The organism is Agarilytica rhodophyticola, from assembly GCF_002157225.2.
GTDB classification, from domain to species: domain Bacteria; phylum Pseudomonadota; class Gammaproteobacteria; order Pseudomonadales; family Cellvibrionaceae; genus Agarilytica; species Agarilytica rhodophyticola.
Genome location: NZ_CP020038.1, coordinates 1821299 through 2570000, shown reverse-complemented (window position 1 = coordinate 2570000; position 748702 = coordinate 1821299). Strand labels below are relative to the sequence as shown.

Genomic DNA, 748702 nt, shown 5'->3' with positions numbered 1-748702 from the left:
GCATTTTTTATTTCTTAGCAAGCGCTATTTTGTTGTTTTTTATCAGGTTTTTTTGAAGCCAACCCATGACAAAAATTTCTTCAAAATAGACATTTTTTCTCACCCTTTAATGCAGGTTGTTAAAGTTTAGTTTAACTGAGAAATTTTACTAATTTTTCATCTTGGTTAGCGCTGCTAATCAAGAGGCGCGCATTATGCCGATGAGGCCCATGTAGGTCAACACATCTTTTTATAAAAATGTAAAAAAAAATTAATCTGGATGTTTCTCAAACTACATGGGTGTTTTTATTGCAACAATGACATCAATCCAAAGATGTTGCGCTCAAAATTGAGCCAATTAAATACTAGTTTTTTTAATCCCTATCGATACCAGCAGACTCTTCATCTTCATCTTGCTCTTGAGTTTCATGATCTCGTTTCAGTAGCCACCATAGCCACATTAATGGGCCTGACAAAGCATAGGTGAACGCCAAAGCAAAAAGTACGATGGGAGGATTTACAGTGACAGCAACAAAGACCATAAATGTAATGAGCATTGCGACAAAAGGAACACGTCGGTTTTTATCCAAGCCTTTGAAACTCTGGTATTTAAGATTCGATACCATCATCAAACCCACAAAAGCGGAAACCAGTGCAGCAAAGATAGAAATTTCTAACGTGAGTTCGAGTTCACTACCGAGCCATACACCAGAGGCCATTAAGGTTGCCGCAGGAGGACTAGCTAAGCCAATAAAATACTGACTTCCTGACATATCCGCTTGCGTATTGAAACGTGCGAGCCGAAGCGCAGCACATAGAGCAAACACGAACGCTGCGGCCATGCCAAACTTTCCTAATGGCTGTAACGCCCATGTGTAAATCACAATGGCGGGGGCTAAACCAAATGACACCATATCGGACAGGCTATCGAACTCAGTACCAAAGGCGCTCTGGGTATTCGTCATTCGAGCAACACGCCCGTCCATCCCGTCTAGAATTTGCGCACCAAATATCGCTAAAGCAGCATGAGCGAAATTCCCACCCATTGCCGAAACAATAGCAAAAAAACCACCAAATAAGGCACCTGCAGTAAAAAGGTTAGGTAGCAGAAATACCCCACTGCGTTTCACCCGCTGCCCATTTTCAGAGACTTCTTCTACATGTTCATCTACAGGGACAACGTCTGGTACAGCCATACTTAGCTCATCGCCATTATTGTTATCCTTGTTATTGCTTTGATCATTTTTCTCAGACATACACCTGTTTCCGTATTGCTAAAGGCCAGATAAAAAGAAATAAATTGGCTCAAGCGATTGTTTTTCTTGCGTTATAAAGAAATACATTCGATGTTGCAATATTACAAATCGTCAAAGACAGTTCAATGACGAATATAGGCCCATATTGCTACCCCTTTTTTATGGTGAGCCCATATAAAAAAATCGCGGCTATAGCCGCGATTTTTACTTCTTAAGCAGACATCGATCAGTTTTTAGACTTTTAGTTCTTAGACTTGTCGATAAGTTTATTGGCTTCAATCCACGGCATCATAGCTCTAAGCTTACTTCCTACCTGCTCAATGGGGTGTGCAGCGTTATTACGTCGCCAAGCTGTCATTGATGGGTAATTCGCTTGCCCCTCGAGAATGAATTTTTTCGCGTATTCACCATCTTGAATATCCTTCAATGCTTGACGCATGGCCTTGCGCGATTCTTCATTAATAACTCGAGGGCCAGTTACATATTCACCAAACTCCGCATTGTTAGATATGGAGTAGTTCATATTGGCAATACCGCCTTCATACATAAGATCCACAATAAGCTTTAGCTCATGCAAACACTCAAAATATGCCATTTCGGGCGCGTAGCCTGCTTCTGTGAGTGTTTCGAAACCCATTTTCACCAATTCAACGGCACCACCACATAACACTGCTTGTTCACCGAAGAGATCAGTTTCAGTTTCATCTTTAAATGAAGTTTCAATAATACCCGTGCGGCCGCCACCAATAGCGCTCGCATAGGAAAGAGCCAAAGCTTTGGCATTACCAGTAGCATCCTGATGAATGGCAACAAGATCAGGAATACCACCACCTTTCACATATTCTGAACGAACCGTATGACCCGGTGCTTTAGGGGCAATCATAATGACGTCTAAGTCTTCACGAGGAACAATTTGGTTATAGTGGATAGCAAAGCCGTGAGCAAAAGCTAAAGTAGCGCCCTGCTTTAAATTGGGCTCAATTTCATTCTTGTATAGTGATGATTGAAACTCATCTGGCGTAAGAACCATAACCAGATCAGCGTCGGCTACAGCTTCTGCAACACTCTTAACTGCAAGCCCTGCAGCGGTTGCCTTTTGTGCAGAAGAAGACTCAGGTCTTAGCGCAACAGTAACATCAACGCCTGAATCTTTAAGGTTATTGGCATGGGCATGCCCTTGAGAGCCATAGCCCACAACTGTGACTTTCTTGCCTTGAACAATGGAAAGGTCACAATCACTATCGTAATAAACTTGCATTTTAATTTCTCGTACTTGAAGGTTATAAATTTTTAACGTTATTTTTGTTCAGGGATGTTTTTAATGTACCAGAGCAATAAGTAAATTATAGGCTGAGTACTTTTTCCCCTCGCCCAATGCCGGATACACCTGAGCGAACAACTTCTATAATAGAAGGCTCACCAACGGTCTCAAAAAAAGCATCGAGCTTGTCACTTGTGCCGGTAATTTGAACGGTATATACCGACGGTGTTACGTCTACTATTTGGCCACGGAATATATCCACACAGCGTTTTATTTCAGCACGCTGCGCACCCGTCGCACGTACTTTAATCAGCATAAACTCACGTTCAATATGCGCGCCTTCGGTCAAATCTACTAGCTTAACAACATCAACCAAACGGTTGAGGTGTTTTGTGATCTGCTCAATTTTATGGTCATCACATTCCGTCGTTAGTGACAAACGCGACAGCGAAGGATCTTCTGTTGGCGCTACATTTAAAGATTCAATATTGTAGCCTCGCTGAGAAAACAAACCGACAACACGTGATAGAGCTCCAGGCTCATTTTCCATGAGTAATGATATTAGTCGCCGCTTCATGTTAAGTTCGCTCCGTTTTACTTAGCCACATGTCACGCATAGAGCCATTGGGTGGCGGCACTTGCATAGGATATACATGCTCACCTGGATCGACATAAATATCCATAAACACTGTTTTGTCCTTCATGGCAAAACACTCTTCCAGTTTTGCATGCAAATCTTCCCTTTTAGTGACTGTCATACCAACGTGACCATAAGCTTCCATTAACTTCACAAAATCGGGGAGCGATTCTTCATAGAGACTTTGTGAATGGCGACCTTCATACTGCATATCTTGCCATTGCCTTACCATACCCAAGGCCTGGTTATTAATGCAGATAATTTTTATCGGCAAGTTATATTGCGTACAAGTAGATAGCTCTTGAATACACATCTGAATGCTACCTTCACCGGTAATACAGACAACATTGCCATCTCGATTGGCTATTTGCACTCCCATCGCAGCAGGTAGACCAAACCCCATAGTGCCTAGACCACCGGAGTTTATCCAACGCCGCGGTTTATCAAACTGATAATATTGAGCTGCAAACATTTGGTGCTGACCAACATCAGAGCAAACAAAAGCGTCGCCACCGGTGACATCAAATACAGCTTTTACCACTTCTTGTGGTTTAATCATTCCTTCGCTGGAATAGTTGGGGTTCTGTAATATGCTATGGCGATCTCGCCATTCATTGATTTGTTTCCACCAGTCACTTAACGCCGCTTCATTGGGTTGAGATTTGCTACTCTTAACCAACTTCAACATTTCCTCTAGAACACTCTCAACAGCGCCTACAATAGGAATATCGGCCGTCACGGTCTTAGAGATAGAAGCGGGGTCAATATCGATGTGTATGATCTTAGCTGTAGGGCAGAACTTGCTAGGTGTACTGGTAACTCGATCATCAAAGCGAGCGCCCACAGCTAAAATGACATCCGCATGATGCATTGCCGTGTTAGCTTCAACCGTACCGTGCATGCCTAACATACCCAAGAACTGTTTATCTGTTCCCGGGTAGGCCCCAAGCCCCATTAGAGTGTTGGTGACAGGATGATTTAAGCGCTGGGCAAGCTCTTTTAAAAGATGGGAGCTATTACCCAAGATAACACCGCCACCGGCATAAATAACAGGTCTATGTGCATCTATTAACAACTGGACAGCTTTCTTGATTTGCCCTGTATGGCCTTTTGATGCCGGTGAATAGGATCGAATTTTCACCTCTCTAGGGTAGGCGTAGTCGAATTTATCCACCGGATTAGTAATATCTTTAGGGATATCGATAACCACAGGACCAGGCCGACCAGTGGAGGCGATATAAAAAGCTTTTTTTATAATGAGCGGAATATCGCGAGCATCTTTGACTAAAAAGCTATGTTTCACAATGGGACGGGAAATACCCACCATATCGGTTTCCTGGAAGGCATCTTCGCCGATTTTATCAGACACTACTTGCCCTGAAATTACCACCATGGGAATTGAGTCCATGTAAGCTGTGGCAATGCCAGTGATAGCGTTAGTCGCTCCAGGCCCAGATGTGACAAATACCACACCCGTTTTACCAGTGGATCGTGTATATCCATCAGCTGCATGAGTCGCAGCCTGCTCGTGTCGAACAAGAATATGTTCAACTTTTTTCTGCCGAAACAATGCGTCGTATATGTGCAGCACGGCGCCGCCGGGGTATCCGAAAACAACATCAACCCCCTCATCCGCAAGTGCGCGAATTAGCATATCTCCGCCGGAGAGTTTTTCCACCCGAATGTCCTCTATTTATTTTACGAATATGCTCAAATTAATTTTCAAATTCAAATAGTCTAACGCAACCAAAAACTTATCGCATTTTTGGCTATTCACGTATGTTTATACTTGCAATAGGATTTATACCCGGAATATAGGCGAATGGGATGTATAGCCACCGGAGAGGCGAATAGATAAACGCCCAAGCGATCATAAATTATCAGGTAAGGATTGCTTAACCTGAACAGAGTTATTGCTTAGGATTGCTAGCGTTCTCTATATATTCATACCGCGAAGGTGCAATTCTCTCTAAATTCGCGCTAAAGTCAAGGATCGATGATTATTTGCCCAAAATATAAATAATCTCTGGCTAATATTAGATAGATTTGTGCTGTATATAAAGGTTGGGAATTACTTTTATAATATACTTTGCAAGGTTAGGGTTGAAAAGTTTATATATCGCACTTAAAGACAATAATTCAGAGGTACATGATGCTTAATTTAAAGAACCATATCTGGACAGTTTGCGCTGCAATTTTGTGTAGTTTAATTGTATATTCTACGCCAAGTATTGCTGACGATTACTACCGTTGGGTCGATAGTCAAGGTGTGGTGCATTATGGATCAAGACCCCCAAAAGGAGTTAAAGCAGAGAAAATCAAAGCTTATGGTGGCACAGCGGCGGCGCCAAAAACAACATCGAGCAATAACACACCATCTCAAGGGAAGAAAACTCTCAGCAAGCAGGAGAAACAGGAGAGACAGCAACTCATTGCTCAAAGGCAAGAGGTATGTAAACAAGAAAGGGATCGTCTGCGCACTTTGCAAACACCAGGAAGGCGCATACGAATGGAACAGGACGATGGTTCAACACGCTTCCTGACGCCACAAGAAGTGGCGGATCAGGTGTCAGAATCTCAAGAGTTTCTCAGCCAGTCTTGTCAATAAAGAGAGTTTTTTAAGCGCCTAACTCCACTTTATGGGCCAAGGCGCTTTTATCCTTCAATAATCCACCTAAAAAACCTTAACTCAAATTGCCCCACTTCTGGCGAACCTTTCTATGCAAGTCACTACCTACTGGCTAAAGCCTACGTAAGAAATCCAGCCAAGGGTGAAGATAAATATGTTTCATTTCCCAGGAGTATCCAACAGTCCAACGACACGACATACAGCACCAGAGCAAAATTCAATAAATACCAATTATCAAACATTGGAAGCTATGTTAGAAGGCGCTAGAGCTGAACCGCCACTATTTGATCATAGCAATATTCATAGTTTATTGGAAGACGAGAGCTTCCATAGGCAAGACCTACCATTTGTACCGATGGATGCAGATTGGGGGATTGAAAACACCAATGCTACTTACCGGTTAAATAGCCTACCTGGCCAGCTACATAATCCCAATATTCAGCAGCACAGTGTGGGTGAACAGACAATACCCTCTAACTTTTACGAACCATTTCCCGCTCCCAATCAACACTTAAATCACAATAATCTTCAGATAAATCCGTCATTATTCGCAGCTCATGATCCGCGTTTTTCTGCGCAGCAAGTATTGCATTCATCTTTGCAACCGGAAGAAGTGCCAGCCCATATACATGACATGGCACAACACATATTGAGTTCAACATTTAAGCCTGAGGATAAAGCATTATTTGAAAGTTTATTTGGACAGAAGTTTATGCCTGCTATTACCAATAAACATATTGAAGATAATCCTAACGATGTAGCGACAGCTCAAGCTAAAGCAGCTCATGAGGCACTTTTTTATTTTGATCGTATTGGAGAGGAAAATAGAGAAATAATGAAACAATCAATGAGAACGCTTAAGTAAAGCATCTATAAAGTAACACGTGAAGTTTTAATGAGAATTAACGCATTATATGTGAGCGGTGGGTATATTGAGAGCAAATGTCTTATTCACTCTCAATAGCCTATTGCGGCACTCACCAAAGATTAAGATTTAAGAGAAAAAATAGCTCTATCCCCTGATATATCGGCATAAATTGTATCACCAGGAGAAAACTTGCCTGCTAACACATGCTGAGCCAGGGGGTTTTCAATGGATTGTTGAATCTCACGTTTTAGGGGCCGTGCACCGTAAACGGGGTCAAAACCTGCTTCAGCAAGGCGATCCATCAGCTCATCACTGACATATAATTTAAGTTCCTTTTCGGCCAAGCGGCGACGTAATATATCCAATTGGATGGTAGCAATACCGCGAATTTGGCTGGGTTCGAGCGGATGAAATACCACGACTTCGTCAATACGGTTAATAAACTCAGGCCTGAAATGTCCCGACACGACTTCCATCACCGCATGTTTCATTGCCTCATAACGATTCTCATTGACCTCGTCTGCACTCGAATCACCATCGAAGCTAATGCTATCAAACGCCTTATTTTGGGCGATATCTTGAATAGCGCCCGAGCCTAGGTTAGATGTCATCACCACTACCGTATTACTCAGGTCAACGGTTCGCCCCTGACCATCAGTCAACCGGCCATCCTCAAGCACTTGTAAAAGAATGTTGAAAACATCCGGATGAGCTTTTTCAATTTCATCCAGCAGGAGCAAAGTATAGGGCCTCCTGCGCACGGCTTCAGTGAGATATCCCCCCTCTTCGTAGCCGACATAACCCGGTGGAGCTCCGATCAATCGAGCGACGGAATGTTTTTCCATAAACTCCGACATATCAATGCGAACCATGGCATCTTGGCTATCAAATAAAAACTCCGATAACGCTTTACATAATTCTGTTTTACCCACACCAGTAGGCCCTAAAAACAAAAATGAGCCATTGGGACGATTAGGATCAGACAAGCCGGCACGAGCACGACGCACAGCGTTAGATACCGCCGTCACGGCTTCTTTTTGGCCAATAACTCTTGCATGCAAGGCTTCTTCCATGCGAATAAGCTTGCCACGCTCGCCTTCAAGCATCTTAGCCACAGGGATGCCTGTCCACTTAGACACTACTTCAGCGATCTCTTCGTCAGTGACCTTATTACGTAGCAGCTTCATTTCGTGCATTTCAGCTTGACTGGCAAGATCTAGCTGTTTTTCTAATTCGGGAATAATGCCATATTGCAACTCAGACATTCGACCAAGATCTCCTGCTCTGCGCGCGGAATCGAGGTCGAGCCTAGCCTTCTCAAGTTTGGTCTTAATTTCCTGGGAACCTTGTAGCGCAAATTTCTCCGCCCGCCAGATTTCATCAAGGTTACTGTACTCTCTACCAATACGATTAATGTGCTGATTAATTTTATCAAGCCTTACCTTAGAAGCTTCATCGGTATCTTTTTTCACCGCTTCACGTTCGATTTTTAGCTGAATTAAACGACGTTCCAGGCGATCCATTTCCTCTGGTTTCGAGTCAATTTCCATCCGTATACGACTACCCGCCTCGTCAATCAAGTCGATCGCCTTGTCGGGCAATTGCCGGTCGGTAATATAACGCTGCGAGAGCTTGGCCGCAGCAATAATGGCTGCATCGGAAATATCCACGCCATGATGCACCTCGTAACGCTCTTTTAGGCCTCGCAAAATAGCAATGGTGTCTTCTTCATTTGGCTCATCGACTTGTACTTTTTGAAAACGACGTTCTAAGGCCGCATCCTTTTCAATATACAAACGATACTCATCGAGAGTAGTGGCTCCAACACAATGTAGCTCACCTCTGGCCAAAGCAGGCTTAAGCATATTACCTGCGTCCATAGCACCCTCTGCTTTGCCTGCACCAACCATAGTATGAAGTTCGTCAACGAAGAGGATAACTCGACCATCTTCTTTGGCTAACTCTTTTAGCACCGATTTTAAGCGTTCCTCAAACTCACCGCGAAATTTGGCACCCGCAAGTAAAGAGCCTAAATCTAAAGATAAAAGCCGCTTCCGCTTTAAACCCTCGGGCACTTCTCCATTAACAATGCGCTGGGCCAAACCTTCTACAATGGCGGTTTTACCTACACCTGGCTCGCCAATTAGTACAGGATTATTCTTAGTGCGACGTTGCAACACCTGTATCGTGCGACGGATCTCGTCATCGCGCCCAATAACAGGATCAAGCTTACCGGCCTCGGCTCTCGCAGTGAGATCTACCGTATATTTTTCCAAGGCCTGACGATTGCCTTCAGCTTCAGGGTCATCAACAGTCTCACCGCCACGAACATTATCAACAGCAAGTTTTAGTTGTTCAAAAGTGCCGTATTTAGATAGAAGTTTGCCAAGGGCTAGGTTCTTATCCTTTAAAGCGACTAGTAACACAGATTCACTTGAGATGAACTTATCACCACCGTCCTGAGCAAATTTATCCGCTAAGTTAAGTAGACGACCTGTTTCCTGTGACATATGGACGTCACCGGTAGGGTTTTGAATTTTAGGTAAGGCCTCCAACTGCTTAGTTAGCTCATTCCTTAGGCCGGCAACATCAAAACCCGCTTTGACAATCAAGGGGCGCACTGTGCCACCACTCTGATCAAGCATTGCTTGTAGCAGATGTATTGGCTCCAGACTAGTGTGATCGCGTCCGACAGCAATAGATTGTGCATCGGAAAGAGCTATCTGCAATTGGTTAGTAAGGCGATCTATTCGCATAATGTCAGTTATCCAAAGGTTGTATTACACAGAGCCTGTTAGTAGGCATTAAAAAAGATTGGGCTAGAGACCTAAAAAACAAGTATATAAAACTTAAGCGAAATCAAAATCTCGACATTTTTTTACAAAGCTGTTGCATAAAATGCCAATTTATATTGTCATAACCTAAGACAAACTGAAATCATACGAAGGGGATCTCATCATGCGGCTTAATCATTATCTACGCCCGCTAAGTCTTGCATTCTTAGCCTTCATCAGCACATCGACCTATGCGATGCAAGCTCCTCAACAAGAGATTGCTAGCGATAATACACTTAACGAAGTTAAAAGTAGCTTTTTTGACGAGTTTTTACTGTCAGAACAAGTTAAGCTCTCTGGCTATACAAAAGTTTATATTCAACAGCCAAGTGTCGAATTTGATAAGCGTTGGTTACGTGAGCATCGCACTAAGGTTAGCCGGAACTACAAAAAAAATATCACAGAGCGCTATGGGAAATTGCTCAGAGAGCAGATACAGAAAGCATTCGAAGAACAAGGCAATTACACATTCGTCGATCAAATACCCACCACAGATGACGTCCTAATTGTATCGGCTAATATTTCCAAGCTTGATATCCATGGGCCAGACTATAACGGCTTTGTTCGACAATTCGTCATAAGAGCCGGCGACGCCACCTTGGATGTCACATTAAGCTCAAAAGATGGCAAGTCGCTGGCAAAATTCAAAGACCATAGACAAACCTTTGAAAGAGGTTTTTTACTTCGCCCGGAGCTTACTACACGAGGCTTAAATCAGCGGGATTTCCGTCTTTTGATGGCTAAGTGGTCTAAGAACATGGTTGAACATATCGCGATGAATTAGCTTTTTCTATTCATACAAATAAGCTAAATTCCCGAAAGCAAGCCCTGTTTGGCTTGCTTTTTTGTTTACTCTTGAATCCAGATTAAGCTGGCCATACGCCCACAACTGCCGTCTCGGCGGTAGGAATAAAATTTTTCTGCCTCATTGTACGTGCAGCTATCACCACCATATACCGCTGGGACGCCAAGTCCTGCTAACTCTGAACGTGCTAGCCCGTATAAATCTGCGTAAAACTTGTTTTGCTCTTTCGCGGCAGCAAAAAAGTTGCTCACTGGTGTGGCAAAAGCACGTGTTTGTGCAGCCGCTTGAAAAGCCTCAAAAACATCTTTACCCACTTCGAAATTTCTTTGTGAGATAGCAGGCCCCAAGTAGGCCATTAATTCATCCGCTGCCACGTTTGCCTTGGCTAGTGTTCTCTCGATGATGCCAGCGGCTAACCCGCGCCAACCACAGTGAAGTGCCGCCACCCAATCTCCTTTATTTGAACACAGCAAAATGGGCAGACAATCTGCAGTCAACACGGCGCACACAGAACCCAGCACTGAACTGTAGACACCATCGGCAACGATAGGCTCAGTATTTGGTTCATTCTTGACCAACTCAATCACATCTGTGCCATGAATCTGCTGCAGCCATTGTATTTTTTTCCCCACAACCTGGTAAAGCTGCTGGCGATTGCGAGTGATGTGTTCTGGCTTATCCCCCACATGAGCAGCTAAGTTAAAACTATCATATTGGCCTTCACTAACGCCGCCCGCACGTATCGTGATCAGTGCTCGAATATTTGCAGGTATAGGCCATTGAGGCACCATGATTTCTGGATTCATATAGTTAACGATAATGCTGGTTCAGGTAGGCCAAAATAGCGGAAAAGTCTTCAGGTAGTTCACTTTGCCACTCACAGTAAAGCCCAGTATCCGGATGGATTAACCCTAGTTTTATGGCATGTAACGCCTGCCTTGGAAAGGCCGATAAATAATGTAAATGTTGATCTTTATTCAGCTGTTGGGCAGTAAACCCTTTGTTATAAACGGTGTCGCCAAGAAGTGCATGTCCAAGATAAGCCATATGCACCCGAATTTGGTGGGTTCTGCCAGTTTCAAGCTTAAGCGATAGATAAGAAAAGCCCTCAAAACTCTCCAGGCGCTCAAAATGTGTAATAGCTGGTTTACCGCCACTATCGACGGTGGCCATCTTGGTTCTATGTGCAGGATGACGGCCAATAGCCTTGTCAACGACACCCTTCGGCTCACATATTCCCATGGCAATAGCACGGTACTCACGAGTGACAGTACGCGCCTGTAGTTGACTCACCAAAGCGTTCTGCGCTTCCAGGGTACGAGCAACCACCATCAACCCTGAGGTATCTTTATCTAGGCGATGCACGATGCCGGCCCGCGGTACCGCCTCCAGTTCAGGAAAGCGAAACAGTAAACCGTTCAATAGGGTTCCGTCCCAATTTCCCGAAGCGGGATGGACAACAAGATCCGAGGGCTTGTTAACCACTATAATAGAAGTATCTTCATATACCACATTTATAGGGATATCTTGTGCTTGCCACTCTCCTTCCGGAACCAAGGTGGCCTCTAAGACTAGATGCTCATTACCTGCAAGTTTTGTTTTTGGCTTAGCTTTGCGGCCATCGATGGTTAGCTCGCCACTTTTGATCCAGCTTTGTATGCGCGCGCGTGAAAAGCCGGGGAACAAACTCGCTGCGACCTGATCAAAACGACTACCAGAATGTTGTGCAGACACTATGGCGACTTGAGATACTTGAGATGTCATTGTATTTATGAGTAAGGCTAATTAAACTGTCGCCTTTTTGGCCGACTGGCGAACTACCACTTGCATAATTATCATGGCCATGTACAAAATTATCATAGCTAGGTGATAGTCGCCAGAAATATTGGAGTCAACGTCGGATAATATGCGGATAATTAATAAATTAGTTGTTATAAATTTTTGTTTCCTTTTTTGTTTTCTTATCGCTGCTTGCAGCAGCAACGATGACAAGGATCAGGTCAGTACTGAACAGGCAATTTACGAAAATGCACAAAAGTTGCTACGTAATCGTAACTGGTCGGCAGCGGTTGAGACCCTGCAGCTGCTAGAAGAAAACTTCCCCTTCGGGGCCTACGCTGAACAAGCCCAGTTAGAGTTAATTTATGCGCACTTTCGCAGTAATGATCATGACTTAGCCATTGCAGCAGCCGAGCGTTTTATCCGTTTGCACCCTCAGCATCGCAGCGTTGATTACGCCTATTATATGAGAGGCGCGGCTAGTTTTTATAACGAAACCCCCTTTACCACCGCTCTCATTTCAGATGTTTCCACACGGGACTCAGGCTCAGCTAGAGAATCTTTTAATTATTTTTCTCAGCTACTGTCTCGCTACCCCAAAAGTGTTTATGTACTCGATGCTCGTCAACGAATGATTTATCTGCGCAATGTACTAGCGCGCCAAGAAATTCATGTGGCTAACTACTATTTTCGACGAGGCGCTTTTGTTGCGGCAGCCAATCGAGGTAAGTTCGTAGTGGAAAATATGCAGCAAACTCCTGCAGTACCTGATGGTTTAGCCGTTATGGCGCAGGCCTACCACTTGCTTGGTATGCAAGATTTAGCAGATGATTCCGCTAAAGTTCTGGCAGATAATTACCCACAACATCCCGCCTTGGATGAAAATGGCAATTTTAATTACCGTTATAAAATCCAACCTAAGCGCTCATGGCTAAGTTATTTAACCTTTGGCTTACTAGATAAGAGACAATTTGTAAAATTTGACTCGCGAGACGTCTTTAATCCCAAGTTTGATGAAGCGTTAAATCCTGACAATGCTGCGAAACCGCCTCGCAGCAGTATTTAAACGCTTGTGTGTGGTGAAGTTCAGCTCGGACAAAATATTCACCACACACGATTGATAAATTTAGCTCCCAATATGCCAGCCATTGGTTATCGGATAACGACGGTCGCGTCCGAAGGCTCTCTCACTCATCCTAATGCCAATCGGTGCCTGTCTTCGCTTATATTCATTCAAATCAACTAAACGAATAACTTGTCTGACGTCTTCTGCATCAAAACCCTGCTCGACAATTTGATCATAGCTGCAGTCTTTTTCAATATATAGCTCCAGTATCTGATCAAGAATATCGTAAGCCGGAAGAGAATCTTCATCTTTCTGATCTGGCGCCAACTCGGCTGAAGGGGGTCGAGTGATAACGCTTTCTGGGATAACATACTCGATTGTATTGCGGTAGCGGGCCAACTTAAACACCATAGTTTTAGGCACATCTTTGAGCACATCTAAGCCGCCGGCCATATCCCCATAGAGCGTTGCATAACCCACTGCCATCTCGCTCTTATTGCCGGTAGTTAACACGAGATATCCCAATTTATTCGACAAAGCCATCAATAACACGCCACGGGTTCTAGCTTGCAGGTTCTCCTCAGTTTTATCCTTTTGTGTATTTTCGAATGCCTCTTCTAAACTGGCAGTGAATGCAGAATACATGGGTTCAATTCCGATAGATCGGTACTTAACGCCTAATAAGTCTGCTTCCTCTTTGGCATCGTTAATACTCATATCCGAGGTATAACGAAACGGCATCATCACCGCTTCAACGCGTTCTGGGCCTATAGCATCGCACGCAATAGCCAATGTGAGGGCCGAATCAATGCCGCCAGAAAGCCCCAAAACAACCCCTTTGAAGCGGTTTTTATTGACATAATCTCTAACACCTAACACCAGTGCGCGATAAGCAATGCTCAGTTCATCTCCCAGCTCGCATACGGCCCCCAGAGAAACCGAACTCAACTTGCGCGAGCTATGATCGTATTGTGCTACCACCAAAGACTCTTCAAACATTGGACAGCGCACTACCAGCTCGCCATCAGGATTAAAAGCAACTGAGCCACCGTCAAAGACTAACTCGTCTTGTCCTCCCACCCAGTTAACAAATACAATTGGTAGGGACACCTCTTGTGCACGATCACGAACCAAACGCTCGCGATATTGCTGCTTATTTAAGTGAAATGGTGAGGCGCTGATATTTAGTAACAAATCAACGCCTGCTGTTTTGGACTGCGTTATTGGACTGCCGTCCCATATATCCTCGCAAACAGTCAGACCGATTTTAATACCGTTAACGCTAAAACTGCTTGCTGTAGAGCCTTCAGAAAAATACCTCTTTTCATCGAAGACTTGATAATTGGGCAAACATTGTTTTATATACTCGCACACCACTTGCCCTTCAAATACAACACCTGCCACGTTGTAGAGCTTGCCTTCAACACGTTTTGGGTATCCAATAACGGTGTAGACACTTAAATTTGCATCACATATAGAATTTAGGGCCGCATCAATACGATCATCAAGGCTCGGACGCAGAAGTAGATCTTCTGGAGGATATCCGGTAAGTGTCAATTCAGGAAAAACAATGACATCGGCACAAAGACGCTCTTGCGCATTCTTTACAGTTGCAATAACTTTTTCCGTATTTCCAACAATATCACCCACCAAGGCATTTATTTGCGCCATGGCTATATTCAACTTCGACATAAATTTCTTATACTCCAATAACATGCCAATGCTTATCACGCGTCGGAAAGTTTCAAACAGTTATACTTAGACACTGGCTTAGCTCATCTTACTGAGAAACTCTCGTCATCATGTCAATAAAACAAGTATGGCTAAAGCATGACTCTCGATTAGCCATCGATATTCAATAGGCACCATTTTCTTCTATGTGCACTGAAAGCGCAAAAGTATTTAAAAGGCTCATTATACGTGGATACCAATCAAGATATTTATAACTTCCGCACCTTGCGAGTTTACCTGTTTTATCGGCTTATTCTCGCTGTTTTACTCTACATTATGTATGTATCGCAGCCAACTAGCAGTGCCTTAGGTAACAGTGATCCCGAGCTTTTCCGGTGGGTAAGTGTGGGATATATGATGATAACGTCCCTATCCATGGTGCTGTTGTTTGATCGAAGTTCATTCCAATCTAATTACAAAGTGAGCGTGCTGCTCATCACGGATATCGTTGTACTTTTGATACTAATTCATGCAAGTGGCGGTATCACCAACGGCTTGGGATATTTACTGGTAATCACTGCCGCTATTGCTAGTATGTTTTTACCAGGACAACTGGCTCTCGCCTTTGCAGCTGTAACCTCTTTATTAATTATTGGAGAAACACTTTATAGTACCAAAAGTAACAACATAGTAGGGGCAATGTTTAGTGCTGGAACACTAGGTTTTTTGGTTTTTATTACCAGCATCAGTTTTCAATATTTGACCGATAAAATTCGCACAAGCACCAAAGAAGCCGCCGAAAAAACTGAGTATGCATCACAGCTGGTACAATTAGCACAGCATATTGTAGCGAGGATGAGAACTGGCATCGCCGTACTGGATGAACACAACAAGATTGAATTAATTAACGACTCAGCGAGACAGTTGTTAGACCTGCCGCGAGGGCAATCTTACCTGGGCACAGATATTTCCAATATCGGTAACCTGGAACAGCTAGTCAACAACTGGCGGAGTAATCCTATAACCGGCATGTCGGAGGTGGACACGATTAATTCTCGCCGGGAAATACGAATAAATTTTGCTTCTCTCGACACCACTAACCGACATAAGACCATTCTCTATCTGGAGGACTACCGTTTTTTAATTCAGCAAGCACAGCAACTTAAACTCGCATCTTTAGGCCGTCTGACAGCGAGCATTGCTCATGAGGTCCGCAATCCACTGGGCGCTATCTCCCATGCTGCACAGCTGTTATCCGAATCTCAATATCTCGATCCCAGTGATGTTCGATTTACTGAAATTATTCTCCAACATTCCGTTAGAATGAATCAGATAATTGAAAACACCATGGCACTATCAAAGCGAAAAGAGCCTAAGGCTGAACTGATAGATTTATGTGACTGGATACCGATTTTTATCAAAGAATATTCAGATACCAAAAATTGTGAAATTACATATCACTCGGATAGTCAGCAACCTCGAGTAAAAATGGATCCCTCTCACCTAAGACAAATTTTAACCAACTTGTTTGACAACGGTTTGCGTTATAGTATGGAGGCTACAAATGTCGCCTCTATAACCGTCACATCGGGGCTTAGCATCAATGACGACACAACCTTTATTGATGTTGTGGACAATGGAGTTGGAGTTTCAAAAGACCACATACAAAGTATTTTTGAGCCGTTTTTTACTACGGCTGAACACGGTACAGGCTTGGGTTTATACCTTTCTCGCGAGCTTTGTGAAATTAATCAAGCTTCGCTGAGCTATTTAAAAACAGACGATAACAAGAGTTGCTTTAAAATTAACTTTCCTCACCATCAACGCATGATATAAGTATGACAACACGAGCATTAATTATTGATGACGAACCAGACATCCGCGAACTTCTATCTATCACTCTAAATCGCATGGATATTTCAACAGAAGTGGCGGCTAATGTCTCGCAGGCAAAAAAATTGCTAGAGAGCAAAACATTTAATTTGTGTCTGACCGACATGAGACTGCCCGATGGCAGTGGTCTTGAAATAGTACAACATGTACAAAAGAATATCCCTGAATTACCTATTGCCGTCATCACGGCACACGGCAACATGGATACCGCTGTTCAAGCAATGAAGTCCGGCGCCTTTGACTTTGTCAACAAGCCCATTGATGTCAACGCTCTACGTCACCTAGTTAACACGGCCATTACCTCAAACCAGCTCACCGATAGTGAACAATACGACGATCAAATCATCGGTGATTCACCGAGTATTCAAGCGTTAAAAGTGTCGATTAGAAAACTCGCTCGGTCACAAGCACCTATATATATCAGTGGTGAGTCTGGCAGTGGTAAAGAACTAGTGGCAAGATCCATTCACAATCAAGGGCCAAGAGCAAAAAAACCTTTCGTTCCTGTAAACTGTGGGGCGATTCCAAAAGAGCTTATGGAAAGTGAGTTTTTTGGCCATAAGAAAGGATCTTTCACTGGTGCAACTCAAGACAAACTAGGCTTGTTTCAAGCAGCAGAAGGTGGCACTCTATTTTTAGATGAAGTGGCAGATTTACCGTTAGATATGCAGGTAAAGTTGCTACGAGCAATTCAAGAAAAAGCGATCCGACCTGTCGGTGCACATGGAGAAATTATCACTGATGTAAGAATTTTATGTGCAACACATAAGAACTTACAACGCTTAGTAGAGGCAGATGAGTTTCGCCAAGACTTATTTTACCGTCTAAATGTGATTCAGTTAAACGTTCCTAGCTTGAGAGATCGTGGTGAAGATATCCCTGCCCTAGCCCAGTACTTTTTGCAACGTATTGATGGTGGTAATAGTCAACCACAAACAACGCTATCCAAAGGTGCCCTAGCAGAACTCATGCGCTATTCGTTTCCAGGAAATATTCGCGAGTTGGAAAATATTCTTGAACGAGCTTACACCCTCTGTGACAACTCTACTATTGAAGTTGGCGACCTACTTTTATCGGCATCACAAAAGATTAGCCAGAAGGATAATCAACCTCTTAACTATTATAACAACTGTTTAAAATACCCATCGATCGATGAGTACCTGGCTGAGGTTGAGAAAGAGATTTTATCAGACGCCCTTGAGCATGTTCGTTGGAATAAAACACTTGCAGCAAAAAAATTAGGGATAAGCTTTAGGTCTTTTCGCTATCGCTTATCCAAGCTGGGATTGGCCGATGATACCGATACAGAGTAATCAAAAGAGTTCAGAATTTCTTCAATGTAATTAGACTCTTGTAATTGGTTCTGGATTGTCATTTGTAGGAAAAAGCTTACACGGGACATAGCTTGAGGCAGGTGGCGCAAAAATAAACATTTATGCTAGTATTCCTCTTTAACTATTAATGTACTCATTGATAGTTAAAGATAGATAGATGTTCACATTGCATTAAAAGGATATAGGGCTGAGGCGAATCAGCTCTGCAACTCGAGTTAAGGACAACGTATGAAGCGATATAAATATAATCAAGGTTTAACACTTGCAGAATTATTAATTTGCCTATCAATAGTCGCACTGTTAATAGGCGTTGGAATTCCAAGTTTCTCTAGCATTCAAGCCAGAATGCAAAGTTATGTACTCACATCAACACTAGCGAGATCCCTTGCTGCAGCCAGAGATTTCGCGTTGTCTAGCAATAGCACCGTCACGTTGTGTGGTATCAATCAGCAACAAGAATGCGTCGCTAATGATTTCAAAGAAATCAGTATTTTTATAGATCGTGATAAAAATGCAGCAATCACAGATAACGAACATATATTTCTTATTTCATCTCTAGATTACTCTGGACAGCTCAACTTAAGAGCAGCACTAAGGAGGCACTACATCCGCTTCAAAAAAGAAGGCAGTGCCGAACAAGCAGGGAGTTTTATTTATTGCCACGCCAAATACCACACAGCATCTTCAAGAATTACTGTGAGTATGTCGGGCAGATCTTATATTGGGAGAGATTTAGATGGAGATGGTATCGTCGATATGACATCAGGGTCGCCAATTTCGTGCTAAATCTACGTCAAACCGGCAAACCCGGCAAAGCGCCAAGGCTACCGGGTTTGTGAAAGATAAATGCTACCAGCAGATCGCGGTTGTATCTGTACCGCCCGCTCCCTCTGATCTTCGGCGCCCTAGATTATCGATAGTAAAAGATTGACATTGATCATCGCCACTTTGCACACCTTGAGCAGTCGCTGTCACGGTAAAACAACTCTCCGGTGCTGCAGCATTACAGCTAGCACCGCCTACATTAAACGCCGTAGCTAACTGGTAATAACCTTCTTTACTAACAGCGCCACCAATATCAGCTATGACATCTGTATATTGGTTACGCTGAATATACCAGCGCTCTTGCAGAGCCGCTGCCTGCAACAGTGAATCTTTAGCATCTGTGCGTCGAGACTTTTCTAGAGAAGCTTGGTAGCTGGGATAACCTATAGCAGCAACAATAGCGATGATCGCAACCACTATCATGAGCTCAATCAAGTTAAAACCTCGTTGAGCCGAATCGTATTTATTTTGTGTTTTTCGCATAGTACTCACTATCTAGTTAACGGGAAGCTCACGCCAGCCACGACGGCCTGCAGGTAAGCCCTGACATGCAATCTGGGTTTTATTTATATCAGCAGTGGATGACTGAGTGATTACCTGATATCCCTGACAAGGGCCAGCAGGGCCATCCTTTTTCTGTGGCTGAATGACTTCTGGTGCAGAGGGAGGGCCATCCCCCAGTGTGATGCCTTGTAACACTCGTGCTACCGGGGGATCACCGGCTTCAAGTGCTGGAATTCTATCGGTAGGATCAATATCAACAGGTGCAAAAGGTGCAGGAATACCGGCACCAAGGTGAGGTGCAAATAGAAAACCTTCTCCTTCTGAGTCACAAAACTCTCCGGTAGCGTTATAGGTAGTAATAATTAACGATGTACCCGCCAAAGCCGATTGCGTTGTATTGCGCATAAGATCGCCAGAACCGGGAGTATGACGAGCAGCGCCAGGAGACCTAAACTCAAATTGCCAACCACCATGATCAGCAACAAAATCCAATACATCTTGGAAAATAGCAACAGCTTCGGATGCGCCACCAGCTGATAAAGTTACTGTTGAACCACCATCACCGAACACCTGGCCGTCTTCAAAAACATCCACGCCAGTGGTATCTACAAGATCGTTACTGTTAACCGTAACATCCAAACGCGGATTACCATTCGCATCTTTAGGCTCTTTAATGCCGAAATAGTATTGCGTCTGCCTAGAAACATTATCTTGAGGAACAAAGAAACGTCCGGTACCTGCGAACACCCAAAAATCCCCTTCTTCATCTCTAAATGTGCGGGGTGTAGCACTAAATGCACGGTTTGTATCATTATAGAGGTTCGAAAAATTCAGAGAGATATTAGAGCCCGATGCCGATGCAACACGACCACGTTTGAGCTTACCTGTAGGCACCGCAGGAGTACCACCAATAAGACCAAAATATAAAGCGTCATCTTGATAGTCGATGTCCCAATCTGCTGTTTCAAAGCCGCCGGTAAAGCTATTTATCTCAGGGCCAGCTCCGTCGGTTAACTCTATCTTCTGTAGTGGTGTACCTGAAGTTCTATTAACTAAATCAAATAAGTAGACCTTGGCGGACTTATTACTCACCGCCAAGTTTAGTGCAGACAGACGAGATGCTGGATCGTTACCCGCAGGGCCAGAGCCAAAAGCAAGATACCAGGCATTTTCGCCAGTACCAACATAGGAGCCACTAGCGCGGGGCTGACGATATTTAATAATGGTAGGCACAGCGGTCGAAAAGCCCAAATCCTCATCGGTAATTTCCGCCAAAAGTTCCGGCGGACTTTCTGGATCAGTAACATCCATGACAATGTATGCTGAGCGTGTGGTTATATCTGGTGTCGATGCATTATTATCGTGATCTATAGAGTAATCACCACCGCCAAAACGCATACTAGCCACAATAATGGTTCCCCAACCATCGGGGTGCACAGCGTCTGGTGTGAATATATTCACATCGTAAGATTTCACTGGCCCATCCACATAGTACACATGGGGATAATTAGGCGCAGTCAACCACTGTAAATGGGGTAAAAGGTTGTAAGGAATATAAGCCCATAGCTCAGAACCCAGAGGGTGTGGGGTTGTGCCAGCACCACCTGTAGTTTGGAAAGCAATATCACCACCAGGTGATACTTGAGGGTTAAAGAAGCCGGCATTAAATGCGTGCAACATACCGTCATTAGCACCCACATAAAGTACATTGCGCCGACCGGCATACTGGGCAATATAATTTGCATAGGTATCATCATTAAAGATTACATCGTATGCTTCACTTGGAGCTCCCACTACTGTAGGTGTTGAATTAACAATATCTCCAAGCAAATTCGCTTCACTGTTCAGTGTTCTCGAACGAGTACCCGGGATTCCCTCTTCACCTCGAATATAGTTAATAAGATTATCAATTTGGATTTGAGTGGCTGTATTACTGAGCCCCAGTAAGCGAGTGTCATTACCGGTATTTCCTGAAATACCGAAGTTACTGCTAACAAATGGATGGGCGCCATCAACCGTCGCCGTCGAACCGGGATTAGCATCGGCAAAAACAGGCCCTATGACCTGGCCATCACCGTCACGATCAAAGCTGGTAAAAATATAACGGCCATTACCAGCTGAACTACCATAAGAGGATCTATTGTCAGTATATGTTGCCAAGGACCTAAGTTGTTCCTGAGCAGACCAGATAGGTCGATAATCACTACTTGTGAGTGCAAATGGTGCACCATCATTTGTTCCGGTACTGCCATCACCATTAACAGTAATCGCCTGAACTAGAGTCTCACCAGCCGCTTCATCAAAATTGAGTTCCAGTATTCGATCAGAATTGGTTAAAATGCCGTCCTGATCTCCATCTTCACGAATACGGCCACGGTCATCCAAAAACAGACCATTAACCGTACCGAACCAGGTAATGGAATTACTATTGGAATCTTCTAAGCGAGGCGAGTATAACGCCTGATAGATCGCACCTTCACCGCTGCCGGTTTGTGCATTTACTGCCGCCGCACTACCTGATGATATACGTGAATTAAGATTGGCAAATATAGTGGTTAGTGCCTGCGGCAATCTCGCAGGATTTCGAACCGGGAAAAATGAATCCGGGATGCCATCACCTATCACATTGCCGCTACCATCCACTACCTCATTACCTTCAATATCCAGCCTATCCCATTCAGGGGTGGTGTCAGGTAAACCGTCATCATTAACATCTTCAAATGCGCCGTATTTTGCCGCGTACCATAGGGGGTTTTGCAATAGCTTGGGCCCAGAAGAAGAGCTGTCACCACTGAATACCCTAACATTTTCGCTCCATATCACACGATTATTTGCAAGCCCTGCAGTGTTAGCACCAGGGATTGCCCTTAATACACCATTGAAGTTGTAGTTACCATAGCGCAAGACTTCATTAACATAAGAGCCATCTTGGCCGTTACTACCACTCACTGTATAACCAAGACGCATAGCGAAAGAAGTCGCCGCGCCAGCAACAGACATCCGAATTTGAACCTGGCCAGGGGCGGCAGATTGCCATTGAGGTTGACGCTGATGAACACGATAGTTGTAAGATGAGCCCCTAGGCCTACGGTTGTGGTAGTTAGGGTTTTGATCATTATATCCAAGATCGGGACAAGCGTTACGAACAGTAGTCTGATTACCGGAGGCTACGCAATATTCAATCACTGCATAGGAATCCATATCGTAGTCGTTCCCCCAGGTAGAATCTTCCCAGGCAACAACAAAACGACCATAGTTGGCATTTTGCTCTACCACAGTTAAATCTACCAAACTACATTCCCCCCAGTCGTTATCACCAGGGGGAGGAGCCGCCGCCGGCCAAGGATGTGAACGACAAGTAGGTACAATAGTGATTGGATTTGCACTGCCTTGGGGTAGGTTAAAACTAGGCAAGGACTCAGCCAAGGCAACGGTATAAGTAGAAACGGTCTGATCGCCCTCGAGATCCGTACGCAAATCATTTTGATTAGCATATAACGCAGCACCGGCAATATTATAAGAGCCATTGAGTGAAGGCACCTCAGGGCAAGGGCCACTCACGCCACTAAAACGGCTGATACTCTTAGCATCACACTCATCTGCCGTACCACCACCACCAGGGCTTTGGCCAACAATATAAGTACCTGAATTCAAGCCCTCAGCAACTCCCACTCTATCCGTTTCTAATCTCATCCTAGCCGCACTAAAACCTGGCAAACTAGATGCGCTACCTAATTCATCACCATCAAAATTATTGAGACCTGTTGATAGAACAATAACAGAACATTGAGAGCAGGGAGCATCAGCATCATAGGGGTCAGCCCAAGTTGCTGTATTAAGTCCTGTCAAAACATCGGGATTATCTGCGCGGAATGCTGGTGTTGGACTTGCCGCACCGATATAACGTAATGCTTCTAAATAAATTTCACTCAGAGGGTTACCCCAGTCCTTACATTCCCTTTCAGAACTTCCTGATGTTAAAAATTCCAATTCGGAAATACCTGGGCGATTACAGTCTAAATAGGTTGTACTGTTGTACTCCCAACCCTGGATTCTTAACAAGTTAAGGGTTCGAATAATGCCTTCACTTGCGCCACTCTGATTAATAAAGATACCAGTTCGACTATCAATTTCTAGGTCACTTGGGTTAGCATCTAGCCCCCCCATAAAGGTCACGTTCTTTCTAAGTACACCACCATCTTCATTATTGGAGTAACTACCAGTCATCAAGCCAAATTTATAAGTACCTGTCTCACCATAAGTTTGCAGCAAACCGAAAGGTTTTTCGTTAACATCACCTGTTGATTGGTCTCGATACTCCTGACAGGCTTGATCATCCGTTGCATCGAATCCATCTACACATACTTCAACACGGACCACTAATTCAGAATCTCTAGGAATACCAGAGATAGAACCGAAAGGAGGCCTACGCGCTGAAAACTCGGCCCTTCCTCCTTCATCCTCATATTGGCATTGGTTTCTTTCACTGCCCGCCCAAGCAAATTCATTACCCACGGCAACTTTCAGTCTTGGAGGGGTAATATTCAAATTTATATCAGCGGAGAACGTAGGGCCGCCCGCTTGCGCATCGGTCACATTACAAAAGCTTAGCTCGCTCTGACCTCTAATAGGCGTGTAGTCAGAAATATCACCTGTAATATCGGTATTGCGAACCACTTTCACAAACGCGTGATTATCCGCAGGGATAAAAGCGCGTTGTAAAACAGTAGCTGAATTATTATCGATTAAGCGATAACCACCATAGAGCACTTTACGCACTACATCTATTCGTGTTGTGGTCAACCAGTTTAAGAAATTCCCACTCCATGCATTTGAACACTGGTGACTTCCGGCTCTTACCCGAGAAGTCGGGGAGAAACGTTGTCCTGGGCCGGAATAGCTATAGCAAAAATCTGAGTGGAAATAACCATAGTACTCAAAGTCATCTTTATAGGTTGTGTCAAGCACACCATCGCCATCCAGATCAGAATAATCATTGTAAGCTTTGTGCCACAACTGATTATCTCGAGACATCACCAACATCACCAAAGGTGTGGTTGAATCCACAACAGTAGGAGGCAAAATTGAATAATCCTCAGCCACCTGAGCATATGCAGGATTCATAACGCTAAAGCTCACGCTAAGTAATACTAAGCAAAAACAGCGTTCAATATATTGCTTTACATTCATGTCGATTTTCAATTGGTTAAAGTGAGAAAAAATAGCCATAGTGATTTACCATTAACTTAATGGAAATACATAATTAGATTGCAACATCACCGGAACACGGCGATCGTCGCCATCAAAAAATACTGTGATACGAAAGAGGACATCTGCATTGTTATTGTTATCTTTTGTCGCATCAAAAGGCGTGGCCTTGCCTCCGTTTGGAGGAGTTCCTTTACTAACAAAACAAAGAAATTCAACAATATATTTCACGCTATATGTTTCTTGAACAACACTGCCGTCTGCCCGTTCAATATCAACTGGGCCAATTTGAACTGTCCGATGCTGGGCCGCGTTATTCCATACATTTAGTCCTGAGTCGCGCCAAAAAACCCTACGTGAAACGCCGCTGGGCACAACTTCACAACCGTAACGCCTACGGTTTGGAATAACATTTTCTTCATAAATCCCCTGAAAACAAAGACCATTGGTACAGGTAGGGCTGAAACAAAGAGTTCGTGAACCACAGGTGTCTGTGTATAAATCTTCTTCTACCAAGCCGGAAGTTTTTTCCAACCAAGTTTCGGCTGCTCGTAAACCTGCATCAGCAATTGAAAATGCTTTATTTCGATCCAGTGTTGAAGCAATCATCTTCATTTCTAGACCAGAAGAATTCATATTAGCGACACCAATAATTGTTACTATCGCTAACATGACTAAAGCGATGATTAATGCCGCACCACTTTGTCGATGGGAGATATTAGGGCTACCCCTGCTTGACAGCAATTTTCTTTGCATTGCGATTGCTAAACCATCCATTAACGATTCCTCATACGTACTGTCGAGCTGGCGAGCTGACGTAAAAACCGGTCGTTGTAATTTTCACCATTCAATGTCACAGCCCGATTTTCATCAAATACTTCACTCTGGGAGCGAAAAATGAGATTCAAACGCACTGCAACTACGCTATCCCAATCAGACACGCTACTGGCATCATGAAATATGTTAACGATACCGTCTGTATTGGTATCTTCTCCGTAAAGTATTTCCATCTTTTCCACTCCTTGTGCAAGCTCCTCTGTACGAAAACCACTTTCAGATAGAACCCTTCTTTTTAAACTTTTCAAAGGCTCTACTCCTGCTCTGGGTGCAGGTACAACATTCGACACATCAATATAGTAAGCATTAGCAATATAAGGCATTAAAAAAGAACCATTAGCGTATTCCCCTCGGTCAGCAGTACCGGTATTAACACCTGTACAACGAGTGTCACCTCCTGTGACTTTAATTTCAGCTGAGCAATTACTACCAGCTCCATAATTGGCAGCGGTAGCATTGTCCGGGGAAGTGTTTTCAAAAATACCAATATGACGACAACTAGCATCGACAATCGCTACTTTTTCACCTTGCAGAAAATCGTGAGTATTCGCTCCAGGCAAATCAAAACTCTGACTACCTTTATTATGCGATCCAATCGGCACAGCACGATCAATATCTGCATAACGGAGGATAATGGCATCTGAGCCTACATCTGCTTGATCCAAAATCGTGGGGAAACCTGCGACACTGTTAGTCCCCTCGTAGCCTATGATGGGATCTTCGGAAAATAAATCAGTGATGCTGCCGCTAACGTTGACAAGATTAGCCACATGAGCATTATTTTTATCAGCGCAGCCAAAATTCCCTGCCGAACGAATATCTCGCGTTAACATCTCTAGTGCATAACGGACATTTTCTTGAATAAAGCTCACATCTTGCTCATCAGAAAATCTAGCGCGGCTCGACTGTATAACACTTACTACACCACCAAACACAACAATACTGATGAACATCGATACCAGAAGCTCAACAAGGGAAAGGCCACTTTGACAATTATTCCTCAACACAAATTTCATAGTTAAATGCCATTTACTACTGTTACGATATCTTGGATAGGCGTATTCGAATCATCGTAGCCGATATGAAAACGTACTTTAATAGTGACTCCCCTAACACCATCAGTATTAGGAGCAGTAATTTGCACTTCTCCTTGTCCGCCTGGTAAAGCACCTTCAATATTGCTTAACCATTGAGAAAGATTCCATTGCACAATTTGAGCTTGCTGCGCTTGCAGCTGAGGTATGGGCTGACCAGGTACAGGCACTCGCCTTACCCTACTGGGACATCCAGGTGGGGAAAGACCACAAGTCTCGGTAGGTATAGCATCACCAAAGTTTCTTTCATAATCGTCTAGTGCATCGATATATGGAGATGTCCTCATCGCTTCCATTAGATCATTGGCCAACACCGCAGCCTGAGAATAAAGGTAGGCATTTTGATTGAGTTGTACTGCACGTGATTGCATGGCTAATACGCCCAGTAAACCCACTGCTAAAATAAACAACGCTACTAACACTTCGATAAGCGACGAGCCTTGCTGATGTTTTATATTAATCATTAAGAGCAATCCAGATTTTGTGATACTACGGTTCCGGTATTATTTTCAAAAGAACTGTCATGAATGCCATCAGCATCTCGATCACGGCTTGGCATAACACGTCCCGAACGCTCAATTAATAACCCTCGGGCGAATGTTGCGTATCTCGCCTCATTGCGCTCGTCACAAATCGCCATTAAAGCTCGCTGTCGACTTGCAGAAAAACCGCGAAAATTCCAACTGTAAGAAGGCAAAGTAGACGCTGTGTTATCCGCATCCACAAAGCTAACTCTGCTATTTCCTGTCAGCAGTGCAACCTTTAACAGTTCTTCACCACTGGCAGCATCATAAGTGCCATTGCCGCCACTGGCACCGTTGCCATTGTCAACAAACACCAGCCAACCATCACTCCAATTTGCACCATTGCAAGTGGATGAATCTGAACTAGGACACATACTTACCGTTTTACCACGGCTAACCGCTTCGGAGCGCGCATAATTAAAAGCGCTTAAGTATTCACGTTGCAAGCCGAGTATTGTGTTTCCTTTAACTGAACTTTCCATAGAAGGTACAGCGATAGAAACTAGAATCGCTAAAATCACTAAAGTGATGAGCAACTCAATTAATGTAAATCCATGTTGATCGTTTATATTTTTCATAATTTTAACTGTAACAAGCGCCTTAGTTAAACATAATCAAAAAAGGATAAGCGGTATAAAAATGAGAACAGATGGGAGAGCAAAATAATAAAGCATGATGTAGTTCTCAAGTTAAAAAATGTCTAGATAAAAATATCTCAAAATTCATTAGGAAAAAATTCAAAGCGAGAACATGTAAACTAAACACACCATGATACAAGGCTTCCCTTCCGATTAATTAACAATACACTTCCAATAAGTACTAAGCGATTAGTACTAGATAAGTACTATATTAAACTAGGTACTAAACAAGTTAAATACCATATAAGTTACCAGAAAAAACAAAAACTATAATGCAAAAAAATCAACAGCGCACATAAACAAAATCTAGACAAAACATCAATACAAGCAAAGCTCATTCAAAAATACATCAGCGCTTAATATTCGGTAAGCATCGCAGATGTCATTTATGCCAAATTTAATGTTTCTACAAAATAATTTAAGTAGCCAATCACTTATTTAAGCCAAGCCGTCAACTATTAGATGTTTATCCACTAACGCCTATACAATAGAAAATCAATAATTTCGACAAACCCAAAACCGCTTTTAAAATACAATGATAATTAACTGACACTAATTATTATAAACATTTGAAAAATGAATTATGTGACACATTCACTATCCCCAAGATTGAAAAGCATGTACCGATATCGATATGTTCGATTTTTCGCATAATACAAAGAATCAATGATATTGGCTAAAAAGTCTATAACGCAATAACCATCAATTTAGTTATATAGACCACAATAAAATGGTGCAATTAAAGAAGTAAATTTTTTAAATAGCAAACATCAGATACTAGATCTCTGGCTCTATTTTCAAAAAATTAGCAAAGACAAAAACATTTAATACAAAAATAAACTCTTGATTTAAATCATCTATTTTTCTAAAGTTTAATTAACATATTAACTTTTTATAAAAAATAAAAATGTATAATTTTTCAAAAATAACTTCCATAAAAAAGCGACACGGAAAATTATCGCACTAGATATTTAAAACATAAAAAAGGCAAGTGATATTTATACAAGACACTACTAGAATATAATCCTTCTGATTTTTATCTTACAAAGAAAAATCTTCGCATAACTAATGACATATCACTTAAAATATACATTCTCGTCTTATCACCTAAGTAGCAAATGTATTGGTATACAATAAATAAAAGATTAACTTAAGGCTTATAACATAAGAGTAATCAACTTTGGGCCAAACTACTCTAACAATGGTCTTGTCAGCGTAGACTATTGAGACGAGGACGCTTCGCCGAAAATCTTCGGTAGGCAAGACGGGCTTTAAATAAAGTTATTCAAATGGCTATCTAATGACGATTATCTTAGCGGCTTAATTTTAAGAGACTCGCGCGCGGGTATCCATGCGTCACTATTAAACCAACATATACTGCCGTCGGGTTAATACTAAGCCTATCGACACTGATTACATCAATCCTATGTTATTCCCTAAAGCATGCTAGTTTAGCCATGAGAAGCGCGATTAAGTAAATCTAGGCAATGATTCCTAAGCTCAAGTTTTAAAGCTACCTACATCACTGGAAGCATATTAAGTAAGCAAGAATTAGTAATAACTCATGAACTTTAAGGAAGGCCAGAAATAGCCATCAGAGTACGGCTTATTTGAACAGCATAGGACAGAGATAAACAAACAAGAAGGAAGTGGGTAAATAGGCTCAACAATTGTTGCTAAGCCTATTAGAAGGTGATTAGTTCCAACATCTACCTGTATTAGTGGTTTCACCGGCAGTACCAGCACCGGCCCTAAATGATCTTTTCCGCCCCAAATTATCGATAGTTAAGCGTATACACTCCTCGTCATTCGCCTGCACACCTTGAGCAGTCGCAGTCAATGTAAAGCATCTCCTCTCGTCAGCTGCGCTACAATCGTTGGCACCATTAAAATTAAACGCAGTTGCTAATGTATAGTATCTTTCTTCTGAATCGGCACCACCAATATCTAGCATATTGTTGGTATATTGATTGCGCTGAAGATACCAACGCTCCTGCAGTGCTGCTGCACGCAACAAAGCTTCTCTGCCATCAGTGCGCCGGGATTTCTCTAACGAGTCTTGATAACTTGGATAGCCAATGGCAGCAATAATACTAATGATGGCTATCACGATTAATAGCTCAACTAAGTTAAAGCCCTGCTGAGTTAATTTACGCTGTTTCAATTTTTTAAACATGATACTCACTATAAATTAAAATCAATAGGAATTTCTCGCCAACCGCGTCGTCCGGCAGGCAAACCTTGGCAACCCAAGTTGGTCGAGCTAATTTCAGCAGTAGAGGATTGGCTAAATACTTGATAACCCTGGCAAGGATCATTACCACCACTGTTACCATCACTTTCACCAAATTGAGAAACCGTTGGATCAGAAGGAATCCCAACCCCTAAAGTAACACCTTGTAACACCCGATCAACGTTGACATTCGGATCTTCCAAAGAGGGCAAAAATGTTTGCGGGTCTGTACCTACAGGAGCAAAAGGTGCTGGCCTTCCAGCACCGAGGTGAGGAGTAAATAAAAAGCCCTCCCCTTCTGAGCTACAGAATTCTCCCGTTGCATTATAGGATGTAATCACCAAAGAGGTACCGGCTAAAGCCGCTTGGGTAGTATTGCGCATTAAGTTTCCTGAACCAGGTGTGTGGCGCAAAATGCCTGGCAACCTAAATTCAAACCGCCACCCATCATTTTCTGAAACAAAATCAAGTATGTCACTAAAGATTTCGATAGACCTTGATTGCCCCCCGCCAGATAAAGTCAGATCACTCAGACCAGGGCCACGAACCTGCCCGTCCTCAAATACATCGGCATCTGTCACGTCGACCAAGTCATTGTCAGGAATAGTCGCTGAGAGAGATGCAGAACCACCACTATTTTGGGGTTCTTTAATACCGTAATAATATTGCTGCTGAGTCGAGAGATTATCCTCTGCTACGAAGAACCGCCCGGTACCGGCAAATACCCAGTAATCATTGTTAACATCTCGCACAGTTCGGGGTTTAGCACTAAAAGCACGATTAGATTCGTTGTAAAGATCTCGAGAGAAATTGAAGGAAAGGTTATCTCCTGAAGCTGAGGTAACACGCCCGCGTTTTAGTTTACCTGTCGGAGCTGATGGCGTACCACCAACAAGTCCAAAATACACTGCGTCATCTCGATAGTCTAAGTCCCAATCGGCAACTTCAAACCCGCCAGTAAAGCTATTAGCTTCAGGGTTACTTGATAAATCGGTAAGTTCTATTTCAGGTTCTAATGTTCGATTCACTAAGTCGAACAAATACACTTTTGCCGACTTATTACTTACGGCAGAGTTAAGCGCAGATAAACGAGAAGAAGAATTAGTGCCGGCAGGCCCTGAGCCAAAAGCAAGGTACCATGCATTTTCAGTGGCACCAGAAAAAGAGCCGTTACTGCGAGCTCTGCGATACTTAACAATTGTCGGCTCAGATGTAGTAAAACCAAGATCTTCGTCAGTAATCTCAGCGATAAGCTCAGGTGGCCGCTCAGGATCCGTCACGTCCATAATAATATAGGCCGAGCGAGTTGTAATATCGGGAGTAGAAGCATCGTTATCGTGGTCTAGAGAATAATCTCCACCGCCAAAGCGCATGCTGGCAACAATAATCGTCCCCCAACCATCTGGATGCACATCATCGGGAGCAAAAATATTGACATCATAAGCTCTTACAGGGCCGTCCACGTAATAGACGTGAGGATAATTAGGTGCGGCCAACCATTGAAGATGCGGCAATACATTGTAGGGAATATAGGCCCACAGTTCACTTCCCAGAGGATGACCTGCACCATTGCCGCCAGCAGTCTCAAACCCTATGTTGCCACCAGAAGATGTTTCAGGATTAAAGAAACCTGCATTAAACGCATGCAACATACCATCGTTAGCCCCTACATACAGAACATTACGTCGATTCGCATACTGGTTAATATAATTTTGATAAGAGTCATCGTTGTATAGCAGAGCGTAGGGCTCTCGCGGAGCCCCCACGACCTCAGGGGTGGAATTAACAATATCACCTAACAAATTAGATTCGCCATTGAGTGTTCGTGAACGTGTTCCGGGAATGCCTTCTTCGCCGCGAATAAAATTCACCAGGTTTTCAACTTCTGCGTCAGTTGTAGAACCTTCAAAGCCGAGCAGCCTGTGATCATTCGCCGTATTACCGCTAAGTGCAAAGGTATCACTAACAAAAGGATGAGCACCATCAACTGCTGCCGTCGAACCAGGGTTAGTGTCATTGAACTCAGGCGAGATAACTAAACCATCATTATCACGATCAAAGGCAGTAAAAATATAGCGGCCACTAGATGCAGAGCTCTCATAAGAGCTCCTATTGTTGGTATAAGTAGCAAGAGACCTTAACATTTCTTGCGCAGACCAAATAGGATTATACTCATCGCTCGTTAATGTGAAGGGAGTACCTACAGGAGAACCCGTACTACCATCAGGTTGTACTTCAGTGGCTTGCACCATGGTCTCCCCAATCACAGGATCGAATTGAAATGTCAGTATACGATCGCCATTCTCTAGTATTCCATTCTGATTTAGGTCTTCTCGAATGCGACCGCGACTATCGATAAACAAAGCATTTACAGTACCAAACCAGGTCACAGCATCGATAGTTCCATTATCATTTCGGTTTTCTAGACGCGGAGAATAAAGCGCTTGATAAATAGCACCTTCACCGCTGCCAGTTTGTGCATTTACCGCTGCGGCACTACCTGATGATGTACGCGTGCTAATGTTTGCCAGTACCGATCTTAACGCCTGTGGCAAACTTGCAGGGTTACTGACCGGGAAAAATGAGTCAGGAATTCCGTCACCCACAATATTACCACTATTGTCTAGGGCCGGGTCGCCGTTAATATCTAATTTGTCCCATTCGGCAACAGGGCCGGGTAGCCCATCATCGTCAAAGTCATCAAAGGCACCATACTTGGCCGCATACCACAATGGATTTTCTAACAAACTAACACTGCTGGATGCGGCGCCGACTCGAAATGCCCGCGCACGCTGGCTCCAGATAACTCTATTATTTTGCGCTAAAGAAAAGTCTGAGCCAGGGATAGCAAAATTAAGAGAGTTAAAGTTATAGCCACCATAGCGAACAATTTCGTTTATGTAAGCACCGTCATCATCTCCAAAGGCACTTAACTGAGAACCATTAACGGTGTAACCAAAACGCATCGAGAAACCAGCAGACGCGGCAGGTACCGAAACACGAATTTGTATTACATCACTTCGATTTTGCCATCCAGGCTGATTTTCAAATCTGTCGTAATAAGCTCTTTGAAAAAAATTACCAGGAGCACCATTTGAAAAAAACGGATTGTCATCGTTATAACCCAAATCTGGACATGCACTTCCATCGGTACAGTATTCAATTACTGAATACGCATCTTGGTCATAGTCATTTCCCCAAGGTGAATCTTCCCAAGCAATAACAAAACGCCCATATTCTGGTGTCTGCCTAACAACAGTCAAATCCACAAGGCTGCACACTCGCCATGCAGATGCGGGACTGAACTCATTAGATGCACCATTGGAACTGGAATGACATGTAGGAACAATAGTAATAGCATTAGAACTGCCAGAAGGAATCCGAAAGCTCGGCAATGACTCGGCAAGGGCAACGGTATAGGTGGAAACATCTTGAGTACCATCTAGATCCGGACGCAGGTCATTTTGATGCGCAAAAAAAGACGCGCCAGCGATGTTGTAAGTACCATTTAAAGAAGGCAGTTCAGGGCACGGGCCACTAACACTGCTAAAGTTTGAAATAGACTTCGCATCACACACATCAACATTACCACCCGATGTACCGACGCCGACAATATGAGTACCACTTGTCACACCTTCGGCAACACCAACCCTATCTGTTTCTGCCCGCATATTAGCAGCGCTAAAGCCCGGCAAACTTGAAGCACTATTGAGTTGATCGCCATCGAAATTATTTAAGCCTGTGGATAACACAATAATAGAACACTGAGAACATGGAGCCGCAGGGTCAAAAGGATCTTGCCATGAAACCTGACCAAGCCCGGGTAAGATTCCGCTGTCATTTGCCTGAAAAGCTGTGGTAGGCGAAGCCGCACCGATATAGCGCAGTGCTTCTAAATAAATTTCTGAGAGGGGGTTACCCCAGTCGCGACATTGCCTTCCGCCATTAGTTGAATTAAGAAAATCATTTTGTGAAATACCCGGAGCATTACAGTCATCGTAGCGAGCATTTTGATGATTCCAACCTTGAATGCGTAAACGATTAAGAGTGTTAATAATACCTTCGTTACTAGTTGTTTGATTAACAAAAATACCTGTTTGACTATCTATTTCAATATCAGCCGGTGTAGCATCTTCACCACCTAAAAAAGAAATATTTTTCCTTAGTACGCCACCTTGGGAGTTGTTGGTATAGCTCCCTGTCATTAAACCAAATTTATAGGTGCCTGCTTCGCCATACGTTTGCAGCAAACCGAAAGGCTTCACATTTGTTACCGAACTGACTTCATCGGTATATTCTTGACAGGTGTTATTATGCATCGCATCAGCATCTTGGCCAGCAACACATACGTTAACACGTACATTAAGTTCACTATTGGAAGGTATACCTGAGATAGCACCAGAATTTGGACGTCGCGCAGAAAATGCGGCTGGGCCGCCTTCATCTTCATACTGGCACTGCCTGGTTTCACTACCAGCCCAAGCGAGTTCGTTACCAATAGCTACTTTAAGTTTTGGCGGATTAAACGCTACGTTTACATTTCTCGATAGGGAACTACCCGACACAACATCCGTGACATTACAAAAACTGAGAACATCGTTAGCCCCATCCCGTCCAGTAATGGGCGTATAGTCAGAAATAGTGCCATCTATATTACTATTAGCAACAATTTTAACAAAGGCATGGTTATCGGAAGGTACATAAGCACGTTGCAGAACGGTAGAAGAGTTTGTATCAGTAAGACGATAACCACCGTACAAAACCTTACGTACGACATCAATTCGTGTTGTGGTCATCCAATTTAGAAAATTTCCACTCCAGGCGCCTGAGCATTTATGGCTAGTTTGAGGTGGAGTAGGTGCAAGGTTTAATACTGTTCCTACAGGCGAAAACACGCCACTAGAATTTGAATACTGGTAGCAATAGTCGGCATGGAAATAACCGTAATATTCGAACCCATCATTATAGGTAGTATCTAAAATTCCATCACCATCTAGATCAGAATAATCGTTATAAGCTTTGTGCCACAGTTGGTTATCTCGCGACATAACCAACATCACAAGTGGCGTTGTCGAATCCACTACAGTAGGCGGTAACAGCGTATAATCATCAACCACCTGACTAGATGCCGGTGCCGTCACCAGCATACATGCCAAAGCCGTAATGGAGTAGAAACAATGCTTTAGCAGATGCTTTACTTTAGCTTTTGAAGTTAATTTTTTTTTCTTGAAATACATCTTCATAACGACTTACCATTAACTCAATGGAAACACATAATTCGACTGCAACATCACAGGTGCCCTACCACCATCGCCATCAAAAAATACGGTGATACGAAATAAGGCATCGCCGTTGTTATTGTTAGGCGTAGTTGCGTCGAAGGGAATTGGGCCACTACCTGAGGACGAATCACCTTTATCCACGAAGCAGAGAAATTCAACAATATACTTAACCGTATCAGTACCAACATTCACTGTTGCATGCCTACCAGTATCATTCCATACATCTGGGTTACGCCAAAAAGCGGTGCGCTGACTAGTGGAAGTACTAGGAAAAACTTCACAGCCAAAGCGTCTAAAGTTAGGAATAGCATTTTCGTTGTACACACCTTCAAAACAACGGCCTTCAGAACAATTCGCTGTAAAACAATTATTAACATTGGGATCACATGTATCTACGTAGAGATCTTTTTCTTTAATATTTGCAGAATTTGCTAACCAGCTTTCCGCTGCTCGCAACCCGGCATCAGCAATTGAAAATGCTTTATTGCGATCTAGCGTAGAAGCGATCATCTTCATCTCTAAACTGGCAGAGTTCATATTGGCAACACCGATAATTGTCATAACTGCCAACATCACTAATGCGACAATTAGCGCCGCCCCGTTTTGCTGATTTTTTTTCAGCTCAATATTTCTTAAAGAATATTTATAATTACTATCGGGTGATATGTGCATTAGCGATTCCTCATCTGCACTGTCGAGCTGGCAAGCTGACGTAAATAACGATCGTTATAATTTTGGCCATTTAAAGTAATCAGCTGATTGGTTTCAAACAGCTCGCGTTGCGAACGAAACACCAAATTAAAACGTACGGCAATGACATTATTCCAATCAGCTACGTCATCAGCATTACGGTATACATTGATAATACCATCGGGAGTTGCATCAGTATCTTCGCCGTAAAGCAACTCCATACTCTCCACTCCTTGAGCTAATTCTTCCGTGCGAAAACCACTGTCAGATAACACTCTTCTTTTTAAAGCAGGAATGCCAGGCATACCTGGTGGACTAGGTACAACATTGGAATCATCAATATAATAAGCGTTGGCAACATAGGGCATTAGAAAAGAGCCATTACGATAGCCTACTGGATCAACTACCCCACCGCCCGCTCCAGAACAGTTAATATCACCTCCCGCCACTTTGATATCAATTGAACAATTGCCGGGAGAACTGCCAGCCCCATAGTTAGCTGTAGCTGCATTGTTCGCAGAGGTATTTTCGAAAATACCAATATGGCGACAACTAATATCGACTATTGCTATTTTTTCGCCCTGCTCAAAATCGTGGGTATTTGCGCCGTGCAAATTAAAACTCTGACTACCGGTTGAGTGGGATTGAATGGACACCGAGCGATCACTATCAGCATAGCGCAAGATAATTGCATCTGACCCTACGTCAGCCTGATCTAAGATAGCAGGAAAGCCTGCGGTGCTGGCAGTTCCCTCATAACCTACGATTGAATCTTCGGAAAATAAGCCACTGATATTGCCGTCGACAAGATTAGCAACATGGGCATTATTTTTATCGGCACATCCAAAGTTACCTGCTGAACGAATATCTCGCGATAAAATTTCCACCGCGTAGCGAACATTTTCTTGAATAAAACTTGCTTCTTGTTCATTGGTTAAGGTACTGCGACTTGATTGAATAACGCTGACCACCCCCCCTAGCACTACGACGCTAATAAACATTGACACCAAAAGTTCAACCAAAGATAGACCGCGTTGGCGATTAAACATAGAAAACCTCATAACTACTGCCCACTCACCATAACAACTTCATCATTTATAGCTTGATTGGTTAATTCGTTATAGCCGATTTGAAAACGTACCCTGATAAAAATATCATTGCCAACACGCGCTATTTCTCCCTGACCACCAGGCAATAAGTTTTCAATATTGTTACGCCATTGGGACACATTCCATAAAGCAATATCACTTTCTGATGAACAACCTGCAGTAGCAGTTGCACACGCGGGAGAATTCGGCGAAGGATCGCCATAATTAATATTGTAAGTACCTAGAGATGTTGGCGAAGTTCGCATAGCTTCCATAACATCATTGGCCAACACTGCTGCTTGGGAATAAAGATAAGCATTTTGATTAAGCTGCACTGCACGTGATTGCATAGCTAAAACACCTAGCAAGCCCACTGCTAAAATAAACAAAGCCACGAGTACTTCGATAAGTGACGAGCCTTGTTGACGATCTTTCAAATTAATCATTAGGTGCAATCCAAATTTTGTGATGTCACATTACCGTTATTATCTTCAAAAGAGCTGTCATGAATGCCGTCGTTATCCGCATCACGACTCAACATAACTCGTCCTGAAAGCTCTATTAATAAACCGCGCGCGAGTCTTGCGTACCTCACCTCTCTGCTCTCATCGCACAACACCATCAACGCTCGTTGACGGTTAGCGGAAAAACCGCGAAAGTTCCAGCTATAAGAAGTTAAATCCGTAGCAGTATTATCAGCATCAACTAAACTCACTCTGCTAGAGCCTCGCCTTTGAGATACTTTCAATATCTCTTCAGTAGCTACGTCATAGTTACCGTCGTCATCATTGTCGACAAACACCAACCAACCTTCAGCCCAATTAGCAGTGCCACTACAAGTCTGAGTATCGGTACTTGCACACATACTGACGATTCTGCCGCGGCTAACAGCTTCAGATCGAGCGTAGTTGAAGGCACTGAGATATTCTCGTTGAAGTCCAATTACCGTATTACTTTTAACACTGTCTTGCATGGAAGGAGCAGCAATAGAAACTAGAACAGCCAAAATCATCAAAGTGATCATCAACTCAATTAAAGTAAAACCGTTTTGATCGTTTATCTTTTTCATGATTTTTACTTTAACAAGCAGATTCGATAAATATAATCAAAAAAGGATAACCGGTACAAAAGTTCGACAAGCGGGGCATCAAAAGACACAAAAATAATAAAATGTGATGAGCATCACAAGAAAAACGGGAGGGGTTGGGCGAAATGTTCGCCCAAATAAACTAGGAAAAGGTTATCGAAGCGCCTTGGGCAAAGAAAAGCTTATATTTTCTTCTCTACCCGAAAGTTCTTGCGGGTCATTAGCACCAAAGGATTTCAAACCTTGGATCACGTCTGCTACCAGTACTTCAGGCGCAGAAGCACCTGCAGTGATACCAATGGATTTTGCCGATGTGAACCAGTCTCTTTGCAATTCTTCTGGCCCATCGATAAGGTAAGACACGGCACCACAACGTTCAGCAAGCTCCCTTAATCTATTTGAATTTGAGCTATTGGGTGAACCGACAACCAAGACTAGATCACACTCCAGAGCTAATTGTTTCACTGCATCTTGGCGGTTTTGAGTCGCATAGCAAATATCGTCTTTACGCGGACCTTCAATCTTAGGGTATTTCTCTCGCAAACAGTCGATAACTTTTGCAGTATCGTCCATAGATAATGTGGTTTGGGTGACATAGGCCAACATAGACGCATTATTAACTACCAGACTCTCTACATCGCGCTCATTTTCTACCAGATAAATCGCACCGCCATTGCTATCGTCATATTGTCCCATAGTACCTTCAACTTCAGGATGACCATGATGTCCGATCAGAATACACTCGCGATTTTCTTTACTGTACTTGGCCACTTCAATATGTACTTTTGTTACCAGCGGGCAAGTAGCATCAAATACTTTTAAGCCGCGAGTATCAGCTTCCTTACGCACAGCTTGAGACACACCATGCGCACTAAAAATAACGATCACATCATCCGGCACATCGTTAAGTTCATCGACAAAAATCGCACCGCGTTCTTTTAGTGTCTGCACAACAAACTTGTTATGAACTACTTCGTGACGAACATAAATAGGTGCACCAAATACATCTAGCGCTCGATTAACAATATCAATCGCACGATCAACACCTGCACAAAAACCTCTAGGGTTAGCTAATTTAATTTCCATAGATTTATAAGTCAGTGAGTTGTTGTAGGTTTAATCCCGATAATTTGTGCATCAAAGATAATGGTTCTACCTGCCAGTGGATGATTAAAATCGACAGTGACTTGATCATCACCTATAGCAGCAACCACACCTGGCAATTCACCGCCTGCAGCATCAGCAAAAGACAATACCAAACCAACAGCCAACTCAATATCTTGATTAAAAGAATCGCGTTTAAAAATCTGAATATTTTGAGGGTTAGATTGACCAAAGCCTTTTTCTGGTTCGATAATGGCTTGTGTTCTAGCTCCTGCCTTCATACCTACTAGAGCTTGTTCAAAACCTGGCAACAAACTTCCATCACCAAAAGTAAAAGTGGCAGGTTCTTTATCAAAATTTGAGTCGACCATATCCCCACCTTCAATCTGCAGCGAAAAATGCAAGGTGATATCCATGCCTTCTCCAACGATCAAATCTTTCAATTACGCACTCCTATAATAATTCGCTAGGCAAAAACACTTTCTCAATATATTTGCAGGTACTAGATATTTGCAGGGGCTAGTTGTCTTTGTCTTCTTTTTCTTTGTTAAACAAAGTATCCAAGATAAGTATTGCCGCACCAACACTTATAGCTGAATCCGCTACATTAAATGCTGGAAACTGATATTCCTGGTAATACACTAAAATGAAGTCAACAACATAACCAAGCGTTACTCGATCGTATAAATTGCCAACGGCACCGCCAAGAACTAAGGATAAAGCCAAAACTTCCCAGATGTTTTTTTGCGCCGCACGGAATATCCACACGATTAAGACGACACTCACAGCAAAGGATAAAATACTAAAAAACCATATTTGCCAACCGCCCTGCCCGGCTAGAAAACTAAAGGCCGCGCCACTATTGTGACGAAGAGTAATATCAAAAAAGGGCAAAACATTTAAGCGTTCATACAATTCAAATGAATCGCTCACTATTTTTTTTGATATTAAATCCAATACTATTATCACGAACGAAAGCGCATACCACTTCCATGGTATTCTCGGTAAAACTTCGCTTAACCTATGTGTACTACTAACAGAATTCACGCGGCTCACCGTCACCTTCAATATTCATAACACAACGAGTACAGATTTCCGGGTGATTTTCATCAGCGCCCACATCTTCACGGAAATGCCAACAACGGGCACACTTTTTATGCTCAGATTTTGTCACTGCGATCTGCAAGCCTTCTACCTCTGCAGACACGGCATTATTAGCCTGCTCAAAAGGTTTTACCGCCACAGATGAACAGATCAGTACGAAACGTAGTTCATCACCAATTCTAGCAAGCTTTGTAGCGACATCGTCACTGCAATAGAGGGTAACTTCAGCGGCTAAAGAGCTGCCCAAGCCTTCACTATTACGTTTCTCTTCGATAACCTTATTGACAGCAGTTTTTACTTCCGCAATAAACGACCAATACTCACTAGAAAATTCACTGTCTGAAGATAAGCGTTGTAAAGGCCACCAAGTAGCGGCGAATACAGGCCCGTCTTTTTCACCAGGAATTTCTTGCCATATTTCATCGGCAGTAAAAGATAATATAGGAGCAATCCAGCGTACAAACGCATTGACAATGTGATACAACGCTGTTTGTGCAGAACGCCTCGCTCGGCTATTTTCCTGCGTGGTGTATTGGCGATCTTTAATAATATCTAGATAGTACCCTCCCATATCTACCACACAGAAGTTATGGAGCTTCTGATAAATCGTATGTAACTGATAGCTATCATAGCCGGCAAGAATGTCCTCTTGGAAACGCGCGGCACAATCAATTGCCCACTTATCCAAAGCAATGAGTTCTTCATAAGGCAGAAGGTGCTGCTTGGGATCAAAGCCGCTTAAGTTAGATAAAAAGAAACGTGCAGTGTTACGAATACGACGATAAGAGTCTGCTGTACGTTTTAAGATTTCCTCAGAAACACTCATATCACCACTGAAATCTGTGGCAGCTACCCACAAGCGCAATACATCTCCGCCCAGATCGTTCATCACTTTTTGCGGTGAAATCGTATTACCCAGAGACTTCGACATTTTTTTGCCATCGGCATCAACAGCAAAGCCATGAGTTAATACTTGGCGATAAGGTGCGCTGTTATTAATAGCCATTGCCGTTTTTAATGAGGATTGGAACCAGCCTCGATGCTGATCTGAACCTTCAAGATATAAGTCTGCAGGGTAAGCCAAATTATCACGTTGCTGCATCACTGAGAAATGCGTAACGCCAGAGTCAAACCATACATCTAAGGTATCGCTTACCTTATTGTATTGCTCAGCTTCATCACCAAGTAAATCTTTGGGATCGGCTTCAAACCATGCTTCCATACCATCTTTTTCAATTAATTTGGCTACGGCTTCAATTAGTTCAGAAGTTCTCGGATGTAACTCTTCAGTTTCTTTATGCACAAATAAAGTAATGGGCACACCCCATGTACGTTGACGAGAAACACACCAGTCTGGGCTCGATTCGAGCATAGATCTAATACGCATTTCGCCCCAGTCTGGAATCCACTGAACATTGTCGACTGACTTGTTAACATTCTCCAATAATTTATTGGCGCTCATACTGATAAACCACTGCGGTGTAGCACGATAAATCAGCGGCGTTTTGGTTCGCCAACAGTGGGGGTAGCTATGTACAAACTTTTCCTGGTGCAACAACATGGAATGCTCTTGCAAAGCTGTAACAACTTTTTCATCAACTTTGTAGACATGTTCCCCAGCAAACAAAGGCACCGTCTCGCGATAGTAGCCACCATCGTCGATATAGTTAATCGTTCCAATGCCATATTTTTTGCCAACATTGAAGTCTTCAACACCGTGATCCGGTGCTGTATGCACACATCCAGTACCTGCATCAGTGGTGACATGATCGCCTAGAATGATTGGCACTTTCTTATGGTAAAAAGGGTGTTGCAATAGAAGATTTTCCGCATCCACGCCTTTAAAGCGGGCAAGTTCTTCAACATCTCCCAGTTCGGCGCGAGCCACAACGGAATCCTTCAGGGCTGCAGCCACAATTAGACGCTGGTCACCGTGCTGTAACACGACATATTCAAGCTCGGCATTTAAACTTACTGCCTGATTAACTGGTAAAGTCCAAGGTGTTGTTGTCCAGATAACTACCGAGATTTGTCCTGAACCACCGCATTCGCCAATACGTTCTACTAATTCCGCTTCATCAACAACTGGAAACTTAACATCGATAGAGTAAGAAGTTTTATCCTGGTACTCGACTTCAGCTTCAGCTAAAGCAGAGCGACCCGCAACACTCCAGTAAACAGGTTTATAGCCTTTTACCAAATGGCCGTTGTCAACAATGCGCCCTAGAGCCCGAACAATATCTGCCTCAGTTTTAAAGTCCATTGTAAGGTAAGGGTTGTCCCAATCGCCGAAGACACCCAAGCGAATAAAGCCTTGTTTTTGCCCAGCCACTTGTTTCGCCGCATATTCACGGCATTTTTTTCTAAACTGCGCGAACTCAACTTTAACACCCGCTTTACCAATCTTCTTTTCCACCTGATTTTCAATAGGCAGACCGTGGCAGTCCCAGCCAGGCACATAAGGGGCATCATAACCACTTAATGTTTTTGACTTGATAATAATATCTTTAAGAATTTTATTAACTGCATGACCGATATGAATTTCTCCATTGGCGTAGGGAGGGCCATCATGGAGAATAAATTTATCTGCACCTTCTCGGGCTTTGCGTATTTGCCCATAAATATCTTGCTCATACCAACGTTTGAGCATTTGTGGCTCACGCTGAGCAAGATTTGCTTTCATTGCAAATTTGGTAGAAGGTAGATTAAGAGTCGACTTGTAATCGGTCATAAGTATTTCAATACATCCCAAAAATTAATATGAGTATTTATACATTTTAAAGCCTAGCTTAAGCCTTAAGAAACATGCATCCCGTGCTCATCCTTGCTTATCGCCAGTACCACAGAGATCTAGTTGGCTTCAAAGTATTCCCGCGCAGAATAGACATCTTTTTGTATCTGCGACTTTAAATGTTCAATCCCTGAAAAGCGTTGTTCTTCACGAATTTTGTGCTGGAACTCCACTGTTAAAAATTCACCGTAGAGGTCGATATTACTGTCAAGCAAATGCACTTCAAGCAAAGGCTTAGACACACCATCAACCGTAGGCCGCACCCCCACGTTAGCGACACCATGCCAAAGCTTTGGAGTATTTTCAGCGATCGAGTTTGCTGCAACAAGCCCACTATTAACACCCCGCTGAACCCTCACAGCATAAACCCCCTGCACCGGTGATCGGTGACGCCCTAGTCCTATATTGAGGGTGGGAAAGCCGAGGGTTCGTCCCAGCTGCTTACCGTAAATAACCCGTCCAGAAATACAATAGGATCTACCCAATAAGTCGCCGGCTTTATCAAGCTGGTTATCCGCTAGTAGCTTTCTAATTCGGGTACTGCTGATACGTTCGTTACGTTCAAGCTGGGTATTTGTATCACAGACAGAAAACCCATGACTTCGCCCGGATTTGATCAACATCTCAAAATCGCCAGATCGATCACAGCCGAAACGAAAATCATCACCAATGACTAAGTGCCTAACACCGATACCGTCCACCAGGACTTTCTCAACATACTCTTGTGCAGTAAGTGAACGCAGGGCTTCGTTAAACTTCAAACATAACACACGGTCGATGTCGTTGTTAAAAAGCGCCAGTACTTTTTCTCGTAAACGCATAAGGCGCGCTGGGGCACTTTCTTTCGAAAAATATTCATAAGGTAGTGGTTCGAACACCATTACTAATGAAGGTAGGGATAGCTCTTTGGCTTTATCTTTCACCTGCTGCAAAACAGCCTGATGACCGCGATGTACGCCATCAAACGAACCGATAGTTGCCACACAACCTTGATGTCTCGCTTTAAGGTTATGTAGACCTTTTATAAACTCTTGCTGCCTCATGATATCCACTGGGGCCTGTCACTTAGAATATGTTGACACTGATAGAATTCCACCTGCTGGAGTGTAATTTAATGAGTGTCAACAGACCCAAAAACAAAATAAGCCCAAATTAACGAAGGCAGGAGTATACAGTAGCCATCGCTCAGGATCATCTAGTCAAGGTGAAGTTTAAGATGATGTAGGCGTAAGCCACTCAAAAATAAGACAACAAAGTAAGTAAACACACCACAAACCACGTAAATGGATAAGTTTGTCACCCTTTGCCACCATGTAAGCGACTCAAAGCTTGGTAACATCTGTTGCACAAGCAACAGCATCGATGCCATCAGAGCACTACTAAGTAACAAGCGCAGAAGAAATAATGACCAACCGTGGGGCTTGATGTATATTTGGTCGCGTTTAAGCTTGAGAAACAATAGCCCTGCATTCAGATAAGCGGAAGCTGCTGTTGCCAGGGCTAAACCCACATGGCCAATCTGCCAGATAAAATGCAAAGGCAAGACAAAAACCAAGTTAAATCCCATATTTGCCAGCATTGCAATAATACCAATACGCACAGGTGAAGTCATATCTTGGCGAGAGAAGAAACCGCTGGCTAACACCTTGATCAACATAAATGCAGTTAACCCCAAAGCGTAAGCTTGCAAACTCAGACTGGCCATATTAATCGCTCTAACTGACGTTTTTTCATACTGAAACAGCGTAAAAAGAATGGGTTTAGCGAGTATTATCAGGGCAATAGAAGCCGGCACTGCTATCAGCAGTATCAATTTAATTCCCCAATCTATAGTGTCGCTAAATTTGCTACCACCACTGGCATGCTGACGAGATAAATTTGGCAATATCACCGTGGCAATGCCGACACCGAAGACACCTAACGGTAACTCAACTAAACGGTCAGAAAAATACAGCCAAGAAACACTACCTGTGGGTAAAAAAGAGGCCAAAACAGTATCGAATAATAAGTTAATTTGGCTGACAGAGACACCGAACATCGCAGGTGCCATCAGTTTAAGTACTTTACGCACAGATTCATCGGACCAATCTACTGTTGGATGAGGTAACAGCCCCAATTTCATTAAAAAAGGTACTTGGAAAAGCAGTTGGATAATACCCGCAATCAGCACTCCCCATGCTAGCGCAAAAACAGGTTGTTCAAACCAGGGGGAAACCACAGCCGCGGCCATGATAAGCACAATATTTAAAAACACTGGCGTAATTGCAGGCACAGCAAACTTATCGTAGCTATTTAAAATAGCACCCGCTAAGCCTGTTAACGATATCAGCATTAAATAGGGAAAGGTAATACGCAAGAGCTCTGATGTTAGCCAAAACTTTTCGGGATAATTAAGCAAAAAGCCAATCCCAAAAATTGCTGCCACAGCAGGAGAAGCAATAACAACAAAGCTTGTTAAAACAATTAAGGAAATACCAAGACAACCGCAGATACGGTCGATAAAGTGGCGGACAGCCGCGTAACTCCCTTGAGTACGGTACTCAGACAATACGGGAACAAACGCTTGGGCAAATGCACCCTCGGCAAATAGACGACGAAAGAAATTGGGGATTTTAAAAGCTACAAAAAAGGCATCGGCATTGGCTTCTGCTCCGATAAAACGCGCAAAAACTATATCTCTAACTAACCCGAGAACACGGGAAAGCATGGTCATAAACGATACGACAGCACTGGATTTTAAAAGACTTTTTTTACTCGGTTGAGAACTGGATGCATCCGTTTGCGTTGCCAAAATACCCTACTCAATTTACTAAAAACCCGCATTGAGCCATTTTTATATTGACGAATCAAGAGCTATCGCCGAAACGTGTGTACGGTATTGCTAAAGGGTAAGATTATTTGGGCGAAAAAAAAGCGACCCGTAGACCGCTTAAAGGACTCCAAACACTCCAAAAAAACTTTATATCTTCGCTCTGCGACGCAGACCAAGGAAAGCAATAAGACCTGTGGCAAAAAACCAAAAAGCGGCAGGTAAAGGCACTGGATTCACATTGACAGAAAGCTGGCTAATTTTAAAACTATCGCCGTAGGAATCTTGCGCAGCCCCAAACAATGGATGAAATGCTCCTACTAACCAACGGCTAGCAACTACACCGGCGCTATCTACGTGATTAGTGCCTAAAGAAGCATCAAAAATACTATCGCCAAAAACGAAACTACCATTACTAATACCACCGATAGACACGTCACTATCAGCGGCGATATATCCTAAGTCAATGGATTCGAGACTAACTTCCGTATCGAAATCTAGTACCAGGAAATCATAATCGAAACCAAAGTTATCGATGGTGTGAGAAAGACCTCGCCTTTCAATCCCAACCAAGCCATTCCACAACCCTACTCTTGCGCGGGAAAAACTCGAAAAGGGAGCAAAGCGGTCACCACCAGAAGATAAGCCAGAGATACTAAGGTTGATACCATCCACTTCATAGTTAAAGGCACGCGCATAATCACCTCGCGCCCGATCGGCGGAGATAGGATCAATTAAGTCAAAGTCAACAGTGACAGCCTGCGTCTGTACAACAAAAAGCATAGCAAAAACTGCCAACCAACCTTTATATGCCATCGATATCTACCTAAAAAACACTCGTTTAATCTTTTAACGTTATAAAAACATTTACTAAGACTTACAAATGCATATGGCATGCCAAAAAGAAAAACTTCATATAAATCAAGGCAGAATAGAAAATAAAAGCGACATGAAAAAATTATAGGCGCCCATCTGTATATTTTGCCGACAGCGCAAACAACGTGGCTCAAGGTAAGCGTTAAGAGATCGAATAAGAGCAGCTTAAACATTTTTCAACATGAAGATCTAATTTACAGCCACTTTTTATACACCGAGATAAGGCTTCCACATTTTGCCATATTCCGTCACTGGCCTGCCCTTTTACGTCCATTGGAAGGTCTTAATCCTCCTGTTTAATACACACCATAGCAGCAACACAGCGATATCAAACAAATTAACAATTAAGAGAGACAACCATGAAAACAATGACTTTTATCTCAGCACTAGCCCTAACATCAGCGCTTACCGTTCCCGCTGCACAAGCCGCATCAAAAACAGTTAAAGATGTTGAAAGAGCAGCAACATTCTCAACAGCAGCAGTTGTCGGTGGCATTGCTGGGGGGCCAGTAGGACTTGTTCTCGGAGCACTTGGCGGAGCTTATCTAGCAGAAAAAAGTAAAACGGCGGATATACAGATGGAAGCAGCAAATCACAATATCAAACAACTAGAACAGAAAATAGATCGACAACAGCACGAAGTTGCCAGCCTTGAGAGCCGAGTCGCTAAGAAATTAGAATTTCAAGTGATGTTTCCTACGGGCGGTGATGAAATCTCATTCCAAGATAGCCAACGTATTTCTTCTTTGGTGGGTTATCTGAAAGAAAACCCCGAATTACACGTGCGTCTAGATGGCCATGCAGACCCCAGAGGCACAGATGAGTACAACAATGTTTTATCCGCCGAACGGGCCAAAGCTGTAGCCACTGCCCTAACTGATGAAGGCATTGCAGAAGATCGTATAGAAGTTCACTCACACGGCTCTCAATTTGCCATTTCGGCCATGCCTAACCTAGATCAACACGCCTTTCAAAGACGAGTGAAAATCGAAGTGTATAACAAAGATCAAGAGCAGTTTGCGGCGGCTAACTAACGAATACAAGGACTCAGGAAAGCGACACCCACAGGAATGTGAGACAAGGACGTTGAAAGAGGGACATTACAAGACGGAATTTCGGCCAGTAAGTACACCATCCTGAGAGTTAGCCCAACATATGTTGGGCTTTTTTTATCCGCAAAATGGTGCTCAAAAGAAAAGCTTACAATGACAAGCGACGAATGTCTGAGAGTAAGGACACTAGATAAGTAAAGAAACGCCCAGCATCTGCGCCGTTAATCGCACGGTGGTCATAAGACAAAGATAGAGGTAGCATTTGGCGGGGAGTAAAGTCCTTACCATTCCATACAGGCTGCATCGAAGCTTTAGAAACTCCAAGAATAGCCACTTCCGGTGCATTAACGATAGGGGTAAAACCTGTTCCACCTATTGCACCCAAGCTAGAAATAGTAAAGCAGCCGCCTTGCATTTCATTTGGCATCAGTTTGCCATCACGTGCTTTCTTAGCCAGCGCGTTGGATTCTTCCGCCAATTGGAATAGACCTTTTTTATCCACATCTTTGACCACGGGAACCATCAAGCCATTTGGCGTCGCCACAGCGATACCGATATGAACATATTTCTTCTTAACAATATGCTCACCGTCAGCGTGCAATGAAACGTTAAAACTCTCTTCGTGCTTCAGAGCAGCAGCACATGCTTTTAACAAGAAAGGTAAAGGTGTTAACTTCACTCCTGCCTTTTCTGCCTCAGCTTTCATGCCTTTGCGGAAAGCTTCCATATCGGTGATATCGGCATCGTCAAACTGCGTTACATGAGGCACATTCAACCAGCTACGCAGCATATTAGCGGCTGTAACCTTATGAATTTTACTCATTTTAACGGTTTCAACTTCACCAAATTTGGCAAAATCTATTTCTGGAATAGCAGGAATGCCTGTGCCGCTGGTTAGGCTTGCGCCTGCACTAGCAGCCGGTTTTCTAGTCATGACACCTTTAACGAAAGCTTTAACATCATCCTTGGAGATACGACCTCGCGCTCCCGTCGCTTGTACTTCTCCCAAGTTTACCCCCAGCTGGCGGGCAAGCTTACGCACTGCCGGACCGGCATAAACTGAGCTGCCTGAGCTTTCAATATCTTGTGGCAGCAACTGATTAGTCGTCTGGGGTTTTGCCGGTTTTTTAGCTGGTGCTGGCGCTGAGACAGGCTCTGGTTCAGCGGGTGCAGCTTGCTCTTGGACAACCGGTGCAGCACCGGCAACTTCCAGGGTTAACACGGCCGTGCCTTCGGATGCTTTATCGCCCTCTTTAATAGCAAGCTTAGTCACCTTACCAGAGGCAGGTGCGGGTACTTCCATTGAGGCTTTATCACTCTCTAAAACAATAATGGAATCGCCTTCACTCACTTCATCGCCAACAGCAACGCAGACTTCGATCACATCCACGTCCTCTGCACCACCAATATCAGGCACACTAACATCCATAGAAGCTGATGCACCTGAGGGCGCAGCGGCAACAGGTGCAGGAGCACTATCCGCCGCAGGTGCTGGCGCTACAGTGCCACCACCTTGAGTTTCCAATACCAATACTGCATCGCCTTCAGAAACTTTCATTCCTTCTTTCAATGCAATACTTACCACTTTACCGCCCGTTGGAGCAGGCACTTCCATGGAAGCTTTATCACTCTCAAGTACGATAATAGAATCGCCCTCGGCAACGGTATCGCCAATGGCAACACATATTTCGATCACGTCCACACCTTCGGCACCGCCTATATCAGGCACTGCTACAGGTGTTTGCTCAGTGGCGCTAGAAGCTGCCGCCGGAGCACTTTCGACAGGCGCGGCTTGAGTTGCAGGAGCCGCATCTTCAGCACCACCTACTTCAATTTCTAACACCGCTGAGCCTTCTGATACCTGATCACCTTCTTTAACAAGAACATTGATCACTTTACCTGCAACCGGCGACGGAATATCCATCGATGCTTTATCCGATTCCAAAGTAATTAGAGGATCATCAACCGCTATCACATCTCCAGGTGCGACCGAAATCTCGATTACATCTACATTTTCCGCCCCGCCAATATCGGGTACAGGGACTGTTTGCTTAGCCACTGAAAAATTCTCCTAGTAAGTTAACAGGTCGTTGGATCGGTTTTTTCTGAGTCGATGCCATATTTTTTAAGCGCTTCGGCAACGTCTTTACTGTCTATCTTGCCTTCATCAGCAAGAGCCTTGAGTGCAGCAACAGTAACAAAGTAGCGATCCACCTCAAAGAATTTACGTAGTTTTGAGCGCGTGTCACTGCGGCCAAACCCGTCAGTTCCTAAGACAGAATAATTACCTGGAATATAGGCACGCAATTGTTCTGCATAGCTCTTCATATAATCGGTAGAAATGATGAAAGGACCATCACTAGATTCCAATTGCTCAGTAATATACGCTTTGCGTGGTGTTTGGGTTGGATTGAGTAAATTCCAACGAGACGCACGCTGACCATCGCGAGCCAGCTCATTAACACTGGTAACACTCCATATATCGGACTCAACACCCCAATCTTCTCGCAATAACTCCGCGGCGGCTTCCACTTCACGCAAAATCGTACCGGCACCCATCAACTGTACACGTTTTTTCTTAGTGCTTTTCTTACCAGCCTTCAATTGATAGATACCTTTAATAATGCCTTCTTCGGCACCAATAGGCATATCGGGATGCTGATAGTTTTCATTCATAGTAGTGATGTAATAAAAACAATTTTCCTTGTCTTCATACATACGACGCAAACCATCCTGAATAATCACTGCCAATTCGAAACCATAAGTGGGATCGTAAGAGTGACAATTAGGAATAGTATTAGCCATTAAATGACTGTGGCCATCTTGGTGCTGCAGACCTTCACCATTTAAGGTGGTTCTACCCGAAGTTGCACCGATCAAGAAACCTCGGGCTTGAATATCTCCAGCTAGCCATGCCAAATCACCGATACGCTGAAAACCAAACATTGAATAGTATATATAAAATGGCACCATGGCCTTTTTATAAGTGCTATAGGCAGTCGCACAGGCAACCCAAGCAGACATAGCGCCAGCTTCGTTAATACCTTCTTCCAGAATTTGGCCTTTCTTATCTTCCTTGTAGTACATGATTTGATCACGATCATGTGGCGTATATTTTTGACCTTGGGAGGAATAAATGCCCAATTGCCTAAACATGCCTTCCATACCAAAGGTGCGTGCTTCATCAGGAACGATGGGCACAACACGGTCGCCCATATTTTTATCTTTCACTAAAGTGGAGATAAATCTTACAAAGGCCATGGTGGTGGATATTTCGCGATCACCGGTGGACTTCATCAATGCTTTGAAGGCATCCAGTTTAGGTATCTGTAGCGCATCGAAATCCGATACTCGAGAAGGCACATAACCACCCAGTGTTTGACGGCGGCTTTGCATATACTTCATTTCTGGGGAGTCGGGAGATGGGCGGTAATAAGGAACGTTTTTCAAGTCTTCGTCAGCAACTGGAATACCAAAGCGATCGCGGAATTTCTTCAAGCTCTCAATATCCAGCTTCTTCACAGAGTGAGTAATGTTGGCGGACTCACCTGCTGCGCCAAGACCATAGCCTTTAACTGTCTGCGCAAGAATTACAGTAGGTTGCTTTTTATGCGCCGATGCTTCTGCATATGCTGCGTAAACTTTCTGCGGGTCATGACCACCACGGTTAAGCGCCATAATTTCATCATCAGTATAATCCTTAACCAACTCTAGCAACTCAGGATACTTACCGAAGAAATGCTTACGAGTGTAGGCACCGCCATTGGCTTTATAGTTCTGCAACTCGCCATCGAGCACTTCATCCATACGTTTTTGCAGTAAGCCTGTTGTATCTTTTTGCAACAACTCATCCCAAAGACTGCCCCACAACACTTTAATAACGTTCCAGCCAGCGCCACGGAAGATCCCTTCAAGTTCCTGGACAATTTTGCCATTACCACGTACCGGACCGTCCAACCGCTGTAAATTACAGTTGATCACAAAAATCAGATTTTCAAGCTGCTCGCGTCCAGCAAGGGAAATTGCACCTAAAGTTTCAGGTTCATCACATTCACCATCCCCTAAAAACGCCCATACTTTACGGTCGCCACGGGGTAAGCCGCGGGCAGACATATAGCGCATAATGTTAGCCTGATAGATAGCTTGGATAGGACCTAGCCCCATGGATACAGTAGGAAACTGCCAGTAATCAGGCATTAGCCATGGGTGAGGATAAGAAGATAAACCACCGCCATCTACCTCACGCCTAAAGTTATCCAATTGATCCTCAGATAAACGGCCTTCAAGGAAGGAGCGCGCGTAGATACCTGGTGAAATATGGCCCTGAAAATAAATCAAGTCACCTAATTGGTCATCACTATCAGCACGGAAGAAATGGTTAAACCCTACTTCATACAACGTAGCAGAAGAAGAGAATGACGAAATGTGTCCACCCAAACCCTCATCATTATCATTTGCGCGCATTACCATCGCCATAGCATTCCAGCGCACCAAAGAGCGGATCTTGCGCTCTAAATGTTCATCCCCAGGATGACGCTTTTCAGCACTAACCGGAATAGTATTACTATAAGGTGTCGTAATAGCTGACGGTAAACCAACACCTGCTTTAGTCGCAATATTTGCTAATTGGATCAAAAGATAAGATGCACGTTCAGGTCCGTTATGACGAATTACCGATTCAAGTGCTTCTACCCACTCTTGGGTTTCTAGAGCATCAGATTCCTCTAGCATTTAGGGCCTCCTCAGTAGTGCCGCATAGAACTGTTGTACGGCGGTATTAAACGAATAAACAAAATCGTATAGAGAAATGGTATGAACCACTCCCGCATAAATAAAATTTGATGGATAATTTCGAAGGTTTCTTTCAATCGTCAATAGTGTTTTATATATGTACTCGTCTTCTGGAACCTACAATGTTTGCTTTGTTACATATGTATCTTTCTTGTTCGTACATATGCTTTTCACTAAGCATCTAAGTAATAACATCTAATGTTTTATTTAACTGTGGCCACCATTTGCAGATATTGTTGAACGCTGTGTCAAAATGATGTCTGACATATACACTCATTTAAATTGACATAATAGAGCAATAGAATTGTCACGATTCTACACACATGCAAATAAACTTTCCACCCTACTTTTTAGCTGCAACGCAGCAATTACGGGGGCTGTAGCGCAAGATGCATCATGTTACTTTCAATCGTAAGTGTAACTTAACATATGATCTTTAAATTTTTTGTAGTCTTTAATGCCTTTTGCAGAAGGGTCGAATGTTGCTGCAGGAATCTCTTTATTACTCGCCACAAAAATCATATCCGCACCATTTTTGATCAGCATATCGTCATACAATTGATCAATTTCTCCGCGGGTAATATTTTCAATCACGGCTATCAACCGTTTGCGCTCATCAAAGGAAAAATCTTTATCTAAAATACTTGCCCAATAGTGATTCGCCCATTCACCTTGATTCTTAGCCTGCTCTTTTAGCTCGATAACCAGTGCATTTTTATCCCTCGCGAAATTTTTAAATATTTCATTTTTACTATTTTTAAAAAAATCTAACATGCGCTGATAAATTTGGTATGGTGAATATTGTGGCGACTGCACTACCGCAGCAATACCCGGCACATCGCGTAAGGTATAATTGGCACTTTGTACAATATAACCAAGTTGTTGTTGTGTCCTTAATGTTTGATAAAAGGGTGATGACATCATTTGTTGTAAAATTAAAACCTTGGCTTGTTCTTCAATGGAGTCATCGCGCCCTTGTAAGTAAATTGCAGCGACACTCTCCTGTGAATCAACCACCAAAGATTTAACAAATAATGGCGCTTGAGACAAATTCACTACCTTACTCTTCTCTAACACGTGCTGATCTTTCTTTTTTAATATCTTCCTTAAGCCTGAGAAATATTTTTTGGCGTCTTTTTCACGAAAGTTACCATATACGAGAGCTTCTAACTGAGCATCATCAAATAAATTTTCAGACAGCTCAATAAAACGTTTTTTAGTCAATTTATCGAGGGCGACTTCCAAATCCTGACTCGACCAATAGGGAGAATAAAGCACAGAAGGCACATCACGAAAAACTTGTGCATAGACTTTATCGTATCGACGATTGCGTTGAATTCGCAATAACTCTTCCCGAACATCATCAAAGTAGGCATCTATCATTTTAAGCCGATATTTTTTACTGCGATTAAAGTTTCGGATCACTTTCAATACACGGCTAGACAATTCAGGTAAAGAAGCGTTATAGCCATAAAAATCTAAATCTATGCCTTTAGCTGTAGCATTTAATGAATAAGACAAACCAGCCAAAGAGGCATTGTAGCTGAGTTTATTTAGAGCATCTTTAATAATTTTTGCGAAGATATCGAGCGTTACACTCAACTCAGGGGAATGAGTTGCTGTAGGCAAGAGAAAACGAGAACTCACAAAGCCTTTTGGAATACTATAAATATTGTCATTTAAAAACCAACCCTGCACTCCATCACGCTGATAAATTAATTGCGGTATATTTTCTTTAGCTTGCGCAAAGCTCTCTTCATAAATAGTAAAATTACTCGGAACAAACGGGTTTGCTTTAGGCAAGTCCATTTGTTTTTTTAATTTTTTATAGGTGGCAACACTTGGGCCTTCAAGTGTAAGTTTGTGACTACGAAACTCAGCCTTTTTTACAGTTGAATGGTTTTCTAAATGTTGAGAGGTGTTATTAGTGATTACACGATAAGGCGCTTGATAGAATTCACTTTCTTTATCGGCAATTGTTTCGGGTGCAACAATTACGGTTAACATATTATTGACATTGAGTTCACCCAGGTAACGGCGAATAAGCACCTCATCAAATTTGTCCCAATTATAGTTGTACCAAAAAATTTTATTCGCCGTTGTCTCATGTAAATCACGAGCAAGACGGCTAACTTCTCTTATGGGATTTCCCCGTTCGCCGAAATCAAAAGACATCTTACTCAATTTAGCTAACTCTCGATAACGCCATTGGCTAATGCCATTTCTTTTTATAAGCGCAATATAGTCGAACATCAAATCGCGAATATGAGAAAGGTTATTTAAACCTTCTTTGGTTAAACGAATGGTGACATTAAAAGTCTCACCACCGTGCCACCTTACACCGCTACCGGCACTTAGAGAGCTAGCCCATCGTTCTTTTTTTAATAGCGATAGCAACGAACCCTCACCTTCGTGGCCAATAAAGTTACCAATATATTGTGTTGGCTTTTTATCTGTATGAGGTAGAGTCGATGGTATCGGGAAAGAAAATGTGACTTTGCGCAATTCCTTTTGTGGTTTGATATGCACTTCAGCCGGTAAGAAGCCATCAGCAAATAATGTATTATGAGATTGTGGCTGTGCAACATTTTTATTTTTTATAGCACTAAATTTATTCACAGCCCAGGTCTTTAATTGTACTAATTCAAAGGGTCCACTTAAAACGAGCACCATTTTATTAGCGCTGTATTGGGTATTATAAAAATCAAAAAGCTCTTTTTGTAAGCGACTAACAGGTACGCCACTCAAAGTACTGTGGTTTCCCGTAGAAAATTTAGACAAAGGGTGTCCTGGTAGCACCAATTCACGAAAAACATCCCGCTCCCGCCTAGCCTCTGACTTTAACTTAGAGGCATATTCTGAATGCACTGCATTGCGTTCGCGCGCCACATAGTCTTCCATAATAAGGGGACTGATAAAAAACTGGGCAAAACGATCCAGGCCTTGTTCAAAGCTTTTAGCATCGATATCGAAAAAGTAGTTGGTGTGCATCAAGCTGGTATAGGCATTATGTCGACCACCATGACCAGCAATAAAATCTTGGAACTCACCAACAACAGGATACTTTTCAGTTCCTAAGAAGAGCATGTGTTCCAGAAAGTGTGCCAAGCCATAACGATCTTTAGGATCATCGCCAGAGCCGACAGCGACATCCAAGGCAGCGGCAGCTTTCTCAGCTTTTACATCGGAAATAAGAAGAACTTGAAGTGTATTATCGAGCGAGAAATATTCGAACTTTCGGTGATCACTGTCATTAACAATAATGGGCGTTTTTGCGCTCAGTAGAGGACAAACAAACACTATCAAACACGCTAAAAAATAAAAGAACCTCAAATATACACCTCTATTTTTCTTAATATTTATCAGGTAAATCCTGAGTTAATCAGAACTCACCTGAGATCCAGATTATCCCTTCACTTCAGCAAGCCCTTCATCGATATTTGTGGTGGGCCAAGCGGTAATAATTGCTTTAAATAAAGTTGCCAGAGGAATAGCGAAGAATACTCCCCAAAAACCCCACAATCCACCAAATACCAATACAGCTAAAACAATCACCACTGGATGCATTTTAACGGCTTCAGAGAAAAGTAATGGTACTAATACGTTGCCATCTAACGCTTGTATTACAAAGTATGAGGCCATTAAGTAGAAATAAGTTTCATTTAAACCCCATTGGAAAAAGCCAATAATCGCCACGGGCAAGGTAACCACAGCAGCCCCAATGTAAGGAATAAGCACAGAAAAGCCCACAGCAATACCAAGCAGCAAGGCATAATTTACCCCTAGAAAGCTAAAAACAACACTGCATACACCGGCAACAATCACAATCTCAATGACTTTCCCTCGCACATAATTGGCGATTTGCTGGTTCATTTCCCGCCAGATCTGCTGCATCACCGGGCGTTCTCTGGGCAAAATATTAGAAAACCACTCCATCATCTCTCGCCCATCCTTTAAAAAGAAGAATACGAGGATGGGAACGAGTATCAGGTATATAAGTATGGAAATAATAACAGGCAGTTGAGCAAGAGAAATGGAAAGAATTGTCTGCCCAACTTGAGCTAACTCATTGCCAAGGCCGTCAATCATCTGTGTGACTTGTTCTTCTCGGATAAGAGTCGGATATTTTTCAGGTAACAAGAGAAGGAGCTCTTGCCCTTCTTTTAGCATTCTAGGTGCTTCAGAGAAAAGCTTCACCACCTGATGCCATAAGGCAGGTAATATATAGAGGAGTCCAACGATAACGCTGCTCACTAAGATTAAGAAAGCCACTGTCACAGCCACAATATGGCTCAATCCCCAGGAGGTTAAGCGCAATACAACACCCTGCATTAAAAAAGCGATAATTAAAGCTGAAGTCATGGGCGCAAGAACTACCCCCATAGACAGCACAATGGTAAAGCCGGCTATGATGATAACCGCTACAAGAACCGCTTCTTCATCTGCGAAATATCGCTCAATCCAACGGTGGAAAATTCGGATCATACTAGTTTGCCCTTTCTAATCGTGTAGGTGTAGATTCCATTTTCATCACAAAAATCGACTATTTTATGCTCAGTTAAATCAGCGAAAGAGTGAAAATCCCTAACTGATCCAGCATCAGAGGCAATAACACACACTATGTCATCTGCCTCTACCTGATTAAGCGCCTGCTTGGCTTTTAGTAATGGCATTGGACAGCTAAGCCCCTGCGCATCAACAGTGATTTTGGGGTTAAAGTTTTCGCTTATTGTCATATTCTAAATTTTGATTGTGTCATCAAGGTATTTAAAGAGGAATATTTTGTCGTTGGCAGGAACATTTTCTTATTTTCACTCTCGAAATACTGACTTAGTAATGCCAACTTGTGGGTTGAATATCACATATATACCTAAGACCGTGACTAATTGCACCACAATATCGTTACTTTGTCGTAATAAAGAGTCGATAGGTGTTGTGTGTTTAAGTCTATATAGGGAAAGTGAAAACTATGTGGCATATGATGTTTTTGGCTCATTTGAGGCATATTTTACGATAGTCTAATTATACGTCATTATTGAGAAAACTTGAGATGTACGCTTGTATAAGACTTAAGATTCTAGGATGATTGAGCAATACATAATCAGCGTTAATTTTTGCAAAAATACACAGTAAAAACGTAGGGTATAATAGCGCGTAATGGTAGTTAAAATTGCGATTGAGATCTTGTAATTAGTGCAGTTAAGAAGCTACAACTCAAAATATGTAACTAAAAATTAAATCGTCATTAAAGATTAAGTTGAAAAATTAAAAAGGCAGGCCCTAAATCAACGGATATACGTTCAGCGGTATTGATATTTTGTTAAATCCATTAAGAAAAATCCTATGCAGTATGGGCGCAGCCTTAGCGCTAAATTTAGCTGCGATCTCACCTAGCACTGCTGCAGACATATTGCTACCTGACTTGGGAGATGCCAGCTCAGGCCTGATATCGCCTCGTCAAGAATATGAATTAGGCCAAAACTGGCTGCGTTTTTACCGTTCACGAGTTCCCACATCCACCGACCCATTTTTGCAGTCCTATGTAGAAACCCTGATAAAAAAGTTATCAGCATACAGTGACTTACAAGACAAGCGCTTGGATATCCTAGTGGTCGAAAACGCCGCCCTCAACGCCTTCGCGGTGCCGGGAGGTATTGTTGGCGTGCATACAGGTCTATTTGAATATGCCGACACAGAGGATCAATTCTCTTCTGTTCTAGCTCACGAATTAGCTCACTTGAGCCAACGTCACTTCGCTAGGCGAATAGCTGATCAAAAAGATAAATCTATCCCTAATATCGCAGCCTTGCTTGCCAGTATCCTAATTGCGGCCACCTCAGGCGGTGAAGCGGGAATTGCCGCCATTTCCGCAACACGAGCAGCAGCTCTCGATTCGCAATTACGCTTTAGTCGACAAATGGAGCAAGAGGCAGATCGCATAGGTATGGAGACGCTGGTAAGATCAGGTAAAAATCCAGAAGCCATGCCTGCGATGTTTGAAAATATGCTCAAAGCATCCCGTTTTTCAAGGCGCCCCCCAGAATTTTTGTTGACCCACCCCTTAACTGAAAGCCGGGTATCGGATTCACAGTTACGGGCCCAGCAGACTCGACCTCGACACTTTGACGACAATGAAGAATATTATTACGCAAAAATACGCGCATCACTGGTACACGAAGCAAACATGCAGTTTGCCATTCGCCACTTTGAAAACAAAATTAATAACGAAGATTACAATACTAAACCTTCGACCTATGGTCTTGTATTAGCACTGACAAAAGCCGGACGACTGGAAAAAGCAGAAAGCGCTTTAGCTCCACTTTTGGAAGCAGAACCGGATAATCTCTACTTTGTTGTAGCCAAAGCAGAGATCGAGGCACAAAGAGAGGATTTTGATGCCGCATTATCACTGCTAAAAAATAAGTTAAAGCGTCATCCCAATCACCATGCACTCAATATTCGCGCAGCGGAAATTATGATGCAAGCGGGAAAATATAAAGAATGCCAGGCATTACTCACCAGACACAGTCAGCGCCGCCCTAAGGATGACTATATCTGGTATCTCCTGGCTGAAGTGCACGGCCTAGCAGGTAATATTTTCCAAGTGCATTCCACTAGAGCCGAATACTTTATGCTCAACGGCCTTTTTGATAAAGCAATTATCCAGCTTAAAAATGCTATGCGTCTAATTGAAAAAGATCGTCACTTACATGCCAGAATCGAACAAAAATTGCAGAAAGCCAGAAAGCTGCGTGAACAATCGAGACTCTAAACTAAGCTAAGTACTCTTAATTAAACCCCTGTGGCAACGATCGATTAGCCCCAGCATAAATCATCACAGCACTCCCATTGACCGTCATCGAGCCACTGCTCAGTGGCGGCAGTATCCATCGGTGGGGCAATAAAATAGCCTTGTGCACAATTGCACCCCAGACTCTTGAGGTGCTGATACGTGGCCTCATTTTCTACTCCTTCGGCGACAACAGTAAGGCCTAAGTTGTGGGCGAGTTGAATAGTTGAATTGACAATAATTTCATCTTGCTCATCCTCTAGCATTCCGCGAATAAAGGAACCATCAATTTTCAAACACTGCACAGGCAGGCGTTTTAAATAAGCCAAAGAAGAATAACCTGTTCCAAAGTCGTCCACCGATAGTTTTACACCCAATGCACTAATGCGCCTGAGCGCATGCTCAGCTCTTTTGGGGTCAGACATAATCATACTTTCGGTAATTTCCATCTCAAGGTGCTCGCCAGGCAAGTCGTACTCTTTTAACACCCGCCTCAAATCCCCCACAATTCTGTCATCCAGTAAATTGCGTACCGATAAATTCATAGCAATGGTAATAGCGAAGCCCTGCTTCACCCAAAGGGAACATTGTTTTACGGTTTCTTCCAATACCCAGGCTGTGAGTGGATAGATCACCGACGACATTTCAGCAATTGGAATAAACTCTGCTGGAGGGACAAAGCCCAGCTCGGGGTGCTGCCAACGCAATAAAGATTCAAAGCCGTAAACCCGATGAGTCTCCAAACATACCTTGGGCTGAAAGTGCAAACATAGCTGGTTTTCTCGAATAGCACGTCCCAAAGCGCCAATAATTTCTAATCGAAAAGGTGAGTGGGAATCAAACTCAGAATCGTATACCGACACCCCTTTTAATCGGGTTTTAGCGTGGTACATGGCAATATCAGCATAACGCATAAGTGTGGTTACGTCATCGGCTTGATCTGGCGAAATGACCACACCGATACTGGCACTAATTTCGGTACGAAAGCCATCGAGTTCAAAGACATGGCATATAGCATCTAGGAAACGATGTGCCATCACCACAGCTTGTTGGGCATTGCGAATATTGGATAAAAAAACGGCAAACTCATCACCACCAAGGCGAGCAACAACACCAGGAACCTTGCCCATCTCCGCTTGAAAACGTGGCCCCAGTTGCTTTAAGACTTTATCACCGGCTAGATGGCCTAACGTATCATTTATTTCTTTAAAGCGATCGAGGTCGATAAGCAGTAAAGCGCAGCGCTGGTCAGCACTCCTAGATAACAACACCTGTTCCATCTGACGGTACAACAAGACTCTATTGGGTAAGGATGTTAATGCATCGTGAGTTGCCAAAAACTCCATCTTATCCAGGTAGCGTTTTTTCTCAGTAATATCGCGACTAGTTCCCCAGAAACGCACCAAGAAGCCATTTTCAATCTCACCGACGGCTGAAGTTTCTAACAAAATGCCTTCATCTTGTTTTTGATTACCGGAAAATTTACTGCACTCTAATCTGTAGTTATTACAGACAAACTCCTTAATATCATGCTTTTTTATAAGCGCGCCGTTGATATAAAGAGGCGAGCCAATCAGGGGCTCCTTATCTTCAAAGTGGAACAATTTTGCTAGGCGATCATTACATTCAACCAGTTCTGCTCGTTGTAGAATTTGTCTCACTTGCTCATCCACAGGTAAGTTAATATCCACAGCAGGCTTTAAATCATAGCGCCATATGCCATCGGAGCTATTCTTGATAAACGCGCGATAACGTGTTTCGCTCTCCTTTAATGCGCGCTCTTGGAAGACATGTTCGGTAACGTTATCAATAATGAGCAAGGCACCACTAACAGCGCCAGATAAATCCCGTGTAGGTATTTTATCAACATGAAACCAGCTCTCGCGTCCCCGCTCAAAACATCGTTCTAGGGATTGCCACATGGATCTCCCTGTACGTATCACCTGCATGACTTCACGTTGTCTTTCGTATGGATCTTCCCAATTTGACGCAAACTCGATAAAACTAATCTCTTTCACCGGCTCGGGCTTGCGCCACTGCTGCGCTCGAATATTGCCATGCTTAACGTTGCCCCAGCGATCTACGTAGATCACCATCGATCGCATAGAATCAAGGAGCAAAAGTAATTCGGGATTATCTTCAAAGTTGCCCGCAGTTGAGAGTTCAGATTGAAAGATGTTCTTACTGAAATATGGTTCAGACAAACCCAAAGCCTCTAACACTGGTTAACACAAATGATGCAAAATGCGCCAATAAACGATGAATATGTTAAATATCCTTCATTGAGTATAGACCAAGGCTCATGAGGTAAACTCGATTTTGCAAAAATGCCGACGGAGGCAAGATATAACTATAGGCGTCATTGATATGAATCAATTTCTGCTAAGATCAGTAATATTTTGTAGAATCGTTAAGAAATAGAGTGATGTATATAATAAATAGCAATAAGTATTCGAGCCAGCTCACGTTCGTTATTCATCGACCCTACGCGAGCGAACCCTTTACACAATTGATTAGGCGGTTCGAAAAAATCTCAATGGAGTGGCCATCCTGCTTAGACAGCCACTTCCCTCACTGAATTAAAATGCATCGTGATCTATGCACAACGGACTGATTAAGGGTAGCTTTTTGTTTTCTAAACCAATATTAAATTTTACTTTTTACGGAAGTTTAAAAAACCAATATCAAGAGTATCTCCTTCATCACCCTTAGCAACGATTCTTATAACATTGTCTTTGCCGAAAAAACGTTGTACTAATTGTGCAGATAAATCGACAGACGCATGTTTTAAAAACCAGAGAGGCTCACCCCGATCAAGTGCTAATTCAGCAATAAAATAGTCATTAATATAAAGATCCAAAGACATACCCCTTGCTGAGGCATAGTAGGTTATTTCAAACAGCCATTTTTTATACTCTTCTGAATCGTCAAACCTAGATGTATATTCAACCCACTCTCCAACCTCTAGCACTAGCCCTTCATAACGCAAACCTTCATACCGTTGTCTAAGATAAAAGTCAGCGTCTTCTCCAGGGCGTAAATTAGCTCCTATTGAACCCGGTGTTTTATCAAAATAGGCTTTACCGTTACCATTGATTATTACATCGTCCTCAATAATTTGGTCAAAATGCTCACCGCGAATACGACCAGGAAACTGTCGCATATAGTCTTCACTTGCAAAAGGTATTTGTTGAAATGATCGTGCGGGTATAGGTGTAAAAATGTCGGCTTCAGCGGCAAATTCCACACTGTCAAAATCAAACATTGTGAAATTAACAATACCACTGGCTCCAATAATTTTAGCTCGTATCACCACTGGAGTGTCGAACTTCACAAACTCAGGCAAGGTAAAGGGAGTTTTTTCGTTGAGTGCTAATTTAGCGACTTTTTTTGAGCCGATATAGAGTTCCATGTAGCCGCCAATCCGCTCTACACCATTAAGTTTTGCTGTCCAAAATCTCGACTTATTAACATCCTTAAAACTGACAGTATACTCGACCCACATGCCGGACTGGTTGGGAGTTAAAATGCTGTTGCGATCGGCTTGGTAATGAGCGATTCTTTCCCCGTCAATATCTTCGCCTGTGGCGATAGACTCGACACGATCATACTCATAGGGCTGAATCTTTCCGGGTAGAGAGGTAGCCATGCCATTAAAAGCAACTTGCTTATAAGGTTCAACTGTTGTGACTTTACTTTCTTGAAATGCAATCTTATCGAGATGCACACCACCAGCATTGCCAAGATAGCTAAAGCGAATAACGCGTTTTTGCGTAAGCCCTGGTTTAATTTCTACATTATCAATCTTAACAGTTTTGAAGCTACGTTTATCATCTGTTAGTAAATCTGCGTAGGCAATTTCTTCACCGTCAATGGAGACATTTACACGCCAATTACTATAGCGGTTAGGAATACTTTCAATTTCTCCTCCGCCAGTAAATACAATGTCGTATACCCCTGGGGTTACGCTAACGCTATATTCCGTCCACTCACCTGGCTCAGTATTAGTAATAAAAGTTGCTTGATCTGAGACTCCATCAATAAGAACAATATCGGTAGCAATATCAACCAAGTCATTACGATAAGCACCGCCGGTATTATCGAGAGACTTATCAAAATAAGAGACTTGTTGGCCACCTAAATCATAGTCTTCAGCTTCTATAATCCCGGGAATGCTGTGCTCGCTAAACGCGCTTTGTTGTGTATTTATTCGATAAAGCTCTACGTCATCAACCAGTCCCGTACCGTTATTTGTTCCACTATATAAATAGACCTCGGCCGTTTTCGCGTTGGCACCGGTAGAAAAAGGGGTTGAGATATATTTCCATCCATATTGCAAACCAGCTAGATTGGCTTTAGCTGATGTTTCAATGATGCCTTCACCTTTAACGCCTATAAATACGTGATCGTTAAGTACGTAGGTCTTTGCTTTGATAAGATAGTCCGCATTGGGCTCGACCAATACGGTTTGAGTTACAGCACCAATGCCGTTTACTTTAATAACACTATTATTCTCATCGTGAACAGTCCCTGCCAATGGATCAGCTATAAATTCAGCTGGTGTTCCCCAGGGTGCAAATATCCATGGAAATTCGCTGCCATAAAAACCACCATTAACGAGAACATTGGTATTTTGTGTTTCTAGGTCGAGAGTATCTTGCTTACTCATAGTCACATCGTCTATTTCTGCGCCCATGTAGCTATCACTTGCGTAGAAGTACACCTTCGCATTTGTTGTTTCGTTTCCTGTGACAAACAAAAAGCTAACCTCGGTTGGCTTGTCAGCATCAACAACTCTATAAGTTTCGATAATGTCTTGACCTTTAACACCAAAATTTACATGACCAACAATACTGGCTTTCAGTTGATAAGTACTGTTAGGTTCAACGCTTACGTTTTGTATTAGCGATCCTTTACCCACAACCTTTGAAACCATCATACCATCGTAGTCCCATAGACCTATTTTATGCTCTCCGGTCTCTCCCCAAGAGGCAAATTCCCAAGGTGCAAAGGCGGTTTCAAAATCACCGTTTTCTATTAAGTTAAAGTTTTCTAGGCTTAAATTTTCTGAAGCTGCAGCAGAACTCACTGCAATGACGGATAACACACTCAATATTGTTTTTCGAATAATCATAATACCCCCAAAAATAAGGGGGGCAATGTAATTACAAAATATGTATCGAAACAATTGATTATCAGCTTGCGCTAAGAATTGGTGAGCTTATAAATTCCCTTTTTGGTTTACAAAACCAAATTCGATAAAAATTGTCTTTTCCTTATAAACAATCATACCGGCTCTGTGAATATTTTTTGTTCGATTAGCTTATTGATGATTAAGCTGCACTCGCGAGAGCGCGCGCCAAGGCAAGATAAAAAGTATCTAGAAACATCTAAAGAGGCGGTCATAAAGTATTCACAAAAATATAATATAAGCGTAAAAAGCATTGTTCAGAATGCAAGCATGAAAAAGCGCTTAGACCTATCAGAACTTTATCGACACGCGAAGCACTTCGACACTGACGGTGGGAGCTTTGATCCAAGCAGAAAACCCCAATACCGCTCGATTTTTATCTCCGATGTCCACTTGGGAACAAAAGACTGTAAAGCACAGTACTTAGCCGAATTCTTAAAAACCAATAAATGTGAGTGTTTGTACTTAGTTGGTGATATTTTCGACGGCTGGAGAATGAAATCAGGTGTTTATTGGCACAAGAGTTTTAATCGTGTTATCCGCCATATTCTCAAGCTATCAAAAACAGGGATTCCGGTATATTACATAACGGGCAATCACGACGAGTTTCTGCGCCGTTATGCCAATACAGACTTTGATAATATTCATCTTGTTAATCGTACAACCCATGTGAGTGCTACAGGAAAACGCTATCTGGTAATTCACGGTGATCAATTTGAAGGTGTGACGCGCTGTACGGCACTGCTGAAATATATTGGCGATGTGGGCTATGAAGTATTAATGCTCTTGAACCGCGCCTTTAATAGAATTCGTGTCAAAGCAGGCTTGGGCTATTGGTCATTTGCAGCATTTTTGAAAACTCACATTAAGCGTGCCAAACAATATATCCATGACTACGAGTGTGCGGTATCTCTAGGCGCTAAAAAACAAGGATTCGACGGTGTCGTTTGCGGCCATATTCATCAAGCTGCGGCAAAAAAAATTCACGATATTGATTACTTCAACACTGGGGATTGGGTTGAATCCTGTACCGCACTAGTGGAAGACCATGACGGTAATTTTAAACTTATCTACTGGCTGGAACACTCCACATTGATGAAAAACAAAATGCGTAAAAAATCGCAGCCCCAAAAGATACCCGCACAAGCAGCACAAAGCACTGCTAATGAAGATCAGCCCAGCGTGTGAATCACTGGGCTAAAATTTTAAGGCTTAAGCTTACTGCCACACATTTTGCAATATTGCGCATCGTGATCGTGGCCTACCGCTGAACAATTAGGGCAAATAATGTTTAGTCGTTCACGGCTTATTTCATGCGCTAGCTCAGCAGTAAAAATACCCGTTGGCACAGCCAATATTGAATAGCCCATAAGCATTGCCGAAGCGGCAATAAACTGTCCTAACGGCGTCTGCGGTGTAATGTCACCATACCCCACTGTAGTAATGGTGACGATAGTCCAATAAATACTCGTAGGAATACTGCTAAAACCATTTTCAGGCCCTTCCACCATGTACATCAAGGCGCCAAATATCGTCGCCAACACCAGCACCGATAAGAAGAAAACTGATATCTTTCGACGTGCATGAGCCATAGAACGTACTAAAGTATTAGCCTCGGTCAGGTAGCGGACTAACTTGAGCACCCGAAAAATACGTAAAAAACGCATGATACGAATAACCAACAGGAAGTTAACACCTGGCACCAGTAGACTTACATAGGTAGGCAGGATCGATATCAAGTCGATAATGCCATAAAAACTAGTGATATAATGTCGCGGGTTAGGCGAGCAATAGATGCGCAGTATATATTCAACGGTAAAGAGTATGGTGAGAATCCACTCCAGGGTACGGATATAGATGTAGTAATTATCCGTAAGATCACTTACGCTCTCTGCCATAAGTGTTAGCACACTCAATATAATAGCGATAATCAGGGCAATATCGAAGCGCTTCCCTGCAGGTGTATCAGTACCAAAAATGACGGTATAAAATTTCTCTTTCAGCTCGATATTACTCATGATTTGTAATTTTGACAGTTAAAATTTGATAGTAAAAAATAAACGCGACAATACCACTACTTACTTATGAATAAAAATAGCAGGTTGGTGTACTCCACAGATAAAGGGCGCATAAAACCAACAAAAACCACTGAGACAAACCAAAGCGTAAGCTCTGACGGCATCATAAGAGTCGGGCGTGAAACAAAAGGCAGAAATGGCAAAGGTGTCACAACCATCTCCGGGTTTGATATGAACGCCGATGAACTGAAAACCATGGCGAAGAAATTAAAGCAAGTATGCGGTACAGGTGGCACAGCAAAAGACGGCAAGATAGAGATTCAGGGTGACCAGCGTGACAAAATTCTCAGCTACTTAAAAGAACAAGGCTATGATGCGAAGCGTGCTGGAGGATAAATACCCTGGCAGCTAGATCCCAACTTTTACTGCGCTAGATTATATCAGTGTAGTTTATGTGCTATTAGTGTCTACTAACTCAATACCGGAATTAGAATAGCTAAAACAACACTGATTAATAAGCCTAAACCAGCTTTTATCACATCATTGAACACAATTTTCTTCGACTCCACCATAGGGGGTTTGTATAGATGTAAGGTAATGGCAATTTGACGTCCAGCCAGTAAGCCGATGAACACCCACGTGGTACTCATTGGCATATTGCTCCACTCTTTAAATACCAGAAGAATAATAGCGTAAATAAAATCAATAATAGTGGCTGCACGAATATCACTGGTGCCTGTTTTATTAGTAACAATTTTTTGGATCGCCCCTCCCATCTGATAAAAGATTACGCCCTGTAAAATTACAATAAAAAACACAGCAAACAGTAATTCCACTGCAGAAATTTGTCGTGGTAAATAGACGAAAATATTGGCTAAATCTTGGATAAGCCACTGGCTCCACAAAAAAGCAGTCGCTATCCATTGCAGCCACACCCAGTAGGAAGCTGCTGGCTCACCTTTTGTGCGGTCAAAATATTCGGTGGTTTTAGAAATCACAAGACGATAAGTGATAATCGCAACGATAAAAGCCACCACATAGCCCGACACAGATTTAATCAACATTGAGCCAAGATTAGATGGATTAAACACCACTAAGACTAAGAAGGTGGTACTAACTGGAACACCAAAGCGGGTAAGCACTAGAATTACCAATGGCGGCAAAACATGAAACCACTGAATACCATTTTCTGGCCAAGGGAATTTTTCTAGTCGCCCATAAGCAGGATCACCACCGTTTAGATACCAGCCAACCCCGACCACAGATACAAGTACAAATGCTGCAAAAGCCCATAAAACCCACCAGGGGCGATGGGTATTAGACGCAATAAAGGTACCTAGAGTTTGGATAGAATCGTTGGCAATAATGGAATAAGCGGCTAACGCAAAGCCAAGAATCATTAGAATGTCGGTAAGACTCATCAAATAGGGCTCAAGGTTCTGTTGCTGACGCCCTATTCTTTTATTTAGATGTTACAGTACTATGACAACGGTGTTATTTATTACATATTGTTGTTTTAGTAAAAACTTGCTCCTTTCTTAAAACTTTAACATGTTAATTCTATAGCGCTATTTCATCGTTTTGGCAACGCCACCTTATTCTCACCTTTAGAACTATTTATGCGTTAATATTCACTAAAACAAAGTGGGATAAAGAGAGATCACTAGTAGCACTGCCATAGAGATATTAAAAATTCTAAGACGTGTACTGTCCGTTAAAAAGCGTTGCATTTTTTGGCCCAAAACAGTCCATGAGCTGACACAAGGTAAATTCACGAAGCCAAACACTAAAGCGACAAGTAATACTGCGAAAAAACTGTGTGTCGGGGCATAAAGACTGATGGCTGTGAGTGCCATAGTCCAGGCTTTCGGGTTCACCCATTGAAATAAAGCAGCTTGCATAAAAGTAAGAGGCTTTACTTTGCTCGATTTTTCCTCTGAAAAACTGTTGGAAAGAGCTATCTTGTAAGCCAAATAAAGTAGATAAACAATACTCAATACTTTTAATATTTGATGGGCGATGGGAAAGGCATCGAATACTTGCATAATGCCCAAACCGACTAAAATAACCATAACAACAAAACCGAGAGCCACGCCCAGCATGTGGGGTATTGTCAATTTAAAACCAAAGTTTGCGCCTGAATTCATCAACATCACATTATTAGGGCCAGGTGTGATTGAAGATACAAAGGCAAAAGCCGTAAGCGCAGTAAGTATGTTGTAGTCCATAATCTATATATCTCAGAATACCATTGTCTTTTTACGATAATTATTATGCAATTTTAGCTTAATAAAGCTACAATATTTAAGCGAATAGAGTAGCAATAACCTAGAAGACAACAATAAATGACTAAGATTGATAGGTATAACGAATTAATATTGCGAGAGCTTAAATATAATGGTCGTATCCCCAATACAGAGCTGGCCGAAAAAATAGGGCTATCACCCTCCGCCTGCTTACGCAGAGTGCAAGACCTGGAAAATAGCGGACATATACGGGGTTACAGGGCCATCCTGGATAGCAAAATGATGGGCAGTGGTTTTATTGCCTATGTGGGTGTGGGGTTAAGAGAGCACTCCATGGAGTCCCAACGGGCCTTTGAAAAATCTATTAAACTCGCTCATGAAGTCAAGGAGTGCCACAATGTTACTGGAGCTTTTGAATATCTTCTAAGAATTGAAACCAGTGATATTGCATCATTTAAACTGTTTCATACAGATATTCTGGGGGCCATACCACAAGTGAGCACAATCATTACTCATGTGGTGATGGAGTCCCCGAAAGATGAGAGAATATGACTGGGCCGCTTTTTCTTACACTACTTTTTTTTACTATGACGCATAAGACGGCGTTTTTTATTGATCTGCCTTTCTGTTAATTTATTCTTACGATCGGAGAAAGGGTTGTCACCGCTCTTATACTCGATACGGATCGGAGTACCATGCATCTTTAGCACACGTCGAAAGGTTTTTTCGAGATACTTAGTATAATGCTGTGGCACATCCTTGGTTTGATTACCATGGATTACAATAATTGGCGGATTGTGGCCGCCAGCATGGGCGTAGCGCAACTTTATTCGACGTCCTCGCACCAGTGGCGGCTGGTGAGTGCTGACCGCATCTTCCAGTATTTTAGTAAGGTGATTGGACGAGAATTTTTCGGTAGCTGAACTAAATGCCTTCTCTACAGACTTATAAAGGTGCCCAACACCCGTTCCGTGCAAGGCAGAGATAAAATGCAAATCGGCAAAATCTACAAAACGTAACCTTCGTTGCAATTCATTTTTAACATAGGTTTTATGATCTTCTTCCAGGCCATCCCATTTATTTAAAGCGATAACTAAGGCGCGTCCTGCATCAATAGCATGTCCCATAATATGAAGATCTTGATCAACGATCCCCTCTTTTGCATCCACCACCAAAATAACAACATTAGCATCGGAGATAGCTTGCAGGGTTTTAATAATTGAAAATTTTTCAACCGTGAGAGAGACGTTTTTGCGTCGCCTAACTCCGGCAGTATCGATCAAAGTATAAGGTTTCTCATTGCGCTCGTATTGTATATAAATACTATCGCGAGTTGTGCCCGGTTGATCATAGACAACAACTCTATCCTCACCAAGCATGCGATTAACCAGTGTCGATTTCCCCACATTGGGGCGGCCGATAATCGCCATTTTAATACCGAGGGGTGATTCAGCATCCTCACTATCCTCCTCGGGTACTTCATCGAGGACTTTTTCCATCAAGCTTTTTACACCGCGCCCATGAGCAGCAGCGATGGAGTAGACCTCTCCCAAACCCAGCTCGTAAAAAGGCGCGATACTTAATTCGTGGTCTAAACCATCAATTTTATTTGCAACGAGATAAGTAACTTTATTCTGACTGCGCAGGAAATCGGCAATCTGTTGGTCGGCAAGCACTAATCCATCTCGGCAGTCGACCATAAACAGTACAATATCCGCTTCAATAATGGCTTGCTTGGATTGCTCAGCCATGGCTGCATCAATCCCTTCATCCTCACCACTAATACCACCGGTATCCACTAGGATACATCTCTTACCGGAGATACTCGCTTCGCCATATTTTCGATCGCGGGTTAAACCCGCATAGTTAGCCACTAGCGCTTCGCGAGTGCCAGTAAGTCTATTAAAAAGGGTGGATTTACCTACATTAGGGCGGCCCACCAGAGCAATTGTTGGCAACATGAGGTTTTCGACTATCCTTAAAGCGGCGCAATTTCATAAGACGATAGCTTACCGTCGTCACTTAGAAGGTACAGTTTATCTTTATAGGACAACATAGGCGAATGGAAACCGTCTCCTTTAGGTTTAAAGCGGTAAGCAAAGCTACCATCGTCCTGAGAAAGCACATGTAGATAATCTTCCTCGTCCACCACTACCACATAGTCACCCACGGCTGCCGGTGCATTAATCTGACGGTTTAACAACTGTTCGTTTTGCCACAGCACATCGCCATTGGCAGAATTAAACGCAATTACTCTAGAGCGATCGGTACTGACAAAAACTTTACCATTAGCGACTGAAAGGTTTTGATAGGTAGATAGGGCCTTGCGCCAAATTGGCTTGCCCTGTGCGCGAGTAAGTGCAATGAGATTACCTTGGTAGCTACCTGCGAAGATGATACCGCTGGATTCTTTCGGTGTGCCGTCCACATCGACGATACGTTCTAAGTCTGTTTTACCTTTAGGCTGACTAACACGTGCTTCCCAGGTGCGAGAGCCATCCACGGCAGAGAAACTCACAATCTGCCCGTTATCAAAGGCGCAGATAACCTGCGTAGCTGTGATCACAGGGCTAGAGGTACCACGCAAACTTAATACTGGCGCTAAATGATCATAAGACCAGACTTGCTCACCAGTTTTTGCATCAAAAGCAAAAACACGTGCATCAATAGTCTGGGCAACCACGATAGAGCCGTTAGTAGCAGGAGGAGCGAGTATCTCACTGCTGGTCTTAGCTTCCCATAGTTTTTCACCATTGGCAGCGTCTAGTGTTACGACACGTCCATCAATAGTGCCAAAAAATACGCGATTAAAACCGGCGCCAATCGCGCCTGATACTTTATATTTTGTCTTGCTTTTCCACTGCCTTTTGCCAGTCTCAACATCGAACGCAAACACTTGCCCTTTGGGGTCTGAGGTGTAGATAACACCTTTGTCTATAGAGGGCACAAGACGCAAATATTTGCGGCCTTTGCCAGATCCCGTGCCCGCACTCCATAGGCGCTTCATTTTGACGGTTTTATCAAACTTTACAAGTTTAGCAACTTTTGATTCTTCGTCTTTTTCTTTATTCGATGAACAAGAACTAATAAATACAGCAAATAACAGTAGTAAAACAACACGCACGATTATGATTTCTCCGCGTCATTAGCTTCCGTGTCTGGAGCCTGGCTGCCCACATCCACTTCAGTTTTTTCCTCAACTGGCACTGCAGGTGCTTTCACATTGCCAGCTAAAATATCGGCACCGTCTATTTTTAATTGCAAAATACTACGGCGGTTAAATTGTTCCGGTGGTAAGTTTTCCATCGCTTCACGATACGCAGTCTTGGCAGACTCAGCGTTACCCTGTGCAGCCAAGGCATCACCACGCACCTCAGCAAATAAAGATTTATAACCGGCCTCTTTGCTAACACTAGTGTTAACAAGTGCCAATGCCGCATCATATTCTTTATTAGCAATTTTTACACGTGCAAGACGCGTTGTAGCTAAATCTTTAATAGCATTGTTAGCGCCGTTGTCAACAACACGCTGAAGAAACGCCTGAGCACCGTTGAGATCCTTCGCATCTACAGCAAAACGTGCCAAAATCAGATTAGCTTGGTCGGCATATAAAGTACCGGCATAATCATCGACTAGTTCTGTCGCAATAAGTTTAGCATTTGACCTTTGTTGCTCTGTTAACTGCCCTCCAGGCTGGACTTCCATGACTTTAACCAGGTCTAAATACTTAGCTCCACCTAAAGATGCTTTTTGTTGTTTTTGATCCTGCCATGTGCTCCACCCAAAATAGCCGACCACTACCACTACAATGGGAATCACGACGGACTTCCAATATTCATTCCACCAGTTTTTTAATGCAATGATTTGTTCTTCTTCTGTCAAATGGTCTGCCACTGGTTACTCCTAAGATAAAATATTAATTAGCTCGTTTAATTTAACGGTGTGCTGTGGTTTTTCTTCACGTAAATATTTAACGGATATCACACCTTCTTTTAGTTCATCTTCACCGAGAATTAATGCGATATCAGCACCGCTCTTATCTGCTTTTTTCATCTGACTCTTAAAACTGCCGCCGCCACAGTGCATTTGCACGCGCAAATATGGCAAGTCTGAACGTATTTGTTCAGCCACTGCGAAAGCATCGTTAAGGACGTCTCCAGCTACCAATAAATAGACGTCAGCAGAAGCAAAAATATCCTCGGGTACAACATTTAATTCCGTTAATAGTAAAATTAACCTTTCAATTCCCATTGCAAAGCCAACACCTGGGGTCGGTTTGCCGCCCAACTCTTCAACGAGCCCATCATAGCGCCCGCCAGCACATACCGTACCCTGTGCACCGAGTTGTGTCGTTACCCATTCAAAAACCGTTTTACCGTAGTAATCTAAACCTCTTACCAGTCTCGGGTTTACTGTATATGGGATGTTCATTGCATCCAAAATAGACTTGAGCTGATCAAAATGCTCTCTTGACTCCTCATCCAGGTGATCAAAAAGTGTCGGCGCATTGTCAAGGACGGCTTGCGTCTTGGGGTCTTTGCTATCGAGCACTCTCAGCGGATTGCGATCGATACGACGCTGACTATCTTCGTCTAATTCGGTTCGATGTTGATTTAAAAACGCCACTAACGCCTGGCGATAATCCGCTCGCGACTGCGGCGTACCAAGGGTATTAATTTGCAAAGCAACGGCATCGTCAATACCCAGCTCTTGCCATAACCTAGCTGTCATCAACAGCAATTCAGCATCAATATCTGGGCCTTGTAAGCCAAAAACTTCAACACCAATTTGGTGAAACTGTCGCAAGCGTCCTTTTTGTGGTCGTTCATGACGGAACATCGGTCCGGTATACCATAGCTTTTGTACAAGATTAGCGCGATCAAATAACAGGCGATTCTCTTCGCATGCACGCACACAACTTGCCGTACCTTCGGGTCTCATGGTGAGACTGTCGCCGCCTTTATCGACGAAGGTATACATCTCTTTTTCAACAATATCAGTCACTTCACCAATACCGCGTTGAAACAGTTCAGTTTTTTCCAATATCGGAAAGCGAATTTCTTGATAGCCGTAGCTATGCAAGACTTCGACGACTTTCGACTCAAAAAACTGCCATACCGGTGACTCTGAAGGCAGTAAGTCGTTCATGCCTTTAACGGCTTGTAAAGGTGTTGTTGCCATGATTCGATCGTTATTCTGTTAAATAAGTTGCTCGTTTAAAAAGCTACGCTTTAAAAATACACTCAAGAGAGACATACAAGTATGTCCCCCCCAAATTAATAATTGATAGTGATTTTATGCCTTGGCGATAAGCTTGTCGTTCTGCTCGGCTTTGTCCTGAGCTTTTTTTCTTATAAGTTGTTCCAATTCATCCACAAGGTTCTCATTTTGCAATTTTTGGTTGGGCTGGCCATCGATATAGATCAAATTTCTAGGTGTGCCACCGGCAAGACCTAAGTCAGCCTCTTTAGCCTCTCCAGGCCCGTTAACCACACAACCAATAACAGCAACATCCATAGGTACCTTAATGTCTTCAAGACGTACTTCTAATTCATTCATGGTCTTGATCACATCAAAGTTTTGTCGTGAACAACTGGGACAAGCGATAAAATTAATCCCTTTAGCACGCAGCTTAAGGCTTTTTAGAATATCCCACCCCACCTTAACTTCTTCTACAGGGTCTGCGGCGAGAGAGATACGGATAGTGTCGCCAATGCCATCCATTAACAGCATACCTAAACCCACCGATGATTTAACCGCACCAGCGCGAAAACCACCAGCTTCGGTAATGCCAAGGTGTAAAGGTTGCTCTATTTGAGAAGCTAATTTGCGATAGGCAGCAACCGCCATAAAGACATCTGAAGCTTTAACACTGACTTTAAAGTCTTGGAAATCCAACTTATCTAAGATATCCACATGACGCATCGCCGACTCCACCAAGGCATCGGGTGTTGGTTCGCCGTATTTCTTTTGAATATCTTTCTCTAAAGAGCCCGCATTTACGCCGATACGAATAGGAATACCTAAGTCCCTGGCTTTATCCACAACAGCCAAGATACGTTTCTCACGGCCAATATTGCCAGGGTTTATACGCAGGCAATCAACACCTAAATCCGCAACTCTCAAGGCAATTCGATAGTCAAAATGAATATCCGCAACCAAAGGTATATTGACTTGTTTACGTATTTGACCGAAGGCTTCGGCAGCATCCATGGTCGGGACTGAAACACGCACAATATCAGCTCCGGCCTCCTGGATTCGGTTAATCTGATCAACAGTCGCTTGCACATCTGTCGTCTCAGTATTCGTCATACTTTGCACAGAAATAGGTGCATCGCCGCCGACTGGCACCGAGCCCACCATAATTTGGCGCGATTTGCGGCGCACTATTGGCGATTGAAACTGCATAACACAGAGATACTCTTAATAATTTCTATAATATTCAGATAGTGACATAACCACGAGTAAAACTTCTGCGCTTCCTCGCGAATCAGCATCAGCTATCAACTTTAAATCTATAGGTCTTTCTACTACCCGGCGGCTCTGTCGACACCAATCGACCATTTGCCATCAGCGTCACTGCACGGGCGTTACCCAGTAAAATGTTAAAGGGGGCTCGACCAAAAAGTTGCAGATTATCCCCTTTCCTCTTAAGTTGTGCAATCAACACGCGCCCAGTGGCGTCTTCCACATTGACCCAGCAGTCTTCGCTAAAGCTAAATTCCAAAGTATCTTGGGAACCACCGGCACTAGAACTAGACAATTGAGCAGTATCTTGGGAAGGAGAAACTTGCTGCCCTTGAGCCGTTTCAACTACCGGTGCCAATGTTGGTGTGGGAACTGGAGTTGCAGCGACTGTTGCGACTGGTGTCGGTTCTGGTGTTGTTGCAGGTGTTAGTAGTGGCCTGGGAGTAGCGATACTAGCAGCGGCTTCGGGCGCATCGGATAGGCTTTGAACAGATGTTGATACATTAGCCCCTTCAGCTGTCGGGCTAACGAGATCCGTATCAACACTTTGCGCAGAGTTACCTTGAGATGATGGTTCGTTTGTTTCGTCGCCAGTCATAGCCTCGTTTTCTTGTGGACTTTGATTACTGGCTCTTCCTTCAGTTTGCTCAGCAGCTGTATCTTGAGCTGTGATAGCACGGTTATCAGAACTGTTGTCCTTCATAAAAAACATGACACCACCCCAGATTACAATGGCGAAAACAACAAAGGGTAATATCCCTATTTTCTTCCATGCTACTTGAGAGGTCGACTTGCTGCCAATGACGGTTTTTGTCTCGTTAACTACATCCGCAGCTTGAGGGGGTAATGTATCGAGATAAACCTGTAGCAAGACTTGAGGATCTTGCTTAATGATTTTTGCATAGCGTCTTATATAACCAGAAATAAAGGTAGTAGTGCCGAGCTTATCGAACTCATGGCGTTCTAAGGCTTCCAACTTACGGATAGGAATATGTGTTTGGCTGGAAATTTCCTCCAACGACACACCTACACTTTTGCGCAATTGACTCCAATCTTCTAACACACTCGATACTTCTGCTTGGGATGCATTCATAGACGTTTATTTATTCGATTCAATGAGCTTTTTATACTTTAGATATTCGCGCGAATATGGGTGCAGATTTTTTAGCGCCAAGGCATAACTTGCTTCTTTATCGGTATTGCCAAAGACACGCTCGATACGAATACCCAGCCATAAACTGCGCGCCGACTGACGAGAGTTTTTACTGTAGATGTCCAAGTGCTTTTTGGCATTAGCGTAATCACCACTGGCAAAACTTTTGTGCGCAATTTCCAAAGCAGCGGGGGCAAACTGGGGATTGAGATTCAAAGCATGCTTATATGCTGCCAACGCCCGACTCCGATCTCCCATCTTTTCGGCACATTGGGCGAGACTAAACAATGCATTAGGCCGACGCCTGAAACTTAAGTCTTTAGTGGCAGATTCGAGAAGAGGCAAAGCTTCACTATAACGCTTGCGATCTATTAAAAACCGTGCGTAAGTATACTGAATATCAGAACGAGAAAAATCAGAGCGAGCTTTAAGGGCTTTTAAGAAGCTTTTCTCCGCTAAATCGTACTCTCCATTAAGATTGTGTATGAGAGCCATTCCTTGATGAGCTTCAGCTGATCGCTTATCTATTTCTAGCGCCTTGGAGAAAGCGCGCAAGGCATTATCGCGCTGCTCTTGCTGCAAATATGCCATACCCAAGCGAATATTAGATTCGAGCGCTTTGGCCTTGTCGACTTTTTTAGGGCCAGTGCTTCCCGAGTGCGTAACGCAGGCTGTTAGGCTGAGAAAAATAATAGTAGTAGCAAGTCTAAAAGTATATTTCTTCACTACTTTTAGCTTGTCCATTGTACCTTTTATAATTTTTAAATTTCCCATATTTTCTGTCATAACTTTACTCAAAGTATTGTTATAGCTCTGTGTTATAAAGCCTTAGCCCTTATGCTGCCCCTAATGCTTCAAGGATTCGCTGTGTGCAGGAATAATTTTTACTGGTATAACATCTCTATCTGAATCGTCTAGGGCAACAGTGTCTATCTTATACCTTTCGCTGCGCCTAGTGCGATCATTTACTTTACCCGCCAACTGGCCGCATGCAGCATCGATATCATCACCGCGAGTAGTTCTAATAGTTGCGGTAAAACCAGCATCCATTAATATCTTTTGAAAACGACGCAGAGCATTATTACTCACACGCTTATAATTCGATAAAGAGAATGGATTAAAAGGAATTAGGTTAATTTTGACCGGCACATCACGCAATAGCTCCGCCAATTCATGGGCATGCTCAGGTCTATCGTTAAGTTGGTCTATCAATGTGTATTCGATAGTGATTTTTCTATGATTATCAGGCAAACCTTCAATATAGCGTTGTGCTGATGCTAGTAGTTCTGCAATAGGGTATTTTTTATTTAGCGGAACCAATTGGTTACGCAATTCATCATTGGGGGCGTGTAGCGATATTGCCAGACACGCGTCGGTGTATTCACCGAGACGATCTAACTGCGGAACAACACCGGAAGTACTGAGAGTCACTCGTCGTTTAGATAAACCATAACAAAAGTCATTCATCATCAGATTCATAGAATCCACCACGTTGTCGAAATTGAGCAGTGGCTCTCCCATTCCCATCATAACGACGTTGGTAATTCTGCGCACAGAACCTTCTTTAAATTGGTCAAAAGATCGTGCGGCTTGCCACACCTGACCAATGATCTCAGCTGCACTTAAATCGCGGTTAAAGCCCTGTTTACCGGTAGCACAAAAGCTACAATCTAAGGAACAGCCAACTTGTGACGATACACACAAGGTTCCGCGGTCTGACTCTGGAATATAGACCGCTTCAATGGCATTGCCGCCACCTACCCTAATCAAGAATTTGCGAGTGCCATCAGCGGAATCCCATTGGCGAATAACGTCAGGCGCTTCGATATACGCCAGTGTCTGCAACTTTTGTCGCAACACTTTACTCACATTGGTCATCTCATCGAAGTTGGTGACTCCGTATTGATGAATCCACTTCAAGATTTGCGTGGCTCGGAAAGGCTTTTCACCAATAGCAATGAAGAACGCCTCCAGTTTGGCCTGACTCATCCCCATGAAATTAACCTTGCCCTCATGATGAGCGTCTGCTGGCGTACTGATATTAACCTCCGAACTCACGTGTGTACCTCACATTTTACTATTTTTTACGCTAAGGCTTAGCGTGGACAGACTTCGTCTTCTGCGAAGAAATAGGCGATTTCTCGCTGCGCAGATTCAGGAGAATCAGAACCGTGTACCGCATTGCAGCCTACCGATTCAGCGTAATCTTTACGGATAGTGCCTTCTGCAGCATCGGCAGGGTTAGTCGCACCCATCAAGTCACGGTTGAGCACTACCGCATTTTCACCTTCTAGTACCTGAACCATAACAGGGCCTGAAGTCATAAACTCAACCAGTTCACCAAAGAAAGGACGCTCTTTATGCTCAGCATAAAAGCCTTGTGCTTTTTCTTCGCTCAAATGCATCATCTTAGCCGCAACAATTTTTAAACCCGCATCTTCAAAACGGCTATAGATTTTTCCAATAACGTTCTTGCCTACAGCATCGGGTTTAACGATTGAAAGTGTACGTTCTGTGCTCATTAAGTTTTACTCCTCAAGCAATATTTTGATTAATTCCAGCTGCGACACTTTTGGCATCGCAAAATCCGGCAATTATAAGGGCTTAAGCGTTAGAATAGTAAGCTGTTACACCAAAAATAGAGCGCTATCGTGAAAAAACTCCTAATCGTAGCCCATACACCCTCAAAAAATACAAAATCTCTAGCTCAAGCCTTGCTCGATGGCGCAAAAAACGACACAAATATTATAGATGTAGAATGTTTAATACCTTTTGATGCAGATGCACAAGCGATTGCCAGAGCTGATGGTCTGATCTTATTTACTACAGAAAACTTTGGCTATATGAGCGGCGCACTAAAAGATCTATTTGATCGAGTTTATTACGATTTAATTGACAGTAAACGTGGGCTACCCTACGCATTGGTCATACGAGCGGGTAAAGACGGCACCGGCGCCCAGCGTTCAACCGAAAGTATTACCAAAGGGCTGGGTTGGAGTAAAGTGCAAGAAGCCCTTATTCTTAAAGGTGATTTTAAGCTGGAATTTCAGCAGCAACTCTACGATCTGGGTCAGGCATTTGCCATCGGCTTAAATGAGGGAATCTTTTAAGACATCACCGTCAACATATACAATTTCAATCAAAGTTCCCTGTAAAAATTGCTTTACTTAAATGGCTCAGAAATAACAGACGAACTAATATTTATCGAGATCTACACACTGCTAGCAGCAATCAAAAAAACTTAGCAGGAGTTTAACTATGAGCATTCATTTGCCAAGGTTGTCTAATCACCATACAGTTTCAAATTTTAATACACAAGGTGCACAAAAAAAAACGCCCCTACAAGCGCTGGTTAGCCATTTCCGTTCTAATTCCGTTAAAAATATGTTTCCACCATCGAAGAGCGCTCTAAATCAAGGTAACTACGGCAAACTTAGAGATGGCACCCAATACACAAAGCAGCAACTCAATAACGCAACGCAAGCTTGGCGTGATCTAAACAACCAAACACGCAATAGTGTACGAGACCAACGAGCAGACATGCGATATGAGGGTAACAAAAAGATTGCGACAGGGGTTGGAGCGATAGGCTTAGGAGCCGGTTTGTCTGCCGCAAGTGGCGCTGCTATGGCTGCACCAGGGGCTCAGATTGGAGCAGGGCTAGGCATAGGTGCGGGCATTGGCGCAATGGCTGTGGGAGGTGCCGCTGTTGGCTTTGGTGCGGCACTGAGGCACGACGCACACAACGTGCACAAAGACACCAAAAGTGACTTTATTACGAATCATATTAAAAACCAGCAAAACACATAAAATGGGCTTAATAATACATTTTCTACCGTTTATATCCGTGAGCACCTCACCTGCTCACGGATAGGCATTTATTAACTTGACAATAAAGTAGCTCATCTGCGGCCATTTAATACGTCCACCAAAGGTAAAAAGTACATTTACCGAGTTAATAATGGCCTATTTAACTGCACGATAAACTTCTGTGTTGGGATAAAAAGAATACCACGCGAACCAGTAACTGGTGGTACTGACCACCCTCTTTCCAGAAAGGGTTTCGATGGCTGCAGTTTCGTGTTCGTTATCCCAAAAAATACGATAACGTTCACCACCAAGGGTATCTTCAAAACTTGTTTTACCCGTTTTCCGTAGTTCCACATAGGGATAGGCTTTTATGTTACTGCCAATTTGCACTCCCATGACACGTTCCTTAGTGTGATAATCTTTGGGTACTTTACGTAACGTTTTAAAAAAAACGGCACTGGAAGTTTCGTAGCCACTGTAAGGGTCATGACGATAGTTACGTTTTACTCCCTGTTGCTCGCTTAATACCTTTGTCTGCGGATGCAAATTAGACCAGTTAGCCCATGTAGTATGGCTAAGGTTTAGTTGCTCTAACTTGGTTTGGACATAAGGCCCACTGATGGCTTTACCCTCAAGTTGCGACCAGAGTGACTCCGTATTCTTATCATAAAAGATAAGATCGTTATTATAGAGTAAACCGGAAACACCAAAGGTAAGAGTATCTTTTCTGAGCTTAGACGAAAAAGCCATGCCACTGCCGCACAAAGGGCAATAACTCACAACAAAAGGCTCGCCATTAATCTCATCATTAACCAGCTCATGCCAATTCATAATATGGCGAGGAAAAGCATAGCTTTGCCCTGCTATTTCAAACCCCAAGACAATATCTTCAGGTCTCATAAACCCCGCTTCCTTGGAACTGACATAATGGGGGTTATTAATAGCGGGAATACCATCGCGCGGTGGCCCACCATGAACAATTTCTTTAATGGGAATAATACTGTTAGATACGTCAAAACCATTAAGAGTCTTAGCCCATAGAGAAGGACAAGATAGTAGGACACACACTAACAAAAGAAGACGTATCATAATTTTTTCACCTGCGTAACGGTCAGCCCTCGTGTCGAATATGCTGAAAACAGGTAGGCTATTCAACTAAGGGACCGTATTTAACACAATCGTGATTTCTCTATCCTTATCGAGATAAATCGAAGCTTTGCCAAATGCAGCCGGCCCATACTTACCAACGTTATTGGAAAAGCCATAGGGCTCCTTGGGTATTAAGCCTAAACGACGATTGAGCTTACCATCGCCATTTAGGTCTTGGTGGACAGCAATAGCATAATTGCCTTTGGGTAGGCCATGAATTTCAACCTTCTGGGTTTGACTCGACACCATACCAATGCGCCCCCTCACCATGCCCGTCTCACTCATCCAGAAAGCCTTGTCATGATATACACCCAAGCGCAAGGTTCCCTCGCAACACACAAGGCCTTCGACATTAACAATTAGAGAAAATTCACCTTCAAGTAAAGGTGGCGTTAGGTGGTTTTTATTAGCACACGCGCTTAGTTGGAAGGTAAACAAGAGCAGCAAAAACAAACGTATTATCATTCGGTATACTCGTATTGAGTGCCTATAAACGCCCATTGCAGCCTGCCTGCACATAGATAGCGTAGTGAGATTAACTAAGACACTGTTGTACGGACTTTTTCCACCATTGCGCGCAAGCCATTCCCTCGTGTAGCGCTAAGGTGTTTGAGTAGACCCAGAGAATTAAAATACTCTTCAATATCGTAGGCGAGAATATCTTCAGCAGTTTTACCATTGTAGGCAGCTAAGACGACACCGAGCAGACCTTTTACGATAAAGGCATCACTGTCGGCCTCAAACCAATACACACCATCCGTATTGTTCGAGTCTATCCAAACTTGACTCTGACAACCTCTCACTAGGTGGTCTTCATCTTTTTTCGCATCATCCATGGCAGGTAATTCTTTACCCAAGTCAATAATATATTTGTAGCGCTCTTCCCAAGTATCAAAAAAGCTAAGCGCATCAATAATATCGTCATTAGTAATGCTCGAACCAAATGGAGTTGATGCTGTGGACATAAATAATCGCTTTAATATAAAAAACCAGAAAAGAATATCGTTTAACTAGAAGAACCAACTAGTAAGACCTAATAAAACATACCTGTTTCAAGCTGGGCTTCTTCTGACATCATATCGCGATGCCACGGTGGATCGAATACCAAGTCTACTCTAACAGATTCTACATTGGGTACTAACTTGACCCGATACTCGACATCCCCCACCAGTACAGGCCCCATGCCACAACCAGGCGCGGTAAGTGTCATAGTGATTGCCACAGATTTAGTATCTTGGTTTATATCGACAGAATAAATGAGTCCCAAACTCTTTAGATTTACTGGTATCTCTGGATCATAAACAGTTTCTAAGGCTGCCCATACCTGTTCTTCGTGAATGCAGCCATCACCATGGTCGTCAAAGCTCAGCTGATATTTTTCTAAGCCGAGAGCGTCAGCATTAGTTCCATCCACACGCAGCATATTGCCCTGATAAACAACCGTGTAATTGCCCCCCAGAGACTGGGTAATAGTGATAAAACTATTGGCCGGAATGGTTAGAGGGTCGCCCACAGGCACCAAACGTGCCGGACAATCTCGCTGGGTCGCGACCATGCGCTGTTCTGACATATATTATCTCTTTATCTATTGCTTTATTAGCAATTCACTACAAACGTGATACTGCATATGTTAAACATTAAAAGACTCACCACAACCACACATGTCTTTTACATTCGGGTTATCGAGTACCAAATTTTTATTCAATCCCTGTTGAACATAATCGATAACGGTGCCGTTTAAAGCAGCTAAATGCTTAGGATCGAGATATACAGCAATACCGTTTTCTAAAGTGATGGTTAGATCACCGTCTTCACGAGATTCAACTTCGTCGATAACATATTTAAAGCCCGTGCAGCCACTTTGTTTGAGGCTGATACGCACCGCCTGGCCACCTTTTTTGGCAAGCTCGCGAGCAAAGTGCTCAGCCGCTGCATTAGTCACCGTAATAGATTGTTCCGCACTAAAAGTTTCAACACTCATAATTCAAACCAAAAATTGCAAAACTTTCGTCAAAGCTTCATATAATTTATCAATGTCTTGTCGCGAGGTATACATCGCAAAAGACGCCCGTACCGTTCCAGGTAATGCCAACCGCTCCATAAGAGGCTGTGCACAGTGATGACCAGTTCTTACCGCCACTCCCTGCTGATCAAGCAACATGCCTACGTCTGAAGGGTGGGTTCCTGTAATCACAAAACTAAAAACGCCTGTGCAATTAGAAGACTCACCAACTCGCTTAAGTCCTGAAATATCACTCAGAAGATCAATCGCGTATGTCAGTACATCTTGTTCATGTTTTTGCACAAGAGCGCGATCAAAGGAGCACAGATAATCGACAGCAGCCGCAAGACCAATAGCTCCAGCGATATCTGGCGTCCCCGCTTCAAACTTATAAGGTAGGCGATTGAATGTGGTGCCAGAGAAACTAACACTCTCAATCATTTCGCCACCAAAATGATAGGGGGGCATGGCCTCTAGTAAACTCTCTTTTCCCCACAGCACGCCAATACCTGTTGGGCCATATAATTTATGCCCCGAAAACGCGTAGAAATCGCAATCTAGGATCTGAACATCCACCTCAAAGTGAGCCACCGCCTGTGCCCCATCGACCAGGACTTTGGCATCAACACTGTGGGCGCGTTCAATAATTTCTTTGATGGGGTTGATGGTGCCCAGGGCATTTGAAACATGATTCACCACAACCAGCTTGACACTATCATCAAGCAAAGCATCGAAAGCTGCCAAATCTATTTCGCCAATATCACTTACAGGAATAGGTTTTACCTGCGCGCCTTTTTCTATTGCCAATGTTTGCCAAGGCACAATATTGGAGTGATGCTCAAGTTCGGGCACTAAAATAGTATCGCCAGAAGAAATGTTCGCTCGCCCCCAAGAAGAGGCAACCAAATTGACAGCTTCTGTTGTACCACGTGTCCAAATTACCTGACTGGCCTTTGGACTGTTAACAAATTTAGAGATTCGCTCACGAGCTGCCTCAAAGTGAGAAGTGGCTTTGTCACTAAGATGATGCGCGCCGCGATGTACATTAGAATTGTACGAACGATAATAATTGCTAATTTCATCAATAACGGCATTCGGCTTTTGAGTGGTCGCGGCATTATCCAAATAGACTAGAGGATGTCCGTTAACTTCCTGCCGCAAGATGGGGAAGTCTTCGCGTACGCTAGCGATATCAAATTGCCGACAGGTATTCTCTGGAGCTAACATCTGATCACTCATAAAGCTTGATCCAATAGCGCTATTTTACCGGAAAATAATTGTGCCATCTTAGGTCGTAAATAATTTGCCAAGGCTTCATGGTTAATTTGATTAATAAGCTCATTGATAAAGCCAAAGCTCATCATTACACGGGCATCATCTTTAGATACACCTCGCGTCATTAAATAATGCATAGCGTTATCATCAAGCTGTGCCACCGTAGCGCCATGAGCACATTGCACATCATCAGCATAAATTTCTAATTCTGGTTTGGTATCAATTTCCGCCTTGTTGCTAGTAAGCAGATTTTTATTACTCAACTGAGCAAGAGTTTTTTGTGCATCTTTATGTATGTGAATGCGGCCATTAAATACTGCTTTGGCATTGTCACTAATAATCCCACGAAACACTTCATTACTCGTGCAATGAGGCACCGCATGTTCAATACATGTATGGTAATCCACATGCTGCTTATTAGAAGGTAAATAAACACCGTTGAGATTACTGTGGGCGCCTTTGCCCAAATGATTAACCACAACATCGATACGCTTAAGCACACTACCAAGCGCTAGATGAAAGCTATCTAGTACAGCATCTCTTCGTAAGTTAACGTGCATACCACCGATATGAAGATTAGACTCGTGTTCCAGGTGCAAACGATAGTGCTCAAGCTTTGCATTATCTTTCACTTCAATTTCACAAACGGCATTAACAAAACTAGTTTGTTTATTATCATCGCTGGCAAAGTGCTCAATAACACAAGCTTCGGCACCCTCCTCCAGCACCACCAAAAGGCGCGGCGCCACGGCAAAATTCTGGGCTTGCGCGGAGGTGAGTTGGACAATACGGATAGGCTTACTAGCTTGCGTATTCTTATCTACTGAAACAAACACGCCGTCAGCTAAATGACTATTGTTTAATGTCACAAATAGATGACCAAGATCTTTGGCGACATTGCCTAAATATTCCTGAATAACATCTTGCTGTTGTGAGGAAGCTTCAGCAAAGCGTGTGACATTCAGTCCTTCAGGTAAATCATTGGCTGCCGTCGACAAGTGCTGCTGGAAAACACCATTGATAAAAATCAGATCAATAGTATCCAGGCCGGGAATCGCCAGCCTCTCCAATGCTTTTTCATCGAGGGTGTGAGTGCTTGCCGGACTTTGAAAAAACTCCCCCTGTTCTAATGCCTTAAGATTGGTATATTTCCAATGCTCAGTTTTTCGGTGGGGAAAGCTTGCCTGTTGCCACAGCTCGGTTTTTTCCTGTTTAAAGCCTTGTAGCCATGCAGGCGAGTCCTGCGTCGGATATGCTAAAGCTTGATCTACAAAACTCGTCATTAGGCGACCTCACTCTCCAACCAGCCGTAGCCTTTTTCTTCTAGTTCAAGGGCCAAGGATTTATCTCCTGATTTCACTATTTGGCCTCCTGCTAAAACATGAACGAAGTCTGGCTCAATATAGTTAAGTAAACGCTGATAATGGGTCACAACAATAAAGGAGCGATCCTCAGCACGCAGTGAATTAACGCCTTCTGCAACAACCTGCAAAGCATCAATATCAAGGCCTGAATCGGTTTCATCCAAAATCGCCAAACGAGGTTCTAACAACATCATTTGCATAATTTCATTACGCTTTTTTTCGCCGCCAGAAAAACCTTCATTAACGCCGCGCTTTAAAAAACTCTGCTCTAAATTAACCGCTTTACACATTTCTCGTGCTTGTTTCATAAAGGCGATAGCATCCAATGCAGGTAAACCGCGATGTTCGCGCACCGCATCGACAGAAGCCTTGAGAAATTCCATATTGCTTACCCCAGGTATTTCCACAGGGTATTGGAACGCAAGAAATAATCCTTCCCGTGCACGCTCTTCTGTTTCCATCGCCAATAAATCTTTGCCACAAAATTCTACGCTACCACCAGTTACTTCGTAGCCTTCACGACCAGATAATACATGACCAAGTGTACTTTTGCCGGAACCATTAGGGCCCATGATCGCATGCACTTCTCCTGGATTAACGGTAAAGTTTAAGCCCTTTAAAATAGGTTTATCTTCAACTTGCGCCTGTAAATTATTAATCGACAGCATTAATATGTTTCTCCCAAAAAGCGCCAATATCGTGTATGAGCGCAGAAAATATCATGTATATAAACGACGGCGTTGTGGTCACAGCCACTAGCCCACACTACCCTCGAGGCTCACCTCTAATAATTTGCCCGCTTCCACAGCAAATTCCATGGGTAGTTCTTTAAATACTTCTTTACAAAAACCGTTAACGATCATCGATACCGCTTTTTCAGTATCAATACCCCGTTGTTGACATAGATAAAGCTGATCATCACTCACTTTTGACGTGGTGGCTTCATGTTCGACAATAGCGGAAGGATTTTTACTTTCGATGTAAGGGAAAGTATGAGCAGCACAAGTATCGCCAATTAATAGCGAATCACATTGTGTGTAATTGCGCGCACCTTCAGCTGCGGGATTCATACGCACTAAACCACGATACGCATTAGAGCTTTTACCTGCTGAAATACCCTTGGAAATAATGGTCGACTTGGTATTTTTACCCAAGTGAATCATCTTAGTACCCGTATCGGCTTGCTGAAAGTTATTGGTCAGCGCCACCGAGTAAAACTCTCCTACACTGTTATCGCCTTTTAAAACACAGCTTGGATATTTCCAGGTAACTGCAGACCCTGTCTCCACCTGCGTCCAAGAAATGTGAGCATTGCGATGTGCAACACCTCGTTTGGTTACAAAATTATAAATACCACCTTTGCCCTGGGCATCACCTGGGTACCAGTTCTGTACGGTGGAATATTTTATTTTGGCATCGTCTAAGGCAACTAATTCGACCACCGCCGCATGCAACTGATTTTCATCGCGCATTGGAGCTGTGCAACCTTCTAGGTAACTCACATAACTACCTTCATCGGCAACAATTAGCGTTCGCTCAAACTGTCCGGTATTAGATTCGTTAATGCGAAAATACGTAGACAGCTCCATCGGGCAGCGCACCCCTTTGGGGATATAGACAAAGGAGCCATCACTGAATACAGCGCAGTTTAGAGCAGCATAAAAATTATCTTTTTGAGGAACGACACTACCCAAGTATTTTTTAACCAACTCAGGATATTCATGCACCGCCTCTGAAATAGGGCAAAATATTACACCTGCATCTTTCAATTTCTTGCGAAAGGTTGTGGTGACAGAAACAGAATCAAACACCGCATCCACAGCAACACCGGCCAACATCTCTTGCTCGTGCAAAGGAATGCCCAGTTTGTTGTAGGTTTCAATAAGCTCAGGATCAACTTCATCGAGACTTTTGGGCTTATCTGCTAAACTTTTTGGGGCCGAGTAATAAGAGATTGCATCGAAGTCAATTTTCGGATAATTCACATGAGCCCACTGCGGCTCATCCATGCTTTTCCAAACCTCAAAAGCTTTTAGACGCCACTCTAACATCCATTCGGGTTCGTTCTTTTTAGCAGATATAAACCGAATGACCTCTTCATTCAAACCCGGTGGCAATGTTTCAGACTCGATGTCGGTAACAAAGCCAGCAACATAATCTTGTTCGATTAAGTGGTCGATTTGCTCTTGTGACATAATAATTAAACTCAATAAGATTAAATTCGATACAATTCTTTATTTGCTTATTTAACTGTTGCTCGCTTACCTGCTATTTCATCTGGTAACAGTCACGCATTTTTCATCAGATAAGCAAAACACGACACGTATCATACCAGCTGCGTAGCTTTTAATTAGCTCTGATATGATCAAACTTGAGACGCCACCCAGGTTGGAGAAATCTCTCGCAACTTGTCAACGGTAGTGCAAATTTTGTTAGCAGCAAAATCAATTTCTTCTTCGGTAGTAAAACGGCCAAAACTCAAGCGCAGTGAGCTATGTGCTAATTCAGGTTCCACGCCTAGAGCGCGCAAAACATAAGAAGGTTCAACACTGACGGAAGTGCAAGCCGATCCGGTCGATACAGCCAAATCACGCAGTGACATTAATAGAGTTTCCCCTTCAACACCGGCAAAACTGATATTGAGGATGCCAGCAACACGCTGCCTGAGATCACCGTTAATAAATATACCGTCAAGGCGATCCACAATACTTAGAAACCTTTCACGCAAGCCAAGTAAGCGCTTGGCATCCGCCATCATCTCTTTCTGAGCAATACTTGCCGCAACACCAAAGCCAACGATCTGATGAGTCGGCAATGTGCCAGAACGCATACCTCGTTCATGACCCCCGCCATGAATCTGAGCCGCCAACTTAAAATCGGGGTGGCGCCTCACATAGAGAGCCCCGATACCTTTTGGGCCATACATCTTATGTGCAGAAATCGACAACAGATCGACGTGCAAGGCTTTGACATCGACTTCAATCTTGCCCACGCTCTGCGCAGCATCCACGTGAAAAAGAATGTCTTTGTCCCGACAAAGTTGGCCGATGGCACCAACCTCATTAATCACACCAATTTCATTATTTACATGCATGAGCGAAACAAGAATTGTATCGTCACGAAGATGCTCTTGCACCAGTTCCTTAGTGATAATACCGCCAGTCGGCGGCTCGATATAGCTTATTTCAAAACCTTCGGCAGCAAGGTGTTGGCAAGTATCAAGTACCGCTTTATGCTCAGTTCGAGCGGTAATAATATGTCGACCACGAGCGCTTCTGCCTTCGGCGGCACCTTTTATCGCCAAGTTGTCAGATTCGGTAGCGCCGCTTGTCCATACTATTTCTCGCGTATCAGCATTGATTAAATCTGCCAAGGCCCCGCGCGCATCTTCAACCGCTTCTTCAGCTCGCCAACCATATATGTGAGAACGTGACGCTGGATTGCCAAAATTGCCTTCCAGAGTCATGCACTGCGCCATTGCTTCAGCCACACGGGGATCAGCCGGCGTACTGGCAGCGTAGTCTAGATAAACAGGAGTTTTCATAACAACAAAAAAGCTTCTTTAAACAATACTAGATGCGCTAATGACCTTAAGATCTTGCTGCTCTTTCTCACCTTGGCGCTGAGCAACACGTTGAACTTCATGTCTGTCAACTAAGCTCGCCAAGCTAATGCCACTCAAAAACCTATGGATTTGTTCACTTAAGTCAGTCCACAAATAATGAGTTAAGCAGACATCACCTTGCTGACAGTCTCCTTGACCACCACAACTTGTGGCATCAATAGATTCATTAACGGCATCGATAATTTCCGCAACGTAAACTTCGCTAGAGGGACGGTTGAGCTTATAGCCGCCACCGGGGCCACGCACACTGCGTACGAGGGAGTTTTGTCGCAGCTTGGCGAACAATTGTTCAAGATAAGAAAGGGAGATCTCTTGTCTCTTAGAAATATCAGCAAGACACACAGGTCCCGAATGAGTATGCAACGCTAAATCTAACATTGCCGTTACCGCGTAGCGGCCTTTGGTAGTCAGACGCATAAGTTTTCACCAAATGTATTTATTGACATTATTCAAAAACCAAGTGCCACAGTCAAGTATTTATCCGACTATTTCACTTGGTTATTGCGTTTCTTCGTCCGAGCTATCCGTCTTCTGATTTGTTCGATAAATATAATTTTGAATGGAGGTCAACATACCGCGCATGATACTCAATTCCATTTCATCCATTCTCACTCGGCTGTACAACCTACGCATACGCGTCATAGTCTGTCTTGGATTCTTTGGATCGTAAAAACCGAGCTTGGCTAGAGTTTCTTCAAGGTGAGTGTAATACATTTCCAAGTCTTGCTGTTTCGCCGGGGGCATGTCCCAGTCGTCAAAAGTGATGGCTTGTCCAGCTTCCTGGTTAAGAAAAGACATGCGAATTTCGTAAGCGATCACTTGCATCGCGGCGGCGATGTTCAAAGAGGAATAGTCAGCGTTGGCGGGGATATGCACATGATAGTTACATTTTTGCAACTCCTCATTGGTCAACCCTCTATCTTCGCGGCCAAAAAGTATTGCAATGTCATGCTCTTGTGACTCTACACAGACCCTGTCGCCACATTCTCGCGGCGTCAGCAGCGGCCAGGGGATACGCCGTTCACGAGCGCTCGTTCCTACTACCAAACCACAACCTGAGATGGCTTCGTCTAACGTCGATACCACTTTAACGTTCTCTAGCACATCCACCGCGCCAGCCGCCCGCCAAACAGCCTTGGGCGACGGAAATTCCTTAGGGTCAACTAATACTAACGACGACAGCCCCATATTCTTTATCGCTCGTGCAGCCGCACCGATATTGCCAGGGTGGGTCGTATTCACCATGACCATTCGTATTCGTTTGAGACGCTCTTGCATAATCCACTCTAGCTAGCTTATAGAAAACGCGGCACTATACCGCCTGAATCGTTTTTCGCCAAATATAATCGCCTGCATGCTAGACTCAATGGCTCTATATACTTATCTAGCAATAAGCACTATATAGCGTGGCATAATAGAAGCTTTACTATATAATCGCGCCCGATTATCCCCTCCCTGCTATCAAGTGGGACAGGATTCTACTAGCTTGTAAAACCGAGAGACCACCTATGGAACCCATGCTCACCATTGCTCTGAAAGCGGCACGTAAAGCCGGAGAAGTCATTGAAAGTGCTTTCGAGCGGCTTGACTTAGTTGCTATCGAGAAAAAAGGCCACAATGATTTTGTCAGCGAAGTTGATCGCAACGCGGAAAAAGAAGTGATTTATCATCTAAAACGTGCCTATCCAGATCATAAATTCACGGGTGAAGAAGGTGGCAGCACCGGCGATCCTAACAGCGATTATGAATGGATAATCGACCCTTTAGATGGCACTACTAATTTTCTTCACGGCATTCCACACTTCGCCGTTTCAATCGCCTGCTTGTACAAAGGGCAACTTGAGCACGGTGTCATTTTAGACCCTATAAAAAGAGAGGAATTTACCGCGTCTAAAGGTAAGGGGGCAACTTTTAACGGCCGCCGTATGCGCGTCAGTAAACAAAACGGTTTAGATGGTGCCCTCATCGGTACGGGGATACCGTTTAACGGTTTCTCCTTTAGTCATATTGACGAATACCTTGCTTGCGTCAAAGAAATAGCCGGTGTTACCGCAGGTCTTCGCAGGCCAGGCTCCGCGGCCTTAGATCTAGCCTATGTTGCAGCAGGTCGTTTCGATGGTTTTTGGGAAATGAACTTAAAGCAGTGGGATATCGCCGCTGGCGTCTTATTGTTAAAAGAATCTGGCGGTTTAATTTCAGATTTTCGTGGTGGCAAAGATTATATGGACAGTGGCAACATTGTTTGTGCTCCGCCTAAAGTGTTTAAGCCTTTATTGCAAATTGTTGAAAAGCATATGGGCAAGGTATAGTTACTCACCCCATTCTTTATATCTATCTTCGCCCTATAAACTCAACTAGGTTTATAGGGCTTAGCAATAAAATACTCTTCATTTAAATAGAACGACCTGCACCTGCCCTGCACCTACATAGGCACAGGATTGGTATTAATCTCAAAGTTCTTTAGCTCTAACCCATTTACAGCGGTATCAGAAGCGGCCGTTCTCGGCGCATCGCCTACTCGCGAAATACTGACGTTTCTAGTGGAAGATGTACCACCCGTATTATCGTTAATGAACGTGAGCACCCCATCGACAGTTGCGGCATCGAAGCCTTGACCGGGAACGCCACCAGTAAGTACAAGACGACGGAATAAATTAGGCGGAGTCCAGTTACTTGGAATAGTGAATTGATTGATAGCATTAAGTCCCGATATTTCTATAGTGTCGGGGTTTGATATGGTCATTAAGCCAAGGTCGCCAAAAAGTGTATTTTGGCCTCCAACATTAAGGAGTATTAAACTAGCACTATTAAGTGTTCCGATATCGCCTGTAAAAGTATTCCGGCCTCCTAACTCGAAAGACGAAACCCCCGAGCCATTCAAAGCAGAGATATCACCCGTTAACGTGTTGTCACCGTCAATCTCCACGCGGGTCAAATCAGGACTTGCCAGTACATTATTAAGATTACCCGTTAAAGTGTTATTGCCTTGAATGATCAGTGAGGATAATTGGCCACTAGTGATGGCGCTAAGATCACCAGTAATAGTATTAACACCTTCTACAATCACCCTTGTAATGGTTGTGCTTGTCAATAGATTAGTGATATCCCCGCCGATACTATTTTGCCCCCTGACTTCAAACTGAGAAAGCTGACCTGGATCCAACAAACCGATATCACCCGTGATCGTGTTCTGTCCATCGACAAAAAAGGTCGTCATATCCGTACTAACATCTTGAATATTGCCGGCCACTGTATTTTGGCCAATGAGAAAAAAAGAATTCAGATTAGCAGGTAAACCGCCAATATCTCCTGCGATAGTGTTATTGCCAGTTACAAAGAAAGTCCGCATATTAGCGTGAAGATCTTGAATATTACCAAACAAGGTATTATCACCATTAAATATCTGTAAGCTGGTGATAAATGAAGAAATACCAGCGATATCACCGGTAATCGTATTATCACCCTGCACACTCAGGGCGAGTTCACCAAAGGGACTCACATTCGTTATATCACCGCCAATGGTGTTGCGCCCACCCACATCAAAGCGGGTAAAACCAGAATTAATATTATCGATATTGCCAGATACGGTATTAAGCCCCTGCAGATCAAATAGAGTCAGCGTGGAGGGCAAGTTATCAATGACACCAGTAACGGTATTACGTCCTCCTTCCAGCGTAAAAGACTGAAGCGTTGCCGGCAGGTTGCCTATATCACCGCTAATATTATTGCTTTCGCTCAGACTAAATAGCGTCATATTTGGCGGCAGATTATCGATAGAACCTGAAAAAGTCCCTTGCGCATTCGCTAGAGTAAGAATTGATAGGCCAAGAGGCAGGCTAGATATATCACCACTAAAGTCACCACCGCGACCAACACGCAGCTCACGCAGGGCTGGTGTATTAAAAGCCAAATTAGCGATATCGCCAGTAACAAGGTTGGACAGAGAGCCGAAACTTAACACTTCTACATTGCTGGCACTCAAGAATGAGTCCATATCAACAGTCAATCGTGAAGCCGAAGAAGGTGTTGTTCGCAGTCCCCTTAAGGACGCAACTCCATCAGAAAAGCTGATCGTCACATTGACATTCATGGTTGTTGGATAAGAATAAAACGCCTGAGCGGCTGTTAACTGGGTAAGATCCTGGTTGGTCACATCAACAGTAGGAGACCCATCCCCCCAATCCACACGCGCAGTACCTGAAGTTACAGCAAGACCAATATTAAGCGTCGCAGAGTTGGCATAGGCAAACGTCAAAGACTCGGTAAACACAATATCATTCACCGTGATGAATAGCGTTGTATCGCTGCTGCCTTGCCGGTTGGTCGCCCGAATTTCATAATCCATTGCCGGTAAAATTGTCGTCGGTGTACCAAGAATCTCGCAAGTAGTGCGATCATTGGTAACGGCAAGGATCAAACCATCGGGCAGCGTCGTCAGAGGGTCACATGCCGTTAATTCACCACCACCACTATTGGGCAAACGCAGAGCAGTAATAGTCTCTCTTAAAGTGTAAACCTGCGGCGCAACAGCACCGAGAGACGGCGCATCAATGGCCACTAGCACTTCAATACTAAAGCTAACTGTACTGCTTGCTGTCACGTTTCTCGCCAAGATATCCACCGATGTCGCCACCTGAAGCGTGGTGGGAGTACCACTGATTTCACAGGTACTGCGGTCACTGGATACAGATACTGTCAGGCCTGCAGGTAACCCACCTTGCACATCTGAACACTCGATTAAACTACCGCCGCCACTATTGGATAATGTCAGTGTCGGGATAGCCGACCCAATACTATAGGTTTGCAGAGCCACTTCCTCTAATTGCGGTGCGTCGGGGTTTACCACGGTAATGGTCACATTGGTTGTGCTACTGCCCGCATTATTGGTGGCCAAAATAGTATGATTGGTGGCACTTTGTAAAATTGTTGGCGTGCCTGATATTGCACAAGTATTGTTATTATCCACACGCTCAACGATTAAGCCGGTTGGTAAATCTGTTTGCTGACAACTAGTTAAGCTGCCCCCACCTTCATTAAAAAAGCGCAGAGGTGAAATGGCTTCACCAATAATAAATGTTTGATTACCAAGGCCTGCCAAAGCAGGCTCCGTAACATCTGTTATATCCAGTTGATAGCTCGCCACACTCAAAGGGTAAATAGGATCAGCCGCTTTGGTCGCCATAATCGTAACGCTACCGGCAGCAAGTGCAGTGACAGTTCCAGCACTATCGACAGTAGCAATTTGAGGATCTGAAGATTCATACATTAATGCTCCAGATCCCACCTCGGTGCTCGCCAAGATAACGTTTTGAATAGTACTCCCTACCAATAGCTCAAGAGGCCCAGGACTGGTAAACATAATGTTTTGGATATCTGGTACCAATTCAGGATTATTTCGGATAAGCGCTACGCCGGTATTAAAGGTGGCAGTATCATTGGCAAGAGTATTGACCACTAAGTTGAAAAATTCATTCTCTTCTTGCGGGTCATTATTGAGAATGGGCACCGTTATTGTGTTCTCCGTCTCTCCGGCAGCAAACACTAAAGTACCCTCCATTGCCAGATAATCACTGCCCGCTTGAGCAGTACCATCACGTGTTGCATAGGTAACAGCAACCTCATCTAACTGTGGGCTACTTAAGCGCACAGTGAATGTCGCCGCATCTTGTTCTTCACTGGTAATACTGCCCACAATTCGCGTGAAAGCAGGCGTTGGGCGAACCACCACCGAGGTGGTGGCAGAGTTCAATCGTCCTTCGCTATCCTGTGCTACGAAACGAAACTGCAGCTGTGTCTCCTCATCAAGGTCAGGTACCAGAATGACACTTTCAGGCTGACTCGGATTAAGAATTTGAACACGGGGTTCGCCAATCTGCGTCCATAGGGTTGAGCTAATACTTGCATTATCTGCGGCAACCGCATTCCCTCTTAAAGTAATTAACACGTTAGGATCTGAAAACTGACGAGAGCCCACGGTCACAGTAGGTAGAATTTCTAGCTCTTGTTCTGTAGCCGGCGGCGCACCTGGGTCTGAAGGCGTCACCGTCTCACCCTCAATTTCTTGCCCTACAGGAGAGGGAATCTCACTATCGTTAAAACTGGAAACATCGTCGCCACCACACCCGGTTACAATAAGCAATACAGCTAGCGCAAGTAACCTAGTTTTGTTTATCAGGATACCTGCAAGAATTTTAAGAGTTTTTGTATCAGCAGAATTAAGATAAAAAAGATGTGAAAACATAGCGACTTCCTATTGGTGTAAATTCCTATTGAGATATATTCTTATTAAAATAGATGTCTTAAGACAGAATACGACGTCCAGCCCCAAGCGCTAGAGCTATAGCATATAAGAAATCATCTGGGGAGAGTATTATTAATATCAATAATATTTCGAGATAAGGTGACAATTGCTAAATAGTTATACTTTTGAGTTAAAGTGCTTACTTAATGTAGTTCTACCCTATTGCGGTGTATTTGTTGAAGAACCTAACAAATCATTGAATACGTCTATTAATTCATTGAGATTCAGAGGTTTCGTTAAATAATGATCGAAGCCTGCAGCCTTACCTTTTTCGATATCGGAAGCAAGAGCATTTGCCGACAAGGCCACTACAGGAACGTGCTTTGTTCTTGGATCTTGTTTTAAAATATCCACTATTTCATAACCGCTGATGCCGGGTAGATTGAGATCTAAAATAACTAAGTCAGGGATATCAGAACGGGCAACATACAAACCTTGCACCCCCAAGCCAACCGCTGTTAAATCTAAATTGGGAAAGTACTCCAACATCTTTTGCATTAGTTTAAGACTGGCGGGGTTGTCTTCAACATATAATATTTTTTTATGTTCAGTTATTTTCAGCTCCGGCTTGTGTGGGTCATTAAAGGTTCTGTGCTTCATGGTATCCTTGGACAGAGAACTATTAACAACGGGAAACTCCACCCAAAACTCGCTGCCAACACCGGGTTCGCTGCTGTATCCAATAGTCCCCTGCATTTGTTCTACCAGCTGTTTAGTAATCACTAAACCTATACCACTGCCCTCGATACCACTGCGTTCAGCACCCAGGCGGTTAAATGGTTGGAATAATTCAATTTGTCGCTCCCTTGATATTCCGTATCCAGTATCTTTTACACTTACACGCACATGATTTTGTTCTGTTACACATGCTTTTAAGTATATGTCGCCCTCAGTTTTATTATATTTAATTGCATTCCCCATAAGATTTAGTACAACCTGCTTGAGGCGAATAGGGTCTGCAAATATGAGAATGCTATCGATATTGTCAAATAGAACTTTAAGGTTTAACTTGCGCTTATCAATTTGCGCTTTCAGTAAAGCGACACATTCATTTAAGGTTCGTGACAGAGGGACTCTTTCCAAATTCAAAGCTAAATGGCCTGCCTCAATCTTGGCCAAATCCAATACATCCCCTACCAGCTCCAGAAGATGTTTACCCGCAGCTTTTATCTCTCGGGTGTTACTTTGCTGTTCTTGTGTCAAATTTTCATTCAACTCAAGCAGCTGAGCAAAACCGAGGATTGCATTGAGAGGAGTACGCAGTTCATGACTCATACTCGATAGAAATTCAGACTTGGCTTGGCTCGCTTTTTCTGCTTCTTCCTTCGCCTTTAACACACGCTTTTCTGCAAGCTTCAGAGCAGTGATATCCATATTTGTACCAGAGATCGTCATTGGACGCCCTTGGTCATCGCACTCCATCATGCCGCGACATAATATCCAACACCACTCACCTTGCTTGTTACGAACTCTGTATTCACTTTCATAAACAGTAGAACGCTTATGAAGATGATCATCCAAAACCTTCTCAAAGCGATTTAAATCTTCCGGATGAATAAGTCGGCGCCAAGCCGACATCCCTTCTTTCACCTCATCGTCATCTTCAGAGAAACCAATCATTTCCCAACATCGGCTGGAAAACTGTTCACTCGACCACACCCGCTCGTATTCGTCGGGCCCGCCGCCTTTCTTTTTACGCCACTTAGTAGCCCACTCCCAAATGCCGTCATTGGAAGATTGGATGATGCGCTCATGTCGCGCCTCACTCATTTTTAACGCATATTCGGTTTCTTTCAGCGCTGTTACGTCAATCACCACACCAGATAAGTGGGTGACTTTTCCTAAAGGGTTACAGAGGGCATCTAAGCGTAATTCGATCCATACATAGTGACCATCTTTTCTGGCAATGCGAAAAATAAAGTCTTCGGTAGGGAGTTTTCTTATTAAGCGTAAAATACTAACGACAAACTTTGCTCGGTCGTCGCGATGCAAAAGTTTTATAAAGCTTCTGCCAGCAGATATGTTTTTAGAAGGCTCATCTTTATTGTAGATATCGCTATCTTCATAGCCAAGATGTTTCCAGAATCCGCCATGCCAGTACGCCTGCTTGGCACTAACATCAAAGTCGACAAAGCCATAACCCCGGCTACCCTGGAATATACGATCATAGCGATCCATCTCCACATTTACTTGAGAGATATCATTGGATGCAATAAGCGTCGTATTTTTTGGTTTAAATATTTTCTGTAACATCTCGTTCCTTGGTAATGTAGTTATTAAAGTCTAAATAACCGGGAATATTTCGCACAGAATTATTTATACAGAAGATTTATTAAAAATAATTCGTATCATTATTTTTTGTCATTAATCGCACTTAACAAAAATAAAGCCACGCTGACATATTCAAAACTACCAATTAAAATAACTATTTTTCATTATAAAGGTTTCGTTTAAAAGCACTAAGGCCTGTAAAAACTAATATTTAATCACTGCGGCTTATCTTAAAATTAATATATAACATATACCAATTTAATGACGAATTAAAACCATACATTCCACAAAAGTAATACTATCAGTAAGTGGTAATAAACTAGCAATTAAATAAGTGCTTTCGGCGTCATAAACTATTTTTTGGTTTCTAAAGATGCATTATCACACACAAATTTATTCAGTTTTTAAATCCGCTTTAAGTTAAAAGTTGATTGCACACCGTAATTAATTCCGCCAAATTAAGGGGTTTTGTTAAATAATAATCAAAACCAACAGCTTTGCCTTTTTGAATGTCGTGCGATAAGACATTAGCAGACAAAGCAATAACAGGCACATCACGGGTATTCTCATCTTGTTTGAGAATTTCAACAATTTCAAAGCCGTCAATGCCAGGTAAATTCACGTCGAGAATAATGAGATCTGGTACATCTGAACGCGCTACATATAAGCCCTGCACAGCAAGCCCAACAACAGTTAAGTCAAACACGGGATAACGTGCCAACACCTGCTTCATCAATTTCTGGTTAGAAGGATTGTCTTCCACGTAAAGAATTTTCTTGGTCTCTTGTACCAATAACTCAGGAATACATTCTTCATCAATAAAAGTGGTGTCAATTTTGTCAAATGTCACTTCCTGCTCGCCGGCACATTCAGCAAGTGGGAATTGCACCCAAAATTCAGTACCAACTTTTTCTTGGCTTTTAACACCAATTTTTCCGCCCATTTGCTCTACAAGCTGTTTTGTTATTACCAACCCTACGCCGCTACCCTCAATATTGCTTCGTTCAGCTCCCAATCGATTAAAAGGCTGGAAAAGTTCTGCTTGTAAGTGAGAAGGGATACCCATACCACTGTCTTCAATTACAATTTTGAGCATATTCGATACGATCGTACACTCAATTTTAATCTTTCCAGACTGGCGGTTATATTTGATTGCATTGCTAAGTAAATTGAGAAAGATTTGCTTAAGGCGCATTTGATCCGCCAGTATGGCTTGGTTTTCTAACCCATTAAGACTAATTTCTAAACTCAGCTCATGCTCTTCAATTTGCGATTTTAAAAGTGCCGCACATTCATCAACCACGCGGGAAGGAAGAACTCGGTCATAGGATAGCTGCAAGTGTCCTGCTTCAATCTTAGCTAGGTCTAAGACATCTCCCACTAACTCCAGCAGATGTTTGCCAGCAGATTTAATCTCTTTGATATTGTCGCGTTGCTCTAAAGTAAGATTGGTATCAAGATCAAATAACTGTGCGAAGCCCAAAATGGCATTCAGAGGCGTGCGCAGTTCATGACTCATACTCGATAGAAATTCAGATTTGGCGTGGTTCGCTTTCTCGGCTTCCTCTTTAGCCCTCATTACCCGCTCTTCAGCACGTTTGAGCGCAGTAATATCCATATTGGTACCTGATAATATTTTTGGCCGTCCATGCTTGTCATGACTCATCTGGCCACGGCCTAAGATCCAGTGCCATTCACCATCTTTACCGCGAATACGATATTCGATATCAAAGGGCACACGCTTAAATATATGATCACTGAGTACCTTATCAAAACGCTTACCATCATCTTTATGCATCAAGCGGCGCCAAGCGACAATTCCCTCTCTTACGACATCATCATCCATGGAATAACCAATCATCTCCCAACAACGGCTTGAGAAGGTAAAACTTCCCTCCTGGTTCGACCAAGTCCAGCCACCATCGTTGGTATGCTCCATATATTTACCACCGTATTCGGCAGACCACTCCCAGATACCATCGTTGGAGGCCTCAATAATACGGGCATGGCGTGCCTCACTAATCTTCAACGCTTGCTCTGTTTCTTTCAGAGCGGAAACATCAAACACCACACCGGATAAGTGGCTGACGCGCCCATCGTCGTTGCATACAGCATCCAAACGCAGCTCCACCCACAGGTAACTTCCGTCTTTCTTGACAACACGGAAAATAAGGTCTTCACATTCTTGGGTTTTGATTAACGATGTCAGCTTATTGGTAAAGGTTTCACGGTCGTCCACGTGGACGTAATTTAAGAAGTGCTCGGCATCGGAAATACCTTCTATTTCTTTGCCCTTATAAATCTCAGTATCGTCATAACCTAGATGAGACCAAAAACCTCCACGCCAGTGAGCCTTACCTCTCAACACATCAAAGTCGAGGAAGCCATAGCCACGACTGCCGCGAAATATGCGGTCATAGCGATCCAGAGCAGCATTTACCTGCGCCACTTCCGCATCATTTGGTTCTGGGTGTTTCTTACTGCTAAATAGTTTTTCTAACATAAAGAGCCTTGGCAAGCTTGACGTATCTGTTAAGCGCTATCGAATATAAGTAGAGCTGACTAGCCATATTATCAGACACGGATAAATATAAAATAACATCCTACATTTTCTTCGCCGCGGATAGGCTAGTGTCGCTTAACGTAATAAAAATACTATGTTTATACTTTTTTAAAAAAGTGTCAAAAAATAATTTAAACGCCAACACCAAACCGGGCCAATTGCTATACTCTAATCGTAGTTGATTAAAATGGCGACAACAAAATGGGCAAAAAATCATTGGCCGAAAGGCAAGAACAGGGACGAGCAACAGCGAGCGTGGTCAGGTTATTTTGTATGATTGGTGACTACTCACTGCCAGAAAGAAGCCACCTTATTAAGGCGAGCTGCAGCCAGCGACCTCTTAAAGTGCCAACTGCAGAAGATATACAAAGAAACGGAAGACCTACCTGAGCACAGGAGGTTAAAGCATAATTTCCTCTTGATCTGCCCCTTCTTTCTCTACCACAACCTCAAGCAGATCCTCTTTTGATATATCCATCATCAGTAGTATATTCGCAGCTACGTAAATAGAAGAATAAGTACCAACAACCACACCTGTAATAAGCGCGATAGCGAAGTTATGTATGGTCTCCCCTCCAACAAAAAACAGTGCAAGCAACACCAGCAAGGTAGTCAAAGAGGTGATCAAAGTACGCCCGAGGGTTTGCGACAACGAAATATTGATCACTTCGGTAGGAGATGCTTTACGAATTTTGCGGAAGTTTTCCCTGATCCTATCAGACACCACTATCGTATCATTAAGTGAGTAACCGATAACGGCGAGGATAGCAGCCAGTACGGTAAGGTCAAAATCCAAGCGCAGAACCGAAAAAATACCCAGCACAATCAAGACATCGTGGGCCAATGCGGCAACCGCTCCCAAAGAAAATTTCAGCTGGAAGCGCACTGCCACATATACCATGACAACAGCCAACGCAAACAATAGACCTAAACCGCCATCGTCACGTAATTCTTCACCAATTTGCGGTCCTACATAGGAAACTCTTTTTAAAGACACCTCAGAGTCTGAATTTTCACGTAAATACTTAACAAGTTTATCGCCTAACTTAGCATCGGTGGTTTGCACTCGAATGGATACATCTTTGTCCGTACCAAAGGTTGCCACGACTGCCGGAGGGAAACCACCAGCTTCTACCTGCGCGCGAATGGCAGCAAGATCTGCCGTCTGCTCATAATGCAACTCGATTGCTGTACCGCCAGTAAAATCCAAGCCAAAACTTAACTTGTTAACAGCTAAAGAGCCAATTGACACTACGATCAGCAGAATCGAAATAACAGCCGCTACCTTGCGCTGCCCCATAAAATTAATCACTTTCTTCTCGTTCATTTTTTTATCCCAATTCTACCGACTTAGATTAAGAGTTTTTTAACTGGGCGATTGCCATACATCATATTAACAATCGCGCGAGTGCCCATAATTGCTGTAAACATGGAGGTAAGAATACCTATCGCCAGTGTCACAGCGAAGCCTTTTACCGGCCCAGAGCCAATCGCGTAAAGGATAATGGCAACAATAAAGGTGGTGATATTTGCGTCTAAAATTGTGGTAAATGCACGTTCAAAACCTGCATGAATAGCCGTTTGCGGCGGTGATCCTTCAGCCAGCTCTTCACGTATCCGCGAGAAGATCAAGACGTTAGCATCCACCGCCATCCCCACTGTCAATACAATACCCGCGATACCTGGTAGGGTTAGTGTGGCACCAAACAGCGACATAATGGCGATCAATAGAGTTAAGTTCAGCGCCAACGCTAGGTTGGCAGCGAAACCGAAGGCTTTGTAATACACCAGCATAAAGAGCAAAACCAAAACCAAACCTAACTGCACTGAGTCCACACCTCGCGCTACATTTTCAGCACCCAAAGATGGCCCAATAGTGCGCTCTTCCACAAAGCCCATGGGCGCAGCTAGAGCACCTGCACGAAGTAGAAGCGCTAACTCAGAAGCCTCCTGAGGATTGTCAATACCGGTGATACGGAAGCTGGCATTGAGAGCATCTTGAATAGTCGCCAAGCTGATAATGTTTTTATCGGGTATCTGGGTAAATGTCTTAACCTCTTGTCCATTTTCATCCAAGGTGGTTTCTGTACGGGTATGGTATTCAATAAATAAAACCGCCAGACTGCGACCAACATTGTCTCTGGTGGCATGATTCATCAAGGTGCCGCCCTGGCTATTAAGATTAATATTAATCTGTGGCAATGAGGTTTCTGGATCGAAACCAGCAAATGCATTGTTAACATGTTCACCGCGAATCACTACCTTGTTCTCAAGGTAAGCCCCGCCGGTGAGCTGCTCACGCTCTTGGTCTTTATAGGGAAATAATGTTTTCTTTGAAGCAAGCTCACTAGGCCTTGCTTCTAGGCGAAACTCCAAACTTGCAGTTTTACCAATAATAGATTTGGCCCGCGCGGTATCTTGGATTCCCGGTAACTGAACAACAATTCGGTTGCGCCCCTGACGCTGTACAATAGGTTCTGAAACACCAAGTTCATTCACACGCTTACGCAAAGCAGTGAGGTTTTGCTCCACCGCTTGCGCTTCCTTCTCACGGATATAGACATCAGACAGCGTCGCCTCAACAAAAAACTCACCGTCCCTTTCTATGCGATCGAATTCAAGCTGCTGCAGTTCACTGCGAATATGAGAACTAAATTTATTGCGCTTATCTTCGTTATCCGCTTTCACCGTCAGCGAAGTTCCATCAACACGCACAAATACACCGCGCATGCGTTCTTCACGTTGGAATTTTTTGAGCGCTGTTTCGATGTTTTTCATTTCTTCTGCGAGCACTTGCGGTGTATCCACCTCCAGCAAAAAGTGCACACCTCCGGCCAAATCCAGGCCAAGCTTCATTGGGCCTGCTCCCATGGAAGTAAGCCACTGTGGCGTGGTTGGCGCAAGGTTCACCGCAACAATATACTGATTCTCATTGAGGGCTTCTTGCACCGCACTCTGAGCCACCAGCTGATCATCTTTAGAATAAAGTCTAATCAGACCATTGGTGTCATCGTTTTCCACACCAAAATATTTAATTCCCTTGGCATCAAGCGCTTTTTGGGCGGCAGCCATAGTGGATTGTTCTACCTTGGTTGCAGCAGAATTCCCAGAAATTTGAATAGCTGGGTCAGGCAAGTAAATATTGGGCAAAGCGAATAAGAAACCTACTGCTACAACGGCGAGAATCAGTAGATATTTCCAAAGCGGATAGCGGTTCATGATTTGGGTCCAAATGGCCAAAGGCCTAATATCTGTTGTCGTATAATAATTCACCAAGCGAACATCCCAATTCACTTGGCCTGAGTATATAAGGCCGGCTCAGCCTGCCCGAGAGGCCGCGATTATACCGGCTTTCTTTTCAATGAGGGTGAACCGAGTATCTTTCAAGCCGAATCAATCTCAGCTATTGGCGCGTTAGTCCTTGCTGTTCATAGAAATTCGCTACAAACGTCTGCAATTCACCGTCCTCGATAGCTTTGCGCAAACCCGCCATAAGAGTTTGGTAGTATCGTAGGTTATGAATAGTGTTAAGCTGGGAGCCCAAAATTTCGCCACACTTATCCAAATGGTGAAGATATGAACGGCTAAAGTTTTGACAGGTATAGCAGTCGCATTCTGGATCGAGAGGCGATGTGTCGTAGCGATGTTTTGCATTGCGAATCTTAACTACGCCTGATGAGGTAAACAGGTGGCCATTGCGAGCATTGCGGGTAGGCATAACGCAATCAAACATATCCACACCCCGACAAACTCCCTCCACGAGATCTTGTGGTTTACCAACCCCCATCAAGTAGCGAGGACGATCCTTGGGCATAATCGGGCCTAAATGATCCAGTATGCGCATCATATCTTCTTTCGGCTCACCTACAGACAAACCGCCAATGGCGTAACCATCAAAGCCAATATCCACCAGACCTTCAAGGGATTGGGTTCGCAAATTCTCATACATTCCCCCCTGCACAATACCAAACAAAGCATTGGGATTATCGCCATGAGCAACTTTACTGCGTTTTGCCCAGCGCAGAGACAACTCCATTGATTCTCTAGCCTGCTGTTCAGTCGCAGGATAAGGTGTACACTCATCAAAAATCATAACGATATCAGAGCCCAGATCCCGCTGGACTTGCATAGAACGCTCTGGATCTAAGTGAATCTCACTGCCGTCAATGGGTGAGCGGAAAACAACGCCCTGCTCCGTAATCTTGCGCAAATCGCCCAGACTAAATACCTGAAAACCGCCCGAATCTGTCAGGATTGGGCCGGGCCATTGGATGAAATCATGCAAAGTTCCATGGGCCTTTACTACCTCCGTTCCCGGGCGCAACATTAAGTGGAAAGTATTGCCTAAAATAATTTGCGCACCCGTGGTAGGAATATCTCTGGGCAACATGCCTTTTACCGTGCCATAAGTGCCCACCGGCATAAATGCGGGCGTCTCCACTGTGCCACGCGCAAACGTCAAACGGCCTCGGCGAGCAGCACCATCATTAGTTGTTAATTCAAATTTCATTGTTTTCCGTTTCTGTGATCTCCGGCAGTGATGTCTCTGCCGATGTATTTTTACTCAAGAACATAGCATCGCCATAACTAAAGAAACGATACTTTTCGGTAATCGCTTCTCGGTAGGCATTCATGATATGCGTATATCCTGAAAAGGCACTTACCAACATCATTAAAGTGCTCTCAGGTAAATGAAAATTAGTGACTAAAGCATCTACCACTTGAAAATCATAACCGGGGAAAATAAAAATATCCGTATCCCCTTGATAAGGCTGAATTGCACCATCTTGTGCGGCAGATTCTAAACACCTAACACTGGTAGTGCCAACTGCAATAACGCGCTTACCTTGAGCTTTTGTCGATAACACAAGGTCACAGACATCTTGCGATACCTCCATAAATTCGCTGTGCATTCTATGTTCATAGATATTATCAGCTCGAACAGGCTGGAAGGTGCCAGCCCCTACATGGAGGGTGACAAAGGCTACTTGCACGCCTTTAGCTTTAAGCTGGGCTAGCAAATCGTCATCAAAGTGCAAACCCGCAGTAGGCGCCGCAACTGCACCTGGTTTATGACTGTAAACGGTTTGATAACGCTCTCGATCCGCGTCTTCATCCGGTCGATCGATATAGGGCGGCAGTGGCATATGGCCAATATTGTTAAGAATTTCTAGAGCTGCAACACCCTCGGCAAATTGCAAAACAAATAAGGCATCCTCACGTCTTAATACCTCGACACCGGTGCCATCTTCTAATAAAAGCTGGGCACCGGCCTTAGGAGATTTACTCGAACGCACATGAGCTAAAATTGTTCTCTCATCAAGTACACGCTCGACTAAAATCTCGACCTTGCCGCCGGTGGTTTTCTGTCCGAACACACGCGCAGGAATGACGCGAGTATCGTTAAATACCATTAAGTCTCCAGGCGCCACATTCTCCAGGATATCGCCAAAATGTTTATGACAAATCTCGCCAGTGTCGCCATCCAAACACAGTAAACGGCTATCCCGACGCTTCTCGGTGGGCGCTTTGGCGATCAATTCCTCAGGTAAGTCATAGTAAAAGTCTTGTCTGCGCATGCAAATACTGATCAATCGTTAGTCAAAGAATAAATTTGGAGCGCAAGAGTAATAGAAATACTCAATATTTACCATCGTTAACGGTTGACCCACACAAAACCACTGATATAATCCCCGGCCTCGGTAAGTCAGAGCCGATACAATTTAAATTTGCTAAATTGTATCTCATTACGTTATTACTAAATGTGTAATGAGCAATACTGACAAAAGAAGCAAAGGATATCGCACAAATACCAAATCGTATCAACGCACAGCGTTGATAGTGGTTTCGGAGCATAGCCTTCGAAACCAAGAATTAAAGCCAGAGTGGTGAAATTGGTAGACACACGGGATTCAAAATCCCGCGCCCTTAAAAGCGTGCCGGTTCGAGTCCGGCCTCTGGTACCAAATACAATCAATGACTTAAATCATTTATGTCATTTGCCTACAAGGCATACCATGTCTTGTAGTAGACCAGTAGTAAACACTGTTTTCGCTACTGGTCTTACCTCCCCAAACCTCTCTGCCTCAATAACCTATTGCGTACTCCCATTATGTACTAATGGCATTCACCAAAGATCAACATAACACGCAGCGACCCCAAGTGATCAACAATGCCATCAATGCCTTTGCAAATCCGATTTCATATATTTTAAATACTGTCAAGCCACCCAAGTGGCTAGAGGATAAAGCTTGAGTAACATACTAGTATTCCCATCGCTATCACTAAGGTAGCTCAACTTTATTTTAAATCGGAGGAAAAATTAGCATGAGAGCCATTATATTTATATGTTTTATAATTTCGGCAATGCCTATCAATGCTATAGCGTATGAGAAAAGCTTAAAAGTATCTGCGTTTGGCACAGTGTTTAGAGACGATAAAAAACTGTATCAAAGTGCGAGCTCTATAAACAGGCTTGCAAATGTAGGCAAAGAATACTCAATGGCGTTCCGGCTATATGACATGTCAGACTTACCCAGCAAAATTGATAGACTCGTATTTAGGCGTAACGGGGAAGAATTTGGTAATTCACTTTTTTTAACCCAAGCACCACCATACAACCAAGTAGTTGAATATTCCGTCACCGTATTTGATGCAAGTGGTTTTTTAAATCTGGGCTTAAAGGATCAGATGGATAAATCTAGGATCGGAGTAAATGCGGGAACAATTCAGTATGGTATGGGTTCATACCACCCATATAAAGGCTTTAAGGAAGTTGTTGGCAAAGTTGAGAGCGCAATTAAAAACATGCGTAATAACGGAAAAAAACAATTTGGCATAGCCTTTCACCCGGCGGCAAATAGAGGTTTTGATAGGGTTTCTTTTAACACAGGAAACTACCCTCTAGACCTACCACTAATATTAGACTTTAGTTTTAGCCATCGGTTTTATCACGATGGCGATGAAGATTTCACTATATCTTGGGATAAAGTACCCGGCGCTGCATACTATAAACTCTACACCCGAATTAATGGTAATTTAGTCTGCTATCGTGAAACCCGTTCTACGCATTATTCACGAGAGCTAAAAACGCGCTTCTTAAAAACATCACTTTATAAAGTAGTAGCTCTTGCCAGCGGAAATCCAAATCACTGCGCAAGCAACACCAACATAATTGCAGAAACTCAACCATCAACCTACTGCAATCAAAACCCACAATCAGTTCACTGTCGCTAATACATTTATCCTCATCAGAAAACGGCTTTGTTAAAAAGTCGTTTTTTATTAATCATTTCAACTTTTTTAGTTTTTAAAATTATTTTTTATCTAAACAAAAAAAGGGGTTTTTATTTATTTTTACAAACGCAAACATTCGGAAAACATTGAAGCAAAAACCAGCCTCTTTATTAAAAATCTCACCTACAAACTGGCTAATAAAGACTAGCACTTCTGACAACACAACCAACAGACATTGTCATTATGTAATATCCCACATGCATGTACAAATTTCGGCAAAAAGAAAAATAAAGGAGCACATATACGCGCGCATAGTCTCAAACCCTATTGTACTCGGCTATAAAAACCTTGTTTATCATCATAAAAATTCGGACATGAGTTTTATCGTGATTAAATAAAAAAATCTTTACCAAATATGACAAACTAAAAAATTGAACGTCATTTTTTACAAGGAGAGCAAAATGGCTGAGCATTATTTTTTATTTTGTGATCTAATAATGGGAGAAAAGATAAAACAGAGGAAGGTTTGAAAGAATTGACTATTTTCTTGCTAGCATTATTTACGAGTCTTTATTCAATTCCAGTAGCGCTTCCGAGCCTCACCTGAATTTAATTGACACACTCAAAAATTCGATTTAAAAAGCTACGAAACTTTAGATGCAGGCTCTTCTTCACCCAATGTAGCTACATATAAAATCATGAGCTTTCTTATGTATGAGGGCGACAAAAAACTCTATATAATTAGCGCTCTGATAAAAAAGGCTACTGCCTATAATCTCGTTACGTTTACTACTAAGGATATTTTATGAATAAACTAATATTAAAAGCCATCACCTCAGTTTCACTGGCTTTAATGGTATCAAACGCTAATGCAGCCTATGTGCATAGCGGATCTAGCACTATAACATATCTTTCTGTCTATAGTAGAAGTACAGCACCAGGGGATGTATTGATAAAGATTTCAAATCCGGCCCCTGAATGTGTTGATGGGTATTATGTGTTAGCTGATTCACCGGGAAAGGATCAAGTTCTTAGCCTGGCGCTATCAGCCTACCATGCAAAAAGAAAAATCCGAATTAATGGGTATGATGAGCCAAATTGGAGAGGGTCATCAAGCAACAATACATGTGAAATTGAAGGAATTAGCTTTACAGAATATTGATATAACAACACTTTCAAATTGAACTTTACTGCTGCGCTCAGGTTTAGATTGAAACCACGATATGCTCGCTTTGGTTACAGCGATTTAGCCCGGCGCTATGCATCAAGGTGGTGAAATGGGCAGCAGATCTCATAGGGAAAATATATGAATATTAAAGTTTATTATTTTATAGTTTTTTATTTGCTGTTTTCATCATGTGCTATTGCCAATGATGAAAACACAAAAGTGAATGTAGTAAAACACTATAATGCTCTAAAAGAGAAAACAAGTAGAGGAGAAAAAGTCAGAGTTATCACTACAGTCAAAAGCCTAGAAAAAGATCACTCATCCCCTAAAGCGCTACATTCAGTATTTCTTCATGCTCGCAACCTTTTCAAAAGCGATGGATTGAAAGCTCAAAAAGAACTTCCACGATTGGGTGTATTGGTTTTTGAGGTAGACGACCATGCACTGGACAGGCTTATTAAAAGTGGAGTTTTTGCGAGGATAGAGGAAGATATTCCTGAGCCACCCACCCTTGTTCAGTCAATCGACCACGTTGATGCTGATTTAGCGCATAATAGTGGTTTTACGGGTGACGGACAAGCTGTTGCAATTCTCGATACCGGTGTTGAACTTTCCCATCCGTTTTATTCTAATCGGCTCGTTGAAGAAGCTTGCTTTTCATCAAATACTTCTATTGCCACTAGCCTGTGCCCAAATGGTCAAGACGTGCAAGTTGGGGTTGATGCCGCGGGTGATTGCTCATCTAGAAGAATTACTAGTTGTGATCACGGTACTCATGTCGCTGGAATAGCAGCTGGAGCTAACGGAACAATGAGCGGGGTTGCTCCTAACGCAAGTATTGTGGCGGTACAGGTATTTTCAGAGTTCCCAGCAAGCTATTCAGGCTGTAAGGGTGTACGGTGTATTTTGTCTTATCGTTCCGATCAACTTGCCGCATTAGAGTGGATTCTAAATGATTCAACAACGAATAATATTGCCGCTATAAATATGAGTTTAGGTGGTGGTACTTACACTTCTGCATGTAATTCTGACATTAGAGCTAACGCTATTGAAGCTTTGAGGGATGCCGGCATTGCAACAGTGATATCCTCGGGGAATGATGGGAAACATAATTCAGTAGGGGCTCCCGGATGTATCTCAGCAGCCATTACGACAGGGAGCACATTTGATTCAAGGGATAGCATAAGTCTTTTCTCTAATAGTTCATCATTGGTCGACATTTTGGCTCCCGGTAGCTTTATTACGTCCTCTGTTGTGGGGGGAAGATACGGAGTTAAAAGTGGAACGTCGATGGCCGCCCCACATATAACAGGGGCATTTGCAGTTATGCGAGCAATTAACCCTAACGCGACAGTTGACGATATTGAAGCATCCTTAAGGGCCAATGGTGTGCCAATATTAGACACGGAGAATAATTTAACTTTCCCTAGGCTGGATTTATACACATCAGCGATATCTTTTGAAGGAGCACCAGTTGCTTCCCTAGATGAAGAATCGTATTCTGTAATTGTAAACAAAGAAACTGAGTTTACAGCATACTCATCATCAGATCCCAATAATAAACCACTGACATATATTTGGGACTTTGGAGATGGAGTCAGTAGCTACCAAACAAACACTGGAAATGTCCAACACACCTATAACGACACAGGAAGTTATAACATTATTTTATCTGTAACAAACGGCAATAAATACTCAGATCAAGACAGTGTAGCACCTGTTACCGTCTATGATCCCACGATTATATCGGTTATTGCTTCTAGTTTGCTTCAGTAAGTGTGGAGCCTTCTTGAATGGCCCTGTTAAGATAATTATGTCGTCTTTCACTTGCGAGCTATATGTTATTGGTAAAGAATTGCAAAACGCAACTTCAACCTAAAAAAATTATTCACAATTTTTTCAGCGAGCATATTTTTCAATATGCTCGCTCGTTAACATGATTAGTTAAAAAGGGATACATCGAAACATGAAAGTCCGACATCACTACTCTCGGCAAACACGTTTGTGAAGTCGATAATCTCTAACAGGTAGCTATCAGATGAGGATGAAATTGTAATTTCACCAAACTCCCGATCCACTTCAGTAGAGCTAAGCTCCTGAGAGTGGAATGATTCTGAACCGGAGAAAATTAACACGTCTGGATCACTGTCTTTATTGCCGAAGGTTTTCGTTAACTCCAGCGAGTATGTGCCTTCTGGGACTGCATTTAGCAACACAAGCCGTCGTACCCCAAAGCCAAACTCCAAACCGCCTATTGCGTCACCACATACATTTATACTTTCGCCAACGCCTAGTTCATTATAAAGGGGCAACGCATCTGCAAAGTCACCGTCATTTATTTCGCCGCTACCAAATTCATCAGTACCAAATATATCGTGTGAACGCAAAATATTTTCTAAAGCCTGCAACTGACTATCACTTAACTCGGATTTCAAAGCTTCGGTAAATAAAAATATACTGGTTCGAGCTTGGCTTAGGTTATAGATTTCTGAGTTCAACGCTTGGAATATAGCTTCTACGCCAAGATCAAGGTCATCATCATCAGTGGTATCTGCATCGACTATGTCAAAAATAATCTCTGCTACAGAATTAATACTATACCAACCTGGACGTACAGCATTTTGGTTTTCCAGTGAAAAGCTGGTTCCCATCGACTGCTGGTCGCCGTAACTGTCTCGGAACAAGTCTGACCCCGAAGACATTACTGCAAGCGCAAGCGCTAGACCTTCACCAAAAGCAACTCTCATATCGTGCTGACCATCAAATGGAACAGGAGCATTACTAATATCTGAACGAATAAGATTATCTTGCATGTAATGCATAACCTCATATTGAATAACTGTACTGTCGTATTCATCCGTATTTTGGTTTTCTTGACCAAGAATAAATATCGTCCCATCGATGTACTGTGTTGCACCTATTTCACCTATAGCAAAGTCCCCATCGTCAGTCGTATTATTTGGACTCCAGTTAAGTTCCAGTTCCCCGAAGTCAATATTGGCATCTAGATTTAATAACAGTTGGAGAGATTCATAGACTGAGTCAAGAATTGCAAAAGGTGCCGCGACCCTCTCTTCGCCATAACCACTCCCAGTCCAACCAGATGCGGCATGCAGATTGCGAGTGCTATCAGACGCACCTGAATTAATCAGTTCTCCTTGATGAGCATAGAGAGCCCCAAGTTCAGTATTATCGACAACACGAACATTCCATAAAGGCCCATCCTCTTGCAGCAACTGCGCAGATACGCTAACACGTATATCTATCTCGGGAGATGAAAGTAAGCTATAACTTCCTTCGTTATCTGTAATACCTGCACTAACCACTTCGCCTTCACTGTTAAGTAGTTGAACAGTGGCGCCACGAACTGGCAACTGCACAATAGCGTCATAATCCAAAGCACCATTTTCTTGCTGAGGCACGCGATCATAAGTAACAGAGCCACTAATGGTAACAGCGGTAGTTGGATCGGGAGCAGGAAGTATTGTAGGTGTGGGTGTAGGTGCTGGCGTTGGATCGGTTTCCGATACTGTGTCGGGAGGAACAACAAGAGTAGAAGAAGAATCTCGCCCTGCACCTCCACCACAACCAGTTAAAATACCTACAAATAAGAAAACAACAATCGCACTAAGTCTCATTGGTATTTGCCTTTTTTTATCTTATCTCAGATTGAGTCACAGACATTCGTACAAGATGGTAGTGGTATATAAAACTAAAAAAAACACATATGCAGAACGTCTAGAACGTTAGTATTAAAAAAAAAAGAATTGTTCATCTTTTTAAAAATATATTTTTCTAGCGTTTGTAGCGAAATAAATGCGAGGCAACATATTAAATGTCATCTAAAACATTAATATGCTTATACTTCTCCCCTTTAAGGTACTGACATATTTAATATTGAATAACCACAGATGAGAATGTCTGAATATCACAAGATATACAGTGAAAGAAAGTCAAATGATGGAACAACCCTTGAGCACTAAATAAATAAGCCGAAAGCAATCCCTCGACATTTACTAAAGTGACTGTTTTTTCGCTAAAAACCATTCAATGGCCGCTTTGATACTTTCTGGAAACCATGTACCAATCCTGGGATCCATTAGACTACCACCTAGATAAACCTCTTCTTCGGACGCATCTTTTACATATTGCCGAAGTATTTCTACCGTATTTTTTGAAGAAGAGTCGTTGAGAAGAACGACAGCCATGACCCTAGCCATTCCATCTTTTTTGGGGGACTTGATAAATGAAACTAACCTTTCTTCTTTATCGACAATATCACTTGCCCACAAAGCTCTTACAGCACTAGTTTGAACATGGAAGAACTGCGAATCTAAGAAAGGCTGAATTCTTTCAATTGAGTGATTCAATGACAGTATATATGAAGCCTCTAATGCTCCGTGCTGGCGAAAGAATCTATCAGCTTCTTGATCTGAGGCTGTTTCAGAAAGTATACCTACGGGCTCCTTTAAAGCATTGTTAATAATATCTAAGGCTTCTAATGAACATTTTAGACTATGCAGATGATTGAAAATACAGGTCTGCAACAGTTCATAGTCTTGAGGGTTAGCTTTAGCCCTATGAAGGCTATGTCTATAAGTAGCTGCGACACTGCCGTCGTGCATTACCTCATCTATGCCTGCAGTAGGTGTTGCGATAGAATATTTCTTGCCTTCATTTTTAAGAAATACATAAACCTTCTGCCCTTTTCTGTAGTTAAAGGGGTGATCATCTAATTCTGATGCCAACGAGGCTCTTTCATAGAGGTAGTAGTTTGAAACGCTAACCCTTTTCTTTGTTTTTTCTCCAGCTAAATGCTTAACTAGCTTCAACTTTAAAACGAAACGAGAGCTTTTAACTACTTCATACAACCCAAATACTGTTGATTTAGCGACCACTTCTTTATGCCAAGGCTCATTCCATGTATGAGCATATAATTTTGCACCACACAATAATAATAGAATGCCTAAAACACGCCTCACCGTCGACTCTCCTTAGTATTTTATTTAGTAAAAACAAAGACCGGAATTTCTTAAATTCAACTCAATAATTTTAAACTATAATATACGATCTTCCGCTATAAGATCCAGCAAGTGATTTGCGATAGCGAAGCAAGATGTTGCTGCTGGTGAAGGGGCATTACACACGTGAAGTGTGCGCCCAGTCCTTCGCAATAAAAAATCGTGAACCAATGTGCCGTCGTATAATACTGCTTGAGCACGAACACCTGAAGATTTTTTAGCTAAATCCTCTAGTTTCAACGATGGGCAGTATTTTTTGCACTCTTCAAGATATCTGCGCTTAGAAAGTGAATGACTAAATTCACTAATAGCTGCCTGCCAGTTATGCTTCATGACTTTCCAAAAACCATTAAACTTTAACATCTCAAACATATCTCGAAAACTTATGTCACTCCATGTATAACCTTCCCTTTTTAATGCAAGAACAGCGTTTGGCCCTACTGTCACTTGCCCATTTATAGTCGGTGTAAGATGGATTCCAAGAAAAGGCATTGTCGGATCGGGCACAGGATAAATCATATTTTTTACAATATGATTTTTTGCCGGTATCAATTCAAAATACTCACCGCGAAAAGGTATGATACGAAAGTCCAAATCCAACTTGCACATGCTTGCAAGCCTGTCCGCAAGTAATCCGCCACAAGCAATCAAATAATCACATGTATAACTACCATTATCAGTGTCAACGGATACTTTATCATTGGCCTCATCAATATCCATTGCTTGTGTTTCCAATTCAATATGATGGCCTTTGGAAACTAGTAACTCTGCTATCTTTAAGGTGATCGCGCAATAGTCTGTAATAGCACTTTCTCGTACATGCAACGCAGCAAGTCCTTCAATATTAGGTTCCAGTGCTTGAAATTCTTTTCTTATTAACCAGCGCGGCTGTATGCCATTAGCTTCACAGCGTGCTTTTAATTCTTTTAGACGCTCTACCTCAAGAGGGTTGGTCGCCACGATCAGTTTTCCACATCGATTAAACGGTATTTGGTGGAGTCGACAGAACTCTTCTATCATAGAGCCTCCCCGACGACAAAATTCGGCTTTCAAACTACCGGGCTGGTAGTAAACACCTGCGTGTACAACACCACTATTATTACCGGTTTGATGCTTAGCAAGCTGCGATTCTTTTTCTAGAATACGAATACTTTTTTGAGGAAATCTTTCAGCAAGTTTTAAGGCAGTTGCCAATCCGACGATACCTCCGCCAATAATAATGTAATCTGTTTTTTTACTCACAAACATTTACTCCGCCACTCAACTGCTGGTATTTGAGTGGGGCAAATGCACCCCGCTGACGCATTAGTACTCGATGCAATTGTATATTTTCTTCAAAAGGTGCACGACCATGAAGCCAAAAATGATTATTTAAAACAATAATACCTCCAATAGGGAGCGGTAACTGTTTTGTCCCCTTTGATACTTCCATAGACTGCGAAAGATCACGGAGAAATACTCCCTGTTCAATAGTTTTTGGCTGAATGAATTGATCAATAAAAGAAATACACAAGCCGAATTCATTATTAAAAAATAATGGTCTATAAACCTTATCATTGGCATTTTTAGAACTTGGTGCTTTGTATTCAAACGGCAATCGCCCAATCGGGTTATCTGCATAAGTGTCGATTTCCAACCAATCGTCCAGATGCAAAACCCTAGACTCACCACCTACAGCATGTTGTTGTGAAAATTTCATCATTAACAGCCAATCCGTTTGTTCATCAACAAACGTCCCATCAGTATGTAAGGTAAATAAGCGGTAGGCCTGGCGTAGATAAGAGTCGCTGTTATCGCTATGTTTAACAGAAAACTTCGCAAAAAAAGTTCCAGACATCGCATCATGATTCGCGGCTCCCAGCAGATGAGCAACTGCAGTTCCTAGTTTTATAAAGCCGTCATGATCAGTACAGGCGCTATTAAAGTTTATGGTAAAACCTCCGCTAGCGCGATCATATATTGTTTGCGTAATGATATGGAAAAATTCTTCTCCTAGGCTTTTTAATAGTTTGTCAGCCAAACAAAATCGAAGAAATGGAACATATTCCAAGCTTTGAATATCGATCGTCTTTACTTGATCGAGAAAATCCTCGATAACATCCGTTGTAAGTTCAATGCTTTTTAGCCTTGTATGGTGCTTATGTTTAGCAACATTGAACTTTCGGTTTGAGTAGTAGTTATTCTGTGGCGGCGTCTTTTTCATCATACTTCATTGTCTATTCATTCATAACAGGCATACTATCCATCAGTTGTATAATCTAATCTAATTGTTTATTATTTAGTTTTAATCGATTTATCTAATTAAAAATGTTAGATTCAAAACCCCTCAGATACTTTGTAGCTACTGCTGAAGAACGTCACTTCTCTCGCGCAGCAGATCGGCTCTTTGTCACTCAATCAGCCTTAAGCACACAAATACTAAACCTTGAAAAGTCGCTAGGAACCAAACTCCTTAACCGGAACAAGCGATCGTTGGTCACTCTGACAACAGCAGGTCAGTTATTCCTTGATGAAGCGAGAAAGGCATTAGCGCAAATTGACTATGCCGAACATATAGGAAAACGAGCAGGAAGAGGAGAAGTAGGACACATAAAGGTTGGGTACGTGGCATCAGCTGTATTTTCAGGCCTCTTGCCTAAAGTATTGCGCATATTTCATGAAAAATGGCCTGGGGTTACATTAAGTCTCCAAGAAATTACAACACCCAAACAGTATTCTGCAATATCTAGTCAACAATTAGACATAGGCTTTGTTAGGCCACACTCGCAACTTGATTCGAGAATTAAGACTAAAATACTTCATTACGAAGATTTGCGAGTCGCTTTAGCCTCTAACCATAAACTTGCGAGCATGAGTACCATAAGCGTTGACATGCTGCACACAGAATCCTTTATTGAGCCTCAGTTTGATGAGCCTGCAGGATTTGAACAGCAGGTAGCATTAATACTTGGCAACCAAGCTAAGCATAGAGTGACACATAAAACGCGAGACTTCTTAACGGCTGTAACGCTGGTGTCATCAGGCTACGGGGTAGCAATCGTTCCTAAGTCCGCTAGTAACTTATCGATTGATAACGTGGTATTTTTGCCACTTGAGAACAACACCATCCGCGCAGAGCTAGCAATTGCCTTTCGTGAAGACGAAACATCAGAAGCCGTTCTCAATATGGCTGATATCGCACAAAGCAGTTACCAATAGCACACAATACATTATATTAAATACGTGCCAACGTTATTTTAAACTTCCTGCTTGCAAAAAAAAATTTTAGAAGACAAAAAAGAAAACTAAATATTATAAATCATAATAAATCGAATTTACGTTTAATCATAAAAAAGATAAAAATAAAAACATTAATACACTAAGACTTACACTATGTTGTACTGCAAAAAAAGAAAAATAATATAACGTTTTATCAAAACATAATTATTTTAAATTGATTTTTAACTATATATAAGTGTTTTTCTTATTAGCTTTTATTAGTAGGCCACAAGTGGCTAACGAACCCATAACGTTTGTCAATGATAAAATCATAATTTTTTATTGGCTCAATAAAGCATTCAACTAGCCTGCCACTACCTGCCACTAAAAGGTGCATACATATATTTATTGCCACTTAATAATTCATTACAACTTAATGAATAAAATGAAAAATTCTTTTTTATTCATAGATAATATATTTAAAAAATAACATGCCGAACTTTCTTGGCTCGTATCCTACTTACAATATGCAGCTGTTGAACCTAATTATTACACCTTCTAATTTTTACAATATAGGCAATACTCATTTCTCTATGCACTAACAAAAGCAGCTTTAAATGCCAAAAGTTTAGTAGGAGTTAAGTGTATGTTAATTGCCATTAATCTGTTAATAGAGGTGATAGATAAATATTTAAAACAGTGAAAAGGGAGAAGACTATTATAAGGATTTCAAGACTTATGATATTTCCTAGCAAGAAAAGATATCAATGTAAACACTAGTAGTGGCGAGTATTAGCAATATCCATCAATCATTTATTAACTAATGTAGGAAGTGTGCGTCGTGTTCAATAATATCTCTCACAATCCCTTTAAAAGTCTAGGTAGGTTTAATCGCCAACAGGCGACTCCTTCCAACAACCAACCCAAAGCAGACTCTACGCAAACGCGGAAACCATTACCTAAATCAGACTTCAATGTCAACAAAATGCCTGCTGATGATAATTGTATTTATCATGGTCTCAATGAAGCTTTAGGCAATAATTCAGATCAGCAAGCTGTCAAGGGCTTAAAAAATTTTCTTAGAGCCTATGTAAATGAGAATCGAGCAGAGCTATCAACGAATCCATTTTTCGAAGGTAATGATGGTGTAACTGCACTTGATCAGTTGTTATCGCCTAAGGGGCATTGGAATAACGATCAAGGTGACCTACTTCTGTATATCGCTGCTCAAGCACTAGGTAGAGAGATACATGTTCTAGAAGAAAGTGATGGTCAATATAACCTAAAAGAAGCAATTCCCGCGCATAATAAAGATTTGCCTGGAGAAGATCGTCGCCCCGCTACAGGACAAACACAGTCACCTATTCTTTTCCTTCAAGGAAAAACTAGAGAAGGTCATGAGCACTATGACTTGCTCGAGCCTAAGGCGTATCGCCACTCTCCTACTCCTGCAGCTGCTGGCAAGTCAACACAAGCCAATTCATCTATTTCTTTGCCTGAGGCAACCAAGGCATATTTACCTTTTATCGAAAACAAGTTGCTCAGTAACACGGCCCTCAGTGAGGCTAATCTAGGCGAATTGCAGGGAGCATTAAAAAAATTGGAGACACTATTTGATCGGTATGATAGTGCAGTCACACAAATAGATTCAAGCGATAAGAAAAACAGATTCACCCAACGTTTAAATAGACAGTCAAACCCCTTGACACAAGCGCGCCAAACCAAACATGAAGTGGAAAATGAACTGGGCGCAGGAGGTCAAAAGAATTTCGGTGTGACACGCAGGGGGAAGCGTCAAGACGCACTTAAAGCAATTAATTTAATTAATGCGCGAATTAAAGCTGAGGTGAATCAGCGCCAACAGCAAGGTGAAAGCATCGATGCAAGCTTAACAGACACGATGGAGCAACTGTCTTCAAAGCTACAAAAACCAAATTTTCGACATAATGCAGAACAACTCAAGAAAGATATGTCGGCAGTTTCAACCAGTGTAAAGAGTGATACTACTCGCCCAGTTCAGGGCCCCTCTTCAGAAGCAGCTCGTCCCACTAAAGAAGAATTCGAAGCTCATAACAGTCCACTGGTTAGAGCAACGGAAAAATATGAGCCATTTATGAAAGATAAGCTAATGAACGGAGTCAATCTTAAAGATGCAAGCCCAGCTCAGCTGCATCAAGGGCTTCAAAAGTTCCAAGACATGCTGGACCGCTACAGCGAGGTAACCCAACAAATAGATAAAGGTGGCCGTAAAAATAATGCGGTACAAAAAAAACTGCGTGAACAAAAACATCAGATAGAAAATGATCTAGGTGATAATACCTACAAAAACCTTGGCATTAAGCACAGAGAAGGAAGGCTGGGAACAATGCGAAGTATGCACTTAATGTATAGCAGGATGACAACCGAGCTTGAAGCAAAAACAGGTGATACGGGGGTAACAGAAGAGTCACGTGAGCTTATGGGCAAGATTAGCCATAAATTAGATCACCCTAACTTTAAAATCGACTCTCATCAATTGCACAGATCCTTAGCTGGAATCTTGTCACGGCAAGAAGTTGGTGTCGAAAAGCCTGCGATAATGAAAGATATTATCGATGATGCGGCAAGCGCAATGAGCATGTTCAGCTCTGCAGGAAAAGGAGTAAATGCTAAAGCCTGGCAATCACAAGAAATCAATAATATTGTCAACGATGTCCAAACAAAACTGGACGCAATAAAAAGCACATTGAGTCCATCACTTACTGAGTCCGAGCTGGTTGGAAAAGGAATTGAAGCAAACGAAAACATTATGAGAGGTTATACCAAGCTCGCAGAGTACGCAGATGGTCAATTAGCAAAGGGGAATCTCAATAAAGAGACGACCGAAGCTCTCACGGTCTTGCGAGATACATCTCACTTGGCTTCACAAACTCATGAATCTGCTAAAGAATCGGGTATATTCTTAAAAGGAAGACTAGAGTTTGAAGACCGTCTTCCTTTACATGCTCGCGAGCGTAAAGGGACGGCGCCAACTCCCGCACTGGAACGTAGCTCTAACACCAAGGGAACTGTTGGCGTATCAGCAGGTTGGGATTTAAGGAAATTTGGCAGGGCAACACTATCTGAAGATGGTGAAAGTGTACGCCCCCATGGACTGCGAGCGTCAATAAAAGGGGCATACACAGGTGCACGCAAAAAAGTAGCGTATGTGGTTCGCGCTAATGACGCCAATCTATTTTCAGCAAACGTTACAAACTCATCTCATAAATTTGGTATTGATGGAGGCGTTGCTTTCAAGACCAAGGCCGTACAGGGTGCACTTGGAGAAATCAATCTTGGATTAACAGCGGATGGTAGTGTAAGTTATACAAAGCAAACAGGATCAGTCGCTTTGGGTTCAACACCGGCAACCGTTTTTGGTTCGCATCACGCACCTAAATTGTTAAATGGACAGGCGGCCGGTAGCCGCATTGGACTACTTGCGAAATTCACAGGTATTGATGATGCCTTCGGGACTCGTAAACTAAACAAGGTATCAGAAGTTACTCTAAAGCTGGGTTACAACAACGACGATCAAATAGCAGATGGTTTTCGCGCTTTATTTGGCAATAATGTAGAAACTATATATGACCGCAAAGGCAAGGGACCGCTGGCTGAGACATTTACCTCACCAGAGCTGAAAAGAAGTACCGTGGCAGATGGACATGAGACAAAAGGCGTTATGTCACAGCTACTACCCTCCCCTCTATGGGAGAGTAAAGAGTATCAAAGAGAGACTTGGGAGGGCCGTGGATCAGTTAAAGGAAGCGCAACAGCAGACGCGACAGGAAGCATACCCTTTATTCCGAAGTTTAAAGTGGGCGCAAAGGCTGGAATAGGAGGTTCATACAGTGTCGCCAATACTAGCCGAATTGTACGTTCCGCCAAGCTACCCCATGAGATGTTCAGTCCCGGCTTGAATTTATCGCCCAGGCGTTCCATGCAGTATGTGCAAGAATATTTTTCTCAAGCAAGCTCAGCAGATAAAACAATAGCAAAACCCATTGCTAATGCGATGGGTTTTGAAAACACTGCAGATTATTTTAAGGCAATAACCGACTCCTTTGGCGAAGGAGGCCCCAAAATAAGAAACATCAATAGTCAACAGTTAACCCAACGCTATAACGACTTTCAAAAAGACGTTAACCTTATTGATCAATTCTATCTCCAACCTCATAACTCAATTCGCCAAAAACAACTACCGCAAGTGCAAGCAGCAATCGAGCGAATTAATAATAATTTCGGCGCACAGCTACCTTCAATTGATGAGAGCAATATAAGTGAATTACAAGTTGCTACTAAAAAAGGGTATACCGAAAATTATCAGCGTTTCCAAGATACATCCGTTGCAATATTAGGTGGATTTTCCGCAGCCGGTGGCGCAATAAAATTGATGGCCAATGAACGAGCTGAAAACCCGCAGCAAAAAGCCATGTTAACAGAAGCTGCCGATAGCCTATTAGGATCTATTAATGATCAAGCTATGCCCTGGAACAGAAAAGAAATGTCTAATCGCGCTACCTATGTGCGACAAGTTGTGGCACCGAACTTTTCTCATGCAGTCACCACCAGCTTAAATGCAGAAGCAAGAGTATTCCATGGTAGGCACGGAGGTGAATACAGTGTTTCAGGCATTGCAGATGATGGTGCAGGCGCTATTTTATCGGCTAATTCTCCGGGGACTGGCTTCAATGTGAATCAAAGTAAAACCACTACCACACTGCCAGATACCGTGACAGATCCAGGTCAAACAGGTATCACACGCAATACCGTAACCACCCATCAAAAACTAACCGGCCCATTCCGAGATTTTAGAAAGGCAGACACGCTAAAGGGTAAGTTAAGAGAAGCAGCTTTACAATTGGCGACCAGCAAACAAGAAATCGATTATTTACAAACAAGGAAAAAAACACAAGCTTACACAGCAAAACCCGATGATCCTATAAAAAGAGCTCGCGAGTTTACAGCTTATCGCTCCACTGCCACCAAGGAAGAACGAAGTGTAGGAGTAAATTTAAGCGGCGCAGTTCCCACCCCCTTACCTATTAAAGTTAATTTAGGTATCGGCAGAACCCAAGGTAAAAATGACTATACTCTTGACGGTTTTACTTATGGAAATGATGTGGGTGCAATGGCTATCATTGGCGAAAAAATCTTTAAAGACCATGACATCGATATGAAAAAAGTGGCAGATTTCATAGCCGCAAGTCAGCAAGAAGGTGGCCCAGTATTTGACTTTATTGATCGTATGGATAACCGTTTTGCAGAAGGAATATTGGGTGACAAACAATACGACCACATGTCTGCGATCCTATCTAAATTTAGAAACGCAGGCTTCGTAGAAGGATCAGTTGATGGTCAACAAAGCTTAAAACACCCTGTATTGAACGATGAAGGTATGGCAACACCCGTATCTGAAGATCAATTACACAACAGTAAAGGGCAACCTCTAGATTTATCTACTGATAAAAAGTATATCGATCGCTCTGGCTTCTTCGGTTACGCGATTGCTCGTTACGATGAAGGATTAATACAGGACGCCTATAAACACTGGCAGTCGTACGAGCAGCCCTTCCCTAATATCTCTGAAATCGATGGTTTATTATCAAAGCCCGTGCCCGCCGAGATACAGCACAAAGACGACAACGGCCAGCCGATAGCACAGACTCGCCAACAATGGTTAAAGTCCGCATCAATGGAACAGCGCAAAGATTTTTATCAGAACGATCCTGAAGGTCAGCAAATGCTGTTTAATTATTTGAAAGTACTATCATTTTCAGCATCGCTTAATGATGTTATTTTCCAGAACAACAGTCATCGGATGATGCACGATACGGAGCAAGTAGAACATGTGAATGGTTTATTCGCTGCACCACCACAAGAACCGGTAGATACTATTCAGCGCCCACTTACGCAAGCAGAGGCACAAGCAATTCTAGATGATCCTAAGAAGATGCAAGAGCTACTGAATAACCCCATCGACTATACCGAAGAAGGGTTGATTGCTAAGGAGGTGCCTCTGCCTGCAGGGTCTTCCAATAGGGCAGCGGATCACATAGAAAGAGATCCAGCAAGAAGAAGGAGATAGTCATCGTTTAGACTAGGGCTTGTGGACACTACTATTAGTCTGGCGGCTAAATATATCGTCCCTTAAAACACAGCGCCGTTGTGCGAAACAGCTTGGTTTTAAGGAACTCGCGCGTGTCTATTGACACGCGGCTGAGTTTATTTTTCTACAGAGGTATTTCCATTAGTGCCAACAGGGCATAGATAGCTCTCAGGTTTATACTATTGGATAAATTGGGAGCACGTATGAGAAAACTCGCTAATAACACGCTTTAATAAAATAATAAGCAAGTAGCAGAGATACATTAAAATATTAATTCTCTTACTACAGAGCCTAAGATAATTTCTTATTAAATACTTTATTCTTTTTAGGTGTGCGCTGTTTAACAGCAATACGAAGTAGACGCTGGAAGGTGGGACACTCTAAATGGCTAGGTGCTGAGCATTTGGCCGCATGGCGAAGCCCATCACGTATACCAGTCAGTTTTCGAATGTGCTTATCGAGCTCATCGGCCTTCTCAGACAACTGCTGCCGGTCAATATTCGTTCCATCCACGGTCAACATACCGGCTATTTCCTGTAAAGAAAAACCAGCACTGCGACCAAGAGAAATCAATGCTAAGCGTTCTAAAACTTGGGCATCAAACAAGCGGCGTAAGCCTTTACGCCCAGTTGACTTAATTAGCCCCTTTTCTTCATAGAAACGCAAAGTGGCGCTTGGCAACCCCGAATATTTGGCAACCGTACCAATATCTAACGTTTTTGACTGTATCATATGCACTTGACTTAAAGTCGACTTCAAGTTGTATGCTATCTTATTCAAACGTCATCGATCAACAGTGTCAGTATAGATACGCTATCGCACATCTATCATAAAGACACAACACAACATGAGAGAATACTTATGGATGCAGACTTTTGGCATACCAAATGGGAGAAAAACGATATCGCCTTTCATGAAGGCAAAGCTAACACTATGCTAGTAAAGCATTTTGAGGCGCTTGATCTATCTGTAGGTAGCCGTATTTTTGTGCCCTTGTGCGGTAAAACCGTCGATATTCATTGGCTTTTATCGCAAGGCTATAACGTTGTTGGTGTGGAAATCAATGAAATGGCAATTCAACAACTATTTGATGACCTTCAATTGACACCGCAAATATCTGATGTCCCAGATCTTAAGCACTACAGTGCAAAAGATATTGATATTTTTGTTGGAGATGTATTTAAACTGACACCTCAGCTGCTAGCGAAAGTCGATGGTATTTATGATAGAGCTTCCCTAGTGGCGCTACCCGAAGAGACCCGTGAACAATACGCAATACACCTAATCCACATCACTCAAGCAGCCCCGCAATTGCTTATCAGCTTTGATTACGACCAAAGTTTACTAAATGGCCCACCCTTCTCGATTACAGAGACGGAAATACAGAGCCATTATAAAAAACACTACAATATAAAGTTAGTAGACAAAGTCGTGACACCTTATAAACTAAAAGATCAGTTTGCTGTTGATGAGTGTGTACGCATATTGACAAAAATCGGAACAAAGGATTAGGGGAAAAAATATTTTTTGGGCAAGATTCACACCTTATAGCTTTCAGTAGCATAGAGGAAGCTCAACGGTAATAGTAATAGTGGAAATTTCAGTTTCCTAAGTCTTAACTACGCCAGGTACACAATCTATTGAAAAGCTTTAAACCGGCAAATAATAGAAATTTTAGTTGCCGGTTTTTATCCTGATAGCCAACAGTATTAGCAATAAATTTATATCCATTTATACATAGCACTAATACTCAGTACTTAAGCCATACTGTCAATGGCGAATGGCATGGAAGATGTCCACAAACGATGGCTGTTTAAATATAGGAATACTTAAGTGAAGCTTTCTGGCTATTTCACTCGACGATATGATACCTCGAATAGAACGCTGTTCCACATCAATAACAAGGCAATGTTGTAAGCCGTTCTTTTGTAAAGTATCTACTACACTACCAATATTAGTATAGACGAGTTGCTCATAGTCTAGCGCTTTGATTGTATTCCGTTCTATCATCACATCAGCTACCCGTATCTCATTTCTAGGGACACCGGAGGCAACTAGTTGTATTATTCTTTGTGATGATAGATTGTCATAACTTAGTAAGCCAACAAACTCATCACTGCTATCAAGTACAACATTTAATTTAACCTGTGTTTTTTTTATCAGATCTTCGACATCAACCGCTTTAGCGTTACTGTCAATGACTAAAGGCTCGACCTTTGAAAAATCGGTGAATATTTCCAGTGCCGAAGAATCTAAATTTAGCCTGCTGCTATGTTCGTCATTAATAAGATGATCAATAGTATCAAGTTCATATAGTTCGAGAGGATTCATTTTAACACTCCAAAACATTTTTCATTTTTGCACAGCTTTACCTTTGAAAAAAATCAAGTAACCGTGCCGTTTATCTCAATATGTTTTTACAATAAATATTTAAATAACACATTAAGTATCACAAAAAATAAAACGCGAAATCGTGTTACAAAAAGATGTAAGGAGGTGCTCTAATAGAGAAATAAGTAGTAAGGAGATGAGAATAAATAGCCGAATTTATATAAGAAAGGTGAGCCTGATAGCGGCTGATATTATTTCTAATGTCAGCAAATATATACGTATCAGCATCGGCATCAGAAGAACAATCAGCATTTTCGTTTTCCTGCTCAAACCACGAGAATACATCAATATTTTTTTCAAAAGCACTACTACCTACACTGGAACCATAACCTGTGGATAGCAGTAAAAGAAACGATAGAAATATTAACAATTTAGACATCGTTAAGCCTAATAAAGCAAGAACTTACACACTATGACATTAGAGGCTGAGCCAAGTTTCATAGTCACGCGAATATCCTAAACCTAATTAACTAAAAAATAAAGCAAGCAACACACTAGATTATTAGCTGACAAACTAATGCTGGCCATTAATTAGTTCACAAATTAAGCAGATAAAATAATGTAACACATTAATTTTGTTGACATTTTGATATGATGTTCATCGCTTGTTAAGCATTATGAGTGCAATCTCAGCACAGTTATTCAACTCCAAAGTATTTAAAAGAAAAAGCTATGAAATTTAAGGCATTGATTATTATTGTATCACTCAACGCATGTTGGGCCGGTGCACATCCTGGTGGTGTCGATAAAAACGGCGGTCATGTAAACAAAAGCAACGGCGAGTATCATTGTCATCGTGATAGCTGCCGTAAAACTAGGCGGCAGGTGCTCAATGCAACCCAGGATGCAAGAAAAGAGAACCGCGCATTCTCAGTGATTTACCATCGCAAGCACTGGAAACATTGGTCTGATTTTGATGGGGACTGCATGAATACTAGACATGAGATCCTACAAGCACAAGCACAAGGTAAAGTAGAATTATCAGCTGATGGTTGCTCAGTGGTTAAAGGACTCTGGCATGATCCTTTTAGCGGAAAACAGTTGACTCAAGCTAGCGACTTAGATACAGATCATATTATTCCTTTAAAATGGGCAAATGACCATGGTGGAGCAACTTGGTCAAAAAAACTAAAAGAAGAATTTGCTAATGACCCTATTAATTTATTAGCAGTGGACGACGGGCTCAATCAATCTAAAGGTGCCAAAGGGCCAAATGAATGGATGCCTCCAAATCCATCTTTTCGCTGCAATTATATTAATATGTGGAACAAGGTTTTGAAGAAATATCCAGATTTACAAATGAGATCTAACGAAAAAAGAGTCTTCCAGAAACAGATAAACGCCTGTCGATCTTAAGTATTTAAAATCAACTTAGGGCCTGTTGGCCCTAGCCCATTTATTATCGAGTAAGAGCAAAGAGCTAATACCTTCTTACACTGTAAAAGCACTCGCATAGCTCTTGCAACCAAATAATATAAGGATTTTCCCAGCTGTGGACGAGCACAATGAATAAGTATTGATCAACAGCAACAAGCAGACTGAACATTACATACACACTCTGCATTAAAAATATACCAAACACCATTACTTTAGATAAAAGGATTAAGGCAGAGTTTCTCCACTCCCCCAAGTACTCATTAGCAGAACAAGCAGTTTACACCTATAAACATGCTAGTCACTGCAGCTTTACTTCTGGCACAAACTTTGTTTAAGCAGACACTTAGTAGATATCATCTTTAGCGTTCAACTTACCAATAAATATCAGCCGAATACCATCACTTTTCGTGCACCTGAAACTTTTATACTTAACACAGAGAATGTTTTAGGGTCTATATTCGTGATAAATATAATCACAACGATTTTAGAATAACGTAGAGCAAGATTTTGTTATCTTAACGAATAAATCGATCAGTAATTGCTTTGATACAAACAACCCATTCCATACAGCATATTTATAATCCACAATAGAAATTGATAGTTTATTTTTTAGAAGTGAACCTTACGAGATAGCAGTGAGAACATTAAGAAAAATTAAGAAAGCGAAAAAGTTACCAACTCAGTTGAGGTTTAAATTTTCTCTACAACAGTCATATCAGGAGTATCGCAAAACTTTATATCACACTTCTAATAACTTAGCTGTAAAACGAAGTGGTGCTAACTTTTCTAAAACTAACTAATATCGATCAATAATGATCAACTGAAACGTTTTTACTCCTCCAGATTTTCGCCTAGCTTTCTCAGACAGACTATAAAATAATAATTAAGAGAACGAATATTATCGAACTTAAACTACGATGGTAATACTACAACAGAGAACAACGAAAGCTTTCTAAGCATATAGGCCACGAACAAATACGGCGCTACAGAAAATCAAAGTATATTTTTTAACCTGCAACACATACACACTAAATATGGTCTTATATAAGACTAAAGGCGATTTATTACATTAATATTATATAGGTTACAAAGAATGCCAATATTTCATTGAAAAAGACATAAATGCTGAAAACTCAACCTTTATCAAAAAATCAACAAGAAATAAATACTTAATTTTAGTAATTTCCGATCAAGATCTCGATAATGCTAATGTTCTAATTTATTCGAAAATGAGCTTTATCCAATGACTTGCAAAATATCACAATTTGAAGCAGTATAATTTGTAACTAACTCATGAAGATACTAATAAACAACTCAGCGAAAAATACTTAAAACATAGTTTTTAATAATTTTATTGGCTGATACAAGTACGAAAAATTAACGTTACTTAACATCCCTTTGGGAGATACCACAACAATAAAATACAAACAATATATAGTAGTACAAAATCACGAGCTTAAACCGATATCTGGACGCCATTCTAATATTGTTACAATCCCTTACAGAATGTTACTTGTTTAAATGATTAGCTACGAATATATTCCCATCAAATAATTACAATATGTATATCCTCAAATTTCATTCTTTGCATTTTATTTTGTCGCTAACTGTATTATGTAATTTTTTGTGACGGAAAATATCGATAATTTGATGATTAATGAAATCTAACAATTAAATTGCACTTTTTTAAATTTGAACTATAAGGCAAACCAAAATTTTTCGGAGTTTACAATCGGTTTCAATCTCGATAATTAATCGACATGTGAGAAAGCCAGAAGTGATTAAATAGTGAATACCTGACAATATTTCTATACGAATATATATTTATTGATTTATTATAAAAAAGTATATACTTTCGCGATCATATGTATTTATACGTAATAAGCAACAATACCACCTGGATGAGCCACAACGCAAAAATATCTTTCAATCATATCGATTTAATAAGCCTTATTATGGAGATATTTCTATGACTAAGTCTCTACTTTTTACAATACTGATTTTAAGTAGCATAAAAGTTGTAGCGCACAGTATGTTTTTTCATCCCAGCATAGAAAATATCACCCTAGATAAGAAAGCCTTAGTTTCTCTTAAGTCAAGAGTGCAAAGAACATATTCCAATCAGCTGCAGTGGTATTCTGACTCAATATACAAAGGAAAAATCAAGGCCAACCAATTAGAGTTCGGGGTTAGGTTTGCCGGCCCGGTGGATGGTGAGGTTGTTATCCTTTTACATGGCTTTGCACAAACGTCATTTGCCTGGAGAGATCAGTTAGCGGCTTTAGGCGCAGCTGGTTATTTTGCAATTGCACCAACTCAGCGCGGTTATTCGCCTAAAGCCAGACCTTCTGATGTCGAGGCATATAAGCTATCAGAACTTAGGAAAGACCTGATGGAAATTGTGGATAAACTAGATGCAGATAGTTTTCATCTAGTAGGCCACGATATTGGAGCAATTCTCGCCTGGCAATTAGCCGCACGCTATCCAAGTCGTATTCGCAGCCTATCAATTTTTTCTGCACCTCATATAGATCTATACAACACCAATGTTGACAATAGTAATTCATGTCAGTACCAGGCATCATCATACTTAGATTTGTTGACATCTCCTGAATCGGAGGATTTTCTTCTCGCGGATGACGGCGCTAAGCTACGCGCACTATATAACGATGAAATTGACAACGTAGCTATTGATGAGTACGTGTCATTGTTAAATAACAAAAAAACATTAAGTGCGGCATTGAATTGGTATCGTGCAAACACACAAGACCGTCATTTAATTAGCGAGCCAATAGGTAGTATTTCTGTACCTACACTATATGTTTGGGGAACAGAAGACTCTGCATTTTGCGGTGAACTCGCCGACAAAACCGATAGCCTAATCGCTTCAGAATACAACTTCAAAAAATTAAAGAATATTGGCCACTGGATACCAGAACAAGCATCACTGCGGGTCACTGTGGATCTATTATTTCATATTTGGTCGAATTAAACCGAATTGTATTAACATCGGAATATCAGAATAAATCGAAGCTACCTTTACCCTTCCTTCTCTATATATTGTCGTATTGTCTATTGTTACTATCTCTTAGATTTATTCCTCAGAATCATAAAAGACCTTAATGGATAAGACGAAAAGAAATAAAGTATATAGAAATCATAAGAAGTGCTTTTTTTACTACAACTACATCACCACGCTGCTTACATAACTAAAAGTAATTGTTCGCGTATGAGGTGTATAGATACTGGCGCTATAAAGAAGATAAGTGCAACAAAAAATAGAAACAATCAGCATCCTACGCTATGTTGAATATAGTTATATAAAAGAGACGCATATATCTACTAGATACTCTTTTTCACTCATTCTATCGGAGTAGCAGCGTGGAGTTTTTAACACAACTATCCATCAAGATAAGACTGTATTTAGGTTTCTCATTTGTCTTACTGTTGATGATTATTTTAACAGTACTGGGAATTCGCAAGGTCAACTTTATCGATGAGACTCTCACCGAAATTACCGATATAAATTCAGTCAAACAACGCTATGCTATTAACTTTCGGGGAAGCGTACACGATAGAGCGATTGCAATACGCGATGTAGCGTTGGCAAAAACCCCCAGCCAACTCAATAAATATGTTGGCGAAATTGAATCCTTAGAGCAATTCTATCGGACATCAGAGCAGGACATGGAAAAGATGATGGCCTCCGACGCGCATTTCACTTCGGAAGAAAAAAGCATCTTGTCTCGTATTAGCTCCATACAAAACAGCACTCTTCCCTTAATCTTAAATATCATCCAAGCAAGTCGCGATGGTGACAAAAGTTTAGCTCAGGACTTACTATTAGATAAAGCCAGACCCGCATTTATGGATTGGCTAGATGCTATAAATGAATTTATTGATTATCAGGAAAATGCCAATAGAACAGCAACGCCACTTGCACGCAATGTTGCTGGTGACTTTTCATCACTTATGATGACGCTGTCTTTAATTGCAATATTTATAGGTATTGTAGTAGCCAAATTAATTGAAGTAAGTTTACATAGATCATTAGGAGGAGAACCCTTCGATGCAGCTACCGCTCTATCTTCTATCGCTCAAGGAGACCTCACGACTAAAGTTAAGACTACGTACCCAGACAGTATGCTTGCATCGTTATGCTCAATGCGCAATAAACTCAGCACCACAGTATCTAGTATTATGGGAGCCTCTCATGAATTATCAGAACAAACTATGAATGTAGTCAATGGCTCCAAGAACGCATACGATGCAGCACAGTCGCAGCTAGAACTCACCACTCAAACCAAAGAACGTTTAGGAGACATGAGGTCAGGACTGGCAAATATTTCAGACATCGCTACTTTAACTGAAAAAAATTCACAAGAAACCACAACATTTGCCAAAGAAGGCAAAGAAAAAATTAATGAAAGTGCGACAGAAATGGAGCGTATTTCATGTACGGTTAATGAGACTGTCTCACAGGTGTTGCGATTAGAAGAAACCACGAAAGAAATAGGCAGTATTGTCAATGTTATTACGGGTATATCTGAGCAAACTAACTTGCTGGCTTTAAATGCCGCCATAGAAGCTGCACGCGCCGGCGAATCGGGACGAGGCTTCGCTGTTGTGGCTGATGAAGTGAGACAACTTGCTCAACGTACTGGAGAGGCAACGAATCAAATAGAAAATATGATTGCCGAAGTTCAAAAAGAGACATCAGCATCTGTTATGTCAATGGAAAAAACTCAACCTATTGTTGAACACGGCCTATCTCTTACCAAGGCAACCACAGATCTACTGCAAAAAATAGAACAACAAGCTACAGACTCACTCGCTAATGTTCAAAAAGTTGCAAGTGCTACGGGCGAGCAAGTATATTCGATTGAAGAAATAGCAAATACAATGGAACAAATAAATAACATGTCTGCCGAGTCTACCTCTTCTTTGCAAACTAATAATGAGGCAACAAAGTCTTTGTATCAACTGTCAAATAATTTAAAAGAAAATGTTAGTTACTTTACTGTCGATAGCTCTTCTTAAATCTTCATATAATCGTGAGCTAATGTAATTTGAAGTAAGTAAATTCTAATAAGTCCAGAGATATGTAGAATGGTTAATGAGCAGCACAAACACTCACTGCTCATTAAAAATGACTATCTGACCAATTAACACTAAATGTTAGGTAGGAAAAGGTTAATAGTAAAACAGCCCCTGTTTATTATATTACAGCAGTAGACTCTGATTTAGTTGATTAATATCATCCTATTAGCAACAAACAACTTTAGCTTACCTTAGGCACTTTTAAATTAATCCATATTCGAGCGCTTTCATGGTAGCTGCTGTGCGCCCTGAAACTTTGAGCTTGCGATATATATTATCTAAATGAGTGCCAACCGTCTTGGGGGCAATAGCAAGACTCTTCGCTACTTCCTTATTTGACATACCTTGGGTGACAAGCTGTAAAACGTCGTGCTCTCTAGCGGTCAAATTGATTGCCAGCGCTGGAGCATTTGCTTTGCTAGCGGATTGATCATCTAGGATACTATACAGAGCTTCGACTACCCGTTGATCGACAGTTCCCGCTGAAGCCAAGGACTTAATCTCATCGCGTATTTGCACTGGCTGCATTTGGGTCATGAGATCAGAAGACAACTCAGCATATATAACACACACCTGTAGAATCCGAGCTTCCAAACTAATACTAGGCGCGGTGAGATTGCGGTATTGTCCAGATCCATCAAGACGCTCAAATGCCATTGAAGCAAGGCGCGCCTGTTGCGATAACGAAGGCGCACGGCTTAGGATGCGTTCTGTCCAATATGATCCTAAACGAAAGCTTTCATCACCTATTCGAGAAGACAGAGCACTATTAGAAACAGCCACAAAGCCTAAACGATGCAACATTGCACCGTGACCAACCAAATCAATTGACTCTGATTTAAGTCCAAGACGCTGAGCCACACGCCGACAAAGATCAGCAGCAATTCTTGAAACAGATATTGTTTGCGGCTGCTTTAATGCAGCGTAATCCGAAAATAGACCTATGATAACGTCAATACTTGCCCCTTGCTCAGCTGTTTGCGACTCCGGTAAAACCGCACCATCAAGGGCTATTTTGAGTATGTCACAATCCGTAATATCATCGACCCAACAAGCGGCATTGGCGACAATACTGTCTGCTAACGCAGGTAGATAAATTTTTCCACTGCGACTGGAAATTAAAGTCAAAGCCCTTTCAAGTCCATATTGACGATGAAAAATCTCAAGATCACTCGCCGCTGCGACAACTTGAGCACGAAAGTCAATCTGCTCACCACTTAATCCTTGCGGATATCCTGAGCCATCCCAATTTTCAAATAAGTCATCAATTGCTTTTTGCAAGGAAGTAACGCTACTTTGTGTGCTATCGTGTTCGACTCTAAAGCCTGCTCGACGCGCAATTTCAGCCATCGCCTGGCAATGCTTATTCGCAAGAGACGGCATATAATCAGACAAACCTGCAGCAGGTGGTGCATGAGCTACGAAGGGGTTACGATTTGCCAGTAACTCGGCGCGCCCACGAATATCATCTCCGAGTAAATCGGAAAAATCACGGGCATTAGCAGTGCATCCCGCCCATCTAAGCAGAGCCAAGCGACAGACATCGGCCTGTGAGCATTTATTCAAGGCCATTACCCCAGCCAGTTTCATTGCCAAAACAGCTACCCGTGGCGAATGTTCCACAGGTTGGCCCATGCTCAGGTCTCCGGCAAATGCTATAGCACCGATAAATTCTTCACTTACAGACAAATTGCTCATAACTCACACTATATCCACTGGTTAGATGGTGTGACTATAAGGCATTTGCCTGATATCAAGCATTTACACTTACGTACTACCATATTTTTCACTCGAAAACGATTCTATTGCTGACATCTATCTACATAAGTGGAGAATATTTAATGAACAATATAACAAAGCGCCTTGCTAGGACAGTACTCACAATTACATTATTTTTTTGTTTTATAGCAGAAATTTCTGCCGAGGGTTTGCGCGTACGCGGTGAGCTGATCACGTTAAAAGGCAATATGGCAACCATTAAAACTTCGGCTGGACAAAACATTGATGTAGCGTTAACGCATCCTTATCAAATATTACTCTATAAAGATATTGCCCTCGAAGATATACCTAAGGGGGCTTATCTTTCCATTCCATCTGTGCCCACCGGCAACAATAAAAGGCGTGCACTAGGTGTCAATGTTTTCCCTGAAGCTATGCGAGGCTTTAACGAAGGCATTGGTGACTGGGATCTGACCGCAGATAGTAAGATGACAAATGCGACACTTGCAAAGTTGGTCTCTTCTAACAGCCAGCGAGAAATTATTATTCGCTTCGGAGACGACAGTCAAACTATCCAAGTTCCACCTAATACTCAAATTACTACCTTTGGGCCAGTTGATAATCGCAAATTGAAAATTGGACAAAAAATTGTGGTATTTGCAAAAGTTGCTGGCGGCAATTTATCAGGAAAGTTTGTTGGTATCCATGAGAATGGAAACCTGCCACCAATTTAATCGTGCAATTGGGCAGTCATAACTTATGAATAATAATATCCCCTCTTGTAATAGGCCTAATAATGAAGAAAGTAATAAAAACCGCTGCGGTTTGCCAACACATTCTGGATATTTAAGACTACTTCATACCCTTAACGCCTTAACTGTTATCGGTCTTGTCTCAAGTGGCTGGGCTATTTATAACGCCGCCCCCATTTATGCTATAACATTTCCAATGTCTTTATCTTTAGGCAACTATTTAACAGAGGCTTTACGCTGGCACTTTGCATTGATGTGGATTTTTTTCATAACAAGCTTCAGTTTTATTGTGTTAAGACTGTCAAAATCTTGGGGTGGGCCAAGCCTCACCCCAATCTCTATAAGAAGTATCATATGCGATCTTAAACTAGCACTGCAGTTTAAAATAACACACCAAAGCGGTCACTATAATCATGTCCAGCGACTGTTATATGTTTGCACCTTTATACTATTGGCCTGCCTCCTGATTACAGGGCTAACATTGTGGAAACCCGTGCAGTTGCACTTCTTAACTCATATTATGGGTGGATTTCCCACGGTTAGAATCATACATTTTTGGGCCATGATAGGCATATGTATCTTTACAGTAATACATTTAATAATGATTGTAGTGGTGCCCCGTACACTACTTACTATGATATTTGGAGGAAAAGTGATGAGAATTAATAACAACTCCAGCCCAACTAAACGGGACTCTAAATGAAATGAGTAAATAATAAAAATGAAACATCATGACATTGATATTTCCAAACGCAACCTTATAGGCAGTTTAGCCAAACTCTCTTTACTAGGTGGAGGCATTGCTGCTCTAGCTTTGGCACCCGACTTTAGGCAGCAAGTGCTAGACGCTGCTTCACGTTGGAACGACGTGGCACAAGGCCATTTATATTCAGCATCTAATCTGGCCCCAACATTTAGTACAAACCAAATTTCCCGTTCATTTCGATACAACGGTTTTTACCCTGAAGCCTACGCTCCGGAAATAGATCCGTCCACGTGGCAACTTAAATTAGGTGGTAGGATTACACACAAAAAGCCGTTAACACTTAATGAGTTAAGGAATATGCAACAAGAGGCACAAATTACTCGTTTAATTTGTATTGAAGGATGGAGTGCCATTGGCCAATGGTCAGGGGTACCATTAAGTTATCTACTGCCTAAGATTGGCGCTGATTTAGATAATACTTACTTAAGACTTGATTGTGCAGATGGTTATCACACAAGTATTGATATGGCTTCTGCCATGCACAGCCAAACCATATTGGCATTGGATTTTTTAGGACAACCTCTGCCGCGCTCCTATGGTGCTCCTGCGAGGCTAAGAATTCCTGTTAAGTTAGGTTTTAAAAACGCAAAGTTTGTAACAGGCATAAGTGTCCATCGTAATTCTCAAGGAGGCTATTGGGAAGATCAAGGCTACAATGACTTTAGTGGTTTATGAGTAACAGTGGCTTATAAATGGCAGTAGTTTATAATCCGAATTGCTAATATTATGCTTACACTAAAAGGTATCTATGTTAGCGATTAATATTAGTGATTAATAAATAATAGCGTTACCTCACATAAACTAAATCTTAAGGCTGATCAATAAGGTAATATCATGTTTAAAATTTCAAAAATCATCATACTGGCTGCTATTACAGTTTTTGCTCACTCATCGTGGTCAGCAAAGGGACATGAGGCCATTTACCCAGGAGGAGTAAAACCAAGCATTCCTTACACTCCAGGAATAAAATTAGCAAACGGGATGCTTTTCATATCAGGACAAATTGCTTATCAAAATGGCGCCCTGCCCGCTTATGCTCACGACGGCAAAAATGACATGGAAGACCAATCTAAAATTGTTATGGAGAACCTGAAACGTGTGCTAGACACTGCAGGCTATACCTTCGATGACGCCGTGTATGCAACGGTATATATGAGCGATATCAAAAACTACACTATTTTTAATAAAGTATATGCAACTTACTGGGGCAAAGGAAAAACACCACCTGCAAGAGTCGCAGTGGAAGTGGGAGCACTACCAGGGGGCAAACCAGGGGCACCGATTTTAGTAGAAGTTTCTATTATCGCCTCTAAATAAAGATAACCCCCTTTCCTGGATATCATAATATAGTCTTTGTTTAATACTAAGTATCATCGATAATTAAGCAAAGACATATATTTACTCTTAGCCTTTTGACAAATATCTTAACAATGTATTGTTCGTATTTCATACATCACTAACCTTCCTTTTATTAACAACATTAATACTTCTTCATAAAATTAAGCATTCAGCTTTGATTCAGTAACGAAAACCTATTATGTCAATCAAGCGGCGAGAAGGAAAATCGTGCCCTCGCTTATGATTTAGATACAGACAATAGGAAAACACTTATGAAAAAGACACTAGCCTCCCTTACTTTACTTGCAACAATCGGTTCAGGTTATGTTCAGGCAGAACAGCCATCATTTAACTATGTTGAAGGAGGTTATACCAGTATTGATGACTTTGACGGATTTCTTGTTAGAGGAAGCTACGAATTCATTGATAATATTTACTTAAGTGGCTCCTATTCAGCGCTCAATGATGAGTTATCGGATCTTGGAATAGAAACTGATACTGACCTTGATATTGCAACAATTGGTTTAGGTGTGATTATACCAGTAAGTGATACCGCTTCTTTTTATTTAGAAGCTGAGTATATAGATCTTGAAACCTCCTCAAGCAGCAATACAGGACGACCTGACTTTGATGAATCCGAAGATGGCTATGAGTTGTCTATGGGTGTGAGAGCAATGCTTACTAGTTCGACCGAAATCTACAGTGAGTTATCACATAGAGATATATTTTCTGCATCCACAGAAATAACCTTTGGTGGACGTCAATATCTCACTGACAATTTAGGCTTGTTCGCAGAATATCAACGTGATGACTTTGAGACTGACACTTATAACTTAGGGGTCACTTATAAGTTTTAAATTCACCTAAATACATTTTCGTTACGTCACTTTAAACACAAGGATGTGTGTGTTTTATTTTACTTATAAGAAAAATGTAACAGAGACTAACAAAACACGTTACATTTTAGATACATTGTAAGCCTTAAAAAAAACATTCAGATTCGGTTAATAAAAACAGTTATAGATTATTAGCGCCACTAAGCGTTGAGCTTAGCGACGCTAATAATATTAACTCGAGGACTGTTTGTGAAAAAATTATTGCTTACTGTATTTCTTTTAAATCCCATATTTATATTATACTCAGAGGCTGAACAGCCCTCGTTTACTTATATGGAAGGTGGTTATAGTGGACTGGATAGAACAGGTTTAGAACCTGGGCATGGATTTATTTTAAGAGGAAGCTATGAACTATCAAGCTACCTTTATATTGACGCCCACTATGAGAAAATATACGACCCATTCCAACTTAATGGTTCAACGACTAATTTTGATCTGACACAAGAGGAACGTTCTTTCGGATTAGGAGTAAAATTTCCGATTGGTGAAAACACCGTTTTTTACTTAGAAACGGATTATGAGCACTATAGAGATGTGTTTTATATTTCTTCTAATATCGCATCTAGACTTAATATTTCTGAAGGAGAGAGATCATATGACGAGCGAGGTCTTAGTGCAACTGCAGGGATAAGAACCATGCTAACAGACAATACCGAGTTTTATACCTCTTATTCATTCAACGACCTAGGTATTGACAGAGGTATAAGTTCAAACTTTGACGAAATTACTTTTGGCGGTCGTTATTATTTAACCGATACGATAGGAGTGTTCACTGAGTATGAATACATCAAGCCAAAGTACAATGGTCTTGGAATAGACAATTACAAGCTAGGTGTTAGTTTTAGATTTTGATTTTTAAAACAGAGCAATGTATTAAGATATGGCAGCACTAACAATTATTGCTGTATATTCAGTTGCTTCAATCTTTTTTCGAGGTAGCAGCGTTCTACCTCGTTAGCACTTAGTTTTATAGCTTTTTCGTAACACCCCTTGGCTTCATCAAACTTTTTTAGCCGTCTACAAAAATCGGCTTTTGTTGCATAAAAAGGCTGATAGTTATCAAGTTTTTTATCATGATTTAGGGCCATTAGTTTATGTAAGGCAAGATCTGCCCCATGAACATAGGAAAGCGCCACCAAACTATTTAACTTTACTACTGCACATGGCTTAAGATGATAGAGGCGTTGGTACAATAATAAAATTTCCTGCCAATGGGTTTGTTTAAAACTTGGAGCTTTAGCATGAATGCCGCTAATTGCTGCTTGAATCTGATAGATACCCAGCTGTCCCTGCTTAAGCGCATTTTTTAACAAAGTATCTGCAAATGTAATTTTTTCTTGATCCCAAAGCTTTCGATCTTGCTCTTCCAATCCGAGATATTCATTGTTTTGACTCACACGTGCATTCTTGCGTGCATCATGAAATAACATTAAAGCAAGTAGACCACTCACCTCAGGCTCATCGATTAATACACTCAGTATCTTACATAAGTAGATAGCCTCGTCTGTCAATTGACTCTCTAGTAGTTTATCGCCAGATGAACAGTAATACCCTTCATTAAAAATTAAATAAATAACATTCAAAACCGTATGTAAACGTGCTTGTAAGTCTTTTTTATCTGGTACTTTAAAAGGTATCTTGGCGCTTTTAATTTTTCTCTTGGCTCTAACAATACGTTGGGCCAGTGTTGTATCGGGTAACAAAAATGCTCGAGCGATTTGAGGCGTTGTCAATCCACCAACCGTTCTTAATGTTAAGGCTACCTGAGCTTGCTCAGACAATGCTGGGTGACAACAAGTAAAGATAAGCTTAAGTCGCTCATCCGGGAATTGCTCAACATTGAGATCACTCGCGAGCGACTCAATATTTTGATCATTTGTTTCATCTTCACCTAAGTTTGATACCTTTTCATGGTAATTCTGGTTTTTACGTATCGTATCGATAGCTTTATTTTTTGCAACTTGCAACAGCCAGCCGGCCCTATTAGTCGGGATACTATTTGCGGACCAATGGGATAGAGCTGTAACAAATGCCTCCTGTAAAGCATCTTCTGCCAGCTCGAAGTCTTTAAATTGCGATATCAAAATGGCATAGAGGCGAGCCCAGTGCTCGCGGCTCGCCTCTGCAATAGCAGTTTCAACACAGCTAGCCATAAATTTGCACTGGCCTTATTTCAATGGATCCATGCTTGGCAGTTGGTATTTTTGCCGCCCATAACATAGCCTCATCCAGATCTTTGCAATCTAAAAGATAATACCCCCCCAGTGTTTCCTTGGTTTCTGCGAACGGCCCATCAGTGGTTTGAATACCATCCTCTCGAACTCTAACAGTGGTCGCTGTACTCACATTCTGCAGCGCATCGCCGGCGACAAAAACCCCCTTATCCTTAACTTCTTGGGTAAAATCCCTATAGGCTTGGATGTATTCACCAAACTCAGGCGTTTCTGGTATCGGCTCTTGTGACTCTGCAGAGTAAATCAGTAACATATATTGCATATCTATTCTCCTATTATCAGGGCCTGCTAACAGGCCTTAAGTCTTTGAATGAAAGCTCTCTACTCGCCTTCTATCATGATGACGAATAAGGAAAACTGAAATCGACACATCTTCGCAATAAATTTTAAATTTAAGTATTTAGTTTATACCGACAAAGCCAAAGCACCCCTAGGCTCTATAACCGTACTAAAGAATCAAGGCCATAAAACTCAGCTATTAGCGCTATAATATCTAATTTTTAGAACATTTCTTAACCACAAGTAAGATACACTATGCAACGTCTCTTCTACTACAGTATTACGCTGGTCTTTCTCGCCTATGCAGGTATTTGCGCTTGGCTATATAACAACCAAGAAGCTTTGCTATTTTTACCCAAAAAGCTCACAAATGACTATGTTTTTACCTTTAGAGAGGAATTCGTAGAAATTGTGCTCGATACACCCGATGGCGAACGGCTTCACGGGCTTCACTTTAAGGCAGAAACCCCCAAAGGCATTATTTTATACTTCCATGGCAATGCAGGAGCTTTGGATACGATTGGCTTTGAGGCAGCGGGCTTTGTGGAAAGAGGGTATGATGTTGTTATCCCTGATTATCGCTCTTACGGTAAAAGTAGTGGTAGCTTAAGTGAAAAAGCGCTCTATGAAGACGCTAAATTGTTTTATCGTTACGTTGAGGACTACTGGCCCGCTAATGGTACTGACGATATTATAATATACGGCCGTTCAATCGGCACTGGCGTTGCCGCATACCTTGCGTCCCAAGTGCAACAGCACGAGCTTATTCTGGTTACACCTTATTATAGTATGAGTAGACTCGCGCAACAGAAATATCCTCTCGTGCCTGTATCCATGCTATTGAGGTACCCTCTTGCGACCGATCAATTTGCCCTTAATCTTGCCAAGCCCATTTACATATTTCACGGGACAAAGGACAGGGTGATTCCCTATCAAGATGCATTAGATCTTAAAAGATTAATTGGTGATAGAGCAAAGCTTATTACGGTTGAAGGCAGCAACCACAATAGCATTGTTGATGATAGCTATTTTTGGTTGGAGATGGAGAAAGTTTTAAATAACTAGAATCAGCTGAAACTTAAGACTTTATTGATGGATAATAATCTGACGGGAAGCATCACCAAGCCACCCGTCAAATTATCAGGCATGGGTTTATTTAATACTTGCGATCCACTCGTCAACACGACGTTCTAATATATTAAGAGGCACGGCACCGCCACCTAATATAACATCGTGAAACTTGCGAATATCAAACTTTTCGCCCAAAGCTTTTTTCGCTTTTTCTCTTAATTCCAGAATTTTAATCATACCAATTTTATATGAAGTTGCCTGACCGGGAATCACCAGATAACGTTGAACTTCAGAAACAACCGCGCCTTCTGCTATCGGCGCTTTATCTTTGAAGTACTCGATGGCTTGCGCTTCGGTCCAACCTTTGGCATGCAAGCCGGTATCTACTACAAGGCGTACAGCCCGCCAAATTTCTGTAATCAGGCGGCCAAAATCATTGTAGTCATTTTTATAGGCTCCCATTTCTTTTGCTAATAGCTCAGAATATAGCGCCCAACCTTCAGAATACGCAGTAAACCGGGCTTGCTTACGAAATTCAGGAACAGATTGTAGCTCTTGGGCAATAGATATTTGCATATGATGACCAGGGTTGCCTTCGTGATAGGCGATAGCTTCCATTTCATTTTTGGGCATCGACCGCATATCGGATAAGTGGGCATAGTAAATACCAGGTCTGGAACCGTCAGGAGTACCGGGAAAATAATGTTGAGCTGCACCATCTTGCTCGCGGAAAGCTTCGACCCTTTTTACAACAAGATCAGCTTTAGGAAGTATTCCGAAATACTCAGGCAACTTCTCATTAATATAACCTAAGAAAACTTCTGTATCTTTAATATAACCTAGGCGGCCATCATCAGTGTTAGGGTAGTAGAACTGGTCATCTTTTTTTATAAAACCAAAAAAATCTTTTAAGGAACCTTTGAAGCCGGTTTTCGTTTTTATGGCTTCCATTTCAGCAGTCAACCTATCCACTTCTTTAATACCAATTTGATGAATTTCTTCAGCGGTTAAATCTGTCGTGGTAGACGCCTTTAAGCGATTGTTATAGAAATCTAACCCACCTTTACGCTTGCTAACCCCTGTAGCAATTTCATCTGTATTGGCAATATCAGATTTATACCATTCAACTACAGCCTGGTAGGAAGGTAAAAAGTCATTTAGCAACGCTTGTTTAACATCTTCTTTTAGTTGTTTTGCTTGAGCTTCGTCTATTTTTTTGTCATTTAACAAGCTATCTATTTTAGAGTTTGCGTCTGCCCATAGAGGAGAATCTTTATCTCCATTAGCAAAAGGTTTACCTGTGATGACATTACCAGCTTGTTGCATGACCCCTTCATAAGCAAAACGTGGAGCTCGCACACCATTTTTCGCATAGCGTTTAGCTCTTACCAGTAACTGATTCATGCCATTAGCAACGGCACTGATTCTTTTGATATACGCTTGCATATCACTGATTTCAGTCACTTTATGAAAGTTAATCAAGAATTGAGGTAGAAAGGCTTGCAGGCCATTCATCTGATGGAGAACATAAGGCTGACCAATAAATTGCGCCGCTTCTTTCTGACGTTGGTATTGATAAAGCCACAAATCATATGAAGTCTTAGCTTCAGGATCTAACTTGTTGTAGTCAAATTTAGACTTGAGTTCATCAACTGTTTGCTTTTTCCACTCTAGTTGTTTTAACTCCGCGGCTTCCGTTAGATCGTCGATCTCATCATATAAATCCTTCTTCCCTAAGAAGGTTAACTGGATGGGACTAAACTGCAGCTGTTCTTGATATTTAACATCAAACCAAGCATTGAGTCGTGCACTTTCAGACTCTGCAATCGCTTTCGGCTCTTGGCTTTTCTCCATTGTGACAGATGTTCCGATATCTGTTTTCGCTTGCTCAGCTTGATCACACGCCACTATGCCAAGTGCAAAGGCTAAGACAATACATTGTTTATACATGGGTACTCCTAATTCTTGATATATCTGAGGCCAGCTGCCACCGCAGGAATCTCGCCAGCAGGAGTGATTACTGCCGTGGTAACGGGCATTAGGTAAGGTATATACACCCTACCCTTATCAAAGTCTATCTTGTAATTCTTTGTTAATTATGATTTTGGCGACAAAGCACTATTACTTGACGAATATTTAGATCAGACCTTCATTCATTATATCGATAGAATATACCGCTTCAACGATCAGGTCATATTTTAATCAAAAAAACAGATCAAAAAACAAACACTCTCACCTGGTACGATATAATCCATTTTATGTGTATCCAAACACTTCAACCTCTTCTATCAGAAGTGGTGTTGAAAATTAAAATAAATATACAGCATCAGTATTTTTAATTTTTAGATAGATAGCACTAAGCTTTTTTAATAGCGCTTTATAGAAACTGATCTTGATAAAAAAGAGAGTTTCATCACATCAAAAAAAAATTCTTCAAAAAATATTTAATCAAGAAAGGAATGAGATGCCTATTTTTTTAAAGCTGTATCGATGTGACAAAAGTGTGATTTTTACGTGACTTAATCGAGACTAAATACAACTACTCTTTACGCTCTGTTAACACTAACTTTAGCAGCCAAAAGTAATGACTCCTATCTTTAATGGCTTTATAGCTTTAAAAATTTAAGACACTCATCAAACACAATATAGAGGCTACACTTATGTTGAAGAATATTTTAGCGTTAATTTTTATCTCGATATTTTCAAGTACATCTTTCGCTGATTATTACTACAGCGATTATAATAATAGAGAATATGAAGTAACTGTTTTTAATATTACTAAAGGGCAAACATTTACACCGGTTCTATCTGCTACCCATTCTCCTGCAATCCAATTCTTTGAGCTTGGTAGCGCCGCAAGTGAACCACTTGCGATATTAGCAGAAGCAGGAAATGTCGCTCCACTAAAAGAAGTTTTAGATAATAGCGACTTAGTTAATAGCACAACGAATACAGAAGGATTACTCACACCAGGAAATTCCGTTACTTTTAATATTACTGGGAACCCTCGTTCACGTATTAGCTTAGCTGCGATGTTAATTCCAACAAATGATACGTTTTTTGCAATAAATACGGCGAAGTTACCACGTCGTGGAACAAGAACATATTTTGCCAAGGCTTATGATGCAGGCAGCGAGAATAATGACGAGATTTGCTCGAGTATCCCCGGACCTGCTTGCGGTGGTGAAGGCGTTTCAGAAGCCGATGGCGAAGGTTATGTTCATATAAGCGCTGGCATTCACGGTGAAGCAGAATTACTTCGCTCGGCCTACGACTGGAGAGATGCTGTGGCTAAAGTTGTTGTAAGAAGAGTAAGATAACTTTATTCACGATATTCTGTCATAGCCTATGGTACTTTCAATTGAGACTGTCAACTAACACTTTCAATTGCTACTTTCAATATAAGTACAAGTACCATAGGCTCTTGAAAAATATTTTTAATTCTTTTTATGTGCTAATTCACTTAGCGATAGTTTTTTGTCGACAACTAAATTACCATTAACATCTTTTATACCTAAGCTAAGTGTGATTGGTGATGCTGACCAATCAATCTTAATTAGGCCAAAATTAGCCTTCGCGTAAGTTGCGGATATTCTATTTTTATTTGGGCTTACTGCGTGCCATTCCTCAGTTAAGCCACTGGCTGTCATATCATATAAAGGATAATCTAAACCTTCTTGGTAGCGGCTTAATTCCGCCCAGTGAGTATCGCCACTAATGACAAACAATCCTTCTACACGATGTCGCTTAATAATAGTAAACAAGCGTTCTAAGTCTTTGGGATAGTTTGCCCAAGCTTCCCACCCAGTGAAGTCAGCTAAAAGCTGCAAACTACTACCAAGAATCCGAACCTTTGCCGGCTTTTGTAATTCTTTTTCTAACCAATGCCATTGTTCTTCTCCAAGGAAAGTGGCACTTTCATCATTACTCGGGCTATATGGCCCCATATCCTTTAATTTCCGAGAAGCATAAGTGAGAGCATTAACAGTATTAATAGGTGACCGGTTCCAGCGTAGATCAAGAAGGATAATCTGAACCCGGTGTTGCTCATCGCCAAAGTAATAGGATGTGTAAATGCCGCCCTCTTGAGTATATCGAGGAGAGTCCTTTGGTTCGCGCCAAAAATCCAACATAATTTTTCGCGATTCATGTTTAATAGGATTCTCTTCTCCAGCATCATTTTGTCCGTAGTCGTGATCATCCCAGGTGGCGATCACTTCAGTTTTCTCTCTCAATGTCTTAAAACCTTTAATGGAGGAAAACTTACGATACTTTTCTTCGATAACTTGTGGTTTTTTGGTATCGGCATAAATATTATCACCTAAAAAAACAAACACGTCTGGTTTTTCTCTTAAGATCGCATTCCAAATAGGTTGAGGTCTATCTTCCTTAGCGCATGAGCCAAATGCAATAGTATCAATATTTTTCTTATTCACATTTATTTCATGTTGAGTATTTTCAGCGCTGGAGAATGGAGCGCCCGAAAAGATAATAAGGCTAGAAATAAAAAAAATTAAATAGCGAACAAGACTCATTTTTTCTCGCATAACATTTCAACTACCGTATTTTTATAAAGCTTCACTAAAACTAAAAAAGGAGCCACACATAAAAGTGCAGCCCCTTAACCACTTATCTAAACCCTATTAGATATCAAATTGAACGCTCAAAGCAGCCGTTCTCGGACCACCTATCCAGCCGCCTGAACCGCCAGCAATACCACCGATATAGTCTTCATCGAAAACATTATTTACTGTAAAGCGGAATTCATAACCCTGGAATACATCACCTAAGTCATCTCCAGTGACAGCAATATAAATATCCGCCACGTCATAAGCTTCGGCGCGATCTGTATTTTGAGGGTTTAACCAGCGATCGCCCACGTGCTTAGTAGAAAAGCCCGCGCGATACGCATCCTTGCTCCAATCAATGGATAGCACATACAAATCTTCAACTGAGCCAAAGACGGTATTATCTCTAAATACACCTTGCGCCTGTTCTAATCTTGTAAAGTCGGCATCAGAAACATTATCGCCAAACTCATTGCGGTCAAAGCCTATATAAGTCGAGTCATTATCGGTATAGGAAGCATAGAGCGAGAAATTATCATTTATATCCCAGTTAAAAGATAACTCCAAGCCTTCGGATTCAATACCGCCTGAGTTTCGATATTCGCCATCCTGCTGCTCTAGGAAGTCAATCCCAGTAACGCTATCAGGTGAAAATAATGTAATCCGATTTTCAAAATCAATTTGATATAAGGTCGCTGTGAAACTGAAACGATCGCCATTATAACGCACGCCTAAATCGAGGTTTTCTGCTGTCTCAGGTTCAATATCGTCAAGAGCTTGAGGATTAGTAGATAAATTCGCAGCTTCCAATACAACATCTTTAATTGCAGCATAGTTTTCAGCATAACCGGCAAACACTTCAATTTCATCTGTTGCTTGCCACAGAGCACCTGTACTGACTAAGAAATCGGAGTCAGAAGAAACTGAAGCAGAACCTGCTGCACCAATAAATTTATCTTCTCGCTCCACATCTACAAACCATTGCTTACCACCGAGACGCAACGTGACATCCGCTAAAGTTATCGCATCTTCTATGTAATACATCATAGTTTCTTGCGGATAAGAACGGTCATACTGAATCCAATACGGCGTATTATCGAAATGAAATGAAGACTGTGAATCTATAATTTTATGCCAATCCCTTGATTCGTAGCGAGTTTGATCTTCATACCAAAAACCTACACGTAATACATTACTTATGTCAGCAAATTCCGTTGCCCATTCACCATCGCCAGTAATACCAACACGAGATTTTTCGTAGTGTGTATGTCGATAAGAACCAACGGGAATTGCATCATCGGGAAAACATGCTGGATCAAGATGTAGGTTTGAACTTGAAGTTCCGCCGTAAGGAAAAGTTAAAGAAGAACAATCCGTACCGGGAGTAAGAGGTCTTCCGTCTCGAGTAACGTAACCAATTTGACCAAGGATGGCACCACCTCTTACGGTGTTGCCGGAAACAAGTTCGGAGTGAGGCGAGCCATCACCGTCATCAGTAACATCAACAACATAAGGAGGTACCCAATCACCGCGACCTTCGTTGTCATGATAATAAGGTGTGAGCTGTGCACTGAACGCGTCGTTAAATTCAAAATCAAAACGCACATAGGCAAGCAAATTTTCACGCAGCGTAGACCAAGCTGGACGGTATACTTGATCGAGAAATGGTACACCGGTCCAATCACCATTGAGGCGATCCCATTCAGGGTTTTGACGAAAATCCGCAAGAGTCACACGTTGATAGTTATCTTCTTCCGTATCATCGTAAGACAGATAACTTGTAATGGTCGCCCATGACTGCTCACTAATAAGCTTAACAGCAGCGTGAGTTCTATTTGTCTCTCCCGATTGATCGATCCAAGATTTCACATTGGAATCTGAAAAACTAAAATAAGCTTTAGTGTTTCCCCAGAATAACCCCGTGTCGTATCTAACGTAAAACTTTCTCGCATCAAAATCACCAAGTGAGGTATTAAAGCGCATACGCTCTTGGTCTTCTGGATCTTGTGTACGAAAATCTAATGTGCCACCCAGCGCTTCATGAGAGCGAGAAGCAATATCTGCAGTTCCTTGAGAAACGACGATAGTTTCAAGGTTTAGTGTATCAACATAACGGTTGGCTTTAGCACCACCACCGTAGTTGGAATTACCATTAGGCACACCATCTACGGTCATGCCAATTTGTTGCTCGTCTAAACTAATTTGAAAACCGCGAATTGAAACAGTGGTAGACCAATCATCAGAGCCAAAAACATCACCTTCATTAATTAAAACACCAGGCAAATTATCGATAGCCGCCAAAACACTTGTCAGCGTGGACTGTTGATCTTTCATTGAGTCAGATACGAGACTATTGGCGTAAGTGGTTTTCTGACTTAGTACAATAACCTCCTCAAATTTTGCTTCGTCACGTTGCTCCTGAGCAAAACTTGTGTTGCACGCCAGAACCGCGGCAATCGATACCGCAAGTGCAGATTTTTTATTTATCACTGAAGTGTCCCCAAATTATAACAATAAAGATTGATGGGGAGTTTGACGCCGCATTATGAAATTTTTTTGACTGTTTTTTGTAATTATTATGAATAAAAGCATAAAGCGCTTACAGTTAGCACTAACTTTTATTTTACAAGCAACGCTGTCTGACTACTTATATTAGGAGTTAGGAGTTAGGAGTGAAGCCTAGGGCCTATTAATCTTTGTTAACAGGCCACAATAACACGATGCTATTTCTCAGAGTTTTTAGCCTTTACATATTCATCATAACTACGACCCTCTATTTCCTTTTCAGAAGTACAGCTAGTGCTGTCGTTGGCATCGTAAGGATTATTTTTGAAGTTTTCAGCGCATTGATGAGAAGCGGCAGACTCGTATACTGATTTTTTTATCGTATGCTCGCTACATCCAAGCATAGAAATAAGAAATGTTACACTGACTATAAGGGCTTTCATTGTTCATCCTTTGACTTAGGAGCTATGCACATTAATTTAGCTTACTTTTTTCGAGAAACACACAGAGATTCGCGCTCCACCGTAGCGAGGAGAATCATCGATGACAACGCTTGCGTTATGCCAATCGGCAATCCGGCTAACAATGGCTAATCCCATACCATGCCCTTTATTTTGATCACTATTAGATCCGCGAACAAAAGGTTTGAGCACGTTGATACGTTGGTCTTCGTCAATACCTTTACCGTCATCTTCTACTGTAAATAGTAGTTTATCGTCCATGTCATTCAAGCTTAAATGAACTTTAGTATCAGCATAATTTATCGCGTTTTGTACAAGATTACAGACCAACATTTGCAGATACTTTTGATCACCGTCTATTACACATTCACCTTTGATATTGAAACTGACAAAACTGCGCACATCACACATTTGATCAGCGGAATATTGAATAAGTTCAGCAAAATTTATCTTTTCCATATTGAAGTTTATATTCGACTCGTCTAGACGCGCATATTGAAGGAGAGTATCTATCAACAGCTCCATTGCTGTTAGGTCATTTTCCAGACGAGCATGGTACCTTTCCCTCTGCTCATTGGTCTCACTTTCTGCCAGGGTTTCGATGCCAAATCGCAGCCTAGCTAAAGGCGTTTTTAAATCATGAGACACCGCTCGGCTAAGCAGTTTATTATCACTGAGCAACGTTTGAATTCTATCCGCCATACGATTAAATTCTATTTCAATTTCACTAATGTATGACATAGGACTTCGCTTAACTCGTGCTTGCAATTCACCAGCACCAAAGCTTAATGCTGTTTTTTGTAACACATTTAAGCGACGTATCAACGGGTACAGCCACATGAGTACAACAAAAATAACACCGGCATAGAATAACAATGTGAGAGTCAAACTTAGGGATATCTCGACGTCTTCAGCTTCGGATAAAGGCAGAATAAAAGCCATTACTTGATTTTGAGCGGGTAAATAAAAATGGAGAGAAACTTCATTATCTGTCTCTAACATCACCGGTTCGCCGTCGAGAAACGAGCCAATAAGTTCGGAAGGCAACGGCATGTCCTCACGCTCTAAAATGGCGAGCGAAACCGAGCTATTTAAAGGCCAATAACGGGCGAACATTGCAACATCTTGTTGTCGGTTTAACGTTGCCGCCAAAGAACGACCAAGAGACTCATAAATCATCAGCTCATTTGATTGGTGTCCGGTTTCACGCTCAAGGAGATAGTTATAATAATGACCGATGGCCCAGCCTAGACCTACAATGGTTAGTACAACCGCACAAATCAATGAAATAATGAGTTTACGCATATCACCAAGCGTCTGGAGCGAAAAGGTAACCCTTGCCCCAAACAGTTTTTATTTTAAATGGTTGATTTGAATCATCTAGCAGTTTTTTTCTTAAACGAGAAATTCGTATATCAATCGAGCGATCAAAACCGTCGTAATCAATGCCTCTCAATTGACTTACCAGTTCGGTGCGGCTGACAACTTTTCCTGCATTACACGCTAATAGCCAAAGGACATCAAATTCGTTAGAAGACAAACCAACCATTTCACCATTGAGGCTCGCAGTCTTTGATTGAGCATCAATGCTTAGAGCACCAAAAGAACGCATACTTTTAGGCGTAACCTCGGGCGCTCGTCTTAGTAGCGCTTTTATTCTTGCAAGTAAAACCCGTGGTTTTACCGGTTTAGTAAGATAATCATCTGCGCCTAATTCCAAGCCGAGTACTTCATCGGCTTCTTCGGTGCATGCTGTTAACATTAAAATAGGTCGGGCAAAGAAATTTCTTACCTCTCGGCACACATCAAAACCATTTTTTTCTGGCAACATTACATCTAATACGACAATATCTGGAACATCTGACTCAATCAGTTCTACCGCCGCATCTCCGCGATTGGCGACAGTAACAAGATAACCGTGGCCATTTAAATAATCGCTCATCCACTCAGATAATGACGCATCGTCTTCAACCAGTAAAATATGCTCTTTTGTGCTCATACGATTCCTTTACATTAAAATAAGCGCCAACCACTAGAGTTCTTGCGCCCCGTTCTATAAACCCACGACAGTGTTACCTTCACTTCTGCTACACTGTCATCAGTATCTTTGCGACGAATCGAAAAAGACTCACTAGTAGATGATTCAAATTTATACTCGAAATTGCTTCTCTCGTTTCCACTCCAACAGGCAAGAGGCTCATCTTTTGACTCTTGATAAAGACAAAAATCTTCACTACTCAGCATTTTCCATCTAAATTTTAATTTTTGATAACAGACCTGACCTTTATGCAAGGCAATGCAGCGAGTGGGTTTGACAGTTAATTTATAAGACTCTTGGATATCCCCGTTGACAGGGCAGGCAGCCCCGAACGCTATTAAAAATAGCATTGAAACGGTTCGACATGTAGTCTTAAGTTTTTTCACATTATGTCCCGTTAACTCCACTAACAACTAGAATACGTAGCTAATCGTGGTAGCAAATAAAACCTCATAATCATCGACAATTATAGGACTATCATCTGGCTGATCCGGAGTGTCGATATAGCGTAAAAATGATCGAAATACCCAGTTCTGACTAAGTGGGTAAACAACACCAACCTCAGTTTGTAACGTGACTGTATTGCCGGGAGAAAAGCTCTGAATATTCCCCGTCTCATCCTCGAGTGTCACCCCCCATAAATACTCATTAGTTACTTCAGACGCATAAGCTAGGCCGATAATCCCATGGAAATTCCAGTTGCGTATTTGCCAGTGACGACCAAGACGGGCGGTACTGGTAACGCCGTTACCACCGTGGACGTCAGTCACCAACCTATATTGAAAAACATAGTCGTCTAAATAAGCTGTCGCACGCAGGCCTGCGCCATTATAAAAAGTATTTTGATTTATGCGTAAGATTTGAGGGTTTGAAGGGGTTTCTTCCATAGAAAGGTAGTACTCACAGAGAAAAAAATCCTCTTCACTGACGAATTCATCTTGGAAGCAGAACCCTTCATCAAACATATCTTCTAAAGCTTCACCATCTTCATTAATAACACCAGAAAAGCTCGACACTAGAAGATCTATCGACCACATATGATTGTTCCAAAGTTGATAGCCGAAATTGATTCCGTCCAATGTGCCATCTACACCTTCGAAAAAAAATCCGTTATAACGATATGCACCGCCCACAAAGGCATAGTAATCGGTAACAGTATTGGATTGGCCGGGAATATCTTCGGGCAAATAGACAAAGTCAATGCCAGCACCCACTTCAAAATATCCGCCATTGCCTGGATCAGTTTCGCCTCCTGCCGCTCTTACATCTATGGCAATATCACTGGCGAATAATGATCGCGAGCACCATAGAAAAAACAGCAAAAGTAGTCTGATAGATACTTTCAAAAAATATCTCCTTCGCATTTTTCGCGGTAGCATTTTTGTGTATATGTATTAAACATCTATCGCACTATCGAAGCTGTACCAATTAGACCATAATATGTAACATAATGTAGCTTATTAGAATCGCAAACAAAACAAAGTCTAAATAATATCGCGTAGGTTTTGGCCTTTAGGATTCTTGGGTAGCTATCACTAACTTTTTTAAAGTACATATATGTTATCTTTCTATACTGTTAACCTAGGTTTTTTACACTAGGCTCTTTACATTAGGATATTAGCTTCTTCGGATAAGGCCCATCAATTTGATTAATTTACAGAACAGCCAAATATCTTACTAATATCCTAAGTTCTCTTATAATTTATTATTTATGTACTCATTAATTACTACCAAAATAGCATCGCCCAAGATGTATGATTGTCGTTATTTAGCTTAACGCTAAAATCAAATACATTGTTTATTAGTTTTCACTTATCTCATCTACACCAGTCGATACAAATATTAGCTTACTGAAAATAGCCTGCACTTATAGTATTTATCAAAGCCAAATTAACATACCTATAATTATCAAGGAGTTGCATATACTCAGCAAGGCCTGAGTATTAATAAATTGGATATCTCTAACATATTCACATTTTTAAATTCACAACTACTTAAATAAAGCCTCAAAATGAACCTATTGAGTTGCAGGTAAGCTCTCAAAAAACAACACTTAGCGTTAGCTCAGTAAAATCTTGCATTAACTAACATAAGATTTTAGATGGATATTGAGAAACTTTAAGCGACAAAAAACAGTAAGCCACTTGTCTAAGCACTCATTGCTTCTATCGTTTCTAGCGGCTGACAAAGCTGCTCTGAGTAACCACTTACACAAGTTAAGTGTGATACCCCTCATTCATCCTTCAAACATTTTTGTCAATGTCACATAAAACAGCCTTGGGAAAGTTTGCATTTACATTTATGTTACAAAAAAGTGCATTTTTATACATTTGAATTCACTTCTGTTTGGCGACATTATAGAACTCTCATTATACATTAACGCTTTACAGTACTTTACAAATAGCTATCACGTATTAGGAATTAAGTATGATCAAGTTTGTTGCCAGTATTCTCTTTTATTTTGGCGTACTAATCGCGCTTGGCGCCTGTGGAGGCTCATCTGATACACCAGAAACATCGCCCACACCAACACCAACTCCAGTGGCTCAAACGGATATTGATCTTAACAACATTCAAGCTACAGACGGCCTAATTCGCTTGCTAGGATCTGCTGGTGACGGCAGTTTTGGTGTGCCTGTGGCTGCAGGTTATGACGTCAATGGAGATGGCAACACGGATTACGCGATGGCATCCATGGTGGCTTCTCCCCAGGGGCGCTCTAATACAGGGCAAATAGCGCTGGTACTCGGTAATGGAACTATTAATAGCACCATTGATAGCGCTTCAAGCGGCAGTAATATTCTCACCTTTATAGGTGATGGTATACGTGAAACAAGTGGCTCGGAAATATGGATGGGAGATGTCACTGGAGATGGTTTAGGGGATCTACTGATTGCTCGCCAGAACTTTGCTGCGAGTTCCCCTACTCGTCCTGGAGCAGGAGCACTGAGTATTGTGATAGGCAATAGCCAATTAACAAACCTCGCGGCTAACCTAGATACTTTTGATTTACGCAACCCACCTGCAGGCATCAATATGATTACCTTCATTGGGCCTGCCAGCTTGGATCGTTTGGGGATATGGATGCGCGTAGGTGATATCACAGGTGATGGCATTGAAGACTTTGCAGTAGGAGCAGATCAAACAAATATTCAGGGCACAAATAGCGGTACAGTCTTTGTCGTCCAAGGGGGCGCGCACCTCAATCAAAATATCACCGTTGATCTCAATAATATTGCCGCAAGCGGACTTTCTCCGTATATAGCTACCGTCAACCCACCTGCCAATGCAGCTAATTATCATTTTGGAGCCACACTCAATATTGCAGATCTTGATAACAATGGTCGCGCAGAATTAATCGTAGGAGCAACCGTCAATCGCGCAGGCGCATCAATTACCGCCAATGGCGCACCCTCGGGCAGTGCTCAGGGCAGAGGGGGCTTTCCAAAGGGGCGTTTATTCATCATTTGGGATGACAATTTTCCAGCCAATTGGACTGATCTCAGTATCACTGCCGATGGAAATGCCTCCGGTTCGATAACGGACATACGAGGTGGTACCAACAACATATTTGATACGGATTCATTCGGAGAAGAAATCATCGGTGGCCTCGACTACGATGGCGACAATATGGCGGATCTATTTATCGGCGATATTACAGGGGATACCTCGGATCATAATAACGCAGGTTTAGGCTTTGTATTCTTTCAGGCGGCTAATTTGAAGGACACAAGTTTTACTATAGATAACCCACCATCTGGCTTACGCCTAACCACTATCCTTGGGCCTGAACCCGGCGCAATATCAAGCGATACAGCTGCCCATGGCGATTTCGATAACGACGGCATCGATGACCTTGCGATCGCTTCTCCTCACGCCAATCCCGCTGGCCGCGCAAGTGCTGGCGCCATGCATATTTTGTGGGGCCAAAGCACTTGGCCCTCTACTATCAACTTGCAAGATGGTCTGCAGCCAGCGAAAGATACCTTCAATATCACTAATATATTAGGCGCTAATGGCACGAGAGGCAGCGACATTGGTGATACTCTTGGTTACAGTGCAAGTGCGGCAGATATTGATAATGATGGACGTGTAGATTTAATTATTAATGAAATGCTCGGTAATGGCAGCAACATTAACGACGTAGGCAATCTTCTCGTGATCAGTGGGGCTCTATTGGCTCAAAGAAAATAGCAAATACAATCAGCTCCATGTATTTAAGCCGCATACATAGCATTTTATATGCGGCTTAAAGATAGACTTACTTAATTTTTGCCGTGGTTTGACGCGCAATATCTGTAATTGCCTGCCAATTTTTACTCTTAACAGCATCCTGTGGAACCAACCAAGTACCGCCGACACACCCCACATTTGGCAGTGCCAAAAAGTCGGTAAAGGTATCGATCGTTAAGCCACCTGTAGGACAGAAAGTCGCTTGAGGTAGAGGGCCACCGATGGATTTGAGCAAAGGCAATCCGCCGACAGCGACTGCAGGAAACAACTTAAAGCACGTTAAGCCTAGCTCCATACCCAACATAACTTCCGATGGAGACGTCAAGCCTGGTAACAAATTTACATCAAGATCTTGTGCGGCTTTAATTAGGTTTGGTGTAAAACCCGGCGATACTGCAAAGTCCACACCGATACTGGCGACGTCCTTCAAGTTTTGCTCATTAATGACAGTGCCGACACCCACTAAAATATCACTACACTCATTTTTTACTGCGCGAATAGCATCCAGCGCTGCTTCTGTTCGCAATGTGATCTCAACAGCCTTAATGCCCCCTTCTTTTAAGGCATTTGTAACGGGTACAGCATCAGCTACATCGTTGATAACAACGACTGGCATAACCCCAATAGGCTCTAAATATTCTTTCGTAATTGCCACAATATATTCCCCAAGATAATTCGTTACTTAATATTCCGCGTCAAAATCAAAGATCGTTGCGCCTTTTTGTGATGTACCAGCTATTGCCCTTAGTCCACCGAACAGACTCCGTCCCAAATCTTGGGTAATCTCTGTTTCACATGCCTGCTCACGACCGTTAAGCTCTTCATCGCTAAGCTCAACTTTCACTACACCGGCATCGGCATCAAAATGCACAATATCGCCGGTTTTGACTCGGCTTAGAGGTCCGCCCAGTTTAGCTTCTGGTGACATATGAATAGCAGCAGGCACCTTTCCTGATGCACCGGACATGCGGCCATCTGTGATTAGCGCAACTTTAAAGCCACGATCTTGCAATACTCCTAAAGGAGGTGTCATTTTATGCAGTTCAGGCATGCCGTTAGCACTCGGCCCTTGAAAACGTACAACGGCAACGAAATCTTTATCTAACTCTCCGCGTTTAAATGCGTCGATAAGATCATGCTGTGATTCAAACACAATACACGGCGCGGTAACTTTGCGATTTTTCGGCGCGACAGCCGATATCTTAATCACACCCGTTCCTAGATTACCTTTCAGTACGCGCAAACCACCCTCTTGATCAAACGGGTTGGTCACCGGGCGCAATACCTCCTCGTCTTTAGAGTCTCCGAAGCTATCCCCCCAGACTGCCTCACCCTTCTCATTTAACTCAGGTGCTTTCTCATAGGCCTCTAAGCCCTGTCCCATAACATTAGTAACATCTTCATTCAATAAACCACCTAGGCGTAATTCTTTAACCAGATACGCCATACCACCGGCGTTTTGGAAGTCATTGACATCCGCTTGACCATTTGGATACACGCGAGCAAGCAAAGGCACTACCCGAGATAATTCATCCATATCCTGCCAAGTAATCTCGACACCGCAGGCTTTTGCCACCGCAACAATATGTAAGGTGTGATTTGTCGATCCCCCCGTCGCTAACAGGCCGATAATGGAATTAACAATAGACTTTTCAGTCACCACATCGTACATCGGACGGTAATTACCCGCTGACTGGGTACATGCGATAACATACTTAACTGCGGCCTCAGTAAGCGCGGTTCTCAGCTCTGCGTTGGGATTGACAAATGATGCGCCAGGCAACTGCACACCCAACATTTCCACCATCATCTGGTTAGTATTCGCAGTACCGTAAAATGTGCACGTACCCGGGCTGTGGTAAGACGCTGTTTCCGCTTCTAATAGCTCTTCTTGTCCAACTTCACCCGCTGCAAACTTTTGGCGAACACGCGCTTTCTCTTTGTTTGGAATACCCGTATGCATGGGGCCTGCGGGAACAAAAACCGCAGGAATATGGCCAAATTGCAATGCGCCTATCAACATCCCCGGCACAATTTTGTCACATACTCCTAAGAACATATTGCCATCGAACATGTTGTGACTTAAGCCAACCGCAGTCGCCATCGCCACCACCTCACGACTAAACAAGCTCAGCTCCATACCTGGTTGACCTTGGGTCACACCATCACACATTGCCGGAACACCACTAGCTACTTGCGCACTGCTCCCCATGGAGCGCGCCATTTCTTTGATAATATTAGGGTAAACTTCCAGCGGTTGGTGGGCTGATAGCATATCGTTAAAAGAGGTTACGATGCCCAGATTGGCGCTTTGCATCAAGCGAATCGTCTGTTTATCCGAACTACCACAACCTGCATAAGCGTGAGCCAGGTTGCCACAAGATAAGCGTTTTTTGGGAGGGTTGCCATCCATAGTTTGGCGCATCACAGCAAGGTATTTTTGCCGCGAATTTCGACTGCGGTCGATAATACGCTGCGTAATGGCTTCAATCGTACTGTTCATATATATCTCAATTAATTAGCTCTTGTAAAAGACATTGAAGGCAGTGAGGCCTTCGCGATCAAATTAAGCAACCGGCAATTACTTGGCTGTGGTTGCACATCAACCGCTTGGTTTTTTCGACAGGTTATTTCAGTGCATCAACAGCCCTACAGAGGCTTTTGCCGCGGGTATAGACCATCAAAATCGCACCAAATTAACCCACAAAAAGAATTTAAAGCACCAAGTTGTGCCATTCTCGCCCACCTCTGGCGATCAACACATCCGCGCCAGGAGGGCCAAATGAGCCGGCCATATAGCCTTCAGCTTTCATGCCAGTTTCTTTCCAGGCGGCAAATATTTGATCGACCCATTTCCAGGCAGCTTCAACCTCTGCGGCACTTACAAACAATGTCTGGTCATTACGCAATACATCGAATAATAGACGGGAGTATGCGTCATGCTTTTTCACATGATTAGCACCACCAAAATGAAAATCAAGGCAACCGGACTCCAGCGGAATACCAGCCTCTAGCCCAGCAACTTTGTTCATAATTCGAAGGCGAATCCCTTCATCTGGTTGCAACCTGATCACCATGCGATTCGGTTTATGCTCAAGATGGTTTTGATTGAATATCTGATGATGGCTTTGTTTAAACTGCACCACAATCTCAGAGTGACGAGACTGTAAACGCTTGCCAGTTCTTAGATAAATAGGCACGCCAGACCAACGCCAGTTCTGAATCTCAGCTTGCAAAGCAACATAGGTTTCCGTTTGACTATTAGGGTCAATTTCGTACTTATCTGACTCTTCTTCCAGGTAACCCGGTACGCTAGTACCGTCAACTACACCATTACGGTATTGTCCGCGCACGGTATATTCCTTGACGTTTTCAGGCGTAATGGTTTTAAGACAGTTTAAAACCTTTAACTTTTCAGCTCTTACACTTTCTGCATTCAACACAGCTGGAGGTTCCATGGCCAGTAAACACAAAACCTGCAACAGGTGGTTCTGAACCATATCGCGGGTAGCACCAGTTTGATCGTAAAAGCTCCAACGGTTACCCACACCTACAGACTCAGACACGGTGATTTGCACGTGATCGATATATTTAGAGTTCCATAACGGCTCAAAAATATCGTTGGCGAAGCGCATAGCAATTAAGTTTTGCACTGTTTCTTTACCGAGATAATGGTCGATACGAAATAGCTGTTCTTCGGTAAATACTCGCGCTAGTTCATCGTTGATTGCCAAGAAGGACTCCCGGCTTTCACCCAAAGGTTTTTCTACCACCAAGCGGGTTGTGGGTTTTGCTAAACCACACGCCTCAAGTGACGAACATACGTTGCCAAAAATATTGGGGGGAATTGCCAGATATACCACCAGCTGATTACCCTCTCCCAAAAACTCTTCCTTCACTTTTGCCAGCGATTCTGGATTGGTTGCATCTCCTTGGGCAAAGACTATTTTGCTAGAAAAAGCCTGCCATTTTTCATCTGAGTACAATGCTTCAGAAACATTTGCTTGCAACCATTCTTTTACTTTTGCTAAAAACGCAGTTTGCTCGTTCGCCGTACGAGCCATGCCAATAATTTGCACGTTCTCTGGCATGCAATCGTTGAGCTCAAGGTAATATAGAGATGGGTATAATTTACGAAGTGCGAGATCCCCGTCGCCCCCAACTATTAGTAGGTCTGTATTCATAGATCGAGATACCTTGTCATTAAAATAGCTATATAGCACGTTTACGTCTTAGCATGACGCGCATTAATAAAGTCGAGCCGCTATTGATTATAAGAAGTCTAAGCCACATACTTGGCCCTAAACCTCTATAATAACAGCTCTTTATGTACATAAAGCATCATAAACCCTATGCAAAACGCGCAGCATTCTATCATCTTTATTGAGTCATTGGCGTAATTGGACGCGAGATTATTTTGCCAGTGGCAAGGCTTTCCGAACATCCTCATCCTAATAAGGGTTAATTTGAAACAAACGTTTGACGATATTGCACACAATTTGAATCCACTTTAAACATAAGCTTATGCTCCAATGAATTGCTATGCAGTTATTGTTGGCCTCCCATCACTGTAGATAATTCTCTCTGGATTTTAGTCTGAGGCAAATCAAATAAGACTGCACAAAAAGCCAGTTCAGTTGCATTTTCAGCGACGATTGCGGATAATCTCGCTCCCAAAATCTTTGGATCAACTACTCAGGAAACTGCCATGCCACGTATCGCAATTAACGGCTTTGGCCGCATCGGTCGAAATATTCTCCGCGCAATTTACGAACAAAATGTACAAGACGAATTTGAAGTCGTCGCTATTAATGATCTCGGTTCACCGGCAATTAATGCTCATTTACTTAAGCACGATACTGTTCACGGAACCTTTAGCTTTGATGTCGAGGCGAGTGAAGAAGGTATCACTGTAGCGGGTAACGAAATTAAAATTCTCGCCGAACGCAACCCCACTGATTTACCATGGGGTGATATGAATGTGGATATTGTGTACGAGTGTACCGGGCTATTTGTTGCTCGCGACAAAGCGGCCATGCACTTGCAGGCAGGTGCTAAAAATGTGCTGATTTCTGCACCGGGTAAAGAAGTTGACCTCACTGTCGTTTATGGCGTAAACCACGAGAGCGTTACTGCTGAACATAAAGTTATCTCTAATGCTTCATGTACAACAAACTGCCTGGCGCCGATGACGTATGCTATTCACAAAGCCATCGGTGTTGAAACAGGCTTGATGAATACCATCCACTCTTATACCAACGATCAGCGTGTTACCGACTCCTATCACTCTGATATGCTACGCGCACGCGCAGCTGCACATAATATGATACCTACCAAAACTGGCGCAGCTGCGGCAATAGGCCTAGTTATACCAGAACTTAAAGGTAAATTAGACGGATTAGCAGTGCGAGTACCCACGATTAATGTTTCTTGCTTAGACTTCACCTTTAAACCTTCCCGAGCAACCACTGCAGAAGAAGTGAATCAAGTGATTTCTGAAGCAGCCGAGGGGCGCTTTAAAGGCATTATGGACGTTAACGCGCTGCCGTTAGTTTCTGGCGATTTCAATCACAATCCAGCCTCTTGTATTTTCGATCTCAGCCAAACTCGCGTTATTGGTGATCAGGTAAAAGTATTGGCTTGGTACGATAACGAATGGGGCTTCTCAAATCGTATGCTCGATACTAGCCGTGTAATTTTTGCCGCTAATAACTAAATCGAATGTGATATAGATGTACTCAGAAGGAGGCTTAGGCCTCCTTTTTTATGCCCAGATCAATTCATACCTTTGCCAATACTGCGAAAATAGGTATGCCATAGAATAACGCTCCGATAGCTGTGCATATTCAGCTACTATTCACGCCGCCGCCATTACCCTCTAAACCCAAGCTTAAAACAGATATAGAGGTGATAATGATAAAACTTGCTGCTACGCCGCTACTGGCATGGATGCTGATTTCCCTTTCATCCTTCACTCATAGTAAAGAGAATTTTTTTACTGCGACCTATAGCGCTCGCTACAGCGGTATGGATATTGAACTGACCCGATCACTAGAGCAGCTTGATAATCAGAACTATGTTTATCAACTAGAGGGGAAAGCGCCGCTTGCTAGACTTGAGGAAAAAAGTCACTTCAAAATTGACAACCGCACCCTAGTTCCCATAGAAAATACCTACCAGCGAAAGATACTAGGTGTTGGGAAAAAACAGCAACTTACTTTCGATTGGCAAGCCCAGAAAGCTTTTTACAAGCAAGATAAATCAGCAAAAATAATCACTCACGCATTGCCTGAGAATACCCTCGACCCTTCACTCTATCAATTAAAGCTGCAAATGGATCTGCACCATGGCGAGACGGAGCTCGAATATAACTATATTCAAAAAGAATCGTTTAAATCCCGCCGCTTTGAAATAATCGGTGAGGATAGTTTTACTCTAGGCGATAAGACATATCCCATTATAGTAATAAAAAGACATAACCCTAATAATAACGGGAAATACACCGAAATTGGTTTGATACCTGAATTATTCCATCAGATTGCTTATATTCGTCAGGTCAAAGATGGCAAGCAACATGAAACACGCCTAACTCAATTTATTCACGACCCTAAAAACATGACAAAATTATACTCTGAGGTCAGAATCCGTTAATATTAAATGTATCGATAGGTAACACAAAGATATTAACAGCCTTATGCCTCAAAACACCGATCATCTTACTGTTGTTTTTTCTGATATTGTTGGCAGCTCGCAACTCTACGCCTCATTGGGTAATGAGCGAGCCAAGCAGAAAATAGACGAAGCTATTCAGGCTATGTCTGACATTATTGTTGCCTCACACGGGCAAATAATTAAGACTATCGGCGACGAAATCATGTATGTTTACGCCGAGCCTGATACCGCATGTGAAGCCGCTGCGCGCATGAATACTGAGTTAAAGGCTATACACTTTACTCTGCGTACAGGAATATGCTTTGGCAAAATTGTTCGAGCAGAAGATAACGATTTATACGGCGATACTGTTAATAATGCCGCCTGTTTGGCAAGAACAGCGCAAGCAAATCAAGTGCTTTTGGATTCCAATACTTATGCCAATCTTTCTTTAGCACGTGGACAATGTGAGTATTTCGATCGCATTACACTCAAAGGTCAGTCAGAACAGTCACTAGTATATCGTTTGAATTGGGAACAAAAAGATACCAATGCGTTTGACGCGACAATGGTAGTTACTAAAGCTATATCCGCAGCTAACGGACTACCAACAGAACTACAAGTCAACTATGGCGGCAATACCTATTACGTTGATACACATTCACGAATCAGTATAGGTCGCGACTTAGGTGTAGTACAAATCTGTATTAAACATAAAAATGCCTCGCGCAAACATTGCTCCCTATCTTATCGCCATGGCAAATTTATTCTCGAAGACCATAGTACCAACGGCACCTATCTGCTGCAGGATGGCCAGAGCGAAGTTTTCCTAAGGAGGGAGTCTACCCCCCTACTTACTAATGGCAAGTTCAGTATCGGCCAACCCTGCGGCATGTCAGAAACAATCTTGGAGTACCAGTTAGATTAAAAGGCGTCGGGTCAAAATAAATAATTAGAAAGTAATTTATTCTACAAAATAATATCGAACTAACTTATGTCTCACTTACTTCTTCTTTAGACAACCTTTTAATACTACGTACTAACGTGACTTTTTCACTCAGTAAGAACTAAACTGCGACCTTGTGAAAGCGATTGTCGAATGGGAATTAGTTGCTGATATTCAGGCGAATAGTACCAATTATGGGCCTGTTGAATTGTCGGGAAACTTATAAGTATATTGGCAGAATAACAGTTCCCCAAAAGGCATTTACTCGATTTATCTACCGTTGAAGTTGTGCCACCATGAAACGCCACCAGCTGTGCAGTCTTTGTTTCGTACTGATTCCTAAATGCTGTTATGTTAGCAACGTTTAACTCACCGATAAAAAAATGATTTTCTTGCGCATCAAAATCAAATAACGGTAAAACAAGCTGAACTGAGGAAGAGTAAGAAAGGTCACTGAATGCAGCAATAGATATTTGGGGTTTGATTTTTTTAAAGGATTTATTAGCTCTTTTTTTGTTAGGGAATCGAATAACAATATTCACATCTCTACATGTATTTTCCAAACACGAACTCGATCGCTGCAATCCACGTGTTAGAATTTCACCTTTATTATTTTTAACATTTTGTTCAAGCTTCGTCAGGAATGCTTCATACTTGCTGACATTTCCAACATTGAAACGAATAAAATGATATATGCTGTCTTCTGTGGCTTTTCCAGCTTGGCAGAAATTAGTCATGAAAAGCACAAGTATCGCAGCGGCAGTTTTAAGTTTGAGCATTACTATAGTTTACCCCCTCATTAATTAAATTAAACTTATTTAATAAGACTAATCTAATATTCAAGACCGAATCAATAGGATACGTGACCATCTAGATAAAATAGTCATCTATTGCAATACATTGGAGTAATCAAATGCCGTCGATAGATTTTAGCGGCGTTGAGCTGATATTGGTATTATGAAGATGCTACGAAATATATGTATGATACGCTATCAGAATGAGCATATATAATGATAAAAATTTTTAACCTAAATACTTAATGATAAAACAAAATAATTAGTGTGATACTACAATCAAAGAGTGGCAGATAAAATACGTTCAATTAAGCCAATGAAAAACAAAACTATTATTAAGAATATCTTAGCCATGTTTGCGTTAAGTGTAGGCTTCACTTACTACACGATAACTTTTACTACGCTTTTGGATAGAGAAATAACCTATGCATTAGGATTTATCCTAGGACGAGCGATAACTAGTCCCTTATTGTCGCTAATAATTATTTATCTGCCAGTATTGCTATTGCGGGGACGAGAGTCGGAGCTAAATAGCGTATTTTATAGTATTTGGTGGTTGTTATTTTTAATACTCAATGCCTTATTCTTGTTACCTAATTTTGGGGCTTAGAGGCTTTTTATCCTATATCCGCTATTACAGAATCACGACTACTTTTTTGGGTATATTGATTACACTAAAAAAACATCTCCAAGCCACCCTTTCGCTCTAACAGGGAGAGAGCTTCACAAAAATACTCTCCTTCTATCAACTTTATCCATAAAACGACCAACATTTCACATTATTTGATTCTAGCTTTCGATAATAATAATTGTCGGAAGGAGATAAAAATGAAATCGGTCATATTATCACCAAGCAGGACTTATTTACGGCAAATCGCTGCCGCCGCCTGCTATGTTTTGATCGGTTTTACATCTTCCTTTGCACACAGCCAGAATGACTTCTACCTAGATAGAATCGAGCACTTCGGTATACAAGAAGATGACTTTGATCAAATGCACATCATCCCAACATCTATGATGGAAACAGATACTCTTTTTCTCGCCGCTAAATTAGAACGAGATACATCCATGAGTATGAGCCAGAGGCTTATGAATAATCGTTGGTTGCTGAACGACAAGAAACACTCATACTCAGGCACCGAGGCGCTGCGGCGTTATCTAAGGCTATACTTTCTGGCAAACTGGAAAAGCAAGTTTAAGTCGTCTGAGAATAAACGTGGAATTTATCTACCAGCGACCAAAGTGCCAACAACTTCGCAGTTTACCAGCCTATCAAATTATCAGCTCAAAGTGTCAGACGACAAATTCAACCTTCGTTTTAAGTATAAATTTAAGTAAAGAGCGCCTCTAATAATTGGCTTTGACCTCTAAGCAAGTCTGGCGCACTCAACTTAAACATCGCGAACAACCTATTGCAGAATCAATTTTTTGCAAATGAAAACAGAAAACAAATTCAATAACAAAAAATAGCAGCGGATCTAAAATAAAAATATTAAGCCAAATAAAACTTAAGCATAAATTATTAGCAATTTTACAAACAACGCCCTTACTTAAGAAAGATTGTTATTCTTCATACATTTTTCAAAAATCAAACAAGATCCGTCCCATAAGGGTAAAACATATTCTGCTATGCTTTGGTCGCTATTTTTGAGATCATCTATTTTTATCATTCTACTAAAAAGGCCAAACTTTGACCAACACGCTAATGGTGCATACCTTACCGAGTGCATCTCTTTTAAAGCGTTTACTCGCATTCACTTACGATCTGTTTATTTTGCTTGCTCTTAGCATGGGGTATTCTGCTCTTGCCACCCTCTTTATGGTAGCTATTGGAATCAATGACTCTGGTGACTACCAACCCATGCATAAAAGTTATTGGTTTGGCTTGGGCTGGATGTTTAGCATGATCGCTTTTTATTGGTTTTTTTGGATGCGCGCAGGCCAAACCATCGGCATGAGAACATGGCGTCTCAAATTAGTGAGCAGGCAAGAAGACAGTATTTCACACGGTCAGTGTTTAGTTCGCATATTAGTAGGGCCCATATCCCTGGGCTTACTGGGTGTGGGCTATCTATGGTGTCTAATCAATAAAAATAAAGCTGCTTGGCATGATATAGCGAGTAAAACCAAGGTCGTACAGCTGCCAAAACCGCCCAAAAAGAAGTAAGTTATTGGGAACGCCTAACCAGCACTACCCCCACCATAAAACACATTAAAATGGGAACGCAGACGGCCACTACAGGAGAGAATCCCCAGATAATGCTGGAGGGCCCTAGCAATTTTTGGCTCATCTGAAATATTAATCCAACAATAACACCGATAAATACACGAAAGCCCATAGTTACTTGGCGCAGCGGCCCTAGAATAAAAGAGATAGCGATCATCACTAAGCTTAGGGTCGCCAGTGGCTGCAATGCTTTCTGCCAAAAAACCAAACGGTGTTCACTGGCATCTAGGTTCTGCTTACTTAAGTACGAGGCATAATTGTAGAGTTTCTGCATAGGCAAATCTTCTGGTGAGGGTACCAGAACATTGAGTAAAGAAGGTGATACTTCCGAGCGCCACATACCGTTAGGCTGAGATTCCATCTCAATGCCATCACTGTTGAAGTGGGTTACCTTAACATTTTGCTCAAACCAATAGTCCCCTTGATAAATAGCAGACTCAGCAAAACGCGCCTGAGACAGTTCACCATCATCATCAAAACGAAAACGGGTGACACCAAATAGCTTACCGTTTGGCAACACGGCATTGAAGTGCATGAACTCATTGCCTTCTCTATTCCAAACGCCGCGATCACTTTCCAATGCTCGTTGATGCCCCAAAGCCAAAGCCCTCTGACTTTCGGCATATTGATTTGAATAAGGCGCTACATACTCGCCAATCAGCGCACCTAGGATGATAAAGATGAACACCGGACGGAATACCGCCCAAATAATTTGATTAATCGAAACACCCGCCGCTCTCATTACCACCAATTCACTGGAGCTGGCATGTACACCCAAGCCAATTAAGCAGCCTACCAAAGACGACAGGGGTAAAAATTCGTAAACACTCGAAGGGATTTTTAAGGCGATATAAATGGCCGCTTTAGAAAAGGTATAGTCACTTTGCAAATCACCTAATTCGTCAACTAGACCAGCAATCACATCAAGGGCAACAATCACCAACAGTACGGTAAGAATGGCTTCCCATACAGATCGCCCGATATATCTTTTCAAATGTCTCATATACGTTAACTATTCTCGAACTAGAAACACGTCTCCTGAGTGTATTCTAGATGCCGCAACTGACAATGCGATTTTCTTTAATTTGCAAAATCAAACGTTAAATAGCCGTCGATTTTGGGCATCACATCCGGTGATGCAATTAATGTCTGATTTTAAACAAGCGCTAATTAACCTTAGCTGGAGTGCGATAAAATAAGCGGGGGCCGAAATACAGCAATACTGCAAACATAAAAAATGCAAGATGTATCACCCACAATATACTCGGAATTACTGCTTTTCCTTCGTCTAGAGCACCACGCGCAGCATTTAAGCATACGACATAGATGATATATACAAGAATCGCCGGCATAAGTTTGCTATAGCGCCCCTGACGCGGATTTGTTCGGCTCAAAGGCACCGCGAGAAAGCCGACAACCAACACCAGTACAGGCAAAGACAAACGCCACTGCAAAGCGGTATTGGCTAAGCGGCTATCATCCTGGTATAGCTCCCAAGTGGACATGCCATCTGTCTCTGCTCTTTGCTCAATTGCATAATTAGGCTCTGGTAGTAACTGATAATACTCCTCAAAAGCCACTACTTCGTAACCCGTTTCGCCTGGACGTCCTTTGTAACGTTTACCATTTTTAAGCAACAAGAATTTTTTTTCGAACTCAGGGTCGACCACTGTTTTACCAGACTCAGCCACCAAAATACTGGGGGCCTCAAGCTCAGGGTTAGACGCAAACTCTGCAATAAAAACGCGGTTCAATTGCTGCTTATCTTTGCTAATAGATTCGGCATAGCTCACCGCTTGGCCATCATTTAACTCATTAAAACGCGCAGGCTTTAAGGTTTCAAAATCTGTGCGGTTGCGCTGCTCAGCTAACAACGCCTCGGAAGCTTTAATACCTTGAGGCCCCCAATACATGCTAAGAGAAGACACTATCAACGCCACAAATAAGGTGGTGATCATGGTATATCCAAGAATACGACGATCGCTGACGCCGCACGCCGATAAGACCGTCATTTCACTTTCTAGATATAAACGCCCGTAGGCAAGCAATACACCTATAAACAACCCTAAAGGCAAAATCAATTCAAGAAAACCTAGGGATTTGTAAGCCATGAGAGTCAGCAAAACGCCGGCATCAAGTTTACCCGCCGCGGCCTCGGCAAGAAACTTTACAAAACGCGCACTGAATATAATCATCAGCAACACCAAAGTGACAGCGAGCATGCTGGATAATACTTCTTTGGCTAAATAACGGAAGACGATCAAATAAACTGCTCCACATCAATATTTTGTCTTTAAGATATCATTATCTCGTGCGCACGAATTCTACCAGTTTAAATGAATAGGTGAAGTGGCACATTCATCTGCTTAGGGCTTATTCACGCTTTGCGTCCAGTTGGATCTATATTGACTATATTTAGGGATTCTAATTCCAAGCCATCCAGACACTTTAATATGTCCGTAATAATAGCGTACACTTAACAGCAGCTGAAAAAATAATACTAAGCCTTGAAAAACCGGCTCAAATTGAAGATTTCATGCACTTCTTCGTATACCACTTACATTTTAATAAATCGTTGGGCTATATTTTGCTCATCATCTATGATCAATATCGCAGCCCCCCACGTAATAGCGGATCTACTTTATGGAATTTATTGCAAAAAACACTGATATTCTAAAACTTAAAACACAATGCGCCGTCGTTTTTGCTCTCAATAATAAGCTACTTACTAGCGCTGAAAAAATAGACAAAACTCACCATGGTGTGCTCAGTAAAGCATTAAAATCTAAAGACCTCGGCGAGAGTCTAGGTAAATCTCTATGGATAAGCGTTCCACAAACCTCAAAAGAGCAGCCCTACGAGCGCCTACTACTTGTGCAATTAGGCAAGCCTGCTAAAGCGAAGACTACTGATATTAAGTGCGAAAGTTGGCGCAAAGCTTTGGTCGCCATAAACGCCGCTATTAATACCACTCAAGCAAAAGACGCCGCTGTATATGTGGATGATGTAAATATCCATGAATCCACAGAGAGCACATTAGCCCTTGCGACAGATCTCGCGTTAAGCGCAGAGAAAAGCCAGTACCGCTACGACACTACCAAAAATGAAGTTAAGTTGCCTGTCCTGAAAAAGATGACACTTGTTACCAGTGATATGAGTGCTGCTAAGCGCGGCTTAACAAAAGGCAAGTCACTCGGCTGCGGCATTAACACCACGCGTGAGCTTGGCAACCTTCCTGGTAATATTTGCACACCTCAGTACCTCGCAGATCAAGCAAAATCGTTAGCCAGCCAACATCCTAAACTTAGCGTTAAGTTACTTGGCGAAAAGCAAATGGAAAAACTTGGCATGGGTTCTTTTTTGTCAGTTGCTAAAGGCAGCGACGAAGAAGGCAAGCTTATTATAATGGAATATAAGAATGCCAAAAACGCTACCGCTCCTCATGTGCTAGTAGGCAAAGGCATTACCTTTGATACTGGAGGCATTAGCTTGAAGCCCGGCGCGGCAATGGATGAGATGAAGTTCGACATGTGTGGAGCGGCAAGTGTATTCGGCGCCATGCATGCACTAGTAGAAATGAACGCGCCTGTGCACGTGGTCGGCATTGTTGCCGCTGCCGAGAATATGCCTTCAGGTCGCGCGTCTAAACCCGGTGATGTGGTCACCTCTATGTCAGGCCAAACTATTGAGATTCTCAATACCGATGCTGAAGGCCGGCTGGTACTCTGTGATGCATTGACATATGCCGAGCGTTTTAAGCCCAAATCTGTGGTCGACATCGCAACCCTCACCGGTGCTTGTGTGATTGCACTAGGCAGCCATGCGACAGGACTATATAGTAACGACGACAAGTTGGCTGAAAATTTGCTCGCTGCAGGAGAAAAAACAGCTGACCGGGCATGGCGTATGCCACTTTGGGACGCCTACCAAAAACAATTGGATAGTAACTTTGCCGATATGGCGAATATTGGTGGTCGCGAAGCTGGCAGTGTTACTGCAGCATGCTTTCTCGCTCGTTTCACGAAAAAGTACAAGTGGGCACATTTGGATATTGCAGGTACAGCATGGCAAAGTGGCGCAAAGAAAGCTGCTAGCGGCAGACCGGTCGCTTTGCTGGTAGAATATTTGTTAAACAACTAATATTTATTTATGACGCTAATCGATTTCTACGTTTTACAAAAAGATGCTGTGGCAGAGCAGCATCACTTTGCTTGCCGTCTGATTGAAAAAGCGGTAAATAAAGGCAATAGAGTTATGGTGGCTACCAAGAATCACGAGGAAAGCAAAATGCTTGATGAGGCTCTTTGGTCATTCCGGCCAGAGGCGTTTATTCCTCACACCATTCATGGCGACGGCGAATCATCTGATACGCCCGTTGTCATCAGCCACACCGAAGACGATCAGAATCATCATGATGTCATGGTTAATTTGCGCTTGGAAATTCCATCACAATTCAGCCGCTTTAAACGGCTAGCTGAAATTGTGATACAGGATAATAAAGTATTAGCTAACTCAAGGAGCAGCTATGCTTTCTATAAAAAAAGGGGTTATCCCATAAATACACATAAGCTTAGGTAATATTATTTTTGCCTGTGGTCGTTTAAAATGCATATCAATCGTGTCAACAAAGTCCCCTGCTGAGTATTAGCGTGTGAGCACTAAGCCCAATAAACCAACGCCAAAAGAATTGTTAAAGGAACTGGAAGCGATTCATGCTTCGTTGCTTCCTGATGATGGCGCAACTGCGGAGAAAAATCTGCAAAGAAATAAAGGGCAAACAGCTCAGACACCGAAGGCTAAAACACAGATACCAACTACACCTGCTTCCAAGGAAGTGCCATTACGAGAACATGACAATGTTTCCCAGGCAATACCTTCAGAAGCAGACCGCGAGTCAACTAGACAGGAAAGCACAGGATCTATGACTGTATTACCAGGTCAACAATCTCTTTTTGAAGAAGCTAACAGCGCTAGTAATTCACAGCCAAACTACAGTGTGGAAGTTGAAACTCAGCAGCAATCGTCAGAAATAAAAACACAGGATTCAAATTTGGAAAACCCTTTTTTGCCTAAGCATGTTAAAGAACGTTTAGACAGAGAGAGATCCCTCTATCAAAAAGAGATCGATGCGGCTGCAAAACTGCAAAACCCCAATGCGCCATTGTCAGATATTGAAGATCACGACTCACTCATTGATGAATTGGTAAAGCTATACCTCCCTCAGATAGAACATGAACTGCGCCTACGCCTGAAAAAAAGTCTAGAAAAAGCAGAAAAGAGAGAATAGAAGATAACAATAATCGGTAACGAGCTGTTAACCACTATGCTCCTATTCGCAGATACTGATTAAATTGCACACGCATAAAATAATAAAACGAACGATAGCTGCTGCCTTTTTAAACGCCATCTAGCCAATTCCATCATAAAATATTTCTTGCTCTTCGACGGTATTTATCCAATAAGCCCTACCAGAGCATTCATAAATTAATATTTTTATTACGATAAACACATTTGTGCACTGCAATGAGACCCCATTGCAGGCTATAATCACTCCTTTTTTGTCTCTATCCACCAAAAATTCAGGCGTATTTCTACAACAATGGAAAAAACTTACCAGCCCTCAAATATCGAAACAAAATGGTACGACAACTGGGAAGACAGCGGCTATTTTGCTCCCAGCGGAGAAGGCTCACCGTATAGCATTATGATTCCCCCGCCCAATGTAACAGGCAGCTTACACATGGGGCATGGTTTTCAAGAAAGCATCATGGATGCGCTTATTCGTCATCAAAGAATGAAAGGCAGTAATACTCTTTGGCAGGTAGGTACGGATCATGCGGGTATTGCAACCCAAATGGTAGTAGAACGAATTCTTGATGAACAAGGTATTAAGCGCCACGACATTGGACGCGAGAAGTTTATCGAAAGAGTCTGGGAATGGAAGGAAGAGTCCGGTGGAAATATTACTCGTCAACTGCGTCGCCTTGGTGCATCACCCGATTGGAGCCGCGAACGCTTCACTATGGACGAAGGGTTCTCTCAAGCAGTGCAAGAAGTTTTTGTTCGCCTATACGAAGACGGCTTAATCTATCGGGGTAAACGATTAGTCAATTGGGACCCCAAATTACATACCGCCATCTCTGACCTGGAAGTTATCAGCGAAGAAGAAAAAGGATTCCTCTGGCATTTTAAATATCCTTTAAGCGATGGCTCAGGTCACTTGGTAGTGGCTACCACACGTCCTGAAACAATGCTTGGAGATACCGCAGTAGCCGTCCACCCGGAAGATGAGCGTTATCAGCATTTAGTGGGTAAAACCATCGATTTGCCTCTCACGGATCGTAAAATTCCCATTATTGCTGACAGCTATGTGGATAGAGAATTTGGTACAGGCTGTGTCAAGATTACACCCGCCCACGATTTTAACGACTATGAAATGGGCATGCGCCATAACCTGGCTATGATTAATGTGCTGGATGATGATGCCAATATTAATCAGAGTGCGCCCGAGAAATATCGTGGCATGGAGCGCTTTGCTGCGCGTAAGCAAATTGTTGAAGATTTCGAAGCCCTGGGCCTATTAGAGAAAATCGTCGACCATACACTCAAAGTTCCCAGAGGGGATCGCAGTGGTGTTGTTATTGAGCCTTATCTCACCAATCAATGGTACGTAAAAACGGCACCGCTTGCCGAGGAGGCGATTAAAGCAGTTGAAGATGGCAGCATTGGATTCGTGCCGAAGCAATATGAAAACATGTACTTCTCGTGGATGCGCGATATTCAAGACTGGTGTATTTCCAGACAGCTTTGGTGGGGCCACCGAATTCCCGCGTGGTATGACAATGAAGGCAAAGTCTATGTTGGTCGCAGTGAGGAAGAAGTTCGTCAAAAACATAAGCTAAGTGATGATCTTAACTTACAGCAAGATAACGATGTACTAGATACTTGGTTTTCATCGGGTCTGTGGACTTTCGGCACTTTAGGCTGGCCCGCTGATAATGATATGTTGGAAACCTTCCATCCCTCTTCCGTTCTGGTTACAGGCTTTGACATTATCTTTTTCTGGGTTGCAAGAATGATCATGTTAACCCTGTATTTCCGTAAAGAAGTACCATTTCACACGGTCTATGTTCATGGCCTTGTACGTGACAGCAGTGGTCAAAAAATGTCGAAGTCTAAAGGCAATGTACTCGATCCGATAGACCTTATCGACGGTATTAGCCTTGACGAATTAATTAAAAAGCGCGTTTCTGGCATGATGGTGCCAAAACTGAAGCAGAAAATAGAAAAACTTACCCGCAAGGAATTCCCTGAAGGAATAGCGGGCTACGGTACAGATGCGCTGCGCTTCACGTATTATTCATTGGCTTCGACCGGGCGCGATATTAATTTTGATGTTGGCCGCATCGAAGGTTTCAGAAATTTCTGCAACAAACTGTGGAATGCTTCCAATTACGTATTAATGAATACCGCTGAACATGATACTGCTGCCGACGGCTCCAGCGACTATAGCTTAACTCTTGCTGATCGTTGGATTATCTCCCGCCTACAGCAAGCCGAAAAAGCTGTAGAGGAAGGTTTTCAAAGCTACCGTTTGGATCTCGCGAGCCAAGCGATATATGACTTTGTCTGGAAAGATTACTGCGACTGGTATCTTGAGCTGACCAAGCCTGTTTTATGGGATGATAATATTGCAGACGATGTTAAAAAAGGCACCCGCAGAACGCTAATACGCGTTTTAGAGACAATTTTAAGACTAGCACACCCTTTAATGCCCTTTATTACTGAAGAGATATGGCAACGTGTCAAAACGCTGGCAGGAGCTGAAGGCAAAACCATTATGCTGGCGCAATACCCTATTGCCGATGAAAGTAAAATAGATAACCAAGCTATTGCTGATATCGAATGGGTCAAAGGTGTTATTGAAGGTATACGCGCAATTCGCGGCGAAATGAATATCTCTCCATCGAAACAGCTACCCGTGTATTTCCAAAACGGCAGCCAAGCTGATGAGCAATGTTTACAAAGTAATGCGCAGTTCCTAAAAAAATTGGCTCACCTGGAGCAAATTACCTGGCTTCATAAAGATGAGGAAGCTCCACTGTCGGCGACAGCATTGGTGGGAACATTAGAAATTCTCGTTCCGATGGCAGGTCTAATCGACAAAGATGCAGAAATCGCTCGTCTAGATAAGGAAATAGAGCGTATGCAAAAAGATTTGCAAAAAATTGAAGGCAAACTGGCTAATGCAAAATTTGTTGATAAAGCGCCGGAGCAAGTTGTACAAAAAGAGAGAGACAGGTTAGTTGAAATTCAGACATCTTTAGCTAAGCTATCTGAACAGAAGGGCAAAATTTCAGCTCTTTGATCACAATTAGCCCGACAGATTTTTCCATATTTCTCCGGTTGTTAAGGGAAGACTTATAGATCCCCCCTTCCCTTAACACAATAACTAATCGGCTAAACAACGCTATATATAATCCCATAACGAGCAAAAAATAAATAAAAGGGAGCAGGCTGAAAATAAATTTGTACATTAATAGTTAAAATTGAGCGTAAATACTTGGATTTGTTTATTTATAGTGCATTAAAATGAACTACCGGATAACAAACATCTGCAAGCCCGAAACGCGCAGAAAAATTTGCAGACAAAAATAAAAAACGGTGTATAAATAATATGTTAACTATGAAAATGCTTCGCAATTCCCTTGTGACACGAGTAATGGCAGCAGCCAACACACTGTTATTTGCAACACTTATTGCTTGTGGAAAAAAAGAACCAGAAGCTCCTGTGGAGCCTCCTCTTTTTGTCGGTAATGATTCAGAACCCGTGAATCCCGAAATTAAAATTGGCGTCGAAAGCTGTGATCGGCTATTGGAAAAATATCGCCGGTGTTTAGCTAAACTTCCTGAAAGTACTCGTCAGTCCATGCAAGTAGGACTAACCAAAGCCGAACAAACCTGGATAAAAACATCGAAACAGCCCAATAGCGAAGCAAAGCTTACAAGCGCATGTAAGAAAATGGATGAGAGCCTATCCCAAGTGATGAAAGCCCAAGGTTGTCAGTGGGATTAAATAATCTTCCCGGCGTCAGGTGCGCAGACAAAAATAAAAATTGTTTATCCCTTCCCTACTCCCTAGCGACCATAATATCTGACGCCAAAATATTTTAATACTTATATGAATGTATCACTGCGACAAACTGTCACATCGACGACGCTAAACTCAAGTGGTACATTCCTCGCTTATGTATTATTCATTACCTAAGGGCACCTCTGATATCTAACCTCTGATATCCAAATAGGAGTGTCCTGTAATACATAATTGTCAATGTAGCATTTTCTTCGGTGGTTTCTCTTTTATCCTGTGAGAAACCATCTTTTTTAGCGTCAGCTTTAGACTATTTATCTAAGGTTTTTGTTAAACTGATGGCACCACGAATCTGTCCTAATGAATAGCCAGTGGCTGCATCATCAGGATAATGTGTCATGATTTTTTGCTTTAACTCTCCACTGATATTTTTCCCATGGCAATTTAGACAAATAGCTTCGACACCCTGAGCTTTCATAAATCTATATTCGTTGTTTACTATTTTAGAATAATGCATAAGCTGTGCAGACTCACCTTTTAATTGCCGTTCATCAAATTCACGCAAGACCTCATATTCAAACGGGTCAGCGACTGCACTATGCAGATTGCGGGGTTGCAGACTGACACGAGATATAGACCAACCTGTTTCTAAGCTTAAGTTTTTAGCGATTTCAGGCGCAGCAGAAGAACAGACCTCAACTGCCGAAGTAAAACCACCGGACTGAATGGCACTTTTAAGAATGGGTTTCAAACGGGAAGAAAATGTCTTTGCAATAGCCTTTGCTTCCAGTGTCAACGCTTCAGAACTAGACTCGCTACTGAACGCTTTTATTGTTTTACCATCTTGCTCTGAGGCAATAGGCATATTTGTAAATAAGCCAAATAAAGTAATAACGAAAATAGAGAAATATGTCGTTTTCACAGCATGTTTACCTGTTAAGTTGGTCTCTGTTTTTTAAATAAAATATATTTTCTCTTTCAAAAATAACAGTGACTAAGACATATTCACGCTAATTTTATTTCTGTTGCTCGTCCCTAAATTACCTTCACGATATTTAATATGCACTAAACAAAAAAGCCCGAGTCGAAAAATGAGAGTTGGCGTCGAAGTCTGCCGTCGACTGCTGGAAAAATATTATCGATGTTTCAGCAAGCTTGCCGATAGCACACGCCCCCCGTAAATTAAGCTGACCAGTGCCAAACAAACCTGGATAAAAACAGTGAAGCAGATTAATGCCAATAAGAAAAAGGATGAGAGCCTCTCTTTGAACCTGTTGATTTGATCTTGGGTTGGCACTCGTCCTATACAAATTCTGAAAATTTTATAAATGATAGCTTAGGGAGATTCTCACGGTTCGAGGCTCAATAACATGATAATGAATGTCCTCAGTCTCTGTTCCTGGTGCTTCGCTGGATAGCCGTGAAGCATAAAAATAATCAATATCGTGATCATTGCTATCACTAAGATTCAAGATATCCGCTCTCACACTCCAGTCGGCCTGGCGAAAGCCAACGCGTAAATTAAAGATCGTACTAGAATCAGATTTTACAGAACCATCTTCAACAAGTGGTCGTTCACCAAAGTGTCGCGCTCTCAAGCTGCCATACCAACCCTCATTAAAATCCACATTCAGGCCTGCCTGGAGTACATTTTTAACGGCGCCAGGTATTTCATCGCCTTCGGGTGCTGAATCACTGAACTTAGCATCGGTATAGGCATATTCAAGGTCTATGCTGAAATAATCTGTAAGCTGATAATACGTCGTCAGCTCCAAGCCCGAGCGCTCAGAACTGCGGCTCGCCTCGGTATTACCCGCATCGCCGACAAACAGTAATTCGCTGTCCAACTCTAGTGTCCACAATGCGATAGATGTATTAAGCCGATCGCTAATAAAACCGCGCAAGCCCGTCTCATAACCGAATGATTTTACTAAAGGGTCTACCGCATCCACAGCGCTGCCATCAGATGGGTCAACTCGAATGGTAGTGCCACGTGCATCATTGGAATGAAAACCTTGGCCTGTAGAAACATAGCCTTCCCATTCATTGTCAAAGGTGTAAATCAAGCTCGATTTTATAGATACTAGGTCATCACTAGCGCTACCACTATTCGCACTCAAATCAACGTTATTTGTATTGGTGCCTACTCGATCATTAACACTAAAATCGTAGTAGTCGTAGCGCAAGCCCACAACACTCCTAAGGCGCTCACTCCAAGCAGTGCGATTTTCCCAGAATAAACCGATACTTGACTGTTCTACTTGGTCGCTGCGATTGACACCCAATCGACTTCGAGCCTGCGTCTGGTAAAGCCCTACTTCATCGATATCATCCACGCGCAGTTCAATACCAAATCGATTGCTCGTCTTTTTCCCTGCTAGCAGATTACCTTTGTGCAAATAGCTGAGTTGTCCGCCGTAGATGTTGCGTTCATCTACCTGTTCAAATTGGTCGCCATTATCGGGATCATCTAAGAAGTAAGTAAAATTTGACCAGAGATTCAGTGAGTAATCAATGAAATAGGCCGCCCCCTCCCAGGCACCTTGTTGCCATGTAGTACTTAGACTGTAACGACTAGAATCACCACCTACAGTATCATCAATTGAGCCCAATTCATCGATAATACCCTGCTCTACAGCCCGAAGAGGAATCTGGTCGGCGCTGTTCCAACTGTTGTCATACGCCATTACTGAGAAGCTTATGAAACCCTCTTTTAAAGGACGGGTATGCTTTGCGAGAACATTAATTTTATTCAGGTCTTCCTCAATGTCTGTCCACGGCCCGTCGTAGCGATTACCTTCTGCGGCAAATAAAAACTCTCCCCCGGCTAGAGCAACGCTATCCATGGCAAACAGCCTGTAAAACGAATCTTCACCCACAGTCGCGGTTATCAATCCGCGCTTTGCGTTTCGAATCGTCGTAATCTGTGTGCTACCAGCACCACTAAAATCCCCCACATCAGCATAGTATGCGCCTTTTTTATAGTCGAGTTGCAATACGGTCTCAGGTATCAAGAAATTAATATCGGTATAACCCTGCCCGTGTCCGTGAGTACGCATATTTACTGGCATGCCATCAATTTGGGTCGAAAAATCGGTACCGTGGTCTAGATTAAAGCCTCGCAAAAAATATTGGTTGGCCTTACCGGTACCACTATGTTGGGTTACTACCATTCCAGGAATTAGCTCTAATACTTCGCCAGTGCGTAACAAAGGGCGAAGTTCAATTTCTTTTTGTCCAACCACTCCCTCGGAAGCCGAAACGGCTTCACCAAGAAGATTCCTTTGCCGGCCTTCAATAATAATATTTTCAATATTTTGGTGTGCAACGACAGACTGACTGGTAAATGTAACCAATAAATAAATGTTCAGTCTTTTCATCATGGGTATTTCCCCTTTGTATCTCACTCAAGCTAAAATGTCTGGCTGATAATATGGCTAAACGTGTATTATCTAGCACCTTCTGAAAACCGATAATAGGTAGGCTTTTGTGAACCACTTGACCAACAAGCTAGGTCAACTTTTAAGCGAATTGTCACCCACTCCTAAAGCGCCAGCGCTCGGTGAAAGAGAGTTGGAAGTTATGAAGATACTTTGGCGAGGGAGAGCGCTTTCTGTTAAACAGGTATTGAACAACATTGCTGACCGTGAACTGAGTGTAAGCACTGTGCAAAGTACTCTTGAGCGCCTGCATAGAAAAAAATTATTGCATAGAGAAAAAGCCGGTAGACATTTTGTTTACCAAGCAGCCGTCACACAAGATCAAATAATTAGTCAGTTGCTTGGAGATATCACCGAGCAAATTTGCGATGGAGATATGGCGCCTTTAGTTTCTGGCTTCACTCGTTTTTATGATGAGAAATCATCCTGCCGAGATATGGCCAACCAGAGTAAGTTTGAAAATCTACTCGTTGATGTTAGCGATGATGAATCTATTTCTTAATGTTCTCTACCACATAAGTAGTTGGGTCATCATTTTTGTGGCACTTTCATGGCTTATCGCCAGCTTTTATCCCTTGATGTCTCGGATACTTACCAAAGTAACCGCAGAACACGCTGCACTTTGCATTCTGCTTTATGGGCTTCTCGTACCCTTGGCTGCTCCAGCAGGATTGATTGCCTTATCGTTGCCAGAGTTTGCTTTTCCTTTCATTGCTGACCATTGTCACGACCTCGATTGTACTCCGCATAGTCTCCAATTCACGGTCGACAAGACGCAAACCCTCACTATAATCGCTTTATTCGTTAGCTTGTTAATTGCTGTTTGCACAATGATAATTGTGCAATTGCGTTGGAATCAAAACAAACTCGACATGTTAAATCGTTTAGCTAGGCCTACTACTTCATCCTATAAAGTTTTGGATAGTAAGGCCGCACTGGCATGGTGCTCAGGTCTACTTAAACCCAAGATATTTATTTCTCGCGGTCTGTCTGAGATGCTTACCAAAGAACAGATGCAATTCGTTCTAGCACACGAACAAACACACGTTATACGAAAAGACAACCTGCGAAAATGGCTAATCTATTGGGCGACCATTGCTTGGCCCAAACGCTATAGAATACGAATTCGACAGGAGCTATCTGACTATACAGAACAGGTTTGTGACTTGGTGGCAGTGCAAAGTGAGCATCAAACACTTGAAATTTCACTAGTGATGGAAACACTAGAAAAGTGCTATTCTTCAATTGATAAAAATCATAATTCCAATGAGGCAAACGACTTTATAGCCAGAGCACAAATGCTGAAAAAGCATTGGGAATCACGCAGTGTTAGTCATAAAAACTCTACGTTTACTCACTGGCTTGCGACAGCATTTATAGGCAGTCTATGGTGTATTTCTATCATTTTAACTATCCACCTTGGTCATCCAGTACTGGAATGGTTGGCGGCTTAATTCTAAGGGTTGTCTAGAAAGCTAAAGGAGTAAGCTATCGGTAAGGACCACACTTTTTGCAGCCGGAACAAATGTGAACACCTTGTTAGCCTTTGGCATTATCTTGCATGACAATTATTTTCAAACCATTTCTCCAAATTTGGATTGAGCTTTTGCCAATATACACCGTGATATGAAGGCTTTTGCACTTCCAAAGCAATCAATAAAGCAGTGGTAAATAAACTAATTCCTACTGAAATTTCAACTGACAGTACACCAAATTTTAGGGATGTTGATGCACATACTATAAATACACCAGCCCAAATTAACTCAGGTATTCTTGACATTCTCGCTAGATTACAGAATAGAAAAAAGTGTGCAACGACAAATAATGTAATAAAACAGAGCATTCTCGAATACTGATAAAGGAAGCTCGCTAGAACAAAAGATACTGTAATAACGCTAATATCCAATTTTGACAATCTAAAACCTGGATTAAATTGCATCATTCTTCTAACGTTAGTGTTGGTGTCAAAAATGTTGCAGCCAAAGGTGAGCATTGTGGTGTAATAAGTGTGGCGTAATAAGAGTCGTGCGTAATAGAAGACTGCACGATTCTAGGTTGACTCGTTAGCATTTATACTTTGAATTCAACTGGGTATTTTGATTTAAAGTCTTTTTTTCGCATGATTGTCATAGCGATAACACTACTTTCCTGTTTACCTTGTGTACCTGACTTTTTAGATATTGCATAAGGCTGATTTTAATTCTTTTAAAATCAGCCTCTATCAGACAGGGCTTTTAGTTTCTATATAAAGATTTTGACCTGCAAAAATTAACGGATGATGTAGGCGGCCCCTGATTGAAAAGCTGAAGTGTCTTCATTCTCAGCGCCGACAATTAAATCTTCACCATCGAAAATTAATGACGAACCAAATGCATCTTCTAAATTAGTATTCGTCGCTTTCACATACAATTGATGTGTCCAAGTGTTATTTTCTTTTTCAAATACGTATACGGCGCCGGAGTCATTAATACCTAGGCTGTCATCATCGTCACTAATTCTCATGGAGGAACCATCTTCCATTGGAGCACTCACCGCGAGCATACTCGCTGACAGAGCCACCTGAGAACCAAAAGCCATACCATTTGAGCGCTGTGTCGCCTTAATAAACACATCCTCAATCCAATTTTCCCCTTGGCTCTGACGAGTGAAGACATAAGCCGCACCAGAATCAGGGGCACCAGTGTCGTTAGCAGCGTTGCCAACGCCCACATTGCCACTATCATCTCCTGGTACGCCAACAGCGATACGGTTTCGTAAAACCGCCAACGAAGCGCCAAAATTATCATCAGCGCTACGCACACTTGGCGTTATTTGTTTCTCCTGAGACCACATATTCGAACTATTGCGTTCATACACATAAACCGCCCCGGCATTATTTAAGCTATTGGTGGTATCTGTCTCGTTGGGCGCGCTAGCAACAAATTCAGGATTCGCCTGATCTACATTTAACTGCACCACTTGACCAAAGCGCCCACCATTGGCACGTAATGTTTGTTCTAATGACCATGAACCTGAGTCCGGTATATAAACATAAACGGCACCTACGCCAGAGTCCGTCGCAGGTGCGCCAACAACAAGAAAGTCGTCGTCAAGATCCAGCGAGAAACCAAACTCGCCGCCAGAAGGAGCAGTGATAGTTTCATCGAAACTCCAACTACCACCTGATCGCGTATAGAAATGAACGGCACCACTTGAACTACTGGTTCCTGGCGCACCTACCGCCAGCACATCGCCGTTGAGCGCAAGACTAGTGCCAAACAAATCGCCATTGGCTGGGCCGTCAAGCTGTGATTGCAAGGCCCAGGTATCGCCTGTGCGGAAATAAACAAAGACAGCACCGGCGTTATCACCTGCTGATCCACCTCTCGCTCGCCCTGTGGCGGCAATGGCTAAGGTATTGCCATCAAAGGCTAATACATCACCAAATTTATCGCCCGTGACCAGAGTTGAATCTTTTGGCAGCATGGCAACGGTGAGGTCGCTCTTGGCACCTCGGGTAACAGCGGTTGTATAGCTGCGCATAGTTGTGCCATCACTGGCGGTCACTTTGACTTCAAGATCACTCGCCTGCCCTGCTGATAGGGCCACACCTGAACTTGCTCTGCCATTAGCCAGTGCTTGGCTACCGAGAGTAGCCGTTGCCAGCTCATCCGACTTAGTCACGGTCACCACAGTTTCATTGACAAAATAATTAGGAGCCATGGTGTAGCTTGTTGTATCACGATTAAAGTCAAGGCCTACATACTCCACTTTCAAAGCACTGAGAGATGCATCGCTGCTGGACTCCTGTACGCGAGTAATCACGATAGTGTATGTCTCGGTCAGTTCATTTTCAGCAATCACTTCTATCTCAAAGGTATTGCGGCCAAAGGCCAATGGGCGGGTAACCGTAGTATCTGCAGGAAAGTCCTCACCATTAAGGCGCATTGTCGCCTTATCATCATCAGGCGTTGCGTTAAATGTAATGGAGTCAACACTCATCGCCACTCTTGCCGTGTAATCCAGTTGATCTCGCCGAAAAGCAGGGTCTAAGGTAACGCCATCACTCAAGACCAAGCGTTCTAGGTCTGTGTCACCTGAACGCCCAAAGCCAGCATTACAGCCACTAAGAAAAATACCGATTAGTACAAACAATACTAGACCTTTGGCAGAAGAGCATTTGCCAAATAAAGATGATGCAATACAACGAAACATGAGAATCTTTCCGTATCAGAATAGGTAGAATTAGGCCACAGCATACCTTGAAAGGGCGAGACAAAATGAGAAATAACTAAGGAAACGCGCGCGGCGGTTAATTGTTAGCGCGCTAAGCGCTTTAAACAAATAGAAACACCTAGGGAAGCAGTGCTTTGGCTGGCCCTTAGCTAACAACGGATAAATAACTCCAGCCCTGCTGATACCTACTGCTTATTTTTTCCACACTAAGCGCTTCGTCAAATACAAAACCTTGTGCTTGATGAATCCCCAATTGCTTTAACATCACCAGCTCATGCTGGTTTTCAACGCCCTCCGCGACAATATTGAGGTTCATACTTTTTGCCACTTCGACAATAGCCCCAACCACCTTCTGATGTTCATCAAAATGATCGATTCCACTAATAAAAAAACGATCGACCTTTAAGCTACTTAATGGGAAACGAGAAAGGTAGGCGAGGTTGGAATACCCTGTACCAAAGTTATCAATACTGACGCTCACCCCTTGCTCTTTAATAAGCTTTAAGTTGGTAATAATATTTTCGGAATTCTCCATTACCACGCTTTCTGTTAGCTCAAGTTCTAATAACTCACCTGGGAGTTGATATTTTTTAAGTGCTTGGGTGATATGTTCGCACATTTGCTTGTGATGAACTTGTGCGGCCGAAGTATTAATCGAAACAGGTACGGCCATACCCTTGTCGCGCCAGTGAGCTAATGTTTTGATAACCTCGTCAATTACCCAATTACCCAACTTTAAAATAAAGCCTGAGCGCTCGGCACGGGGTATAAACTCGGAAGGTAACACAATGCTACCACCGACCTTGTCTCGCCAACGAATCAGCGCTTCTAAACCAACCACGGAGCCGCTCTCAAGATCTACTTTAGGCTGATACAACACCTCAAATTCACGATTTTCAAGAGCTTCTTCAATACGTACATCGATAGTCATCTTTTTCAATGAACGATCAGCAATGTGCCGAGAAAAAACTGCCGCTTGATTTTTTCCCATTTGCTTCGCGTGATACATAGCCAAATCTGCTTTTTGCACGAGCGACCAACACTCATTACCATCCTCAGGATAACTAGCAACGCCTAAACTCATCGTCGCCTCAAAAGATAAATCATCCACTTGAATAGGCTGACTCAAGGTCGATCGAACACGCTCCACCATGGCTTTGGATTGTTCTAAACTTGTGTGAGGCAAAACTATCACAAATTCATCACCGCCAATTCGGGCAATAACATCCTCTTCACGTACAGCGTGACGCAATCGATCAGCTAATTCCACCAACACACAATCACCTACATTGTGGCCAACCGTATCATTAATAATTTTAAAATTATCTAAATCAATAAATATCACAACCAGCCGGTCATCAACATCATTGTGATGCGTTAGGCATTTGTTAAGTTTAAATTCTAACTGCAGACGGTTAGGAAGATTAGTGAGAGCATCATGATGTGCCAAATACTGCATTTTATTTTCGGCACTTTTGCGCCGATTAATATCTCTACCGGCACCCGCCGTGCCCACTACCTCACCTTTCAAACCGAATAAGGGAACTTTAATAATCTCGAACCAGCACTCCTTGCCATCTGGGGTAACGATCAATTCCTCGCGATGCAATACTTCGCCTGAAGTCATAACTTTTTTATCATCGTCAGTATAGCGTTTTGCCATTTCCGCTTTGGCAATATCCCAGTCACTTTTACCGAGAAGCTCCTTAACAGGCAGGCCCAACAGTTTTGTGAACTCTTTATTTACCATAAGCAAACGCGAGTCGCGATCTTTAATCCAAGCGATATCGGGGACACTGTCGATCAGAGACTTAATATGACCACGCTCAATTTCAAGCTCGTTAACCTTATTGCGCAGCCGTAAAAGATGATAAGTCAGTCCGATAACAATAAGTAACAGCGCAAACATTGTAACGACGAGCAATTCCATAAATTTCTAACAATCCCTTTTAATCTTATTATTAATATTCATCATAATTGTAGGGACACTTCTGGCCCTGAAACGATTATACGAAAAATATACCACAATTAACAAAGCAGTCATTTCCATAATTTTCTCTACCTCCTTACAGTGGGTAAAGGTTCACAAAAATATAAAGGGTGCCTCATACATGGAAGGTTCCTAAAACCTTATGAGCTTTAAATGATGATTTCATAGAGCAAATAGGTCGTAATAAGCGTTAGATGTTTTCGCAATAACCATATATCATTAATAACATATCTCTTTCTTACCTTTTTACCCCTGCATAAAAAAAAAGGTGTTGAGATAGGCCCAATTAATAGTATTTATTAATCGTTAGAGTATACGTATGTCCGAGCGAGCCTCAGAGGCGATAACAACTGCGGCCAGCCACTCTCCTAAGGAGAGTGAACATTATGATGTTGTCGTGGTTAATTCGGGCCTACAAGGCGTTAGTATAGCCTGTGAAGCAGCTAGCCGAAATTTAAAGACGCTGCTTGTATCAAATTGTATCGGTGAATCATCGTACCCCACGGGTATATATGGTGATGGACTCAATAATCTTAAAAACTTTCATCTCGCAAGTCTTATCTCAAACTTTGAAGAACTCGCTAATATGTATAAACGTACCCCCCATTTGGTACGCCCTATACACACCTACGTAGTGGGGGCACAAGCAACCCCTTCTCTTCATTGGCGTTCAATGATGAAATTTTATAATTGGCTACAACGGAAAAAAATTCCCTCAATAGCCTCCGAGGAACAGAACTCAAACGCAGATCAAGCCCCGGTCAATGAGCTCATTAAAATAACCACAAAAGAATTCAGTATAAACTTCAATCGAATTGAAATCGCATATATGCAGCAATTACAAGCATTAGGCGGCGATATATTACAAGATCATCAGCTACTAGAAGCACAGCGACAAGACAAACAGTGGCGCTTGGTGATCAGTAAGAAAAAACAAAACAATTGTCTAAATATTTCTAGTAGTATTCTCATTAACTGCAATGGCTGTCATACCGACGACTTACTTAAACAAACACTTGCTGTAAAAACAAGGAGCGCCACTAATCATCAACGTGTATCGGCACTAATATTTATTCGACATCAATCAAAATGGAATAGTGCTGTTGCTTTACAGCAAGCTAAGCAAGCCTTTGTTTACGCCTATCCTATCAGCGCGCAACACATATGCGTGGGGCCTGTTAGCGCCGAACACGACAGCTCTGAAGCGAAAGAAAAAGCCTTAGCGATATTTATATCCCTGTGGAACCAGCACTTTAACCTGCCCCTAAATAGGGATGACATTATCCACTCTCAATGGACATCACAAGCCGTGCTCGATGACCCAAGCTGCCGTTCATCTTATGTCAGGCCTGAGTGTTATCTCGATTTAAACAACCCAGGTAACCTTGCCCCCTTATTGAATGTATTCGGTGCTAACATGATCCAACACAGGCATCTAGCCCAGCAAGCGCTCGATATACTGATACCTTTTACCCAGGCACAGGCTGATGCCCAATTCATTAATACCCCACTACCAGGAGGGGATTTTGAACAACAACCTTTAGCGCAACTATTAGCGCAATTTTACCAACGCTACAGTACCCTACCCAAAGAGCTTATCACTCGTCTGTTCTACACCTACGGCACAAATTTATTAAAAATCCTCGGCAATAGTCAGGAAATAGAGGATCTCGGCTACAATTTTGGCCACCATCTATATGAAGCCGAAGTTCGCTATTTATTAGAATATGAGTGGGCGAGAAACCACTATGATATTTTATGGCGACATACTTTTCTTGGTCTTAGCTTTGATAAGGATCAACAAGAAACGCTAAACAGATATCTATCATCTATTTAAAAAAATAAACGCTATATAGCTCTAAAAAAGCGTCACCAAAGACACTAGTTGGAGAAAGATTAATAGGCTAAAATTGTTGTTTTTCAAAAATTCACTTATCATAAGGACTTAATATTAAATGGAAAAAATCCTGAGAAAAGTCACGTTCTCCATCACAACTTCTCTACTCCTCATAATCTCAAATATCTCCCTTGCTATTCAATCAAACAACCTAATCCCTATTGCGGGAAAATGGAATGGTGAGCCCAACACTTCATTTATTGAGCCTGATCATATTGGTCTATGGAACCCACTAGAAAGGTTAGGTAAACTTGACGGCAATCGAGATGGTCAAATAGATAACATTACCGTATCGGCGGGTAATCATGGCGATCAGTTTTTATCAGGAATTTGGAAAAAAGATAGCTACGGAAACGGTATTGCAGGCTTCGCTTTATATCGGCCACATACGCGCTTTTTTTATTTTTACGAAAAATTAAACAGTCAAATAATTTATCATCAAAGAGAAGCTGGAAATATTGGCGATATACCGTTAGTTGGCGATTGGGATGGCGACGGAATCGATGGCTTCGCAACTTATCGACCGACAACTCGAACAATAAGTTTTTATCAATCTATCGATTCGTCAGAACCTTTTTATTCAAGAGATTACGGAAATGTCAACGATATTCCACTTGTAGGCGACTGGAATGGTGATAGTAAAGATAGTATCGCCATTTACAATCCGCAGACTAGGCAATTCTCTTTTTATCAAGAGCTTAATACCGCTCCCTTTGTGTCACACGACTTTGGTGATTCTGGCGATATTCCAATTGTTGGAGACTGGGATGGCGATGGTAAAGATGGTATTGGTGTGTTTCGCATTACCAATGCAGGAAGCAAAGAGTTCTGGCTAAAAGACCTATTCAATAAAGAAGCAATTTCATATGTTGTATGGATAGATGGAGAATTTCATGATGCATCTTTAGGTATTCAAAAGTTCTATCAAGAAAATGTTCCTCATTTTGACCGCGAGGGAAATTTGCTCACAAAATTTGATACTAATAGGTCGTTTATTCCGAGAGGAATCTACAACGCCGACCCAGATAGGTTTGAGGAGCTAGATAACGCAGGATTTAACTTAGCTATGATTTGGCCAACGTATTATCCATTGAAAGATTCTCAATTAAATTCGTTAGACAATTTACCAAACTTTAAGGTTATTCATTATTTTAAGGAGTTTTCTAGCGCACCATTAGTCGGAAAATTCCATAACGGTAGTGATAGCTTTGGTGCATCTTCAGGCAATAATTTGGCATTAGATCTAGATGGAGATAAAAAGCCAGACTTTGTCAATGTTATAGGAGATAATAGTGATAGATATTTGTTTGGTGACTGGAATAATAATGGCCACGACGGCCTAGCTATCTACAAACCCGATCAACGGCAATTTTGGTTCTATCATGATATTCTCGGCAATGAGACGATTACAGTAAACAACGTGGCTTCTGCCTTAGATGAGGATCTGCCAATAGTTGGTGATTGGGATGGGGACGGACGAGAAAGCTTTGCGCTTTACCGTCCAAGTACAAGAGAAATTCGCTTTTATCAAAACCTCAATGCTTCTATGCCATTCAGGATAACAACCTTTGGTAACCCTGGTGATATCATTGTAGCTGGTAATTGGGATGGGCAAGGTGCAGATGGAATCGCCACCTATCGTCCTTCAACTCGTCGATTCTGGTTATACCAGGATATTTACTCCGAGCCATTCACATCTATTGACTTAGGTAATCACGGCGATTTGCCTATTGCCGGCGACTGGAATGGGGATGGTACAGATAACATAGGCGTTTATCGTTTTGTTGATCGCGGTGTACAGCATGAATTTTGGACATTAAATAACACTGGTAATAATCAGCAGCTCAGCGTATACCGCTTTAAGAATCCAATGATCAATCTTCCAGAAAGCACAAAAAATAGGGTATTTGGTTTTTACACCGCTGACGAGCCAATAAATTATAGTGTTGGCCCGCAACAAACACTTAATGACTTAACATCAATTTACGACGCATACTCAGATATAAATTCACAGGTATTTTTTCACGTAAATGTGCCATTTGTACCACAAGACAGTGACCCTGCCATAGAAAACAGCTGGAAGGCTTTTGCAAAGTTAGGAGAAATTACAGCACATGATGCTTACCCTAAGCGCAATACTCGACAGGATATGTGTGAGGGAGGAGCGGTACCTCTTACTAGCTTAGAAGAGATTGCCAATACTGTTAGTCAGGCCAGAATAGAAACACGAGAAGCTAAACCAAATTGGTTTGTTTATCAAACGTTCGATAGCCAAGATAGCTGTGGTAACTTTGATTTTGATGCTCCGACTGAAGAAGAATTAAGAGCCATGGTGTATACCAGTATTGTACATGGTGCTACAGGCCTACTATCATTCTTATATCACAGTCCGCAAATCAATAGTGAATTAACAGGCATTGCTCCAGACCAAGGTTTAACGCATTTATGGCAAGCCTCAAAAGTTCTGAATACTGAAATAGAAAGCTTGAAGGAGATAATTCTATCACCGACATCTAATAAAAATTACTCTATTAAGTTGATGAGTCAAAACCACACGGCAAACGGAGAACTTCCTATCAGAAGCTTGCTGAAAAGACATGTTGACGGCACACATACACTTATTACTGTGAATATTACTAATAAAGCACATACTGCTATTTTCCAGCTGGAACCTATTTTGCTACCGGGACAGAAAGTAAAGGAAGGAGTATTATCTGGCACAGAAATACCTACTGTTGCGTCTGGTTTTGCCGCTAGGTACGAACCTTTTGATGTAAAAATTTATCGAATATCCGCAACAAATTAGCCATCAAGCGAAAGTATTTTTCAGGACTTTGAAATAGAGTTTAAAGTTAAGCGCTAATTATTAGAGTTCCAGGGGGGTATGCTCTTATTCATAGAGATACCCCTTAAGACTCAAAGAACCCACACAAATGCTATTTTTATAGCGCCATTAAGCTGTCCACTTCATCCCATACCGGGTTGCCGTATAGCGGCACGGTCGATAAAGAATGTTCGTAGTTGCCGTCAATTTCTGTGGTGGAATAGGAAAGATATAACAAGGTCTTAGAATTTTTATCGAATATTCGACGAATTTTCATTGCTTTAAGAAAGATTGATTTAGACTTCTTAAAAACAATCTCTCCATGGTCACTCAGATCAATACTCTGCATATGTTCGATATTAATAGGCCCCGTTTGACGGCAGGATATAGACGAATTGCTGGGATCGACAAAATCGAAGTTACCTTTAACATGGGCAATATAGCAGGTAACGCCAGGAATTTTAGGGTCGACCATTTTTTCTATTTTAATATCTCTCGATGTGAGAACACCTAAAGAAACATCACCCACTTGATTTTCACGGTCAGTAAGAAAATACATAGCAGTAAATATCAGCGCTACTACAATCGCAACAATAACTAACACTTGAATGACACGTCGAAAAAAATTTTTTAACATCCTTCCACCATTTGAATATGAAACAAGCGATCACCCGGCTCGCGGCCAATCAATAATTGTAAACCATCATGCAACTTAATTTGAGAGCCAATGGGCAACGGCTCTTTAGTTGTCGCATCGATAAGGCCATGCATACGTTCATTAACAAGATACCATTGATTTTGGTGCAATACGAAATAACCTTGACGATGTTTATTCACAGGCTTTAACCGTTCATTAGGCTGGATTAAACGATTAGTGTGCCATGGGAATAGAGACTGATTGGAATACACCATTAAACGGTGATTATCCGAGCTAAAACTTCCTTCGCCACGCTCAGAATATAAATTAATAACGGGCAACAAACCTTGGTAAGGTGTGCTACAAAATGGACATTTGGGTGATGTGCTGTTGTCGAAGACAAACCATTTTTGCTGGCAACGTTGATTTTGGCAAGGTTGTACCAAGTCGATCGTTTTAATTAACGCCGATTCCCATTCATCCGCCGTAGGGCGCTTTTTCGGCTCGTGTAGACCTTCGATAAAAGCGCGCTCAAATAACTGGCTTAGGTAAGGCCCGGTAATCGTATAGGGAAGTTTTTGTGTATCTTTCCATGGTAATTCACTGGGCTTGGCTTTATCCACATCGATGACATTTTCTTTATTAGATGGATGTTCGACAAACAAAGCTTTCTCCCCCATCAGTAAAGTTTCATCTCTTTGTGGGTCAAGATCGTGTACTTTATCACCTCTTAACGGGTGTCTGAGCAATAAGTAATTATATATTAGGACAGACAACGCGTGCCTATCGGTATTAATATTAGGCAGCGCTCGTTTTGGATCATCTTTGGCTAAATGTGCACTGGCCACAACCTCTGGTGCAATAAAGTCCGGTGTTCCCACGACATCTGGTGGATATTTCCCCGGCACCACTAAACCATCAATATCAATAATAGTCGCATGGCCTGTCACAGGAGAAACAATAACATTTTTGTAACTTAGATCTGAGTGCGCGAGGCCTGCTGCATGTAGACGACGCACCGCACGAGCAATCATTAAACTGATACGCAAATAACTTAGCCAGTCGCCTTTTTCCCTCTCGTCTAGAAAACGATTCTGATTATTCGCAGAAGCAAACCACTTACCTTGTTTTTCTTTACCTTTAATTTTAAGAAAATCGTCATTAACCGAGCCATGCTGGAAAAAAAAGTGAGAACGATATACTGGCATCACAACACCCACTAAGCCATTATATTTGACTATTTTTTCAGGCCAGCAAAATAAATTCTTCCAATATTCGCCCTGCTCAGTTGCAAAAATCTTTTCACGGTATGGGCCTGTAATCATTTCTAAACGTTGATAACTGGCGTCATCTAAGGCTTCGCGATAAAAAGCAACAACGTAATTTTTGCACGGGCTAAAGTAGACATCTTTCATGGTGCCCGAACCAATGACTTTATCATCGACAAATTCTACATCGCTGCCATCGAGGGCTGTAAGTTTACATACAGACATTATGCTTCCTTTGTTTCTTTTTATCTCCTAAAAAAAGCGTCCTGCTTTTTTTAGGAGGTCGCCATTAAAATGCTCAACGCAAAAGTGGGATTTTGCTGGCATTTTAATGGCTCGCATTGGCCAAAAGGGCCAATGAGCAAGCCTTCCTGGCTTGCTGTGCTTTTTATTTCTTAACTATTTTAGCCAGTTGTTTTGGACAACAAATAGCGATGGAACGGTCATCGTGGTTGCCGGCAGACCAGAAGCCCATCCAGTCAAGTAATTTTTCTTTTCCTTCATCGCGATCTTGATTGACGATAGCAGGTTCTATTTCTTGCCATAACGTGTCCCACTTCGCCACTTCATTCATTTCTTTTTCTGTGTCAAACCAAGGATCGGTAATGCCGTCAGTAGCGAGAATCAAAGCTGTTATGGAATCTACTTTTCGCAAAGAAATGCGCTGGTAAACACTGTGGTCTTCAAACATTTTGCCATCGAGAAAGCGTGTTTGGCCTGCAAACTCTCCTGAGTCAGGATTGCCAAGTAATTCAATACTTTTATTTTTGTTGTACACCGCTACAGCGCCATCGCCAACCCAAAAAGATAAGATTAAATGTCCATCATCGACAGGCTTATGTGCGGCAAGCAGTAAGGTGGTAGAAAAGTCTTTAAAACGATCTCCTTGCTCTTCATCGATTTCGTTTTGAATGGCCAGTGCTGCATCATAGACAGCCTTAACAATAGTCTGTCTATATACTTCTTGTAGTTGTCGTTTGTGTTCTTCGCTAGCATCTTTTTGATAGGCACTATAGGCACTTTCTAGAGACTCACCAAAATGACCATTTAGGGTATCTTGTAATGTTCGCGTGGATTTAATAGTCGCTACCTCAGCCCCTCTGCGAGAATACTTACATGACCCAGCGCCATCGGCGACACACAAAACGCTCCATTCAGATGAGGGCTTACAAGCGAGTCTAAAATCGTCATCTCGATGAATACCTTTGTGCGCATGGGAGCGGCCACGTATACTAGCTCCCATCAATAGCAGATCTTCATTTTCTGCCACATCAGCATGTGTGTCAGGCTTATGAAATCTCGCAGATTCATCGGAGGGTAAGTTTTTCCATAGCGATCTAGGATCTGGATTAACGGTTATTTTGAGTAGCCCTTGAACTCTTCTTTTTTCTCCGTTAGGTAATAGCAGGAATGCGTATAAAGTAAGCTCGTAGTCTCCGGCTTTTTCAATACTACCTGTAATAGAAAAGTTATCGAGATCTACCACCAAGCCCTCTATTAACGAAATATCACTGTTATTACATAGCTCGAGGCTGCCATCGACACTATCGAGCAACAGAATTTTTTCATTAAACGCTTTACCGGCAGTCAAGTTCGGCACTCGCATTTTAATTGTCATAACGTGCATATTTTGTTTTTTAGAGGTTGACGTAACTCTGTAGTGTTTTGCTTTCAGCTTAGCCAGAGGGTCTCGCTTAATTAAATTCACTGGATATGTTTGCAAAGCATTTGCCATCTCTTGTTCAAGTCGATAAGCACAATGCTGAATGTTATTATTTTTTAATAATTGGCTTATGGCACGATCCGCCATAGGTGTGTCCACGTCGTAACCCGACTCTTGCATTATTGCGCGCACTATTTTTTTTAAATCAGGCATTATCCTTGTCCACGGTTAACATCAAAATTGCCGCCGCCACCACTCATATCAAACTGGAGTGATTTTGAGCACCAAGGGCAAGTCGCTAAGCCAGTACTATCTAAACACAGCAAGCGCTGGCATTCACAGATAGCAAAACTGGTGGGGTTGCCACATTGAGGACAGGGGGGAACACCATCGAGCGCTGAAGTATTAACACTTTCTTGCGTGGTTGTTTCCGAACTCCACTCAAAGTAGCCTTCATCTAAAGCAAAAGCACCTTCTAAACCAAAGTGCTGAGTTTTTATAAAACTAATACCGTCTGTTTTACTACGCGCATATTTAAGAAGGTAAGGTTTTTTATTCTTCGAACATTTACCAGTAAGTACGACGAAGTCAGGATCTGTGACAGCAAAGGTATCCACATTATCAACTACAGTCATACCTGAACTTTCTGCTTTTTCAAGGGAGACACCGCCGGTTTTACCTTCCACTTCAACTTTTTGACTTTGCGCTCTTACTGAAGCACTGACCCACTCAATAAACTTGCGGAAGTCTTCTTCCGTCGAATTCTCCAAAGCCAAAACATTTTCAGTAAGCTGCCCTAGCACTTGCATATCCGCATTCGTACCTAGAGTAATTGCCACCATAGAAGCGCGAGAGGCAAACTCAGTTCGCCATCGTTGGACAGCCTTACTAGGGTTATCGGTAGGTTTGCCATCGGTAATTAAAAATACCACAGGCTCCCAATCACCACGCTTTTCATAGGTGGTTTTCTCTACTTTCGTTTCGATTTGTTCCATTAATACATCGAGAGCTTCACCCAGAGCCGTGCCCCCGCCAACAGGCATTTTCGGCGGGTAAAAACTTACCAAATCAATTAAGGGTGTAATCGCTTTGGCTTTGCCGGCAAAGGCAATTAAACTGATAAAAACGGTTTCTAGAGAATGAGGGTCTTGTCTTAGGGTCGAAACAATTTGCTCTATTCCCTGTTCCATTCGACGAAGGGGTTCGCCAATCATTGATTCGGAGACGTCTAATACAAAAAAAATTGGTAAACGACGCATACTCACCTCCTATTGTTGAGTATTTATCTGCTGAAGTCTTACTCGCATTGGTATTAGCCTGGAATGCATGTAAAACGGAAATAGAGAGAACATATCATTATCAGACCGTCGGAGGCAGGACGCCGACGCAGAGCGTACAAGGACGTATTTACAACGTGTCTGGTAATGATGTGTACTCTTTTCATATATCCTGCCAGTAAATAGCTACCGGGCTAATCGCTAACTTTACTTATAGTACAATCTGAACTTCGGGTGGTGGAGGCGGTAACTTATTATCCATACCACCGTCGACACCTGCGCTCATTGAACCTGCGGTAATAGAGTCGCTGACCCACTTGAAAAATTGCGCAAAGGCCGAGCTGTCCATACTATCGAGCACAACAACCGTTTCAGTTATTTGTTTTAAATAGTCTGTGTTGGCTTTAGGTCCAGCGGCACAGGCAATAATCTCAGCAAAATTACATTCTTTCAGTTTAGGAATTGCGTCGTTAAATGCCATTAAGTCCGAAGGTGAACCATCGGTCATAATAAACAACATGGGACGAAAATCCCCTTTCACATCTTCTGATGATTTGACAACGTTGTGTTTCACTTTGTCGATCAAAAACTCCAAGCCTTCCCCCAAATGGGTGGCTCCTGAGCGAGGCAGTTCAATATCACTAATTTGCGCCTCTTCTAAAGGCGTCAATGGCATTAACTCTTTAATTTCACGATCGAATGTTATTAGTGAGATGTGCACAGATTCAAGTGCATAGGGATCTTGTCGCAGGGCCGAGAGCATCGAGCTGATGCCGACATTAACGGCATGAATCGGCTCTCCGTGCATCGAGCCGGAACTGTCTATAAGTAGATAAACGGGTAATCGTCTGCTCATGTTAAACTCCTGTGTGGAAAACATAAGGTCATGTCATTAGGTTGACGCGCTCACCCCGTTTTCCACATTAATCAAAAAAGTAACTTATAAATAACTAGAAGAAACGGTTTGTAATGTTTGTTCTAGTTTGCGATCGCTAGTGGTTTCGCCAAATGCAGTAAACTTCCATTTGCCATCTTTCTTGTACAGTTTGCCCATCACCATAGACACGGCACCGGCGAATTTAGGATCGTTGGCGATATCAAAAGTGGCGAAGATACTGTCGACTCGTGAGGGTGTGCCTTCGTATAAACGAATAGAAGCGAAGGGAATATCTTTAAAATCCTGCCCTTGGAATGAGTTCAGCACGAACACAATTTGCTCTGCGTTAGCAGGAACTTTGGTTAAGTCCACCACGATAACTTCGTTATCTAAACCATCATCGCCGTCCATATCGCCGGTTAAGTCATCTCCTGAATGAGCAATACCTTGGCCGTTCAAATTCCCAAAATAGATAACATCAATAGGCTGTTTGTTACCATCGAAACATGCACAGCTCGCATCTAAGTCAACGGCCACTTTTTTGGTTCCACCGAAAAAACCTTTTTTCTCGATCGCTCCCCAGTTAACGCCAACACACATTTTATTGATTTGCCCACCATCTTTTTCTAAGCTAATGCGCTGTCCTTTTTGTAGTGAAATTGCCATAGTTGTCTCTCCATCCTGCTGTTAATGTTAAGTAAAATAGACGTAGTTAAAAATTAAAATATCGTATCGTCATTCTTCATCAATTGTATTTTTTTGCCAACCGGCTAGCTCTCTTTGCCCATCCCTTATGACAGGTAGTTTCCATCATTTGACCATTAGTGCTAAAAACTGCACGTGACCTTGCATCCAAAACTTTCTCTACTTGATCGCAGTGTTGTTCGGTAAATTCTAAAAAAGCATTTTCAATAATCCCTATCTGTCTAGGGTGAATGGCGGTTTTGGCATAAAAGCCATAAGCGATGTCCATCTCCACCTCTTTTTTCAACGTATCGGCATCATCGATAATATCGAATACAGGAGAGGACAATTCATAGCCTTCGGGTCTAAAAGTAATAATAAGCTGATCAATCACTGTACGCAAAGGTGTCTCGTAAATTGTCATTCCACGCATACGTTTGATCCCCAAAAGACTCATAAGATCATTGCCACCAATGCGCAAGCATATTGCGCTGTCGCCCCATGACTTAAGTATACGGGAAAGTTTTTGCATGGCATTTTTGTCAAATGCCTGGGCAGTTTCTAAGGTAGGCATATAAGAAAAACGTTCACCGCAGCGCTCTTCAATAACTTTTTTATAAAGGTGCGCGGTATTGAGATCAAACTTTGGTAAAACAAAACCATCGACCTGCTCAATATTTTCGTAACACAATATTTCTGAAAGCACGAGAGGATTGCGTGGGCGGATAAATTTTTTTACCTTAGAAAATTGTCTGGGGTTATCAGCACATGTTTTAAGAGATTGCTTTAAGTTGTTAAGTGCAATCGAGAGCTCATCTTCTCGTACAGCGTCTTCTAAACAAAAAACTCTTGAGCGCACATTGCTCGGACCTTCTTCGAGCAAGGAAGACAATTTGCCATGGGTGCATGGCGTATATAGTGTAGCACCAAGATCGTAGTAGCTAGTATATTCTCGCATGCACTTAACCCTTATTATTGTTAGCTACATCTTTCACAAGAGAACAGGCGCCAAATGGCATATCTGGCACTTCAATCACATCCACAGACTTTTCAAGTGCTAGGCGTTCCAAATGAAGAGTGCCATCGTCACCCCGGCGACGAATAAGCAGTTTATCCGGAACCCGCCTCAATAACACCCTCGTCGCCTCTGCGATACCTGGCTTAATGCGATTGATGTCAGTTATACCATAACTTACTTGGATAGATCTAAGGAAGTCTTCCGTTCTTTCACGTCGTTTTATTTTTGACTCACTGACGACCTCTGTCCGTACACTTTTTTGCATTTCGCCAAAAACTTCATCCACAAACCAGCGCGATAGATCATGCTCGGCCAAATGCTGATAGCGAACACAGCCGTGAAAATCGTTGGGCCCTATCTGTTCATTGAGAATTGAGCGAGAAATCAAGCCAGAAACTGTAGAGTTCATTAACGCGCTGGGGATTGTATAATCGTCGAAAGTCGCTTGTACATCCGCCGTTCCCCCAATATCCGACACCACAAATAACTGTGGTGAGATGTTAGTATTACGCGCTGCGTTGTATCCTTCGATCGCTTGATGAAGCTCGCGAGTAATCACCCCTTTGGCTGTCCAACCGTCTACAAAAACGATACTCTCAGGCGTATGTCCACTCGCCAAAACATAATCAAGAGCCACATTATCAATGCCTCTATCACGCACAATGGATATGGAGTAATGAGTCGACTTACGTTGAAAATATTGGCTGATTGCACGCTGTAACAACACGCCTATTGGCGTTCCCGCTCTCGCTAAAGATAAAACCGTAACTTCTTCCGTTCTGGCTTCACATATTAAACTGGCAAGAGTCATGATCTCTCTTGCCAAACGGGATTTATACTTAGCAGTCATTTGATAAAACAGCTGGGTGTATTCTTTAGTCGGTGGTGATTCTTTATGAATCATTTGCGAGTAATGCATTTGGCCGGACTGAATCAATTTTTCTTTATTATCGATAGTTTGATAATCGGCCTTAATTGGTTTGAGCAAGAAAAGACAGTCGTCAGCATCATAGCTGCCCTTAAGAGGTGTATTAAAAATAGCAGTATGGAGAGTCACAGATCTATCTTCCACCATCATTACAATTTATCTCGCACAATTTGGCTGTTAGTCGGCATCATGGAAAACTGACATGCATGCATGAAATCCAGATCGGATATGCTGTCACCTATACCAATAATAAGATCATTATCGTCTAACTGCATCTGCTTTTTGAGATATTCCACCGCTCGCTTCTTCCTCGCATAGGGTGGCATCAGTGCGTGATTACGACCATTTTCATGGCGATAAAAGTGATGATCTAAGGAATGGTTTTGCCGAATAGCTGCCAGCGCTTTTGATTCGCCTTTAACTGATATATACGCAGGAATATCCTGATCGACAATAACACGTGATCTGGCATCAAGTCGTAATGAACTAATGATAGTATTAATTTCTTGGTTAGCCTTTGCAAGTAACTCCGGCCAATGAGATAGTTCGCGATCAATTTCGCCCAGCCAGTTCTGGCAAAGTTTTCCATCTCTTGTTAGCACTACAGCACCATGAGATACCACACGATAACTATTAAAATCATGGTGCACACGATTGAGAGCATCTGTATTGCGCCCAGTTACAGGGATAACGGTAGCATTTGCGCTAGCAAACATAGCCAATAAAGCTTTTTGACTCTGGGTAAAAAATGATAAAGGCTTACCTGTACGATCGGTAGCGCCAAGAAAGGTTTGGGCATTTGACGGAAGCTTGCCCTCTGTTTGGATTAAACTATCATCTAAATCGGTAAAGATGACAATTTTAGAACTGCTTGTATCCGATTGTCGTAACGTTTTTTGTAACAGCGACATATAAAACTCCAGCAATACCTCACCCAACACATAGTGTTTCGGTTTGTTTGTTTACTCCCTGTTATAGAGAATTTATTCCATTACTAGCAGCCATTTCATAACAACTACACTTGCTAATACTGTATTAGAAATAATCTCAACGCGCTCTTTTACTTCCCATAAAAGCTCCGCTCCATCATTTCTTTTTGCCTTGTTTCGCCTGCGTTTGCAAATTACGAAACAGCTTCTAGAGCTAGGTAATGTCAATACCGTCACCACGTAGCAAACCGTTGACTCGTCGAAGAGCATCGGTTTCACATAAAATTATTGGTGTTCTATCAGCAGGAAGATTATAAATATAATGCATTTTGTCCCCACCGGCAGAAAAGCTCGTCTTACGTTCGATAGCGTCACCTTTTAAGATGGGTGAACGTGTGGTGGATTGAAACACAATATCTGCAGTTTTTTCCAAATGTTCAGCCACCAAAAATGGATAATATAAATGTTCGCCTGTACCGACCACGACAGCAGGTTTTTGCAAGGGTAAAAAACTCTCACTAATCTGCCCACATCTGTAGGGCATTTTTAAACCCGTTCGCCCTAAATCATCCCGTGACTCTTCTTCACACAGATCACGGTCGACACTTTCAGGCAGCTGGGCAGAAAATGCAGGATCCGGTTCAAAGCTAAATTGTCCTTTGATAATTTGCACAAACTCAACACTGGCAGGTAATTGCTCATAAGCTTTTTGTGCAGAGGAATCCAGCCAGCTCACCAGTGTGACAATAATCACTTTTTTAATACTGGGGATTTTTCTAAGTACACCTTTGGCGAGTTGCAAAAGTGTCTTACCGGTAGTCATTTCGTCATCCACAAGCACTAAGCATTGACTCTTACTAATGCCATCATAAATTGTTTGGTTAGGATGATAAAGAATATGATCAACTGCGTGGGAGTGGCTCTCGCACAGTGAAAACCATTGTTGATGATCCGCCAGAACATGACGAGTTGTATGTTGATAATATACATTTAACTGAGGGTTTTGCTGCGCGAGACTGTCGGCAAAACCAGCGCCTAAGCCAGTAGCTGTCTCAGCCATACCAATCACGTAGATATTGCTAGCATTAATATTATCGCCATCGCCGACAATATCTCCCTGCTGGCAGCAGCGAGCAGCAAGTTCATCGTAAACCTTGCGCATGACAGAGGGCTTTACCGGCACATGCTTGCCCAAAACTTTACTGACAAATAAAAAACCACGTTTTTGATTTTCTCGGCTAGCCAAACCAATTAACTCATCAAAACGTTCTTGCCCTTGGCTTAGATGCAAAGTCAGCTTTCCTGCTTGAATATGTTTTATCACTATGGGCAATTCGCTCTCTTTTTCCTCATTTTCACTCTCCATTATCGATCCTAATTTCTATTTTCATACTACTCCATTCTTCCCTTTCAGTTTCAATGGACGAACACAATTGAGGAATATTTCTCGTCTGAAACATTAATGTTTTAGCAGTCGCGCTATTAGTTAGTACTATCTAACACGCACTAATTGATAAGTGCGATTCAATATTGATATACACTTAAGCTTAGCCGTGTGCATCTTGTATCTAAAAACAGCTAAACGAACAAACTAAAAACATTAGCTATAGAGCGCTTTACAATTAGCTCATAAAGCACTCTATATCAAGCACTTCTAGGGCCTGTTGATAAGCCCTAATGTTTTAGCCGATGTTAATACCAAAGCCTTGTGCCATAGCTTTAAGACCACCTTCATAGCCCTGACCCACAGCCTTAAACTTCCATTCGCCATTGTTACGATAGATCTCACCAAAAATCATAGCGGTCTCAATTGAGTAGTCTTCAGACAGATCGTAACGAGCAACTTCTTGGTTACTTTCATCGTTAACAACGCGGATAAAAGCGTTAGAAACTTGACCAAAATTTTGCTTTCTAGACTCAGCGTCATGGATAGTAACAGTAACAGAAATCCTATCGACATCAGCGGGCACTTTGCTCAAGTCAACTTTAACTGCCTCATCATCACCATCGCCTTCACCGGTGCGATTGTCACCTTGGTGTACAACTGAACCACAACCCGAAGAAAGGTTGTTGTAGAAAATAAAGTCGCTGTCGCCGCGCACCTTGCCATCGTTTTTCAATAGAAAGACGCTAGCATCCAAATCGAATTCTGCGCCATCTGTTGCACGCTCATCCCATCCAAGTCCGACTAAAATTTTAGTCATACCTGGTGCGGCTTTCTCCAAGCTTACGTTGCCACCTTTTTGCAATGATACACTCATTTTTTTATTCCTTACGTTTTGGGTTAAATTAACAATTTAGAGCCTGTTGACAGGCGCATGGCAATAAGCGCTTTAACAAGCACTTAGACCAGAGACAAAATCATCACTGCGAGTAGTAAAAAACCAATACTACTTATTTCTATGACAACCTTGACCAAAATTAATCAATTTTATGCTAACGAATACTCGCAAGCGTTATTAGTTCATTAATGTTGTTTAACTTGTACTTATTAGTATTTACTTATGGTACATAACATTATGTACAGAGCCTGTTCATACTAAGATTATCGACAAGCATTAACAACGGTAAGCAGATACTCGCCCGTGAGTAACAGCATAACTCTCAGCAGCAAGAGACATCATCGGAATATCGACAGGTAAATTACCATAAGCTGCGCCAATAGAAGGCCGCAGTTGCTCATCATCGATAACTTTTTGTATCCGCTTTACTTTTTCTTCACGCATACACTCTGCACCAAACTCACCTGTATAGATGTTTCCATTTTTATTAAGTTCAGTGCCGATTACCTTAGCGATAGGCCATTGCCATGTATCGACAATACTTTTCACAAAAGGAGTAGGCGTTGCCGTAACAATCCATATGGTATATCCCTGCTCATGCAATTTATGCAGACGCTCCACCACATTATCTAACGGGTTTAGCCTAGCAGCTGCAACACGCCCAGCTGACGTCAATTGCTCTTCTTTAACATTGACTAAGCAGCGCTTATATAAACGCCGCTTAATCGAAAATTTAATCCCCTGCGAATACGTCTTTGCACGAAAAAATAATGGCAAGACATCGGGAAATAAAAAGCGTTTTTTGGTGACTTCTTTGAATAGCACACCCAGAGAATTCTCACGGATGAGCGTTTCATCAAAATCAAATAATGCAAGTTTCATTAAATTTTTAGCTTAGCTCAAATTCTGCAGGATCAAGACCGAGCTCACGTGCGATCTTGGCAGCTACAGCACGCTCATCAGCGTCAAAATCGCCATCTGCTGCACCGATGGCACACACCATACGCAATACCAACCTTGCCTGCTCTTCTTTGCCCTTGATTTTACCAATGGCAGACATAGCTTTAGCACTGCCAATATCCATATCCATCTCTAAGGTGTCGATATAGTTCTTCCATGTTTTTACGACCTCGGACGTATCATAAATAGATAAGGCCTCGTGGTTTTCTATAAATGCCATCATTTTAACTTTCTCTTGGGCATCCACTTTGCCGTCAGCCATGATAACTAGCGCACTTCCACCAAGAGCTGCATTTAAAAACTCTTTAGATTTATACTTAAGCGCTTCATTTTTTAGATCATTTAGCTTATTACGTGCTTCGCGTAAGAAATTTGATAACATTTTAATTTTCCTTTTTGATACAGGTTGATTCAACATTAGCACTATATTATTTATATAGGACTATATCTCACATTTAAAACCTTAGAACGCTCTATTTTTTACCATGGCTTGCTTTCGGACTCATTGACTCAAACCAAGGTTACTGCAAACTCGTTTGAATCACATGTAGAAAATCCGCTACAGGTGTGATCCATGTCATATCATAAGCCCTAGCAACAATGTAAAGCGTAAACAACACATACAAGCTGAGTAGAGCATAAGCTTTTTTCTTGCCGGTACCCGCCCCAAAGTAGAAGATGAAGAACGCCGCAACAGTTAAAGCAAGTAACAAGATACGCAGCTCAGATACATGTGCCACCATCTCCACAGGCATTGAGATGTCACCGTATATGAGGGTGAATAAGAATAGAGGCAAACCTAGAGCAAAACAAATATCGAAAATATTACTGCCCAACGCATTGGATACAGCATCATCATAGTTGCCTTTTTTCGCATCTTTGATAGACAAAATAGTATCCGGCACACTGCTAGCGGCAGCGGCAATAACAACAGCCACAAAATATCCTTCAATACCTACAGCATGGCCAAGCAACTCGCAGCCATACACCAAGAAATAACAGGCTACAGCAATAAAGGAGGTTGCAATAGAAAGGAGCACCCAAGCATTGGCTGTTTTAATGTCATTGCTGCCGATAACTGCGGCTTCTAAGTCGAGCTTTAAAAAAGCTAACAAGCGGTTAGAAGAGGGGGCATTATCGTCTTCCTCGTCTTCTTCCTCCTCTTCAGCATCATCCCCTGTCTGCTTTTCCATAGAAGCGAACATATAACCTACGTAGCCTAAATAAAGCAGCATTAGCATCAATCCATGCCACCACTTGAGAGTGGCGCCAATCGTTACGATCAATACAAACTCAATGGCAATAAGCGCTAAACCATCACGTAAAATCACTTTCTTGGAAACAGGAATTGAAGTTAGCTTGAACATTTTAAGAGCAGCAATAATACTGGCTGCGGGAATAATCATGGTATTGAAAACCGCACTACCTGCGGTGGTTCCGATACCACCTGCAAAGCCGCTGGTGTCGGTAAATAAAAACAAGAAGACAAATGTAGCGAATAATTCGGGCATGGAACTGCCGATAGCATTGATTGATGCGCCTTTCACCCCTTCTGATAGATTTCTGCCAAGGTAATCAGCAGCAGTTTCAAACCCATCGCACGCCTTCGCAATAACACCCGTTGATATCACAACCAGCACCAACGACAAAATAATATCCACTCACTTACTCCTGTTTTATTTGCGATCGATCATAAGTCGATACACGTTAAATTGTTATTTTTAGCCATACTAAGTGATACGCTAAATAGTCGTCTAGGCAAAAAGTATGAACGCTCACTCAGCTTAGTGTTTATAACACCTTATCGATATCACACAATTTGCAGGTATTATTATTGAGGCCCATTATCATAGCTGTTAGCTAAATATACCACCGCTATACGCCAAATATTCACGGCCTAAATTTACTAATTTGTGGCGCCAGTTCATAAAACAAGGGATGGCGGTCACAAAATAAAGATATCATTAGGCTTTGATCAATCAATCACCATTAAGCACATCGCAATGCCATCTGGCAGCTATTACAACAATTCAACACCGTCATCATGACATTATTTTGAAAAAAAAAAATCTCTGTTGAGCGTAAGTAAGCTTCCACTTACAGATTTGCACAACGATCGGTGCAGCTGTGTTACTTTCGGGTCTATTAAGGAACTCGAAATAGATATCTGCACACAAATTATCCCTTGTCATAGTGTGCAGTTAGGCATTGCTCAATTATAGCGGCGGTTATTAGCGATAACTCTTACTACGATATAAACCCGGTGCCTGCTCTCGAAGTCGTTCCAACCTTCGATCGGACACCACTTTTCCTAAACTTGGGTGGCGAGCTTTCGATTTGTCTCGTTTAAAGTGCACTTCAACATGGTTGTAGCCGGCTGTTGGCGTGCTAGTACCGCCGTGTCTTCTCATTGCTGACATGTGTTTGTTGAGCGAACTTTTTCTGGGGACATCGGCTAAAAAAGCCTCTTGTGCATCTCGGCTGGGGAAGAAAAACTGCTTCGAGCCATTTCTTATCTTTTGTCTCTGATATCCATCCTCACCTTGCTCTCTAAGACGCCCATGACGAGAACCTGAAGAAAAGTGCAAGGTAGGCTTACTACCTCTTTGCCTAGTGGCAAAGCGCAAGTTGGAGAAGTTGAAAACTTCATCTGCTGTTTGCTGCTTCCTTAGCTCTCGTGCACTTTTTGAACGAGTTAACTTATGCCTTTCCTGTCGGCTTACCTCTGAGCCCCAGTTAACATGTTTCTCCTCTGGTGCAGGTGCCGCTGGCATGTGTCGAAAAAAACCAAATCTATTGCTGTGATAATGCGCTTGTGGCGCGGTGTGTCGAGGTTCCACTGGGCGGTGATGCCGCCTCCGGCTATGACTGTAGCCGTGATGTTGTTGGTCATATCCATCTTGCCTCCAGTGCTGATATGGTTGATGAACATGCGCCTGATGGGCGTAACCATAGTGTTGTTGAGGATAGTTATAAGCTTGCTGAGGGTAGCCATATTGCTGCTGCGGATAGCCCCACGGCCTTCCCCCCCATTGAAAAGCCAAACTCTTATCCGCAATTGGAAACACATTCCTCTGGTTTTTTGCCGACATAGCATGCATTATCCGCGCATTACCGGTATTTCCCAGCGGGGTAAGCGCTGACGTTGATCCTGCCCTGTTGTGACTACCTATTCCAGCTAGCGGGTTCGTCATGAATTTCACACCTTTTGGGTTCAGTATCGTCGATAAAAAGAAAAAGCGTATCAATAAAGAAGAAATCGATAATTGGTGAAAGTAGGGACAAAAAAGTTCGGCCCTCATCGGTTGCAATACCTTCGAAAAATGGCTTCTGAAGATTCTTAAAGAGTAGAAATTGAAAGACGCGAAAATAGGTAGGCAATATAATTTAATTTGGCAATAGATCGGCAGAAGACAGTAGATCTAAGGCATACTCATACAACTTTAATCGTCATCCATATCATCAAGGCTCTCATCGTTTTCTAATTCGTCGATTAATGAGGAAATAGCATCGTCTAATTCATCCTCCGCTAAATCCAATCCTTGTGCCTTTAACATCGCGGCGACCATGTCTTCTTCACCTTCTTCATCCTCCCCCGCTTCGCTTCCTTCATCCCCCTGGCTTGCATCTGCTGGAGCATCCTGTGCAGCAGACGCCTGTGTTTCTTGCTCATCAATGTTCTCCACCATGGCCATTTCATCTAAATCATCGAGTGGATCATCATTATTATCAGCAGCGAAATCTTGATCTTGCGCAGTTTCAGTTTCTCCAGCTTCACTTTGTCCAGAGTTGTCTTCTTGCGTAGAATCTGCCTCTATTTCAGCATTCTGTGTATCTGCATCAAAAACCTCAGGTTCAGGAGAAAAAACTTCGGGTTCATTCGCTTCATCGTCATTTCCCTCATCACTATCATCAATAGGGTCGAGATCTTCCATTGGTGGTTCTTCTTCCAGTTCATCTTCCTGTTCTGGTTCAGCTTGTTCGGTCTCATCCTCGCCTTCTGTAATTTTTTCTTCTGAGAACTGCTCTAAGATTTCCTCGTCCTTATTACCTCCCATAATCTTTCTAAAAACAAGAAAGCCTAAGCCAAAAAGCAGCAGGTTACCAAGCCCAAGAGCGACATATAATACCCAATCTGGAAGACCTTCAGACTCGGCGTCTTGACCTTCTTCGTTAACAGAATCTTCTTCTTTTGCCGGCTCAGCAGTGGCTTCTGGTGCGGCAGTTTTAGTGGGTTCAGGAGAGGCTTTTTCCTCCTCAAAAAAATCCTCTTTATTTTCAACGAAGCCGTCATCGATAGAATAGTTAAAGCGTACGGGGTCAAGTTCAACATTGAAACTATTACCATCTTGTGTCTGACCCCGAATTTTAATATTGGCAATGTATTCGCCCTCGATTTCCGGGCGAATGTTAGTTTGCCAAGTATCTACATCTGTCGACGATAAAGGTCTTATTTTTTTGCGACCGTCAGGGGAAACAACCGTGGCGCTGACTTGCGTTTTATCTATGTCAACATCGCCATTATATGAACGGGCAATTAATACATATTCCACTTTACCGTCATTAAAAACTTGCTCTATGTCGGCCCCAAAAGGCTGCCTTGTGGTAAATTGGTGATTAAATTCTCGAACAAAACTTTTACCGTCTACGAGGATGGATAACTGATAAATTCCTTCTTTATCAAAGTTTGGCAACGCAACAGTAAACATACCATCTTTTGGGGGATTCTGAGTATCCAGCGTAGAAGACCAAATCTCTCTTAAATCAAATTCATCTTGACCACCTAACATCGTCATGGAAATATCCATTAACGAGAGGAACTCAGCACGCGTTACTTTGTTACCATCTTCCTGTAGAAAAAAGGAGACGCTCTCCTGCTGATCTCTAAGTATATTGTTAGGCAATGGCTTAACGCGCAGATTGAGATTACTAACCACTGTAACGCGGCTGTTTGGTGCCATATCTGCCACCACATCCCATTGACCTTCAAGGGGTTGTTTTATGGTAATTAAATCGTAATTATCACCTTTATACCAACTGACATATTTTGAGCTGGTTGAACTGGTAACCACTTCTTTATCAGGGCCAATGAGTTGGGTTTGCTTGCTATCTGAGCTGCGGAAGATTAACGCGGTAAATTCTTCAACACTTGAGTCGACAACGAAACCATCGTCAGATAAGGGCACTTCTTCCATTGGCGCAGCGACATCGAATGCTTTGAGAAAAACGGTCATCAGATCATCGGCAGATTTAGCTACCGCTGCAATACCGTCGGTTCCCAGTGATAACTTGTTAAGCAAATCTGTGTCGGCATTATCAGATAAAGCGATGGTGTGAACAGTAACATCGGCGTTCTTTATTTTTGGTAATATATCATCGACGATGCGACGCCATTCTTTTTTGTTTTTGGTAGGGTCTTTATCGATATCCACCATACCATCGGTAAGTAAAATAATACTGGTGCGGTGATCTTGGCGCTGATTTTCAATATCATATAGCGCCTTCTCCAAGGCTTCTCCAATATTAGTAAAAAGCCCTAAAGAATTAATTTCCTTCGACTTCTGACTCGCGTCTTTACGCCACTTTTCATCAATTGCTTGATGCTTTACCAGCATGTTGACCCAGCGACCAAAGGTCCAGATACCGGCCTTGCCCTCTTCTGGTAGAAGCTGTACGAGAAGATCGACAGCAGGTTGTCTCAGGTTATTTGGATCATTTTGCTTCATACTCCCTGAAACATCGATAACTAGGCGGACATCCGGCGGCAATGGCTCTGCGGCTGTCTGTCCATAACTAGAAAAACAGGTGCAGTAAATAATGAAGAAAAGGCTGAGTCTAAGTGCCTTAAGGCGACAAATCATGGGATATCAGGCACGCTCCATTTTTCTCAGTAACTTGAGTATTAAACCAAGACAAACGTATATATTTTAGTTATAGCACCGAAGCTTTAGGTTTGCTAAAAAACTATATCTATTAGGCTAACAAGCCTATTAAGTCCCAAGCCATGAGGCAGATTAAGGTTAACAGGCGTGACGCAAGAAAGAGAATGATAAGACCGGAGAAAGAAGACTAATACGTGCTATTGTCGACGAGATTTAAGCCATAACACGATATACAGTAAACTCGATAACATTAAGCTTGCGAGCAAGGCAATCAGCAGTGGCTTTCCCGCCCGCCAAAAAGCCTGTGGGCCTTGAAAAGCACCTTCTAAAATACTGATCAGCCAAGCCGGAGAGAGGTAGCGTCCTGTGGGCTCGGTATACCAAGGCACTAACAAAAATACTGCCAGTAAAATACGCAATACATTACGAGTTTCACTAAACCGAATTCTGGCTGTCATAAACCACCACGCGATTAGCATAACCGCCGTCCCTGCTAGATATACAGCCCAGGCCGAAAGATATTCTTCTTGTGTAAACATAAATTTTTACATACTCACTCTGTGAGCCGCATTCTAACTGCGCTATGGCGATATCAAAAGGGCAATAGATAGATTCTTGTCAAATATTTTAAGTAAAAGCTGTGATGAGAGTGTTTTTTGTACAAAGCAGAGGATGGTAGGCCCAGGTCTATGACCTACCACAAGTTTTTTTAAGCACACAGAGTAGCAGTAAGCTTACAAGTGTTTACCTTTATTCCAACCGTCTTCAGCGAGTAAACGATTGCCCGCAGTTTCAGCCCCCTCCTCCAAGGTGGTTCCCATACTGTCGTTCCAACGGTTAAGGTAGCCGAACAAAGCTATCACACCTAACAACTCAACAATTTCGCCATCATTCCAATGCTCATGCAAACGGGCATTGATCTCGTCATCAACACCATTAGGGACAGTAGATGCCACCAAGGCAAAGTCTAAAGCTGCACGCTCGGCTTCTGAAAACGCGTCATGGGTTCGATAGTCCCATATATTTGCTAGTTTTTCTGCGTCTGCGCCATAACGTTCAGCGGCGAGAATCGTATGCGCTTGGCAATAACGACAGCCCGTAGCATGACTCGAAATATAGCCCACCATACGTTTTAGAGAGCTCGTCACGCGCCCTTTATTTTCCATAACGGATTTATTTAGCTGGATAAACGATCGCGCAATCGCAGGGCGGTGTTGCATTGTCAAAACGCTATTTGGGCAAAAGCCCAAGGTCTCATTAAAAAAACGGGCTAAATCTGCTGTTTCCGGATCATGGCTGGCGTCAAGAGGGCTCACTAATGGCATAACGACTATTCCTGGGGTTTGTTAATACTAATTGTATCGCATCTACCAGAAAGCATACTTTCACCTGGCGAGGGCATGCTCAAATTAGTGTGAACGAGCCCCTGGCAACACAAACGACATTTAGCAATTCTAAACGAAAGCGTACTAGCTGCGCCAGGCGAAAAAATAGGAGTTAATTATTTATTGTTAGTATGACTTATTAATAGTGTAACGGTGATTAATAATGTGGCGGCGGCACATCATGTTGATCACTATCACCAATAGCCATCTCCAGGGTTTTCATCTTTTTATAAATATGCTGTAGCTGCTTTTGTAGCATAATAATTGTTTTCTCCTGCTCAGCTACACGCTCATTTAAGGTATTTAAGGTATCTTCCTGAAAACTGATACGGGATTGTAAATCATGAATATATTCTTCATTAGTCATCGTGCTGTTCTACCAGATTGCTAGAGCGATTTGCTGTCACCGCGTTGAAACTCTTAACCACGTTGAAACTCCGCGTGAATTTCCAGTTCTATTTCATCGCCAATGCTCGGCACATAACGATCTAAACCATACTCTGAACGAATAATTGAGGCTTTAGCAGAAAATCCCAAAGTATATTTTCTAGTAAGCAAGTTGTTTGCTGCGCCATTAACATGAACAAATAGGGAAATAGGTTTGGTTACACCAAGGAACGTCAGCTCACCTATAAATTCAATATTTTTTTCATCGATACGTTGGGCTGAGTTTGTTTTAAAATATGCTTGAGGATAATTTTCAGTATCAAACCAAAAGCGACCTTTGAGAGCACGCTCAAACTTTTCATTATTGACATCGACACTGGTCATATCCACAAGCGCTTCGAGGGAGGAGTTCTCAATATTTTTCGAATCAAAACGCAGGCTTGCATCGAAGGCGTTAAAACGACCAATAAATTTTGAAAAGCCGAGGTGATCCACTTTAAATAACAAAGCGGCATGTTGCTTATCCAGTTGATAGTTACCGCCTTTAATTTCTACTAGCTGCTGTTTAAGCTTTGGTTTTAACAAACTTGCGCAGCCACTTAGTAAAAATACAATACAAGTGAATAAAAAAAATCGATTTACAGCGTTAAGATATGGAATCTGGTGCGTTATATTCGGTCGCATAGTTGTTCTCAATAAGCCGGCTTACAAGACCCAGTGAACAATACGCTCTTCTAGGTCGTCTTCGTTTATGTTGTCTTCACTGATAGCACGATAACGTATGGACATACTGGCTTCGTGAACGCTTTCTGGATTTCCACTGACGAGCGGGTGCCAATTATAAAGAGGCTTTCCTTGGGATAATAGTCGATAAGCACAGGTCAGCGGCAACCAGTCGTAATCGTAAAGATTTTCTGGCGTAAGTGTTACGCAGGTAGGCACCAATACCGAACGTTCACTGTAACGCTCGCAATGACAGGTGTCATTATTGGAGTAACGACAAACCACGTCGGTATAAAAAATCTCACCACTGTCTTCATCTTCTAGTTTATGTAGACAACATTGACCACAGCCATCACAGAGAGACTCCCACTCCTCTCTGGTCATTTCACTCAGTTCTTTAGTTTGCCAAAATGGCTGTACGTCGGACATAATTATTTCGAGATATAGTTATTTCAAGGTATTTCTATATGGGTTTCTGAGTCAACTTATCATTGGCGATTTGTTGCATATAACTCTCGGGTGCTGGCGGCATCTGTAAATAAAACCCCTGGCTATCGAGACTCTCTAACACTTTTGCTACATCGGCACGGGCAAGTTTTTTTTCCGGGGTCAATAGCATCGTCATCGCCAGTTCGAGTTTACCTGTTTGTTCCAACAAGGCTTGTGGTAACTCATCAATACTGCTGCCTTTAGCCAAATAGATATAGGCACCTTCCTTCTTTTTGCAGCGGTAGATATCAACTATTTTTTTCACTTAATTTCCTTGGTTTTTGGTGATTTCTAATAGAGCATTACCAATAATATCTCGCCGCCAACCGGCAAAGCTTAAAGGTATTTGCACATCCCCTCTACGAAGGCCATGGATAAGGAATTCATAGTCCTTTTTCTTAGCCAACAATTCATTGGGAACATTCAGTTGGTCAGCTATTTGTGCCACCTTGTTCTTCAGAATATCCAAAAGTGCCCTCTCCTCAGCGGTTAGCGGTGCAGGTAAGCGCGCCGGCAACTCTTGCTCAGGGATATTCTTTACCGCACTGACAATTTTAATTATTTTACTACCGTTGCTGCGAATCATTCGCTCATTCAAGCCTTCGTAGCCTTTCAGCTGGGAAACATGTGTTGGCACTTGTTGGGCAAGAGAAAATAATGCCGATTCCTTCACTATGCGATTGCGCGGCACATTTTTTTCTTGTGCTAAATCTTCACGCCAACGACTCAACTGAATTAAAGACGCCAATTGCCTAGGACTGAGTTTCCAAGCAGATTTAAAGCGCAAATGGCTACGATCCGGGTCTTGGTTGACAAAAAAGTTTTGCACCAGTGCACGACTGTCTTGCTGAACCCACTCAAGGCGTTTACTCGATGCCATTTGTTCAATCGTGTAACTGGCTAGCTTAAATAGATACTCCACATCGATCGCAGCGTAATGCAATTGCGACTGGCTAAGCGGCCGCTGCAACCAATTTGAACGAGTCTCACTTTTAGGCAGATCTATATTCAGCACCAAACGCACCAGATTAGCATAACCAACGGAGTACCCTAGACCTAACACTGCACCTGCAATTTGGGTGTCAATAATATTGTTAGGCAGGCAACCGAAAGCGTAATGAAATACTTCTAAATCTTCCGAGCACGAATGCAACACTTTAACAATATCTTCATTATCTATGATATCGATAAGAGGATAAAAGTCATCAATGGTGGTGGGGTCGATAAGGTAGTTTTTTTCCCCATCATTGACTTGAATTAGACCAGCAATAGGGTAATACGTGTTAGAACGCATAAACTCTGTATCAAACGCTAACATGCTTTTACTTTGCCAATGACCACAGATTTGCTCTAGATGTTCATTGGTTTCCACCCAAATAATAGGTTGTTTAACTAAATTCTCCGACATGAGACTCCTAAATTTCCCTGCGACTGCTTAACGCATGTGCAAGCGTACCGCCATCAATAAATTCAAGCTCGCCGCCAATAGGCACGCCGTGAGCTATGCGTGTCACTTTAACCCCGTGAGCCTTCGCCCGCTCGTTGATATAGTAGGAGGTCGCTTCACCTTCCATGGTGGGATTGGTAGCAATAATTAATTCTTGAATATCTTCTTCAACAAGGCGTCTTTCCAGAAGGTCGATACCAATTTCTTGCGGGCCGATACCATCTATCGGAGAAAGCCGCCCGAGCAAAACAAAATAGCCGCCATCAAACGTGCACGACTGTTCTAGGGCAATAACATCGGCTGGAGTTTCAACAACACACAGTATGTGATGATTACGCTTTGGGTTTGAGCAGATGCTACAGATATCCTGCTCGGTTAAAGTACGGCACTTTTGACAGCGTTTAACACTTTGTACTGCCTTGGCAAGAGCCTCAGACAATACCTCTGCGCCTACGCGATCACGCTCCAACAAATGTAATGCCATCCGTTGTGCTGATTTCGGTCCGACGCCTGGCAATTTGCGCAAAGCTAAAATGAGTTGATCGATTACAGGAGAAAACATCAAAGAAAAATATACTAGCGCTTAAATTAAAACGGCATTTTAAAGCCTGGTGGCATTTCAATACCACCGGTCAAGTTGCCCATGATTTCTTTATTTGCTTGTTCAACACGACGCACTGCGTCATTAACTGCAGCTGCAATTAAGTCCTCAAGCATGCTTTTGTCTTCTTCCATCAAACTGCTGTCTATCTCAACTTTACGCACGTCATGTCGCCCAGTCATCACTATTTTAACCAAGCCGGCTCCAGACTCACCTGTCACCTCTTTATTGGCTAGGTCTTTTTGCAGGTCTGCCATTTTTTCTTGCATCTGCTGTGCTTGTTTCATGATATCGCCGATGCCTTTGATCATGAATTGATTCCTCACAATAATTAAGTTGGGTACTATTTACTTACGTTGGGTATTTTACTGTTTCTTCTTGTATAACGGCGCCAAATTCCCGTTCCAAGGTTTGCACAACGGGATCCGCTTTTAACTGATCTAAAGCCTGTGCATAGCGCTCTTTATGGACACGTTGATCATGCTCTGAGGGTGTTTCCATGCCTTCAGGGATAGCAGCCAGATGGATATCTACTTTCACCGGCTGACCGAAGTAATCACTTAATAAGTCAGCCATACGGTGGCCGTGTGATGGGTCAAATAAGCTTGTCTTATCCTGATTCAAGATAAATTGAATCCCGTTACCTTCACGGCCTACCATGACGCAATTTGCCGCGGTACTCTGCACAATACCGCGAATTTTCATCTGATGGTAGACATCTACCCACTGATGAGGTGCAAAACTCTCCAGCGCTATCTTGGCAGTGCTAACATCATCAGCATCTTTAAGCGCTAGATTTGCCACATTTGCCAAATTAGCAGCTGGGCTAGCAGTCTCTTGGCCATCGGCATGAGACTTATTATCAATTTTAGCACCGCCGTCACGCGCTGTAACAGCGGTACTTTTCTTTCTATCCACCGCAGTTTCAGTCATCATCTGGGCGATGGAATCCATAATCGCAGCACGATCAGGTTTGGCGTTTTGTTTGCCACTCCCTTCATCAGCTTGATTGCCTTGAACAGGATGTGAATCGGCAGCAGTATCAGCAAGGGTATTCGCTGTAAGCTCTTGAACCTGCTTGTGATTTGCTAAGCCTTCATCAGTAGCAGCTTTCTCAGCACTTTTTGCTGCACTTTCTGTTGGAGCTTTCACCTCCACCATTGACGATGCATTGGCGTTGCCTACACTGCCTTTGGTTTCATTAATAGCTGTTGAAGGCTCTTGATGATGGCGCTTTATTGGCTGATGGCTCTTTACCTGCGCTATCTGCTGGCTAATCTGTGATTGATTGTCATCGGTAACCCTAGCCGGCGGTGCATCTTGCGGCACCGTTTCATTGATGGCTGCTTGGGGCTTTTTTATCTGCTCTGGTGCCGCCTCCAACGACGCACTGTGATTCTCAGCCGCAGACGAGATAACATGTTCTTGAGGAAGTTGTTTGGTCGGCACATCCACAACTCCCTGAGGTTTGAAGACCAACATTCTCAGTAAAGTCATCTCAAAGCCTGTGCGCGGATCAGATGCCAGAGGTAAGTCGCGCCGCCCCACAAGGGCCGTCTGATAGTAAAGTTGCACATCCTCAGCTGCAAGATTTTGCGCGAACTGCAAAATCTGCTGGCGATCTCCATAGCTATTATCTAGCGCGTCAGGCAGTACCTGCGCTATAGCTATGCGATGCAATAGCGCAATCAAGTCAGCCAAGGCAGCATCATAGTTAGGCGCATGATCGGCGAAGTTTGCCACAGCAGCTAACATCGCTTTACCATCACAGGCAACAATAGCTTGCATTATCTGGTCGATGAGAATGTGATCAATACTGCCCAGCATAGAAGCGACTTCAGTCTCTAAAACTTTACCACCGCCAAAGGCTACTGCTTGATCGGTAAGACTAAGAGCATCACGCATACTGCCATCGGCCGAACGAGCTAACTGCCAGAGCCCCGCTTCTTCGAAAGGAATCATTTCTTGAGTCAATACATGCTGCAGATGACCTACAATCCGCTCGGGGCTGAGGTTTTTTAAATTAAACTGCAAGCAGCGAGAAAGGATTGTGACAGGCAATTTTTGCGGGTCTGTGGTTGCCAGCAAAAATTTAACATGCTCAGGTGGCTCTTCAAGCGTTTTAAGCAAGGCATTAAAACTATGATTAGACAGCATATGTACCTCATCGATGAGGTAGATTTTATAGCGTCCACGAGTCGGAGCATATTGCACGTTGTCCAGCAGTTCTCGTGTATCTTCAACCTTGGTACGCGAGGCCGCGTCCACTTCGATTAAGTCAATAAAGCGGCCTTCTGCGATTTCACGACAGGCTGTGCATTTTCCACAGGGCTCTGAACTGACGCCAGTTTCACAGTTGAGACATTTGGCCAAGATACGAGCAATGGTTGTTTTACCTACGCCACGCGTACCGGTAAACAAATACGCGTGATGTAAGCGCTTATGGTCAAGGGCATTGATCATGGCTTGTAACACATGCTCTTGCCCCACCATTTCTCTAAATATTCGTGGGCGCCACTTGCGGGCTAAAACCTGATAACTCATCGTATCCTGATATTCACCAATCTATTAAGGCTTGAAGTATAACGTAAGCAGCCGTCGAAAAACCTTGTTTTTTCTATCGCTCACGAGAAACGGGCAATACAGCCGTCAACACGAACCACGGGCATACGCATTTATCTATATTTGCATTTGCGGTTTGTGATACTTACATCTACGGATGAAATGAAAACGAGATTAAAGAGGAGCCAAACTTGAATTTGGAGATGACCCAACCAGCCACACCCCGGCGCACACTCATACCACTACCGTTGCTCCCTTCCGGGCCTGGCGGGGTTCGCGGCGAATTGTCGCGGGGGGACCAATCGGGCCACCATAGAACATTGAGGATGAATAAATCCGCCTCAAGGGCTGCGCATTATCCCAATATAAATCGAGTTTTCAAGCTCTATATGGCAAAAGTCGTAAATTTCTTTGTAGATGATGGAAATTCAGCCAGCGCAGCCTCTTATTTTCAGATCAGCACAACACCCGCAGGGATATCACATGCTCAACATTTTTAATACACTCGATAACATCGTCGCTGGGTTTATCAGCCAAATCGAGAATATTGTACGCCACCTCATTGCGGCTCTTATTTACCATATCCACAACATTGACTTTGTTTTCAGCAAATACCGACAATACATGACCGAGAACACCCGAAACATTAGCGTTGGTAAAAGTAATTCTGCAGCCCGCATTTCCCCTAGGCATAGAGGTATGGGGGAAATTGACAGAATTGACGATATTGCCATTCTCCAGGTAGTCCATCAGTTGATTAGCCGCCATTACAGCGCAATTTTCTTCTGCCTCAGCGGTGCTAGCCCCAATGTGAGGTAAAGCGATAACCCCTTCATGCCCAATCAAACATGGCTCCGGAAAATCGCAGACATATTGTCGGATAGTTCCCTGATTAAGAGCAGCTACCATAGCATTTGCATCGACGATGGATTCACGAGCAAAGTTCAACACAGCAGCAGAAGGCTTCATCAAGTTCAAGGTTTCTTGATTGATAAGGTGATGTGTTGCAGGTATTGCAGGGACATGCAAGGAAAGATAATCCACACAGCTTAGTAATGCTTCAATCGACTCCATTCTGCGCACCTGGCTTGATAGTCGCCACGCCGCGTCGATGGATATTGCAGGATCATAGCCCACTACATCCATACCCAGGCTAAGGGCAACATTAGCCACCATCGAACCGATGGCGCCAAGGCCAACGATACCGATGGTTTTGTTGGTGAGTTCACTTCCAGCAAAGCGTTTTTTCTCTTTTTCCAATAGCTTTGACATTTCAGCCGCATCGCTCATCTCAGACAAGGTGGAAACATAACGCTGCCCTTGCATAATCCCTCGAGAACTCAATAATAGGCCTGCCAGCACAAGCTCTTTTACTGCATTAGCATTGGCACCTGGAGTATTGAACACGACCACACCACGCTGGGTGTATTCTTCTATTGGAATATTGTTAGTCCCAGCACCGGCTCGCGCAATAGCACTAACAGTGTCTGGTAACACTTCACCATGTAATTTATGACTGCGCAGTAGCACTGCATTAGGTGAAGAAATATCTTCGCCGACATTATATTTGTCGCTAAACCGACTCAAGCCTTTATCAGAGATCTTATTGTAGGTTCGAATATGAAACATAGTGTTTTATCAACTTTTTTATTTATCAGTCTACGGAGTCGTTTGCTATTCACTTTGCCGTAAAGAGCAAAAGAGTCAGTGTGAAAGTTATAATTCGCTCTTAGCTTCTAAGCTTGTTTAACTACTTGGTCGTAAGTAAGCGCGATCCAAGACATTAACTTGTTAAGATCTTCGGCCTCAACAGTAGCCCCACCCCAGATGCGAATACCCGCAGGTGCATCACGATAAGCGCCGATATCGTAAGCAACCTTCTCTTGTTCCAGCAATTTAACGATCTGTTTTACTTGATCAGGCTCGGCATCTAAAGTTAAGCAGATGCTCGTATTGGAGATCGTGTGCGGATCGTGGGCTAGAAAACTCAGCCATTCATTAGCGCTGACAAACTCTTCAACAATCGCTAAATTATTATTCGACTTATCAATGAGTGCCTGCACGCCGCCTAAACTCTCTACCCAGGAGAGCGCATCTAAATAATCGGCCACACATAACATAGATGGCGTATTTATAGTGGCCCCTTTGAAAATTCCCTCGATCAGCTTTCCACCTTTGGTCATGCGGAATATTTTCGGCATCGGCCAAGGTGGCGTATAGCTCTCTAAGCGCTCTACTGCTCTTGGGCTAAGTACCAACATCCCATGAGCACCTTCACCACCCAACACTTTTTGCCAACTAAAGGTGCCAACATCAATTTTTTGCCATGGGATATCCATGGCAAACGCGGCAGATGTAGCATCGCAAATAGACAAACCTTCACGCTCATCGGGAATCCAATCGCCATTGGGAACCTTGACCCCGGAGGTGGTGCCATTCCATGTAAACACAACATCATTATTGAAATCGACAGCATCAAGATCGGGCAAATAACCGTAGTCCGCCTCAAATAAACGCACATTATCAAGCTTTAGTTGCTTGGTAATATCGGTTACCCAGCCCTTACCGAAAGATTCCCAAGCTAAGACATCAACACCTCGTTGGCCCAGCAGCGACCACATTGCCATCTCCATGGCGCCGGTATCGGAAGCTGGCACCACGCCAACTCGATACCCTTCTGGCAGCCCCAAAAGCTCCGCCGTTTTCAGGCACGCCTGGCTGAGGGCATCTTTTCCCAAGGATGATCGATGAGATCGTCCTAGCGTATTTAGTTGAAGGTTCTCAACCGCATACCCGGGCCTTTTACTGCATGGTCCGGATGAGAAATTAGGATTATTTGGTTTAGCTGGGGATTGCATACTTATCCTCTAAAAATACGATTTTTGTGGCTCATGATGGAAGCAAGTACATAATGTTCAGGCAGGCCGAACACTATAAAGACCGCGACAGGGTCACCATCGTTAAGACTTATAGTGTTTGTCAACGCAAGTTCTTATCGTAATAAACTGGAACTTGATGTAATAAATATTTATCTGCCGGGTGAGCAATAACTACTAATGCAACAGAGTATATAATTTACGTTGAAATTCAGTGGCAACAGGATCACCTTTGCCCATTACGGCTAGAATATCTAAATATGTTTTCTTTGCTTCGCCTTCTTTAAAATTAATATCTTTACAAATAATTTCGTAAAGCATTGACAGTGCTTCACTGCGATACTCATTTTGGTAATACTGCACAGCTAACTGGAAACGTATATCCATGTTATCTGGCTGGGCAGACAGCTTTTGCTCTAGCTGCTGCAACTCTGGCGCTTTTTGCGCACTTTTTGCCAACTCAAGCTGGGCTTGTACTTGCTGAAAATGAGCATCTTGATCCGCCATTTTAATACTGGACAAAACTTCTTGGCTCTCATCATAACGTTTTAATGTGATGAGCACTTCTGCCAACGCCAAAGCAATATCAGCTTGCTGCTCGGAACTTCTATACGCTTCACGCAACAGCGTACAAGCCTCGTCAAACGCTTCTTCACTGATATGCTCACGCGCTTTTATAAGCTGTATATCCCATGGTTTAGGCAAGTATTTATCCAGTGTTTCTCGTACTTCTTGTTCGGCTTTTAAGCCAGTAAAACCGTCAACAGGCTGGCCATCTTTCAGTATTAATACAGTAGGCAAACTGCGCACACCAAATTGAGAAGCGAGCATCTGTTGTTCATCAGAGTTCACTTTAGCAAGTAAAAACTGGCCATCATATTCATTGGCCAATTTTTCCATAATAGGCATCAAGCTTTTGCACGGCCCGCACCAGTCCGCCCAAAAATCTACAACTATTGGGCGCTTAAAAGACTCGTCGATTAATAATGCCTGAGCATTATCCATGGTGATTTCGGCTATATGAGAACTCATAAAAAACTAACATCCAAAAGTGAATAAGAAATACATTATTTAATTATATATTGGGATATAAAATAGAATTACAATCATCCTGAATGTATTGGCATCTAATGGCATGCAAAATACCAGAAAAAATCCAGTGCCATTATTGTTCATACCCAGTTAAAAGCTAGATTAACATACTGTACTATCGCGCAAAATTACTGAGCTGTTGCTTTTTCCATAAATCACATTCAAGATGAATATCCGCATGCCCTTACACCTTAATTTTACTTTTAAGTGGGCATCGGATCATTGTGCAACACACAGTTTTTAGTGTGGTGTTGATTTGTGCATAGATGTTGCAGCATCAATTATTCTTAACCGTCCTATGCAAACTCTTAAGGAGACATCAATATGGGCAGAGTCGCGTTAGTCACTGGTGGCACTCGGGGTATTGGAGAAGCTATTTCAGTTCGTTTAAAAGAAGCAGGCTACACTGTTGCGGCAAATTATGCAGGCAACGATGAAGCTGCGCAGGCTTTTAAAGACAAGTATGGTATCAATGTATATAAGTTTGACGTCTCTAGTTTTGACGGTTGTACTGAGGCAGTTGCAAAAATCACCTCAGATTTAGGCCCTATTGAGGTTTTAATTAATAACGCCGGAATTACTCGTGATGGCACTATCCATAAAATGAGTAAAGAGAACTGGCGAGCAGTACTCGATACAAACTTAGGCTCTTGCTTCAACTTAAGCCGCAATGTTATCGACAGTATGCGCGAACACAACTTTGGCCGTATCGTCAACATTGGTTCTATTAATGGCCAAGCAGGTCAATATGGACAAGTGAACTACGCTGCTGCCAAATCAGGTATTCACGGCTTTACCAAGGCACTGGCACAAGAAGGAGCAAGCAAAGGTATCACTGTTAATGCTATCGCCCCTGGGTATATTGCTACTGATATGGTGCGCGCTGTTCCAGAGAAAGTTCTAGAAAAGATTGTCGCCAAAATACCTGTTGGTCGCCTAGGTGAAGCGGATGAAATTGCACGCGCGGTAGAGTTTCTTGTATCGGATGATGCTGGGTTTATTACAGGCTCAACACTGTCTATTAACGGTGGACAGCATATGTATTAATACATAGCAAAATACCATATTGAATAGTCCATAAAAAAGCCCGCCAGTGAGCGGGCTTTTTTATGGACTATTCAATATCACCGCGGTATTTATTTTTCCGCATCGGATGTTGCTTTTGCTACAGCAGAGCTATCGACTGCCTTCGCATCGGTTTTTGCAGCAGCGACTTTAGGCGCTTTTTTCGCTACCGGCTTTTTCTTAGCAGGTGCTTTAGCCTTTACCTGAGCAGGAGTGTTTTCCTTGGTAGGCGCTTTTTTGGGAGTGCTTGCTTTAGTTGAGGAGTCATTTGCACTGGGTGTTTTATAAACGTTCCATACATCCTTTAATAGACCATCGACTTTACCTTGCATATCGTTTAGCAATTGGTAATTGTCCTGGGCATTGGTATTTATTTTTGATTGGATATTTTGCCAATATGACTTCTGGGCATTGACATAAGAGTCAAGATTTAAGCTCGGTACACTCATACCTTTAGCGTATTCAATACTGTCGGCTAATACGCCGTTAGCTAAATCTGCTTGCTTAACTCTGATGGTATCAAGTGTTTCGACATTAAACTGAACAAAGTCGCTCATCGGCTTAAAGAAAGATTCCGCTTGTTCCAACATTTTTTCGTACATGGCCTTCGCCCTCTCAAATATTTTCCAAGTATTATCTTGGGCCTATTAACAAGCCCGAACACTGCGGTAGTAGCAATTTAATCAAAACCTGCTGCACAGCAAAAAGCACTTTCTTAGTCTATGCCACTCGACATGCCAGGTCAATTTGGATTTGTGCGCCGCAACAGAAATTAACAGGTGACAAACAATGGTACATTATTCATATTCGCTTACAAAAAAGCCCCGCTGAGTAACGGGGCTTTTCAGGTTAACCAGCTAAAGCTACAGCATAAAAACAATGCATTGCTTTTACAGCTTATATAGTGGCAGCGTTCTTAATAACAGCACCAGCTTTTTCTTGGTTAGCACTAAACGCTTCATAAGCTTCGGTAGACGCCGCCACCATTTTATCTTGCAGGTTTTGTACATATGACTTTTGTGTTTGATAAACGCCAGAGAAGTCTTTCTGTGCACTTAACTCTTTAATAAAGGCCATATTGTCCGTTACCATATCATTGAAAAAAGTCTTCTGCTTTTCAGCAGCTTCTTCAAAGGCTTTAGAAGTTAAAGCCATCAATTCGTTGGTAGGGCCAAACGCTTTCTGAGACTGCTCAAAGATCTTATCGAACATAGTATTCACTCCTAAATTAACTTGACTTGCTGCATCGCAAAACTAGTAACAATTCTAAGAGTGAGCGGCTTCGTCGTCAAGTGATTTTGCCGCATTGCAAAAGAAAACAATATTATTTCGCTATCAAAAAAAAGGTTTTTATTCTTCTTTATCAAGATCGTCTTCAGTATGGCGCTTTTCTTGCTTTTTAGGCTTATTTGCGGGCTTGTTTGCAGGCTTAGGTGCGAAGCTTCCCCACATGGACATATTCTGCTCCATCATCTGGTTAAAGACATTGAGAGGAGACGCATCCATCATATCTTTCACCACACCTTGCACGGCTTCCTGACGATCTAAGAAGGTAGCGATGCTCTGTTCGATATACTGTCTTAAGAATACCTGCATATCACTACCATAGAAGCGGATGAGCTGTTTTAACACTGACTGGGTTAAAAGCGATTGCTGATCATTGTTTTCCTGCTCGCTGATAATTTGCAACAGAATACTTTTAGTAAGGTCTTCTTCGGTTTTCGAATCGATGACACAAAACTCTTCGTGACTCATAACCAGCTCACGAATAACTTCGAGGTTAATATACTGGCTTTTTGAAGTATCGTAGAGGCGGCGGTTTGGATATTTTTTAATCGTAATCACAAATTAAGTTCCCATCTTATTAATCATTGCGAGCCTGCTATTACAGAGGTCTGGCCGGCAATATAGTGAATCGTTTGCGGAGTATAACCATTAAACACCTGTTTAAGGAAATCTAGTCCTTGATACTCCTGATTTGACTCAAGGAGTATTACCGTAATCATGTGGCTATAGCGTATCTAAACGTCGCTTAACATACTGGCCGGGAGCATCTTCCAGCGCCGAATATTTGCGATTGCCAATAGAGCGAGCCTTGCGTTTATCTCCTGAGCGAGCAGACAGCCAAGCATGCCAGTCGCCCCACCATGAACCTTTCACCCGAGTGGCTTTCTCTAACCATTCTTCTGGTGTTTCGGGCAGGCTATCATTGATCCAGTGAGGGTATTTACCCTTGTCTATCGGGTTAATAACCCCTGCCACATGACCGGATTCAGTCATCACGAAACGTGTATCTTCAGGCAGTTTTTTCGCCCCTTGGAAAGCCGACTGCCAGAGCACAATATGGTCTGCTTGCGCGGCCAAGCAATAACACGATGTGTCGATCTTAGATAGATCAATGGGTGTGTCATTGATGGTAATCCCCCCTGCTTCTACAAGACGATTTTCCATATACATGTTTTTTAAATAAAACAAAAAAGCTTCGGCTGGTACATTGGTAGAATCACTATTCCAATACAAAATATCGAAAGGCGTGGGATCCTTACCCTTTAAATAATTTTCAATAAAGAATGACCAGAAAAGATTATTCTCACGCAACATGCTAAAACTTAAGGCCAGAATACGGCCGTCAAAATAGCCTTTTGATTCGATGGTTTGCTCTAACATAGGCAAGGTATGTTCAGAGATATAGTTACCCACCTCTCCCGGCTCGGAGAAATCAAGCAAAGTGGTAAAGAATGTAAGCGAGTGGATGCGCTTATCATTTTTGGCAGCCAGGTAGGCCTGGGTCATTGCCAACACCGTCCCTCCAACGCAATAACCGGTGGCATTCACCGTTTTCGACTTGCTGATATCTTGCACGGCATCAAGAGCAGCGATCACGCCCTTATTGATATAGTCATCAAAGGGCAGTGAACGATAGGAGTCATCAGGGTTTACCCAAGATATCATGAACACCGTATAGCCCTGATCAACCAGCCATTTGACCAAAGATTTTTTCTCATCTAGGTCAAGAATGTAATATTTGTTAATAAAAGGAGGAACAATAAGCAGGGGGACTTCGAATACTTTACTGGTAGTCGCCTTGTACTGGATAAGCTGAATGAGATGATTCTCGAATACGACGTCACCTGGAGTGTAGGCAAGCTGCTCTCCTAATTGGAAAGCATCCTCGGCAACCTGAGTAATTTTAAAGGCTTCGTTGGGGCTTCTCTCCAAATCGTGCATAAAATTATCAATGCCTTTGGCTAAGTTTTCACCCTGGGTAGTGAGGATCTCACGACATACTTCAGGGTTAGTAAGCACATAATTACTGGGCGATAAAGAATTGATAAATTGCCGGGTATAAAAACGCACCTGCTGTTCGACTTTTTTGTCCTCGAACTCTAAAACATCGACCAACTGATGCATATATTCTGCGTTGAGTAAGTACGCCTGCTTAAGATAGTTAAAGCCAGGATTACCTTGCCAGTCGTCATCGCCAAAACGCTTATCCCCCTTTGGCTCACTAATAACAGGGGCAAATTCCTCACCCATAAAAGCTTTCGACGCATTTTGCCAGAGTTGTTGCTGCTTCTCCATAAATGCGAGCTGTTGCTCAACAAACTTCTTTGGGTTGACCTGAACTTTTGAAGCAAGCTCTTGTGGATCAAAATCCGTATTGAGATAACGATCGAGATCGGTTGCATTTTGCTGGTTAACAATACGCTTAGTAACCTCTTGCATCATGCTATTAAAAACAGTACTAAATTTATCGATGTAGTCTAAGACTTGATGTTTTTCTTCCTGATTCATGTGAATTGTGGCTCTTATATAGCTGAATATAGATGATGTACAGGTGATAAAACTTATTTCTTCTTGGGCGACCCGCCCGTAATATCATGCTGGTATTGCTGAAACATAGAAGCACTCTGTTCGGCCATAGATTGCCAGAATGCCATCATAGTATTGCTCGGAGCTTTATCCGTATTCGCCATTTGGCGCATAAATAACTCCATTAAAGAACGCTGTAAAACCTCCATATTACCGTCAAAGATTTCTTTTACTTCCTCAGGTGTAATATCAATTTCAAAAGATATTTTCATGGACATTCAACCCACTAGTTTATGGTGCTATACCATTCTACTGTAATTAGCTAAGGATCAGGAATATTTCTGGGGGCAGACTTTTTGATGCAGAGTGATTGGGAAATATGTGCCTAAGATTTCGCAGGCTCGATCATATTTGTAAGCGAGGCGCTTTTACCGTGATACCTGAAAAAAGCGCGAATGGCCTTTTTCAGGGGATAAAGTAAAAAGGTTAGCGAGCTGTCCAACCACCGTCTAACACGATGGTTTGAGCTGTAATATTGCGCGCCGCAGGGGACATTAAGAACTTCGCCGTATCAGCCAACTCTTCCATAGCGATAAAAGCCTTCTTAGGCATAGGTTCGAGCATAATATTATGAATCACTTCGTCTTCAGAAATACCATGTTCTTGAGCTTGCGCCGCAATTTGCTTTTCTACAAGAGGCGTTTTCACATAAGAAGGGCACACGGTATTGATGGTGATATCATTTTCCCCTGTTTCCAAGGCAATAGTTTTAGCAAAACCAAGTAGTCCGTGCTTGGCTGCGACATAGGCACTTTTGTAAGGAGAAGCCACTAGCGCATGAATTGAACCTATATTGATAACCCTGCCAAAATTGCGCTCCTTCATTCCTGGCAAAACTGCTCGTGTTAACATTGCAGGACCTGTCAATAATATATCAATCAACAGCCGCCAGCGATCACTGGGGAATTGTTCGAGTTTTGACACATACTGTATCCCTGCATTGTTAACAAGTATATCAATATGAGGATGATCAATGGCGACCTGGTCAATTTTCTCCTGGTTACTGACATCCAATTCATAGGGCTCGGCATTCAGGCCTTTTTGCGTTAACTGTTGGCAAAGGTTCTCAGCGCCTGCCAGATTCAAATCACTGACGATAATACGGTGACCTTCACTGGCTAACGCCTCCGTCAGGGCTTCACCAATGCCACTTGCAGCACCCGTTACAAAAACAACTTTACTCATTTTAGCCTCGTATACGTGTTTGTATCGATCCAAAAAACCACCTCCTGTGTGGCTTTTGGATATTACAAATAAAAATGCTGAACATTAAAAAAGAAGTATTAAAATTCCATCTCCGGTACATGATCGGGCACGACTATCTCACCGGCTGTTTTAGATACAATCTCGTCAATACTGATACCTGGTGCTCTCTCCTTTAACCAGAACTTACCCTCGGCAATTTCTATATAGGCCAAGTCGGTAACAACTTTCTTAATACAGCCCGCCCCGGTTAATGGAAGGGTGCATTGCTCTAATAATTTAGAATTGCCTTTTTTATCAGCGTGAGTCATTGTGACCACAATATTTTCTGCCGCGGCAACAAGATCCATCGCGCCGCCCATACCTTTTACAAGTTTTCCAGGAATCATCCAAGAAGCGATATTACCCTGCACATCTACTTCAAAGGCGCCTAACACGGTAAGATCTACATGGCCGCCCCGGATCATCGCAAAGGACTCAGCAGAAGAAAAAATACTAGCACCAGTAATGGCGGTAACGGTTTGTTTACCAGCATTGATCATGTCAGCATCAACTTCGTCTTCTGTGGGAAACGGCCCCATTCCAAGCAAACCATTTTCAGACTGCAACATAACCTGGATACCTTCAGGCACGTAGTTAGCAACCAATGTTGGGATACCAATACCGAGGTTAACGTAATAACCATCTTTTAGCTCACGTGCAACACGCATCGCTAATTGTTCGCGGGATAATGACATTTGATAGTTCTCCTAGCAATTGGCTGCTGTTAGTTTGCACGCACTGTGCGCTGCTCGATACGCTTCTCAAAAGTACCTTTAATCAAGCGATCAACGTAGATACCTGGGGTATGTATTTGAGTGGGCTCCAACTCTCCAGGCTCAACAATTTCTTCCACTTCAACCACCGTGATTTTTCCAGCAGTTGCCGCCATAGGATTAAAGTTCTGAGCGGTGTCGCGATAAACAACATTACCGTAACGATCAGCTTTCCAGCCTTTGACGATAGCAAAGTCCCCTGTGATGGATTCTTCCAATATATATTTCCTGCCATTGAATTCACGCACTTCTTTACCTTCACCTACTGGCGTACCGTAACCTGTAGCCGTATAAAAAGCAGGAATGCCTGCGCCACCGGCACGCATTTTTTCAGCAAGCGTGCCTTGTGGCGTCAATTCCACTTCAAGGACATCAGACAGAAGCTGTTCTTCAAACAATTTATTTTCGCCAACGTAAGAGGAAACCATTTTTTTAATTTGGCGGTCTTCGAGCAATATTCCCAGCCCAAAGCCATCGACACCAGCATTGTTAGAGACAACAGTAAGTCCAGTAGTCCCCATCTTTTTGATTTGGGCAATCAAATTTTCAGCAATACCACATAGCCCGAATCCCCCCGAAATGACGGTCATTCCGTCTTCAAGGCCGGCCATCGCTTCGGCATAGCTTGTCACGACTTTATCGAAACCCGACATAGCGCTCTCCCCTTTATTAAGTTATGAGTGTTAAGTTATTGCCTAGAGTGCGCCCCTGGCTTATATTTATCAAATGAAATTATTTGATTAATTGATTTATTTTTTAAATGATTACAATAAAACAAGTTCGTGCCTTTGTCGCCATTGCTGAAACTCAGAGTTTTGCTGAAGCATGTGGCATGGTGCATTTATCTCAGCCCGCCCTAAGTATCGCTATCAAGAATCTGGAAACCGATTTGGGGGGCCCTTTACTAGCGCGAACAACGCGCACACTATCTCTGACTCCTGAAGGGGAAGAATTTTTCCCTATAGCCCAGCGCCTGCTCAATGATTGGGATGCGGCTATTGAAGACATTCATAATCTGTTTTCTATGCGACGAGGCACGATCTCCATTGCCACAATGCCCTCTTTTGCGTGTAACCTGCTACCTAACATATTAGTGAAATACCATCAGCAATACCCAAAGATCAATATCAGGGTACAAGATGTAGTGGCAGAAAAGGTAGTGGACATGGTGCGTACAGGCCGAGTAGAAATAGGGATTTCTTTTGATCCTGATGAGAGCGAGGATCTTATCTTTACTCCCCTCTTCCATGATCAGTTTATTGCCGTAATTCCACCTGCAACCTTCAACAAGAGAAAGAGCCTGTGCTGGCAAGACTTACTAGAGCAGGACTTTATCGCACTGCAGCGGCCCTCCAGTATTCGTATATTATTAGAGCAAACCTTAGAAGCCAATAATCTCGCTTTCTCTGTTGCAGTGGAAACTCACCAGTTGGCAACTATAGGCCGAATGGTCGCCAGTGGTTTAGGCGTTAGTGCTGTTCCGTCTTTGTGCCAAGCACAGATGCAAGAAATGGGGGCGGTCTGCCTACCATTGCAAAAACCAGCGATAAGTCGACAGGTAGGAATATTAACCCGTCGTCGTTATTCCCTCTCGATTGCAGCTGGCGCGCTAAAAGATGTGATAATGGAAATGTGGTGTAAAAACTAGCTGGAATGGTTTATAGTGGATTTCTATGCCAGGATAACTATAAAGACCAAGACAAACATAAAAATAAAAACACTACACCTGCGATAACAGAGAATATCAACAATAGCTAACGTAAGATAATAATATAAAACTCATTAGATTAAGATATTCACACGCACGAGAGCGCTAGTTGTAATGAGTAAATATTTGCAGCTGTAAATTATAGTGGAAGTGTATCTACATGACGTCATCCATCGTAATTGCCGATGATCACCCGTTGTATAGGGCTGCATTGGTGCAAACAATTCAGAGTTTTAGTGATACATTTGGCCCGTTAGAATGTACTGCCTGTTCATCTTTAACAGAAGTTCATCACTGCATAGAAGCAGGTAATGTAAAACCAAATCTTGTATTATTGGACTTACATATGCCAGATATTAATGGTTTTTCCGGTTTAATGGATCTTAGAGCCAACTTTCCTCAAATACCAATTGCTATTATTTCCGGTGATGACAGCTCAAAAGCTATCGATCGTGCAAAGCAGCTGGGCGCGGTTGGCTTTATTTCTAAGTCCCTTGAAGCAAATGAGTTGCAAAACATCATCCAAAAGCTGCTCGACGGTGCATTGAGTTTTGACACAACTGGTAATGAGCAGGATCTAGAATGGCAAGAGTTTGCTCGTCGTATTGCCTCACTTACGCCTCACCAATTCCGAGTATTTAACATGTTAAGCCAAGGTCGGCTCAATAAGCAGATAGCCTATGACTTAGAGATAACAGAACCCACAGTGAAGTCTCATGTTACTGCCATATTACGCAAGCTGGGATTACGCAAACGCACCGAAGTTATTTTATTATCTCAAAAATTTGAGGCTTTATCGCAAGCCTAGCTGCAAAAACAACGAACGAAGTTCTGCAACTTGTAAAGGTTTTTTAAGAAAAAAATAGCCGCTATCCCTTGCCTGTTTTTGCACATCATTATTTTGATCAGCAGAAATAACGACAACAGGAATCTCTTTTGCTGTAGCACCTTTTGAAAGACTCTGCTTTGAAAAATATTCAAGCAGCTTTGCTACAACCGCAATGCCGTAAACATCATTATCTAGATGGTAGTCAATTAAAATAATATCGGGAATCCAAGGTACATTATAGTCCAAAGCCCTTTGCCCATGAAAAGCGCAATTCCACGGTTCAAGTAACAATTTCATTCCGTCTAAAATAGCTTGTTCATTATCGATACATAAGACCTTTGTTGAAAAAAAATGTGTGAGAGGAAATGTTTTGTCTTTATCTTCAGGTGGTCTAACTTGATGCTGCCACTTATTTGGCAGTATCAAACGAAACATGCTGCCACGACCAACTTCTGAAGTGAGCTCAAGTTTAATATTTAGTAGCGAACATACACGCTGTACTGTAGCGAGTCCCAAGCCTAGGCCACCATCATTACGGGTTTTATCTAAGCGATGAAATTCAACAAAAATTGATTTTTGTTCATGTTTGGGGATACCACAGCCACTGTCCCAGACCTCAATATAAATCTTATTGCGTCTACGACGACATCCAATAAGAACTTTACCTTGATCCGTATAGCGAATTGCATTAGAAAGTAGATTTTGCAAAACACGCTTAAGTAAGCGCTCATCGCAGTGTATATTTAAAGAACTGTAGCAACAATGTAGGGCGATACCCTTATTTTGTGCAATAACTGAAAACTCTCGACGTAAATTAACAAGTAAATTACCAATACAGAAAGTATGTGGATTAACTCGCATTTCACCCGAATCAAGTTTTGCGATAGCCAGCAGTTCACTAATAATAGAGTCTGCAGAGTTTAGGGATAATTTAAGATGCTTTAATACATCTTGCGTATCGTCATCATAGCGTCTTTGACTTAAAGCAGCTAAAAACAATTTGGCGGCACTTAAGGGTTGTAGCAAATCATGCCCGGCAGCAGCAAGAAAGTGCGTTTTATTTTTATTCGCTTGAGATAACTTTTCGTTAACATCTTGCAGTTCTTGTGTACGCTCTATCACTTTTTCTTCCAAAGTGGCTCGCGTTTCTTCAAGAATATTTAAGGTATTTTGGTAGTCTGTAATATCGGTAAAAGTTGAGACAAATCCGCCCCCCGCCATGGGCGCACCCTGGATTTCCAATATCTGTCCATTGTAATTGGTGTATTTATGGGAATAAGCACTTCCTTGAGCCATTAATCGTACACGTTTATCAACAAACGCCTGTGCTTGTTCACCTGTGAGGTTATTTCGTTGGGCATTAAATGCGATAAGGTCTGATATATGTCTTCCGACATGTACCATACCGTCTGGATAATTAAAGATTTCCAAATAACTGCGGTTCCATGCAACTAATAGTAGTTGCGAATCCAATACACTTATACCTTGGGAAATATTATCGATACTTTCTTGTAATAAGTCCCGTCCAAATTGAAAGATTTCAGAGGTCTTTTCCAAAGTTTCATTATTTTTCTCACTGGAATAGGCATGTTCAATTACATAACGTGCGGACACTGAACCGATAACGCCTGACAATATATTTTCAACAGTATAAATATCCTCATCACTGGCGAAAGTATCAATAGTATTGAGCTTAGGATACTGTTTAAACACTAGTTCTGCTTGAACCGTGCCGAGAAAACGTACTAATAGAGAACGCAAATCAGCAAGCGCCAATCGTCCTGTTGTACTTACCAGGCTCTCTTCAAAAACCGCATGAGGGTTCTTTAAAAAATATAGAAAAATACAAATATTGCCAAGTAAGCTCCATAACACGCCATGAGATAACTCACTTAAATTTTCCAAACCAAATAAGGCATTAGGTCTTAGCCAAGCTATGCTAAATAGGCCGTTATCCAACATTGCCCGATCATATAATCCAGCGTTTATCATGGAAGGCAAAAGTAAGGTATAACACCATAAAATAAAACCGACGGTCAAACCTGCTACCGCTGCGGTAGACAAGTTAGCACACTGCGGTGGTTTTAATAATAAACTGCAAAATAAGCAAGGAGCGAACTGCGCCACCAGCGCAAACGAGAGTAGACCTATAGTACCAAGTGCGCTATTAGTAGTAAGTAATCGATAATAGATGTACGCCAGTAACATCAGGACTAAAATGATAGCTCGCCGAATTGTGCGTAATAATTGACTCACATCTTTTTTCTGGTGCACATTGAACCAATGTGTTTTTAACAACAGAGGCACAACTAATTCATTACATGCCATTGTCGCCATAGCTACACAGGCGACAATAACCATGCTACTACCCGCCGACAGACCACCAATATATGTTAGTAATGCTAAATCTTCGCGCCCAGACACAATAGAGAGTCCCTGTACAAAAGCACCAGAAGAGATTTCTTGTCCTTGAAACATGACAAGACCAGCGTAAGCAAGCGGAATCATACACAAACCAAATATGATCAAGTAACCTGAAAACAACCAACGTAGTGTTTCAAAGTCTCGCGAGCTTTCGCTCTCGACAACCATTACATGAAATTGTCTAGGCAAACAAATCGTTGCAATAAAACCCAATACTAGCGCCGTAATATAGCCGTTGCCATTGCTACTTCTCTGTTTAATAAATGATGATAGGGTATCTTGTTGCGCAATCTTGATAAAAATATCTTCGATACCGTTAAACATGGAGGTTGTAACAAATAAGGTTAAGATAACAAAAGCCATTAATTTAACGATGGCTTCAAATGCAATGGCTAGCATCAAGCCATTGTGATGCTCACGCGAATCTAAATGTCGTGTGCCAAAGGCTAAAGCAAAAATACCTAACATTACAGCAACATAAAATGCTGTATCAAAAGCAAAGTGTGAGGATATTCTAGTCTCAGCAGCGCTGATATCACTCAACATATGATAGCTATCAGTGATCGCTTTCAATTGCAGTGAAATATAAGGAATTAATACAGCGACAGACACTAGAGTAATCAATACCGCAAGAGATCTGGAGCGACCATAGCTAACAGCGAGATAATCAGCAATAGAAGTAATATTAGCATGCTTACTTTGGCTAATAAGCCTGCGTAGAAACGGCGCAAAAAATATAAGAAGTATGATGGTACCGAGAAATGTCGGAGGAAAATGCCAACCGTTATCCACCGCTTGAGCAGTAGTTCCATAAAAGCTCCAAGCACTACAATAGATAGTAACGGCTAAGCCAACAACGATGGGTTTAATTTTTTTTATGATGTTTTCATGCAAACGATCGCCCATATAAGCGATCGAGAACAGTATCAACAGATACCCTAAAGAGAACCCGATAATTTGAAGATTATTAATCATTAATCGGCAGGTAAAACAAATTCTCCATTGTCATTAATCCATATTTTTGCATCAGGTTTATTCAATAATTGCGGCATATTATTTTCCGTTAGTTGACCACTAAGGGATTTAGCAGGTTTTGTCTTAACCCGCTGACTAGGGGGAATTTTGCTGCCGTTGATTTGATTGTCAAACATAATATCAAGCGCTTCTTCGAAATAATGATGAACAGGCACATAACGAGTTTTAAAGGGAGGCAAGGCCACTAGCGCGTCAAAATGCTGTCCGTTATCTATTTCATAATAATGTAGGCGAGATTTTTTTTCACGCTTAGCGTTGAGCACATAATATGCCCGGGAGCTATGATTGACATGTATTAAGTTGTCTTCACGACCATGAACAATAATACTAGGTAAGCTATGTAAATCACCGTCTACAAATGTCTTAGCAATACCACTACGTACACGACTTTCTTGTAAAGTTTCTCTTAAGCATAGAAGATTGTCGAAGGCCAAATCAAATGCACCATCTGCATCGAGTGAAGTCATTTGGCTACTGGGTTCCCCCTTACTGTTATCATTTATGATAGTGACGCCAGCCGCAGGTAAAATCCCCCCACTGACACTATGCAAGCTTTGTTTAAGTGCTCCAGGTGCACTTGCAGGCTTGCCATCAATACCCGTATAGGCATAACTTAAGCCACACAGATGATCATCGATACTGTAAGCGCCATAGGCATTGATATAATTAACAAGTACAGCATCCCATATGAATCCCGTTGTAAATGCCAACATTAAGCCGTCAGAGCTAGATGATAGACCGTTGTCACGCAGTATGTCATAAGCTTCTTGGCTTTGCTCTTGTAAAGTCTCAGTGTTTAGTGCGCCGATAGCTTTAAGCTTACGGCAACGAGTCTCAAGTCGTGATTGCCAAATTGGCATAACAAAACTGGCAAGCCCAGAGTTATCATGGAACAGTGCGGCACAGGGAATAAATAATCCATCGATCACCGCTCTTTGCGCTAAGGTTTTTGTTTTCCAATGTCTTTTTTCTTCATTACGGTTAATATCATAAGCAAAATCAAAAGGTAAATTAATAGCAGGTTCCGACACGACAATGCCGTCAAAAGCTTTTTTTCCACCAGCTTCTGCAGCCCGTAAAATCGCTGCTCCACCATTAGAAATTCCCGCACCAATGACTAAGGTATTATCCGGACCATATTTAACACTAGGAGAGAACTGCTCGTTTAATTGCGCAAATGCAAATTCAATCGCAGCTAAAACAAAATCGCCCCAATACTGGTCAACATTTTCACCGCTGTGGGTATGTTTACTTGCTAATCGGTAGGGGTATTTTTCTTTAAAATTTGCAACTTTCTCATTGCCAAAAGCAGAAAATAGAACATCTTCGTTTGCATCAACTAATTCACCGGTGATTTTATGTGCTTTATTTTCGGTGAGCCAATGAAATCCAACACCAGTGCCTTTATCGGTATAAACGACGGCGCACCTCTTACTTAACCCCCATGCACCGACAACACCTACCGCACCATAAATACCTCGCGACCCAGAAGAAGCCGTGGCAATGAGGCAAGGTTTGCTTTTATTGAAGCTATCCGGTACTTGTAGCATAACAAGTCCCGCAATATTTTTATTATCGAAGACAAGAGGCGCAATAGTCTCGTAACCACTCACCGCGCCGCCCTTATCATTCCAAAACTTTGCATGAATACGCCCATAGCCTATATCATCAGCTAAGGGCAGCAGTTTTTTGTAGCTGTTATAAATGGCCGAACGCCGTAAATCAAAGGCAGAAGGCCGGCCAGGATTTGCGGCCTTGGGTTCTTTCTCTCTTAGTCCCTCAAGACCTAGTCCAGCTGTGGCAAGATCATTTTCTTTTCCATCATAATAATTTTTGATTATTCGATGTTGAGCAATAGTGAAATTACTAGAAGAGGACTTCTCTGCAATAGTGGTAGTACAACCAGATAATACTATTGAGAAGGATAATAACAATTCACATATTAACCATTTTTTTTCTGTAATTATTGACATTTTTTTAAATTTTAATGACATAAAAAATTCTCATTTAAAATAATGTGAAAAGTATTAGTGCCAGTAAAGTCCCCAGCAGTGGTACAACAACTGTAAGCGCAGCCATTGGAAAATACGCGGCCTGATGGGTCTCCCCACATATAGCACGAATGGTAGTGACAACATACCCGTTATGAGGCAAGGTATCTAGTGCCCCAGAAGAGATAGCCACAACTCGGTGTAAGGCCTCGCTATCCACACCTAGATCAATATAATGAGGGGCTAATACAGGTAATGCAATACTTTGGCCTCCCGATGCAGAACCTGTCATTGCTGCAATGGTAGTAACAGCAATTGCCGCTCCCAGCAAACCATTGCCGGGAAGGCCTGTAATCGCATCAACCACCACAGGAAATGCCGGTGATGCTTTAGCAACTGTGCCAAAACCCACTACAGCAGCAGTGTTAGCAATTGCCAGCAAAGCGCCAAGAGTCCCTTGGGAAACAATTTTATCCAAGCCTAGAAATGTCCGATGCACAAGTCCCCAGGCACATAGACAGCCTACGCTTAGGGCAAGTATTAACGCATATTGCGCGTAAGTTTTATGAAAAACAAAAGTTACCAACAGAACGGCAACAATTGGTATCACAGATAAAGTGAACGCGGGTAAGTCGCTGGTTTTCGCTTGTGGATCACCTTCTCTTTGGCTAAAAACTTCACCGTTAAGTAATGCTTTCCTTATCATTTTATTTAGCCACCAATAGCCTAAAAAAATCATAAAAAGTGCCACTACTATACTCACTTCCCAACCAGCATATGGCGAGGTACCTAAGTACTTTATGGGAATCCAATTTTGAATTTCTGGTGACCCCGCAGAAGTCATCGTGAATGTTACCGAACCAAAAGCCATAACCGCAGGTATAAATCGGCGGGGCAGATTGGCTTGCTTAAATAAGCTAAGAGCCATTGGATATACAGAAAAGGCAACTACAAAAAGGCTGACACCACCGTAGGTCAAGACAGCACATGCTATGACGATAGCGGCGACGGCGTTACGCATCCCCAACGCAGCGACGGTTGACGCAGCGATTCTATCGGCAGCGCCAGACTCCTCCATAAATTTGCCAAACAACGAACCAAGTAGAAACATAAAAAACCAACTGCTCAAAAAGCCAGCAAAACCGTCCATATATACTGTTACAAAACTCATACTGTCATTATCAGTAGGAATAATCTTTATACGGCCCGTTAAAGCCACAACTATTGCACATAATGGCGCGCTAATAAGCAAATTCATGCCGCGAATGGTAAAAACCATGAGTAAAATAAGTGCCAACACAAGCCCAATCATACTAACCATAAGAATTCCAATATGAGTAATATAGAGTTATTTTGGATACAAAATTGAGCGCCTTAACATAACCTCAACCTGTAAGAATATATTGAAATAATACGTGGTCTAGCAAATTTATGCTTCATACCAAGGTATAGGGGCAATGATGAATAAAAAGTATTACACTATGCGAGACATCGTAAGAAACACAGACATCAGAAGCTATGCGTCGCTAACATATGTTCCACTAACAATTGCACCGTTAAAGAACGTTGCAATATGCAAGTTTAAGCGACGTCGTATCTATAATGACGTCATAACTTTGTTAGTATTGTGGTTACCTTGTTGTTATTGCGGTTAACAATGTGATTAAAAGACACGTTAATTTTTTAGTATTGAGTCTTATCAATCACCTTATTGAACAAACTAATTATAATCAGTAATTCAACAAAGGTTCGAAAATACTTAACGTTTTTTTGGAAAGAAATAAGCTCTTAGTAGCATATTAATAGAGTATTAAAATACTTGTACGGCAAATAAATGGGGGGTTGATGAATGCAAGTTGTGGTAGTAACTACACACGCAAAGCAATTGTAACATTAGCCAATAATGACCAAGGTAAAGTTATGTATATATCGTTACAGTGGCCAAATAAAAATTAAATTAATAAGATATTAGAAACTATTGTATAACTTTTAGAATAATAATAGTTACTCGTTATCAAATTGTTTCTAAAAATTTTTGCCATTAGGTTAGAACAATGAAAAATATTGTCCTGCATAAACATCCACTCACCATTGCAATTACTTTAGCTAGCGCTCTATCTGCTCATTCATACGCAAATCCTGCACTTGAAGAGGTCATCGTAACAGCTCAAAAGAGAGAGCAGAATTTACAAGATGTGCCAATTGCAATCACAGCATTTAGTGCAGACCAGCTCGCTGCGCAGGGAGCCAGCTCTATTATTGATGTAGAAAAGAGTGTCCCTAATACTCAGTTGCGTGCGAGCCGAGGTACAAACTCAACTTTAACGGCGTTTATACGTGGAGTGGGACAACAAGATCCTCTATGGGGCTTTGAGCCCGGTGTTGGGATATATATCGATGACGTTTATATCGCACGTCCACAAGGCGCGGTGCTGGATATTATTGATATAGAAAGACTTGAAGTTTTACGCGGGCCTCAGGGAACACTGTATGGAAAAAATACCATCGGTGGAGCTATTAAATACGTTACTCGCAAAATGTCGGGTGATTTGCGTGGCAATATCAGTACATCAGTGGGAGCGTTTAATCAGCGCGATGTCAAAGTCTCAAGTCAAATTCCTCTGATTGATAACGTGCTCTATGCTGGTTACTCTGTGGCTTCCCTTACCCGAGATGGCTTCGGTACTCAATTTAAAGATTACTTGCCAAGCACTTCTGGTAACGGTGAACTTGGAGAGTTTCGACGCACAGCAGAGAACTATAATAAAGATGTACTCGCCGCCAGCGGAACAATCGAGTATTCCCCTGGCGACCGTTGGTTTTTTAAAATTGCCGCTGATCGCCTTGAAGATGAATCAAACGGCCGTTGTGGCTCCCGCTTCGCGAATAATACTGTCGCCGGCCCTAACGGTGAGTTTTTTCCGGCAACCGATAATGTATTCGATTCTCAGTGTGGTATTACTGAATTACAAAATGTCGAGACTCACGGATATTCTTTTACGGCAAAATATGATGTCAGCGACGCACTATCTTTTAAATATGTATTCGCAGAACGAGAAGGCAATACCCAAACATTCATTGACTTTGACGGTACACCTCTCGATAGTTTTGATATTCCTGCATTTTATGATGATGAACAAACAACTCACGAATTACAAGTTAACTTTACCAATGACTTTATTGCTATAGTCGGCGGTTTATATTATTACGACGGTACAGCTGCAGGTGCTTTCGACGCTTTGTTTGGTCAGTTTAGCCCCACCGGCGTATTAAGTGGTACTCAATTTTCTAATGCAGTATCAGGCGAGGTAGATACAGAAAGTAGTGCTATTTACATTAATGCGAACATAAATCTCAGTTCCAGTCTCACCCTGACTCTTGGGGGCCGCTATACCAATGATGAGAAAGCTGCTGACGTTAATCGTGCATTTTTGTTAACGAGTAACTCGTTTCCTGGTACCACTAATCAAGGCTCAGGAATTTCTTTCGGCGATCCAGCTTTCGATGTCGTAACATCAATTCGTACAGACTTTAATAAAGAAGACACTAATGACGACTGGAATCAATTTACGCCATCGGTAAAACTAGGTTGGGATGCTAATGATGATGTTATGATTTATGGTTCCTACGCTAGAGGCTTTAAATCGGGCGGGTTCGATATGCGCGCCGACGCCATTGTCGAACCCAATGCTGCCGAAGGTTATGATCCGGAAACCGTGGATACATTTGAAATTGGTCTAAAATCTCAGTTGTTCAATGACCGTTTGCGGATGAATATCAATATTTTCCACTCAGACTATCAAGACCAGCAAGTGACGGTGCAAGCGCCGGCTCCTCCACCTGCGTTTTTCTCTTCTACCGTGGTAAATGCCGGTGAGTCGACAATTCAAGGGATTGAGTTTGAAAGTACACTACAAATAACAGATGACCTAGTTGCTAACTTTGCGTTTGGTTATCTTGACGCGGAATTTGAAGAAGTAACAGAATTAATTCCTGTAGGCGTAGATGCTAGTGGGAATCCTATCCTTGAAGAAGTTAACAGAGCAAATCGCGTAGAAACAGTTAACCGCAATACCAATGAACCAATTATTATTGAACCTTGGGGTGCACAAAATGCCCCTGAACTAACAGGTCAACTAGGCCTTAGTTATTACCTAAATGTTGGTGATTGGGGTACATTCGCGTTTAATACCGCACTCTCTTATCGCGATGATGTCCGTATGTTTGAATCTGTGACCTCCGTTATCGATCAGGAAGCCTACAGTCTTTGGGATGCAGGTGTAATATGGAATTCTGTTGATGATCATTGGACAGCATCGTTACATGCTAAAAATATTACCGACAAAGAATATCGTACGGGAGGCTATAACTTTCCTGCAACCGCAGGAGAAGATGCAATATTGGGCTTTTATGGAGACCCCAGAACCTGGACATTAACCATAGGTTATGAATTTAATTAAAAAGCACCTCTAAAGTCTTTTAATACAAGAGAACCTTTAACGGCTTATTTAAAGGTTCTCCATGAAATAGTATTTATTCCCGCCACCAAAACCACTAAAAACAATGGATTGTAAGTAGCTTAAAAATAACGACGTAACTCCACTTGAAAGTAATCATCTGCCCGGAAGTCAAAATCAAATGTGCCTACTTCAGCTGAGGAAAAAATTCGAGCTTCCGCTTCAATTTTCCAATTATCATTTAGCCGTCGACTAACTTCGGCAGAAAAAGAGCGGTTGCTGTAATCTAAATCCTGACTAGCTAACAAAAGGATTTCTGATCCATCGATATCATTAAACGCCCAGCGCACACCGGCAACAAAATCATTTTGTGCGATAGTTTGACGAAAACCGATACGATCATCAAATTGATATTCCGCAACGATGCCTAAATCCGCATTGCTGCCGCCCACAGTAAAAAAGGTATATTCAACGCCACCAACAAAGGCAGAATTACGACCAAAGTCTTGCTCATAAATTGAAATGGCTTCGAGTTTAAACAGCCACGCATCGGTGGTCGCCTGAACATCAATACCCGTCTGTTCAATTTGTTGATATCTTGCTCTAAATGCAAGCTGGTTAGCGCCTACAACAACAGGTTCAAATACAGGAACTCGACTAGTACCAGAAAAATGTGAGACACCAAAATCCCAGATATCGATGTAATGTGACCAACGCAAGGCTAGATCAATATGGCTTTCTTCATCACCCGACTGATACACTTCTTCATCTAAAATGAGTGGCCCTGGGCGTAGACGTGATTCAATGCCCGGAAATTCTCTCTCACGAAAATACGGCATTACATACGCAGAAAGTGTCCCCCAATCTTGTGCAGTGACAAACTCTATCATAGGCTGGCCGAGCTTATCTTCGCCATCAATATTTTCTAAGGTATCTGTTTGATTAATAATGTCTACTAGATGTACTGATTCTGCAACCCCCCAAAAAATCTTGCGAACTCCGGCATAAACTTCAAAACTATCAAAATTTTTCCACCAATATAATTCACGAATATCACCATGAGTGCGTTCGCTATCTTCACTATCTGCGCGGGCAAAACCTGTAAAAGCTATGCGTTGGGTATTATCATCATAGTCATGATAATACTCAATAGAGGCAGTTAATGATGCATTATTATCTGATTGTCCTGGAAAGATCGGGTCATGTTGGAAATATCGTCCCTCTAAACCCACATACCCCGAAAGATCATGAGCCATAACTATGGATGGAAAAGCTACGGCCAACAAATTAAAGGCCGATAAAAATCGGCGCGTCTGGTGTTTCGTCATACGTATTACTTAGCCCGTGATAAACTATTTTTGTCAAAATCTTTGTCTGTAAAGTTATTACCAAATTTCCAGTTAGTTTGTTCGAGTACTGTCACTTTTCCCGTCTGATGATTAGTCATGGTCATTTTGTGAGAGCGCCAATATTTGTCTAGGTATTGATTGTACTCCTCAAGTATTAAAGTTTTCTTTTTACGGCCACCACGATCATAATAATATGTTTTCAGTGGTATATAGCGTTCTGCATCGATGAAAATTTCTATTTTAGAATAACCCGATTTAGGATCTACAGGGTCTGCCTCATTAACAAAAACTTTAACACCTTCATGGGTATCTTCACGCAAGAATTTATAGGTATACTTTTCAACTTCTTGCGAAGCAATATCTTCAAAAGCAAATTCGCTATTCATAAATGCACCTGCCTTATTACTTGAAGAAATGCGCTTTACTTTTCTCAAGCCAGGTAGGTACAGCCATTGGTCATCAGCTCCGACCTTGTGGGTAAAAGATAAAAAAGCCGTACCTTTGACATCGCCAGGATTATCAAAGATAACGATTGATTTGTCACCATCCCCCTCTTGTTCCTTGGTTCTATTACGCAGATTACGTGGTCGCTCGTTACCATATTTATCACGCAATATCATTTTGCTTTGATTCATAGAGTCGCCAAATCCCTTATCACGCGAGTCAACTTCTTTCGCTAATGCAAGGCCTTTTTCTTCCGGGGTTTGCGCTATTGCATAATGCACATAGAGCGCGCAAATGCTAGCCAACAACGTGGCATACAATTTAAGCATAATGTGTTTCCTTTTTTTCGGTGTCAGAGGTTGGGGAGTCTTGCTGATCAAATTCATCGGCAGTTTGGTGTTTGTCAAATTTTAACAATAATACGGGTAACAATAAAAAATCAGCGAGTAAGGCCATCGCAATGGCGATAGCTGTTAATATCGCCATATTAGAATTCATACCGAAACTAGACTGTCCTAATACAGCAAAGCCTGCAACTAAGACAATAGATGTCACCACAATTGCAATACCTACAGTAGAAAAAGCATAACGTACAGCATGCTCTCGACTGAGGCCTTTTTCCCTTCTAGCTCTTAGATACTTACTTAAAAAATGAACCGAATCATCAACCACGATCCCCAAAGCCATGCCAGTCACCATAGAAACGGCAACATTAACTTGACCGTCGATCAACCCCCACAAACCAAATGCCATAGCTATCGGCAATAAATTAGGAATAAGACTTAACGCGCCTATACGTAAGTTACGTAAGGATACCGTAATTAACATCGAAATAATTACAATAGCAATGGCAGTGCCGTACAGCATATTTCTCATATTAGTATCTGAGATATAGGCGAACATAACGGCGGGGCCAGTACCATAAGCGTCAAGCTTCTGCTCTTTTAACAGCCATTCACGCCCGGCTTCGGCGATACTGGCGATTTGGCTTGATGGCATGTCCTTTACTGTCACTATAATTTGAGTCGCACTTTTACCTATATCCATTTGATTATTTAAATCAAGTCCTTCTGGCAACGACAATTCATATAATAAAACGTATTGGGCACTTAAATCCTTTTCTTCTGGTAGACGATAATATTCTTGATTATCTGCATGCATATTTTTATTAATACGTTTGAGCGTATCAGTGAAAGTATTAACATGTGTAACATCGGGGTTCTTTCTCATCCACGTCACAAACGCTTCGACTTTCTTCATAAAAACTGGATTACTAACACCGTAGTCTTCACCTGAAGACAGTGAATACTGGATTTGATAAACACCTGTTAGATTGTCGTTAACATAATCTGTATCAACGCGAAATTGTACAGAGTCATCAAAATACGCAACAAAATTGTCATCAAAAACATTAAGTGGTATCGCCGAAACAATAAGTATCGCAAACAGACCTGCTGAAACAAAGACAGCTTTTCTTTTACGTATAACGAACTCGCCTAATAATTCCATCCAGTGTTCAAATTTGTTACCGCTGCTTCGTGCCTTTATCGACATCGTGGCCAATATTGCAGGTAAAAAGGTAACGGAGAGAACAAAAGCCCACATAACCCCAATAGCGGTAATATTGCCCAGATCATGAAACGGCGGTGCATCACTGGTGTTCATCGATAGAAAGCCCACAGCTGTTGTCACCGAAGTAAGAAAAACGGGCCCAATATTTAAGCGCATGCTATGGTGAATAGCTTCCTCACGGCTCATCCCTTTTCGCAGAGCTGAAAATAAAGTCGTTAATATATGAATAGAATCGGCAACAGCAAGCGTCATAATGATTGTGCCAGAGGCAAATGAAGGGGGGGTCAACTTAACACCTAGCCAACCTGCAGCTCCCATTGAGGCAGCGACAGAAAATACGATAACCAGCACCGTCGCTACTGTCGCTCCAATAGATCGCAATAAAAAAGTAATGGTTAAAATAATAATCAAATACATCGCAGGTGTGAGTGTCATAAAATCTTGTATCGATGCTTCGAAAAAAGCGTTAGATAACATGACAACACCTGTCATATGCACCTTTACCGGATATTTCTTTTCAATTTTTTCTTTTAATTCACGTGCAGCGGTCACTGCTTGCGGGGCTTCATCTGGCGATAACTCTGGCATTTGAAATGTAATATTAACAGCAGTTACCGACGCTTGAGGATTAAGCAATTGGCCAACAATAAAAGGAGCAGCTAAAGCAATACGCTTTTTTTCCAATAACTGCTCAGGAGTATAATTAAGCGCGCCCTCTATTAAATCCTCTACGATTAAATCATCATCTTGGGCATGGGAATATTGAAAGTTAGAAATTGAATCTACCCGTAAAGCAAATGGTAGTTGCCATGCCGCAGTTGTTACCTCCTCGACAGCACTTAACACTTCAGGAGTAAAAACCTCACCACTATCAGGCGTTATTGTAAAAAGGATATTATCATTTTTGGTATAGGTTTTTTGCTGTTCATCAAAAGCTTTAAGATGAGAATTTTCTTCTGAGAAGAATGATCGGTAGTCATTGTCAAAAGCCAAATTTTGCGCGCCATACATTAGCGCAAGACTTGCCATAATAGATATTGCCATTACCAACCAACGCCAACGAATAACAAATTCTGTATAGGCATATATTTTTTCATTGAGGGAATCTTGCATGATCTACCTTTTTCCTTTGCAAAAATAAAAGTTACATCTGTTAGCGAAAGCCAAACCGACCAGACGGTATGTACATTCTTAAATTTTTACTTTTTTAATGAAGTAACATAAGTTACCAAGCACTCGATTGCAGACCTAAACGAGTCCACATCACGACAATATTTACCCTGCATCACAGCTCCGTCAAATGCCGTTACAATAAATATGGCCGATGCTCGAGCATCGACTTCTTTACGCACTTGGCCATCAGCTTGGGCTCTCATAATCGCGGCCTCAAACCTATTATGAAGCTTTTCAAACATCGTCACTATTTTTTGACGAAATCCTTCATCATTGCCGCACATTTCTGTGGCGATATTACATGCTGGGTAGCCAACTTCCAATTCGTCAGCGGTTATATTTTCCGCAAACTGAGTCAACCATTGGCAAATAGCATCTACAGGGCGCTTGTCGGATAAAGGTGCTTCACAATCATCTAAACATTGCTGAATAAATATCTCGTCGAACACGGCATACCCAAGCTCTTGTTTATTTGCAAAGTGATGGTACAGAGCCCCTTTTGAGACACCCGCTTTTTGTAGAATATCTGACAGGCTAGATGCCTTAAAACCATTGACGCGCATTTCATCAGCAGTGATATTCAAAATATGTTGACGCGTTAGTTCTGAATCTCGAGACTGAGCCATATAGCTTACTTATGTTTCCTACTATTTACTGCATAGTGTCGTATTAATACTCTCTCAGCACGAGAGAACGGCGTGATTAATTACAATTAAAAGAAAGACTAACAGACCGACCGGTCTGTTGGCAAGAAAATATATTGAAAGTGCATGAGATCTAAAAAGCGCAACTAACGCTATAAAGATACCTATAGAGAGATGCGACTTCCAGAAAAGCCCTTATCCAGAGTCTATTCGTTTTAGATTTTAGATTTTAACCTTTCGCACTTCTAACTTGGCGCCCAGGAGGTGGGGCGCCAATATGAAGTTGGTTACGGGACTTAGCAAGCTGCATCTGTTTTTGTCGTTCAGAAAAACGAGCATGCTGTTCAGGCGTCTGCTTATCAAAGCAACGCGGGCAAGCAACACCTTCCATATATTTGTCTGACAACTTTTCTTCTTCTGTGATAGGGTGACGACAACCATGACATTGATCATATTGTCCTTTCTCAAGATCGTGATTTACCGATACACGGTTATCAAAAACGAAGCATTCTCCTTTCCACATACTTTCACTTGCGGGAACTTCTTCGAGGTACTTTAAGATACCACCTTCTAAATGGAAGACCTCATCAAAGCCCTGCTCTTTGAGATAAGCTGTCGACTTTTCGCAGCGAATGCCTCCAGTGCAAAACATTGCCACTTTCTTGTTTTTTTGAGGGTCTAAATGGTTGGCGACATAGGCGGGAAATTCACGAAACGTCTCAGTTTCGGGGTTTATGGCATTTTCAAATGTCCCAATATCGTATTCATAGTAGTTACGAGTATCGACAACAGTGACATCTGGATCACTAATCAATGCATTCCAATCCTTAGGCTTAACATAAGTGCCGACAATTTTATTAGGGTCGACAGATTCGACCCCCATGGTGACGATTTCTTTCTTAAGTTTTACTTTCATTCGGTAAAACGCTTGCTCATCGTCATGTGATTCTTTGTAAACAATATCAGCCAAACGAGGATCGTTCTTAAGATACGCTAACACCGCATCAATCCCTTCTCTGGAACCAGCAATAGTGCCATTGATACCTTCATTGGCTAATAGCAATGTGCCTTTAATACCATTTTCAGCACAAAAATTTAGCAAAGGTTCACGCATTTCACGGTAGTCTGGGAGAGAGACAAATTTATATAAAGCACATATAACTAAGGGGTGGGTCATTAGATTAACTCAAAAACTATAATTTGGTGAAAAATGGAGCACGATTCTAAAGGATACTACGACGAAACACCAAACATGTTGAGATATATCAACTATTACTCTTACTGCCACCGAGGCAAGCAGGAGAATCCGGAACATTGCCATGTTCAGACCATTCCTTAACAGAATAGAGGTGCAGAGCAAGCGCGTGGACGCTGCCAGATAGCTCTTCTTGCAGAATAGAATAGACATTTTGGTGGCGTTTAACAGCTCGTAGTTCATCAAACGATGAGGACACCATAACCACTTTAAAGTGAGTTTGGGCATTTTGCGGCACATTGTGGCCGTGGCTTTCATCCACAACGCTAATGTATGTAGGTTTCAGTTGCTGCTGCAGCTTTTGCTCGATTCTATCTCGCATCTCGCTCATGGGTAATTCCTCATTAGTATTAAAACTCCTAAACATAGATCGACTTTGATTATGTTCTTATGGTATAAGTTCATAGTTCGATATATTTGCAGAAAAACTAAGCAAACATGTATACAAAAGAGACTTTGTCTGATTTAACTCAAGTATTGCTCTTGTATGATGGTTTACTGTTGAGAATTAGTTTATAGAAATCATCTGTAATATATGTAAAAAATACGTAACATATTGATTGTAAATGTTTACATTTCACCCATAGCTAATAAAGTAAAAGGCCTAGCGGAATGACACAAAAATTAGTATTTGTTAATAGGCGACGGGGCACAGACCGGAGATTTGACCTCGACCCTTGCAAAAATATTGCTGCTGATCTGTATCATAGGAAGCGCCGCAAATCTGCTGAAAGACGTAACCTAACTCGCTCCCTAATCGATGATTACTATGCTTATATGCAAAAAACCATCGAGCAAACACAGATGAAGTCAAAATCTCAAACCAGTAACACACAAAATACTTAAATATTTACAATCAGCAGACTTAACTTCGTAAAGCAGAGTATGCTGTATATTGATGATGCTACAGCTAGCTATCGAGCAGTAACTAGCGACAAACACCGAAATACAAAGGGAGGCTATTAACAGCCTCCCTTTGTATATGGATAGAACGCCAGCGACATAAGACAGCGCTTAATTAGGCAATATATTGCCCCACCTGAAGAATCTTCATCGTATTGGTGCCGCCCAGCTCGTTAACATCACCTTTGGATAAGATAATCAGATCACCATCTTGTACAATTTCCTGACGGCGCAATTCTTCAACCGCCCCACGGTTTATCTCCGCAGAAGGAATACTACGATTATCAAACAACACCGTTTGTACACCTCGGAATAACGCAGCTCGTCGCAAGGTGGCGGTATCGTGAGAAAATGCAAAAATAGGTAAGCGTGTACCACAGCGAGACATCAATAAAGGTGTCGACCCTGTTTCGGTAAGTGCTGCTATACCTCTTATACCCTTCAATTTATCTGCCGTATACATAGTCGCCAAAGCAATTGATTCATTGATCGCCTTGCCACCCTCTTCATCAGGTGTCACTCTGGTTTCCGCCTGAGGTTGTTTTTCTGCACCGATAATCACACGCACCATGGCCTCAACGGTTTGCACTGGAAACTTACCTGCAGCAGTTTCGGCAGATAGCATAACGGCATCAGTGCCATCTAACACGGCGTTGGCAACATCGAATACCTCGGCTCGAGTAGGTAGCGGACTCTCGATCATCGAATCCATCATCTGTGTGGCAGTGATAACACAGCGATTCAAGCAACGAGCGCGAGAGATAATATGTTTTTGAACACCGATCAGTTCCGCATCACCGATCTCAACACCTAAATCACCTCGGGCAACCATAACTGCGTCGGAAGCCAATATGATCTCATCTAATACTTTATGATCAACCACTGCTTCAGCACGCTCGATCTTGGCGACCATGTGACAACTGCCACCCGCTTCTTTAGCCAGTTGGCGAGCAAAATTCATATCATCCGCACTGCGTGGGAAAGATACGGCGAGATAATCGACACCGATGGCTACAGCCGTTTTGATATCTTGCATATCTTTTTCAGTAAGGGCTGGTGCTGTTAAGCCACCACCTTGACGATTGATACCCTTATTGTTAGAAAGCTTACCGGCTACAGTTACCGTAGTCTCTACTCTAGTTCCCTCAACGCTATCCACTTTAAGTACCACGCGACCGTCATCTAGCAGCAGTGAATCGCCAGGCAAAACATCATTCGGCAGCTCTTTATAGTCGATGCCAACATGTTGCTGATTACCTGCATCTCGCTCTAGCGAAGCATCTAGCACAAACTTATCGCCCACTTTCAAGAAGATAGGCCCTTCAGCAAAGCGCGCAATACGAATTTTGGGGCCTTGTAAATCCCCTAGAATCGCGACAAATTTATTGTGCTTGGCAGCATATTCATTGACTTTATCTGCACGAGCCTGATGATCCTCTGGACTACCGTGGGAGAAATTCATTCTCACAACATTTACGCCGGCCAAAATAAGTTGTTCTAAGACACCCGGTTCATCGGTTGCAGGACCCAAGGTGGCGACAATTTTGGTGCGTCTAAACATATTTTTCTCCGTGGACTAGCGTTACGATAAAAGTTGGGCGCATTCTACACACCCTAATGGATAATTAAAAAAAATTATTGAAAATAAATGAAAACATGTAACTGAAAGGTAATATTATTGTGTGCTCCAAAAACAGCTAAGAAGCATTAGTGCACACAATATTTTCTTCATGATATCTATTCTAACAAAATAAATATCACAATGTCCCTGAAACCATAGAAATCATTACACCTGCGGCAACAGCAGAACCTATAACACCGGCAACATTAGGCCCCATAGCATGCATGAGAAGGAAGTTTTGCGGGTTGGACTCCAGTCCAATTTTATTTGAAACCCTAGCGGCCATTGGAACTGCCGAGACCCCCGCCGACCCAATCAATGGATTAATCTTGTTCTTACTGACAAGATTCATGAATTTCGCCATCAATACACCGGCAGCCGTACCAATCCCAAAAGCAACCACACCTAGCAACAAGATACCGAGAGTCTTAGGGTCTAAGAACTTATCGGCGGCCAATTTGGATCCTACCGAGAGCCCTAGGAATATGGTTGTAATATTGATCAAAGCATTTTGTGCTGTATCGCTTAAGCGAGATACAACCCCACACTCTTTCATCAAGTTACCAAAACAGAACATTCCTAATAAAGGAGCAGCAGAAGGCAGAACTAGGGCGACTAATATCAGCATCAATATGGGGAAGGTGATTTTTTCACGGCGTCCAACCACACGTAGCTGCGTCATTTCGATCCGCCTCTCCTGCTCTGTGGTCAACGCACGCATAATCGGCGGTTGGATCATCGGAACCAGCGCCATGTAAGAATACGCAGCAACAGCAATCGCCCCAAGTAAATCGGGTGATAACTTACTAGCAACATAAATGGCCGTCGGACCATCGGCACCCCCGATAATTCCAATCGCTGCGGCATCAGCAATGGAGAAATCCATGATACCGAAGGCTGATAACCCCACGGCTCCGAGAACTGTAGCAAAAATACCGAACTGCGCCGCAGCGCCAAGAAATAGTGTACGAGGGTTAGCCAGAAGCGGGCCGAAGTCAGTCATAGCTCCAACCCCCATGAAAATAACCAACGGCGCTACACCACTGGCGATGGTGACACTGTAAAAGTTATACAGCATGCCATTTTGATAGCCAGCACCCGCAGCAATCATAGCGATTTCATGCTGAATTTGAGGTGAGGCATTCGACACAGCTTTTAGCAGTTCTTTACTGGACTCCCATGACTCCATGCCCACTAATGACGCTATATTCATAATCACTTCAGGCTGACCGGCCTCAATAGCAGCATCAATAGCGGACGCCGCAAGCCCGGCACCAGGGATGTTGGCCAATATTCCACCAAAGCCAATGGGCACTAGCAATAAGGGCTCAAAACCTCGTCGGATTGCAAGAAACAGCAACATCAGACATACAATCATCATCGCCAGTTGCCCAAATTCTATTTGGTATAGACCTGAGTCGTACCATAAACTGAGAAAATTATTCATCGAATCAGCGCCTAGCCCTATGCCACAGTTAACAGAACATCACCCACAGCCACAACATCCCCTTCTTGGATGTTGATCGAAACAACCGTACCTGCTTTAGCCGCACTGACTTGAGTTTCCATTTTCATCGCTTCCATGACAACCAGGGTATCGCCTTCGGCAACCTGCTGTCCGGAACTCACCAATACCCTAAATATGTTTCCAGCAAGAGGAGCTTTAACAGGTTCGCCGCCCTCTTGGGCGCTAATAGTAGGCGCTGCAGACGGCGCGCCCGCTAAGGGCACTACCCCGGTTAATTCACCACCATTGCTCACTGAAACTGTATAAGACCGGCCTTCTACCTCGACGGTATAAACCTCATCACCATTTTCAGCATGCACAACAGCACTTTCTGTCCCTGTTGGCACTGGCTCGAAAGCGTCGGGATTGCCTCTATTTTCAAGGAACTTAAGGCCGATTTGAGGAAACAGCGCATAGGTAAGAACATCGTCAATTTCATTGCTGCCAGAAGCTAGGCTAATACCGCGAGACTTAGCTTCGTCTTTTAACTCCTGCGTCAATGCAACTAACTCAGGTTTTATTAAATCCGCAGGACGACAAGTGATAAGCTCGCAATCATCTTCTGCTAATACTTTGGCTTGTAACTCTTTGTTTACTGGCGCAGGAGTCGCACCGTACTCTCCCTTTAGCACACCGCGCGTCTCTTTAGAGATAGTAGCGAACCGCTCACCGCGAATAACGTTAATCACAGACTGAGTTCCCACTATTTGCGAAGTAGGCGTCACTAGCGGAATAAACCCAAGATCCTCACGAACACGGGGAATTTCTTCTAATACTTCATCGAAACGGTCTTCTGCCCCCTGCTCTTTAAGCTGGCTTTCCATGTTCGTCAGCATACCTCCAGGAACTTGAGCAGTAAGAATGCGCGCATCAATACCTTTTAAAGATCCTTCGAATTTGGCATATTTTTTTCGAACATCGCGGAAATACAAAGCAATATCCTGTAATGCGCTTAAATCCAGACCAGTATCCCTCTGCTCCCCTTCCAAAGTTGCCACTAGAGTTTCTGTAGGACTATGGCCGTATGTGGTGGACATGGTAGAGATAGCGGTATCTACATTATCAATACCGGCCTCCACACACTTCACTAAAGTAGCATGAGCCAAACCTGTAGTCGCGTGACAGTGAAGGTGGATTGGAATATCACAGGTAGCTTTTAGCTTCCTCACCAGCTCGTACCCCACATAGGGTTTTAGCAAACCTGCCATATCTTTAATCACGATGGAGTCCGCCCCCATCTGCTGGATTATCTTACCTTGCTCGACCCAGCCATCCACAGAGTGAACGGGACTTAGGGTATAAGAGATAGTACCTTGGGCATGTTTGCCCACTTTCTTAACAGCCTTTAAAGCCGTCTCGATGTTACGCATGTCATTCATTGCGTCAAACACACGAAACACATCGACACCGTTGGTCGCTGCGCGCTCGACAAACTTCTCTACCACATCATCAGCATAGTGACGGTAACCAAGGATGTTTTGCCCACGCAGCAACATTTGATGTGGGGTTTTAGGCATTGCTTTTTTAAGTTCACGAATGCGCTCCCATGGATCTTCCCCGAGATAGCGAATGCAGGCATCAAACGTGGCGCCTCCCCATGTTTCAACCGACCAAAAACCAATATTGTCGATTTGTTCTGCGATTGGCAACATATCGTCTAGGCGAAGACGTGTTGCAAACAGGGATTGGTGGGCATCTCTCAGCACAACTTCGGTGATACCCAATGGCTTTTGTATGTCAGTCATGAGTGGTTTCTAATCTCTTAAATGCATGAAGAGCCTAAGGCTGGTTTTTGGCTCGATGTTGGTGTATGGCGTCTTGAATTACCGCCAGAATAACCGGATCTACGGCTGCCGGTGTGTTTGCGGAACTAGGTGCTTTGGCAACAGGTTCAGGCTCCTGCTCAGCAAAATAATTGGCGATGATTTTCGACATGAGCGTTACGCTAATAACTAACAAAGTAAGGAAGACAAATACCGTCCCCATACCAAATAGCATTAAGTCCACACCTTGTTGGAATAGTGAGCTTTGCATCAGGTCCTCATCTTTTATTTTTTAGTATTCAATACCCGCTGAATTTATTTTTTTACGAATGATTAGCATTAAACTTTAGAGCATTTAAGTACTTTCATTACACGCGGTCGCATAAGATAATGAAAAACAGGTCAATTGAGCAAGTGCAACATGACATTTTCGCCGACAAATCGCTCATACTGGCCATTTAAATAACAAAAACGGCAAAATTTATTGTTTTACCACTAAGAGTTTTGAGCTATGAGAATTTTTTTGGCGCCAATGGAGGGTGTTGTTGATCATCATCTTCGCAATCTGATGCGTCGAATTGGAGGTATTGATATTTGTGTCACAGAATTTGTTCGGGTTACTGATCATGTTCTGCCTCGCAAAGTATTTACACGCTATAGCCCTGAACTAGTAGATGTTGCTTCACAGCAAGATAACCAAAGATGCCCTACCCGCGTACAACTTCTCGGCAGCAACCCTGAAGCTATCGCTGCTAACGCACGTAAGGCGGCGCGTTTAGGAGCACCAGGTATCGACCTAAATTTTGGTTGTCCAGCGAAGACTGTAAACAAGAATCGAGGCGGTGCTTGTTTGTTAGACGAACCTAATACTTTGTATGAGATTGTCAGCCAAACTCGGCGGGCTGTGCAGAAAGATGTTCCAGTGACAGCAAAAATTCGCCTTGGTTACCAAGATAGATCTTCGTACCTAGAAAACGCTCAAGCCATCTATGAAGCAGGCGCAACAGAGCTGGTAGTGCATGCCCGTTCAAAAACAGACGGCTATAAACCACCTGCTTACTGGGAATATTTGGCCAAAATCCGAGAAACGATAGACATCCCAGTAGTAGCCAATGGTGAAATCTGGAGTTTGCAAGATTACCAACGTTGTAAGCAGGTATCGGGCTGTCAAGACGTTATGCTAGGGCGCGGACTGCTGGCAAAACCTGATTTAGCACTAGCTATTAAAGCCTATGAAGCAGGAAGGCAATATCAAGATATGGGCTGGTCGCAGGTTGCCGCTATCTTGTTGGAGTTCTTTGAAATAACCTGCCAGGTCTACGCCAAAAAATATACAGGCAACCGCTTAAAGCAGTGGTTATTTTATCTTAAAAGGCAGTACCCAGAAGCCAATACTCTGTTCGAGAAAATTAAGCGTGAGAGAGAATATGAAGTATTGCGAAATGCCGTTGCAGCCTATTTATAAGACAGGCCTTAGAATGCCTGCCTCATAAGCGAATCGCGAATAAGCGACTTTAACGATTACCAGAAACTAAACGAGGTTCTGTTACTGGAACAAATTTACCATTCTCAAGAGAGATTGCTTGCGTTGCGCCAAACGGCGGCCAGTCTCTTAGTTTATGTCCTTTCTTTTCCAAGGCTTTTCTCAGACTATCACTTGCAAAAGGATCAATTAGGGCCGTCTCAGGACGCCATTGTTGATGTACACGAGGCATATTCATCGCTTCCACCAAGGTTTTTTCTAGCATCAAGGTATTCACTAGGGTCTGGAGCACCTGCGTAATAATTGTAGGGCCACCTGCTGCGCCTACTGTTAATACGGGCTTACCATCTTTTAGCACAATACTTGGGCTCATACTTGACAGTGGACGCTTAAATGCTTGCACACTATTGGCTTCTGCTCCCACTAAACCATAGGCATTAGGCACACCTGGCTGTATAGAGAAGTCATCCATTTGATTGTTGAGTAAGACTCCAGTTCCTGGTACCACAACCTTACTACCGAAGCTGGTATTGAGTGTGGTGGTAATAGCGACCCAGTTACCCTCTTTATCCGCTGTAGCAATATGAGTGGTATGCTTAAACAAATCTTTTTCAGCGCCAGGGGGCATGCTGTATTTTTCTACATTGGTGACTTTTTTCAGATCTATTTTAGCCGCCAGTGTCTTAGCATACTCCTTGCTAACCAAGCCCTTGGGCACTTTAGTATGAGCGGGATCACCAAGCCAATAGGCACGGTCAGCAAAAGCTAACTTCATTGCTTCGATAATGACGTGATAGCGCTCAGCTTCATTCATTTTTTTAAGATCAAAGTTTTCTAGGATATTAAGAATTTCAGCAACCAAAACACCACCGGAGCTGGGCGGTGGAAAGCCGATTACCTCATGCTTGTTAATAGCAGTTCGAATGGGCGTGCGCATCTTAAGTTCATAATCGGCAAAATCTTTTGCCGCCATAATGCCACCATTGGCAGACATCCACTGATCCACTTGCTTAGCAAACTCACCCTTGTAGAAGTAATCTGGCCCTTGTTTGGCCAACATACGATAAGTTTTAGCTAAATCTTTTTGCACTAGAGTATCGCCTTCACTCGGTGCTTGCCCCTTATCGTTAAGGAAAATAGCAGCCGTAGCAGGAAACTCTGCCATACGTTTGGCATTGCGGTTAAGGCGTTTTGCCATTACAGGATCAATAGCAAAGCCATTCTCTGCCACATCTGCCGCTGGTAACACTACATCCTCAAACTTGAGTTTACCTGCCACTTTTTGCGCATAGTGCAATGCTGCAATAGAGCCGGGAACCGCAGACGCCAGAGCACCCGTTTTACTCCATTCGTTAACTGCTTTGCCGTCGCGAATAAACATATCGCGATGGGCTTTAGCAGGCGCTATCTCGCGACCATCAATTGCGATTACAGTACCATCGGCTTTGTGAACAACAATAAAGCACCCGCCGCCGATACCAGAATTGTGGCTATCTACAACTCCTAGAGTAAAGGCCACCGCCGCTGCCGCATCGATGGCATTGCCCCCGTTTTTAAAAGCATCGAGGCCTGCTTGAGTTGCAATTGGATTAACAGAGGCTACAGCCCCTTTGCCGTCTTTCGTCGTCCGAGCATAGTCAGAGGCACTTGCTCCTGCCAAACACCAGGACGATAGGAAGAGAAGAAAAATAAGGGATATTCGCATAGTATTATTTTTAATCGCCATCAACATGTATAGATTTAGAGTGCTGTTCACTTAACAGCCCCATGCAAAACTCATGGTGAGGGAAGTACTAACGAATGTCTACCTGCCATCAAGAATATTTAGCGTTTTAGGTGTTACTCTATCGGCACTCTCATCGAGCCACTTCGCCCATTGACGTTCGTGTTTGTTCAACACATCCTGGTCAACCTTGGTGGATTCATTGATTCCACCAGTTTGTACCATTGGGGCAGCGGATGAAATCAAAGTTTCTATATGATTGTCGTCAAAGAAATATCCCTCTGGGGAATTGCTCTTGTGATTTGCTCGACGCTTCTTAATGGGGTGTAATGAAAACGAAGGCTTCCAGGCCCCCATACTAGGCTTAATAATACTGTAATAGGTTAAGTTGGGTTTAATATCTGCTGCAATGTAGTCGACGGAATCCCCTGATATCAGCATAAATATATGATTACCGGGCCGTGCTTTATGGTGCACCTGTGTATTGTTACGCGATGTAGCAATATATTTTGGTTGACCATCTGTGACGTCATAAAGTCTTGCTTCCACAGCGGATGCAACAACCGAAGAACGTAAAAAAACAATCGTTCCGTGGGGAGCAAGTGGTGGTACTTTTTGGCCATCTCCAGTCTCATCTGGCGCAATAATTTTCGACGGCTTAGTGATATGCTTTTTCCCTGGTATAGATGAAGACCTTTGAGCCACATTAGGTTTTGATGACTTAGTCTGAGTCTGACGAATATCGGGCATAAGGGAACAATTTGCTAACAACAGGCAAAAAATAACGAGCACTATCGGTTTAACAAATTTCATAAAGATTTCCCAGTAGACAACTTGCTGCGACGGCGGGATTCTACCTCAGATATAAACATGATAAAAACGTTTTGGTTTGCCTTCTAGGGTAATAACTTTTTGTCTGTGAGATAGCTCAATAATCACAGTTAAAACCGCAAGCAAATTGTTATTTTAAATTCCAAAAAACATAAATTAATACAAGCGTTTAAGAGCTGCAAGAAAGTATGGAGCAAGTTACTTTTTGCAAGGCCCAAGCCGGTCTCATTTTTGTATAGAAATCATATTCGTAAGTATTATATTCGCTATTATCGCCATAAGGTTTAGCCTGTACTTTTTTGACAAGGTGTTCACTAAACCATAATCCCTTTCAGGGGCCTTATCAGTTACCATTTTAGCATGGCGGTTTTCCTACTATTACTGATAATTAGCCTGCAAATGCAGGTAATTTTGTTGATAACTTGTTATGGCCAGGTTTCATCGCGACCTTACATTCAATGTTAAAGACAATAGTAAGGCAATATTTATCCCTGCCGGACTATCTAAGACCTGTTAATAACAATATTTAGATAGCATCAGATAGCCGCTTTAAACGTTGCATAAGTTCTCGTTGTAACTCTCCGCTGTCACCGCCACCAAATACTAACGCTCCGGAGGAGTAGGTACTGCCATAAGAGATAACCACATTAACGGTTTGACCCAACCCCATTATAAAATCTTTTGTAGTTAGGGATGAAAGAGGATGGATAAAGGTTCCCCACAAAATCCCATTGGCAATCGCATAACGTGAATCTAATGCACTATCAAAGTTTGCTTGCATCAAGCGCAGTAACTCTTCTTTGTTAAGGTTATCAACCTTCAAAATCGGAGCCATAATACGCATACGGTCCGCATTTTCATCTGTGACTATCTGTATGCCGACTCCCTCTATTGTAAGTTGCCAGAAACCTGGCCGCCCTTGGTACTTTTCGTCGATTTTTTCAATAATGCTTTGCAGTTTAGCATTGTTCATATGACTAGCCTTATCGGAGCGTTTGGCAGCCTCAACAGATATACATATAAACATTAACAAGAACGATAGCAGACTATTTAATATTCGAATCTTATTCACTTGATGAATCTCCTTACATACATCTATTCAAATTGGGTAAAAAGCACGCAAACACAGACTGCCTTACAAGGTAAACCATAGTGACTGGTCACCGCATCACAAAAAGGTCAAACTTTGTCGGGAAAACTCTAATATCCGTTAATAATAGTCATGGCTGGGTAATTGAGCTACATGCAAATATACCTGGGGGTATATTTGCATACGCGAGAGAAAAGCAAAAAGTTTTAGAGAAAGGCAAAAAAGCCTGCAGCAGACTTAGAGAACGCGGCCGAAATAATAAACGCGACTGTTGTTACTGCTAATATAAAAGCAATTATACGGACTTTCTTAGGGCGAGTAGGTTTAAAAGCAATAACACCAAACACAATATATAAAACAAGACCGGCAATTTTTGCTTGCAACCAAGGGTGCTCTGAGGGTTTGAGCCCCATTTTCACCGCTAACACCAAAGCGCTCACTAGCAACACCGTGTCGATGATATGAGGTAGTATTTTTACCGGCTTCGCTTTGAGCAATGGAGATTCAACAATCATCCATAAACCTCGAGCTAAAAATCCCAAAACGGATAGCACCACAAATGTAAGATGTATATGCTTAACTGCTTCCATCTACTATCTCCAAAAAAGTCATATTGTTATGTGTAATTGGACTCGATACAGACTATTTACTGCCATATAACTGTGAATGTAATAAATTATAATGTTCTACTATATCTACAGATGCATTATTGAGCGCCAACAGAAGAGGCGCTTAAGCTATCGGTAAATTACAATGATTGCAAGAGCTATCGCGGTAACTAAATAAGCCCAAGTCATTAGCACCATAAAATCTACAGTGCCAAATATTAAGGTTTTTCTATTGCTTATATAGATACATATTATTTGATGCAAATAATATTGTGCGTATTACAATTAATGTATATGTTAAAAATCTATACAAACTATAATAATTAACGCGAATTAGGCGTTTAGGTTTCTATTGACTATCACTGCTGGAGACTACACATTGAATAAATTCGGCTTTAGCTCCCTGCGTCGCCCTATTAGCTACTTCCATGTAGCTATCGGCTTTAGCTCCCTCGACAATTGCTCCTGCATTATTCTAATACACCACATCCTTGTGGCTATGCGTCGCCCTATTAGCTACTTCCATGTAGCTATCGGCTTTAGCTCCCTCGACAATTGCTCCTGCATTGTTCTACTACGCCACATCCTTGTAGCTATGCGTCGCCCTATTAGCTACTTCCATGTAGCTACCGGCTTTAGCTCCTCGGCTTTTTTAAAAGGCAATCCGGTTACCGTTGGACGCTTGTTAGCGATGTTTGCCTTATTTTGCAGTGGCGTAGCAGCGGCTCAGGATAACTTTGATATTCGTTTCGAAACAAAAGTGCATTATAGGAACAGCGAAGAAAATCGTTTTCCTGTAAGTTTTCCTTTTCCTCCTCAAGCTTTACCAGAGGGAGCTCAGACAGCCTTCCTTGAGACAGTAGATGCCGGCGATAAAGTTGATTTATCGACTATCACTGCGGCGGGGCGATGGTCTTGGAATGAAAAATTAGCGGTTCATTTTAAAGTAGATGTTTGGGATAAGTACGACCGTAATCCAACCTCAGAAGACAACAAAATAGATTTAGATGTTTTCTTTATACGTTATGGCGAGCATTTTCGAGCAACTCGCGTACCTTTGACACCCAGCTTTTATGCACAAATTGGCAAGTTTGCTAAATTTGAACGCCAACGGGAACGCAGAACAGAGAGCTATGGACTTGTCTCTACGGCATTTAATCGTTTTGAAGACGCAGGCATTGAGTTAGGTTTCCAGCTACCTATCGGCTTATATGGTAAAGCCAGTTGGACTACAGGCAACCCCGTTTTTATTCGCGATCCCAATGCCCTGGCAGGCGATAATGGCACCAGTGATATTCGCGTGCCACCAAACGTAAATCCAGACCCTGAACTTAAAACAGGCATCCCCATTCTATACGATGCTGAAATTGAATCTTTTGATTTGGGTGAAGACTCAGAAGTGGGCTTAGGCGTGGGCTACCGCTGGCGCTCTGAAGATAACAACACCGCGTTCGATATTCTATTATTTGGTTACGAACGTACTTTAGCGCAAGATCGCGGCTTTCATGGTTCATTTTACGGCTCTGATTTAGACTTGTTTGATTTAGGGGAGGTAGCCGGAGCAACAGGTATTAGGCTGCCTGCTGAGGGCGATAAAAAAGAAGAGTTAGGCGCAAATCTATGGCTAAATGTGGGCAGTTTTTCCCTATTCGCTCAGGCGGTAGATCAAGAAGCGGCAAACCTTGAACGTGTAGGTAAAGAAGTTGAGTTGAGCTATACATTTGATTGGGGCTTAACCATATCTCCAGTGATACGATATTCAGAATTAGATCCTGATTTTGTAGGCAACCCAGCCTATCCAGCACCAAGCGTTTGGTGGCAATGGGAGAAATACGATTACGGGGTTAATATTGATTTATCCGACTCCCTGCGGGTAATAATAGAATATGCCGATAACACATTTATACGAGCAGGAAGAGAAGAAGAAAACAATGAAACGCTAGTAAGCTTTATATGGCGACATCGATAAAGCTTATCTCCCTAACGTTTATTTAAAGATTTTATCTATGCGAATCCACTTCATTAGGGTTTAAGCCCTAATGAAGAACATCTAAAATTTCACGCACAGATTGATAGCGATCTTCTGGTTTCTTGGCAATCGCCTTAGCAATAATATGCTGTAAATCTTCAGGAAACTTACCATTTTTACCTTTTATTTTTGGCGGCTCGGCGCGCAAGTGCATCTGGGCAAGTCTGTCAAAATCATTATCATTGAACGGCGGACGTCCATTAAAAATGGTATATAAAATAACACCTATCGCATAAATATCGGTGCGTTCATCTAAGGGCCACCCAAAAAATTGCTCTGGAGCCATATAACGCGGAGTACCGGCAATAAGATTCGAACTTCCGGAGCTAACGTCGTTAGCAAGGTTATTATCAGAAACGGAAGATGCTTTTTTACCTTGGCCTTTGTTTTTACCAACATTCATGGCTAAACCAAAGTCCATTATTTTTAAAATACCCTGACGGTTAATCATCATATTGGAAGGCTTTAAATCACGATGAATAATCCCTTCTTCATGAGCCGCATTCATGGCTGAACATATTTGACGAGCCATAACAACGCCCACATGAGCGTCAAATGCGCCTTTATTTTTTAACAGTGCACCTAAATCATAACCAGATAAATATTCCATAGTGATGTAGTAGTAATTTTGCCAATTGCCAAAATCAAACGTGCGTAGAATATTACGGTGAGTGATACGTCTCGCTAAGCGAATTTCTTCTTTAAAGTTAACACTTTCTTGCTGGCTAAATAACTCCTTGGCCATTATTTTTATAGCCACTCGTTCATCAAGGTCTAAGTCATGAGCGAGAAATACTGTGCCCATTGCACCAGCACCAATATGCCGAAGTATTTTATAGCGTTTATCTACAATTTCTCCAGCCTGAACAAAGGATGTATGCTTCCCCGAGCCAATAGAAAATTTAACAATGGTTTTATCCGTATCGTCTACTACCCTATTTTCAGCATTAACCAATTCATCTCTTGCCAGCTCATCTTTCGCAAATACCTCAGCATTTAAATCCTGAGCGACAGATTCAGCAATGTTTAACTCATCTGACATTTGTGCCAGATATTGCTCTAGCTCAGCCTTCTCTTTTAAGGTCTTGCCCATTTTTACCACAGCTTTGTATAAAGCCCCAACTTCATCTTTACTTTTTACATCATTATCAAAATCTGTGTAGTGGCCTTCTTGGATGTTCTTAGCGACGGAAACTAATTTAATAATAGGCTTACTGATCCTAAGAGAAAACAACCAAGCAAAAATCGACGCTCCAATTAAACAGATAAAACCAATAATAATCACAGTGCGCTGAATATCGAGAAATGGTTTTAACAATTCGGTTCTCGATCGCAACGCCATAACAAATCCGAGAGGCCTACCATCTTGGTTCCTTAGACTGTGAATTACCGAAAAAAAACTTTCATCGTCTAAACTGACATTAAGATTACTCATACTACTTTGGGCATCATAGATGTCGCGCCATCGATCCTGGTTTTCAGAGAAAAAGCTATCTAGCTTAGTGCCTAAATCATTGTTAGTGTTGTAGCTAGTCTTAACACCGTTTATTTTCCTATTTTGATCGCGCGTAAAAATAAAAACACTGATATCGCTAGCCGTTAGAGCATTAATTTCTGTTGCCATATCTTTTGAAAACTCATAAGCCAATGCTACTGTACCACGCACTAAGTCGGAGGCAACATTATCAAAAATAGGCACCACTACAATTTGTAAGATTTCACCCCGACTCACAAATACTCCCTGTGCAGCTTTGCCTGCCAGAGCACTATCAAATAAAGCACTTTTACCAGCCATCGTCCGACCTATCGCCTCGGGCCGATCGGAACGCGCCAAAATTGTGCCCTGAGCGTCGGTAAAAAATAGAATATTAAATTCTAAAACCCGTTGAAACTCCGTACTAAGATCTTGCAAAGTCAGGGATTCAGAATCGAAAACGAGAGGAAGAACTCGGCTATCTTTGGCAATACTGGTTGCCACTTCCTCAATCGTATTAAAGCGACTATCAATTTTGGTTTCAAGTACGACGCTTGATTGCTTCAACGCCTGGACAATAGACTTTGACGATACTTTGTTTGCTTGCTCACCGATTTGCCATACGGTGGCAACGATTAATGCCGTAAAGGCTACCAGCACGAGAAAGAATAACTTAAACCTGATACTGTATTTTATATCCTTCATCTTCGTTTCCATTAATAAAATTCATCATCAAAAATGGCAGAATTTTTATTATATTTCTTGCCAAATTTATTTTTGTGCGCAACTTTTTTGTAATTTGCTGTATTTAGGCTGGTAATATATTTATTTTTTTGTTGGCTTTTAATTACAATCTTTTCAGTTTTTTCACCGCGAACATGCCAGACATTGAGATTATATTCTCCAGGCTCTAAGTCTTTGATAGAGAAATGTCCCTGATGATCAGCAACCACAGAAATACTATTGTCACTAACAGAAATAAAGGTGGCCATATCTGCATGAATATTACAATACACTTTGACAATACCTGCCGAGTTTAAGGTAACTTCTCGCTTTTTGCCTGCACTATAAGTACCCAAATCAAAGGCGTTCTTACCCGTGGAAGAAAAAACATTGTGTTTAATTTTATCTTTATTGACAAAGCTGACGCGATCATTTTTTCTAATAGAGATATAACCTGGTAGATAGGTCTTATCTTGCATATCGATGGTGTGAGTCATAGGTGCTCGTTGATCAAGTGATAAAACTCTACCATCGGAGGGTGTCAACGTTAAAATTACACCTTTGGATGGTAATAGCTTATTATTATTGCCGACAATGACAACACTTCCCTCAAGGCTACCACCAATAGGTTTACCAACTTTATTTATTTGCGAAGTTTTTCCAGCCTGTAACCTAGCAACAGCCTTTTTGCTTACCTTTTGAAGCTTGGATAGGCTCACCGGTTTATCCGTTTTTCTAACACTATCTAAGTTAGCAGAATATATGCTGGCCTTTGTTGTCGCTTGTTTTGTGACTAATGTCTTAGGAACCTCTTTAACCGGGGGACGAGTCGTCACCTGGCCACGAGTATCGATATTTTTTTCAATAGGCGCAGTTACCGATGAAGGCACTGTTACCGGTGAAGCCTCTGTTTGGTCTTGCAGCTTCTGTTCTTGACTTGCAGCTACTTGCTCAGTGACGTCATTTGTACTTTCGCTTTGCAGCGGCCCTACCACAGCTAGGCTGTCGGGCGTATCAATACGGCCTGCCTCAGCATCTTCGAGATTCACATAAGTGCAGGCAGAAAGACAAGAGCTGGTAACAACAAACAGCGCAGCTTTAAATTTCAAGCGACTAATCTCGTCAGTGAAAGAAAGTAACTTGTATATAGAAATGGACATAGACATAGGGCTTCCGTTAGCATCTTTGTATACTAGTTACGGACCCTCTAGCCAAAAAGGTGCAAAAAAAACAGATCATTAGGCACAGTTCTAGTGAGAATCCCAAAATGGCACGAACGGCACAATTAACCATGTCATATAGAATGCCGCCAAGGAGAGTTTCTGTGCAATAACTGATCTGCCGCTAAAGAACCCCCCAAAAACCAAAAATAAGTATAGACTGGCCCTAAATAACAGATTGCTATGTTGTGGATTCAGAATGCTGCTGGGCCTCATACTCAGCTTGTGCAATCTTAATCTTAAAGTAAGCAAAGGCCATGGTCATAAGAGGGCTGATGATGCAGAAAAATGCAAAGGGCGCATAGGTAAGCGTTGCCACACCTAATACGCTAGCATGGTATGCACCGCAGGTATTCCAAGGCACTAATACCGAGGTCACGGTTCCCGAATCCTCTAAAGTACGACTCAGGTTTTGTGGTGCTAAGCCCTGTTTTTCATAAGCCTCAGTAAACATACGACCGGGCAACAATACCGCTAAGTACTGGTCAGAAGTGCTGATATTAAAAAACACGCAAGTGCCCACGGTGGTACTTACCAAGCTGCCCGCACTTTTCACCCGCTGAATCAGCGCTTCAGTAATTATTTTCAAAAAGCCACTGCGCTCCATTATACCGCCGAAAATCATAGCACTGATAATCAGCCAAATAGTGGTCAACATGCCGGCCATACCGCCGGACGTTAATAGCTCATCTAGCGTATCATTACCTGTTTGCATGGCGGTATCACCAAACAGCGTTTGCATAATACCAACATAATAATACTGCTCAGTAGCACCACGACCTTTCCCAACCGTCTCGATGATGTCTGTCTGAAATATAAACGCAAACACGACACCAAGCAATGTGCCTGCAAACAATGCCGGCAACGCAGGCACCTTCTTTACAATCATGACAATAACGGCTGCCGGCACTAACAACAACCAAGGAGTGATAACAAAGCTGTTATCTAAGCTGGTGAGTATGACACCAATGGTATCATCAGAGGTACTTTTATCAGCCCCCAATCCCAACACCAGAAAGATTAACAGAGCCAGACAAATACTTGGGATAGTGGTAAAACACATATAGCGGATATGAGTAAACAATTCCGTTCCGGTGGAGGCAGAAGCTAGATTAGTGGTATCCGATAAAGGCGACATTTTATCGCCGAAGTACGCACCGGATAAAATTGCTCCGGCAATCATCCCTGGGTGCAAACCGAGGACTTTACCAATACCAATTAGCGCTATGCCCACAGTGGCAGATGTGGTCCATGAACTTCCTGTAAAAACAGCCACAAAAATACAAATAATACAGGCAGCCACAAGAAAAATTGAGGGATTAAGCACATGCAAGCCATAGTAGATCATCGTCGGAATGATGCCACTGACTAACCAAGTACCAGATAATGCTCCGACCATAAGTAGAATCAGAATTGCAGGCATCGCAATACGAATACTATTAATAACTCCGCCTTCCAAATCCTGCCATTGGTGGCCGTACTTCAAAGCCAGCAATGCGGCCAAAGCACCACTAAAGATTAGGATAATTTGATTGGAACCACTCACCGCATCATCTTTAAAGATAAATACATTGATCGATAGTAGGGTAATCAAAATAACAACAGGAACGAGCGCAATGGCAAGTGGCGTCTGACGAGTACTCATAAGGCAGTATTCTTTCTCTGGAACATTTCTGACTTTTATTAGATCCAGGGTAACTTATGCGCCCCTAGCAGGCAAACAAACAAAAAGGAAATAGTCAGTTTAGGGGAAGAATTGCTCCAAATATTGCCATTTTTATGGGTACTGCTGGTCATCCAGTAAAATAGTGATCATTTTTTTTACAGCACCGACTATTGTATGCTTACGCCAACAGTCGGCACTAGGCCTTCCTTAGTACCAATTGAATCACACTTGACTGAGGCTATAGAAACTAGTTAGCAAGTTTATAAGCCACTGGTACTTGAAAAGTAAACGTATCACTTTTTATATGCTCTGGCATATCAGGATAAGGTACAGAACGCTTAATACCATTCTTAACAGCTGAGTTGAGCGAATCGTATTCAGTTTCTTGGGTCAGCTGAGAAGATACCAGTTTACCATCGCGATCGATGGTCACTTTAGCAACCACCACTCCTGTATGCCCTAAACGACGGGAAACACGAGGATAGGTCATTTTACTCTGACAATGGCGTAATAAGGTATTCGTGTATAACTGAGTGGCGAGCAGATTTTCTGCAGAAAATTCGTCATCCCTACTGGGAGGTATAGCATCTTCTTGTACAAGCTCTTCTCTGCGTATTTCTCTGACTGGCTTCGGCGTTGGTGTCACAACAATTTTTATCACTTTCTCTTGTTTGGCTGCCTTTGGCGCCTGCGGAGTACTTGCAACATTCGGTGTTTTTTTAACCTCTTGTTTAGCTAATGGCCGAACACTTGCTTTCGGCTTCGGCGTTGCAGCACTTTTCGCCACTGTTTTGACTACTTTTTTTACCGCTGGAGCTGCCGCCACTTTAATAGTTTGTTTGCTGGCGCTTTGCTCTTGTGAATTTCGCTCTTCTGCTTCAGCCAAATTTGCTTTCCATCCTTCCATAACGCTGACACGACTAGGCTTAGGCTGCAATACCAAGAACTCACCGGCATAATCACCGCCGCTAGTGTCACCGAGAATAGAGGCTTTAAAATCTCGGCTTGGGGGCACATCACCAATCCAAGTATTTAATAACATATTAAATAATTGCGGAGACTTAATATCGGCAAGTTCTACACCGTTAATATAAAGAGCGAAGCCCGTCGCTTTATTTTGTAAGACAATATGGTCACCAGCCACGAAATTACCACGAAACCAGCTCAGAAAATTCTCCATAGCTTTAGCACTTTGTGTTAACAAACTAGGGGGATTATTGATCGCCACCCCCTTGACAAACATACTCGCTAAACGCCTGTAGGAATATTTATCTGCAACTATTTTTATTTCTATACGTTTTTCAGTTTTATTTCTTAAAGCAGCGACATCACTTGACGGAGCATCGACGTAAAGCGCGGCAATAAAAACACCGTCTCCAAATTCACTAAACTTTGCATAACCATTCGCGCTGAGATTATCGTTTAACCCTTGCCCAGCAACATTCACAGAAAATAAAAAAACTAAGAATATTAAACAAAAACGCACAGAACTAACCTCAAATAAAGCAAACATTCAATTCAGTAGAAAAGCACACTCGCGTAACATTATTGTGAACACGACTAAAATCTAACAAGATGTAGAGATGAGCACTACTTTTAAATTTTAAGCTTCTCATTTAGCGCAAGCTAAATGGTTCACTCTTGCAATCCGGCGCCTCAAACTTCAAAATAGTTTGGCGACATTGCAGGGCTATATTTCATACTCAGCTAAGTTAGTAGATAGCCTTATGCTAAGATAATGTGAACAGGCCCTAAGCATGTACTTATTATTGGAGTATTCTCGTTAAAATGGTCCCTTTTCACAATAAACATTGTTGGTAATAAATGACCTATGGTGCCATTATTTTTCTACAAACTACTATTGACGCTTATTACACCATTCTTGTGTCTGGGTTTATTCATTCGCTCTATCAAGCAAAGGTCATATCGCCAAAGGATTTTGGAGCGTTTTGGTTTGGCGCAAGTCGAGAGATCCGGAGGTATTGTTATTCATGGAGCAAGTGTAGGAGAGGTTATTGCCCTTCGCCCTTTTATTGAGGCATTGCTTATACAATACCCGCAGCACCTTATTACCGTGACAACCTTTACACCAACAGGCTCTGAACAAGTTAAGAAAAGTTTTGGCTCACGAGTGCAACACTGTTATTTACCCTTTGATACACCTTATTCCGTCGCGCTTTTTCTTAACAAGCTAAAACCTCTGGCCATCGTGATTATGGAAACAGAAATCTGGCCAAGTCTTATCGATGCTTGCAATACACGTAAAATCAAGCTGCTTTTAATTAACGCAAGGATTTCAGCCCGATCTTTTACACGCTACCAAAAAATACAATCATTAATAACAGGCACGTTATGCAAAGTAGATAATATATTGGCGCAGAGTAAGGAAGATGCGGAACGTTTCATACAGCTCGGAGCGCTCGCCGACAGCACAAGTGTATCAGGCAACTTGAAATACGACTTAGTTAAACCAGAGGACATAGAAGACAAAGCTATAGAAATTGTAAACGCAACCAAAAATCGAAAGGTTTGGGTCATCGGCAGCAGCCATCAAGATGAAGAAGCCTTAATACTATCAAGCCTAAAAGTCATACACCGCAAACATCCCGATATATTATGTATACTAGCTCCACGCCATCCAGAGCGAATCAAACCTCTTGAATTAAGTATCCAAACAGAAGGCTTGTCAGTGGTAAAAAGAAGCCAAGGGCAGTTACCTAGTGAACAGCACAACATTTGGCTAATCGATACTATGGGCGAGCTACTGCTGTTTTATAGAATTGCAGATGTATGCACAGTGGCCGGCAGTTTTGGCGCGACTGGTGGTCATAACCCATTGGAACCGGCACTTTTCTCTTGCCCAATTATCGTCGGGCCAAATATGAGTAATTTTCAAGATATTGCACAACGACTTGAGCAGGCCAATGGATGGTTGCAAGTTGACGACAGTAACGCCGAAACGCTAGCAAATGCCGTGACTAAAATGGTGAGTGATCCCGATCATGCACAGCAGCTCGGAGAAAATGCACTAACGGTACTTAAGCAAAACCAAGGGGCTACCAAAACTAGCGTAGACAAGCTCGATCAACTGCTCTACAGACTCTAGGCCCTAGCCATCACAAATCTGTGGGTAGAAATCCTGTAATACATTATCAATTTTTGCTTTGACTTGATCGACTGAGATTCTTGCCATTAGATCCTCACCTTTCGCCCTCTGCCCCCAGGGTAAGTCTTGCCAGCTTTTGCCGCACTGCTCTCGAATGATATCGTCATAGGCATTGACCACATAACGCTGGTATAAATAGGGCCCGGTACGACGAGGATTGCTATGCGCATACAAACCAACCACGGGTGTATTAACAGTGACCGCCATATGTGCAGGGCCTGTATCAGGGGCAATAACAAAATGTGCATTTTTTAAAATCGCTAACAATTGTATTAGTGAGGTTTTTCCAACCACATCGATCAACTTTGAGTCATCACCATAAGATGCCGCCTGATGTTTAATGTGGTCACTTAACTTTCGTTCTAATTCTGTCGGGCCACCACACAGTACAACGTCCAAGCCTTTAGTGCTTATATAGTGTGCAATATGGGCATATCCTGCGATATTCCAGTTGCGCTCAGCTTTACTTGCCGCAGGACATAGGACAGCATATTTTTTAGGCAGCGCAAAGCTATCTAAACATGCTAGTTCTTGTTCTTGGGTGAGGGGCATACTCCAGGAAAAAGGCATGTGTTCAACACCAATGGCTTCAGCAAATGCTTGAAAGCCCTCTATTACATGAGGAAACTGCTGTGGTTTGATTCGTTCATTAATGAATAGACCGTGCGCTTCTTTTGAGCGATAAGTATCGAAGCCAATTTTATTTTTACCTCTAATGCATAGACTTGCGAGACTGGCGCGCAAGGCAATTTGCATTTGAAAAACCACGTCAAAGGTTCGACCAGCGAGCTTCTTTCTAAGCTCTAGGTAGCCACGAATACCTGCACGTTTATCAAAGACGACAAATTCAACACCCGTGAGCCCTTGTAACAAGCTGAGTTCGACTTTACCGATAACCCAAGTAATTTTAGTGCCAGGGTATTTTTTCTGGATTTGCTGTACAACCGCAACTGCATGACAAACATCACCGATCGCCGACAGACGCAAAATACATAACGAGTCTGGGGCAGAACTTAGCGAAAGAGTTTGACCGGGCATGTACTTATCTCCAAAATAGCCAAAGTTTACTGAATGTGCGGCGTATTTTGATATAAATAGCTATAAATAACCATGGTTAACATACGCTGGCCACGATTAATATAAATTGCTGCCAACCACTACACAAACATCCCTATGACAGAAGATAACAACAGTGTTTTAGATAGCCAGACTTTTGGGACTTACCGAAGCGGCCATAGTATTAGCACGAGAGATATCACTGTCTTTGCCGACAATAACGATAACATTTTTTCTCCCAGTTATTGGCAAGAAGAAAACTTAATCACGGGAAAAGCTAAGGGACGTGGAACCACCTGGTTTTTCCAGCACCAGGATCACGAATATGTTTTGCGTCACTATTACCGTGGTGGTCTAATTGGTAAGGTTATTAAGGATCATTATCTATATCTTGGTTATGCCCAAACCCGTGCCTATAGAGAGTTTCTGCTATTAGCACAATTAAGGGCTTTATCTCTTCCCGTTCCTCAACCTGTGGCCTGCAGAGTCAGCAAGGTGGGAGGTCTTTACTGTACCAATGATATTATTATCTCACGTATAAAAAACGCTGATAGCTTACTAAAACGGTTAACTTTAGAAACGATCGATACACGTTTATGGAAAAAAATTGGCAGTACTATTCGTCAGTTTCACGATCACCAGGTGTATCACCATGACCTCAACATACACAATATCTTACTCGATAGTGACGATAATATTTGGCTAATAGATTTTGATCAGGGCACGATTAGAAAAAACGGACAAAGCTCTTCTCACTGGAAAAATCAAAACATTGAGCGGCTCTTACGCTCATTCAATAAAGAAGCAACAAAACATACCCACTTTTTATGGCAGCAAGATGATTGGCTATCGCTGTTAGCAGGCTACCAGCAGTAGACAAAGTATTTGACTCTTTCAATACCTTTACTGAGCTAAAATATTTAAGCACTGTTTTACTAGGGTCTATTGACACTAGACAGTTGTTAATTCAAGCGGATAAGGCTCAAGCATCATGATTTTGATACGTAAACTCTTCGCATCCTCGCTTACCGAGTTAGTATTTTTTGTTACCATCGTTTTTCTATCAACGATTTGCTTAACACCACAAGTACAAGCACAAAATAGCACGCGCTTATTCGAAAACCATGTTGAGCACCCAGGTTATCTTGAGCTGATGACTTCTGATGGAAAAATTTCCATAACACCTTTTTCCGATAAAATTATTGAAGTACAGTTTTTGACAACGAGCCAACCGGCAAACCCTGCTTCACATACGATTGTCAGTCGCAGTCAAACAATAGCAACGTCCCTATATGATAATAAAGATAAAATTATTTATCGAACACCAGGCATACATCTTGAAATTATTAAACAGCCTTTTCAAATTAAGTATTTTTATCTAGAAAAGTCTCTTATTAGTGAGCAAGCAGGTTATTTTGAAGAGGCAGAAACATCGGGCTTTAAATTCAATATGCAGCCATCTGAAGTTATTTATGGAGGTGGTGCCAGGGCACTGCCGATGAATCGAAAGGGCTACACTCTATCGCTGTATAATACACCCGCTTACGGCTATACAGACGAACGAGCAGATATGTATTTTAGCTTGCCGCTTATTATGTCATCTAAAGGATATATGGTGTTATTCGACAATCCAGCCAAGGGCACTTTGGATATAGGACAGAAAGAGAAAAACATTTTAAGTATGTCCTCTATGGGTGGCCGTAAAACTTATTATCTTATTGCAGGAGATGATTTTTTTGATCTCAATACACAATATACACAGCTAACAGGTAGACAACCCCTTCCTCCTCGCTGGATGTTGGGTAACATCGCGTCGCGCTTTGGGTATCACAGCCAACAAGAAACAGAAAACACCATTTTACAATACAAGAAAAAGTCTGTTCCAGTAGATGCCGTGGTCCTTGATTTATTTTGGTTTGGCAAGGATATTAAAGGTCATATGGGAAATCTTGATTGGGATTACAGTGCATGGCCAAAGCCAGTCAATATGATGAAAAACTTTCACAAGCAGGGGGTTAACACCATACTGATCACCGAACCTTTTATACTGCAAACATCAAAGCGCTGGCAAGATGCCATTGATGCCGATATTTTAGCGAAAGATTATCGAGGTAAACCTTATATCTTTGATTTTTATTTTGGCACCGGAGGCTTGATTGATATTTTCAAACCGGAAGCAAAGCAATGGTTTTGGGAAATATATAAAAAGCATATGAAAGCAGGCGTTAGTGCATGGTGGGGTGACCTCGGTGAACCGGAGAGTCATGCATCAGATATGGTACATGTTAACGGTACTGCCGATTACGTGCATAATATTTTCGGCCATGAGTGGGCAAAAACTCTTTACCAGGGCTACGCTCAAGATTTTCCAAAACGCCGACCTGCCGTGTTAATGCGCGCTGGATTCGCCGGTTCTCAACGCTACGGCATGATACCTTGGAGCGGTGATGTCAGCCGCAGCTGGGCAGGCCTACAATCGCAACCAACACTTGCAATGCAGATGGGTATGCAGGGCTTCGCCTATAGCCACTCGGATCTAGGCGGCTTTGCTCCATTTAAGGATAAAGAAGGTGTGCTATTTTCAGATCCGATGCTATACACGCGATGGCTACAGTACGGTGTTTTTCAACCTGTTTTCCGGCCTCACTCTCACGAATCATCTCCGGCTGAACCAGTGTTTTGGGACGATAGAACACTGAGACTAACACGCCAAGCGATTAATTTACGCTATCAACTACTACCCTATAATTATTCATTGGCCTATGAAAATAGCAGCAAAGGCTATCCGTTTATGCGCCCTCTGTTTTACCGCGAGCCTAATAATAAAAAACTATTTGAATACAGCGAGGCGTATTTGTGGGGAGATAACATTTTAGTGGCTCCGATTCTAAAACCACAACAGGCAACTCAAGAAGTTTATTTTCCTGCAGGAAATAACTGGGTAGACTTTTACACTGGCAAAAAATATATCGGTGGCAATAAACAGACGATAAAGCTAGTTGATGAATATATTCCCACATTCGTGCGCACAGGAAGTTTTCTGCCTATGCAACCAAGTGCAACAACGCAACAAAATTTTCATAAATCGACAAAGAAATATTCAACACGCTATTTAGAAGTACTTTATTATGCTGACCAAGATACTCCCTGCTCTAGTTATACTTTGTACGATGATGACGGCAAGACACACAAATCCATTGAGCAAGGAAAATACGAGATTTTGAACTTCACTTGCCAAATTAAAGATGGACAGCATATCTTTAATTTGACATCTAACAAAGGCAGATTTAAAGGCAAACCTCGAACACGCTATATCACATTTTTAATACGACATTTAGAACAAGTACCGGAACAAATCCATGTAAACGGTAATAAAATAGAAGTCATTAATAATAGTAATATACAACCTGACCAACACAAACAATACGCGTTAAAGCTAAATAACCAGACACTTAGAATCAATGTTAAGTTTAGCGGTGATAGTAAGGAAATTACATTTTAAAAAGCAAAAAATTTATCTAGAGCAATTAGCTCACCACACTTATGTGTTGAGCTAATGTCAAACCAAGGTCAGTTAAACCTAACAAAATCTGCCTGAGACGACTAAATATTACCTTGTGTAATAATTTATATATCCTGTAACACCATAACCTTTATCGGAGTGGTTTCTTACTCCTGATCCAGCCCCTGTCCCTGCCATTACAGGCCGTTCATGACGAGTTTTCTTATAGCCTGAGGAACTGCTCGATTTTGATGATTTTCTTGATGATACGCTTGCAGAATCATAGTAACTATCGAGACTTGAGCTACGGCCGCTACTACTGGATACTACTGAGTTACTGGTACGGTATGACTTACCTTTACTACCACTTCTGTGGGATGAATGATGAGATGTGACGGTTGACGCTGAAGAATAGTTATTTACCCTAGGCATATAGTCCTCTTTATATTTTAATACAATTAAACGTCTTCTCGAAAAATAATCCTTACTAATCAAGAAATAGAGTGAAGTTAATGTAAATCACATCTATTCTCTTTAAGCGATTTTTGGCGGTAATAGTTAGTAGAATTAAAATTAAAAAAGTTTGTATTTTATAGACGCCAACTTTAATACATCGAATATTAGCGACGCCAAAGGCTAAAGTAACTCGACCTTCTCTTTTCCACAGCGGGCACAGATGTAAAGCGTAACAAGCTTTCCTGTTTTCACATCAAATTGTTTTTCTTGTTTAATTTTCCACTTATGAAATCCGCTGCGGCACAAGCTTTTACCCTTATGCTTGTCAGCCAGTGATTTCCTTTTAAACTGAACGACTTCACCCATTAAAAATAACGCCTCTTTAAGTTGAGAGAACCCGGCACAAACATCTACCGGGTCAGGGATCGCTGGAGTTTACTTGACTTCTACAACTCGCTCTTCAATTTTAGCTTGCCATATTTTAGGGCCGGTTTCATGAACGGCTTCGCCTTTAGTATCCACTGCCACCGTTACAGGCATATCTTTCACATCAAACTCATAAATTGCTTCCATTCCCAAATCTTCAAAGGCAAGTACTTTTGCGTTGGTAATGGCCTTAGAGACTAGGTAGGCAGCGCCACCTACTGCCATCAAATATACTGCTTTATTATCGCGTATAGCCTCGATACCACTGGGGCCGCGCTCAGCCTTCCCTACCATGCCGATTAAGCCGGTGCTTTCCAATACGGTGCGGGTAAACTTATCCATACGTGTCGCCGTAGTTGGACCTGCAGGCCCCACCACTTCTTCGCGCACAGGATCCACCGGGCCAACGTAATAGATAAAACGATCGGTAAAGTCCACTGGCATAGGTTCGCCTTTAGCAATCATATCCACTAGCCGTTTGTGGGCAGCATCACGCCCAGTGAGCAATTTACCCGAAAGCAGAATAGTTTCACCCGGTTGCCACTCTAATAGATCGTCTTTGGTAACTTCATTGAGGTTAACTCGTCGTACGCTATCGCCAACATCCCAACTTACTTCAGGCCAATCATCAAGGCTAGGTGGGGTTTGCAAAGCAGGGCCCGAGCCATCGAGCACAAAATGCGCGTGACGGGTTGCTGCACAGTTGGGAATGATAGCTATTGCCTTGTTAGCAGCATGGCTGGGGTAGTCCTTAATTTTGATATCAAGTACGGTAGTTAAACCACCTAAACCTTGTGCGCCGATACCTAGGGCGTTGACTTTATCATAAAGCTCAAGGCGCAATTCTTCAGCACGATTACTAGCGCCGCGCGCTTGCAGATCTTGAATATCAATGGGGTCAAGTAAGGCTTCTTTGGCCAAAAGCATGGCTTTCTCTGCCGTGCCCCCAATACCGATACCCAGCATTCCTGGAGGACACCAACCAGCCCCCATCTGCGGCACCATCTTTAACACCCAATCCACAACAGAATCAGAAGGATTCAACATGGCAAATTTCGACTTAGCTTCCGAACCGCCGCCTTTGGCAGCAACATGCACCTCGACCTTATCACCAGGAACAATCTTGTAGTGAATAACCGCTGGAGTATTGTCACCGGTATTCTTTCTTGCACCATCAGGGTCAGCCAATATAGAAGCCCGCAAAACATTATCTGGATGCTGATAAGCGCGACGCACCCCCTCATTGATAATGTCATCAAAACTCATATCACCTTCGATTTTGCATTCCATCCCTACATTGACAAATGCTGTCACGATACCCGTATCCTGGCAGATTGGACGTTTACCTTGGGCACACATGCGAGAGTTGATCAAGATTTGCGCCATGGCATCTTTTGCCGCTTTGCTCTCTTCTCTTTGGTAGGCTTGATGAACACCGTCGATAAAATCTTTAGGGTGATAGTAAGAAATAAACTGCAGGGCATCAGCAACACTTGCGATGATGTCATCTTGGCGAATAACCGTAGTCATGAGATTAAATCCAATTTGTAATGATGGGTGATATAGCGAAAAAGCTATGAATCAGTGTAATAAAAGCACTTATTTTATAGTTTTGAGGAGCAGCACATGAGCCACCCTTCATAGAGGTAGAGCGTATTATTTCAGTTATACGGTACTCTCTAATTACAGATTATAGCGCTCTAATAATAGTAATTGAATTGTGGACTCAATACTTTCCATGTAAGAAAGGCTCGACGCCTTTCTTTTTTCTTTATCACTAAAGCCACATAGATGTGCAATTATGGCTTATTCAACAGCGGTAAGGCAGTATATATACCTAAGCACCACCCTTTAACTGCAGAAGCTGCTGGTTGACATTGCGTCTGAAGGCATCAATGGCCTCAATGGCTTGCTCATTAGTTTTAATACGACGTTCAAACTCTTTTTTAGATGTTTCCAAGCTATTGAGTTTATCGTTAATCAATTGAGCTTGCTTCACAATGGCTGCATTGTCATCTTCAATTGTCGTTAGCGATGACTGTTGAGCATCCACTAAATCACTGACCAATTTTAGATCAGCAATGATATCCTTGGTAGCTTTTTGTACCTTAGCATCGACACTGCTGCTAGCTGCTTTCGCCGTTTTTAAGGCGCTGGCAATATTCTTTTTATTGACTTCTATCGCTTTGCGGTTAGTATCATGGGAGACCCCCCATAGCTTACGAATCTCAGAGTCAGCCCACTTCAATTTCGCTTGCATCGCCTGGGTAGATATTTCCGACTCATCGCCAGACAGTTCAAACTTACCCTCTAAGTCCGCAATACGTTGATCCGAAATAATTTGTCGCTTTTGGGCTTCCATAAGCTGCCAATATAGGTAGCCCGCAGCACAACAGGCGACTAAGGCAATTAAAAACGCAAACACGGCCATCGTCGACTTGGCAGCAACAGGTTTTGCCGCTGGAGAATGAGCTGAACTGCGTTGTGCAGGTCTTGCCCGTTGATTGCCCATATTAGCTTGACGAGGGCTATCTTCTTTGGACGGGGAGTAGGATGAAATGGTTGGTTCTCTGCGCTCGCTCATGATTAACTAACTTGCATAATAGTAATGACGCGATGTTTCCGCTCTCGACCGGATACCTATTTTAGCTTGTTTGGCTTTGACAAATTTGACAAAGTGCAACAAAGTCGGGGGTAACATGAATCGGAGAAAAATACATCATGATTAATATAGGTCGGCAGTTTATCAAAAATTCCACCTGGATCTAACGTATTGCTCTCAAAAGGTGTGAAAACAGGCTAAAAGGTATGTAAAAAGGTGAATTGTGGTAGGTTTAACACGCAAGGAGTGTATTTTTATTAAGCAATCACTACCTGTAGAGCGTTCAGTAATTGCTGACAGCCATCCTTGGCCAGGTATTAAAGGCAATAGCACTTCAATCTCAGGAAGTCTTAGCCTAAGTTTTTGCTGGCAAAATCCCAGTTAACCAGAGCCCAAAAAGCTTCCATATAGGCAGGACGTGCGTTGCGATAGTCGATATAGTAAGCGTGCTCCCATAAATCAACCGTTAATAGCGGTGTTACATCACTATCGGTCAAAGGCGTCGCAGCATTAGATGTGTTAACGATAGCAACTGAGCCATCGGATTTTTTAACCAACCATGTCCATGAAGAGCCAAAGTTGTTAATCGCAGAGTTAGTAAACTCTTCTTTAAACTTCTCAAAAGATCCAAAAGCGCTGTTTATTGCATCAGCTAATGCACCTGAGGGCTCACCTCCTCCATTGGGGCTCAAGCAGTTCCAATAGAAAGTATGGTTCCAAATTTGCGCAGCATTGTTAAAAACACCACCAGACGATGTTTTAACAACTTCTTCAAGTGTTTTGCCCTCAAACTCAGTACCAGGAACCAAACCATTTAGCTTAGTCACGTAAGTTTGATGGTGCTTACCATAGTGGAAATCCAAAGTCTCAGCTGAGATATGAGGGGCAAGTGCATCTTTTGCATAAGGTAATTCGGGTAATTCAAAAGCCATAATCTAGGATTCCTTGAGGGTTAGTTTTTCGCAGTATAATACTGACGGTTAAAGGTATATTTAGCCAATTGTTTTCGCAAAGATTGATGATAAATTTCTGCAATGAAATATAAACGGCTCACGTACTATGGGAAAACATACGGCATATATTCGTAAATTTACGGATGTTTGGATTAAGCAAAATCTCTGCTTTTCAAATGCATAGAGCTATTTAACTATGGATTGAAATTAAAGGAAAGAGAGGATATTGCAAAACACCAGTGATCATACATCTGCAGCTATAAAAAAGCCTCTGCACCGAAAAGATACAGAGGCTTTTGGGAAAATATGCAGTAAGCAGCGTTTACATCATGCCGCCCATGCCACCCATTCCGCCCATGCCACCCATATCTGGAGCAGCTGGAGCGCCTTTCTCTTCTGGCTTATCAGCAACCATAGCTTCTGTAGTGATCATTAAGCCTGCGATAGAACCTGCAGCTTGTACAGCTGTGCGAGTTACTTTAGCAGGATCAAGAATACCCATAGCAATCATATCGCCGTACTCACCAGTACCTGCATTGTAACCAAAGTTACCTTCTTCCAAGCTTACTCGCTCCAATACCACAGCAGGCTCATCACCAGTGTTAGCAACGATTTGGCGAAGAGGAGCTTGTAATGCACGCAAGGCAGCGTTAATACCGTGGTTTTGGTCTTCGTTGTCACCTTTAAGGTCTGTAATAGCAGCGGCAGCGCGAACAAGTGCAACACCACCTCCAGGTACAACACCTTCTTCAACCGCAGCACGAGTTGCGTGTAAGGCATCTTCAACACGCGCTTTCTTCTCTTTCATTTCAACTTCGGTAGCAGCACCTACTTTGATCACAGCAACACCGCCGGCAAGTTTAGCAACACGCTCTTGAAGTTTTTCACGATCGTAATCAGAAGAGGTCTCTTCGATTTGCGCACGGATTTGAGCAACACGCGCTTGGATATCAGCCGCTTGACCAGCGCCGTCAACAATAACGCTGTTCTCTTTAGACATAGTAACGCGCTTGGCAGAACCTAGGTGCTCAAGAGTAGTATTTTCAAGATCCAAACCGACTTCTTCAGAAATAACAGTACCGCCAGTTAAGATAGCGATATCTTGCAACATAGCTTTACGACGGTCGCCGAAGCCTGGTGCTTTACATGCAGCTACTTTAACAATACCGCGCATATTGTTGACAACCAAGGTCGCCAATGCTTCACCTTCAACATCTTCTGCGATGATAATGAGAGGCTTACCCGCTTTTGCTACGGCTTCAAGCGTTGGCAATAATTCGCGAATGTTAGAAATTTTCTTATCAACTAATAAGATGAATGGGCTTTCAAGCTCAACAGACATATTTTCTTGATTAGTGACAAAGTAAGGAGAAAGATAACCACGATCGAACTGCATACCTTCAACAACATCCAGTTCATTTTCAAGGCTATTACCTTCTTCAACAGTGATAACACCTTCTTTACCCACTTTTTCCATCGCACTTGCAATGATTTCACCTACGTGAGAATCAGAGTTAGCAGAAATAGTACCTACTTGGGCAATAGATTTTCCGTCTTCACATGGTTGAGCGATAGACTTAACATGTTCAACAGCTGCGGCAACTGCCTTGTCGATACCACGCTTAAGATCCATTGGGTTCATGCCAGCAGCAACAGACTTAAGGCCTTCATTAACAATCGCCTGTGCAAGTACAGTTGCAGTGGTAGTACCGTCACCGGCATCATCAGAAGCTTTAGAAGCCACTTCTTTAACCATCTGCGCACCCATGTTTTGGTACTTGTCTTCTAGCTCAATTTCTTTAGCAACAGAAACACCGTCTTTAGTCACGGTCGGTGCGCCAAAAGATTTATCCAAAACAACATTGCGACCTTTAGGGCCTAAAGTGGTCTTCACCGCATCCGCCAGAACGTTTACGCCTTCTAACATCAGCTGACGTGCATCATCACCAAACTTTACAATTTTCGCCATAGTAATAATTCCTTACTAAACCTTACTAAATTTTGCTTCGACTGAATAATATAGTTCAGTCATTAGAATCAATAGATCAATACTTATTCAACTATCGCTTTAATATCGCTTTCGCTGAGGATTACCAATTCCTCGCCATCGATTTCGATAGTGTCACTACCGGCATATTTGCCAAAAACTACGATGTCACCTTCTTTTACGTCAACTGGGCGCGTTTCACCGCTATCCAATACGCGGCCTGAGCCCACGGCAACTACTACACCTTGATTTGGCTTCTCTTTAGCAGAACCAGGTAATACGATACCACCAGCAGTAGTTTCTTCTTCTTCCTTGCGGCGAACCACAACACGATCGTGTAAAGGACGAATTTTCATTGATGTTTCTCCCAATAGCGTTTTCACATCTTTAAGTTCAATTTCGAACCGGTTTATCTCACAAACCTCTCAGTTTATACCGAGAAATTCATTACATTTTGAGGAGGGAAGTAAAGCCCTTCCGCTCGTGTTCCCAACAATGGGTCTGCTTTCTAGAATTTCAACACCTTAAAATAGATATTTTTTACAAATATGGCACTATTCTTCACGTTTAAATTCACCATCGATTGTTTCATGGTGTTGTGAAGGAGTTTTCATCTGCTTTGCTACCACGTAAGGCTTAAAAACTTTCATTCCCATACCAATAACAAATTGCCTTGTGAAAGGAATTAAACAGCAAAAGCCGAGAGCATCAGTGACAAATCCCGGGGTTAACAGCAATGCTCCTCCAACAGCTAAGAAGATACCTTCAACCATCTCACTAAGGGGCAGTTCACCAGAGTGCATTTTCTGCTGTGCGCGCAAAATAGTACTCAAGCCCTGCCTACGAAGCATGGCCACACCAACCACAGCGGTTAAAAATACTAAACCAACTGTAGGAAAAACCCCGATGACACCACCAACTTTGATCAAGACGACCATTTCCAAAATTGGCATTACGACAAAAAGTAAAACGATAGGATGCAAGAGCAGTCACCTTTATTAAAGTGTTGCTCTTTACATGGGGGCAAAGTTGGCCATAGCAAGTGCTAAGTATTGGAGATTACGTGCTGGGCATGAAAGCTCAGAGGCAAAACGACAAGTATATAAAGCTTTTATTGATAGACATCCCTAAAATAAATTTTATTGCAATACCACTCTCAACTCATACTTTAAATTGTCCGACTACATCGTCGAGTTCTTGAGTTTTACTGGTTAACAGGTGATAGCCTTGACCATTTTGATCTGCCACTTCTGACATCTTAGTTACATGCCCTGAGATAGCCGCAATACGCTGATTGATCTCATCACTAGCTCGCTGCTGTTCTATAGCGGAATGTGCAATCTGAGAGTTCATATCACTAATCGTCTGTACTGCACCGGAAATAGTATCCAAAGCCTGTGAAGTCTCCTGTACCCGCTGCTCTGCGGTTGCACTTTTGCCAGTGCTAACTTCCATTACAGACACTGCCGCTTTAGACCCCTCTTGCAGCTTACCAATCATCTGCTTGATCTCTTCCGTACTCTGGCGGGTTTTACTGGCGAGACTGCGTACTTCATCCGCCACCACAGCAAATCCTCTCCCCTGCTCCCCTGCGCGAGCGGCCTCAATAGCAGCATTTAGTGCAAGCAAGTTAGTTTGCTCAGCGATAGTTTCAATGACCTGGAGGATGCCACTGATATTGTCCACTTCACTACCAACTCCCGCAATCACCTCTTGCGCACGATTAATTTCACTGACAAGTTCGGACATTGCCACACTGCTGGCTTTTACCGTCTCCAGCCCATTAAGCCGACTCTCGTCTGCCTGCTTGGCGGCATCAGAAGCCCGCTCTGAACTACTGGCGACAACTGTTGCAGTCTCTGCCATTTGTGCAACGGCATTGGCAACTAGGTCAGATTCGGAGTGCTGTTGGTTGGTCACATCAGAAATGGTATCGGCGCGATCAGCCATGGTACTGGTTTCATTTTTCACATCCTGCGCCACGGTTTTTACCTTAGAGATAATATCTTGCAAGGCATGTAGTAAAGAGTTTAGGTTAGTAGCTAAGCAACCTATTTCATGTTGATCTTTAGATTTAATCCGCTGTGTTAAGTCGCCACCGCCTGCGGCTAGTTTTTGGATGGAATCACTGATACCCAAAATAGGGTTGATAATGGAGCCTTTTACAAAATAGCCGACGATACCAGCACAGAGCGCCAACAAAACGGTGATGATGACCATCGACATAATGATGTCTTGTCGCGCGGCATCGATGTCATCTCTTACTGTTTGTACAGTCGCATCCACATCGTCGATATAAAAACCTGTCCCAACCATCATATTCCAATTGGGAAAGTAAGTTGAGAAAGACAACTTGGGCAGAGGTGTTTTCTCTCCTAAACGAGGGAAATGGTACTGTACAAATTCATTGCCATCACCAAAGCCATTTTTCTTGCCCGCACTGACCAGATCACGAATTAAATATACGTTATTAACATCTTTTAAATCCCAATAGCTATTACCTACACCGGCGGTGTTGCTACCATTAAAAATTCTTACACCTGTATCTGAGTACCCAAAGATATAGCCACCTCCGGGGTAGCTAATTTCTCTCATATACTTGATCGCCTCTTCCGCTGGCAAACCTTGGTCGTAAATGGGTTTCACAGCCGTCACTACAACGTTCATTAGTGCCTTTAAAACTTCGCGCTTTTCTGCAAGTAGCAAGTCTTGTGTACGTTCGACCTGAACACTATTAAGCTGGGCAGTGCTGCGGATCATCACGCCAATCATAACTATGGATAGCATTAAAACAGGAAGTAAGGTTAAACTCAGCAACTTGTTCTTAATTGATAAAGACATAGTGTTTCTTGCCCAGGTAAATAGATATCATATGTACTATGATAGTCGATAAAACCAGATAATCATTGTTGGCATGGTAATTTATAGCCGGCAGAGCACCGTACAAATTATTGATAAATAAGGCATTTAGCCATTGGCAACGAAGTGAAACCTTCATTGTAGCGGGCAGCTTTAAAAAGGCTCAATCAGGCTACCATTGATAGCCTACGCCAAAACGTAAAGTGGTATCTTCTTGCACTAACCCTTCGGCGGCAACATTATCAAAGTCGTAGTCATATTTGACATCAGCGGTAATACCACCGGCAATCGGCAAACTCACCCCCGTCTCCGCATCCACTTCCCATTCATCTCCAACCCGAATAGATTGCAGATAATCCGCATTGAGAAAAAATGCAATATTGCCAGGCAGTAGATATCGATAATTTGTCGCTAAACGCCAGGAAAAGAAATCACTTGGTCTATCCGTTACTTCTTCTAACTGTTCTTCAACATACTCAAGACTTGTCCTCAAGGACAATGCCGTCTGCCCCGTATCCCAAAACTGATAACCGACACCAGAACCAAGGGAATAGCGCTCTTCAATATCACGTGTTTCATCTTTGCCCGCGGAGGACTCTGCAAATAAAAACGTTCTCTGAGAGAAAAACCAGTCAAGAGAGTATGTGGCTTCATATTCTTCTCTCAATTCCCCTTCATCCACCGCCTCCGCTTCATATTTCAAGCCAACAATATGCCGATAGTCATAGTGGCGCAATGAGACATCTACATCTACTAGCCAATCTTGGCGGGTACGATTACCATTTGCCTTGGAACCAACGCCCACCAGTTTACCTTGATAATCGTGAGCCAACTGAGCGTAGCCTTCTAATAACAAAACATCTTGCAACGAGTCAAAAGTGATTCTCTGTTGCCTACCGCCAGTGCATTGAATTAAGGCATCCGTATGTTCCAAGCCCTGCCAATAACAGGGTGTTTTTTCACCGAGCATTTTTAAAGGAACGGCACTAAAAATAGATTTTATATGTTGCTTGGCAATGGTAACTCGGCCGATAAGGTCGGAGATCCATATAATATCATTTTGATTAATGGCAAATAATTCTCCTTTGAGGGTGTCCTGATTGTGCAATATAAGTTCACCACTCTGCGCTTTACTAAAGCTTAAAACTAACAAAATAATAAAACAGATTTTTTTTCTACATCGAATCATCAAATAAGGAAATCTCTTTTTTCACACGGCATTTACATCTTCAAGTCACTGCACTAAATAGCCAAGCCATAGCGCACGCTTTAAGTCACGATATTATTCATGTACACGAAACACACAATTACCATACTAAGGCTCTAGGGTTTGGTGTTAAATAAAAATACTATAAACTTAGGGTTCTTTGATAGGCCCAGGCAAACCATTAAGATAAAATTTGTAATGTCCAATAGCCCCCAAACAGCGATTTACCAAGTACTTCGACTTATTCCAGCCGGAAAAGTTGTCACTTATGGTGAGGTGGCAAAACTCGCAGGCTTAGGCAGAGCAGCACGTTTTGTTGGTACAACCTTAAGAAAGCTACCAAAAGATTCTCAACTTCCTTGGCACCGTGTTGTCAACAGTCAAGGACGGATATCGCTACCAGATCACCACCCTAGTAGAAAAAAACAGCAAGACTTACTAGCAGAAGAAGGGGTTGTCTTTATCAATGGTAGGATAGATTTGCAAAAATTTTTGTGGACACCGTAATTTTATGATAGCGGGCAAAAGCTTTTTAAGGCAGTTACAGATTTATTTCGATCGCCGTGTCGTGAGCATTTTTATATTGGGTATTGCTCAGGGGCTGCCCTGGGTTATGATCGGCACTATGTTGACACTGTGGCTAAAAGAATCTGGCATTAGCCGTGCAGATATCGGCTATGCAGCTTTGATTTTTAGTGTTTATGCAATCAATTTTCTATGGTCGCCTATTGTAGACGTGGTTTCGCCACCATTCCTTTCCCGCTTTGGTCAGCGGCAAAGCTGGATTTTTTTATGCCAGCTGGTCATTGCGTTCACTTGTTTTTTTATTTCAGTTATCGATCCAACTACGAATGCCATTGATCTAGTGCTGCTTTGTTTACTTATCGCCAGTGTTTCTGCAACTCAAGACATTGCCATTGATGCATACCGCGTGGACAGCTTTGAACAACACGAAACAAATAAGGTATCTGCTGCGGCAGGCATGATTACTGCCGGCTGGTGGACAGGCTATGCAGGCATTGGTGCGATCCCTTTATTTTTATCCGATAAAGGTTGGCAATGGCCAGATTTATATATGCTTTTAGGCGGTATGACTGTTTTACTATGTATCGCCAGTGCGATATTACCAACACCAAAATACCACAGCGACAAAACCAAGCACTTAGCTTTAAATACCTACTTATCAATGGCAAGCACTGCAGGCCGCTGGACTAAAGCACTGCTTTTTCTTTCTGTTTTACTTCCTATCAGTCTAATTATTTGGAGCTTGAATGGTAGCCCTGGGCTCAGCGCAGATCTGCGCCAAAGTTCACTTTTTGTTCCAAGTATTGCAGTGGGTGTCTTCTTCTTCGTCATCATTTTTGCAATCGTACTTTCGCGTTTAACAAGTACTTCTAATAGCCACTTAAGCAGTAAAACAGCTACTTTATATGACATCAGCCTAGCCTGGATACTTGTGGCTGTGGTGGCTCCCCTACGGGAATTCTTTTCTCGCAACGGCGTAAAGTTATCCATCGCTTTATTACTATTTGTCCTGCTTTTTAAATTGGGAGAGGCATTTTTAGGAAGAATGTCCATTTTATTTTATAAGGAAGTGGGATTCACAAACTCTCAAATCGCCACTTATTCTAAAATTTTGAGCTGGTGGTTAACCGTCGTTTTCGCCCTAGTAGGCGGATTAATCAATGCGAGGCTAGGACTTTTAAAAGGATTACTTATTAGCGGTATTGCGATGGCAAGCACGAATTTGCTGTTTGCACTTATTGCTGTGGTGGGACCAGAAGAAGATCTCTATGCACTTGCCGTGATATTAGATGGTTTTACTGCAGGATGGTCGACGGTAGCTTTCGTATCATTTATTTCTTTACTTTGTAATCATGCATTTTCTGCAACACAATATGCGCTTCTAGCATCTCTTGGTAACTTAGGTAGAACTAGCTTATCGAGTTTCAGTGGGCAAATTGTAGATTGGCTAGACGGTAATTGGGCATTATTTTTTATCCTAACAACGATAATGATTATACCAAGCCTTATTATATTAATCCGACTAAGACATTATATAGGACATCTTGTGAAGTCTTCAGAGACTGCATATAAAGAGCTATCAAATAAATAGAATTTACCTAAAAATATGCCCTAAGAGTAGGCAAAGGTGAACCTTATTTATTTCTCTTTTGTGCATTAACAATACGAATAATTTCTTTCCACATACGTCGATAGGCATGAGCTGCTCGACCATTGCTAGAATAACTCACCAATGGCTCACGTCGATGAGACATGGCTTCAGCGGCGGAATCCATTGGGATAAAAGTCTTTAACATTTGCAACGGAAGTTTCTTAGCAGTGGACAGGGTTTCGTTATGCAGCTTGCGTCGAAGATCCACCATATTGAAAAAGCCAACAATTTTTTCCGGTGCTGACTTCTTTTTAGCAAAAAAATCCACCACTTGAGTAGCAGCCCTTACCGACATTGGGCTAGGAATAATTGGTACTAAAACCAAGTCTACGCTTGCCAAAATATACTCTGTAGAAGGAGAAAGAGTCGGTGGACAATCGAATATGAGAATAGATGTATTCTCACTTAAAGGCTCAACAATCTTACTAAAAAACTTTCGTGCGCGCTGTTTACCTTCGAATTCAGCCTCGACATTGCGCAGACTCAAATCGGCAGGGATTAACGTTAAGCGAGAATAAGGAGACTTTACTTCCAAAGAACCAATAGGGGCACCTTTATTGAAAAGCTTAATCGCTTTTTTTTGTTGACCGTCAGCGCCTAAAAACCAACTTGCAGCGGCCTGCGGATCACAATCCCAGAGCACAGTATTTCTTTTTGCCTGAGCCGCTAAGAAAGCCATATTAACCGATGTGGTCGTTTTGCCAACCCCGCCTTTTAAATTATATAGTGCTATCGTTATCATAATTAGCTTTTCTTATACATTATAGGACGAAATACTGAGATGCTCTTTACATAGTCTCTTTTTACAAAATCTTTTATATGATCCCGGTGCTAGGCCGAGACACTAGGACAAACCACGAGCTATTAACAATCGTCATAAATCGGCTCTATAGTGGGCCAACTAAAGTGCCTAACTTGTGAATTAAAAAGCACAGTTAACTACCTAATACCCATCTCATTCGCTCTCTCACACCTTAAAGAACTAAACCTGACATTAGGCTTAAGTTCTTATAAAGGTATTTTGGTACTCATCATCTACTAGGTTCCATTAGCTAACTAAGATAAAAACAGCTATCGCCCCAAGCCAGAACCAAAGGGTACGTAGATACAGTTTATCTAATAATGATAGCTCTTTGCGCGTAACTTCACATGTTTGATCCAGATCATCTTCGATTGACAGAGCTCCTAGGACAGACTGCCCAATCGTCATATGAGTAGGTCGCGTGACGCAAAACAAGCTATCGTGCCAACGCCTAATACAGCCAACAAAATTCCCCGTCATCGCAAATGACAAACCAAGCACGCGAACAGCGGGCCACTCTAGTACCCAAAGCCATTTTTTTGCGCTCTTATTTTCGCCATTTGCGCCATGATTAAAAAGAAACACTAATCGATAGAGCAAAGCGCCTAAGGGGCCAAATATGAAAAACCAAAATAGCACAGCAAACATCCGCTCAAAACCACGATACGCCGCCTCGTCCAGCACATGTTGATGGAGCGTGTCCCAATCGTTCGGCGCCAATCCGGTAAGATCCACATCCAATTTACCGGCGCGCTCAAGAGCAGAGTCCCAATCCTCGTCAAAGCATGCTTGGGTATACTCTGTCACAATGTTGGTAAATTCCCCGCGACCAAAACTATAGAGCAAAATAAATACACTTATTGGGAGCAATGGCCAGTAAGACACTGTAGCAATGGTATACATGACCAGGGATGCAGCCAAAATTGGCAAGCCTACCGCAAGAAAAAATAAAAGGCTGGCCCCAGGTGAAAAGCTATTATCGAGATACTCAACCCATCGTTTTACCCATTCATCTTTGTGAAATGGATTATCTGCTCCCCAAACTTGAAGAAACAAAATAGCGAGTACAACAATAAAAAGATCCACGTTTACACCCTCCTCCTATATTTTGAGTATATTCTGAGCTAATAACGACTTGTAAAACTGCCAGTTAAAAGACGGGCCTGGATCGGTTTTACGTTCAGGTGCGATATCACTATGCCCTGCGATACGGTCTAGCGTGATTTTAGGGTAAGTATTCATAATTACAGCACTAAGTTCAACCAAGCGCCGGTATTGAACATCTGTGTAAGCATCATCATCGGTGCCCTCCAATTCGATACCAATAGAAAAATCATTACATTCGGATCTACCATCAAAAACAGAGCGTCCAGCATGCCAAGCGCGCTTATCGAAGGAAACAAATTGTGTAATACAACCATCACGCTCAATGAAAGCATGGGCAGAAACTTGTAGGTTTTCAAGTGATTTGAAATAAGGGTGAAGGCTACAATCAAGCTTATTGAGAAAAAGGTCATGAACATAACCCTGCCCATAAACACCTGGCGGCAGGCTAATGTTATGAATAACCAACAGATCGATATCACTCTCTTCGGGTCTATCATTAAAATTTGGTGAAAAAGCATGTATTGCTTGATCCCACCAACCATCACTCAGCAAGATACCATCCTCCAATGATAAATGACCAATACTATTGGCAAGTCCACCTAAATAGCAAGGAATAAGCTAAGGCCTAGCAACACACCCTAATGGCAAGCATCAGAAAACTTTAATAAAAAAATGAACAAATATATGGGAAGGGACACTAAAAAGATACAGTTCGATATTAAGAAAAGAATAAGCGTGTAACCACAAAATCAAACAAGGTATCTACACGCTTAAGGCTATGCTGAGATGAGGACTAAATCAATTCTTCCTCAGGCTTGAAACGATAGTTTCCAATGCCCTGTCGAACAAAACGCTATTATCAAGTGCGCTTAACTGGTTGTTTTTAAGAGCCATAGCCAACTCGAATTGAGTTTTTTCCGCAACCTTCATACCGTTGCGATTGACGAAGATATACTTACCCGTAGGCTTGATAAAAGCGGCCAAACGACAACGAGTGCTGACTCCTTTAGCATCTGTCATATCAAACCACGCTCCTTGCACAAAGGCGCGAACTTGCACCATATAAGGGTCGTCCAAAGGCAGGCTAGTGGGAACTGGCGGCGCTTTTTTAACAGGCTTGATAGGTTTTTTAGGATCGGCGTCGCTCAAAATTCGATCTACGCTATCGATTTCAGAAAGCTCCACCCCTTTTGCTAAATCATTCAGGCTTCGCTCTGGTATTTCTTTTTCTATTGCGGCATCGGCAGCGGCCGCTGGTTTCTTCGCTTTTGGAGGCAGTTTATTAGGGTTAACAGGCGCTTTGGGCGCATTCTTTGATACAGCAGCTGCTCTTGGATTTACAGGTTTACGTTCTGGCTTACCTGCAGCCGCTCCGGACTGAGGAACACCTCGAATACAGGCAATATGCACACGTTCCAAAGATTTAAACAAGTCAGACATTTCAAACGGATTGTAAGAAATCGTATCTAGACCAGAGCGCAATTTTTTAAGGAGTCCCGGCACCAATTTGATCAGTTTTTGACGCTGCTCCAATGTTCGTGGCGGTTGAACACTGAGTACCAACTGCTCTAACACATTGAGATGACTCAGCCATTCTTCGGACTCGTAGCCGTATTTTAAAACCGTTACAAAGAGTACGTTACTCCACGCATCCTTGATCAAATGATCTACAACTTTAGGGAGTGAGTAACCGACAGTACGAATCTCAATCTCAATAGCGACGGTCGTACGAGCAACTTCGGCCTTGGCTTTTCCATCTTCAGCATCAATTGTACGTCTTTCAAGCACTGCCGCACGCTTTTTCTCCTTTTCTAAGAACGCTGAAAAGTCCGCTAGCAAGTCAGAAAAGATTCTAATGTCGGTATCAAATTCTTCGATTAAAGTGCGTACAATAGATTCTATTTTTCGGTAAAGAGCATCGCGCTTGCACGTTTCTTCATCACCCTGCCACCCCATAGCGGCAGTTGCCATCTCATTGAGCAAACGTCGAGCAACATGACCACCCTTAGTGAAAAAAGCTTTATCTGCAACAGCAACCTTAATAATAGGAATTTGCATGCGGCTGATCAGTGCTTTCATCGGTGGAGCGAGATTTCGATCTTCCAGAATAAAGTCAAACAGTAGATTAACCAAATTCATCACCTGGTCATCCACTTGGCCAATAGTCGCTTGGGCACCTGTTTGCTGTTGTAACTGATTAACTAAAGAACGAACATTAATAGCAACACGACTATCCATAATAGAGGGCATATGCTGCGCTCGGGATAGCAATTGGATTAATTCATTTGCTGCAATTTGTGTTTGCGAAGGTGCAGCAGGATTGGCTGCAACCTTGTCCCCTAAAAGCGTTTTGAGTGTCGATATAACTTCTGGGCTAACATTGGAATTATCTGCACCTAAATCAGTCGCCTGGGTATTGTTAGGCTGTTGAGGAGCACTGCGTCTGTCGATATTATCAGTGCGACGACGGCGGCGGTCGGAAGATGAAGATAAAGACGGTAGTATGTTATTGTCTTTAAAAATATCATTTATCGGGCCGTAAACTTCCCCTAAACGGCCGACGACAGACTTATCAAATAGCTTGAATAGAACAAGCTTAGCCTTAATACCGATATCAAGTTTTTTTGTCTCAGCCATAAAAGCCGAGCAAATCACATCGGGGCTCAGTGGATTGTTCTTTTGATATACCTTGATTGGTACCAAGCTATCGATACGTAGCGAAATAAGCTGAATAGGCTCTCCCAGCTCTTTATTGGCCCGTGCAATTGATGCATCCAGAGCCACCATTTCCTCAAGCTCATCATTGCCTACTAGAGAAAGCGCGTCAGAGTTAAAGGTTCGGCCAGTATCTTCATCATTGGTTACTGGCTGATTTGAGGTTAAATTCGCAAATGCTTGGTCAATCGCATCAGAAAAGTTTTTCTCGAAGCCACGACGTTGCACTCGAACTTCACGCATCGAGTCAAAGTAAAGGTTTTGCTCTTGATTGGATTGCGCTTTGTCCGCTAATTCGAATAGGGAATCATCCGCGCGATCAAAAAAAGATTTAATGAGCCCCAGGACAAGAAACTTGCCCTTCTCATGGACTGAGTGAATTGGTGCGGGCAACCTCGCAAGTTGAGCTCGCACAAATCTGTGACTTTCAGGCTCCAAATGCACTACCTTCGCATCAATGTCATGCTTAGCATTTCCAGGCACTAAACTTAAACCTCCAAAAACCAAGATTAAAACAAAATATCTTGGAAACCGAAACTGATCAACATCATTAGAGTATAATGTCCAACCAACATTGGCTATGCACTATAAGCTCATAAAGAGAAATGTATCACACTAAACGACAAAATTCGTGACCAAAGTATAAAATTAAGATAATTGGCATCAAACAGCAATTATTATTTTCAGACACATGCGCCTCATTAAAGGTTCATTAATAATTAATTAAGGTTGAATAGAAGGTTAGATGGAAAATTCAAACGCTGAGCGAGGCCTTGGTAAAGGTATGTTGGTGATTTCATGGATCATCGTACTCGCAGGACTTACCTGGGTTCTAGGTAGGTGGGAAGGCAAACAATATAATCCAAACCAGTCTCTTAGCTCATCGGGTAATGGAGAAATTACTCTTATTCGCAATCGCCATAATCACTATGTCGCCAGTGGTTTTATAAATGGCACGCCAGTCGTCTTTCTTTTGGATACAGGAGCAACCGATGTTGCTGTTCCTCTTGAGGTTGCGAATAAAACAAAATTAAAACCTGGATTTACGCGCCAAGTAGTCACAGCCAATGGCATTGCTGATGTACGCGATACCACCATAGCAACATTAGAGCTTGGTTCCATAAAGCTCCATAACGTCAGGGCAGTTATCAGCCCGGGGATGCATGGCAGTGAAATTCTTTTAGGCATGAGTGCCCTCAAAGATTTGGACTTTAGCCAGAAAGGCTCAGAATTGACACTCAAACAAATACAATAATTTTATGAATATAGCACTACATCAGTTATCTCAAGATATCGAAGAATCGGTACAAATTGCGTTAAAAGAAGATATTGGCAACGGTGATATCACCGCTTCATTAATACCAAAAGACAAAGTCGATGAAGCCTATATTATCACTCGCGAAGCATGTGTACTTTGTGGTCAGTCATGGTTGAACGAAACCTACAAACAACTGGGTGGGTTGGACGCTATTAACTGGCATACAGAAGATGGACAATATGTCCAAGCTAATACTCGGCTGGTAACCCTTAAAGGCAATTCTAGACGCTTGCTTACAGGAGAGCGCACAGCGCTGAATTATCTTCAGCTACTAAGTGCGACTGCAACCAAGGCCCGCGATTACAAACTGGCCTTAGGTGATTCAAATATCACACTATTGGATACTCGTAAAACCATCCCTGGCTTACGCACTGCGCAAAAATATGCCGTTGCTACTGGAGGTTGTCACAATCATCGCATCGGGCTATTTGATGCATATTTAATTAAAGAAAACCATATCGCCGCATGCGGCTCAATACAACAAGCTATCAGCCAAGCCCGGCAGTTTCATCCTGATAAAACGGTGGAAGTAGAAGTAGAAAGCATTGAGCAATTAAAACAAGCTCTTGAAGCAAAAGCCGATATCATTATGCTTGATAACTTTTCACAACAGCAGCTAGCAGCGCTTGCTGATATCGATAAAGGCTCTAGTCGCTACGAACTCTCAGGAAATTTAACGGTAGAAAATATTAGCGCGGTCAACGATATGTACATTGACTATATTTCATTTGGTGCACTTACGAAACATGTGCAGGCTATCGATCTTTCTTTTCGCATTATTTAATGTCTGTTAGTCATAATTTTTCATTCGGCTTTATACGATTAAATTGTGTAAAGCCGATTATGTTAATAAAACATAAAAAAGTATTTACTAAATCGGAATTTCATATTTTATTACTTATGGTCGCAAAACCATTTTGCCTTTTACTTGCCTTCCCATTACTTTATTTAACGCATCCTTGGCAGACGCTAATGGTAAAATATCATCCACAACTACTTTAACCCTGCCTTGAACATACCAAGTTAATAACTCATTCATATTCGCGGCAAAATCTTTTGGTTGATGCTGAGTAAAGGATCCCCAGAACACTCCTACTATAGAATACCCTTTTACCAGTGCTAAATTAACAGGAAACTCAGGTATATCACCACTGGCAAAACCGATAACAAGTAGACGCCCATTCCAGGCCATACTTCTGGAACATGCATGGAATATATCTCCTCCCACACATTCATATACCACATCAACACCTCGTCCCTCCGTTACCTCTTTAACGGCCTTTTTTAGATCTGTATCGGTGTAATTAATGAGAATATCAGCTCCATTAGCTTTGGCGATATCAAGCTTTTCCTGTGTCGAGCACGCAGCAATTACCTTGGCCCCCATCTGTTTGCCGATTTGTAATGCAGCTAAACCTGTCCCCCCTGCAGCACCTGTGACAAGAAGCGTTTCTCCAGGTCGAACTTGTGCGCGCTGTTTTAAACCATGATGGGCAGTAGCATGGGCTGTTACCAAAGCGGCGGCCTCTTCATCACCAATACCGTCGGGAATTGGCATAACATGGCTAGCAGGACACGCGACCTTTTGTGCATAGCCCCCCAACATACATAAGGCGATCACTCTCGTCCCAACTTTTAAATGCTCAACACCTTCACCAATTTCACTAATCACACCTGCTACTTCACTGCCAGGGACAAAGGGAAAAGATGGCTTCATTTGATACAAGCCCTGCACTAATAAACCATCAGGGAAATTAACACCGCAGGCTTTAACATCGATAACAACCTCTCCCTTTTTAGCTTCCGGGTCAGGCACTTCCTGATAGTTAAGTTTTTCTACAGGTGCAAACTCATTGCAGATAATGGCTTTCATTGAGTATTCCAAATAATGTCTTCGTTATTATTTATATAGATTTTTAAGACAGCTAACAGAAGATGGTCAGACCATTTAAAGACGATCTTAAACAGCAGCCTTAAAGACGGTTCATGGTGATATGTAGGATACAGAGAAGCGAAGTGATTGCAAATGCGTATGACTTTTTATCAACACCTAAAGCTTAACGACATTCTGAGGGTGCATATTTGGCAGGAAGTGAGCGTATAACTATGTTAGTCAAGCCTATTGCAGCGGCAGTCATACCAGAAAAAGACTCTGCTTGAAAAACATCGCTCATATGTATTTCTAGCTGCGTTATCGCAATAACAGCTCCCTCACTTTGGCGCGAGTCACATAGTCTTAATAAGCCAGCGCAGCAATTGACACAAGAATGCCAATAATCGCCACCACCATCATCAATTCAATTAAGGTGAAACCACTGTATTTGTTAGTCATAATATGCTCCGGTTACAAGTACCAGCCACCGAGTAGGTAACCTAAATCCAGTGCATAAGTATAACTACCAACGTTGTCAGTGATGATAACTTAGCCTCGTCCTCGACGCTCGATATTGGTCAGTAATCAAACACATCAAGACTTCGTACAAAAAGAGGGGCTGTAGAATTCCCGCGCACAACAATGTGATACATCTACAATAATTAACGGGGAGAATTTACCATTAACTGGAACAATGCCCCAGGGAACAACTCTTTGGATTGAGAATATGAGCTATGAGAAAGAAGCCTTCATCGTTTATATATCTCAGGTGTCTTGTTTATTGCGTCTATCAACCTAGTTAGACCACACACCTAAAAGACTTATTACGTCACTATATGACAATTATCAGCCAAAACCGATATAAAGCTTCAATAATTGCTATCCAAGCTAGATGTAAATATCAAATATTTCATAGCCTTACTGTGTATTTTTCGCGGAAATGCTAAAGTAAGGATACATAGTATTAGAGTATACTCAATCGTACTCACTCTTTATCCTGATCAGAGAAAAGAAAGGTAGACCTTATATCATGATGTTAAGTGGACTGGCTCGGCGGCTTGTCAGAGACGAGCTTCTTACTCAAGAAGATGCTGTAAAAGCCGTAGAAACGGCTGCCAAAGAAAAAATCCCCCTGCCCTTCTATCTGGTGAGCAATTCCGACATCAGCTCCAGCGCTATAGCAGGTGCAGCATCTGACGAGTTTGGTACCCCGCTTATCGACATGCAGTCGCTGGATCATAGTCTTCTCCCCAATGGCTTGGTGGATATCAAGTTGATCCAAAAACACCGGGTGTTGCCCATTTTTAAACGTGGCACACGCTTGTACGTTGCTGTATCAGACCCGACTAACCTCCACGCCCTGGATGAAATCAAATTTAACACCGGCTTAACAACTGAAGCTCTGCTTACCCATGCCGACAAACTGCAAAGTGCTGTCGAAAAATACTTAAATGCAGAAGAGGAAAGCTTAGGTGATGCCCTAGGTGGCCTGGATGGAGACGATCTCGATGGACTCGAAGTTGAAGCCGTAAGTGATGACTCTCAAGAAAAAGACGACAATGAAGTAGACGAAGCACCTATTGTACGCTTTGTTAACAAAGTGCTTTTGGATGCGATTAAAACTGGCGCTTCTGATATTCACTTTGAGCCTTATGAGAAAGCTTACCGTGTAAGATTTCGAACCGATGGAATATTGAAAGAAGTGGCCCGTCCTCCAGTAAATTTGGCGATCAAGCTAGCGGCACGCTTAAAAGTTATGTCACAAATGGACATTTCTGAGCGCCGGGTGCCACAGGATGGACGTATCAAGATGAAGATTTCCAAGACGCGGGCAATTGATTTTCGCGTTAACACATTACCGACCTTGTTCGGCGAGAAAGTGGTACTTCGAATTCTCGATCCTTCTAGTGCAAAATTGGGCATCGACGCTCTCGGTTATGAAGATAGTCAAAAAGCAATGTTTTTAGACGCTCTTCAACAGCCGCAAGGTATGATTCTTGTGACAGGGCCTACAGGATCAGGAAAAACCGTATCCCTTTATACCGGCTTAAATATCTTAAACACCATAGAGCGCAATATTTCTACCGCCGAAGATCCAGTAGAAATTAACCTGGAAGGCATTAACCAGGTGAATGTTAATACAAAAGTAGGCTTAACCTTTGCATCAGCACTTCGTTCATTTTTGCGGCAAGATCCTGATATTGTCATGGTAGGTGAGATTCGAGATTTAGAAACCGCCGAGATTGGCATTAAGGCTGCTCAAACAGGTCACTTAGTGCTCTCAACCTTACATACTAACAGTGCCGCAGAAACACTCACGCGCTTGTTAAATATGGGGGTACCCACATTTAATGTGGCAACAACGGTAAGTTTAATTATTGCCCAGCGCCTTGCCAGAAGACTATGCAATAGCTGTAAACTACCGGCTGATGATATTCCTGAAGAAGTGTTTAAAGAGGAAGGTTTCGATGATATCGGTATGACGCGAGATGAAATCACACTATTCCGACCAAACGGCTGTGAGAAGTGTAATGAAGGTTATAAGGGACGTGTTGGTGTGTATGAAGTGGTTCGCATTACTCCGGAAATATCACGCATTATAATGGAAGGAGGTAACTCCATTCAGATCGCTGATGCCGCTAAGGCATCAGGGTTTAATAACTTAAGAGTCTCGGCCTTACGCAAAGCGGCGATGGGTACGACGAGTTTAGAAGAAGCAAATCGGGTAACGAAGGATTAATGATCAATGGCAGCCACTTCAGAAGTATTTGTTTATAAAGGCATCGACCGCAAAGGTAATAAGGTCGAAGGTGAAGTTAGCAGCTCCAGCTCGGCGTTAGCCAAAGCTCAGCTTGTCAAACAAGGTATTCGAACTACAGGTGTAAAGCGTAAGCCTAAACCATTATTTGGCGGTGGCGGTAAGGCGATTAAGCCTATGGATATCGCTGTTTTTACCAGACAAATGGCTACCATGATGAAAGCGGGCGTACCATTGGTGCAGAGCTTTGATATCGTTGCAGATGGCTCTGAAAACCCCAATATGACAAATTTGATCAAAAGTATCAAAGAAGATGTTGCATCGGGTGGTGGATTTGCCAATTCTCTGCGTAAACAACCTAAGTATTTTGATGAATTATTCTGCAACCTTGTAGAATCCGGGGAGCAATCTGGTGCACTAGAAACGATGCTTGACCGCATCGCGCTTTACAAAGAGAAAACTGAGCAATTAAAAGCTAAAATTAAAAAAGCATTAACTTATCCTATTGCTGTAGTTGTAGTGGCTATTGTAGTTACTGCCATATTATTAATTAAAGTTGTCCCGCAATTCGCAGAGACATTTTCTTCATTTGGTGCGAACCTACCAGCTTTTACCTTATTTGTTTTACATTTATCAGATCTTGCTCAAGAATATTGGTGGATAGTGCTAATATCACTTACTGGTTTCTTCCTAGCGTTTGGTAAACTGAAAGAAAAGAGTTTCGCCTTTCGGAGCGCTGTAGATAAAGTAACATTAAAAATCCCTGTTATTGGCGATATTATATACCAGTCCATATGCGCTCGTTTCGCTAGAACACTCTCAACAACATTTGCTGCTGGTGTCCCCCTAATCGATGCCTTAGAGTCAGTTGCAGGCTCTACTGGCAATATCCATTATGAAAAATGCACATTAAAAATTAGAGAAGAAGTATCAGCAGGTACACAACTCAATATAGCCATTGACCACACTAGAATGTTTCCTTCACTTTTAATCCAAATGACGTCAATAGGCGAGGAATCTGGCGCACTGGATGAAATGCTAGATAAAGTGGCTACCTATTACGAAGAGGCCGTCGACAACCTAGTAGATAGCCTTACTTCCTTACTTGAGCCTCTCATCATGTCTGTACTGGGTGTTTTAGTTGGGGGGCTATTGATCGCAATGTACCTACCTATCTTCCAAATAGGTCAAGCGATTTAAGAGATCATGAGCGCATGAAAAATTACATTGCTATTTTTCATGCCTAGTGAATCCCCCCATACCAAACACGAGTCGTTTCTCTCTTAATTAATCTTAGTCATGAGTTTAACCATGTATTTTTTTGTGCCCTTTAACGAGAGGTTCACTTGACATACCTCACTTGGATAAATGAGTTATTTGTTTTCTTCAGTTTAATCATAGGACTGTTAGTTGGCAGCTTTCTAAACGTTGTAGCATACCGCTTACCCCTAAGTTTATTTAGTGACTGGCACCAACAAGCTCGAGATATACTAATTGAAAAAGGCGAAATAAAAGTCGGCCAACTTAAAGATATGGGAGAAGATACAACTTTTAATATCGCATATCCCGCGTCTCATTGCCCTGCCTGCAAAACTCCGATTAAGCCCTGGCACAACATCCCTGTTATTAGCTATATTTTTCTATTAAAAGGTAAATGCCATTATTGTGGTGCACACATTAGTGCCCGATATCCTATCGTTGAATTCGTTACAGGTTTACTCACTGCTTTTGTCGTCTCACAAATGGGCTTATCCGTAGCCTCAGGATTTGCTGTAATTTTAACTTGGAGTTTAATAGCGCTAACGTTAATTGATATAGACCATCAGTTATTACCTGACGACATCACCTACCCTTTATTATGGTTGGGAATAATTGCCAATCTCTTTGGCACATTTACGTCTCTCAACGATGCGATTATTGGCGCAATTTCAGGTTATTTATTTCTGTGGAGCATTTACTGGATATTTAAACTCATCACCAAGAAAGAAGGTATGGGCTATGGAGATTTTAAATTACTGGCAGCTTTGGGCGCCTGGATGGGATGGCAAGCCCTACCATTGATAGTTATTTTATCTTCTTTAGTGGGAGCCATTATAGGGATTTGTGGTATCCTTATTTACGGTAAAGATAAAAATAAACCTATTCCGTTTGGCCCATATTTAGCGATAGCTGGCTGGATTGCCTTCCTTTGGGGAGACTTCATACTCTCTTCTTACTTGCAAATGTTAAAATTAAATTAACTCATGTTTATAGTCGGCTTGACAGGAGGCATTGGTTCAGGAAAAACCACGGTGTCTAACTTATTTAAAGAATTAGGTATAGCTGTTGTTGATACGGATGTTATAGCCCGTGAAGTTGTAAAGCTTGGTTCACAGTGTCTATATAAGATTGAACAACACTTTGGCAGCACCATACTTTTAGATAACGGCAATCTTGATAGAAAAAAACTGCGCCATATTATATTTTCCCAACCAGAAGAGAAACACTGGTTAGAATCATTATTGCATCCCGTTATTCGCAGACAAACACGTCTGGCACTCGAAAAATCAAGTAGCCCTTACGCCATTCTTTCAAGTCCTCTACTATTGGAATCACCAGATATTGAGCTCACTAGCAGGATAGCCGTCGTCGATATTACACCGGAACAACAAGTTTTGCGCACCACCATACGAGATGAAACAAATAGTGCTCAGGTGGAAAAAATTATTGCCAACCAACTCTCTAGAGAAGAAAAACTTGCCAAAGCAAATGATATTATTGATAACTCAGGAACATTTGAGAATACCAAGCAGCAAGTACTCAATTTACATCGACAATACCTATTAATGAAAGATAACCATTCGATGAGATAGGTCGCCATGACAATTAAAACCCTTTCAGTAAAATGTCCTATATGCAAAAAAGAAGTATTAATGACAAAAGATTCTCTCTTTCGTCCTTTTTGCAGTAAACGTTGCCGTGATATTGACTTCGGCGAGTGGGCAAAAGAGAGCTATAGCGTCGAGGGCAATAGCTTAGAGACAGATGCCTGGAGTGAAGATCTTGAATAAGGTAAAACTGATATTAGAAATATTGCTGTCATCCTAACCAAAGGCAATGTTGAAGTTCATCCGATCACAGCAACTTTAAAAAATACACGTGTAATAATCGTTTAACTCATCAATATAGCAGCATCTTTGGAAGTGAACTGTAGTACAGACAAGTTTTCGATAACCTCAATATCGTATTTATACATTTTATACACCAATGGAGTGAAGATTTTCAGCATATGCTGACAGAAATTGTCACCACATTAACACTAAAAACTTATATAAATGGCGCTAGTTTATTCAATTGCTCTGCAAACAGCTGCTCCAAAGAGTCCCACTAATAGTTGGCATACTATTAGCTTTACCTTAACTATATCATAGCCACTTATTTCCTTTGGAGGAAAAATAAATGAAGAAAGTACAACAAGGTTTTACTCTTATTGAATTGATGATCGTAGTTGCGATTATCGGTATCTTAGCTGCCGTAGCTTTACCAGCATACCAAGACTACACTGTGAGAACTAAAGTATCTGAAGGTTTAGGCTTAGCGCAATCAGCAAAAGTATCTGTAAGTGAATCATTCGCTGCTGGTGATGTAACCGCTATGAACGCTGCTAGCACTGATTGGAATGCTAACTTCGTTGCCACCAAGTATGTTCAGACAATTGCCATTGCTGCTAACACCGGTGTTATCACTGTCACTTATGATGTAGGCGCCGATGCATTACCTCAGCTAAACGGTGCTAACGAAATCACACTTTCTCCATTTGTTGGTAACGCTGCGCTAGCTTCTGGTGCAGCTGGTAATATCGACTGGGCATGTGCTGGTGCGACCAACGTGACTGCAACTGCAAATGGATATGCACCTACAGCACCTGCTAACCCTGTAATAGCTCGTTACTTGCCATCACAATGTAAGTAATATCAGCTCATCTGCATTTTCAAAGCCAGCTTGTGATGCAAGCTGGCTTTTTTAATGCCTACAAAAAGTCGAAACATATTCATCTGCGAAGTAGCCATATTATTGACATATTAGATATAAAATCACTTTTTCAATGATGAGTTTTTTATTTTCTAAATAGGGCTCATGCCTTATTCATTATCGTCTCTTCTCTCTTTAGTATCACGTGTGGGAATGACCTCGATCAATTTACCAGTACCCACATCAACTGCTATTTTATATAGATCATAGCGTGTAATTAAATTAAAAAAGCGAATACTTTCTGATTTAAGATGTTCAGCGGGGGAATAGCCACGCTCTATTGCTACATCCCATGACCACCCCTCATTTCTAAGACGGGATTTGTTTGTTTCATATGGTTGATACAGTTCAATAGCTCGTCTTATATCACTTTCCATATAGCGCTCAACAGTTGCTTTCCTACGTTCACTTGGATCATCCGGTAAATCGAGGCTAATCCAAGCAAGCCAGGAATCACCTCGGAGCAGTGGAACAGAATCCACAGCGATATCGTATTCTTCAAATTGAGTTCGCGTCGCAGTATAAAAGATATCGTTAGCATAAATTATGGCAATTGGTCTATTTCGCTCAACCACAAACATACCGCCACAAATGCAAAACAATTGCATCAAGACTATAATAAGAAGATCTCTTTTTAACTCTTTTTTAGCCGTGTTATAGACCAATAAAGTCAATAGTGGTCCGATCACCAGATCCACACCAGCAATTAACTTTATACCTTCCCAGCCACCTTCTGTATTAAATAGTAACCCTGGATACCATAGTAATTTTATAACCCCTGCAAGCGCGAGAAATAACAAAAAACTAATACCTAAATGCACTGCAAAAGCTTGCCAACGCGAATGAACGTTAATCATCATAATTTAATAACTTCGAAAGTTGTTTAGAGTTTTAAGATAGAAGTGATCTTCTATAAGCTATTATAGAGCGCGTGCTCCATAAGAGTAAGAGAGAAGCCAAATATGCAAAAACTAATTTAAAGGAAAAGACAAGTTCAAAAGATTCGTCTTTACAGATACGATACGATAGGTCGCCATAATAATTAAAGCCCTTTTAGAGTCAGCATCTTTGTATAAAAACACTAGCTAAACTGCACATGAGCTAACGATGAAACAATTATTGAAAGGATAACAATCGCAGGCACCATCAACACTTTACAGTGCCTACTATTATGTTATGCGAAGATTCATTCCACCTAGACTAAACCTTCATTTTATTACTTAATCTGCATCGATAGCGTCGAAAATAATTTTAGGGCTCCGGTGTGGATTGGCTGGAACGCGCCACAATACCGAAAAAGTGCCACGCTGGATAATCGACCCGCCTGGTGTCTGGATAGTTAACTCATATCGGCCATTTTCCAGCACAGTGTTACGGCTAGTTCGGCGTGCCCCTTCTGCTTTTAAAACCAGAAAATCAAGACCGCCATCAAAACCTGCTTGCCAGGCATCAACCACATTATGCCTTCCAGCAACAGCCGAGGTTCCCGGCAATTTTAAAGCACCACTGCGAGTATAGAATTCACCTAGAGCAGCACTATCCTTTTTATTAAAGTTTTCTACAAATAATTCGCTAGCGTCTTCAACGCGCTCCAGGTGTCTATCATACCAAGCAAAACTTGGAGCGGATAACAGCAATTGAATAGATAAAGCGAATAAAACACGATACAGTTTTTTCATAGTATGCTCCTGTTTTTAATCATTTTCTTTAGTCTTGTAACAAGGAAGTAGGAAACAACTACATACCAAGCAGGAGATAAATTACTGAATTAAAGACGTGGTCGATATCGCAATTTTTACGTATACAGTACAATATATACACAAAAATACAGTTTTTGGAAACTTGAGATGGCAGCACAAGCACAAGCTAATAGTTGGGACTCAAAGACCTTACGCACCCGATTTCTCGATAGTAATCGCCATTTATTTGCACAGGAAACGCTCAATGCTGTAGCTCACATGCTGATAGAAATAGATCGTCATGAACATGTTATGGAAATTGCTTTAAGCTATCTCGCACAACATTTGGCCGTCGGTCGGGTAGATATAGGCTTCGGCTCGCATCGTCTTAAGTTATACTCAACGGCTGCTGAGCACCTTGCTGATGGCGCACCCTCGATGTTCGGCATAGATTTACCAAACAAAAGTCAGGTATTACAAAGAGTATGGCTTAGCCCAAATCCAATCGCCTACCACGATATAAGAAACAACCCTCTCATCGGTGGACTTCAAGAAAGCTTCAAGCAAGTCGGTAGCCGCGCCATATTAGCCCAACGGCTAGATGATGAGGAAGGTGCTTACGGTATTGTTTGTATTGATGATCTAGAGTCGGGAAGAACCTGGCAATCGAGTGAACAGTGTTTCGTCATGCAGTTTTGCCAGATCTTCTTAGCACCAGTGTTGAGTATAAGCCGAAGAATTAATACACAGCAACATACTGACAAACCTTCCCCCGCAGAGCTTGATGCCGTCCGTCTAGCAGCACGAGGTCTTAGCTACAAACAAATTGCAGCGACACTTAATAAGTCTATTCGAACCATTGAATTTCAACTTCGCAGTGCACGCTCAAAGACTGGAGCTAGTAACCAAACTGAACTGGTACAAAGGTGTCAGTACTGGCTTTAAGAAACTAAGTAGCGCTCAAGTAAAGCCTGGATAATTTCTTTATTTGCTTCTGGAAAACTATACTTGTCTAACTGAGATAACTCAGCCCACTGAATAACTTGTCCTTCACTACCACTAGCTTCACCATCAAACTGGTGAATGGTATGAACATCTAATAGAACGGTTTTAGTAGGGTATTGGTGGCGAATTTGGATGAATTCCTTTGAGCCATTAATAGTAATGGCAAGCTCTTCATAAAGCTCTCGCTTGAGAGCTTGCTGCACACTCTCACCCTCTTCTACCTTGCCACCAGGAAACTCCCACAAACCCGCAAGATGTTTTCCCTCTGGGCGCTTAGCAATGCAAATTTTTTGTTGAGCATCAAAAATAACACCGACAGCAACATGAACAGTAGATGTCATACACTAGCTCCTATATTCCGCATTAATACGAACATATTCATGGGAGAGGTCTGATGTCCACAAAAGCTCACTAGCGTCACCACGGCCCAAGTCGACCCGGATAGAAAACTCTTCCTGGTTAAAAACTTTTTGCCCATCTTCCTCCATGTAGCTGGCGGCACGACCACCATTTTCAACAATTAACACATTATCAATCCAGATACGTACTTTGCTCGCATCGAGCTGATTTACATCGGCGTACCCTACAGCAGCAACAATTCTTCCCCAATTTGGATCAGAGGCAAATAAGGCTGTTTTAATTAAGGGAGAATGAGCAACAGCATAAGCGACATTAAGGCTCTCTTGGTTGTCACGCCCCCCCATTACTTCTATTTTAACGAACTTAGTTGCGCCCTCACCATCCTTCACAATCTGTTGTGCGAGTGATTGGTAAACTTCGATAACAGCATCTTTTAACAGGTTAAATAAGGGCGTATCTTCCGCTTCGATAGTTTCAAGTTCGGCTTTTCCTGTGGCAATCAATATGCACGCGTCATTGGTGGAAGTATCACCGTCAATGGTGATCCGATTAAATGATTGTTGTGCCGCTACGCGGGATAGCTTGTCTAGTATATCGCTGCTTACAGGGGCGTCTGTTGCGATAAATGCAAGCATCGTCGCCATATTAGGGTTAATCATTCCCGCACCTTTAGCAACACCGCTGATGGTAAGAGTTTGCCCCTGCCATTCAATTTGTTTACTCGCACCCTTGGGGCGGGTGTCTGTTGTCATAATCGCTTGTGCAAAGGATAGCCAGTTATTTTCAGACAAGGCCTCATACGCCGCTGGTAAAGCCGCTTCAATTTTCTCAAAAGGCAATAATTCACCAATGACCCCGGTGGAAAAGGGCAGCACCTGCGTTTGCTCGATATCGGTAAGTTGCGCTACTTTATCACAACAACGCAGCGCTGCATCCACACCCTCAATGCCTGTACAGGCATTGGCATTACCCGAGTTTATCACTAGAGCGCGAATACTTTTATTTTGCCCAAGATGCTTTCGACAAATATCTACAGGTGCTGCAGCATAGGCATTTTGGGTAAATACACCGGCAACTTCACAACCTTCATCCAGAACAACTAAAGCCAAATCCTTACGTGACGAGTATTTAATTCCGGCCTCACCAACTCCAAGCTTCACTCCTTTAATAGGATAAAACTCGGGCCAAACACTGTTACCAACGGCCATAAAAATCCATCCTCTTGCGCTCTAAATCAAGATAATTTGCCGTGACAAGCTTTAAATTTCTTTCCAGAACCACATGGGCAAGGGTCGTTACGCCCTACTTTTTTACCTGAACGTACATAGGGACGTTCAGTGTCTACCACTTCCTGCGGTTGCTCTTCACTTGGCGTTAGCTGAGACACCTGCTCATGTTCCATTTTTAACTTTTGTTGTTCAGCTTCTTCATGACGTCTTCGATCCATTTCTTCCACTTCCTGCTCAGACATAGGCTCAACACGGAAGAGAATACGAGTGACATCATGCTTTAAATTATCCAACAGCTTTTGAAACAGCTCGAAAGATTCTCGTTTGTATTCCTGCTTAGGATTACGCTGAGCATAAGCACGCAGACCAATACCTTGACGTAAGTAATCCATATTCTGCAAATGTTCCTTCCACAATGTATCCAGCACTTGCAACATAATCTGCTTTTCAAGGGTGCGGATAATGTCACCAAAACGCTCAGCTTTCTGGAGGTAGACGGCGTCTACAGCCTCGACAATTTTCTTACGTAGGGGCTCTTCAAACAAATTATCGTCTTCATCAAGCCATTTTTGGATCGTCAATTTAATACCGAAATCGTCTTCTAGGGCACGCTCCAAACCTTCAATATTCCATTGCTCTTCAATACTCTGAGGCGGCACAAAACCAGAAATTACATTGTTGACCACATCATCTCGAATACCGGCGATGGCGTTTTCAATATCATCAGATTCTAACAACTCATTACGCTGGGTATAGATAACTCGGCGCTGATCATTCGCCACATCATCGTATTCCAATACTTGCTTACGATAGTCAAAATTGCGGGCTTCAACTTTTCTCTGCGCTTTTTCAATGGCGTTGGTTACCATACGGTGTTCGATGGCCTCCCCTTTTTCCATCCCCAAAGCTTGCATGAAATTGCGCACTCTTTCTGAGGCAAAGATACGCATTAGATTATCTTCCAGAGATAGATAAAAACGCGATAAACCTGGATCACCTTGTCTACCAGCACGGCCACGCAGCTGATTATCGATACGGCGCGATTCATGACGCTCGGTGCCGATAATATGTAAGCCACCTGCTGCAAGAACGGTCTCATGACGTTTCTTCCAATCTTCCTTAATGCTGGCAACCTGAGCATCAGAGGGCTCTTTTAACTGTGCGATTTCTGCTTCCCAGTTTCCTCCCAAGACAATATCAGTTCCACGACCAGCCATGTTGGTGGCAATAGTTACCGCACCAGGTATTCCGGCCTGGGCAATAATATAGGCTTCTCTTTCGTGTTGTTTGGCGTTTAATACTTCGTGTTGTATACCAGCAGATTTTAAACGTCGAGACATAGCTTCTGACGTTTCAACAGAGGCCGTTCCCACCAAAACAGGCGCATTTTTGCTACGAAACTCCTTGATATCGGCAATGATAGCGTCGTATTTTTCATCAATACTTAGGTAGACAAGGTCATTTAAATCTTGCCGGGCAATCGTTTTATTGGGTGGAATAACAACCACTTCAAGGTTGTAAATCTGCTTGAATTCATAGGCTTCGGTATCCGCTGTACCAGTCATACCGGCTAATTTTTCATAGATACGGAAGTAATTCTGGAAAGTTGTGGAAGCAAGTGTTTGGCTTTCTGCCTGAATTTCCACCCCTTCCTTCGCTTCGATCGCCTGATGCAGCCCTTCAGATAAACGACGGCCAGGCATAGTACGACCTGTATGTTCGTCAATTAATACAACCTGACCATTTTGGATGATGTATTCGACGTCGTTGTTAAACAGCTTATGTGCTTTCAATGCCGAATGGACGTGGTGCAAAAGGCTTAAGTTACCGGCGTTATATAAGCTATCATTCTCTTCCAGTAAATTATTTTTCGATAACCACTCTTCGACTAACTGATGGCCGATCTCGGTCAGCTCTATCTGGCGTAATTTCTCGTCGATGGTGAAGTGGCCTGTAATCTCGATCGGCTCTTCGACGCCTTCCGGTTGTTGAGGCTGTTCTACCAAAGAAGGAATTAACTTGTTCATCGTGCGGTATAACTCAGAACTATCTTCCGCCGCACCAGAAATAATTAAAGGAGTTCTAGCCTCGTCAATAAGGATTGAGTCTACTTCGTCCACCACAGCAAAACTGTGGGAACGCTGCATGCGATCCTCTTTACGCAAAGCCATATTGTCGCGCAAATAATCAAAACCAAATTCATTGTTGGTGCCATAGGTAATGTCCGCATCGTAAGCAGCGCGCTTGTCTTCTGGGTGTTGCATCGAAACAATAACACCTACCTTCAGATCCAGCGCCTCATATAAAGGCTTCATCCAGTTAGCATCCCGCGCGGCAAGATAGTCGTTAACGGTAACGATATGGACACCATTTCCCGGAATAGCATTGAGATATGCCGCCAGGGTAGACATCAAAGTTTTACCTTCACCGGTACGCATTTCTGCAATACGGCCTTCGTGTAAGGTCATGCCTCCCATAAGCTGTACGTCAAAGTGACGCATTCCCATAAAGCGCTTACTCGCCTCTCTGACAGCAGCAAAAGCGTCCGGGAGAATCTGATCTAGAGTTTCCCCTTTATTGAAACGCTCTCTAAACTCTGCCGTTTTTGCTTTCAGGGCATCTGCGTCTAGTGCTTCATAGGTCGCTTCTAATTCATTAATTTTCTTAACGACCTTGCCCATGCGTTTTATTTCACGATCGTTTTTTGACCCAAAAACAGCTCTAAAAGTTTTTGCTAACATATGACGTCCAAATAACGTGGTTTGAGTATTACCACTATATGGTTACTAAATATTGTTTTTCGAGGGGGTGGGAATTATATAGGAGGATTCAGCGACTTGCGCGATGAATATATGTGGACGGATCGACAGCTCGGCCATGTTTATAGACTTCGAAGTGGACGTGAGGACCAGTTGAGCGACCACTTGACCCCATAAGGGCAATTACTTGGCCTTTTTTAATAATATCGCCAACTTTTACTAAGTTTTCTTTACAATGGGCATAACGTGTAGTGAAACCGTTGCCGTGATTCACTTCTACCATCTGGCCATAACCATAACGTTCACCCGACCAGGTCACGACACCCGCTGCAACAGATACAATATCAGAGCCTTGCTTACCGGCAAAATCCACTCCGGCATGCCAAGCAATACGCCCAGTAAATGGATCAGTCCTACGACCAAATTTGGAAGACATCCAGCCAGACTTGATCGGTCGACCAGCGAGGAAAACATCGCTCTGCAACTTACGTTTCGCCAACAGAGCCTCAAGTACATCGAGTTGCTGTTGTCGATCTTCAATTTTTGCGCCCAGCTGACCAAGCAATAATTGCAGATCATTCTGGCTCGCCAGGGATTCATCATCAAGGGCAAGTTCGGGACCACCAAGTGCGGGCACGCGGCTAAAGTCAAATTCGCCTTTGTCTAACTTGGCCATTGTGGTCAATCGTTCGCCCAAAGCGTCTAGTCGTACAACTCTAGCCTGCAATTCAGCGACTCTTAATGTCAGCGCGGCCAACTTACGTTCAGCTTCTTGTTTTACATCTTTGACTTCTTGTTCTTGCTTGTCGAGCGCACTTACCCAAGCTTGAGTAATGCTGGAATCTATGTTTTTGTCGTTTTTAAGTAGCTTGTGGTAGCCCAGGTAGGAGCCGATAGGTATTCCGAGAAGACAGATTGATAAAAAGGCACGGGTCCACCCGCCAACATTAAAACTGCGGGTGCTGTTATGACGCTTGCTTATAACAATGATCTTCATCTGGCAAAAAATCGATAAATTTGGTCTTTCCGAGTAATTCTAAGTATATAACACACTTAAACAAGTACACCCAAATAAGTACAAAAGCATCCCAATTTGTACTAAAGACGCATAAAATTTATTCTTTTGGCAACGAACAAGTCCCCATTTCCGTCACCCACTCTCGTTAAAGGATGTGAATCATGGCACAAATTTTTATTAAATACCAATATTGACAGTTGATGATTTTTACAGCCAAGTAGTGATTTGGCCTAAAACCACTATAAATATAGGCCTAAACCGCCGCCGCAAGTGGTTTTATATAAGAGATTGGAGATTCGTTATCTTCTTCAAAAGTGACCAAATCCCAGGTATCGGTGCGCTTGATTAACTCAAGCAGAGATTTGTTGTTGAGTGCGTGACCAGATTTATGTGCGCGATATTCACCAATTAAACTGGTGCCAAGTAAATATAGATCACCGATTGCATCTAGTATTTTATGTTTAACAAATTCATCTTCGTAACGTAAACCGTCTTCATTCAATATCCGATATTTATCAACAATGATGGCATTATCAACACTGCCACCCTTAGCAAGACCTTTGGAGCGCAGGTATTCCACTTCATGCATAAAACCAAAAGTGCGTGCTCTGGACACTTCCTTAACAAAAGAAGTGCTTGAAAAGTCGACATTGGCGTCTAATTTCCTGTCTTTAAATACTGGATGATCAAAATCTATACTAAAATTAACCTTAAAACCATCAAAGGGCAGAAAAGTTGTCTCTTTATCACCATCTTTGATCGTTAGTTTCTTTTTAATGCGGATGAATTTCTTAGCAGCGTTTTGCTCTTGTATGCCTGCTGACTGAATCAAAAATACAAAAGGCCCTGCACTGCCATCCATAATGGGTACTTCATCGGCGCTAACTTCAACTATGGCATTATCGATACCGAGACCTGCCATCGCTGACATTAAATGTTCGACGGTGGATACTCGAACCTCACCGTTCATAAGTGTAGTGGACAGCGTGGTATCGCCAACATTTTCAGCGGCAGCTTTAATATCAACTGCGGGATCAAGGTCAACCCGTCTAAAGACAATGCCATAATCGATTGGCGCAGGCCTTAGTGTTAAATGAATCTTTTGCCCCGTATGCAAACCAACACCTGTGGCTCGGATCTCATTTTTAAGGGTTCTTTGTTTGATCATACGAAGGGTCTCTATTAAAACGACTGTCGAAAAGGCCGCGCATCTTACCAGAAGCTGATACTATGTCCAAATATTTGGCTACGTATTAAACAGCAATAAAAAGTAATAGTCCAACCTATGCTTAATTTTCACGTATCAATCTATCTACGCCTATAGTTAACCCTTTCCTTGTGTAGGCTCGTCCTTATGAAAACTAGATATTCGACACGCCAACATACCTAAAGTTCGAGAGCAACTAAGTAACACGAAACGCAATACGGAACGGGGAATTCCGTGCTGGATAACAATAATCCAGCATCGAGTTGCTCTCTAAAACATGCTCCCTAAATCTTTTCCTTAGAACTTAAGAAGAATGCATCAAAAACTTAATCGGCTTGCTTACGCAAAAAAGCAGGGATATCTAAATATTCCATATCATCTGCAGGTGGCGTTTGCTTGTTTTGAGCTGTCGCCGCTTTTTTCGCGCGTAAAGCAGGTGGACGATCGAGAGCGGCATAATTTGGCTGACCATCGGCACCACGGGTATTATCCACAACCACTTTAGTTTCAAGCTTTTCTTTAGCAATCGGCCCGCCTAAACCTGTGGCAACAACAGTTACGCGAATCTCGTCTGTCATCTCAGGCTCAATCACGGTACCAACAACAACAGTCGCATCACTGGAAGCAAATTCTTCAATGGTATCACCCACCTCGGAAAACTCGCCTAAAGATAGATCCATACCTGCGGTGATATTAACAAGAATACCACGAGCCCCCTGCAGATTAACATCTTCTAATAGTGGGCTTCGAATTGCAGATTCAGCAGCTTCTCTCGCACGTTGCTCACCGGTAGCATGACCGCTGCCCATCATTGCCATGCCCATTTCTGACATCACGGTGCGAACATCGGCAAAGTCAACATTGATCATACCGGGACGGATAATAAGATCCGCAATACCTTGCACTGCTCCCAGTAATACGTCATTTGCTGACTTAAATGCATCAAGCAAGCTGGTGGTTTTACCGAGCACAGCAAGTAACTTTTCATTAGGTATGGTAATTAATGAGTCGACGCGATCTTGCAATTGCTTAATACCTTCTTCTGCAAGCGCCATTCTCTTTTTACCTTCAAAAGGAAAAGGCTTAGTCACTACGGCAACGGTTAAAATCCCCAGCTCGCGAGCCACTTCAGCCACAACCGGAGCACCACCGGTACCAGTACCACCACCCATACCAGCGGTAATGAATACCATATCCGAACCATCAAGCACTTCGGCAATGCGCTCTTTATCTTCCATCGCCGCTTGACGTCCAATCTCGGGATTGGCTCCCGCACCAAGACCTTTAGTGATACCACTACCAAGCTGTAACACCGTATCGGCATTGATATCTTTCAGTGCTTGAGAGTCCGTATTTGCACAAATAAACTCAACACCTTCTATCGAGTTTGAAATCATGTGCTTAACAGCGTTGCCGCCGCCGCCGCCAATCCCGACGACTTTTATCACTGCATTTTGTGGGATATTATCAACTAATTCAAACATATGCGTTCCTCTTCTTTCCCCTTAAATTCTTTTTTGAAAAAATTTAAAAATTTTTTCTAAACCACGATTTAATTTTGCTCATTGTGCTTTCACTCTCTTCGCTTACAAAAGATCCCTGCACACCTTTTTCTTTGTCTTTACCGTATACCAATAGGCCAACTCCTGTAGAATAAATCGGATTGTTAACTATATCTTTTAAACCTTGTATATCTTGCGGCGCGCCTAAACGCACAGGCATGTGAAAAATTTCTTCGGCCAGATCAATAACACCTTCCATTTTGGATGTGCCACCGGTCAAAACAATACCTGCAGCAATTAAATCTTCATAACCGCTACGCCTTAATTCCGCTTGCACCAGGGTGAACAACTCATCGTAGCGAGGCTCCACCACTTCTGCTAAAGCTTGTCTGGATAAATCTCTCGCCGGCCGGTCTCCAACGCTTGGCACTTTAATGGTTTCTTCTATACCTGTAAGTTTCGCCAAAGCACAGGCATAACGTATTTTTATTTCTTCAGCATGTTGCGTTGGCGTGCGCAAGGCCATAGCTATATCGTTGGTTACCTGATCTCCAGCAATTGGAATAACACCGGTATGACGGATAGCACCCTCTGTAAAAATAGCAATATCTGTCGTGCCACCGCCAATATCAACTAAACAAACGCCTAATTCTTTTTCATCATCTGTTAACACCGAATAACTCGAAGCGAGTTGTTCTAAAATAATGTCTTCTACTTCAAGGCCACAACGGCGAATACATTTTTCAATATTTTGTGAAGCATTGACGGCACAAGTCACTAAATGAACTTTTGCTTCTAGCCTAACACCTGACATACCAAGCGGCTCTTTCACCCCTTCTTGGTCATCGATCAAATATTCCTGCGGTAAAATATGCAGGATTTTTTGATCTGCTGGAATCGCTACTGCTTGTGCAGCATCGATAACACGATCAAGATCTTGCGGATACACTTCGCGATCTTTAATCGCCACAATGCCATGTGAATTAAGACTGCGAATATGGCTGCCGGCAATCCCTACAAATACTGAGTGAATTTGACACCCCGCCATTAATTCCGCTTCTTCTACTGCACGCTGAATCGACTGTACAGTCGACTCAATATTCACCACGACACCTTTTTTAAGACCCACAGATTTATGCGAGCCAATGCCAACTATCGACAACTCGTTTGTTGGAGAGATTTCTCCGACGATAGCCACAACCTTGGACGTTCCTATGTCCAAACCTACAATCATTCTTCCTCCGCTTGAATTCGCCATCGTCTCACCCTAAAAATTTCATAATTATTGTGCTGCACTTGCGGCAACCAAGGCCGACTCTTTCCATTTCACTGCCAAGCCTTGCTGATAACGCATGTCAATACGCAAGATGTTTGTTTTTTGTTCTTTAAGATGTTGTTCATACACGTATTGAAAATTTTCTAACCTCTCATAAATGCGTTGTCTACCCAAAACTAAACTAAAAGTTTCATCGATCTTGATTTTCCACGAACCTTTGTTATCGACACTAATCCCCGTTACTTTTAGTTGACTATTTTCCAAAATTTCCGTGAATACTAAATAATTTTTAGTTAACTCATGACTTTGTGCCAATGCACCTGATAACAAAGGCAAGTGCATTAAATTTTCATTGGACTCAACAATAACTAATTTTCCATCATGGCTGATATAACCATTGTCATTCCAACGAGCGATAGGACGATGCTCCTTAATTTTAAGTTTAATACTATCTGGCCAAATTCGCTCGATTGATACTTCTTCAATCCATGGATTTTTTTCAATTGTTAGTTTGACATCGCCCAAATCCAAATCCACGAAACTCCCATTGAGTCTTGAGGATATAATATCTTGTAACTGTTGTTGCGATACAAACTTAAAGTCACTCTCAATTTTTACATTTGCTAATGGGCGATTAGCCGCCGCTGACGCCTTTTGATAAATGCTTTGCCAATGCACTTGGCTACCGCCGTAAGCGACACTGGCCAAAAAAGCTGCCAAAACAACAAAACGTCCCCATTTAAAAGGCGGCTTTTCCTCTTTATTTGGCTGTCTAGTGGCTCCGCGAGCGCTAGCACGAGCTCCATCGGCCTTTTTTCCTTGCTGTTTATCGTATTTACGCGTCTTTTTCATAGTATTTAAACAATCAATTTAAGCACTAGCGTCTGTTGTAGTTGCAAGTATTTCTAATAAAAGCTCACCAAGCTCCAAGCCTATTTTTTTAGCCGACATAGGATAAATACTGTGACTAGTCATGCCCGGTATGGTATTTACTTCCAACAGATAAAATTTGCCTTCTTGATCTTGCATAAAATCTACTCGCCCCCAGGCTTGACAGTCCAGAGCGCAAAAAGCTTGTATTGCTAGTGCTGATAAATCCTCTTGTTCTCGCCGAGTTAAATCCTCTGGAAATATGTACTGAGTTTCGTCAGAGAAGTATTTGGCATCGTAATCGTAAAATACATTATTGGTTTTTAATTCTATAGCCGGTAATGCAACACCGTTTAATATACTCACAGAAAATTCTCTGCCTGTGATTTTTGTCTCAGCTATAACGTTTTTATCGAAGGGAAGCGCATTTAAATAGGCTTCTTTCAATTCATCGGCTGTACAAGCACAACATATTCCTAAACTGGAACCTTCATTAGCAGGTTTTACAAAAACTTCACCGCCAAGATTATCCAGTACTGAAGACCAGTCACTTGATTCACTTAACACGGCATATTTTGGTGTAGGTAAACCTACGCCTTGCCATATATGTTTAGTTTTCAATTTATCAAGGGCTACCGCCGAAGCAGCAACACCGCTGCCGGTGTAGGGAATATCCAAAAGCTCAAGCAGTGCTTGTGCTTTTCCGTCCTCACCACCAATACCGTGTAGAGCAATAAACACTCTATCGCATTTAATGGCAATCAACTCACTGACCATATTTTTCGATACGTCCACGCCAATAGCGTCAACGCCGGCATCCAATAAGCCACATAAAACAGTTTCGCCACTTAACAGCGAAATTTCGCGCTCTGCCGAAAAGCCACCGTAGAGGACAGCAACGCGACCAAGCTTTTTTGTATCTCCTTGAAACTGTTTTTGATAACTCATCTGTTAATACCAATACTACTGTAAGTTTCTTTTCGCCAATTCTTTAGCAAGCGCGCCGATATTACCGGCACCTTGGGTAATTATAATGTCCCCAGGCTGAACAATGTCTTTCACTACCGCAGGCACACCGTCGATACCTTCAACAAATATAGGGTCAACCAAACCACGATTACGAATACTGCGACTTAAATGACGACTATCAGCCCCCGGTATTGGATCTTCTCCGGCCGAGTAAACCTCAAGTAAAATAAGCTGATCGACCGAAGACAATACTTCGACAAAGTCTTCGTATAGATCACGTGTGCGACTATAGCGATGAGGTTGATAAATCATAATTAAGCGCCGATCCGGCCAGCCACCTCGCACCGCATCGATAGTAGCCTGCACTTCCGTAGGGTGATGTCCATAGTCATCCACCAACATAACGGAGTACTCACCATCACCAGAAATATCAAATTCACCATAAATTTGAAAACGACGGCCAACACCAGAGAAGTTACACAAACCTTTTTGAATTTCTTTTTCACCAACACTTTCATCAGTGGCAACAGCGACCGTAGCAAGAGCATTGAGCACATTGTGTTTACCTGGCATATTCAGCTCAAGTTCCAGATCCTGCTCTTTACCTGGGCGGCGAACTTTAAAAGCAACTCCAGCGCCAGATTGTTTTAACTCATAAGCGTGGTAATCATTATCCTCGCCAAAACCATAGGTAATAATAGAGCGGGATAACTCAGGAATAATCTCTTTAATAACTGGGTCGTCACCACATACCACGGCAATACCATAAAAAGGCAAATTATGGATGAACTCGATAAAAGCTTGTTTTAAATTTGAGAAATCGCCACCATAGGTATCCATATGATCCGCATCAATATTGGTAACTACCACTACCATAGGTTGCAGATGCAAAAATGAGGCATCGCTTTCGTCAGCTTCGGCAACTAAGTAGCGACTATCTCCTAGGCGAGCATTTGCGCCTGCACTATTAAGTAAGCCTCCAATAACAAAGGTGGGGTCTTTTTTACCGGCGGCTAGCACTGAGGCAATCAAACTTGTGGTGGTGGTTTTTCCATGTGTACCCGCCACAGCAATACCATGGCGATAACGCATGAGCTCTCCTAACATTTCTGCTCGTCGGACAATAGGAATGCGTCTTTCTCGTGCTTCAATAATTTCTGGGTTACCACTTTGTACAGCACTTGAATTGACAACCACATCTGCACCTAAAACATTATCTGCATGGTGGCCAATAAAAATTTTCGCTCCCATATTGCTCAAGCGTCGGGTCGTTTCAGACTCTTTTAAATCAGAACCTACGACTTGGTAGCCTTGGTTTAGTAGCACTTCAGCAATGCCACACATACCGGCACCGCCAATACCAATAAAATGGATGCGCTTAATACGTCTCATTTCTGGGACTTGGTATATATTTGTATCAGCCATACACGACTTCCTCACAATGATCAGCAAAAACTTTTGCTGCATTGGGCTTGGCTACTGAACGAGCCTTACACGCCATTGCAATTAATTTATTCCTTTCAAAGAAATTGTTATTAAATAATTCCGCCAAATTGGCCACGGTTAATTCCCGTTGTTGCTTAATAATTGCAGCCCCTACATTGGCTAAATACTTGGCATTTTCAGTTTGATGATCATCAATCGCGTAGGGAAAAGGAATCAATAACGCCCCCAAACCGACTGCAGCTAATTCAGACACCGTCAATGCGCCAGAACGACAAACAGCCACATCTGCCCATGAAAAAGCTTCAGCCATATCATCAATGAATGCTTCAACACGAGCTTCGACACCGGCTTGTCGATAAGCTTCTCTCGCAGCCTCATCTTTTTCGGCGCCCGCTTGGTGCCAAATATTAATTTTTGTTTTATCCGTCAGCTTCCCGAAAGCAGCCGGAACAATCTCATTGATGGCTTTGGCACCACGACTACCTCCGACGATAAGAACATTTACCTTGCCATCTCTATTTTTCAATCGTAACTCTGGATGATCGAGCACTTCGATCACATGGCGTACAGGGTTGCCGATACAAATCCCCTTGCTTAAATTACAAGGAAATGCCATTAACACACGTTTTGCTAACCAAGCTAAAATTCGATTGGTGGTACCCGCTACTGCATTTTGCTCGTGAATGATTAAAGGAATACCCAATAATTTAGCAGCCACACCACCGGGGCCTGCAACAAAACCGCCTAAACCGACGACCAACGACGGTTGCAACTGGCGTATCACACGTAGTGCTGCAGCAACAGATGAAACAATATTTAATGGAGCCAACAATAAACTTTTAACGCCTTTGCCTCGAACACCCTTAACTGGAATAAAATGCAAAGGAATATCTGCCGCCGGAACCAAACGTGTTTCAATACCAGCCTGGGTACCGAGCCAATTAATTTGGTAGCCGCGCAGTTTCATCTCCTCAGCAAGTGCTAACCCTGGAAATACATGGCCACCTGTGCCGCCGGCCATTATCAATATCTTTTTATTGTGCTCTTTATTGTTCATGGCGCAATTCCCAATTAACACGAAACACCAGCGCCATAAGTGCGCAAGTGATCAGTAGGCTACTGCCGCCATAGCTGATAAAAGGCAAAGTTAATCCTTTGGTCGGCAATAGGCCTGAAGCCACACCCATATTAATAAAGGATTGCGCCGCTAGCATAATGCCGATACCAAAACATAAATACGCACTAAAAAGCTTCTCTTTACTATTTGCTTCTCTTGACAATGATAAAATTTTAAAAATGAAAAACACATAAAGAGCGACTAGACATAAAGCTCCGATCAAGCCAAATTCTTCGGCAAAAATAGCAAAAATAAAGTCCGTATGGGCTTCGGGTAAGAAGAATAATTTCTGTAAGCTATTTCCTAGGCCTAAGCCAAACCATTCTCCGCGACCAAAAGCAATTAAAGACTGAACTAGTTGATAGCCTGAATCAAATTGACGAGACCACGGATCCATAAATGCTACTAGGCGCTCCCAGCGATAAGGCGATAAAAAAGCCATTGCACTAAAACCAGCAACACCACTGCTAGCAAGTAATAGAAAACGCAGTATTGGCACACCGGCAACAAACATCATAGAACCTAAGGTAAAGGTAATCACTACGGAGCTACCAAAGTCGGGTTCGAGTAATAGCAATACAACAATGATACCGATAATAAAAACCATGACGAAGAAGGCTGTCCAGCTTGAGCGCACAGCATCTTGCCGTCTTGCCAAATAGCTAGCAAAAAATAGTAATAAGCAAATTTTTGCTAATTCCGATGCCTGAATAGAAAATAAACCCATTGGTAACCAACGCTGACTACCATTCACGCTTTTACCTATTCCGGGCAATAAAACAATAAATAGAAAAATTATTGCTAAACATAAAAATATGCCGGAATATTTTTCCCACACCGATAGAGGGATACAAGCCACAACCACACCTGCACTAATTCCCATCATTAGCAGGATACATTGCTTGCGAAATAGCAACCATTCATCACCGTACCTTGCCGCAGCAAAGTCCATGGAGCTAGACGCTACCATAACCAAGCCGACACTAATTAAGGCAAGAAGTACACAAACTAATTCAAAGTCAATTCTGTGCGTGTTAAATTTTTGCTCAAGATTTATATTCATACACAGCGCTCCGTCAAAGTATGAACACAATCGCTAAAAACATCGCCACGCTCTTCAAAGCTATTGAACATATCAAAGCTAGCGCAAGCAGGTGATAGCAACACCAAATCATCTAAACCAGCGTTAGTCGCCGCTTTTTGAACAGCGTCGTTCATATCTGAGGCAAATATAGCGTTGATATCTTTGCCGACAGTTTCGGCAATGTGCTCACCATCCTTTCCTATAAGTACGAGTGTATCGATATTTTGTCTAATACTCTTACCAAGCTCAGAGAAGTCTGCGCCTTTGCCCTCGCCACCAGCAATAAGAATTATTTTATTAAACTCAGCCGCGAGACCATCAATAGCTGCCTTAGTGGCGCCTACATTAGTAGCTTTTGAATCATTGATATAGGTAACACCCTCATACTCTGCGATAAATTCGCAACGATGCGGCAAGCCGGAAAACGCAGCCAAAACATTTTTACAAGCATCAAAGCTCACTCCGGCAACACCACTAATCGCTAGAGCGGCCAGAGCATTGCGAACATTATGGATGCCCTTGAGCTTAATTTGGTCTTTGCTAACAATTTTTTGATGATCGAAGGACAACCAACCGTTTTGCGGTGAGAATATAATGTGTTTTTCATCGTCAGCAAAACCGGATTCAAGGCCAAAGCCATAACGCATCATGCCGTCGAAAACCGGAGGATGAGTCAGTGGATCATCCAAGTTGTATATCGCGTTTTTCGCACCTAAGAATATCTTTTGTTTGGCCATGACATAGGCACTTATGGAATCGTAACGATCCATATGGTCAGCCGATATGTTTAAGTTACAAGCAATAAATAAGTTGGGCTTAGTGACACTTTCTAACTGAAAGCTAGATAATTCTAAAACATAGATATCCGCTTGTGTGTTTAACAGTTCTAAAGCGGGCGTTCCAATATTCCCTCCAACGGCAACATTGCGTCCATCCTCTTTCAACATCAAGCCAACTAAAGTTGTGACCGTAGACTTACCATTAGATCCAGTAATGCCGATAACAGGTTTATCTACTGCACGTAAAAACAATTCGATATCACCAATAACCGACTTTCCAAGTGCCAAGGCTTTGGTGATAATGTGTTCATCTCTCGACACGCCGGGGCTCAAGTAAATTTCATGAGCACCGGCAATAATTCCCTCATCAATTTCTACAAAATAGCGCTGTGCCTCGGGAAAAGCTTTAGCAAACTGTTCTTCCATTAGTGACGAAGTTCGCGTATCGACAATGTGAAACGCTTCGCCTTTATTCTGTAAATAACGGGCAATGGAATACCCTGTCGCTCCCATGCCGACAATCAGCGCATATCGCTTGTTATTTACAGTTTGATTCACAAAAACCTATCTCTTAGTTAATATTTTTTTAAAAATACGCCCTGGCTTTTTCAACCAGCTATTTACCTTAGCTTTAAGGTAGCTAATCCAAACAACACCAACATTACCGTGATAATCCAGAAGCGAACAATCACACGTGGTTCAGGCCAGCCTTTTAGCTCAAAATGATGGTGCAAAGGCGCCATCCTAAAAATACGTCTTCCCGTTAATTTAAACGATGCTACTTGCAGGATCACAGAAACAGTTTCCATAACAAAAATGCCTGACATAATGATAAAAACTATTTCGTGTCTTACGATCACGGCAATAACTCCAAGAGCAGCGCCTAAAGCTAAAGCACCAACATCCCCCATAAAAACCTGCGCCGGGTAAGTGTTAAACCAAAGGAAACCTAAACCTGCACCTGATAAAGCACCACAATAAATAACCAACTCACCGGCACCTGGGATAAAAGGAATATGCAGATAATTAGCAAAATTAAAATTACCTACCAAGTAAGCAATAATACCCAGCGCTGAACCCACCATCACCGTCGGCATAATGGCAAGACCGTCAAGGCCATCTGTCAGGTTTACCGCGTTACTGAAACCGGTGATCATAAAATACGTTAATACGATGTAAGCAATGCCGAGATCAAGTGCTACGTCTTTAAAAAACGGGACAATCAATGCTGTCTCTTCGGGAATCGTTGCGCCATAAAATAAAATAATAGCAACGGTAATACTCAGTGCTGATTGCCAAAAGTACTTCCACTTGGCAGGCAGACCTTTGGAATTTTTCTCAACAACTTTGCGATAGTCATCTACCCAACCAATAAGACCAAACGAAAAGGTGACAAACATTACCACTAACACATATCGATTACTTAAGTCAGACCAAAGTAAACTGGAGAATAAGATGGCAAACAAAATTAAAGTTCCACCCATTGTCGGGGTGCCGGATTTACTTAAGTGACTTTCAGGGCCATCGTCACGAATAGATTGTCCTATTTGCAGATGATTTAGTTTTTTAATAACCCAAGGCCCCATTAACATGGAAATTCCTAGCGCCGTTAAAATACCCAAAATCCCACGAAATGTGAGGTATTTAAATACGCCGAAGGCACCGACAAACTGTTGTAAATAATCAGCAAGCCACAACAACATTAGTTTTTTTCTCCTGCACTAGAGAGTGCTTGTACTACCGTTTCCATCTTTGTGCTGCGTGACCCTTTAATCAAAACAACCGTTTCTTCATCCAATAGCGGTTTTACTTCCGCAATTAAATCGTCTTTCTCAGCAAACCATTTTGCGCTTTCACCGAAAGCATCGGCGATGTATCTGGCCTTATCACCAACGGCAAATAACTTTTCTATACCCTGTGTTTTTGCATAAATACCCACCTCTTGATGCAACAAATCTTCCTCATGCCCCAGTTCACCCATATCACCACAGATTAAAACACTGTGTTTATGCTGGGATAAAAAATCGATGGCGGCATTCATCGAGCCTGGATTAGCGTTATAAGCATCATTGACAAGCATCGCATTGTTAATACCTGCGACATATTGCATTCGACCAGGTGTACCGGAAAAGTTTTCTAAACCAGCTTTAATATCTTCCGCGCTTATATTTAAAGCGCCTGCACAAGCAATCGCTGCAAGAGCATTCGCTATATTATGCTTACCTAACACTTTCATATTAATATCGAAGCTTTTATCAAAAAGTTTCACTTTAAAATGTATAAGTCCGATATTATTTGACTGATATTCCTGTAGACATACCAACTGCATTTTTGCTTTTAATGTAGGACTCACTGACGCTTCTGGCTGTAAAGTAAAACCGATAATGTCGCGCTCACCTGCCTTCTCAAGCATTTTGTCTCGATATTTATCATCTAAGTTAACAATCACTGTGTTAGTAGACTCGTGGCAATAAATATCGGACTTTTCTTCAGCAATAGCAGCTTCAGAACCAAGCCCTTCGAGGTGAGAAGCTTTTACATTAGTAATTAATGCTATATCTGGCTTGATTAAGTCAGTTAAATATTGAATCTCTTTCTTGCCACTGGTCCCTGCCTCAATTACGGCATAATCGGCTTGTGACTTAAGGCGCAATAAGGTTAGAGGAACACCAATGTGATTATTGAAATTACCATCTGTCGCGATGCAACTGCCGGCTTTTTCACATATATTTTTTAACATTCCCTTCACAGTTGTTTTACCACAGCTGCCAGTAAGCGCCACCACACGCCCACTAAAGTGGTCGCGGTATATCTGTGAAATTTTCCCCAGAGCTAGAGTACTATCCTTAACTAATAACGCGGGGGCTTTATGCTCTATGTTTTTTGCTTTGGTGTTTCTCTCATCACTATCGCTTTCCACGACAACACCAGATGCCCCCTTTTCCATAGCCACATCGATCATATCGTGGCCATCGAAATGCTCGCCACGCAAAGCAACAAACAATTGTCCTTTTTTAATTGTACGCGTGTCGGTGCAAACTGAATCAAACTCACAGTCTGGGCCAATCAAGCTGCCAATTTTATGCTCAACTAAAGTGGATAACTTCATGGCATCACCTTGGTTGATTGAGCACGCTGACGAAGAGCAACTTCGGCTATGTGGTAGTCATAAAACGGTACTTTTGTATGGCCTATAAGTTGATAATTTTCGTGGCCTTTACCAGCAATAAGTACACAATCATTAGCCGAGCAATTACCAATTGCCAAAGAAATAGCTAATTCTCGCTCAGCAATAACTTCATAAGCCGTATCACTTGCCACTCCCTGCACAATATCTTTAATAATCGCTTTGGGATCTTCGGTGCGTGGGTTATCAGAGGTAATCACCACACTATCGGCAAAGGTTGCAGCAATCTCCCCCATAATGGCGCGTTTGCTAGGATCTCTGTCACCGCCGCAGCCGAAGACGACCCAGAGATTACCAGACACATGATTTCTCAGTGCCATAAGTGCTTGTTTTAGAGCATCCGGTGTATGGGCATAGTCAACAAATACACTGGGTAAACCCTCTGCCGGGCTATCTACTTTCTGTAAACGACCTTCAACAGGTTTTAGCTTATTAATAGCACGTATTACTTTGTTAAACTTAACGCCACTTGAACATAAAGATGCTATTGCCGCTAATAGGTTACTTAAATTAAACTTACCTACCAAAGGACAACAAATATCTGCCTTACCCCAAGGAGACAGTATTTGCGCATCAATACTCGATGGGGAGTACTTTTTTATCTCCGCTTTTACCATCGCATCTTCGGCATCAATCCCAAAAGTTACATAGTTTTTATCTAAGTCTTGAAGCTCAGGAATGACTTTACGGCAGTCTTCATCATCGGCATTAACAACACAGGACTTACAATTGTCCGACAGCAAAAAGGATCTTTTTACATTGGCATAGTTCTCGAAAGTGCCGTGATAATCTAAATGATCGTGGGTGATATTAGATAAAACAGCAATATCAAAGTTTATATTTTCTACTCTTCGTTGGTGGATACCATGGGAAGAAACTTCCATTGCAATTACTTTGCCTTTGCAAGCGACGATCTCGGCAAAAATACGTTGACACTTAACGAGGTCTGGCGTTGTCATGCCGGTATCAATGTATTCGTCGTTAACCATGCCATAGCCCAGTGTACCCAACACACCAGCCTTGATACCCAGCAAAGCATGCAGCTGTGCAATTAACGAGGTAATAGTGCTTTTTCCATTAGTGCCAGTAACGCCAAAAACAGATAAATCATCAACGGGTGAGTTGTAAAATTTTTCAGTGATACTTGGAATATTTTCTTTTAGGTTTTTAATTCCCACCACCGGTACTTCTACATTCAATACCGAACAAAGGTGATCTTCTTCAACCAGAATCGCAACAGCACCGTTTTCAACAGCATTAGAAATATATTTTTCACCATCACCATCTAAGCCACATAAAGCAATAAATAGTGATCCAGGAGTTACGTCGCGACTATCCGCTTGCACATCACTAATTAACAGCTGCTCGGAAACTTCGCCGTGAAAGCCCTTAGGTATTATGCTGACCAACGTTTTTGGCATCGGACTGTAATCTAATATATTCACGGTGTTAAATTCCTTTTTAATAAACTGGCAACGTGTGTATTTTCATGAGCCACAGGCGGCACACGCATTATTTTCAATGCTTTTTCAACCGCACTGGCGAATACAGGAGCGGCTGATTTACCACCAGAATAATTACCCTCAGATGGCGGTTCATTGATGATGACTACAGCCACAATTTCCGGTGCATCGGCAGGAGCAAAGCCTGCAAAAAGTGCGATATATTTATCATCCGCATAGCCTGCGCCACCCACTTTATGAGCGGTTCCTGTTTTGCCTGCAACAGGATAAGATGCAATTTGCGCCCGAGTAGCCGTTCCGCCTTTCTTGGGCACTTGCTTCAGCATTTCAGTAATTGTCTGAGTGATTTCTTTTGAGACAACTCTTTGGCCTTGCATAGTTTCTTGGTTTTTCACCAAACCAGCAGAATGAAAGTTCCCCCCAGAAGCGATCACAGAATACGCTTGAGCGAGTTGAACCGCATTAACACTTAAGCCGTAGCCATAAGCAAAAGTAGCTTGTTCGATAGGGTGCCACTTACTACGATTAGGTAAAAAGCCTATACTTTCACCAGGGAAACCTGCTCCTGAACTTTGCCCTAAACCTGAGCGAAAATACATGTCGCGAATGGTTTCAGGTTGCATTTCTAAAGCTAGCTTGCTGATACCTACTTGGCTGGATTTGACGATAATCTTAGTTAAGTCAACGATGCCATAGTTAACCGGGTCTGGGATCATTTTACCGCCGACAAAAATATGCCCGGGGTTTGTATCTATTTTAAAGTCTGGAGTGTATTTACCCGTTTCCAACGCCGCCATAATAGTAAAAGGCTTCATGGTGGAACCCGGTTCAAATACATCGGTCATCGCGCGGTTGCGCAACTGATATGCTTTTACATTCTCGCGATTGTTTGGGTTGTATGATGGTTGATTAACCATGGCCAAGATTTCACCCGAAGCGGCATCCATCATCACCAAAGAACCCGATTTAGCACCTTGTTGCGCAATCGCACTTTTTAATTCTTTATAGGCCAGGTATTGCAAACGCAAATCTATGGTTAAAGCCAGATCACTGCCCGCCTTAGGTGAACGCACAAGCCCTAAATCCTTAACAACATTGCCTTTAAGATCTTTTATTACTCGTTTTGTACCTTGCTCACCGGCAAGCCATGAATCAAAACCTAGCTCGACACCTTCTTGTCCCTTATCATCCAGACCTGTAAAGCCGACAACGTGAGCAGCCACTTCTCCTGCTGGGTAATAACGTCGGAACTCTTCTTCTGCATAGATGCCCGCAAACTTATGCTTTAATATCTCGTCAGCTTCATGGGGTGGTAAATGGCGCACAAGATACATAAATTGTTTATTCTTATAACGAGACAAACGCTTTTTTAATTCTTTTGCATCAATATTGAGCGCTTTTGCAATAGCGTCCACTTGAATATTTTTAACTTTTTGCGGATTGGCAAAAATTGATGTCACTGGAGTGCTGACAGCTAGTAATTCACCATGTCGATCAGTAATAACGCCGCGATAAGCGCTAATTTTTTGTGTTCTTAAGGTGCGTGCTTCTCCTGCACTTTGCAAAAAGCGAAAACCTTTTTCCTTACCAGGTATAACCTGTAAGTGCGCCAAATGCCAAGCAAGCGCGCAAGGCATTACCGCCAGTAAAACAACGACAGTAACAAAGCGCCACTTTGATATTTGTTTAACCAAGTTCACTTTTTATATACCAAGATTGTTTTTTCATTTTCAGGTACAAACATATTGAGTTCATCGAAAGCTATTTTTTCAACGCGTGAATACGCTGCCCACGAACTTTTTTCCAATAAGAATTTACCTGACATCACTCTTAAACCACTTGCCTCTCGCCTTAACTCTTCTAACTTTTGAGTAGCTTTACGAGATTCGTAAGTTGAATATACAACTCCCATGGCTGAACCCACGCTGAATAACCACAGCATAATCGCCAAGATTGGAAGTGCTAACTTACCTGAATATTTATGTTTATTTATTTGCATAACCATTTATTTGCACAAACATGTTCTACCAACACTCAACAATTCCATCAAAGCTTTTCAGCTACTCTCATGATGGCGCTGCGCGAACGAATATTTTCTTGTAGTTCCTCATCTCCTGCTTTCAATGGTTTTTGAATAATTTTTAATTCTTTATTCAGCATATTGTCCGTAATAGGCACACTAATTGGCACTTCTTTGCCACGTGACTTTTCCTTAAAAAAACGCTTTACCATTCTGTCTTCAAGCGAGTGAAAACTAATCACTACCAAGCGACCGCCGCTGGCTAACACATCTAAAGCGTCACTCAGCGTATTTTCTAAATCTTCCAATTCGCGATTAATAAATATACGAATCGCCTGAAAAGCTCTTGTTGCAGGATTTTTCCCCTTTTCCCATTTGGGGTTGGCGTCTGCAATAATTTTCGCCAACTGCAAAGTGCTGTTAATTTCTGTCTGCTGTCGCATTTCGACTATGGCTCTGGCCATACGCTTACCGAAACGCTCCTCGCCATATTCTTTAAGCACAAAAGCAATGTCTTTTTCTTCTGCGACAGCTAACCACTGCGCAGCCGTTTGCCCCTTGGTATTGTCCATACGCATATCAAGTGGGCCGTCATTTAGAAAACTAAACCCCCTTTCGGGATTGTCTAGCTGGGGAGACGACACCCCCAAATCTAATACGATGCCATCCAACGGCTGACTTACATGACATTTCGATAACGCTTCTTTCAATTGTGTAAAGGAGCTGTGCACAATGGAAAATCTTTGGTCATTCTTTGCTAACTCATGCCCAACAGCTACCGCTTCAGGATCTTTATCAAAACCAATCAGCCTTCCCTGCGAGCCAAGAGATGCCAAAATTGCTCTGCTATGACCACCTCGACCAAAGGTTCCGTCGATATACGCGCCATCTTTATTTTTTACTAATGCGTCTACCGATTCTTTTAAAAGAACCGAATAATGTGTTCCATTTGTCATATCGATTCTTTTATAAAGAGAGGGACATCATTTCTTCTGGCAGTTCATCTTCATCGTCACCCTCGGCAACACATGACAACCAGGATTCTTCGCTCCAAAGCTCGAATTTTTTTCCGAGCCCAACGAGCATCAATTTTTTCTCTAATTTAGCGAAATCTCGTAATGTAGGCGGTACTAATACACGACCATTTCCATCAAGCTCCAAAGTACAGGCATAGCCAATTAACAGGCGCTGCGCACGTAAGGCCGCTTTATTAAAGGTAGGGAGGGCTTCTATCTTAGGAAGGATATTCTGCCATTCGGTTTCTGGATATACCAAGACACACTTATCCTGGGTATGAGCTGTCATTACAATACGACCACCACATGTTGACGATAGAAGATCCCGATACTTTGCCGGCACCCCTATTCGCCCCTTGGCGTCCATATTTATAGAATGGCTGCCCTGATACACCCTTTTTATCACCTATTTGATTATTTAAGCCACTTACTTCCACTAATATCCACTTTACACCACTATTGAACACTATATTTCACTAAATAACAAAGTCAAGGAAATGAAAACCAAAAAAAAACCTAAACCAGGCTGTTTTCGGGGCTTTTACTGATTAATAATGATTCAGTGAGGAATTGGAATGGGGAAAAAGTGAGCAAATACAATAAGGTAAAGCACTAATCAAGAATTTACTTTAAATTCAAGATTTTTTTCATTAAAAAAGGCTATTCGGTAGAGCATATACGCATATGGAATGATATGCGAATCAAAACCGAGGTGGCATCTCTATCTACATACAAAAAACCAGAATAATTTCTTTAGTTTTTTTATCAAATACACTTTTTTTAGGGTTAAATACATAAATTGATAAGCCGTGGCAAGTATCAATTTAATAGCCATCTATAAAACGATAGAGACTACGAGTATAAAAACTAAAGGTGTATTTTTACCCTTTAGTTTTTTCCAAAACAAGAGAGTTCTGCGCCATAGAGAAAATATTAACTTCTTATATTTTCTTTGAGCCTTGGTACGTTTCCATTGACAAGCTTTTATTTATTAAGAAGAAAGACTGAATAAAGTATGAGTGTTTCAATGCTTAAATAAAGTATTGAAGAATATTCCTTGCCACTAACATAGAATAAAATAAGAGAAAAACAGCAAGTAAAGATCATAATTTTAGTCACTACCCACTGTATTAAATTGGAGAACGGGTTTTCACTAATACGAACTCTTTTTTATTTAACATTTGTACTGAACAGGCATTTCCTCATGGAGTAAACCTTGGAAATTTTCAGTTTAGCCCTATACTACAGGTAACAACCTCCTAGAAAGTTCGTAGAAAAACTCTGAGCCAATATCTGCGAAATATCCCTATTCATTCAGTAGCCTAAGTATTTATTGCAAGAGTAAAAATAAATAGGTGTAAAATTTTAAACATTTTCATTTTTATATCACGCGAATTCAAATCCGAAGTACGTAAAATTTTTACATCTTTCACTATATTGCGAATCAATCAGAAAAGATCAAAAAATAATTTATTTGAGATTTTTATATTTTCCATATTTTTAAAATATAAAAAGTTTAGAGTTTCACTTTATTTTTTATATACAGACAAATATGTTTAGAATTACTGACCCTGCTCTATATTAAAAGCGGTTCTGATATTAAAAATTACAAATAATAAAGTTCGATACAGTTTAACTGAGGTCTACGATGAGAAGTTATTTCCACAAGATGCGGTCTTACCAATGCAGCACGCTTAACTTATCAATAAATAGGCGACCGCAAAAACGTAAATAAAAGAGGAAATGGGGATAGGTTTTAAAATAAACAAGAGAAAGAAGGAGTTGGCCTGTAAGCCGGGTTCTGTCGAGGACAATCATTCATCTGGGATTAGTGTCACCACTAACCTCAAGCGACCTACCCGAATCCAGCGCGGGCCACGCCAATGGATTCCTATTTGGTCTTGCTCCGAACGGGGTTTACCATCGCCACAAACTGTTGCCAGTTGTGCGGTGCGCTCTTACCGCACCATTTCACCCTTACCTGCAAGCAGGCGGTTTACTTTCTGCTGCACTTTCCGTAGGTTCACACCTCCCAGGCGTTACCTGGCGTTCTGCCCTATGGAGCCCGGACTTTCCTCGCAAAAATATCAGTTAAGAATTTTAGCGCGATTGCCGAGCCAACTCCGGCGCGGAAGATAACAATTGGAGTGCTAACAGACAAGTGTTATTTAAAAATAAACGTATTTTTCTTTAACAATGAGACGTTCGACCTCTTGTGGGCCGAAGGGGACAGTCTCGACAAAAGCTGGCAAAACTGCTTCTGTTTCGCCAAGCCGGTCGAGGCGGTTACTGCATACTTTGACATCAACCACTTTAAATGCGGATAGTCGCGCCGCCAAATCAACAATAGACTTGTATTGCTCGTAGTTATCTTTGAAGAAAATTTGCACTTCAGGGCCGTGAAGCACGAATGCAAGTGGATTATCTGCACCAGAGACTGCGCCTTTTTTATACAACTCTTCAGCTCTAAGTAAGGCCTTTTCTACTTCTTCCGGTGAATCGAGCATGATTCTTGCCAAATAGCCATTGGGGTTTTCTACCGGAGACATATCGGGGTTGGGGCTAAACACACCGTCATAAGGCATAACTTTGGAAGGCATAGCCTTAGCGGGCATAGGCTGTACCTCCATCTTTTCCATTTCGTGTGCCTTAATTGACATATTTTTTGCTACTACATCTTCAGCAGGCACAACTTTTCGAGGCTGCACAGCAGCATTGACCATCTTCTGGTCAGCAGGCTCACTATTACAAACCACAGAGCATGTGGCCATTAAAGTAATAGCACCAGATATAGCTACAATATTTTTTCGCAATGCACTCGACAAAGTTTTTCTCTACTGCCTATTTTCTCAAATCGAAAAGGATGAACCACAACCACAAGTAGAACTTGCATTAGGGTTCTCAACTTTAAATCTGGCCCCTTGTAGACCTTCTTCATAGTCCAATTCGGCACCAACAAGATAAGGGTAACTCATTGCATCAATGATTACTGTGATACCGTCACGCTCAATCTGAGCATCATCATCAGCGAAGGCTTCATCAAATGCAAATCCATATTGAAAGCCGGAGCATCCCCCTCCAGTCACAAATACTCGAAATTTAAGGTCTTCATTACCTTCTTCATCGATAAGAGATTTCACTTTTGACAAAGCATTATCTGTAATACGGATCGGTTCTGGAACAAATGTTTGCGGCGAACTCATAGCTCTCTACAGTCATATTAGATCTTTGGGAGACAAATTATCCAGTTAACCGACTAAATCAGTCAAGTATTATCCGAGCAAACAGTCCACATAAGTCTAATCTTATGATCACTGTATTCGATAGAAACCTCTACTTGCTTCCCTCACTTGCACGATTAGAGACTTTAATGTCGGCATTTAGCGCTTCTACTTTGGACTTTTTCTGAGTATTTTCTGAGATATGGATCAAGTTACCGTTAACTTCTGCACCTTTGACCATTTCGATGACACTGTAATGGACATTACCATGTACAACCGCATTAGCGGCCAATTCAAGATGTTTGGTGGCGTAGACGTCGCCAGTGACGCGGCCATTGATCACAACCTGAGGTGCCTTGATTTCCCCCTCAACGGCACCTTTATCACGCACTCGGATAACAGCATCTGCGCCCTCTACTGCAACAATATCGCCAATAACTTTACCTTCAACATCCAAGGTTCCACCAAAAATAACATCACCACGAATTTCCACCGCTCGATCGAATAATGTGTGACCACCACTTGGAAATTGATTATTTTTTTTACTACCGAACATTTATAGAGTCTCCTCAACGAGCCACCCAAAGCGTTTTTCTACAGTAACGGAGTTTTTACCAGTGGTTTGAGCCACAAGCTCAATACCCTTGGGTTCAAAATCCTCAGGTAACTGTAATTCGCCCTCAATGGTTTGAAAGTATTTAAATCTGAGTCTAATAGATTCTGTTTTTATTTGATCAGACAGCTGATCAAGACGATAGGAAACATCGCTTCCAAGTGAACGCCCTACCACTTTATATTGTAGTGTACCCTTAAGTAGACGATGATTCGACGCTAACTGCTGCACCACCACTTTATAATGATAGGTTCGCGGCTTTTCAACACTGCTTAGCTCCACAGCACCGAAGGTCAAACCTTTCTTATCTTTCGTCGGAGCCATCAAGCCACGATAAAAGCTATTCTCTTCTTGCAACTGAGATATCTGCTCTTTCAAGGCAATCACTTCTTGCCGGACTTCTTCACTTGCTTTTCGATCCACCTCTGCGCCAAGGTTAACATTGGCGACTCTTTGCTCAAGATCCTTCACAAGCAGATGCGCATCCTTAAGCTCTACTTCTAAGCGCGACGCTTTTGCCAGCGCAGACTTTTGCTGAGCCATGCCTTCCCAGTGGCCATAAAAGTAGCTAGAGGCAGAAGCCGCTGCTGCTAACCCCAGCAGAACCAGCCATATTATGGCGCGCTTAGCAGGACGGTGCTCTACAATCCGCACCGGATGTTGTTTAGTGCCTTTTACAATTGCCATATATCATATACCTAAGGAGTTTCCATCCAGAGGTGCACTGATTAGCAGGTATTTTATAAAACCCACTATCTGATGCACCTCGTCATTTCCCCAAAACCATTATCAAAGCTCGCCGACTTACGGAAGGATGGCTGGGCTAACTAAACCTGTGGTCTCGTCTAAGCCAAACATGATATTCATGTTCTGAATACCTTGGCCAGATGCGCCTTTGGTTAAGTTATCAATTACCGACATAATGACAACTGTCCCACGGCCCTGTGGCTCAAGAACAGAAATGCGACACATATTGGTGGTTTTAACCGTTTTCGTCTGAGGGAAAACACCGCTTGGTAAAACATCCACAAAAGCCTCATTGGCATAACGCTCTTCGTACAAGGCCTGAAGATCTTCCGACGATCCCCCTTTCAGAGTCGCATATAAGGTGGAGTGAATGCCTCTAATAGTGGGCAGTAAATGAGGTACAAATGTTAATTGCGCCGCTTGCACATCATCAGGTTGCATACTGCGCAACCCCTGTTCAATCTCCGGCAGATGACGATGACCAGCCACACCATAGGCTTTATAGGATTCTCCTGCTTCGGCCAATAGCAAGTCAATTTTACCCTGCCTGCCGGCACCACTAATACCTGAGGATGAATTGGCAATCAGAGAGCTAGGGTCGATTAGATCATTCTCCAGAAGAGGTAAAAAGCCAAGTTGCACTGAGGTCGGATAGCACCCAGGGCATGCTACCAGTTGGGCTCTGCGAATGCGCTCGCGATTCACTTCCGGCAAACCATATACGGCTTTCGCCACTAATTCAGGGCAAGCATGTTGTTGTCCATACCACTTTTCCCATACCGCAATATCTCGCAGACGAAAATCAGCAGACAAATCGATCACCCGCGCACCGGAGGATATAAGTGGGTTCATCATGCTTTGGGCGACGCCATGAGGGGTAGCGAAGAACACTACATCACAGTTGAGCAACGCGTGTTCGTCTATTTGTGAAAAACACAGCTCATAATGACCTCGTAAACTTGGAAACAACTCTGCTACAGGCTTTCCAGCTTCGGCTCGAGACGTTATCACCTCTACACTTGCCTCAGGATGGGTGGCTAAAAGCCTCAATAACTCTACTCCGGTGTATCCCGTACCGCCGACAATGCCAACTTTTATCACTCAAACTTACCTCTAAAAATACAAAACCTTAATCTCGCGGGAGGGTATAATAAAGTGCTTTAGTAGAAAAAAATACTGTAAGAGCCCCTCTATTCAATGGATTTAGGTAAGTTAGAGGTAGCTGTAAGGCATTTGTTCTGCTTTAAGGGCTGGTTCACATTCATTCAACCACTCCTGTTTGCCAGGAGCCGGTAGCGTATTTCCGCCTAACGTCAACAGGCCCAAGCCACAGGAATGACCTATAAACTATATGAATATATCTTTACTGAAAAATCTAGTTATTCAAAAGCTACATGAATTCCGGCATTCCTTGTCCTACATCGACGCCTTACCACAACTTACCTTACTTGGTTTTATTATCGGCCTATTCACAGGAATCATTATTGTTAGCTTTCGACTCATCATTGAGTTCTCTTTATTCGCGCTATTACCCCAAGGAGCAGATAACTTCGAAGGCTTAAGCCTGCATCTTCGAATAGTCATGATAGCTACAGGGATCGTCATTCTTATGATTCTTATGTTATCGGTCAAAGCTAAATATCGAGAGATAGGCGTTAGTCATGTTATCGACCGTATTCACAACCATCAGTCGAAGCTACCATTTAAAAATTGCTGCGTACAATTTTTTGGCGCGCTAATCTGCATGGTGAGTGGCCAGTCAGTAGGGAGAGAAGGACCGGCGGTTCATTTAGGTGCCTGCGCCGCTAGTCAATTTGGGCAATGGTTAAAATTGCCCAACAACAGCATTAATACCTTGGTCGGCTGTGGTGCAGCGGCAGCCATAGCTGCTTCTTTTGATACTCCAATGGCTGGAGTTATCTTTGCCATGGAAGTTCTCACCATAGAATATACAGTCGTCGGCTTCGTGCCTGTTATTTTGGCCTCCGTCACTGGTACAGCCCTGAGTAAGTTGGTGTTTGGCGACAGTGTATTTATTCTGGTGGGGGATACCAATATCGCAAGCTTGTACGAAGTCCCTTTTATGGTGGCCATAGGAATTGTTATTTCTCTATGTGCAGGGGCTTACATTAAGCTCAATTTATTTGCTTTAAAGCTCGCCTCAATACCCCTGGTAATAAGATTAACGATTGCAGGAGTATTAACTTCTTTAACCGTGATATTTATCCCCGAAGTGATGGGACAGGGTTACGATACCGTCAACGCCGTAGTCAATGACCAAATATTGTTAACAAGTTTAATAGTTATCGGCTTAGCAAAATTATTTTTAACACCAATTGTTGTGGGCTTGGGATTGCCAGGTGGGTTAATTGGGCCGATGTTGGTCGCAGGTGCCTGTATAGGTGCGGCACTTGGGCATATTATTGCCGAGCTTTTCCCCGAGCTCGGTGTCAACCCAAGTTTCTATGTCATGATTGGTATGTCCGGAATGATGGCCGCGGCCTTTAATGCACCTCTTGCCGCTTTAGTGACAGTATTGGAGCTAACCTACAATCCCAACATTATTTTCCCATCGATGTTGGTTATTGTTATCGCCTGTGTGTCGACTCGTCGCCTATTCAAAATTAAGGGCATTTTTCATGAGCAACTTCGCCACAGCAATAAAACTATAGATTTTGGGCCAGCAAAACAAGCGTTAAGACGTGCGGGTGTGCGCAGTGTCATGGATACTCGGTTTAAAGTGACCAGTCAGAAACTCAGCTGTTCACAAGCAAAGGCCATTTTACACAGCCGCCCCATGTGGCTAATTGTTAGCGATCAAGACGGGCGCTATTGCCACGCCATGCATGCAGCAGATTTGGCCAATCATCTTGAAAGCTGCGAGGATGAGGAATCAGGAAATGAAAATGACGCCAAAAATATTATTGATCTAGACGAAATCCCCAGTCGTAATTATTTGATTGGCGCGATTCATGAATCAGCGTCATTATACGAAGCAATGCAAGGTTTTAATGCGCACAGCACAGAAGTTCTTTATGTGTCAGGCCAGCAAACCTATTATTCTGAGGAAGTGAAGGGCATATTGACACTTTCCTCAATTGAAAATTATTACAAGCCTGTGGAGTTTCAAAATGCTGTGGATTAAAGCTTTCCATATTGTCGCTGTTGTATGTTGGTTCGCAATGCTGTTCTATTTGCCAAGGCTATTTGTTTATCATGCGATGGCAGAAGACGAGATAAGTAAAGAGCGATTCAAAGTTATGGAGCGCAAATTATATCGTGGTATAGGTACGCCTTCTATGGTCGCTACTATCGTTCTAGGAGCTTGGCTAGCAAGCTACAACGGTGCTTACTATGCCGCAAGTATTTGGTTTTGGATAAAGTTAAGTTTGATATTTATATTAATCGGCTACCACCATATGTGTGGTGCAATGGTCAAAAAATTCGCACGCGATGAAAACCCTCATGGCCACGTGTATTTTCGATGGTTTAATGAATTTCCTGTGCTCATTTTAATCGCAGTAGTCATTTTAGTGGTTGTTAAGCCCAACTTTTAATCAAGGCGCTATGCGCAAATTTAATCGCGCATGCATAACTGCGGCATTATGTCCTAAGCAGCTTTTAAGCAACATGTCGCTCACTGAGTTTAAGCTGATGTAATATAAAAATTGAACACAATATTTTTGTGCTAGGCATCGAGATACCGCACCATCATTATGATAGACTCACTAAAGTCTGATGAAACGCCAGTAGACACAGTATAAATTTCTGAAAGATATTGCTATGACACACGCTAGTTCCGGACCGCCAATTGTTCTTGCATTTTCCGTTTTAGATCCCTCGGGCTCCGGCGGTATTCAAGCAGATATAGAGACAGCAGCAAGTTTGGGATGCCACTGTACGCCAATTATCACGGCTCTGTGTGCCGAGGGTTCTATTCCTGAAACGGAGACCGTCTCGGTTGATCCAACTATCATTATCGAACAAGCCCGTTCTGTTCTTGCACAAATGAATGTTAGCGCGATAAAAATCGGGTTTTTGGGTTCTCGCGCCATTGCAGAAGCTATCCACTCTATTCTACAAGACTACAACACCATACCTGTTGTCTCTCATCCGGCGTTAAGCTTACTAGACGATGAAAACAGTGATCATCACCAACTTGTGGATGCATACACCGATTTAATCTTGCCGGCATCTGCCATCGCAAACTTCTCTCTATTTGAAGCAAGAGCAATATCTGGCGAACAAGATACTGTCGATACCACCGCCCACGCCGTTATTGCCAGTGGCTGCCAAACGGCTTTTATTACCGGCACCGGTAAGCAAACACAAGCCTTTCAAAACAGTGCATATAACGCCAAAGGTTTAATTAAAAACTACCAGTGGCAACAGGAGCAGCCCATATCTCATGGCTCCGCAAGTACCTTAGCGATGAGTATGGCAGCTTATTTGGCTCACGGTTTTAATGAACTACAAACCATCGAGCAGGCACAAAATTATACCTGGCAATCGATGCGAGCAGCCAGAGACATAGGTTTCGGCAGGAGCACCCCTCACCGACTTTTCTGGGCAGATCAAAATATAGAAACCACTGAAGATATTCTGCCGGGAACGCGAACCCACTAACTCTAATTTTTGTGATATTTACATGACTTCAAACTCTGAACAATTTTCTCGTGCCCAAGCGGTTATCCCCGGAGGCGTTAATTCTCCAGTAAGGGCATTTAAAGCGGTAGGCGGAGAACCACTTTTTATCAATAAGGCAAGCGGCGCTTATTTATTTGATAGCGAGGATAAACGTTATATCGATTATGTTCTGTCATGGGGGCCAATGATTCTAGGCCACGCTCATCCGCAAGTGCTGGGGGCAGTAAAAGAAAAAATTGATAGCGGCTTGAGTTTCGGAGCACCCACTCAGGTGGAAACAGAATTGGCCGAAGCTATCTGTAAGATTCTTCCCGGCATGGATAAAATTCGATTTGTCAGTTCAGGTACCGAAGCCACCATGAGCGCAATAAGATTAGCCCGGGGTTTTACAGGGCGCGATAATATTGTCAAATTTGAAGGCTGCTACCATGGACATTCAGACTCTTTACTTATCAAAGCCGGTAGCGGCGCGCTAACGCTGGGGGTTCCAAGCTCACCGGGCGTACCTGAGTGTTTGGCCCAACATACGCTCACATTGACGTATAACGACTGCGAGCAATTAGAAACATTATTTAAAGAAAAAGGCGACAGTATCGCCTGTATCATTGTTGAACCGGTCGCAGGCAACATGAATTGCATCCCACCTAGCGCGGAATTTCTACAAACCTTAAGACGCGTATGTGATGACAGTGGCACCGTGCTTATTTTTGATGAAGTGATGACAGGCTTTAGACTCGGCATTAGCGGAGCACAGGGCTATTATGGTATTACACCAGATTTAACGACATTGGGAAAAGTTATCGGCGGTGGTATGCCCGTAGGTGCATTTGGCGGTCGCAAGGATATTATGGATTTTATTGCCCCAGTAGGTCCGGTGTATCAGGCAGGCACTCTATCGGGCAACCCTGTAGCAATGACTGCGGGCTTGGCAACTATCGAACTCATCGCAGAAAATGGTTTTTACGAACCTATATTCAACAAAACAACGCAACTATGCCAAGGGCTTGAACAAGCAGCCGTAGAAGAAGGTATTCCATTTACTACCAACCATGTAGGGTCAATGTGGGGAGGATTTTTCACGGAAGAAAAAGCCATTAGTAATTACCAACAAGTTATGGCATGTAACACACAAAGATTTAATCAATTTTTCCATGGTATGTTAGAAGAAGGGGTATATTTAGCTCCGGCTTCATACGAAGCAGGCTTTATGTCCGCAGCCCATACTAGTGAAGATATTGAAAATACTATCGCAGCAGCGAAAAAGGTATTTAGCGGTTTAAAAGATTAGAAGTGCCCTAAAGTCAAAATTCACTTGGGGCGAGCACAAGGCCCAAGTGAATTTCAAAGAAATCAAACGAATAAAATCTCTTAGATTAAAGCTATTCTGGATTGGTTACCTACTGTGCTCCAATTAATTTAGATATAGTTGTTTTATCTTTTTCTGACAAATCAATAATCTGAAACCCTGACCAGTATTGTGTACCACTGTCAGTCTCTTTAATCCAAAGACATTCTGCACCCAGACAAAGACTATCGCATCCATCTACCGCATCGCTAAAATTGAAGCTCAGCTGATAAAGACAATTTTCCCGAATTTGGCCATCGCCAATGAGCATAAACCCTTCTTCATGCAAATTAACGATGCTACCTATCTCGACTTTTTGCAAAGTGTTTGTGACTTTAATATGTTGATCAACCGATTTCCGCTGCTTGTTACGCTTATCGCCATCATTGCTCGGTAACATTCTCATCTCCTGAGTTTTTATTCGCTTCAGCCTTCTCGTTTAACTTCTGGAAAATATTCTCTAGTGCACGCTCAAAGAATGGTTTCGAACTACCAGATATAATTTTTGCGGTACCGGCAATCATTTGTCGAGCCATATCTAAACCGGACATCATATCCACACGCTTACCCATCTGATCCACTAGCATATAGTGAGATGTTCGGGCGTTATACCAGGCAATCTTAAGTCGTCGACCACCTTCAAATTCGAACCATGTTCCAAACTCAATAACTTTTAATTTCTCGACAACTTGTGCTTCTTCTGGCGTTGCCACATCTTCTTCTGATTTTCTGGTGCCTGCTTTTTCCGCCGCGATCTGCTCAAGTTTATGACGCATAGGTGCAGGAGCGGGCTCAGCTTTCTTGCTTTGCATCGCTAGGTTCATTAGCGAAAGAATCGCATCAATAAGTTTTTTGCCCTTCGCTTGATCAAAACCAATAGTATCAAAACCTGCTTTCATACTTGCAGTGATATCTTCATGCATAGCTATTTGCTTAGCTTTATCTTCGTCTTTTGTCTTCGGACGAATACTCCATAAAACATCGTCTACCAAGCCAAGTGCTTTTATCCATTTTTCAGAATGATCACCATAACGCAGTAAGGCAAAACTTAAGTAATCAGACCAAGGCTGCAATAAGAATAACAACAGCGCCGATGGCAATTCACGATTATGGGTACGTTTGCGGATTTCATCATTAACACGTAATTTTACTTCCCGCAGTTTTTCCTCACCCTGAGCTTTTTCCGTCGCCCTCTTCTCCATGAGATCTTGTCGGCGAATAATATTCTTGGTGTAGCTATTAAATTCAAGAAGTAAGGTGGTAATGATTTTTACATCGTTGTCGAACTCTTTGAGAATGCGATCCACAGTGTTTTTAATTTTTTCATAAATTTCGTACTGTTGAGTACCGTCATTGCCTACCCAGTGAGCCCCAGCCTCAGCCAAGCTATTGAGCAGAAGACGCGCTGGGTGATCGGTTTTCTCAAAAAAACCAGGGTCTATAAATGCAATCTTTAAAAAGGGCGTATGTAGGTAACTCAAAAGAGCTTTGACACAGTCGGGGAGATTCTCATCATTTAACATATATTCAAACAACATTCCCACAAGGTCTATTGTCTGCATATCTGCTTTTTCTACATCGTTATCTTCATCATCCTTTTTAATGATTTCCTTAAGTTGTGCCATCATATCCGACACATCAACAGGGGCTGCGATCTGACTACTTGGAACCAAGTTAGGCGTCACCTGAGACTGTTGCTGAATAATTTGTAGAGCCTCGATAAGATCAGCTTCAGTGACGGTTGCAGCCGCGGGAGCAGGTGCGTAATTTACTGGTACCGGCTCAGACACTAATAATTGATTCTGTAAATTGCGAATAGCCTGTAGTAATTCATCTTGATACTCACCTTCAGACAAGCCTTCACCGCTCGGGCTTGGGCCACTGGGATTAGTAGAAAAGCCTGCGGCTGTATCCTCATATTGATTTTGAGGTTCTTCTTCTTGCTGGTAGTTCTCTTCTTCTTCCTCAGATAAGTACGATGCTGGGGCATTACCTGTAGGGATGGTATAGCGCAAATGAGGCAATATACCTTGCGTTTTTAAGTACTGGTTAATGTCCTCTAAAATTTGACGGGTTAAGCCCAATAGCTGCTTATCATAGACTTTATAGGCCAGCGTCTTAGCTTTGCCATCGAGGCACACCAGTTTAAGGGCTTTACGCAGGGATTCACAGAGTTGGATTGGAGATGCGGGATTAGAAGACTCAGTAACATGATCACCGTCATTGAGCACAGCAAAACGTTGGTTAAGCGCCCACAAAGGTTCGGCAAAGTAGGCATCAGCCCTTTGTGTTAAAGAAGTAATAGCAATAGCTTCTTCCAGGTCTTCATTTTCTAAAAGTGACAGCTTGTCACCCAGTGCAGCCTCTTCATCTCCACCGACCGAGGTGTTGAGCTCTTGTTTTTTAAATTTAACAAAACCTTCTGATAAATAGCCACAGTAGTAACGTTCGATATCGTCCCGTTTGGAACGCAGCATCCGCTGTACTTCCATCAGCTCAACAGCATCTTGGTTAGATTTAGCCTCGCGTATTTCTTCCAATAAAGCGTCATCCAGCGAATCAATATACTTTGAAAACGCTGCCTGAGCACTATCAGCAGCTATTTGTTGGCACGTTTTTAAATGCGCAATAATGGCAGAATTTGACAGTGGCAAAAGTACTGGTGCGTAACCATCAGTTTCTTTTTCTTCATTTTTTATTAGTTTTGACATAATGCTAAATCAATTCCTAAGAACAGCTAAGTTGCACCTAAATACACAAATAAAAATGTGCCAATAAAAGGAGCTAGACAACTTAGAATTTCCACAAATGTAAAAAAAACCGACAGAAAAATGAATTTATTCCGTTCAAACACGGACTTTTCTATCTAATATAGTCTCAAATACATAAAAGTGGGTACAATCCGCCTGTTAATCCCTTTATCTTTAATTATGTTTACTACTTTTAGCATAAGTTAGCAAAAAAAATACCTATATCTTATACATAGATAATATTTGCTTAAACCCACAGTCGGAAACGGAAAACAACTTAATACTATGAACACATACGATATCTACGGAATTGGTGCAGCGTTGCTTGACACAGAAATAGAAGTCACCGATGCTGATCTGCAACAATTCAATATCGAAAAAGGACTAATGACCTTAGTCGATGATACACGACAAAAAGAGTTAATGAACCATTTAAAAGATCATCTTGTTGCATCAAAAAAAGCAAGCGGCGGATCAGGTGCCAATACTATCATTGCAGCAAGCAGCTTTGGCTCACGTACCTTTTATAGCTGTAAAGTTGCCAATGATGAAAATGGCTTGTTGTACTTGTCAGATCTTGAAAAAGCAAATGTCACATACCACGCAAACAATGGTTCTTCGCCGGGAGTTACGGGCAAGTGTCTGGTGATGATTACCTCCGACGCGGAAAGAACCATGAACACTTACCTGGGTATCAGTGAAACAGTATCTGTGATTGATATCGATGAAGACGCGCTGAAACAGTCTAAGTATGTCTATATTGAAGGTTATCAGGTAACCTCTCCCACCGGTCGCCCAGCGGCTATAAAGTTGAAAGAATTAGCCGACGCAAACAATATCAAGACTTCTATAAGTTTATCTGATCCGGCGATAGTCAATCACTTTCATGACGGTTTGAAGGAAATGATAGGCAGCGGCGTTGATATCCTTTTTTGCAATAAAGATGAGGCGATCAATTTTACCCAAGCCGATAGCTTTGACGATGCCTTTGAGGGCTTGAAGAAGTATGCTAAAACTTTTGCCATTACTATGGGTGCAGAGGGTTCGTGCTTATTCGATGGTGAACAGCGTATAGATATTGCTCCCTGTGTGGTCAAAGCCATCGATACCAATGGTGCTGGTGACATGTATGCAGGTGCATTTTTGTATGCTTTGAGCCAAGGAAAAACTTATCAACAAGCAGGCAATTTAGCGAGTAAAGCAGCTTCTGTTATCGTATCTCAATATGGACCACGTTTGAGAAAAGAGCAGCACGCAGAAGTTTTATCAGAGATGGAAGGGTTTTAAATCAGAAAACCGCAAGACCGAGCATTAAGTGATGCTCGGTCTACCTCATTAAGGCTATCTAATTCAGTTACTGTCGACGACTACTTATCCTTGTGACAGCAACTCTCTCAGGTCGATAATGCCAGCATTGGCACGAGAAATATAAGATGCCATCACTAAAGAGTGATTGGCTAACATACCAAGACCATCACCATTTAAAATCATTGGGCTATAGACAGTACTTTGGGTTGCTTCCAACTCACGGATGATTTGCTTGAGACTGATTCTGGCATTTTTCTTATCGAGCACCTTGGCAAAATCCACTTCAATCGCCTTTAAAAAATGAATCAGCGCCCAAGTGCTTCCTCGAGCCTCATAAAAAACATTATCAATACGCAGCCATGGCGTTTTAATAACCAATTCATCTGGTGTTTGCGTGGCTTGACTAGCATCCAACTCACCCGCTAAATCTGTATTAAGACGCTTTTGTCCCACACTAGCGCTGAGACGTTGGGACAAATTACCTAAGCGCGTTTCTACTGTGCTCAACCAATAGCGTAAATTATCTGCACGAGCATAGAATTGTGTACTCGATGAAGAACGATCACCCAAACTGCTTTGATAGGAGCGTAGATAACCGAGTCCCTCGCGGTATTCATCTTCTGTTTGTGGCAACAGCCAGCTATTGTTATCAAAATTAAAACGCGACTCTGCAGAAGCCAAATGACTATTTTCAAGTGATTGGGACTGAGAACGGCTAAACGCTTCGCGCAGAGCTTTAGTTAAATCCCTCACTTGGATAAGTACACCGTATTCCCAACTGGGGATGTTATCTAGCCAAATTCCTGGAAAGGAAATATCATTCGTCAGGTAGCCTCCAGATTTATGCAGCATAGTATCGACAACGTAAATTAATGCCGAGGTGGTAGTAACACCGGTCACGACGCGACTTTTATCCTGCTCAACTTCAATAAGTGCCTGCTCGGAGACATCAAATTGATCGGGCTCAAAGCTCCAAATCACACCCAAAACAATGCCAACAACAAAATATAATCCTACCAGCGATAACAATAGTTTTACCCAGAGACTTGATTCAGAAGAATCGTTATCTCTGCCTAGTAAACGATTAGTACGCGTCGAAATAGCTGATGTAAGCTTCTTAACTTTATCCAACATAATTATCCTAAGTGCATTAACCGTGCGGGCGAACTTCCACACTTTTAGTCATTACAATACCGCTGTCAAACTCAAAAGTCATATCAAATGTATCGCCAACCTCTAAAGTATCATATAGCCCAAAAACCATCAGATGAAAACCACCAGGCTCTAATACATGACTACCCTTGGGAGGAATGCTAAACCTTTTTACTGGCCGCATCTGCATCATACCTTGCTCATAAAAATTACGATGCACTTCTATGTGTTCAGCGATGGGAGAATGTATGTAAGTGAGAGACTGAGCTTTACTAGTGTTATTTTTGAACTTCATATAAGCAGCAGCAGTGGTTTGGCCAGGAGCCAATGCTTTAATAAAGACATTTTCTATCACCATTTGCGGTTGTTCTTTTTTTGCACACGAGCTAAAAAAAACAACCGCCAACAAGACGATGAAAATATTTCTCGAAATTAATATGTTCATTACTTCCCCAAACTTCACAGTAGAACTGATTGACTATAAATTGGCGCAAACAAAAGCGGTCATTTTATATTTAATTAGCTCTAAACACGTCAAAACTCGTAAAGCCGTATTATGGGGCTTAGGAAAGTAATATTCATTAAAAAAAGCGATTAAAAAATTGTCTCGCGAGGTGGAGCGAAGTAATAGCCCTGCCCACCTACCACATCTAACTCTTTTAACGCTAACCAATCTTGTTCCGATTCAATACCTTCAACCAGTACTTTAACGTCACAACTGGTGGCTATTTGTATAAGCGATTTTATATAAAAACGATTTTCAGGGTGATGTTGAATATCTAGAACGAAACGCCGGTCAATCTTCACATAGTGTAATGACAGTGTCTGTAGCACCCCCATACACGATGGTGTTACACCAAAATGATCGAGCGATACACCGGCCCCTTTGGCTCGCACCAGACTGACAAAAGCATTTAGTTTGGCGGCAGATGAGCGTAGGACTTTTTCTGGTAACTCAATGATGAGACGAGATGCGCTATCGCTATATTCCTCCAAACAAGCTTGTAACCAAGACTGAAACTCTGAATTAATAGCAGACTGAGGAGATAAATTAACACTAAAAGTTAATTTAGGGAGCTTTCTCATTTTAGCAAGGACTTCACTGATCACAGCTCGATCCATTTGCTCAACAAAACCGTAGCGTTCAACTAAGGGCCAGAAAACACCCGCAACAAGGGTTTTGTCATTATCTTTGATTCTCGCATAGGCCTCATAATGCAATATTTCTTGAGCATTATTGATTTTGACAACAGGCTGATAATGCATGAGCAGGGCGCCATCATCTAGAACATTCTGCAAATACTGTAACCACTCTCTTGCCGGACGAATATCTTCCACCGTATTTTCAACCGGGAACACACTCCACTCGCTACCATGATTAGATATATATTCACGCAACCCCATATCAGCAGCGCTTAGAAATGTCGCTACATCGCAGACTTTGTGAGTGGTAGCACCGCCTATAGCGATATAGCAACTCTGCGCATCGCTGCTGCCACAGCCGCTATCATCAAGAGCATTAATTCCCTCTACCTCTAGCAATAACGCTTTAAGCTCTTCCAGAGTGGGCACTACATCTGGTGCTAGCAACCCTGGAATAAAAATACTAAAGTCACCGCCGGACCGGCGGGCAGGTATCGCATCTGGCCAACGTTGCAGCCAATACTTGATTTTATCCGAAGACTCAATCAACAAACGGTCTCCCTCTTCCCGCCCCAACCTATCGTTGATTTGGCTTAAACCTTCAATATGCAACAAAATTAGTACTGAGGGAGCACCACCGAACTCCGAATTCATCCAAGCAGTAAGGCGAGAATCAAACTCCTTTCGATTTGGCAAGCCGGTGACAGAATCAATGTGACTCTCTCGTCTTAAGTTTTCCGATAACTGTACTTGTTGCTCAAAGGTTGCCTTGATTTTGCTCACCATCCGGTTGATAGCAACCACCATTTCGCGCAGTTCAGGTGTGCGTGGCAAACGCTCTTCAATGTTGAACTCCTGCCGGCATATGGCTTCTGCCTGGCGCTTGACGCGATCTAGGGGCCGCAATAATACTTTCAGACCTAGTCCTGCTATGGCATAGCAAAGTGCTGTTGTAAAAATGAACAGCCAGAATTGCTGAACCACCATTCGCCATAGATCTCGGTACGCATATCCTGGGTGAACGGTTACTTCTATTGCTCCAAGACGATACCAGCCTGAGATAACTTCGGCCCGGCCTTTACGGACTTTCAAGGGAATTGTGTTGATAAACCAATTAGGCACACCATCAATTTTTATCTCTCGTTGACGTGTGACAATGGCTTTACCATCGAGCCCTTGGTAAAGAATAGTTTGATAAAAACCACGATCAAAAATCACATCTATCATCGAGGTGACTTGAGCGATATCTTTTTGTTGGGCGGCATGAGAAATAGTTAAGCCTAAAGATGTAGCCGTATCCTCGGCATGAACGGTTAGCTGCTCTCCAAGATATTGACGGGTATTAAAAATACTGACCGTCGCATTGCCTGCTAACAGAATTAACATTAGTAGGGTAATCGAGAGTATTAGTTTACGGAATAAGCTCATTGTGCCGTGCTAGCAAACCCTAGAAGGTCATTTGTTTATTACTTATTCTTTTATTCTAGGGTCTGTTCGCGTAGATTGCATAATCGCAGCGCGAGTAATACTGAAAATATTTGTTTGAGAGTTAGGCGGCTCTATAGTGGCGGCATGATCCGAATTTTAGGTGAGCGAGCGATACGAATATCACCTCTTACCCGGTATCCCTGTGCAGCACTTTTGAGCTGACTGTATATCCAGCGACCTTCTTTGTCATTGCGAGCGTAAATCAATACACTTTCCTTGGTTTCTTGCAAACGCGTGGCAATTTCCGCCAGTAGTTTCGTTACTTCACTCGATTTAGCACTGAGTTCCATGCGAGGCAACCGAATTTCTTCGACAAAGTTACCCTGCTTTTCTTCCTGCTGCCTCACTCTGCTGGCTACTGACTGTTGCGCCTTGGCAATTTGCTTTTTCAAATCCATAAGTAGGCTATTAGCAGGATAAAAGACTTCAATTTGTTGCATATAATTTTTCGCAGAACTAATCCGCCCATCCTTCAACGCGGTGCGAATCAATTCAGCATAGCGCAGCATTATCGCTTGTAACCCTGCTCGCGCTTGGTTATTTTCAGGATTAAGTAATAACACCGAGTGAAACTTGTCATACGCGTTATCGTGGCTTGGCGTCGTATAACGCGCATCGCGAAAAGCTTGCTGAGCTTGCTTGAGTAACTTCGTTTCTATCCGAGATTGTACCGAAGGCGTTGCAACGGGCTTTACTGCTTCTTTGGCAACCTCCGGAGCCGCGGAAGGTACATCACTTTTGCTAGGCTTAACACTTTTGTCTAATGAAGCAGTCTGTTCTCGCTTGGTGCTATTCACGCACCCAGCTAAATTAAGTACTATAGAAAGCGCCAAAGTAAAGCGTAAGATGATAGTGCCCAGCACTCTTATTCTCCTCTTAATGTGACAGATAAATTATGTGGAGCGCGATTGTAAGTCATAAAGTCCCGTGATGAGGCGATAAAATTCGTATTTTGTCAATTTCCGATAAACGGCACCCTATATTACACTTATCGAATACTGTTAAGACAGGTTAAGACTAATTGAAACAAGCAAGGGAACTCTGCTCATAAGCGCTATGTCAATGATGCACAATGAATTAAGATTGCATATACAGCACATCACCGAAGGCATTTGTTAAGAAGGTTGAAGACAACAGTTATGTTATACAGAATTACTTTTTTATTACTGACTTTTATCGCCACTTTTAGTGTTAATGCTCAAGAGGGTGATATTTTTGGCTCAGATGCCGCGCCCACCTCATCATTTAACCAGCAAGAAGAAGAGTTTTTGCGTGTTGAGCAAGCATACGAAGTGGTGCCTCTTGTTTATGACGATGTGCTTTCATTTGCCTGGTCCATTCACTCAGGATACTACCTTTACCAACATCAATTTAAGGTAGAAGCACGTAATGATTCCAGTAGTGAAAAGTTGACATTGGATTTTGAGACAGGCAAGAAAAAATTTGATGAGTTCTTTAATAAAGAACTTGTTGTTTACTACAACAATACTGAGGTAAAAACCAGCTTACCCGCCCTCAAACCACCTTATGAACTAAAAATATCTTCCCAAGGGTGTGCCGATGCAGGGCTTTGCTATCCCCCACGTCATCAGTATTTCACTGTCGACGCAAATGGCAAAGTTAGCGAAACGGCAACAGCGGCATACGCAGCAGGCGGTGGTAGTGATAGCAGCGGTGGAAATAGCTCAGCGCCCTATGCTGATGGGGAAGCGCCCCTGTTACCACTGGTTATCCTCGGCGCGCTTCTTGGTGGCCTTATTCTCAATTTAATGCCCTGTGTATTCCCTGTGCTTTCGCTAAAAGCATTGAGCTTTGCATCATCCAATCAATCAACACACAAACAACACTTGCATGGCTGGGCTTACACAGCGGGAGTCGTGGGTTCATTTGTGGTAGCGGCCGGTATTATCCTTGCCGCGCGTGGAGCCGGCGAGTCTCTAGGCTGGGGTTTCCAATTGCAACAGCCAGGCTTTGTGGCGTTTATGGCATTTCTATTTTTTGTTATGGGACTTAGTTTGTCAGGTATGTTCCATATCGGCACTAGCTGGATGGGGGCGGGACAGTCACTCACTGGTGGCGAGGATCTTAAATCTTCATTCTTTACAGGTGTCCTGGCTGCACTCGTCGCAAGCCCCTGCACAGCACCCTTTATGGCAACTGCTTTAGGTTTTGCCTTAACTCAGTCAGTTTTTATCGCACTATTAATATTCATCGCGCTGGGATTTGGTATGGCACTCCCTTTCCTACTGCTTAGTTATAGTCCGGTCTTAGCAAAATACCTTCCTGCGCCAGGCCCATGGATGGATACTCTCAAACAGGTACTGGCCTTCCCTCTCTACCTGACTTCTGTTTGGTTGTTATGGGTACTTGCCAATCAAACCTCCAGTAGTGGTGCGATGGTAGTACTTGCTGGCGCGGTTATGCTGGCCTTTGGCATATGGCTGCTGCAATTACCATCATCAAACTCGGCTCGTGCTCGTATGATGGCTAAAACATTTGCTGCGGCGAGTATCTTGGTAGCAGCATATAGCGCATGGATTGCAGGGGATTTTCGTGAGAGAGATAGCGGTATATGGCAAGCCTATTCAGCAGGAAAAATCGAAGAGTTAAGAGCCGAGGGCGTACCCGTTTTTGTCGATCTGACAGCAGATTGGTGCATAACCTGCAAATTTAATGAACGGGTTGCGCTAAATACAGAAAAAGTCGCACGATTCGCTGCAATTAATGATATCGTCATGTTACAGGGCGACTGGACAAACTCAGACCCGGAGATATCCGCTCTGCTGGAAAAGTTTGGTCGCAGTGGTGTGCCTCTTTATCTAATGTACCCCGCTGACTCGAATCTGCCTGCAAAGGTACTTCCGCAAATTTTAACGGAACAAATCGTACTATCTTCAATGGAAGAAGCCTTACTTTAAATCTTCGCCCAAAAGAGACCATTTGCACCGAATTTCGTCTATTTACAACTTTTAGGTAGACAGCGCCACTTAAATTCGGCACAATTTATCTGTGAAAACTGAGCAGAAGGTATTTCTCGTGCGTCCTGCACGAGAACTTTAGCCATTTTATAGCACACAACAATAAGGCGGTTATTAATGGCATCTATTTTGGTACTTCATGGTCCTAACCTTAACCTTTTAGGAGTGCGAGAACCGGGCATTTACGGCCACACCAGCCTCGATGATATCAATGCAAAACTTGGCGCAGCCTGTATGGGAAAAGGGCATCACTTCCAAGTTTTACAGAGCAATGCCGAGTACGAACTGATCGAGCGCATTCACGATGCGCGTATCGAAGGCATTAACTTTATCATCATTAATCCGGCAGCATTCACTCATACCAGCGTCGCATTAAGAGATGCGCTTGCTGCAGTTAATATTCCGTTTATTGAATGCCACTTATCCAACGTCCACAAACGTGAGCAATTTAGACAACATTCGTATTTTTCGGACTTAGCAATCGGTGTGATATGTGGTTTTGGTCCACAAAGTTATGAAATGGCACTAGACGCTGCATTTAACCACCTAGAGCAACAGCAAACGCCTTAAATTAAATTTATTACACATTTGCCTTTTAGTGAGGAAGCAATGGATATCCGAAAAATTAAAAAACTCATCGAGCTATTAGAAGAATCTAATGTTGCTGAATTAGAAATTCGCGAAGGCGAGGAATCCGTTAGAATTAGCCGAGGCTCATCAGCACTAGCAGCACAAGCCGCTGCCGTAGTCCAACCTGTGGTAACACCAGCTGCAGCAGCTGCGCCTGTGGCGGCCGCAACAACAACTGAAACACACACTGAAGTTGTGACCTCTTCTCCTATGGAGGGACACACTGTTGCCTCCCCTATGGTAGGAACTTTCTATCGTTCACCAACGCCTGGCGCTTCGCCTTTTGTAGAAGTTGGTCAGAGTGTTAAAGAGGGCGATGTTATTTGCATTATCGAAGCGATGAAGATGATGAATCAAATCGAATGTGACAAGACCGGTGTTATAGAAGAGATTCTTGTTGAAGATGGTAATCCTGTGGAGTTTGATCAGCCATTAGTCCGCATAGTCTAAAGCGCGAGAGGATTCATCATTATGTTTGACAAAGTGCTTATAGCCAACAGAGGCGAGATCGCCCTTAGAGTATTGCGCGCGTGTAGAGAATTAGACATTAAAACTGTTGCCGTATATTCTCAAGCAGATCAAAACCTCAAACACGTACTTCTGGCTGACGAATCAGTATGTATCGGCCCTAATCCCTCAACTAACAGCTATCTCAATATCCCAGCTATCATCGCTGCAATGGAAATTACCGACGCTGTTGCCGTGCATCCAGGCTACGGTTTCCTTGCGGAAAATGCCGATTTTGCCGAGCAAGTTCAAAAAAGTGGATTTACTTTCATCGGCCCAGATCCCGATGTTATCCGTATGATGGGCGATAAGGTGGCAGCTATCGATGCTATGAACAAGGCTGGAGTGCCAACTGTGCCAGGCTCCGGCGGCCCACTTACCGATGACGAACAAGCCTGTATCGACTGTGCAGAAACCATAGGTTTCCCTGTAATTATTAAAGCAGCGGCAGGCGGTGGCGGCAGAGGCATGCGTGTTGTGCACGATAAAGAGTCTCTATTTAACTCCATTCAAATAACTAAATCAGAAGCCCTTGCTGCATTCGGTGATGCCACCGTGTACATGGAAAAGTTTTTGCAAAATCCCCGTCATGTGGAAGTGCAAATTATGTCAGACGGCCAAGGCAATACCATTCATCTATATGATCGCGATTGCTCGCTGCAGCGTCGCCACCAAAAAGTGATGGAAGAGGCCCCAGCCCCAGGCATTCCCATGGAGATTAAGCAGGAGGTGTTCGACTCCTGTATCAAAGCATGCAACGATATTGGTTATCGCGGCGCAGGCACATTTGAATTCCTTTACGAGGATGGTCGTTTTTATTTCATCGAAATGAATACCCGTATTCAGGTGGAACACCCCGTGACTGAAATGATTACTGGCGTCGATCTGATTAAAGAACAAATCAGCGTCTGCGCAGGTAACAAGTTAAGTTTAAAACAAGAAGATATCTCAGTTAACGGACACGCTTTTGAGTGCCGAATTAACGCAGAAGATCCCAAAACGTTTATGCCCAGTCCAGGCCCTGTTAATAAATTTCACACACCAGGTGGTTTAGGTGTGCGTGTGGATTCTCACCTCTACGGTGGCTATAGTGTTCCGCCCTATTACGACTCCATGATCGCGAAAATTATTACTCACGGTGCAGATCGAACTACCGCTCTTAAAAAAATGGGAGTTGCCTTGGATGAATTAGTGATCGATGGTATAAAAACTAACACGGATTTACAAAAGGATCTTGTTGTTGATGAAGCCTTCAACGAGGGCTGCGTTAACATTCATTACCTTGAGAAAAAACTCGGTCTCTAAATCATGTGACCATATAAAGCTGCGACCCTAAAATGGTCGCAGTATCATAATTCTTTTTCACGAAAGCCAATCTACTACACTTTTCAAAGGCGGCTAACTATGCCTTGGTTGCAATTACGAGTTAATACACAGCGAGATGATGTCCCTTCTGTAGAAACAGCTATGACGTCCAATGGCGCTTTGTCAGTCACATTTGAAGATAATGCTGATCAACCAATTTTTGAACCTGAGCTTGGTGAAACCCCTCTTTGGAATGAAACCTGTGTGACAGGCTTGTTCGATGCGGCTATTGAAACGCATGATGTGCAAGATAAAATCACTCACCAATGTGGTGTGGGTGATGACGCTTGTCATTGGCAAATACTCGAGGACAAAGATTGGCAAAGAGAATGGATGAAGCACTTTTCACCTCTGCAGTGCAGCGCTAATTTCTGGATATGTCCAAGCTGGATAGCACCTCCCAAACCCGAAGCAATAAATTTGATGTTAGACCCCGGTTTAGCGTTTGGCACCGGTACGCATCCAACCACCTTTATGTGCTTAAAGTGGGTAGCAGAGTGTAATATCTCCAATAAGGATGTAGTTGACTATGGCTGCGGATCAGGCATCTTAGGCATTGCCGCATTGTTACATGGTGCCAAATCGGTCACAGGAATCGATATTGATCCGCAAGCACTTATTGCGAGCCAAGAAAATGCCAAACGCAATAATTTGGATAAGGAACTTTTCCCGGTATACTTCCCAGACAAATGTCCAACAGAGAAAACTGATATCGTGTTGGCAAATATTTTAGCGGGTCCTTTGGTAGAATTGGCCCCGGCCCTGGTATCTTTACTAAAAACCGGAGGCAAAATATGTCTTTCTGGGATTTTGAAATCTCAACAACAGGCGATTATTGACACCTACTCTCACCATGTAACAATAGATAAAATTGATGAAAAAGATGAATGGGTGTGCATTGTTGGAACAAAAAAAGCGTAACCCTATCAATTTTAAACCTTCACAATGGCACATTGATTTTAGTGAGTATAAACTCACCATTAACGATTTAAGATATTAAGGATTTTGCGGAGTGACTGAAAATATTACACGTTGCCCGAAATGCAATACGTCTTTCCGTATTTCAGAAAGTCATTTGAACACGGCCAAAGGGTCTGTGCGCTGTGGCTCATGCCTTAATATTTTTAATGCCAAGCAATATCTTGTCTCACCGAACACGTCTGCGCAAAAGCAACAAGCCCCCCTGCCTCAGCAAGAAATATATGATGAGGAAGAAGAAATATTAATCAGTGACGATATGGAGAATGAGCAGGTAGGCGCTGGTGATAATGATGGCTATGGTGACTCCCTGTTCAATCAAAAAAGTGATGGCGACTTTAACTTATTTGAACGTGAAGCTCCTCAAGAAGAGGAAGAAAAGCTTGACACTCAGGATGAATCTTGGGCATTAAATTTATTGGAGGAAGATGAAGAATCTCATCCTCAACCTGAACCACCATCGGTGGAAGAGCTGGAAAAACAGGAAGAAAAGCAGAATACCGAAGAGTTTGAAGCAAGTTACTACACTAATAGTTTCCAGATCATTGAAGATGAAGCAATAGTAGAAAGCGAACAGCAACAAGCTGACCTCGATCAGGCAACAATCGAGAACGCCACTGATGAAAGTGACGCAGTTAAGGATATATTTTACGAGGAAGAAATAGAGGAATATGACTACTCGGAGGCATCTTCTCTATATGAACAAAGTCCGGCCAGCAATAAATATCTCGATGCGATAGAACCTGAACCGGTTGAGTTTGACTGGCAACGACACTCCAACATATGGCATTCCAAACTGTTATGGGGAGCGCTTTCGCTAATTGTAGCCGCCCTTTTAGTAGGGCAAGTGGCTTGGATAAAGTTTGATACTCTGAGTGTTATCGAGCCATACAGGTCATATTATGCGAAGGTTTGTTCTACATTTTCATGCAAATTGCCTGACCTGATTGACAGAAAATTAATCAAAACCGCTAATTTGGTTGTCCGTTCTCACCCAAAGACTCAAGGCGCACTCATAGTAGATGCCGTGTTACAAAATACAGCAAGATTTGAACAGACGTTTCCTGCTCTTGACCTTGTCTTCACTAATCAGCAAGATAAAACGGTAGCGGCTAGAAGGTTAAAGCCTAGTGATTATTTGGCGGGTGAGTTAGCAGGCAGAACACACATGCCGGTAAAACAGCCTATCCATATCGCTATAGAAATAGCCGATCCGGGAAGGGAAGCGGTCGGTTATAGAATAAGCATTGCGGAGTAGAGAGTATCGCCTACTTGCATGTTCGATGAAAATCTTATTTACTACGCCAAATATTTCAAAAACTGATCCTTTTTCAAGCAATTTGCCTAAAATATACATTCCAATACGCAGAAACAAACGGTATGATAGCCACCCTTTTCAGGCAGGCTTCTGGGGATGTAAAACATTCGCAAAGGCGAAGTATTTGAGTTTTTTGTTTGTGTAGTACTGGTTATTTCTTGGGGGAAACATCAGTTGTTAATTATTGGCCCATACGCTTTAAATAGCCGCGTTATGCTCGCGCCTATGGCTGGCGTTACAGACTTGCCGTTTCGCGAAATATGCCGCGAAATGGGGGCCGCATTGACGACATCTGAGATGGTCACAAGTGATACATCATTGTGGGGGAGCGAGAAGAGCCGCAATCGTTTGATCAACCACTCTGACAGTGACATGCCAGCAAGCGTACAAATTGCTGGTTCTGACCCCGACATGATGGCACAAGCAGCGGTTTGTGCAGTCGCACACGGTGCACAAATTATTGACATCAATATGGGGTGCCCGGCTAAAAAAGTGTGTAAAAAACTTGCCGGTTCTGCATTGATGAAAGATGAAAAATTAGTAAGTCGCATTTTAGCCAAAGTCGTAGGTAGCGTAAGCGTACCGGTGACACTAAAAACGCGCACAGGCTGGGATAAAAACAATAAAAATGGAATAGAGGTCGCTCGAATTGCTGAGAGTGAAGGGATAAAAGCAATAACAATACATGGAAGAACACGGGCTTGCAGATTTGCAGGTGAAGCTGAGTACGACACTATTGCACAAATCGTTGATACATTATCGATTCCGGTTTTTGCAAACGGTGATATAGACACTCCTGAAAAAGCTAAGGCGGTACTTGAATGTACCTCAGCACATGGGATTGTAATTGGCAGAGCTGCGTTTGGAAACCCGTGGATATTTAAGCAAATTTCACATTTTTTAGCCTCTGGAAAACAGCTTCAGAAGCCGACGATTGTCGAAATTGCCAGCACTATGACAGCGCATTTTAAGGAACTATATAAATTTTATGGTGACTACAAGGGAACTCGGTTAGCTCGCAAACATTTTACATGGTATTGCCAACAACACCTGAGTCGCCCTACTGACACAATAAAAGCATTTAACCAATTAGAAACATATCAATCACAATTAGAGGCCGTAGAGAAATTATTAAAGCGGCCGACCATTTATGAGGAAAAAGTAGCATGAATACAGCGGATACGCTTCTCAACGATCGCACCAAGGAATTTTCAGGTCAAACAACACAAGCTAATGAAACATACAACAGTGTTCAACAAGATCAATCTCTTCGCGACTGTGTAGAAAAAGCGGTTAGCAATTACTTTCAACACCTTGAAGGTCAAGATGTTACTGATGTTTACGAGATGGTTTTAGCAGAAGTTGAAGCCCCTATGTTAGAAGTTGTTATGAAGTACACCCGCCATAATCAAACTAAAGCTGCGAACGTTTTAGGTTTGAACCGAGGTACTCTTCGCAAGAAACTTAAGCAATACGGCTTACTGTAAAGTCTTTTAACACTTATTAACTGAAGACAAGCAAGCTATAGACTGTTTGCTCATCACAGTTAGCAAAATCATTCGCCTAGCTAAAACTGCGCTTACACCGTAACGCGACGGGTTTAAGGCTAAGCGAATGGTATGCAAGTGCTAATATCTATATATTTACAATATAGGTTTGGCAATACTGCACTCTATACACCGATAATTTTATTCAAAGCCCACATACTCATACTGCATCATTTCAGGAAATCCTCAGACATGACATCCAACGAGCACTTGGTCAAGGTCAAACGTGTCCTCATTAGCGTTTCTGACAAAACAGGAATCGTAGAATTTGCCGATCAACTATCAGGCATGGGAATAGAAATTCTATCGACAGGCGGCACCTTTCGTCTGCTAAAAGAAAACAACATTGAAGCCATCGAAATTTCAGATTACACAAAGTTTCCAGAAATGATGGATGGCCGCGTTAAGACTCTTCACCCAAAAGTTCATGGCGGTATTCTGGGTCGCCGAGGCACAGATGATCAGGTTATGAACGAGCATGGGATAGAAGAAATTGATATGGTCGTAGTCAATCTCTATCCGTTTGAGAAAACCGTGGCCAATCCAGGCTGCGACCTCCCTACAGCCATTGAAAATATTGATATAGGCGGCCCCACTATGGTTCGTGCCGCAGCTAAGAACTTTAAGCATGTGGCAATTGTTGTTAACGCCTCTGCTTACACACAAGTACTTGACGAAATGACAGCTAACAACGGATCTTTGTCACAAGCAACGCGTTTCGATTTGTCGGTTAAAGCATTTGAACATACTGCTGCTTATGATGGCGCTATCGCCAATTATCTTGGCAAACAAGTTAGCAGTGGTGACGAAGACTTCGCCAGAACGTTTAACACTCAATTCTGCAAGCAACAAAGCTTACGTTATGGCGAGAACCCTCACCAAAAAGCGGCTTTTTACGTAGAACCTGGGGCAAACCAGGCCAGTATATCAACGGCCAAACAGTTACAAGGCAAAGAGCTTTCTTTCAACAATATTGCTGATACAGACGCTGCTCTGGAAACGGTCAAACTATTCACTGAACCCTGTTGCGTGATTGTCAAACATGCCAATCCTTGTGGTGTCGCGCAAGCGTCTTCGATATTAGAAGCCTATCAAAAAGCTTTTGCTACTGATCCAGAGTCAGCTTTTGGGGGCATTATTGCTTTTAACCGTGAGCTAGATGACAAAACAGCTCAAGCCATAGTGGCAAAGCAGTTTGTCGAAGTCATTATTGCGCCAAAGATTAGTACTGGCGCAATTGAAATTGTGCAATCGAAAAAGAACGTTCGCCTACTAGAGTGCGGTCAATGGACAAAGGATAACGTGCAACGCTATGACTACAAACGAGTGACAGGAGGTTTACTAGTACAAGATAGCGATCAAGGCATGATCACCCCTAACGATTTAAAGGTTGTGACCAAACAAGTACCGACGGCAGCACAAATCGCAGATCTCTTATTTGCCTGGAAAGTCGGTAAAATGGTGAAATCAAATGCCATTATATACGCCAAAGACAACAGTACTATTGGTGTAGGCGCAGGCCAAATGAGTCGTGTCAACTCGGCAAGAATTGCCGCGATTAAGGCAGAACATGCCGGCCTTGAAGTAAAAGACTGTGCCATGGCTTCAGACGCATTTTTCCCGTTTAGGGACGGGATAGACAATGCTGCCGCTGCGGGTATTAGCGCGATTATTCAGCCGGGCGGATCGATGCGAGACGAGGAAGTTATCACCGCCGCTGACGAGCATGGTATTGCAATGGTATTTACCGGCATGCGTCATTTTAGACACTAGTATGGTGCCTTACTATTTATAAAAAATTCATCCTGAAATTTTTTATAAGGTCGAAGCCAAAATGCTGGCGCAAATACGTCGATGTGCTGGCATTTTTGCTTCTCGCATGGGCTTTACAGCCCATGGGCAAGCCATCCATGGCTTGCAGGTCATTATTATTTATAAAAAATTCATCCTGGAATTTTTTATAGAGTCGAAGCCAAAATGCTAGCGCAAATACGTCGATGTGCTGGCATTTTTTAATTTAAAGATTTTTTACATAACTTCAGTAGGTTGTGTATTTTTCACAGCCAGCTAGAGATGGATATTAAGAGTGATCGTCTTATGAACGTTTTAGTTATTGGTGCTGGTGGTCGTGAACATGCTCTGGCATGGAAAAGCAGTCAGAGTGACTCTGTTGAGAAAGTCTATGTTGCTCCAGGAAATGCGGGAACCGCGCTGGAGCCTAAGCTTGAGAACATCGCAATCGATGTAATGGACTTTCCAGCATTGGCTGAATTTGCCAAAGACAATGCTATCGAACTCACCATAGTTGGCCCTGAAGCTCCTTTAGTAAAAGGCATTGTCGATTACTTCAATGAACAAGGGCTCAAATGTTTTGGCCCTAGTAAAGAAGCTTCTCAGCTGGAAGGATCAAAGACCTTTACCAAGGATTTTCTAGCTCGTCACAAAATCCCCACAGCCGACTATCAAAGCTTTACTGACCTTAATCAAGCCCTCACCTATGTTCGAAAACAGGGGGCTCCCATTGTGGTCAAAGCAGACGGCTTAGCAGCTGGCAAAGGTGTCATTGTTGCAGAAGATCTAGCAACTGCCGAAGATGCCATTACTGATATGTTATCAGGAAACGCCTTTGGTGATGCTGGTTGCAGAGTTGTTATTGAAGAATTCCTCGAAGGAGAGGAAGCCAGTTTCATTGTTCTGGCCGATGGTGAAAATGTGCTCCCCATGGCTACCAGCCAAGATCATAAACGCGCGGGTGAAGGAGACACAGGCCCGAACACCGGTGGCATGGGTGCTTATTCTCCTGCGCCCGTGGTAACACCTGAGGTCTACGATCGCATTATGAACGAGGTCATAATGCCCACAATTTCAGGCATGAAATCAGAAGGCCATGCTTATACAGGTTTTCTCTATGCCGGTCTCATGATTACCAAAGATGGAACTCCCAAAGTGATTGAGTACAATTGCCGTTTTGGCGATCCCGAAACTCAACCCATCATGCTTAGACTGCAATCCGATCTGAGTGCGCTGTGCCTTGCGGCGATTGATAAGTCACTGGGTGAATGCGCGATAGAATGGGATCCGCGGCCATCTGTAGGTGTTGTGCTTGCAGCAGGTGGTTATCCAGGTAGTTATGCCAAGGGCAAGATTATCTCGGGCTTAGAAAACAGTTCCGATGATGCCAAGATCTTCCACGCAGGAACGACTATGCAAGGCCAAGATGTACTTACCAACGGCGGCCGAGTACTTTGTGCAACAGCATTAGGTGAAAGTGTTACTCAGGCGCAAAAGCGAGCCTATCAGCTCACCCAACAAATCAGTTTTGAAGATATCTACTATCGCAGAGATATCGCTTACCGCGCGATAAACCGAGAAAAGTAGTTAGCGCTTTCATCACCGCCTGTCTATTAAATGTATTTGAGTATAGAAATATCTGATTATAGACAGGCACTCGTCGAGATCCTCAGTTGGCAATAACAGCCCGCTCATGAGCCCAAGCACGCAGCTGACTGATCTGCTCCGCCATAACCACAGACAGGGGCTGTGTATTTTGAATAGCACTAACAATATGATGCTGCGCCACAGCCTCACTTTGGGCTGACGCAGAATAGGTAGCACTCACCACTGCTTGTTCTATCTCGGCTCCGGTAAAACCGTCAGCCATTTCGGCAAGTTCTGCAGGATTAAAATGCTGTAGCGCAAGTCCACGCTTCTCTATATGGATTGAAAAAATCGTCCCTCGAGTCATAGCATCAGGTAAATCTACAAAGAAAATTTCATCAAAGCGCCCTTTGCGCATTAGCTCCGGAGGTAGAGTACTAATATCATTACTGGTAGCCACTAAAAACACACTACTCTTACGCTCCGACATCCAAGTTAGCATAGTGCCCAGTAAGCGTTTACCTGTAGCGCTGTCAGAAGAACCGTCTTGTGCCATACCTTTTTCCAGTTCGTCCATCCAAAGCACACAGGGCGACATCATATCGGCAAGCTTTAACGCTTCACGCATATTTTTTTCAGTCTCACCCACATATTTGTTAAACAACGAGGCCATGTCGAGCCTTAACAAAGGCAAGCCCCACACTCCTGCGATGGATTTTGCTGCCAAGCTCTTGCCACCACCTTGTACACCAAACAGCAGCACCCCTTTGGGCGCATCTAGCTCCACTTCCGAGGTTTTAGCGTCTTTCCCACCTTTAGGGGAATGAGTCATAACATCCCGTGTAACAACGTTACGACGCTCTTCAAGCCATGTTTTAAGGGTGTTGAGTCCTCCGACGTCTTTTAAATGAGCAGTGCTATATTCGAAGTGCAACACTCCCTCCATATCCATAAGTTCAAACTTACGTCGGGTAATACTGGGTAATTCACTTTCCGTTATCGCGCCGTCATCGGCAATAGCACCATGGGCGAGACGCCTGACATCCTGATGAGGCAAGCCCTTAAGGTTGTCTACCAGCTTTTGTAGGGTGGCACTATCGGTTTTTATCTTCGACTTATTGTTCTGCGCTGCCCAACTGCGCGCCTCCTCGCGAATTATCGCCAAGATCTCATCTTCAGTGGGCATCGACAAGCTTACCGACGCCGCATAACGAGATAACTCAGGCGGCAGTTGTAATTCATGACTGACTAGCACAACCTTATGACCAGCAGCGTTGAAGACAATGTCTTTAAGATGCCGAATATTTTTCGGCTCATCTAGATAAGGGTGAATATCGCAGAGAACAAAAGCACTTTTCTCGGCACAGGACTTTATATGCTTAAGCATTTCTTCAGGCTCGTGACGCCGCTCACTAAGCTGCAGCTGCAGGCCAAACCCCAGGTGAGCCATTCCCTCGGTGGCTGACCAACGCCAAGCAGGAATTTTTTCATACTTGAACAAGCTTTCTAAAAGAGAGAGCGCTCTAGGCTCATCGTATGTTTCAATAACGACTAATGATACTTTAGTATTGAGTATTAACCTTAAATCATTATTATTCATAGACTGGAATATTCCTGTATTCTGCCCTGGATCTATTAAGGCTACTCAACCACGGAGTCTCACGCAAGCTTATGTCTCATTCTAGTAATCGTGCCAGCTTAAGTCTGGTAGATAATGTTATCTGTTCATTCGATAGAGCCCTGCGCAGTCTCACACCGCGGACACAATCGATGACGCGACCCTGCCCGCAAGCGCAACAAGCTTCGCAAGTAGAATTAAATGAACAGGAAAAAAAGCACGCGGCTGGCTTAATGCGCGTCAATCACTCAGGAGAAGTCTGTGCTCAGGCGCTCTATCAGGGACAGGCATTGACAGCTAAGCTTCCCAAAGTAAGGGCAGAGATGGAACAAGCAGCTGATGAAGAGATTGATCATTTAGCTTGGTGCGAGCAAAGGCTGACAGCACTTGGCAGCCAACCGAGCGTATTAAACCCTATGTGGTATGGCCTTTCCTTTGGCATTGGAGCTACGGCCGGCATGATCAGCGATAAGATCAGCCTAGGCTTTGTTGCTGCCACCGAGGAGCAGGTGTGTAAGCACCTATCGAGTCACTTGGACAAACTGCCAAAAGAAGATTACGCATCCAAAGCTATAGTTGAGCAAATGATCATTGATGAGAAACAGCACGGTACCACAGCGCTAGATGCAGGCGGGATAGTGTTTCCCAAGGCCGTCAAATCATCAATGACATTCATCTCATCAGCTATGACAAGCTTGAGTTACAAACTGTAAAAGGCGATCAAATTAATAATAATAAATTGCTGAAGACTACTGCTAATAATATTAAATACTAGGCACTCAGGCTGGAACAATCTCATATGAGTGAGTGATTTCAACACCGGCTTTTTCTAGCATAATGGACGCCGAACAGTACTTTTCAGCAGAGAGCGAAACGGCTCGTGCTACATGGGTCTCCTTAAGCCCTTCTCCCGCCACCACAAACTTCATGTTGATGTGAGTAAACACAGAAGGCACTGCATCAGCCCGTTGTGCTTCAAGCTCAACGTGGCAAGCCGAGGCATTCTGCCTAGCTTTTTGTAAAATCGTAATGACATCAAAACAAGCGCAGCCACCAAGGCCCAATAACACCATCTCCATTGGTCTGACCCCCAGATTGCGGCCACCATGATCTTCCGGACCGTCCATCATCACTTGATGACCGCTGCCAGATTCACCTTGAAACGCAACACCATCTTGCCATCTAACCGTCGCTTTCATATACCTTCCTCAATACAATCTATATCGCTTATAAAAAATTTTTTAAGCAGAATAGATTAGCATAATGAAAACCAGAGAAATGTCATATTTTTAAAAAATAATCGGCGCCTAAAGAAAAGTTCATCTAAATTTGAGTGCAAAACAAACAAAATTGGCGTCATTTTGTGCATTCGTACCGAAATTCATAGAAAACATTCTTTTTTTTTTTGTTATGGCGTTATACTCGGTCAAAATACAAAAAATCAGAGGTTACCAACTTGGTTGCTGTGTCACTTACACCACATATCAAAAATGTTGATGATTTTTTAAGTCATTGCCACAGACGTCGCTATCCAGCTAAAAGCACACTTATTTACGCTGGAGATAAAAGTGACTCTCTTTACTATATCGTCAAAGGTTCTGTTACTGTTTTAATTGAGGACGAAGAAGGTAGAGAAATGATCGTCGCTTATCTTAACGATGGTGACTTCTTTGGCGAAATGGGTCTATTCGATCAACAGGATAATCGAAGCGCATGGGTAAGAGCCAAATCAGAATGTGAGATTGGTGAAATATCTTATGCCAAGTTCAACGAACTATCGGAAAGCCATCCAGAATTTTTGTTTGCCCTCGGCTCTCAAATGGCTAGACGCTTACGCAATACAACACGAAAAGTGGGCGATTTAGCATTTTTGGATGTGACAGGAAGAGTTGCCAGAACCTTACTTGACTTGTGTAAAGAGCCTGACGCGATGACCCACCCAGATGGGATGCAAATCAAAATTACTCGCCAAGAGATAGGTCGTATCGTTGGTTGCTCACGGGAAATGGTTGGTCGTGTATTAAAGACACTGGAAGACCAAGGCCTTGTGTCAGTCAAGGGTAAGACAATGGTGGTCTACGGGACACGCTAGCTCCTCCTTAATGTAGGTACCCGCATATTTTTGCAACACGTTCGATCGGGTGCCGCATTACATTCAGAACTTGTCTGAATGGCCCTCGGTATGTTGCAGCCGAAATCCAATGAACTTTGAACACAAAATTAGAGTATTATTTGTGACCAATATTGATTTGATTAAAGAGGCAGAAAGAATCAGCCAAGTTTGTCATGAAATGGCAAACGATATTGAGACCCAGCGTCGTGTACCAGCAGACATATCTAAGCTAATGGCGCAGACGGGTTTGTATCGCATGGGTGTGCCAGCCAGTATTGGCGGTCTCGAAACACCAGCACCTATCAGTAGTGAAGTCATCGAGATTCTAGCGCGAGGTGATGCGTCGTGCGCATGGGTGGCATTTATAGCCATGACTACTGGAACAACTCTGGCGATGATTCCTCGAAAGTCGGCCCAGTCAATCTTCACCTCTCCTGATGTCATGTTGACTGGCGTGTTTGCACCAACCGGCCGGGCCGACAAGGTTGAAGGCGGCTTTCGTGTTTCAGGTCAATGGCAGTGGGGATCCGGCAGCCAAAATGCGGACTGGGTACTCGGCGGTTGCATGTTCTTTGATAACAATGAACCGATGCTCGACCCTCGCGGTCAACAACGCACCCATATGGTAATGATGCCGAGAGCTGACATTGAATTTCTCGATACATGGCACTCGTCGGGTCTATGCGGCAGCGGCAGCCTCGACTATCGCGTAAATGATCTATTAGTACCGGAGGATCGCGTCGCCGGCTATCTGCCAGACAAAGACACCTTAAATCAACCACTGTATACGTTCCCGCAATTCACCTTTTTAGCACTTGGTATCGGAGCCGTGTGTATGGGGATTGCCCAGGCAGCCATCGACGAATTGGTGGCAGTCGCCGCGACCAAAAAACGAGTGGGCTCCAGTGCAACTATCGCCAACAAATCCACCGCGCAAGCAAAACTTGCGCAGGCCGAAGCTGATCTGCGAAGTGCTCGCGCGTTTTATTATCATGAGTTAAATAAAGCCTGGGATATCGCTCAGAATGGTAACAAGGTCAGCTTGGCCGCACGACGAGATTTACGCCTGGCCACCACCAATGCCGTTTTAAAAAGCGCTTCAGTGGTGGATGAGATGTACAGCTTAGCTGGAGGTACCTCTGTATATAAACAGTCAAAGCTGCAGCGTTATTTTAGAGATATACACGTAGCGACACAGCACATCATGGTGGCACCGCAAACATTAGAAGTCCTCGGCTCGATGTATTTTGGCAACGATGCTAAATCGGCAATGATCTAACTCACCTCCATCTTTACTGCCCGACTCTTAGCCTATCTTAAATAGGCTAAGTCGCGATTAATTTCACCAGTAAAAATAGGCAGGGGCGTGGGAAGAGGTTTAGCTAAAACTGGCTAATTAGAATGCCGCTCAGGCAAAAAATAGCTCCCTGAGTTTTTCACCAGGCTCCGCCGCCCTCATAAAGGATTCACCTACAAGGAAAGCGTGAACATCATGGTCACGCATCGTTGCCACATCGGAAGTAGAATGAATACCACTTTCCGTTACCACAATACGTTCATTGGGAATCATATCTAACAGGGAGAGTGTAGTATTTAAACTTACATCAAAGCTACGCAAATCTCGATTGTTGATCCCAACGAGCTTCGAATCAAGCTCAAGGGCTAACTCTAACTCCTGCCGATCGTGTACTTCTACCAAAACATCTAAGCCCAGCTCTACCGCTAAGTCATGCAAATCAGTAAGCTGCTGTTTCTCTAATGCTGCCACGATTAATAAAATACAGTCAGCATTAATCACTTTCGCTTCGAAAACTTGATAAGGATCGACAATAAAATCCTTTCTAATCACAGGTAACTGACAAACACCTCTGGCAAGCTGCAAGTATTCATCAGAACCTTGGAAAAAATCCTCATCGGTAAGGACAGATAAGCAAGCTGCGCCGCCGGATTCATAGCTCTTAGCAATAGCGGCAGGATCAAAGTCTTCGCGAATAACCCCTTTGCTAGGCGACGCTTTTTTTATTTCTGCAATGATTGCAGGCTCCCCTGCTTTTATTCGCTGTTCCATAGCATTGACAAAGCCGCGGGCAGGCGCACAATCTCTAGCCAGGGACTGCAATTCACTGAGCTTACGGAAATGACTCCGCTCTTCAACTTCTTGGTACTTACGTGCAATAATTTTCTTTAAAATATCCGGTTTATCAGTCACCGATAATACCTCACCCATCTATTCTTCTGTGATGGAGGTAAACTCCACTAGTTCTTTGATTTTTTCTTTAGCCGCACCAGAAGCAATCGCATCCTCGGCCATAAGTATGCCCTCCTGCAAGGAAGAAGCAACGCCAGATACATAAATCGAAGCCCCAGCGTTTAGCTTAATAATACCGGCAGCTTTATCCACCGCATGATCTTTTTTGCGCGAGAAAACCGCATTAATCAACGTTAAAGATTCTTCAGAACTGCCGACTTCTAATCCATTTAAGTCCGAGTAATCGAGCTTAAATTCTTTTGGATGTATTTGATATTCGGTGATAACGCCATCTTTGAGCTCAGCAACATGTGTCGGCGCAGCAATGGATAATTCGTCCAAACCGTCTTCAGCATTGACTACCATCACATGAGAGCTGCCTAAACGATTTAAAACTTCCGCCAAAGGACGACATAGCTCTCGTTTAAAAACACCTAGAACCTGGCGCTTAACGCCAGCGGGATTAGTCATTGGTCCGAGCATGTTAAACATCGTTCGAATACCAAGTTCACGGCGAGGCCCCACAGCATATTTCATGGCACCATGATGAGATGGCGCGAACATAAAACCCACACCAATTTGTTCGATAGCTCTCGCCACATGCTCTGCAGAAGTAGCTAAGTTCACTCCTGCCTGCTCTAACACGTCGGCACTTCCTGTGGAGCTCGACACCGAGCGGTTACCATGTTTTGCCACATGCGCTCCCGCCGCCGCCGCGACGAAAGCCGAAGCAGTAGAAACATTGAATAGATTTGATCCGTCGCCACCCGTACCGCAGGTATCCACTAGATTATCTGCTGTGACGTTCACAGGAGTAGCCAGTTCACGCATTACCTCTACCGCACCCGTGATTTCGTCGATGGTCTCACCTTTCATCCTCAGTGCCACCAAAAAACCACCAATTTGCGCTTGTGTCGCTTCGCCGTTCATCACCAGCTGCATTACCTCACGCATGTCGGCCTGGCTCAAGCTTTCACCGACAACAATTTTCGAAAGCGCTTCACGTATATTCATTTTTTTAATTCTCTATATTTCCCACACACCCGCACATTGCAAAGAGTATTGCCACTCTTCAACATATCACTCACGTCATCACAACACGGGGTAAACTGATCGGTTTTGCCTTATGCTTTTTACACCAGAACACTACTATTGTTCCATAAATTAGATATAACATCTAATCTTGAGAACAGATGCACTAGGCTTTGTTGGGGCTGGTCACATTACTCAAAATCGTTCAAGTTATTTTTCAGCGATTAAGGAAATTTTGCAGCAAAGTGTGGCCGTTCTCACTCAATATCGACTCGGGGTGGAATTGCACGCCCTCGACAGGATAATGACGATGTCGTACAGCCATAATTTCATCCATTTCATTATTTTCATCTTCAGTCCAAGCGGTAATTTCCAGCACGTCGGGCAAAGATTCTTTACTAATCACCAACGAATGATAACGCGTGGCAGTAAAAGGCTGACTTAAACCTTGAAATACCCCCTGTCCACGATGAAAGATTTGTGAGGTTTTACCATGCATAACTTTTCTGGCCCGAACCACATCAGCACCAAAAATGGCGCCGATACTTTGATGACCAAGACAAACACCAAGAATCGGTATACTTGAGGCAAATTCCCCTATCACATTATTTGATATGCCTGCCTGCGCAGGTGTGCAAGGACCGGGGGAAATAACGATTCTTGTCGGCTGCATAGCCGCTATCTCTTGCATATCGCATTGGTCATTTTTGATCACCTTGACATCTTCCCCTAATTCATAAAAATACTGCACGAGGTTGTATGTGAAGGAATCATAATTATCTATCATCAATAACATTGAACGATCCTATTGAGCCGCTTTATCAAATAGTATTGCTGCACTGCGTCTACACAAGGGTTAAAACGGAGGCCACCCCCAAAAAAGTGTCGATAAACTTTACAAAAAAAAGTATACCTGTTTTTAAAGCTGTCACAATTTCAACAACTTGTGGCGCAAAAAACTTCCACCTATACCTATTTGGAAATAAAAAATCAAAAAAAGTGAAAATAAGTCAGGGAGAAAAGCCTCGTGAATACTCAATTCAAGCAAGTTATGCTATTTTTAGCCTGCGTTATATCTTAAAAATACACATCTAATAACGAAGATAACAAAAAACGCCACATGATTTTGGGCATAATAATTGCTAATAAATTATTTTTATGCCTCAAAATTTATTAACGGACACGAATTCGACAAATTTATAGAGTTTATTGAAATGGCAGCTGACATTCCAACTAGTCACCTAGAACTAGTCAGAGGAAATAATGAGAAGAAGCTAAGCTCACCAGGAGTTTTGAAGCATATTGAAAGTGAAGCCCTTAGCTCAAGCCGACAGTTGATGGAACATATGTTCTCCGCCACTGATGATTTGTTCTACGAGCTATCTAAGCGAGCGACCAGCAATAACGAACAAAATTTATACTTCGAGTCTATGCGTGAAATACGCGTCAAAAAGGAAGGCTTGATTTCGGCATTTCTACAAGCCTTGACCTTAGGCTTTGAGAGTTTAATAAATCCAGCAATAAACAATGATGCCGACAAAGAACCAGCAGCAGATGCTGAAGTCAATTTATCTATCGTCGAAGGGGATGACCTAGAAATTGAACTGGCGCTAAAAAACATGTCCAGTCGGGCTCGCGAATCCTATAAAAACGAGATATACGAATTAGGTATTCGGCTCGATCATCTGTTGCTGCAAACTAATGTCGACGAAGATAATAATCCACTAGATCCTCAGCAAATATCAAAAGCCTTTGTTAAAGCTTGTATTGATAAACTGAAGATCAGTATAAAAACTCGATTAATACTTTTTAAGCTATTTGAAAAACACGTACTCAAGCAACTTGGCCATGTATATGCTGATGCAAACCAAACCCTAATCGAAACAGGTATACTGCCGAAGGTTCCGAAGAACTTAATAAAAAATCCTGGCGTATCGCCCGCGCCAAATAGGCAAGATAGCCAAGAAGAACAGACAGCAACAGCCGTCGATACGCAAGCTGAAACACAAACACAGCAAGCGCCCCCAGTAATTCCAGGGAGAACCATTTCTCTATCTCCTGAAGCACTCGCATCTTTAATGACGGCAATTAGAGGAGTTAATGGTGGCCAAAACTACTATGTCTACGGCAGCAATCCCGGCCCGGCTCTTACAGGGCAAGATCTCGCCTCAATTCTGACACCGAAACAGCCGGTTATCGATCATAAAATTGCGCGCACCGAGCCCAAAGTGGTATTGCGTGATCTGGTCAACGAGTTACTCAGCAAAAACAATCCCAATACGCCTAATTCTCTTAAGCAATCGGAAGAAGATACGATCAATTTGGTGGCAATGTTTTTTGAGAAAATTCTCGAAGACCAAGACTTACCCATCGTAGTACAGTCTTTGATATGTCGTTTACAAATTCCTATATTAAAGGTTGCTCTTAAAGATAATTCTTTCTTGTCCAATGGCGAGCATCCAGCACGCAAGCTAATTAATACGATAACTATGGCAGGCTTGCAGTTTGATGAGAGCAAACCGCTAGAAAGGGATTCGTTGTACCGTACCATTGTCGATGGCATACAAACCATTAACCGACAGTATTCTGTCGATGACTCGGTGTTCAGTATTATCCAATCTGAACTAGAAGAACTGATTAAAAAAGAGTCGCGCAAAACCCATATTGTAGAAAATCGCACAACCCAAACAGAAATGGGTAAGGCAAAAATTCGCAACGCAAAAGCTTTTGCACAGTCGACATTATTCGACAAGCTAAAAGATGAAAAATTACCTAACACCATCAGCGAATTTTTAACCAACACTTGGCTACAAGTATTAGTCATCACATATATTAAAGAAGGCAAGGAAGGCGCACTCTGGGTGGAAAACGAGCAGCTAATATCAGATTTGCTGTGGCTGTGTAAATCCCACTCCGATGAGAGATCAAAGGCCCGTGCACAAAGACTAAAACCAGAAATTCTTAGCCGTATCGAAAAAGGTTTAGAACTGGCAATTGATAACGCAGATACTCGCAAGAGCCGTATTGAAGAAATAGAACAAACCATAGAGTGTATTGTTACCGGAAACTCCTCTGAAGAAGTTAAGTTCCGCAATTTGGATAATGCCCAAAAAGAAGTACTAGGCAAAGCTGAAGGTACTCAGAAGTCATGGGATGAAATGACGGCACTTGAGAGACAACAATCGCAGTATGAAGAGCTATCGAGCAAGTTTTATCTTGAAGCAAAAAATATTGCTGAAGGTACATGGATCGAATATCAGGAAGAAAATGGAAAAACTGTACGCTGTAAACTAAGTAAAAAAATCGACTCAGAGTCCTATATTTTTGTAAACCGCTTTGGCTTCAAAAGTCTGGAGAAATCCCGTCGACAATTTGCTTACGATATGCAGTTTAAGAAAGCAAAGATATTGGATAGTACGCCAATATTTGATCGCATATTAGAAAATATAGTATCAAAGTTTCAGGAGACATAGCATACTCCCCCACGTCTAATTGGGGGCAAGGCATGAGGCAGTTTGGTGGCTATCGCTTTACTTAATTCCACATTCAGTCAGGCCAAATTATCTCGCTTTTTCTAGGTGAGTTTTATTCGAACAACTTTAAATATGCAGTTCTCAAAACTACCGAGAATAGCCAGTAATTTTTTGTAGGTTAACTATATAACCTCTGAATGGTTAATAATAATTTTTATGGAATTCAGCAGCGTAACAGAAACAGCTTTTTTCAGTGCTTCAGTACTTTCCTTTGTCCTGACCCTTGCTTTTATCTATCAAGCTCTCAAAAACAGACTATTATGGATAATGGCGACCGCTGCTTTTTTCCAAACTGTATGGCTATTAAGTATTGCCATCAAACATAGTTTTAGTACAGATTATTTAAGCTTATTACTGTTAACCGAGTCGGCCCACTATGTACTGTGGTTATTATCTGTTGATCGAAGTACGGAGAGATTTTGCGGTACACGTTTACCACTCTTTTTTAAAGTCTGTGTTTATTTTATTTGTGCAACTAGCCTTGGCTTAGCATGCTTTAACTATCTCACAGAGTCGCTAAAAAACATCGAAGAAAAGCTGATTATTTGGCAAGGTATTGCATTTCCAATTATAAGTCTGCTGAGCATCGAGCAACTTTATCGTAACAATACACAATACCGTTTATTTAAGCTTATATGTTTAGCATTGGCGATCGTCTACGTATTTGATGCTTATTTATTTACCCAGCATTTATTGTTCGCCAAGTTAGACTCAGATCTCTGGCAAGCAAGGGCAGCGGTATCTATGGCATCGTCGGTTTTAATGGTGCTGGCTGTCGCTACTATGGCACAACCTTCCCAGTCCTCGGCCAAATTAACTTTTTCTCGGCCCGTAATCTTTTATACCACCTCGTTAACGCTGGCAGGTGCATTTTTAATGGCACTATCAATCGGTGGCTATTATGTGCGAATTTACGGTGGTAATTGGGGAACCATTATCTACACCCTCCTCTCTGCCGCCGGTTTATTTTTTATTGGATTTATTTTTTCATCATCAGACTTACGTAGAAAGCTGAGCGTACTGATTAACAAGCATTTATTTAGTTACAAATACGATTATCGCACCGAGTGGCTTAAACTTATTAATCAGTTATCGCAACCAACATCAACAACTGATACAGCAACACGAGCAATTACTGTCGCGGCCGATCTTTTCAACTGCCACGGCGGCGCACTTTGGTTGTTGCGTTCCAATGTGATGGTACCGGTTAGACAGATAAATACCCAGTTTGATATATCAGAAGTGTTCGAGCCTGAAACCAGCCCATTTTGTGAAGCACTAAAAGATGAATGGGTATTTGCTCCTAATTCTAATACTCATGATCTAGGCCTGAATAATAAAAATCTGCCGCTGTGGATGAACCAAATTCCCGACGCTTGGTTAGTATTTCCCTTACTTACAGAGAAAGACCTTGTTGGCTTTATGGTTTTGGTTTCCCCCAAAGAACACTCACTTATAGGTTGGGAAGATTTAGATCTCTCCAAAACCGTGGGCAGACAGATTGCCAGCTATCTCGCCCGCCATGAACAAGCGGAGTTATTGGCAGAGTCGCGTCAGTTTGACGCTTTTAATAAACTCTCAGCCTTTGTCATGCACGACCTGAAAAATCTTATTGCCCAACAATCTCTGGTTGTAAAAAATGCAGAGAAGCATAAAGACAACCCAGCTTTCGTTGAAGACGCCATCCACACTATCAAAAATTCCGTGGAGAGAATGAATAATCTGCTACGTAAACTTCAGCGTAACGAAGAAGGGGAAGAAGTTAAAGTACTGCATTTAAAAGATATATTTATAGAGGCAATAAAACGCTGCCAGAAGCGCCCTCCTGTGCCCACTTTGGTGCCATTTAAAGAAGACCTTCAAGTCAAAGGAGACTTTGACAGTTTAGTTATGGTCTTCACCCACATACTCCATAATGCGCAGGATGCCACACCAAATCACGGTTTTGTGGATATTTCGACCATATTAGAAGATGACACAATTACCGTTACTATAGAAGATAACGGTGAAGGTATGGATAAAGACTTCATTAATAACAAGTTATTTAAACCCTTCGAAACCACCAAGTCAGGCAAGGGAATGGGCGTCGGCGTTTATCAAGCCAGAGAGTATATCCAAAGCTTAGGTGGTAATATTAGCGTGGAAAGCTCGCTTGGAGAGGGCACGACGTTTATAATAAGCCTCCCGGCGAACTAAAACTCGCGGATATCTCTTCGAGTATTTATCCCAGGGCGAATAATAATGGCGGGTTGATAGCCTATGCCACTCCAAACCACCTCCACAGGCTACAAATTCATCATGAGTAAATCAGAAAAACAAAAACTTCTTATTGTTGAAGATGATCTTGGTCTACAAAGTCAACTGCGCTGGCATTTTGACCAGTACGAAGTTATTGTCGCAGGCACCAGAGAAGATGCAATTGCAGCAATTCGCTTGCACGAACCCCCCATTATTCTTCAAGACTTAGGGTTGCCGCCTGATGAGGAAGGCGTCGATGAAGGTTTCCGCTGTATTCGAGAAATATCTAATCTTGCCCCTATGTCAAAGATTATTGTCATGACAGGTAACGCTGACTATGAAAACGCTGTAAGGGCAGTGGCAATGGGCGCTTATGATTTTTATCAAAAGCCCGTTAATCCAGAAACCTTAGACCTGATTCTGCAACGGGCTTTTCACATATATAGCCTTGAAAAACAGCATCGCTTGCTGCAAGAAAAGCAGACCTCTCCTCTGGACGGCATCATTGCCTGTGATCCAATAATGCTTAAGATTTGTCGCACTATCGAAAAGCTAGCGCCTTCCGATGTGACCTGCACCCTAACTGGCGAGAGCGGCACAGGTAAAGAAGTTATGGCCAAGGCCTTACATAACCTAAGCCCTCGTAAAAGCAAGCGTATGGTAGCGATTAACTGCGCCGCCGTTCCAGAAAACCTTATGGAGAGCGAATTATTCGGCTATGAGAAAGGTTCTTTTACCGGAGCTAACAAACGGACTTTAGGAAAAGTAGAAACGGCCAATGGCGGCACGTTATTTTTAGACGAGATTGGCGACATGCCTCTACTCTTGCAGGCTAAACTGCTACGCTTCTTGCAAGAGCGGATTATTGAACGCGTCGGTGGCCGAGAAGAAATTCCTGTTGATGTTCGCGTAGTTTGTGCGACCAACAAAGACCTTAAACAAATGGTAAAAGATGGCACATTTCGCGAAGATTTATTCTATAGAATTTGTGAAATGGAAATCGAAATCCCACCTCTGCGACAACGCCAGGGAGATAAATTACTACTGGCCAGACACTTTCTTAGAAACTTTATCGAGCAAAATAACGAGAGTATTCAAGGCTTTACTCCAGAAGCTGTGGAAGCCATTGAAGCGTATGATTGGCCTGGCAATATTCGCGAAATGGAAAATCGGGTCAAACGCAGTGTGGTTATGTGCGATGACAAGCTCATCTCATCGGAAGATCTCGGCTTAATCTCAGAAGGTAACTTCAGCTTGAACTTAAGGGAAGTGCGCTACAACGCTGAGCGTGCGGCTATTCTACGCGCACTGACAATGACAGAATACAACATTTCGGCCACCGCCAAGCTACTAGGTGTCACCCGGCCAACGCTCTATGATTTAATGAAGAAATATAACATAGCGATGGCGAATGACTAAAAACAATTGTGTTTAGCACTTGTTTGCTGTAGACAGGTGTTTACTGTAGAAAGACACAGGTGCTAAACATTGTTGTAAACCACCCCTACAATTCTCTGCTCGCCAATAGTATCAATCGCTTCTTGTACCTGCTGCTGAGAAACTTTCCCATAAGGCACAACTAAAACCACAAAGTCGCATAGCTGCGTTAGAATTCTTGCATCTGCCGCGAACTCTCCGACAGAGGGGCTATCTACGATAATATAGCGGTCGCTATAACGAGATTTTATCTCAGAAATAAATGCCACCATTTTACTTGAACACATTTTCTCAGTGGCATCGTTAATATGCTTGCCCGCCGGCACAACACGCAAACGCTTAATGCCCGAAGCATATAAAATAAATTCGACCCCCATCTCTTGAGAGGATAAAAAATCTATTAAACCTAGATTGGCATCAGCACTTAAGAGTGCGTCAACACTAGGATTATAAAAATTACAGTCCACAACAACCGATGTCTTAGACTTATCAAGAGCAATGGCAGCAGCCAAATTGTTAGCCGTATAACTAGCCCCGCCACCAGAACAGACAGATGTTACCATGCAGACATAGTTGTTTCCCGCCATGCGATCATATAACTGTGTACGCAATTGGCGAAATATTTTGAGGGTTTCCTCATTGCTGCTCTCTTGATGTAGAACTTTTAAATTATCCAGCTGAACGCCACTGAAGCTGTGCACTTCAGACATTTTACTGATCTGACGCTCACTCAATAAGGATTTGTTTTCTTCTAATGAAAATTCAATCTCTGAATTTTTTTCCATGGCTTTTCAGCATATTTTTGTTTTAAAAAAACATATAATTTAACTGTCTATAGAAGCTGTTTCATACTATAGAAGCTGTTTCATCACTCGCCCATGCAGGTTATTTTTAATGCGTATCGGTAAGTGCAGCAATTATGCGATAGCTTCTACGATCTCACTATCAAACTTCAGTCATCAGGCTCGCTGCCAACAGCTCTCGCATTTGCGAAATCACTTGGCCGTAGTCGTCAGCGCCAAATATCGCAGAGCCAGCGACAAAGGTATCAGCACCTGCCTTAGCAATATCAGTAATATTAGATAAACCAACACCACCATCTATTTCCAAACGTGTAGCAAGGCCACGAGCATCAATTAACTGTCTGGCTTGAGCGACTTTATCTAGCACATAAGGGATAAATTTCTGCCCGCCGAAACCTGGGTTAACAGACATAAGTAACAACATATCAACCTGGTCAATCGCATGTTCCACAACAGACAAGGGTGTCGCTGGGTTAAGTACTAACCCAGGCATACAACCACAGTCTCGCACTAGCTTGATGGAGCGATCAATATGCTTTGAGGCTTCGGGATGGAAAGTGATATAGCTAGCACCGGCATCAGCGAACTGCTTAATTAAATCATCGACTGGCTCAACCATTAAATGAACATCAATTGTTGCACTTATACCGTATTTACGCAGAGCACTGCACACCATAGGGCCTATAGTAAGATTAGGCACATAATGATTGTCCATTACATCAAAATGGACATAGTCAGCTCCAGCTTCTAAAACAGCATCAACTTCCTCTCCAAGTCGAGCAAAATCGGCCGATAATATAGAAGGGGCGATCTTAAACTCAGGTACTTTAGACATTCAATAAGCCTCGATTAATCAGAATACATACAGGATATTTTAAAACATATGATTGTCCGATCAACCATACCACAAAAAGCTTTAGCAATAATACTGAACGCCATTTTGCTATTGGCAGTTCTATCACCTATTTCTGAGTTTAGTTACCCCCAACAAACAGATAACACGGGAGCTACCGAGCCCGCCGACCCACAAGAGCAGCAACAAGAAGAACAACCATCCCCTACCCCAGATGCCAACGCCCCAAGGCAAATGATTGATATCCAAGCCAAAGCGACCAAACTGCTAATGCAGGCCGTGGAAAAAGATAATGTGCAATGGCTTAACGCCATGGATGAGAAATTTATGGCGCTGTGGCAACAGGATAAGACGGACAACCCCTTTGGAGCCGTAGTCATTTTACATGGCGAGGGTCAGTCTGCTGAATGGCCAAATACTGTCAGTGCCATACGCAATAATTTAAGTGAATTCGGTTGGTCAACATTAGCTATTAGCCTACCACCGCCAGGAAAACTCACGATACCTAAACGACCAGAAAAAAAGCTACCTCTGTCCGCTACTGAGACAAATACCGATTCTGAGGAACAAGACACTTCAGAAGATAAGCCGATGGATAAAAAGCAGATGGATGCCACAGCAACAGACGAAGCCAATAAAGAAGCCATGGCCGCGTTAGAGAAGGATACTATGATGAAGTCCTCCAATATAGAGGCTATGGAGGATAATAGTACGATGATGAAAAAAGATAAGCCCGACCCTGAATTATCGTCAAATGCACGGATTAGTACATCAATACAGTTTCTCAATGAGAAAGGTCAATACAATATTGTGATTATTGGCCACGGCATTGGAGCCATTCGTGCCGCAAAGTTTATCCAGATGCTAGCCCCAAACGCTTCTTCTGCTGATGCAGCTCAAGCCGCAGCAGATGAGGTGCCATACAAAATCCGGGCGCTGATTATGGTGGCAGCACGCAATCAGATTTTAAATACTGAAGAAAAGCTGATTCCCTACCTTAAAGATATTCCCATTCCCATTTTAGATATCTACTACAGCGACCATTATCTAGATAATACTGAAGTCAAAATACGTCGGCAGAAATTGGCCCGTATCAATACTAAAAACTATTATCAGGTAAAATTAATGAGGCCCAATGAAGCAGATTCACGTGCAGAAAATCGTCTTACTCGGCGCATACGAGGATTTCTTAATAAACACGCAAAAGGCGTCGAGGTAGAGCGTTAAATAGTTTAGCCTATACGCTCTTTTAGAAATTCAAAACGTTCAGGTGTGCCAACATCTAACCAAAAGCCATCATACACCTCAGCACTTAAGCAAGCCGTATCCATTGCCCAATCAAACACTTCTTTTAAGGCAAAAATTGCGCGGCGCTTCGGATATTGGGAAATGATTTGTGGCGATAAAATACTTACACCACTAAAAGTATAATCACCTTGTCCCTTTACTAAGGGCTGCAAAAATCCTTCTTGAATAGAAAAATCTCCGTGGATTTTAAAATCCGGGGTAGGCACTAAGACAAGATGGCCATATATATGCTTGTTATTTTTACTAACATTGAACTGATCTCGGTATCGAGCTATCAGCGAAGCATAGTCCAACTCTGTCCATACATCTCCATTAACCAAGATAAAAGGCGCCTCGCCAAGTAGATCGAGCGCGTGATTGATAGCACCGCCGGTTTCTAGCGGCTGATCTTCATCTGAAAAATAAATCTCGATATCTTTTCTCGGTCGATTGTGTAGGTGTTCGTGAACCATATGACCGAGATAAGAAGTGTTAATCACTATTTCTCGTATTCCCGCACGCGCCAGCTTATCGATTTGATGATCGAGTAAAGTTTTGCCATCAACATTTAGCAAAGGTTTGGGCCGATGGTCGGTAAGAGGACGCATACGCTCTCCCTTACCTGCGGCTAATATTAACGCTTTCATACGTTTTAATTATGCATCCATGGTTGACTGTGGATACACGGTAAGAGCACTGCATCAAACCAATCAGCAAAGGGGCTAGTCTCACTATAGAGTCGAGCAATTCGTCGAACATAAGCAATCACTAAAGGCAAATCCTTGAGGTAAGCTTGTTTGTCATCGCGTATAGAAAGCCTGGCAAAAATACCGAGCACTTTAATATGGCGTTGCAACCCCATTAAATCAAACCAACGAAGGTAGCGCTCTTCGCTAACCGACTCCATAATGCCTGCATCTACTGACAAACTAGCATAGGCCAGAGCCCAAGATCGTACTTGCTGATCCGGCCATTCGATATAGCAATCGCGCAGTAACGACACCACATCATAGGTAAGCGGCCCGATCAAGGCACCCTGAAAATCGATAATCCCAGGGGAGCCTGCGACACCATAGACAATATTACGAGAGTGATAATCTCGGTGAACCACAACTTGAGGTTGCTCCAATGCACTATCCAAAATAACGCAAAAAGTACGTTCAATTAGCTGTTGCTCTTCATCGTTAATATCATAACCAAGTAGCTCTGCCACAAACCACTGGCAAAACAACTGCATTTCACTGAGCAAAAAATCCCTATCATAGCGTGGCAAAATACTTTCATCCAAAGGACACTGTTGAATTCGGAGCAATGCAAAAAAAGCTTCGCCGTAAAGGCTGCTCGCCGTCTCATCACTGAGGTGATCGAGGTACATTTTTTCCCCTAAATCTTCAAGCAGGAAAAAACCTTCAGCTTCAAGATATGCCAAAATCTTTGGCACATGAATACCTTGTTGGAAGAAAAATCTGTCGATATCACAAAAGGCTTGATTATTTTCAGTTTCTGGCGGCGAATAAACTGCAATCAAGCTAGTATTAGGCAAACTTATGCGAAAGTAAAAGCGAAAACCTGCATCTCCAGTAAGGGGTAACCACTGGAACTCTTCTATAACCTCCATATTCTGCAGACACTCCGTTACCCAACGTTTCAGCCTGTCTTCAAATGACCTAGTTACAGCAGTAACGGATGAGTCACTTGTCATGATCGATATCTCCCCAGATAATAGTTAATACATCCTATCATCATTAATTTTCGTTTAATGATACGGACTATTCGAGTATATAAGTATTGGCCTACAATTTACGAGAAGCCCATGGAAGTAATACCTAATAGTCACGAACAAATGGTTATTTAATACTCACAAATGCTTAAGACAGTACTATTTTTTAATTTATCTTTTAGAACTTTTTTATTTTACTCTCACTTAGCACTATAATCGTCGCCTGATCCATCTCTGCCATGTTTAGGACTTTAAGTATGCCCAAGAGCTTTGCTCTGCTCAATCGAATTTCAGCCAGATTCACTTGCGTCCAACATCCTAGCGTCCCGCATCTTAACGCCCAAGACCCTAGCACCCGAGACCTTAGCACTGAACAAAAATCTCCAGGTTTAATACTAAATCTCGGACTGACCCGGCGCTTAATAACTTTGCCGTTCATAGTGCTGGCCTTACAAGCACAGGCTCAAATGATTCGCAGTGATGACCCCGCGCTCATCGAAAAAGCGCAAGCGGCATCCTATGGGTGGGTGGCAAAAAATGATTTACCTGAATACCTCCACGATGCCATTCCCCCTGGTTGCAACGGTCTCTATATCGAGATTGGCCCTGAAGCCGCTGCCGCGTTAACCGATGAGGAACTAGAAAAGCTCGAAGTGATTGTTGAAGCGGATGACGCCAAAATTACAGACGGTAATAAAGCGGTATTAACGGGAAATGTCAGTGTTTCTCAAGGCACTCGTTCTATTTCAGCCACGACCATGACCTATGAGCAAGAACTGGAACGTGCCACCCTCGCCGATAAAGTGACCATTCGGGAACCAGGCACCTTCATTCAAGGGGAATATGCTGAAGTCAGTACTTCACAAAGCAAGGCCTCATTTAATGATGCCAAGTTCATCCTCAAAATTCAGCGTGCCAACAAAAGTATCGGTAGCCAGAGCATTATTCGCGGCAGTGCCAAGTCGGTGAAACAAGTATCAGCTAACGTGGTAGAAATGGAAGATGGCCGCCTGACAGCTTGCGAACCGGGAGACGAGTCGTGGATGCTAGAAGGAGAGAAGTTAACGGTCAATAGGGAGACCAACCGAGGGACAGGCAAAAATGTTAAATTGAAAGTGGGCTCTGTTCCTATTTTTTATCTGCCCTACATTTCATTCCCAGTAGGTGACGAGAGGCAAACCGGCTTCCTTTTCCCTTCGTTTAGAAGTAGTGACGATGGCGGCTTAGACTTTTCTCTCCCCTATTATTGGAATCTGGCGCCCAACTACGATGCGACATTAACGCCGCGTTTTATTTCCGGTCGGGGCACAATGCTCGAAGGCTCTGCACGCTACTTAAATAAATGGATGAGAACAGAGGGCGGTCTGGCTTTCTTACCTAACGATGGCGGCAGCCCAGATCCAGATTTGGACGACCTAATCCGAGAAGGCCAACTCACCGAAGAACGAGCACGCCCTAATAAAGGGAATAACCGATGGATGGCAAAGCTTGATCAACGCGGTGGTGACACAGAGGGTTGGTATACACGAGCAGATTACACCAAGGTTAGTGACGAAGACTATTTTCGTGATCTCGGTGCGTCTTCCTTCGCTTCCAATAACCAAATCTTTCTAAACCAATCCTTAGAGGTGGGCTATCAATTTGATCATTGGAAGCTGTCGTCACTTGCTCAGTCACAACAGATACTTCTGGTAGATATCGATTCACCATACCGTAAGCTGCCACAAATCGATATTGATGGTCGTTATAATTTCGACGACTGGACCTTTATCTTGCAGAACAGGTACACGCAGTTTAAGCATCGTGATAATCGTCCCGACATCCTTACCGGCCAGCGTTTTAATACTGATTACAGAATGCGTCTTGAGAAGCGTTATCCATGGGGCTTTTTTACCCCGGAAGTAGGATTTAAAACCCTTTCTTACGACTTGGATGAAAATCCCTTATTATCGCTTACAGAGCAGGAGCAACTCAGCCTTTCAGCGCCCCAAGCAAGCGTCGATATGGGGCTAGTATTCGAACATGGCGGGGGCGCATTTACTCAAACTCTCGAGCCACGTGTCTTTTATCTTTATCGTCAGTTTGAGAACCATGATGAGCTGCTAGGTATAGGAGCCAATAACGACCTTAATGTCAATTTTGATACTTCAGCGCGAACCTTTTCCTACGGACAACTCTATCGCGACTCGCGCTTTATCGGCGGTGATCGCCTCGATGACGCCAACCAAGTGACACTTGGTCTCACTAGTCGCTGGCAGAATAACAATACAGGGCGCGATCTATTTATCGCCAGCGTCGGTCAGATATTCCACTTTAGAGATCGCCGAGTAACCCTTGCCGGCAGCCTTAGTCCAGAAGAAACGGAAGATACCTCAGAGTCAGCATCAGAACTCCGAGTAAATTTAGGTAGGCGAACCCAGCTATTTACCAATGCTATTTACGATACTGAAAGCCGTAAAATCAACCGTGGCTCAGCGGGTTTAAACTTCGCGTCACAAGATTATAAAAAACTCTTCAATATCACCTATTCTTTCTTACGAGACCAGAATACCCTCGGGCCAAGCAACATTATTAACCGCGATATTGATCAGTTGGATGTATCATTCGCCCACCCAGTTAACAAACAATGGTCATTGATGGGCCGTGTCAACTACGATTTTGAAAATCAACAGGAACTCGAAACCTTCCTAGGGTTCGAATATAACGATTGCTGTTATCGCCTAAGATTCTTGGCGCGACGCTGGCTAGACAGTAATATAGCCAATCTAGTTTCTGATGAAAGCGCGCAATACGACCAAGGGATATTCTTCGAAATCCACTTTAAGGGTCTAGGCGGCTCCGGAGCCAAGGTAAACTCCATCCTAAACGATGGTATATCAGGCTACGAAACACGAGAAAAATTACTTTATTAATAGTTTTACTAAATAGACAGTTACAGGAATTATGCGCTTACTTAAAAAATCGCTGCAGGCAGCACTATTCACCGCACTAGTACCTAATCTTGCGTTTGCGGCAGTGGAAATACTAGACCGGGTGGTAGCAACAATAGACGAGGATGTTATCACTCAAACCGAACTGGACTCTCGCGTTAACGAAGTCACCCAACGCTCTGAGAGCGCTGGCGTTAGACTGCCGCCTGCCAACGTATTAAGAGAGCAAATTCTTGATCAGCTCATCAATGAAACATTGCAGCTGAGTACAGCACGGCGCTATGGCGTTACCGTTAGCGACCAAGAAGTGCTCAATGCTATGGGGAACTTGATGAAAAACCGCAAATGGGATGAAGCGGCATTAATGCGACAGTTGCAATCGGAAGGCACAAGCGTGGAAGAATTTAAAGGCCAGCTGCGCCGCCAACTGACGATGCAAAATATCTCCCAGGGCCTTGTGAGATCGCGCATTAAAATTGCAGAGCAAGATGTGGATAATTTCTTAAAATCCGCAGATGCTAAATTCTGGATCTCCCCCGATTATAATCTCAGCCATATCCTTGTTTCACTGCCACCTTCTGCCGATGTAAAAACATCTAAAGAAGCTGAAGACAAGGCCATGTCAATCTATCAGCGCCTCAAAGATGGCGCCAAATTTGAAGAATTAGCACTGGCAGAGTCGGACGGCCCCTTAGCGCTTAAAGGTGGTGCTATGGGGTGGCGCAAATCCTCTGATTTGCCGACACTATTTGCCGATATCGCGCCAAAACTTGACGAAGGTGAAGTATCTCGCCCTGAACGCAGCCGGGCCGGTTTTCATATTCTTAAACTTAACGGTAAGCGTGGAGAAACCAAACAAATCGTCAACCAAACCAAAGCTAGACATATTCTTCTAAAAACCTCGGCGATTCTCAATGACGATCAAGCTCAGGCAAAACTCGCAGAGTTCAGACGCTCAGTACTTGAAGAGGATGCAGATTTTGCCGAATTGGCAAAAGAGCACTCAGAGGACATTGCCTCTAAACTCTCCGGTGGTGATTTAGGTTGGGCTTCTCCCGGTCAGTTTGTACCGGCCTTCGAGCAAAATATGGCAGTAACTAAAATCGGCAATATTAGTGAACCCTTTAAGTCTCAATTTGGTTGGCATATCTTACAAGTACAAGACCGTCGCGCGGAAGATATGACAGAACAAGCCATTCGCACTCGCGCACGAAATGTTTTGATGAGCCGCCGCTTTGAAGACGAAGTGCAGCTGTGGATTCAAGAAATGCGCGATAATGCTTTTATCGAAATCAAAATATAAAGCTTGATGACAACAACTCCTCTACTGGTCACACCGGGCGAGCCGGCAGGTATCGGGCCTGAGTTAGCGGTTAAAATTGCACAACATGCAATTGACTCACCTTGGGTTGCAGTTTGCGACCCAACCTTATTGCAAGAGAGGGCCAAGCAATTAGGCTTGCCCCTTGCTGTTCGCATTTGTTCTCCTAACGAGCCTATTGCAGCTACAGCAAAAGGTGCAATTAATGTTCTCCCTGTTGAGCTCACAAAACCTTCCATCTGCGGCACATTATCCAAGGACAACGCCAGCTATGTCCTCAAGAGCCTAGAAGTCGCCACCGAACTTTGCTTGCAAAAAACCTATAGTGCTGTTGTAACAGGGCCTGTACAAAAAAGTATTATTAATGAGGCCGGTATTGCTTTTAGTGGTCATACGGAGTTTTTCGCCGAACGTAGCCATACCGAAAAAGTGGTCATGATGCTCGCCACCGAAGGTTTACGTGTTGCACTGGCCACCACACACCTCCCTTTGAGAGATGTCTCTGCTGCCATTACAGAAGGGAGTCTCTACCAAGTCATAGACATTTTAGTACGCGAGCTACGAGAGAAATTTGGTCTTGTCAAACCTCGTATCCTAGTGGCGGGTCTCAATCCTCATGCAGGTGAAAACGGCCACTTAGGTATGGAAGAAATTACCACCATTGCCCCAACACTAAAGCGCTTTGATAATAGTCAGGTAGAACTTATTGGCCCTTTACCAGCAGATACTTTATTTACCCCGTCTTATTTAGAAAAAGCGGATGCAGTGCTGGCAATGTACCACGATCAGGGGCTCCCAGTACTTAAGCACAAAGGCTTTGGTAAGGCAGTCAATATTACCTTGGGCCTACCTTTTATCCGCACATCAGTCGACCATGGCACGGCGCTAGACCTCGCGGGGAAAGGCATCGCTGATGAAGGCAGCCTGCTAGAAGCCATGACTATTGCCGCACAATTAGCGAGTAACCGGACACTTTAACCTATGCCAAAACCCACACCATCAGGGCATCGTGCGCGCAAGCGTTTCGGTCAAAACTTTCTCATTGATCAAAATGTTATCAATAATATTATCCGCTCTCTTGCACCAAAAGCGGAAGATCGCATTGTTGAAATTGGTCCGGGTCAAGGGGCATTAACGGGTCATTTATTGGAAAGTAATGAAAGTGTTCAGGTAGTGGAACTCGATCGAGATTTAGTGCCTGTCTTGCTATCTCAATTCGCCAAGTACAAAGACTTCAAAATCCATCAAGGCGACGCACTTAAATTCGACTTTTCATCCCTCCTAAGAGACGAAAACGATGCGTTACGCGTTATTGGTAACCTGCCTTACAACATATCGACTCCTCTTATATTCCACCTGTTGGATAACAAACATTACATACGTGATATGCACTTTATGCTGCAAAAGGAAGTTGTTCAGCGCCTAGCTGCAAAGCCTAGAGAAAAGAACTATGGTCGTCTGAGTATAATGACTCAGTATCACTGTCGTGTAGAGGCATTATTCGAAGTACCCCCAAACTGTTTCCATCCAGCACCGAAGGTAGATTCTGCAGTAGTTAGATTGGAGCCTTACCAAACGCCAACATTGGTGGCAGATAATTTACGCAATTTTGATACGCTAGTAAAAACCGCCTTTCAACAACGTAGGAAAACCTTACGCAATTGCTTGAAACAGCTAGTGAGCGATGAGCAAGCAGAAAACGTCGGCTTAGACTTGTCATTGCGAGCAGAAACCCTTAGCGTAGAAAACTATGTTCAATTCAGTAATGCATTATGGGGAAGCGAAGACATTGTTAACAAATAATGTGCAAGTTGATGTAAAAACCGAATATATTTCCGAGCAGTCTAATCCGGAAAGTAATAAGTTTGTTTATGCCTATACTATCAATCTGACCAATCTGGGCGATACTACTGCACAGTTAATAAGTCGTCATTGGTTCATTACCGATGCCAATGAGAATACCCAAGAGGTGCAGGGCCTTGGTGTGGTGGGTGAACAGCCAACACTTTCCCCAGGTGAAAGTTATACCTACACCAGCGGTGTCGTTATGGAAACTAAAACTGGCATGATGACTGGAACCTATACCATGGAAACTCCATCGGGAGAGAGCTTCGAAGCGCAAATTCCCGCATTTGCACTGGTGCAAGAGGACGCTCTTCACTAACGCCAATCACAGTACTACTGAAGGTACGAAAGTGCTGCACATATTAACTACCTAAGCTGAGGCCTTGACATTGGCTACGTACGCGGTCGGCGACATTCAAGGGTGCCTAGCACCCCTACAAAAGCTTTTAGATATTGCCCATTTCGATCCAAGCCAAGATACCTTGTGGATCGCAGGGGATCTGGTAAATCGTGGGCCAGACAGCCTCGGCGCCCTGCGATTCGCCAAGCAGCTACCTTCGGTTAAGATGGTACTGGGGAATCATGACTTACACTTATTGGCAGCAGCTAAAGGTTTTAAAAAGCTATCGCCAAAAGATACATTACAAGATATTTTGCAGGCAAGGGATAGTGATGAGCTACTCAACTGGTTGCAAGACCAGCCCCTAGTGCATCACGATAGTGATCTTGGCTATACCATGGTTCATGCCGGGATTCCCCCAATGTGGACTATAAGGCAGGCGCTAAGCTATTCTCAGGAAGTTGAACAAGTCCTTCATAGCGAGCAAGCAAACGATTTTTTTAGCCAAATGTATGGTAATGAGCCGAGCTGCTGGGATGATAGCTTTCAAGGTAATGCTCGCTTAAGACTTATTACTAACTATTTCACTCGCATGCGATTTTGCACCGCAGAAGGACAATTGGAATTAAAAACTAAAACAGAGCCGAATTCAGCTCCTGAGGGATATGCACCATGGTTTGCTCATGAAAACCATAAATGTGCAGGCCAACGCATTATTTTTGGTCACTGGGCATCTCTGCAAGGGAAATCTAATAGAGATGGTTTTTATGCCTTAGATACAGGCTGTGTTTGGGGTGGTGACTTAACAATGATGCGATTAGAAGACCAAACTTGTTTTTCTGTCAGTTGCCCTTGCAATGACAACCTCTAGAGTCAGTTCTTAAGTAGCAAAAAATCTAATTGATGAAAAGAAAAAGCGTTTATTTATATAACAATTAAGATCTTTACTTAGAACATCACATTCAGCGCCAGAAAAGTAATATAAATACGTTCCAAAAGCTCTATCAACATATTTTGATATTCTATAATTTAAGCATGAATCTAAAGTGCGTAAGGCTTAAATTCACACCATAAAGTACGGCAACAACATTAAATGTATCAAGTTGTTAACAAGTGCACGTTATCGATATTCAGCAACAAATATAAAGGCCACTACTAGTAAAGGGGTATGTCCTGTAAAAAGTATTATGTATTGTAAATAAGCACATCATTAATAATGATTATATGCAAATTTTCTCACACCACATTACATTACATAATGACCTAATTTACGTTTATATTTAGATTAAATTCACATTTAAAGTTATTAACCAAAGATGAACAATGCGTTAGCCTGCTTAAAGATTAAGTGGCTTTAAAAGTTCGATTTTGTTGAAACTTAACACATAAAAAAAACGTATAACTCAACAGAATAAAAGTATTTATAAATTTCATCTTATACTAAATATTTTATAGATAAAAGCATATACATTACATTGCGTTATGACGTATATTTTAAATAGTATTTGTAAACGAAGTGTAAAAAATTCAATAAGTCATTGAATTTATACTGGCTCATGTGATCATAATGTCTATCATTAAGTAAAGAGCGTACTAAGTTATTGCATATGGATTTTTTTTAGCTTGCGACATACGCACGTGACATTTAAGCGCTGGGCAGTGAAAGATTCAGAAAGATCGGATCAAAATGTTAAAGCGTAATCAGGAGGCATTAAATGACAATTTTTAGCCATTATCGTGAACGTTATGAAGCGACTCAAAAAGAAGTAATCAGCATTCAGGAATATTTAGATCTCTGTAAAAAACAACCTTCCGTTTATGCATCCGCAGCTGAACGAATGCTTAAGGCGATAGGTGAACCTGAACTTGTCGATACTTCCAAAGACCCACGCCTAAGCAGGATTTTTTCAAATAAAATAATCAAACGTTACAAGGTTTTCGAAGAATTCTATGGCATGGAAGAAGCTATTCAGCAAATTGTGTCGTTTTTCAAACACGCGGCTCAAGGATTGGAAGAAAAGAAACAAATCCTATACTTGTTAGGGCCTGTTGGTGGAGGTAAATCCTCACTTGCCGAAAAGCTTAAGTCACTCATAGAAAAAGAACCCATATACTGTTTAGAAGGTTCTCCCGTATTTGAATCCCCCCTTGGTCTATTCGACCCGAACGAAGATGCAAAAATCTTGGAAGAAGACTACGGTATCGCACCTAGATATGTAAAAACTATCATGTCGCCTTGGGCTGCTAAACGTTTACATGAATACGGCGGCGATATTAGTAAATTTAAAGTTATTAAAATCTATCCCTCGATTCTCGACCAGGTTGCAGTATCGAAAACAGAACCAGGGGATGAAAATAATCAAGACATATCCTCGTTGGTGGGTAAAGTCGACATTCGCAAGCTAGAAGAATTCCCTCAAAATGATCCGGACGCCTACAGCTTCTCTGGTGGCTTGTGTCGCGCCAATCAAGGTTTGATGGAATTTGTTGAAATGTTCAAAGCTCCCATCAAAGTACTCCATCCATTGCTAACGGCCACTCAAGAAGGTAACTACAACAGCACTGAAGGTTTAGGGGCTATACCTTTTGAAGGCGTAGTGCTTGCTCACTCTAATGAAGCCGAATGGCATACATTTAAAAACAATAAAAACAATGAAGCTTTTATTGACAGGGTGTACATTGTTAAGGTGCCTTATTGTTTACGAGTTTCGGACGAAATACATATATACGAAAAACTCTTGCAAAACAGCTCCCTGAGCCAGTCTCCTTGTGCCCCAGACACCTTAAAGATGCTCGCCAAATTCACCGTCTTATCCCGTATTAAGCCCCCAGAAAACTCCAATACTTTCTCTAAAATGGGAGTGTATGACGGCCGAAATCTTAAGGATACAGACCCCAAAGCAAAATCCTTACAAGAATATAAGGATGCAGCTGGTGTCGATGAAGGTATGGACGGCTTATCAACTCGCTTTGCCTTCAAGATCTTGTCTAAAGTATTTAATTTTGACCCTACAGAAATTGCTGCTAACCCCGTACATCTGTTGTATGTACTAGAGCAACAGATAGAACAAGAGCAATATTCAGAAGATGTGCGCGATCGCTATTTATCCCATATTAAAGAATACTTGGCACCGCGCTATATTGAGTTCATTGGCAAGGAAATCCAAACAGCTTATTTAGAGTCTTATTCTGAATACGGCCAAAACATTTTTGATCGCTATGTGATTTACGCTGATTTCTGGATTCAAGATCAAGAGTATCGCGACCCGGAAACAGGAGAAATACTCAACCGGGCAGCGCTAAATGAAGAATTAGAGAAAATCGAAAAACCCGCAGGTATAAGTAATCCGAAAGACTTCCGTAACGAGATCGTTAATTTCGTACTACGCGCCAGGGCCAACAATAACGGCAATAATCCTCCTTGGAACAGCTATGAGAAACTGCGCACCGTTATTGAAAAGAAAATGTTCTCTAATACTGAAGATCTCCTACCTGTTATTTCATTTAATACTAAATCGTCTGCGGAAGATAAGAAAAAACACGAAGACTTTGTCGCCAGAATGGTCGAGAGAGGCTATACCGAAAAACAAGTTCGCCTACTCTCTGAGTGGTATTTGAGAGTCAGGAAGTCGCAATAAATAGCCGCAATAATATGGAAGTACAAAAAGCATAAAGCAAAAGGTGACATGTGAATTATATTATCGACCGACGTTTAAATTCTAAAAAGAAAAGTACGGTCAATCGTCAGCGATTCTTAAGACGCTACCGCGACCATATAAAAAAAGCAGTGTCGGATGCTGTGGATAAACGCTCCATCATGGATATGGACAAGGGCGAGAAGATCAGCATTCCGACCAAAGATATTAGCGAACCGGTATTTCAGCATGGCAAAGGAGGCGTGAATACACGCGTTCTGCCCGGCAACGACCAATTTAGCACAGGTGATCATATACCGCGCCCACCGGGTGGTCAGGGTCAAGGAGGTGGAGGCCCTGGCGCCAGTGATTCTGGTGAAGGCATGGATGAATTTGTCTTTCAGATCACCCAGGAAGAATTTCTAGATTTTATGTTCGAAGATCTTGAGCTTCCCAATCTGGTGAAACGTCAACTGGCGGGAATTGACGAATTCGAAATGCGTCGCGCCGGTATCAGCAATGAAGGTTCGCCAGGAAAAATTAATATTGTTCGCTCATTACGCTCGGCGAATTCTAGACGAATAGCACTCACCGGCAGTAAAAAAAAGAAGCTCAGAACACTACAAGAACAATTGGCAGAATTAGAGAAAGAAAACAGCGAGCTGGACTTCGATCGCATTCGAGCATTAAAGCATGATATCGAAGCCTTAGCTAAAAAAATCAAACGCGTACCTTGGCTCGACGACTTTGACCTCAAATACAATTTGCACGTGAAACACCCGATACCGCATTCTCGTGCGGTGATGTTTTGCATCATGGATGTCTCAGGCTCGATGGATCAAAACACCAAAGATATTGCCAAACGTTTTTTTCTATTACTCTACTTATTTTTACAACGTAACTACGAACATACCGAAGTGGTATTTATTCGTCATCATACCAGTGCAAAAGAAGTGGACGAAGAAGAATTCTTCTACAGCCGAGAGACCGGAGGTACAATCGTATCAAGTGCCTTATATTTAATGGACGAAATACTACAAAATCGTTATCCGCCTAGCCAATGGAATATATATGGTGCACAAGCCTCAGATGGCGATAACTGGAATGACGATTCTACAGTGTGCTATCGTTTACTTGCTGATAAGTTACTACAAAAGCTGCAATATTTTTCTTATATCGAAATTACCTCACGGGAACACCAGGCGCTTTGGTATGCTTACGAAAAAGTTCTCAGCGACTTTCCCGATACCTTCGCAATGAAACAGTTGGTTGATTCTAGTGATATCTACCCTGTTTTCCGCCAACTATTTCAGAAGAAAACCCTATGAAGAAACGCAAACCGATTTCGACAGGTTCAGAGTGGACATTTGACTTACTGGAAAAATATAACTACGAAATAAGTCTAATTGCAGAAGAATTTAAACTCGATACCTACCCTAATCAAATCGAAGTGATTAATTCTGAGCAGATGATGGATGCTTATTCATCGGTTGGCATGCCAATAGGCTATAACCATTGGTCTTACGGGAAACAATTTTTAGGTGTCGAACAATCGTATAAACGCGGTCAAATGGGCCTTGCCTATGAGATAGTCATAAACTCCGACCCCTGTATTGCTTATTTAATGGAAGAAAACACCATGATGATGCAGGCATTGGTTATTGCTCACGCCTCTTATGGCCACAATTCTTTTTTTAAGGGCAATTATCTATTTCGCGCTTGGACAGATGCCTCATCTATTATCGACTACCTAGTATTTGCTAAAAACTACATTGCTGAGTGCGAGGAACGTCACGGTGTAGATGCAGTGGAGGCAATCTTAGATTCTTGTCACGCCTTGATGAACTATGGTGTCGACCGCTACAAACGTCCCTACCCTTTATCGCCACTTGAGGAAAGCGAACGCCAGAAAGAGCGGGAAATCTATTTACAAAAGCAAGTTAATGATTTGTGGCGAACCATACCAAGCCAGGAACAAGAAGCAGAGCAACAAGAGCAAGACCGCTTTCCAAAGGATCCACAGGAAAACCTGCTCTACTTCTTTGAAAAAAATGCGCCCCTATTAGAACCTTGGCAAAGAGAAGTCGTACGCATTGTAAGAAAAATTGCCCAATATTTTTATCCTCAACGTCAAACTCAAGTAATGAACGAAGGCTGGGCGTGTTTTTGGCATCACTTAATATTAAACACCATGTATGACCGGGGTTTGGTCACAGATGGATTTATGCTTGAATTCATGCAATCCCACAGTGGTGTGATCTATCAACCGCCGTATAATAGCCAATATTTTTCTGGCATAAACCCCTATACACTGGGCTTTCATATGATGACCGACATCCGCCGTATATGTGAAAACCCGACCAAGGAAGACAAAGAATGGTTTCCCGATATTGCCGGTGCCAACTGGTTGGAAACCCTCGACTTTGCCATGCGTAATTTCAAAGATGAAAGTTTTATCTTACAGTTTCTTTCCCCTAAGCTGATGCGTGATCTTAAATTGTTTACCATCGTGGATGATGATTTACAAAAAGATATCGAAGTCACCGCTATTCACGACAGCAGCGGCTATCAGCAAGTACGAGAAAATTTATCAGCACAATACAATCTGGGCAACCGCGAACCCAATATTCAAGTCTATAATGTGGATGTGCGAGGAGACCGTTCATTGACACTCCACCACTCACGATTTAATCGCAACCCATTAGAGCCTGAAAACACTGAAGAGGTATTGAGACATATCCATCGCCTATGGGGATTTGATGTTCATTTACATTCTATCGAAGGCGGAAAAACCAAACAGAGCTTTTCATGTCCTACCCCAGAAATGCAGGAAACGGCAATGCCAGTATAATTATTAAATGGGGGCCCTAAGCCCCATGGAAACGCCAGCGTGAAAACAGATATTTCTTTGCATACTTAAAAAGGTTTTGATAAATAGCTAAAGAAAAAATAATGAGTCCACATCCTAATATTGTCGATAAAGAAAATTTTTCATCATCCACAAGTGTGCCAACACATAACGAAAATATTGGCGTAATCAACATAATCACTCCGACCGATGCTACACTGCAATTTTTTAGCACATAGAAAAATAGCATACCTCCTAGTACCGAACCGCATATAACAAGATACGAAATGCCAATAAGTGAACGTTGATCAATAGCTTGCGGCACTTCACCATCGAACAAACACCAGCTCAAGATGAATAAAGGTGCTGCAAAGAGTAGAACACCAGATGTTTGCTGAAGTGGATCCATATTTGCTCCGATTCTCTTTAGCCACACGGAACTTAAACCGAAAAGTATCGTAGAACTTAACATCCCCAAAGCACCGTAGAGCGCGTTCCCTCCCATATTAAACTGATCAATATTAACCACACCTAGGCCGAGCAGAGCGCAGCCAAGAGCAAGAACACGACGCCAATCAAAAACATTCTCCTTTAAAATAAAGTAAGAGAAAAAGCCCACCATAAACGGATATAAACCAAAAATTACCGACGCCAAACCAGATGGAATGTATCGGGCAGACCAATACACAATCAACATATTAGGAAAGACACCTATTACTCCTGCAAAATAAACACGTAAATCACTTCGGGTTAACGGCAAGCGACGACGCAAAACAGCAAGCAGCAATAAACAAATACAAAGCGCAAAAAATATTCTTGATGCTATTGCCGCAGTGAACGATAAACTGCTATTGCTCCACTTAATACCTAATGGAGTGGTAGACCAAATCATCACTACACAAAAATATGCCATTCCAACTTTCATAGCTTATGAACTCCAAGCCCAAAACAAAAAAGGCCGCAGATTTTCACCTGCGGCCTTTTGATAGAAAAATATAAATCAATACATCAAATCAGCACGCAGCAGGCACGTAAACACAAGACCCACGCACGATGGCGCCAGGACTGTGTCACTTGCATGGGTTTGACTGCTGCTAAATAATGCAAAATATTAAAATCCTAAGTTTTAATTTACGCTCGAGATGTTATACATACAGAGCATTAAAAATATCAAATACACCACACTCCATTGTCTTAAACATAGTGAAGTGTGACATAATTATTAAATAAGTGTTTTTAAAATAGAATTAAAGCAAATATCTATTGAGTGTGTACGATTCATCAATAAAGGTCAACAGTAAAAAATGAAAGTTTATCTAGTAGGCGGTGCTGTCAGGGATAAATTACTGGGATATCCTACTAATGAATATGATTATGTGGTTGTGGGTGCAACACCGGAGCAAATGCAAGCTCAAGGTTTTACGCCCGTAGGCAAAGACTTTCCCGTTTTTTTGCATCCAGAGACCAAAGACGAATATGCCTTGGCAAGAACGGAAAGGAAAACCGGACATGGATATCAAGGTTTTACTTTTGATACCTCGACTGAAGTCACTCTAGAAGAAGACCTAGGGCGCCGAGATATTACCATCAATGCTATCGCACAATTGGATAATGGTGAGCTGGTCGACCCTTACAACGGCCAAAACGATATTGACCGCAGAGTACTGAGGCACGTTTCAGAAGCTTTTCGTGAAGATCCAGTACGAGTTTTACGTATCGCGCGCTTTGCTAGCCGCTATCATCACTTAGGCTTTACCATTGCCAAAGAAACTAAAGCGCTTATGGGGACGATGGTAGCGAGTGGAGAAGTAGCTCACTTGGTGTCAGAGCGCGTCTGGAAAGAATTTTCCAGAGCCCTCGGCGAGCGCTCACCTCATGTATTTTTAGAGGTATTACATGAGTGTGGAGCGTTGAAAGTTATTATGCCCCAGATAGACCACTTAATTTCATTACATACTTCAGAGCAACCACCCCAGCTCTCGCCACCCGCCCTGAGAGCTTTGAATTATGCATGCAGTATAAGTGATAAAAGTACTGTACGTTTGGCAACACTTTTACATGATTTAGATAAGCAAAATGCCACAGCTAACCCGATGGGCAAGCCTTCGCCAGAGCTAGTGGAACTAACGGAGTTAGCTGGAAAATTAATGATCCCCAATGAATATCGGGAACTTTGCAGTCTGGTTATCCGATTTCATAAATACGTCGACAGGGCTTTATCTCTGTTAGCAGAAGATATTTTGGATTTACTGACGAAAACCGATAGCCTGCGACGACCAGAACGATTTAAAGACTTACTTACTACGTGCAAGTCCTACGCGGTGGGCACAGAAAAATTAAAGGAGCGGAAGTATAAGCAAGAAAGATATCTGCTAGAAGCTCTGGAGGTGATCAGTACCGTTAACCCTCAAGCCCTATTGGCTCAGGGGTTTAGCGGCAAAGCGTTAGGAGATGCTATAGCAAAGCAACGCATCGAAAAACTCGAAGAATTTAAGAGTCAGCAATAACAATTCCCGTTGCCTATTAACCGACTAAATCCTCTCGATGATCGAGTTCATCATAATCTAATACAGGAGAAAAAGGACTTAACCAAATATCCTGCCCTTCCTGATCAAAGTCACACCATAAATCTCGATAGTTTTTTTGCACCTGCGGATGAAGAGCATCAGGCACCAAATCAGCCAAAGGCTTTAACACAAAAGCACGGTTAAGAATTTCATCACGTGGCAGTGCAATAGAGTGAAATTCTCCAACCAAATCATCGTAGGTCAGGATATCGATATCCAGATAGCGAGAAGAATACTTAGATGCATCTCTCTCCCTTCCAAAGCGATACTCTATATCCCGAAGCACGGTGGCAAACTCACCCAAAGGTAAATGCGTATGCCCAGCCACCACAAGGTTTAAAAAATTATCACCAGTAAACCCTATGGCACGGCTTTCATAAACAGGCGACAACAGTATATGCTTAAGACAAGAAGATAAAGCTTCGATACCGTTGCGAATGTTAATTTCGGGATCAATGTTGCTGCCGATACCTAATAAGACCTTAGCCATTTGGACGCTCACCTCGCTCAATACGCACACCAACACCACTGACGTTGCGCATAGCCTGAGTTTTAGTGCAGCTAAACCTCAACCAAGGCACATTAAACTCGGCCATAATTAAAGATGTGGTTTTCTCGGCCAAAGTTTCAAGTAATAAAAATTGTGAACTCACAATGAACTCTGAAGTACGCCTGGCCACTAAACTGTAGTCTAGCGCATCATTAATGTTTTCTGACTGCGCAGCCTTACTAACATCAGAGGCCATCTCGATATTGATGATGATCTGCTGGGGCACTGCGCGCTCCCAATCAAAAATCCCGACTACGGCATTAACCGCAAGATTTTCAATAAAAACTGTATCCATAAAACTTTTCTCTAAAGCCTTAAAGTGGCAATGTTGCAATAACCATTACTAGTTGTTGCAACAACTAGGTGTTAGGCAAAGAATCGAGCGGCCAGCGGGGTTTAACGTCTATATTTAAGGCTGAATGCTGCTCCCCAAGCAAACGCTGGCAGCCGGCAAAAGCGATCATCGCACCATTATCAGTACAAAACTCATTACGAGCGTAAAACACTCGGCTATTTATTTTCGCCAAAGCCTGCTCCAACTTAATTCGTAAACGTGTATTGGCGCTCACCCCTCCAGCAATCACTAATGTTTTCATGCCACATTGCTTAAGTGCCCGTCGGCATTTGATCACTAAAGTATCTACCACTGCCTCTTGAAAAGCAGCGGCAATATCAGCGCAGGTCTGATCATCAGGCAAGCCGTTATCGCCTGCATACTTAGTCACCGTATTAAGGGTAAAAGTTTTCAAGCCACTAAAACTAAAATCAAGACCAGGCCGATCTGTCATAGGCCTTGGAAAAGTAAAACGTGCACGATCCCCCTTTTCGGCGATACGCGCAACATTGGGGCCCCCAGGGTAATCAAGATCCAGCATTTTCGCCGTCTTATCAAATGCTTCTCCTGCGGCATCGTCGAGGGATTCGCCCAATAAGGTATAGTCGCCAATGCTCTTAACTTCCACCAATTGGGTATGGCCCCCAGAAACTAAAAGTGCAACGAAAGGGAAAGCAGGAGGATTCTCCTCAAGTAAAGGCGCCAATAGATGCCCTTCCATATGATGCACACCAATGGCGGGGCAGCCCAACGAATATGCTAAGGAGCGACCAACACTCGCACCGACCAGAAGTGCGCCAATAAGACCGGGGCCAGAAGTATAGGCAACACCATCGATTTTTTCGTGAGAATCTGCGGCATTCAGAACCCGATCAATTAGCGGAATAAGTTTTCTTACATGATCCCTTGAGGCCAACTCTGGCACCACGCCGCCGTATTCACTGTGCACAGCAACTTGGCTGTAGAGTTCATGCGCTAACAATCCCTGCTCACTGTCATAAACAGCCACACCCGTCTCGTCACATGATGTTTCTATACCAAGTACCCGCATTTTTATGCTACCAAAGCTATTATCACGTTTAAAAAACTATATTTACCCTGCCACTATGCGCTTCTGCAATAAGGGGACAGGCCTAGAAAAAGCGCGACCTTAACACCTTTTTCATCGGATAAGAACATTCAAATCGAGGAAAATCCTCTTCCTGAGGCTATTATTAGTAGTAAATACCTTGCGCCTTTAAGGCGATATGTATAGAATCTCGCTCCAAAATTTAGGCTGGCTTTATATTGCATAAATATATGCCAACCAGAATGAACGATTTAAACCAACACAGGTAAAAATATGCCTTCAGTAAAACTGAAAGAAAACGAACCATTTGATGTAGCCCTGCGTCGCTTCAAGCGCTCATGTGAGAAAGCAGGCATCCTTGCAGAAGTACGTCGTCGCGAATTCTATGAAAAGCCTACATCTGTTCGTAAGCGTAAAGCTGCAGCTGCCGTTAAGCGTCACGCCAAAAAGGTACAACGCGAAAACCGCAAATTCCAGCGCCTGTATTAATTGATCGCCTTATTTGACCTTAACCGAGGTCAAATTCTGTATTGCTCAATTACAAGATTTAGATTGATTGAACCGGTCAAGTTATTTGAACCGGTGAAGTCGGTTAAGCTGGCTGAAAAAGCCAATCAAATAACAATATACTGAAGAAGTTGAAATCAGCTCTTATGGCCAGTGAACTCAAAGCTCAAATATCTTCCGCAGTAAAAGATGCTATGCGCGCCAAAGACAAGCCTCGCCTGGCTGTTTTGCGTATGGTTATGTCTGAATTCAAACGCATTGAAGTAGACGAGCGTATAGAGCTTGACGACGCTAGAGTACTCGCTGTCCTCGATAAGCTAGCTAAACAGAGAAAAGATTCTCTTAAACAGTATCAAGATGCAGGCCGCCAAGACTTGGCCGATGTTGAGTCTTATGAAATTGGCGTCATTCAAGACTTCCTGCCTGCAGCTCTAAGTGCGGATGAGATAGCGGCCATTGTCAGCAAAGCCATAAGTGATAGCGGCGCAGAGTCTATGAAGGATATGGGCAAGGTTATGGCACTTGTTAAACCTCAGGTTCAAGGTCGAGCCGATATGGGTGATATCAGCAAGACAGTGAAAGAACAGCTCGGATAATACCTACCTACCCCGCTGTTCTTTACTTATCTTAATTTTTTGTCATCGTCATTTTTGAGTTGTACACTTAAGCGATGAGTCGCATACCACAAACCTTTATCGATGATCTACTGACAAGATTAGATATTGTCAGTGTGATTGATAGCCGTGTAAAACTCAAAAAGACGGGTAAAAACTACTCCGCCTGCTGCCCATTCCACCAGGAAAAAACACCTTCGTTCACGGTTAGCCCAGACAAACAGTTCTACTACTGTTTTGGCTGCGGTGCTTCAGGCAATGCGCTGGGCTTTGTTATTGACTACGAACGCCTGGGATTTATTGATGCAGTAGAATCATTGGCTAAAACCGCTGGTGTCGAGGTTCCAAGGGAAGAAAACAAAGTCTTTAGGAAACAAGACTTTAGACGTAAAAAGCTTTATGAGATTTTAGAAAAAGCCAATAGGCACTATCAAGCACAGCTGAAACAGCACCCACAAAAAAATACGGTTGTTAACTACCTAAAGAATCGCGGCTTGAGTGGCGAAATAGCAAGAGACTTTGGCATTGGCTTCGCACCAGCGGGCAGAAACAATCTCTTAACAAAGCTCGGTAGCAACCAAGAAGAGATCGAACTGCTGATCGATTCAGGCCTGGTAATCTCTAAGCCTGAAGAAAACAAAAAATACGACCGCTTTCGCCAGCGCGTTATGTTCCCCATTAAAGATGAAAGGGGTCGAGTGATTGGCTTTGGGGGACGAGTATTAGGCGATGACAAGCCCAAGTATCTCAACTCGCCTGAAACCGAAGTTTTTCACAAAAGTCGCGAGCTATACGGCCTGTATGAAGCACGCAAAGCTGAACGGAAATTGGACCACCTACTAGTGGTAGAAGGCTATATGGATGTCATCGCCCTCGCCCAGTTCGGTATTCGCAATGCCGTGGCGACCTTGGGCACTGCCTGCGGGGAAGAGCATTTAAAGCTATCATTTCGTTATGTTAATGACATTGTTTTCTGTTTTGATGGCGACGCCGCAGGCCGCAGTGCTGCTAAGCGAGCACTTACAAACGCACTCAGCAGCATGGAAGATGGAAGGCAAATAAAGTTCCTCTTCTTACCAGAAGGCCAAGATCCCGATAGCCTTGTGCGTCAAATTGGCCCCGAGCGCTTTCAAGCTCAAATTAAACAAGCTGTGCCGCTAGAAGAATTCTTATTTGATGTGGCGGCGGAAAATATTGATATCAGCACTATGGATGGCCGTGCACGCTTTAGCAAAATATCGGCACCAATGATCGGCCAATTGCCAGAAGGGATTTTTCGCGAGCTCATGTTCGACAACCTGGCCAAGCGCACCGGCCTCACTCGCGAGGTGCTTGATGAGCTACAAAAAGAAAAGCTGGAATTACCTGAACCAGCGCCTATAGCAAAAACAGAAAAAGCAGGGACAGCAAAACAAACTAGCCAGACACAGCCATTAGTGTCTAGCACTGAGGCAAAGGAAACACGCACTGAGGCTACTGGTATAGCTGAGGCAACACCGTCATCAGTACCTCAATTCCAGCAAAAACAGGGACTAACAAAGAGTTTAAGGGCTTCCGCAGTTAACAAAAACCCCGCAAAAGTCGCCACTGTTTTGCTGTTAGATAACCCAAGCTTGTTACAACAGCTACAAGATGTACCCGATCTTACGGCTGATTCTAACCCCGATAGTGTGCGTTTAGGAGAAATTATTAACTACTTGCGCAAGCGCCCAGAGAGTAACTTCAACAGCATTTTAGGATTCTGGGGAGGAGCAAAAGGTATCAAACAGCAACAAGATCTTGCCTTTTTGATGGCTAATCATGAGATAAACGAGGCTAAATCAATACATAAACTCTATGACCAAGTCAGGGAGCTGCAAGATTCTATAGATGCACTAACGATTGCCAAGAACAAGATCGATCAAGTAGAAGAGTTGAAAACACTAAAGGCAAAAGGCTTGCAGAATCTCACAAATGAAGAAAAACAGCGTTTAATCGTCTTAACAAAAATATAATTCGCAATATAAGCGTCATGACAACGAGGCAAACATAGGCTAAATTCATAAATTTATACATCATTTACTATGATTTTATGGATAATTGTATGGATAGGCGAACCATATCCCGATATAATCGCCCGCTTGCCAAAATCCACCAAGTTATGCTACAGGAAGCTGAATGAGCGACCAGGGTAAAAATCAATCTCGCATTAAAGAACTTATCAATCGCGGACGCGAGCAAGGCTATCTCACTTACGATGAAGTGAATGATCACCTTCCTCAAGATATTTCTGATCCAGATCAAGTAGAAGATATTATCCAGATGATCAACGACATGGGCATTCGCGTCTATGAAGTTGCACCGGATGCCGACGAACTGCTTATGTCGGATGCGGAAAATCCAACCACGGATGAAATTGCCGCAGCCGAAGCAGCTGCCGCACTTGCAGCAGTTGAAACTGAAGCAGGCAGAACCACAGATCCAGTGCGCATGTACATGCGAGAAATGGGCACAGTGGAACTACTCACCCGCGAAGGCGAAATAGCTATCGCCAAGCGTATTGAAGAAGGTATTCGCGAACTTATGCTTGCCCTCGCTTTCTGGCCAAGTGCAGTGCAGAAGGTTATGGACGAATACGACCTCATTGAAAAAGGTGAAAGGCGCTTGAGTGATGTTATCGGCGGCTGGTTAGATCCCACTGAAGATGTTGCAGCTGCCACAGCGGCTCCTATGGTAGATGAGGTGAATGATGACGATTCTTCTGATGAAGCAGGTGATGATGAAGATGAAGAAGGTAACTCAGGTATCGACCCTGAGTACGCAAAAGAGCGTTTTGAAGAACTACGCGCTGTCTTAAATAAGGCAAACGCAGCTCTTGAAGAGCATGGCCGCCAAAGCCGAGTGACGGACAAGGCTTTGGAAGAGCTTGGTGAAGTCTTCAAATACTTCAAACTGCCACCACGCCAGTTTGACCCAATCTATAACGAAGCCCGTCAAACATTATCGCGTATCAGAGGTGAAGAACGTGCGGTTATGCGTCTTTGTATACGTAATGCCGGTATGCCCCGCAAAACCTTTGTTAAAGAGTTTCCAGGCAACGAGACTAATGAAAGCTGGATTCCAGACGTTATTGCAAAAAAACGTGACTATTCAGATTCTCTGCGCCCATACCAAGAAGAAGTTTTGCGCAGCCAACGTAAGTTAAAGGCAATCGAAGATGAAACCAACTTAGATCTGCCGACGGTAAAAGAAATTAACCGCCGCATGTCTATTGGCGAAGCGAAAGCACGCCGCGCCAAGAAAGAAATGGTAGAGGCTAACCTTCGTTTGGTTATCTCAATTGCGAAGAAATACACCAACCGCGGCCTGCAATTCCTGGATCTTATCCAAGAAGGCAATATTGGCCTGATGAAAGCGGTGGATAAGTTCGAATACCGACGCGGTTACAAGTTCTCCACTTATGCCACATGGTGGATTCGCCAAGCGATTACCCGTTCTATTGCCGATCAGGCGAGAACCATTCGTATTCCTGTACACATGATAGAAACGATTAACAAACTTAATCGTATCTCCCGTCAGATGTTACAAGAAATGGGACGTGAACCTTCACCTGAGGAATTAGGTGAGCGTATGGAAATGCCCGAAGACAAGATTCGCAAAGTCCTTAAAATTGCCAAAGAACCCATCTCCATGGAAACCCCCATTGGTGACGATGAAGATTCACATCTTGGCGACTTTATTGAAGACGGCACCATTACCTCCCCTATCGAGTCTGCCACCTCCCAAGGCTTACAGGAGTCAACACGCTCGGTACTGGCTGGCCTCACTGCCAGAGAAGCTAAGGTGCTGCGTATGCGCTTCGGCATCGACATGAACACCGATCATACCTTGGAAGAGGTAGGCAAGCAGTTCGATGTCACCCGCGAACGTATCCGTCAAATCGAAGCCAAAGCCCTGCGTAAACTGCGCCATCCATCCCGCTCAGACCACCTACGTGGGTTCTTAGACGACGGCAGTGGCAACCAGTAAAAAAGTACTAGTTTTTCCTTCAGCGGCACACTATAATGCGCCGCTCTTTTGCAACAAGGCGAGCTGTTTACTTCTTAACACCGCCTCTGTTTGAGATTCTTAACTCGTTCATTAAAACGACAAAAGATCAGCAAAAAGCAAAAATGGGCCCTTAGCTCAGTTGGTTAGAGCACCCGACTCATAATCGGTAGGTCCACAGTTCAAGTCTGTGAGGGCCCACCATTTTTGCTTTATCACTATACACCTGTTATTGACACCATAGTTTGGCCGCTCCGGCTAATATGTCGCGTGTCATCACCTCCACGATAGCTATTCCTCATTCTCACATGAACAATAGATAAGCCGTGAATATAAGTTTTGGTAAAAAAAGAAAGCCAAGCCTTGTGTGTTGTTTGTAGCAAACTTTTCCGACAAGGCTTAGCTAGGATGACCTGTTAGAGAAACATCCTTGTTTCTCCATTAACACTTTCTAATATTTAATATCGTTTAGTTACACGAAATTAGAGGGATTCCTGCTGCATCACGAAAAGATCGCTCAATTTCGCATAAAAGTCTCGGTGTTTCCGGTGTATCTGCATTAATAATTGCCACCAGTCCCTTGCCCTCAATTGGAGAGCCTACCATTCTTGCTCTGGACATATCAGGTAGGTATCCGCCGTGAGCAAACCGTCCATTGACAGTACTATCTGTAAGTGGAGTATGGCTAATATTAATGCCGCCACTATAGCGGTTAACCGTATCATCAGAATGATCATTAGGATCTCTTAGAAGAAAATCCGTGTAATACTGTCCTAGAAAATCATCGCTAGCACTTTTATCTTGATCCATTATCACGAGCATGGCTTTGGCATAATCTTCTGGTGTTGTGTATAAACCACCTCCAGCCAACCATTGATAGCTATCTCGCGCAATTGCGTTGCCATTTTCATCATGTGGCTCTGCTGCACGGCTTTCATAGCTACCCGAGAGGGGTTGATCATAAGTGCTGTTATTCATTCCCAAAGGTGTAAACACTTTTTCATCCATAATATTGATGAAGTTTTCATTAAGATGATCTTCCATCGCCGCACGAATTAACTCGTACCCCCCGTTGGAATATGCGGATGATGCTGTACTTGGCGAATTTAAATTAGGGTCGTACCAGACGCTTCTATTGAGGTAATTACAGTTATCGCCAGAACAACCGTAACCCAAAAGTATTTGCCACGTACTAAATTGAGTTGTTCCTGTAAGGTAGCCTCCCCATCCAGCGTTAGTGTCATTTGTATTAATACTGGCTTCATGACGCATTAAGCGGTCTAAGCGCATTCCCCAAGGCAAATCCGTACCATAAAAGTTATCGTCCTCTCCGAAGGTTTTCCAAAGATCTAAATGTCCACCGTCATGAACACTCGCTAATGATCGAATATCGGCAAAAAAGCTGAGCCCATCCTCCTGAGAGACCCGAGCCAAACCAACCGCAGTAACATATTTAGATAAGGATGCTACAGGATAAGGGCTATCTGCTTTTACAAAACGATCACGATTACCAGCTTCAAGCAATCCATAGCCACGTGCATATTTGACTTTGTTATTTTCAATTATTGCCAGTGTAACCCCCGGCACATTAGCCTCTTCCATACGCTCCCATATGTTAGCTGTTGTACCATCATCTCTCGTTAAGTCGTACTCCACCGCTTGCAGTAAATCATCTTGAGGAATAACTGTATTGGCATGTGAATATAAAATATGATTATTTCCTACACCAAGCACCACATGATCTAAAGAGCGATTTGCTTGCTGCCAATTAGTGAGTCGATTATAAGTAGTACTATTTAAACCACCACTGGCAAACGCTTGATCGGACAACAACACCCAGCGACCGTCAGCACCAAAACTAATGCGGCGAGGTTTACGCTTACTTGATTTTGTATCCTGAAGAGCAGAATACAACTTAGAAGGTGAGCGTCTTGCGTGATAGTAGCCCTCAGATAAAACAATAAAGCCATCATTTGGTGTAAAAACAATTTCGTCTATTCGTCTTCCTGCATTTTGACGATTTTTCACAACAGTCTGAAGATCGTTACCTAACGGCACGCCACTAGATCGCCAAAACAAATCCTCTGCCGCAACAACCCAGGCACCAGAATCAGATATTGCAATAGCATCGATACGACGCCCAGCACCAATATACTGAAACACTTTGTCAATTAAAGCTTGAGGCACACCCGCACTTCGGTAGACACTTTTACCGGCGACAATAACCCAATGGCCATTTGGCGATACAGACAACTCATCAATATCCGTACCGGAATTGGTTAAATTGTTAAGTGTTTGCTGAAGAGCTGTTCTACTTACATACTCTGATGTACTTCGAGTTTGGGCATGACCATAAGCATTATTGGTTGCACAAAAGCCGGTACATATGACCATCAAATTTACCATTACAATAAAACGATAAATTTTCATATTATTTTTATTAAATTTAATTTTAAACAGAGCCATAGAGTCTATCTCCTTTAGGTATTTAGTATATTCCGCTTCATTCACAGTGAAGGCTCATTAGCGGAGCGTAAAGATTATCGATTTTGATCTTTTTGATGGATTTCACCCTCATGAGCTGTAGATATTTCTAAATCCAAAATCATGAAGGTTGAGATCAACAGAATAGATGTATGACAAACGTTTTCTGCGGGTTCACCGGTAGTAAATTCATGTGACATCTTCCAATTAACTGATAATCCAATAAAGACGTAACACCACTTGTGATATGTCCTATTCGCTAATACAGGAACAAGACTAAAATGAGGACGAGAAAATACTGTGTTAACAGAAATAAAAGTCGTAACTTGGAGCAACCCCTAATACTTTCTGAGCTTCGGCAAGAGTAGTATTCCGTAAAAACCCTCTATCGCAGCCATTTTTTTGTATAACGGCGCCTTATCTTTGTGAGAATGTCGAGTAAAACTAACGGCCCAAATAATTCGATTGAGTGTAATCGGGAATAAAAAAACCCGAAAGGTGATTAAATCTTTCGGGTTCTTGTTTAGGTTTTGGGCTAAAAACTTACTAGATCATTAATTTACTTTTGAGTCTCCCGGTAATTCACCAGCTCTCCCTTATCGTTGTAGGCAACGTCTAAATGGTATTTTTTTACTTTATCGCCAAAGTATTCAAAACGAGTCACAGAGGTGAGACGTCCATCAACATACTCGTATTGTTTGAGAGGCTTGTTATATGATGGACTATTTTCATTGTTATCTAACTCCATCAATACTTCACCGGAATCGCCGTATCGGTACTCGATAGAGGGATCGTCCAATTCAATAGTTAATTGTTGTTTCAGCGAACTTAACTCAGAAGCGCTCAAGGAGCTAGAGACACCGACATTGTCGATGAGATTTTGATCCGTTGAGCTGTCACTGACTTGAGTTACTACAGTAAGTTTTGTGCTTGTAGATTCTGATATTTCGGGAGCCATTGTTGCCTTCGATTCAATTACCAATGGGCCCATTGCTACGGGTTTTCCGGCTAATTGCTCTTTGTCATTTTTAAAAATTAAAAAATATGTTGCCGATACCACTAGCACAGAACCTAACCAAATAACTATCTTCATAAGTTTTCCCTGAATATAAACTAATTAGCATCAAAAGAAATGTTATCAATCCATGCTGCATCGCTACCTCGACTACCGTATCCGTCCTTTTGATAACGCCATTCCAATATATGCAAGCCTTCACTTAAATCAACAGAGAACAACCGCCAAGTGTTTGTGGTCGTGTTTAACACCACAGTACCGTCCAAATAAACATACAATCTATCACAACAGCTTTGAGAATCTACCCGAGCATAAAAGCTCAAAGTTCCCTCGTTAAAAATATGGGCAAACTTAATTGCGCTATGTTCATTAGCGTCTATCTCACCAGAACGTATACTTTGGCTGCCGTCATATCCATTTGTAGTCTCTAGATACCAACCTGCATTATCGCTATCGATTACTTGCCACAGCGCGGGTATTTCTGAGGCTTCGAATGACTCAAAGTAGCTTGCAATAGCACTAGGGATGGAAGAAGCATTATTTGGATCTGAATTATATCTAAGTACTTCGTCCCCATCACTAAAACTGTCGTTGTCACTATCCATGTCATTGGGATTTGTTAAATAGGTATTGATTTCATCATAATCATTGAGATCGTCATCGTCAGTATCACTTAAAATTGGGCTTGTTAAATACGTACGGACTTCCTCTCCATCATTTAAATTATCGCCATCCGAGTCGTCATTATGAGGGTCGCTACCGGCTAAATATTCTTCCAGATTATCAAGACCATCCGCATCGCCATCTAAAGTACTATCCGAATTGTCATCATCATTTAAACCGTGCAAATTTTCCCACCATGCAGGCATCCCGTCGCTATCTTGATCGCCGATAAGAATATCAGCAAATACAAGCCCTTCATCCGTTTCATGAAGAAGGATTACGTTATCGCCGTCTGCAATCAAAGCCACGGGATCACTTGCAAACTGAAAACTATTGATAACTTGCAGAGAATCCGGATCCCACAAACTCACATTAGTTGTGGCCGAATCTTCTAAAGTAACGAGAACCTCATCAAACCAAATTGCATCCAGCAAATTGATACCGAGAGTTGCCGCCCAAGTCATGTCCGAGGCATTGAAAATATTGCCATTGCCAATCAGAATTTGAGCGTTGTCTGCAGATATATTAATTGGACCTCTCATAGGATATATTCCATGATAAGGCGTCTCACCTTCAGCAATAATTTCTCCCGACACCTGATCAATCTCTTCATAATGCAAGTCATTGGGGCTGGTGACGTCACGGAAAAAATAAACACGGGAATTACCCTCATTCCAAGCATAAGATCTTGAGAAGTAGTTCCACTCCTCACTATCTGTAAGGTTGCCATACTCATCAAAGATGTAGTGGGTATTCCAGGCACCGCTGGCATCTTGAGCTAAGACAAAATTACCTACCGATGCCAAACCGCCCACAGCTTGGGCCGTATTGGCAAAGGCTTGTTCAGATAAATCCCCATCCAAATCCACATATTGAATCGCCCCACTGCTATACCCCAAATAGAGCCGATTATGGGCTTCTGAATAGGCTATTTTACTCGGCGCTAGCGTTGAAAAGCCCTGGTCTATGCCAACTACAATCGGATTGACATAAGCTGACTCTAACGTGGACCAGCGATAAACACGGTAGTTATCGCTACTGAGTAGGTAAATATGCCCGGCATTGTCGGTAATAACGGCATCCGGTACAAAGGTCGGCATGGTTGCGGCGTAATCGCAGGTGTTACCATCGCCATGCTCCGGTAGATAACATGCCGTGTCCTCAGGGTAGGCATCCAAGGCTAAACCTGTGGTACTGTCACCCGCACCGTAGCCATTATTCCAGCTATCGGGATAGCCGTCGTGGTCACTGTCTAGTGATGCCGCCACATCCAGTGGGAAGGAGTCCTCCACGTTGTTGACACCATCGCCATCGGTATCTTCATTGGGCGTGTACAGATGCACAACGATCTCTTCTTGCTCCAGCGTTACCAAGTGAATGCCATTGTCACTTTGTGTTAATGCCACCACGCTACCATCAAAATTTAACTGCTCGACAATCGCAAGGTCGGCATTGAAACGCTCTAAAAAGACGCCGTCAGATACCGTCGTGACGGTAATAAGACCACCATCGGCTAACCAAATGGCATCATCAAATTGACGACCAATAGAGCCAGACCAGGTCAAATTAGCACTGCTGTCGTAGATATCACCGCTGCCAAGTAAAACATACTGACCATTGGCCGTGACGCGGATGGGTGGAATAATGGAATAATCGCCATGATGGGGTGTTTCACCCTTGCCAGAGATTTCTCCGGTGGCTTGATCAATTACTTGGTAATGCAAATCGTTCGGGCTAAGACCATCACGGAAAAAGTAAACACGGGAATCTGTGGGACTCCAGGTATACGTGCCTGAATTGTGATTCCAATCTTCACTATCGGCTATGTTGCCTTGTTCATCAAAGATGTAGCGCGTATTCCGCGATCCTCTGCCATTTTGAGCTAATAAGTAGCGACCAACCGATGCCAACCCACTGACACCTTGGGCCGTATTAGCAAAGGCTTGTTCTGATAAATCCCCATTCAAATCCACATACTGAATCGCCCCGCTGCTATAACCAAAATACAGCCGATTATGAGATTCTGAGTAGGCCATTGTACTCGGTGCCAGCGTCGAAAACCCTTGGTCTATACCAACCACAATCGGGTTGATATAAGCTGACTCTAAAGTGGACCAGCGATAAACACGGTAGTTGTCGCTACTGAGTAAATAAATATTTCCAGCACTGTCGGCAAGCGCGGTATCTGGTTCAAAGATTGGCATGGTCGCAGCGTAATCGCAGGCGGTGCCATCACCATGTTCTGGCAAATAACACGCACTGTCCTCGGGGTAAGCATCCAATGTTAAGCCTGTGGTACTATCGCCAGCACCGTAGCCGTTATTCCAGCTATCGGGATAACCGTCGTGATCGCTGTCCAACGATGCCGCTGCATCCAATGGGAAAGCATCGTCTAAGTTGCTGATACCATCGCCATCGGTATCATCATTAGGCGTATACAAATGTACAACGATGCCTTCCTTCTCCAGCGTCACCAGATGAATGCCGTTATCAGTTTGTGCTAACGCCAACACCGCAATACTATTATTGAAATTTAACTGCTCGATAATTTCAAGGCCAGCACTAAAGCGTTCTAAAAATACGCCATCAGATCCCGTAGTAACTGTCACAAGACCACCATCAGCTAGCCAAATGGCATCCTCAAATTGACGACCAATGGAGCCAGACCAGGCCAAATTAGCACTGCTGTCATAGATATCACCGCTGCCAAGTAAAACATACTGGCCATTGGCCGTGACGCGGATGGGAGGAATAATGGAATAATCGCCATGATGAGGTGTTTCACCTTCAGCTGTGATCTCGCCCGTGACTTGATCGATCACTTCGTAATGCAAATCGTTCGGGCTGGTGCCATCACGGAAAAAGTAAACACGGGAATCTGTGGGACTCCAAGTATAGGTACGCGAATTACGGTTCCACTCTTGGCTATCGGTCAGATTGCCTTGCTCATCAAAGATGTAATGGGTATTCCACGCGCCGCTGGCATCTTGGGCTAAGACAAAACTGCCCACCGACGCCAAACCGCCAACAGCTTGAGCAGTATTGGCAAAGGCTTGTTCAGATAAATCCCCATCCAGATCCACATACTGAATCGCCCCGCTGCTGTAACCCAAATAGAGTCGATTATGGGCTTGTGAATAAGCCATTTTGCTTGGCGCTAAGACTGAAAACCCTTGGTCTATACCAACCACAATCGGGTCGATATATGCTGACTCCGAGGTAGACCATCGATAAATGCGGTAGTTATCGCTACTAAGTAAATAGATATCTCCAGTACTATCAGCCAGAACAACATTAGGCAAAAAGGCCGGCATAGTCGCAGTGTAATCGCAGGCAGTGCCATCACCATGCTCCGGCAGATAACAAGCGGTGTCCTGGGGGTAGGCATCCAATAGTAAGCCTGTGGTACTGTCGTTAGCACTATAGCCCTCATTCCAGCTATCGGGATAACCGTCGCGATCACTGTCCATTGATGCTGCCACGTCCAGTGGGAAGGCGTCCTCCCAATTGCTCACACCATCGCCATCACTGTCATTATTAGGTGTGAATAAATGCACAACGATTTTTTCCTGTTCCAGCACAAGCAAGTAAATACCATTGTCAGTTTGTGTTAACGCTAACACGCTACCATCAAAGCTTAGCTGCTCGACAAGGGTTAGATCGGCATCGAACCGCTCCAAAAAAACACCATCAGATTTTGTAGCAACAGTAATAAGACCACCATCGGCCAACCAAATAGCATCATCAAACTGACGGCCAATAGAGCCGGACCAAGCCAAATTGGCACGACTATCGTAGACATCTCCGCTACCTAGTAAAACATACTGACCATTAGCCGAGACACGAATGGGGGGAGTCATGGAATAATCGCCATGATGGGGTGTTTCACCTTCAGCAGTGATCTCGCCCGTAGTTTGATCAATCACTTCGTAATGCAAGTCGTTCGGACTAGAGCCATCGCGGAAAAAGTAAACACGCGAATCCGCAGGACTCCAAGTATAAGTGCGCGAATAACGGTTCCATTCTTCACTATCGGTCAGATTACCTTGATCATCAAAGATGTAGTGAGTATTCCAAGCACCGCTGGGATCTTGAGCTAATAAGTAGTCACCAACGGACGCTAGGCCGCCCGCTGTACGAGGAGTGCTGGCAAAGCTTTGTTGACTACCACCTTGGTCTGAGAAATAGGTGATTTGTCCGTTTGAGTGCGCCAAGTAAAGTCGCTGATGACTTGGCGAATGCGCAACTTTTATAACAGGGCCGAAGCTTGAGTCCAACGCTAAGGGGCTAATAAAGTGACGAGTTGCTGTGTCAAACCGAAATATCCTGTTGTTGTCACTCCCCAAAAAGTGAATCACACCATTAGAGCTGGCTTCCAAAAAATCAAGCTTTTGAGTAGCTAACCAAGTGAGATAACACTCGTTACCATTGCCATCAGATTCTAGGAAACAGCTAGCATCGTTATCATATACATCCGCATTATCGCCTGCACCATCATTGTCGGTATCTTGATATTCGGCGGCATCCAGCGGAAAGGCATCTTCAGAATCTATGACTTTATCATTATCATCATCGGCATCTGTTAAGTCGGGTATCCCGTCATTGTCAAAGTCACTGCCCCTTGGTACTAAGATGACATTAACCGCACCTTCATTTAGCAGTGCAGTATTTGCATTTACGCCAATCTGAGATAGCTCCTCAATCATTAATTGCTCAATATCGCTGACCGTGAATGCTGATCCCTGATTATTTGTATTTGGAATCTCAAGCTGACCGATAGCTAAGCCATCCAATAAGGTGACGAGGTTAGGAATATTTTCAAATTCGGAAACCTGCACATCAAAGTTCATTCCATCCAGAGTTTCGTCAGATAAATCTTGGGCTATTGCTCTAAGCATTTCATCAAAGCTAACATCGCCGTATTCTTTTAAATTCCCCAACACTGCAACTAGGGCTTCTGAAACAGCACGATATACTATTTGCCGTCTCACAAGAGTTTGGCTTACCACTCCCTCCGTCAACATTGGAGACAAGGTGACAATCCCATCATCGAGGGTTTGCCCAAACCCAAACTCAGTACTTATGATTTTTAACGCATCAGAAAAAACAGCATAATGATCTTCAGGGCTCGCCCCATCTGCACTCATTAGTGCGGCCATATCACCTGCCAAAGTTGATACCGGTGTTGCATAAACCTTTTGTCTTTGGCGGATCTGTTCTGCATTAATCCAAGTACGAAGTCTACTTAAAACCGAGGGTTGGCCTGTATTCAAGTCTATCGTAGACTCTTCACTTACAAACTCTAATATATAGGCATCCGCCAAGGGCTCACTTATTTCTAACCCAGTGACATTTGCTTGCCCCCCAGTTCTAGAAGAAGTAATCAGCTCCCCTTTTAAGTCTGGTTGGGTTGTATCCATCGCGTATAGATCAACCCTGGCATTAGCTAAAGGGCCTTTTACGGCAGTAGCTTGAACGTCAAAAGATTCAAAATTTGTTGTAGGTGTTGAAGGGGAACTGTCCGATCCAGAACCACCACCGCCACCACATGCGGATAAAAAGATAAGAGGAAAAAGAAGAGTAAGAAAAGTCCGGCAAATTGCCATAACGCCTCCAAGCGATTCCATTAGGCGAGGATTGATTGCTCCTTATGACAGCACTCCATCCAAGCTACAAACAAATGATTGTGAGTCTTTGGGAGTTTATCTCCCTTTGTTTGAACAATTTTTGGGCCGTTGTATTTATTCGATATGAAATACCCAAAACTCGGACGGCATTCTATAGCATTGTGGCAATAACAAAAAGTCATCGAAATGCCATTTAATATATTGAAAACAATTATATTTACATTGAGGCGATTTTTCTAAATAGGTTCGCTCTTTGGCCTGACAAGATTTTTTTTAATATTCAATTTTATGCATAAAGATCAAAGTGCGCGTCAATTTCAATAAAGATGAGTTTTACTCAAACGCAAAGCATCAACAGCATAAGACTTTAGACGACGCAAAAACAAGCAGTGAGGTATTATTACAATCGACCTCTTAGACCCGAAAAATAGCGAAAACAAGAAAAGACAAGTCGAGAAAAATAAGACAAGATAAAAAAGAGGCATAGGTAAGGCTTATCAGTTCAGTTAACATCTACCAACCCTACGCCCATACTTTCCAACTAAAATAAATATGATTCCTGGTGGAGTTTTAAGTTATCTCCACATAATAACGTCAAACATTTTTGTGCATGCTTCATTAAAGCATCAGGACCACATAGAAATATTTCTCTTTCTAGTAAATCATTTATATTTTTAAAATCTGACTCCTGCATACGCCTTTTTTCAATCGATAGAAGAGCCTGTGGAAACTCTCGCTGTAGTGAATCGAAGAGTGTTTCAGATTGCGCGTCACCAGTCCTTGGACTTTGATATATCAAAATACTGATAGATATAGCCTTAGGCAATGACGGGGTGTGTGAAAGAAAGTGTCTGAGCACATTAATATCATCTCCTCTCCCAGAGAACATCAATAGGATATCGGTGGACAGTTGAGTATGCTCACCACTTAAGAGAGCTTCGTTCATCTTAACAATGCCGTCCCACATAGACATAAAAGGGGTAATTCCAACCCCACCCGAAATCCAGAGCATTTTAGGAGGGATAGTCGGTATGCTCTCCGGTGTCTCCAGGTAAAAGCAGCTAAACCCAACCCCCGTACCTTTAAGTTTCACCTCCATATCTCGATCAGACTCGATAGAAGAAGTACCGCTGTCATGAAGGAAGTTAGAAACTAATCCTCCCGGCTTACGTTTCACCGTAATGTCAATCTGATCAACAGGAACAAACTGCTTTGTGTAGTAATCAAAGTTGGGAGCACTTGATAGAGTCCATGTACGAATATAATCTTCATTAACCATTTGAGGGTTAAATTCATTCATATGATTATATCCCGTGTCCAATACCTCTGAAAAATCGAAGATACCAAAGCCACCAGGAAAACGTGTCTCAATAGCTGCGGACAGTTGAAAGGTAAAAGTAGTTATGCTTTCGGTCAATTTTTTAGCTGAAACTAAACGAGCCGTCATCTCTGACTCTAATCCTGTGCTAGCCTCACTTGAATGTCCCATTTCTTCTAATTCTTGGCGCAAGTATCTCACCGGCGGATTGTAAGGTGAATATTGCTCATCCGACACCATTTGTAAATTCAAGCTCTGTTTTACAAAAACCGCACCAGTGACTCGAATACGCGTGACTAAACTGGTACGCGGCATCAATGCTTGAGCATCTTCGTCAAACAGGTTTTCAGCTTTTCCGGTAATATATAACATATCGCCATTGCTAAAATTAGGAAAAGCTAAGCCCACGAGTTCATTACACTGAATATTTCCTAGCGATTGATAAAAGCGATTGCCTGAAAAATCAGGTAACACCAGAAATGTAGTAACACTTCCATCAGCTGAAGCAGTATCAACTTCTTCGTAAACACGAACAAAACCGGGAGCTCCACCACGATGGTTGAATCCCATCTTGGCCCGCTCGCTCTCCTCACTTTTATTATTAGGCATATGCTTTGTAGCTAAAAATACTGTACTCGCCTGATTAATATGATTCTTGCATGACAACGGTAATGGCGACTGGCAAGACTCAAATCGATCCATACTACTTTCCGCATTGCGATGGTAAGGCTCCAACGCGCGAATAGTGATGTATTTTGGACAATTTCCTAGATGTTCATTAGACGCAAGACTAAGGCTGAGTTTACTAGCTGAATCAAACTCGGCTGACTGTATTTTTCCCGCGATCTTATTGCGTCGTCGATTAGAAAAATCAATACCAACGCCAGCAAAATACACATCTTCATTGCCAGAAGCAAAATCTATTTGTTTTAAAGCTCGAATAAAAGGATCAAAATTATTGACTGGAGATACAATATTTAACGCATTTTTCAAAGACACCTGAATGCCAACCGAAGAGTCACTGTTCGATTTAGTCACCAATAAACTGGCCCACGGACGGCCTTGCTCATCTAACACAGCGAGAGGCAAATAGGGCAACTCACGATAAAAATCAGCATGCTGTTGAGGCATATCGGTATAAATATAATTCGGGATCTGCTCCGTTAGTTCAATAGGTGTATGTCTTCGCTTCTGAATATAGCGTTCACCTTTGTGTAGTGAGTGCATATTGTGTTCAGTCATAAATGATCCTACTTTTTATCAAATGGAAGTACGACGCGTCATAGCTTTAACCACCGCTAACGTTTCTCTCGGATCTGGTCGCTTGCGAAAGTCAACATCGACATTTGAGGAAATAACCGTTGCGTCAATATCAATTACAAAGCGCGATGTTAAAGGTAACTGCCAGCTATCATCGCCATTAAACACCGATAATTCAGCACCCAGTGATTTATACACTCGGTTTATCAACTCCCTACTTAGATGATAGCTAATACCTATTTTTTTGGCCAAAGAATTACCTGTATCGGATAAGATTTCAAATCGTAAACCGTTTTGGTGAGCGATTCGCTTGTTCATTACCGACACTTGGGGAGATATTGCAACCAGCGAAGCCCCCGCACCCTCAAATTCTATTAATGACTTCTGCAATACCTGAAGTTCAAGGTTGCAATATGGACACCATATACCGCGAAAAAAATTCATAACAACTGGGCCGCGCTCTAATAAATTCCCCAATTCGACCATACTACCGTATTGGTTTGGCAGAGCAAAATCAGGAAACTTAAACCCCGGACGGATGGTGCGATCCAAAATCCCAGTTTCTCTTAGCTGTTTGTCAAACTCACGAATGATTTTAACTTGTTGTGGCGTAAGATTATACGGTTCCACTCCCGATTCAACTTTCATTTGAAGCTCAGCCAAATGTATATTGAGATTCTTCACGAAATCATACCTCTTTAACACTAACAACTATATAAGGGGATCTTTTGTATGCGATAACAATTAAGCGACTGAAACCATATCCTTAGTCCATGCCACTTGAGCAAAGGCAGCATCCAGTTCTGGCTCGACAATATGAGTACTGTAATTAGAAAGCACTTTAAGACTGGTTCCAACAATTACGTCCAAAACTGTTTGCTTGGTATAGCCGGCTGCGAGGAATGTAGCAACTTGCTCCTCTGAGGCCCATCCGCGGGATTCGTTAATAATAATGGCAAACGTGCGCAAAGCTTCGAGCTTAGGATCATTAATAGGTGTACCACTGCGCAAAGCCGCAATGACGTCATTGTCTACACCAGACATTTTCGATACAGCCGTATGTGCCGCCATGCAGTAAGTACAGGCATTTAATCGATTATTTGTCATTAGAATAATTTGACGTTCTGTCTCACTCAGTTCTGTTTTATCAAATAATCCCATCAGCGTAAGATAGCTTTCGATCATAACCGGTGACTCAGCCATGGTCGCCATAAGATTTGGGATGAAACCCATTTTTTTCTTTGCCGCTTCCAGCACTGGTTTAGATGCTTTCGGAGCGCTTTCAGTAGTATGTATTTTAAAATCATTCATAACCGTTTACCTGTGAATTAAGAAACATTAATGTTTTGCAATGGACTAAGGCCTAGCACCAAAACCTACACTTAGAATTCAGCAAAGTTCTGTTCTAAGGATTTAGGCGAGCTCAAAAAAAGCGGCCCAACTTGTTGTGATAGAGTATCTGGAAATATTTCCTCAATCCCTTGCGCAACTCCATTCAAAATATTTTCAGCGACCACTGGAGCTGCTGTTGTTTCCATATCAAAGTCTTCCGTCAAACGGGTCGCTACAGGCCCTGGATAGACACCATGCACCGAGATGTCAGACGCTTTGAGTTTGCCTCGAATTGACTGTGTCATTGAGTGAATGGCGGCCTTAGATACCGAATACCCTCCAAAACTTGGCATTGCGGCGAGACCTGCAATACTCGATATATTGATAATAGCAGCAGCTTGCTCTCGTTCTAAAATAGGCAACAATGCTTTAGTAACTGCGAGTGTTCCAAAAAAATTAGTCTCAAGATCGTTACGTAATTGTATTTCAGTATCCTCTAGTAAACTTTCAGCCGTAAATATACCTGCGTTATTAATGAGGATATTTAAAGACGGCACTAATTCTGGAAGTTTTGTCATTGTTGATTTATCACCGAGATCCAAATAAATCGGCACCACTCGTTCATCATAAGCTTCTAGAACCGAAAGGTTACTCTGCGAGCGATAAGTTGCATAAATTTTTGCTGCACCTTGCGCTAGTGCTTTATCCACTAACGATAAGCCAATACCGCGATTGGCACCTGTAATCAAAATTTTACTGTCTAATATGTTCATGGTCTTATTTCTCTTAGTTAACTACTTCACTTTATAAGGACTATGCATTTAGCATTGGCGAAAAAAATCATATTATTAGTTGTCAAGTGCTTTTATTGCAGCCAGAGTATCTTCAGGTTCAAGTCTGTTTTGATAATCTGTATCGATATTAGCTAACACGATATTTAAGTCGCGATCGATGACAAAAGTTGCAGGCACAGGCAATACCCAATCATCGCTACCATTGTACTTAGGTAAATGACCGCCAAACTTGGTGTAAAGGTCTTGTAATGCTTGCGGCAACACAAAGGCAACTTTATAACTTTGCGAAACGTTTGAACCAACATCGGAAAGTACGTCAAACTCAAGATTATTTTTTTCTGTCGTTGAAAGTGAAGAGTCTGGTGTTTGTGGTGAGATCGCAATAAGGTTACCACCAGCAGCTTTAATCTCTGGGAGAATATTTTGATATGCACGTAACTCCAAATTACAATAGGGGCACCAGTCCCCTCGATAGAATGAAATAATGACGGGCCCATCTTTTAATTTTTCTGACAATGTAATGGAATCGCCATTGGCAGAAGGAAGTGTAAAATCTGGTGCTTTATCGCCTACGGTTAACAAAGTTCGCGTACGAAATTCATTTTCTAAATCAGCCGCTGCTGCTTCCATGATAGAAATAGCATTCTGATCAACTTTACTTAAAAATTCAGCTTTAAAGGTATTGAGTTCATTTACCAGTGACATGATATCTCCCGTTAGTAACTTATAAAAATAGTTTTATATTTTAAGACAATAGTTTTTAAGGTCTTTATTTTAAAAAAATCAGCTTTAAAAACATGAGAGCTAAAAACAGTATCTTTTGAGTCTTCATCTGTTGCTAGGACGGTTGATACTTTAGAGGCCAAGAGAATAATGATAAAGATCGCGATTGCAGATTGAGTGTTTCCGTTTTTGATACAAAAGAGAGAAAGGATACGTTTAGACTCTAAATAACATACGATATCGGATACTGAGAAAAGAAGAGAACTAATCGCCCTACCATATAAATATAAACAGATACATCTCTATATCTACCATTTGTTTGTTCATTTTTTATAAAATCTATAAAACGATAGTTTTGCTAAATCTCATTGATTGTATTCGTTTTGGAAACATTGTTCCTCTATCTGAGGTGCTTATCACGCTAGCAAAAAGCACTAATATGGCGCTCAAGTTTTGACAATTAACCAAACGCTATAGGAGCTTAAAATGAAGACAAAACTTATTCTCCCAATGTTTCTATCTAACATGTTAAGTGGCATAGGATCAGGTATTATGATCTATATATCAGGGGGCAACCTAGTTTGGGTGGGTGCACTGCTGGCAACATTACCTTTGCCTTTTTTCCTCATGGTATTAACAAACGCACTCAGTATTTCAAGAACATCAGAAAGATTACCTGCCCTTCAATTGATTAATCTTGTTGGCTTAACCTTGGTTATCTATACACTATATAGTTCTCAGATAGTACTGACCGCGGCACAATTTATTCCTCTTGGCATTGCCATTCTGGGCTTTGTGTCACTGCACTGGTATGTATGGTCTTTTTCTTATTATCAGCGCGAAAAAAGTCAAGCTATCATCAAAGGTCAAAGACTCCCTGAGATGCACTTTAAGCGACTAGATAAATCTGATGTATCTTCCACATCCTTTAATGGCTCTAAAACGCTTTTGATTTTTTTCCGAGCTAACTGGTGTCCATTCTGTATGAATCAACTGAAAGAAGTAAAAAAGCATGCACAAAAGCTCATGCAAGACGGTGTAAAGGTTAAATTTATCTCAAATCAAGGCTTTGAAAATTCAAAGGCACTCGCTGACAAACTAAACCTACCCCATCACTTCGAAATTCTGCAAGACGAAGATCTAAAAGGAGCAAAGGTGTTAGGTATCGAAGATATCGACGGCTCTCCCGTTGGCATGCCTGGCTACCCTAAAGATACTGTTATGGCAACAGTCATTGCACTAGATGAAGAAGGAAATGTATTGTTCGGAGACGAAACCGATAATTACCGTAGACGCCCGCTTCCAGAAACGTTTATACATGTTTTTGACGGATCAGAAAAGCACAGCGTAACAACATCTCAAATTAGTCCACAAATACAATAAAACATTTAAAAAATGAACAATTAAAGCCGGTGTTTTTTCCTAAGAGAAAAACGCCGGCTTTAAAGTATCTGTACCATATTTAAAATAAGTTGTTGTCTCCTACACACTGCTAAACCACCTCGCTATAAATTACCTAAGTTTCCATAAAATATGAGTATTAGCTGGGGTTTGCTTAGAAGAATAGACAAGCAACTTCAAAATTTAGCGCAAAGACATAATATTAAGACTTAGACAGACGCACACTACTTAAATTTTAAGTCTAATTGCAATAATGATTATCCTGCGGAGGAATTATGAATACAAAAGATGTAGATACTATTATCGACGCATTACGTTGGCGATATGCTACAAAGATATTTAATACAAGAGCTCAAATTACCAATAAAGATTGGCATACTATCAAACAATCCCTAAGGCTATCCCCCTCCTCTTTCGGCCTACAACCATGGAAATTTATTGAAGTAGAAAGCGGTGAGATTAAGCAAAGTTTGGCTGATTGTGTAAAATTAAACGCACCTAAAATCTTGACATCTTCAAAATTAATTGTTATCGCTGGTTTGAAACACATAAGCACTGATTACCTGGAAAAATATTTCAACAGTATTGTAAATATAAGACAAATTGAGAAGTCTTCCATTGAGGATTTCAGTAAAATGCTAACAGAAACTTGTGCAAAAAAATCCGCTGAAGATCAAGCTATCTGGATTAATAAACAGGCGTATATCGCCTTGGGATCGGCAATAACAACTGCTGCTCTACTGGGGATCGATAGCTGCCCAATGGAAGGTATTAACCGCAATACGTACGATGAAATATTGGGGCTTGCTACGTCCGACTATACAAGTTTAGTAGCACTTGCGTTTGGCTATAGGTCTGAAAATGACGACAACCAAAAGCTTACAAAAGTACGATTCAGCGAAGATGATATTTTTGAAAAGAAGTAGGAATAGAGAAAGAAATATTGCTTATATAAGTATTTAAGTAAAAAATAAAGGCAGTTTTGACGCTAACCTTAGACGACTATTTATAGATATCTATTAACCTCTTTAATATATGACTAGTTACATTAAAGAGGCTTCTAATATTTAATACTACGCTATTGTCGTCTGTTGCAGCTTATCGAGCACAGGGAATAAATCACTTGGCTCTGGACGGCGAGTATAATCTGGATTCACCTCGGCATAAGCAATAGTTCCATCGGTATCGATAACGTAACGTGCTGGCATAGGCAAGTTCCATTTATCATCACCATGGATAGTCGGTAAAATGACGTTAAACATTTTGTGAAAATCAACAACATAAGGTTGTAGCGTCCAACGAATACCAAATTTATCTGCAAGCTCGCCGGCCTTATCGGTAAGAATTGGGTAACTCAATTTGTTATCTCTTTGGGATTTACGACTGTCTGCCGCCCCCTGCATAGAGATAGCAACTAATGTAGCACCTTTAGCGCGAATATCGTCGGCAACGGCTTCCAATGCTTTTAAATCTATATTGCAATATGGACACCAAACACCACGATAAAACGTCAAAACTACAGGGCCCTTGGCAAGAAGTTCCTCTAATGTCACTTCATCTCCATTGGGATCTAACAATACGGCACGAGGAGCTTTATCACCCACCTTGAGTGATTTTTCTACTTGACCGCTATCGGCTAATTCTTGAGAAGATCTCGCGAAGGCCTCAATGGCACCCTCCGGAGCCTGTTTTTTGAACTGTTCTTTAAATGCATCAAGTTGTTCTTGAAGAGACATAGTCTATTCCTCATTTATGGTATTAAGTTAAAGTAAGATCGCGCGTATATGATATGGTTGCATCACTCTTCTCATTTTTAAGGTGACTCTTACTAAGAAGCGTCTGCGTTCAACCAATAGGAGCAGTTTAAATGTTGAGTTTTATAGGATAAACATGCTAGTTTGAGACTCATAGTATCCTCTCAGGACACAATAGATGTTCCAACATGCTCTGTTAAATGAAATCGTCGCCTTTATTGCCGTTGCTGAATACGGTAGCTTCACGCTCGCGGCAGCTTCCATGAACTCGACCAAATCAAGTACGGGTAAAGCGGTTAAAAGACTGGAAGAGGAACTAGGCCTAAAACTGTTTAACCGCACAACACGTAGCATTCGATTAACCGAGGAAGGAAAAATCTTTCTCGATGCAGCGAAACACGCTATCGATACGATCAATGAAGCTAAGTTACTTCTGGATGCCAGAAAAGATGAAGCCGCGGGCCGCCTACGAGTGAATTTACCAATAGGAATTGGCCGCGACGTAGTTAAATCCCTCCCCATCTTTACTCAAACGCACCCCAAAGTTTCTATTGAGCTATCCCTGTCAGATCGCTTCGAAGACGCTATCCAAGGCGAGTGGGATATTGTAGTCAGAATCGGTAACCTGGATGACAGCACATTTATTGCAAAAAAACTCTGCGATACTAAACGCATTTTGTGTGCATCACCTGAATATTTATCGAAAAAGGGAACACCTAAGAATTTAGGAGAATTGCGAAATCACGATGCAATATTATATCGATTACATACCGGTAAGCTTCGCACTTGGATGTTTCAAGAATCCAATAACGAAATAACAGAAATGACACCCTCGCCTCTAGCCGTTTTTAGTGATGGCAGATCTTTTATAGAATCTGTTATTTCAGGTTTAGGCATCGCTCAAACTTACGATAAAGCACTAAACTCAGCCATTAAAAACGGGGAGTTGGTAGAACTGTTTCCAGAAAGCGCGATACCAGGCCCACCGGTAAACGCACTTATACCAAGCGGCAGAGCCATGCCTGCAAAAACAAAAGCTTTTATTGAATTCTTAAAAGAACAGCTTGGTTAATTAGATTCTACAGATCCGCAAATCCATATGCTCAGCTATATTGTATTAGACTGGGATACAACCTCAATAAATTCTGTGGGCACATGGTCTGTTAACCAAACGCCATTGCTAGAGACATAGAATAGATAACCATCATTGTACATTGCCAGCGAATCCACTTTTAAAATCACTACTTTGCCATGCCTTTGGCCCACAACTGTTGCGGTAGTATCATCCTTAGTCAAATGTACATGGTGTCGATTTTTCTTAGCTAAGCCATCTTTAAGAATGTGCCTCAAGTGGTGTGAAGCTGTTCCGTGATATAAAACCTCTGGAGGAACCTGAGCTTCTAGACCTAGATCTACAGTAATGGAGTGCCCTTGATTCGCTCGGATTTTTTTCCCAGAATCATCAAAGCTAAAGCGTTGCTTATCATTATTTGCAACAATATACTCGATCATCTGCCGTGTGAGCTTTGTATTGCCACGCTCAGTTAACTTGACGATATCACTGACTAAAGCCCAACCCTGGGTATCTAGAGTCAAGCCAATTACTTCAGGGGCATGCCTCAACACATAGCTCAGAAGCTTACTTCCCTTTTTTAATTTTTTACTTTCCATTTAAGAATTTCCTATATTTTTTTACTTTTTTACGTTTATATTTTCTATTTTTGTTTTTAGGTTTGTTAATTATTGACTTAGTGTCTCTTTAACACTAAGATAGTGTCACACTAACATAATGTCAATGTATTTTTATCTAACCTTCTATTAGCCATGTATAAAGAGCAGATCTATCCATCAGAGAAAGAGTTTCTGGAAAATTACGATATCCACCAATTTGATGTTCCATTGACATCGGTAGATATGGGTATATTTTCTTTGAGAGATAGTGAACTTTGTGTGCTTTTAATTAAAAGAGCAAATTTTCCTGCAAAAGGTAAATGGGCGTTACCAGGAGGATTTATAGATCTAGATAAAGATAAAAACTTAGATAGCACCGCTCATAGAAAATTAAAGGAGAAGACAGGTGTAAAATCACCTTACTTAGAACAAGTCGGATCATTTGGCAACAAAAAGCGTGACCCGAGGGGTTGGTCTGTCACCATAGCTTATCTTGCACTTATTTCTTCAAAAGAGCTTGACCTATCACTAACCGAAACAACGGAAGACATTGCATGGGTTCCAGTGGAAGAAGCAAAAAACGACTATAAACTTGCTTTTGATCATAATGAGGTATTAACAGCTTGCCATGAACGACTAAAAGCAAAAGTATTGTATACCTCTTTACCGGTAAACCTGTTATCTGATGAGTTTACCCTAACGGATTTACAGGAAACTTTTGAAATAATTATCGGTACAGGAATAGAGAAAAAGTCATTCAGGAAGAGAATGCTAGATTCTGGATGTATAGAAGAAACCGGCAATATGCGTCGGGGAAGTAATAGACCAGCAAAGCTCTATCGAACAAGTATAAATGGAGAGCAATTCCTATTTACACGTATTATCGAAGGACCAAGATCATAAATATTAAATAGTTACCGTATTGCTTCCAAAATAGCTGGAAAAATGCCTATTGGTGAAAACTTATAAGGTAAGCATTTTTACTAATAGATAATAAATAAAAATTAAGGAAATAGAATGACAAATAGGACTGAACGAGCACAAATCGCACAAGAAACCATTCGAATACTAGAAGAAAGAAGTTATAAAGCTGCTAATGGAAAAATTGTAGATTTAACTGACTCAATAAAAGGCTGTGTAGCGAATTCTATTCACTACACACCTGAATCACTTCTGGAGCTTGTGGACACAGACGTCAACAAAAGTAGTAAAGATAATGCCCTCAACACCTGCATTGAAGTGGCCAATGAAACGACTTTTTCCGGCGCTAAATGTCTTTTAGAAAAAACGAGTAATAAAGTTATATGTCTAAATTTTGCCTCAGCCAAAAACCCTGGCGGAGGCTTTCTTGGCGGTAGTCAGGCACAGGAAGAAGCCCTTACAAGGGCTAGTGCGCTTTATGCATCACTCACGCATTACATGAGTATGTATTTAGATAACCGAAAGTTTAAAAGCTGTCTCTACCAAGATCATATAATTTATTCACCTGCCGTACCGGTGTTTAGGGACGACAATGATAAAATGTTAGAGTCACCTTGGTGTACGTCGATTATTACAGCTCCTGCTGTCAACTATGGTTCACTAAAGCAACAAGAAAAATCGTTGGCGGAAAAGGTCATGAAGCAGCGCATCAATATGGTACTCGCTATAGCATATGAACATGGTTACACAAATATTGTTTTAGGCGCATGGGGCTGCGGTGTATTCAGAAATGATCCGGCGCTTATTGCTAGGTATTTTCAACATGCTCTAAGTAAGGAAGGTATATTTCATGACCACTTTGAGAATATTCGCTTCTCAGTATTAGATTCATCTAATGATCAACATACTTTTAATATATTTAAAGACACTTTAGTTTTCAAATAACAATGAAAATAATAGATATTCAAAATAATCAACACCTACAAGAGTTTGTAGCGACAAAGCAGCATGTAAAATACTTATTTTTTTGGGGTCACAAAGAGAAGTTGAATCAAGTGAGCAAGAGCTGTTTTAGTCAATGGTATAATGCAGGCTTTAGTGTTAATGGCATACATTACGCAACCGCCGAACATTATATGATGGCTGAGAAAGCTCGTTTATTTTCGGATAACACTGCCGAGCAAAAAATTATTGCAGCAACAACTCCAGGTGAAGCAAAAAAGCTCGGCAGATCTGTTTATAATTTCAACGAAGCGCTATGGAATCAGAAACGGTTTGACATTGTTGTCCAAGGCAATCTAGAAAAATTTAGGCAGAATCATAGAATAAGAGATTTTCTATTAAAGACTGGAGAAAGAATTCTTGTAGAAGCTAGCCCAGTAGATAAAATATGGGGTATCGGGCTAGCATCAGACTCTAGTGATGTAGAGAACCCGTTTAAATGGAAAGGCCTGAACCTATTAGGTTATGCTCTAATGGTAGTAAGAAAGAAGCTCAGTACTTCAAGTAGTATCAAGAGTATTTAAAATTTATAAATAACATTTAAATCTGGCACCATAAGTTACAAAAAATATAAGTTTACCGTGTATATATTGCATTTCTCACACGTAGCACTATAATGCGCCCAAACTAAGTATGAGAAAACTATGATTTTATTACTTTCGAGACATTGCAGTTTTATTACGTGGATATCTGGGGCAGTAGGTAATGCCCAAGAGGATCTCCCGCGTCCATACTTTGCCTGCTAGAAAAAGACACTGGTAGGCATCTCGCCTTCCAGTGTTAGCAATACAAAAAAACCCGGAAGGCGAGAAACGCTTTCCGGGTTTTTTTTTGTCTCTGAATGGGATTGCTGAGTACGTTGGCGTTAGAGTATTAAACTACTAAAGGAGAAATACAATTTTAAATGAGTTTTATAATATTTTCTTATAGATGGACAATATAATTTACCGGCAGAGAAATTTTGAATTATTAGTAAAATTTCTCCGATAGGCCCTGCTTAAAATATTGCAAATTTTCGCGATAGGGTAACTCCACTTCTAAAGAAAAAGTTAATCATATAACCCAATGATATAGAGCAAAAAGCAGCCAAAAAATAAATATTGTAATCGAGAAACCTAAAGCTTATCGTTTAAAAAGATTCACCAACACAAGTAAATATATTGGGTAACAAACAATGAATTTCAACTATCAGTGGTATGGCACATTTTATTATTTATCGACTCGCGTAAAACCAGTCGCAGAAATAAACACCTGTTACCGCGGATCACAACACATCTGTATGGCAGTTGACAGCAATAGTTTTAAATAAATAGCTTTCTTTACGGAAGGCTATGCCTTCCGGTAAACGCAAAAGACCCCGGTTGGCAACAACTGGGGTCTTTTGCGTTTAATACAAGTAAATAAATCAAACTATTGACATAAAGAATCAAGTCGTCGATTTTTGCAAAAGGATTTTCCATATGTGCAGGGGATGCACAAAACCTAAAGCACGACCCATTATAAATAGCTTAAAAAGGAGAAGGACAATGCGCGTTGCTCTAAGTAAACGAGAGAGTTATCACGCTGATATTTACTGCAATGATAGTAGTACAGCAAAAAAAGTGCTAAGGGAGCATTATATTTCTATTCTAGCAATAGATTTTTACCTAAATGGGCACGACAACGGTAGAGCACTTATAGAGTGGGCTAGACAAAAACGTTTATTACCGCAATTTGTAGTAGTCACAGAAAGCGATAGAGGTAAACGCGCATTGTTAGCACTAGAACTTACTAAAAGTGGTTTTAATACGGCAGATGGCACAACATTTATAAAACGATAGTGTTGGCTGACAATTCTTCAAGAAACTATGATTTTTACATTTTAAATTTTATCGAGGCTTAAAATGGAAGAGTTAATGTGGGTAAAAATAGAAACAACAAAAGGGAATGATGATATTTGGTCTTTTAAAGGACAAATTCTTAAAGCTGTGTTTGAAGGTATCATTTCTAATCAACTTAACGAAGGTTACTTCAAGCTCGATAAAGTCTATTGGATTACGACCAACTATGACGATAACGGGGATGAATATGGCGAAAAGTTGTATCAATATGGCAAAGGTAATTTAAAGTCTCACCGAGGCGATACCTATTTAAAGATAGAACACCTGGTGACTATTGCACCTATCGATGGAGAAATGGAACTGGCTAAATTTCAGAAAGATAAAGGAAAAACTCTGAGCTTAGTTTCTCCTATACGTCCTTAAGTATTAAGACTTTTACGAGTAAACAGAAATCTCTTGCCTTAAATTTTTCTTCAACAATAAAGGTAAGAGATTTTTCTTCATATATCGCCTTTCATAATTACCGATAATCAAGCCTACTGTTCAGCTTTACGAGCATCTTTTAGATATTGCTGCGGGCTTATCCCACGAATACGCTTAAATGCAGCACTAAAAGCAAATGGCGTAGCATAACCAACTTTTTCTGCAACAGTACCGACATTTTCATCTGGTTGACACAGTAAATCAGCGGCTAACGCCATACGCCAATTTTTTAAAAATGTCATCGGAGGTTCACCCACTAAGTCGTGAAAACGGCGAGCGAGGGATGCTCGTGAAGCTCCAGCTTGAGAGGCCAGCTTGTCGATAGTCCACGGATAAGCGGGGTTATCCTGCATTAAGCGCAGGGCACACTGGATAATTCTATCCCCTTGAAAACGCCACCACTGTGGCCGATTTTCGTCGTGGCGAGCAAACCAAGCTTTAAGTACCGCAGTAACTAACAGGTCGAGCAAACGATCTAGAACCGCTGCCTGTCCGGGTTCCTCTTTCACTACTTCATCACAAAGTAGCTGTAGCAAAGGCGACTCCCAATCAGCACGTCTCAAAGAGAGCGCGGGTGGCAATACATTCAGCAGTCGATCACTGATGTCACTCAAATGTTCATAAGCGCCTACCAAAAAAACGGTGGAACCTTGTGGATCATTTCCCCAGGTTCGTGTGCCGTGGGTCATTTCTTCGAGTAGAGAGTTACCCTGAGCATCACAACAACGCTGCCCGGGATGAATAAACACTTGAGCTGGCGTGGTGGCGGAATCGGATACATTATAGTGATTTGGAGCGCGAGTAATGGCGATATCTCCAGGGCCAAGCGCTATAGCCTCACCCTCATCAGGGCGGAGCCAAAGATTACCATCAACAACGGCAATTAATGTCAAAGGCGATTCGGCAACGACCCTTAGAGACCAAGGCGCACTCATCACAGCGCGCAAAGCAAAAGCGCCTCTTGCCCGAGGAGCGTCTAGCAGCCCACCTAAAGTGTCCATCAGCAGCTTTTAGACGAACGCATATGAATCTGATTATCTCGCGAATGGTGCAAAATCGCTCTCCTATTTAAGCTAACAACTAAGCTAAGCATCATAAATTTTGATCATTTAATTACTTACAAGCTTATAAGAGGATAATAGATATGTCAGCAAAATCACACACTTATCAAAATCATGGCATAACATTAGTGATTGGTAGCACAGGAAAAACCGGCACACGTATCGTACAACGCTTACAAGCGCGAAATATAAAAACTCGTGCAGTCTCTCGCTCAACTACCCCATCTTTTGATTGGCATGCACCTAGCACTTGGCAAGCAGTATTAGAAGATGTCAGTGCCATCTATATTAGCTACTCACCGGATCTCGCCATCCCAGGTGCCACAGGGATAATACATGACTTTGTGGAAATGGCAGTAGCAGCAGGTGTACAACGACTTGTTTTACTTTCTGGTCGTGGTGAAGAAGAAGCTCAAGCCTGCGAGCGTATAGTGCAACAAACAGATGTGGAATGGACAATTGTGCGGGCGAGCTGGTTTATGCAAAACTTTTCTGAAGGTGAATTTCTCAATATGGTGTTAAGCGGCACTATTGCACTACCTACATTAGCCCTCGACATTCCCGAGCCTTTCATCGACGTCAATGACATTGCCGACGTTGCAGTGGCCGCGCTAACGGAATATGGCCACGCATTTGAGACTTATGAAGTCACCGGACCACGCTTATTAACATTTAGCGAACTAGCAAGTGAGATTTCACAAGCCGCTGGACGAGAAGTACAATTTGTACAAATACCCAAGGCAACCTTTGCAAAAGGCGTTACTGACTCAGGTATGCCTAACGACATTGCTTGGTTATTAAATTATTTATTTGAAACCGTGCTCGACGGACGCAATGCTTACTTAACAGATGGCGTTTATCGTGCACTCGGCCGCGAGCCCAGAGATTTCACTAGCTACGCGCGCGAAGTTGCAGTAACAGGAATATGGAAAATACCGGCATGAATAACATCACCATGTATATGATATTAATATCGCTGCTAGGTGCAGGTCTGATGGCAGGAACATTTTATGCGTTTTCCACGTTTGTAATAAAGGCAATAGCGCGTACACCAACAGCTGAAGCGATCAACACCATGCAGTCGATCAATATTGTGGTCATTAATCGCTGGTTTTTAATTGTCTTTATAGGTACAGCTCTATCGAGTCTATTACTGATAATTAATCAGCTCATCTATAGACAAACAGCATATTACTGGATAATAAGTGCCAGCCTTCTTTACATTAGTGGAACATTTCTTGTTACCGTAGTGGGTAATGTTCCACTTAACGATGAGTTAGGGAATATATCAGCTAATGATGGGAGAGCTGCAAAGTTATGGCAAAGATATATTAAACAATGGAGTCGTTGGAATCATCTACGTACCCTGTGCTCAATTATTGCAACGCTGCTTTTTGCGATTGGATTGATGAAAACGACATGAAAAAACGACTGAGGTCGACGATAAAAATTTGGGAGCGAGCTGCACACTCCCAAATAATACTTAATGATAGGTCTGTTCTCGGCTTGGTATCATTAAAAACGTGAGCCAGGGCTTTTTAAAAACTCTATTTCCTCGGCTGTTGAGGTTCGACCTAAAATATCATTTCGATGTGGATAGCGGCCAAATCTATCGATGATCTTTTTATGCCTTATTTCAAAATCGAGATTTTTCAATTTATTGTTAGAATACAATTCCACAGCAATTTCATGGATTTTCTGAGATTCACTGTGCATAAATGGAATATAGAGGAAGCTCTTTTTACGATCTTCTAACTGTTGATCTAGCTTGAGAGATATGGCCTCTTGGGCTAAAGATAACGCGAGAGCATCGTTAGCGAATGCTTGGGGCGTATCTCGGTAGATATTTCTTGAAAACTGATCAAGCACAATAATTTCAGCTAGCCTACCGTCAATGCTACTTCGCCACTCGAAGAGTTCACACTTTGTTGCCTTCGTGTGAACTCCAGAGAAGCGCTGTTTTATTTGCTCGTCAAATTCGCTATCTTTCACCCACCAGTGAGACTCTTCAATTTCTTCAAACCAGAATGTTAAGACATCGTTGTACATAAAAAACCTAGAGTTTGTGACTAGTTTTGACTTAGCTTAAGTGTTTTCCATTCATCATCACCAAAAAACTCCACTGACTGGCGCTTCCCTCTGCCTTCTACATTGACTAAATTATGTTGGGACTTCCAGACTTCTCGCAACATGTTATTGTAAATATTAAGCTGTTTTAGTGCAGTCGGGATCTTCACTTCTTGATACACCCAAAAGAACTTACCTTCAACTTCATGTCCAACATAGTTAAGAGGCAAGGCATTATCTCCTTGCACACTTAGCTTGAAATGCTTTTGAACATAATCACCAAAAGCACGCTGCGATGCTTCACTACGTATAATATCCGCTTTTTTATCCACCACCAGTTTAATGGCATGTTCAGCATCGTGAATATAGAAGCGGTGGGCAACCTCAATGTTGCCCGTGCGTTGATTAAATAACAATGTACTTATGGTTTGCTTTTGCTGATGTCCATGGCTGGAAATAGCCAGCATACACATCAGCAAACAGCTGAGCCAAATAACACCATTATTTTTGCTAGTAGAGACCTTCATTACTTTTTCTTTTTTCTCGTCTCAGGCTTAACAACTTTCATTTTAATATCTTGCATAATATCTCGTTTTACAGGGTCAAGACTTGGCTCTTCTTTAAATGCTTCGATACGTGAAGGAACGATACGACGAGGATAATAGTTATTTTCAATATCCACATCGGCTGTTTCCCATTGCGGATCAATTAATACCGACTTAAGTTTTTTCTTTTTGTCGGTGACAATTAATTTACTCACATGGTGAGGAGAGCGTCGCCAAATTTCTGCCGGAATCATCATTTCTTCTTTCTTACCGTTTTCATAGGTTAGCTCAAGAATGATCGGCATTACCAAACCACCGAGATTAGAGAAGTCTAGAACATAGTAGTTTTTATCTTCTTTAATGGCACGTTTAAGCGCTTGACGCTCCCACTCCTCAAGATCCGCTAAAATCTGTTGGTATTCATTACGCTCTTTATTAGTAACAGTAAAGCGGTCGTTCTTATCATAAAAGTCACTGACATCTTTATTCAGCTCAATCCACAACTTACGGCCTTCAGCCTTATTGCGTTCGTTAAACAAAGAAATGGGCTTATCCGCTTCAAACTCTCTACGGCGCGCGAAGTCCACATCAGGATTTTTATCATCAATTCTTAGCTTGTATACCTTATCAATGGAGATATCTACGTGATCAGTAGTGTAGAACCAACCATGCCAAAACCAATCAAGGTCAACACCAGAGGCTTCTTCCATAGTGCGGAAAAAGTCAGAAGGCGTAGGTCGTTTAAATTTCCAACGCAAGGCGTACTCTTTAAATGCAAAATCAAATAGTTCGCGCCCCAAAATAACTTCGCGCAAAATATTAAGGGCGGCGGCGGGTTTGGTATAAGCATTAGGACCGAGTTTCAAGACACTATCAGACTGAGTCATAATAGGTACTTGAATATCTGACTTCATATAATCCACGATATCCCTAGGCTCTACTCCCCAAGGAATATTTGGATCCCACTCACGGCCAGCAACGCCATCTAAGAAGCTGTTAAGCCCTTCATCCATCCAGGTCCATTGGCGCTCATCAGAGTTAACAGTCATTGGAAAATAAATATGACCAATCTCATGAATCACCACACCAATAAGAAAGCGTTTTTCAGCTTGAGAATAAGTACGACTGCCATCTTCTTGCCAAGTGGTACGTGGGCCATTAAAAGTAATCATTGGATATTCCATTCCACCGACGGGGCCATTAATACTTTGTGCCACAGGATAGGGGTAATCGAATGAGAAGCGCGAATATACCTCCATAGTATGCACAACAGCTTCAGTAGAATACTTCTTCCACAGGTCGCCCCCTTCTTTGGGATAGAAAGACATGGCCATGACAAATGGCATCTCCTCACCACCTTGCTGATAGCCTTTCGCATCCCACATAAATTTGCGCGATGATGCCCAAGCAAAATCACGTACATTTTCAGCTTTAAAACGCCATGTCTTCACACGTTTGGTGGCTGTTTTTTCTTTTTCCAGTGCTTCTTCTGCGGTCACAATAAAAACTGGGCGTTTTGCATTCTCCGCTTTTTTCAAGCGTGCACGCTGAGTTTCAGTAAGCACTTCTTGAGGGTTTTGTAACACACCAGTGGAGGCAACAATATGATCAGCTGGCACTGTCATATTCACTTCGTAGTTACCAAACTCCAAAGTAAACTCGCCGCGACCAAGAAATTCCTTGTTATGCCATGCTTCGTAATCGCTATAAGCCTGCAAGCGCGGAAACCACTGTGCCAGCAAGAAAATATCATTGCCGCCTTTACGCGCATCGTCAGGAAAGTGTTCAAAGCCAGCCCTAGCAGACACCGAGTCCTCTTCTAATATGTTAAACATATACTGCATTTTAAATTGGATCTGCTCGCTCTCATCAAGGGCCCTGGGGAGATCGATACGCATCTGTGAACCAACAACAGTATAAGGTAAGGCCTTACCGTTGATATCTGTCACCGAAAGAATCTTGTATCCGGGTTCGTTATCGTCCATCCATTGTTGCCGGCGCAGCTCTCCCAGGCTGATACCTGCAGGAATATGATTGAGAGTATCCTCTTTGCGAGTGGCTGGGCCACGGCGACCGATACCACCGAACTCGACAGTGCGTTCAGCCAGAGAATCCGGCTTAAAGCGATTTTGGTCAAGTTGTAGCCACAGGTATTTAAGGCTATAAGGAGAGTTGTTGTGGTAAGTCACTAATTGTTCAGCAGACAGGCGGCGTTTGCTCTCATCTAATGTGGCGTTGATAACATAATCTACTTGCTGTTGCCAGTAAGCCTGTCCTGGCTCGCCCGCCGCGTTGCGGTACAAGTTTGGCGTGGGCAATACCTCATCGAGCTGACGAAACTTATCAACAAAATCGCCCTTAGTCTGCTTTACCGCATCGGCGTAACTCGATACATGAAAAAGCATCAAAACGATAGTAGATAGTGATAGTAAAATCTTCAAAGCCTATGTCTCCCCTTATTGGTATCCGTTAACGATATCTGTTTTGCTAAAATGACCACTTAAATTCCAGGGCCTTATACCGCCAAGGAAATTGCCTAGTGAATATGATGTTAAAACGATCCCCCAAGGCTTTGCCTCAAAGGCCTTTTTAGCCTGATAGGTTAACATGAATTTATTCTGCGACGACTACATAGATAGTTAAATAAAAGTGATAACAATCCCCACAAGAGAAATAAGAGATGCGATACCACAAGAGGCCAATAGCAAGGGCCTAAAAAGACCCAGGCTTATCATAGGACGAGTTTTTGCCCCTGCCCAAAAGCCGAGAAGAGCACTAGGTACAAAACTTAAACATACTAGGGTTAAATGCGGATCAATGAGGCCACCAATAAAGTAGCTTGCCAGGCTCAAAATACAGCTATACGTGAAGTAAAGACTGAGATTTGCGCGCATTGTATCAGGCTCACTATATTGCATAACCAATGCCATCGGCGGACCACCAATGGAAGTAGTGGTGCCCATAAAACCACTGGCAAAACCAGCAACAGCTAGGCGATTCTTGGTCGCTTCAAAACGGATAGAGACAACGCTGATTATCACTGCGATTAAAACGCACAGCGTCACCACCACGTGCAACCATACAGCCGCAATATGCGCTAAAGCATAGGCACCTAAGGCAGTGCCAGGTAAGCGCATTACAAATGCGGGCAACATACCTTTGAAGTGAATATTGCGACGTAAATTCCAAGCATTAGTTGCACTGATAACCAGAGCGATCCATGTGAGCACATAGGGCACCCAGCTGGGGTTAATTAAAATCACAATAGGTGCCGCTATCACGGCCATGCCAAAGCCTAGAGCCGTTTGCAGCCAACAGCCAAGAAATAGGACAAATGCTGTTAAGCACCATGCAAGAAGGGAAAATTCGCTCATTAATAGCTTAAATTTACATCAATAACACATGTCAGATTCGACGATACATACAAAAAAGCCATTGTAGCAAAATAATGCTATGGACTGTTATTTAACTTAACAGGCCTTCACTTCATCATAAACACGCATCTAATAAGAAGACATAATATTGTGTTTCAATAATAAAAAAGGGAATTTTAAACAAGATATTAAATAATGTAGTACTACCGCCAGCTAGAAGTCTAGCTGGCGGTTGCTGTTATAGAAATTGCAGTTGTTATAGAAATTACAGTTATTATAAAAGTAACTTAGTTACTCAACCTAACATTGCGAATCACGGTTTGGTTGTTCTGACTACCACGGTCTTTATCGTTGACTAAAATTAAACGGAAACCGGAACCAGTATAGAACTGACCGACGGGAATTTCGAATCGTTGTATACGTCCATTACCCGTGTAGCTAAAGCGTCTTATTCCCCAGTTTTGTGAGCCTGACAGTTGGAAAATACGATTGCGGCTTGCGGTATTATTTTCATCAAAACCAATACCATGAATTTCACCGGCATTGTTGGCCGCGAATTCGAAACTTAATACCGTGTCGGGTCTAATAGTAAAAGTCTGGTTGCTTGCACGCCAGATGTTACCCGTAAGCCTTGAACTACAGCCACTGGCACTAAAGCTTCCAGTATTGGTGTTAGTGAAAGGTCTCACACTTTCAAGGTTAGTACAGCTAGGGCTAGGTGTTGGTACTGGCGTGGCAGTGGGCGTTGGCACAGGCGTTGGTGTGGGCTGCGGGTTTGTAATATCCACCAAGCACGATGCGTTGCGAACAATCGGCGCCATTTGATTTAAGCTGCAATTAGAAAATTGATCACTACCATTAAGACTTGGATTCATTAAGAAGCGACCCGATGTACTCGCACATGCTGAGCCTCCTTGATTATCATGAGGAGCTCCGAAGTTATGGCCAAATTCGTGAGCAGCCGTTAATGCGCCACTGACACCACGACCACCTGCTTGAGTGACACCAACACCATTGCGTGTGCATAAAGCACGTAGATAAGCGATGCCAATAACATTGCCATCGAGATTTTTACCGGAAAACAAGTGCGCTAAGCCCGGATTGGGAATTTCTCGATTAACATAAGAACGAAAGGCATTCAAAAGCGAAGATGAGTTAGTTGAAGTAAGAGAGCCGTTATTGCTAAGCTCAACAATTCTATCAATAGCAAATTTAACACCCACTTGCTCAGAAAAAATTCCATCGACAACATTCATCTGGCTTAATACTTGGCCACGAGTATCCCCACGGCTAGAGGCTGCGTATTGTGTGTCAGTCACAATAGCTACATTTAACTGGCGCTCTGCCGCAGCTAAAGCAACATTATTTTGTTGAGTTAATCCTTGTAACTCATCGACGAGCTGTTGATAACGACTTTTCTTTGAAGACTTATCTTCAAGCCCACAAGAGGAGGTATCAACACTATCTGATAAACGATAAATCACAGATTCGGTTTTATACTGGCTTACTTGCTGTTGTAACCAAGGTGCTGCTTCGTCAACAACAATAGTTTTTTCATCAATAATAAAAAGTTCTTTGCCATCGTAAATAGCTCCTGAATAGACACCATTGCGGCGGCTCAGTCGAACCCAAGAATCTGATACCCCATCAAGACTTCCTTTATATAATTGCGTTTGTTCACTGACAGGTGTCTGCATTTGCTCAGTAATTTTAGTATTTTCACTAATGCTTAATGAGAATGTTCGATCGTAAGCTTTAAACGTCAAGCGCAGGACTGAGTCATCGGTTAAGAAACTCGCACCATTGATACCAACATCATCTCCGGAAAAATTTACAGCACGTGCGTCCAAAATCATTTTATGGTCTGTTGAAAATTCATCTGCATTATTGGCGGCCATCACATTAGGTGATGAAAGCGCTAAAATACTGGCAATAGCTGCAGCGGAAGGTAACTGATAAATAACATTTCGCAGCTCTAAAAAACGCTTTATTGAGTGCCTCATAAAAGCTCCTATAAAAGTAGATAAGATTTTTTTGATAACCGATTCGAAAAAAGGGGCAATCAAATATAAAACAATGCATTAGTGATTTAATTATTATAGAAATATAAACCTCTCGTTTTTTCTTTTATTGAACATCATCACAATTAACCAGCCTGTCACCTCGTTCAATATATTAATTAAATGAAGATCAAATTTTTTTATAAAAAAACTCCAAAAAATTACTATTAGAAAATTTAATTTTAATAGTTTTAAATTATTTAAAACTATTAATAAAAATAATTATTAAAAATAAAAGCCGATAGCCATATACACTAAAATCACATCTCCATAATTAAAAAGCAAAAATGATATGATATATCAAAACAAAAAAACGAAGCACACACTTTTAATCTGCCAAACCAGTTGGCATTAATTTTTTAAAACAATAAACAATAGAGGTAGACACAATTAAAGTTTAATAAAGAAATATGCTATGGAAAACTCGTATTAAAAGTAAGCTTATAAGAAGAGTTAGACTACTACTGGGCTCCCTAATTGAAATATTTCATTTGAATAACCCAAGACCAAAAGCGCACATAAAATTAATTATCTAGAAAATAAAAAAGTATTGAGAAAATTAAAGTATTAATTATCAAAAAAGCCACAACAACAATTAAATAAACCGACTTTATTTAAATAAAGGCGAGTTATTTCGATCGTATAGATGGCATAAAAACAAAATAAATAGAGATCCCTGTCACATTATCTATTTGGCTTTTCTGTGCTAAACAAGTTTGTGACTAACATCGCTAAATCACACTAAATGACGGGGTACTATCCGCGCAAATTGTAATGTTTAGATCAAACGTACTTTTCTAAGTTTTACATTCCCGAATGAATCATATCGATATTTTGATATTATTATAACTTGAGCACAAAATTATGATTAAGTCTTCTCTATTAGTGTTATGTCCAATAGCTGTAGGGGCAGCTATATATTTTGGTATTCAAGATGAAGATTCTTCCTCTGCTCAATCAATGCTTGCAGTTCCAGATAGAATGGTAGCAGAACCTACGGCAGGTTCTACTGACGTGCAGCAGCTAAGTCCGGCCTCTATCTCGCAAAAAACTGAAGCTAAAATTGTCAACGACATTACTGAAGAAGGCATTGCCCATAGATCAAGAGCAAACGGCAATATCTGGTCTAGCCAAAGCGAGACTAATGAAGTGCCGAAGCAATACTCTCATTTAAATGGCGACGGCGTTAGTCGGACATTTATTGAAATCGAACGCTCGGAAATAGAGGCTCTCAAGAAAAATTCAAACTTTAATATATCAATTCCTGCGATTAACACTCAGTACAATGCGAAAGTTAATAACGTTATTTATCACCCCAACGGCGATAAAACAGTTAAGGCTTTTATTCAAGGAGATGATGGCGAACGGCATAGCGTAACCATTACACAAGGTGAACATGGAACATTTGCCTCGCTCTCAACTCCAGAAGGTGCCTATGTGCTGGAAGCTGGACAACGTTCAGGCTGGATTGCGTCGGAAGATGATATAGCACAATCACATAACCGATCTGTCACTGATGAAGTTTATTTAACTCCGGATGATAGCGATATTCCTCCAAGCTGATTGCGAATACCAATATCATAGTTCTTTAGTTGTTAACACGTTTAGCTTCGCCTGGTTAACCGAGGCAATATAACGAAAAAGGCTTGTGTTGATTCGTTATAGTGATACCAAGCATCACTAAAATAAAGTGCTTTTAGTGTTATGCCGTTTCTATATCTAGGCTTTTATATTAAGCGGCTTGAGTTTTTTATAATTGAGTTTTTTAGATGTTACCTAGGGTCTGTTAACAATAAAAAACAGGAGTTCTATTTCGATCAGAAAAAGATTTACCACATAAAAATAATAGATGATAAAAATTAAATCATCAAACTTAGAAAATTAACTATTAGAGTTTTTACAATAAGAGTAATTACAATGAAGCAAAGACTAAGTAGAAAAATTGTAAGCCTAGGCTTTACATATATTTTCTGTATTATCTCAAGTATGGTAAGTGTGAATAGTTTTGCGCAAAGCACCGTTGATGTTATGGTTCTCTACACATCTGATGCGGCTCGCGAAAGAAATGGCGCAATCGATACTTATATTAATTCTTTAATTGAATTTTCAAATACAAGCTATGAAGATAGCCAAATGGATCTGCGTATCCGCCTTGTTCACTCACAACAATTAAACGTCAGAGGAGTCAATGCTATTGATGGCGGTTCGTTAGATGCCTTGCGCAGAGATGCTCAGGTAAATGAGTTACGCGCAGAGTATGGCGCCGACCTGGTGGCGATCCTTATACCAGCTCAGCGAGGAAGCGGTGGCACCGTGTGCGGCATCGGCTACGTTGGTAGCGGTCGCAATGGCCAACTTTCAAGATTTGCTAAAAATTCCGCCTTTTCTATTTCCGGTTCTAACTGTGGAGCTACAACCTTTGCTCACGAGTTGGGACACAACATGGGGCTAGGACATTCTCGCCGACAAAACAGCTCAGGTGGCGTTTTTGATTTTGGTGTGGGCTATGGAGTGCAGAACAACTTCTCCACTATTATGGCCTACAGCCAAGTATTTAATGCCAGAAGGGTAAATCGTTTTTCCAGCCCGGACCAAACATGCCGTGGCGTACCATGCGGAGTCAGCCGTAATAGCGGTGATGGCTCGGACTCTGTATTTGCAGTAAACGCGGTTGCCCGCCAACTTGCAGACTTCCTACCGAGTAATAATAACGGTGGTGGCGGCGGCGGTGGTGGATCACCAGCGCCAGAAGCAGACCCTGTGCGTCCAGTGCCAAATATTGCTAATAATTTAGTGGAAAACGCAAGCTTCGAGGAAGGACAAAACGCATGGCTAGATAAGTTTAACAGCAGTAGTTTACGCATTGACAATATTCGTCGCTACACCGGAGAGCAAAGTTTATTAGTCAACAACCGCGGCTTTTTCTATTCCGGCGCATCACAAGACTTACTAGGTAAACTCAGCGATGGTGATACTTATAAAATTTCTGCCGCTATGCGTCTTCAAGGAGATGGATCAGATCAAGGACGTATGGCTATAGGTATTACCGACGATCAAGGGAGACGTTATATTACTTTTGATCGTATTGGTATTTCTGGTAATGAGTGGAATGAAATTAGCGGTGAGTTCACTCTGCAAGCAGAAGGAAGAATTAGAGAACTATTTGTTCACTTTTATGGCCCTTCTGAAGATAAAAACTTCTATCTAGATCAAGTAAGCATTGTTCCAGTTAAGGTAAATCAACCGGGTAATGGTGGCGGCAACACCTCACCTAATGTGGTACTCAACGGTAATTTTGAAGACGGAACCTCAGCCAATTGGGAAACAGGGTTCTATGGTTCTATCGGCGCTATTAGCGAAGCACAGCAAGAAGGTAATTACAGCCTAAGAACGTTTAGTCGTGCAGTTTGGTACGATGGCCCAATGCAACGTATTACTAGCAGAGTAGCATCAAATAAGGTTTATCAACTTAGTGCTTGGACAAGGCTGACTGACGTCTCACGAGGCGAGCAAAATGTTGAAGCACGTCTTTTCTTTAGAGATGACCGAGGCAGCAACTGGCAGCGTTTTGACATTAAGCGCGTCGGTCTTAATTGGACAGAGTTAAGTGGTGCGATTAGTGTGCAAGCTACAGGAGAAATCCAGGACGCCCGCCTTTATTTCTTCGGTCCACAACGAGGCGTAAACTTTATTATTGATAATGTTGTGCTAGAAGAGCAGTAGTATTTCACTGTTATCTGTACAGATAAAATAAAGAGAGAGTCAATTTGGCTCTCTCTTTTTGTAAAAAATTGTTATCCTAATCCACATTAAATAAATACTTCACTAAATCGCTTCTGCCACTATTTGCTAAAACCTAAGCACATCAATAGCCTGACAGTGGTCGCGTTCAATTAACACGTTATTTATGGTAACAGCTATAAAAAACAGCTTAATTTATCCATAAAAAGCTGTCCTATGGACAATGTCTCACAAACCAATACGCAATTGTCTACTAGTTCCATTTTCCACCTCATGACACTATATCACTTCATTTGAGAGACCCATGGTTATGCCAGGAATTAATATAATTAAAGGAAATAGCGTTATGACATACTGCATCATCGCCATTAAAGAGAAAAATCAATACACCTCCATTGTTTGTCATTCTAAGCAAAGATCCAACATTGGCGATGTGTTGCGCAATTATTACACAACAACTGATGCCGTAAGAAAGTTACTGACCATGGGAGATCTTAATCGTCTAGAAAAAGATGCCGTGATTTCATTTCACTTTCATTGGGGATATCGATGGAATGAGGCGCGCCCAATAGACCACAGCCACCACAGCTTACTTATGGCCTATAGCTCAGCTATTGGTGCAGAATCCTTGTATGTATTTGAAAACAATCAGTGGCACGAAAAAGAGATTCAATTTCAAGACCAGCGAGCCATTGCGTAAGCAATGGCTCTTTAACAACTAGGCTAGCTTTTATTTTTATAATAGATATTTTTATAACACTGTCCCCAGAAGTTCTCCGGCAGAGATTGCAGGGTCTCGGCTTGTTTTGCAACAAGACCAAAATGTGTTACTTCTTGCCGCTTGCTCGCTAGCCACGAGCCAAACATACGATCCCATATGGCAAGAGTAGCACCAAAATTCTTATCAATATGCGCCGCATCAACACTGTGATGAATCTGATGTTGCGCAGGGCTAACCAGCCATTTTTCAAATTTACCGAAGCCTAACCAGACATGGCTATGCCTTAAATTTGCTCCGAGCATATTAAAAAAGAAGTGAAAAACACTTACACCGAGGATATCGATGAGGCCTATTGGATTGTCGAGGCAATACATAAACACAGCACTCACCGATGCCAGTACCACAAGCCCTCTAACGCTGCTAACCATCATCTCCAACCAATGAATACGATAGAGAGTGACAGGTGTTAATATCTCTGCACTATGATGCACAGCGTGAAAACGCCATAAATGGGGGATTTTATGAAAGGCGTAGTGAGTGAGAAAGCGAGAGAAGTCCTCAGCTAAAAAGAGCACTACCGTAAACGCTAGCGATACCCAAATCTCAGGTAGCAACCAAAAATTTCCAGGGCCAAATGTCTGCAAAAGCCAGCGATTTATAATAATAGCAAGAGATAGACTCCCACCGAGAATAGGAACTACCAGGAACACCCGCAAAGCATGATTAAAAAAAAGCCACTGAAAGTCATGCAAGCTGGAGCGATGTAACCATAAACGCGGAGTTACCACCTTCTGAACAACTAACCGCAATGAATCCTTTTTAATCCACATCACAACGATTGCGATAAAGGCACTACTGAGTAGATACAGCCAAAAAATACGTTTATGCGGGCTCGCCAAAAACGTAATCGGCTCTGCTACTACAGCAACAAATACAGAGGCAAAATTAGCAGTATCAGAAATCACGGAAGCACTTTACTTGAAATCGTTAAAACACACGATTATGATAATCATTATTATTTAGATTATCAAATATTATTAGGGGAATTCATATAATGCAAGGGCACTCGTTCTTAACACCTGCATTTTTACTATTTATCAGTGCAGCAACCATCATCACCGCATGCAACGGCAGTAATAATTCGTCGGGCGGCACTTCAGGCGGATCGTCATCTGCCTCACCCACACCTCAACCAGTAACAGAAAAAGCAGTGATTGATAACTATGTAACAATTGCACATTCAGCTTATTCAGATTCACTAAGTGCTGCACAAACACTTCAAACAGCCATTAGCACTTTTTTGGATCAACCCAATGAAGACAATTTGACACAGGCTAAAACAGCCTATAAAGCGCTGCGTATTCCCTACCAACAAAGTGAAGTCATGCGTTGGGATACAGATATCACCCTCAACACTAATACCGGTGTTAGCGGTATCGAAAGTGTGGATGCCTGGGAGGGACAGGTAAATGCCTGGCCACTAGCAGAGGGCTTGATCGACTACACACAAGATGACAGTAGCAATAATATTATTGCCAGCAGCAACATGATTACCAAAGCGTTCTTAACATCACAAAATGGTTTAAATAATGATGACGCGAATGTCGCTACGGGTATCCATGCCATTGAATTTTTATTATGGGGACAAGATTTAAATGGCGTTAATGCTGGTGCTGGCGTGCGACCAGCAAGTGATTACAGTACAGATAGTTGTAGCAACGGTAATTGCGAACGTCGAGCACAGTATCTAAGGGTGGTGACGGAATTATTAGTAGATGACCTAACGGCAATGGTTGCCGAGTGGAGCCCTGAAGCGATACAAACAGAAGGCACCTTGGCCAATAACTTTGTCAACTCCGACAAAGCACTGGCTTATATTGTTGGTTCGATGAAAGTTATGGCTGACGACGAACTGGCTTCGGCACGTATGGGCACAGCCTTAGAAACCGGCGACCCAGAAGAAGAACATGACTGCTTTAGTGATTTAAGCCATGTGGCGATTTATCATAATTTCCAAGGGATAAAAAACGCCTTCTACGGCACTTACAAAGAAAATAGCGGAGCAGGCTTTGGTGATTTACTGCGAGAACGCGATCAAAATTTATATGAAACCATTGATATGTTAATGATTAACATTGAAAGCAAAATGTCACAAATTTTAGAAACTGGTGAACGTACTAACAATACCATACGTTTTGATCAGATTATTGGTTTGGGACAAGGTAATACAGAATTTGATAACGCAAACTCAGCAAGCCTCGATTTAATCCAATTAGGTTTAGAATTAAACCTTGCCAGAGAGGCGTTATCATTAGAAGAACTCAATGTTAACGGTGGCGGCGACGGCGACTAATTAGTGGCAGCTAACCGCGACTAACAATAGTACTTAGGGTACGGTTCATACTCATTTAATTTCCTTCCTTTATTGCGCCTACAAAGGCGCAATAACTTCGATCACAATAAAGTACAATGAAAACAAACAGTATAATTCTAGGCCTCGCCTTATTTAATTTATTTTCATGCAGTGGCAGCGGTGGTAACGATAATAGTAACAATCAGCAAAACAACGGAAGCACTACCTCACCAACGCCCACTCCCGTTATCGCGCAAGATAGCACACGTGTAAACAATACCACCTCAAATTCTTTTTCTTCTCATGTGGCTAATTTAACTGATGTAGAAAAGATTCGACAATTTAACATTGGCGATGATTTCTTTGAAAATCCATGGGTGGAAAAAACCTCTAGCACTGAACTACGCGATGGTTTAGGCCCCCTGTTTAATAATAATGCTTGTCAAAACTGCCATATACGGGATGGTCGTGGACATGCTCCTGGCGATACCGGCTCGGCTAGTGAAAATGATTTTTCCACAATTTTATTTAAAGCAGCAAAATCCGACATTAGCGAACAACAAAGAACAGACATGATGGTAGGCCGCTTAGCTAATGTTGGCGATACAAACGTCGGCGGCCAGCTGCAACAGCGATCGATTTTCAATATTCAAAACGAGGTGAACTTAGCGGTTAGCTACACTTATCACAACATCACTTTTGAAGACGGTTTTAGCGTAGAATTGCGTAAACCCGAATGGCAATTCGAAAGCACCTACGCAAGCTCAGGCTACGACTTTAACAGCGACACCATATTCTCGGCGCGGGTCACACAACCGATGATTGGTTTAGGTTTACTCGCCCTTATTGATGAAGATATTATCCGCAGCCAGCAAGATATCGCAGATAGCGACAATAATGGAATCTCTGGCAAAGCCAACACCGTATGGGATGCTGTAAATCAACAAACAAAACTCGGTCGTTTCGGTTGGAAAGCAGGACAACCTTCAGTAAGGCAACAAGCTGCCGCAGCCTTTAATAATGATATGGGGCTAACAACAGAAATTTTCTTGCAAGAAGGATGTATCAGCCACCAAGTAGACTGTTTAAATTCACCCAACGGCAACGGTGATAGCATGAGCGACTATCCCTATGAAGTCGCCACTTCAGTGCTCGATAACATAGAGTTTTATGCCAGTCACTTAGCAGTACCACAGCGCCGTAATCCTAATGCTCAAAGCGTACAAGCTGGTGAACAATTATTTAATAATGCCGGATGTAATGCTTGCCATGTTAAGTCCTATACTACTGTCGAGCATGTAGATTTTCCTCAACTCGCCAACCAAGCAATAGAACCTTTTACAGACTTACTTCTACACGATATGGGTGATGACCTCGCAGATTTTTCACACACATCAATAGGTAACCAAACGGCTCCTAAGCAAACTGCCATTGAATTCCAGGCAACAGCACACGAGTGGCGAACCCCTCCCCTTTGGGGATTAGGTTTGGTAAAAACCGTCAACCCAAACGCCAGCTTCCTGCACGATGGCCGCGCGCGTAATATTTTGGAAGCGGTGTTATGGCACGGCGGCGAAGCAGAAAGTGCGAAAAATATGGTGCTTCGCTTTAATCAAGTGCAAAGAGAGCAGCTGCTCGAATTTCTAAACGATTTATAAAAGCAAGCGCACTTTTATATAGATTTTAAATTAGCGCCAAAAATCTAATCAGACACTAAAACGCCTTTTTTAACGGCATCAATCAGGCATTTGAGTACCAAGCGTACTTCTTGATTGGCATTGGCCTTAACACTGGCTTTTAGTGTCCTCGACCCGATATAAGAGGCATAAAGAGCTTTAGCAAAGTAGGCGTTTTTTGTTCCAACAACCTTAAATTGCTTTGCTAGAAACTCAATTCGCCTATTATCCACTGTCGTCACTCTTTTCGCAGCTTCAATATCATGTAGCGCCCACTCACGAATTGCCATCTCAGCCCTTATCAGATAAGTATTAGGCTCGGCCTCTTTGGCCATTTCAAGGAGGCCATAAAGTGTAGCCTCTCCAGGTTCAAACTCTTGAAGAGATTCTATAATCTCTTCAGTGCGTAAAAGCTGCCAATTATCGAGAAGGCAGCGCTTATACTCCCCTAAATTTTTGAAATGCCAATAAAATGAGCCCTTAGTCGTTTTAAGATTACGGGCAAGTGCTTCTGCACGAATACCGCCATACCCCTGTGAAGTTAAAGCCTCGAAGCCTGCTGTAAGCCAATCATCCTTAGTAAGGCGTTTAGTTACCATAAAGCTCTCCATACGGGTGAGTATTGACATTGAACGGCTCTAAATCATACCATACGCCTACGTATGGTTGCGATCAAAAATTCGATCTCTATGAAAGAGTGTAAAAAATACTAGAAATATCTAAAAATATGGAGAAAAAACATGAAGTGGATAGGTTACTGGCTTATGACTGTGGCAACACTTCACACCATTTTAGCCGTCTTTCTCTATGGCACCATTTATACTGAGTGGCTGCAAACAGGACTTGTAGGGAGTATCCAATCTGATGCACACAGATTGGGGCTCTGGTTTCTAGTATCCGGATTTCTTATCTTCACCCTCGGCACGTGTTTATTACACATACCCTCACCGCCGCTTAGCATTGGCATTCTTTTATTGCTTATCGCTTTTCTGGGTTTGGCTTTGTTGCCCAAATCAGGCTTCTGGTTTTTACTTCCACCCGCACTCGCTATCATTTTTAAGCGCCCCGCTGCTCCTAACTAAGTCGCTATATTTATTGTACAGACGAAGTTTTCTACTTCCTTTTCTTAAGTGATAACCACCAAGGCCGTGGATGCGGTCACATACATCATTAGCAGTATATTAAGATGAGTTATTAGAGGTGCTCATAAGTTAAAAACTGTTTACTATCCTTACTAGGCACAGCTAGAAAATTCTCGTTAACCCGTTAGTGTCGGGAACAGTTTAAATTTTAGGCTTTAATAACATGCTAAAGAAAAGTTTAAGTTTCAATAACATTGAACATACTGTCACCTACAAAGATCATGTTCTTAGCCTAAATCCACTGAGTTTTAAATTGCTTAAAGTTCTAGCCGATGCAAATGAGGAAACGGTATCAATAAACACTATTGCATCACAAGTTTGGCAAAATAGCGCAGTCAGTCCAGAAACCCTAAAGCAGCGAGTCTTCGTTTTAAGAAAGTCGATTACCGAATCAGGTATCGATGGCTTAGTTATACGATCAATTAGGGGGGAAGGTTATCGACTCATTATCGAAGATAATTTAAATAACTTAAGACCACAAGAGATCTCTAAAAATCATGATTATTTAAATTTTTTTAAAACACATAAAAATGCAGCAAGAATAATTATAGCTTTGTTGTTCATAACCATTAGCGCCGTTGTTTTCCTAAAAGCACACTCGAAACATAACTATATTAATAATCGCATTGCATTGTGGACAAATGTTGATCAGCAGCAACTGCCAAAATCTACAGCTAGAATCTACACAATTTGGCACCAAAAACTATCCCATGAAATGGCCAAAGGTAAGATAAATCTTATCTTATCTAATAGACAAAAAGACATGCTCGTTCCAATTCAAGCCAGAAAAAATCGTATCGCTTTAATAAGTTACTTCGAAGTAATAACACAGAATCAGAAAATCATTGTGAACTTGAGTATCGTTGAGCCAAAAACAGCGACAATCTTGAGAACAGATAGCCTTGAGGTATTACCTAATTTAAATGCTGAAAATGTCTTAAAGTCACACCTCAAAGGTATGCTTGAGCTGATTTCTTCTGGCAAACTAAATCTAAGCAAACAGCATAAAAATAACTCAAAAGATCCAATTTGGCTTCATTTAAAACAACTCGCTAACCCCAAATAACCATTCATAACGCTTCTTGACTCTTATTAACTAACAAGTTAACAGGCATCGTGCTCTACTGAGTAACCTACTTAGGCAGAAGAGACACAACATGAAGCTCTCAATAACCCACTTACGATTTATTGCTTTTGTTATATTCCTAGCCTGCTTGCAGACCAATGGCCAAGAAAACGTCAAAGCAGTTACTTCTGAGCAAAGTCAATATGAAAAAGAGTTATCTAAATTATTGGATAGCCTAAGCAACGTTACCAAAGTTCCCAGCTTTTCAGTTTCTGTTGTCCATAAAGGTAGACTAGTGGCATCCGCTTCTACAGGTTATACCGACGTAGAAAATGGTGTGCACACAACAAATGAAAGTATTTTTAGATTAGCTAGCGTCTCTAAGATAGTTGGCGCATCAATGCTGGCTGAACTGGTCATCGCAGGCAAATTAAATCCTGATGCCCATATTGGAAACTATGTACCGAACTTGGACGAACGTTACCATCAAATTACTATAAGGCAATTATTGTCCCACACCTCAGGTATGCCACATTACCAAATAAAAGACTACGATATCGACAATAAACATTATCAGTCGGCACAAGAAGCACTTGAAACCCTAAAAGGAAGAAGCCTTCTATCCTATCCTGGGGATAAATATCATTACTCAACACATGGCTACACCTTAGCCGGTGTGATTTATGAGTTAGTAAGCAAAAGGGCCCTCTCTAAAAGTTTACCCGACTTTATACGACGCTGGACAGGAAAAAAGACACCCGTTATTGAGGACATTCGCAATCTTCACCCCAATACCTCTAATCTCTATTCACTTTCATTTGGTGGTGTCGAAAAAATCGCTTTTAGTGAAAAGTCCTACAGTATATTTGGAGCAGGTCTATCAGCAACGGCGTCCGAATTAGCTTATTTTGGATATGAAGTATTGAATAAAAGTAGAAGTAATACGGATTACGAAAAGCTGCTATTTTCACCTTCACTTACAAATAACGGCCGAGCTGTTGCAACATCAACATTCCACGTAGGTTTTGGATGGCGTATCGGTCATGATGAGCAGGGGAGAAAAGTATATCATCACGCCGGAGCCACTCCTGGCGCGAGATCAATTTTGGTGCTCTACCCCGATGAAGATTTAGCTATCTCAATACTGTCAAATGCTAGGTGGATTTCTTCGATCGACAAGATGGCTTTCGCCTTAGTAGATCTATATCTAAATAACGTTAAACCAAATGCATTAAAACCCGGTACAACATATACAGCAACTTTTGGTACTGCAACAGTAACAGGTAAAATTAGTTGTAATAACGCTACGTGTTATCTTAAAAATGAGAATACGCCCTACACTAGGTGGCTAAACACCTTTAATTCAACAGGCAATCACACAGACGATTGGCCCATATTTTCATACTCCTCCAAACATGGCGATCGCCTATTAATGGTAAGTAAAATTGGCATAAGGTCATTTGTTGGCAATCGAGGCTATTACCAAGCGAATGTTCGTGAAGATAAAACCTACTCACTAAAGATCAGCTTTTAAAACATTCACTATTTAATAAATTTTCACGGAAATGACATGTTAAATAACATTATATTATTAACGTATGCAGTTTTCATTTTTTCTCCTATTGTTGTTTTTTCACAATCACCTAAATATAAGCTACCACAGCCTTATGGCCAGGGAACTTATATTAAGAGCAAGTTTGGAAAAATTTATTATGAAGAAGATGGTATGGGGACGCCGATAATAATGATTAATGGCGGTCCGGGTGCTAGTAGAACTGTATTCTGGGGTGCATTGGACTTTTTAAAAGAACATAATTACAAAATTGTCTATTTCGACGAGACCGGTGTTGGTAGGTCTACAAGAAAAATTAAAGAAAAGTTCTCACCACTCATTACTGTTCACGATATAGAGACCCTTAGACGACATCTTAAAGCGAGTAAAATTGTGTTGGCTGCCCATTCCTATGGTGGCATACCTGCTCTACAGTATGCTTTAAAGCATCCTCAGAATGTAGAAAAACTCATTATGTTAAGCGCTTCTATAGATGGCATTAGCCAACAAATGAATGTGGACGCAGCGAAATACTTGCGCAAAACGTTTTTTCCTCAACAATGGGAGGAGCTAGAAAAAATAAGAGCTAGTGGCATTTCTACCGGACAATCAGAATACTCAAAAAAATTCTACAGTCGCGAAATAGGAAATAAGTCTGATTGGCACGACCCTAGAAATAGAGCCGATCTGAGAAAATACCGTTCATTAGATAAAAGAGATAGGTTCAATATTAATGTATATCTAGATATAGCTGGAAAAGACCCTGAAGTGAAGATCACTGGAACTTTAAAAAACATTATAATTAATAAAGAGATACTCAAGCAGTTTGATATACCTACTCTGATAGTAAATGGAAGAATGGATTGGAAAACCACACCACAAATGGCGTATAGATTCTACAAAATGCTGCCCGAAGGCACCGCAAAACTTAAGTTTTTAGAAGAAACAGGACATTGGACTTGGGCCGAAGAGCCAGAACAATTCATCACTATTATTTCCCAGTTTTTGGCGCTAGATGACGGAATCAAATCTTATTAACAACCCCCTGTTAGCGCGAAAATACCTATATAGATCAGCTTACTTACGAAACCTTACCCAAAACAAACACTTTTTATTCATAAAATGATCAGTTTAAAGTCATTAATAAAGGTAACAATGGTAATACTCAAAAATGCAGAAATTATGTCTTGCTTGTTGACTATACTAAGCAAGGGAATGAGACGGATCACATGAAGTGACCTTTAAATATATAGGCTCCATATTTTCTCTTTTAAAGTATAATGTCTCAAGCGACGTGCCCAACTACAATATTCTAATCGCTTTATTTATTAGTCGGTAAGGCATTAATTGCCAAGAGAATATCTTTAACAATCGCCTGTCTCTTATACAAGTCTTTCATTTTGTTCGGCGTATCAATATTCAAAGCAAAGAATACAGGGCCGGATGGCCACTCTACCCAGCCGACCCACCAGCCGTAGCTACCTTGCCACCCAGTCTTTGCTCGCAATATCCAATTACTGCCAGCTTCCACTATCATAAGATCTTTTAGAAGAAGTAAATGTTGTTTTTGGAAAGGGAGCGTATTTCGATAGAGCTTTTTCAAAAAATCTATCTGTTCATAAGCAGAAATAGCGAGCTTTCCATCAATCCAATAAACTCCCGTATCCGTTCTAGGATCCATATTCCCATAGTCGATCTTTTTTAAGTAATTTTTCGCTTTCTCCTCACCAAGTTGCTTTGCAAAAATTTCGTAAACCCAGAGTGCTGAATATCTCATAGCTGAGCGTAAATTTTGATCCTGATTGTGAAGTTTAAAGCTTCGCTTTACACCATCCCACGGAAATATTTGAAACTCATCTTTTACCAAGCCTGCGTCCAAAGCAAACAGCGTATGAGGAACCTTAAATGTTGACGCAGGGGCGAAACGTTTGTTAGCTCGCTCGGAATTAAACACCTTTACTTCTTGCAAAGAGCTGCGCTTATCTACAACCAGGATTGTTCCTTTTGCGTTGTACTTATCAAAAACTTTAGCCCATTCCAGTTGTTCTTCAGGTTTGCCTTGGGCAAAGCCCATATTTGCCATCGTTATTAAGAATAATATCAGCAGTTTGAAGTTCATCATTATGATCTTTCGTCCCACGTTGTAATATTAGGTGTAGTTTATGAAGTGCTCCCTTAAAATAAAATAGCGTAACCGTCCGAAAGAACCATGGAGTGAAGGATATCCCCGTGATGGCCTTATTAAGCGCCTTACTATCCGTCTTACTAAGGGTGTTCGCCATAATTCATTTCCTCAAGTCGAGGCCCCTCTTCATACCACTCGATCTCCGATATTTCAGAATCGCTATACAGGACGGTATCAAGCTCTAATAAAAGTGACTCCAGAAACTCTTTTGGTAAAGGTCTTTTTAACAGTTTATCAAGAAAGTTAGGCTTCAGTTTCATTAAAACCTTTCATATATTTCCTTCTACATGACCACATGCACCTTATATTTTTTCGTTTATCGGCTGACCTAAGGAGAGAATGCAGTAATAGTTATCATCAAGATAACCAAGCTTAAAACTAGCATCGATTTTTTCTAGAAGCCATTTGGCAAGCTCTTCGCCAGTAGAAGGCTCACCATCATCTTCTGGTGGTTTGAATTTATAGGTTTTGAATCTTACATGCGTTCTCATTCTGAGATACCTATTTTGCTGCGGCGTAGAGAATGTCACTGTAACTGCATTTTATGCTAGGGGCTGTTGACACTAATGGAATCACTGCTACTCACTTTTCAGCCTTAAGAAGCAGAGACTTCAACCACAGTGCATGTTGGGACATGACCCCAAGGCGCAGGGCTTGTATTATATGTCACCGTGATTGTCTTTTGCGCCATTTTAGCAGCTAACAATAGAGAAATGGAAGTTGTATCTTCAGGCGCAACGTATAATAGGCTACAACCAGACTCTAGAGGCATACTGAGATCGAAGACTACATGGTTACGTGCAGCTACAACAGTTTGCGCTTTGGGAAATGTTCTATAATTTTTAACTGTTCCCGTCGCGGTTAAGGCAAGAGAATAATTCGATACAATTAATGTTGCGATGAATACGCTTGATATCCTTTACGTAATAATTCATTGGCTAACGCCTGTTTTTCAGGGTCGGATTATTCAGCGACTGTACTTTGAACAAAAAAACTATTGCAATAACCAGCATATTTTTCATATGTATAGCCAATTTCTGGATAAAAGGCGAGAAAAAAGGATTTCTAGTAAGCTTAATCACTGCTTGTTGCAGGCGAGTTTTAACATATATTACGCATTTTTCCATTCGACAGTTAGTAATTTATCAATCTGATTTTTTTCTGCCGGTGCAACATAAATAGGAATTTTTTCTTGTGTAAGCTCTTTTGCAATTGCATATCTGTGATGTCCCCCTTGTAGTATAACCTCTCTATCACTTATTGATTTTACAAGTGGTGGAGAAATTGGTCTATTTTCTGACAAGTAAATAACTAACCTTGCCAACTTGGACCGGGAACCAAGCTGCCATAGCTCACCATGATCCCTTCTACTGCAAATATGCAGAATCGAATCAAATTCTTTTAAAGAAACATACCCAAGAAGAAAACCTTCTGGATGATCATTTTCAAACTGTTCTTGAGTTACTCCATCTAATGAAAAACGTTGAGACGAACTTGACACATCCCAATTAAAAATAATATGAGGCCATTCACTCGATACCTTATTCACATATTTTTTAGACTCTTCATAGATTCTCTGATTAAGTTCAGCGATAGCCTTAGCTTCAGTTGGATCTTCGCCATCTAGAATAGCTAATATTTCGTCGTGTATCATTTCTTCAAATTTCTCGCTCACCCTTCCACCCCTAACAAATAAAAATTGAATTAGTAAATCAGCGTAAATAAATTGTTAAAATATTTTCAAGGGTCAGAATTAGTTTACTTTAGTTTTCTGTACTACACCCGCTAAATTTTTATTAACCTCCCGGGTTTTTTAAATATTAATATCGGAAAATTATATAAACCTGATGTTAGCATATCCATGTTTTCACTTGTTTAGTGATATTTTTTGATCAGCGACATTGCCAAAATTTACACGTCTATTTATTAGCCAAGCTATAGTAATAGCATTGAAATATGCAAATAAAAGTAAGCCAACTTTATTGAGGATGACTGTAAACACTATACCGACACTTGATTGAGCTTGGCTTATGCTGATCTTAGCATTCATTATATTTAAAAACGCCCACCACAAAGCATCTTCAGCTGTTTGTATAGAACCACCAGCATCTCGCTCATATTCAAGGATCATGCTCGCGCATATGGTATATGCCAAGAATGTAATTAACAGTACCACCAGTGTAAAACTCTGAAATTTACTCCTTTGTATAGATAAGATTAAAACTTTTATAGATTTGATAGTGCGAAGGAAACGTAAGATGCGAATAACTTTGGAGATACGAGCCCAACGTAAAGGGTCAATTACAGGAATAGAAGATATAAAATCAAGCCAGCCCCATTTTATATAAGCCAGCTTACTGTCGGCTCTATATAAGTTTACAAAGAAATCACCAAGAAAAAGGATACAAATAGAAAAATCTATATATTGCAGAACTAGCTTGGTTTCTGTGTCTTTGATAAAGAAAGAACCCAAGAATACTACGACCAAGATGTAGATACTCAATATGAGCATGAACATACTATAAATTGGTTTACTATTTCCGTTCATTTCTCGTTCCTATCCGTTAGCAGTTGTAACTAAAGTCAAATATGTAAAATATTCAATCTAAATAGCTTAACACCTATTACTCAATATTAAGGTAGTAGACTAGTTTTTCCGCTTTTCAGAAACGCAAAAAACTACACTATGGCATATTAAGATCAAAAAACAGCCACTTAAAATAGCGTTTAGTTAATTGACCTGCTATATAGTTTTTAGCATGCTTCTATTACATAACTATCGTTATCTGATAGACGTGTGAAATTTAGGACTAACTGGGCTTGTCTAGCTTTACGCTTGAATAACCCCTTACATTTTTTCACTTTTCCAAATGGCAAATAGAGCGAATAGTATGAACCATTTATCCCTGTATCTTCTAGCAAAATAGCTCTCCTTAAATTTGGAAATGGAACTTGACCAAAAGATTTAGTATCTAAACTGTAATTTTCATTACCAATTATAAGTTCGGCAGATTTTAGGAAATCCGAACCCTCTTCACCTTCCGATCTGAGATAAATTTTAAATGGCTCCCCTCTATGCAAAACTCCTTCTATCTTAGATTCTATTTCCAAATATTTGTTATCTACAAAGAACGCCTCATTTCCAAAGCAAGATATTGACAACATAGTGATAATAAATATAGGCAAAATTTTTTTCATAGTATGAGTATCTTGTTCAGAATTCCTGTTTATTCAACAAAATCCACCTTTCGATATTTTAACGCAGCGGTAAAATGTGGCTATGTAGTTGGTTGCTCTGTAGTAGCATAGTAATTGTTTTATCAGAAAATTATATCCAATACACCTTTAATCAACTTCCCACTTAGATAAACACTAAGCAACATTCATTTATTTACATAGCTAAGTGAAAAAATTTAATCGAAATTGATAATAAAAATCAGTTTCTTTTTTATAACTTTCATATGGAGATTGACTATTAAAGAAAAGCGCTTTTTGATAGGAATTTTCGTAAATACTTAAGTAGCCAAACTCTAGCTGAGTATATGCAAATTTTGAAAATTGAAAGAAATTAACCCATGAAGATTTATATTTTATTTTCTTTGAAAAACAACACTTGACTCTAGTAATACAGAGAGAGGTAATCACGAGTATATGACCTCCATATCTATTATATTTGACTATAAAACAACTTACTTTCGTAGACGCCATCTTGACATAAATCACACAAGAATGAAATATAAACTCACTTCTCAAAAACGCCAAAGTTAAATTTTAAACGCCATTTTTATATGGATGATTGATTCTAAACACTAGCAATAAAAAGATGTTATAGTGAAGGCTTTAGATGCATGCTATTTATTTCTTGAAAAACTATTCTAGAACACATACAACCACTTTATATCAAAGCTATACAGTGAATGCCTTATTAGTGTTGATTTCTATTGCCGAGATTATTGCTATTACTTTAGCTACTACGTGCTATAGTAGTAAAAATAAAACTATTATCTAAAAATCTAATTTTAACTTTCTATATCAATAGGCACGGAAAGGCTCACTTTAGTTCTGTCCATGACAACGGATGTGCGAAATCGTCTTACATTAGAGTTGTTGAAAAATAATGTGTGGGTTAGATCTTCAAAATCTTGCATATCCCGTGCAATACACATTAATACAAAATCGCCTTCTCCCGTTACATAGTAACATTGTTGAACCCTCGCATCCTTGCGTATTGCACGCTTAAAAGCGTCTAGTTGGCTCACACTTTCGCGTTCCAATTCAACTGTTACGATGAACGACATTTTTTGGTTAAGAGCATTAGGCTTTAAAACCGCAACTTCTCGATCAATAATGCCTTTCTTACGCAGTTGCCTTAGACGGCGCTGTACGGACGCAATCGACAAATGACTGACATCTGATAGTTTTTCCAAACTGAGTGTTGCATCTTCCTGTAGGTGCGCCAGTAAGATTCGATCTGATTTATCAAGTTTGTCATTCATAATCTTTTATTCATTAAATGAGGGGAAGCGATCAAATAATATCATAAAAAGCAATTTTTCGATCATTAACGATCACTTCGAGTGTGTATTATTTAACCATTACAGACGACCCTGGATTATGTTGATGATAAGTTTTAAGCCTAACCCTCAAAAGCCACTTTCGTTTTTTCAACAGTTGACCGATTATCAAATAACGCCAACGATCAAAATAGAAATATCTTCGGATATAGAACTTATCGTTAAAAATGAAGGGGAAAGGCTAGGACTCGGGTCATTTAAGGGCTTGGGAGGTATGTATGCTGTTGCTCACTTAATTTCAGACCAATGGGAAAAGATCTATGGCAAACCTTTAGAAACATCTGAAATTTTCACAAAGACTATACGTGATATGGCGTCGTCTCTGTGTTTTGTCTGCGCAAGTGCAGGCAATCATGGTATTGCAGTCGCTACAGGGGCTCGTCTACTGGGGGCAAGATCACGTGTGTATTTATCAGAATCAGTGCCCGCAAGCTTCGAAAAAGATTTATTAAAACTCGAAGCGCAAGTCATAAAAAAAGGAAGTACTTACGAAGCGTCTATGGAAGCAGCTATCGCAGATGCTAAGCACACACAGGCAATATTGCTCGCTGACAGCTCATGGCCTGGCTATCACTATCCACCATCCCTAATTATGGAAGGGTATACTGTGATTGCTGACGAGCTTCGAAGAGAGTTTGAACAAACCGATCACTGGCCAAGCCATGTGTATTTACAAGCAGGTGTCGGCGGCTTTGCTGGTGCAATGACATATATGATACGCCACAGCTGGCAGACTCAACCCAGCATTTATATTGTAGAACCTGAATATGCGCCTTGTTTAAAAGCAAGTCATGAAGCTGGAAAGCCCACAAGCGTTAAAGGATCCATATCATCCATGGGGCGACTCGATTGTAAAAACCCATCCATTATTGCATTTAATATTTTACAACATAGTAATGTTCATTATTTAACGGTTTCCGAAAAGGAAGCCGAGGCAGCAACTCACCAGTTACAGCAACATGGGCTTATTACAACACCATCAGGAGCAGCAGGATATGCGGCATTTATTAAAAATAAATTTTCGCACGCATCCCAAGCAGAAAAAGAGTTTAAGCCAATAATTTTTATTACAGAAAATAACCATATTAAATAATACAAAGGAGGCCCTATGAAATTACTTTACCAAACCCATTCCCCTTTCGCGCGAAAAGTACTTGTATTTACGTATGAAATAGGACTAGAAAAAAATATTGACGTTGTACATCATGAGACAAGTCCAACAAATAGGAATGAAGATGTTTATAGACTTAACCCTTTGGGTAAGGTACCTATTTTAATCACTGATGACAACAAAATTATTTTTGACTCCAGCGTTATTTGCAATTATTTAGATGGTTTGCACAATAAGCCAAAATTAATCCCACAAAGCAGGGATCATCAAATCGAAGCTTTCCGCATCGAAGCTCTGGCGGATGGTATGTCAGAGATCGGCATTCAAGCTAGATGGGAATCTGAACGTCGACCAGAAAAGCTACGTTACCCAACACTTTATAAAGGCCTTAGTGATAAACTAATAAGCAGTTATCACTATATTGAAGACACTGTCGACTTAAATAATATCCCTATGCTGGCTCAAATTGCTTTAGCCACCTCCTTAAGTTGGCTAGCATTTCGAGAACTGCTTCCTTTCGATAAAGGATATCCTAAATTGATAAGATGGTATAACGATTTTATACAACGTGATTCGATGAAAGCCACAACACTCACAGGAGATACACATGACGGTTGAAGAACTATAATTTTCTCTGGGACGGGTAAACAATCGAATACGAATATCCTACATAGGTTACATTTCAACTAACTAATCGGCCAGCAGGAAGGCCTTGGCCCGTATTTCCCTTCTTTATTTAAAAAAGCCGCAACACTAATACCAAGATCAACTGCGCAATGCTGTTTTGCTGATTTGTCAGCAGCGTCCTCATAACTTGCATCTCGAACAAAGTTTTTAAATGATTCCCAGTCTTCAGACAAATGCTGAATAAGTATTTGCGCTAATTCGTAAGATAGGGTCATCGAGTCACCATTCATTTGGAAGGAGCGCCCTGACCAGAAGTCTTGAATCCTATCCTCAGACCAATATTCTCGATGTTTTCGCAACAGAGCTTCCGGTTTGTATATAGGGCGACTTGTGCTGACTAATCGTTGCTCGGTATTAACCGCTAGCCCTTCATCAACCCAAACAGGTAGTGCATAATGATTCAGTGCACTATGAGTTAATTCATGAATCAAGGTTGCCTCGAGAATATACAAGTCTTCATTGCGAGCGACAAAATGAGGAATCGGAATTCGAATGAACATCCCACCACTTATGGCTTCCTCGCTAGACTCATACTGAGAGATATACTGGTAATAGGAGTCGTTATCATCAAGAAGAATCAAAACACTCTTGTCTGCCTCATCAAATTGACATATTCCTTTTAGTACCCGTTCTATCTTCGCTCTAGATTTATGCAAAAATTCAACCGTAGTATTTATTTCAGAGTCAACCTGAGTACTTAACACTACTACTTCCGAAGTTTCATATAGTCGAAAGTTATCTCCAAGAGTGTCCCTTAAATGAAGTAACCATGCTTTCCTAACTAAGGAATAAGCTTCATTCGAATTCTCTAGAGAATCTAACCAGCTATTAATTTTATCCCAATCAAATAAAGGAGATCCGTTATTATCTTGCAGATCAAACCGGCTGCCATACACCTCAATTTCAGTCGGAGCCAGATCATCAAGGAAAGCACCTAAATTAGCACCAACACCCTGCTTCTCTTCATGAACTCTGAATACTAAGAAAATTAATACGCCTATAAGCGGCATAAACCAAATCGACAAAGTGAAGAGCAATTTTTTTCTTTCACTTTCACTACTTTTTTGTATTGCCAAGCATGCAAACACATTCACAACAAATAGCACTAAAACCAAAAAAGATAATTCCATAAAAAACAATACTTATAATTAAGATGTTAACATTTTAAAATGAATTTAATGAGAGGCCCTGCATTTCTTACAGAGAGGTATCACTGCTCGAAAATGAAGAGAATAGACCTTAGAGAAGAAAGTAGACAACTCATTAATTTCTCTATATGTTTTTCCTGTCATATTCTTCCAAGACTTCAAACAAACCCTTCTGACCATTTAGATAAGAGGATATCAAGATTTTTTTACCATCTGAAAATTCGAATATATGCCAATGAAAGATGTTATTATAGTCAACACGAGCTAGGTCGCTCCAAGCATACTCTCTATGTCCAGACCAAAGACTATAAAATTTTATACCTATCAAATCGTAGCTTCCTTTTGTAAAGTAGTACTCTAAAAACATATAGACAAAACCAATTCCAAAACCAAATCCTGAAAATGCGATAGGTATATCTTGACCGCCATGATTTACAAAAAGCCAAATCCATAGCATACCAGCTGAAAATAAAAAACAAAAAATCGCTACGCTAAGGATAAATCCACCAAAGTATAATTTACCGTCGGTTTCCTTATTTTCCGCTCGACTATAAAAATAACCAACAATAATGGTAGATAGTATGCCACCCAAGATCTTTAAAATTATTTCCATCTAACACACTCAAGTAAATCATTTTTCAATATATTCGTTTACTGATGTAATTTTTAGTTATTTTTACCAAAGCTTTCAACTATTAGTTTATAAGCATAGAACATAGGAGCTATGATATAGATTAAAATGAAATATTCTACCCATATAGGCGTTGGATTTCCTTTGCCAAAAATAACGTCCATCAAAATAACTGTTATAGCTACGTTTCCAATAGATAAAACTGCATATAGAATCTCAGTTACTTTTTTGTTCATTTGAGAAACACACAAAATATTTAAGGCTAAGATAAGTTCTCACAAAGATTATGCTTATTACAGACTACCTATCCAATTACAACAATCAATGCACCTTTTCTTTAGTGTTGGCGTCACTGTAAACATTATCAACCCAGGATTGATGACATCATCGCCTCAAAAGGTCAAAATCAGTTAGTACTGAGGTAAAACTTGTCGCAATTAAATAAGGTATTCGAAACTCTTATATATATTAGTATATATTAGTATATATTAGTATATATTAGTATATATTAGTATATATTAAACAATACCATATGAATACTTACTATGAGCAGTAAAGTGCTACTCACTCAGGCATCCCATTATTAGCATTTAGAGATTTATCTAACCTATGAAAGGTCGAGGCTATAAGCTAAGGTGGAGGTAAACGAAATCAAGAATCAGCTATTAAAAAATTTATCAGACGAAGCAATTATGAAAAAAGATGAAGTTAAATTTCTTCCAAGCAATTTGGATTTTTGTAATATATAATATCGACTTTAAATTGAAAGCATTACTATGTGGAATATGTATCGGTTTATTATTCTAGTTTTTTGTAATTTGTCTACCTTTTTAGGTATGGCTGCATTTATAATTGTACAGTTTATATCTTCAAATGCTAGCACTCATTTTTTAATAATTTGGTATATTATGCTTTCATGTTTGGTTGTTTCTATTATTAATTTGTTTTGGCCAAACACTCAAAAAGTTAGATCCGACCGTCAAGTAGCAAATTTTCTTGTAGAAAACGGAATACTCTTAGACGAGCATAGAGCAAGTAAAAGTAGGCGTATTACTATGGTTCTTATATTAATTTTTTGTTGCGGAGGAGCTTTTTATATGCAATATTATAATACTTAAAATATTTTTTATGCTTGCTTTTTCCACACTACATCAGGAAAATCAAGCAGCTAAGCGATATCAACAAGCGTTTCATCACAACAATTTTTAGAAGGCATGCCTAGAGAATCACATAAATATCAAAATAAAAATTTTCACGAATCAAAAAAAGTTATTAAAATATTCTTCATATTTTCTACTTTAGCTATAACAGGTTTTTTTGTTCTAGATTATATTGACAGACCAGTGTTTATTGGACATATAACCGGAAAAATAATATCTGTATCAACAATCTCAAATAGCCACAGATCTTTCATTGGAATAGAACATGCAAATATAAAATTAGATAACGGGGATGTGATTTATAAAAAGCTAAGCGGCGCTAAAGAAGGCCAACATGTTACTGTGTTTTTATATAAACGAAGAATAACAAAAATCAAACTATATAGGTAACTCACTCCGCTCTTTTTGAGATCTACATCCACCAAGGCCTTTCAATTTTTCCATCTTCAACTTGCTTTTTATAAATTTCAACTACCCTATTTGCTTTTGCTGATACTTTACTAGCCTCAAAAAAAACTATAAATAGAAAACCAATAAGAAGTATCCATTCTATTAGCGAGTTAGACAAAACATTGAAATCTAATATCCAATCTAATACTAGGTATATAGCCAACAAAGTAGTCAGCCTTAGCAATGAAAATAAAAATATACTAAAAACATCTTTATACATTTAAATTATTTGCACCTTAACTATCAAAAAACCGCTAATTAATAAAAAAATAGATTCACTAATACATCAAAAATTATAGGATCAACTAAAATATCTAGACACGCTTCCTGCTACTAAGTATTTGTTAAATAGTACGACTCACTTCATTTTTTTATTTAACTGAATAGAGTACTTTACCAATTTATTTTTAGCGGAATCAATAGCAGTGCAAAATTCACCCATCCCTATGGGCGCGCTCTTATCATCGTATATAATATCTTCCAAAATTACTTCATTATCAAAAAATTTAAAATAACATTAAACTTCATTATTTCAGTCTTTCTAATTTTAAGGTTTCTACTTTCTCCGATTTCTTTTAATATTTTTTTAAAACACACTCTGAGCCATCTGATTCCAAAAACTCATTAAGTAATTGATTTTCCATAATTAATTTAATACATCAGCTTAAATAGGCATATCATTCTAATCATTTTATTATCATATAAGTTTAAACTACATCAGCTCTAATATTATTGTTTATGAACTAACGCTTCATCAATAGAATCCATCAATCTATCAACTCCCTTTAGCAGATAAGGCAGCCTGATATTTACTCCATATTCACAAACAAGAATATAAGAACTCCACATGTCAGATTCATAATAATCAGTAATATTAGACCGTTTTACTTCTCTATACCCTTTAAATAAATCGTACAAATATAGAGCATCATCGTCATAGTAATAATTGGAAACAACAACTTCCAACAGTAAATACACTACACCTATTAGTGCTATAGAAAACAAAATAACGCTACCTATCAGATTCTTACCTTCTGCATTTAAAACAACAAAGAGCAGCAAATCAAATACTACAATTGATAACAGTATAGAAGATAGCTTAAATACAGTTCCATATGTCAAAATTTGATAAGCATTTTCGCTATTATTCTCTACTTTCAATTCTTTTCTCAATGAGAAAAAAGCTAAGAGCAAACCCAAAAAAACACTTATTAAAATAAAATAAAAATCAAAAAATTGGATCTCTAAAATAATTTTCTTCATAAAAATGTATTTATCATAGTTGCTTTTAGCAATTACTATTCTGAATAATCAACTGTAAAAAAATATAAAAAACGACATAGCGTAAAAATTCAAATAGTTCACAAAGCAAGCTATTCAATTATATGACGTTAAGCCTACGTCTCGCTAGTCTAGTTTAAAATACAATACAAACTTGAGCCCACTCTTCACTATTTCATATTTTTTACAAACCAATGTCCTAAATAACTCAGAGATATACTTACTAGAAGCATCAAACTAATACCAAACTATGGAGACATTTCACCTTCATCATAAAACGAAGCGATAAAAGATATAGCAGAGATATTAAAACTTAATATGATACAGAAAATTAACATCACCACTGCCTTACTCTTCTTTCTATTAGTTTTTTTCATAACTATATAAAGTTTTTCATAAACATGCTATTAGAAAGAGCACTTCTGCAAATACCTACCCAAGCTCGGATCATATTATGACTCTATTTTTTTGTTGGTTGGTAGAGTAGCGATATTACACATCTAATTTAGCATTTCGTTAGTTTTGCTTTTTCTGAAGAAAAGCAAACTCATTTGGACTAGTAGAAACGCGATAACACACACTACCATAAATACATATTGCCAATTTAAAACCTCTTTATTTCTTTCAAGGTGCAAATCCCTCATTCTTTCATAGGGAATATAAAAGGAATGGCTACCATAAATTTTAACAGAATACACCCTTTTATAAAGACCAAAAAATATCGGATTATATTCAACGATAATTTTTTTGTCTGTCAAAAAATCTATCTCTTTGCTCTTTAATCTGTAGATGATTAGGTCAAGAGTAACCCTTTTTTCTCCCTGCATAACTAATTCATATCCAGGGTAACCATCTTTTCTTTCGCGTTTCTTTATATTCAATAATAGTCCTGACAACTTCTTTAGCTCATCAGGTTTTGAAAGTGGCATACTATAAAAAATAGCATGCGATAAGAAATATATGAATAATCCAAAAATAAATATACGTGCCCTAGAAAATTCTACTTGGTAAGTTTCCACATAAAATTTTAGTTTATTAATCATCTAAATATCACTTAATATTGTCCAAACTTTAACACATCCACAACTTCCAAATTGAGAATTAATAATTTTTAATTCTTGACCAATAAAGTCTCGCACTAGGCTTTAAAATAACCCACCGACTGCTCCCTACTTGTTGTACCGAAACACTTATTCAGCAGCATACATTATAGTTATTTTTTACCAAAGCTGTTAATTATTAGCTTATATGCATATCCCATTGGTACTAAAATGTAAATAAGAAAGAGGTAATCAGCCCATATGGGAGCTGCATTTCCTTTGCCAAAGATAATATCCATTAAAAAATTTGCTAGAAAAGCATTACTAATGGATAGAACCAAGCATAAGGTAGCGATAGCTTTTTTATTCATAAGATACTTACAAGATAGCATATTATCTAAGGTAACATGATATTTATATATGAGACGTAGTTATTACAGACCATAGTACTATCCGATGTAAAGCACATAACATCTCGAAAAATCTTACTAACACAGTTTAACAAAACATCACACAATTGAGGAAAAAGCACTCTCGTAGGATTAATAAACCCAATTAGATTCTTACATGCATCACCATATGTATTGATCACCCCACTTAAGTATTAGTTTTCATATTTTCTTGCGATATAACCTGCCAATAACCTAGCTACAGTTAAGTAAATTATAACAATAAGAAAAGTCCACCAACTACCTTCAGTTTTTTGTTCAAAATAGCGAATAATTAGAATTAAAGGGAAAGCACTCAAAAAATAAACAACAAATGATAGATTTATATTTTTCACGGGTTACATCCAAAATTTAATAATGAATCTCCACCAAGTTTACTTTGGATAATGAACGTTATCAACTTTTATACAGGGCAGCATTCGAGCCTTTTGAGGCAGGAAAATATCAATGAGAAAAACTAAATAAAAATTTAAAGAGATTGTGTTACTCTAAACTTCAATTAAAAATAGACTCTCAATCTCCTTGCGAAGAGAGATAAAGCCTTCCAAATTCATCATCTCTTCAAAGTCACCATAAAACCTAGCAAATAAAAAACTATCACCTCTTGCTTGAAACTCAACAGGATAATGCTCGAGCACTAATTTTACATTATCCTTAAAAAATAACTCTTTAGAGATTTTTTCTGAGCCATATATATGATATTTCTTCGGAGTGTTACCAATCGACATCAATTTATTTTTCCCTTTCATAGATTTCGTTATGTGAAGTGGTAAAAACTCCACATCCTTTTTAAAATTCAATATCGATACAAAACATATCTTCGGGTAAGAAGCTATATCTAGTTTCAAACACAAAAATGACTCGAAATATTTTACATTTTCATCACTAACAAAACTTAGTGGCACACTAGAAATATTTGCACTAATATCAAATTTATTGATTTTACATTGACTTAAAATATTATCGCCACTCAACTCTAAATATTTTTGATTTTTTAATTCCTCATTGAGAAATAAAATATTTTTAACAAAGTGACGATTATTGTATTTTTTTATCAGATAAAAAATACAAATTGAAAGCGAAAACAACAAAAATAAGGTAATAAGCATTATGATAACTCATTAATTGTGCCACATCCACACTGCCCTCTATTACTAGACTTGATGCCATCATGTTTGTTAAACAAGTTACAAGGTCATCGAGAAAACCAATACCAAACTCACCTTCTGCATCGGTTCTAATGATAACACTATTGCATGCTCTAGTGAACGTTCCAATCCATGATCTTAACTATATTCCTATTGCTATATCCGTAATTCTGCTGCATTGAGTGGATGCCTCTCCAATAACACTGTTAACTACATCAACAATAGCCTACCCATTAGCGGGAGCAGCCGGATCAGCAACCCCAACCAGATGTTTATATATAGCTTCATACGTATTGACCAACCCGCTAGTGGTCCGTCAAAGATGAAACGACAATTGCAGTTAAGTACAAATAGGATAATTGGTAATTTTCCCACTTAAAGTAAATCTTTTAATTTACGAATTACTTCTTACTAAAATTTTCAATTAACAACTTACTTGAATGTCCCATTGGAATTACAATATAAATCATAGCAAGTGATTTAACCCATTCAGGAGCATCACTCGCTGAACCAAAAAACATATCCATTAAAATCGCGGTCAAAATTACATTCGTAATAGACAATAATAAATAAATGACAGTAATTAATTTTTTATTCATTTGACAATCACAAAGTATTTAAGATAAAGCATGATTTTTATATAGACCATGATTATGTCAACCCAAGGCACTAACTGTCCAAACACAAGCAAAATCGCGCCACCTAGACCTAGTGTCATTTTTCTATCAAGCCGCAAACATTAAGGTATAATCGTTTTATATTTATAGACTCAATTTTCGAAAAACTATAAACAATCAACAACTTATCTTTCTGTATTTCAAAATAGATTGGTAAATTTTCGTTGACAAAACCAGATACTTTTCTAATAAATTTCTCATCTAAAGATTTGCCAAATACTCGATAGTCCTTATCATCTAGATTAAGCAATAATTTCTCGTTATTTTTCCTACTAAAATAAGACTTATTATCAAGCTTAGTAATCACCAGGCTTTTCCCTATGTCACCCTTGGTATCTACGATAAAACAGAAAGCATTATGGGTTGAAGCCTGTTTATGGACAACTTTTAAACTAACAAGATACACCCAAAAGTCTAAGTTATTTTCCTTTTTAAGAAAGCAACGAAATACTTTTGATGTAATATTATTCAAGTAAAAATTCTCGTAAATACTTTCCTCAAATACGTTTTCTCCCTGAAATACATCCTGAAAATCAAGATCACTAAGTGAAGAAATATCGATGAGTTTCTTTAAATATGTTTCATTCCTTCTTTTAATATGGACTAAAAAAAAGGAACATATAATAAGAATAGATAAGAATACGTAAAAACCTAAGGGCATCCGCAACCTCCACAAGCTACTAATATAAACTTAAAAAGGCGAACCCCAACCCCATTTCTTCCCATCTTTCCAATATAGATTTCGCTTCGTTACCTTTTCAATTTATCGGATATTCCTTTTGAAACCCCAAGAAAGACTCCAAAAAAAATACGAGCATAGCCACTATACCTGGGAGTTTTAAAATATGTCGATAAGCTTCATTTAAAAAAAATGATCCGCCACAGATAAAACAATAATTATGATTAAGCACAAAATAGAGTAATTAGTAATTTTCCCACTTAAACTATACATATCCATAAACATCACACCATAGAATAAATAAATTACTTTAAGGACACCCACAAGAGCCAGAACTTGATAAACCTGAGTAAACATCTCCAAGCGTGTTATCAATAGCTGACCCTATCCCAGAGCTTACATTCGCTCTTAAAGCGGCATTAGCATCTATTTTTTTAGGTCCTATAAGACCAATTTTTTGAATCAACCGGCCAAAAAAACCACGCTTAACAACTACCATTTTGGGCGGGACTAAAGCACCAAATGCCTTCCCTAAACTACCACCAACGACAGCAAAAGTACTACTTATGGCGGCATTAGTAACATTAACAGAACCGCATGCAATCTTAAATCTAATTGCACTCGCTCCAGCAGCAGTAGGGAACCCCAGAAATAACGAGCCTCTACCACTAATAAAGCCTGCTGCACCACTTTGTATGCCATCATACAGTGCGTTTAGAAAACTGTTTCCGTTAACAAAGTAAGAGTAACCAAAACCGACAACAAACCCTACTGTACCACCAATCGTTTGGGGTGTTATTGGTACAAATAAACCATAAGGATCGGTATGAATCAGCGAATTATTTCTTGCGTAAGCATAAGTATTCGGCCCATCCACTTGTCCCAAAGGATGACTCTGCAAATACCTCCACAACCTCGGGTCATACGTCCTAAAGTAATTGTAATGGGTCCCGGTCTCTTGATCAAAGTATTGTCCGGGGAATCGGAAGTTCATGGTCATGTGTGTGCCATCACCGTCGAGGTGGTCACTGATGATGATAGTGTAGACGCCGGTGGTGTCGACCATTTGTTGTGGGGTGGTGGCACCCGGTAGGTAGTCGTAGCGGCGGGTTTGTTGCCATTGGTTGTTGAGGTTTTGGTATTCGGCGATAAGTTGTGTGCCGTCCCATAAGTAATAGGTGGTGGTGCCATTAACGGTTTTTGAGAGGCGGCGGCCGTCGGAGGTGTAGCTGTAACGCGCATCTAGATTAGCACTGGTGATGTGCACGGGGCGATCAAAGTGGTCGTAGGTAAAGCTATTGTGTTTAAAATAGATATTTCGTTTAATACGGAAAATATCAACGAGAAAAATCAGCTTGAAAGTTAATAATAGCTCGCTATGCGAGCTACTTAAATAAAGAATATTGAAGCCTAAAATTCTTTAATTTATAAACATAAACTCAGAGAGAAAAAGACAAGACCTGACCCTATTTTTCTTCTTCTTTTTTATTGGGAGAGCTTCAAACTAATCTTATTTTCGTTGTTTATTTATGCGATTGAAAATTATGCGCAGCTTTAATTGTGAGCTTCATTGACTTTCTAAAAATGTAAAGAATAGGAAAAATAATAAAACAAGCCCATATCACAATACTTATATTTCTAGATAAAAACCCAAATTGGGTTGAGAAGTTAACGACTGACTCAAAAATTAACATGCCCACAATAAAAATTACTGCCATTGTAAACACTTCGATAGCTAGCCTTTTAAACAAACTTTGATAGAACTTTTTTTTACCTAGATCACGGTCCACAATTATTTCCTGAGTTGGTTGATTTACATTGTATATTTGAAAGAACTGCACCAGCTACTCCACCAATAGTTCCTCCTGCTAACCCGGCTAATCCAACCCCTCCATGTAAGCTCCCCCCAACAACACCAGCGGCAACAGCTCCAGTCATACTGCCAATAGCCCCAGATAAAACAGAGGATGCATTTATAACTGATTGATTTCCTTGAGCTGAGGATTGAACTAAAGCACCAGTAGCATTGGTAACAACGATACTTACAAATGTACCATAGGTATTTGATGCACCACTGCCGTGGCTTATATTCCCGTTATAAGCTGCGCCTACTATTGCTCCGGCACCTGGGCCAAGAGCTTGAGTAGCTTGGTAAGTAACTGCACCTGTAAAAAAGCCCGCAGCAAATCCTCCTAAAGTTCCGCCAACTAATCCAGCTAAAGCACCTAAACCAGTTGGTGCTGTGGCTAAACCTCCGATTAGCCCTCCAGAAACAGCGCCGCCTATGCCACCACTCAATCCAGCAACAACCCAGCCAGGGAGACAAAATTTCAACCCATAAGGATCAATAAGTTTTAATGGATTACCACCAACATAAGCATACGTATTTACTCCGCCTAACAACCCAATCGGATCACTCTGCAAATACCTCCCCAACCTCGGGTCATACGTCCTAAAGTAATTGTAATGGGTCCCGGTCTCTTGATCAAAGTATTGTCCGGGGAATCGGAAGTTCATGGTCACGTGTGTGCCGTCACCGTCGACGTCGTTATCGATGGAGGCTTCGCCGAAGGCGGTGGCGTATTGGCGCCAGACGACTTGGTTTTGATCGTTAAGCATCAGGCTTGGGGTGTCGAGGTGGTCGCTAATAATGGTGTAGACGCCGGTGGTGTCGACCATTTGTTGTGGGGTGGTGGCACCCGGTAGGTAGTCGTAGCGGCGGGTTTGTTGCCATTGGTTGTTGAGGTTTTGGTATTCGGCGATAAGTTGTGTGCCGTCCCATAAGTAATAGGTGGTGGTGCCATTAACGGTTTTTGAGAGGCGGCGGCCGTCGGAGGTGTAGCTGTAACGCGCATCTAGATTAGCACTGGTGATGTGCACGGGGCGATCAAAGTGGTCGTAGGTAAAGCTATTGTGTTTAAAATAGATATTTCGTTTAATACGGAAAATATCAACGAGAAAAATCAGCTTGAAAACTAATAGTAGCTCGCTATGCGAGCTACTTAACCAAAGAATATTAAAGCCTAAAATTCTTTAATTTATAAACATAAACTCAGAGGGCAAAAGACAAAACCTGACCCTATTTTTTCTTCTTGATAAATTGGTTTTTGCAAAACTAATCAAGTCAGAGCGTGAATTATGGATAAGACACCTTGATAGTTTATATATCATAGGTGTCTTGTTTATTGTCTTTAAAAGTAATACTCTTTCCTCTCGTTCTCAAGAATAGAGAGAATGTGCCGTGCTTAGAATTTAGCAAATTCACTGATACTTATTGATAAATTGGTTTTCGCGAAACTAATCAAGTCAGAGCGTTAATTACGGATAAGACACCTCGATATTTTTTATATCATAGGTGTCTTGTCTATTCGAAGTACTTTAATGGTCATGATGATTCGCCTCTGTTGGTTTTGTCACCTACCATCCTAAATCAGGTGGGGAGGCGAGTCATCTCAGTAGACCTGATCCTATTTTTTATTGCGTAGGTGTCTTGTTTATTTGTTGCCGTTATGGGCGGCGGTGTTGTGCTGGATGTTTTTAACATTGATATTGCTATCGTAGGTATAGGTTTTTTGATCCAGCAGGTTGTTGGCACTATATATCGTGGGTGTCTTGTTTATTTAACCAACATAAGCATACGTATTTACTCCGCCTAACAACCCAATCGGATCACTCTGCAAATAACAAACTAGAAATGGCCGTTAACATTGACAGACTTATTCAAAAAAACGGCCACCGGTTATAAAGCAAGTAAGCTATCCAAATCCAGAATGCCACATAGACAAGAATCATTATTACGAAACCTATTGGCTCATCTTCAAAAGTAGGGGACATAGCCTCACCATAATATGACTCTATTTTTCCACTCTTAATAGAGCTTAAAATAAAATACGTTAACCATAAAAGGATTATCGAAAAAAAAACATTCCAAAACATATAGTTTATCTCAGGTTATTAGTAGTCATTGTCGATAATCCAGCACCCGTAAAATCCTAAATAAATTGCTGAGTTGTCACACTTGTGGATTGCGTTCCAGGCTGAGCAAATAAATTGAATTGTTTTCCTGAAAAAGGCGAAACCCAGAGTACGCCGGGTTGTGGCGGAGTTTTAATAGTTGCTAATCCTTTGGCTGGTGCAGCTAGAGCTGTTCCAATACCAAACCCCGCTGCATTTGTAGCTCCAGCAACTAATGCTTGATTGTAATTAATAGGTTGGCATTGAAGCGTTTGATCTATCACACTTCCAACTGTACCTGCCGCTGCGGCTCCACCAAGACCGGCAAGTGTATTTCCTGCTTTACTACCAAAATTTAAAACATGAGCACCAGTTGCCCAAGGTATCGCTGCAGTAGCTGCTCCCACTCCAGCCCCAATTACGACTTGCCTTCCAAGCCCTGACCACGTGAAATTATTGGTAGTAAGAATATAAGCGCCACCATTGACAATCGCACCTGCGCCTGCGCCAATACCAATATGTGCCCACAAGCCATAAGGGTCACTATATTTAAGGGGATTTCCACCAACATAAGCATAAGTATTTATGCCACCTTGGAGTCCAATCGGATCACTCTGCAAATACCTCCCCAACCTCGGGTCATACGTCCTAAAGTAATTGTAATGGGTCCCGGTCTCTTGATCAAAGTATTGTCCGGGGAATCGGAAGTTCATGGTCACGTGTGTGCCGTCACCGTCGACGTCGTCATCGATGGAGGCTTCGCCGAAGGCGGTGGCGTGTTGGCGCCAGACGACTTGGTTTTGATCGTTAAGCATCAGGCTTGGGGTGTCGAGGTGGTCGCTAATAATGGTGTAGACGCCGGTGGTGTCGACCATTTGTTGTGGGGTGGTGGCGTCGGGTAGGTAGTCGTAGCGGCGGGTTTGTTGCCATTGGTTGTTGAGGTTTTGGTATTCGGCGATAAGTTGTGTGCCGTCCCATAAATAATAGGTAGTGGTGCCATTAACGGTTTTTGAGAGGCGGCGGCCGTCGGAGGTGTAGCTGTAGCGCGCATCTAGATTAGCACTGGTGATGTGCACGGGGCGATCAAAGTGGTCGTAGGTAAAGCTATTGAATTTAAAATAGATATTTCGTTTAATACGGAAAAAATCAGCTTGAAAACTAATAATAGCTCGCTATGCGAGCTATTTAACCAAAGAATATTAAAGCCTAAAATTCTTTAATTTATAAACATAAACTCAGAGGGCAAAAGACAAGGCCTGACCCTATTTTTTACATGTGCGGCATCGTTGGCCCAAGTGCGCGCAGTTAAATTACCGGCATCGTCGTAGGTAAAACTTTGTGTTTAAGATAGATGTTTAGTTTAATACGGAAAATATCAACGAAAAAATCAGCTTGAAAATTAATAATAGCTCGCTATGCGAGCTACTCAACCAAAGAATATTAAAGCCTAAAATTCTTTAATTTATAAACATAAACTCAGAGGGAAAAAGACAAGACCTAACCCTATTTTTTCTTTAAAAATAGCTAAATTATTATCTTGTTAATTTATGAATAAATTCATGAGTCGTTTTGTATAACCCTAATATATATTCTGTATTATCTTTTTCAGTTTCACTAAGAGAAAAAACCACAAGACTATCTCCTTTCTGAATTTCAAAGTATCTAGGCCTAATATTATCGATAAAAGAATATAGATTATATGTCAACCGAGGATCAGAAACACAGCCTACATACGCACCGTAACCGTTAGGAAGATCCGATAACATTTGACTTTTAGAAAACCTATCAGGTAATGAACTGACAACCAAACTATCACTTATATTAAAAGACTCTTTAAACAAAAATGATACCTCATTGCCCCCGGTTCCTATATCCTCAATCAAGGAGAAATAAGCATAATCAGAGCTTAACTTACTTACTAAATGAAAAATTCTACCTAGCTCAATTATTTTATTACTAATAAAAAATTTCTTGTTACTCGATAAGAATAGGTCAAATCCAGTATTATTCTCATCGATTTCCTCAACCTTTATATTTCCCCAAATTCCACTACTAAGCTTTAGGCTAAGCATATTTTCACGAATACGGGAAGAAAAATAGCGTATAAAAAAAAACGCAACGAATATTACGAATAAACTAAAATAAAATATCATGGGCATCCGCAACCACCAGATCCAATGGTTCCTTGAGCAGCCTTAGTTCTCAACGGATCAGCTACTCCTGAGGCTGCAGATGATGAGCCCAAACCAAATGCTTGCTGTGCACGAGGAGATGCATTTCTTAGATACCGGCTATTCGCAACAACTCTACCTGATGCAAGGGGGGCAATTCCCCCAACCACCATGGAGGTTATCGCAGAAGCTGGGCTGAAGTTGTTGGCTCTTCCTTGGCTTAATTTTATAGCCAATGATTGACCTACAATATTACTAGCTAATCCCACAATACCTCCAGTTAACATATTTGTAAGAGCTGGCCCTAAAAAGCTTTGACCTGGAATAAACGGCGTTAATGTTCCAATGATTCCTCCAATAGCTGCACCGGCAATTACTGATGCGGCTAACTGCAGGCCTGTTTGGCACTGGGCCATGCCTCCCATATAACCATTAATTGCACCACTAATTGTATCGAGAAGCCAAAATGCAATGAGGGGAACCTCCTCCATAGGATCAGTAAACCGAATCGGATTCTGATACGCATACCCATACGTATTAATCCCCCCATTCAACCCAATCGGATCACTCTGCAAATACCTCCCCAACCTCGGGTCATACGTCCTAAAGTAATTGTAATGGGTCCCGATCTCTTGATCAAAGTATTGTCCTGGGAATCGGAAGTTCATGGTCACGTGTGTGCCATCACTATCGTTCATACTCCTTCCTCTCGTTCGCCAGAATAGAGAGAGTTTGCCGTGCTTAGAATTTAGCAAATTCACTGATATTTATTGATAAATCAGTTTTTGCAAAACTAATCAAGTCAGAGCGTGAATTACGGATAAGACACCTTGATAGTTTTTATATCATAGGTATCTTGTTTATTGAAACCGTTAAAAGTAATACCCCTTCCTCTCGTTCGCAAGAATAGAGAGAATTTGCCGTGCTTAGAATTTAGCAAATTCACTGATATTTATTGATAAATTAGTTTTTGCAAAACTAATCAAGTCAGAGCGTGAATTACGAATAAGACACCTTGATAGTTTTTATATCATAGGTGTCTTGTTTATTTTCAATTTTTTGTTTGTTTTTATTGACTCAAAGCCTAATGGATGACCCTATTTTTCTGCTATTTTTCTGGAAAACAAAATAATGCTACCTATCAAATTCTTACCTTACTTTTCAATGCTCTTCATTTTCAACTTTTATTGATTCTTCTTTTTTAATATTAACAATAAGAATTAACTCCTTATAAACATCAACACAGACATAGATAATTCCGCTGAAAAACAAAATAGTTAATATAATAACGGCAAAAAATTTGGTATTACCACCGATTTGTTCAGAATAATTAGCTATTGGACCGGCCAACATCGCATAAACCAAACAAAGAAGAATCATCTTTATACTTGATAAAATTGTCTTTCTCGCAATTTTAGTTTTTATTATCGAACTATTATTTGTCACAACTACCTCAGAATTAATAAAATGTGGCAGAAAAGCATTATGGTACAGAGCAATTTTGCGGTTGAGAGTTACATTGTATGCCAGACAAAATACCAGCAGAAAATCCACCGACAATCCCGCCAGTTAAACCGCCCCATAGTCCTCCAGACATCAGAGAACTTCTTGCAGAAGATGATATAGCCTGTTTTGTAATTGAAGCAGCAACCACATTACTAGCCTCTGTTACCCATCCCCCAATAGCACCTATAAATACATTAGATGCATTAGATATAGATTGATTACCTGACGAACTTGATGTAATTGCAGACTGGGTTGTCATAGAAACTACTGCTGTTGCTCCATTCCCAACCCAACCCCCAATACCTGTATGAGCCGCACCAACTGCTGCTTGGCCAACACTTCCCAGTGCTTGGCCAGCCGGACCAGGTAATGTACTCACTCCAATATATCCAACAACAGAAAGAGTTGTACCAACAGCCATACCAGTTAATACCGATGCTGCAAAAACCCCTGGTGCAAATGCACCAGAAACTGTAGCTAGAGCAAGACCATTTATAGCTCCCGAGACAGCTCCACCAATTGCACCAGATATACCAGCAATCGCCCAGCCAGGAAGACAAAATTTCAACCCGCAAGGATCAATAAGTTTTAATGGATTACCACCAATATAAGCATACGTATTTACTCCACCTAACAACCCAATCGGATCACTCTGCAAATAACAAACTAGAAATGGCCGTTAACACTGACAGACTTATTTAAAAAAACGGCCACCTGTTATAGAGTAAGTAAGCTATCCAAATCCAGAATGCCATGTACACAAGAATCATTATTACGAAACCTACTGGCTCATCTTCAAAAGTAGGGGACATAGCCTCACCATAATATGACTCTATTCTTCCACTCTTAATAGAGCTTAAAATAAAATACGTTAACCATAAAAGGATTATCGAAAAAAAAACATTCCAAAACATATAGTTTATCTCAGGTTATTAGTAGTCATTGTCGATAATCCAGCACCCGTAAAACCCTGAATAAATTGCTGAGTTGTCACACTTGTGGATTGCGTTCCAGGCTGAGCAAAATTAGAACTTAAACTCGCCACGATTGAGCAAGACATGCACAAAGTCTTGGCCTGTTACCATTTTTTAAACGATGCCACACGAACAGTAATGGCGCACAGTGAAACACCCTTACCCGATGCCCACCACCCATGGCATTTAGGCATCTACTTGCTCCATGAATGGGTGGAGGGGACCAGCCAAGCGGCGATGGAAGAGATACGGCATATCAACCATTGGACAGCGCAGCAAGCCAACGTATTGCAACAGGCAAAAGGGCACCAGAAAAACTAAGGGACAACGAAAAGTGGCTCGCAAAGCGAGCCACTTATTTACCAAAGTATTTTGTTAATTATTTTTTGCCAAAACCTTCAATTATTAGTTTATATGAATATGCCATTGGCACTACGATATAAATAATAACAAAATATTTAACCCACTCTGGAGCCGCACTCGCCGTCCCCCAAAACATATCCATCAAAATAGCAGATAAAACAGCATTTCCAACAGATAAGATCAAGCAGAGCACAGCGATAGTTTTTTTTTTCATTAAATATTTAAATAATAACATAGCACTTAAGGTAACGAAGGTCTTTGACATGAACCATGATTATTACAGCCCAATGTATTAGTTAATGTGAAATGAAGAGCATCTTGAACAAGACCACCTAGCGCACCCAATACACTAGCCTTCCCTAATGTAGACAAAAAGCGTTGACTACCACCGGCACCCAATACTCTAGCAAAAGCAGCTCCTGTAAAGCCGCCTATTAATCCACCAGCAGCATTGGGTGATACGCCATTTCCAGATGCAAAGCCAGCCCCGACCATACCACCGATAGCACCACCTAATATACCTGGCAAGCCAGCTCCAGAACCACCATATCTCTTTGGAGTAGCAGCACCCAAAGCCCCAGCAACAGTACCAGTTGCCACGCTTGAAGGCGCGCCTGAATTTATATATGCACCTACACCACCAGCAACCCCACCAACAACAAAACCTGCCCCTGCACCAAGTAGTCCTCCACTAAGCCCTGTAATCCCTCCACCTACTGCGCCAGATATCGTTGCAATAGCTACAGGCCCTAAGCAAAACAGCCCATAAGGGTCAGCATACCCCAGTGGATTATTGCGCGCATAAAGATAAGTATTCGGCCCATCTACTTGCCCCAGCGGATCACTCTGCAAATACCTCCCCAACCTCGGGTCATACGTCCTAAAGTAATTGTAATGGGTCCCGGTCTCTTGATCAAAGTATTGTCCGGGGAATCGGAAGTTCATGGTCACGTGTGTGCCATCGCCGTCGACGTCGTCATCGATGGAGGCTTCGCCGAAGGCGGTGGCGTATTGGCGCCAGACGACTTGGTTTTGATCGTTAAGCATCAGGCTTGGGGTGTCGAGGTGGTCGCTGATGATGGTGTAGACGCCGGTAGTGTCGACCATTTGTTGTGGGGTGGTGGCGTCGGGTAGGTAGTCGTAGCGGCGGGTTTGTTGCCATTGGTTATCGAGGTTTTGGTATTCGGCGATAAGTTGTGTGCCGTCCCATAAGTAATAGGTGGTGGTGCCATTAACGGTTTTTGAGAGGCGGCGGCCGTCGGAGGTGTAGCTGTAGCGCGCATCTAGATTAGCACTGGTGATGTGCACGGGGCGATCAAAGTGGTCGTAGACCCAGCTTTGGTTTTGTGCGGCATCGTTGGCCCAAGTGCGTGCGGTTAGATTGCCGGCATCGTCGTAGGTAAAACTTTGGGCGTTGTTATTTAGTGAGCTTAGTTGGTTGTTGCCGTTGTAGTGATTGGCGTCGGGGTTACCTACTTGTTCTCGGTTGCCTACGGCATCGTAAGCGAAGCTTTGTTGTGATGGCAAATTGCCAACCGCAGGATAGCTGGCGGAGGTCAGGCGGTTTAAGGCGTCGTATACGTAGGTGTAGTTGCCGTTATGGGCGGCGGTGTTGTGCTGGATGTTTTTAACATTGATATTGCTGTCGTAGGTATAGGTTTTTTGATCCACCAGGTTGTTGGCAATGCCTTGATCCACACGCAATTGTTCCAATAAGCCACGGGGATTGTAAGCCATGGTCAATTGGCTATTGGACGGGTAACTTAGGTTATCCATTTGGTTATTGGGGTTGTAACCCATGTGAAAGCTGCGCCCGGCAAGCGTGGCGTTATCGAGTCGGTTGTACTGGTCGTAGCCAAAGCTATGGACAATGTCAGGACGGCTGGCATCGATAAGGCGTTTTTCACTAATATTGCCAAAACGGTCGTAAGTCATAGACACCACTTTATCGTCGCCGGGAATATAGTGGGCGGTGGTGCTGGCTAAGCGATTTAGGGCATCAAAGCTATAGGATTCTAGGGCCGTTGGCGCCACGGCGGTATCGATATGTTCTGTCACATTGCCTTGTAAATCATAGCGCCAGTGTTGTTGACGCTCGGCTGCGGTGGCACTTGAACTGGCGAATAAATCCGCTTCCTCTAAGCCGCCCCAAGGATGGTAGCGGTATAAACTGCGCTGGCCGCGAAAGCCAATATGTTCTACCAAGCGATCGCGATCGTCATAACGATAGGATTCCTGCTGTAACATGGGATGTATAACACCGCTGGCACGCCCCAGGCGGTCGTAGGTGTATTGTGTGCGGTTGCCCAGTGGGTCTGTAATGGCGCTAATTTGATCGAGGGCATTATAGGCAATTTGTGTATGGCTGGCAGGATTTAAGCCTTGGTCATAAATGCCAATAATGCGATCGCGGGCATCATATTCGTAGCGCACAATACGCCCTAAACTGTCTTCATGGCTGGCAACACGACTGGCTTGGTCATAGCTGAGCTTTTGTACCAGCACTCCTGCTTCTGTCATGGTGCTAAGGCGGTTGAGGGCATCATACGTATATTGGCTAACCACGCCGGAGGTGGCCGTTGATTGCACAATTTCATTGCGCAGGCCGTAGGTATATTGTTGTAAAAGCAGGCGAGCGTTGTTATCGCCTTCTTGCTCAATGCGCTCAACACGATTTTTATTATCGTAGGCAAGATGTATACGGCGGCCGCTATGGGTCACATCTGTGGTTTCAATGCGGCCGTGTTCTATGCCTAGCAGTTTTTGGCTGTCGTAGCTTAAACGAGTAATTTCATTTAAAGGATTGGTGAGGCTTAATAGGCGATCGGCGCTATCGTAGGTTAATTGTGTTGTATGACCGCGCGCATCTCTAACACTGGCAATATTGCCCTGGGCATCGTAGGTATAGTGTGCTCTTTGGGTCGGGACTATTTGACCACTGCTATCGCGCCAATAGGTTTGTGTGGGATAGAGACTGTTTTGGTCATAAACATATTCGTAGGCTTCGCTGTTAGCAAAGACGACCTGTGTTAACTGATTGCGCGCATTATATTTAAGCTGCGTCACGATGGCATCATTATCGGTGCTGTAGCGACGAATTTCTTTAATGGTGCGCGGTATACCGCCGGTATAATTAAAAATATATTCTGTGCGAAATACTTGCGTGGGCGCAGCGCTGGACACCAAAGACTCACTGGCAATCCAACCATGGTCGTAAGTTAATTGGCGAGTAATAATTTCTCCATTTTTCAAAACGGTGGATTCACTTTGCAAACGCTGATCAATGTTATAGCTATAGTTACGTGCTTTTATTAACTGGCGACGCCCTTGGGTATCGGCCACAGAAAAGTATTCCACGCGGGTGATAAGGTTGCGGGAATCAAAAGTATTACGCATTAGCTCGCCTAAGGCATTTTCAATTTCGTGAGTGTAGCCGGCTTCGGTAAAACGAAACTTGGTGGTGGCAGTAACGGCTTCGCCTAGCTCGTCAAAACCAATTCTGTCGATTAAATGTGTTTCAAGGTAGTCCACCACATAGGAAAATTCTGTGTAGGAATCGCCATGGGTTTGGCTGATCACGCGGTCATCGCTGTCATAAACATTAATATAAGGCTCTGTTCCCTCGCCTTCTTGGAAGGAGGTAATATTATGAGGATCGAGGGGATCATTATAGGCATATGTGTGCACAAGGTTTTCTAAGCCTCGGACGCGTACCAGATTACCCAGAGTTAAATCTTCCTCATTTTCGATGGCCACCACATCGTGTTCGTAATGGATTGTGCGGCCGTCGCTGGTGGTTAATTGAGTGACGCGACCTGTGGTGGGGCTATAGCTAAAGTTGACAAAATTACCCGTGAGGCTGCCATCCACCAAGCGTTCTTGAATTCTTTGCAATTGAAAAGTGCGGGCAATAACTGCGGGTTTATTCGGGTCAATAGCATAAGGTGATGTGCCCACCAGGGCTTGTTTGTCACTGCTATATAAATACTCTAGGCGATGACCATAAATATCTTCGGCGGCTGTTAATAGGCCTTCGCTGGAAAAATAATCCCGTGTGCCATCAATATATTGATAAATATAGCTGCCGTCGCTTTGTTCTTGCAGGCGCCCTCGCATGCCGATATTAGAAGCGGTATAAGCATCGCCAGTGTAGACAAATTTATCTCGTGCACCACAGCGAAAACGAATCACAATACTGTTATCAGGATATTCATACAAACGGCGGCTATGATCAAAGGCCCAACCATAGCCTAAGGGTGAATCGTAGGTGGCAATACTGTTGTAGCGTCGGGATATGGTAATAGGATAAACACCGTTTAATACAAGATCTGTGGTTTGATAAATTTCATAGCCTAAATTTACCGAGACCGGTTTTTTACATTGCGAGCAAGCGCTGGGGCCAGCACTAGCACCGCCACCGGCGCCACCATTACCACTGGCATTACACTGGGCCGGATTTTGCGGGCCATTGGGGTTGTTCGGGTTTTGTTGTGTCTGCCCTAAACCGTCGGCCAAAACCCATGTTGAGAGCAATAAATTAATGGTCATAAAAAGCCAGCTGACACCGAAGCGTCGGCCTATGGATTTTCCTATGATTTTATTGTCGACAGGTAGAGTGCTATTTGTCGGCATAACTACTTTCCTTTTCCTATTCCTTTTCAGGTTTTTAATTGCTACAGGGTTTTGCATATTCAGTTTTACAATTCGCTTTATTCAGACGTGAGTTTTTTGACTTGTGCGCGTAACTCTTCAGCGGCATCTTCTTGGCCTAAAGCCGATAAAACATGAGACTTTCCAAGATAGCCATAAGGCATGTCAGGGTGTTCTTGCATCAGCCGCTGAAAATAATCCATCGCACTCATATAATCTTTCTGATGCAGGTAGAAATCACCCGAAAGTTTAAGTGCTTGCCAGTTACTGGCATCTAACTCCAGGATATCTTGCGATAGAGAAAAAGCACGCTGATAACGCCCAGTAAGCAGCTCTAATTGTGCCAATTGGACATGGGCTTCGACACTGGAAGCCTCTTTTAATATGGCTTTTTGATAGTGGATTCTGGCCCGTTTAAAATTGCCTGCATTTTCAGACCTTTTACCTAGCTCGATCAAACGCTCTACGTTTTGAGCGGCAACATTTATTGTGCTGAAAAAAAACACGACACAAAAAACAATACTGCTTATTATTAACTTCATATTTAAATTCCTTAAATACTTCTTATCCGCTACCTAAGTAAATGGTCATCTAGGTAAATAGTTATCAAGGTAAATTATTGTCGACATACACTTTTATTGTGGCCATACCAAAGTTGCTTCTATCGCCTCTTAAATTTGCCGTAATATAATGTTCACCTTTATTTAAATGCCGGGTATCCCAACGGAAAGTTGTCGGGAAAAAGCCTACTTCATTTTCAAAAATAAAACGGCCATTCTCGTAAAATACTGGTTCAAAACGCTGGGACGCAAGCTTAGAAATAATGTCTCGATCAACATCCAAACGAATAGGCACGATACCTGATACCACGGGTAAATTATTATGGTGTTGGGAATATGTCTTAGCTAAGGCTAAAGACAGAGGAAAATCCCCTCGTTTATCCGCAGGCTGCTGCATAGGCCGATACATGGCCGTTTGCTTCACTGCCCTATCCCGACGAGATATTCCCCACGGAATCGAAGCAATAAATCCCTGTTCTTTCTTGCTGGAAACTACCATTACAGAATTATCTGCCAGAGCATAGCCATCTTTGGCGAGCAAAAGTTTGGGGTGTTGGCTAATATCTAATACACCGGATTGATCTAAACCGTTCCAGTCATCAATATGGGAGCCAGCCTGCTTTAATTCCCAATTGGCGATGGTATTAAGTAGGGGGCCGCCGTTATCAATACCCGCGCGCAAGACAATGCGTCCGTGTTCTTTAAGGGTGTAATGAAACTGCTTTTTTTCTTTATCCCAACGAAAATTAATAAAGTCTAAGGTTTTGTTATTGGTTAAATCTGTTAGATCGTGTTTAGTAATGTTGCCGGTGCCATCCTCGGCCTCGATAATAATGCGGTATTCTTCCGGCGGCACTGGCACACCTTGCATATCGCTAGCGTCCCACTTGGCTTTCACAATTCCATTACTATTGTTGTTTACTTTAATTTCCTTAATAAGGATGTCTCGTGCATCGTATATTTTAATACGGGAACTAGAAGCACCCTCAACTTTATAGCTAACAACTAATGCATTGAACTTATCTAAATCAATAAGGTTCGTACTCAGCTTAAAACCAGTAATGGACGTGCCATGACTTTTGCCAATGCAGAAGCTCGCACAGAATAGGCAGAGATAGAATATTGTTTTTACGGCGCGAGACATTATCGGCTGACTCCATGAAACCATACCGGACGCATGGCACCATACTTACGTTGAGTAAGCTGGCGTACCTTTTTGGACTTAAGATCCATTAACCATAAATTACTTACCCCCTTGTCCATCCTGTCGTAGACAAGATAGCGTCCATCGGGTGACCAGGAAGGGCTGGATTCAGGTGTTAGATCTTCGGTAAGACGTTGCCGATGCTGTACATTTGCATCCGCTTGCCATATATCATATTGTCCATGTAGGTTGCTGGTGAAGGCGAGCTTGCCTGTTGGAGATACGGCAATATCAAAATGATAAAGGGTATTTTGTGTTAATTGCTGGGCATTATCTGTCTTGGTATCCACAGACCAAATATCATGGGTGTCCCCACCGCTGCCCGATAAGAAATAAATTTTATTCTTCCCCCAAACCGGTTGGTGTTGTAGCTCAGGTAAATTGGTTAGCTTTTTAAGTTTTTTATTCGTTAAATGATATAACCAGATATTATTGTCATTTTTACTTTCAGAAGTACTCAAGGAAAATGCAATATGCTGGTTGTCTGGTGACAAGTGAGCATCACTAAAGCCTTGTAGAGGCGTCTTTATAGCTTGTTCTCGCGTGGTGCGCACATCTAACCATACTAGCTCTCCTTGTTGGCCATTCACTAATAATTTTTTCCCCTTAGAATGCCAACTAATACGATTTTTATCATAGGCGCTATGGGATATTTGTTTAGTTTTTCCATTAGAGGTATTCAGCAACCACACTTGCCAGTACGCATTCTCTCCGGGTGATAGAAAGGCAACGTCGTAAGCTACGCTCTCAACGCCAAGCAACAACAGTAGTAATAAGAAAGCTTTCCTCAATATATGAGGAAAGGTTCTTAGCGGCTTTTTATTAGTTATCAAAAACATATTCGCTTACTGATAAAGTTGTAAAACACCATAAAGGCTACTTGAATTGTTAGTGTCATTGGAGACCGCTTCAATCCAAAAACTATATACGCCCTCTTCACTCACCAAAATACGGTTTTTGTCTCCATCATCAAAACCTTTCCATTCAACATTATGGTCTATCACCTGACCCTCTGCATCGAATGCTTGTTGATTTTGGTTTGCAAACACAGTAATTGCCTTAGGATGATTTGGATTAGTGACACCTGGAGGCAACAGCTTAAAGGTAACTGAAGAATCATGATCTAAGGTGTATACCATATTGGTAAATTGATCGTAACTGTGCACCACAATATATGGATTAGATTTAACCTCAATACTCGGTGCTGAGGCACTGCCGCGAATAATAGGCTTACTGCCGGTAACAATAATCGAATTAACAGGCAGACTAATAGCATCTCTCAATAAGGTAGTTAAGCCGCCATATAGAATCTCACCATGATTATCTCGGCCATCCCAATGAATAATATGACGCCCGGCAGGATAGGCAACACTATTGATCACTTCATGGCTGTGGCCTTTCATATCTCTCACATTTAGCCCTATACGAGCATTAGCTGTAATCTCAATTTCATACTGGGCAAAAGTATTGGTTAATGAATTGATATTAGTGGTATTAAGCGCCCTCGGGTAAATAACCCGAGGGGTATATTTAGGAGCGTACTTCACTGTTTCAAATTCATTGGTAGCAGTGAGGGTATAGATATAGGCTTCATCCTCAACAAGAGCATTTAGCTGATCGCGGCCATTCCATGAAAAACTATAGCGCCCAGAATTTTCTATATTTCTCTCACTTGAATACACTAATAAGCCCGTATTCTCAGCATGTATATTTAGAGTCACCCTTGCAGGTGTATTAATATCGTAAGAAATATCCACTTGCTCATTTTTTCGAGCATTAACCTGTGGTGAAGATACGCTCACATTACTAAGAGACAAAGCGTTTATTGTAAAGCTACTGATAGACTGCTGACTATTGCCTGCTAAATCTTGCACGTTGAGCAGCAACTGATAATTACCCGTAGGTGGTGCTACTACCTCGCCACTTACAGAGTGCAATGTCCATTGGTGCAATAAATTGTTAATTACCGTGCTATTACCACTTTTTAAAGGTACCCAGTCAGGAGAATTCATAGGACGATAACTGATAGAGTAGCTATTGATAAGTTCGTCTGTTGCAGTTCCCAATATTTGAATCAATGAATGAACTGTTTGATTATGTGGGCTTACAATTTGCGCCGTTGGCAGGGTACTATCGACAAATACCTCGTCGATATGGGTTAAACGATAAGCGCCCGAACTCTCCTGTAAATATAGCGCTAAGGTATATTTGCCATCGCTGACAACATTAGCGTTATCATCACGCCCATCCCAGCTGGTATTAAAACTGGCTGATGTACCAGAGAATAGTTTTATTTGCTCACCAGTAGGAGAAATAATACGTACCTGCCAATGACTATCTTGGTTTAAGGTTCCGTTTATGGCGCTAGTAGTGACTGCACTATTTCCAGCAGGGGAAAAATATCGATTGCTAACTTCTATATTACCATTTACCGCTACCGTGTTTGGTTGCGTGCGATTACTATTAATTCTTACAGTGTTATCAGAAGCATTGTGAACAATATTATTCTGAGTGCTATCAGATGGCCCCCACCAATTATTGGTAATATTGATTTGCCTAGTGAAGTCTTCACCATAACTATTTAAATAGATACCTGCCGTCAGGTTATCAACAATATCATTGCCATCAAAAGAAGGGAATGGCGTTTGCGCCTGATTATTGATAACGCCTTGCAAATAGACACCAAACCTATTGCCAGAAATTACATTATTATTAATGGTAATATCACCTGGGCCGGATAGTAGAATACCTCGATCCATTCCTCGGATAATATTACCTTCAATGGAAACATTGTCCACATGATGAAGCTTAATCGCAGTGCCTTCATAAGGCTCGTTAATAAATATGGCGTCACTTATGGAAACGCTATCACCATTGGATACATCAATACCCGCTGTTGAAAAATTGTAAAATGAGAAATGAGATATACTTACGCTGCCATCAGATAAATTGTTGGAATATATCGCCCTAGATGCATAGTTTATTGCCGTATGCTCACCATTTAGCCTTGCATTTTCACCAAGGCTAATCCCTTTCCAAGCACCTGGAATTGTATCTGGCCATGCAGAAGTTAGTGTGATTCTATTATTCTCAACACCATTTAATATAAGTTGGCCTTCAACTTTGATACCAGTATCATCAGGAAAACGCAAACGAACTCCTGGTTCTATGGTTAGTGTTATCCCTTCAGGAACAATAATTCCCCCCATAACAAATAAATCAGAGCCGGTGGTAATCACCGTATTTTGTGTCAACTTACCAGTAATAACCGAATCATTACCAGTTTCACTACTTTCTGGGCTTAACAAATACTGACTGTAGTCAATAAATGCGCCGTTACTTTGAGCGTGGTCATATATAGTGGTGGCAACTTCGGCAAGGGTGGTCGATCCCCACCAGTTTTGCTGAAGGTTTATGATGGTATCGTCCCAGATAGTACCTGGAATTGATAAGACATTATAAAAAGTATTATCAATAAACGTATTAAACCTAATGCTGGGTACTACTAATGCTTCCTCACCCAGTCTTTTCACTTGGTTTTTAAACCTAATCCCACTAGTGTTTTTATAAAATGTATTATTCTCAATAATATTGGATTGCGAGTTATATTCTATCGAGATGGCGTCGGTATTATTTGAAAAATACGTTTGACGCACAGAACCGCTCGCATCATTAAGTAGTAGTGCACTCTTAGCATCTCGAATGGTGAGATGGCTAATAGTGTAATGTGCACCCTCGTCAAGACTTATACCCTTCCATTCATCTAACTTAGGGGTAATAAATGAAGAAGCAAATACAGCATTATTTTGCTCCGATCCAGAAATATTAAGGTTACCAGATACACTAAAATCAAATGAGCCAACGAAATTAAATTTCACACCAGCTTCGATAGTCAAGCTAATACCCTCAGGGACTCTTAGGCTACCCAAGATATTGTATTGAGCATTAGCAGCTAGCACTGTATCTTCAGTAAACACCCCTAATAAATAAGGTTCGCTATGAGGTGTGCCAGTGGGTATTGTCCAAAAGCTACTATAATCCACAAAAGGTGTACGATGGGTGTTTATATCACTGCCATCGTATAAGGTCTTATTAATTTCTGTAATATCACGGGTACCCCACCAATTTTCCTTTGCATCGATAACAAGCCTGCCACTATCGGCTGGGTAGGTGGATACATGAATATTATAATATTGATTATCATTAATGTGGTTGTGAGTGATAACAGGGAGTTGCTGATCCGTGAACACACTTGTGTTGTCTCCCTTCAATTCGATGCCTTGCTGAAGATTATAAGCAATTGTATTATCGCGAATCACCGAAGCCATAGAATTCACTTCTTTGGCCTTATTAAACTTTATTCCTACTTTATTTTTTGTAATATTATTATGGCTAGCAATTGTTACAAGAGATTCACCACTGACCAACACACCTGTATTATTATTCTCAATGTCGCTATTGGAGATAGAGCCATTACTATCTTCAAACCATATACCAGAATTTGCATATTCCACTAAAGCATGATCAATATTTGCCGTACCACCGGGCAAAATATGGATGCCTTTCCAATCACCAAAGCTTGCATTATTTTGTAGGCTTGTAAACACGGCAGGATTATGCGTAGTTCCAGATACATTTAAAGAGCCTGCGATGGTAAGCTCAGCTTGACCTATCATCTGTACTAAGGCACCCGGCTGAATATTCAAGTTGACCCCTTCCTCTACTTTAACTTTCCCTAGCATTAGGTAATGCTCATCGGCCAATAAATCGGTATGACTATTTAAAATACCGACAATAGCAGGATCAGTATTAGGTGAACCATTAAGACTTGTTAAGTACTGGGCAAAATTAATATAGGGAGCATCATCATGATCAGAGCCATCATAGATTAAATCCGTTATTTCATAAGGATCATTCGTGCCCCACCAGGATTGGGTAAAATCAAGGGTATTACTCGCGTTAACCGCTCCTTTATAGTCACGTAAGTAAACATGATAATCCCCATTATCAAAGTATTTATTGTTAAGTGTAGTCAAATTAGGTTCAAGACTAATTTCAATAGCTGTACATCCTTGATAATTCTTATTGCCATCCAATACGATGCCATTGGTCTTGTTATTGGCAATAATTGAATTTGTGATCTGTGAATGCACACCATCCACAAGGCCACTGGTTCCGGCAATGGCGCCTCCTGTTGATTCTGGTCGGCACTGATAAAACCCGTAACCGACAATGCCTATATCGTTATAGTTAAATATCGAAGAATCAATCTGTGAACGGTTATGCCCCAATAATTTTAAACCGTTTTTATTATTGCTAAAGCGGCTATTACTGATATTCGCTTGATCTCTGGTAGTATCGAGAACAAGACCTGTTGTCGCAAATTCGACAGCAACATGATTGAAAGTATGGCTTCCACCTTTTACTACAATACCTTGCCAGTCCTCAGCCAACTGATCATTTGTCTTTGCCGAGGTAAATACGATGGGTGAAGTAGATGTTCCATTAAAAGTAAGGTTACTACCAGTTGAAAAAATATCCGCATTTTTTACTGCTCTAATTTTGACATTAGCGGGTATCGTCAAATGGGTATCACTGGTTAACCTAAGATCTGAAAGCAACCAGTATTCTATTCCTTCTTGTAGTACCGTGTTGCCATCAAGGTCTTTAAATAAAACATTTTCAGGCATCGCAGGTTCTTGATTCAAGTGTGTAAAATCACGATAGTCAACCAGAGAAGTGACCGGCTCATAATCACTACCAAAAATAATGCCATTCAGACCATATATATCAGCTTCATCTGTTTTATCAGAAATTGAGTTTGCAATGGCATAGATATCTGTTGTCCCCCAATAATTAGCGGTAAAGTCGAAGACGCCATATTCATGACTTCCTTTGGTGACAAAAACATTAAATTCTTTGTTATCAAAAATTTGTGAGTTCGAAACAAATGGAGGTGGCCCTTCAGGAGGCGGTGGCGGCGCAGAGGCAACAGCCCCTCGACTAGCACCGGAGCTGGAAGAACCGCCTGAAGAGGAAGTTTGAGCAACGCCAGTAGTAGGTATGTTAGTGCCTGTAAGCTCGCTGTAATACGCCTTATTATTTATTTCTATACCATATTTATGATTCGATACTATTCGGCTATCACGAATTTTTGGTCGGCTATGTGAACCTATAGAGAGGCCAATATCGTTGGTAGAGATAACACTGTTGTCCATTTCAACAGCGCTTTTACTGGTAAATGCAAGCCCCAAAGTATTACCAATAAAGCTACTTTGACTAATATTTCCTGTGGTTTCAGAGCCTAATAATGCACCGACTTTCGCATTAGAAATACGGGTATACTGCCAATTTATCTCGGCATTATCTCTAATGATAATGCCTTTCCAAGCATCATCCGATACGGCTGCATGTGTACTTGAAAAAGTAACCAAGTTATCGGCATTGCCGGTAATGTTCAATTGGGAATTTTTGTTTAGCTCAATACTGAAAGGCCCAGCAATGTCAAATGAAACACCTTGAGGGATATGGGTATTTGTCGCATCTTTTAATAGCAGCCTACCGCCAACAATATAATGAGTGTTAGCTGCAAACTGGAAGTTGTTTTCCAGAGGGCCTAGCAGTACGAGTTGATCAAAGTATTCACCAGCTTCGGATAATTGGAACTCATTGTAATCAATATAAAGGTTTATCGAGTAACTATCACTGGCATCCTTAATGGATTGGGTAATCGATAGAATATCATCCGTACCCCACCAATTTTGTCTAAAGTCGACAAGGTTTGGCTCAGAAGCGGCATTTGCTTTCACTTCAACATTAGTACTATTTGTATGTATCTGATTATTTCTAACAAAAGGCCTACCCGCCAATAACTCAAAACCTATATTAGTATTATTAATTATTTTTGACTGGCGAACTTCAATACTCTCATTGTTAGTATTTTCCATCCGAATAGCTATTTGATTTTGTTCAAATGTTGAGTGAGTAATGCTGCCACTAGAATTAAAAATATTTAAAGCAATAGCGGCATTATTGATCAATAAATAAGAGAAATTAATATCGCCATTTTCAACAAATATTCCATCCCAAAGGTTATTGGTAGAGTTAGCCCCCAACCCCTTAAACACAGCAGGAGCTTCTTGGGTTCCTTCAATTGCGAGCTGGCCATTAACCTTTATAGCTGTACCTTCGGCAAAATTAACGGTTGTACCAGCAGGTATTGTAAGGGAGGCACCTTCAACAACATTCAGATTCGAGACAACACTGTAGGTTTCCCCAGGGATAAGAGTTGTAGCATTGGTAATATCACCCGCAATCATGGTGCCTGTTACTGGCGGCCCATCTATAGAGGATAAGAAATTAGAAAAATTAGCCAAGGGCGCACTTGCTAAATCCCTGCGATCGTAGATCGTTGTTGAAATAATATCGATATCTCTACTGCCCCACCAGTTGTTTGCAGCATTAATAGTGATATTGTTATCCGAACTATAACCAAATGAGTAAAGGTTGTAGCCACCATTATTATAAATATTATTGTTATTAATAACGGGGCGAGGATCTACACTGTCGTTGGAAGAGCCTCGTAAGTGGATACCATAAATAGTATTTGCAAAAATATCGTTGCCTACTATTACACCTTCAACGGAGGATGTTTGAATCCCCAACGAAGACATATAAATTCCTGTAGAGTTTTGTTTTATCTCGCTATTTAGTAATTCAAGAGTGGCTAGGTTGTTGGTTTGAACACCGGTATTACTATGGGAAATAATGGAGTTCTGAATCAGTCCTTCAGAACCGTCCAGCTGTATAGCAATAAATGCTGATTCAATATGAGCGTAATTAATGTTAGCACTAGCAGAAGGTTTAATAATAATACCTTGCCACTTATCTTTGGCTGGAAAATCGCTGTGGTAAGAAATAATGGAAGGACTTTGTTGTTCGCCACCAATAAGTAGGCTGCCGCTTACTTCCAGACTGAAGTCCCCTAACATTTTTAACTGAGCACCAGCTTGCATGGACAACTCAATGTTTTCGGGTACTAAAATATCACTCAAGGCAAAATACGAAGTATTTTCTTGCAATAATGTATTTTGCTTTATTTTTCCTACAATTGTTGGCCCAAGTTCTTGGTAACTCCAGTCAATAAAGGGGGCAATTGGGCTATCTACATGATCTTCGATAGTCTCATTGATTAACGTAACATCACTTATACCCCAATTATTTTCTCGTACATCTAATACAACGTCTGCAGCATCGGCATATCTGGTTGCAGAAATATTATAAATTCCGTTATTCCGTATAATATTTCCATTGACCACAGGTAGTGGATCGAACTGTCGATTGCTCAAGCCGTTAATTCTTATGCCGATCGCATTATTTTGAGAAATGGTGTTATTTCTTATAATTGGGGTGAGCCGTAAGGGATAGGAATTTCTACCGTTAATCTCTATGCCATCATTATTTTCACTAATGACATTACCAGATTCAATGATAGGGGAATTACCACCTTCTATGCTTATGCCAACTTTGTTATAGCGAAAGGTGCTCTCAGAAATACGACCTTCACTGTTGACAAGATGTAAACCTTTTTGTGCATATTCAACGATGGCATTATGTATTGTCACTGCGGCGCCGGAAGTAATAATAATACCTTTCCAATTACCACTTGTAGGGTTGGCCTCACTACTAGTGAATGTTACCGGCGCTCCAGAAGTTCCCTGGGTATTCAGATGCCCCTCGACTCGAATGCTCGATCCGGCTTGCATATTCAATACAGCACCGGCACCAATTGTAAATGTTGCATTTGTCGATACAACAAGCTCTCCTGAGATATGATAGGGCGTGGTTAGATCAATAGACAAATCCGAGTCGATATTCCCCAACAAGATATTCGTATCACCAGGCTCACCAGACTGGCTAATTAAGGCTTGTCTAAAGTCTATAAATGGCGAACTACGATTATCATTGTAATCATAAAGCCCATTAGTAATGGCAGTGAGATCGGTTGACCCCCACCAGTTTTCACGGGCATTGATAAGAACAGCTTGTGACTGGCCATAGTTTAAAGCACTAATATTATAGTCGCCATTGTTAACTATCTGGTTACCTCTAATAATGGGTAAGGGGTCTTTTAGCTGTTGATTTATACCCTGTAATTTAATTCCGTCTCTGGTATTAGCGTGGATTTTATTGTGTTCAATAATGGCAATAGGGTTTGAAGCACTCGCATTATTGGCAATAATAGTGACACCATCAATGTTGTTTGTAATTTCATTGTTAGCGCCAATGGTAGGTTCTGAATTGCCGTTTAGGTAAATACCCGTGGTGTTATCTTTAATAATTGAATTGGAAATTACACCGCTGGCACCTATGAATTCAATACCTTTAAAAGCGTGCTGAACACTAGAAAAACTTAACTCTAGTGATCCTGTAGACCTTACTTGGATACCCTTCCAATCTTGTTTTGAAGGCAACGCACTATTACTGGAAAATTTTACTTGAGAATCGATTGAGCCTTGCGCTCTAAGAATACCGTCAACCACGATGGCATAATCACCTTCTACAAGAATATTAACACCCGCATTTAGGGTTAATACACTTCCCTGAGTTACTGTCATATCACTTCTAAGATAATAGTCTCCAGCATCTAGCACAGTATCGCTAGTCACCGCTGAGGATAAGACTTGAATATTATTATCTTGACTTGTACTCTGCGGGTCTTGCGCTAAATAGTTGGTGATATTAACGATGGGTGCATAACTTGGCTGATCCGAATTATCAAATATCTTATTGCCAATCTCCACGAGATCACTACTGCCCCACCAATTGTTGGTAGCATCTAATATAGTAGTGGTAGCATCAGTAAAGTAGTAAGCATAATAATTGTGGCGATTATTATCTAATATACTATTACCAGTCACTACTGGTCGAGGATCTAAACTAGCATTTCTACTACCATAGGCATAAATACCATAGCTTGTATTCTGTGTAATGATGTTGCTGTTGATAAGTGGCGACGGAGCGCTAGTGGCGTTATTAGCGCTTTTTATCTCAATGCCGGTTAAGTTATTCGCAATAATATTGTGATCAGTTATCATTGGCGAAGAATCACCAACAATAGAAATGCCTTTGGTATTATAGCGTATCTCTGAATTACTTATATTACCCGAAGCATTATCAAAGTAGACACCTTCTTTTGCATAAAAAATGGAGGCATGATCGATATTAACTCGCCCACCCTGTGTTATGTATATGCCTTCCCAGCTAGCTGTTGAAGGTAAATCATTAGCCGAAGTAAGTACAGTTTTACTGTTTTGTTGGCCTACAAGATTGAAGTTACCTTTCACTATAATTTCAGCGTCATTAATTGCTGAGATTTTTACACCTGACGCAACGCTTACATTTGCTCCGCTTTCAATAATTAAATCACTCAGAAGTAAATAGCTCTCGTTACTTAATACATGGTTGCCGGAGTAGGAACCTAAAAGAGACACTGCAGTATTGGGTGTCCCATTTTCAGCGTCTAAATACTGGCCAAAATCAACAAATGGTGCATAGGTAGAAGAATTAACATAGTCATATATTTTAGCGTAAAAGTCCTTAGGATTCGCTGCTCCCCACCAATTGTTGGTAGCGTTAACGATCGTTTTGTCGTTTTCGGCGAAGTAATACGCGTAGAGATTATATCTATTGTTGGAATGGATTCGATTGTTATTAATAATTGGCTTAGGATCTTTCGCAACATTGTTCACGCCTCGCAACTCAACACCATAGTAAGAGTTATTCACAATGGTATTGTTTAAAATTTGTGGCTTTGGCGAGTCAGAAGCACTGTTGTGTCCATATACTCTTATGCCATTGTTATTTTCTGAAATAACATTGCCTTCCCCGATAAAAGGGCTAGAGTTGCCATGTATATGAACACCATTAGTATTGTTTTTAATTTCCGAATTTGCCAAGCGGCCATTGCCGCTATAAAAATAGACACCATTCTTAGCATATTCAATTGTTGAGTAATTAATAGAGGCGTAACCACTGTCGATTACTTGAATTCCATCCCAACTGGATTTTTTTGGTGACGCTAATGCACTACTAAGTAAGACCTTGGCGGTCAGCAGGCCATTTACCTCTAGCTGACCTTTTACAACGATACTACTTTTGTCAACCCCTTTAATAATAGAGCCAGGCGCGATAGTAACATGAGCACTAGGCTCAATAATTAATTTATTTAGTAGTAAGTATGGAGTAGAGGAGTCTAAAGTTCTTGTATCACTTAAGGTTCCTAACAAACCGATAGACGGTTCTGCTTCGCCATTTTCTGATAGTAGAAAATTACTAAAGTCCACAAATGGCGAATAATTAAAAGATTCAGCGTAATCATAAATGCTATCTGTAATTCGCTTTAAATCTGAAGTTCCCCACCAGTTGTTTTTGACACTAATGATAACATTTTCGGGGTCTTCGAATGCATAAGAATAGATATTGTAACGCCCATTATTATAGATACCATTATTTGTAATAGTTGGCGCTGGGTCAACTTGAGTGTTGAATACACCAGCAACGTAGATGCCATAAATTGCATTATTTATGATGGTACTATTTTCAATAACAGGTGCTGTTTTACCACCCGAGTTATTTTTTCCACGAATGACAATACCGTGGGAAGTGTTATCCCGAATCATATTTCCAGCACCAATAGTAGGATTTGAATTACCCTCTATTGTGATGCCAATGGAGTTATGCCGGAACTCAGAGTTTCTTACATCGCCTGATGCATTTAAAAAATGTAGGCCTTTGCTGTACTCCAATAACACGTGCTCAAATACAATATTTGCACCCTCGCCAACATTGACACCGTCCCAGCTATTAGCCTTGGGATTTGAACTGGTACTGGTCAATCTAATAGGTGATGCAGAGCTTCCCTGTAATCTAAGCTCCCCTCTTATATCGAGTTTGGTTTTATCTACAAAGTTAAATGTTACACCTTCAGGTATTGTTAGCTGACTTCCTGTTTCAATAACAAGATCTGTCAGGACTTCATAACTTTGACCAGCCAATAAGCTCGTACTGGCAGTGATAGCTCCTGACAACTGTTGACGTGCAACAGGCCCACCCTCACTGCTAGTGAGGTAAGCGCTGAAATCCACAAATGGTGAATAATTTTTACTATCTTGGTAATGATATATTTTATCTTCGATAAAAGAAGGTTCAGCACTGCCCCACCAATTCTCCCGTGCATCTATTTTTATCCCATGGCTATTTGCGAAATAATACGCTCTTAAAGCGCGACCATTGGTAGTGCTGTTGTTTTCAATTATATTGCGGCGAATCACCGGGTTTGGGTCAAAAGCGCTATTATAGACACCACTGATGTTTATGCCGTAGGTAGTATTCGAGGTTATTATATTGCTTGAAATATAAGGTTCAGGCATACCTTCAGAGTTTGCCTGCCCTCGAATAGATATTCCTGTAATGTTTTGTGTTATATGATTGTGTTCAATACTGGGGCTAGAAGCTCCTTGTACCGCAATAGCTGTAGCACTACCGTTAAAGTAACTGTTTAACACTGAGCCTTGCGTGTTATTAAAGTAGATACCGTTAGTGGCATAAGAGATATTTGCATATTCGAGGTTAGCCACGCCATTGTTAATAACTTCTATCCCATTCCATGCGCCTTGAACTGTTCGTCCATCTAAAGGTTGGAATTTTACCGGGTTATTATTAACCCCCAGAACAGATAACTCACCTTCAATTTGTAATTTACGATTTCTATCGACAAATAATTCTGCACCTTCTTCTATGACAAGGCGTATGCCTTGCGGAACAATCAAGTTATTTTCAATGTTATAACGTTGATTCTTATAGAAGGTTGTATTTTTTGTAAGTGAACCTGAAACCTTATTAATAACATCTGGGTTTGAGAATTCCGTTGAGGAAGGGCTAGTGTTTTCAACCCTTCTCTCTAAAGAAACGAAAGCAATATCAGTTATATTACTTTCATAACTCGCCAATTGACTCCAGCTATCTGCCGTATCAGAAACAGAATAGGTAAATGTTGTTGCAGATCTTTCTATTCTTAACCAGGAATTAGAAGCATCTAATGGTGTAGAAGGTGTTATAACTTGTTGTATTCCAGACGAGCGGTCATAAAGAGTATAGTGACCATTATCTACAGTAAAAAATACAGCATCGCTCAAGCGATGATTATTTTGTCGAATAGCTAAAATCCAAGGAGCCTGCTGAGTATTATGTAAGTTAGCAATATTTACCGTAACAGAGCCTTGCTCATGTAGCTTTTGGTTTAGCGAGACGATGGCATAGCGCTCTTCTCTCTCTCCGCTATCATCTAATTCAGGGCAGCTGGAGTTGACTTCTGAATGAATGTATAAATTATTTATGGACGTTGTATCACTTAAAGAAGGGTTAGTATGTGAAATACCAAAAGACGTGAATTCGGGAAAACTGCTGGTATGGCTGTAAGATAAACCGATGTTCTGGCTATCTACAAGCAGAGTTATCCTATTGTTTATCAAACTTAGCTGCACATTCCTTGCAATATTTGGTAATGTTTGATCAGAAGGCACTTCTGATAAAAGCACCTCATTTCCGCTGCTATCCATTTCTACTAGCTGCCAAAAATGACCGTTAATAGATGAACGATGGCGAAAACCATAGGAAGATTGACCAGAATAAAGAAATAGCGTTGGACTGCTAGCCTCATTAGAGGAGCTACTTGATACAAGTATATCGGCTTCTAATGATAGAACAGGTCTATCTATTCTATACGAGGAAAGCACAAAAAACCTTGTATCTGTATTTATATGTAAAGCATTTTGTAAAATCTCTATATTGTGGGCAGCTTTACTTGAATAAAAGCCCAGATACTCTACTTCAGTACCATCTGGCTTATCGAAAGAATATCCTATCTTGTCATCTATCTGACAACCGCCACTCGAAGAAATAGACAATGTTCCACTACTACTATTGGCGGTCACATTTCCACGATAATCACCCAATATATTTAACTGCCAAGGATCTATGCTGTTAAGTATAGTTATTTCGGCATAACCAACACACGAAAAAATAGCTAGCATTAATAATGCAGCATATCTAAGACTAAAGTATTTTTTTTGATATGTAGCAATAAGTTTAAATTGCATAATGCTTCCTTTGTACTTCTATACCCTAACAATCAACCAATATTTGAAAAAAAATATGACCTACGCCTTTTAAATTAGCGCATCAAAAACCGAACAAAACTAGTAAAAGATAAGATTAAAATTATTTCCCCAGAGGAACCCCAAAACCATACCTTGTCAACATCACAAAATCCTTAACATAAAACAAAAAAGCCAATATAAAGGCAGAAAGATATGTAATATTTATATACAACATCAGCCCTGAAGAAAACTCAGTCCCTATTAGAAATGCATGAACCAAAACCAAGGATATAAAAAAATACCAAAGTTTATGTGCCCAGCTAAGAACTTTACTGGAGGAAATTCTTCTCATTACACCTGTGACAACAATCAAAATTAAAACCCAGAAAGCACAGGCGCCTAAGGCAATCGCTCTATGATAAAAATCACTATCAAATGATGGAAGGAATAAATGTAGAGGGATATTGCCGGTACGTAATCCAACCCCTAAAACGAACCCCCAAATGTGCAAGATCACAAAAAATGTTGTTGTCATCCCTAAAATATAATGATCCTTTTTCGAAAAATTAAAGAATCTTATAAAAAATGGACGGATTTTCTCCGTTCGAGAGATAAGGGCTATAATAATCTGTGTCCAAATCACCACACAAGCCAACATGCCAAAGAGCTTGGAGAAAAGATAAAAGTATTGCCCTGCTGGCGGATTCATTGCAAAAAGACTACTAAGGCCACCGACACTTTCATTCCAAGCAAGTATCGGGAGTATGAGTGTGACCAGCGCTAGAGACAAACGATGAATCCGAGTATTATTTTTTATCTTATCCAGGGCTTGCATCTTTTTTATCCCTGCAAAACTTTGAATTTTCTGCACATGCTTTTAATCGAGTAACAGCTTGTAGTTCGGATAAGCCACTGGGCTTAACAATGGGAAGTCCGGAATCAATCCAACCTTTAATACCAAAGGGATTTGCGATAGCAACATTGCTAAGGCCTTGGCGGGCTAAAGCTCTAGCAAGTTCGTACCCTCTAAAATCTTTCACACAATATGCTACGACCAAGTCTGCGTCCCTTAGAGATAAAGTCGTAGTTTTATTTACCTTGCGAATTTGTAAATTTACAGCTCCAGGAATATGCCCTTCTCTATATTCTTCGGCTTCTCTAGCATCAACAAATATGACATTTTTATTCTGCTTTATATTATTAAGGATATAATCTAAAGAATACTCAGAGACCGATTGGGTGACTAATTTTTTAGATGGTTGACTTTCGCATGGAAAATCAGGCACTAAACTATCGATACTTAGTTTTCTATTGTCGGCGATTTGTTTATAGATATTATTAAAAAAAGCAACGTAACACTCTTTAGCAATGCTATCCCTACCGCCACGAACTTGTAACTCACGAAACGCTGACTCGACAATATCGGAAAGTGGATCCCTATCATCATGCCAAAAATTAACTTCTATATCGTAGAGGATCTGCTGGATTCGCAGCAAGGTAGCATCACTGATTTTATGATGTTCTAATAACTGTGTGTACGTTGTTTGAGTCGAGTTTCTTTGAAATTTAGCTTGCGGGACATCAAATAATATTTGTTGGTTAAAAGGTGTGTTAAGTGGAAGTATTTGCACATTAGGGGATGGATGAACCTGGGACTCCAACAACCACACAGATGCCCATTTATCTGGTCCAAGACCGTACCATGTGGCATAAGTAACGGACGAAGAGTGTTTGTGACAAGATACTAAAAAAATAAATATGGAGCAGAAAAAGAAAAATCTCCCCACTTTTTTCAAAATGTTTACCGTTGAATTCTCCAAGTACAGCATTCCCTTTTTATAACTTACAGCTCACAACCTATAACTTACAACTTAGTCAACACAACAACCAAAATTGGTTCAAGGATCAAAATTAGATCGTTTAATAATTGATCGCTATCATAAATAAATTTTGGCGCGAAATAAACATTTTTTTTAATTATTTTGAGATATCTATATAAGGGCACCTTTACTAATTGGATTTCGTCCTCTGGCCTAGCGAGGGAGTTTATACACAAGGCAAAATTTTGAGGCATGCTGATGGCCTCTTGAAGAATTTTAACAGCGTGCATGGATCGCTCGCTAGGCCCCAAAGGGCGGGGCCTGGCGGGCTTTATTGCGACGTTGGATTGCTTGCAAAGGCAACCAAACTTACGCTTCGTAATTCAGCGAAAGCATCAACGAGCAGGCCTCGCCGTAAGAGAGATAGCCCTGCGTACGGGCTTATCGCGTAATACAGTCAAGAAACATTTAGCCAGTAACGTGGTAGAGCCTACTCACCCTAAACAGGAGCAAGCGAGCCAACTTGATGACTACAAACAAACATTAACAGACTGGCTATTTAGAGAAGCAAGCCGCTCAACGGTGTTTGGTGATACCAAAATGACAACGGCTTTATCAGGCCGGGTCAGTTTTAAATGCAATTCAACAAATGCTCACAATTTCCACTTTTGGAACCCTGCTAAAAAATGAAATTAGCGACACAAAAATAATCCTTGTGACATTTGTTGTAAACTGAAGGTTTTATTATATTCATCCCCCCTAATTAGGGGGTACACGCCAATAACATTCGACATTAGGGTTTACGCTTTCTATTCCAATATTGAAATAAACTTATGGATTTATTTCAATAAAGAAGCTATAAAAAGCATTAGAATGTCTATCAAGAAAGTGTTTTTCAAATAAATAAAAATAAATTGTGAGCTGGCCACAAAACAGAGCCGGTGTTGGAACTGAGACTTATCAAGTGCATCAGTAAAAAGGACGCTATATGGATATTAAGATATTTTTATTTGGCATGATCGAAGTCATGAGTAACAAACAGTTATTGGCTTCATTTCCAACAAAAAAATCTCGTGCAATATTCGTTTTCCTAGCTTTGAGTCGCGGCAAACATTTTCAGCGTGAAGTGCTGGCCAGCGAATTTTGGCAGAAACTCTCTCCCACCAATGCCCGCAAGGCACTCAATACAGATATTTGGCGTTTAAGCCGTTCACTTAAAGGAATAGGGGTAGAGATGGAACAGCTGATTGCCGTAACGGATGAAACCCTTGCTTTTGTACCTTCATCACACTGCTGGGTGGATGTTGAAAACTTTCAACAAGGCTTACAAAAAATCGATGAAATAAACCCCAATAGTGTCAGCAAAAAACAAATAGATGACATCGAAGCTAAACTCGCACTGTATCGCGGTGAACTATTTGAGCAATGCTACGAAGACTGGTGCATGGACTCTCGTGACAGCCTGCGCGAAACCAAACGCGAAGCCCTAGAGCTACTGCTATGGTTTTATATGCGCCACCAACACTGGGCGCGCGCGGTAAAAATTTGCCAAGAACTTTTGGTGCTAGACAATTTATTAGAACATGTATATCGATGTTTACTACTATGCCACTACCGGCTTGGCAACCGCCCGGCAGCTATTCGCGTCTATCGACACTGTTGCAAGGTATTAAAGCGAGAACTATCGATAGAACCCATGCCAGAGACCCAACGGGTTTTCAATGGAATTTTGCAGGGCAAATGTGATAAGTCGATTGAGGGCGATGTTTATATGGGCTGCCCTGTGACGGAATTTGCTGATACTTCTAATGCATTTATAGAAGCTTGAGTTTGACATCAATCTAACTTAATAGAAGTGCGCTAGCTGAATACCATTTATAGCTTTTAAGATTGGGCTTTTTAAAAACCGGAGAGCCTGTAAATAATAATTCTGTGTAACAGCCAGTTTAAATATAGTCTCTCAAGCGATCATCAAACTCAATCATAATTTCATTGGGCAAAAGGCAATGTATGACTCGCCTCAGTCTGTCAACAGTGTTTTTCAATAAATAATTAGGTTGCGTCAATGTATTCGAGTTTTATTGTGAACATGTTATCTTCACGACTCAAAATGAGAATACGCACAACTTCTTCCTATCAAGACCTTCAGTATTTTTCATACTATTGCTTTTTACAGGTTTCAGAAATTGCGGATGACCTTTTTATTCATTGCTAACACTATCGGCAAACCCGGTAGAAAACATATTTTATTTACGAATGATCAGTTACATCATACTGATGGTTGATAACGTTCGTTCTTAGATAAGATCACCCAAAGCGTTCTCACCATCTTATTAGCTAATGCAATCACCACTTTCGACTTAGGCTTTTCCTGTAATAACTTCTCTGACCAACTTAGCCAACGCGTCGGATTTTTATGATGCCACTGCAATACCGAACGCGCTCCATGAATCAAGTAACAACGCAGCAACTTATGACCTCGCTTACCAATGCCTAGCAAGGTACTTTTCCCTCCCGTCGAATATTGTCTGGGTACTAAGCCAATCCATGCCGATAGTTCGCGACCCGATCGAAAGTGTCTCGCATCGCCTACCCAAGCAATTAAACTCGCTGCAGTGATTACTCCAATACCAGGCATACATAATAAACGCTTACCTTGACCACTATTTTTTAACACCTTAGATAAGTCCTTTTCTATTTGGAGGATAACATCATGTAAGTAATCATATTCTTCGATCAAGCGAAGAAGCAAACACCGCATTAATGATGGAAGTGGCGTATCTTCTTGTGATGTGAGATCCATCAGTGCTTGACGTGTACCTCGACCTTTTTTCAAAGCAATACCGTATTCCAGTAAAAATCCATGCGCTTGATTCAATACCGCGGTTCTTTGCTGCACTAATTGATTACGTGTTTTTACCATCGCGCCAATGGCTTGCTGTTCTGGATTACGTATCGTAACAAAGCGCATATTCGGTCTTTGCACGGCCTCACAAATCGCTTCAGCATCCAGAAAATCATTTTTATTGGATTTGAGATACGGCTTAACAAACTGGGCGGGCATCAATTTAGCTTCATGGCCGAATGTTTTGGCTTTGGCTGCCCAGTAATGAGCACCGCCACACGCTTCAAATCCAATCAAACACGGAGGTAACTGATTCAGATACAATAAAAACTTCTCACGTGTTAAACGTTTTTTCTCAACTAAATAGCCTTTGTGATCAACACCATAAACATGAAAACAATGCTTGCCTAAATCCACTCCAAGTACTTTAATGGTCATGATGATTCGCCTCTGTTGGTTTTGTCACCTACCATCCTAAATCAGGTGGGGAGGCGAGTCATCTCAGTAGACCTGACCCCATTATCCGCAACTGGTAATTTTTAGCCTAGAAAAACAATCAATTCTACTACGTAATTGCCTAATTTATAACGACTGACACCGCCGAGGTTCTACTATGGTTTTACATGGGCTTGCTGCGCGGTAAAAATTTGTCAGGAGCTTTTGGTGCTGGACAATTTATTAAAATATCGATGCTTACTTTCATGGCTATTACCTGCTCGTTAATCGCCCTAGTGGGTTTTTACCTAACAAAGGCGATTGGGAGTAACGTTTGTATGGTATGTCCTGTAGAGTAGTTTGATATTACTCCCAACGCATTATTTGAAGCCTGACCTTAACAGAGATGCGCTAGCTGAATACCATTTATAGTTTGTAAGGTTTGGCTTTTTTAAAACTAAAAAAGTATCACACACCACGTTCACGCCACATATGAGCTGTCTTTTCAGCATACTCTCGTAGCTCCTCGGAGCTGTCATGTTTTGATATACTCTCTAGCATTTTCACACCATCGGGCCAACCTCGATACGTTAAAGATGAAATTACTCGACGACGCAAAGCTTCAGTTCCTGTATCGTAATAATTAGAAAGCATTGCCAAAGCATCATTGTTAGGTTCTTCAAATATTACGGCAAGTTCATAGGCTGATTGCATCTTCTCTTCATCACTAATAGCTTCTTTTGCACAGCGAAGAATATTGATGGAAGTTCGCAAGTCCAAGTCGATTCCAATCTGGTTAATAACTCGTTCATAGCCAATATCATCACCAACTATCACCATAAATCTTATGCCTAATAGTCGTTCATTTATATAATGGATCTCCGTGGTGTTATCCGAGGCTACGCGGATTTGGGTAAAACCTGTTACTTGCCCATCACCCTCTTCCTGATGAATAAGTTTCCATCCATTTTGTTCGGAGACACTTACAAAATCTTCGAAGCTAGACGATTCGCAAAATATAAAAACAACTGCATATCGACCATCACTCATTTTAGTCACCTCAGAACCCATATAAATATTTGTTTAATGTATCTTTGATTTGTTTAATTAAATTAGCTTTCGTTGGCTCAATTTCCTGAACATCTTGAAACGCTTTCGAAGAATCGGCCCAGCTTTTAAAATTATTAATTTCTCTATCTAACCGCTTTTTTTCATCACTCTTTATATTTTCCGGTAGCGCAGCATCCTTCCCATAACCTTCAATATAGTTACCTTTTTCATCTTTAGTAAGCGCCTTCTTGGTAACATCTTTTGCGCCCTTTTGTATACTACCACCTTGTATTCCAGCCGTTGGCGCGTTCTCTATATCTTCTATAGTCTTATCATCATTAGATAACGTTTGGCTTAGCATCATAGCATGAACAAGATCTCGGCGATGCTCCATTTTTTTAGACGGATGTGTGGCCTCAAAGTTTAGTAAGCCATAGAGTTCAGCAATCAATTTCCTTTGTTGAGGAGTGCGTTTCAAATCCATACTCGCATTCGCGAACTTTGCTCCCAAGGCATTACCAAGTTCAGTATTTTTCAGTCCAGATTCTGCCAAATCGTCGATTATTTTACCATAAGATCTGCCTGCTTTAGCATTAGAACCAGCATCTATTACAGCTCTTGTCGGGTTATGTATGAACATTTTTGCTGATCCTGAATAAAATCCCTTTGTCCTTATTATTTTTATTTTATCGTCTTCCCCTGTATCAAAGGTACCCGTGTCATATTGGTTTATGACCATCATTGTGCCAGCAGCGCCATGCCGTGGAGCTGCATCAATAACTCCAGGCTGTAGAGTATTTTGCTGTTTAGGGGCATTCTTTTTCGTCTCTTCATGCTCTTCCTGATATTTTCCGGCGACTTCATCAATCGCCCGAAGAATTTCATCCCAAGTAAACACCCAGCCATTGCCCAAATCCAAAACAGGATTAATTTTTCCAATAAATCGTAGTTTTCGCTTCCCTTCAATTTTCAAACTTGATAGTCGATATTTTAACTTCCAGACGAGCAATTTAGCTTTCATGCGTATCCGGGAGGGCTTTTTCGCTAAGAAGCTTTTAATCTTCGGCGGTAGTTCTTTACGAGCACGATCTATGCGCTCTTGCTTTTTCCTCTTCCTAGCCTCCTCCTTCTTATCCACCGCTGTTTTCTTAGGCTTCTTCGAAGCACCACTTTTATCCAGTGTGCGCTTATTATCCGCTTTCCCTCTTTTCGCCATACCACCACGAGCGCTCGCTTTCCCTATCACCTGCTTGCCTTGGCGCTTACCCTTCTTCCTACCCAGTATCTTTTTAGCCAGCGCTTTAATTTTGCCGCCAATTTTCGCGGCGCCTTTTGTCAGTTTGGCAATTAACCAGTTGGCGACAAAGTCGATAACGGCGACGGCGGCGGCGGCCAGGGCGCTGGCGAATTGTGGGCCGGCGTTGCCTTTTTTCACGGCTTTTAAGAAGGCCATAAATTTGTTAAACGCTGTCACTATTTGCTGTACTGTTCCCCAGGCGGCTTGTAGGCCTTCAACAATGGCCATAACGGCACCGGCGGCGGGGACTATCATTGCCACCAGTTTTTCTACAAGAATGCGGGTTAGGGCTGCGGGAATTATGGCTTTGATGCCTTCCCAGGCCATTTTGCCGACTTTGGCGACGGAGAGGCCGCCGCTTTTGATAAGGCCCCATACCATGGTGCCCAGACCAAGCACCTGTTCGAGTTTGCTGTTAAACCATTGCTGCACCGCCGCTTTAAAGGCTTTCCAGAGGTGGTTTTTAATGCCGTCTATTACGGCGGCGCCGAGGTTGCCAATCCATTTAACGGGGCCTGCAGCCACGTCTTTGATAAGTGTCATAAAGGCGCCGAAGGCTTGCGCGGTTTTTTCGGCAAATTTAATGGCACCATCTACCGCTTTTGCATAAGCATCCACTGCGGCGAGCATGCCTTTTTCCAACCAGCCGATCAGTTTATTTAGGCCAGCGGCGAGTAGATCTAGCAGCGCGGATACGCCTTTTTTCAGTTTTTCCGCATATTGATTGACCTTGGCCACCGCCTTATCAATGGTGCTGTTAATAAATTTCCTAAATTTATCGCGCAATGCGGGGAAGGCCGCTAGCAAGCGGTCGCCAATGGCGATGAGTAATTTGCCTACCAGTTGAATGGCGGCAACAATGGCTTTACGCGCCTGTTCGATGGCCCACATGGCGGCTTTTTTGGCCATTTCGATGGCCTTTTTAATCAGCTTGCGTGCGAGATCAAAGGCGGATTTAATCGCCGCTTTAATACGGTCGAAAAAGGCTTTGGCTTTGCTGGCCAACCAACCGAAAAAGCCCTTGCCCTCTTTTTTGCCTTTGCGTTTTTCTGCGGCGGCTTTATCTTCCGCCTTTTTGCGTTCCCGCTCGGCTTCATTGTTACCTTTGCGGATCTCTTGTGTGGCTTTTGTATCGGCGTCTTGTTTTTTCTTTTGAATGTCGTCGCGGCCTTTGGTGATTTCCTTGTCGGCTTCTTTATTGGCCTCGCGAATGGTTTTTTCCTGCTCTTGCGTCCACTCGGTCTTACTCGCCTTAACTTCCCCCTGGGCTTGGCCGCGCGCCTGGGCTTGGTCGGCGCTGCTCTTGGCTTCTAATTCGACAATATCTTTTGCCGATTTGGCCTTTTCATCGGTGACCTTGGTGTTGTACTCGCTTTTCTTCGCGGCTAGGTCGCCTTGTGCAGTATTAGCGGCGGCTTCAATCTCGCCGCCTTTTTCTTTGTTTGCTAGGAAGTTAAGGGTCGCCGGGTCTACCGAGCCTGGAAGGCTACTACCTCCCGCAGCACCTGTTCCTTCAGCTGTTCCTTCACCTCCGCCTCCACCAGAAGGCACTTTAGCGGTGAGCATTTCCGTTGCTACGCTGGGGTATATTTTTGTGTTCTCCCCCATTTCCTGGGCAACATCCTGTCGGCCTTGCTGCTGGTGCTGATTCATGCTGCTTTGCAGCTCGCTGTTTTGCTCTGCTATCCTGGCCGGGCTGGCGTTACCGGCCAGTTCCACCGTCGGTGACGGCCCTGTGCTCATATACAAGCCAGCGTCTTTAGTGGGCAAGCTACCGACGCTGTGGGCCAGTTGCTGCACTTCATCTGCCGATAATTGACCACTGTCTCCCCCTTGTAGCTGGGGGGTCGGCAGGTTTTCTGCCGGTGAAGGCGGCGGCTCGGGCGTTTTGGCAGGCTCAGGGGTCGGATTATCTCGGCCCGCTTCTGCCTGCGCCACTGGCTTGGCCGCATTGTCATCGGCTTTTGCCGCAGTGCTAGCCTTGCCATATAAATTTATGGGCGATCCGGTAGGGCGTTGCTGTGCAGGCGGCTTGGCTTTTAGCTCGTCGCGCTCAGTTTTGGCTTCGTTGTTAATAGAAGAGGCAAGCCCTCCGAGCGACTGATGCATTTGCACAGGCGGCAGAGCACTGGCGGTTGCCAGCGCCGCCACTGGTTTTTGTGCTGACACATCGGGCACTTCTGGCTGGGGCTTGTCTGCAATAGCACTGCCGCCACCACCGCCACCGCTGATGCCCGCACCTGTGCCAATATTTTCGGCAAGGCTATCAAAGGCGACCTGTTGCTCTGCGGCCGATAAGTTTTGTGATCCAAAACCTTCAAGGGCGCCGCCACCTAGCGCCGGTTCGTCGCCGCTAAAGCCATCGGCACTGCTCACGTCTTCGCTTTGGAGATCTGGCGCTGGGGTATTGCTATTATCCGCATCGGGAAGCTTAGTTGGTGATGCCGGTGCTTGCGGTGCAGGTGATAGTGTTTGGCTGTTATCTGCAGCTGACGACTGCTCGCCTAAATCTCCGGTCTCTTTGGGCACCATATAATCCATCGCAACATCGCCGGGATCTGCTTGGTCAGCCGCCGCCCGCTCGGGGTCTGCCTTGGCGAGCCTTTCTTCCAGTTCCGCCGCGCCTTCCTCTTCATTGCTGCCTTGGATATCGCCAGTCTCTACATTGGGCGCGCCGCCACCGCCCTCCTCAACTTTAGGCATGCCGCCAATAGCACTTCCCATAACACCGGCGCCAGCGGCACTGCCGAGAGCACCGGCTGTTGTTTTAGCTATATTCCCAGATCCAACACTTGGCTTGGTGGGGACGGAAGTTTTGGTTTTATTATTGGCTTGGTTGGTAGCCTGTTTGGCTTGCGCCTGCTCGATCTTTTCATCTTTTTGTTTTTCTTGCTGCTGCTTCTGTGAGGCTTTTATAGCCGTGTCTTCTTTAGCCGTATCTTCGGCTTTAGCTTTTTCCTCCTCTAGATTGACGAGTGGCATGTCATCTGCCCACTCTTCTGCTGGGTTATTGCCCCCGTTATTACCCCTGCTGTTGCGCGCTAGCATTCGCCCTAGACGGGCGTTGCCGGTTACCCGTTGTAAAGCACCGCTAACTTTAGCGCGGACACCTGAAGCAGTGCGGCTTGCCACCAGTTGAGCGCCACGTTCTGTCGCCGCTTCGCCACGGGGTGGCGGCAGTTGTGACGTGCTTTCTTTACCGGCAAAAGTACCGGCCAGCACCTGAGCTTCACGGCGCTGGGCCGCGAGATCTTGGCCTTGGGTGTGCTGTACACGCGGCTTAGTTGAAAGTTCTGCCTTTTGCTTGCTTTGCGCCACTGGGCACCTCAGTCATTGTCTTGAGTTACAGAATTTCGTTTTCAATCCAGGTATAAAATGGCAGGCCAAAATCCCCCTTCGTCAGGGCGGTGCCCTGTTTTTGCTGTTCACGTGCAATGCCCAAAACTAAATGACGCAATTCAATCTGGCGGCTATTGTCAGACAGGGCGCGGAAGGCGGCATCGAGCACGGCGTTCTTAATATTGCCGCCGACCAAATTAAACTGCTCGGCGAGCTGGCGCAGGGTGTCATCGTCGGGGCGCGATACCCCTTCTGGAAACATGCCTTGCCAAATACGCAGACGGGCTTCGGTATCAGGCTTGGGAAAGTCGGCAATCACATGGATGCGGCGTAAAAAAGCGGGGTCCAGGTTCTGGCGGAAATTGGTGGTAAGAATGACAACACCGGCAAACTCTTCCACCCGCTGGAGAAGATAATTCACTTCAATATTGGCCCATCGATCACGGGCGTCTTTGACTTCTCCCCGTTTACCGAAGAGCGCTTCGCCTTCATCAAAAAACAAAATGGCGTTGGCGTCTTCTGCCTCGGTAAAAACTTTCGATAGGTTTTTTTCGGTCTCGCCCACGTACTTGCTGACAACGGCAGAAAGATCCACCTTGTACAATTGCATACCGTATTCACGACCGAGTAACTCTGCCGCCATGGTTTTGCCGGTGCCCGAAGCGCCGGTAAATAGTGCAATAAGCCCCCGTCCTAAACTCAAACGGGCTTCAAAGCCCATGCCGGTAAACACCTGGCTGCGAAAGCGAATGCGATTGCGCAGCTCATCTAATTGGCGCTTATTCACCTCGGGAAGAATCAAATCATCGAAACTCAGTTCGGTGCGCGGCTCAATCAATTGAGCAAAAGCCACCAAGCTGCGGCTGCTTTGCCGGCGACATCCCTCGTAGAGATCATCTAGGGTGACTCTTTGTGCCTTAGCCTGTGTCTTAGCCTCTGCCTTAACCTTTGAATCAGGATCTCGCGCCAGTGCTTCTGATTTGGCGGTGGCGATGGCATCGGCAATCTGACCGTGGGTCAGCTGAAAGCCGTTAGCCAGAACTGAACTTAGCTGTGCAATATCGAGATCAGTATTAAGGCTGAGATGAGCAAGTTGTTGCTGCCAACTGCGGCAACGCAGGGCATAGCCAGGCAGCGTAAAATCCATACGAACAAAACGCCGTTGATAAAAAGTACCGGCCGGATCCCAAGCTTGGGTGCTATCGAATATAACCAAGCCATCGTGCGCCTGCATTGCCTCCACCAGGTGGTGCCAATGCCCCATTCCCTGCTCCTGATCGAATAGGCACTCGCACTGACGCCAATACATCAGGGCATTACCCAAACGCGCCTCGCGACAAAGTAAAGTGACCAATAGAGGCCACTCATCCTGTGTGCTAATCGCCTGCATCAGCTGGGAGGCATCAATAATGACTATGTCCTGACCAAGGGAATTAGCCAGGCAATGGGCGGCTTCTTCCTTGCCGCTGCCATAGGGGCCGCGAAAAAATAATACCGGTGCAGATAGCGCCGGCTCGGCCATGGAGGGCACAAGCTTTTGCAGTTTATCGGCCACTTCCGGTGCTACAATCAGATCCTGCCAAGATGTTTGGTGGGATTGTTCTGTGACTGCTGCTGCTTTACTGCCTGCCTTATTAGCTCCTGTTTTATTACTTCCTCCCCTTTTAACTCCTCCCCTTTTAACTACAGAAGCAATACGACTATCAAGCTGATCACCACCGAGCAAGTAATCGATAATACGGTCATCAACGCGAAATGTTCTTAACGCGGGGGATTCGGCACTGCGGGCATCACCACTGGCCAGCAATAGATGCTGTTGCAGCAATGTCCCTCCTGGGCCAAGAGCACGGCGTACCTCACCCAACTGCTGTGACAAAGGCGACACACATTGCAACAGCAATTCCATAGTAGGACGGGCCTGGGAGGCATCGTCCAATAAGAAGCCAAACAGGCGACGATAGCGGGCATCCATGTCCGGGAATAAACAAAGTAATAACAAGGCCTGTTCAAGCATGCTGAGTTGGAAGCACTGGCACAGCTTTAATAAACGCAATTCAGATACGGGCGATAGGTATTCACGTTCATTTAATTCAGTGGCAATAGCGGCTGCGTTTTGCCAATAGGGTTGTAGTTTTTGCTGCAATACTTTCGGTGTGTGTCCAGGAGCGGAAAACGGGCGGGACAAGATGCTCTCCACTTCTTGTTCTGTGACTAAGACCATGCCCCACATTTCTTCCGGTTTATTGGCGGCAATGGTTTCACGCCAACGCAAGGTTTGCGCGCGCAGCAGTTGTTCCACCCAATGTAGCGCAAAATTTAAATGCTGTTCGCTACTAGTAAAGGGCAATGCCCTAGCGTCATCATTGTGCGGGGTTTGGGGTGGCCGGGTTTGGCTTGGTGTCGTTGTATTATTGGCAGAAGCTACTTCTGTTGGAATAGCAAGTGGTGGCTCGTCTGGCTCATTGACATGCTCAATAGGCTGGGAAATTAAGTCTGCCGTTGAACTTGTATTTACACTTATAGTGGCGCTTTCAGCTACGCCAGTAGTTGTATCAGTAACTACCTCTTGATCCAGCTCGCCGAAAATATCGTCCATCGCTACCATTTCATCAGGCAGTACTTCTGTTGCGTCGTCTATTGCGCTATCTATTTGGCTATCTGCCTCGTTGTCCATATTGTGACGTTTATTAAACCACGACATGCTTTACCCTCAGCTTGATCTCCCTGTTATGCGCGGATGTTAAATGTGACATCACGCTGCTCTAACCAGAGTGTTTTTTCCAGTGGATTGAGATAGCCAGACATTTCCAGCACCACATCCAGTGGGGCTGGCGCCAAGCTAACGTCGATATGTTGCCGTGTGGAACACAAGGCACCTTGACGTCGAATTAAATTTTCCAGTAAGTATGCAGTACTGCTATTGGCGAAACGTGGCAGCCAATACGACCAGGCACGCAGCAAGGCGATAGCCACCAAATTCAGTGAGAGGTCGCTATCTGCGGCTTCCAGTTGGCAGTGGCAAAGTGCCTCTAGGGCAGCCAAAAGAGCCTGCCGATTGCGCTCTAGCTCGGCGGCTATATTGTCATCCATATCATCAGACTCGATTAGCACACAGCGCTGGGGATCTGGCCCGTAGATACTGTTGATGGTGTCTATTAGGGTTTTTACCTCGACGCCCTCTGCCTCGCACCAATAAAACCAACAGTGCTCTTCGCCTATTACCCAGCGACTGTTGTTGGCAATGGTTATGCGATGGACGTAAACGCGCCTGCCCGTCAGCACTCGCTGTCCTGCCAGGGTGCGCCACAATTCCATTAACATCTCTAGCAATAGCACCTGGCGATTTGCCAAAGCCTGCCAAAGCACCTGCCACGCGTGCCAATCCATATTAGCGACAGGCCCGAGCATGCTCGCCAGTGCCGGTTCTATGCGCTGTTTTTCCAGTGCGGCTGGGCCGGCTAAACGTAGCATCAGGGGAATAAGCAGGGTATAAAATGCCTGCTTACAGCCCAGTTGTTCGCCAAAACTTAAGTCCAGTTTTTGCGCTGCTGCCGGCAGGCGAATATCGGCCATGGTGCGGAGGAGCAGGAAGGTTCCGGCACAGGCACTTTCTAACATCTGGCCACTGCGGGTTTGCTGAAACAGCGCCGCAAGTACAGGCTCTGCTTCATCTTCAAAATGGGTTAGCAATTGTTGCGCATGATTGTGGCTAGCCTGACCGCCGCTGGCGACTGCCACCTCCCCTATGGTTTCTACAACACCTAGTGCCAGGGAATCGCCGCACCATTGGGATGATTGAGCAATAAGCTCGGCATAAATGTTGTCTTTGTTTTCCGCAGCGGAATGTGTGAAGTTTGTGGCTGTTTTAAGCACCTGCCTTAAATCATTGAGAAGCCGCTGTTGTTTTTCCTCTGAGTGAGGGGATTGGCCAGGTAAATGATTGAGATACTCTGTTGCGACGTTAACAAGATGATTGTCACCCGCCCCAACGGCCAGAGAGGCAATCTCATCCACCACACGCATAGCAAAGGTATCCTCCTGCCAGCGCGGAAAATCCTTTACTAGTCTGGCGTACAGGGTGATTTTTAGGGTTGCAGCATCAACAGAGGAGCAAATGTTAGCGTCGATAACCTTGGACAGGTCTTGAAAGAGTTGCCGTTGTTTGGCCGTTGTACGAATAGGGTGCTGGTTGCTCTCCGCAATTGTCTGTGTCGCTTGCGATCTAGCCTGAGCGCTACTTTGCATACGCACAAGTAAACTGTCGATATCCAGCCAGTCAAAGTTTTTTAGCAGGGCCTTTAGCCCGTCGTTTTGTTCACTTTGTGCGCCTAGAATCTGGGGATTTACTTGCCTCAAATACCCCTGTTCTCGCAACTGATCGACAATATCCTCCATATAGTGGGTTAGGGATTCTCGATCCCGCCAATCCAGAGGATAGCGTGCGTCAAAACGTTCGCTGAAAAAGCTTAACGATGGTGGCACTGATTGCCATAAATCCAGAGCGCTTATCAACTCAAAGCCCAAGCTAAATAAGGTGTGATCCTTGTCGTTAGATACAGCTAATTCAACTGGCACTTGCAACTTAGCTTGTTGATTCCCGCTCAGCGTTTGGGCGTCACCCAGCGCACTTTGTGTGGCAATAAGACTTGGCCTTATCTCATTAATGACCTTGGCGAGTGCCGCGCTAAGGATCTGTAAATCCACAGCTGCGTTAAATCCAGCCTTGTGCAACCACTGCTGCAGTTGTTCTGGTGCGATGGAAGGTTCGGCAATGGCCTTGGCGAGCACCTTTGACGATGATAGGCAGCGACAAAGCTGTGCAAAGTCGTTGGCTGACAACTTGAGGGCTTGACGCAGCTGGTGATCCGCCAACCAATGATGCTCGAAGTGATGGCCCAGGCTCTGCACCGCGCCGCGCTGCAACTCGGTTGTGCCAAAGCCCAAATGCCAGAGCAAAGTGCGCTGCCAGGGCTGCAAGTTTTGAAAAAGAGCATTGAGCAACTGCTGATGTGCAAGTTCACTAATCACAGCAGTTAAACAGTTGCGATTGTCGATTAGAACCCGATAGAGCGCGTCGCTTTTACTGTAGTGAGCGAGGTGATTAAAAGCACCAAAATACCAACGCTGCCATGCTTGGCCGTCGAGATAGTCTTGAATAAATCGCGCCACAAACTCAGCTTGATCACGAAACACCATAAGGTCTTCAGTGCTGTTGTCCCTCGCCGAAATCTTACGCACCAGCGCCCCGGCAATGCCCTCGCCCCACTTGTTCGCCAGTTGCAGATCATTATCGTTGCTGGCCTCACTTATAACACTGCGGTGTTTGAGCTGACGAATCACATAGACTTTATCGTCATGGTCAAAAGCCTGGGCAAGAGCCTTATCGACGGCCTTTGCCAACTCACTTGCCGCAACCCGCTGCAGGCGCATACTTAAGGCGCCAGCACTAGAATCATTTCCGGTGAGATGATCAAAGCGCAGAAAACGGCAGTGCAGATGCCCGATACGGCCGTTCATTTAACTGTCCCCACAAACAGCTGACTTGAGCACAGGATAGGTGGGCGACGTCGGGTTACTACCATTGACTACAGTGCCAAAACTGCTTGCCAATTGCGTACTGGAATTTAAAAACTCAGCCACTGAAATCTGGCCATTCTTGTTATCCACGTCTGTAAGCAGTTGGCCCACTAGCGTATCGAGGGAAACATCATCCTGGGCATTTAGCGACGGCTCCACCACATCGACCCAGTGGTCTGGATTACTCAACAGGTACTCGCCCAAATCTGGCCCCACCAACTCACTGTCAAACAGGGAGGCGACCAAGGCTCTGCGCGCCTCTTCATCGGTATAAACCGGAGTCAGAGTGTTATCGATTAAATCTGGATCATCAGCCAAAACCCGCCCAGTGGTTTGCGGACCTTGTGCATGGTTTAACACCTGGGTAACCAGGGCTGAACGCGGGGCATTTAGCGCCATCACTGGAGCTAAGGTTTGCACTAGCCAAGCAGGTTCATTGGCCAACTGATCCCCCGCTGTTTGACGCCCTTCGGGTGTCATCATGATCGCGTTGGTCAGCAGTTCTCTGGCTGCATCATCGGCGATAACGGGGGCGATAAGTGGCGCTATACGATCGCTGTTGGCGACCAAGTTATCACCTATCTCAGGCAGGGCCGAGGTATTGGCCATGGTACTCTCTACCACCACTATTCGTGCTGAATCCTCTGCAAGCAAATGATTCAGCACTGCCGGCAAGACCGCAGGCTGATTGATAAGGCCATCGGCAACCACCGTGGCGCCGGATGCACTGGTAACAATCTGTTGGGTAAATTCGGGCAGCCGATCAGCGTAAGTGGGATCGCTCAGTAAATCGGCAAATACTATCAGTTCGCTTGACCCCACTGGCATGGCATTGAGCAACGCCGCTGGGCCACCTTGCTGCGACAAAAAGAACTGGGCTAACTCTTCGCGCGCACTGTCATCTGACATTACCGGCGCCAGTGTGGCTGCTATATGATTTGGATTGTCACGCAGATAATTGCCAGTTGCGGCGCGACCACTAGCACTGGACAGCAGTGATGCAGCAATGGATGCTTGCCCCGAGCTACTGCCTTGTAAAATACTCAATACGCCGTTAATCCAGCCTGGGTAATTGCTCTGAGCAAGGTTAATAAACGCACTTAGGTTGGACGAACCTTCGGGCATGGTCGCTAGCGTGGCGTCACGCCCTGCAGTAGTGGCAGAGAGCGCGCTGGCAAAGGCCGGTAGGCGGTCTTCAAAGGTGACTTCTGTTAGCAGATTGACAAATTGGCTAAGAGAGGTGGATGCAGTGCTGAGCTGATTCATCACCCCGCGACGTCCAGAGTCCGATGCCAGTAACTTCTCACAAAAACGGTTGAGACGGTCGCTGTCCTGTAGCAGAAAATCCACCGCCGACTGCTGTCCGGCATCACTGTCGATATCCAGTTCACCGCCACCAAACTGACTCTTGTAGAATTCAGGAAGCTGGGTATTGGCACCGCCGACACCACTTGAGAAGGTGCCGAGTAAGAAGTTGCGTGCCTCGGCTTGCAGACGCTGCTTGGCCACGGCGACATCGCGGGTAACATCACCTTTGACCACGAGATCACCGTGCACTGTGACCGCACCCTGATCACCACTGTTGTCCACCGTCAAGATAGGCATAAATGCCTCATCATCGGGAGACCAGGAGCCAATGACAACCTGACTAGCGTCACCTGCCTGCACGCCCATTTCAATGCGCAATTGATCAACCGGCTCCACCTCGCCGCTGTTATTATCACTGGCGCGCCGACTGCGGTAGCGATAGATGCGCCAAGGCTGTGGAACCGCGTCGTCTTCTGCTAAGGGGTCGGCATCGCAGAGATCGTCTCCTGTACTCTGCTTAGCAAAACGCTGCAATGGCGACTGACGCGCCGATGGGGAACTGTTTTCTAACGGTAAGTCATTAATATCCGTGGTATTACGGGTGTAGAAGTTGAGCCCTCCGTCCAGCATCAGTTCGCCATGAATACGTGTGCTACCAAAAATATCCATTTCTCCGGGGCCGAGAATACGCAGGTGCTCTTGCAATTCATTATTGTGACGTAGCGCTACGCTAAAGCGCCCTGTCTGTTGCTGCTGAACCACTTGGCCATCGTCTGACTGCTTGCGCACCAGCGTATCGCCCACCATCACTAGCGCGCCGCGCGATGGCGCTACAACGGCATCGCCAATCACACCGGCTGCGGGTCTCCCCACCTGATCAACACTGTAAACTGGCGCCGTCGGATCACTGCGATCGCGCACAATGCGCCCCAGAAACACCGGCCAGCGATGGGCAGGGTCATCCGATGGCCGTCGGTGGGCAGCAGATTCGACGCCAGCATCCAATACCGCTTTTGGCTGGCGTGGATCAGGATAGCTAGGATCGGGGACTTCTAAGCGGATGGCTGGGAGTTCTTGCCAGCGATTAAATGCATTAGTGTTGCCACTGCAGCGATGAGCACTTGTGCCCTGCTTTGCTCCGACCAGGTTGTAGAGTAACCAGACATCCAGTTGATCACTGTCTTTGGCTTCGAACTCACTTAATGCTAAGGCTTGTCGCTCTGGCAGTATCAACTCGCGGCCAAAACCGTCCACTGCCATGCCTGGCTGAACAAAGATAGCGCCCTCTTCCACTTGCATTTGCAGTCCGTAAACCACGCCCCAAATATGATGGCCAATATTGTGGCGCCGGCGCATATCAATGTGATAAGCCTGTTCGGTATCGAAATCCTCCGTGCGTAAAAACTGCTGAGGAAAATAGTGCACTCGGGCGATTGGGTCATTGCTCATGCGTTCAGCTCCTGTGCTGTCAAATACTGGGCCTTTCAAACACTAGGCCTGTCAAATATTAGGGCGCTAAAATAGTTACCACGCGGCTTGAGGATTGCTCCAGCACTGACTGCGAGCCACCTACGGTATTAACGCGTGCAATAAAGGTGTAAATACCCGGTACCGCCAAAGGAAATGCTGCATCGAGATAAGTACTGGCGTTAACCGGTGGCAGTGGATTATTGGGCGGAGGTTCCATCAAATTGCGATGAATGATGCTTTGCTGCTGGTCACGCACTTCAAATTCCACGCTGGCAATTTGAACCGCGCGTGCGCGGCTACCGACGTTATTGTTGGTAATGGTAATTCTCGCCCCCAGCAGTGCTTGCTGAGTGGCCTCGTCTTGAAAGGTGGGCGTGACCTCGATATCCAATTTGTAGAAGGCTTCAACCTCACTGCCGGCCAGCGTAAGTCCTTTGGTGTAGCGCGAGAGTAATTCATCGCGGAAGCGACTATTGTCCATATCAGCGGGTATCGGCCCTTGAGTCAGCTGGCCTTTCACCACCAAACCACCATTAACAATAACGCTACCATCTGCTCTGGCGCTCAATAAATCACTAAATACCTCACCCCCCAATTCTGTGAAACCGATGTTCCATTCCTTGCGACTGGGGTCACCCTCTTCTCCAGGGTTTGCAATTTCAATGCGTAATTGATCAACACCCTTACTCGTGGTGCGGTAGCTATACCAGGGCTTGGCTGAGGAAGGTTCATCAAGGCTGGCAAAGGCAACGCCAGTAGGCATATCTGGGTTTTCCAGCGCCGACCCCAGCGTGCCAATATCACCGTCGGCGCTTAAGCCTGACACCCCCGCGCGCTTGACATTGACCTTGCCGAAGAACTCCGTGTTGCCGCTGCGATCGAGACTCAGTCGATCCTGGGGTTTACCCCCTTTGTTTGCAAGGTTGACGGCAAAACGTGTGTCGCCAGCAGATTCTTCATTGCTGACGCGCATCCACGGCGGCTCATTGCTGTTGGCCCAGGGTGCGAGCACCTGTGCGCTTACCACATGGGCATAGCGCAGCTTAGCGGGAATTTGCACAATCTGAGCACCTTCTGAAGACATAATTATCTGCACACGCCCGAGGTAAACCGGCCACTCATCCCCTTCGTCCGGGTCATCCACCGCAATCAGACCCGCTGGCTGATTGGGGTTCACTGCATCGCTCAAGCTTCCACATTCCAGTCGCACCCACGCCTGTTCCTGATCTTGTGACTGAGAGGCACGTAACTGAGAGGCATGTGACTGACGGGCACGTGACGGACAGCTTGAGGCTTCACTGGCTTGTTCAAGGTGGTAGCTGAGGTAGATATCTAGAGCAATAGCGTTAATCTCACTCACCATTGCTTCGATAACCGAACGACGGATAATTAGCGCCTGTGATACAACAAGCTCACGTCCGTAGACGTCTACTGCATAACCTGGGGCAATACTAAGGTTACCGAGTCGATCCACATCAACGCCTAAACCATCGACAATTCCCCAGCCATGATGGGCAAGATTATGACGCCTGCGCATTTGCAGACGATATGCCTGCTCGTCACACAGATCCGCAGACTGCAGGAGTTCGCGCTCGCTATACTTGACACGTTGTCTACTCATGATGCATCCGATGCCCGTTTCGCTGAGAGCTTACGCGCCTGTTCTCGCCAGTTATCGAGTTCACTATTGCCCACCCGAGGGATCAAACGACGTAGGTCTTCTGTCTGGCATTCTGCCAGTTTGGCGTAAGTACGAATGCCCGCTTGCATGAGCTTATGAGCACGTTCATCACCGATACCATTGATGGTAGTTAGTGGGTCAACCTGCTCCTGATCTGCATCAGCTCTTGCTAACAAATCAGCATCAGGTTCTACTGAGTAAACACTGACACCCCCCGTTCTCGGCCAGTTAAAGGACAACACACGATCTCCGAGCACTGCATCGTTGACCACAGAAATTTGTATGTGCGTCGACAAGCCCAGGTTAATCATGAGTTGAGGTTCAGCTTCCAAATCCAGTTGGTATTGCAGATCTTGGACACGCGAGGGAATCGAAATCAGGTTGTACTGCGCCTCTAGCCCCAAATCTTTCACCTGAGCATTAACCCAATCTGCCGGTTCAAACACGAACTGGCCGAGATTAAATTGGTTGTATTCAGCGGGAAACTTGTCAAGGCGTAAATCTCGCCGGTGAGCCAGAGAAGTATCAATATAGGCAATTTCGCAGCGATTATTTGAGGCACGACTTTGGCGCAACCAGACCCGCCCTACCGGCACACCTGATGCAGGGCCACTGACAGAGCTATTAGCGGGACAACCTCCAGCAAGGTGTGCCAGGCGTGCATCTACCATCAGCCAGAACAGAATACGTGTAATGTCTCTCTCTAGTTGATTATCGACACTCAATTGAGCGATCGCATCTGGCAAAAAGCAGGCATGATAAATACCTTCACGTTCGATCCAGTCCAATAACCAGCAGCGAATAACAGAGAGGTTTTGCGCCAAGTTTTGGCCCAACAGACCGCCGAAGCGCTCAATGTAAGCATCCACGACACTGCGTGACTTGGCATAATAAAGACGTTCCCAATCACTCAGTTGTCGAATATCCGGTTGCGCCGAGGTTTTAGCGTAGCGCCATTCCACCGTCACAGTCTCGTTTACGCGGCTGTATTCACAAGCATCATGCTCGGCGCAAGTACCACGCCCTAACGCAGGCAGAGCTTGGGCAGGCTCTTCTTGGTAGTGAATAAAAACATCCACTGCCACCAACTCGCCATCAGAAAGCGCCAGCCCTAAAAACTCTGCATGCTCATCTTCAGGAGGCACGACAATATCGGCACATCGACCCTGACTTGGCTGGCATACGTCCGACAAGTCGAATTCATAGGGCGCACAGACCAGCAGATCATTACCACTGCTATCTACGGCGTATCCCGGGTGTAAAGTCAGCGTGGTACTTGTCGCTCCTTTTTGCTTTATATCGGGGTGTTGTGCATCGGCGCACTGTAGATGAAGACCGCAAGCGATACCCCAGCCAGCGTCAAAGCGACCCAATTTAAATTTCGACTGCGCCCAGGATAGCAAGGCATTTAAGTCGTTCTCGCCAAGCAATTGGCCAGCAAAAAATTTCGGCCTCTGCAAGCAATCGAGGCCACACTTGTCCTGGTGGGCACTTTTGGCCCTGTCGCTTTGTGATGCAAGGCCTAACTCACTGCGTGAATGCGAGGTATTGGTTGATATATAAAGCTTGGCTGTCATTTGTCTTGCCCTCGTCGTTGACTGTGAACTACGCTGAACCAGCTGTGGAAAATGCCTCCGGGTGATCCGTTGCCAGATGGCAAACGCCCGGCGAGGTGTTCACCGTCTACGGGCAGGTCGTGGCAATCCAATATGAAATCGCATTTGAGTGTGATGTAGACAATCGAACCTACGATGTTAGAGCGGTGACGGGGGCTGATATAATCAGGGTGCAGGTTATAAACCGCTGTGCAGCCATCATCCATCAAATAGGGATCGTCTTGGCTAGCACTGGGCAGAAATTCAAGCACTTTTTGTACACCACCATACTGCACTTGGAAGGTATAAGGGTTAATCCCCGCCCCCATATCACCAGCGTCCATAATGCGACGATTGAATCGGATCTTCAGTCCACCATCCATGTAGCGATGCAGTTGACGCAGCGTTACCTCACCACCGTGCGGCCAGTTAATGCCCATAATATGAGTGAGATAATGAGAGGGGGTTGGCAGACGGCGGCGTCCACGCAGATCGATTTCAAACCCTGGCTCTCCGGCTTTTCGATGTCGCTTACGAACAAGCAGCGCTAGAGGTACACAGCCGTGACACGGGCAGTCAGCATCGAGACATGTCCCGCCAGGACCTGGCAAAGGTTGATCGCAGTCGTCCACAAAAGGCACATTCCAGCCTCCGCCCGGTGCTCGCCAACAATCCTCACGCATATCAGAAAGACGGTGAACTTCTAGCGTGCCCACTTCACGAATGCGATTGGCCTCCATTCGGCTGCTATCACATTGTCCCTCGGCATAGAGTGCCGGCACCGTTTCGATCCGCTGCTCGGTGTAGCGCAAACAAACCAGCAAACCGTCTTGTGGCCATTGTGCGTATTCTTCTGCCGTGACATGCTCGCTGCTAGCGTCGTCTACGTCCCTTGCTGACTCGTCATCATCATCGTCGTAGTCGTCGTCATCATCCTGCGGCCATGCTGAGCTAGAATTAAAGGCCACGGATGTTCCCGAACCTGGATCACTGTTATCACCGGGGTCAGGGAGATCGTCGAGCGGTATTTCCAAGGCGGTGTCCTTGTGCACAAATATCTCTCGTCCACTGCAGTCCAGGGCAACGCCCGATTTAATCACCACCCAGTTTTCCCGGCAGTCGGCGTTAGGGTGAGGCAATACGCGCAAGCCACAAACAATACCCCAACCATGTAAGAGGCGGTTTTGTAAGCGACTGCGACTGAGAAAATACTCCTGGTCTGCGGCGAAATCCCGGGCGGTCATATATTTACCGGTATAGTAGCGGTTGCGCTCTGTAATCGCGCCATGGCACTGGTCAGTGCAGGGTGATTTCGTTGTGTTATCCACCATCTCGATTCTCCTAAAGTCAAGACAACAAGGTATTCGAGCCGATGTGGACGCCGGGGTTTAACGGCACTCCCCCACCTTGACTCGGATTACCGGCTAATACAGTGTCATATCCCAGTCGGTGCCGGGGTGGCCGGCTGGGAGGTAATTCTTCAGAATTGTCATGCAGACGCGCTGAGGGAATCGCACCAATAATCGTATCGATACCCACGGTAGACTGGACACCTACGCGCAATCGCGGCTCTACTAAGCACAAGTCGTAAGCGCTGTGGGCAGGCTTTTCTGCTTCAATAGCGCGTCGTAAGCAGCGTTCGTCATCCTTGCTCCCAAGCCAGGAAGAAGGCACAAATACTTGAAAGCGGTGGGCGTGGGATTGAAAGACATCCAGCTCGGGATCACCGGTGGACACCAGTCGAACCTCGTCCGCTTTGGCCTGAACATCTAATTGCAAACGACCCACTATCGAAGGACTCCACAAGGTCTGCTGACGATCGATCCTGGCAGGGTTTTGCGCGTTAAAAATAAGGTAATTGCGCTTTCGATAAGCTTCGATAATGGCGGGAAAGCCGCGCTGGGCATCACTGTCTAAACCGGTGATATTTTCAATATAAGCCTGCAGATAACGCTCCAGAGAAGCCTGCGTACCGCGCGCCTCATAGCATTCAGGTGCGGCTTTTAAGAGATTACGTTTTTGTTGCAGATTCCAGCGCCCTTCCATTGGCAAAGCCAACCATTGGGCAAGATAGTCAGCCCAGCCACTGTCGGGAACCGCTGCGGGATCAAGATAGCGGGCAAACTCTTGAGCGTGTTGCTCAATCGCCTCCCACTCCGTTTGAAACAGCGCAAGAAAGCCTTCGGCAAATATTCGCGCTTCGTCGTCATTAGCAAAAACCGCTGGCAAGTATTGGAGGTAGCTGGCACGGGGATAGTGGGCGCGCAGCTGAGTCACCTGCGGGGAGCTGTAACCGTCGCCCGAAAGATCTATCCGTACCCACATATATTGACCTGGCCCACTTTTGACGAGGGTATCGCTCTCGCGGGCCGAACTTTGACAGCCCGGCTGATAACTAGCTTGGGCACTACCAACCAGCACAGTGTGACTTTCCCAGAGATGATCTGGAATTTGCACAACATCCTCAATCCTACGTTGCTCGTTGTCAGCGTAAGTGCGCAGCACAACCCGCGCGCCGCTTGGCAGCTGGCTTAAGGTAAATTCCAAGCGATGCCATTGACAGTTATAGCGCTGACTATCTAGCGCTTCGCTGATCCAGGTGGCCTTGGTCTGGTAGAGCGCAAATCCTAGGGGTTCAGGTTCCTCGGGCAGAGCAAGGGGCTGACCGCTGCGGTCAAATAGCAGGCCACCGGATTGACAACTACCCAATGAGTGATCCTCTGCACTGACATCAGGTATTGACCGGGCACAAGCTTGCGTCAGACTGGGTGCAAGGCAAAAACGAGAGCGGTGATCCAAACGCAGCGCCGGGCTAGGAAAACGATCTAGAATCGGCGCTATATCGTCAACGCTGCCAAGGTATAGCGACCCGCCCTCTTCTAATATCTGATAGATCTGTAATTGGCCTTGCTCGGCATCGAGTAGGTAAATGCGCTTATGGTTATCAATAGCAACCCGACTCCAACGCCCACAGGCATCAGGGTCAACAATAACTTGCTGTAAATCACTGGCACCAGCCAAGTGGCGATAAACCACCCCCTGCGCCTGATCCAAAATAACGGCCATATTGCCGTTGGCCGACACATCGCTGGGGCTCCAAAGTTTGTCATCATCCATTATTGCCGCTTTTTGCCAGACAAAACGCAACGCAAGGCTTGCTAGGGAAAAAACTTGCACCCGCTGATTCGCGGGGTCGACAATGTAAAGGTCATGCCCCGCAATCGCCAGAGCATGAGTACCGGCACCAAATTGCCTGGCATTCTCGCCTTCTCCACCGATACCGAGTATGACATCGAAAGTTTTGCTGCTGGGATTAAAGCGCTTAACCTGCAATGTTTGCTGATCCAGTAGATAGACCAAAGCATCATTGTCTATTGCAAACCCTTGAGGCATAACCAAACCACCAAGGCTGCCATCGGTACTTGTTAGGCTCAGCGCGCCCTGCTTGCTTACGGGCAGACGAATACCTGCCGCGCCAACGCTGGCAGGCACCAGTTCACTCACTTGGCAATCTTGGCTGGGGCTATCGTTGCAGGGCTTATCGTTGCTGAGCCTATCGTTATAAGGCCAGCCGGTGCGCCAGCCGGTTCTGCTATCGAGCAGCCAATAAGTAGGCGTCTGCGGTCTCATCAGCGATCCTCCAGCTCCACTACCGTGATCTGATGGTTGGCGCCGTACACGAGACCATCTGGCGGCAACACCACCACTTCAGTCAAATCATCATGGGGCAAACCATTCACCAGTAGCGCCAAATCCAGCACTGCACGCACACCTTCAACGGCAAGAACGACGCCGAAAAGACTGGTGGGCACAAGATCCAGCCCAAAAGCGCGTGACTGCGGATGCAACTGGGCATCAATAGCCTGTTTTACCGCAAGCTCTACAGCGCCGAAAGCAAGCAATGGATCAGCAGCAACCCGCGCCACAACACTGATCTCAGAAAATTCAGGCCCCTTGACGAAGAGTTCATTGGTGATCAGGCGATAGTTGGACAAATAGCCACAGACATAGCGAATCAAGTCAGCCGAGGGTAACGGGGGCAACTCATCATTCTCTGGCACAATTACCACCGTGATGGCACCGGCAACGTCGACATCAGGATAGTCGAGATGTCTTAGCGGCAGTGCTGTTGCTCGGGAAACACCGCCGGCCAATTTTGCCAGAGCGATAAAATCATCTGCGGTCACAGCGCGATTGCGATTGCGTATGGCCAGCGGTGCCTCGGATTTGAATTCTTCAATATCCTGCTCATCCTTACCTCCCAGCGCCGCCCGTTCATTGGTAATGCTTTGCACGCCACCCAGAGTGGAGAGCGCCAGCGTAATGGTGTCGGCAGCAACATTGCTACTATCTCCTCCGCCATGGCGGTAGCGCTCGGCAATAATTTCTGACCCCGCTACAGGTATTCGTCCTCGTACCCCGTTGCCAAACTCAATTTCACCGGCGCTTGCATTCAAAACAAAATGGGCGTCATCGGGTTCAGACGCGAGAAAGTCCTCGACGCGAGTCCAGTACTCTTGCTCAACCCCTTCGCGATTACTGCGATCGATACGAATAATGAGATCGTCTTGCTGAATAGGCTTGTGGCGAAAACTAAAACGTTGATCCGGGTGGCCTTCACTGGCCCCCAGAATTTCCGATCTGATAGTGCTCAGGGCGGTAGCTCTCACTGTATTAGGGCGAATAAAATCAATTTCGGGCACTGTGCCGGCGGGATAAGTGTCACGATCCAGTCGGCAACGCAGCCACAGGCGGTCCACATCCGTAACTTTACCTTCGTAAGTTCTTGCTAGTTGGGCTGGGCCTTCTAGCACAATGTAACCTTCCCGCGTCATCGCCGCCGTTTCGTCTTTAAAAACCGTCATAGGGCGCCAGCCATTGGGCGGCTCGGGATGGCGATATTCCCAAACTAAGCGCACGGGAGCCGGCGGACGTTGATGCTGTTGTGAACAGCTCTGAGCTTCCCCCGCCTGTGAACTGGCAGGCAAAAAAACCCGCAAACGAATTTGTTGTGGAAAGGCACGCTCACCGGCGGCGGGATTTTGCTCCGGTGGTTCGAAACCGAGATAAAGGGCACTGTTGAGCTGAGGTGCCCAGCCAAAAGGCCGGTAATTTTGCTGGCGAATGCTGTTGGTTTCGGTCACATCGGCAAAGCTCGAGCCGTCGTATACCTGTACATGGGTAAGTGGGTACGGAATCAAATCCATCCCTTCATCAGTCTCAAACACAACCAGCTCGCCGCTATCCTGAGACTGAGCCGCCACTTGACTGCCCTTCAACACCGGGCGCAACTTCGCACCTTTTTGAACAGCAAAGGTGAGATCGGCTTGTGCAGGCTGAGGTGGCCGCAGCTCCATATTAAGCAGCTTGAGAAACTTAATATAGTTGCGATCCGGCAAACGATTCATTTGGTAGAGTGTTTGCTCTGTTAACCAGGCAAATAATTGAACCAAGGTCATGCCCGGATCAGCGTCATTAAAATCGGTCCATTCCGGCGTATAACGAGGAATCCGATCGCGCACTAGATCGCGAATTTCTTGGTAGCTGCGATTGTCCAATACAGGTGCTTTCAAAGGCATAACATTCTCCTAATTCACGCCTTCACTTAAAAAGAAGGGATAGACCAAGTTATAAAAAGCATTATTGGTGCGAAGACGGTAATCGACGCGAATAAGTAAGTGATTTCGCCCTTCAGGTGGAACCTCTACGCGCACCTCTACCACGTCGATCCGAGGCTCCCATTGCACCAAGGCTTCGCGCACTTTTTCTCGCAACAAGCCACGTAGTGATGAGGTGTTGGCCTCGAACGTTAGATCGTGAATACCGCAGCCAAAGCTCGGCAGCATCACTCGCTCTCCTGGCGCGGTAGATAGGATCAACCAAATACTTTGCCGCACTTTATCGTTGCCATCTGCCCACTTGAGTTCTCCGTTACTGTTAGGTTTCAGTGGAAAACTCCAGCCTTTGCCAATAAGACTATTCACCTTATCCTCCAATAAGCACTGTCGAGACCGCGACCACGTTGCCAACTGGCAAATCCTTTGGGTCGTTGCACGTTTCGGCCGTATCGCCATTGCGCGCCGCCGCCTTACCGTTAATAAATACAGTGCCACTGCCCATGATAATTTTGCCCTGATTGGTTGGCGGATTAACGAAGCTCCCCCCCTGAGGAATATGAGCTGGCGTATTATTGGCAATCGAATCAACCGTCGCGGCAGGCAGTCCTTCGATATTGACATCGCTACTTAGCGCGGTATCGATAAGGCCGTTAAAGGGGTGCGGCACCATTACTGCTGGGGCAGTGCCTGGAGGCTGGATCAAATGATTATCCGTTGCCACAATCTGGTCGTTTTGCTTGGCTGCTGGCTGTCCCATAGTTTTTGCTCGTTATTGGTTGTGTTGCCGGTAAATTTAGGCGCTAGTTAATATTGACCGTCGCCCCTTCTATCGTCATGGTGCCTGCGGCTTTCAAATTCATGTCACCGCTAGATTCCACATTGACCTCCGACCCCGAGACACTTACCTTGCCGCTCTCAGCGGTCACCATCACATCACCGCTATCGCAGATGATTTCAATCTTGTCGCCAGAGGTATCGATAATAATTTTGTGCGCCTCATCCTTATCGATGACTTCTACCTTTTCAGCGCCATCGGTATCGTCAAAGCGCAGCACATGGCCACTGCGGGATTTAATGTAGCGCCAGTTGTTATCCACTTGGCTGCCATCGTGGGGAATAGGCGCATCGACGGTGCTCCAGACACTGCCTAAAATAAGCGGCCTGCGGGGGTCACCTTGCTCGAAAGCGACTACCACCTCTTCTCCCACTTCTGGCAGAAATCGTGCCCCACGTTCGGCACCGGCCATAAATGACACCACCCGCGCCCAAAAGCTGGGTTGGTCGCCTAGGTAGGGATATTCCACTTGAATGCGACCAATATCCTCTGGATCTTCCAGCGATGTCACTAGGCCGATAACAATGCCGTTTTGTCCTTTACTCATGACAATTCCTCGCGCCGACATTGGAATTGTGTGGTGTAGCCGGTGTCACCGATGGTGTGTGTGGTGGCGGTGACAAAATAACGTCCACTGAAACGCTGCCCTAGACCAGAAAGTTGCAAGACACTTCCGGCGCGAAGATCCGGCAACCCCACCGTTGAGCCAGAGCCTTTAATCATGTCTTTGGCAATTCTTTCCAGTGTCTCTCGCGCTAGGGTCTGAGCTTCTTCATTGGTGGCGACAGGTTTGTTGGCAATGACTTCTTCACGGTCGGCAAAGGAGCTATCAATTTGTGCCTGTCCCCCTTGTTGACCCACACCTTTAGTAGCAATTTGTGAGCGTGCCACCGTGGCTTCGATTTTTGCTTTGCGCTGCTCGTCCCACCCCCGCACAGTCACTTTGGCCACCTGATTGGCGGTAGAAAGATTGGGTTGAAAGTGAATCAGCGATTTACCGTATTCAAGTTCGTAGGTGGTTCGCTGGATATTGACCGATGGCCCGAAATAGAGCCGCGGCTGGCCGCTAGTTTCCTCTACAAAAAGGTCATAACCAAGGCGGTGAGCACGTTCCATCAAGTAAATAATGTCGTACTGATTATCTTGTAATAAATATTTATAGGTTTCTTCATTGCCTTGCGCGGCACTATCAGTGCGAATGGAAACACCTAGACGACCGGCAATTTGCTTGGCGACTTGACTATCGGTAAGTTCTGTATAGGCGTGGGACTCTTGTTTATTACGAAATTTATGCAAGAGATTTAAACCACTAATCACCAGAGTAGGCTTACCCGTGGCGGGAAAGTTTGGCCGCAGCGATGTAATTTGTCCTTTAATCATGCTGCGCATTTCACCACTGCCGTAATAGCCCATAAGCAGTTCTAATTCATTACCTGGATCAAACAGGCTGGCATCCGCGTATTTGAAATCTCGTGTTTCTGCGTCCCAATTATTAATGGTGATTTCAAAGCTATCGATATCTTTAATACTATCCTTGTAGCTGGCTTTTAAGACGTCGCGCACAATAGGCTGGGCCAGTGTTTGATTGCGCAACTTCACCTCAAATTGTGGTACGTAAAAATCCTGGCCTTGGTGTATAGGCAGAGCAGTGCTCATATTAATCTTCTCCCTGGATACTAAAGACACTCGCCGTAGAGGGGTCTAAAGGAGGAATCAAAATGGTGGCGCCGACCTCAAGTTGACGGGGAGTTCTCAAGGCGGTTTTATTGCCTGGGTAACTTGCAATTAAGCGCCACAACGCCGGGTTGCGATATTCTTCTGCGGCAATACCCGACAGCGTTTCGCCCTCGCGAATAACACGTTGCTTGGTATGGTCGGAGGATTGCGGGTTTAACTCTTTGAGCTGCTCTTCAAGGGTTTTGTATTCGCGAAAGGAAACCGAGCATTTAGCTCGCAGCGGCACGCCTTGGGCATTAAACAAGGTAAATTTTTGCTGCACACTTTCAACAATGGCTTTGAAGGAAATACCATTCCCCCAATAAAAACGTATGCGCGGTTGCGCGTGAATACGCGGCTGTATTTTTACTAGCTGATAAATAGAACGGGTGAGTTTGCGTACGTCGCGAGCGCCGTCTCCCATATCGGCAGCAACCTGTCCGGGTTGTGGCCGGGTGGTATCGAAAAACAACTCCAAACTCAGCTTCTCGTTTTGTCCACGAATGAATTGGAGAATGGGTGAGTCGATGCCAGGAATATTAATTTCTGCAACCTGAGCACCTTTACTGAGGCTATATTCTTGAGGATTAAACTGCACCTCAATACGCGCCGGTAGTCCTATACTGGGGTTAATTGCTTCTTTGTCTAGAATCTCAATGGTTGCTTTTTGCAATGCCATGGCTAGCTCCACCCCGCTTGCAGTGATGGTGTTGCTTCGCTGCGAATAGTGGCGGACTCGTTATGTGCCTGATCGTCCCGTTGTTGTTCGTCTATACGCTGTAGAACCAGTGCGACCAACTTGTCCATTTGTTGTGAACTCAAGGGCAAATCACCTTCTATTGCCGCTATTTCTGTGGTCATTTCTTCGATATGTACCGTCATAGTAAAATTTCCTTTTCCTGCATCTACAAACGCCGTTCCAGACGAAAATAGCTAAGCTCTAGTGTTTCCACTGCGACATTACTTTGGCTGGCATTTAAGTCCGGCCCCTGCCACTTTTGTGGTAAGGCGTCGCTAAATTGCCACACAATTTGCGGGTAGCTACCTGAAGGGTCATAGACCACAATGATGCCGTCTTTTGGTCTCACTTGACCCTGAATCAAGGCCGCGTACCAATCCCATAATTCCCGATCGACAATGCCGCGCTTTAGCACCAAATTACTTTGCTTGGTACGCGTAGGAAATTTGTGGACAAAGAGGTTCTCTCCTCCTTCCATGTACTCTTCAAACTCCGTTTCCAACTGCAGCCCTGAGCATTCGCTAAATCCTGCCAGGGTGATACCATCGAGCAGTACCACAAAACGGAAGCTCAAAAAGGGATCGTTACGTATGCCGAGTAATGCCATTTATCCCTCCTGTAACTCCACACCGGTGCTGGTAAAACCTACGCGAACAAGCACAAACTCTGCTGGCCACGGCAAATTTAATGAAATTTCACACAGCACTTTGCCCTGCTCAATGACGCTAGGCGGATTGGTTTGCGCATCACAGCGCACTTGGAAAGCTTCGTCGGCGCTTGCCCCATCGAGCATACCTGCACGCCAGATGCGATTGAGATAGGCTCGTACACTTAGGTCAATGCGCAGCCATAGGTTTTCAGAGCTCGGTTCAAAGACTAAAGCTTGTGAGAATTCATCAAGGGTTTCGCTGATCATCATGAGTAGGCGCCGCACATTGATAAAACGCAAATTCATATCGCTACTCAATGTACGTGCCCCCTGTATAGAGACGTTGCCCTCACTAAGTTTACGGATGATGTTGACGTGAGCGTCATTGAAATCTCCGTGGGCACGCTCATCCACTTCGTGGATAACCGCCTTAGCATCCAGTAAGCGCCAATTGGCCGGTGCGCGTTGCGGGCCAGACTGCGCATCATTCCTGGCAAATATTCCAGCCAAATGACCGCAGGGGGGAATACTTCGCACTAAGGATTGCAGGCGCAGCGGGTCAGATGATTTTATCCAGGGAAAATAGAGGCCAGCGTAACTGCTATCAAACTGAGCGCGCCACTTTAATACATCGTCGCGACGGGAGATTTGAGCTGGCATATCGAGTAAAGCAAAGCGATCTCTCAAACCTTCACAGTGGGCAACAAGCGCTTGTTGTGCGGTTTGCAGTTGCAACTCATCAAATTGTGGAGGAAATTCTAATCCTACCTCCGCAGTTGGCAATTCTGGTAAAAACTCAGGTTCCAGTATGCTGCAGTTGGGAGTATCAGGTTTAAACGCAGGAGTAAGCTGAGGGACAGGCATTAAATCGGGAATCGCAACGAGGTTAACGGCGTCCACAGAGGCCAGACAATCCAGCCCCAAAGGGCTCGCTTCTGAGCTGTGAGCTGCCCCACTGGTGCCAATCACATGTGCTAGCGTAAGCTCTTGAAGCCCATCGCTGCCGCCACTTAAATGATATGATCCCGTTCGCAGGTTGCGAGCACTGAGACCTGTGGTGGTGACATGATTTTCTGCACGTATTAAGCGCGCATAAAACCAATCCGATCCCGCGCCGGCCGTGTTAATCACCTGTTCCGCCCGCGAAGCTAATTGCAGACCAAACCACGTTTTTTGTACTTTAACATTAGAATCAACACTGGAGATAATCAGCTTAAACAGCCCTCGACCATCCCCTTCCACGACCGCATTTAGCTCTTCATCGTGCCGTGATATCAGCTTTAGAGCATCGTTGCTAGCGTCAGTACTATCGGCCAGAGTAATGGTTTCTCCCGCAGCAACACGATAGCGACCCGACTTTGGCACACGTAAAGCAGTGATATCGCCAGTTGAATGCTCGGGTATTACCTCAATGCGAATAGGGCTTTCTGGATCATTATTGATAACAGCCTCTACTTGCGGCTGCAGATCGAGATTGCGCCAGATTTCCTGTCCACCTAAATTATCCCTTGCAACTATGGAAAATTGCTCGGCGTTATTGCGCAGCAGTCGCAGCCTTAGCTGGTTGGCCCAAATGCCTGGTGAACGAGCCCTCAGCGCGAGCGCCGGCTGCCCGCTGTCATCGTTAATGATAACCTCAGCACATTTGGCAAATTCTGACGCGGCAACTCGCACGATCCAACACGTGCGGCCACCATTACTAAAAAAGCCTTCGACGGCATAAGCCAAATATGCCTGGGGAATATGCTCGCCAAAGGTACTGGTAAACTGTGTCCAACTGTCGACGCGCAACGCCTTATGCAAAGGCCCCTTCGCTGCGATACCCACAAACCCCGCGATGTCCATGCGACGTAGAGGTATAGCAGCCTCGCTTGAATCGTGCCCGTGGAAATAAACTCCCGGCGTGTTGTGCGCAAACATGTGTCAGACTCTCGTTAAAAACCCGTGTTTATTCCAGTACCAGATCTTCTACCGCAATTTCTAAAGTCTCGATGGCGGTTTCATTATTTTTAGCGTTAAAGGTTGGGCCTTCCCATTTACTCGGCCAGCCTTCCCTAAAGTTCCAACGCAATGCTTCCTGGCGCGCCTCATCCAACAGCACAATAGAACCTGACTGTCGCTCGGTTTGCCCATCCATCACTTTTTTTCGCCAATCCCACAGCTCTTTGCTCTGGGTATATCCTCTCTTTAAGGCGATCTGAGTGAATTTTTTCAATCCTGCGAGCTTACGCAGCGTGTTCGTCTCATCGCCATTGCGATATTCAACAATGTCTGTTTCCGTCGTCAGTCCGCTACACTCTGCAAATCCCGCGGTGGTGACACCGTCAATTTCCACTAAAAAATTAAATGCTAAGTAAGGATCGTTGCGATCTCCTGTTTCGGCCATTATCTTGTCCTCTCACTGAAAAATTTATTGCCCCGATTTCACGGGGTGTACGCCAAAATTTATCGGGGCAAATACACTAAGCACCATCTTCCACGGTCTTTTGGCTGATACGGAAAATGACAAATTCTGCGGGTTTCACTGGCGCGACGCCGATGTAGCAGATCAAACGCCCGTTATCGATATCGTCCTGACTCATGGTGGTACGATCACATTTCACAAAGAACGCTTCGTCTTGTGTAGTACCCGCCAGTGCGCCACTGCGCCATATACTGGTTAAAAAGCTGGTGATACTGCGTTTTACTCGCGCCCATGTAGGCTCGTAATTTGGCTCGAAGACCACCCACTGGGTGCCCTCGTCAATAGATTCTTCAATGAAGATAAACAGACGACGCACATTGATGTAACGCCATTGACTATCGCTCGACATCGTTCGCGCGCCCCATACACGAAGGCCTCGACCATCGGCTCTGAAATCGCGAATCGCATTAATACCAAGAGGGTTCAAAATATCGTGCTCCCCTTTGGTAATGTGATATTCCAGCGGACGACGATTACCCGCTAAGTCCGATGTGATAATTCCCCGCACCACTTCATTGGCCGGCGCTTTATGGACACCGCGCTCAATATCGGTACGTGCATAAATTCCCGCTATATGGCCGCCGGGCGGCACTAACACACTGTCGAGTGTGAGGGGGTTAAACACACGCACCCAGGGGTAGTAAAGGGCTGCGTATGAGGTATCTTTATTAACGCTAATCGATGCCACATTACCTTGGCCACTAGGGACTTGCAGCACAGCAAAACGGTCGCGGAGGCGTTCGCACTGATTAATGATTTCATTGCGTACGTTAACTTGATTAGTACTATCTAGCGCAGGATGAACCTCGTCGGGTACGGTTAGAATAGAAATTTCATCGATGGTCTCCAAACCGGCAAGCCCGGTGCGCTGATCGGGAGGCACTGCCGAGTTGCCAACGAAGTCAGTAGACGCCATTGGGATACTGCCGTCGCTGCCATTGGCCAGTGGAGTAAAGCCAATATTGTCCGGAAGAGCTGGATCTAGATCACTGTCTCCCCAACTTAACTCGATGAGCTGCGAAGCGTTATTCACCGTTGTGATCACGAAGCGAGATCCCGCAGGAACTAGCCCGAGATCATCATAATCTTCTTCAACATCTGGCGTTGCAGCTGCTAGGTCGACGGGAATAGTGCGAAAGTAGCGAACACGCAAACGAAAACCTGAACGACTGCCTTTGCTTACGCCAACATAAATATGATTACCCGAGGCACCCGTGCCAATAGCTCTTACAGTTAAGAACTGCCCGGCTCCCCCTGAGCTATCTAAATCGAGAGTTGCAACGGCGGCATCAGACTGTGTTACACGAGCAATAAAGGCACGCTGCCCGCCGTTGTCAAAAAAGCCTTTGACGGCAAAAGGTAAAAAGGATGTGGCGGTGTCTAAAAACCCACCATACCAGCGTTGATAGTCTAGCCAACTGGTCACTAAGCGCGGCGCTGTTGGGCCACGTTCTGTCAGCCCCACAAAACCGGTGGTGCTCGTACTCACACCTTCAATAGGCCTAGATCCAGTGCTAATTTCTTCTACATATACTCCGGGTGATAAGTATTCAGGCATTGTCGGGTCTCCCTTTGCTAGGATACATTTCAGTTAAATCTAAAAGTTGGCACTGCCGTGACTGACCGGGCTTGCACATCAACGCCGAAACGTGTGCGCGTAGTGCCATTCGATAATTCTGCGACGACATCGACTGTCACCGCAGGTTGGGTAAATCCAAAGTAATAAGACCAGCGGCCATCGTGGGCGGAATACGCTTGTCCAGAGAAGCCTTCAACGAAGATACGAGCACCGGCAATGCCGATGCCATCATCATTAAGCACCTGCCCGCGTATTCCTGTTTGTTGCAGCGAATTGGATTGCCTGCTAACAACGGGCACATTGGCTACGTCCACCACATCACCATTGGCAAAGCGATGGCGCACCATCACATCACCACCGCCATCCGCTTCAGGAAACACCAGCACCCACTGGCCGCTCTGATCCGTTAGCGCTGTGTTTGAACGACCGGGAACTTCCACACGCAAGCCTTCAATGCCGCGAGCATCAGCGGCATATGCAGTGCCACGCAACAAAGTCACACCACCGCGGCTAACCGCATCGCTGGAAACAAATGGATAGGTGTGCTTAGGTTCGAGTTCGATGCTTATCGCCCCGCTGGCTGTGGGGAGTTGTATATCTTGCTCGTGCACCTGGTAAAACTGGGAAACAATACGAAGACGATAAATCCCTTCATAATTGTGCTGATAGCTGCGCTCTCCCATATAGTACTTGTTAAAAAACATATAGTAGCCACTGGGGTTGCGAGTGATGGCCAGCTTTCTAGGCTCTGAAAAAGCGGTAAAACTTGCCGCCGTTGTTTGGCCGGTAAGGTAGAAAGCAATATCGCCAAATGGCTGCGGACGGCGACCTTGTGTTCCTTGGTCTCGCTTAAACCGGTCTTCCAGTGCGAATATCGCCGTCGCCGATTTTTGATGGATAAGCCTTAGTTCTGTCACGACTGGGCTCCCGACGCAGCTAACTCATCACCACTTGCGCGCTCAACGATACGCGCAGTCGCCGACACGCGCCCGGAGTCGATATAGCTGACCTGTATTTGGTAGCAAATGGAAAGCCGATAAGGTTCCTGCAAAGCCTCCCAAATACGGGTAAGCTCTTCCAGAGTGAGGCGTTTATAGATAACACGCAGTTCTTCGGCAACATCAATATTAAGATCCCGAAGAACGACAATGGCATTGTCGTGAAATACTTGTAAGATTTTGCCCAAGAGCAGATGATTTTCATCCCTGCCCGACATATTGTTATCCGAGTGACTGGCAAAGGGGGTAATCAGATAACACAGATTCAGTGACAATGGAGTAAAGTTTTGATGATCACCACTTGCCGAACGCGGCATAGGGCTATTTTTCATAAACTCATTTTCGGAAATTTGGTAGAGCCAAAGTGACAGGCGGTTGGAGCTGTTCTGTGCAGTTTCTTTAGGATTAGTGAAGACAATATCCTGCTCACTGGGGACTAATTGCCTCACCTCAGGGTCGACGCTAATTTCCTCCCACAGCACTCGACGCAAAACATCACTTACTGCGGCAACCACTAAGTAACTGCTCAATGTCTCATCCTCCAGTCCTTTTACAACAAGCCCTTAACTTTCATCCTATTGTACTTATAGCGGCACACATGAAATTGACTTAGTTGTAGCAGATAGATAACTATCGAGATTTAAATGAGACTCTCAGCTATCACAAGAAAATAACGGGGAATTTGCTATCGATAAAAAACAAACAAATGAGTTGACCTGAAAAGCTTAGTGCGGTGACAGTCTTAGTAGCATGCTACAAGTTTGTTTAAGTAGGTTTTTCGAACTCATTGAACCTGTTAGAGTTGTGCTTATAATGTTAATCGAAATCACCCTTTGGATAAGTAGGATAAACAGGAATTCCGACTAGTATACGGTTAGGCAGTGCCATGAAAACTCAGCACCTGGATAATGGAAATTTAATTGTTACGCAGGGTTCTAAACCTGTTTTAGTGATTTTCGGAATCGCGGCTTTTCTATTTTTTGCTAAAGGCGCGTTTTTATGGGTGTTTAATGAAGAAATCACTCCGAGGAATACGACATTAGCCGTTTTAATAATTATGCTAACCCTACTGTTTTTCTACAGAGTATGGTCGCTAAACAGTAAATTCAAATTTGACAACATAGAAAAAAGTATTGAATACACTGTCCAATACCCCTTTTTTAATAAAAAAGGCATTATCCCCATAAACCACATTGAAAAAGCTTTAGTAGAAACCGATAGTGATGGTGCATCAAGAATTATAATAAAGTGTGATAATGAAGAAATTCCCATGTCTGCCGCAGTGAAAAGTTTAGGAAAACATAATTTAGTATGCGATGAAATTAATAAATGGCTAGAAAAAAATAACTAACAAAGTTGTCAATCGAACGCTTTTTCCATTCTTCGTTTACAAAGACATTATATTGAATGACCACTTTGTAGATAATAATATGTCATAGCTTGGTTTTTTGCGGCAGTAGTGTAGAAATGTAGAACTACCACGCATTCTTTATATCTAGTAACACCAATTAACAGCTACAGGTGGTTAAATCTTTCGCCGGTATTTCTTTAATAGCGGATGTCTCTTTTATATCCGCTAAAAGCAAAGCGAACTCGGCTGAAATATTTTGCGGCGCTTTAATACGTACCACATGGCCAGACCCCGGTGCCACGGAGATCGCATTACCTTGCAGATCTTCCATCGTTTCCAATATGAAACGACAATCCCCTTCTGGTCGCAATAAGGTTAAGGTATCTCCAACGCTAAATTTATTTTTCACCTCAATCTCTAACATATTTTCTTCGCTTCGTAGAATATCACCAACAAATCGCTGTTTACTTGAGGTAGATGCACCACAGTCATAATTTTGCCTTTGTTGGGGAGGATGACGACGATAAAATCCTTCGGTATAACCTCGATTAGAAAGTCCATCTAAAGCCTCTAGCAAATTATTATCGAAAGTTTTTCCCGCCTGTGCATTCACTATGGCCTGGTGATAAATTTGTGTTGTTCTTGCGGTATAAAAGTAGGATTTTGTACGCCCTTCAATTTTCAATGAGTCGATACCGATCTCCAATAACTTTTGTACATGTTCGATAGCACGCAAATCTTTTGAGTTCATAATATAAGTGCCGTGCTCATCTTCGTACATTGGCATCAACTCATCGGGACGATTCGCCTCTTCAATCAGCACCACATCACCGCTCACATCTTGTTGAGCTGTATGTGTTTTGTATTGCCAACGACAAGCATTAGTACAGGCGCCTTGATTAGCATCGCGATGATTAAAATAACCAGAAAGTAAACAACGACCTGAAAAAGCAATGCACAATGCGCCATGTACAAATACTTCCAGCTCCATATCTGGACATTCTTGTCGGATCGTCTCTATTTCCTTAAGGGATAATTCACGAGAAAGAATAATTCTTGTAAGCCCAATAGATTGCCAAAACTTCACTGCAGCAGAATTCAGTGTGTTGGCTTGCACGGAAAGATGAATGGGCAAATCCGGCCAACGTTCTCTCACCAGCATAATTAAACCTGGATCTGACATAATAAGTGCGTCTGGAGAACATGCAATAATAGGTTCGATATCGCGTAAATAGGTTTTAACTTTATTGTCGTGAGGAAGAAGATTACTGGCTAGAAAAAACTTTTTACCGCGAGCGTGAGCATAGTCAATACCCGTTTTAATATTCTCTAGTGAAAATTCATTATTTCTTACCCGCAAACTGTAACGAGGTTGCCCGGCATACACCGCGTCAGCACCGTAAGCAAATGCGTAACGCAGGGATTGCAATGTGCCTGCAGGGGCAAGTAATTCAGGAGATTTTTCCATAGATTAAGTATTCACCAAAAAATAGTAATAAGCTTGTGCTTCACCAATATTTCACTCAGCGCAAGGAACTTGTGACAGAAGCTAAGTCATTGGTGGAATATTGGTGTAGAAGCAATAAGGAGCCATGGAAGAGCATTATATTTAAGACGCAAAACCCTCTATATAGATTGAGATCAAATAATAGTGCTGTTCTGCCCTACTTTTATTCGTGCAAGAAAAGATTGAAAAACATAAGTGTATTTTGGAAGAGCAAATAGTTTCAGTAAATCAAACGCAGAGACTGTTTGGGCAAGTGTATCGAACAACGCAACGATCTGTTCCGTTTAACGTTGTTCTGTTTAAGATTTTAGAAGATTTTTCTAAAAATAAAGAAATGGTGCCCGCAGGTGGGGAACCACTGGATATGCCCAGATTACGGCATATGTCCTCTACCTTGGCCCCAGCCTCATGCTCTTTGATGGCCTTGATAATCTTTTTTCGGTGTAGCGTTTCTTCATTGTGAGCCCCACATCCCGTTAGGATAATTGGAAATCTCATCGAGGTCATGGTTTTAATTTCCGGGGAAAGGTCACAACCTCAAATCCTACACTGTCAGCTTTCATATTGGCCGGTGAAGCAACTTACATCCAGCGAACCATCTGCCAAAGACTTTACCGCTAAACCGAACAAAATGGAGCAATTTGGGTCGGCCCAACGGCGAAACGAAAGTTGTACCTTGGACAGTAAACAGGTGAGGGAATTTCGGGTAAGATACTGCGCTTATTGGGCAAAAAGGTGGTTTATATTTCCTATACCCTACTTATACCTCAAATATTTTCAGGCGTGGAAAAAATATGACGAGACCCTTGCGTATCTGTATGGCAATGCTGGCCACCAGTGGTGGTTCTTCAATTGTGGCTCAGGAATTAGGGCGGGGATTAATGCCCGACTCCAAGCTGCATCGCCTTAAAGGTGAGCAGGGGTTTGAAGTGCGCTATTGTCATTTGCGCGCCGATCAGCTTCAACAAAATCATTTTTTGGTGGACGATGGACCCGCTGCTAAAACCAGTAAGCTGCTAGATATTCCCCAAAGTCTTAGTGGGGGCATGGATGCGGTGAGCGAGCTGCTGCGCATTTATGATTGCTGGCCTTTTGACATCCTGCATCTACACAATGTACAGGTGTTCGGCCTTGCTGCACAAATGCTGAAAACTCTGCGAGGCGTGCCCTACATTGTGACCTGCCATGGCTCAGATTTATTAAATCCTCACCTGTTTGATCGAAATAAAGAAGTAGTAGCCAGTGTGCTCTACTCTGCCAATGCGGTGACCTGTGTTTCCCATTACTTGGCAAATGTACTTCGACGCGAGTTGCCCGAACTGCCAGCCGCTAGGGTGATTAACAATTTTATCGGCGCCGACTGGTGCAAACCCACTTATCGCTGCCAGCCCCAAGCCCAGCGCTTTCTCCATATTTCTTCCATGCGCGCGGTTAAGCGCCCGGAGCTGTTGCTCGAAGCCTTTGGCCAATTGCAGCAACAGTTACCTGAAGCGCAACTGGTAATTGTGAGTACTGCTGAAGGTGTAAAACGCACACAAGCACTGCTACAACAGGGCTGGCACAGTGGCCGGGGGTTGGACATTATCGACAGTGGCTGTCAGCCCCAACAGTTGGCCAGTGAATATGCCCGCGCCCAGGCGATGGTATTAACCAGTCAGTTTGAAGGCTTTGGCCTGGTGGTGTTGGAAGCCTTGCAGCATCGTTTGCCAGTAGTTGCTCCAAAGGTGGGGGCCCTGCCCGAAGTATTGGGGCAGGACTGGCCTTATCTGGTGGCGGAACAGGATCGTCCACTTCTGGTTGAAAACCTTGCCAAGGGGATGGCAAAGGTGGCTGAAGGCCCCAATGAACATCTGCAAGTGCGTATGCAAGAGATTTTGGCCCGTTACTCGGGCAGTCAGCAAATTGCCGAATATGCGGCGCTCTATCGTCAGGTATTCGCAACTTCAAATCCGCATTTATCCAAGCGGCCATTACTATGTCATCATTTTTAATTTGTCTTGGCCCTCAAGCGCAAGCGCGTTTATCCCATTTACTTAAGCATTTACCCGCACTGTCGGCAGACATCAATCGTCAGCCAACTTCGGCCTCTACGCCACGCTATCATCAATATCACAATGAGCAGCTGGCCATTGCCTTAAGTGGCGGCAACAGCGGCATAACTCAGACTGACAATGTGGTATTGGCTTTGGAAGGCTATTTAACCCACCGTCAGGAGCGTGGCGAAGCTCTGCGCAAAGCGCTGATTGTCGAGTATTTAAAACAGGGCGAAAGCTGTGTGAAAAACTGGCGTGGCTCCTTTCGTCTTGTCATCTCTCATGGGGGGGTAACACGCATCTTCAGCGATCAAGTGGCGAGTCGGCCACTGTTTTTTCATTATCATGCACAGCAGGCCTGCTACAGTTCTCATGCCGCGCCAGTGCTTGCGACAATAAATAAACCTACGCTGGATGGAGCGAACCTACTGCAATTTCTTTACGCCGGTCGCTTTTTTGCCGGCGCTTCACCATTTAAAGAATTAAGGCAAATGGCAGCTGGTAGTGGTCATCGAATAAATACTGCGGCAAATTTACCTGTCCGTGACGGCGAAAGGGCCCATTATTGCCCAGAAAAATTTATATGGTACAAATACCACCTGCAAAATCAGCCCCTGCAAGCGCAGGACGTGCTGCCAGAACTCAAAGCCAGACTCGACCGTGTTATTCTCAGCCACTGGCAGCGTGCCGATAACCCGAGTTTAATTTTAAGTGGGGGCTACGATTCACGTTATTTGCTTAATACGCTGGCTGAGCATTTGTCAGAGCAAGAGCTGAAACCTCTGTTAACTTTTTTGTGGGGGGAGCGCAGCTCAGACCCCAACACCGATGCCGCCTGGGCTGAGCGCGAAGCCGCTCGGGTTGGTGTGGCCTTTGAATTCTTTCCCGGCCGGCAGTCACTTGCAACACTTTTTGACAGCATGTTTGCGGCGCAGTCAGGCATGAGCGCGCAGATTTTTACTCACGGTGACGAACGTGCCTGTTGTCAAATACTGGCTGAGCGCGGTTTTGCCTCTTACTTTCGTGGCGATGAGTGTTTTGGTCCCAACGGTGCAGAAGTTCAAAATCGCGAGCAGGCGCTGGCGCGTGTGGGTTTAGGCCGCTTGCAAAGCGATGCAGTGAGTTTGCAGCAGGGCTTTAAGGCCGATATTGATATGTGGCAGGCGGAGCACGCCGAGTATATCGAAAAGCTCTCGCAAATGGCTGACGAGCCCAACGATCTGCGCGATTTATTGTACTGTCGTGAACGCCTACCCTCGTTTAATGTTCATTTGAGTGCTCATCGCCGGCCCTTTGCAGAAACCTTCAATCCTTTTCTGGATCCCGATATTCTCGATTTTGTGTGCCAGTTACCACGCCATTTGCGTACCGACAAGCGTATTTTTCGCCAGTGTTTTTTACACTACTACCCCACCGAGGGCTTTGCTACAACTGACAATGGTTTTAACTGGCATCGACTCTGGCAGCAAGCCGAGCTTGGGGCTTTTATAAGGGAAAAGCTCGCCGCCTTGCCTACTCCTTTTAATGGTGGCTACTGGCGGGCACTTGGCCGTCTGTTAACCTCAAACGATGGGAGTGTGGCAATTAACCCGGCCGAGCGTGTCCGCAGCTTGCAGATACTGGTTCGTGTTGTGGTGTTGGGCCAGTGGTTAAATTTGGCTGCAGACATCGGTCAGAGCGCTTATCAAGTGTATCAACATTAAAACCGGAGTAATGGTAAAGAGCTGAGTTTATGACAGATTCCACTGATGATGCCGGTTTGGATGTGCTGGCTATTTGTGCCCACCCCGATGATGCCGAATTAAATTGCGCTGGACTGTTATTGAAAGCCGCTCAGCAGGGCGCCCGGATTGGTGTGCTCGATTTAAGTTTGGGCGAAGCCGCCAGTCGCGGTACGCCGGCTATTCGCCAGCAGGAAGCGGCAGCGGCCAGCCTTGTATTGGGTTTATCCCGGCGTGAAAACCTCAACTTGCCCGACAGTCAATTGCGTGTGAATACAGAAAGCCTGCAACTTATTGTGAGCAAACTGCGCCATTACCGACCACGTATGGTAATTAGCAGCCACTGGGAGGACCATCACCCCGATCACCAAGCCACCGGGACGCTGGTAAAGCAGGCCTGCTATCTTGCCGGTATTGGCAATTACGCCGCCGATGGCAAGGCCCACCGCCCCGAGCAGGTGTTGTTTTACCTGGATCGTTTGGCCCATACGCCCCATTTGGTGCAGGATGTGAGCGATGTGTTTGAACAAAAGCGCGCTGCCGTCAGTTGCTACGCCAGTCAGCTTTATGACGGCAGTGATGGCCACACAACCACCCTGTCGACAGCCCATTATCTGGAGCAGTGGCAGGGGCGCCACCAGTATTTTGGCAGTTTGATTGGGGTTAAATACGGTGAAGCTTACGTGTTGCGTTCTCCGGTACCCCTAAACAGGCCACTCGATCTTCTCTGGGGCCGTCGGGGTATTGTCTGACTGACTCTGAACCCTGCCGAAGTTTTGAGGCAGTGTTTCTTTTTCCCGCTGTAAAAGAACATAGCGGTAATAGCGTCCTTCTAAGGCCATCAGGCTATCATGATCGCCGCGTTCAACAATTTGCCCCTTTTCGCAAAATAAAATCTGGTCACAGTGGCGAATGGTAGAAAGGCGGTGGGCGATGGTGAGGGTGGTGTGATTCTCACAAATCTGTTCCAGTGCCCGCATCACCATCACTTCCGATTCACTGTCCAGTGCAGATGTGGCTTCGTCCAAAATAAGAATGGGTGGGTCGCGTAAAATGGTGCGGGCAATGCCAATCCGCTGCTTTTCACCGCCAGACAACTTGATGCCGCGCTCGCCCACCACGGTGTCGTAGCCCTGGGGCAGGGTCATAATAAAGTCGTGGGCAAAAGCCTTTTGGGCGGCTTGTTCAACCGCCTTGCGCAAACTATCGCTCGGCACCTTTAAGTTTTGCTGCCCGCCGCAGGCGTAGGCGATGTTGTTGAAAATGGTATCGTTAAAGAGCACCACATCCTGCAATACCATACCGATGGCGGCGCGCAGGTGTTGCAGATCCCACTGTTTTACATCGACACCGTCTACGCGTACGCAACCACTGTTAACATCGTAAAAGCGTGGCAGTAGTTTAGCCAGGGTGGATTTGCCCGAACCCGAGGGGCCCACAATCGCCAGCTTCCCACCAGGCGGTAGGGTAAAATCAATATGCTTAATGCCGCCGGTACTTACACCGGGATAGTGAAAGGCAACATTTTCAAAATGTACTTCCCCGCGTACCTTGATGGGTCGAAAACCGGCGCGGGGGCTTTTGATACTGGCTTCAATGCGCATGAGTTTTTCAACCCGTGCCACGCTGTCCATCCCCTCGGCAAAAACGGCCAGCAAGTCCGAGAATTGGTACATGGGGTTGTAAATAAAATAACCCCACATGGATAGTAACACTACCTCGCCCACGGTAATTTGGCCATGAAAAACGTAATAACCGCCGGCGGCGATAATAGACAGACGGGCCAGATTAATCAGACTGCCCTGAACAAAGGCCAGGCGCAGGAAGGCGTGGGTTTTGGATTTTAAGCCCTGATGAGCCAGGCGATTATTACTGCGCAGACGGGCAGATTCCATTTCCTGAGATTGAAATGACTGAACCACCATAAAGGCATCCAGCGCCTGTTGCACGCTGGCGTAGGCTTTTTCGCCTTTATTGTTGATTTTCCTTTGGACGCTATCGATTTTTTTGGTATAGCGATGGGTAAAATATAAAAATACGGGAATAAAGGCCAGCATAATCAGGGCAATTTGCCAGCGGATATAAAAGAAAAAGCCAGTCACGATGAGAAAAGAGATCACCTGAATTAGCAGCTTGTCGAAAAAGGCCTTAATGACATTATCCAAATCTTCACGGGCTTTGGACAGTTGTCGCATTACCTGGCCAGTACTGCGGGATTCGTGAAAATCGTGAGACAGCGACATCACGTGGCCGTAGGCGCGCTCAAAAAATGACAGACTGACCTGGTCGGCCAATACGGTGGTTTTATAAGACTGGCGGTTTTTGGCCAGGCGGGAAACAAAGCTCATGGCCTGCCATAAAAATACCAGGCTGAGCACACCGATGTAAAAATCGCTGCTGGACCATTGGTCTGCGCGGATGAGGTATTGGTCAATAATGCTTTTCCACACGTAAACACAGCCGATAGAGAAGCTTTGGTCAAGTATGGATAGGCCGACAATGGAGCCGATGACTCGGTTTGAGTGGCGGATGTGGTGGTGGAGGAAGTGGTAGAATTTGGTGATTAGTCCCATAGGGGGCCTGTTGCTTCTGGTGAGTAGGTGTGTGCAAAGGCCGGTGCTATATTACCCTTCTGATACTCTTTCAGTGTACTAGCGACAATATACCCACCATACTTTCTGGTTAGAAACCAGACAACCAAAGCTGAACCACCAATAACGACGAGCAATGATAAGAAATAAGCCCAGCTGAACAGCGAGAGAAAGAAAAGTGGTGTGCTGGTAAAAGCCAATATCGCACCAGTTGCGAACCTTTCTGAAACATCATCGTACTTGAGTCGGCGACCGCATGACATACAGATACCCATCATTGTATCTGTCTTAGCAGCAGATAATTCCGACTTAAATTGCTTATTACATTTCTCGCAGCTCATTTACGTATAACGCCGTAATTACCGGCGAGCTAAGTATCGCTTAGTGAATCTTTGCTGATGCAACCAGCAACTTGGGTAGATTACTTTGTGATGCATTTTTCACTCTAGATTGATGGTGTAGAAACTGTACAAGGTCATGCACCGATTTAACTTTGTTCCAGTACGGATTATTTCCTGGATTAGCCGTGCTAATCTCCAGTTTATCGGCTATCGCCACATAAGTATATTCCAAGTCCTCTGGATCCAACTTGTATGTTTCCTCGAACAAATCGTCTGCACGAACGGGAAATTTTATTCCATTAAATGTGCCTAGATTATCTTGAACTTCGTTCTATAACTTCCCGAATAATCTTCGTATCAATTTCTCTGTAATTGAAAGATCTTGCGAAGCCACATATATCGGGCAGCCCTCTCTCTTCTGCTATATTGGTCATTCTTCGATTATCTATAATCGTGTAAATGATTCCAAAGGCAATCAACGCACCGATAATGTATAGGAATTCCATTCGTTTTCGTAGTGCCCGCCCCCTAAGCGGAGACAATCCTCAAGCCCCTCAGGTTTAGCACCACAGTATATAGACTGAACAATCATGGACTTAGTTGGAACTTCAGAAAAACTGAACTCAAAGCCATGCCCTTGCCAAGCACCACCTATTTGTCTTGCTTGGGAAATTTTGCGGCCTTCAGAAATCTCAAATGGCCGATATTTACAGACTACATACCCATCTTGATTTGTAATCTCAGGCAGTTCATTTAAGAGATGAACACCAAGGTATTCTCCACCCACTTCACCTTGCAAAGAGAAAATACCTTTATCCGTTTTTAAATAGACAACATTGAATTCAGGATCAACAACATTCACTCTAATTGAAATGATAGTTGACCCTTCCACATCTGGAAGCATTGCACATGCTTCCTTGATGTCTTTTTGGTAGTCGTACGTCATGGCTACTTGAAACTTAACAGTTTATTCAATAGCCTCGTTCCACTTATCATCCTTCTGCTGATTACAATCAGATCTAACTGGATTCGGGTCTCTTTTTTTAATGAAAACAGTTAGTTAGGTAATAATCACCTGTCTAACTATATCTTGATCGAGAGAAGGGACCGCAAAGATCATTTTAAGATATGTATCGAACCGCGCTAACGTTTCTGGCAAACCCTTATCAACTCTGGGCTTGCGGCGGGTATCAAGAGAAGCGAGCGGTCGTAAAAATGGCCTTTCCTGAACGGCTTGTATGGGATCGCTTAGGCATGTATCGAAACACACAACGATCTGTTCCGTTTAACGTTGTTCTGTTTAGGATTTTAGAAGATTTTTCTAAAAATAAAGAAATGGTGCCCAAGGCCGGACTTGAACCGGCACGGCTTACGCCACTACCCCCTCAAGATAGCGTGTCTACCAATTCCACCACTTGGGCATAAAGAGTTGCAAATTGTTTACTGTTCTGGAACTTCGGGAATATCTTCTTGTGAATTCTCGTTTGTTTCAGTTTCAACTTGCGGAATATCGTCATCTACTGGAATAGACGTATCTTCAACAGCGGGAACATCGTCTACTGTTGTTTCGATTACAGCAGGCAGATCATCGCCAATGGATGCTTTTTGCTTTGCAATAACAGCTAAGCTAAAACTGGTAACAAAGAACACAAATGCCAAAATTGCAGTCATTTTGGAAAAGAAGTTTCCTGAACCAGAAGCACCAAATAAAGTTTGCGATGCACCACTACCAAATGAAGCACCCATATCCGCACCCTTGCCTTGTTGCAAAAGGATTAAGCCTATAATCGCCAAGGCTGTAAGGATATGCACTAATATAATTAGGTTTTCCATTGTTTTCTCTCTAGATCACTCTGCAGCTTTACAAATATCTACAAAGTCATCGACTTTTAATGAAGCGCCGCCAACAAGTGCGCCGTCTATATCTTTTTGCTTAAAAAGTGCTTCAGCAGAATCAGGCTTGACACTTCCACCGTATAAAATCTTAATTTGGTCGCCTTCAGGCCCCAATACTTCTCTTATATAAGAATGAACATCTTGTGCTATTTGTGGCGTTGCCGACTTACCCGTTCCTATCGCCCAAATAGGCTCATAAGCAATAATGCCTTTTGCCACCACGTCTAAACCGCAATGTTCTACAACTTTCAACAACTGACGGCCAACAACGTCAAAGGTTTTGTCAGCTTCTCTGTCTTCTAGACTTTCACCAACACAAAGCACCGGCACAATTCCACTTTCAACCGCAACCTTGAATTTCTTAGCCACTAGCTCAGAGCTTTCGGCATGATATTCTCGACGCTCGGAGTGTCCCACAATTGCGAACTTACAACCACAGTCTGCCAACATGCTAGCGGAGACTTCTCCTGTGTAAGCGCCATTTTTCTCGACACTAATATCCTGTGCGCCCCAAGCAATATTTGTTTGCTCTAAGATATCCGAAGCCAAAGACAAATAAGGATAAGGAGGGCAAACTGCAACTTCTGCGTTATGCACTCCCGCCCACTTGTCAGCCAATGAACGCAGGTGGTCGCCCGTAAAAGCGCTATCACCATTCATTTTCCAATTGCCGATGACTATCGGTCGCCTCATCTCAAATTACCTTATGTAGTAGCCAGTTATTCGCCAATATTGCGCAACTGGGATTTAGATGAACACCCCTCTAGAGCGGGCGCAAATCTTATAGGAGAATGCTGCTAGATACAACATCCTACGAAAACATTTTTAAACAAGGTTAAGCAACGGCCTTTCCAACCACTTCAGCAAGTTCTTTTGCGAGCCTAGAAACGAGATCGTGATGCTGGCCCTCTACCATAACACGAATGACAGGCTCAGTTCCTGAAGGCCTTAACAATACACGTCCTTTTCCTTCCATTTGACTTTCAGCAGCATCAATCGCCTGCTTAATGCTGGTATTTTCATCAAGCTTAATCGCATTTTTCACAGGGACATTAATCATCACTTGAGGCAGCTTTTGCATGTTTTGCTTAATATCATGCAGACATTCTTTTTCAGTAACTAAAGCTTTCATCACTTGCAGAGCAGAAATAATACCATCACCTGTGGTGGTAACATCGCTACAAACAATATGACCAGAGGATTCACCCCCAATATGCCAGTTGTTCTTTTTCATCGATTCAATAACATAGCGATCGCCCACCTTGGCACGATCAAAGGGAATACCGAGATTTTTCATTCCCATCTCGAAACCAAAATTGGTCATTAGTGTGCCGACCACTCCTTCACAGACGCCTTCATATTTTTTACGAAAGCTGGCAATGATATAAAGTAATTGATCTCCGTCGACAATTTCTCCTTTGTGGTCGACAAACATCACCCGATCACCGTCGCCATCAAAGGCGATACCAAGATCTGCATCTTCTTCCAGAACTTTTTTCTGTAGCTGATTGAGTTTAGTGGCTCCACATTCAAGATTAATATTGTGTCCGTTAGGCTCAACACCTATGGATGTTACATGTGCACCAAGCTCAGCAAAGACCTTAGGTGCAAGGTGATACGTAGCACCGTTGGCACAATCAAGTACGATATTTAAACCATGTAAGCTGAAACCCCAAGGCATAGTTCCTTTACAGAACTCAATATAACGACCATTAGCATCGCTCAATCGACTGGCCTTACCCAGGTCTTTTGACATGGTCATGGTCTGTTCTAACTGGGCTTCAATTTCCAACTCAAGCTCATCAGTTAATTTAACCCCTTCGGTATTGAACAGTTTAATACCATTGTCGTGGTAGGGATTGTGGGATGCACTAATTACGAAGCCTGCACAGGCCTGAAAAGTTCGCGTGAGGTAAGCAACAGCAGGCGTTGGCATTGGCCCTAGCAATACTACATCGACACCGGCACTAATAAGCCCCGCCTGAAGAGCAGACTCGAACATATAGCCGGATATTCTTGTATCTTTACCGATCAATACCTTACAAGGCTCATCATCTTCTCTATGCCGGTTAAGTACTTGGCCAACCGCCCAGCCAAACTGTAAAAAAAACTCTGGGGTAATAGCCCCCTCTCCTACACGTCCTCGTATACCATCTGTGCCAAAATACTTGCGAGCCATTAATCTTCCTTTTGTAAATTCAAAATTTTAAACATATTAATTATATCGATAGTTTCTGCAACATCGTGCACACGTAAAATATTGGCACCATAGTGTAAAGCGTATTGCGCGAGAGCTAAGCTACCTGCTAAACGTTCTTCCACCTCTCGCCCCAATAGACGCCCTAAAATTGATTTGCGGGAAAGACCAACCAATATGGGAAAGCCACCTAGCTTAAAAGCTGACAGCTGCTTAAGTAACGCAATATTGTGTGCATCTGTTTTGCCGAAACCAAAACCAGGATCAAGTAAAATGTGTGACTTATCGATTCCCGCTTGCAGGCATGCCGATGCGCGCGCTTGCAAAAAACCGGCAACTTCCGTCACTACATCCCCATAGGATGGCGTATCTTGCATATTTTGCGGCTGGCCCTGCATGTGCATCAAACAAACAGGTACACGGGATTCTTTTGCAGCAGCTAAAGCCCCTTCGTGCTGCAAGGCTCGAACATCATTAATCAAACCTGCCCCTAAAGCAACACCAGCCGCTATAACCTCAGGCCTGCTGGTATCTAGGGAAACAACCACATCAAAGCGCTGACAAATGGCCTCAACAACGGGTAACACCCGCGTCATTTCTTCTTCAACGCCGACTTTCTCGGCACCGGGTCGAGTGGATTCGCCGCCTATATCAATAAAACGCGCACCCGCATCTACCATTTTTTCAGCTTGTCGCAAAGCAGGGGAAATATCATTGCCATTACGAAAGTATTCACCACCATCGTAAAAGGAATCAGGGGTTACATTCAAAATACCCATCACTTGAGGCGTGCTCAAGTCAACACAGTGACGACCGAATTGTATTTGCATATAGACGAGAGAAAAATGAAAGGCTCTAAAACCAAATCAGATTTGGTTTTAGAGCTCAAATTTTTTAATGTTCGCTGGCAGGTTTGCCGATGGAAGGTTTGCTATCAGAAGTTTTTGAATTGCCGCCCTTTTCAGAGTTGCCTCCAAAATCACCGAAGTCATTGTTATGCCAATCGCGGGGAGGACGCACTTTACGACGAGCCATAAGGTCATCGACCTGCTCGGCATCGATAGTTTCATACTCCATCAACGCATCTTTCATAGCTTCAAGAATATCGCGATTTTCTTCGAGAATTTGTTTTGCTTTGGCATAGGTAGCATCGATGATGCTGCGCACCTCTTCATCAATTTGATTAGAAGTCTGGCCAGAATACTGTGGCGCTCCCATACCAGGGTATGCCCCCTCATCTTCACCATAATGCAAAGGCCCCAGCTTCTCAGACAGCCCCCACTTGGTCACCATGTTACGAGCAATATTTGTTGCTCGCTCAATATCGTTAGAAGCACCGGTAGTAACGCCATCAAAACCCAGGGTCATCTCTTCAGCAATACGGCCACCAAACAATGAGCAAAGATTAGACTCCAAGCCACGCTTGCTATGGCTGTACTTATCTTCCTCCGGCAAGAATTGCGTCACACCTAAGGCACGGCCACGGGGAATAATACTGACTTTATGTACTGGATCATGTTCTGGAACAATGCGGCCAACAATGGCATGACCAGCTTCATGATACGCCGTATTCTCTTTCTCTTTTTCACTCATCACCATGGACTTGCGCTCTGCTCCCATAAGGATTTTATCGCGCGCTTTCTCAAATTCTTCCATAGTCACTAGACGCTTGTTAGCGCGAGCAGCAAACAAAGCAGCTTCGTTCACAAGGTTGGCCAAGTCAGCACCAGAAAAGCCTGGGGTACCACGGCCAATAATGGAAGCTTGAACTTTATCGTCCATAGGTACTTTGCGCATATGGACTTTCAATATCTGCTCACGACCACGTATATCAGGTAGGCCAACAAATACCTGCCTATCAAAACGGCCTGGACGCAGAAGTGCTTTATCAAGTACATCGGGACGGTTAGTAGCGGCGATAACAATCACCCCTTCGGAACCTTCAAAACCATCCATTTCAACCAGCAGCTGGTTCAATGTCTGTTCGCGCTCATCATGACCACCGCCGTGACCACCGCCACGATGACGGCCAACAGCATCGATCTCATCAATGAAGATAATACAAGGCGACTGCTTTTTAGCCTGGTCAAACATGTCGCGCACTCTCGACGCACCCACACCGACAAACATTTCAACAAAATCGGAACCAGAGATTGAGAAGAAAGGCACTTTCGCCTCACCAGCAATGGCTTTGGCTAGCAAAGTCTTACCTGTTCCTGGAGGACCAGACATAAGAACGCCACGTGGAATTTGTCCACCAAGGCGCTGGAACTTGGAAGGGTCGCGCAAGTATTCAACTAACTCTTGCACTTCTTCTTTGGCTTCATCCACACCAGCAACGTCAGCGAAGGTAGTTTTTACTTGATCTTCTCCTAACAACTTCGCTTTACTCTTAGCGAAGCTCATAGGGCCACCACGGCCGCCGGCACCACCTTGCATTTGGCGCATAAAGAATATAAACACTGCGATGAAAAGAAGAATCGGGAAGCTCGCAACTAACAGCTGTTGCCACAAACTAGTTTGCTCAGGCTTAGCTCCGATGACTTCTACGTTGTTTTCAATCAAATCATCCATAAGCTCAAGGTCAGGCAAACTGGGTTTGACTACCGAGAAGGATTTGCCATCTTGACGAATACCGCGGATGTACATGCCGTCTACGACGATCTCTTTTATCTGCCGATCTTGTACTTCGTGGACGAATTCTGAGTATGAAAGCTCATCTCGAGGCTTTGTCTCACTAAAGTTCTGAAAAACGGAGAATAAAACAACCGCAATCACTAACCAAAGTACTAAATTTTTTGCCATATCGTTCAAGGATTTTCCTCCCCAACCTTTAAATCTAAGACTACTGCCATACGCCTATTATTGATACCCTTGCGTTATATAGTATAGCCCTTGAATGCATGTTTAATTCACGCTTACAACCGCGAACAGCGATTACCCTTTATACCCTTTTGCTACCACATAAACTTCACGAGAACGAGCCCTAGATGCATCGGGTTTGCGAATAACGACCTTATTAAAGCTTTGTCGACAATCTTTCATAAACTCATCAAAGCCCTCACCCTGAAATACTTTGGCGACAAAATCACCTCGGGGTTTCAGCACTTTGTTTGCCATATCCAATGCCAATTCTACAAGATACATGGACTGCGGCTGGTCAATTTCAGCTATACCACTCATATTGGGGGCCATATCCGAAATTACAAGATCCGCCAAATCTTCTTGCATTGCCGCCAACAACTGGTCAAGTACATCCTCTTCGGTAAAATCACCCTGAATAAAGTCTACGCCAGCAATAGGGTCCATGGAAAGAATATCTGAAGCTAAGACCTTACCACGATCGCCCACATATTCCATGGCCACTTGCGACCAACCACCAGGAGCTGCGCCTAAATCCACAACCGTCATACCCGGTTTAAACAAACGGTCTTTTTTGTGCAGCTCGTGTAGCTTATAACTCGCCCTAGAGCGATAGCCATCAACTTGAGATGATTTGACATAATTATCGCTAAAATGTTCATGCAACCAGCTTTTACTGGTCTTAGATCGTGACATGTAACTCTAACTCACCTAAATTTTATATTTAGTCACTATATTATGCCCAAATTGGCTCCCAAAATAGCGCTATAGCCGGGGAACTATAAATTGGCATAAAGAAAAACATGCTATTTTAGTGCTGAGTAAGGCGCTCATTGCCGCGCATAGTGGGCCTATGAGCAAAATGAGCAACGCCACGCAGCGGTAAAATAGTCGATTTTATTATGCTAATTTATAGTACGTCAGCTATTTAGGGTACAATATTACAGGGGAACCTCTGATTAAGTCCAAAATTTCTCTAAACAAGCTACATTGAATAACGATGCACTGCGAGATAAATACTCTGAAGTCTGATCGCTTGTTCTCGCGGTTTCTCTGTATATTTTTTACAGCCCGCCATTAAAATGCTCATATAGAAATAATGAGGAAAATCTAACAGCAAGGTTATTTCCATAAGCGTAAAGCAAATAACACTAGGTATATTAGTTACATGTCTATGTCTAACGAAAGTAAAAAACATTACCGCCTTATCGGCCACAATTTAAAACCCGTTGTCACTGTGGCAGGCAAAGGCTTAACAGATAGCGTCGTCGCAGAAATTGATCGCGCTCTAGGAGATCACGAACTTATTAAAGCAAAGATTGCTATAACAGATCGAGATATTCGCAAACAGGTCGTGGCAGAAATCTGCAATCAACTTAACGCTGAGAATGTGCAGGAAATAGGCAAGGTGGTCTTGCTATTTCGAGCCTCAGACAAGCCCACACTGAAGACTTCTAATATCCGTCAATAAAGTAACTACTCACATCTTCACAGCAGGTCGAAACTTGAAATAATTGTGAAAGCCGATGTTTTACATCTCACTGCGCATTGCATGAGCGCTCGACTCATTGAATACTTTAGGCTAAAGGGGAGACTTGAATAAATTTAGCAGTTCATCAATTTTCCCCAGCATACATTAGAAAGTAGCTTGCAAGGTATATCGAAGCGTAATGCCCATATGATAAAAAGTATCCGTTTAAAGTTATGGCTTACGCTTTTTGTAACACTAGTACTGAGTTTGGGTCTACTGCTAAGCCTTACTTACTTTAGTATTAAGCAGAGGTTTATGGATTATGCAACTAGCCAGATTCTGGAGCGTTTGCGCCCTCTACAGCAGGCCGTGATCGTTGTATATGAAGATAAAGAGTCCTTATCCTCATTTATCGACACACCTTCGCGCTGGAACCGACTACGCGATAGAACTTATCGTCAATATCTCAAAGATCAAAATCGTCGCTCATCAGCACCACTGGGCCCGCAACAAGACTGGAGCGAGCGAGAGTCCATAGAGAAAAAGCTACAACCCAACCAGCGTGCATTTTTTCAGCATCTGGTGCTCTACGACAGCAAAAAGCAACTTATTGCTGGAAGAGCCAAGCGTGGTGCAAACTATGTCTTCCAAGAAATCTCCTATAAAGACCGCAAGATCGCCTTTATTGGCTATATCAAACCGAAGGCGTTTTTGCGCTCAGTAGATAAACTATTTGTCGATCAACAAGTCAAAACCTTTGCCTTGTTGAGTGTTTTGATGATATTCGCTGCGCTGTTAGTAACACTATTTGTATCCCGTTGGCTGGTGGTACCTTTGTCTATGCTGTCTCGCAACGCTAAGCGTGTGGCAGGCGGGGATTTTTCTGTGCGCATGAATTTTAGGACTGATGACGAACTTGGCAAACTTTGTCAAAACTTCGATGATATGACCCAGTCCTTGGAAAAAAATGAAATTACACGCAAACAATGGGTAGCAGACATCTCCCACGAAATGAGGACACCTTTGTCTGTGCTTAAAGCCCAAATAGAAGCCATGGAAGATGGTATAAGAAAGCCGACTAATGAAAATTTTCAACTGCTGCGACGTAAAGTAGACTCACTGTCATTTATTATCGATGACTTATATGAATTATCCCTGGCAGACCTGGGCGCACTCCAACTACAAAAAGAAGCAATGGATATCACACTTGCCTTAACAGAAGTGGTGGATGAGTTCAGAGAAAAGCTTACTCACAAAGAACTCCGTCTAGTCACGGATTTTCCTGCCGTACCTGTTGTCATTAATGCTGATAAAAAACGAATTAAACAGTTAATCACTAATTTGGTGGAAAATAGCTATCGCTATACCGACACCGCAGGTGAAATAAAAATTAAGCTGGCAAATGACGAACAACAAGCCACCCTCAGCATTGAAGATAGTGCTCCTGGTGTGCCTGAAGATGCTATCGCCCATATTTTTGACCGCTTATACCGGGTAGAAGGGTCACGCAATAGAGATACCGGTGGCGCGGGTCTCGGTCTGAGTATCTGCCGAGGCATTGTAGAATCACATGGCGGCTCCATCGAAGCAGAAAAATCTGCTCTTGGTGGCCTAAAACAAATAATAAGCTTTCCCCATACCTTATGACCAATACCAAACTTGTATTAATCGTTGAAGATGAGCCAGATCTGGCAAGCTTACTTGCGCAATACGTTTCGAACGCAGGCTACACGGCTCACATCATAAGTAACGGGCTTGAAGTAGAGCCCTGGCTTGAACAGAACCAAGCCCATTTAATTGTGCTAGATTTAATGCTTCCCGGAAAAGGCGGCTTGGATATTTGTAAGAGTATTCGCAAGAGCAAGCAAACGCCTATTATTATGACCACAGCCAAAGTGGAAGAGATTGACCGACTATTGGGACTAGAATTAGGGGCAGACGATTATATTTGTAAGCCTTACAGCCCGCGCGAGGTCGTCGCCAGAATAAAAACTGTGCTTAGAAGAATCGAGCAGACTGGCGATACTGTGGCTCAAGCTGACACTGGTGTGGATATCATGATTGACCAGGATCGCTTGCGCATTATTATTAGAGGCGTTGTACTGGAGTTAACACAAATCGAGCTCAATCTCTTTAAATTACTTTACGATGAACCTGGACGGATTTTTTCCCGTCAACATATCCTTGATAATATTTATCACGACTATCGTATTGTCAGCGATAGGACTGTTGACAGTCATATTAAGAAATTAAGGAAAAAGCTACATGATACTCATCCTAGCAGCGATCTAATTAAATCCATCTACGGTGTTGGCTATAAATTTGAACCCGATTTTTCAGAGCAATAAGCATGTTAAAAATAAAACCATCACTATATCTTTTAGCGAGCTTCTCCATTTGGCTAAGCGGTTGCGCGTCACCCAAGATTGATTTAGAAGACACCGTATTCTTAACCAAAATTACTAATACTGGTCTCAAGCATTTTGAAGTGGGGCTGAAACGGGCCAGGCCTGAAAAAAAGGCACTTACAAATAAAGATGTCAGAAGGCAACGTCGTCAAGAGTCGCGTATTAACCCATCAAAGATAACATCCGTGCTTATCGACGCAGCTAATCGCCATATTGAACAAAATGGTTATTGCACGACAGATTACTGGATATTGGATACCAATATTTATAGCTCAAATATCACTCTTCGCGGAGAGTGTAATGAGCCGGCTTCATCACAAGATCGAGCTCAATATCCCGATACCATCAAACGTTGGTAATCGTCATAATCTGTGCACATTTATACGTTAGAGTAGCAGCAATGAGGGAATTGAAATAATCCAGAGCAATAACTTTTGATAACGGAGCCATAGATACTATGAGAAATACTATGAGACGCTTTATCGTTCCTTGCCTACTCGCCGCTTCAGCGACAACATTTGCGATTGCTTCAGCAAAGTTTAATACCTCCTCGACAAGTATTGGCTACATTGATAGGCAGATTCTCGACAATATAGAGTTAGATGATGATAGACAGCAAGAACTGCGCGCGATACTGGAGGAAAACCATCAGCGCCAACGCGCAATTTTATTGGAAATGAGAGAAAAGTCTAAGCTGTCCCGAAATATGCAAATGCAACAGCTGGCAGAGCTGCTGAGTGAAGAAGAGTTAAATGAATTAGTTAGCATTAGAGATAACTTACAGCAAGAACGTCGCAATAAAAGAAAAAGTAATAAAAACTTTAGCTTTTAAGTAAAAAGTAAATCTAAATAAAATACGTTAAGCACGTACAATATGATATTCACTATCGCTTAAAGGAGAGGTGACCACAGCATGCAAACGACGGCTCACTTCTCTTGCCACATTCATCATCAACATACCAAAAAGTTCTTTATTAGTGTTCACAATATCCATCAAACACGTGCGTGAAATGACAAGTAACTCACAATCCTCTACGACCATGGTCGTACCTAGCTGGGGCTGAATACCAACCACTGCGGATTCACCAAAACAATCACCAGCAATATAATTAATGGAAGCAAGGCTGTTATCATCGCGACGAAGATCCATCCGAATTTTGCCTTTGAGAACAACATAGACATTACACGGTAAGTGACCTTGCTGAAAAATAACTTCACCTTCTTCAGCATTCAGCCTTTTGGTATGGGGTAGAATAGCCTTAATTTGCTGGCTGCTAAGCCCACCAAACAATGATATTTTATCTAGTACCTGGTCAATATCGACCTGCACATCCCAGGAGCTTTGATCCACTTGCTCTGCCAACATAATATCTCCACCAAATAAACCTTACTAAATTTCATTAAAGTTTCAGCAACGTTATGTGTTAATACTTTTTAGTGTTAATACCTTAACTTTTGACCTTTAAAAATTAAGTTCGTTTTATTTTTAAATCGAATACTCATATACTTTTCAGTATCAATGAGCATGAAGCTTTAAGGTTTTCTCAATGCAATAATTATATACAGCAAGGGTCAAGCCAACCTAAAATCTTGCAAGTAAAAATGCATTCGATTTCTCAAAATTTCCCTTTATGGAAAAGTATAAGCGATCATTTTGTCAAAACGCATCACTTATTGGTCACAAAGCTATAGCACCCTTAAACCCAAAAGAGACAAATAAAGGTACGTTGCGACAAGTTTTGACATAAGCCAAAAATATAGTAATGGCTGCGTAAAAATTGTCGACGCCACTCATATTACTTAGTAAGAATGAATGTAAACTGAACGTCAATTTGTCCGTTATGAATAAGGCTATTGGGCCAATAGTTTTATTCGATTAGAGGTATCTGTAAAGCTTGCTCATCCCAAAATAAAGTCCACTCTTCGTATAGGAAAGTCCGACTAAAACACATAGGTATACGACAACCACTTTATTGGTTTTCACTTTTTTAAATAGTGGCTGTCGGAGCTTTTTAAAAGAGGGAACTTATGAAAAAGATAGAATTAAGAGATTATATTCGCTAGAAAGACAATATAGTGTGGTAAATTTAGTACTGCACGTAAAAATCTTACTTTCATTTATTTTACGGCAAGTACTATAAACACTAAATATGCTTTACTGAATCAATTTCGTATTCGACATCTCCGCCAGGAGCTTTAACTAAAGCTACATCACCTACTTCTTTGCCAATTACCGCGCGGGCGATAGGAGATGTGATCGATATTTTGTTCGACTTAACATCTGCTTCATCTTCACCGACAATTTTATAAGTAATCGACTCGTCCGTATCTACGTTAACCAAATCGACAGTTGCGCCAAAAATCACCTTATCCCCTTCAGGCATAGATTTAACATCGATAACTTGGGCAGTGGACAGTTTTGCTTCTATTTCCTGGATACGCCCTTCACAAAATCCCTGTTGCTCGCGGGCGGCATGGTATTCAGCGTTTTCTTTTAAGTCTCCATGCTCTCGCGCTTCTGCGATAGCCGCGACAATGCGCGGACGATCAACCTTTTTAAGCTGCTCAAGCTCTTCTCTAAGGGCTTTTTCACCCTCTACAGTCATTGGAAATTTTTGCATTTATTTTTTTACTCCTTCGTGAAGGTCTTGCAATCGTCTAACTTCTAGACCTTGGCCAAAACGCAATGCTACACAAATTGCATTGCCGGCGGCTAGTGTTGTGGTATAGCAAACATGATTTGCTTCCGCACTGCGCCTAATCGATGCCGAGTCTCGTATTGCTTGTTTACCTTCTGTGGTATTAATAATCAGTTGAATTTCACCGTTTTTAATCATATCAACAGTATGTGGTCGTCCTTCCACAACCTTGTTGACACGTTTTACTGCTAATCCGGCTTCCTCAATAACCTTGGCTGTGCCTCTCGTAGCAAGCAGGTTAAATCCTAAATCGAGCAGTTCTTTAGCCACTACAACTATACCGCTCTTATCAAAGTCTCTCACGCTTAAAAAAGCATTGCCACTACCTGGAATTGCCGAACCGCTCGCAGTTTGTGATTTGGCATAGGCTTCAGCAAAAGTGTCACCGACACCCATGACTTCACCAGTAGATTTCATTTCTGGCCCTAAGATAGGGTCAACCGCGGGAAATTTATTAAAAGGAAATACCGCTTCTTTCACACTGAAGTAATTAGGCACCACTTCTTCAGTAAAACCCAGCTCAGGCAGAGACTTACCTGTTTGACATAGCGCCGCTACTTTTGCCAGCGAAGTGCCAATACATTTGGATACAAAAGGCACAGTGCGCGAAGCACGAGGATTCACTTCAATCACGTAGATTTTACCGTCCTGGTAGGCGAGCTGTGCATTCATCAAACCCACTACACCTAACTCGATAGCCATTTTACGCATTTGCTCGCGCATTTCATTTTGCACATCTTCTGGCAGAGAGTATGGCGGTAAGGAACATGCAGAATCCCCCGAATGCACACCGCACTGCTCAATATGCTGCATGATCGCACCGATCACTACATTCTCACCGTCTGAAACCGCATCAATATCCACTTCAATGGCGTTATTTAAAAAACGATCAAGCAATACTGGAGCATCATCGGAAACCTGCACTGCCATATTCATATAAGTGCGCAATTCGCTTTCGGTATAGACGATTTCCATAGCGCGACCACCCAATACATAGGACGGGCGCACCACCAAGGGATACCCCACCTTAGGCGCAATATGAATAGCTTCTTCTGTGGAACGGCAAATAGCATTAGCCGGCTGTAAAAGGCCAAGGCGCTCGATCATTTGCTGAAAACGCTCTCTGTCTTCCGCGCGATCGATAGCCTCAGGACTGGTGCCAATAATCGGTACACCTGCCGCCGCTAAATCTTTTGCTAGCTTCAGGGGAGTTTGACCGCCAAACTGAACAATCACTCCTTTAGGCTTCTCTTTATAGACAATTTCTAGTACGTCTTCGAGGGTTACCGGTTCGAAATAGAGCCTGTCTGAAGTGTCGTAGTCGGTGGATACTGTTTCCGGGTTACAATTGACCATAATGGTTTCATAACCGCTATCCCGAGCGGCAAGCGCCGCGTGCACACAGCAATAGTCAAATTCGATACCTTGGCCAATTCGATTCGGACCACCACCAATGACCATGATTTTTTCGCGATCCGAAGGATTAGATTCACACTCCTCTTCATAAGTGGAATACATATAGGCGGTGGAAGTGGCAAACTCAGCCGCGCAGGTGTCAACCCGCTTATATACAGGGAAAACATCGAGCTTTCTACGGTGATCACGCAGTGTTTTCTCACTCACGCCGAGTAATTTAGCGAGGCGCTTATCGGCAAAGCCTTTTCTTTTCAGTAGACGCATAATATCGTGATCGATATCAGAAAGAGGCATGGAAGCAAGGAGCTTCTCGGTATCGACAATATCCTTTATCTGAACTAGGAACCACGGATCAATCTTAGACTGCTCAAAAACTTCGTCTACATCCATGCCAAGGCGAAACGCATCAGCAACATACCAAATTCTCTCCGCGCCTGGTGTTGAAAGATCACGCCTAACTTTAGCTTCAGCGCCATCTTCGCTTGGCTCAATCTTCGGCTCGAAACCGGAGGAACCCACTTCCAGTCCACGCAAGGCTTTTTGCAATGATTCTTGAAAAGTTCGACCAATCGCCATCACTTCACCCACAGACTTCATCTGAGTAGTCAAGCGCGCATCCGCATCACCAAATTTTTCAAAGGTAAAGCGAGGAACTTTAGTTACGACATAATCGATACTGGGCTCGAAAGAAGCGGGAGTAGCGCCGCCGGTAATATCATTTTGTAACTCATCAAGGGTATAACCCACAGCTAACTTTGCCGCCACTTTTGCAATTGGGAAGCCCGTCGCTTTAGAAGCCAATGCTGATGAGCGTGAGACCCTGGGATTCATTTCAATAACCACCAAACGGCCAGTATCAGGATTAACAGCGAATTGCACATTCGAACCACCTGTTTCAACCCCTATTTCACGTAATACCGCGATCGAAGCGTTACGCATGATTTGATATTCTTTATCCGTTAAGGTTTGGGCTGGCGCAACAGTAATAGAGTCCCCAGTGTGCACCCCCATAGGGTCAAAGTTCTCAATGGAGCAGATAATAATGCAGTTATCATTTTTATCTCGCACAACCTCCATTTCGTATTCTTTCCAACCGAGCAAGGACTCGTCAATCAGCAGCTCATTGGTAGGTGACAGGTCGAGACCACGTAAGCATATTTCTTCAAACTCATCCCAGTTATAAGCGATCCCACCACCAGATCCCCCCATAGTAAAAGAAGGGCGAATAATTACAGGGAAATTAAACTTCTTAGGAACCTCCCTCGCCTCTTCCATAGAATGCACAATTTCTGCCCTTGCACACTCCAAGCCGATCTTTTTCATTGCTTTATCAAAAAGGCTGCGGTCTTCGGCCTTGTGAATCGCTTCCTGATTTGCACCGATTAACTCGACACCGTGCTTCGCAAGGACACCGTTGTTATGTAAATCAAGCGCACAGTTAAGCGCGGTTTGGCCTCCCATAGTAGGCAAAATCGCATCTGGCTTTTCTTTTTCAATGATTTTTTCCACCGTCTGCCAAGTTATAGGCTCGATATAAGTGGAATCGGCCATAGCCGGGTCGGTCATAATGGTTGCCGGATTAGAGTTAACCAAAATAACCCTATATCCTTCTTCTTTCAGTGCTTTACAGGCTTGCGCACCAGAATAGTCAAATTCACACGCTTGCCCAATTACAATAGGGCCAGCACCAATAATGAGAATGCTCTCGATGTCGTTACGCTTTGGCATGAGGTGTTAAAAGTCTCTTGATGGTAATTCTCGTGTTGCAACCGAGCACTCACATATGCTCGGTCATATCAATATGCTTATGTCGCGGTACACTCTGACTAACGGCGCTCTCGCATTAAATCAATAAAGTGGTCAAATAATTCTGCTGCATCATGAGGTCCGGGGCTAGCTTCGGGGTGACCTTGAAAACTAAACGCTGGTTTATCCGTGCGATGAATACCTTGCAAGGAACCATCGAAAAGTGACTCATGAGTGCTTGTTAAGTTATCTGGAAGGGAGTCTTGGTCTACTGCGAAGCCATGGTTTTGACTGGTAATCATCACCTGCCCAGAAGTTAGGTTCTTCACTGGATGGTTAGCACCATGGTGGCCGAACTTCATTTTTTTGGTCTTGGCGCCGCTAGCCAAGGCTAACAATTGATGCCCCAAGCAAATGCCAAATACGGGAATATCTGTAGTCAGTATTTCTTTAATTGCGGCGATTGCATAGTCGCATGGTTCTGGGTCACCTGGACCATTGGAAAGAAAAACACCATCAGGTTTCATCGCAAGTACATCAGCAGCCGGTGTAGTAGCAGGTACAACGGTTAAATCACAACCCCGATCCACTAACATGCGCAAGATATTGCGCTTAGCGCCAAAATCATAAGCGACCACTTTATAATTATCGCCATCGGTTTTATCACAAAAGCCTTTGCCTAGCTCCCATGAACCGCTTTCCCAAGGGTACGTCTGTGTTGTTGTCACTTCTTTTGCTAAGTCCATTCCTTGTAAGCCCGCAAAAGACTTTGCCATTTCCAAAGCTTTAGCCTCGTCAATCTTGCCCGCCATTAGACACGCATTCTGCGCTCCACCGTCTCGCAACAAACGGGTTAATTTGCGCGTATCGATATCGGCAATACCGATTATGTTCTTACTCTTTAAATAGTCGTCGAGGGATTGTTCATTTCTAAAGTTACTTGCCAGCATTGGCAAGTTTCGAATAACAAGGCCTGCAGCCCACACATTCGAACACTCCTCATCTTCTTGGTTGCTGCCGGTGTTGCCAATATGGGGGTAGGTTAAGGTGACAATTTGTTTTGCGTAGGAAGGGTCGGTAAGTATTTCTTGATAGCCTGTGATAGCAGTATTAAAGACCACTTCACCTGCACATGCCCCATCAATACCAATTGCTTTGCCCTTAAATATAGTACCATCTTGTAATACTAAAACAGCGGGACGGAAGTTAATTTCACTGGCAAAAGCCTTAGAAATTTGCCCAGACACTTGCGCTTGCTCCAAGTTTAAACTCCTCCAAAAATAAACAGTTTGTTGGTCATTCAATTTTATCTAATCGCTTAGTCAGGCCGAACGAAAGAGCCAAACATACGTTTGGAACGAAACCCTTATAAACAATTGTCTAACAGCAGTTTGCAAAAAATTGAGATAAAGTAAGGTTTTCCCTTAGTATTTATCTAACTGGCTACCTAACTATATCAATTTATGCTATTTCACTTATGAAATTTGAAACTAACGAATTCTGAAATCAACGAATCCCGAACTTCATCTGTAATTTAGACAGCCTGATATGGCTCGTCTGACTTGAGAGCGAATTCTACGTTAATTGATGCATCTATGTCCACGTCAATCTAAGCAATATAGGAGATTAATAACTATGGCCAAAAAAAAAATTTTATCACAGCTGGCTATTGTGAGGCCCATTTGTGAGACCCATTGAATAGTTCTGCGTGTCCCTCTCAAGATATACTGATCGAGCAATATGTGTGGGTCGTGCAAGAATTTATTCATTGCATATCAATACCATGTTAAACCTGGTGGAACTTGCACCACTTTTGTGGCGCGTGGCCAAATTTGCCCCTACCAGATGCAACAAACTTGCAGTCCCGAAAACACAACAGTAATGCGGTGTATTTAATCATCGCTGGGCCTATGTAAAAAAACAGAGAAGAAACATGCCACTATCGCGCGCGCTGATTGTCGACGATTCGAGAACAGCTCAACACAGACTAAGAAAGCTCCTTATACGTTATGAACTAGAAGTAGATATGGCAGCGTCTGCCGAGGAAGCGCTAGGTTATTTGAGCTATAAAATGCCCGCAGTTATATTTATGGATCACCATATGGAAGGCATGGATGGCTTTGAGGCATTGAAAATAATTAAGGCCAACCCCTCCACGGCCACCATTCCGGTGATTATGTATACTTCAAAAAGTGATAATCTCTATGCCGGCCAGGCCCATGCACTTGGCGCTTTGGATACGCTGTCGAAGAATTTAATGCGTCCATCTCGTATTGAGGAAGTATTGGCCAAACTTAATATTTATCCAAATACAAAAACAGCCGTTGCTAGTACAAGTAAAAATAAAAGCGATCATTCCGCTGCAAATAATTCCGCAGCCCCAACAACTAATTCCACAGTGGCTAATTCCACGGCAACCAAGGATGCCCCAAAAACTCGCACATCTACTGTGGCCAAAAGCGCTAGCAAAAAGTCCGATATAAACGCTGCTAAAGTTGAACAAAAAATAAATCCGAATGAGTTCAAAGCTCAAATCGCGAGGTTATTTGAACTGCACATCGCTGACGTGCGTACTCAAATCTCAGAAAACACCAAGTTCATTGTTAATCGCCTTGCCAGTGATATTAAAGACTCTTCGAATCAAGAGACCTCAATTAATGATGTACCACTTTCTATTATCAATGAAGAAGCTCGTGCTCAGACCAATAAAATTGGTTTGGTTTCTAATACTTTATTAAGTTTAATTTTAGTAACACTTGCCGCCGTATCTTTTCAGCTATTCCAGTCTCACAAACGCACCGATAGATTGGAAGAACAGTATGAATCATTGGCAGATTCCAATTACCAAGCCAATCTATTATTGAGCGATCTCGTGGCTGGTGGAGGAAACCAAAATTCGCCTTTAGCCAACAGCTCAGTCAATCACAAAGAGCTATTGGATACCATCAGTTGGGCTGCGGCAATTGATACACATTTTACTTATGGCCAAGCACCATTGAACGAAGCCCAGGTACTAAATTTACAGAACTTAACTTTCCGCTTGGATTCGGCAGGCTTCCGTGGATTTGTGGAATTAAATATTCATTTAGGCAACTTTTGTCTAACACAGAAAAATAATGGCGAATGGCGAACACCAGACCCTAGCACTCCTGTATCAGACTGTGTCTTTCTCAATACACAAAAAATTGACTTGTCGTCTGAAAATTATGCCAGCTTACCCTATCTACAATTTGAGCAGACAACCGCCCCCATACAAAACGGTGATATAGAATTTATGATCAATGTCAGCGCTTTTGAAAATCCGCTTTTCGCCTATCCTGATATTCGTCCAACATTGCTTGCCGGTGAGTGGAATGCCGTTGCCCAGAAAAACCAACTGGTGGCACTTTCAATAGAATCTACCAATAACTAACCATCCATTTTGAAAAAGGCAAGGAGCCTTTTTCAAAATAATCTTAAATTACTTCAACCCCAGTACATCCTGCATACTATAAAGCCCCGGTCCTTGCGTTGTTATCCACCCAGCAGCGCGCACAGCGCCGCGAGAAAACGCCATACGGCTCGATGCTTTATGAGTAATCTCTATACGCTCGCCATCAGCTAAAAACGATACCGTATGCTCACCGACAACATCTCCACCTCTAACAGTAGCAAATCCAATAGTATCTGATTGACGTGGCCCTTCCTGACCTTCACGCCCATATACGGCAACTTTGGCTAAATCACGATCCAGAGCTTTTGCCACAACCTCTCCCATACTGATTGCGGTTCCCGATGGCGCATCGACTTTATGACGATGGTGGGCTTCAACAATTTCAATATCCGAATCTTCACCCACAACCTTGGCAGCAAGCTCCAAGAGTTTAAAAGATAGATTAACACCAGTACTAAAGTTGGAGGCAAAGCAAACGGCAATATCCTTAATAGATTGCTCAAATAAGGTTTTTTCAGCTGCATTAAAGCCGGTTGTGCCAATCACCATCGCACGTTGTGCGCGCTTACAGATATCAATATTGTTTAAGGTTACCTGAGGTGAGGTGAAATCAATTAGCACGTCAAAATCATTCAACACATCAGCAAGGTTATCTACCAGTTTGATACCCGTTTTTCCGATACCTGCAAGTTCTCCAGCATCGGCACCAACAAGAGAACTGCCAGGTTTAACAATCGCCGCACCCAAAGTTACTTCGTCACTCATTTGAACAGCTTCAATTAAAGATTTTCCCATTCTTCCAGAAGCGCCGGTTATCGCTATTTTGACTGTCATATCTACACCCAATATCTATGCCCCAAACATCATCCGCATGATTTAATGCGGTATTATTTTTCTACCTAGAAAAATCTATATTGTCTAAACCTATAATATTAATGCCCATAAAAAAAGCGTGTATTTTATTGTGCAATAAAATAACACGCTTTTTCAAAACTAGAATCTGTCCACTCTAATTTATATTTTCATATCACCAAAGAATTTTTTCATCCCTTCAAACCAGCTCTCTTGCTTAGGTGAGTTCTTTTCACCTTTCATACTATCTTTCAGTTCTTGCAAAAGCTCTTTCTGCTTTTTAGAAAGATTAACTGGAGTTTCTAGAACAACACGGCAAAGTAAGTCTCCCGCTGCGCCACCGCGCACAGGTACCACACCTTTACCACGCATTCTAAATAGCTTGCCCGTTTGAGTTTCGCCTGGGACTTTCAACTTCACTCTGCCGTCGAGCGTAGGTACTTCCAGTTCTCCGCCCAAGCAGGCATCAAAGATACTAATAGGCACTTCACAGTAAAGATTTTTACCGTCGCGTTGAAAGAATTCATGCTCTTTAACATTTACCTGAACATATAAATCTCCAGCAGGGCCACCATCTGTACCCGCTTCGCCTTCTCCAGACAAGCGAATACGATCTCCAGTGTCTACACCTGGCGGAACCTTAACAGAAAGGGTTTTGGTCTCTTCTACACGACCATGGCCATGGCAGTCACGACATGGGTCGCTAATAATAGTCCCTTTACCACGGCAGGTAGGACAAGTTTGTTGAACAGAGAAAAAACCTTGCTGCATACGCACTTGACCAACACCGCCACAAGTAGAACAGGTTGTCGGCTTAGTGCCCGGCTTAGCACCGCTACCATCACATGTTTTACATGCGACCAGAGTAGGCACTTTAATTTTAACTGTCGCGCCTTTAACTGCATCTTCAAGGCTTAAATCTAAGGTATAACGCAAGTCGGAACCGCGCGCAGGGCCGCCTCGACGACCACCGCCGGCACCACCGAATATATCGCCGAATACATCTGAAAAAATATCGGAGAAGTTACCACTGCCAAAGCCATGGCCACCGCCCATGCCGCCAGCACCTTCTAATCCAGCATGTCCATACTGATCATAGGCAGCCTTCTTTTGTTCATCAGAGAGGACTTCATAAGCCTCGCTGGCTTCTTTAAATTTCTCTTCGGCTTCAGCGTCATCTGGGTTTCGATCCGGGTGATACTTCATCGCCACACGACGATAAGCTTTCTTCATTTCTTGACTCGAGGCGTCCTTTGAAACCCCAAGAACTTCGTAATAATCGCGTTTTGACATGGGTTAAAACTTTTCCAGTAAATAGTCGGCTCTTTGGCTAACTCTAATACGCGCTAAATCAAGGCGCAGTATTACATTCAGTCAACACAAAAAGTGGCACAACGCCGATAAATGTTTACGAATTGAATCGTAGAGAGTTGCTATGGTAAGGCATGCATAATGTAACGCCGCTGATACCAAAACTTACCATAAACACAACAAACGCGAGCAATGCCCGCGTTATATTTGGAGTCACTTTAAAACCTTATTAAAGCTGCAAACAATACCCATTGAATACATTCACACGCCTACGTTTAAAGTTGAGAGCGACTCCGGTGAATTACCACAGCGGCAAGCCAAAGTAATTACTTATCTTCTTTCACTTCTTCAAACTCGGCATCAACAACGCCCTCATCAGCAGGTGCTTCTTGCTGAGCAGCACCAGCGTCACCTGCGGCACCTTCTTGTGCAGCTTGCTCAGCATAAAGTTTTTGTGCCAATGAGCTAGAAGCTTCAGTAAGCTCTTTAGTAGCAGCGTCCATGGCTTCTTTATCATCACCTTTTACCGCTTCCTCAGCTTTTGCTATAGCCGTTTCGATTGCAGACTTTTCTTCAGCAGTGGCTTTATCACCAGCTTCTTCTACTGTTTTCTTGGTCGCGTGAATTAAACCTTCTAATGTATTGCGGGCAGAAACCACTTCTTCAAACTTACGATCTGCTTCGGCATTTGCCTCTGCGTCCTGTACCATTTTTTCGATTTCTTCATCACTCAAACCAGAAGAGGCTTTAATCACGATAGATTGCTCTTTGCCCGTCGCTTTATCTTTGGCAGATACGTTCAAAATACCGTTGGCGTCGATATCAAAAGTCACTTCGATTTGTGGCATTCCACGTGGCGCAGGTGGGATGTCAGCAAGGTCAAAACGACCCAAAGATTTATTTTGTGTTGCTTGCTTACGCTCACCTTGAACGACATGAATAGTTACTGCCGTTTGGTTATCCTCTGCTGTTGAGAAGGTCTGAGACTTTTTGGTTGGGATAGTCGTGTTCTTCTCAATTAATGGCGTGGCCACACCACCCATTGTTTCGATACCTAAAGTTAGCGGTGAAACGTCAAGTAATAAAACGTCTTTTACATCACCAGCAAGCACAGCACCTTGAATAGCAGCACCCATCGCTACCGCTTCATCAGGGTTAACATCTTTACGAGGCTCTTTTGTGAAAAAGTCCGCAACTTTCTGTTGAACCATCGGCATACGCGTTTGGCCGCCCACAAGAATCACATCATCGATATCGTTGACAGAAAGATCGGCATCGTTAAGTGCAATTTTTAATGGATCAAGAGAACGCTGAACCAAATCTTCTACCAATGATTCAAGCTTAGCGCGCGTTAATTTCACCACTAAATGCTTAGGACCACTTGCGTCAGCAGTAATATAAGGCAAGTTAACTTCTGTCTGCTGGCTAGAGGACAACTCGATTTTTGCTTTCTCAGCGGCTTCTTTCAAACGCTGTAAGGCAAGTGGGTCGTTATGCAAATCAATACCATTTGTCTTTTTGAAGTCATCCGCTAAGTATTCAATTAGGCGTAGGTCGAAGTCTTCACCGCCTAAGAACGTATCGCCATTAGTAGATAACACTTCAAATTGATGCTCGCCATCAACATCTGCAATTTCAATGATGGAAATATCAAAAGTACCACCACCTAAGTCATATACGGCAATGGTGCGATCGCCTTTTGCTTTATCCATACCATAGGCAAGTGCCGCTGCCGTTGGCTCATTGATAATACGCTTAACATCTAAGCCTGCAATTTTACCGGCATCTTTAGTTGCTTGACGTTGAGAGTCATTAAAGTAAGCAGGCACAGTAATAACAGCTTCAGAAATAGTCTCACCTAAGTACTCTTCAGCTGTTTTCTTCATTTTCTTCAATACTTCAGCTGAAATTTGCGGTGGGGCTTTTTGCTCACCTTTCGCTTCAACCCATGCATCACCGTTATCTGCTTTAGAAATGGTATAGGGCACCATGGAAATATCTTTTTGAACAACGTCGTCGGTAAACTTGCGACCGATAAGACGTTTAACAGCAAACAAGGTATTTGTAGGGTTGGTTACTGCTTGGCGCTTAGCACTTTGGCCAACCAAAATTTCATTATCATCTGTGAACGCAACAATAGAAGGAGTAGTACGATCGCCTTCTGAGTTTTCAATAACCTTGGCTTTACCGCCTTCCAATACAGATACACATGAATTCGTTGTACCCAAATCAATACCAATAATTTTGCCCATTGAAATTTCTCCAATTACTCTTAATTTTGCCTGTCAGGCCAAAAATTTATTAATGTGTCAGCTTTATCAAAGCCTGTCACAATTCTCTTAACTGTTAATATTTGTTCTAGACCTATGTTTTCAAGGGTCTTTTCACTAAGATTTAGCTATCGGCCTTAGAAACCACGACCATAGCCGGACGCACTAAGCGGCCATTTAAGGTGTACCCTTTTTGGAAGACATTGAGCACGGTATTTGGCTCAACATCTGGGTTAGGCACCATCGACATCGCCTGATGATACTCAGGATTAAAGGGCTCGCCCTCAGGATCAACTGGCTCAACTTTATTGCGAGCAAAGCCATCCACTAAAGTTTTAAGAGTTAACTCGACACCCTCAACCACAGCCTTGATATCTGCGCCTTCTGCAGAAGCAGCCTCAATAGCTCGTTCAAGGTTGTCGGCAACGGGCAGCACATCATTAACAAAACGCTCAACACCAAACTTATGCGCTTTCTCTACATCTTGCTCGGCACGGCGACGAATATTTTGCATCTCGGCAGTTGCGCGCAAAGCCTGTTCTTGTGCTTTCGCTAATTCAGCTTCCAACGACTCAACTTTAGCAGCCAAATCGGATGCACTCTGATCAGGCGAACCTTGCGTCATATTTTCTTGGCTATCGCTTGCTGTATTATCACTATCGATAGTCACTTGATCATCACCCAACTCTTCTACTGGATTATTATCAGGTTGGTGTTCGTTGCCCACAGTTATCTCCGTTTGAATTCTTAATTGGTTTACCAACGTGACACTTGAGCTCAAGAGCCACAACTTTAATATCGATTGACCGCAAATATGGGGGCAATGGACATCGATTCAAGAGTAAAAAGTTGCTAATTTTCACTCATGATACTGGATAAAAATACAAATATACTGTATAAATTAACATAGATTGTACTATTTCGAGGCCTCTAGAATGCTGACACACATGCACGTAAAAGACTTTACTTTGGTGGATCAACTCGACATAGAGTTACACGAAGGGCTCACAGCGATTACCGGAGAAACCGGCGCAGGTAAGTCTATTATGCTGGGTGCTCTTGGCCTCACATTGGGCGACCGCAGTGATGGCAGTAAGGTTAGGGCCGGATGCGAACGCGCCGATATTCATGCCAGTTTTGATATCTCCACCCTGCGCTTTGCCCAAAAATGGCTGCGAGAAAATGACCTAGAACAGGGTGACGAATGTATTCTAAGGCGTGTCATCACTAAAGAAGGACGCTCAAGGGCTTACATTAATGGGCAAACAGTCACCCTCCAGCAGCTGCGCTCGTTCGGAGAACGCTTAATCGATATTCACAGTCAACATGAACACCAGTCCCTATTGATGCCGCAAACTCACAGGCGGCTTGTGGACGACTTTGCCAATGCTTCTCAACTCTCTCAGGATGTTAAACACGCTTATTACCTCTGGCAAAATGCCTATGAGCGTTTGCAACAAGCGCAGCATCAGGGTGAAGAAATTGATGCGCGTTTTCAACTGCTGAGTTACCAAGTGGACGAGCTGAACCAATTAGACCTGCAGGAAAATGAGCTGGAAGAACTGGAACGAGAACAACGCATTTTAAGCAGCGCTGAAAGCACACAACAACACTGCCAAAGTATTATCGATATCTGTGATAGCGATGGTGTTGGGCTAAAAGATCGTATGGCACAAGCCATTCGCTTATTCAATGAACTAACCGAAAAGCCAGAGACTTTAGCGGAGGTAGATAATTTACTACAAACTGCCCTCATCAGTATCGAAGAAGCTCAATCTGATATTTCCCGTTACCTCGATGATAACAACCAAGATCCTGCCCGCCTGCATCATGTGGATCAGCGCTTAAATAGTATTTATGAAATCGCCCGCAAACACCGCGTAGCACCCGATCAACTTAGCCACCTACACCACAGTTTGGCGGAAGAACTCAGTAAATTACAGAGTGGTGACGAATTACTGGCAACACTTGAGCAAGAAGTCTCAGAACAGCGTGAACACTATGATGCCTTAGCTGGCAAACTTTCCCAAAAACGCCAAAGAGCCTCAACAAAACTCGCATCTGCCGTGAACAAGAAATTTGCTTCCCTTGCTATGGCAAGCGCAAAGCTCAAGGTCGCCCTTGAAAAGGCTGAAGAACCCTCAAAACATGGAAATGAAAAGATTGAGTTTCTTATTAGTACTAACCCTGGCCAAGCACCTCAACCCCTGCAAAAGGTAGCTTCTGGTGGCGAACTATCCAGAGTGAGCCTGGCAATTCAAGTGGTAACCGCACAGACCTCCACCACCCCCACACTAGTATTCGACGAGATCGATGTAGGTATTGGTGGAACTACAGGAGATGTGATTGGCAATATGTTGAGAGAGCTTGGAAGTAAGGGGCAAATTTTTTGTGTAACTCATCTGGCTCAGGTCGCCAGTAAGGCGCACCATCATTATCGCGTGGAAAAACATGTAACTAAAAAACAGGCCTCATCCTCATTGGAAGTATTGCAAGGCGACGAGAAGATTATTGAAATTGCCAGAATGATGGGGGGCAGTGTGGAATCCAAACAATCATTGGCACACGCAAAACAGATGTTAAAGGCAGCTACTTCAGATACTTAAAGCATATATCTTTAGTAAGAAAGGCCAATTACTAAAGACTATAATAATAACAGATATTTTCACTACAAAAATTAGGGCTTTTCAGCCCTAAAAATAATACTAAAAACTCAATTTACACCTTGGGCTTCACATAAAGCACTAAATCATGGCCTGTAATTTCGTAGCCATGTTCGTCAGCAATTTTTTCTTGCAAGGCTTCAATTTGCTCGTCGTGAAACTCTATGACTTTACCTGTTTCCACACATACCATATGGTCATGATGCTCACCGCGCTCAAGCTCAAATACAGAGTGGCCACCATCAAAATTGTGCCTCACAACCAAGCCAGCGCTCTCAAATTGCGTCAATACGCGATAAACAGTAGCTAATCCAACATCTTCACCCGCATCAAGTAAGGCTTTATATACATCTTCTGCACTCAAATGCCTCTGTTGGGAATTTTCTAGAATTTGAAGGATCTTAACCCTAGGTAAAGTAACTTTGAGTCCAGCTTTTCTTAGCTCTTGATTTTCTACAGCCATTAGTTAGTTCTCCAGGGGCTTCTCAGGTTGCAATAAGATCGGTATTATCCCTGCCATTGAAGTATTCGGAAACCCCTAACCATGCAAAAACTGTCAAAAACTCTGTACCTATTTATTTTAACTATTTGTTTATCTCTACTAGGTGCATGTTCATCGTTAAAATTTCCCGGTGTTTATCGAATACCTATCCAGCAAGGAAACTACCTCGAAGAGGATATGATTACTCAGCTCAAAGAAGGACTCACCAAACGTCAAGTGCGTTTTATTATGGGGACTCCTATGATTGAGGATACCTTCAACGCTGATCGCTGGGACTATTTTTATAACGTCAAGCGAGGCGATACAGAAATCAGCGCTAATCATTTTATAGTCTATTTTAAAGATGATCGCTTAACTCATTGGGAAGGTGACTACACCCCCATAAACAAACAAGTAGAGAAAGAGCAGGATAAAGCACTTAAAGATACAGAAAGAAAAGAGAAGGCGAAGTTTTAGCGCTTTAAACTTTTACGCTCTATCTTTTACAGCCTATGCCTTCGCACCTTCGGCCTTGGCGTTTTCAGCTTTAGCAGCACGCCTTCTTCTTACTTCCTTGGGGTCTGAAATTAGAGGGCGATATATTTCTACTCTATCACCCGGCTTCATCACGTATTCTTTCGGTGACTCCAAACCCTTTGTTCCAAGAGTCTGGCCAAAAACTCCCATTTTTGCCTTATCGATATCGAGATTGGGAAAATAGTCGGTAATCTTCGATTTGCACACCGCAACATAGGCTGTTGTTCCAGGTTCGACCAATAACTCCACAATTTTTTGGCGCTTGGGCAGCGCATAGGCAACCTCGACACACATGGGTTCAGTATCAGACATATAAACTTCCTATACTTTTAAACTATCTTCTAGCTATTGCCGCGACAAAGTTAGCAACTACTCACTCTTCCCGTAGACTCTGACAGCGCGCTGGCAAATAGCATCCACTTGCTCCGAAGCAATCATTTCAAAAACTTTACCAGCAGCCAAAGCAATGAGCTTACTGGTGAACTCAAACTCCAACCAGAAGCTAATTTTGCATGCCTTCTCGCTAAGAGAAGAAAACTCCCATTCACCTTTCAATGAAGAGAATGGGCCCTCCTCTAGGTTCAACGACATATTTGTCGGAGGCTTCAAGGTATTACGAGTAACAAAGGATTGTTTAATACCAGCACGTGAAATATCCAAACGTGCCACAACCGTATCAGCACTTTCTTGTAAAACTTCAGATCCTACGCAGCCGGGCATAAACTCAGGGTATGAAGGAATATCGTTAATAAGAGCAAACATTTGCTCTGCCGAATAAGGCACCAAGGCTGATCGCTGGATGCGTTTCACTGCTGTTAATCACTCCAAAAGCTTTATAGATAAACGCGCTATTGTAGGGTCTGAGACTCTAGAAGCCAACACTATTAGGGATTGCTCGCCACCTTGAGCAGAAGAAGGTCTACAACAGTCGTAATACCAATGAGCAGCGATATCCCATATTTAAACCAATATCGAGACTCACGAACATAATAGATAAACCCTACGCTGAGACAGGAAGTCTTAATCTTGTTACCATAGCGCCCCAAAAAACGGGCAACACAATGATTTTGTGAGGATTTCTTAAGGAATTTAACTTTCAATCCGTTTATTTAAGGATTTGCCCCGAAACAGTTTTAGTTCTAACAACTTATTGAAAAGTTCCCAGCGGCTCAATAAGCTGCTAGACCCACGCTTAGGGTCGAAACAAAAAACATAACAATTAAGCGAGGAGTAATATGGCTGCCAATCGAGAACAATTTGGCTCACGTTTAGGTTTTATTCTTGCAGCTGCAGGCTCAGCTGTTGGCATCGGTAATATTGTGGGCTTTCCCGTGGCAGCGACCAAAAACGGTGGCGGTGCATTTTTACTAATCTATGCATTGATGGTCGCCCTGCTATGTTTACCTATAATGATGGCCGAGTTCGCTGTTGGCCGCACGACGAAAAAAGATCCGCTAGGCGCATTTGAACAACTGTCAGATAACTCAAGGGGCTGGAGTATTGCTGGTTTTTTATGCTTGCTAACCCCCTTTATGATTGCGGTATTCTATACCGTTATTACTGTTTGGATTTTCGGCTATCTCTATAACGCGTTTATAGGCAACCTCGATAAGCTTGCGCAACCCGAGTATTTTGGCGAATTCATCAACAACGGCACCATTTTCATACACATGATTATCGTCGCTTGCATTGTCGTGGCGATTTTAATTAGCGGTGTGCAAAAAGGTATTGAACGAGCAGCAAAAATCCTAATGCCTGCCCTGTTATTCATGTTAGTGGGGTTAATGATTTTCGTTTTAACCTTAGACGGCGCTTTCGAAGGTGTTAAATACTTCCTTATTCCCGACATCGACAAAATAGACGCTAGCGTTATTAGTGCCGCTCTTTCCCAGGCGTTTTTCTCTTTATCATTGGGAATGGGAACTCTGATTACCTATGGCTCCTATATGAGTCGAAAAACCAACCTACCCGATTCCGCGAAACTAGTAGCTTTGGCAGACACAGCAGTGGCATTTATTGCAGGCCTACTCATTATTCCCGCAATTTTCTCGTTTAACCCCAATACCGACACAGAACAACTCAGCGACTCAAGCGTATCTCTTATCTTCAATTTCCTCCCTAAAATCTTCCTAGCACTAGAAACCACTGTTGGCTATATAGGTGCATCGATCGTTGCAACAGTTTTCTTCTTATTGGTATTTTTCGCGGCTATTACTTCTCTCGTTTCCCTCGTGGAAGTTCCTGTTTCAGGGTTGATGGGCAAAAAATCTTACTCAAGACGTAAATCACTGACCATTTTAATTACCATCATCATATCGCTTTCATTCATCTGTGCCACATCTTTCGGAATGTTAGATTTCTTCACTAAATTCCTTCATTACGCAGGTGCTGACAAATCATTTTTTGACTTAGTTGTCGATATTTTCTACGACACAATCCTGCCGCTAAATGGTTTCATGGTTTCTATTTTGGTGATTTATCGTTGGAAAAAACATAATTTTAATGTCGAAATGGAACACGCCGATGCCCCTTATCACGGTACATTACTTGAACGTTATGTAGACTTTTCACTGGGCACAATTATTCCATTTATTCTCGCTGTCATCTTTATCAATACCGTAGGTATTAAGTTTTTTGGCACTAACCTTCTATTTTAATAACGCATAATTAACGACAGTTCTCCTGCTTCCAATGTGAGAACTGTCGAGAGTAGGACAACGTCATGAGTACACCCCGAGGTCAATTTTCCTCCAGAATCGGATTCGTTATGGCAGCTACAGGGTCTGCTGTTGGCTTAGGTAATATTTGGGGCTTCCCTACCCAAACCGCAAGTAATGGTGGCGCTGCATTCGTACTGGTCTATCTTGTTCTCGCTTTCTTACTCGCCTACCCTGCCCTTATGGCAGAATTAGTCATAGGTCGTCATTCGCGTAGTAATGTAGTGAGTGCCCTTGGCGATATTAGTAAAAACAACGGCGTAAGAAAAATAGGCGTTGGTGTCGGCTTTTGCGGTGTGATTGTCGCCAGTCTTATTCTGAGCTTTTATACCATCGTAGCTGGGTGGATGCTTGCTTATTTGACAGAGTCGGCCACCACCATAGTAGGTTTTAGCAGTGCCAGTGAATGGCTAACCACGCAAGGCGAAACACGCAATCTTATTTTCGGTGGTATTTTTGCTGTATTGACAATGTCGATTATTGGCGGCGGCGTCGAGGGAGGGATTGAAAAATGGTCTAGTCGACTGATGCCAATACTTATCGCTTTGTTGCTCGCACTGATCGTCTATGTCATGACACAAAAAGGCGCTACAGAGGGACTAAAACAATATCTACTGCCTGACTTGGGACAAATCAGCGACCCCAAACTCATTATTAGCGCGCTTGGACAAGCCTTTTTCTCACTGTCTCTGGGGGTTGGTACCATGTTGGTCTATGGTTCTTACTTAAGTAAAGACGAGAGCTTACCCAGATTAGGGGCTATTGTTACCGTAGTGGACATTGGTATCGCTTTTACAGCGGGCTTACTCATCATCCCTGCGATCTATGTAGCGCAACATAACGGTGTGCAAATTTATTCAGAACAAGGTAATTTAATCGCAGGGCCAGATCTAATATTCCAGGTATTACCTTCTTTGTTTAGCTCTATGGGTGCAATTGGTCCGGCTGTGAGTTTAGCCTTTTTTGCCCTCATGAGTATTGCCGCTGTTACCTCTTCTATTTCCATGCTTGAAGTGCCAGTTTCCTTAGCAGTAGAAAAAACACAAGCCTCCAGAACTAAAGCTACCGCAATTATCGGCACAATTATTCTTGCAATATCGACGATTATTATTTTCAATTTTGAGGCCCTTTTTGGCCTAGTGATTAAAGTAACAACGGAATTTAGCCAACCTTTGTTGGGCATTGCTTTGTGCTTGTTTGCTGGTTGGGTATTAAGACGAGACTATCTATTGGCAGAACTCAAAAATGGCCATCCCAATATTGAAAACACATTGTTTTGGAAAATTTGGCCGGCCTATGTGCGTATATTTTGCCCAGCCCTAATTTTGTTAACCTTCTATCATAGTGTGGTTGCATAAGCACTGCCTTAAATACAGACAGCGACAGAGTAGCAAAGAGGCTACGAAGTTAATAAAGACAGCCGGGCAAAGGCTCGATATAATGCCCGGCTATGAGTAAATCATCTAAAAAGAAAAAACCTGGTGGCAATACCATTGCCCAAAACCGCCGAGCGCGCCACGACTATTTTTTAGAAGAAAAAATGGAAGCCGGGCTAGCGCTAGCTGGTTGGGAAGTGAAAGCCCTTCGCGCCAGTCGCGGACAGCTTACCGACAGCTATGTTACCTTCACCAAGGGTGAAGCATGGCTGCTTGGTACACAGATACAGCCTTTGCCAGAGGCATCCACACATTTCGTAACAGACCCAACCAGGGCGCGAAAACTCTTACTTAGCCGTAAACAAATTGACAAGCTAATCGCCTCGAACGAACAGAAAGGCTACACCATTGTGGCCACGGCTCTATATTGGAAAAACCATCTCGTCAAATGCGAAATTGCTTTAGGCAAAGGTAAGCAGCAACACGACAAACGCCAGAGTAACAAAGAAAGAGATTGGGGCTTACAAAAGCAGCGAGTTATGCGTGAGCACAATAGATGAGTGAACAGGATCAACTCGATCAGAAAAAACGGGCTATTCAAATGCGCTCACTCAAGGTAGCACTTGTTGTCGGCACAATATTAGGTACGGTTAACTACGCAGATAAAATATATTTATCTAACATGTCAGTCATCGACTGGACAAAGTTTGCTATTACCTACGCTGTTCCCTATTGCGTTTCACTTTTTAGTGGGCTATCGGCATTAAAAGAAAAATAAGGTTATCTTTTAGGTCAACTGAGTTGATATTAGTGTATGCCATAAAATAATGACCACTCTCTTCTGAGGATTAAAGAGATGTGGATTCATGTTATGTCTGATCTCACTAGTTAATGGTAAATCTTACCGTAGCTTACAATACCCTAAGATGCCCAACAAAAACCGTCTAGCCTCCGAGACTTAACAAACCTAATAAGAGTTCAGGTATAGCTACTGCTATTTTGGATAACCAGCTTTTATGGTGTGGCTTTTCGCTCTGATGCACATGGTTATACATGTAATTTGCTGGTAGTTAGCCTGCGCAGCTCCCGTCCCAATAGTTTGTTGATTTTGCGTGCTAGTAACAATAGGTTTCTCCGGACGCGCGCGTTTAAATATCTTTCCAGCTATTTTTTGCACCTTATTTATGAGCATGTGTGTTTATGAGCATGTGTGGACTAACAGCACTTATTTTCTTAGTCATCATCTCAGTATTAGTTTTACACTATGTGTACAGATATGACCTTTTGGTTCACATTTAGGTTATGTACCACCAAGTACTGCAAAGACCAAACACACCGACCAAAAACAGATTTGATAAGAAAATGCAAAAGGCCTTCATCGATGTGCTGTTAAATATTTGATCGAAAATTTATAGACTTTAATATTCCCTAATCAGAAAAAAGCCCCAGCATAAACGTTTATGCTGAGGCCATATTTTTTTAAAAAATCAATTCAAAAATAACTGATCAAAGTTTATTTATTCCTTAATTTTTCTACGGACGTAGCGTCCAGAAGTCGATAGGTTGCTCTCACTCCAACCACCGAAGGTAGAAGCTCCAGGAGCAAGTGCAGCAGAAGTTTCTTCTTTATCCGTTATCGACCAATTTGCCCAACTAATATTGTTCCTATTTAAGAAATCCAACCAAACATCAGATTCACCTGTACAGACACGTCCACCGCCGCTAGCTTCTGATGTTCCCCACTCGGTAACGAATACCGCAGCTCCCTGAGCCAAGGCATTGGAAATACGATCACGCAGCCATTGTCCATGTGTACAAGCATAAAAGTGCGCGGTGTACATAATATTTGAAAAGCTCAACGGGTCTCTTGCTGCATCATCTACCAACTGACTCCAGTTCGCAGTTCCGACAATAACAATACCGTCCGGATCATTGTTACGAATCACAGGAACCACTTCGTTGGCATAAGGCTTAATATGGCTGCCCCACTGCACATTACCTGCAGGCCCATTGGGATTAGGTTCATTAGCAATTTCATAGATAATATTGGGCACATTAGCGTACATACGAGAAACTTCGTCAAAGAATGCCTTCGCTTCTGTTTTATAAATGTTAGGGTCATTATCATGCAGGATATGCCAATCTACGATCACATAAATACCCAAATCAATCGCGGCATCGACCATTTCAAATACTTTATTTTTAAGGGAATTATCGGCGATATAGCCATCGGCATCAGGATCAGTATACATTGCGGCACGAATAACAGTAATGCCCCAATCATCTCGTAACCAACGAATACTATCCCGATTCATATATTGACCAAACCACTGAAGACCATGGGAACTCATACCACGCAGTTGAATTGGCTGATTGTTTTTATCCACTAACTGGCCACCACTAATACTTAGTTGGCCGTGCTGTGCCACGAAATCACCGCCAGGCGCAGGTGTCGGCGTGGGTGTTACAGTTGGGGTTGGCGTCGGGCTACCCCCTGTGCTCGCTTCTTTGATATCTATCCAATTTAAATTAAAACCACCATTTTGAATTTGTACACGCAGACGGTGATTTCCTGCAGCCATATTACCCAAGTTTAGCTTTTGTGTGCTCCAAGATTGCCAGCCCCCTGTCGCAACAATAGATAGGTCACTGCCAATGGATTGGCCATCTAATTCTATAGTTAACATGCCACCGCCAGGTACAGAAGCAACACGGATATCAGCCTCGTAGTCGGCAGAGCTTACCACCCTAACATCGAATTCAAGCCACTCACCTGCAGCTGTCCAGCCCACATTGTAGCCGCCATTAACATCGCTAGTGGCTTCGATATCGACATCGTCGGAACGATGTTCACCGCCTTCGTTACCCACCGTTGTATCGGCAAAGCGGTGGTAATCTTCAGCCTGTAAAATTCCTGGAATATCAATACGCGTTATCGGCGTTGGTGTAGACGTGGGATTTGGCGTCGCCGTAGGTGTAGGGACAAGAGTTGGTGTTGGGGTAGCAGTTGGGGTCGGCGTCGGTGTTGGCGTCGGAGTACTATCAGCTTGACCATTTAAGGCAATATTCGTCGGCTGCTGCACACTGCCGGAACCAATAAAACCAAAACTAATTTGTCCTCCCGTCGCGATATTGGCATTCCAACTGACAGGCCCAATACGATAACTATTTCCTATCTTGCCAAGAATTTCAGCATTCCATATCTGAGTGATATCAAATTCGGCATCGAAGGTAAGTACCCAACCATTCACAGCTTGACTGTCATTTGCAATTGTTACATTGCCTTGAAACCCACTTCCCCAATCATTAGCTATAGAAATATCAACAGAAGCTGCTTGGCTAGCAATCGATAAAAAGGAAGTAAGAATAAATAAATATAAACGAAGAAAAGATTTATATCGCATGTAAACCACCTCTTGAACAAGGGTATGTTCAGCTTACGGTTAAAGTTTAGAATAAAAATAGAGATGGTAAATACGATTAAAAGTGACTGCGGCAAACTGCTCACAAACTAATTTAGAACCTATCTCATTGCCACAAAACATGGTTTTTTATTCTCGTAGTAGTGTAGCTTTTGAGCACTCCATATTGGGGTTAACTGCGGGGCATCTATATCCATATAGCTGGTTGAAGCACCCAAAAGCTTGATTGATCATAGCCTCCAGAAAAGCTCAACGTCGTTCAAATAGCCGCAACTGCTGGCGGCCAGACCAAACCCCATAGAGGCTAGTTTATTTAGCGCCAGGGTCAATAAGCACGGGCTTTTCAACGTTAACATTGCGTGTTCACATACACGCAAATTAGTTTTTGATAGCTTGCTTTTTAGGGACAGTTCACATAACGAGGAAGAAAAGAGATAGCGCAAATTGCAGACCTAAAGAATACATCTACCTCATCAAGCGGACTCTAAAGTAAAAGTAATAATAAAAAGGAAATAATTAATGCGCCGATGATATTAAGCACAATGCCCGTGCGAACCATCACTTTAATATCAACTTGTCCACTACCATATATAATCGCATTAGGAGCTGTAGCTACAGGCAACATAAAGGCACAACTAGCGCTCAATGCTGCAGGCAACATCATCAACATAGGATCTGTGTCAGCACTTATGGCAGCAACGGCCAAAACCGGCATGAGCAAACTGGTGCTGGCAGTATTGCTAGTTACTTCCGTTAAAAAAGTGACCCCCAAACAAATAAGTAGCAGCATAAAAAATAATGGCAAAGCCGCTAACTGTGCAATACCCTGGGCAAGAAATTCGGCCAAACCGCTAGCAACAAAACCTTTAGCAAGGGCAATACCACCACTAAAAAGCAATAGCATACCCCAGGGTATTTTTACTGCCGTTTCCCAATCTAAAAGTTTTTCTCCTTGTTGTTTACCATCAGGCACAATAAACATCGCGACCACAGCGATCAAAACAATACTAGCATCATTCGCGTTGGGCACCCCTAACAGAGTACTCCAACCGCCAAAGGGCTCCTGCCGTGTGATCCACGCTAAACCAGTAAGGCAAAAAACAGTCATTACACGCTTTTGTTGTATTGTCCACGATTCTTTCTCCGGCAAAGAAAAATCCGAGGCACCCGAAAGATTGCGTGTTAGCCACAACCCCGCCAAAGGTACAAACAAAAATACAACAGGGACACACCAAAACATCCAGGTAAGAAAACTAACAGACTCACCCACTTGATCTTCATATACACGCATTAAAATTAAATTAGGTGGCGTACCGATAGGCGTTCCCATACCACCGATACTAGCGGAATAACAAATACCCAATAATAGAGGTGCTGCCAAAGCTTTATTATTTGTAGAAGAAAGAATCGCTAAAGCCACAGGCAATAGCATAAGTGTGGTAGCTGTATTTGAAATCCACATACTCAGCAAAGCCGATGACGCCATAAAACCAAAGACAACACGTTTTAGAGAACGACCACCAAAGAGATGCAACATCTTTAACGCGATATGACGATGGGCACCGCTCTTTTCCATCGCCGTAGATAAAATACAGCCCCCCATTAACAAAAGGATCAAAGGGTTACCATAAGCCTCTGCCACCTCTTTTGCGGTTAAAATGCCAAGTAAGGGAAGTAAAGCGAGAGGGATAATTGAAGTAGCAGGGATAGGAATGGGCTCCAACGTCCACCAGCAAGCACAAAGCGCCGTAATAGCAGCAACCGTCGCAGCTTGTGTATTTAAATCAGGATGATAAAAAGCGAGCAAAAAAGCTACAACAGCCATGCAAGGCCCAATTAATAAACGCCAACTCGACTTCATCATAAACAGCCACAATTATTATTATTCCCCAACATTCCCTTATTCTAGCAGCCCACTTGCAAGGAATGTTAAATAACATCCGTCGACGGCCTATATAAAACATTTAACCTATAAAAGGTGCCAATATCGTTAAAAAAGTCAGATAAAAAATCATTTAACAGATGTAACATAAGCCACAACACGATATACTAAGCGATCACCCTTTTGATGGGTTATCACTAAAACCACAACCCAAGGGTTACGGGGGCGTTTTTGGATTCGACGCCGGTGACAAAACTCAAGGTGCATGTCGTGATGACAGCCAATCACGTAAATCCAAAGCTGTAAACTAATAGTTGCAAACGATGCAGACTATGAAGGTTACCGCCTACAAGCGTAAGCCTTCACTCTAGTGGTTCGTCCGCTAGCGGTTTAAGCCAAGGTGTCAGTACCGCGGTTTAAACTGTCATACAGAACTGAATCGCTGTGGCATTTAGATCGTGGTGTCATTGTTAAACATTAACGAACTCGCGTTTTTCGTCCTGCCCGCCGGGCTGATAAACGTTAAATCAATAGACGGAAACTAAACATGTAGAGCCGCGAGCGGAGCGCTGACGGACGGGGGTTCAACTCCCCCCGCCTCCACCAATAGATAAAAGCCAACCCCTATCAGGTTGGCTTTTTTTATGCCTGACCCCGCCGCTACAGCCCAGGTCTGGCGTGGCCTAGCGGACTTCGGCTATTTTTTGATCCCGGACTTCAAAGCATCAAATTCTCTCTTCTCCCCTATATTCTCTCTCACTATGCCACGCACCACTTTCGAAGTCCGTCGATGACGAAAAAATATTTCCTTATAAATCAATAACTTAGCGACGGACTTTTATAATGGTTTTTTGAGGACAATGGCTGCCCAAAAAGAAATACGCAAACCTTACTCAGAATGGAGAAAATTAGGTTTTTTGGGGATTAATTAAAATACAAATAGAATACTAATCACACTACCTAAAAGCACATATAACTTAAAAATATATATAATAAAATCAATACACTAGAAGTATTTATCAGCCTTATTTCGCATTATAAAAGCAATATCACACATAGGTTTGTGATTAAGTCATTGCTAGGCATGGAAGTGGCAACAAACTTATATTAAGTGCACTCCAGCTCGAGAGAAAAGACTAAATATTAACCATAGCAATTGCTCAGTGGACAACTATGTGGCCATCATTCAGCAACCCTATCATTTTAAGCTGCCTACACGGCAGTGAATAAAGGGGAAAACAAACCTGCGATGATTGGGATTTTCTAAGCTGCCTACACGGCAGTGAACAAAAAGTAATTATCCCGGCGCGCCCCTATATTTTTCTAAGCTGCCTACACGGCAGTGAACCTGTTCCAGTTTCACAGATGCCTAATGTTCCTTTTCTAAGCTGCCTACACGGCAGTGAACGTTGTTCTTATAGGCTCCTGCCACCTTTCAAGTTTCTAAGCTGCCTACACGGCAGTGAACGGCCACAGCTAGCAAGGTTTGCCGCAAGTAAATTTCTAAGCTGCCTACACGGCAGTGAACTCCCTTGCTGCTGTGCTGGAGCCTGCTGCATTTTTCTAAGCTGCCTACACGGCAGTGAACGATTTTTTTGTTGTAGGTGCTCGTCCCAGCATTTTCTAAGCTGCCTACACGGCAGTGAACGGATAACGACAACTTTTTAGAGGGGTATATAATTTCTAAGCTGCCTACACGGCAGTGAACTAGCTGATGTTTTAGATTATTACCCGGCAAAATTTCTAAGCTGCCTACACGGCAGTGAACTTTAAGACCGAAGAATGGGTAGTTAATTTCATTTTCTAAGCTGCCTACACGGCAGTGAACATGTTGATGTTGTTGTTTCTGGTTTTGTTCGTTTTCTAAGCTGCCTACACGGCAGTGAACTGCTAACCAGTTGACACACGTTCTCCGCCACATTTCTAAGCTGCCTACACGGCAGTGAACGTTTCCTTGTCGATAATTTTTTCGATCAAGGTTTTCTAAGCTGCCTACACGGCAGTGAACATCGTCCTGGTACTGATGTACCTTTATTATTTTTTCTAAGCTGCCTACACGGCAGTGAACAATACAAAAACTATAATAAACACCTGATTATTAAAGAACTTTTATGCTTTTTAGCATAAATACCCTTTTTTATTTTCTTCCATCGAACCCACGTAAAATGAGGGCTGTAGTGATACTCGAAAAAAAAGGGTAAAACCGAATAATAGTGTAAATGAACATGTGCTCATCTCACGAAGACTAGGGTGACAATATTGACAAATGTATTCTACGGTATATATTGACTCATGTACCTAATGGTCGGTCAATCAGTAAATTAGGCGAGAAAGCAACCATCACGACGCTGTAGTCCCTCAATATTTGCATGATACTTTACCTGCCAGAGTATAAGTGAGGCCGTTGCTTAAGTTTTATAAAAGGCATTGTCCATTAAAAACAACAACCTACCATGCAGATTTCTTAGCAATACTATAAATTAAAACTATTTTAGAGGTTAAAGTAGCTAAAATTTTGTAGGATTTTAATAAAACGACTAGAAAGCCAAAATCTCAATTACTGCTATTTTAAATAGCCATCACATTTGTTTAAAATGAAAAATCATTACGTTTTTGGCTAAATTACTGAAAATCAATTTCTCAGATAAAGAAAGCTTTCCTAATAGCAGTGAGACAATCGATTCACGTAATTGTTGTACATATCTCGCTTGATAAAAACCTCTAAATTCGCTCATACGACTAAGTAGTTCCGTTGTATTGTCATAATGCAAACCAAATTTTAGACGCATAGCCAGATTCAATGGAATATATGTAGAGTCGTCAGGAGATTCGAAAGAAACATATCGACCTACACTTACTCCAATAACATGAGCCATTACTTCAGTAGCAACTTTGTTTTCAACTCGTAGCTCTTTTAACTTATAACCGATTGAACCATAATAATCTCTTTTAAATGAATCTAAATTCAAAGTATCTGGGATTAAAAATTTCTCATCTGGATACTCATGTAACTTTTCCAATAGATCGTCTACTTTTTTGTTTACATCATTATCTAAACTTTTAATCTTCTCTCTAAAAAGTTGAATAAGACTTTCAAACTGACCTTTAGTCAGAGCATTACTGTAGGCGATAATACGAACTAATTCCGTGTCAAATCCAAGCCATAGCTGTTCTAATTGAGCACCATAATATAAGGCAGACATAGATATTTGAGATAGCCAGCAAAATGCTGCTACTGCATGTAAAGATCGACTCTTAGTATGCGATGGTTGAGCATATGCATCCCATGTTTTTGCTTTGTATCCGTGAATCCTCTTACAAATCTTTTCGCCTTTCCAGCCCTGGCTTTTGTAAATCCATTTCAATGCAAAGCCAAAATTCTCATTGGCTTGTTTTTCTTTCTCACAAATTATCTTAAGTTCGCCTTCTGTGGCAATTTTAATTTTGTTTGGCATTTTTCAGTAATTGCTACGTGCTAAACCCAAAAGCACAGTACATGTTCTTTTGATCAATACGAATATTAAGTATACCTAGCGTTAATAGTGCGCTCACGATAGATCGAAATACTAAGTTTTTCCATCAAAAAATAAATGTAATCGACACTCGAAAATATCGATATTAATAATTTTTTCTTAATCACAGTAAATACATATAAAAATAAACTATTCAAAATGGCGCAAATAAAATTATCTTATCGCCAAAAACCACATCTAAAAAATAAAATAGTTTGAACTATATGCACAGTTCTATTGGTTAAAAAACCTAATTGATACCTATTATTCAAATCTCAATAATTGATGGCGTATAACTAAACCATCAACAAAGGTAATATAAAATGCAATACAGTACCCTAATGAATATCCAACTAAAAGAAAGACTTGCGCGCCATTTGCACATTCTTAATAAAGAAAAACCTTCATTAGTGTTTATTCCCGGTAACCTTCAAGAGATAGAAAGTATAAAAGACTTTAATTTAGGATTAAGTCAACACTTCGATTACCATGTGATAGAACTCCCTGGAACAGGCATGACTGCTCCCCTACACCCATCATATGACATACCTTATTTAGCTAGTTGTTTAGATGAATTCATTACAAAAAAAATACAAAAACCATTTCATCTCGTATCATGTAGCTATGCTACAGGTGTTGCTCTAGAGTACGCAAAAAAAAACTCAAAAAAAATTAGTAAGCTTGTGCTTGCGGGTTCGATGCAAAATATTCCGGAAGAAGAATGGAATCAAATATTTACTATGATGGCCAACTGCTTAGATAATCCCAAGGAGTTTTCAAAGGGCTTTTTAGAACTCATCACAAGCAAAACAACTACCATCCCGAAGCACAAAGTCATTAAAAGAGCCACATTGAGAAAAGCAGAAAAATACACAAAAGACCAGTTCAAATGTTTTATATATAATTCTATACGCCTAATGTCATACAGAGGCGATAATCTTGAAAATATAACATGCCCAACATTATGTTTTACAGGAGAGCTAGACCCTTATGTAACACCTCAAAGATGCCAGGCACTGGCAAAAAAAATACCCAACGCATCATTCAAGCTAATTCCAAATACAGACCATCTATTTCATATCGAAAAACCAGCAGAAACCATCGATATAATTTGTGACTACCTTATCGGAGATAAAAGAATGGTAGCTTAACAGACATACTAAAAATTAAGTAAGATCCACATCTAATACCAACGAGCCCTCAAACAAGCGGGCTCTTTCATAAAACCATATTCCTGCAAACTCTCAAAGATCTAAGCAACGTGCGCATACTATTTTTTAAATATATTTTTTGCAAGTATTTTTCTTCAGAAAACATACTTATTTAGGAAAAAATATTTCCAAAAACAAAATAGCTTAGTAAAAATCACGAAAATATGACAAAAATGGCGCGAAGATTATCGTTATTTCGCCTTAAATTATACCGACTGGAAAAAATACCAAAAAACTCCCGTCACACTTACTTTTTTAGAAATAGGTTTTTTTCATACAATACACCTATACAAATATATTTTAAAGCGGAATACCAAAGTAGCACATGTACACCAAATGAAAATTTAAAAATATTTAATATCAAAAACAGAGATAAAAAATTTCAATATAAATTAATTAAATAATTATATTTGTAATCTAAAACAGCAACAACACACATAAATCGCCTATACGCTAACAAGGATAACACATGCAGAAACACAGCTTTAAAGCATTACTATACAAAGATATAGACAAGGACTACACAAAAAGACTAATCAATAAGATCATCATTCAACTGCTTGATACTTACGAAGACGACTTCTTCATGATGCATTTACATGTCATTAAAAAAAATAAGAAAGATTTTAAAATTAAATTTTCCGTAGAGGAAGAGCAAGGTGCTCAAGCAAAAAATATCCCTCTCACAAACGATACCAGAGATTTTATCTCAACTATTTGTACTATTTTGCATGCTTATAATGCTTACTTCGAAGATATGTTTAAATGGAATACGATGACAATTGATTTACATTTCGAAGGTAAATACACAACAAGTAGAATGTTTGATAGCAACCTAGAAATAAAAAAACACAAAAAAAATAACTGTATTAAATTCAACAACATTGTTGAATTAGCGCATATCAGGAAACAAAAAGCAGCAAAAAAAATAATAGAAAATAATAATAAAGCTTATCGATGAGATCCATCATGAAATCGCAGTATAACATCACACATCACTCTAAAGCCCTAACGCCGGGAATTAAAAAGGTCTTACGTATTTTTGGTAATCAAGCGGCGTTAGCAAAAGCGATGAATGTCTCGGTGAGTGCTGTCGCACGATGGGTAAAATCGGGGTATATCCCTTGCGATAAAGTATGGGAAGTGATGCTGCTTGTGGAAGGCAAAAAAACCTATGCCGGTGAGACAGTGTCTATTAACGAGTTATTGGAAGAAGCCTACAACAAACATATGGAAAGACGAGGATTACAAGAAAAAATGCAAACATAATATAAAAAAATAGCACGCTACTTTAAAGAGCCTAACACTTTTATGCGCTAGCCATAGCGTAGGGTAATATATTTTTTCATTATGTTCTACAGCATCCATCAGGATAGGCCAACCCCTATCCAATATTCGCTGCGTAGCGACTGGCTACTCGGCCTTAGTATTATAACATGGGAGAGCGATATGTCACAGCATGCACATATTACATTTTCGTCCGCTGACAAAGGCACGATTATTAATACCCTGCTGCCGGATATTATTGTCCACCAGCATTCGATGTATTTCAGTCTTCACGCCTACCATTGTATCGCCAGTGCGCTTGAGAAATACGGGACGTTTATTCGTGTTTATGCCAGCGACCATATTGGCTATGTGTTCTGCCCTTCCCTGTTTCTTAAACGAGCCACAAAAAAAACGCTCATTTCTACCACTAAAAATACCTTGATCTTTAAAGGTATACAAGACAAGACATCCGCGCTTGTCTGCCACCAGCGATTTAAAAATATTATTGAAACAATACCGTTAACCGGGCTGCGGTTTTGTCGGGAACAAACACAGCAATGGTCGAAAGTTGCCAACTGACCGGCTTGATATTATTTCCATAAGGACATCATTCACATGATTTACAGAATTCATCCTAACTTTTATCGTTATGCCACCTACCAATTGGATAGCAACGATCTGTTGAAAAAGTTAGGCCGTTACAGTGTTTTTGGTATCGAGATTAATGCCGTGCATTATACCCATCAATGGCAACCCATCCGGTTCCATTTTCATAATTCTCTCGAAGAAGGGCCACTGCTTCCCATTCCCGATATTATCGCCGACTACGGGCGTATGTTATTCAATGAAAAGTCTTACACAATTTTTTACGAGACGCTAGCAGATCATGGTGAGTTCCTACCGGTCTATTCCGAAGATACACGAGCCTACCTTTATAATCCGTTAAAAATTGCCGAACAATTTAATGGGCTAGATATAAAACACTCCACAAAAAATGAATATGACTACGTCACCACACTGCATTTTATTGAGGAGAAGCTGACACATTTACCCCTGTTTAAATGTGAATACGATAACTATCTCGGGATCTATTGCCGACACGATTTTAGAGACACGTTTATGCGTCATAACTTGCGCGGCATTGTTTTTGAAGAAAATATTGCTTTGTCATTTCCAGCAGACCCGGCAGTCTTGGCCGAAGACTAATGGACAATAATCAATAATCTATGGGGGAGCAAGACCAAGGAAGACGAACACTCAGCAAGGACGCTTTTTTTATCTGTTACACATTACGACCAAAGTCGCATACGCGGCACGAATCATCACAACCTACACTTATAGTTAACATCAACATTATTCACATGTTCATGATGTATTCATGTTCTTGTGTGTAAGGAGCTATGTTGTATGAAAAAAAATCATATAGGCAATATGTCACTTAAAACACTGTATTTTAATACACCTTATGTTAAAATTTTCGACAAGTTAGTGTTTATTTTTCCATATTTGTCTCGAATAACGCGGTGTAATTTTTTAAAAAAATGTATTGATATACCGTGTTTTCGCAAAGGTCTAGGAAGCCGATATTTAACGTTTAAGGATACATCACATGTTTATCGTCCAGTAAAGTATTTAATCCCAACAACATATACACATAACATACCTTATCGTGAGGTATTTCTGTGTGCTTTTCATTTATACAAGGAGGATGTATGAATCCCTCTCGCCTTACTATTTCTTGTTGTTCTTTTATTTTTCTTAATTTAGAAAGAAAAAGAACCTACAACATGATAAATAGAATATTTTTGTTTATCTGTTTTTTTTCTATTGTCCAAGTTGTTCCCCGCTCTGCTTATGCGGATATTGTCCCTTTAGATATTTCTCTAGGCGTTAATTACGATGGCTATATTTCCAATGCCGAGGCGAGTCATGCGGCCTTATATGATCCACCAGCCAGCTGGGGATTTGTCAGCAGCGATGTGGGGCGTGTCTTTGGTGACCATAACCTTAGCTTTGGCGTGACCTATAGCTGGGATGATCAAAGTGATTCTGGTTTGCCAAGTAGTGGCGAATTGACCACAGCTTACGGTCTTTTCCGTTTAGATACATCGCGTGATGCCGTTCCGCAAGGTGGTTTTGTTCTCCGACCTCAAGGGGAGCCGCAGCATCTTCAAACACAACCGAATGTTGTCAGGGCACATCGTCCTCATAGCAGTTCTAATACACACCCATTAGCGAGTGTCGATGTGACACTGCCGCTGGATCAGCAAGCGCGTTACGCCTCCATTAATTTTTTAATCTCAGGCAGTGGCAATAAAACAATGCTCTATGCCCTTTACGATAATGGACAGGGGGATGTCGATCGCGTATTAATTTATGACTCAATGGGCATCCCTGATCCGGAAGTACAAGAGATCGGGTTTCCCGAACCAAGAAGTGTCAGCACGAATAACCCGGATCTTGTTTCTGCGTTGAGGATGGATCATCGCTGGGAGAATTATGAGGGGCGCTCTCATATTCGTCCGGGCATTACCCATATTTGGACATTTGCTTCCCCGTTAGCGCTTGACTCTTCACGTACATTACGTGGATTTACCTTAGCCGTTTATAACGAAGATATTTGGAAAGCACGCTCCGCATTTATTTATGCCGCTTCTGCGGATCGACTCAACGTGCCTGCCCTCAGTTCAGCAGCGAAAGCCACCACCATTGCTGAAGATGGCTCACGCTATGTCAGCACACATAATAGTTTATTGCGAAAACTGGACACTGACGGTAGCGAGCTTTGGTCGCAATCACTTGGCTTAATTAACGCCGAGCCTTTAATCGGTTCTAATAATACGATTTTTGTCGGCTCCAATAATACTGACGTTTACAGTATTAATACTATTTCTGGAGATGTCCTTTGGTCAGCGGATACACAAGGCGCAGTTGCTGGTCTTGCCTTCAATAATGAAAAAAATACAGTATTCGCCATTACTCAAAATGGTTGGCTTTACGCCTTCGATGTAAATGGTACTGAACTGTGGCGTTTACGTCTTAATGTATCGGCCAATACCACCGTCAATGCTGCCCCCATCGTTTCCCCTGCAAGTGCACCCACGGATTATCTTTATATCAAAGATAGTGAAGGACGTTTGTATGCCGTGGAGCCTGCCAATCCATTACAGAACAGGGAGGCGAGTGTCGTATGGGTACGTTAACGAAGTATTTTATTTTTCATCGTCATACTTTTTTCAAGAGAGGTATTCGAATGAAGCCTATGGATATTAATAAATATTTTACTCTCTTTTTATTACCTTTATGTTTAATTACTTTTGGGGCTTCGGCATCCGCACAATCCTATTTTAATTTTCTTGATGTGGAGAATGTCAGCGGATCGGGTTCCACAGCCACTTATACCGATACTAATGGCACTTACAGAATTTCCTATTCCTTTCCAAGTGATCCTCAAATTGATGCGATTCGCTTAACGGCCACACGCACCTTTAATGGTCAGCAAACGCAATTAGATTTTGGACTTGTGGATGGTGAAACACGCACCATTACACTCAACCATGATAATGGTGTGTACCAGTATTATGCTGAGTCGGAAATTAACGACAACGGTGATCCTGATGGCGGTGGAACAGATATCGATCTCATCGGCACTATTACGGTCATTCGTCAATTAGGTTCGATGGGAGCCATTTCGTTACCCAACTACTGTATCAATAGTTATACCGTTAGTTGGCCAGCAGTCTCGGCGGCGAATCGTTACGATATTGAAGAATCTTCTAATGGGGGGAGCACATGGACACGTTTAACCAATCCGGCTGGCGCAAGTGCCACCTCAATTTCACGACCCGGCATTAACACCGGCGAAGAACGTCGGTATCGCGTGCGCGCCTATTATGATCAACAACCCAACACACGCACGCCGTGGCGAACTTCTGCCCGTTGCCAAGGGAATATTAGGCCGAATGTTTCATTGTTCTCTCCTAGCAATGGCCACTACCAATTATTAAACCAAGTACTTCTATTGTCAGCCAGTGCGACCGATACCAACGGCTCCGTCTCCTACGTGGATTTTTACCACGGCACAACACGTATTGCCCGCGATACCAGCGCACCGTTTACCGCTCAATGGACACCCACACAATCAGGTGCACAAACACTGGAGGCTCGCGCTACCGATAATCATGGCGCCACCACACGTTCAACCGCTATCACGGTCAATGTGCACACACGCCCCACCGTATTTATTAATAGTCCCGCACCTAACACACAATTTGATGTGGGAGACAGTGTGTCCATCGGCGCAACCGCCAGTGATGATGGCACCATCACCCAAGTACAGTTTTTTCGCAATGGCAGTATCATCAGCACCGATACCAGCGCACCTTATACCGCCACGTGGACAGTCTCCGCTTCGGGTTTACATTCCATTACCGCACAAGCCACCGATAATCACGGCATCACCAGTGCGTCTTCGCCAGTCGTGGTGATTGAAGGGATTGAACAAACCGCACCTAATTCAGCACCGACAGGATTAGCGGCAGACACCGGAGTAAATAACAGTACCGGGATTTACACACTCAGCTGGAATGCAGTAACAGATGCGAATGAATACGAGCTACAAGAATGCCGTTTGGCGACCTGCAGCGATGGCGATTTTACCCGCGTGATTCGCTCCGCCAATCGTGCCTCTTCTTTTACCGGCTTAGGCAATGGCACCTACACCTATCGCGTTAATGCGTGCAACGATCTGGGGTGTTCAGCCTTTAGTGCCCCTTATACTGTGACTGTCACCTTACCGGTACCACAACGCCCCGGCCCCACCTATTTAAAAACTTCAGCCATATGTGCCAACGGTGCTACTAGTGGCCAAAGCACTGGCGCTTTTGAGATCTGTTGGGATGCGATTACAGAAAACCTGGATCACTACTTAGTGGAAGAACAAATAGGGACTGGCCCTTGGCAGCAAATCGCCAATCAAAGCACAACATCACTTGTACTCAATAATAAGACCACCAATACCTATTCTTACCGTGTATTGGCCTGTAATGATCAAAACGCCTGTAGTACGCCTGGAGGGATTTTATCCGTGAGTGTGATTGATACGCCGGTGCTTTACAGCGCATCACTCGCTTGCGATGGCACCTGTGTATCGATTACTGGCACCGGCTTTGATACTAATACTGAAGTGGCTGTGAGTTCTATTACAACCAGCCCGTTAAACCAAACGTTTAGTTCACCTGAATTAATCGTTAACAACGATTCCCTGCAATTGCCTATCGATGATGCCTTGATTATTGATGCCTTAAATAATCTGGGTGGATTATCGTTATCGGTGGTGAATACCACTAATAATAATCGTGCTTCAACCCAGGTCTATCCCAATAATGCATCACCGGAACCTGCCGTCAATAGTGGGCCACCTACCGTCAGTGCTAACGGGATTATTTATATTGGCCGTGGTGATCAACTGTATGCCTATGACAGTGCCGGTACACTTATTACGGGGTGGCCGGTGGATATTCAAGAACCGATTACCACCCAGCCTGCCCTTTCATTGAATGAAAATACCGTCTATGTGGGCGGCGGTGATCGCCACCTTGTGGCGGTGGGTGGCGCTGAAGATGTACTCAGTGGCCAAATCCATTGGCAATTCCCCGCAGCAGGCGCGGTGGCGTCACCTCTGGTAGATCAATATGACTTTGTTTACGCGGGTGCGATGGACAGCCGTTTCTATTCCCTTGGCACCGATGGACAAGTCCGTTGGACATATAACGCCACTGCCGGTATTGCCGAAAAGCCAGTGATTTATGGGGATTACAGTCTGTCCTTTAGTTCTGTGGATGGGCAATTGCACCAGCTACGGGCTGGAGTGATCGGGCCGGAGCAACTCAACTGGCAGAGTATCGATCAGTCCTTATTGCGTGATTACTTAACCACTGTTGGCGAAGACTTTGAGCAATTTGTGGTGGACGGCTGGGATGCTACCGAACTCTTTCAAGTGGGGCGTTTATTTGAAGGCTTATTGCGTCGTCATCCTGATAAAGAAACACTCACATTCTGGACCTATGCCTTACTGCCAGATTATGGCGCGACCTTAGAAGAGGTGACGGAAGCTTTTTTAACCTCTGATTCCGGTGTTGCCCTTTACGGCGGTTTAACCGACTTCCTCTATGTGGGTGCTCTGTATGAGAACGTGTTAAATATTACCGAGTGGGTGGATACACCCGAATATCAAGCAGACCTCGCAGCACTCACCAGCGGTGCACTGACGCGCACGCAATTAGCCATGCAGCTAGTCGGCAGCGAAGCCTTCTCTACCCGCGTTGACCAAGAATTACTGCGTATTTTCCAAATCTTTTATGGCTTTTGTTTAGAGGCCAATTGCGACTTTTTACTGGACAGCGATAACGATGGTCTGGGCGATCAGTGGGAACTCACGCACTTTGGCGACCTTACCAGCCAAAGCGGTGATGGGGATGCCGATGGCGACGGCTTGACTAACTATCAAGAATATTTGGCCAATACCAGCCCTGCCTTGGGCGCGCCGGATGCGGCACCGCAGCCTGCTGCTATGCCTGATGCGCCCGATACTTCTACGTCAGACTTGATCGGCTCCCTTGAAGGCCAGTTCCGTGTTAACGAACAAGGGGCCGCAACGTATTCTATCCCTATCACGCTACCGCAAGGCACAGCAGGCGTTGCTCCCGAAGTGTCTTTGCAATATTCCAGTCAAAATAGAAACGCCCTGTTAGGCCAAGGATGGAGTTTGACCGCGTCTTCGGCGATCAGCCGTTGTCGTCAAACGTTAGGGCAAGATAACACTACTACGGCTATTCGCTGGAACAGTGACGATCGTTTTTGCTTGAACGGTCAGCGCTTAATTCTTGTTGATGGGGCTTACTATGGGGCAGTGGGCGCTCAATACCGCACCGAGGTGGAGAGCTTTATGTACATCACCTCGGTGGGCGGCAGTGATGGTGCGCCCGATTATTTTACCGCGATTGCCAAAGATGGCTCTCTCAGTACCTATGGCCGTGAAGCCAATGGCAATAATGCCCAACAGCGCACGCCCGACGACGCGCATACCGTATCCTGGACAATGAGTGCATTTAAAGACAGTGTCGGCAATAGCATTGACTATTACTATGAACATACCGCAGGCAGTGACTATCGTCTCACGCGTATTGACTATGCCTATGGTAATGGCACTACCGCCAACGCCTATGTCACCTTCGAATACACGGATGCTGAACGACCTGATGTGCAACGAGACTATATTTCTGGTTACCGTTTTTCCGTGACTAAACGATTGGTCGGTATCCATGTCTATAACGTGATTCAAGGCACAGCCTCAGCGATTCGCGATTATACCCTGGAGTATGAAGACTACCCAGCAGATCAAGATGATCAGACCAGCCGCCTGTCCAGTGTTACAACCTGTGTGCAAAGTACTTGCCTACCGCCGACGACTTTCGCGTGGGAGTATTACACTGAAGGTCAAGCATCTACGGCGAGCGATGTCATCACCTTTACCAACCCTCAGCTCATCGCGGACTACTCCTTTGGTGACGTTGATGGCGATGGTGAACAGGATATTTTCTTTTTATTCGGCGGTTTAGAGCCTGTTCGCTTGGGTTACGCGACCATGTCCGAAGGCAATTTACAGCGGAAGAACTTTGCATCGGGTGAAGACCATGTTTTCATAAACGCAGTATTGACGGAGGTCGCGGGTATCTCCCGCCCTGGGCCTATTAGCGGGCGTATAGAGCCGTTTGACTACAATGCGGATGGACGCTCCGATTTAGCTGTTTATGCGGAGGGCGATGGCGGCTGGACAATCTATGTGTCCACACCCACCACCGACGGTTGGTTATTACAAGCACTTGATGATAGCCACTTCATTGCAGCTAATCACACGCTGCAGTTTATTGATGTCAACAGTGATGGTCTTAGTGATATTGTCTATTTGGATGATCAATCGCGGGTGGTAGTTCGTCACCTCGAACCGAGTGGTGCAGCGATCAGCTCCAATACGTTTTATCATTTTGGTAATGCAACCACCTATACCTTGGAGATGCCTGCTGCCTACGCCAATAGGGATACGCCTGTGCGTGATGATCTGTCCAGTTCTGTGGGGGATATCAATGGCGATGGCGTGCCTGAATTATTGATACGGTATCGTTATATTGGTGATGCCCCGGTAGGAACGGCAGTACGACAATTTCAATTTTATTATGATGTGTATTCCTTCACTAATGGTGGCTTAGAACCATTGGACGAGCGTTTTTTCGTTGGGGAGTCACGAGTCATAACCGGCGGTCTTGCGAGTGAATTGGGCCGTGTCAGCTTAGTGGATCTCAATGGCGATGGGCTGAGTGACAGGGTGACAACATTCGAAGGCGAAGTGACCTATGCCCTCAGCAACGGTGTCAGTTTTGAGGCAGAACACACCTTATTACTGACCCGTGGCGATGGCGAAAATGAGTTTGATCGTGCTCCCACGTTTACCGATTTCGATGCCGATGGCGACGTGGATATCCTGTACCTCACGTATCCGTTCAAACAGCTTCGCATGCACCGCTGGGATAAACATGCCGAGACCTTTAACGCCTCTTCAGAATATGTACGTCCCGCAGGGACGGGAGGCGATCCTAACATTCGAGAAAATCATATTTTCGTTGATGGTGACGGCGATGGCGCTTTAGATTATTTCCGTTATCGGGCCATGGATGGTGAGTTGTCTCGTTATCCATCGCTACACAGTGGGCCGGTGAATGTTGTGTCCGAGATTACCAATGGTTTAGGGGGCGTCACGGAGATTACCTATGAACCGTTATCCCAAAGTGATCATTACAGCCGTCTTGAAGTAGGCGAGACGCTCGGTGCACTGCTCAACCAAGTCTGTACCCGTGAAGACATAGGCGATCTTATGCTGTGTGAGTCCTATTATCAGCTGGATGCCAGTCAATTCTACAGTGCGCTTAACGCCAACTGGTCTGGCCATCACACCCTAGGTAAGTATCAACCGGTATTAGAATTCCGCAGCGCTTATCCTATTGTGACGGATATTGCCAGCAGCGCGCCTGCTGCAGGTGCCACTCCGGGTATCGATCCTACGACAAAGAGTCATATCAGCTATTACTATGCAGCGGCTAAAATGCAAGCCGCTGGGCGTGGGTTCTTGGGCTTTGAGCGTTTGACGTCTATTGATGAACAAATGCAAATACAGACAGTGACCACGTATCGCCAGGATTTTCCTTTCCACGGACGTCCTCACATGACAGAAGTATTTACGCCAGAAGGGGAACGATTGAGCCAGCTGACAAATACATGGGCGATTCAAGGCTGGCAGCCCGAATGGGCCAGCACACTAACGAACAATGGTTCTGTCGCACTTGGACCATTGCAAGTGCATATGGCCAACAGCACAGAAACGACCTTTGTCAGTGCGACCGATAGTACGCAACTTGATGGTTTACGTGTCAGCGATAGCGAGCAACAATCTACCCTCACCACAAACACCTATGATGATTGGGGCAATGTGACGGAGGTCATTGTGGATACCCGCAGCGATGGTTTTAGTCATGTGAAAACTATTACCAACCATTATGACAGTGGCTTAACCCTGGGTTTGCATGGGCAAGAAGGTCAAGACTTCACCTACGCACAAATGGGGCGAGTCAGGCAAACCGATACCGTCATTGTGCAAAATGGTGAAACCTCTGAGACGAGAACGGCGGTATTTACTTACCACACGAGTGGTAATCACGTGGGGATGATGGCCACAGAAACGGTGGAACCCCGAGGCTCAGCGAATGACCAACTTAGCCAAGCGTTAACCATTGAATACTTCTACGATGATTTCGGGAACCAGCGTCGTGTGGAAAGTCGCGGCTGGGATGGTCATCAATCTGTGACACGCTATGAGGAAAGTCTGTACGATAGCATCGGGCGCTACATGGTGTCCTCCACCAATAGCTATGGTCAAGTTACCCAAACAACATTAGAGGGTGAGCGCAATAGCTTGGGGCAACCCACCAAAGTGACCGATATTAATGGTGTCGCCACATACTTCCATTACGGGGCCTTTGGTCGACAATCCCAATCCTACAGCGAGAATGGTGCTTGGACACAAACATTGATGCGTGCTTGCGATAGTAGCTGTCCGACCAGTGCCGTGTATATTCAAGACACCACCCAGGCAGGTGGGGGGCAGTCCCGCACCTTTATTGATGTTTTGGGGCGCACTCTACGTGAGGCCGCTACCAGCTTTGATGGTCGTTGGGTCAACGTGGACATGGAATACGATGCCCTTGGTCGTATGGTACGTCGCTCCGAACCCTATTTTGCCAGTGATAGTGCGCAGTTCTGGACGGAAATTCGTTACGATCGGCTTAGCCGTCCGGTGGAAACCAGGCTCCCTGGCATTACGGGGACAGCACGTGTCGCTTACAATGGCCTTAGCACCACGAGCACCAACCCATTGAGCCAAAACAAAACGGAAATTCGTAATGGCTTAGGTCAACTGGTGGAAGTGATCGATCACATGGGTGGTCGCCTTGCTTACACCTATGATTTACAGGGAGATCTGGCCACCAGTACCCATCATGGTACTCCGTTGGAACCGCAACAGGTACAAGTCAAAATGTGTTACGACCACCTGGGGCGTAAAACCGCCATGCTTGACCCTGACAAAGGTGGCGCATTTGCGCAAACCCATCAATGTCCCACACAATTTGATACGCCTATTGCAGGATGGTGGCTCTACCGCTACAACGCCTTCGGGGAATTGATTAGCCAGTTGGATGCGAAAGGACAAGCCTCGACCCTGACGTATGATCTGCTCGGGCGCACGACCGCGCGTATCGATACCCGTGTAGACGGCTCTATCGAGGGGAATACGCAATGGGAATACAATAACGCTGTACTAGGGGATGACCTTGGGGTGCTTGAACACGTGGAAGACAGCATCAGCGGTTATCGACAAACCTACGTTTATGACACCTTAACACGCTTAAGTGAAACCCATACGCGCCTAGCCGCCAACGATGACCATTATGAAAAAATCACCTACGATCAGTTCGGTCGTGCTCTGCAGGCCTTTGACGCAGCAGGAGACCAGCGTTTCCAAAGCAGTGCGATAGAAAATATTTACAACGACTTCGGCTTTTTGAGACAAGTGGTCAATGCTAATCGCGTTAATGGTGAAAAGCAGACCTATTATGAAGTGTTAGCAACAGACGAACGGGGTAACGTGATTTCTTCACGCTCAGGTAATGGTGTGACCACTGAGCATGATTATGACGATGCCACGGGTCGTTTGTCCGATATGTGGGCCTCGTCGCAGCTGGGGAATCGTGATATTCAATTCCATCATTATGAATGGGACGATGCCAATAACCTGTCATCGCGCAGTGATAATAGTGCCGGTAAGGCTTTAGTGGAGAGCTTTAGTTATGATGACTTGAATCGCCTTTTAACCACTCAGGTCACTGGCTCTAGTTCTGCTGGATTGCAGGAGATACGTTACGATAGCCTGGGCAATATCATATTTAAAACAGGCGTAGGGGATTATCATTATGGCAGTGATTGTGCGAATGGTTTTGGCCCTCACGCCGTGTGCCATACCAGTGAGGATAATGCTGCCTACGCTTACGATGCCAACGGCAATTTAGACAATGATGGTACGGGACGCACCTTGGTCTATTCCACCTTTGATAAAGCGATTGAGATCCAGAAAGGTGAGCACACGACGGCCTTCCGTTATGCCCCTAATCGCAGCCGTTATTTACGCACCGATACCTCAAGCGCTGGTGTCACCACCACGCGTTATATCGGTAAAGTAGAAAAAGTCACACACTCAGATGGTCGCCAAAGTATTAAGCGTTACCTCCCTGGCGGCACGTTAGTGACGCTAACACTGAATGGTAGCGGAACAAAAACCGGCGAGAAAACAGAATACTTGCATAAAGACCATCTCGGTTCATTGGATGTCATTACCGATGTGAATGGGGTGATTGCCCGTGATAGTAATAATCGCGAGCAAGTCTTTAGCTTTGATGCCTGGGGACAACGCCGCAGTGGCCAAAGCTGGGAGGCGTTGCTGGCCAACGAATTAAGCCACTTCACCACATTAGTCGTCGACGCTTCTACCCCTCGTGGCTTTACCATGCACGAGCATCTGGACGCAGTGGGCCTTATCCATATGAATGGCCGGATTTATGATCCGCGACTGGCCCGCTTTATTCAGGCGGACCCTTTTATTCAAGCGGCGACGAATACGCAAAGTTACAACCGTTACAGCTATGTCTTTAATAATCCACTGAATGCTTCAGATCCGAGTGGTTACTTTAGTGTGGGCTTTGTGAATACCCTGTTCCAAGCAGCACAAACGGTGATCAGTATTGTGGCCGCCGTCAATTGTGGTGCGTGTGCCGCCTATTTCGCAGCTGGGTTTGCGGCCACGAATACCGCCATTGCCGGGGGTAATTTAGGCGATATTGCCATTGCTGCAGTCACAGCCTACGCCTCTGCAACAGCCACCTCCAACCTCGGACTTGATGGTTTTAATGAAGTGGAGATACTTCAACTTGGCGTCTTAGGTGGCGTGACCAGCGTGCTTAACGGTGGTAAATTCGGTCATGGGTTTATTAGTGCAGGTGTTGGTGCTGCTGTGGGTGGTCGTTTGGCCTATTCCGGTAGCGCTGATCTCGGCGCCAATATTATGAGAGGTGTCGCCAGCAGTGTTATTGGTGGCTCGGTGTCAAGCTTGACAGGAGGGAAGTTCGGGAATGGGGCGGCTTATGCAGCGTTTAGTTGGGCGGTCAGTGGTGGTTTACACCCATCAACAGAGGAGTCAATTTTTCAACCTGGCTCCGGTGAAAATCCGACCGGTGATCGCAATATAAACACCTCTGTTGAGGATTCTCGCTTAAAGAGTATAGACAGAATAAAGGAAACTGCATTAACCATAGACGCGGCAATGGAAGGTAACAGCAAAGCTCGTAGGCATATTAGGAAATATTTCAAAACTGATAAAGCAGAGGATCTTGCTGAAATAAAACGCATATATTCCGAAATTGCAAATGAATTGGCGACAGCAACAATACTGGAAGGTGACGCAGACTACATTGCTCGTCGTAGAAGTCAGGGTAGTTTGGTTGGCGCATGGGTTAGTCAAGACGACTATCCTGACACAATATTCTTTAACCCAGGAATCGCTTTTAGCGAAGACTTTGAAGCAATGTTAGTTCATGAGGCTGCACATCTTGCAGGGATAAGAGGCCATAAGGAATATGACGGGGAGATCGTTTATGGTAATGAGCTTGTGAAGAAATTTACCCGCTCAGCTGGTTGGAGTGGCGCCCGTGAAAACCCTTCAAACTTTTCGTGTGCAGTTTATCCAGATGCAAAGAGTTGTTAGTAACTTAAAGGTGTTCTTATGAATTTATCAAGTTGTTTAGTATGTATTATTTTATTTTTTATCTCTTGTATATGTCACTCTGGAGGAAAGGAAAATAATGTCGTCATTGAGGAAATAACATGCGGCAAAAGTATATGCTTAAACATAGAGTTCATTAATCAGAAAAAATACCCTATATGTATTGAAAATTCATACTTCCCCTTTGACGGGGAATTACATAAAAATGTATTTGATTTAGTTGATACAAGAGTAGGAAATAAAGCGAAGTACTTACAAATAGAACCTAGCATTATTATCGACTCTAACCTGGCAGTACTAGTTAGACTAGTTCCCCCTGGCGCAACTGTTTCATCATCTATTGATGTTAAAAGATTTTATGAAATTGATAGAGATAAAAAATACAAAGTTAACTATAACGCTGTAGCTTATAGGTGTGACACATTTTCAAAGAAAAGAAACAAACTAAAATTAAAGGGTGAAATAGATATTTAAAAATTTAAAAAACAGAAATACCTATCACAATAACCTTTGTATGTTGTTTCCAATATTTATATAGAGTGAAAATCATAAGCCCTGGTTAATAGCTAGGGCTTTTCAAGTTCCGGATTTTAAACTGAATAACTCACAATCCAACACTTTCATAATAACTTAAATAAAATAATGAGTCTTGTAGAGTGGGTTAAGTGTTAGGCGCTTCAGCATCAAGCCGCGTTGTAAAACCGCTATTATTAAGTTGATGCTCAACATGTTTAATTAGCCAATCACTATTAAGTGGCTCTCGAAAATTATCGAGCTGTAACACCCCCTCGGCTTGTAAACGAGTGTCACCGATTAATGTAAGTGATAGTGTGGCTGAGCCTCGATTTAACGCATTTAACTTAGCCTCTGCTGCACGTCGTGCTTCTTCTGCATCTGCGTAGTCGTGTCTTATAGTAAACGCGGGGTTTCCTTCACCGGCTGTTACAGGGATTTTCTGCGCAGCTTGTGTATCGTGCCAATGAGCAATAACTGTTTTGTATTTCCCGCGCTCTGCTTGTGTCAGTCGATGCTGTATCACATTTTCTCTATTGAGGTTAATGATGGGTAAATTTTTACCTGAAATAGCTTTTGAATCGCCTTCAACGACTATAATAAGGTTTTTATTCGCCAGCTTAGCTATAGCACCGTTCTTTTTCGCGAGCCGTGTTAAAAAATGAAGATCTGATTCCTCCGTTTGATCCTCATGGTTAATGCGTATATTCGAAAGGACTTCAGCAATACGCGGAATAACATCATGCTCTGCAGCAATCGTTTTAACGATATCGCTCAGTAATACATTATCCCAACTACGCGTTTTAAGGACATAAAGCGACAATACTTAAAGGAGATACTCGAAGTATTACCTACCTTAGACCTGCAGATGCGATATACCAGATGTATGTGTATGCTCAAAAAAATGCTAGTCGTGTAAATAAGACAGATCTTATGCATTCGCGATTAGAGGAATAAGTGATGTGTCAACACTATCCAGGACACATAATTAAGCAAATTTTTTGCTATTTTCAAACGCCACAGGTGATAAATAATTGATAGTAGAGTACAATCGTCGCCGATTATAAAACACTTCAATGTAATCAAAAATTTCTTGTATCGCTTCCTCTCGTGTTGTGAATAAGCAATGGTGAACGAGTTGCGTTTTTAATGAATGAAAAAAATTTTCTGCTACCGCATTATCCCAGCAATTACCTTTACGGCTCACACTCTGAATAACACCATGATCTTTTAATAAGGTACGATGACTTTCAGAGGCATATTGGCTACCTCGATCAGTATGCCAAACTAGACCTTTTTATGGCTTACGTGACCATAGTGCCATCAACAATGCATCGTTTACCAAGGATACCCTCATATGCTTAGCCATCGACCACCCCACTAATTTGCGGGAGAATAAGTCAATCACAATCGCCAAATATAACCAGCCTTCTTGCGCAGCAATGTAGGTGATATCACCTACATAGTACTGATCGGGTTGATCAACCGTAAATTACCTAGCGAGCACATTAGGCGCTACGGATAAATTATGTTTGGTGTCTGTCGTCACTTTAAATTTGCGTTTGGTTTTGCAAGATAAACCCTGACGTTTAAGTAAGCGACCGATACGGCGACGACTCACTCTAAGCCCTTTTTCTGCGGGCCTGTTTTTTAAGCGGCGTATACCATAAGTACCACGACTGCCCTCAAAAAGCGCTTTAATTTCTTCCATCAACCGTTCATTTTCAACTTCTCGTTCAGTGAGCTGTTGTTTTAGCCAGGCATAATATTGACCTCTTGATACGTCCATGACATCACGCATAGAGACAATGTGAAATTCTTCTTGGTTGGCGCTAATCTAAGCGTATTTTACCGTGTTTCTTTGGCAAAATACAGCGGTTTTTTTTAAAAATTTCACGCTCCTCTTTTAAACGAGCATTTTCTTTTTTCAAGCGTTTGAGTCCTTCATAAAGATGATCATCTGTTCTTGTGTCTTGCCCAGAGACTCGTTTCGTGTAGCTGTGTATCCAATTATGTAAGGTACTACTACTGATTCCTAGTTCTCGAACAGTTTGTGCAACAGGTTGGTCTGATTCTAAAGCCAATTTTATTGCTGATTCTTTAAACTCTGGGCTATAGATTTTTTTGGATTTTTGGCTCATGGGGAACTCCTCAATTACGCCTAGTTTACGTGAATTAAGGTGTCAGGTTTAGTGTAGCCACATCAGTCCACTACAAACAATACTTAGATAGTATAGTTTTTTACATACCAAATAACGCAATTACCCAGCAGTAGGACACGTTTATGAAAAACACTAAATTTATCATTATCTACGACAAATATTGTGGTTGGTGTTATGGCGCTGCTCCCAATTTTGATGTACTCGTGAATACTGGGGCTAAAGTGGAAATTCTTCATCTTCATTTATTTCAAGGAACCAATGCGCCACGAGTGAAAGAAGGTAAAGGTGATTATATCGTTAAGACAGATGCCCGCATTTCACAATTAACGGAGCAAACCTTTAGTGAAGCATATACAGATAATGTAGTGCGCTCAAAAACGGAAATATTAGATTCTACCTATTCTGCACTAGGTGCCGCTGTTGTTCATGGCATGGGTGCAAAGAAAGAATTTTCACTTCGACAACGTTTGGAAAAACAACGTTTTATTGATGGCACCTCCGATCAAAACAGAAATGCCGTTATTCAAGCCTTGATAGATGAGGGTGTGGAACCAGAAGCCGCAGAACAATTTGATAGCCAAAAGAATATTGAAAAAGCCCATGCGTTATCCAAAAAAGCAATCGCGTTAATGGCTCAGGTTGGTTTGCACGGCGTTCCCACTATCCTAAAAATAGAAGGTGGAAATATCGAAGCAATGGATCATTCTAAATTTTACGGTAAACTAGAATTAATTCCGTCTCTAATAGCCGAAAACAACGGCACAGTTTCTTTCACTAGTTAATTTACCAATATTTAATACCGCTAACATTATTCAATATTAGGAATACATTATGTCTCTCCAAGTGCAGTTAGACACATTTAAAGAGCAGTTTAAAAAACAAGCTCCAGCAGGAGCAGTTGAAGCGTTTGCTCAGTCTGTACAAGAATTGGTTGATAGCCGTCAAATTGGATAATCAGCCAATATTGGCGATCAAGCCCCCTCTTTTATCTTGTTAGCCTCCGATGGTAGTGAAGTTGTGCTGAAAGAATGACTTGCAAAAGGGTCTGTTGTTTTAACCTTTTTTCGTGGTGTTTGGTGCCCTTATTGCAATCTGGAACTAAAAGCTTTGGAAGCCGCTGCTGAAGAAATACGAGCAAAAGGTGCAACACTGCTTGCTATTTGCATGCAAGATCCAGCAGATAGCCGCAAATCTCAAAGAGATAACAAATTCAGCTATCCAATTCTCACTGATACTGCTGGTGAGCTTGCTGAAAAATTTGGTATTCGTTGGACCTTACAAGACTATGTTATTGATTTTTACAGAATGTTTGACATCATTCTGCCAACAATCCATAGTGACGATGAATGGAACCTACCTATGCCTGCTCGACACGTTATCGACACTGACGGGGCAATTGCCTATGCAGAAGTCAATCCTGACTACACACACCGTCCGGAGCCGAGCGAGTTATTTCCTGTTCTTGACAAGCTTCAGGAAAATGCCAATGCGTAACATTAGGCTTTACCTCTCTTTAACACGAGGAAGGCCGTGTTAAAAAATAATAGTCGCTCAGGAGTATCCCAAGTGACGAGAAAAGATAGTTTTGTAAGACACCGACATAATACCTAAGAGCCCTTAATATGAATAAGCAACCAATTGATCTTTATTTTTGGCCAACGCCCAACGGATTTAAAATTTCTATTTTGCTAGAAGAATTGCATATACCCTATAATGTTCAGTTAGTGAATATCCTTAAGGGCGAGCAATTCGAAGATGACTTTCTAAAAATTTCCCCTAATGGCCGTATGCCAGCGATCATCGATCCTGATGGTCCCAATGGGCAAGCTATCTCCGTATTTGAATCCGGAGCAATTATGCAATATCTTGCCAATAAGTATGATCAATTCTATACCAGCGATGAACGCAAACGCACAGAAGTGAATGAATGGTTATTCTGGCAGATGGGTGGTTTGGGTCCAATGGGTGGACAAGCTATTCATTTTTATGATTATGCGTCTGAAAAAATCCCTTATGCTATTGACCGTTATCTTGGGGAGTATAACCGCCTACTCAATGTTATGGACAAACATCTAGAAGGCCGTGAGTATTTGGCCGATGAATATTCTATTGCCGATATGGCATGTATCGGGTGGATTAAGGCTAGTGAAATTTTAGATGTTTCGTTAGATCGTTATAGTCACGTGCAAGCTTGGTTTGATAAATTATGCAAAAGAGAGGCGGTTCAGCGTGGTTTTAACCTTGCAAACGACCGATATAATGAGCGTGATCGTATTGCAAACGATAAAGAGGCACGGAAAAATTTATTTCAAAAAAATGGATTACCATAAGGGTCTATTTAAGATTTACCAGAAGTTCCTTTAGAATTATTTTTATTATCGCTTACTAATGAACAATGTATTAATTACTACGGAGTAACAACCATGATTACACTTTACGGTCATCCAATATCAGGCAACAGCCATCGTGTGGCAAACTTTTTAAACATTTTAGGCATGGAGTACACGGACAAAATTGTTGACCTTGAAAAAGGTGAACATAAACTGCCTGAGTATCTTGCTAAAAACCCTTTAGGTCAGGTGCCAACACTGACTGACGATGATGTAGTCCTGCGTGATTCGACAGCCATTCTTATTTACCTTGCACGTAGATATGATCAATCGAATACTTGGTTTCCCGAGGACCCTGTGACGCAAGCGCAAATTCAGCAGTGGCTATCGGTTGCTGTACATGAGGTGATGATAGGGCCTTTTGTATTACGCGCGATTCAACTCTTCGGTATGCCTGCGGATGAGGTGCAAGCAAGAGAAAAAACCGAGAAATTATTCAATGATTTGTTTGTACCCCATTTAAGTGATAAAAAATGGCTTGTGGGTGAACACCCAACCATCGCTGACATTGCTTGCTACAGCTATATAGCACGAGTGACCGAAGGCAACTTTAGCCTCGAACCTTACCCTGCTATACGCCAATGGCTGGCGAATGTGGAAGGCATCGATGGCTTTAAACCTATGATTCACGCTAACAAGTAATTCGATACAGATAAGGGGAACATCATGTCAACTATCGACTTGGCAACATCATATCATCGCGGTGAGCTCGCAGCACAAGACAAAGCGGGCACTCGAGGCGCTGCTGCCGAGCTGGCGGTAGGAAAACGTAGTGCTCTTAATTTTTCTTCTAATCATGATGCTTTTTTGGCTGCTCAATCATTTGCAGTTTTAAGTAGTGTCAATTTGAAAAACGGGCAGGTATGGGTAAGCCCATTATTTGGAAAAGAAGGTGACCTTACTGCTATATCAGAAAATGAAATCGCGATTTCTACTCATTGTATTCCAGAAAACGATATGCTCAATACTCTGGAATCAGGTTCGCCCCTGTCCTTGTTAGGCATAGATCTAAAAAGGCGTATCCGACATCGCATTAATGGGCTAGCGTCGATTTCCGAGAATGATCTAGGTATAGGGTTCAACCTCCAAGTGAATGAGTATTCCCCTAACTGCCCAAAATATATTAATCGCAGAGAAATTATTTATAATACGAAGGGCGCTCCCCCCATAAACAGAGAGGCAAAACGTAAAGAGCGCGCCACCTTAACGGATGACGATCAGGCCTTTATACAGTCTATGGACACATTGTGGATAGGGAGTTATGCGCCCGGTGTTGGCGCCGATTGTAATCATCGTGGCGGGAAGCCTGGGTTTATACGAGCCACCTCACCATCGACCATTGAGTGGCCAGAGTATCGGGGCAATGGCATGTTTTTTACTTCTGGCAACTTAGAAGTTTATGATCGAACCGGCGTGACGCTGGTAGATTTTGAGACAGGCAGCATGATCCAAATGACGGGTCGCGCAGTAGTAAATTGGAATCACGATGGCCGTTATGAAGGTGCTTCCCGAAGTATTACATTTCATATCGAACACCTAATCCGTACTGATCATGTCACTAGTCATCGATGGAAAAGACTGGATTATTCTCCCTATAACCCAGCCATTTCAGGTAAAGAGACTGTAAGCAGCGATAGTGAATTTCCAGTGGTTGCAACTCTAGCAAAAATTGTTGAAGAGAGCGAAAACGTTAAAACATTTCGTTTTGTTGTTCCTCGTCGTCTTGCTTTTTTACCCGGACAATACGCAACGTTTGAATTTAAACATATCCCTAATGGATCTGCTTCCGAAGTGAGAACATGGACTCTGTCTGAAACACCTAACAGCATAAGCGGCGATAACACGCTAGATATTACCGTAAAACGTATTCCAAAAGGTCTCGTTACTAACTGGCTTCATGATCATGCTGAGCTTGGCTTGGAAGTACAATTAAATGGTATCCAAGGTGAAATGACCGCCGTACGAATGGATGCTGCAACTAAACAGCCCGTCGTACATAACAACCTTCTTTTGTTAAGTGCTGGTATTGGCATTACGCCCAATTTGGCCATGGTGCGGGGAGTTGGTGCGTTTTCACTGCAAGACCAGACCACGATCACCATGATTCATGTAGAAAGAAATACTAAAGACCTTATCAACCAACAGGAATTATTACGCCGCGCAAGAAGTTATCCACATTTTAATTACACAAATATCATCACTAGCCAGCAAGGTCGTTTAAACAAAGAACAGCTGCAAAAGCTAGTACCACATGCAGAGCACCAACACGCTTATATATGCGGCCCAACTCTATTTATGAATGATATGACACAAATGTTAGTATCAATAGGCGTGCCAGCGGCGAATGTTTATACTGAAAGTTTTGAGTTTTAAAAAGCGTTGTTGTTGTTTGGAATATTTCTCAAAAGGAGGGTTAATGGATACAGTTGTTCTTATTGTTTACTATTCAATTGACTTGCTAAAAATAACTCGATAATAATACATTTAAAAAATTGCTAGTTGAGCTGACGATCAAATAGATAACGACTAAATAGTTTAAGGCGATAATTAAGACTCATCACCTCAATTATCGCCGCGTGGTTATTTAGGCAAATAGGGTGCGGCTGGTGGCATTGAAGTGAAGTTTGGGTAGTCTTCTAAACGTTTAACCCAAGCATAAATATTAGGGTAAGCTTTAAGGTCAACGTCCCCTTCGGTAACTGCTGCTATATAGCCGTAATTTGAGACATCGGCAATAGTTGGATGGTCTCCTACAAGCCAATCATTATCTTTTAGGCGTGCTTCAAACAATGATGTGAATAAGTGATCCGTTTTCTTCACCGCTTCGTCGTAGTCACGTGGAACATTAAAAATCTTAATCATTCTTGCAGTGCCTGGGCCCTCAAATACTTCTCTGGTGCTTATCGCTAACCACTGTTGAACTTCTGCGGCACGTATTGGATCAACGGGCAACCATTGGCGACTAGGGTCATATTGTAAGGCTAAGTACACTAAGGCAGCCGTTGAATCCCGTAATACAGTGTCACCATCAACCATCACAGGTAATTGGCCGAGAGGGTTGATCTTTAAGAACTCAGGCGTTTTGTGTTCACCCTTAAAGAAATCAAGCAAAACTTCTTCGAATTCGATATTTAATAGCTTAAGCATTGCCCACGGGCGATGGGCATGGCCTGATAGTGGGTTAAAGTAAAGTTTAATAGTCGACATATGTATTTACCGTTTTGAAAAAATTAAAAATAGAGAGGCATGAGTATTAATGCATCCGGGGTAGATCAATTTGCGGCCAGTAATTTAATCTAGATTGCTAGTACTCATTTGACCCAAGAAATCGAACTTCCCTAAAGCGACGCCTTTCATACGTAAAATGGCATAAGTAGTGGTTGTATGAAAATGTACATTTGGCATAGAAAAACTCAAAAGAAAATCTTGTACCGTAAATGTAAAACGGGTTTTACCTCCAATAACAAAAGCAACAGAATTATTAGCAATAGTCTCTAGCTCTCCTTCTGCTAACGCTGCTAGGCTTGATTGAGCCTGCTCCAACATGGTCTGCATTTCCTGCCAATTAGCCGGTATGTTTTGGATATTAGATTTAAATATTCCTGTTTTAACTTGCTCTATTGCGTAAGCTGAATGAACCCAAAGACTTTGGATTTGATTTGGCAATGGCCACATATCATCAGCCAGCCGTGATGAAAGGAGTTCATTGTCTGCCAAACCTAATGCTTGCTCATGGGTCTGTGCTTTTTCTAATATTTTTACTGTACTACTTAACATTTGTTGGCAGGCAGGGATAAAAACTTGATCTAATATTATAGCTATGATTGCTCTCCTGAATTTCTACAGTACCGTTAACGGCTCAATGAAGGTAAGAATGTATCTGGATGAGGGCGAACACGATAGTGATCGGTCTTATCACCAAAAGTGACTTTGCTATCCGCATCAAGCAATATCACAGTTGCCATTACGGTATCTTTGGGATACCCAGACATGCCTACTGGAGAACCATCAATATCGGCAATGCCCAACGCTTTAGCGGCTTTTAAATCATCATCTTGCAAGATTTCAAAATGTGCTGGCAAACTAAGTTTGTCGGATAACTGCTGTGAATTTTTTATGCCTTGATTAGAAATAAACTTAACTTGTGTGTCTGATTTTTTCAGTTCATCCGCTCGTGATAACACTTCTTTAAGTTGATTCATACAGAACGGGCACCAATTAGCTCTAAAAAATACCAATATGGTTTTACTACCGGTAAAGCTTGAAGAGGATATTTGGCTACCATCCAAGCGGCTTAGTGTCATCTCAGGTAAAGCTTGCCCTATATTGATTACACGACTTTTGGTACGACCATAATTAGAAAAAGACCACACATACCATTGAACGAAAATAGCACCAAATGCAACTAAACCTAGTGCAACATACTGGCTCTTTACCAAGCTACCATATTGATTCGATATATAGGCAAATAAGATAACTCCACTAATACTCAATAGCTGAATCAGCGGTAAGCGATCTGAGGTTCGGGCAATTGAAAAAGCACTGGTTAATACCATTAAAAAGAAAGGTAGTGGGAATGTTGTTAGGAAACTACCTAACCATAATAAATCACCACCAGACAGCCATAACATAACTGCCGAACCGAGACCACCGAGGATATTTAGGAGGATTAGCGGTACAATTAATTTTTTCATGTTCAGTACTCTATAAGTTAAAACGATTACCTGAATCTTTATAAAGAGCGTCTAGGTAACCGTTGTTTTTAATTAAATAATCAAACCTCTAACACTGAGGTGATACCGGAGAAAATTCTCAATTATGCTTTAGCACTTAATTCATCAAGCACTGTTAGTAATTCACTCGGCTCAGGACGCTGTGTGTAATCAGGATTCACTTCCGCGTAAGCAATAGTACCGTCAGTGGCAATGACATAGCGTGCAGGCATGGGTAGGCTCCATTTGCCGTCACCATGAATCTCAGGCAGTACAACTTTAAACATTTTGTGGAACTCAATGACATAGTCTTGCAGTGTCCAGCGAATACCAAATTGGTCAGCAATTTCGCCTGCGTGGTCAGTTAAAATGGGGAAATTCAATTTGTTTTCTTGTTGTGATTTAAGGCTGTTTTCAGCACCCTGCATCGAAATTGCTGCAAGGGTAGCGCCACGAGCTTTGAGTTCTTCATTGACAGCTTCTAAAGCTTGTAGCTCGATGTTGCAGTATGGGCACCAAACACCGCGGTAGAAGCTTAATACTACGGGGCCGTTAGCAAGCAATGCTGTTAGTGATACCTCAGTACCTTCAGCGTCTGTTAAAACAAACTTAGGAGCCGTATCGCCTACTTTCAAGGCTTTCTCGGCTTGCCCGCTTTCAATTAGTTCTTGAGTAGAGCGGGCAAAAGCATTAAAAGCCGCTTCTGGTGCTTGTTTTTTAAATTGTTCTTTAAATGCGTTAAGTTGATCTTGAAGTAACATAAGTTTATTCCTCAAAGGCTTAGATTAAATATTGGACTGTGTTCGTTATAGATGTTGGTGTGGCACACAACTTGTGTGAATGGCATCGGTAACTGCATCAATGAGGCTAGTTTAGTTGTTTCAATTTGAGCGATAAATATGTTATTTTGAAATTTATAGTATCAATAAAGGATACAACAAATGTTTCAGAAGGCATTACTTAATGAAATAGTGGTGTTTATTGCCGTCGCTGAATGTGGCAGTTTTACTTTGGCGGCTGAGTCGCTGAACTCCACTAAATCAGGTACTGGAAAAGCGGTCAAAAAACTTGAAGAAGGGCTGGGACTTAAGCTTTTTAACCGTACTACCCGAAGTTTGAGATTAACTGAAGAAGGTCGTATTTTCTTGGAGGCATCTAAACATGCCATTGACACAATTAATGAAGCTAAGCTGCTCTTGGAGTCAAGAAAAGATGACCCGGCAGGTCGCTTACGGGTGAATATGCCCATTGGCATTGGCCGTAATGTGGTGAACAATTTAAAATACTTTACCCAAGAGCATCCCAAAGTCACAGTCGAGCTTGCTCTTTCTGATCGTTTTGAAGATGCCATTCAAGGGGAGTGGGATATTGTAGTGAGAATTGGTGAGCTAGAAGATAGCTCATTTATTGCTAAAAAGCTGTGTCTATCAAAGCGTGTGTTGTGTGCTTCAGCAGATTACTTGGCTACCCGAGGAATACCGCAAAGTCTGCATGAATTGCGTATTCATGATGCGTTGATGTTTCGCGCTTCTAATGGAAAAATAAGGCCTTGGATGTTTCAAGAAAGTAGTGGCAATTTAACTGAAATCACACCGAATGCTTTAGCTATTTTAAGTGATGGCCGCAGTTTTGTTGATGCCGTCATTGCGGGAATGGGGATCGCTCAAGTTTATGATGTTGCATTAGGGTCAACCATTCAGCAGGGTCAAGTGATCGAATTATTACCTGAATATGCCATGCCAGGACCTCCAATCAATGCATTGATTCCGAGTGGGCGAGTAATGCCTGCAAAAACCAAAGTATTTATTGAATTTTTAAAAACCCAGTTTAACCTCGCTTAGTTTCTATATAACGGAAGTTTAACTAAAAATTTTCCTTTTTAGTAAGTAATCAATAACCGCTTGAATCCTCGATGGAATTTGCCGTCTAGATGGATAAATTAACGAAAATGCTACGGTATTACCTGTTAGCAATGGCATTACTGGAACTAACTTTCCATGTTTAATGTCTTCAGCTGCAACATTAGACAATAATTTCCCAACGCCTAAACCTTTAATCAACATTTCCTTGATCATAAAAGGGGAGTTACAGTGGTAGTAGCTCTTGGGAGTTACTTCTATGGTTTTACCATGTTTATTAAGGCGCTGAGTTTTACTTTTTCCCGACTGATTAAGTAAAAGCCAGTGGCAGTTTTGTAGGTCGTCTACTGTTTTTATGGGGCCTGCTTCGGCTAAATAGTCTGGACTTGTATATAGGCCTATCTGCTCTTCGTGGAGTACTCTAGCAACAATAGACTCATCCTCCGGTATGCCCACACGAATAGCTAAATCAACGTCGTCGTGAATAAGGTTTAAGCGGTAGTCATCTAAAACTAAATTAAGTTCTATGTCTGGGTAGGTGTGTTGGAAGTCTTTTAACACGCGGGACATAAATAAATGAGCAATATGGTGTGGCATAGTAATAGATACTTGTCCACGAGGATGACTAGGCGCAAGTACCGCTTCTATATCAGTCAATACCATAGATAATTTCCGAGCTTGCTCGTAAACCTGTTGGCCTTCATCGGTAATTGTCAGTTGCCTTGTTGATCGCTGAATGAGTCGCACGCCAATGTCAGATTCTAATTTAGCGACTTGTTCACTCACCCGAGAACGGCTTGTCTCTAACTTGCGTGCCGCCTCCGCAAAACTTCCTGTTTCTACCACCTTAGAAAAAATAGCGAAAAGCCGTAAGTGGTTTAGATTGATTGTACTCATAAATAGAACACTCTATATGGAATAAATGCCCTTATTGATACGATTATTCTGACTTATAGTGAATATTCATTCAAGCCAACAGCCAGTGATACTTTGTTATGAAGACCTTAAAGAACACTTTAATAATCAGCTCTGCACTTTCGTGTTTGTTGTCCATTAATTCGTTTGCTCAAGCGTGGGATAAAGCACAGCCCCTACCTTTTGCTTTACAGGAAATATATTCAGATACCCATAATGGCATGTTGTATATAGCTGGCGGCATTCCTGAGGATGATAAAAACTATGCTGACTTATTTATGCGTTTTAACCCTAAAGTGAGTGCTTGGGAAAGTCTTACTCCTTTGCCGAACCGTCGTCACCATATCACCCTGAGTGCAACGGCCGAGAATCTCTATGCTATTGGTGGTTTTGTCGGGGCATTTCCTAACTGGCAAGCTCAACCTTCGGTTTATGTTTATTCTTTTCTTTCACAACAATGGTCTACATCTACGCCGTTACCGCAGCCAAGAGGAGAGCATGTGGCTGAAGCCGTCGATGGAAAGGTTTATGTCATTGGCGGTAGGGTGACTAAAACGGCCAGTGCAGCTCATTTTAATGATCATATCGATACCACCAGCAGCCAAGTATTTGACCCTAAAACGGGTAAGTGGATGGATATAACTCCAGCGTTGACGGCAAGGAATAGTGCGGCGTCGGCGGTTATTAAAGGAAAAATTTATGTCGTGGGTGGCAGGCAAAATGAAGTCAATGATAAAGGCGACTTCAAAATCGTTAATGTTCCCAATTTAGAAGTCTATGATCCGGCGAAAAATGTTTGGGTTGCCAAAGCGCCTATGCCAGTAGCACAAAGCGGTTTGGCAGCGGCAACTGTTGATAACAAGCTTTATGTATTTGGGGGTGAACAGTGGTTCCCTGAACAAAAGGTTTTTGCCAATGCTTGGGTTTATAACCCCGAAACCGATAAATGGTCTGCTTTACCTAATCTTCCAACGCCTAGACATGGTTTAACGGCTGAAGCTTTGGGCTCAACCATCTATACAGTGGGTGGTGCAACCGTACCCGGTTTAGGGGCGGTAAACACTCATGAGTCGTTTTCGGTAGACAAAAGGTAGCAAGTAAACCTTATGACTAGAGTAATAGTGCATTGCCTTTGCGGTTTATTGCTGAGTTTGTCGTGGCAAGCTCAATCACAAGATTTATCTACACAAGTTCGTTATCAGACTTTAGAAAGTGATGGAGTTAATATCTTTTATAGGGAAGCTGGTAAGCCCAGTGATACAGCTATTGTTTTATTGCATGGCTTCCCAAGTTCGTCGCATATGTATCGTGATTTACTGCCTAAACTGAGTGACGATTTTTACCTTATTGCACCTGATTATCCCGGCTATGGCTACAGCGAGAAGAAGAGTATTCAAGAATACAAATACACCTTTGAGAATGTTGCCTCTACGATGGATGAATTTTTATCCCAAAAGGGACTAAAACGATATGTGCTTATGGTTCACGATTTTGGTGCGCCTATTGGGTTTCGTATAGCGACAAAGCACCCAGAAAAGGTTGCCGGAATAATTGTTATGAACGGTAATATTTACGAGGAGGGGCTAGGGAAAGGAATTACAGCACTTGTGAAACTTATACGTACACCCAAAGCTGAGGCTAAGATTATAGCTGATAACCTTTCTTTTGATGCCCTGAAGTGGCAACACACACATGGAACGAGATCACCTAGCAGTATTAACCCAGATAGCTGGCACCACGATTATGCGGTTATGAGCCAAAATGGTGTTAAAGATGTCAATTTAGATATGCTGTTCGACTATAAAAATAACCTGCCTCTTTATTCCGTATGGCAAAAATTTTTACGCGTAAACCAACCTCCGTTACTTGTTGTATGGGGCAAGAACGATGCCATTTTTACGGAAAATGGTGCAGCTGCATACAAAAATGACGTTAAAAGCGTCGACTATAACATTCTTAATACAGGGCATTTTGCATTGAATGAAGACGCAACCCTAATTAGTGAAAAAATGCGTGCATTCTTAAATCGCATTGAATTCAAGTGAGAAGATAATGAGTGGAAAAAATAAAGTTGTCATTGTAACGGGAGCTGGTTCTGGCATTGGAAAAGCCACAGCCCTACGTTTTGCTGAAGATGGCTTCAAGGTCGTACTTGTTGGGCGCACAGCTGACAAGTTACAGAAAGTTGCGAATGAAATAGGTACAGAAAATAGTTTGGTGATAACAGCAGATATGTCGTCTTCTGAAGATATCGAAACTATTGTTCAGCAGACGGTATCGACTTTTAATCGTCTTGATGTGGTAGTCAACAATGCCGCTGTATTTATGGGCGGTACTATCGAAGATATTTCCCTAAGTGATTGGAATCATCAGTTTGCTGTAAACACAACAGGGCCGTTTTTATTAATTAAAGCCTGCCTGCCTTATTTAGAAAAACACCAAGGCAATATCGTAAACGTGTCTTCTGTTTCCGGTTTAGGGGGCGATTGGGGGGCATTTGCATATGACGCTACCAAAGGGGCCTTAAATCTTATGACAAAAGGGTTAGCGTTAGATCTCGCACCAAAGAACGTAAGAATTAACGCCGTGGCACCGACCTTAACGGATACGGAAATGACGTCTTTTGTCATTAATAATCAAGACTTGATGCCTATTTTTGAAAACCGAATTGCAATGGAGCGTGCAGGGGAGCCCAATGATATTGCTAAGGCTATAGCGTTTTTAGCAAGCGACGAAGCGGGTTTTATAACAGGAACGATTTTGCCCGTTGATGGCGGGTTAAGTGCATCCAACGGTCAACCGAAAATTGCTTAAGGAGTGATTATGCAATCTAACGACATTAGACAGCACCTGCTTAATCAAATGAATTGGCGTTATGGAACAAAAGGTTTTGACCCAGAAAAGAAAGTAGCCGAGGAAGATTTAAATGCTATTTTAGACGCTATGCGTTTAGCCCCTTCTTCTTTTGGGTTGCAGCCGTGGCGATTTATTTTGGTTGAATCTGCAAGTATTAGACAGCAAATGGCAGAGGCGGTTCCAGCTAATAAAGCCAAGTTTGAAAATGCATCTCATCTGATTATTTTGGCCCGTTTAAACAATCTGTCTCAAGACTATGTTGATCATTATTTTAACTTAGTTAAACAGGTACGACTTCAAGATCATGCAGCGGTAAAGCCTTTTTATGACATGGTGTCGAATAAAGGCAAGACCACACCAAAAGATGCCATCAATATGTGGACGGCAAAGTAGGTTTATATAGCTCTAGGTCACGGCATTATGGCGTCAGCGTTACTCAATGTGGATGCCTGCCCAATGGAGGGTATTAACCCTGCTTTATTTGATCAGTTACTTAATCTAGAAGGGACTGATTATTCAACCACTGTTGCGCTTGCATTGGGCTACCGATCAGAGAGCGATCCATTTTCGCAATTTAATAAAGTGCGCTTTCCTAAAGAAACAGTCATTCAAACCATTTAGAGGATTGAACAAATGAGGACTATGATTATTAAGCTCATCGCTGTTAGCGTTTTTCTGGTAACGGCGATAACACAAGTGGCATACGCGCAGTTTGCCGAACCGCCTGTTTTCCGCAAGATTACCCAAGTGGCAGACGGTTTGTACCGTTTCCAAAACAACAATCATTTTTCGGTTTTTTTAGTCACGCCTGAAGGCGTCATTGTGACAGACCCTATCAATAAAGAAGCCGCAAAATGGCTAAAATCTGAAATTCACCAACGTTTTAAGCAGCCGATTAAATATCTAATTTTGAGTCACGATCACCCTGATCACAGTTCAGGTGGTGAAGTGTTTGCCGAAGATGGCGCTACTGTTATCGCACATCAGAAGACTAAAGATACAATACTCGGGGAAAAACGCCCAACAGCTATTCCTGAGCTGACCTACGAAAATCAAATGACGGTTGAACTGGGTGGTGAGAAAGTTGAGTTGATCTATCTAGGTAAAAATAGCTCGGATAACACAACCCTTGTGCAATTCCCCGAAGAGCGTGCTGTGTTTGCTGTGGATTTTGTTGTAGTTAATCGCCTTCCTTTTAAAACACTCAAGGATGCTTACTTTCCCGAGTGGATAGAGTCCATTGATCGCTTGGCTTTACTGGATTTTGATATGTTGATTCCAGGGCATGGGGGAATGGGCACCAAGCAAGATGCAGTCGACCATGGGCAATATCTTAAAGATTTATATGCAGCTGTTTTACAAGGTATACGGTCTGGAAAGTCTTTAGAAGAATTAAAAGCCTCACTTAAGCTAGATGCATACAAAGATTGGTGGCAATACGATGCATGGTTGCCACTCAATATTGAAGGTGTATATAAAAACATTAACCTCCATCGTCGAGCTAATTAAACAACCTTTCGCTAAAGGCGATGTGAATTAAAAAAATAGGAAAATGAATAACTTTTACTTAAAGCAATTAAGGTTGAAAAATGAAAATAAATATTAAAGATAAAGTGGCATTAGTAACAGGTGCCAATAGGGGTATAGGTTTAGCCATAGTTGAGAGTTTTATTGCTCATGGTGCACAGAAGGTTTATTTAGCAGTTAGAAATAAATCAACCACAGCAGAATTGGTCGAAAAGTACGGCGAGAAAGTGATGCCAGTACAGGTTGATGTATCAGATGAAGCGTCTGTTAAACAATTAGCGACACAGGCTAAAGATGTTGATGTGGTTGTAAACAATGCGGGCACACTAGAAGTTGCCGATCCGCTTGATAAAGGCTAAAGAGAAGTTCTTAAAAGACGTCAATGTAAACGTATTTGGCTTAGTACATATGGCACAGGCATTTGCCCCAATTCTGGCTGAAAAGAATGGTGCATTTGTACAGCTTAATTCAGTTGTTTCACTATTTAATATGACACCATTTACTAGCTACTGTGCCTCAAAGGCAGCAACGTATTCCATTAGTCTAGGTTTAAAGGATGTGTTGAGTGAACAGAACATTCATGTGTTAAGTGTTCACCCTGGTGCTACGGATACTCAAATGCTCAGAGATTTAGGTTTTGAAGGAAAAGCGGAACCAGTGGAAACCGTCGCGGAAGGGATTGTCACTGCACTTAAAAGTGGCAATTTTTTCTTATTTCCCGGCGAAGAATCTCAGCAGGTAGGTGAGCAATACAGTTCTTTTGCACAAACTGTTATAACTTCAGAGGACGCGTAATATGAACAACACGCTAGAACTTTATTCACTTGCAACACCCAATGGGCAAAAAGCCTCTATAGCACTAGAAGAAATGGAACTCCCCTATAATGCGAACACTATCAACATCATCAAAGGAGAGCAGTTTAACGAAGGCTTCCTGAAAATTAACCCAAACAGAAAAGTTCCGGTACTAGTTGATCCAATCGGTGATAATGGTAAGCATTTAGCGATTATGGAATCAGGAGCAATATTATTATATCTAGCAGAAAAAACGGGAAAGTTTATTCCTAGTGACCCCGCTAAAAGAAGCCGAGAGCTACAATGGTTATTTTTCCAAATGGGTGGCGTAGGTCCTATGTTTGGACAATTCGGTCATTTTTATAAATATGCGACAGAAAAATGTAAACACCCGTACCCTGAAGAGCGATATGCCCAAGAAACCATGCGTTTGCTGTCAGTTATGGAGAACCAGTTGAGCAAAAACAAATATTTAGCTGGTGATGAACTGTCAATTGCTGACTTTGCTACTGCGCCATGGGTTATCTGTTTAAAAGACTATTATATAGCAAGCGAACGGTTAGAGCTTTTGAAATATACAAGTGTAAATAGCTGGATTGAGGAACTACGTAGTAGGCCAACTTTTGAGAGAGGACTTAACGCCTGTTATTTTGATTAATTATGTTAAAAGTTTAATTTTTAGAAACTTCGATAAAAACGACCTGCGACTCAAAATCCCTTATTTCTTTAAGTGAGTAAGACTTGAACTATACCTAAGGCTTTGGCTATATTTTTCCTAGAATCTTAAGGAGAATAATCGGTTCGATAAGCCGTCGGTATGTTTATACACAAATATAGGATATAAATTAAAGAATGAATACTAATAAATTTTTATTAAGAATAATTTTAAATTGTACCTTTGTGATTCATAACGGAGTTTTTGCTGAAACTTGGGGCAAAGCCAAAGAATTACCAGAAGCAATACAAGAGCTTTATACCGATACACATGATGACATGATTTATATTGGGGGGGGGATTCCAAAAGATGATGCAAATTTTACTAATTCATTTCGTCGCTATAATGTGGAGGAAAATGTGTGGGAGGAGCTCTCACCCATGCCTGAGAGACGTCATCATGTAACAACCTCTGCGATGGATGATTATATTTATGCTATTGGCGGCTTTACCGGTGCCTTTCCTTATTGGCAAGCACAAGACTCTATCTATATTTACAGCCTGCAAAACGGAAAATGGATAGAGGGTGTGAACTTACCTTCGCCGCGCGGAGAACATATTTCAGTGGAGATTAATGGAAAAATTTACGTTATTGGGGGGCGTGTTCGCTCCAGTGCGGATGCGAAACATTTCACCGAACATCATGATACAAAATTAAACGAAATTTTTGACCCCAAAACAAAAAGATGGATGCAAGGCGCCCCAGCGCCAACAGCTCGCAACAGTGCCGCAGCCGCGGCTATTGACAGTAAAATTTATGTTGTTGGCGGAAGACAAAACCAGACCGATAAAAACGGCGAAATGCCTATTGCCAATTTACCTAATTTGGAAATTTACGACACTAAAACCAACAAATGGGAAAGCGAGTCTGTGATGCCATTGGCACAAGGCGGCTTAGCCGCCACAAGCGCTAATGGTAAGCTTTACGTTTTTGGTGGGGAAAAATGGTATCCAAATCAAAAAGTATTTGCCAATGCATGGGTTTATAACCCTTTAACGGATCGATGGCAAGCCCTTCCTGATATGCCGACCCCACGCCATGGTTTAGCGGCCGCAGTGTTAAATAATACTATCCATGTTTTTGGTGGTGCAACGGTAAACGGTTTAGGTGCTGTGGGTACGCATGAAATCCTCAAATTGAATAGCGATAAATAGAGTATCGATCGATACGTTTATTTTAATTTTCCATATAAAATAAGTAAACCAACTAGAGTCGAAATCGAATAGTTTTATCAGCTTGTCAAAAGAATATATGATTAACCATGTTAGAGCATTTGTAAAATAGTAGAAGGTATAAATGAGAAAAATTATGAAGAAGTTATCAATATTTAGAAGACTATTTATCTTACTCTTTGGTTTGTCTATATCAGCACAAGCCGAAGACCTAAGTTATGTTCGCTATGGCACAGAAAATATAGATGGTTTAAATATTTTTTACCGCGAGGCTGGTGATCCGTCAAAACAAGCTGTCGTGTTGTTGCATGGTTTTCCTACCTCTTCTCATATGTATCGTGACTTCCTTTCTGAACTTGGAGACGAATTTTATCTGATTGCACCAGATTATCCAGGTTATGGTTACAGCGATAAAAAGTCTGTTAAAGAATATACCTACACTTTTGACAATGTTGCTGAGACGATGAATCAGTTTTTCATTCGTCGTGGCCTTAATAACTACGTGATAATGATTCAAGGCTTTGGCGCGCCAGTTGGTTTTCAACTTGCTACTAAGCATCCTGAAAAAGTTGCTGGCTTTATCGTAATGAATGGAAATATCTATGGAGAAGGTTTAGTTAAAGAGACTATTGAATTCTTAAAAGAAGAGCTTACTCCAGAAAACGAAACTAAAAAAATGAAAACTGATTTTAGCCTTAAAACACTAAAATGGCAGCACACACATAGTACCCGAAACCCGAAAGCTATTAACCCCGATGCATAGCATTATGATTTTGCCATAATGAACCTCCCTGGTGTAAAAGAAATTAATCTTAATCTACTTTATGACTATAGAAATAACATTCCGCTTTATCCAGTATGGCAAAAATATTTGCGTGATAACCAGTCGCCTATGCTAATTGCTTGGAAAAAAATGACAAAATTTTTCCAGAGTCAGGAGCTGAAGCCTATAATAAAAAAGATGTAAAAATAATTGATTATAACACTCTAGACACGGGGCATTTTGCCTTAAATGAAGACACATTTACTATTAGTAAAAAGATACGTAATTTTTTCAACAAAAAATAAACATTGACTCTTAGGATAATGTAAAAAAACATCAAAATAAAAAAGATCGCTAGAAAAAAATTAATACTATCGCCAACTCTTTAGACATAGAAAAAAGTATTTCTAGAATAGCAAATTGTGGATATAAAACTATCATGTTGTAACAATATAAAATGCTGTTGGAGAGCCTATTTTGCTAAAACAAAGCACCAGTGATCGAAATACTATAACGCTATCCTATAAATTCTATTGTATCACAAGTAATTTAATCTGCGCTCAAAGATAAAACCATTTTTTAAAAATTTATTGTCCAAGCATTGGCAAATAGTTAACCACATTTTAGGAGGGGATAAATTTTCATTAAAGCTATAGGAACGCTTATTCTAGCCAAAAGATATACACTCAGCCATAAAACAGATCATAACTATGAGCCGAGCCCATATTACTGTCCATTACCAACACGTTTTACTTTTCAAGGCGTTCGATAACGTCTAGAGATTTGAACTAAACACAGACATAAGAATACTTATTGATGAAAAACCACATTCTGGCACAACACTTATAAAACTATATCTACCAATATCAACGATGAGCAATCAACTATCAACCTGCAATTAGAGCTAGTTAAGATTAAATCCTAATTAACAGAGAAAGCAACTTACACTTTCCTTATGAAAGACTACAATAAAAATTAAATGATTTAATAGTTCACAAAATAAATTAATCTTAGTAAGCCAGAGTATAATTCGAGTCACACAGGATAATATTTCCATCCTCAAAACCGGCAACGGAGTACGTAAGGGCTATAACTCTTATGTTCCATCCTCTCCCAAAATCTAATATTTTAAGAACAACTTACAACCGACATGAGCGACCTCAAATAGGCCGCCACGAAAAAGCTCATACTCTTACGTAAACTTTTCTAGTTTTAATATTTAAACTTACATATTTAGACATAAAAAGCAAAAAAAATGAAATTTAGTATGGCATATCCAAAAGCAATATTTCCAATAGGATAGCTACTAAAATCAGGTATATATTAAAATTTTTCGGTAGGTTTTAGATACTACTTTTTAACATCCATTTATTTTTACGATGTGCCGTTAAACGCTCCACCAACACACCAATAACAACTTCGTCATTTGCTTCTTGTGCCACACTTAGAGCTTCCTGCAAACTACCTTGTATGATGTCTTGATCTTGAAGCAAGTCCTTAAGCATTCCATTAGAACTCGCATTTACATCTCCATCACTAATCGAAGTCAGCGCTTCATAGTCTTTCCAAGTTCCGGGAGCTTTTTCGCCTAATCCACGTATAAGCTCAGCGACTTTATCTATTGCAGCGGCCAAATCGATATATTGTTCTTCAAATAGAGTATGAAGAACTTTAAAATCTGAACCCTCTACGTTCCAATGATAATTTTGCGTCTTTAAATATAGCGCATAATTGTCAGCGAGCACCTTTTTTAGACTCTCTACTGTAGGTATAGTCATTTTCTACCTCCATAAAAGTAGATAAATTAATTTTTCAAAAATAGTACTTTTATCACGAAAAAATAGACTAGGAGTATTAATAAATTTATTAGAATATCTATTCCCATTCACTAGTCTATGCCGCTAATTAATAGTTTCGTATTTCTACAGAGATACGAAAGCCATTTTATCGTATTACAACATCATCTGTAGGTTTGTTATATTTCAATGTTCAGAGCTGCAGCAACCCCTTTGCCATAATCAGGATCAGCTTTTAAACAATGAGCGATGTGTCGCTTTTGTATTTCCATGGATGCACCACCCACAGATCGAGCAGTATTCTCAAACAACACTTGTTTTTGAGCCTTACTCATCAATCTGAACAAATTACCCGGTTGGGTAAAATAGTCTTCATCTTCTCGATGACTCCAACGATCAGCAGCACCAGAAAGTGCCAAAGAAGGCTCAGAGTAATTAGGTTGTTCCTGCCATTCGCCTTTAGTATTAGGCTCGTAACCGATAGTACCACCAGCATTACCGTCCACCCTCATTGGACCATCCCTATGATAACTATGCACCGGACAACGAGGAGCATTCACTGGTATTTGATGGTGGTTGACTCCAAGGCGATAGCGTTGCGCATCGCCATAAGAGAATAGGCGCCCTTGAAGCATTTTATCAGGGGAAAAACTAATACCAGGCACCACATTTGCCGGATTAAAAGCAGATTGTTCAACTTCAGCAAAAAAGTTCTCCGGATTTTTATTTAATTCCATTACGCCCACCTCAATAAGAGGGAAATCATTATGAGGCCAAATTTTTGTCAGGTCGAATGGGTTAAATGTAACCTCTTGAGCCCTCTCTTCTGTCATGACTTGAATATAGAGTTTCCAAGAAGGGTAATCGCCTTTTTCGATAGATTCGTATAAGTCGCGCTGATGGCTTTCCCTGTCTTTGCCGATAAGAGTTTCCGCTTCTGCGTCACTCAAGTTCTTAATTCCCTGGTTAGATTTAAGATGAAATTTAACCCAGACACGCTCGTTATCTTTATTAATCATGCTGAAGGTATGGCTACCAAATCCATGCATATGACGATATGTCTCAGGTATACCTCTATCACTCATAACAATAGTAATTTGGTGAAGCGCCTCGGGTAACGATGTCCAAAAATCCCAGTTATTTTCAGCACTTCTCATATTCGTCCTAGGATCACGTTTTACAGCATGATTTAGATCGGGAAACTTGAGAGGATCTCTCAGAAAGAAAACGGGGGTATTATTACCCACTAAGTCCCAGTTACCTTCTTCAGTATAAAATTTTACAGCAAATCCTCTAATATCGCGCTCTGCATCAGCAGCACCACGCTCACCAGCAACCGTCGTAAACCGGGTAAACAACTCTGTTTTTTTACCTACTTCAGAGAAGATTTTAGCTCGCGTATAACACGTGATATCATGAGTGACGGTAAAAACACCATAAGCTCCAGAACCTTTAGCATGCATACGACGCTCAGGTATTACCTCCCGATCAAAATGCGCCAACTTTTCTAAAAACCACACATCTTCTAACAGTTGAGGCCCACGTGGACCAGCTGTTTTTACATTTTGATTATCTGCTACAGGACAGCCAGCAACAGTTGTTAACTTTTTTTTCATAATTCTAACCGTAGTTTTCTATATTAATAACAGCTAAAGTATCAAGTAAAACTCTTTGAGAGGATTATTTTTTTGAAATTAAAATATTATACGTTCAGCTTAAGTATCATGTTTCTTTTCCATTACTATTTCTTCCTATACTGCATTATATTGACAACCTATCAATCATATAAACTATTTGATGCTCATTAAAAAGCGCACTAGCTACTAACACATCAGCCAATGAATAGCATTGTAATTTTTGGTTTAGGCATTACGCGCTTCACAGTTTGTATCTTTTGATTTAGACAAAAAACCTTCCAAATCTATAAAATTATAGCATAAAAAATTTTACTAATTACTAGAGTAGTATCATTAAGCAGTGGCACATATTACAACCATTAAAAACTAAATACAATGAACCTTTACCAGGATATATTAATATCTTCTACACAATAACTTATAAATCTAGTGCAAAAACTACAGTGTGCCATTGAGGCTTTTTTCATTCGGGTGAGAAAAAGTAGTGTCAGTATTCATATGCCATTCTTTGTCGGCTTTCTCTATATCAATGGAACCATCGCTCTCTTTTGCAATACGGCCTGTTTTTATCGCTTTGCACACGGCAGTATCCCCCCCGATGGCGGGCATAGGTACGAATAGAGATTCCCATAGTCATGTTCCCTACATAAAAAATACATCACTCAAATGAAGAAAGAAAGCAAGTCATCGTGACTAAAAAAACAATAAAAAACCGCTTGATGTGTTCGGCAGGTGAAGGGTTAATGTCCCTACAAACATGCAATACAAAAGGCAAATATAATGATTAATTTTGACGAACCCAAAAGCCCCAAAGCAGCATTTACCGCTAAAAAAAATCAGATTAATAAGGCGCTACAACGCCTGCAGCAGCACAACGAAAATTTATTTAATGTTAATCAAGACAAGATACATTGGGGACATGTTACCGACATTACCGATTACGCCGAATTATTAAAGCACTTGACGGACAAAGTATTTAAAGAAGGCGAATACGCACCAGGAAACGCAGCTAAATACTAAATAAAAAGAATGAGTATAAACAACATCATAAGAGAGCGGCTACAACATGTAGCCCTTCATCGCCTCAAACTTACAAGTAAAAAATAAAGAGATATCTATCATGATAAAACTTACCAATACACAAACCACCATTTTATCTAACGCGGCGCAAAGAGAAACAGGCTCGATATATCCACTGCCGAACACTATCAATAAAGGCATCGAGTCGCGTGTTATTAGCAGCCTTATCAAAAAACAATTTATCGACGAGAAGAACGGTGACTACACTATTAACGCCAACGGATTTAAAGCCATTGGCCTTGCACCTAGGGAGAAAAGCAAAACGAGCAAGAATGATATTATTCTCCAGCTTGTGAGCGCCAAGGAAGGGGCAACGCTTGAGGCTTTATGCGAGGCTACCTCTTGGCAGAAACATAGCGTGAGGGGCGCTATAAGTACTTTAAAAACTAAGGGACACAAAATAGTCTCATCGAAAGATAAAGATGGATCGCGCACATACACATTAAAAAAAGACCCAACACCTTCGATAAGTTCAGGCCATTAAAATATCTAAATACTATAAAAATAGCGCTTCATTGACTTGACCTTGTCGGTAAGTGACGCCTGAATGGAACACAACACCCTGTAATTCGCCAAAGGAACTCCGATAATGACAGCAAAAAATTCAGAGGCAAAAGTAGATACAAACAAAGCTATGTTGCTAGTAAAAAATAAAAGTACTTATCACGCCGTTTATTGTTTTTATAACCACCATAATAATCATAAGGGTGGTCTGGGCGATATTTTACATCAGCACTACAACACACTAGATAGCATCTATCAACTTATTCAGGTTGGCAATATTCATACCCTATATGCCGACAGTATTCGCCTTTTTACGATTGGCCACAAAAACCACCACCCTGATACCACATATAAAGATATCGGCATTGCGCTGGACGAAGGTGTTAAAGCTAACGCCCATCATATTTATATCTATGCGAATGATCTCTGGCGGCACACGCCGCTTGCTATTTAGCGACGTTTTAAAAAATCACATCATTGACTTGATGTCATCGTCGAAGCGAGCGTTAATGTCTAGACCTAAACACGACACGTAACGGAGAAAAAAATGAGTACGCGATCCACAATAGCCTTAAAAAAAGGCGACGGTTATTACGCAATATATTGTCATCACGATGGCCATGATACTGGTTGTGGTGTAGGCCCGACATTAAGGGAGTATCATAATTCCTCTGAAGACGCGAACGCATTGATTGCCTTAGGCAGCTTATCGTATATAGAGAATAACGAGGTATATGCTTACCATCGGGATCACAATAACCCCTGGCACCGCTGCAAACCCCAATATGCTAACAGTATTGAGCAATTGATAATAGTAGCCGAGAGAAACGACGCTAACTTTCTTTATGTCTACGATGATAACCAATGGCAAACGCATAAACTCTATTAGCCACCTGTCAATAGCGCTTCATTCACTTGATCTACACCGTGAATGAAGCTTTCATCTCATAACACACACTAATGACACAAGGCACTCAGATGAAAAAACTCTTTGGCAAAGACACGCTTACTAAAAATGAAACACTACGGTTAAAAAAATTCACTGAAGACCTCGCAACAATCACCAAAAAATACGGCATTGTCTTAACGCTATGCGATACCGATAGCACCATTGAGATTACCTCCCCCAACAACCCAGAACTTACCTATATTGAATACGATAGTGAACCTAACGATGGCGGACTAACGCCAATCAACTGGAAATTTTCGTACATCGAATTAGAAATAGAATAAAAGTTTTTTAAGGATAATAGTAAAAGTCCGCATTCTTAATATGTGGGCTTTATTTTTAATAAAAGATATAAAATATATCCATCATTGACTTGATGTAGTCGCCAGAAAGAGCGTTAATGTCCCCACACAAAAACAACGCAGAGAACTATTAAAATGGCTGAATCACGATTAGATCTTGTTAAAAAAGTCATCGCTACGATTGATCCCGCCTGCCACCGACATTTTAATGAGTATAAAAGCTACTTCACCGATAAAGACCTAAAGGATATTTGTGAATCAAAGCAATATAACGATATTAATATGTATAAGGTACAAGCTAAGGCTGCATTAAGAAGCAATATTGGCGCTAAGGCAATCAAAACAGGATACATCGGTAGTATGGACAATTGGCAAACTGAAGCCCAAAACATACTGACTAAAAAAATAAAAACGGTACTTGAATCGCTTGATATCGACACACTCAACGCTATTGCTGATGGTCGTATCGATGTCCCTAGCATCGCTAAAGAAATTTAACCCTTAACTATAACTATCGATATTCGGGGGCTAATACTTAGCCTCCATTATGACATCATGAAAAATACACCATCACCACTTATCACTATGAAACTTAGTCATTATCAACTTGACTCTGTACACCTACAAAGTATTAATGCTTTCACACAAAATCCAGCGGAGAATACCATGACTATCGACACATACTCAGGCATAGACAACGACACTATAAAAAAATTACAAAAAGAACAATATTCGCAAGAAGAACAATTCAAAAAATTCACAGAAGAACTGACACGCTTATCCCAAAAATACGGCGTCATACTACACGTTACGGGTGGCGTCATGTTTGTGAATCCAGAAGCACCTTGTTTGCACCACCTTCAGTATTCGAGCGACGCCACGAGTGGCGATTTGGAGCCAATCAACGGGTACGATTAACCCAAGAATATGCCATATTATTCTCTAGAATAAATATTTAATCCGCGCATCGAATGAGAAATAAAAATATACGCATCAATGACTTGATGTAGTCGTCGGAACGAGCGTTAATGTCCCTACAGAAACACACATCAAGCGAGGAAATTAAAATGGGCACATGGGCATTACCTAAAACAAAAAAAATCGCAAACGAATTACAAGTATTGATGAAAAAGCCAATACCTTGTAACCAAGCGACTCATCACTTAGTCGACATTATCGGCGACGATGATTTATACGATCTTCTCGAAACATTGGAGGATGATTTTGATATACGCCCCATTATTCGAGACTTTTTAAGCGAAATCATCACACAGCGCATCGACTACAACAATAATGACTGGGATAAGGAAGCCCTCCGTATTTGCACACGGCTAACCTCACCCTAGAGGCTAAGCCGACGTTACCTCTAGGCTGTTAAAGGTAAGTGAATCCAACAGCCTCGTGGCTTCACCCCCTGAATATTCTTGCCAACGACGAATAATAACGTCCACATATTTAGGGTCAAGCTCTACTAGCCTTGCACGGCGGTTAGCTTTCTCACAGGCAATTAAGGTACTGCCAGAGCCACCAAACGGGTCTAATACAATATCCCGACTTTTACTGGAATTTCTAATCGCTTTCTCCACAAGCTCGACCGGCTTCATTGTGGGATGCAAGTCACTTTTATTGGGCTTATTAAAAAACCATAGATCGGTTTGATTTCTATCACCACACCAGAAGTGATCGCTACCCTGTTTCCAACCATAGAGAATCGATTCATATTGTCGCTGATAATCGGAATGGCCTAATGTAAAATGATTTTTCGCCCAAATAATAAATGTCGACCAACGGCCACCGGCATCACGAAATGCCTTTTGTAAGGTATCCAGTTCGCTGGAGGACATACAGATATAACACGCGCCTTTAGTTTTATCGAGGATATGCGTTAGCGCGTCTTTTAAAAATGTGTAAAAGCCCTCGCCTAGATTATCGTTGAGTATAGGACGACTGTTAAAACGTATTTTATCGCGCTGGTTACTGCCATAATCCACATTATAAGGCGGATCGGTAAAGGTCATATCGACCAACTCATCCCCCAGTAGCGTATTAATATCCTCACGGCTAGTGGCATCTCCACATAATAATTTATGATCGCCTAGCAACCATATATCACCGACTTGACTGATCACACTTTCTTCTGGCTCAGGCACCTCATCCTCGTTGCCTTGGCTATCCGATGCGCTATCAAAATCCAGTAATTCATCTAGCTCGTCATCCGAAAAGCCAATGATATCGAGATTAAACCCTAGGTCTTTTAAATCACCAAGTTCCAAGGCAAGTAGTTCGTCGTTCCATCCAGCGTTTTCTGCGAGTTTATTATCCGCGATAACGAGCGCCCGCCTTTGTGATTCTGTTAGATGATCTAGAATAATCACCGGGGCTTTTTCAAGTTGTAATTGTTGTGCGGCCATGAGGCGGCCATGGCCTGCGATAATCGTTCCGTCACTCGAGACTAGGATAGGATTAACAAAACCAAATTCGACAATACTGGCAGCGATTTGGGAGACTTGGGTATCATCATGTGTACGGGCATTACGAGCATAGGGAATGAGTTTTTTAAGTGGCCATTGTACCACCGAGCCTACAGCGATGTGCGCCATATACAAACCTTAGTAAAATTAATACGTGGAAAATATAAAAAGAAAAATAAATGGACAAGTATTAACGAGGTGCGAACCTACAACAATGAGGTTCGCACTCCAAGAAGGCGATGATGTTATTTAGTAAATACAGTATTACCCTATTTTTTAAGGCTAGATGACGATGACGTGTTTTTAATAATTGATGAGATATAGTGCGAACCGCGAACTGCGAACCACTTAACAATATCTATCGCTAGCGAAATTCGGCGGTGTGGAGGCCCGCTTGGCGCTTATTTCAACCAAGTACCTTTTTGGTTATTTTCGAAGGAGATCGCAGATGTTCGGCGAAGTTTTTTAAGTGTTATGAGCTGGTTTACAAATAAGACTGTGGTAATTAATAAAAGTTTCAATCAAATTAATTTTTTTCAAAACTAATATTAATGTAAGAAAATAGTAAATAAATTACCGTAAAAAATAGCGCGAGAAAAATATGCCACTAAACACAAATGTTACATGTGCTTAATCCCATCGTAAATAATAAATCCAGCACCCCCAATCACCGCGATAAAGAATAAAATTAATAACGTGAAAAATGTTTGTTTAATCATGTGAGATATCTTTGGATAGTATCCAGCAAGTTTTAATATGTGGTGATCGGATATAACAATAGACTTCATTCGTTGAAAAAGGCTTATCTGATTGGAAGAAAACAATTATCACTTATGAGGGTAGGCCAACCTACCACTTCACAGGTGTTATTGATTATTCTCAATCAGATAGCCTTATTTTAAACAATCATAGTTTCAAGCACTCCAGTCACCCCCTATAGCGACAACACATCATAACCCCGTCATTTGATTGACTAAAATAAAAAAAGTCTTATGAGGTATACCTTACGTCTCGATAACCGTATGAATACTATTTTCTCTGTCAGATGCGCTATTTCTAGCCTTCAACATGCGCTCACGAAGTCGTTGGCTGTGTTCAGGATCAACAAAAGGATTTTTACCTAAGCGGTAGTGCCATAGTGCGCAAGATTCTGCTTGGCATCGTTTGACCTCACTGGATGATCCGTGACAACAATCCAAGCATTCAGCCCTTATGGCCTTGACTGGTGATCGATAATTATCAGGCTTGGCTTTCCTATAAAAAATATGCTTACCCATTCGGTAGGGGTGGAGAGGGCATGTTGTAAATTCACACCTTCGAATGTGTGGTTGTATTTCGGCACAGTCCAAGCATTTCTGCCGAATGGCTTTGAGTGGTGATTTTTTAACGGCAGAGTCCATAATTTTTTCCAGGCATAAAAAAACCGCAGCGATAGTCTCAACTGCGGTTTAATAATTTTTTAAATAAATATTTCGAGCGGTGCTTGCTGGTTCTTGTCTCAGGATAGGGCAAACTATACGCCCAAACGCAGAATTTGTCCCACCCGTTTTTTAAGACTTCTTACCAGGAGTTACCGCCACTTACCGGTACTTCTAAATTATTACTAATAGCCCTAAGCGCTTCATTCCAATACCGCTGTGCCGTTGTTTTCGGATAACCCACTTCTCGCGCAATGGCTCGCCACGACATCCGCTGTGCCCTAAGCCAAATTAGTTTACGCCACTCTGGCTCATCGACTAGCGTAATCCAAGCTAGGGTTTCTTCTGCGCGATCAATGGCATCGGGGAGTGGTTGTAATATCGTGTATTTTTTTATTTTTTCCATCCGAGCAATTTCGCGTGGTGTATATTTAATTTCAGGCCAATAATTTCTATGGCCCAGTGATATATTTCCTGGTAACTTGCTTAACACGCTAACACACTCCTCAAAACGCCGTGCTACGGTTTTGTTATCCCAGCTATGCCGATGCATTAGTGCCTCCCTGTTCGTTGATCCTGCGCCCACATGAGCAGTCCTAGCGCATCTGCCTCGTTATCGTCAGCAGGTTCATAGCCTAAACGTCTCACCGAATCGATCATAGCCTGTTTGCTCGCATTACCTTTGCCGGTGATATGTTTTTTAATTGTCCCGACAGGCACACCTTGGTAAGGAATATTTTCTTGCTCACCAAACGCCGTGAGTGTTGCTAAGAATCCGCCGTACACATGCGCCGCGTCTGTCCCTATGTGCCGCCTAACCTCCTCGAAGTAAATTACGTCTATGCCATCGATGGATGTATGTAAATCTCGTAGCCAAGCATTAAATTTTAAAAATCGCATCCCACCCCCGTCGTAACGACTATGCTTGAAATTGGCTGTACCGCTGATAATTAATTCATGTGATGTCATTGCCCATCCAGTCGTTGTACCGAGATCCAGTGATAATAGGTTTAAATTATCCATTATTTTTTTCTCCATGATGACTTATATCGACTAGGATTAACACGTTTTCCTGGTGCGGTATGTTTTTTACATCGGCGATTAAATGATTTAATTTTTAATGGTGTGGTTGTTTCAAAGGGTATTTTGCATTTCGCACAAGGTGTTTCCCACACTAACAAAAAAGTTTTTTCCCCATTACGTATTTTTCTGTAAGGTTTTATATGTTTTAGTCGATAAGATTGGTTGTCGTAAATCAACAATGTCCCTAGACTAGGGGTTGTTTTAAACTCATGTATCGTCATCAGATCTCCATCATGAAAAGAATACCCCTATTTCAAGTAAGTTAGTAATACAAGTGTAACGTAGTATTACTAACTATACTTTAAGTATAGGGGACTGTGTTACTTCCTTAGAAAAAGTCAAAAAGTCACGCAGCACTAAGGCTAGAAGTAGGAGTGCAAGACTTTTTAACCCAAAGGAATGTAAAAATTCGATATTTTGTATAAGCTACTGATTTTGTTAATAAATATGTTAATTAAAAGAATGTGCTGTGCAAAATAACGTTATAAGTATGCAGATAAAATTTAGGTGGTTTTTTCATCACTTTTGTTTTCAGCCCGTACCCATATATCCGGGTTTTCAACTGGTAACACAGCCCCTGATTGCGCACATTTATAGTGGGTAGGTTTAACTCTAAAGAGCACATCATCGACCTCCTTACCGGCATCATCACGGGCAACTTTTTTGGGTAGTTGCATCTCTTCTGTACAGACGTAACCAAACTTACTTCCGATAGGTTTTCTTAACCCATATTTATCCGAATCTTTAAAAAATTTAATGTCCCCTTTTGTTGCATGGACGTTGAGACGCTCAACAATAGTTCGATGACCGCCTAGGCCCTCAGTGCCTTCAAACTTTTCGGCAAATTGAGCGATTGTATAGGCGCGACCTTGTAACGCTTCATCGTAGAGTAGCTGTAAAATTTGATCGCCTTTACGACGCCGTTCCGCATCTAATTTTTCACCATATTTTTGATTGATGAGACGCTCGCTTTCAGGGTCTATTTCTACCCACTTTCCATTTCTTTTATCGATATATTTATCCTTAATCCCTATACCATTACGTAATTCAAAGGTAAGTTTTCGTATGGCTTTGTTCTCCTCTGGACGATATAAAAGTGCCCCTGTGGTGTAGTAACTACGTAAACTGCTCGCGCCAGAAAAAGATAAGAATGGGTCTTCGATTAATTGCCGCTTCTGTATTTTTTTTGTGTGATGCACAATAACAATGCCAGCATTAGGATTAATTTCATCACGTAATCTTTCGACACGCTCCTTTAAAAAATACATCATAGTGTTGTTATCATTTTCACCTGCGCCCTCTTCACCCCCATCAAAAACATTACGTAAGGGATCGATCACAATAACGTCGATAGGTTCCTTCTCAGAGGCTTTTCGCATCAAATTTTTTACGGTACTGTAGCCCTCGTTATTTAAAATAAGGTTTAACCGAGGGGTAATAAATAAATTATCGGACGCACGCCAAAGCATCAGTTCCTTCATATTCATACTTCTTATACGGTCACGTAAATAGTAATACTGCACCTCCGCTTGTAAATAAAATATACGTAATCGTTTTGTTGGCTTCAGTCCTATAAAAGGCTCACCTGCAGCCATATGCATTAACAACGATAAAATAAAATCGGATTTACCCACCTTGGGAGCACCCCCTAAAACCATCATACCGCCGGGGGTAAGTACGCGAGGCTCAATTAAATCATCTGGCGTAGGCGTTTCATCCGCGAGTATTTCACTTACCGTATATGCACGTGTAGGTGCAGGCACATCAATCGTTATCTTAGGCGTATTTTTAATAAACCCATTAACGTCGACACCGTCATCAATAGCGTCTGCCACATCCCACTTTTCCGGTTTGTCTTTAGGGATGTCAAGAATACTCACTGAAAGCGCCCCTACAGCAGCGATAGCCCGTGCCGCATTGTTGGCATAGGTGCGTCCTGGTTCGTCGTTATCCGGCCATATCATCACGTGTTTGCCCTTAAGCGGCGACCAATCTGTTTTATCTACCAGTGTATTAGCGCCTCCCATGGCTGTTGTTGCAATATTACCGGTAGCGGATAAGGCATCCGCACACTTTTCACCTTCCACAAAAATAATAGTGTCATTTATCGCTATGGCAGGCTGTTGGTAGAGCGGTCTTATTTTGGGGGCTTGCTGCTTGCGAGCTTTAACATCCCAGGGTCTAAACTCTTTCCCGCCAGGGGGATCGTAGCGGTAGACGCAAGCAATTAAATTACCCTCACTATCATGGTAATCCCATTTCGCTGTTACTGGACCTAAGTCATCCATTGGGGGTGCTTTTTTTCTTTTAGGTATTGGCGAGGGGGACGTCGGAACGGTGCCCAACCACTGTGACACGGATTCAATGACACGTGAAAAATCACGGCGAATATCAAAGCCTTTATGGTGCGCCCATAAATCAAAAATATCACCACTCTCACCCGTCGCAAAATCATGCCACACGCCCGCTTTGCTTCCATGTAGCTCGATGACAAGACTTTTACCTTTGTTACCGTCAATATCGCCGACAATAAATTGCTTTTGTTTCTCTTTACCCTCAGGGAATAAATAATGTAAAACATAAGTTAATTGATCCAGTAAACGTGACTTGACCTCATGAGTCGAGAGTTGTGCCTCTTGCTCATCCGGATCGATTTGGTCATTCGCCGAACTAAAATCTAAAAAGTTATTAATGGTCATAATAAAATGTGTGCTCCTTAAATCGTATTTAGAATGGGATATCGTCAGAATATAAATTCTGTAATCGTGTTGTGTAGGTGTGAATAATGGTATGTATCAGTCCGTGTATTTCTTCTTTGGTGTAGTCGAACAATGCTTTCTCTGAACCAACGTTACATACATAAGTAGCAAGCGGATTAATGACCGCCTCTCTTGCTATTTTTTCAAATTCGTTTTTTTCACTTTCAGTCAATGTGATACCTCTTTTAAAATAATAGTAGTGAATATCCTGGCAACGCTTTGAACAAAAGCGTAAGTGTTTTTTTTGTTGGTTTTTCTCCTCTGGATAACGCGTAGTATTGGTGTGATGATTCTGTGGATTTGACCAACCAAACCCACGAGAGAGAGCAAAGCAAATAGCGCAACAACAGGACAACTACGCCACCTGCTCTTTTTGCTTAGCGGCAGTAAAAATAATGCGTTGAATATTGCTTTTATTAAAATTAAACGCGATTAAACAACTAGCGTGATAACGCGTTAAGCTGAAGTTATAGGTGTACGTTGCCGGTAAATACTTGAGCTGTTGTGGTGTCGCGGTTTCATTGAGCCATTGACGAGATTTTTCAGCCCCCCCTTCGGTTTCGTTAAGATTAAGCCAGTCGTCACACGCAGCGATACATAACGTTCTCTCGCCAACAGACAGCAGTCGTGTGTGTTGTTGTCGAGCACCTGCTACCGCATACCAATGGCCATATAAATAAAAGGCGCCTGCCCACGCAGCAAATCCTGTCGCCATCATGGCCGTACTATCGTGATAAAGATCCACCCATTTAAAACTGGAGCGTGCAAGCAAATCGATCTCTGTCATCACAAAGTCACCCAGTTCAGCACGACTGTCATTGGCGGCGGCAGTCTCTAAAGGTGGACTAAAGCCATACCCGCATAAGGGACACTGCCGACATCCTGCGGGTATAGAAGCATCACATTCGGGACACGATTTTTGAGGCGCGTCATCGCCTGCGGCTTCTCCTTCCAGATTCACATGTTGTTCAAGTTTGCCATGAATAATTGAGCTAGTACCGAAGTCCAAAATAATACAATCCGTTTTTATCACGCCTGGGTATTCATTGGGATCGACCGTCCGTAGCCCTCGACCGACCATTTGAATCATCGTGCCTTGATAACTGTTCGGACGTAATAGCACCACGCAACTAGTGGGGGTGTAATCATAGCCTTCAGTTAAGACATCGACATTAACCACCACTTGAGACTCGCCTGATTCATAGCGTTCTAACCTTTCTTTTCGTTCTTCTTTGGTTAAATCGCCATAAATAACTTCTGTATTGATGTCCCCTTTTTGGAAGGTTGCCGCCACATTCTTAGCATGATCGACCGTGGAACAAAAAATAATAGTAGGGCGGTCACCGGCTTTTTCTTTCCAGTGATAGAGAACGGCGTCGTTGATTAAGGTCTTATTCATGATCGCGCTGACGGCATTCATGTCGAAGTCATTTGCTGTTTTTTTAACGTTCGATAATTCTTCTTGTGTACCGACATCAATCACATGAGTGACAGGCATCACTAGGTTACCGGCGTGGATTAATTCACCTAACGTAATTTGATCGGCGACATTAGAAAATGTATCCACGAGTCCTTTTTTATCGCCACGGTTAGGGGTAGCAGTCACACCATACAACGCAAGGTTTGGATTTTTCTTACGAGCGATATCAATGATTTTTTGATAACTGTCTGCCGCTGCATGGTGAGCTTCATCAATAACGAGTAAGTCTAGTATTGGAAGCTGCTTTAAAGTATTTCCTCGTGATAGCGTTTGCACCATGGCGAAAGTGGTATCGCCCTGCCAGGATTTTTCGTTCGCATCAAATACGGAGGTTGTGAGCCTCGGATTAACACGTAAAAATTTAGCCTTGTTTTGCTGTGTTAATTCGTCGCGGTGCGCCAGCACACAGGCTTTAGTACCGCGATTTTTTTTAACCCACTGCCCAACCACCCCCGATAGCATTATCGTCTTTCCAGATCCAGTGGGTGCCACACCTAAGGTATTTTTGTATTTATCGAGCGCAGCAAGGCTCCGCTCGATAAACGTGGTTTGCCGAGGTCTTAATAACATGATTAAAATCCCTGTTGTGTTACTTCGTTAGTTTGCCCAGGAGGGACGGCCTTTATTTTGTTGATTCATGGCTTGCGGCGGCACGTTGTTATGCTGTTGTGCTGGAGTATTCGCTTGCGGTGATACTTGCTGTTGTGCTTGTGTGAGGTGATGCTGGCCATAACCTATCTGCGGGTTATTGACCTGCATAGTATTGAGTTGGGGCATATTGAGAGTGGCTGACGCATTACCCATAATCGCCGCGTACTGTTTACTTTCAGGCGTTACAGCAATATTAATAATATTGCGCGGCTCATTGTGATCATCGCCTTTATCAATACCAACCTTTGCTACAAACTCAAGTCCATCTAGATCAGCAATACTGTTAATCGAGAGGGCTTGCATTGCCTGAGTCGATGTATCGTCTTTTCTTATGCCACGTGCGGAGCATAAAATAGCCTTTACAAATGCGCGTCCCATTTGTGCCCACTTTTCACTTCGAGGACTATATAAACCTATTAATGACCAAATTTTCCTACGAGCATACTGGCCTTCCAATATTATAAATTCACAATCTAAATATACTGATCCAGTATCATTACTTTGTGTGGCGTAACCGCCTGTCCAACCATTTTCTGGGCTATTAAATCCGCCGGGTTTTATTGTTATACGAACTTTTGCAAGTGTACCTTTGGGTATAACGTCAAAATCCACTTGGTCATCGGCATCCGTAAAATTTGTCCAGTTGTTATTCATCAAATAATTTATTCCTTACATCAATCAGTGTGTGGTGTTGTCGTGTGTATTGTTGCTTATGTTGTTTTGTGTATTGTTGTGTTGTAACTGTGGTTGTGTGCTTACTTGCGCGGGTGTTTTAAGACCATATTCGAGATGGTGAACCATCATGTCTGCAGGCCGTTTTATTTTTTCCATGAGGCGACCTAAATGCGGCTCTTCAATGACATCTAATTTGCGACTTCTATCCTTCGCCGGATAACCATAAGGGTTTAAGGTATGATTGATAAAAGCACGATAGGGGATGCCATCTTCTGAAGGCAGGTCTGCCATCGTAATAACCTGATCCACAATTCCCGGCAATTCTAATCCGGTTTTAGACCCTTCGATTTGTGGCTCAAAAACGCGACGATTAAATTCATCCACCTTTTCATCGAGTATTCCCACGAACCAGACACTTTTATTCCGTGTGTGTTGTAGGTGCGTTAACCACGCAATCATCTCTTGGCCATGTAGACCATAGGCGCCACGAGTATCAGGTTTACCAGTGCGTTCACTAAAGGCTTGCGGTTGACCTTTACACCATTGAAAACATAAGCGGCCTGCAACAGTAATCGAATCAATGAAAATAATATCGTAGGTATTTAATTGTTCCGGATTTCCATATCTTTTACAGACCGCATTAAAGTGCGCTTCGCTATAGGATTGTTCATCGCGCAGCGCGTAATTAGGCCCACCAATAAATACAGCAAAGTCTCGACACTCTTGCCATGTCTTGGGTCTAAAGGCATCACCGTTCCAATCCTCCACAGCGAGATCACCGGCTTCAATATCAAAAAATAATGTCGACGATGTAGGTAGGGTTAACAGTAAAGACGTTTTACCGATACCACTTTTACCAAAAATGCAGCCTTTAATGCCCCGGTGCTGTGATCGCCGTTGTTCTGCGGTAATAAGAGGAAACATTAGGCTCGCACCTCCTGATCCTGAAATTTTTCACCGGTACTTTTACGCAAAGACTGTGCTTCATATGCGACAATATCTTCCTCGCGATATACCACACGGTTATGTAATTTTAAAAAGGCAGGGCCAATCCCTTTTGAGCGCCAATTAGCGATCGTGCTTTCACTTAAATTCCAACGAAGAGCAAGTTGTTCTTGATTAAGATGTGAGGCTAATGTCATAAAATCTCCTAACGTATTCAAGAGGTATTATGAAGAAGCGTTTGTACTGGCGTCTAGTGGGCTTTGTACTGCAATTTGTACTGTAATTTGTACTGCGGCGATTTTTTTTGAAAAAAGTCGTATAAATATATTGTATACGACTATTAATTGCACAAAATTAAATGATGATACTATTGCTTAACATTAGCTCCGAGTGAAAATTATCGTGGTCATACGCGCTAATTTTTTATTTAAATATTAAAACAATAATATCCTCTTTTAGGACTCACGATATAGTCTTCCCATTCCAACGAGTTACTAAATAATGATTGCATGCGTGTTGCGCCACCTCTTTGTCCAGGTATTTTAGTTGCAGCTAGAATTTCTTTAGCCGGTAACTCCCAACGTCCTTTTTTGGCTTGCTCATACATATAACGAATCGCCAAAGGACGACGTTCGCCACCAATATACCAATCTGGCTTCCCTTTTATTTTTAAGATACGTCTCGCTGCATCATAGTGCACGGGGAGATAAGAAGCGTCTGATGTAACGTAATCAAGTTTAAGAGTGGGTTGCACCTGATTAACCTGGAGTAGTGCCTGACTATCCACCGACGCTTGGTGAGAGTTACCTGTCAACAATTGATAACGATAGGGCTTAGGGTATTGTATTTTTCCTACGTCGCTGATATTGAGAAGATAACGGGCAAAAAATACCGTATTCATTTTACGTGTATATAGCGTACTGGCCGTCACATCCGTTATTCCTGTTCTAGGATCGTAGACGATACTGACGGCTTGCGACCATGATTTAGAAAGTAATGCCGTGCGCCCATCAATGGGATAGTCATTGGCTTTGGGTAAGCGATTAAGGTACACAAGAATTTTAAAATTATAAGCATACTCTGAGAGTAAGCGCTTGACGACTTTTATATCAATATCCTCTTCAGCGTATCTCAGCATACCCGCTAAATTGCGTTTATAATGCACAAGGGGGTGCTGACCCTCGTTGAGAGTCAACAGTGGCGGCAACTGAAATACAGTGGTATTAGGGTCAGAAAGATGATCCTCCGCTAACAACACAGCCACCACTTCATGAAATAGATGTTGATGATGCACATAGAGCCAAAGGCTTTGCTCATGTTCGTTGTGGATAGAATAGAATGTCTGCCGTTCTCCGTCAGACATCGCAGAATTTACCGAGGAAAGCTCAAAGCGCTTAATGTTTTGAGCCACTAAAAAAATCGAGTCTGCCCACATATTCGCGGTATTCACACCGCCTTGAGTATCATGAGAGGCAGCGGCTATTTTAGAATGGATAAGTGAATGATAAGTATCGGTGTTAACAGCGTGCAACAAGCGCGTACACGGATCAAGAGACATAGGCATACTGTCGTCCATGGTAAAAAACGAATCTAAGAAAGCGTAAAAATTTGGAAACCAACTACTGAAAAGCTACCACGACGTGATATCAGCATGATGCAAACAAAAAATAAATAATAAGAATCAAAACCAAATCGCTTTTATTTCACTTGTTAACATTAAAGTATGTTAAAAATAGAAAAATAAAAGCTTTAAAAAACCTCCCTAGAATTACTTTCTCTTACCAGCAGTGACATACTCTTATAATGCAATGCAACTCGTTACCAATTGTCTTATCGCATCCCTCCTCATTTATTTTCTACAATAAGAACATGGGTTAACAACAAAGGTTCCTCAACACGTGACAAACAACAAGCGATTACCTCATGACATGACAGTCGAAGAGCGGATAAAAGAAATTGCTGAAATACTATCAAATGGATTAATACGTAAACGATTTCAATCATTATATCAAAAAGATAAGCGGATTCATGCAGATAAAAAAGCTTTAAACGCCAAAATATAGCGAAGACTAACTAACAGCTTGCTTCGTCTGCCTACCTGAGCGTACATGGAAAACCTATTATCAACATCCAAAGGACAGCCATGCCGATAACAGCCCCCCCCCCTTCTACACTGACGCAGATCATGCAACTTGAAAGTATGACCATGAAAGAACTGTTAGTCATGTGGCAGGAATTCAACCCGACACCACCCCCAGTGCGAGCACGAAGCTATATTGAACGACGTCTGGCTTATGCATTACAAGTTAACGCGTTAACTGCTGAAGATAAGAAAATAGTTGCTAAAAATACACAACGTATTGAAATCATCAGTAAATCCTATGTGTTCAATAAAAGCAAAAATAAACAAGGCACTTATACCCCTGTACCAGGCACCATTTTGAAGCGACTTTATAACGATGTGGAATACGAGGTGATTGTGCGATCAGACGGACAGTTTGAATTTCAAAAACAGCTCTATAAAAGCTTATCCAAAATTGCGAAAGAGATTACCGGTACACATTGGTCTGGACCTGCGTTTTTTGGTTTGCGTAAGCCTAACACCCCATCGAAAAAGAAAAAGTGAGGGAAAGAAAAATAGATGAGTAAACATGTTATACCTAAACGTCGATGTGCTGTCTACACACGAAAATCCCACGAAGAGGGACTGGATCAAGATTACAATTCTATTGATGCTCAGAAAGATGCCGGACATGCGTATATTGCCTCGCACAGAAGTGAAGGCTGGGTTTCAGTCGATGATGACTATGATGATGCCGCCTATTCTGGTGGGACACTGGAGCGCCCTGCCCTTAAACGCTTAATGAAAGATATTGAAGAAAATAAAATTGATACGGTAGTGGTATATAAAATAGATCGCCTTACCAGAAGCCTCCATGACTTTTCGCAGCTTGTGGCGATATTTGAGCGCATGAACGTATCCTTTGTTTCTGTCACACAGGAATTTAACACGACTAGCTCTATGGGGCGCTTAATGCTAAATATTTTATTATCCTTTGCGCAATTTGAGCGTGAGGTCACGGCAGAGCGCATACGGGATAAGGTGGCCTCGAGTAAAAGAAAAGGCTTATGGATGGGAGGTATTCCACCGCTCGGCTATGATGTTGAGGATAGGTTATTAGTGGTTAACAGCAATGAAGCTAAGACCGTTCGTCATATCTTCTCAAGATTTTTAGAGATGGGATCAGCCACACAACTGGTAAAAGAATTACGCCTCGATGGGATAACAACAAAATCGTGGACAACAAAAGATAATAAACATCGTCCTGGGAAGCTCATCGATAAAGGCTTTATTTATAAGCTTTTTCAGAATCGAACGTACTTGGGTGAGATTGGACACAAAGGCCAGTGGTATGAAGGTAAGCATGACGCCATTATCGATAAGACACTCTGGGAAGCTGTCCATAAGAGGCTTACTGAAAACTGCAAAGCAAAAGGCAACAATACGCGTGCAAAGGTTCCTTTCTTATTAAAGGGATTGCTCTTTGATGCAGAAGGTCGTGCCCTCACCACGTCATTTGCCAATAGTCGTCACAAAAATGGTAAACGATATCGCTACTACCTCAGTATACGTGATGCGAAAGAAGGCGCTGGCACTTCCGATTTAACCCGGTTTCCGGCCAGTGAAATAGAAGCCGCCGTAACCACACAAATAATGGATTTATTAGCATCACCTGAGATCGTCAGAGAGGTGACCACTATCGCCCGGGTTCACGATGATGAATTAGACGAAGCCATGGTAGCGGTAGCGCTGACAAGGATGACGACGATTTGGGAGCAACTCTTTCCTGATGAGCAGGCACGGCTCATTCATCTGATGATAGAGAAAATTATTATTACCCCCGATGCCATAGATCTCCGACTGAGAAAGAATGGACTCGAGCAACTGGCACAAGAAATAACTCCGAAAGCATCCAACGAGAAGGTGGTCAATGGATAGTCAAACACCCTATATAATTGAAAGCAGTGACGGCTCCCTCTCTATAAAGATACCGTTAAAACCTAAAGTACGCAGTGGCCGTAAGATTATTACCCTACCCGGTAGTAAAGATAGCGACTGCCGCCCTTGGGATAGCCAGCCCACGCCGCTCCAGTTAGCGCTAGCAAGGGCTTATGAATGGGAGCAAAAGCTAAACAGCGGCACCTATGGGTCTATAAAAGAGTTAGCCAACAAAGAGGGTGTGGATAATAGTTACGTCAGTCGTATCTTAAATCTTAATGTATTGGCACCCGATATTATTCAGGCGATTCTTGATGAAAATATATCCGAGGGGGTGACGCTCTTTACTCTAGGTGCGGATACACCCAAACTTTGGGATGATCAGTGGATCAAGCTCGGGTTTAAGGCAAACAAATAAAAGGTTGCGTTTTCCACTATGATACTCTCATTTAAAATTACTGGAATAAATTTTCATCATCATCTGCTATTTAAAGACAAGTTAGAGAATCAAGCGTAAATGTACCTGGGCTAACCATCAGCAATAATATAAGAATCAGTGATTAATAGAGCTTCATATAGAGTGACTTATATTTTTAATTGAAATTAAGTCCAATTTTTTGGCACATATGTTTTTATAAAAATTCAGTTTTTTATGTATCATTTTTTAAACGATATAAACAATATTTGGATTTCAAAATTGATATAAAGAGGTTATATATGAAGAGTTTCAGTTTAGTTCAAGTAATCATATTATCTTTAATATTATTTGCAAATTACTCTCACTCATCGAGCTTTAACGTTGGCCCTGTTGGTGGATTATTAGGTAAGGAGTTTGTTGATAAATTACCGGATAGCCAACGAATATGTGGCATTAACATTCGTTATGGCAATAGAATAGATGCAATACAATTAAAAGTATTAGATGACTTTGGCAATACATTTTTTAAAAATAAACATGGAGGGAATAGAGGATCATTAACTTTTTTTTCATTAGGACCAACTGAGTATATAAAGAAAATTGAAGGGTTTTATAATAGAAGGAGAAGCAATAGGGTGTTTGGTTTAAGGTTTCACACAAATTTAAAAATTTCGCCTTGGTATGGCACTCAAAGTGGTAGGTATTTTGTTTTCGATGCACCTACAGGATATTCTATTCAAGGAATAGGAGGGTATTCAGGCGATGAGCTGGATGCCTTATCTGCTTTTATAAGAAAAAATTAGCTTTGATTTTTTGGAGTTAAGTTATTGTAACGTGGATTAAAACTCGAAGCGCTACTGTTGTTGGTAATATCTCATCATCATTCTATCTTTGGCTGGGACTTACCTTCAAATAGCGCCTATTTCCATTTTGCCAAATGATATATTTCGAATTTTAATCTACGACAGTTAAAACTGAAATTTGACTTATTTTACTACCTTTAGATTGCTATCCACAGGCAAACGATAACCGGTGATTATCTGTATTTGATTACAAGCTTGTCTTTTCGCCTCATTAAGTAAATTGTTACCCCATGGGGTCTCTAAAAGTAACTTCATTTCTAAATCATCGTCCAACATTTCATCCAGAACTATTAATAGCCCCCAGTTCAAGAATGTTATACTCCCAGCCTCGTTTCCATTTAACCATGATTCAAACCTAGCAATATCTCTGCGAACACGTGATGAGTCAACATTATTTTCATCTACTGACCAAATTAGTACTGATTCTTTTTGTAAGTTATTAATCATAAATTATCCTATACTAGAAAGTCAGCTTTTCCACAAAATAGACATTAACGCCTAAATCAGGTGCGCCGTAGGCCTCACCTGGGTTTACTTGTTATATTTCGTAGTTTATTTGTTCTGCTCTGAGTTTTTCCATTGAATTACAGAAGCCATTAGCTAATTCTACTGTATCATCAGAGTATTGTGACCAATACTCAACCATTTGGGGGTAAATTCTTTGAATTTCACTAATATCAATGTATTCGTAAGCATTTTCTAGTCCAGCGGACTGCTGCTCGAAATGAGAAAAAAACTGTTCAGCTTTATTTAGAAGCTCTATTCGAATTGACTCTAACTTTTGGTCTGTAAATCTAAAAAGAGGATCTTTGGAGCGGTAGAATAATTTGATAAATGGATCGATAACTTCTTGTTTTACGATTTTCTGAAAATGCTCATTTTTAATCAAGAGAATAGTATCATATGAAAATAATTCATTAATATATTTAAGAAGTTTTTTATCATGTTCACTTATACCCACAGCGATAGGCTGTAACGGAGAAAAAAGTAACTTTTTATACTCTCTCAAATCCATTCTTGAGATAGTTTTATTATGTGCGAGCTTATGATGCTTGTCACATAAAACAGCTAAATTGCTCGGATCGTTATTCTCTCTATTCTCATCAATATGATGAATTTCAACTATATGCTCATTGCAATGCCGCACGATACAGCAATGTCCCGCCTCAGTCATAACCTGTCGCTTAACTTTTTCTGGTATATGAGGTCTTCCCTTCTTATAAGCCATAAACTACCTTCAATGTTTGTGATGAAGTAAGGAGCATAATAAATAATCAGGCTTCATACAATGCGTCTTTTATGGAATTTTTTACAAGTAGCTTAGGCTCTTATAATATTTAACGAAAGTGTATGAGATACTTTTCTGTCTGAACCTATTCGTCGGAAGATCTCATATTTGACTCCGTATAGATTTAACGCATGAACTAGTCGATCGCAACTTGTAATTGTAGATGGTTTAAAAAAATTATAAAATATTTCTTTATCTAGTAGTGATTCTCCTGTTTCTGATTTTGTTAAGCTTATACCGGAAGCATTTCGCATACATATTTCTTCTAAAAGCATTCTTTCTTCAGAAGTCAGACTATCTAGATTTTGTGTATTCCTAGACTTTGCTCAAAGTACTCTGATTTACATTTATTTTTGGGGACTGTTGGCATAAACTCTACATTAATAACTATTATGGATAATTTTTTGCATTTAATAGTATCATCTTGTTGATCTACTTAAGTTCTGTCCCGCACCAGATTACTTTGTATAGTAAAGTCAGAAAATTCCACACTGCTGTTGCACAAAAGCAAGCCATGGCGTATTAGTATCTACACAGCGGTCATTCTATATAACGCTTTAATCATCCGCCCCGTTAGCGGTCGTCTGCATTGATTTGTTAGATGATTTGTCATTATCAGAATTACCGTCTTTGCTCAATAAATATCCAGCTATGGTGCCCAAAAGACCTATAACAGGAGCTATTTGCTTATCATCGTATCCGGCAACCACGAGAAAGGAGGCTACAGCTATGATTAATATAGTCCCGAAAAATTTCATCACCATTTCAGGACTACGCCCAATTCGAATTAAATAGGTTGCAAGACAAAGAACAATGAAAAAGAAAATGAGCAGAACTGAACTTATGGTCATAGCCTCAGTGACTGACCACCAGCTAGTATTTTCGATGAGTTGATTAGATTGAGCTATCGCATCGTAAGATTGAGCTAAATTTAATTCTTCTTTCTGAATGCTTGTATTAAGCTCTTCCAATTGTGTATCAATATCATTCATCTTCTAAATCCTTAATTTTAATTTCTAAAAGGCGTATCTTCAATTTCAGTTTCTTAATAGTTTTCTTCTGGCTTTTTATTGTAGCTACATATAACGAAACTGAATTTAAGGGCAGCCCTAGATGATTACCGGCCATCCCTGGCATCTTAGCCTTAGCACTTACATTTGGGATATGATGAGCTGGAATTTGGCAGTTATTACAGTTTTGGATGAGTGGAAATGGGCTATCAGAAAGATCTAGGGTTTGTGAGGGCAAACCCACATCCGATGCAGAAACTGTGCAAGATATAAAAAATAAAATTAAGTATAAGTTCTTCTTCATGCATACTCTCCTTTTTCGATATAACCTTCATCTAACAATATAATTAGTCGGAATTCCCGTTTATCCACAACGGCTTTCCAATGAATGTTATAGGTAAAACTCTAACAGGTTCAATTGGCTAGAACAGGTCACCCCTAATGCCCGCGACTATCAAACCTTTGCCCTCAATCCTGTAATTTTATGTGTCTTTATGAGTTTTTTTTGCGCCAGATTGTTTTTTATAGTAAGGTCAGAAAATTCCACAGAGCGGACATTAACGCTCAGACTGAGGGGCCTGCCGTAGCGGAGCTTACTTTTGAGCTATTCAAGCACAAAACGAGCACTGCGGAAGGCAAGTCCCACTCGAGCCAATTGTTATGTGAGTTTATGTAAACTCTTCGAGCAGGCCTTCAGAACTTTCTATAATTGCAGTTACATTTCCAGTAGAAATTGAAGCAGCTAAAGTTACTGCTTTTGTGGCGACTCCAATTACTTTTCTAACACTTTCCGCTCTATCGATAGCATTCTGTAAATGTTGGGTAGTAGTCTTAATATGCTGAACCTCTTCTTGAATACTATCAGCGGCTATCTCAATAGCTGTCGCGGTCATGTCAGAAGAGTAGTTTAGTAAAGTCCACTCTAAACTTTCTATACGCCCCCTTTCTTCTTCGGACAATGAATTCCAGTTAGTAAATCTGTAGTCACCCAAGTCGGACGATAGTTTTCTTAGTGAATTAGCAATTTCTCTTGCGTCATCAGGCGTTAGCGTCGTCATTTATCTCTCCTTAATTATTTGTAAGCTTGTTTCACTTGCTTCAATATAGGTTTTGCTTCGTCTACGTAAGATTTAACCAACTCAATAACTTCTTTCGAATCTAGTTCGCCAGACTTTGAGTTTAACTTGTCGTGCTCCGTACCGATTTTTTTTATAAGTTCCGTTAAGGGAGCTATAGCTTTACTTTTAGCATCAACAGCCTCCATATGAACATCCTTCTCTTTCATGGCAAGTTTTACCGCAAGCGGCTCATTAACAGAGTGCTGGGTTTTAATTTCCTTGTAGTATTTGCCAACTGCTTCTCCTTCAGTTTCTAGCAAAGACTTATAATCATTTTTAATAATATCTGCTAAGACGCTCGTAACAACTTTTATATGCTGGTTATTTTCCTGGATCGCATCTTTAACTTTGTCTCTTCGGTACACATCAGTTGCTAGCTTAGATAAATACTTGGCAATACTAGTAACCGCAGATATTTTTTCCTTATCAAACTTCTCAAGGCTATTTATCTCTTTCTCCAAAGAATCCAAGTTTTCTGTATATGTAACAACTTCATCAGAGGCCAGCTTGCCCAACGACTGGGTATACTTTTGCAATACAGAAACAACTTCAGTTAATGGTTCAGATGACTCCTTTATTTTCTCACAATTGGGTTTACTACCGCTAGGCTGAAAGTGGGCGCGGCGCTTGCAAGACTTTGTAAAGTCATCAACAACGTCTGGAACCATAGAAAGCGATCCATTTGCCGTCTCAGAATATTGCCTGACCGCTGATAAATTTGTACACCCCGAGACAACCAACAAAGCAATTAACAAACTACCAAACCTACATATCTTCTTCATAACCACCTCCTTATTTAAAAGAATTACCACCAAAACACATAACCATATAGTGCTACTGTTGAACGAGTTATCTCACGAAACATTATGCGCCAAGGTCAGCTTTGGGCGAATAACAGCCATAAACAGCAACAATGCCAAAGGAGGTCAATCTTGAAAAATATCATTTAGTAAAGCACCAAGCCTTACACCGCCCATCTGAATTCTTTCTTTAACAACTTCGCCCCATTGATCTTCATACTTACCGGATAGGATCAGCTCTTTTATTCCGGAACTGCCTTCAGCATGTTCATAGTATTCTTCTGAGTTGCTAGAGTACCAACAAACTTTTCCTTTTTTAATACAATATTGTGTATCTTCACTTAATGAGATTTTGAAAGACTCATCAGCCCATATTGCAGGATTCATGTTTTTAGTCCACTTACTTCTTAGCTCTCCTGTTATTTCTGTATGCAATTTCTTAGCAAAGGATTCTCTGTTATCTAAATTAACTTTAAAACCCTCTTCTTTCATAACGTCTTCCGGGATACATGTATCCCAAACAGCATGTAATTTTTTTCTACATCCTATTCCTTTCTTCAATGCAATATCGTTGCCTCCACGATCATCTTTAAATGATACATGAAGGGGTTGATGAATATCGCCAAGCCAATGGCCAAGGAATTTAAGAGCTTCAAGTTTGGCTTGACTACTTGCTTTTTTATCTCTTAGTATACTTTCATCTTTACGAATAGCTGTAAAAAGACATCTATCAGTATCTACGCAATTTTCATATTTAATATAATGCCAGTAACGAGGCACATTAATATAATGCTCTGGTTTGCGTTGCGCTTGAGCTTTACCTATATAATCAGGCCAAACACAAGCATCCCGAAAAGTTTTAAATCGAGAGTCAGTTTCTTTGCTAAGAATTTCATCTACAGACTGTTTAGCAGAAGGAGTCAGTTCTTGATAGGCAATTTCACAGACACTTTCGTGACCAAGAGCTCCCCAAGCGTATACAAAGTTTGAAAACAATAAAGTACTAATAAGAAAAACTTTATATTTTATTTTTCTTGGAAGCAAAAAAAATATTTTGACAATATAGAGAAAGGTAGTCATGAATATACGACCTCCATATCTATTATATTTAATTATAAGGATTTTATTTTTCTTCATCGTTATCTTGACATAGATTTTATTTTAATGAAATACAGTTTTATTTGTTAAATATGCCAAATTAAAATTTTTTACGTCATTCTTAAGGAAATATTAAAGCAGTCACTTTTGATAGATATTATGTGATTTAATAGTAGAATGATAAAATCTGATGGTAGCGGATATTAAGGCGGGCCGATTAATATGCCAAGAAATCGCCCAATGCAGTCATTGAAGTTTTTGCCATAAGTTATCTTTTGAGTTGCAAATAATCACCAAAGCGGCCCCTTTTAAAATCGCTGAGCAAAAAAGTGTTAACATACTTGTGGAGGATATTTGCAAATGCACAAAAAAACTATTAATGGTAATATCCCTCTAGAATTCTAAATGAATAACGCTACCTATGTCTCAATATCTACCCTTGGCGGTGAAAAATGTAAGTATTACTCTAGAAAACATTCTAAATGCTATGGCTAAACAGCCGTCTTACAAGCAAGAATACTTTGATCGCATTATGGCGCTCTACCGGCAGCAAGGTATTGGGGATTTTTTGGTCAGCAATTCCAGTGAGCTATTGTTTAGCAAGCTAACACTCGGTGTTCAAGCCTCGATAGATTTTTTAACTAATGCCGATACAGGAGAACCTGCGGCCTCAAAGATCACAACATTTTTTGATGCGGTTTGCTGTCAAGACTTTCCAGCAATGGAAAAGCTCGCACAGCTGTCTCCCAGGAAAATTAATTCGCGCATAGAGTATGAAGAAGATTACCTATACTGTCGTATTCTCATGGATGTCTTTGGGTTAAGAAAAAATCAAGAGGACATTCAAGACCTATTAGAGGAGTTTGAAGCGTTACATGCCGATAACCCAGATCACCGATATACCGTGCTTATGGCGTTGTTGGAAAAAGATGGTGATGCTTTTCATGAAGTGCTGGAATTTCTTATAGATGCTTATAAAGACCATTATGTAGATGGCGGTGATATGTATGCAGGCACGCAAGATGAAGCCATTATACTCGCGCATGTTTCCATTGAAATTATAGCTTTAGTTCAACTCGCCAGAATGCAAGGCATTGCTACCTACCCAGAATATGCTTTAGCGCCCAAAACGGCTCTGGCATCTTGCAGCGTGCCAGAGCCTCCACCGGGCGCATGGCTTCACATCGATTCCCGTCGCTCTTTTAGTTTTCAAAAGCCATAGAGAGGTCTTCATGAGTTGTGTCATTTCAAGTATCGGCCTAGTTTCAAGTGTAGGTCCAAGTGCATTAGATAGTTCAGCCTCCATAAGAGCCGGCATATCCCGTTTTCAAGGTATCGAAGGTGTGAATACCTTTGATGAAGATGAATTGGAAGCCCCTATTGTCGGCTCACCAATTCCGTTAGTCACCGGCGGCTTTATTCAAACAGCACGTTGGGCACGGCTTGCAGACCGGGCGCTAAACGATGTGTTAGTAAATGCTAAAAATAAAGCCATTAACTGGGCTAATATGCCTGTCATTTGGGTGTTGCCAGATGTCGCAGAATTATATTTATGGCCTGAAGGCGAGCTAGTGAGTATTTTCAAAAAAACACTTGTAGCGCCATTGGCAAAATCACTTCAGCAGCCACTATCATCGCCAGACAATGGGTTTTATGTCGTTGGTTCCAGTGGTTCAGCACGAGCAATACGTGCGATAACTCGAACATTGGCACAGGGCTATTTTGAGCAGTTATTGTGTGTCGCAGTGGATTCCCTGTTAGAACCTTTATACCTCGACAGTTTGATTGCACAAGAGCGTATAAAAACACCTAACAATCCCGTAGGTTTGATCCCCGGCGAAGCCGCTGCGGCAATACTCCTCGAACCCAGAAAAGATTCGTCACCCTCCATAGTGATCTATAACTCGATATATAAAGCATTTGATGGTGACATCGAAAAAGAGCGGTGGCGCACTTTAGAAGCCAATACAATCAGTCGTCTGCTAGCCAATAGCATTATTGAAACGTTGTCCGTTATGGCTGATCATGTCTTTGTAGGAAATATTTATTTAGATATTAACGGTGAAGAATGGCGTTCCGTTATATGGGGAATGACTCAAGTAGTTTTAAAAATGCATAAAGGTATTGATATTGAGCAGTGCCAGGAAGTCGTGTCGGCGACGTCCTGGGGAGACATTGGTGCAGCTGGAGGGATAGCCCATCTTTGTCTCGCCAATCAAAGCTTTCGACGCCGTTATGCTCAATCGAATGTTGCACTGGTTTGTACCGTTGCAGAAAATGGTGATGTGGGTGTTATTTTAATCGGCGAGTCTGCCTGAGGAGAGAGAGTTTATGGGTAAACAACAGGATCATTGGATTGTCGATGAAGACTCAAAACATGTTAGTAAAGAAGGTACTGAGGGAGGTGCGTGTTTAACGGGGCATGATAAAGCAACGCACCAAAACTTTGGTCGTAAGCACACTTGTAATTTTCGCTATCAAGGTGTTGAACAAGCACGCGACAATAAAGATATTAAAAAATACCTTCATTCCTACAATAAACTACTAGCGCATATTGCTGACGAAGGCGTCACCACGTCAGTATATCCGACGTCTTCTGGCGGAATGTTTCCCGCCTATTACTGCACCAAGATACCCAAACCGCGAAAAGGAGACTGGGACGTAGACGGGCCAACCCAAGGCGATATAGAGCGAAAGAATACTAAAGGAAAAAAGGCTACTGTTAAACAAGGTAAGAATTTTACCAAGGCCACTTGGCCTTATTGGAACCAAGCTCACCATTTAATTACAAAGAGCACTTTTAAAAATGCTATTACTAGTGAACCTGCAGACGTGGCGCAATTCATAGAAAAGGGTTTGTTGGAAGCCAAATATAATATTAACCACAAACGCAATATGTTGATGATGCCCATGGACAAAGAAGTAGGGGAAATCCTGGATATGCCTCGTCATATTCAATTGATGGAGGGGGATGCTCCAGAGCTAAAAGCAGAATGTCAAAACCACCCTGTTTACAACAAGATGGTGGATGAAATTGATGATGGTTTAGAAGATATCATTGTGAATTACCGAGATATTATTGAGAATGCGACTGAAGAAGAGTGTAAAGCGCCTGACTTTAAGCTGGATAAAACTAGATTAGAAGATCTCTCTGATATGCTTCTTGAAATGATACTAAAATCCGAAGGTGGACGTTCTTTAGATAAAATAGCCAAACTGAACACTGCAGGGAATCGCGAATGAAATACTATCGTTTAAAAACCAACCAGCGCCAAGATGAAGAATTTTGTTTTATTGAACGCCCGCCGGAATCTATCTATTTGCTGTCATCACAAATCGCTAAAGGCAAACCTGCCGCACAGAAATACCCAGTGGATGAGTCGGTTGTACTAAAAATGTCACCAAAACGTGGGGGTAGAGTATTAAGCGATTTTATTGGGACAAAGAACCTTTCTGTCATTGTCAGTCAACCTGTTATGGAAACGATAAAAGACGCCTGTGGTGACGCCTGCGAGTATCTTCCTGTGAGTATTGAAAATCATAAAGGGCGCATTGCGGCATCCGACTATTTTTATATTAATCCACTGGGAACGTTTGATGTCTTAGATAAAGATCATTCTGACATTAAATATACCGATGATGGCAAAGTGATTCGAGTGAGAAAATATGTTCTCAGTGGCGAAAAGATTAAGTCTATTCCGCCTCTTTTCAGAGTAAATGAAAGAGATACTTATTATTTTATCAATGAAGATTTAGTTAGTGCTCTTAGCGATGCCAAGCCAGACTTAAGCAATCTTAACCTTGAACCTATTGACGTTATTGAAGAAAAAAAACAGTAAAATATACACCTTACCTATTTCATCTCAAACGACTCAAATCATTGTCTGCGCTGGATGGAAGAAGCACCCCTTCGTTACCTTTAGCTAAGTTTCTGCTTGTAACAAAAGGGAACTATAAACACCAACGGCCTTGTTGCACGGTAAATTATGCAATGAAAAAAAATCTCTATTCAGACCGTCATAAAACTCAAAAAATATCACAAATACAAAAACAAGGAAGAGAGGTAAAATGCGTTTCCCCTCATTTAGTACCAGCTGTAGATAGACAGCTTGAACGAATTCGTCAAGGACGGCTCCCCGAATATCATAATTGTAAGTACTGGATAGACCAACTCAGAAGACGTTAACACCTACCAGCATTTTTTCTGGCGAATGCGCCTGGCTGCCATAATTCTCATCATTGTTGAATTCATCAAGAGAGATCTCTATATCATCATGGTAGCCAAGATAAAGCGGGTTCCAAGGAAATTGGAATACGCCTCAAAAGTCTTTTTCGTTATGGTTTAGATTGTTTTCACCACGCTTTGATCACTATCAAGACTGAAAGTATTGATAACACTGAAAGCGATGCTTTTTCTATATGCTAAAGGCTTTGTCTTGTACTCAGACTTAGTACAATAATTTAATTCTATCATTCAATCGAATATCATTCTGACGATAACTACCTATCGAGCATATATCAAAAAGACATATACTGAGGCGAAAAGTGAGCCTCTATGGGTTTTACCGCTACTTACTAGGACTTACCGCTAAGCCCAAATACATCATAGAAAGGGTTTGAACCGAGTTCCCGCCCCTCCACCAATAGATAAAAGCCAACCCCTATCAGGTTGGCTTTTTTTATGGCTGTACGCCGCGCTACAGCCCAGTAACGGCAAGGGTTTGCGGACTTCGGCTATTTTTTAATCCCGGACTTCATAGCATCAAATTCTCTGTCTTAGCCTATATTCTCTCTCACTCTACTAAGCACCACTTTCGAAGTCCGTCGATGGCGAAAAATTATTTCTTTATAAATCAATAACTTAGCGACGGACTTTTATAACGGTTTTTTAAGGACAATGGCTACCCAAAAAGAAATACGCAAACCTTACTCAGAATGGAGAAAATTAGTGGTCTTCGCGGCTAATTAAAAGACAAATAGAATACTAAACACACTAAACAAAATAACATATAACTTAAAAATATATAAAATAAAATCAATAACTTAAGATTATTTATAAGCTTTATTTCCACATAAAAAAGCGGCTAGCTCGGCTAGAATAAGTTTAAGTATTACGCATCAGAATGATGTTAAGCTAGTAGCGGTATTCCGTCATCTAAAACAAAAGCTGTAAGAGACGAAAGACCATTATTCAAGTACACCTCTCAGTTACCAGGACAATCCAAACTCATCCTTCAACGATCGGCCCTGGGTATAGCAGAACCATATCGACACATACTAGGTTAACAAGAAGTAAAAAAAGCCACAGGAAATGGTGAGATAGAAAATGTGGCCTAAAAACACTGGCATATTAGTGGTGCGTTATGCCTTTGAGATAAAACTCATGGTTAAATTTCTGGGCGATAGGCCTGCTGAATATTCTTTTGTCTGATCAATGAACGGTAGCCAAGTTCCGAGAGGTAAAATGTGTCTCGACACTCCTCAAGGATATATAAATCCACAATGTAGTCAGCATGTTCAAATACAACCTCCAAACGGGTTCTCGCATCCGCATACGCATGATACGTCGCTTCTTCTGATTCGTAGCAAAAGCCATCAATAAATTGATATCCCTTTCGACATGGGAGAATGCGCTCAATAGACACTGAAACAGGGGCTATATCAGGTTTTTGTGGGGGATCGGCTTCTTTCATAGTTAGGTATCACTCTGTAAAACAAATTAAAGACTTACTTACCTTATAGTGTAGTGACACATTAAACATCTATTGTTCGCCATTTTCTTTTACTTGGTGAATTTTTTGTTGATTTAACCTAGCTTTTGTATAATTTTTTGCGCCACCCTCAAGCACTTGGCGTGCAATATTCAATAACCAAGTGTTGATGGCAACCTCTCCGGAAAAACGGTGATACGAGCGAATAATTTCTAGCAGCGTTATTTTTAACGCCTTTTCTACCTCGCATTTGTCGTGGATATTTCCTTCAAAGTATCGGCGTATATCTACAATATTCTGTTTGATTACATTTTCCACACATTCGTTAGTCATTTTCATGGGTAGTGGTAGATGAAAGCGCAGTATTACGGGACATCCTCATAATACTTGTTATCTCACGATGATAGTTTTATGGTTGTGTAACGTTATAATCAGATAAGTTTTTTATTCAAATAAAGAATTATAAGAAGTTCAGATATACTTAACTTTCAGCAATAGGCTCCAAAAAGAAGTATATGGTGCCACAAATCATCTAAAACCTGTACCATATATCGAACCTTTTTACCCTAATGACACTAAAGACTACATTAAAATTATAAGGATACGGGTTGAATGAAGTCTCTACGTGCCGTCTCTCTGTCTAGAATCGGTAAAAATCAAATAAGCAAAACGTCGTCTTTCATGACACCCCAAATTAAGGGAATGAACCCAGCAATGAAAGCTAAGGGGACATTGCCCGTGATGCTTCATTCTAAGGCGTGTGGCTTGCTATCCGTCGACGATTATCGACTATCTGCTATGAATGTAGAGGGGAAAAGAACGCGAAACCCAGGAGGTATTTACCGCCCTGATACACATCGGTCATTACTGTAATGATCACTTCAAAATATATTTGCCACACCAGAAGAAGTCGCTACCGGAATTAACTGGCGTATTTGTGCTAGGCAAAACCTGATAATGTGCAAAAAACTATCGGCGGTTTCTCAACCACAATACACCGTAAAATTATTCTAATAGCCCGATGTTTGTTAAAAACGCCTTTAAGCTCTTTCAACAGCGAACTGATTGGTTTTATTTAGCTTTGTATTTCTTGTTCTGCATATAGAAACATCAGCATTAGACATCGGGCAGCAAGCAGCAATACGACTGCCACTCAACGAACTTTCTAATTTATATAAGATCGACAAAAGAAGGTGGATATAAAGTGCACAAACGGAGCCTATTTTTAACGAGAGTTTGGTATTTAGTTATGATACGCTCCTCTAGATTATTTAATAATTTGTATATGTATCTTTACCTTATACAATAAATGATATTGGTGATATAAAATGAGTATTGAAAAAGATAAGAAAGTCAAAATTCTTTATACTAATTATCGCGGTGAAACTTCATATAGAGATATAGTCCCTATAAAAATTTGGTACGGATCGACAGACTGGCATAAAGAAGAACAATGGCTTCTTGACGGGCATGACCAAGGAAAAGATGCACTGAGAAACTTTGCCATGAAAGATATTAAGGAATGGATTACTGTAAAGTAATATAATTTGAATTGATTTACCTTATTAGCATAGAAATAAATAATTACAAGCTGCATACCGTTTTAGTAAAGTCAGTTAAATTTTGAAATGAAAAATCATTACGTTTTTGGCAAGTTCAGTGAAAGCTATTTTCTCAGAGGATGATGTATCCTCTAATAACAAAGATAAAACGGATTCTCTTAATTGTTGCACATATCGTGCGTGGTAGAATCCCCTGTATTTTTTCATACGGCTAAGTAATTCTGTTGTATTGTCGTAATGCAAACCGAACTTAAGGCGCATTGCTAAACTAAGAGGTATATATGTCGAATCATCAGGGGCTTCAAAAGAAACATATTTATTTACGGATACACCTATAACATGAGCCATAACTTCCACTGCAATATTATTTTTTATGCGAAGTTCTCTTAATTTGTTACCTACTGATTCGTAGTAATCACGCTTAAATGATTCAAGATCCAATGCTTCTGGTATTAAAAATTTTTCATCAGGATATTCATGTAGTTGTTCCATTAACATATCTACTTCTTTGTCCTTTTCAAGATTTGAATTTTTAATAGTATCCCTGAATATTAAAATTAAGCTTTCAAATTGTTGTTTATTTAACGCATTGCTATAGGTAATAATACGAACCAACTCCCTATCAAAGCCTCGCCATAGCTGCTCTAATTTAGCACCGTAATACAATGCAGTCATTGATACCTGGGATAACCAGCAAAATGCGGCGATGGCATGTAGTGGTCGACTTTTTGTATATCCAGGCTGAGCATAAGCATCCCAAGTTTTTGCTTTATAACCATGAATTTTTTTACATATTTTATTTCCTTTCCATCCTTGGGTGTTGTATATCCATTTTAGAGCAAAACCGAAGCCTTCATGTGCTTGCTTTTCTTTTTCGCTTATTAGTTTTAGTTCTGTTTCTGTTGCAATTTTAATTTTATTCGGCATTTTTCAACAACTGCTAAATGAATTTAGTTTTAAAAAGTAGAAATGAAATAAATAATACTTCCAGATAGTGAATATAGATATTCCCGTCACATTATTATGCATGTCAAGTATTTTAGGGAACGTTTAAATATTGTTGATATTGCATACTGATTGTCATACATAAATCCTTTTTGGCGCAATAATGTGTTTTTGGCTGATCTAGGCTAATTTGACCGTTATGTGCAGTCCTATTGATAGAATCATCTAATTGATAGCAACAAATCAAATCTCAATAATTGCGTGTGTACAACAAAACAACCAAAAAGGTAATATATAAATGCAATACAGTACAATACGCAATATCAGTCTTAAAGGAAAAATGGCGCGCCACTTACATATTTCTAACCCTCAAAAGCCAATTCTGGTCTTCATACCGGGTAACTTACAGGAAATCGAAACGATCAAAGACTTTAATCTTGGTCTTAGTCGTTATTTCGACTATCACGTAGTGGAACTCCCTGGAACAGGGATGACAACTCCATTACATCCATCATACGACATATCCTATTTAGCTAGTTGTTTAGAAGACTTTATTAATAATGAACTTTATAGCTCATCAATTCATTTAGTTTCCTGCAGTTATGCTACAGGTGTGGCCTTAGAGTATGCAAAGGAGAACTCCATAAAAATTGACAAGCTTGTACTTGCTGGCTCGATGCAAGATATTCCAGAAGAAGAATGGAGTCAAATTTTTATGATGATGTCTAACTGCTTACATCGACCTAAAGAGTTCTCAAAGGGCTTTTTAGATCTAATTACAAGTGAGTCATCAACTATTCCTAAGCATAAAGTAATTAAAAGAGCAACTTTAAGAAAAGCAGAAAAATATACAGAAGATCAATTTAAATGCTTTATATACAACTCTATTAGGCTGATGTCCTATAAAGCTAGTCAACTAGAAACAATTACCTGTCCGACTATGTGCTTTACAGGTGAATTAGACCCTTATGTAACACCTAAACGATGTAAAGCATTAGCCGACAACATACCTAATACCACTTTTAGACTTATCCCTAATACTGATCATTTATTTCATATTGAAAAACCTATGGAAACCATCGATATGATTTGTGACTATCTCCTTGGTAAATCTCCTATAGCAGCTTAAAAAAATAATTTATATTTCATCAGAACAATATTGTCTGAAATTGTTTTTTTTCTTAAGAACAGTTTAAGCCAATCTTTTGTTAGGCTCATATATCAAGTGTGAGCCTATTCGGTTTTTTTGTTAAGGTTTTTTCAGGGTAGTCCTTAAGAGGTGTGCGCATACTATTTTCAAACCTAACCTTTTGCAAGCACTTAGTTATAATTAAGTGATTTTTTTCGTAATAACCAGATATTTTTTTCAACTTCTATTACAAATAAATAGTCAAACCACCATGCTTGGCGCATTTTTTCCCATTCTTTCGCTTTAAAAACTGCGGTTGCTAGAAGACGCGAATATCGCCTCCTACACTCACTTTTTTTGCAGACTTTTCTTTATTAAAATCACTCCATGTAATACTTATGTAATTTGTTTGGTATCAAAGATAAAAAACTTGAGAACAATTTTTACCAGCATTGAAATCTCAAATTTAAGCTGACATTAATTTCGATTATAAGTTCGAATTTTATATCGTAGATATAATTAACCTATTTTTACATAGCTTTTTCTAGCAACCGAATAATGTTGTTATGGATAATTTAAAAAAATCAACAAACTTAAAAAAAGTCACAGCACATAAAGTTGAAGGAAACTTAAACGACCTCCCATACCAAGATACACCTACGTGTATGCTGGGAGAAATAATTACAATGGTTCTAAATGAAATAAGCGACGCCAACATTATTTTCCCTGTACAGCTTTACTTTATTAAGCCTGATAGGAAGACACGTATTATTGAGGCAACACACTTGGTTGACGAACCATTTACGTTGGACAGTTTGTTTCATTGTGTAGATAAGAAAAAATATTTTGATAAACGCTTAGATATCTTACACGACTGTACTCGCATTAAACCGTTTAACCAAAAATGGAACAAAGCACGCTTAATTATCCATGATGATCAGCGCTATATCTTTCAATACAAATTTGATCGCGATATTCATTGGCTCTATAGCCGACAGCTGAACGGCCCTATTGTCGTCGCTGAATTAAGTTCAGATATCTTAAAAAAAATCAATTCGTGGGATGGCCTGGAAGAAGCCCATCCTCGACCCTGGGAACACGCGTATTTTTAATACAATGCTACTAGCCGTGTGGACTATTTTTTAGCGAGTGATGGAGAAACACTGATGACTAACGTCATGCCAGATAATTTAAAAGGGTATTTTTGCACAAATACCGAAGACGATTACAACAAGTTAACCATTGATAAAATCATTGATGTATTGCTCGGCATATACAAAGAAGACTTTTTTAATTTTCATTTAAAAGTAGAGATTATCGATAAAGAAGTCATCTTTTATCAATTTACCGTTGAAACAGGCTTACACGGCTTAATCGAAGAAGTGGATATGCCAGACGTATGCAAATTAAAAATATTCTCGTTATGCCGGGTCTTACAAAAATACAACAGTGTTTATAGTGATAAGATCATCTGGGATACCCTACATTTAAAGCTCTGTTTTAACGGTGCGTATAGTGTGAAGCGGTTTCTAAAGAAGGCATACAATGTTATCGACATCACATCGGCTAACGTTATTCAACATTGATTTTACGAGGGTGTAGGATGTATCGAAAAAAAGTGTATGAGTATGAGCCGACGTATCTAAAAGCCATGGCGGCGATAAAAACGATAACTCAGAGCTTGTTTTATGAAGCCACCGAAGTGGTTCAGCTCTATTGTTATATTTACCCCGTCCCTGTCATTAACGTTACGTTTCGACGATTAGACAGCGATTATAAATACGACAAATCGTTTGATGAACTTAATAAAAAATATAAAGGTATAGCAGATAGCTTTTTTGCTCTATATGCCATGATGGTCAATGAGCAGCTGGTGCCAATGTGGAATAAAGCACTGGTTTCCATCAATCGCAGGGGCGATATTGACTTTCATTATAAGTTTGATCACGCACTATCATTGTTTGAAGTAAATCAGCGTGTCGAGTTTCATCATAAAGAAGCGAGCGAGAAGCATAATACAACGTTATTTCAGTGGGAATGAGGAGTGCAATAAGCATTGTTAGGAGAAAGCCGGAGTTAAGGAGATATAGCCATAAGCAGGGATGCTCTTTTTAGCACACAAGACTCTGCCGATCTCTTACCATGGAATAACACGTAATTAAAAAAAACTAACACTTTTATGCGCTGGCCCTAGCGTGGGGTCATGTATTTTTCTCATTATGTTCTACAGCATTCATCAGGATAGGCCAACCCCTATCCAATATTCGCTGCATAGCGACTGGCTACTCGGCCTCAGTATTATAACATGGGAGAGCGATATGCCACAGCATGCTCATATTACATTTTCATCCGCTGACAAAGGCACGATTGATATTCCGTTGCCGGATATTCTTGTCCACCAGCATTCAATGTATCTCAGTCTTCACGCCTACCCTTGTATCGCCAGTGCGCTTGAGAAATACGGGACGTTTATTCGCGTCTATGCAGGCGACCATATTGGGTATGTGTTCTGCCCTTCCCTATTTCTTAAACGGGCCACAAAAAAAACGCTCATTTCTACCACTAAAAATACCTTAATCTTTAAAGGTATCCAAGAAAAGGCATCCGCGCTTGTCTGCCACCAGCGATTTAAAAACATTATTGAAAAAATACCATTAACCGGGCTGATATTTTGTCGAGAGCAAACACAGCAATGGTCAAGAGTTGCCAACTGACCGGGTTGATATTATTTCCATAAGGACATCATTCACATGATTTACAGAATTCATCCTAACTTTTATCGCTATGCCACCTATCAATTAGATAGCGACGATCTGTTGAAAAAGTTAGGCCGTTACAGTGTTTTTGGTATCGAGATTAATGCCGTACATTATACTCACCAATGGCAACCCATTAAGTTCCGTTTTCATAATTCTCTTGAAGAAGGGCCACTGCTGACCATTCCCGATCTTATCGTCGACTACGGGTGTATGTTGTTGAGTGAAAAGTCTTACCGTATTTTTTACGAGATGCTGGCAGAGCATGGAGAATTCTTACCCATCTATTCCGGGGATACACGCGCTTATCTTTATAACCCGCTAAAAGTTGCCGAACAATTTAATGGGCTAGATATAAAACACTCCGCAAAAAATGAGTATGACTACGTCACAACACTGCATTTTATTGAGGAGAAGCTGACACATTTACCCCTGTTTAAATGTGAATACGATAACTATCTCGGGATCTATTGCCGACACGATTTTAGAGACACGTTTATGCGTCATAACTTGCGCGGCATTGTTTTTGAAGAAAACATTGCGTTGTCATTTCCAGCAGACCCGGCGGTCTTGGCCGAAGACTAATTAACAATATTCAATAATCTATGGGGGAGCAAGACCAAGGAAGACGAACACTCAGCAAGGACGCTTTTTTTATCTGTTACACATTACTACTAAAGTCGCATACGCGGCGCGAATCATCACAACCTACACTTCACGGATGGAAACTATAAGTTTGTATAGATAGATAATATCTATAGTTGTTTCCTAATCGATCATAGCTTACTTCTTTTACTACTACTGAAACCATCGAAGTGTAATCTAATGGGTGGCCTCACTTTATATGCGATTTTTTAGTCTAGTTTTACATACTACTTGACAACAGCGCAGTCCTGGATGTGCAGGAGCGACGTCTAGCAGACGCCGTGATAGCAATTTAAAAATCTAGCAGTGGCACAACGCTGCCAGCAACCAGTACAAGTTAATTTATTTCTAGCGTATTTTTTAACTTAGCTATCGGTATCCTCTTCATCACGATTAAACCGAAGCACAAGATGGTCTAGGTTACTTAAATAAACTTCCAAAGGGCGGAAGCTCTGTTCACCCTTCGCGGTTTGATATACCACTTCGGTCTCTTTCAAAACTGGATAAGCACCCACAAAGTAACATTGCACTGTACCCTCTTCACTGTTTACCAACGAATCAATGTACCGCCTAAACAAGCGACGCTTTCGATAGCTATTGATTTGCTCATCCGTGATATAAATACCTATTTGCCTCTTATCGCCCTCGTATTCAGGCCTTTCCATGAAGGTAATTGAGTAACCATGCCCATAGGGCTTAATTTTTTTTACATTCCCCCAATAAATGAGTCCGCGTTCATCTGTAAAGTATTTTATGTATTTAAAAGCATTGGGATACCACTTAGTTTTCTCCCCTATAGTCAGGGCAACACGGCGTAATACCTCGCCATGTTCTAACCATGTTTCCACAACGTGTTCTAAGATACTGGTTTCATGAGGACTGTTATGTTCTCGTCCAGTATCAAGCGCTATGGGAGCATCGCTAGGGTCTCGCGGTGCTCTTGGCTTTCGAGGTTTGCCTGTACAACGAGGAACAGGCTGGCGCTCAAGTAGTAGAACATTTGGGTGTGCTGAGGCTTTATAATCACGCTCTTGATTCGGCTCTTCTTCCGCTTTTGTCACGTGCGTGGCTTTATTAAAGTCACACGCCTCACTATGTTCGTGACCTCGCTTTAAACGATAATGGGGGGCATTCTTAAATTCCACACTAGTGCTATTCACCCCAATCAAGGGAGCATGACAATCTTCGTCCAAACACTCATAAGTCGCATTTTTAGCATTAAATGGATTATCTTCATCAAAGTGTAAATCACGCACTTGGTATATCGAAAGTACACTATCTGTCTGATGGCAATACGCTTTATCTATCTTGATCATACATTGTCCTGTGGTTAAACAATTAATGTTATTGAAAACGCCATAACTGACTTTTTCATGGCCACATACAAGTATCTACATCAAAACTCCCAAGGGAAGCAATATTTGCTTCGCTCGAGCGATAATTGCCACATTGCTTTATATACGCAGCATTCAGTCCCGCTAGCGGGTTTTTACTATTAAAATGTTATTTCCCAAATTAGCGTCGTAGTATTCATGCACTTTTAGCCAAATTATCCTTGCAACTAGATTCCTAGCTAAGGCAGTAATTTACCCATGTATAATTTCCGGTAAAATCTCGTGCTTGATATTGTAGATCAATTTGCACGCGAGTATTTTTTCTTAGCTTTCTGTTATTTCCGAAGCTTTCCTCGCTGGAGTGCTCCACCTATCCTTCGATATCCTTTCTCACGACGGTGAATAACAGTTCATGATGTTATCTAGGGATCACCACTTCACCTTTTTAGTGAGAAAAGTGACATTTATTCTCATGATAAAAAGACATCTTTGATATTATTAAAATTCATTCACAGCGAGGGGGATTTTCTGTTACTATTAGTGGGCTTGGAGTATGTAAAATGGTTTTGCGTGAACGTATCGAGAGATTAAACAAAGAACGAAAATGTTGTATCCTGTTCGCGAATGCTATAGGCCTATATTTATAGTAGAGTACCAATACAGATATTAAAAATCGAATTACTTATTCCCCGACCATAAAACCTTTCAATAATGACGATATTGGAGGCTATAGTATTAAAGAGTTGGAATACGCCAAAATGGGGATCGCTACCTTTGACGCAGGGTTTTTAGCTTTGATTATTAGCTCTTAAGAAGGTAATGGGAGACTGTGGCTTAGATTGTGTTTAGTTAGCTTGATCGAAGCCGCCTGAGAAACAAAAAAGTCGTGACCACTACTCATACCCTGTGCAACTTCACTGGCGGTAACACGAAGAACTTATCAAGTAGCTTAGAACAAAATGGGTTTGGATATCAAAGAGAAATATCATTCTTCTGAGATTGAAGACGACACATGGTCTTTTCAATGTACGCTGCTTGAGCATTAAAACAAACATCACCAAGGGGCAAAAGCTCTTTTTTTTCGGCTTCTTGTTATCTACAAATGTTATAATGATAATGTGGCACTGCTATTTTAGTGTACGATAGTAGTGGGGTAATACTGTGCATTTATACCGCAATGGCATGATGAATAATTTGGTTCAAAGTATGAGGGTAAATTGGGACGCTACAATTAGGCAGGCTGAGCATGATGGGATATAGATTTAAAAAACTAGGTGTAACCAAGTTTTAGACAATGTGATCTCAAAATATCAGATGCCATTACGCAAAAACTAATCTTCTTTTATAAAGTATAATTGCTTATGCCCTTTAGCTTCCATTTTCCTAACATAAAATTCTGCTGTACTGCGATTATGGAAACGAGTAATTTCTACTTCATTATCATTGTCATCTAAACGCATAGCCTGAAACCTTGCTCCTCGCAAAGCTTCTTCATTCACATAGATAACAAGTTCGCGACTTAATCCAAGTCCAGACAACAAAGACTCTAAAGCTTGTTCGGGATTATCATCATCACTATGCACATACAAAAATAGAAATGATTTTGTCCCGTTTAAATCCCATCGATATTCCAACTGAATTTCGCTAGTGCCTGTATCAAAGTAAAAAGTAAAGCTTTCCTTATATTTACTCTCCTCGCTCGCTTTAAGCTCTGGAACACTTACTTGTGATATATCTATAACACTAAGCTCAACAGGTAAACCTTTCTCGTTTTCTTGCCATTGCTGGTGAGAAATTGACTTCAAGTTAATACTCATCGTTTTATTAATGCCTCCATGATAAAGCTAAAAAATTACCAAGTACTGTCTTCCGTTTGTCTCCACAAGATTTGCTTCTGGTCTAAACTCATTGCTTGAGTTACTTTATCTATTGCATCTTTTACATCAACAGAAGCATCTACATTTATGGAAATATCGACAGTAGACGTGGCTCTTCGAATTATCATAACAGGACCAATGCTTTCTAAATAAAAGATTGTAGCCTCATAGTCACCAAGATCATCTTGGTGACTAATAAATGGTAATTTATGGGCTTTAGTAAACTCTCTTAAGTCAAAATCAATACCTAGAATTGTTTGCTCTAAATTAGTTGGCCATTTAATTAACGGCCTAAATTTTATTTCAATCATTCAATCAGATTCCCATTGCCATCTAATTTCGGAGGAGGATTACGTACTCCACCACAAAATACAGCTGTTACAACACAAGGAATTACTGCCTGTTCCTTACTATTAGTCTTAACTCCAGGAGTTGTATTATGAGGTAAATATGAATCATAACTCCATTCTGGAAAATGCTTTTTAGTGCCTGAACGTGGTTTTACAGTAGTATAGAATTCAAAGCCAGCTCCTGGTGGAGCATGTTCCTTGCCATACCATGCTTGAACTTTAGCGATATCATTTTGGATATAATTTCCAGGGGGGTTGCCTCTATACTCACCAGATTTCATTATTGATACGACGTTTTCAATTGAATCACCACGTCTATAAAATGGCCCATAATGAAATAGAGGCCCAACAAAATCTGGATCGTCAGGATTTCCAGGACTCTTTTTAAAACTAGCCTGCTGAACCTCAATCTCTGTTACATCACTCTTCCGGGTCGCCGATTCAGACTTTCCTTTTAACGCGCCTTGATTCGCACCATTGCTAGCACTCGGCCCGCCTTTAGATTCACGTGTAAAGAAATTACCTATCTTACTTTTCGATAAGCTACTCGCCACTTGCTGTGCAAATTGACCGGCAGCCGGAACTGCACCACCAAGTAGTGCGCCGCCGGTTGTAGCAACAGCCGTTTGTCCTAAATCGTATGATTGTTGCTGTCCAGCATCTATGCGGGAGGCTTGCATCGCGGCGTCATTACCTGCACCAATTAAGCCACCAGTGCCTGCTCCTATTGCTGTTTGCATGGCAAGACTTTTACCTGCCATCACCGCCCCCGCTGCACGACCAGTGGCGACATTAGCTGCCGCCAATGCTGTACCACCACCAACACCTTTAACGAGGTACTCACTTCAAGAGATGTCGCCATTGTCGTAAGCATCGCGCTGAGGATCATGTACAACGGAAAAATCTAGAGTGCTTACATGGTAGAGATTGCTCAGGAATCTCCAACCAAACGCTTCGTGGCCACTGCTTGCATTGAGCTCTTTATTTTCTAGGGTCGTTGACACTGACTCGTAGCCATCAGGATCGATATACATCGTCGGGTTGGAAAATGCGTAAAGATACCGATGCAAACTCGGCGGTGTTCCCGGTTCTCCCAGATAACTATCCTGACTGATAAAACTTCCACCCTCAGGATCATAGTATCTGGCCTTCATATAAATCAAGAAGTTAATTAAAACGTAAAGTAAAACGCAACACCGGCCCCATCACACGCTGTCATTCTGTAGCTGATTTAATCTTAGATATAACTTCATCAAATAGGTCTTCAAAGGGTGCATCTTCCCTTCCATTACTAATTCTATGAGCAATAATATGGCTAGGAAAAACTTTATATCCATTAAAGCTAACACATGATGTATAGTAATTACCTCCAGTCTTTTCCAAAGAAAAATCTCCTTCCCAGATACCACCAAAAGCTTTTCTAAGCGCCTCCCCAAGAAAAGCAGAAAACTTAGCTTCATTCTGCCATTTTCGAGGATCTCGACTTCCACCTAAGTTATATTCTTTAGATTCAACAAGATCATCTAAATGAGCATACAACTGATAGCCTAATTTATAGGTCAAATTAAAACCTTTTGCATTCATTTCATATTGAAAGAGATCTGCGATATCTTCTCTACACAATTCGCTCATGACTTTTTCTCGACTCCAACACCTAGAAACCCCATTCAAGCTTAATTTCTGAGGTATCAACACCTTGTTCTTTAAATTCTTTAAATATTTGACGATTTAGTTTTTTACTAGGTCTATAGTGCCCACTAGCACAAGTTACCGTAGTGCAGACTCCCTTATTGGCCTGTAATTCTCCAGCCGCTGCAATGGGCCGCCCCTCTAAAAAACTACTATGATGAAATCTACCAACTTCTTGGTAATTAGATGCATACATGCTACCTTGCTCATCCATTACAAAAATAGCTTTCCCCTGATTAGAATGAGCACCACGTGCTTTTGACGTATCAAATAGATTTCCTTCGGCATCATATAATTTACCTTTTTTGATGCTTATTCGATAAGCTTCCCTTTCTACTTCATTGAGATACTTAACTTGCCTGCCACCCCAAACTGGATTAAATGGTAAGTTTTCACCGAAATACTCTGGCTCCATCTCTTTTGTCTTATACTTAACTTTGGGGCTTGCCTGTTGAACCTCAATCGTCGAGGCATCACTTTGCCTAGTTACTGACTCTGACTTACCTTTTAACGCCCCCTGGTTAGCACCATTAACAGCGCTTGGCCCTCCCCTTGATTCTTTAGTAAAGAAGTTACCAATTCTCGACTTAGAAAGGCCATGAGAAATATCATGAGCTAGTTGACCAGCTGCTGGGGCTAAACTACCTAGCAGAGTACCGCCCGCAGTTGCTGCTACAGTCTGATCAAAGTTATATCCCCTCTGCAACCCAGAATCCATTCGTGAAGACTGCATAGCCACGTCATTTCCTGCTCCCATTAGAGCGCCCGCTCCACCTCCTATAGCAGTCTGAGCAATAACTCCTTGACTAGCCATCGCCGCACCCGCTGCACGACCAGTCACGACATTAGCTGCCGCCAATGCTGTACCACCACCGACACCTTTAACGAGGTACTCACTTCCAGAGATATCGCCATTGTCGTAGGCATCGCGCTGAGGATCATGCACAACGGAAAAACCTAGTGTGCTTACATGGTAGAGATTGCTTAGGAATCTCCAACCAAACGCTTCGTGGCCACTGCTTGCATTGAGCTCTTTATTTTCTAGGGTCGTTGACACTGACTCGTAGCCATCAGGATCGATATACATCGTCGGATTGGAAAATGCGTAAAGATACCGATGCAAACTCGGCGGTGTATTGGGTTCTCCCAGATAACTATCCTGACTGATAAACCTTCCACCCTCAGGATCATAGTATCTGGCCTTCATATAAATCAAGCCTGTTTCGGTGTCATGTTCGTGACCCGTGAACACTTGGCGGTTAATACTACTGCCTTCTTGGCGGGTGATTTCACCAAAGGGGTCGACGCGGTAGGCGGTTTGGACTTCACCGGCGGCGTTACTTAAGTTGGCCGTGGTGCCTAAACTGGCGTAGTGGTAGAACTGTTCGCCGTTGCTGGCACTGTTAAGACTAAGTAAGCGGTCACCATAGCGGTAGTGGGCCACCTGCGTGCTGCTGCCGTTTTGCACTTCGTCGATAATGCTTTGACCATCGTAGATATATTCAATATCGCCTCGGTCGGAGCCGAGGTGGCGAATACGCATACCGTCGTAGTTGTAGTGGTAGGTGCCTTGGTTCACTTCAGCGCTGACTGCACCGGTTGCCACGGTTTTCAGCTGATTGCGGCGGTTGTAGGTGAATACCGTACTCGCCGGGCCTTCGGCTAACGTGCTAGTTTTGTTGAGGGTGTTGCCGTTGCTATCGTAGCCGTAGCTAATGGTGCCACCGGCGTTTACATTTTCAGTAATACCCGTCAGCCAGTAGGTTTGGTCATACGTATACTGACGGTTTTGGATCTGTATGCCATCCTCAGTCACCACTTCCGTTCTACGGTCGTAACTGGGGTAGTAGGTAAATGCATGGCTTACATTATGGCTGTTATCGCTGGATGTTTCGGTATAGCCCGTCAATCGATCCAGAGTATCGTAGCTGTAGTCGGTGGTCAGCACCGAGGTGGTAGCAAAGCTATTTTGGGTTTCTACTTGCTGCGTGCGGTTGTTGTTGCCGTCATACGTGTAGGCAAAGCTTGAGATCACACTCTCACTTGCGCCGGAGCCTGCGCGGTTGGTAATGCTTTGCACTTGGCCGTCATTATAGTAGTCGTAATCCACCGAGGTGGCATTGGCATGCGCGACAACATCGGGCCAATCGTTTTGCAGATAGGTATAGGTTGTCGCTGTTGTGCTACCCGATGCGGTGGCCGTTTTTAAACGATTACGCGAATCGAAGGTGTACGTCGTGCTGCCCCCAGGTGCCGTAACGCCGGTGCGATTGCCGTTATTGTCGTAGGTATAACTCACCCTATGGCCGCGCTGGGTGCTACTCGTCAAACGATCCAGCAGATCAAAGTCGTAATCTGTGACTTCAACCCCCGTGGGTTTGGTCTCCGTCACCACATCCGGATTGTTATTGGCATCATAGGTATGGCCAATACTGACAATGTCATCCCCTGCCGGGAAGATTTCTGTGTCCAGGCGGTTGAGTGCATCGTACTCATAGACGAAGGTTTGACCATTAGCGTCCTCTCGTTGGGTCATATTACCTTCAGCATCGTAGAGATAAGAGCTGGATAAATTACCGCCGGACTTAAATTGAATATGACTGCGTTTACGATTGAGCGTGTCATAACCGTATCTAACACGGTTTTCTCCGCCACTATCATTGGCAGCCGGGGAATATTGATCCAGGAGGTTGCTGTTAACATCATAGTCAAAGCGAGTGACCGCCCCTTGAAAATCTTCTACGCGTACGAGACGATTGCGCAGATCATAGGTAGAGGTTTGGGTATTGCCCTTCTCTTTGGTTTCGGTCACTCGGTTGCCGAAGATATCGCACTCAAAACGGGTCGTTTCGTTGTCGGCATTGGTAATAGACGCCAGCATACCATCGTCAAAATAACGGCGTGTGGTAGTGAAGTTTTCAGCATCGGTGGTACTGGTCAACAAGCCGGTATCATCATATTCGTGGATAATCTCTGCCGAACTATAGGCACCGTCATTGGCCGCAGGCAGTTCGATACGAATAGGATTTCCTCGGAAGTCCAAGTCGCTGACGACCCGGTTGCCATTGGCATCGGTGACAGCCTCTCGGCGCAGACCATTGCCGCTATTGTTGAGGTCGTATTCGTTGAAGACTAAACGGAAGCGTGTGCCGCTGTTGTCGTTCACAAATTGTTCGCTAACACGGTAGAGGTCATCATAGATAGTCTCTGTGCTATGGCCGCGCTTGTCTCGGAGATTAACAACGTTGCCCACCTTGTCGTAGGTATAGCGCACGGTCTGGTCAAGGGCATCAGTGAGCACTTCCTGACGGTGCAGATCATCATAATCAATTGTCGACACATAATTGCGACGGTCTTGCGTCCACACCAACTTACCGACGCCATTAAATTTCTGCAGGGTATCGGTGGCAAGGCCGCTATTCGTCGCTGGGGTGATGATGGTTTTTACACGGTACAACTCATCATAGACATAGCGCGTTTCACGGCCTTGGGGATGGATCTCATGGGTCTTATTGTTTTCTCTATCGTAGCGATATTCGGTGCGGCGCACGTCTGACGTTTGATAGGCTTCGTGTCGCAAGCGCAATCGGTCGCGAGCGTCATACTCGAAGTGCGTGGTCACACTTTGTGGGCCAGTGGCGCCATCCGTCCACGCCAGTTGCGTATCGGTGATATTGTTATTGTCGTCATAGGTGTGGGTGGTGGTGCGGCCACGGCCATCGGTGGCCACCTGCAAACGACCATCCGGCCCGTAAAGATAGGATTTTACGCGGTTTTCAGCGTCACGACGAAAGACCATTTTCCCATCTTTGTTATAAAACTCTTGGGTAGTGCCATCGGGGTCGGTAACGCCAGTGCGCTGATTAATGTTGTCGTAGGTATAATGATATTCAAATCCCCATGGGTCGATGGTGCGGCTCAGAGTATCGTTTGGATAGTAACGGTACTGCCAGTGATGGTTTTCTGGCTCGTGTTTTTCGAGCAACCGATCCTGGGCGTCGTAAACAAAGGTGGTGGCATTATCCTCTTCATCGATCGTTTTCGTGAGGTTGCCATTGGCATCATATTCCCAGTGGAAATCGTCCCCCAGGTGGTTAGTCTGACGAATTTTTAAGTAGCGCGGATCATAAACAAAGTGCGTTTCTTTTTGTTCCTCGTCGAGAATACGGGTGATATTTTCATGGTGATCGTATTCGATCACACGTTGATAATCGCTGGCCGTGTTATCGCTGTGATTCACTGTCTCATGCTGTACACGGCGCAGGCGTGCCAGTAAATCGTAATGTTCAATACTGTTGTGGCCTTCGTAATCGGTAATGGTTTTACGTAAGCCTTCATCTGCTATCCAGTCATAAACCGTTTGCTTACTATCACCGAGGCGATTAGTGGTCGTGGTGCGCCGGTTGAGGCCATCATACATATAGGTGGTGGCCACGCCTTTCCAATCTTCTTCACGGGTAAGGTTGCTATTACCGTCGTATCCCAAGGTTTTTTGCCCGGCAATTGGATAGTTACCGTCCACATTGCCAGAGCGGGTAATGCTCGTCACGCGATCGCGCTCATCGTAGTCGTAGTCCAGGCGCAAAGTACGCGTATGTCGCACAGTATCGATCCAATAGCGATCGGTGGTTATTTCCCAGCGCTTATTGCCTTTGGCGTCGTAGTCAGACTCGACCGTATTACCTTCGGCGTCGGTGGTGAGGGTGAGACGGTCAAGGGCATCGTAGACATAGCTCATGGTATTGAGGTTGGCATCGGTCTCCGACAGGCGCAGACCACGCTTGCTGTAGGTGTAGCGGGTGGTGCTATCGGTAGCGGCAGTATCACCGTTTTCTTTTAAGGAGGTGAGATTACCCAAGCTATCGTAGCCAAATTCTTTAAGATTAGAACGCCCATCGGTGGTGGTTAAGCGTAAACCATGAATACCGGCACGGCTGCCATAGGTATGGGTGACCACAACGTCGCTGGCAACCGTCGCGTCTGCGATAAAGGCTTGTTGAATCTCTTGTCTGACATTACCGTTAGGGTCAAGTACTTGGCGGAACTGGTGGCCATTTTTGTCGATCCTCGATGTCAAGATACTGTAGTCCTGATGCCATTCTTGGGTAACGGTACGTTGATAAGGATCAGTTTCCAAGGTCATATTGCCTTTGGCATCGTATTCATACTGCCACGTAGCATTAATCGATAGATCCCGCTTCACACGCAGGAGGTTATCGGCTAAGCCGAGGTCGATACTCCAGTCGTACTCTGTGATTTTGCCTTCCGGCTCCTCCACACGGCTAGGGTTGCCCCAGGCATTGAGTTCATAGCGCGTTGGGTTGCCACGTAGATCCGTCACTGTGCGCACATTACCGCTAGCAGTGCTGTAATCAAACTGGGCGAAATCACTTGTGCAATCGGTGGTAGCTGCGGGGTAACAAACGCGATATACCAGATCCGTGTTCACGGCTCCCGGCGCGATACTCGCAAAGTTTGCCGGCACATTGGCAGGGGCTAAATACTGGTATTGGGTGATATAGCCATTGACGTCTTTGACGCTCACGAGGTTGGGCTCATGATCGTTGGCAAGGGCCTCGTAGTCGTAGCTTTCAACAAATTCATCACGGCTAAAGCGCTGCAACATCCCCACTTCATCCAAGCTACTGGCCACTTCATCAGGGTTGTCGCTCTCGCGTTTGAAGTAATGGAATTGCAGGCGAAAGTTTTGTGGTGAATTGAGGTTGCCTGTATCAGCCACCACGTGCACTTGCTGAAGACGACGGCGATTATTTTGCGCTAAGGCATAATCAAAGCTGAGGTAGCGGCCAGCTTGATCGGTCACTCGTGTTAAGCGATGGTTATCGTATTGATACGTCAACATGTTGTTGTTGCGATCGGCAATCGTCGCCACCAAATAGCGGTTGTCACTGTCAGCTGTGGTGTTAAAGGTGTGGACAGTGCCGTCTTTTGAGGTATAGACAAAACCTGTCGCAGCGCTGCCGGTTAAGGTACCATGATTTCCGCGCTGCCCGACCCAGTTGCCACCGCTACTACGCTCAAACACACCACCATTGCTGATGACCACTTTTGATGCCAATACCGGAGCATCACCAGCGATCAACGCTGATAGTGCGCTAGCACTTAACAATCGAGGGCCAAGGCCTTGGCGGGTACCGGCAATCCAGCCGGGCAGATTTTCACCGTAAGATGGCGCTGTGCCTGCGCTGGCGAGCACACGAGCAAAGATATTATGGTTGTGTGTCCAACCTGCTCCTAGGTCTGTGGCACTGTTTTCTGGCTGGGTGGAATTTGAATAGCTGCGAATAAAGTTCAGTTGTGGCCCGGCACCGTTTAAGGCCATGTCTTCACGGCGTAAGTTAAGACTACCATCTTGGATAAGCGTATCATGCTGAATCACCTGCCCCAGCATTTTACCGGTGACGGAGTCGTTTAATTCCCCAGAGTACTGTTTAATACGCGGCTGTCCGGTGGACACAGGAACGGTGCGGACACGCACATACAGATCCGGCTTGCCACTTATCGGCACAATGCTCGTGCCTAAGTCTTCACGCAATAACACAAAGCGATGGTCGCCCGCCGGCAGTGTCGTGGCACTGATTAAGGTACTGACCAGGGTTTTATTAGCATCGAGAATATCCACTGTTACCGATGACGGCTCACTCACAGGTACATTAAAGATCTCAAAAGAGCCGATGGCATCGCCCGCTGCATCCGTGGCTTGTCCCGCAGGTTGCGCCAGTGACACGATGCGACCAATGGAGAAGGCGGCGAGCGCATCATAGGATTGCTGTGCTTCCCATACGCGGTTGCCCAAGTCCTGATTAAAGACAAAAGTACTTTGCTCACTGGTGGAGGCAATGGTGCCATCAAACGCCTGGACATCCGCATTGATGGCTAAAGTATTGACCCCTTCGACCAAGTCTGAGCCCAATGGGCGATACACGATCACCACGCGTGAAAAACCGCCCGCTGCAATAAGCTCAGGCGATGGCCAGACCACCTGTTGGGCGCCATCGATAAAGACCTGGATGTAATGGGGGAAGACACCTAGGGTGGGAGGCGCATCCACACTGCCATCAAATACCGTGGTATTGCCGTTCAACACGATCTGCAATGTTGACCAATCCAAACCACTGAGCTGGTCGGCATCAATAGTGACACGCACATCGATAGGAACAGCGTTGATAACAATGGTACTGGGACTATATTCCTCTATGGGAAAGGCCACTGGGCTGCCAATAAGCTCACCATTATCTTCCCGAAATTGCACTTCGATTGGGCTGGGGATGGCGCCAATGATATTGACTTCGCCACCTACACCGCCAAGTGTGACATCAACGCCAACACTGCCAGAGGCATCGGTGGGTGCGGTTACCTCATGGGTGCCATTGATCGTTGTCGCAACCACACCTGCCGCTTGCGCATCGACGCGGTCACCACGACGCAGCGAGAAGTCCACATTCGTCCCTGCTATCGGCACATAGCGCAAGTTGCTGAAGTCTTCATTCTGCCAACTTTCATCGTCGTCACTGCCATCGGTGCGCTGGTAGCGGAAAAGGTTGAAATGTATCGGGTTTTGTTCAGGTTCTCGCGAGATAAAAGCACTTATCCCCTGCCCTGAGCCACTGACAAGGGATGGCCCCATATCAATATCAAGATCAAAGTTGAGCGTGCCCGCGCTCGCCTCACTTAATACCACCTGATAAGTACTGCCTAAACCGCTTGTATCCGTGTTACCAAATTCATCGAAGGTGGGAGGCGTGTTATTGTGGGGATCAATCAGCGCCACCCAGTAGCCATCTCGATTGGTAAGAAAGTCGGGGAGTAGCTCGCCGTTTAAAAGACCGGGTAATATCGTTGCGTCATCACTTTGAGGCGTAATTATCGCCCCTTCCACGGGGTTGTCATAGGCGTCGGTCACCTGCAAGGCCATCGCCGCGAACCGCACGGTGCCGTAATGCATGCGGATATAATCGCTGCCGATGGATTCAATATTGGCAGGCGGCCCGGCTTTACTCACAGCGGAAAACAACACTGGTTTTAATTGTCCCGGCACCGTAGCAGCGACAAATTGAGGCTGTTTTATGCGGCTGCGCTGGCCATTAATTTCAGTAAAGAGTGCTTCGCCTAGGGTATGAAGCACTTGGGTACTGCCATTCACACCACTTAAATTCGTTCCGGTACTGCTTTGTAATGGCGAAAACGCACTTAAGGAGCCACCACCGGACACGACTTTCCAGCGGGTTAAGACATTCTCCACAGGCGCGCCGGCACTATCGAGGTAGGTAATGGTATAAGGGTTACTGACCGCCTCACCCACAGAGCACCCCAAGCCACCACAGCGTTCAACAGCATTAGAGACGACAACTTGGCTTACAGCGGTAGATGTGGTCGACACTTGCATGGTGGCCGGCGGCATGCCGGGGACGGTTACAACAATATCAAACACACCGGCAACATTAGGGGCAGTGGCTTCAATAATGGCAATACCATTGATATTGGTGGTGGCCACCACAGTACCCGCATTTTGTAATGAGAAACCCTGGGTCGGTAGCGCAACGTCCACATTACTGGCGGTAAATGTCACCGGTACTCCAGCGATGGGTTTGCCCGTACTGCTGGTGACATAAATCTCTAAAGGCTTGGGCAAATCTGTGCCCATTACAGTTGATTGAATATCGCCTTGTAATACAGAAATGGACGGAGACACAGCGGTGTTTAAGACATCTATGGATAGGTCATAGCTACCGACACCTGAGACAGCCGTGACAACAACTGAATACACACCCGTTTCAGGCAAGGGGAAATTGCGGATCATGGGCGCATTACCCGCACCGCTATCATCATCGGAAACAAGCACCACACCGCTGGGGCTCTCTAAAGCAAACATCAAGTCAGCATTACCATTGATAGTTTGTGCGCTTAAGCTTAACAAAGCCCCTTCAAGCGCAATAAAGCGATAGCGGTCTTGTTCTGCTTCAACATTTAATTGGCCGTTGGCGGTTTGTCCTGGAAGTATTTCGGTGCCGGTGGTTGAAGAGCGCGTATCTTCGCTAATGGTGGTGGATTCAATAGCGAAATTCACACGATTACTTGTGCGCCCTTCGGATTCTACGACAATCGGGCCAGTGGTGGCGTTCGCTGGCACCCTGACCGCAATTTGATTGGTAGAGGAAAATATCACATGCGCTTGAACACCATTGAAGCTTACAAAGTTATCGGCAATATCTTCAGCGAAGCCCTCGCCTTGAATAATCACCAAGTCATTGGCAACACCGCGACCAGGGCTAATGCCAGTGATGGCTGGCGGAAATACCGAGCCAGGGCCGGGCACAATCACCTCACTTTTATCAACGCGCAGCTCAGCAAAATAGGCTTCACCATTGGCAATAAAAAACTCATCGCCAACAATCTCACCGGCACGGTATTCCACTGTTTGTAAGCTGGCGGTCTCAGGGTCGTAGCGGCGCAGTGCCACAACCTCATATTGATCTCCCAGATGTTCGAGTAAATCAAACGAGGTATAACCGGCTGGCGGGCAAGGCACTCCGATAAGATTAATACCCGCGACTAGGGCAATATCGACACAGTTAGGAATACCATTAAAGGTCACCACTTTTTGTTGCTGTGCATGGACAAGATACCCTTCACCGCGCACGATGGGAAAATCCTTACCACTGGGAAGGCCTCTTACATAACTGACACGCTCGTAAAGTTGTGTACTGGGATTAAGGCGCTCGATGGCATTTATTTCCGTGTCATTACCCAACGCTTGCAGCAGATCATAGGCGCTTAAATCACTGGGGGCTTCCACTGGAAAGGAGAAATAATTGACGCCCGGCTGTAATACCCGACTGACACCCGGCACACTCGTGACATTGGTTTGCAGATTAATATCGGCGGTCACGGTATTGGCCACGACGGCAACGGAAAGTGCCGATAAGGGGTCGGCTTCTATGCTGGATTCATTAATATCATAAAGCTCTTCGATAAAATGCGTATCTAAGGTCGATGCAATAATATCGTTAATACGTTCAGGGTCTAATGCCGCTGGGTCGCCATCTAAGGGTTCGATACCAACGTAGTAATTCCCCGCAGGTACCGGCAGGGAATAGGTACCATCGGACAAGCTGTAGCCACCAATAATTTTATGACCACTCTCAATATCGACGACATAAACATGGGCACCGATCAGAGGCAGGCCTGTATTACTGTTGGTGATAGTGCCTGTTATCGTGCCATACTGTTGTGAATATTCAGGCTCTTGTGGGTAGGTATGAGACACATGAGCGATATCATCAAGGGAGGTTGTGCGCGCGGTGGCAATATCAAAATTAAGGAATGGCCACATAACGGCATCTTCAATCGAGGAGTGGGACAAGCCAACAAAGTGTCCCACTTCGTGCATGGCTATCGCACGAATATCAAGAGTGCCATTCGTCTCATCCGTGGTATAATTTAAGCCGGAATTAAAAAGGATATCCCCATCGTATACGGTGCCCGCAGGATACGTACCATTAGGAATATCGGCAACACCGTCACCGTCTAGATCATTATTATCATCGGTGATAATCGTTTGTTCATCAAAACTATAAATAACCGCAAGACCTACCGCACCCGGAGGGAACTCGTATTCCGTATCAGTAAAGGTCACTAAGTTAATACCATCGTCGCTACTTAAACGACGGTTTATTTCGCCACCGTAGGAAAAACGAATCTGACTGGTGGCTACGTCATTCCAGGTATCAAACGCTGCTGCAAATTCATTAATGACCTCAGCGTTACTAACGTTTGAACCGAGATACCCATTGCTACTGAAGTGCCACTCAATAGGCAGTAGGCGTTCATCCCAGCGTTTGATCGCGAACGCACCGCTGTCGTCACGTCCATACAAATTGCCTCCCGCGTTGACATTAGCTCCCCACAGAGTAGCCCCCCACAAAAACGCCCAAGCAATGGTATTTCGTCCTTTCTTGATATCTTTATTCACTATTTGTTCTTCCTTGCGGCGGCTTGTCTTAAGGCTTCAATATGTGAGGCTCTAAATTGATACGATAAGCGCTCAGTATTATTTAAGTTTTCAGTGGGACGCCCGGCTTGCGATGGCGCCGTCACAGTATTGCGATTCGCGCCGGTATGAAATAAAAAGACCTGGCTGGTATTTCTTTGCTGCTGATGTATTTCAACAGGTGCAGGCAACTGTATCGTGTGTTCTTGCATAACGGTTTGTTCTGGCGACTCAACGTGCGCTGCCCGTTCTCTTTGCCGCTGCCTATTTTTTACCGCGTTAACATGCGCCAAATAATCGGGATCATCGTTTCTCAACTGAATAGGGTGTAGGTCAATATCATGTTTTTCTCTTGCTTCATTGAGCCTTGGGAGAGATGCCGTTGACGTTTGCGCAGCCAATGACACCGATAAAAATAGGCTGCTCGCCATGATTAGATGTATTAATGTTATATAGTTTCCCATGTTCACTCGTCTTCCTGCCTATAAATACCAATGACTGATGTATGACACTTACTGTTAATATTGACGTTGGGTTTGAGCCATAAATGTGGCAATGCTATTAAATTAAGGATGCGGCTATTGTTGCGCTAAACTTAAATGCTGCTCGATATCGCGAATGAGTTCACTTAAACGTATTTTTCTTGTACTAATTCTGGAATCTTCTGTATGGAACTCTGCATCTAGGGAAAACAAAGACGCAAGGGGATTATCATTGTTTTGTTGAGTGGTGAGTTTTTTCTGGCCTACGGAAATAAGCTTTTCACCTGAAACAGTATCATGTTCTAAAATAAACTTGCCTTGGGATAATCCGATAACTTGATTATCTCCTGCTTTATTTTGTTTGGTAAAAACGAGCACTTCCTCATCGATATTAAAACGTATATTGCCCGGCACATACATATTCACTTTTGTTTTCAATCTTGGGTGTATCGCACTGCCACCCAGTGTTGTCACAATCAACTGAGCTTTATCATCGCCTTTTAGCTGTTGTGATATGTCAATCGTCGTATCGGTTACAATTTTTTTTCCTAGCCAACGGGTTTGCACGTCAACGCAGCGGGCCACCACAATATCATCGGCGTTAGCGGTAAGCTCTTCGAGTGTCATCGAAATACTTGAGGCCGCATTGGCATACGTTGAAATAACACCACTAACAATAAAAATAAAAGAAAAAATAAGCGTCTTCATCATAGTTAAACTCATTTTAAATACACACGCGAATCTTCTATTGCGTGCATAACATCAATACCAGTAAGCGCTATCTTATTAATGCGCTTACCCTACTTATGACTTTATCGAGCCCACTATCTAGGGCCATCAGTAAGGCATATGTTCTAAGGTGTGGTCACCGTACTTACGCTATCCATGATTAGCTCAGTGAAAGGCGCACCTTCGGAATTAACCGCACTTATCCCAATATAAAAATCATTACCGATAGTAATTGTCTGGCTGCCCACAGTCGTCCAATTATTTCCATCGGTGGAGACATACCCGGTAATGGTGGTACCTACTTTTTGCAGACGAACCCAGTGACCCACCTCTACCGCTATGGGTGATGGGGTATAGTTAGTATCGGTAAATTCTTCGTTACGGCTTATTAAAAAACCGCCCGATAATAATTCAATCATCATCGATACATGGGCACTGCCAGAATCTAAACTGCTTCTAATCGTTAACCCTGTTTTTGCGTAAAAATTACCAATGCTCACCACTCTCGCCTGCATATCGATATCACCTTGGTAAGGCTGGTATACCAAGAAAAAGTTATCGACAAAACTTCCCATATCAAAGCTACCGGAGTTGATGGTGTAGGTGCCGGTAGCCGAATCATAGGCGCTGGTGCCCGCTTGTCCCGGATTGCCAATATCAGCGCTTTGAGTGAAGGCCAGGCCATTACCACCTCCCGAATCACTCGCAACCACGATGGTGATACTGTCACTGGCAGAGAGGCTCGCACTATCATTAATTGTTGCCGTAATGGTATGGCTGCCAACACTCAAGGCTGAAGTTGTCAGGGAAGCGCCGCTGCCAAGTGCCCCATCTATACTGGACTGCCAAGTAATCACCGACGAAATATTGCCGTCTTCACTATCGTTCGCATCACCGTTAAAAGTCACGGCACTGCCTTGAGTAACAGTGATGCCGGTATTGGGTAACGTGATCGCAATAGCAGGCGGCATATTGGATGAGCTGCTCGTTATCGTAATAGTGACCGAAGCCGACGCTGTTGCAGAAGCACTATCTGTCACACTTGCCGTAATCACGTGCGTCCCTTGTGATAAATTGGCGAGTGCAAGAGAGCTTGCTGTTCCCAACGCACCATCAATATCAGACGACCACATTATTCCACCGCTTAAATCACCATCTTCGGTATCGCTGGCTGTTGCGGTAAGGTTTACAGATGTCCCAGCATCAAAACTCGCGCCATCTGCTGGCGATGAGAGAGTGATCAGCGGAGTATCGTTAACCGCACTGGGAGTCATCGTAATATTGACCGCAGCGGACGCGGTAAGAGACCCACTATCTGTCACACTTGCCGTAATGACATGAGCGCCTTGCGACAAGCCCGACAGAGAAAGGGAACTGGCAGTACCTAAATTACCATCGAGATCTGATGACCACGTCACGCTATGACTTAAGTCACCATCCTCAGTATCGCTGGCTAAAGCCGTCAATGTTACGAGCGTACCGCTATCAAAACTCGCGCCCTCGGCAGGCGAAGTAATCGTGAGCGAGGGCGCGGTATTACCAACGCTAGGCTCGCCTGCGACCAAAGATAACTGCTCAAAGGTAGACGTGGTATCGCTGGCACCTTCAGAATTAACGGCAATTAAACCCACATAGAAATTCGTATCGAAGGCAATGGTGGCGGTAGCGACTAACGTCCAATTATTACCATCGGTAGAGAAATAACCATGGACCACATTGCCTGTTTTTTGTAAGCGAACCCACCCCTCATTCGCGGCACCTGTGGTCGCGCCAGTATAAGAGGTATCGGTAATATCTTCCGTACGATGGATAAAGACGGGCGAACTCTCCCGCTCAATTGTCATAGAGGCATGACGACTCGACGAATCGAGACTCGCGCGAATCATCAAACCCGACTTAGCGAAGAAATTACTGATACTGGTCACACGGACACGAATATCAATATCACCTTGGCTTATCTGGTAAGCAAAGAAGAAATTATCGGAGAAACTGCCAATATCAAAGCTACCGGTATTGAGTGTATAAATACCAAGAGAAGCGTCATAACTCATGCTACCAGGGTTACTTCCCGGTGTGCCAATATCGGTGCTTTGATTCAACGTAATGGTGCCGGCGTCTTGTTCACTTTGCACCATGAGATTAATCGTGCTTACACCAGTGGCACCATCTGTGTCGATAGCACTTGCTGAAATTTCGTGAGCGCCGACACTCAAAGAGGAAACAGAGAGGGTCTGTCCAGTACCGAGAGATCCATCGATACTTGAAGACCATGTAATCGCATGACTTAAATCACCCTCAAAATCGTCATCAGCATTTGCGGATAAAACTGTAGACCGCCCTTCAATAACAACGGAGCCATTTAATGGCGAAGAAATTGTCACCGTAGGCGCGTTATTAATCACGGTGCAGCCCAACGGGTCTACCCGACTACCGGGCGCAGTACCAGGACATTGATCAATACTATCGACGACACCATCATTATCACTATCGGCTTGCGAAGCACTGCAGCCGACATTATCCACCACGTCACCAAATAAGGTATTGGGGCATTCATCAAGAGCATTATTAATGCCGTCAGCATCATCATCCAACTGTGTTTGTGCGCATCCAGCAGAATCCACTGTCTCACCTTGAGGGGTTAAAGGGCAAAGATCAGGGCCGTCGACAACACCATCATTATCGGTATCTATGGCACACCCCAATTCATCGACATGACTAGCGCTTGGGTGTGTATTGGGACATTGATCAATACCATCGGGAACACGATCACCGTCACCATCTAGCGCGCAACCGTCGCCATCAACAAGCGCGCCGACGGGGGTATTCGGGCATATATCTACATGATCATTGATGCCATCATTATCACTGTCAATCTGTGAAACAGAGCAGCCGCGATCTATCAGCACCTCATCTTCCGGTGTTGCAGGACACTCATCTTCGTTATCAAAGAAGCCATCATTATCGGCATCTAAAGGTAAATTCAGTGACTGTAAATACAGCGAGACAGACTTCGCACACTCCCCCACACATGCCTGCGGATTATCAATGGGCATTTGATGACTAACATAGTTAAATAATGCGGCTAGCGGCGTTTGCACGCCTTCACCTGAAATAGCAATGAGGTTTTCATTAAACTGCCCGATACCACTTGCCGCAATGCCATGACACTGGGAGCAGTTATCTAAATAATGTTGCTCTCCCTGAAGTACACTTCCACCCGCAGGAACACTCAGAACAGGACTAGAGATAAGATTAGCGTTGGCATCCATTTCGATCTGTGTCAGATCAAACTCGGTGTCACCAATAATCAGCTGTAATTTATGATCGGAATGTTTAAACCAATTTAACAAGGTAATGGTTTCACCGGAATCATTGTACGTCATGAGCAGATCGCCAAAGCTGTTTCGTGCCCAGGAAAAATCGTCGTACTCGGGCACCCGAGGCTGATCATCAACAAGACCGAGAAGCAGTTCTAAGGAATCAACATGCTGAGGATTTCCAGCATCCACGTGGCTATAGTCCGAAATATAGAGATCACCACTCCCAGGTTGCCAGGAATAGCTATCATTTTCATTGCCTCCAACAAGCAGGTCTGTGCCTACACCACCATCTAGGTAGTCATTGCCATCACCGCCAAAGAGACGATCATCCCCTTCATTTCCCTCTAAATAATCGGTATTGCCACTTCCTCCCTTTAACCAATCATTACCTGCGCCACCGATAAGGTAGTCATTATCGTTACCGCCAATGAGGTGGTCATTACCGTCTTGCCCCTCGATCGTCAATGGGACAAGCTCAGGCCCGATAACAACATCATCACCTGCCCCAGCATAAAAGCGATCAATATTACTCAATACCATTAACGAAAGGTCGTACGTATTACTTTGGTCATCGGCATAAATTGAATTTGTACCCAGCCCGCCATCTATCGCTTCTATGTTCGTCAAATCTTCGATCAGGAAGAGATCGTCTATCGGGTTGCCCGCAAATACATCATGGCTAAATACCGTATCGAAATCGTCGCCACCATCCACGATATCACCGAAGGTATAGTAAATAATATCGTTGCCACTGCCACCATCAAACCGATCATTTCCGGTATTACCAAACAGAATATCGTCCCCTCCCAGGCCGATTAATTCATCGTCTCCCGCCAAACCGTACAGCACATCATTTTCAGCCGTTCCTTGTACTGTGTCGGTGCTGTTTGTGCCGGTTAGAATAGAGGTGGCGGCGGTAATTGTCATCCGAACAAAACCATTATCAACACCGCCGTTATTGTCTTCGACAAGGTATTCAAAACTGGCGTTGCCAGAAAAGTTTTTATGCGGCACAAATGTAATTTGTGCAAGCTTATGATTGACAAAAACGTTGCCATTAACCGCATTAAACGCTTGATAAATAGTAAGGTCATCACCGTCAGCATCGGTATCGTTACCGAGTAATTCAGCAAAACTAAATACACGCGGCAAAGGTGAAATATTTAGGTAATTATCATCTATTGCAACCGGTGAACGATTACCAAGACGAACGTCAGTAACGGTATAATTGGAAGTATCTCCACTATACGAGATATTAAACGCGCGTCTCACCACCCAACGATTGCCTGAGCGCTCATAGAAATTACGTATTGTGATGGTGTCGTTTGCTGAATATCTAATGATCAAGCGATCTTGTTGTTGAGAGAAAATGGTGCTTTGTGGGGTAATCCCTGGGCCGAAAAACAAACGATCATTCGCCTCAATAAAACCTTCATTAACAACCAGTGTGTCGTGCCCATCACCAAGGTTAAAATAGATATTATCCCGACCGCGATCTAAATAAATCGTGTCATCACCGCGCTCACCGCGAACTTGCAGTGAGCCACCATTCCAGCCTAATGAACTATTAGAACTCCCGCCCGTAATAATAATATCATCGCCGTCACCAGCAAAAATAGAATCACGCGCACCACCGGCATCGATAAAATCATCCCCTCCGCCAGCACGGATAGTATCTTCACCAAACAGTGTTTGTATGTATTCGTCAGCGTTACCTCCCTCAACGGTATCTCTACCGGTAAAGTTGGAATTTTCTCCCGTATTGCCTTGAACACCTATCAGCGGAAAATACTTTCTACTTGCGCCAGAAGGATCAGTTTTCGTCACAAGTAATTCTGGGTGTTGATCGACATACCACTGGTCAACACCCCGAATAGTCATCCCTCTGGATCGTCGGATATGCGCTATGGTTTGCCTGCTAGAGCCGCGCGAGTCACGATATTCAGGCAGTAGCAACGTACTATCTCTAAGTCGAACAGAACCACCATCATAGACACCAAAAACACTGCCATACTCGATGACTTGATAACTTGCGCCATAGGCCATTGGGTCATAGACGAAAGAGATAGGTAGAGGCGAATCATCACTCGCCGGAAAGAATAAGCTGTCAAAGCCAAAGCCATCAGCTAAACACTTATGAGTGCTTTCAAGTGTGTCATTACCACCACCCACTCTAAAGATATAATGCACCCGACCACAGTTTCCCTTCCAAATAAAATCATCTCCTGGCCCTGAGTCAAATTGGAAATCCTGATTGTCTAGCGAGCTCACTAAAATTGTTTCATTGTAGGACGTGCCCACAAATGAAGACCCAGCAGGGCCAACGCGAACCCAGCTTCCATCAGCGGATGGTGTCGAAAATCGAGTGATAATATCTTGGTAGGTCACCACAACATCAGAAAATGTAATATCAGATAGCACTTGAATAATCTCACCTTGGCTATCGACGATCGATGTAAAAACATGCCGAATAGTGAGCACTTGAGTAGGATCATTATCGATGGTAATGAATAAACTATCATTCTTCATGGCAAACGATGCGCGCGAGGAGTCGATAGAACTTAGATCCCAATGATTATTGATACTAATACGAGAGTATTGAAAGCTACCACTATCAATAACCCTTGCTAATCCCAAATTATAAATATCTCGGCCATCTCCCGCTGCATAGTGGAAGACATTGTCATGAATAAATATATCAGTGGTATCTGCACCATAAAGAAAAATATCATCACCAGCTCCACCACTTAGATTGTAACTGGGGTTACTATTACCTCCGGTTGTTCCATATAGATAAAATTTGTCGTTATCGCTGGAGGCCTGATTTAACTGTGTCATTAATTCAGTGTGAGACCAAAGTGTTCCATCGGATAAGAACTCAATGCTTAATACCGTGTCTGTCTCAGGCCACGTGAAGCCATCGCGCCAATAATTATTAAATGTTATGGCATCGACAGTGCCTGCGACATTAAAAACTATACTATGAGAGTCCCGTTCTCGTTTGTTAGTGACAGAAACTTGTTGAGGAGAAATATCAGCGGCAAAAACGATGTGGTGAGTACCACCATCTTGGTGGATGATATCTTTATCATCGCCAACATTATAATGATAAGTATTACGGCCACTGCTGGCCCTTATAATATCGTTACCACGACCACCGACAAATATGTCATTACCATTTTGACCATTTAAAACGTCATTACCTTTATCACCAAATAGCGTGTCATCACCTAAAGTACCAAATAACTCATCATTTCCGCTCCGACCATTGGTCACACTATCGGCGTGTCGTACGAAAATAGTATTATCGGCATCGTTTGTGTGTTGAACATTGATATCAAATAACAAATCACGTAAAGAAACAGCACTTGAGTCAGCGAAATTTAGTGTTACCTGAACCAGTCCCATCATCACGTAATCGGAGAAGTTTCGACGAATGTTCTGTTGGTCACTCAGCCTAGTATTATAAAATTGAATTTCGTCAGTCGCTGAATAGCGCACGTTAATGGTAGGGTTACGACCATTATTGTTATCGTCATAGCTGATAACAAAGTCATCCAGGTGAATGCCTTCAGAAAAATAAATATTTGTGTTGGTCGCTTCGTAAGGTGTTCTTACACTGTCAATGCCATCACCAATAGATAACTCGGCAACAACATGAGTGTTAATGGGATAGCTATCATTGCCAGGGCCTGCGATCACTCTCGTAAGACCAGAGTTTCTAAAGCCTGATGCCAAGTATATTAAATCGTCATGATCACCGGCATAGACAATATCATTACCGCCACCAGAGATTTCAATTTGATCATCACCACCAAAAGTCCGAATGACATCATCGAAAGGTGAACTAAAAAAGTTATCTACCTCATCTGTCCCCGTCAGTAATAACTGATTAATGTCCGTTGCCGATAGCACCCTACCTTCAACGTCAATAAAATTGATAGTCTGTATAATATTTGAGCTAGAGCCTGTGATATAGCCATCAATTAAAATAGAGTCATCGCCTTCGCCGTAATTAATACGAATATCAGATCGGTTCACTTGCTCAAACTCTAGGCTTTGCAGCGAGATACCATCGCCAAAAATAATACGACCTTCGCCACCTGGGGCTGTAATCGTGTCGCGTCCATCACCGAGGTTAAAGAGAAATTTTGCACCAAAGCTTAAGGTATCTTGATCAGGCCCACCCACCAAGAGGTCGGTTAATTCACGGGTTATAGGGTCTCGACTTCCTCTTAGAAAATCATTTCCGGCGAGACCATAAAGTTGATTCCCACCTTCAAATCCATATAGCGCGTCTTGGTTTTCCGTACCGATAAGTACTTCATTAGAAGATTCCCCTTGATCCTTTCGCTCGCCGACAAGCAGCTCGATGACTCTTGTTTGCAAAAGATTATTAGCACCCCGAACGCGAATGGTAACGGTGTTAATACCTTGCTCAAGTGTCAGGTTGCTTGTGAACTGATAACCACTTTCGCTTTCAGAAATAGTTGCAGCAATATCATTGACTAAGACCGATACGTTAGCCTCACTAAGACTCCCAAAAACCTGCTGTTGTGCCTCGAAAAGAATTTGTCCATCACTATGACTTTGCACATTAAAATTCACGGTATTTAAAGCAAATGCTGTCAAGGTAAATGCTTCGTTCATTTCTATTTGATAGCCCTGCCCCCGTACGATAGGAAAATCAACGCCATCAGGCACATCATTGAGGTAACTTGCTTCTTCATATAGGCCGGTTCCTGTATTAATGCGTTGAATATTGGCAACAATATCTGCGCCACCTAAGGCACTTAACACATCAAACGCTGAGGTGCCGGCAGGAATACATGAAATACCAACAAGGTTGATACCTGTATTAAGATTAATAACATTACAGACAGGATCGCCTTCAAGCTCCAGTGTTCGAGCTTGTATCATTTGCACGCGGTAAGCTTCATTGTGCTTTATAGGAAAGTCGACACCACTGGCAACACCACTGATGTATTCAGCCGTTTGCCAAAGTTGTGTCTCCGAATTAAAGCGTTCCACATAACTGGCAACACCATCACCGCCGAGAGTATTTAATAAATCAAACGCGCTAAAGTTCACGGGTACTGCAGTGGGGTAGCTAAATAAATTTAAACCACTGGCCAATGTTATGGTCGTCAATAACGGGTTCGTTCCAGCGGCTATTTCACTACCGTTACTCACACCATCAAAATCAAAATCTTCGTCAGCGTCAGCAATACCGTCATTATCGGAATCAGTACTAAAGGGGTTACTGCCAAAAATAGTAATTTCATCATCATTACTGATGCCGTCATTATCATTGTCTGCATCACAGAGGTCGCCAATGTTGTCACCATCAAAATCATCCTGTGAAACATTGTGGGTATCAGGACAGTTATCGACACTGTTTAAAATACCGTCGCCATCGGCATCGTCTGCTGTGAAGTCACAAGCATCACCAATACCATCGTTATCAAAGTCAGCTTGATCCGGGTTTGCGATAAATTGACAATTATCGAGAGGAGCCTGGACTTGGGAGGTTTGTCGCAGTACAGATAAATTTCCGCTTCGGGAAAATGAGCGGTAACTAGAACCGTCAACCGAAATTAAAAATACTGAAGAAAGTCCAATCTGGCTATGGGGAATGCGCGGTAAAACAGCCGTAACAATACCGGTGTCAGTTTCTACAGAGACATTATCACGCGCATTAATTCCTTGACCGAAGCAATCACAATTATAAATATCAATGGAAATGCCTAGCATTCCATTTAATGCCTGTTGTTCAGAAGTAAGCGGTTGCGGTTCATATACGCGCGTCGTGACGTTAAAAATGCCCATAACGATACTATCGGACGTACTCAAGTCTGTCTTGACAACGGCGATCGCTGCATTCAGGTCACGGCTACCGACTACAGGGATTGTTGAGCCGATAAAATTTTCAATCCTGGTATAGCGATGCGACGCTACTGCGGCACTCGGCAAACGATCCAGATCATTGATGCCATCATTGTCATCATCCGCATCGCACGCATCTCCCAGTCCATCATTGTCGTTATCCAATTGATTCTGGTTACTTATCGAAACGCAGTTATCAACAACATTACCTACTTGGTCATTGTCTGTATCTTGCTGATTCGCATTAGAAGTAAAAGGCGCATTGTCTAAGACATCAATCACCCCATCATTATCGTCATCGCTATCACATATATCCCCCAAGCCGTCGTTATCATTATCATGTTGATCAGGGTTTGGGAAATTAAGACAATTATCAACACTGTCAGAAATAGAGTCACCATCGACATCGACGATGGGAGTGTCGCTAGCGTTATTGGGATCACTGCCAAGTTGAAGTTCGGCACCATCATTGACACCATCACCATCACTGTCCGCATTAAGTGCGTCTGTCGGCGTCGCGCCATTAATTTCACTACCATCATTAATGTTATCGCGATCGGAATCTGCTTGATTGGCAAGCGTACCATTGGCGACTTCGTCTGCATCCTCAATGCCATCACCATCGGTATCACGCACTTGGCTATTGCTTCCATTCCGATACTCTTCCAGGTTACTTAAGCCATCGCCGTCACTGTCCAAAGCGGCATCATTGGCATTATTAATATCGAGGCCATTAGCGAGCTCATAAACATCACTAATTCCATCACCATCACTATCTTTTGCTACTTGCAAGCTTATCGGGCTAACAGCAGAAAACTTAGTTTCACCACGAAGGTTATTGTTAGGCAATGTATCGCGAAAAAAGCCTTCGCCTAAACTTCCTCCCATGACCCGAATACTACTAGACTCGCCACCTACCACGGCCCGATGTAATTGCTGAGCATCATCAAAAAGATTGGTTAAATTAACGGTGGCCAAGGCGTTGGCAATACCATCCCCGACCATGTAGGAAACCGGCGATTCACTGCCTTCAACACTCAAAATAACAATGCTACCATTGGCAGGGCTACCGCCTCCCTCTTGAAAAACTTCGGTACCAATGGTTTCATTGCTGGACGGTAAACTATATTGTTTCGTCTTAACTGATGGTAACGCACCCGAGACAGGAAAACGCTCCACATTGGCATCGACATTGGATGTATTAACAACGCGATAAAAGTAAGGTGTGTTAGCTTCTAAACCAGAAACCTTAACTCTCATGACGCCATGAGTCTGCGCCATGTTAGCTAATGCATTGTCACCCGACACAGTATAGTTAGGAGAGATGCTAAGTCCTGCTATAGGTTCAAGGCCTTGGACATCTTTATAGATTTCTATATGAGGCGTAGAGGCCTCATCGGTCTGCCAGTTGACAGTAAAAGACCGACTGCTTACATCTGTGACAACAATTTCGCTATGATTAATCGCACGTGCTTGTTGAATACTTAATAGCAAAATTCCACATGTAACGGCTATTTTTTTTGAGATAGATGTAAAACGTCTTTGCCCTATCCGTAGTATGCTCATAATAATCGTCTTTAAAGTTATACGGCCCGATAGATTAATACACTAACCTCATCGACTTATACATGGTAAACGTATTGATGTTAACTCACTCTGCTTATAGAGAAAATAAGTCCTAGTTGGTTGAACGGTAACGATACACCGCACAGCATAAACTTTTGCACCATAAATATAAGGCTTTGCAAAGGTCGCGATACCGAACATTTTTTCAACTGCACCACTAAACATCGAGTTATTATATTTTTCTTTTATTCAAGAAAAAATACAGAATTACCTACACTTTACAAAGGCATATTTAGGCCAATAATAAAGGTATATCCTGTTTTTAATTTTTACTTTTCTTTAACAAAGTCGGGTGAGTAAATGACAACGACAAAAACAATAAACATGCTCGTTACACGATAAAGTAAGCTGCCCAAATAAAGCGACGCAAGACCGTATTAGATATATATTCCTGTAAAAGCATGTGTAATTTATATTCTGCCGAGTTAAATAATCCTTATCAAAAAATATATTTAATATCCATTTAGCGCTTTATTAACAGCAATGGCTTTTGTTAAGAAGTGACTGACTTTATGAAAACACATGACAGGCGTACTTCCTTTTATTTTACTTACAACCCCAATAAGAAAAGATGTTCATACAATACCATTAGTATTTGTACTGATATATCCATTTAACAATGATACCGATAATATTGCAAGCCCTTAAAAAGGATTTTGGCGACACTTTGCCACTAGAGACGCCCAATATGTCACCTATAAACTCCCACTAAACAATCTGTATTTTTTAGTCATATTATTGTCATAATAGACGGCGTTATATACAGCAATAAAAGGATGCATTTAATACTTATATGGGTCAACCCAGAGTTGAACCCCCATAATGCAGGTAAACAAGACCACGCGTTTATTGCCAATACTGCTAAGGCAATCCATATTCTAACATGCCCATCCTTTCGATAAAAACACGATCGATTCCAATATCTTGCGCTAGATCAATGCAACGAAACCGACACCAAAAGTAGTTCAAGTTATCATCAATACCTACAAAATAGTTTTCAGCTTAGGGATACAACTGTACATCATCTAATAATACAGAAAGTGCATCAGACTCCATGGAAAAGCACTCCTTGTACGTTTCCTAATCGAGGGCAAACCATTAATATTATTATCTTTGCCTCAACCAAGGCCACACAAGTGCCATAAGAAACACCCAAAAAAATGCGCGTTTTGATAGCCTAAAGCCCGAATCATTGTATTGACATCACTTACCTGCTGCCCAATAAAAAAGGCACTCAAACGTTTATTTATCTGTTTCTTCCCCACCTGTAAAGTATGAGCATACTCTGACAATTGTTCAAAGCAGGGGTCGAGTTAACAATTTAACCACTACATTTCATCAGCTCTAGGCTGTAATGTATTTCAATAAATCAATATTCAGTTATCTGTAAGATAGAATTGTTCCTTCAATTACTTACTTATTCAAAGTTCCCTATAACACAATTATAAGATTTTGATTACATCAGAGGCTTTTATTTTGATATTTACGAAAAACTCCTATTAAACATTTATTCTTTTAAAAAGGGTTTTATCTATTTCATTCTTATATCAGAAAAAATCAAGTTGACTATTTTTCTATAATTACACTCTAAATTTTTCAATATTAACGACCCAATAAAAATAAACGCTAATAACATTTTATGATATTTCTTAGGGAATTCGAAAATAATTAGGGTTTCTCACATCAAAATCACATTGAGATACCTTTGATCTGAATATGTCATGAGCACCTCAATATTTTTAATAAACACTTAAATAACAGTAACACTATTGAAATTAATTATAAGATTAGTATTTTACGAATGAATAAGTCCGAGTTGCATCGGCTGTACGGAAGAATAAAAACTTAGCTTCCAAAAAATAATTTTCAATGCCAATCTTGACGATTAAATATCGCCACTGTAGACAACTATTAAAAAAACACTATACTAAGCGCACTTGGTAAATAATTGAAATAAAGATAAAAACAGTTTTCCAAGCTTACATAAGGAATGGGTAGTCAATACGACGTTTTCTTAATATAGGTAGACCTTACTAGCCTTTTACTTTGAACACTTAGCGTCATCATTTTTATAAAAAAGAACTACGCCGACGACCTCTTGTATTAAAAAGCTAGTTTCATATACGACATGGAGAGTTAGGATGCATAATTCAAGCCCCGTCAATTGGTCTTTACTCGCAGGAGTACGTTTTTTTCTTGCCTGGATCGTCATGACTGCCCATATAGATTTTTATGCACCAGGAAGCATTGCAGCAGCATTTTACATGTTTGGGGCAAAAGCGTCAGTCGCTGCGTTTTTATTAATTTCTGGTTTTTCAATTGCCGCATCCATCGAAAGTAGGCCCCAAGGGTTTATACTGAGACGGCTACTCCGAATCTACCCACTCTATTTTGGTGCCTTATTGTTAACTCTTTTCGTACAGAGCTTTATCGTCTCAACTACGGATAATCCGATATATCCAGCAGATGGTTGGGGGAAAGTTATCGGCAATATGCTAATGACACAAATGTTTTTTGTTAAAGCATTAGTATATAACGGCCCTTTCTGGTCATTAAGCATCGAATTTTTCTTCTATGTTTTAGCTCCTGTTTTCTGCTTTATGAAAAAGAAATATTTATACACGCTGATTGCCATTTCAGCTATTGTGTATATTTTACCGAGTAAACCTGAAGCTAGTATATTTTACGTCATGTTACTTAAATTTAATGCGCTTAAATACTTATGGATTTGGCTATTGGGTTTCTGCTTATACAAAAGAGAACCAAAGCTAGATTTTATTGGCGGTGTGCTCTGCATAACTCTGCTAGTGCTCAGCAGTAATTTTACTCACCCATTAAATATAGTAACATTAGGCGGCACTTACCTAATACTGTTATTTTCACACCATATCACAATCAGCGGATCTATAAGAAGTGTACTGAATTACCTGGGTGATTTATCGTATCCGCTCTACCTTATGCACTTTCCGTTGATACTCCTCGTTGTATACGGCTTAAATATTCAATCAGAATTCTTACTTTACACGATTATATTTTTAACGACTGCTCTTAGTATTAGAGTCTTTGATGTATACCTGAAAAACATATTATTCAGACCATTATTTACGAAGTTACTTAACTCTTCCATGTGGAGAAAGACAGTATTTAGTCATGTTCCACAAAAAATTGCCATAAGCTATCGACTTTGATAACAAAATAAATGGTTATTTTTAGGGTTAAACATAGTGCAGAAGAAAACATATTTTTACTGCGTGGACATTGATATAACGAGTATAGTATCTGTAGTTCAAATAAAATATTGTCATCATGGGACGAAGGAGTTTTAACCCAAAATATAAACGGAAGGATGTGCTTTCTGTAAAGCAATACAATCAAGATATTACTTCTGAATTTTTAGCATATCAGTATTATTTGACTCATTAGATAAATACATGAGCTATGGCCGGACATGATCTTATAGATAAAAGAAGTATTATTCGTTAACTTTTATATTGAAACCACTATATTTAGGAGAAAAATGATGAAGGACTGGAAAGACAAAGTGAAGCAGATGGAACGTTCAATAGAACCTGCGGTGAGTGGCGATGAGGATCTAGGCCCCTATAAGTGGCTTCCTGAAGGCGTCTGGAAAAATCCCAAAAAACAATTTGGCTACAATCTTATTGCGCTCCCCTTTAAAGATGCTGATCAGGCACGATCACGCGGCTACCGTGTATTAACGAACAAATATAAAGAAAAATTAAAGTTCACGATTGCGGATAAAGGGGCGCCAAACCGAGGGGTTGCACCTGTTGAAAAAGATAAAAATGACGGGGTCTGCCATAGAAGTGATGATGTTGATGCAGGTACGTTTAAAACTGTTGACCAGTTTGCGCTAACACTGGACTACATTCAGGAAATAGAGCAGGTAGAAGCTATCAGTTTTCCGGATGTACCTCCTGAAGATAGACCAAAGGAGACAGGGAAAATAAGAAAAAAAATCCATCATGAGCCAGGCTTATTTTTGCGTATGACAGATCCTATAGAAACAACCATACAAAGAAAGCCAACGGTGAGAAACGTACCGTTAAATCTAGCGCGTTTAGCGACTATCCCTCACGGGAACTCTGTTTTGGCACTGGGTAGCTGTGAGGTTTTAGAGTACTCAAAAACCGAGCTTAAGAAAATTATTTGTGCGAAGGATGGTGATGCTGCCGATACAGCAATGCGTGATTATCTTTTACTGCCAAAAGATAGTTTCCGTATAGGTATGCCTCAAGGGACAACTCAGGATTTAGATAACTCTTCTTACCTCGAACCTTACCGAAAAACAATTATTGACAAAGGTACGCCTGATGAATTTAACCCGGTAGTACCTCAAGCACGGTTGTTTAGTGATCTCAAACACGTCTTAGAGATCAAAAATTTCAAAGTTAAGGGGAAGTTCCCCATCAAGAAGACGACCAAGATTTATTTCGATACTGACTTTGCTACAGGGGGTATTCTCAATATCCCCTTTGTCACCAAACAAGCTAACGCAGCGGCTATGCGATCCACGTTCTGGATTCATGAATTAGAAGACACAGGAGACTATGATGACGAACCCAAAATGGTGATGCAATATTTACAAACCGTTTTGTTAGACTTTCATGTGATTCGTTCAGATGATCTCCCTGGTCGTATTCGGTGGCCCCATATTTCCATTAACACAATGATTAAAAAAAGTAGGCGGCGGTAGAAAGGTGTCGTGAAGTATTGTTGTTAACTCACATTCAAAGTGCAGATGTAGTATCTCAATCGATAAGGCATTAATGTATTAAGTCTACAGCATAAATCGGGTAAGAGTTGGCATCTATTCAACCCAGCTCTTACCGCATTATCCTTCGAGCGAATCAATACAAAAAAAAGTACTTATTTGATTATCACCCTGAAAGCAGTAAACGTTGATACACTGACCAAGTATAAATATTCGCATCACCCTTTTTAATAATTTATGATGTATTATTGAGTGTTCGTTGAATACTTAGCGTCCAAGAATTACATCAAGAATCTCCACTTATTATTTGAACACATCTCACCTAAACACACTGATCAAGTTTCATAAACAGCATCTACGGCTGCCTGAGATACCGGACGCTGTTGTTGGCTATGGTAACTTTCTTCGTTCGGATGAGAAAAAGTAGTATCAGTATTCATATGCCATTCTCTATCCGCTTTTTCCACATCAATGGAACCATCACCTTCTTTTGTAATACGACCAGCCTTGATAGCTTTACGTACCGCCGTATCAGAAATACCCCGATGGCGGGCATAGGCACGAATAGAGATTCCCATAAAGGTGCTCCGATAATTAATAGGGCCATCGCTCAGATAGCAGAAAAAATCAAGCAGTATTTAACAAAAAACTCATAAACAAATAAATAAAAAACACCTTAAAAAATCAGCTAAAAACCACTTGATGTAACGCTCAAACGAAGGGTTAATGCTCCTACAAATACACAATAAGCGAGATAGAAAAATATTATGTTTAACCCTGATGACCCCAAAAGCCCAACAGCAGAATTTATAGCTAAAAAGCAACAGATTGATAAGGCGCTACAACGCCTGCAGCAGAAAAGCGATGAATTCTTTAACGTTAACCAAAACAAGATACATTGGGGGCATGTTACCGACATTACCGATTATGCCGAATTACTAAATCATCTTACCGATAAAGTATTTAAAGAAGGCGAATATGCGCCAGGAAACACAGCTAAACGTTAAAAATAAAAAGAGAGGCTACATTTTTTAGTCTCTCGACTACCCCACGACGCCAATAAAAATCATCCAGTAAATACCGAGACAATCATTATGATAAAACTCACGAATACACAAACCACCATTTTAGCGAACGCGGCACAAAGAGAAACAGGCTCGATTTATCCGCTGCCGAACACTATCAATAAAGGCATCGAGTCGCGTGTTATTAACAGCCTTCTCAAAAAACAATTTATCGACGAGAAGAACGGTGACTACACTATTAACGCCAACGGATTTAAAGCTATTGGCCTTGCACCTAGGGAGAAAAGCAAAACGAGCAAGAATGATATTATTCTCCAGCTTGTGAGCGCCAAGGAAGGGGCAACGCTTGAGGCTTTATGCGAGGCTACCTCTTGGCAGAAACATAGCGTAAGGGGCGCTATAAGTACTTTAAAAACTAAAGGACATACTATTGTTTCCTCTAGAGATAGCGATGGATCGCGTAAATACACATTAAAAAAAGACAACACGCATTAGATATTACCCCGTCATTAACCTGTCCAAAAAAATATAAAACAGCGCTTTATTGAATTGACCTTGTCAGTAAGTGACGCCTGAATGGAACACAACACCCTACAATCCGCCAAAGGAACTCCGATAATGACAGCAAAAAATCCAGAGGTAAAAATAGATACAAGCAAAGCCATGTTGCTAGTAAAAAACAAAAGCACTTATCACGCCGTCTATTGTTTTTATAACCATCATAATAATAATCATAAGGGCGGCCTGGGTGATATTTTGCATCAACACTACAACACATTAGATAGCATCTATCAACTTATCCAAGGTGGCAATATTCATACCCTATATGCCGACAGTATTCGTCTTTTTACGATTGGCCACAAAAACCACCACCCTAATACCACATATAAAGATATCGGCATTGCACTAGACGAAGGTGTTAAAGCTAACGTCCATCATATTTATATCTATGCTAATGATCTCTGGCGGCACACGCTGCTTGCTATTTAGCTAAGTTTAAAAATCTACATCATTGACTTGATGTAATCGTCGAAGAGAGCGTTAATGTAACAACATAAAAAACAACTCAAGGAGTTATTGCCATGACTGAATTACGATTAGCGCTTACTAATAAAGTACTAGAGATTATTTACCCAGAAGACCGCAAACATTTTAAAGAATATATTGACTATTTTACCGATGATGACCTTAAAAATATTAACAATGCAGAACAATACAATGAAACCTATAAACATAAAGCTGAAATTAAAGTAACGTTAAAAGGTTTTGTCGGGTCAGATGTATTTAAAGCGGAATATATTGCTAATACCAACAATTGGGCAACTCAAGCCCATTTGTTAATAATTAAGAGGATGACAGCAATGCTCGATTGTTTTGATATTCATACACTCAATGCTATTGCGAATCGTAGTGTTGATATACCTAGCATCGTTAAAGAAATGGACGATATCTAACGATACAGATATTGGGAGGCTAACATTTAGCCTCCATCAATAAATAATTAAAAATATAATAGCACTTCCTACCTCAATATTTATCCATCATTGACTTGATGTGTCTCACAAAAGCGTCAATGTCCGGACTTAAACACGAAACGCAACGTAGAGAAAATGAGTGCGCCAACATTTTAAAATATGTGGCACACCTTCGTATAGTAAATCAATAGTCTTATTACAACGTAATTTCAGCGTTTTATATTTAATATTTTTTATTTATCAAGAATTCTGACTCCATCTCCATCAGCGACTTTTTTCACGAATGCTATTCTCAAATCTGTACTATTTCTAAAAGCTAAGTCAGATTGCCCAGGGATACGAAAAGAAGAATGGAGTGTTTTGCCTGTGTCGAAAATAATGCTATCACCAATAGACATATTGGATAACCAATATGCTTTATTAGATTCTTTTTTATCAATAATTCCGGCAGGAAAAAACTTATCTTTATATTTTCGAGACGCTGTCACACCCATCACATCTTGATCTTTAACAGTATTATTATCATATACAAATAATGGGTTAGATTCATTTACTTCATCCTGCAGTGTCCAGACATTAATCATTTTAACTAATTCATAGTCACTTTTACCAATTTTATCTGCAAAATTTTTATCCCAACTCGAATGGAAAGCTGTAAAAACCTGTTTAACGTCGGCTTTTCTTTCTAACGTAAAGTCGACATGAGGGATAACTGAAGGTTTTCTTTTTTTAACTCCACCGACAACATCAGCTTTTCCTGATGGGCCTCTTGGTTTACTAGAACGAGATACCATCCCGAGAGGAACAGCGATAACATCCTCGCCTAAATCATCTAGATATTTTTCCGTGAGTTTTGTTATCTCGTGTTTTAACTTATCCATGTCGCCTTCACTATGCTTTCCATCTCGAATAGATCGTATCAGGTCATGAAGCCTACTTGGTAGCTGCCTAAATTCAAATCCATGTTGGAAAAGCTTAAAGTCTTCAACCCTACCACGAATATCAATAATCTCTTGAGATACTTCTTTTAATTTACCGCCTTTTATCTGTTGAGCAATATTTAATCCCACTGGAGACATGTGGTCAAAAGCTTTGAGCTTTGGCCCGGCACTAAAAATATTGGCAGGCATAGCTAGATTTAAAGTGGGTGCTCTATAAATAGGCTCTGAATGCCTTACGTGACTAAGCGTAAGTGCATTCGAAAGATTTGTTTTCTTTGAATCTTCTGTGTGCGTGAAATTCGGGGTTCTTAAGTGAATAGATGCAGATGGTATTGTCATAGAAACTCTTACATATCTTAAAAATTACAAACCTTTGTAGGATATAGATTCAAACAGTTTGCTTTTTTTAATGCAATTTACACTATGAGAATAAAATAATGTCACAACAACTATTACTAATAGAACGGTTTTTATAGAATAAATTATAAATACATATAATGTGCCCCCCTCTAAACTATTACTTTTGTCACATGTTAATTCACAATGGCGGGATAGTCACAATTATCAGATACTTCTTATGTACCGAGATAAAAATAAAAATTTTTTCTAAGTATAATAATAAACATTCTTCCTATTATAAAATAGTTTCAGCTTCCGATAAAATATATGCACCAATGACTTGATGTAGTCGTCGAAACGAGCGTTAATGTCCCTACAGAAACACATCAAGCGAGGAAATTAAAATGGGCACATGGGCATTACCTAAAACAAAAAAAATCGCAAACGACTTGCAAGTATTGATGAAAAAGCCAATACCGTGCAACCAAGCGACTCATCATTTAGTCGACATTATCGGCGACGATGATTTATACGATCTTCTCGAAGCATTGGAGGGTGATTTTGATATACGCCCCATCATTCGAGACTTTTTAAGCGAAGTCATCACACAGCGCATCGACTACAACAATAATGACTGGGATAAGGAAGCCCTCCGTATTTGCACACGGCTAACCTCACCCTAGAGGTTAAGCCGATGTTACCTCCAGGCTGTTAAAGGTAAGAGAATCCAACAGCCTTGTCGCTTCCCCCCCTGAATATTCTTGCCAACGACGAATAATAACGTCCACATATTTAGGATCAAGCTCTACTAGCCTTGCACGGCGGTTCGCTTTCTCACAGGCAATTAAGGTACTGCCAGAGCCACCAAACGGGTCTAATACAATATCCCGACTTTTACTGGAATTTCTTATTGCTTTCTCCACAAGCTCGACCGGCTTCATCGTAGGATGTAAGTCACTCTTATTAGGCTTATTAAAAAACCATAGATCGGTTTGATTTCTATCACCGCACCAGAAGTGGTCGCTGCCCTGTTTCCATCCATAGAGAATCGATTCGTATTGCCGCTGATAATCGGAATGGCCTAATGTAAAATGATTTTTCGCCCAAATAATAAATGTCGACCAACGGCCACCGGCATCGCGAAATGCCTTTTGTAAGGTATCCAGCTCGCTGGAGGACATACAGATATAACACGCGCCTTTAGTTTTATCGAGGATATGCGTTAGCGCGTCTTTTAAAAATGTGTAAAAGCCCTCGCCTAGATTATCATTGAGTATAGGGCGACTATTAAAGCGTATTTTATCGCGCTGGTTGCTCCCATAATCCACATTATAAGGCGGATCGGTAAAGGTCATATCGACCAACTCATCCCCCAGTAGCGTATTAATATCCTCACGGCTAGTGGCATCTCCACATAATAATTTATGATCGCCTAGCAACCATATATCACCGACTTGACTGATCACACTTTCTTCTGGCTCAGGCACCTCATCCTCGTTACCCTGGCTATCCGATGCGCTATCAAAATCCAGTAATTCATCTAGCTCGTCATCCGAAAAGCCAATGATATCGAGATTAAACCCTAGGTCTTTTAAATCATCAAGTTCCAAGGCAAGTAGTTCGTCGTTCCATCCAGCGTTTTCTGCGAGTTTATTATCTGCAATAACCAGCGCCCGTCTCTGTGATTCTGTTAGATGATCTAGAATAATCACAGGGGCTTTTTCAAGTTGTAATTGTTGTGCGGCTAGTAGGCGGCCATGGCCTGCGATAATCGTTCCGTCACTCGAGACTAGGATAGGATTAACAAAACCAAACTCGACAATACTGGCAGCGATTTGAGAGACTTGGGTATCGTCATGAGTGCGAGCGTTACGGGCATAGGGAATAAGTTTTTTGAGTGGCCGGTGCACCACCGAATCTACAGCGATGTGCGCCATATACAAACCTTAGTAAAATAATAAAAACAGGAAAAAACAAAGATATAAAAAAATACGAAACAAAAGCGAATGAAAGGATCATGTAATGCAAAGGGTGCGAACTTGAATGTAAGAGTGCGAACCTGCGAACTGCGAACCACTTAACAACATCTATCGCTAGCGGAATTCGGCGGTGTGGAGGCCCGCTTGGCGCTTATCTCCACCAAGTACCTTTTTGATATTTTCGAAGGAGATCGCAGACGTTCGGCGAAGTTTTTTAAGTGTTATGAGCTGGTTTACAAATAAGACTGTGTTAATTAATAAAAGTTTCAATCAAATTAATTTTTTTTCAAAGCTAATATTAATGTAAGAGAATAATCAATAAATGACAGTAAAAAATAACGCGAGAAAAATATTCCACTAAACACAAATGTTACATATGTTTAATCCCATCGTAAATAATAAATCCCGCTCCTCCAATCACCGCGATAAAGAATAAAATTAATAACGTGAAAAATGTTTGTTTAATCATGAGGAAGACCCCTGTGTGTGATTAACTAGATTACCCCGTAAGTCCGAATTTATCACCCCGCTGAAGCCTGGAAAGTGCCAGTATAACGTGGGTTAAATAATTTAATCGCCTTGACCTAAGCTACCCTACTGCTTAGGTCGCTAACATTTTAAATCCCTCACATGAGCAGTTTTCAAGACATAAAAAATCGCAGCGATAGTCTCGACTGGGGTCTAATAAAAGACTCTAGGTAAATATTTTTATAAAGCTAATCTAAAGCTCTTTGCATGTTATCTCTCTTTAGTTTAAGGGTTTCAAGCTTATCTTTCTGTTTGCTCGTCATAGCTTCTCTTGGAATGCTATCAATCTGCCTAATCTCGTTCTTTAATGTATTAAGACGCATTTTAGCAGTACGATCATCATAGCTATTAAAAGCATCAGTTATTAAAGTGCTAGTCACACCTGCATGTCTTATTGCTGAATCTATCTGATTTTTATGCTGTGCTCTTAACGCACTTAAGGAATTATCTCTACCAACAAAAATAATATCCTTTCCGTTTATATGTGTCGACTCATGGTCTAACAAGCTTGCTGACTCATGTGGCATTACGGAACTTCTGGCATCTAGAAGACTTGTTTGTTGTTGAACTGGACTATGATTTCTCGCATCTAATATCGCCGGGGCAGTAGCACGAGCGCCTACGAAAAAGCTTGGTTGTCTTTCATCTCTGTTTTCTCTTGCGATACCGAAGCTGTTTGAAAGAGGATTCATAGCGTAAGAACCAGCAAAGGCTGGAGTATGTAGTGTCATATATGTTTCCTAAAAGATTTCATCATAGATAAATTAATTAAATTTAATAGCTTTGTATCGTTATAGTATCGATTTAAACAATTTGGTTCACTTTTTAAAAATCGATAATTATCACAGTAATATCTTAGTGCTTAGGAAAATATAGACTTAAAAATCAATAATTTGGTATCGAATAGTCTGAACTTAGAACCAAGTTTATACTATCAGGTTTAAGGATTCGAATAGCTGTTGTGACGCTTGGTAATACTTAATTACACCATCCGTTATTTTTTCAGGCATAAAAAAACCGCAGCGATAGTCTCAACTGCGGTTTAATAATTTGTTAAATAAATATTACGTACCGTATTGGTTGGTACTTGTCTCAGGATAGGGCAAACTATACGCCCAAACGCGGAATTTGTCCCACCCGTTTTTTAAGACTTCTTACCGGGAATTACCGCCACTTACCGGTACTTCTAAATTATCACTAATTGTACTAAGCGCTTCATTCCAATAACGCTGTGCCGTTGTTTTCGGATAGCCCACCTCTCGCGCAATGGCTCGCCATGACATGCGCTGTGCTCTAAGCCAAATTAATTTACGCCGCTCTGGCTGATCGACTAACGTAATCCAAGCTAAGGTTTCTTCAGCGCGATCAATGGCATCGGGGAGTGGTTGTAATATCGTGTATTGTTTTGTTTTTTCCATCCGAGCAATTTCTCGTGGTGTGTATTTAATTTCAGGCCAATAATTTCTATGGCCCAGTGATATATTTCCTGGTAACTTGCTTAACACGCTAACACACTCCTCAAAACGCCGTGCTACGGTTTTATTATCCCAGCTATGCCGATGCATTAGTGTCTCCCAGTTTGTTGATCCTGCGCCCACATGAGCAGTCCTAGCGCATCTGCCTCGTTATCGTCAGCAGGTTCATAGCCTAAACGTCTCACCGAATCGATCATAGCCTGTTTGCTCGCATTACCTTTGCCCGTGATATGTTTTTTAATCGTACCAACAGGCACACCTTGGTAAGGAATATTTTCCTGCTCACCAAACGCGGTAAGTGTTGCTAAAAATCCGCCGTACACATGCGCTGCGTCTGTCCCTATGTGCCGCCTAACCTCCTCGAAATAAATTACGTCTATGCCATCGATGGATGTATGTAAATCTCGTAGCCAAGCATTAAATTTTAAAAATCGCATCCCACCCCCGTCGTAACGACTATGCTTGAAATTAGCGATGCCGCTGATAATTAATTCTTTTGATCTCATCGCCCATCCAGTCGTTGTTCCTAGATCCAGTGATAATACGTTTAAATTATCCATTATTTTTTTCTCCTTTGCGTGACGGTTTTTTTAGGGGCAATACGTTTTCCTCGTGCCCGGTGTTTTTCGCACCGACGTGTTAACGACCTAATTTTAAATGGTGTGGCTGTTTGAAATGATGCACCGCATTCAGGACACCGACTATCCCACACCAATAACATCGTCTCCCTCCCATTGGATTTTCGTGTATAAAATTCTACCCTTTTGAACTCATAGGCCTGTCCGTCATACATCAAGATCATTCCTGGTCGAGGGGGCATATTAAATTCATGTATCATCGTCTCATCTCCGCCGTGAAAAAAAACCTATCCGACGAGGTGATATTAACCCTACTAGTTCACTAAGTAGGGTTAATATACCCGTAGGGGATATAGTCTGTGTTACATCCTTAAAAAAGCTCAAAAAGTCACGCAGCACTAAGGCTAGAAGCAGGTGCGCAAGACTTTTTAAACCGAAGGAATGTAAAAGTTCGATATTTTTTATAAGCTACTGATTTTATTAGTAAATATGTCAACAAGAGGAATGTAGTTCGCAAAAAAAACTAGAAAACCTCTTAAGTATGCAAATGAATTTTTAGTCGCATTTTTCATCTTTTTTATCTTCAGATCTCACCCATATATCAGGGTTTTCAACCGGTAACACAGCCCCTGATTGCGCACATTTATAGTGGGTAGGTTTAACCCTAAAGAGCACATCATCGACCTCTTTACCGGCATCATCGCGGGCGACTTTTTTGGGTAGTTGCATCTCTTCGATACACACATAACCAAACTTACTTCCGATAGGTTTTCTTAACCCGTATTTATCTGAGTCTTTAAAAAACTTAATATCTCCTTTTGTTGCATGGACATTGAGACGCTCAACAATAGTTCTATTCCCTCCTAAACCTTCAGTGCCTTCAAATTTTTCAGCAAATTGAGCGATAGTATAGGCACGGCCTTGTAACGCTTCATCGTAGAGTAGTTGTAAAATTTGATCACCTTTACGGCGCCGTTCCGCATCAAGTTTTTCACCATAATCTTGATTAATAAGACGTTCACTTTCTGGATCTATTTCTACCCATTGTCCATTTTTTTTGTCGATATATTTATCTGCGATAGCCGGGCCATTACGTAATTCAAAGGTCAGTGCTCGTTCAGAACGATCTTCATAAGGTTTATATAACAGTGCACCCGTGGAATAATACCCGCGTAAACTACTGGCTCCTGAGAACGATAAAAAAGGATCTTCAATAAGCTGACGTTTTTGTATTTTCTTGGTGTGATGGATGATAATCACCCCCGCTTTTGGATTGATTTCATTGCGTAATTTTTTAACACGCTCTTTTAAAAAATACAGCATGGCATTATTGTCATTTTCACCTGCGCCCTCTTCACCCCCATCAAAAACATTACGCAAAGGATCGATCACAATAACGTCGATAGGTTCCTTTTCTGAGGCTTTTCGCAACATTTTTTTAACTTCAAGCATCCCCTCATCATTTAAAATAAAATCTAATTCTGGAGTGATAAATAAATTATCAGAGGCACGCCAAAGCATGAGTTCTTTCATATTCATATTTTTAATACGCTCTCGCAAATAGTGGTATTGCACCTCCGCTTGTAAATAAAATATACGTAATCGTTTTGTTGGCTTCAGTCCGATAAAAGGCTCGCCTGCAGCCATATGCATTAACAACGATAAAATAAAATCGGATTTACCCACCTTGGGAGCACCCCCTAACACCATCATACCGCCGGGGGTGAGTACGCGAGGCTCAATTAAATCATCGGGGATAGGTGTGTCATCTGCCAGAATTTCTGTGAGTGTGTAGGCCCGCATAGGCTCAGGCACGTCTATGTTTGTTTTAGACGTATTTTTAATAAACTCGTTAACGTCGACACCGTCATCAATAGCGTCTGCCACATCCCACTTTTCCGGTTTGTCTTTAGGGATGTCCAAAATACTTACTGAAAGCGCCCCTACAGCAGCTATAGCACGTGCCGCATTGTTAGCATAGGTGCGTCCTGGCTCATCGTTATCTGGCCATATCATGACGTGTTTATTTTTTAGTGGTGACCAGTCCGTCTTATCCACTAATGTATTCGCCCCTCCCATCGCTGTTGTTGCAATATTACCGGTAGCGGATAAGGCATCCGCACACTTTTCACCTTCCACAAAAATAATAGTGTTATTTATCGCTATGGCAGGCTGTTGGTAGAGCGGTCTTATTTTGGGGGCTTGCTGCTTGCGAGCTTTAACATCCCAAGGTCTAAACTCTTTCCCGCCAGGGGGATCGTAGCGGTAGACGCAAGCAATTAAATTACCCTCACTATCATGGTAATCCCATTTCGCTGTTACTGGACCTAAGTCATCCATTGGGGGCACTTTTTTTCTTTTAGGTATTGGTGAGGGGGATACCGGTGCAGTACCCAACCACTGTGACACGGATTCAATGACACGTGAAAAATCCCGACGAATATCAAAGCCTTTATGATGCGCCCATAAATCAAAGATATCACCGCTCTCGTTAGTAGCGAAGTCATGCCATACGCCTGCTTTACTTCCGTGCAGCTCGATGACAAGGCTTTTGCCTTTGTTACCGTCAATATCGCCGACAATAAATTGTTTTTGTTTCTCTTTACCTTCAGGGAATAAATAGTTCAACACATGAGGCAATTGATCCAGTAAACGTGACTTGACCTCATGAGTCGAGAGTTGTGTGTCTTGCTCATCCGGATCGATTTGGTCATTCGCCGAACTAAAATCTAAAAAGTTATTAATGGTCATAATAAAATGTGTGCTCCTTAAGTCTCATTTAGAATGGAATGTCATCAGAATATAAATTCTGTAATCGTGTGGTGTAGTTATGAATAATCGTATGTATCAGCCCGTGTATTTCTTCTTTGGTATAGTCGAACAATGCTTTCTCTGAACCAACGTTACACACGTAGGTAGCAAGTGGATTAATAACAGCTTCTCTTGCTATTTTTTCAAAGTCGTTTTTTTCACTTTCTGTCACGATGATGCCTTGTGTAAAGTAGTAGTAATGAATATCTTGGCAACGCTTTGAACAAAAGCGTAAGTGTTTTTTTTGCTGGTTTTTCTCCTCTGGATAACGCGTAGTATTGGTGTGATGATTCTGTGGATTTGACCAACCAAACCCACGCGATCGGGCGTAGCAAATAGCGCAGCAATAGGACAACTACACCACCTGCTCTTTTTGCTTAGCGGCAGTAAAAATAATGCGTTGAATATCGTTTTTATTAAAATTAAACGCAATTAAACAACTGGCGTGATAACGCGTTAAGCTGAAGTTATAGGTGTACGTTGCCGGTAAATACTTGAGCTGTTGTGGTGTCGCGGTTTCATTGAGCCATTGACGAGATTTTTCAGCCCCCCCTTCGGTTTCGTTAAGATTAAGCCAGTCGTCACACGCAGCGATACATAACGTTCTCTCGCCAACGGACAGCAGTCGTGTGTGTTGTTGTCGAGCACCCGCTACCGCATACCAATGGCCATATAAATAAAAGGCGCCTGCCCACGCAGCAAACCCTGTGGCCATCATGGCTGTACTATCGTGGTAAAGATCCACCCATTTAAAACTAGAGCGTGAAAGTAAGTCGACCTCTGTCATGACAAAGTCACTTAACTCTGCACGGCTATCATTAGCGGCGGCAGCGCTACCAACGGGAACATTGAAGGAATAGCCACATAAGGGACACAGTCGACACCCCGCAGGTATAGCAGCATCACACTCAGGGCACGACTTTTGAGGGGCATCCTCACCCACCCCCTCGCCTTCCAAGTTGACTTCTTGTTCAAGCTTGCCATGAATAAGCGAGCTAGTCCCAAAGTCCAAGATAATGCAATCTGTTTTGATAATGTTAGGGTACTCATTGGGATCGACCGTGCGGAGTCCTCGACCCACCATTTGAATCATGGTGCCTTGATAACTGTTCGGGCGTAATAGCACCACACAACTGGTGGGGGTGTAATCATAGCCTTCGGTTAAGACATCCACATTAACCACCACTTGAGATTCCCCTGACTCGTAGCGTTCGAGCCTTTCTTTGCGTTCCTCTTTGGTTAAGCCCCCATAAATAACTTCTGTATTAACACCTCCTTTTTGAAACGTTGACGCCACATTCTTAGCGTGGCTGACGGTGGAACAAAAAATAATCGTAGGCCTGTCTGACGATTTTTCTTTCCAATGTTTTAGAACAGACTCATTAATTAATGTTTTATTCATGATGGCGTTAACGGCATTCATGTCAAAATCATTGGCCGTTTTTTTCACTTGGGACAATTCACCTTGCGTACCCACATCAATCACATAAGTAACAGGCTTCACAAGATGGCCTGCCTGAATTAATTCACCTAACGTAATTTGATCGGCCACATTAGAAAACGTCTCCACGAGTCCTTTTTTATCGCCACGGTTGGGGGTGGCGGTCACACCATACAAGGCAAGCTCGGGATTCTTCTTACGTGCCGCATCAATGATTTTTTGATAACTGTCTGCTGCCGCATGATGAGCCTCATCGATGACCAATAAATCCAATGCGGGTATTTGCTGAAGATTACTTTCTCTTGATAGCGTTTGAACCATGGAGAAAGTGGTATCGCCTTGCCAGGATTTTTCGTTCGCATCAAATACGGAGGTTGTGAGCGTCGGATTCACACGTAAGAATTTGGCATTATTTTGCTGGGTTAATTCATCGCGATGAGCCAGCACGCACGCTTTAGCGCCTTGATTTTTTTTAGCCCACTGCCCAACCACCCCCGATAGCATGATCGTTTTACCGCTGTTATGAGTGACAGTGAAATCACCCATTATATATAGGTGATCCTGATCAACAGAAAAACCATAGTAATCACCCAACCCCACTTTGTGTACGGCAAAGCCTGTGTGTAAGACATTCTCCTTATGGGTACTTTTGGATATCATCAAACCATAGTACCTCATCCCATTGACGGTTTTGGACTTAGACAATGGATATAACCCTAAACTACGCGCAATAAACGCCACATCGTCAACGAGTTCTTTCGATGCTGTAGAAAACGCCATGATATTTTGTGCATAGCTATTTTTATGACCGTCAGAGTCAAGTAATCCTGATAGCAGTGCTTCACGCGTTTCTCTTGATCCCGTTTTATAGTGGTGTGGAATCAGCGGTGGACAATGCATTAAGTGTTTGTCACCTAACAATAACCCGAATAAATACGGATCGACAGAAGGTGCTTCTTGTTGAGGAAAATCAATTGCTGTTCGGTAAAGTTTGTGTTCACGTTTAAAATTGGTGCTTTGTTCCAGATAAGCGCTCACACTAATGTTTACAATATTATTAGTAACATTATCCGCTCGTTTATTATCGGGGATAACGTTCCCAGTTTTGACTAACGAAAGAATATGATCTTTATTGACAGTAAACGGTTCGCCTTTTGATGGACGTATCTCATACATCCTATCGGTTCCCTGATATAAACGTTGGACATGACGAGGGCGGCTATCGGGTCCCATGAGGGTATCGCCAACCTGAATGTCTTCGACTGGCTTTATTGTGCCGTTATACATTAACAGTAATGTGCCTGGTGCATGACACCCCGTAGGTGCCACACCCAACGTATTTTTGTATTTATCGAGCGCAGCAAGGCTCCGCTCGACAAACGTGGTTTGTCGAGGTCTTAGTAACATGATTAAAATCCGTCGTGTGTTAGGTGATTAACCTGCCCAAGGAGGACGGCCTGTGGATGTTGTCGTCTTTTGCTGACTCATCACTTGTGGCGGTACAGTAGTATGGTGTTGTGGTAGAGCGTTCGTGTGCGATGATACGTGTTGTTGCTCCTGTAGTGTTTGCTGCTGACCATAACCTACGTGAGATGTATTCACCGGCATAGTATTGTGCTGAGGCATAGAGAAAGTAACTGGCACATTCCCCATGATTGAAGCGTAGTGTTTATTCTCTGGCGTCACTGCCACATGAATAATATTACGCGGCTCATTATTTTTATCTCCCTTATCAATACCAATTTTCGCCACAAACTCAAGACCGTCTAAGTCCGCAAAACCCGTAATGGAAAGTGCTTGCATCGCATGATTTGAGAAATCGTCTTTCTTTATTCCACGGGCAGAGCATAAGATCGCTTTCACAAAGGCGCGTCCCATCTGCGACCATTTTTCGCCTTTCGGACTATGCAACCCCACGAGCGACCAAATTTTTCGGCGAGCATATTCACCTTCTAAAATAATAAATTCACAATTTAAATATACGGCGCCCGTATCTTCGCTCAGTGTGGCATAGCCGCCCGTCCAACCCATGTCAGGATTATCATAACCGCCGGGTTTTATGGCGATTCTCACTTTGGCTAAGGTGCCTTTGGGAATAATGTCAAAGTCCACTTGATCGTCGGCATCATTAAAGTTTGTCCAGTTCGTATTCATCAAATAATCTGTTCCTTCAATAAATTAGTGTGTGGTGTTGTCGTGTGTGGTGTTGCGTGTATTTTTAGATTGTAACGGTGGTTGCGTGTCTGTTTGTAAAGGCTCTCTAAGACCGTAGTCGAGATGGTGAACCATCATGTCTGAAGGCCGTTTTATTTTTTCCATGAGACGACCCAAATGTGGCTCTTCAATGACATCTAATTTGCGACTTCTATCCTTCGCCGGATAACCATAAGGATTTAATGTATGATTAATAAAGGCACGATAGGGGGTGCCATCTTCTGAAGGCAGGTCTGCCATAGTAATGACCTGATCGACAATCCCAGGCAATTCTAATCCGGTTTTAGACCCTTCGATTTGTGGCTCAAAAACACGGCGATTAAATTCATCCACCTTTTCATCGAGTATTCCAACAAACCAGACACTTTTATTGCGTGTATGTTGTAGGTGCGTTAACCACGCAATCATTTCTTGCCCATGTAAGCCATAGGCGCCACGAGTATCGGGTTTGCCTGTGCGCTCACTAAACGCTTGTGGCTGGCCTTTACACCACTGAAAACACAAACGACCGGCAACAGTAATAGAATCAATAAAAATAATATCGTAGGTATTTAATTGTTCAGGGTTACCATACTTTTTACACACAGCATTAAAGTGCGCTTCGCTATAGGATTGTTCGTCACGCAGCGCGTAATTAGGCCCACCAATAAACACAGCAAAATCTCGGCACTCTTGCCATGTCTTGGGCCTAAAGGTATCACCATTCCAATCCTCCACGGCGAGATCACCGGCTTCGATATCAAAAAATAATGTCGACGATGTCGGGAGCGTTAACAGTAAAGACGTTTTACCGATACCACTTTTACCGAAAATACAACCTTTAATACCTCGGTTCTGTGATCGCCGTTGTTCTGCTGTGATAAGAGGAAACATTATGCACGCACCTCCTGAGCTTTTTCACCGGTACTTTTACGCAAAGACTGTGCTTCATACGCGATAATATCTTCTTCGCGATATACCACACGGTTATGTAATTTTAAAAAGGCAGGGCCAATACCTTTTGAGCGCCAATTAGCGATCGTGCTTTCACTTAAATTCCAACGAAGGGCAAGTTGTTCTTGATTAAGATGTGAGGCTAATGTCATAAAATCTCCTAACGTATTCAGAAGATATTATGAAGAAGCGTTTGTACTCGCGTCTAGTGGGCTTTGTACTCGCGTTTGTACTCGCGATGTACTCGGACACAATTTTTTTTCAAAAAAAAGATTTCACTGGAAAAATGAAACCTTTTTGAACAAAGAAAGGGAACTGAAAAAATTACAACGTGATATTGAAACTATAAAAACCACGCTTAGGACTAACAATATAATCTCGCCAATCTGAAGAGCTACTAAATAAAGATTGTATCCTCCTAGCCCCACCTTTCTGTCCTGGTATTTTAGTGTACTCAAGTATTTCTTTCGCTGGCAGCTCCCAACGTCCCTTTTTAGCTTGTTCATACATATGCTGAACAGCTAAGGAACGACGCTCGCCAGTAATATACCAATCTGGCTTCCCTTTTATTTTTAAGATACGTCTCGCTACATCATAGTGCACGGGGAGATAAGAGGCGTCTGATGTAACGTAGTGAAGTTTAAGGGGGGGTTGTACGTGATTAACCTGAAATAGTGCCTGACTATCCACCGACGCTTGGTGAGAGTTACCCGTCAACAATTGATAACGATAGGGCTTAGGGTATTGTATTTTTCCTACGTCGCTAATATTTAGAAGATAACGGGCAAAAAATACCGTATTCATTTTACGTGTATATAGCGTACTGGCCGTCACATCCGTTATCCCTGTTCTAGGATCGTAGACGATACTGACGGCTTTCGACCATGATTTAGAAAGTAATGCCGTGCGCCCATCAATGGGATAGTCATTGGCTTTGGGTAAGCGATTAAGGTACACAAGAATTTTAAAATTATAAGAATACTCTGAGAGTAAGCGCTTGACGACTTTTATATCAATATCTTCTTCAGGGTATCTCAGCATACCCGCTAAATTGCGTTTATAATGTACGAGCGGATGCTGGCCCTCGTTTAGAGTCAGCAATGGCGGCAACTGAAATACCGTGGTATTAGGGTCAGAAAGATGATCCTCTGCTAACAATACAGCGACGACTTCATGAAACAGCTGTTGATGGTGTACATAGAGCCAAAGGCTTTGCTCATGTTCGTTGTCGATAGAATAAAATGTCTGCCGTTCTCCGTAAGACATCGCAGAATTTACTGAGGTAAGATCAAAGCGCCTAATGCTTTGAGCCACTAAAAAAATCGAGTCTGCCCACATATTCGCGGTATTCACACCGCCTTGAGTATCATGAGAGGCAGCGGCTATTTTAGAATGGATAAGTGAATGATAAGTATCGGTGTTAACAGCATGTAACAAACGCGTACACGGATCAAGAGACATAGGCATACTATCGTCCATGGTAAAAAAACGAATCTAATAAAGCGTAAAAATTTAAAAACCAACTACTGAAAAGCTACCACGACGTGATATCAGTATTATGCAAACAAAAAATAAATAATAAGGATCAAAGCCAAATCGCTTTTATTTCACTTGTTAAGTTTATTTATAATTAACAATGGAAAAATAAAAGCTTTAAAAAAACCTCCCTAGAATTACTTTCTCTTACCAGCAGTTATATGTTCTTATAGTGCAATACAAAGAGTTACTAATTGTCCTATCGCATCCCCCTTCATTTATTTTCTACAATAAGAACATCTGTTAATAACAAAGGTTCCTCACAAGTGACAAACAACAAGCGATTAGCTCATGACATGACAGCCGAAGAGCGGATAAAAGAAATTGCTGAAATACTATCAAATGGATTAATACGTAAACGATTTCAAGCATTATATCAAAAAGACAAGCGGATTCATGCAGACAAAAAAGCTTTAAACGCCAAAATATAGCGAAGACTAACTAACAGCTTGCTTCGTCTGCCTACCTGAGCGTACATGGAAAACCTATTATCAACATACAAAGGACAGCCATGCCGATAACAGAAACACCCCCTTCTACACTGACGCAGATCATGCAGTTTGAAAGTATGACAATGAAAGAACTGTTAGTCATGTGGCAGAAATTCAACCCGACACCACCCCCAGTGCGAGCACGAAGCTATATTGAACGACGTCTGGCTTATGCATTACAAGTTAACGCGTTAACTGCTGAAGATAAGAAAATAGTCGCTAAAAATACACAACGTATCAGGGAGATTAGCCAAACATACGCACCCAACAAAAGCAAAAATAAACAAGGCACCTATATTCCAGTACCGGGCACCATTTTGAAGCGGCTTTACAACGATGTGGAATACGAAGTGATTGTTCTATCAGATGGACAGTTTGAATTTCAAAAACGTCTTTACAAAAGTTTATCCAAAATTGCGAAAGAGATTACCGGTACACATTGGTCTGGGCCTACGTTTTTTGGTTTGCGTAAGCCTAACACCCCATCGAAAAAGAAAAAGTGAGGGAAAGAAAAATAGATGAGCAAACATGTTATACCTAAACGCCGATGTGCTGTCTATACACGAAAATCCCACGAAGAAGGACTCGACCAAGATTACAACTCTATTGATGCTCAAAAAGATGCCGGACACGCGTATATTGCTGCGCACAGAAGTGAAGGCTGGATTTCAGTGAACGATGACTATGATGATGCCGCCTATTCTGGTGGGACACTGGAACGCCCTGCCCTAAAACGCTTAATGAAAGATATTGAAGAAAATAAAATTGATACGGTAGTGGTATATAAAATAGATCGCCTGACCAGAAGCCTCCATGACTTTTCGCAGCTTGTGGCGATATTTGAGCGCATGAACGTATCCTTTGTTTCTGTGACGCAGGAATTTAACACGACTAGCTCCATGGGGCGTCTAATGTTAAATATCTTATTATCCTTTGCGCAATTTGAGCGTGAGGTCACGGCAGAGCGCATACGAGATAAAGTGGCCTCGAGTAAAAGAAAAGGCTTATGGATGGGAGGTATTCCACCGCTCGGCTATGACGTTAAAGATAGGCTATTAGTGGTTAACAGCAATGAGGCTAAGACAGTCCGCCACATATTTTCTCGCTTTTTAGAGATAGGATCAGCCACACAACTGGTAAAAGAATTACGCCTCGATGGGATAACAACAAAATCGTGGACAACGAAGGATAATAAACACCGTCCTGGGAAACTCATCGATAAAGGCTTTATTTACAAGCTTTTTCAGAATCGAACGTACTTGGGTGAGATTGGACACAAGGGCCAATGGTATGAAGGTAAGCACGATGCCATTATCGATAAGACACTCTGGGAAGCCGTCCATAAAAAGCTCGCCGACAGCTATAAGGCCAAAGGTAACAATACGCGTGCTAAGGTTCCCTTTTTGTTAAAGGGATTGCTATTTGATGCAGAAGGTCGTGCCCTCACTACTTCATTTGCCAATAGTCGGCACAAAAATGGTAAACGCTATCGTTATTATCTCAGTATACGTGACGCGAAAGAAGGGGCTGGCACTTCCGATTTAACCCGGTTTCCAGCCAGTGAACTAGAAACGGCTGTGACAACACAAGTCATGACACTATTAAAGTCGTCAGAGATCGTCAAGGAGGTGACCACTATCGCTCAGGTTCACGATGATGAATTAGACGAAGCCATGGTAGCAGTCGCGCTGACAAAAATGACAACCTTATGGGAGCAACTCTTTCCTGATGAGCAAGCGCGATTGATTCATCTAATGATTGAAAAAATTATTATCACCCCCAATGCCATGGATCTACGACTAAGAAAAAATGGACTCGAACAACTGGCACAAGAAATAACCCCGAAAACCTCTAAAAAGAAAGTGGTCAATGGATAATCAAACAACACCTATGTCTCATATAATTGAAAGTAGCAACGGTTCCCTCTCTATAAAAATACCGTTAAAACCTAAAGTGCGCAGTGGCCGTAAAATTATTACACTACCCGGTAACACAGATAGCAACTACCGCCCCTGGGATAGCCAGCCCACGCCGCTCCAGTTAGCGCTAGCAAGGGCTTATGAATGGGAGCAAAAGCTAAACAGCGGCACCTATGGGTCTATAAAAGAGTTAGCCAACAAAGAGGGTGTGGATAATAGTTACGTCAGTCGTATCTTAAATCTTAATGTATTGGCACCCGATATTATTCAGGCGATTCTTGATGAAAATATATCCGAGGGGGTGACGCTCTTTACTCTAGGTGCGGATACACCCAAACTTTGGGATGATCAGTGGATCAAGCTCGGGTTTAAGGCAAACAAATAAAAGGTTGCGTTTTCCACTATGATACTCTCATTTAAAATTACTGGAATAAATTTTCATCATCATCTGCTATTTAAAGACAAGTTAGAGAATCAAGCGTAAATGTACCTGGGCTAACCATCAGCAATAATATAAGAATCAGTGATTAATAGAGCTTCATATAGAGTGACTTATATTTTTAATTGAAATTAAGTCCAATTTTTTGGCACATATGTTTTTATAAAAATTCAGTTTTTTATGTATCATTTTTTAAACGATATAAACAATATTTGGATTTCAAAATTGATATAAAGAGGTTATATATGAAGAGTTTCAGTTTAGTTCAAGTAATCATATTATCTTTAATATTATTTGCAAATTACTCTCACTCATCGAGCTTTAACGTTGGCCCTGTTGGTGGATTATTAGGTAAGGAGTTTGTTGATAAATTACCGGATAGCCAACGAATATGTGGCATTAACATTCGTTATGGCAATAGAATAGATGCAATACAATTAAAAGTATTAGATGATTTTGGCAATACATTTTTTAAAAATAAACATGGAGGGAATAGAGGATCATTAAGTTTTTTTTCATTAGGACCAACTGAGTATATAAAAAAAATTGAAGGGTTTTATAATAGAAGGAGAAGCAATAGGATATTTGGTTTAAGGTTTCACACAAATTTAAAAATTTCGCCTTGGTATGGCACTCAAAGTGGTAGGTATTTTGTTTTCGATGCACCTACAGGATATTCTATTCAAGGAATAGGAGGGTATTCAGGCGATGAGCTGGATGCCTTATCTGCTTTTATAAGAAAAAATTAGCTTTGATTTTTTGGAGTTAAGTTATTGTAACGTGGATTAAAACTCGAAGCGCTACTGTTGTTGGTAATATCTCATCATCATTCTATTTTTGACTGGGACTTACCTTCAAATAGCGCCTATTTCCATTTTGTCAAATGATATATTTCGAATTTTAATCTACGACAGTTAAAACTGAAATTTGACTTATTTTACTACCTTTAGATTGCTATCTACAGGCAAACGATAACCGGTGATTATCTGTATTTGATTACAAGCTTGTCTTTTCGCCTCATTAAGTAAATTGTTACCCCATGGGGTCTCTAAAAGTAACTTCATTTCTAAATCATCATCCAACATTTCATCCAGAACTATTAATAGCCCCCAGTTCAAGAATGTTATACTCCCAGCTTCATTTCCAGCTAACCATGACTCAAACCTAGCAATATCTCTGCGAACACGCGATGAATCAACATAATGTTCATCTACTGACCAAATTAGTACTGATTCTTTTTGTAAGTTATTCATAATAAAATTTTTTCTTATAAGTTGCACTATAACCGAGCAGCATCTATTTTCACATTACTACTGCACAAAAATCAAGCTATGGCATATTAGTCTCTACAAAGCGGTTATTCCATGTAACGCCAAGCTAAACCGATTGCGCTCTTTGCGCGTCGGGTTCAGCTTTTGTTATCTTTGTGGTTTTGGACACTCTTTTACTTTTTAAGTGCTATTTTTGATAAATTGTTAACAAACTCATTTGTTATTTTTTTGCATCTGAAGTGCTTTCCTCTCCTGAGACTAGATCGAAAATTCCCTAGTAAGTTGCACTTTGCCGGCCCATAAAACCTGAACTCTTACCAATAATGAGTAAAGCCGGGACAGCAATCTCAACATTATCTCCGGTATATTCAATGGCTATACATAATTTTGGTGAACTTAATTTTTCCAAATGGCTCGCACTGTTAGCCGACATAGCCGCCGTTAGAAACTTTTAAATTAACAAAGACAGTTTTCGAAACAACAAGTTACTTACTTTCAGTTTACTAACTTATTAAAACAAATAAAGGACAACACTAATGATTGTCAACCATCTGAACTAATAGCTAGATATATTCTTTATATATATATCTGTAGAGTAACTTCCTACATAGCCAAAGTTCACATCAGCTCGCACAATAGGAATATCTGACTTCAAGGTTACCTCTCCAGCTTTTACATTATTAATATAGAGTTCAATCTGATAACCGGTTCGTATTATTTTGATTTTATTCCACTCATACAGTATGCCAAAATCACTAAATCTTACGTCCAACATAGTTGTTCGATTCATGGAATAATTTCTTGTAATAAATCTCAAAACATCACCGTTGGAAGGAAAATACAACTTCCATTGAGCTATATCAGATTCGTAGGCTCCAAGGATATCGTTTTTATAGCTAGTCATAGGTTTCACATCAAATGAGATTGTAAAGTCTGACCGAAACTTCTTCTGAGGCCAACCGGAGAAGATATATCGGTTTTCTGATAGTTTATACTCGCCTTCTTTATCCAATGACATACCAATGATATCTTCAGTTACTACTTTAATTCGACTCCCATCCGTGAGATGAAGATCAATTGCATCAGAAAAAGCTGCAGGCGAGTAAATATACATTAAAAAACAAAAAATATACTTAATCATACTTTCCTCTATTTTTTTATTTTACCCACATCCCATAGACAACTAGGTCAACCGCCAACACAAATAACAACATCTTGTTAGGCGATTTACCCCACTGTATTAATCATCTCTAGTAAGCGGACATCCAACATTGAAACTAAATTCTCTATTCATTTTTTCTTGCTGACTGAGACCAAAAATTTCCTAGATCGCGACCAAATAAATAGGGCCTCATATAAAAATTACCGACAGAATTTTCCTTACTTAATACAGTGTTATGTATTTTCAAGCAATGATATTTTGAAGAATTCGTCAGCCATTTTTTCTGGCTTCATAGTATTAATACATTTACTTTTTAGCTCTCCCATTATTTCCTCATAGAAATTCTCAGCAAAAGATTTTCTGTTATCTAAATTAACTTTAACGTCTCTCTCCTTTCATAACATCTGAAAAAAAGCAAGAATCCCGATAACTTTTAAGCCAAAAATCAGTTTCTTTGCTAGAAAAATCATCTATAGGCTGTTTAGCAAAAGACACAATCCCTTAACAATATATTGCATATACATATTAGCGACCAACTCTACAGTATGCATATCAAAGATCGTAAAAGGGAAAAATGGATAATAAATACTATATATTTTACTAAAGTTGATTATGAGAATATAGGGTTAGGTAACTATAAATATACAGCCTCCATATATATTTTATTTAATTATAAGAGTCTAATTTCTCTCATATAAAATCCTGACATCTATCTTCCATGAAAAATTACTTATTCTTTATTGCATGCCAAAAAAAACTCCAGAGTGTCACCTTAGGCACCCGAAGGTATAAAAACCTAGATTTAGTAAGAGAAAATTTTATCACTAGTAATTTTTCATAGAATATATTTGAATATTTAGAATATAACTCTGATAAAGCAGTCGCATTTGTCAAGGATTGTATGATCTAATAGAATAGGTAGCGGATATATATTTACACTTAAAAAAGTTAAAGCATTTTTTTGTAAGGAAGTATTTATAATATTCAACAAGGCATCTTATAGGATAATTAGATGAGTGAGCACTTATGAAAGCTATTAGCGTATTTTTCATAATATCTTTTGCAAATATTGCCTTTTGTACAGATATACGTCTAGGTACATGGAATATTGAAAACCTCAATACAATATCCAAGCGTGGTTTTCCAGAGCTTAAAGGAGGCACTCAATTAAAACCTCGAACCAAAAGTCAGTTAAATAAAATAGCCAAATACCTTAACCAAGATGTGAATGCAGATGCATTGATATTAACTGAGGTCGGAGCTGAGAATGATAACAGCTTTAAACAGCTAAAACATATTATGAATCGCCTAAATGGTGATTGGCAATTCCACTTTGGAACTACAGGTGGCAAACAAAGGTTAGTGTTTGCATATAATTCAAAGAAAATTCAAGTTAAAAAATTTTCGAGCTAGAGGTAGAGAGACATCTAGTCAGAGATAAAGATATTTACGATCGAGATCCGCTTGTCGCCTGGGTTAGCGTGATCGAAGATGGCAATGAAGTTGAAGATATAATCATCATAGGCCTACACCTCAAAAGTCAACAAAAGTATGTTCATAATCACATGGCAGCAGTAGCGACACTATTGGGTTTTTTATCGGATAGTGCTTTACGAGAAGCATCTGGATTGCCAGAGGTTAGGAAAGAAAAAGATGTAGTAATTCTTGGAGATTTAAATGATTCAGCCCACAAACGACATGGATTTAAATATTTATTTGATTACTTGGAGGGGGTAGATTACGTTCACTTACATCCAGATTCAGGGACATACCCTCTGACACGAGTGGGAGGCAGCCAGATTGATCATATTTTTGTGTCCTCCGGTTTGGAAGATATTATTAACGGAGATTCATTCAAGGTGCATTATAAAGCTGGGATATCTAATTCAAAATATCGCAAAGATTATTCAGACCATTATCCAGTGACAGTGAACTTGGTTTTTGATTAACTAAGATTTAGTAGTCAAATAATATACATATAAATTTTTTTAATGGATATTATTTTTAGTAACTTACGCAAAGTAATATATTTTCACAGAACATTTATCTATAGAATGAAGCTGGGTTTATCTCAAATTTTTCCGCCAAATATAAATCACTCTGAAAATGAGGTCATTATGAAGGTATTTTTGGTAAACTTATTTCTACTGCTTAGTGCCGCATGTGCTGATGCAAAGGAGTATATTTTTGATGACAAGTTCGATGGTCGCGGAGGGATAGTGCCTTGGTTTACATATTATTACCCAGATCCAGTTGTCTGTGATTGGCCTGAAAGTCGTAGAAATTGGGGACTTGATACAACAATTTATGATTCTCCTAATAAGATAGGGGACACACAAGCAATGTCAATAGTTAGCCTTACAGGATGTAAGGTTGGTGAAATAACATTTGATTTTACCAAATACGAACCGGCAATAGATTTATCAGAATCCTTTGAACTATCATACATATGGTTTCAACAGTCATCACGTTCACCTGGCTTCTACAATGCAGAGGTCACAGTTTATTACGACAATGGAAAGATAGATAACTTCTTTATGAATCAGCAAACTCAAGTTTCGGGAGAATATTTTACTTTAGGAAGTTATAACAATATAGAAAAGGTCAGTTTTCATTATGAAGCACCAGATGATTACCAGAGACAAAGACAAATATACGGGTATTTCTATATTGATGGAGTAAAGCTAACTCAGCCAAACACAGATCCTCCAACTATCGTTATAGACTCTAATGTAGGAAAGGTAGATTTCTTTGTGAATACTTTCGCAATGGAAAATGCTGGTTACATCGCTCTAGATGGAAGCACAGTACATGTAGATGATTACCCGGAATTAGTATACATTCTTACGAATGGTGACAAATTTGCAAGTTCGGCATCTTTGCGAGATTGCAGAGGCGAGTTTTTACGTGGTCGTGATATGGGAAGAGGTGTTGATCCTGGCAGAGAAGGAGTACATCAACAAGACCAATTTCGGAACCATAATCACACGTTCAATCACTCTGGTTATGCTGGAGTAGGCTCATTCGGTTTTGAGACTGGTACGGGGGCGTTTGTTTATGAAACAAACTATACCGGTGGGAGTGAAACAAGACCTAGAAACATAGACTTGGTTTGTGCTATTTATCCTGGTAAACGAGCGAAGTAGAAATAGAAGCTATATTCAATTAATTATGTTTTAAGTTATTCTATACATAAGACAGGAATAACCTCTCTCTTAGGTGATAATAGGTTTACACTAGGATACCCCTAACGGACATCAATATTGTTTTTCTTTTTTGATTAATGGTAGTTGCGTTCAAAAGTCTGCTTCGATAATTAATACCGCTAAGGACTGTAAAGGGCGATTTTTTGACGTTGATATTCAAAAATAATATGACGCAGAATAGAAATGTAGCTGACATATAAAGCGATATTAATAAAGGCAAAAAATCGCTCTTTTCTGTCATTGATGTAATAACGTGTAATAGATTTTCTGGGTTGTAAGGCGGAGTATGCCTTGATGACGGCTCTTCGCCCAGAGTGGTCATTGATGATATGGAGTTAATCCAAGATCAGTAGAGCTATTCTCTTGATCTCAAAAGTATCAATAGATAATCACCATCTAACCATTTGTTTTTATTGAAAATAATAGACTTAAAGCCATTTAGAGCTTAATTTGATCAAGAGAAGAGTGATAAGTAGAACAAGTCTATTGATCAAACTGCTATGCACTAATTCAAGAGAGGGTTATTAAATGAGCAGCGCTAAGGAGATGATTAAGCTGAAATCAGTAGTTACATTCTTGATAGGACTAATTGGTGTATTTGCATCAGCTTACTGGATGGAGGCTAGTCAGCCGTCACCAGGTTCACTCACTAATTCCGCGATAAGCTCGTTGACTACTCTGTCAATCGCCTTGATGGGTATAGCAATCTTTGGGGTTTTATTGGATAGTAAAAATTGGAGAGAGTATTTTGGGGAGCGCTTGAAGGAAGTGGTTGTCGAAAATAGTTATTTAAAAACTCTAGATGACTCTGCTTTAAAGCAACTACAAACAAACATCCTAAAAATTCAATTTAAAAATTCTCAAATTGATAAAGATGGTAGCTTCCTAGAGTATTTTCATCTTCATTTACATAAATTTATTTCGGAGCCGTATAGAGAGGATGTTTCCACAGAAGTCCTCATGAGTCATGTGGAAAATGGCGAAGGCTACTTTGTGAAAGATAAAGTGAGGTATGTTTGCCGCGCATCGAGAGATAAAATCCAGAATGACGTTAGCTGGAAACCGGACGAAGAAGAGTTTTTAGAGGTTAAAAGCCTCAAAGTTAAAATACAGTATCCTGCAAACCATGAAAAAGCGGGAGAGGTCATTGATCTTTCAGTTGATCAACGTCAACTATCTCAAGGCATAAAAGTATCTTTATCCGACTATGCTTCGATCGATGGACTAGTTGTAATAACAGAAGCTGAATATACAGTGGAGAAAAATAAATTTCAATATTGGCAAATGGCTCACCCCACTAAGAACTTTGATATAACTATCACATACCCAAAAGAGCTAAAAATACAATTTAAAACCCTGGTTCTCGAAGATGTCGTAAGTCAAGTGACTGAAAGTGAAGGGTATGTGAAGTTTAGCTATGGTACTTGGGCGCTCCCACAAAGTGGTTTAACTTGGCTAATCAAAGATGCATAACAAAGCAAGCCAAAATCGCGCCTTCGGCTCTGGATTCGCTATCGCTCGCTTTTGCTTGCGGCGTTATGCGTAAAAGAGATCGAGAATGATCCTACTAATTGAACAATTCTGGCCGATAATCTTATCTGCTTTTGGTGGGATAGTTGCTATTTCCAAGTTTTATCTTGATTGGCTTAGAATTAAAGAGCCAAAACTCAAGCTGGCAGAAGCAAAGAAAAATAATGACCGAGACTCTCAAAGCATAGTAATAGCCACCACTGAAGAAATCGAAAAGTACGGGTTTCAAAAATTCAGATCAAATAGCGTTACTTCTATTTTGTTGGTCTGTTTCGTTTCCTTCGTTTTATTAGTTATCAACATTATCAAATTTCTGATAACGCGCCAGCCGATAACATTAAATCAGAACCCTTAGATTTTGTTGTAAATATCCTTAGCTCAGATCTAGATTGGGGTTATTGGTCGGGGAGTGTAGTGAAAGAACAATTTGAAAAACTGCTTTCAGAGAATCAAACTCATATAGTGGTGGAAGAAGAAATACCGGTACTGATTAGTTTCACAGTAATTGATCAATATCACTATGAGGCCGAGTATATACTTAATTCATCTGAATTAATCATCCAAGTCAAATATTTGTTGATTTGGGGGCCAAGCAGGTATTGGTTTACGATAGTGAACATGCAATCGCATACCAAAGCGTTACAGAGGACAGGCCGGTGAACTCGACGTTAAAATTATACGAAGGTCTGCTTAGTGGAAGAAGCACGTGTTCATTATTCTTAACTGAGTGTCCGCTTGAGACAAAAAACAATGCTAAACGCCAATTATAGATCCTAATACGTCCAATACTCACTCGTATTGGACGTTATAGCTATTCACAGAACGATTATAAAAAGAAAGATGATGGCTGACACTAAAAGCATTATTTTGTCAGCGGCACTTTATTTCTATGATGGTTCTATACTGTACATACAATTGATATTCAAAACCAACCTGACGTCGTATAAAACTCAAACAGACACACAAAATGATAGAATTAGTGACGACGATTCGACAATAGTAGACATTGGAATGGGGTTATTAATACGTCAGAAGGCCGCCCTAAGAAGATATTTGTATACTTTGCCAACATAAGCTTGAATTCATCCCTTCAGAGATAACATACGACCCAAAGTGTACATTAATTAAAATAAACTGTCCGTGGAATTCGGTATGCCGGCTGATTGATATTTCAGGTGAATGAGCTGGAGCCTTGGAAAAAATATAAAGCGAAATAATAAATAGAGAATACTTTATGAGCGAGGCAGGAATACGCTCCAACCGCGGTGATAGTTATCAAACCCTGGTTGCTTTTGATTGGGCATTGACTATTTTGTCTGACTCAGAGTATCAGTGGCTGGAAGTGGATTCGACCACCTATAAGGTGGATGATGTTGTAATTGGCAAGTCTGATGGTTCCTTGGTCTGCTGCCAGTGTAAAAAGAATCAGGCTAATTTCAGGGCTTGGTCCATAGCTGACCTCGGAGATGAGCTGGTCAAGGCCTTTGAGATGCTTGTTGAGACTTCAGATGCCAAAGTCCGTTTCTATTCGCGCAGTGATTTTGGCTCCATCGCCAAATTGCGTGAGTTCAGTACTCTCTATAGTAACGAGGCTGAATATCTTACAAATCTTACCAAAGAGCACGCAAAGACAGATAGTGAATTAGCCACTCGCATTGCAGACCATACTCCGGGTCTCACCACCTATGAATTTCTCAGTCGAACTTCCTTTGAAGTCAGTCAGGACTTTGATCGCATGGAGATGTTGTTGCATGAGCGCTTGCGCCAAATGGCAAGTAACTCAGATGCCGTATACAACGCTCTTTGGGTAAGGCTGGATAAAATTGGAGGGCGTATGGAAGTTAGCGACCTGACGATCTCCAGCCAGCACCGTCTAACCAAAGACGATCTTAAAGAGATTTTCCAAAGAGCGGGAGCAATGCTGGTTCCTATGATATCCGCGGCACATGTGCGCGCATCATTTGCCAGTACTTCGGCTATAGGTAGGGCTTGGCATCGAGATATTTCTGGTCAACGTATTGAGAGCGAGGTTGTAAATGAGCTGCTGTCTGCTATCGATGCCGGGGAACGAGCCATCTTACTGACGGGGCTTCCGGGGTCAGGAAAAACCTGTGTAATGCTTAGCATGCAAGAGATGCTTGAGCGGCGTATGCAAGCCCGAGGGGACTTGATTCCACTTTTCATTCAGTCAAGTGAATTCGCTGATATGGAAACGGCGAAGGAGCGTCAGGCACAAGGGTTGTCAGAGCAATGGGTAGAGCAGGCTGCTCGCCTGGCGGAAGAGACGCATGTGGTCACAGTCATTGATTCCCTGGATGTCCTGTCCATTGCTCGTGAGCACAACGTCTTGACGTACTTCCTGGCGCAAATAGATAAATTACTGCTGATCCCCAACGTTACTGTTGTCACAGCTTGCCGCGACTTTGACCGCAAGTATGATCGACGGATTGCCTCCCGGCAGTGGGACTGCGAATTGCAGTGTTTGCCATTGGATTGGGATACCAAAATTGTACCGTTGCTCGACACACTCGGAATTGATTCGACGACTATCGATCAAGTTACGCACGAATTGATCCGTACCCCCCGCGAACTTGCCTTGTTTGTTGAACTCGCCCAGCGCGAAGGCAGCTTCAAAGTGGTAGCCAGCCAAGCGCTGGCACAGCGCTACCTCAAGACCATAGTGCAAGATGAACCTACATTGGGTGATGCTGCGATGCAGGCAATCGAAACTGTCGCGGATGACATGTTGAAGTCTCGCAGCCTGTCAATTCCGCATCAGCGTTTCAATGCTTCACCGGACATCCAACGGCGACTGAATAGTCTCAATGTGCTGCAAGATACCCATGATGGGAGATTGACGTTTGGTCATCAGACTTTACTGGACGTATTGGTAATAAGTAGCGCCATACGTCAAGGGATCTCTCTCAATAATTTTATTCAAGGTCTGTCGCCCGTACCCTTTGTAAGGCCCAGCATACGCAGCTTCGTCGCCCAGTTGGCAGCAGGAGATCGGCGAGATTTCCGAAAGCAACTGAGAACAGTATTGACAGGCAATGCTGCTTTTCATATCCGCCGCCTGGTTGCCGAATCGTTTGCACAGCAGGTACCTCAGGATGACGACTGGCCGCTGATACGGGATTTGAGAAACCAGCATCGTGAAGTATTTCAGGTAATCTACACCCAAGCTTCATTTGTAGAGTGGCACCACTTTTGGTTCTCTCATTTAGTTCCAGAGTTGAGGAACTTGTATGATTCTGAGGGACTAACGATTCATGCGCATAGAGTTGCACGGTGGTGTAAAGAAGACACTGCGGGAGTGTTGGAGTTTTGGATAGATTTGTTGGCAATTGATTGGCTGGATAGCACAAGAGTTGCGGAGCAACTGATCTTTTCATTATCCGAATTTGAAACAGAAAATTTATCGCTGGCTGTGCCCTTGCTAGAGCGATTGCTCTGCATGCCTACGCTAAAACACCGGCATAGTTTTCTTGGGCGCACCGTTGCAAACTGCATAAAAGCTGGAATAGTCGATGACAAGCTCTTATGGCAGTACATTACTAGTGAAATAGGTGAAGAAGACGTAACAAAATTTCATTTCGATCATAAGTTGCATTGTAAGCCTCATAACTTTGGGGAAAAAAACGATGATTTCTTGACACAAAGAATGGTCGAATCTACTGCCTTACTTGACTTGGCGCTGGAAGAAGTTGAGAGGTGGAGTCAAATCAAGTCCGCTCAATATGGAGAAATTAGAGTAGGTTATCGATCTGGATTTCTTAATGAAACGTCATACCATGACGTTCACTCTAAGGATGATATTCATCATGTAGATAGTGAGCGGGTCCTGATGGGTGCAATCGAGGCCGCGATCCTTAATCATGCGCAAGAAAATTCTGATTGGTGGCAAAACAACAGAGAGCGTCTTTGCTTTAACCACGAAGGCGCGCTGTGTTACTTCGCAGTCCTCGCCCTTACAAATTCACCTATTCCGAACCTTGATGTGATCGAGCGTCTGTTGTGTGACAGAAACTTGCTGGAATTCGAGCTTTCTTTTGAGTTGGGTGAATTGATTCAGGTGGCATTTATATATCTTGATAAAGCCGCGCAAGATGCGATTATGGAGATGCTACAAACCATATGGGAAGAGCATGCAGAGGATAAAGATTCTCGACTCTGGGTATTGAAAAAAAGATCTGAGTATATATCTGCCATTCCTTGTTATCTGCGTTCAGAAAATATACAGGCGATTTTAGATGACTGCGGAAAAGTAGATGGCACATTTATTCGTCAGCCATACATTGGTATACGCGGTGGCATAGTGGCACCTCCATTTTCATATGAGGTATTTCTCGAAGCTAGTAATGATGGCGTGATTGACTTGTTAGCACATTATGCAGGGTATATTCGTGATTTCGATGAGTTTGTGGTCGGCGGGCAGAGGGAAGTCGGTCGGCAGCTGCGCGAAGCCTCTTCTCGAAATCCATCGCGCTTCCTAAATATACTGTCATCACGATGGAAAGATATATCGGGAGACTTTAGTGATGAGATAATGGATGGAGTTGCCAGCTATCTCGCATATCGCCATGGCAACCTGCAAACAAATAGTTCTTGGAAGCCAATTGCGGAGCACGATGCTCCTCAATTGGCTAATCAGATCCTTGATGAGCTTGATAGACACTCTTCCCATTGGCGACTAAGTCATTCCGCTGCAAATGCTTTGGAGTCATGCGCACATGTTATTCAGAGTGCCCAGGCTGCAGATCGGTTGGTATTTTTGGCATTAGGCTATTCCAGTTATAGAGAGGAGGCCAGCTATAAGGAAGAGTCGGGCGATTGGATTAATAGGGGTATCAACATGACGAGCGGAAAAGTTACTGAAGCTCTGATGATATTAGCCTGCAACTTTTATAAGCGCAATATTGCACTGCCCGAATTACTGCCGAAAGCACTATATCTGTTTTCCGGCAACGAACATCCTGCAATTCGCGCACTGATTATGCGACGCTTGCCTTTTCTCCAAAGTAAAGATCCAGGATTGGGGTGGGCGTTGTTTTATCGTGCAACAGAGGACGCAAGAGGGCTTTGGAAGGAGGCAGAACGCTGTCTTTATTATGGCTATCGCGGCAATTTCGATAAGGTTAAGTCTGCTCTAGATTGTATCTATAGAAGTGGCAATGAGAGAGATTCAGAAACCTGGGGGCGGATTTCAGCTTTAGCTGCCCTAAGTGGGCATATTGATTTTGTCAGCCTACTTGGCGATTTGAATTCACTTAATGTCGCTGGAGCCTGGAGAGGGTCCGCAAGCGTTTGGACTCACACTGAGAATATCAAGCAGCATCGTTCACAGTGCTTGTCAGGCATCGAGGCAGGACTGAATTCAGGCAATTCTCTTGCAATAGAAGTCGCTAACAAAATGAGTGCGTTATTTAGTAATGACACGTCAACGATTATCATACCAATACACTTGATCAAACTTTACCTCAGCGTACTTGAAAGTGACCCGAAAGACAAAAGCCATCGCATACCTAGGTTTAATGAATGGCTCAACGCTACTGCGCAGCAAGATCCCGAAACAGCACTTGCCGCGCTGGAGATGTATTTGTCCTATATTAGTCGTGATCAATCCTATTTTTACGATCATGGTGATCATCTTGTTCAGCTGGTGACTCGCCTGTTTGCAGAAGCGGAAGAGAGAGAAGAGTCGGACAACGGTGAAATGCTATGTCGTGTGGTGTCAGTGCAGGATTTATTATTGTCATTGGGGGGAAGCTCTATCCTGGATTGGCTGAAAGCTGCAGAGAGACAATAGCTTGGTCTTTATAGAACGCATTCTTAATAGTCTCAAATAAAAATTCAATATCTTTAGTCAGAGTAAGGAATTAAATGCAGGAATTCAGAGGAAAATTTAATTAATGCAGCGTCCGTCATTGGCTATAAATGGGATGGCTTTCAGCTATGGGTGACCGAGGTCACCCCGCCAAAGATTACTATAAAAGTAGAATTAAAAATGCTAATGCTTTAATAATTTTTGCCACATCAATGGTAACCTCATATTTAGAGTTTTTAAATGTGAACATATTGCTCTCCATAAAAACCCTAAGCCGGCTCAGGATGTTAGTAACATTTGAGCTTTACGTCGCAGGCCAGCGACGCCACTAAAAGTGATAGCTAATCAGTTTATAGTGGGTTTACTACTGGAGTATCATTCCAGCTAACAGAGCGTGATACCATATATAGGCTAGGACAGTTCAGAGTCTGCCTCGCAGTAGTTCTGAGTTCTTCCTATAAATGCACTCCTAGCGACCAGACCAACATTGGAACCTTTAGCTCCAAATATGGCTCAACCACATTATCCTGAATGTAGCATTTTATTTGCAAATAAGTCAATCTATATCATTAGATTACTGTTTTTTAATACACTTATTGATAACAACCTCAATAGTTCTAGATGAAATATAAGTACATATATTAAATCTGCATTCTTTAACCTAATACTCAGTACCAATAGAAAACTCTGCTTCAGGCTTATAACTTTTTCTAGATTTAACGGTTTCTTCATACCAGAGGCTAAATATATCCATACATGCTCTATCAGCGGCTCCAACTCGATGACACAAATTTACATCATAATAACATTTTTGCTCTAATTTCTCCCAGTCATCTTCAGTCGCGGTGAGAATAGGCACATGGTAATTAGAGATCCCTCTATCCAAAATTTCATTTATTAAATACTGAATATTCATTCTACCTCCACCTGAAGACATAAATGAACCAATTAAGTCAGAAGAAATAATTCTTGTAAATTTATTTTCCACTTTATGCATAACTATATAACAAAGCAGATCATCTCTATTATAAGGGCAACAAGCTATGGTAGCTGAAAAGCCTTTATCGAATAGTTTTGCGAGTTCTCGTTCACACAAATGAAACGAGCGAAATATAGATGATATATCCGAATCGATAAAGTCTGGTTTTAAAAAAAAGAAATCTTCTACTTTTTCAATTAAACTCATTGGCAGCTCAATATTTCCTAGCTCGTAACTCTCTAACTGTGTTACTTCATCTAATCCATAAAAAATTGCCATATCTCTTAACTTAATATCAAGAATTTCCTCTCTAAGCCATCTATGTTTTTGACCAACTGCCGTTCGATACGAACCTGACAATGCCCCCCCTTGTTCTGACTCATTATTGTTACTATCACTATCGTTTTTTTGGGGAACTAAAACTCTATTCCTGTTTTCATCGGTCTGTTTTTTCGATAAACGTCTGAGAAATAAGTAACTACATATCGGAACACCAATCCCGGAAAAAAACCACTGATAATGATTAAGCAATACACCTAGTAGCGAACTCATACTTTCTAATAATACATGCATAACTACTATTAACCTCTGAACCTTATTTGATACATTAACTGCTGAAGATTTAGTGCTTTGATATGTTTGTTAAACATTACTTCTTTAATATACTTTTTAAAAGGCCAACTACATCCGAAGGGCTTACTGTGTCTGGGCTTCCAACTGCAGTAGCCCAACAGCACAAGATAATACACGTCAGCAGATACATTAGCCCTCCTCCTCGCTGTGCCCACTGAAGACAAAAACTGAAAATAAGGCTAAGAAAGGAGAAAAGAAAAAGTAATATCACCATTACAGATGACATTTGGGATAGGAATAATTGTGAATACAATATGAGCACGGCTGCCTCTCTATGACAGTTTTAAGCATCCATGCAAACCCGAAATGTTAGCTTTAAAGCATATTATCTCAAAGCTTGTCTCTCCAAGAGACGAGTTAAGTGATTTAGTTAAAAACAAGATACCAACAATTTCGAAGACTAGCAATAAATATTTCCATATCGCGATGTTCATTTATTGGTCAACTTAATAGATAGTGTATTTACAATCTTCGTTTTGTGTATAATGGATTGACACAGCATATAGTCCATTTAGTCAACTTCTACCTTCTGTCTACGAATTTTGCTCTTCAGCCTTCCCCTCTCGAATTAAATGCCCTAATAATATTTTTGCTAGGCTTTCTTCTCTTATCCCATTGAGCTGACTAGACTTTGAAGTATTTACTCCGTAGACGGTAAGCATATTGCCATCTACCGTATATTCCGCTTCGTATGTTATACCATCAACTTCTTTAAATATTATTTCCAATTTACTTCCTCATTTTTACTTCCGCTTGCTTACAACATTATTTTAGTTAATAAAATTTAGGATAAATTTTTCCTAATTTATTGAAAGTTAGATTAAATATTTAATGCGGAGAATTATGAATTAACCATGACGCTTAAATTTTCATGGATTTTAGACGCATCAACACAAACTAAAATTATACTATCTAATTAATTTAATAAAAGCAGATAAAAAACAAAAATACTGAGCATCTTATATTAAACAGTAAAGCGTGCCAAAACTTTTCTGTAAAATGAAGGTTGGTTGGATAATTAGAAATTTATTTTATAGGAAATGATTCAGCTATTGTTACAAAACAAAATTTGGCGATGGACGCTCATAATCTGAGTTATGTCCATAATGACGAGTCTGAAAATGAGAAAGGTGTTCAAAGTATGGAGTCACATCATGTTTCAGTCCCCAGTCTGTCGCTAATTCATCCCTATATCGGTCGGGAGTAACGTAAGGCACACTAGAGGGCTTTAGCTTTTCAGAAAAGGATAATAGGTTTTCCCTTTCTTCATGGCAAAGTACATTAAAGCCTGCTAAAAACTCTATCATGTAGCCGACAACTCTTTGACTTTCAGGGTTTAAATTCTTAGCCCAAGAAACGTCTGGCACAAAGCCTTCATGCCATACAGCGAGAGCGACTGCTACCATGTCTTCCACTGACGTATTACGTAGACGACTTTCGGCAACTCGATCAAGAGCATCATAAACATCTTTATCGTTTAACATAGTTTCAAGCTCTCTGCTCGGCGTTGGATATGGCTCACATTATTCTTTATAGCGACGACATTACCAACATAATACTCAGCCGCTTCATTAGCTCTGCTTACAAACTCATCAATAGACAATCTTTTCACTTTTATCAAAGTTAAGATATCGTCGATATCTCTCTCGCCAAAGCGTCCCAGTTTTGAGACAGCCAAATCGGCAGGTGTCACCACATAAAGCCACAATGGAGAAGCCACCATCCTAGTCTCTATCTGTATAGCATCATCCTGATAGTCTTCGTGAAGAGGGCCTAGTGTCGGCGAAAAGGTTTTATCATAAAGTAAACGTAGTTTTGTACCCTGAGAAGTATAGGTAATGGGGGAAACATTAAAGGTTAACTCAGAGCTTTTCACATGCCGTGCTGCCGAAAACTCCACATCAATATCACCACTACCACGAGAATTTGTCAATATATGCATCGCGCAGCCTCCAAAGATGTATGCTTTGATACTACCAGGTTGCTTTTGCACCTTCGAGAAGTCCTGCTCCGCCCGATTAAAAAAACTTAGCACGGCTTTGGATAGGGGCGTATTTAGGTGTAAGTCATGATTCATTCTGCGAACTTTCCCAATGATTTATCGACAATCGCCGTTCTCTACTTTAAAGACACTATATTCTTTAAATCGTTGACGCTTTAAGCAACCCTCATATCGTATTTGCACTCATACTGAACCTAGATATCTATTGCCTTTATTCAAAATACAATATATCCGATATTCAAGGAGAGGTGTGTAATCTATCTCACTCTAAGCCAAATACAATAATTTAATTCTATCACTTAGTAGATAACGCTGCGCCAAAAACCACTTAACGAGCATATATCAAAAAGACATATACGAAGGTAGGAAGATAGCGTTTAATGAGCTTACCAATACTTACTGCTAGTTACCGCTAAGCCCAAATACATCATAGAAGGGGTTTGAACCGAGTTCCCTCCCCTCCACCAATAGATAAAAGCCAACCCCTATCAGGTTGGCTTTTTTTATGCGCGACCACCGCGCTACAGCCTAGTAATGGCGTGGCTTAGCGGACTTCGGCTATTTTTTGATCCCGGACTTCATAGCATCAAATTCTCTCTTCTCCCCTATATTCTCTCTCACTCTACTAGGCACCACTTTCGAAGTCCGTCGATGTCGAAAAATTATTTCCTTATAAATCAGTAACTTAGCGACGGACTTTTATAATGGTTTTTTGAGGGCAATGGCTACCCAGAAAGAAATACGCAAACCTTACTCAGAACGGAGAAAATTAGGGCTTTTTGGGATTAATTAAAATACAAATAGAATACTAATCACACTAACTCGAAATTCACATAACTGAAAAAATATATACAATAAAATCAATATACTAGGAATATTTATCAGCTTTATTTTGCGTTTAAAAACTAAATATTGCATGAGTTTGTGATTAAAAAAGCGATAGGGGAAATATTAGCAGTAGACACCAGTTAGCAAGCAGCGATACGAATGCCACTCAACTAACCTGCTACTTTAAGCTGCCTATTCGGCAGTGAACAAAAAATTAAAACATGTAGGAGTTTTAATTATTTTCTAAGCTGCCTATACGGCGGTGAACTGCAGGTTGTTACTGTTTTAACTCTTTTCACTTTTCTAAGCTGCCTATTCGGCAGTGAACCATTTGGTGATCTTATTCGTGTTTTTGTGAATTTTCTAAGCTGCCTACACGGCAGTGAATATTACATGTGAATAACCGAGAAAACTCACAGCTCTCTAAGCTGCCTACACGACAGTGAATTGTCAAATTGTTGATTTTAAAGCCTTTAATTATTTCTAAGCTGCCTACACGACAGTGAATTTAAAATGTTTTCCTCAACACTTTTTGTTGATTTTCTAAGCTGCCTACACGACAGTGAACAACCTGTTTCTTCTACTACAACGACCACTAATTTTCTAAGCTGCCTACACGGCAGTGAACGCGGCGTACCTGTCAAGCTTACACTTGCAATATTTCTAAGCTGCCTACACGGCAGTGAACAATACAAAAACTATAATAAACATCTGATTATTAAAGAACTTTTATGCTTTTTAGCATAAATACGCTTTTTTATTTTCTTATATCAAACCCACGTAAAATGCGGGCTGTAGTGATACTCGAAAAAAAAGGGTAAAACCGAATAATAATAGTGTAAATGAACATGTGCTCATCTCACGAAGACTAGGGTGACAATATTTGCACTACCAGCTTGGCACTTATGTTTTCATTTTAGGCACAACAAATCTTCATTGACACCAAAGGCTTTTTAAAAAAGTATCTTCTAGTTTCACTCAAGAACCAATATGAATGCGGGATAACAATAAATTAAGTTTTTCACAAAACATGTCATATGATTGACGCATACTCAAATATCTATGATAAAGGCGATAGCAATTTGCTGGTTTGGTATAAGACTCACTCTCTATATCAATTCAATTTAGTTGAAGCATTTTCAATCTATTGTGACTTACATAAAAACTTGATCAACTTCACAGTCCAACATAAAAAACTTAACCTTAAGTCAAAAAAAGATCCTAAACACTAAAAATCATAACCTCAATTTTTAAACCTAAGCTTTAAGATATATATAATATAGCTTTATGAAGCTTCGCCTAAATTAATTTTTTGTCGCATTTATTTTATTTTGAATAAATTAAGCTCTGTTTTAGCAACGATTTAAAGTTTTTTAGAGCAAAAAACAAGCTAAACATTTGGCATAACAAGTACTAGACTTCACCTTAAAATACAATAACAATGCTCGCCTCTAATTGATGAGAGAAGTGAAGTTATAAAGCATGAAGCTAAGGTTTTATGATGATTAATAATTTATGGATGTATGCAGCTCTGCCAATGGTGCCGGCCGTATTATGTGTATTTATTTTAATCAGGCTATACAAAAGAAAAATGGGTAACCATTATATCAAACTGTTTTCAAATTTGGTATTAATGAATTTTTCCCAAGCAATAATGTACGTCTTATTTTCGTTTTCAGTTAAGGCAGCCGGATATGCAGCTGATGCCTACCTAATTGCTGCGTATTTCTTTTTCACACATTTAATGATGACAAGCATATTTCTTTCAGATCGAAAAAATATCTTTATAAACATTAGCTCAGATTGGCTTTACGCTTTCCCTTTATTGCTGACTTTTCTACATTTTAATGGTTTGATGGTAGAAAGCTATCGAGTAGAACAAAACTCTTTAATGCATAATGATGGATCTTTTGCATGGTGTTTTGACTTATACATAATGATATCTAACATACTTACGATATACTTTTTGCTGAGGAATGTTAAACATTGCAAAAAACAGCGAATGACTGTTTCAAAGAACTTAATCGCGATTATTTCATTTATACCTTTGATTATAGTATTTTTTATAGTTGTCGCCCTTTCTTCCACTAAATATGCTATTCCTGTCGCAGTTATTGGCCCTACTATTACATTTTATACGGCATTATCATTTTATTATATATCTCAAGAGAGAGTTATTGACCTTTCTATTGGAGGTAGATTTTTTTGGGATAGATTAAAATTAGCCTACAAATTACTCGAGACCGACAAGACAAAAGCTGATATGAGAACGTTCCATAAACATATAGATAAGCAGTTTATTAAGGAGGCCCTATATGAAAATGATCGACAAATACAAGCCACAGCTGATTATCTTCGGATAAATCACACGACATTGAGAAACAAAATAAAAGAATATAGTCTCTGAAATACAGGCGGAGAACCATTACCTCAATACCATAAATAGCGGGTAAAACTATTTTATACCAAGATAATGGTTTTATATTTTACTATTGTATTTACATTACTTTATACATTCGCTAACGCAAGAGGCGAATTCTGTTGGCTTCTCATACATGGGACTATGGCCACATTCATTGATTAAGCTAACAGGTATACCAAAGTTATCAAATGTTGTAATAGCTTGAGAAATAGGTGTTATTACATCATTTTCGCCCCATATTGCATGCACAGGGCACTTCACTTTAGTTAATAACTCCGTTGCATTTGCGGCATTACTTTCTCTCATCAAGCCTATAATATTGCGAAGGTTCTCTTTGAAGCTCTTAGCAGTCTTTTCTTTAACTTCTATAGACGCTTTACTTTTATCATAACAAATAAGATCAACAAACCTTTGTGCAATCTCCGAAGAGTTTTTACTATTAATTTTTATATCTAATATAACTTCACCAAAGCCTGCTGAACCAGAGATTATTACTTTCTCCACTTTCTCAGGAATAAGTTTTGCTATATTCATACATATAAAACTACCTAAAGAGTTACCTACTAGAATAACCTTTTCATCTACTTTTTTTAATTCTTTGATGATGTGCTCCGAGATGACGCTTACAGTGCCACCTATCGCACACAATGGTTCTTCTAATAAGAGATGTTGGGTACCAGCAATAGACTTATGTGAGTCTTTCCACATCCATCCTCCTGCAAACATCCCACTTATGAAAAATAACGTTTTAGCATTGTTATATTTAATAATCTTCATTTCGATTTCCTATGTAAATTGATTTGGCACATAAAAGTGCTTCGGTATTGTTCTACAAAATCACTTTGATAAAAATCGAATGCCGTTAGGATGTATTTCACTGAATATTATGAAGTTCTTTAACCTATTGATTTTTAAAGTCTTATTTTTTCGAACTGTCTAGATTTAATTAGAAATAATTAGAATTTAATAGATGCTTGAAGTTGTACAAAGAAGTGTTAGTGTCGATTTCTGTTAGAGCAAACAAATCAAATAGATATTGAATCTAAAGAAACAAATAAAATTTTTAATGTGGGAGCATGACGTTCTTATTATGGATTTGGAAGTTGACAAGGCCGTTCAAATATTGGGTGGACAACGAGCAGCGGCTGAAAAACTAGGTGTGACAGACTCAGCAATATCTAGATGGGTTAAAAGTGGATGCATTCCACCTAGCAGAGTGTGGGAAGTTTACCTAGCTGTTGGTGATCAAAAAGCAAGCAGCGCTTTCTTTTCAATTGAGAATGCACTTAGGCAAGCATATGAAAAATGTAAAAAAACGTGATGATAAAAAGATGTCTAAAAGTAAACCAGAAACAATTCACGGGAGCTTGACCGACCTTTCTCATCATGATGCGGCCATCTGTATGCTGGTGGAGCTAACGAATATAATTATAGATGAATTAAGTGACACAGATGCAGTTTTCCCTGTAGAACTGCACTTTGTTAAACCCAACAGGCACAAATATATTCTTGAAACGAAAAGTGCGACAAATGAGCCACTAGCATTAGACAGTCTATTTTACTCGAGTGAGAAGACAGCGTATTTCGATAAACGATTAGATATTTTGCAGGACTGCACTCGAATCAAACCCTTTAATCAAAAGTGGAATAAAGCACGTCTCATCATCCACGATGACCAACGCTATATCTTTCAATACAAGTTTGATCGCGATATACATGCCGCCTATAGCGTGATGCAAGGTCAGCAAGAATTAAAGCACTTAGACGAAGAGACCTTCAAAAAAATACGCACATGGGAAGGTTTATCCAATAATCATCCCCGGCCTTGGTTATCCAGTTAGTACGATAATCACTGAGTTTTTACAGAGAACTACACACGGAGAATTTATATGCCAGCCGACTGTACAGAAACCCATTCCTTTACGGATCAACTTTATGAAGGGATGCAACATGATTATACCAAAAGACTCGTCAATAAGATAATGACGCAGATCCTTCACGTATATAAAGACGATTTTTTTATGTTACATTTATATGTGCTTAAGACAGGAAAAAAAACGTTTAGTTGTCAGCTTTCTGTCGAAGCGTATCAAGGAGAGACTTTACTCCCTGTAGAGATAGGTAATGATTCCGCTCAGTATATATCGACGCTCTGTACTATTTTACACGCCTACAATGGTTACTATGCTGATATCTTTCAATGGAACACAATGACAATCACTCTACACTTTGAAGGTAGATATAAGATTCATAGAGCATTTGATACCGCCCTAGAAAAACAACATGGTTGTCGTAATAGCAAGATATTGAGCAACATCGTCCAATTAAAAAATAGTAGAAGTTTGACAGCGAGTAAAACAAATGGCAGTCCACTATAGCATTGCACATCACTCTAAAACCCTAACACCTGGAATTAAAAAGGTCTTACGTATTTTTGGTAATCAAGCGGCGTTAGCAAAAGCGATGAATGTCTCGGTGAGTGCTGTCGCACGATGGGTAAAATCGGGGTATATCCCTTGCGATAAAGTATGGGAAGTGATGCTGCTTGTGGAAGGCAAAAAAACCTATGCCGGTGAGACAGTGTCTATTAACGAGCTATTGGAAGAAGCTTACAACAAGCACATGGAAAGACGAGGACTACAAGAAAAAATGCCAACATAACATAAAAAATAGCACACTAGTTTAAAGAATCTAACACTTTTATGCGCTAGCCATAGCGTAGGGTCATGTATTTTTTTTCATTATGTTCTATAGCATCCACCAGGATAGGCCAACTCCTATCCAATATTCGCTGCGTAGTGACTGGCTACTCGGCCTTAGTATTATAACATGGGAGAGCGATATGTCACAGCATGCACATATTACATTTTCATCCGCTAACAAAGGCGTAATCAATGCCCCGTTACCGGATATTATTGTCCACCAGCATTCGATGTATCTCAGTCTTCATGCCTACCCTTGTATCGCCAGTGCGCTTGAGAAATACGGGACGTTTATTCGTGTCTATGCAGGCGACCATATTGGCTATGTGTTCTGCCCTTCCCTATTTCTTAAACGGGCCACAAAAAAAACGCTCATTTCTACCACTAAAAATACCTTGATCTTTAAAGATATCCAAGAAAAAACATCCGCGCTTGTCTGTCACCAGCGATTTAAAAACATTATTGAAACAATGCCGTTAACCGGGCTGAGATTTTGTCGAGAGCAAACACAGCAATGGTCCAGAGTTGCCAACTGACCGGATTGATATTATTTCCATAAGGACATCATTCACATGATTTACAGAATTCATCCTAACTTTTATCGTTATGCTACCTATCAATTGGATAGCGACGATCTGTTGAAAAAGTTAGGCCGTTACAGTGTTTTTGGTATCGAGATTAATGCCGTACATTATACCCATCAATGGCAACCCATTAAGTTCCGTTTTCATAATTCTCTTGAGGAAGGGCCACTGCTGCCCATTCCCGATCTTATCGTCGACTACGGGTGTATGCTGTTGAGTGAAAAGTCTTACCGTATTTTTTACGCAATGCTGGCAGAGCATGGAGAATTCTTACCCATCTATTCCGGCGATACACGAGCTTATCTTTATAACCCGTTAAAAATTGCTGAACAATTTAATGGGCTAGATACAAAATACTCTACAAAAAATGAATATGACTACGTTACCACACTGCATTTTATTGAGGAGAAGCTGACACATTTACCCCTGTTTAAATGTGAATACGATAACTATCTCGGGATCTATTGCCGACACGATTTTAGAGACACGTTTATGCGTCATAACTTGCGCGGCATTGTTTTTGAAGAAAACATTGCGTTGTCATTTCCAGCAGACCCGGCAGTCCTGGCCGAAGACTAATTGACAATAATCAATAATCTATGGGGGAGCAAGACCAAGGAAGACGAACACTCAGCAAGGACGCTTTTTTTATCTGTTACACATTACTACTAAAGTCGCATACGCGGCACGAATCATCACAACCTACACTTATAGTTAACATCAACATTATTCACATGTTCATGATGTATTCATGTTCTTGTGTGTAAGGAGCCATGTTGTATGAAAAAAAATCATATAGGCAATATGTCATCTAAAACACTGTGTTTTAATACACCTTATGCTAAGATTTTGGACAGGAATATGCTCACAAGGCGTTATATTTATTATTTACGGATTCTATTGGAAATGATATTTTCTATGGACTTTTACTCTTCTCGTCTCTCTCAATTATTTAACACACTTTTTACTAAAACTTCTTCCTCTCACACCTTAACCTATGCACTATGTCTGGGGTGTTTGTGTTTATTTTCGGGGCAAGCATTGGCCACCATTAACGGGCCTACGTTGCGATCGATTGAAAGCGTGACGTTAACATTTAGTCCCCAAGTGTCGAATCGGGCACCGTTGATAAGACATTATATTCGGGCTTATCACAACGACACTTACGTCACGCAATATAATTTAAGACGTGTGCAGCGCTCTATAGATACCGTCTTAACTCGTGATGGGCGTTGGCGGTTTGACTACTACCATATCACTGAATTTTGCCGTGAATATGACCATGGGCCAGGTACTAATTGTATTGACGCCGATGAAATCACACGTATCGATAAGCATACAGTAACGGTAAATGCTACTCCGACAACCCCCATATCCGTGAGCGGGCCTTCTGCACACGGGACCACATTACTACCTATCCAATGGGGGGAGTCAGAACGTATTGTTCATGAGTTTGTGGTGCAATATAAAAAAACCACGGATATAAAATGGCAAAGCCGTCATGTATCGCCTTCTGGTCGCAGTACCAGTCTCCCTGTTAGCGAAGGCATCTATCAAGTGCGCGTATCTGCGTGTAATACCTTAAGCACATCACGCCGTTGTTCTGCCCCTCGTTCTTTATCTCCTAATGTGGCGGTAGCGCGGCCAGCAGTACCGAATATTACTCTACCGTCAACCAGTGGTAATGGTAGCTATACTGTTTCATGGAACACTGTGAACATTTCAACACGTTATACTTTGCAAGAAAGCGTGAACGGTGCGACATGGACATCAGTACAAGACAACTCAGCGCGGTCAAAAGCCTATACTAATCAAATTAATGCGTCGATTCGTTATCGCGTTCGAGCATGTAATGCTATTGGCTGCTCAAATTTTTCTTCTGCAAAAACCATTAATATAGCGCGTAAGCCGGGTGTACCGTCTTCTATTTCCGTGCCTGGTTTATATGGCAGTGGTAGCTACACTATTTCTTGGGGAGCAAGCAGTGACGATATTACATATTATGACCTCATACAAACGCCTAATCGCACTCTTTATCAAGGTCTTAATTTACGTTACGACATTAGTGGCCAAGGTATTGGTGAGCATCGCCATGGTGTTCGAGCATGTAAAACCGTCGGCAGTTTTACCAATTGCTCCGATTGGCGGCTTTCTAGTATTGTGACATTGGCAAAGCCTGCCGCGACACCCACGCTATCCCTCTTAGCGAGCGATAATGATGGTGAATTTGGCCTGCGTTGGACTGCGATAGACAACACCTTGCGCTATATACTGCAAGAAATTTCTCCCAGCAGCAGTACATGGACAACGGTTGAAAGCCCCTCTGAGGCTCGTATCCAATTATCAGGACGCACCAGCGGCACCTACAGCTATCGGGTGCAAGCGTGTAACGATTTGGGCTGTAGTGACTTTTCAACGGCGAAAAGTATTGAGGTCGCGATTAGCCCCGGTATCCCTCCCTCTATTTCACCACCAACTAACGCTAACTTTACTATTCAATGGGGCGCTTCAAGCGGGCGTGTATCGTCGTATCAACTGGAACAGCGTATTGGTAGTGGTGCATGGGAAAATATTTACCGTGGTGATGCCTTAACACGTGAATTAAACCTCACACAAAGTGGTGAGCATGCTTTCCGTGTTCGTGCGTGTAATACACAAAATGCTTACACCAGTTGTTCCGCATGGCGCAGTTCGAATGCTGTCACAATAAGCGCTCCAAACGCGCCGAGTGACATCACCGTTCCCAATGAAGCGGGAGATGCCTTGACCATTACCTGGACAGCAACGACGTCTAATGCCACTTTATTCAGTCACTATGAATTAGAAGAGCAAAAAGATAATGGTGCATGGGCATTAATTGAATCCACACAAGAGACCCGTCTTGGACATGTACTATATGAAAAAGGCGATTATCACTACCGCGTGCGTACCTGCCAATTAAGTTTATGTTCACCTTGGGTGGTATCTAATACAGTCACCGTTGTGGGAGCACCCGACGCGCCACAAGCGCCAGTACTCGCCACTGTCCCGAACCTCTCTGCGGCTGAAGAAAGTACCGGCAGTATTAATAGTAATGTGGATGTGAGTGCGGGCGGTGCGGCCACATGGTCTATAGATTTGGATGTACCGCGTGGTATCGGTGGTTTTACACCAAGTGTGATGCTGAGCTATTCCAGCCGAGGGGGTAACGGAGTACTGGGTGTGGGTTGGTCGCTTTCTGGAGCTTCTGAAATTCGCCGTTGTCGTCGTTACTATGAAGAAGACGGCTTTTACAGAGAGGTGTTGTTTACTAATCAGGACGCCGTATGTTTAAACGGACAACGTTTAATTCCTGTCAACAATGCGTATTTTATTGAGGGAACAGAATACCGCCTGCAATTTGATCCGAGCACACGTATTGTCTATAGCGGCGGTAATTTTGAAGTGAGCAAGCCTAACGGTGAAACCTGGTGGTTTGGCACCACGAGTGATAGTCGTATGAAAAAAGGCAATGCCACTTACAGCTGGAAACTTTCTCAAAAAGTCGACCCGTTTAATAACACCATCGATTACAGTTACACCGGTGATAACAGCCATACCCGCCGTTTATCAACAATAAGTTATTCCGGAAACACGATTGAATTTATTTACAGTGAACGAGAAGATCAATCCCAGTATTTTTATCATGGCTTGTCCATTGTCGATAATCAATTACTTACGGATATTGTGATTTCCAATCACAATAATATCGCGGTGAATTCTTATCACTTTGATCATCGTTTAAGTCAGGTATCTAAGCGTTATTTATTGCGAACCATGACCCGCTGCGACGGTGCAGAAACAGGCGCGTGTTTACAACCCACCACTTTTGAATATGAAGATACGAGCGGCATAGGTTTTGTCTCTCCCTCTGAAGAAATTATCGTGAACTTACGAGATTTTATGACCGTTGATGGGGATGTGGCGTCCGATTATTGTGATCAATCCTTCCCAATTCCCGATACCCACTGTCAGTCGCAAGATCTTAAATTGATGGATGCCAATGGGGATGGGGTTCGAGAATTACTACTGGTCAGTAATCAAGGTTCTACATACCGCTATCAAAATATTGTCGTCACTCCTGACAGTTATACATTAGGGAATGTTAGCGGCAGTGGCGAATCTTTTAGAGCAGGTTTTCCAGCGGGATCGAACGGCACCATTAGTGCGTGGAGCGTGCAAGCGGTGGTGAATGATATGAATGGCGATGGTCATGACACCGTAGAATTTATGGCGAATTTCCCTAGCATCAATACGGCGCCGTCTTTATATGCTGATTTAGATGGTAATGGCATTGTGGAATTTGCTGGAGGCTTTAACAGTGATGCCGAAAATCACGCAGAAAACTACACCAACTTCCCAGGCCGAGCCAAATGCCCTGAAAATGCCACCACGACTTTTGAAGTCGAGAGTCAAGCCGCCGATGTTTTCGATTTTAACGGTGATGGTTTAGTGGATCGTCTTTATCGTGTGAATGGTATTTGTGAAAATGAATTAGCGCAGCAACGTGGGCAAGTGGGCACACTGTATTATTTGCTAAAAAATACCACCCAAGGCGCTGTTCACAGTGAATCCGCTCAACCATTGCTTGCCGCCAATGATGATGACTTTAGATTGCGCGGTGATATTAATGGCGATGGCTATATGGATTTTAGGGGGGCGGGATGTGCCACCGGGTCTGGCTTTAATGATTGCTTTGGTGACCACTTTGGTACACAGGTGCTGTCATCACTAGGACTTTCCCAGCTAAGCGATGTCAATCGCGATGGTCGAGACGACTATATTTTCTTAGATGGCAGTACATTAAAAGTCGCACTGTCCTACTATGGGTTCGCTACACATGTTGTAAACCTTGGCCAAGTGAATTGGACAAATATGTCCAGAACACCACGCGTAATGTTGGTGGATCTCGATGGGGACGGTTTACCTGCCCTTGTTTATTTTGATATTGGCAAACATCGTGTGCATATTCGTCATGATGCCAACACTGAAAATAAGCCCGTCGATGTCTTGCGCTCGGTGAATAATGGCTTAGGCCGTGAGCATACATTTAAGTACGGTACGCTGGCCTACAGTGATCATTACACGCCTTTAGATAATGCTCATACCTTAAATTGGGGATCACCCGTCTTTGATGGCAAAGGTAGCATGGCCATTGTCGAGCAGATGACGATGCGCACCGGGAAATTGCTTAATAACTCAAAACCTTACGACTTTTATTACACAAAATCCTACGATTACCATTACGAAGGTCTGCGCTATCAAGCCGGTGGTCGCGGATCGTTAGGCTTTAGCACGTTCATTAAAAAAGATAATGACTTAAAGCAAACGACGACGACCTATTATCGCCAAGACTATCCTTTTAATGGCCAAGTGAAACGTCAAACGCGTGCGGTTAAAAATCGTGATGGTACGGACGTGATCGTGTATGAGCGTAATGTGAATGTGTGGGAACACCGCCAGTTTTTAAGTAATAAAGCGCACTTTATTCGGGCTAAAGAGGAAGAAGAAAAGCACTTTAATATAAATAGTGGTAATGGTGAATTAATCGCAGGGCAAAAAGACTTAAATACCATCGTGACAGAACGACAATGGTCATCCAGTCCCGAACATTATCCTTTACTCGATGTTGTGACCGTCACGACTTACAATCATGTCAGTACGAGTAATGAAAATTTAGTCGTCACCACAACCAATACCTATGGTGATGAAAATCATAATGATTGGTTCATTCAGCGTCCTACGGTGATCGATACGGTAAGAACGTTAGCACGCAGCCCTAGTGATATCGATAGTGCTACGCAAAAACGTACGCTCGTATATCACAGCTCTGGCCGTGTCAAAAGTGATGAGCGAGGCGATATCACCAATGTGAGTGAATACAGTAAAACCGCCACCGTTTACGATAGTTACGGCAACCCCACTGACGTGACACAGTGCAGTAGCCATTACGCAGACGCCTGTGCAACACGTGCGTTACCCACCGATACAGATACCGATAACATGCGTTTTTTCCGTCGGGTCACCAGCACCTTTGATACGGAAGGTCGTTATTTAACAGCAACAGGCAATGGGCAATTTACTATCGCTGCGTATAGCGACTTTAATGCCCTAGGCTTACCGCAGACTCATGTTAATGCCACAGGCTTCACTACCGAAAGTTTTTACGATGCTTTTGGGCGCGTCTATTTTACCCGTGCGGTGGATGGTAGTTCTGCGCAAACAATACGTAGTCGTTGTAGTAATAATTGCCCAAGGCACGCAGAATACTTCACACGTGTACTATCACCTTCCACGCCTGATAGTATTCACTATTTTGATCTCACTGGAACCGAAGTCGCCACACGTACCCAAACCTTAACCGGCGAGTGGTCACAAGTATTACGTGAGTTTGACAAGCATGGCCGTTTAATTCGTCAAAGTCAGCCGTACCTGACAACAGATACACCGCATTTTGCGGAGTACAGCTATGATGATTTAGGACGTCGTTGGAAAGATGTTGCAGCAGATGGCACAACAAAGACAATAGGCAGAATTGCTGGCCTAGTCTCTACTACGGTGTCAACAAGCTATATTAGCAGTTACGAAACGCCCGTATCCAATGCCAATATCTTTCAAAGAACAACTAAGATTGTGAATGGCTTTGGGCAAACAACATCGACCAATGATGCCGAGCGTAAGGTGACGTATTACCAATACAGCGTCTTTGGCAGTTTATCTTTAGCGACCAATATCGATGGCAGCACCGTCTCCATTACCTACGATGATTACGGTCGCCGCACTCGCATGGTTGATCCTGATAAAGGGGATATTACGTTTAAACCCAATGGCTTGGGCCAAGAAGTGGGACGTATTGCACCAGGTAATGTCACACAAAAAACCTTCTTCGATGCGTTGGGGCGTTCTGTTAAAGTCGAAACCAATGCGCCTGGCGGCAATCATGTAGGTACGTTTGACTATAAGGGGCCATTACTCGATATAGAGACCAGCTCTGAAGGCGTAAGTAATGAAGGCATTAGTAGAACCTTCTCTTACGATGCCTGGGGACGCTCTAGAGGGATACAACACCGTGCGGATGGACATACATGGAATACGGCCACCACTTATGATCAGTATGGGCGCGTGTTCCAAGCGTTCGATATGTCCCAGAATTTCCGGGGTGTGCAATACACCTATACCAACGGCTACGCCACGCAATTAAAAGAAAGCCAAAATAGTAGCAAAGTCTATTATGAAGCCACCGATATGGACGCCTACGGTAATGTCACTGATTGGGTGCTGGGCAACGGTCATAGTGGTCATGCTCGTTACGATGCGAAAACCGGTTATTTACAAACGGTGTATAGTGGCAACGGTATCGAAGCGGTGCAAAATAATTTATTTGAGTATGACGGCATCGGCAATTTACGAACCCGTACCGATCGTAGCGGCGGTTTAGCTTTTAATGAATTACAAGAGACCTTCGATTATGACAAATTGTTTCGATTAAAAACTGCGACCTTGCATACCACTAGCACACCTCAAGTGTTAGAGATGAGCTATTTTGATAACGGCAATATTCAATCAAAATCGGATATTGGTAATGGCGGTATCTACGCTTATGGCACACAAAACAGTCAGTGTTCTATCACGCCTGGAGCGCATGCCTTAACGGGTATTGGTAGCCAACTACTTTACTGTTATGACGCACGCGGAAACCAAACCCATTCTTACGAGAGTGGCTCCTTAACACGTGAAGTGAATTACACGGGTTACGATAAACCTAGTTTAATTTCTTCCGGCACTATCACCACCGCGTTTTTCTACGATGCTAACTTTAGTCGTTTTAAACGAGTGGATACCGGTGACGGTGATGATCGAACGACTTACTATATTGGCAGTAATGAAGTGATCCATCATGACTCCGGTAAAATCGAGTACAAACGCTATATTGGCGATATGGTGCTCAATACCGTGGACAGTGATAATAACAACGAGACCCACTATTTTTACCGCGATCACTTAGGCTCTCTTGTCGCCATTGCCGATGCTGCAGGTACTGTATTAGAGAGGTTAAGTTACGACGCTTTCGGGCAACGCCGTGAAGGGGAAAGCTGGAACCCACTCTTCGATCCTTTTAATGATATGAGTGTGCAAACCGTAATGGACATTACCACGCGGGGCTTTACTCAACATGAACACGTGGATCACGCCAATATTATCCATATGGGCGGACGTATTTACGATCCCGTCACTGGCCGCTTTGTCCAAGCTGATCCGATAGTTCAGGCGCCAGAAAACGGTCAGAGCTTGAACCGTTACAGCTATGTGTTTAATAATCCCTTAAGTTACACCGACCCTACCGGCTACAGCGCACAAGGGACCATTTGTGAGCAAAAAGACCTGAACGGTGGCGTAGAAGATTTATGTACCATGGGCGGCTCCGGTGATGAGATTCAAGCGGTAAACGCGGATATTCCCGCTGCCCCCACTACGGAAGGCGATGCGCAAACGGAAGAGAAAGCCACGGAAGAGGCGAATAATTCCACGGCTACGGAGACAGATACGGCTTCGGAGGGAGCTTTTGATTCTGATGGAGGTGGGGGAAACGAGGAAGATGAAAGCAATCCAGATATTGCAACCGCTGATGGAACTTACTTCTTTGGTGGTGCAGGTATAGACGGAAGTTATATAGATGATATGGCAAAATCGCTCGAAGAGTCAGGGATTTCAGATGTACATGCCATGGATAAAGATGTATGGTCTGAAAGTACCCCTGTTGATGCGAGCGCTGGTGTCTTTGCTCTTAGGGGAGGAGCGGACTTCTCCGGCCAGATTGAAGAGAAGTTTAAAAATAAAGGTGACGGGAAAGGCCAGTTTAATCTAATAGGATATTCCTATGGATCTCTAGTTGCAGCCCAAGCAGCAATGGCTAGAGTAAAAAATGGAGGGACAGTTGATAATTTGGTGCTGATTGGATCACCTATTAGTTCAGGGTTTTTGCGGACACTTAGGGAGACTGATAGTATCAGTAACATAATAGTAAAGGACTTGACTAACCGTGGAGATCCAATAAATGCAGGGATGAGCGGAGGACAACTAATTATTAATGCGCCTAAATTGGCATATCAGATGACACAAGGGGCTGGACATTTTTATTATGCGCCTAGTGGTCAAAGCGGTAAAGAGCGGAGAAGAGAATTGGCTAAAGAATTGTATGAAGGAGGTCTAAGGTAATGTCAGTAAATGTTAAGTTATCGATACCGTTTATTTTGTACTTAATAGCTTCATTTTTTAGTATTGGCAATTTATTTGCAATTGTACTCATGCATTGGAATTTTATCATTTCGGGTAAGGGGCTAGGTTCATTTACTATCCTTTGGTTTATAGGATACTTTATCTTGTCGGTTGTCCTATGGGGAATAGCTTTTCTAATGGAAAGAAACTGGCAATGGACTATAGTTTTTTGGATTAGCGTTCTAGTTCCGATATTATTATTTACTTTTTTACCAGTAAGATTCTATATAGAATAGTATGCCCCATTTAATATTTGACCCGGAGTATATACGTGAATGTTGTAACATTGCTAAATAGTTCTTAGTTACATAAATCGAAATATACTCCTACTCAATTATTTTTACTCCAAAAATGAAAAGAAAGAAATTAATTCTTTTGCCCGGACTAGATGGGACGGGCAAATTGTTTAATGAGTTTTTAAATTATGCTGTAGATGTTGAAGTTATAGCTATTAGTTATCCCTACAACAAAATACTATCATTTAGTCAGTACATTAAATTTATAGAATCAAGATTACCAAAAGACTCGGAAATCTTCTTACTCGCTGAATCCTTTTCAGGCCCATTAGCTGTTAATATTTTACTTAATAAGCAAATTAATATTTCTAGAGTTATATTCTGTGCGTCTTTTTCTGTATCTCCGTTTATCTATTTACTGAAGGCATTAAACTATTATAGAAACATACTTCCAAACCCACATAATATACCGGACTCTCTAATTAAGCTATTCTGTGTTAACGGTGCTGAGCATTTAGTCAAAGAAGTTAAACAAGCTATACGATGTGTTGATCCGAAAGTTTTATTAAGTCGAGTAGCTCTACTATCAAAATTCGAAAAGAAAAAAATATTTATTGATAGTGATATAAGCCATGTTAAAGCATGTTATCTCATGGGGAAAAAAGACCGGTTGGTTTCAAGAAAATATGCTTTAAAGCTTAGTAAGTTTTTTTCTGATTTTGATATTTATGAAATTAATGGCCCCCATTTTTTACTACAAAGCAACCCGTATGAATGCTGGAAATCAATCGAGTCCTTCATAAGTGATAATTGATTTCTCAAGATATAAAAAATTCGACTTCTTCTTGTCGACGTTTCATTAACCCTTTCAGCTTTTTTCCGCCAGCCCACACCCATTTTTTTAGCTCATATGGAACACTATCATAGTCACTACGGTTTAGTTTTCTTCGTAGTGTAGAGCGCTGTAATGCACCTGATCCTAAATTAAAAGTAAAGGATACAAGGGCGTCAAATTGACCATCCGTTAAAGGTACATTAATCAATTGGGTGACCGCTCTCTCTGCTGTTATTAAATCCTTTTTTAGTAGTTGCATGGCTTCTTCTTCAGTAACACCGTTACTAAAATCTTCATGATCTCTGACTAAGTGGCCATAACCGATGGTCGGATAATTTGCGGGGCAAATATACACCGTTTTACTAAAGCCTTCATATTTTGTGATAAGGTCGATACCGGCTTGATTGGTTTTTCTCATAAGTTTTTTTCTTAATGTGACTGTCTAAATTTTGATAGCGCACGCTGACCGAACCAAAAACTAATCACTGCCGCGAATAGTGCTTGTGTCTCTGCATCCCAGATTTGGGGGAGCGCTTGATATAGGTGAATGTTGTGATCGGTAATGAGGATATAAAGTGTGCACGCTTTGACAGACGCGAACAGGGTGAAAAATAAATAAGTAATTACTGGCCGCACGGATGCACGTAGTTGCCCTACCCATCCCGCATTAGATAAACTGGCATCATGTTTATGCAGCGCAAGGCTTTCGTGAATATCAGCTTGTACGGCAATCTCCTCCATTCGCTGTGAATGATTTCGCTGCATCTGTCTTAGTTGAAGAGCAAGGATTTTGAGTTCATGCTGCCGGTCATGCTTATCTTGTATTAAGTCAAAAAACTTCGGTAGAGTACTAGAGATAAACCCTAAGAGGCTCGCGAAAAGTGTCAGCATTATTTTTTATTCTCCAAATAATTTAAATTTAAGCGCAGTACCTGCAATCAAGGCGGCTAATATACTGGCAGTTAATAATCGGATTGTCGTTTGAAACGCTGTCTTTTTAGCAAGATTAAAAGCTCTTAAAAACGAACGCAGCTCTTTAATATCCTCAGCAGAGTTTTCATTATCGAGACCTATCGTATCCAGTGCATTTAATGCACCTTGTTCCGCTGCTTTACTGAGCAACATATCGAGTTCATGCTCTGTGAGGGTCTTTGTTTTTTGTTCAATCATAAGGGATTCTCTTTCATTAAAAAGATATTATTGAGATAAAAATGAAGGTGTGTAGAGTAAGAGTCGTTATGAGTTAGGCGTTTCTGCATCAAGCCGTGTTGTAAAACCGCTATTATTGAGTTGATGTTCGACGTGTTTAATCAACCATTCACTATTAATCGGCTCCCGAAAATTATCGAGCTGTAGTTTCCCCTCTGCTTGTAATCGAGTGTCACCGATTAATGTAAGTGATAGTGTGGCTGAGCCTCGATTTAACGCCTTTAACTTAGCCTCTACTGCCCGTCGTGCTTCTTCCGCATTAGCGTAGCTATGCCGTAGAGTAAATGCAGGCTTTCCTTCACCGGCTGTTATAGGAATTTTTTGAGCCGCTTGCGTATCGTGCCAATGAGCAATAACTGTTTTGTATTTCCCTCGCTCAGCTTGTGTCAGTCGATGCTGTATCACATTTTTTTTATTGAGGTTAATGATGGGTAAATTTTTACCTGAAATAGCTTTTGAATCGCCTTCAACAACTATGATAAGACTTTTATTAGCAAGCTTAGCTATAGCGCCATTCTTTTTTGCGAGCCGTGTTAAAAAATGAAGATCTGATTCTTCAGTCTGATCTTCATGGCTAATGTTTATGTTTGAAAGGACTTCTGCAATACGCGGAATGACATCATGCTCAGTGGCAATAGTTTTAACGATATCGCCCAGTAATACATTATCCCAACTTCGCGTTTTAGGGGCCTTAATACTTTTAATTGTATCCGTAGCCTTACCGCGTATTGTTAAGGTATCGGGCGGGCCTGCATGTGATATTTCATCAATAATGTAACGGCCAACATTCGTGAGTCGTGCATTGTTATATCCTAAGAATACAGTAAGCTCTTCCCCAATGACTGGCCATTGAATACGGTTATCTCGATCATCTAATTGAATCTCGACAGTATCTGATTTTATACCGGCTTCGTCTGTTACTCTTAAGGAGATTAATCGATCTTTAAGTATTGCTGTGATATCTATTGTGTTTGTAATGACTTTAAAATCTGGTGTCATAATTAATTTTTGACTGTATTAATCCCACAAGCGAATATCACCTGTCTTTTGATTAAGCTCTGGAAAGTCAGGTAATGTTATTATTATCCCTGCCGGCAATAACGCCGGTTGTTGAGATAATTTAGGATTAACATCGAGTACAGCTTCAACATAACGCGATGTTTCACCATAGTATTGATAGCAAATAGTATCTAATCGATCACCGTCTTTTGTCCTATAGTGAGTCATCGCCGTATCGTCCTAGATTAATCGTGAATGTTATTTTCCTTGGTAACCCATTAGCAGTAAAAAATGTCTGTGTTTCCTCAATGCTTAATGCCACCCAATTTCCCCAGGCGATACCTTTTCCATCGACCATAATCAGTGGTTCACCATTACCCGCTAATGCTTTCAATTTCTCTATTTGATTTAATCCGCCTTTGTAGTGAGGCAAGATCATGCCTGTTAAATTTATTGTTTCTTCACCAAGGCCGATAAACTGCCTTGCTGGTCGGGCGTCTAGTCGCTCAACACTTGACCATCGATAGGCACAATTTCTTTTAAGCTCGCTGTAAGCCGCAGTATCTAGAGAAAATCTAAAATTACCCAGCGCTAACATTGTTTCACTCATTATTATTCTACTCCATCAAAAAGGTTTCCTCGGCGTTCTGCTTCGGCTCTGGCTTGCCGTTCATCTAACACTCGTTGTACTTCATTACCGACAGCCACAGCATCCATGTTAGGTGTTGTGTTAATTGTGATAGGCGCGTCTATACGCACCGCCTGTGTATTCTGAATACTAGCCGGACTTAGATTATCGGGAAGTTCTGTTGTCGATAGTGGCGCTACTAGTGCGGTCGTAGTGGTAATCGCTGTACCAAGGGCAGCGGTTTTAACAGCATTATTTGTTTTCGCAATTTTATCTTGTAGCTCATTATTCTCATCACTACCGAAAACGAAAGATGCCACTTGGCCGAGTAGTTCAAACGGCAGCATTAATAAGGAAATTTTATCAATTAGCCATGTAACCGCTTCAACCGTATTTTCTTTAATGCTTTCCCATATACTACTAAAAAAATTACTTACAGTGTCCCAGTGAGAGACGAGTAGTACACCGGCTGTGATTAATGAACCTATGCCTATAACGATTAAGCTAATCGGGTTAGCTGAGAGTGCAAGGTTCCAAGCCCATTGCGCGGCAGTGATAATCTTTGTTTTTAGTGCGGCTAATGTTGCTATTGTATTGAATCGAATAAACCCTAGCTGAGCCAAAGTAAACGCGGCTGAGAGTGTCCTATACGCAGTAACAAGCGATAAAACACCCCCGTGTAAAAAAGTAAAGGCAAAAGCCCCAGCAATGGTCACAACTTTTAGAGTAGCAAGACCCACAGTTATTCCGACCACCCATTTTGTTAATGTCGGGAATGCTTGTGCGAAAGACGATACACCCCTGGCAACGGTGGCGAATCCCTTTGCCAATGATGCAATAGTCGGTAGTAAGACACTGCCGACACTAATCGCCACACTCTCTAAAGCGCTACCCAGTGTTTTTAACGCCCCTGCCGTCGTGTCATTCATTTTTTGAGCAACGGCTTGTGCCGTGACTTGTTGATTAACGAGATCTTGTATTTTTTGTTCTAAATTATTATTGGTTCCATCGTTAGCCTCATCAAACGTTTGCACTTGTTTGATAAGTTCAATCATTGCTGCCGACGCTTCTTTACCAAATATTTTTGATATGATTTCTGCTTGTTCACCAGTGCCTAAATTCTGCGTAGCTTGTGCGACCTCTTCCAATATTTCGGGCATTGAGCGTAAATCGCCATTGGCGTTCTTAGTTTCAACGCCTAACTCTGCTAAAGCATCAGCAGCCATCCTTGGTGGAGCGGCTAATCGCAGGAAAGCAGAACGTAGAGCCGTGCCTGCCAGTGATCCGTGTAAGCCGACATCGCCTAATAATGCCGATATCGCGGCAACTTCTTCAATACTTGCACCAACACTGCTCGCGACAGGTGCTACAAATTTCATGGTTTCGCCAAGGCTTTCCAGTGTTGTATTCGATGTTGTAAATGTCCCAACTAATACATTCCCTACACGGTTCATCTCACTCGCCTCAAGGGCAAACCCACTCAGAATATTCGAGGCAATATCAGCAGATTGGCCAAGATCCGTCCCTGCCGCTTGGGCTAAATCTAAAACACCCGCTGTTGCCTGTAAGATTTGACCAGCGTTAAACCCTGACATCGCCAAGAATTTCATGGCAGAGGCAGATTCGGTGGCAGAAAAAGAGGTACTCGCCCCTAGGCGTTCCGCTTCGTCAGATAACCCTTGTAACACTTGTCCTTCAGTTCTTGAAATAGCCCCTAAGGTAGCAATAGATTGTTCAAAATCAATGGCGACATTTAAGGGCGTAGCAACGGTTGCCCCTATAGCCGCTGCATCAAATAGCTGCCCTCGTAACTCTGAACGTCTATTCGCATTTTGTTGCTGCGCTCGTATTGCTTGGCCAAGACGTTGGTACTGCGCTGTTAATCGTGTAACAGAAGCACCTAAACGTGTATTATCCCGCGTTAAATCATTGGCAGAGAGTCCCGCCTGATCAAGGCTTTGTCGTGCACGCTGTAACCTTTCACGCTGTGTTTGTAAACGTTGGGATAAACGATTAGCCCGTTCTTGGGCTCGATTAAATTCACGGGTAAGTGAAGCGGTGGGTGCATCCGTTTGCGCTATTTCTCGACGAAGACGTGTGACATCACGTGCAGCCCGTTGATACTCGACCCGCGCTCCACCAACATTGGCCTCCGCCAATTGAAACCGGCTAATAGCGCGTTGCTTCCCTTGTAAGTTATCCAGTGCAGAGCCGAGCAAGTTTAATTGGGTACGACTGCCTCTCACTGATGAACTCAACGAACCTGACACCGTTGCACCAATGTGCATAGCGAGTTTAAATACCGATGTAGCCATGTGTTTTTGTATCTTCTTCGTGTATTTTTGTTTTTACTTTTTTTGTTTTTTTATTCTTTTTATTTTTTTTATCTTTGCTGAGGTAAAACATCGAGCCATTGCATCAGCTCGCTTATGTCAAGTTCGAGAAGTTCAGAGAGTGGCCAGCTAGTATGGCTTGCCAAGATGACGCAAGCGCGCCGGGTATCATGAGGGCTTAAGACAAAAAATCTTGGTAGGCAGTTTGTAATTTAGAATAATCAGGGAGATCTAATTCATGAGTCGCATCTGGGGGGATCTCACAAAGATTGGCCAGTAAAAAGATTTCTCTTTCGGCATCGCTCGTCGCGATCTTATCCGCTGCCAACATATCTTTGACTTTCGGACAACGCATACTCAGCGCTGCGACCTTAACGCCGTCAATCTCAATGGGGTCAGTCAATGGAATAGATTTTTTACTACGATCCGTTTTTTTTGCCATCGTTATAATGCCTCCTTTTTAGTTGTGGTTCGTGTTTTGGGTATGGGGGATAAAATACGTTTAAGCTCGTCGATTTCCTTCGATATCACATCAATGCGATCGCGAATAAGCGTGTCAGCACGATTTTTATCAAGCGTTAGAAAACCACCATTAACATAGGGGCGTGCCATGTGTTTATTCAATTGCATTTCACTCCCAATTTTCTTTCTTACATTACCGATAAAAAAGGGTTTAATAACATAATAAGTGTTTTCTATGTTTTCTATACGTTCTTTTTTTTCTGTATTTTCTGTTTCTTTCATCGATATAAAAACTCCAGTGTGTTTGTGATGAATTAAAAAGTTAAGAAAGGAATTAAAGTTTTAACAATAAAAAGGAAAGGGTTAATAGGTTAGGATTAAAATCAAACGATATAGGATTATTGTCCGAGAATACCGCGTATTTGAGCGAGTTGATCCACGCCGTTCACAATACGAATCATATTAGGGATGTCAATTTGGTGAACGATGGCGGCACCGTGGGTCAATTTGTAAAACCGAACAGAGACCATACATTTTAATGTGGTTTTCTCACCCGGTTTCCATGTACCGTAATCCAGCTCTTTAATCTGTCCATGTAAATTAACGATAACCGGTTGTGTAGCTCCATTGTCAGACACTACCGCCCCGCGAATGGTGAGCGGAATAATTTGCCCAGGAGCGAGACCAAATAGCGTTAACAGGTTACGGTCAAAGCGCGTGAGCGTAAATTCCGCTTCGAGCTTTTCCATTCCCATTTCAATATCTATGGGGGAATCCATCCCGCCGTTTCTATATTCCTCCATTTTCATAGTAAGCTTAGGTAATACAAGTTCTTCCACATTACCCGCGTAACCACGGCCATCGACATAGAGCGCCATGTTTTTTAAAATATCATCTAACATTTTTTATTTTCTTAATAAGATTCTTTTTAATAAAAAGAGGAATTTATGTGTGCACTTAAATCAGTGGTAAAACTTCAACGAGATAATCATTCACTAATTGGCTGCGGAACGTAATACGCTCGGCGGGGTAGGGTGGCGTAAAATCAAAATCGATCTGTACATGACCTTCGGCGATTCGCTCAGGTGTATTACGCTCAGGATCGGCCCACGCTTGGCCGTTAATAATCGCGCCCTGCGTTTTTAAATTACGTAGGAATGCGTTAACACCCTCTACTACATCATCCAGATAGGTTTTTGTAATGCCGCGATCTACCGCCCAAAGATGTGCTCGCAGTAGAGATTCATTAATAATATCGGCAGTTCTACGCACACTTAAAAATGCCCACTTAGGATCAGAAGAGCAAGAACGATTACCCCACAACCGAAAGCCGGTTTTTCGAATGATGGTGGCCACTTCATTTTCATTTAAACGATTCGCTCGTGAATTAATATCCCCAAACTCAAAATCTACCGCACGGGCAGGCCCCACAATACCCCGTATTTCTTGATTAGATGGTGAATTCCAAAAGCCGCGTTCATCATCCGACTTTGCGATTAATCCTGCTACGCGGGCACTCGCCGGTCTCAGTATCTCTGTTAATGTCGCTGTATCAAATACACGTACCCAGGGGTCTATAATATACAGTCGT

Annotated in this window: 610 protein-coding genes, 3 tRNA genes, 3 other RNA genes, 5 pseudogenes and 1 CRISPR repeat array (1 of these 622 only partly in view); of the genes and pseudogenes, 227 read left to right on the top strand and 394 right to left on the bottom strand. The window is 42.3% G+C overall.

Annotated elements, in window-relative coordinates:
* Positions 1–353 precede the first annotated feature (353 nt).
* The 4 genes from pssA to BVC89_RS10800 form a co-directional block, all read right to left on the bottom strand.
* Complete coding sequence (gene pssA / locus BVC89_RS10815; protein ID WP_245929419.1) at positions 354–1175, bottom strand: CDP-diacylglycerol--serine O-phosphatidyltransferase; 822 nt, start codon at positions 1173–1175, stop codon at positions 354–356.
* A 301-nt stretch (positions 1176–1476) separates the two neighbouring features.
* Positions 1477–2493, bottom strand: coding sequence for a ketol-acid reductoisomerase (gene ilvC, locus BVC89_RS10810; RefSeq protein WP_086931206.1), 1017 nt, complete (start codon positions 2491–2493; stop codon positions 1477–1479).
* Between the two features lie 85 nt (positions 2494–2578).
* Positions 2579–3073: an acetolactate synthase small subunit gene (ilvN, locus tag BVC89_RS10805; protein ID WP_086931205.1), complete on the bottom strand. Its 495-nt coding sequence runs from the start codon at positions 3071–3073 to the stop codon at positions 2579–2581.
* 1 nt (position 3074) lies between these two features.
* Entirely contained in the window at positions 3075–4811 is a 1737-nt protein-coding gene (locus BVC89_RS10800; RefSeq protein WP_086931204.1) for an acetolactate synthase 3 large subunit, read from the bottom strand.
* A gap of 471 nt (positions 4812–5282) precedes the next feature.
* Here BVC89_RS10800 and BVC89_RS10795 point away from each other — a divergent pair, with 471 nt between their 5' ends.
* Both BVC89_RS10795 and BVC89_RS10790 read left to right on the top strand, forming a co-directional pair.
* Positions 5283–5741, top strand: a complete 459-nt coding sequence (locus tag BVC89_RS10795; RefSeq protein ID WP_086931203.1) for a DUF4124 domain-containing protein — start codon at positions 5283–5285, stop codon at positions 5739–5741.
* A 175-nt stretch (positions 5742–5916) separates the two neighbouring features.
* Entirely contained in the window at positions 5917–6627 is a 711-nt protein-coding gene (locus tag BVC89_RS10790) for a hypothetical protein (protein ID WP_086931202.1), read from the top strand.
* Between the two features lie 122 nt (positions 6628–6749).
* On the opposite strand, the gene clpB is transcribed toward BVC89_RS10790, so the two are convergent.
* Positions 6750–9386 carry an ATP-dependent chaperone ClpB gene (clpB, locus tag BVC89_RS10785; protein ID WP_086931201.1) on the bottom strand — a complete coding sequence of 879 codons (2637 nt, stop codon included), beginning with the start codon at positions 9384–9386 and terminating at the stop codon, positions 6750–6752.
* Positions 9387–9588: 202 nt separating this feature from the next.
* Between clpB and BVC89_RS10780 the strand changes: the two genes are divergently transcribed.
* Complete coding sequence (locus BVC89_RS10780; RefSeq protein ID WP_086931200.1) at positions 9589–10248, top strand: hypothetical protein; 660 nt, start codon at positions 9589–9591, stop codon at positions 10246–10248.
* Between the two features lie 65 nt (positions 10249–10313).
* On the opposite strand, the gene pgeF is transcribed toward BVC89_RS10780, so the two are convergent.
* Both pgeF and rluD read right to left on the bottom strand, forming a co-directional pair.
* Complete coding sequence (gene pgeF, locus BVC89_RS10775; RefSeq protein ID WP_086931199.1) at positions 10314–11075, bottom strand: peptidoglycan editing factor PgeF; 762 nt, start codon at positions 11073–11075, stop codon at positions 10314–10316.
* A gap of 4 nt (positions 11076–11079) precedes the next feature.
* Positions 11080–12033: a 23S rRNA pseudouridine(1911/1915/1917) synthase RluD gene (gene rluD / locus BVC89_RS10770; protein WP_086931198.1), complete on the bottom strand. Its 954-nt coding sequence runs from the start codon at positions 12031–12033 to the stop codon at positions 11080–11082.
* A 142-nt stretch (positions 12034–12175) separates the two neighbouring features.
* Between rluD and BVC89_RS10765 the strand changes: the two genes are divergently transcribed.
* Positions 12176–13114, top strand: a complete 939-nt coding sequence (locus BVC89_RS10765; protein ID WP_086931197.1) for an outer membrane protein assembly factor BamD — start codon at positions 12176–12178, stop codon at positions 13112–13114.
* A gap of 60 nt (positions 13115–13174) precedes the next feature.
* Here BVC89_RS10765 and BVC89_RS10760 read toward each other — a convergent pair whose 3' ends face one another.
* The gene (locus BVC89_RS10760) at positions 13175–14806 is read right to left on the bottom strand and encodes an NAD+ synthase (RefSeq protein ID WP_086931196.1); all 1632 of its coding nucleotides are present in this window, start codon (positions 14804–14806) and stop codon (positions 13175–13177) included.
* Positions 14807–15034: 228 nt separating this feature from the next.
* Here BVC89_RS10760 and BVC89_RS10755 point away from each other — a divergent pair, with 228 nt between their 5' ends.
* The 3 genes from BVC89_RS10755 (at position 15035) to BVC89_RS10745 (ending at position 18798) form a co-directional block, all read left to right on the top strand.
* On the top strand, positions 15035–16621 hold the full coding sequence (locus BVC89_RS10755; protein WP_245929374.1) for a sensor histidine kinase: 1587 nt from the start codon (positions 15035–15037) through the stop codon (positions 16619–16621).
* 2 nt (positions 16622–16623) lie between these two features.
* Positions 16624–17991, top strand: a complete 1368-nt coding sequence (locus BVC89_RS10750) for a sigma-54-dependent transcriptional regulator (protein WP_086931195.1) — start codon at positions 16624–16626, stop codon at positions 17989–17991.
* Between the two features lie 249 nt (positions 17992–18240).
* Positions 18241–18798: a GspH/FimT family pseudopilin gene (locus tag BVC89_RS10745; protein WP_086931194.1), complete on the top strand. Its 558-nt coding sequence runs from the start codon at positions 18241–18243 to the stop codon at positions 18796–18798.
* A gap of 63 nt (positions 18799–18861) precedes the next feature.
* Here the strand turns inward: BVC89_RS10745 and BVC89_RS30560 are convergent, their stop codons facing one another.
* The 19 genes from BVC89_RS30560 to BVC89_RS10650 all read right to left on the bottom strand — a co-directional run bounded on the left by BVC89_RS30560 (position 18862) and on the right by BVC89_RS10650 (position 46646).
* Positions 18862–19320, bottom strand: a complete 459-nt coding sequence (locus tag BVC89_RS30560) for a type IV pilin protein (RefSeq protein WP_086931193.1) — start codon at positions 19318–19320, stop codon at positions 18862–18864.
* Positions 19321–19332: 12 nt separating this feature from the next.
* Positions 19333–24570, bottom strand: coding sequence for a pilus assembly protein (locus BVC89_RS10735; protein WP_086931192.1), 5238 nt, complete (start codon positions 24568–24570; stop codon positions 19333–19335).
* Between the two features lie 12 nt (positions 24571–24582).
* Positions 24583–25326 (bottom strand): pilus assembly PilX family protein, encoded by a 744-nt coding sequence (locus BVC89_RS10730; RefSeq protein ID WP_086931191.1) that lies wholly within the window; start codon positions 25324–25326, stop codon positions 24583–24585.
* The gene (locus BVC89_RS10725; protein ID WP_086931190.1) at positions 25326–26402 is read right to left on the bottom strand and encodes a PilW family protein; all 1077 of its coding nucleotides are present in this window, start codon (positions 26400–26402) and stop codon (positions 25326–25328) included. Before BVC89_RS10725 ends, BVC89_RS10730 begins: the two co-directional genes overlap by 1 nt.
* Before the next feature lie 2 nt (positions 26403–26404).
* Positions 26405–26944 carry a type IV pilus modification protein PilV gene (pilV, locus tag BVC89_RS10720; protein ID WP_086931189.1) on the bottom strand — a complete coding sequence of 180 codons (540 nt, stop codon included), beginning with the start codon at positions 26942–26944 and terminating at the stop codon, positions 26405–26407.
* Entirely contained in the window at positions 26944–27582 is a 639-nt protein-coding gene (locus tag BVC89_RS10715; RefSeq protein ID WP_086934581.1) for a GspH/FimT family pseudopilin, read from the bottom strand. The genes pilV (BVC89_RS10720) and BVC89_RS10715 overlap by 1 nt, the downstream gene beginning before the upstream one ends.
* A 1756-nt stretch (positions 27583–29338) precedes the next feature.
* Complete coding sequence (locus tag BVC89_RS10710) at positions 29339–29818, bottom strand: type IV pilin protein (protein ID WP_086931188.1); 480 nt, start codon at positions 29816–29818, stop codon at positions 29339–29341.
* An 8-nt stretch (positions 29819–29826) separates the two neighbouring features.
* A complete protein-coding gene (locus BVC89_RS10705) occupies positions 29827–35118 on the bottom strand; it encodes a pilus assembly protein (protein WP_086931187.1) in 5292 nt (1763 codons plus the stop codon).
* A 12-nt stretch (positions 35119–35130) separates the two neighbouring features.
* Entirely contained in the window at positions 35131–35829 is a 699-nt protein-coding gene (locus BVC89_RS10700) for a pilus assembly PilX family protein (protein ID WP_086931186.1), read from the bottom strand.
* Positions 35829–36896, bottom strand: a complete 1068-nt coding sequence (locus BVC89_RS10695; protein WP_158657876.1) for a PilW family protein — start codon at positions 36894–36896, stop codon at positions 35829–35831. The genes BVC89_RS10700 and BVC89_RS10695 overlap by 1 nt, the downstream gene beginning before the upstream one ends.
* Positions 36897–36910: 14 nt before the next feature.
* The gene (gene pilV / locus BVC89_RS10690) at positions 36911–37381 is read right to left on the bottom strand and encodes a type IV pilus modification protein PilV (RefSeq protein ID WP_086931185.1); all 471 of its coding nucleotides are present in this window, start codon (positions 37379–37381) and stop codon (positions 36911–36913) included.
* Positions 37381–38004 carry a GspH/FimT family pseudopilin gene (locus BVC89_RS10685; RefSeq protein WP_086934579.1) on the bottom strand — a complete coding sequence of 208 codons (624 nt, stop codon included), beginning with the start codon at positions 38002–38004 and terminating at the stop codon, positions 37381–37383. The genes pilV (BVC89_RS10690) and BVC89_RS10685 overlap by 1 nt, the downstream gene beginning before the upstream one ends.
* Positions 38005–38175: 171 nt before the next feature.
* The gene (ispH, locus tag BVC89_RS10680; protein ID WP_086931184.1) at positions 38176–39108 is read right to left on the bottom strand and encodes a 4-hydroxy-3-methylbut-2-enyl diphosphate reductase; all 933 of its coding nucleotides are present in this window, start codon (positions 39106–39108) and stop codon (positions 38176–38178) included.
* An 11-nt stretch (positions 39109–39119) separates the two neighbouring features.
* Positions 39120–39569: an FKBP-type peptidyl-prolyl cis-trans isomerase gene (locus tag BVC89_RS10675; protein WP_173780728.1), complete on the bottom strand. Its 450-nt coding sequence runs from the start codon at positions 39567–39569 to the stop codon at positions 39120–39122.
* A gap of 76 nt (positions 39570–39645) precedes the next feature.
* Positions 39646–40173 (bottom strand): signal peptidase II, encoded by a 528-nt coding sequence (gene lspA, locus BVC89_RS10670; RefSeq protein ID WP_086931183.1) that lies wholly within the window; start codon positions 40171–40173, stop codon positions 39646–39648.
* Entirely contained in the window at positions 40160–42961 is a 2802-nt protein-coding gene (ileS, locus tag BVC89_RS10665) for an isoleucine--tRNA ligase (protein WP_086931182.1), read from the bottom strand. Before ileS ends, lspA begins: the two co-directional genes overlap by 14 nt.
* A gap of 119 nt (positions 42962–43080) precedes the next feature.
* Positions 43081–44064 (bottom strand): bifunctional riboflavin kinase/FAD synthetase, encoded by a 984-nt coding sequence (gene ribF / locus BVC89_RS10660; RefSeq protein ID WP_086931181.1) that lies wholly within the window; start codon positions 44062–44064, stop codon positions 43081–43083.
* A 152-nt stretch (positions 44065–44216) separates the two neighbouring features.
* Complete coding sequence (gene murJ / locus BVC89_RS10655) at positions 44217–45734, bottom strand: murein biosynthesis integral membrane protein MurJ (protein WP_086934577.1); 1518 nt, start codon at positions 45732–45734, stop codon at positions 44217–44219.
* Positions 45735–45980: 246 nt separating this feature from the next.
* Positions 45981–46646, bottom strand: coding sequence for a VPLPA-CTERM sorting domain-containing protein (locus tag BVC89_RS10650; protein ID WP_086931180.1), 666 nt, complete (start codon positions 46644–46646; stop codon positions 45981–45983).
* A gap of 419 nt (positions 46647–47065) precedes the next feature.
* Between BVC89_RS10650 and BVC89_RS10645 the strand changes: the two genes are divergently transcribed.
* A complete protein-coding gene (locus BVC89_RS10645) occupies positions 47066–47740 on the top strand; it encodes an OmpA family protein (protein ID WP_086931179.1) in 675 nt (224 codons plus the stop codon).
* 166 nt (positions 47741–47906) lie between these two features.
* Here BVC89_RS10645 and aceF read toward each other — a convergent pair whose 3' ends face one another.
* The 5 genes from aceF to BVC89_RS10620 all read right to left on the bottom strand — a co-directional run bounded on the left by aceF (position 47907) and on the right by BVC89_RS10620 (position 57285).
* Positions 47907–49817, bottom strand: a complete 1911-nt coding sequence (aceF, locus tag BVC89_RS10640; protein WP_086931178.1) for a pyruvate dehydrogenase complex dihydrolipoyllysine-residue acetyltransferase — start codon at positions 49815–49817, stop codon at positions 47907–47909.
* 20 nt (positions 49818–49837) lie between these two features.
* Complete coding sequence (gene aceE / locus BVC89_RS10635; RefSeq protein WP_086931177.1) at positions 49838–52489, bottom strand: pyruvate dehydrogenase (acetyl-transferring), homodimeric type; 2652 nt, start codon at positions 52487–52489, stop codon at positions 49838–49840.
* 465 nt (positions 52490–52954) lie between these two features.
* Positions 52955–55882 (bottom strand): insulinase family protein, encoded by a 2928-nt coding sequence (locus BVC89_RS10630; protein ID WP_086931176.1) that lies wholly within the window; start codon positions 55880–55882, stop codon positions 52955–52957.
* Positions 55883–55954: 72 nt separating this feature from the next.
* Entirely contained in the window at positions 55955–57034 is a 1080-nt protein-coding gene (locus BVC89_RS10625; protein WP_086931175.1) for an AI-2E family transporter, read from the bottom strand.
* Complete coding sequence (locus BVC89_RS10620; RefSeq protein ID WP_086931174.1) at positions 57031–57285, bottom strand: sulfurtransferase TusA family protein; 255 nt, start codon at positions 57283–57285, stop codon at positions 57031–57033. The genes BVC89_RS10625 and BVC89_RS10620 overlap by 4 nt, the downstream gene beginning before the upstream one ends.
* A 581-nt stretch (positions 57286–57866) precedes the next feature.
* On the opposite strand from BVC89_RS10620, the gene BVC89_RS10615 reads away from it, so the two are divergent.
* Positions 57867–59321 (top strand): M48 family metalloprotease, encoded by a 1455-nt coding sequence (locus tag BVC89_RS10615; RefSeq protein WP_245929373.1) that lies wholly within the window; start codon positions 57867–57869, stop codon positions 59319–59321.
* 44 nt (positions 59322–59365) lie between these two features.
* On the opposite strand, the gene BVC89_RS10610 is transcribed toward BVC89_RS10615, so the two are convergent.
* Positions 59366–61543 carry a sensor domain-containing protein gene (locus tag BVC89_RS10610; RefSeq protein ID WP_245929372.1) on the bottom strand — a complete coding sequence of 726 codons (2178 nt, stop codon included), beginning with the start codon at positions 61541–61543 and terminating at the stop codon, positions 59366–59368.
* A gap of 449 nt (positions 61544–61992) precedes the next feature.
* A complete protein-coding gene (locus tag BVC89_RS10605) occupies positions 61993–64473 on the bottom strand; it encodes a hypothetical protein (RefSeq protein ID WP_086931172.1) in 2481 nt (826 codons plus the stop codon).
* Between the two features lie 327 nt (positions 64474–64800).
* Here BVC89_RS10605 and BVC89_RS10600 point away from each other — a divergent pair, with 327 nt between their 5' ends.
* The gene (locus BVC89_RS10600; RefSeq protein WP_086934575.1) at positions 64801–65718 is read left to right on the top strand and encodes a UDP-2,3-diacylglucosamine diphosphatase; all 918 of its coding nucleotides are present in this window, start codon (positions 64801–64803) and stop codon (positions 65716–65718) included.
* A 17-nt stretch (positions 65719–65735) separates the two neighbouring features.
* On the opposite strand, the gene BVC89_RS10595 is transcribed toward BVC89_RS10600, so the two are convergent.
* Complete coding sequence (locus tag BVC89_RS10595; protein WP_086931171.1) at positions 65736–66548, bottom strand: ion transporter; 813 nt, start codon at positions 66546–66548, stop codon at positions 65736–65738.
* Positions 66549–66614: 66 nt separating this feature from the next.
* Between BVC89_RS10595 and yciH the strand changes: the two genes are divergently transcribed.
* Complete coding sequence (gene yciH, locus BVC89_RS10590) at positions 66615–66944, top strand: stress response translation initiation inhibitor YciH (RefSeq protein WP_086931170.1); 330 nt, start codon at positions 66615–66617, stop codon at positions 66942–66944.
* Between the two features lie 74 nt (positions 66945–67018).
* On the opposite strand, the gene BVC89_RS10585 is transcribed toward yciH, so the two are convergent.
* Positions 67019–67969: a hypothetical protein gene (locus BVC89_RS10585; protein ID WP_086931169.1), complete on the bottom strand. Its 951-nt coding sequence runs from the start codon at positions 67967–67969 to the stop codon at positions 67019–67021.
* Between the two features lie 213 nt (positions 67970–68182).
* Positions 68183–68776 (bottom strand): LysE family translocator, encoded by a 594-nt coding sequence (locus tag BVC89_RS10580; protein WP_086931168.1) that lies wholly within the window; start codon positions 68774–68776, stop codon positions 68183–68185.
* Between the two features lie 117 nt (positions 68777–68893).
* Here BVC89_RS10580 and BVC89_RS10575 point away from each other — a divergent pair, with 117 nt between their 5' ends.
* Positions 68894–69346 carry an Lrp/AsnC family transcriptional regulator gene (locus tag BVC89_RS10575; protein WP_086931167.1) on the top strand — a complete coding sequence of 151 codons (453 nt, stop codon included), beginning with the start codon at positions 68894–68896 and terminating at the stop codon, positions 69344–69346.
* A gap of 20 nt (positions 69347–69366) precedes the next feature.
* Here BVC89_RS10575 and der read toward each other — a convergent pair whose 3' ends face one another.
* The 9 genes from der to ndk form a co-directional block, all read right to left on the bottom strand.
* Positions 69367–70755, bottom strand: a complete 1389-nt coding sequence (gene der / locus BVC89_RS10570) for a ribosome biogenesis GTPase Der (RefSeq protein WP_086931166.1) — start codon at positions 70753–70755, stop codon at positions 69367–69369.
* 17 nt (positions 70756–70772) lie between these two features.
* On the bottom strand, positions 70773–71918 hold the full coding sequence (gene bamB, locus BVC89_RS10565) for an outer membrane protein assembly factor BamB (RefSeq protein ID WP_245929371.1): 1146 nt from the start codon (positions 71916–71918) through the stop codon (positions 70773–70775).
* Positions 71919–71920: 2 nt separating this feature from the next.
* Positions 71921–72688 carry a YfgM family protein gene (locus tag BVC89_RS10560; protein WP_086931164.1) on the bottom strand — a complete coding sequence of 256 codons (768 nt, stop codon included), beginning with the start codon at positions 72686–72688 and terminating at the stop codon, positions 71921–71923.
* 9 nt (positions 72689–72697) lie between these two features.
* Complete coding sequence (gene hisS / locus BVC89_RS10555; RefSeq protein ID WP_086931163.1) at positions 72698–73975, bottom strand: histidine--tRNA ligase; 1278 nt, start codon at positions 73973–73975, stop codon at positions 72698–72700.
* A gap of 114 nt (positions 73976–74089) precedes the next feature.
* On the bottom strand, positions 74090–75202 hold the full coding sequence (ispG, locus tag BVC89_RS10550) for a flavodoxin-dependent (E)-4-hydroxy-3-methylbut-2-enyl-diphosphate synthase (RefSeq protein WP_086931162.1): 1113 nt from the start codon (positions 75200–75202) through the stop codon (positions 74090–74092).
* An 88-nt stretch (positions 75203–75290) separates the two neighbouring features.
* Positions 75291–76355 (bottom strand): RodZ domain-containing protein, encoded by a 1065-nt coding sequence (locus tag BVC89_RS30555; RefSeq protein WP_086931161.1) that lies wholly within the window; start codon positions 76353–76355, stop codon positions 75291–75293.
* Positions 76356–76361: 6 nt separating this feature from the next.
* Entirely contained in the window at positions 76362–77201 is an 840-nt protein-coding gene (gene pilW, locus BVC89_RS10540; protein WP_245929370.1) for a type IV pilus biogenesis/stability protein PilW, read from the bottom strand.
* 60 nt (positions 77202–77261) lie between these two features.
* Positions 77262–78473, bottom strand: coding sequence for a dual-specificity RNA methyltransferase RlmN (rlmN, locus tag BVC89_RS10535; RefSeq protein ID WP_281260988.1), 1212 nt, complete (start codon positions 78471–78473; stop codon positions 77262–77264).
* 38 nt (positions 78474–78511) lie between these two features.
* Entirely contained in the window at positions 78512–78937 is a 426-nt protein-coding gene (gene ndk / locus BVC89_RS10530; protein ID WP_086931159.1) for a nucleoside-diphosphate kinase, read from the bottom strand.
* Between the two features lie 129 nt (positions 78938–79066).
* On the opposite strand from ndk, the gene BVC89_RS10525 reads away from it, so the two are divergent.
* Together BVC89_RS10525 and BVC89_RS10520 are read left to right on the top strand one after the other, a co-directional pair.
* On the top strand, positions 79067–79525 hold the full coding sequence (locus BVC89_RS10525) for a flavodoxin family protein (protein ID WP_086931158.1): 459 nt from the start codon (positions 79067–79069) through the stop codon (positions 79523–79525).
* Between the two features lie 148 nt (positions 79526–79673).
* On the top strand, positions 79674–80225 hold the full coding sequence (locus BVC89_RS10520) for a hypothetical protein (protein ID WP_086931157.1): 552 nt from the start codon (positions 79674–79676) through the stop codon (positions 80223–80225).
* Positions 80226–80381: 156 nt separating this feature from the next.
* On the opposite strand, the gene BVC89_RS10515 is transcribed toward BVC89_RS10520, so the two are convergent.
* The 12 genes from BVC89_RS10515 to trmJ all read right to left on the bottom strand — a co-directional run bounded on the left by BVC89_RS10515 (position 80382) and on the right by trmJ (position 90918).
* Positions 80382–81314 carry a DUF3179 domain-containing protein gene (locus BVC89_RS10515; RefSeq protein ID WP_086931156.1) on the bottom strand — a complete coding sequence of 311 codons (933 nt, stop codon included), beginning with the start codon at positions 81312–81314 and terminating at the stop codon, positions 80382–80384.
* Positions 81315–81380: 66 nt separating this feature from the next.
* A complete protein-coding gene (locus BVC89_RS10510) occupies positions 81381–81839 on the bottom strand; it encodes a DUF2141 domain-containing protein (protein WP_158657875.1) in 459 nt (152 codons plus the stop codon).
* Positions 81840–81913: 74 nt separating this feature from the next.
* Positions 81914–82339: a SufE family protein gene (locus BVC89_RS10505; RefSeq protein WP_086931154.1), complete on the bottom strand. Its 426-nt coding sequence runs from the start codon at positions 82337–82339 to the stop codon at positions 81914–81916.
* 68 nt (positions 82340–82407) lie between these two features.
* Positions 82408–82944 (bottom strand): putative Fe-S cluster assembly protein SufT, encoded by a 537-nt coding sequence (gene sufT / locus BVC89_RS10500; RefSeq protein WP_086931153.1) that lies wholly within the window; start codon positions 82942–82944, stop codon positions 82408–82410.
* A gap of 60 nt (positions 82945–83004) precedes the next feature.
* Positions 83005–83355 carry a HesB/IscA family protein gene (locus tag BVC89_RS10495; protein WP_086931152.1) on the bottom strand — a complete coding sequence of 117 codons (351 nt, stop codon included), beginning with the start codon at positions 83353–83355 and terminating at the stop codon, positions 83005–83007.
* Between the two features lie 3 nt (positions 83356–83358).
* Complete coding sequence (locus tag BVC89_RS10490; protein ID WP_086931151.1) at positions 83359–84615, bottom strand: aminotransferase class V-fold PLP-dependent enzyme; 1257 nt, start codon at positions 84613–84615, stop codon at positions 83359–83361.
* Positions 84612–85934, bottom strand: a complete 1323-nt coding sequence (gene sufD, locus BVC89_RS10485; protein ID WP_086931150.1) for a Fe-S cluster assembly protein SufD — start codon at positions 85932–85934, stop codon at positions 84612–84614. Before sufD ends, BVC89_RS10490 begins: the two co-directional genes overlap by 4 nt.
* A complete protein-coding gene (gene sufC / locus BVC89_RS10480) occupies positions 85934–86683 on the bottom strand; it encodes a Fe-S cluster assembly ATPase SufC (protein ID WP_086931149.1) in 750 nt (249 codons plus the stop codon). The genes sufD and sufC overlap by 1 nt, the downstream gene beginning before the upstream one ends.
* Before the next feature lie 87 nt (positions 86684–86770).
* A complete protein-coding gene (gene sufB, locus BVC89_RS10475; RefSeq protein WP_086931148.1) occupies positions 86771–88210 on the bottom strand; it encodes a Fe-S cluster assembly protein SufB in 1440 nt (479 codons plus the stop codon).
* A gap of 170 nt (positions 88211–88380) precedes the next feature.
* The gene (locus BVC89_RS10470) at positions 88381–89559 is read right to left on the bottom strand and encodes an IscS subfamily cysteine desulfurase (protein WP_086931147.1); all 1179 of its coding nucleotides are present in this window, start codon (positions 89557–89559) and stop codon (positions 88381–88383) included.
* An 18-nt stretch (positions 89560–89577) separates the two neighbouring features.
* On the bottom strand, positions 89578–90057 hold the full coding sequence (iscR, locus tag BVC89_RS10465) for a Fe-S cluster assembly transcriptional regulator IscR (protein ID WP_086931146.1): 480 nt from the start codon (positions 90055–90057) through the stop codon (positions 89578–89580).
* Positions 90058–90138: 81 nt separating this feature from the next.
* Entirely contained in the window at positions 90139–90918 is a 780-nt protein-coding gene (trmJ, locus tag BVC89_RS10460; protein ID WP_086931145.1) for a tRNA (cytosine(32)/uridine(32)-2'-O)-methyltransferase TrmJ, read from the bottom strand.
* 230 nt (positions 90919–91148) lie between these two features.
* Between trmJ and BVC89_RS10455 the strand changes: the two genes are divergently transcribed.
* Positions 91149–91949: an inositol monophosphatase family protein gene (locus BVC89_RS10455; protein WP_086931144.1), complete on the top strand. Its 801-nt coding sequence runs from the start codon at positions 91149–91151 to the stop codon at positions 91947–91949.
* Positions 91950–92062: 113 nt separating this feature from the next.
* Here the strand turns inward: BVC89_RS10455 and BVC89_RS10450 are convergent, their stop codons facing one another.
* From BVC89_RS10450 to BVC89_RS10440, 3 genes are all read right to left on the bottom strand, one after another.
* Entirely contained in the window at positions 92063–95881 is a 3819-nt protein-coding gene (locus tag BVC89_RS10450; RefSeq protein ID WP_086931143.1) for a Calx-beta domain-containing protein, read from the bottom strand.
* 219 nt (positions 95882–96100) lie between these two features.
* Positions 96101–98194 carry a hybrid sensor histidine kinase/response regulator gene (locus tag BVC89_RS10445; RefSeq protein ID WP_086931142.1) on the bottom strand — a complete coding sequence of 698 codons (2094 nt, stop codon included), beginning with the start codon at positions 98192–98194 and terminating at the stop codon, positions 96101–96103.
* Between the two features lie 433 nt (positions 98195–98627).
* The gene (locus tag BVC89_RS10440; protein ID WP_086931141.1) at positions 98628–100715 is read right to left on the bottom strand and encodes a hybrid sensor histidine kinase/response regulator; all 2088 of its coding nucleotides are present in this window, start codon (positions 100713–100715) and stop codon (positions 98628–98630) included.
* Between the two features lie 261 nt (positions 100716–100976).
* Between BVC89_RS10440 and BVC89_RS10435 the strand changes: the two genes are divergently transcribed.
* Positions 100977–101165: a hypothetical protein gene (locus BVC89_RS10435; protein WP_086931140.1), complete on the top strand. Its 189-nt coding sequence runs from the start codon at positions 100977–100979 to the stop codon at positions 101163–101165.
* 10 nt (positions 101166–101175) lie between these two features.
* Here the strand turns inward: BVC89_RS10435 and secF are convergent, their stop codons facing one another.
* The 4 genes from secF to queA all read right to left on the bottom strand — a co-directional run bounded on the left by secF (position 101176) and on the right by queA (position 106354).
* Positions 101176–102102 carry a protein translocase subunit SecF gene (gene secF / locus BVC89_RS10430; RefSeq protein WP_086931139.1) on the bottom strand — a complete coding sequence of 309 codons (927 nt, stop codon included), beginning with the start codon at positions 102100–102102 and terminating at the stop codon, positions 101176–101178.
* A gap of 23 nt (positions 102103–102125) precedes the next feature.
* A complete protein-coding gene (secD, locus tag BVC89_RS10425) occupies positions 102126–103994 on the bottom strand; it encodes a protein translocase subunit SecD (protein WP_086931138.1) in 1869 nt (622 codons plus the stop codon).
* 184 nt (positions 103995–104178) lie between these two features.
* Positions 104179–105285: a tRNA guanosine(34) transglycosylase Tgt gene (tgt, locus tag BVC89_RS10420; RefSeq protein WP_086931137.1), complete on the bottom strand. Its 1107-nt coding sequence runs from the start codon at positions 105283–105285 to the stop codon at positions 104179–104181.
* On the bottom strand, positions 105275–106354 hold the full coding sequence (gene queA, locus BVC89_RS10415; RefSeq protein WP_086931136.1) for a tRNA preQ1(34) S-adenosylmethionine ribosyltransferase-isomerase QueA: 1080 nt from the start codon (positions 106352–106354) through the stop codon (positions 105275–105277). The genes tgt and queA overlap by 11 nt, the downstream gene beginning before the upstream one ends.
* A 300-nt stretch (positions 106355–106654) precedes the next feature.
* Here queA and BVC89_RS10410 point away from each other — a divergent pair.
* The 4 genes from BVC89_RS10410 to BVC89_RS10395 all read left to right on the top strand — a co-directional run bounded on the left by BVC89_RS10410 (position 106655) and on the right by BVC89_RS10395 (position 110955).
* Positions 106655–106741: transfer RNA gene (locus tag BVC89_RS10410), tRNA-Leu, on the top strand.
* Between the two features lie 361 nt (positions 106742–107102).
* Positions 107103–108011 (top strand): hypothetical protein, encoded by a 909-nt coding sequence (locus tag BVC89_RS10405; protein WP_086931135.1) that lies wholly within the window; start codon positions 107103–107105, stop codon positions 108009–108011.
* 805 nt (positions 108012–108816) lie between these two features.
* Positions 108817–109173, top strand: a complete 357-nt coding sequence (locus BVC89_RS10400; protein ID WP_086931134.1) for a hypothetical protein — start codon at positions 108817–108819, stop codon at positions 109171–109173.
* A 144-nt stretch (positions 109174–109317) separates the two neighbouring features.
* Positions 109318–110955, top strand: a complete 1638-nt coding sequence (locus BVC89_RS10395) for a S8 family peptidase (protein WP_086931133.1) — start codon at positions 109318–109320, stop codon at positions 110953–110955.
* A gap of 164 nt (positions 110956–111119) precedes the next feature.
* Here the strand turns inward: BVC89_RS10395 and BVC89_RS10390 are convergent, their stop codons facing one another.
* From BVC89_RS10390 to glaH, 4 genes are all read right to left on the bottom strand, one after another.
* Positions 111120–112817: a carboxypeptidase-like regulatory domain-containing protein gene (locus BVC89_RS10390; RefSeq protein WP_086931132.1), complete on the bottom strand. Its 1698-nt coding sequence runs from the start codon at positions 112815–112817 to the stop codon at positions 111120–111122.
* A gap of 378 nt (positions 112818–113195) precedes the next feature.
* The gene (locus tag BVC89_RS10385; protein WP_086931131.1) at positions 113196–114161 is read right to left on the bottom strand and encodes a hypothetical protein; all 966 of its coding nucleotides are present in this window, start codon (positions 114159–114161) and stop codon (positions 113196–113198) included.
* A gap of 75 nt (positions 114162–114236) precedes the next feature.
* Positions 114237–115442: an L-2-hydroxyglutarate oxidase gene (lhgO, locus tag BVC89_RS10380; protein ID WP_245929369.1), complete on the bottom strand. Its 1206-nt coding sequence runs from the start codon at positions 115440–115442 to the stop codon at positions 114237–114239.
* Positions 115435–116406 (bottom strand): glutarate dioxygenase GlaH, encoded by a 972-nt coding sequence (glaH, locus tag BVC89_RS10375; protein ID WP_086931129.1) that lies wholly within the window; start codon positions 116404–116406, stop codon positions 115435–115437. Before glaH ends, lhgO begins: the two co-directional genes overlap by 8 nt.
* 101 nt (positions 116407–116507) lie before the next feature.
* On the opposite strand from glaH, the gene BVC89_RS10370 reads away from it, so the two are divergent.
* Both BVC89_RS10370 and BVC89_RS10365 read left to right on the top strand, forming a co-directional pair.
* A complete protein-coding gene (locus tag BVC89_RS10370; protein WP_086931128.1) occupies positions 116508–117398 on the top strand; it encodes a LysR substrate-binding domain-containing protein in 891 nt (296 codons plus the stop codon).
* Positions 117399–118239: 841 nt separating this feature from the next.
* Positions 118240–123504, top strand: coding sequence for an OTU domain-containing protein (locus BVC89_RS10365; RefSeq protein ID WP_086931127.1), 5265 nt, complete (start codon positions 118240–118242; stop codon positions 123502–123504).
* A 312-nt stretch (positions 123505–123816) separates the two neighbouring features.
* Here BVC89_RS10365 and BVC89_RS10360 read toward each other — a convergent pair whose 3' ends face one another.
* On the bottom strand, positions 123817–124257 hold the full coding sequence (locus BVC89_RS10360) for a helix-turn-helix domain-containing protein (RefSeq protein ID WP_086931126.1): 441 nt from the start codon (positions 124255–124257) through the stop codon (positions 123817–123819).
* 129 nt (positions 124258–124386) lie between these two features.
* Here BVC89_RS10360 and tmpT point away from each other — a divergent pair, with 129 nt between their 5' ends.
* Positions 124387–125037 carry a thiopurine S-methyltransferase gene (gene tmpT / locus BVC89_RS10355; protein WP_086931125.1) on the top strand — a complete coding sequence of 217 codons (651 nt, stop codon included), beginning with the start codon at positions 124387–124389 and terminating at the stop codon, positions 125035–125037.
* A gap of 258 nt (positions 125038–125295) precedes the next feature.
* On the opposite strand, the gene BVC89_RS10350 is transcribed toward tmpT, so the two are convergent.
* Positions 125296–125856: a CBS domain-containing protein gene (locus BVC89_RS10350; RefSeq protein ID WP_086931124.1), complete on the bottom strand. Its 561-nt coding sequence runs from the start codon at positions 125854–125856 to the stop codon at positions 125296–125298.
* Between the two features lie 145 nt (positions 125857–126001).
* Positions 126002–126295, bottom strand: coding sequence for a hypothetical protein (locus BVC89_RS10345; protein ID WP_086931123.1), 294 nt, complete (start codon positions 126293–126295; stop codon positions 126002–126004).
* A 293-nt stretch (positions 126296–126588) separates the two neighbouring features.
* On the opposite strand from BVC89_RS10345, the gene BVC89_RS10340 reads away from it, so the two are divergent.
* The 3 genes from BVC89_RS10340 (at position 126589) to BVC89_RS10330 (ending at position 132333) form a co-directional block, all read left to right on the top strand.
* Positions 126589–127272 carry an HNH endonuclease gene (locus BVC89_RS10340; RefSeq protein WP_086931122.1) on the top strand — a complete coding sequence of 228 codons (684 nt, stop codon included), beginning with the start codon at positions 126589–126591 and terminating at the stop codon, positions 127270–127272.
* A gap of 1990 nt (positions 127273–129262) precedes the next feature.
* Complete coding sequence (locus BVC89_RS10335) at positions 129263–130285, top strand: alpha/beta fold hydrolase (RefSeq protein ID WP_086931121.1); 1023 nt, start codon at positions 129263–129265, stop codon at positions 130283–130285.
* A 389-nt stretch (positions 130286–130674) separates the two neighbouring features.
* Positions 130675–132333, top strand: a complete 1659-nt coding sequence (locus tag BVC89_RS10330; protein ID WP_086931120.1) for a methyl-accepting chemotaxis protein — start codon at positions 130675–130677, stop codon at positions 132331–132333.
* Positions 132334–132594: 261 nt separating this feature from the next.
* Here the strand turns inward: BVC89_RS10330 and BVC89_RS10325 are convergent, their stop codons facing one another.
* Positions 132595–134091, bottom strand: coding sequence for an HD domain-containing phosphohydrolase (locus BVC89_RS10325; protein WP_086931119.1), 1497 nt, complete (start codon positions 134089–134091; stop codon positions 132595–132597).
* 143 nt (positions 134092–134234) lie between these two features.
* Between BVC89_RS10325 and BVC89_RS10320 the strand changes: the two genes are divergently transcribed.
* The 6 genes from BVC89_RS10320 to BVC89_RS10295 all read left to right on the top strand — a co-directional run bounded on the left by BVC89_RS10320 (position 134235) and on the right by BVC89_RS10295 (position 138716).
* Positions 134235–134846 (top strand): hypothetical protein, encoded by a 612-nt coding sequence (locus BVC89_RS10320; protein ID WP_086931118.1) that lies wholly within the window; start codon positions 134235–134237, stop codon positions 134844–134846.
* A gap of 25 nt (positions 134847–134871) precedes the next feature.
* Positions 134872–135567 (top strand): cytochrome b/b6 domain-containing protein, encoded by a 696-nt coding sequence (locus tag BVC89_RS30710; RefSeq protein WP_086931117.1) that lies wholly within the window; start codon positions 134872–134874, stop codon positions 135565–135567.
* A gap of 18 nt (positions 135568–135585) precedes the next feature.
* The gene (locus tag BVC89_RS10310) at positions 135586–136305 is read left to right on the top strand and encodes a molybdopterin-dependent oxidoreductase (protein ID WP_086931116.1); all 720 of its coding nucleotides are present in this window, start codon (positions 135586–135588) and stop codon (positions 136303–136305) included.
* Between the two features lie 159 nt (positions 136306–136464).
* On the top strand, positions 136465–136947 hold the full coding sequence (locus BVC89_RS10305; RefSeq protein WP_086931115.1) for a RidA family protein: 483 nt from the start codon (positions 136465–136467) through the stop codon (positions 136945–136947).
* Positions 136948–137240: 293 nt separating this feature from the next.
* Positions 137241–137825: an outer membrane beta-barrel protein gene (locus BVC89_RS10300; protein WP_086931114.1), complete on the top strand. Its 585-nt coding sequence runs from the start codon at positions 137241–137243 to the stop codon at positions 137823–137825.
* A 228-nt stretch (positions 137826–138053) separates the two neighbouring features.
* Positions 138054–138716 (top strand): outer membrane beta-barrel protein, encoded by a 663-nt coding sequence (locus tag BVC89_RS10295; RefSeq protein ID WP_086931113.1) that lies wholly within the window; start codon positions 138054–138056, stop codon positions 138714–138716.
* Between the two features lie 44 nt (positions 138717–138760).
* On the opposite strand, the gene BVC89_RS10290 is transcribed toward BVC89_RS10295, so the two are convergent.
* Both BVC89_RS10290 and BVC89_RS10285 read right to left on the bottom strand, forming a co-directional pair.
* Positions 138761–140017: an RNA polymerase sigma factor gene (locus tag BVC89_RS10290; protein WP_086931112.1), complete on the bottom strand. Its 1257-nt coding sequence runs from the start codon at positions 140015–140017 to the stop codon at positions 138761–138763.
* Positions 140010–140360 carry a YciI family protein gene (locus BVC89_RS10285; protein ID WP_086931111.1) on the bottom strand — a complete coding sequence of 117 codons (351 nt, stop codon included), beginning with the start codon at positions 140358–140360 and terminating at the stop codon, positions 140010–140012. The genes BVC89_RS10290 and BVC89_RS10285 overlap by 8 nt, the downstream gene beginning before the upstream one ends.
* Before the next feature lie 272 nt (positions 140361–140632).
* Between BVC89_RS10285 and BVC89_RS10280 the strand changes: the two genes are divergently transcribed.
* Positions 140633–141442 (top strand): alpha/beta hydrolase, encoded by an 810-nt coding sequence (locus BVC89_RS10280; RefSeq protein ID WP_086931110.1) that lies wholly within the window; start codon positions 140633–140635, stop codon positions 141440–141442.
* An 87-nt stretch (positions 141443–141529) separates the two neighbouring features.
* Here the strand turns inward: BVC89_RS10280 and BVC89_RS10275 are convergent, their stop codons facing one another.
* A complete protein-coding gene (locus tag BVC89_RS10275; RefSeq protein ID WP_086931109.1) occupies positions 141530–143398 on the bottom strand; it encodes a DUF885 domain-containing protein in 1869 nt (622 codons plus the stop codon).
* Between the two features lie 710 nt (positions 143399–144108).
* Here BVC89_RS10275 and BVC89_RS10270 point away from each other — a divergent pair.
* On the top strand, positions 144109–144768 hold the full coding sequence (locus BVC89_RS10270) for a spondin domain-containing protein (RefSeq protein ID WP_086931108.1): 660 nt from the start codon (positions 144109–144111) through the stop codon (positions 144766–144768).
* Positions 144769–144885: 117 nt separating this feature from the next.
* On the opposite strand, the gene BVC89_RS10265 is transcribed toward BVC89_RS10270, so the two are convergent.
* The 7 genes from BVC89_RS10265 to BVC89_RS10235 form a co-directional block, all read right to left on the bottom strand.
* Positions 144886–145995, bottom strand: coding sequence for an alkaline phosphatase D family protein (locus tag BVC89_RS10265; protein ID WP_086931107.1), 1110 nt, complete (start codon positions 145993–145995; stop codon positions 144886–144888).
* A 96-nt stretch (positions 145996–146091) separates the two neighbouring features.
* On the bottom strand, positions 146092–148506 hold the full coding sequence (locus BVC89_RS10260; RefSeq protein WP_245929368.1) for a TonB-dependent receptor: 2415 nt from the start codon (positions 148504–148506) through the stop codon (positions 146092–146094).
* A 233-nt stretch (positions 148507–148739) separates the two neighbouring features.
* On the bottom strand, positions 148740–148964 hold the full coding sequence (locus tag BVC89_RS10255; protein WP_086931106.1) for a hypothetical protein: 225 nt from the start codon (positions 148962–148964) through the stop codon (positions 148740–148742).
* Positions 148965–149000: 36 nt separating this feature from the next.
* Positions 149001–150287, bottom strand: coding sequence for an ATP-binding protein (locus BVC89_RS10250; protein ID WP_086931105.1), 1287 nt, complete (start codon positions 150285–150287; stop codon positions 149001–149003).
* Between the two features lies 1 nt (position 150288).
* Entirely contained in the window at positions 150289–150981 is a 693-nt protein-coding gene (locus BVC89_RS10245) for a response regulator (protein ID WP_086931104.1), read from the bottom strand.
* Between the two features lie 14 nt (positions 150982–150995).
* Positions 150996–151406 (bottom strand): DUF3019 domain-containing protein, encoded by a 411-nt coding sequence (locus tag BVC89_RS10240; RefSeq protein WP_158657874.1) that lies wholly within the window; start codon positions 151404–151406, stop codon positions 150996–150998.
* 27 nt (positions 151407–151433) lie between these two features.
* Positions 151434–152366, bottom strand: a complete 933-nt coding sequence (locus BVC89_RS10235; protein WP_158657873.1) for a MipA/OmpV family protein — start codon at positions 152364–152366, stop codon at positions 151434–151436.
* Positions 152367–153447: 1081 nt separating this feature from the next.
* Between BVC89_RS10235 and BVC89_RS10230 the strand changes: the two genes are divergently transcribed.
* Positions 153448–155214: a hypothetical protein gene (locus BVC89_RS10230; RefSeq protein ID WP_086931101.1), complete on the top strand. Its 1767-nt coding sequence runs from the start codon at positions 153448–153450 to the stop codon at positions 155212–155214.
* Positions 155215–155281: 67 nt separating this feature from the next.
* Here BVC89_RS10230 and eda read toward each other — a convergent pair whose 3' ends face one another.
* The 3 genes from eda to zwf all read right to left on the bottom strand — a co-directional run bounded on the left by eda (position 155282) and on the right by zwf (position 159437).
* Entirely contained in the window at positions 155282–155908 is a 627-nt protein-coding gene (gene eda / locus BVC89_RS10225) for a bifunctional 4-hydroxy-2-oxoglutarate aldolase/2-dehydro-3-deoxy-phosphogluconate aldolase (RefSeq protein WP_086931100.1), read from the bottom strand.
* Between the two features lie 27 nt (positions 155909–155935).
* The gene (edd, locus tag BVC89_RS10220; RefSeq protein WP_086931099.1) at positions 155936–157756 is read right to left on the bottom strand and encodes a phosphogluconate dehydratase; all 1821 of its coding nucleotides are present in this window, start codon (positions 157754–157756) and stop codon (positions 155936–155938) included.
* A 211-nt stretch (positions 157757–157967) separates the two neighbouring features.
* Positions 157968–159437: a glucose-6-phosphate dehydrogenase gene (gene zwf / locus BVC89_RS10215; RefSeq protein WP_086931098.1), complete on the bottom strand. Its 1470-nt coding sequence runs from the start codon at positions 159435–159437 to the stop codon at positions 157968–157970.
* Positions 159438–159961: 524 nt separating this feature from the next.
* On the opposite strand from zwf, the gene gap reads away from it, so the two are divergent.
* The 3 genes from gap (at position 159962) to BVC89_RS10200 (ending at position 162832) form a co-directional block, all read left to right on the top strand.
* Positions 159962–160969, top strand: coding sequence for a type I glyceraldehyde-3-phosphate dehydrogenase (gene gap / locus BVC89_RS10210; protein ID WP_086931097.1), 1008 nt, complete (start codon positions 159962–159964; stop codon positions 160967–160969).
* A gap of 197 nt (positions 160970–161166) precedes the next feature.
* On the top strand, positions 161167–161904 hold the full coding sequence (locus tag BVC89_RS10205) for a DUF3108 domain-containing protein (protein ID WP_086931096.1): 738 nt from the start codon (positions 161167–161169) through the stop codon (positions 161902–161904).
* Between the two features lie 43 nt (positions 161905–161947).
* A complete protein-coding gene (locus BVC89_RS10200; protein WP_086931095.1) occupies positions 161948–162832 on the top strand; it encodes an adenylate/guanylate cyclase domain-containing protein in 885 nt (294 codons plus the stop codon).
* Positions 162833–162957: 125 nt separating this feature from the next.
* On the opposite strand, the gene BVC89_RS10195 is transcribed toward BVC89_RS10200, so the two are convergent.
* Positions 162958–163629 carry a DUF1330 domain-containing protein gene (locus BVC89_RS10195; RefSeq protein WP_086931094.1) on the bottom strand — a complete coding sequence of 224 codons (672 nt, stop codon included), beginning with the start codon at positions 163627–163629 and terminating at the stop codon, positions 162958–162960.
* A gap of 843 nt (positions 163630–164472) precedes the next feature.
* On the opposite strand from BVC89_RS10195, the gene BVC89_RS10185 reads away from it, so the two are divergent.
* Together BVC89_RS10185 and BVC89_RS10180 are read left to right on the top strand one after the other, a co-directional pair.
* Positions 164473–164982 (top strand): hypothetical protein, encoded by a 510-nt coding sequence (locus BVC89_RS10185; RefSeq protein ID WP_086931092.1) that lies wholly within the window; start codon positions 164473–164475, stop codon positions 164980–164982.
* Between the two features lie 352 nt (positions 164983–165334).
* On the top strand, positions 165335–165811 hold the full coding sequence (locus tag BVC89_RS10180) for an RDD family protein (RefSeq protein WP_158657872.1): 477 nt from the start codon (positions 165335–165337) through the stop codon (positions 165809–165811).
* Between the two features lies 1 nt (position 165812).
* Here BVC89_RS10180 and lptG read toward each other — a convergent pair whose 3' ends face one another.
* Positions 165813–166874 (bottom strand): LPS export ABC transporter permease LptG, encoded by a 1062-nt coding sequence (gene lptG, locus BVC89_RS10175; protein WP_086931090.1) that lies wholly within the window; start codon positions 166872–166874, stop codon positions 165813–165815.
* A gap of 163 nt (positions 166875–167037) precedes the next feature.
* Positions 167038–168135, bottom strand: coding sequence for an LPS export ABC transporter permease LptF (lptF, locus tag BVC89_RS10170; protein ID WP_086931089.1), 1098 nt, complete (start codon positions 168133–168135; stop codon positions 167038–167040).
* 379 nt (positions 168136–168514) lie between these two features.
* On the opposite strand from lptF, the gene BVC89_RS10165 reads away from it, so the two are divergent.
* The 5 genes from BVC89_RS10165 to BVC89_RS10145 all read left to right on the top strand — a co-directional run bounded on the left by BVC89_RS10165 (position 168515) and on the right by BVC89_RS10145 (position 174947).
* The gene (locus BVC89_RS10165) at positions 168515–170011 is read left to right on the top strand and encodes a leucyl aminopeptidase (protein ID WP_086931088.1); all 1497 of its coding nucleotides are present in this window, start codon (positions 168515–168517) and stop codon (positions 170009–170011) included.
* A gap of 9 nt (positions 170012–170020) precedes the next feature.
* On the top strand, positions 170021–170449 hold the full coding sequence (locus tag BVC89_RS10160; RefSeq protein WP_086931087.1) for a DNA polymerase III subunit chi: 429 nt from the start codon (positions 170021–170023) through the stop codon (positions 170447–170449).
* 73 nt (positions 170450–170522) lie between these two features.
* Entirely contained in the window at positions 170523–171158 is a 636-nt protein-coding gene (locus BVC89_RS10155; protein ID WP_086931086.1) for a hypothetical protein, read from the top strand.
* Positions 171159–171470: 312 nt separating this feature from the next.
* A complete protein-coding gene (locus BVC89_RS10150) occupies positions 171471–174239 on the top strand; it encodes a valine--tRNA ligase (protein WP_086931085.1) in 2769 nt (922 codons plus the stop codon).
* Between the two features lie 309 nt (positions 174240–174548).
* On the top strand, positions 174549–174947 hold the full coding sequence (locus BVC89_RS10145) for a hypothetical protein (RefSeq protein WP_086931084.1): 399 nt from the start codon (positions 174549–174551) through the stop codon (positions 174945–174947).
* 325 nt (positions 174948–175272) lie between these two features.
* On the opposite strand, the gene BVC89_RS10140 is transcribed toward BVC89_RS10145, so the two are convergent.
* Both BVC89_RS10140 and BVC89_RS10135 read right to left on the bottom strand, forming a co-directional pair.
* A complete protein-coding gene (locus BVC89_RS10140) occupies positions 175273–175884 on the bottom strand; it encodes a Tll0287-like domain-containing protein (RefSeq protein WP_216825127.1) in 612 nt (203 codons plus the stop codon).
* A gap of 400 nt (positions 175885–176284) precedes the next feature.
* Positions 176285–178345, bottom strand: coding sequence for a TonB-dependent receptor (locus tag BVC89_RS10135; protein ID WP_086931083.1), 2061 nt, complete (start codon positions 178343–178345; stop codon positions 176285–176287).
* 106 nt (positions 178346–178451) lie between these two features.
* Here BVC89_RS10135 and BVC89_RS10130 point away from each other — a divergent pair, with 106 nt between their 5' ends.
* Positions 178452–178904 carry a BlaI/MecI/CopY family transcriptional regulator gene (locus BVC89_RS10130; protein WP_086931082.1) on the top strand — a complete coding sequence of 151 codons (453 nt, stop codon included), beginning with the start codon at positions 178452–178454 and terminating at the stop codon, positions 178902–178904.
* The gene (locus BVC89_RS10125; RefSeq protein ID WP_158657871.1) at positions 178885–179856 is read left to right on the top strand and encodes a M56 family metallopeptidase; all 972 of its coding nucleotides are present in this window, start codon (positions 178885–178887) and stop codon (positions 179854–179856) included. Before BVC89_RS10130 ends, BVC89_RS10125 begins: the two co-directional genes overlap by 20 nt.
* A 98-nt stretch (positions 179857–179954) precedes the next feature.
* On the opposite strand, the gene BVC89_RS29670 is transcribed toward BVC89_RS10125, so the two are convergent.
* From BVC89_RS29670 to BVC89_RS10110, 3 genes are all read right to left on the bottom strand, one after another.
* Positions 179955–180182, bottom strand: coding sequence for a hypothetical protein (locus BVC89_RS29670; RefSeq protein ID WP_158657870.1), 228 nt, complete (start codon positions 180180–180182; stop codon positions 179955–179957).
* Between the two features lie 488 nt (positions 180183–180670).
* Positions 180671–182596 (bottom strand): cadherin-like beta sandwich domain-containing protein, encoded by a 1926-nt coding sequence (locus BVC89_RS10115; protein ID WP_086931079.1) that lies wholly within the window; start codon positions 182594–182596, stop codon positions 180671–180673.
* Positions 182597–182762: 166 nt separating this feature from the next.
* Entirely contained in the window at positions 182763–184547 is a 1785-nt protein-coding gene (locus tag BVC89_RS10110; RefSeq protein ID WP_086931078.1) for a putative bifunctional diguanylate cyclase/phosphodiesterase, read from the bottom strand.
* Positions 184548–184926: 379 nt separating this feature from the next.
* On the opposite strand from BVC89_RS10110, the gene BVC89_RS10105 reads away from it, so the two are divergent.
* Positions 184927–186444, top strand: coding sequence for an FAD-dependent oxidoreductase (locus BVC89_RS10105; RefSeq protein WP_086931077.1), 1518 nt, complete (start codon positions 184927–184929; stop codon positions 186442–186444).
* Between the two features lie 118 nt (positions 186445–186562).
* On the top strand, positions 186563–189310 hold the full coding sequence (locus BVC89_RS10100; protein WP_086931076.1) for a hypothetical protein: 2748 nt from the start codon (positions 186563–186565) through the stop codon (positions 189308–189310).
* 136 nt (positions 189311–189446) lie between these two features.
* Here the strand turns inward: BVC89_RS10100 and BVC89_RS10095 are convergent, their stop codons facing one another.
* From BVC89_RS10095 to trxA, 30 genes are all read right to left on the bottom strand, one after another.
* Entirely contained in the window at positions 189447–189965 is a 519-nt protein-coding gene (locus BVC89_RS10095) for a CreA family protein (RefSeq protein WP_086931075.1), read from the bottom strand.
* Positions 189959–191458, bottom strand: a complete 1500-nt coding sequence (locus tag BVC89_RS10090; protein ID WP_086931074.1) for a helix-hairpin-helix domain-containing protein — start codon at positions 191456–191458, stop codon at positions 189959–189961. The genes BVC89_RS10095 and BVC89_RS10090 overlap by 7 nt, the downstream gene beginning before the upstream one ends.
* Positions 191459–191621: 163 nt before the next feature.
* Positions 191622–193109: a PP2C family serine/threonine-protein phosphatase gene (locus tag BVC89_RS10085; RefSeq protein ID WP_086931073.1), complete on the bottom strand. Its 1488-nt coding sequence runs from the start codon at positions 193107–193109 to the stop codon at positions 191622–191624.
* The gene (locus tag BVC89_RS10080) at positions 193109–194155 is read right to left on the bottom strand and encodes a TerY-C metal binding domain-containing protein (RefSeq protein WP_086931072.1); all 1047 of its coding nucleotides are present in this window, start codon (positions 194153–194155) and stop codon (positions 193109–193111) included. The genes BVC89_RS10085 and BVC89_RS10080 overlap by 1 nt, the downstream gene beginning before the upstream one ends.
* Before the next feature lie 229 nt (positions 194156–194384).
* Positions 194385–195029, bottom strand: a complete 645-nt coding sequence (locus BVC89_RS10075) for a vWA domain-containing protein (RefSeq protein WP_086931071.1) — start codon at positions 195027–195029, stop codon at positions 194385–194387.
* A gap of 84 nt (positions 195030–195113) precedes the next feature.
* Complete coding sequence (locus BVC89_RS10070; protein ID WP_086931070.1) at positions 195114–195716, bottom strand: TerD family protein; 603 nt, start codon at positions 195714–195716, stop codon at positions 195114–195116.
* A 79-nt stretch (positions 195717–195795) separates the two neighbouring features.
* Entirely contained in the window at positions 195796–196692 is an 897-nt protein-coding gene (locus BVC89_RS10065; protein WP_086931069.1) for an HpcH/HpaI aldolase/citrate lyase family protein, read from the bottom strand.
* A 4-nt stretch (positions 196693–196696) separates the two neighbouring features.
* A complete protein-coding gene (locus tag BVC89_RS10060; protein ID WP_216825126.1) occupies positions 196697–197830 on the bottom strand; it encodes a cysteine protease StiP family protein in 1134 nt (377 codons plus the stop codon).
* Positions 197830–198591: an HAD family hydrolase gene (locus BVC89_RS10055; RefSeq protein ID WP_086931068.1), complete on the bottom strand. Its 762-nt coding sequence runs from the start codon at positions 198589–198591 to the stop codon at positions 197830–197832. Before BVC89_RS10055 ends, BVC89_RS10060 begins: the two co-directional genes overlap by 1 nt.
* A gap of 232 nt (positions 198592–198823) precedes the next feature.
* Positions 198824–199975: a phosphoribosyltransferase domain-containing protein gene (locus tag BVC89_RS10050; RefSeq protein ID WP_086931067.1), complete on the bottom strand. Its 1152-nt coding sequence runs from the start codon at positions 199973–199975 to the stop codon at positions 198824–198826.
* A gap of 316 nt (positions 199976–200291) precedes the next feature.
* Positions 200292–200870 carry a TerD family protein gene (locus BVC89_RS10045; RefSeq protein WP_086931066.1) on the bottom strand — a complete coding sequence of 193 codons (579 nt, stop codon included), beginning with the start codon at positions 200868–200870 and terminating at the stop codon, positions 200292–200294.
* A gap of 297 nt (positions 200871–201167) precedes the next feature.
* Complete coding sequence (locus BVC89_RS10040) at positions 201168–201773, bottom strand: HAD-IB family phosphatase (protein WP_086931065.1); 606 nt, start codon at positions 201771–201773, stop codon at positions 201168–201170.
* 7 nt (positions 201774–201780) lie between these two features.
* Entirely contained in the window at positions 201781–202233 is a 453-nt protein-coding gene (locus tag BVC89_RS10035; RefSeq protein ID WP_086931064.1) for a tellurite resistance TerB family protein, read from the bottom strand.
* 139 nt (positions 202234–202372) lie between these two features.
* Positions 202373–203512: a sodium:calcium antiporter gene (locus BVC89_RS10030; RefSeq protein ID WP_086931063.1), complete on the bottom strand. Its 1140-nt coding sequence runs from the start codon at positions 203510–203512 to the stop codon at positions 202373–202375.
* Between the two features lie 570 nt (positions 203513–204082).
* Positions 204083–205045 carry a hypothetical protein gene (locus BVC89_RS29665; RefSeq protein ID WP_158657869.1) on the bottom strand — a complete coding sequence of 321 codons (963 nt, stop codon included), beginning with the start codon at positions 205043–205045 and terminating at the stop codon, positions 204083–204085.
* Positions 205046–205294: 249 nt separating this feature from the next.
* Positions 205295–207712: a VWA domain-containing protein gene (locus BVC89_RS10015; protein ID WP_086931060.1), complete on the bottom strand. Its 2418-nt coding sequence runs from the start codon at positions 207710–207712 to the stop codon at positions 205295–205297.
* Between the two features lie 218 nt (positions 207713–207930).
* A complete protein-coding gene (locus tag BVC89_RS10010; RefSeq protein ID WP_086931059.1) occupies positions 207931–208272 on the bottom strand; it encodes a hypothetical protein in 342 nt (113 codons plus the stop codon).
* 195 nt (positions 208273–208467) lie between these two features.
* A complete protein-coding gene (locus BVC89_RS10005; RefSeq protein WP_086931058.1) occupies positions 208468–209058 on the bottom strand; it encodes a carboxymuconolactone decarboxylase family protein in 591 nt (196 codons plus the stop codon).
* A 217-nt stretch (positions 209059–209275) separates the two neighbouring features.
* On the bottom strand, positions 209276–209485 hold the full coding sequence (locus BVC89_RS10000; RefSeq protein WP_086931057.1) for a SlyX family protein: 210 nt from the start codon (positions 209483–209485) through the stop codon (positions 209276–209278).
* A gap of 53 nt (positions 209486–209538) precedes the next feature.
* Complete coding sequence (locus BVC89_RS09995) at positions 209539–210090, bottom strand: YceI family protein (protein ID WP_158657868.1); 552 nt, start codon at positions 210088–210090, stop codon at positions 209539–209541.
* A gap of 120 nt (positions 210091–210210) precedes the next feature.
* Entirely contained in the window at positions 210211–210657 is a 447-nt protein-coding gene (locus tag BVC89_RS09990) for a YcgN family cysteine cluster protein (RefSeq protein ID WP_086931055.1), read from the bottom strand.
* Positions 210658–210691: 34 nt separating this feature from the next.
* Complete coding sequence (locus BVC89_RS09985; RefSeq protein WP_086931054.1) at positions 210692–210982, bottom strand: YcgL domain-containing protein; 291 nt, start codon at positions 210980–210982, stop codon at positions 210692–210694.
* Positions 210983–212125, bottom strand: a complete 1143-nt coding sequence (rnd, locus tag BVC89_RS09980; RefSeq protein WP_086931053.1) for a ribonuclease D — start codon at positions 212123–212125, stop codon at positions 210983–210985.
* A 7-nt stretch (positions 212126–212132) separates the two neighbouring features.
* Complete coding sequence (recR, locus tag BVC89_RS09975; protein WP_086931052.1) at positions 212133–212726, bottom strand: recombination mediator RecR; 594 nt, start codon at positions 212724–212726, stop codon at positions 212133–212135.
* A 26-nt stretch (positions 212727–212752) separates the two neighbouring features.
* Positions 212753–213073, bottom strand: coding sequence for a YbaB/EbfC family nucleoid-associated protein (locus BVC89_RS09970; RefSeq protein ID WP_425428390.1), 321 nt, complete (start codon positions 213071–213073; stop codon positions 212753–212755).
* A 43-nt stretch (positions 213074–213116) separates the two neighbouring features.
* On the bottom strand, positions 213117–215309 hold the full coding sequence (gene dnaX / locus BVC89_RS09965; RefSeq protein ID WP_086931050.1) for a DNA polymerase III subunit gamma/tau: 2193 nt from the start codon (positions 215307–215309) through the stop codon (positions 213117–213119).
* Positions 215310–215534: 225 nt separating this feature from the next.
* An RNA gene (ffs, locus tag BVC89_RS09960) (signal recognition particle sRNA small type) lies at positions 215535–215631 on the bottom strand.
* A 152-nt stretch (positions 215632–215783) separates the two neighbouring features.
* Complete coding sequence (locus BVC89_RS09955) at positions 215784–216956, bottom strand: 3-phosphoglycerate dehydrogenase family protein (RefSeq protein ID WP_086931049.1); 1173 nt, start codon at positions 216954–216956, stop codon at positions 215784–215786.
* Positions 216957–217063: 107 nt separating this feature from the next.
* Positions 217064–218185: a phosphoserine transaminase gene (locus BVC89_RS09950; RefSeq protein WP_086931048.1), complete on the bottom strand. Its 1122-nt coding sequence runs from the start codon at positions 218183–218185 to the stop codon at positions 217064–217066.
* Between the two features lie 195 nt (positions 218186–218380).
* Complete coding sequence (trxA, locus tag BVC89_RS09945) at positions 218381–219235, bottom strand: thioredoxin (protein WP_086931047.1); 855 nt, start codon at positions 219233–219235, stop codon at positions 218381–218383.
* Between the two features lie 384 nt (positions 219236–219619).
* Between trxA and phbB the strand changes: the two genes are divergently transcribed.
* A complete protein-coding gene (gene phbB / locus BVC89_RS09940; protein WP_086931046.1) occupies positions 219620–220342 on the top strand; it encodes an acetoacetyl-CoA reductase in 723 nt (240 codons plus the stop codon).
* Between the two features lie 89 nt (positions 220343–220431).
* On the opposite strand, the gene BVC89_RS09935 is transcribed toward phbB, so the two are convergent.
* From BVC89_RS09935 to BVC89_RS09900, 8 genes are all read right to left on the bottom strand, one after another.
* On the bottom strand, positions 220432–220962 hold the full coding sequence (locus tag BVC89_RS09935; protein ID WP_086931045.1) for a phasin family protein: 531 nt from the start codon (positions 220960–220962) through the stop codon (positions 220432–220434).
* Between the two features lie 295 nt (positions 220963–221257).
* Positions 221258–221572 carry a phasin family protein gene (locus tag BVC89_RS09930; protein WP_086931044.1) on the bottom strand — a complete coding sequence of 105 codons (315 nt, stop codon included), beginning with the start codon at positions 221570–221572 and terminating at the stop codon, positions 221258–221260.
* A 138-nt stretch (positions 221573–221710) separates the two neighbouring features.
* Positions 221711–222205, bottom strand: coding sequence for a polyhydroxyalkanoate synthesis repressor PhaR (phaR, locus tag BVC89_RS09925; protein WP_086931043.1), 495 nt, complete (start codon positions 222203–222205; stop codon positions 221711–221713).
* Between the two features lie 165 nt (positions 222206–222370).
* The gene (locus BVC89_RS09920) at positions 222371–224155 is read right to left on the bottom strand and encodes a PHA/PHB synthase family protein (protein ID WP_086931042.1); all 1785 of its coding nucleotides are present in this window, start codon (positions 224153–224155) and stop codon (positions 222371–222373) included.
* Between the two features lie 53 nt (positions 224156–224208).
* Complete coding sequence (locus tag BVC89_RS09915; protein WP_086931041.1) at positions 224209–224445, bottom strand: hypothetical protein; 237 nt, start codon at positions 224443–224445, stop codon at positions 224209–224211.
* A 214-nt stretch (positions 224446–224659) separates the two neighbouring features.
* Positions 224660–225418: a 3-hydroxybutyrate dehydrogenase gene (locus tag BVC89_RS09910; RefSeq protein ID WP_086931040.1), complete on the bottom strand. Its 759-nt coding sequence runs from the start codon at positions 225416–225418 to the stop codon at positions 224660–224662.
* A 98-nt stretch (positions 225419–225516) separates the two neighbouring features.
* Complete coding sequence (locus BVC89_RS09905; RefSeq protein WP_086931039.1) at positions 225517–226173, bottom strand: CoA transferase subunit B; 657 nt, start codon at positions 226171–226173, stop codon at positions 225517–225519.
* A gap of 29 nt (positions 226174–226202) precedes the next feature.
* Complete coding sequence (locus BVC89_RS09900) at positions 226203–226904, bottom strand: CoA transferase subunit A (RefSeq protein WP_086931038.1); 702 nt, start codon at positions 226902–226904, stop codon at positions 226203–226205.
* A gap of 107 nt (positions 226905–227011) precedes the next feature.
* Here BVC89_RS09900 and BVC89_RS09895 point away from each other — a divergent pair, with 107 nt between their 5' ends.
* A complete protein-coding gene (locus BVC89_RS09895) occupies positions 227012–227899 on the top strand; it encodes a LysR family transcriptional regulator (RefSeq protein ID WP_216825125.1) in 888 nt (295 codons plus the stop codon).
* 220 nt (positions 227900–228119) lie between these two features.
* Positions 228120–228767 (top strand): response regulator transcription factor, encoded by a 648-nt coding sequence (locus tag BVC89_RS09890; RefSeq protein ID WP_086931037.1) that lies wholly within the window; start codon positions 228120–228122, stop codon positions 228765–228767.
* Here BVC89_RS09890 and BVC89_RS09885 read toward each other — a convergent pair.
* Genes BVC89_RS09885 through BVC89_RS09875 form a run of 3 tightly spaced genes read right to left on the bottom strand, consistent with a single transcriptional unit; the run spans position 228753 to position 235559 of the window.
* Entirely contained in the window at positions 228753–232142 is a 3390-nt protein-coding gene (locus BVC89_RS09885; protein ID WP_158657867.1) for a hybrid sensor histidine kinase/response regulator, read from the bottom strand. The two genes, BVC89_RS09890 and BVC89_RS09885, sit on opposite strands and share 15 nt — an antisense overlap.
* A 44-nt stretch (positions 232143–232186) precedes the next feature.
* A complete protein-coding gene (locus BVC89_RS09880) occupies positions 232187–234241 on the bottom strand; it encodes a 3-hydroxybutyrate oligomer hydrolase family protein (RefSeq protein ID WP_086931035.1) in 2055 nt (684 codons plus the stop codon).
* 13 nt (positions 234242–234254) lie between these two features.
* Positions 234255–235559 (bottom strand): GntP family permease, encoded by a 1305-nt coding sequence (locus BVC89_RS09875; protein ID WP_086931034.1) that lies wholly within the window; start codon positions 235557–235559, stop codon positions 234255–234257.
* Positions 235560–236292: 733 nt separating this feature from the next.
* On the opposite strand from BVC89_RS09875, the gene BVC89_RS09870 reads away from it, so the two are divergent.
* Positions 236293–238698, top strand: a complete 2406-nt coding sequence (locus BVC89_RS09870; RefSeq protein WP_086931033.1) for a TonB-dependent receptor — start codon at positions 236293–236295, stop codon at positions 238696–238698.
* A gap of 119 nt (positions 238699–238817) precedes the next feature.
* Here BVC89_RS09870 and BVC89_RS09865 read toward each other — a convergent pair whose 3' ends face one another.
* The 6 genes from BVC89_RS09865 to BVC89_RS09840 all read right to left on the bottom strand — a co-directional run bounded on the left by BVC89_RS09865 (position 238818) and on the right by BVC89_RS09840 (position 245463).
* A complete protein-coding gene (locus BVC89_RS09865) occupies positions 238818–240023 on the bottom strand; it encodes a TonB-dependent receptor (protein ID WP_086931032.1) in 1206 nt (401 codons plus the stop codon).
* A gap of 5 nt (positions 240024–240028) precedes the next feature.
* A complete protein-coding gene (locus tag BVC89_RS09860) occupies positions 240029–240817 on the bottom strand; it encodes an outer membrane lipoprotein-sorting protein (protein ID WP_086931031.1) in 789 nt (262 codons plus the stop codon).
* On the bottom strand, positions 240810–243173 hold the full coding sequence (locus BVC89_RS09855; RefSeq protein ID WP_086931030.1) for an efflux RND transporter permease subunit: 2364 nt from the start codon (positions 243171–243173) through the stop codon (positions 240810–240812). The genes BVC89_RS09860 and BVC89_RS09855 overlap by 8 nt, the downstream gene beginning before the upstream one ends.
* 86 nt (positions 243174–243259) lie before the next feature.
* Positions 243260–243859: a TetR/AcrR family transcriptional regulator gene (locus BVC89_RS09850; protein WP_086931029.1), complete on the bottom strand. Its 600-nt coding sequence runs from the start codon at positions 243857–243859 to the stop codon at positions 243260–243262.
* Positions 243860–244106: 247 nt separating this feature from the next.
* Positions 244107–245054: an oxygen-dependent tRNA uridine(34) hydroxylase TrhO gene (trhO, locus tag BVC89_RS09845; protein WP_086931028.1), complete on the bottom strand. Its 948-nt coding sequence runs from the start codon at positions 245052–245054 to the stop codon at positions 244107–244109.
* A gap of 88 nt (positions 245055–245142) precedes the next feature.
* Entirely contained in the window at positions 245143–245463 is a 321-nt protein-coding gene (locus BVC89_RS09840; RefSeq protein ID WP_216825124.1) for a BolA/IbaG family iron-sulfur metabolism protein, read from the bottom strand.
* 281 nt (positions 245464–245744) lie between these two features.
* On the opposite strand from BVC89_RS09840, the gene BVC89_RS09835 reads away from it, so the two are divergent.
* Positions 245745–245978: a hypothetical protein gene (locus BVC89_RS09835; protein ID WP_086931027.1), complete on the top strand. Its 234-nt coding sequence runs from the start codon at positions 245745–245747 to the stop codon at positions 245976–245978.
* Between the two features lie 172 nt (positions 245979–246150).
* Here BVC89_RS09835 and pyk read toward each other — a convergent pair whose 3' ends face one another.
* The 4 genes from pyk to BVC89_RS09815 all read right to left on the bottom strand — a co-directional run bounded on the left by pyk (position 246151) and on the right by BVC89_RS09815 (position 251197).
* Entirely contained in the window at positions 246151–247596 is a 1446-nt protein-coding gene (gene pyk / locus BVC89_RS09830; protein WP_086931026.1) for a pyruvate kinase, read from the bottom strand.
* A gap of 196 nt (positions 247597–247792) precedes the next feature.
* Entirely contained in the window at positions 247793–249103 is a 1311-nt protein-coding gene (locus tag BVC89_RS09825; protein WP_086931025.1) for a sodium ion-translocating decarboxylase subunit beta, read from the bottom strand.
* A 17-nt stretch (positions 249104–249120) separates the two neighbouring features.
* On the bottom strand, positions 249121–250908 hold the full coding sequence (gene oadA, locus BVC89_RS09820; protein ID WP_086931024.1) for a sodium-extruding oxaloacetate decarboxylase subunit alpha: 1788 nt from the start codon (positions 250906–250908) through the stop codon (positions 249121–249123).
* 34 nt (positions 250909–250942) lie between these two features.
* Positions 250943–251197 carry an OadG family protein gene (locus BVC89_RS09815; protein ID WP_086931023.1) on the bottom strand — a complete coding sequence of 85 codons (255 nt, stop codon included), beginning with the start codon at positions 251195–251197 and terminating at the stop codon, positions 250943–250945.
* Positions 251198–251437: 240 nt separating this feature from the next.
* On the opposite strand from BVC89_RS09815, the gene BVC89_RS09810 reads away from it, so the two are divergent.
* The gene (locus BVC89_RS09810) at positions 251438–252391 is read left to right on the top strand and encodes a tRNA dihydrouridine synthase (protein WP_086931022.1); all 954 of its coding nucleotides are present in this window, start codon (positions 251438–251440) and stop codon (positions 252389–252391) included.
* 49 nt (positions 252392–252440) lie between these two features.
* Here the strand turns inward: BVC89_RS09810 and ggt are convergent, their stop codons facing one another.
* The 4 genes from ggt to BVC89_RS09790 form a co-directional block, all read right to left on the bottom strand.
* The gene (ggt, locus tag BVC89_RS09805; RefSeq protein ID WP_245929367.1) at positions 252441–254165 is read right to left on the bottom strand and encodes a gamma-glutamyltransferase; all 1725 of its coding nucleotides are present in this window, start codon (positions 254163–254165) and stop codon (positions 252441–252443) included.
* A gap of 48 nt (positions 254166–254213) precedes the next feature.
* Positions 254214–254945, bottom strand: a complete 732-nt coding sequence (locus BVC89_RS09800; protein ID WP_086931021.1) for a hypothetical protein — start codon at positions 254943–254945, stop codon at positions 254214–254216.
* 544 nt (positions 254946–255489) lie between these two features.
* Positions 255490–256035 (bottom strand): type III secretion system chaperone family protein, encoded by a 546-nt coding sequence (locus BVC89_RS09795; protein ID WP_158657866.1) that lies wholly within the window; start codon positions 256033–256035, stop codon positions 255490–255492.
* A 224-nt stretch (positions 256036–256259) separates the two neighbouring features.
* Positions 256260–256643, bottom strand: a complete 384-nt coding sequence (locus tag BVC89_RS09790; RefSeq protein ID WP_216825123.1) for a SirB2 family protein — start codon at positions 256641–256643, stop codon at positions 256260–256262.
* A gap of 370 nt (positions 256644–257013) precedes the next feature.
* Between BVC89_RS09790 and BVC89_RS09785 the strand changes: the two genes are divergently transcribed.
* The gene (locus BVC89_RS09785) at positions 257014–258630 is read left to right on the top strand and encodes a hypothetical protein (protein WP_086931019.1); all 1617 of its coding nucleotides are present in this window, start codon (positions 257014–257016) and stop codon (positions 258628–258630) included.
* A gap of 67 nt (positions 258631–258697) precedes the next feature.
* Here BVC89_RS09785 and BVC89_RS09780 read toward each other — a convergent pair whose 3' ends face one another.
* The 4 genes from BVC89_RS09780 to BVC89_RS09765 all read right to left on the bottom strand — a co-directional run bounded on the left by BVC89_RS09780 (position 258698) and on the right by BVC89_RS09765 (position 265259).
* Positions 258698–260869, bottom strand: a complete 2172-nt coding sequence (locus tag BVC89_RS09780) for a protein kinase domain-containing protein (protein WP_158657865.1) — start codon at positions 260867–260869, stop codon at positions 258698–258700.
* Positions 260870–260880: 11 nt separating this feature from the next.
* Positions 260881–262047, bottom strand: coding sequence for a plastocyanin/azurin family copper-binding protein (locus BVC89_RS09775; RefSeq protein WP_103654254.1), 1167 nt, complete (start codon positions 262045–262047; stop codon positions 260881–260883).
* Positions 262048–262288: 241 nt separating this feature from the next.
* Positions 262289–263752, bottom strand: coding sequence for a Na+/H+ antiporter NhaC (gene nhaC, locus BVC89_RS09770; RefSeq protein WP_086931016.1), 1464 nt, complete (start codon positions 263750–263752; stop codon positions 262289–262291).
* A 268-nt stretch (positions 263753–264020) separates the two neighbouring features.
* The gene (locus BVC89_RS09765) at positions 264021–265259 is read right to left on the bottom strand and encodes a TonB family protein (RefSeq protein WP_158657864.1); all 1239 of its coding nucleotides are present in this window, start codon (positions 265257–265259) and stop codon (positions 264021–264023) included.
* A gap of 345 nt (positions 265260–265604) precedes the next feature.
* Between BVC89_RS09765 and waaA the strand changes: the two genes are divergently transcribed.
* Complete coding sequence (gene waaA / locus BVC89_RS09760) at positions 265605–266879, top strand: lipid IV(A) 3-deoxy-D-manno-octulosonic acid transferase (protein WP_086931014.1); 1275 nt, start codon at positions 265605–265607, stop codon at positions 266877–266879.
* A gap of 3 nt (positions 266880–266882) precedes the next feature.
* Here waaA and BVC89_RS09755 read toward each other — a convergent pair whose 3' ends face one another.
* A complete protein-coding gene (locus tag BVC89_RS09755) occupies positions 266883–267977 on the bottom strand; it encodes a glycosyltransferase family 9 protein (protein ID WP_086931013.1) in 1095 nt (364 codons plus the stop codon).
* A gap of 135 nt (positions 267978–268112) precedes the next feature.
* On the opposite strand from BVC89_RS09755, the gene BVC89_RS09750 reads away from it, so the two are divergent.
* Positions 268113–268871 (top strand): 3-deoxy-D-manno-octulosonic acid kinase, encoded by a 759-nt coding sequence (locus tag BVC89_RS09750; RefSeq protein ID WP_086931012.1) that lies wholly within the window; start codon positions 268113–268115, stop codon positions 268869–268871.
* A gap of 115 nt (positions 268872–268986) precedes the next feature.
* Positions 268987–271497, top strand: a complete 2511-nt coding sequence (locus BVC89_RS09745; protein WP_086931011.1) for a glycoside hydrolase family 31 protein — start codon at positions 268987–268989, stop codon at positions 271495–271497.
* A 108-nt stretch (positions 271498–271605) separates the two neighbouring features.
* Here BVC89_RS09745 and BVC89_RS29660 read toward each other — a convergent pair whose 3' ends face one another.
* From BVC89_RS29660 to BVC89_RS09700, 10 genes are all read right to left on the bottom strand, one after another.
* On the bottom strand, positions 271606–271929 hold the full coding sequence (locus BVC89_RS29660; protein ID WP_158657863.1) for a hypothetical protein: 324 nt from the start codon (positions 271927–271929) through the stop codon (positions 271606–271608).
* A gap of 204 nt (positions 271930–272133) precedes the next feature.
* Entirely contained in the window at positions 272134–272319 is a 186-nt protein-coding gene (locus BVC89_RS09740) for a hypothetical protein (RefSeq protein ID WP_086931010.1), read from the bottom strand.
* Positions 272320–272388: 69 nt separating this feature from the next.
* The gene (locus BVC89_RS09735) at positions 272389–273909 is read right to left on the bottom strand and encodes a fumarate hydratase (protein ID WP_086931009.1); all 1521 of its coding nucleotides are present in this window, start codon (positions 273907–273909) and stop codon (positions 272389–272391) included.
* A 307-nt stretch (positions 273910–274216) separates the two neighbouring features.
* Positions 274217–274963: a hypothetical protein gene (locus BVC89_RS09730; RefSeq protein ID WP_086931008.1), complete on the bottom strand. Its 747-nt coding sequence runs from the start codon at positions 274961–274963 to the stop codon at positions 274217–274219.
* Between the two features lie 368 nt (positions 274964–275331).
* Positions 275332–275913 carry a superoxide dismutase [Fe] gene (gene sodB / locus BVC89_RS09725; RefSeq protein ID WP_086931007.1) on the bottom strand — a complete coding sequence of 194 codons (582 nt, stop codon included), beginning with the start codon at positions 275911–275913 and terminating at the stop codon, positions 275332–275334.
* A gap of 343 nt (positions 275914–276256) precedes the next feature.
* Positions 276257–277903, bottom strand: a complete 1647-nt coding sequence (gene groL / locus BVC89_RS09720) for a chaperonin GroEL (RefSeq protein WP_086931006.1) — start codon at positions 277901–277903, stop codon at positions 276257–276259.
* 83 nt (positions 277904–277986) lie between these two features.
* A complete protein-coding gene (gene groES, locus BVC89_RS09715) occupies positions 277987–278277 on the bottom strand; it encodes a co-chaperone GroES (protein WP_086931005.1) in 291 nt (96 codons plus the stop codon).
* A gap of 198 nt (positions 278278–278475) precedes the next feature.
* Complete coding sequence (locus tag BVC89_RS09710; RefSeq protein WP_245929366.1) at positions 278476–278904, bottom strand: FxsA family protein; 429 nt, start codon at positions 278902–278904, stop codon at positions 278476–278478.
* A 178-nt stretch (positions 278905–279082) separates the two neighbouring features.
* Positions 279083–280762, bottom strand: a complete 1680-nt coding sequence (locus tag BVC89_RS09705; protein WP_086931004.1) for a methyl-accepting chemotaxis protein — start codon at positions 280760–280762, stop codon at positions 279083–279085.
* Positions 280763–280952: 190 nt separating this feature from the next.
* Positions 280953–281888, bottom strand: a complete 936-nt coding sequence (locus BVC89_RS09700) for a DUF481 domain-containing protein (protein WP_158657862.1) — start codon at positions 281886–281888, stop codon at positions 280953–280955.
* A 297-nt stretch (positions 281889–282185) separates the two neighbouring features.
* On the opposite strand from BVC89_RS09700, the gene BVC89_RS09695 reads away from it, so the two are divergent.
* Complete coding sequence (locus tag BVC89_RS09695) at positions 282186–282494, top strand: MGMT family protein (RefSeq protein ID WP_086934565.1); 309 nt, start codon at positions 282186–282188, stop codon at positions 282492–282494.
* Positions 282495–282498: 4 nt separating this feature from the next.
* A complete protein-coding gene (locus tag BVC89_RS09690) occupies positions 282499–284103 on the top strand; it encodes an AmpG family muropeptide MFS transporter (protein ID WP_216825122.1) in 1605 nt (534 codons plus the stop codon).
* Between the two features lie 43 nt (positions 284104–284146).
* Here the strand turns inward: BVC89_RS09690 and BVC89_RS09685 are convergent, their stop codons facing one another.
* The 4 genes from BVC89_RS09685 to BVC89_RS09670 all read right to left on the bottom strand — a co-directional run bounded on the left by BVC89_RS09685 (position 284147) and on the right by BVC89_RS09670 (position 289270).
* Positions 284147–284905 (bottom strand): ParA family protein, encoded by a 759-nt coding sequence (locus BVC89_RS09685; RefSeq protein WP_086931002.1) that lies wholly within the window; start codon positions 284903–284905, stop codon positions 284147–284149.
* Positions 284906–285211: 306 nt separating this feature from the next.
* Positions 285212–286051 carry a regulatory signaling modulator protein AmpE gene (ampE, locus tag BVC89_RS09680; protein ID WP_086931001.1) on the bottom strand — a complete coding sequence of 280 codons (840 nt, stop codon included), beginning with the start codon at positions 286049–286051 and terminating at the stop codon, positions 285212–285214.
* A 15-nt stretch (positions 286052–286066) separates the two neighbouring features.
* Entirely contained in the window at positions 286067–286627 is a 561-nt protein-coding gene (gene ampD, locus BVC89_RS09675; RefSeq protein WP_086934564.1) for a 1,6-anhydro-N-acetylmuramyl-L-alanine amidase AmpD, read from the bottom strand.
* Between the two features lie 243 nt (positions 286628–286870).
* Positions 286871–289270, bottom strand: a complete 2400-nt coding sequence (locus tag BVC89_RS09670) for a DUF1631 domain-containing protein (RefSeq protein WP_086931000.1) — start codon at positions 289268–289270, stop codon at positions 286871–286873.
* A 262-nt stretch (positions 289271–289532) separates the two neighbouring features.
* Between BVC89_RS09670 and BVC89_RS09665 the strand changes: the two genes are divergently transcribed.
* Together BVC89_RS09665 and nadC are read left to right on the top strand one after the other, a co-directional pair.
* Positions 289533–290042, top strand: coding sequence for a retropepsin-like aspartic protease family protein (locus BVC89_RS09665; RefSeq protein ID WP_086930999.1), 510 nt, complete (start codon positions 289533–289535; stop codon positions 290040–290042).
* A 4-nt stretch (positions 290043–290046) separates the two neighbouring features.
* Positions 290047–290889 (top strand): carboxylating nicotinate-nucleotide diphosphorylase, encoded by an 843-nt coding sequence (nadC, locus tag BVC89_RS09660; RefSeq protein ID WP_086930998.1) that lies wholly within the window; start codon positions 290047–290049, stop codon positions 290887–290889.
* Positions 290890–291003: 114 nt separating this feature from the next.
* Here nadC and BVC89_RS09655 read toward each other — a convergent pair whose 3' ends face one another.
* Positions 291004–291978, bottom strand: coding sequence for an NADPH:quinone oxidoreductase family protein (locus tag BVC89_RS09655; protein ID WP_086930997.1), 975 nt, complete (start codon positions 291976–291978; stop codon positions 291004–291006).
* Between the two features lie 366 nt (positions 291979–292344).
* Positions 292345–292437 (bottom strand): annotated as a pseudogene (locus BVC89_RS09650) (prepilin-type N-terminal cleavage/methylation domain-containing protein); the annotation flags it as partial.
* A 571-nt stretch (positions 292438–293008) separates the two neighbouring features.
* On the opposite strand from BVC89_RS09650, the gene pilB reads away from it, so the two are divergent.
* From pilB to BVC89_RS09620, 6 genes are all read left to right on the top strand, one after another.
* Positions 293009–294718, top strand: coding sequence for a type IV-A pilus assembly ATPase PilB (pilB, locus tag BVC89_RS09645; RefSeq protein WP_086930996.1), 1710 nt, complete (start codon positions 293009–293011; stop codon positions 294716–294718).
* 6 nt (positions 294719–294724) lie between these two features.
* Positions 294725–295936, top strand: a complete 1212-nt coding sequence (locus BVC89_RS09640; protein WP_086930995.1) for a type II secretion system F family protein — start codon at positions 294725–294727, stop codon at positions 295934–295936.
* 146 nt (positions 295937–296082) lie between these two features.
* On the top strand, positions 296083–296976 hold the full coding sequence (locus BVC89_RS09635; RefSeq protein WP_086930994.1) for a prepilin peptidase: 894 nt from the start codon (positions 296083–296085) through the stop codon (positions 296974–296976).
* Positions 296977–296979: 3 nt separating this feature from the next.
* The gene (coaE, locus tag BVC89_RS09630; protein WP_086930993.1) at positions 296980–297588 is read left to right on the top strand and encodes a dephospho-CoA kinase; all 609 of its coding nucleotides are present in this window, start codon (positions 296980–296982) and stop codon (positions 297586–297588) included.
* A gap of 6 nt (positions 297589–297594) precedes the next feature.
* A complete protein-coding gene (locus BVC89_RS09625) occupies positions 297595–297786 on the top strand; it encodes a DNA gyrase inhibitor YacG (protein ID WP_086930992.1) in 192 nt (63 codons plus the stop codon).
* Positions 297787–298174: 388 nt separating this feature from the next.
* Positions 298175–298687, top strand: a complete 513-nt coding sequence (locus BVC89_RS09620; protein ID WP_086930991.1) for a pilin — start codon at positions 298175–298177, stop codon at positions 298685–298687.
* Positions 298688–298857: 170 nt separating this feature from the next.
* Here the strand turns inward: BVC89_RS09620 and BVC89_RS09615 are convergent, their stop codons facing one another.
* Positions 298858–299607, bottom strand: coding sequence for a hypothetical protein (locus tag BVC89_RS09615; protein WP_086930990.1), 750 nt, complete (start codon positions 299605–299607; stop codon positions 298858–298860).
* 360 nt (positions 299608–299967) lie between these two features.
* Positions 299968–300426, bottom strand: coding sequence for a YybH family protein (locus tag BVC89_RS09610; RefSeq protein WP_086930989.1), 459 nt, complete (start codon positions 300424–300426; stop codon positions 299968–299970).
* Positions 300427–300594: 168 nt separating this feature from the next.
* Here BVC89_RS09610 and BVC89_RS09605 point away from each other — a divergent pair, with 168 nt between their 5' ends.
* Entirely contained in the window at positions 300595–301371 is a 777-nt protein-coding gene (locus tag BVC89_RS09605; protein WP_086930988.1) for a response regulator transcription factor, read from the top strand.
* On the opposite strand, the gene mutT is transcribed toward BVC89_RS09605, so the two are convergent.
* The 26 genes from mutT to argC all read right to left on the bottom strand — a co-directional run bounded on the left by mutT (position 301368) and on the right by argC (position 330415).
* Positions 301368–301772 carry an 8-oxo-dGTP diphosphatase MutT gene (gene mutT / locus BVC89_RS09600; RefSeq protein WP_086930987.1) on the bottom strand — a complete coding sequence of 135 codons (405 nt, stop codon included), beginning with the start codon at positions 301770–301772 and terminating at the stop codon, positions 301368–301370. The two genes, BVC89_RS09605 and mutT, sit on opposite strands and share 4 nt — an antisense overlap.
* Before the next feature lie 3 nt (positions 301773–301775).
* Entirely contained in the window at positions 301776–302999 is a 1224-nt protein-coding gene (argJ, locus tag BVC89_RS09595) for a bifunctional glutamate N-acetyltransferase/amino-acid acetyltransferase ArgJ (protein WP_086930986.1), read from the bottom strand.
* Positions 303000–303025: 26 nt separating this feature from the next.
* Complete coding sequence (gene secA, locus BVC89_RS09590) at positions 303026–305761, bottom strand: preprotein translocase subunit SecA (RefSeq protein ID WP_086930985.1); 2736 nt, start codon at positions 305759–305761, stop codon at positions 303026–303028.
* Between the two features lie 88 nt (positions 305762–305849).
* Positions 305850–306776 carry a M23 family metallopeptidase gene (locus tag BVC89_RS09585; protein WP_086930984.1) on the bottom strand — a complete coding sequence of 309 codons (927 nt, stop codon included), beginning with the start codon at positions 306774–306776 and terminating at the stop codon, positions 305850–305852.
* A 274-nt stretch (positions 306777–307050) separates the two neighbouring features.
* The gene (lpxC, locus tag BVC89_RS09580; protein WP_086930983.1) at positions 307051–307965 is read right to left on the bottom strand and encodes a UDP-3-O-acyl-N-acetylglucosamine deacetylase; all 915 of its coding nucleotides are present in this window, start codon (positions 307963–307965) and stop codon (positions 307051–307053) included.
* Positions 307966–308330: 365 nt separating this feature from the next.
* A complete protein-coding gene (gene ftsZ / locus BVC89_RS09575; RefSeq protein ID WP_086930982.1) occupies positions 308331–309488 on the bottom strand; it encodes a cell division protein FtsZ in 1158 nt (385 codons plus the stop codon).
* A 43-nt stretch (positions 309489–309531) separates the two neighbouring features.
* Positions 309532–310764, bottom strand: coding sequence for a cell division protein FtsA (ftsA, locus tag BVC89_RS09570; protein ID WP_086930981.1), 1233 nt, complete (start codon positions 310762–310764; stop codon positions 309532–309534).
* Positions 310765–310788: 24 nt separating this feature from the next.
* Positions 310789–311634, bottom strand: a complete 846-nt coding sequence (locus BVC89_RS09565) for a cell division protein FtsQ/DivIB (protein WP_086930980.1) — start codon at positions 311632–311634, stop codon at positions 310789–310791.
* A gap of 18 nt (positions 311635–311652) precedes the next feature.
* Positions 311653–312600: a D-alanine--D-alanine ligase gene (locus tag BVC89_RS09560; protein WP_086930979.1), complete on the bottom strand. Its 948-nt coding sequence runs from the start codon at positions 312598–312600 to the stop codon at positions 311653–311655.
* A 15-nt stretch (positions 312601–312615) separates the two neighbouring features.
* Positions 312616–314046, bottom strand: coding sequence for a UDP-N-acetylmuramate--L-alanine ligase (gene murC, locus BVC89_RS09555; protein ID WP_086930978.1), 1431 nt, complete (start codon positions 314044–314046; stop codon positions 312616–312618).
* Positions 314039–315124, bottom strand: coding sequence for an undecaprenyldiphospho-muramoylpentapeptide beta-N-acetylglucosaminyltransferase (gene murG / locus BVC89_RS09550; RefSeq protein WP_086930977.1), 1086 nt, complete (start codon positions 315122–315124; stop codon positions 314039–314041). The genes murC and murG overlap by 8 nt, the downstream gene beginning before the upstream one ends.
* Positions 315114–316247, bottom strand: a complete 1134-nt coding sequence (gene ftsW, locus BVC89_RS09545) for a putative lipid II flippase FtsW (protein WP_086930976.1) — start codon at positions 316245–316247, stop codon at positions 315114–315116. Before ftsW ends, murG begins: the two co-directional genes overlap by 11 nt.
* Positions 316244–317605 carry a UDP-N-acetylmuramoyl-L-alanine--D-glutamate ligase gene (gene murD, locus BVC89_RS09540; RefSeq protein WP_245929364.1) on the bottom strand — a complete coding sequence of 454 codons (1362 nt, stop codon included), beginning with the start codon at positions 317603–317605 and terminating at the stop codon, positions 316244–316246. The genes ftsW and murD overlap by 4 nt, the downstream gene beginning before the upstream one ends.
* A gap of 62 nt (positions 317606–317667) precedes the next feature.
* The gene (gene mraY, locus BVC89_RS09535; protein ID WP_086930975.1) at positions 317668–318750 is read right to left on the bottom strand and encodes a phospho-N-acetylmuramoyl-pentapeptide-transferase; all 1083 of its coding nucleotides are present in this window, start codon (positions 318748–318750) and stop codon (positions 317668–317670) included.
* Positions 318750–320156 carry a UDP-N-acetylmuramoyl-tripeptide--D-alanyl-D-alanine ligase gene (locus BVC89_RS09530; protein ID WP_086930974.1) on the bottom strand — a complete coding sequence of 469 codons (1407 nt, stop codon included), beginning with the start codon at positions 320154–320156 and terminating at the stop codon, positions 318750–318752. The genes mraY and BVC89_RS09530 overlap by 1 nt, the downstream gene beginning before the upstream one ends.
* A complete protein-coding gene (locus BVC89_RS09525) occupies positions 320153–321679 on the bottom strand; it encodes a UDP-N-acetylmuramoyl-L-alanyl-D-glutamate--2,6-diaminopimelate ligase (RefSeq protein WP_086930973.1) in 1527 nt (508 codons plus the stop codon). Before BVC89_RS09525 ends, BVC89_RS09530 begins: the two co-directional genes overlap by 4 nt.
* A complete protein-coding gene (locus tag BVC89_RS09520; RefSeq protein WP_086930972.1) occupies positions 321676–323397 on the bottom strand; it encodes a peptidoglycan D,D-transpeptidase FtsI family protein in 1722 nt (573 codons plus the stop codon). Before BVC89_RS09520 ends, BVC89_RS09525 begins: the two co-directional genes overlap by 4 nt.
* Positions 323394–323696: a cell division protein FtsL gene (ftsL, locus tag BVC89_RS09515; RefSeq protein WP_245929363.1), complete on the bottom strand. Its 303-nt coding sequence runs from the start codon at positions 323694–323696 to the stop codon at positions 323394–323396. Before ftsL ends, BVC89_RS09520 begins: the two co-directional genes overlap by 4 nt.
* 47 nt (positions 323697–323743) lie before the next feature.
* Complete coding sequence (gene rsmH / locus BVC89_RS09510) at positions 323744–324673, bottom strand: 16S rRNA (cytosine(1402)-N(4))-methyltransferase RsmH (RefSeq protein WP_086930970.1); 930 nt, start codon at positions 324671–324673, stop codon at positions 323744–323746.
* Between the two features lie 10 nt (positions 324674–324683).
* On the bottom strand, positions 324684–325127 hold the full coding sequence (gene mraZ / locus BVC89_RS09505) for a division/cell wall cluster transcriptional repressor MraZ (RefSeq protein ID WP_086930969.1): 444 nt from the start codon (positions 325125–325127) through the stop codon (positions 324684–324686).
* Between the two features lie 1380 nt (positions 325128–326507).
* Positions 326508–326858: RNase P RNA component class A (rnpB, locus tag BVC89_RS09500), an RNA gene on the bottom strand.
* Between the two features lie 43 nt (positions 326859–326901).
* Positions 326902–327558, bottom strand: a complete 657-nt coding sequence (locus BVC89_RS09495) for a DsrE family protein (RefSeq protein ID WP_086930968.1) — start codon at positions 327556–327558, stop codon at positions 326902–326904.
* Positions 327559–327582: 24 nt separating this feature from the next.
* Positions 327583–327936: an iron-sulfur cluster insertion protein ErpA gene (gene erpA, locus BVC89_RS09490; RefSeq protein ID WP_086930967.1), complete on the bottom strand. Its 354-nt coding sequence runs from the start codon at positions 327934–327936 to the stop codon at positions 327583–327585.
* Between the two features lie 130 nt (positions 327937–328066).
* Positions 328067–328510: a bactofilin family protein gene (locus tag BVC89_RS09485; RefSeq protein WP_086930966.1), complete on the bottom strand. Its 444-nt coding sequence runs from the start codon at positions 328508–328510 to the stop codon at positions 328067–328069.
* Positions 328511–329254: a DUF6776 family protein gene (locus BVC89_RS09480; protein WP_086930965.1), complete on the bottom strand. Its 744-nt coding sequence runs from the start codon at positions 329252–329254 to the stop codon at positions 328511–328513.
* A gap of 117 nt (positions 329255–329371) precedes the next feature.
* Positions 329372–330415, bottom strand: a complete 1044-nt coding sequence (gene argC, locus BVC89_RS09475) for an N-acetyl-gamma-glutamyl-phosphate reductase (RefSeq protein ID WP_086930964.1) — start codon at positions 330413–330415, stop codon at positions 329372–329374.
* Between the two features lie 250 nt (positions 330416–330665).
* Here argC and BVC89_RS09470 point away from each other — a divergent pair, with 250 nt between their 5' ends.
* The 4 genes from BVC89_RS09470 (at position 330666) to hemL (ending at position 335249) form a co-directional block, all read left to right on the top strand.
* Positions 330666–332459, top strand: coding sequence for a chloride channel protein (locus BVC89_RS09470; protein ID WP_086930963.1), 1794 nt, complete (start codon positions 330666–330668; stop codon positions 332457–332459).
* On the top strand, positions 332446–332871 hold the full coding sequence (hemJ, locus tag BVC89_RS09465) for a protoporphyrinogen oxidase HemJ (protein ID WP_086930962.1): 426 nt from the start codon (positions 332446–332448) through the stop codon (positions 332869–332871). The genes BVC89_RS09470 and hemJ overlap by 14 nt, the downstream gene beginning before the upstream one ends.
* 226 nt (positions 332872–333097) lie before the next feature.
* Positions 333098–333940: a bifunctional hydroxymethylpyrimidine kinase/phosphomethylpyrimidine kinase gene (gene thiD, locus BVC89_RS09460; RefSeq protein WP_086930961.1), complete on the top strand. Its 843-nt coding sequence runs from the start codon at positions 333098–333100 to the stop codon at positions 333938–333940.
* A 22-nt stretch (positions 333941–333962) separates the two neighbouring features.
* Positions 333963–335249, top strand: a complete 1287-nt coding sequence (gene hemL, locus BVC89_RS09455) for a glutamate-1-semialdehyde 2,1-aminomutase (RefSeq protein ID WP_086930960.1) — start codon at positions 333963–333965, stop codon at positions 335247–335249.
* A gap of 109 nt (positions 335250–335358) precedes the next feature.
* On the opposite strand, the gene BVC89_RS09450 is transcribed toward hemL, so the two are convergent.
* Positions 335359–335706 (bottom strand): PilZ domain-containing protein, encoded by a 348-nt coding sequence (locus tag BVC89_RS09450; RefSeq protein WP_086930959.1) that lies wholly within the window; start codon positions 335704–335706, stop codon positions 335359–335361.
* Positions 335690–338017 (bottom strand): DUF1631 family protein, encoded by a 2328-nt coding sequence (locus BVC89_RS09445; protein WP_086930958.1) that lies wholly within the window; start codon positions 338015–338017, stop codon positions 335690–335692. Before BVC89_RS09445 ends, BVC89_RS09450 begins: the two co-directional genes overlap by 17 nt.
* Before the next feature lie 324 nt (positions 338018–338341).
* Here BVC89_RS09445 and BVC89_RS09440 point away from each other — a divergent pair, with 324 nt between their 5' ends.
* Positions 338342–339343 (top strand): adenosine kinase, encoded by a 1002-nt coding sequence (locus BVC89_RS09440; protein WP_086930957.1) that lies wholly within the window; start codon positions 338342–338344, stop codon positions 339341–339343.
* Positions 339344–339427: 84 nt separating this feature from the next.
* Here the strand turns inward: BVC89_RS09440 and BVC89_RS09435 are convergent, their stop codons facing one another.
* From BVC89_RS09435 to BVC89_RS09420, 4 genes are all read right to left on the bottom strand, one after another.
* A complete protein-coding gene (locus BVC89_RS09435) occupies positions 339428–340498 on the bottom strand; it encodes a DUF2333 family protein (RefSeq protein WP_086930956.1) in 1071 nt (356 codons plus the stop codon).
* A 16-nt stretch (positions 340499–340514) separates the two neighbouring features.
* Positions 340515–340961, bottom strand: a complete 447-nt coding sequence (locus tag BVC89_RS09430; protein WP_086930955.1) for a copper chaperone PCu(A)C — start codon at positions 340959–340961, stop codon at positions 340515–340517.
* 149 nt (positions 340962–341110) lie between these two features.
* Positions 341111–343087, bottom strand: a complete 1977-nt coding sequence (locus BVC89_RS09425; protein WP_086930954.1) for a bifunctional diguanylate cyclase/phosphodiesterase — start codon at positions 343085–343087, stop codon at positions 341111–341113.
* A gap of 131 nt (positions 343088–343218) precedes the next feature.
* Positions 343219–343944, bottom strand: a complete 726-nt coding sequence (locus tag BVC89_RS09420; protein ID WP_158657861.1) for an N-acetylglucosaminyltransferase — start codon at positions 343942–343944, stop codon at positions 343219–343221.
* Between the two features lie 342 nt (positions 343945–344286).
* Here BVC89_RS09420 and BVC89_RS09415 point away from each other — a divergent pair, with 342 nt between their 5' ends.
* The 10 genes from BVC89_RS09415 to purD all read left to right on the top strand — a co-directional run bounded on the left by BVC89_RS09415 (position 344287) and on the right by purD (position 355848).
* Positions 344287–346065, top strand: coding sequence for a protein-disulfide reductase DsbD family protein (locus BVC89_RS09415; protein ID WP_086930952.1), 1779 nt, complete (start codon positions 344287–344289; stop codon positions 346063–346065).
* Positions 346066–346242: 177 nt separating this feature from the next.
* A complete protein-coding gene (gene aroQ, locus BVC89_RS09410; protein ID WP_086930951.1) occupies positions 346243–346695 on the top strand; it encodes a type II 3-dehydroquinate dehydratase in 453 nt (150 codons plus the stop codon).
* Positions 346696–346734: 39 nt separating this feature from the next.
* The gene (accB, locus tag BVC89_RS09405; protein ID WP_086930950.1) at positions 346735–347205 is read left to right on the top strand and encodes an acetyl-CoA carboxylase biotin carboxyl carrier protein; all 471 of its coding nucleotides are present in this window, start codon (positions 346735–346737) and stop codon (positions 347203–347205) included.
* A gap of 21 nt (positions 347206–347226) precedes the next feature.
* Positions 347227–348567: an acetyl-CoA carboxylase biotin carboxylase subunit gene (gene accC, locus BVC89_RS09400; RefSeq protein WP_086930949.1), complete on the top strand. Its 1341-nt coding sequence runs from the start codon at positions 347227–347229 to the stop codon at positions 348565–348567.
* A 99-nt stretch (positions 348568–348666) separates the two neighbouring features.
* The gene (prmA, locus tag BVC89_RS09395) at positions 348667–349548 is read left to right on the top strand and encodes a 50S ribosomal protein L11 methyltransferase (RefSeq protein WP_086930948.1); all 882 of its coding nucleotides are present in this window, start codon (positions 348667–348669) and stop codon (positions 349546–349548) included.
* Positions 349549–349639: 91 nt separating this feature from the next.
* The gene (locus BVC89_RS09390; RefSeq protein WP_086930947.1) at positions 349640–350863 is read left to right on the top strand and encodes a zinc-ribbon and DUF3426 domain-containing protein; all 1224 of its coding nucleotides are present in this window, start codon (positions 349640–349642) and stop codon (positions 350861–350863) included.
* A gap of 234 nt (positions 350864–351097) precedes the next feature.
* A complete protein-coding gene (gene dusB / locus BVC89_RS09385) occupies positions 351098–352093 on the top strand; it encodes a tRNA dihydrouridine synthase DusB (protein WP_086930946.1) in 996 nt (331 codons plus the stop codon).
* Positions 352090–352410 (top strand): DNA-binding transcriptional regulator Fis, encoded by a 321-nt coding sequence (gene fis, locus BVC89_RS09380; RefSeq protein WP_086930945.1) that lies wholly within the window; start codon positions 352090–352092, stop codon positions 352408–352410. The genes dusB and fis overlap by 4 nt, the downstream gene beginning before the upstream one ends.
* Positions 352411–352662: 252 nt before the next feature.
* The gene (gene purH, locus BVC89_RS09375) at positions 352663–354243 is read left to right on the top strand and encodes a bifunctional phosphoribosylaminoimidazolecarboxamide formyltransferase/IMP cyclohydrolase (protein ID WP_086930944.1); all 1581 of its coding nucleotides are present in this window, start codon (positions 352663–352665) and stop codon (positions 354241–354243) included.
* Between the two features lie 324 nt (positions 354244–354567).
* Positions 354568–355848, top strand: a complete 1281-nt coding sequence (gene purD / locus BVC89_RS09370) for a phosphoribosylamine--glycine ligase (RefSeq protein WP_086930943.1) — start codon at positions 354568–354570, stop codon at positions 355846–355848.
* An 82-nt stretch (positions 355849–355930) separates the two neighbouring features.
* Here the strand turns inward: purD and BVC89_RS09365 are convergent, their stop codons facing one another.
* A complete protein-coding gene (locus BVC89_RS09365) occupies positions 355931–357448 on the bottom strand; it encodes an AAA family ATPase (RefSeq protein ID WP_086930942.1) in 1518 nt (505 codons plus the stop codon).
* A 71-nt stretch (positions 357449–357519) separates the two neighbouring features.
* Here BVC89_RS09365 and coq7 point away from each other — a divergent pair, with 71 nt between their 5' ends.
* Entirely contained in the window at positions 357520–358179 is a 660-nt protein-coding gene (gene coq7 / locus BVC89_RS09360; RefSeq protein WP_086930941.1) for a 2-polyprenyl-3-methyl-6-methoxy-1,4-benzoquinone monooxygenase, read from the top strand.
* A gap of 66 nt (positions 358180–358245) precedes the next feature.
* Here coq7 and BVC89_RS09355 read toward each other — a convergent pair whose 3' ends face one another.
* Positions 358246–358665 carry an OsmC family protein gene (locus BVC89_RS09355; RefSeq protein ID WP_086930940.1) on the bottom strand — a complete coding sequence of 140 codons (420 nt, stop codon included), beginning with the start codon at positions 358663–358665 and terminating at the stop codon, positions 358246–358248.
* A gap of 257 nt (positions 358666–358922) precedes the next feature.
* Here BVC89_RS09355 and crp point away from each other — a divergent pair, with 257 nt between their 5' ends.
* Positions 358923–359558, top strand: coding sequence for a cAMP-activated global transcriptional regulator CRP (crp, locus tag BVC89_RS09350; RefSeq protein WP_086930939.1), 636 nt, complete (start codon positions 358923–358925; stop codon positions 359556–359558).
* Between the two features lie 109 nt (positions 359559–359667).
* Positions 359668–360858 carry an acyl-CoA dehydrogenase family protein gene (locus BVC89_RS09345; protein WP_086930938.1) on the top strand — a complete coding sequence of 397 codons (1191 nt, stop codon included), beginning with the start codon at positions 359668–359670 and terminating at the stop codon, positions 360856–360858.
* 129 nt (positions 360859–360987) lie between these two features.
* On the opposite strand, the gene trpC is transcribed toward BVC89_RS09345, so the two are convergent.
* The 3 genes from trpC to BVC89_RS09330 form a co-directional block, all read right to left on the bottom strand.
* Positions 360988–361806 (bottom strand): indole-3-glycerol phosphate synthase TrpC, encoded by an 819-nt coding sequence (trpC, locus tag BVC89_RS09340; protein WP_086930937.1) that lies wholly within the window; start codon positions 361804–361806, stop codon positions 360988–360990.
* The gene (gene trpD, locus BVC89_RS09335) at positions 361807–362841 is read right to left on the bottom strand and encodes an anthranilate phosphoribosyltransferase (RefSeq protein ID WP_086930936.1); all 1035 of its coding nucleotides are present in this window, start codon (positions 362839–362841) and stop codon (positions 361807–361809) included. It lies immediately after the preceding gene.
* A 235-nt stretch (positions 362842–363076) separates the two neighbouring features.
* Positions 363077–363655: an anthranilate synthase component II gene (locus tag BVC89_RS09330; RefSeq protein WP_086930935.1), complete on the bottom strand. Its 579-nt coding sequence runs from the start codon at positions 363653–363655 to the stop codon at positions 363077–363079.
* Positions 363656–364073: 418 nt separating this feature from the next.
* Between BVC89_RS09330 and BVC89_RS09320 the strand changes: the two genes are divergently transcribed.
* The 3 genes from BVC89_RS09320 to prsR all read left to right on the top strand — a co-directional run bounded on the left by BVC89_RS09320 (position 364074) and on the right by prsR (position 370049).
* A complete protein-coding gene (locus BVC89_RS09320; RefSeq protein WP_086930933.1) occupies positions 364074–366332 on the top strand; it encodes a DUF1631 domain-containing protein in 2259 nt (752 codons plus the stop codon).
* 216 nt (positions 366333–366548) lie between these two features.
* A complete protein-coding gene (prsK, locus tag BVC89_RS09315) occupies positions 366549–368588 on the top strand; it encodes an XrtA/PEP-CTERM system histidine kinase PrsK (protein WP_086930932.1) in 2040 nt (679 codons plus the stop codon).
* Between the two features lie 102 nt (positions 368589–368690).
* Complete coding sequence (gene prsR / locus BVC89_RS09310; RefSeq protein ID WP_086934562.1) at positions 368691–370049, top strand: PEP-CTERM-box response regulator transcription factor; 1359 nt, start codon at positions 368691–368693, stop codon at positions 370047–370049.
* A gap of 62 nt (positions 370050–370111) precedes the next feature.
* Here the strand turns inward: prsR and BVC89_RS09305 are convergent, their stop codons facing one another.
* Entirely contained in the window at positions 370112–370852 is a 741-nt protein-coding gene (locus BVC89_RS09305; RefSeq protein ID WP_086930931.1) for a P-loop NTPase family protein, read from the bottom strand.
* Positions 370853–371012: 160 nt separating this feature from the next.
* On the bottom strand, positions 371013–371705 hold the full coding sequence (rpe, locus tag BVC89_RS09300) for a ribulose-phosphate 3-epimerase (RefSeq protein WP_086930930.1): 693 nt from the start codon (positions 371703–371705) through the stop codon (positions 371013–371015).
* Between the two features lie 48 nt (positions 371706–371753).
* On the opposite strand from rpe, the gene BVC89_RS09295 reads away from it, so the two are divergent.
* On the top strand, positions 371754–372950 hold the full coding sequence (locus BVC89_RS09295; RefSeq protein ID WP_086930929.1) for a DUF3530 family protein: 1197 nt from the start codon (positions 371754–371756) through the stop codon (positions 372948–372950).
* Between the two features lie 5 nt (positions 372951–372955).
* Here the strand turns inward: BVC89_RS09295 and BVC89_RS09290 are convergent, their stop codons facing one another.
* Positions 372956–373657 carry a nucleotidyltransferase family protein gene (locus BVC89_RS09290; protein ID WP_086930928.1) on the bottom strand — a complete coding sequence of 234 codons (702 nt, stop codon included), beginning with the start codon at positions 373655–373657 and terminating at the stop codon, positions 372956–372958.
* A gap of 5 nt (positions 373658–373662) precedes the next feature.
* Entirely contained in the window at positions 373663–374712 is a 1050-nt protein-coding gene (locus tag BVC89_RS09285; RefSeq protein ID WP_086930927.1) for an aminoglycoside phosphotransferase family protein, read from the bottom strand.
* Between the two features lie 275 nt (positions 374713–374987).
* Here BVC89_RS09285 and BVC89_RS09280 point away from each other — a divergent pair, with 275 nt between their 5' ends.
* The 9 genes from BVC89_RS09280 (at position 374988) to BVC89_RS09240 (ending at position 387652) form a co-directional block, all read left to right on the top strand.
* Complete coding sequence (locus BVC89_RS09280; protein ID WP_158657860.1) at positions 374988–377642, top strand: LPS-assembly protein LptD; 2655 nt, start codon at positions 374988–374990, stop codon at positions 377640–377642.
* A 31-nt stretch (positions 377643–377673) separates the two neighbouring features.
* On the top strand, positions 377674–378963 hold the full coding sequence (locus BVC89_RS09275; protein WP_086930925.1) for a peptidylprolyl isomerase: 1290 nt from the start codon (positions 377674–377676) through the stop codon (positions 378961–378963).
* Positions 378964–378969: 6 nt separating this feature from the next.
* On the top strand, positions 378970–379959 hold the full coding sequence (pdxA, locus tag BVC89_RS09270; protein ID WP_086930924.1) for a 4-hydroxythreonine-4-phosphate dehydrogenase PdxA: 990 nt from the start codon (positions 378970–378972) through the stop codon (positions 379957–379959).
* Between the two features lie 3 nt (positions 379960–379962).
* The gene (rsmA, locus tag BVC89_RS09265) at positions 379963–380784 is read left to right on the top strand and encodes a 16S rRNA (adenine(1518)-N(6)/adenine(1519)-N(6))-dimethyltransferase RsmA (RefSeq protein ID WP_086930923.1); all 822 of its coding nucleotides are present in this window, start codon (positions 379963–379965) and stop codon (positions 380782–380784) included.
* A complete protein-coding gene (apaG, locus tag BVC89_RS09260) occupies positions 380771–381145 on the top strand; it encodes a Co2+/Mg2+ efflux protein ApaG (RefSeq protein WP_245929361.1) in 375 nt (124 codons plus the stop codon). Before rsmA ends, apaG begins: the two co-directional genes overlap by 14 nt.
* A 70-nt stretch (positions 381146–381215) precedes the next feature.
* Complete coding sequence (locus BVC89_RS09255; protein WP_086930921.1) at positions 381216–382037, top strand: symmetrical bis(5'-nucleosyl)-tetraphosphatase; 822 nt, start codon at positions 381216–381218, stop codon at positions 382035–382037.
* An 844-nt stretch (positions 382038–382881) separates the two neighbouring features.
* Positions 382882–384804: a PrkA family serine protein kinase gene (locus tag BVC89_RS09250; protein ID WP_086930920.1), complete on the top strand. Its 1923-nt coding sequence runs from the start codon at positions 382882–382884 to the stop codon at positions 384802–384804.
* Between the two features lie 50 nt (positions 384805–384854).
* Positions 384855–386129: a YeaH/YhbH family protein gene (locus BVC89_RS09245; protein WP_086930919.1), complete on the top strand. Its 1275-nt coding sequence runs from the start codon at positions 384855–384857 to the stop codon at positions 386127–386129.
* The gene (locus BVC89_RS09240) at positions 386126–387652 is read left to right on the top strand and encodes a SpoVR family protein (protein WP_086930918.1); all 1527 of its coding nucleotides are present in this window, start codon (positions 386126–386128) and stop codon (positions 387650–387652) included. The genes BVC89_RS09245 and BVC89_RS09240 overlap by 4 nt, the downstream gene beginning before the upstream one ends.
* Positions 387653–387668: 16 nt before the next feature.
* Here BVC89_RS09240 and BVC89_RS09235 read toward each other — a convergent pair whose 3' ends face one another.
* Positions 387669–388574: a DMT family transporter gene (locus BVC89_RS09235; RefSeq protein ID WP_086930917.1), complete on the bottom strand. Its 906-nt coding sequence runs from the start codon at positions 388572–388574 to the stop codon at positions 387669–387671.
* A 379-nt stretch (positions 388575–388953) separates the two neighbouring features.
* Here BVC89_RS09235 and BVC89_RS09230 point away from each other — a divergent pair, with 379 nt between their 5' ends.
* Positions 388954–390156 (top strand): multifunctional CCA addition/repair protein, encoded by a 1203-nt coding sequence (locus BVC89_RS09230; protein WP_086930916.1) that lies wholly within the window; start codon positions 388954–388956, stop codon positions 390154–390156.
* Positions 390157–390172: 16 nt separating this feature from the next.
* Here BVC89_RS09230 and folK read toward each other — a convergent pair whose 3' ends face one another.
* The 3 genes from folK to tsaD form a co-directional block, all read right to left on the bottom strand.
* A complete protein-coding gene (gene folK, locus BVC89_RS09225) occupies positions 390173–390706 on the bottom strand; it encodes a 2-amino-4-hydroxy-6-hydroxymethyldihydropteridine diphosphokinase (RefSeq protein WP_086930915.1) in 534 nt (177 codons plus the stop codon).
* Complete coding sequence (gene folB / locus BVC89_RS09220) at positions 390699–391061, bottom strand: dihydroneopterin aldolase (RefSeq protein ID WP_086930914.1); 363 nt, start codon at positions 391059–391061, stop codon at positions 390699–390701. Before folB ends, folK begins: the two co-directional genes overlap by 8 nt.
* 64 nt (positions 391062–391125) lie before the next feature.
* Positions 391126–392151, bottom strand: a complete 1026-nt coding sequence (gene tsaD, locus BVC89_RS09215) for a tRNA (adenosine(37)-N6)-threonylcarbamoyltransferase complex transferase subunit TsaD (protein ID WP_086930913.1) — start codon at positions 392149–392151, stop codon at positions 391126–391128.
* Positions 392152–392442: 291 nt separating this feature from the next.
* On the opposite strand from tsaD, the gene rpsU reads away from it, so the two are divergent.
* The 5 genes from rpsU to BVC89_RS09190 all read left to right on the top strand — a co-directional run bounded on the left by rpsU (position 392443) and on the right by BVC89_RS09190 (position 397520).
* Complete coding sequence (rpsU, locus tag BVC89_RS09210; RefSeq protein WP_086930912.1) at positions 392443–392658, top strand: 30S ribosomal protein S21; 216 nt, start codon at positions 392443–392445, stop codon at positions 392656–392658.
* 164 nt (positions 392659–392822) lie between these two features.
* A complete protein-coding gene (locus tag BVC89_RS09205) occupies positions 392823–393272 on the top strand; it encodes a GatB/YqeY domain-containing protein (RefSeq protein WP_086930911.1) in 450 nt (149 codons plus the stop codon).
* A 74-nt stretch (positions 393273–393346) separates the two neighbouring features.
* Entirely contained in the window at positions 393347–395284 is a 1938-nt protein-coding gene (gene dnaG, locus BVC89_RS09200) for a DNA primase (protein ID WP_086930910.1), read from the top strand.
* A gap of 163 nt (positions 395285–395447) precedes the next feature.
* The gene (gene rpoD, locus BVC89_RS09195; protein ID WP_086930909.1) at positions 395448–397298 is read left to right on the top strand and encodes an RNA polymerase sigma factor RpoD; all 1851 of its coding nucleotides are present in this window, start codon (positions 395448–395450) and stop codon (positions 397296–397298) included.
* Between the two features lie 145 nt (positions 397299–397443).
* A tRNA-Ile gene (locus BVC89_RS09190) sits at positions 397444–397520 on the top strand.
* 264 nt (positions 397521–397784) lie between these two features.
* On the opposite strand, the gene BVC89_RS09185 is transcribed toward BVC89_RS09190, so the two are convergent.
* From BVC89_RS09185 to BVC89_RS09150, 8 genes are all read right to left on the bottom strand, one after another.
* On the bottom strand, positions 397785–399782 hold the full coding sequence (locus BVC89_RS09185; RefSeq protein WP_086930908.1) for a serine hydrolase domain-containing protein: 1998 nt from the start codon (positions 399780–399782) through the stop codon (positions 397785–397787).
* 577 nt (positions 399783–400359) lie between these two features.
* Positions 400360–400893, bottom strand: coding sequence for a hypothetical protein (locus BVC89_RS09180; protein ID WP_086930907.1), 534 nt, complete (start codon positions 400891–400893; stop codon positions 400360–400362).
* 20 nt (positions 400894–400913) lie between these two features.
* Positions 400914–407084, bottom strand: coding sequence for a hypothetical protein (locus tag BVC89_RS09175; RefSeq protein WP_158657859.1), 6171 nt, complete (start codon positions 407082–407084; stop codon positions 400914–400916).
* Between the two features lie 562 nt (positions 407085–407646).
* Complete coding sequence (locus tag BVC89_RS09170; RefSeq protein WP_216825121.1) at positions 407647–409665, bottom strand: hypothetical protein; 2019 nt, start codon at positions 409663–409665, stop codon at positions 407647–407649.
* Positions 409666–409683: 18 nt separating this feature from the next.
* Complete coding sequence (locus tag BVC89_RS09165; RefSeq protein WP_086930905.1) at positions 409684–410367, bottom strand: peroxiredoxin-like family protein; 684 nt, start codon at positions 410365–410367, stop codon at positions 409684–409686.
* Positions 410368–410427: 60 nt separating this feature from the next.
* Positions 410428–410994 (bottom strand): carboxymuconolactone decarboxylase family protein, encoded by a 567-nt coding sequence (locus BVC89_RS09160; RefSeq protein WP_086930904.1) that lies wholly within the window; start codon positions 410992–410994, stop codon positions 410428–410430.
* Between the two features lie 71 nt (positions 410995–411065).
* Positions 411066–411788: an SDR family NAD(P)-dependent oxidoreductase gene (locus tag BVC89_RS09155; protein WP_086930903.1), complete on the bottom strand. Its 723-nt coding sequence runs from the start codon at positions 411786–411788 to the stop codon at positions 411066–411068.
* Between the two features lie 75 nt (positions 411789–411863).
* On the bottom strand, positions 411864–412514 hold the full coding sequence (locus tag BVC89_RS09150; RefSeq protein WP_086930902.1) for a peroxiredoxin-like family protein: 651 nt from the start codon (positions 412512–412514) through the stop codon (positions 411864–411866).
* A 504-nt stretch (positions 412515–413018) separates the two neighbouring features.
* Between BVC89_RS09150 and BVC89_RS09145 the strand changes: the two genes are divergently transcribed.
* Both BVC89_RS09145 and BVC89_RS09140 read left to right on the top strand, forming a co-directional pair.
* Positions 413019–413915 carry a peroxiredoxin family protein gene (locus BVC89_RS09145; RefSeq protein WP_086930901.1) on the top strand — a complete coding sequence of 299 codons (897 nt, stop codon included), beginning with the start codon at positions 413019–413021 and terminating at the stop codon, positions 413913–413915.
* 293 nt (positions 413916–414208) lie between these two features.
* On the top strand, positions 414209–414859 hold the full coding sequence (locus tag BVC89_RS09140; protein WP_086930900.1) for an NAD(P)H-dependent oxidoreductase: 651 nt from the start codon (positions 414209–414211) through the stop codon (positions 414857–414859).
* 147 nt (positions 414860–415006) lie between these two features.
* On the opposite strand, the gene BVC89_RS09135 is transcribed toward BVC89_RS09140, so the two are convergent.
* On the bottom strand, positions 415007–415669 hold the full coding sequence (locus BVC89_RS09135; protein ID WP_086930899.1) for a peroxiredoxin-like family protein: 663 nt from the start codon (positions 415667–415669) through the stop codon (positions 415007–415009).
* 196 nt (positions 415670–415865) lie between these two features.
* Here BVC89_RS09135 and BVC89_RS09130 point away from each other — a divergent pair, with 196 nt between their 5' ends.
* On the top strand, positions 415866–416759 hold the full coding sequence (locus BVC89_RS09130) for a LysR family transcriptional regulator (RefSeq protein ID WP_086930898.1): 894 nt from the start codon (positions 415866–415868) through the stop codon (positions 416757–416759).
* A gap of 35 nt (positions 416760–416794) precedes the next feature.
* Here BVC89_RS09130 and BVC89_RS09125 read toward each other — a convergent pair whose 3' ends face one another.
* A complete protein-coding gene (locus BVC89_RS09125) occupies positions 416795–417358 on the bottom strand; it encodes an RNA 2'-phosphotransferase (protein ID WP_086930897.1) in 564 nt (187 codons plus the stop codon).
* A 153-nt stretch (positions 417359–417511) separates the two neighbouring features.
* On the opposite strand from BVC89_RS09125, the gene BVC89_RS09120 reads away from it, so the two are divergent.
* From BVC89_RS09120 to BVC89_RS09100, 5 genes are all read left to right on the top strand, one after another.
* Positions 417512–418261, top strand: coding sequence for an NUDIX hydrolase (locus BVC89_RS09120; RefSeq protein ID WP_086930896.1), 750 nt, complete (start codon positions 417512–417514; stop codon positions 418259–418261).
* 114 nt (positions 418262–418375) lie between these two features.
* Positions 418376–419224, top strand: a complete 849-nt coding sequence (locus BVC89_RS09115; RefSeq protein WP_086930895.1) for a TIGR02452 family protein — start codon at positions 418376–418378, stop codon at positions 419222–419224.
* A 2-nt stretch (positions 419225–419226) separates the two neighbouring features.
* Positions 419227–419805: a riboflavin biosynthesis intermediates N-glycosidase gene (locus BVC89_RS09110; RefSeq protein ID WP_086930894.1), complete on the top strand. Its 579-nt coding sequence runs from the start codon at positions 419227–419229 to the stop codon at positions 419803–419805.
* A 1002-nt stretch (positions 419806–420807) separates the two neighbouring features.
* Entirely contained in the window at positions 420808–421101 is a 294-nt protein-coding gene (locus tag BVC89_RS09105; protein ID WP_086930893.1) for a response regulator, read from the top strand.
* A gap of 63 nt (positions 421102–421164) precedes the next feature.
* Entirely contained in the window at positions 421165–421524 is a 360-nt protein-coding gene (locus BVC89_RS09100) for a hypothetical protein (protein ID WP_086930892.1), read from the top strand.
* Positions 421525–421637: 113 nt separating this feature from the next.
* Here the strand turns inward: BVC89_RS09100 and BVC89_RS09095 are convergent, their stop codons facing one another.
* Complete coding sequence (locus BVC89_RS09095) at positions 421638–422585, bottom strand: AraC family transcriptional regulator (RefSeq protein WP_086930891.1); 948 nt, start codon at positions 422583–422585, stop codon at positions 421638–421640.
* 143 nt (positions 422586–422728) lie between these two features.
* Between BVC89_RS09095 and BVC89_RS09090 the strand changes: the two genes are divergently transcribed.
* Together BVC89_RS09090 and BVC89_RS09085 are read left to right on the top strand one after the other, a co-directional pair.
* Positions 422729–423589: an NmrA family NAD(P)-binding protein gene (locus BVC89_RS09090; protein ID WP_086930890.1), complete on the top strand. Its 861-nt coding sequence runs from the start codon at positions 422729–422731 to the stop codon at positions 423587–423589.
* Positions 423571–424068 carry an anthrone oxygenase family protein gene (locus tag BVC89_RS09085; protein ID WP_086930889.1) on the top strand — a complete coding sequence of 166 codons (498 nt, stop codon included), beginning with the start codon at positions 423571–423573 and terminating at the stop codon, positions 424066–424068. Before BVC89_RS09090 ends, BVC89_RS09085 begins: the two co-directional genes overlap by 19 nt.
* A 92-nt stretch (positions 424069–424160) precedes the next feature.
* Here BVC89_RS09085 and BVC89_RS09080 read toward each other — a convergent pair whose 3' ends face one another.
* The 5 genes from BVC89_RS09080 to BVC89_RS09060 all read right to left on the bottom strand — a co-directional run bounded on the left by BVC89_RS09080 (position 424161) and on the right by BVC89_RS09060 (position 430634).
* Positions 424161–424694 carry a DUF924 family protein gene (locus BVC89_RS09080; protein WP_086930888.1) on the bottom strand — a complete coding sequence of 178 codons (534 nt, stop codon included), beginning with the start codon at positions 424692–424694 and terminating at the stop codon, positions 424161–424163.
* Positions 424695–424714: 20 nt separating this feature from the next.
* Positions 424715–425239 (bottom strand): DUF6702 family protein, encoded by a 525-nt coding sequence (locus tag BVC89_RS09075; RefSeq protein ID WP_216825120.1) that lies wholly within the window; start codon positions 425237–425239, stop codon positions 424715–424717.
* Positions 425239–427698, bottom strand: coding sequence for a M1 family metallopeptidase (locus BVC89_RS09070; protein WP_245929360.1), 2460 nt, complete (start codon positions 427696–427698; stop codon positions 425239–425241). The genes BVC89_RS09075 and BVC89_RS09070 overlap by 1 nt, the downstream gene beginning before the upstream one ends.
* Before the next feature lie 198 nt (positions 427699–427896).
* Positions 427897–428631, bottom strand: coding sequence for a sulfite exporter TauE/SafE family protein (locus tag BVC89_RS09065; RefSeq protein WP_086930886.1), 735 nt, complete (start codon positions 428629–428631; stop codon positions 427897–427899).
* A gap of 287 nt (positions 428632–428918) precedes the next feature.
* A complete protein-coding gene (locus tag BVC89_RS09060; RefSeq protein ID WP_086930885.1) occupies positions 428919–430634 on the bottom strand; it encodes a M12 family metallo-peptidase in 1716 nt (571 codons plus the stop codon).
* A 921-nt stretch (positions 430635–431555) separates the two neighbouring features.
* Here BVC89_RS09060 and BVC89_RS09055 point away from each other — a divergent pair.
* The 3 genes from BVC89_RS09055 to BVC89_RS09045 all read left to right on the top strand — a co-directional run bounded on the left by BVC89_RS09055 (position 431556) and on the right by BVC89_RS09045 (position 435132).
* Positions 431556–432254 carry a hypothetical protein gene (locus BVC89_RS09055; RefSeq protein WP_086930884.1) on the top strand — a complete coding sequence of 233 codons (699 nt, stop codon included), beginning with the start codon at positions 431556–431558 and terminating at the stop codon, positions 432252–432254.
* 354 nt (positions 432255–432608) lie between these two features.
* A complete protein-coding gene (gene mep72 / locus BVC89_RS09050; protein WP_086930883.1) occupies positions 432609–434414 on the top strand; it encodes a biofilm-associated metzincin protease Mep72 in 1806 nt (601 codons plus the stop codon).
* 364 nt (positions 434415–434778) lie between these two features.
* A complete protein-coding gene (locus BVC89_RS09045; RefSeq protein ID WP_086930882.1) occupies positions 434779–435132 on the top strand; it encodes a hypothetical protein in 354 nt (117 codons plus the stop codon).
* Between the two features lie 23 nt (positions 435133–435155).
* Here the strand turns inward: BVC89_RS09045 and BVC89_RS09040 are convergent, their stop codons facing one another.
* Complete coding sequence (locus BVC89_RS09040) at positions 435156–436118, bottom strand: sterol desaturase family protein (RefSeq protein ID WP_216825119.1); 963 nt, start codon at positions 436116–436118, stop codon at positions 435156–435158.
* Positions 436119–436207: 89 nt separating this feature from the next.
* Between BVC89_RS09040 and BVC89_RS09035 the strand changes: the two genes are divergently transcribed.
* Together BVC89_RS09035 and BVC89_RS09030 are read left to right on the top strand one after the other, a co-directional pair.
* Positions 436208–437506, top strand: a complete 1299-nt coding sequence (locus BVC89_RS09035) for an imelysin family protein (protein WP_086930881.1) — start codon at positions 436208–436210, stop codon at positions 437504–437506.
* Between the two features lie 116 nt (positions 437507–437622).
* Entirely contained in the window at positions 437623–439164 is a 1542-nt protein-coding gene (locus BVC89_RS09030; protein WP_086930880.1) for a di-heme oxidoreductase family protein, read from the top strand.
* Positions 439165–439208: 44 nt separating this feature from the next.
* Here the strand turns inward: BVC89_RS09030 and BVC89_RS09025 are convergent, their stop codons facing one another.
* Positions 439209–439781: a TetR/AcrR family transcriptional regulator gene (locus BVC89_RS09025; RefSeq protein ID WP_158657858.1), complete on the bottom strand. Its 573-nt coding sequence runs from the start codon at positions 439779–439781 to the stop codon at positions 439209–439211.
* A 141-nt stretch (positions 439782–439922) separates the two neighbouring features.
* Here BVC89_RS09025 and BVC89_RS09020 point away from each other — a divergent pair, with 141 nt between their 5' ends.
* The 4 genes from BVC89_RS09020 to BVC89_RS09005 all read left to right on the top strand — a co-directional run bounded on the left by BVC89_RS09020 (position 439923) and on the right by BVC89_RS09005 (position 443980).
* The gene (locus tag BVC89_RS09020) at positions 439923–440264 is read left to right on the top strand and encodes a DUF6463 family protein (RefSeq protein ID WP_086930878.1); all 342 of its coding nucleotides are present in this window, start codon (positions 439923–439925) and stop codon (positions 440262–440264) included.
* A gap of 223 nt (positions 440265–440487) precedes the next feature.
* On the top strand, positions 440488–441390 hold the full coding sequence (locus tag BVC89_RS09015; protein ID WP_086930877.1) for a winged helix-turn-helix domain-containing protein: 903 nt from the start codon (positions 440488–440490) through the stop codon (positions 441388–441390).
* A 91-nt stretch (positions 441391–441481) separates the two neighbouring features.
* Positions 441482–442924: a serine hydrolase domain-containing protein gene (locus tag BVC89_RS09010; protein ID WP_086930876.1), complete on the top strand. Its 1443-nt coding sequence runs from the start codon at positions 441482–441484 to the stop codon at positions 442922–442924.
* 36 nt (positions 442925–442960) lie between these two features.
* Complete coding sequence (locus BVC89_RS09005) at positions 442961–443980, top strand: alpha/beta fold hydrolase (RefSeq protein WP_086930875.1); 1020 nt, start codon at positions 442961–442963, stop codon at positions 443978–443980.
* Between the two features lie 283 nt (positions 443981–444263).
* Here the strand turns inward: BVC89_RS09005 and blaOXA are convergent, their stop codons facing one another.
* The 8 genes from blaOXA to BVC89_RS08970 all read right to left on the bottom strand — a co-directional run bounded on the left by blaOXA (position 444264) and on the right by BVC89_RS08970 (position 449623).
* On the bottom strand, positions 444264–445067 hold the full coding sequence (gene blaOXA, locus BVC89_RS09000) for a class D beta-lactamase (RefSeq protein ID WP_425428389.1): 804 nt from the start codon (positions 445065–445067) through the stop codon (positions 444264–444266).
* Positions 444991–445224: a hypothetical protein gene (locus BVC89_RS30065; protein ID WP_173780716.1), complete on the bottom strand. Its 234-nt coding sequence runs from the start codon at positions 445222–445224 to the stop codon at positions 444991–444993. Before BVC89_RS30065 ends, blaOXA begins: the two co-directional genes overlap by 77 nt.
* On the bottom strand, positions 445208–445387 hold the full coding sequence (locus BVC89_RS08995; protein ID WP_086930873.1) for a hypothetical protein: 180 nt from the start codon (positions 445385–445387) through the stop codon (positions 445208–445210). The genes BVC89_RS30065 and BVC89_RS08995 overlap by 17 nt, the downstream gene beginning before the upstream one ends.
* A 42-nt stretch (positions 445388–445429) precedes the next feature.
* On the bottom strand, positions 445430–445618 hold the full coding sequence (locus tag BVC89_RS08990) for a hypothetical protein (RefSeq protein ID WP_086930872.1): 189 nt from the start codon (positions 445616–445618) through the stop codon (positions 445430–445432).
* Positions 445619–446238: 620 nt separating this feature from the next.
* Positions 446239–446802 (bottom strand): ParB/RepB/Spo0J family partition protein, encoded by a 564-nt coding sequence (locus BVC89_RS08985; protein WP_086930871.1) that lies wholly within the window; start codon positions 446800–446802, stop codon positions 446239–446241.
* A 192-nt stretch (positions 446803–446994) separates the two neighbouring features.
* Positions 446995–447675: an ion transporter gene (locus tag BVC89_RS08980; protein ID WP_086930870.1), complete on the bottom strand. Its 681-nt coding sequence runs from the start codon at positions 447673–447675 to the stop codon at positions 446995–446997.
* Between the two features lie 206 nt (positions 447676–447881).
* Positions 447882–448325, bottom strand: a complete 444-nt coding sequence (locus BVC89_RS08975; RefSeq protein WP_086930869.1) for a hypothetical protein — start codon at positions 448323–448325, stop codon at positions 447882–447884.
* 821 nt (positions 448326–449146) lie between these two features.
* The gene (locus BVC89_RS08970) at positions 449147–449623 is read right to left on the bottom strand and encodes an Lrp/AsnC family transcriptional regulator (protein WP_086930868.1); all 477 of its coding nucleotides are present in this window, start codon (positions 449621–449623) and stop codon (positions 449147–449149) included.
* Between the two features lie 124 nt (positions 449624–449747).
* Here BVC89_RS08970 and BVC89_RS08965 point away from each other — a divergent pair, with 124 nt between their 5' ends.
* Entirely contained in the window at positions 449748–450794 is a 1047-nt protein-coding gene (locus tag BVC89_RS08965) for a pyridoxal-phosphate dependent enzyme (protein WP_158657857.1), read from the top strand.
* A 15-nt stretch (positions 450795–450809) separates the two neighbouring features.
* Complete coding sequence (locus BVC89_RS08960) at positions 450810–451430, top strand: glutathione S-transferase N-terminal domain-containing protein (RefSeq protein WP_086930866.1); 621 nt, start codon at positions 450810–450812, stop codon at positions 451428–451430.
* A 68-nt stretch (positions 451431–451498) separates the two neighbouring features.
* On the opposite strand, the gene BVC89_RS08955 is transcribed toward BVC89_RS08960, so the two are convergent.
* Together BVC89_RS08955 and BVC89_RS08950 are read right to left on the bottom strand one after the other, a co-directional pair.
* Positions 451499–452629 carry a hypothetical protein gene (locus BVC89_RS08955; protein ID WP_086930865.1) on the bottom strand — a complete coding sequence of 377 codons (1131 nt, stop codon included), beginning with the start codon at positions 452627–452629 and terminating at the stop codon, positions 451499–451501.
* Positions 452630–452771: 142 nt separating this feature from the next.
* A complete protein-coding gene (locus BVC89_RS08950; RefSeq protein ID WP_086930864.1) occupies positions 452772–453260 on the bottom strand; it encodes a hypothetical protein in 489 nt (162 codons plus the stop codon).
* A 1232-nt stretch (positions 453261–454492) separates the two neighbouring features.
* Between BVC89_RS08950 and BVC89_RS08935 the strand changes: the two genes are divergently transcribed.
* On the top strand, positions 454493–454828 hold the full coding sequence (locus BVC89_RS08935; protein ID WP_086930861.1) for a hypothetical protein: 336 nt from the start codon (positions 454493–454495) through the stop codon (positions 454826–454828).
* Between the two features lie 22 nt (positions 454829–454850).
* On the opposite strand, the gene BVC89_RS08930 is transcribed toward BVC89_RS08935, so the two are convergent.
* The 14 genes and pseudogenes from BVC89_RS08930 to BVC89_RS08850 all read right to left on the bottom strand — a co-directional run.
* Entirely contained in the window at positions 454851–455108 is a 258-nt protein-coding gene (locus BVC89_RS08930; protein ID WP_086930860.1) for a hypothetical protein, read from the bottom strand.
* Between the two features lie 509 nt (positions 455109–455617).
* A complete protein-coding gene (locus BVC89_RS08925; RefSeq protein ID WP_086930859.1) occupies positions 455618–456151 on the bottom strand; it encodes a hypothetical protein in 534 nt (177 codons plus the stop codon).
* A 518-nt stretch (positions 456152–456669) separates the two neighbouring features.
* Complete coding sequence (locus BVC89_RS08920; protein ID WP_086930858.1) at positions 456670–457212, bottom strand: hypothetical protein; 543 nt, start codon at positions 457210–457212, stop codon at positions 456670–456672.
* Positions 457213–457382: 170 nt separating this feature from the next.
* Entirely contained in the window at positions 457383–457580 is a 198-nt protein-coding gene (locus tag BVC89_RS08915; RefSeq protein ID WP_086930857.1) for a hypothetical protein, read from the bottom strand.
* Positions 457581–458146: 566 nt separating this feature from the next.
* Positions 458147–458767 (bottom strand): hypothetical protein, encoded by a 621-nt coding sequence (locus BVC89_RS08905; RefSeq protein ID WP_086930855.1) that lies wholly within the window; start codon positions 458765–458767, stop codon positions 458147–458149.
* 440 nt (positions 458768–459207) lie between these two features.
* Positions 459208–459405, bottom strand: a complete 198-nt coding sequence (locus tag BVC89_RS08900; RefSeq protein ID WP_086930854.1) for a hypothetical protein — start codon at positions 459403–459405, stop codon at positions 459208–459210.
* A 115-nt stretch (positions 459406–459520) separates the two neighbouring features.
* On the bottom strand, positions 459521–460144 hold the full coding sequence (locus BVC89_RS08895) for a hypothetical protein (protein ID WP_086930853.1): 624 nt from the start codon (positions 460142–460144) through the stop codon (positions 459521–459523).
* A gap of 328 nt (positions 460145–460472) precedes the next feature.
* A complete protein-coding gene (locus tag BVC89_RS08890; protein ID WP_086930852.1) occupies positions 460473–461429 on the bottom strand; it encodes an RHS repeat-associated core domain-containing protein in 957 nt (318 codons plus the stop codon).
* 512 nt (positions 461430–461941) lie between these two features.
* Positions 461942–463042 (bottom strand): RHS repeat-associated core domain-containing protein, encoded by a 1101-nt coding sequence (locus tag BVC89_RS08880; protein WP_086930850.1) that lies wholly within the window; start codon positions 463040–463042, stop codon positions 461942–461944.
* Between the two features lie 1112 nt (positions 463043–464154).
* The gene (locus BVC89_RS08870) at positions 464155–465192 is read right to left on the bottom strand and encodes an RHS repeat-associated core domain-containing protein (RefSeq protein WP_216825117.1); all 1038 of its coding nucleotides are present in this window, start codon (positions 465190–465192) and stop codon (positions 464155–464157) included.
* Positions 465193–465648: 456 nt separating this feature from the next.
* Positions 465649–466269 (bottom strand): hypothetical protein, encoded by a 621-nt coding sequence (locus BVC89_RS08865; RefSeq protein ID WP_086930848.1) that lies wholly within the window; start codon positions 466267–466269, stop codon positions 465649–465651.
* Positions 466266–466985 carry an RHS repeat-associated core domain-containing protein gene (locus BVC89_RS08860; RefSeq protein WP_086930847.1) on the bottom strand — a complete coding sequence of 240 codons (720 nt, stop codon included), beginning with the start codon at positions 466983–466985 and terminating at the stop codon, positions 466266–466268. The genes BVC89_RS08865 and BVC89_RS08860 overlap by 4 nt, the downstream gene beginning before the upstream one ends.
* A 463-nt stretch (positions 466986–467448) precedes the next feature.
* Positions 467449–467733, bottom strand: coding sequence for a hypothetical protein (locus tag BVC89_RS08855; RefSeq protein WP_158657856.1), 285 nt, complete (start codon positions 467731–467733; stop codon positions 467449–467451).
* A gap of 37 nt (positions 467734–467770) precedes the next feature.
* Positions 467771–468454, bottom strand: a pseudogene (locus tag BVC89_RS08850) (RHS repeat-associated core domain-containing protein); the annotation flags it as partial.
* 397 nt (positions 468455–468851) lie between these two features.
* Between BVC89_RS08850 and BVC89_RS08845 the strand changes: the two are divergent.
* Positions 468852–469088: a hypothetical protein gene (locus BVC89_RS08845; protein ID WP_086930844.1), complete on the top strand. Its 237-nt coding sequence runs from the start codon at positions 468852–468854 to the stop codon at positions 469086–469088.
* 58 nt (positions 469089–469146) lie between these two features.
* Here the strand turns inward: BVC89_RS08845 and BVC89_RS08840 are convergent, their stop codons facing one another.
* The 8 genes from BVC89_RS08840 to BVC89_RS08805 form a co-directional block, all read right to left on the bottom strand.
* On the bottom strand, positions 469147–469365 hold the full coding sequence (locus tag BVC89_RS08840) for a hypothetical protein (RefSeq protein ID WP_086930843.1): 219 nt from the start codon (positions 469363–469365) through the stop codon (positions 469147–469149).
* Between the two features lie 5 nt (positions 469366–469370).
* The gene (locus BVC89_RS08835) at positions 469371–473762 is read right to left on the bottom strand and encodes an RHS repeat-associated core domain-containing protein (RefSeq protein WP_158657855.1); all 4392 of its coding nucleotides are present in this window, start codon (positions 473760–473762) and stop codon (positions 469371–469373) included.
* A gap of 77 nt (positions 473763–473839) precedes the next feature.
* Positions 473840–474322: a tetratricopeptide repeat protein gene (locus tag BVC89_RS08830; protein ID WP_086930841.1), complete on the bottom strand. Its 483-nt coding sequence runs from the start codon at positions 474320–474322 to the stop codon at positions 473840–473842.
* A gap of 64 nt (positions 474323–474386) precedes the next feature.
* Entirely contained in the window at positions 474387–475484 is a 1098-nt protein-coding gene (locus tag BVC89_RS08825; protein ID WP_158657854.1) for a FlgD immunoglobulin-like domain containing protein, read from the bottom strand.
* The gene (locus BVC89_RS08820) at positions 475484–476383 is read right to left on the bottom strand and encodes a TolB family protein (protein WP_086930839.1); all 900 of its coding nucleotides are present in this window, start codon (positions 476381–476383) and stop codon (positions 475484–475486) included. Before BVC89_RS08820 ends, BVC89_RS08825 begins: the two co-directional genes overlap by 1 nt.
* Positions 476384–476389: 6 nt before the next feature.
* Positions 476390–489703 (bottom strand): right-handed parallel beta-helix repeat-containing protein, encoded by a 13314-nt coding sequence (locus BVC89_RS08815; RefSeq protein WP_086930838.1) that lies wholly within the window; start codon positions 489701–489703, stop codon positions 476390–476392.
* 121 nt (positions 489704–489824) lie between these two features.
* The gene (locus BVC89_RS08810) at positions 489825–490538 is read right to left on the bottom strand and encodes a hypothetical protein (RefSeq protein ID WP_086930837.1); all 714 of its coding nucleotides are present in this window, start codon (positions 490536–490538) and stop codon (positions 489825–489827) included.
* Positions 490522–491523, bottom strand: a complete 1002-nt coding sequence (locus BVC89_RS08805) for a chromate resistance protein ChrB domain-containing protein (protein WP_158657853.1) — start codon at positions 491521–491523, stop codon at positions 490522–490524. The genes BVC89_RS08810 and BVC89_RS08805 overlap by 17 nt, the downstream gene beginning before the upstream one ends.
* A gap of 288 nt (positions 491524–491811) precedes the next feature.
* Between BVC89_RS08805 and BVC89_RS08795 the strand changes: the two genes are divergently transcribed.
* Together BVC89_RS08795 and BVC89_RS08790 are read left to right on the top strand one after the other, a co-directional pair.
* Positions 491812–492213 carry a response regulator transcription factor gene (locus BVC89_RS08795; protein WP_086930834.1) on the top strand — a complete coding sequence of 134 codons (402 nt, stop codon included), beginning with the start codon at positions 491812–491814 and terminating at the stop codon, positions 492211–492213.
* 298 nt (positions 492214–492511) lie between these two features.
* The gene (locus BVC89_RS08790; protein WP_086930833.1) at positions 492512–493351 is read left to right on the top strand and encodes an AfsR/SARP family transcriptional regulator; all 840 of its coding nucleotides are present in this window, start codon (positions 492512–492514) and stop codon (positions 493349–493351) included.
* A 441-nt stretch (positions 493352–493792) separates the two neighbouring features.
* Here the strand turns inward: BVC89_RS08790 and BVC89_RS08785 are convergent, their stop codons facing one another.
* From BVC89_RS08785 to BVC89_RS08675, 23 genes are all read right to left on the bottom strand, one after another.
* Positions 493793–494806 carry an IS110 family RNA-guided transposase gene (locus BVC89_RS08785; RefSeq protein WP_086929642.1) on the bottom strand — a complete coding sequence of 338 codons (1014 nt, stop codon included), beginning with the start codon at positions 494804–494806 and terminating at the stop codon, positions 493793–493795.
* Between the two features lie 465 nt (positions 494807–495271).
* Positions 495272–495853, bottom strand: a complete 582-nt coding sequence (locus BVC89_RS08780) for a hypothetical protein (RefSeq protein ID WP_086930832.1) — start codon at positions 495851–495853, stop codon at positions 495272–495274.
* Positions 495854–495863: 10 nt separating this feature from the next.
* Positions 495864–500468, bottom strand: coding sequence for a phage tail family protein (locus BVC89_RS08775; RefSeq protein WP_086930831.1), 4605 nt, complete (start codon positions 500466–500468; stop codon positions 495864–495866).
* Positions 500469–500493: 25 nt separating this feature from the next.
* Positions 500494–503190: an AAA family ATPase gene (locus BVC89_RS08770; protein ID WP_086930830.1), complete on the bottom strand. Its 2697-nt coding sequence runs from the start codon at positions 503188–503190 to the stop codon at positions 500494–500496.
* A gap of 26 nt (positions 503191–503216) precedes the next feature.
* Positions 503217–506006: a hypothetical protein gene (locus BVC89_RS08765; protein WP_086930829.1), complete on the bottom strand. Its 2790-nt coding sequence runs from the start codon at positions 506004–506006 to the stop codon at positions 503217–503219.
* The gene (locus tag BVC89_RS08760; protein ID WP_086930828.1) at positions 506007–508823 is read right to left on the bottom strand and encodes a hypothetical protein; all 2817 of its coding nucleotides are present in this window, start codon (positions 508821–508823) and stop codon (positions 506007–506009) included.
* Between the two features lie 58 nt (positions 508824–508881).
* Positions 508882–510465 (bottom strand): hypothetical protein, encoded by a 1584-nt coding sequence (locus BVC89_RS08755; protein ID WP_086930827.1) that lies wholly within the window; start codon positions 510463–510465, stop codon positions 508882–508884.
* Positions 510462–512102 (bottom strand): helix-hairpin-helix domain-containing protein, encoded by a 1641-nt coding sequence (locus tag BVC89_RS08750; RefSeq protein WP_086930826.1) that lies wholly within the window; start codon positions 512100–512102, stop codon positions 510462–510464. The genes BVC89_RS08755 and BVC89_RS08750 overlap by 4 nt, the downstream gene beginning before the upstream one ends.
* A complete protein-coding gene (locus BVC89_RS29650) occupies positions 512099–512902 on the bottom strand; it encodes a hypothetical protein (RefSeq protein WP_158657852.1) in 804 nt (267 codons plus the stop codon). Before BVC89_RS29650 ends, BVC89_RS08750 begins: the two co-directional genes overlap by 4 nt.
* A gap of 565 nt (positions 512903–513467) precedes the next feature.
* Positions 513468–515750, bottom strand: coding sequence for a phage tail protein (locus BVC89_RS08740; protein ID WP_086930824.1), 2283 nt, complete (start codon positions 515748–515750; stop codon positions 513468–513470).
* Positions 515750–517699 carry a putative baseplate assembly protein gene (locus BVC89_RS08735; RefSeq protein WP_086930823.1) on the bottom strand — a complete coding sequence of 650 codons (1950 nt, stop codon included), beginning with the start codon at positions 517697–517699 and terminating at the stop codon, positions 515750–515752. Before BVC89_RS08735 ends, BVC89_RS08740 begins: the two co-directional genes overlap by 1 nt.
* A gap of 9 nt (positions 517700–517708) precedes the next feature.
* The gene (locus tag BVC89_RS08730; RefSeq protein ID WP_216825116.1) at positions 517709–518104 is read right to left on the bottom strand and encodes a GPW/gp25 family protein; all 396 of its coding nucleotides are present in this window, start codon (positions 518102–518104) and stop codon (positions 517709–517711) included.
* 1 nt (position 518105) lies between these two features.
* The gene (locus tag BVC89_RS08725; RefSeq protein WP_086930821.1) at positions 518106–518495 is read right to left on the bottom strand and encodes a PAAR domain-containing protein; all 390 of its coding nucleotides are present in this window, start codon (positions 518493–518495) and stop codon (positions 518106–518108) included.
* 43 nt (positions 518496–518538) lie between these two features.
* Positions 518539–519120 (bottom strand): phage baseplate assembly protein V, encoded by a 582-nt coding sequence (locus tag BVC89_RS08720; protein WP_086930820.1) that lies wholly within the window; start codon positions 519118–519120, stop codon positions 518539–518541.
* Entirely contained in the window at positions 519117–520229 is a 1113-nt protein-coding gene (locus BVC89_RS08715) for a phage late control D family protein (protein ID WP_086930819.1), read from the bottom strand. Before BVC89_RS08715 ends, BVC89_RS08720 begins: the two co-directional genes overlap by 4 nt.
* A 1-nt stretch (position 520230) precedes the next feature.
* Positions 520231–520968, bottom strand: coding sequence for a CIS tube protein (locus BVC89_RS08710; RefSeq protein ID WP_086930818.1), 738 nt, complete (start codon positions 520966–520968; stop codon positions 520231–520233).
* A 2-nt stretch (positions 520969–520970) separates the two neighbouring features.
* A complete protein-coding gene (locus tag BVC89_RS08705) occupies positions 520971–521171 on the bottom strand; it encodes a hypothetical protein (protein ID WP_086930817.1) in 201 nt (66 codons plus the stop codon).
* Between the two features lie 23 nt (positions 521172–521194).
* The gene (locus tag BVC89_RS08700; protein ID WP_086930816.1) at positions 521195–521635 is read right to left on the bottom strand and encodes a phage tail protein; all 441 of its coding nucleotides are present in this window, start codon (positions 521633–521635) and stop codon (positions 521195–521197) included.
* Positions 521636–523597 carry a phage tail sheath C-terminal domain-containing protein gene (locus BVC89_RS08695; protein WP_086930815.1) on the bottom strand — a complete coding sequence of 654 codons (1962 nt, stop codon included), beginning with the start codon at positions 523595–523597 and terminating at the stop codon, positions 521636–521638.
* Between the two features lie 28 nt (positions 523598–523625).
* The gene (locus tag BVC89_RS08690) at positions 523626–524063 is read right to left on the bottom strand and encodes a phage tail protein (RefSeq protein ID WP_086930814.1); all 438 of its coding nucleotides are present in this window, start codon (positions 524061–524063) and stop codon (positions 523626–523628) included.
* Positions 524064–524139: 76 nt separating this feature from the next.
* Entirely contained in the window at positions 524140–525699 is a 1560-nt protein-coding gene (locus tag BVC89_RS08685; RefSeq protein ID WP_086930813.1) for a phage tail sheath family protein, read from the bottom strand.
* Between the two features lie 29 nt (positions 525700–525728).
* Positions 525729–526637: a carboxypeptidase-like regulatory domain-containing protein gene (locus BVC89_RS08680; protein WP_086930812.1), complete on the bottom strand. Its 909-nt coding sequence runs from the start codon at positions 526635–526637 to the stop codon at positions 525729–525731.
* The gene (locus tag BVC89_RS08675) at positions 526634–527248 is read right to left on the bottom strand and encodes a Pvc16 family protein (protein WP_158657851.1); all 615 of its coding nucleotides are present in this window, start codon (positions 527246–527248) and stop codon (positions 526634–526636) included. The genes BVC89_RS08680 and BVC89_RS08675 overlap by 4 nt, the downstream gene beginning before the upstream one ends.
* A 356-nt stretch (positions 527249–527604) precedes the next feature.
* Here BVC89_RS08675 and BVC89_RS08670 point away from each other — a divergent pair, with 356 nt between their 5' ends.
* On the top strand, positions 527605–528069 hold the full coding sequence (locus BVC89_RS08670; RefSeq protein ID WP_086930810.1) for a hypothetical protein: 465 nt from the start codon (positions 527605–527607) through the stop codon (positions 528067–528069).
* A 157-nt stretch (positions 528070–528226) separates the two neighbouring features.
* Here the strand turns inward: BVC89_RS08670 and trhP are convergent, their stop codons facing one another.
* A complete protein-coding gene (gene trhP / locus BVC89_RS08665) occupies positions 528227–529537 on the bottom strand; it encodes a prephenate-dependent tRNA uridine(34) hydroxylase TrhP (protein ID WP_086930809.1) in 1311 nt (436 codons plus the stop codon).
* Positions 529538–529927: 390 nt separating this feature from the next.
* Positions 529928–530034: pseudogene (locus tag BVC89_RS08660) on the bottom strand (transposase); the annotation flags it as partial.
* A 336-nt stretch (positions 530035–530370) separates the two neighbouring features.
* Between BVC89_RS08660 and BVC89_RS08655 the strand changes: the two are divergent.
* The 3 genes from BVC89_RS08655 to bshB1 are packed head-to-tail and all read left to right on the top strand — an operon-like array spanning position 530371 to position 534082.
* The gene (locus tag BVC89_RS08655) at positions 530371–531567 is read left to right on the top strand and encodes a glycosyltransferase (RefSeq protein WP_086930808.1); all 1197 of its coding nucleotides are present in this window, start codon (positions 530371–530373) and stop codon (positions 531565–531567) included.
* On the top strand, positions 531552–533312 hold the full coding sequence (locus BVC89_RS08650; RefSeq protein WP_086930807.1) for an asparagine synthase-related protein: 1761 nt from the start codon (positions 531552–531554) through the stop codon (positions 533310–533312). The genes BVC89_RS08655 and BVC89_RS08650 overlap by 16 nt, the downstream gene beginning before the upstream one ends.
* A 29-nt stretch (positions 533313–533341) precedes the next feature.
* Positions 533342–534082 (top strand): bacillithiol biosynthesis deacetylase BshB1, encoded by a 741-nt coding sequence (gene bshB1 / locus BVC89_RS08645; RefSeq protein ID WP_086930806.1) that lies wholly within the window; start codon positions 533342–533344, stop codon positions 534080–534082.
* Here the strand turns inward: bshB1 and BVC89_RS08640 are convergent.
* The 11 genes from BVC89_RS08640 to rlmE all read right to left on the bottom strand — a co-directional run bounded on the left by BVC89_RS08640 (position 534035) and on the right by rlmE (position 543913).
* A complete protein-coding gene (locus BVC89_RS08640) occupies positions 534035–535903 on the bottom strand; it encodes an ABC transporter ATP-binding protein (RefSeq protein WP_086930805.1) in 1869 nt (622 codons plus the stop codon). The genes bshB1 and BVC89_RS08640 overlap by 48 nt on opposite strands.
* A complete protein-coding gene (locus BVC89_RS08635) occupies positions 535894–536262 on the bottom strand; it encodes a hypothetical protein (RefSeq protein WP_086930804.1) in 369 nt (122 codons plus the stop codon). Before BVC89_RS08635 ends, BVC89_RS08640 begins: the two co-directional genes overlap by 10 nt.
* 40 nt (positions 536263–536302) lie before the next feature.
* The gene (locus BVC89_RS08630) at positions 536303–536509 is read right to left on the bottom strand and encodes a hypothetical protein (protein ID WP_086930803.1); all 207 of its coding nucleotides are present in this window, start codon (positions 536507–536509) and stop codon (positions 536303–536305) included.
* Positions 536510–536737: 228 nt separating this feature from the next.
* A complete protein-coding gene (locus BVC89_RS08625) occupies positions 536738–537166 on the bottom strand; it encodes a hypothetical protein (RefSeq protein ID WP_086930802.1) in 429 nt (142 codons plus the stop codon).
* Between the two features lie 432 nt (positions 537167–537598).
* Positions 537599–537683, bottom strand: a tRNA-Leu gene (locus tag BVC89_RS08620).
* 19 nt (positions 537684–537702) lie between these two features.
* On the bottom strand, positions 537703–538095 hold the full coding sequence (gene secG, locus BVC89_RS08615; protein WP_086930801.1) for a preprotein translocase subunit SecG: 393 nt from the start codon (positions 538093–538095) through the stop codon (positions 537703–537705).
* Positions 538096–538110: 15 nt separating this feature from the next.
* Positions 538111–538851, bottom strand: coding sequence for a triose-phosphate isomerase (gene tpiA, locus BVC89_RS08610; RefSeq protein ID WP_086930800.1), 741 nt, complete (start codon positions 538849–538851; stop codon positions 538111–538113).
* A 142-nt stretch (positions 538852–538993) separates the two neighbouring features.
* Positions 538994–540337, bottom strand: a complete 1344-nt coding sequence (gene glmM / locus BVC89_RS08605) for a phosphoglucosamine mutase (RefSeq protein WP_086930799.1) — start codon at positions 540335–540337, stop codon at positions 538994–538996.
* Positions 540337–541185: a dihydropteroate synthase gene (gene folP / locus BVC89_RS08600; protein ID WP_086930798.1), complete on the bottom strand. Its 849-nt coding sequence runs from the start codon at positions 541183–541185 to the stop codon at positions 540337–540339. Before folP ends, glmM begins: the two co-directional genes overlap by 1 nt.
* A 64-nt stretch (positions 541186–541249) precedes the next feature.
* Positions 541250–543160: an ATP-dependent zinc metalloprotease FtsH gene (gene ftsH / locus BVC89_RS08595; RefSeq protein WP_086934557.1), complete on the bottom strand. Its 1911-nt coding sequence runs from the start codon at positions 543158–543160 to the stop codon at positions 541250–541252.
* 132 nt (positions 543161–543292) lie between these two features.
* The gene (rlmE, locus tag BVC89_RS08590) at positions 543293–543913 is read right to left on the bottom strand and encodes a 23S rRNA (uridine(2552)-2'-O)-methyltransferase RlmE (protein WP_086930797.1); all 621 of its coding nucleotides are present in this window, start codon (positions 543911–543913) and stop codon (positions 543293–543295) included.
* A gap of 472 nt (positions 543914–544385) precedes the next feature.
* Between rlmE and BVC89_RS08585 the strand changes: the two genes are divergently transcribed.
* From BVC89_RS08585 to BVC89_RS08565, 5 genes are all read left to right on the top strand, one after another.
* Positions 544386–544688 carry a YhbY family RNA-binding protein gene (locus BVC89_RS08585; protein ID WP_086930796.1) on the top strand — a complete coding sequence of 101 codons (303 nt, stop codon included), beginning with the start codon at positions 544386–544388 and terminating at the stop codon, positions 544686–544688.
* A gap of 315 nt (positions 544689–545003) precedes the next feature.
* A complete protein-coding gene (locus BVC89_RS08580; protein ID WP_158657850.1) occupies positions 545004–546335 on the top strand; it encodes an ATP-binding protein in 1332 nt (443 codons plus the stop codon).
* Positions 546332–547036, top strand: a complete 705-nt coding sequence (locus BVC89_RS08575) for a response regulator (RefSeq protein WP_086930794.1) — start codon at positions 546332–546334, stop codon at positions 547034–547036. Before BVC89_RS08580 ends, BVC89_RS08575 begins: the two co-directional genes overlap by 4 nt.
* A gap of 2 nt (positions 547037–547038) precedes the next feature.
* Complete coding sequence (locus tag BVC89_RS08570) at positions 547039–547455, top strand: hypothetical protein (protein WP_086930793.1); 417 nt, start codon at positions 547039–547041, stop codon at positions 547453–547455.
* Positions 547456–547553: 98 nt separating this feature from the next.
* Positions 547554–547928, top strand: a complete 375-nt coding sequence (locus BVC89_RS08565; protein ID WP_086930792.1) for a hypothetical protein — start codon at positions 547554–547556, stop codon at positions 547926–547928.
* 27 nt (positions 547929–547955) lie between these two features.
* Here the strand turns inward: BVC89_RS08565 and BVC89_RS08560 are convergent, their stop codons facing one another.
* The 4 genes from BVC89_RS08560 to carA all read right to left on the bottom strand — a co-directional run bounded on the left by BVC89_RS08560 (position 547956) and on the right by carA (position 554192).
* Positions 547956–548462: a cyclic nucleotide-binding domain-containing protein gene (locus tag BVC89_RS08560; RefSeq protein WP_086930791.1), complete on the bottom strand. Its 507-nt coding sequence runs from the start codon at positions 548460–548462 to the stop codon at positions 547956–547958.
* Between the two features lie 778 nt (positions 548463–549240).
* Positions 549241–549717 (bottom strand): transcription elongation factor GreA, encoded by a 477-nt coding sequence (gene greA, locus BVC89_RS08555; protein ID WP_086930790.1) that lies wholly within the window; start codon positions 549715–549717, stop codon positions 549241–549243.
* Complete coding sequence (carB, locus tag BVC89_RS08550) at positions 549718–552939, bottom strand: carbamoyl-phosphate synthase large subunit (protein ID WP_086930789.1); 3222 nt, start codon at positions 552937–552939, stop codon at positions 549718–549720.
* A gap of 98 nt (positions 552940–553037) precedes the next feature.
* Positions 553038–554192, bottom strand: a complete 1155-nt coding sequence (gene carA, locus BVC89_RS08545) for a glutamine-hydrolyzing carbamoyl-phosphate synthase small subunit (protein WP_173780753.1) — start codon at positions 554190–554192, stop codon at positions 553038–553040.
* Between the two features lie 698 nt (positions 554193–554890).
* On the opposite strand from carA, the gene BVC89_RS08540 reads away from it, so the two are divergent.
* Positions 554891–556369, top strand: coding sequence for a response regulator (locus BVC89_RS08540; RefSeq protein ID WP_086930787.1), 1479 nt, complete (start codon positions 554891–554893; stop codon positions 556367–556369).
* 48 nt (positions 556370–556417) lie between these two features.
* Here the strand turns inward: BVC89_RS08540 and dapB are convergent, their stop codons facing one another.
* From dapB to grpE, 4 genes are all read right to left on the bottom strand, one after another.
* Positions 556418–557224 (bottom strand): 4-hydroxy-tetrahydrodipicolinate reductase, encoded by an 807-nt coding sequence (gene dapB / locus BVC89_RS08535; protein WP_086934556.1) that lies wholly within the window; start codon positions 557222–557224, stop codon positions 556418–556420.
* Positions 557225–557404: 180 nt separating this feature from the next.
* Positions 557405–558535: a molecular chaperone DnaJ gene (gene dnaJ, locus BVC89_RS08530; RefSeq protein ID WP_086930786.1), complete on the bottom strand. Its 1131-nt coding sequence runs from the start codon at positions 558533–558535 to the stop codon at positions 557405–557407.
* Between the two features lie 344 nt (positions 558536–558879).
* Complete coding sequence (gene dnaK / locus BVC89_RS08525) at positions 558880–560805, bottom strand: molecular chaperone DnaK (RefSeq protein ID WP_086930785.1); 1926 nt, start codon at positions 560803–560805, stop codon at positions 558880–558882.
* Between the two features lie 142 nt (positions 560806–560947).
* The gene (grpE, locus tag BVC89_RS08520) at positions 560948–561550 is read right to left on the bottom strand and encodes a nucleotide exchange factor GrpE (RefSeq protein ID WP_425428371.1); all 603 of its coding nucleotides are present in this window, start codon (positions 561548–561550) and stop codon (positions 560948–560950) included.
* A 208-nt stretch (positions 561551–561758) separates the two neighbouring features.
* Between grpE and recN the strand changes: the two genes are divergently transcribed.
* Positions 561759–563429 carry a DNA repair protein RecN gene (recN, locus tag BVC89_RS08515; RefSeq protein WP_086930784.1) on the top strand — a complete coding sequence of 557 codons (1671 nt, stop codon included), beginning with the start codon at positions 561759–561761 and terminating at the stop codon, positions 563427–563429.
* A 112-nt stretch (positions 563430–563541) separates the two neighbouring features.
* Here recN and fur read toward each other — a convergent pair whose 3' ends face one another.
* Positions 563542–563949: a ferric iron uptake transcriptional regulator gene (gene fur, locus BVC89_RS08510; protein ID WP_086930783.1), complete on the bottom strand. Its 408-nt coding sequence runs from the start codon at positions 563947–563949 to the stop codon at positions 563542–563544.
* An 81-nt stretch (positions 563950–564030) separates the two neighbouring features.
* Between fur and BVC89_RS08505 the strand changes: the two genes are divergently transcribed.
* On the top strand, positions 564031–564444 hold the full coding sequence (locus tag BVC89_RS08505) for an outer membrane protein assembly factor BamE (RefSeq protein ID WP_086930782.1): 414 nt from the start codon (positions 564031–564033) through the stop codon (positions 564442–564444).
* 33 nt (positions 564445–564477) lie between these two features.
* On the opposite strand, the gene BVC89_RS08500 is transcribed toward BVC89_RS08505, so the two are convergent.
* Both BVC89_RS08500 and BVC89_RS08495 read right to left on the bottom strand, forming a co-directional pair.
* Positions 564478–564816: an RnfH family protein gene (locus tag BVC89_RS08500; RefSeq protein WP_086930781.1), complete on the bottom strand. Its 339-nt coding sequence runs from the start codon at positions 564814–564816 to the stop codon at positions 564478–564480.
* A 57-nt stretch (positions 564817–564873) separates the two neighbouring features.
* Positions 564874–565314 carry a type II toxin-antitoxin system RatA family toxin gene (locus tag BVC89_RS08495; protein ID WP_086930780.1) on the bottom strand — a complete coding sequence of 147 codons (441 nt, stop codon included), beginning with the start codon at positions 565312–565314 and terminating at the stop codon, positions 564874–564876.
* Between the two features lie 425 nt (positions 565315–565739).
* On the opposite strand from BVC89_RS08495, the gene BVC89_RS08490 reads away from it, so the two are divergent.
* The 4 genes from BVC89_RS08490 (at position 565740) to nrtS (ending at position 569375) form a co-directional block, all read left to right on the top strand.
* Complete coding sequence (locus tag BVC89_RS08490) at positions 565740–567161, top strand: sodium-dependent transporter (RefSeq protein WP_086930779.1); 1422 nt, start codon at positions 565740–565742, stop codon at positions 567159–567161.
* A 65-nt stretch (positions 567162–567226) separates the two neighbouring features.
* A complete protein-coding gene (locus BVC89_RS08485; protein ID WP_086930778.1) occupies positions 567227–568579 on the top strand; it encodes a sodium-dependent transporter in 1353 nt (450 codons plus the stop codon).
* Between the two features lie 92 nt (positions 568580–568671).
* Positions 568672–569157, top strand: coding sequence for an SsrA-binding protein SmpB (gene smpB, locus BVC89_RS08480; RefSeq protein ID WP_086930777.1), 486 nt, complete (start codon positions 568672–568674; stop codon positions 569155–569157).
* On the top strand, positions 569154–569375 hold the full coding sequence (nrtS, locus tag BVC89_RS08475; protein ID WP_086930776.1) for a nitrate/nitrite transporter NrtS: 222 nt from the start codon (positions 569154–569156) through the stop codon (positions 569373–569375). The genes smpB and nrtS overlap by 4 nt, the downstream gene beginning before the upstream one ends.
* 739 nt (positions 569376–570114) lie before the next feature.
* Here the strand turns inward: nrtS and BVC89_RS30550 are convergent.
* Together BVC89_RS30550 and BVC89_RS08460 are read right to left on the bottom strand one after the other, a co-directional pair.
* On the bottom strand, positions 570115–572001 hold the full coding sequence (locus BVC89_RS30550; protein ID WP_086930774.1) for a cellulase family glycosylhydrolase: 1887 nt from the start codon (positions 571999–572001) through the stop codon (positions 570115–570117).
* 502 nt (positions 572002–572503) lie between these two features.
* Entirely contained in the window at positions 572504–573883 is a 1380-nt protein-coding gene (locus tag BVC89_RS08460; RefSeq protein WP_216825115.1) for an SLC13 family permease, read from the bottom strand.
* Positions 573884–574122: 239 nt separating this feature from the next.
* Here BVC89_RS08460 and ssrA point away from each other — a divergent pair.
* Positions 574123–574507: a transfer-messenger RNA gene (gene ssrA / locus BVC89_RS08455) on the top strand.
* Positions 574508–575101: 594 nt separating this feature from the next.
* Positions 575102–575969: a CRISPR direct-repeat array (repeat unit 28 nt; unit sequence TTTCTAAGCTGCCTACACGGCAGTGAAC).
* 511 nt (positions 575970–576480) lie between these two features.
* Here the strand turns inward: ssrA and BVC89_RS08450 are convergent.
* Positions 576481–577356, bottom strand: a complete 876-nt coding sequence (locus BVC89_RS08450; protein ID WP_086930772.1) for a hypothetical protein — start codon at positions 577354–577356, stop codon at positions 576481–576483.
* Positions 577357–577736: 380 nt separating this feature from the next.
* Here BVC89_RS08450 and BVC89_RS08445 point away from each other — a divergent pair, with 380 nt between their 5' ends.
* The 8 genes from BVC89_RS08445 to BVC89_RS08410 all read left to right on the top strand — a co-directional run bounded on the left by BVC89_RS08445 (position 577737) and on the right by BVC89_RS08410 (position 593808).
* The gene (locus BVC89_RS08445; protein WP_086930771.1) at positions 577737–578564 is read left to right on the top strand and encodes an alpha/beta fold hydrolase; all 828 of its coding nucleotides are present in this window, start codon (positions 577737–577739) and stop codon (positions 578562–578564) included.
* A 529-nt stretch (positions 578565–579093) separates the two neighbouring features.
* Positions 579094–579585 (top strand): hypothetical protein, encoded by a 492-nt coding sequence (locus BVC89_RS08440; RefSeq protein WP_086930770.1) that lies wholly within the window; start codon positions 579094–579096, stop codon positions 579583–579585.
* Between the two features lie 8 nt (positions 579586–579593).
* A complete protein-coding gene (locus BVC89_RS08435; protein WP_103654250.1) occupies positions 579594–579893 on the top strand; it encodes a Cro/CI family transcriptional regulator in 300 nt (99 codons plus the stop codon).
* Positions 579894–580073: 180 nt separating this feature from the next.
* Positions 580074–580472: a hypothetical protein gene (locus tag BVC89_RS08430; RefSeq protein ID WP_086930768.1), complete on the top strand. Its 399-nt coding sequence runs from the start codon at positions 580074–580076 to the stop codon at positions 580470–580472.
* Positions 580473–580508: 36 nt separating this feature from the next.
* The gene (locus BVC89_RS08425) at positions 580509–581099 is read left to right on the top strand and encodes a hypothetical protein (protein ID WP_086930767.1); all 591 of its coding nucleotides are present in this window, start codon (positions 580509–580511) and stop codon (positions 581097–581099) included.
* A gap of 506 nt (positions 581100–581605) precedes the next feature.
* Entirely contained in the window at positions 581606–583096 is a 1491-nt protein-coding gene (locus tag BVC89_RS08420) for an outer membrane protein assembly factor BamB family protein (RefSeq protein WP_086930766.1), read from the top strand.
* Positions 583084–593316, top strand: coding sequence for an Ig-like domain-containing protein (locus BVC89_RS08415; protein WP_086930765.1), 10233 nt, complete (start codon positions 583084–583086; stop codon positions 593314–593316). The genes BVC89_RS08420 and BVC89_RS08415 overlap by 13 nt, the downstream gene beginning before the upstream one ends.
* Before the next feature lie 18 nt (positions 593317–593334).
* Positions 593335–593808, top strand: coding sequence for a hypothetical protein (locus tag BVC89_RS08410; RefSeq protein ID WP_086930764.1), 474 nt, complete (start codon positions 593335–593337; stop codon positions 593806–593808).
* A gap of 187 nt (positions 593809–593995) precedes the next feature.
* Here the strand turns inward: BVC89_RS08410 and BVC89_RS08405 are convergent, their stop codons facing one another.
* From BVC89_RS08405 to BVC89_RS08385, 5 genes and pseudogenes are all read right to left on the bottom strand, one after another.
* Positions 593996–594670 (bottom strand): phage late control D family protein, encoded by a 675-nt coding sequence (locus BVC89_RS08405; RefSeq protein ID WP_086930763.1) that lies wholly within the window; start codon positions 594668–594670, stop codon positions 593996–593998.
* A 165-nt stretch (positions 594671–594835) separates the two neighbouring features.
* Positions 594836–595063, bottom strand: a complete 228-nt coding sequence (locus BVC89_RS30860) for an IS3 family transposase (protein ID WP_483860576.1) — start codon at positions 595061–595063, stop codon at positions 594836–594838.
* Positions 595064–595144: 81 nt separating this feature from the next.
* Positions 595145–595315, bottom strand: a pseudogene (locus BVC89_RS30855) (DDE-type integrase/transposase/recombinase); the annotation flags it as partial.
* A gap of 24 nt (positions 595316–595339) precedes the next feature.
* Entirely contained in the window at positions 595340–595636 is a 297-nt protein-coding gene (locus BVC89_RS08390; protein ID WP_158657849.1) for an IS3 family transposase, read from the bottom strand.
* A gap of 43 nt (positions 595637–595679) precedes the next feature.
* Positions 595680–595988, bottom strand: a complete 309-nt coding sequence (locus tag BVC89_RS08385) for a transposase (RefSeq protein ID WP_086930759.1) — start codon at positions 595986–595988, stop codon at positions 595680–595682.
* 143 nt (positions 595989–596131) lie between these two features.
* Here BVC89_RS08385 and BVC89_RS08380 point away from each other — a divergent pair, with 143 nt between their 5' ends.
* The 6 genes and pseudogenes from BVC89_RS08380 (at position 596132) to BVC89_RS08360 (ending at position 600772) form a co-directional block, all read left to right on the top strand.
* Positions 596132–596791 (top strand): DsbA family protein, encoded by a 660-nt coding sequence (locus BVC89_RS08380; protein ID WP_086930758.1) that lies wholly within the window; start codon positions 596132–596134, stop codon positions 596789–596791.
* A 49-nt stretch (positions 596792–596840) separates the two neighbouring features.
* Positions 596841–596963 (top strand): hypothetical protein, encoded by a 123-nt coding sequence (locus BVC89_RS30545; RefSeq protein ID WP_281260987.1) that lies wholly within the window; start codon positions 596841–596843, stop codon positions 596961–596963.
* 93 nt (positions 596964–597056) lie between these two features.
* Positions 597057–597503, top strand: a pseudogene (locus BVC89_RS08375) (peroxiredoxin-like family protein); the annotation flags it as partial.
* Positions 597504–597631: 128 nt separating this feature from the next.
* On the top strand, positions 597632–598339 hold the full coding sequence (locus tag BVC89_RS08370; RefSeq protein WP_086930757.1) for a glutathione S-transferase N-terminal domain-containing protein: 708 nt from the start codon (positions 597632–597634) through the stop codon (positions 598337–598339).
* A 93-nt stretch (positions 598340–598432) separates the two neighbouring features.
* Positions 598433–599041 carry a glutathione S-transferase family protein gene (locus BVC89_RS08365; protein ID WP_086930756.1) on the top strand — a complete coding sequence of 203 codons (609 nt, stop codon included), beginning with the start codon at positions 598433–598435 and terminating at the stop codon, positions 599039–599041.
* A gap of 24 nt (positions 599042–599065) precedes the next feature.
* Positions 599066–600772, top strand: a complete 1707-nt coding sequence (locus BVC89_RS08360) for an FAD-binding oxidoreductase (protein WP_086930755.1) — start codon at positions 599066–599068, stop codon at positions 600770–600772.
* A gap of 207 nt (positions 600773–600979) precedes the next feature.
* Here the strand turns inward: BVC89_RS08360 and BVC89_RS08355 are convergent, their stop codons facing one another.
* From BVC89_RS08355 to BVC89_RS08340, 4 genes are all read right to left on the bottom strand, one after another.
* A complete protein-coding gene (locus BVC89_RS08355; protein WP_086930754.1) occupies positions 600980–601606 on the bottom strand; it encodes a glutathione S-transferase family protein in 627 nt (208 codons plus the stop codon).
* A gap of 84 nt (positions 601607–601690) precedes the next feature.
* Positions 601691–602194: a DUF1993 family protein gene (locus BVC89_RS08350; protein WP_281260997.1), complete on the bottom strand. Its 504-nt coding sequence runs from the start codon at positions 602192–602194 to the stop codon at positions 601691–601693.
* Positions 602195–602250: 56 nt separating this feature from the next.
* Entirely contained in the window at positions 602251–603093 is an 843-nt protein-coding gene (locus tag BVC89_RS08345) for a peroxiredoxin family protein (RefSeq protein WP_086930752.1), read from the bottom strand.
* Between the two features lie 122 nt (positions 603094–603215).
* The gene (locus BVC89_RS08340) at positions 603216–603872 is read right to left on the bottom strand and encodes a peroxiredoxin-like family protein (RefSeq protein WP_086930751.1); all 657 of its coding nucleotides are present in this window, start codon (positions 603870–603872) and stop codon (positions 603216–603218) included.
* 180 nt (positions 603873–604052) lie between these two features.
* Between BVC89_RS08340 and BVC89_RS08335 the strand changes: the two genes are divergently transcribed.
* On the top strand, positions 604053–604952 hold the full coding sequence (locus BVC89_RS08335; protein WP_086930750.1) for a LysR family transcriptional regulator: 900 nt from the start codon (positions 604053–604055) through the stop codon (positions 604950–604952).
* Between the two features lie 18 nt (positions 604953–604970).
* Here BVC89_RS08335 and BVC89_RS08330 read toward each other — a convergent pair whose 3' ends face one another.
* A complete protein-coding gene (locus BVC89_RS08330) occupies positions 604971–605867 on the bottom strand; it encodes a LysR family transcriptional regulator (protein WP_086930749.1) in 897 nt (298 codons plus the stop codon).
* A gap of 98 nt (positions 605868–605965) precedes the next feature.
* Between BVC89_RS08330 and BVC89_RS08325 the strand changes: the two genes are divergently transcribed.
* The 11 genes from BVC89_RS08325 (at position 605966) to BVC89_RS08280 (ending at position 613713) form a co-directional block, all read left to right on the top strand.
* Positions 605966–606979, top strand: a complete 1014-nt coding sequence (locus BVC89_RS08325; protein ID WP_086930748.1) for a Kelch repeat-containing protein — start codon at positions 605966–605968, stop codon at positions 606977–606979.
* A gap of 12 nt (positions 606980–606991) precedes the next feature.
* Positions 606992–607930, top strand: a complete 939-nt coding sequence (locus tag BVC89_RS08320; RefSeq protein WP_086930747.1) for an alpha/beta fold hydrolase — start codon at positions 606992–606994, stop codon at positions 607928–607930.
* Between the two features lie 7 nt (positions 607931–607937).
* Positions 607938–608699: a meso-2,3-butanediol dehydrogenase gene (budC, locus tag BVC89_RS08315; RefSeq protein WP_086930746.1), complete on the top strand. Its 762-nt coding sequence runs from the start codon at positions 607938–607940 to the stop codon at positions 608697–608699.
* A 9-nt stretch (positions 608700–608708) separates the two neighbouring features.
* On the top strand, positions 608709–609134 hold the full coding sequence (locus BVC89_RS08310) for a nitroreductase family protein (protein ID WP_086930745.1): 426 nt from the start codon (positions 608709–608711) through the stop codon (positions 609132–609134).
* Between the two features lie 27 nt (positions 609135–609161).
* Positions 609162–609362 carry a nitroreductase family protein gene (locus BVC89_RS08305; protein WP_086930744.1) on the top strand — a complete coding sequence of 67 codons (201 nt, stop codon included), beginning with the start codon at positions 609162–609164 and terminating at the stop codon, positions 609360–609362.
* Positions 609363–609374: 12 nt separating this feature from the next.
* Positions 609375–610250: an MBL fold metallo-hydrolase gene (locus tag BVC89_RS08300; protein ID WP_086930743.1), complete on the top strand. Its 876-nt coding sequence runs from the start codon at positions 609375–609377 to the stop codon at positions 610248–610250.
* An 80-nt stretch (positions 610251–610330) separates the two neighbouring features.
* Positions 610331–610627 carry an SDR family NAD(P)-dependent oxidoreductase gene (locus BVC89_RS30540; RefSeq protein ID WP_216825114.1) on the top strand — a complete coding sequence of 99 codons (297 nt, stop codon included), beginning with the start codon at positions 610331–610333 and terminating at the stop codon, positions 610625–610627.
* Complete coding sequence (locus tag BVC89_RS30535) at positions 610602–611063, top strand: SDR family NAD(P)-dependent oxidoreductase (protein ID WP_216825113.1); 462 nt, start codon at positions 610602–610604, stop codon at positions 611061–611063. The genes BVC89_RS30540 and BVC89_RS30535 overlap by 26 nt, the downstream gene beginning before the upstream one ends.
* Position 611064: 1 nt before the next feature.
* Complete coding sequence (locus tag BVC89_RS08290) at positions 611065–611721, top strand: glutathione S-transferase N-terminal domain-containing protein (RefSeq protein ID WP_086930742.1); 657 nt, start codon at positions 611065–611067, stop codon at positions 611719–611721.
* 194 nt (positions 611722–611915) lie between these two features.
* Positions 611916–612932, top strand: coding sequence for a Kelch repeat-containing protein (locus BVC89_RS08285; RefSeq protein WP_086930741.1), 1017 nt, complete (start codon positions 611916–611918; stop codon positions 612930–612932).
* Positions 612933–613086: 154 nt separating this feature from the next.
* Positions 613087–613713, top strand: a complete 627-nt coding sequence (locus BVC89_RS08280; protein ID WP_216825112.1) for an alpha/beta fold hydrolase — start codon at positions 613087–613089, stop codon at positions 613711–613713.
* Positions 613714–615056: 1343 nt separating this feature from the next.
* Here the strand turns inward: BVC89_RS08280 and BVC89_RS08275 are convergent.
* The 3 genes from BVC89_RS08275 to BVC89_RS30145 all read right to left on the bottom strand — a co-directional run bounded on the left by BVC89_RS08275 (position 615057) and on the right by BVC89_RS30145 (position 617728).
* Positions 615057–615491: a Dps family protein gene (locus tag BVC89_RS08275; protein WP_216825111.1), complete on the bottom strand. Its 435-nt coding sequence runs from the start codon at positions 615489–615491 to the stop codon at positions 615057–615059.
* A 197-nt stretch (positions 615492–615688) separates the two neighbouring features.
* A complete protein-coding gene (locus BVC89_RS08270; RefSeq protein ID WP_086930740.1) occupies positions 615689–617125 on the bottom strand; it encodes a catalase in 1437 nt (478 codons plus the stop codon).
* Positions 617126–617584: 459 nt separating this feature from the next.
* A complete protein-coding gene (locus BVC89_RS30145) occupies positions 617585–617728 on the bottom strand; it encodes a hypothetical protein (protein ID WP_216825110.1) in 144 nt (47 codons plus the stop codon).
* 198 nt (positions 617729–617926) lie between these two features.
* Here BVC89_RS30145 and BVC89_RS08260 point away from each other — a divergent pair, with 198 nt between their 5' ends.
* From BVC89_RS08260 to BVC89_RS08225, 8 genes are all read left to right on the top strand, one after another.
* A complete protein-coding gene (locus BVC89_RS08260) occupies positions 617927–618166 on the top strand; it encodes a hypothetical protein (protein WP_086930739.1) in 240 nt (79 codons plus the stop codon).
* Positions 618167–618266: 100 nt separating this feature from the next.
* Positions 618267–618710 (top strand): DUF3489 domain-containing protein, encoded by a 444-nt coding sequence (locus BVC89_RS08255; RefSeq protein ID WP_086930738.1) that lies wholly within the window; start codon positions 618267–618269, stop codon positions 618708–618710.
* A gap of 105 nt (positions 618711–618815) precedes the next feature.
* A complete protein-coding gene (locus BVC89_RS08250; RefSeq protein ID WP_086930737.1) occupies positions 618816–619184 on the top strand; it encodes a hypothetical protein in 369 nt (122 codons plus the stop codon).
* Positions 619185–619277: 93 nt separating this feature from the next.
* Positions 619278–619619 carry a hypothetical protein gene (locus tag BVC89_RS08245; protein ID WP_086930736.1) on the top strand — a complete coding sequence of 114 codons (342 nt, stop codon included), beginning with the start codon at positions 619278–619280 and terminating at the stop codon, positions 619617–619619.
* An 89-nt stretch (positions 619620–619708) separates the two neighbouring features.
* Positions 619709–619963, top strand: a complete 255-nt coding sequence (locus BVC89_RS08240) for a hypothetical protein (protein WP_086930735.1) — start codon at positions 619709–619711, stop codon at positions 619961–619963.
* 153 nt (positions 619964–620116) lie between these two features.
* Positions 620117–620479: a hypothetical protein gene (locus BVC89_RS08235; protein WP_086930734.1), complete on the top strand. Its 363-nt coding sequence runs from the start codon at positions 620117–620119 to the stop codon at positions 620477–620479.
* A 57-nt stretch (positions 620480–620536) separates the two neighbouring features.
* Positions 620537–620899: a hypothetical protein gene (locus tag BVC89_RS08230; protein ID WP_086930733.1), complete on the top strand. Its 363-nt coding sequence runs from the start codon at positions 620537–620539 to the stop codon at positions 620897–620899.
* A gap of 149 nt (positions 620900–621048) precedes the next feature.
* Complete coding sequence (locus BVC89_RS08225) at positions 621049–621327, top strand: hypothetical protein (protein WP_086930732.1); 279 nt, start codon at positions 621049–621051, stop codon at positions 621325–621327.
* Between the two features lie 3 nt (positions 621328–621330).
* Here the strand turns inward: BVC89_RS08225 and BVC89_RS08220 are convergent, their stop codons facing one another.
* The 11 genes from BVC89_RS08220 to BVC89_RS08175 all read right to left on the bottom strand — a co-directional run bounded on the left by BVC89_RS08220 (position 621331) and on the right by BVC89_RS08175 (position 633027).
* Positions 621331–622581 carry a site-specific DNA-methyltransferase gene (locus tag BVC89_RS08220; protein WP_086930731.1) on the bottom strand — a complete coding sequence of 417 codons (1251 nt, stop codon included), beginning with the start codon at positions 622579–622581 and terminating at the stop codon, positions 621331–621333.
* Positions 622582–623456: 875 nt separating this feature from the next.
* On the bottom strand, positions 623457–623852 hold the full coding sequence (locus tag BVC89_RS29645) for a hypothetical protein (RefSeq protein ID WP_158657848.1): 396 nt from the start codon (positions 623850–623852) through the stop codon (positions 623457–623459).
* A 160-nt stretch (positions 623853–624012) separates the two neighbouring features.
* Entirely contained in the window at positions 624013–624423 is a 411-nt protein-coding gene (locus tag BVC89_RS08215; protein ID WP_086930730.1) for a DUF6362 family protein, read from the bottom strand.
* Complete coding sequence (locus BVC89_RS08210; protein WP_086934553.1) at positions 624423–624893, bottom strand: crossover junction endodeoxyribonuclease RuvC; 471 nt, start codon at positions 624891–624893, stop codon at positions 624423–624425. Before BVC89_RS08210 ends, BVC89_RS08215 begins: the two co-directional genes overlap by 1 nt.
* Before the next feature lie 563 nt (positions 624894–625456).
* Positions 625457–627652, bottom strand: a complete 2196-nt coding sequence (locus BVC89_RS08205; protein ID WP_086930729.1) for an AAA family ATPase — start codon at positions 627650–627652, stop codon at positions 625457–625459.
* Positions 627653–627680: 28 nt separating this feature from the next.
* On the bottom strand, positions 627681–628067 hold the full coding sequence (locus BVC89_RS08200) for a DUF6511 domain-containing protein (RefSeq protein ID WP_086930728.1): 387 nt from the start codon (positions 628065–628067) through the stop codon (positions 627681–627683).
* Positions 628068–629762, bottom strand: coding sequence for a DEAD/DEAH box helicase (locus BVC89_RS08195; protein ID WP_086930727.1), 1695 nt, complete (start codon positions 629760–629762; stop codon positions 628068–628070). It lies immediately after the preceding gene.
* Between the two features lie 27 nt (positions 629763–629789).
* Positions 629790–630497, bottom strand: coding sequence for a hypothetical protein (locus tag BVC89_RS08190; protein WP_086930726.1), 708 nt, complete (start codon positions 630495–630497; stop codon positions 629790–629792).
* 24 nt (positions 630498–630521) lie between these two features.
* On the bottom strand, positions 630522–631442 hold the full coding sequence (locus BVC89_RS08185; protein WP_086930725.1) for an ATP-binding protein: 921 nt from the start codon (positions 631440–631442) through the stop codon (positions 630522–630524).
* Entirely contained in the window at positions 631442–631660 is a 219-nt protein-coding gene (locus BVC89_RS08180) for a MerR family transcriptional regulator (protein WP_086930724.1), read from the bottom strand. Before BVC89_RS08180 ends, BVC89_RS08185 begins: the two co-directional genes overlap by 1 nt.
* Before the next feature lie 230 nt (positions 631661–631890).
* Entirely contained in the window at positions 631891–633027 is a 1137-nt protein-coding gene (locus BVC89_RS08175; RefSeq protein WP_086930723.1) for a hypothetical protein, read from the bottom strand.
* Between the two features lie 334 nt (positions 633028–633361).
* Here BVC89_RS08175 and BVC89_RS29640 point away from each other — a divergent pair, with 334 nt between their 5' ends.
* The 5 genes from BVC89_RS29640 (at position 633362) to BVC89_RS08155 (ending at position 636684) form a co-directional block, all read left to right on the top strand.
* Entirely contained in the window at positions 633362–633526 is a 165-nt protein-coding gene (locus BVC89_RS29640) for a hypothetical protein (protein ID WP_158657847.1), read from the top strand.
* Positions 633527–633606: 80 nt separating this feature from the next.
* A complete protein-coding gene (locus BVC89_RS08170; RefSeq protein ID WP_158657846.1) occupies positions 633607–634089 on the top strand; it encodes a DUF2924 domain-containing protein in 483 nt (160 codons plus the stop codon).
* 15 nt (positions 634090–634104) lie between these two features.
* Positions 634105–635463 (top strand): recombinase family protein, encoded by a 1359-nt coding sequence (locus tag BVC89_RS08165; protein WP_086930722.1) that lies wholly within the window; start codon positions 634105–634107, stop codon positions 635461–635463.
* Positions 635456–635881 (top strand): LacI family transcriptional regulator, encoded by a 426-nt coding sequence (locus BVC89_RS08160; RefSeq protein ID WP_086930721.1) that lies wholly within the window; start codon positions 635456–635458, stop codon positions 635879–635881. The genes BVC89_RS08165 and BVC89_RS08160 overlap by 8 nt, the downstream gene beginning before the upstream one ends.
* Before the next feature lie 299 nt (positions 635882–636180).
* A complete protein-coding gene (locus tag BVC89_RS08155; protein ID WP_086930720.1) occupies positions 636181–636684 on the top strand; it encodes a jacalin-like lectin in 504 nt (167 codons plus the stop codon).
* A 183-nt stretch (positions 636685–636867) separates the two neighbouring features.
* Here BVC89_RS08155 and BVC89_RS08150 read toward each other — a convergent pair whose 3' ends face one another.
* The 7 genes from BVC89_RS08150 to BVC89_RS08120 form a co-directional block, all read right to left on the bottom strand.
* Positions 636868–637191: a hypothetical protein gene (locus BVC89_RS08150; RefSeq protein ID WP_086930719.1), complete on the bottom strand. Its 324-nt coding sequence runs from the start codon at positions 637189–637191 to the stop codon at positions 636868–636870.
* Between the two features lie 91 nt (positions 637192–637282).
* Positions 637283–637972 (bottom strand): HNH endonuclease signature motif containing protein, encoded by a 690-nt coding sequence (locus tag BVC89_RS08145; RefSeq protein ID WP_086930718.1) that lies wholly within the window; start codon positions 637970–637972, stop codon positions 637283–637285.
* A 617-nt stretch (positions 637973–638589) separates the two neighbouring features.
* A complete protein-coding gene (locus tag BVC89_RS08140) occupies positions 638590–639024 on the bottom strand; it encodes a hypothetical protein (protein WP_086930717.1) in 435 nt (144 codons plus the stop codon).
* Entirely contained in the window at positions 639017–639346 is a 330-nt protein-coding gene (locus BVC89_RS08135; RefSeq protein ID WP_086930716.1) for a hypothetical protein, read from the bottom strand. Before BVC89_RS08135 ends, BVC89_RS08140 begins: the two co-directional genes overlap by 8 nt.
* Positions 639347–639710: 364 nt before the next feature.
* On the bottom strand, positions 639711–640100 hold the full coding sequence (locus BVC89_RS08130; RefSeq protein ID WP_086930715.1) for a hypothetical protein: 390 nt from the start codon (positions 640098–640100) through the stop codon (positions 639711–639713).
* Positions 640101–640114: 14 nt separating this feature from the next.
* Complete coding sequence (locus BVC89_RS08125; protein WP_103654248.1) at positions 640115–640942, bottom strand: hypothetical protein; 828 nt, start codon at positions 640940–640942, stop codon at positions 640115–640117.
* 144 nt (positions 640943–641086) lie between these two features.
* Positions 641087–642097, bottom strand: a complete 1011-nt coding sequence (locus BVC89_RS08120; protein WP_086930713.1) for a S1/P1 nuclease — start codon at positions 642095–642097, stop codon at positions 641087–641089.
* 382 nt (positions 642098–642479) lie between these two features.
* Here BVC89_RS08120 and BVC89_RS08115 point away from each other — a divergent pair, with 382 nt between their 5' ends.
* The 4 genes from BVC89_RS08115 to BVC89_RS08100 are packed head-to-tail and all read left to right on the top strand — an operon-like array spanning position 642480 to position 645897.
* Positions 642480–643280, top strand: a complete 801-nt coding sequence (locus tag BVC89_RS08115; protein ID WP_086930712.1) for an immunity 49 family protein — start codon at positions 642480–642482, stop codon at positions 643278–643280.
* 10 nt (positions 643281–643290) lie between these two features.
* Complete coding sequence (locus BVC89_RS08110; protein WP_086930711.1) at positions 643291–644376, top strand: hypothetical protein; 1086 nt, start codon at positions 643291–643293, stop codon at positions 644374–644376.
* 13 nt (positions 644377–644389) lie between these two features.
* Positions 644390–645301, top strand: a complete 912-nt coding sequence (locus BVC89_RS08105) for an AHH domain-containing protein (protein ID WP_086930710.1) — start codon at positions 644390–644392, stop codon at positions 645299–645301.
* Positions 645298–645897, top strand: a complete 600-nt coding sequence (locus tag BVC89_RS08100) for an imm11 family protein (protein ID WP_086930709.1) — start codon at positions 645298–645300, stop codon at positions 645895–645897. Before BVC89_RS08105 ends, BVC89_RS08100 begins: the two co-directional genes overlap by 4 nt.
* Before the next feature lie 1548 nt (positions 645898–647445).
* On the opposite strand, the gene BVC89_RS08095 is transcribed toward BVC89_RS08100, so the two are convergent.
* On the bottom strand, positions 647446–647751 hold the full coding sequence (locus tag BVC89_RS08095; RefSeq protein WP_086930708.1) for a hypothetical protein: 306 nt from the start codon (positions 647749–647751) through the stop codon (positions 647446–647448).
* A gap of 69 nt (positions 647752–647820) precedes the next feature.
* Positions 647821–648087: a hypothetical protein gene (locus BVC89_RS08090; protein WP_086930707.1), complete on the bottom strand. Its 267-nt coding sequence runs from the start codon at positions 648085–648087 to the stop codon at positions 647821–647823.
* Between the two features lie 294 nt (positions 648088–648381).
* Between BVC89_RS08090 and BVC89_RS08085 the strand changes: the two genes are divergently transcribed.
* Entirely contained in the window at positions 648382–648642 is a 261-nt protein-coding gene (locus BVC89_RS08085) for a hypothetical protein (protein WP_086930706.1), read from the top strand.
* Between the two features lie 455 nt (positions 648643–649097).
* The gene (locus tag BVC89_RS08080) at positions 649098–649310 is read left to right on the top strand and encodes a WYL domain-containing protein (protein ID WP_086930705.1); all 213 of its coding nucleotides are present in this window, start codon (positions 649098–649100) and stop codon (positions 649308–649310) included.
* Positions 649311–649385: 75 nt separating this feature from the next.
* Here BVC89_RS08080 and BVC89_RS08075 read toward each other — a convergent pair whose 3' ends face one another.
* Positions 649386–650258, bottom strand: coding sequence for a hypothetical protein (locus tag BVC89_RS08075; protein WP_086930704.1), 873 nt, complete (start codon positions 650256–650258; stop codon positions 649386–649388).
* A gap of 316 nt (positions 650259–650574) precedes the next feature.
* On the opposite strand from BVC89_RS08075, the gene BVC89_RS08070 reads away from it, so the two are divergent.
* The 6 genes from BVC89_RS08070 (at position 650575) to BVC89_RS08045 (ending at position 654746) form a co-directional block, all read left to right on the top strand.
* On the top strand, positions 650575–651405 hold the full coding sequence (locus tag BVC89_RS08070; RefSeq protein WP_086930703.1) for an alpha/beta fold hydrolase: 831 nt from the start codon (positions 650575–650577) through the stop codon (positions 651403–651405).
* 566 nt (positions 651406–651971) lie between these two features.
* Positions 651972–652517: a hypothetical protein gene (locus BVC89_RS08065; RefSeq protein ID WP_086930702.1), complete on the top strand. Its 546-nt coding sequence runs from the start codon at positions 651972–651974 to the stop codon at positions 652515–652517.
* A gap of 54 nt (positions 652518–652571) precedes the next feature.
* Entirely contained in the window at positions 652572–652991 is a 420-nt protein-coding gene (locus BVC89_RS08060) for a hypothetical protein (RefSeq protein WP_086930701.1), read from the top strand.
* A gap of 17 nt (positions 652992–653008) precedes the next feature.
* Positions 653009–653446 carry a hypothetical protein gene (locus BVC89_RS08055; protein ID WP_086930700.1) on the top strand — a complete coding sequence of 146 codons (438 nt, stop codon included), beginning with the start codon at positions 653009–653011 and terminating at the stop codon, positions 653444–653446.
* 277 nt (positions 653447–653723) lie between these two features.
* Positions 653724–654119: a hypothetical protein gene (locus BVC89_RS08050; protein ID WP_086930699.1), complete on the top strand. Its 396-nt coding sequence runs from the start codon at positions 653724–653726 to the stop codon at positions 654117–654119.
* Positions 654120–654155: 36 nt separating this feature from the next.
* Positions 654156–654746 carry a hypothetical protein gene (locus BVC89_RS08045; protein ID WP_086930698.1) on the top strand — a complete coding sequence of 197 codons (591 nt, stop codon included), beginning with the start codon at positions 654156–654158 and terminating at the stop codon, positions 654744–654746.
* Positions 654747–655171: 425 nt separating this feature from the next.
* Here BVC89_RS08045 and BVC89_RS08040 read toward each other — a convergent pair whose 3' ends face one another.
* The 10 genes from BVC89_RS08040 to BVC89_RS07995 all read right to left on the bottom strand — a co-directional run bounded on the left by BVC89_RS08040 (position 655172) and on the right by BVC89_RS07995 (position 683050).
* Positions 655172–656122, bottom strand: coding sequence for a hypothetical protein (locus BVC89_RS08040; RefSeq protein ID WP_086930697.1), 951 nt, complete (start codon positions 656120–656122; stop codon positions 655172–655174).
* A 1349-nt stretch (positions 656123–657471) separates the two neighbouring features.
* Positions 657472–657957 (bottom strand): hypothetical protein, encoded by a 486-nt coding sequence (locus tag BVC89_RS08035; RefSeq protein WP_086930696.1) that lies wholly within the window; start codon positions 657955–657957, stop codon positions 657472–657474.
* 35 nt (positions 657958–657992) lie between these two features.
* Complete coding sequence (locus BVC89_RS08030) at positions 657993–658328, bottom strand: hypothetical protein (protein ID WP_086930695.1); 336 nt, start codon at positions 658326–658328, stop codon at positions 657993–657995.
* Positions 658325–659173: a TrbL/VirB6 family protein gene (locus BVC89_RS08025; RefSeq protein WP_086930694.1), complete on the bottom strand. Its 849-nt coding sequence runs from the start codon at positions 659171–659173 to the stop codon at positions 658325–658327. Before BVC89_RS08025 ends, BVC89_RS08030 begins: the two co-directional genes overlap by 4 nt.
* 39 nt (positions 659174–659212) lie before the next feature.
* Positions 659213–659521, bottom strand: a complete 309-nt coding sequence (locus BVC89_RS08020; protein ID WP_086930693.1) for an RHS repeat-associated core domain-containing protein — start codon at positions 659519–659521, stop codon at positions 659213–659215.
* Positions 659522–659582: 61 nt separating this feature from the next.
* Positions 659583–659999, bottom strand: coding sequence for a hypothetical protein (locus BVC89_RS08015; RefSeq protein WP_086930692.1), 417 nt, complete (start codon positions 659997–659999; stop codon positions 659583–659585).
* Positions 660000–660021: 22 nt separating this feature from the next.
* Complete coding sequence (locus BVC89_RS08010) at positions 660022–671049, bottom strand: RHS repeat-associated core domain-containing protein (RefSeq protein ID WP_086930691.1); 11028 nt, start codon at positions 671047–671049, stop codon at positions 660022–660024.
* On the bottom strand, positions 671049–671531 hold the full coding sequence (locus tag BVC89_RS08005) for a hypothetical protein (protein ID WP_086930690.1): 483 nt from the start codon (positions 671529–671531) through the stop codon (positions 671049–671051). The genes BVC89_RS08010 and BVC89_RS08005 overlap by 1 nt, the downstream gene beginning before the upstream one ends.
* Positions 671532–671645: 114 nt before the next feature.
* The gene (locus tag BVC89_RS08000; protein WP_086930689.1) at positions 671646–672260 is read right to left on the bottom strand and encodes a hypothetical protein; all 615 of its coding nucleotides are present in this window, start codon (positions 672258–672260) and stop codon (positions 671646–671648) included.
* A gap of 143 nt (positions 672261–672403) precedes the next feature.
* Positions 672404–683050, bottom strand: coding sequence for a thrombospondin type 3 repeat-containing protein (locus tag BVC89_RS07995; RefSeq protein WP_086930688.1), 10647 nt, complete (start codon positions 683048–683050; stop codon positions 672404–672406).
* Positions 683051–685251: 2201 nt separating this feature from the next.
* Between BVC89_RS07995 and BVC89_RS07990 the strand changes: the two genes are divergently transcribed.
* Positions 685252–686298 carry an acyltransferase family protein gene (locus BVC89_RS07990; protein WP_086930687.1) on the top strand — a complete coding sequence of 349 codons (1047 nt, stop codon included), beginning with the start codon at positions 685252–685254 and terminating at the stop codon, positions 686296–686298.
* A gap of 329 nt (positions 686299–686627) precedes the next feature.
* Positions 686628–687827, top strand: a complete 1200-nt coding sequence (locus BVC89_RS07985; RefSeq protein ID WP_158657844.1) for a heme-binding protein — start codon at positions 686628–686630, stop codon at positions 687825–687827.
* A gap of 353 nt (positions 687828–688180) precedes the next feature.
* On the opposite strand, the gene BVC89_RS30140 is transcribed toward BVC89_RS07985, so the two are convergent.
* Positions 688181–688423, bottom strand: coding sequence for a hypothetical protein (locus BVC89_RS30140; RefSeq protein ID WP_086930685.1), 243 nt, complete (start codon positions 688421–688423; stop codon positions 688181–688183).
* A gap of 189 nt (positions 688424–688612) precedes the next feature.
* Between BVC89_RS30140 and BVC89_RS07975 the strand changes: the two genes are divergently transcribed.
* From BVC89_RS07975 to BVC89_RS07960, 4 genes are all read left to right on the top strand, one after another.
* Entirely contained in the window at positions 688613–688852 is a 240-nt protein-coding gene (locus tag BVC89_RS07975) for a hypothetical protein (protein ID WP_086930684.1), read from the top strand.
* Positions 688853–688939: 87 nt separating this feature from the next.
* A complete protein-coding gene (locus BVC89_RS07970; RefSeq protein WP_086930683.1) occupies positions 688940–689365 on the top strand; it encodes a DUF3489 domain-containing protein in 426 nt (141 codons plus the stop codon).
* A gap of 123 nt (positions 689366–689488) precedes the next feature.
* Positions 689489–689860 carry a hypothetical protein gene (locus BVC89_RS07965; protein WP_086930682.1) on the top strand — a complete coding sequence of 124 codons (372 nt, stop codon included), beginning with the start codon at positions 689489–689491 and terminating at the stop codon, positions 689858–689860.
* 92 nt (positions 689861–689952) lie between these two features.
* The gene (locus BVC89_RS07960; protein ID WP_086930681.1) at positions 689953–690324 is read left to right on the top strand and encodes a hypothetical protein; all 372 of its coding nucleotides are present in this window, start codon (positions 689953–689955) and stop codon (positions 690322–690324) included.
* Positions 690325–690578: 254 nt separating this feature from the next.
* Here BVC89_RS07960 and BVC89_RS07955 read toward each other — a convergent pair whose 3' ends face one another.
* A complete protein-coding gene (locus tag BVC89_RS07955; RefSeq protein WP_086930680.1) occupies positions 690579–691625 on the bottom strand; it encodes a hypothetical protein in 1047 nt (348 codons plus the stop codon).
* A gap of 404 nt (positions 691626–692029) precedes the next feature.
* On the opposite strand from BVC89_RS07955, the gene BVC89_RS07950 reads away from it, so the two are divergent.
* On the top strand, positions 692030–692308 hold the full coding sequence (locus BVC89_RS07950; RefSeq protein ID WP_086930679.1) for a hypothetical protein: 279 nt from the start codon (positions 692030–692032) through the stop codon (positions 692306–692308).
* Between the two features lie 3 nt (positions 692309–692311).
* On the opposite strand, the gene BVC89_RS07945 is transcribed toward BVC89_RS07950, so the two are convergent.
* From BVC89_RS07945 to BVC89_RS07890, 12 genes are all read right to left on the bottom strand, one after another.
* On the bottom strand, positions 692312–693562 hold the full coding sequence (locus BVC89_RS07945; protein ID WP_086930678.1) for a site-specific DNA-methyltransferase: 1251 nt from the start codon (positions 693560–693562) through the stop codon (positions 692312–692314).
* A 758-nt stretch (positions 693563–694320) separates the two neighbouring features.
* The gene (locus BVC89_RS07940) at positions 694321–694863 is read right to left on the bottom strand and encodes a hypothetical protein (protein WP_086930677.1); all 543 of its coding nucleotides are present in this window, start codon (positions 694861–694863) and stop codon (positions 694321–694323) included.
* Between the two features lie 423 nt (positions 694864–695286).
* Entirely contained in the window at positions 695287–695697 is a 411-nt protein-coding gene (locus BVC89_RS07935) for a DUF6362 family protein (RefSeq protein ID WP_086930676.1), read from the bottom strand.
* Positions 695697–696167, bottom strand: coding sequence for a crossover junction endodeoxyribonuclease RuvC (locus tag BVC89_RS07930; RefSeq protein WP_086930675.1), 471 nt, complete (start codon positions 696165–696167; stop codon positions 695697–695699). Before BVC89_RS07930 ends, BVC89_RS07935 begins: the two co-directional genes overlap by 1 nt.
* Complete coding sequence (locus BVC89_RS07925) at positions 696167–696445, bottom strand: hypothetical protein (RefSeq protein ID WP_086930674.1); 279 nt, start codon at positions 696443–696445, stop codon at positions 696167–696169. Before BVC89_RS07925 ends, BVC89_RS07930 begins: the two co-directional genes overlap by 1 nt.
* Positions 696446–696740: 295 nt before the next feature.
* Positions 696741–698936 carry an AAA family ATPase gene (locus BVC89_RS07920; protein ID WP_086930673.1) on the bottom strand — a complete coding sequence of 732 codons (2196 nt, stop codon included), beginning with the start codon at positions 698934–698936 and terminating at the stop codon, positions 696741–696743.
* A gap of 28 nt (positions 698937–698964) precedes the next feature.
* Positions 698965–699351 carry a DUF6511 domain-containing protein gene (locus BVC89_RS07915; RefSeq protein WP_086930672.1) on the bottom strand — a complete coding sequence of 129 codons (387 nt, stop codon included), beginning with the start codon at positions 699349–699351 and terminating at the stop codon, positions 698965–698967.
* A complete protein-coding gene (locus BVC89_RS07910) occupies positions 699352–701844 on the bottom strand; it encodes a Hint domain-containing homing endonuclease (protein WP_086930671.1) in 2493 nt (830 codons plus the stop codon).
* A 27-nt stretch (positions 701845–701871) separates the two neighbouring features.
* On the bottom strand, positions 701872–702591 hold the full coding sequence (locus BVC89_RS07905) for a hypothetical protein (RefSeq protein WP_086930670.1): 720 nt from the start codon (positions 702589–702591) through the stop codon (positions 701872–701874).
* 24 nt (positions 702592–702615) lie between these two features.
* Positions 702616–703524, bottom strand: a complete 909-nt coding sequence (locus BVC89_RS07900) for an ATP-binding protein (RefSeq protein WP_216825109.1) — start codon at positions 703522–703524, stop codon at positions 702616–702618.
* Positions 703524–703736: a MerR family transcriptional regulator gene (locus BVC89_RS07895; RefSeq protein ID WP_086930668.1), complete on the bottom strand. Its 213-nt coding sequence runs from the start codon at positions 703734–703736 to the stop codon at positions 703524–703526. The genes BVC89_RS07900 and BVC89_RS07895 overlap by 1 nt, the downstream gene beginning before the upstream one ends.
* 172 nt (positions 703737–703908) lie before the next feature.
* A complete protein-coding gene (locus tag BVC89_RS07890; RefSeq protein ID WP_086930667.1) occupies positions 703909–705051 on the bottom strand; it encodes a hypothetical protein in 1143 nt (380 codons plus the stop codon).
* Between the two features lie 335 nt (positions 705052–705386).
* Between BVC89_RS07890 and BVC89_RS29635 the strand changes: the two genes are divergently transcribed.
* From BVC89_RS29635 to BVC89_RS07870, 5 genes are all read left to right on the top strand, one after another.
* Entirely contained in the window at positions 705387–705551 is a 165-nt protein-coding gene (locus BVC89_RS29635; protein WP_158657843.1) for a hypothetical protein, read from the top strand.
* 80 nt (positions 705552–705631) lie between these two features.
* Complete coding sequence (locus BVC89_RS07885; protein WP_086930666.1) at positions 705632–706114, top strand: DUF2924 domain-containing protein; 483 nt, start codon at positions 705632–705634, stop codon at positions 706112–706114.
* A 15-nt stretch (positions 706115–706129) separates the two neighbouring features.
* Positions 706130–707488: a recombinase family protein gene (locus BVC89_RS07880; protein WP_086930665.1), complete on the top strand. Its 1359-nt coding sequence runs from the start codon at positions 706130–706132 to the stop codon at positions 707486–707488.
* On the top strand, positions 707481–707915 hold the full coding sequence (locus BVC89_RS07875; protein WP_086930664.1) for a hypothetical protein: 435 nt from the start codon (positions 707481–707483) through the stop codon (positions 707913–707915). Before BVC89_RS07880 ends, BVC89_RS07875 begins: the two co-directional genes overlap by 8 nt.
* 299 nt (positions 707916–708214) lie before the next feature.
* Positions 708215–708718 carry a jacalin-like lectin gene (locus tag BVC89_RS07870; RefSeq protein WP_086930663.1) on the top strand — a complete coding sequence of 168 codons (504 nt, stop codon included), beginning with the start codon at positions 708215–708217 and terminating at the stop codon, positions 708716–708718.
* A gap of 183 nt (positions 708719–708901) precedes the next feature.
* Here the strand turns inward: BVC89_RS07870 and BVC89_RS07865 are convergent, their stop codons facing one another.
* The 3 genes from BVC89_RS07865 to BVC89_RS07860 all read right to left on the bottom strand — a co-directional run bounded on the left by BVC89_RS07865 (position 708902) and on the right by BVC89_RS07860 (position 710381).
* Complete coding sequence (locus BVC89_RS07865) at positions 708902–709222, bottom strand: hypothetical protein (RefSeq protein WP_086930662.1); 321 nt, start codon at positions 709220–709222, stop codon at positions 708902–708904.
* A gap of 292 nt (positions 709223–709514) precedes the next feature.
* On the bottom strand, positions 709515–709673 hold the full coding sequence (locus BVC89_RS29630) for a hypothetical protein (protein ID WP_158657842.1): 159 nt from the start codon (positions 709671–709673) through the stop codon (positions 709515–709517).
* 123 nt (positions 709674–709796) lie between these two features.
* Positions 709797–710381 carry a hypothetical protein gene (locus BVC89_RS07860; protein ID WP_086930661.1) on the bottom strand — a complete coding sequence of 195 codons (585 nt, stop codon included), beginning with the start codon at positions 710379–710381 and terminating at the stop codon, positions 709797–709799.
* Positions 710382–711428: 1047 nt separating this feature from the next.
* On the opposite strand from BVC89_RS07860, the gene BVC89_RS07855 reads away from it, so the two are divergent.
* The 6 genes from BVC89_RS07855 (at position 711429) to BVC89_RS07820 (ending at position 720947) form a co-directional block, all read left to right on the top strand.
* Complete coding sequence (locus tag BVC89_RS07855; RefSeq protein WP_086930660.1) at positions 711429–711815, top strand: exonuclease/endonuclease/phosphatase family protein; 387 nt, start codon at positions 711429–711431, stop codon at positions 711813–711815.
* Positions 711816–711883: 68 nt separating this feature from the next.
* Positions 711884–712351 (top strand): exonuclease/endonuclease/phosphatase family protein, encoded by a 468-nt coding sequence (locus BVC89_RS07850; RefSeq protein ID WP_086930659.1) that lies wholly within the window; start codon positions 711884–711886, stop codon positions 712349–712351.
* Positions 712352–712393: 42 nt separating this feature from the next.
* Positions 712394–713548, top strand: coding sequence for a hypothetical protein (locus BVC89_RS07845; protein ID WP_103654245.1), 1155 nt, complete (start codon positions 712394–712396; stop codon positions 713546–713548).
* A 588-nt stretch (positions 713549–714136) separates the two neighbouring features.
* A complete protein-coding gene (locus tag BVC89_RS07840) occupies positions 714137–715081 on the top strand; it encodes a hypothetical protein (RefSeq protein ID WP_086930657.1) in 945 nt (314 codons plus the stop codon).
* A gap of 85 nt (positions 715082–715166) precedes the next feature.
* A complete protein-coding gene (locus tag BVC89_RS07835; RefSeq protein ID WP_086930656.1) occupies positions 715167–715493 on the top strand; it encodes a hypothetical protein in 327 nt (108 codons plus the stop codon).
* An 879-nt stretch (positions 715494–716372) separates the two neighbouring features.
* Positions 716373–720947: an AAA family ATPase gene (locus BVC89_RS07820; protein WP_086930653.1), complete on the top strand. Its 4575-nt coding sequence runs from the start codon at positions 716373–716375 to the stop codon at positions 720945–720947.
* Between the two features lie 679 nt (positions 720948–721626).
* On the opposite strand, the gene BVC89_RS07815 is transcribed toward BVC89_RS07820, so the two are convergent.
* The 4 genes from BVC89_RS07815 to BVC89_RS07800 all read right to left on the bottom strand — a co-directional run bounded on the left by BVC89_RS07815 (position 721627) and on the right by BVC89_RS07800 (position 724654).
* Complete coding sequence (locus BVC89_RS07815; protein WP_086930652.1) at positions 721627–722517, bottom strand: hypothetical protein; 891 nt, start codon at positions 722515–722517, stop codon at positions 721627–721629.
* A 593-nt stretch (positions 722518–723110) separates the two neighbouring features.
* Positions 723111–723305: a hypothetical protein gene (locus BVC89_RS07810; RefSeq protein ID WP_086930651.1), complete on the bottom strand. Its 195-nt coding sequence runs from the start codon at positions 723303–723305 to the stop codon at positions 723111–723113.
* A 327-nt stretch (positions 723306–723632) separates the two neighbouring features.
* A complete protein-coding gene (locus BVC89_RS07805; protein ID WP_086930650.1) occupies positions 723633–724061 on the bottom strand; it encodes a hypothetical protein in 429 nt (142 codons plus the stop codon).
* Positions 724055–724654, bottom strand: a complete 600-nt coding sequence (locus tag BVC89_RS07800; RefSeq protein WP_086930649.1) for a DUF6036 family nucleotidyltransferase — start codon at positions 724652–724654, stop codon at positions 724055–724057. Before BVC89_RS07800 ends, BVC89_RS07805 begins: the two co-directional genes overlap by 7 nt.
* 2251 nt (positions 724655–726905) lie before the next feature.
* Between BVC89_RS07800 and BVC89_RS07795 the strand changes: the two genes are divergently transcribed.
* Positions 726906–727814, top strand: coding sequence for a helix-turn-helix domain-containing protein (locus BVC89_RS07795; protein ID WP_103654244.1), 909 nt, complete (start codon positions 726906–726908; stop codon positions 727812–727814).
* A 96-nt stretch (positions 727815–727910) separates the two neighbouring features.
* Here BVC89_RS07795 and BVC89_RS07790 read toward each other — a convergent pair whose 3' ends face one another.
* Complete coding sequence (locus BVC89_RS07790; RefSeq protein ID WP_086930647.1) at positions 727911–728606, bottom strand: alpha/beta fold hydrolase; 696 nt, start codon at positions 728604–728606, stop codon at positions 727911–727913.
* Positions 728607–728919: 313 nt separating this feature from the next.
* Here BVC89_RS07790 and BVC89_RS07785 point away from each other — a divergent pair, with 313 nt between their 5' ends.
* The 8 genes from BVC89_RS07785 (at position 728920) to BVC89_RS07745 (ending at position 741459) form a co-directional block, all read left to right on the top strand.
* On the top strand, positions 728920–729150 hold the full coding sequence (locus BVC89_RS07785; RefSeq protein ID WP_158657841.1) for a Cro/CI family transcriptional regulator: 231 nt from the start codon (positions 728920–728922) through the stop codon (positions 729148–729150).
* A 10-nt stretch (positions 729151–729160) separates the two neighbouring features.
* On the top strand, positions 729161–729670 hold the full coding sequence (locus tag BVC89_RS07780) for a hypothetical protein (protein ID WP_158657840.1): 510 nt from the start codon (positions 729161–729163) through the stop codon (positions 729668–729670).
* 48 nt (positions 729671–729718) lie between these two features.
* Positions 729719–730207: a hypothetical protein gene (locus BVC89_RS07775; protein WP_086930644.1), complete on the top strand. Its 489-nt coding sequence runs from the start codon at positions 729719–729721 to the stop codon at positions 730205–730207.
* On the top strand, positions 730191–730490 hold the full coding sequence (locus BVC89_RS07770) for a Cro/CI family transcriptional regulator (RefSeq protein ID WP_086930643.1): 300 nt from the start codon (positions 730191–730193) through the stop codon (positions 730488–730490). The genes BVC89_RS07775 and BVC89_RS07770 overlap by 17 nt, the downstream gene beginning before the upstream one ends.
* 181 nt (positions 730491–730671) lie before the next feature.
* A complete protein-coding gene (locus tag BVC89_RS07765) occupies positions 730672–731067 on the top strand; it encodes a hypothetical protein (RefSeq protein WP_086930642.1) in 396 nt (131 codons plus the stop codon).
* A 36-nt stretch (positions 731068–731103) separates the two neighbouring features.
* Positions 731104–731694: a hypothetical protein gene (locus BVC89_RS07760; protein WP_086930641.1), complete on the top strand. Its 591-nt coding sequence runs from the start codon at positions 731104–731106 to the stop codon at positions 731692–731694.
* Positions 731695–731895: 201 nt separating this feature from the next.
* Positions 731896–740349: an RHS repeat-associated core domain-containing protein gene (locus BVC89_RS07755; RefSeq protein WP_086930640.1), complete on the top strand. Its 8454-nt coding sequence runs from the start codon at positions 731896–731898 to the stop codon at positions 740347–740349.
* A 435-nt stretch (positions 740350–740784) separates the two neighbouring features.
* On the top strand, positions 740785–741459 hold the full coding sequence (locus BVC89_RS07745) for a hypothetical protein (RefSeq protein ID WP_158657839.1): 675 nt from the start codon (positions 740785–740787) through the stop codon (positions 741457–741459).
* 4 nt (positions 741460–741463) lie between these two features.
* Here BVC89_RS07745 and BVC89_RS07740 read toward each other — a convergent pair whose 3' ends face one another.
* From BVC89_RS07740 to BVC89_RS07690, 11 genes are all read right to left on the bottom strand, one after another.
* Entirely contained in the window at positions 741464–741898 is a 435-nt protein-coding gene (locus BVC89_RS07740) for a lysozyme (protein ID WP_086930637.1), read from the bottom strand.
* Positions 741899–741909: 11 nt separating this feature from the next.
* Positions 741910–742371: a hypothetical protein gene (locus tag BVC89_RS07735; RefSeq protein ID WP_216825108.1), complete on the bottom strand. Its 462-nt coding sequence runs from the start codon at positions 742369–742371 to the stop codon at positions 741910–741912.
* Between the two features lie 6 nt (positions 742372–742377).
* Positions 742378–742650: a DUF6127 family protein gene (locus tag BVC89_RS07730; RefSeq protein WP_086930636.1), complete on the bottom strand. Its 273-nt coding sequence runs from the start codon at positions 742648–742650 to the stop codon at positions 742378–742380.
* A 66-nt stretch (positions 742651–742716) separates the two neighbouring features.
* A complete protein-coding gene (locus tag BVC89_RS07725; protein WP_086930635.1) occupies positions 742717–743688 on the bottom strand; it encodes a contractile injection system protein, VgrG/Pvc8 family in 972 nt (323 codons plus the stop codon).
* Between the two features lie 18 nt (positions 743689–743706).
* A complete protein-coding gene (locus tag BVC89_RS07720) occupies positions 743707–743916 on the bottom strand; it encodes a tail protein X (RefSeq protein ID WP_086930634.1) in 210 nt (69 codons plus the stop codon).
* Positions 743903–744298 (bottom strand): phage tail protein, encoded by a 396-nt coding sequence (locus BVC89_RS07715; RefSeq protein WP_086930633.1) that lies wholly within the window; start codon positions 744296–744298, stop codon positions 743903–743905. The genes BVC89_RS07720 and BVC89_RS07715 overlap by 14 nt, the downstream gene beginning before the upstream one ends.
* A 2-nt stretch (positions 744299–744300) precedes the next feature.
* On the bottom strand, positions 744301–746631 hold the full coding sequence (locus tag BVC89_RS07710) for a phage tail tape measure protein (protein ID WP_086930632.1): 2331 nt from the start codon (positions 746629–746631) through the stop codon (positions 744301–744303).
* Between the two features lie 196 nt (positions 746632–746827).
* A complete protein-coding gene (locus BVC89_RS07705) occupies positions 746828–747091 on the bottom strand; it encodes a phage tail assembly protein (RefSeq protein ID WP_086930631.1) in 264 nt (87 codons plus the stop codon).
* A gap of 2 nt (positions 747092–747093) precedes the next feature.
* The gene (locus BVC89_RS07700) at positions 747094–747393 is read right to left on the bottom strand and encodes a hypothetical protein (RefSeq protein ID WP_086930630.1); all 300 of its coding nucleotides are present in this window, start codon (positions 747391–747393) and stop codon (positions 747094–747096) included.
* Between the two features lie 116 nt (positions 747394–747509).
* The gene (locus tag BVC89_RS07695) at positions 747510–748013 is read right to left on the bottom strand and encodes a phage major tail tube protein (protein ID WP_086930629.1); all 504 of its coding nucleotides are present in this window, start codon (positions 748011–748013) and stop codon (positions 747510–747512) included.
* Positions 748014–748068: 55 nt separating this feature from the next.
* Positions 748069–748702: the 3' portion of a phage tail sheath C-terminal domain-containing protein gene (locus BVC89_RS07690; protein WP_086930628.1), read on the bottom strand. Its footprint extends 521 nt past the window's final position; the window shows 634 of its 1155 coding nt (coding positions 522–1155); its start codon lies off the right edge, out of view; the stop codon is at positions 748069–748071.

What these genes read in the sequence shown, in the direction of transcription:
- pssA (WP_245929419.1), bottom strand. Translation starts at nt 1,175, where the DNA reads ATGGCTGTACCAGACGTTGTCCCTGTAGATGAACATGTAGAAGAAGTC.
- ilvC (WP_086931206.1), bottom strand. Translation starts at nt 2,493, where the DNA reads ATGCAAGTTTATTACGATAGTGATTGTGACCTTTCCATTGTTCAAGGC.
- ilvN (WP_086931205.1), bottom strand. Translation starts at nt 3,073, where the DNA reads ATGAAGCGGCGACTAATATCATTACTCATGGAAAATGAGCCTGGAGCT.
- BVC89_RS10795 (WP_086931203.1), top strand. Translation starts at nt 5,283, where the DNA reads ATGATGCTTAATTTAAAGAACCATATCTGGACAGTTTGCGCTGCAATT.
- BVC89_RS10790 (WP_086931202.1), top strand. Translation starts at nt 5,917, where the DNA reads ATGTTTCATTTCCCAGGAGTATCCAACAGTCCAACGACACGACATACA.
- clpB (WP_086931201.1), bottom strand. Translation starts at nt 9,386, where the DNA reads ATGCGAATAGATCGCCTTACTAACCAATTGCAGATAGCTCTTTCCGAT.
- BVC89_RS10780 (WP_086931200.1), top strand. Translation starts at nt 9,589, where the DNA reads ATGCGGCTTAATCATTATCTACGCCCGCTAAGTCTTGCATTCTTAGCC.
- pgeF (WP_086931199.1), bottom strand. Translation starts at nt 11,075, where the DNA reads ATGAATCCAGAAATCATGGTGCCTCAATGGCCTATACCTGCAAATATT.
- rluD (WP_086931198.1), bottom strand. Translation starts at nt 12,033, where the DNA reads ATGACATCTCAAGTATCTCAAGTCGCCATAGTGTCTGCACAACATTCT.
- BVC89_RS10765 (WP_086931197.1), top strand. Translation starts at nt 12,176, where the DNA reads ATGCGGATAATTAATAAATTAGTTGTTATAAATTTTTGTTTCCTTTTT.
- BVC89_RS10760 (WP_086931196.1), bottom strand. Translation starts at nt 14,806, where the DNA reads ATGTCGAAGTTGAATATAGCCATGGCGCAAATAAATGCCTTGGTGGGT.
- BVC89_RS10750 (WP_086931195.1), top strand. Translation starts at nt 16,624, where the DNA reads ATGACAACACGAGCATTAATTATTGATGACGAACCAGACATCCGCGAA.
- BVC89_RS10745 (WP_086931194.1), top strand. Translation starts at nt 18,241, where the DNA reads ATGAAGCGATATAAATATAATCAAGGTTTAACACTTGCAGAATTATTA.
- BVC89_RS30560 (WP_086931193.1), bottom strand. Translation starts at nt 19,320, where the DNA reads ATGCGAAAAACACAAAATAAATACGATTCGGCTCAACGAGGTTTTAAC.
- BVC89_RS10735 (WP_086931192.1), bottom strand. Translation starts at nt 24,570, where the DNA reads ATGGCTATTTTTTCTCACTTTAACCAATTGAAAATCGACATGAATGTA.
- BVC89_RS10730 (WP_086931191.1), bottom strand. Translation starts at nt 25,326, where the DNA reads ATGGATGGTTTAGCAATCGCAATGCAAAGAAAATTGCTGTCAAGCAGG.
- BVC89_RS10725 (WP_086931190.1), bottom strand. Translation starts at nt 26,402, where the DNA reads ATGAAATTTGTGTTGAGGAATAATTGTCAAAGTGGCCTTTCCCTTGTT.
- pilV (WP_086931189.1), bottom strand. Translation starts at nt 26,944, where the DNA reads ATGATTAATATAAAACATCAGCAAGGCTCGTCGCTTATCGAAGTGTTA.
- BVC89_RS10715 (WP_086934581.1), bottom strand. Translation starts at nt 27,582, where the DNA reads ATGAAAAATATAAACGATCAACATGGATTTACATTAATTGAGTTGCTC.
- BVC89_RS10710 (WP_086931188.1), bottom strand. Translation starts at nt 29,818, where the DNA reads ATGTTTAAAAAATTGAAACAGCGTAAATTAACTCAGCAGGGCTTTAAC.
- BVC89_RS10705 (WP_086931187.1), bottom strand. Translation starts at nt 35,118, where the DNA reads ATGAAGATGTATTTCAAGAAAAAAAAATTAACTTCAAAAGCTAAAGTA.
- BVC89_RS10700 (WP_086931186.1), bottom strand. Translation starts at nt 35,829, where the DNA reads ATGCACATATCACCCGATAGTAATTATAAATATTCTTTAAGAAATATT.
- BVC89_RS10695 (WP_158657876.1), bottom strand. Translation starts at nt 36,896, where the DNA reads ATGTTTAATCGCCAACGCGGTCTATCTTTGGTTGAACTTTTGGTGTCA.
- pilV (WP_086931185.1), bottom strand. Translation starts at nt 37,381, where the DNA reads ATGATTAATTTGAAAGATCGTCAACAAGGCTCGTCACTTATCGAAGTA.
- BVC89_RS10685 (WP_086934579.1), bottom strand. Translation starts at nt 38,004, where the DNA reads ATGAAAAAGATAAACGATCAAAACGGTTTTACTTTAATTGAGTTGATG.
- ispH (WP_086931184.1), bottom strand. Translation starts at nt 39,108, where the DNA reads ATGGAAATTAAATTAGCTAACCCTAGAGGTTTTTGTGCAGGTGTTGAT.
- ileS (WP_086931182.1), bottom strand. Translation starts at nt 42,961, where the DNA reads ATGACCGATTACAAGTCGACTCTTAATCTACCTTCTACCAAATTTGCA.
- ribF (WP_086931181.1), bottom strand. Translation starts at nt 44,064, where the DNA reads ATGAGGCAGCAAGAGTTTATAAAAGGTCTACATAACCTTAAAGCGAGA.
- murJ (WP_086934577.1), bottom strand. Translation starts at nt 45,734, where the DNA reads ATGACCATGCTTTCCCGTGTTCTCGGGTTAGTTAGAGATATAGTTTTT.
- BVC89_RS10650 (WP_086931180.1), bottom strand. Translation starts at nt 46,646, where the DNA reads ATGGCATATAAAGGTTGGTTGGCAGTTTTTGCTATGCTTTTTGTTGTA.
- BVC89_RS10645 (WP_086931179.1), top strand. Translation starts at nt 47,066, where the DNA reads ATGAAAACAATGACTTTTATCTCAGCACTAGCCCTAACATCAGCGCTT.
- aceE (WP_086931177.1), bottom strand. Translation starts at nt 52,489, where the DNA reads ATGCTAGAGGAATCTGATGCTCTAGAAACCCAAGAGTGGGTAGAAGCA.
- BVC89_RS10625 (WP_086931175.1), bottom strand. Translation starts at nt 57,034, where the DNA reads ATGATCCGAATTTTCCACCGTTGGATTGAGCGATATTTCGCAGATGAA.
- BVC89_RS10620 (WP_086931174.1), bottom strand. Translation starts at nt 57,285, where the DNA reads ATGACAATAAGCGAAAACTTTAACCCCAAAATCACTGTTGATGCGCAG.
- BVC89_RS10605 (WP_086931172.1), bottom strand. Translation starts at nt 64,473, where the DNA reads ATGATTATTCGAAAAACAATATTGAGTGTGTTATCCGTCATTGCAGTG.
- BVC89_RS10600 (WP_086934575.1), top strand. Translation starts at nt 64,801, where the DNA reads ATGAAAAAGCGCTTAGACCTATCAGAACTTTATCGACACGCGAAGCAC.
- BVC89_RS10595 (WP_086931171.1), bottom strand. Translation starts at nt 66,548, where the DNA reads ATGAGTAATATCGAGCTGAAAGAGAAATTTTATACCGTCATTTTTGGT.
- yciH (WP_086931170.1), top strand. Translation starts at nt 66,615, where the DNA reads ATGAATAAAAATAGCAGGTTGGTGTACTCCACAGATAAAGGGCGCATA.
- BVC89_RS10585 (WP_086931169.1), bottom strand. Translation starts at nt 67,969, where the DNA reads ATGAGTCTTACCGACATTCTAATGATTCTTGGCTTTGCGTTAGCCGCT.
- BVC89_RS10580 (WP_086931168.1), bottom strand. Translation starts at nt 68,776, where the DNA reads ATGGACTACAACATACTTACTGCGCTTACGGCTTTTGCCTTTGTATCT.
- BVC89_RS10575 (WP_086931167.1), top strand. Translation starts at nt 68,894, where the DNA reads ATGACTAAGATTGATAGGTATAACGAATTAATATTGCGAGAGCTTAAA.
- der (WP_086931166.1), bottom strand. Translation starts at nt 70,755, where the DNA reads ATGTTGCCAACAATTGCTCTGGTGGGCCGCCCTAATGTAGGTAAATCC.
- hisS (WP_086931163.1), bottom strand. Translation starts at nt 73,975, where the DNA reads ATGGCAACAACACCTTTACAAGCCGTTAAAGGCATGAACGACTTACTG.
- ispG (WP_086931162.1), bottom strand. Translation starts at nt 75,202, where the DNA reads ATGCAGTTTCAATCGCCAATAGTGCGCCGCAAATCGCGCCAAATTATG.
- BVC89_RS30555 (WP_086931161.1), bottom strand. Translation starts at nt 76,355, where the DNA reads ATGAATGCATCCCAAGCAGAAGTATCGAGTGTGTTAGAAGATTGGAGT.
- pilW (WP_245929370.1), bottom strand. Translation starts at nt 77,201, where the DNA reads ATGACAGAAAATATGGGAAATTTAAAAATTATAAAAGGTACAATGGAC.
- ndk (WP_086931159.1), bottom strand. Translation starts at nt 78,937, where the DNA reads ATGAGCACAGAACGTACACTTTCAATCGTTAAACCCGATGCTGTAGGC.
- BVC89_RS10520 (WP_086931157.1), top strand. Translation starts at nt 79,674, where the DNA reads ATGAGCATTCATTTGCCAAGGTTGTCTAATCACCATACAGTTTCAAAT.
- BVC89_RS10515 (WP_086931156.1), bottom strand. Translation starts at nt 81,314, where the DNA reads ATGATACGTCTTCTTTTGTTAGTGTGTGTCCTACTATCTTGTCCTTCT.
- BVC89_RS10510 (WP_158657875.1), bottom strand. Translation starts at nt 81,839, where the DNA reads ATGATAATACGTTTGTTTTTGCTGCTCTTGTTTACCTTCCAACTAAGC.
- BVC89_RS10505 (WP_086931154.1), bottom strand. Translation starts at nt 82,339, where the DNA reads ATGTCCACAGCATCAACTCCATTTGGTTCGAGCATTACTAATGACGAT.
- sufT (WP_086931153.1), bottom strand. Translation starts at nt 82,944, where the DNA reads ATGTCAGAACAGCGCATGGTCGCGACCCAGCGAGATTGTCCGGCACGT.
- BVC89_RS10495 (WP_086931152.1), bottom strand. Translation starts at nt 83,355, where the DNA reads ATGAGTGTTGAAACTTTTAGTGCGGAACAATCTATTACGGTGACTAAT.
- BVC89_RS10490 (WP_086931151.1), bottom strand. Translation starts at nt 84,615, where the DNA reads ATGAGTGATCAGATGTTAGCTCCAGAGAATACCTGTCGGCAATTTGAT.
- sufD (WP_086931150.1), bottom strand. Translation starts at nt 85,934, where the DNA reads ATGACGAGTTTTGTAGATCAAGCTTTAGCATATCCGACGCAGGACTCG.
- sufC (WP_086931149.1), bottom strand. Translation starts at nt 86,683, where the DNA reads ATGCTGTCGATTAATAATTTACAGGCGCAAGTTGAAGATAAACCTATT.
- sufB (WP_086931148.1), bottom strand. Translation starts at nt 88,210, where the DNA reads ATGTCACAAGAGCAAATCGACCACTTAATCGAACAAGATTATGTTGCT.
- BVC89_RS10470 (WP_086931147.1), bottom strand. Translation starts at nt 89,559, where the DNA reads ATGAAAACTCCTGTTTATCTAGACTACGCTGCCAGTACGCCGGCTGAT.
- iscR (WP_086931146.1), bottom strand. Translation starts at nt 90,057, where the DNA reads ATGCGTCTGACTACCAAAGGCCGCTACGCGGTAACGGCAATGTTAGAT.
- trmJ (WP_086931145.1), bottom strand. Translation starts at nt 90,918, where the DNA reads ATGCAAGAGCGTCTCAAACGAATACGAATGGTCATGGTGAATACGACC.
- BVC89_RS10455 (WP_086931144.1), top strand. Translation starts at nt 91,149, where the DNA reads ATGGAACCCATGCTCACCATTGCTCTGAAAGCGGCACGTAAAGCCGGA.
- BVC89_RS10450 (WP_086931143.1), bottom strand. Translation starts at nt 95,881, where the DNA reads ATGTTTTCACATCTTTTTTATCTTAATTCTGCTGATACAAAAACTCTT.
- BVC89_RS10445 (WP_086931142.1), bottom strand. Translation starts at nt 98,194, where the DNA reads ATGTTACAGAAAATATTTAAACCAAAAAATACGACGCTTATTGCATCC.
- BVC89_RS10440 (WP_086931141.1), bottom strand. Translation starts at nt 100,715, where the DNA reads ATGTTAGAAAAACTATTTAGCAGTAAGAAACACCCAGAACCAAATGAT.
- BVC89_RS10435 (WP_086931140.1), top strand. Translation starts at nt 100,977, where the DNA reads ATGGGCAAAAAATCATTGGCCGAAAGGCAAGAACAGGGACGAGCAACA.
- secF (WP_086931139.1), bottom strand. Translation starts at nt 102,102, where the DNA reads ATGAACGAGAAGAAAGTGATTAATTTTATGGGGCAGCGCAAGGTAGCG.
- secD (WP_086931138.1), bottom strand. Translation starts at nt 103,994, where the DNA reads ATGAACCGCTATCCGCTTTGGAAATATCTACTGATTCTCGCCGTTGTA.
- tgt (WP_086931137.1), bottom strand. Translation starts at nt 105,285, where the DNA reads ATGAAATTTGAATTAACAACTAATGATGGTGCTGCTCGCCGAGGCCGT.
- queA (WP_086931136.1), bottom strand. Translation starts at nt 106,354, where the DNA reads ATGCGCAGACAAGACTTTTACTATGACTTACCTGAGGAATTGATCGCC.
- BVC89_RS10405 (WP_086931135.1), top strand. Translation starts at nt 107,103, where the DNA reads ATGAGAGCCATTATATTTATATGTTTTATAATTTCGGCAATGCCTATC.
- BVC89_RS10400 (WP_086931134.1), top strand. Translation starts at nt 108,817, where the DNA reads ATGAATAAACTAATATTAAAAGCCATCACCTCAGTTTCACTGGCTTTA.
- BVC89_RS10395 (WP_086931133.1), top strand. Translation starts at nt 109,318, where the DNA reads ATGAATATTAAAGTTTATTATTTTATAGTTTTTTATTTGCTGTTTTCA.
- BVC89_RS10390 (WP_086931132.1), bottom strand. Translation starts at nt 112,817, where the DNA reads ATGAGACTTAGTGCGATTGTTGTTTTCTTATTTGTAGGTATTTTAACT.
- glaH (WP_086931129.1), bottom strand. Translation starts at nt 116,406, where the DNA reads ATGATGAAAAAGACGCCGCCACAGAATAACTACTACTCAAACCGAAAG.
- BVC89_RS10370 (WP_086931128.1), top strand. Translation starts at nt 116,508, where the DNA reads ATGTTAGATTCAAAACCCCTCAGATACTTTGTAGCTACTGCTGAAGAA.
- BVC89_RS10360 (WP_086931126.1), bottom strand. Translation starts at nt 124,257, where the DNA reads ATGATACAGTCAAAAACGTTAGATATTGGTACGGTTGCCAAATATTCG.
- tmpT (WP_086931125.1), top strand. Translation starts at nt 124,387, where the DNA reads ATGGATGCAGACTTTTGGCATACCAAATGGGAGAAAAACGATATCGCC.
- BVC89_RS10350 (WP_086931124.1), bottom strand. Translation starts at nt 125,856, where the DNA reads ATGAATCCTCTCGAACTATATGAACTTGATACTATTGATCATCTTATT.
- BVC89_RS10345 (WP_086931123.1), bottom strand. Translation starts at nt 126,295, where the DNA reads ATGTCTAAATTGTTAATATTTCTATCGTTTCTTTTACTGCTATCCACA.
- BVC89_RS10340 (WP_086931122.1), top strand. Translation starts at nt 126,589, where the DNA reads ATGAAATTTAAGGCATTGATTATTATTGTATCACTCAACGCATGTTGG.
- BVC89_RS10335 (WP_086931121.1), top strand. Translation starts at nt 129,263, where the DNA reads ATGACTAAGTCTCTACTTTTTACAATACTGATTTTAAGTAGCATAAAA.
- BVC89_RS10325 (WP_086931119.1), bottom strand. Translation starts at nt 134,091, where the DNA reads ATGAGCAATTTGTCTGTAAGTGAAGAATTTATCGGTGCTATAGCATTT.
- BVC89_RS10320 (WP_086931118.1), top strand. Translation starts at nt 134,235, where the DNA reads ATGAACAATATAACAAAGCGCCTTGCTAGGACAGTACTCACAATTACA.
- BVC89_RS30710 (WP_086931117.1), top strand. Translation starts at nt 134,872, where the DNA reads ATGAATAATAATATCCCCTCTTGTAATAGGCCTAATAATGAAGAAAGT.
- BVC89_RS10310 (WP_086931116.1), top strand. Translation starts at nt 135,586, where the DNA reads ATGAAACATCATGACATTGATATTTCCAAACGCAACCTTATAGGCAGT.
- BVC89_RS10305 (WP_086931115.1), top strand. Translation starts at nt 136,465, where the DNA reads ATGTTTAAAATTTCAAAAATCATCATACTGGCTGCTATTACAGTTTTT.
- BVC89_RS10300 (WP_086931114.1), top strand. Translation starts at nt 137,241, where the DNA reads ATGAAAAAGACACTAGCCTCCCTTACTTTACTTGCAACAATCGGTTCA.
- BVC89_RS10290 (WP_086931112.1), bottom strand. Translation starts at nt 140,017, where the DNA reads ATGGCTAGCTGTGTTGAAACTGCTATTGCAGAGGCGAGCCGCGAGCAC.
- BVC89_RS10285 (WP_086931111.1), bottom strand. Translation starts at nt 140,360, where the DNA reads ATGCAATATATGTTACTGATTTACTCTGCAGAGTCACAAGAGCCGATA.
- BVC89_RS10280 (WP_086931110.1), top strand. Translation starts at nt 140,633, where the DNA reads ATGCAACGTCTCTTCTACTACAGTATTACGCTGGTCTTTCTCGCCTAT.
- BVC89_RS10275 (WP_086931109.1), bottom strand. Translation starts at nt 143,398, where the DNA reads ATGTATAAACAATGTATTGTCTTAGCCTTTGCACTTGGCATAGTGGCG.
- BVC89_RS10270 (WP_086931108.1), top strand. Translation starts at nt 144,109, where the DNA reads ATGTTGAAGAATATTTTAGCGTTAATTTTTATCTCGATATTTTCAAGT.
- BVC89_RS10265 (WP_086931107.1), bottom strand. Translation starts at nt 145,995, where the DNA reads ATGCGAGAAAAAATGAGTCTTGTTCGCTATTTAATTTTTTTTATTTCT.
- BVC89_RS10255 (WP_086931106.1), bottom strand. Translation starts at nt 148,964, where the DNA reads ATGAAAGCCCTTATAGTCAGTGTAACATTTCTTATTTCTATGCTTGGA.
- BVC89_RS10250 (WP_086931105.1), bottom strand. Translation starts at nt 150,287, where the DNA reads ATGCGTAAACTCATTATTTCATTGATTTGTGCGGTTGTACTAACCATT.
- BVC89_RS10245 (WP_086931104.1), bottom strand. Translation starts at nt 150,981, where the DNA reads ATGAGCACAAAAGAGCATATTTTACTGGTTGAAGACGATGCGTCATTA.
- BVC89_RS10230 (WP_086931101.1), top strand. Translation starts at nt 153,448, where the DNA reads ATGATCAAGTTTGTTGCCAGTATTCTCTTTTATTTTGGCGTACTAATC.
- edd (WP_086931099.1), bottom strand. Translation starts at nt 157,756, where the DNA reads ATGAACAGTACGATTGAAGCCATTACGCAGCGTATTATCGACCGCAGT.
- zwf (WP_086931098.1), bottom strand. Translation starts at nt 159,437, where the DNA reads ATGAATACAGACCTACTAATAGTTGGGGGCGACGGGGATCTCGCACTT.
- gap (WP_086931097.1), top strand. Translation starts at nt 159,962, where the DNA reads ATGCCACGTATCGCAATTAACGGCTTTGGCCGCATCGGTCGAAATATT.
- BVC89_RS10205 (WP_086931096.1), top strand. Translation starts at nt 161,167, where the DNA reads ATGATAAAACTTGCTGCTACGCCGCTACTGGCATGGATGCTGATTTCC.
- BVC89_RS10200 (WP_086931095.1), top strand. Translation starts at nt 161,948, where the DNA reads ATGCCTCAAAACACCGATCATCTTACTGTTGTTTTTTCTGATATTGTT.
- BVC89_RS10195 (WP_086931094.1), bottom strand. Translation starts at nt 163,629, where the DNA reads ATGCTCAAACTTAAAACTGCCGCTGCGATACTTGTGCTTTTCATGACT.
- BVC89_RS10185 (WP_086931092.1), top strand. Translation starts at nt 164,473, where the DNA reads ATGAAATCGGTCATATTATCACCAAGCAGGACTTATTTACGGCAAATC.
- lptG (WP_086931090.1), bottom strand. Translation starts at nt 166,874, where the DNA reads ATGAGACATTTGAAAAGATATATCGGGCGATCTGTATGGGAAGCCATT.
- BVC89_RS10165 (WP_086931088.1), top strand. Translation starts at nt 168,515, where the DNA reads ATGGAATTTATTGCAAAAAACACTGATATTCTAAAACTTAAAACACAA.
- BVC89_RS10160 (WP_086931087.1), top strand. Translation starts at nt 170,021, where the DNA reads ATGACGCTAATCGATTTCTACGTTTTACAAAAAGATGCTGTGGCAGAG.
- BVC89_RS10150 (WP_086931085.1), top strand. Translation starts at nt 171,471, where the DNA reads ATGGAAAAAACTTACCAGCCCTCAAATATCGAAACAAAATGGTACGAC.
- BVC89_RS10145 (WP_086931084.1), top strand. Translation starts at nt 174,549, where the DNA reads ATGTTAACTATGAAAATGCTTCGCAATTCCCTTGTGACACGAGTAATG.
- BVC89_RS10135 (WP_086931083.1), bottom strand. Translation starts at nt 178,345, where the DNA reads ATGATGAAAAGACTGAACATTTATTTATTGGTTACATTTACCAGTCAG.
- BVC89_RS10125 (WP_158657871.1), top strand. Translation starts at nt 178,885, where the DNA reads ATGATGAATCTATTTCTTAATGTTCTCTACCACATAAGTAGTTGGGTC.
- BVC89_RS29670 (WP_158657870.1), bottom strand. Translation starts at nt 180,182, where the DNA reads ATGTCAAGAATACCTGAGTTAATTTGGGCTGGTGTATTTATAGTATGT.
- BVC89_RS10115 (WP_086931079.1), bottom strand. Translation starts at nt 182,596, where the DNA reads ATGTTTCGTTGTATTGCATCATCTTTATTTGGCAAATGCTCTTCTGCC.
- BVC89_RS10110 (WP_086931078.1), bottom strand. Translation starts at nt 184,547, where the DNA reads ATGGAATTGCTCGTCGTTACAATGTTTGCGCTGTTACTTATTGTTATC.
- BVC89_RS10105 (WP_086931077.1), top strand. Translation starts at nt 184,927, where the DNA reads ATGTCCGAGCGAGCCTCAGAGGCGATAACAACTGCGGCCAGCCACTCT.
- BVC89_RS10100 (WP_086931076.1), top strand. Translation starts at nt 186,563, where the DNA reads ATGGAAAAAATCCTGAGAAAAGTCACGTTCTCCATCACAACTTCTCTA.
- BVC89_RS10095 (WP_086931075.1), bottom strand. Translation starts at nt 189,965, where the DNA reads ATGTTAAAAAATTTTTTTCGACGTGTCATTCAAGTGTTAGTTATTGTT.
- BVC89_RS10090 (WP_086931074.1), bottom strand. Translation starts at nt 191,458, where the DNA reads ATGTCTGTATGTAAACTTACAGCCCTCGATGGCAGCGATGTAGAATTT.
- BVC89_RS10085 (WP_086931073.1), bottom strand. Translation starts at nt 193,109, where the DNA reads ATGCCTGATTTAAAAAAAATAGTGCGCGCAATAATGCAAGAGTCGGGT.
- BVC89_RS10080 (WP_086931072.1), bottom strand. Translation starts at nt 194,155, where the DNA reads ATGCGTCGTTTACCAATTTTTTTTGTATTAGACGTCTCCGAATCAATG.
- BVC89_RS10075 (WP_086931071.1), bottom strand. Translation starts at nt 195,029, where the DNA reads ATGAGCAGACGATTACCCGTTTATCTACTTATAGACAGTTCCGGCTCG.
- BVC89_RS10070 (WP_086931070.1), bottom strand. Translation starts at nt 195,716, where the DNA reads ATGGCAATTTCACTACAAAAAGGACAGCGCATTAGCTTAGAAAAAGAT.
- BVC89_RS10065 (WP_086931069.1), bottom strand. Translation starts at nt 196,692, where the DNA reads ATGCGAGAATATACTAGCTACTACGATCTTGGTGCTACACTATATACG.
- BVC89_RS10060 (WP_216825126.1), bottom strand. Translation starts at nt 197,830, where the DNA reads ATGATGGTGGAAGATAGATCTGTGACTCTCCATACTGCTATTTTTAAT.
- BVC89_RS10055 (WP_086931068.1), bottom strand. Translation starts at nt 198,591, where the DNA reads ATGTCGCTGTTACAAAAAACGTTACGACAATCGGATACAAGCAGTTCT.
- BVC89_RS10050 (WP_086931067.1), bottom strand. Translation starts at nt 199,975, where the DNA reads ATGGAGAGTGAAAATGAGGAAAAAGAGAGCGAATTGCCCATAGTGATA.
- BVC89_RS10045 (WP_086931066.1), bottom strand. Translation starts at nt 200,870, where the DNA reads ATGAGTGTATCATTGCAAAAAGGTGGCAACGTAAGCTTGGAGAAAGCC.
- BVC89_RS10040 (WP_086931065.1), bottom strand. Translation starts at nt 201,773, where the DNA reads ATGAAACTTGCATTATTTGATTTTGATGAAACGCTCATCCGTGAGAAT.
- BVC89_RS10035 (WP_086931064.1), bottom strand. Translation starts at nt 202,233, where the DNA reads ATGTTATCAAATTTCTTACGCGAAGCACGTAATAAGCTAAATGATCTA.
- BVC89_RS29665 (WP_158657869.1), bottom strand. Translation starts at nt 205,045, where the DNA reads ATGACGAACCCGCTAGCTGGAATAGGTAGTCACAACAGGGCAGGATCA.
- BVC89_RS10015 (WP_086931060.1), bottom strand. Translation starts at nt 207,712, where the DNA reads ATGATTTGTCGCCTTAAGGCACTTAGACTCAGCCTTTTCTTCATTATT.
- BVC89_RS10010 (WP_086931059.1), bottom strand. Translation starts at nt 208,272, where the DNA reads ATGTTTACACAAGAAGAATATCTTTCGGCCTGGGCTGTATATCTAGCA.
- BVC89_RS10005 (WP_086931058.1), bottom strand. Translation starts at nt 209,058, where the DNA reads ATGCCATTAGTGAGCCCTCTTGACGCCAGCCATGATCCGGAAACAGCA.
- BVC89_RS10000 (WP_086931057.1), bottom strand. Translation starts at nt 209,485, where the DNA reads ATGACTAATGAAGAATATATTCATGATTTACAATCCCGTATCAGTTTT.
- BVC89_RS09990 (WP_086931055.1), bottom strand. Translation starts at nt 210,657, where the DNA reads ATGTCCGACGTACAGCCATTTTGGCAAACTAAAGAACTGAGTGAAATG.
- rnd (WP_086931053.1), bottom strand. Translation starts at nt 212,125, where the DNA reads ATGTCGGAGAATTTAGTTAAACAACCTATTATTTGGGTGGAAACCAAT.
- recR (WP_086931052.1), bottom strand. Translation starts at nt 212,726, where the DNA reads ATGTTTTCTCCTGTAATCGATCAACTCATTTTAGCTTTGCGCAAATTG.
- dnaX (WP_086931050.1), bottom strand. Translation starts at nt 215,309, where the DNA reads ATGAGTTATCAGGTTTTAGCCCGCAAGTGGCGCCCACGAATATTTAGA.
- BVC89_RS09955 (WP_086931049.1), bottom strand. Translation starts at nt 216,956, where the DNA reads ATGTTTCATATTCGAACCTACAATAAGATCTCTGATAAAGGCTTGAGT.
- BVC89_RS09950 (WP_086931048.1), bottom strand. Translation starts at nt 218,185, where the DNA reads ATGCAATCCCCAGCTAAACCAAATAATCCTAATTTCTCATCCGGACCA.
- trxA (WP_086931047.1), bottom strand. Translation starts at nt 219,235, where the DNA reads ATGAGTTCTCATATAGCCGAAATCACCATGGATAATGCTCAGGCATTA.
- phbB (WP_086931046.1), top strand. Translation starts at nt 219,620, where the DNA reads ATGGGCAGAGTCGCGTTAGTCACTGGTGGCACTCGGGGTATTGGAGAA.
- BVC89_RS09935 (WP_086931045.1), bottom strand. Translation starts at nt 220,962, where the DNA reads ATGTACGAAAAAATGTTGGAACAAGCGGAATCTTTCTTTAAGCCGATG.
- BVC89_RS09930 (WP_086931044.1), bottom strand. Translation starts at nt 221,572, where the DNA reads ATGTTCGATAAGATCTTTGAGCAGTCTCAGAAAGCGTTTGGCCCTACC.
- BVC89_RS09920 (WP_086931042.1), bottom strand. Translation starts at nt 224,155, where the DNA reads ATGAATCAGGAAGAAAAACATCAAGTCTTAGACTACATCGATAAATTT.
- BVC89_RS09915 (WP_086931041.1), bottom strand. Translation starts at nt 224,445, where the DNA reads ATGAAAATATCTTTTGAAATTGATATTACACCTGAGGAAGTAAAAGAA.
- BVC89_RS09910 (WP_086931040.1), bottom strand. Translation starts at nt 225,418, where the DNA reads ATGAGTAAAGTTGTTTTTGTAACGGGTGCTGCAAGTGGCATTGGTGAA.
- BVC89_RS09905 (WP_086931039.1), bottom strand. Translation starts at nt 226,173, where the DNA reads ATGTCATTATCCCGCGAACAATTAGCGATGCGTGTTGCACGTGAGCTA.
- BVC89_RS09900 (WP_086931038.1), bottom strand. Translation starts at nt 226,904, where the DNA reads ATGTCGGGTTTCGATAAAGTCGTGACAAGCTATGCCGAAGCGATGGCC.
- BVC89_RS09895 (WP_216825125.1), top strand. Translation starts at nt 227,012, where the DNA reads ATGATTACAATAAAACAAGTTCGTGCCTTTGTCGCCATTGCTGAAACT.
- BVC89_RS09890 (WP_086931037.1), top strand. Translation starts at nt 228,120, where the DNA reads ATGACGTCATCCATCGTAATTGCCGATGATCACCCGTTGTATAGGGCT.
- BVC89_RS09880 (WP_086931035.1), bottom strand. Translation starts at nt 234,241, where the DNA reads ATGTCATTAAAATTTAAAAAAATGTCAATAATTACAGAAAAAAAATGG.
- BVC89_RS09875 (WP_086931034.1), bottom strand. Translation starts at nt 235,559, where the DNA reads ATGGTTAGTATGATTGGGCTTGTGTTGGCACTTATTTTACTCATGGTT.
- BVC89_RS09870 (WP_086931033.1), top strand. Translation starts at nt 236,293, where the DNA reads ATGAAAAATATTGTCCTGCATAAACATCCACTCACCATTGCAATTACT.
- BVC89_RS09865 (WP_086931032.1), bottom strand. Translation starts at nt 240,023, where the DNA reads ATGACGAAACACCAGACGCGCCGATTTTTATCGGCCTTTAATTTGTTG.
- BVC89_RS09860 (WP_086931031.1), bottom strand. Translation starts at nt 240,817, where the DNA reads ATGCTTAAATTGTATGCCACGTTGTTGGCTAGCATTTGCGCGCTCTAT.
- BVC89_RS09855 (WP_086931030.1), bottom strand. Translation starts at nt 243,173, where the DNA reads ATGCAAGATTCCCTCAATGAAAAAATATATGCCTATACAGAATTTGTT.
- BVC89_RS09850 (WP_086931029.1), bottom strand. Translation starts at nt 243,859, where the DNA reads ATGGCTCAGTCTCGAGATTCAGAACTAACGCGTCAACATATTTTGAAT.
- trhO (WP_086931028.1), bottom strand. Translation starts at nt 245,054, where the DNA reads ATGACCCACCCCTTAGTTATATGTGCTTTATATAAATTTGTCTCTCTC.
- BVC89_RS09840 (WP_216825124.1), bottom strand. Translation starts at nt 245,463, where the DNA reads ATGAGCGAGATGCGAGATAGAATCGAGCAAAAGCTGCAGCAGCAACTG.
- BVC89_RS09835 (WP_086931027.1), top strand. Translation starts at nt 245,745, where the DNA reads ATGACACAAAAATTAGTATTTGTTAATAGGCGACGGGGCACAGACCGG.
- pyk (WP_086931026.1), bottom strand. Translation starts at nt 247,596, where the DNA reads ATGTTTAGACGCACCAAAATTGTCGCCACCTTGGGTCCTGCAACCGAT.
- BVC89_RS09825 (WP_086931025.1), bottom strand. Translation starts at nt 249,103, where the DNA reads ATGAATAATTTTCTCAGTTTATGGTACGACTCAGGTCTATACCAAATA.
- oadA (WP_086931024.1), bottom strand. Translation starts at nt 250,908, where the DNA reads ATGACTGACATACAAAAGCCATTGGGTATCACCGAAGTTGTGCTGAGA.
- BVC89_RS09815 (WP_086931023.1), bottom strand. Translation starts at nt 251,197, where the DNA reads ATGCAAAGCTCACTATTCCAACAAGGTGTGGACTTAATGCTATTTGGT.
- BVC89_RS09810 (WP_086931022.1), top strand. Translation starts at nt 251,438, where the DNA reads ATGAGAATTTTTTTGGCGCCAATGGAGGGTGTTGTTGATCATCATCTT.
- BVC89_RS09800 (WP_086931021.1), bottom strand. Translation starts at nt 254,945, where the DNA reads ATGAAATTTGTTAAACCGATAGTGCTCGTTATTTTTTGCCTGTTGTTA.
- BVC89_RS09790 (WP_216825123.1), bottom strand. Translation starts at nt 256,643, where the DNA reads ATGGAAGCAGTTAAGCATATACATCTTACATTTGTGGTGCTATCCGTT.
- BVC89_RS09780 (WP_158657865.1), bottom strand. Translation starts at nt 260,869, where the DNA reads ATGAAGGATATAAAATACAGTATCAGGTTTAAGTTATTCTTTCTCGTG.
- BVC89_RS09775 (WP_103654254.1), bottom strand. Translation starts at nt 262,047, where the DNA reads ATGTCCATTTCTATATACAAGTTACTTTCTTTCACTGACGAGATTAGT.
- nhaC (WP_086931016.1), bottom strand. Translation starts at nt 263,752, where the DNA reads ATGAGTACTCGTCAGACGCCACTTGCCATTGCGCTCGTTCCTGTTGTT.
- waaA (WP_086931014.1), top strand. Translation starts at nt 265,605, where the DNA reads ATGGTGCCATTATTTTTCTACAAACTACTATTGACGCTTATTACACCA.
- BVC89_RS09755 (WP_086931013.1), bottom strand. Translation starts at nt 267,977, where the DNA reads ATGCCCGGTCAAACTCTTTCGCTAAGTTCTGCCCCAGACTCGTTATGT.
- BVC89_RS09750 (WP_086931012.1), top strand. Translation starts at nt 268,113, where the DNA reads ATGACAGAAGATAACAACAGTGTTTTAGATAGCCAGACTTTTGGGACT.
- BVC89_RS09745 (WP_086931011.1), top strand. Translation starts at nt 268,987, where the DNA reads ATGATTTTGATACGTAAACTCTTCGCATCCTCGCTTACCGAGTTAGTA.
- BVC89_RS29660 (WP_158657863.1), bottom strand. Translation starts at nt 271,929, where the DNA reads ATGCCTAGGGTAAATAACTATTCTTCAGCGTCAACCGTCACATCTCAT.
- BVC89_RS09740 (WP_086931010.1), bottom strand. Translation starts at nt 272,319, where the DNA reads ATGGGTGAAGTCGTTCAGTTTAAAAGGAAATCACTGGCTGACAAGCAT.
- BVC89_RS09735 (WP_086931009.1), bottom strand. Translation starts at nt 273,909, where the DNA reads ATGACTACGGTTATTCGCCAAGATGACATCATCGCAAGTGTTGCTGAT.
- BVC89_RS09730 (WP_086931008.1), bottom strand. Translation starts at nt 274,963, where the DNA reads ATGAGCGAGCGCAGAGAACCAACCATTTCATCCTACTCCCCGTCCAAA.
- sodB (WP_086931007.1), bottom strand. Translation starts at nt 275,913, where the DNA reads ATGGCTTTTGAATTACCCGAATTACCTTATGCAAAAGATGCACTTGCC.
- groL (WP_086931006.1), bottom strand. Translation starts at nt 277,903, where the DNA reads ATGGCGAAAATTGTAAAGTTTGGTGATGATGCACGTCAGCTGATGTTA.
- groES (WP_086931005.1), bottom strand. Translation starts at nt 278,277, where the DNA reads ATGAAAATTCGTCCTTTACACGATCGTGTTGTGGTTCGCCGCAAGGAA.
- BVC89_RS09705 (WP_086931004.1), bottom strand. Translation starts at nt 280,762, where the DNA reads ATGTCTTTATCAATTAAGAACAAGTTGCTGAGTTTAACCTTACTTCCT.
- BVC89_RS09695 (WP_086934565.1), top strand. Translation starts at nt 282,186, where the DNA reads ATGTCCAATAGCCCCCAAACAGCGATTTACCAAGTACTTCGACTTATT.
- BVC89_RS09690 (WP_216825122.1), top strand. Translation starts at nt 282,499, where the DNA reads ATGATAGCGGGCAAAAGCTTTTTAAGGCAGTTACAGATTTATTTCGAT.
- BVC89_RS09685 (WP_086931002.1), bottom strand. Translation starts at nt 284,905, where the DNA reads ATGATAACGATAGCACTATATAATTTAAAAGGCGGGGTTGGCAAAACG.
- BVC89_RS09665 (WP_086930999.1), top strand. Translation starts at nt 289,533, where the DNA reads ATGGAAAATTCAAACGCTGAGCGAGGCCTTGGTAAAGGTATGTTGGTG.
- nadC (WP_086930998.1), top strand. Translation starts at nt 290,047, where the DNA reads ATGAATATAGCACTACATCAGTTATCTCAAGATATCGAAGAATCGGTA.
- BVC89_RS09655 (WP_086930997.1), bottom strand. Translation starts at nt 291,978, where the DNA reads ATGAAAGCCATTATCTGCAATGAGTTTGCACCTGTAGAAAAACTTAAC.
- pilB (WP_086930996.1), top strand. Translation starts at nt 293,009, where the DNA reads ATGATGTTAAGTGGACTGGCTCGGCGGCTTGTCAGAGACGAGCTTCTT.
- BVC89_RS09640 (WP_086930995.1), top strand. Translation starts at nt 294,725, where the DNA reads ATGGCAGCCACTTCAGAAGTATTTGTTTATAAAGGCATCGACCGCAAA.
- coaE (WP_086930993.1), top strand. Translation starts at nt 296,980, where the DNA reads ATGTTTATAGTCGGCTTGACAGGAGGCATTGGTTCAGGAAAAACCACG.
- BVC89_RS09625 (WP_086930992.1), top strand. Translation starts at nt 297,595, where the DNA reads ATGACAATTAAAACCCTTTCAGTAAAATGTCCTATATGCAAAAAAGAA.
- BVC89_RS09620 (WP_086930991.1), top strand. Translation starts at nt 298,175, where the DNA reads ATGAAGAAAGTACAACAAGGTTTTACTCTTATTGAATTGATGATCGTA.
- BVC89_RS09615 (WP_086930990.1), bottom strand. Translation starts at nt 299,607, where the DNA reads ATGATGATTAACGTTCATTCGCGTTGGCAAGCTTTTGCAGTGCATTTA.
- BVC89_RS09610 (WP_086930989.1), bottom strand. Translation starts at nt 300,426, where the DNA reads ATGAAAAAACTGTATCGTGTTTTATTCGCTTTATCTATTCAATTGCTG.
- BVC89_RS09605 (WP_086930988.1), top strand. Translation starts at nt 300,595, where the DNA reads ATGGCAGCACAAGCACAAGCTAATAGTTGGGACTCAAAGACCTTACGC.
- mutT (WP_086930987.1), bottom strand. Translation starts at nt 301,772, where the DNA reads ATGACATCTACTGTTCATGTTGCTGTCGGTGTTATTTTTGATGCTCAA.
- argJ (WP_086930986.1), bottom strand. Translation starts at nt 302,999, where the DNA reads ATGGCCGTTGGTAACAGTGTTTGGCCCGAGTTTTATCCTATTAAAGGA.
- secA (WP_086930985.1), bottom strand. Translation starts at nt 305,761, where the DNA reads ATGTTAGCAAAAACTTTTAGAGCTGTTTTTGGGTCAAAAAACGATCGT.
- BVC89_RS09585 (WP_086930984.1), bottom strand. Translation starts at nt 306,776, where the DNA reads ATGAAGATCATTGTTATAAGCAAGCGTCATAACAGCACCCGCAGTTTT.
- lpxC (WP_086930983.1), bottom strand. Translation starts at nt 307,965, where the DNA reads ATGATCAAACAAAGAACCCTTAAAAATGAGATCCGAGCCACAGGTGTT.
- ftsZ (WP_086930982.1), bottom strand. Translation starts at nt 309,488, where the DNA reads ATGTTTGAATTAGTTGATAATATCCCACAAAATGCAGTGATAAAAGTC.
- ftsA (WP_086930981.1), bottom strand. Translation starts at nt 310,764, where the DNA reads ATGGCGAATTCAAGCGGAGGAAGAATGATTGTAGGTTTGGACATAGGA.
- BVC89_RS09565 (WP_086930980.1), bottom strand. Translation starts at nt 311,634, where the DNA reads ATGAAAAAGACGCGTAAATACGATAAACAGCAAGGAAAAAAGGCCGAT.
- BVC89_RS09560 (WP_086930979.1), bottom strand. Translation starts at nt 312,600, where the DNA reads ATGAGTTATCAAAAACAGTTTCAAGGAGATACAAAAAAGCTTGGTCGC.
- murC (WP_086930978.1), bottom strand. Translation starts at nt 314,046, where the DNA reads ATGGCTGATACAAATATATACCAAGTCCCAGAAATGAGACGTATTAAG.
- murG (WP_086930977.1), bottom strand. Translation starts at nt 315,124, where the DNA reads ATGAACAATAAAGAGCACAATAAAAAGATATTGATAATGGCCGGCGGC.
- ftsW (WP_086930976.1), bottom strand. Translation starts at nt 316,247, where the DNA reads ATGAATATAAATCTTGAGCAAAAATTTAACACGCACAGAATTGACTTT.
- mraY (WP_086930975.1), bottom strand. Translation starts at nt 318,750, where the DNA reads ATGTTGTTGTGGCTTGCTGATTATTTACAACAGTTTGTCGGTGCCTTC.
- BVC89_RS09530 (WP_086930974.1), bottom strand. Translation starts at nt 320,156, where the DNA reads ATGAAGTTATCCACTTTAGTTGAGCATAAAATTGGCAGCTTGATTGGC.
- ftsL (WP_245929363.1), bottom strand. Translation starts at nt 323,696, where the DNA reads ATGCAAATAAATAAACATAAATATTCAGGTAAGTTAGCACTTCCAATC.
- rsmH (WP_086930970.1), bottom strand. Translation starts at nt 324,673, where the DNA reads ATGACAAATGGAACACATTATTCGGTTCTTTTAAAAGAATCGGTAGAC.
- erpA (WP_086930967.1), bottom strand. Translation starts at nt 327,936, where the DNA reads ATGAGTTCGCCGCAAACATTTGTTCCAGAACCGATCCGTATTACAGAT.
- BVC89_RS09485 (WP_086930966.1), bottom strand. Translation starts at nt 328,510, where the DNA reads ATGTTCGGTAGTAAAAAAAATAATCAATTTCCAAGTGGTGGTCACACA.
- BVC89_RS09480 (WP_086930965.1), bottom strand. Translation starts at nt 329,254, where the DNA reads ATGGCAATTGTAAAAGGCACTAAACAACATCCGGTGCGGATTGTAGAG.
- BVC89_RS09470 (WP_086930963.1), top strand. Translation starts at nt 330,666, where the DNA reads ATGAATATATCTTTACTGAAAAATCTAGTTATTCAAAAGCTACATGAA.
- hemJ (WP_086930962.1), top strand. Translation starts at nt 332,446, where the DNA reads ATGCTGTGGATTAAAGCTTTCCATATTGTCGCTGTTGTATGTTGGTTC.
- thiD (WP_086930961.1), top strand. Translation starts at nt 333,098, where the DNA reads ATGACACACGCTAGTTCCGGACCGCCAATTGTTCTTGCATTTTCCGTT.
- hemL (WP_086930960.1), top strand. Translation starts at nt 333,963, where the DNA reads ATGACTTCAAACTCTGAACAATTTTCTCGTGCCCAAGCGGTTATCCCC.
- BVC89_RS09450 (WP_086930959.1), bottom strand. Translation starts at nt 335,706, where the DNA reads ATGTTACCGAGCAATGATGGCGATAAGCGTAACAAGCAGCGGAAATCG.
- BVC89_RS09445 (WP_086930958.1), bottom strand. Translation starts at nt 338,017, where the DNA reads ATGTCAAAACTAATAAAAAATGAAGAAAAAGAAACTGATGGTTACGCA.
- BVC89_RS09440 (WP_086930957.1), top strand. Translation starts at nt 338,342, where the DNA reads ATGAACACATACGATATCTACGGAATTGGTGCAGCGTTGCTTGACACA.
- BVC89_RS09435 (WP_086930956.1), bottom strand. Translation starts at nt 340,498, where the DNA reads ATGTTGGATAAAGTTAAGAAGCTTACATCAGCTATTTCGACGCGTACT.
- BVC89_RS09430 (WP_086930955.1), bottom strand. Translation starts at nt 340,961, where the DNA reads ATGAACATATTAATTTCGAGAAATATTTTCATCGTCTTGTTGGCGGTT.
- BVC89_RS09425 (WP_086930954.1), bottom strand. Translation starts at nt 343,087, where the DNA reads ATGAGCTTATTCCGTAAACTAATACTCTCGATTACCCTACTAATGTTA.
- BVC89_RS09415 (WP_086930952.1), top strand. Translation starts at nt 344,287, where the DNA reads ATGTTATACAGAATTACTTTTTTATTACTGACTTTTATCGCCACTTTT.
- aroQ (WP_086930951.1), top strand. Translation starts at nt 346,243, where the DNA reads ATGGCATCTATTTTGGTACTTCATGGTCCTAACCTTAACCTTTTAGGA.
- accB (WP_086930950.1), top strand. Translation starts at nt 346,735, where the DNA reads ATGGATATCCGAAAAATTAAAAAACTCATCGAGCTATTAGAAGAATCT.
- accC (WP_086930949.1), top strand. Translation starts at nt 347,227, where the DNA reads ATGTTTGACAAAGTGCTTATAGCCAACAGAGGCGAGATCGCCCTTAGA.
- prmA (WP_086930948.1), top strand. Translation starts at nt 348,667, where the DNA reads ATGCCTTGGTTGCAATTACGAGTTAATACACAGCGAGATGATGTCCCT.
- fis (WP_086930945.1), top strand. Translation starts at nt 352,090, where the DNA reads ATGAATACAGCGGATACGCTTCTCAACGATCGCACCAAGGAATTTTCA.
- purH (WP_086930944.1), top strand. Translation starts at nt 352,663, where the DNA reads ATGACATCCAACGAGCACTTGGTCAAGGTCAAACGTGTCCTCATTAGC.
- purD (WP_086930943.1), top strand. Translation starts at nt 354,568, where the DNA reads ATGAACGTTTTAGTTATTGGTGCTGGTGGTCGTGAACATGCTCTGGCA.
- BVC89_RS09365 (WP_086930942.1), bottom strand. Translation starts at nt 357,448, where the DNA reads ATGAATAATAATGATTTAAGGTTAATACTCAATACTAAAGTATCATTA.
- coq7 (WP_086930941.1), top strand. Translation starts at nt 357,520, where the DNA reads ATGTCTCATTCTAGTAATCGTGCCAGCTTAAGTCTGGTAGATAATGTT.
- BVC89_RS09355 (WP_086930940.1), bottom strand. Translation starts at nt 358,665, where the DNA reads ATGAAAGCGACGGTTAGATGGCAAGATGGTGTTGCGTTTCAAGGTGAA.
- BVC89_RS09345 (WP_086930938.1), top strand. Translation starts at nt 359,668, where the DNA reads ATGAACTTTGAACACAAAATTAGAGTATTATTTGTGACCAATATTGAT.
- trpC (WP_086930937.1), bottom strand. Translation starts at nt 361,806, where the DNA reads ATGGGTGAGGTATTATCGGTGACTGATAAACCGGATATTTTAAAGAAA.
- trpD (WP_086930936.1), bottom strand. Translation starts at nt 362,841, where the DNA reads ATGAATATACGTGAAGCGCTTTCGAAAATTGTTGTCGGTGAAAGCTTG.
- BVC89_RS09330 (WP_086930935.1), bottom strand. Translation starts at nt 363,655, where the DNA reads ATGTTATTGATGATAGATAATTATGATTCCTTCACATACAACCTCGTG.
- BVC89_RS09320 (WP_086930933.1), top strand. Translation starts at nt 364,074, where the DNA reads ATGGCAGCTGACATTCCAACTAGTCACCTAGAACTAGTCAGAGGAAAT.
- prsK (WP_086930932.1), top strand. Translation starts at nt 366,549, where the DNA reads ATGGAATTCAGCAGCGTAACAGAAACAGCTTTTTTCAGTGCTTCAGTA.
- prsR (WP_086934562.1), top strand. Translation starts at nt 368,691, where the DNA reads ATGAGTAAATCAGAAAAACAAAAACTTCTTATTGTTGAAGATGATCTT.
- BVC89_RS09305 (WP_086930931.1), bottom strand. Translation starts at nt 370,852, where the DNA reads ATGGAAAAAAATTCAGAGATTGAATTTTCATTAGAAGAAAACAAATCC.
- rpe (WP_086930930.1), bottom strand. Translation starts at nt 371,705, where the DNA reads ATGTCTAAAGTACCTGAGTTTAAGATCGCCCCTTCTATATTATCGGCC.
- BVC89_RS09295 (WP_086930929.1), top strand. Translation starts at nt 371,754, where the DNA reads ATGATTGTCCGATCAACCATACCACAAAAAGCTTTAGCAATAATACTG.
- BVC89_RS09290 (WP_086930928.1), bottom strand. Translation starts at nt 373,657, where the DNA reads ATGAAAGCGTTAATATTAGCCGCAGGTAAGGGAGAGCGTATGCGTCCT.
- BVC89_RS09285 (WP_086930927.1), bottom strand. Translation starts at nt 374,712, where the DNA reads ATGACAAGTGACTCATCCGTTACTGCTGTAACTAGGTCATTTGAAGAC.
- BVC89_RS09280 (WP_158657860.1), top strand. Translation starts at nt 374,988, where the DNA reads ATGCCCAAGAGCTTTGCTCTGCTCAATCGAATTTCAGCCAGATTCACT.
- BVC89_RS09275 (WP_086930925.1), top strand. Translation starts at nt 377,674, where the DNA reads ATGCGCTTACTTAAAAAATCGCTGCAGGCAGCACTATTCACCGCACTA.
- pdxA (WP_086930924.1), top strand. Translation starts at nt 378,970, where the DNA reads ATGACAACAACTCCTCTACTGGTCACACCGGGCGAGCCGGCAGGTATC.
- rsmA (WP_086930923.1), top strand. Translation starts at nt 379,963, where the DNA reads ATGCCAAAACCCACACCATCAGGGCATCGTGCGCGCAAGCGTTTCGGT.
- BVC89_RS09250 (WP_086930920.1), top strand. Translation starts at nt 382,882, where the DNA reads ATGACAATTTTTAGCCATTATCGTGAACGTTATGAAGCGACTCAAAAA.
- BVC89_RS09240 (WP_086930918.1), top strand. Translation starts at nt 386,126, where the DNA reads ATGAAGAAACGCAAACCGATTTCGACAGGTTCAGAGTGGACATTTGAC.
- BVC89_RS09235 (WP_086930917.1), bottom strand. Translation starts at nt 388,574, where the DNA reads ATGAAAGTTGGAATGGCATATTTTTGTGTAGTGATGATTTGGTCTACC.
- BVC89_RS09230 (WP_086930916.1), top strand. Translation starts at nt 388,954, where the DNA reads ATGAAAGTTTATCTAGTAGGCGGTGCTGTCAGGGATAAATTACTGGGA.
- folK (WP_086930915.1), bottom strand. Translation starts at nt 390,706, where the DNA reads ATGGCTAAGGTCTTATTAGGTATCGGCAGCAACATTGATCCCGAAATT.
- folB (WP_086930914.1), bottom strand. Translation starts at nt 391,061, where the DNA reads ATGGATACAGTTTTTATTGAAAATCTTGCGGTTAATGCCGTAGTCGGG.
- tsaD (WP_086930913.1), bottom strand. Translation starts at nt 392,151, where the DNA reads ATGCGGGTACTTGGTATAGAAACATCATGTGACGAGACGGGTGTGGCT.
- rpsU (WP_086930912.1), top strand. Translation starts at nt 392,443, where the DNA reads ATGCCTTCAGTAAAACTGAAAGAAAACGAACCATTTGATGTAGCCCTG.
- BVC89_RS09205 (WP_086930911.1), top strand. Translation starts at nt 392,823, where the DNA reads ATGGCCAGTGAACTCAAAGCTCAAATATCTTCCGCAGTAAAAGATGCT.
- dnaG (WP_086930910.1), top strand. Translation starts at nt 393,347, where the DNA reads ATGAGTCGCATACCACAAACCTTTATCGATGATCTACTGACAAGATTA.
- rpoD (WP_086930909.1), top strand. Translation starts at nt 395,448, where the DNA reads ATGAGCGACCAGGGTAAAAATCAATCTCGCATTAAAGAACTTATCAAT.
- BVC89_RS09185 (WP_086930908.1), bottom strand. Translation starts at nt 399,782, where the DNA reads ATGGCTCTGTTTAAAATTAAATTTAATAAAAATAATATGAAAATTTAT.
- BVC89_RS09180 (WP_086930907.1), bottom strand. Translation starts at nt 400,893, where the DNA reads ATGAAGATAGTTATTTGGTTAGGTTCTGTGCTAGTGGTATCGGCAACA.
- BVC89_RS09175 (WP_158657859.1), bottom strand. Translation starts at nt 407,084, where the DNA reads ATGGCAATTTGCCGGACTTTTCTTACTCTTCTTTTTCCTCTTATCTTT.
- BVC89_RS09170 (WP_216825121.1), bottom strand. Translation starts at nt 409,665, where the DNA reads ATGACTGAACACAATATGCACTCACTACACAAAGGTGAACGCTATATT.
- BVC89_RS09160 (WP_086930904.1), bottom strand. Translation starts at nt 410,994, where the DNA reads ATGAATGATTTTAAAATACATACTACTGAAAGCGCTCCGAAAGCATCT.
- BVC89_RS09155 (WP_086930903.1), bottom strand. Translation starts at nt 411,788, where the DNA reads ATGAACATATTAGACAGTAAAATTTTGATTACAGGTGCCAATCGCGGT.
- BVC89_RS09150 (WP_086930902.1), bottom strand. Translation starts at nt 412,514, where the DNA reads ATGTCACTGGTAAATGAACTCAATACCTTTAAAGCTGAATTTTTAAGT.
- BVC89_RS09145 (WP_086930901.1), top strand. Translation starts at nt 413,019, where the DNA reads ATGAAGACAAAACTTATTCTCCCAATGTTTCTATCTAACATGTTAAGT.
- BVC89_RS09140 (WP_086930900.1), top strand. Translation starts at nt 414,209, where the DNA reads ATGAATACAAAAGATGTAGATACTATTATCGACGCATTACGTTGGCGA.
- BVC89_RS09135 (WP_086930899.1), bottom strand. Translation starts at nt 415,669, where the DNA reads ATGTCTCTTCAAGAACAACTTGATGCATTTAAAGAACAGTTCAAAAAA.
- BVC89_RS09130 (WP_086930898.1), top strand. Translation starts at nt 415,866, where the DNA reads ATGTTCCAACATGCTCTGTTAAATGAAATCGTCGCCTTTATTGCCGTT.
- BVC89_RS09125 (WP_086930897.1), bottom strand. Translation starts at nt 417,358, where the DNA reads ATGGAAAGTAAAAAATTAAAAAAGGGAAGTAAGCTTCTGAGCTATGTG.
- BVC89_RS09120 (WP_086930896.1), top strand. Translation starts at nt 417,512, where the DNA reads ATGTATAAAGAGCAGATCTATCCATCAGAGAAAGAGTTTCTGGAAAAT.
- BVC89_RS09115 (WP_086930895.1), top strand. Translation starts at nt 418,376, where the DNA reads ATGACAAATAGGACTGAACGAGCACAAATCGCACAAGAAACCATTCGA.
- BVC89_RS09110 (WP_086930894.1), top strand. Translation starts at nt 419,227, where the DNA reads ATGAAAATAATAGATATTCAAAATAATCAACACCTACAAGAGTTTGTA.
- BVC89_RS09105 (WP_086930893.1), top strand. Translation starts at nt 420,808, where the DNA reads ATGCGCGTTGCTCTAAGTAAACGAGAGAGTTATCACGCTGATATTTAC.
- BVC89_RS09100 (WP_086930892.1), top strand. Translation starts at nt 421,165, where the DNA reads ATGGAAGAGTTAATGTGGGTAAAAATAGAAACAACAAAAGGGAATGAT.
- BVC89_RS09095 (WP_086930891.1), bottom strand. Translation starts at nt 422,585, where the DNA reads ATGGACACTTTAGGTGGGCTGCTAGACGCTCCTCGGGCAAGAGGCGCT.
- BVC89_RS09090 (WP_086930890.1), top strand. Translation starts at nt 422,729, where the DNA reads ATGTCAGCAAAATCACACACTTATCAAAATCATGGCATAACATTAGTG.
- BVC89_RS09085 (WP_086930889.1), top strand. Translation starts at nt 423,571, where the DNA reads ATGGAAAATACCGGCATGAATAACATCACCATGTATATGATATTAATA.
- BVC89_RS09080 (WP_086930888.1), bottom strand. Translation starts at nt 424,694, where the DNA reads ATGTACAACGATGTCTTAACATTCTGGTTTGAAGAAATTGAAGAGTCT.
- BVC89_RS09075 (WP_216825120.1), bottom strand. Translation starts at nt 425,239, where the DNA reads ATGAAGGTCTCTACTAGCAAAAATAATGGTGTTATTTGGCTCAGCTGT.
- BVC89_RS09065 (WP_086930886.1), bottom strand. Translation starts at nt 428,631, where the DNA reads ATGAGCGAATTTTCCCTTCTTGCATGGTGCTTAACAGCATTTGTCCTA.
- BVC89_RS09060 (WP_086930885.1), bottom strand. Translation starts at nt 430,634, where the DNA reads ATGAGGCACTCAATAAAGCGTTTTTTAGAGCTGCGAAATGTTATTTAT.
- BVC89_RS09055 (WP_086930884.1), top strand. Translation starts at nt 431,556, where the DNA reads ATGATTAAGTCTTCTCTATTAGTGTTATGTCCAATAGCTGTAGGGGCA.
- mep72 (WP_086930883.1), top strand. Translation starts at nt 432,609, where the DNA reads ATGAAGCAAAGACTAAGTAGAAAAATTGTAAGCCTAGGCTTTACATAT.
- BVC89_RS09045 (WP_086930882.1), top strand. Translation starts at nt 434,779, where the DNA reads ATGACATACTGCATCATCGCCATTAAAGAGAAAAATCAATACACCTCC.
- BVC89_RS09035 (WP_086930881.1), top strand. Translation starts at nt 436,208, where the DNA reads ATGCAAGGGCACTCGTTCTTAACACCTGCATTTTTACTATTTATCAGT.
- BVC89_RS09030 (WP_086930880.1), top strand. Translation starts at nt 437,623, where the DNA reads ATGAAAACAAACAGTATAATTCTAGGCCTCGCCTTATTTAATTTATTT.
- BVC89_RS09025 (WP_158657858.1), bottom strand. Translation starts at nt 439,781, where the DNA reads ATGGTAACTAAACGCCTTACTAAGGATGATTGGCTTACAGCAGGCTTC.
- BVC89_RS09020 (WP_086930878.1), top strand. Translation starts at nt 439,923, where the DNA reads ATGAAGTGGATAGGTTACTGGCTTATGACTGTGGCAACACTTCACACC.
- BVC89_RS09015 (WP_086930877.1), top strand. Translation starts at nt 440,488, where the DNA reads ATGCTAAAGAAAAGTTTAAGTTTCAATAACATTGAACATACTGTCACC.
- BVC89_RS09010 (WP_086930876.1), top strand. Translation starts at nt 441,482, where the DNA reads ATGAAGCTCTCAATAACCCACTTACGATTTATTGCTTTTGTTATATTC.
- BVC89_RS09005 (WP_086930875.1), top strand. Translation starts at nt 442,961, where the DNA reads ATGTTAAATAACATTATATTATTAACGTATGCAGTTTTCATTTTTTCT.
- BVC89_RS30065 (WP_173780716.1), bottom strand. Translation starts at nt 445,224, where the DNA reads ATGGCGAACACCCTTAGTAAGACGGATAGTAAGGCGCTTAATAAGGCC.
- BVC89_RS08995 (WP_086930873.1), bottom strand. Translation starts at nt 445,387, where the DNA reads ATGAAACTGAAGCCTAACTTTCTTGATAAACTGTTAAAAAGACCTTTA.
- BVC89_RS08990 (WP_086930872.1), bottom strand. Translation starts at nt 445,618, where the DNA reads ATGAGAACGCATGTAAGATTCAAAACCTATAAATTCAAACCACCAGAA.
- BVC89_RS08980 (WP_086930870.1), bottom strand. Translation starts at nt 447,675, where the DNA reads ATGAACGGAAATAGTAAACCAATTTATAGTATGTTCATGCTCATATTG.
- BVC89_RS08975 (WP_086930869.1), bottom strand. Translation starts at nt 448,325, where the DNA reads ATGAAAAAAATTTTGCCTATATTTATTATCACTATGTTGTCAATATCT.
- BVC89_RS08970 (WP_086930868.1), bottom strand. Translation starts at nt 449,623, where the DNA reads ATGAATGACAAACTTGATAAATCAGATCGAATCTTACTGGCGCACCTA.
- BVC89_RS08965 (WP_158657857.1), top strand. Translation starts at nt 449,748, where the DNA reads ATGATAAGTTTTAAGCCTAACCCTCAAAAGCCACTTTCGTTTTTTCAA.
- BVC89_RS08960 (WP_086930866.1), top strand. Translation starts at nt 450,810, where the DNA reads ATGAAATTACTTTACCAAACCCATTCCCCTTTCGCGCGAAAAGTACTT.
- BVC89_RS08955 (WP_086930865.1), bottom strand. Translation starts at nt 452,629, where the DNA reads ATGGAATTATCTTTTTTGGTTTTAGTGCTATTTGTTGTGAATGTGTTT.
- BVC89_RS08950 (WP_086930864.1), bottom strand. Translation starts at nt 453,260, where the DNA reads ATGGAAATAATTTTAAAGATCTTGGGTGGCATACTATCTACCATTATT.
- BVC89_RS08935 (WP_086930861.1), top strand. Translation starts at nt 454,493, where the DNA reads ATGCCTAGAGAATCACATAAATATCAAAATAAAAATTTTCACGAATCA.
- BVC89_RS08930 (WP_086930860.1), bottom strand. Translation starts at nt 455,108, where the DNA reads ATGTATAAAGATGTTTTTAGTATATTTTTATTTTCATTGCTAAGGCTG.
- BVC89_RS08925 (WP_086930859.1), bottom strand. Translation starts at nt 456,151, where the DNA reads ATGAAGAAAATTATTTTAGAGATCCAATTTTTTGATTTTTATTTTATT.
- BVC89_RS08920 (WP_086930858.1), bottom strand. Translation starts at nt 457,212, where the DNA reads ATGATTAATAAACTAAAATTTTATGTGGAAACTTACCAAGTAGAATTT.
- BVC89_RS08915 (WP_086930857.1), bottom strand. Translation starts at nt 457,580, where the DNA reads ATGAATAAAAAAGCTATCGCTACCTTATGCTTGGTTCTATCCATTAGT.
- BVC89_RS08905 (WP_086930855.1), bottom strand. Translation starts at nt 458,767, where the DNA reads ATGCTTATTACCTTATTTTTGTTGTTTTCGCTTTCAATTTGTATTTTT.
- BVC89_RS08900 (WP_086930854.1), bottom strand. Translation starts at nt 459,405, where the DNA reads ATGAATAAAAAATTAATTACTGTCATTTATTTATTATTGTCTATTACG.
- BVC89_RS08895 (WP_086930853.1), bottom strand. Translation starts at nt 460,144, where the DNA reads ATGCCCTTAGGTTTTTACGTATTCTTATCTATTCTTATTATATGTTCC.
- BVC89_RS08865 (WP_086930848.1), bottom strand. Translation starts at nt 466,269, where the DNA reads ATGATATTTTATTTTAGTTTATTCGTAATATTCGTTGCGTTTTTTTTT.
- BVC89_RS08860 (WP_086930847.1), bottom strand. Translation starts at nt 466,985, where the DNA reads ATGAACGATAGTGATGGCACACACGTGACCATGAACTTCCGATTCCCA.
- BVC89_RS08845 (WP_086930844.1), top strand. Translation starts at nt 468,852, where the DNA reads ATGCACAAAGTCTTGGCCTGTTACCATTTTTTAAACGATGCCACACGA.
- BVC89_RS08840 (WP_086930843.1), bottom strand. Translation starts at nt 469,365, where the DNA reads ATGTTATTATTTAAATATTTAATGAAAAAAAAAACTATCGCTGTGCTC.
- BVC89_RS08835 (WP_158657855.1), bottom strand. Translation starts at nt 473,762, where the DNA reads ATGCCGACAAATAGCACTCTACCTGTCGACAATAAAATCATAGGAAAA.
- BVC89_RS08830 (WP_086930841.1), bottom strand. Translation starts at nt 474,322, where the DNA reads ATGAAGTTAATAATAAGCAGTATTGTTTTTTGTGTCGTGTTTTTTTTC.
- BVC89_RS08825 (WP_158657854.1), bottom strand. Translation starts at nt 475,484, where the DNA reads ATGTCTCGCGCCGTAAAAACAATATTCTATCTCTGCCTATTCTGTGCG.
- BVC89_RS08820 (WP_086930839.1), bottom strand. Translation starts at nt 476,383, where the DNA reads ATGTTTTTGATAACTAATAAAAAGCCGCTAAGAACCTTTCCTCATATA.
- BVC89_RS08815 (WP_086930838.1), bottom strand. Translation starts at nt 489,703, where the DNA reads ATGCAATTTAAACTTATTGCTACATATCAAAAAAAATACTTTAGTCTT.
- BVC89_RS08810 (WP_086930837.1), bottom strand. Translation starts at nt 490,538, where the DNA reads ATGCAAGCCCTGGATAAGATAAAAAATAATACTCGGATTCATCGTTTG.
- BVC89_RS08795 (WP_086930834.1), top strand. Translation starts at nt 491,812, where the DNA reads ATGGATCGCTCGCTAGGCCCCAAAGGGCGGGGCCTGGCGGGCTTTATT.
- BVC89_RS08790 (WP_086930833.1), top strand. Translation starts at nt 492,512, where the DNA reads ATGGATATTAAGATATTTTTATTTGGCATGATCGAAGTCATGAGTAAC.
- BVC89_RS08785 (WP_086929642.1), bottom strand. Translation starts at nt 494,806, where the DNA reads ATGACCATTAAAGTACTTGGAGTGGATTTAGGCAAGCATTGTTTTCAT.
- BVC89_RS08780 (WP_086930832.1), bottom strand. Translation starts at nt 495,853, where the DNA reads ATGAGTGATGGTCGATATGCAGTTGTTTTTATATTTTGCGAATCGTCT.
- BVC89_RS08770 (WP_086930830.1), bottom strand. Translation starts at nt 503,190, where the DNA reads ATGTCGTGGTTTAATAAACGTCACAATATGGACAACGAGGCAGATAGC.
- BVC89_RS08765 (WP_086930829.1), bottom strand. Translation starts at nt 506,006, where the DNA reads ATGAACGGCCGTATCGGGCATCTGCACTGCCGTTTTCTGCGCTTTGAT.
- BVC89_RS08760 (WP_086930828.1), bottom strand. Translation starts at nt 508,823, where the DNA reads ATGAGCAATGACCCAATCGCCCGAGTGCACTATTTTCCTCAGCAGTTT.
- BVC89_RS08755 (WP_086930827.1), bottom strand. Translation starts at nt 510,465, where the DNA reads ATGAGTAGACAACGTGTCAAGTATAGCGAGCGCGAACTCCTGCAGTCT.
- BVC89_RS08750 (WP_086930826.1), bottom strand. Translation starts at nt 512,102, where the DNA reads ATGACAGCCAAGCTTTATATATCAACCAATACCTCGCATTCACGCAGT.
- BVC89_RS08740 (WP_086930824.1), bottom strand. Translation starts at nt 515,750, where the DNA reads ATGAGACCGCAGACGCCTACTTATTGGCTGCTCGATAGCAGAACCGGC.
- BVC89_RS08735 (WP_086930823.1), bottom strand. Translation starts at nt 517,699, where the DNA reads ATGCCTTTGAAAGCACCTGTATTGGACAATCGCAGCTACCAAGAAATT.
- BVC89_RS08725 (WP_086930821.1), bottom strand. Translation starts at nt 518,495, where the DNA reads ATGGGACAGCCAGCAGCCAAGCAAAACGACCAGATTGTGGCAACGGAT.
- BVC89_RS08720 (WP_086930820.1), bottom strand. Translation starts at nt 519,120, where the DNA reads ATGAGTAAAGGACAAAACGGCATTGTTATCGGCCTAGTGACATCGCTG.
- BVC89_RS08715 (WP_086930819.1), bottom strand. Translation starts at nt 520,229, where the DNA reads ATGAGCACTGCTCTGCCTATACACCAAGGCCAGGATTTTTACGTACCA.
- BVC89_RS08710 (WP_086930818.1), bottom strand. Translation starts at nt 520,968, where the DNA reads ATGGCATTGCAAAAAGCAACCATTGAGATTCTAGACAAAGAAGCAATT.
- BVC89_RS08705 (WP_086930817.1), bottom strand. Translation starts at nt 521,171, where the DNA reads ATGACGGTACATATCGAAGAAATGACCACAGAAATAGCGGCAATAGAA.
- BVC89_RS08700 (WP_086930816.1), bottom strand. Translation starts at nt 521,635, where the DNA reads ATGGCATTACTCGGCATACGTAACGATCCCTTTTTGAGCTTCCGTTTT.
- BVC89_RS08695 (WP_086930815.1), bottom strand. Translation starts at nt 523,597, where the DNA reads ATGTTTGCGCACAACACGCCGGGAGTTTATTTCCACGGGCACGATTCA.
- BVC89_RS08690 (WP_086930814.1), bottom strand. Translation starts at nt 524,063, where the DNA reads ATGGCCGAAACAGGAGATCGCAACGATCCTTACTTAGCATTTAATTTT.
- BVC89_RS08685 (WP_086930813.1), bottom strand. Translation starts at nt 525,699, where the DNA reads ATGCCTGAATACTTATCACCCGGAGTATATGTAGAAGAAATTAGCACT.
- BVC89_RS08670 (WP_086930810.1), top strand. Translation starts at nt 527,605, where the DNA reads ATGAAAACTCAGCACCTGGATAATGGAAATTTAATTGTTACGCAGGGT.
- trhP (WP_086930809.1), bottom strand. Translation starts at nt 529,537, where the DNA reads ATGGAAAAATCTCCTGAATTACTTGCCCCTGCAGGCACATTGCAATCC.
- BVC89_RS08655 (WP_086930808.1), top strand. Translation starts at nt 530,371, where the DNA reads ATGACGAGACCCTTGCGTATCTGTATGGCAATGCTGGCCACCAGTGGT.
- BVC89_RS08650 (WP_086930807.1), top strand. Translation starts at nt 531,552, where the DNA reads ATGTCATCATTTTTAATTTGTCTTGGCCCTCAAGCGCAAGCGCGTTTA.
- bshB1 (WP_086930806.1), top strand. Translation starts at nt 533,342, where the DNA reads ATGACAGATTCCACTGATGATGCCGGTTTGGATGTGCTGGCTATTTGT.
- BVC89_RS08640 (WP_086930805.1), bottom strand. Translation starts at nt 535,903, where the DNA reads ATGGGACTAATCACCAAATTCTACCACTTCCTCCACCACCACATCCGC.
- BVC89_RS08635 (WP_086930804.1), bottom strand. Translation starts at nt 536,262, where the DNA reads ATGAGCTGCGAGAAATGTAATAAGCAATTTAAGTCGGAATTATCTGCT.
- BVC89_RS08625 (WP_086930802.1), bottom strand. Translation starts at nt 537,166, where the DNA reads ATGCTTCCAGATGTGGAAGGGTCAACTATCATTTCAATTAGAGTGAAT.
- secG (WP_086930801.1), bottom strand. Translation starts at nt 538,095, where the DNA reads ATGGAAAACCTAATTATATTAGTGCATATCCTTACAGCCTTGGCGATT.
- tpiA (WP_086930800.1), bottom strand. Translation starts at nt 538,851, where the DNA reads ATGAGGCGACCGATAGTCATCGGCAATTGGAAAATGAATGGTGATAGC.
- glmM (WP_086930799.1), bottom strand. Translation starts at nt 540,337, where the DNA reads ATGGCTCGCAAGTATTTTGGCACAGATGGTATACGAGGACGTGTAGGA.
- folP (WP_086930798.1), bottom strand. Translation starts at nt 541,185, where the DNA reads ATGCAAATACAATTCGGTCGTCACTGTGTTGACTTGAGCACGCCTCAA.
- ftsH (WP_086934557.1), bottom strand. Translation starts at nt 543,160, where the DNA reads ATGGCAAAAAATTTAGTACTTTGGTTAGTGATTGCGGTTGTTTTATTC.
- rlmE (WP_086930797.1), bottom strand. Translation starts at nt 543,913, where the DNA reads ATGTCACGATCTAAGACCAGTAAAAGCTGGTTGCATGAACATTTTAGC.
- BVC89_RS08585 (WP_086930796.1), top strand. Translation starts at nt 544,386, where the DNA reads ATGTCTATGTCTAACGAAAGTAAAAAACATTACCGCCTTATCGGCCAC.
- BVC89_RS08580 (WP_158657850.1), top strand. Translation starts at nt 545,004, where the DNA reads ATGGATTATGCAACTAGCCAGATTCTGGAGCGTTTGCGCCCTCTACAG.
- BVC89_RS08575 (WP_086930794.1), top strand. Translation starts at nt 546,332, where the DNA reads ATGACCAATACCAAACTTGTATTAATCGTTGAAGATGAGCCAGATCTG.
- BVC89_RS08570 (WP_086930793.1), top strand. Translation starts at nt 547,039, where the DNA reads ATGTTAAAAATAAAACCATCACTATATCTTTTAGCGAGCTTCTCCATT.
- BVC89_RS08565 (WP_086930792.1), top strand. Translation starts at nt 547,554, where the DNA reads ATGAGAAATACTATGAGACGCTTTATCGTTCCTTGCCTACTCGCCGCT.
- BVC89_RS08560 (WP_086930791.1), bottom strand. Translation starts at nt 548,462, where the DNA reads ATGTTGGCAGAGCAAGTGGATCAAAGCTCCTGGGATGTGCAGGTCGAT.
- greA (WP_086930790.1), bottom strand. Translation starts at nt 549,717, where the DNA reads ATGCAAAAATTTCCAATGACTGTAGAGGGTGAAAAAGCCCTTAGAGAA.
- carB (WP_086930789.1), bottom strand. Translation starts at nt 552,939, where the DNA reads ATGCCAAAGCGTAACGACATCGAGAGCATTCTCATTATTGGTGCTGGC.
- BVC89_RS08540 (WP_086930787.1), top strand. Translation starts at nt 554,891, where the DNA reads ATGCCACTATCGCGCGCGCTGATTGTCGACGATTCGAGAACAGCTCAA.
- dapB (WP_086934556.1), bottom strand. Translation starts at nt 557,224, where the DNA reads ATGACAGTCAAAATAGCGATAACCGGCGCTTCTGGAAGAATGGGAAAA.
- dnaJ (WP_086930786.1), bottom strand. Translation starts at nt 558,535, where the DNA reads ATGTCAAAACGCGATTATTACGAAGTTCTTGGGGTTTCAAAGGACGCC.
- dnaK (WP_086930785.1), bottom strand. Translation starts at nt 560,805, where the DNA reads ATGGGCAAAATTATTGGTATTGATTTGGGTACAACGAATTCATGTGTA.
- recN (WP_086930784.1), top strand. Translation starts at nt 561,759, where the DNA reads ATGCTGACACACATGCACGTAAAAGACTTTACTTTGGTGGATCAACTC.
- fur (WP_086930783.1), bottom strand. Translation starts at nt 563,949, where the DNA reads ATGGCTGTAGAAAATCAAGAGCTAAGAAAAGCTGGACTCAAAGTTACT.
- BVC89_RS08505 (WP_086930782.1), top strand. Translation starts at nt 564,031, where the DNA reads ATGCAAAAACTGTCAAAAACTCTGTACCTATTTATTTTAACTATTTGT.
- BVC89_RS08500 (WP_086930781.1), bottom strand. Translation starts at nt 564,816, where the DNA reads ATGTCTGATACTGAACCCATGTGTGTCGAGGTTGCCTATGCGCTGCCC.
- BVC89_RS08490 (WP_086930779.1), top strand. Translation starts at nt 565,740, where the DNA reads ATGGCTGCCAATCGAGAACAATTTGGCTCACGTTTAGGTTTTATTCTT.
- BVC89_RS08485 (WP_086930778.1), top strand. Translation starts at nt 567,227, where the DNA reads ATGAGTACACCCCGAGGTCAATTTTCCTCCAGAATCGGATTCGTTATG.
- smpB (WP_086930777.1), top strand. Translation starts at nt 568,672, where the DNA reads ATGAGTAAATCATCTAAAAAGAAAAAACCTGGTGGCAATACCATTGCC.
- nrtS (WP_086930776.1), top strand. Translation starts at nt 569,154, where the DNA reads ATGAGTGAACAGGATCAACTCGATCAGAAAAAACGGGCTATTCAAATG.
- BVC89_RS30550 (WP_086930774.1), bottom strand. Translation starts at nt 572,001, where the DNA reads ATGCGATATAAATCTTTTCTTCGTTTATATTTATTTATTCTTACTTCC.
- BVC89_RS08460 (WP_216825115.1), bottom strand. Translation starts at nt 573,883, where the DNA reads ATGATGAAGTCGAGTTGGCGTTTATTAATTGGGCCTTGCATGGCTGTT.
- BVC89_RS08450 (WP_086930772.1), bottom strand. Translation starts at nt 577,356, where the DNA reads ATGCCAAACAAAATTAAAATTGCCACAGAAGGCGAACTTAAGATAATT.
- BVC89_RS08445 (WP_086930771.1), top strand. Translation starts at nt 577,737, where the DNA reads ATGCAATACAGTACCCTAATGAATATCCAACTAAAAGAAAGACTTGCG.
- BVC89_RS08440 (WP_086930770.1), top strand. Translation starts at nt 579,094, where the DNA reads ATGCAGAAACACAGCTTTAAAGCATTACTATACAAAGATATAGACAAG.
- BVC89_RS08435 (WP_103654250.1), top strand. Translation starts at nt 579,594, where the DNA reads ATGAAATCGCAGTATAACATCACACATCACTCTAAAGCCCTAACGCCG.
- BVC89_RS08430 (WP_086930768.1), top strand. Translation starts at nt 580,074, where the DNA reads ATGTCACAGCATGCACATATTACATTTTCGTCCGCTGACAAAGGCACG.
- BVC89_RS08425 (WP_086930767.1), top strand. Translation starts at nt 580,509, where the DNA reads ATGATTTACAGAATTCATCCTAACTTTTATCGTTATGCCACCTACCAA.
- BVC89_RS08420 (WP_086930766.1), top strand. Translation starts at nt 581,606, where the DNA reads ATGAATCCCTCTCGCCTTACTATTTCTTGTTGTTCTTTTATTTTTCTT.
- BVC89_RS08415 (WP_086930765.1), top strand. Translation starts at nt 583,084, where the DNA reads ATGGGTACGTTAACGAAGTATTTTATTTTTCATCGTCATACTTTTTTC.
- BVC89_RS08410 (WP_086930764.1), top strand. Translation starts at nt 593,335, where the DNA reads ATGAATTTATCAAGTTGTTTAGTATGTATTATTTTATTTTTTATCTCT.
- BVC89_RS08390 (WP_158657849.1), bottom strand. Translation starts at nt 595,636, where the DNA reads ATGGACGTATCAAGAGGTCAATATTATGCCTGGCTAAAACAACAGCTC.
- BVC89_RS08385 (WP_086930759.1), bottom strand. Translation starts at nt 595,988, where the DNA reads ATGAGCCAAAAATCCAAAAAAATCTATAGCCCAGAGTTTAAAGAATCA.
- BVC89_RS08380 (WP_086930758.1), top strand. Translation starts at nt 596,132, where the DNA reads ATGAAAAACACTAAATTTATCATTATCTACGACAAATATTGTGGTTGG.
- BVC89_RS30545 (WP_281260987.1), top strand. Translation starts at nt 596,841, where the DNA reads ATGTCTCTCCAAGTGCAGTTAGACACATTTAAAGAGCAGTTTAAAAAA.
- BVC89_RS08370 (WP_086930757.1), top strand. Translation starts at nt 597,632, where the DNA reads ATGAATAAGCAACCAATTGATCTTTATTTTTGGCCAACGCCCAACGGA.
- BVC89_RS08365 (WP_086930756.1), top strand. Translation starts at nt 598,433, where the DNA reads ATGATTACACTTTACGGTCATCCAATATCAGGCAACAGCCATCGTGTG.
- BVC89_RS08360 (WP_086930755.1), top strand. Translation starts at nt 599,066, where the DNA reads ATGTCAACTATCGACTTGGCAACATCATATCATCGCGGTGAGCTCGCA.
- BVC89_RS08355 (WP_086930754.1), bottom strand. Translation starts at nt 601,606, where the DNA reads ATGTCGACTATTAAACTTTACTTTAACCCACTATCAGGCCATGCCCAT.
- BVC89_RS08345 (WP_086930752.1), bottom strand. Translation starts at nt 603,093, where the DNA reads ATGAAAAAATTAATTGTACCGCTAATCCTCCTAAATATCCTCGGTGGT.
- BVC89_RS08340 (WP_086930751.1), bottom strand. Translation starts at nt 603,872, where the DNA reads ATGTTACTTCAAGATCAACTTAACGCATTTAAAGAACAATTTAAAAAA.
- BVC89_RS08335 (WP_086930750.1), top strand. Translation starts at nt 604,053, where the DNA reads ATGTTTCAGAAGGCATTACTTAATGAAATAGTGGTGTTTATTGCCGTC.
- BVC89_RS08330 (WP_086930749.1), bottom strand. Translation starts at nt 605,867, where the DNA reads ATGAGTACAATCAATCTAAACCACTTACGGCTTTTCGCTATTTTTTCT.
- BVC89_RS08325 (WP_086930748.1), top strand. Translation starts at nt 605,966, where the DNA reads ATGAAGACCTTAAAGAACACTTTAATAATCAGCTCTGCACTTTCGTGT.
- BVC89_RS08320 (WP_086930747.1), top strand. Translation starts at nt 606,992, where the DNA reads ATGACTAGAGTAATAGTGCATTGCCTTTGCGGTTTATTGCTGAGTTTG.
- budC (WP_086930746.1), top strand. Translation starts at nt 607,938, where the DNA reads ATGAGTGGAAAAAATAAAGTTGTCATTGTAACGGGAGCTGGTTCTGGC.
- BVC89_RS08310 (WP_086930745.1), top strand. Translation starts at nt 608,709, where the DNA reads ATGCAATCTAACGACATTAGACAGCACCTGCTTAATCAAATGAATTGG.
- BVC89_RS08305 (WP_086930744.1), top strand. Translation starts at nt 609,162, where the DNA reads ATGGCGTCAGCGTTACTCAATGTGGATGCCTGCCCAATGGAGGGTATT.
- BVC89_RS08300 (WP_086930743.1), top strand. Translation starts at nt 609,375, where the DNA reads ATGAGGACTATGATTATTAAGCTCATCGCTGTTAGCGTTTTTCTGGTA.
- BVC89_RS30540 (WP_216825114.1), top strand. Translation starts at nt 610,331, where the DNA reads ATGAAAATAAATATTAAAGATAAAGTGGCATTAGTAACAGGTGCCAAT.
- BVC89_RS08290 (WP_086930742.1), top strand. Translation starts at nt 611,065, where the DNA reads ATGAACAACACGCTAGAACTTTATTCACTTGCAACACCCAATGGGCAA.
- BVC89_RS08285 (WP_086930741.1), top strand. Translation starts at nt 611,916, where the DNA reads ATGAATACTAATAAATTTTTATTAAGAATAATTTTAAATTGTACCTTT.
- BVC89_RS08280 (WP_216825112.1), top strand. Translation starts at nt 613,087, where the DNA reads ATGAAGAAGTTATCAATATTTAGAAGACTATTTATCTTACTCTTTGGT.
- BVC89_RS08275 (WP_216825111.1), bottom strand. Translation starts at nt 615,491, where the DNA reads ATGACTATACCTACAGTAGAGAGTCTAAAAAAGGTGCTCGCTGACAAT.
- BVC89_RS08270 (WP_086930740.1), bottom strand. Translation starts at nt 617,125, where the DNA reads ATGAAAAAAAAGTTAACAACTGTTGCTGGCTGTCCTGTAGCAGATAAT.
- BVC89_RS08260 (WP_086930739.1), top strand. Translation starts at nt 617,927, where the DNA reads ATGATTAATTTTGACGAACCCAAAAGCCCCAAAGCAGCATTTACCGCT.
- BVC89_RS08255 (WP_086930738.1), top strand. Translation starts at nt 618,267, where the DNA reads ATGATAAAACTTACCAATACACAAACCACCATTTTATCTAACGCGGCG.
- BVC89_RS08250 (WP_086930737.1), top strand. Translation starts at nt 618,816, where the DNA reads ATGACAGCAAAAAATTCAGAGGCAAAAGTAGATACAAACAAAGCTATG.
- BVC89_RS08245 (WP_086930736.1), top strand. Translation starts at nt 619,278, where the DNA reads ATGAGTACGCGATCCACAATAGCCTTAAAAAAAGGCGACGGTTATTAC.
- BVC89_RS08240 (WP_086930735.1), top strand. Translation starts at nt 619,709, where the DNA reads ATGAAAAAACTCTTTGGCAAAGACACGCTTACTAAAAATGAAACACTA.
- BVC89_RS08235 (WP_086930734.1), top strand. Translation starts at nt 620,117, where the DNA reads ATGGCTGAATCACGATTAGATCTTGTTAAAAAAGTCATCGCTACGATT.
- BVC89_RS08230 (WP_086930733.1), top strand. Translation starts at nt 620,537, where the DNA reads ATGAAAAATACACCATCACCACTTATCACTATGAAACTTAGTCATTAT.
- BVC89_RS08225 (WP_086930732.1), top strand. Translation starts at nt 621,049, where the DNA reads ATGGGCACATGGGCATTACCTAAAACAAAAAAAATCGCAAACGAATTA.
- BVC89_RS08220 (WP_086930731.1), bottom strand. Translation starts at nt 622,581, where the DNA reads ATGGCGCACATCGCTGTAGGCTCGGTGGTACAATGGCCACTTAAAAAA.
- BVC89_RS29645 (WP_158657848.1), bottom strand. Translation starts at nt 623,852, where the DNA reads ATGGACTCTGCCGTTAAAAAATCACCACTCAAAGCCATTCGGCAGAAA.
- BVC89_RS08215 (WP_086930730.1), bottom strand. Translation starts at nt 624,423, where the DNA reads ATGCATCGGCATAGCTGGGATAACAAAACCGTAGCACGGCGTTTTGAG.
- BVC89_RS08210 (WP_086934553.1), bottom strand. Translation starts at nt 624,893, where the DNA reads ATGGATAATTTAAACCTATTATCACTGGATCTCGGTACAACGACTGGA.
- BVC89_RS08205 (WP_086930729.1), bottom strand. Translation starts at nt 627,652, where the DNA reads ATGACCATTAATAACTTTTTAGATTTTAGTTCGGCGAATGACCAAATC.
- BVC89_RS08195 (WP_086930727.1), bottom strand. Translation starts at nt 629,762, where the DNA reads ATGTTATTAAGACCTCGGCAAACCACGTTTATCGAGCGGAGCCTTGCT.
- BVC89_RS08190 (WP_086930726.1), bottom strand. Translation starts at nt 630,497, where the DNA reads ATGAATAACAACTGGACAAATTTTACGGATGCCGATGACCAAGTGGAT.
- BVC89_RS08185 (WP_086930725.1), bottom strand. Translation starts at nt 631,442, where the DNA reads ATGTTTCCTCTTATTACCGCAGAACAACGGCGATCACAGCACCGGGGC.
- BVC89_RS08180 (WP_086930724.1), bottom strand. Translation starts at nt 631,660, where the DNA reads ATGACATTAGCCTCACATCTTAATCAAGAACAACTTGCTCTTCGTTGG.
- BVC89_RS08175 (WP_086930723.1), bottom strand. Translation starts at nt 633,027, where the DNA reads ATGCCTATGTCTCTTGATCCGTGTACGCGCTTGTTGCACGCTGTTAAC.
- BVC89_RS08170 (WP_158657846.1), top strand. Translation starts at nt 633,607, where the DNA reads ATGCCGATAACAGCCCCCCCCCCTTCTACACTGACGCAGATCATGCAA.
- BVC89_RS08165 (WP_086930722.1), top strand. Translation starts at nt 634,105, where the DNA reads ATGAGTAAACATGTTATACCTAAACGTCGATGTGCTGTCTACACACGA.
- BVC89_RS08160 (WP_086930721.1), top strand. Translation starts at nt 635,456, where the DNA reads ATGGATAGTCAAACACCCTATATAATTGAAAGCAGTGACGGCTCCCTC.
- BVC89_RS08155 (WP_086930720.1), top strand. Translation starts at nt 636,181, where the DNA reads ATGAAGAGTTTCAGTTTAGTTCAAGTAATCATATTATCTTTAATATTA.
- BVC89_RS08150 (WP_086930719.1), bottom strand. Translation starts at nt 637,191, where the DNA reads ATGATTAATAACTTACAAAAAGAATCAGTACTAATTTGGTCAGTAGAT.
- BVC89_RS08145 (WP_086930718.1), bottom strand. Translation starts at nt 637,972, where the DNA reads ATGGCTTATAAGAAGGGAAGACCTCATATACCAGAAAAAGTTAAGCGA.
- BVC89_RS08140 (WP_086930717.1), bottom strand. Translation starts at nt 639,024, where the DNA reads ATGAATGATATTGATACACAATTGGAAGAGCTTAATACAAGCATTCAG.
- BVC89_RS08135 (WP_086930716.1), bottom strand. Translation starts at nt 639,346, where the DNA reads ATGAAGAAGAACTTATACTTAATTTTATTTTTTATATCTTGCACAGTT.
- BVC89_RS08130 (WP_086930715.1), bottom strand. Translation starts at nt 640,100, where the DNA reads ATGACGACGCTAACGCCTGATGACGCAAGAGAAATTGCTAATTCACTA.
- BVC89_RS08125 (WP_103654248.1), bottom strand. Translation starts at nt 640,942, where the DNA reads ATGAAGAAGATATGTAGGTTTGGTAGTTTGTTAATTGCTTTGTTGGTT.
- BVC89_RS08120 (WP_086930713.1), bottom strand. Translation starts at nt 642,097, where the DNA reads ATGAAGAAAAATAAAATCCTTATAATTAAATATAATAGATATGGAGGT.
- BVC89_RS08115 (WP_086930712.1), top strand. Translation starts at nt 642,480, where the DNA reads ATGTCTCAATATCTACCCTTGGCGGTGAAAAATGTAAGTATTACTCTA.
- BVC89_RS08110 (WP_086930711.1), top strand. Translation starts at nt 643,291, where the DNA reads ATGAGTTGTGTCATTTCAAGTATCGGCCTAGTTTCAAGTGTAGGTCCA.
- BVC89_RS08105 (WP_086930710.1), top strand. Translation starts at nt 644,390, where the DNA reads ATGGGTAAACAACAGGATCATTGGATTGTCGATGAAGACTCAAAACAT.
- BVC89_RS08100 (WP_086930709.1), top strand. Translation starts at nt 645,298, where the DNA reads ATGAAATACTATCGTTTAAAAACCAACCAGCGCCAAGATGAAGAATTT.
- BVC89_RS08095 (WP_086930708.1), bottom strand. Translation starts at nt 647,751, where the DNA reads ATGAAAGAAGCCGATCCCCCACAAAAACCTGATATAGCCCCTGTTTCA.
- BVC89_RS08085 (WP_086930706.1), top strand. Translation starts at nt 648,382, where the DNA reads ATGAAGTCTCTACGTGCCGTCTCTCTGTCTAGAATCGGTAAAAATCAA.
- BVC89_RS08080 (WP_086930705.1), top strand. Translation starts at nt 649,098, where the DNA reads ATGAGTATTGAAAAAGATAAGAAAGTCAAAATTCTTTATACTAATTAT.
- BVC89_RS08075 (WP_086930704.1), bottom strand. Translation starts at nt 650,258, where the DNA reads ATGCCGAATAAAATTAAAATTGCAACAGAAACAGAACTAAAACTAATA.
- BVC89_RS08070 (WP_086930703.1), top strand. Translation starts at nt 650,575, where the DNA reads ATGCAATACAGTACAATACGCAATATCAGTCTTAAAGGAAAAATGGCG.
- BVC89_RS08065 (WP_086930702.1), top strand. Translation starts at nt 651,972, where the DNA reads ATGGATAATTTAAAAAAATCAACAAACTTAAAAAAAGTCACAGCACAT.
- BVC89_RS08060 (WP_086930701.1), top strand. Translation starts at nt 652,572, where the DNA reads ATGACTAACGTCATGCCAGATAATTTAAAAGGGTATTTTTGCACAAAT.
- BVC89_RS08055 (WP_086930700.1), top strand. Translation starts at nt 653,009, where the DNA reads ATGTATCGAAAAAAAGTGTATGAGTATGAGCCGACGTATCTAAAAGCC.
- BVC89_RS08050 (WP_086930699.1), top strand. Translation starts at nt 653,724, where the DNA reads ATGCCACAGCATGCTCATATTACATTTTCATCCGCTGACAAAGGCACG.
- BVC89_RS08045 (WP_086930698.1), top strand. Translation starts at nt 654,156, where the DNA reads ATGATTTACAGAATTCATCCTAACTTTTATCGCTATGCCACCTATCAA.
- BVC89_RS08040 (WP_086930697.1), bottom strand. Translation starts at nt 656,122, where the DNA reads ATGATCAAGATAGATAAAGCGTATTGCCATCAGACAGATAGTGTACTT.
- BVC89_RS08035 (WP_086930696.1), bottom strand. Translation starts at nt 657,957, where the DNA reads ATGAGTATTAACTTGAAGTCAATTTCTCACCAGCAATGGCAAGAAAAC.
- BVC89_RS08030 (WP_086930695.1), bottom strand. Translation starts at nt 658,328, where the DNA reads ATGATTGAAATAAAATTTAGGCCGTTAATTAAATGGCCAACTAATTTA.
- BVC89_RS08020 (WP_086930693.1), bottom strand. Translation starts at nt 659,521, where the DNA reads ATGAAGGCCAGATACTATGATCCTGAGGGTGGAAGTTTTATCAGTCAG.
- BVC89_RS08015 (WP_086930692.1), bottom strand. Translation starts at nt 659,999, where the DNA reads ATGAGCGAATTGTGTAGAGAAGATATCGCAGATCTCTTTCAATATGAA.
- BVC89_RS08005 (WP_086930690.1), bottom strand. Translation starts at nt 671,531, where the DNA reads ATGGGAAACTATATAACATTAATACATCTAATCATGGCGAGCAGCCTA.
- BVC89_RS08000 (WP_086930689.1), bottom strand. Translation starts at nt 672,260, where the DNA reads ATGATGAAGACGCTTATTTTTTCTTTTATTTTTATTGTTAGTGGTGTT.
- BVC89_RS07995 (WP_086930688.1), bottom strand. Translation starts at nt 683,050, where the DNA reads ATGAGCATACTACGGATAGGGCAAAGACGTTTTACATCTATCTCAAAA.
- BVC89_RS07990 (WP_086930687.1), top strand. Translation starts at nt 685,252, where the DNA reads ATGCATAATTCAAGCCCCGTCAATTGGTCTTTACTCGCAGGAGTACGT.
- BVC89_RS07985 (WP_158657844.1), top strand. Translation starts at nt 686,628, where the DNA reads ATGATGAAGGACTGGAAAGACAAAGTGAAGCAGATGGAACGTTCAATA.
- BVC89_RS30140 (WP_086930685.1), bottom strand. Translation starts at nt 688,423, where the DNA reads ATGGGAATCTCTATTCGTGCCTATGCCCGCCATCGGGGTATTTCTGAT.
- BVC89_RS07975 (WP_086930684.1), top strand. Translation starts at nt 688,613, where the DNA reads ATGTTTAACCCTGATGACCCCAAAAGCCCAACAGCAGAATTTATAGCT.
- BVC89_RS07970 (WP_086930683.1), top strand. Translation starts at nt 688,940, where the DNA reads ATGATAAAACTCACGAATACACAAACCACCATTTTAGCGAACGCGGCA.
- BVC89_RS07965 (WP_086930682.1), top strand. Translation starts at nt 689,489, where the DNA reads ATGACAGCAAAAAATCCAGAGGTAAAAATAGATACAAGCAAAGCCATG.
- BVC89_RS07960 (WP_086930681.1), top strand. Translation starts at nt 689,953, where the DNA reads ATGACTGAATTACGATTAGCGCTTACTAATAAAGTACTAGAGATTATT.
- BVC89_RS07955 (WP_086930680.1), bottom strand. Translation starts at nt 691,625, where the DNA reads ATGACAATACCATCTGCATCTATTCACTTAAGAACCCCGAATTTCACG.
- BVC89_RS07950 (WP_086930679.1), top strand. Translation starts at nt 692,030, where the DNA reads ATGGGCACATGGGCATTACCTAAAACAAAAAAAATCGCAAACGACTTG.
- BVC89_RS07945 (WP_086930678.1), bottom strand. Translation starts at nt 693,562, where the DNA reads ATGGCGCACATCGCTGTAGATTCGGTGGTGCACCGGCCACTCAAAAAA.
- BVC89_RS07940 (WP_086930677.1), bottom strand. Translation starts at nt 694,863, where the DNA reads ATGACACTACATACTCCAGCCTTTGCTGGTTCTTACGCTATGAATCCT.
- BVC89_RS07935 (WP_086930676.1), bottom strand. Translation starts at nt 695,697, where the DNA reads ATGCATCGGCATAGCTGGGATAATAAAACCGTAGCACGGCGTTTTGAG.
- BVC89_RS07930 (WP_086930675.1), bottom strand. Translation starts at nt 696,167, where the DNA reads ATGGATAATTTAAACGTATTATCACTGGATCTAGGAACAACGACTGGA.
- BVC89_RS07925 (WP_086930674.1), bottom strand. Translation starts at nt 696,445, where the DNA reads ATGATACATGAATTTAATATGCCCCCTCGACCAGGAATGATCTTGATG.
- BVC89_RS07920 (WP_086930673.1), bottom strand. Translation starts at nt 698,936, where the DNA reads ATGACCATTAATAACTTTTTAGATTTTAGTTCGGCGAATGACCAAATC.
- BVC89_RS07910 (WP_086930671.1), bottom strand. Translation starts at nt 701,844, where the DNA reads ATGTTACTAAGACCTCGACAAACCACGTTTGTCGAGCGGAGCCTTGCT.
- BVC89_RS07905 (WP_086930670.1), bottom strand. Translation starts at nt 702,591, where the DNA reads ATGAATACGAACTGGACAAACTTTAATGATGCCGACGATCAAGTGGAC.
- BVC89_RS07900 (WP_216825109.1), bottom strand. Translation starts at nt 703,524, where the DNA reads ATGTTTCCTCTTATCACAGCAGAACAACGGCGATCACAGAACCGAGGT.
- BVC89_RS07895 (WP_086930668.1), bottom strand. Translation starts at nt 703,736, where the DNA reads ATGACATTAGCCTCACATCTTAATCAAGAACAACTTGCCCTTCGTTGG.
- BVC89_RS07890 (WP_086930667.1), bottom strand. Translation starts at nt 705,051, where the DNA reads ATGCCTATGTCTCTTGATCCGTGTACGCGTTTGTTACATGCTGTTAAC.
- BVC89_RS07885 (WP_086930666.1), top strand. Translation starts at nt 705,632, where the DNA reads ATGCCGATAACAGAAACACCCCCTTCTACACTGACGCAGATCATGCAG.
- BVC89_RS07880 (WP_086930665.1), top strand. Translation starts at nt 706,130, where the DNA reads ATGAGCAAACATGTTATACCTAAACGCCGATGTGCTGTCTATACACGA.
- BVC89_RS07875 (WP_086930664.1), top strand. Translation starts at nt 707,481, where the DNA reads ATGGATAATCAAACAACACCTATGTCTCATATAATTGAAAGTAGCAAC.
- BVC89_RS07870 (WP_086930663.1), top strand. Translation starts at nt 708,215, where the DNA reads ATGAAGAGTTTCAGTTTAGTTCAAGTAATCATATTATCTTTAATATTA.
- BVC89_RS07865 (WP_086930662.1), bottom strand. Translation starts at nt 709,222, where the DNA reads ATGAATAACTTACAAAAAGAATCAGTACTAATTTGGTCAGTAGATGAA.
- BVC89_RS29630 (WP_158657842.1), bottom strand. Translation starts at nt 709,673, where the DNA reads ATGTCGGCTAACAGTGCGAGCCATTTGGAAAAATTAAGTTCACCAAAA.
- BVC89_RS07860 (WP_086930661.1), bottom strand. Translation starts at nt 710,381, where the DNA reads ATGATTAAGTATATTTTTTGTTTTTTAATGTATATTTACTCGCCTGCA.
- BVC89_RS07855 (WP_086930660.1), top strand. Translation starts at nt 711,429, where the DNA reads ATGAAAGCTATTAGCGTATTTTTCATAATATCTTTTGCAAATATTGCC.
- BVC89_RS07845 (WP_103654245.1), top strand. Translation starts at nt 712,394, where the DNA reads ATGGATATTATTTTTAGTAACTTACGCAAAGTAATATATTTTCACAGA.
- BVC89_RS07840 (WP_086930657.1), top strand. Translation starts at nt 714,137, where the DNA reads ATGAGCAGCGCTAAGGAGATGATTAAGCTGAAATCAGTAGTTACATTC.
- BVC89_RS07835 (WP_086930656.1), top strand. Translation starts at nt 715,167, where the DNA reads ATGATCCTACTAATTGAACAATTCTGGCCGATAATCTTATCTGCTTTT.
- BVC89_RS07820 (WP_086930653.1), top strand. Translation starts at nt 716,373, where the DNA reads ATGAGCGAGGCAGGAATACGCTCCAACCGCGGTGATAGTTATCAAACC.
- BVC89_RS07815 (WP_086930652.1), bottom strand. Translation starts at nt 722,517, where the DNA reads ATGCATGTATTATTAGAAAGTATGAGTTCGCTACTAGGTGTATTGCTT.
- BVC89_RS07805 (WP_086930650.1), bottom strand. Translation starts at nt 724,061, where the DNA reads ATGTTAAACGATAAAGATGTTTATGATGCTCTTGATCGAGTTGCCGAA.
- BVC89_RS07800 (WP_086930649.1), bottom strand. Translation starts at nt 724,654, where the DNA reads ATGAATCATGACTTACACCTAAATACGCCCCTATCCAAAGCCGTGCTA.
- BVC89_RS07795 (WP_103654244.1), top strand. Translation starts at nt 726,906, where the DNA reads ATGATGATTAATAATTTATGGATGTATGCAGCTCTGCCAATGGTGCCG.
- BVC89_RS07790 (WP_086930647.1), bottom strand. Translation starts at nt 728,606, where the DNA reads ATGAAGATTATTAAATATAACAATGCTAAAACGTTATTTTTCATAAGT.
- BVC89_RS07785 (WP_158657841.1), top strand. Translation starts at nt 728,920, where the DNA reads ATGGATTTGGAAGTTGACAAGGCCGTTCAAATATTGGGTGGACAACGA.
- BVC89_RS07780 (WP_158657840.1), top strand. Translation starts at nt 729,161, where the DNA reads ATGTCTAAAAGTAAACCAGAAACAATTCACGGGAGCTTGACCGACCTT.
- BVC89_RS07775 (WP_086930644.1), top strand. Translation starts at nt 729,719, where the DNA reads ATGCCAGCCGACTGTACAGAAACCCATTCCTTTACGGATCAACTTTAT.
- BVC89_RS07770 (WP_086930643.1), top strand. Translation starts at nt 730,191, where the DNA reads ATGGCAGTCCACTATAGCATTGCACATCACTCTAAAACCCTAACACCT.
- BVC89_RS07765 (WP_086930642.1), top strand. Translation starts at nt 730,672, where the DNA reads ATGTCACAGCATGCACATATTACATTTTCATCCGCTAACAAAGGCGTA.
- BVC89_RS07760 (WP_086930641.1), top strand. Translation starts at nt 731,104, where the DNA reads ATGATTTACAGAATTCATCCTAACTTTTATCGTTATGCTACCTATCAA.
- BVC89_RS07755 (WP_086930640.1), top strand. Translation starts at nt 731,896, where the DNA reads ATGAAAAAAAATCATATAGGCAATATGTCATCTAAAACACTGTGTTTT.
- BVC89_RS07740 (WP_086930637.1), bottom strand. Translation starts at nt 741,898, where the DNA reads ATGAGAAAAACCAATCAAGCCGGTATCGACCTTATCACAAAATATGAA.
- BVC89_RS07735 (WP_216825108.1), bottom strand. Translation starts at nt 742,371, where the DNA reads ATGCTGACACTTTTCGCGAGCCTCTTAGGGTTTATCTCTAGTACTCTA.
- BVC89_RS07730 (WP_086930636.1), bottom strand. Translation starts at nt 742,650, where the DNA reads ATGATTGAACAAAAAACAAAGACCCTCACAGAGCATGAACTCGATATG.
- BVC89_RS07725 (WP_086930635.1), bottom strand. Translation starts at nt 743,688, where the DNA reads ATGACACCAGATTTTAAAGTCATTACAAACACAATAGATATCACAGCA.
- BVC89_RS07720 (WP_086930634.1), bottom strand. Translation starts at nt 743,916, where the DNA reads ATGACTCACTATAGGACAAAAGACGGTGATCGATTAGATACTATTTGC.
- BVC89_RS07715 (WP_086930633.1), bottom strand. Translation starts at nt 744,298, where the DNA reads ATGAGTGAAACAATGTTAGCGCTGGGTAATTTTAGATTTTCTCTAGAT.
- BVC89_RS07710 (WP_086930632.1), bottom strand. Translation starts at nt 746,631, where the DNA reads ATGGCTACATCGGTATTTAAACTCGCTATGCACATTGGTGCAACGGTG.
- BVC89_RS07705 (WP_086930631.1), bottom strand. Translation starts at nt 747,091, where the DNA reads ATGGCAAAAAAAACGGATCGTAGTAAAAAATCTATTCCATTGACTGAC.
- BVC89_RS07700 (WP_086930630.1), bottom strand. Translation starts at nt 747,393, where the DNA reads ATGAAAGAAACAGAAAATACAGAAAAAAAAGAACGTATAGAAAACATA.
- BVC89_RS07695 (WP_086930629.1), bottom strand. Translation starts at nt 748,013, where the DNA reads ATGTTAGATGATATTTTAAAAAACATGGCGCTCTATGTCGATGGCCGT.